General features: G+C 44.9%; 814 protein-coding genes, 9 tRNA genes, 2 other RNA genes, 24 pseudogenes, 1 CRISPR repeat array and 1 riboswitch (2 of these 851 running past the window's edge). Of the genes and pseudogenes, 313 read left to right on the forward strand and 536 right to left on the reverse strand.

From position 1 onward, the window contains the following. From IUA53_RS13730 to IUA53_RS13760, 7 genes are all read right to left on the reverse strand, one after another. Nucleotides 1–151: the 5' portion of a hypothetical protein gene (locus IUA53_RS13730; protein WP_442855911.1), read on the reverse strand. Its footprint begins 614 nt before the window's first position; the window shows 151 of its 765 coding nt (coding positions 1–151); its start codon is at nucleotides 149–151; its stop codon lies beyond the left edge, outside the window. Between the two features lie 2 nt (nucleotides 152–153). Further along, entirely contained in the window at nucleotides 154–1113 is a 960-nt protein-coding gene (locus IUA53_RS13735; RefSeq protein WP_015066583.1) for an AAA family ATPase, read from the reverse strand. A gap of 209 nt (nucleotides 1114–1322) precedes the next feature. Beyond that, entirely contained in the window at nucleotides 1323–2339 is a 1017-nt protein-coding gene (locus IUA53_RS13740; RefSeq protein WP_015066582.1) for a YqaJ viral recombinase family nuclease, read from the reverse strand. Between the two features lie 61 nt (nucleotides 2340–2400). Continuing rightward, nucleotides 2401–2544 carry a hypothetical protein gene (locus IUA53_RS13745; protein WP_015066581.1) on the reverse strand — a complete coding sequence of 48 codons (144 nt, stop codon included), beginning with the start codon at nucleotides 2542–2544 and terminating at the stop codon, nucleotides 2401–2403. 81 nt (nucleotides 2545–2625) lie between these two features. Then, nucleotides 2626–3444, reverse strand: coding sequence for a phage recombination protein Bet (bet, locus tag IUA53_RS13750; protein ID WP_000414662.1), 819 nt, complete (start codon nucleotides 3442–3444; stop codon nucleotides 2626–2628). A 79-nt stretch (nucleotides 3445–3523) separates the two neighbouring features. Next, nucleotides 3524–3943 (reverse strand): single-stranded DNA-binding protein, encoded by a 420-nt coding sequence (locus IUA53_RS13755; protein WP_015066580.1) that lies wholly within the window; start codon nucleotides 3941–3943, stop codon nucleotides 3524–3526. 15 nt (nucleotides 3944–3958) lie between these two features. Next, nucleotides 3959–4285 carry a hypothetical protein gene (locus IUA53_RS13760; protein WP_000455722.1) on the reverse strand — a complete coding sequence of 109 codons (327 nt, stop codon included), beginning with the start codon at nucleotides 4283–4285 and terminating at the stop codon, nucleotides 3959–3961. Between the two features lie 367 nt (nucleotides 4286–4652). Between IUA53_RS13760 and IUA53_RS13765 the strand changes: the two genes are divergently transcribed. From IUA53_RS13765 to IUA53_RS13785, 5 genes are all read left to right on the forward strand, one after another. Then, on the forward strand, nucleotides 4653–5255 hold the full coding sequence (locus IUA53_RS13765) for a hypothetical protein (RefSeq protein WP_015066579.1): 603 nt from the start codon (nucleotides 4653–4655) through the stop codon (nucleotides 5253–5255). A 431-nt stretch (nucleotides 5256–5686) separates the two neighbouring features. Then, nucleotides 5687–6658: an AAA family ATPase gene (locus tag IUA53_RS13770; RefSeq protein WP_020744900.1), complete on the forward strand. Its 972-nt coding sequence runs from the start codon at nucleotides 5687–5689 to the stop codon at nucleotides 6656–6658. A 14-nt stretch (nucleotides 6659–6672) separates the two neighbouring features. Continuing rightward, complete coding sequence (locus tag IUA53_RS13775) at nucleotides 6673–9051, forward strand: S8 family peptidase (RefSeq protein ID WP_015066576.1); 2379 nt, start codon at nucleotides 6673–6675, stop codon at nucleotides 9049–9051. Nucleotides 9052–9128: 77 nt separating this feature from the next. After that, nucleotides 9129–11054 carry an ATP-dependent nuclease gene (locus tag IUA53_RS13780; protein ID WP_015066575.1) on the forward strand — a complete coding sequence of 642 codons (1926 nt, stop codon included), beginning with the start codon at nucleotides 9129–9131 and terminating at the stop codon, nucleotides 11052–11054. Beyond that, entirely contained in the window at nucleotides 11051–12727 is a 1677-nt protein-coding gene (locus tag IUA53_RS13785) for a UvrD-helicase domain-containing protein (RefSeq protein WP_015066574.1), read from the forward strand. The genes IUA53_RS13780 and IUA53_RS13785 overlap by 4 nt, the downstream gene beginning before the upstream one ends. Nucleotides 12728–12868: 141 nt before the next feature. Here IUA53_RS13785 and traN read toward each other — a convergent pair whose 3' ends face one another. From traN to IUA53_RS20485, 9 genes are all read right to left on the reverse strand, one after another. After that, entirely contained in the window at nucleotides 12869–16561 is a 3693-nt protein-coding gene (gene traN / locus IUA53_RS13790) for a conjugal transfer protein TraN (RefSeq protein WP_015066573.1), read from the reverse strand. 2 nt (nucleotides 16562–16563) lie between these two features. After that, nucleotides 16564–17592, reverse strand: coding sequence for a TraU family protein (locus tag IUA53_RS13795; RefSeq protein ID WP_015066572.1), 1029 nt, complete (start codon nucleotides 17590–17592; stop codon nucleotides 16564–16566). Further along, complete coding sequence (locus tag IUA53_RS13800) at nucleotides 17576–18703, reverse strand: TrbC family F-type conjugative pilus assembly protein (RefSeq protein ID WP_442855904.1); 1128 nt, start codon at nucleotides 18701–18703, stop codon at nucleotides 17576–17578. Before IUA53_RS13800 ends, IUA53_RS13795 begins: the two co-directional genes overlap by 17 nt. Nucleotides 18704–18710: 7 nt before the next feature. Continuing rightward, nucleotides 18711–19223 carry a S26 family signal peptidase gene (locus IUA53_RS13805; RefSeq protein WP_015066570.1) on the reverse strand — a complete coding sequence of 171 codons (513 nt, stop codon included), beginning with the start codon at nucleotides 19221–19223 and terminating at the stop codon, nucleotides 18711–18713. Next, complete coding sequence (locus IUA53_RS13810) at nucleotides 19207–19554, reverse strand: hypothetical protein (protein ID WP_015066569.1); 348 nt, start codon at nucleotides 19552–19554, stop codon at nucleotides 19207–19209. The genes IUA53_RS13805 and IUA53_RS13810 overlap by 17 nt, the downstream gene beginning before the upstream one ends. Then, nucleotides 19547–21946, reverse strand: a complete 2400-nt coding sequence (gene traC / locus IUA53_RS13815) for a type IV secretion system protein TraC (RefSeq protein ID WP_015066568.1) — start codon at nucleotides 21944–21946, stop codon at nucleotides 19547–19549. The genes IUA53_RS13810 and traC overlap by 8 nt, the downstream gene beginning before the upstream one ends. Next, the gene (locus IUA53_RS13820; RefSeq protein ID WP_063527513.1) at nucleotides 21946–22638 is read right to left on the reverse strand and encodes a DsbC family protein; all 693 of its coding nucleotides are present in this window, start codon (nucleotides 22636–22638) and stop codon (nucleotides 21946–21948) included. Before IUA53_RS13820 ends, traC begins: the two co-directional genes overlap by 1 nt. Nucleotides 22639–22848: 210 nt before the next feature. After that, nucleotides 22849–23103 (reverse strand): IS66 family insertion sequence element accessory protein TnpB, encoded by a 255-nt coding sequence (gene tnpB, locus IUA53_RS13825; protein WP_011788498.1) that lies wholly within the window; start codon nucleotides 23101–23103, stop codon nucleotides 22849–22851. Then, entirely contained in the window at nucleotides 23100–23372 is a 273-nt protein-coding gene (locus tag IUA53_RS20485; protein ID WP_071979591.1) for a hypothetical protein, read from the reverse strand. Before IUA53_RS20485 ends, tnpB (IUA53_RS13825) begins: the two co-directional genes overlap by 4 nt. 119 nt (nucleotides 23373–23491) lie before the next feature. On the opposite strand from IUA53_RS20485, the pseudogene IUA53_RS13830 reads away from it, so the two are divergent. After that, a pseudogene (locus IUA53_RS13830) lies at nucleotides 23492–23994 on the forward strand (IS4 family transposase); the annotation flags it as partial. Nucleotides 23995–24072: 78 nt separating this feature from the next. Here IUA53_RS13830 and IUA53_RS13835 read toward each other — a convergent pair. The 9 genes and pseudogenes from IUA53_RS13835 to IUA53_RS13880 all read right to left on the reverse strand — a co-directional run bounded on the left by IUA53_RS13835 (nucleotide 24073) and on the right by IUA53_RS13880 (nucleotide 34568). After that, nucleotides 24073–24264 (reverse strand): heavy-metal-associated domain-containing protein, encoded by a 192-nt coding sequence (locus IUA53_RS13835; RefSeq protein WP_015066565.1) that lies wholly within the window; start codon nucleotides 24262–24264, stop codon nucleotides 24073–24075. Nucleotides 24265–24361: 97 nt separating this feature from the next. Continuing rightward, a pseudogene (locus IUA53_RS20490) lies at nucleotides 24362–24745 on the reverse strand (efflux RND transporter permease subunit). Continuing rightward, nucleotides 24736–25269 (reverse strand): annotated as a pseudogene (locus IUA53_RS20495) (efflux RND transporter permease subunit). Before IUA53_RS20495 ends, IUA53_RS20490 begins: the two co-directional pseudogenes overlap by 10 nt. Beyond that, nucleotides 25253–25345: pseudogene (locus IUA53_RS20500) on the reverse strand (hypothetical protein); the annotation flags it as partial. The pseudogenes IUA53_RS20495 and IUA53_RS20500, both read right to left, overlap by 17 nt. A gap of 213 nt (nucleotides 25346–25558) precedes the next feature. After that, a complete protein-coding gene (locus tag IUA53_RS13865; RefSeq protein WP_011788495.1) occupies nucleotides 25559–27052 on the reverse strand; it encodes an efflux transporter outer membrane subunit in 1494 nt (497 codons plus the stop codon). A 1-nt stretch (nucleotide 27053) separates the two neighbouring features. Then, nucleotides 27054–30245, reverse strand: a complete 3192-nt coding sequence (locus tag IUA53_RS13870) for an efflux RND transporter permease subunit (RefSeq protein ID WP_071979589.1) — start codon at nucleotides 30243–30245, stop codon at nucleotides 27054–27056. After that, nucleotides 30242–31300 (reverse strand): efflux RND transporter periplasmic adaptor subunit, encoded by a 1059-nt coding sequence (locus IUA53_RS13875; RefSeq protein WP_316248249.1) that lies wholly within the window; start codon nucleotides 31298–31300, stop codon nucleotides 30242–30244. The genes IUA53_RS13870 and IUA53_RS13875 overlap by 4 nt, the downstream gene beginning before the upstream one ends. Next, nucleotides 31297–31551 carry a hypothetical protein gene (locus tag IUA53_RS20385; RefSeq protein WP_269464978.1) on the reverse strand — a complete coding sequence of 85 codons (255 nt, stop codon included), beginning with the start codon at nucleotides 31549–31551 and terminating at the stop codon, nucleotides 31297–31299. Before IUA53_RS20385 ends, IUA53_RS13875 begins: the two co-directional genes overlap by 4 nt. Nucleotides 31552–31913: 362 nt before the next feature. Beyond that, nucleotides 31914–34568, reverse strand: coding sequence for a heavy metal translocating P-type ATPase (locus IUA53_RS13880; RefSeq protein WP_011788492.1), 2655 nt, complete (start codon nucleotides 34566–34568; stop codon nucleotides 31914–31916). Between the two features lie 336 nt (nucleotides 34569–34904). On the opposite strand from IUA53_RS13880, the gene IUA53_RS13885 reads away from it, so the two are divergent. After that, nucleotides 34905–35093 (forward strand): hypothetical protein, encoded by a 189-nt coding sequence (locus IUA53_RS13885; protein ID WP_148290650.1) that lies wholly within the window; start codon nucleotides 34905–34907, stop codon nucleotides 35091–35093. 71 nt (nucleotides 35094–35164) lie between these two features. On the opposite strand, the gene IUA53_RS13890 is transcribed toward IUA53_RS13885, so the two are convergent. Continuing rightward, nucleotides 35165–35443: an ArsR/SmtB family transcription factor gene (locus IUA53_RS13890; protein WP_011788491.1), complete on the reverse strand. Its 279-nt coding sequence runs from the start codon at nucleotides 35441–35443 to the stop codon at nucleotides 35165–35167. 44 nt (nucleotides 35444–35487) lie between these two features. Next, complete coding sequence (locus IUA53_RS13895; RefSeq protein ID WP_011788490.1) at nucleotides 35488–36516, reverse strand: cation diffusion facilitator family transporter; 1029 nt, start codon at nucleotides 36514–36516, stop codon at nucleotides 35488–35490. A 345-nt stretch (nucleotides 36517–36861) separates the two neighbouring features. Here IUA53_RS13895 and IUA53_RS13900 point away from each other — a divergent pair, with 345 nt between their 5' ends. Both IUA53_RS13900 and IUA53_RS20305 read left to right on the forward strand, forming a co-directional pair. Continuing rightward, nucleotides 36862–37560, forward strand: a complete 699-nt coding sequence (locus tag IUA53_RS13900) for an FAD-dependent oxidoreductase (protein ID WP_015066563.1) — start codon at nucleotides 36862–36864, stop codon at nucleotides 37558–37560. Further along, nucleotides 37502–37840 carry a hypothetical protein gene (locus IUA53_RS20305; RefSeq protein ID WP_231401330.1) on the forward strand — a complete coding sequence of 113 codons (339 nt, stop codon included), beginning with the start codon at nucleotides 37502–37504 and terminating at the stop codon, nucleotides 37838–37840. Before IUA53_RS13900 ends, IUA53_RS20305 begins: the two co-directional genes overlap by 59 nt. A 40-nt stretch (nucleotides 37841–37880) precedes the next feature. On the opposite strand, the gene IUA53_RS13905 is transcribed toward IUA53_RS20305, so the two are convergent. The 3 genes and pseudogenes from IUA53_RS13905 to cueR (IUA53_RS13915) all read right to left on the reverse strand — a co-directional run bounded on the left by IUA53_RS13905 (nucleotide 37881) and on the right by cueR (IUA53_RS13915) (nucleotide 39422). After that, nucleotides 37881–38234, reverse strand: coding sequence for an ArsR/SmtB family transcription factor (locus IUA53_RS13905; RefSeq protein WP_011788489.1), 354 nt, complete (start codon nucleotides 38232–38234; stop codon nucleotides 37881–37883). Between the two features lie 370 nt (nucleotides 38235–38604). Then, nucleotides 38605–38813 (reverse strand): annotated as a pseudogene (locus IUA53_RS13910) (IS4 family transposase); the annotation flags it as partial. 183 nt (nucleotides 38814–38996) lie between these two features. After that, nucleotides 38997–39422, reverse strand: a complete 426-nt coding sequence (gene cueR, locus IUA53_RS13915; protein WP_011788488.1) for a Cu(I)-responsive transcriptional regulator — start codon at nucleotides 39420–39422, stop codon at nucleotides 38997–38999. A 1049-nt stretch (nucleotides 39423–40471) separates the two neighbouring features. Here cueR (IUA53_RS13915) and IUA53_RS13920 point away from each other — a divergent pair. Next, nucleotides 40472–40921: pseudogene (locus tag IUA53_RS13920) on the forward strand (Cd(II)/Pb(II)-responsive transcriptional regulator). Between the two features lie 86 nt (nucleotides 40922–41007). On the opposite strand, the gene cueR (IUA53_RS13925) reads toward IUA53_RS13920, so the two are convergent. The 9 genes and pseudogenes from cueR (IUA53_RS13925) to traL all read right to left on the reverse strand — a co-directional run bounded on the left by cueR (IUA53_RS13925) (nucleotide 41008) and on the right by traL (nucleotide 48507). Continuing rightward, a complete protein-coding gene (cueR, locus tag IUA53_RS13925) occupies nucleotides 41008–41472 on the reverse strand; it encodes a Cu(I)-responsive transcriptional regulator (protein ID WP_015066558.1) in 465 nt (154 codons plus the stop codon). A 25-nt stretch (nucleotides 41473–41497) separates the two neighbouring features. After that, entirely contained in the window at nucleotides 41498–43618 is a 2121-nt protein-coding gene (locus IUA53_RS13930; protein WP_442859005.1) for a copper-translocating P-type ATPase, read from the reverse strand. Further along, a complete protein-coding gene (locus IUA53_RS20505) occupies nucleotides 43606–43992 on the reverse strand; it encodes a heavy-metal-associated domain-containing protein (protein WP_442859006.1) in 387 nt (128 codons plus the stop codon). The genes IUA53_RS13930 and IUA53_RS20505 overlap by 13 nt, the downstream gene beginning before the upstream one ends. Before the next feature lie 408 nt (nucleotides 43993–44400). Beyond that, nucleotides 44401–44790, reverse strand: coding sequence for a TraA family conjugative transfer protein (gene traA / locus IUA53_RS13935; protein WP_011788478.1), 390 nt, complete (start codon nucleotides 44788–44790; stop codon nucleotides 44401–44403). Then, the gene (locus IUA53_RS20390) at nucleotides 44787–45437 is read right to left on the reverse strand and encodes a TraV family lipoprotein (protein WP_011788477.1); all 651 of its coding nucleotides are present in this window, start codon (nucleotides 45435–45437) and stop codon (nucleotides 44787–44789) included. The genes traA and IUA53_RS20390 overlap by 4 nt, the downstream gene beginning before the upstream one ends. A gap of 9 nt (nucleotides 45438–45446) precedes the next feature. Then, nucleotides 45447–46721, reverse strand: a pseudogene (locus tag IUA53_RS13945) (TraB/VirB10 family protein); the annotation flags it as partial. A 2-nt stretch (nucleotides 46722–46723) separates the two neighbouring features. Continuing rightward, nucleotides 46724–47620 (reverse strand): TraK domain-containing protein, encoded by an 897-nt coding sequence (locus IUA53_RS13950; protein ID WP_020743644.1) that lies wholly within the window; start codon nucleotides 47618–47620, stop codon nucleotides 46724–46726. After that, entirely contained in the window at nucleotides 47604–48218 is a 615-nt protein-coding gene (locus IUA53_RS13955) for a TraE/TraK family type IV conjugative transfer system protein (protein ID WP_001922895.1), read from the reverse strand. The genes IUA53_RS13950 and IUA53_RS13955 overlap by 17 nt, the downstream gene beginning before the upstream one ends. Next, nucleotides 48139–48507 (reverse strand): type IV conjugative transfer system protein TraL, encoded by a 369-nt coding sequence (traL, locus tag IUA53_RS13960; RefSeq protein ID WP_231401161.1) that lies wholly within the window; start codon nucleotides 48505–48507, stop codon nucleotides 48139–48141. The genes IUA53_RS13955 and traL overlap by 80 nt, the downstream gene beginning before the upstream one ends. Before the next feature lie 288 nt (nucleotides 48508–48795). Here traL and IUA53_RS13965 point away from each other — a divergent pair, with 288 nt between their 5' ends. After that, nucleotides 48796–49365, forward strand: a complete 570-nt coding sequence (locus IUA53_RS13965) for a plasmid-related protein (protein ID WP_196897285.1) — start codon at nucleotides 48796–48798, stop codon at nucleotides 49363–49365. A 78-nt stretch (nucleotides 49366–49443) separates the two neighbouring features. On the opposite strand, the pseudogene istB (IUA53_RS13970) reads toward IUA53_RS13965, so the two are convergent. Both istB (IUA53_RS13970) and IUA53_RS13975 read right to left on the reverse strand, forming a co-directional pair. Next, nucleotides 49444–50175 (reverse strand): annotated as a pseudogene (gene istB, locus IUA53_RS13970) (IS21-like element helper ATPase IstB); the annotation flags it as partial. A gap of 39 nt (nucleotides 50176–50214) precedes the next feature. Beyond that, a complete protein-coding gene (locus IUA53_RS13975) occupies nucleotides 50215–51708 on the reverse strand; it encodes an IS4 family transposase (protein ID WP_013785955.1) in 1494 nt (497 codons plus the stop codon). 315 nt (nucleotides 51709–52023) lie between these two features. On the opposite strand from IUA53_RS13975, the gene IUA53_RS13980 reads away from it, so the two are divergent. Beyond that, nucleotides 52024–53328, forward strand: coding sequence for an IS1380 family transposase (locus IUA53_RS13980; protein ID WP_024024122.1), 1305 nt, complete (start codon nucleotides 52024–52026; stop codon nucleotides 53326–53328). 223 nt (nucleotides 53329–53551) lie between these two features. Here IUA53_RS13980 and IUA53_RS13985 read toward each other — a convergent pair whose 3' ends face one another. Continuing rightward, nucleotides 53552–53785 carry a bacteriohemerythrin gene (locus IUA53_RS13985; RefSeq protein WP_013785954.1) on the reverse strand — a complete coding sequence of 78 codons (234 nt, stop codon included), beginning with the start codon at nucleotides 53783–53785 and terminating at the stop codon, nucleotides 53552–53554. Nucleotides 53786–53996: 211 nt separating this feature from the next. On the opposite strand from IUA53_RS13985, the gene IUA53_RS13990 reads away from it, so the two are divergent. Then, the gene (locus IUA53_RS13990; protein WP_013785953.1) at nucleotides 53997–54611 is read left to right on the forward strand and encodes a DUF938 domain-containing protein; all 615 of its coding nucleotides are present in this window, start codon (nucleotides 53997–53999) and stop codon (nucleotides 54609–54611) included. An 84-nt stretch (nucleotides 54612–54695) separates the two neighbouring features. On the opposite strand, the gene IUA53_RS13995 is transcribed toward IUA53_RS13990, so the two are convergent. After that, nucleotides 54696–57737, reverse strand: coding sequence for an efflux RND transporter permease subunit (locus IUA53_RS13995; RefSeq protein WP_024024121.1), 3042 nt, complete (start codon nucleotides 57735–57737; stop codon nucleotides 54696–54698). Further along, nucleotides 57734–58819, reverse strand: a complete 1086-nt coding sequence (locus tag IUA53_RS14000) for an efflux RND transporter periplasmic adaptor subunit (protein ID WP_196897286.1) — start codon at nucleotides 58817–58819, stop codon at nucleotides 57734–57736. The genes IUA53_RS13995 and IUA53_RS14000 overlap by 4 nt, the downstream gene beginning before the upstream one ends. Between IUA53_RS14000 and IUA53_RS14005 the strand changes: the two genes are divergently transcribed. The 3 genes from IUA53_RS14005 to IUA53_RS14015 all read left to right on the forward strand — a co-directional run bounded on the left by IUA53_RS14005 (nucleotide 58803) and on the right by IUA53_RS14015 (nucleotide 60708). Continuing rightward, complete coding sequence (locus tag IUA53_RS14005; RefSeq protein WP_196897287.1) at nucleotides 58803–59471, forward strand: TetR/AcrR family transcriptional regulator; 669 nt, start codon at nucleotides 58803–58805, stop codon at nucleotides 59469–59471. The two genes, IUA53_RS14000 and IUA53_RS14005, sit on opposite strands and share 17 nt — an antisense overlap. An 89-nt stretch (nucleotides 59472–59560) precedes the next feature. Then, nucleotides 59561–59932, forward strand: a complete 372-nt coding sequence (locus IUA53_RS14010; protein WP_013785949.1) for an MbcA/ParS/Xre antitoxin family protein — start codon at nucleotides 59561–59563, stop codon at nucleotides 59930–59932. A 68-nt stretch (nucleotides 59933–60000) separates the two neighbouring features. Then, entirely contained in the window at nucleotides 60001–60708 is a 708-nt protein-coding gene (locus IUA53_RS14015; RefSeq protein ID WP_013785948.1) for an RES family NAD+ phosphorylase, read from the forward strand. A 15-nt stretch (nucleotides 60709–60723) separates the two neighbouring features. Here IUA53_RS14015 and IUA53_RS14020 read toward each other — a convergent pair whose 3' ends face one another. From IUA53_RS14020 to IUA53_RS20315, 4 genes and pseudogenes are all read right to left on the reverse strand, one after another. Beyond that, on the reverse strand, nucleotides 60724–60966 hold the full coding sequence (locus IUA53_RS14020) for a hypothetical protein (RefSeq protein WP_013785947.1): 243 nt from the start codon (nucleotides 60964–60966) through the stop codon (nucleotides 60724–60726). Nucleotides 60967–61291: 325 nt separating this feature from the next. Beyond that, nucleotides 61292–62563, reverse strand: a complete 1272-nt coding sequence (locus tag IUA53_RS14025; RefSeq protein ID WP_196897288.1) for an IS4 family transposase — start codon at nucleotides 62561–62563, stop codon at nucleotides 61292–61294. Continuing rightward, a complete protein-coding gene (locus IUA53_RS14030) occupies nucleotides 62523–62771 on the reverse strand; it encodes a hypothetical protein (protein ID WP_001083547.1) in 249 nt (82 codons plus the stop codon). The genes IUA53_RS14025 and IUA53_RS14030 overlap by 41 nt, the downstream gene beginning before the upstream one ends. A gap of 159 nt (nucleotides 62772–62930) precedes the next feature. Continuing rightward, nucleotides 62931–63188, reverse strand: a pseudogene (locus IUA53_RS20315) (IS21 family transposase); the annotation flags it as partial. A gap of 140 nt (nucleotides 63189–63328) precedes the next feature. Here IUA53_RS20315 and IUA53_RS14035 point away from each other — a divergent pair. Beyond that, nucleotides 63329–66309: pseudogene (locus IUA53_RS14035) on the forward strand (Tn3 family transposase). Nucleotides 66310–66663: 354 nt separating this feature from the next. Then, entirely contained in the window at nucleotides 66664–67668 is a 1005-nt protein-coding gene (locus tag IUA53_RS14040; protein ID WP_196897289.1) for an alpha/beta fold hydrolase, read from the forward strand. A gap of 287 nt (nucleotides 67669–67955) precedes the next feature. Here IUA53_RS14040 and IUA53_RS14045 read toward each other — a convergent pair whose 3' ends face one another. Continuing rightward, nucleotides 67956–68858, reverse strand: coding sequence for a LysR family transcriptional regulator (locus IUA53_RS14045; RefSeq protein ID WP_196897290.1), 903 nt, complete (start codon nucleotides 68856–68858; stop codon nucleotides 67956–67958). Between the two features lie 165 nt (nucleotides 68859–69023). Here IUA53_RS14045 and IUA53_RS14050 point away from each other — a divergent pair. From IUA53_RS14050 to IUA53_RS14060, 3 genes are all read left to right on the forward strand, one after another. Continuing rightward, nucleotides 69024–70198 (forward strand): IS3 family transposase gene (locus IUA53_RS14050; protein WP_085929716.1). Its coding sequence is split into 2 segments (ribosomal slippage): nucleotides 69024–69294 and nucleotides 69294–70198, totalling 1176 coding nucleotides; the frame shifts between segments, so codons are not numbered across the junction. Between the two features lie 127 nt (nucleotides 70199–70325). Continuing rightward, the gene (locus IUA53_RS14055) at nucleotides 70326–71537 is read left to right on the forward strand and encodes an acyl-CoA dehydrogenase family protein (protein ID WP_071978692.1); all 1212 of its coding nucleotides are present in this window, start codon (nucleotides 70326–70328) and stop codon (nucleotides 71535–71537) included. Between the two features lie 51 nt (nucleotides 71538–71588). Continuing rightward, nucleotides 71589–72653: a patatin-like phospholipase family protein gene (locus IUA53_RS14060; protein ID WP_071978693.1), complete on the forward strand. Its 1065-nt coding sequence runs from the start codon at nucleotides 71589–71591 to the stop codon at nucleotides 72651–72653. A 397-nt stretch (nucleotides 72654–73050) separates the two neighbouring features. Here the strand turns inward: IUA53_RS14060 and IUA53_RS14065 are convergent. From IUA53_RS14065 to IUA53_RS14080, 4 genes and pseudogenes are all read right to left on the reverse strand, one after another. Beyond that, nucleotides 73051–74700 (reverse strand): annotated as a pseudogene (locus IUA53_RS14065) (AMP-binding protein). A 43-nt stretch (nucleotides 74701–74743) separates the two neighbouring features. Beyond that, nucleotides 74744–75163 (reverse strand): c-type cytochrome, encoded by a 420-nt coding sequence (locus IUA53_RS14070; protein ID WP_071978694.1) that lies wholly within the window; start codon nucleotides 75161–75163, stop codon nucleotides 74744–74746. 24 nt (nucleotides 75164–75187) lie between these two features. Then, on the reverse strand, nucleotides 75188–76636 hold the full coding sequence (locus IUA53_RS14075) for a flavin monoamine oxidase family protein (RefSeq protein ID WP_071978695.1): 1449 nt from the start codon (nucleotides 76634–76636) through the stop codon (nucleotides 75188–75190). A gap of 224 nt (nucleotides 76637–76860) precedes the next feature. Continuing rightward, on the reverse strand, nucleotides 76861–79224 hold the full coding sequence (locus tag IUA53_RS14080; protein WP_071978696.1) for a TonB-dependent receptor: 2364 nt from the start codon (nucleotides 79222–79224) through the stop codon (nucleotides 76861–76863). Nucleotides 79225–79485: 261 nt separating this feature from the next. Here IUA53_RS14080 and IUA53_RS14085 point away from each other — a divergent pair, with 261 nt between their 5' ends. Beyond that, on the forward strand, nucleotides 79486–80526 hold the full coding sequence (locus IUA53_RS14085; protein ID WP_071978697.1) for an AraC family transcriptional regulator: 1041 nt from the start codon (nucleotides 79486–79488) through the stop codon (nucleotides 80524–80526). Between the two features lie 29 nt (nucleotides 80527–80555). Here IUA53_RS14085 and IUA53_RS14090 read toward each other — a convergent pair whose 3' ends face one another. Then, nucleotides 80556–80924: a hypothetical protein gene (locus IUA53_RS14090; RefSeq protein WP_071978698.1), complete on the reverse strand. Its 369-nt coding sequence runs from the start codon at nucleotides 80922–80924 to the stop codon at nucleotides 80556–80558. A 205-nt stretch (nucleotides 80925–81129) separates the two neighbouring features. Between IUA53_RS14090 and IUA53_RS14095 the strand changes: the two genes are divergently transcribed. Further along, on the forward strand, nucleotides 81130–82575 hold the full coding sequence (locus tag IUA53_RS14095) for an arylsulfatase (RefSeq protein WP_071978699.1): 1446 nt from the start codon (nucleotides 81130–81132) through the stop codon (nucleotides 82573–82575). A gap of 108 nt (nucleotides 82576–82683) precedes the next feature. Here IUA53_RS14095 and IUA53_RS14100 read toward each other — a convergent pair whose 3' ends face one another. The 11 genes from IUA53_RS14100 to IUA53_RS14150 form a co-directional block, all read right to left on the reverse strand. Next, a complete protein-coding gene (locus IUA53_RS14100) occupies nucleotides 82684–84018 on the reverse strand; it encodes an MFS transporter (protein WP_196897291.1) in 1335 nt (444 codons plus the stop codon). A gap of 42 nt (nucleotides 84019–84060) precedes the next feature. Continuing rightward, complete coding sequence (gene qhpE, locus IUA53_RS14105; RefSeq protein WP_071978700.1) at nucleotides 84061–84783, reverse strand: subtilisin-like serine protease QhpE; 723 nt, start codon at nucleotides 84781–84783, stop codon at nucleotides 84061–84063. Between the two features lies 1 nt (nucleotide 84784). Next, a complete protein-coding gene (locus tag IUA53_RS14110; RefSeq protein WP_071978701.1) occupies nucleotides 84785–86503 on the reverse strand; it encodes an ABC transporter ATP-binding protein in 1719 nt (572 codons plus the stop codon). A gap of 14 nt (nucleotides 86504–86517) precedes the next feature. Beyond that, nucleotides 86518–87576 carry a U32 family peptidase gene (locus IUA53_RS14115; RefSeq protein WP_071978702.1) on the reverse strand — a complete coding sequence of 353 codons (1059 nt, stop codon included), beginning with the start codon at nucleotides 87574–87576 and terminating at the stop codon, nucleotides 86518–86520. Continuing rightward, a complete protein-coding gene (locus IUA53_RS14120; RefSeq protein WP_071978703.1) occupies nucleotides 87554–88531 on the reverse strand; it encodes a hypothetical protein in 978 nt (325 codons plus the stop codon). The genes IUA53_RS14115 and IUA53_RS14120 overlap by 23 nt, the downstream gene beginning before the upstream one ends. A gap of 84 nt (nucleotides 88532–88615) precedes the next feature. Beyond that, entirely contained in the window at nucleotides 88616–90235 is a 1620-nt protein-coding gene (locus IUA53_RS14125) for an acyl-CoA synthetase (protein ID WP_071978704.1), read from the reverse strand. Between the two features lie 64 nt (nucleotides 90236–90299). Continuing rightward, nucleotides 90300–91475: a quinohemoprotein amine dehydrogenase subunit beta gene (peaD, locus tag IUA53_RS14130; protein WP_071978705.1), complete on the reverse strand. Its 1176-nt coding sequence runs from the start codon at nucleotides 91473–91475 to the stop codon at nucleotides 90300–90302. A 10-nt stretch (nucleotides 91476–91485) separates the two neighbouring features. Next, a complete protein-coding gene (gene qhpC, locus IUA53_RS14135) occupies nucleotides 91486–91848 on the reverse strand; it encodes a quinohemoprotein amine dehydrogenase subunit gamma (protein WP_071978706.1) in 363 nt (120 codons plus the stop codon). Between the two features lie 2 nt (nucleotides 91849–91850). Beyond that, nucleotides 91851–93296 (reverse strand): quinohemoprotein amine dehydrogenase maturation protein, encoded by a 1446-nt coding sequence (gene peaB, locus IUA53_RS14140; protein ID WP_071978707.1) that lies wholly within the window; start codon nucleotides 93294–93296, stop codon nucleotides 91851–91853. An 18-nt stretch (nucleotides 93297–93314) separates the two neighbouring features. Beyond that, on the reverse strand, nucleotides 93315–94925 hold the full coding sequence (peaA, locus tag IUA53_RS14145) for a quinohemoprotein amine dehydrogenase subunit alpha (RefSeq protein ID WP_071978708.1): 1611 nt from the start codon (nucleotides 94923–94925) through the stop codon (nucleotides 93315–93317). 93 nt (nucleotides 94926–95018) lie between these two features. After that, complete coding sequence (locus tag IUA53_RS14150) at nucleotides 95019–96428, reverse strand: aldehyde dehydrogenase family protein (protein WP_071978709.1); 1410 nt, start codon at nucleotides 96426–96428, stop codon at nucleotides 95019–95021. Nucleotides 96429–96769: 341 nt separating this feature from the next. Here IUA53_RS14150 and IUA53_RS20425 point away from each other — a divergent pair, with 341 nt between their 5' ends. The 3 genes from IUA53_RS20425 to IUA53_RS14165 all read left to right on the forward strand — a co-directional run bounded on the left by IUA53_RS20425 (nucleotide 96770) and on the right by IUA53_RS14165 (nucleotide 98638). Continuing rightward, nucleotides 96770–97615: a hypothetical protein gene (locus IUA53_RS20425; protein WP_332249004.1), complete on the forward strand. Its 846-nt coding sequence runs from the start codon at nucleotides 96770–96772 to the stop codon at nucleotides 97613–97615. An 80-nt stretch (nucleotides 97616–97695) separates the two neighbouring features. Next, a complete protein-coding gene (locus IUA53_RS14160; RefSeq protein ID WP_071978710.1) occupies nucleotides 97696–98076 on the forward strand; it encodes a nuclear transport factor 2 family protein in 381 nt (126 codons plus the stop codon). A gap of 58 nt (nucleotides 98077–98134) precedes the next feature. Continuing rightward, the gene (locus tag IUA53_RS14165) at nucleotides 98135–98638 is read left to right on the forward strand and encodes a hypothetical protein (RefSeq protein WP_071978711.1); all 504 of its coding nucleotides are present in this window, start codon (nucleotides 98135–98137) and stop codon (nucleotides 98636–98638) included. 52 nt (nucleotides 98639–98690) lie between these two features. Here the strand turns inward: IUA53_RS14165 and IUA53_RS14170 are convergent, their stop codons facing one another. Then, nucleotides 98691–99167 carry a low molecular weight protein-tyrosine-phosphatase gene (locus IUA53_RS14170; RefSeq protein ID WP_071978712.1) on the reverse strand — a complete coding sequence of 159 codons (477 nt, stop codon included), beginning with the start codon at nucleotides 99165–99167 and terminating at the stop codon, nucleotides 98691–98693. 115 nt (nucleotides 99168–99282) lie between these two features. On the opposite strand from IUA53_RS14170, the gene IUA53_RS14175 reads away from it, so the two are divergent. Together IUA53_RS14175 and IUA53_RS14180 are read left to right on the forward strand one after the other, a co-directional pair. Continuing rightward, nucleotides 99283–99786 (forward strand): SixA phosphatase family protein, encoded by a 504-nt coding sequence (locus tag IUA53_RS14175; protein WP_071978713.1) that lies wholly within the window; start codon nucleotides 99283–99285, stop codon nucleotides 99784–99786. A 69-nt stretch (nucleotides 99787–99855) separates the two neighbouring features. Further along, entirely contained in the window at nucleotides 99856–100602 is a 747-nt protein-coding gene (locus IUA53_RS14180; RefSeq protein ID WP_231401162.1) for an alpha/beta hydrolase, read from the forward strand. Nucleotides 100603–100748: 146 nt separating this feature from the next. Here IUA53_RS14180 and IUA53_RS14185 read toward each other — a convergent pair whose 3' ends face one another. The 3 genes from IUA53_RS14185 to IUA53_RS14195 form a co-directional block, all read right to left on the reverse strand. Then, nucleotides 100749–102560 (reverse strand): tail fiber domain-containing protein, encoded by a 1812-nt coding sequence (locus tag IUA53_RS14185; RefSeq protein ID WP_071978714.1) that lies wholly within the window; start codon nucleotides 102558–102560, stop codon nucleotides 100749–100751. 22 nt (nucleotides 102561–102582) lie between these two features. Beyond that, nucleotides 102583–103995: a choice-of-anchor U domain-containing protein gene (locus IUA53_RS14190; protein WP_071978715.1), complete on the reverse strand. Its 1413-nt coding sequence runs from the start codon at nucleotides 103993–103995 to the stop codon at nucleotides 102583–102585. A 249-nt stretch (nucleotides 103996–104244) separates the two neighbouring features. Beyond that, entirely contained in the window at nucleotides 104245–104850 is a 606-nt protein-coding gene (locus IUA53_RS14195) for a transposase (RefSeq protein WP_442859007.1), read from the reverse strand. A 199-nt stretch (nucleotides 104851–105049) separates the two neighbouring features. Here IUA53_RS14195 and IUA53_RS20510 point away from each other — a divergent pair, with 199 nt between their 5' ends. Together IUA53_RS20510 and IUA53_RS20515 are read left to right on the forward strand one after the other, a co-directional pair. Further along, nucleotides 105050–106108 (forward strand): DUF4158 domain-containing protein, encoded by a 1059-nt coding sequence (locus tag IUA53_RS20510; RefSeq protein WP_442859008.1) that lies wholly within the window; start codon nucleotides 105050–105052, stop codon nucleotides 106106–106108. A gap of 327 nt (nucleotides 106109–106435) precedes the next feature. Next, on the forward strand, nucleotides 106436–108025 hold the full coding sequence (locus tag IUA53_RS20515) for a Tn3 family transposase (protein WP_442859009.1): 1590 nt from the start codon (nucleotides 106436–106438) through the stop codon (nucleotides 108023–108025). Nucleotides 108026–108083: 58 nt separating this feature from the next. Here the strand turns inward: IUA53_RS20515 and istA (IUA53_RS14205) are convergent, their stop codons facing one another. From istA (IUA53_RS14205) to IUA53_RS14295, 19 genes and pseudogenes are all read right to left on the reverse strand, one after another. Continuing rightward, nucleotides 108084–109421 carry an IS21 family transposase gene (istA, locus tag IUA53_RS14205; protein WP_231401163.1) on the reverse strand — a complete coding sequence of 446 codons (1338 nt, stop codon included), beginning with the start codon at nucleotides 109419–109421 and terminating at the stop codon, nucleotides 108084–108086. Nucleotides 109422–109692: 271 nt separating this feature from the next. Further along, nucleotides 109693–110327: pseudogene (locus IUA53_RS14210) on the reverse strand (DUF4400 domain-containing protein). Beyond that, a pseudogene (locus IUA53_RS14215) lies at nucleotides 110314–110871 on the reverse strand (conjugative transfer protein). The pseudogenes IUA53_RS14210 and IUA53_RS14215 overlap by 14 nt, the downstream one beginning before the upstream one ends. A gap of 9 nt (nucleotides 110872–110880) precedes the next feature. Beyond that, a pseudogene (gene traD / locus IUA53_RS14220) lies at nucleotides 110881–112702 on the reverse strand (conjugative transfer system coupling protein TraD). 48 nt (nucleotides 112703–112750) lie between these two features. Next, the gene (gene mobH / locus IUA53_RS14225) at nucleotides 112751–114901 is read right to left on the reverse strand and encodes a MobH family relaxase (protein WP_015066554.1); all 2151 of its coding nucleotides are present in this window, start codon (nucleotides 114899–114901) and stop codon (nucleotides 112751–112753) included. A 116-nt stretch (nucleotides 114902–115017) separates the two neighbouring features. After that, the gene (locus IUA53_RS14230) at nucleotides 115018–115731 is read right to left on the reverse strand and encodes a hypothetical protein (protein ID WP_015066553.1); all 714 of its coding nucleotides are present in this window, start codon (nucleotides 115729–115731) and stop codon (nucleotides 115018–115020) included. Beyond that, nucleotides 115732–116922: a nucleotidyltransferase domain-containing protein gene (locus IUA53_RS14235; RefSeq protein WP_015066552.1), complete on the reverse strand. Its 1191-nt coding sequence runs from the start codon at nucleotides 116920–116922 to the stop codon at nucleotides 115732–115734. Then, nucleotides 116915–118069, reverse strand: a complete 1155-nt coding sequence (locus IUA53_RS14240) for an SAVED domain-containing protein (RefSeq protein WP_015066551.1) — start codon at nucleotides 118067–118069, stop codon at nucleotides 116915–116917. The genes IUA53_RS14235 and IUA53_RS14240 overlap by 8 nt, the downstream gene beginning before the upstream one ends. 9 nt (nucleotides 118070–118078) lie before the next feature. Then, nucleotides 118079–118447, reverse strand: a complete 369-nt coding sequence (locus tag IUA53_RS14245; protein WP_015066550.1) for a metal-dependent hydrolase — start codon at nucleotides 118445–118447, stop codon at nucleotides 118079–118081. A 1-nt stretch (nucleotide 118448) separates the two neighbouring features. Next, nucleotides 118449–118622, reverse strand: coding sequence for a hypothetical protein (locus IUA53_RS14250; RefSeq protein WP_000224748.1), 174 nt, complete (start codon nucleotides 118620–118622; stop codon nucleotides 118449–118451). 129 nt (nucleotides 118623–118751) lie between these two features. Continuing rightward, the gene (locus IUA53_RS14255) at nucleotides 118752–119303 is read right to left on the reverse strand and encodes a MarR family transcriptional regulator (protein WP_015066549.1); all 552 of its coding nucleotides are present in this window, start codon (nucleotides 119301–119303) and stop codon (nucleotides 118752–118754) included. A gap of 22 nt (nucleotides 119304–119325) precedes the next feature. Next, the gene (locus tag IUA53_RS14260; protein WP_015066548.1) at nucleotides 119326–120411 is read right to left on the reverse strand and encodes an ATP-binding region, ATPase-like protein; all 1086 of its coding nucleotides are present in this window, start codon (nucleotides 120409–120411) and stop codon (nucleotides 119326–119328) included. Nucleotides 120412–120433: 22 nt separating this feature from the next. Continuing rightward, nucleotides 120434–123451: a type I restriction endonuclease subunit R gene (locus IUA53_RS14265; RefSeq protein WP_061094529.1), complete on the reverse strand. Its 3018-nt coding sequence runs from the start codon at nucleotides 123449–123451 to the stop codon at nucleotides 120434–120436. 14 nt (nucleotides 123452–123465) lie between these two features. Then, the gene (locus IUA53_RS14270) at nucleotides 123466–124629 is read right to left on the reverse strand and encodes a DUF4268 domain-containing protein (RefSeq protein WP_015066546.1); all 1164 of its coding nucleotides are present in this window, start codon (nucleotides 124627–124629) and stop codon (nucleotides 123466–123468) included. 9 nt (nucleotides 124630–124638) lie between these two features. After that, nucleotides 124639–125907: a restriction endonuclease subunit S gene (locus tag IUA53_RS14275; RefSeq protein ID WP_015066545.1), complete on the reverse strand. Its 1269-nt coding sequence runs from the start codon at nucleotides 125905–125907 to the stop codon at nucleotides 124639–124641. Beyond that, nucleotides 125907–128335: pseudogene (locus IUA53_RS14280) on the reverse strand (type I restriction-modification system subunit M). Before IUA53_RS14280 ends, IUA53_RS14275 begins: the two are co-directional and overlap by 1 nt. Before the next feature lie 113 nt (nucleotides 128336–128448). Further along, on the reverse strand, nucleotides 128449–129417 hold the full coding sequence (locus tag IUA53_RS14285) for a WYL domain-containing protein (protein WP_015066543.1): 969 nt from the start codon (nucleotides 129415–129417) through the stop codon (nucleotides 128449–128451). A 317-nt stretch (nucleotides 129418–129734) separates the two neighbouring features. Further along, nucleotides 129735–130034, reverse strand: coding sequence for a hypothetical protein (locus IUA53_RS14290; RefSeq protein ID WP_015066542.1), 300 nt, complete (start codon nucleotides 130032–130034; stop codon nucleotides 129735–129737). 213 nt (nucleotides 130035–130247) lie between these two features. After that, nucleotides 130248–131153, reverse strand: a complete 906-nt coding sequence (locus IUA53_RS14295) for a 3'-5' exonuclease (RefSeq protein WP_015066541.1) — start codon at nucleotides 131151–131153, stop codon at nucleotides 130248–130250. Between the two features lie 639 nt (nucleotides 131154–131792). Between IUA53_RS14295 and umuD the strand changes: the two genes are divergently transcribed. The 5 genes and pseudogenes from umuD (at nucleotide 131793) to IUA53_RS14320 (ending at nucleotide 138119) form a co-directional block, all read left to right on the forward strand. Further along, nucleotides 131793–132242, forward strand: a complete 450-nt coding sequence (umuD, locus tag IUA53_RS14300; protein WP_015066540.1) for a translesion error-prone DNA polymerase V autoproteolytic subunit — start codon at nucleotides 131793–131795, stop codon at nucleotides 132240–132242. 7 nt (nucleotides 132243–132249) lie between these two features. After that, nucleotides 132250–132483: pseudogene (locus IUA53_RS14305) on the forward strand (Y-family DNA polymerase); the annotation flags it as partial. A gap of 188 nt (nucleotides 132484–132671) precedes the next feature. Then, nucleotides 132672–134081 carry a tyrosine-type recombinase/integrase gene (locus tag IUA53_RS14310; RefSeq protein ID WP_061094527.1) on the forward strand — a complete coding sequence of 470 codons (1410 nt, stop codon included), beginning with the start codon at nucleotides 132672–132674 and terminating at the stop codon, nucleotides 134079–134081. A 4-nt stretch (nucleotides 134082–134085) separates the two neighbouring features. After that, complete coding sequence (locus tag IUA53_RS14315) at nucleotides 134086–136554, forward strand: hypothetical protein (protein WP_071979585.1); 2469 nt, start codon at nucleotides 134086–134088, stop codon at nucleotides 136552–136554. 11 nt (nucleotides 136555–136565) lie between these two features. Next, nucleotides 136566–138119, forward strand: coding sequence for a hypothetical protein (locus IUA53_RS14320; RefSeq protein ID WP_196897292.1), 1554 nt, complete (start codon nucleotides 136566–136568; stop codon nucleotides 138117–138119). On the opposite strand, the gene istB (IUA53_RS14325) is transcribed toward IUA53_RS14320, so the two are convergent. Both istB (IUA53_RS14325) and istA (IUA53_RS14330) read right to left on the reverse strand, forming a co-directional pair. Beyond that, the gene (istB, locus tag IUA53_RS14325) at nucleotides 138065–138799 is read right to left on the reverse strand and encodes an IS21-like element helper ATPase IstB (RefSeq protein ID WP_071979584.1); all 735 of its coding nucleotides are present in this window, start codon (nucleotides 138797–138799) and stop codon (nucleotides 138065–138067) included. The genes IUA53_RS14320 and istB (IUA53_RS14325) overlap by 55 nt on opposite strands. 9 nt (nucleotides 138800–138808) lie before the next feature. Next, the gene (gene istA, locus IUA53_RS14330; protein WP_071979583.1) at nucleotides 138809–140332 is read right to left on the reverse strand and encodes an IS21 family transposase; all 1524 of its coding nucleotides are present in this window, start codon (nucleotides 140330–140332) and stop codon (nucleotides 138809–138811) included. 80 nt (nucleotides 140333–140412) lie between these two features. Here istA (IUA53_RS14330) and IUA53_RS14335 point away from each other — a divergent pair, with 80 nt between their 5' ends. The 5 genes and pseudogenes from IUA53_RS14335 to IUA53_RS14355 form a co-directional block, all read left to right on the forward strand. Then, nucleotides 140413–141297, forward strand: a complete 885-nt coding sequence (locus IUA53_RS14335) for a hypothetical protein (protein ID WP_196897293.1) — start codon at nucleotides 140413–140415, stop codon at nucleotides 141295–141297. A gap of 3 nt (nucleotides 141298–141300) precedes the next feature. Then, nucleotides 141301–141837, forward strand: a complete 537-nt coding sequence (locus IUA53_RS14340) for a hypothetical protein (protein ID WP_061094524.1) — start codon at nucleotides 141301–141303, stop codon at nucleotides 141835–141837. 271 nt (nucleotides 141838–142108) lie between these two features. Next, nucleotides 142109–143092 carry a DGQHR domain-containing protein gene (locus tag IUA53_RS14345; protein ID WP_071979582.1) on the forward strand — a complete coding sequence of 328 codons (984 nt, stop codon included), beginning with the start codon at nucleotides 142109–142111 and terminating at the stop codon, nucleotides 143090–143092. 2 nt (nucleotides 143093–143094) lie between these two features. After that, complete coding sequence (locus IUA53_RS14350; RefSeq protein WP_156844044.1) at nucleotides 143095–143979, forward strand: hypothetical protein; 885 nt, start codon at nucleotides 143095–143097, stop codon at nucleotides 143977–143979. Nucleotides 143980–144389: 410 nt separating this feature from the next. Further along, a pseudogene (locus IUA53_RS14355) lies at nucleotides 144390–144734 on the forward strand (Y-family DNA polymerase); the annotation flags it as partial. 75 nt (nucleotides 144735–144809) lie between these two features. Here the strand turns inward: IUA53_RS14355 and istB (IUA53_RS14360) are convergent. Beyond that, nucleotides 144810–145595, reverse strand: coding sequence for an IS21-like element helper ATPase IstB (gene istB, locus IUA53_RS14360; RefSeq protein WP_269748602.1), 786 nt, complete (start codon nucleotides 145593–145595; stop codon nucleotides 144810–144812). Between the two features lie 12 nt (nucleotides 145596–145607). Continuing rightward, nucleotides 145608–147134 carry an IS21 family transposase gene (istA, locus tag IUA53_RS14365; RefSeq protein WP_196899553.1) on the reverse strand — a complete coding sequence of 509 codons (1527 nt, stop codon included), beginning with the start codon at nucleotides 147132–147134 and terminating at the stop codon, nucleotides 145608–145610. A 299-nt stretch (nucleotides 147135–147433) separates the two neighbouring features. Between istA (IUA53_RS14365) and IUA53_RS14370 the strand changes: the two genes are divergently transcribed. Further along, a complete protein-coding gene (locus IUA53_RS14370; RefSeq protein WP_071979579.1) occupies nucleotides 147434–148042 on the forward strand; it encodes a DinB/UmuC family translesion DNA polymerase in 609 nt (202 codons plus the stop codon). Nucleotides 148043–148050: 8 nt separating this feature from the next. On the opposite strand, the gene IUA53_RS14375 is transcribed toward IUA53_RS14370, so the two are convergent. From IUA53_RS14375 to mobI, 3 genes are all read right to left on the reverse strand, one after another. Then, the gene (locus IUA53_RS14375; RefSeq protein WP_015066538.1) at nucleotides 148051–148884 is read right to left on the reverse strand and encodes a mechanosensitive ion channel family protein; all 834 of its coding nucleotides are present in this window, start codon (nucleotides 148882–148884) and stop codon (nucleotides 148051–148053) included. Nucleotides 148885–148952: 68 nt separating this feature from the next. Then, nucleotides 148953–149921 carry a calcium/sodium antiporter gene (locus IUA53_RS14380; protein WP_015066537.1) on the reverse strand — a complete coding sequence of 323 codons (969 nt, stop codon included), beginning with the start codon at nucleotides 149919–149921 and terminating at the stop codon, nucleotides 148953–148955. Between the two features lie 364 nt (nucleotides 149922–150285). Then, nucleotides 150286–150714 (reverse strand): conjugative transfer protein MobI(A/C), encoded by a 429-nt coding sequence (gene mobI, locus IUA53_RS14385; protein ID WP_425292817.1) that lies wholly within the window; start codon nucleotides 150712–150714, stop codon nucleotides 150286–150288. 482 nt (nucleotides 150715–151196) lie between these two features. On the opposite strand from mobI, the gene IUA53_RS14390 reads away from it, so the two are divergent. From IUA53_RS14390 to IUA53_RS14400, 3 genes are read left to right on the forward strand one after another with little or no spacing between them, the layout of a single operon-like run. Continuing rightward, complete coding sequence (locus IUA53_RS14390; RefSeq protein ID WP_015066536.1) at nucleotides 151197–152171, forward strand: ParM/StbA family protein; 975 nt, start codon at nucleotides 151197–151199, stop codon at nucleotides 152169–152171. Between the two features lie 2 nt (nucleotides 152172–152173). Next, nucleotides 152174–152443, forward strand: a complete 270-nt coding sequence (locus IUA53_RS14395; RefSeq protein ID WP_015066535.1) for a hypothetical protein — start codon at nucleotides 152174–152176, stop codon at nucleotides 152441–152443. A 1-nt stretch (nucleotide 152444) separates the two neighbouring features. Then, a complete protein-coding gene (locus IUA53_RS14400) occupies nucleotides 152445–153686 on the forward strand; it encodes a tyrosine-type recombinase/integrase (RefSeq protein ID WP_015066534.1) in 1242 nt (413 codons plus the stop codon). Nucleotides 153687–153697: 11 nt separating this feature from the next. Here the strand turns inward: IUA53_RS14400 and IUA53_RS14405 are convergent, their stop codons facing one another. From IUA53_RS14405 to IUA53_RS14415, 3 genes are all read right to left on the reverse strand, one after another. Continuing rightward, nucleotides 153698–153892: a helix-turn-helix transcriptional regulator gene (locus IUA53_RS14405; RefSeq protein WP_000127614.1), complete on the reverse strand. Its 195-nt coding sequence runs from the start codon at nucleotides 153890–153892 to the stop codon at nucleotides 153698–153700. A gap of 216 nt (nucleotides 153893–154108) precedes the next feature. Then, a complete protein-coding gene (locus tag IUA53_RS14410) occupies nucleotides 154109–155338 on the reverse strand; it encodes a type II toxin-antitoxin system HipA family toxin (RefSeq protein ID WP_015066533.1) in 1230 nt (409 codons plus the stop codon). Then, a complete protein-coding gene (locus IUA53_RS14415) occupies nucleotides 155331–155651 on the reverse strand; it encodes a helix-turn-helix domain-containing protein (RefSeq protein ID WP_000122829.1) in 321 nt (106 codons plus the stop codon). Before IUA53_RS14415 ends, IUA53_RS14410 begins: the two co-directional genes overlap by 8 nt. 1186 nt (nucleotides 155652–156837) lie before the next feature. On the opposite strand from IUA53_RS14415, the gene IUA53_RS14420 reads away from it, so the two are divergent. Then, complete coding sequence (locus IUA53_RS14420; RefSeq protein ID WP_196897294.1) at nucleotides 156838–158595, forward strand: GGDEF domain-containing protein; 1758 nt, start codon at nucleotides 156838–156840, stop codon at nucleotides 158593–158595. On the opposite strand, the pseudogene IUA53_RS14425 reads toward IUA53_RS14420, so the two are convergent. Further along, nucleotides 158592–158789 (reverse strand): annotated as a pseudogene (locus IUA53_RS14425) (aldo/keto reductase); the annotation flags it as partial. The gene IUA53_RS14420 and the pseudogene IUA53_RS14425 overlap by 4 nt on opposite strands. Before the next feature lie 92 nt (nucleotides 158790–158881). After that, nucleotides 158882–160048, reverse strand: coding sequence for an MFS transporter (locus IUA53_RS14430; protein WP_044056417.1), 1167 nt, complete (start codon nucleotides 160046–160048; stop codon nucleotides 158882–158884). Between the two features lie 169 nt (nucleotides 160049–160217). Between IUA53_RS14430 and IUA53_RS14435 the strand changes: the two genes are divergently transcribed. After that, nucleotides 160218–161114 carry a LysR family transcriptional regulator gene (locus IUA53_RS14435; protein WP_044056416.1) on the forward strand — a complete coding sequence of 299 codons (897 nt, stop codon included), beginning with the start codon at nucleotides 160218–160220 and terminating at the stop codon, nucleotides 161112–161114. Between the two features lie 8 nt (nucleotides 161115–161122). Here the strand turns inward: IUA53_RS14435 and IUA53_RS14440 are convergent, their stop codons facing one another. From IUA53_RS14440 to IUA53_RS14485, 10 genes are all read right to left on the reverse strand, one after another. Next, a complete protein-coding gene (locus IUA53_RS14440) occupies nucleotides 161123–162043 on the reverse strand; it encodes a DMT family transporter (RefSeq protein ID WP_044056415.1) in 921 nt (306 codons plus the stop codon). 175 nt (nucleotides 162044–162218) lie between these two features. Then, nucleotides 162219–162515 (reverse strand): hypothetical protein, encoded by a 297-nt coding sequence (locus tag IUA53_RS14445; protein ID WP_044446559.1) that lies wholly within the window; start codon nucleotides 162513–162515, stop codon nucleotides 162219–162221. 19 nt (nucleotides 162516–162534) lie between these two features. After that, nucleotides 162535–162999, reverse strand: a complete 465-nt coding sequence (rimI, locus tag IUA53_RS14450; protein WP_044056413.1) for a ribosomal protein S18-alanine N-acetyltransferase — start codon at nucleotides 162997–162999, stop codon at nucleotides 162535–162537. A 3-nt stretch (nucleotides 163000–163002) separates the two neighbouring features. Beyond that, a complete protein-coding gene (locus IUA53_RS14455; protein ID WP_196897295.1) occupies nucleotides 163003–163509 on the reverse strand; it encodes an alanine acetyltransferase in 507 nt (168 codons plus the stop codon). A 226-nt stretch (nucleotides 163510–163735) separates the two neighbouring features. Then, nucleotides 163736–163812 (reverse strand) — tRNA-Trp (locus tag IUA53_RS14460). A 118-nt stretch (nucleotides 163813–163930) separates the two neighbouring features. After that, complete coding sequence (locus tag IUA53_RS14465) at nucleotides 163931–164743, reverse strand: phosphotransferase (protein WP_196897296.1); 813 nt, start codon at nucleotides 164741–164743, stop codon at nucleotides 163931–163933. Then, on the reverse strand, nucleotides 164700–165347 hold the full coding sequence (gene pnuC, locus IUA53_RS14470) for a nicotinamide riboside transporter PnuC (protein WP_044446553.1): 648 nt from the start codon (nucleotides 165345–165347) through the stop codon (nucleotides 164700–164702). The genes IUA53_RS14465 and pnuC overlap by 44 nt, the downstream gene beginning before the upstream one ends. Next, nucleotides 165347–165610 (reverse strand): hypothetical protein, encoded by a 264-nt coding sequence (locus tag IUA53_RS14475; protein WP_196897297.1) that lies wholly within the window; start codon nucleotides 165608–165610, stop codon nucleotides 165347–165349. The genes pnuC and IUA53_RS14475 overlap by 1 nt, the downstream gene beginning before the upstream one ends. Nucleotides 165611–165629: 19 nt before the next feature. After that, complete coding sequence (locus tag IUA53_RS14480) at nucleotides 165630–167726, reverse strand: TonB-dependent receptor (protein WP_196897298.1); 2097 nt, start codon at nucleotides 167724–167726, stop codon at nucleotides 165630–165632. A 54-nt stretch (nucleotides 167727–167780) separates the two neighbouring features. Further along, a riboswitch (TPP riboswitch) is annotated at nucleotides 167781–167886 on the reverse strand. A 160-nt stretch (nucleotides 167887–168046) separates the two neighbouring features. Further along, on the reverse strand, nucleotides 168047–168469 hold the full coding sequence (locus tag IUA53_RS14485; RefSeq protein WP_044056406.1) for an acyl-CoA thioesterase: 423 nt from the start codon (nucleotides 168467–168469) through the stop codon (nucleotides 168047–168049). A gap of 59 nt (nucleotides 168470–168528) precedes the next feature. Between IUA53_RS14485 and IUA53_RS14490 the strand changes: the two genes are divergently transcribed. Beyond that, nucleotides 168529–170700 carry a GNAT family N-acetyltransferase gene (locus IUA53_RS14490; RefSeq protein ID WP_196897299.1) on the forward strand — a complete coding sequence of 724 codons (2172 nt, stop codon included), beginning with the start codon at nucleotides 168529–168531 and terminating at the stop codon, nucleotides 170698–170700. A gap of 69 nt (nucleotides 170701–170769) precedes the next feature. On the opposite strand, the gene IUA53_RS14495 is transcribed toward IUA53_RS14490, so the two are convergent. The 8 genes from IUA53_RS14495 to IUA53_RS14530 form a co-directional block, all read right to left on the reverse strand. Then, nucleotides 170770–172035 carry a tetratricopeptide repeat protein gene (locus IUA53_RS14495; RefSeq protein WP_081869444.1) on the reverse strand — a complete coding sequence of 422 codons (1266 nt, stop codon included), beginning with the start codon at nucleotides 172033–172035 and terminating at the stop codon, nucleotides 170770–170772. 2 nt (nucleotides 172036–172037) lie between these two features. Further along, nucleotides 172038–172649 carry an energy transducer TonB gene (locus tag IUA53_RS14500; RefSeq protein WP_044056404.1) on the reverse strand — a complete coding sequence of 204 codons (612 nt, stop codon included), beginning with the start codon at nucleotides 172647–172649 and terminating at the stop codon, nucleotides 172038–172040. Between the two features lies 1 nt (nucleotide 172650). After that, nucleotides 172651–173049 carry an ExbD/TolR family protein gene (locus IUA53_RS14505; protein ID WP_044056403.1) on the reverse strand — a complete coding sequence of 133 codons (399 nt, stop codon included), beginning with the start codon at nucleotides 173047–173049 and terminating at the stop codon, nucleotides 172651–172653. Nucleotides 173050–173060: 11 nt separating this feature from the next. Next, nucleotides 173061–173585 (reverse strand): MotA/TolQ/ExbB proton channel family protein, encoded by a 525-nt coding sequence (locus IUA53_RS14510; RefSeq protein ID WP_044056402.1) that lies wholly within the window; start codon nucleotides 173583–173585, stop codon nucleotides 173061–173063. A gap of 1 nt (nucleotide 173586) precedes the next feature. Then, nucleotides 173587–174945, reverse strand: a complete 1359-nt coding sequence (locus IUA53_RS14515; RefSeq protein ID WP_044056401.1) for a MotA/TolQ/ExbB proton channel family protein — start codon at nucleotides 174943–174945, stop codon at nucleotides 173587–173589. Between the two features lie 6 nt (nucleotides 174946–174951). After that, on the reverse strand, nucleotides 174952–175713 hold the full coding sequence (locus tag IUA53_RS14520; protein ID WP_044446549.1) for a DUF3450 domain-containing protein: 762 nt from the start codon (nucleotides 175711–175713) through the stop codon (nucleotides 174952–174954). Between the two features lie 597 nt (nucleotides 175714–176310). Continuing rightward, nucleotides 176311–179382: a TonB-dependent receptor domain-containing protein gene (locus IUA53_RS14525; RefSeq protein ID WP_196897300.1), complete on the reverse strand. Its 3072-nt coding sequence runs from the start codon at nucleotides 179380–179382 to the stop codon at nucleotides 176311–176313. 312 nt (nucleotides 179383–179694) lie between these two features. Beyond that, on the reverse strand, nucleotides 179695–182640 hold the full coding sequence (locus IUA53_RS14530; protein ID WP_044058765.1) for a TonB-dependent receptor: 2946 nt from the start codon (nucleotides 182638–182640) through the stop codon (nucleotides 179695–179697). Nucleotides 182641–183188: 548 nt separating this feature from the next. Between IUA53_RS14530 and IUA53_RS14535 the strand changes: the two genes are divergently transcribed. Beyond that, on the forward strand, nucleotides 183189–183482 hold the full coding sequence (locus IUA53_RS14535) for a late competence development ComFB family protein (protein ID WP_044056398.1): 294 nt from the start codon (nucleotides 183189–183191) through the stop codon (nucleotides 183480–183482). A 23-nt stretch (nucleotides 183483–183505) separates the two neighbouring features. Here the strand turns inward: IUA53_RS14535 and ffs are convergent. Together ffs and IUA53_RS14545 are read right to left on the reverse strand one after the other, a co-directional pair. After that, nucleotides 183506–183602, reverse strand: an RNA gene (gene ffs, locus IUA53_RS14540) — signal recognition particle sRNA small type. A 114-nt stretch (nucleotides 183603–183716) separates the two neighbouring features. Beyond that, nucleotides 183717–184775: a Glu/Leu/Phe/Val dehydrogenase gene (locus tag IUA53_RS14545; protein WP_196897301.1), complete on the reverse strand. Its 1059-nt coding sequence runs from the start codon at nucleotides 184773–184775 to the stop codon at nucleotides 183717–183719. A 193-nt stretch (nucleotides 184776–184968) separates the two neighbouring features. Here IUA53_RS14545 and IUA53_RS14550 point away from each other — a divergent pair, with 193 nt between their 5' ends. Next, complete coding sequence (locus IUA53_RS14550; protein ID WP_044056395.1) at nucleotides 184969–185436, forward strand: Lrp/AsnC family transcriptional regulator; 468 nt, start codon at nucleotides 184969–184971, stop codon at nucleotides 185434–185436. Between the two features lie 52 nt (nucleotides 185437–185488). Here IUA53_RS14550 and maiA read toward each other — a convergent pair whose 3' ends face one another. From maiA to pspA, 7 genes are all read right to left on the reverse strand, one after another. Then, the gene (maiA, locus tag IUA53_RS14555; protein ID WP_196897302.1) at nucleotides 185489–186145 is read right to left on the reverse strand and encodes a maleylacetoacetate isomerase; all 657 of its coding nucleotides are present in this window, start codon (nucleotides 186143–186145) and stop codon (nucleotides 185489–185491) included. An 86-nt stretch (nucleotides 186146–186231) separates the two neighbouring features. After that, entirely contained in the window at nucleotides 186232–187242 is a 1011-nt protein-coding gene (locus tag IUA53_RS14560) for a fumarylacetoacetate hydrolase family protein (RefSeq protein ID WP_044056392.1), read from the reverse strand. A 259-nt stretch (nucleotides 187243–187501) separates the two neighbouring features. Then, nucleotides 187502–189058: a transcriptional regulator TyrR gene (gene tyrR, locus IUA53_RS14565; RefSeq protein WP_196897303.1), complete on the reverse strand. Its 1557-nt coding sequence runs from the start codon at nucleotides 189056–189058 to the stop codon at nucleotides 187502–187504. 183 nt (nucleotides 189059–189241) lie between these two features. Continuing rightward, nucleotides 189242–190042, reverse strand: coding sequence for a phenylalanine 4-monooxygenase (gene phhA / locus IUA53_RS14570; RefSeq protein ID WP_044056389.1), 801 nt, complete (start codon nucleotides 190040–190042; stop codon nucleotides 189242–189244). A 185-nt stretch (nucleotides 190043–190227) separates the two neighbouring features. After that, complete coding sequence (gene pspC, locus IUA53_RS14575; protein WP_044056388.1) at nucleotides 190228–190674, reverse strand: envelope stress response membrane protein PspC; 447 nt, start codon at nucleotides 190672–190674, stop codon at nucleotides 190228–190230. After that, a complete protein-coding gene (pspB, locus tag IUA53_RS14580; protein WP_044056387.1) occupies nucleotides 190671–190910 on the reverse strand; it encodes an envelope stress response membrane protein PspB in 240 nt (79 codons plus the stop codon). The genes pspC and pspB overlap by 4 nt, the downstream gene beginning before the upstream one ends. 73 nt (nucleotides 190911–190983) lie before the next feature. Further along, the gene (gene pspA, locus IUA53_RS14585) at nucleotides 190984–191667 is read right to left on the reverse strand and encodes a phage shock protein PspA (RefSeq protein ID WP_044056386.1); all 684 of its coding nucleotides are present in this window, start codon (nucleotides 191665–191667) and stop codon (nucleotides 190984–190986) included. A 199-nt stretch (nucleotides 191668–191866) separates the two neighbouring features. Here pspA and pspF point away from each other — a divergent pair, with 199 nt between their 5' ends. The 6 genes from pspF to IUA53_RS14615 are packed head-to-tail and all read left to right on the forward strand — an operon-like array spanning nucleotide 191867 to nucleotide 198322. Then, a complete protein-coding gene (pspF, locus tag IUA53_RS14590; RefSeq protein WP_044056385.1) occupies nucleotides 191867–192985 on the forward strand; it encodes a phage shock protein operon transcriptional activator in 1119 nt (372 codons plus the stop codon). 3 nt (nucleotides 192986–192988) lie between these two features. After that, nucleotides 192989–194611: an ABC transporter substrate-binding protein gene (locus IUA53_RS14595; protein WP_196897304.1), complete on the forward strand. Its 1623-nt coding sequence runs from the start codon at nucleotides 192989–192991 to the stop codon at nucleotides 194609–194611. Further along, nucleotides 194608–195639, forward strand: a complete 1032-nt coding sequence (locus tag IUA53_RS14600) for an ABC transporter permease (RefSeq protein WP_196897305.1) — start codon at nucleotides 194608–194610, stop codon at nucleotides 195637–195639. The genes IUA53_RS14595 and IUA53_RS14600 overlap by 4 nt, the downstream gene beginning before the upstream one ends. Continuing rightward, a complete protein-coding gene (locus IUA53_RS14605; RefSeq protein ID WP_044446532.1) occupies nucleotides 195626–196519 on the forward strand; it encodes an ABC transporter permease subunit in 894 nt (297 codons plus the stop codon). The genes IUA53_RS14600 and IUA53_RS14605 overlap by 14 nt, the downstream gene beginning before the upstream one ends. 1 nt (nucleotide 196520) lies before the next feature. Beyond that, entirely contained in the window at nucleotides 196521–197516 is a 996-nt protein-coding gene (locus tag IUA53_RS14610; protein ID WP_044446530.1) for a peptide ABC transporter ATP-binding protein, read from the forward strand. Further along, complete coding sequence (locus tag IUA53_RS14615) at nucleotides 197513–198322, forward strand: ATP-binding cassette domain-containing protein (RefSeq protein WP_196897306.1); 810 nt, start codon at nucleotides 197513–197515, stop codon at nucleotides 198320–198322. The genes IUA53_RS14610 and IUA53_RS14615 overlap by 4 nt, the downstream gene beginning before the upstream one ends. A 140-nt stretch (nucleotides 198323–198462) precedes the next feature. Here IUA53_RS14615 and IUA53_RS14620 read toward each other — a convergent pair whose 3' ends face one another. The 9 genes from IUA53_RS14620 to IUA53_RS14660 all read right to left on the reverse strand — a co-directional run bounded on the left by IUA53_RS14620 (nucleotide 198463) and on the right by IUA53_RS14660 (nucleotide 206158). Further along, entirely contained in the window at nucleotides 198463–199593 is a 1131-nt protein-coding gene (locus IUA53_RS14620) for a sodium ion-translocating decarboxylase subunit beta (protein WP_196897307.1), read from the reverse strand. 3 nt (nucleotides 199594–199596) lie between these two features. After that, complete coding sequence (oadA, locus tag IUA53_RS14625; RefSeq protein ID WP_196897308.1) at nucleotides 199597–201387, reverse strand: sodium-extruding oxaloacetate decarboxylase subunit alpha; 1791 nt, start codon at nucleotides 201385–201387, stop codon at nucleotides 199597–199599. A gap of 14 nt (nucleotides 201388–201401) precedes the next feature. Then, the gene (locus IUA53_RS14630; RefSeq protein ID WP_044056377.1) at nucleotides 201402–201662 is read right to left on the reverse strand and encodes an OadG family protein; all 261 of its coding nucleotides are present in this window, start codon (nucleotides 201660–201662) and stop codon (nucleotides 201402–201404) included. 303 nt (nucleotides 201663–201965) lie between these two features. Next, nucleotides 201966–202042 (reverse strand) — tRNA-Arg (locus tag IUA53_RS14635). A gap of 53 nt (nucleotides 202043–202095) precedes the next feature. After that, nucleotides 202096–202172, reverse strand: a tRNA-Arg gene (locus IUA53_RS14640). Between the two features lie 37 nt (nucleotides 202173–202209). Then, nucleotides 202210–202300: transfer RNA gene (locus IUA53_RS14645), tRNA-Ser, on the reverse strand. A gap of 300 nt (nucleotides 202301–202600) precedes the next feature. Then, nucleotides 202601–202792, reverse strand: coding sequence for a carbon storage regulator CsrA (gene csrA / locus IUA53_RS14650; RefSeq protein WP_044056376.1), 192 nt, complete (start codon nucleotides 202790–202792; stop codon nucleotides 202601–202603). A gap of 133 nt (nucleotides 202793–202925) precedes the next feature. After that, entirely contained in the window at nucleotides 202926–205523 is a 2598-nt protein-coding gene (gene alaS / locus IUA53_RS14655; RefSeq protein ID WP_044056375.1) for an alanine--tRNA ligase, read from the reverse strand. 185 nt (nucleotides 205524–205708) lie between these two features. Beyond that, nucleotides 205709–206158 (reverse strand): regulatory protein RecX, encoded by a 450-nt coding sequence (locus IUA53_RS14660; protein WP_196897309.1) that lies wholly within the window; start codon nucleotides 206156–206158, stop codon nucleotides 205709–205711. Between the two features lie 98 nt (nucleotides 206159–206256). Between IUA53_RS14660 and IUA53_RS20400 the strand changes: the two genes are divergently transcribed. From IUA53_RS20400 to IUA53_RS14670, 3 genes are read left to right on the forward strand one after another with little or no spacing between them, the layout of a single operon-like run. Beyond that, complete coding sequence (locus tag IUA53_RS20400; protein WP_269748604.1) at nucleotides 206257–206610, forward strand: peptidogalycan biosysnthesis protein; 354 nt, start codon at nucleotides 206257–206259, stop codon at nucleotides 206608–206610. Continuing rightward, the gene (locus tag IUA53_RS14665; RefSeq protein ID WP_269748605.1) at nucleotides 206519–207493 is read left to right on the forward strand and encodes a GNAT family N-acetyltransferase; all 975 of its coding nucleotides are present in this window, start codon (nucleotides 206519–206521) and stop codon (nucleotides 207491–207493) included. Before IUA53_RS20400 ends, IUA53_RS14665 begins: the two co-directional genes overlap by 92 nt. Continuing rightward, nucleotides 207490–209580 (forward strand): M13 family metallopeptidase, encoded by a 2091-nt coding sequence (locus IUA53_RS14670; RefSeq protein WP_044446520.1) that lies wholly within the window; start codon nucleotides 207490–207492, stop codon nucleotides 209578–209580. The genes IUA53_RS14665 and IUA53_RS14670 overlap by 4 nt, the downstream gene beginning before the upstream one ends. A 109-nt stretch (nucleotides 209581–209689) precedes the next feature. Here the strand turns inward: IUA53_RS14670 and IUA53_RS14675 are convergent, their stop codons facing one another. Together IUA53_RS14675 and IUA53_RS14680 are read right to left on the reverse strand one after the other, a co-directional pair. After that, a complete protein-coding gene (locus tag IUA53_RS14675; protein ID WP_196897310.1) occupies nucleotides 209690–211327 on the reverse strand; it encodes a SulP family inorganic anion transporter in 1638 nt (545 codons plus the stop codon). 11 nt (nucleotides 211328–211338) lie between these two features. After that, nucleotides 211339–211992 (reverse strand): carbonic anhydrase, encoded by a 654-nt coding sequence (locus tag IUA53_RS14680; protein ID WP_044056371.1) that lies wholly within the window; start codon nucleotides 211990–211992, stop codon nucleotides 211339–211341. Nucleotides 211993–212132: 140 nt separating this feature from the next. Here IUA53_RS14680 and IUA53_RS14685 point away from each other — a divergent pair, with 140 nt between their 5' ends. Both IUA53_RS14685 and IUA53_RS14690 read left to right on the forward strand, forming a co-directional pair. Beyond that, on the forward strand, nucleotides 212133–213083 hold the full coding sequence (locus IUA53_RS14685) for a hydrogen peroxide-inducible genes activator (protein WP_044056370.1): 951 nt from the start codon (nucleotides 212133–212135) through the stop codon (nucleotides 213081–213083). A 103-nt stretch (nucleotides 213084–213186) separates the two neighbouring features. Then, entirely contained in the window at nucleotides 213187–214068 is an 882-nt protein-coding gene (locus IUA53_RS14690) for a LysR family transcriptional regulator (RefSeq protein WP_044056369.1), read from the forward strand. A 53-nt stretch (nucleotides 214069–214121) separates the two neighbouring features. On the opposite strand, the gene ppnP is transcribed toward IUA53_RS14690, so the two are convergent. From ppnP to IUA53_RS14905, 43 genes are all read right to left on the reverse strand, one after another. Further along, nucleotides 214122–214406: a pyrimidine/purine nucleoside phosphorylase gene (gene ppnP, locus IUA53_RS14695; RefSeq protein WP_044056368.1), complete on the reverse strand. Its 285-nt coding sequence runs from the start codon at nucleotides 214404–214406 to the stop codon at nucleotides 214122–214124. 174 nt (nucleotides 214407–214580) lie between these two features. Next, nucleotides 214581–216602, reverse strand: coding sequence for a methyl-accepting chemotaxis protein (locus IUA53_RS14700; RefSeq protein WP_196897311.1), 2022 nt, complete (start codon nucleotides 216600–216602; stop codon nucleotides 214581–214583). Nucleotides 216603–216953: 351 nt separating this feature from the next. Beyond that, on the reverse strand, nucleotides 216954–217550 hold the full coding sequence (locus IUA53_RS14705; RefSeq protein WP_044056366.1) for a DUF938 domain-containing protein: 597 nt from the start codon (nucleotides 217548–217550) through the stop codon (nucleotides 216954–216956). A 19-nt stretch (nucleotides 217551–217569) separates the two neighbouring features. Further along, a complete protein-coding gene (metH, locus tag IUA53_RS14710; RefSeq protein ID WP_081869443.1) occupies nucleotides 217570–220194 on the reverse strand; it encodes a methionine synthase in 2625 nt (874 codons plus the stop codon). An 8-nt stretch (nucleotides 220195–220202) separates the two neighbouring features. Continuing rightward, the gene (locus tag IUA53_RS14715) at nucleotides 220203–221273 is read right to left on the reverse strand and encodes a homocysteine S-methyltransferase family protein (RefSeq protein ID WP_082052853.1); all 1071 of its coding nucleotides are present in this window, start codon (nucleotides 221271–221273) and stop codon (nucleotides 220203–220205) included. Nucleotides 221274–221276: 3 nt separating this feature from the next. Then, a complete protein-coding gene (gene metA / locus IUA53_RS14720) occupies nucleotides 221277–222215 on the reverse strand; it encodes a homoserine O-acetyltransferase MetA (RefSeq protein ID WP_044056365.1) in 939 nt (312 codons plus the stop codon). An 88-nt stretch (nucleotides 222216–222303) separates the two neighbouring features. Beyond that, nucleotides 222304–222792, reverse strand: a complete 489-nt coding sequence (locus IUA53_RS14725; RefSeq protein ID WP_231401164.1) for a DUF2802 domain-containing protein — start codon at nucleotides 222790–222792, stop codon at nucleotides 222304–222306. A 37-nt stretch (nucleotides 222793–222829) separates the two neighbouring features. Next, the gene (locus IUA53_RS14730) at nucleotides 222830–223321 is read right to left on the reverse strand and encodes a chemotaxis protein CheW (RefSeq protein WP_044056364.1); all 492 of its coding nucleotides are present in this window, start codon (nucleotides 223319–223321) and stop codon (nucleotides 222830–222832) included. A 16-nt stretch (nucleotides 223322–223337) separates the two neighbouring features. After that, complete coding sequence (locus tag IUA53_RS14735) at nucleotides 223338–224186, reverse strand: chemotaxis protein CheW (RefSeq protein WP_044056363.1); 849 nt, start codon at nucleotides 224184–224186, stop codon at nucleotides 223338–223340. A gap of 6 nt (nucleotides 224187–224192) precedes the next feature. Then, on the reverse strand, nucleotides 224193–224957 hold the full coding sequence (locus IUA53_RS14740; protein ID WP_044056362.1) for a ParA family protein: 765 nt from the start codon (nucleotides 224955–224957) through the stop codon (nucleotides 224193–224195). 35 nt (nucleotides 224958–224992) lie between these two features. After that, entirely contained in the window at nucleotides 224993–226123 is a 1131-nt protein-coding gene (locus IUA53_RS14745) for a protein-glutamate methylesterase/protein-glutamine glutaminase (RefSeq protein WP_196897312.1), read from the reverse strand. A gap of 30 nt (nucleotides 226124–226153) precedes the next feature. Then, nucleotides 226154–228370 (reverse strand): chemotaxis protein CheA, encoded by a 2217-nt coding sequence (locus IUA53_RS14750; protein WP_196897313.1) that lies wholly within the window; start codon nucleotides 228368–228370, stop codon nucleotides 226154–226156. A gap of 12 nt (nucleotides 228371–228382) precedes the next feature. Next, a complete protein-coding gene (locus IUA53_RS14755) occupies nucleotides 228383–229138 on the reverse strand; it encodes a protein phosphatase CheZ (protein ID WP_044056359.1) in 756 nt (251 codons plus the stop codon). A gap of 34 nt (nucleotides 229139–229172) precedes the next feature. Then, nucleotides 229173–229556: a chemotaxis response regulator CheY gene (gene cheY / locus IUA53_RS14760; RefSeq protein WP_012517682.1), complete on the reverse strand. Its 384-nt coding sequence runs from the start codon at nucleotides 229554–229556 to the stop codon at nucleotides 229173–229175. Nucleotides 229557–229592: 36 nt separating this feature from the next. Continuing rightward, the gene (locus IUA53_RS14765) at nucleotides 229593–230324 is read right to left on the reverse strand and encodes an RNA polymerase sigma factor FliA (protein ID WP_044056358.1); all 732 of its coding nucleotides are present in this window, start codon (nucleotides 230322–230324) and stop codon (nucleotides 229593–229595) included. Beyond that, a complete protein-coding gene (locus IUA53_RS14770; RefSeq protein ID WP_044056357.1) occupies nucleotides 230321–231187 on the reverse strand; it encodes a MinD/ParA family ATP-binding protein in 867 nt (288 codons plus the stop codon). The genes IUA53_RS14765 and IUA53_RS14770 overlap by 4 nt, the downstream gene beginning before the upstream one ends. Further along, nucleotides 231184–232593 carry a flagellar biosynthesis protein FlhF gene (gene flhF / locus IUA53_RS14775; protein WP_196897314.1) on the reverse strand — a complete coding sequence of 470 codons (1410 nt, stop codon included), beginning with the start codon at nucleotides 232591–232593 and terminating at the stop codon, nucleotides 231184–231186. Before flhF ends, IUA53_RS14770 begins: the two co-directional genes overlap by 4 nt. A 29-nt stretch (nucleotides 232594–232622) precedes the next feature. Continuing rightward, nucleotides 232623–234722, reverse strand: coding sequence for a flagellar biosynthesis protein FlhA (flhA, locus tag IUA53_RS14780; protein WP_196897315.1), 2100 nt, complete (start codon nucleotides 234720–234722; stop codon nucleotides 232623–232625). Nucleotides 234723–234819: 97 nt separating this feature from the next. Continuing rightward, complete coding sequence (gene flhB, locus IUA53_RS14785; protein ID WP_196897316.1) at nucleotides 234820–235944, reverse strand: flagellar biosynthesis protein FlhB; 1125 nt, start codon at nucleotides 235942–235944, stop codon at nucleotides 234820–234822. 50 nt (nucleotides 235945–235994) lie between these two features. Further along, nucleotides 235995–236774: a flagellar biosynthetic protein FliR gene (gene fliR / locus IUA53_RS14790; RefSeq protein ID WP_044056353.1), complete on the reverse strand. Its 780-nt coding sequence runs from the start codon at nucleotides 236772–236774 to the stop codon at nucleotides 235995–235997. Nucleotide 236775: 1 nt separating this feature from the next. After that, the gene (fliQ, locus tag IUA53_RS14795; protein ID WP_013785095.1) at nucleotides 236776–237045 is read right to left on the reverse strand and encodes a flagellar biosynthesis protein FliQ; all 270 of its coding nucleotides are present in this window, start codon (nucleotides 237043–237045) and stop codon (nucleotides 236776–236778) included. Between the two features lie 8 nt (nucleotides 237046–237053). Continuing rightward, nucleotides 237054–237812 carry a flagellar type III secretion system pore protein FliP gene (gene fliP / locus IUA53_RS14800; RefSeq protein ID WP_044056352.1) on the reverse strand — a complete coding sequence of 253 codons (759 nt, stop codon included), beginning with the start codon at nucleotides 237810–237812 and terminating at the stop codon, nucleotides 237054–237056. Continuing rightward, on the reverse strand, nucleotides 237805–238224 hold the full coding sequence (fliO, locus tag IUA53_RS14805) for a flagellar biosynthetic protein FliO (protein ID WP_044056351.1): 420 nt from the start codon (nucleotides 238222–238224) through the stop codon (nucleotides 237805–237807). The genes fliP and fliO overlap by 8 nt, the downstream gene beginning before the upstream one ends. Before the next feature lie 28 nt (nucleotides 238225–238252). After that, complete coding sequence (fliN, locus tag IUA53_RS14810) at nucleotides 238253–238654, reverse strand: flagellar motor switch protein FliN (RefSeq protein ID WP_044056350.1); 402 nt, start codon at nucleotides 238652–238654, stop codon at nucleotides 238253–238255. Between the two features lie 17 nt (nucleotides 238655–238671). Then, entirely contained in the window at nucleotides 238672–239730 is a 1059-nt protein-coding gene (gene fliM, locus IUA53_RS14815) for a flagellar motor switch protein FliM (RefSeq protein ID WP_044446492.1), read from the reverse strand. A 13-nt stretch (nucleotides 239731–239743) separates the two neighbouring features. After that, nucleotides 239744–240283 carry a flagellar basal body-associated protein FliL gene (fliL, locus tag IUA53_RS14820; protein ID WP_044056348.1) on the reverse strand — a complete coding sequence of 180 codons (540 nt, stop codon included), beginning with the start codon at nucleotides 240281–240283 and terminating at the stop codon, nucleotides 239744–239746. 124 nt (nucleotides 240284–240407) lie between these two features. Then, entirely contained in the window at nucleotides 240408–241757 is a 1350-nt protein-coding gene (locus IUA53_RS14825) for a flagellar hook-length control protein FliK (protein WP_196897317.1), read from the reverse strand. Continuing rightward, entirely contained in the window at nucleotides 241735–242040 is a 306-nt protein-coding gene (locus tag IUA53_RS14830) for a hypothetical protein (RefSeq protein WP_196897318.1), read from the reverse strand. The genes IUA53_RS14825 and IUA53_RS14830 overlap by 23 nt, the downstream gene beginning before the upstream one ends. Nucleotides 242041–242077: 37 nt before the next feature. After that, nucleotides 242078–242650 carry a hypothetical protein gene (locus tag IUA53_RS14835; RefSeq protein ID WP_196897319.1) on the reverse strand — a complete coding sequence of 191 codons (573 nt, stop codon included), beginning with the start codon at nucleotides 242648–242650 and terminating at the stop codon, nucleotides 242078–242080. A 257-nt stretch (nucleotides 242651–242907) separates the two neighbouring features. After that, nucleotides 242908–243354, reverse strand: a complete 447-nt coding sequence (gene fliJ / locus IUA53_RS14840; RefSeq protein WP_044056347.1) for a flagellar export protein FliJ — start codon at nucleotides 243352–243354, stop codon at nucleotides 242908–242910. A gap of 7 nt (nucleotides 243355–243361) precedes the next feature. Continuing rightward, nucleotides 243362–244696, reverse strand: coding sequence for a flagellar protein export ATPase FliI (gene fliI, locus IUA53_RS14845; protein WP_044446489.1), 1335 nt, complete (start codon nucleotides 244694–244696; stop codon nucleotides 243362–243364). Next, nucleotides 244689–245471 (reverse strand): flagellar assembly protein FliH, encoded by a 783-nt coding sequence (gene fliH / locus IUA53_RS14850; protein WP_044446487.1) that lies wholly within the window; start codon nucleotides 245469–245471, stop codon nucleotides 244689–244691. The genes fliI and fliH overlap by 8 nt, the downstream gene beginning before the upstream one ends. Before the next feature lie 45 nt (nucleotides 245472–245516). Continuing rightward, nucleotides 245517–246557 (reverse strand): flagellar motor switch protein FliG, encoded by a 1041-nt coding sequence (fliG, locus tag IUA53_RS14855; protein WP_044056344.1) that lies wholly within the window; start codon nucleotides 246555–246557, stop codon nucleotides 245517–245519. 13 nt (nucleotides 246558–246570) lie between these two features. Next, nucleotides 246571–248265 (reverse strand): flagellar basal-body MS-ring/collar protein FliF, encoded by a 1695-nt coding sequence (fliF, locus tag IUA53_RS14860; protein WP_196897320.1) that lies wholly within the window; start codon nucleotides 248263–248265, stop codon nucleotides 246571–246573. A gap of 12 nt (nucleotides 248266–248277) precedes the next feature. Further along, nucleotides 248278–248607: a flagellar hook-basal body complex protein FliE gene (gene fliE, locus IUA53_RS14865; RefSeq protein ID WP_044056342.1), complete on the reverse strand. Its 330-nt coding sequence runs from the start codon at nucleotides 248605–248607 to the stop codon at nucleotides 248278–248280. Between the two features lie 320 nt (nucleotides 248608–248927). Next, nucleotides 248928–250265: a sigma-54-dependent transcriptional regulator gene (locus IUA53_RS14870; protein WP_196897321.1), complete on the reverse strand. Its 1338-nt coding sequence runs from the start codon at nucleotides 250263–250265 to the stop codon at nucleotides 248928–248930. A gap of 18 nt (nucleotides 250266–250283) precedes the next feature. Then, nucleotides 250284–251444, reverse strand: coding sequence for a sensor histidine kinase (locus IUA53_RS14875; protein WP_196897322.1), 1161 nt, complete (start codon nucleotides 251442–251444; stop codon nucleotides 250284–250286). Nucleotides 251445–251575: 131 nt separating this feature from the next. Then, nucleotides 251576–253030 carry a sigma-54 dependent transcriptional regulator gene (locus IUA53_RS14880; RefSeq protein ID WP_196897323.1) on the reverse strand — a complete coding sequence of 485 codons (1455 nt, stop codon included), beginning with the start codon at nucleotides 253028–253030 and terminating at the stop codon, nucleotides 251576–251578. 153 nt (nucleotides 253031–253183) lie between these two features. Further along, on the reverse strand, nucleotides 253184–253981 hold the full coding sequence (locus IUA53_RS14885; RefSeq protein WP_196897324.1) for a flagellin N-terminal helical domain-containing protein: 798 nt from the start codon (nucleotides 253979–253981) through the stop codon (nucleotides 253184–253186). Between the two features lie 172 nt (nucleotides 253982–254153). Then, nucleotides 254154–255275 (reverse strand): DegT/DnrJ/EryC1/StrS family aminotransferase, encoded by a 1122-nt coding sequence (locus IUA53_RS14890; RefSeq protein ID WP_044446475.1) that lies wholly within the window; start codon nucleotides 255273–255275, stop codon nucleotides 254154–254156. Nucleotides 255276–255281: 6 nt separating this feature from the next. Continuing rightward, nucleotides 255282–256007, reverse strand: a complete 726-nt coding sequence (locus IUA53_RS14895; RefSeq protein WP_196897325.1) for a formyltransferase family protein — start codon at nucleotides 256005–256007, stop codon at nucleotides 255282–255284. Next, on the reverse strand, nucleotides 256004–256963 hold the full coding sequence (locus IUA53_RS14900) for a Gfo/Idh/MocA family oxidoreductase (RefSeq protein ID WP_196897326.1): 960 nt from the start codon (nucleotides 256961–256963) through the stop codon (nucleotides 256004–256006). The genes IUA53_RS14895 and IUA53_RS14900 overlap by 4 nt, the downstream gene beginning before the upstream one ends. Before the next feature lie 11 nt (nucleotides 256964–256974). Beyond that, nucleotides 256975–258279 (reverse strand): nucleotide sugar dehydrogenase, encoded by a 1305-nt coding sequence (locus tag IUA53_RS14905; RefSeq protein WP_269748606.1) that lies wholly within the window; start codon nucleotides 258277–258279, stop codon nucleotides 256975–256977. 493 nt (nucleotides 258280–258772) lie between these two features. Between IUA53_RS14905 and IUA53_RS14910 the strand changes: the two genes are divergently transcribed. The 3 genes from IUA53_RS14910 to IUA53_RS14920 are packed head-to-tail and all read left to right on the forward strand — an operon-like array spanning nucleotide 258773 to nucleotide 261229. Further along, entirely contained in the window at nucleotides 258773–259663 is an 891-nt protein-coding gene (locus IUA53_RS14910) for a hypothetical protein (protein ID WP_196897327.1), read from the forward strand. Further along, nucleotides 259650–260630, forward strand: a complete 981-nt coding sequence (locus IUA53_RS14915) for a hypothetical protein (RefSeq protein WP_196897328.1) — start codon at nucleotides 259650–259652, stop codon at nucleotides 260628–260630. The genes IUA53_RS14910 and IUA53_RS14915 overlap by 14 nt, the downstream gene beginning before the upstream one ends. Then, entirely contained in the window at nucleotides 260627–261229 is a 603-nt protein-coding gene (locus tag IUA53_RS14920; RefSeq protein WP_196897329.1) for a class I SAM-dependent methyltransferase, read from the forward strand. The genes IUA53_RS14915 and IUA53_RS14920 overlap by 4 nt, the downstream gene beginning before the upstream one ends. 68 nt (nucleotides 261230–261297) lie before the next feature. Here the strand turns inward: IUA53_RS14920 and IUA53_RS14925 are convergent, their stop codons facing one another. From IUA53_RS14925 to IUA53_RS14935, 3 genes are read right to left on the reverse strand one after another with little or no spacing between them, the layout of a single operon-like run. Beyond that, nucleotides 261298–262440: a hypothetical protein gene (locus tag IUA53_RS14925; protein ID WP_196897330.1), complete on the reverse strand. Its 1143-nt coding sequence runs from the start codon at nucleotides 262438–262440 to the stop codon at nucleotides 261298–261300. Continuing rightward, complete coding sequence (locus IUA53_RS14930; RefSeq protein WP_044446460.1) at nucleotides 262440–263282, reverse strand: sulfotransferase family protein; 843 nt, start codon at nucleotides 263280–263282, stop codon at nucleotides 262440–262442. Before IUA53_RS14930 ends, IUA53_RS14925 begins: the two co-directional genes overlap by 1 nt. Further along, nucleotides 263283–264440 carry an acyl carrier protein gene (locus IUA53_RS14935; protein WP_196897331.1) on the reverse strand — a complete coding sequence of 386 codons (1158 nt, stop codon included), beginning with the start codon at nucleotides 264438–264440 and terminating at the stop codon, nucleotides 263283–263285. Between the two features lie 669 nt (nucleotides 264441–265109). Here IUA53_RS14935 and IUA53_RS14940 point away from each other — a divergent pair. The 8 genes from IUA53_RS14940 (at nucleotide 265110) to IUA53_RS14975 (ending at nucleotide 272703) form a co-directional block, all read left to right on the forward strand. Further along, on the forward strand, nucleotides 265110–266009 hold the full coding sequence (locus IUA53_RS14940) for a LicD family protein (protein ID WP_196897332.1): 900 nt from the start codon (nucleotides 265110–265112) through the stop codon (nucleotides 266007–266009). Nucleotides 266010–266043: 34 nt separating this feature from the next. Next, nucleotides 266044–267069 carry a pyridoxal-phosphate-dependent aminotransferase family protein gene (locus tag IUA53_RS14945; RefSeq protein WP_196897333.1) on the forward strand — a complete coding sequence of 342 codons (1026 nt, stop codon included), beginning with the start codon at nucleotides 266044–266046 and terminating at the stop codon, nucleotides 267067–267069. Further along, on the forward strand, nucleotides 267066–267782 hold the full coding sequence (locus IUA53_RS14950) for a phosphocholine cytidylyltransferase family protein (RefSeq protein WP_044446452.1): 717 nt from the start codon (nucleotides 267066–267068) through the stop codon (nucleotides 267780–267782). Before IUA53_RS14945 ends, IUA53_RS14950 begins: the two co-directional genes overlap by 4 nt. Continuing rightward, nucleotides 267775–268656, forward strand: a complete 882-nt coding sequence (locus tag IUA53_RS14955; protein WP_196897334.1) for a class I SAM-dependent methyltransferase — start codon at nucleotides 267775–267777, stop codon at nucleotides 268654–268656. The genes IUA53_RS14950 and IUA53_RS14955 overlap by 8 nt, the downstream gene beginning before the upstream one ends. Beyond that, nucleotides 268616–269635, forward strand: a complete 1020-nt coding sequence (locus IUA53_RS14960; RefSeq protein ID WP_196897335.1) for a Stealth CR1 domain-containing protein — start codon at nucleotides 268616–268618, stop codon at nucleotides 269633–269635. The genes IUA53_RS14955 and IUA53_RS14960 overlap by 41 nt, the downstream gene beginning before the upstream one ends. Nucleotides 269636–270025: 390 nt before the next feature. Continuing rightward, the gene (gene wecB / locus IUA53_RS14965) at nucleotides 270026–271108 is read left to right on the forward strand and encodes a non-hydrolyzing UDP-N-acetylglucosamine 2-epimerase (protein WP_196897336.1); all 1083 of its coding nucleotides are present in this window, start codon (nucleotides 270026–270028) and stop codon (nucleotides 271106–271108) included. 42 nt (nucleotides 271109–271150) lie between these two features. Beyond that, on the forward strand, nucleotides 271151–272284 hold the full coding sequence (locus IUA53_RS14970; RefSeq protein ID WP_196897337.1) for a hypothetical protein: 1134 nt from the start codon (nucleotides 271151–271153) through the stop codon (nucleotides 272282–272284). Between the two features lie 38 nt (nucleotides 272285–272322). Then, entirely contained in the window at nucleotides 272323–272703 is a 381-nt protein-coding gene (locus tag IUA53_RS14975; protein WP_196897338.1) for a hypothetical protein, read from the forward strand. Between the two features lie 116 nt (nucleotides 272704–272819). Here IUA53_RS14975 and IUA53_RS14980 read toward each other — a convergent pair. From IUA53_RS14980 to IUA53_RS15075, 20 genes are all read right to left on the reverse strand, one after another. Beyond that, a protein-coding gene (locus IUA53_RS14980; RefSeq protein ID WP_442859010.1) for an IS3 family transposase occupies nucleotides 272820–273928 on the reverse strand; the annotation gives its coding sequence in 2 pieces (ribosomal slippage) (nucleotides 272820–273667 and nucleotides 273667–273928; 1110 coding nt in all). 86 nt (nucleotides 273929–274014) lie between these two features. Further along, nucleotides 274015–277599, reverse strand: a complete 3585-nt coding sequence (locus tag IUA53_RS14985; protein ID WP_196897340.1) for a motility associated factor glycosyltransferase family protein — start codon at nucleotides 277597–277599, stop codon at nucleotides 274015–274017. A gap of 21 nt (nucleotides 277600–277620) precedes the next feature. Next, the gene (locus tag IUA53_RS14990; RefSeq protein WP_196897341.1) at nucleotides 277621–278766 is read right to left on the reverse strand and encodes an acyl-CoA reductase; all 1146 of its coding nucleotides are present in this window, start codon (nucleotides 278764–278766) and stop codon (nucleotides 277621–277623) included. 16 nt (nucleotides 278767–278782) lie between these two features. After that, nucleotides 278783–279853: a LuxE/PaaK family acyltransferase gene (locus IUA53_RS14995; protein WP_231401165.1), complete on the reverse strand. Its 1071-nt coding sequence runs from the start codon at nucleotides 279851–279853 to the stop codon at nucleotides 278783–278785. Nucleotide 279854: 1 nt separating this feature from the next. Next, complete coding sequence (locus tag IUA53_RS15000) at nucleotides 279855–281339, reverse strand: AMP-binding protein (protein ID WP_196897342.1); 1485 nt, start codon at nucleotides 281337–281339, stop codon at nucleotides 279855–279857. Next, entirely contained in the window at nucleotides 281336–282100 is a 765-nt protein-coding gene (locus IUA53_RS15005; protein ID WP_196897343.1) for an SDR family NAD(P)-dependent oxidoreductase, read from the reverse strand. The genes IUA53_RS15000 and IUA53_RS15005 overlap by 4 nt, the downstream gene beginning before the upstream one ends. Further along, nucleotides 282078–282326, reverse strand: coding sequence for an acyl carrier protein (locus IUA53_RS15010; RefSeq protein ID WP_044056326.1), 249 nt, complete (start codon nucleotides 282324–282326; stop codon nucleotides 282078–282080). The genes IUA53_RS15005 and IUA53_RS15010 overlap by 23 nt, the downstream gene beginning before the upstream one ends. Nucleotides 282327–282338: 12 nt before the next feature. Then, a complete protein-coding gene (locus IUA53_RS15015; RefSeq protein ID WP_196897344.1) occupies nucleotides 282339–282905 on the reverse strand; it encodes a GNAT family N-acetyltransferase in 567 nt (188 codons plus the stop codon). A gap of 26 nt (nucleotides 282906–282931) precedes the next feature. Then, nucleotides 282932–283945 (reverse strand): UDP-2,4-diacetamido-2,4,6-trideoxy-beta-L-altropyranose hydrolase, encoded by a 1014-nt coding sequence (gene pseG / locus IUA53_RS15020; protein WP_196897345.1) that lies wholly within the window; start codon nucleotides 283943–283945, stop codon nucleotides 282932–282934. Further along, nucleotides 283942–285012 (reverse strand): pseudaminic acid synthase, encoded by a 1071-nt coding sequence (gene pseI / locus IUA53_RS15025; RefSeq protein WP_196897346.1) that lies wholly within the window; start codon nucleotides 285010–285012, stop codon nucleotides 283942–283944. Before pseI ends, pseG begins: the two co-directional genes overlap by 4 nt. Then, entirely contained in the window at nucleotides 285005–285709 is a 705-nt protein-coding gene (pseF, locus tag IUA53_RS15030; protein WP_044056323.1) for a pseudaminic acid cytidylyltransferase, read from the reverse strand. Before pseF ends, pseI begins: the two co-directional genes overlap by 8 nt. Beyond that, nucleotides 285706–286851 (reverse strand): UDP-4-amino-4,6-dideoxy-N-acetyl-beta-L-altrosamine transaminase, encoded by a 1146-nt coding sequence (gene pseC / locus IUA53_RS15035; protein WP_196897347.1) that lies wholly within the window; start codon nucleotides 286849–286851, stop codon nucleotides 285706–285708. The genes pseF and pseC overlap by 4 nt, the downstream gene beginning before the upstream one ends. Next, nucleotides 286848–287852: a UDP-N-acetylglucosamine 4,6-dehydratase (inverting) gene (gene pseB, locus IUA53_RS15040; protein WP_196897348.1), complete on the reverse strand. Its 1005-nt coding sequence runs from the start codon at nucleotides 287850–287852 to the stop codon at nucleotides 286848–286850. The genes pseC and pseB overlap by 4 nt, the downstream gene beginning before the upstream one ends. A gap of 107 nt (nucleotides 287853–287959) precedes the next feature. Beyond that, nucleotides 287960–288271, reverse strand: coding sequence for a hypothetical protein (locus tag IUA53_RS15045; RefSeq protein ID WP_044446427.1), 312 nt, complete (start codon nucleotides 288269–288271; stop codon nucleotides 287960–287962). Further along, nucleotides 288268–288696: a flagellar export chaperone FliS gene (gene fliS / locus IUA53_RS15050; protein ID WP_044056319.1), complete on the reverse strand. Its 429-nt coding sequence runs from the start codon at nucleotides 288694–288696 to the stop codon at nucleotides 288268–288270. Before fliS ends, IUA53_RS15045 begins: the two co-directional genes overlap by 4 nt. Nucleotides 288697–288715: 19 nt before the next feature. After that, nucleotides 288716–290149 (reverse strand): flagellar filament capping protein FliD, encoded by a 1434-nt coding sequence (gene fliD / locus IUA53_RS15055; protein ID WP_196897349.1) that lies wholly within the window; start codon nucleotides 290147–290149, stop codon nucleotides 288716–288718. A gap of 11 nt (nucleotides 290150–290160) precedes the next feature. Beyond that, a complete protein-coding gene (locus tag IUA53_RS15060; protein WP_052364289.1) occupies nucleotides 290161–290652 on the reverse strand; it encodes a flagellar protein FlaG in 492 nt (163 codons plus the stop codon). Nucleotides 290653–290744: 92 nt separating this feature from the next. Next, nucleotides 290745–291584 (reverse strand): flagellin N-terminal helical domain-containing protein, encoded by an 840-nt coding sequence (locus IUA53_RS15065; protein WP_044056317.1) that lies wholly within the window; start codon nucleotides 291582–291584, stop codon nucleotides 290745–290747. A 766-nt stretch (nucleotides 291585–292350) separates the two neighbouring features. After that, a complete protein-coding gene (locus tag IUA53_RS15070; protein WP_044056316.1) occupies nucleotides 292351–293196 on the reverse strand; it encodes a flagellin N-terminal helical domain-containing protein in 846 nt (281 codons plus the stop codon). Between the two features lie 639 nt (nucleotides 293197–293835). Beyond that, on the reverse strand, nucleotides 293836–294687 hold the full coding sequence (locus IUA53_RS15075) for a flagellin N-terminal helical domain-containing protein (RefSeq protein ID WP_044446421.1): 852 nt from the start codon (nucleotides 294685–294687) through the stop codon (nucleotides 293836–293838). A gap of 227 nt (nucleotides 294688–294914) precedes the next feature. Between IUA53_RS15075 and IUA53_RS15080 the strand changes: the two genes are divergently transcribed. Further along, nucleotides 294915–295886 (forward strand): hypothetical protein, encoded by a 972-nt coding sequence (locus IUA53_RS15080; protein ID WP_196897350.1) that lies wholly within the window; start codon nucleotides 294915–294917, stop codon nucleotides 295884–295886. A gap of 32 nt (nucleotides 295887–295918) precedes the next feature. Here IUA53_RS15080 and flgL read toward each other — a convergent pair whose 3' ends face one another. From flgL to IUA53_RS15145, 13 genes are all read right to left on the reverse strand, one after another. Beyond that, entirely contained in the window at nucleotides 295919–297142 is a 1224-nt protein-coding gene (gene flgL / locus IUA53_RS15085; RefSeq protein ID WP_196897351.1) for a flagellar hook-associated protein FlgL, read from the reverse strand. A gap of 6 nt (nucleotides 297143–297148) precedes the next feature. Next, on the reverse strand, nucleotides 297149–299182 hold the full coding sequence (gene flgK / locus IUA53_RS15090) for a flagellar hook-associated protein FlgK (RefSeq protein ID WP_196897352.1): 2034 nt from the start codon (nucleotides 299180–299182) through the stop codon (nucleotides 297149–297151). A 15-nt stretch (nucleotides 299183–299197) separates the two neighbouring features. Continuing rightward, on the reverse strand, nucleotides 299198–300148 hold the full coding sequence (gene flgJ / locus IUA53_RS15095) for a flagellar assembly peptidoglycan hydrolase FlgJ (RefSeq protein ID WP_196897353.1): 951 nt from the start codon (nucleotides 300146–300148) through the stop codon (nucleotides 299198–299200). Beyond that, complete coding sequence (locus IUA53_RS15100) at nucleotides 300148–301260, reverse strand: flagellar basal body P-ring protein FlgI (RefSeq protein ID WP_196897354.1); 1113 nt, start codon at nucleotides 301258–301260, stop codon at nucleotides 300148–300150. Before IUA53_RS15100 ends, flgJ begins: the two co-directional genes overlap by 1 nt. An 18-nt stretch (nucleotides 301261–301278) precedes the next feature. After that, the gene (flgH, locus tag IUA53_RS15105; protein WP_044056309.1) at nucleotides 301279–301962 is read right to left on the reverse strand and encodes a flagellar basal body L-ring protein FlgH; all 684 of its coding nucleotides are present in this window, start codon (nucleotides 301960–301962) and stop codon (nucleotides 301279–301281) included. Nucleotides 301963–301973: 11 nt separating this feature from the next. Further along, nucleotides 301974–302762 carry a flagellar basal-body rod protein FlgG gene (gene flgG, locus IUA53_RS15110; RefSeq protein ID WP_044056308.1) on the reverse strand — a complete coding sequence of 263 codons (789 nt, stop codon included), beginning with the start codon at nucleotides 302760–302762 and terminating at the stop codon, nucleotides 301974–301976. Between the two features lie 46 nt (nucleotides 302763–302808). Beyond that, nucleotides 302809–303552 carry a flagellar basal body rod protein FlgF gene (locus IUA53_RS15115; protein ID WP_044056307.1) on the reverse strand — a complete coding sequence of 248 codons (744 nt, stop codon included), beginning with the start codon at nucleotides 303550–303552 and terminating at the stop codon, nucleotides 302809–302811. 121 nt (nucleotides 303553–303673) lie between these two features. After that, on the reverse strand, nucleotides 303674–305053 hold the full coding sequence (flgE, locus tag IUA53_RS15120) for a flagellar hook protein FlgE (protein ID WP_044056306.1): 1380 nt from the start codon (nucleotides 305051–305053) through the stop codon (nucleotides 303674–303676). Nucleotides 305054–305067: 14 nt separating this feature from the next. Further along, nucleotides 305068–305754, reverse strand: a complete 687-nt coding sequence (locus IUA53_RS15125) for a flagellar hook assembly protein FlgD (protein ID WP_044056305.1) — start codon at nucleotides 305752–305754, stop codon at nucleotides 305068–305070. A 30-nt stretch (nucleotides 305755–305784) separates the two neighbouring features. Then, nucleotides 305785–306207, reverse strand: coding sequence for a flagellar basal body rod protein FlgC (flgC, locus tag IUA53_RS15130; RefSeq protein ID WP_044056304.1), 423 nt, complete (start codon nucleotides 306205–306207; stop codon nucleotides 305785–305787). A gap of 2 nt (nucleotides 306208–306209) precedes the next feature. Continuing rightward, on the reverse strand, nucleotides 306210–306641 hold the full coding sequence (flgB, locus tag IUA53_RS15135; RefSeq protein ID WP_044056303.1) for a flagellar basal body rod protein FlgB: 432 nt from the start codon (nucleotides 306639–306641) through the stop codon (nucleotides 306210–306212). 172 nt (nucleotides 306642–306813) lie between these two features. After that, on the reverse strand, nucleotides 306814–307644 hold the full coding sequence (locus IUA53_RS15140) for a CheR family methyltransferase (RefSeq protein WP_044056302.1): 831 nt from the start codon (nucleotides 307642–307644) through the stop codon (nucleotides 306814–306816). A gap of 15 nt (nucleotides 307645–307659) precedes the next feature. Further along, nucleotides 307660–308589, reverse strand: coding sequence for a chemotaxis protein CheV (locus IUA53_RS15145; RefSeq protein WP_044056301.1), 930 nt, complete (start codon nucleotides 308587–308589; stop codon nucleotides 307660–307662). A gap of 207 nt (nucleotides 308590–308796) precedes the next feature. Between IUA53_RS15145 and flgA the strand changes: the two genes are divergently transcribed. From flgA to flgN, 3 genes are all read left to right on the forward strand, one after another. Next, on the forward strand, nucleotides 308797–309516 hold the full coding sequence (gene flgA, locus IUA53_RS15150) for a flagellar basal body P-ring formation chaperone FlgA (protein WP_081869439.1): 720 nt from the start codon (nucleotides 308797–308799) through the stop codon (nucleotides 309514–309516). Between the two features lie 103 nt (nucleotides 309517–309619). Further along, the gene (flgM, locus tag IUA53_RS15155; protein WP_044056300.1) at nucleotides 309620–309949 is read left to right on the forward strand and encodes a flagellar biosynthesis anti-sigma factor FlgM; all 330 of its coding nucleotides are present in this window, start codon (nucleotides 309620–309622) and stop codon (nucleotides 309947–309949) included. Nucleotides 309950–309981: 32 nt separating this feature from the next. Beyond that, entirely contained in the window at nucleotides 309982–310413 is a 432-nt protein-coding gene (gene flgN / locus IUA53_RS15160; protein WP_196897355.1) for a flagellar protein FlgN, read from the forward strand. 92 nt (nucleotides 310414–310505) lie between these two features. On the opposite strand, the gene IUA53_RS15165 is transcribed toward flgN, so the two are convergent. Then, nucleotides 310506–310997: an LPP20 family lipoprotein gene (locus IUA53_RS15165; protein ID WP_375278007.1), complete on the reverse strand. Its 492-nt coding sequence runs from the start codon at nucleotides 310995–310997 to the stop codon at nucleotides 310506–310508. A 478-nt stretch (nucleotides 310998–311475) separates the two neighbouring features. Here IUA53_RS15165 and IUA53_RS15170 point away from each other — a divergent pair, with 478 nt between their 5' ends. From IUA53_RS15170 to smrA, 3 genes are all read left to right on the forward strand, one after another. Then, nucleotides 311476–312609 (forward strand): flagellar assembly protein T N-terminal domain-containing protein, encoded by a 1134-nt coding sequence (locus tag IUA53_RS15170; protein ID WP_196899560.1) that lies wholly within the window; start codon nucleotides 311476–311478, stop codon nucleotides 312607–312609. Between the two features lie 225 nt (nucleotides 312610–312834). Continuing rightward, nucleotides 312835–312910: transfer RNA gene (locus IUA53_RS15175), tRNA-Arg, on the forward strand. Nucleotides 312911–313040: 130 nt separating this feature from the next. After that, nucleotides 313041–313628: a DNA endonuclease SmrA gene (gene smrA / locus IUA53_RS15180; protein WP_044446405.1), complete on the forward strand. Its 588-nt coding sequence runs from the start codon at nucleotides 313041–313043 to the stop codon at nucleotides 313626–313628. A 90-nt stretch (nucleotides 313629–313718) separates the two neighbouring features. Here smrA and IUA53_RS15185 read toward each other — a convergent pair whose 3' ends face one another. After that, entirely contained in the window at nucleotides 313719–313859 is a 141-nt protein-coding gene (locus IUA53_RS15185; protein WP_172655499.1) for a hypothetical protein, read from the reverse strand. 223 nt (nucleotides 313860–314082) lie between these two features. Then, a complete protein-coding gene (gene purL, locus IUA53_RS15190) occupies nucleotides 314083–317970 on the reverse strand; it encodes a phosphoribosylformylglycinamidine synthase (RefSeq protein ID WP_196897356.1) in 3888 nt (1295 codons plus the stop codon). A 177-nt stretch (nucleotides 317971–318147) separates the two neighbouring features. Here purL and mltF point away from each other — a divergent pair, with 177 nt between their 5' ends. Further along, nucleotides 318148–319515, forward strand: coding sequence for a membrane-bound lytic murein transglycosylase MltF (gene mltF, locus IUA53_RS15195; RefSeq protein ID WP_044058750.1), 1368 nt, complete (start codon nucleotides 318148–318150; stop codon nucleotides 319513–319515). Nucleotides 319516–319756: 241 nt separating this feature from the next. On the opposite strand, the gene tadA is transcribed toward mltF, so the two are convergent. Then, complete coding sequence (tadA, locus tag IUA53_RS15200; protein WP_044056290.1) at nucleotides 319757–320299, reverse strand: tRNA adenosine(34) deaminase TadA; 543 nt, start codon at nucleotides 320297–320299, stop codon at nucleotides 319757–319759. A gap of 347 nt (nucleotides 320300–320646) precedes the next feature. Between tadA and IUA53_RS15205 the strand changes: the two genes are divergently transcribed. Then, the gene (locus IUA53_RS15205; RefSeq protein ID WP_044056289.1) at nucleotides 320647–320880 is read left to right on the forward strand and encodes a hypothetical protein; all 234 of its coding nucleotides are present in this window, start codon (nucleotides 320647–320649) and stop codon (nucleotides 320878–320880) included. A gap of 1 nt (nucleotide 320881) precedes the next feature. On the opposite strand, the gene IUA53_RS15210 is transcribed toward IUA53_RS15205, so the two are convergent. Next, entirely contained in the window at nucleotides 320882–322816 is a 1935-nt protein-coding gene (locus tag IUA53_RS15210; protein WP_442859013.1) for a cation:proton antiporter domain-containing protein, read from the reverse strand. 193 nt (nucleotides 322817–323009) lie between these two features. Between IUA53_RS15210 and IUA53_RS15215 the strand changes: the two genes are divergently transcribed. Continuing rightward, a complete protein-coding gene (locus IUA53_RS15215) occupies nucleotides 323010–323918 on the forward strand; it encodes a GGDEF domain-containing protein (RefSeq protein WP_044056288.1) in 909 nt (302 codons plus the stop codon). Between the two features lie 125 nt (nucleotides 323919–324043). Here the strand turns inward: IUA53_RS15215 and tilS are convergent, their stop codons facing one another. The 17 genes from tilS to rpsB form a co-directional block, all read right to left on the reverse strand. Then, nucleotides 324044–325372 (reverse strand): tRNA lysidine(34) synthetase TilS, encoded by a 1329-nt coding sequence (gene tilS, locus IUA53_RS15220; protein WP_196897358.1) that lies wholly within the window; start codon nucleotides 325370–325372, stop codon nucleotides 324044–324046. A 22-nt stretch (nucleotides 325373–325394) separates the two neighbouring features. Next, on the reverse strand, nucleotides 325395–326351 hold the full coding sequence (gene accA / locus IUA53_RS15225) for an acetyl-CoA carboxylase carboxyl transferase subunit alpha (RefSeq protein ID WP_044446401.1): 957 nt from the start codon (nucleotides 326349–326351) through the stop codon (nucleotides 325395–325397). Nucleotides 326352–326419: 68 nt separating this feature from the next. After that, entirely contained in the window at nucleotides 326420–329884 is a 3465-nt protein-coding gene (dnaE, locus tag IUA53_RS15230; protein ID WP_196897359.1) for a DNA polymerase III subunit alpha, read from the reverse strand. 3 nt (nucleotides 329885–329887) lie between these two features. After that, a complete protein-coding gene (gene rnhB, locus IUA53_RS15235) occupies nucleotides 329888–330460 on the reverse strand; it encodes a ribonuclease HII (protein WP_196897360.1) in 573 nt (190 codons plus the stop codon). Next, on the reverse strand, nucleotides 330453–331601 hold the full coding sequence (lpxB, locus tag IUA53_RS15240; RefSeq protein WP_196897361.1) for a lipid-A-disaccharide synthase: 1149 nt from the start codon (nucleotides 331599–331601) through the stop codon (nucleotides 330453–330455). Before lpxB ends, rnhB begins: the two co-directional genes overlap by 8 nt. A gap of 1 nt (nucleotide 331602) precedes the next feature. After that, nucleotides 331603–332373: an acyl-ACP--UDP-N-acetylglucosamine O-acyltransferase gene (gene lpxA, locus IUA53_RS15245; protein WP_044446397.1), complete on the reverse strand. Its 771-nt coding sequence runs from the start codon at nucleotides 332371–332373 to the stop codon at nucleotides 331603–331605. A gap of 1 nt (nucleotide 332374) precedes the next feature. After that, nucleotides 332375–332824 carry a 3-hydroxyacyl-ACP dehydratase FabZ gene (fabZ, locus tag IUA53_RS15250; RefSeq protein ID WP_044056281.1) on the reverse strand — a complete coding sequence of 150 codons (450 nt, stop codon included), beginning with the start codon at nucleotides 332822–332824 and terminating at the stop codon, nucleotides 332375–332377. Nucleotides 332825–332999: 175 nt separating this feature from the next. Next, nucleotides 333000–333515, reverse strand: a complete 516-nt coding sequence (locus IUA53_RS15255; protein WP_044056280.1) for an OmpH family outer membrane protein — start codon at nucleotides 333513–333515, stop codon at nucleotides 333000–333002. 62 nt (nucleotides 333516–333577) lie between these two features. Then, a complete protein-coding gene (gene bamA, locus IUA53_RS15260) occupies nucleotides 333578–336055 on the reverse strand; it encodes an outer membrane protein assembly factor BamA (protein WP_044056279.1) in 2478 nt (825 codons plus the stop codon). A gap of 59 nt (nucleotides 336056–336114) precedes the next feature. Beyond that, nucleotides 336115–337467 carry a sigma E protease regulator RseP gene (gene rseP / locus IUA53_RS15265; protein WP_044056278.1) on the reverse strand — a complete coding sequence of 451 codons (1353 nt, stop codon included), beginning with the start codon at nucleotides 337465–337467 and terminating at the stop codon, nucleotides 336115–336117. Next, entirely contained in the window at nucleotides 337461–338648 is a 1188-nt protein-coding gene (gene ispC / locus IUA53_RS15270) for a 1-deoxy-D-xylulose-5-phosphate reductoisomerase (protein ID WP_196897362.1), read from the reverse strand. The genes rseP and ispC overlap by 7 nt, the downstream gene beginning before the upstream one ends. Then, complete coding sequence (locus tag IUA53_RS15275; RefSeq protein ID WP_044056276.1) at nucleotides 338648–339511, reverse strand: phosphatidate cytidylyltransferase; 864 nt, start codon at nucleotides 339509–339511, stop codon at nucleotides 338648–338650. The genes ispC and IUA53_RS15275 overlap by 1 nt, the downstream gene beginning before the upstream one ends. Nucleotides 339512–339565: 54 nt before the next feature. Then, nucleotides 339566–340348 (reverse strand): polyprenyl diphosphate synthase, encoded by a 783-nt coding sequence (uppS, locus tag IUA53_RS15280; RefSeq protein ID WP_044056275.1) that lies wholly within the window; start codon nucleotides 340346–340348, stop codon nucleotides 339566–339568. 8 nt (nucleotides 340349–340356) lie between these two features. Beyond that, a complete protein-coding gene (frr, locus tag IUA53_RS15285) occupies nucleotides 340357–340914 on the reverse strand; it encodes a ribosome recycling factor (RefSeq protein ID WP_044056274.1) in 558 nt (185 codons plus the stop codon). Nucleotides 340915–340938: 24 nt separating this feature from the next. Then, a complete protein-coding gene (gene pyrH, locus IUA53_RS15290) occupies nucleotides 340939–341676 on the reverse strand; it encodes a UMP kinase (protein ID WP_044446393.1) in 738 nt (245 codons plus the stop codon). A gap of 192 nt (nucleotides 341677–341868) precedes the next feature. Next, nucleotides 341869–342741, reverse strand: a complete 873-nt coding sequence (tsf, locus tag IUA53_RS15295) for a translation elongation factor Ts (RefSeq protein ID WP_044056272.1) — start codon at nucleotides 342739–342741, stop codon at nucleotides 341869–341871. Nucleotides 342742–342864: 123 nt separating this feature from the next. Next, the gene (rpsB, locus tag IUA53_RS15300) at nucleotides 342865–343596 is read right to left on the reverse strand and encodes a 30S ribosomal protein S2 (RefSeq protein ID WP_044056271.1); all 732 of its coding nucleotides are present in this window, start codon (nucleotides 343594–343596) and stop codon (nucleotides 342865–342867) included. 369 nt (nucleotides 343597–343965) lie between these two features. Here rpsB and map point away from each other — a divergent pair, with 369 nt between their 5' ends. The 3 genes from map to dapD all read left to right on the forward strand — a co-directional run bounded on the left by map (nucleotide 343966) and on the right by dapD (nucleotide 348493). Next, a complete protein-coding gene (gene map, locus IUA53_RS15305) occupies nucleotides 343966–344772 on the forward strand; it encodes a type I methionyl aminopeptidase (protein ID WP_081869559.1) in 807 nt (268 codons plus the stop codon). A 248-nt stretch (nucleotides 344773–345020) separates the two neighbouring features. Next, nucleotides 345021–347672 carry a [protein-PII] uridylyltransferase gene (glnD, locus tag IUA53_RS15310; protein ID WP_044056270.1) on the forward strand — a complete coding sequence of 884 codons (2652 nt, stop codon included), beginning with the start codon at nucleotides 345021–345023 and terminating at the stop codon, nucleotides 347670–347672. Continuing rightward, the gene (gene dapD / locus IUA53_RS15315) at nucleotides 347669–348493 is read left to right on the forward strand and encodes a 2,3,4,5-tetrahydropyridine-2,6-dicarboxylate N-succinyltransferase (RefSeq protein WP_044056269.1); all 825 of its coding nucleotides are present in this window, start codon (nucleotides 347669–347671) and stop codon (nucleotides 348491–348493) included. Before glnD ends, dapD begins: the two co-directional genes overlap by 4 nt. 142 nt (nucleotides 348494–348635) lie before the next feature. Here dapD and IUA53_RS15320 read toward each other — a convergent pair whose 3' ends face one another. From IUA53_RS15320 to IUA53_RS15330, 3 genes are read right to left on the reverse strand one after another with little or no spacing between them, the layout of a single operon-like run. Then, nucleotides 348636–349088 (reverse strand): flavodoxin domain-containing protein, encoded by a 453-nt coding sequence (locus IUA53_RS15320; protein WP_044056268.1) that lies wholly within the window; start codon nucleotides 349086–349088, stop codon nucleotides 348636–348638. A gap of 25 nt (nucleotides 349089–349113) precedes the next feature. Further along, nucleotides 349114–349896: a pseudouridine synthase gene (locus tag IUA53_RS15325; protein WP_082052846.1), complete on the reverse strand. Its 783-nt coding sequence runs from the start codon at nucleotides 349894–349896 to the stop codon at nucleotides 349114–349116. A 1-nt stretch (nucleotide 349897) separates the two neighbouring features. Beyond that, nucleotides 349898–350230, reverse strand: coding sequence for a YqcC family protein (locus IUA53_RS15330; RefSeq protein ID WP_044056267.1), 333 nt, complete (start codon nucleotides 350228–350230; stop codon nucleotides 349898–349900). 177 nt (nucleotides 350231–350407) lie between these two features. On the opposite strand from IUA53_RS15330, the gene IUA53_RS15335 reads away from it, so the two are divergent. The 3 genes from IUA53_RS15335 (at nucleotide 350408) to IUA53_RS15345 (ending at nucleotide 354776) form a co-directional block, all read left to right on the forward strand. Continuing rightward, nucleotides 350408–351451 carry a DUF3549 family protein gene (locus IUA53_RS15335; protein ID WP_196897363.1) on the forward strand — a complete coding sequence of 348 codons (1044 nt, stop codon included), beginning with the start codon at nucleotides 350408–350410 and terminating at the stop codon, nucleotides 351449–351451. Nucleotides 351452–351456: 5 nt separating this feature from the next. After that, nucleotides 351457–351762, forward strand: coding sequence for a DUF3301 domain-containing protein (locus tag IUA53_RS15340; RefSeq protein ID WP_044446389.1), 306 nt, complete (start codon nucleotides 351457–351459; stop codon nucleotides 351760–351762). A 1184-nt stretch (nucleotides 351763–352946) separates the two neighbouring features. After that, on the forward strand, nucleotides 352947–354776 hold the full coding sequence (locus IUA53_RS15345) for a TonB-dependent siderophore receptor (RefSeq protein ID WP_196897364.1): 1830 nt from the start codon (nucleotides 352947–352949) through the stop codon (nucleotides 354774–354776). Nucleotides 354777–354804: 28 nt separating this feature from the next. Here IUA53_RS15345 and IUA53_RS15350 read toward each other — a convergent pair. Next, a protein-coding gene (locus tag IUA53_RS15350) for an IS3-like element ISAma1 family transposase (RefSeq protein WP_085929700.1) occupies nucleotides 354805–355973 on the reverse strand; the annotation gives its coding sequence in 2 pieces (ribosomal slippage) (nucleotides 354805–355724 and nucleotides 355724–355973; 1170 coding nt in all). Nucleotides 355974–356601: 628 nt separating this feature from the next. Between IUA53_RS15350 and IUA53_RS15360 the strand changes: the two genes are divergently transcribed. Beyond that, nucleotides 356602–357078: a hypothetical protein gene (locus tag IUA53_RS15360; protein WP_044056262.1), complete on the forward strand. Its 477-nt coding sequence runs from the start codon at nucleotides 356602–356604 to the stop codon at nucleotides 357076–357078. Nucleotides 357079–357273: 195 nt separating this feature from the next. On the opposite strand, the gene IUA53_RS15365 is transcribed toward IUA53_RS15360, so the two are convergent. The 8 genes from IUA53_RS15365 to IUA53_RS15400 form a co-directional block, all read right to left on the reverse strand. Then, nucleotides 357274–357693, reverse strand: a complete 420-nt coding sequence (locus IUA53_RS15365; protein ID WP_231401167.1) for a hypothetical protein — start codon at nucleotides 357691–357693, stop codon at nucleotides 357274–357276. Nucleotides 357694–357855: 162 nt separating this feature from the next. Next, nucleotides 357856–358311 carry a type II toxin-antitoxin system YhaV family toxin gene (locus IUA53_RS15370; RefSeq protein WP_196899564.1) on the reverse strand — a complete coding sequence of 152 codons (456 nt, stop codon included), beginning with the start codon at nucleotides 358309–358311 and terminating at the stop codon, nucleotides 357856–357858. Between the two features lie 20 nt (nucleotides 358312–358331). Continuing rightward, on the reverse strand, nucleotides 358332–358661 hold the full coding sequence (locus IUA53_RS15375) for a type II toxin-antitoxin system PrlF family antitoxin (protein WP_044446384.1): 330 nt from the start codon (nucleotides 358659–358661) through the stop codon (nucleotides 358332–358334). A gap of 492 nt (nucleotides 358662–359153) precedes the next feature. Continuing rightward, on the reverse strand, nucleotides 359154–359525 hold the full coding sequence (locus IUA53_RS15380; protein ID WP_196897365.1) for a hypothetical protein: 372 nt from the start codon (nucleotides 359523–359525) through the stop codon (nucleotides 359154–359156). A gap of 94 nt (nucleotides 359526–359619) precedes the next feature. Continuing rightward, on the reverse strand, nucleotides 359620–360366 hold the full coding sequence (gene istB, locus IUA53_RS15385) for an IS21-like element helper ATPase IstB (RefSeq protein WP_015066349.1): 747 nt from the start codon (nucleotides 360364–360366) through the stop codon (nucleotides 359620–359622). Nucleotides 360367–360374: 8 nt separating this feature from the next. Further along, nucleotides 360375–361913: an IS21 family transposase gene (gene istA, locus IUA53_RS15390; protein ID WP_272965909.1), complete on the reverse strand. Its 1539-nt coding sequence runs from the start codon at nucleotides 361911–361913 to the stop codon at nucleotides 360375–360377. Nucleotides 361914–362299: 386 nt separating this feature from the next. Further along, entirely contained in the window at nucleotides 362300–362941 is a 642-nt protein-coding gene (locus IUA53_RS15395) for a hypothetical protein (protein WP_044446380.1), read from the reverse strand. A gap of 91 nt (nucleotides 362942–363032) precedes the next feature. Further along, nucleotides 363033–363398 (reverse strand): DUF3192 domain-containing protein, encoded by a 366-nt coding sequence (locus IUA53_RS15400; protein ID WP_044056260.1) that lies wholly within the window; start codon nucleotides 363396–363398, stop codon nucleotides 363033–363035. 178 nt (nucleotides 363399–363576) lie between these two features. Here IUA53_RS15400 and IUA53_RS15405 point away from each other — a divergent pair, with 178 nt between their 5' ends. Further along, on the forward strand, nucleotides 363577–363867 hold the full coding sequence (locus IUA53_RS15405; protein ID WP_231401168.1) for a hypothetical protein: 291 nt from the start codon (nucleotides 363577–363579) through the stop codon (nucleotides 363865–363867). 19 nt (nucleotides 363868–363886) lie between these two features. Here the strand turns inward: IUA53_RS15405 and syd are convergent, their stop codons facing one another. After that, nucleotides 363887–364426 carry a SecY-interacting protein gene (syd, locus tag IUA53_RS15410; RefSeq protein WP_044056259.1) on the reverse strand — a complete coding sequence of 180 codons (540 nt, stop codon included), beginning with the start codon at nucleotides 364424–364426 and terminating at the stop codon, nucleotides 363887–363889. Nucleotides 364427–364530: 104 nt separating this feature from the next. Between syd and queF the strand changes: the two genes are divergently transcribed. From queF to IUA53_RS15445, 7 genes are all read left to right on the forward strand, one after another. Continuing rightward, entirely contained in the window at nucleotides 364531–365382 is an 852-nt protein-coding gene (queF, locus tag IUA53_RS15415; RefSeq protein WP_044056258.1) for an NADPH-dependent 7-cyano-7-deazaguanine reductase QueF, read from the forward strand. A gap of 53 nt (nucleotides 365383–365435) precedes the next feature. Further along, nucleotides 365436–366944: a GGDEF domain-containing protein gene (locus IUA53_RS15420; protein ID WP_196897367.1), complete on the forward strand. Its 1509-nt coding sequence runs from the start codon at nucleotides 365436–365438 to the stop codon at nucleotides 366942–366944. An 11-nt stretch (nucleotides 366945–366955) separates the two neighbouring features. Then, nucleotides 366956–368317 carry a nucleotide 5'-monophosphate nucleosidase PpnN gene (gene ppnN, locus IUA53_RS15425; protein ID WP_196897368.1) on the forward strand — a complete coding sequence of 454 codons (1362 nt, stop codon included), beginning with the start codon at nucleotides 366956–366958 and terminating at the stop codon, nucleotides 368315–368317. A 154-nt stretch (nucleotides 368318–368471) separates the two neighbouring features. Beyond that, a complete protein-coding gene (locus IUA53_RS15430; RefSeq protein WP_044056255.1) occupies nucleotides 368472–368846 on the forward strand; it encodes a DUF3192 domain-containing protein in 375 nt (124 codons plus the stop codon). A gap of 4 nt (nucleotides 368847–368850) precedes the next feature. Beyond that, entirely contained in the window at nucleotides 368851–370485 is a 1635-nt protein-coding gene (locus tag IUA53_RS15435) for a histidine kinase (RefSeq protein ID WP_196897369.1), read from the forward strand. A gap of 203 nt (nucleotides 370486–370688) precedes the next feature. Then, on the forward strand, nucleotides 370689–371696 hold the full coding sequence (locus tag IUA53_RS15440) for an isocitrate dehydrogenase (protein WP_044056254.1): 1008 nt from the start codon (nucleotides 370689–370691) through the stop codon (nucleotides 371694–371696). Nucleotides 371697–371858: 162 nt separating this feature from the next. Beyond that, on the forward strand, nucleotides 371859–372173 hold the full coding sequence (locus IUA53_RS15445; RefSeq protein WP_196897370.1) for a ComEA family DNA-binding protein: 315 nt from the start codon (nucleotides 371859–371861) through the stop codon (nucleotides 372171–372173). Between the two features lie 36 nt (nucleotides 372174–372209). Here IUA53_RS15445 and galU read toward each other — a convergent pair whose 3' ends face one another. From galU to wecA, 4 genes are all read right to left on the reverse strand, one after another. Continuing rightward, nucleotides 372210–373103, reverse strand: a complete 894-nt coding sequence (gene galU, locus IUA53_RS15450) for a UTP--glucose-1-phosphate uridylyltransferase GalU (protein WP_044056252.1) — start codon at nucleotides 373101–373103, stop codon at nucleotides 372210–372212. A gap of 346 nt (nucleotides 373104–373449) precedes the next feature. Further along, the gene (locus IUA53_RS15455) at nucleotides 373450–374307 is read right to left on the reverse strand and encodes a glycosyltransferase family 2 protein (protein ID WP_044056251.1); all 858 of its coding nucleotides are present in this window, start codon (nucleotides 374305–374307) and stop codon (nucleotides 373450–373452) included. Further along, complete coding sequence (locus IUA53_RS15460; RefSeq protein WP_196897371.1) at nucleotides 374304–375191, reverse strand: glycosyltransferase; 888 nt, start codon at nucleotides 375189–375191, stop codon at nucleotides 374304–374306. Before IUA53_RS15460 ends, IUA53_RS15455 begins: the two co-directional genes overlap by 4 nt. A gap of 109 nt (nucleotides 375192–375300) precedes the next feature. Next, nucleotides 375301–376362 carry a UDP-N-acetylglucosamine--undecaprenyl-phosphate N-acetylglucosaminephosphotransferase gene (gene wecA / locus IUA53_RS15465; RefSeq protein WP_044056249.1) on the reverse strand — a complete coding sequence of 354 codons (1062 nt, stop codon included), beginning with the start codon at nucleotides 376360–376362 and terminating at the stop codon, nucleotides 375301–375303. Between the two features lie 329 nt (nucleotides 376363–376691). On the opposite strand from wecA, the gene IUA53_RS15470 reads away from it, so the two are divergent. The 8 genes from IUA53_RS15470 (at nucleotide 376692) to galE (ending at nucleotide 384672) form a co-directional block, all read left to right on the forward strand. Continuing rightward, the gene (locus IUA53_RS15470) at nucleotides 376692–377081 is read left to right on the forward strand and encodes a hypothetical protein (protein WP_044446370.1); all 390 of its coding nucleotides are present in this window, start codon (nucleotides 376692–376694) and stop codon (nucleotides 377079–377081) included. A gap of 10 nt (nucleotides 377082–377091) precedes the next feature. Continuing rightward, entirely contained in the window at nucleotides 377092–378915 is a 1824-nt protein-coding gene (locus IUA53_RS15475) for a polysaccharide biosynthesis/export family protein (protein WP_196897372.1), read from the forward strand. A gap of 6 nt (nucleotides 378916–378921) precedes the next feature. Further along, on the forward strand, nucleotides 378922–379701 hold the full coding sequence (locus tag IUA53_RS15480; protein WP_196897373.1) for an ABC transporter permease: 780 nt from the start codon (nucleotides 378922–378924) through the stop codon (nucleotides 379699–379701). After that, on the forward strand, nucleotides 379698–380372 hold the full coding sequence (locus IUA53_RS15485; protein WP_044446363.1) for an ABC transporter ATP-binding protein: 675 nt from the start codon (nucleotides 379698–379700) through the stop codon (nucleotides 380370–380372). Before IUA53_RS15480 ends, IUA53_RS15485 begins: the two co-directional genes overlap by 4 nt. Before the next feature lie 11 nt (nucleotides 380373–380383). Continuing rightward, nucleotides 380384–381502, forward strand: a complete 1119-nt coding sequence (locus IUA53_RS15490; RefSeq protein WP_196897374.1) for a capsule biosynthesis protein — start codon at nucleotides 380384–380386, stop codon at nucleotides 381500–381502. Nucleotides 381503–381748: 246 nt separating this feature from the next. Then, nucleotides 381749–383269 (forward strand): peptide MFS transporter, encoded by a 1521-nt coding sequence (locus IUA53_RS15495; RefSeq protein WP_044056244.1) that lies wholly within the window; start codon nucleotides 381749–381751, stop codon nucleotides 383267–383269. 81 nt (nucleotides 383270–383350) lie between these two features. Further along, the gene (locus IUA53_RS15500) at nucleotides 383351–383653 is read left to right on the forward strand and encodes a DUF6170 family protein (RefSeq protein WP_196897375.1); all 303 of its coding nucleotides are present in this window, start codon (nucleotides 383351–383353) and stop codon (nucleotides 383651–383653) included. Further along, entirely contained in the window at nucleotides 383650–384672 is a 1023-nt protein-coding gene (gene galE, locus IUA53_RS15505) for a UDP-glucose 4-epimerase GalE (RefSeq protein WP_196897376.1), read from the forward strand. Before IUA53_RS15500 ends, galE begins: the two co-directional genes overlap by 4 nt. Before the next feature lie 97 nt (nucleotides 384673–384769). Here galE and IUA53_RS15510 read toward each other — a convergent pair whose 3' ends face one another. Genes IUA53_RS15510 through ccmA form a run of 10 tightly spaced genes read right to left on the reverse strand, consistent with a single transcriptional unit; the run spans nucleotide 384770 to nucleotide 392727 of the window. Next, a complete protein-coding gene (locus IUA53_RS15510; RefSeq protein ID WP_196897377.1) occupies nucleotides 384770–385639 on the reverse strand; it encodes an MlaA family lipoprotein in 870 nt (289 codons plus the stop codon). After that, a complete protein-coding gene (ccmI, locus tag IUA53_RS15515) occupies nucleotides 385636–386907 on the reverse strand; it encodes a c-type cytochrome biogenesis protein CcmI (RefSeq protein ID WP_196897378.1) in 1272 nt (423 codons plus the stop codon). The genes IUA53_RS15510 and ccmI overlap by 4 nt, the downstream gene beginning before the upstream one ends. Further along, entirely contained in the window at nucleotides 386904–387347 is a 444-nt protein-coding gene (locus tag IUA53_RS15520) for a cytochrome c-type biogenesis protein (protein ID WP_196897379.1), read from the reverse strand. Before IUA53_RS15520 ends, ccmI begins: the two co-directional genes overlap by 4 nt. After that, nucleotides 387344–387946: a redoxin family protein gene (locus IUA53_RS15525; protein ID WP_196897380.1), complete on the reverse strand. Its 603-nt coding sequence runs from the start codon at nucleotides 387944–387946 to the stop codon at nucleotides 387344–387346. The genes IUA53_RS15520 and IUA53_RS15525 overlap by 4 nt, the downstream gene beginning before the upstream one ends. Continuing rightward, a complete protein-coding gene (locus tag IUA53_RS15530; RefSeq protein WP_196897381.1) occupies nucleotides 387943–389955 on the reverse strand; it encodes a heme lyase CcmF/NrfE family subunit in 2013 nt (670 codons plus the stop codon). Before IUA53_RS15530 ends, IUA53_RS15525 begins: the two co-directional genes overlap by 4 nt. Nucleotide 389956: 1 nt before the next feature. Continuing rightward, complete coding sequence (gene ccmE, locus IUA53_RS15535; RefSeq protein WP_196897382.1) at nucleotides 389957–390439, reverse strand: cytochrome c maturation protein CcmE; 483 nt, start codon at nucleotides 390437–390439, stop codon at nucleotides 389957–389959. 29 nt (nucleotides 390440–390468) lie between these two features. Continuing rightward, nucleotides 390469–390693 (reverse strand): heme exporter protein CcmD, encoded by a 225-nt coding sequence (ccmD, locus tag IUA53_RS15540; protein WP_438498890.1) that lies wholly within the window; start codon nucleotides 390691–390693, stop codon nucleotides 390469–390471. Further along, nucleotides 390690–391436 (reverse strand): heme ABC transporter permease, encoded by a 747-nt coding sequence (locus IUA53_RS15545; protein WP_196897383.1) that lies wholly within the window; start codon nucleotides 391434–391436, stop codon nucleotides 390690–390692. The genes ccmD and IUA53_RS15545 overlap by 4 nt, the downstream gene beginning before the upstream one ends. Further along, on the reverse strand, nucleotides 391436–392104 hold the full coding sequence (gene ccmB, locus IUA53_RS15550) for a heme exporter protein CcmB (RefSeq protein WP_196897384.1): 669 nt from the start codon (nucleotides 392102–392104) through the stop codon (nucleotides 391436–391438). Before ccmB ends, IUA53_RS15545 begins: the two co-directional genes overlap by 1 nt. After that, on the reverse strand, nucleotides 392101–392727 hold the full coding sequence (gene ccmA, locus IUA53_RS15555; RefSeq protein ID WP_196897385.1) for a cytochrome c biogenesis heme-transporting ATPase CcmA: 627 nt from the start codon (nucleotides 392725–392727) through the stop codon (nucleotides 392101–392103). The genes ccmB and ccmA overlap by 4 nt, the downstream gene beginning before the upstream one ends. Before the next feature lie 183 nt (nucleotides 392728–392910). Between ccmA and fliK the strand changes: the two genes are divergently transcribed. Then, nucleotides 392911–395310: a flagellar hook-length control protein FliK gene (gene fliK, locus IUA53_RS15560; RefSeq protein WP_196897386.1), complete on the forward strand. Its 2400-nt coding sequence runs from the start codon at nucleotides 392911–392913 to the stop codon at nucleotides 395308–395310. Further along, entirely contained in the window at nucleotides 395307–395618 is a 312-nt protein-coding gene (locus IUA53_RS15565) for an EscU/YscU/HrcU family type III secretion system export apparatus switch protein (RefSeq protein WP_044056232.1), read from the forward strand. The genes fliK and IUA53_RS15565 overlap by 4 nt, the downstream gene beginning before the upstream one ends. Before the next feature lie 118 nt (nucleotides 395619–395736). Here the strand turns inward: IUA53_RS15565 and IUA53_RS15570 are convergent, their stop codons facing one another. The 5 genes from IUA53_RS15570 to IUA53_RS15590 all read right to left on the reverse strand — a co-directional run bounded on the left by IUA53_RS15570 (nucleotide 395737) and on the right by IUA53_RS15590 (nucleotide 401401). Then, nucleotides 395737–396933, reverse strand: a complete 1197-nt coding sequence (locus tag IUA53_RS15570) for an ABC transporter permease (RefSeq protein ID WP_044056231.1) — start codon at nucleotides 396931–396933, stop codon at nucleotides 395737–395739. Next, nucleotides 396917–397723: an ABC transporter ATP-binding protein gene (locus IUA53_RS15575; RefSeq protein ID WP_044446352.1), complete on the reverse strand. Its 807-nt coding sequence runs from the start codon at nucleotides 397721–397723 to the stop codon at nucleotides 396917–396919. Before IUA53_RS15575 ends, IUA53_RS15570 begins: the two co-directional genes overlap by 17 nt. Nucleotides 397724–398211: 488 nt before the next feature. Beyond that, nucleotides 398212–399132, reverse strand: a complete 921-nt coding sequence (locus IUA53_RS15580; RefSeq protein ID WP_044446351.1) for a hypothetical protein — start codon at nucleotides 399130–399132, stop codon at nucleotides 398212–398214. A 494-nt stretch (nucleotides 399133–399626) separates the two neighbouring features. Continuing rightward, nucleotides 399627–400673 (reverse strand): recombinase RecA, encoded by a 1047-nt coding sequence (gene recA / locus IUA53_RS15585; RefSeq protein WP_044056228.1) that lies wholly within the window; start codon nucleotides 400671–400673, stop codon nucleotides 399627–399629. Between the two features lie 188 nt (nucleotides 400674–400861). After that, nucleotides 400862–401401 (reverse strand): CinA family protein, encoded by a 540-nt coding sequence (locus IUA53_RS15590; protein WP_044446350.1) that lies wholly within the window; start codon nucleotides 401399–401401, stop codon nucleotides 400862–400864. A 142-nt stretch (nucleotides 401402–401543) separates the two neighbouring features. On the opposite strand from IUA53_RS15590, the gene mutS reads away from it, so the two are divergent. The 3 genes from mutS to eno all read left to right on the forward strand — a co-directional run bounded on the left by mutS (nucleotide 401544) and on the right by eno (nucleotide 407264). Beyond that, nucleotides 401544–404096, forward strand: coding sequence for a DNA mismatch repair protein MutS (gene mutS, locus IUA53_RS15595; protein WP_196899570.1), 2553 nt, complete (start codon nucleotides 401544–401546; stop codon nucleotides 404094–404096). A gap of 182 nt (nucleotides 404097–404278) precedes the next feature. Beyond that, nucleotides 404279–405910 carry a CTP synthase gene (locus IUA53_RS15600; RefSeq protein ID WP_044056225.1) on the forward strand — a complete coding sequence of 544 codons (1632 nt, stop codon included), beginning with the start codon at nucleotides 404279–404281 and terminating at the stop codon, nucleotides 405908–405910. A gap of 61 nt (nucleotides 405911–405971) precedes the next feature. Beyond that, nucleotides 405972–407264 carry a phosphopyruvate hydratase gene (gene eno, locus IUA53_RS15605; RefSeq protein ID WP_044056224.1) on the forward strand — a complete coding sequence of 431 codons (1293 nt, stop codon included), beginning with the start codon at nucleotides 405972–405974 and terminating at the stop codon, nucleotides 407262–407264. 196 nt (nucleotides 407265–407460) lie between these two features. On the opposite strand, the gene IUA53_RS15610 is transcribed toward eno, so the two are convergent. Then, nucleotides 407461–410418, reverse strand: coding sequence for a TonB-dependent receptor (locus tag IUA53_RS15610; RefSeq protein WP_044446349.1), 2958 nt, complete (start codon nucleotides 410416–410418; stop codon nucleotides 407461–407463). A 585-nt stretch (nucleotides 410419–411003) separates the two neighbouring features. Here IUA53_RS15610 and IUA53_RS15615 point away from each other — a divergent pair. The 6 genes from IUA53_RS15615 to IUA53_RS15640 all read left to right on the forward strand — a co-directional run bounded on the left by IUA53_RS15615 (nucleotide 411004) and on the right by IUA53_RS15640 (nucleotide 418253). Continuing rightward, nucleotides 411004–411693, forward strand: a complete 690-nt coding sequence (locus IUA53_RS15615; protein ID WP_231401169.1) for a hypothetical protein — start codon at nucleotides 411004–411006, stop codon at nucleotides 411691–411693. 437 nt (nucleotides 411694–412130) lie between these two features. Next, nucleotides 412131–413690 carry a 2-isopropylmalate synthase gene (gene leuA / locus IUA53_RS15620; RefSeq protein ID WP_196897387.1) on the forward strand — a complete coding sequence of 520 codons (1560 nt, stop codon included), beginning with the start codon at nucleotides 412131–412133 and terminating at the stop codon, nucleotides 413688–413690. After that, nucleotides 413691–414788, forward strand: a complete 1098-nt coding sequence (leuB, locus tag IUA53_RS15625) for a 3-isopropylmalate dehydrogenase (protein ID WP_044056220.1) — start codon at nucleotides 413691–413693, stop codon at nucleotides 414786–414788. Between the two features lie 9 nt (nucleotides 414789–414797). Continuing rightward, entirely contained in the window at nucleotides 414798–416198 is a 1401-nt protein-coding gene (gene leuC / locus IUA53_RS15630) for a 3-isopropylmalate dehydratase large subunit (RefSeq protein ID WP_044446346.1), read from the forward strand. 3 nt (nucleotides 416199–416201) lie between these two features. Then, nucleotides 416202–416807: a 3-isopropylmalate dehydratase small subunit gene (leuD, locus tag IUA53_RS15635; protein WP_044446342.1), complete on the forward strand. Its 606-nt coding sequence runs from the start codon at nucleotides 416202–416204 to the stop codon at nucleotides 416805–416807. Nucleotides 416808–417056: 249 nt separating this feature from the next. Beyond that, complete coding sequence (locus IUA53_RS15640; RefSeq protein ID WP_196897388.1) at nucleotides 417057–418253, forward strand: HD-GYP domain-containing protein; 1197 nt, start codon at nucleotides 417057–417059, stop codon at nucleotides 418251–418253. A 48-nt stretch (nucleotides 418254–418301) separates the two neighbouring features. Here the strand turns inward: IUA53_RS15640 and IUA53_RS15645 are convergent, their stop codons facing one another. After that, nucleotides 418302–419402 (reverse strand): general secretion pathway protein GspB, encoded by a 1101-nt coding sequence (locus tag IUA53_RS15645; RefSeq protein ID WP_044446340.1) that lies wholly within the window; start codon nucleotides 419400–419402, stop codon nucleotides 418302–418304. Then, nucleotides 419395–420306: an ExeA family protein gene (locus IUA53_RS15650; protein WP_044446338.1), complete on the reverse strand. Its 912-nt coding sequence runs from the start codon at nucleotides 420304–420306 to the stop codon at nucleotides 419395–419397. The genes IUA53_RS15645 and IUA53_RS15650 overlap by 8 nt, the downstream gene beginning before the upstream one ends. A 146-nt stretch (nucleotides 420307–420452) precedes the next feature. Here IUA53_RS15650 and IUA53_RS15655 point away from each other — a divergent pair, with 146 nt between their 5' ends. The 4 genes from IUA53_RS15655 (at nucleotide 420453) to hemW (ending at nucleotide 424959) form a co-directional block, all read left to right on the forward strand. Next, nucleotides 420453–421652: a CCA tRNA nucleotidyltransferase gene (locus tag IUA53_RS15655; RefSeq protein WP_196897389.1), complete on the forward strand. Its 1200-nt coding sequence runs from the start codon at nucleotides 420453–420455 to the stop codon at nucleotides 421650–421652. Nucleotides 421653–421777: 125 nt separating this feature from the next. Further along, nucleotides 421778–423004 carry an ATP-dependent RNA helicase SrmB gene (gene srmB, locus IUA53_RS15660; protein WP_196897390.1) on the forward strand — a complete coding sequence of 409 codons (1227 nt, stop codon included), beginning with the start codon at nucleotides 421778–421780 and terminating at the stop codon, nucleotides 423002–423004. A gap of 220 nt (nucleotides 423005–423224) precedes the next feature. Next, complete coding sequence (rdgB, locus tag IUA53_RS15665) at nucleotides 423225–423827, forward strand: RdgB/HAM1 family non-canonical purine NTP pyrophosphatase (protein ID WP_196897391.1); 603 nt, start codon at nucleotides 423225–423227, stop codon at nucleotides 423825–423827. Then, the gene (gene hemW, locus IUA53_RS15670) at nucleotides 423820–424959 is read left to right on the forward strand and encodes a radical SAM family heme chaperone HemW (protein WP_196897392.1); all 1140 of its coding nucleotides are present in this window, start codon (nucleotides 423820–423822) and stop codon (nucleotides 424957–424959) included. The genes rdgB and hemW overlap by 8 nt, the downstream gene beginning before the upstream one ends. A gap of 3 nt (nucleotides 424960–424962) precedes the next feature. Here the strand turns inward: hemW and IUA53_RS15675 are convergent, their stop codons facing one another. From IUA53_RS15675 to IUA53_RS15715, 9 genes are all read right to left on the reverse strand, one after another. Next, nucleotides 424963–425766 (reverse strand): YggN family protein, encoded by an 804-nt coding sequence (locus tag IUA53_RS15675; RefSeq protein ID WP_196897393.1) that lies wholly within the window; start codon nucleotides 425764–425766, stop codon nucleotides 424963–424965. A gap of 180 nt (nucleotides 425767–425946) precedes the next feature. After that, complete coding sequence (locus IUA53_RS15680) at nucleotides 425947–426465, reverse strand: Lcl C-terminal domain-containing protein (RefSeq protein ID WP_044446328.1); 519 nt, start codon at nucleotides 426463–426465, stop codon at nucleotides 425947–425949. Then, nucleotides 426465–428234 carry an Lcl C-terminal domain-containing protein gene (locus tag IUA53_RS15685; RefSeq protein WP_196897394.1) on the reverse strand — a complete coding sequence of 590 codons (1770 nt, stop codon included), beginning with the start codon at nucleotides 428232–428234 and terminating at the stop codon, nucleotides 426465–426467. Before IUA53_RS15685 ends, IUA53_RS15680 begins: the two co-directional genes overlap by 1 nt. Before the next feature lie 93 nt (nucleotides 428235–428327). Beyond that, on the reverse strand, nucleotides 428328–428819 hold the full coding sequence (locus IUA53_RS15690) for a PAS domain-containing protein (RefSeq protein ID WP_044446326.1): 492 nt from the start codon (nucleotides 428817–428819) through the stop codon (nucleotides 428328–428330). Then, nucleotides 428819–429814 carry a response regulator gene (locus IUA53_RS15695; RefSeq protein ID WP_196897395.1) on the reverse strand — a complete coding sequence of 332 codons (996 nt, stop codon included), beginning with the start codon at nucleotides 429812–429814 and terminating at the stop codon, nucleotides 428819–428821. The genes IUA53_RS15690 and IUA53_RS15695 overlap by 1 nt, the downstream gene beginning before the upstream one ends. A gap of 188 nt (nucleotides 429815–430002) precedes the next feature. Then, nucleotides 430003–430710, reverse strand: a complete 708-nt coding sequence (locus IUA53_RS15700; protein WP_196897396.1) for an LrgB family protein — start codon at nucleotides 430708–430710, stop codon at nucleotides 430003–430005. Beyond that, nucleotides 430707–431090: a CidA/LrgA family protein gene (locus IUA53_RS15705; RefSeq protein ID WP_196897397.1), complete on the reverse strand. Its 384-nt coding sequence runs from the start codon at nucleotides 431088–431090 to the stop codon at nucleotides 430707–430709. Before IUA53_RS15705 ends, IUA53_RS15700 begins: the two co-directional genes overlap by 4 nt. 100 nt (nucleotides 431091–431190) lie before the next feature. Further along, nucleotides 431191–431982 carry a LytR/AlgR family response regulator transcription factor gene (locus IUA53_RS15710; RefSeq protein ID WP_196897398.1) on the reverse strand — a complete coding sequence of 264 codons (792 nt, stop codon included), beginning with the start codon at nucleotides 431980–431982 and terminating at the stop codon, nucleotides 431191–431193. Nucleotides 431983–432080: 98 nt separating this feature from the next. Beyond that, nucleotides 432081–432407: a DUF3718 domain-containing protein gene (locus IUA53_RS15715; RefSeq protein WP_196897399.1), complete on the reverse strand. Its 327-nt coding sequence runs from the start codon at nucleotides 432405–432407 to the stop codon at nucleotides 432081–432083. Between the two features lie 238 nt (nucleotides 432408–432645). On the opposite strand from IUA53_RS15715, the gene IUA53_RS15720 reads away from it, so the two are divergent. Then, entirely contained in the window at nucleotides 432646–433305 is a 660-nt protein-coding gene (locus IUA53_RS15720; RefSeq protein ID WP_196897400.1) for a hypothetical protein, read from the forward strand. 36 nt (nucleotides 433306–433341) lie between these two features. Here IUA53_RS15720 and IUA53_RS15725 read toward each other — a convergent pair whose 3' ends face one another. Together IUA53_RS15725 and IUA53_RS15730 are read right to left on the reverse strand one after the other, a co-directional pair. After that, entirely contained in the window at nucleotides 433342–433671 is a 330-nt protein-coding gene (locus tag IUA53_RS15725; protein ID WP_044446316.1) for a hypothetical protein, read from the reverse strand. A gap of 211 nt (nucleotides 433672–433882) precedes the next feature. Further along, nucleotides 433883–434677, reverse strand: coding sequence for an MbnP family protein (locus tag IUA53_RS15730; protein ID WP_044446314.1), 795 nt, complete (start codon nucleotides 434675–434677; stop codon nucleotides 433883–433885). A gap of 281 nt (nucleotides 434678–434958) precedes the next feature. On the opposite strand from IUA53_RS15730, the gene IUA53_RS15735 reads away from it, so the two are divergent. Continuing rightward, nucleotides 434959–435035: transfer RNA gene (locus tag IUA53_RS15735), tRNA-Ile, on the forward strand. 89 nt (nucleotides 435036–435124) lie between these two features. Here IUA53_RS15735 and IUA53_RS15740 read toward each other — a convergent pair. The 5 genes from IUA53_RS15740 to csy1 all read right to left on the reverse strand — a co-directional run bounded on the left by IUA53_RS15740 (nucleotide 435125) and on the right by csy1 (nucleotide 441167). Beyond that, the gene (locus IUA53_RS15740) at nucleotides 435125–436318 is read right to left on the reverse strand and encodes an ISL3 family transposase (protein WP_196897401.1); all 1194 of its coding nucleotides are present in this window, start codon (nucleotides 436316–436318) and stop codon (nucleotides 435125–435127) included. A gap of 138 nt (nucleotides 436319–436456) precedes the next feature. Then, a CRISPR array of direct repeats spans nucleotides 436457–437084; the repeat unit is 28 nt; unit sequence TTTCTAAGTGGCCTGTGCGGCCATGAAC. A gap of 129 nt (nucleotides 437085–437213) precedes the next feature. Continuing rightward, nucleotides 437214–437822 (reverse strand): type I-F CRISPR-associated endoribonuclease Cas6/Csy4, encoded by a 609-nt coding sequence (gene cas6f, locus IUA53_RS15745; protein ID WP_196897402.1) that lies wholly within the window; start codon nucleotides 437820–437822, stop codon nucleotides 437214–437216. Between the two features lie 4 nt (nucleotides 437823–437826). After that, nucleotides 437827–438810: a type I-F CRISPR-associated protein Csy3 gene (csy3, locus tag IUA53_RS15750; RefSeq protein ID WP_196897403.1), complete on the reverse strand. Its 984-nt coding sequence runs from the start codon at nucleotides 438808–438810 to the stop codon at nucleotides 437827–437829. Nucleotides 438811–438858: 48 nt separating this feature from the next. Further along, nucleotides 438859–439830, reverse strand: a complete 972-nt coding sequence (gene csy2, locus IUA53_RS15755) for a type I-F CRISPR-associated protein Csy2 (protein ID WP_196897404.1) — start codon at nucleotides 439828–439830, stop codon at nucleotides 438859–438861. Further along, nucleotides 439830–441167 (reverse strand): type I-F CRISPR-associated protein Csy1, encoded by a 1338-nt coding sequence (csy1, locus tag IUA53_RS15760; protein ID WP_196897405.1) that lies wholly within the window; start codon nucleotides 441165–441167, stop codon nucleotides 439830–439832. The genes csy2 and csy1 overlap by 1 nt, the downstream gene beginning before the upstream one ends. Before the next feature lie 60 nt (nucleotides 441168–441227). On the opposite strand from csy1, the gene IUA53_RS15765 reads away from it, so the two are divergent. Then, nucleotides 441228–442396 (forward strand): IS3 family transposase gene (locus IUA53_RS15765; protein ID WP_196897259.1). Its coding sequence is split into 2 segments (ribosomal slippage): nucleotides 441228–441480 and nucleotides 441480–442396, totalling 1170 coding nucleotides; the frame shifts between segments, so codons are not numbered across the junction. A 32-nt stretch (nucleotides 442397–442428) separates the two neighbouring features. On the opposite strand, the pseudogene IUA53_RS15770 reads toward IUA53_RS15765, so the two are convergent. Further along, nucleotides 442429–443589, reverse strand: a pseudogene (locus IUA53_RS15770) (DUF4158 domain-containing protein); the annotation flags it as partial. 337 nt (nucleotides 443590–443926) lie between these two features. On the opposite strand from IUA53_RS15770, the gene IUA53_RS20520 reads away from it, so the two are divergent. Further along, nucleotides 443927–444238 (forward strand): DUF6194 family protein, encoded by a 312-nt coding sequence (locus IUA53_RS20520; protein WP_052806712.1) that lies wholly within the window; start codon nucleotides 443927–443929, stop codon nucleotides 444236–444238. A 791-nt stretch (nucleotides 444239–445029) separates the two neighbouring features. On the opposite strand, the gene IUA53_RS15775 is transcribed toward IUA53_RS20520, so the two are convergent. The 10 genes from IUA53_RS15775 to IUA53_RS15820 all read right to left on the reverse strand — a co-directional run bounded on the left by IUA53_RS15775 (nucleotide 445030) and on the right by IUA53_RS15820 (nucleotide 457955). Next, nucleotides 445030–447036, reverse strand: a complete 2007-nt coding sequence (locus IUA53_RS15775; protein WP_081099405.1) for a methyl-accepting chemotaxis protein — start codon at nucleotides 447034–447036, stop codon at nucleotides 445030–445032. Between the two features lie 70 nt (nucleotides 447037–447106). Beyond that, the gene (locus IUA53_RS15780) at nucleotides 447107–449098 is read right to left on the reverse strand and encodes a methyl-accepting chemotaxis protein (protein WP_044448498.1); all 1992 of its coding nucleotides are present in this window, start codon (nucleotides 449096–449098) and stop codon (nucleotides 447107–447109) included. A 483-nt stretch (nucleotides 449099–449581) separates the two neighbouring features. Beyond that, nucleotides 449582–450484: a fructose bisphosphate aldolase gene (locus tag IUA53_RS15785; protein ID WP_044448500.1), complete on the reverse strand. Its 903-nt coding sequence runs from the start codon at nucleotides 450482–450484 to the stop codon at nucleotides 449582–449584. 90 nt (nucleotides 450485–450574) lie between these two features. Beyond that, complete coding sequence (locus IUA53_RS15790; RefSeq protein WP_231401170.1) at nucleotides 450575–451675, reverse strand: porin; 1101 nt, start codon at nucleotides 451673–451675, stop codon at nucleotides 450575–450577. A gap of 169 nt (nucleotides 451676–451844) precedes the next feature. After that, entirely contained in the window at nucleotides 451845–453575 is a 1731-nt protein-coding gene (locus IUA53_RS15795) for an ABC transporter substrate-binding protein (protein ID WP_196897406.1), read from the reverse strand. 192 nt (nucleotides 453576–453767) lie between these two features. Beyond that, entirely contained in the window at nucleotides 453768–454040 is a 273-nt protein-coding gene (locus tag IUA53_RS15800) for a DUF2160 domain-containing protein (RefSeq protein ID WP_044448506.1), read from the reverse strand. Between the two features lie 23 nt (nucleotides 454041–454063). Next, nucleotides 454064–454870, reverse strand: coding sequence for a carbohydrate ABC transporter permease (locus tag IUA53_RS15805; RefSeq protein ID WP_044448508.1), 807 nt, complete (start codon nucleotides 454868–454870; stop codon nucleotides 454064–454066). Between the two features lie 9 nt (nucleotides 454871–454879). Beyond that, nucleotides 454880–455746: a carbohydrate ABC transporter permease gene (locus IUA53_RS15810; RefSeq protein WP_044448510.1), complete on the reverse strand. Its 867-nt coding sequence runs from the start codon at nucleotides 455744–455746 to the stop codon at nucleotides 454880–454882. Beyond that, on the reverse strand, nucleotides 455746–456864 hold the full coding sequence (locus tag IUA53_RS15815) for an ABC transporter ATP-binding protein (RefSeq protein ID WP_044448512.1): 1119 nt from the start codon (nucleotides 456862–456864) through the stop codon (nucleotides 455746–455748). Before IUA53_RS15815 ends, IUA53_RS15810 begins: the two co-directional genes overlap by 1 nt. 2 nt (nucleotides 456865–456866) lie before the next feature. Continuing rightward, nucleotides 456867–457955, reverse strand: coding sequence for an ABC transporter ATP-binding protein (locus IUA53_RS15820; protein ID WP_044448514.1), 1089 nt, complete (start codon nucleotides 457953–457955; stop codon nucleotides 456867–456869). A gap of 529 nt (nucleotides 457956–458484) precedes the next feature. Between IUA53_RS15820 and IUA53_RS15825 the strand changes: the two genes are divergently transcribed. Beyond that, a complete protein-coding gene (locus tag IUA53_RS15825; RefSeq protein WP_044448516.1) occupies nucleotides 458485–460395 on the forward strand; it encodes a sigma-54-dependent Fis family transcriptional regulator in 1911 nt (636 codons plus the stop codon). A 406-nt stretch (nucleotides 460396–460801) separates the two neighbouring features. Here IUA53_RS15825 and tpiA read toward each other — a convergent pair whose 3' ends face one another. From tpiA to glpD, 4 genes are all read right to left on the reverse strand, one after another. Beyond that, complete coding sequence (gene tpiA / locus IUA53_RS15830; RefSeq protein ID WP_024016885.1) at nucleotides 460802–461536, reverse strand: triose-phosphate isomerase; 735 nt, start codon at nucleotides 461534–461536, stop codon at nucleotides 460802–460804. Beyond that, on the reverse strand, nucleotides 461523–462518 hold the full coding sequence (locus IUA53_RS15835) for a class 1 fructose-bisphosphatase (RefSeq protein WP_024016886.1): 996 nt from the start codon (nucleotides 462516–462518) through the stop codon (nucleotides 461523–461525). The genes tpiA and IUA53_RS15835 overlap by 14 nt, the downstream gene beginning before the upstream one ends. A 67-nt stretch (nucleotides 462519–462585) precedes the next feature. After that, nucleotides 462586–463578: a class 1 fructose-bisphosphatase gene (locus IUA53_RS15840; RefSeq protein ID WP_024016887.1), complete on the reverse strand. Its 993-nt coding sequence runs from the start codon at nucleotides 463576–463578 to the stop codon at nucleotides 462586–462588. Nucleotides 463579–463590: 12 nt separating this feature from the next. After that, the gene (glpD, locus tag IUA53_RS15845; protein WP_024016888.1) at nucleotides 463591–465117 is read right to left on the reverse strand and encodes a glycerol-3-phosphate dehydrogenase; all 1527 of its coding nucleotides are present in this window, start codon (nucleotides 465115–465117) and stop codon (nucleotides 463591–463593) included. A 516-nt stretch (nucleotides 465118–465633) separates the two neighbouring features. Between glpD and glpK the strand changes: the two genes are divergently transcribed. Next, complete coding sequence (gene glpK / locus IUA53_RS15850; protein ID WP_044448521.1) at nucleotides 465634–467115, forward strand: glycerol kinase GlpK; 1482 nt, start codon at nucleotides 465634–465636, stop codon at nucleotides 467113–467115. Between the two features lie 161 nt (nucleotides 467116–467276). Continuing rightward, nucleotides 467277–468299 (forward strand): ABC transporter ATP-binding protein, encoded by a 1023-nt coding sequence (locus IUA53_RS15855; protein ID WP_024016890.1) that lies wholly within the window; start codon nucleotides 467277–467279, stop codon nucleotides 468297–468299. 239 nt (nucleotides 468300–468538) lie between these two features. Here the strand turns inward: IUA53_RS15855 and IUA53_RS15860 are convergent, their stop codons facing one another. Beyond that, nucleotides 468539–468874, reverse strand: coding sequence for a winged helix-turn-helix transcriptional regulator (locus IUA53_RS15860; protein WP_024016891.1), 336 nt, complete (start codon nucleotides 468872–468874; stop codon nucleotides 468539–468541). 81 nt (nucleotides 468875–468955) lie between these two features. Here IUA53_RS15860 and IUA53_RS15865 point away from each other — a divergent pair, with 81 nt between their 5' ends. After that, complete coding sequence (locus IUA53_RS15865) at nucleotides 468956–469510, forward strand: carboxymuconolactone decarboxylase family protein (protein ID WP_052806713.1); 555 nt, start codon at nucleotides 468956–468958, stop codon at nucleotides 469508–469510. A gap of 52 nt (nucleotides 469511–469562) precedes the next feature. On the opposite strand, the gene tnpC (IUA53_RS15870) is transcribed toward IUA53_RS15865, so the two are convergent. The 3 genes from tnpC (IUA53_RS15870) to tnpA (IUA53_RS15880) form a co-directional block, all read right to left on the reverse strand. Further along, nucleotides 469563–471065 carry an IS66 family transposase gene (tnpC, locus tag IUA53_RS15870; RefSeq protein WP_014979023.1) on the reverse strand — a complete coding sequence of 501 codons (1503 nt, stop codon included), beginning with the start codon at nucleotides 471063–471065 and terminating at the stop codon, nucleotides 469563–469565. An 86-nt stretch (nucleotides 471066–471151) separates the two neighbouring features. After that, nucleotides 471152–471502 (reverse strand): IS66 family insertion sequence element accessory protein TnpB, encoded by a 351-nt coding sequence (tnpB, locus tag IUA53_RS15875; RefSeq protein WP_014979024.1) that lies wholly within the window; start codon nucleotides 471500–471502, stop codon nucleotides 471152–471154. Next, nucleotides 471499–471819 (reverse strand): IS66 family insertion sequence element accessory protein TnpA, encoded by a 321-nt coding sequence (gene tnpA / locus IUA53_RS15880; RefSeq protein WP_014979025.1) that lies wholly within the window; start codon nucleotides 471817–471819, stop codon nucleotides 471499–471501. The genes tnpB (IUA53_RS15875) and tnpA (IUA53_RS15880) overlap by 4 nt, the downstream gene beginning before the upstream one ends. A 28-nt stretch (nucleotides 471820–471847) precedes the next feature. Between tnpA (IUA53_RS15880) and IUA53_RS15885 the strand changes: the two genes are divergently transcribed. Beyond that, complete coding sequence (locus IUA53_RS15885; protein WP_196897407.1) at nucleotides 471848–472525, forward strand: hypothetical protein; 678 nt, start codon at nucleotides 471848–471850, stop codon at nucleotides 472523–472525. Between the two features lie 369 nt (nucleotides 472526–472894). On the opposite strand, the gene IUA53_RS15890 is transcribed toward IUA53_RS15885, so the two are convergent. Next, nucleotides 472895–473530, reverse strand: coding sequence for a DUF4760 domain-containing protein (locus tag IUA53_RS15890; protein WP_044446293.1), 636 nt, complete (start codon nucleotides 473528–473530; stop codon nucleotides 472895–472897). A gap of 290 nt (nucleotides 473531–473820) precedes the next feature. Beyond that, entirely contained in the window at nucleotides 473821–474213 is a 393-nt protein-coding gene (locus IUA53_RS15895; RefSeq protein WP_231401172.1) for an ion channel, read from the reverse strand. A 121-nt stretch (nucleotides 474214–474334) separates the two neighbouring features. Between IUA53_RS15895 and IUA53_RS15900 the strand changes: the two genes are divergently transcribed. Further along, complete coding sequence (locus tag IUA53_RS15900) at nucleotides 474335–474877, forward strand: DUF305 domain-containing protein (RefSeq protein ID WP_044446289.1); 543 nt, start codon at nucleotides 474335–474337, stop codon at nucleotides 474875–474877. Nucleotides 474878–475082: 205 nt separating this feature from the next. On the opposite strand, the gene IUA53_RS15905 is transcribed toward IUA53_RS15900, so the two are convergent. Further along, nucleotides 475083–476174 (reverse strand): mechanosensitive ion channel family protein, encoded by a 1092-nt coding sequence (locus tag IUA53_RS15905; protein WP_196897408.1) that lies wholly within the window; start codon nucleotides 476172–476174, stop codon nucleotides 475083–475085. A 210-nt stretch (nucleotides 476175–476384) separates the two neighbouring features. Between IUA53_RS15905 and nagA the strand changes: the two genes are divergently transcribed. Next, complete coding sequence (nagA, locus tag IUA53_RS15910) at nucleotides 476385–477506, forward strand: N-acetylglucosamine-6-phosphate deacetylase (RefSeq protein WP_196897409.1); 1122 nt, start codon at nucleotides 476385–476387, stop codon at nucleotides 477504–477506. A 20-nt stretch (nucleotides 477507–477526) separates the two neighbouring features. On the opposite strand, the gene IUA53_RS15915 is transcribed toward nagA, so the two are convergent. Then, nucleotides 477527–478480, reverse strand: a complete 954-nt coding sequence (locus IUA53_RS15915; RefSeq protein ID WP_044446285.1) for a PA2778 family cysteine peptidase — start codon at nucleotides 478478–478480, stop codon at nucleotides 477527–477529. A 4-nt stretch (nucleotides 478481–478484) separates the two neighbouring features. Then, nucleotides 478485–478865: a PA2779 family protein gene (locus IUA53_RS15920; protein ID WP_044056160.1), complete on the reverse strand. Its 381-nt coding sequence runs from the start codon at nucleotides 478863–478865 to the stop codon at nucleotides 478485–478487. 227 nt (nucleotides 478866–479092) lie between these two features. Here IUA53_RS15920 and IUA53_RS15925 point away from each other — a divergent pair, with 227 nt between their 5' ends. Beyond that, entirely contained in the window at nucleotides 479093–480685 is a 1593-nt protein-coding gene (locus IUA53_RS15925) for an ABC-F family ATPase (RefSeq protein WP_196899574.1), read from the forward strand. 89 nt (nucleotides 480686–480774) lie between these two features. Here IUA53_RS15925 and IUA53_RS15930 read toward each other — a convergent pair whose 3' ends face one another. Next, nucleotides 480775–482472, reverse strand: a complete 1698-nt coding sequence (locus IUA53_RS15930) for a patatin-like phospholipase family protein (RefSeq protein ID WP_044446279.1) — start codon at nucleotides 482470–482472, stop codon at nucleotides 480775–480777. A 234-nt stretch (nucleotides 482473–482706) separates the two neighbouring features. Then, complete coding sequence (locus IUA53_RS15935) at nucleotides 482707–483609, reverse strand: BadF/BadG/BcrA/BcrD ATPase family protein (RefSeq protein ID WP_044446277.1); 903 nt, start codon at nucleotides 483607–483609, stop codon at nucleotides 482707–482709. Nucleotides 483610–483829: 220 nt separating this feature from the next. Between IUA53_RS15935 and IUA53_RS15940 the strand changes: the two genes are divergently transcribed. Both IUA53_RS15940 and IUA53_RS15945 read left to right on the forward strand, forming a co-directional pair. Continuing rightward, nucleotides 483830–484489 carry a sulfotransferase family 2 domain-containing protein gene (locus IUA53_RS15940; RefSeq protein WP_196897410.1) on the forward strand — a complete coding sequence of 220 codons (660 nt, stop codon included), beginning with the start codon at nucleotides 483830–483832 and terminating at the stop codon, nucleotides 484487–484489. Between the two features lie 66 nt (nucleotides 484490–484555). Then, on the forward strand, nucleotides 484556–485305 hold the full coding sequence (locus IUA53_RS15945; protein WP_044446275.1) for a MipA/OmpV family protein: 750 nt from the start codon (nucleotides 484556–484558) through the stop codon (nucleotides 485303–485305). A gap of 106 nt (nucleotides 485306–485411) precedes the next feature. Here the strand turns inward: IUA53_RS15945 and IUA53_RS15950 are convergent, their stop codons facing one another. The 3 genes from IUA53_RS15950 to IUA53_RS15960 all read right to left on the reverse strand — a co-directional run bounded on the left by IUA53_RS15950 (nucleotide 485412) and on the right by IUA53_RS15960 (nucleotide 487866). Next, nucleotides 485412–485837: a CreA family protein gene (locus tag IUA53_RS15950; protein WP_156141823.1), complete on the reverse strand. Its 426-nt coding sequence runs from the start codon at nucleotides 485835–485837 to the stop codon at nucleotides 485412–485414. Between the two features lie 235 nt (nucleotides 485838–486072). Then, on the reverse strand, nucleotides 486073–486753 hold the full coding sequence (locus IUA53_RS15955) for a glutathione S-transferase family protein (protein WP_196897411.1): 681 nt from the start codon (nucleotides 486751–486753) through the stop codon (nucleotides 486073–486075). Between the two features lie 168 nt (nucleotides 486754–486921). Then, the gene (locus tag IUA53_RS15960; RefSeq protein WP_196897412.1) at nucleotides 486922–487866 is read right to left on the reverse strand and encodes a class I SAM-dependent methyltransferase; all 945 of its coding nucleotides are present in this window, start codon (nucleotides 487864–487866) and stop codon (nucleotides 486922–486924) included. 130 nt (nucleotides 487867–487996) lie between these two features. Here IUA53_RS15960 and IUA53_RS15965 point away from each other — a divergent pair, with 130 nt between their 5' ends. From IUA53_RS15965 to IUA53_RS16005, 9 genes are all read left to right on the forward strand, one after another. Next, nucleotides 487997–488362, forward strand: coding sequence for a VOC family protein (locus IUA53_RS15965; RefSeq protein ID WP_196897413.1), 366 nt, complete (start codon nucleotides 487997–487999; stop codon nucleotides 488360–488362). Between the two features lie 99 nt (nucleotides 488363–488461). Beyond that, nucleotides 488462–488962, forward strand: coding sequence for a DUF2059 domain-containing protein (locus IUA53_RS15970; RefSeq protein ID WP_196897414.1), 501 nt, complete (start codon nucleotides 488462–488464; stop codon nucleotides 488960–488962). A gap of 490 nt (nucleotides 488963–489452) precedes the next feature. After that, on the forward strand, nucleotides 489453–489815 hold the full coding sequence (locus IUA53_RS15975; RefSeq protein WP_196897415.1) for a hypothetical protein: 363 nt from the start codon (nucleotides 489453–489455) through the stop codon (nucleotides 489813–489815). Between the two features lie 45 nt (nucleotides 489816–489860). Then, a protein-coding gene (locus IUA53_RS15980; protein ID WP_085929700.1) for an IS3-like element ISAma1 family transposase occupies nucleotides 489861–491029 on the forward strand; the annotation gives its coding sequence in 2 pieces (ribosomal slippage) (nucleotides 489861–490110 and nucleotides 490110–491029; 1170 coding nt in all). 71 nt (nucleotides 491030–491100) lie between these two features. Further along, a complete protein-coding gene (locus IUA53_RS15985; RefSeq protein WP_196899577.1) occupies nucleotides 491101–491664 on the forward strand; it encodes an SIR2 family protein in 564 nt (187 codons plus the stop codon). Nucleotides 491665–491746: 82 nt separating this feature from the next. Further along, on the forward strand, nucleotides 491747–492031 hold the full coding sequence (tnpA, locus tag IUA53_RS15990) for an IS66 family insertion sequence element accessory protein TnpA (RefSeq protein WP_196897416.1): 285 nt from the start codon (nucleotides 491747–491749) through the stop codon (nucleotides 492029–492031). Further along, nucleotides 492031–492366, forward strand: coding sequence for an IS66 family insertion sequence element accessory protein TnpB (tnpB, locus tag IUA53_RS15995; protein ID WP_196897417.1), 336 nt, complete (start codon nucleotides 492031–492033; stop codon nucleotides 492364–492366). The genes tnpA (IUA53_RS15990) and tnpB (IUA53_RS15995) overlap by 1 nt, the downstream gene beginning before the upstream one ends. Nucleotides 492367–492389: 23 nt before the next feature. Then, nucleotides 492390–493946, forward strand: a complete 1557-nt coding sequence (tnpC, locus tag IUA53_RS16000; RefSeq protein ID WP_196897418.1) for an IS66 family transposase — start codon at nucleotides 492390–492392, stop codon at nucleotides 493944–493946. Between the two features lie 12 nt (nucleotides 493947–493958). Next, on the forward strand, nucleotides 493959–496124 hold the full coding sequence (locus tag IUA53_RS16005) for a tetratricopeptide repeat protein (RefSeq protein WP_348655126.1): 2166 nt from the start codon (nucleotides 493959–493961) through the stop codon (nucleotides 496122–496124). A 97-nt stretch (nucleotides 496125–496221) separates the two neighbouring features. On the opposite strand, the gene IUA53_RS16010 is transcribed toward IUA53_RS16005, so the two are convergent. Continuing rightward, a complete protein-coding gene (locus IUA53_RS16010; protein WP_196897420.1) occupies nucleotides 496222–497742 on the reverse strand; it encodes an ISNCY family transposase in 1521 nt (506 codons plus the stop codon). A 250-nt stretch (nucleotides 497743–497992) separates the two neighbouring features. Between IUA53_RS16010 and IUA53_RS16015 the strand changes: the two genes are divergently transcribed. Next, on the forward strand, nucleotides 497993–499033 hold the full coding sequence (locus tag IUA53_RS16015; RefSeq protein ID WP_069945679.1) for an IS481 family transposase: 1041 nt from the start codon (nucleotides 497993–497995) through the stop codon (nucleotides 499031–499033). A gap of 290 nt (nucleotides 499034–499323) precedes the next feature. Here IUA53_RS16015 and IUA53_RS16020 read toward each other — a convergent pair whose 3' ends face one another. Next, on the reverse strand, nucleotides 499324–500760 hold the full coding sequence (locus IUA53_RS16020; RefSeq protein WP_196897421.1) for a serine hydrolase domain-containing protein: 1437 nt from the start codon (nucleotides 500758–500760) through the stop codon (nucleotides 499324–499326). A gap of 169 nt (nucleotides 500761–500929) precedes the next feature. On the opposite strand from IUA53_RS16020, the gene IUA53_RS20525 reads away from it, so the two are divergent. Continuing rightward, nucleotides 500930–501070: a helix-turn-helix domain-containing protein gene (locus IUA53_RS20525; RefSeq protein ID WP_414630859.1), complete on the forward strand. Its 141-nt coding sequence runs from the start codon at nucleotides 500930–500932 to the stop codon at nucleotides 501068–501070. A gap of 45 nt (nucleotides 501071–501115) precedes the next feature. Here IUA53_RS20525 and IUA53_RS16030 read toward each other — a convergent pair whose 3' ends face one another. Together IUA53_RS16030 and sbcD are read right to left on the reverse strand one after the other, a co-directional pair. Continuing rightward, nucleotides 501116–504853 carry an AAA family ATPase gene (locus tag IUA53_RS16030; RefSeq protein WP_196897423.1) on the reverse strand — a complete coding sequence of 1246 codons (3738 nt, stop codon included), beginning with the start codon at nucleotides 504851–504853 and terminating at the stop codon, nucleotides 501116–501118. Beyond that, nucleotides 504854–506302 (reverse strand): exonuclease subunit SbcD, encoded by a 1449-nt coding sequence (gene sbcD, locus IUA53_RS16035; RefSeq protein WP_196897424.1) that lies wholly within the window; start codon nucleotides 506300–506302, stop codon nucleotides 504854–504856. Between the two features lie 812 nt (nucleotides 506303–507114). Between sbcD and IUA53_RS20530 the strand changes: the two are divergent. The 3 genes and pseudogenes from IUA53_RS20530 to IUA53_RS16045 form a co-directional block, all read left to right on the forward strand. Then, nucleotides 507115–507423: pseudogene (locus IUA53_RS20530) on the forward strand (PAS domain-containing protein); the annotation flags it as partial. Nucleotides 507424–507600: 177 nt separating this feature from the next. Further along, nucleotides 507601–507957: pseudogene (locus IUA53_RS20535) on the forward strand (methyl-accepting chemotaxis protein); the annotation flags it as partial. 116 nt (nucleotides 507958–508073) lie between these two features. Then, nucleotides 508074–508661: a YigZ family protein gene (locus IUA53_RS16045; RefSeq protein WP_044446261.1), complete on the forward strand. Its 588-nt coding sequence runs from the start codon at nucleotides 508074–508076 to the stop codon at nucleotides 508659–508661. Between the two features lie 51 nt (nucleotides 508662–508712). Here the strand turns inward: IUA53_RS16045 and IUA53_RS16050 are convergent, their stop codons facing one another. Next, entirely contained in the window at nucleotides 508713–509249 is a 537-nt protein-coding gene (locus IUA53_RS16050; protein ID WP_044056144.1) for a peroxiredoxin family protein, read from the reverse strand. Between the two features lie 201 nt (nucleotides 509250–509450). Continuing rightward, nucleotides 509451–509879 carry an organic hydroperoxide resistance protein gene (locus IUA53_RS16055; protein WP_196897426.1) on the reverse strand — a complete coding sequence of 143 codons (429 nt, stop codon included), beginning with the start codon at nucleotides 509877–509879 and terminating at the stop codon, nucleotides 509451–509453. Between the two features lie 116 nt (nucleotides 509880–509995). On the opposite strand from IUA53_RS16055, the gene IUA53_RS16060 reads away from it, so the two are divergent. The 3 genes from IUA53_RS16060 to IUA53_RS16070 all read left to right on the forward strand — a co-directional run bounded on the left by IUA53_RS16060 (nucleotide 509996) and on the right by IUA53_RS16070 (nucleotide 511721). After that, nucleotides 509996–510439 carry a MarR family winged helix-turn-helix transcriptional regulator gene (locus IUA53_RS16060; protein WP_044056142.1) on the forward strand — a complete coding sequence of 148 codons (444 nt, stop codon included), beginning with the start codon at nucleotides 509996–509998 and terminating at the stop codon, nucleotides 510437–510439. Nucleotides 510440–510561: 122 nt separating this feature from the next. Beyond that, the gene (gene trhA, locus IUA53_RS16065; protein WP_044446259.1) at nucleotides 510562–511197 is read left to right on the forward strand and encodes a PAQR family membrane homeostasis protein TrhA; all 636 of its coding nucleotides are present in this window, start codon (nucleotides 510562–510564) and stop codon (nucleotides 511195–511197) included. Beyond that, nucleotides 511194–511721: a hypothetical protein gene (locus IUA53_RS16070; protein ID WP_231401173.1), complete on the forward strand. Its 528-nt coding sequence runs from the start codon at nucleotides 511194–511196 to the stop codon at nucleotides 511719–511721. The genes trhA and IUA53_RS16070 overlap by 4 nt, the downstream gene beginning before the upstream one ends. A 57-nt stretch (nucleotides 511722–511778) precedes the next feature. Here IUA53_RS16070 and IUA53_RS16075 read toward each other — a convergent pair whose 3' ends face one another. Continuing rightward, nucleotides 511779–512687, reverse strand: coding sequence for a hydrogen peroxide-inducible genes activator (locus tag IUA53_RS16075; RefSeq protein WP_044056140.1), 909 nt, complete (start codon nucleotides 512685–512687; stop codon nucleotides 511779–511781). A 236-nt stretch (nucleotides 512688–512923) separates the two neighbouring features. Between IUA53_RS16075 and IUA53_RS16080 the strand changes: the two genes are divergently transcribed. Continuing rightward, nucleotides 512924–513913, forward strand: a complete 990-nt coding sequence (locus IUA53_RS16080; RefSeq protein ID WP_044446257.1) for a universal stress protein — start codon at nucleotides 512924–512926, stop codon at nucleotides 513911–513913. 121 nt (nucleotides 513914–514034) lie between these two features. Here IUA53_RS16080 and IUA53_RS16085 read toward each other — a convergent pair whose 3' ends face one another. The 5 genes from IUA53_RS16085 to IUA53_RS16105 all read right to left on the reverse strand — a co-directional run bounded on the left by IUA53_RS16085 (nucleotide 514035) and on the right by IUA53_RS16105 (nucleotide 520919). After that, nucleotides 514035–515306 carry an inorganic phosphate transporter gene (locus IUA53_RS16085; protein ID WP_044056137.1) on the reverse strand — a complete coding sequence of 424 codons (1272 nt, stop codon included), beginning with the start codon at nucleotides 515304–515306 and terminating at the stop codon, nucleotides 514035–514037. A gap of 287 nt (nucleotides 515307–515593) precedes the next feature. Beyond that, nucleotides 515594–516310, reverse strand: a complete 717-nt coding sequence (phoU, locus tag IUA53_RS16090; RefSeq protein WP_044056136.1) for a phosphate signaling complex protein PhoU — start codon at nucleotides 516308–516310, stop codon at nucleotides 515594–515596. Between the two features lie 27 nt (nucleotides 516311–516337). Continuing rightward, entirely contained in the window at nucleotides 516338–517144 is an 807-nt protein-coding gene (pstB, locus tag IUA53_RS16095) for a phosphate ABC transporter ATP-binding protein PstB (protein ID WP_044446256.1), read from the reverse strand. A gap of 9 nt (nucleotides 517145–517153) precedes the next feature. After that, on the reverse strand, nucleotides 517154–518713 hold the full coding sequence (gene pstA / locus IUA53_RS16100; protein ID WP_044446255.1) for a phosphate ABC transporter permease PstA: 1560 nt from the start codon (nucleotides 518711–518713) through the stop codon (nucleotides 517154–517156). 1 nt (nucleotide 518714) lies between these two features. Then, the gene (locus tag IUA53_RS16105; RefSeq protein ID WP_044446254.1) at nucleotides 518715–520919 is read right to left on the reverse strand and encodes an ABC transporter permease subunit; all 2205 of its coding nucleotides are present in this window, start codon (nucleotides 520917–520919) and stop codon (nucleotides 518715–518717) included. A 177-nt stretch (nucleotides 520920–521096) separates the two neighbouring features. Here IUA53_RS16105 and IUA53_RS16110 point away from each other — a divergent pair, with 177 nt between their 5' ends. The 3 genes from IUA53_RS16110 (at nucleotide 521097) to ppx (ending at nucleotide 525367) form a co-directional block, all read left to right on the forward strand. Further along, entirely contained in the window at nucleotides 521097–521603 is a 507-nt protein-coding gene (locus IUA53_RS16110; protein WP_044056133.1) for a glycine cleavage system protein R, read from the forward strand. A gap of 120 nt (nucleotides 521604–521723) precedes the next feature. Beyond that, entirely contained in the window at nucleotides 521724–523793 is a 2070-nt protein-coding gene (gene ppk1 / locus IUA53_RS16115) for a polyphosphate kinase 1 (RefSeq protein ID WP_044056132.1), read from the forward strand. 20 nt (nucleotides 523794–523813) lie between these two features. Next, entirely contained in the window at nucleotides 523814–525367 is a 1554-nt protein-coding gene (gene ppx / locus IUA53_RS16120; RefSeq protein ID WP_044446253.1) for an exopolyphosphatase, read from the forward strand. Between the two features lie 141 nt (nucleotides 525368–525508). On the opposite strand, the gene IUA53_RS16125 is transcribed toward ppx, so the two are convergent. The 4 genes from IUA53_RS16125 to tkt form a co-directional block, all read right to left on the reverse strand. Next, nucleotides 525509–526408, reverse strand: coding sequence for a fructose bisphosphate aldolase (locus tag IUA53_RS16125; protein WP_044056129.1), 900 nt, complete (start codon nucleotides 526406–526408; stop codon nucleotides 525509–525511). Nucleotides 526409–526526: 118 nt separating this feature from the next. Then, nucleotides 526527–527702 carry a phosphoglycerate kinase gene (locus IUA53_RS16130; RefSeq protein ID WP_044446251.1) on the reverse strand — a complete coding sequence of 392 codons (1176 nt, stop codon included), beginning with the start codon at nucleotides 527700–527702 and terminating at the stop codon, nucleotides 526527–526529. A gap of 120 nt (nucleotides 527703–527822) precedes the next feature. Next, complete coding sequence (epd, locus tag IUA53_RS16135; protein ID WP_196897427.1) at nucleotides 527823–528833, reverse strand: erythrose-4-phosphate dehydrogenase; 1011 nt, start codon at nucleotides 528831–528833, stop codon at nucleotides 527823–527825. A gap of 19 nt (nucleotides 528834–528852) precedes the next feature. Beyond that, on the reverse strand, nucleotides 528853–530844 hold the full coding sequence (gene tkt / locus IUA53_RS16140) for a transketolase (protein WP_044446246.1): 1992 nt from the start codon (nucleotides 530842–530844) through the stop codon (nucleotides 528853–528855). Nucleotides 530845–531249: 405 nt separating this feature from the next. Here tkt and metK point away from each other — a divergent pair, with 405 nt between their 5' ends. Next, entirely contained in the window at nucleotides 531250–532395 is a 1146-nt protein-coding gene (gene metK / locus IUA53_RS16145) for a methionine adenosyltransferase (RefSeq protein ID WP_044056125.1), read from the forward strand. A gap of 14 nt (nucleotides 532396–532409) precedes the next feature. On the opposite strand, the gene IUA53_RS16150 is transcribed toward metK, so the two are convergent. Next, a complete protein-coding gene (locus tag IUA53_RS16150) occupies nucleotides 532410–532916 on the reverse strand; it encodes a CYTH domain-containing protein (RefSeq protein ID WP_044056124.1) in 507 nt (168 codons plus the stop codon). 339 nt (nucleotides 532917–533255) lie between these two features. On the opposite strand from IUA53_RS16150, the gene IUA53_RS16155 reads away from it, so the two are divergent. Then, nucleotides 533256–533759 (forward strand): hypothetical protein, encoded by a 504-nt coding sequence (locus IUA53_RS16155; protein WP_044446244.1) that lies wholly within the window; start codon nucleotides 533256–533258, stop codon nucleotides 533757–533759. 24 nt (nucleotides 533760–533783) lie between these two features. On the opposite strand, the gene IUA53_RS16160 is transcribed toward IUA53_RS16155, so the two are convergent. Both IUA53_RS16160 and IUA53_RS16165 read right to left on the reverse strand, forming a co-directional pair. After that, on the reverse strand, nucleotides 533784–534281 hold the full coding sequence (locus IUA53_RS16160) for a 3'-5' exonuclease (protein WP_044449317.1): 498 nt from the start codon (nucleotides 534279–534281) through the stop codon (nucleotides 533784–533786). 234 nt (nucleotides 534282–534515) lie between these two features. Then, nucleotides 534516–535664, reverse strand: coding sequence for an iron-containing alcohol dehydrogenase (locus IUA53_RS16165; protein ID WP_196897428.1), 1149 nt, complete (start codon nucleotides 535662–535664; stop codon nucleotides 534516–534518). An 84-nt stretch (nucleotides 535665–535748) separates the two neighbouring features. Between IUA53_RS16165 and IUA53_RS16170 the strand changes: the two genes are divergently transcribed. From IUA53_RS16170 to IUA53_RS16180, 3 genes are all read left to right on the forward strand, one after another. Beyond that, nucleotides 535749–536663: an AraC family transcriptional regulator gene (locus tag IUA53_RS16170; protein WP_052364275.1), complete on the forward strand. Its 915-nt coding sequence runs from the start codon at nucleotides 535749–535751 to the stop codon at nucleotides 536661–536663. 161 nt (nucleotides 536664–536824) lie between these two features. After that, complete coding sequence (locus tag IUA53_RS16175) at nucleotides 536825–538000, forward strand: ABC transporter substrate-binding protein (protein ID WP_196897429.1); 1176 nt, start codon at nucleotides 536825–536827, stop codon at nucleotides 537998–538000. Continuing rightward, nucleotides 538000–540864, forward strand: coding sequence for an ATP-binding protein (locus IUA53_RS16180; protein ID WP_196897430.1), 2865 nt, complete (start codon nucleotides 538000–538002; stop codon nucleotides 540862–540864). The genes IUA53_RS16175 and IUA53_RS16180 overlap by 1 nt, the downstream gene beginning before the upstream one ends. A 24-nt stretch (nucleotides 540865–540888) precedes the next feature. On the opposite strand, the gene rnpB is transcribed toward IUA53_RS16180, so the two are convergent. The 8 genes from rnpB to IUA53_RS16220 form a co-directional block, all read right to left on the reverse strand. Then, an RNA gene (rnpB, locus tag IUA53_RS16185) (RNase P RNA component class A) lies at nucleotides 540889–541239 on the reverse strand. Nucleotides 541240–541304: 65 nt separating this feature from the next. Continuing rightward, on the reverse strand, nucleotides 541305–542765 hold the full coding sequence (locus IUA53_RS16190) for a potassium/proton antiporter (protein WP_044056120.1): 1461 nt from the start codon (nucleotides 542763–542765) through the stop codon (nucleotides 541305–541307). Between the two features lie 88 nt (nucleotides 542766–542853). Next, nucleotides 542854–545370, reverse strand: coding sequence for a protein translocase subunit SecD (gene secD, locus IUA53_RS16195; protein WP_196897431.1), 2517 nt, complete (start codon nucleotides 545368–545370; stop codon nucleotides 542854–542856). A 104-nt stretch (nucleotides 545371–545474) separates the two neighbouring features. Beyond that, nucleotides 545475–545840, reverse strand: coding sequence for a hypothetical protein (locus IUA53_RS16200; RefSeq protein WP_044446236.1), 366 nt, complete (start codon nucleotides 545838–545840; stop codon nucleotides 545475–545477). A gap of 149 nt (nucleotides 545841–545989) precedes the next feature. Beyond that, nucleotides 545990–546730: an alpha/beta fold hydrolase gene (locus IUA53_RS16205; RefSeq protein ID WP_044446232.1), complete on the reverse strand. Its 741-nt coding sequence runs from the start codon at nucleotides 546728–546730 to the stop codon at nucleotides 545990–545992. Between the two features lie 5 nt (nucleotides 546731–546735). Beyond that, nucleotides 546736–547401, reverse strand: coding sequence for a fibrobacter succinogenes major paralogous domain-containing protein (locus IUA53_RS16210; protein ID WP_231401174.1), 666 nt, complete (start codon nucleotides 547399–547401; stop codon nucleotides 546736–546738). A gap of 75 nt (nucleotides 547402–547476) precedes the next feature. Continuing rightward, nucleotides 547477–548427, reverse strand: a complete 951-nt coding sequence (locus IUA53_RS16215; RefSeq protein ID WP_196897433.1) for an SDR family oxidoreductase — start codon at nucleotides 548425–548427, stop codon at nucleotides 547477–547479. A 306-nt stretch (nucleotides 548428–548733) separates the two neighbouring features. Further along, nucleotides 548734–549228: a thioredoxin family protein gene (locus IUA53_RS16220; RefSeq protein WP_231401175.1), complete on the reverse strand. Its 495-nt coding sequence runs from the start codon at nucleotides 549226–549228 to the stop codon at nucleotides 548734–548736. A 244-nt stretch (nucleotides 549229–549472) separates the two neighbouring features. On the opposite strand from IUA53_RS16220, the gene IUA53_RS16225 reads away from it, so the two are divergent. The 3 genes from IUA53_RS16225 (at nucleotide 549473) to IUA53_RS20540 (ending at nucleotide 552411) form a co-directional block, all read left to right on the forward strand. Next, complete coding sequence (locus tag IUA53_RS16225; RefSeq protein ID WP_196897434.1) at nucleotides 549473–550450, forward strand: transposase; 978 nt, start codon at nucleotides 549473–549475, stop codon at nucleotides 550448–550450. A 441-nt stretch (nucleotides 550451–550891) separates the two neighbouring features. Next, a complete protein-coding gene (locus IUA53_RS16230; RefSeq protein WP_196897435.1) occupies nucleotides 550892–551500 on the forward strand; it encodes a dioxygenase family protein in 609 nt (202 codons plus the stop codon). Nucleotides 551501–551880: 380 nt separating this feature from the next. After that, nucleotides 551881–552411 (forward strand): LytR/AlgR family response regulator transcription factor, encoded by a 531-nt coding sequence (locus IUA53_RS20540; protein ID WP_442859014.1) that lies wholly within the window; start codon nucleotides 551881–551883, stop codon nucleotides 552409–552411. Between the two features lie 118 nt (nucleotides 552412–552529). Here IUA53_RS20540 and IUA53_RS16240 read toward each other — a convergent pair whose 3' ends face one another. Together IUA53_RS16240 and zapE are read right to left on the reverse strand one after the other, a co-directional pair. Then, nucleotides 552530–553252 carry a YebC/PmpR family DNA-binding transcriptional regulator gene (locus IUA53_RS16240; protein ID WP_044056106.1) on the reverse strand — a complete coding sequence of 241 codons (723 nt, stop codon included), beginning with the start codon at nucleotides 553250–553252 and terminating at the stop codon, nucleotides 552530–552532. A gap of 185 nt (nucleotides 553253–553437) precedes the next feature. Continuing rightward, nucleotides 553438–554535 (reverse strand): cell division protein ZapE, encoded by a 1098-nt coding sequence (zapE, locus tag IUA53_RS16245; protein ID WP_196897437.1) that lies wholly within the window; start codon nucleotides 554533–554535, stop codon nucleotides 553438–553440. Between the two features lie 260 nt (nucleotides 554536–554795). Between zapE and IUA53_RS16250 the strand changes: the two genes are divergently transcribed. From IUA53_RS16250 to IUA53_RS16260, 3 genes are all read left to right on the forward strand, one after another. Beyond that, a complete protein-coding gene (locus IUA53_RS16250) occupies nucleotides 554796–555230 on the forward strand; it encodes a ZapG family protein (RefSeq protein ID WP_044056104.1) in 435 nt (144 codons plus the stop codon). 88 nt (nucleotides 555231–555318) lie between these two features. Then, on the forward strand, nucleotides 555319–556677 hold the full coding sequence (locus IUA53_RS16255; protein ID WP_044058721.1) for a DegQ family serine endoprotease: 1359 nt from the start codon (nucleotides 555319–555321) through the stop codon (nucleotides 556675–556677). A gap of 232 nt (nucleotides 556678–556909) precedes the next feature. Then, nucleotides 556910–557983 (forward strand): trypsin-like peptidase domain-containing protein, encoded by a 1074-nt coding sequence (locus IUA53_RS16260; protein ID WP_044056102.1) that lies wholly within the window; start codon nucleotides 556910–556912, stop codon nucleotides 557981–557983. Between the two features lie 55 nt (nucleotides 557984–558038). Here IUA53_RS16260 and IUA53_RS16265 read toward each other — a convergent pair. From IUA53_RS16265 to mlaF, 8 genes and pseudogenes are all read right to left on the reverse strand, one after another. Further along, nucleotides 558039–559365 (reverse strand): annotated as a pseudogene (locus IUA53_RS16265) (IS4 family transposase). A gap of 132 nt (nucleotides 559366–559497) precedes the next feature. Then, complete coding sequence (gene murA / locus IUA53_RS16270; RefSeq protein WP_196897438.1) at nucleotides 559498–560760, reverse strand: UDP-N-acetylglucosamine 1-carboxyvinyltransferase; 1263 nt, start codon at nucleotides 560758–560760, stop codon at nucleotides 559498–559500. Nucleotides 560761–560774: 14 nt separating this feature from the next. After that, the gene (locus tag IUA53_RS16275; protein WP_044056100.1) at nucleotides 560775–561032 is read right to left on the reverse strand and encodes a BolA family protein; all 258 of its coding nucleotides are present in this window, start codon (nucleotides 561030–561032) and stop codon (nucleotides 560775–560777) included. Nucleotides 561033–561060: 28 nt separating this feature from the next. Then, a complete protein-coding gene (locus IUA53_RS16280) occupies nucleotides 561061–561369 on the reverse strand; it encodes an STAS domain-containing protein (protein ID WP_196897439.1) in 309 nt (102 codons plus the stop codon). Continuing rightward, a complete protein-coding gene (locus tag IUA53_RS16285; protein ID WP_375276777.1) occupies nucleotides 561366–562019 on the reverse strand; it encodes an MlaC/ttg2D family ABC transporter substrate-binding protein in 654 nt (217 codons plus the stop codon). The genes IUA53_RS16280 and IUA53_RS16285 overlap by 4 nt, the downstream gene beginning before the upstream one ends. 92 nt (nucleotides 562020–562111) lie before the next feature. Next, entirely contained in the window at nucleotides 562112–562585 is a 474-nt protein-coding gene (gene mlaD / locus IUA53_RS16290; RefSeq protein WP_044056097.1) for an outer membrane lipid asymmetry maintenance protein MlaD, read from the reverse strand. A gap of 9 nt (nucleotides 562586–562594) precedes the next feature. Next, nucleotides 562595–563371, reverse strand: coding sequence for a lipid asymmetry maintenance ABC transporter permease subunit MlaE (gene mlaE / locus IUA53_RS16295; protein WP_044056096.1), 777 nt, complete (start codon nucleotides 563369–563371; stop codon nucleotides 562595–562597). Then, a complete protein-coding gene (gene mlaF, locus IUA53_RS16300; RefSeq protein ID WP_196899583.1) occupies nucleotides 563368–564168 on the reverse strand; it encodes a phospholipid ABC transporter ATP-binding protein MlaF in 801 nt (266 codons plus the stop codon). The genes mlaE and mlaF overlap by 4 nt, the downstream gene beginning before the upstream one ends. A 522-nt stretch (nucleotides 564169–564690) precedes the next feature. Between mlaF and IUA53_RS16305 the strand changes: the two genes are divergently transcribed. The 12 genes from IUA53_RS16305 (at nucleotide 564691) to mgtE (ending at nucleotide 574020) form a co-directional block, all read left to right on the forward strand. After that, nucleotides 564691–565647: a calcium/sodium antiporter gene (locus IUA53_RS16305; RefSeq protein ID WP_196897440.1), complete on the forward strand. Its 957-nt coding sequence runs from the start codon at nucleotides 564691–564693 to the stop codon at nucleotides 565645–565647. Continuing rightward, nucleotides 565647–566624, forward strand: coding sequence for a KpsF/GutQ family sugar-phosphate isomerase (locus IUA53_RS16310; protein ID WP_196897441.1), 978 nt, complete (start codon nucleotides 565647–565649; stop codon nucleotides 566622–566624). The genes IUA53_RS16305 and IUA53_RS16310 overlap by 1 nt, the downstream gene beginning before the upstream one ends. A gap of 8 nt (nucleotides 566625–566632) precedes the next feature. After that, nucleotides 566633–567184 (forward strand): 3-deoxy-manno-octulosonate-8-phosphatase KdsC, encoded by a 552-nt coding sequence (gene kdsC / locus IUA53_RS16315; protein ID WP_044449306.1) that lies wholly within the window; start codon nucleotides 566633–566635, stop codon nucleotides 567182–567184. Continuing rightward, nucleotides 567181–567759 (forward strand): LPS export ABC transporter periplasmic protein LptC, encoded by a 579-nt coding sequence (gene lptC, locus IUA53_RS16320; protein WP_044056092.1) that lies wholly within the window; start codon nucleotides 567181–567183, stop codon nucleotides 567757–567759. Before kdsC ends, lptC begins: the two co-directional genes overlap by 4 nt. After that, nucleotides 567728–568285, forward strand: a complete 558-nt coding sequence (gene lptA, locus IUA53_RS16325) for a lipopolysaccharide transport periplasmic protein LptA (protein ID WP_044056091.1) — start codon at nucleotides 567728–567730, stop codon at nucleotides 568283–568285. Before lptC ends, lptA begins: the two co-directional genes overlap by 32 nt. A gap of 2 nt (nucleotides 568286–568287) precedes the next feature. After that, the gene (gene lptB, locus IUA53_RS16330) at nucleotides 568288–569013 is read left to right on the forward strand and encodes an LPS export ABC transporter ATP-binding protein (protein WP_044056090.1); all 726 of its coding nucleotides are present in this window, start codon (nucleotides 568288–568290) and stop codon (nucleotides 569011–569013) included. 77 nt (nucleotides 569014–569090) lie between these two features. After that, on the forward strand, nucleotides 569091–570575 hold the full coding sequence (locus IUA53_RS16335; RefSeq protein WP_196897442.1) for an RNA polymerase factor sigma-54: 1485 nt from the start codon (nucleotides 569091–569093) through the stop codon (nucleotides 570573–570575). 29 nt (nucleotides 570576–570604) lie between these two features. After that, nucleotides 570605–570892, forward strand: coding sequence for a ribosome hibernation promoting factor (gene hpf / locus IUA53_RS16340; protein WP_044056088.1), 288 nt, complete (start codon nucleotides 570605–570607; stop codon nucleotides 570890–570892). A 9-nt stretch (nucleotides 570893–570901) separates the two neighbouring features. Further along, nucleotides 570902–571345 (forward strand): PTS IIA-like nitrogen regulatory protein PtsN, encoded by a 444-nt coding sequence (gene ptsN / locus IUA53_RS16345; RefSeq protein WP_044056087.1) that lies wholly within the window; start codon nucleotides 570902–570904, stop codon nucleotides 571343–571345. A 29-nt stretch (nucleotides 571346–571374) separates the two neighbouring features. Then, on the forward strand, nucleotides 571375–572220 hold the full coding sequence (gene rapZ / locus IUA53_RS16350) for an RNase adapter RapZ (protein ID WP_044056086.1): 846 nt from the start codon (nucleotides 571375–571377) through the stop codon (nucleotides 572218–572220). Further along, nucleotides 572220–572492 (forward strand): HPr family phosphocarrier protein, encoded by a 273-nt coding sequence (locus IUA53_RS16355; protein ID WP_044056085.1) that lies wholly within the window; start codon nucleotides 572220–572222, stop codon nucleotides 572490–572492. The genes rapZ and IUA53_RS16355 overlap by 1 nt, the downstream gene beginning before the upstream one ends. 169 nt (nucleotides 572493–572661) lie before the next feature. Then, nucleotides 572662–574020, forward strand: coding sequence for a magnesium transporter (gene mgtE, locus IUA53_RS16360; protein WP_044056084.1), 1359 nt, complete (start codon nucleotides 572662–572664; stop codon nucleotides 574018–574020). A gap of 54 nt (nucleotides 574021–574074) precedes the next feature. Here the strand turns inward: mgtE and IUA53_RS16365 are convergent, their stop codons facing one another. The 14 genes from IUA53_RS16365 to rplM all read right to left on the reverse strand — a co-directional run bounded on the left by IUA53_RS16365 (nucleotide 574075) and on the right by rplM (nucleotide 587631). Continuing rightward, nucleotides 574075–574791 (reverse strand): response regulator transcription factor, encoded by a 717-nt coding sequence (locus IUA53_RS16365; RefSeq protein ID WP_196897443.1) that lies wholly within the window; start codon nucleotides 574789–574791, stop codon nucleotides 574075–574077. Between the two features lie 50 nt (nucleotides 574792–574841). Then, nucleotides 574842–575558: a spondin domain-containing protein gene (locus IUA53_RS16370; protein WP_196897444.1), complete on the reverse strand. Its 717-nt coding sequence runs from the start codon at nucleotides 575556–575558 to the stop codon at nucleotides 574842–574844. A gap of 13 nt (nucleotides 575559–575571) precedes the next feature. Next, the gene (locus IUA53_RS16375) at nucleotides 575572–576300 is read right to left on the reverse strand and encodes a spondin domain-containing protein (protein ID WP_044446214.1); all 729 of its coding nucleotides are present in this window, start codon (nucleotides 576298–576300) and stop codon (nucleotides 575572–575574) included. 123 nt (nucleotides 576301–576423) lie between these two features. After that, entirely contained in the window at nucleotides 576424–576879 is a 456-nt protein-coding gene (locus IUA53_RS16380; protein ID WP_172655497.1) for a ClpXP protease specificity-enhancing factor, read from the reverse strand. Further along, nucleotides 576876–577508 carry a stringent starvation protein SspA gene (sspA, locus tag IUA53_RS16385; protein WP_044056081.1) on the reverse strand — a complete coding sequence of 211 codons (633 nt, stop codon included), beginning with the start codon at nucleotides 577506–577508 and terminating at the stop codon, nucleotides 576876–576878. The genes IUA53_RS16380 and sspA overlap by 4 nt, the downstream gene beginning before the upstream one ends. A gap of 111 nt (nucleotides 577509–577619) precedes the next feature. Continuing rightward, on the reverse strand, nucleotides 577620–578354 hold the full coding sequence (locus IUA53_RS16390) for a cytochrome c1 (RefSeq protein ID WP_044056080.1): 735 nt from the start codon (nucleotides 578352–578354) through the stop codon (nucleotides 577620–577622). Further along, complete coding sequence (locus IUA53_RS16395; protein WP_044056079.1) at nucleotides 578351–579616, reverse strand: cytochrome b; 1266 nt, start codon at nucleotides 579614–579616, stop codon at nucleotides 578351–578353. The genes IUA53_RS16390 and IUA53_RS16395 overlap by 4 nt, the downstream gene beginning before the upstream one ends. 1 nt (nucleotide 579617) lies before the next feature. After that, nucleotides 579618–580250: a ubiquinol-cytochrome c reductase iron-sulfur subunit gene (gene petA, locus IUA53_RS16400; protein WP_044056078.1), complete on the reverse strand. Its 633-nt coding sequence runs from the start codon at nucleotides 580248–580250 to the stop codon at nucleotides 579618–579620. A 403-nt stretch (nucleotides 580251–580653) separates the two neighbouring features. After that, the gene (locus IUA53_RS16405) at nucleotides 580654–581832 is read right to left on the reverse strand and encodes a M14 family metallopeptidase (RefSeq protein ID WP_196897445.1); all 1179 of its coding nucleotides are present in this window, start codon (nucleotides 581830–581832) and stop codon (nucleotides 580654–580656) included. 75 nt (nucleotides 581833–581907) lie between these two features. After that, complete coding sequence (locus IUA53_RS16410) at nucleotides 581908–585045, reverse strand: TonB-dependent receptor (RefSeq protein WP_196897446.1); 3138 nt, start codon at nucleotides 585043–585045, stop codon at nucleotides 581908–581910. A gap of 66 nt (nucleotides 585046–585111) precedes the next feature. Continuing rightward, nucleotides 585112–586101 carry a FecR family protein gene (locus tag IUA53_RS16415; RefSeq protein ID WP_044446210.1) on the reverse strand — a complete coding sequence of 330 codons (990 nt, stop codon included), beginning with the start codon at nucleotides 586099–586101 and terminating at the stop codon, nucleotides 585112–585114. Continuing rightward, nucleotides 586101–586664 (reverse strand): RNA polymerase sigma factor, encoded by a 564-nt coding sequence (locus tag IUA53_RS16420; RefSeq protein ID WP_052806585.1) that lies wholly within the window; start codon nucleotides 586662–586664, stop codon nucleotides 586101–586103. The genes IUA53_RS16415 and IUA53_RS16420 overlap by 1 nt, the downstream gene beginning before the upstream one ends. A gap of 133 nt (nucleotides 586665–586797) precedes the next feature. Continuing rightward, on the reverse strand, nucleotides 586798–587190 hold the full coding sequence (rpsI, locus tag IUA53_RS16425) for a 30S ribosomal protein S9 (protein ID WP_044056073.1): 393 nt from the start codon (nucleotides 587188–587190) through the stop codon (nucleotides 586798–586800). Nucleotides 587191–587202: 12 nt separating this feature from the next. Next, entirely contained in the window at nucleotides 587203–587631 is a 429-nt protein-coding gene (gene rplM, locus IUA53_RS16430) for a 50S ribosomal protein L13 (RefSeq protein WP_044056072.1), read from the reverse strand. A 346-nt stretch (nucleotides 587632–587977) separates the two neighbouring features. Between rplM and IUA53_RS16435 the strand changes: the two genes are divergently transcribed. Continuing rightward, nucleotides 587978–588610: a tetratricopeptide repeat protein gene (locus IUA53_RS16435; protein ID WP_044449301.1), complete on the forward strand. Its 633-nt coding sequence runs from the start codon at nucleotides 587978–587980 to the stop codon at nucleotides 588608–588610. A 12-nt stretch (nucleotides 588611–588622) separates the two neighbouring features. On the opposite strand, the gene mazG is transcribed toward IUA53_RS16435, so the two are convergent. The 12 genes from mazG to IUA53_RS16495 form a co-directional block, all read right to left on the reverse strand. Beyond that, nucleotides 588623–589459, reverse strand: coding sequence for a nucleoside triphosphate pyrophosphohydrolase (gene mazG, locus IUA53_RS16440; protein ID WP_196897447.1), 837 nt, complete (start codon nucleotides 589457–589459; stop codon nucleotides 588623–588625). Continuing rightward, a complete protein-coding gene (gene relA / locus IUA53_RS16445) occupies nucleotides 589437–591620 on the reverse strand; it encodes a GTP diphosphokinase (RefSeq protein WP_196897448.1) in 2184 nt (727 codons plus the stop codon). The genes mazG and relA overlap by 23 nt, the downstream gene beginning before the upstream one ends. A 5-nt stretch (nucleotides 591621–591625) precedes the next feature. Next, nucleotides 591626–592966, reverse strand: coding sequence for a 23S rRNA (uracil(1939)-C(5))-methyltransferase RlmD (gene rlmD / locus IUA53_RS16450; RefSeq protein ID WP_052806584.1), 1341 nt, complete (start codon nucleotides 592964–592966; stop codon nucleotides 591626–591628). A gap of 17 nt (nucleotides 592967–592983) precedes the next feature. Continuing rightward, a complete protein-coding gene (acpS, locus tag IUA53_RS16455; RefSeq protein WP_044056069.1) occupies nucleotides 592984–593361 on the reverse strand; it encodes a holo-ACP synthase in 378 nt (125 codons plus the stop codon). Between the two features lie 26 nt (nucleotides 593362–593387). Next, nucleotides 593388–594125: a pyridoxine 5'-phosphate synthase gene (gene pdxJ / locus IUA53_RS16460; protein ID WP_044058715.1), complete on the reverse strand. Its 738-nt coding sequence runs from the start codon at nucleotides 594123–594125 to the stop codon at nucleotides 593388–593390. Nucleotides 594126–594280: 155 nt separating this feature from the next. Then, on the reverse strand, nucleotides 594281–594994 hold the full coding sequence (gene recO, locus IUA53_RS16465) for a DNA repair protein RecO (protein WP_196897449.1): 714 nt from the start codon (nucleotides 594992–594994) through the stop codon (nucleotides 594281–594283). Between the two features lie 40 nt (nucleotides 594995–595034). Then, nucleotides 595035–595310, reverse strand: a complete 276-nt coding sequence (locus IUA53_RS16470) for a hypothetical protein (protein WP_196897450.1) — start codon at nucleotides 595308–595310, stop codon at nucleotides 595035–595037. Between the two features lie 6 nt (nucleotides 595311–595316). Continuing rightward, nucleotides 595317–597071, reverse strand: coding sequence for a single-stranded-DNA-specific exonuclease RecJ (recJ, locus tag IUA53_RS16475; protein WP_052364266.1), 1755 nt, complete (start codon nucleotides 597069–597071; stop codon nucleotides 595317–595319). Nucleotides 597072–597206: 135 nt separating this feature from the next. Then, nucleotides 597207–597917 carry a bifunctional protein-disulfide isomerase/oxidoreductase DsbC gene (gene dsbC / locus IUA53_RS16480; RefSeq protein ID WP_231401177.1) on the reverse strand — a complete coding sequence of 237 codons (711 nt, stop codon included), beginning with the start codon at nucleotides 597915–597917 and terminating at the stop codon, nucleotides 597207–597209. A 174-nt stretch (nucleotides 597918–598091) separates the two neighbouring features. Then, entirely contained in the window at nucleotides 598092–599009 is a 918-nt protein-coding gene (xerD, locus tag IUA53_RS16485; protein WP_196897452.1) for a site-specific tyrosine recombinase XerD, read from the reverse strand. Beyond that, nucleotides 599009–599836, reverse strand: coding sequence for a co-chaperone DjlA (djlA, locus tag IUA53_RS16490; RefSeq protein ID WP_044056065.1), 828 nt, complete (start codon nucleotides 599834–599836; stop codon nucleotides 599009–599011). Before djlA ends, xerD begins: the two co-directional genes overlap by 1 nt. Before the next feature lie 94 nt (nucleotides 599837–599930). Further along, on the reverse strand, nucleotides 599931–600095 hold the full coding sequence (locus IUA53_RS16495; protein ID WP_156026724.1) for a hypothetical protein: 165 nt from the start codon (nucleotides 600093–600095) through the stop codon (nucleotides 599931–599933). Between the two features lie 190 nt (nucleotides 600096–600285). Here IUA53_RS16495 and IUA53_RS16500 point away from each other — a divergent pair, with 190 nt between their 5' ends. The 7 genes from IUA53_RS16500 to IUA53_RS16530 all read left to right on the forward strand — a co-directional run bounded on the left by IUA53_RS16500 (nucleotide 600286) and on the right by IUA53_RS16530 (nucleotide 609126). Continuing rightward, nucleotides 600286–602520: an LPS-assembly protein LptD gene (locus IUA53_RS16500; RefSeq protein ID WP_044056064.1), complete on the forward strand. Its 2235-nt coding sequence runs from the start codon at nucleotides 600286–600288 to the stop codon at nucleotides 602518–602520. A gap of 54 nt (nucleotides 602521–602574) precedes the next feature. Continuing rightward, nucleotides 602575–603867: a peptidylprolyl isomerase SurA gene (gene surA, locus IUA53_RS16505; protein WP_269746482.1), complete on the forward strand. Its 1293-nt coding sequence runs from the start codon at nucleotides 602575–602577 to the stop codon at nucleotides 603865–603867. A gap of 7 nt (nucleotides 603868–603874) precedes the next feature. Continuing rightward, on the forward strand, nucleotides 603875–604861 hold the full coding sequence (gene pdxA, locus IUA53_RS16510) for a 4-hydroxythreonine-4-phosphate dehydrogenase PdxA (RefSeq protein ID WP_044056062.1): 987 nt from the start codon (nucleotides 603875–603877) through the stop codon (nucleotides 604859–604861). After that, nucleotides 604858–605691, forward strand: coding sequence for a 16S rRNA (adenine(1518)-N(6)/adenine(1519)-N(6))-dimethyltransferase RsmA (gene rsmA, locus IUA53_RS16515; protein WP_044056061.1), 834 nt, complete (start codon nucleotides 604858–604860; stop codon nucleotides 605689–605691). The genes pdxA and rsmA overlap by 4 nt, the downstream gene beginning before the upstream one ends. 2 nt (nucleotides 605692–605693) lie before the next feature. Further along, nucleotides 605694–606068: a Co2+/Mg2+ efflux protein ApaG gene (apaG, locus tag IUA53_RS16520; RefSeq protein ID WP_044056060.1), complete on the forward strand. Its 375-nt coding sequence runs from the start codon at nucleotides 605694–605696 to the stop codon at nucleotides 606066–606068. Nucleotides 606069–606079: 11 nt separating this feature from the next. Further along, on the forward strand, nucleotides 606080–606895 hold the full coding sequence (locus tag IUA53_RS16525) for a symmetrical bis(5'-nucleosyl)-tetraphosphatase (protein ID WP_044056059.1): 816 nt from the start codon (nucleotides 606080–606082) through the stop codon (nucleotides 606893–606895). A gap of 206 nt (nucleotides 606896–607101) precedes the next feature. Continuing rightward, nucleotides 607102–609126: a HAMP domain-containing methyl-accepting chemotaxis protein gene (locus tag IUA53_RS16530; RefSeq protein WP_196897453.1), complete on the forward strand. Its 2025-nt coding sequence runs from the start codon at nucleotides 607102–607104 to the stop codon at nucleotides 609124–609126. A gap of 84 nt (nucleotides 609127–609210) precedes the next feature. On the opposite strand, the gene lysC is transcribed toward IUA53_RS16530, so the two are convergent. From lysC to IUA53_RS16550, 4 genes are all read right to left on the reverse strand, one after another. Next, nucleotides 609211–610560, reverse strand: a complete 1350-nt coding sequence (gene lysC / locus IUA53_RS16535; protein ID WP_196897454.1) for a lysine-sensitive aspartokinase 3 — start codon at nucleotides 610558–610560, stop codon at nucleotides 609211–609213. 63 nt (nucleotides 610561–610623) lie between these two features. Then, on the reverse strand, nucleotides 610624–611076 hold the full coding sequence (locus IUA53_RS16540; protein WP_196897455.1) for a DUF192 domain-containing protein: 453 nt from the start codon (nucleotides 611074–611076) through the stop codon (nucleotides 610624–610626). Between the two features lie 68 nt (nucleotides 611077–611144). Continuing rightward, nucleotides 611145–613757, reverse strand: coding sequence for a bifunctional aconitate hydratase 2/2-methylisocitrate dehydratase (gene acnB, locus IUA53_RS16545; protein ID WP_196897456.1), 2613 nt, complete (start codon nucleotides 613755–613757; stop codon nucleotides 611145–611147). A 217-nt stretch (nucleotides 613758–613974) separates the two neighbouring features. After that, complete coding sequence (locus IUA53_RS16550) at nucleotides 613975–614880, reverse strand: DNA ligase (RefSeq protein WP_196897457.1); 906 nt, start codon at nucleotides 614878–614880, stop codon at nucleotides 613975–613977. Nucleotides 614881–615121: 241 nt separating this feature from the next. Here IUA53_RS16550 and IUA53_RS16555 point away from each other — a divergent pair, with 241 nt between their 5' ends. After that, nucleotides 615122–617269 (forward strand): Lcl domain-containing protein, encoded by a 2148-nt coding sequence (locus IUA53_RS16555; protein WP_196897458.1) that lies wholly within the window; start codon nucleotides 615122–615124, stop codon nucleotides 617267–617269. A gap of 108 nt (nucleotides 617270–617377) precedes the next feature. Here IUA53_RS16555 and IUA53_RS16560 read toward each other — a convergent pair whose 3' ends face one another. Both IUA53_RS16560 and IUA53_RS16565 read right to left on the reverse strand, forming a co-directional pair. Next, complete coding sequence (locus IUA53_RS16560) at nucleotides 617378–620188, reverse strand: bifunctional aconitate hydratase 2/2-methylisocitrate dehydratase (RefSeq protein ID WP_196897459.1); 2811 nt, start codon at nucleotides 620186–620188, stop codon at nucleotides 617378–617380. Nucleotides 620189–620661: 473 nt separating this feature from the next. Next, on the reverse strand, nucleotides 620662–621765 hold the full coding sequence (locus tag IUA53_RS16565; RefSeq protein ID WP_231401334.1) for a PQQ-dependent sugar dehydrogenase: 1104 nt from the start codon (nucleotides 621763–621765) through the stop codon (nucleotides 620662–620664). Nucleotides 621766–621933: 168 nt separating this feature from the next. On the opposite strand from IUA53_RS16565, the gene IUA53_RS16570 reads away from it, so the two are divergent. The 5 genes from IUA53_RS16570 to IUA53_RS16590 all read left to right on the forward strand — a co-directional run bounded on the left by IUA53_RS16570 (nucleotide 621934) and on the right by IUA53_RS16590 (nucleotide 629270). Further along, nucleotides 621934–622398: a hypothetical protein gene (locus IUA53_RS16570; RefSeq protein WP_196897461.1), complete on the forward strand. Its 465-nt coding sequence runs from the start codon at nucleotides 621934–621936 to the stop codon at nucleotides 622396–622398. Between the two features lie 82 nt (nucleotides 622399–622480). Then, nucleotides 622481–624049: an AMP-binding protein gene (locus tag IUA53_RS16575; protein WP_081869430.1), complete on the forward strand. Its 1569-nt coding sequence runs from the start codon at nucleotides 622481–622483 to the stop codon at nucleotides 624047–624049. A 222-nt stretch (nucleotides 624050–624271) separates the two neighbouring features. After that, nucleotides 624272–627538, forward strand: a complete 3267-nt coding sequence (locus tag IUA53_RS16580; RefSeq protein ID WP_231401178.1) for a PAS domain-containing hybrid sensor histidine kinase/response regulator — start codon at nucleotides 624272–624274, stop codon at nucleotides 627536–627538. After that, on the forward strand, nucleotides 627528–628643 hold the full coding sequence (locus IUA53_RS16585; RefSeq protein ID WP_052364263.1) for an HD-GYP domain-containing protein: 1116 nt from the start codon (nucleotides 627528–627530) through the stop codon (nucleotides 628641–628643). Before IUA53_RS16580 ends, IUA53_RS16585 begins: the two co-directional genes overlap by 11 nt. Nucleotides 628644–628745: 102 nt before the next feature. Further along, a complete protein-coding gene (locus IUA53_RS16590; protein WP_196897462.1) occupies nucleotides 628746–629270 on the forward strand; it encodes an acyloxyacyl hydrolase in 525 nt (174 codons plus the stop codon). A 73-nt stretch (nucleotides 629271–629343) separates the two neighbouring features. Here the strand turns inward: IUA53_RS16590 and IUA53_RS16595 are convergent, their stop codons facing one another. The 12 genes from IUA53_RS16595 to phoB form a co-directional block, all read right to left on the reverse strand. Continuing rightward, complete coding sequence (locus IUA53_RS16595) at nucleotides 629344–630669, reverse strand: tetratricopeptide repeat protein (protein ID WP_044056048.1); 1326 nt, start codon at nucleotides 630667–630669, stop codon at nucleotides 629344–629346. Nucleotides 630670–630675: 6 nt separating this feature from the next. Then, nucleotides 630676–631284 carry an energy transducer TonB gene (locus tag IUA53_RS16600; protein ID WP_044056047.1) on the reverse strand — a complete coding sequence of 203 codons (609 nt, stop codon included), beginning with the start codon at nucleotides 631282–631284 and terminating at the stop codon, nucleotides 630676–630678. A 3-nt stretch (nucleotides 631285–631287) separates the two neighbouring features. Beyond that, complete coding sequence (locus IUA53_RS16605) at nucleotides 631288–631695, reverse strand: ExbD/TolR family protein (RefSeq protein ID WP_015066235.1); 408 nt, start codon at nucleotides 631693–631695, stop codon at nucleotides 631288–631290. 31 nt (nucleotides 631696–631726) lie between these two features. After that, nucleotides 631727–632245, reverse strand: a complete 519-nt coding sequence (locus IUA53_RS16610) for a MotA/TolQ/ExbB proton channel family protein (RefSeq protein ID WP_044056046.1) — start codon at nucleotides 632243–632245, stop codon at nucleotides 631727–631729. Between the two features lie 2 nt (nucleotides 632246–632247). After that, the gene (locus tag IUA53_RS16615) at nucleotides 632248–633612 is read right to left on the reverse strand and encodes a MotA/TolQ/ExbB proton channel family protein (RefSeq protein WP_044056045.1); all 1365 of its coding nucleotides are present in this window, start codon (nucleotides 633610–633612) and stop codon (nucleotides 632248–632250) included. Nucleotides 633613–633625: 13 nt separating this feature from the next. Next, the gene (locus IUA53_RS16620; RefSeq protein ID WP_044056044.1) at nucleotides 633626–634384 is read right to left on the reverse strand and encodes a DUF3450 domain-containing protein; all 759 of its coding nucleotides are present in this window, start codon (nucleotides 634382–634384) and stop codon (nucleotides 633626–633628) included. A gap of 154 nt (nucleotides 634385–634538) precedes the next feature. After that, nucleotides 634539–637235 (reverse strand): TonB-dependent receptor domain-containing protein, encoded by a 2697-nt coding sequence (locus tag IUA53_RS16625; protein ID WP_044446183.1) that lies wholly within the window; start codon nucleotides 637233–637235, stop codon nucleotides 634539–634541. Nucleotides 637236–637334: 99 nt separating this feature from the next. Continuing rightward, nucleotides 637335–641408, reverse strand: a complete 4074-nt coding sequence (locus IUA53_RS16630) for a hypothetical protein (protein ID WP_196897463.1) — start codon at nucleotides 641406–641408, stop codon at nucleotides 637335–637337. Between the two features lie 194 nt (nucleotides 641409–641602). Then, complete coding sequence (locus tag IUA53_RS16635; protein WP_196897464.1) at nucleotides 641603–642403, reverse strand: prolyl hydroxylase family protein; 801 nt, start codon at nucleotides 642401–642403, stop codon at nucleotides 641603–641605. 9 nt (nucleotides 642404–642412) lie between these two features. After that, complete coding sequence (locus IUA53_RS16640; protein ID WP_052806583.1) at nucleotides 642413–643387, reverse strand: PstS family phosphate ABC transporter substrate-binding protein; 975 nt, start codon at nucleotides 643385–643387, stop codon at nucleotides 642413–642415. After that, nucleotides 643388–644689, reverse strand: coding sequence for a phosphate regulon sensor histidine kinase PhoR (gene phoR, locus IUA53_RS16645; RefSeq protein WP_044056039.1), 1302 nt, complete (start codon nucleotides 644687–644689; stop codon nucleotides 643388–643390). Nucleotides 644690–644772: 83 nt separating this feature from the next. Continuing rightward, nucleotides 644773–645462: a phosphate regulon transcriptional regulator PhoB gene (phoB, locus tag IUA53_RS16650; protein WP_044056038.1), complete on the reverse strand. Its 690-nt coding sequence runs from the start codon at nucleotides 645460–645462 to the stop codon at nucleotides 644773–644775. Between the two features lie 202 nt (nucleotides 645463–645664). Here phoB and IUA53_RS16655 point away from each other — a divergent pair, with 202 nt between their 5' ends. Further along, nucleotides 645665–647398 (forward strand): sensor histidine kinase, encoded by a 1734-nt coding sequence (locus IUA53_RS16655; RefSeq protein ID WP_044056037.1) that lies wholly within the window; start codon nucleotides 645665–645667, stop codon nucleotides 647396–647398. An 88-nt stretch (nucleotides 647399–647486) separates the two neighbouring features. Continuing rightward, nucleotides 647487–648398, forward strand: coding sequence for a recombination-associated protein RdgC (rdgC, locus tag IUA53_RS16660; RefSeq protein WP_196897465.1), 912 nt, complete (start codon nucleotides 647487–647489; stop codon nucleotides 648396–648398). Here the strand turns inward: rdgC and IUA53_RS16665 are convergent. After that, nucleotides 648395–648964, reverse strand: coding sequence for a helix-turn-helix domain-containing protein (locus tag IUA53_RS16665; protein ID WP_196897466.1), 570 nt, complete (start codon nucleotides 648962–648964; stop codon nucleotides 648395–648397). The genes rdgC and IUA53_RS16665 overlap by 4 nt on opposite strands. Before the next feature lie 185 nt (nucleotides 648965–649149). Between IUA53_RS16665 and IUA53_RS16670 the strand changes: the two genes are divergently transcribed. Further along, nucleotides 649150–650301: a benzoate/H(+) symporter BenE family transporter gene (locus tag IUA53_RS16670; protein ID WP_196897467.1), complete on the forward strand. Its 1152-nt coding sequence runs from the start codon at nucleotides 649150–649152 to the stop codon at nucleotides 650299–650301. A 34-nt stretch (nucleotides 650302–650335) separates the two neighbouring features. Here IUA53_RS16670 and IUA53_RS16675 read toward each other — a convergent pair whose 3' ends face one another. Beyond that, nucleotides 650336–651172: an HDOD domain-containing protein gene (locus IUA53_RS16675; RefSeq protein ID WP_196897468.1), complete on the reverse strand. Its 837-nt coding sequence runs from the start codon at nucleotides 651170–651172 to the stop codon at nucleotides 650336–650338. Nucleotides 651173–651483: 311 nt separating this feature from the next. Between IUA53_RS16675 and IUA53_RS16680 the strand changes: the two genes are divergently transcribed. After that, nucleotides 651484–653181 carry a dipeptidyl-peptidase 3 family protein gene (locus tag IUA53_RS16680; RefSeq protein WP_442859015.1) on the forward strand — a complete coding sequence of 566 codons (1698 nt, stop codon included), beginning with the start codon at nucleotides 651484–651486 and terminating at the stop codon, nucleotides 653179–653181. A gap of 107 nt (nucleotides 653182–653288) precedes the next feature. Here the strand turns inward: IUA53_RS16680 and IUA53_RS16685 are convergent, their stop codons facing one another. Genes IUA53_RS16685 through folB form a run of 4 tightly spaced genes read right to left on the reverse strand, consistent with a single transcriptional unit; the run spans nucleotide 653289 to nucleotide 655350 of the window. Beyond that, entirely contained in the window at nucleotides 653289–653657 is a 369-nt protein-coding gene (locus tag IUA53_RS16685) for a histidine triad nucleotide-binding protein (protein ID WP_044056032.1), read from the reverse strand. A gap of 35 nt (nucleotides 653658–653692) precedes the next feature. Then, nucleotides 653693–654493 carry an undecaprenyl-diphosphate phosphatase gene (locus IUA53_RS16690; RefSeq protein ID WP_044446169.1) on the reverse strand — a complete coding sequence of 267 codons (801 nt, stop codon included), beginning with the start codon at nucleotides 654491–654493 and terminating at the stop codon, nucleotides 653693–653695. A gap of 8 nt (nucleotides 654494–654501) precedes the next feature. After that, a complete protein-coding gene (folK, locus tag IUA53_RS16695) occupies nucleotides 654502–654996 on the reverse strand; it encodes a 2-amino-4-hydroxy-6-hydroxymethyldihydropteridine diphosphokinase (RefSeq protein ID WP_044446167.1) in 495 nt (164 codons plus the stop codon). Beyond that, nucleotides 654997–655350, reverse strand: a complete 354-nt coding sequence (folB, locus tag IUA53_RS16700) for a dihydroneopterin aldolase (RefSeq protein WP_044449292.1) — start codon at nucleotides 655348–655350, stop codon at nucleotides 654997–654999. 241 nt (nucleotides 655351–655591) lie between these two features. Between folB and plsY the strand changes: the two genes are divergently transcribed. Further along, entirely contained in the window at nucleotides 655592–656194 is a 603-nt protein-coding gene (plsY, locus tag IUA53_RS16705; protein WP_044058708.1) for a glycerol-3-phosphate 1-O-acyltransferase PlsY, read from the forward strand. Between the two features lie 27 nt (nucleotides 656195–656221). Here the strand turns inward: plsY and tsaD are convergent, their stop codons facing one another. After that, nucleotides 656222–657235, reverse strand: a complete 1014-nt coding sequence (gene tsaD / locus IUA53_RS16710) for a tRNA (adenosine(37)-N6)-threonylcarbamoyltransferase complex transferase subunit TsaD (RefSeq protein ID WP_044056028.1) — start codon at nucleotides 657233–657235, stop codon at nucleotides 656222–656224. A gap of 399 nt (nucleotides 657236–657634) precedes the next feature. Here tsaD and rpsU point away from each other — a divergent pair, with 399 nt between their 5' ends. The 4 genes from rpsU (at nucleotide 657635) to rpoD (ending at nucleotide 662453) form a co-directional block, all read left to right on the forward strand. Beyond that, nucleotides 657635–657850 carry a 30S ribosomal protein S21 gene (rpsU, locus tag IUA53_RS16715; RefSeq protein WP_012517258.1) on the forward strand — a complete coding sequence of 72 codons (216 nt, stop codon included), beginning with the start codon at nucleotides 657635–657637 and terminating at the stop codon, nucleotides 657848–657850. Nucleotides 657851–657948: 98 nt separating this feature from the next. Continuing rightward, nucleotides 657949–658395, forward strand: a complete 447-nt coding sequence (locus IUA53_RS16720; protein ID WP_044056027.1) for a GatB/YqeY domain-containing protein — start codon at nucleotides 657949–657951, stop codon at nucleotides 658393–658395. A gap of 122 nt (nucleotides 658396–658517) precedes the next feature. Further along, complete coding sequence (gene dnaG, locus IUA53_RS16725; protein ID WP_044056026.1) at nucleotides 658518–660299, forward strand: DNA primase; 1782 nt, start codon at nucleotides 658518–658520, stop codon at nucleotides 660297–660299. 324 nt (nucleotides 660300–660623) lie between these two features. Then, entirely contained in the window at nucleotides 660624–662453 is a 1830-nt protein-coding gene (gene rpoD, locus IUA53_RS16730) for an RNA polymerase sigma factor RpoD (RefSeq protein ID WP_044056025.1), read from the forward strand. 264 nt (nucleotides 662454–662717) lie between these two features. On the opposite strand, the gene IUA53_RS16735 is transcribed toward rpoD, so the two are convergent. The 7 genes from IUA53_RS16735 to IUA53_RS16765 form a co-directional block, all read right to left on the reverse strand. Further along, entirely contained in the window at nucleotides 662718–664337 is a 1620-nt protein-coding gene (locus IUA53_RS16735) for a methyl-accepting chemotaxis protein (RefSeq protein ID WP_044056024.1), read from the reverse strand. 150 nt (nucleotides 664338–664487) lie between these two features. Beyond that, complete coding sequence (locus IUA53_RS16740; RefSeq protein WP_044056023.1) at nucleotides 664488–665645, reverse strand: hypothetical protein; 1158 nt, start codon at nucleotides 665643–665645, stop codon at nucleotides 664488–664490. Between the two features lie 34 nt (nucleotides 665646–665679). After that, complete coding sequence (locus tag IUA53_RS16745) at nucleotides 665680–666084, reverse strand: phosphate ABC transporter substrate-binding protein (protein ID WP_044446165.1); 405 nt, start codon at nucleotides 666082–666084, stop codon at nucleotides 665680–665682. Nucleotides 666085–666782: 698 nt separating this feature from the next. Beyond that, complete coding sequence (locus IUA53_RS16750; RefSeq protein ID WP_044446163.1) at nucleotides 666783–667964, reverse strand: hypothetical protein; 1182 nt, start codon at nucleotides 667962–667964, stop codon at nucleotides 666783–666785. A gap of 34 nt (nucleotides 667965–667998) precedes the next feature. After that, the gene (locus IUA53_RS16755) at nucleotides 667999–668403 is read right to left on the reverse strand and encodes a substrate-binding domain-containing protein (RefSeq protein ID WP_044056020.1); all 405 of its coding nucleotides are present in this window, start codon (nucleotides 668401–668403) and stop codon (nucleotides 667999–668001) included. A 499-nt stretch (nucleotides 668404–668902) separates the two neighbouring features. Beyond that, the gene (locus IUA53_RS16760) at nucleotides 668903–672007 is read right to left on the reverse strand and encodes an efflux RND transporter permease subunit (RefSeq protein ID WP_044446160.1); all 3105 of its coding nucleotides are present in this window, start codon (nucleotides 672005–672007) and stop codon (nucleotides 668903–668905) included. Between the two features lie 3 nt (nucleotides 672008–672010). After that, nucleotides 672011–673072 (reverse strand): efflux RND transporter periplasmic adaptor subunit, encoded by a 1062-nt coding sequence (locus IUA53_RS16765; RefSeq protein ID WP_044056017.1) that lies wholly within the window; start codon nucleotides 673070–673072, stop codon nucleotides 672011–672013. A gap of 140 nt (nucleotides 673073–673212) precedes the next feature. Here IUA53_RS16765 and IUA53_RS16770 point away from each other — a divergent pair, with 140 nt between their 5' ends. From IUA53_RS16770 to IUA53_RS16780, 3 genes are all read left to right on the forward strand, one after another. Further along, nucleotides 673213–673767, forward strand: coding sequence for an NUDIX hydrolase (locus IUA53_RS16770; protein WP_044449290.1), 555 nt, complete (start codon nucleotides 673213–673215; stop codon nucleotides 673765–673767). Between the two features lie 70 nt (nucleotides 673768–673837). Continuing rightward, a complete protein-coding gene (locus IUA53_RS16775; RefSeq protein ID WP_044446158.1) occupies nucleotides 673838–674605 on the forward strand; it encodes a class II aldolase/adducin family protein in 768 nt (255 codons plus the stop codon). A 51-nt stretch (nucleotides 674606–674656) separates the two neighbouring features. Further along, nucleotides 674657–675841 (forward strand): mandelate racemase/muconate lactonizing enzyme family protein, encoded by a 1185-nt coding sequence (locus tag IUA53_RS16780; RefSeq protein ID WP_044446156.1) that lies wholly within the window; start codon nucleotides 674657–674659, stop codon nucleotides 675839–675841. 55 nt (nucleotides 675842–675896) lie between these two features. Here IUA53_RS16780 and IUA53_RS16785 read toward each other — a convergent pair whose 3' ends face one another. Further along, complete coding sequence (locus tag IUA53_RS16785; protein ID WP_044446154.1) at nucleotides 675897–676766, reverse strand: amidohydrolase family protein; 870 nt, start codon at nucleotides 676764–676766, stop codon at nucleotides 675897–675899. 78 nt (nucleotides 676767–676844) lie between these two features. Continuing rightward, nucleotides 676845–677603, reverse strand: a complete 759-nt coding sequence (locus IUA53_RS16790) for an SDR family NAD(P)-dependent oxidoreductase (RefSeq protein WP_044446152.1) — start codon at nucleotides 677601–677603, stop codon at nucleotides 676845–676847. A 227-nt stretch (nucleotides 677604–677830) separates the two neighbouring features. On the opposite strand from IUA53_RS16790, the gene IUA53_RS16795 reads away from it, so the two are divergent. Continuing rightward, the gene (locus IUA53_RS16795; RefSeq protein ID WP_044056012.1) at nucleotides 677831–679591 is read left to right on the forward strand and encodes an acyl-CoA dehydrogenase family protein; all 1761 of its coding nucleotides are present in this window, start codon (nucleotides 677831–677833) and stop codon (nucleotides 679589–679591) included. Between the two features lie 74 nt (nucleotides 679592–679665). Here the strand turns inward: IUA53_RS16795 and IUA53_RS16800 are convergent, their stop codons facing one another. Continuing rightward, on the reverse strand, nucleotides 679666–680211 hold the full coding sequence (locus IUA53_RS16800; RefSeq protein WP_052806582.1) for a DUF3016 domain-containing protein: 546 nt from the start codon (nucleotides 680209–680211) through the stop codon (nucleotides 679666–679668). A gap of 133 nt (nucleotides 680212–680344) precedes the next feature. Beyond that, complete coding sequence (locus IUA53_RS16805; RefSeq protein WP_156141731.1) at nucleotides 680345–680707, reverse strand: hypothetical protein; 363 nt, start codon at nucleotides 680705–680707, stop codon at nucleotides 680345–680347. Between the two features lie 280 nt (nucleotides 680708–680987). Here IUA53_RS16805 and ccoG point away from each other — a divergent pair, with 280 nt between their 5' ends. The 4 genes from ccoG (at nucleotide 680988) to IUA53_RS16825 (ending at nucleotide 684846) form a co-directional block, all read left to right on the forward strand. Continuing rightward, nucleotides 680988–682421 (forward strand): cytochrome c oxidase accessory protein CcoG, encoded by a 1434-nt coding sequence (gene ccoG, locus IUA53_RS16810; protein ID WP_044446148.1) that lies wholly within the window; start codon nucleotides 680988–680990, stop codon nucleotides 682419–682421. Further along, entirely contained in the window at nucleotides 682418–683389 is a 972-nt protein-coding gene (locus IUA53_RS16815; RefSeq protein ID WP_196897469.1) for a serine/threonine protein kinase, read from the forward strand. The genes ccoG and IUA53_RS16815 overlap by 4 nt, the downstream gene beginning before the upstream one ends. Before the next feature lie 164 nt (nucleotides 683390–683553). Further along, nucleotides 683554–684186: a thiol:disulfide interchange protein DsbA/DsbL gene (locus tag IUA53_RS16820; protein ID WP_044446145.1), complete on the forward strand. Its 633-nt coding sequence runs from the start codon at nucleotides 683554–683556 to the stop codon at nucleotides 684184–684186. Nucleotides 684187–684252: 66 nt separating this feature from the next. Beyond that, on the forward strand, nucleotides 684253–684846 hold the full coding sequence (locus IUA53_RS16825) for an HD domain-containing protein (protein ID WP_044056007.1): 594 nt from the start codon (nucleotides 684253–684255) through the stop codon (nucleotides 684844–684846). Here IUA53_RS16825 and mobA read toward each other — a convergent pair. The 12 genes from mobA to IUA53_RS16885 all read right to left on the reverse strand — a co-directional run bounded on the left by mobA (nucleotide 684843) and on the right by IUA53_RS16885 (nucleotide 701514). Then, nucleotides 684843–685442 carry a molybdenum cofactor guanylyltransferase gene (mobA, locus tag IUA53_RS16830; RefSeq protein ID WP_196897470.1) on the reverse strand — a complete coding sequence of 200 codons (600 nt, stop codon included), beginning with the start codon at nucleotides 685440–685442 and terminating at the stop codon, nucleotides 684843–684845. The two genes, IUA53_RS16825 and mobA, sit on opposite strands and share 4 nt — an antisense overlap. A gap of 13 nt (nucleotides 685443–685455) precedes the next feature. Next, the gene (locus IUA53_RS16835; protein WP_044446142.1) at nucleotides 685456–686679 is read right to left on the reverse strand and encodes an alginate export family protein; all 1224 of its coding nucleotides are present in this window, start codon (nucleotides 686677–686679) and stop codon (nucleotides 685456–685458) included. Nucleotides 686680–686824: 145 nt separating this feature from the next. Beyond that, entirely contained in the window at nucleotides 686825–687691 is an 867-nt protein-coding gene (locus IUA53_RS16840; protein WP_044056004.1) for an ABC transporter ATP-binding protein, read from the reverse strand. Nucleotides 687692–687706: 15 nt separating this feature from the next. Continuing rightward, a complete protein-coding gene (locus IUA53_RS16845; protein ID WP_044056003.1) occupies nucleotides 687707–688702 on the reverse strand; it encodes an ABC transporter permease in 996 nt (331 codons plus the stop codon). Between the two features lie 33 nt (nucleotides 688703–688735). Beyond that, nucleotides 688736–690064, reverse strand: coding sequence for a CmpA/NrtA family ABC transporter substrate-binding protein (locus IUA53_RS16850; RefSeq protein WP_375276771.1), 1329 nt, complete (start codon nucleotides 690062–690064; stop codon nucleotides 688736–688738). Nucleotides 690065–690547: 483 nt separating this feature from the next. Then, nucleotides 690548–691864, reverse strand: a complete 1317-nt coding sequence (locus IUA53_RS16855; protein ID WP_196897471.1) for a methyl-accepting chemotaxis protein — start codon at nucleotides 691862–691864, stop codon at nucleotides 690548–690550. Nucleotides 691865–692056: 192 nt separating this feature from the next. Continuing rightward, on the reverse strand, nucleotides 692057–693049 hold the full coding sequence (locus tag IUA53_RS16860; RefSeq protein ID WP_196897472.1) for a glycosyl transferase family protein: 993 nt from the start codon (nucleotides 693047–693049) through the stop codon (nucleotides 692057–692059). Further along, nucleotides 693033–693929 carry a uroporphyrinogen-III C-methyltransferase gene (gene cobA / locus IUA53_RS16865; protein WP_052806581.1) on the reverse strand — a complete coding sequence of 299 codons (897 nt, stop codon included), beginning with the start codon at nucleotides 693927–693929 and terminating at the stop codon, nucleotides 693033–693035. Before cobA ends, IUA53_RS16860 begins: the two co-directional genes overlap by 17 nt. A gap of 19 nt (nucleotides 693930–693948) precedes the next feature. Then, nucleotides 693949–696696: a nitrate reductase gene (locus tag IUA53_RS16870; protein WP_231401179.1), complete on the reverse strand. Its 2748-nt coding sequence runs from the start codon at nucleotides 696694–696696 to the stop codon at nucleotides 693949–693951. 35 nt (nucleotides 696697–696731) lie between these two features. Next, on the reverse strand, nucleotides 696732–697088 hold the full coding sequence (gene nirD / locus IUA53_RS16875) for a nitrite reductase small subunit NirD (protein WP_156026794.1): 357 nt from the start codon (nucleotides 697086–697088) through the stop codon (nucleotides 696732–696734). Nucleotides 697089–697103: 15 nt separating this feature from the next. Further along, nucleotides 697104–699653 (reverse strand): nitrite reductase large subunit NirB, encoded by a 2550-nt coding sequence (gene nirB / locus IUA53_RS16880; protein WP_044446140.1) that lies wholly within the window; start codon nucleotides 699651–699653, stop codon nucleotides 697104–697106. 295 nt (nucleotides 699654–699948) lie between these two features. After that, complete coding sequence (locus IUA53_RS16885; protein WP_044446139.1) at nucleotides 699949–701514, reverse strand: SulP family inorganic anion transporter; 1566 nt, start codon at nucleotides 701512–701514, stop codon at nucleotides 699949–699951. 314 nt (nucleotides 701515–701828) lie between these two features. Between IUA53_RS16885 and IUA53_RS16890 the strand changes: the two genes are divergently transcribed. Next, on the forward strand, nucleotides 701829–702116 hold the full coding sequence (locus IUA53_RS16890; protein ID WP_044055995.1) for a hypothetical protein: 288 nt from the start codon (nucleotides 701829–701831) through the stop codon (nucleotides 702114–702116). Nucleotides 702117–702399: 283 nt separating this feature from the next. Continuing rightward, a complete protein-coding gene (locus IUA53_RS16895) occupies nucleotides 702400–703743 on the forward strand; it encodes a nitrate regulatory protein (RefSeq protein WP_044446138.1) in 1344 nt (447 codons plus the stop codon). Here the strand turns inward: IUA53_RS16895 and IUA53_RS16900 are convergent. From IUA53_RS16900 to IUA53_RS16915, 4 genes are read right to left on the reverse strand one after another with little or no spacing between them, the layout of a single operon-like run. After that, nucleotides 703726–704301 (reverse strand): nucleotidyltransferase family protein, encoded by a 576-nt coding sequence (locus IUA53_RS16900; RefSeq protein ID WP_044449286.1) that lies wholly within the window; start codon nucleotides 704299–704301, stop codon nucleotides 703726–703728. The genes IUA53_RS16895 and IUA53_RS16900 overlap by 18 nt on opposite strands. Nucleotides 704302–704321: 20 nt before the next feature. Continuing rightward, nucleotides 704322–704993 carry a phosphatase PAP2 family protein gene (locus IUA53_RS16905; RefSeq protein WP_196897473.1) on the reverse strand — a complete coding sequence of 224 codons (672 nt, stop codon included), beginning with the start codon at nucleotides 704991–704993 and terminating at the stop codon, nucleotides 704322–704324. 25 nt (nucleotides 704994–705018) lie between these two features. Next, on the reverse strand, nucleotides 705019–705336 hold the full coding sequence (locus IUA53_RS16910) for a BolA family protein (RefSeq protein ID WP_044055992.1): 318 nt from the start codon (nucleotides 705334–705336) through the stop codon (nucleotides 705019–705021). Nucleotides 705337–705343: 7 nt separating this feature from the next. Continuing rightward, entirely contained in the window at nucleotides 705344–705973 is a 630-nt protein-coding gene (locus tag IUA53_RS16915; protein WP_044055991.1) for an alpha-ketoglutarate-dependent dioxygenase AlkB family protein, read from the reverse strand. A 29-nt stretch (nucleotides 705974–706002) separates the two neighbouring features. Between IUA53_RS16915 and IUA53_RS16920 the strand changes: the two genes are divergently transcribed. Further along, nucleotides 706003–707205, forward strand: a complete 1203-nt coding sequence (locus IUA53_RS16920) for a methyltransferase (RefSeq protein WP_044446137.1) — start codon at nucleotides 706003–706005, stop codon at nucleotides 707203–707205. 10 nt (nucleotides 707206–707215) lie between these two features. After that, nucleotides 707216–707824, forward strand: a complete 609-nt coding sequence (locus tag IUA53_RS16925) for a peptidylprolyl isomerase (protein WP_044446136.1) — start codon at nucleotides 707216–707218, stop codon at nucleotides 707822–707824. 61 nt (nucleotides 707825–707885) lie between these two features. Here the strand turns inward: IUA53_RS16925 and IUA53_RS16930 are convergent, their stop codons facing one another. The 4 genes from IUA53_RS16930 to efp form a co-directional block, all read right to left on the reverse strand. Then, on the reverse strand, nucleotides 707886–708383 hold the full coding sequence (locus IUA53_RS16930; protein WP_044446135.1) for a GNAT family N-acetyltransferase: 498 nt from the start codon (nucleotides 708381–708383) through the stop codon (nucleotides 707886–707888). A gap of 133 nt (nucleotides 708384–708516) precedes the next feature. After that, on the reverse strand, nucleotides 708517–710931 hold the full coding sequence (locus IUA53_RS16935; RefSeq protein ID WP_196897474.1) for a TonB-dependent receptor: 2415 nt from the start codon (nucleotides 710929–710931) through the stop codon (nucleotides 708517–708519). A 124-nt stretch (nucleotides 710932–711055) separates the two neighbouring features. Further along, entirely contained in the window at nucleotides 711056–712024 is a 969-nt protein-coding gene (epmA, locus tag IUA53_RS16940) for an elongation factor P--(R)-beta-lysine ligase (protein WP_196897475.1), read from the reverse strand. A gap of 72 nt (nucleotides 712025–712096) precedes the next feature. Continuing rightward, complete coding sequence (gene efp, locus IUA53_RS16945) at nucleotides 712097–712666, reverse strand: elongation factor P (RefSeq protein WP_044055985.1); 570 nt, start codon at nucleotides 712664–712666, stop codon at nucleotides 712097–712099. 36 nt (nucleotides 712667–712702) lie between these two features. On the opposite strand from efp, the gene epmB reads away from it, so the two are divergent. After that, on the forward strand, nucleotides 712703–713728 hold the full coding sequence (epmB, locus tag IUA53_RS16950; RefSeq protein WP_044446132.1) for an EF-P beta-lysylation protein EpmB: 1026 nt from the start codon (nucleotides 712703–712705) through the stop codon (nucleotides 713726–713728). 2 nt (nucleotides 713729–713730) lie between these two features. Here the strand turns inward: epmB and IUA53_RS16955 are convergent, their stop codons facing one another. Further along, the gene (locus tag IUA53_RS16955; protein ID WP_044055983.1) at nucleotides 713731–713922 is read right to left on the reverse strand and encodes a hypothetical protein; all 192 of its coding nucleotides are present in this window, start codon (nucleotides 713920–713922) and stop codon (nucleotides 713731–713733) included. Nucleotides 713923–714045: 123 nt separating this feature from the next. Between IUA53_RS16955 and IUA53_RS16960 the strand changes: the two genes are divergently transcribed. Then, nucleotides 714046–714360, forward strand: a complete 315-nt coding sequence (locus IUA53_RS16960) for a hypothetical protein (protein WP_044055982.1) — start codon at nucleotides 714046–714048, stop codon at nucleotides 714358–714360. 10 nt (nucleotides 714361–714370) lie between these two features. Here the strand turns inward: IUA53_RS16960 and IUA53_RS16965 are convergent, their stop codons facing one another. The 9 genes from IUA53_RS16965 to nudF form a co-directional block, all read right to left on the reverse strand. Further along, entirely contained in the window at nucleotides 714371–715663 is a 1293-nt protein-coding gene (locus tag IUA53_RS16965; protein WP_231401180.1) for a hypothetical protein, read from the reverse strand. A gap of 75 nt (nucleotides 715664–715738) precedes the next feature. After that, nucleotides 715739–716410, reverse strand: coding sequence for an HAD family hydrolase (locus IUA53_RS16970; protein WP_044446130.1), 672 nt, complete (start codon nucleotides 716408–716410; stop codon nucleotides 715739–715741). Nucleotides 716411–716477: 67 nt separating this feature from the next. After that, nucleotides 716478–717956 carry a GAF domain-containing protein gene (locus tag IUA53_RS16975; RefSeq protein ID WP_196897476.1) on the reverse strand — a complete coding sequence of 493 codons (1479 nt, stop codon included), beginning with the start codon at nucleotides 717954–717956 and terminating at the stop codon, nucleotides 716478–716480. A gap of 32 nt (nucleotides 717957–717988) precedes the next feature. Continuing rightward, entirely contained in the window at nucleotides 717989–722488 is a 4500-nt protein-coding gene (locus IUA53_RS16980; RefSeq protein WP_044446128.1) for a chemotaxis protein CheB, read from the reverse strand. A 163-nt stretch (nucleotides 722489–722651) separates the two neighbouring features. After that, a complete protein-coding gene (gene parE / locus IUA53_RS16985; protein ID WP_196897477.1) occupies nucleotides 722652–724547 on the reverse strand; it encodes a DNA topoisomerase IV subunit B in 1896 nt (631 codons plus the stop codon). A 141-nt stretch (nucleotides 724548–724688) separates the two neighbouring features. Then, nucleotides 724689–725279 carry a YqiA/YcfP family alpha/beta fold hydrolase gene (locus IUA53_RS16990; RefSeq protein ID WP_196897478.1) on the reverse strand — a complete coding sequence of 197 codons (591 nt, stop codon included), beginning with the start codon at nucleotides 725277–725279 and terminating at the stop codon, nucleotides 724689–724691. Nucleotides 725280–725283: 4 nt separating this feature from the next. Further along, on the reverse strand, nucleotides 725284–726042 hold the full coding sequence (locus IUA53_RS16995) for a metallophosphoesterase (RefSeq protein WP_044446126.1): 759 nt from the start codon (nucleotides 726040–726042) through the stop codon (nucleotides 725284–725286). Then, nucleotides 726039–726434, reverse strand: a complete 396-nt coding sequence (locus tag IUA53_RS17000) for a DUF1249 domain-containing protein (RefSeq protein WP_044449284.1) — start codon at nucleotides 726432–726434, stop codon at nucleotides 726039–726041. The genes IUA53_RS16995 and IUA53_RS17000 overlap by 4 nt, the downstream gene beginning before the upstream one ends. Before the next feature lie 41 nt (nucleotides 726435–726475). Continuing rightward, nucleotides 726476–727102, reverse strand: a complete 627-nt coding sequence (nudF, locus tag IUA53_RS17005) for an ADP-ribose diphosphatase (protein ID WP_044446125.1) — start codon at nucleotides 727100–727102, stop codon at nucleotides 726476–726478. A gap of 280 nt (nucleotides 727103–727382) precedes the next feature. Here nudF and tolC point away from each other — a divergent pair, with 280 nt between their 5' ends. Beyond that, nucleotides 727383–728756: an outer membrane channel protein TolC gene (tolC, locus tag IUA53_RS17010; protein ID WP_196897479.1), complete on the forward strand. Its 1374-nt coding sequence runs from the start codon at nucleotides 727383–727385 to the stop codon at nucleotides 728754–728756. Between the two features lie 65 nt (nucleotides 728757–728821). Here tolC and IUA53_RS17015 read toward each other — a convergent pair whose 3' ends face one another. Beyond that, the gene (locus tag IUA53_RS17015; protein WP_196897480.1) at nucleotides 728822–729001 is read right to left on the reverse strand and encodes a hypothetical protein; all 180 of its coding nucleotides are present in this window, start codon (nucleotides 728999–729001) and stop codon (nucleotides 728822–728824) included. 90 nt (nucleotides 729002–729091) lie between these two features. Here IUA53_RS17015 and IUA53_RS17020 point away from each other — a divergent pair, with 90 nt between their 5' ends. Continuing rightward, entirely contained in the window at nucleotides 729092–729922 is an 831-nt protein-coding gene (locus tag IUA53_RS17020; RefSeq protein WP_196899589.1) for an ion transporter, read from the forward strand. Between the two features lie 69 nt (nucleotides 729923–729991). Here IUA53_RS17020 and prsT read toward each other — a convergent pair whose 3' ends face one another. Further along, a complete protein-coding gene (gene prsT / locus IUA53_RS17025; RefSeq protein ID WP_044446122.1) occupies nucleotides 729992–732769 on the reverse strand; it encodes an XrtA/PEP-CTERM system TPR-repeat protein PrsT in 2778 nt (925 codons plus the stop codon). 219 nt (nucleotides 732770–732988) lie between these two features. On the opposite strand from prsT, the gene IUA53_RS17030 reads away from it, so the two are divergent. The 3 genes from IUA53_RS17030 to IUA53_RS17040 all read left to right on the forward strand — a co-directional run bounded on the left by IUA53_RS17030 (nucleotide 732989) and on the right by IUA53_RS17040 (nucleotide 737297). Beyond that, nucleotides 732989–734752: a DEAD/DEAH box helicase gene (locus IUA53_RS17030; RefSeq protein ID WP_044446121.1), complete on the forward strand. Its 1764-nt coding sequence runs from the start codon at nucleotides 732989–732991 to the stop codon at nucleotides 734750–734752. 121 nt (nucleotides 734753–734873) lie between these two features. Further along, entirely contained in the window at nucleotides 734874–736262 is a 1389-nt protein-coding gene (gene cysG / locus IUA53_RS17035) for a siroheme synthase CysG (protein ID WP_044055963.1), read from the forward strand. 60 nt (nucleotides 736263–736322) lie between these two features. Next, on the forward strand, nucleotides 736323–737297 hold the full coding sequence (locus tag IUA53_RS17040; protein WP_231401181.1) for a hypothetical protein: 975 nt from the start codon (nucleotides 736323–736325) through the stop codon (nucleotides 737295–737297). 82 nt (nucleotides 737298–737379) lie between these two features. Here IUA53_RS17040 and IUA53_RS17045 read toward each other — a convergent pair whose 3' ends face one another. Next, entirely contained in the window at nucleotides 737380–738777 is a 1398-nt protein-coding gene (locus IUA53_RS17045; RefSeq protein WP_044055962.1) for a PhoH family protein, read from the reverse strand. A 104-nt stretch (nucleotides 738778–738881) separates the two neighbouring features. Next, a complete protein-coding gene (locus tag IUA53_RS17050; RefSeq protein ID WP_196897481.1) occupies nucleotides 738882–739034 on the reverse strand; it encodes a hypothetical protein in 153 nt (50 codons plus the stop codon). Nucleotides 739035–739131: 97 nt separating this feature from the next. On the opposite strand from IUA53_RS17050, the gene rapA reads away from it, so the two are divergent. The 6 genes from rapA to IUA53_RS17080 all read left to right on the forward strand — a co-directional run bounded on the left by rapA (nucleotide 739132) and on the right by IUA53_RS17080 (nucleotide 747925). Beyond that, nucleotides 739132–741957, forward strand: a complete 2826-nt coding sequence (gene rapA / locus IUA53_RS17055) for an RNA polymerase-associated protein RapA (RefSeq protein ID WP_196897482.1) — start codon at nucleotides 739132–739134, stop codon at nucleotides 741955–741957. Next, nucleotides 741957–742646 carry a bifunctional tRNA pseudouridine(32) synthase/23S rRNA pseudouridine(746) synthase RluA gene (gene rluA / locus IUA53_RS17060; RefSeq protein WP_044446120.1) on the forward strand — a complete coding sequence of 230 codons (690 nt, stop codon included), beginning with the start codon at nucleotides 741957–741959 and terminating at the stop codon, nucleotides 742644–742646. Before rapA ends, rluA begins: the two co-directional genes overlap by 1 nt. A gap of 142 nt (nucleotides 742647–742788) precedes the next feature. Further along, nucleotides 742789–743646, forward strand: a complete 858-nt coding sequence (locus IUA53_RS17065) for a DUF3530 family protein (RefSeq protein WP_196897483.1) — start codon at nucleotides 742789–742791, stop codon at nucleotides 743644–743646. A gap of 133 nt (nucleotides 743647–743779) precedes the next feature. Beyond that, nucleotides 743780–744103 carry a hypothetical protein gene (locus IUA53_RS17070; protein ID WP_081869425.1) on the forward strand — a complete coding sequence of 108 codons (324 nt, stop codon included), beginning with the start codon at nucleotides 743780–743782 and terminating at the stop codon, nucleotides 744101–744103. A gap of 139 nt (nucleotides 744104–744242) precedes the next feature. Then, nucleotides 744243–745571, forward strand: a complete 1329-nt coding sequence (locus IUA53_RS17075) for an AmpG family muropeptide MFS transporter (RefSeq protein WP_044446118.1) — start codon at nucleotides 744243–744245, stop codon at nucleotides 745569–745571. A 137-nt stretch (nucleotides 745572–745708) separates the two neighbouring features. Further along, nucleotides 745709–747925: an ATP-binding response regulator gene (locus IUA53_RS17080; protein ID WP_231401182.1), complete on the forward strand. Its 2217-nt coding sequence runs from the start codon at nucleotides 745709–745711 to the stop codon at nucleotides 747923–747925. Between the two features lie 58 nt (nucleotides 747926–747983). On the opposite strand, the gene IUA53_RS17085 is transcribed toward IUA53_RS17080, so the two are convergent. The 7 genes from IUA53_RS17085 to rppH form a co-directional block, all read right to left on the reverse strand. Continuing rightward, a complete protein-coding gene (locus tag IUA53_RS17085; protein ID WP_044055953.1) occupies nucleotides 747984–748937 on the reverse strand; it encodes a diguanylate cyclase in 954 nt (317 codons plus the stop codon). Then, a complete protein-coding gene (locus IUA53_RS17090; protein ID WP_044055951.1) occupies nucleotides 748937–749962 on the reverse strand; it encodes a response regulator in 1026 nt (341 codons plus the stop codon). The genes IUA53_RS17085 and IUA53_RS17090 overlap by 1 nt, the downstream gene beginning before the upstream one ends. Before the next feature lie 9 nt (nucleotides 749963–749971). Further along, nucleotides 749972–750805, reverse strand: a complete 834-nt coding sequence (locus IUA53_RS17095; protein WP_196897484.1) for a thymidylate synthase — start codon at nucleotides 750803–750805, stop codon at nucleotides 749972–749974. A gap of 8 nt (nucleotides 750806–750813) precedes the next feature. Further along, nucleotides 750814–751626, reverse strand: coding sequence for a prolipoprotein diacylglyceryl transferase (gene lgt / locus IUA53_RS17100; RefSeq protein WP_044446117.1), 813 nt, complete (start codon nucleotides 751624–751626; stop codon nucleotides 750814–750816). Between the two features lie 5 nt (nucleotides 751627–751631). Further along, on the reverse strand, nucleotides 751632–752438 hold the full coding sequence (locus IUA53_RS17105; RefSeq protein WP_044446116.1) for a sulfite exporter TauE/SafE family protein: 807 nt from the start codon (nucleotides 752436–752438) through the stop codon (nucleotides 751632–751634). Between the two features lie 123 nt (nucleotides 752439–752561). After that, nucleotides 752562–754853: a phosphoenolpyruvate--protein phosphotransferase gene (gene ptsP, locus IUA53_RS17110; protein WP_044449278.1), complete on the reverse strand. Its 2292-nt coding sequence runs from the start codon at nucleotides 754851–754853 to the stop codon at nucleotides 752562–752564. A gap of 42 nt (nucleotides 754854–754895) precedes the next feature. Then, entirely contained in the window at nucleotides 754896–755438 is a 543-nt protein-coding gene (rppH, locus tag IUA53_RS17115; RefSeq protein ID WP_044058700.1) for an RNA pyrophosphohydrolase, read from the reverse strand. A 114-nt stretch (nucleotides 755439–755552) separates the two neighbouring features. Between rppH and mutH the strand changes: the two genes are divergently transcribed. Continuing rightward, nucleotides 755553–756233: a DNA mismatch repair endonuclease MutH gene (mutH, locus tag IUA53_RS17120; protein WP_196897485.1), complete on the forward strand. Its 681-nt coding sequence runs from the start codon at nucleotides 755553–755555 to the stop codon at nucleotides 756231–756233. Between the two features lie 2 nt (nucleotides 756234–756235). Here mutH and IUA53_RS17125 read toward each other — a convergent pair whose 3' ends face one another. Continuing rightward, nucleotides 756236–757312 (reverse strand): helix-turn-helix domain-containing protein, encoded by a 1077-nt coding sequence (locus tag IUA53_RS17125; RefSeq protein WP_044446115.1) that lies wholly within the window; start codon nucleotides 757310–757312, stop codon nucleotides 756236–756238. 35 nt (nucleotides 757313–757347) lie between these two features. After that, nucleotides 757348–758853 carry a CYTH domain-containing protein gene (locus IUA53_RS17130; protein ID WP_196897486.1) on the reverse strand — a complete coding sequence of 502 codons (1506 nt, stop codon included), beginning with the start codon at nucleotides 758851–758853 and terminating at the stop codon, nucleotides 757348–757350. Nucleotides 758854–759119: 266 nt separating this feature from the next. Here IUA53_RS17130 and IUA53_RS17135 point away from each other — a divergent pair, with 266 nt between their 5' ends. Further along, complete coding sequence (locus tag IUA53_RS17135) at nucleotides 759120–759725, forward strand: TIGR04211 family SH3 domain-containing protein (protein ID WP_044055940.1); 606 nt, start codon at nucleotides 759120–759122, stop codon at nucleotides 759723–759725. 76 nt (nucleotides 759726–759801) lie between these two features. Here the strand turns inward: IUA53_RS17135 and IUA53_RS17140 are convergent, their stop codons facing one another. The 6 genes from IUA53_RS17140 to putA all read right to left on the reverse strand — a co-directional run bounded on the left by IUA53_RS17140 (nucleotide 759802) and on the right by putA (nucleotide 771612). Beyond that, on the reverse strand, nucleotides 759802–761103 hold the full coding sequence (locus tag IUA53_RS17140) for a sensor histidine kinase (RefSeq protein WP_044446114.1): 1302 nt from the start codon (nucleotides 761101–761103) through the stop codon (nucleotides 759802–759804). Beyond that, entirely contained in the window at nucleotides 761096–761776 is a 681-nt protein-coding gene (locus IUA53_RS17145) for a response regulator transcription factor (protein WP_044446113.1), read from the reverse strand. The genes IUA53_RS17140 and IUA53_RS17145 overlap by 8 nt, the downstream gene beginning before the upstream one ends. 8 nt (nucleotides 761777–761784) lie before the next feature. Beyond that, a complete protein-coding gene (locus IUA53_RS17150; RefSeq protein ID WP_196897487.1) occupies nucleotides 761785–764916 on the reverse strand; it encodes an efflux RND transporter permease subunit in 3132 nt (1043 codons plus the stop codon). Next, nucleotides 764909–766264: an efflux RND transporter periplasmic adaptor subunit gene (locus IUA53_RS17155; RefSeq protein WP_196897488.1), complete on the reverse strand. Its 1356-nt coding sequence runs from the start codon at nucleotides 766262–766264 to the stop codon at nucleotides 764909–764911. The genes IUA53_RS17150 and IUA53_RS17155 overlap by 8 nt, the downstream gene beginning before the upstream one ends. Continuing rightward, nucleotides 766261–767652 carry a TolC family protein gene (locus IUA53_RS17160; protein ID WP_044446111.1) on the reverse strand — a complete coding sequence of 464 codons (1392 nt, stop codon included), beginning with the start codon at nucleotides 767650–767652 and terminating at the stop codon, nucleotides 766261–766263. The genes IUA53_RS17155 and IUA53_RS17160 overlap by 4 nt, the downstream gene beginning before the upstream one ends. A 162-nt stretch (nucleotides 767653–767814) precedes the next feature. After that, entirely contained in the window at nucleotides 767815–771612 is a 3798-nt protein-coding gene (gene putA / locus IUA53_RS17165) for a bifunctional proline dehydrogenase/L-glutamate gamma-semialdehyde dehydrogenase PutA (RefSeq protein ID WP_044449274.1), read from the reverse strand. Between the two features lie 433 nt (nucleotides 771613–772045). Here putA and IUA53_RS17170 point away from each other — a divergent pair, with 433 nt between their 5' ends. From IUA53_RS17170 to rpoS, 11 genes are all read left to right on the forward strand, one after another. Continuing rightward, nucleotides 772046–773668, forward strand: coding sequence for a methyl-accepting chemotaxis protein (locus tag IUA53_RS17170; RefSeq protein WP_196897489.1), 1623 nt, complete (start codon nucleotides 772046–772048; stop codon nucleotides 773666–773668). Nucleotides 773669–773756: 88 nt separating this feature from the next. After that, the gene (locus IUA53_RS17175) at nucleotides 773757–775472 is read left to right on the forward strand and encodes a TIGR03545 family protein (protein ID WP_044446110.1); all 1716 of its coding nucleotides are present in this window, start codon (nucleotides 773757–773759) and stop codon (nucleotides 775470–775472) included. Nucleotides 775473–775573: 101 nt separating this feature from the next. After that, a complete protein-coding gene (gene ftsB / locus IUA53_RS17180) occupies nucleotides 775574–775864 on the forward strand; it encodes a cell division protein FtsB (protein WP_044055928.1) in 291 nt (96 codons plus the stop codon). A 5-nt stretch (nucleotides 775865–775869) separates the two neighbouring features. Further along, nucleotides 775870–776580, forward strand: a complete 711-nt coding sequence (gene ispD / locus IUA53_RS17185; RefSeq protein WP_044055926.1) for a 2-C-methyl-D-erythritol 4-phosphate cytidylyltransferase — start codon at nucleotides 775870–775872, stop codon at nucleotides 776578–776580. Next, complete coding sequence (gene ispF / locus IUA53_RS17190; protein WP_044055924.1) at nucleotides 776580–777053, forward strand: 2-C-methyl-D-erythritol 2,4-cyclodiphosphate synthase; 474 nt, start codon at nucleotides 776580–776582, stop codon at nucleotides 777051–777053. The genes ispD and ispF overlap by 1 nt, the downstream gene beginning before the upstream one ends. After that, nucleotides 777050–778120, forward strand: a complete 1071-nt coding sequence (gene truD, locus IUA53_RS17195) for a tRNA pseudouridine(13) synthase TruD (RefSeq protein ID WP_044055922.1) — start codon at nucleotides 777050–777052, stop codon at nucleotides 778118–778120. The genes ispF and truD overlap by 4 nt, the downstream gene beginning before the upstream one ends. A gap of 8 nt (nucleotides 778121–778128) precedes the next feature. Continuing rightward, complete coding sequence (gene surE, locus IUA53_RS17200; RefSeq protein WP_044446109.1) at nucleotides 778129–778872, forward strand: 5'/3'-nucleotidase SurE; 744 nt, start codon at nucleotides 778129–778131, stop codon at nucleotides 778870–778872. 75 nt (nucleotides 778873–778947) lie between these two features. Then, on the forward strand, nucleotides 778948–779583 hold the full coding sequence (locus IUA53_RS17205) for a protein-L-isoaspartate(D-aspartate) O-methyltransferase (protein ID WP_044055919.1): 636 nt from the start codon (nucleotides 778948–778950) through the stop codon (nucleotides 779581–779583). Next, nucleotides 779580–780158 (forward strand): YqaA family protein, encoded by a 579-nt coding sequence (locus IUA53_RS17210; protein ID WP_044055917.1) that lies wholly within the window; start codon nucleotides 779580–779582, stop codon nucleotides 780156–780158. The genes IUA53_RS17205 and IUA53_RS17210 overlap by 4 nt, the downstream gene beginning before the upstream one ends. Before the next feature lies 1 nt (nucleotide 780159). Further along, nucleotides 780160–781053, forward strand: a complete 894-nt coding sequence (locus tag IUA53_RS17215; RefSeq protein ID WP_044446108.1) for a peptidoglycan DD-metalloendopeptidase family protein — start codon at nucleotides 780160–780162, stop codon at nucleotides 781051–781053. 71 nt (nucleotides 781054–781124) lie between these two features. Beyond that, nucleotides 781125–782114: an RNA polymerase sigma factor RpoS gene (rpoS, locus tag IUA53_RS17220; RefSeq protein ID WP_044446107.1), complete on the forward strand. Its 990-nt coding sequence runs from the start codon at nucleotides 781125–781127 to the stop codon at nucleotides 782112–782114. Nucleotides 782115–782199: 85 nt separating this feature from the next. Here the strand turns inward: rpoS and folA are convergent, their stop codons facing one another. Next, nucleotides 782200–782694 (reverse strand): type 3 dihydrofolate reductase, encoded by a 495-nt coding sequence (gene folA, locus IUA53_RS17225; RefSeq protein ID WP_044449272.1) that lies wholly within the window; start codon nucleotides 782692–782694, stop codon nucleotides 782200–782202. A 216-nt stretch (nucleotides 782695–782910) separates the two neighbouring features. Here folA and IUA53_RS17230 point away from each other — a divergent pair, with 216 nt between their 5' ends. From IUA53_RS17230 to IUA53_RS17250, 5 genes are read left to right on the forward strand one after another with little or no spacing between them, the layout of a single operon-like run. Then, nucleotides 782911–783276, forward strand: coding sequence for a hypothetical protein (locus tag IUA53_RS17230; RefSeq protein WP_044446106.1), 366 nt, complete (start codon nucleotides 782911–782913; stop codon nucleotides 783274–783276). A gap of 14 nt (nucleotides 783277–783290) precedes the next feature. Next, complete coding sequence (locus IUA53_RS17235; protein ID WP_044446105.1) at nucleotides 783291–783791, forward strand: hypothetical protein; 501 nt, start codon at nucleotides 783291–783293, stop codon at nucleotides 783789–783791. 34 nt (nucleotides 783792–783825) lie between these two features. Then, nucleotides 783826–784032, forward strand: a complete 207-nt coding sequence (locus IUA53_RS17240; RefSeq protein ID WP_044446104.1) for a hypothetical protein — start codon at nucleotides 783826–783828, stop codon at nucleotides 784030–784032. 9 nt (nucleotides 784033–784041) lie between these two features. After that, nucleotides 784042–784539, forward strand: coding sequence for a superoxide dismutase, Ni (gene sodN, locus IUA53_RS17245; protein ID WP_044055911.1), 498 nt, complete (start codon nucleotides 784042–784044; stop codon nucleotides 784537–784539). Nucleotides 784540–784571: 32 nt separating this feature from the next. Continuing rightward, on the forward strand, nucleotides 784572–784832 hold the full coding sequence (locus tag IUA53_RS17250; RefSeq protein ID WP_044446103.1) for a S24/S26 family peptidase: 261 nt from the start codon (nucleotides 784572–784574) through the stop codon (nucleotides 784830–784832). Nucleotides 784833–784941: 109 nt separating this feature from the next. Here the strand turns inward: IUA53_RS17250 and cgtA are convergent, their stop codons facing one another. The 3 genes from cgtA to rplU form a co-directional block, all read right to left on the reverse strand. Continuing rightward, nucleotides 784942–786108, reverse strand: coding sequence for an Obg family GTPase CgtA (gene cgtA / locus IUA53_RS17255; RefSeq protein WP_044055908.1), 1167 nt, complete (start codon nucleotides 786106–786108; stop codon nucleotides 784942–784944). Nucleotides 786109–786287: 179 nt separating this feature from the next. Further along, complete coding sequence (rpmA, locus tag IUA53_RS17260; protein WP_012517170.1) at nucleotides 786288–786545, reverse strand: 50S ribosomal protein L27; 258 nt, start codon at nucleotides 786543–786545, stop codon at nucleotides 786288–786290. Nucleotides 786546–786560: 15 nt separating this feature from the next. After that, nucleotides 786561–786872 carry a 50S ribosomal protein L21 gene (gene rplU / locus IUA53_RS17265; protein WP_044055906.1) on the reverse strand — a complete coding sequence of 104 codons (312 nt, stop codon included), beginning with the start codon at nucleotides 786870–786872 and terminating at the stop codon, nucleotides 786561–786563. 778 nt (nucleotides 786873–787650) lie between these two features. Here rplU and ispB point away from each other — a divergent pair. Next, the gene (gene ispB, locus IUA53_RS17270) at nucleotides 787651–788625 is read left to right on the forward strand and encodes an octaprenyl diphosphate synthase (RefSeq protein WP_044449271.1); all 975 of its coding nucleotides are present in this window, start codon (nucleotides 787651–787653) and stop codon (nucleotides 788623–788625) included. Nucleotides 788626–788702: 77 nt separating this feature from the next. On the opposite strand, the gene IUA53_RS17275 is transcribed toward ispB, so the two are convergent. The 3 genes from IUA53_RS17275 to IUA53_RS17285 form a co-directional block, all read right to left on the reverse strand. Further along, the gene (locus tag IUA53_RS17275; protein ID WP_044055904.1) at nucleotides 788703–789419 is read right to left on the reverse strand and encodes a ZIP family metal transporter; all 717 of its coding nucleotides are present in this window, start codon (nucleotides 789417–789419) and stop codon (nucleotides 788703–788705) included. A gap of 109 nt (nucleotides 789420–789528) precedes the next feature. Continuing rightward, on the reverse strand, nucleotides 789529–790848 hold the full coding sequence (gene pepQ / locus IUA53_RS17280; protein WP_044055903.1) for a Xaa-Pro dipeptidase: 1320 nt from the start codon (nucleotides 790846–790848) through the stop codon (nucleotides 789529–789531). A 112-nt stretch (nucleotides 790849–790960) separates the two neighbouring features. Beyond that, nucleotides 790961–793015 (reverse strand): transglycosylase SLT domain-containing protein, encoded by a 2055-nt coding sequence (locus IUA53_RS17285; protein WP_231401183.1) that lies wholly within the window; start codon nucleotides 793013–793015, stop codon nucleotides 790961–790963. Between the two features lie 433 nt (nucleotides 793016–793448). On the opposite strand from IUA53_RS17285, the gene fadB reads away from it, so the two are divergent. Together fadB and fadA are read left to right on the forward strand one after the other, a co-directional pair. Further along, on the forward strand, nucleotides 793449–795599 hold the full coding sequence (fadB, locus tag IUA53_RS17290; RefSeq protein ID WP_044055901.1) for a fatty acid oxidation complex subunit alpha FadB: 2151 nt from the start codon (nucleotides 793449–793451) through the stop codon (nucleotides 795597–795599). 18 nt (nucleotides 795600–795617) lie between these two features. Beyond that, nucleotides 795618–796781, forward strand: a complete 1164-nt coding sequence (fadA, locus tag IUA53_RS17295) for an acetyl-CoA C-acyltransferase FadA (RefSeq protein ID WP_044055899.1) — start codon at nucleotides 795618–795620, stop codon at nucleotides 796779–796781. 93 nt (nucleotides 796782–796874) lie between these two features. On the opposite strand, the gene IUA53_RS17300 is transcribed toward fadA, so the two are convergent. Then, on the reverse strand, nucleotides 796875–797843 hold the full coding sequence (locus IUA53_RS17300; RefSeq protein ID WP_044055898.1) for an integron integrase: 969 nt from the start codon (nucleotides 797841–797843) through the stop codon (nucleotides 796875–796877). 657 nt (nucleotides 797844–798500) lie between these two features. On the opposite strand from IUA53_RS17300, the gene IUA53_RS17305 reads away from it, so the two are divergent. The 6 genes from IUA53_RS17305 to IUA53_RS17330 all read left to right on the forward strand — a co-directional run bounded on the left by IUA53_RS17305 (nucleotide 798501) and on the right by IUA53_RS17330 (nucleotide 801989). Continuing rightward, a complete protein-coding gene (locus IUA53_RS17305; protein WP_044446102.1) occupies nucleotides 798501–798845 on the forward strand; it encodes a lactoylglutathione lyase in 345 nt (114 codons plus the stop codon). Between the two features lie 125 nt (nucleotides 798846–798970). Next, nucleotides 798971–799204 carry a DUF6429 family protein gene (locus IUA53_RS17310; protein WP_044056436.1) on the forward strand — a complete coding sequence of 78 codons (234 nt, stop codon included), beginning with the start codon at nucleotides 798971–798973 and terminating at the stop codon, nucleotides 799202–799204. Between the two features lie 169 nt (nucleotides 799205–799373). Beyond that, entirely contained in the window at nucleotides 799374–799781 is a 408-nt protein-coding gene (locus IUA53_RS17315) for a hypothetical protein (protein WP_196897490.1), read from the forward strand. Between the two features lie 139 nt (nucleotides 799782–799920). Then, the gene (locus tag IUA53_RS17320; protein WP_196897491.1) at nucleotides 799921–800205 is read left to right on the forward strand and encodes a hypothetical protein; all 285 of its coding nucleotides are present in this window, start codon (nucleotides 799921–799923) and stop codon (nucleotides 800203–800205) included. 983 nt (nucleotides 800206–801188) lie between these two features. Further along, on the forward strand, nucleotides 801189–801455 hold the full coding sequence (locus IUA53_RS17325; protein ID WP_196897492.1) for a hypothetical protein: 267 nt from the start codon (nucleotides 801189–801191) through the stop codon (nucleotides 801453–801455). 147 nt (nucleotides 801456–801602) lie between these two features. Further along, nucleotides 801603–801989: a VOC family protein gene (locus IUA53_RS17330; RefSeq protein WP_196897493.1), complete on the forward strand. Its 387-nt coding sequence runs from the start codon at nucleotides 801603–801605 to the stop codon at nucleotides 801987–801989. Nucleotides 801990–802970: 981 nt separating this feature from the next. On the opposite strand, the gene IUA53_RS17335 is transcribed toward IUA53_RS17330, so the two are convergent. After that, nucleotides 802971–804017, reverse strand: coding sequence for an IS110 family transposase (locus IUA53_RS17335; protein WP_196897494.1), 1047 nt, complete (start codon nucleotides 804015–804017; stop codon nucleotides 802971–802973). A gap of 165 nt (nucleotides 804018–804182) precedes the next feature. Between IUA53_RS17335 and IUA53_RS17340 the strand changes: the two genes are divergently transcribed. The 5 genes from IUA53_RS17340 (at nucleotide 804183) to IUA53_RS17360 (ending at nucleotide 806522) form a co-directional block, all read left to right on the forward strand. Next, nucleotides 804183–804887, forward strand: coding sequence for a hypothetical protein (locus IUA53_RS17340; RefSeq protein ID WP_196897495.1), 705 nt, complete (start codon nucleotides 804183–804185; stop codon nucleotides 804885–804887). An 87-nt stretch (nucleotides 804888–804974) separates the two neighbouring features. Next, nucleotides 804975–805250 carry a hypothetical protein gene (locus tag IUA53_RS17345; RefSeq protein ID WP_196897496.1) on the forward strand — a complete coding sequence of 92 codons (276 nt, stop codon included), beginning with the start codon at nucleotides 804975–804977 and terminating at the stop codon, nucleotides 805248–805250. A 132-nt stretch (nucleotides 805251–805382) separates the two neighbouring features. Further along, nucleotides 805383–805793: a hypothetical protein gene (locus tag IUA53_RS17350; protein ID WP_196897497.1), complete on the forward strand. Its 411-nt coding sequence runs from the start codon at nucleotides 805383–805385 to the stop codon at nucleotides 805791–805793. Between the two features lie 127 nt (nucleotides 805794–805920). Then, a complete protein-coding gene (locus IUA53_RS17355; RefSeq protein WP_044056436.1) occupies nucleotides 805921–806154 on the forward strand; it encodes a DUF6429 family protein in 234 nt (77 codons plus the stop codon). A gap of 167 nt (nucleotides 806155–806321) precedes the next feature. After that, nucleotides 806322–806522, forward strand: a complete 201-nt coding sequence (locus tag IUA53_RS17360; RefSeq protein ID WP_196897498.1) for a hypothetical protein — start codon at nucleotides 806322–806324, stop codon at nucleotides 806520–806522. Nucleotides 806523–806586: 64 nt separating this feature from the next. On the opposite strand, the pseudogene istB (IUA53_RS17365) reads toward IUA53_RS17360, so the two are convergent. The 4 genes and pseudogenes from istB (IUA53_RS17365) to IUA53_RS17380 form a co-directional block, all read right to left on the reverse strand. Then, a pseudogene (istB, locus tag IUA53_RS17365) lies at nucleotides 806587–807332 on the reverse strand (IS21-like element helper ATPase IstB). Between the two features lie 8 nt (nucleotides 807333–807340). Beyond that, a pseudogene (gene istA / locus IUA53_RS17370) lies at nucleotides 807341–808875 on the reverse strand (IS21 family transposase). A 530-nt stretch (nucleotides 808876–809405) separates the two neighbouring features. Continuing rightward, nucleotides 809406–809696, reverse strand: a complete 291-nt coding sequence (locus IUA53_RS17375; protein ID WP_044446101.1) for a type II toxin-antitoxin system RelE/ParE family toxin — start codon at nucleotides 809694–809696, stop codon at nucleotides 809406–809408. Next, entirely contained in the window at nucleotides 809689–809910 is a 222-nt protein-coding gene (locus IUA53_RS17380; RefSeq protein WP_012518669.1) for a TA system antitoxin ParD family protein, read from the reverse strand. The genes IUA53_RS17375 and IUA53_RS17380 overlap by 8 nt, the downstream gene beginning before the upstream one ends. Nucleotides 809911–810072: 162 nt before the next feature. Between IUA53_RS17380 and IUA53_RS17385 the strand changes: the two genes are divergently transcribed. Beyond that, nucleotides 810073–811554 carry an amidohydrolase family protein gene (locus IUA53_RS17385; protein WP_044446100.1) on the forward strand — a complete coding sequence of 494 codons (1482 nt, stop codon included), beginning with the start codon at nucleotides 810073–810075 and terminating at the stop codon, nucleotides 811552–811554. A gap of 8 nt (nucleotides 811555–811562) precedes the next feature. Here IUA53_RS17385 and IUA53_RS17390 read toward each other — a convergent pair whose 3' ends face one another. Further along, on the reverse strand, nucleotides 811563–811865 hold the full coding sequence (locus IUA53_RS17390) for a type II toxin-antitoxin system RelE/ParE family toxin (RefSeq protein WP_044446099.1): 303 nt from the start codon (nucleotides 811863–811865) through the stop codon (nucleotides 811563–811565). Beyond that, nucleotides 811862–812104 (reverse strand): type II toxin-antitoxin system ParD family antitoxin, encoded by a 243-nt coding sequence (locus IUA53_RS17395; RefSeq protein WP_044055889.1) that lies wholly within the window; start codon nucleotides 812102–812104, stop codon nucleotides 811862–811864. Before IUA53_RS17395 ends, IUA53_RS17390 begins: the two co-directional genes overlap by 4 nt. A 202-nt stretch (nucleotides 812105–812306) precedes the next feature. On the opposite strand from IUA53_RS17395, the gene IUA53_RS17400 reads away from it, so the two are divergent. The 17 genes from IUA53_RS17400 (at nucleotide 812307) to IUA53_RS17480 (ending at nucleotide 822198) form a co-directional block, all read left to right on the forward strand. Next, nucleotides 812307–812762, forward strand: a complete 456-nt coding sequence (locus IUA53_RS17400; protein WP_044446098.1) for a nuclear transport factor 2 family protein — start codon at nucleotides 812307–812309, stop codon at nucleotides 812760–812762. A gap of 149 nt (nucleotides 812763–812911) precedes the next feature. After that, on the forward strand, nucleotides 812912–813571 hold the full coding sequence (locus IUA53_RS17405; protein WP_052806578.1) for a uracil-DNA glycosylase family protein: 660 nt from the start codon (nucleotides 812912–812914) through the stop codon (nucleotides 813569–813571). A 45-nt stretch (nucleotides 813572–813616) separates the two neighbouring features. Further along, nucleotides 813617–814075, forward strand: coding sequence for a hypothetical protein (locus tag IUA53_RS17410; protein WP_156141729.1), 459 nt, complete (start codon nucleotides 813617–813619; stop codon nucleotides 814073–814075). Beyond that, a complete protein-coding gene (locus tag IUA53_RS17415; RefSeq protein WP_044446096.1) occupies nucleotides 814065–814451 on the forward strand; it encodes a hypothetical protein in 387 nt (128 codons plus the stop codon). The genes IUA53_RS17410 and IUA53_RS17415 overlap by 11 nt, the downstream gene beginning before the upstream one ends. Nucleotides 814452–814883: 432 nt before the next feature. Then, the gene (locus tag IUA53_RS17420; RefSeq protein WP_044055885.1) at nucleotides 814884–815078 is read left to right on the forward strand and encodes a hypothetical protein; all 195 of its coding nucleotides are present in this window, start codon (nucleotides 814884–814886) and stop codon (nucleotides 815076–815078) included. Between the two features lie 289 nt (nucleotides 815079–815367). Continuing rightward, nucleotides 815368–815805 carry a GNAT family N-acetyltransferase gene (locus tag IUA53_RS17425; RefSeq protein WP_044446095.1) on the forward strand — a complete coding sequence of 146 codons (438 nt, stop codon included), beginning with the start codon at nucleotides 815368–815370 and terminating at the stop codon, nucleotides 815803–815805. Nucleotides 815806–815941: 136 nt separating this feature from the next. Continuing rightward, entirely contained in the window at nucleotides 815942–816355 is a 414-nt protein-coding gene (locus IUA53_RS17430; RefSeq protein WP_172655541.1) for a GFA family protein, read from the forward strand. 138 nt (nucleotides 816356–816493) lie between these two features. Then, on the forward strand, nucleotides 816494–816739 hold the full coding sequence (locus IUA53_RS17435; RefSeq protein ID WP_044446094.1) for a DUF2164 domain-containing protein: 246 nt from the start codon (nucleotides 816494–816496) through the stop codon (nucleotides 816737–816739). A 309-nt stretch (nucleotides 816740–817048) separates the two neighbouring features. Beyond that, entirely contained in the window at nucleotides 817049–817567 is a 519-nt protein-coding gene (locus IUA53_RS17440) for a hypothetical protein (protein WP_231401184.1), read from the forward strand. 77 nt (nucleotides 817568–817644) lie between these two features. Continuing rightward, on the forward strand, nucleotides 817645–818139 hold the full coding sequence (locus IUA53_RS17445; RefSeq protein WP_332310798.1) for an arsinothricin resistance N-acetyltransferase ArsN1 family B: 495 nt from the start codon (nucleotides 817645–817647) through the stop codon (nucleotides 818137–818139). An 87-nt stretch (nucleotides 818140–818226) separates the two neighbouring features. Further along, nucleotides 818227–818397: a hypothetical protein gene (locus IUA53_RS17450; protein ID WP_156141728.1), complete on the forward strand. Its 171-nt coding sequence runs from the start codon at nucleotides 818227–818229 to the stop codon at nucleotides 818395–818397. A gap of 27 nt (nucleotides 818398–818424) precedes the next feature. Continuing rightward, nucleotides 818425–818901: a nuclear transport factor 2 family protein gene (locus IUA53_RS17455; RefSeq protein WP_196897499.1), complete on the forward strand. Its 477-nt coding sequence runs from the start codon at nucleotides 818425–818427 to the stop codon at nucleotides 818899–818901. 73 nt (nucleotides 818902–818974) lie between these two features. Beyond that, nucleotides 818975–819211 (forward strand): hypothetical protein, encoded by a 237-nt coding sequence (locus IUA53_RS17460; RefSeq protein ID WP_156026720.1) that lies wholly within the window; start codon nucleotides 818975–818977, stop codon nucleotides 819209–819211. Between the two features lie 42 nt (nucleotides 819212–819253). After that, nucleotides 819254–819784: a GNAT family N-acetyltransferase gene (locus IUA53_RS17465; protein WP_044446091.1), complete on the forward strand. Its 531-nt coding sequence runs from the start codon at nucleotides 819254–819256 to the stop codon at nucleotides 819782–819784. Nucleotides 819785–819926: 142 nt separating this feature from the next. Then, on the forward strand, nucleotides 819927–820586 hold the full coding sequence (locus tag IUA53_RS17470) for an NADPH-dependent FMN reductase (protein ID WP_044055873.1): 660 nt from the start codon (nucleotides 819927–819929) through the stop codon (nucleotides 820584–820586). Between the two features lie 115 nt (nucleotides 820587–820701). Next, nucleotides 820702–821070, forward strand: a complete 369-nt coding sequence (locus IUA53_RS17475) for a hypothetical protein (protein ID WP_156141727.1) — start codon at nucleotides 820702–820704, stop codon at nucleotides 821068–821070. 78 nt (nucleotides 821071–821148) lie between these two features. Next, a complete protein-coding gene (locus tag IUA53_RS17480; protein ID WP_196897500.1) occupies nucleotides 821149–822198 on the forward strand; it encodes a M28 family metallopeptidase in 1050 nt (349 codons plus the stop codon). Nucleotides 822199–822224: 26 nt separating this feature from the next. Here the strand turns inward: IUA53_RS17480 and IUA53_RS17485 are convergent, their stop codons facing one another. The 5 genes from IUA53_RS17485 to IUA53_RS17505 all read right to left on the reverse strand — a co-directional run bounded on the left by IUA53_RS17485 (nucleotide 822225) and on the right by IUA53_RS17505 (nucleotide 827575). Next, the gene (locus IUA53_RS17485) at nucleotides 822225–822626 is read right to left on the reverse strand and encodes a hypothetical protein (RefSeq protein WP_082052835.1); all 402 of its coding nucleotides are present in this window, start codon (nucleotides 822624–822626) and stop codon (nucleotides 822225–822227) included. A 134-nt stretch (nucleotides 822627–822760) separates the two neighbouring features. Further along, nucleotides 822761–824026: an NRAMP family divalent metal transporter gene (locus IUA53_RS17490; RefSeq protein WP_044446088.1), complete on the reverse strand. Its 1266-nt coding sequence runs from the start codon at nucleotides 824024–824026 to the stop codon at nucleotides 822761–822763. A 115-nt stretch (nucleotides 824027–824141) separates the two neighbouring features. Beyond that, entirely contained in the window at nucleotides 824142–825452 is a 1311-nt protein-coding gene (locus tag IUA53_RS17495) for an alginate export family protein (protein ID WP_044449260.1), read from the reverse strand. A gap of 183 nt (nucleotides 825453–825635) precedes the next feature. Next, on the reverse strand, nucleotides 825636–826433 hold the full coding sequence (locus IUA53_RS17500) for a substrate-binding periplasmic protein (RefSeq protein ID WP_044446087.1): 798 nt from the start codon (nucleotides 826431–826433) through the stop codon (nucleotides 825636–825638). Between the two features lie 23 nt (nucleotides 826434–826456). Then, nucleotides 826457–827575: a hypothetical protein gene (locus IUA53_RS17505; RefSeq protein WP_044446086.1), complete on the reverse strand. Its 1119-nt coding sequence runs from the start codon at nucleotides 827573–827575 to the stop codon at nucleotides 826457–826459. A gap of 264 nt (nucleotides 827576–827839) precedes the next feature. On the opposite strand from IUA53_RS17505, the gene IUA53_RS17510 reads away from it, so the two are divergent. From IUA53_RS17510 to IUA53_RS17520, 3 genes are all read left to right on the forward strand, one after another. Next, a complete protein-coding gene (locus tag IUA53_RS17510) occupies nucleotides 827840–828229 on the forward strand; it encodes a VOC family protein (protein ID WP_044055866.1) in 390 nt (129 codons plus the stop codon). A gap of 58 nt (nucleotides 828230–828287) precedes the next feature. Then, nucleotides 828288–828590, forward strand: coding sequence for a hypothetical protein (locus tag IUA53_RS17515; protein ID WP_231401185.1), 303 nt, complete (start codon nucleotides 828288–828290; stop codon nucleotides 828588–828590). 245 nt (nucleotides 828591–828835) lie between these two features. Then, nucleotides 828836–829525 (forward strand): YitT family protein, encoded by a 690-nt coding sequence (locus IUA53_RS17520; RefSeq protein ID WP_044055864.1) that lies wholly within the window; start codon nucleotides 828836–828838, stop codon nucleotides 829523–829525. Between the two features lie 348 nt (nucleotides 829526–829873). On the opposite strand, the gene alr is transcribed toward IUA53_RS17520, so the two are convergent. Then, nucleotides 829874–830941, reverse strand: a complete 1068-nt coding sequence (alr, locus tag IUA53_RS17525) for an alanine racemase (protein WP_044446084.1) — start codon at nucleotides 830939–830941, stop codon at nucleotides 829874–829876. A 173-nt stretch (nucleotides 830942–831114) separates the two neighbouring features. Between alr and murQ the strand changes: the two genes are divergently transcribed. Both murQ and IUA53_RS17535 read left to right on the forward strand, forming a co-directional pair. Beyond that, nucleotides 831115–832068, forward strand: coding sequence for an N-acetylmuramic acid 6-phosphate etherase (murQ, locus tag IUA53_RS17530; RefSeq protein ID WP_196897501.1), 954 nt, complete (start codon nucleotides 831115–831117; stop codon nucleotides 832066–832068). After that, a complete protein-coding gene (locus tag IUA53_RS17535) occupies nucleotides 832065–833279 on the forward strand; it encodes an exo-beta-N-acetylmuramidase NamZ family protein (RefSeq protein WP_231401186.1) in 1215 nt (404 codons plus the stop codon). Before murQ ends, IUA53_RS17535 begins: the two co-directional genes overlap by 4 nt. A gap of 12 nt (nucleotides 833280–833291) precedes the next feature. Here IUA53_RS17535 and IUA53_RS17540 read toward each other — a convergent pair whose 3' ends face one another. Together IUA53_RS17540 and IUA53_RS17545 are read right to left on the reverse strand one after the other, a co-directional pair. After that, nucleotides 833292–834329: a mechanosensitive ion channel domain-containing protein gene (locus tag IUA53_RS17540; protein WP_082052833.1), complete on the reverse strand. Its 1038-nt coding sequence runs from the start codon at nucleotides 834327–834329 to the stop codon at nucleotides 833292–833294. Between the two features lie 63 nt (nucleotides 834330–834392). Continuing rightward, entirely contained in the window at nucleotides 834393–836213 is a 1821-nt protein-coding gene (locus IUA53_RS17545) for a glycoside hydrolase family 3 N-terminal domain-containing protein (protein ID WP_082052832.1), read from the reverse strand. Nucleotides 836214–836545: 332 nt separating this feature from the next. Here IUA53_RS17545 and IUA53_RS17550 point away from each other — a divergent pair, with 332 nt between their 5' ends. Next, on the forward strand, nucleotides 836546–837922 hold the full coding sequence (locus tag IUA53_RS17550; protein WP_044446081.1) for a Na+/H+ antiporter NhaC family protein: 1377 nt from the start codon (nucleotides 836546–836548) through the stop codon (nucleotides 837920–837922). Between the two features lie 28 nt (nucleotides 837923–837950). After that, nucleotides 837951–839624 carry a gamma-glutamyltransferase gene (gene ggt / locus IUA53_RS17555; protein WP_044446080.1) on the forward strand — a complete coding sequence of 558 codons (1674 nt, stop codon included), beginning with the start codon at nucleotides 837951–837953 and terminating at the stop codon, nucleotides 839622–839624. A gap of 49 nt (nucleotides 839625–839673) precedes the next feature. Here ggt and IUA53_RS17560 read toward each other — a convergent pair whose 3' ends face one another. From IUA53_RS17560 to trxA (IUA53_RS17570), 3 genes are all read right to left on the reverse strand, one after another. Continuing rightward, nucleotides 839674–841080 carry an aldehyde dehydrogenase family protein gene (locus IUA53_RS17560; RefSeq protein WP_044055858.1) on the reverse strand — a complete coding sequence of 469 codons (1407 nt, stop codon included), beginning with the start codon at nucleotides 841078–841080 and terminating at the stop codon, nucleotides 839674–839676. Nucleotides 841081–841280: 200 nt separating this feature from the next. After that, nucleotides 841281–842579: an adenylosuccinate synthase gene (locus IUA53_RS17565; protein WP_196897502.1), complete on the reverse strand. Its 1299-nt coding sequence runs from the start codon at nucleotides 842577–842579 to the stop codon at nucleotides 841281–841283. A 225-nt stretch (nucleotides 842580–842804) separates the two neighbouring features. After that, the gene (gene trxA, locus IUA53_RS17570) at nucleotides 842805–843674 is read right to left on the reverse strand and encodes a thioredoxin (RefSeq protein WP_044055856.1); all 870 of its coding nucleotides are present in this window, start codon (nucleotides 843672–843674) and stop codon (nucleotides 842805–842807) included. A gap of 145 nt (nucleotides 843675–843819) precedes the next feature. Between trxA (IUA53_RS17570) and IUA53_RS17575 the strand changes: the two genes are divergently transcribed. Together IUA53_RS17575 and IUA53_RS17580 are read left to right on the forward strand one after the other, a co-directional pair. Next, complete coding sequence (locus IUA53_RS17575) at nucleotides 843820–844155, forward strand: DUF962 domain-containing protein (protein ID WP_196897503.1); 336 nt, start codon at nucleotides 843820–843822, stop codon at nucleotides 844153–844155. Nucleotides 844156–844269: 114 nt separating this feature from the next. Then, on the forward strand, nucleotides 844270–846294 hold the full coding sequence (locus IUA53_RS17580) for a S9 family peptidase (RefSeq protein WP_231401335.1): 2025 nt from the start codon (nucleotides 844270–844272) through the stop codon (nucleotides 846292–846294). Between the two features lie 138 nt (nucleotides 846295–846432). Here the strand turns inward: IUA53_RS17580 and IUA53_RS17585 are convergent, their stop codons facing one another. From IUA53_RS17585 to purE, 6 genes are all read right to left on the reverse strand, one after another. Beyond that, nucleotides 846433–847554: a PQQ-dependent sugar dehydrogenase gene (locus IUA53_RS17585; RefSeq protein ID WP_044446077.1), complete on the reverse strand. Its 1122-nt coding sequence runs from the start codon at nucleotides 847552–847554 to the stop codon at nucleotides 846433–846435. A gap of 93 nt (nucleotides 847555–847647) precedes the next feature. Beyond that, nucleotides 847648–848121 (reverse strand): Dps family protein, encoded by a 474-nt coding sequence (locus IUA53_RS17590; protein WP_044055850.1) that lies wholly within the window; start codon nucleotides 848119–848121, stop codon nucleotides 847648–847650. 167 nt (nucleotides 848122–848288) lie between these two features. Beyond that, the gene (locus IUA53_RS17595; RefSeq protein WP_052806574.1) at nucleotides 848289–848771 is read right to left on the reverse strand and encodes a copper chaperone PCu(A)C; all 483 of its coding nucleotides are present in this window, start codon (nucleotides 848769–848771) and stop codon (nucleotides 848289–848291) included. A 64-nt stretch (nucleotides 848772–848835) separates the two neighbouring features. Continuing rightward, nucleotides 848836–848911: transfer RNA gene (locus tag IUA53_RS17600), tRNA-Thr, on the reverse strand. Between the two features lie 63 nt (nucleotides 848912–848974). Further along, complete coding sequence (locus IUA53_RS17605; protein ID WP_044446076.1) at nucleotides 848975–850111, reverse strand: 5-(carboxyamino)imidazole ribonucleotide synthase; 1137 nt, start codon at nucleotides 850109–850111, stop codon at nucleotides 848975–848977. Continuing rightward, nucleotides 850108–850602, reverse strand: coding sequence for a 5-(carboxyamino)imidazole ribonucleotide mutase (gene purE, locus IUA53_RS17610; RefSeq protein ID WP_044055847.1), 495 nt, complete (start codon nucleotides 850600–850602; stop codon nucleotides 850108–850110). Before purE ends, IUA53_RS17605 begins: the two co-directional genes overlap by 4 nt. Nucleotides 850603–850831: 229 nt before the next feature. Here purE and nhaA point away from each other — a divergent pair, with 229 nt between their 5' ends. Continuing rightward, a complete protein-coding gene (gene nhaA, locus IUA53_RS17615) occupies nucleotides 850832–852109 on the forward strand; it encodes a Na+/H+ antiporter NhaA (RefSeq protein ID WP_044446075.1) in 1278 nt (425 codons plus the stop codon). Here the strand turns inward: nhaA and IUA53_RS17620 are convergent. From IUA53_RS17620 to trxA (IUA53_RS17635), 4 genes are all read right to left on the reverse strand, one after another. Continuing rightward, complete coding sequence (locus tag IUA53_RS17620) at nucleotides 852071–854902, reverse strand: ATP-binding protein (protein WP_082052831.1); 2832 nt, start codon at nucleotides 854900–854902, stop codon at nucleotides 852071–852073. The genes nhaA and IUA53_RS17620 overlap by 39 nt on opposite strands. A gap of 3 nt (nucleotides 854903–854905) precedes the next feature. After that, nucleotides 854906–856195, reverse strand: a complete 1290-nt coding sequence (locus tag IUA53_RS17625) for a M20 metallopeptidase family protein (protein WP_044055845.1) — start codon at nucleotides 856193–856195, stop codon at nucleotides 854906–854908. A 213-nt stretch (nucleotides 856196–856408) separates the two neighbouring features. Continuing rightward, nucleotides 856409–857674 (reverse strand): transcription termination factor Rho, encoded by a 1266-nt coding sequence (rho, locus tag IUA53_RS17630; protein WP_044055843.1) that lies wholly within the window; start codon nucleotides 857672–857674, stop codon nucleotides 856409–856411. 265 nt (nucleotides 857675–857939) lie between these two features. Beyond that, nucleotides 857940–858266: a thioredoxin TrxA gene (gene trxA, locus IUA53_RS17635; protein ID WP_044055842.1), complete on the reverse strand. Its 327-nt coding sequence runs from the start codon at nucleotides 858264–858266 to the stop codon at nucleotides 857940–857942. Nucleotides 858267–858366: 100 nt separating this feature from the next. On the opposite strand from trxA (IUA53_RS17635), the gene rhlB reads away from it, so the two are divergent. Beyond that, nucleotides 858367–859674 carry an ATP-dependent RNA helicase RhlB gene (gene rhlB, locus IUA53_RS17640; RefSeq protein WP_044055841.1) on the forward strand — a complete coding sequence of 436 codons (1308 nt, stop codon included), beginning with the start codon at nucleotides 858367–858369 and terminating at the stop codon, nucleotides 859672–859674. Nucleotides 859675–859689: 15 nt separating this feature from the next. Further along, nucleotides 859690–861201 (forward strand): Ppx/GppA phosphatase family protein, encoded by a 1512-nt coding sequence (locus tag IUA53_RS17645; protein ID WP_044446074.1) that lies wholly within the window; start codon nucleotides 859690–859692, stop codon nucleotides 861199–861201. A gap of 41 nt (nucleotides 861202–861242) precedes the next feature. On the opposite strand, the gene hemB is transcribed toward IUA53_RS17645, so the two are convergent. Genes hemB through tatA form a run of 7 tightly spaced genes read right to left on the reverse strand, consistent with a single transcriptional unit; the run spans nucleotide 861243 to nucleotide 866837 of the window. Beyond that, nucleotides 861243–862241: a porphobilinogen synthase gene (gene hemB / locus IUA53_RS17650; protein WP_044446073.1), complete on the reverse strand. Its 999-nt coding sequence runs from the start codon at nucleotides 862239–862241 to the stop codon at nucleotides 861243–861245. Between the two features lie 19 nt (nucleotides 862242–862260). Further along, complete coding sequence (locus tag IUA53_RS17655) at nucleotides 862261–864153, reverse strand: sensor domain-containing diguanylate cyclase (RefSeq protein WP_044446072.1); 1893 nt, start codon at nucleotides 864151–864153, stop codon at nucleotides 862261–862263. Between the two features lie 7 nt (nucleotides 864154–864160). Beyond that, nucleotides 864161–864940, reverse strand: a complete 780-nt coding sequence (locus tag IUA53_RS17660) for a TatD family hydrolase (RefSeq protein WP_044446071.1) — start codon at nucleotides 864938–864940, stop codon at nucleotides 864161–864163. Between the two features lies 1 nt (nucleotide 864941). Then, nucleotides 864942–865520, reverse strand: coding sequence for a hypothetical protein (locus IUA53_RS17665; protein ID WP_044449253.1), 579 nt, complete (start codon nucleotides 865518–865520; stop codon nucleotides 864942–864944). Between the two features lie 22 nt (nucleotides 865521–865542). Beyond that, nucleotides 865543–866298: a twin-arginine translocase subunit TatC gene (tatC, locus tag IUA53_RS17670; protein ID WP_044055836.1), complete on the reverse strand. Its 756-nt coding sequence runs from the start codon at nucleotides 866296–866298 to the stop codon at nucleotides 865543–865545. Beyond that, nucleotides 866299–866598, reverse strand: coding sequence for a Sec-independent protein translocase protein TatB (gene tatB / locus IUA53_RS17675; RefSeq protein WP_044055834.1), 300 nt, complete (start codon nucleotides 866596–866598; stop codon nucleotides 866299–866301). Beyond that, nucleotides 866598–866837 carry a Sec-independent protein translocase subunit TatA gene (gene tatA, locus IUA53_RS17680; RefSeq protein WP_044055832.1) on the reverse strand — a complete coding sequence of 80 codons (240 nt, stop codon included), beginning with the start codon at nucleotides 866835–866837 and terminating at the stop codon, nucleotides 866598–866600. The genes tatB and tatA overlap by 1 nt, the downstream gene beginning before the upstream one ends. A gap of 179 nt (nucleotides 866838–867016) precedes the next feature. On the opposite strand from tatA, the gene IUA53_RS17685 reads away from it, so the two are divergent. After that, the gene (locus IUA53_RS17685; RefSeq protein ID WP_052806572.1) at nucleotides 867017–867973 is read left to right on the forward strand and encodes a hypothetical protein; all 957 of its coding nucleotides are present in this window, start codon (nucleotides 867017–867019) and stop codon (nucleotides 867971–867973) included. 51 nt (nucleotides 867974–868024) lie between these two features. On the opposite strand, the gene ilvN is transcribed toward IUA53_RS17685, so the two are convergent. The 8 genes from ilvN to orn all read right to left on the reverse strand — a co-directional run bounded on the left by ilvN (nucleotide 868025) and on the right by orn (nucleotide 877009). Beyond that, nucleotides 868025–868522, reverse strand: a complete 498-nt coding sequence (gene ilvN, locus IUA53_RS17690; protein WP_044055830.1) for an acetolactate synthase small subunit — start codon at nucleotides 868520–868522, stop codon at nucleotides 868025–868027. Beyond that, nucleotides 868522–870240: an acetolactate synthase 3 large subunit gene (locus tag IUA53_RS17695; protein ID WP_044055829.1), complete on the reverse strand. Its 1719-nt coding sequence runs from the start codon at nucleotides 870238–870240 to the stop codon at nucleotides 868522–868524. The genes ilvN and IUA53_RS17695 overlap by 1 nt, the downstream gene beginning before the upstream one ends. Nucleotides 870241–870443: 203 nt before the next feature. After that, the gene (gene maoP / locus IUA53_RS17700; RefSeq protein WP_044055828.1) at nucleotides 870444–870824 is read right to left on the reverse strand and encodes a DUF413 domain-containing protein; all 381 of its coding nucleotides are present in this window, start codon (nucleotides 870822–870824) and stop codon (nucleotides 870444–870446) included. A 237-nt stretch (nucleotides 870825–871061) separates the two neighbouring features. Beyond that, complete coding sequence (locus IUA53_RS17705) at nucleotides 871062–871559, reverse strand: DUF4442 domain-containing protein (protein WP_044446070.1); 498 nt, start codon at nucleotides 871557–871559, stop codon at nucleotides 871062–871064. 138 nt (nucleotides 871560–871697) lie between these two features. Then, the gene (locus IUA53_RS17710) at nucleotides 871698–875069 is read right to left on the reverse strand and encodes a TonB-dependent receptor domain-containing protein (protein ID WP_044055826.1); all 3372 of its coding nucleotides are present in this window, start codon (nucleotides 875067–875069) and stop codon (nucleotides 871698–871700) included. Between the two features lie 954 nt (nucleotides 875070–876023). Beyond that, nucleotides 876024–876099: transfer RNA gene (locus IUA53_RS17715), tRNA-Gly, on the reverse strand. A 187-nt stretch (nucleotides 876100–876286) separates the two neighbouring features. After that, nucleotides 876287–876362: transfer RNA gene (locus IUA53_RS17720), tRNA-Gly, on the reverse strand. A gap of 101 nt (nucleotides 876363–876463) precedes the next feature. Continuing rightward, nucleotides 876464–877009 (reverse strand): oligoribonuclease, encoded by a 546-nt coding sequence (gene orn, locus IUA53_RS17725; RefSeq protein WP_044055824.1) that lies wholly within the window; start codon nucleotides 877007–877009, stop codon nucleotides 876464–876466. Nucleotides 877010–877095: 86 nt separating this feature from the next. Here orn and rsgA point away from each other — a divergent pair, with 86 nt between their 5' ends. The 4 genes from rsgA to IUA53_RS17745 all read left to right on the forward strand — a co-directional run bounded on the left by rsgA (nucleotide 877096) and on the right by IUA53_RS17745 (nucleotide 880801). Beyond that, nucleotides 877096–878148: a small ribosomal subunit biogenesis GTPase RsgA gene (gene rsgA, locus IUA53_RS17730; protein WP_044446069.1), complete on the forward strand. Its 1053-nt coding sequence runs from the start codon at nucleotides 877096–877098 to the stop codon at nucleotides 878146–878148. A gap of 184 nt (nucleotides 878149–878332) precedes the next feature. After that, the gene (asd, locus tag IUA53_RS17735; protein ID WP_044446068.1) at nucleotides 878333–879211 is read left to right on the forward strand and encodes an archaetidylserine decarboxylase; all 879 of its coding nucleotides are present in this window, start codon (nucleotides 878333–878335) and stop codon (nucleotides 879209–879211) included. Between the two features lie 3 nt (nucleotides 879212–879214). Beyond that, on the forward strand, nucleotides 879215–880102 hold the full coding sequence (locus IUA53_RS17740) for a DMT family transporter (RefSeq protein ID WP_044055821.1): 888 nt from the start codon (nucleotides 879215–879217) through the stop codon (nucleotides 880100–880102). Further along, nucleotides 880103–880801 carry a glycerophosphodiester phosphodiesterase gene (locus IUA53_RS17745; RefSeq protein WP_196897505.1) on the forward strand — a complete coding sequence of 233 codons (699 nt, stop codon included), beginning with the start codon at nucleotides 880103–880105 and terminating at the stop codon, nucleotides 880799–880801. A gap of 86 nt (nucleotides 880802–880887) precedes the next feature. Here IUA53_RS17745 and IUA53_RS17750 read toward each other — a convergent pair whose 3' ends face one another. Continuing rightward, complete coding sequence (locus IUA53_RS17750) at nucleotides 880888–881322, reverse strand: MerC domain-containing protein (RefSeq protein ID WP_044055819.1); 435 nt, start codon at nucleotides 881320–881322, stop codon at nucleotides 880888–880890. A 142-nt stretch (nucleotides 881323–881464) separates the two neighbouring features. Next, entirely contained in the window at nucleotides 881465–882238 is a 774-nt protein-coding gene (locus IUA53_RS17755; protein WP_044446066.1) for a divergent polysaccharide deacetylase family protein, read from the reverse strand. 223 nt (nucleotides 882239–882461) lie between these two features. Between IUA53_RS17755 and IUA53_RS17760 the strand changes: the two genes are divergently transcribed. Continuing rightward, on the forward strand, nucleotides 882462–882887 hold the full coding sequence (locus IUA53_RS17760; protein ID WP_052806571.1) for a hypothetical protein: 426 nt from the start codon (nucleotides 882462–882464) through the stop codon (nucleotides 882885–882887). An 18-nt stretch (nucleotides 882888–882905) separates the two neighbouring features. On the opposite strand, the gene IUA53_RS17765 is transcribed toward IUA53_RS17760, so the two are convergent. Beyond that, nucleotides 882906–884060, reverse strand: coding sequence for a murein hydrolase activator EnvC family protein (locus IUA53_RS17765; protein ID WP_044446065.1), 1155 nt, complete (start codon nucleotides 884058–884060; stop codon nucleotides 882906–882908). Nucleotides 884061–884276: 216 nt separating this feature from the next. Between IUA53_RS17765 and IUA53_RS17770 the strand changes: the two genes are divergently transcribed. From IUA53_RS17770 to gpsA, 4 genes are all read left to right on the forward strand, one after another. After that, on the forward strand, nucleotides 884277–884702 hold the full coding sequence (locus IUA53_RS17770; RefSeq protein ID WP_044446064.1) for a rhodanese-like domain-containing protein: 426 nt from the start codon (nucleotides 884277–884279) through the stop codon (nucleotides 884700–884702). 12 nt (nucleotides 884703–884714) lie between these two features. Next, nucleotides 884715–884975, forward strand: a complete 261-nt coding sequence (gene grxC / locus IUA53_RS17775; protein ID WP_044055817.1) for a glutaredoxin 3 — start codon at nucleotides 884715–884717, stop codon at nucleotides 884973–884975. Between the two features lie 61 nt (nucleotides 884976–885036). Beyond that, a complete protein-coding gene (gene secB, locus IUA53_RS17780; protein WP_044055816.1) occupies nucleotides 885037–885543 on the forward strand; it encodes a protein-export chaperone SecB in 507 nt (168 codons plus the stop codon). Between the two features lie 25 nt (nucleotides 885544–885568). Beyond that, entirely contained in the window at nucleotides 885569–886573 is a 1005-nt protein-coding gene (gene gpsA, locus IUA53_RS17785; RefSeq protein WP_044055815.1) for an NAD(P)H-dependent glycerol-3-phosphate dehydrogenase, read from the forward strand. 47 nt (nucleotides 886574–886620) lie between these two features. Here gpsA and IUA53_RS17790 read toward each other — a convergent pair whose 3' ends face one another. The 5 genes from IUA53_RS17790 to IUA53_RS17810 form a co-directional block, all read right to left on the reverse strand. Next, nucleotides 886621–886980 (reverse strand): DUF6515 family protein, encoded by a 360-nt coding sequence (locus IUA53_RS17790; RefSeq protein ID WP_044055814.1) that lies wholly within the window; start codon nucleotides 886978–886980, stop codon nucleotides 886621–886623. Nucleotides 886981–887161: 181 nt separating this feature from the next. Next, nucleotides 887162–887626, reverse strand: a complete 465-nt coding sequence (gene trmL / locus IUA53_RS17795) for a tRNA (uridine(34)/cytosine(34)/5-carboxymethylaminomethyluridine(34)-2'-O)-methyltransferase TrmL (protein WP_044055813.1) — start codon at nucleotides 887624–887626, stop codon at nucleotides 887162–887164. A 109-nt stretch (nucleotides 887627–887735) separates the two neighbouring features. Further along, on the reverse strand, nucleotides 887736–888704 hold the full coding sequence (locus tag IUA53_RS17800) for an alpha/beta fold hydrolase (RefSeq protein ID WP_044446063.1): 969 nt from the start codon (nucleotides 888702–888704) through the stop codon (nucleotides 887736–887738). A 51-nt stretch (nucleotides 888705–888755) separates the two neighbouring features. Next, nucleotides 888756–890120 carry an ATP-binding protein gene (locus tag IUA53_RS17805; protein WP_044055811.1) on the reverse strand — a complete coding sequence of 455 codons (1365 nt, stop codon included), beginning with the start codon at nucleotides 890118–890120 and terminating at the stop codon, nucleotides 888756–888758. Further along, nucleotides 890120–890857 carry a response regulator transcription factor gene (locus IUA53_RS17810; RefSeq protein ID WP_044446062.1) on the reverse strand — a complete coding sequence of 246 codons (738 nt, stop codon included), beginning with the start codon at nucleotides 890855–890857 and terminating at the stop codon, nucleotides 890120–890122. The genes IUA53_RS17805 and IUA53_RS17810 overlap by 1 nt, the downstream gene beginning before the upstream one ends. 288 nt (nucleotides 890858–891145) lie before the next feature. Between IUA53_RS17810 and IUA53_RS17815 the strand changes: the two genes are divergently transcribed. After that, entirely contained in the window at nucleotides 891146–891943 is a 798-nt protein-coding gene (locus IUA53_RS17815) for a Spy/CpxP family protein refolding chaperone (protein ID WP_196897506.1), read from the forward strand. A 29-nt stretch (nucleotides 891944–891972) separates the two neighbouring features. Here IUA53_RS17815 and IUA53_RS17820 read toward each other — a convergent pair whose 3' ends face one another. Both IUA53_RS17820 and IUA53_RS17825 read right to left on the reverse strand, forming a co-directional pair. Beyond that, on the reverse strand, nucleotides 891973–893172 hold the full coding sequence (locus IUA53_RS17820) for a flagellar assembly protein T N-terminal domain-containing protein (protein WP_044055808.1): 1200 nt from the start codon (nucleotides 893170–893172) through the stop codon (nucleotides 891973–891975). Nucleotides 893173–893178: 6 nt separating this feature from the next. Continuing rightward, nucleotides 893179–893928 carry a flagellar basal body L-ring protein FlgH gene (locus IUA53_RS17825; RefSeq protein WP_044058678.1) on the reverse strand — a complete coding sequence of 250 codons (750 nt, stop codon included), beginning with the start codon at nucleotides 893926–893928 and terminating at the stop codon, nucleotides 893179–893181. 161 nt (nucleotides 893929–894089) lie between these two features. On the opposite strand from IUA53_RS17825, the gene IUA53_RS17830 reads away from it, so the two are divergent. Then, on the forward strand, nucleotides 894090–894896 hold the full coding sequence (locus IUA53_RS17830) for a hypothetical protein (RefSeq protein ID WP_052806570.1): 807 nt from the start codon (nucleotides 894090–894092) through the stop codon (nucleotides 894894–894896). 75 nt (nucleotides 894897–894971) lie between these two features. Here IUA53_RS17830 and IUA53_RS17835 read toward each other — a convergent pair whose 3' ends face one another. Beyond that, nucleotides 894972–895382: a methylglyoxal synthase gene (locus tag IUA53_RS17835; RefSeq protein WP_044055807.1), complete on the reverse strand. Its 411-nt coding sequence runs from the start codon at nucleotides 895380–895382 to the stop codon at nucleotides 894972–894974. A 508-nt stretch (nucleotides 895383–895890) separates the two neighbouring features. Here IUA53_RS17835 and argC point away from each other — a divergent pair. The 8 genes from argC to IUA53_RS17875 all read left to right on the forward strand — a co-directional run bounded on the left by argC (nucleotide 895891) and on the right by IUA53_RS17875 (nucleotide 905957). Beyond that, the gene (gene argC, locus IUA53_RS17840) at nucleotides 895891–896904 is read left to right on the forward strand and encodes an N-acetyl-gamma-glutamyl-phosphate reductase (RefSeq protein WP_044446060.1); all 1014 of its coding nucleotides are present in this window, start codon (nucleotides 895891–895893) and stop codon (nucleotides 896902–896904) included. Next, the gene (argB, locus tag IUA53_RS17845; protein WP_044446059.1) at nucleotides 896901–897707 is read left to right on the forward strand and encodes an acetylglutamate kinase; all 807 of its coding nucleotides are present in this window, start codon (nucleotides 896901–896903) and stop codon (nucleotides 897705–897707) included. The genes argC and argB overlap by 4 nt, the downstream gene beginning before the upstream one ends. Beyond that, nucleotides 897704–898615 carry an ornithine carbamoyltransferase gene (locus tag IUA53_RS17850; protein WP_044055803.1) on the forward strand — a complete coding sequence of 304 codons (912 nt, stop codon included), beginning with the start codon at nucleotides 897704–897706 and terminating at the stop codon, nucleotides 898613–898615. The genes argB and IUA53_RS17850 overlap by 4 nt, the downstream gene beginning before the upstream one ends. 37 nt (nucleotides 898616–898652) lie before the next feature. Next, complete coding sequence (locus tag IUA53_RS17855; protein ID WP_044055802.1) at nucleotides 898653–899858, forward strand: argininosuccinate synthase; 1206 nt, start codon at nucleotides 898653–898655, stop codon at nucleotides 899856–899858. Between the two features lie 64 nt (nucleotides 899859–899922). Further along, nucleotides 899923–901305, forward strand: a complete 1383-nt coding sequence (gene argH, locus IUA53_RS17860) for an argininosuccinate lyase (protein ID WP_044446058.1) — start codon at nucleotides 899923–899925, stop codon at nucleotides 901303–901305. Between the two features lie 15 nt (nucleotides 901306–901320). Continuing rightward, the gene (gene argA / locus IUA53_RS17865) at nucleotides 901321–902631 is read left to right on the forward strand and encodes an amino-acid N-acetyltransferase (RefSeq protein ID WP_044055798.1); all 1311 of its coding nucleotides are present in this window, start codon (nucleotides 901321–901323) and stop codon (nucleotides 902629–902631) included. 117 nt (nucleotides 902632–902748) lie between these two features. Continuing rightward, nucleotides 902749–905007: a GGDEF domain-containing phosphodiesterase gene (locus IUA53_RS17870; RefSeq protein WP_231401187.1), complete on the forward strand. Its 2259-nt coding sequence runs from the start codon at nucleotides 902749–902751 to the stop codon at nucleotides 905005–905007. An 89-nt stretch (nucleotides 905008–905096) separates the two neighbouring features. Further along, the gene (locus IUA53_RS17875) at nucleotides 905097–905957 is read left to right on the forward strand and encodes an alpha/beta hydrolase family protein (protein ID WP_044446057.1); all 861 of its coding nucleotides are present in this window, start codon (nucleotides 905097–905099) and stop codon (nucleotides 905955–905957) included. Here the strand turns inward: IUA53_RS17875 and IUA53_RS17880 are convergent. The 7 genes from IUA53_RS17880 to IUA53_RS17905 all read right to left on the reverse strand — a co-directional run bounded on the left by IUA53_RS17880 (nucleotide 905954) and on the right by IUA53_RS17905 (nucleotide 917779). Then, nucleotides 905954–908779, reverse strand: coding sequence for a tetratricopeptide repeat protein (locus IUA53_RS17880; protein ID WP_044446056.1), 2826 nt, complete (start codon nucleotides 908777–908779; stop codon nucleotides 905954–905956). The two genes, IUA53_RS17875 and IUA53_RS17880, sit on opposite strands and share 4 nt — an antisense overlap. A gap of 3 nt (nucleotides 908780–908782) precedes the next feature. Beyond that, nucleotides 908783–909739, reverse strand: coding sequence for a choice-of-anchor A family protein (locus IUA53_RS17885; RefSeq protein WP_044446055.1), 957 nt, complete (start codon nucleotides 909737–909739; stop codon nucleotides 908783–908785). Between the two features lie 317 nt (nucleotides 909740–910056). Beyond that, on the reverse strand, nucleotides 910057–911532 hold the full coding sequence (locus IUA53_RS17890; protein ID WP_044446054.1) for a catalase: 1476 nt from the start codon (nucleotides 911530–911532) through the stop codon (nucleotides 910057–910059). Between the two features lie 322 nt (nucleotides 911533–911854). Next, complete coding sequence (gene yghU, locus IUA53_RS17895; protein WP_044446053.1) at nucleotides 911855–912715, reverse strand: glutathione-dependent disulfide-bond oxidoreductase; 861 nt, start codon at nucleotides 912713–912715, stop codon at nucleotides 911855–911857. A gap of 223 nt (nucleotides 912716–912938) precedes the next feature. Beyond that, on the reverse strand, nucleotides 912939–913064 hold the full coding sequence (locus IUA53_RS20405; RefSeq protein ID WP_269746480.1) for a hypothetical protein: 126 nt from the start codon (nucleotides 913062–913064) through the stop codon (nucleotides 912939–912941). 296 nt (nucleotides 913065–913360) lie between these two features. Beyond that, a complete protein-coding gene (locus tag IUA53_RS17900) occupies nucleotides 913361–915052 on the reverse strand; it encodes an NAD-dependent malic enzyme (protein WP_044446052.1) in 1692 nt (563 codons plus the stop codon). 69 nt (nucleotides 915053–915121) lie between these two features. After that, the gene (locus IUA53_RS17905) at nucleotides 915122–917779 is read right to left on the reverse strand and encodes a penicillin-binding protein 1A (RefSeq protein WP_044446051.1); all 2658 of its coding nucleotides are present in this window, start codon (nucleotides 917777–917779) and stop codon (nucleotides 915122–915124) included. Nucleotides 917780–917918: 139 nt separating this feature from the next. On the opposite strand from IUA53_RS17905, the gene pilM reads away from it, so the two are divergent. From pilM to aroK, 6 genes are all read left to right on the forward strand, one after another. Next, nucleotides 917919–918986 carry a type IV pilus assembly protein PilM gene (gene pilM / locus IUA53_RS17910; RefSeq protein ID WP_044446050.1) on the forward strand — a complete coding sequence of 356 codons (1068 nt, stop codon included), beginning with the start codon at nucleotides 917919–917921 and terminating at the stop codon, nucleotides 918984–918986. Beyond that, entirely contained in the window at nucleotides 918974–919555 is a 582-nt protein-coding gene (locus IUA53_RS17915; protein WP_044446049.1) for a PilN domain-containing protein, read from the forward strand. The genes pilM and IUA53_RS17915 overlap by 13 nt, the downstream gene beginning before the upstream one ends. Continuing rightward, entirely contained in the window at nucleotides 919555–920166 is a 612-nt protein-coding gene (locus IUA53_RS17920; RefSeq protein WP_044446048.1) for a type 4a pilus biogenesis protein PilO, read from the forward strand. Before IUA53_RS17915 ends, IUA53_RS17920 begins: the two co-directional genes overlap by 1 nt. Beyond that, nucleotides 920163–920693 (forward strand): pilus assembly protein PilP, encoded by a 531-nt coding sequence (locus tag IUA53_RS17925; RefSeq protein ID WP_044446047.1) that lies wholly within the window; start codon nucleotides 920163–920165, stop codon nucleotides 920691–920693. The genes IUA53_RS17920 and IUA53_RS17925 overlap by 4 nt, the downstream gene beginning before the upstream one ends. Further along, nucleotides 920693–922462 (forward strand): type IV pilus secretin PilQ, encoded by a 1770-nt coding sequence (locus IUA53_RS17930; protein WP_044446046.1) that lies wholly within the window; start codon nucleotides 920693–920695, stop codon nucleotides 922460–922462. Before IUA53_RS17925 ends, IUA53_RS17930 begins: the two co-directional genes overlap by 1 nt. 273 nt (nucleotides 922463–922735) lie before the next feature. Next, nucleotides 922736–922746: the 5' portion of a shikimate kinase AroK gene (gene aroK / locus IUA53_RS17935; RefSeq protein ID WP_044055780.1), read on the forward strand. It continues 505 nt past the right edge of the window; 11 of the gene's 516 nt are visible here — the first part of the coding sequence; it begins with the start codon at nucleotides 922736–922738; its stop codon lies beyond the right edge, outside the window.

Raw genomic sequence — 922746 nt, forward strand, 5'->3', positions numbered from 1 at the left:
CAGTCGAATCAATCAATCGCTGCTGCGACAATTGACCGGCTTTTCCAAACCGAACTTCAATCTCCTGGTTATCTGATCCAACATAAATGGCCCATTCTTTGGCTGTCCCATCAGAATGACTGTAACGGTAAAGAGCAAAGCACTTTTCCATCATCAATCCTCCCAGTGATCACCGAAGACATCAGCGGCAATACGGTGAATGGCTTCACGTTGCTCCAACTCAGCACGAGCCGTCAAAGACCGAACCAGTGCATACTCCACTGCGTTAGGAGCACCTTTAAAAGCAAGTGTTAACTTTGCCCAGCGCACCAAGGTCCGAGTGGACATGGTGATACTAAGCTCAGCACCGCCATCCGCGCCCCCAATAAAAAGACGACGAATGTCACCAGCCACCTTCACCATTTTTTGGCGAAAGACTTCTGGCAAGCCCGGCGCAACGTTCTCCAGAATGGCTTCCTCTACAGAAGGCTCTGCATAGGTCGCTTCGATGATTCTAAAGCGATCAAGAAAAGCCAAATTCTGTTGAAGCACACCTTGATACAAGCCCGTTTGATCACCGCTGCCCGCACTGTTGCCGGTTGCGATAAAACGAAACTTGTTATGTGGCATGATGATCTCACCGCCATTTTGTGCGATGACCAACGGGGCACCTTCCAAAATGTCATTGAGCCCAGCCAGTTCAGCAGGCTCAGCAAGATCCATTTCATTAATGATCAGCAAATGGCCATGCTTGACAGCCATTGCCAGCGGTCCATACACAAAGGTCATGTTGCCATTAACCAGCGTGTGGTGACCGATAAGATCGGACAACTCCAATCGACCGTGCGCAGTAATTTGCTGAACAGGCCAATTCAATCGAGAAGCAACTTGGCAAATTAGCGAGGTCTTACCGCATCCAGTGGGGCCTGTAATATACAAACCGTCACCGTCTGGGTTAGACAAAAACGCCAATACGTCACGTAAGTCTTCTTTTCTAAAAACATACTCGTCCTTGCGAACGGGAATGTTTGGATGGGTAGTGTCGGCACCAAATCCTTCCAGAACGAAAGCATCAGGAGCCGGGACATTAAACGCTTGATTCACTTGAACCAAAAATGGGGATTGTTCAGTCATGATAAACCTCATCAGTTTTGACGAGGCCCCATGCCCCAACAGGGAATGAAGTCCCCGTCGGGTGGTGTGTTGATTGTGGTATGGCTGTGTATGTAAGAGTTCAGCTCGCTCTATCATTCGTATCCAGCATTGGCTACGAGTGAAACTGCTTTCTGATGCACTTGGTATAAGCGCATTAGAAAGGAGCCGAAATCGGCTCCAAGTGAACGTTAAAAGTAGAATGAGCTCGGCGAGTCACCTGGCAGAACTAAGTTCTCTTGCTCAAGGCTGATTTTGATTGGTGTTTCAACGGGCTGATCTGGCTTATTGGTGCTGATGCGCAACCGCTCTTGTGGCGCTTTTCGGTAAGCGGCTAAAACCTGTTCATCCAGCTCGCCTAATTTATCGGTGGCCAATTGCTTATAGTCCACCGCACCTGCCATCATGTAGCGGCTGAGTTTGACCCCAGCATAGTCGGCATGAGCGTAGTTACCCATCATAGCGACCAATTTCGACTGAGCATCTCGCATTTCCTCTTTCAAAGATTTAATGTGGTTTTCCAGTCGGACCACTTCGGCGTGTGCTGAGCAATACTGTCGAGACAGCGATGTCCAACGGTATTGGGCTTCACCCTTGGGAACAAAACAATCTTGCTCAGGGCATTTTGGCGGTTCTTTTTTAGTTTGAACTAACTCCCAAAACTGAAGCGCCGTTTCTTGCAACTCAGTTAAGAACGCCGCGTCTCGTTGTATTTCAAACTCAATCAGTTGATCCTCAAAATAGAATACCAACCAACCACGCGTGCTATTGGCGACCAGTATTTGATGCTGTACTTGTACCCAATACAACTGGTACGCCTCGCTTTGTTCTCGGTGAGCTTGCACATCCTCAAAAACTGACTGGCAAGGACATTTCAGTTCAACGGGTTCGCCCGCATCGTTGATGCCATCAAAGCTGGCTCGAAAGATTGCGTTATGATCGGCTTCTGCACATAACGGCAGAAGAAAGTCATTATGCGCATTCTCAAATGCTCGCCTTGCTTGAGGCTCCAACCTTATACCGCGAAGCACATTTGGATTATTCGACAGGTCTTCCGGTAATACGAATCCAGTTTTTTCTGCCCATAATCGCCAAGGTGTTTTGTAGGGTGAACGCCCCATAATAATTGGGGCTTCAGATGCCGTAACCCCTGCAATGCGCCACTGGTGCCATGCAGGAGTACGTTGTGATAGGTCGATAACCTTCATATTGCCTCCTTTGAGGGGGAGACTCCCCCGAAGGAGAGAACTCCCCTTCAGGGTTAAGTGGTTACTTTGCTGCTTGTGCTAACGCTGTTTGGTGCTGAACAACACTTGCTTGAACCGAATCAATTGCCGCTTTACCGGCTTGAATCGAACCTAAGACAAGGGCAACAACCAATACCAAGCGAAAAAGTGAGGCTGATTTAGTCATGGAAGATCTCCAAAAAAAGACGAGACCTTCCCCCTGACGGGAGAATAATCCCGCCAGGGTTAGTAAAATGAATGCGTGGCGCTAAGAAGCTAAAGGCTGTGTGAGCGCTTTGGCTGCTTGTTGCTGTGCATTAAATATTTCTTGTTTCGCAAACGTCAGTTCAACACCTTGAAAATGTTCATTGGCATATTCCAATGCACTATTCCAAGCGTTTGAAGCTTCCGCCCGCTCGATAAGCTTGTAAACAAGCCCTCGGGTTCGATCATCAACTTGCTCGGGTGGAATCACCGATGGCTCAACAACGTGTGTTGCTTGGCCTTCGATAATTCGCTCTGCTTCGTCTTGATCGAAAATTCCCACAAAGCCAAACGCAATGCGGGAACACTGGATCATGGATTTATGTCTTAGCATTCGCTTAGTGTGCGTCTGCCATGGACCATCTACACGGTAAGGGCCATTTTTGCCGTTACCTTCAAAAGGTGGTCGATAGACTTCATCCAGATACTCAGTGATTTTGACTGGGTGCGAACGGTCGCGCCGATAGATGATGCATTCCATCCATTCAGGGCATTCTTTCGCGCCATCCAGTGAGACTTTGTTTTCTGAAGTCTTAAACTCCATGCCATCAAACTGGTCGTGTTGATTGATGATGCGAGACCATCCATCGACACCTACCACTGGAATAATTCCAGCTTGTTTATCAGGGAACGCAAAAATCTCTTTGGTGAAAGGGTTCAAGCCGTACTGATCTGCAACCACCAAGAGCGCCATCATCTGCTCATTGGTCGGTGCACTACCGTCACGTTGCTTGAATGCTGTTGCTTTTAGGGTATCGAACAATTTGTTTGGATCGACACTAAAGCGCTCAGCAAAGCGTTGGATTAGCTTTGGTTTTTCCATTATGGACTCCGACAATCAAAGTGGGAGTCTGCCCCTGACGGGAAAGTACTCCCGGCTGGGTTAAAGCGTTTTTGCTCGGTTAAAAATCTGGTGCAGGATAAGTTTGTGCCCAATTAGCTTGGGAGCTCGCATCATCCGCTGGTGATGGCTCAGATGCTTTGTTCACACTATCAAGAAGCAAAAACTCGTCCGCGTCCACTTCGGTCAATCGATGCTTAATACCATCTTTCTCCCATGAACGCGTGCGCTGAGGACCTTGAACAAAAAGCTTCGCGCCTTTTTGGATTAAATCTTTTGCCCTTAGCCCTAACTTAAATCCACCACGATCTCGAAAAACAACCCGATGCCATTCCGTATGCTCTTTGAGCTCATTGGATTGACGGTCGCGCCATTTCTCAGAAGTGGCCAGCGAAATGCTGGTCACCAAATCACCTGATGGATAGGCTCGCGTCTCTGGCTCAGCACCAACGTAGCCTATGAGTGTTACTTGGTTTTTCATGATGTTCTCCTCGTCTTAGTTGAACTCTGTGCACACAGTCGCTTCTACCCGGCTGGGCAAAGAAGACTGACGACGCAGATAGGTTGGTATTTCGAGTAAAGCCATGTCGTACTGATGTGGCTCTTTGTAAAACGCAGATGTCAAACGGGGCATACCAGGAGCTTTAGGCACTGCCATTGGACGACGTTTTGGTGTTGGTGTGAGCAATCGCTTGATTTGAGTAAGTACAAATCGAAACGGGCGCACGCTTTGACGAGCAAGCAATCGCAAAAGCGACCAGCTCAGTTTTGCAAGCAACATAATGCCTGCGATTTGGATAATAAATCCGAAGATATATTCCATTGGTGACTCCTTATGTTGGTTTTGAAGGAGTCACCCCCAACTGGGGAAAACTCCCCCAGCTGGGTGGTGAAAAGGCGAACCGTAAGGAACGCATGGTTGAGCATGTAAAAACATGCAGGCTATTTGTTTAAGGAGGCTAGCTACCTCTTAGTACCACTGAGAAAACTCAGCGGCGGGCTTCCTTTGAGCTCATGCTCTCAGGCGCAGATATCACTGAAACAGATCAGCAATATTTGATAGTCAGTGTAACCGTCTTATCCAGACAGGATAGTTAGAAAGATGCTCAATTCTTCCACCTAGCTGAAAGGCCATTACCTCACAGAGGATTAGTCTAGGGACTGATTATTGTCATATCAGGAGCAAACTTATGGCCCAAGCAAAACCCAATTACTCAAAACCCATCTTTGAACAATCATTCACAATTAACAGCTTACAGGCGCAACGTGTCGTTGACCGTGTTTTTAGGCGCACGGTCAGTGCGCTCTACGGAATCGATGTCATCCTACGCATCATTGGCGATGAGAACGAAATTGATGAAGTGGAACAGATCATTAGCCAGCTGATCGAGGATTGCGCTATGGCGGTAGACAACGAACAAGCTCGTTTGGACAAACTGATGGAGTCCAACGGTATCGATGAAGTACCTGACTACACCGATCCGATTACCTTCAACGCCAAAATCAGCTCGCCTCAGGTTGGCCAGTTTGTTGGCTTAGTGCGCAAACTCGATGCGTTGATGATCTCAATGGACACACTCTGGTTATCTAGCGTGCTTAGCAACAAGCAACGCGTTGATGGCAACTACGCATGGCAACAGCGCATTATCAAACTTGCACGACGCATTATTGATATCGAAATTCGAGCACGAAAATCAGCCCAAGCTAAGGGTAAAGAAGCAGAAGTTGAGCAAGCGGTGCCTTCAACCGATGACGATATCACTGAAGAGGAAACAGATAACCCCGCCAACTAGCCAACTAGGCTCCCATCAACCAGCCCCTCTCGAAGGGGCACTATATCGCTATCCATGCTATCGGTAATGAGTTCAATAAACAGTATACAATGTACGCATAATGCAGTACATTGTATTGCTTATTTATCATGGAGAAGCACAGTGTCGCGTTCCAAAGAAGAGACTTTGTCAATACGAACATCTAAAGAAATCAAGCTGTTGCTAAAAGCAGCAGCGGAAAAAGAACATCGCTCTCAAGCGTCTATGATAGAAATACTAATTTTGGATTATGCAAAATCGAATGGGCTAAGCACCATCATAGCCTCAGATAATACTAAGTAGTTACGTCTGATTATTTTAAATCGTTATTAATATGATGAAATAATTAGTATTTAATACGATAAACGACTGAGTAATTCGATTATAAATGAACATTGCAAAGGGGAATAATAGTGGCTAACGGTAAAATACTGAGACAGTTGATTAGGGCTGGAACCATTGGTGATTCCGAGGCCTTTCGGCTTGCTTCAGAAGCTGTTATTCAAGATGAGCGTCAAAAGCAACATCACCTTCTTGCAAATGATCTTGAGCAGATATTGTATGGTGAGCATTTAAGACCGCTTAAACAAAATGGACGTAACGCTTTGCCTACTCCTCCTGTAGATAAAGAGCGAGGACTACCACTTTTAGATGTTCGACAAGCTCAGCGACCAATAGAAGAAATGGTTTTACCTGAATCTAGTATCGCACCCATCGAGGAACTTCTTGAGGAACACCGCCGTGTCGATGTACTGAGAAGTTTTGGAATGAAGCCTTCTGGAAAAATTATTTTTCATGGTCCTCCAGGTTGCGGGAAAACCTTAGCAGCTGAGGTCATTGCTTTTGAGCTTGATTTACCTCTTGCAATTGTTCGTCTCGATGCGTTGGTATCTTCTTTTTTGGGTGAAACAGCCGCGAATCTTCGCAAAGTTTTTGATTTTGTTTCTGAACATTCTATGGTGGTTTTATTTGATGAATTTGACGCCATAGGCAAAGAACGTTCTGACTCAGGTGAACATGGTGAGTTACGCCGCGTCGTTAACGCAGTGCTTCAGATGATGGACGCTTATCAAGGGAAGAGTCTAATTTTAGCAGCTACAAACCATGAGCACATTTTAGACAGTGCTATCTGGCGACGCTTCGATGAAAAAATTGACTTCCCATTACCTGATGAGCTGCAAATACAACAAATTCTTTCACTCAAATTGCGTGGTGTACGTCGCCAATTTGAGTTAGATGATAAATCTATCCTCGGGATATTTTCTACAAAGAGTGGCGCTGATATTGAACGTATTGTTCGTAGAGCAGTAAAAAGGATGATCCTACGTAGTCAGGAATTTTTGACCGTTAAGGACTTGAAGCAAGCAGCTTCTCGAGAAAGTTAAAAAAGGGACTAGGAATGGCTAATTATGAACATCTTAAGATTGAAAGAGAACTGCTTGAAAATGAACGTAGAACAAGGAAAGTCAATATCCCAAAACATCCACGAGGTGATCTTCGGGGGCATGGTCAAAAATTATCTAGAGACTTAACTGAATCAATCAGATTCGCACAAAGTCAGCAAACGTCACGTCCGGGTAATTTTGTACTGAAAATTCGTTATACAGGACTTCTCGATATTACCCATCTAAACAAACATGGTATCGAGTTTGTAAGCCAAGAAGACAATCATCTGTGTGTTGTTTTTGTTGATGAAACCGGAATGACTGTGTTTGAAGATCACCTGCAACGCTTAGGTTTGGACGAGACAGAATTGACGTACAAGCAGATTCTCGAGGCCATAGAGGGAATCGATAACTGGACAAGTGATGACCGGAAAAGTTGGGCTCTAAGAAGGCATGGCTTACCAAGGTCAGAGAAGTTTCTCTTAGATGTAGAGCTTTGGCCTGTAGCTGTTGCTCATCACCCAGAGAGATTAAGCACTTGTGATGCATTTGAGCGTTGGCTAGCTCATAACGGAATACGGCGAACAGATAAAGTTAACCTTGATAGCTTAGTAATGTACCGTTTGGAGGTTAACTCTAGTCAGGCTAATCTACTGCTGAATCACTCTGATGTCAGACTTGTTGATCTCCCCCCCAAGAGCGGTATTCGCTATAGCCAACTAAATTGTGACATCAATAGAATTCCTGAAGGAATACAATCCCCTACTCATCAAGCTGCAAGAGTTTGCGTCCTTGATAGCGGAGTAAATACTAACCACCCCCTGTTGGCACCCGCAATTGCGGAAAGTGCAGACTTTATTGGTGATACAGACGGCATGGATTTGAATGGTCATGGCACTGCTGTTGCTGGTGTAGCTCTGTATGGTGACTTGGAAGCGTGTAACTCAACAAATTATTGGCACCCTGAACTTTGGATTTTCAATGGTAGAATTCTTGATGAGAATGCAGAATTTGACTCCAGTTCTATCGAAAAAACTCTCATTGAAGCTGTAACCTATTTTGTCGAAGAACACCAATGTCGGATTTTCAATTTGTCGTTAGGGAATTCCAATGCACCTTACGATAATCGTCATATTCGAGGAATTGCGTATGTCTTGGATAAATTGGCTAGGGACTTCAATATCTTATTTGTCGTTTCTGCTGGGAACTTCTCAGGCTCTATCGATCCAGATGTGCCAAGACATAGCTGGAGAGACGAGTTTCCAGAATACCTTCTAGCTGACGAAAGTATTATCATAGATCCAGCTCCGGCACTAAACGTTCTAACGGTGGGAAGCTTGGCTCGACATAATGCGACTTTCGATGCTCAACGGTATCCTGAAATTGGGCAATTGGCTCCAGCCACAGAAAATCAACCATCCCCATTTACACGTCACGGTCCCACTATTAAAGGTGCAATTAAACCCGAGCTGGTAGCTATGGGTGGAAACTTGGCTTCTCCAATAAGAACAGGCAACGAACTCAATGCAGTTATGCGAGGCATGGGGGTACTGACCTGTAATAGTCGATTCGTTGGGAACACATTGTTTAGCGAAATTAGCGGAACAAGTTTTGCGGCACCTTACATTACCCATCTTGCAGGTCGTTTATTGAATAACTACCCGAAGGCTTCTGCTAATTTGCTCAGAGCACTACTGGTTAATCATGCGAATATGCTGTCGGAGATTGAAAGCAGCTTTCCTGAAGATATGAAGAAATCTTATAGGAGCGCAAATGGACGAGATGCGTTTAGAGATATAGCTGGTTATGGTGCTGTTGATGAGGGGGAGCTTTTTAGATCTTCACAAAATGCCGTTGTCTTAATGGCTGAAGAGAAAATTGAAAACAACTCGCATCACTTTTTCGAACTGCCGCTTCCCGATGATTTTTTAAGGTCTCAGCGTGCTTCCAGAGAAATTAGAGTTACTCTGTCTTATTGTCCAGCGGTCAGGACAACTAGGATAGACTATGTGGCCACTAAAATGTCTTTTAGGTTAGTCAAAGATCAGTCGCTTGAGTCTGTTCAAAGGCATTTCAATCACAGTACTCAGGATGAAACTAAAACCAGAAATGATGATGCTACAAGTAATAGGGACATAAGTGCTGAATTAAGAGGTAAAGGTACAGTTCAATCTTCAACTTGGCGGATTAAACAGCCGAAGCCTTCTGAAAAGTGGTTTGTTGTAATTACTCGACAAGATAGAGATTGGGGTGAGGCGTTGAGTTTCGAACAAGAAGACTATGCCTTGGTTGTGACTGTCACTGATCGAGAGAATGAGGAAGCCCAGCTGTATAGCCAAATATCACAACGCATAGAGCTTAAGGCTAGAGAACGTGCACGGGCTCGAGTGTAGGGAATTCTTGTTCTGTAAAAATCACCCATGGAACGGGAAGATTTAATTTTTCGGGCCATATGTATTAGGAAAAAAGGATGAAACTGCACAGTATTCGGGTTTCAAATTTTCAGAGTTTTGGTGCTGAACCAACAGAACTGACACTGGAAAATATTACCTATCTGATTGGCCCCAACGGGTCAGGCAAGACTGCTGCACTCCAGGCTTTGTGCCGACTGTTTGCATTTGATCCATCATTACGCCGTATTCAGCGCTCAGACTTCCATGTCCCGCACGATGAACAAGAAGCGCCCGAAGAAAGGCAGTTATGGATTGAGGCGGACTTCGTGTTCCCCGAGTTGGAGGATGAAGAAGATAACTCGACCGTTGCTCCCCATTTCAGTCACATGCGCCTTGATGACCCTGACGGAATTCCTAGGGTACGATATCGCCTAAGTGCCACTATGGGCCTGGATGGGGATATTGATGAGACTTTTGTGTATGTGCTTGAAGCTGGCCCGGATGGTTCGCCTCTAAATCCTCAAACGGTTCCAAGGTCTGAACGAAATCACATACAAGTCCACTATCTGCCCGCAAGAAGAGATCCGACTGACCACATAGCATATGGAACGAACGCGCTGCTTGGCCGCTTGCTACGGGCAGTGAACTGGGAAAATGAACGGGAGGAAGTCAAAGGGTTCACCGACCAGATTAGTGAGAGTTTGGCTGCTAATCCATCGGTCAATGCTTTTAGTGCCCACCTGAAGAAAACTTGGGGCACCCTTCATAAAGGCAGCTACTTTACAGATCCCAAGATTACTTTTGTGGCATCTGAGATCGAGGCGTTGCTTCGTCATTTGTCCGTATCATTCTCGCCTGGACATGATGAACATCTTGTCGATTTTTCCAGACTCAGTGACGGCCAGAAGTCGATGCTCTATCTGTCATTGGTTCTTTCATCTCAAGCAATTGGGCGTGCTGTCCTTGCCGGTGAGGACGGCTCTTTTGACCCAGAAAAATTGCGTCCGCCAGTCTTTACTTTGATTGCCCTTGAGGAACCAGAGAACAGCCTCTCGCCTCACTATCTGGGGCGGATTGTCAGCGCTCTGAACTCCATGACGAGCAACGAGGATGCTCAGGCCCTAATCGCTACGCATGCTCCGTCAATGTTACGACGTGTCGATCCGGAACATATTCGATATCTTCGACTTACCGAAACCCGGCAATCAAGAATTACGAAAATCCAATTACCCGCTAAAACCGATGAAGCGCACAAGTTTGTACGCGAGGCTGTCCAGGCATTCCCTGAGATTTACTTCTCACGTTTGGTTGTGTTGGGTGAAGGGGATAGCGAAGAAATTGTACTACCGCGCCTTTTCCAAGCAAAGGGTGCGCCAGTTGATGAATCAGCGGTTACGATTGCTCCGCTTGGAGGTAGGCATGTCAATCATTTTTGGCGCCTGTTATCAGCACTGCAAATCCCATTTTTGACCCTTCTCGATTTAGATGTGGGCAGATATCAAGCGGGCTGGGGAAGAATAAAGTATGTAAATAACCAACTTGGCTTATATCAACCTGAAAAAGTTCTGCCAAATACTTTTTCTTTATCAGATTGGAATGATGACAAAGTACCTGTTCGTACCCACCACTTCTTTGAAAACGGCACTAAGAGTGTATTTGCAGAGCTGGAAATGCGTGGTGTGTTTTTCTCATTTCCAATGGATTTAGATTTTTCAATGCTCCTTGCTTTCCCAGATGCTTACGGTGTTCAGCAGGAAGTTCCGGATGACTCAACAATTAAAGCCGTGTTAGGCAAGAGCCATCATGACCCATCCCAATATAGCTATGACGAGTTAAATCTTTTCTCTACGTATCACAAGCTTTTTAAACTGGGCAGCAAGCCCGCTGCTCATATCGAAGCTCTCGCTCAACTAAGCGACGAGGATTTGCTGGCGAACATGCCTGAATCATTTGGACGACTCACTGATGCCGTGATCGCCAAGCTTGCGGAACTGCCCGAGTGATTGCTGTAGATGCATGGCTGCCTTCGGATGGGCTAACTCTTGAACCCAATGCACTGCGGGCTGCGAAGGAACAAGCGCGCTGTCTTGCACTGACGGCGGGGCCGGGCGCGGGCAAGACGGAAATGCTTGCACAAAGAGCTGACTTCCTCCTACGAACCGGAACCTGCCGTTATCCGAAGAGAATACTCGCTATCTCTTTCAAAGTTGACGCCAGCAAAAACTTGAAGGAGCGAATCCAGCAACGCTGTGGACAAGAATTGGCTTCCCGTTTTGATAGCTACACATTTCATGCGTTTGCAAAGCGTATTATTGATCGCTTCCGAGTAGTGCTTACTGGTAATGATGCTCTTGATCTGGATTATTCGATTGGCGAAAGAAAAGTCACAAAAAGGCAAATTACATTTCATGATCTTGTACCGCTAGCAATTCAAATTCTTAAGGCCTCCACTGTCGCAAGAAATGCCATACGCCAAACTTACAGCGATGTTTTCTTGGATGAATTCCAGGACTGCACGGATCAGCAGTATGAACTCGTGAAGGTAGCCTTCCAAGGTACGAGCATTCGTCTCACTGCTGTCGGTGATACCAAGCAGAAAATCATGGGATGGGCAGGTGCATTGGACGGAATTTTCCAAACGTTCGCTAGGGATTTTTCAGCGGTCCCATTAAACATGTACCGAAACTTTCGTTCAAAACCACGCCTGCTTCGGATGCAGAACGAGATAATTCGCGTGCTCGATCCGGCTTCCGTCATGCCAGATCACCAACTTGCTGGTGAAGAGGGAGAGGTCTTCGCGTGGCAATTCGAGAATGCCCAGGGTGAAGCTGAGTACTTGGCCGATTTGATTGCCGGGTGGATAAGAAATGAACAGGTTCCGTTATCCGAAATCGCCGTATTAGTGTCCAAACAACTAGATCTTTACGCCAATCACCTGATGGTGGCATTGGAAGTTAGGGGAATACCGTACCGGAATGAGCAGGAGATGCAGGATATTACTGTCGAACCTGCCGCAAGGCTCGTTGTTGACTATTTGTCCTGTCTCTATGGCCAGCGAGAGCCCAAAGCCTGGATTCGGCTGATGAATCAATTGATTCCCTTTGCCGATGACGAGGTGCAGTCTAGCGTCAGGCAAAATTTCCAAAGCTTCTTCAAGGAACAGCGAAAAATCATCGCCATGGCCGAGTTGTTGGATGAACCGTTTTCGGGATGGTGGGATTCTGTGTGTAGATTTTTGAAGAAAATAGGAATGGAGACTCTTGTTGCTCTCTCGCCTGACTATGAGTCACATGCCAGATTAGGTGAAGTTGTGGGAGATACCAAAGCGCGCATTGAAGAATTGCTTGAACTTACCCCCGACTTGCCTCAAGCCTTGACTCGTTTCTCTGATGATCAGGCTGTGCGTATTCTGACTATCCATAAGAGCAAAGGATTGGAGTTCGACTCAACGATAATTTTGGCCGTTGAGAACGAAATATTTTTTGGGGATCAAGATTCTAATCTGTGTGCTTTCTTTGTTGGTGTATCCCGTGCCAAGCGTCGGCTTGTTCTTACATACGCTAAACAACGCGACAGGCCCCTTAACTATGCTAAAAGATGGGATGTAATTCGAACTCCACAACAGGAATATCTTCAATATGCAGCACAGTTTATTACCGATTTAACGCACATTTAAAAAGTCATTAGCTAAACTACTCAGTTCAAAACTTGCAAAGCCATAAACCGTCCTCAAAAACGTTCTCTTTACTAAATATAATGCAACATCTAGCGCGATGTCAGCTCCAAAATATACTGGAGCTGACAAAGATTTTTTCTTCTAGTTATTCCCCGAAATTTCCTCCGTCGCCTCCTGACGCAGTTTCTGGGCATCCATTCCGTTTAGCCGTTCAAGGGCTCTGTCTGCGGCACTCTGACGATTTCCATCAACGTTTAGCGTACTTCCTGAGCCTGTGAGTCTTTCCAGATCCAGTGACGGTACTTCGGGTAGGTTGCCTGTTATCGATAAGATACCTATCCATTCATCCAGATTGACTTGGCTCCAATCCACCTGGTTTAACTGACTCGCGGTCAATCCTTCACAGTTTGGAGATTTCGCACTGCCCCAGCCAAGGCCCAATTGCGGACGCACTTGCTCTTGAATGATCCGTGAAAGCGGCGAAGTAAAGCAGCAATATGATTGCCGTTTCTCAACACAGGCACCTAAGAACTTAGACTTGCAGTAAGAGCCCACATAGTGGCAACTCTTCAATACCCGCTTAGCGTTCATCTCAAACTCACTCTGCTCACATTTCCAGATAAGCTGAATGAGGATCATGGTGACTGAGTAAATCATGTAGGCCGTCATAACCGTACTCAGAACCGCGCCCGCAGCGCCACCCAGCGCAAAGTTACCACCCGAAACGACACCATCGGCTCCAACTGCGCCACCAACGTTACTAAACAGTGCCGATTGCGCCCCCGAACCAAAGGTCGTACCTACCCATTCAGCCGTTTTGTTGGTCAACACCTGCATGAAGCCAGTCGCAGCTTGCTCCGCTCCCGCGCCAGCAGCCGTTGATGGCCCAGCCCCCATAAGAGAGTCCCAAGCAGACACAAAGGGCTCTTTGACCGCACTCCAAGTACTCGTGATTGGCTCCCTAAGCGTATTCCAGGAACCATAGATTGCCGACGACGGATTCATGGCCATGACTGCCGTATCAAGCTTGTTGACCGCCACAATCATTGTGATGTAATCCGATAACGACACGCCACTTGGCTTTTCACAGCAATCCACTATACCGCCAACGGCTTTTTTGCACTGGCCAGCATTACCTTTAAAGACCGTACACTCGACGTTATCTTGGCCATCAGCTCCCGTGCATGACATATCATTGGTCATAAACTGCGCCGCATTAAGCATCGCGGCGGCCTCTGCAAAGTTAGCCTGCTTGATTGACTCTGGCTCTAAACAATCTGTGCCCATACAGCGAACTGGCCCCTCACAGTTGTATTGAGTTTCCATTCGTGCATTTTGCACTTCAACGCTTTGTCCACAGTCATACACCAAACTTTGGATATAACAGAAGCCTTCATGACCAGCCCCGCCTTCAGTGCATTCGGTTCTGACATACTGGCAGGCCGGGTTTTGCTCCAGCGCGGCACACGTATTGGTGGTCGTGTTTTGTCCGTTATTGACGATGGTTTGTGTATTACCATTGGCATCTACCCAGCTATCTGAGCTGCCCATGTTGAATTCTGGATGAGCAGTCGAAGCATTGTAGGTCGCTTTTGCCCTCCAGCATGAGAGCCCCAGTCCATCAGAGCTGCCACGACTGGTTAAATGAGCAGGAGACGAAACAACCGTCGGATAAAGGCTTCCAAGATTGGCCAACTCGCCACTACCAACTGTTAACCCGTCGATTCGTTTTATGCCCGTATCCAAACACTGCCACTGCACCGCAGTGAACTGATCCGTTTGCATCAAGCATTGGTCTATGCCCGGATCACTTGATTGATGAACAACGTCTTGCTCTAAGTATTTGCCAGAGAAGGTCAAGGAAGCACTCAGTTTCGCAGGAGCCAAACACTTCTGAACTTCTCGGCTGCAAGTATCGAAATCGACTTTGTTCCAGCCGGACTCACATCTGGAACGCGTGACTTCCTGCGGTTCATGCCACGAAATAATCGACCCATTAACGACCTTGCACAATGAGCCAACCAAGGTTCCTTTTGGACAGGTCATTTCAGGGTATTTAATGGACGGTTTCGTCTCTGTGACCGTCTCCTTGTTGCCCGTCAATGAGAGTGTCGTTTTCCAGCCATTTGCCTTGGACGGCGACTCGGTGATTTTTATCTCAGTATTTTGATTATCAAACACTCTCAGCGTCGCGTTTCCAGTTTGCATGGTACTGCTGTGCTGTGGAACAAAGCTGAGCGTTTCAGAGCTAAAGCAACCGCGCTCAATGGACCAGCTTTGTTGATGGGTTTCAGCGGATACACGTCGTTCTAACTGACACTGAGTAAGCGTGCTGATCTTCTCGCACACCTGGTAATCCGGTACATGCTTGGTTTCAGTAAATGGCGTAATCGTCTGAGTAGGCTCACATGCCTCAAAACTACTCGGCATAAGATTGGATACCACGCACTTTGGATCGCTGGTTTGCAATCCACAGTCATAGGTATCGGTAAAACGAATGCATTCACCTTTATCATTGGTTTCGGCACATTCTGACGACATGAATCCACAGGAAGGATTCGCTTCAAGCACTTGGCAGGCCTGATTTTCAATCCCCTTATAGCTTTCATCATCCACACTGACTTGTACACGCCGACACAAAGGCGATATGCCAGCCACAGGGCTTGGAGCAAAGTAGGATTCACAAACTGAAACACCATTGACCACCGTACATCCGTTGGTTGAAGACGGCTGATCCGTGCATTGAATGCTGTAGTCTGAAAACTTAGTCGGGATATCCGCTGCTTGTTCGATACAGGATTGTGGCGACCAACTATCATTCATCACCACCTTGGTTGGATCAAAGCGCACCTTGATACGTGCATACCCCTCACCACTACCCGTTACCGATACGCGAATTTTTACTGGCACTTCTAAACCGGGCTCTACCGCTTTTAGCTTAGAGGTTAAGTCAGTATTAGGATTGCGCTCCCAACTTGTACTGAGCTCGCAGCGGCCAGCCGTTTCTGGTGGAAAGTTATTGTTCGGCCCAGACCAGACTTTCTGATCACCAAGCCACACTTGCATGTAGTCATCCCATTTGGCGTATTCAAGAACGGCTGAGGTAATCGCATCGGGGTTCACGACTTTGAGTGTGATGGCCTGTTCAAACACTTTACAACGGCCACTCCAGTAGTTGTCGCCAATTCGTCCAATCCAAACTTCAAGACATCCCTCACCACAAGAGCGAAGGTTCATTGGTCCTGAAACATGCTCAATAATGCCTGCCGTGTAATCGTGAGTAATCGTGCAGCTGTTAACCGCTGTATTGAGCCTGTCACATTGCTGGTAGTTTGGGCTGCCTTCACCTTGAGACTCACAGCCGGGGAAGCTTTGCGTTAATAGATTTGGGTCAGTTTGAACCGCATCAGTTAATGCCCAAAGCGGATCATTGACCATATCTGGCCGAGACCTGTCTTTGATTTCCTGTAGCGAACGAAATGCTTCACCCGTAGCGCCACTTTCGGATGCCATGCTCTCTTGGCGCTGTGTCCCCAATTGATTCATGCTGGCATCAGAGCCATAAACGCCCGTTAAGACATCCAATGAGCCCTGATCCATACCAGGGAAAAGCTCTTGCAAGTTAATGGACTCATTACCACTGCCATTCGGCACCGACAATGTATTGCCATTGAGTGCGGGCATCGTCCAGTTTTGCAGCAATTGCTTACCTTCTTGTTGTCCGCTTAAGCCGGATTGGCGCTGCACATCAGCGGCCACACCATGTAAGGGCAGGCACGCCATAGTGATTGATAAAATACCCGCTAAAACTCGGGTAAAAAGTGTTGGTTTCATGGTTAACCTCCCGAGTTACAGCAGTCTTGCCAGCGCCACAAAATGTAGAGCGCATCTTCACCGGCACCGGGGATCGTTCGCCACTCTCCCCATTTCATGGTGCTTTCACCGATGACATGCGCACTTTCAGTTTCCGGTACAGGGAAGAACATACTCATCTTGTATTGGGATTTCGGCAGCATGGGTTCGATAACAGGTCGGCATAGCGCACTGCTCCCCATTGTTCGTCTTGCAAGACCACGCCTGTGTTGAGCCGCGATTGCACGCGCCGCTAAATGGCTGGTGTTTTCTGCTAATGAACCAAAGGCTAAGGTGTGGCCAGATAACGGATAGAGATGGCCCCAACTGCCAGCACACCAAAACAACTGATCGATGGGTTTACCAAGCGTTGATGAAGCAGCGTCAGCGGTACAAGCAGAGATAGCCAATGGATTAGCAACAGCAGCAGCTTCAGGCTGAGTAAAAAAGGCCAGTTCATCGTTCAGCCATGTTGGGTCCAATTCCGACAAATACATCAAGTCAAAATCCATGTAACCATCGGCATTGCAATTGCCATCCATGAACAAATCGAGCATGACCAAAAGCGGAAAGGCGTAATAATGGTAATGATAGAAAGCAAGATCACCGGTATCGTATTCACCTTCACCATGACCACCTTGCAATCGCCTATCACCTAACGGTAAGCGAATCCCTCCCAGTGAAGGCGAACAACCCGGCGTTCTGACCAGTTCAATCAGACGCGCTGGCTCCCACATGCTGGTAACAATACCTGGCCTTGGCACACCTAAGTTGTCTTCACATAAGCAAAACGACTTGTTTGATGCGCCGCTTGGGACACTGCCAGAGCCAAGTGGAAGACCTGCAACCCGGATAGGAAAAATGCATGACCAGCAAACATCCGTCAGCAACTTACCGGACAATAAACCCGCGTCTGGGCAGGTCAGTTCGGCTTTAGCAGAAATAGATGCGCCCAGGACAAACATGACAACGAGAGTCCGCAACAGACGATACGTATTATTGAGCTTTTTCATGAACAAGCTCCTTTGCTGGAATTTCTTCTATTTCAAACGCGAGCCCCTTTGCTTGAACAAACGATGGGGTGACTTGCAGATCAAAGCGCTGCTTTAGCGAGGCATTGAGAAGGTAAACCGGACTGTCCAATGTCTTTTCGAGCGCATTGAGGCTATTCCAACCTTGAGTACGGTCGAGCTGCGTGGTGATAAGCGTAATGCGGCGCAGTGTCCTATCTTGCGTCTCAAGCCAATGCGCAACTGCGTCCACTTCTTCAGCGTTCGACGCATTAAACACCACAAGCTGCTGAGTAAACGGCAAGGCTTTTAGCGGGTTAATACGCGTTCCTGCTGGGATCAATGTTCGGCCATTGGCATCCAATAGTGGCCGCTTCATGACGATGGTTGGATCAACCATTCTTATCCGATACTGCGTGGCTTTGGGTAAGTCAGTGAAAGTTTGGCGAGACCAGAAACGCTCAATGGCTTTTTTCTTTAATGCGCCCAGGTCAATCGACTGTAAACGCTGCATCGCTACTTGCACCAAATCCGGTTCTAAAATGGAATGAATAGGACCGCGTTGACCCAATGAACCGGTATTGCCTGTTTCAATTTGACGCTGCAACCAGTCGTTGCTGTAAACCCCTAGTGCACTTGCAGTCACCTTGTCATCTTCTATGCGGAAAATGGCAGGCACGCTAGTCACCCGCCAGTGCACAAAGGCTTTCGGATCGATTCGAACCTGAGGAACAGGATCAAGCCCCGTCATCAGCGTATGCCAATCACGGATAGCCGCCCCCAAGGTCTTTCCTTCAGGAATTCCCCGAAACAACACAATAGCGCCGGTAGCACTGGCCTCTTTAAATAGCTGCTTCAGTGACGAATCTCCCAGTGAAGACGACGCAAAAATCAACCATTCATCGTTGTGTTTGAGCGACGCAGGTTGTTCAATCGGTGCAAAAGGCTCAATAAATTCAGATGAACCATCCACAGCACTTTGTAAAATGCTGCGGCTCATTTCGACGATCTTTTTGTCTTCGTCAGACAACGGAAAAGGCTCTTGTGCCCAGGACACTTGAACCCAAGCCAATGGCGCAACCAACAAAAATAAGAGACATAGTCTTTGCATCATCTACCTCCTACCAAAGCGGCCAAGCGCGACCGACAATCTGCTCGCGCTTAACGGCGTTCCAATAGCGGGAGTCGAAACTCGTTGCGGCCTCACCGGAAAACCAATACTCGTTTTCTTGCAGCGTCAATGAGCGGCTAAATTCTGTTTCAGCCACACCAAGACGCTGGGCTAATGCCATGCCGGTAGAGACTTCAGCACCATTCACCAGTACATGCTCAGGCGTCACCTTGACTTCATCCCCTGGCATCCCTGTTAGGCGTTTCAGCATCCGAGTACCGTCGTTATATAACGGAGCAAGTCCTTTTGAGTGGAAGGCATACAAACCATCCTTAACGGGCTCTTTATTCCATAGGTCAATCAGATACACCGTGGTATCAGGCAGGCAGCGCTCTTGCTGGGTATCAATACCTATTCGGTAGCGCATCATGGCGTAGGTGCCTACCAAGGCCATGATTAACGCAAGAACAGTCAACCGGATGAGGTATGGCCGCCAAGGCATTCTTTTACGGAGTATCTGCATGAGACACCTCCTTTGAGCCTACTGGCACAAATACGGAATCATCAGCACCCACCACCGCTTGGGCATCCAGCACGATAAAACCGGCTGTTTTTAACTTTTCAATTTGCTGATTGGTCTGAAGCAACCTGGATTCGATGTCTTGTTCGCTGGCATTGGGGCCCAGTGACAACACCGCCTCCCCAAAATCTACGACTGCAATGGGCGTACTTAACGCCAACTGGCTGTGGATGGGTTCGAGTGTTTTCATTAAGAGCCAGCTGGTCATTAAACCGCTGCCTGCAATAGACAAAGTAATAGAGGCCATAAATGGCCAAAGCGTGGTCTTATTCATAGCCTCGCTCCTTCAACAACTGAGAGATGGCATCAGCAACAGAAAGGCCTTTGCGCGTTAACTGTTTAATCGCGTTTACATCTTCTGCACGGGACGAGTACAACAGCTTGTGAAACGGATCGACAATGAGGCGGCCAATCCCGGTGCCCATTTCGGTAATAAAGAAAATCTCGGAATAGACACCCGTGACGGTATGAACCGTTTTCAGGTATTCATAGCCGCCTTCACCTAGTGGCAAGCGGCCTTCTTTTTTGAGCGCGTTGATGGTTTCAGCTTTTTGGCCAAGCAGGTACATATTGGCCGAGTTTTCAGCGATGGCTTTACCTGTTGGGCTGTCATACAAATCGTTGACCGACTGCGTTACCGTTACAGCACTGCCGCCATATTTTCGAAATCGACGGTAACCCGTCTCAATGAACTTACCGACATCACCTTGAGTCAGCAGATCCCAAGCTTCATCAATGAACACAATCTTGCGACGATCCCGCTCACCTAAGTACATCTCTTGTTGGATTTGGTAGATAAGCTGAAGCAACACTACTTGTTGTAGATGCTTACGCCCCTTAAGCTCTTCTAACTCCAGAACGGTGAAACGGTTTTTGAAGCGAATATTGTTGTGGCCATTAAAGAATCGGCCATATTCGCCCTGTGTCGTAAACGGATAGAGCTGCTCACCCACGTCTTGCACACGTCGGTCTTCATGATTTTTTAAAGCCTCTGCCACATCATCAACCAACATGGCACGACCTTTTTTCTCCCACAGTTCACGGGTCTGACGCTTTAGGTTTGCCATCTGAAAATCGGTTAATGACTGCGTAGGTGCGGCCATTGCGGCCAATAACCCAACCAACACATCCGCTTCTTCGTCATAGTCCTCAACGATTTCAAACGGATTTAAGCAAATGCCACTGTCTCGCCCGAACTGTAAGAACTCACCGTCATAGACTTCACACAGCTTTTCATAAGAGCGGCCAACATCAATCACCCAGCATTGCCCGCCTTCTGATAGGTAGGAGGAGATGATTTCGTTCACCAGGAATGACTTACCCGATCCCGATTGCGCCGCGATGCAACAATTGTAATTACTGCCCGAGTCATAAAGGGACACACTCATGATCTGGCCATTACGGGAAACAAAGTTAATCACCGGCGTGCCAGTGCCTTTCCAATCCGCAAACAAAGGCAACAGAGGGATCACATGCCGTGTCGCCATGGTCTTGAATCGAAACAAGTCGTTCATCGCCTGGCGGTCGGCACCAAATGGCAGGGCATTCAGAAAAATGGGCAAACAGAAGTACTTGTCTTCCATCAGCTCAAATCCGAGTTCTTTGAAATAGGTTCGAGCATTTGAAACAGAACTGATGGACGCTTCTTCCGTTGGGGAAAACAGCGTCAAAGTCATATTTGCCCGAATAGGACGATCACCTTCTTGCAAAGCTTCAAAAAGAACATCAAATCTCTTTTTCTTGGCTGCAAGCACCGGCACAAACTTGAGCATCGGGCCATAGGCCTGATTGACCGCCCACTGACGCTTCGTCTCTAAACGAGATCGCATCGCCTCAGCTGAGGGAAAGTGAATGGTGACATTTAGCAAAAAGCTGCCGCGTAAACCGCGACTGCCCGTCATCATATCGCCCGCAAAACTTGCGGCATGACCAAACCAGATCCGCTCAGGCAAGCGTTTAAACGATAAGGTTTTAACTCGGTAATCGCCCAGCATCAGACCTTGGCTATCCACCTTGATAGCTCGGTCATAATCCAACACTTGCTCCCGAAGTGGTTTATCTGCCTCACTGCGGATTGGTGATGGATTACGCCAGGAAGCATCTTTTCCCCAGTTAAGCTGAGCACTTATTGCCGCGAGCCAGTTTCGGTCAGTCATCTCAGTGACGCGAAAACCAACCGTTGCCAGCGCTTGCGAGAAAGAAGCCCGAAGCGCGGATGCTCGACTCAACTCACGCTCCGTCGGAATAGGACTTTCCAAAGGCAATTTGCAGGTGACGATCAGTTGAAAGTTGCGTACCTGAGTCTGGGTCGATTCTTCTATCGATTGAACCGTGCCCCCATCGAGGAAATCCGCACGTTTGCGTATCGACGCCCTAAGCAATGGATCAGATTGACGATGCCGTAAGCCCATCATGCGCTGAAGGTCGGTTTGAATATCAGGCGAGGCGTAAAGGCCAAATTGCAGCAAAGTGTCTTTTGGCCAGTCGTTGTTGAGTAGAACATTAACCCTGTCTGCAACAGACTCATCACCACCCGGCAATGGGTCACATAGAAAACCAAAGCCAACACTTTGGTCTTCCATGAAAAACAGTTGCTCATCGTCTGAATAGGCCAATACTGGCAATAGCTCTGAAGCGCGTTGTCCTGAATACAAAGAGGCTTTCATTAACGCCCCTCCAACCAAGCAGAAAGGTCATAAGGACGACCTCGGCTGATGCGACCATCATTGGCGACAATGAAAGGCACACCTTGAATGCCCAGAATTTGAGCCGTCACCAAGGTACGCTGCATTGGTTCTAAGTTGCAGGCATCATCCTGTTCTAGGTTACCAATCCGGCCATTCAGCAATGCATCGGTGGCCGCTTTCTTGTCACGCGCACAGCCAAGCTGGCGAACCTGACGCTCTGAATCTGGACCAAGCACTGGCACAGGGAGAATTTGGAAGGTGTATTCTTTGGTTAACGGCAGGGCTTGTTTCAAAAGCTCATGGCAATGTGGGCACCGAGGGTCAACAAAGACCACCACTTTCTTTTTGCCTTCGCCTAAAGTCAGTGGGTTCAAATCATCCATTTTTAAGCCAAGGCGACTTAAGTCCAGCGTGTTTCCCGCTTCTCGAATTTCTTCAAGGCTGGTAAGCGGCTTTTTGGACCAGGCATCATAGAGCGTGCCATCAATGACGAACCGGCCACTGTCTGACATAAAAATAATACGGTTATTGCTTTCGACCGCTTTCATACCCGTGACAGGTAAAGAAACCATGCCGTCAATTTTGCCAACGGGCGACACTTCAGACACAGGTTCAGCTTGAACAAAAGGAGACAGCGCAAGCGCCAGAATAAATGGAGATAGTTTTCGCATGAGGAGTCCTCGTTAATGTAAATCGAGGCTCCAGTCTATGCAGTTGTCCTATGTGGACTCGGTTAGATAGATTGAAGAATTGAATACCTTACTAAATAGCTGCTCCGAAGTGTAGATCACCTGCGAAGGTGAACTCAGTGTTGAATGAGCGATCAGATAAGTCTCCAAACCGCACTTTACAGAAGCACTTGGTGGTTTTGAAACCGCCCCCTACAGGTAGATTTCGAGAGGCCTTCTCTCATCAGAAATACAGATCCAAAAGGTATTAACCTTTTGTTCGTGGCACACGCCAGCACAACACTTTGATTTTATCGCGCTGTTTTTGGTGAACAGGAATAATGCGCCACTTACTAACGGTAAATCGGTGTCACTTTCGATAATCGCGGCAAGGCCGTTGATGGACTTTCTAAAATCGACACTTTCACGATACAGATAAATCTCTAGTGAGCTCAGCATGCCTTTCATGATAGCGCACCGATGAGTTCAGCCAGGTTACTTACTGGCGTGCATTGGGGATTGCGCAGTTCGATATCATTGACGAAGAGTGTCATGTTGGCGGTTGCCACTTGGGCCTGATACTGAGTTATCTTTTCAACGACTTCTGCTCTAACAAAACCTTGAGATGCGCCAGTGTTGTTGAGTTGCTGGCGCTTGGCAGAGAACGTTGAGGGATTGAGTTGATTGAGCTTACAAAATGTGAGTGTTGATAATGAACTCGATTCAGATTGCTTGATTAGCGTTTGCCATTATTGGTTGGTGCATCGTTTGCCATTTTAAATCTCCTTATGGTTGGAGACTTGATCTTATTCTGCGTGTTAGGTGATTAGAATGCGCGGTTTATGAGGCGCTTACGCTCGATTTGCAAGTTCGTCGAGGAAAGCAGATATTCAGAGTAATAAGGCTCTGTTTTGCCGGAGAAATACGATTTTGCATCTGGCTTATCAACCTCCCGCGGGAAACCTACTAAGCGGATGATGTTATGGCAATCTATCGTTGTCGCTGGCAGGTGAAGTTGCGATTCAAAGAGTTGAAATCCCATACAAACTTGCAGAAATTTATGGCGGCACAGAAAGCGATTGTAGATGGTTTGGTATGGTCAAGCCTGCTCGCTCTGATCATTCGGCGAAGCGTCTTTCTTCAAATCATGCCATCAGTCTAGCTATTCAAGGCCGCCAAAAATGTGGAAATTTGGCTGTTGCCGATCTTGAAAGCATCAGCCAGCACGCATGGTCAGAAATAGCGGAGAGGATAGATTGGGCGACCCGTTATATAACGAAGAACGCCCAAAAAGCCCAACAGTCAAAAGACAAACAAAACATCACGTTAGATGGGATACTGCATGGGCTTAATTCTTAAGGTCCAGTCTATGAATGAATGCCCTGAATGCGAAATTTAAAGTTGCCTCATTCAGGAGGCAACCGTAAAAGGAAAATACTAATCCCGAGGAGGGAAGCCTGCTTCAATTAGAGCATAGGAGACCTTTTCAACTGATAATGAAGTTTTTACCGTCACCTTACGAGTCGGAGGATCAGTTAAAACTGTAGCCTCTGGGTCTATATCCTTAATTGCTTTAGTTACCGTCCGGGCGCAGCCCCCACATGTCATATTTTCTAAATGAAATTGCATTTATATACCTCCAGTTTGGTTTGAGTACTTCTGATTGTAGGGCTTTCCACTGTTGTAAGGTCAAGGTCTAAACTCATTTCACTCTGATATCTTTTCACTAAAGATTGACTATACTTTCTGCGTTTTTTCTTAATGACAGATTTCTTACTATAACGTAAAACACCGGCGTAAGTAGTAATCCAAAGAAGGTTACACCAAGCATACCGGCAAACACTGCAATACCCATGGCGTGACGCATTTCTGCTCCAGCACCACTAGCTAGTACAAGAGATATCACACCAGCAATAAATACAAGAGAAGTCATCAAAATAGGACGCAAACGTAAGTACGCTGCCTCGAGTACGGCCCCAAGCGGTGATCGTCACTAATTCTCCTGAGTCCTTGCAAAATCAACGATTAAAATGGCATTTTTTGCGGCCAGCCCGACTAAAACAACGAAGCCAATTTGAGTATAGATGTTATTATCACCGTTTAGATCCATATACCGCCAATTGCAGAAAGGAGTGCCATTGGTGCAATAAGCAGCACAGCAAATGGAAGCGACCAACTGTTGTACTGAGCGGCAAGAATCAAGAATGCAAAGAATACCGCCAATGGGAAAATATACAGTGCGGAATTGCCCGCTAATTTTTCCTGATAGGTCAGATCAGTCCATTCGTACGCCATACCTTCAGGTAGATTTTCCTTAACTATTTTCTCAATAGCATCTGTAGCCTGACCAAAAGAATATCCTGATGCAGTACCTCCCGTAATATCAGCGGATGGATAGCCGTTGTATCTCATAACGCGATCAGGATCTGAAGTTAGTTTGATATTGATCAATACTTATAAAGGGATCATATCACCAGCAGAATTCCTGACTTTCAATAATCCAATATCGTCTGCCTGCATACGGAATGGGGCATCAGCTTGAGTTATTACACGGTAGGTACGGCCAAATCCATTAAAATCATTGACGTAAAGCGATCCCAAATTTACCTGTAATACATCAAAAATGTCGGTCAAAGCTACCCCCTGAGATAGTCCGGATCTGCTCCAGACTGATACCTAATACTTTGCAACTTAGTATAAGCTGCAACCGCTCAACTTGCTCCTGCCTTTATTGCCTTTAGTTGTTGCTATAACGATCAGGAGCAGGTAAAAGACCCTGAGCCTCGTAGAACCCAGGGAGTCCTCGTTAGCTTTGCAAGCTCGCCGGTTTTCATACTCATCTACACACGCATGGAGGCGACTGCCACCATGCGTCATTTCTTGGTACGAATATCCAATACCAGTGCCAGTAGGGAAAAACTAACTATCGACTCGCTTGCGCCACACCACTTGGTGTGCTCTCTGTCCACCCGCCTCCCAGAGCCTTGTAGAGCGCGATAAGGTTGCTCAACCGAGCCAGACGCGTACGCACCAACGTCTGCTGCGCGCTGTACAGCGTACGCTGCGCGTCAAGCAAGGTGAGGTTATCGTCCACACCTTCCCTGAAACGTTGCTCGGCCAGGTCATACATGCCCTGACTAGCAGCAACCAGGAATTGCTCTGAACGAATCTGCTCATCAAGTGTTCGCTTGCCGGCAAGGCCATCAGCCACTTCACTAAAAGCAACTTGAATGGACTTCTCGTAGTTGGCGATCTCGATGCGCTTTTTTACGTGCGCCACATCCAGATTGGCGCGCAACGCGCCACCCCGGAAAATAGGCACCGTAATCTGCGGCAAGAAGCTCCAGGCGCGCGAACCCGATTCGAAGAGCCCATCAAGCGATGCGCTTGCCGTCCCCGCCGAACCCGTCAAGCTGATGGTGGGGAAGAAAGCGGCTCGCGCTGCTCCGATACTGGCGTTGGCACCCAGAAGTACCTGCTCGGCCGCGCGCACATCCGGTCGGCGCACGAGCAACTCAGAAGGTAGGCCACTGGGCAGTTCGGTCGGCACGATGCCATCCGGCAGCACTATGGCTTTGTCAAGTTGCTGCGACAGCTCAAGCGTCAGCGGCTGGCCGAGCAGTAGCACTAGCGCGTTTCGGTCTTTGGCCGTTTGACGTGTGTAGTCCGCGAAGTTGGCCTCGGCTGTACGCAGTACAATTTCCGAGCGGCGCACGTCAAGTTGCGTGGCATTGCCAGCCTCGAACAGTTGGGCAGTAAGTTCATGCGAACGCTTTTGCGTGCCGAGCGTCTCGCCTGTTAACTGCAGTAACTCCTGGTCAGCCCGCAACGTGAGATAGGCGTTAGCAACCTCAGAGATCAAACTCATCTGCGTCGCTATGCGAGTCTCGTCCATAGCCAAGTAGGAAGCCAGCGCTTGGTTGCTGAGGCTGCGGATACGGCCCCAGACGTCCAGTTCCCAGGCAGCGGTCACCCCAGCAACCTCGTAACGACGCACGACGTCGGCAGCGCCGGTGTTGCTGAGATCGGCTGGCAGTCGTTCTGCGGCCCCTCTGCCGGATACCCCCAAGTTCGGGAGCACCTCAGCGCGCTGAATGCGGTACAGTGCCTGCGCCGCCTCAACGTTGAGCGCAGCTTTGCGCATGTCGCGGTTGCTCTCCAGCGCGATACCGATCAATTGTTGCAACAGCGGGTCGCGGAAGAAATCTCGCCAGCCGATATCGGCCGCGTCCGTGACTGGGGCCTCTGGCGTCGCTTTCGCCGGTTCTGCATAGGCCGCGCCCGAAGGATATACTATATCAATCGGCGCTGGCGGCCGATCGTACTTGGGTGCCATGGAACAACCGGCTAACGCTATCGCGAAAGCTACCGGTGCCAAGCTCTTGGCAGGTTGTGTGAGTGCGAAAGGTTTCTTCATCTCAAAATTCCTCCTGGCCGTTATGCTTGTCGCTCATACCGACGCGGGCTTGACTGGCTTCACGACGCAACGCCAGCTTGCGCACTACGACGTAGAACACCGGCGTGAGCACCAGACCGAATGCCGTCACGCCCAACATGCCGGCGAACACAGCGATACCCATTGCGTGACGCATCTCGGCACCCGCTCCACTCGCGAGCACCAGCGGTATCACGCCAGCGATAAAAGCCAGTGACGTCATCAGAATCGGGCGCAGCCGCAGCCGCGCCGCTTCAAGCACGGCCGCCAACGGATCGACACCTTCACTCTCCTTGGCACGGGCAAACTCCACGATCAGAATTGCATTCTTGGCTGCCAGGCCTACGAGCACCACGAAGCCAATTTGCGTGAAGATATTGTTGTCGCCGCCCGTAAGCCAAACACCGGCGATCGCCGAAAGCAACGCCATGGGCGCGATCAACAGAACAGCGAATGGAAGCGACCAACTGTTGTACTGAGCTGCCAGGAACAAGAATGCCAACAGCACTGCCAACGCAAAAATGTAGATGGAGGTGTTGCCAACCCGCTTTTCTTGGAACGTCAAGTCAGTCCATTCGTAGGTCATGCCGTCCGGCAGCGATTCGCTCACGATCTTCTCGATCGCGGCAGTAGCCTGGCCAGACGAATAGCCCGGTGCTGGTCCGCCGCTGATGTCAGCTGATGGGAACCCGTTGTAGTGCATCACTCGATCGGGACCGGAGCTACGTGAGATCGTCGCGATCGCGCTCAACGGGATCATGTCCCCCGAAGCGTTCCGCACCTTCAGCATGCCAATGTCTTCAGCCTGCATACGGAACTTCGCATCGGCCTGCGTCATCACTCGGTAAGTTCGGCCAAATCGATTGAAGTCATTGACATAAAGCGAGCCCAGATTGATCTGCAGCGTGTCAAAAACTTCGGTCAGCGACACACCTTGCGACTTGGCCTTTACGCGGTCGATGTCCACCTGCAACTGTGGAGCATTGGCCTGGAAGCTGGCCAACATGTTGGCCAGCTCAGGCGCTTGCATGGCTTTGCCCATGATCTGACCTTGGGCCTGTGCAAGTGCGTCTGGCCCCAGGCCCGCACGGTCTTCGATCTGCAACTTGAAGCCGCCCATTGAACCCAGGCCAGGCACCGGTGGCGGAGGAAAAATCCCGACGAAGCCGTCCGGTATTTGACTGAATTTGCCCATGAGCCTGCCTTGAATGGCGAACGCCGACAACGACGGGTCCTTTCGTTCGTTGAAGGGCTTGAGCATGGCGAACACCAGCGCGGTGTTGGGCTGATTCACTGGGCCGTTGAAGGAGAAGCCGGGGAATGCCATCACGCTTTCGACGCCAGGCTCGGCAAGCGCGATCTTGCTCATTTCCTTGACAACCGCGTCGGTGCGGTCCAGCGAGGCACCAGTCGGAAGCTGGGCGATGCCCACGAGGTAATACTTGTCCTGTGCGGGCACAAAGCCGGCAGGTACCTTATGAAAGCCCAGCCACGTCAACCCCAGGAAACCGACATAGAGCAGCAGCACCACAGCACTTCCGCGAACTGCGCGGCGCACGCCTCCGACATAAGCATTCGAGGCGCTGTCAAAGAAGCGGTTGAAGCGGCGGAAGAAGCCACCAAACAGGCCGTCGATGAGGCGCGTGACTCGATCGGGCTGGGCCGCGCCATGATGCGGCTTGAGCAGGATGGCGGCCAGCGCGGGCGCAAGTGTGAGCGAATTGATCGCCGATAGGATGGTCGAGAACGCGATGGTCAGCGCGAACTGGCGATAGAACTCGCCTTGCAGCCCAGACAGGAACGCCGAGGGAATGAAGACCGCCGCCAGCACCGAGGTGATGGCCAGGATCGGGCCAGTAACCTCGTCCATGGCTTTGAGCGCTGCGTCCTTGGGCGACTCGCCAAGTGCCATGTGGCGCTCCACGTTTTCTACCACGACGATGGCGTCGTCCACAACAATGCCGATTGAGAGTACGAGGCCGAACAATGACAGTGTGTTCAACGAGAAGCCGAACATGTGCATTACGGCGAAGGTGCCGACCAGCGAGACCGGCACGGCGATCAGCGGGATGATCGACGCTCTCCAGGATTGCAGGAACAGCACCACCACGATCACCACCAGCAGAATCGCCTCTAGCAGCGTGACCGCTACAGACTGAAGCGAGGCCCGCACGAAGACCGTAGGATCGTAGGCGATCTTGTACTCGATGCCCTCTGGAAAGCTTGCTTGTAGACGATCCATCGTCGCGCGTACCGCGCTAGACACATCTAGTGCATTGGAGCCAGGCGTCATCAGGATCTGAATGCCAACCGTGTTGCCGCCATCAAGTTGGGCGCGCATGGTGTAGTTCTCCGCACCTAACTCCACACGTGCCACGTCGCGCAAGCGTGTAACCTGGCCGTGGGTGCCAGCCTTGATGACGATATCGCCGAATTGCTCTTCGGTGGTGAGACGCCCGAGTGCGTTGACGGTGACCTGAAAGGCAGACGAGGCGTTAGGCTGCTGACCGATAGAGCCGGCCGCAACCTGCACGTTCTGCTCCCGAATGGCGGCGACCACATCGCTAGCGGTCATGCCACGAGACGCAACCTTTTCGGGGTCGAGCCAGACCCGCATCGCGTACTCACCCTCACCACCAAGCAACACGTTGGCGATGCCCGGCAGGCGTGCCAGTTCGTCACGGACGTTGAGCATCGCGTAGTTGGACACATACAGCGGGTCGTAACGATCCCCTGGCGATAGCATGTTCACAACCATCAGGATGTCGGGCGCGGTCTTCTCAGTCACAACGCCGATGCGTTGGACCTCGGGTGGCAACCGGGGTAGCGCACGCGACACCCGGTTCTGCACCTGGATTTGCGCGATATCGGCGTTGATGTGTTGCTCGAAAGAGATGGTGAGCACCATCTTTCCGTCCGTGGACATCTGGGACTGCATGTACATCATGCCTTCCACGCCGTTGATGGCTTGCTCTAGCGGCGATGCCACGGTGTCGGCAATCACTTGCGGATTGGCGCCGGGATAGCTCGCCGTGACCTGTACCGTTGGGGGGGTAACCTGAGGGTACTCGCTCAGTGGCAACTGGAAGTAGCTGATCGCGCCCGCGATCAGCATCAGCACCGAAAGGACGATTGCGAAGATAGGGCGGTTGATGAAGAAACGGGGGAAATTCATTTGCGAGCCTCCGCTGAGCCAGCTGCGCTGTCAGCCTTGACCTGATCGGCCCCAGCCGCCCCAGCGGCCTTGGCAGACTCCGCAGGGACTGCCGGGGCACTAGCCGCAGTCTTAGTCGCGTCGGGAGCGCCGGCGGCCGGTGCTGCCGGCCCCTGCATGGGCACCATGCGCGGCGTGACAGTCATACCAGGTCGTACGAGGCCTTTGATTATGATTTTTTCGCCACCCTGCAGGCCACCGTTTATAACGCGCAGACCGTCGACTACGGGACCCAGCTCAATCGGACGATACTGAGCTTGGTTGTTTTCACCCACGACCAGAACATAGTTTCGGCCTTGATCGGTGCCAACCGCTTGGTCGTCGATGAGGACGGCCTGCCGAGAGCTTGCGGTGGAGAGCTTGGCCCTCGCAAACAGCCCAGGCGTCAGCCGTCCATCAGGGTTGGGGACGACCGCGCGAGCGCGGATCGTGCCGGTACTTCTATCAATCGCATTGCCGACGAAGTCGAGCACGCCCTTGTACGGAAAGTTTCTGTCAGTGCTCAAGCCTACTTGAACGGGCAACGAAGCATGAGTCCCTGAACCAGGTCTCGAGCGGCTCACCACATTGACGTAGGTTGCCTCATCGATGTCGAAATAGACGTGCACAGGATCGATGGACACGATCGTGGTAAGTAGCGTGGCTGCTCCTGCACCGCCGCCGCTGACCAGGTTGCCCTCGGTCACCAGCACTCGGTCCACGCGCCCGGCAATTGGTGCCGATACCCGCGCGTAGGACAGGTCGAGCTGCGCCGCTGCGACTGTGGCCTTTGCCGCCTGTACCTGCGCCTGACGCGCATTGCGTGCGGAGACTGCATCGTCATAGGTCTTCCGAGACAGGGCGCCAGTGGCAACAAGCCGCTCGGCACGATCAAAGTCGGCCTGAGCCTGACTGGACAGCACCTCAGCCTGCCGCAACTGCGCCGTGGCGGTGTCGAGCGCGACTTGGAAAGGCCGTGGGTCAATCTGGAACAACAATTGCCCCTTGCGTACCAGACTTCCCTCGGGCACGCTCACCGCGTCGACGGCCCCCCCACACGCGAGCGCAACTCGACCACCTTCGGTGCGGCCAAAAAGCCGGTGAACTCAGTTGACGGCGTGATTGTGCGCGTGATGGCCTCAGCCACAGGCACCTGCGGTGCCATCGGTGCGCCAGCTGGTGGTGCTGCTGGTTTACTTTCATCCTTGCCATCTCGGGCAGCCACCGCTATCCCCCCGACGGCCGCGATGACGCTAGCTACCAAAATGATCCTGATTTTTTTATGCATGGAAGTTACCTTTTTTATTACGGGGCTTCGGTCCATCCGAAGCGGTTCGCATATGTTTCTAAAGGCTAGCCCTTACAACCACGTCAAGGTCAAGCCTTTTTCGATGACCATGACGAGCATGGGACTGGACTACAAGCTCTGGAACCTTCCGGCCTCCCGGTGAACGCATGAGATGCAGTTACGGCCGAAAGGGACGCATCTGAGCCCATTATCCACGTCCGATCATCCCATCTATTTAAACTCGTTGTTCTAAAGGCATTCGTTTATCGCCTAACATCGATGTTTTCGGAGATCGATTTACAGATGAAGATATGGAAGGGCTTGGCGCCGCAACAACGGCAGTTCAAGCCCTCTGCAATACCTCAATGGGCATCCTGTACGGACACAGAGCTTTGATGACCTCCGTTCTGGCCATCGGCTGGCTCTTGGGCACCCTTAAAGCGGAGTAGGCGCAGCGCATTGAGCGTGACCAAAGCGGTGGCACCGGTGTCGGCCAGCACAGCAACCCAAAGGCCAGTGATACCCAGCACACTGGTGACTAGGAACAGGCCCTTGAGGCCAATGGCGAACACTACGTTCTGGTGGATGTTGGCCATCGTCGCGCGGGACAGCGCCACCAGGTGCGCAACGTCCGTGACGCGGCTCTTGAGCAGAGCAGCGTCTGCGGTCTCTAGGGCCACGTCGGTGCCGCCGCCCATGGCGATCCCTACATCGGCGGTCGCCAAGGCCGGCGCGTCGTTGATGCCGTCGCCGACCATCGCCACCTTCGCGTCGCGCTTCAAGTCGTTGACCAGGCGCAACTTGTCTTGCGGAAGCAACTCACTCTCCCACTCGATATCCAGCTTGCCGGCGATGGCCTGCGCAGTTCTCCGATTGTCACCGGTGAGCATGACCGAGCGCACACCCATCGCCTTGAGCTGGGCCACGCCTTCGCGGGCGTCACGGCGAGGTTCGTCACGCAAGGCCAACAGGCCCATGACATTCTTGCTTGCTTCGTCGAACAGAACCACCACCGTCTTGCCACCATCTTCCAGCTTGGCGATTTCCTGCTGGTGCGCGAGGGTCAGCGTGGCCATCTGCCCTGCATGGACGGGCGATCCCACGGCTAGCTTGCTGCCGTTCACGGTAGCGCGAACTGCCTTGCCCGGGATAGCGAATGCTTCGGTGGCTTGTGGAACCTCCACATCGAGGCTCTTGGCGTGGGCAACGATTGCCTTCGCCAACGGGTGATTCGATCCAGACTCGACGGCGGCGGCGAGCGCCAGTACCTGTTGCTGCTTGGATTGCCCGAAAGGCACGACTTCAGTGATGCGCGGCTTGCCCTCTGTCAGCGTGCCAGTCTTATCGAAGGCGACTGTGCGAACGCGACCAATGGTTTCCAAGGCGTTGCCACCTTTAATCAGCAAACCTCGGCGAGTAGCAACAGCCAGTCCCGAGGCAATGGCCGCCGGCGTTGACAAAACCAAGGCGCACGGGCACGCGATTAGCAGCAAAGCAAGACCACGGTACAGCCAAGTGCCCCAATCACCACCCATGGTAAGCGGGGGAACCACGACGATCAGCGCCGCGATGGCCATCACGGCCGGGGTGTAGTAACGGCTGAACTTTTCGATGAAGCGTGCCGTCGGCGCCTTGGAGGATTGAGCTTGCTCGACGAGCTGGATGATGCGCGAGATGGTGTTGTCCGATGCAGCCTTCTCAACCAGAACTTCAAGCACACCGTCGACGTTGATCGAGCCGGCAAATACGTCATCGCCACCGGCCTTTTGACGCGGCACGGACTCCCCTGTGATCGGAGATTCATCGAGACTGCTTTCGCCGCGGAAGATCTTGCCGTCAGCGGGCACTCGATCACCCGGGCGCACCAAAACCCGGTCGTTCACGCTCAGGGAGGCAGCGGGCACTTCGCGCTGCCCACCATTGGCGTCGAGCAAGACAGCAGTTTTAGGCACCAGAGAAGCCAGCGCTTTAATGCCGGCGCGGGCGCGGCCAGCGGCCACACTTTCAAGCAGCTCGCCGACCGCGAACAGGAACACCACAGCAGCGGCCTCCTCGGCCTCGCCAATCACGAGCGCGCCCAGCGAGGCGACAACCATCAGTGTTTCGATGGAGAACGGGGAGCCAGATATGGCCAGCGCGAAGGCTTTGCGCGCGAACGGGAGTACGCCAGCGATCACGGCAGCGGCGAAGATCCATTCGGCATAGCCGGGGATAAATTGAGCAACTGCATAGGCCGAGCCCATGAGAGCTGCTAGGCCCTGCACATGCTTACCCTTCTTCGTCTGCCACCAGCGTTGAGTGATAGCTGAGGGCACGCGGGCAGGCGCGGCAGGCGAGGATCCATCAAGGCGGCGCACGTCGGAGACGCCGAAACCCAGGCTTTTGATGGTCTTCTCGATGTCGCCAATATGTGTAGGACTTCCAGACGCGAGCGTCAGCTCAAGCGTTTCTGCCGTGAAGTTGATGCGGGCATCTGATACGCCCGCCATGCGAGCAAGAGCCGTTTCAATCTTGCCAACGCAGCTCGCGCAGTCCATGCCTTCCACGTGCATCGAAACGTTGGGTGGGTTACCAGGGGGCTCGCGGCGAGCGTGTGAGGTGTGATCATGTCCACTGCAGGAGCCGTGTTCATGCCCGCCGTTTGTCTTTTGCGTGTGGCCGTGCCCATGATCACCGCCGCAAGCGTGACCATCCTTGTGATCTTCGCTGTGGTCATGTGCATGGACCGATTGGCGCGATACGGCCGCAATCGAGAGCGACGACACTGGCAGTTCTTCCACACCGAACCCCAAAGTTTTGATTTTCTTAGCTACATCGCGAGCAGTGAAGCGGCTTTTCAGATTGCGAGTCAACGTCAGCGTTTCACTAGAAAAATTGACTTGCACGTCCGTCAGCCCATCCATTCGGGAAAGGGCCTTCTCGATTTTGCCGACGCAGCTCGCGCAATCCATGCCCTCCACACGGAAGCTCAGCTGCTCCCTAGCCTTGTCCTGGTACTCCGTTATTTCCCTTGTCATATCTACCTCCAAGTTCTCTGAACACTTTGCAAGTTAGGTTCGCCGCACGCCGCACATACTGCTTAAATATAACAAACACATGAACATACATCCATGTGTTAATCATTAAAAAAGAAGGCTGTTGTCCTTCTGTTTACGATCGTCTGTGGTTGTGGCGTGCGGCGTGCGGCGCACGTGCTTACAGTTTCGACACATTTTCAAAATGCAGATTGAATTTTAGCACACATATGAAGATATGTTCAATTATTTAATTCATGAAGTTAGCATGGTTAATTTCTACGCTCACGATGGGGGGGAGTGAAAGCTGGCGTCGGCTGATGAGGCCCAGGGGATTGAGTGCGGTCAGATTCATACAACCGTCACCCAAACATCACGCATGGGCGAAGTCGCGCTTACTCAGGACTGGGATGGCGCATTACAGTTGCTGACGGGCTGGCACCTCTCTTGCGCAATCGCGAAAATGCCCAGCAAAAAGTAGGCATCTTTGCGTTCGACGCAATTCGCAATCATTCCTCAGAGAAGTGACAGACCATGTCCTGAAACACTTGACTGATGTGCTCATCCGCGATGCCGTAGAAGATATGTTTCGCCTGACGTTATCCACGCACAAGTCGAGCTCCACGCAGGAGCCGCAGATGATGACTGACCAAGAATTGGGATAGATCGAGCGTTTCTGCGATGTCGCCCACCGCGACTGATCCGCGCATGCACTGTAGCAGGATCTTCAGGCGCGATTGATCTCCTAACAGGAGAAAAGTCTCAGCGAGAACAGCGACGTCACTATGAGAGAGCGCCAAGAGCTCTGGGGCCGAACGCTGAGCATTGGTGGCGCAATTCTGAGCATTGTCGCCATTGGCGTGTTTTCGAGAAGTCATGGATTTCTTGTCCCTGAGCTGCCAGCACTACGCTGGCTGCAGCATCAGTGTTGATGACCCGGGACGGAATGGTCGTGCTTATGACCCTTTTCATGGCTGTGGCTAGTGTCATGCTCATGTGGGGTGTGCCCTTGCGGCCCACCTGTCGGCTGCAAGCTGCAAAGGTTCTTTTCACCAGGAGAGTTCCATTCGATCCCGACCGTCACGTGCTCGATGCCAAATTGCTCTCGAAGCACCACCTCTACGCACTTGACCACGGTGCGCGCTTCCTCAGCCACACTAGGGCGAACGTGCAGCGTGGCCATCGTGCGACCAGAGGTAAGCTGCCATACATGCACATGACTGACGGCCGCCAAGCCAGGCACCGCGCCCATCAGGCCTTGTTCCACCTGCTCCGGAGAAGCGTCCTCGGGCGCACCTTCGAGCAAAATGTGGATCGATTTCGCCAGGAGCTTCCAGGCGCTGCGCAGGATCAGGGCTGCCACCAGCACCGACAGGATGGGGTCAATTGGCGTCCAACCAATGAGATAGATGACCACTGCAGCGACGATGGCACCGACCGAGCCCAGCAGGTCGCCCATCACGTGCAGGATGGCCCCCTTCACGTTGACGTGATCGGTCTCTCCGCGGGTCATGATCCACAACACCAGAACGTTTACCAACAATCCAAGCACGGCGACGATCATCATCGGGCCGGCAAGGATGGCGGGCGGAGCTTGCAGTCGCTCCCATGCTTCATAGGCGATCCATGCCACGATCACAAAGAGCGTCACAGCGTTCAGGAAGCCGGCGATGACCTCGAACCGAAGGTAGCCAAAGGTGCGCTTGCTGTCAGCTGGTCGGCGCCCGAACCGGAATGCCGCGTATGCCAGAGCCAGCGCTGCTGCATCGGTCAGCATGTGGCCCGCATCGGCCAGAAGGGCCAGCGAGCCCGACAGCACGCCGCCGACAGCCTCCACGATCATGAAGCCGAAGATCAGGAAGAAGGACAGCAAGACCTTGCGTTCGTTAGCGCCGGTCACTTTTGGAGTGTGGTCATGGTCGTGACCATGTTCATCGTGCGATTGGGACATCAGGGCCTCGCGCAGAAATTAGGTGGTTGACTGTACGTAAAATATAATACATGAACATATGTTTATGCAATGTATTTTTAGCAAACCATACTAAGGACTGCGAAAGATGAGTGGCGGCGATGCGGCTATTTAGTACGCCTATCCTCTTGGCCACACCCTGTGCAGGTCGTCCACAATCAGGTCGTGATGATGTTGGCCCAGATCCAAGTGCTGACGCAGATAGAGGATGACCCGCCGGAAGGTTCGGATGGTCGTGAGCCAGATCGGACGGGGCGCTGGCTGGCCAAAACCGCAGCGCGAGCACCACGCAGGAAAGCGCCTGAAAACATCTAGGAGATTTCAATCATGGACACGAACTTCGACGTCATCGTCATCGTCATCGTCATTGGCGCCGGGCCTGGTGGCGACATCGCAGCGATTCGCGCCGAGCAGTTAGGCATGAATGTCGCCTGCGTCGATGCCTGGAAAACCAAGGAAGGCAAGCCTACCCAAGACGGTACATGCAACAACATCGGGTGCATCCCGTCAAAGGCGCTGCTGCAGTCGTCCAAAAACTTAGACCAAGCCAAGCACCACTTCGGCGCGCTCGGCATCATGTCCACGGGCGAGCTACGCATGGACGTGGCTGTGATGCTGGAGCGCAAGAATCAGGTCGTGAAGTCGAGCAACGAAGGCAAACTCTATCTGTTCCGAAAAAACAAGGTGCAGTTCTTAAACGGTCTGGCGTTTATGACTCGGGCCGCCGTCGGCCTTGAACTGGATGGGCGCGGAGCCGTCGTGGTGAACGGCGAATGGCGCACCAGCGTGCCCAGTATCTGGGCCATCGCCGATGTGGTGCGCGGCCTGATGCTAGCGCACATGGCAGAGGAAGAAGGTGTCGCTGTGGTCGAGCGCAGAAGGTGTCGCTGTGGTCGAGCGCATTGCAGGCCATCGCGGTCATGTCGATTTCAACACGATCCCCAACGTCATCTACACCAGCCCGGAAATCGCCTGGGTAGGTCGCACCGAGCAGCAGCTCAAATACGCGGGCGCAGCATATCGTAGCTGTACATTTCCGTTCATGGCTAACGGTCGCGCGCGTGCATTGAGCGAGACAGCGGGTCTCGTCAAGGTGATCGCAAATCCTACGACAGACGAAATCCTCGGCGTACATGTAGTCGGCCCGCAGATCAGCGAACTTGTGGCTGAGGCGGTCATCGCGATGGCATTCAATAAGGCCTCACTTGCGGTCGATAAGCGCGCTGAACTTCTGATTGATCAGAATTGGACCCGCATTCATCTCATTGAGTGTAGCCGCGGGCGGTCATACGGCCCCAGCTTGTAATAGATCGCAATCCGCATCGCAACGAGCGCTTCGCCCGCGGCTAATCGTCGTTGTGCTCTTCGACGATGTGAGTGGACATGTCCAGCAGCACTTGGTTCACATGCTTGTCGTCCACCTCATAGAAAATTTGCTTGGCCTGGCGCACCCCCTTCACAAGGCGGGCTCCACGCAGCAGCCGCAGGTGGTGACTGACCAGCGACTGCGAAAGCTCGAGGGATTCCGCGATGTCCCCAACCGAGGAGGAACCCTTCATGCAGCACAGCATTATTCTCAACCGAGACGGGTCGCCCAGTAGGCGGAAGGTCTCGGCCAGGATCGTAACGTCATTCTGTGACAAAGAAGCCAGATCGTCGCTTGCACCGCGGGGCGCGTTAACTTGTTTGCGTAAAGTCATTTCTCAAAAATTCCAACTCTCGAACAGCTACTCATGCCGTTCAGAATTAACGAGGCTGCGATAATTTGATCGCACTCGCCGACAAAGATCAGGAGACAGCCTGCGAGCCAAGGCGCGCCGCGTCTATGCGCAGCGAAATCGTCCAAACCAGCAGCGCTCAAAATAGGGCTTAACCTTACAACATAGTAACCCTCAAGTACCCTGTATGTCTAATTTCAATTTTGAGAAGACACCTTGAGCATGCCATTAACAAGTGCTGGTCGTGCCACCGTAGCAGCGATCAGCCTGCCCATCGAGGGCATGACCTGCACGAGCTGCATCGTCCGAATCGAGTGCGCCCTGACCAAGGTGCCTGTCTCTTGATCACATCTCATTGATCAAGAGACTTGGCTAACAGGTAACCTTCAAGGATGGTTTGTGGTAAAACTATCCTTCCCATAACCGCTCCCTGCCGACTCGTCCCGTCCTTTTTGAATCAAACCAACCCACTAATTTTCCGAGACTTATACAAACCCAATAAACACTTGGAGTTCGCTTCGGTACTTTTTTCTTTTCGACTTTTGACCACAGCAGCTTCCAATCACTCACAAACTTACTTGTTAGCACTGATTAAATAAAGTTGACTTTAATCATATGAATTTTAATAAATTAAAAATCAGGCCGCATGCGACCTCATCCTGACGACAAAGGTCTAGCTTTCGAGCTAAACTGCGTATTCCCACCCATGGCGATCACCTAATAACATTGAAGGGAGTCGAAAGTTTAAGGGCAGCTTTCTATGTCCTGCAGATGGGAAGTATCCGCGAGGTAGAGAGCCTTCAGTATTGGGCAGTCGGGTTTTTCATTTCCCGCGCAGCAAGCAGAGAGTGTGGTAAGAATTGATGCCATACGTTGAAATTCTTCAATTTTTAAGGTTAAATCATTAATATGAGATTCAACTATACTTTTAACATCTGCACTCTGACGCGAATGATTTCCCCAAAGAGAAAGTAACTCTCCTGCCTGTGACAGAGAAAAACCGAGATCTCGACATCGACGTATAAAATGTAACTTATAAACATCGGCATCTTTGTAGATCCGATAACCAGCCTCTGTTCTGGAGACTGATGGTATTAGCCCAACCTCCTCATAGTAACGAATCATTTTCGCCGAAACTCCCGATAAGCGGGCTGCATCACCAATGTTCATCTTCACCTCCCAAATGATTTTTACTAATACTGTAGTTAGCTTTAAGTAACATAGTTTCGGGTAACATTTATTGAAGGAAATTTCCTAATCCATTGAACCAAGTAACCATTAACCTGTTCCCAAAAATCTCACCAGCCCCCACCTAACTTCAGGTTAAACCTTCCCCTAACCGGAAGGTCAAGAGAAGTCGATAGATTTTTTGTATGATATTAAAATCTTGATCGTTTAGATTTCCCACATGGTTTAATAATAAATAATTCTTAAAGTTCAAAAATAAATGCCGACTTAATTCATCTGACTCCACTGATCATCTAGTGTTCAAAAAATTATCTACCCATTGAACCATTGCTTTAACCAAATCATCATCATATGCGATGTGCTGACCATGGCGCTGTTCTGGCGAGGGCAGCCTCAAGGTGTCATCGTTCATACTGATAGTTGGACCATTGCAGTTTTGAGAGTCAAATTCATTAGAGATCCGATTGCATTTCGAGCTCTATCGAGTGATTTTGCTTCAATGAGTTCAGCAATAGTAAAGAGCACCATAATCATCGCAGCTTCTGGCCACTGTCTAGAATTAAGGCCCATAACTGCCATATACATCCCCTTATTTCTTTTTAATCAGTTTTTCCTCTACAGGACAATCCATTTGCATAATGCGGATTTCAGTTCGCCCCCCCCAGATTATTTAATCTTTGTAGGCGCAGCCGCGCAACAGTCTCCACTAAGGCCATGATCATCTTGATCATGCGATTTCTGGTCATGGTCATGGCCACAACCTTTGTAAGTAGGCTTATCATGATTTAGGTCTTTTTCAACATGCGAATGGTTGCAATCATTATGAACATACAAATGACCATTCGCCTTGTTCAATTCGCCTGATTTCTGAATCTTGCCTCCCACAACCAAGCTTAATTTTTAAATACAACTAGCAGCTTCCTTCCTACTAGAGTTTTACTTTTTTGCGGGACCACTTGCCCAATATGTTTACTATACTGACTACTGAAGACCCTAATCTAACTACAGAGTCAAGTTCAAACGAGGGATATATGAAAATTGGTGAGTTGGCGCGTAAAGCAGGCTGTCCGGTAGAAACGATTCGTTACTACTAGAAAGAAGGTCCACTGCAGGCACCTTTACGAGACATAGGAAATAATTATCGTCACTACGACAAAACCCGTCTTGAAAAACTACTATTCATCCGCCGCTGCCGTTCTCTCGATATGACCCATGAGGAAATTCGCGCTTTGCTGTTAGCAATCAATAATCAGGGTAAAGAATGTGGCCCGATAGATGCAATCATCAACGCCCACCTAATTCACATTCAGCATCGAATCAAAGAATTAGTAGCGTTAGAAGAGCAACGTAAGGAGCTGAATGCTTTTTGTAGCGCTGACCGCAGCATAGATAAATGTTGCATAGTCCAAAAATTGACAGCTGATGAAAGTGATAGCGATCTTTCCTTAACCGCACCAACCAACCATTTAGGGGGGCATTAGTGATGCCACGCGCTTGTTTAAAATGAAAAAAATGTGATGGTGTTAAAACTGCGTAGTCTTACACCATTATGGGCCAATTTAAAGTACTACATTTTGCCGCTCAGCTTATCTCCAGAGCGGCGCTGTACCGCTCCTCCTCGGTTTACGGTGCGGGCTTTGCCCGAAGCATTGGTTAATGTCCTAAGAATAGGACATTCTGACCGCTCATCCCCAGCACAACTCCGGATTAAAACTCGTAGTTTCTCAGTCATTTGACGTGTACTTTCCATACGTCGTTCTAAGTCAGCAATGTTCTCCTGAGCCAGGCGTTTAACATCAATGCTCTGGCGAGATTTGTCATTCCATAACGTAAGCAAGCCTTCTATATCTTCCAGAGAGAACCCGAGATCTCGGGCACTACGAATAAAAACCAATCTATGAACATCATTGAGAGCATACTTACGATAACCTGACTCCGTACGCTCGGAGGCAGGGATTAATCCAATTTGCTCGTAATAACGAATCATCTTGGTGGATATTCCTGATTTACGCGATGCTTCTCCGATATTCATAAGCCCACCTTGTTAATGCTCAGCGTTAATGCTCAGCGTCCTCAACCAAAGGAGGCTGGAACCGACGCAGACGCAATGAGTTTCCCAGAACGAACACGCTTGATAGCGCCATCGCCCCTGCTGCAAAAATTGGAGAGAGCAGTATTCCATAAGCTGGGTATAGCAGTCCTGCAGCCACTGGAATCAATGCTGCATTGTAAGCAAATGCCCAAAAGAGATTTTGTCTGATGTTACCGATTGTTGCCTTAGACAATCCAATAGCATTAGGAACTCCCTGCAAGTTTCCTGACATTAAGACAACATCAGCTGACTCCACGGCTATATCTGTTCCTGTACCAATTGCAAGTCCAATATCTGCAACTGCAAGTGCCGGGGCATCGTTTATCCCATCGCCGACAAAAGCAACTTTACCGTAATTTTCTTGCAGTCGACGCACCGCTTCAACTTTGCCTTCAGGTAACACTTCCGCAACCACTTCATCAATATCTAATTGTTTAGCAATAGCCTGAGCTGTATTCGCATTGTCACCGGTAATCATGGCGACCTTGAGACCAAGCTGATGTAATGCCTTTATAGCTACTGGAGTACTTGATTTAATAGGGTCAGCTACAGCAATAATTGCAGCCAACCGACCATCTATAGCAACATAGAGAGGTGATTTCCCCTCATTCCCGAGGCGTTCAGAAATCCGGGAAAAATACGTTACCTCCAATGCTAACTCACGCATAAATCGATCAGCGCCTACTTCTACAAGGCTCCCTTCAACAGTCGCTCGTACTCCCATACCAGTGATTGAATCAAACTCAGTAAGCTCTGGCAGTAAAATGCCGTCTCCTTCTGCCGACTCAACAATAGCGCGAGCAATAGGGTGCTCAGAACGTGATTCAACTGCGGCAACTTTTGCTAATACCTCATTACGTTCAAAACCCTGAGCTAGTTCCAGATCTGTCATGACTGGACGACCTTCAGTCAGAGTTCCGGTTTTGTCTACAGCAACAACTTTGGCATCTTTGAGTAACTGTAGGGCTTCTCCCTTGCGGAATAAAATTCCCATTTCTGCACCACGACCTGTACCAACCATGATAGATGTCGGTGTCGCGAGTCCCATTGCACATGGACATGCAATGATTAGCACTGCCACAGCATTAACCAATGCGAAAGACAGGGCTGGTGATGGACCAAATACTAACCAAATCAGGAATGTAAAAAGTGCTGCCAACATCACAGCTGGAACAAACCACAATGTCACTCTGTCCACAACAGCTTGTATAGGTAACTTTGACCCCTGGGCCTGTTCTACCATCCGTATGATTTGTGACAGCATTGTCTGACCACCAACCGCAGTAGCACGCAACCTCAGTGCTCCTTTCTGGTTCACAGTCCCTCCGACAACTCCACTGCCAACGATTTTTTCCACTGGTATAGGCTCACCAGTTATCATCGATTCATCTATAAAACTGGTACCTTCACTTACCTCTCCATCGACCGGAATCCTTTCTCCCGGGCGAACTTCGATAATGTCTCCAAGCACAACGTCTTTGACAGGAATATCATTCATTACGCCATTACGGAGCACGTGCGCCTCCTTAGCCTGCAAGCCTACTAAGCGTTTGATAGCCTCAGACGTTCTCCCCTTAGCTCTCGCCTCCATAAATCGTCCCAAAAGAATGAGAGCGACAATCACTGCAGCAGCTTCGTAGTACACATTAACGGTACCCTCAGGCAAAAGGTATGGTACAAACGTAGCAACCACAGAATAACCAAAAGCAGCAATAGTCCCGACAGAGACCAGTGAATTCATGTCAGGAGCAAGCCGCGTAAGAGCAGGAATGCCTTTCATGTAGAATCGACGACCTGGAACCACTAAGACTAACAATGTCAATACAAACTGGACGTACCAGCTTTCCTGGATCCCAATGGTATTCATCACCCAGTGTTGCATTCTTGGAATCATGTGAGATCCCATTTCGAGAACAAATACCGGCAGAGCCAGTGCTGTTGCAATAACTAAATCTTTCTTTAATAAAGCCTTCTCTGCGTCCTTTCTTACTTCAGACTCATTACTGACCTGATTTTGGGTATCGATGACACGGGCTTCATAGCCAACTTTTTGAATAGCAGATATGAGATCGTCTATGCCAGCCACTCCGCGAATAGTTGCCCTTCAGTTGCAAGGTTAACCGTTGCCGCCTTTACACCATCAACCGCTAAGAGTGCCTTTTCAACACGGCCAACACACGAAGCACATGTCATACCTTGCACTGAAAGTTCAACGGATGTTACAGGAACTTCATATCCTACCTTTTCAATTGCTTCGATTAACTTCAGTCGATCAACAGGAGCTTTAAGATGAATATCCGCCAGCTCAGTCGCAAGATTGACACTTGCGTTTACGACGCCTTCAACTTTGTTTAAAGCTGCTTCAACTCGTCCTACACAACTTGCACAGGTCATACCCTCAATAGGTAAGCTAACCCGGGCTTCAGCATTGCTGGAGAGCTGGTTTTTATGAATGCTCATGATGTATTTCTCATTGTTGGTTCAGATATTAAACAGTCTAGGGCTTACCATGATGGGAAGGTCAAGCGTATTATTTTTAACCTCATGAACACAACAAATGAAGCGCCATCATTCCTGATATTCATCCAGCTGTTTGGTAGTGTGTAACTCTAACTCAAAAGAAACGAGCGCCTAAATCTCAAAATATCAGGCTAGTAGCCTGTTTGAATGTGCTCCCTCAAGAAAAGCCCCGCTAACTGCCTTTTGCAGTGGCGGCGCTAGCATTCTTTTCGGTATTCATGGCCGCTGCTTGTAATCAAGCTAAGTGAATGGGAAACCTATTAACTGAAACGCCGTCATGGTAATCGGGGACGGGGTGGGATGACGCCCAAGCCGTCAGAAATCTGGCCGCTTGGGCGTTTTTTATTGTTATAAGGTGCCCAGTAAAACGGCGCTGATTGCTGGAATTGTTGTGCCAATGACTTCTTGAGTGCTAGCAACAACAGGTAAAGTTGCAGACATGACACTTTCAACGACTGTTGGTGTGTTGTAGAGACCCATACCGCCACCAATGCCCAAGGCAAAGGCCATCAAGCTTTGGCGAGCGATACCGCCCACAATACCCACCAGAACCATGGCTCCCGCTACGATCCGTCCCAAAGTACCTTGGGTCCAATCTTTTAGGGTATCCCACACATCGGTGAAAGCATCACCACCGGTGCCTGCAAATGAGGGCTCCGAAATCATTAACGCCATTAAACCAAGCGCACCAATGGTCATTAGGCGCTGAGTCTGAATGCTGCGAACTGCATTTGTCATTCGTTAGTTTCTCCGTAGATACTCAAGTTATCGCGCTTACCATCAGCTCCCGCTGAGGCTGAATCGCTTTGAGTCTGAAGTGGACGTAGCACTGGCGAAACCGTTCGAGGTGCTGACACCCCAATATCCCACCGGCGCGGTTCAATTTCGGTAAACACGTAGCTGGATAAATTCAGATCTCCACGGTCATCCTCCCAAGGCGCAATCCAAATCCGCATTACCCTTGAAGGAATGCGAATAGGTGCAGATTGCTGCGTCTCGGGTAATGCTGGATGGCTCAGCAGTCCTGTCTCTAAATCAGATTGTGAATACCCAGAGGGAGAACCAATTCGAGTCGCCACAGCATCAATCGTCTTGGGTGCAGCGCCATAACTGGTAAGCTCATAGACTTCACGAGCAGATAAACAGCGCACACCGTCAGGCATACCTGGGCATCCATATTCACTACTCCCAAGACCCAATGAACTACAGCCAGACAATAAGGTTGAGCCGACTGCCAATAAAAGTAATCCAGCTTTAGACCACTGTTTTGACTGGTGCTTTGGGTTGTTCTGCATTGATGTCGTCATGGTTAACTCTCCTCTGGATACACATCTTATTGTCTGAAACGGACTTCGATCGGTTAGCAACATGCAGGATTTTTTCATCTTCTTGCACCCCCCTTGAGAAGTGGCCAACGACAACGAGGCACCACGAGTGACTATGACTTCAATTTTCCTTGCAGCGTCTACCTCTATGACTGGGAACATATTTTCAGCCATGTCCAAATAGAACTTGGCCACTCTATCCAATGCTTTACCTGTGCCTTTAATCGCAGCGCCTTGTAATGCTTCTTGGCTCATGACTTGCTGGTACAGCTGAGTATCACCGGCATTACCCGTCTGAATCGTCGGAACAGGATTCACATCAAATGCGCCTGCCAAGCCCTGAAGGAATCCGGCCATCATCGATTTGGCCACCAGCTGGCCTTGTTTCGACACTAATCGGCCACGAATACCGGCTTTGCCGTCTTCACCCACGGCATAAGAATCCAGTCGCGTTTCAATGACGCCACCATCTTCTCTCACACATGAAATGGTCTCGCCTCGCAAATAAGCACGCTCAGAGCTCAAATCACCGTAACCTGCGGCGATCAAGAAACACTCTTTGATATCCGCTCTAAATCGGTTGGGTAAAATGGCTTCCTTTTGAATCCTCAGCAATGCAGGAAAAGGCTCTCGTCTTGCGGACTCGTGAGTCGGTGCATCCAAACCGGTGATCAAAGTACCTGAGATGATGCTGCCCGCCGGTAGATACAAAGGCGGCGCTTCTTGCACAACAACCTCTGGTTCAGCAACCACTTCAGGCTCAATCATACGAATCGTGATTGGCGGCAATGGAACATCTCGTGCTCGTGTACCTTGGCCATTGGCTGGCTGCCGATAGAGCGGATCTGGCAGCGGCGCATTGGCAAAATAGTCGTCTGGGTTAGACGGCAGAGGCTTTTCGTCTTTGGGTAATTCCATGGCAGATAAAGGCACTTCAAAGCGGCTATTTGTGCCTTCAACTGCTGCATCACCTCCAGCGCGAACATCATCAAGTTCCGCTCTAAGGCGGGCCAGCTCCGCATTGACCTCACTTGGTATAGAAGGCGAACCTGGGCTTAGCCGCCCTGAATCGACGTCACGACGCAAGCGCTCAACTTCACGACGTAACTGTTCATTGCGCTCACTGAGTAGTTTTACGTTCGCAGCCAAACTATCGACCCCAACATCACGAGTATTGGTATCCGTAAGAATGTGCCGGATCGTTTCCTGCCGGTTCCGACTGTTCGCGCCATCGTCAGGATTAGGTGAAAACACCATCACCATAAGGATGAGACCACCAGCAATACCTGCAACCGATAGGCCCCGCTTCATGTTCGGGCTCAATTGCTCCCATTGTGCTTTCATCGTTATTCACCTCCTACAAGAAGCGAAGGTCGCTGACTTTCCACCGCTTCTTCACGATGATTGCGAACAACCACATACAACTCAGTCTTTTCGCCCGGCAACAAGATATTGCGAGGCCAGTAGGCGCTTGCCACTATACCTGGTGCATTGCAGGCTATCTCACTGGCTTCTATCGGCTCATCGGCAAAGCTTTCAACCAGTCCTACATAGACGGTGAAGTAATGTCCCGTCACAATTTGCCCCTGTTTAAAACCAAACTTTAAGCCAGGCTGAAAACATTTCGGGCTTGTGTCAGTTTGGCCAGCTAAACGGATGTCATAGCCTTGTGGTAACTCATTTAGTGCAAGGCGTCTGAGTAAATCACGTAAGCTATCGACGTATGGCTGAGCCGTTTCCCAAGTGGCGGCTTTTCGGTTCACGACGCCCTTAATAGGCCACTGCTGACCATCAATAGCTAAGGTGATTTCACGCGGTGGAATACGACGAGGTACTAAGGTGACAGATAATGCGGGAGCTTCCTGACCAGGCGGAGTGATGTAAAGTGAAACCGGTGATTCTTTGTCCGTGGCTACATATACAACATTCCCCTTGATTTGCGTCTGAGCATCACTGGTTGTTCTCACCTGAGGCGATTCAAACGGCGTCACAATCCGATTCAGATGACCAAGTGCTACAGGGATCAGTTCATTAACCCCCGGTGTCATCAGTAGCATTGTTGGCGTATCCGCTGCAACCGAATTGCTTTGAACCGGTGGATTTGCAGTAGCAGACTGCTTCATCACACTGGCTGGTACAATCGGCAATTCCACGTCTGCATAAGAAGCTTGAGATAACAGGACGCCACTCAAGCTCATTGCGATTAAGCTTGGTATCATCCATCGACTAATTTTGGTTCGCATCATTCACCCTCCGGTTTTGCTCTTGGGTCAACTTTTCACGAACTCGCTTCGTTCTAGCTTGCCCCTCATACGTATCCATCCAACTGAGCTTTGGACGGTATTGCTCAATATCGATGTCAAACTCATAGGTGCGAGTTTGGCGCTGTTCATCTCCAGATGGTCCAGAGACCAAGGAATAACCGGTCACAAAGACATGGCCGGTTTCATACTCATACTCCACTTGTCTGGGTTGGAATTTGAGCGTGACTCGGTCTTCCCGGATTTGTCTTGCCTGAATCTCCAGTGCATCGACCACTTGCTGGTACACCGCTGGAGAAAGTAGCGGCTCAATAGCAACCCGGATAAAAGACACATTACCCGGCGTCACGTTGCCCATAAGCTCAGCCAGGTAGAGCCCCCAGGATTCCAAGTAAGGCTGAGTAGCCTGGTTTCGTGACACTTCAGCCGTTTCAGACAAGGTTGGCGGTTGAATGGCTACCACGGTATTGCGAGAAAATGCCGCTACCGCAAGCAGCAAGTTAGATAGCACCAGCACTGCAATCAGGAACCGTTGCCATCGGTTCTCTAATTGCGTGCCTTGCCATGATTTTAAAAACACGTCGAACTTCACGGCAGATAGCTCCTGATAAATGGGTTAGGGATCGTCTTGGCTTTGGTTGGCAACAGTCCGCCCAGTAGATGGCGTGAAGAATAAAACCATCTGGGCGGCCATCACGAAAACGCCGATAGAGCTTGGTTGTTACCAACCCCAACAGGCATAAAACCAAGGCATTACCGGTAAAAATGCCGATCACTAGCCCCAACAGAATGGGAGCCATCTCATCGGCACTCCAAAGCAGGAAGTGCGGCGGGTCATCGATATAGGATGGAATATTTACAGGTTCCATAGTCACTCCTCGTTGTTTGAATTGAGAAGTGAAGGATGCCTCGGGATTGGCAGCTTCAGTGGTCAGCTAGATGCCGAATTCTTGAAGGTTTTGAGGGTTCTAATCAGACAATACTAACAATTGATCTTTTTGATGCGGTTGATATGATGGGGATATTGGTCGTGTCGAGACCAGCTGCCCACTTTAGCAAACCCGGACGGGACGACATGCATATCAAATTTATTTTTTGCTTAGGTTTTTTCTGCGACCTCGGCAGTGGGCACCGTATTCGCTAATAGGAGAAACTCAATGCAAATTACTAAAATCATTTCCTCTGCCTCGGTTGAACGTTTAAAGCAAAAAGCACGAAAGCTTAAACGTGAAAAATCCATTACACACACTGAAGCACTCGATGAAATTGCAGTATCTGCTGGTTTTAATCATTGGCATCAGGTTGTACAAGCTAATGACTTACTGAAACCATCAGAAGTGGCGTTATCTTCTGGATGTGTCATGGCTTTTGATGTCAAAGATGGTATGGACGTCGATACCAGTGATGGGGTTTTAATTGACCACTTATTGGAGATGCTCACTGAAAAGCAGCTATTTGAAATTTATGCCAATTCCCCTGATGAGGACGACGAACAAAACAGGCCGCTAAAAGAAACGCTATCGGATTCAGAGCTTCATGAGTATTTTCGAGATTATTGCTCATTCATGTACTTTCGTATTGCCGAGCCTCATGCAAACAAACCGTTAAAAGAAGTATTGGCTCTTATACGACAGTACTCGTTTTGGATGCCTCAATATATTTGGCTTCAAGGCCACCTTATTGATACTTACCATTTGCCTGCTGAAGACGAGTGCGTATTTTTATAACTATGAACGCTGATTTTTGCTTAGCGTGAACACTTCCACCCCTTATTCTTGCAGATGCGGCACTTTTACCTTAAGTGTTCACAGTTGGTCAAGATTCGCTTGTTTTTTACGCATGGATTCTCCTTTCAAACTAATTTTATAGGCGTTGTGTAAAAGCCTATCTAAGATGGCGTCAGCAAGTGTTGGATCGCCAATAGTTTCATGCCAATGATTGGTTGGAAGTTGGCTAGTAATGATTGTCGATCCGATTCCGTGCCGGTCTTCAATCACTTCCATTAAGTCCATTCTTTGCTGCCGCTTTAGGGCGTCCAATCCCCAGTCATCTATGATCAGGATTTCAGTTTTCCGCAACTGTAAAAGCACTTTACCAAAGCTACCGTCACCGTGTGCGATCGTGAGCATTTCAAGTAGTCTGCTGGCCCGGTAGTAGCGCACGGAGATTCCTTGTTCACAAGCAGTTTGCCCCATGGCGCAGGCCAGGAATGTTTTGCCTGTGCCTGTTGGCCCTTCAATCAGAATATTTCGATGCTGCTTAACCCAGTCAAACTGCAATAGCTGTGCGACGGTGCTTTTGTTTAAACCACGCTTGGTTTGGTAATCAATGTCTGATGGTTGGGCATTGATTCGGAGTTTGGCTTGTTGTAACAGGCGTGCAATTTTACGGTTATCTCGGGTTGTGATTTCATGATTAACCAAGAGTGCGAGTCGTTCGAGAAAGCTCAGCTCCTCATAGGTATTGGGTTGATCACACTGCTGAGACAGAGCCTCAGCCATACCGGTTAATCGCAAACTGTTTAGCTGAGTGCGTGTTTTATTAACTCAAGTTTCGGAGTTCAGTTTAGCCTAAAATCAGCACTCATCACCAATAGATTTGGCTTCTAGCCTCAGCGTGAAGGTATCCATTTGCATGACTTGCATAAAGAACTCCTGAACCGTTTTGTCTATTTGGTTCATGATCTCTTGTGCGGCGCTGACTCCGTATAGCTTGCTGAGCTCATCAAGCGCTCCCGATATCAGTGCTCTAAAGATAACCCAGAGTCGGCTAGCAAAATCTAAGGTGCACAGACTGTTGATCATGTCGTTACGACTATCACTCAGTCTAGCGGCACCTTCCTCGTGTTGAGTCAGTAGCAGCAAGCAGAATCGCAGCGCCGTTAAATGGATGGACGCGATATAAGCACTGTAATGTGTACTTTGCTCTTTGAGGAACCCAAGCTTTTGTTTCGCTTCCTTAAAGTACACTTCGATGCCCCAGCGCAACGCATAGATTTCGAGTATTCTCTCATCACTGAGGTGAGTGTCGGTGGATAAAAACAAGGCCCAATCATGCTTTCCAGCGCGCTGTTTTTCTTCGTTGACACCACGAACAAACAACAGCTTGACCTTGATCCAGTGATCAGGCTCTTTGATGCTTTTTGCTAGATTCAACTCAACGGTGATCGCCTTAGACTGGTATGGTCTACCCTTAATCTTCTGCCATTGGCCTTTGATGTGGTGTTGGTAAAGCTCAGCCGCTGTTGCTAGAGCCGAGGTGTTATCCATAGTGCGATAGCGCGTCTTATTTTTCTTCATGCGGACAATGGAGACTAACGATTGCGCGTCCATAAAGGCCAGTATGGACTTACTGGCAAACCATGAATCAGCTAAAAAATATTGCGCATGAATGTCGGACCGCGCGGCTCGCTTAATCATGCGGTGGATCATCTCCGGCTTACTCATTGACTGCGCATCACGATAGCGTTTTGCTACGATACTACGACCATCCGCAAATGCTTTGGTGAGTGGTTGTGCTTTCACTCGACTGATATAAAGCTCGCTATCTAAAGGGATAAATTGCTTTTCAGTCGCCAGTCCTAGGGTCAGGATTTGCTGCCCCATCACACAACGACCGTTGAGGTGATCAAAGTGGCTGGAGATGCCTGGCATGGTTTTACCGCGCCGTGTTTTAACTGAATCATCAACAACATAGGCGCGTATGGTGCTGTGGTCAGTCATACTGATGACGGTCTTCGCTGTTTGAAGGTGCAACTTGCGCCAATCCAGATCCTCCCGATTAAGAAGATCATAAAGGGCATCCCTCTTAGTGATCGAGAAGCTTTGTAACGACTCCCTTGAAAACATCGCAATTGAGTCTGCTTTGAGCCAGACCCAAAGCAGTAAAAGGTACACTACATCACTGACGGGTGATCCTGAACGCTTTGAAAACCGCGCTTGTTTCAGCAGTCGATTAAAACCGATGCGCTGCCATGCTTTGCTAAACAGATTATCCACTTGAACATCGTGGCGGCTTAAATACTCAGCGGTGAGTGATGGCAAAACAGAAGAGCTTGTGTCAGAATTCATGTGTAGCCTTTGAGTTGTATTTGTTATGTCTAGACAACTAACATTATACCACGAAAAGGCTATTTTTATTTATACTATTCAGTAACTTAAGCTATAATTTCTGCTGTTTTTGAACCCCGAAACTTGAGTATTAAATTCATATATTTATTTTTTTTATTACCATTAACACACTGACTCAGGCATTAGTTTATCTTAACTTGTACCTGAATCCGTGACTTCAGATTCAATAAATGTGTTCAAAACCCTGCAATAGCAAGGCTTCCAACGTTAAAATAGTCATCACTGTCCATTCACCCAATCAGTGATGTTACTACCATGCGTAAGTTCAAGCTTGTTCAGTCTAAAACCGAAGTGATCACACCTCATGGTGGTCTTGCTCTCATTGGTCATTGCATCAACCAAATGACATCACTTCATAAGACTTCTCGTGATGTCGCTAAACGCCATGGTATCGCTAATATCGATCTTATTCGTACGTATGTAGGACTCGTTTGCTTGGGCAAAAGTGACTTTGAAGCCGTCGAACAAGCCAGACATGATCCCTACTTCAAGGCCGCCATGGGTATCAAACAATCACCCTCATCCGCGCGATTACGTCAGCGCTTTGATGAAGATGTCGTTAATTTACTACCACTGTTAAGTTCGGCCAGTGTTGAGTTTTTACAGAATGCATCCATTCCACTAACAGAGCTCTCAACAGGGCATATTCCCTTGGATATGGACGTGTTCCCCATGGATAACAGTGACACTAAAAAGGAAGGTGTTTCCTACACTTACAAAGGGCATGATGGCTATGCGCCGATTGCTGCCTATTTGGGTCAGCAAGGGTGGTGCTTAGGTTGTGAGTTACGCCCTGGCAGCCAGCATGCTAATGCTGAGTTTATCAATGTACTTCAACGCGTGATTCCAAGAGCACGTCAGCTGACCGATCAGTCATTACTGATCCGACTGGATAGTGCACATGATGCGCTTGAAAACCGTGTTTTTCTGAACAACCAAAACGTCGACTTCCTGATTAAATGGAACCCACGAAAGCAGGATGTCTGGCAATGGTACGATGAAGCCTGTGCACATGCGAAGTGGCATCATCCACGACCCGGTAAAATGGAAGCCGTGTTCTCTCAACAGCTGGATGATGCGGCCAATACGCGTCGAGTGGTCAAAGTTACGGTGAGACACTCTGATGCCAAAGGTCAGTTGTTCTTGGAGCCTGAAATCAGCTTAGATGGCTGGTTGACCTCATTGTCTTCAGATGTGGCAGATGACGCCACGGTGATTAAACTCTACAAAGGGCATGCGCTGTGTGAACAGTTCCATAGCGAGTTCAAGACTGACTTGGATCTAGAGCGCCTGCCATCTGGGAAGTTCGCGACCAACGATCTGGTCATGGGCTTTGCCGTCATGGCTTATAACATCTTACGCTGGATCGGTTTACGCGGCTTAATGCAATCTGACTCACCTGTGCGGCACTCAGCGAAACGTCGCCGATTGAAAACCGTTATGCAAGAGTTGATGTATCTGGCCTGCCGACTCGTGAAGAGCGGTAGACAGCTGACACTTAAGTTTGGCTCTCATTGTCCAGGCTTTAGCGCATTCAATCGCGTGTATCACATTACCTGACATACTCGATATACCAAACATTCCTTGCATGGCTAGTAGCCAGGCCTCAGCATGCCAAATCGGTCAAAATTGTTTGAATTTTAACCAGAGAAAAATCCTTTAATAGGCAAAAATCAGTAGCCTGCAATGCAAGCGCACATCAGTACGAATAAAATCGATTGTTAAAGAGCGATAAAACAGTGACTGCTCCGATCTGTAATCTTAAGCAATACTCGTCACTGATTCAGGAGATAGCTTCCTCAGTTTGGAAATGGTAGTCAGCGTAATCGGACAACTCTTTCAGAATTTGCTCAATAGCCTGTTTGGAAACACCCTGCACATACTGCTGACCCAGCTTGTTCAGCAGGATCACCAAATTACGATGCTGATCATCAATAATCGCAATACCCGTCTCAAGTTGCGGGTTCCAGGGAAAGATTTCAAACGTGTTGTTTGCATCATCTGAAAGTGATGTCATGTGTAAAATAGCCTTATAGCCGAATTCAAACCTTTAAAAAGACATTGTATACCAGCCACCTATTCCCATATATCCATAAGGGATAAATACAGTAAATTTTTGCTATGGGAATTAACACCACAGGTTAATGAAACGTGACCCTGGCCTTTTCTTCCGGTAGATTAATGTCCCTGATACAGAGCCTTTTGCTTTGCAGGGAGACCTATCTGCGATGAAACCATCAAACTCGCTTGCCCATGCACCCGCTACACGGCGCAACAGAGAGCCGATCTTCAATGTCTTGCAGACATACCTTCCCGATCCGGCCAGGGTACTGGAAATAGCTTCAGGAACGGGCGAGCACGCGGTGTATCTGTCCTCAAATCTCTCACAGGTCGTTCACTGGCAACCCACCGATATAGATCCGACAGCCTTAAGCAGCATCGAAGCCAGGCGACAGAGTGACCACCATCCAAAGCTGTTTCCAGCCCGACTCCTGGATGTAACCGCTCCCACAGAAATGCCTCAGGGTGACTACAACACCCTGCTGGCGATCAACATGATCCATATTGCGCCCTGGCAAGCCGCCGAGGGGCTTATGAAATTAGCCCAAAATCTGCTCAGTAACGATGGCGTCCTCTTCCTCTATGGCCCTTTCTGGCAGGCCGATGTCAGCCCTGCCGAGAGCAACCTGGCATTTGATGCATCACTCCGCCAACGTAACCCGCTCTGGGGTATCCGCCATCTGGATGAGGTCACTCATCTGGCAAAAGAGCAAGGGCTGATACGACAAGCGGTAGTTCCCATGCCAGCTAACAATCTATCGGTGGTATTTCGGAAGGAGTGAGCAAGTACAGCAGCCGAACTGCTGTACCCGCCAGGCTGGCAATCCACTCTTTACAGGCTATCAACTCTGCAGATAGTGAACGACTCAATAGTCACTGACTTTCACTTTGAACAACCATGCATAGAGCGCTGGCACAAATAGCAAGGTAATCAGCGTACCCACAGCGACACCGCCAATCAGCACATAGGCCAAGGGTCCCCAGAACAGATCCAGAGCCAGCGGAATAAAAGCCAGCACCGCCGCCAGAGCGGTTAGTACCACCGGACGGGAACGCTGCACCGCCGCCTCAACCACAGCGGCACCCGCCTGCATACCAGAATCGAAGTTATCCTGCACCTGTTGCGCCAGTATCATGGTGTTGCGCATTAAAATACCACTTAAACCGATCAACCCCAGCAGCGCGGTAAAACCAAACGGCTGGTTAAACAACAGCAGTGCTGCCACCGCTCCTACCAACCCGAGTGGAGCCGTCGCAATCACCACAAACGTGCCGGTAAATGAGCGCATCTGCAGCATGATGAAAATCAGCATAAGCGCCAGCATAAGCGGTTGCAGCTTCTGGATGGAGCTATCCGCTTTGCCAGACTGTTCAACCGATCCACCTATATCGATACGATAGCCCGGTGGTAATTCAGCAAGCAGCGACTGCATGTCAGCCCAGATCGCATGGGTCACGTCAGGTGGCTGGGCTCCTTGTACATCGGCATGTACAGCCAGAAAGGGTTCACGGTTATAGCGTTTTATCACCGGATCTTCATAGCGGATACTCAACTCGCCCAACTGACTGAGCGCCACCTTGCGCCCATCCGCTGTCTTAAGCTCTAGCGCCTCGGGTAACAGCCCCCCTTCGCGTGCACTGCGCGCGATCACCTGTACGCTGCGAACATCCTGACGCACATCGGTGACATTAAAACCATTGAGTTGAAACGCCAGTTGCTGCGCAACCTCGGTCGGCGTCAGTCCCATTAACCGCAGACGGTCAGGGTCCATATCCAGATAGTAGGCGGGTGTACGCTCATCCCATTCCAGGTGCGGCATCACGGTATTGGGATGCGCCGCCATCAGATTACGCACCTCGTGAGCGATGGAACGCAAGACTTCAGTATCCGGGCCCAGCACGCGAAAGCTGACAGGCCAGATAACCGGCGGTCCAAATAGCAAACGGGTAACGCGTACCCGTGCTTCAGGAAACTCACCTGCCTCCAGGTGACGATTCATCTCCGCCATAATACGATCACGAGCACCGGCATCATGGCCTATGGCAATGATCTTGGCAAAGGCCGGATCAGGCTGTTCAGGGTTAGCCGAAATAAAGAATCGAGGCGCACCCGCACCGATATAGGATGACAGGCTTTTCACTTCGGGCAGCGTTTCCAATATGGCTTCGAGGCGTTTTACCGTGGCTTCTGTCGTGCCGATTGCACTGCCCTGCGGCAGGTTAATATCGATCAATACCTCTGGACGGTCTGAACCTGGAAAAAACTGCTTTTGTACCAGCGTTGCCATACCCACACCGCTGAGTATCAACAACATCAGTGTCGACAGCACGACCGTTTTACGATAACGCACACAGGTGTTTACCACGCCTCGCAGATACTGGTAAAAACGTGTTTGATAGATATCTCCAGCCTGATGCTGAGTATAGGATGGCAGCAGCTTCACTCCCAGATAAGGCGTAAAAGTCACAGCCACCAGCCAGGAAACCAGCAGTGCAAAGGCCATCACCCAAAAGATATTGCCGGCATATTCACCCACACCTGACTGGGCAAAGCCGATCGGGACAAAACCCGCTACCGTCACCAGCGTACCAAACAGCATAGGGGCGGCCGTCACACTCCAGGCATGACTGGCCGCGCGCACCCGCTCCCAGCCCTCTTCCATTTTAACGATCATCATTTCAATGGCGATGATGGCATCATCCACCAGTAACCCCAGGGCGATAATCAAGGCACCCAGAGTGATACGATCCAGATTGATCCCGGTAATTTTCATCAACAGGAAGGTCAGGCCGATGGTAACGGGGATGGCAATACCTACCACCAGACCCGCACGAAAGCCAATCGCCAGTATGCTGACAGCCATAACGACCAGCACCGCCACCAGAAACTTGATCTGAAACAGATCAACGGCCTGACTGATCGCTTCGGTCTGATTGGTCAGCATATGCAAAGACATACCCAGGGGTAACGCGGCCTGTTCAGCATCAATAAAGGCCGTCAGACGCTCACCAAACTCCAGGCCGTTCTGACCGGCCTGCATCACCACCCCCAACAATATGGCCGCTTCACCATCCGCCCTGATCATATAGGAGGGAGGATCTTCGTAACCTCGCCGTATATCTGCCAGATCAGACAGCTTTAACAGATGGTCTCCCACACGTATCGGCAAAGCAGCCAGTTGATCAAGGTCCGCCAGATCAGCATCCACACGCAGGTAGGCGCGTGGCCCGTCCAGGTCAACAAAGCCAGCTGGCATCATACGATTACTGGCTTCAATCGCGGCAAAAATCTGCTCTGCTGACAACCCCAGGTTATTCAGGCGGTTCATATCAAAGTCGATAAACACCCGCTCACTGCGCTCGCCCAGTAACAGCGCTTTTTGCAGGCCAGGCACACGCTGTAAACGATCACGGACAGATTCCGCTTCACGGGTGAGGCTGTGCATCGGCATACCCGGTGCCGTCAGTGAAATCAGCGAGAAATACACATCTGAAAAATCATCATTAACGATCGGACCTATGACCCCCGCAGGCAGACTTCCGGCTTCATCCAGCATGCGCTTACGTACCTGATAAAACAGATCAGGCACCCTTTCACTGGGTGAAAAGTCCTCGAACTCTATCTGTAAATCGGCCCGACCCGGACGTATCGTGGTTTCAATTTTATACAGGTACTCCACTTCCTGAATGCGTTTCTCCAGACGGTCAACAACCTGATCCTGTAACTCGGTCGGTGTGGCACCGGGCCAGATAGCCGACACCACCATCACCCGTACAGTGAAGGATGGGTCTTCGGCACGCCCCAAAGATGAAAACGCATAGACACCGGCAAAGACAGACAGGAGAAGAAAAAACAGGGTTACCGAGCGTTCACGCACTGCCAGGGCTGACAAATTGGGAAAATTCATCGCGCCTGCTCCCTGACCTGCATGCCCGGCGTTAATAAATGCGTGCCCAGCGCAACAATGCGACTACCCTGCGTCAGGGAAGCGCGAATACGGGCATATTCCTGGCTCAGCTCCAGCACCTCCACAGGCACAGGCTGCACCTGCCCCTCAACTACTTGCCAGACCTGAGCGCCTTGACTGCGTTCATCCAGTGCGCCCAGGGGCACACTAAAGGTTGTCTCCTGCAGTGGCTGGTCAAGCCTGACCTGTACCACACTGCCCAGACTTAAGGCATCAGAGCGCGACTCAATACGATAACGTGCCCGCCAACTGCGACTGTCAGGATCAGCCGAGGCTGCCATCTCCCGCAAAGTAATCGCTAATGATTCACCATCAATCAACAGGCTACCAGACGCTGGAGCATCCTCACCTTCAGGCAGATATACCTCCGCTTCAAGTGAGCTATCGTCAATCAGAGTAGCCAGAGCCTGCCCCATGATGACCACCTGTCCTGGCTCAGCTGTCACGGCATTCAGTATGCCCGCTTTTTCAGCACGCAGTTCAGCATAATCCACAGCATTACGTGCCTGCTCCAACACAGCATTAGCCGCCTGATGACGACTGATGGCTTCACGCAGTGTCAGCTCATAACGCTCCAGGGTTTGGCGGCTGACAAACTGGCCGTCTACCAGTGTTTGTTGACGATTCAACTCGCTGCGTGCAATTGCCAATGCCGCTTCAGTCGTTTTCATGTCAGCTTCAGCCACTCGCACCGAGGCTAACAAATCACGCGGGTCCAACTGGAACAGCAACTGCCCCGCTTCGACCCGCTGACCCGCATCAACATAGCGCTCCAGAATACGGCCCGAAACCTGAAAGGCAACGGGTGTTTCATAGCGCCCTTTTACTGTGCCGGATAGCTTCAGAAAAGCAGAAGAGGCATTACTCACTACCAGAGTTCGAACCCAGGGAGCCGCAGACTGAGGTGCATTGGATGCACCATTATCTGGACTACAGCCCAGCATTAACAGCACAATAGCCATAAAGAATAAGGGTCTATGCATGGTAATCGACTCAAAAATAACTATGATTAATGAACGCAATCGTACACTAATTAAAATGGATAAAAAAGTGCCTTGTAAGTCACGATCGGGACGACCTGTCGATCCCAGCAAAGAAGTCGCTATTCTGGATGCCGCCACAGAACTTCTGTTCACCCAGGGCCCAGCTAAATTCTCGATAGAAGCGGTCGCACGTAAAGCGGGCGTTTCAAAAGTAACGGTCTATAACCGCTTTAACGAAAAAAACACACTGATCGAGGCCATCATTCATCGCCAGTGCGATAGCTTGCTTCAACACCTGGTTATCGAACCTGAGCAGGGCCAAACACCTCGGCAAGCACTGCATGACTTTGCACTAAACCTGGCACATTTCGTACTCAGCCATGAACACCTCAATTTTCTGCGTTTGCTGGGCAGCCTGCACGAAGTAGACCGGGATCTACTGCACAGCATGTACAACAACAGTGTTCAAAACGCCTTAGACACCTTGAGCGGCTGGTTAAAAATACAACAAGAGGCAGGACGTATAGAGTGTACTGATACTGAGCATGCCGCCGAGTTGTTTTTGAGCATGCTTGCAGGACTGGACATAGTGCGTGCCTTGCATCAACTCCCACCCAGACAACCTGGTGAGGAAATCAACAGGCATGTTGACGCTGTTGTGAAGCAGTGCTGGAGGCTGTGGCAGAGATGAAATGTTTCATTTAGTAAAACTGATTACCATTTTGCTTTATTTGCATCTAAAATAAAGATCAAAAGTTAGATCCTGGAGTGAAAAGCAAGATGACTGCACAACTAAAGCAACGACCAGACCCAGCTGTTGTCCTGTCAAAAGCACTACTTAATGCATCCAAACAGCTGACACTCAAGCAAGATGAGCTGGGCAAGGTGATTGGTGTGCATAGAACCGCGATAACACGCTTAAAGCAAAACCTGGACCTGAGTCCCGACAGTAAACAAGGTGAACTGGCCCTGCTGTTGATCAGAGCCGCCCGGGCACTATTTGCACTCACCGGGGGTGACCAGGCCTGGATCAAACATTTCATGCGCTCACAGAACAAGCTTACTGGCGGTGTTCCTGCTATACAGGTACAAACTGTTCAGGGACTTATGCGTGTGGTGACCTGCCTGGATGCGATACGAGGCAAGGTGTAACCATAATCTGGGCTGACTGTAACGGCGAAGCCTGCATCAGACCCATTGAGGGGTTGTTATACCGCCTGGTGGAAAATCAGGAACAAGTCGCCACACTAGGCTATGTGGACACACTCGAAGAACAGGCGGTGCTTGAAGAGTTACTTGAAACCTCAAAACCCGACTATCCTGATACCTACCCAAACACCCTGCACTACCTGCTCAAAACACCTTTTCGTTATCCTCCCTTACACTGGGGATCTCGATTTGGCCGTATCCATGAACCTAGCCTGTTCTACGGCGGAAAATCACTTGAAGTAACCCTGGCAGAATCCGCCTTCTACCGCTTTGTGTTTCTCCGCTCAATGGAAGGAACGGCACCTGCGGCAAAATTGAACACCGAGCATACGCTGTTCACAGTGGGTTATAAGACCGATAAAGGTATCCAGCTTCAACAGCCACCCTTTAGTGCATTCACGGCAGCATTGCGCCACCGCACTGAGTACTCCCTGACTCAAGCATTAGGCACCAACATGAGAGAAGCTGGAGTAGAAGCCTTTGAATATCTATCGGCCCGTTCAGCTCGTGATGAGCTGTGCGCAGCCCTCTTTACCCCCATCGCCTTCACTGACCAGGCGCCGCAATCCAGAGAAAACTGGTTTTGTGAACTAACCCAGGAACAGGTAACCTTTAAAGCAATGGGCTCCCAACAGGTCTTCAGCTTTTGTCTGGAGGAGTTCTCTGTTAACAGGCTGTTTCCTATGCCAGCCCCATCCGCACCACGGAACCCGGTATGATTAACCCAGCGTCATTTACACATCCATACCAATTAAAGAATCAATTCCTTCATCTCTGATGGTCGCCTTAACTTCATCCAGTGCGGCTTCCTCTGTATCGAACTCATCTTCCCAGACTGTCGAAACACCCGATTCATCAATCACTTCAAGAATCCAGCCTCCCGTGTCGCCACGGTAAATATCGACCTGAACAGTTTTACCCTCAGCCGTCAGCTCCTGGCTTAAAGCACTCATTTCAACTTCAAAATCATCTTCCATCTACAACCTCCAACGTGGGATTTTCAATTCATTAGGCTTTTACCATAAGGTATGTGCCTGCACCAACCATAAAACCGCCAGCGGTCTTTTTAACAACGCCTGGTGCTCTGCCCTTAGTCCAGGACAGAATCCTGCTGGCGAAATACGCATAACCCAGTTTAACACCACCGACTGCAACGACAGTCAACACAATAATCGTTGCAATGTCTGACGTGGCGATAGTCGTCAGATCGACAAATGCAGGAAACAAGCTTGCATAGAAAAAAATGGCTTTTACATCACCGAGAGTAATAACTCAAGTTTCGGAGTTCAGTTTAGCTTAAAATCAGTACTCATCACCAATAGATTTGGCTTCTAGCCTCAGCGTGAAGGTATCCATTTGCATGACTTGCATAAAGAACTCCTGAACCGTTTTGTCTATTTGGTTCATGATCTCTTGGGCGACGCTGACTCCATATAGCTTGCTGAGCTCATCAAGCGCTCCCGATATCAGCGCTCTAAAGATAACCCAGAGTCGGCTGGCAAAATCTAAGGTGCACAGACTGTTGATCATGTCGTTACGACTATAACTCAGTCGAGCGGCACCTTCCTCGTGTTGAGTCAATAGCAGCAAGCAGAATCGCAGAGCCGTTAAATGGATGGAGGCGATATAAGCACTGTAATGTGTACTCTGCTCTTTAAGGAACCCAAGCTTTTGTTTCGCTTCCTTAAAGTACACTTCGATTCCCCAGCGTAATGCATAGATTTCGAGTATTCTCTCATCACTGAGGTGAGTGTCGGTGGATAAAAACAAGGCCCAATCATGCTTTCCAGCACGCTGTTTTTCTTCGTTAACGCCACGTACAAACAGCAGCTTGACCTTGATCCAGTGATCAGGTGCATCGAGGGTTTGTGCTAAGTTTAACTCAACGGTGATCGCCTTAGACTGGTATGGCCTGCCCTTAACCTTCTGCCATTGGCCTTTGATGTGATGTTGGTATAGCTCAGCCGCTGTTGAGAGAACCTTGTCACTACCGGCCACGCGGTAACTCATTTTATTTTTCTTCATACGGACAATGGAGACTAACGATTGCGCTTCCATAAAGGCCAGCATGGACTTACTGGCAAACCATGAATCGGCTAAAAAATACTGTGCATGAATGCCGGACCGATCGGCTCGCTTAATCATGCCATGGACCATCTCCGGTTTAGTCATTGACTGCGCATCACGATAACGTTTTGCGGCGATACTGCGACCATCGGCAAAGGCTTTGGTCAGAGGTTGTGATTTAACTCGACTGATATAGAGTTCGCTATCTAAAGGGATAAATTGCTTTTCAGTCGCCAGCCCTAGGGTCAGGATTTGCTGCCCCATCACACAACGACCATTGAGGTGATCAAAGTGGCTAGAGATGCCTGGCATGGTTTTACCGCGCCGTGTTTTAACAGAATCATCAACAACATAGGCGCGTATGGCGCTGTGGTCAGTCAAACTGATGACGGTCTTCGCTGTTTGAAGGTGCAACTTGCGCCAATCCAGATCTTCCCGATTAAGAAGATCATAAAGGGCATCCTTCTTAGTGATCGAGAAGCTTTGTAACGACTCCTTTGAAAACATCGTTAAGCCAGACCCAAAGCAGTAAAAGGTACACTACATCACTGACGGGTGATCCTGAACGCTTTGAAAACCGCGCTTGTTTCAGCAGTCGATTAAAACCGATGCGCTGCCATGCTTTGCTAAACAGATTATCCACTTGAACATCGTGGCGGCTTAAATACTCAGCGGTGAGCGATGGCAAAACAGAAGAGGTTGTGTCAGAATTCATACATAGCCTTGGGTGGGTGTTTTGTTTTGTCTAGTTAACTAACATTATACCACGAAAAGGCTATTTTTATTTATATTATTCAGTAACTTAAGCTGTATTTTTTGCTGTTTTTGAACCCCGAAACTTGAGTTATTAATCATTCGTTTTTCCTTTGCGTAATTAGTGATAGTACTTGGCACCGCGAACATTATCGTGACTGAGGGGAAGGGAAATCTGCTTGTCTGCATCGCCATCTTCCATGGGCAGGTTGTCTAAACCTTTGCTGAGAATTGAGGCAATGTTTTTGTACGTAATAGCGTTAATATAATGTGCGCGACGACAGGCGGCTTCGAGCCTTTCCTGGCCATACTTCTTTGTCAGGTTAAGTAAACCCAGGCAAGCGCGATAACCGTGTTCGGGGTGACGGCGACCAGCAAGTTGGGGTTCTAGGGATTTTCCCCTCTAAAGTAACATAGAACGCTACAGGTATTATATTATATGGTCTGTGGCGGTGGGTTACCTTCCAATATTCTGCCATCTTATATAAACACCATCAATCATATTGGCGTTTATTCATCATGGCAATTAGTAATGAACTCTCGATTCTGACTCAGGCAGAACAACGAGACTTGTATTCAGCACCTCAGTTTTCTATTGAGGAACAACGTTTGTATTTTTCGCTAAACGATGTAGAACAGGCCGAATGCCGTACTATCAGGCTTACTAAACATCGTTGTTATTTCGTGGCGCTTCTGGGCTATTTTAAATCTAAGCCAGTGATCATTGCTCCGAGTTTCCGTGATATCAGTATCGACATGCAGTTTATTGCCTCCCAAATTCAAAGAGGTAAAGGGATCAGGCCTTTCAGTGTCAGTAAAATGCAGCGTGACCGTATTTACTCAAGGATACTGCGTCTACTTAATTACATTAAGTGGAATGAAAAACAGCACCTCAATGCTCTGTGCCACCACCTGGTTTACATTGGTCATACCTGGCTGGAGCCTCGACACCTCTTTGATGCGCCCATTGAATACCTTGCCAGCCATAACATTGCCATTCCTAAGTACTCCGTGCTTCAAAGACTGATAAGCCGCACAATGCAACAGGTCAGAAAAGACCTGACGCTCCAACTGAATCAACTTACCAGTAATGAACTTAACGTCTTTCTGGACAACATAATCACTACTAAAGACGACGGGCTGAGTCTGAGCCATCTCAGGGGTGGTGCCAAAAGTCTGACCGTGCCTGAGCTTAAAAAAGAGCTCGCCATTTACCACCGGTTAGCACCATGGCACACGCAAATAAATGACGTTGTGGACAGGCTCAATCTGTCGCTAAAAAATCGACAACACTTCAGCGGCCTTATTGATTACTACGGCAGTAAAGTGCGGCGCTTCAAACGCTCACAGCAGCACCTGTGGTTACTGTGTCATCTGACAGAGCGCATGCAACTTGCACTGGAGCGCCTGACGGATGGGTTTGTTTACCATATCCGAAAACAACAGGAAGCCGCCAACGCCTTTGCACAACAAGCAGTGTTCCTGTCCTGGCAGTCAGCTGCGGACAATGTCACGAAAGCGGCAGAGCTACTTCACCTGTTTGTTGACGAGAATATTGATGACAATCAGCCCTTCTCAGTAGTCAGACAACAGGCATTGAAGGTCATGAATGACAGGGATATCCAGACCCTCTGCCTTTACCTGAAAAAACAGAAACGGACCGTGGAAGAGTACCAGTGGCAATATTATGACGAACAACGAAACCTTCTGGAACAGTTGTTAAGACCAGTGTTCCTGTGCCTTGAATGTGAGGCCGGTAAAGGCTCAGAAGCCGTCGTCGCCCAACTTCAAAAGATGCAAACGGAAATTGTATCCGGTGAATCACTGATGACAATGGATACGTCGCTTATCCCCAAAAAGCACCTCCCATGGCTGGTGAAACAGGATAACGTTAATCCGCAACGTTATGAATGGCTGCTCTACCGGCAGTTAACTTCACGACTGAACGGACGTATTTATCTGTCAAATGTCACCAAATACCGGGCACTGGAAGACGACCTGATCCCCCAAACATCGCAGGATGCACTGCTGGAGTCATCAACGCTGGACAGACTAAAACAACCTGTTGACGCATTGTTACAGGAGAAACAACATCGACTGGAAAGCGCGCTCAAAGACGTGGCGTGCCATATTGATGAGGGAGATAATCGCAATGTAATCATGAAAAATCGCTCGGGCACCCGCTGGCACCTGCCAACAAAAGGCGCTACATCTCTGGTCAACAATCCCTTCTTTAAGCGAATGCAGCCAGTCGGTATCGCGGATGTACTGCGGTATGTAGAGCGCGAAACCGGGTTCATGAAATGTCTGACTCATGTACTTCCGATACAAAAACAAGGGTTCACTCATCAGGATGATTTACTGGCCATTCTGATTGCCAACGCCACTCACCGTGGTGTGTATGGCATGGCGCAGATCTCCGATCGAAGCTATGAACACCTGAGTACGGTGCAGGCCAACTATATCCGGCCTGAAACGCTGCATGACGCCAGCGACGTGATCAATAATGCGGTGCAGCGCTACCCATCTTCCGCCACTACCATATTCAGGAGGACCAGCTGCATGCCAGTGCGGATGGTCAGAAATTCGAAACGCATCTGGAAACGTTTAAAACCCGGTATTCCTCGAAGTACTTCGGTACCAATAAAGGGATCACGGCCATGACCCTGGTCGCCAATCACAGCGCGCTGAATGCACGGATAATCGGCTCCAACGAGCATGAATCACACTATATCTATGATCTGTTGCAATCCAACAGCAGCGATATCAAACCTGACGTACTCTCGACAGATACACACGGTGTCAATCACGTCAACTTCGCTTTATTGGATCTATGCGGCTACAGCTTTGCACCGCGATACGCGCAATTTAACAGCGTCATCAACGATCTGTTTGAGGTGACTGAAAATGAACAATGTAACACCATACTGGCGCTAAAGAAGCCTATCAGAACGAATGTTATTACAACGGGATGGCAAGATATCAGGCGTATTGTTCTGTCACTTCAGACAAAGCGGACGACACAAGCAATGCTGGTGAGAAAGCTGTCTGGTTACCCTTCTGGACACCCAATATTACAGGCTCTGACGGAGTATAATCGACTGGTTAAAGCGCAATATTTACTTGACTACATCGACGATGCCAGTTTGCGGCAGTATGTGCAACGTGCCCTGAACCGGGGAGAAGCATGGCACTTCCTTAGACGAGCCATTGCGTCGGTGAATGGTGATCAGTTCCGTGGCAAAAACGAGTCTGAAATCGCTATCTGGAATGAATGCGCAAGATTGCTTGCCAATGCGCTCATCTACTTCAACTCCGCGATACTGAGTCATCTTCTGGGACACTTTGAAGCGAGAGGAGATGAAGAGAAAGCGGGTATCACTCGTGCTGTTTCGCCCGTTGCGTGGCAAAATATCAACTTAAGCGGGACGTATAACTTCACCAATACCGGAAAATTGCCTGATATTAGTGAAATTACGAAGCCAATCGTGGATGATTAAGCTTGGAAACGAAAGTAACCCACAGCTGGAGGCTATATAATACAAAGCCTGTAGCATTCTATGTTACTTTAGAGGGGAAAATCCCTAGAACCCCACTCTCATTGATCTTTATCGGTACGTAAACTAAAAGCTAATTCAAAAAAAGCCGCCACGTTAAAGTGATAAATGGCCGATTCTATATGACTAATTGCTACTTTTCAGGGATCGTTCAAACACATTCACTTACAAAGGTATGTCAAAATAAATATCTAATCGCCATTCACCACAGATATCCTGCCGTTAAAAACTCATACATAGTATTTGATATCAAATTACTATTAATTAAACCCGCGTCACACGTATTAAGTTTAAAAAATGAGTCATCAAGAGAGTCGTAATGAATTAAAAAATATTTTAAGAAACATAGGTTTATTTACAGCACTATTAAGCACTTTGTTAGCTAGCGGGTGCAACACAGAAGGCGCAGCAGAAGGATTAGTACCAGACACTCAACAATCTATTCATCCTGATGAAATGTGGTGGAATATTCCAATACCAGATCTAAGCCAGTCACAAGAAAAGCCACAAATAACGTTAAATGGCAATAACGTCATTATCTTGCAACGAGGCGAAGATTATACTGAATTAGGTGCGCAAGGGTTTGATGAAGTTGATGGCGACATAAGCACACAAATTAATATCAATCATAGTATCGATATTAATACTTCTGGAGATTATATCGTTCGATATACATTAACCGATAGCGACAGTAATGATGCCGTTGAAGTCAACCGCTTGGTTCGAGTTTACCAAGATAAACCCACCCCACTTACTCAACGCCCAGTATTAACGACTCAGTCAAATTTTGGCTATATTGAGCACCTTCCTAATGATTATGGTATTGATCCAGATAAAAAATACCCGTTAATTATCTTTAACCACGGTAATGGTGTTAATGCATCTCCCCGTTCAACGACAGATCCTGAAGCAGCGCTTGCTGCCGTAGTGGATAACGGCGGACCAATTACCATGATAAAAAACAACAAATGGGATGAAAACTTACCTTTTATCGTATTAACTCCCCATTTTGGCTTTGTTGATGGTATTGATAATGTATTTCGCTTTAATGCTTTCGTTGATTATGCGCTTCATACATACAATGTAGATAAGGACAAAGTATACATGACCGGCTGGAGTCAAGGAGGCTTAGCAAGTTATGATTACGCCGTTAAGCACCCTGAAAAAATTGCTGCAATTATTTCAGTTTCTGGTGGTTACCCATACGGTAGCCAAGTCCCAAACTATTTATGTGGTATTGAAACAATACCAATGTGGTTATTTCACGGTAACAATGACGAGGTAGTAAGCCCATGGTACTAGTACTGCTGGATACCACCGTATTATTGAAAATTGCCAACCAACAGTTTTACCAAAGCTTTCACTTATTGATGGCGCTGGTCACGAGTTACATCACAGTATATTTGATTTAAGCGGAATGGCAGGTGGCGCGCAAGGGTACGTATTTGATACTCGATACGATGAGTACGATCAAAATATTTATGACTGGCTGCTAAGCCACTCTAAATAAAAGTGTTTGATAAAAGCATTTGTATTCGTTAAAGGCTAACAGCGTGGTGTTAGCCTTTTTTGCGTATCAATTTACTCTGTTATTTATATTCAGTTTCAACTGCACTGGTAACCTTATCCCTTAGCCACAAATTTGCCGGGTCTTTATCGACATTTCTATGCCAATAAATATGTACATCTAACGGAGGTAATTCAACGGGCATTGGTTTTACCACTATAGGTAAGATACCACAATACATCCTGGCAGACTTTTCCGGTAAAGTGAGTAACATATCATTATCCATGATCACTCGGCACGCAGATAACAAGTGTTGGCACCTAAGTCCGACTTTACGTTTTATGCCTAAGCGCCCTAGTTCAAAGTCTTCTAAGCTAGGACCTGATGCTCTTGTAGAAACAAGAACATGCGTATATTTAAGATATTCTTCTAGGGTAAATGGCTCTTTAAAGATCGGGTGTTCCTCTCGTGCTACAACAACTAAGCGATCTTTTTTTAATTGCTCATGCATAACGTTATTACTCACGGGTAGCAGAATATCGATGGCAATATCAATATCTCCACTTGCTAACTTATTTTCCAATTCACTTCGTTTTACACGTTTACTGGTAAAGTTAATATTTGGTGATTGCGTTAATATGCTTTTGGTAAAAGACGGTAGATATGACGCTTCTAACGAACTATGCATAGATACTGAGACATACTTACGTGACGTAGAAGGCTCAAATTGCCTAGATTGATACAAACTCCCTTGAAGTTGGTGCAACGCTTCTCGAACATCAGCAATCACATTTTTCGCTAATGCAGTTGGCTGCATTGCATTTCCTTGCCTAACAAAAAGCTTGTCATCAAAATGCGCTCTTAGTTTAGCTAATGAATGACTTACGGCAGGTTGTGAAAGATTTAATGCTGACGCTGCTTTACTTATGTTGCCTTCACAATAAATAGCCTCAAAGACCACAAACAAATTAAGATCTATCTTCATCACACGCCTTTAACATAACTAAACCGACACCTACCAGTTAACCAATCAGCTAACCACTTTATTACCATCTACTTAACTGTATTCATAATTCGAATACTTGAGGTGGTTTAATTGAGTTGACCAGTCCAGTTAAGGATATAATTGAACTTTAGCTGGAGAAAGTAAATGGCCGGAAGAAAGCGGTATACGAAAGAATTTAAACTGGATGCTGTGAGCCTGGTGCTAGACCAAGGTCACACGCGCTCTGAAGTCGCAAAAATGTTGGATGTGAGTCAGCAAATCATTGGCCGCTGGGTCAAAGAGTTTCAACAAGATGATGACGGCCATGCGTTCAGAGGAAACGGTAAACTGACGCCAGAGCAGGCAGAAATCAGAAAGCTGAAAGCACAGGTGAAACAGCTTGAAATGGACAAACGCATCCTAAAGGAAGCATCTGTATTCTTCGCCAAAGAAATGAAGTGAAATACGCGTTTATCGCCGAGCGAAAGAATACCTATCCTGTTGATCGGTTGTGCCGGTTACTAGGCGTAAAGCGCAATGGGTTTTATAGATATATGAAAACTCAACATCAACCTACAACGGATGATGACAAGCGAAAAGAAATAGTAGAATGGATGCACAAGATTGCCAAAGCCAGTGAGCATAGTTATGGCAGTCGACGGATGCAAAAAGCACTGAATTGTTTGGGCTATCCTATTGGTAGGCGTCTTACACGCCGACTGATGAAAGAAGCAGGCGTGCAAGTTCGCTACAAGAAAAAATATAAGGTCACGACAAACAGCAACCACACGTTACCAATATTTGACAATGTGCTCGACAGACAATTTGATGTTGATGCACCCAATCTAGCTTATGTGCAGGATATTACTTATATCTGGACACAAGAAGGCTGGTTATATTTGGCCGTTGTTATTGATCTTTACTCAAGGAAAGTCGTTGGCTGGAGTATGGGTTCAAGAATGAAAGCTAAATTAGTATGTGATGCGCTAACGATGGCGATATGGCAGCGGAATCCAAAAGCCGGATTGGTTGTCCATTCAGATCGCGGCAGCCAATATGCGAGTGCAGACTATCGGCGCTTGCTTAAAGGACACCAATTTGTTGGCAGTATGAGTCGAAAAGGTGATTGTTGGGATAATAGTGTTGTTGAGAGTTTCTTCGGTAGCTTGAAGCAAGAACTGGTGCATTGGAAGCAATACCAAACTCGTTATGAAGCACAGCAGGATATGCTGCGATACATCACAACATTTTATAATCCTGAACGGTTGCATTCGTATCTAGATTACAGAAGTCCAAATCAATATGAGGCGGACATGAAGAAATTGAAAAAAGTAGCTTAACTGGGTTGGTCAATTTTGGTTGACCACGTCAACTAACAGATAACTAATATTCATTTGTGTAATTAACGTAGCACAAATAGCATGTCCATATACATAAGTTAAAAGACAAATAACTACAGGAATAATCATGGATTTTGAATATAGCGATAAAGTAAAACAATTAATGGCAACGTTAACTGCTTTTATGGATGAGCATGTTTACCCGAATGAGGCGTTATATCAGCAACAAGTTGAGCAAAATCCTTGGACAACCCCAGCCATAATGGAAGAGTTAAAAGCCAAAGCAAAAAAAGCAAAGTTATGGAATTTATTCTTACCTCTATCTTACGGAGACTATAGCCCAGGATTAACAAATCTAGAGTACGCGCCTTTAGCTGAGATTATGGGTAAAGTATATTGGGCACCGGAAGTATTTAATTGCAGTGCACCTGACACGGGCAATATGGAAGTATTAGCTAAATACGGCAGTGAACAACAAAAACAACAATGGTTAGAGCCACTACTAAGCGGCGATATTAGATCGGCATTTGCCATGACAGAGCCTGATGTCGCTTCAAGTGATGCAACAAATATAGAAACTCGAATTATTCGAGATGGTGATGAGTACGTTATCTCTGGCAAAAAATTCTATATTAGCGGCGCATGTCGAGAACAATGCAAAATTTTAATCGTCATGGGTAAAACAGACCCTGACAATGAAAACCGCCACATACAACAATCGCAAATCCTCGTTCCTATCAATACACCAGGTGTTAACATCACTCGTCCAATGAAAGTATTTGGTTATGACGACTCCCCTGAAGGACATGCAGAAGTGATTTTTGATAATGTGCGGGTACCCGTTGATAATATCATCGCAGGTGAAGGTCGCGGCTTTGAAATCGCACAAGGACGATTAGGTCCTGGACGTATTCATCACTGTATGCGATCAATTGGCGCTGCACAACGCGCACTCGAGCTAATGTGCCAACGAGCAAGCAACCGAGTAGTGTTCGGTCAATCGATGATAAAACAACAATCTGTTCGTGAAGATATCGCTAAATCGGCGTGTCAAATTGAACAAGCACGTTTGTTAACGCTTAAAGCGGCACAAAAAATGGATACTGTGGGAAATAAAGCGGCAAAAGACCTTATTGCAATGATTAAAATTGTAGCCCCAAATGTAGCGCTTGATGTCCTTGATAGAGCAATTCAAATACACGGCGCGGTAGGAGTAAGCCAAGATACTTTCTTAGCACATCAATTTGCAGGACAACGCACTTTGCGACTAGCAGATGGACCAGATCAAGTACACATGATGCAATTAGGTAGAAACTTAGCTAGACACTACAGTAAGTAATCGTGTAAAAAGCTTGCATAACGTATTGTTGAATAAATAAAACTGAAATTTATGTTAGAGATTTACGCCGGAGACACCGCGTTAAAAACAATTCAAGAACGTGGGTTTAGCCAAGAACTATTCAACACCTTTCTTGGCGCTAGTGGTGGTCCGAAATGGTTCACATTATTTGGTTTAGACAAATACGTTTTTGGCGAATTTTTTAACTCGAGAACAAATCCTCTTAATATTATTGGCTCTAGCGCAGGCGCGTTTAGAGCCGCATGTTTTGGTCAAAATGATCCGGTTGCTGCAATATCTCGTCTTGCTGAAAACTATTCACAAGCGCGCTATGCCACAACCAAACCAACTGCAAGTGAGATTTCAGTATCTGCTCAGGAAATGCTTGATTACTCATTAGGTGATAATGGCGTTAAAGAAATTATCCATAACCCAGTGTTTAGATCACACTTTATCGTTGCCAAGTGCCGTGGTTTAGTTGCAAGAGAAAATAAAGCATTACAAATACTAGGGCTAACCAGCAGCTTTATTAAAAATAAAATTTCACGACGCCTATTATCAGGTCAGTACCAGCGCTTTATCTATCAACCACAATCAAGTGATTTAGCCATATCAGATCCTTCCGGCTTTACCACACAAATAGAATATTTAACACAAGATAACCTTCGTGGAGCGCTATTGGCTTCAGGTTCTATACCCTTAGTCATGTCAGGTATTGAAAACATCCCAGGATCGCCAAATGGCATGTATCGAGACGGAGGCATCATTGACTATCACTTTGATATCAAAGTTCATAACCCAGGGTTAACGCTATACCCTCACTTTAGCGCCAATATAAAAGCAGGATGGTTTGATAAAAACTTAAAGCGAAGCGTACACCAAGAAAATTATCAAAATACGGTCGTTATCTGCCCTTCAAAAGCGTTTATACAATCACTGCCTAATCAGAAAATTCCAGATAGAACTGATTTTTCCGATATTGAAACTGAACAACGTATAAAGAATTGGCAACACGTGCTCAAACAAAGCGAGCAACTAGCAATTAGTTTTGATGAATTTATGAATAAGCAAAAGCTAGACAGAATAAAACCGATGAGTGATCTAATACGTAATTAAGTGAACAAATCCGATTGTTCAATATAAACCTTCACAACGTTATTGATTGCGTTAAAGCTTTAGCCAATAAAAATGCCTCAACACTTAACTAAGTGCTGAGGCATTTTTTAAAAGTTACTAGGGCGTGTTGATCTTTCAGGGTTACTTTTGCAACTGTTTGTTTGGTATTTATACAAGGCAGAGCCTTTGCCGTGTGGTTATTCCACATTAAAAGGTGAAAACCTAGTAGAAATGCCAAACAAACGTTGTCATTTGGATTCATTTAAAAGCGATTTACTCTTTGTTGTAGCTCTCGCATATAGAATAACTATACATTGCTCGCTACGCCGCGATTAAATCGCTTTTAAAAAGAACAAAATTTAATCTCGAAAGATCAACACGCCCTAAAACTAGCTACTTAGCTAGCTAGTTCTTTAACCATCATTTCTCGCATTTCAATTTTGCGGATTTTACCGGTAACCGTCATCGGATATTCACTGACAAAGCGCACATAACCTGGAATTTTAAAGTGAGTAATCTGCCCTTGACAGAAGTCTTTAACTTCGTCCTCTGTCAGCTGTTCGCCATCTTTGATTTGTACCCAAGCACACACTTCTTCTCCCATTTTATCATCTGGTACGCCAAACACTTGAACTTCAGAAATTTTAGGGTGTGTATAAAGAAACTCCTCTACTTCTCGTGGATAAATATTTTCACCACCACGAATTACCATGTCTTTTATGCGTCCTGTAATACGAACATAGCCATGTTTATCCATAGTGCCCAAATCACCTGAATACAGCCAGCCATTTTTAATCGTTTCTGCTGTTTTCTCTTCATCGTTCCAATAATGAGACATTACCGAATAACCACGGGTACAAATTTCACCTTGCTCACCGATAGGCACAACTTTTCCATCGCCATCAACAATTTTAATTTCCACATAGGGAATAGCTCGGCCTACTGTTTGTGTTCGATTTTTCAAACTATCATTTGGTAAAGTCATATGATTTAATGGGCTTAACTCTGTTTGACCGTAACCAATTAATACGTTTTCCATATGCATTTTATTAATGATGTTGTTCATTAACTCTTCTGCACATGGCGCACCCGCAATAACGCCTGTTCTTAATGAGGTTAAATCATATTGTTCAAAATTAGGATGTTCTAATTCCATCACAAACATGGTTGGCACACCATGAAGCGCAGTACAACGCTCTTTATGAACAGCTTCTAGTGTCGACTTTGGATCAAAAGCATCATTAGGAAACACCATAGTTGCGCCTTTAGTAATACAGGCCAACACACCTAACACCATACCAAAGCAATGATATAGAGGTACAGGGATACACAGTCTGTCTTTATAACTAAACTCCATACCATTAGCCGTGTTATTGCCGTTATTTTAAATATTATTATGGCTTAAGGTTGCCCCCTTAGGATAGCCTGTAGTACCAGAAGTAAACTGGATATTAATCGCATCATCAGGCTGTAATTCAGAACCTAACTGTTCAAGAAATTGATAGTGCTTTTGCTCTCCTTTTCCACAAACTTGTTCAAAATTGAACATACCTGAACATTGCTCGGTGCCCATTCGTATTACAGTAGTTAAATGAGGAAGTTTAACCGCTGTTAACTGACCCCGTTGGCAAGTTTTAAGCTCAGGAGCTAATTCATTTAACATATCCAAATACCGAGAACTTTTAAAAGATTCTGCGGTAATGATCGCCTTACATTCCACCTTATTTAGTGCGTACTCTAATTCGTGTAGGCGATATGCTGGGTTAATACACACCATAATAGCGCCAATTTTAGCTGTTGCTAATTGAGTCAGTACCCATTCGTAGCTATCTGGACCCCAAATAGCTACGCGATCACCTTTTTCTATACCTTATGCAAGCAAGCCTGTTGCAAGGCGTTAAACTTGTGTTTTAAGCTCCTGATATGTCCAACGAATACCTTGATGTAAAACAACGAGCGCTTCATTTTCAGGATATTGATTAACGACCTCATCAAAGCAATGACCAATTGTTTGATAAAGCAATTGTCCAGAGCTTTCCCCTGTCATATAACTTTGAGTTAATACTGCCAAAATATTTACCTTTAATGATTTACTGTTGTCCTAAATAGCAAATAATGGCATCTCTTTGTGCCTGTTTTTTAATGCCGCTAAAGGGCATTGTTGTGCCTTTAACCATGTCTTTTGGTTTTTTAAGAAATTGCGATAAGTTTTCTTTGGTCCAAGTAATATCACTATTTTTCATTGCTTCTGAGTAATAAAAACCTGGCTGAGTACCCGCCTTTCTATCGATAACTTGGTGAAGAGATGGTCCCATTTTATGGACCCCCTCTTTCACATCATGGCATGCGATACATTTGTTAAACTGCTTTTTAGCTTGCTGTAAATCACAGTTTTGCGCACTAGTAACACTTGAAAATAACAGCGTAACGGTCAGCAAAGAAAACTTTGATTGCTGTTTATAGGCTTTTTGAGCCGTTGCTAACAAGCTGGATTTATTAAATAACTGCATTGTTTTTCCTCTACCGGCTTAACACTAACTGTTTAATAAGTCGTTAACTTTTCGTGCAGCTCTTGCGCCAGCGGCGATAGCACCATCAATAGTGCCACGCCAGCCTTCGCCATGATCCCCTGAGGCAAAGAAAACACGTCCCTGCTCTTTTTGTAAATCTTGGTAGTATTTATTTAACCAACCAGTTTGATAAATACCCCAAGTCCCCATTGAATATGGATCGTTATTCCAATCATATGCCATAGTGCTTTGTACTTTAACGTCAGGAATAAGTAGTGATAACGCTTCTTCTATAGCCTCGTCATCGTAGATATCTAATTTTTCTGGATCATTACCAAAGGCAACTAAGATGGTGTAATCTTTCGCTTGTTGGTAAGTCATAGCAAAGTTAATCGCTCGACTTGGCGCAAGTGACGCAACATTACCGATATCGCCTTTAACTTTAATATACAGCTTAACACCACTGCCTGGGGCACGCTCTTTTGCTACTTGGTGCACCGCTTTAGGGAGTGCTGGTTCAAAAGCTACTTGCGTAATGCTATTCATTGGTAAGGTGCTAATAACACTGCCGCAAGTGATTTTTTCATTACGGACTGTTGTTACGACAACTTTATTACCTTTGTCTTGAACAGACTTAACTGGTGTCGATAAACGCACTTCTGGTTTACCATCATCTATCATTTTTTCAATTAAGCTATTAGTGCCATCGGCTAATTTAAAGCGTGTTGTTGAATCCATAAAGGTAGCAAAACAGCCACCACCGACTAAGTGATAACGCATCACATCAATATAAGACATTTCCATCGGAGAACGATGACCGACAACTTCTATCATGCATTTATTAAAAGCATGTTGCAGTGGCGTAAAACCATTTTGATCGAGAAAATCAATAGCGTTAACTTTGTCAGCAGCAAGTGCAGCTTCTTTGTTATAAAGGATATCGTACGGGCGAGGAACAATTTCACGTGCTCTAGCATTGTACTTTTCCCAACCGGCAATAATTTCACCGAACTGCTCAAGGGTTAACGCATTACGCTTACCATTTTCTTCAACAACAAACATTGCCTCTGCCGCTGCACCCGGTGTTTCTTTGATTTTCATGCCATAACGCTCAATTTCAGCCCAAACAAATGGCTGTGTGTTATGTACCCAAAGACCACCTAACTCAACAGGGTCGCCATCGAGTTCACTAGCGAAAGTACGTCCACCTAAACGATTACGAGCTTCTAATACGAGTACGCTTTGGCCGTTCTTTTTCGCATCTCTTGCGGCTGTAACCCCTGCATAACCGCCACCAATCACTACTACATCATAATCAAACTCTGAATTAGATGAACTTGGTTTAGCATCGTGTGCATTGGCCGTTGTTGATAACGCAGTACCCGCAGCAACTACGGTCGTTGCACCTATGGTTGCCGCGCTCTTTAAAAACTTTCTTCTGTTTAAGTTATTTACGTCATCATTTTTTGACATAAGGTTTGCTCCGAATTTGATTCATTAATCTGTAACACCTTCTAAAAACAATCTGCAATCACTAAACGTATAAAATGTTTATTGGAAAGATAGATATCTAGCAATTACATAAATAGGTAACTACTACATCCTATTTAGTAATTTAGATAAAAGGATGATTACGACTGGTAAAATTAATATTTAATGAAATAAAGGAGTTAGCTTAAATGCTAACTCCTTATCTTTTAAAAGTTTACAGTTAGCTCAGCACCATAACTTACTGGTTGCCCGTAATGGGCCATTACGCCGCCAAAGCCACTTAAGTCGAATGCTTTAGTAAGATACTCTTCATCAGTTAAGTTTTTACCCCAAATGGCAATCTCATAACCTTCATCAGGTGATGTCCATGTCACTCTAGCATTTACAACTGCATACGCATCTTGAGCAATAGCTTCTGTATTGTGAATATCAAAATAGTATTTATCAGACCAAGTCCCATCGACATGCCAATTAATAGAGCCAGAATCGCCCAGTGTTTGGTTATAATCTAAACCAATATTGGCGTTGTATTCAGGGCTTTGTGTTAACTGATTACCAGATACATCAACACCACTAATAACACCGCCATCAACTTCAGTATCTAAGTAACCAAAGCCCGCTCTTAGCATTAAATCGTCTGTTAACGCTGCGGTAATATCAAACTCTAAACCTTTAATGGTTGAGCTATCGATATTTTGTAACGTTTGCGCCGCTGTGTTTGGATCAACATTAATAAACTGCTGTCCTTCGTAGTCGTAATAGAAAGCTGCACCATTAATTCTAAGTTGACGACTTAAAAAGTCCGCTTTAAAACCAAGCTCAAAGGCATCTAAGATTTCAGGATCTACTGGCGCAGCTTCTGATGGGTCGTTAAATGACTGACCGTTAAAGGCACCAGAGCGATAACCTCGATTGTAACTTACATACACCAGATCACCTGTTGACAAGATATGATCAACACTTACCTTGCCTGACCATTCATTCTCATCAATTTCATCTTCTGGCAATAGCTCTTGGGCGATAGTTGGCACAACTAAAGTACCGTCACTGCCGTAGTAGCCTGCGTTGAAATTAGATAACTCAATAACATCATTTGTTGAGCGAGCACCAAATCGAAGCTTGGTATCTTTAGTTAAGTCATAGCTACCATCAAAATATAAACCTAAGCTCGTTTTTTCTTGGGTATAGTCATTTTGTAAACTACAACCTAAACTAGCAAATAAGCCTAAGCTTGCTCCTTCCGTTAATAAAGCCTCTTCAACTTGTTGACCATTTGGCGACATCTCTAAACCGAATGCCGCAGCGAGAGGATCGTAACAATCAAGGTAATCTAAGTTACCATCAACATTTAAATCTAAATCTTGAAATAAACTAAGGCTTGTCGGTGCATCAATTTCTTCTTTTGATACGAATGCACCAACAATGTAATTAAATGGTCCATCTAAGTTGCTAGTTAAGCGTAAATCTTGAGTAAACTGGGTGGTATCGCCTGAAACTACCACACTATTGACCTGATTCGGAGAGCCATCACCTTCTGGAATAGTAATATCGCCACTATCAAAAGAAGTGATTGACGTTAAGCTGTATTCATCACTTACATCCCAAACAATATTTAGTGATGCGCTACTATTTTCAATTTCACGTTTTAATACATGGTCTTCTTGAATTTCATCGAAATCTTGCCCTTCGGGTACAAAGTAAGAATTTTGTGGAGCCCCTTCAGGTGGTGTTACACCAAATAACGCAGGCAAACCAACTTCAGCGTTATTAAATAGTTCATAATACCCTGCGCCATAACCTGCTTCACCCGGAATATTGGTATATGCGTAGTTGTACGGATTTGCCTTACTTGCTGCAACTTTTAGCGTGATATCTACATCATCAGTGGGCAAATAATTGAAGGTTGCTCTAGCTGCCCACTCATCTATCGCATTACTGTCTGCTGCACCTGGGAATGAGTTTTTCTTCCAACCGTCCATTTCAGTAAAAGTACCGGCAACACGTACCGCTAATTTATCTGATAATTCAGTTTCGTACGCGCCTTTTACTTCTTTACGATTATTGTTACCAATACCCGCTGTTAAATAGCCACCTGTATCCCAAGATGGTCCTTTAGTAATAAAGTTAACTAAACCACCGGTAGAGTTTTTACCAAATAATGTACCTTGTGGCCCTCTTAACACCTCAATTCTTTGTAGATCGAACATTTGACCACTTTGTAGAGAAGGGTTGCCTTTGTAGACTTCATCGACATAAATGGCAACTGAGCTCGATTGGTTAATACTGTAATCATCCATTGAGATACCACGTATCGATATTACAGGATAACTATCTCCACCGGGTGTAGAAATTTGCATATTTGGGACTTGTGCTGAAATCTCTGTGGTATCTCGTATTTTTAGATTTTTAAGTTCATCAGCACTTAATGCTGAGACAGAAACAGGTATAGATTGTGCGTTTTCTACACGTTTTGTAGCTGTCACTTCGATTGTTTCTATCTCTGCCGCCTGAACTGTTGTTGCTAGTGATACGGCTGCTGCAACCGCTGAGAGGTAAAATTGTTTGTTCATGTCACTTTCCCGTTTTATTTAGCAGACCTAAATTAAAATGTAATTTTTATTATCGAGACCAAGACTAAATGAAAAAATAGATATACCTGTTGACTATTAACGCCAAAAAATTACCGTAACACGCCACCAAATAGACATATTACGCCTTACGATTGACCTTTTAAGCCATTTAAGAACAATATAGTTTATTTTTATTAATAAAAGCCTTATAAAAATTATGCCTATTAAATGAACTGATTGAAATGATACAAAGGATATATTGTGAGTAATTATCAAAAGCCGGTTTTGCCGGCTGAGTGGCTGAGTGACTATATGCTTGAGAAAGGCTATACAAAGACACAAATATTAGAGGGTGCTGGACTTGATAAAAAGTCTCCAACCTCTAACCTAAAACTGATGCCATATCCAAATGTATTAATTTTATTAGACTTTTTAGGTAAGGCAGAGAATAACCCGAACCTCGGTTTTGATTTATCAAGCAACGCTCAACCTGGTGATTTAGGCCCGGTGACATTAATTGCTTATCAAACCCCAACCTTTAAAGATTTTATCGATACCCTGATTCAATACCAGTCTTTAATGACTACAGCTATAGACTTGCATTTAAATGTAGGCACTATCGAAAGTGAGATAAAGTATAATATTTTGGTTCCAACAAAAGCAGGAACACGCATTGACGTTGACTATACATTAAAAATGTTCGTCGATATGATTAAAGAGTGTAGCGGCAGCGATTGGCGTCCGAATAGAGTTAATGTCTCTTATTCAAAGCCTGATGATATGTCTAGACTCTATGAAGAGTACGGTGAAAATATTAAATTTGATCAACCTACCAATAGTATATTTTTTGAAACCAAACTCTTAAAAACGGTAATCAATGAAACTGATCCTGAGCTATTGGAGTTAATGAAAGCTGAAATTCACCAAATGCTAAGTAACTACAATAATAGGACTAACGATTTATTTAGTAAGGTACGGGCTTGTATTGCTTCATCACTTGCTAGCGGAAACTGTAATTCAGTTAATATCGCAAGGCAGTTAAATGTATCCCAAAGAACCTTAGTTAGGCACCTTTCTAGTATCAATACCAGTTTAAGAGAAATTAAAGCTGACGTCATAGAAGAATTAGCGAAAACTGCGTTATGTAAAACCCATACAAGTATTTATGAAATTGCTATTCAAATGGGCTTTTCTGAAACTAGCTCATTTGATCGCATGTTTAAGAAAAAAACAGGTTATACGCCGATTCAATTTAGAGAAAAATACGTTGATATAGATTATAGCTCCAATCGCTATTTTTAATAAGAGTGGAGCTTTAATCTGATAAAAAATTAACCTTGTGCTTTAGTTGCTACCCAGAAAAAGCACAAAGAAAACGCTAAATATCCGACAACAAATATCCAGCCGGCAGCATTCATCGCACCATTTAGTGTTCCCGCTAGACAAGCAAGAGATGCAATCCCTTCACTAAAGCCGTACAGGTAAGCTGACTTTTTATCAATATCATCAGGCCCGTTGATAAACCAGAAGCTAATACCTAAACCTAAGTATGCCCCGCCTAAAATGCGCGTCATCATAATACCTGCGTCATCTAAAGACATACCAAATAATTGCATAATAAGATTAGCATCAAAGATAAAAACTAAAGCCACAACAATCGATAAAATAGATTTTGGCTTGGTAAAAACAGTAATTGACATGATTTGTTCTCATTAAAAATACATGCCTGACAGCTTAAATAATAAAAGCGAATAAACATTACCTTTACACGCCATACCATTGACAATACGCGCCATTACAAACAGCTAAAGTGGCGTAAATTAACAACTACATGGCGTATATTATCAATATCATTTTCTTTAATAGAGAGTAAGGTAACTTCAAACAATCAAAGGAGCTAATTATATGAGGCTTTTTAAGCTTATTTTAGTGTTGATGTTGTCGCTAACATCCATTAAAGCTATGTCACAAAATAAACCTAATATCGTACTTGTATTTCTGGATAATTTTGGCTGGGGAGAGCCGGGCTTTAATGGCGGCGGTATTGTGCGTGGGGCGGCAACACCAAACCTAGATACAATTGCCAATGAAGGCTTGCGTTTAACTAACTTCAATGTTGAAGTTCAATGTACGCCTTCTCGCTCAGCACTGATGACTGGACGCTATGCCTTTAGAAGTGGTAATAGTAAAGTGCCGATCGGTAATAATATCTACGGTCTGGTTAACTGGGAAGTCACCTTAGCAGAAACGCTTTCAAACGCCGGTTATACCACAGGTATTTTTGGTAAATGGCATTTAGGTCGTACACCAGGCAGGTTTCCAACAGATCAAGGTTTTGATGAATGGTTTGGTATCCCGAATTCTAGTGATGAATCCGTTTACTTTACCCAGCAAGGGTTTGCCGACAGTGGTGTATCTGAAACCTATGTAATGTCAGGGCTTAAAGGGCAAATACCCAAAAAGGTACGCCCCTACCGACTAGATTATCGACCTATTATCGACAAAGATATTACCGATAAAGCCATCGAATTCATCACCCGAAAAGCTAAAAAGCAGCAACCATTCTTTGCTTTTATTCCCTATACTGCGACTCACTTTCCGACCATGACTCATCCAGATTTTAGAGGAGTGTCAGGTAAAGGGCAATGGGCAGATATGTTAACCCAAATTGATAATTACACAGGACAAATACTAAAAACAATTGATGATTTAGACATCAAAGACAATACCATTGTTATCTTTACCGCGGATAATGGCCCTGAAGCTACTAGCTACGGTAACAATACGCTAACCGTTGAAAACGCATTTCATGGCTCAGCAGGACCTTGGCGCGGCACTTTATTTACTGGTTTTGAAGGCGCATTACGCGTGCCCTTTGCCATGCGCTGGCCTGAAAAAATAAAGCCCGGTCGTGTCAGTGACGAAATTGTTCATGCAATGGATATTTTCCCAACATTAACTCACCTAGCCGGTGAACAAATCCCTCAAGACAGAGCCATTGATGGCATTAACATGACTGACTTTTTTACTGGCAAAGAAAAAAAATCAGGTCGTGATGGCTTTATTGTTTACATGGGTAATGAAATATATGGCGTAAAATGGAAAAATTGGAAAATTCACTTAAAGGAGCAAGAAACGGCTTTTACCGAAGTACGCACCTATGAACTGCCAAGACTTTATAATTTGTTAAGCGATCCACAAGAAAGGGACAATGTCATCCTTTCAAACAGTTGGGTGCCTAAAGCTGCTCATAAATTACTAGCGGAGCATAAACGCTCATTTGCACAATACCCACCAATTAAGCCTGGAACTAAAGACCCTTATATCCCACCTAACACTAAAAAGAATTAAACGCTTTTCTTAACTTTAATCCTTATTCTTATCACCAGTTGTAAATGACATAGCAACTGGTGATAAAAATTTCAAAAACACCTTGGTACAATAAATTTAAAGCATTGTTCAAGCTGCTTTTTGTTTAAGAAATAAAATGGTAACACCTGCGATAAATGAACCAGTTGCCATTATTAACGCCACCATTGTCAAAGGTAAGTTAGCGGCAAATAAAAAGCCAGGGAGCATCGGCCCTAATACTGCCCCGCCTCGACCAATACCTAGCACTAAGCCAGACCCAGAGCCTAATAGCGAAGACGGAAATGATGAAGCAAATAAGCCAAAGAAACCGGAAATTGCGGCAAAAATTAACGCACCGGTGATAAAACCAATCACCTTCATCGACTCCAATGTTTCAGTAAAATACGGAAATAAGGCAACGCCAATTGCTGCAGTAATTAAACAAAAAATCATTAATATTTTTATTGGAGCAAAACGAGCAACAACACTGATACCAACAGAGCCAAGTACACCGCCAAGACTGATAACTCCTAAGACCTTAGTTGCGTTTGAGGCGTTATGTCCTAGATCAGAAACTATGGTTGGTAGCCATTTGACAAAATAATAATACGTACCGACATTACCAAAGTAGGCAAAAATCAATATACAAGTAGTGGCTACCATAGTCCCTTTAAATAAGTTTTTAGTCCCTTCTGGTTCTCCTTTTTTTTCACTAATTTCTTGCAACGTCTCAGGTGCACTATGCCCTAACTTTACCATAATCTGTTGAATACGTTGCAATGCCCCTGTTGGGCGTTTTCGTTCTAAAAAGCTAATGGTTTCAGGAACCCAAAAATAAACAAGCGGAATAAAAACAAGACTTAGAGCTGCCCCTAAATGAAATGTCACGCGCCAGTCGTATTGCTTAAGTAGTGGCGCTAAAAATGTCGCACCGGCATAAATGCCAAAGGCAAAGCCACCGGCATAAATGCCAAAGGCAAAGCCACCGGCAACTAAGGTTACCGCTAAAGCGCGGTTTTTATTATTACAATAATCCGATGTCGTCGCAGTTGCCGCAGCTAGTAAGCCACCTATACCAATACCGGTAAATACCCGGGCTACACCTAACACCCAAATATTAGGGGCAAGTGCAGCCACTTCCATGCCAATAGTTAAAATAACTAAGCCAATCAGCATAGTCGGCCTACGACCATGGCTATCTGCTACGCTACCTAGAATAATTGAACCAAACGCCATACCGACTAGCTCTAGTGGTAAGATAATACCAAGAACGGTTTTAGATAAGCCCCATTCAGCGGTCATGCCGGGCGCGGCGAAAGCGATAGATAAAACATCATAGCCATCTAATGCTAATATCCCGATACACAAAGCAACAATCAGCCATTGTCTCTTTGCCATTGGCTCTTGGTGAATTGTCTCTAAAGCACTGACATTAGTACTCATCCTTCCCCCTAGCTTGCTTGTTTTTATAATTATTTCTAACGACTAAAAAATCATCGTCTTATTCAATGGTTTTGTGCTTTTTCTTCGAAGCTCAACTCTATCTTCTAAACCCCAGTATTTGGCATGCTCTTTAAGCCATTCTGTCATCTGAGTTAAATCAATTACACTCGCTTGTTTTACATAACGGGCGATATGCCCTGCGACATTGGCACAACCAACACTTGCACCAATAACGTTAGGATTAGAAGAACGGACACAAGCAGCAAAATCCGCTTGTTTAGTATTAAGCCATGAAAACTCATCAGGCTGACAGCGGGCATCACCTGTCGCACTGACCACTTCTGGATAAGCTGCCGGAAAAACTAAATTTCCACGCGCAGGGGACGACGCAACGACTATGATGTTGTTGTCTCTAGCTCGCTTTACCGCCTCATGTAATAGTTGTCGATCATTAGGTAAGCCAAAGCTCATATTAATGACAGAAACATTGAGACTGATTAGCCAATCAATCGCAGCAACAATTTGTAGCGGTGTTGTTACCAGTCTTTGATGAAACACTTGCGCCATGGCAATTTGTGCATCAGGAACTTGCGTTAAGATAGATTCTGTAATGACAGTACCATGACCTAGCATATCACCTGTGGTTGGCTTAGCTTCAACCTGGTCATTTTCAAGGTAAAAACCCTGTTGCTGATATAGGTTATTGTCTTTACCGTCATTTACATCTGACCCCAAAAAGCCAGAGTCAATCACCCCTATTAACATATTACTGCTTTACTCCACTGCGAAATTCAATCGTGCCATCGACAATCGTTAATAAATAATCTGCATCTTGAATCGGTTGCTCTCGATGACTAACAATCAGTCGAGTTTTATTAGCAAATAACTTATCAATAACGGTCATCAATTTGTGTTCTTGTTGACTATCTACAGCTGAAGTCGCTTCATCTAAGATGAGTATGCTTGGTTGTTGCAAGAGTGCTCTAGCAAGCGCAATACGCTGTTTTTGCCCGCCAGAAAGCCTTGCCCCTCGCTCACCAATAACTGTATCTAACCCTTGCGGTAATTGTGAAATAAAGCCTGTTAATTCGGCTTGCTCTACTGCTTGGTTCACTTGTTCATCTGTTGCATTAGGTGCCGCATAGCGAATGTTTTCTCGCAGCGTTCCACGAAATAGCACCAATTCTTGGGCAACATGCGCTACTTGTTTTCGCCAACTGGCTAAATCTAACTTGGTTAAATCAACACCATCAATTTCAATCTTGCCATCAGTTGGCTCAAAATGTCTTAACAGTAAATCGACAAGAGTACTTTTACCTATGCCAGATGGTCCAAACACACCCACTTTTGCCCCTGATGGAATCGTAAAAGTTGCGTCACTAAATACTACTTGATTGCTATTAGGGTAAGAAAAAGCCAATGAATGAGCGCTAATATTACCCTCAATAATTAACGGTTGTTCTTTTGATTGAGCTGGCTCGACATCTGCTTTTGTTAACGTTAATTCTTGTACGCGGTCTAAGCTGACTCGAACACGTTTAATCGCAACATATAAGCCTAATAGCGTATGTACTGGACCTACCGCCATGCCTAAATAAGCAGAAAACGCGATAAGCGAACCTAACGCCATTTGATCGTTAATCACCCAATAACCGCCAATAATAAATACTAAAGTACGGCTTAGTGTTGTCAGTATTGTCGGTACTGAGCTTGTTGCAAACTCTGTAACTTGCAGCCCTAATAAGGTATTAAGGTAGTTATGGTTTAGGCCTTGTAAGCGTTTTGCCTCACGTGCTTCTGCCGATACCGTTTGAATAAACTTCATTGCCGGTAAAGTTTCAATTAAAAACGAAGAAATATCTGCTGCCCGCTCGCGCATCTTACGAGTTTTAATTTCCACCTTAGGGCGCATAAATTTAAGCCAGCCCCACTCTAGTGGTAATAAAACAAAGGCAATAAGCGCCAATGATGAATTTAAATAAAACAAAAAGACAATCGAGCCAACAAGACCAATCACCGCGCTAACTAACGAAAATAAGCCATCAAGAGCAAAGCGTTGAATTTCAGCAATATCACCATCTAAGCGCGACAAAATATCACCGACCCGCTGCCTACCGTAAAAACTCGGTGATAATGTTTGCAAATGCTGATAAACACTCTCACGAAGATCAAATAAAATATTGCCTGAGATTTGCGTATGAAAATACCGAGAAACGCCAGACAATAAGGTAGAAAAAACACCTAAGCTAAGTAGCATTAACGAAAACTGTAGCAGTAGATCAAATTGTTTAGCGATCAAGCCTTCGTCAATCACTTGCTTAGTTAGGTATGGTTGTAAAAGCGCTAATGAGGAAGCAACGAGTGATAAGCAAAATAAACCAAAGACTCGTTTGTTATGGGGCGTGACAAAGCGAAATAACCATGCAAATGCTGAATGCTGTTCTATAGTACGATTTTCGCTAACAAAAGAAGCTAGATTAGACATCAAAATATACTAGGTTAACTTAAGTCAACCACTTCAATTGCATTTTGTGTTTTCTGCAACGTTTTCGCATCTGGCTTCATACGTACTTCTGGGTAATAACACATATAACCGGTTTGACAATGCTCAGGTTGCTCTCGCATGCCACGGGCTAGCGCTTTTGCCGCATCACCACCCTGCTCGATTAATGTTTCTCGCACCGCATTAACCATTTGCACACTTTTTAATTTACGTTCAGTTGGCGCGTCACGACCAGCTATTTTTACCGAGGTGACAGAGCTGGCTAAAAATCGTGGTAAAGCACATAAACCACAAGGCCCGTATGGCATACCATTAGGACTAACAGAAAAGCCATTACCAAAGCGATACCACAACCATTTTTGGTAATCTTTATCGTTTATTTCAAACGCTTTTTTCTCGGCATCGCTTAACGGTTTGCCATCGATACGTTGATCATTAGATTGATAGTTATCAATACAAATAGCGCCACCTAACTTACCCGGTAAATGTATGGTGTGACACGAGCCTTCTTCATACACACAGCCATCGTTTAGCATAAAAGCTTCAAATTCTAGTGATGGATTAGCAGCGACCATGCTTTCCATTTCACTAATTTTCATATCGCGTGGGAAAATTATACGATCAGCACCCAATGCTTGATGAAAGCTCGCTGACTCACTATTGCGGCAACTGGCAATCGAGCTGACATGAATTTGAAAATTAAAATCATGGCTACCTAAAAGTGCTAATAAGGTTTCATCACCGACAATCACTGAATCACCTTGCATCTCATCAAATAGCCTTGCAAGGTCTAATAAGCAAGCCAGTTGCTCACCCGTATAGTGTTGAGAATTCATCACCAGATGCAATTGTTTACCTAATCGATGCGCTTCAGTTACTGCTTTTTCTAAATCACTAAATTCCGGTAAATTACCAAACGCTCGGCGACTCACTGCGGAGGTTTTAAAGGTACTGGTCCAGGACTCTGGAACAACACTGCAGTAAAATTCGTCAGCACCCGCTGCTGCTAATATTTCGATTTCTTCAACGCGACTAATGGGGGCGGTAATCTTCATGCCAGTCTCCTTCAAAAATCATACGGTTAACTTTATTTTGCGCCACCGCTTGTGCCAATGTTTCCGTCATTTCTTCAGTGTGGCGATAAAACATGGTATTGCCTTGCTGGAAAGTTCGTAAGTCAGGTGCTTTCGGCGTTTGTGTTAATGGTTGTTTGGATGATTGACTAGCTGTCACATTAACCGCTTGTTCATCTTGAGTTGACGACGAACAACCGCGACTCACTTTCGCAGAATAAGTCAAGCATTCTTTATTACAGCCATGACCTGGACCAAATTTACGGTGAGTTTCTATTTCCATGGCACCAATTTTACACATTCTACCTTTGACCGAAAAACCATAAGGAAAATGTGCCGATACCGATTTATCCTCACTCTCAAAGTCAACCACCTTGGCAAACGGTGGTACATCCATTTCAATACGCTCAATATCGAAACGTTTTAAAAGCTGATGAAACGGCCCCGATTGCACGCCATGGGGGTAAAGCTTAGTCCACTGCTCAGAAGGTAGCCGTGGATCTTTGATCATTTTGCAAAGTTGACGACCAATAATTGGCGTTAAATGTTTATACTCTCGCCTTAATATATTTAACGTACCCCAGTCATTGACCACCACTTCAGTCCCTTTGGGTAAAATAGCGAAAACTTGTTTAAGGCGTGCTAATGCGGAATCAGAAAGCAAAGGGGTTAATAGGCTTAACGATAACTGATGTTGCTCAATTAAATTAAGCACTCGTTGCATAATTTTTTTATCTGGCAGTAAACGATCACAAAATTCACCACCAAAATAAATACGAGTGACTTTTTGCTCTGTTGAGAAGTGCTTCTCGGGAAATTCTTGCCAATTAAACACCTTAATGCAATCAGCTAATGTCGGCTCGTTGCCAGAGGCTAACAATTGACTAACCGCTTCTTCTCGGGTGATTGCAACTGCAATTTCAGTACTTTTAGACATAGCGATCACATTTGTATAATGTTTGAAGAGTAAGTGAGAACGAGGTAACTAGCGTTAACGGTTAACGCCAGTTACCTATTCTAGCTAAGCTTTTGCGCGTTCTCGTAATAAGAACTTTTGGATTTTACCAGTTGAAGTTTTCGGCAATGCGCCAAAGATCACAGTTTTAGGACACTTAAAGTGGGCAATATTGTCGCGACAAAAATCAATAATGTCTTGTTCTGTTGCTTCTTGCCCAGGTTTTAGCTCAATGAAAGCACAAGGTGTTTCACCCCATTTATCATCAGGCTTAGCAACCACTGCCGCTTCTAATACCGCCGGGTGTTGATAAATTACCCCTTCTAATTCTACAGATGAGATATTCTCACCACCTGAGATAATAATATCTTTTGAGCGATCTTTAATTTCAATGTAACCGTCGGGATGTTTAACCGCTAAATCGCCAGAATGGAACCAACCGCCTTCAAACGAATTTGCCGTAGTATCTGGGTTTTTCAAATACCCCTTCATGGTTTGGTTACCACGAAACATAATTTCGCCAATAGTTTCACCATCTGCTGGCACACTTTCTAACGTCTCAGGATCAAGCACTTCAACATTTTCTTGTGTAACGTATCTAACCCCTTGACGAGCTTTTAAGCGTGCACGCTCTGCTGCGGGTTGATCATTCCACTCTTTTTTCCACTGACAAATAACACTTGGGCCATATACTTCCGTTAAGCCATAAACGTGAGTAACTTCAAAACCTAAGCTATCCATGCCTTCAAGTACTGTTGCTGGTGGTGGCGCACCACCAGTAATCACTTTAATCGCTTTAGGAATTTTTGCTTTAACGGCATCAGGGGCATTAACAATCGCGTTAAGAATAATCGCCGCACCACAAAAGTGGGTAACATTATGCTCAGCCATCAGATTTGCTACGGTTTCCACATCAAACTGACGTAAACAAACATGAGTTGCCGCGCGTGCCGTAACAGACCAAGGGAAACACCAGCCGTTACAGTGAAACATTGGAAGTGTCCATAAGTAAGCAGAATCTTCATCCATAGGCCACATAGCTACGTTACCCATAGAGGTTAAATAAGCGCCTCGATGTGAGTATACAACGCCTTTCGGATCACCGGTTGTGCCAGACGTATAGTTCAGAGCAATGGCTTGCCATTCATCGTGAATATGTACTTCGTTATACTGTGGGTCACCCGATGCAATAAAGTCTTCATATTCAATCTCACCGATACGCTCGCCACCAGAGGTATTCATCGGATCGTCAACGTCAATCACCAAAGGTTTATTTTTCGCAAGCGTTAATGCTTTCTTAACGATAGGTGAAAAACAGGTATCCATGATCAAAATATCGGTTTCAGCATGGTCTAATATAAATGCAATACCTTCGGCATCAAGACGCGTATTTAATGCATTGAGTGTTGCACCTGTCATCGGGACACCAAAGTTTGCGTCTAAAAATGCCGGAATATTGGTCGCCATAATTGACACGGTTGAGCCTTTTTTAATGCCTTTCGCTGATAAAGCCGACGCCAAGCGCTTAGCATTAGCTAAATATTCACGGTAGGTGATTTTTCGTTCACCATGGATGATTGCCACTTTATCAGGGTAAATCATTGCACTTCTTTCTAAAAAGCCAATTGGCGATAGTGGCTGATAGTTCGCCTGATTTAAATCTAAATCTCTTTCAAAAATATCCATTAAGAACACCTAACTCTAAAGAGGCTAATAAACAAGTTTTAGCCTCATACACTTTACTTTTAATTTAATACACCACTTTATCGCGTGGTAATGAGAAAACTTGGAAGGTACCCAGTGACATATCGCCACCTGGTAACACAATATTGTTTAACTTAGTTAATGATTCTGCGTCATAAACAGCGATATCATTATACGTGCCGCCTAAATAGAGCTTAGAACCATCAGTTGAGAAATTAATAACATAATAAGTACGCTCTAGATCAATTTCTTTGATAACACTTAAATCAGACACTTTATGGCGTTTTAACTGCGTTAATACCGCATAAAATTCATCAGGATGCTGTGGCCTTGCCATGCCGGTAAAAAAGATTTGCTCGAGAACGCCAAAGTCTTTTACTTCAGTTTCACCGGTTGCTAAATCCACTTTTTCATAGCCCCACATAAATGTGGCAGTATCCATGTTTTGAGTTTCATCAGTAAATTTAGGCACGGTATACATACGGACAAATTCATTATTCACTTTACCCAGTGGCCATACGGTTAACACATCTGGTTGACCGTAATTGCTGCGATTATGAGAGTGACTGGCAATAGCGGTATCTACTTGACCCGTTTTCGGGTCGATAACAAAAACATCCGCGCCAGATAAATACACTCTGCCATCGTCAGCAGCTGCCATAATGTTAATTTGTCGAGGTACATCAAACGTACGGGTTGGCTTAGCGTCAATACCATCTTTCGCGTTGTAAACAGCAAATTGACTCGCTAATACCTCGTAGTGATCACTATGTAACTTGGTTGGATTATGGATGGTGTAAATTTCTTCACCATCGGTACTTACCGCTAATGAGCCAATACTTTTGATACGGACATTATCGTAAGAAAATTTAGCATCGAAAGTGAGATCACAATTATTGACATCAACACCTAATATGCGATCAAAGCGCCCTGCAAGGACATAAGCGGTTAAATTATCCGGCGACATCACCACAGTACCCGGTAAAACTGCATCGGGTAACTGACAAGTGCGCACGATTTCGTCGGTGCTCAAATCTACAAAGTGCATATTATTAGGGCGGTTAACCACCACCATATAATCACTTTTTTCAGCGCTGTTTTCAGATGCTACTTTCTTAGTATCACTAGTTTCAGCGACTTGCTCACTGCCGCAAGCAACAAGTAAAAGAGCTAACGAGCTAGCTACGGACAATTGGCGTAATTTATTTGAAAAGCTAATCATGGTATCTCGCCTACTTTTTATCATCTTTTGGAAAGACATCGCCTAGTTTTCGCCAGTCATCACCCGCAGAGTCGGCACCCTTAGTCCAGTCAGGATAAGTATTCATGACATCAGGAACTTGCGCCGGCCACCAGCAAGGATCGGCACAACCATATAAGTCTGACTCCATTGGTTGACATAACCCTGCGACGCCACCAAAAACGTCAACCTCCCAGCCTGGATCAGTTGTGCCTGTACAACCGACAACCGATTGCATAGCAACAACTTCTTCAACGGTAGCGTCATCGCCCTTAACCTGATTTTCACTCTTGTTTTTATCCATTGCAGAGTCTAATAATTCTGCTTTTTTATTCAGTGGTTTTAGATGTTTCATTGTTAGTGTCCTCGACGAGGGGTGATAAATGTATCCATAAATGTTGGGTTTGCCGCATTGATTTCAGCATAGGCTTTTAAGCCAAACTCAACCCAGTCACGCATAAGATCACAATAGTGATAAGTCGGGTTTTGTGGGTCGTTATATCGAGCATAGCTTTCGTGATAACAACCACCAGAGCACATATTGCGGATCCAACAAGTACTGCAACCCGTGTTGGTTCTATCCATACGCGTTTCAATAAAGCCAGCCAAGCCCTCGCTATCGATACCGTCAATAACAGAGCCAAAGGCTGGCAGATCTGAGCCAGTAAAGCGGTGACATAAATTAACGCCGCCACTATGGTCAATTGCCACCATGCCAATACCCGCACCACACGGTAGTGCTTTTTTTGTGCCTTCGTGAATATCCGTCATCAGCTGGTGCATGTTAGAAAAGCCAATATTGCGTCCAGCCTTTGCTTCATCAATATAATGACGACCGACTTTTATCATACTGGCAAATACCGCTTTAAGCTCATCTTCAGATAAGTTGTATTCACTGATATCACCTGAGGTGACTGGCGCAAAGCCAACCTCTGCAAAGCCAAGCTCATGAAACAGGTGTTGCCAAATTTCTTCAATATCAGTCACCCCTTTGGTTAACGTAACACGAGCACCAATAGGTCTGGCGTTATAGCCTTTCATCAGTAATTCAATTTTTCGAGTCACCGCTTTATAAGTTCCATTACCATTAACGGTAATGCGGTTCTTATCATGAATGGCTTTAGGGCCGTCGATACTTACCGCAATGCCAAATTTATGTTTTTGGAAGAATTCGATAATCTCTTCATTTAACAAAGTAGCATTGGTGGTTAATGAAAAATCAATCGGCACATTAAGCTCGGCAAAGCGTGCTTGTGCATATTCAACCACTTCGCGAATTAATGGCATATTGCTTAACGGCTCCCCGCCAAAAAATACGATGTTGTACCTTGGCTGATCAGGCGATTCTGCTAACATCATTTCAATGGACTTTTTCGCGGTATCAAAGCTCATTTTTTGCCCGTTAGCCGGGGTATCTAAGTCTTCTTTATAGCAATAGCTACAACTGAGATTACAACCTGTATTTACATTAAGCACTAAAGTGGTTAATGGGATATTTTCAAGCTGAGTAACTTCAGGGTTATCAGGCTCAAACGCCTGAACGCCAGCATCATTTGAAGCAACCACTTTAAGTTGAATTAATTGTTCAACCGTATCATCAATATCTTTTGCCGTTTGAGCTGATAAGCTTTGCGTTAGTTTATCTACAGATAAGCCACTTTCACTATCTGCCGCTTCAATCAGCTGAGCCGATAATTCATCCAATTCAAACAAGCTAGTTGTCGGCACATGAAACATCATCTGCTTATCATTCACTGCTATAGTGCGTGAATTAGTTGGAACTTTTTTTAGAACTTTGGTCATTACGAGTACCTGATGCCGCTATTTAATTGGCGGATTATTCCAACGTTGTACGGTAACAATCAGCTCCCCTTGCCCTTCTAAGATGTTTTTACCGTCTTGTAATTTAGCCACGACAGCTAAGCGCCCTGCATTGTTAGTTCCGTATTTTCTATCAGGGTTAGGCCCGGCATCGCCTGGTGTGAAGACCCCCGTTTCAGGGTTAATAACACCAGCAAACTTTACATCTTCATCCGCTTCTGATTGAGCATCAAATGGTTTGACACTCCAGCTTGCTGGGAATAAGCCAATGTAGACATCATCATCGGTGCCCACTTCACCATCTTGACCAGCGGCAAATGCTTTGGCCTCAAACGATGCGGTCACTTTAGGTTGACTGCCGCCCCCTTCACCAACGCGAGCTACGGCATAAGCTGGGCTAACTTTGATTTGATCGACTTGTTGATAGGCAACTAAGGCATTATCAAGTGACTGCTTGCCAACGTTAACTGTACTGCTCATGGCAGATGCATCCATCTTAGGTGCTTTTACCTGTACGATAATTTCATCTGCCGTGCGGGAAACTTCAGAAACAACCGTTAAGCCGTTAGAAAAAGTAACATCACCAGATAATTGAGAGCCACGAATTGACACTTGCAGTGTCTCGCCAGCTTTAATGTAAGTAGGGCTTAGCGATAAAATCGATGCCTTATCACTTCGATGACCTGAGATATCAACACCAATATCTTCATGACCATTTAAAAACATACGGCCAGATAAGCTATCGCCCGCCTCGTTTAACGCGAACACTTGACGATACTGCTTATCACCAACTGTTAGCGAGCCACGCCATTCATAACCACTGTAAACTAATACACTTCCCGTACCTGATAACGACTCACCATCATCAAAAGTACCGGTAAAAGTCATAGCATACTGGTTATTGCCCTTATCTTTTAAAGCAACCGTTCCTTGGAACGCCCCTTTACTTGGCATATGGCCAGTAATGCGCCAATTGCCACCAGGAGAAACTTTACTCTTGTCTTGCCACTTCACCCAGTCTTGCGTATTTAAAGCATATTTGTTAGCTAAAAATGGTACCGTTTCATTAATCGCGATTTCAAACCACTTTCTATCACGTCCCATGGCTGAATATTCGGTACTCGGCCATTGCCCCAGATGAAAGTTAACTAGATGTTCCCAATCTTTTTTATCTCTGCGTTGCAAACCGACTCGTGCTTCTGAGTGACAACGAGCACACATTTGTTCAAGCTCAGGTTGTTTATTTTCAATGTGGTTTAGTCGTCTTTCTAAAATATAACGATATGGTGCTGACTCAGAAGGTGTTAAACCTTGAGTATTGGCTAAATATTCAACGAGACTTGCCCTTGTCTCACCATCAATTTTCAAACCATGGGTAGTTTGCATACGAGCAATGGTCATTAACCAACCTTCTGGTGTTTTTCGTTGATAGCTGATACGGCTTAATGTTAGCGGATCTTGACTTTGTTCAATATGACAGCCTGAGCAATGTTGCTGCAATAAGCTTTCACTTGCGACAACTTCAGTGCTATATACACTTGCACCACAGGTAAGCAAAGCGACTGAGCAAGCAGTTGCGGTCAGTGATTTTTTTAATCGATTAACTAGCACGGTTTACTCCTAGTGTGTTTGAAATATAACGGAAAGAAAAAGCCGGCTGTTTATTAAGCACTACCAAAAGTTAAACAGCCGGAAAACAAGCAACTATCCCGCTTTATTGATATTGACTACTTTCATATTAGTGAATTCGTTTAAGCCCTCTTGAGCAAACTCAACACCAATACCTGATTGTTTAGATGTAGGGAATGGAATATTAGGAGCAAACGCACAGTGCTGGTTAATCCAAACCGTACCACTTTCCATTTGGCTTGCCACTTTTGACGCTCTATCGATATCAGAAGACCACACAGAGCCACCTAAACCAAATTCAGAATTATTAGCTCGAGCGATTGCATCGTCTAGTTCTGAGTATTTTACGATAGGTAAAATTGGGCCAAATGGTTCTTCATCAACTACTCGGGTACCGTCACTAATATCTTTAACAACAGTTAATGGTACAAAGTAACCTTTTTGGTCTAATGGCTCACCACCTGCAATAACATTACCGTTCGCTTTGGCGTCTTCTAAGTAATCACATACTTTGGCATATTGCATCTTGTTTTGTACTGGGCCAAATTGAGTGGCCTCGTCTAAGCCATTACCCACAACTGCCTGTCGAGCAAGACTTGCGATCTCTTCACATAGCTCATCGTAAATCGACTCATGTGCGTACAAGCGTTTTAACGCGATACATACTTGGCCGCTATTAATAAAGGCAGTATTAAAGATACCTTGAGCGGCCGCTTTTACGTCAATATCATCTAAAGCAATCGCCGCGTCATTTCCACCAAGCTCCAATGTGATGCGTTTTAATGTACTCGCAGCACTTGACATGATCGCCTTACCAGTTGGTGTTGAGCCTGTGAAAGAGATTTTATCAATACCAGGGTGGCTGGTAATTTTAGGTCCAAGATCATTATCATCAACAAGAATGTTAACTAAGCCTGCTGGTACTACATCTTTAAGAATTTCACCTAACATTACCGAAACAACTGGCGTGGTAGGAGCCGGTTTAAGAATAATACTGTTACCCGCTAAAATAGACGGCGCTATTTTGTATATACCGATTAATAACGGAAAGTTCCAAGGTAATATGCCTGCAACAACACCTAACGGCGTACGTTGTACTTCTACGCGCTGATTTTCATCATCGACTAACACTTCATTTTCTAAGTTAAGAGAAGTGAAGTAACGACAAAAAATCTCAGCATATTGCACTTCCATGGTTGCTGCTGCTAACGGCTTACCTTGCTCTTGCGTTAATGCTTTGGCTAAAGGCTCAATATTGGCATTAATCGCATCTGCAATCTTATGTATTAACGCCTTGCGCTCATCGATATCAGTTAACGCCCATTTAGCTGCCGCCACTTTTGCGCCAGCTACCGCTTGATCAAGCATAGCTTCATCAGCACGCGGCACTTGAGTAAATACTTCTTCTGTTGCAGGGTTAATGACATCTAGTGTCATATCACTCTTAACTAATTCACCATTTATTAATAACCCATAGTTACTCATAACTTTACCCCAATTACTTGCTATACAGTTGTTTTTATGTAGCTATTTATCGTAGAAGTGATTCTTAAGAATCTTTATATCAGCTACACTTATCGAATTTCTGAATTAGATTATTGGAATATAGGGGCGGCAACATCGACTGTTTACGCCATTGATTTGACAATGTACGCCACAGAATTAGCAGAACACGCCATTAAAATAAGCTAAACCGATGATTAATCTCTTAAGAAGTTTAACCCTTGATTTATATTAAAGTGTGGCAATAGATAATAAATTAAAAACGAAATTAACTGTTTATCAGACTAACTATTTAATAGAAATTACAAGTAGCGACAAAAATAATGAAATTTGATCATATCAACATTAGTGCGCCAGCCGATGTATTGGCTAAGGAAAAAGACTACCTCTGTGAAGTATTTGACTTAACTTTAGGCGAACGTCCGAATTTTAAAAAACACGGTTATTGGCTATATGCGAAAGACCAAGCAGTAATTCATTTAACAGAAAGTGACAAGCACGTTCCAAATACTAAAAATGCGTACATTGATCATATTGCATTCCAATTAACAGGTGTCGCTGACTTTGTCAAAAAGCTACAAGCACAAAACATACAATTTGACGTAACCTATTTATCAGATGTTAATTGTACTCAGGTATTTTTTAATTCTCCTGCAGGAATCGGCTTAGAAGCAAACTTTAAAAACGAATCCCTTAAAAAAGTCGTTATTATCGGAAATTCTGGTTCAGGCAAGTCGACCTTAGCAAAGAAAATGGTTACGGATGTTGGCTGTGAACATTTGGACTTAGATACATTAGCTTGGCAAGCTACCACACCTCCAACCCGTAAACCCATTAATGAGTCAAAAGACACAATTGATGACTTTCTATCAAAGCACTATTCATGGGTAATTGAAGGTTGTTATAGTGACCTTGTTGAACTCGTGCTCGATGATGCAACAGAGCTAGTATTTCTTGATTTACCGGCTTCGCTTTGTGTCGAAAACGCTAAGCAACGACCTTGGGAACCACATAAATACCCGTCAAAAGAAGCACAAGATGCCAATTTGTCGCTGTTAATTGATTGGATTAAAAATTATGACGACAGAAAAGATGAGTTTTCACGCAAAGCACATCAAAAGGTATATGAAAACTTCGCAGGTACTAAACAACGCATAATAGAAAATTAGCTAGTAACGTTTTCAACAAGGGTATTATCAACGTTAATAAGCAAAAATATTGATAGGCAAAGGCTTTACCAGGTAAGACAATGACTACGGTAAACAAAACAAATAACACGCCAAGCGACATAATCAAACGCTGGGTGGATATTTTTAATCAAGGAGATGCCTCAACACTTGCTGAGTTTTACACCACTGATGCAATTAATCATCAGGTTGCCAATGAACCAGTCATTGGAAAGAAAGCAATTTATGAGATGTTTAAAGAAGAATTTGCCCAAGCAGAAATGGTTTGTATTATTGAAAACATCTTCGAAGACGGTAATGTCGCGATTTTAGAATGGAAAGATCCAATAGGCTTGCGTGGTTGTGGCTTCTTTCATTTTAACGATGGATTAATTAAGTTACAGCGCGGTTATTGGGATAAGTTAAGTTTTTTACGTGCGCATCAATTACCAATTCCAGAGTAAACCTATCGTCTTTTTATTTCGTATGTCTTTCAAATACTAGATAAATATAGAGCGTTAAATGACCACTATCGTTGTAAACGATCAAATGCAGCAAAATTATCGTTACACCTTAACGGCACAAGTCGGCCAAGATTTCCATCCTGAATTTAAGCCACAACTAACACCAAAAGAAATGCTCGAATTGGGTGTATTTGGTGGTAAATACCTTACTGACTGCCAAGAAGAATTTCCAACTGACTGGTTTGAAAATGCCCTACTTAGCCCAAGCCATAAGGATATAACCTTAAACTATTTTCGCGTTGATGCATCACAACCATTAAGCGAGTGGCGTAAAAAAGGTTGGATTTACCACCAAGACCCACGAGGTTGGTTTCAGTGGTACTGCCGTTATTACCAAGGAAGACGATTAGAGAAAGAGGATTTACGTCAGATAAAACGTTGGAAGAACTTTCGCCGACATTTAAGCGCTGTGATCAAATTTTGTGAGCCATTTGATCACAGCTGCAGGCGCAAGCAGCGACAAGCGCTATTGCATTGGGCATATGATTCGCGCAATGTCTAAACTACTAACGATAGAAAGTTGCGCATAAGTGTGTATGTGTGCAGCTTTTTAATTACCGCATTTTAGCTAATAAGCCTTCACTCGCATCTTCAACAAGCTCAAGCACATATTTAAAGCCACCTGCACCGCCGTAGTATGGGTCAGGAACTTCTCTTTCATCAAAATTTTCCGCGAAATCAAGAAACAACTTCACTTTATGTGCACTTTCTTGGGGGGCAAGATCGATTAAATCGTTATAGTTATTCTCATCCATCGCTAAAATTAAATCAAAGTGTTCAAAGTCATTTACCGTTACTTTGCGCGCTTTAATACCATCAAATGAGTACCCTGCACTTTGACCGACTTTAACAGAACGATGATCAGGCTTTTCTCGAGCATGAGCACCAATAGTCCCCGCCGAATCAATATTAACTTGTTTGCATTGTTGTGCCGCTTTATGTCGAAATACAGCTTCTGCTGTTGGAGAGCGGCATATATTGCCCATACAGACAAAAAGTACCGAATCAATTGTTGAATAATTAACGTCCATGCTGACCTTGTTTTTATTATTTGAGTAACTTTAATTAAGCTTAAAGTATATCGTTATTTTCGTCTATTTAATAACAGGCTATACCTTAACCTATGTTGATGAACATCAAAATATAATGGGCAAGAAAATTCACCTTATCAGACACGCTAAATCAAGTTGGAAAGACGGTTCTCTAACTGATTTTGACAGACCGCTTAACCGGCGAGGCGTAAAGTCGTGTGAATTGATGGCGCCAGCTATTTTAAATGCAGGTTGTTATTTTGAAAACGTGTATGTTAGCCCAGCTAAACGCGCCCAGCTTACTATTACCATAATCAATAAAGCATTAGATAACACCACCATTAATTGGTGCACTGTACCTGATTTATATACATTTGATTCGAATGACCTTTTCAGGTTTTGTTTAGGTTTACATGATTCTATAGATGAACTTGTCATAGTTGGTCACAATCCTGCCTTCACTGAATTTTGTAACAGAGTTAGCAATAGCACACTCGCCAATATTCCTACCTGTGGCTATGTCGCGCTCAATACCAGTATGCCGTTTAAGTGGCGCGACTTAATGACACAAAGGTTTACATTAACATCCTTTATTCGACCAAAAGATCTCGTGCGATAAACATGAGACTTCTTTATAATCTTCAAAACTATAAATTTATAAAAACCTCTTATTGGTCAATACATTAAAATGCTTTTATCAATATCTTCAAATACCTCTTCATCTATAAATTTACCGCTATCAGCTATGCTAAAACCTTTTATTAAAACGTGCTTGTTTTCACTACCTTTAACGCTTATTACTTTAAGTTATTCATACGCTGCAAACGCTGGAGAAATATATGAGTCTTTTCCAGAAACTATCGATGCCAATCAAAAATACGTATTTTATTCTCACGGTTATATTGTTGAAGGGACAAATGCCAAACCAAAGCACCCAGAATGGGGCATCTATGATTTTCCTGAGATTAAAAAAGTCCTAGCTGATGATAACTACCATTTAATCGCTTACCACAGAGCAAAGCATACCGAGCCATTTCAATTTGCTAAAAAGCTGGCAAAAGATGTCGCTAAATTAATCGCTGCAGACGTTAAACCAAGTAATATTACCTTATTAGGTTTTTCTCGTGGCGGTGCATTATCTATATTAACTACAAATGAACTTAAGTTAAGCGAGATAAATACTATTATCTTAGCGGGTTGCGCGGGCTTAATAAAAAAACATACTCAGGTAAAAGTATATGGGCATGTAAAGTCGATTTATGAGACCTCTGATCAAGTTGGCTCGTGCCAATTTCTGATAGATAGAAGTGACGATGTGGCGTCTTTTAATGAAATATCGATAAGCACAGGTAAATCGCACGGCGCATTTTATAATCCATTACCTGTTTGGGTAGAGCCTGTTAAACAATGGATAACTGATAATACCCAAAACTAAACAGCCTACCTGTTGTTGTACCAAACAAACAGGTAACTGCTTTGGATCGTTTGGCAAAACACCGCTTCAATCACTTCGCCTGCGTTAGTTTTTGACTCTAGCTCTAGCGATGGATTAGATTGAAGCGATTTCTTAGTAGATTAAATTTATTTTTGTACTAGCCTCATCAGCGCTTCAATTTGTTTTTGTTGCGCTGCAATTTGTGCTTGTTGCTCTTTTACCGCATTAATTAACACAGGCACAAGTGCAACATAGTTAACTGACTTAATGCCTTTGTCATTTTCGCTAACCAATTCAGGTAAAACCGCTTCAACTTCTTGCGCAATTAAACCGACTTGTTGCTCATTGCCTTTTTGTAACTCAGGCTTCCAGTGATATCGCTTACCATCTAGTTTATCTATAGTCTCTAATGCGCCATTAATTGACTGAATATCAGTTTTTAAGCGTCGATCTGAATTTAACGATAAGTTACCTGCGATAGTCGCGTTACCAGTATTATCTATGCTCAATAAATTAACATCTGAACCAGTCGAAAATGATGAAATAGCAAAATCGCCACCATTGGCAGCAGTTATTGTCCACTTATCGTCGTCGGCAGCGCCTGCATCGGCAAATAAATCAATTTGCGCGCCATTACCGGTTGCAGCATTAACAGAGACTTTATTCGAAAAGACATCAGTAAAACGATAGCTCGCATTACCTAAAGTTGTCGTTGCATCAGTTTGAGCTGACCATAAAGTAGTGGTGCTATTACCTAATAACACAGCGTTATCTGAATGGCTGGTGCCGTTATAACCTAAGACGATACTGTTGGTATTAGCATTAGTGGCATTGGTACCAATGGCAATTGAACCTACTTGCGCAATACGACTTGAATAACCGACAGCAACACCATCGTTGGCAATAACTGTCGCTTGGTTTCCTAATACTGTAGTGCGGCTTACATTAGTACTATTATTAGCCCGTGCGGTACCGTCTAAGTCGTTATAAGTAACATACCAATCACTACCATGCGTAGATACAAACTCGACTTCATTATCATGATAAAATGTCCAATCTGCTGAGTCAGCCAAGGTACCGATCCAAATATTATCTTCACCTTCACGGTTGGTATATCCGGCATAGGCACCTAAAGCGGTATTACGGTTAGCGTTAGTGATTGAGTTTGTTCGGTTATTATCAAATCCCGCTTGAAAACCGACAAAGGTATTAAAATCGGCACTTTCTGTATTTGGTCCGGCATTATCACCAATCATGGTATTAGCATTACCACCGCCAATATCACCACCAGCTGCCGTTCCTATTACTGTATTTCGTGAACCGTTATATAACTCTCCTGCTATACTGTTTGGCTTTCCTAAACTATAACCTGCGCCTGTTCCCATTGCCGTATTATAATTACCTCCTTGAGCGTCGTACATGGAGCCATAACCAATACTCGTATTACCTTGACCTCCTGTGTGTTGATAACCGGCTTCTTCGCCGATAAAAGTATTTTTGTTTTCGGTTGTTATTGCATAACCTGCTCGTGAACCAATATAAGTGCCACCAAACCCTGTGGTGCTAGCAGTACCTGCTTGATAACCAATAGCAGTGTTACTAGCTCCATTAATATTAGACTTCCCTGCTTGATAACCGAAAAAGCTATTGTGGTGGCCTATCGTGTTAGCCATACCCGCTTGGTAACCGAAGAAGCTGTTAAATTGGCCTGTAGTATTAGCTGCACCAGCACTTTGACCAACAAAAGTACTTTGGCCTTGGGTAGTTAAAGCGGCACCTGCATCAACACCAATTAGGGTGTTTTCATCACCGGAGGTGAGCGCTGCACCTGCGTTAGTGCCAAGCTTTGTGTTTTCTGCCATCGCCGATGTCGATATTGCACACAGCATGGCAATTACTGAGCTTTTTAAGATGAAACGGTGACTTTTAGTGTTTGACTTTACTATTGAACTCTTCATTCCGAACGACTCCCGGAGATAACTATTTAATAAAACTGTGTAAGCGAAGCATATTTGCTCTTTTAGATAAAATGAGCATAAGCCCGAGTAACAGCAGCCAGTTAACGGCGCCACCACTATTTTGAGTATCTTTTTCTAACGCTTTGTCATTTTCTTTTTCAACGACTTCTTTTACTTCCCTATTGATAAGGACTGTCGCGACAGCATTAGATGAAAGCTGTCCATCACTTACGACTACTTCTATTTCAACCGTCTCATCTGCAGTTAAAATCGGTGCTGTAATCATCACCGTCGCTGAGTTAGTGTTACTAAAACTAACTGCTGCACCGCTGAGTTGACTCCAGGTATAAGTTAGCGAGTCTCCATCACTGTCGGTTGCTACTGCTTGTAACTCTATCGATTCACCTGATTTAATTTGCGTTGAATAATCTGAGAGCTTGATCTCCGGTGCATGATTTATCGATGTTGGCTTAACTTTTAAAGCCCCCGGATCTTCAATGCTGCCATTAATTAACAAGTCAGCATCGTTAGGGCCACCATCTTCTATCGTTAACTCGATACAGTTATCACCTACGGTTAAGCCCAGGCTATAACTCGAGTCCTGAGCTGCTGGACAAGTACCATTACTATTAAATGGCGCAGAACGAACAATATTACGTTCATCTTCAATAAAGTCATACCAACCATCACGAGAGTTATACTTTCGGTATACCGCATCTGCTGGAATGCTCTCCCCTTGCGATAATGGAATGACTATCGCTGCAGACTCTCCATGACGTAAGATACCTTCTAAAATAAAATTAAATAGTGGTGAATACGCTTGATAATCATCATCGATAATGTCAGCGTCGCCATCATTTAATACTGCAGCAATTTCCTCTTCTGTCAGTGCAGTATATTCACTTTCTAAGCCATTTATCGCTTGCACGTAAGAACCTACGACAAGTGTTAACTCTGGATTAGTTTCGATTGGATAACTATTTTGACTACTAGGAATTCGGCTAGTGTTGTCATCATTATCAAGGTAATCCGCTATGCCATCACCATCGCTATCAGCAAGCCCCTCCTCAGCATCAACAGTACCGTCATTATCACTGTCAATAATTGAAGAAAGATCGATAGCATTCTCAATCACTAATTGAATAGATTGATAAGTAGTTAACTGCTCTTGTGTATTACTTTCAGTAACAATAACATCTAACTGATAAATACCTTCATTAAGTGTGTTTGGCTCGAAGCTATAGACGAACTCCCCATTTAGATCAGCAAAAGCACTATCTGTTGAGAACCACTCAATGTTATGGCTATCATCTTTGTTAACATCGTTAACCGTTGCGATTAACGAGACCGTGCCGTTGTCTGGGTCGATAACGTTAACTGGAACACCTGCTTGTTTCACTTCGATATCCACGAAAGGTGCAAGATTTTCATCCACGATGATAACTTCAGTAAATGCACTCGCGGAGTATAAGAAATATTAACGCTATGTACTACCCACTGTGTCAGCTGTATTTAAGGCCAGTTGCACGTGTGTCAAATGGGTACTTTTCAGGAATCAGTGAAGTAGTTGTCATCAAGATAGACGCAATATAACTGGTCTTGGGTACTGAAATCCGCAATGAGATATGTGAAAGCCCTTACCTCAACATGTTGCATGTTCAAGTGATGGTCTGTTTTTTGTGCTTCATGCGCCAAAATCGAAGTCGCGTTGAATGATGTAGTCACTGAATGAGGCTGTGGCTGGTGGAGCTCGAAGTGGCGGCATTAGAGAATCGTTTTTTGCTTCAAGAAGAGTCTGCTTGTCAAGGTGCGCCAAAATCTTATGGATAACAGCCGGATCCGTAATACAAGTAATAATTTTGACGTTGGTTTTTTCACAAGCCTCACAGACTGTGATGTCAATATTGAATACTCTTTTTAACCTTTGTGCCCACGACATGCTTCGCGCATGGTATGGTTTATCTGAATCTTTCAGATGCTCTGCTAAGCGAGGGCTATTCTTACCGCGTTGTGAAGCCGTTACCTCGGCACGCACCTTAGCATTGGGAGCAAACACGCCATAAAACCTCGTAAGGTTTAGCCTCGGCACTGGCACCAGTGCCGCGAGCTTGCCTATGAAATCCAAGGGAGTAAAAAAGACATGTGTGGTACCGTCTTGATAGGGAGTTTTCAGTTGATATCTTACTTTTCCTGAATCGGTTAGACTCAATCGTTGCTCGCTTAACGCTGGCCTTGAGATATATCTGCATAGCCTTTCCAGTTTGTCAGTTTGATGGCTGTCTGCAAACACCCCAGCGTGTAAGCTAAAACCGTTTATTTGAGCTAATTGACCGTAATGTTGTTCGTCTTTGGGGTTCTAGGGATTTTCCCCTCTAAAAAGACTTAATCCTCTGTAGACCACACCAATAAATGGCTGCGGAGGTGGGTTACTACTTATAAGTGTGGCAAATTAGGTAAATATCGTACATTTAATACGGAACAGCCCTGATATGGCCATCAAAAACGAAATTACTATTCTCACGAGAGCAGAACAGGCAGATCTTTATTCCCCACCCATTTTTTCAATCGAAGAACAACGTCTGTACTTTTCTCTGAACGATGCGGAATTGGCAGTTTTTCGGTCAATTCGTCTCAGAGCTCATAGATGTTACTTTGTCGCGATTTTGGGATACTTCAAATCAAAGCCCGTCATCCTAGATATCGCTTACTCGCAGGTTTCTAAGGATTTAATGTTCATCAGTAAAGAGCTGCTTGGCGGCAAGGGGCTCAGACCATTCACTCCCTCACAAAAACAAAAAGATCGACTCTACGCAAAAGTATTAGACCTTGCTGGTTATCACAAATGGGACGAAAGTCAGCACTTCAATTCTCTTTTCGACCACCTTGTTCAGGTGGGCAATGCCTGGCTGGAGCCGCGTTACCTCTTTGATACTGCTATTGAATTCCTAACCAGTCACAGCATTGCTATCCCTAGGTACACCGTACTCCAGAGACTGATAAGCAGAGCGATGCAGCAGGTCAGAAAAGACCTGGCGCACCAACTTAATCAACTCACCAGTCCTGAACTTCACGTCTTTCTGGACAGCATAACAGCCATTGATGACGGACTAAGCCTGAACCAGCTCAGAGGCGGTGCAAAAAGTCTGACCGTACCTGAACTTAAAAAAGAGCTTGCCCTTTATCATCAGTTAGCGCCATGGCGCACGCAAATCAATGGCGTTATCGATGGGCTTAATCTGTCTCTTAAAAATCGACAACACTTCGGTGAGCTCATCAACTATTACGGTAGTAAACTCAAACGATTCAAACGCGCACAGCAGCATCTATGGTTGCTATGTCACCTGACAGAGCGGATACAACTGGCACTGGAACGGTTAACTGATGGGTTCATTTACCATATCCGCAAGCAACAAGAAGCTGCCAACACCTTTGCACAACAAGCAGTGTTCCTGTCCTGGCAGTCAGCCGCGGACAATGTCACGAAAGCGGCAGAGTTACTGCATCTGTTTGTGATGAGAACATTGATGATAATCAACCCTTCTCAGTAGTCAGACAACAGGCATTGAAGGTCATGAATGACAGGGATATCCAGACCCTCTGCCTTTACCTGAAAAAACAGAAACGGACCGTGGAAGAGTACCAGTGGCAACATTATGACGAACAATGCAATCTCTGGAGCAACTGTTAAGGCAGGTGTTCTTGTGCCTTGAATGTGAGGCCGGTAAAGGCTCAGAAGCCGTCGTCGCCCAACTTCAACAGATGCAGACGGAAATCGCATCGGTGGACCACTGAAGACGATGGATACGTCGCTCATCCCGAAAAAGCACCTCCCATGGTTGGTTGAAACAGGATAACGTTAACCCGCAACGTTACGAATGGCTGCTCTACGGCAGTTAACTTCACGACTGAACGGACGTATTTATCTGTCAAATGTCACCAAATACCGGGCACTGGAAGACGACCTGATCCCCCAAACATCGCAGGATACCTTGCTGGCCTCATCAACACTGGACAGACTAAAACAGCCCGCAGAGTTATTGTTACAGGAGAAACAACACCGGCTGGAAAGTGCACTCAAAGACGTTGCTCTCCATATTGATGAGGGAGACAATCGAAATGTGATCATGAAAAATCGTACCGGTACCCGCTGGCGTCTGCCGACCAAAAGCGCTACATCTCTGGTCAACAATCCCTTTTTTAAGCGAATGCAACCGGTCGGTATCGCGGATGTACTGCGGTATGTAGAGCGCGAAACCGGGTTCATGAAATGTCTGACTCATGTACTTCCGATACAAAAACAAGGGTTCACTCATCAGGATGATTTACTGGCCATTCTGATTGCCAACGCCACTCACCGTGGTGTGTATGGCATGGCGCAGATCTCCGATCGAAGCTATGAACACCTGAGTACGGTGCAGGCCAACTATATCCGGCCTGAAACGCTGCATGACGCCAGCGACGTGATCAATAATGCGGTTGCAGCGCTACCCATCTTCCGCCACTACCATATTCAGGAGGACCAGCTGCATGCCAGTGCGGATGGTCAGAAATTCGAAACGCATCTGGAAACGTTTAAAACCCGGTATTCCTCGAAGTACTTCGGTACCAATAAAGGGATCACGGCCATGACCCTGGTCGCCAATCACAGCGCGCTGAATGCACGGATAATCGGCTCCAACGAGCATGAATCACACTATATCTATGATCTGTTGCAATCCAACAGCAGCGATATCAAACCTGACGTACTCTCGACAGATACACACGGTGTCAATCACGTCAACTTCGCTTTATTGGATCTATGCGGCTACAGCTTTGCACCGCGATACGCGCAATTTAACAGCGTCATCAACGATCTGTTTGAGGTGACTGAAAATGAACAATGTAACACCATACTGGCGCTAAAGAAGCCTATCAGAACGAATGTTATTACAACGGGATGGCAAGATATCAGGCGTATTGTTCTGTCACTTCAGACAAAGCGGACGACACAAGCAATGCTGGTGAGAAAGCTGTCTGGTTACCCTTCTGGACACCCAATATTACAGGCTCTGACGGAGTATAATCGACTGGTTAAAGCGCAATATTTACTTGACTACATCGACGATGCCAGTTTGCGGCAGTATGTGCAACGTGCCCTGAACCGGGGAGAAGCATGGCACTTCCTTAGACGAGCCATTGCGTCGGTGAATGGTGATCAGTTCCGTGGCAAAAACGAGTCTGAAATCGCTATCTGGAATGAATGCGCAAGATTGCTTGCCAATGCGCTCATCTACTTCAACTCCGCGATACTGAGTCATCTTCTGGGACACTTTGAAGCGACAGGTGATGAAGAAAAAGCGGCTATCACTCGTGCTGTTTCGCCCGTTGCATGGCAAAATATCAACTTAAGCGGGACGTATAACTTCACCAATACCGGAAAATTGCCTGATATTAGTGAAATTACGAAGCCAATCGTGGATGATTAAGCTTGGAAACGAAAGTAACCCACAGCTGGAGGCTATATAATACAAAGCCTGTAGCATTCTATGTTACTTTAGAGGGGAAAATCCCTAGAACCCCAAGTTGATGCTCAACCACCAATGTCGTGTATTCGCCAATTCGGGTTGCCCATAACACAAACCGCTGAGGCGACCACTCTTGATGCTTCAAATGCGCCTTCGCCATATGCGTGGTGTCAGTCGTGTGGCCGTGTTTAAAGGCTCGCGGGTGGTGGGCCACCTGCTTTCCCTGATGATTAATGGTCAAGGTGGTTCGGCTTGCATGAATCATCACGTTTTGTTTTACCAGTTGATATGGTACGGAGTAGAAGTGACCGTCGTATTCCACATGGTAATCAAGATGAACTCTGGCCTTTTTAACCTCAAGGTACTCATAGGGGGATGGTGGTAACGGTCTTAACGCAGGCTTATCAATACTTTCAAATTGAGATTGGCGAGATCCCGGACGTTTTTTAAACGGGCGGTTGTTGAGGTCTGCCAGCAAAAAACGAATGGCTTGATTAAGTGACGCGAGAGTAAAAAATGGCTGCTTTCTCAGGCGCATCATGATCCACCGCTCAACCACTTGAACCGCGACCTCTGCTTTAGATTTGTCCTTTGGTTTGTAGGGGCGAGCTGGGATGACGGCAACATTGTAGTGCTCTGCAAGTTGCTGATAGGTAGGGTTTAGGTCAGGATCATAGCGGCAGGCTTTGCTAACGGCACTTTTCAGGTTATCTGGCACAACCACCTCCGGAACACCACCAAAAAAGTTAAATGCTCGAACATGGGAACCAATCCAGTCAGGCAAGCTTTGTGACCATGTCGCCTCAACGAATGTATAAGAGCTGGCGCCCAGGACGGAGACAAAAATCTGGGCAGTACGTACCTCGCCCGTTTGATGGTTAATGACATCCATGGTCGGCCCGCAATAATCGACAAACATCTTCTCGCCAGCTAGGTGTGTTTGTCTCATCGATAGCTGGCGTGAGCCCTGCCAACGTTTGAACAGAACGGTGAAGCGAGAATAGCTATAGTGATTACTGGGGTGGTCTTGTGTGTACTCTTCCCACAGCAATTGTCGTGTCATTCCCTTGGTCCCCAACTCATCGTGAATTGCATTGAAATCGGGTTCCGCAAACACGGTGACCGTGTCCTTTCTTGGTTTTCGTGACGGCTGCAGGATGGCTAAAACTTGTTGCTCTGTCATGCTCTCTGGCAAAGGCCAACCAATGCCAGCCGCATCGGCTCGATTGAGGTACTTTGAGATAGCCCCCGTTGATATATTCAGGCTACGGGATATTTGCCTGGATGAGAGGTCGGCGCCGTATTTGAGGCGCAGAATTTCTTTGATTTTCTGCATAGAGATCTTCTTCGTTTTCATAACGGCTCCTGAGGGTTAAACAAAGGAGCGCAGGTTAATGGTTAAAAACTGACCTGCAAGAAGGGGTGGGGATTTTTGCTTACCGTGAACACTAAATTTTGTCATGCGGAAAAAGTGTTCACGCTTAGGCAAAAATCAGTGTTCACAGTTAAGAAAATTAGGTGTTCACGCTAGAGAAAAATTGGTGTTCACGGTTGGGAAAAATACGCAACGAGAACGGCAATACCGTAGGCGTAAGGTTTTAGCTCTACAAGATGAGGCCCAACTGGCCTCATATCTTCTTCTGCAAGTGACTTAACGCCAACCCTGCCATCAATGCCAAGCCGATGATCATCGACGGTAGCACCACCGGTGGAATAGCCAGCGGGGCGAACAATCCCATAAACAGCAAGATGACGCCTGAACCCAGGATAATCATGCTGTAGCGGTGAATGATAGGGCTCGAAAAATCAAAGGTTGTCTTCTTAATCTTCCAGGTCATTAAGCCATCCCACAACGCCGGTAACATGAGAATAAGCGCAAAGGGCAACCAGACCATCAGCAACGCAAATCGAGTGAACACTTGGTACAGCACATCAAAAAATGCCTGAATACGGTCTTCTACCCACACAAACCAAAAGCCTCCCATGTTCTCCATCCCTTTAGAACGAAGTCGCTGTTCTTCAGTGGGGATTAGAAAATCACGCACAGATTGCTCCATCTGCGTATCCACAATCCATGACTGATACCAGCGATGGCTAGTTTGACCAATCCAATAGCTTGTTTGTGCGCCCAATTGGTTTTGGATCATCTGCTTCTCTTTACTGATGACCCGGCCAGTCCAATCACGGGCACTAACACGCCAATGGCAATAATCTCCAGCATCAGTGCCAGACACAGCAGCCAAACGGACTTATGCTTGCTCATGCCAAACATCCTCTTCTACTCGCGCCAGCATGGCTGCAACGGTTGGCGTCATAATCCGAGCTTTAATCACTTGCTGAAGCCGCTTTGTCGATGTATGGTCACTGACATAACGCACATCAATACGTCCTTCAGCCAAATACGCCATCCGATTTGGACGATTACGAATCCAGGTGTGGAAATACACACCATCCACGGCGGCCCACTCGAAATGGTCAGGATCACGCAGGCGAATCCCCGTTAAAGCACTGGCGGCAGCCCAGGTCAGTGCCTCAATGAAATGCCAAAGGCGTACACTATCATCATCACAACTGACTTCTTCATAACTGCCCAAGCCATTACACAGACACAAATCAAAGATGGAATGGCCATCTAAAGTGACGCATCGTTAAATAGTCCGCCAACAGTGCACTGAGGCCAAAGCATGAGGCCAGTCGGTTTCAAGTAGTCTTAAGGTTTCCTTGAACTGGGGATTATGTTGCTGCCACTGAGCGAGCATTTCTTTACTGGTAAGTGTTGTCATTTTCAGACAGACAGAATGATGCATACAGACTCCTTATGCTGCCTGTGTAGAGCTGGTTAAAATAGGAATGCGGCCTTTGATCACGCGGCCACCTGAAAGCTTGGCGATGTACTCCAGGTTGGGAAGCTGGCCTAATAACTGCGGTGGAAACATATCGCCTTCTTCCTCCATCAAGCGTTCGCCATGATTGCCGGTAAACAACGCGGGGCTGTCCGAGTTGGACGACATACCTTGAGTTTGCATGATGTACTGCAACCGAGTCTTAGGCAGATTGTCGGTAATGTACTGCTGCGTTTCGGCATCCATCACCCGAAGGCTATCAGTTGTTGATGTTACCTAACACCTGACGGGCCTTAGCTTCGCTGCCTGTACGAGCTGAAAAATCAGCAAAGGTCTGAGTAGCAATCACACAACGCATTTTTGCGCCACGGCCTTTGTTGAGCAGTTGAATGAAGGGATCGTTGACGACTTCAGCAGCCTCATCGATGAAGATATTTACGGGACGATTTTCAACACCATAGTTATAGCGGTCACCGGCCACAGCCGTGAGATCGGATAAAAGCAACGAACCAATGGCGCTGCCAACCATGGCGTCGGTCAATGAATCCAACCCGATATAGGCCACTTGGGCATTGTTGATAATACGGCCAGAATCCGTAATTAACCGGCTGTCATTCACATCGTTTGCAATCGGTGATAGCAGTGGGCCAAGTTCACTTGAAGTGAGCATATTGAGCACCGGCATCAATGAAGCCACCATCTTGGAATAGTGGGTTCTGTCATGCTCAAACATACTCAATAGCCCTTCCAAATCGGTATTGGCGGCAACGGGCTGAATGCGTTCGTAATAAAAAAGCAGCATCGCCATGGCTTGTTTTGCCAAGGTATTGGCCTTTTCGGTAAAGCGCTTAATCTCCACACTAAAGTTCGGATATACCTGCTCACCCCAAGCCGTGACGGCTTTTACTACCAAACCTTCTGGGCCACCTTCCAAGAATCGTCTCAGGGTTTTCAGATCAGGACGTTGTGACGTAAGCAACAGACCTTGCACTATGTTGTTCAATGCCATTTGGCCAAAGGCTTTAAATGGATCAGCACCGGTTTCAGATGGGATTAGTGCCGCAATTCGGCTGGCAATTTCAGTGCCCCGGTTAAAGTTTCTAAGGGGATTAAGCCGTACCGAATGCTCAGGAAAACCCGGATGAAAATACACAAAGCGCTCAGGACTACCGGCGGCAATACAGGCTCGCTGCGCATTATCCTTAAGTTCCTTGTCTCCCTTAGGGTCAATAATAATCACGGCTTCATTACGCAAAATGGCCTGAGTGATCATCGCATCAAAGCATCGGGTTTTTCCGGCACCGGTCGTACCGACAATTAAGGTATGCCCCTCGGTGTGACCAACTGGCTGGTACACATCTTCTTCTTTGGGCTCGACACCATGAATCCAGGTCGAACCCATTTGTTTGCCGTGACCTTGGTTAAGCAAGGTTTGCTTATCCCGCTTTAGGATTTCATAAGCGCGTTGGGCATGGCGTTGGTCCCACTCAAAGCCATAACCTAACCACAATTCATCAGGATGTTTTGCCATTACCTTTTGCAAATGCGACAGCGCCATAAATGCCAATGGTTTGCCTTTTAGCCCCTTCTGCAACTTATAAAGACGGTAAGCCTCAGGCAGGCGATACAACGCCATGCCCGAGGAAATCCCTGTCATCCACCAAAATGGCTCAGGTGGTAGCTCAGTCAGCATTTCTGCGGCAATCGCCCCAGTGGCCCCAACCACCAGCCAACCTGCTGCTGCCATGGCCTCATAGTTCGTGCGCCAGGGCATTTCGTATGCGTTTTCTTTCATTCATGCTCCGCAAAATAACCGTTTGCAATCCACTTAATTTCAAATGGATTAACGTTTAGCGTGAGCGGTAAACAGAACCGTTTCCCCCTCATCAAACTGGCATTGGTCACTGGCCGAGATCCCCCGAAGCAGCTGTCCGGCTGGAATGCCATGCTCCTTGGCGACTTGACGTAAGGTTTGAATCGTGACGCGAATACCATCGGCACTATGATCCACGTCTGGGTAATCGCCATCGGTCAGTAAGATGGGCAAATCTTTCACAAAATTAACCATCTGTTGCCGCTGTGCGTGTTTGGGGTCTGTACTTGAGTTCGCATTGGGCGCAATCGGCGTTTGCTTGCGCTCAGCTCTTGTGGCGAGCTCTTTTGCTTGGGCACTGGTTGTCTCAGTTCGACTCGGACGCTGTGAAGCCTCTTTGTTCTGAATTGCTGCCACTGATTCTTCGTCTTGTTTGGAGATGTCTATCAGTGCAGTAAGCCCCTTAGAAATCGATACTTTCAGTAGTAACCCTTGCTCCTGAACGCCATCCTTCGTAGTCACAGTTCTGGCCTTACGTGTCGGGTTTGCGGGATCTAGTTCAAGCCAATCTAATCGACTGAGTTCAGCAAGTAGTTTTCGGGGGGCACACCAAGGTCTTACGGCATCGGGATAGCGGATCAGGGCTTGCTCACCAACCATAATCAACGCACTGCTGGCCTCTGGGAGCCACGCCAAAGATTCAGGGAGATTCAATGAATCTGCATCGTACTGGTTTACGTTATTTGAGATAGCGCCATCATATGAATTGTTAGGCTTTTCACATCCATCACCCGGAACGTTTTCATTTTCCTCAAGGTGATTAACATCACTGGCATGACGAAGTTCATCATCTTGGTCGGACGATTTTGACGATGGCGACTCATCCGAATTACTGAGTTCGATTGATGATGACGCTTCAGGCAAGCCTGGCTGCTCACTGGAGCTACTCTGTGGCTCTGCTTGTGTTTGCTGTGTTGATTCCCACTCAGATTTGCTAAACAGTCTCACGCTACTTGGTACATTCGAGCTGAACAATAAATCGGCCTCAGATATATGCAGCATGGGTAGCCAGATTGGATTGCCGTCTTTGATCAGTACTTCAGGGGCAAGGCTTTCATATCGCTCATTTGAGGCGGATTTAGTGGCCAATCCTCGCTCAATGAGGATGTCCGCAAGGGTATCGGGATCTCTTGGAATGCCAGGTATCTTGTCTTTAGCCAATAGCTCAATGATGTCCTTAGCCGCGCTTTTCCAAACCAGGTAAAGATCGGTTGATTGATTCGATTTTCGTATCCAAACTCTGGCATCTCGTTGATTGACCAACCACTGGGAACTGGCAAGCAATCGCCTCATGGCATCAAGTAGATAGCGTTCGACTGGGACTCCAAGGGCATTGTCGTCAACGGAAATGCGTTGAGCTTTCAGGTCTCGCTGGACACTGGTTTGGTCAGCTTCAATAACCAATTTGGACAGGACATGCTCGGGATCGGTATTGCCAATTGCTTCCAGCATGGCTTGCAAAATTTCAGGGCCCGGTTGGGTTAACCAGGCGAGCAACTCAGGTGTCATCACCCGGTTTAATACCAAAATTGAAAATTGCTCGTGCCGCTTGCACCGTCCGTCGCGCCAGCGAATGAAATAGCGTTCAATGCTGTTGTTACTGGTCCACTGGGATAAGGTCTCTAAAAAAGGGTTCCACTGATAGCGTCCATCTTCGTCTGTAATGGACAAGTCTGAAACAGGCTTACCAATATCATGGAACAAACCGCCTAATGCCGCCGCAACACGCCACCTTGGCTCTAGCTCTTTTTTCTCAACCGGTGTGCCACTGGCAACAAAGATGATCCCTTCAGCAGCTTGTGCCGCCCAGAAAGCAACTTCCAACGAATGACGTAATAAACCACCAGCGCCACTGTGATGATGATGCTCAGAAGCTGGCAACAAATGAACATAAGCAGCCAGATGATCAATGCAGGGCTGAATCAGCCTTTGAAACTCACGCTGATTAAAGCCAAGTACTTGGCGCAGTTTGGCAATTAGCTCGTCTTGTGTGGACTGCAAATCCTCGGGTGACGCAGCTGGCAACCCCTTCAGGAATGGCGGATAGCGTGGAATGTCTGCATCCAGTTGCGATGACAGCTCTGGTAGTGCTTTGGTTTGAAAAAATAGTTTTTTGAACATAGTGAACCTCCGACACGATAGTGTGAAGGTTCAATCTGGCGTTGCCGGTTGATTAGACTAAAAAATCCGATATGTATTAACACATACGCCAAAAAATGCTGAGGGAGCTGATTAAGCTAAGGCGTATTTCTACTTGGCCTTTTAGTTTTTTTCCCAACTCTCCTTTTGGGTTTTTCAATCGGTGTAAAAGCTTCTTGTAGGTGATCGCGAAACCATCGGCGGCGCTCAACTTGACGAAACTCGTTCAAGACAAACCGATAGTCACACGAGCCAAGACGATCACCACAACCACATGGACAAGGTAATTTATTTGCCTCACGCTTGCGCAAACCTAACGCTTTCAGTGCCCGTAGAACCGATGCTTTACCATTAACATTGAACAACTGAGAATAATCATCAATCAGGCCTTTCTCACCATGGTCCAGTTCGCCATAGGGAAAGTTGCCAAATTCAACCCTATGGGACACCGAATAAAGAAACCTGACAACAATCTTTTCGAAAAAGGTTGTCAATGACGAGTCGGCTTTCAAAATTGACTTAATTTTCAGGTCTGAGCCAAGACAAAATGATCCATCAGAGTAAGTATGGAAGTCCTGATTACGAGGAAAGTAACCAGCTGTATCAAACACCACTGGTAAAGCCCTAGGATACTCACTTGGGCATACAATCCTTAGAGAAAATGTTCGCTCAATAAACCGACTTCCAGCTAGCTGTGCTTTTAACTGATACTCTCCCTGCAACTCAATCTTATCTGCATGGACATCTACTAATCTAATGTTCGGATAGGCCGAGAGAAAAGCCTCTAGGCCCACAGCCTTCCAGTGCTTCATCTATTGCTTAAACCATGGCTTTGGATCAGATGATTGAATTGCGAAAGTTGGTTTTGTTGTCACCGCAGGAATACCCAATAGACGTGCTACCGAACTTGAATCAAGCTTCAAATCCAAACCATTTTGCGCCGCATTTACTATTCGTTGCGTATCATCACTTGAGCAAAGAGCACTAAAGTCAGCTCTAGCTTGATACAGCCATTTATAAAAGTTTTCTTGTAATCGGTATTGAGCAGATTTTTCGTCATACCACTTGTCTGCAAAATCTTCGGCTGGGTTGACTGGGTTCGGAATCATTGGCGCTTGTGCAGAAATATGGTCATCCATCTCGGAGAGCACCGTATTCAACGCTGAAGCCAAATCACTTTCACCTTTATACGATTTAGCCGCCAATGTAGTGATGATTACCGATATTGGCTTACTATCCTCATTGTTTTTAAACATAGTGTCACGATGACGCTTCAATAATTGGATAACCTGCTGTAAGGGTGTCTTCCATTGATAATATGGCAGACTATCTATACTGGCTTTAAATCGCATTTCACGTTCGTTTATCACTAACCGTGCCGTCTTCATGCGCGTTTCAAACCATCGAGCATATCCTTCAGGATTGCTGATACGCCAGTTTTCATTCACAACTGCATAAGTGGAATCTGTGTTGTCGGTAATCGAAACTGCAAGCTGAGACACGTTTTGAGCCAAGTTTTCATCAAACTTAGAGTTTTCGACCATCCGCTTTTTCAACAGTCCTCTTCCTGTATCACTCTCTGGCACACACGGAACTATGTCCATGTGAAAGCTAAGCCCATCGGCATACTCTAAGCGCCAACAGCGTTTCTTCTCGGCTAGCTTTTCCTTAATTCCTCTGGCGTTTCGATAAAGCTCTAATTCATGACCCACTAGGTGCTTTAGTTGCTTTTGAGTGATAGACGTTTTATCCAGGCCACGCCGAAGATTGCACCCCATGTCTAGGTCATACTGTTCTTCTGAATCGGGCCTAATCGCCGTACCTAGACGAAAGGAACCTTGAGAAAACACGTGGGGATCAAAATTCACGCATGTTGACTCTGGGCGATGTAACCAATCACCTAGATCCTTATAGCGTTTTTCAGCCTTTTCATAAGCACTGTCTGGTAGCTCAATTTTTTCCAGAATTGTGTTTAGAACGTCGTTACTTTTAGTATTACTCATGTAGATCTCCTCGAAGCTCGACTGCCATTACGAATTGTTGTGTTTTTATGTCGTGGTCATAAATAAGCCATGGCATATCAGCCTTAGGCATTCTGGCCCGTCCTAATTCGACGGCACACGATACTGGCATCACAGGAAAAATTTGCAGTGGCGTCGCATCCCCGTGTGTATTTTTGATTTCAACAATCAGCTTTCTTATGCACTTTCTGAACAAGGAGAGCTGCTGCTTTGACTGCATGAAATCATTATGAGGCTGCTTGATAGTCACTTCCCAAATCGATGTATCTGGCCCTATAACCCGAGTAATTCGCTCATGCGACACATGGTCACTCAAAGAAAGTACCAGGGCTGGCTTTCCCTCCATATTCTGAGGTCTGTTGATGATGTACTCAAAATCATCTGAACAGTCTTGCCAAAACCAGCCTTTAGGCTCTCGATGCAGCTGATAAGTCTCGACGTCAATTTTGTCGGTGAGCAAAGCGCCAAGTTTTATTAACAATGGTTGAGGAGCTAACGCGAACAATGAAAAATGCTTACATGAATCCTCTTCGATAATCGATGAAATTTTACTTTGAAAACGCTTCGTTAGGTGTTGCGACTCTGCTTGCCAATATTGTTCAGAGTGATCCTTCAGCTCTGATACCATGGATAGGGTCACTGGCTTTTCAGTTGCCGGATACCAATTCGGAAACATTGCCTCAACACAACCGTGATAATTAATCGGTGATCTTTCAGTTCCAATATTGGCACCATATAAAACAACATTTGATTTGCGATCAGGATCAATGCCTGTGAGTATTTCTATACGTTGCTCATGCTGCATTTTCCAACTAATCAAGAGATCGGCTGGATACCTATCCTCGCTGCCTTTCTGATCAATTTTTTTGTGACAGTCATAGCACATCAACATGAGGTTGCTGACGTCATTCAAGCTGGTTGGCTTAGTTTTAAAGAGTCCCCAACCACGAGGCCCATTCTCAGAAAATGCGTAAATATGAGCATTTTGAGAGACATTGACCGATTCCTGGGTCACCGCTGATTTGTATAGCAACTTATTACACCCGCTAAACTGACAACGCGCAGCGGCACGAGCCCAAAGTTCTCGCTCAACAGGGCGTTTAATGTGCCTCGTGACTTCAACGACCATTCAAAACTCCTATAGTTTGCCAATTAACGGAAGTGAGCGCGGTGTTGTCGCATCACAGAGCAAATGGCTTACATAAGCACATCCGGCGATTAGCCCCAGCCCGCGAAGACACTTATCAATTGCCTCTTCCGGTTGCCACTCATACAAATGTTTGAGACCAACACCTAGTGCAGTTAACACCAATAGACTGTGGCAAAACTGGCGATGGTGAGGGTTACCCAAAGAGGGTTCCAGAATATCTGGAAGCTTGCCAAATAGAGAGCCAACCGTAATGGCAGTTACAGGATGGTGACTGACAGCTTGTTTTTTGTTGTCCGCAAAGGCAACGGTTAAACCAACCGCAGCCCCGACGGCCAAATGGGTTTTACCATTAGCCAAACTATTTCTCCTTCCTGACACCTTTAAAAGGTGTTTTGTCGGATGTCTTTACATCCATGAATCGACCAGTATCAGCATCTCGCTTTACCCAATGTCCGCTTGGCGTCTGAGTCTGAGATCTACCTTTAACGGCACCGTTTCTGTGTCCGTCACCTGATGGGGGATTTGTAGCCATAAAGCCTCCTATTCTGCTTAACTTAATCACATTTATCAGATATTAATAAAAAAGATCCAAAGGATCTGATCAAATAATAAACTTCAATTCTGCTTAACGCAAGCAGATTAACCAGAAAATCAAAAAAAACTACAAAATTGATCGGTAGACAAATTCCAGTCCACCTGACTCTGCCACTTCTTTTTGACCTAACACAAGACCTGTAGCATGAAGCTTCTTCAATCGACCACTGGCATTCTGTGCTGAAATGTCAAAGTGCTTAGATACATGTGACGAAGTCACTGTCTTTTTTGCAATAACAAAATCTAGAAGCTCTTTGACAGTCGCACTGAGTTTTATACCAAGTACTTCGTAACCGCTATCGCTCTTTACTAGAAGAGGTTGATCCTTGGCTGTAGCGCCATAAGACCAATTATCCAGAAGGTCACGACTCGGTACATTAGAAAGGTAAAAACCTTTTTCTCCTTTCAATGCTTTAGCCAACGAGATTACACTTTCACGAGGAAATGAAGCATCAGTGAATCGAATGCCTTCCAAGCTGATAGCAAAAATATCGCATGATGGGTGACCATCAACGATCTTTTTAATCTTCACATAGGCTTCACTACCTTCATCGTTACCAAAGGCATGGTCAGAACCTACGACTTCTGAAAGAAGAATTTTATGAGTTAACTGTTTCATCTGCTTAAGTTGACACTATTTATCAGAAATTGTCAACATAGAAGTCAAAACAGATATGGGTTCCTGTGATAGGGAACAACCCTCGATCTTCAGAAACATTGATGAGTTGACCCTTCGAGTATTCCAAAGCCAATGAGAAAGTGAGCTGCCTAATAACAATGATAACTTTCTCTTTACTAGCGTGCTCTCGACTACTCTTGAAGCCTAACCCCCGGCCTTTACCAAAGCGACTAACCTCACCAGATGTAAATGCTTTTTGAACGAGCGCAATGTCATTCTCAACAGTTTCCGCTGAAAACTGTGCGTACAACTTCGGATGTTCACTTTGTAACGTTGTTCTCAAAGTAGCGGCAATACCTAAACCAGAGTCGGATATGACTGTTTGAATATGCTTTGGTTTATTATACGGTCGATACACTTGCAGACCTGCTAGTCCAGGTATTTTGGATTCACTGTGATCAGTAACGTTGCCTACAAGCTCTGAAAAAACAGTCTTAGCCGCTAAGAAATAGCTAGCTGAAGAATGCTCTACAAACCTGTCGCCCAAACGAATTACAAGCTCCTTGTTTTGGATTGGCTGTGCAATTTCGCCTAGTTCGACCAAGGTATCGCTATTATCCCGATAAGTTTTAGCAGCTGACAAAACGGGCCTTTCAGGAAGACAAGTGACACTTTGATTAAGATAATCAAAGAAGCCATTTCTGCTGAAAAAACTGTGAGTATTAGGACATGCTGTAGTATCCATCACCACATCCTTCCCATTAGCAGTAAGCTGATTCGCGAGAGCAAGAAAACGGGCCAATGCTATCAGCAAAAACTTACAATCGATGCCGAATCTAAATGTTATCTTGTTTGCATCTTTTTGATACGCAAGCTTACCGATAGCACTCTCAAAGGCTTTCTCATCAATCCAACCTGTACCGAAATCAATTTCCACATGCTGAGCCCGTATCAAGCACCATTCATGATTTGAGTTTTTCACAAACGTATCCTGGTTTTTGTGAAGAAACGAGTTCACTTGGGACTTATCCAGCCCTAGCTCCTTGGCAATTTGACGTCCTTTCAGGCCTGGTGACCCATCTAATAACTCTGAGACTGCCTTCAGCAAACCATCACTCCTTTCTACCTACCTACATACCTACCATTCGTTGCATACTTTGCGTCCACGAGGCTTTAAATGCTGAATCTCCTGCGAACAACTTGTAGAGCTCAAGTTCATCTTTACGGCGTTGCAGCATAATTTCCTTGAGCATTTTTTCGAAGGCCAAATCTCGATTATGAGGATCTGGGTTGTTTTTGTATTTAGATTCAAAATCTGGGTGATTGCGGATACTCTCAGCGATGTTCACGAACTTAACCTTTTGCTCTTCAGGTGTGGCACTCCAGCCTTGGAACCATCGTTCATTAAATGTGCGAATGATTTCATCCAGCGGGTCAGTTTCTTTTTCACCGCCATGCGCCCCACGTGGGTTCGGATTTTGAGGATCAAGCTCCGCTTCTTGGTCACTAAGTTTAATGCTGTGGTTAAGCTTCACACGTTGCAAACCGTATGAACTCAGATCGACAGAATCGAGAAGCTCATCAATAGCATCAGCATCGGGATCTTCCACTTTCAATTTCGGTATTAAAAACTTCAGGAACCAAAACAGTTTTTCCCAGCTGACCATTTCATAAGGCATGATAGACGCCATCTGCCCATAGATTTTCACGAACTGCTTGGCTTTAATCTTAAAGTCCACTTTAGCTTCAGCTTCAAGCTCCAGCTCATGGTCAAACCGTGCTGCTGCAACATCAATGATTGGACTGAGTGTCTGGGCGTCTTCATTCTTGAAATAACGCGTAACAAAGTCTTCAACTTCATACCATTCGTACACACCGACATCGTCCATTTCATCTTTCAACTCGTGCAGCACGTTTATATCTGTAGCTTGGGACAATGACGTTGCTGTGTAGAAAGGATCGAATGCTGACTGAATATCTTCAACCGAGTTGAAAAAGTCCAAAACAAACAGGTCTTCTGTTTTTTTACCCCATTTAGGCGCACTTCGATTGAGACGAGATAATGTCTGTACACACAAGACACTGGCGAGCTTCTTATCCACATACATGGCGCAAAGCTTAGGCTGGTCAAAGCCAGTCAGATACTTGTTAGCAACCACTAAAAGTCGATACTCATCGGTATCAAACATATCTTTGGTATCTGACTCGGCAAAACCATTAATATCTGCTTCGGTATATTCAATACCATCAACTTCTTTGGTTCCTGAGAAAGCAATGGCAACTTTAAAGGGGTTCCCTTGCTCCTCAAGTATTCGCCTTATCGCTTTGTAGTATCGAATGGCCGTCTCAATATTTTGAGTGACCACCATTCCTTTACCTTTACCCTTGAGCTTTTTCGCATTCACGACATGTGGAACAAAATGCTCCAGCATAATCTCTGCCTTGGTATCAATCGTTTGCTGGCTTCGCTCTACATAAGCTCTGAGTTTTTTCTGCGCCTTTTTGGTATCAAACTCAGGGTTATCAGCGATTGATTTCTCAATCTCATAATAACTTTTGTACGTCGTATAATTTGCGAGCACATCCAAGATGAAACCTTCTTCAATGGCTTGTTTCATCGAATACAAGTGAAACGGCTTGAAAGAGCCATCTTCTTGGCGCTGACCAAATTTCTCCAAAGTGCTGTTTTTTGGTGTAGCGGTAAATGCCAAGTACGATGCATTCCCGCGCATCTTGCGCGATTTCATCGCCTGAAGGATTTTATCCTGAGCATCTTCTGCCTCTTCGATTTCAGACTTGCCCATCGCTCGGTTCATATTGTCATGCGCCGAACCAGACTGTGAGCTGTGTGCTTCATCAATAATCACCGCAAAGCGCTTGTCACTAAGATCGGCGATACCATCAATAATGAACGGGAATTTCTGAATCGTCGTTATGATGATCTTTTTGCCATTTTCGAGCGCCTGCTTAAGCTCAGAAGACTTGTTCGCCGGGGCAATAATGTTCTTTACTTCAGAAAACTCTTTAATGTTATCCCGCAGCTGCTTGTCCAATAGGCGTCTATCGGTAACCACAATTACAGAGTCAAATAACGGCTGCTCCAAGCTTTTTCCGCCTGCCACATCAGACGAAGCAGGATAGGTTTCAATTAACTGATAAGCAGCCCAGGTAATAGAATTAGACTTACCTGAACCGGCAGAGTGTTGAATTAAGTAAGTCTGACCGACACCGTACTGGGCGGCATGGTCCACCAATTTTCTCACCACATCTAATTGGTGGTATCGAGGAAAGAACAGAGTTCGCTTTGGTAATGGATCTTTGCTTGACCCATCCAGACGCACAAAATGCTGAATAATATTCGCCAAGCTTTCTTTGGTGAATACTTCTTGCCATAGGTATGCCGTTTTATGGCCAGTTGGGTTCGGCGGATTGCCTTGTCCAAGATTGTGACCTTTATTGAACGGCAAGAAGAAGGTACTGCCACCTGATAACTTGGTGGTCATATACACTTCGTCGGTATCGACCGCCATATGCACTAGGCAGCGGCCAAAGGTCAGCAAGGCTTGCGCTGCATCTCGATCATCCCGATACTGCTTTTGGCCGTGATAACGTGCTGTTTGCCCCGTCCATGCGTTCTTCAACTCCAGCGTTATCAATGGTATTCCGTTGATAAACAATACCATGTCGATTTCTTGTAGGGGATTTGCCATGGAATAGCGCACTTGGCGAGTACAACTAAACACGTTGTCTGCAAAGTTTTGCTTTACCTTCTCACTACTGCTTGCCAAAGGGGCTGGATAGAGCAAATTGAAATGAGCATCGTCTACGCTTAGCCCTTTCTTAAGTAAATGCAGAATGCCATGCTTCTTAATCAGTCGGTCAAATCGTTCGAGTAACTTACGCTGCCAATCTGAGGAGTTGTTCTTTTGCAGTTTGGCCAACTCTTCTTCTTGTGTCTTTTGCAGAAATTGCCAGAAAAAACGTTCATCAATGGCATATTGCATATTAAAGTCACTAGCAGCACCAATGAAGTATCCAGCACCCAGTGACTGCTGACTCAGCCCCTCTTTGAGCTCTTCAGTACTGATCCCAGCCAGACATTTCTCAATGGCCGACTCTAATGCTTGTTCATTGGTTTGACTGACCATAATTGTAAGTTCCCTTAATCAAAATTCTTCTGTTTCATTGCCTCAGCCGCTTTTTGCAGCGGTCCTTTTAAGGCTTTTTCTAACTTTGTCATCTGCTCTAAGTGCCACGCAACCGCTTGGGGCCACGTATCTTTATTAAACCCATCAGCTTTGGTCGAAAACTGAATACGGCAAGATTTCTTCTCATCCAGCCTCATCCACTCAAGTTCTGCACCAAAAGTATGTTCAATGTCCTGTTTGGACTGACTCAACAAGTCAAAAAGGTATTTATTCTCTTCGGTAACCCCACGGCTGATCCAAAGCTCTACTCGAAGCTCTTTTTGCAGAAATATCAGGTTATACGGACACCCACTTAACCCTGAGCCTGCTGATAACCAATGATCTTTGCTTGGGCTAATGTTGTTATAGAGTTGGCAAGCGCTTTTCTGAAACGCCTCTAAGGCACGCTCCCAGTATTCGCGCCGCACCGTATGGCGGTTTTTTAGTACCACTTCGGTGGTTTTTTCTTCCGCTTCCTTGGCATTAATGCCGATCATCAACTCTTTCGCTTCTGGCGTTGGGATGATCTGGTCAATATTAATCAGTAGCTGTTCACCCAGTGAATAAGGCGTGATTTTGAAGCAGGCAATGCTAATGCCTTGACCCAATAACCACAGCGCGGTGCTGGTCACTTCTTTGCGAAAGTTCGCCGCAACTAACATAATACGCTGGCTGTTACCCAGGTTGAGCTTTAACTCATCCAGATCGGGCGCATCCAAAAATTCACATATTCTCGCCGAAGCACTTGCAGGGGCATTTAACAGGTCAACCTCTCGGGTTACGGGCTCATAGCGGTCTAAGTACTGTTGGTAAATGTCAACGATTTGCGCTTTGGTTAAACTTGCACAGTAAGAGGCATATTTAAGCGCCTGCCACACCACATCGCGGCCACTGTCGTCCAGCTTGTTTTCAATAATGACCAAGTTGCCATCTTTATCCAGTGCCAGTAAATCTAAGCGTTCACGGGTGTCATCAAAGCCATCGAACTCTTTTTGAATAATCAACAACTCTTCACCGAGTGCGGAAGGTTCGTGTGCCAACCACTCCTGAAGATGCTTGCGCTCAGTAAAGCCCAACTCACTGAATCTCTTCGTCTTAACCGGACTAATCCTATTGGTCTGATGATTTACCGTGAACATATGCGCGTCCTATTGCTCAACCATTTCCGGGGTGATTTTTATTTTTCCTGTCACGGCGCTGTTGATCAGGGTGGTTTTGTATTCTTTGAGTTTTTCGATTTGAGCTTTCTGTAGAGAAATATTCATATCAAAAAGTTCGTTTTGCTTGTCGATAAATGAAGAAATTTTAATTTGTTCTTCAAATGGTGGATTAACTATATTTAAATTTCCGATAAAATCGGAACTTGCTCTTGGCATTTTTGACCCATAAGTTGATGCATCAACCACACTAATAAACCCATTCGACAGCATTAGTTTTGAGAAGAAGGCATTACTACCTCTCTTCACTTCGTACACTAAAAACTCTGTGGAACAAACCCCTTCAAAATCAGCGACATAAACTTTTGCCAAGTAAGGGCGTAATTTACCGAATAAAATATCCCCAACTTGAAAAAATGTTGACAGGCCGTCGGCTTCAGATTTTATTTCATTCTTTGTTCCATCAAAGGAGTTAACACACTCCATCCCCAAATATTCTAAATTGCTTTTACCTGCTTCTATCTTTAAATTTTTCAGTTTTAGTATGTGTTTTAGAGGCTTGATTTCCCAATGCTCCGGTATCTCCCCAATCCAATCCACACCGGAGTCTTTCATTGGCACATTGGGATCAAGCCCTTGGGTCACCGCCTGTTGGATGATGATCTGCTTACGCTCTTTGAGCAGGTTAATTTGCTGCTCTTTGATAGCAATCGCGTCGTCGATTTGAGCGGTTTTCTTGTCTAGAAAGTTGGCGATACGGGTTTGTTCTTCTAGTGAAGGAACAGATATAGTAATCGTCCGCATTTCATCGTATCGAGTAGTCCACAAATCTGCGACAATTCCACGTCCAACACGATAGTATTCCTCAATAAATGCATGACTTTTCAAAAGGTGCTCTGAAAACTTTGGATGAATCCCTTTTGGTTTAAGTACTATATTTATAAGCGATACTGATCCATCTCTGTCAGATACTCCACTAGAACCCTTCCGATCAGAGCGGCTATTTATAACAAAGTCACCCTCTTTTACTAGCTTCCTGTTATCGCCATCTTTTGTTTTGGCCGCATTATCCAATTGAGGTAGAACGCCTTTTTTTGTTACGGAGAGTGCAGGGTAGTCTATGTCTGAAACTTTAGATCTACGCTCATTAAAGCGAGTGCCTAATCGTGTTAATTCCCAAGAGGCTGGTACTCGTCCCAACCATTCAACCCCAGAATCTACATAATCGTCATATTTCGGCATCAATGCTAAACGTTCCATTACGCTTCTCCCTGAACTTCCGCCACGTTCACACCCAATATCTGCGCAATAAGACCTTCGGCTTTTTGTTCCAGGTTGATGATGTCGGTTGCCACCTCTTCTAAACTACGCAGCGGTTTATGACGGTAGAAATACTTATTGAAGCTGATTTCATAACCAATTTTCACCGTATCCAGGTTTATCCACGCTTCATCAACATGTGGCTTCACTTCGTCTAGGAAGTACTGGTAAATGCTTTGCTTCAGCGGGACAGATTCTGTGTCTCGCAGGTCTGAGTTGGTTTCGTAAGTGATGAACTCGCCCTTTTTACCGCCTTCTTCTCTAGGAACGGGGTAATAACCAAAATCTGGCAGGTCAGCGACTTCACACTCGTAGCGCTCCAGGAGGTCGTCTAATTTATCACCCGTTAATTTAACTACCTTTTTAACCACTTTCTTGGCGGTTTCGTCATACCAGCTCACCGCGTTTAGGATGGCATTTTTCTCAGGTGCTGAAAGCTTAATGGCGTGGGCTTTTAGTGATTTATCAACTTGGGTTTTAAAGCTATTGAAGTCATCAAATTCATTGCTACCGATATCAGCCATCAGCGTTTGTGCCGTTTCAAGCAATGCTTTTAGCGCCAGCCAATGTTTCACATCGAGCAGTTTTGCCTTAGCCTTTGCATTGAGACTGATGTCGTTATCTTCACACCAAGAAAGAATGTCCTTCTCAATGGATTTTAAGAAGCTCTTTTTCTGATCAGACCCGTAGCCAGTTTTTTCGTAAACACGTTCGCCGTGCTCTGCGTAAACGTGCTCCATCACTTCACTGAGCTGCTTATCAAAACGCAGTGGGGCTATTGCGTCTTGAGTGAACTTGGCTCTGCGGCGATCTGGGCGCTCGATAGTGACTTTGTAGTAGCCAAAATCGTCATTGCTAAACACCTTGCTGGCGATGCCGATCGGATCATTGTTTGCATCAAGTGCTCTTTCAACATCCATACACGCCAGGTAAGTATCGGTAATTTCCGTAATGTGCTCAGGTGCAAATTCGCAGTTTTTGTTACCTAAGTTCTTACGCAACTTACGGTATAGCAAGCTGGCATCAATCAGTTGCACCTTACCTTTACGTGCCTCAGGTTTATTGTTGTTCAACACCCAAATGTAAGTGGTAATGCCGGTGTTGTAGAACAGGTTATTAGGTAACTGAACGATGGCATCTAGCATGTCGTTTTCAATGATGAAGCGACGAATGTTACTTTCGCCACCGCCCGCATCACCGGTAAAGAGCGATGAGCCGTTATGAACAGAAGCAATCCGGCTGCCTAATGGGCTTACACTCGGATCTTTCATCTTGTTGACCATTTCCATTAAGAAGAGCAGCTGGCCATCACTTGAACGTGGCGTGGCATCTACCACTTCGAGATTTCCCCAATAGTCTTTCAGGCTAACCTTAAAACGAGGGTCAATCACATCACTGCCGTCTTTAATGTGCTTCTGTTCAGACGCCCAACTCTTACCATATGGCGGGTTAGACAACATAAAGTCAAAGCGTGAAGCCGCGAACTCATCGGTAGACAAGGTTGAGCCTACTTTGATGTTCTCAGGGTTGTTACCTTTGATCATCATGTCCGATTTACAAATCGCGTAGGTTTCGTCGTTGATCTCTTTGCCGTAAAGGTAAACATCACGGCTGTCGTTCGGGTATTTCTCTTCAATGAAGTTTTGAGATTCAGTCAACATACCACCGCTACACACGCAGGGTCATACACTGTCATGGTAAGCGGCAACTGGTCTTTCACTGGGTCGAACACCAGGTGCGTCATCAATTCAATCACTTCACGTGGTGTAAAGTGTTCACCTGCTTCTTCGTTGTTTTCTTCGTTGAACTTGCGGATCAACTCCTCGAACACGTAACCCATACCCAGGTTAGTAAGGGCTGGCATCTTGTTGCCATCTGGGTCTTCGACCGTTTCATGAGTTAGGTTGATGTAAGGGGAAACAAACTTTTCGACGACATCAAGAAGGACTTGCTTGGAGGCCATGTGACGAATTTGCGATTTGAGATTAAAGCATTCAATGATTTCTTTAACGTTATCGCTAAAGCCAAGCAGGTACTCTTCAAAGTTGGCGAGTAATATCTGTTGGTTATTCGTTGCGGTGTTGAACAGGGATTTCAGCGTCCATTTAGATGTATTGTAAAAAACATAACCACTGGCCGCTTTTAATGGTTCATCATCAAGCTCCGTGGCTTGCATCTCTTCTTTTTGGAACTTTACCTCTTCAAGCACGGCTTCTTTGGTAGGTTCTAGTAACGTATCTAAACGTCGTAATACCACCATAGGTAAAATCACATCGCGGTACTTACCGCGAACGTACACATCACGTAAACAGTCGTCGGCAATGTTCCAAATAAATGAGATGAGCTTGTTATGTACACTATGATCCATTTTCTTTTCCTGTTCAGTGTTGGTTGCATCCCACTAGGTTGCTGCAACGGCTTCACTATAAATTTAAAATTCTGTTCTTTATGTAACGTCTCAATGGTCGCTACATCGTTCGATTAACTTGTTCTACCCGGCGCAATACTTAAGTTTGTGACACCATAAAGAGCCTGGCTGTTACGCAACCAAAGCTGATACTCAAAGCCCATTAATGAGTGTTCCGTAGAACAATCCACATGCCATTGGCGTAGCAAATAGCCAGCGGTTGCTGCTCTAATCTCAACCTTTAGAACGCCACCCGTCATGCCATAGTCCAGCTCTATCGCTTCGCTGTGCTCAATACGTGGATGCGGCACTAACTCAAGCTCTACGAATCGGTTCCACTGTCGATCTTGGGTTTCGAGCTCACTTTCTTTGATAACAGAAGGCGACAAGGTTGAATCTTCAAGCACAACCGCAGCTTTAATGCGGGTCAATACAAAGTCACGGAACTCACCATGCTTGCGGTCAAAACCACGAACATGCCAACGCAGGCCATTGTCCACCAGCGTATGCGGTACAATTTCACGCGTTGTTTCACCGCTCGATAACGACACATAGGTGATACTCAAGGCTTTGCCTTTGTGGATGGCCTCGGTGACTTTCGCTACTATCGATAAACTCGGCTTGTTAAGGTGATAAGGCGCTTCACAAGCCAGAGGTGGTTTTACCTTTCCAGTGAAGCCATCGCCGTAGCCTTGGCTAATGGTTGCCAGAGTTCTCACAACGTCGTAGTCGAACAGGGGTTCAAATGCTTCACCACGCTTGTGCAACTTGAGCTTTTGGTCATACTCAATATTGCCTGGCGCAAGCTCTCTGTACATGGTGAAGTCTTTCGTTGCTTGTGCGGCAGCTATACTGAAGCGATCGACTAAGTCCGCCCGTACCGCTTCTCCCTTAAACAATAAGGTGAAATCAATGTGGGCAATGCGATCCCTGGTTGCTTGTGGCAACTGCGCTATCTGCGAAAGCCTATCTGGCTTTCCTTTCGCACTTTCTTTAGCGAGTGAACTCGCCACTACCGTTTTTTTCAGACCATCATTTGTCATGCGTCTTGTTTATCCAATTCAACCAGATTCTTAAAACTCTGTTTATAAAGTTCGGTCAGACATCACGTAATCACATTGAACGGCATGGCATAAAGCTGCTATTCATCCGCAATGGCTAATCAATCTCTACCGGTTGAAGCTGAACAGATGGCCATAAAACACTGAATAGGCTTCAACCTAATTAATTTTATTAGGTATCATCCTATCACAAATTATTTTGTAGGGAAGACTAAGCGGCAACTTTTTGATCTGGATTACAATTGCCGCTGAGTCATGAGCGTGAAGGCCTTGTTTCATGCCATTGCTGATAGCCGCTATCAATGCGCTACCCGAACCAGTGGCACCACGATGTTACCGCGATGCGATACCCCTTTGTCCGACTCTGTAGAGATCAGGGCTCGTTGCTCACTCTCTCGAACACGCCTGGCAACTTCTGCCTGGGCTGGTAGCAATGGCAGCATCCCTTCAGCAATCGCGTCCGGTGCAGATTCTTGGCCACAGGACATCAAATGCTTCCATGGATCTTTTAGAAAGCGCTCGAACGTGATGCCAAATTCAATGATGCGGGCAGAGACGAAGATTTCGCCCCAGTATTCAATGTAGGTGTCTTGGTACATGGAAAGATTCCTCTTGTTGGTTATATACCCTTCCTACTTGCAGCCGCAGCGGTGTTACCTGCATTCGCTCACCCCAATCACATAGAAGATCTATGCTCATGGGGACTCACTTACTTGCCGCCTAGCTGCAACACCAAGTAGTTTGGGTATAACGTAAGTTCACTTTCCATTTTCCAGAGGTTTTCAAATATGCAAGGCTTACCTTGTAGAGAGCTACAAAGCTTTAAATCGATTGCGAGCATCTTTGTAGTCATAGTGGGCATGTTCTGAGCCACGATGGTACAAATCATCCAGGTAAGTTTGTTCCTGCGGCAACTCGTCTTCGCTGATTTCGCGCCACCAATGTTTGTTGGCACCTTTAACACCGTCATGCCAGCGGTAACCGCGCTCTTTTAAATAGTCCTTTACGTCAAACGGCGCACCAAACGCACGAACTAATACAGTTCGCCTGTCTGCTTCAGACAACAAGTTTGCAACGGACTCGGGCAACAAATGAAACAACCAGGCCATCGCCAAACAATCGGTTGCAGCTCGGTGTCCTTCATAGAACCAACCTAAGCGAAGCAGCAGGTACTCAAGTTTTCGACTTTCAAAACCCAGCGCCTTCCAATCTATGCCACTGGCTGAACAGACCCAAGATAGATGTCCTAATGCAGCAAACCGCTTTTCAAAGAAAGGACGATCAAACTGTGCATTGTGTGCAACCACCAGCGGATCATCGGATAACCAACTCGCTACCAGTGAATCATCAATGTGCTGGCCTTGCACCATCTCATCAGTGATACCGGTTAACTCGGTAATCAGCTCGGGGATTGGCTTGCTGGGATCTTCATACAAGCTGATCACATCAACAATCGACACAATCCGCTGAGCAGAGGGGCTGTAAAGCACCTTTACCATACCAAGCTCAATAATGGACTCATCATCGGCAGACAGTCCAGTTGTCTCTGTATCGAGCAGCACCATTGGCTGTTCATCACCGACCATAGGCGAAAGTTCAAGTGGCCAGGACTGCGGTTCACGCGTTAATGGAATGCGCTCCAGCAATCTAAAATCTTCTGGCCTTTCTGGGATATCCGCGAGGCGCTCTAGCGGAAATGGCGCAGGGGCTCTTGTCATTGATGGTTCCTCTTCACTTCTATTGTTCGCTTTAGGTGATTTCACTGTGCCACAGGTTTTTCTAAATGCACCTTGGATACCTAAGCGTTTTTTTAATCTTTCTACTGGGTGAACCCATGTATGAAGGCTTTGGCTAAGCCTTTCAGAAAGCCTTAGCTAAACCCTTTAGGTAACCCTTACCGATACCCTTTACGTATGGCTTAGCCAACCCCTTTTCAAACGGTTGCAAAAGGCTTGAACTGAGTTCGACTGAGCATTTTAATGGTGCTCCTAACTTCGCTTTAAGCCAGTAAATTCAATACGAAGCAGAATTTTACTAACTGTTTTTAAACCCTTTGCAAAGGGTTCAACAAGCCTTGTCTGACGGTTACTTGACCCATGCGTTAACCAGTAGCAGTAACAGGATCAGTAACAGAAACAAGAGCAGTAGGCAGAAGCAGTAATGTCCAAGCCTTGCAGGCTTTGACGAGGGCGAGCTATCCCCACATCAAGCTTTTCAACACAAAAAAGAAATCACCCACGACACAACGTCTTACTCGAACAACACCAGTTTTACCTACAATTCTACTTGTAGAAATCAGCATAGCATTAGATACTGTATAAACAAACAGTATTAATTATGATTTTTCGAGGTTCGTCATGAGTGTCTCGCTGATAGGCCGTAGCGGCGCACTTGCCTTCATCAAAGCAAAGCGCCTTCGTATTCCATTGTTCATGGAACGTGTTTCTGCTGGTTTTCCCTCACCAGCGCAGGATTATGTTGAGCAAATGCTCGACCTCAACGAGCTGTGCATCAAGCGACCGGCTGCAACGTTCTTTGTGCGTGTTGAAGGTGATTCAATGATTGATGCCGGGATTCACCCAGATGATATTTTGGTGGTTGATCGCTCTGTCCAAGCAGAACACGGTGACATTGTCATAGCGGGAATCCATGGAGAACTCACGGTAAAGGAGCTTCAACTAAGGCCGTGCGTCATGCTGATCCCAAGAAACCAGGCGTATGAGCCCATTCATATTCCTGAAGGAACAGAGTTGGAGATATTTGGTGTGGTCACCAATGTGGTGCGAAACATGCGCCGTAAGTCGTGACTATCCCATGCCTGTGTTTGCCTTGGTGGACTGCAACAATTTTTACGCCAGTTGTGAGAAGCTGTTTCGTCCTGATTTAAAAGATACACCGGTTGTGGTGCTGTCCAACAATGACGGCTGCGTGGTTGCACGCTCGCGTGAAGCTAAGTTACTCGGTATAAAAATGGGTGTACCCGTCTTTCAGATCAAATCTGAAATGCTGCGTCATGGCATTTTGGCCTTTTCGTCCAACTATGCGCTTACAGTTGGGAAATACTTTAGACATCACATGTTGTAATGTTTCAGGTTGTATAAATTAGACGTCGAGATGAGGGGTGGTTACAATTTTTACTATTGGTTAAGAAATATCTTGAAAAAGTAGATGTATGAACGCGTAACCCCCTGGGGGAAGGCTTAGCAGTGTGAATAACGGATGATTTAGGTGTTAATGTGATTGAACAAAATAGGTCGTTTCCAGATGACTTCGGCTTTGACTATTGTCTTATGTGGATTAGTACGGAGAAATATCCCTCATTTATAAGTAGGCCACACCCTGACAGTGGCGAGATCATCCATGACGTTAGGGACAACTCAAAACCATTTGCTCATAAACTTCCAATTTTAATAGACCCCGATGGTATCAATGTGGTGCCAGTGAATCTATATCTTCACTCTTTGTTGGCAGACCCAGATATATCCTCCGATAAGACGATTCAATCCCATGCAGTTGCGTTATTGAGCTTCTATCGGTGGTTGAGCACGGAAATCCCCGAACATACACACCCAAGGACTGGCCTTCTGGTTGATGAAAAACCTCCGTTAACAATATATGACTGCACCGAGAAGGTAGAGGAAAGTCCAATCGTGAGATATCGAGACTATTTATTGGAAAACCTTTATACCAAGGATGAAACTGGAAAAGTCGGTGGTTCTCCAAGTACAGCCTCTAACTATGTTTTGAAAGTTGTCAATTACTTCATCTTCCTTCATCGCCAGCGGATCATTTCAATCAGCAAAACCTTTCGACCATTTGAGTTTAAGGCAAAGACTGTTCGCATAAGCAACAAAGGAAACAGAGCACAACATGAAATGCTCTCACATCTCAATCGCAGTCACAGTAAGGAAATTATTGTATACACCACAGGTCTCACTAGACCATTTAAGAACATAAAAAAACCTCAAGATGCTGATATTCGAGAGCTTAACCCACTTCGTGAAGATGAAAAACAAGAGCTTTATAAACACCTTGATATTGAAAATTCATCTGACACTAAAGCCCTAATGGTGTACTTAAAAACTGAAACGGGATTGAGATTGGAGGAATTAATAACATTTCCTGCCTCTGTCGTGGACAAGCCAAAAGCTAAAGTAGTTAAGGTGCAAATTGGTGAGAATATTAACGGTTGCTTAACCAAGTTCAAAAAAAACAGAACAATTGAAATCCCAGCCAGTGTCATGGATCTGTTGTACGAGTACAAGTTAAGTAAGGCGAGGAAGAAGGCTATTGAAAAAGGATTACTTCGCCATAACCACTTATTCGTTAAATCGAATGGCAATATCTACGCTCCAAACACCATTCAAAAGTATGTGGAAACTATCCGCAATGATTTGACACACTGTGGGCTTGATATTTATTTTGCCCCTCATGACTTACGAGCCACTTTCGCAACCGACTGGCTGTACAGCAAACATATGGAAACAGGTAAGCCCTTCGAGGCTTTGTTACAGGAGCTGGCTGATTTGATGGGGCATGAAAGCACCTCTACCACTCAAAAATACGTTAACTACATGAATGACAATAAAACATGGTTGGAATTCGCTCAGCGTAAAAATCAATTCGCACAACAATCGCTGAGGTGATGATATGGCAAAAAGTCGATTAGCAGCATCGAGAAATCAAAATAAATCACCCGCTCCGCCGATTACTAAGAAAAATGTTACTTCATTAGATTTTATCGTTGATATACGGCCAGAAGGGGTGCTAAACAGCACAAGACACAATTTTATTTATTGGTGTCATGAACAGTGTGATCCCAAAAAACCATTAGCTAAACCCTCTCGACTGGAAAGAATGCAAAAGCTAAAAAGATGGGTTGATCAAGAGAAGAAAAATGAAACCAATGCATGGTCTCTAGTAGTTAAATTAAGCGCCTTAAAGACTTACATTGCATTTTGCGACATTAAGAAGTTCGACCCTTTTAGTCAGGCTGGATATCTTTATTACGCTGGTAACTCAGGTGAGTTACGGCGCTTAGTTGACATTGCTAGTGAGCCTAAAAAATACCAATTTCAGTATCATAATGGTGAAGAGTTTGGTTTGTTGGAATCCTCAGCTCTTCAAAAAAAGATGAATCTCGACTCGATGCTTCCAGTGCTTGATTTTGATGTGTCAGACATGCAAGCCACGCTTAAGAGCTTTACTGGTGAGATAACAGATTTTGCTACACTACCTTATACATCAAGCGAATGGTATGCACTAGTTAGACGCACTCAGCTTCTCTTTTTCTCTTTGGTAACTCAACTTATTGCGTTTAAAGAAGAAAACCCCGAATCGCCCCCACCTCAATACCTAGAAAACATTGTGGTTGAAAGAATAGATAATCGTGACATCACGATTACACTTGGGAGAAAAAATGGTTCAGCTTCAGAAGGCTTAGCGAGTCCTTTTAATCAATGCATGTCGGCAGCTTACACTTTGATTGCCTATTACACTGCATTTAACGACACAGTGATTAGACAGGTTCGCCACCCCATTAAAATGGTTACGTCAAATAAAGATGGTCGGACATCAAAAGTTGCTCAAGTTCGCGCTTACAAAGGTCGTGCATCAAAGGACGTAAAAGCGTTATTTTCAGGCTTAGAAGAAAGCTCCCACCCCGAAGCCAAAGATGAGGAAGCTGGGTTTATTGTCGCTGACATCAATAAGCGCGACACTGTTGGAGAAACTGACGGAATTACCTTTCTTCGAGCACTCGAACTCCTCTCGAAAACCTACAGCGAAGACCCTTATGACACTCTGATATATTTCCTCAATAGCGAAGGTGATAAAGGCAAGGTTGATGTGTCTGGAGCTTCATTCCAATTATCAAAGAACCTAAATTTGCTTTCTGATAGCAGAGCTGAGTTGACCGACCATCTAGTAAAAACCTACGCCGACATTGTTAAAGATCAAAAGATGACCACGTTTAACAAGATTAAACGAGATGATGGTGTATACACGATGGAAGCAAAAGTCACCGTTCTTAAAAAGCAAGTTGTAACAATAAGAGCAATGCCTATTGCTTACGCTGCTCTTTCATGTATGACTGATGTTTCATTGCGGAACGCGCTTATACCGCTTAATTATTCAGAGAAAGATTCCGATGGAGCGATCACAGTTTCTTTCAAATATGCTGATGGCTCTAAAGGTGAGTTTATTGTTGCAGCTAAATACAAACCTTTTCTTCAATTGGTTGAGCGTTATGCTGCGAGCAGAAACCCTTTACCCAGAAAAAATTATGGTTTTGGTGGGGGGAGTTCAACAACCAAGCATCCATTCTTACTACCGCTGGGTGGTAAATATGTTACTTATCAGTGGTCAGAAGGTGAGGTTCCGATTCGCGAAGTTCTGTTAAAATTGTGTGGCATTGGTCGCGGTGATTACTTTATAAATATTACCGCCAGTAGGATTCGCACTACTCATTCTAACTTAGAGTATAAAGCTGAAGAAAAAGGGTGGACAGCCCGAAAAATTTTGCAGCACAATATTGAAACAACTGAAAGACATTACCCCAACGGCCACCCTGTATCAAACAACAAGCAAATGTCACAAGGGATGATGGGGTTAGTCTACATAGCCCAGGGCAAGAGCCGCAGTGAAGCTATAGAATCGGTTAAGAAAGAATTGGAAATTCCCGTCTTAGAATACGATGTTTGGAAACAACGTAATGCTCCTACAAACCCCAATGGCATTAGCTGCGGCGGGGAAATTGATTTGCTGTCAGAGAAAGATTGGCATTATGCAGCACGCAAGTTCGCAGAAAAAAAAGGGATTATTGAAGAGGGTCAAGATATTACCTGCTATCAATACGATCTTTGCGTCTTTTGCAAAAGCGCCAAACTCGTTGATGACCCCTACGCTATTTATAAACTATTGAGCTTTCTCGATGCGTTAAGTGAAGCCATTGACCAATACCCAGAACGCGCTTCGGTAATTCAATTAAAGATAAATCGCTTTCAAGCTAACCTTGACGGCCTCCCATTAGAGACCGTTGAACAAGCTGAGGATTTGCTTGAAGAAAAAGGGCGTTATCCACTTTTCGACTCGTTATCTTCCATTACCCAATTTTTATAAGGGCTATATCTATGCTGTCTTTTGAAAACTCACAAGATATGGATTCAACCTTAGATACCATGCGTTTAATTGGTGATAGAGGCGACTATTTGCAACAGGAACTTCTCCCTGCGCTACTGCGAGGCGATTGGGAAGAATTAGACAAAATGGTGGTCTATCAAGATCAAAAAAAGACCATCTTGTTTGGCGAGGATATATGGGCGTTTAGAAATTCTGACTACAAAGGGAGTGGGGTCACGAACTTGATTTTTAACATTGAGCCAGAGCAAGAAGAAAATGTCATTGTACTTCATCAAAAAGAGCGTCACATGCTTAATCAAATGAAGTGCGTAGCATTAGCGGATATGTGGTTTTCTGTTAAACATATAGAACTGGCTTCAATAAATAATAAAAAAAACTCTCTTCGAAAGGATATTGCCCAACTAATCAAACGTGGCATCAATTCATTTGAGGAATTGAATCAAGAGCATCTAGAAATTTTGGTTACTGAGGGATGGTATGATATTTCTAGGAGCTATTGTTTTATAGGGTTGAATAGTCTTGTCCACTTGAAAGGGCTGCTACCTTTCAAGGTCAATTTTTCACATCAATCCCATAAGATGTACAACATGAGTTCTGATGCGCAAAACGGAAAAGTGGTGATTCCCCCCCGAATCTATTTTGCGGCATTAAAAGGGTACAGTGAAGATATCGTAAAAGCCTACGGATTAAGAGATGAAATCGAACAAGCAGTTGAGCAGATGATTTCCTTTTATTCCGATGAAGTAAAAAGAAAAATTCTGAGGATTAGAAGCGGCTATAGCCATAAACCTCATGGCGGTTATGCAGAATCATGGGAACGATTTACCCAGGCGCTCGACAACAATGGAATAACCTTAGCGGATAAAGGTGAAGATCCACGGTGGATGCAAATATTCACATCTATTCAACCCCGCATTCAAATACGACGAGAATGTCTTAGTATCTTCAGAGCACGCATTGGCAACACTTATTATGGCTGGGCTGGTTTTAGACAGTATTTGAGAAGCTTGAACACAAAAGCCTCATGGCTTTGCTTGGCATTGTCAGGAATGCGCGTAGACGAGTTGTACAAAATGAGTCCTGTTTACGGTGCGCAAAGAACGACTTTCGATAAAAATGGATGTGAGTCCGAAACTGGCAAGGAAACCATTTACTTTCTAACTACACGCCAATCAAAAATTACGATCAGTAGTCAAACCAAAAATGACACGTTTGTAACCACGGAAACGGGTTGGAAAGCCTTCCATATGTTAAATGCTATTAATACGCCTTATCGCGACAGATTTGCAAAGAAAAATAATCATCGAATGTTTGCAAACTTGAAGGACATCGCTTTTCCCCAACCTATAGGGAAGAGCGCATTGCGTATTAGGCATTTCCCGATCACTAATTCCGGCCTCTCGATCACCCCAATTCTGATACACCCGATCACTGGTATTATGGCTTGCCCGATCAGTAGTTGTGGCAGACCGCAGTCTGCCACAGGTATTTACCTCATGGTTTGTTGCTTTCTCATTGACTCCCCAGTGAGGGTTATCCGGTGAGCATTGTGGATGAGGCGATCTAGTAGCGCATCGGCAACCGTGCCGTTACTTATCATTGAATGCCATTGCTCTACAGGTAGCTGACTACAGATGATGGTGCTACTTACGCCGTGCCTGTCTTCTACCACCTCCAGTAAGTCTGTTGCCTGTTTGACGGTGAGTTTTTCCAGTCCCCAGTCATCCAGGATCAGTAGCTGTTGTTTCGCTATCGTTGCTAGCTGCTTGGTGTAACTGCCATCAGCGTGACCGATGTGTAAGTGCTCGTTTAATCGTGGTAATCGCCAGTAACCAACACGTATTCCCTGGCGACACGCTTGTTCACCAAGCGCACAAGCTACATAGGTTTTACCGCCACCTGTGGCTCCGGTAACAATGATATTCTGATGATGACTAAGATATCCGCCATTTAATAAATCGGCCATTCTTGGCTTTTGTAATCCGCGGCCATTGTCGTATGACAGTTCTTCCGGTGTTGCATTTAACCTGAGTCGTGCCTGTTTACGAAGTCGGTTGATGCGGTTTGTCCGTCTTTGGTTCATTTCATGGTCAACCAGCAGGGACAACCGTTCCTCGAAGGCTAATTCACAGTAGGTGTTGGGTTGAGCGCGTTGCTGTTTTAACATATCCGCAATCCCTGTCATGCGCAGTTGCTGTAATTGTTGGATGAGTAGATCGTTCATTTGAGTTCCTTATTTGTAATATTTAGGGCCGCGGATGTTGTGATGAGTGAGATTGGGCGTTTCAACGTCATCCACTTTCGGGGCATTATCAAGGTGGGTGTGCAACAGCGATTTCACGCTGGCTCGACAGGGATTACCTATATCAATAGCCCGGCGACAGGCTTGTTCCAGGCGACTTTCGCCGTATTTCTTTGCAAGGTTAAGTAGCCCAAGGCAGGCCCGATAACCTTGCTCTGGATGTGGTTTGCTTTGCAGAATGGCGTCGGTGACTTCAAGTGTGGAAGGGCCGATCTGCTTTGCCCAGTTCTTGAGTCTTCCGGGTGACCATTTCTGATGCTGATGATTGGCAGGCATATGCTCATCAACACAGGTAAAGCCACCTTTTCGGTCACTACGCATGTGTTGTGCAATGCACTCGCGTTGGTAGTAAATCCGAATAAGCCGCTTAGAAGCCTGTATTTCAACTGACTTGCCGACAAAGAGGTGAGGAACTGAGTAGAAATGGTCTTTGTACAAGACATGGTAATCAATACCGACTCTGGCAATATGGATTTCAGTGTATTCCCATGGTGTTGTGGGTAACGGGGCCAGCTCTGGTTTATCCAGCGATTCAAACAAGGTTTGTCGGTTTCCCGGTAATCGCTGGAATGGTTTCTGATTCAGTTCATGCAGTAACGCCCGAATAGCAACATTAAGGCCTGATAAGGTATGGAAGACCTGATGCCGCAATTTTGCCATTATCCATCGTTCCACAATGAGTACGGCATTTTCTGCTTTCGCTTTATCTTTTGGCTTCAGAGGTCTTGCAGGCATCACGGCGCAGCCATAATGATTCGCTAATGACTGGTAAGCTGTATTCAACTGAGGTTCAAATCGACAGGCTCTGGTGACCGCTGACTTGAGATTGTCCGGTACCAGCAATTGCGGCACGCCGCCGAAGAAGGCAAACATAGCCACATGCGCCTCCAGCCAGCTTTCGAGCTTCTGGTTTTCTGTGGCAATCGCAAAGGTGTAGTTTGACGCGCCCAGTACCGCAACAAAGACCTGGGCATTACGCACTTCTCCGGTGCCGGGATTTACAATCGGTAATGTCGGCCCACAGAAGTCGATAAATAGCTTCTCGCCTGCTTTATGCGTAAATCGCATCGAGCGCTTTTGCTGGGATTTCCATTCACGATAATTGTCGCAAAACTGGCTGTAGCTATAGCAAGCATCAGGGTAATTAGCCTGATATTCCTCCCAGAGCAGCAGTTTAGTTACACCTTTACGCCGCAGTTCAATATCCATCAGGCCATAATCAGGTTTAATACGGCCCGCTTTCCTGTCAGGATAAAGTGACTGATGTAGCCATTGATCGGAGGCATGCTCAGGTAACGGCCAGCCACAATCCAGGGTTCTGAATTTACCGAGAATATCAGATATAGTGGCAGCCCCCACATTCAGTCTCCTGGCGATGTCCCGGTTACTGAGGTTTTCATCAAGCTTAAGATAGAGAACCGCTTTAACGCGTTCTATGTCAGTAGGTTTTGACATACTTGTTTCCTCTTTAAAATTAAAAGAAGTTAACAAGCATAAAAGACTGATCGGGTGGTGAAGAAAAAGTCTGTGATCGAATGACCGGAATAGAGTTGATCGGGCTAGCCAGAATCAGCGATCGAGAACATCAGAATACGCACGCATTACACACTAAAATTAATACGGGGTTTAACAGCGATAAATTTGATTTTACACTTACAGCAGAAGATATGGGGCATTTACAGACCTCCGACCCAACCCAAACATCTTTTAATCAGGGTGATAAATTTCACTTTTCGCCACACCAGACACGGCGCTCCCTCGCGTACTACCTAATTGGTTATGAGCTGTGTTCTTTCCCCGCCTTGAAGCAGCAATTTTCGCATTTGTCGATGGCAATGACGCGATGGTATGCCCGAAATGCCTATTCATTTGAAAAACTTTACAGCGAAATACAAAAAGAACGAGTCACACAACAGGCTGAGATATTTGCTCGCATATATCAAAAAATGGCGAATGGTAAGCGTATCGCAGGAGGTAAAGGTCAAGCAGCAGCGGCTGAGATTAGTCGCGAAGGTGAAAGTTATTTTGAAGATGGAGTAAGCAAACGCAAGCTATCGGTTGACTACTGGATAGATCGGTTGACCAACGGTAAAGAACATTTACATGCTATTGCTCCTGGGATGTATTGCACTAACACTCAATGTTCAATGCGTATCAATATTGATTTAAGTGAATGTGTAGACTGCGAATATGATTTTATTGAAAATGCTGTTTATGCCGAATCCTCCCGTATGGACGCAATGAGAAACGTTGAGTTTTTAAAAGAAAACAATGAATTAAACTCCAGTTCTGCAACCAAATACTTTATGCAGGTAAAAGCTGCGGAAGCGATCATGGATGATCTAGGATTTAAATATGAAAAGTATGAATTTGCAGAAGATGTGCTGAATTTGGTTATCGAAACGACAAGGAAGGCGTAAGGCATGACAGACAAGGCGGAGTTAAGCTCAACAGAAAGACAGCTAAGAGACGCATTGGCGCGGCTTGTTCATCAAAAGCCGATTAACAGAGAGTTGAAACAAAAGCTTAAAGCCAACAAGCTTAAAATTGTTGTTTCTAATGTTGAGAAAGAAGCGGGGTTATCGAATGGATCGGCCAGGCGCTATCCAGAAACAAAAGCGCTGATCGAAAGCGCTGAAGCAAATCGTGTTCATGGAGTAAGCAATGTGTCCGATACTGTGGTTCGCGGCCACCCTCTCCACATAAAGGCTAAGGAAGACTTAGACAAAGCTAAAAAAGAAATCAAAAAGCTTAAGAGAGAAATTGAGAAGAAAGAAGAAAAGCTTGGAGATTATAAAAAACGCTTAAAGTCTCAAGCCGTGAGAATGCACCAAATGACCGTTGCTATGTGGGAACATATGCCTGAAGAATGCAAGCATATTGAGTTAATGATCGATGTGGAAACAACGGGGGCAACAGGCAACGTTCTAGAATTCAAAAAGCGAGAGAAGCTAGATTAGCTCCGAGACTTATGTTCTTAGCTGGATTAGTCTGGACTCAACCTGTCAAATTCAAATCACGATGCAATTAGGTCCGACAGGTTGCTCTAACTCACCTCTGCCCCTAAGTGTGTTGTGAGCGTTTAAATACATTTCACCAAAGCACCATTTGACTTACTTTTTGTAATACCAGTAATTTGTCTACACAAACGGGTGACTTAACTTTCAGAATCTAAGACACAAGATGTTGTTCTTGGTATCATAAAAAAAAATAAGAAAAAGGACTAAATTGATGACTCAAATTAATAAAATGGCATTCAGCATAGGTAATGATGATATTGATTTATACCTTACGGCAATGAAGGCTAGTGAAATTTTGCAAGTTGCCACAGTTTCTCGAGTAGATGAGGATGCACAAAAGGGGTATCAGCGTCATTTGTCAGAACCACGAGCTAAGCTGATCGCGGAATATTTAGATTCAGGGAATCTAATCCCAGGGGCCGTAATTCTGAGTGCTCAAGAAAACTCAGTTATATCATTCAGTAATTCTGAATTATCGATGGAACTGATTCCTAACTCTTTATTCGTTATTGATGGTCAGCATCGATTATATGGCGCTCATTTGGCAGAGCAAGATATTGAACTACCCGTGTGTATTTTTAAAGGTTTAGAACACACTAACGAAGTTCAATACTTTATAGATATAAACTCTAACCAGAAAGGCGTGCCTAAAACACTTCGTCTTGAGTTGTTAAAGTTTTTGGCTGAAGAGGACTCGCTCGATGCTGTTAGAGCCCGATTATTCGATGAGCTTGGAAATGAGCCTGATTCTCCCCTTTACGGAAAACTCAGTGCAACCTCTAGTTCTAGAGGTAAAATCTCGCATGTTCCATTTCAAGCAGCCTTAGACCCTATATTGAAAGTTCATCCATTATCTAGCTTGGCTTACGATGATAAAAAACGTCTATTATCAAACTATACCTCCGCTGTACAAGGTGTTCTTGAAAGCACATTAGGGAGCAGCGAAAAGCTAACTACAGCAGCATATTTTGAAGCTGTATTTAGCATCTTTGGACAAGTTTGCGGCCTTTCAATGATGTATTCAAAAAGCTACTCTGCCTCCGCACTAAAGGAAGTCTTAGAAGGTTTAAAACCATTCAACTTTGCTATTCATACAGGCACAAACCGTGATGCTATCAAGAAAATGAGTGATGAAATGCAAGAGCTAATTGAAATTCATAGCCACAAACTTGGCTCGGTTCAAGATCTGTTTTAATCATGATCAGTTCTGAAATATCAAAGGAAGTATTAGGCAGGCTTACTTCACTGGGATTCCAAAGAAGTGATAAGCCATCAAGTTATTCGATGGCTAATAGCTTCAAAAAAGCCCTAGTTAGCTCTATTGTCGATATAGATGTTCAAGTGATCAACTCAAGCCGCCTTGAGGTTACCATGCCGATGAGTGACTATCTAAATGCAATTCTAACGGACTTTCACTTTGGAAAAGTTCGTGTAGAAAACCAAATTAAACACTTAACTGAACAGGTTAATGGTGATCTACAAGCTGCATGGTGTGTTGTTACAACTTATTATGCTTGCTACTTCATGTGCAATGAGATTTCAAGGATTGCAGGAAAATTCATAACCAACCTGACAGAAGAAGATCAAACCCGATTATTAAGTGCAGCTCAAGCAGGTACATCATCGATGTTTAACATTGATGGCCCAAGTAGCTTTGCTGTAATGGCTTCTCAAGGTAATAATTTTAATGAAATTAAACTAGATATCATTAAAACGGGAGCTAGACCTCATCAAGTCGCTTGGACAAATGTAAGTAGCCTAATCAATCCTATAAAAGTATCGGATAAACACAATACAGCATGTCAACTGCTAAAGGATATTGTATCTTCATCTAATGACAGGTGGGCTTTACCTAGCGCAATTAGAAATGAGTGGAACTACAGTGCACCTAGTCTTTATGGAGATTCTGGTACTGATATTGGAAAGAATTTTTTATCCCTTATGAAGCAAGGGTCTTCAGTTAAGTGGGCTTCAAAAATAGGTATTCAACCCCATGAAAATAACCGTGTTGCTGCGTTAGCATATGTATATGATTGCTTAAGTGGTGCGTATCAGTTGATCGATGGGCGCTTAAACAGTTGAAGCAAACCAATATTGGCCATTGAGCGGTTCAGTAGTTTTGAATACCCTATCAGTGAGCACCATCATCAAAGCGAGTGAAATTTCCATACTTTATCTAATTCATGTTTTTCTAAATTAGCTAAAATGCAACTCAGAAATGTCCAGAAGTGAGTTGTGTGGTGTCGAGTGGAGATTGTACGATTAAGCCCCTAAGTAATTAGTCCGTCAGTCTCCCTCGGTAATCAAATTAGTACATCTTAGCGATCAAATTGGTAAAAAATTAGACATGTAGATGAATGCCCACCTTAAAAAATAGACAGCGGGTTGGGCTGGGTGATTTTTCTGGTGTTAGACGCCAGCAACCCATGCGGCAGAATGGTTGCTCACTTACTCGCCTATTTTTAGCGGGAATTCTTAGCCAACTGTACTAGCTGTATACAGATTTAAGCAGTCGAGTGATGCGCACTTTGGAAGAGATGGCACCACGAGTAGAGGTTTACTCCATTGACGAAGCGTTTTTGGACTTAACCGGTATTGAGTCTGTCCTATCCCTTGTCGAGTTCGGACAACAAGTGCGAGAGCGCATAGGCCACTGGATTGGGATCACCGTCTGTGTAGGCATTGCACCGACTAAAACACTCGCCAAGCTGGCTAACCATGCCGCCAAGAAATATCCTGCCACTCAGGGGGTTGTAGACCTGACCAATCCAGATCGGCAACGTCGATTGCTCGCATTAGTCCCGGTTGATGATGTTTGGGGCGTTGGTGTCAATTTGCACCCTAATGGCGCCACCCATTTGCGGCCTAATGGAGCCACCTAAACCGGCTCTTTTTACCCTCAAACAAGTTGATTATTGACTGTTTTTAGCACTACGTCCAGCATGTTGGTTTTTTGCTCCTTTTTCTGAGCGTAGTTTTCGGTAACTTTCTCCTTCTAAGATTAAGCGATATGCGTTGTGTTTTAGTCGGTCAAGTGTGGCGGCCCCGAGTAGTTTGTTTGGGAAGGCATCGCCCCATTCTGTGAAGTCTAAATTGCTAGTGATGATGGTCGCGTGTTGTTCGTAGCGCTCGTCTATTAGGTCGTGTAAGTCTTCATCTTGTGGGGATTTCAGTGGTTTTAAGCCGAAGTCGTCTATGATGAGCAGTGGCACCTTTGCCAGCGCTTGGAAGCGCTTTTCATATGTGTTGGTGGCTCTTGCTGCATAGAGGTTGGCGAGCAGTTTTGCTTGAGTGAAGAACAATACGTCCACGCCTTGTTGTACCGCGCAGTGACCAATGGCTTGGGCTAAATGACTTTTTCCCGTGCCGCAAGGACCGGCAATGAGTACAGGTACTTTTTCATCAATAAAGCTGCAAGTGGCTAACTCTTTCACATAGGCTTGATTGAGGTTTGGGTTGTTGCTTAAATCGAAGCTTTCCAGTGTTTTATTGGATTTAAAGCCCGCACGGCGCAGCCGTGTGGCATATTTCTTTTGGTCACGTCTGGCCACCTCATCTTGAACAAGCAGGGCTAAGAACTCTGGATAGGTCATTTGATGTTCGATGGCTTCACGGTTACGCTGAGCCAGTGAATCGGTCATACCCGATAGTCTAAGTTGTTTTAATAGTGGCGATAATTCTGGAATGGGATTAATCATATTAATGTCCTTTTAATGAGGGATGAGTTTGTTAGGATCACGGTGGAAGCGACCACCGCCGGTGTAACTGTCGCTTAAACTGTCAAACGCATCGCCTTGATGCGGTAAGCTATCCAGCCCTTTTTCAAGGATTTGCTTCACCGCAATGTAGCGCACGTTATCGAAGGTCAAGGCACGGGCACACGCGGCCTCAAGACGCTGATTACCATAGCGTTTGGCTAAACTGATAACTCCTTGCGCGGCCCGTAGGTTATCGAGCACACGACTGGCGAACAGGCGTTTGGTAAACACATGGCAGTATTCCCCTATCTTCTCGGATTGGGCTAAGCAATATTGTGGGTCTTGCATGTTATAGGCTTGCGCCGCAGGCGGTTGATGGTCCGGCACCGTGGAGCGGCCACCTTGGTGACGTAACCTGCCGTGGGTCGCCTTCAAGTCATACCCTTGGTAAATGCGCACACTGGTATCACTGGCGCGAAGCCACAGTGATTCTCTAATTAAGGTATATGGCACTGAGTAACGACAATGCTGGAATTGCACATGGCCATCACCATGCACTTTGACTTTCGCCCATGTTGCCAGCTCGGGCGGGACGTCAGGCAACGCGGTAAGTAAACCTTGTTCAATCTCCTTAAACTGCGTTAAGGGTTGTCGCCTTGTCGTACCATGGTCGCGATTACCGGCCACACTTAACACCCATTCACGTAATTGGGCATTGGCATCGGCTAAGCTTCTAAACTCACGCAAGGGAACAAACGCATTTTTGACATACTTGACGTTTGACTCTACACGCCCTTTCTTCTGAGGGTCGCGCACCGGGCATGGCGCAATTAAAAAGCCATAGCCTTCGGCGCATTCGCCATAAGCTCGTTGTACATCGGGGTCGTGATAGCAGGCTTTGGTGATGGCGCACTTAGGGTTATCAATCACGACACGCTTAGGCACCCCGTTAAACCATTCAAAGGCGCGTCGGTGGCACGATAGCCATGTATCAACACTTTGGTCCCAGATAAACTCGGCATACATATGACGGCTCCATGCCATGGTCATAATAAATATCCAAGTCTTACGCATTTCGCCGGTACGGGTATCGACGATGAGCGGACCTGCACCGAAGTCCACTTGCGTCGCATCGCCTGGCTCGAACTCCATCACGGTAGAGACCTTGCCAGGTTGAGTAGCGATGACGCTTTTAATATAACGGTTTACCGCCCAGTAACTGCCGGTGAAGCCGTGGTTATTGACCAAGGTCGTATGGATAGTGCTGCCTTGCACGCCGTCCTCAATCCATTGATTGACCTTATTGGCAAACGGTAGCACCGAAGACACAGACGACGATGGCGTATGCACCGTCACATTGAGCACAGCCGCAAGTTGGGTGTTATCTGGCAAAGCACTCACCTTATCCAACCAGCCATGTTCAACAGCAGTTTCTCTCAGCTTCTGAGCTTTTTTGCGCCCCATAAAGCCTGCTTGCGCGATCGCGCGATTAGATTCACCCATTCGCATCCGAACGAGTATTTGTCGATATTGATACATTTCAAACCTCTTGTTTGCCATGCGTCATCTCCTTGTCTAAAAAGTAGACATAAAGATACGCGATTTACAATGAAGTTTGAGGGAAAAAGAGGGGCATTTAGTGGCGCCATTAGCCGCAAATCCGGTGGCGCCATTAGGTGCAAATTAGGTGGTGCCTTTACGCCGCAAGTCAACTGGCTCCATAGCGGTGCAAATTAACAGTTGGTAAACGGCTTTCTAAGCGATTAAATGCGTTAGGTATCACCACAGCCTTAGACCTAGCCAATGCCTCTCCTAGAGCCATCAGAGACCAGTTTTCAGTGGTTTTAGAAAGAACCGTCAGAGAGCTCAATGGTGAGTCGTGCATTGAACTTGAAGAGATCCCGCCAACTAAGAAACAAATCGTCTGTAGCCGTTCATTTGGCGTAAAAGTAACGCAATTTGAATTGTTACGTGAGGCCGTATGTGAATACGCAACCCGCGCCACTGAGAAGCTTCGCAAAGAACAGCAGCAAGCCAAAGTGCTGACCGTGTTCATACGTACCAGCCCCTTTAAGGACAACGAGCCGCAATACAGCAACTCTGCATCGGGTGAATTGCTAATCCCCAGTTGCGACACGCGGGATTTTATCGAGCTGGCCAATCACTTACTCAAGCGGATTTGGAAGGATGGTTTTCGTTATGCCAAAGCGGGCGTCATGCTGTCTGACTTTTACGATCCCGGCATGTTTCAACCAGGACTATTCGATGACGTATCGATCCGCTCTAATAGCCAGCAGTTAATGTCTGTATTGGACACCATTAACCAAAGCGGTGCCGGAAAGGTTTTCTTTGCTGGACAAGGTACGAAGAAAGATTGGTCGATGAAGCGAGAGCATTTGTCTCCCGCTTATACAACACGCTGGGACCAGTTACCGCGAGTATGGTAATGCTCTCTTTATTTGCTGCTTGAGTTTTCGATAATGTGGAGCGTACGCTGAGGGAACGGAATCGTCAGACCAGCCGCTTCAATAGCTTCTTTTACTTGTTTATTTAAATCCCAATAAGCTGACCAATAGTTTTCATTTGTTGCCCATGCTCTCAGCTGAATATTTACTGCACTGTCGGCCATGGACGCAACCATTACCTGAGGCGCTGGATCAGTCATCAATCTTGATTCATTTTCTGCAACACCTTGCAATATTTTAAACGCGTCATCTATGGAGTCGGAATAGGAAATACCAACAACAATATCCATCCGTCGTTTACCATTACGGGTGAAGTTTTTGATATTATTTCCCCATAAGACGCTATTCGGGGAAGCAATATACAATCCATCTATAGTTTCAAGCACTGTTGTAAAAAGATTTATCTCTTTAACTGTCCCTTGAGTTGAACCAAACTCAATAAAATCTCCAGATTTAAAAGGTCGAAGGATCAGTAGCATGATTCCAGCTGCGATGTTACTGAGCGTATCTTTAAGCGCAAGACCAACTGCCAAACCTGCCGCACCAACCAGAGCGATAAGACTAGCAGTATTTACCCCAAAGATGTCTAAAATAAATACACCGCCGATGACATATACCGCGTAACTGGCTACGGTTGAAAATATTGGTATCAGGGTCGCGTCAACTTTTTTCAACTTAGAGTTAGTGTCTTGAATCGCTTTGCGCACTGCTCTTGCAATAAGTGAGCTTGCCACCAAAATAACAATAGCCAAGATTAAATTATAACCAAGCGCTACTATTGCCTCTGAATGATTTTGCCAAAATTGAATAAATGAATCTTTCATATCTCTCTCTTTCATTGTGCGCATGTGAGTTGAATCCACATGCCCACTTATTATTTTTGATTTTGCTATTAAATCACAGACGAAACTAACCAAGTGTTGTAAGCACAAAATGCGATTAGCAGACCTGCGCCTTCCAATCTGTTAATCCGTCCAGCACCACGAAATCCATAGGCCATAAATAGCAAGGCGATTGTCAAACCCATCATAACTAACCAGTCGCGAGACATAACCTCGGAAGACATACCTGTAATCGGCGATATAACGCCTGCGATACCAACGACAGCGAGTAAGTTAAACATGTTAGAACCCACCACATTGCCAATAGCGATATCATGCTCACCTTTTCTAACTGCAATAATGGATGCTGCTAATTCAGGGAGTGACGTGCCCAAAGCAACAATCGTTAAGCCGATAATTAAATCACTAACACCCAGTGCCTCTGCGATACTCACTGCTCCCCAAACGAGTACTCGTGAACTCACTATCAGAAGAATCAAGCCAATCACCAGCCAAAAAATAGCTTTTTTGATAGGCATCTCGTGTTCAACCAGTTCTTGATCCATTTCACTTTCTAATTTATCCCCTTTACCTCTCATAGCAGAGTAAATACTCCAGCCAATTAAGGTAAAGAACCCCACCAGAAGAAGAACAGACTCAAAACGTGTTAGCGAGCCATCCCAAAGGAAATAACCGAGCGCAGAACTAATAAGCAATAATAAAGGGATCTCTTTTCTGACTATTTTTGATTGCACCAATATTGGGGTAATAATAGCTGTTAACCCTAGAATTAAACCTGTATTGACGATATTCGAGCCGAGCGCATTACCGAGGGCTAAATCTGGATTGCCATCAATGGCCGCCATTGCAGAAACAACCATTTCAGGTGCAGACGTACCGAAACCAACAATGACCATTCCAATTAGCAATGACGGCATGCCTGCATATTTTGCAGTCGCGGCTGCGCCTTCAACGAAGCGGTCAGCACTCCAAACTAATAAAATAAAGCCAGCTAGAATGGCTAAAGAAGCAACTAACATTATGCGCACCTCCCGTTTTTAAAATGACTCGTATTACTACAGAAGGTGCAGTTTAGGAGTTGTTTAATGGCTTTACTGAATGAAAATTTACGAGTATTTCCACTGGCATAAGACGCCAATCGATTGATCGTAATAACGATGGTTAGCTGTGACATGAGTATTTCCTTGGGGTGGTTTAGACAAAGGCAAACGAGACTCTCCACCCCGAGAGCGCCATTTGCCTTAAGTCTTGTCAATCCAAGTATGGACATAACCGCCACGAACTGCTGTTCGGAGACTGTTGACGGTTATCACAGTAAAAACTGAGAGACTACTCCCCTAAGGTTAGAACCGAATGATATAACCATTTATAACCATTTACAACTTAGCAATAAGCGTTCACTCTGCGACGCAACATGTTGAGCTTATCAACTTGGCGTCGAACATCACTGAAGAATTCCTCTTTCTCCATGGCCAGCGCTAGCTCCCATTCTTTGGCCAAACCTTGGCAGTCCAAAAATGCGTATCTCAGCTTCGTCTTTGAAATACGCAGTCCCTTACTAAAGACCACGCGCTTGCCTCGTTGACCGTGAAAACTGTTGATGTACCACTCTATGCCAAAGCCATACTTAAAGTCTCTGATACGGACACCAAGCAGCCCCCAATCTTTAAAGGGCGTATTTTCACGAACCTTGTAATGGGTAACCCAAAAGTCATCAACTTCAGCTCGTGCCAGCGCTTTTAGCCTGTCCGTTTCTTGCTGCAATAAATTTGATACTTCTGATTTCCATTGTTCATTGACGATTTCTACCAAACCAATTTCCCCATCCAATTAACCCCAAAAGCCAAAACCACTATCCGTTTGGCTTTTGGATCGAAACGCCAAACGTAAAACTGCCGTAACAATCGCTGTTTGGCGTCTCGATATAAATCAACTCGCGCAATCCCATACCTGACAAGGGATACAGGCCGATTTCACTTAAAAACGCCTAAAAAGACGTATTGCCATGAAAATACAAACCGTTTGGCAAGTTCAGGCCAGAATGCAAACGACGTTTGGCGTATCGATTTTTTTGGCTCAGTCATCCGCCGCCAAACAGCGCCTATTCTCATACTTTTGCGAAAATGCAATAGGCAGATAGATGAAAGGATTTGTCACCTTTCTGCCCACCGCCAGTGCACCGAATCCTGATAATGACATTTGAGTGAACCGCCAGAGCACTTGGGCATGCCCAAGCGTGACCAGCGCGGTTGATTGAAAACCGTTAGAGCACTTTGAGTGCACAGGAGATAAGTATGTTTGTATTAGGCGTAGATATCGGTTACTCGAACCTGAAGCTGGCTATTGGCCAATCAGGCAGTGAACCGAAAACCATTATTCTGCCTGCGGGAGCCGGTCCTGCGGATCGTATGCCGGAGCGTATCGGTGGAGGCGATGATGAAACTTGTTTGTATGTATCTGTCGATAATGAGCGTTGGGCCGCCGGTGTGCCAGCTGGACGCCTTCAAAGCTGGGAACGAGAGCTTCACCCGGAATATCCCACCACAAAAACCTATAAGGCGCTTTTTCATGCCGCCTTGTTAATGGCTGAAACAGAATCCATCGATTTGGTTGTCACTGGATTACCGGTTTCCCAGTTTCATGAACCACAACGTAAGTCTGACCTTGTGCAGCGTTTAAAAGGTGTCCATCAAGTGACGCCTAAGCGCAGCATCACCGTTCGTGACGTCAAAGTGTTGCCGCAGCCTGCCGGTGCCTATATGGATCTGGTTCAAACAGGTGGTGATTTGGGCTTGATTGAAGAAGGTCGTGTCGTCGTCATAGATCCCGGCTTTTTTTCTGTTGACTGGGTTGCCCTTGAGGCCGGAGAAATTCGCTACAGCTCATCTGGAACCAGTCTTCAGGCAATGTCCGTGCTACTGGAAACCATTGATAAGCTGATTTCGGAAGATCACGGTGCCAAAGTCGGAATGGATCGACTTGAAAAAGCCATGAGAACCGGCGACTTGCAGGTGCTGCTATTTGGAGAAAAAGTCGATATTTCACCTTATCTGAATGCTGCCATGAAAAAGGTAGCGCCTGTTGCTCTTACAGCCATGCGCCAATCCATGCGTGACGAAAGCATCAATGCGGACTTGGTATTGATCGCCGGAGGTGGAGCCATGGCTTATAAGGAAGCGGCCAAGGAGATTTTTTCACGAAGCAAGATCATCGTGCCGGAACAGTCTGTTTTGGCGAACGTCCGAGGCTTCTGGTTTTATGGGGCCTGATTATGAGAGTTGTCGTCAACATTCCCCCAGGGAGCCACCCTGAACTGCTCAAAGAATTAGAAAAGACGCCGCCACGGGAACGCGCTGAGCGTCTGCGGATGCTGGCCACCTTTGGGTTAATTCACATGAGCCAACCCAATCTATCCACGACATCTGTACCGGTGGATGGTCTTGCACCAGATGGTGAAGTTACTTCTAAGAGTACAGCGCCAGAACCCAAAGCAGAATCACGTAAACAATCATTAAAATCAAAACTAGGGCTGGGCTTATAACATGGCGTTATCAGTTAGCTGGCTCGATGCCAGGTTAAATAAAGAAGCAAAAGAAACCGTAGTAAAAGCCGACCGAGATGGGCTAAGTGCTCGGGTATCGCCCAAGGGCAAAATTGTTTTTCAGTTTCGTTATCGGTTTGATGGCAAGCAACAGCGGGTAGACATAGGTACTTACCCACTTATGAAGCTTGCTGAAGCTAGGAATGAGCTGGATAGGTTAAGGGCGGTACTTGATCAGGGCAGAAACCCCAAGCTCTACCTACAGCAGGAACGGGCCAAGTATTCTGCCAACCAAAGCTTCGAATCGATTTTTCGAGACTGGATAGACTCTGCCGGTAAGCAAGGGCTAAAGGAGAAAACGTGGCACTACCAAAAACGCAGCAGTGAAATATATTTGCTGCCCCGACTTGGCAAGTACCCATTAACTGACATCAATGAATTGTCCTTGCGAAACTGTCTTCGTGAGGTTTCGGAGTCGTCCCCTTCAAACACAGAACGTCTGGTGTCTGTGCTGCACAAGTTTTATGACTGGCTGATTGATGAACAAATTTTGGAAATTAACGCTGCCGCTGGGATCACAGCAAAAAAGGTTGGCGGTAAGAAAGGCAAACGAACTCGGGTGCTAAATGACAACGAGATAAGGATACTTTGGCGCTATTTGCATGAGTCAAAAATCACTGAGAAGAATCGCATCTACATAAAACTGCTTCTCTTATTGGGAGGGCGCAAGGGCGAACTCATTCAAGCTGAAAAGCATCACTTTGACTTGCAATCTGCAATGTGGACAGTGCCCATAGAGATCCGCAAACAAGGTGAGAAAATTGGAGCGCCGATCATGCGGCCATTGATTAGGCCTGCTATCGAGCTGATTGAACTGGCGATGCAGATGAGCAAATCAACTTACTTGTTTCCCGCGAACGGACAAGAAAAGCTTGCCACAAATGGCTTTGATACCACTATTCCTAACAATGTGAAAATCTGGGCTCGCAGGTCACTTGGCATTGAGATGGAACACTGGTCTATGCATGATCTTCGCAGAACGATGCGAACGCGAATGTCTGCCATCACGACGCAAGAAGTTGCCGAGTTGATGATTGGCCACAGCAAAAAAGGGTTGGATGCTATCTACAACCAATATCAGTACCTGGATGAAATGCGTCATGCTTACGACGTTTGGTATCAACAGCTAGAAACCATCATCGAGCCGACAGGCTTTCCGTTCAACTGGCGTTTCGGACAGTAAAAGAAAGAGGCTCAGTCCTCTTTCTTCTCATACTCTTCCAAGTCTTCAATGTGCCACAGCTTATTTCGCGTATTTCGGTTAATACGAGGTTGCGGCAAGCTGCCATCTTTTATTCTTCGCCAGAGCGTCGTATAGCTAATGTGGTAACGAGCCATCACTTCGTAAGATGTTAGAAAAGGGGTTACCTGGTGCGCTACTGCTGTCATCTGCATTCTCCTGAAAATCAATGTAAAGCTATCATCGCCTGATTCATCACTTGTTGATGGTCAGAAAGATGCATGATTTGTTCAGAAGATCAGCCTTATCATGACACCGGTATCATTGTGCAGTTTACCAAATTTCCAGTTTACGGCGAAAAGCGCCGTAAAATCGCATTAAGTTAAACCATCTTTATAGATATGCACGCTCTAGCTACTAGGAATTTAGCGTAGCGGTATGCTTCGTAAGTGCGTTTCGATGGCTTCAATCACTGACTTAGTAAGGGGTAAATGCGCTTTTTCTTTCGCCCATACCTCATGGAAGCATGCTACAGTTTGCTTTGCGGTATCTAACACCAATTTTTCTGGCAACATGGCTTTAGCCGCTAAGTGTGACAGCTCATCCAGCGTGAAATCACTGAATTTCTTGCTACGGCTCACCTTCAGCGATGCACTATCATCGGGGATATAAGGAATAGTCGAGACAAAATCATAAGCAGGCGCAATCGATGCGGTGCGCTTGTCTTTGTAAATCACAGACCAATTCTTCAAATGCATATCGGCATTACCAATTAACGTATTGAACACCAATCTGCGTGTAAATTCTGCGATGTCCTCGTCTTGACCTTCGATGCCGATAACCTGAGCAATATTGCGCATACTCGCTTTTTTGTATTTATCTTGAGGATAGACGCCAAACACTTGCGCAAAATCTTCAATATGTACGGCTTGATCACCTGCACGATCAAAGCGCTTGATCACAAACGCCTGAGCATTTTTAAAAGCATCACCAAATTTACCAATACCATCTGGGATATTAGCAATCTGGTTAATGGAAAGTAGCTGAGTCTCTGGCACATCCATCCCAAGCAATCGAGCCAGTTCCATCATCGAATATTCATTTTCTGGCACAGCGTCAAATCGAGATGACGGCAACTTCACAATCCAAGAGCCACCTTTACCAGTTGCTGGAATGGTCAAGCCGCCGTTAGCCTGTTGCACGGCTGAAAACTTCAATTGCACACCCGCCAATGAAAAACGCATTGGAGCATCTATTTTCGTTTTATCTTCAATACCTTGATGCACATTAGGTGGTAAGGCTTCACCATCCGCAGGCTCAACCGTGATCGCTCCAGCCAGATCCTGCCCCAGTACCCACAATAGAAAAAATTCCCGTGCTGGGTTCACACCAGCACGCTCAGCCAGGTAATTACGCATGGTTTCTTCTGGTAAAAGGTTGGAGAAAAACGGGGTTAACTTATTTTGGGTAGGTTTGAAGCTAGTCAGCAGGCCACCGAGCGAATCTTTAAAGCCAAGCCCTAACACAGGCCGCGATTCGTCATTAATGTACGAATCCATAAAGGCAAAAAGTGTTCTGTCATTACCCACGTTGGTGATCGTTGCGATCGGTTCACCATAGAGCAATACGTTGAGCGTAGAGACATGGTTAGTCATCGTCGTCTTCCTCTAACTGATACGCGGGCGACATTGGCTCACCCTCATCGCTGATGCCGTTAATACCTTGGCCACTTCGAATGATCGACTTGATGGCAGGTACAGACTTTTTAGGCGCAACCAATAGCTCTAGGTCTAGTACACGGGCAAGTGCAATCAAACTGGATATTCTTAAATCAACACTGCCAGACTCGATTTTCGAAATATGGCTTTGAGGCACACCCGAACGAGCACTTAACTCTCTCTGGCTAAACCCCTTTCGTACCCGAGCTTCTCGAAGACTTTCTAGTATCTGCTCTGTTACATAGCTCATTTCGATACGCCTTAATGCATCACTTAAGAATAATTATATACAAAAACATATCACAGTAACTCAAATAACACAAATTCGATTAGCCATTACATATCAAAAGCCATGACCTGATACATAATTACATATAAGTAGAAGGAGATTTTTGTCATCGACAAAAGAGCGATACTCTCGCTGATAATCGCGAACTGACGCATCAAACTCCCTAAGTACTTTTGTCGCTCAGCCCTTATACAGCATGGGCTACAGAAGAACTCGCGTCAAATCGCCAGAAGATAAGTGCAACAAAGAGGAAGTTTGTACACAGTTACAGGAAATTTTGTACACACAGGTCGAAAATAAAGTGCAAAATGATGGTGTTAACAGCAACTAAATTTGAAGGTAAGTCTGATATCTCAATTAGAAATAACCGTATTGGTTCGCTTCAAGCATCTTCAAAAACAAACACTAAAGCAAAAATTACACCAATAATAAACTCCCTCATTAAATTTTGTAATTTGGTACAGAAGAAAACATTTACCAAAAAAAGAGACTCTTTTTAACGGTAGTACTTTTTACGTCAAACCCAGTAACCACAAGGCCTACAGCCAGGTTTGTGTCATGGAATTTCGCTAAAAACGGTAAATATGGCGATTTGTACTCAAGTTTGTACACACTTTCCGAGGTTACGCTTGAACATCATTGAAAAGCAAAGAAACGAGAAAAAGACAAAAAGCCTTTAAATTCAGTACGTAGAGATGTGATTGTGGTGTGCAATGAAAGGTGGTTTTAAGCGTTGAAAGGCTGGGCGGCATCAGGGTGCGATATGATGGCGAACGTACGTCGCTTTTTAATCTCTTCTAAAAGCTTTTGATCTGACATTAATACTTATCTTCGTTATCTATTATCCCCGTTCACGCTTGGTTTACGGGCGCGTTTTATAACGGATAAGCAATGCTTTTCCGCGCAAATAAGATGTTGCAGCAAAACGCTTGATTCGGCTTGGCAAATAATTGCGCGGATTTTAGCATTTTACTGGGCGTAACAGTAGAGCGAACCACAAGAAATTAGACACTTTGTCGGCGACTTGGCCAGTCTCACGTTGATAAAGTACTATCGCCATATTGTACTTTTCTCATACTTAAAAATGTAAATACTGTGCTATATTCATCCGATAATAAAATAGAATTGCGAAGTACAGGGAAGGTGTATGCTGAGAGTTGTTGTATCGATGTTTATGATACTTATCACAAGCCATTGTGTAGAAGCAGCTGCATTTTTTAAAAATCCCAAAGTGGAGCTTGCCCTAGACAGCAATGTACTTTACACCATCAGCGACCCAACGTTAACCGGCGAAGAACTATGGGTAGACGACCCTAGCCGCTTGCCCAGGCAAACTCACCAATACCTTCACTTTAAAGTTAGCGTTCACAATGAATTAGAAAAGCTTGTTCCGGTTTGGTTTTCTATTGGCTTCCCAGCTATGAAGGTTTTAGTGGTCACCGATGGCGTGTCAGTGTGGGAAACCGGTGACGATTCGCCATATTCAACACGCCCGGTGAATGCACCTAACTACCACTTCCCCTCCATTTTATCGCCATCAAGTGAAACCGAATTCCGCGGGTATATGCAGGGGGAAATATTGCGGTATACCTTTACGTTAGGGACGCCTGAGTATTTTAATCAACGCTATGTAAAAACCTTGCAGCGAGATATGGCTTTTTTCGGTGCGATGGCGCTGCTTACTGCCTTGTGTCTTGTGGGCTTTATTACTAGCCGAAATTGGGTATTTTTAAGTTTTGCGGCATTTATTTTCTCTACGACCTTTTGGTTTTTCAGAGTTTTTGGCTATGCGTTTGAAATACTTTGGCCTTCATCCCCCTACCTTAATGACATTTCCTACGCCCTCAGCATTTACGCTGTCTTACTGAGTGCTTTTTGGGTTTTGCTTCAGAGTTTGGCAAAAGAAGGGCACTCCGTTTATGGCGCAAAACATATTAAGCGGTTCTGTTTACTCGTGCCATTTGCAGGGCTTTTACTATGGCAAACACTGGGGTTAGACCTAGCCCTTAGACTACCTGTATTGCTCTTTTTCCCTTTTATTATTACTGCGGGCATTGTTATTTATGTAGAGCACAAGCGGGGCTCAGACCGGGCAAAATGGCTTGCTGCTGCTATGGCGCCTGTTACCTTTAGTACACTGGTACTCACTATTATTGCCCTGTTCAACGTTGATTTATATCTTGAACCTATCGCCACCTTTATGACCGGCATTGTACTTACTTGCTTGTTCATGGTTTCGCTAACTGCTAACTACATGGTGAAAGTGGTTCAACGGGAACGGGATACACAAAAGCGGGCGGCTAAACTTAGGAGCGAACAAACATCGAAATTAGAGGCATTGGTAAAAGAGCGCACTAAAGCCCTTGAAGACACGAACAAGACACTAGCAGACATTGCATCAAAAGACAGCCTTACCAACCTACCGAACCGACGAACACTAGACTTGTTTGTCGATAATACGTTTACTCATGGCAATGAAGAACACGAGGTTCTTGCCGTGGCGTTAATCGACTTAGATCATTTCAAAAGCATTAATGACACGTTCGGGCATGATATTGGCGATGAAGTATTAAAAACAATTGCTGAACTTCTCTCCCCTTTAAATAATGATAAGCAGGTTGCGGCCCGGTATGGTGGTGAAGAGTTTGCTATTGTTCAACGGTATCCAGCTTATCAAAAGACACTTAATGATGACCTCGATGCATTTGCAGCACAGCTTAATGATGTACATGCGAATATTAATGCCCTACGTATTGAAGCACTTCAAGGTCGAACAATAGGGGCAAGTTTCGGCTGGACACTCTGTGAAAGCTCCAGTGATATTGTTTGCGCCTTTCGGCGAGCTGATAAAGCCCTTTACACCGCCAAGGATAAAGGGCGAAACGTGATAATAAAGGCTCTTTAGTCCCACTCGGGCGCAAAATCAGGCGTAGCTTGACGGTCGCCACAGTCAAGCGCGTCAATGTGTGCAACATCTTCTGCGTCTAGGGTCAGTCCAAGGGCTTTGGAATTGGTTTCCAAGTTCTTGCGCTTAGTCGACGATGGGATAGTGACTAAACCGTGTGCCAGTTCCCACGCCACCACCACTTCAGCGGCGCTATTGCAAACGTTTTTATAGTCGCCTTCTTTGATAAGCCCGTTTGCACCAGTTTCAACCCCGAAGCGGTGGCGTTTTATCGGCGCTTCATCGCTTACGCCAGCGCGCGCTTGTCTAAATGACCGCTAAAGCGAGTTACCACCAGCGCGGCGACAGAGATAAGTGCACCGACCCATGCGGTATCAGATAACTGCATGCCGTCAACAATAGCACCACCGATAATTGAGCCAAGAGCAATACCAATGTTAAATGCCGCAATGTTTAAACCTGAGGCTACGTCAACGGCATTGGGGGTAAACTTCTCGGCTAGCTGGACAACGTAGACCTGAAGACCGGGAACATTACCAAAAGCAAAGGCGCCCCACACTAACACGGTGATCACTGCGGCCACTTTACTGCCCATGGTGAATGTTAGCGCGAATAAGATGACAGCGAGCGCTGAGAAAATAATGGTTAGTGCGCGGATTGGGCCCTTCTTGTCGGCCAATTTGCCGCCATAAATGTTTCCTACAGCAACCGAAGCTCCGTAAACCAACATGATTAAGCTTATCGCTGATGGCGCAAACCCTGCTTCTTCCTGCAATATAGGCGCGAGGTAAGTGAACGCGGTAAACGTACCGCCATACCCTAAAATTGTCATGAGATAAACCAGCACCAAGCGAGGTTGAACCAATACCTTCATTTGCTCGCCAAGTGTGGCGGGTTTACTTTGCTTTAAGTTGTTGGGTACTAATAATGCACTGCCGATAAGCGCAAGCGTGCCAAGAGCAGATACTACTAAGAAGGTCGCGCGCCAGCCAAAGCTCTGACCAATCCATGTACCAAGAGGGACGCCTGTTACTAAGGCAACAGTAAGCCCGGTAAACATAATTGCTATGGCGCTGGCTTCTTTTTCTTTCGCGACCAAGCTAGTGGCAATGGTAGAGCCAATTGAAAAGAACACACCGTGGGCAAGGCCGGTAAGAATGCGAGCGAGTATTAAACTCTCGTAGCTTGGCGCTTGCCAAGCAAGCAGATTACCCGCTACAAAGAGTGCCATGAGGCTTAACAGAACGTGCTTTCTGTTCCATTTTCCAGTTAATGCTGTCAACACAGGGGCGCCAACCGCCACACCCACGGCATAAAGACTCACTAATAAACCAGCGCTAGGTAAAGTCACACCAAGATCAGCGGCAATCGTAGGGACAAGCCCCACAATAACAAATTCGGTCGTGCCAATAGCAAACGCACTTAATGTTAACGCAAATAATGCAATAGGCATTGTTTTTCCTCATAAAAGTTAATGTTTCCACCTGCACAAAGTGGCAAATAGGCGGGCAGAGACAAGGGTTAGTGATTAAGTGCGCACAGTTTGACGACATTTTCTTTTGCAAAAAACAGCATTAATGACAAAATACTTTTGTAGAAAATGAAAAAGAAGAGTTCATGGAATGCCAGTATCGACGAAATCAGAAGATTTAGAAGCATTTGTTACCGTGGTAGACACTGGCAGCTTTTCCGGCGCTGCAAATTTACTTGAGCAGCAAGTTGCAAAGGTCAGTCGTGCGGTGTCTAGATTGGAAGATACATTGGGAGTCACCCTGTTAAATCGTACCACTCGAAGACTGGAATTAACCGAAGAAGGCCAGTTATTTCTTCAATACACCCGTGATGGCCTAAACACTTTAGAGAAAGGTGAAGAAGCGCTGCGGCTATTAAAGCATTCGCCTTCTGGCAAACTTCGGGTAGATGCAGCGAGCCCGTTTGTTTTGCATCAGCTTGCGCCTTTGGTCGGCGAGTTTCGACAAGCGTATCCCGAGATAACCTTAGATATGACCAGCCACGATAGTATTATCGACCTACTTGAACATAAAACCGATATTGCCATACGCATTGGCGAATTAGACGACTCTAACTTACATGCGAAGCAATTAGGTCGAAGCCGCTTACATTTAGTGGCAAGCCCCGACTACCTGCGCGCTCACCCCATTAACGGTGATGCGACTACCTTAACGGATCATATGTTAATTGGGTTTAGTGACGGAGCGAATTTGAATAAGCTGCCGTTGAAGCAAAAGATACCGCTTCAATCGCTTCACTATGCGTTGCGAGCATCCAGTGGCGAAACCATTCGCCACCTTTGTTTAGCGGGTCAAGGTATCGCCTTTTTATCCCACTTCATGATACATAAAGACATTCAGCAAGGTGCACTTGTACCGGTTTTTGAAAACGATATTATTTCACCCAACCCTAGAGAGCAGATACAAGCGGTTTATTACAGGAACAGTGCAGTGTCGTCGCGAATTACCGCGTTTCTAGACTTCATAACCCCAAGGCTAATCTTATAAGCCACTGGCTATTTCAGCTTAAACACCTTTTTGAGTGTTTTTTGCGACACACCGTTGACCACAAGCGCCGCAATCATAAGTACTGCGCCAGCAACAACACTAAATAAGAGCGTTTCACCTAGTATTACCACTGAGCTTACGTACCCCACTATGGGCGTTAAGGTTGAAATAAGTGCAATTCTGTCTGGGGGAAGTTTGGGCCCCGCGGCCACCATTAAACCAAATCCCAAGCCGGTCGCCACTGGGCCAATATAGGTTAACAATAACCAGTCTTGCCAGTGATATTCCGTAAACTTAGGCATAGGCTCAAAGGCAAACGCTAACGCTAACATAAGGGCGCCTGCGAAAGTAAACTGCCAAAAGACGGCTTCAATAACACTGCCCTGCCATTTGTGGAATGACACTCGGCGTATAGCTACCGCCCAAAGCGCCGATGCTAATAACATTCCTGATAATGGCAACCAAGCGCCAGGTTGACCAGAAGCCATTAAAATCATGCCGCACCCTATAGTAGATACGCCGGTTAATAAAAGGCGTTTAGCCGGCGGTTTGTGACGATACCAAACAGTATCAATCAGCAACATCCAAAGCGGTGTTGTATAGATAAGAATGCTGGCTGTCCCTGCTGGGATAAACTGCAAAGAAACGGTGATCAGCCCCATAGACAAGGTAAATTGGAAGAAAGCGACCATTAGCACCACAGCGCGATCGCGACGATTCAATCGGGGTAGGCGTTTTTTTGTGATAAGCACAAACAGGGCAATGACAGGCAAGCTTAACAAAAACCGCAGACACACCATCCATATTGGCCCCACGATCTCCAGCCCCACCTTCATGCCTGGCCAATTTAACCCTAAACACAGTACGGCAACCAGTAGCATTTTAATGCCGGTAGATTGCGTTTTATCTTCTGATAACACGATAGACATGGTGTAAACCTGAAAAACTAAAATAACAAGACAAGATGGATTAACCCAGTGTCGGGAGACCCAGGTTACAGCGGGCGCAATATAAGCGAATTTAAGAGGAAATAAAACGGTGTAACGATAAGTTAATGCTTTTTTATAGACCAAATGGTCAACTTTTCATTACACCTATAGCAAGCTACACTAAAACGGCGATAGACAGTAAGGTTCGCTGCCCTTTTTCAATTTTACTGACGCTATGCATGTATTTATCGGGGCGGAAGAAATAGACACGATCAAAGAGGTTAAAAATCACTTTTTCAGCGAAAAAATGCCCGCCTTTTTGCGGTTTCTTAAGCACAACATTGAATTTAAAGTAGCGGCCTTCACCCATGGGGTCGTTGTGCTTCAACACATGATGTCCTTCACGGTAGGTCACCACATTAATGGAAAACCGTTTAAACGACACTATCGCTTTATTGATTACCTTTTGCATAAATCCTCTTCGATAACCGCTAACGAGCGCTAGGCGAACACTGATGTTTCATCACCAACGCGTTTTCTTTACCTGTTGCGGTGGTGTAATAGTTCTTACGTATATCAATATGTTCGAAACCACGGGATAAATAAAGCCCGATAGCGGTGTGATTACTTTCTCTGACATCCAGCCAGATTTCACGCATTAGGTGGTGACAGGAAGTACGAATTACAAGGTCTAGCAACGCTTTTCCTACACCTTTTCCTCGCGTACTTTGCGCGACAGCAATATCCATTAATGTCGCTTCGTCGAGGACTTCAAGCATAATGGCATAACCAATAACTTGCCCATCTTCGTATGCGAATACACCGTAGTAAGGCGTTTTAAAGCTATCAGCAAAGGTGGCAAAAGACCACGGAGTGACCTGTACGCTTTTGTGGATGTGATACGCAGCTTCAAAATCGCGCTTTAAGGTATCATCGTTAACAAGACAAAGAGACATTACTTAAGCATGGCCCTTTGATTGACTCGCGCTAACTAAAGCGTGCCACAGTGCTTTTTTTTGCGCCGGGCTTAATTTGTGGGGCAAGGCAGGTAACCTAATTGCGTTAGCGTCAACACGCAATGATGTATCAATGACAATGTTCACTAGAGATGAAGACAAGCCTATTTGCACACACGCAAGGGTAAGATCTGATAGCCACTGGGCACTATCACGCTTTTGCTCTGCGCTAAGTGGAATACCCTGTTGCGGCGAATCTGTCACAGACGGTTTGGGCTTAGGGCTCGTTTCTTTGCTTTCCACTTGCGCGCGAAGCTGTGCTAAACGACTTTGCTTCTCCTCTTGAGAAACAGGTTTCGCGTCTATCGGTCCTACAGGGTTAGCACCAAAAGTGGAGTTTGCCGCTTTTCTCTCATCGGTGGCGGACTTATCCAAATAGGCTTCTTTGGAAATCCAAACTTGAATGCCCATTTCTTGTAACACAGCCTGTTGATACTGAGTAAACGCCATAAAAATGCCTAACTAAAAATGACTAACCTATTCGTGAGCGAGTAAGTGTACTTGAATCACCTGCAATGTTGAATGGCTATTCATGACACGTAGGAATTTCTTGATTCACTAATAGAGTTAGCAATGACAATAAAAACAAACACTAGGATAAAAAGAAGATGATAACGGCATTAAAGTAGATAACTTCAGGCGTTTCAGAATGATGGAAAATAACCGTAAGGAAAAGTGGCAGGGGTGGAGGGACTCGAACCCCCAACCATCGGTTTTGGAGACCGCTGTTCTACCAATTCGAACTACACCCCTAGCGCGCTGTGCATTATACGGATGGCATTAAAAAGGTAAAGCCTTTTTATTGCCTTCACTGTCTTCATGCTTAATTAACCATCAATGCGTTGATTTTTCAATCTATATCAGTAAAAACCTAGCGAGTTCTATTCATCGCGCACCGCCACAAGCTGTCGGTGACGTGCACAATAGCAAGATGCGTTTGGTACTGTGCAAATGCATAGTCAGGGTTAATACCTAGGGTATTTGCATAACCTGTCACAAGGGTTTTACTCTCTTTTTCAGAAAGCTGATTGATGCTGCAACAGGACGCCAGATCAAAATACCGATTCCCCATTGCGGCATATTCCCAATCAATTAATAAGGGAGGCTGACAACGCGCAAAAAGCACATGCCCTTTTAATAAATCATTATGACATAGCACCTTGTCACCAGGGCGAGCTTCGCTTTCGATGACCTGTGCTTCTAACCCTTGGGCACGCTTTAATAGTTCGCTACCTTCTGGAAGTTGAGCCACATTGATATAGTGACGCCAACGATTCACTAAATGAAGCGGCTCAGCCGCCACAGACACGCCATGAATATAAGCCAATACAGAGGCCAATGTCGCTGGGCTAACCTCAGCCTTATTTTGATTGCTTTGTTCACCGCTGTGAGTACTCGGCGTATCCTCTACCCAGGCTTCGACCCACAGGGTTTCGTCGTGACTTAGCCACAGTGGTAAAGGCGCCACGCCCAATGCAGCTAGCTGCTGTTGAAGGTCAAATTGGCTGCGGCGATTAACGCCACTAAAGCTATCTTCACCTAACCACTTTACCGCTGCGTTTAAATGAACATCTTGCAATTGGAATACGTGGTTAACTTCCCCTGCAGGATGGCGCTGTAAGGTCGCGGCAGTAGAAAGCTTAAGTGGTTTCTGTAAGCGAAGCAGTATGTCTCTCTCGTTCATTTTGCCCTTTCCATTGCAACAGCCATTGATAGTAACCAAATAATGAAAAACCGACATAGCCTAAAAACAGACACGCCGATAGTGCATACCCAACTTGTAAGTACAAATAGGCAGAAGCAAGATTGATGAAAAACCAGTACACCCAATTCTGTAACACTTTGTGCGCAACCATAAACGTCGTCACAACGCTTAACACATTAATACACGCATCTAGCAATAAATAATCACTGTTAAACTGCGAAGCTGCAGCCTGGGTTAATAACCAAGCGCCTATCAGTAAACTAGGCACAATGGTGAAATGAATCCATAGCGGCCAAGAACGCACAGGCTTGGTTTCTGAACTGTCGGTACCGCCCTTAGACCACTGATAATAGCCATAGCCCGCCATTATCATATAGAAGAAGTTGAGGGCCGATTGAAAAGGTAAAGTCACTTGCCAAAACAGCCACGTATAAATCGCGGTACTAACAAACGCACAAAGCCAGCACCAGCTATTTTGTTTTGCTGCCAACAGCACATACCCGATGGCTAATAGAACAGCGACCCACTCTAGTGGTGAAGTCGCGGCTATTTGACTTAAAAAGTGGGAAGTAAAGTCACTCACTAGGATGACTTTCTTGCTTGCATGGCATCAAAGTTGAGAAACTTAGCCACAAAAATAGCTTGCCCTACTTCTTCATGAGTACGTTGCATTTCCTTACCTAGAATTGGCAGTACATCACTATACTCACCCGTGACTTGCGTGCTCGTTGAGCAGGTGGTCACGCTAAGTTCTGTATAGGTATTAAGCCTGTCAATAAAGGCTTGAATAGGAGGAATGTACTCATTGACTAATGGGTACAACGACAATTCAACCATAACTTGCATATTCGTTCTCCTTTATACCTTAAAATTCATATTTCACAGTGACACCATATTGGCGCCCATTACCCAGTTGGTAGTATGGTTCGTTAAACGCGTACTCATCTCTTGGATCATTGCTGAATCCACCAAAACCTCGGGTGTAGTAGGTTCTATCGAATGCGTTTTGAATCCACAACGATGTTTGCCATGGTCCGTTTTCAATTAACAGTTCTGAGTTGACCAAGGTGGTAGATGGCGCCATGACGTCATGACCATCAGAGAAACGATACGTGTCTTTGTAATCAACATCGACGCGCCAAGTAATACTATCCGTTAGTACATACTCACTATAAAGGTTAGCAGTCCATTTTGGAGATTGAGCTTGACGTTGCTCGTTTATTTGTGTGCCATCAGCCAACGTATAACCTTCGAAGGTGGCACTCAAATATCCAACACTTGCATTGAGTTGCCAGTTTTCAAGCGCTAACCAAACGAGTTCAAGTTCTGCCCCTTTATTTGTGCCTAAATCTGCATTATCGATAATATCCACGAAGCCTGCAGTACCGTCGTCACGAGTAATGACATCAAAATCACTGATCTGTGTATCTGTTCTGTCCATATAGAAAATAGCGGCGCGGGCACTTAACACATCACTCAATAGCGGACCTTTCACCCCAACTTCATAGTTCCAGTTATATTCCTCATCATAAAACCGTTGTTCGTCGCTTACTCTGCTGTCGGTATTAAAGCCTGCACCTTTAAAGCCTCTAGAAACACTCGCATAATAAAAATGATCATTTTGCGTGTATTGAAGCGCTAGCTTGCCTCCCACCATGGTGGTATCGAATGCGCGCGTTAAACCGTCGTTATCTGCGTAATCAAAGTCATAGTTTTCTAGTCTTAACCCAGCAACTAGTGTCAGGTTATCGCTTAAGCGCGTGTCGGTCTGCCCGTATATTGCGGTCGTGGTGGGCGTATATTCACTCCTGAAGTCACCATCTAAATAGGTGTATTGACGCAATAACGCTTCTTCCGAGCCTTTGTAGAAAGCGCCTATCGTCCAATCGGTTTTGCCATTCAATAACGCTGCGTTTTCTGAAGATACAAAACGCACTTCTCCGGTTTGTGTTTCGACTTCTCTGTAGTAGGCGTCAAACGAAGTATATCCCCACGGATGAAAACCGGTGTAAGTCCAATCTTCATCATACCCATAGGCAATATTGTGAGAAGCATGAGTGGCAATAAGAATGAAATCACCTGCATGAGTGCGAGTGGTAGAGCGCGCGCTGACCGCATGGGTTTGGTGTTCATCAAAACCTGGTTCGTCCGATAAGGTTTTATTATCATTATCAAGTGAAAATGCATCATAGCCATTGTCGATATCGTACCAACGGTAAGTGAACGCCAGTGTGGTTCGCTCATCGGCATTACCCTCCACACTTAAGCGCATGGCAGTTTCATCAATATTGTTTGTATCGTCTCTGTTTAAATAGGTGTTTTCTACGAAACCATCGCTACGATTGTGAACCAGCGCAACCCGATATCCCCAATCGGTGTTAATATCATCGCCGGCCGCCGCTTCCACCCGATAACTGTCTTTGCTGCCTAGCCGCGCCTCAACATACTTGGGCGACTCACTACCTACTTTATTACTAGATAACTTCACCGCACCCGCTAAGGCGCCCGTACCATACAGTGTAGCTTGTGGCCCACGGTAAACATCTAATTGCTGGGTATCAAAAATAAGGCCGGCTGCCGCTAAGCCTGAGAAATCAAACTCATCAACAATAAAACTGACAGATGGGTTGATAGGTTCTGCAAACTGACTTCGCTCACCAATTCCCCGAATTTGAATAAACCGGCCTCGGGACGCCCCTGCGCTGAAGTTAACGTTAGGCACACTATTTAATACGCTGTCAATATGAGACGGTTGACGGCTACTTAAACGTGCTTGATTCAATATGGTTGCGCTAGCGCTGAGTTGATCGAGCGTTACCTCTCTGAAATCGCCGCTTACTAGGATGCGCTCTATGTCATGAGTACTTGCGTCAGCGTCATCAATATTTTGCACATCGGTAGATTGTGCATATGCAGAAAGTGAACTAGCAATGAGAGTAAGAGTAAAAAGGTTCTTGTACATAGGATCTCTTGTTCTTTGTAAGAAAAAAGATCCGGGCTCAGCGAAAGAGGATACGGCTGTATTGTCGACCATCCCTACGCCGGTATTATCCGGATCAGGTGTAAGGGTTCCCACTTGATGTGGATCTCAGACCGTAAAACGGACACCCCTTGGTATAAAACAAACGCACCTAAAACTTAGGAACGTTAATGATTGGGAGTCTACCAGTTCAATAGACTCGGTCAACCAGAAAAATTAACCAGTAACTCGTTGAACAACGGTATGTCCCATCATGTCGACAAACACGTTAAGCAAGTTACTTTCTTTTTAATCGCCCTTTTTTATTCGTCGAGATTTAAATTGAGGCGACGAACTTCATCGTCGGTTTGCGCCTTAAGCCCTTCTAGCGTTTTACCATGTGCTGTAGGCTGGCGAGTTTCAGGATCAACTTTGACAAAAACCACATCATCTGCAAAACAAATGGTTTTCTTGGTGGCTTTGTTGCGAACTAAACAGCTTACCGTAATGGACGTTCTACCTACGGCTTTTGTTTCTAATCCAAATTCAACAATATCCCCTTGCAATGCAGGAGACTCAAAACTGATTTCGCCAATATGCTTAGTGACGAGGCAGTTTGTCTCTAGCTGACAAATGGCCCATATCGCCGCTTCTTCATCAATCCATTCTAGCGCTCGCCCCCCAAACAGAGAATTAGCATAATTTAAATCATTGGGCATAACTAAGCGTCTTGACAAAAAGCGCATTCGAATTCCTTAGCATTAATCGTTACTATAGACGCAGATTATACCGAAAAAAGCTCTTTATGGCGTACAATTCTGTTTACGACTGGCTATATTCCCCTTACCTAACTGAACAATGGCAAATGACCCATCGTAGGATGTTGGTCATTACGGGGACCCTTGAGGCATGCCAAGAAAAAGTGAAACAACTCGAGCAACGGCCGACAAAAGCACAGAGTGACCTCGACATTTCCTTCATCATCTATAATGAACTTGCCGACAGCGCTCAAGCGAACAGTAACTTAAGAAAGCACCTTTTAGGTAACGAGTACGACGTGGCGGTGATGTACTGCCACCATGGTTTTTCTCCCAGTGATGTGCTTGCTCTCACCGGTACACTGCGATACGGGGGGTGCCTGATTCTGTGCTGCCCCAATTTCGATACGTGGCACTTAGCCCCGCCAGCACAAAAAGTGTCTTTTGGATTTGAATGCACGGTAAGCCACGGTATTTCTCGGTGGATAAACTACATCAACCACAGCAAAGACATTTCCGTATGGGGTCCCAACAAAACATACCTCGCCCCCATTAAACAGCAATGCGGGGGCAACAATAGCAAAATGAGCGACGTCCCTCATTCCGCCTTCTTCAAGGTAATGACGCCTTCGCAACATACGGCCTATGGTGCATGGTCACAAAATACAGAAAATAAGGCCGTGATTACTGCGCCTAGGGGGAGAGGTAAATCAGCATTAATGGGCATAATATGTGCTGACACCCTTAAACGCGGACAAACGGTCTTTGTAACGAGTACCGTACATCAAAATGTCGCTAACTTATTCAAGCACTGTAAAGCAGCGAATAGCCACCTAGAGCAGACAGAAAAGCACACCTTTGTGGATAAACAAACGGGAGGGGTGCTTAAGTGGATGGCGACGGACAACCCCAAACTTATTAACCACCATTGCGACCTATTAGTGGTAGACGAAGCCGCTTCACTCCCTATACCTATACTCACAAAGTGTGTAGCAGCCCAGGAAAGCTGGCTGTTAGGCACCACTTTGCATGGCTATGAAGGCAGTGGAAGAGGATTTGTATTAAGGCTGTTACCCAAGTTGCAACAGAGGGAGGTGCCTGTTTACCACTTAAATGAACCTCTACGTTGGGTGCCAGAAGATAGCTTAGAGACAATAACAAATACCCTATGCTTGTTTGACAGTGGTAACAGCCATGCGCAAAGTTTGCATACGCATAATACAAGCGCCATGGTTAACGCCATTCAGGTAATTGAAAAGCCGCTGCATACATTATCGGAACACGCGCTACAGCAAGTAATGCAGCTACTTTCTTTAGCACACTACCAAACCACACCAGATGACCAAATGCGTCTATTAGACAGCCACGAATCCCGTTGCTTTTTAGCGTTTGCGGAAAAGGTTATTGTGGGTGTAGCGGTAATTCATATTGAAGGAGGCGAACGCTTAGCGCCCTTGGCTGTCGATATTGCCAATGGGCTAAGACGCCCCCAAGGCCATTTAAGTGCTCAAAAGCTTGCCACAATAACAGGCCTTGCTCATGTTGCTACCCACCTATATTGGCGTATTAATCGCATTGCAGTTCACCCCGACTTTCAAAACAAAGGACTGGGCTCACACATGGTTAGCGCGTTGTCACAAGCCGCAAACGCACACCACGTGGATTGCTTAACCTCTTCCTACGGGCAATCAGAGAGGCTCAATAAATTTTGGAAGGCCAATGGTTTTACCTGTGTAGAAAAGGGCGACAAAGTGAATAAAGCCAGTGGCGAAAGAAGTGCGTTAATTATAAAACCTGTGTCAAAAAGCTTTGAGAAGCTAGCTGATTTACTTGCGTGTATCTTTCAGCAAGAAAACTATGTTCCCCCAACCTCGCTAGATGAACTCCCCACGTCGCTAAAGGCGCTATATACAACGCGGTTAAACGGATTTACTCGGGGCATAAAAAGCCTTGAACAAAGCGCTTATGCGCTGGCTTGCTTACACAACACACTTGAGTTCCAGCACCTAGAAAACAGTCTTAATAGATTTGTACCCTATTCCGCTGAAGGTACACCGCAAGATCAGCCGTTATCTCGTCAACTAGCATTTCACTTACATCCTTTAGATAAACCATCACTACGAAACATTTTTGGATGTACGAATAATAAAGCCCTTGTTCAAACGCTGAGGGAATATACTAAGCACCTTCTATTTGAAGCCACATTTGCAAACGGGTAAACACGCTAAGTCGCAGACACAAAAAAGCCTCCACTAAGGAGGCTTTTAACGACACTATCAAAGCAAAAACTAGATATTAATACCGCGGTTTTTCGCTTTTTCTTTAATGTACGGTTCCCAAGCTGACGCGTTACGACGTAGCGAGCGATCCTTTTTAGCTTGTTGCACGTGGTTATAAGCCGCTTTGAAGTTACCCGCGTAGAAATTCGCTTCCATTAGAGTGAAGTGAATCTTTTCAGGGTCTTCAGCACCACGTTCTAGCGCTTGATTTAAGGCCTTGATTGCACCTTTATAATCTTCAGCTACTAGCAAAAGCGTGCCTTGTTTTCTGTAATGCTCAGGATCTGAACTTTTCGCTGCTGCTTTTCCGTATAGGCTAGCGGCGTCGTCGTAGTTCTTCGCCTGGTGATATGCATTTGCAATGTTAGCAATCATATCAGCATCATCTTCAAGCAAACCTGACGCTACGTGTTTTTCCAATATTTTAGCTGCCTTGTAAGGCATACCGTTTGTTTGGAACAACTGAGCAAGTGTCTTAATCTCGTTCGCTTTCTTAAGAAAACCTTCGTTGTACGCAATTTCAAAGGTAGATAAACCTTTTTTGTAATCCTCTACCGTAAGGTAGAAAAATCCTAACTGCGTCCACCAACGTGGCTCTTCAGGGAAGTTACGCACTAACTCTTCTGCAACTTCCACCGTTTGAGCAAACATCTTACGTTCATAGAATGAGGTAAGCTTAAGCACATAAGGGTTTTTGTTCGGCTTTTCATAAAGCGCAATCGCTTTATCAGCAGGCTCTACCATTTTGTCTAATTGACCAGACTCATAGTACGCCTGAGCTAAACGAGTATAAACGTCTGGATCTTCTTTACACGTAAAGTCCATCCATGCGTTATACCACTTAATCGCATCAGTATACTTCGTTTCCTGCATGCTCAAATCACCAATTAATTTTAGTGTTTGAGAATGCTCTGTGTCATTAAGTACTTTGTTTTCAACTGAGCTAACTAAGTAACCCATTGCTTTACCGCCTTGGCCTTCTTGCGATGCAAGAAGGTTACCAATGAAACGGTCAACATAGGCTTTGTCGAAGTCTTCAGAAGGATCGATTTCATAAAGAATATTTAATGCTTCATCGATGCGATCTTCATTATAAGCTTCAAACGCTTTTTGTACTTTTTTACCAGTACGCTCACCCACTAACGTTGTTTTGCCCTTCTCGTAACCCGGACAAACAACAGGTGATGACTGGGCTAGTGCCGCAGGTGCACTGAATACAGCACCTGCACCTAGCACCAAAGCAACGGCTGACATTTTGAATTTACGTTTCATCATGATCATTGCTCCAGTTTAAAGTCTAGCTGAACAAACATGCCTGGCTGTTTAACCGGCTTGCCATCTACGATCTTAGGCTTATATTTCCACTTACGTAGAGCACGACGTGCTTCACGGTCGAATATACGCTTAGGTTCTGCTTCGATTACTTCGATATCTTCAACACCACCAACCTCGTTGATAGTGAAAGACAATCTTACCCAACCTTCTCTACCGTCACGGGCAGCTTGAGGTGGATACTTAGGATCGATACGAACGATAGGCGTGGCGTCACCGTCACGCTGCATGGCACCAACACCACCAATGTTTACACCAACACCACCCGTGTCTACAGCTGGAATAGCTAAGCTAAATCCATCTGCATCTGGTTCAGCCGCTTCTGGCTCAACAGGTTCCATTTTAGGAGGCTGTTGCGGCGGAGGCGGAGGTGGAGGCGGAACACGTTGACGCGTTTGCGTCTGGTCGTCTGGTTCCTGCATCACAATATCGATTACCGGTGCTTCAGGTACTTCGTCTGCTGGCCGCGCTGAGTTTTCAATCAGCTTAGCCATCAATACGAAAAGGGCAAATGCAACACCAGCACCTAGCAATATAGATACAATTATACGTAACATCTTAACCCCTTGCTGCTACCGAGACTCGGTTAACGCCAGCGGCTTTAACTTGGTCCATAATTTCAACTACCAAACCATGCTTCGCTTTAACATCAGCTTGAATGATTACATAGTCTGTTGGCTGCTCGGTAAGCAGTCGTTCAATATTCGCTCTAACGCTGTCCGGCGACACTTCACGTTTATCCAACCAAACGCTGCCATCTTCTGTAACTGCTATGAAGATATTCGCATTTTTATGAAGGATCGCCTGGCTCGCATCTGGCTTATTAACTTCAATCCCTGCTTCTTTAACGAAAACAGTGGTAACGATAAAGAAGATAAGCATGATAAACACGATGTCCAACATGGGCGTCATGTCGATCTGTGCATCTTCTTCCTCGGTTCTGACTTTTCGAGCCATAATCTCTCTCTCTAATGATGTGGCAGGCTATCAACTAGCCCTTCTCGTGCCAGCTTCACTTTCGCTTCAAGACGAGAACTGATAAACAGCCCAGATAGCGCGGCGACCATTCCTGCCATTGTAGGAATTGTTGCCATAGAGATACCAGCTGCCATTAGACGGGCGTTACTGGTGCCCTGTGTTGCCATTGTCTCGAATACACCGATCATACCGGTTACTGTTCCTAGTAACCCGATTAACGGACACATTGCAATAATGGTACGTATAATCAGCATTCGCGCGTTCAGTGCATCTGACGCTTGAGAAATCCACGCGTCACGGATTCTATGCGCATACCATGATGTGGTATCAGCTCGGGCATCCCAATTTTGGATGATAGATTTCTTCACCTTTGGAAAGACCGAGGTTAAATACCAGTAACGCTCAATCATTAAAACCCACATGAGAAAGAGCGCGGCAGCAACGAAATACAGCACGTCACCGCCGGTAGCGATAAAGTCCCTGACCGATTCAAATAATCCAATCAGGTAATTCATATTACGCTTTCTCCGACTCTGAGTGAGCAGCTACGATACCCGCAGTTTGCTCATCAAGAATGTGGATGATTGACTTGCTACGAGAAGCTACGATGCTGTGAGTAAGAATCAGTGGCAATGCCGCGATGATACCCTGAGCAGTAGTTACAAGAGCCATAGAGATACTTCCTGCCATCATACGAGGGTCACCTGTACCGAACAATGTGATTGTTTGGAAGGTGGCAATCATACCAAGTACTGTACCTAGTAGACCAAGTAGAGGCGCGATAGCAGCGAAAATCTTGATTACGTTAATGCCGCTTTCAATACGTGGAAGTTCACGAAGAATCGCTTCATCAAGCTTAAGCTCAAGGTTTTCTGCATCAGCAGTTTTGTTTTCTTGGTAAACTTTTAGGATACGACCTAGAGGGTTACCTTCAGATGGGCTACCTGGGTTCTTAAGCTGTGAACGCATTTTGCCACCAACGATGGTTAACGTAATTAGCTTATAAAGACCAATAAGTAGACCGATGATTAGCATAGCAGTGATGGTGTAACCTACTGGACCACCTGCATGATAACGCTCAGACATTGTTGCTTTCTGCTTCAATAGACCAAGGATTGCACCTTGAGAAGGGTCAGCATAGAAAGGAACAAGACCAGACGTCGCATCAACAAGATCTTCAGCAGACGCTACGAAGTGACCATCTGGCTGACGACCTAGAGGCTGAACAATTTCGTTTTCAGCATCGTACGTTAGGTAACCGTCTGCACCAACAAGGTTGAAAGTACCAATACGAACAACTTCTTGCTGTGATGAACCGCCGTCAAGGTTAACAACTTCAGTTGTGAAGCGAACTACTTCACCGCCTTCTGTCATTTCTTTCTGTAACGCAAACCATAGATCTTCAAGTTCTTGAATGTTTGGAAGACCTTTAGAATCTTCAGACATTTCAGCTAGGAACTGGCTACGACCTGGGAATTGTGCACTAACGATAGAGGTTGATACACGGCCATAAGCTTCAGAAGCGGCTTGACGAACAACACCGAACATTTCGCCTAGCGTACCAGTAGCTTGGTCTAGCTCAGCAGATTTTTCGTTCAACGTGACTTCGTTGTCAGAAAATTGCTTTTGAAGACGGTCACCACGACCTTGCTCTGCTTTAAGCTCGCTTTGCGCTTTGCGAAGAAGCGCTTGCTTATCAGCACGTGCTGCTTGGAACTCAGCTTCACGTTGTTTATTAATACGTGTTTCAGAAACACGGTTATCCTGAACCTGTTCAAGCAGTTCTTTCAGGCTCTTTGCTTCCTGAGCTTGAGCTCCGGTTGCTGCAACTGCGAACGTAGCAGCGGCTAAAAGAGATTTGAATACTGGTTTCATTAACTATTACTCCGCTGCACTAATAGGTAGTTTGATTAGGTCTGCAGGAATGACGCCATTGGCCATTTTAACTGCATCAACAACTGATGAAAGATACTCATCACCTAGTTTTTCCCAAGCGCGGCTCTCATTATTCCAAACCCATGCATGAGATTGGTCTAGAGATAGAGCGACAAGTGCTGCACGACCAAGGTTAAAGAAGTCAACAGTAACCTCTGTACCTGCGTCATCAATCGTCCCTTGATAAGAGTTGATCTTAGTGCCGTATTCAACTTCCACAAGATATGCTTCGATAACTTGGCGGAACTGCTCAGATACAGTTACGTTAGAGTTTGCCATAACGTCGCGAAGACGGTTAACACGCTCTAGACGCTCTTCTAAATGAATAGGACGATCAAGCTTGATAAACTGCTCTAGGCTGTCGATCATGCGGAACATAAGAGGAACGATGCCCTGCTTAGTTTGCTCGATGCTGTCGATTTGACGTTGTAATGAATCAATACCGCGTTGCTGATCTGCAACTAGGCTTGCGATATAGTCATTGTAGATTTTAAGGTTTTCTGTCTCATCTACTGTTTGACGATACTCAACAAGTAATTCTTGAGATTGCTCAAACAACGTGTTGATTTTTTCTTGAGATTTCGCTGCAGCCGCGTGGATTTTCGCTTCTTCTTTATGAAGTTCGTCAAGCGTATCTGCAGAGACTGCGCTACCTGTTAGTGCGAATGCACCCATAACAGTAGAAGCAATAAGAGTTCTCTTGCTCATTTTGGACATAGTTCCCAACCAAATTTCTTATTTGAATCCTCGCCGATAATGATAACCACTCGGCAAGGGGCTTATAAAACTTTTACAATTTTGTTTCAGGAATGCAGCACCGACGACAATCGCCAGTACTACGAACGTAGTATACTCACATGGAATGTAACGTGGAGTCAAGTAACAGCCTGTTTACACCACATAGATTTTGCTCCGCTTGGTCAATAAGCGTGCAGTTTTCATTCCAATGTCTTTCACTATGGCAAAAAGTGTCTTAAACGATTCAATTTTTGTCGTTATTCATCCATTTTTATTTAGGTAAACGTTTTCAATAAAAAGCGCTAAAAACCCCTCATCATTCTTGCAAATGTGCTTAAAAGACTCGAAGTTATCTTTACTACGAGTTTCTATAATAGCGGCACTGGCGAATAAGTATGCAAAACCCATTAAGAAGAAATTACTTATTTTTAGGCTTAATACGCGCCAAAATAGAGCAGGTTTATATTACTTGCACCAAAATGTGATAAGTGAAGTCTGTGTTAACGAAATTAATTTTAAAAAAAAAGCCTGCATATGCAGGCTTTTTAATCAGCTTATTTCGCGGTATTAGAAACGCGCGGTTAAACCAACATTGTATGTACGTCCGTATGACCACAGACCGACAGCAGTTTCTTTAGGACTTGCTGACCAATCGAACAGATTCTGTACTGATGCACGAACTGAAACTTCTTCAGATACGTAATAGACTGCACCAAAATCGAACAATGTACGAGATGGAATTTCCGTGTACGGGTTACCATTTTGGTCAATATACTGGTACGGCGTTTGATTTACGTTACGCGAAGTACGGTCAGTATAATTGATATCCAAGAAGGTAGTTAAATCACCTACAGAGTAAGTAATTTGCCCGTTTGCGATAAGGTCTGGATTGTCGAATTCACCATGGTCGTCGGTAAAATCGAAGCCCGTATTCGAAATTTCGTCCTGAATGAGCTTGAAGAAGCTAAAGCGGAAAGATAACGAACCGTCATCGCCGTCAAAGTAGTCACCAATGAGTGGATAATCTGTTAAATCGTTCTTGTAGTTTGCTGTATATTCAGCCGCTTTAAAGTTACGAAGTGCAGCATTCACGTAACCAGATGTAAAGGCGTTAAGCGCAGGTAACTGGCCATCTGCTTCACGTTCGAACTGGTCACAAAAACGGTTAGGATAATCTGTTGCATCGTAACACGCGTTCATAATGTCAGTTAGCGTGAAAGATACAATTGCATTGGTTAGTTCAATATCGATATAGTCGAATGAGAAGTCTAACCCTTCAGCCCAACCCGGCGTATAGATAATACCCACGTTCATGCTTTTCGCTTCTTCGTTCGCAAGTGAATCGTTACCACCTGTGAAACCACGACGAGATGCATTTTGCGCAATACTTGCAAAGTCTGTCGGTAAACCTTCAGCCGCACAGTTCGCTTGACGAACATCTGGGTTAGGTCCACTTTCTAGATTACGCGCATCACAAGGGTCGGTAGCAAACTGAGAAGACTCAACCACAGGCAAGAATAGCTCTGTGATTGCCGGCGCACGTACCGTTTCGGTAATGTTGTAACGCACCATCACTTCTTCAATTGGACGATAGTTTAGACCAACAGCCCAAATGCTATCTTCGCCTGAACGATCGTTATCAATATAACGATAAGACGTATCAACACTTAACGTATGCAACCCTGGAATATCCATGTCACTAGAAATGATAGGGATAATCGCTTCAGCATAAACGTCTTGCGTTGTATAACCACCCGCTGTGGAGTTATCAGATAGACCGACTAATTCGGCTGAGCCGTCTGGACGGAACTCTGCGTATTCTTCACGACGCTCGAAGCCTGTTGCAAAACCGACACCACCCGCCGGTAGGTCGAAGATTTCACCACTTAAATAACCCGCCAAAATAGACTGCTCTATACGCGTTTGGCCTTGGTCGTTGTATTTGATGTAATCAAGTGACGCGTCTGTTGGAGTACCAAACGGATTTAGCGGAGAACAGGTGCCTTGTGCACCTAAAATGTTCTCAGAATCAGTCAAACCATGATTCTCTGCTACATAGCCACCTTCGTAGTCATCGGTATAGTTGTACAAGCAGTCAATCTGGCCAGTTTCTGGGTTAACACCCACATCTAACGCAGCAAAGAACTTAGGAATGTTTAGGCCCTGATCTTGTGAATAAACACTACTGATACCTTTCTGGTATGAAAGTGCCCAATCGAAGGTTCTGTCGCCCACATCAAAGAAGCTGGTCAATTCTGCACGGTAGCTGTTTACCGACGATTCATTGATAACTTCACGTTGACCTAAGTTTACCCAACCACGGTGATAATAGAAATCGCCCTCACCGCCTAATAAACCTTCTAACTGGGTACGCGTGTCAGCCGTTAAGTACGGGTTCGAGGTATTAAAGCTAAGCGCCGCACCCGATCCACCAAATACACCAGAGTTATATTGAAGGGCTTGATAGCCTTGGTTACCGGCATCAGAGCGGTTTGAGAAAACCGTCACTTCTAGGTTTAAATCTTCTGCCAGCTCATAGTTGGCAATAACAGATAAGTTATAACGTTCATAGCCTTCACGCGCTGTATTGGTTTCTAGCAGGTTTAAGCCGTCACCACCTGACGCCCAAACTGCGTTACCTGTAGCAACACCTGGATCGTAAGATACCAAGCTACCAGAGCCGGCTGGGTCGAATTGATAAAAGTTACCGTCGCCCCAAGCTCCTAAACCAAAGTTAGTAATTGCCGTTGAACCTGGCGTTACTAGGCCACTGAATGACAAGATACCGGCACGAGGATCGGGCACCAATAACACTTGGTTTGCTGGCACTTCGCCATCATCGTTCTCAACACCGTTACCGTCTGCTGGCGTGAAGTTACCCCAGTCATTCGCAAGTCCAGGCACATCGCGAGCAGCGATATTTTCTGTTTCATTGTACTCAAGCGCAACAACGATATTACCTTTGTCTTCAGCGAAATTGCCGCCGATAAGCGCGCGGAATGAATTGTCAGCCGCAATACCATTTAGAGACGTGTAATCGTAAGAGAACTCAGCGCCTTCATAGTCTTTTTTCAGAATGTAGTTAACCACACCGGCTACGGCATCGGCACCGTAAACTGGCGCACCACCAACTTTCATTACCTCAACGCGGTCGATCAAAGCAACAGGAATGTTGTTAACATCAACCTGGCCACCTGGCGCACCGCCTCCGCCTACTGGTGAGTTACTCGAAATAAAACGACTACCGTTAATAAGCGTAAGTGTACGTTGTGAACCTAAACCGTATAAGCTAATGGTGTTTTGACCAAGGGCTTGACCGTTTGCTGCAGTGTTACCACCAATTTCAGGGGTAACACCTGCAATCACTCCCGGTAAATCTAGTACCGCGGTGATAGCGTTAGTCATACCGCGATCTTTAATGTAGCTATCGTCAATGTAACTAATGGGTTGGGTGGCTTCTAAATCTACGCGAGAAATACGAGAACCAGTGACCTGGATTTTCTCAACTACTTCTTCTGCATCTTTTTCTGTCGTTGCTTCTTCTTGAGCTAGCGCGTAGTTACTAGCAGAAATGGCCATCACTGAACCAAATGCACAAGCAAGCTTCACTGACGTAGCCAGTTTAGAATTATTAAACATGTATTGTCTCCCTGGACCACTAATCGTATTAGTGTGTGTATTCATCGCTTTTTAGCGACATTATTATTAGCAAGGCTTAAAGCCTCTTTAAGATAATAACCACAAGAAAAGAATACGGTCAACTGAGATGGGGAAAGCAAGCCCAAAAAGTTCAATTTTTTTGCAAATTTTTTCTGATTTTTGTAAATCTTTACTTACAATTAACGAGGAAGTAACAAATGAAGGTGATGATGAGGTGTTTTTTTGTACAAATTGAGATGAAAAAACAAGGAAGTGCGATGAGTGCACTTCCTTGTTAGGAGTTCTAAATAATTAGAACGTATAGTTTACGCTGAAACGAACGTAACGTGGAGTCTGCCAAGCCGTTGGCAAACCGTAGTTAGGATCTACATCAGGGTTTAATGGATCAAGCGATGATTCATCATCGTAGATCTCATAAACTTCAGTGACCTTGTCGTTGTTAAGCACGTTAAAGATGTCAGCACGTACAATCAGAGTTTGGTCATCACCAATATCGATGTTGTAAGATGCTGATAAATCAAGTGAGTAGTAGCTGCTTGTGCGGCCACGTGAACCACGTGGAGCTAGCTCACCACCTGCGTAGAATGACTCAGAGTCATACGCTTGTGCAAAAATATCCGTTGGGTGGTAACCAAAAGCGTTAATTGGTCGACCAGTCCAGAACTGGAAGTTAGCACCAAGTGTTAGGTCTTCTGTAACTGCGTATGCACCATATAGTTTAACTTGGTGACGACGATCGTTAGGTAGGTCACCGTATGCGCCATCAAGAAGTCCTGGTTGGTCAAACAATGTTGTTAGACCCGCATCGTCCTGACCGTTATCTGAACGTACATAACCTTCGTTGTTACCCCAGCTGTGTGACCATGTGTAGGCTGCGTTTAACATCCAAACACCGTCCCAAGCACGTTCCCAAGTAAAGTCAACCGCAGCGTATTTACGTACAGACTCTGGGTATCCTAGCTGCTCTGCAGAAAGGTCCATGTATACTAACTCACCGTCAGTGCCTGGTAATTCGGTAGTACCGATAACCATGTCAGAACCTGGGTTAGTTAATACGTACTGGTGGAAACCAGTCCAGATATCAGAAACATCACCGTAACCATTTTCTTCAGCCCAATCGATTACCGCCGCATCGATTGCAACGTCTTCGATAGTAGTGGCAAGTTCACGATAAGTACCTTGGATAGCCATGCTCCACTCGTCGGTAAGCTGGAACTGGTAACCCGCGATGAACTCATCTGAGTACATTGAATCCATGTTCTTATCAACTAGCTCTTCAGGAGACTTAGCTTCACCATTAGCGAATACGTCGTCTGGCTGAGTTTGTGCGCCAGTTAAGTTTGGAATAAATAGAGATTCGTCAGCGTAGCCTTCAAACTCATAGTATTCTTGGATATAGGTCTCAGCACCCGCAAGACGGATGTTAGTGTTAGCCGCAACTGGTAGGTAATAACGACCATAGCTTGCCCATGCTTTTGACTCGCCGTCGCCGTTAATATCCCATACAGCACCTAAACGAAGTGCCCATTGGTTATCTAACTTAACGAAAGTGTCGCCATTAGCATTGAAGTTTTCGAATGAATCATTACGAACACCCATATTGATAACTAGGTTATCAGTCACTTGCCATTGGTCTTGAATGTAGTATGCGAAGTTTTCAGATTCGAAATCACCACCTACCTCATAAGTTCTATGACGAACTTGGTAGATTTCTTCGTTTGCTGGATCGCTATCGTCTACATAGTAAAGGTAGTAAGCGCCACCTGAGTTAATCGTTACGTTAGAAGCCGTTAGCTTCTCAGAATCGATACCAAAGCGGATTGAGTGATCGTCTAAGTACCAGTCAGCGTCGATACGGAATACTTCACGTTCATCATCGCCTTGGTCTACAGAGAAGTTAGCAAAGGTGCTAGTTGGAATGAACGAGCCAGTGCTGTCATAACGGAAGTAAACAGCTGGGTTAGCATCTAATGAACTGCGTGTAGTACGGTCGGTTTGGTTTACACCGTACTGTGCAGAGATAGAGAAGTCATCATTGATGATACTTGTCCACTTAGCCGTGTAGTTTAAACCACCTTCATCTTCGTAACTTGTGGTAAAGGTATCACTTAACGCGCCATCAGTAGAGTCGTAACGACGGATTTCTGTTGAAGCTTCATCTGAAAACGCTGTCACTTCTAGGATGTTGTTTTCTGTCACGTACCAATCAATTTTTGCTACCCAGAACGCATCATCATCTGTTTCTTCATAAACGTTTTGGAATACACCACCGGTAGTGCTTGTTTGTGAACCAGCATAAGTTTGCTCAGTTGAGCGTGGGTTAAATAGTGCGTAGAAGAACAATTTGTCTTCGATAAGTGCACCACTTGCCCAAATGTTAGCATCAAATACGTCGGCTTCATCTTGCGTATTATCAATACGGTATAAACCGTCTGTTGTACGACGAGAAGAATTACGCTGTTCGCGAAGCGCATCTGGCTCCCAATAAACGTTTACACCGGCTTTAAATTCGTTGCTACCACTTTTCGTTTTAGCATTGATAACACCACCAGTAACACGACCGTACTCTGCAGAGTAACCACCTGTCTTAACTTCGAATGTTTCATACATGTCGAATGGAGGGTTGCTTGAACCTACACCAGTACGGAAGTTTGTGATGTTCAAACCATTGATGTAGTAAGCATTCTCACCAACCGATGCACCACCAATTGAAGGAAGGTTACCGAACGCCGAGTCACCTTGTGTTGTACCTGGAGCAAGTAATGCTACTGAAGTAAGGTTACGAGGAACAGGAACGCGGTCTAGCGTTACTGCGTCTACGACGATACCTGTGCTTGAACTTGTTACATCTACCATTGCAATAGTAGAACCAGTCACTTCGATGCGCTCAACATCAGTGCTAGACAGTTTCATGTCAAGGTTGGTTTTACCACTGATGCTTACACGCACGTTTTCTTGGATTGTTTCACGGAAACCATCTTTTTCAGCCACTACGTTATACGTACCTGGTGGTAAAAGAGGGAAACGGAAATTACCGTTAGCATCAGTAGTTGCAGTACGGGTCAAGCCTGTATCTACATTTTTGATTGTGACAGTAACACCTGAAAGGATTTCACCACCGATTTCGATAGCACTACCTTGAATGGCGCCGTTAGTATCATTCGCTAATGCTGGCGTTGCAACACCAAGACTCAGCGCTACAGCTAATGCCGCGGCACTTCTCTTATATTGAAGCATGTTTAACTCCCTGGATATATGTGTGTTTTCGTTAGGTATTAACTTTTTATTAAAAGTTTTGAAAGATAATCTAAACGATTGATTTTTATATGGACTTAGCTTTTCATCCGAAAGTATAAATGCCATAAACCCACAGCACTTTGCAACTTTTTAGTGCACAATTTACGTTGAATGACGGCGACAAAACAACCAATAATTCAATAAATGCATGATATATAAGACTTAAGCATAAGGACTAAAAGTTCCCTATTTGCGATGAATGACATTTTGAAAATGACGCATCTTGCGCTTTTTTTAGCCTGTTTCCATGGCAATGGGGCTAAGTGACCAGTAAAAAAGTAAGATTAAGTCACGACTTTCACGTTGTATCAATATACGAAGGGTCACTTCCTTCTTTTAGGATGGGTTCATTTTGTGACTTTTATACAAATTCTAATGAAAGCGATTCGACATCAATGAAATACCGTCTATACATTTATATGGGAGATGACTGTTTAGGCACATTGAGCCGTAGCAGCAAAAACTAACTATTTTTGAAGGCTATTAACATGAAGTTAGATGATGATATTCATAACTATTACGAACATCTCGTATTAGAACGGTTAACTGAGCTAGGCTTAGATACTGAAAAGAGCCCAGATTACCTTGCTGATGTATGCTGCTTAGCGCTAAACCAAGTACCGCCTCGCTATATCCGTTACGAGGTAGATATGGCTTTCTATCTACCACAAAGTGAACGCAATCAAATGGAAATGAACGTTGCCCATGCCGTGGATAAAGCGATTAAATTTTTAAATAATTCGGAAACAAAGCCACAAGATAAAGAAAAAGCAGCGGTGTGATAATGTGGGGGTATTGGGTGGCAGGCCTCCAGCCACATCCCGGCACATGAGTCGTCTGCTGCGGCTGCTCCCTTCCAGGCCTGACCGGATTCACAGAGTATCATTGCGGGAGGACCAAAAGCCCACCATAGAAGCGCAAAACGGATTTTCGATTAAAAACGAAACCTGATTCAAATCAGCAAATTCTTGCTGTCTGAAGCGCGGGGCGCATTATGACGATTTGCTCCGTAACTTTCAACCCTTATTCGAAAATCGTTCTTCTGCCATCGCATTTGCCACACGACTCGTCGCACAATTTTCCTGTTCAGCCCGCTGATAAACCAGCTTTAACGTAGCGCCGATCTCTTCGATGTGTGTTTTCAACGCATTGTTGCTACTAGCGCCCATACGCTGATGATAAATATCGATGATACCACCGGCATTTATCACGTAGTCAGGGGCGTAAAGTATGCCGCGTTCTACCAAAAGGTCGCCTATTTCTTCTCTGGCAAGCTGGTTATTAGCCGCTCCCGCAATCACTTTTGCTTTAATTAATGGTAATGTCTGATCATTTATTGCTGAACCAAGCGCACAAGGTGCTAATACATCTACATCTAGGCTTAAGATGTCTTCTGGTGCAACAGCAGTTGCGCCCAATTCTTTCACCGCTTTCTCAACCCCTTCTGGATAGATATCTGCCACAAAGAGTTTTGCTCCGGCATTGCGTAGATGCTGAGCTAAGCGATAGCCTACGTGCCCCATGCCTTGTATGGCTACGGTAACGCCTTCTAGGCTTCTATTTAACCCATGCTCTACCGATGCTTTCACGCCAACAAACACACCATAAGCCGTAGAGGGAGCAGGATTACCATCTGGTGTTTCCCCCGCATAATGATACTGCGCATCTACCCCAGCAATATATTCGGAATGTTTTGCCATCGATTTCAAATCGGTGACCGCGATACCTGAATCTTCGGCGGTAAAATATTTCCCGCCTAGTGAGTCGACAAACTTGCCCATGGCTTCCATCATTTCGGGTGTCTTTTGTCGTCTTGGGTCCCCAATGATCACAGATTTTCCACCGCCCAATGCAATATTTGCCATGGCGGCTTTGTAGGTCATGCCTTTTGATAGTCTCAGCACGTCGGTAAGTGCTTCTGTACTATTAATATAGGGCCACATTCGACAGCCGCCTAACGCAGGCCCAAGGTGAGTATTATGTACAGCAATAATTGCACTGAGCCCTGATGCTTCATCATGATAAAATGCTACATGTTCGTGATTATCGAATTCAGCGTGATCGAAAACTGACATTGGGTCCCTTTTACTTTAGTGTGGTGAATTGGCCAAGTGTAACGGATCAATGTGAGGACAAGCCTTGCTATGTTCACTGAAGCCATTTATAAACTGAAATTCAAAAATACCGATGACTATTTTACTAGGATGCTTATCCTAGAATTTATTTTGCGATATAATAATTATCATAAAAACGATGGAATAAATGTGCATGAAATTAGATAAGTTTGACCGTGAAATACTGCGAGTATTGCAGCAGGATGCCACCGTCTCAATGGCTGATTTGAGTCAGCGTGTTGGATTATCTCACACCCCTTGTTGGCGCAGGGTTAAACGCATGGAAGCTGATGGGATCATTATCGGTAAGGTAACCCTACTAAACAGCAAAAAACTGAATTTAGGTGTCTCGGTATTTATCTACGTCACACTTAAAAATCATGACGGAGACTCACTGACCGACTTTGAAAATGCTGTACAGGGTATAGATGAAATCGTCGAGTGTCATACGACCAGTGGTGAAAAGGACTACTTATTGAAAGTCATCGTGGAAAGTATTGAAGAATATGAATACTTGTTAAAAAACAAGCTGACCCATCTTCCACTTGTTGACCACTTGAGTTCTACCTTTGCCTTAAAACAGGTTAAGAACACCACGGAATTACCCATAAAACGGCAATAAATGTAGCAGGGGAAGCCGACATACATGCTGGTTACCCTCGCTACAAAAGCACTTACCCCACCCTATCAGATTGGTTTTCGGGCAATGCCCGTTGAAACTCGTCCAACGTATTACAGTTGTTCACAATTTTACTGATTAACGGAAAAGCACTCATATCCACGCCGAATCGCTTCGCGTTAAATACTTGTGGCACTAAGCAAACATCGGCCATAGTGATATCAAAATCAAAGCAATACTTTCCAGCTTGAGTTTGTAAGCGCGCTTCAATAGCCTCAAAGCCTTTTACTATCCATTGTGCCGCCCACTCAGAAACGTCACCCTGCGAGGCGCTAAAATGCTCTTTTAGCGCATTAAGTACACGCAAGTTACCAAGAGGCTGAATATCACTAGCAATATCCTGGGCAAGCGCCCTTACCCGTGCGCGCTCTGTTTTATGTGCAGGGATAAGTGGGTAGGGAGAAGGAAATCGTTCATCAAGGTATTCAATGATGGCCAATGACTGGTTAAGAATAATGTCTTCATCATCGTCAACGAAGGTAGGAACTAACGCCGAAGGGTTAAGCTTTTTATAACGCTCACTATGTTGCTCACCCCCGTCGCTTGTAAGGTGCACCGGTATATATTCATAATCAACACCTTTTAAATTGAGTGCAATTCTAACTCTGTATGTGGCGGTAGAGCGCCAATAACCATATAACTTAAAACTCATGCTCTGGTCCCCTTGCAAAAAATGGAATTGCACGTAGTGTGCGTCAATAATTCGATGAAGAATGTCCAACCACGTTTTACTTAATACTAGTACAGTGGCTTTACCTGTTGTTCAATGGCACCAAACACGCTGTTTCCTGCCCCATCGAGCATTTCTATACGAATTAAGTCGCCAAATTGCATAAACGGGGTACTTGGTTTACCGTCTCTAATGGTCTCAATCATGCGCACTTCTGCGATACACGAATACCCTAGCCCTCCTTCCACAATGGATGACCCATGGGCAGTACCTTGTTTGTTAGACACCGTCCCTGAACCAATAATACACCCCGCACCTAGGTTCCTACTTTTTGCAGCATGAGCAACTAGCTGCGCAAAGTTAAATGTCATGTCTGACCCCGCATCGGGTTTCCCAAAAAGAGTGCCGTTATAGGTGGTTCGCAGAGGTAAGTGAACTTTGGTGTCTTGCCATGCCCCTTCAAGTTCATCGGGTGTGACAGCCACCGGCGAGAAACTTGACGCCGGCTTTGATTGAAAAAAGCCGAAGCCCTTTGATAATTCACCGGGAATAAGCCCTCGAAGCGAGACATCATTGACCAACATGACTAGGCGTATACGTTCCGCCGCTTGTTGCAAGGAGCATTGCATAGGAACATCATCGGTGATCACCGCGACTTCACCTTCAAAGTCTATTCCCCATTCGTCACTAGGGAGAATAATGTCGTCTCGTGGCCCTATGAAATCATCTGAACCGCCTTGATACATTAAAGGGTCAGTCCAAAAACTCTCAGGCATCTCAGCATCACGCGCTCGTCGCACAAGCTCTACATGGTTAACATAGGCACTGCCGTCTGCCCACTGATAGGCGCGTGGCAAAGGTGAACAACATCTTGATTCGTCGAACGCTGAAGCCTCCAGCTCACCTTGGTTTAATTGCACATATCGTTGTTCTAATTGCGGGGCGAGATGTTGCCAATTATCAAGTGCTTGTTGCATTGTGTCGGCAATACCCGCAGCAGAATAGGCAGTGGCTAAATCACGAGACACTATCATAAGCTCCCCGTCTCTTTGCCCATTCTTATAGCTGGCTAATTTCATATTACGTTCTCCTGTTACCTTAACTCACGCTTCATTCAATACTGGCGATAACTAAACGCCCTGCAGTCGTGATGGCGATCCGCTACTGCGTATTTATGCCACTAATTGGCAAGACAGGGGAAGACGAGAGTTAATAAAATGAAAACGCAACGTAACTTTAGATTTACAAGATGCCTTTCATACTGGCCTTCACACCCCCCTGTAAGGCGGGTGTGCTGAGGCGAGGGAGAGCATTGTCAACTTTACGAAACAGACACCTTCAAAGCTTAATCGTCGCTTTGTTGATGCCGTACTCTCTAAGTTTGTTTGCAATAGCAGTATGGCTTAACCCCAGCTTTTTCGCTAACTGGCGAGTACTGGGATAAAACGGATATAGTCGTTTCAGTAAGTCCTTTTCGAACTTCTTCACTTCATCATCTAAGCTGCCATCAAAGTTCTCATCAATATATGTCATGCTAGGCGCGCAACTTGGCAACTGAATATCTTCTTTAGTTATCTCTTTCCCATCTAACAAAGATAGTGCTCTAAAAAGCGCGTTTTGCAATTGCCTGACGTTTCCTGGCCACGGGTAGTTCTGCAGAAATTCCACACACGACTTGCTTAATTTGGCCGGTCGTCGGCCCAACTTTGTGCTGTGTTGAGCGATAAATGCCTCGGCTAGTGGCACAATATCCTGTCGCCTTTCTTTTAACGATGGCATAACCAACGACAGTACGTTCAGCCGGTAATACAGTTCTTTTCTAAAACGCCCTTCTTCCACTAACTGACCTAAATCACGACATGTGGTACAAATAAAGCGAACGTCTACGTTTACCGGTTGAGTGTCGCCTACCCGCCGAAATTCTCCATCTTCTAATACGCGCAATAGTTTTGCTTGAAGCTGGTGAGACATATCCGCTATTTCATCGAGCAGCAAGGTGCCTCCACGTGCCTGCTCAAGTAGCCCAACTTTTGCTGAAGGTTGGTTGAAAGCCCCTTCGGCATACCCGAAAAGTTCAGTTTCTGCCACACTGTCAGGCAAAGAGGCGCAGTTAAGTGCAAGAAACGCCCCTTCACTGCGGCGGCTAGATTGGTGACACGCTCGGGCTATCATCTCTTTGCCTGTGCCTGTTTCCCCAAATATGAGGACAGGCGCATCAAGATCGGCGATGCGTTTTGCTTCATTAACCACCTTGTGCATCACAGCTGACTCAACAACGAAACGGTCAAAACTGTCGGTGGGCGATTGGTGGAAAGCACTGAATTGCTGCCCTAACCGCATTTCAGATTTTAGTAAAATAACCGCGCCAGCCACGATATTTCCGCAGTCTCCATCACTGACCGTAATGGGTAACATATCGGCCAGGTAATCTTGCTGGATAAACTTCACTTTTGCAGATTGAGGGCGCGGCGCACTTCCTTCCATCCAGCGATGAAAGTTAAAGCCTTTGACCACGTCAGCAATATCACTGCCTACCACCTCGATATCGGGCATTTCTAGCCCCGAGGTTACTGCCTCATTGCAGAGCAGAATTTGCCCCTTTGCATCTATGGAAAACACGGGGTCAGGTAGGGTTCTCAAAATTGCGGAAAGCTGATTTTTCTCTCTTTCCCCAGGCATGAATAAGGTTGTTTTAACGTCGTCGATTCCATCAATACGTCTGATTTTCGGCATTAAATGTTGAAAATCAGCAAATTCGATATTGGGAAAGTTGAGAAAGATCTTTCCTGTGGGGTCTATTTCGATCCCTCGCAGGTCAATCTCATGAGTCACGAGTATATCCAGTACATCTTGTGCAATACCGAGTCTGTCTTGGCAGGTAATTTCTAAGCGCATATGTGTATTCATATCATTATTGTAAACATATATGTACAGACTATCACACTTTTACAAAAAAATAACAATAGAATCGGCAAAATCAAAAGTGGTTATACGGCGCATAGCCGCAGTGGCAATACCGCCTCAATAAAAGCATAGGTGAAGTTAGCGGCAGTGGCTCCCCACTACCGCGTGCGAAGACTAACTGGCTTGTCGTGCTTTCGTGTCAAATAACGCAGGGAAAAGCCCATGGGATTTAGCTTTTTCAACCCACGTCATAATGTCCATCTCAGCGATGTCAAACAAATGATCAAACGAAGGCAAAATGTAATATAACGGCTGCATGATATCGATGCGATAAGGCGTTCTCAGCGCATCTAAAACCGTAAATGGCTGTCTTAATGGTACATCACTGTCCAGTGAATACACGGTTTCTCCCGGCGATGAGAGAATGCCTCCACCATAAATTTTCAGGTCGTTGCCAGACTTCACTAACCCAAATTCTACGGTGAACCAATATAACCTCGCCAAGAACACGCGATCTTCTTTACTGGCTTTTAGCCCTAGCTTGCCGTAAGTGTGAGTAAAGTGAGCAAAGGCAGGGTTGGTTAAAAGTGGGCAATGACCAAATACTTCATGAAAGATGTCGGGTTCTTGCAAATAATCAAACTGTTCCCGGGTACGAATAAAAGTCGCTACCGGAAATTGCTTATTGGCTAGCAAACGAAAAAACTCGCCAAAATTAATCAACGCGGGAACGGCGGCTGTTTTCCACCCCGTGTTCGCCATAAGTACCTTGTCAATATCGGGTAATTGTGGAATGCCATCTTTGGGAAGCTTGAGTAACTCCATACCCTTTAAATATTGCTCGCACGCCCGCTTTTCAATTAGGGGGCGCTGGCGCGCATAAAGCTCTGTCCAGACAAGGTTCTCTTCTGGTGACCAGGCTATCAAGCCTTTATCGTCAGGTTGACGCGACTGGTAATTCGTTTCTTTTGTCATACTCACTTCGATGCACTCATGAACGTTAGGCCAATTAGTCTAAACACATTGTCCTTGAGGTGAAGCTTTTGGAAACGGGAACGAAAGGCAAAACGTGTAACATTACGTTTACAAAATGATATACCCCCTTGAAAAGACATAAAAAAACCACATCAAATGATGTGGTTTCTATACGATGGGGTGGATTACAGTCGGCTTATCTCGCGATTCAATTGGTACTCTTTCGACGTTACGTAGGTTTCCATTTTGCGTAAGCGCTGTTCCGCTCTATCGAATCGGTTACGGATATCATGAAAGGCCTGCTTAGGGGGCTCGCCTGCTTGCCACACCTTCGTTTTCACCTCTACTTTTTGACTTCCGTGATTGCTGCTTTGATTACGCCAGCCCTTGCCTCTTGCTTGAAACGTGGGCGGCTCATCATGTTTTACATCACCCAAAGGTTTCTTATCTAAAATAAACCATCCCGCAATATAGGCAACAAATACAAAGGGTCCAGCGAGCAAAAAGAAACCGGTAACCGTTAGAATTCTGACCAGCCACGTTTCTAAGCCAAAATAATGCGCTATTCCGGCACACACCCCTGCGATCCTCGCATTGTCGGTGTCGCGGTATAACTGTTTACCTTGTCTCATGCGCGGTTCCTCCATTCAGGTGCCTCACTATCAAGAATTGCCTCAAGTGTCTGAATGCGGTCGCTCATTTTCTCGGCCTGTTCAGCCAACGATTGCAACGACGCTTGCTCTTCGGCACTCAACCCCTGATTAACCTGCTTTTTGCTTCGGTAATGTAAAATTAGCCAAATAGGTGCCACAAAAATCATAAATATGACTAAGGGCATTACTAGCATAGCAATGATACCTTCATCCATTGTCAAACCTCCAACAAACCCATCTAGGTCTGCCCATCATGTGGGCAGACACCATTAACTTTCTTATTTTTATTTACTCTGACTGACTCGACGACGTGTTGTCGCCTTTTACTTTGGCTTTCAATGCCGCCAATTCTTCATCAATCTTATCGCCAGACTCAAGTTCCGCAAATTCATCATTTAACGTCTTTTTGCCTAGGTCATAAGCGTCTACTTGCGATTCTAAATCGTCAATTTTGCGCTCGTATTGCTCAAAACGTCCCATGGCATTATCAACTTTTGTGCTGTCCAAGGTACGCTTCACATCTAAACGAGAGCTGGCCGTTTTCTGACGCATAATAATAGCTTTCTGACGCGTTTTCGCATCAGCCAGTTTATCTTGCAATTGACCAATCTCATCTTGAAGCTTACTGATTTGCTCATCAACAACAGACAGCTCTTTACTTAAACTTTCCGCCGCTTCTGCTGACTTTTTCTTTTCCTGTAATGCCGCTCTAGCAAGATCTTCCCTATCTTTACTTAATGCAAGTTCAGCTTTTCCTTGCCACTCGGCAACGTCACTTTCATACTTATTAATCTGACTGACAATTTCTTTTTTGTTCGCCAGCGTTTTAGCAGAAGCAGAACGTACCTCAACTAATGTGTCTTCCATTTCTTGAATAATCAACCGAACCATTTTTTCTGGATCTTCGGCTTTGTCTAACAGCGCATTAATATTTGAATTCACAATATCAGTGAAACGCGAGAAGATACCCATAATAATTACCTCTTACTCGAAAACTGGTTGTACCAAACAATAGGTTATAGAAGAGTATTCAATTTGCTTGCCAATGTGAGTCATTACTATAACACCCTAATTTAATTGAATTTTCAATCAGATTAAATAATGCTCGAACAACAGCTTTTTTTGCTCTACACTATTTATTGGTCGAAATGACTAAATATTGAGGAAATTAATGAGTAGGTACCGCCAACAAGACAATTTGCTGGGCCAAGCCAACAGCTTTTTAGAAGTGCTAGAGCAAATTTCTCAGATAGCGCCCCTGGATAAACCTGTGTTGGTTATTGGTGAGCGGGGGACAGGTAAAGAGCTAGTGGCCGCCCGTTTACACTTCCTGTCAAAACGTTGGGATCAAAACTACGTTAAGCTTAACTGTGCAGCACTTAACGAAAGCTTACTGGAAAGTGAATTGTTTGGCTATGAAGCGGGGGCATTTACCGGCGCAGCGAAACGCCGTGAAGGGCGCTTTGAGCTGGCTCATAACGGCACCTTGTTTTTAGATGAACTGGCAAATACGTCTGGGTTAATTCAGGAAAAGCTACTCCGCGTGGTGGAGTATGGTGAATTTGAACGGGTTGGCGGCAACAAAACAGTGAAAACCGATGTTCGCTTAGTTGCAGCAACCAACGAAGATCTTCCTGCGTTAGCTGACGCAGGTGAATTTCGAGCTGACCTCCTCGACCGCTTAGCCTTCGATGTTATCACCATCCCCCCTTTAAGAGAGCGACCAGAAGACATTATGATGCTGGCGGAAAACTTTGCTATCAATATGGCAAGGGAGCTCGAAATGGAATTATTTAGTGGCTTTACTGAGCGCGCCAAACGAATACTCATGGAGTACGACTGGCCCGGCAATATTAGGGAACTTAAAAATGTGGTAGAACGAGCCGTATACCGCACAAACAACCCTCACCTGCCTGTTCATGAAATTGTTCTGGATCCTTTTGAGTCTATATACCGTCCTAAATCTCGCGTTAAAACTCATGATCGAATTAGCAGCATTGATGAAGCGCCCAGAATCACTCATCAACCCCCTGCCAATGACGATGCAGATACGCAGGATACGACATCTCTGCCTGTAACCAATGTGGGAGAAAGCGCGCCAAATTACCCCATAGATCTAAAAGAGCTTTCTCAACAACACGAAATAGACATGATTAAACGTGCACTGGCAGATAGTCAGTATAATCAGAAAAAAACAGCGGAAAAGCTCAGTTTGACTTACCATCAGCTAAGGGGCTATTTGAAAAAATACAATTTATTAGATTCGTCGGCAGAAAGTGCGGAGTGTTAGTCAATGCGCATTAGTTCATTAGGTTACGTTGCGTTTATCGCCACTCTGCTAGCGGTGCTGAGTGCCTGCACCAAACGTGATGAACAAGCCTTTTATAATAGCGGTCTGATTTATTGCTCTGAAAGTAACCCCGTTACGTTTAACCCACAACTGGATACATCGAGTACGACAGCGGATGCCACCGCCCATCAAATCTACGATAGATTGCTCGACTTTGACCCAGAAACCGGGCGCATTGTACCGAGTTTAGCCAGCAGCTGGCTGGTGTCAGACGACGGCTTAACTTACGCTTTTCAGTTACGCAGAGATGTTCAGTTTCATACTACCGACTATTTTACACCTTCGCGTAATTTCAATGCAGACGATGTTATTTTTAGTATTGATAGATGGCGGGATAAAAACCATCCCTTCCACTATGTATCCGGCGGCCGGTACCCCTATTTCGAAAGCTTAGGTTTAGCCGATAATATCGTGGATGTGGCTAGGGTAAATGGGTATCGCGTTGAGATTACGTTAAAACGCAGAGACAGCTCTTTCCTCGCCAATCTGGCCACCGACTTCTCAGTCATTCTGTCTGCCGAATACGGCCAACAATTACAAGCCCTAGGCTTCCCCAATCGCATTGACCAATATCCCATAGGTACCGGCCCTTTTTTATTCGAGAGTTATCGCAAAGACCACTTTATTCGCTTTAAACAAAACCCCGATTATTGGATTAAGCAGGCTGTGGCAAAGCGATTGATATACGATATTACGCCTAGAAGCTCACTTAGGCTGGCAAAGCTTATGACGGGTGAATGCGATGCAACGGCGTTTCCGGCACAAACCGAACTTGAAGTGATCCGTGCAAAAGAAGATCTCGTTCTTGCTGAAAAACCTGGCCTTAATATTGGTTTTTGGGCCTTCAACACCCAGCGCCCTCCCTTTGACAATCAAGATGTTAGAAGGGCCTTGGCGGCAGCCATTGATAAAAACACCTTGTTAGAAGCGGTTTATTTTGACAGTGCCACCCGCGCAAAAACATTGCTTCCTGCTGCAAGCTGGGCGTTTCAAAGCGACGCGGACGATACCGCTTATAACCCCGTACTTGCCCGAAAACTCCTGTCTGATGCCGGGTTTCCCAATGGCTTTAGCATGACTATCTGGGCCATGCCCGTTGAACGCGCCTACAATCCCAACGCGGCTAAAATGGCAGAGCTTATCCAGCGTTATCTCGCAGAGGTGGGCGTCACGGCCACTATTGTGAGTTACGATTGGGCAACATTCCGTCGACATTTGCGAGAGGGCTTGCACGACTCTGTGCTAATCGGTTGGTCAGCAGACAATGGCGACCCTGATAATTTTTATCGTCCCCTTTTAAGTTGTGGCGCCATCCCTTCAGGAACAAATCGCGCCATGTGGTGTAACCAAGATTATGATAGGCTGTTAGACGAAGCACTGGCCACAGACAACATAGAAGAAAGGCGTGCTATATATCAACAAGTTAATCGTTTATTGTACGAACGTCTTCCTCTTGTCCCCATTGCTCACGCCTTTAGATATCAGGCGTACCGCGAGGAACTACAAGGAATGGAGATTAACCCCTTTGGTGGTGTACGCTTTGGTGGAGTGAGTAAAACACTGTGATTCGAATTTTATCTCGATACAGCATTCTCTTTATTTTAACGCTACTTGTGTTGGCAATATTGTCGTTTGCCCTAGCCTACCTATTCCCTGGCGATGTTCTACAAAATCTGACAGGCATTGTGCCTGCAAATGAAATCCAACGAGAGGCGCTGATGCGCCAATATCGTTTAGACCAGCCTATTGTCTTTCAGTTTGTTCATTACCTCGGTAATCTTCTTCAAGGTGATTGGGGCTATAGCTCAGCGTCAGGCCTTTCTCTTCGAGACGAAATTGGCATTGCCCTGCCTGCCACAATTGAGCTAAGTACATACGCTATACTGATGGCAATGTTTATCGGTATACCGCTCGGTTACTATGCCGGAATTCGCAGCTATTCAACCTCAGATCACGCCATTAATGCGTTGAGTATCACAACCTATAGCATTCCTGTGTATTGGTTTGCACTTATCCTAATTTTGATTTTTAGCTTAAATCTGGAAGTGGCGCCTATCTCAGGTAGGATCAGCCTTCTGTTTGATATAGAGCCCGTGACGGGTTTTATTCTTATCGATATCTTGTTGGCCGAGGGTATTGATAGAGGTGTAGCACTTCGTGATGCATTTTCTCATTTAGTCATCCCAACCTTTGCGATTGGTGCCATTACCACAGCCTCTATGGTGAGAATTACCCGACGTTCCGTGATTGACGTTAAGCACAGGGCATACATTGCGGCGGCACGCTCCAGGGGATTATCTGGGTGGCGAATCTTTTCCCAGCACGTGCTTCGTAATGCGCTGCTTCCCATACTTCCTTTAATGGTTATTCAAATAACCACCTTAATAACAAACGCGATGATTGTGGAAACGCTGTTTTCTTGGCCGGGTATTGGCAGCTGGTTGATTCAAGCCATTTACCAAAGAGATTACCCCGCATTACGGGTAGGGATGTTAGCCGTATCTACGCTTGTCATATCGCTTACTATATTAATCGATTTGTTTAACCGAATAATCGACCCTAGCAGAGAAAAGTACGAACGTGCCTCAGTTTAGTTTATATGAAGAAGCCTTTCATCCGTCACCTTGGCATCGCACCTGGGTGGCCTTTCGTGAAAGCCACATCGCTATTGTGGGTTTATTTGTCTTGGCCATTTTCGTTATTTTTTCGCTATTCGCCCCTTTGCTAACGCCCTACGACCCTATTGCACAGAACATTGATGGGTTACTGATCCCGCCAAGCTGGCAACCCAATGGCTCTATCTCCTATTTGTTCGGTACCGATGCCCTGGGTAGAGACTTATTTTCTCGTATTATGTATGGATGCAGAGTAACCCTAGGTTCTGGCTTTTTAATGGTAGTATTGGCGATGTTAATTGGGGTGAGTATTGGCACCTTCGCCGGTATGCTTCGCGGAGTACGCTCAAGTATTGTGAATCACCTTTTAGATGCCTTAATGGCCATTCCCACATTGCTCATCGCAATTATTATTGTGGCGATTTTAGGAACTGGCTTGGTGAATAGCATGTGGGCAATTACATTGGCGCTGATACCCCAGTTTGTTCATCGCACACGAAGCTTTGTGCGCGCCGAAATGAAAAAAGAATATATTCTGGCGTCTCGCTTAGATGGCGCAAACAAATGGCAATTATTTGTCCATTCTATTTTACCGAACATGACGGAAATGCTTGTTGTACAAGGTACTTTGGCATTGTCGGTAGCCGTTATTGATATTTCAGCGCTAGGTTTTTTGAACCTCGGTGCCCAGTCACCGTTACCCGAACTGGGTGCCATACTTGCCGATGGTCTTGATGTAACCTACCTGGCGCCATGGAACGTGGCGTTACCGGGATTAACCATATTCTTATTAGTTCTGTCGATAAATATCGTGGGTGACGGCCTTCGCTCAGCCCTTAGAAAAAGAGTGAGTCACTAATATGCCAATGCTTGATATAAAAAATCTCACGTTGGAGATGGTCAGTGGCGATACCAGTATCAAAGCGTTAGACAAAGTAAACTTATCAGTAAGCAGTGGCGAAATTCGCGCGCTTGTTGGGGAGTCGGGCTCTGGTAAGAGTTTAATTGTATCGGCAATATGCGGAGCCCTTCCCGCTCAGTGGCAACTGACAGCGGATAGAATGAGCTGGAAAGGCGAAAACCTGCTGGGTATGTCTAAACAGCAGCGTCGAGAAGTGATGCGTCGTGAAATTGCCGTGGTTTTCCAGAACCCCCAAGCCAGTTTAGACCCCTCAGCCACCCTCGGCGAACAGCTAGAAGAAAGTATTCCTAGCGAATTTGTAAAAGGAAGCTGGTTTTGGCAACGGGCACAGCACAGAAAGAAAATTGCGATTAGCACCGTGCACAAGGTGGGCATAAAACACCACAAGCATTATCTCAATGCTTACCCCCACCAAATTCCAAGCGATATTGGGCAGAAGTTCATGATTGCTATGGCGTTAGTGTCTCAACCTCAATTGTTGATTGCAGATGATCCCACTCGCGGCATGGAGCCCACTACCAAAACACAGATTCTGAAGTTACTCACACGATTAAATCAAACCCGCTCTTTAAGTATTTTATTTGTGAGTCATGACTTATTAGCCATCGCAAGCATGTCTCATTCAATGACGGTACTCTACGCTGGGCAAACAGTGGAAGCCGGAAAAATGAAACATTTAAAAAAGCGGCCACTGCACCCGTATACCAAAGCGCTTTTAGATAGTGCACCTAGTTTTAGAAAAGACTTGCCGCCCAAATCAGAGCTTCCCACGTTAGAAGGGTCTATTCCTACGTTACAGCATTTGCCGATTGGATGTCGTTTGGGTCCACGTTGCCCACGCGCACAACGGGCGTGTGTGTCTACACCCAGTGTAAGACGGATTCACGACCATACTTACAGTTGTCACTTCCCACTACATATGGAGAAGTTATGACAGACATTATGGATGTAAGAGGGTTAACCTTTTACCACAACGATAAAAAGCGCTGGTTAAAGAAACCGGAGATATTTCAATTAGGGCCGGTATCGTTAACCGTTAAACGTGGGGAAACCATTGCTATTATTGGTGAAAACCGCGCGGGAAAATCGTTACTGGCTAAATTATTAGTTGGAGCAATACCCGCAGATGCTGGTGAAATCGTGCTTAATAGTCATAAATACTTAGCCAAGTACAATAAACAAGAAACGCAAAAAAAACGTACTCACGATATTCGAATGATATTACAACATAGCAGCGAGTCTATGAACCCTGCTATTCCCGTGGGCAAGATCTTAGATGAACCCTTGCGTTTAAACACGTCATTAACTGAAACGCAGCGTAAAGCTTTAATTGAAGAAACCTTAACTAAAGTGGGTTTGCTGCGGGAACACTATTACTTTTACAGGCATATGCTTTCTGATGGCCAACAGCAGCGCGTTTCCTTGGCGCGAGCTATTATGCTTAAACCCAAAGTGCTGGTCGCCGATGAACCCTTTGCGGCGCTAGATCCATCTATTCGCTCACAAACGGTCAATCTTATTTTGCAACTTCAACAAGAATTAGGATTGGCGTTTATCTTTATCAGTCACAATTTAGGGATTGTGCGCCATATTGCCGATAGAATGATTGTCATGGAAAACGGGAATATCGTAGAAGAAGGTAAAACTGAAACCTTATTTCGCTGGCCCAAGCACCCTACAACAAAAAAAATGGTGCTTGCTTATCAATCGCTGGTTCCCCAACAGACCATCAGTGAGTAACTGATTAACGCACTAGGCTTTAATTCAACGGAACACACAATATTCGAAATATACGCAATAAAAATGCGGTTTGAGAAACTCAAACCGCATTAGGTGTGCGCATTAAAAACCATCTGACAGTGGTGCTAAGTTTGGCTCGTTTACCCCACTAGCGCGAGTAAAATACCCGCGGCGACAGCCGAGCCCAGTACGCCCGCCACATTCGGCCCCATAGCGTGCATCAAAAGGAAGTTATGCGGGTTAGATTCTAGCCCTACTTTATTCACCACTCGTGCAGCCATAGGCACAGCGGATACGCCAGCAGCACCAATAAGGGGGTTAATGGCTTCCTTACTTAGTTTAGCCATGAGTTTCGCCATCAGTACCCCTGCGGCCGTTCCGATGGCGAATGCCACCGCACCTAACCCCAAAATACCGAGCGTTTCTACCGTTAAAAACTTGTCGGCTGAAAGTTTTGACCCCACAGCCAAACCAAGAAATATGGTCACCGTATTAATCAGTTCGTTTTGAGCAGTATTGCTTAACCTATCAACAACACCACACTCCTTCATTAGGTTACCAAAGCAAAACATCCCTACGAGAGGCGTCGCTGACGGCAAAAACAAAATAGTGAGAAACAGCACGGCAAGGGGAAAAATAATTTTCTCTCGCTTTGACACTGGGCGAAGTTGCGCCATTTCTATTTTTCGTTCTTCTTTATTCGTTAGCGCCTTCATAATAGGAGGCTGAATAATGGGTACTAACGCCATGTATGAATAGGCTGCCACGGCAATGGCTCCGAGTAGATCTGGCGCCAGCCTAGACGCTAAAAATATCGCAGTGGGCCCGTCGGCGCCGCCGATTATAGCAATGGCACTGGCATCTTTTAGGGTAAATTCAAACCCAGGGACAAGATTAAGTGCAATAGCACCAAACAAGGTAGCAAAAATCCCGAATTGGGCGGCCGCCCCGAGTAGCAACATACGAGGGTTGGCAATGAGGGCGCCAAAGTCCGTCATTGCACCCACTCCCATAAAAATAAGCAACGGGAAGACCCCCGTATCTATGCCTATTTTATAGATGTAGTGCAACAAGCCTCCCGCTTCCGAAAAACCGGCTAGAGGAATATTGGTCAGCAAGGCACCAAAACCAATTGGAATTAATAGCAAAGGCTCAAATTTTTTCACTATGGCTAAATACAGGAGTACAAAGCCCACCGCCATCATGATTAACTGGCCGCCTTCAAAGTGGGCTAATGCTGTGCTGTCCCACAGCACCGAAAACTTATCCATGCACTACCCCAACATTATCAAAGGCTGACCACTGGTGATGCTATCGCCTTCACCCACACACACATCACTGACAGTGCCTGTAAAGGCTGAACGAATTTCAGTTTCCATTTTCATCGCTTCGATAATCATGACCACATCGCCTTCTGACACCGCGTCTCCGGCACGCACAAGAACTTTAAACACGTTTCCTGCTAGCGGTGCATTAATTGACTGCTCATTTCCTGCTGGCGCTGCTGTAGACGCATTTTGTGGCGCAGCCGGTGCTGGAGCAACATGAGTGAGTTCACCAGACGGTGCCACTTGGACATGATAACGCTTTCCGTCCACACTGACGTCGTACGCTGCGGCTGAACCAGAAGTAGGTTGAGAGGCCGCTGAAGTATCTGTCACTTGCGTTGGCGCCTCTTGCCCTGGCGCTGGCTCAAAGGCGTCTGGATTGCCTCTGTTTTCCAAAAATTTTAAGCCTATTTGAGGAAACAGAGCATAGGTGAGAATATCGTCAATTTTTTCGTTGCTTAATGAGATAGATTTTGTACTGGCTAGTGCGGTAAGTTCTTTCTCTAAACTGTCTAATTCAGGCGCAATATTATCGGCTGGACGACATGTTATTGGGCTGTTGCCATCTAACACGCGGGCTTGAAGTTCAGCATTGACTGGCGCTGCTGTCGCACCGTATTCACCTTTAAGGACCCCAGCCGTTTCTTTCGTAATACTCTTATAGCGCTCACCAGTGAGTACATTTAATACTGATTGTGTACCCACAATTTGCGACGTCGGTGTTACCAGAGGAATGAAGCCAAGATCTTCTCTTACACGGGGAATTTCTTTCAATACTTCTTCAAACTTGTCTTCAGCGCCCTGCTCTTTTAGCTGGCTTTCCATATTGGTTAACATGCCACCTGGCACTTGCGCCAATAAAATTCGAGCATCAACCCCTTTGAGGCTGCCTTCAAATTTACTGTATTTTTTGCGCACTTCCCTAAAGTAACTAGCGATTTCTTCAAGGTGAGGCAAAGAGAGACCTGTATCTCTTTCGGTACCTTCTACTATAGACACCATGGTTTCTGTTGCCGTATGACCATAGGTCATACTCATCGATGAGATAGCGGTATCCAGCATATCTATACCAGCATCAATGGCTTTCTGGTAAGTGGCTGTACTTAATCCGGTGGTTGCATGACACTGCATAGCAATAGGCACCTTCACCGTTTCCTTTAGGCCGCTAATTAGGGCTTCACAATCGTAAGGCTTAAGAAGGCCAGCCATGTCTTTCACACAAATAGAGTGAACCCCCATGTCTTCCAGCTGTTTAGCCATATCGAGCCAAAGTTGCAGATTGTGAACAGGGCTTACCGTGTAGGAAATCGTTCCTTGTGCATGGGCACCGCAGTCTACTGTTGCCTTTATTGCTGTTTCGAGATTTCGCATGTCATTCATGGCATCGAAAATTCGAAAAACATCTACCCCATTTTCGTGAGCGCGCTCAACAAAGCGAGTCACCACGTCGTCAGCATAATGACGATACCCCAATAGATTTTGCCCGCGTAAAAGCATTTGTTGCTTGGTATTGGGCATAGCCGCCTTTAACTGCCTGATTCGCTCCCAAGGATCTTCTCCTAAATAACGAATACACGCGTCAAAAGTTGCGCCTCCCCACGATTCAACTGACCAGAAGCCAGCTTTATCTAATTTTTCAGCAATAGGTAACATATCCTCAATACGCATACGTGTGGCAAGTAGCGATTGATGGGCGTCACGCAATACTAGCTCGGTTAAGGCCAGTGGCTTAGACATGAGAACTCCTGATATTATTTTTTATTCGCTTGACGATGTGTGTGGACGGCCGCAGTAATAGCGGCAATAACATTCCCATCCACGCCAGGTTGTACTGCGCGACGAGGTTGCGGCTTTAATTCCTGAACGGATTCGCCAGGAAAGGCTTCACAAAATTTTGCAATCAGGTGAACACCAACGATAAGTAGGCCTAAAAATGCGAACACAAAAAGCATTCCAATAAGCATCAGTGAGCCTGCTTCTATGAGCAAGTTAGAAACTGATCCTGAATCCATGGGTAAACCCTTTTAATGAATAGTGCAGAATAAGTACCATGGTGAGAAAATAAACACAACTCCCTAAGATAATTAACTGAATAATTAACGGTATTTATGCACATTTCTATAGATTAAATATATTTTTATGCGATATGAATTAATAAAGACCCGTATTGATAGGTATGTACTAAGCACACTCTATTGACCCAGCTGAGTACGCAGAAATACAGGGCGACAGTAAAAAGTTAGCAAGAAAAGGAAGATAAGCACGAAGAGGCAGAGATAAAAAAACCCCACCTCAATGAGGTGGGCTTTCTTATATGGCGCGTGTGGAAGGATTCGAACCTCCGACCGCCTGGTTCGTAGCCAGGTACTCTATCCAGCTGAGCTACACACGCGTTAACTTGTATACTTTTGGATTTTACACCAAAAGGTGACGCTTTAAAATAAGTGGCGCGTGTGGAAGGATTCGAACCTCCGACCGCCTGGTTCGTAGCCAGGTACTCTATCCAGCTGAGCTACACACGCGCAAAACAAATTGTTGATCGCCACTACCAACGAATAATGGCGGAGAGGGAGGGATTCGAACCCTCGATACGCGTAATGCGTATGGTTCCTTAGCAGGGAACTGGTTTCAGCCACTCACCCACCTCTCCTTGAGTGCGGGGTGCATTTTACGGATTCATTGGCCGGAGTCAAACCTTTTTTAGAAAGAAAATGACTGTACGCTGGCATTTTAAACGATTTGTTTAAAAAACACATTTTTTGTACGAAGAACAAACGAATTATTCGTCCTATGCGCCTAGGGCGATAGGTTATCCATGGCTAATTAAATGCCTCCGTATAAGGATAATTGAATAACCCACGTAAATGCTTTGGTTTGCCGAGTATAAGGCGAAGCGTGTTAGACACAAAAAAGGCCAGCATTGCTGGCCTTTTTCGTTCCAAGATATGACTTATTCAGCAGCGTCAGACTGACCACCCTTTTCTGCTTGAATTCGCATATATATCTCTTCACGGTGCACAGAAACTTCTTTTGGTGCATTCACACCAATTCGAACCTGATTCCCTTTTACACCTAAGACAGTCACGGTCACATCGTCACCAACCATCAGTGTTTCACCAACTCGACGAGTCAAAATAAGCATTCGCTTGCTCCTGATCCTTAATTCTAAACCTATCCATAAACACTTCGCCAACACATCGGCACGACCCGATGAGGGCAACAGTGATTCCGTGTTTCTGTGTCACTTCAAAAACTCACTGCAGATTACGCGTTGATTATAGCTTATCTTCTAACCAAGCGTTAATCGAATCTAACGCCGCACTTAAGTTCTCTGGTTGTGAACCGCCAGCCTGAGCCATGTCAGGACGGCCACCGCCTTTACCACCTACTTGCGCAGCAACAAAGTTAACCAATTCTCCAGCTTTAACTTTGCTCGTAAGCCCTTTTGTTACACCGGCAATAAGGTTGACTTTATTATCACCAGCCACACCTAACACTACGATACCTTCACCAATTCGGTTCTTTATGTCATCCATCATGCTTCGCAGCGATTTAGACTCCACCCCTTCTAAATTGGCAATCAGTACCTTGGTGCCCTTTATCTCTATCACACTATTAAGCATATCAGCACCTTGCTGACTCGCCAGTTTTTGTTTCGCAGAATTCAGGGCTTTTTCTAGTTCTTTAGTATGATTTTGTAGGGAAATTATACGTTCGACTACATTTTGTACATCCGATTTTAGCAACCCTGAGACTTCAGACAGCATAGATTGCTGTTTCTGAACATAAGCAATAGCATGTTCTCCGGTGACAGCTTCTATTCGGCGAACCCCTGATGCGATGCCCGCTTCTGTGACAATTTTAAATAAGCCAATCTCGCCGGTGCTCTTCACGTGGGTGCCCCCACATAACTCTACAGAGAAAGGTCCCATCGTCACGACCCGAACTTTCTCATCATACTTTTCACCAAACAACGCCATTGCACCCGACGCTTTTGCCTCATCAAGTTCCATAAGCTCTGTTTTGAGTACATGATTCGCGCGAACTTCTTCGTTCACACGGCGCTCGACTTGCGCTATTTGCTCTGTGGTCATGGCTTCAAAATGCGAGAAATCAAAACGCATACGTTGCGCTTCTACTAACGAGCCTTTTTGCGTCACGTGCTCACCCAAGATCTCTCTTAGCGCGGCATGCAAAAGGTGTGTGGCACTGTGATTTTTCTTCACCGCCTCGCGGTTGCTATTATCGATAGCCGCCGATGCCTTATCACCTTTATTAATGACGCCCTTGACTTTTCCTTTGTGAGCAAAGGCGTTACCCATTTTTTGAGTGTCGGTGACAATGAATTCACCCTTCGCTACGCGCAACACGCCTTTATCGCCAGATTGACCACCGCTTTCTGCGTAAAAGGGCGTTTGATCTAGTACGACGACGCCTTCTTGCCCATCGGCAAGTGAATCACAAAACGCGTTGTCAGCAATGAGCTCAACGACGTTCGCTTCACCTTCTACCTCGGTGTAGCCCGTAAATGAGGTTTGATGTTCAACCGCTAACTTACTGTTGTAATCTGCACCAAAGCTACTGGCTTGTTGTGCACGTTCTCGTTGAGCCTGCATTGCAGCCTCAAAACCAGCTTCATCTATTTTAAGGTCGTGTTCGCGGGCAACGTCATTGGTTAAATCGGTAGGGAAGCCATAGGTATCGTAAAGCTTAAAGACCACATCACCAGGAATGGTGTCACCTTCAAGGGCGTCAAGGGTATCATTAAGCATCGCCATACCCCGTGCTAAGGTCTTACTAAACTGCTCTTCTTCTACACGTAGTACTTTTTCAACAACGGGTCGCTGATCAACCAGTTCAGGATAAGCTGCCCCCATTTCTTTACTTAGCGCCTCAACTAATTTGTAGAAGAAAATATCTTGCGCACCCATCTTATAACCATGACGTACGGCACGGCGAATAATACGGCGAAGTACGTAACCTCGCCCTTCATTTGACGGCATAACACCATCGCAAATAAGGAAGCTGCAAGAACGAATATGGTCAGCAATAACGCGCAAAGATTTATTTTCTAAATCTTGAGTTCCAACAATATCAGCAGAGGCTTTAATTAAGTTTTGGAAAAGGTCAATTTCATAGTTGCTGTGCACATTTTGCAAGATAGCCGATATACGCTCTAGCCCCATCCCCGTATCAATGGATGGCTTAGGTAGTGGCTCCATAGTGCCATCGGCTTGCTTATTATACTGCATGAAAACCAGATTCCATATTTCTATGAACCGATCGCCATCTTCTTCTGGTGTTCCAGGAGGGCCGCCCCAAATATGCGCGCCGTGATCATAAAATATCTCGGAGCAAGGTCCACATGGGCCGGTATCACCCATAGACCAGAAGTTATCAGATGTACTGATACGAATGATTTTTTCTTTCGGTACGCCAATGTGGTTTTCCCAAATATCAAACGCCTCATCATCTTCTGAATACACGGTAACAAGCAGCTTTTCTTTAGGTAATTGAATCTCTTTAGTGAGGAAATTCCACGCAAATTCAATGGCTTCTTTTTTGAAGTAATCGCCGAAACTAAAGTTACCAAGCATTTCAAAGAAGGTGTGGTGACGGGCGGTGTAACCTACATTTTCTAAATCGTTGTGTTTACCACCAGCCCGAACGCAACGCTGAGAAGAAACCGCTCGGGTGTAGCTTCGTTGCTCTGTACCCAAAAACGTGTCTTTAAATTGGTTCATGCCTGCGTTAGTAAAGAGAAGCGTTGGATCATCTGCCGGCACCAGAGACGAGCTTGCCACCGCCTGGTGACCATGACTTTTAAAATAATCGATAAACTTTTGGCGTAAGTCAGCAGTTGATAATGTCATTGAAAACCTAACTTCCTTAATTCAATTAATATAGAAATGCGTATCGGCAAATAGAAATCACATTCATTGCCCTCGCGGGTGTGCGCAACAATAGCATAATTGTCGCTTTTTTGTTAAGCCTAAGAGACCGAGAGCACGCATAAAAAGCCCGATAAAAGCACGATTGCTAACATCGAAAATAGGAATTACTCCCCTTTCACAGCAAATTCTATGTGTTCACTGTAGAAGCCTCGGTATTGTAAGAACTGCTTTTGCTTCATTGCGTATTTAAAGTCAGCTTCTCGACCTGCGCCAAATTTTTTCACTTTCACCTTAAGCGCGGCTTCAAACCAATCGGCCTCTATCTCTTGTATTGCTTTTTGTGCGTCATACTCGTTTACCCCATATTGTTGTAAATCGAGTTTAATTTTTCTCGGCCCCGCGCCTTTGTGATAAAGCGCCCTTGCTCTACTTTCGGCAAAGCGCTTATCACATTGAATGTTGGCCTCTCTGAATTCTTCCAATATGGGGATGAAGGCGTCACTTTCTATTCCCTTTTGCGAAAGTTTGCGACAAATTTCATCAAAACTATGTTCTCGTCTTGCAAGCATGCGAGTAATCGCGTCTGTAATGAACTTTCTATCGAAGTCTGACATTTTCTTAATAATGTCCCTACTCTATTTCTTTATTAGCTTGGTAGTATTGTACCCTCAACACTAGGGTGAAGCGCAATTAAGCGTAAAACATATATATAATGATGAGCTACGATATTCGTTTTGTTGAAAATATAGCTGACATAGGTCAATTACAATGGGATGCCTTGGCGAGTAACCACGGCCCGTTTCTTCGCTATGCCTTTTTACATGCTTTGGAAAACAGCGAAAGCTGCACCGCTGACACCGGTTGGCAACCACTTCATGTTGTGGTTAGAGATGGCCACGACATTATTGCGCTTATCCCCGGTTACGTAAAAACCCATAGTTATGGTGAATACGTGTTCGACCAAGGTTGGGCGAATGCTTACCATCAACACGGAATGGAGTATTACCCCAAGTGGGTATCAGCCATTCCTTTTACCCCCCGTGACGGGTTCTCGCGTGCTCGTTAAACAGGGCGTGGCAGTTTCATCACAATTAATACAGCAAGTGATAGATACACTTAAAGGTTATCATCACGAATGCCTATCTTCTGTGCACTGGCTTTTCCCGAATGACGCATGCACGCCGTTACTGGATAACGGGCAGCAGCTTTTAACGAGATACAGTGTACAGTTTCAATGGCATAACTATGATTATGAGAATTTCGACGCATTTTTGTCGGCGCTCACAGCTAGAAAAAGAAAAGAAATTAGGAAAACGCAAAAACGCCACCAACAAAGTGGCATTACCTTTACCCATGCCACAGGCACGGAGATATCCTCAGCCATTCTTGACTGCTTTATCGCGTGCTATCAGGCGACCTATTTGAAAAGAAGCGGCCATCTTGGCTACTTAAACAAAGCCTTCTTTTATGCCCTTTTCAATAGCATGGCTGACAATATGCTGATTGTCACAGCGCTTAGCCATGAGCGCCCCATCGCGAGTGCATTGTTTTTTTACGATGAAACTGGGCTGTATGGCAGATATTGGGGAGCACTAGAAGACGTAGACGGGTTACACTTCGCCACCTGTTACTTTGAGGGCATTGCGTTTGCCATTAACCGAAAACTCCCTTTATTTAATCCTGGAACCCAAGGCGAGCACAAAATTTTAAGAGGTTTCGAACCCATCTATTGTCAGTCTGCACATCAACTTTTTCACCCTGCGTTTCATGACGCTGTAGCACAATTTTTACGCCAAGAAACGCCTCAAATCATAGATTATTTCAATCAAGCTAAAAATGTTTTACCTTTTAACAGTCATTTTGCACCAAAACTTAAAACGACAATGGTGTCTTCGCCTTCCACCACGGTGGAAGCAGATACCCACAACAACAATGAGAAAATAAAATGAAGAAAACCTTACTTGCCGCCACCATTGCGGCGTCTCTTGGGCTAATAGGTTGTAGCCAACCTGAAAACACAGAAAAAAGCGTTGCTGACAAAGCGGCAATGATGGACGCGCAAAATGCCGAGTTGAATCAAGCTGAGCTCGGCTCCTTCGGTGTAGATTTAAGTGCGCGCAACGAAGCCATAAAACCTGGTGATGAATTCTTCATGTATGCCAGTGGTACTTGGTACGATAATTATGAACTCCCTGCAGACAAAACCCGCTACGGAGCCTTTACAGCGCTCGCTGAACGAAGCGAGGAACGGGTGAAGAATATTGTTGATGGTCTACTTGAAAAAGAAACCCTGAATGACGAAGAAAAGCTTGTTCACGACTTTTTCGTTTCCTACATGGACACGGACGCCATTAACGAAAAAGGCTTAAGCCCAATTTCAGATGTTCTTACCACTATTGGCAACATTTCTACGCAAAAAGACCTAACTGAAGTGTTCGGGAATGCTTGGCTCACTGGTGCCAGTTCCCCTATTAATAGCGGTATGTGGTACAACCGTCTAGACCCCAATGAATACCAATTAAGTGTGGGTGTGGGCGGTTTAGGCCTTCCTGACAGAGACTACTATTTAAGTGACGATGAGCGCTTTGTGAAGATTCGCGAAGCCTATGAGGCGCATATCGCACAAATGCTAGGGTTTGCGAAAGTTGAGAATCCGGAAGAAAAAGCAGCGGAAATCTTGGCCTTAGAAACTGAAATTGCAAACGTGCAATGGCCACGGGAAAAACGTCGTGACAGAGATTTAACCTTAAATCAAATTGAGCGCGCAAAACTGTCTGATGATTATCCTAATTTTGACTGGGATACCTACTTTGCTCAAACAGGCTATAAAGTCCCCGAGCTGAATATTAGCCAACCTGAGCCTGTTAAGGCGGTGATTGAAATTATTAATGACACGGCCTTAGATAAGTGGAAGTCATACTTAACTTACCATACGATAAAAAATAACGCGGGCTTGTTATCAGAAGATATTTATCTCGCCAATTTTGACTTTTACGGCACAACATTAAGCGGGCAACAAGAGCCCCGCCCTCGTTGGAAACGCGCTGTAAGCCAAATGTCGGGGACGCAATCTTTAGGGTTTGCTATTGGTAAGATTTACGTCAACGAGTATTTCCCGGAAAGCTCTAAAACCCAAATGGCTGAGTTAGTTGAAAACCTGCGTACCGCACTGGGTCAACGCATCGACAACTTAGATTGGATGAGTGAAGAAACCAAGGTTAACGCAAAAGAAAAATTAATGGCATTTCGTCCTAAAATTGGTTACCCCGATACGTGGCAATCTTTTGAGGGTCTGACCATCGAAAGTGATGATCTTATTGGCAATGTCAGAAATCTACGTGAATTCTTCCACCAACAATCGATTGAGAAAGAGTTAGAGAAAACTGATAGAGAACGTTGGAGTATGACTCCACAGCGTGTTAACGCGTATTACAACAGTTCATTTAACGAAATTGTTTTCCCTGCCGCTATCTTACAACCCCCATTTTTCGATCCAAATGCGGATCCAGCTGTGAATTACGGTGCTATTGGCGCAGTCATTGGGCATGAAATGGGTCATGGTTTTGATGACCAAGGCTCTAAATCCGATGCCCACGGTATTCAGCGTAACTGGTGGACAGACGCAGATCGTGCCGCATTTGAAGCGAAAGCAGATAAACTGGTTGCTCAGTACAATGCGTATTCACCGATTGAAGGTAACTTTGTTAATGGGCGCAATAGCCTAGGCGAGAATATTGGCGATGTAGGCGGTTTAGCCATGGCTTATCACGCTTACAAACTCAGCCTAAATGGAGAAGAAGCACCGGTTATAGATGGCCTTACTGGCGACCAGCGATTCTTTTTAGCATGGGCACAGGTTTGGCGTGAAAAACAAACCGAGCAGAGCATGCTTAATCGTCTACGCTCAGGTACTCACGCGCCAAGTCGCTATCGCGCACTTGCACCACGTAACCATGATGCATGGTACGACGCGTTTAATGTTCAACCTGGTGACGCACTTTACTTAGCGCCAGAAGAACGTGTTCGTATTTGGTAACTTCATGGCATTGACATGAGTCAAACTAAGAAACCGCCCTAGAGGCGGTTTTTTTAGATGCTATAAAAAAGCCCTCTTGCGAGGGCTAAAAAGGGAACGCGTCAATTAATTACGATTGCTTAGCGGCTTGAAAGCGGTGATTAGCGCTATCAGTTCCGGCTACTTGCTTTTCTGCATATACGAGAGCTTCGTGTAGCGTTTCAAAAGCAACAATTTCTGGATGGTGTGCATTGATGCTTTCAAGTACCTTGTTCACATCCACATTCGCACCACAGATAACCAATTTTCTGCCAGCGGCTAATGCATCAGAGGTCACGGTTTCTACCGCCATAGCAGCTGAGACGTCCATAGTCGGAACGCGACTAAAATCTAAAATAGTCACTTTAGAACCTGGCTTAACTTGTTCACGAACATGGTGACCTACATCTGCGGCTGCACCGAAACTTAATGGACCGCCAAAACTAAAGATAGACACTTTATCTTTTAGCTTTTCAAGCAATGCATTTTCCTCAGGGTCATTCAACGCTTCTGGGATCTTTTTAAGTTCTTCAATTTGCAACTGCGCAATTTGTTTAACATACGCTAACGCAGCAAACACAACGCCCACACCTACAGCGGTAATAAGGTCAACAAAAACCGTTAAACCCAGAACCGTAAGCATAAGTGCGAAGTCCCAACGTGGACCTTTGTGGGCACGTTTTAAGTAACTCCAATCGATGATATCTAATCCAACTTTCACCAAGATACCAGCCAGTACAGCATGAGGAATTTGCGCCGCAAGAGGACTCAACCCAAGAACAATCGCTAGCAATACAAGTGCGTGTATCATGCCAGAAAGGTTATATTTACCACCACTACGAATGTTCACCACCGTACGCATAGTGGCACCAGCCCCCGCAATACCACCGATTAAACCGGCAAATGTATTACCAATACCTTGGCCAATAAGCTCTTTATTGCTGTCGTGACGGGTACGCGTCATGTTGTCTGCTACCAACGAGGTAAGCAAGCTATCAATTGCCCCTAGCACGGCAAGAATAAATGCGGCTTCTAATATAAGCAGTGCTTTACTTTGATCAAACACAGGAAGATGCAAGCTAGGTAAGCCAGTAGGAATTGCGCCTAAAACTGGCACACTCAAGGCTAGGCTAACAAGAGTACCAATGATCAGTGCAGCGAGTGCGCCTGGTACATATTTACCTAATGAAGGCGGCCATTTATAAGCAATTACAAGGGTACCCAAGCCCAGTGCAAGAGTGGCAAAATTGATATCGGCAAGTGCCGTCGGTAGGTAGCTCAACGCGCCTATTGTTCCGCCCGGAGGCTCATGCCCCAGTAAACGACCAAGTTGCAGAATAATAATGATGGCACCAATGCCTGACATAAAGCCGGAGATGACCGGGTAAGGCACTAATCGAATGTATTGGCCCACACCTAAAAAGCCAAATGCAATTTGCATAAGGCCGGCGAGCATTACCGCTGTAAAAATAAGCGCAGCATCACCCGATAAGCTGGCGAATAAGCCTGCTAATACAACCACCATTGGGCCTGTAGGGCCAGATATTTGAGAGGGCGTGCCGCCAAAAAGGGCAGCAAAGAAACCCACAGCTATTGCACCATACAGCCCCGCAATAGGACCAAGACCAGATGCAACACCTAGGGCTAACGCCAGAGGCAAAGCAACAATACCGGCGGTTAAACCGCCAGTAATGTCGCCGCGTAAATTAGAAAAATTCAAGTTAACCATAAGATCAGTTCCTACTCAGTGCGCGCAAGTTGCGCTTCTGCGGCGGTTTGATCCATGGCTTTGAACTCACCAGTCTCATCGTTATAACAAAGCACGTCGCCGCTACCAATGTTGTACACCCATCCGTGCAGCTTTACTTGCCCAGTGGCCAATTTTGCCGCTACCGCTGGATGTGTTCTAAGGTGCTGAATCTGTTGAACAACGTTTTCTTTTGTGACCGCTTCTAGATGGTCAATTGACAAGTCGTGGGTGCCACAACGCTCTTTCACTACGTCAGTTGCCACGCGGCAATGACCTAGCCACTCTTTCACGTGAGGTAAAGCATCAAGGCCTTCAGGCTTAATAGCGCCCTTCATTGCGCCGCAGTCTGTATGGCCACAAACCACAATGTGAGATACGCCAAGTGCTGCGACAGCGAATTCAATTGAAGCTGTCATGCCACCGGTTTGATTACTGTGAGGAGGCACAATGTTACCTGCATTTCGGCAGATAAATAGCTCACCTGGGTCGGTTTGCGTGACAAGGTTAGGATCGATACGCGAATCAGAACACGTAATAAATAGCACTTCGGGGTTCTGACCGTTTGCTAATTTTTGGAATGTCGCCTTTTTGTTCGGGTACACTTCCTTTTGGAACTTTGCCACACCAGATATAACGTGATCCATAATATTCTCCAATATTTGTAATTATTGTGATTTTAAGTACATGCCAGTGTCACCTGATAGATTAATAGTTTAATATACCAACTCGTGATAGACATATACTATCACCCAACAATTGTATACGAATGTAGAGTAGGGCCGCCATGCAACTTAACGGGAAGAATCCGTCAATTAACCAAATTCGCTATTTTGTAACCGTTGCGAAATACCTAAGTTTTCGTCAAGCCGCTACTTTCTTAGGTATAAGCCAACCCACGCTCACCAGTCAAATAAATGCGCTGGAAAGCCATTTGGGTTTAGTGCTGTTCGAGCGATCTCGCACAGGCACCTTGTTATCAGCACAAGGCAAGCTTCTCTTTAACGCAGCGGAAGAAGTACTCGCGGCAAGTCAGCGTTTTAGTGAAACAGCAAGAGACTTAGCCGAAGGAGAAGTGGTGACGTACCGTCTGGGTATTCCTCCCACTCTTGGCCCTTACTTGCTGCCTCACGTGTTGCCTGAACTCCACAAGCAAAAGCCTGGGTTACGATTTTACGTACGAGAAGCCGCGCCCCAAGCACTGCAACATGGGCTTTTACATGGCGAATATGACCTTATTCTTTCGCCACTGGTGGGTGAGCATTCTCAGTTAATTAACCGGCCTCTATTTAAAGAGCCCCTTAAGTTTGTTATTCCTTCCGATCACCCCCTTGCAGGCAACGCGTTTGTTAAGCCGCATCAATTACGGGGTGAAAAAGTACTCACCCTTGAAGACCGTCATCACTTTCACCATCAGGTACAACACATTTGCGACAAAATAGGGGCAAGCTTACAACGAGACTACGAAGGCACCAGCTTAGATACCTTAAGGCAAATGGTGGTGATGGGGATGGGCGTGGCCTTTTTACCTGGCTTGTATATTCATTCAGAGTTACATCACCCTGAAGCTTTACACGTATGCGAAATTGATAGTATGCCCATTGAAAGGCAACACGCGTTAACTTGGCGAAATACAGCTCCCGATCGCCAAACCTTTCGAGAAATTAGCGAAATTATTCGCCATATTATCGCGACACGCCTCTCGGGCGCCGTAAAGATAGTAGGTTTAGACGATTAGGCTCTTAGCGCAGAACACGCCTTAGGTTATGTATCTCTGCCATTTTATATAAATGAAAAAAATGTTAACTTTACCTAAAAATCATGAATAGAATTCATAATGTATGATTGACCGTCACCACCTAAAAATTGTTCGCGCAATTGAAACACATGGCACCATGACTGAAGCGGCTAACGCTTTGTTTTTAACACAGTCGGCATTAAGCCATGCCATGAAAAAGGTAGAGAAAGATTTTGGCGTGCCCTTATGGCGAAAAGAAGGTAGACGCCTTGTACTCACGCAGGCAGGGAAAAGCTTGCTGAATTTAGCTCAGCGAGTTTTGCCTCAGTTTGAGCACACAGAGGCGCAGTTACGCCGTATGGCAGAAGGAAAGCAAGGCACACTTCGAATTGGTATGGAGTGTAACCCTTGTTTTGAATGGTTACTCAAAGTAGTGGCACCTTTTTTAAAGGCCTACCCTGATGTCGATGTGGATGTAAAGCGTGCGGTGACATTTGGGGGATTACAGGCGTTACATGGGTACGACATAGATATTTTGCTGACTCCCGATCCATTAGAACTTCCTTCAATTAGCTATAAAGGGGTATTTGATTACGAACAAGTGTTGGTCATGAACGCCCAGCACCCGTTAACGCAATACGACATAATAGAGCCAGAATATTTGGCGCATGAAACCCTCATTACTTACCCTGTGGAAGAAAGCCGGCTGGATATTTTTTCGCATTTTTTACACCCCGCCAATCGCACAGTGAAGCAACATAGACAAATAGAAACAACAGAAATCATTTTGCAAATGGTCGCCGCAGGGCGTGGTGTAACGGCACTGCCTAAATGGTTGATAGAGGAATCTAAGGACTACGCTAATTTAGCCTATCGTTCTTTAGGAAAGCAGGGGGTTCAAAAAACCCTCTATTTGGGGTATCGGAAAGAAGACGATCCTTTTCAGTTGGTGGATGCCTTTATACAGCTGGCAAGTCAGCCATAAACAAGGTGAAAACAGGAAAACCAAGGGTACCCTTGGTACCCTTGGCAAAATGACTAGCTATAAAAACACAAATAGGCTGTCGCTACTGAGACTTTGACGTCAAAAGAAACATTTGCTTCAACCTCAAATTCTGTGCCCGCAGGATAAGACGTCCACTCATCACTGTTGGGTAGCTTCACTACCAATTCACCCTCAACCACTTTCATTAGCTCATGTTGCGTGGTACCGAAGGTATATTCACCTGGTGACATGACACCAGAAGTACAAGGCCCCTGGGCAGATTCAAACGCGATTGAGGTAACTTTGTTATCGAAATAATGATTCACTGAAAATGACATCTTGTATCCTTTATCTTTAAAACTTTATTTTACAGTAACCTAGTTGAGGCTACTGTGCATGGGGTTATAAAAATCAAGTTAGACTAACTTAGTGCGAATTCGACTACCTCTCCCCCTTGCACTCCCTATTTGGCGTCCCCAAAAACGTGTGGTACGGGCGGTATTTTTTCAGTGCTATATTTTAAATTGCCCTACCAAATCTTTTAAATCGCTTGATACACCGCTAAGTTGAGTCGCTTCCACCGCTAACTCTTGGGCGTGAACACTGGTTCTATCGCTTAAATCCGTAATGGCCACTAACGACGAGTTAATATCTTGCGCCGCTTGCGTTTGTTGTTCTGTGGCTTGCGCAATATAAGTACTTTGCTCATGCACCTTGCCAATTGCACTATTAATTTCAATAAGCGTATTGACCACTCTTTCTGTTTTTTCCACGCCAGAGTCAGAACGGGCCTTGCCACTATTCATCACTGCATCCGTTTGTTCCGCCATATTCTGCAGACGTTCCACCATACGGCGAATATCCGTGGTTGATTCTTGGGTTCGACTAGCTAACGACCTCACTTCATCAGCCACCACGGCAAAGCCTCTGCCTTGTTCACCCGCTCTAGCCGCTTCAATGGCAGCATTTAATGCCAGTAAATTTGTTTGCTCTGCAATGCTGTTAATCACATCGATGACCGCACCAATGTTATCTGACTCCTTGCTCAACCCACTAACAACTTCAACACCGTCACTGACCGATACCGCCAACGAACGGATTTCCGCCATGGCCTCTTTTGCCTGATTACTGCCTAACTGCACCAACTCATCGGCTTCTGTTGCGGCAATACTTGATTGTGATGCATTATTTGAAATTTCCACCACCGTTTGCGCCATTTGGGTGACCGCAGATGAGACGTTATCAACTTGATTGCGTTCTTGATTAATTTCGTCGCTGGTATTTTGTGACACATCACGTAGATGCGCCGCTGCCTCCGCCACCGCTTGCGTATTTAACGCGGTTTCTTTCAGTAAATGGCGAAGTTTGTCTGTGAAAGTATTAAATTCTTGGGCAAGGGCACCAATTTCATCATTGCTATGAACGGTGAGTCGCTTGGTTAAATCCCCTTCCCCTCTGGCAATTTCTGCCATTGCGTAACGCATGTTGACTAAAGGCGTGGTTATTTTTGCACTAGCAATAAAAGTAATCAGAGCAATCAGTACAATGATGATAAGTGCAATAATAATCGCGGTAGTGATTGCACCCTCAATGGGGCCATCGATGATACTGGCCGGTATCAAAATACCCAGCGACCAATCCATGTGAGGCGAGGTTAAATTAGCATGGCGAAAAAAGGCCACGTATTCTTTCCCTTTCCAGGTGACTTCAACCATACCATCACTGGCGGTAGAGATTTTTCCTGCCAGAGTTGAAAATGCCGATGTTTCATCAAACAGTGTGTCAAAGTTAGCCAACGAAGAACTGAGTGGCAACTCTTTACCCTGTTTTGGGAAATAGACGATATTTTGATTTTCATCTAACAGGAAGGCCGTACCTTGCCCCTGGTATCTAATGCTATCAATGACCTTGCCTATTGTACTGATTAAAATATCGACGCCTCCCACCCCAATCAGCCTTCCTTTTTCGTAGACAGGTTTTTGTACTACCGCTGAGATACTGCCATCTTGTGAATCAACGGCAGGCGGGGTAACGTAAAGTTGACCAGCATCAACGGCGGCGTTAAACCAAGGTCGTTTGGTAGTGAAATACCCATAATCAGGATTTCCTGCATTAGGTCCGCTGGTATCTACGCCAACTCTTCCCTCTTCGTAAAAGTACTCCCCGGTTAGGGCTGAGCCAAAAAACGCCGATTTAATCACAGGGTCATCATGACTAATGTTAGTGAAAAGTTGATAGATTTTAGCGCTGTTTTTCACGCGGCCATCTTCGCCGCCTCGTTGGGTATGTTCATAGAAGAAGGTTTTAAGAAAGGGGCTGCTAAGAAAGGTTTCTGCTACTCCTCCGTACTTGTTAAAAAAACCTTCCACCTCATTTGCTTCTCGCGCAACCAGTGCGCTGACGTCTTGTTGGACGCGCTCACGGGTGTTATCAGCAACGATATTTACCAAGATGGTAGCGGCGATAGACAGCATGACGGCAATACTACCGCCTACGATCAGCATAAACTTTTTCTGTAGCGAGAGTGATTTCATAGCGACTTCTCATTGTTATTTTTATGACTATTTGCAGTGGAGGAGAATAAAACCATTGAGATGGGCGCCAACTGCAATACAACTAACTTCTTCGGCTATACGCGAGATAATGAATGGAGGACAGCGTCACAGCATTGCGCCATGTCGTACGTTTAAACTGTCAGATGAATAAAATGACGAGTAAAAGCGAACGTGACCACATCCACTATTCATGAAGTTATCAATTACTTAAATATTCACAAATAATTGGAATCTACTACTGTCTAATAGATTGGCGTTGTTTACAACTATAGATAGAAAAAATTTGCAATTATACAAAAGTGTAAAAATAGAGTAACTTTTCTGGGTTAACTAATTCTTGTGCCATTCCAATAGTAGGTTATTGGCCGGCATGGTATGTACTTTCTGCAGTTGTAGAGAAGGTGCCCACGTTTTTAGCTCATCAATATCCCGATATCCCCCATAGCCTCGCGCCAATAATGACTGATGAAAATCGAGGTTACTTTGCGAGGAGAATTCACCGTTTTGGGTAAAGGGCCCATATTGGCAAAATACGCCCTTGTGGGGCAGGTTTTCAGCAATCATTGACATAAGTGACTGAATCTCTGCTTTTTGCATGATATGAGCAGTATTAGCGCTAAAGACACCGTCAAACGAACCGGCTCCTGCCGTCTGAGGGAAGTGATCCACGCCCACGGTAAAGGACACTGGCGGTTCAATATTATCCACAGAAGAGGCCATTAACCAAGCGGCGATACCGGCATGGTTAACGGCTTGATCACTACAATGCCAATGCAAATGTGGCAAATGCTCAGCAAAAAAAACCGCATGCTGGCCGGTCCCACTGCCCACTTCCAATACGCGTTTCGTATTGGCAAAGGCACGCTCTAGCACATGCAAGATTGGGCGTTTATTATTTTCGCAAGCTTGGCTAAACGGTTTTTCCATTGGGTATGTCTTGTTGTGATTAATCGCTTAAATTAGGAGACAGCCATTTTTCTGCCTCTTCCAGTGTCCACCCTTTACGGGAAGCATAGTCTTCAACTTGGTCAGACTGAATCTTTGCCACGGCAAAATATTTTGACTCTGGGTGGGCAAAGTACCAACCAGATACCGAAGCCCCTGGCCACATGGCATAACTTTCTGTGAGCTTCATGCCGGTATGTTTTTCAGCATCGAGTAAATCCCAGATAACTTGCTTTTCAGTATGCTCTGGACACGCAGCATAGCCTGGCGCAGGACGTATGCCTTGATACTTTTCTCTAATAAGCTCTTCATTAGATAAGTCTTCATCCTTTGCATACCCCCAGTATTCTTTGCGAACACGTTCATGGAGATATTCAGCAAAGGCTTCTGCCAACCGATCGGCCACCGCTTTTACCATAATACCGTTGTAGTCGTCACCGGCTTGTATAAACTGGTTCGCGAGTTCGTCTTCGCCAATGCCGCCCGTGACCGCAAATGCGCCCACATAATCACGAATACCTGAGGACTTAGGTGCAACAAAATCACTTAAGCAATAATTGGCAAACTTATCTTTAAGGGTTTGCTGACGAAGGTGGTGCCCCACAGCTTTGATTTCACCGCGTTCCTCATTGGCATAAATCTCGATATCGTCGCCTACACGGTTTGCTGGAAATAGGCCTATCACACCTTTTGCTTCTAAGCTATTGTCTGCAATAATAGTATCGAGCATCGCGTTAGCATCGGCAAATAACGACTGTGCTTGTTCGCCCACAACCTCGTCTTCTAATATGCGAGGATACTTGCCTGCCAATGACCATGTTAAGAAGAAAGGCGTCCAGTCAATATAGTGCCTAAGTACCGATAGGGACGCCGTTACAGGTGTTACCCCTAGCTTGTTAGGCGCAACGGGCAGCACTGAGAAATCGGGCTGATAGGCATTGTCACGTGCCTGCGCTAACGTCACCGGCTTACTCCGTGGTTTTTTCCGTGCGTGCTGCTCCCGAACTTTGTCGTATTCCGCAGCCAATTCTTTCGCGTAAATATCACGAGAGCCTTTATTCAATAGCTTTTGACAGACCCCTACCGCGCGGCTGGCATTAGGTACATAAGCCACTGGCGAATGATAGTTCTGCTCGATTTTCACCGCAGTATGGGCTTTTGAGGTGGTAGCCCCACCAATTAACAGGGGAATTTCATATCCTTGGCGTTCCATTTCTTTCGCTACATGCACCATTTCATCGAGGGAAGGCGTGATTAACCCTGAAAGGCCTATCATGTCGACATTTTCGTCTTTGGCAACCTGTAAAATTTTTGCCGCAGGGACCATGACGCCAAGATCGATCACTTCAAAGTTATTACACTGAAGTACCACGCCCACTATATTTTTGCCAATATCGTGAACATCCCCTTTTACCGTTGCTAGCAATATTTTGCCGTTGCTTTTAGCGTCATCTGATTTTTCTGCCTCAATGTAGGGCTGTAAATGAGCCACGGCCTTTTTCATCACACGGGCTGATTTCACCACCTGCGGCAAAAACATCTTACCTTCACCGAATAAGTCACCCACCACGTTCATGCCGTCCATCAACGGCCCTTCAATAACATGCAATGGACGCTCGGCTTTTTGTCGTGCCTCTTCGGTATCATCAATAATAAAGTCGGTAATACCTTTAACTAACGCATGCTCTAAACGTTTGTTTACATCCTGTTCGCGCCAGCTTAAATCTTCTTTCGCAGCGGCTTTTCCGTCACCTTGATAATTAGGGGCAATATCAAGCAATCTTTCAGTAGAGTCGCTTCTTCGATTGAGTATCACGTCTTCTACCGCATCGCGTAACTCAGCTGGAATTTCATCATAAACTTCCAATTGGCCCGCATTCACAATAGCCATATCCATACCTGCACGAATGGCATGGTAGAGAAATACTGAATGCATGGCTTCTCGAACAGGGTTATTGCCTCTAAATGAGAAGGAAATATTCGATAGCCCACCAGAAATGTGAGAATGGGGACAGGTTTGGCGAATGACACGTGTGGCTTCAATAAAGTCTACTGCGTAATTATCATGTTCTTCTATACCTGTAGCCACAGCAAAGATATTGGGGTCGAAGATAATGTCCTCAGGTGGAAAGCCAATGTCTTCTGTAAGCAGCCTGTAACTGCGTTGGCAAATTTCAATTTTACGGGCTTGGGTGTCGGCTTGCCCTTTTTCATCAAACGCCATGACTACTGTTGCAGCGCCATATCGTTTAATTTTCTTGGCCTGTGCTAAGAAACTTTCTTCACCTTCTTTTAAACTAATGGAGTTGACAATAGCTTTGCCCTGCACGCATTTTAACCCCGCCTCAATGACTTCCCACTTCGAAGAGTCAATCATAATAGGCACACGGCTAATATCCGGCTCAGAAGCAATGAGGTTTAAGAAGGTGACCATGGCTTGCTTCGAATCGAGCATTGCCTCATCCATATTAATATCGATGATTTGTGCACCGTTTTCTACTTGCTGGCGTGCGACATCTAAAGCAACTTCATAGTCGCCTTCTAAAATTAACCGTTTGAATCGAGCTGAACCGGTTACATTGGTTCGCTCACCAATATTAATAAAGGTTGAAAATTCTGCGCTCACATTACCTCCTAGTGTACGAATGGCTCAAGGCCTGATAGGCGCATTTTGGGCGCAATATTGGGCACGGCTCGGGGTTTTATACCTGCAACGGCGTTAGCGATATCTGCAATATGTTTTGGTGTGCTGCCACAACAGCCCCCCACAATGTTCACTAGGCCAGATTCCGCCCACTCTTTAATATGCGCGGCCATTTCTTCCCCTTCCATATCGTATTCACCAAACTCGTTTGGAAGACCTGCATTCGGGTGAGCCGACACTAAGCACTCACTAACGCCAGCAATTTCGTCTACATATTGGCGCAATAAATCCGGCCCTAAAGCACAGTTTAGTCCAAAGGAAAAGGGCGCTACATGTCGCATAGAATAATAAAAGGCTTCTGCAGTTTGACCCGACAAAGTTCGACCTGATGCATCTGTAATGGTGCCTGACACCATGACAGGTAAGGTGACATTCAGCTTTTCAAATACACTATCTACTGCATAGGCAGCGGCCTTCGCATTCAGCGTATCAAAGATGGTTTCAAGCATGATAAGGTCGACCCCACCTTCAATTAAGGCCTCTGTGGATTCACTATAGGCCTCCACTAATTCATCAAACGTGACGTTACGTTTGCCTGGGTCGTTTACATCTGGCGAAATAGACGCGGTGCGGTTAGTTGGGCCAAGCACGCCTGCAACAAAACGTGGTTTATCTGGTGTTTTCTCGGTATACGCGTCAGCCGCTTTACGCGCCACTTTTGCAGCAGCAATATTAATATCACGTGAATACGCTTGCATATCGTAATCTGCCATAGCGATAGTGGTGGCGTTAAAGGTATTGGTTTCAATAATGTCGGCACCCGCCTCAAAATACGCACAGTGTATGTTGTAAATAATGTCGGGCTGAGTGATCGCGAGTAAATCATTGTTACCTTTCACGTCACAATGCCAGTCGGCAAATTGTGTTCCGCGATAGTCTTCTTCTTCAAGTTTATGCTCTTGAATCATGGTACCCATAGCACCATCGAGAATAAGGATTCGTTTTTCTGCTGCTTGCGTTAACAAAGCTCGCTTCTTGTTTGAGATAGATTGTAAGCTCACGCGTTACCTCTTTGGCTGTGGTTTTTCAGCAAGCTGATTTAAATCGTACGGTGTGGTTTGATAAACAAAATAGTTTAACCAATTTGTAAATAAAAGGCTGCCGTGAGAACGCCAACGAACCATTGGCGGCTCATTCGGGTTATCGTGTTGAAAATAGTTCGCAGGCACTTTCGGCGTTTGCCCTGATTGTAAGTCTCTTAGGTACTCATCCTTCAACGTATCTGGGTCGTACTCGGGGTGCCCGGTCACAAATACCATACGCTTATCTTCAGAGGCCACAACGTATGCCCCCACTTCTTGAGATGAAGCCACCACGTTTAACCCATCAATGCTGTTGTAAACTGACGTGTCGATATGCCCGTAACGAGAGTGCGGTGCAAAAAACGTGGGGTCGAAACCTCTGAGTAATTCATTATTGGGATCTAACACTTGATGTTCAAATACCCCAGAGAACTTTTCTTTTTTAAGCTCCCTCATCACCCCATGAAAATGATACATGGCGGCGTGTGCTGCCCAACAAAGATACAAGGTTGAGTTAACATGACGTTGCGCCCATTCCAAAATGGTGGTCATAGACGCCCAATAGTTAACGTCTTCGTAGTTTAAAAGTGCAAGAGGTGCGCCTGTCACAATAAGCCCATCATACTTTTTATCTGCAACTTGTGAAAAGTCATGGTAGAAGGCATCCATGTGCGATTGAGGCGTATTCTTAGGGGCTTGGTTATCAATTCGAATCAAATCAACGTTGATTTGCAAAGGCGTATTTGAAAGCAGTCGAAGTAATTGCACTTCGGTTTCAATTTTATTCGGCATCAGATTCAAGATACCTACCTCAAGGGGGCGAATATCTTGGTTTGCTGCCCTGTCACTCTCCATCGTGAAAATGTTTTCGCCCAGCAACACATCCTGAGCGGGCAGTTGATCGGGAATACGAATTGGCATGAAAAGCTCCAGTCATTTTTACAATGACTGTATTGTGGCAATTCACGGGAAGATGTCAACATCTTTACGTCTAGACGTCTAAATGAATTTAAGAGCCAGCGGGTTGACGGTGTACCATACTCAACATTTCGGCCTCTGCCCGCGGTATATCGCATGCCTCCATTATTTCTTCAATAGAGGCGCCTTGCTTCACCAATTCAGCTGCGCGTTGATAAAGGCGAAGGGAAGGATCTTGTAGTTTGACTTCGCGCAGTTGGTTTTCAAGATCGTCAAACTTACCTTGCAACGCTTGGATGTGTCGCGTCACCACGAGGTTGCGAGCTTGCTCTTCATTTTGCTGATGGGCAAAGTTGCGAACCGAAGAGACCGTTTCTTCTAAACGGTTATCATACTTGGCTTCAAGGTTTTTGATCCCTTGCTGGAGTGATCTTATTTGCTTAAACAGCCAAACTATCAATAATGAAAGCACAACAACGAGCACCAGCAATATACTTTCATAAAGTGTCGGTGCGATGAACTGCATTTCCATTTGCGCTAGGCCTTTTAACTTGGTGAAGTCATTAAACAAAAAAGGCAAGTAACTAGGTTACCTGCCTTTGCAGAATATGACAGGCTTATAAGCTACTTAGCTCATCCCATTCATCATCACTAAGGAGTTTGTTCAAATCTACCAAAATGAGAAGTTCACCATCTCGGTTACTCACACCTTGGATAAATTTAGCACTTTCCTCAGTACCCACGTTCGGCGCACTATCTATTTCAGAAGAGCGTAAATAAACCACTTCTGCCACGCTATCGACCAGGATACCTACCACTTGCTCATCTGACTCGATGATAACGATCCGCGTATTGTCGGTAATTTCCGTAGGGGGTAACCCAAAACGCGCTCGGGTATCAATAACCGTAACCACGTTTCCGCGTAGGTTTATGATCCCTAATACATAATCAGGCGCGCCGGGCACTGGCGCTATTTCGGTATAACGTAATACTTCTTGTACCTGCATTACGTTAATACCGTAAGTTTCTTCACCTAGGCGATAAGTAACCCATTGAAGGATTTCATCGTTGCTGTCGGTGGCATTACTGTTTGTTCTTTCATCGCTCATGAACCGGCTCCCAATACTATGGCGTCTGGTCGTTACTGCCTAAGCCTTTGTTAAGCATAGATATTAATTCGCTAACGTCAATTAACGCGCACATTTTTTCTTTTACCATCCCCGCTAACCAAGGACGCTTACCTACAGACTCACGCCATTTGACGTCAGCTTTCGTTAAAGTGACAGTATTGACGAGCTTTTCGCAAGCCATCCCCCACCAGCTATCTCCTAACATAATAAGATATCGGTAGTTTAGAGATTGTGCGAGGTTTTCGTCATATTTTTCTGGCATAACCCACTTTGCACTGTCAACCACATTAATTTTTTCCTCTCGATGGATCATCACACCCATAAACCAATCAGGCTTACCAAAAAGAGGCCCCACTTTATCAAGTTGATGTATTCCACCAAGCGTAGTCAGTGGAACCGCGAGGGTCAAACCCGCTACCTCAAAGAATAACGCTTGAAAGCGAGAATCGAGAGTATCCTTTAGTGGAATTTTTTGCTCTGGCGGTATATTTCCGCCTTCTTGACCCGCCGAAACCTCTGAAAAAGCCTGCTCATTGATATCTTCAATCAGTTGAGCGTCGCTATTTTCACCTTCCTCGGCTTCCACTGAAGAGGGTATATCCCTTTTTTCGACAACAGGAGGTAGCGGGGTTTCCACCGGTACCTCTGGTTTAATCGTTGTCTCTTCAATACTGAATGTTTCATCTGCACTTAACCCGCTCTCTGCGAGTTGCTGTGCAGCTTGCTCTAATAACCTAGAGGTACGCGCAGTCACATCGCCTGGATCTTCCTCAGGCTCTTTTAGAAGGCTATCTAGATAGGCTTCCATAACGTCTTCTCGCGCGAAGGGAGACTGCTTACTCATGCTAGGTTATTTCTCCAAAACCTCTAATAATTTTGCATAGGCCGTGACACCACGTGTTTTCGGGTACGCGACTGAAATAGGTAACTGTACAAGACTTGCATCTCTAAAGTGAGTATCAACGGGCACAACACCTGTCCAAACCCGCTCGCCGTAATCGGTCATGAGTCGTTCACGAGACGCCAATGCGGCATTCGTACGTTTGTCAAACATGGTCGGAATAATGACAGTATCAAACGACTTTTGTAATGAGCGCCCCATAATTTCCATGGTTCGAATCATGCGATCGAGACCTTTTAATGCTAAGTACTCGGTTTGCGTTGGCACAATCACTTTATGGCACGCTGCAAGTGCGTTAACCATTAATACCCCAAGTACAGGCGGACAATCAATAATGACTACATCAAACTCGTGCTCTACCTTGGCCAGTGCCTTTTTCAGCACTAAACCCATACCTTGTTCGCTCCCCATGGTTCTATCTAGGGTAGCTAATGCCATTGTCGCGGGCAATACGTATAGGTTGTCCAACTTGGTAGGACACAAACAGTCCATCACTTTATCGGCAGATATGTCTGGAGATTGAATAAAAATATCGTAAACCGAATGACTTAGCGCTTCTGCATCGATTCCAAAATAATAACTTAAAGACGCGTGGGGATCAGTATCGACCATAAGCACACGCTTCCCCGCCTGTGCCAATAATCCACCCAGTGAAACGGTTGTCGTGGTTTTCCCTACCCCGCCTTTTTGGTTTGCAACTGTCCACACCTTCATTACGATATTCCTAGCAAAATTAATAAACGCGCGACTTACTTCATTTCAGTTTGGATACAGGTACTCATATCGTCAATATTGATACTTTTTTCCGAGACACCCGCCACTGCAACGGCTTGCGGCATTCCATATACCACACAAGAAGCTTGATCTTGTGCCCATATTGTCGCCCCTTTGTCTTTCAATACACGACAGCCCTCTCGGCCATCAGCCCCCATTCCGGTCAGGATTACACCTAGTACGTCTCCGCCATAGGCTTTTGCTAGCGTTCCAAACGTTAAATCAACGCTGGGTTTGTAGCTAATTTTGTCAGAGGGATTCGCATCTGTAATGGCAATCGTCTTTTTAACACCTTGCCCTTCAATAAGCATCTGCTTGCCCCCTGGCGCCAAATAAGCAACACCAGGATTTAGCACATCGCCATGCTCAGCCTCTTTCACCCCAATATGGCAGTGAGTATTAAGCCGCTGCGCAAATGCGTGAGTAAACGTGCCAGGCATATGCTGAACCAATAATATCGGGTACGGAAAATCTGCGGGCAGTGGCGTGAGTACTTTCTGAAGCGCTACGGGTCCGCCTGTAGAGGCACCTATAGCAAGACACTGGTACTTTTTACCTGACGCCTGTACCGACGATACTGTGGGCTGAGTGACAGCCTCTTTTCTACCCGACAATAAACTGGACGATTTTAAAAAGGGTTGCCTAGGTGCATTGGCGGGCAGCTTGCAAGTTTCTATCCGCTTGAGTAAAGGCCGACTTAAGCCCCCACTTCGCCGTGCAATTAACCGCACCTTAGTACATAACATGCGAGCTGCGTCTTTTCTATCCTTAGCGATATCTTCAAACTTTTTAGGAAGAAAGTCTAAAGCACCTGCTTCAAGTGCGTCTAAGGTCGCCTGCGCGCCATGATGTGTAAGAGATGAAAACATCAAAATAGGCAGTGGTCGCTTAGCCATAATTGCTTTAACGGCAGAAATCCCGTCCATCACGGGCATTTCTACGTCCATTGTCACAACATCTGGCGCTAACGCGTCAATTTTCTCTAGGGCTTCTCGACCATTCTTGGCTTCGCCAACAACTTCTAGCTCTCTATCATCGTCAAGTATCTCGCGAACCCGACGACGATAAAAAGACGAATCGTCCACCACCAGGACTTTAAAGACCATGGATGTATATTTCCTATTTGTTTCGTCGTTCTACTTTAAAGGTTTACGCGCGTACCGTTTAAGTAAACTTGGAATGTCTAGGATGAGGGCGATACCGCCATCAGAAGTGATTGTAGCGCCAGCCATGCCAGGCGTTCCCTGTAACAAGGCATCTAGCGGTTTAATGACGACTTCTTCCTGTCCAATCAATGCATCTACTACAAAACCAACTTGCTGCGTGCCTATTTGAACGACGACAACGTGACCTTTTTCTTTATGAATATTTTTAGGGCCACGAATTAACCATTCACCCAAGAAGAACAACGGTATCGCTTTAGAGCGCACAATCATTGTTAACTGGCCATCAACGGTATTGGTCTTTTTGATGTCCATATTAATGATTTCGTTAACCGCGCCTAAGGGTAAAGCAAAGGTTTGCTTGCCAACGACAATCATCAGTGTGGGCAGGATAGCTAAGGTTAACGGAACCTTGATATCAAGGCGCGTACCTTTGCCCAACTGTGAGTCGATGTTAACCGTACCATTCAGTTGATTAATCTTGGTTTTCACTACGTCCATGCCTACACCACGCCCAGAAATGTCACTGATTTCTGTTTTCGTGGAGAAGCCTGGCGCAAATATTAAGTTAAACGCTTCAACGTCAGACATTCTCGCTGCGGCATCGGCGTCGAGTACACCACGACTTATCGCAATGTCTTTTAGCTTATCAGGATCCATTCCCTTACCATCATCTTCGATAGTCAGTAGGATATGGTCCCCTTCTTGAGACGCCGACAATTTGACTGTTCCCATGCGAGGCTTACCAGCCGCAGCACGGTCATCTGGCATTTCGACACCATGGTCTACCGAATTTCGAACTAAGTGAACCAATGGATCAGCCAATGCTTCTACTAAGTTCTTATCTAAATCGGTCTCTTCACCTTCTAGTTGCAGCGTAATTTCTTTTTTCAGACTTCGCGCCAAATCTCGTACAACGCGAGGGAAACGCCCAAACACTTTCTTGATGGGCTGCATGCGCGTTTTCATCACCGCACCTTGCAAGTCACCGGTAACCACGTCGAGATTGGCGATGGCCTTTGTCATGCTTTCGTCATTGGTATTAATACCAAGACTTAGCAATCGGTTACGCACCAATACCAGTTCACCCACCATATTCATGATTTGATCAAGGCGTTTGGTGTCAACCCGAACCGTTGTCTCTGCTTGCGGCGGAGCTTGCGCGGCTTTTTTATCGTCTTTCTTAGCGGCTTCTTTCGCTGCTGGAGCCTTAGCTGCCGGCGCTTTGGGCGCTGGCGCGGCTTTCGGTGCAGATGCAGCCGCTTGCTGTTGCTTCGCCTTTTGTACCGCTTGAGTCGCCTTCTCGTCCACAGGCGCTGGGGCCGGTTTAGAGGGAGCTTCCTCTTTCTTCGATGGCCCTTGTCCTGAGCCATGAAGTTGATCTAGCAGTGCTTCAAACTCATCATCAGATATTTCGTCGTCTGAACCTGCTGGTGCAGTAGGTTGTTGCGCTGCGGGTTTTGCCGGCTCGGCTGCCTCTTCACTACTGAATTGACCTTTTCCATGAAGCTCATCGAGCAGTGCTTCAAATTCATCGTCTGTAATATCATCCCCCCCGGCTGGAGGCGTTGGCGCTGCAGGTGCTGGTGCCGCTTTGGACGCTGCGCCAGGTGCACTAGAGCCGTGAAGCTCATCAAGAAGTGCTTCAAATTCGTCTTCGCTTATATCGTCAATACCACCGTCAGATGCAGCTTCCTGAGCCGCTGGCTCTTCAATGGCAAACTCTTCTTCTGGTGCCTCACTACTCGGCGCGGGCGGGGCAGGCGCGTCATCGTCACCGAAGATATTCTCCCCTGGCGTTTCAGGATGACTTAACTTATGCAGTGTATCGACTAACTTCGCGTCTGCGGGTACAAGAGGCTCGCGCGATTTTACATTTTCGAACATCTCTACAACCACATCGGTGGCTTGTAATATGATGTCCATAAGCTCTGGTGTTAAGGTTCTTTGACCGTTGCGCATGACGTCAAAAACATTTTCTGCGCCGTGGCAAATTTCAACCAACTCAGTGAGTGATAAAAATCCTGCTCCACCTTTGACAGTATGGTAACCCCGAAAGATTGCATTTAATAAATCTGCATCCTCTGGATTGTTTTCAAGATCAACGAGCTGTTCTTGTAATTGTTCAAGTATCTCCCCGGCCTCAACCAGAAAGTCCTGTAATATATCCTCGTCAACATCAAACGACATGCGCCCGCTCCCCTAAAAACCTAAGCTAGACAAAAGGTCATCAACATCATCTTGGCCAGACACAACGTCATCTCGCGTGTCGGCATCGATAATGGGGCCTTCCGCCTCTACACCATCGATCTTCTTGACCGTTTCGACCGGTGTTTTCGTCTGTTCAGATGTCTCAGGCTCACCAAACATAGTAAGCATGTTTACTAAGCTATCTTCAACTTCCTTAACCAAATCTATAACCCGGCGAATCACTTGCCCGGTCAGGTCCTGATAACCTTGTGCCATTAACACTTCGGTCAGTAACTGTGTAAGTTTAGCTGATTGTTCAGCGCCGTCTTCCAACAATTCGTCTAAATCTGCACATAAAGCTTTGAATTCGCCTAGTTCAATTTGACGGCTCATTAGTTTTTTCCACTCTGGCATCACGCTGCTTATGCGTGAACTTAATAGTTCAGCAATTGGCATGCTGGCCTCAACGGCATCCATAGTGGTATTTGCGGCTTTTTCTGTTTCTTCAATGACATAGGTAAGACGCGATTGCGCATCGGGAATATCATCATTGGCCAAGTTTTTGATGCGATCATCAATTTGGAAGTTGTTTAACGCGTCGTGAAGTTGGCGCGTCAATTTTCCAACCTCGGCGAAGAGCTCAATAGACTCTTTCATTGACGCCGCTTCTAAGATGGCATTAGCTGAAGCAGAATCACCCTCTTCCAAATAGGCAACCAATTGTTTGGCTTCTTCAAGGGTAATAGGAACATTTACTTGTGTTGACATCCAGTAAACCTCATATCTCTGGTGAGCGTCTGGATCAACCTAAACGTTCGAAAATTTTATCGAGCTTCTCTTTTAACGTAGCAGCAGTGAATGGCTTAACAACGTAACCGTTTACACCGGCTTGCGCTGCCGCAACAATCTGCTCTTTTTTCGCTTCTGCTGTTACCATTAACACAGGCAAATGCTTAAGCTTATCGTCAGCGCGAATTGCGCGTAACAGATCGATGCCTTGCATGCCTGGCATGTTCCAATCGGTTACTACAAAATCGAAATCGCCTTGCTGTAGCATAGGTAAGGCGGTACTGCCGTCATCCGCTTCCTGGATATTGGAGAAACCCAAATCTTTAAGCAGGTTTTTTATGATACGTCTCATGGTAGAAAAATCATCAACCACAAGAATTTTCATACTTTTATCCAAAATAGCCTCCGCTGAGGGGTTAATTGTTATTAATATCTATTCTTCGTCAGCTTGCCACGACTTCATTCGTGATTTGAGTTTTAACATGGCCTGACTGTGAATTTGACTGACTCTTGACTCACTCACATCAAGAACTTCACCTATTTCTCTGAGGTTCAGTTCTTCATCATAGTATAAAGACAGCACTATCGCTTCTCGCTCTGGCAAGGTAGTAATCGCATGCGCTAACGCTTTTTGAAACGCACCTTGCATCAAATCCTCTAGGGGCGCGTCGGAACCACGATTTTGCTCGGTAGAAATCACATCTTCCGAAACACCTAAATCCTCAATGCCTACCAACTTGCCTGCATTCACTTCATTCAGCATTTGATGATAGTCTTGCATGCTGACATTTAGCTTAGCAGCAATATCTACATCCCGCGCGTCTCTGCCTGTTTCACTTTCGACTAATGAAATGGCCTCGGTGATGGCACGACCATTTTTATGTACCGAACGTGGTGTCCAATCACCCTTGCGTATTTCATCTAGCATGGCGCCGCGAATACGAATACCGGCAAATGTCTCAAAACTTGCGCCTTTCGAGCCATCGAAATTTCGTGCTGCTTCTAATAAGCCAATCATTCCCGACTGGATAAGATCATCTACCAACACGCTGGCAGGGAGCCGGGCCATCAAGTGATGGGCTATTCGTTTTACTAGTGGAGCGTGACGCTCTACGAGTTGCGACCTATCTGTTTGTTGTTGATAAGCGGCTGCCTTGCTATTCAACGCTGATTTCCTACTGCTTTATCCGACACCAACTGCTCTATAAAGAACTCTAAATGGCCACCTGGTTGCGCGGGAATAGGCCATGACAATGCTTTATTCGCCAACTGACCAATCGCTACCGCTGCGGGCGAGCTTGGGTACGCATCTACAATAGAAGTTTGCTTTCTCACCGCTTTACGGATGTTCTCATCAAAGGGAACTGTCGCCACTAATTCTAAGGCAACATCAAGAAAGCGCCCGGTTACTTTTGATAACTTACTAAATAACTCTTGCCCTTCGCGCACGTCACGCACCATGTTTGCCACAATTTTAAAGCGAAACACACCGTGCTCTCTGTTGAGTATTTTTATCAGCGCGTAAGCGTCGGTCAGTGATGTTGGTTCATCACAAACTACCACCATGATGTCTTGTGAGGCTTTTGAAAAGCTGAGCACCATATCTGAAATACCGGCGGCGGTATCGACAATAAGCACATCAATTTGCGAGCGTAACTCACTGAACGCGCGGATTAACCCGGCATGTTCAGTAGGAGACAACTCAGCCATAGACTGCGTACCTGAAGTGGCTGGCGCAATCTTTATGCCGTGTGGTCCAGTGACTAACACCTCATCTAAGGTGCATTCGCCAGACAGCACATGGGATAAGTTCTTTTCTACCCTAAGCCCAAGCATGACATCAACATTGGCCAAACCTAAGTCTGCATCCAATACCATGACACGCTTTCCTTGCTTTGCCATCGCAATAGCGGTGTTAAGCGTTATATTTGTTTTACCGACGCCACCTTTACCACCGGTGACTGCGATAACCTTGATTAACCGTGATTGCTTCATTTTTCGTAAGCTACTCGCTTGATCGTCAATCATACTGCTCGTGCTGTTCTGATCACATTATTGCTACTAGTATGATTCAAACCATACTTTTTATAAAGCTTTGCCGCAGCAGATACTAAAGATTTTGCTTCAGCAACCTTAATATCTTCTGGTACTTTCTGTCCATCGGTAACATAGCTTACTGGAAGCTGATACTCTACCGCAGCACTAAGCACTTCCCCTAAAGAGTAGCACTCATCTAGCTTCGTGAAGATACACCCATTTAACTCAATGCCATCGTACGCTTCAATAATACGCTGTAAAGCAGGGTATTGCGTATTCGCTTGCGCCACTAAGTATTTTTTCACCGGCTGCATTTGACCGTTTTCAAATTGCTGAATTTGCTTAATTAATCGGCTATCTCGCTGACTAAAACCGGCGGTGTCAATTAAGACTAGTCGCTTGTGGCGTAATTGGAAAAGCAAATCCGCTAATTCTTCGCTACTTTGTGCTTTTCTCACGGTACAACCAATAATCTTTCCGTATGTCGCCAACTGCTCGAAGGCGGCAATACGATAGGTGTCTATTGTAATCATTGCTACTGAATCTGCGCCGTACTTTTGCGCATAGCGAGCAGCAAGTTTAGCAACGGTGGTTGTCTTACCTGTACCGGTTGGCCCAACTAACGCAACCGCACCTTGTTGGGTAAGTATATCGTTACCTGTGACATTAATGCGATTAGCCAATAGGTTTAGAAGATACACCCAAGCATCACGTTCATTATAGTGAGCTGGTGTATAACTAATCAATTGTGAAGCTAAAGAATGACTTAGCCCCATATCAGTAAGACGCTGTATTAAATAATGATGAACAGGCTGCTGACGGCGCTGCTTGGCTTCCATCAAGTCGGCCACTTGGTGCTGCAACACATTGCGCAGCGATGCCAACTCTTCTTTAATTTGAGCCAGTTCACCGCTAGATTGCGTGTTGCTGTCGTCAATGCTTGCCGCTTGATGGGAGGGAAAAGAATCAGCGGCTGGCGTAGATTCAACTTCATCAATAAAGGCTTCAGAAAAATCAAGGTGAGAGGCTATATCGTTAGCGTGTTGTGGATTTCCGCCGACTGGCCGTGCCTCATCCTTGTAAGCACTGGCTTTAGTCGCAGGCTGGTTTTTTCCACCATGCTGCTTTTCCAATAAGGCTTTAAGGCTATCTGGACCATCATCTCCAATGATTTCGCTTAAACTAGGCATTGGCTGTTGCTGGGGTGTGGATGCCGCCTTTTGCGCTGGTTTAGACACAGACAGTTTCGCTTCAGGCTCTTTGTCATAGGCTGCAACCAGCTCAATGCCATCGGCGACTTTACGGTTAGACATGATAACAGCATCGCTGCCTAACTCAGCCTTAACCTGACGTAATGCTTCACGCATATCTTTGCCAAAAAAACGTCTGATTTTCATTGCACCCTCTCCAATCACCCAGCGTCAGATTATTGACCTACCGAACTGACTATTTTTATCTGTTTATCGTCAGGCACTTCTTGATACGAAAGTACATGTAGGCCTGCAACCGAATATTTTAAGAAGCGAGACAGTACTGGACGCAACATGCCTGACGTGAGTAATACTGCTGGCTCACCCTCAAGCTCTTGTTGCTGACTAGCTTGTTGCAACGATTTCTGCAACTTATCGGCTAGTCCTGGTTCAATTCCAGCGCCATCTTCACCACCCGCTTGTAGAGACTGGTGCAACATCTGTTCCAACTCTGGCGCCAAGGTTATGACAGGTATCTCTTTCGCCCCTTGCGTTATCTCTTGAACAATTAAACGCTTAAGCGCGATACGCACCGCAGACACCAACACGTCTGGGTCTTGGCTTCTAGGGCCATACTCACTGAGGGTTTGCACTATGGTACGCATATCGCGGATGGGCACGCCTTCAAACAACAAGGTCTGAAGAATTTTAACTACCGTGCTTAATGGCAATACCTCCGGCACCAGCCCTTCAACCAATTTAGGGTGCTGTTTAGCGAGCATATCCAGTAGCTGTTGCGCCTCTTCATGCCCTAATAATTGATAGGCATTGTTGGTCAGCAATTGGCTTAAATGTGTGGCGACTACCGTGGCTGCGTCAACCACGGTATATCCTAATGTTTGTGCATGCTCTCGCTTAGTAGGTTTAATCCAAACCGCATCAAGCCCAAACGCAGGGTCTTTCGTTGCCCGACCGTCGAGTTTGCCAAATACTTGACCTGGGTTAATAGCGAGCTCTTCATCATGGCTAATTTGCGCATCGCCAATATTTACGCCAAGCATAGCAATAGTGTAGGTATTCGGCTCAAGGTCTAGATTATCTCTAATGTGCACAGGCGGAATAAGAAAGCCCAGTTCTTGAGATAACTTTTTACGAACCCCTTTAATCCGGGTAAGTAACTCACCACCTTGAGATTTATCAACCAAAGGAATTAATCGATAGCCGACCTCTAAACCAATGGTGTCGACCTGTTGAACATCATCCCACCCCAGTTCCTTCACCTCAGGCGCTACGGTTTGCTCGGTATTCGAGTTGGCTGGCACTTTGGGTTCTTCAGCTTTTCGTTTCGCCACAACACCTTGCCAATAGGCGAAGCCCGCTATAATGGCGGCAAAGCCTAAAAACGCGATATGCGGCATACCAGGAATAATCCCCATCACGAACAATACGCCCGCCGCAATATATAGCGCTTGATTGTTACCTAGCTGGCTGCGGATTTCTTTACCCATTTCTTGGGTTTCATTTTCACGGGTAACGATAATGGCAGTGGCGACAGACAGTAATAAAGACGGAATTTGCGCCACTAATCCGTCACCAATAGTAAGGATGGTGTAAACCTCAATAGCCGTTCCAAAACTTAAACCATGTTGAATCATGCCAATAAATAAGCCACCAACAATATTAATAAGCATGATAAAGAGGCCGGCTACCGCATCCCCTTTTACGAATTTTGATGCACCATCCATTGAACCGTAGAAGTCGGCTTCAGCGGTAATTTCCTCTCGCCTTTGTCTTGCTTGATCTTGATCGATGTACCCAGCATTTAGATCAGCATCTATTGCCATCTGCTTACCTGGCATTGCGTCTAACGTAAAGCGAGCACTAACTTCAGATATACGGCCAGCCCCTGCTGTCACCACTTTAAAGTTAATGATAAGAAGAATCGCGAAGACCACGACACCCACTGCATAATTTCCGCCAATCACCACAGCGCCAAACGCTTCAATTACCTTCCCTGCCGCATCGCCACCTTCATGACCATATAGCAACACCACCCGCGTGGACGCTACATTTAGTGCCAAGCGCAATACTGTGGCGATAAGCAAGACCAAAGGGAAAATGCCGAAATCTACTGGCTTCTGGGTAAGTACAGCCACCAAGATAATGACGAGTGAAAGGGCAATATTGAAGCTAAATAAGACGTCAAGAAGAAACGGTGGCATGGGAAGAATAACCATGCCCATGATAGCGAGTAATACAATGGGGGCGCCCAAACCGCTGGTAAATTGCTGCAGCTGATTTTTATCGAATCGCTGAAGATAACCGGATAACTGCATTTCGTGGTGTCTCTCTATCAGAAAATTGACGCTTAATTGCTTTCTAATAGAGCTACTTCAACTACCGTGCCATCTTTGTTGCACAGGTTTTAGCCATTTATCGGCGTAATTCTGGCGGAATCGGTAAGTCTCGATTGAGGGGTTTTGGTCGCTTGCCTTTGCCCGAACGATGGGCTTTTAGCTGGTAAACATGGGCAAGCACTTGCGCCACCGCCATAAATAAACCGTTGGGCACTTCATCATCCACTTCTGTGGAGTAATAAATAGCGCGAGTCAGTATGGGGCTGGGTATCAAAGGAACATCGTTGGCCGTTGCAATTTTTCTGATATGCATAGCCAGTTCATCCGCTCCTTTAGCCACCACTACGGGGGCTCTTGAACCACTTTCATCATACTTGATAGCCACAGAATAATGTGTGGGGTTGGTGACCACAACGTCGGCATTAGGCACTTCTTGCATCATCCGCCTTGTTGCCGCCTGATATTGAAGACGACGAATGCGGTTTTTCACCATTGGGTTACCTTCCGCATTTTTGTGCTCGTCCTTCACTTCCTGCTTGGTCATTTTCATTTCTTCGTTGTGCTTATACATCTGGTACGGCACATCAATAATGGCGATAGGGATCATGGCGCAGGCTAGGATTAGAAACGCCCATTGCAACATATCAAGCGCTTGAAAAATGTTTCTGGGGTAAAGCTCCATATCTAAATGAAGTGCCTCATCTTGAAAATAAAGAAGTGCACCTATTGCCATGCCTATCACCACCACCACCTTCGCAATAGATTTCAGCAATTCAACCAGGCCATTGGTACCAAACATGCGCTTAAAGCCACTTAAGGGGTTCATTTTAGAACCTTTAGGCTTGGTCCCTTCCCAGGTAAAGTTGTAGCCCCCCAGAGCGATAGAACCATAAATGCCTGCAATCATTGCCACTATCATATAAAGCAACACCGGTGATGAGATGGACGTAAAGGCTTCGCCCCACGCAGCAAACATGTGAGTGGTGTCGTATGTTTCGTCTCGTGATAACACAAACATGCGTTTCGTCAGCGCAAACAAACTTTCCGCAATCCAACCGCCCATAAAGATGAACATGAATGCACTGACAATGAGAACAAGCGTGGTTGAAAGCTCGCGAGAGCGAGCCACTTGGCCTTTCTGTCGCGCTTTCTCGAGCTTTTTCCCCGTGGGGTCTTCTGTTTTTTCGCTTGAATCTGCCATTCTCTATAAGCTCTACTGTTCTACTTTATTAATCATGCTACTTCCCTCAACTAGGGGCATATTCGCAATAGCTGACACATAAACTGTTCGGCACGGTACCATTGCGTTTCAAAATGGGCAGTGAAATTGTCCAGGGTAATCCAAATGATGAATAAGCCCATCACTTGCGCAATTGAAAAGCCAATGCTGAAAATGTTCAGCTGAGGGGCTGCTTTGGTCATCACACCGAAAGCAAGGTTCACAATAAGTAACGATACAATAGGCGCCAGCGACAGGGTGAGCGCTGACACAAACATCCACCCGCCCCAATGCGCGATAGATTGGAATTGTTCTGCCGACCACCATGCCTCGCCCACTGGAAACGCATGAAAGCTCATCACTATCATTTGAATCATAGAAAGATGGCCATCTAAGGTCCAAAACAACAAGGTGGCTAAAATCAAGTAAAACTGGCCCACCGCCGGCACGTTAATGCCGTTTACCGGGTCAACAATTGATGCAAACCCCAAACCGGTTTGCATCGCAATAACCTGCCCAGCCAATACAAATGTATTCAGTACCATCATGGAAACAAAGCCAATGGCTAATCCAATCACTAATTGCTGAATACCCAGCACAAAAGTGCCCACATCCACCAATTGGGTGATTGGCGAAGGAGGAACAACGGGCATGATAATCAGCGTGAGCATGATAGACAAAAGAGCTTTCACTGGCGTAGGGATTGACTTACCACTGAAACCAATCATAGCGGCAAATAGCCCGCTAATGCGCATAAAGGGCATTAACATGTCCGCTAAAAACTGGTTTATGGTAGACAGCTCAAAAACCATATTAGCCAACAACCTGAGGGATCATTTCTACCATATGAAAGGTAAAATCCATCAACTTCTGTACGAGCCAGTTACCACCCCAGCTCAATGCTAAAAGGGTGACCAACAAACGCGGCAGGAAGCTCATGGTTTGCTCGTTGATTGAAGTCGCAGCTTGGAATACCGCCACGACTAACCCCACTATTAAGCTAGGCACAATGACCGCCGATACCAGTACGATTACCATGAACATGGCTTCTCTGAGAATCTCTACAAACACCTCGGGAGACATAAGCCCTCCTAAACACCCATACCAAAACTCGTGGCAAGGGTTCCGAATATTAGGTTCCAGCCGTCGACCAATACGAACAACATAAGCTTAAATGGTAAAGAAACGATCATAGGTGATAGCATCATCATCCCCATTGCCATAAGAATTGACGCCACGACTAAATCGATGATCAAAAAGGGAATGAACAACATAAAGCCAATTTGAAAGGCAGTTTTCAGTTCACTGGTTACGAATGCGGGGATCAGAATCGTCATAGGGACTTCATTGGTATCGGCATATTTACCTTCATCCCCAGCAATGCGTACGAAGGTCTCCAAATCTTTCACCCGAGTCTGCGAAAGCATAAATGCGCGCATGGGGCCCTTGGCCTGTTCAAGAGCATCTAGGCTAGTGAGTTCTTCGTTGAGATAGGGCTGCAAGGCCCTTTCATTCACTTGCTCAAATACCGGCGCCATAATAAACATGGACAAAAAAAGGCTCACCCCGATAAGTATTTGGTTAGAAGGTGACTGTTGAAGCCCAATGGCTTGACGCAATATAGACAGCACAACAATAATGCGGGTGAACGACGTCATCATCATGATAAAGGCTGGAATTAAACTCAGCGCCGTCATGATGAATAATGCCTGTAGGGTCATTGTGTAGTCTTGAGACCCATCCGCGTTTGTCACCACTTTTACCGCGGATATCCCCTGCTGAGCAAAAGCGGGCTCACTCCATGCCACTAAACCTACTAACGCGAAGCATAAAGCAAATAACCTACGCATCCCTGTTATCTCCTTTTTTAATCTCAGGATTTATTTTTCCTGCCATTGCTGCAATGAGTTTTTGTTTAAATCGCGCGGCGCCATCTGCTTTTATATTGTCTTTGGCAGGTATCGGCGTGTCGAGTTTACTTAAATGCGTAATCGTATGACTCGTCACCCCAATCAGGTGCTGCTCATCGCCTACTTCAATCACCATTATTTTTTCTCGCGCACCCGCCACCATACTGGCCACTACCTTCACATGTTGGTTACCTATGCTGGCGACATTAAACCGTCGCGCCACGTAAGCGAGTGCGAATATCATCGCCACAACCACTAATAAAGAGAGGAAAATTGACAGTACCGAGGTAGGATTTGTGATTGATTGGGTTTCTTGCGCACCCACTGACTGAATAAAAACAAGGGGCAGCAAAGCGCAACCCCTTAATGTAAAAGAAGTTTTATCTGAGCTTCTTAATTCTCTCAATTTGACTAATAACATCCGTTAATCGAATACCGAATTTATCGTTGACCACTACTACTTCACCATGAGCAATCAACGTGCCATTTACCAATACATCTAATGGTTCACCGGCAACACGATCCAGTTCCACCACAGAGCCCTGATTCAACTGTAGCAGATTTCGGATACTTATTTGACTACGACCGACTTCCATCGATATGGTAACCGGAATATCCAGTATCGTATCGAGTTTCTTTTTTTCTTCCTGAGTTATGGGTGCATCATCAGTGAGTTCGTCAAGTTCAGCAACTTGAACATCATCATTTTCCTGCTCTGCGTCCTCAGACTCAGCCTGCTCCGCCATAGCGGCAGCCCAATCGTCCATACCATCTTCACTCATGGGACTCTCCCCTTACCTTAAAGGTCTTCTTCGAGTACTTGCAGCTCAGCGTCATTATCGATAATACGCCCGCCGCGGGTTAATAACTGTAATTCAGACTTCACAGAAGTCGGCCGCGCAATTTTTTCCACTATTTTCAACGCCAAGCTGTCACGTGAACGCCCAAGCTTTGCTCTAAAAGTAGGAAGGTCTTCAATTAACACGGTAATGGTTTCTGGCATTTCCACCGGAATGATATCCCCCGGTTTAAATTCCATAATATCCCGTAACGGCACATCCACATCTAGCATGTGTGTGGTAAGTGCAACTTTTACGTCCATAATTTCATCGCGAAGCGCTTTGCTCCAACGTAAATCGGTATCTTCTTTGTCGCTTTGTACCCCTGCATCTAGAAGCTCTCGAATGGGCTCTAGCATGGAGTAAGGCAAAGAGACATGAAAGTCGCCCCCGCCGCCGTCTAACTCAATATGAAATGAGCTAATCACCACGACTTCCGTGGGGCTGACAATATTTGCCATGGCAGGGTTAACTTCAGAGTCGAGATATTCAAACGACACATCCATAACGGGCGCCCATGCTTCTTTGTAATCTTCAAAGATAATTTTAAGCAGCATCTGAATAATACGGCGCTCTGTAGGGGTGAATTCTCGCCCCTCAATTTTGGCGTGATAGCGTCCATCCCCGCCAAAAAAGTTATCAACCAAAATGAAAACTAAACGGGCTTCCATGGTGATAAGCCCGGTCCCTTTCAGGGGGCGGAAACGCACCATGTTTAAACTGGTGGGTACAAACAAGGTATGTATATACTCACCAAACTTTATCATTTGAATGCCGTTAATCGACACTTCTGCGGAGCGGCGCATCATGTTAAACAAGCTCACCCGCATATGCCGGGCAAAGCGCTCATTTACAATCTCAAGCGTAGGCATTCGCCCACGGACAATCCTATCCTGTGAGGAGAAGTCATATTCGAGGGTAGAGGCGTCGTCGTCTGTACCGCCTACCTCATCTTCCTCTACATCATCTACCCCATGTAATAGGGCATCGATTTCATCTTGAGATAATAAATCACTCACCGTCTTCTACCTGTTATTGCATGACAAAGCCAGTAAACAAGACACGTTCTACAACGTCATGCCCTGCAATATCTTTGAGGACTTTCTGTACCTCATTAACAGCTTGTTCACGCAGTTCAATTTTACCCGCTTCCGTCACAAGGTCGTCTGCATTAGCCGAACTAAACACTTGCAACAAGGTGCCCTCAATGAGTGGTATATGGGTTTTTGCCAACTCTTCGTTGTCGCTACCACGCACTAATAGCTGCACTTTAATTTGCACCAACCTATCTCGACCTGAGCCAGGCACGTTAAACACGAAAGGACGAGGCATAGCAACATACAATGCCGTGCCCACTTCAGCCTTCGTTGAAGGCGCTGCTTCGCCAGCCGCTTGTGCGGCTTGGGCATCGGCTTCAGCTAATTGCTCCGCAGCAGGTTCATCACTGCCTGAAAATAGAAGAAAGTACGCCGCCGCTCCACCACCAAGTAGCACAACTGCAACAATAATGATTAACATCATTTTGCCTTTCTTTTTGCCACCTTCTTCTATTTGTAGTTCTTCTTCAGCCATGTCTAATCCGTCATAAATGCAAGAGGCTTTGTATTATCAAGTTTCACCCGAAAATGGCAATGCCAATTCGTAGTATATTTCTCGGACTTAATGCATTTCCCCGTTAATTAGCGGGTTATAAACACTAAGCATAGTAATCAATTCCACCTTTCGCTTGCCGGGTCACCGCTTGCTCCACCACGTGAGTGTCATCTGCGCCATCCGACATTTCATCGCCATTTTGCTGACCATTGCCTGAACCTGCAAGTTGCTGGCCAGACTCTCCAGATTGCGACGAATTATCTTTTCGCACCTCGGCATCGCCCAACTCAAGCCCTTGCTCTGCTAACATTTCTTTTAATCGTGGCATGGCATCAGCAAGCGCGTCTTTTGCCTGCTGAGATTGAACCACAAAACTTACGCTTGCCGCGTCTCCGCTAACATTCACCCTTACTTGCATACTACCGAGTTCTGGGGGATCAAGACGAATTTCGGCCATGGTATTTCTGGCATTAACCATCCAACGAATTTTTTCGTTAAGTTGCTGCTGCCCTTCCGGCTTGTGAATGTTTACGGCCTTATCAAACCCTTCAAATTGTTGCTGTTGTTTTGACGCTTCACTTTTAAGCTGACCATTTTCCACCAACTGGGTGTCAACATTCATCATTTGGCTTTGTAAAGCTTGATGCGCTGCGCCTTGGGTTTGATTAACCAGTTGCATAAACTGCCCAACTTGCGCCTCTGTTTGTGCGTTTAGCTGCTGCATTTGAGCACTGGAGAGCCCCGCTTCGTTAGCGGCACCATCTATAATTGATTGCAAGTCGATACCTGGCTCTCTGCCCTGAGCGATTTGTTGTTGGTACTCATTAATACCAGCTGCAATACTGGTTTTAATCGCTTCTTGTTGCGCTTGAGTGGCGGAAGGTACACTGGCTGCCATGCGTTGCGCAATAGCTTCCGTGGCTTTCTGCGCACTTTCTGGTGACATGCTTGCGAGCATATTTGTTAGTTCATCGGCCCACGTTCCTTCTAACTCCGCTAAATTTGGCGTTAGCACTTCGTTCTCAGACCCCATTGCCTTAGGATCCGCCGTTGCCGATTCTGGTATTTTTACGCCATCGGTCTGTTGAAGTTGGGCTAAGGCATCTTTCATCAAACTAAGGACTAACACTTCGTCTTCAGACAACGACGCCAGCGCGAGGGTTTCGGCATCGGTTAAAGCGGGGTCGCCATTCAAATCCGTTGATACGCTGGAAAACTGAGCAAGTAAGGCGTCCAGTTCCGTATTCGACGTGGCATTTTCACTAGACGTGTCTTGAATGACCGCGGTTAAAGCTTTTAAAGTGGCAAGCGCCTCATCGGAAACCTCATCGTTGTCTTGCGCTAATTCACCCATTAATTGCTGAGTAATCGATAGCACCTCTTCCCCTAAATGATGAGGCTTATCGCCGTCGGCCATCGAGGCGGAGGCTTCAGCGTTCAAGGCCTCTAGCATTTCTGCGAGATAGGCGTTTATCTGCCATCGCGCTTTCTTCGTTAAGGAGCTCGTCGAAAGTAGCAACCTGGGGGTTAGTTTCGCCTGTTTCTGTGTTTTCCGATTTACCTTCGCCTTTAGCCGCTAATACTGCGTCTACGTAGTCAATCCAGCGGGTTGCATTCTCGTTTTCGGTATTCACCTCGTCATCAGTGACGTGGTGACTTTTAACAGGTAAGTCTGCGCGAATGAAAGTGTCTTCCTGCTTTTCACCATTTAATAGTGCATGAAGCCGTTCTTTCAATGCATCGGGTGTAGGTTTTTCGGGTGAGAGTTCGCTTTCACCCGAAAGAAGTGAAGTCTTCGCTAGCGTCTTGAGTCACATCGCTATTGTCTAATTCGCCTATTAAAGAGCTCTCATCTGTTCTGTCAATAAGCGGCTGGTTTGCAGCATCACTCTTTTCGCTTTGCGCTAGGTTGTCTTGTTCATCGAGTGCTGCTTGTAGAGCGCCTTTTGCTTCGTCGTCGGAAACTTGATGACTAGCAGCTTTGTCTTGCTCGGGTTTCGCACTTGATTTACTGGCGTTTTCTGCACTGTTTTTCGTTGATGCTTGAAGCTCGCGATTTTCTTTTCGCTGAAGGTTTTCTTCTCGCTGAAGGCTTTCTTTTCGCTGAAGGCTCTCTTCTCGCTCAAGGTTTTGTTCTTGCTCAAGGCTGTCTCTTCGCGCTAGCTTTTTTTCCTGTGCCAAGTCTTCTCGTTTGAGGCGAGCATCATCGAAAGCTTGTTGGAACGCCTGGTTATTTTGCGAGCGCGACTCAGCGCTAATACCTGCCTCTACGGCTTTTGCCGGTTTACTAGTGGCAAAAGGTAAAGCGGCAGAGTCTGTATTTTGTGCGGCAACTTGTTGCATCATAATATTTACATCCTACGCTGGCATTGCATGCCAATGGCTATGCCTTCTCACACGATTACAAGCTTCTACAATTTCTATAAAATCAGCAACATAGAAATTTTAAATTGTGTCCTTCCTGAGCAAGCGAATAGCGTAACAAGGTGAATAATTATCACCTATGCAATCGGTGACATTAACTAATATAGGGTTATTGCAAAGGGTGTTCCAAGGTAGCGGAAGTCGTTAAAGAAAGTAAGAATTCAACGGTATACTGAGCGTTAGAAGCCTTGTTTTTTGGCGCGAAAAAATCGCTGAGTGGCAAACTCATCCATCATGGCTTGTTCGGCTTTGGCCTCTTTCTGTTGTTTAGCCCGTTGCTGCTTTTCAAGCAAAAGGGTTACCGCTTTTACTTTTTGTTGTTGTTTCAGCCACACTTGCTTGCGTTGATCTGCGGCTAAATTCGCCTGCGCAATCACGTTCATTTGCTGTTCACAGGCTTTGTCTAATTTTCCTACAAAAGAGAGGTGCTGCTGATAATGCTGAGCCGTCACGCCGCCTTGCCCTGTTTGCTGGATATTTCTAATATAGTCGAACCGGTATTGCTCTAAACTTGTGAGTTTTTGCTTTTGCTGATTAACATTCAATTGTGCCTGTTGAAACAATTGCGCGGCCTGCTGCTCTTTCTCTCGCTCAAATTCAGCCACTCGCTCTAACTGCTTAGACATGGATCACCTACCCCTTACCCAAACCTTTCGCTAGCGCACTCATGCCTTCTAAGCATTCGTCGTAGGGTAAAATATTTTTCATTCCTTGCTGCAAAAAGGCGTTGATGGCGGGTTCTGCACGAATGGCGAGGTCTATACGAGGGTCTGACCCCTTCGCATAAGCACCGATGGAGATCAAATCTTGGTTCTGCTTAAAATTAGAATATACCTGACGAATGCGGCGCGCCATCATTTGGTGTTCGTCACTGGTCACCATAGGCATTACGCGGCTAATAGACGCTTCAATATCGATAGCGGGGTAATGGCCGCTGTCAGCCAGGGTTCTGGATAGAACCACATGGCCATCTAAAATAGCCCGTGCAGCATCTGCGATAGGATCTTGTAGGTCATCCCCTTCAGTCAACACAGTATAAAATGCCGTAATAGAGCCTTGTTTCTCGCTACCATTGCCGGCACGTTCTACCAGTGCCGGCAAGCGTGCAAATACCGAAGGTGGGTAGCCTTTGGTCGCAGGAGGCTCACCTACTGCTAACGCAATTTCACGTTGTGCCATGGCGTAACGTGTAAGTGAATCGATAAGCAACAGTACCTTCATGCCTTTATCCCGAAAATATTCGGCAATAGTGACTGCAGTTTCACAACCTTTTAAGCGCATCAGCGGAGAAGTGTCCGCTGGAGCGGCGACAACCACAGCCCGAGCACGCTCTTCTTCTGTCAGAATGTCGTGAATAAACTCTTTAACTTCACGGCCCCGTTCCCCGACTAAACCCACCACTACCACATCGGCTTCACAACCACGGGTCATCATGCCAAGTAACACACTTTTTCCCACACCACTGCCTGCAAACAAGCCCATTCGCTGTCCAACACCCACCGTATTTAATGCATTGATGGCACGCACGCCCACATCCATAGGCTGGGTAATAGGCCGACGAATCAGCGGATTCATCGGCGCTCGAGTCGTGGGCGCCCGTGTTTCAGCCTGAATTTCTCCTAAGCCATCTAAAGGTTGCCCGTTTCCGTCTACTATTCTCCCCAGTAATTCCATTCCAACCGGCAATCCGCTTTGCCTGTTGAGCGGCATAACACGGCTACCTGGCACGATGCCACGCACGGCTTCTGTTGGCATCAGGTAAGTAATGTCATCCCCAAACCCGACAACTTCAGCTTCAATTTCACCTTCAACGGTTTGAACTAAACATTGGCTTCCAACGGGCAGTTGGCAACCAATGGCTTCCAGAGTTAAGCCTATGCCTCTTACGAGTTTACCTGCAGCCACAACGGGGGGAGAAGTCACTTGTTTTGCGAGCGATTCAAAGTGTGAATGCCAAGGGCTAGTCATCAGATAAACCTTGGTTAAGTAAGAATTTGTCGATGACATCACGACAGCGGCGTTCGATAGACACATCAACCGCATTATGTTCAGAGGTAATATCACAGCCTCCACGTTCCATTGCTGGCGCTTCAAAAAACTGCCACCCCTTATCCTCAATGGTTTCATCACCAAAATGGGCTTTAACAAGCTCAATATCGTCAGGATGCATATGCAATTGATAGCGTGTTTGATTGATAGGTAAGGCCTTCATGCCTTCAGACAGCGCCTGAAGAATAACTTGCTCATTTGTACTCACCTCTACCTTCAACACAGCTCGGGCGAGCGAAACGGCAAGTTTAACCAATTGGTCGCGGGTTTCATCATTCGCTTGTGACAAAGGTTGATGTAACTTTTCAGCCAGCTGTTGCCATACCTCGGCTTGCGCTAGCGCTTGGCTACGCCCCTCATCTAAGCCTTGTTCAAGGCCTTCTGCGTGACCGGTTTCACGCCCTTCTGATAAGCCTTGTTCAAGGCCTTCTTGCTTTCCTTCTTCAAACCCTGTGGCTTTGCCTTCTGCATAACCTTCATCGTAAGCGGCTTGACGAATAGCCTCAATCTCATCGGCGGTAGGAGGGAGAATCTCTTCTTCCTCTTCCGGGGGTTCGTACTTCCAATCGGAACGAAAGTTAAGGGCGTTGGTTTTTCCGTCGTCTTGCTGCTGTCGCGCATCCTCCACAAAAGGCAAATCCCATGCCTTTGCTTCGTGAAGTTCGTCGTCGCTAAAGCCTTTATTTGATGACATTTGACTACCTAAATTGTTTGCTTCATTGGCGTAAACTGGGGAGTATTACAAGAATTCTTCACCACCGCCGCCACCTAGCATAATTTCGCCAGAATCAGACAGTCTACGTGCCACCGATAGAATTTCTTTTTGTGCAGTTTCCACTTCAGAAATACGCACTGGCCCCAAGGCCTCAAGATCATCGTTAAGCATTTCTGCCGCGCGTTTAGACATATTTTTCATGATCTTATTCTTCAGCTCTTCATCAGCACCTTTTATCGATTTAAGTAGCGCATCTTGCTGAACTTCTCGAAGGATAGCTTGAATACCTTTGTCATCAACATCAATCAGGTTATCAAAGACAAACATGAGGTCTTGAATTTGCTGACTCATCTCTTCGTCTTGCTCTCTGATCGCATCCATTAACTGCCCCTCAATAGCCGTATCGAGGTAGTTCATGATATTGGCTGCAGACTTCAAGCCGCCCATCTTGGCCGCTTGCGTACCCGCTTGACCTGCAAACTGTTTCTCCATAATTTCGTTCAGTTCTTGCAGTGCAGCTGGCTGAACTTCTTCGAGGTTAGCAATACGCATTAATAAATCAAGGCGTACTTTCTCTGGGAACTGTGCCAAAATTTCGGCGCTTTGTTCAGGTTCAAGGTAAGACAACACAATGGTTTGAATTTGCGGGTGCTCATTGCGAATGATACTGGCCACCTGCTTAGAGTCCATCCATTTAAGTGAATCTAAACCTTTGGCCCCACTGCCCATAAGAATTTGGTCAATCAGGTTGGCCGCTTTGTCCTCACCTAATGCCGCTGTAAGGGCGCGTTTAACAAAGTCTTGGCTTTGGAAGCCAATGGTGCTGTAGTTTTGAATTTCTTCAATAAAGTGTTTATGCACAGCCGTAATCTTGGTCTGTGTCATATCATCTACCTTGGCCATCTCTGAGCCCAACTTCTGGACCTGTTTGGGTTCAAGGTGCTTTAATATTTGAGCAGCGTCTTCTTCTGAAAGACTCAGTAGCAATATGGCAGCCTTCTCGACGCCCTCTAACTTACTTACATCGTAAGACTGTTCTTCAACATTGGCGAGTTCTTCAGCCATAATACGCTCTCACTTACTCATCTTGCATCAGCCAGCCTTTAACAACTTGGGCTGACAATTCTGGTTCATTGGCCACGAGTGCACGCACCGCTTTTAATACGTCTTCATCTTTATGTAAATCTGGCAGCATCAAAGACCCGTCGGCAGCAAAGCCCACTTGACCTTCATCGAAATCGGAAGACAGCATGCTGATGGTTTCATCACCAAGGTCTAGACCTTCATCTGCATCAAAATCTTCTGCTTCTTTGGTGTCATCAGGGTTAATCAGGCGACGTAGCATGGGTCGAATAACAAATATGATGAGCACGATAATGACGAGGCCACCCACCACCAGCTTAAGTATAGGCAAAAATCCGGGCTGTTCCCACAGTGGAACCTCTTCCATAACGCCGCTGTCCATTCGTGTGAACGGAACACTGACCACTTCAAGAGAGTCGCCTCGGGTAACGTCAAAGCCAATACCGCCTTGCAACAAACGGCGAATATTCAGTAACTCTTCTTGTTTTCTTGGCTCACTGGTTGTACTGCCGTCTTCGCCAGTCAGCTGTGTATAATCTACAGCCACCGACACGCTTAAACGTCGAATAACGCCACTTTGCTTTTTCGTGTGGCTAATGGTGGTATCTAATTCATAGTTGCGGGTAGACTCTTTCGCCGTTCTGCCTGGCAAGGTTGGTTGGTTGCCAGCTCCGGCTTGCTCAGGAATATTCGAATCAAGAGGAGGTTGATTGGAAAGCGCGCCAGGAATGCCGCCAACGCCGCCGCCCACACTGTTTTCCTCTACAATCATTTCACTGCGCACGGCGGGCAAATCAGGGTTATAACTGCGCTGGGTTTGCTCCATGGCAGTAAAGTCCATGCTGACGTCCGCTTGCGCCGTGTAGTTACCAATGCCGAGTACGGGGATCAAAATAGCATCTATTTTCTCCAGGTATTCTTGTTCCCGTTGACGCTCTATTTCGTATTCTTTATGGGCTCTAGCACTTAATGAATCTTGCGAACCTGAGTTGAGTAAGCGGCCGTTGCTGTCGGTGACCGTGACTTTTGATGGTTCCATATTCTGCACAGCAGATGCCACGATATCAATCACGGCATCCACTTCCTCACCCGCGATAACCGACCCGCGTTTTGCGGTTAATACTACCGTAGCTGAGGCCTTTTTTTCACGTCTCGCAAAAACGTTTTCTTTCGGCATAGCCAGTAGTACCCGGGCTTTTTGAATACTTGTCATATCTTCAATGGTGGATGCAATTTGCTGTTCACGGGCGTGTTTTAATCTTTCCATTTCCACCCGTTGACTGACACCGAACCCCATGTCTTGCATGATAATGTCGGTTCCGCTATCGCTGCTATTGGTTAAGCCTTGGCGCGTCATACCTAAACGGATATTTTGAAACTCATCGCTTCTTACATAAACCGTGTTTCCTTCTAAACGGTACTCTATTTGGTTGGCATCCATGTAATCTAGCGTTTCGATGAGCTCCTGGGTCTCCATTTTGGCTAGAGGACGAAAATCAGGTTCTTGTGCCCAAATCAAAATAAACACCGCAATGGCCACACAGATAACAAGCACGACCACAAGTGCCATTTGTCGCATCATGTCTGTGTTGCCTAAGGTATCCATGAACCCAGATTTATTTTCTGGTTCCACATCGCCTGCTGTACTTTGATCGGGTACGGTTAAATTTGTGCCTGTTGCCTCAGCCATGATCTACTCCAACTACACTGGCATGTTCATGATTTGCTTGTACGCTTCAAGCACTTTATTTCTCACTTGCACGGTTGCCTCAAACGCAATACCCGCTTTCTCTTTGGTGAGCATAACTTCAGCTAAACTTAATGAGTTGTCGCCCATTTCGAACCGTTGTTGCGCATTTTTCGATTCTAACTGCATACCATTTACACCATCTACCGCTTGCTTAAGCATGTTAGAAAAATCATCTTTTGTGGGATTAATGTCTGGTAATGTCTGGGGCTCATTAACCTGAAGACGAGACTGCCCAATCATATTTTGCATTTCTTGATACAAACTGTTGGCTTTGACGTCCATAACCACTCCTACACGATTTCGTCGAAAAATTGCCGCTATGCGGCGAAATGTTGCTGTTAACCAGAACAAATGCAATCAACAAGCCAACTTTAAAAAGCATTTAAAATCAGAGGTTTGAATGTAAAACTCAGAGGAAAGCCAATTTTATGACAGGATGACGCCAATTTCACAACAGCACGCATTCATGGTGGTGCTTGTCGTGCTCAGCCAGATTGAAAATGAATAAGTCTCGCTAGGCGGCTAGTACCTAACGAGACCTCAGTCGTCGTGCATTTAAGCACGTTGCTTTTTGACAAATAACTTTTTATATCTGAACTTAACTATGCAGGCACTTCAATACCGTCTTCGCGCATTCTAGCGAGCTTGTAACGCAAGGTTCTAGGGCTAATCCCCAACTTCTCGGCCACATCTTTACGCTTGCCATTGCACAGCGCTAACGTATCTAAAATAATTTGATGTTCTTGCTGGCGAAGTTCAGAACCCAGTTTGCTATTGTCATCAGGTTCAACCTGCATTTCCATTTCGCTGTGCACCGCCATATCTATCATCAAATCGCCTGAATCAACAAGGCCCCCTTCACAAAGAATTAACGCCCTTTGCACTACGTTTTCTAATTCGCGAACGTTGCCCGGCCACGTATATTGAGACAGTTTGTTTCTCGCCGCGGCACTTAATTTTACTGTCCCCAAATTCTGATTTGCCGCATGTCGCGATATAAGATGTTCCGCTAAGGGGACAATATCACCCGGACGCTCAGACAAGGGACGCCATGTAATAGGAAATACATTCAAGCGATAATACAAATCTTCTCTAAACTCCCCTCGTTCTACGGCTTTGCGTAAGTCACGGTTGCTAGTAGCAATAACACGCACGTCGAGTTTGATGTTTTTTCTGCCGCCCAAGCGTTCCACTTCCCTTTCTTGCAACACACGAAGCAACTTTGCCTGCAACGCCAAATCCATTTCTGTAATTTCGTCTAACAATAAGGTCCCGCTTTGCGCTTGTTCGAATTTACCAGGACAGGCTTGAACCGCGCCGGTAAACGCGCCTTTCTCATAGCCAAACAACGTGGCTTCCAACATATTTTCAGGAATAGCGGCGCAATTAATGGCCACGAAAGGCGCGTCAGCACGCTGTGACTGGTCATGAATATAGCGTGAGAGCACCTCTTTACCCGAACCACTCGGCCCCATGACCATCACAGTAGCGTCAGACTTCGCGACTTTTCGCGATAAGGCGAGTAGTTGCAAACTGGAAGGGTCTGCCACGATGGGCGTGCGTGACTCAATTTTTTGTGCTGGCGCATATCGCCCAACTAAATTGAGTAACACTTCCGGTGCAAACGGCTTAGATAAGTAATCTGTTGCGCCATCTCGCATGGCTTGAACCGCATCATTTATTGTGGCAAACGCTGTCATGAGTAACACTGGCATTTGCGGGTATTTCGCTTTAATGCTTTTAAGCAAAGCGAGGCCGCTTATTTCGCCCATTTGAATATCGCTCACCACTAGGTCTATTTTTCTCCCAGATAGCACCATCAACGCCGATTCTGCGCAGTCGGCATCAACGACATCATAATCGCCGAGTAACAAGGTATCGTATAAGGCTTCACGTAAGCCTGCATCGTCTTCCACGATAAGAATGGTTGTTTTAGCCATAAGAAAGTACTCCTGCCTTTATGCGACCTTAGTTTTTTGCTCAGAAGAATGAACCGCCTGTGAGGCTGAACAAGGGATTGCTATGGTGAAACACGCGCCACCATGGGCAAGATTTGACACCGTGAGTTGACCGTTATGCGCATTCACGACTGATTTCACAACGGCAAGCCCTAAACCTGTACCATGGGTTTTCGTGGTATAGAAGGGTTCAAAAATTTTGTTTTGCAAGTGTGCTGGAACGCCAGGACCCTGGTCACAAACGGAAATAGCAAGTTTGTTGCTGACAACGTGCGCTTTAACACAGATAGCTTGGCCTTTAGGCGTCACCTGACTTGCATTATGTACCAGGTTCAATATGGCGCCCTGCAAGGCCGTAAGGTTTCCGGTAACCGATATATTAGCGTTAAACCCCTCTACCGATATTGATTGAGCCGCCTGACTAGCCATGGTTTGCGACGTAGGCAAAATAGCCTCTTCAAGCTCTTGTGATGAAATAGACGCAACCACTTGCTCTTCACCCGACTTCGCGAATAGCAACATATCGTTGACCTGACTTTCTAGCTCTTTTAACCGGTCTGTCAGTTTATGAGCAAATTGCTCGCCGGCATTTTCTGGTAAATTTTTACGCGTTAAGTTAGAGGCATAAAGCATAGCTGCAGATAGCGGCGTTCTAATCTGATGAGCGAGTGAGGCCACCATTTTGCCAAGTGAAGACAAGCGCTGCATATGACTCACTCGTGCTTGGAGCTCACGGGTTTCCGTTAAGTCCGTTATTACAATAAGCTGGCCCGGCTCTTTCTCCAATGGCGTAATAGACAGCTTCACACGACGCCCATCCACCAAGGAAACCTCGTGACCATCGTCAGCTCTTGGTTTAAATGAACGTGCGATAATATTTCGCCAAACCTGCTCTTCGAGAGGCTCGCCCAGTAAGGACTTTGCTTGATCATTGGCTTGCTTCACTACGCCTTTACCATCAAGCACAATAACCCCAGCTGGCATAACCTTGAGTAAATGTTCTAGTTGACTTGCTTGGCGACGAAGCGATGCCACCTCATCAGCGCTTACCACAGAAACAGGGGCGGAATTAAAACTTTCTTCAAAAGTAGCGCCCACGGGAGCTACATCATAAGAAGATAAAAATGAGTCTGTTGTAGATATATTGCTGTCGTAAGTCATATCGCCCTCGTCAAATAGCAGACGTTTTACTCTATGACTTTACTTAGCAGGACACGTGCCAATATTTATATCGTTAAATATCAACACGTTATCTTGATTTAATCTGATTTTATCACGTCAATTCCCTGACGTTAGACTTCCTCAACACGTTGAATATCGTACTTTCGCATCTTTTCAACCAAGGTGGTTCTTCGCATACCCAACTTATCAGCCGCCCTTGCAACAACCCAATCTTGTTGCTCCAATGCTTGACGAATTAAGTTAATTTCTAACTCAGATAAATACTCTTTCAAATTCACCCCCTCTTCAGGCAGTGAAGAGCGCATCAATAAGCCACTGTCATCTTCATCAGGATCTTCTTCTACTTCCTGTGCCGCCGCCTCGGCAAATAATGCATTAAAAGCGTCTCTTTCAAGCAATTCTTCTGGGTAATCAGGTTCGTAAGCTTGAACATCGCCGTATTGATATTTATCGGGTAAATCTGCCACATCAACCACTTGAGAGGGGTAAAGAATACTGAGGCGCTCCACCAGGTTTGAAAGCTCTCTAACGTTCCCGGCCCAATCGTGTTCCATCAGGGATGCAATCGCTCGTTCTGTAAAGTGTACACCTTCGACACCGTCGCCTTGAATACGGCTGTTAAGTTCTTGCAGCAGTAACGGGATATCGTCTTTTCGTTGACGCAGCGCCGGACTGTCTATGGGAAAGACGTTCAGCCTGTAATAAAGGTCTTCTCGAAACTTATCTTCCTTTATCATGGTTTCTAAGTTTCGGTGGGTGGCTGCGATAATACGAACATTACACTTTAAGGGTTTACTGCCGCCCACTCGCTCGAATATTCTTTCTTGCAGCACCCGAAGTAACTTTACCTGCATTTGCAACGGCATATCGCCAATCTCATCAAGAAACAGCGTGCCATTTTCCGCAAGCTCAAAGCGGCCCTTTCGAGCACTGATGGCGCCAGTAAACGCGCCTTTTTCATGACCAAAAAGTTCGCTTTCCAGCAATTCGCCTGGAATTGCGCCACAATTTACAGGAATGAATGGCCCATCTTTTCGTTCAGACAAAAAGTGAACGTTACGCGCCACGACCTCTTTACCGGTCCCCGATTCCCCGAGGATTAAAACAGTGGCTTCAGTGGGCGCTACTTGCTCGACTAACCGTCGAACAATTTGTATCTGATCGCTTTGACCCACGAGGCTTCGAAATAAGCGAGTTTTTGCTCCACCCGACCGTGTATTCCCCGGCTTTCGGCGTGAATATTCTTGGCAACGATGAATGGCTTGCGTCAAGACAGGATAGGTAAGCGGAAGCGTCACTACACTTACCAAATTACACTCAGCAGTTGTCTCGCCATTTTGTTTTTGAAGCACAACAAAAGGAATATGTGGGAAGCGCGCAATAAGCGCTTTTACCGCAGATGGCAATGTGTAATCAATCAAGACAGCATCTGCGCCACTGTCTTGCAAATAATCTTCGCATTCATGAAAGCCTCGCGACTGACACGACTCACCTAGAAACGTCACTATGGTTTCTAAACTATGAATTAGTTCCTGGTTATCGCTAACCAGCAGAATATCCTTCATTAATTCCCCGAGAACGCTTTGTTATTATTTACAGTTTAGCGCATTTGCAAATTGTAACGACAAAAGATCACAGCGCAACTGGTGTTTTCGGAAATATAGCAATAAAAAAAGCAGGTTACCCTGCTTCTTTCGATTAAAATCATTAACTCGCGCTTAGCTAAGCAAAGCTAAAACCTGCCCTTCCTGCTGATTAGCTTGGGCTTGAATGGTAAGTGCTGACTGACTTAATACATCATTAGCAGCTTGTTGCGATGTTGCTTGTGCAAAATCTAAATCTTGAATTCGACTTCTCGATTCCGCCGCATTGACATTGGCTTGGGTTAAATTTCGAGCAGTGCTTTGTAATGCATTTTGTGTTGCACCTAGTTCACCTTGCGCACCACCGACTAACTCAATAGCGTCATCCGCCGCGCTTAACGCGTCGTTAATACTGGTTCCAGAGGTTAAATCGATTGAAAGTACACTGGATAGCTGGCTCGCAAAATCCTGAGTTTCGATATCAACACTGTTGCCAGCATTTGCCCCTACTTGAAAGCTTAGTGCGCCGTCTTCAGACAATAATGGCTTACCTGCAAAGTTAGTTTGCTCTATGGTTTGACTGATATTATCTTGAAGTTGCGATATTTCAGATTGAAGCGCTTGACGATCGCCATCGCTTAATATGCCACTACCCGACTGCAACGTTAACTCTCTAATACGGTTTACATCGTCGTTTATGCTGCTCAAGCCGCCTTCCGCTACTTGCGCCAATGAAATACCATCATATACGTTGCTTACGGCTTGTCGGCTGCCTTCTACTTCCGATGTTAAACGGTCGATTATCTGCTGCGCTGCCGCGCCGTCAGTCGCGTCATTAACTTGTTTTCCAGAGGCAAGTTTTTCCATCAACGATTCTTGCTTTTCTTGCACCTGACCAAGAATAGAGGAGGTTGAATTAATGTTTACTTGCATAAGGCCTTCCTAAGTTAACTTATTAGACAAAGTTTAGCAGAAAGCTGAATAAAATGTAGTCAGTCATTTGTATAAAATTTGATACCTATCCCTTCAAAGTTATACCTGTGAATGAAAATATATTTAGAATAAACCTTAACTTTCGATTGTATACATTCTATCCCAAAAAAAGCTACTGGATTAATACTTCGACAACACGTTGGATTTCTTCATCAGCAAGATAAGGATGCATAGGCAAACTAAAACAACGCTGTGAAACCCGTTCCGCTACTGGGAAATTATCATGGACTTGATTTTTCAGTTGTTTGAATGCTGTCTGCTGATGCATACACGTTTCGTAATAAATTGCACTTGAAATACCTTGCTGCTTCAACTTGTTGATATAGTAGTTTCGAGACTCAGATAGAGTGAGCACTGTATACTGAGCCCAGCTGCTTTTCGCAAGCGCATTCAAATAAGGAGTTTGAATTTTTTTATAGTGACCTAAAAGACTATCATATAGCGCTGCTATTTGATTTCGTCTACGTAACTCATCTGGAAAAACATCTAATTTTTCCAGTAATATTGCGGCTTGTATAGTATCTAAACGGCTATTCATACCTATGCGAACATTGTCGTACTTGTTCCCCCCCTTGCCATGCACTCGTAAAGAGGATAGTAGCTCAGCATAATCATCATTATTTGTGAATATCGCTCCACCATCACCATAGCATCCCAATGGCTTAGCAGGAAAAAAGCTGGTAGTTGCAATATCTCCAAAACTGCCAACTATTTTGCCGTTCAAACTTCCCCCAAACCCCTGCGCGGCATCTTCTATTACCCTTAAGTTGTATTTTTGGGCTATTGAAGATATCGTTTTATAATCAGCAGGTTGGCCGAATAAATCAACCCCCATAATGGCTTTTAACGTCAGGTCACTTAAGCTTTCTACTTTCCTTATAGTATCTTCTAATAACTCACATGAAATATTAAAACTATAAGGATCTATATCCACGAAAACAGGAGTTGCCCCAACGAAGGATATAGCTTCCGCCGAAGCAAAAAATGTAAAAGTAGGCACAATAACCGCGTCACCAGGCCCTATACCCAGTGCCATAAGGCTAAGTTGTAATGCATCTGTGCCATTGGCACATGAAATAACGTGCTTAACACCTACATAGTTAGCTAGTCTCTCTTCTAACTCAGTAACTTCCGGTCCCATTATATATTGCCCATGAGCGAGGACACGGTTTATCCGTGTATTTATCCTATCATTGATATGGATATATTGAGCTTTTAAATCAATTAACTGCATACAACGTCAACAAAGCGCCCATGTTGATCTCCACTCTTCAAATCTCAATTCGACTTCTCGTTTTTCTTGGGTTGTCATCGGTGGATTCTTATTCGGCCTTATAATATCCTCTAACGTTTCCGAGTTAATAGTCCGACGTTCTAATAGTTCTGAGAGTGCAAGTAATTGTGCTTGAAATATACTTTCGTTAATCACCGACAAGGAATCTCTTTTCCCGCACATAGCGTTGCGAAAAAAGAGTAATCTCCCAGCATCTACTTTTTCATTTACAAAGTGTACTGACACTCCTGGTTGCACATTATTTTTAATCGACCAATAGATGGCATCTAACCCGCTTGTCTGAGGAAGCTTGCCTGGGTGGAAGTTGATAACCCCATCTTCAAAAAAATTTATAATCTCAGCTTTTAGTATTCTCGCACCCGCTATAAACGCTAATGTAGATTGATTCTTCGTAATTATCTTTTCTATTGCCTCATGGTCATGATGGGCGACGCTGAAAAACGAGTATCCGTATAAAACGCAAATATCTCGTGTATTGGGTATGAAACTCGAGTCAATTAATGAAGAAAAAGTATTATTGCCAGATCCTGTTTTCAAATTTTGTTTTGGGGCAGCCAGAACCACTACGTTCTCATAACCTAACGCCTTAAACCGAGAGAGAAATTCATAGGTCTTTCTGTGAGGAAAATCATAGGCAAATACAACCAATGGCCGTTCAGTCAATTTGATCACTGACAGTCTCCAAGCACCTGTCTAAACATTGGGTGTTGAATCTGAGCATTACAGGCTACGTTATCTTTTGTTTGTAAAGAAGACACGACCTCTATACAGTGGCGAGCATCTTCAATTCCGTACCCTCGCCCTGCTAGTATTTCTTGATAACTAACGGTATGTAAATCTGTAAAGCCTTGAGAAAATTCAATTTCTTTCCCATCAACAGTAATTGAACGAAATGTACTTTGTTTCCCCTGAACGAATCCGGGCAAATCCGCAGCATCAATCGACAAAAACCATGGCACTCTTGCTTTTTCGTATTCAAGATAACCAAACGCTTTCTTATTATCAATGTAATGAAGCTCGTTCTTGATCAAGTTGCCAAAGATGAAATGCAGCATATCAAAAAAGTGGATACCAATATTCGTCGCTATACCAAAAGACTTTTTCGGATCGCCCTTCCAACTCTCCATATACCACTTTCCTCGAGAAGTGATGTATGTCAGCTCTACCTCATATTTATCATCTCGCTTTTCTTTTTCAATTTGACTTTTTAGGTCTAAAATTGCGTTGTGATGACGTAACTGTAATATATTGAATACACGTCTCCCAGTCTCCTTCTCTATTAAAGATAGGTCGTCAAGTAACTTTAGACTTGGTACAAGAGGCTTTTCACATATTACGTCACACCCCAGTCTCATTCCTGCTGCAATATGGGCATGGTGTAAATAGTTTGGAGAGCATACCGATACATAATCGAGTTTCTGATGAGGAGTCCTCTTAAGACTGAAAGCAAATTCATAGAAGCGTTCGAACTCCGTAAAAAACTCACTTTGCGGTGAGATGCTATCAATAATACCTACAGAATCATTCTTATCATAACACACTGTCAACGTATTTTGAGTTTCTTTGATTGCTTTCATATGGCGTGGAGCGATATAGCCTGAAGCACCAATAAGGGCAAAATTCTTCATATTTTTTTCATCTAAGCTTTTACAATTTTGGGAGAGCTATTCTTATAATAACCTCTAGCGTCAATAATGAGCATACCGTGTTTTTCTATCAAAGCGTAATCAAATGCATCATGAGCAGTTGCTAGAACTATTGCGTCAAAAGATGCCAATTCTGTTGGCGTCAAATCGATACTGTTAAGCTGAAAGGTGTACTTTCGAAATTTAGGGAGTTTTGCAACATGGGGATCTGAATATTCAATATGCGCTCCTCGCTCCAGCAACCTGTTCATCAATTCCAGCGATGGAGACTCTCTCATGTCGTCTACATTCTTTTTATATGCGACACCTAAAATGAGAATTCGGCTTCCGTTCACAGCCTTTTGATGTCTATTTAAAGCTTCAGTTATTTTATCAACAACCCACAGAGGCATGGCTGAGTTGACCTCTCCAGCAAGCTCTATAAATCTAGTGTGAACACCATATTCACGGGCTTTCCAAGTCAAATAAAATGGATCTATAGGTATACAATGACCACCAATACCTGGTCCAGGGTAATAGGGAGTAAAGCCAAACGGCTTTGTCGCTGCAGCATCAATAACTTCATATATATCGATGCCCATTTTGTCAGCCACAATTTTCATTTCATTGACCAATCCGATGTTTACAGCGCGATGAATATTTTCAAGTAACTTTGTCATCTCAGCAATTTGTGTGCTTGAGACTGGAACAACTTCATCTACAACTTTGCTGTAGAGTGCAAGGCCAACTTTGAGACACTGAACAGTACTACCCCCAACAACTTTAGGGATACGCTGAGTGCTAAACATCTGGTTCCCGGGATCTTCTCGCTCCGGGGAATAAATGAGAAAAACATCCTCGCCAACAATAAGCCCTTTGTTTTCTATTAAAGGACGTAGTATTTCTTCTGTTGTCCCTGGGTAAGTAGTACTTTCCAACGAAATAACCTGACCTGGTCGAAAGAAGCTCGAACAAGCTTCCATCGTACTTAAAATATAACTTAAATCTGGTTCTCTATGTTTATTTAGAGGTGTTGGGACACACAAGATAACAGCGTCACATTCGCTAAACCGGCTAAAGTCGTAACTTGCCTCAAGCCCTTTTTCTCTTGCAGTAGCAATAGAGCTTGCAGAAATGTGCTCTATATAGGAATTGGCACTATTTATGGCTTGAACTCTTTCTTGAAGAATATCAAAGCCTATTACTCGGTGAAATTCTTCTGAACATCTGATAGCAAGAGGCAAACCAACATATCCCATGCCTATGACACCTATTGTTGCTGTCTTCTGTTCCAGAAGTTTTAGCAGATTATTTAACAACTTCAATTCCACCTTCGATTACAAAACTATTGCGTATACTGTATATTATCGGCAAAGCATAATAAAACTGTAAATAGAAATTTGAATACTATAAATCAGCGACTTAGCTTAAATCTCGACCTAAAATAGATACAATGTAGAATTTTTACGTTATCAACGTAAGCAACAATTAGATTATGCAATTGACGACACTCTTGCTAGTATCTTGGTATCAAACTGAATGTGGTATACCCTCAAACGCAATATGGAACGTAACACTCTGCTTATAGCTAGTTGTAACGAACTTTCTAACTCTTTAAGGTTTCAACAATGGCTCTCAATCCTCGAACCGCACTTTGACATACAAATCTTGTCCACAGATACAAACGAGACGGAAAATAAACGGGTTTATTGGTTCTACAACGCATCGTCGAGCAAACTTGCCCTCCTCCTCAAGCGTATAGCCTTTTATACTAGGTTTAAGCGTATAAGCGAGTATCTCGATCTAAAGAAGTTGAAATCGAATTTAACGAAGCGAGATTTAAAGGATGTTGATTTAATCTTAGTTCTAGATTTGTCACTAATACCTTTATTTAAAAAGCATCTTAATAAAGTTGTTTTTGACAGTATTAATATCAAGATAAAAAAATCAGAAAATATCTATTATGATAAATTTACTGATGCGTGGTTGGGACACTTTTATTTTTCCACCTATGTTAATCAATGTGCATTGGTTTTTTGTCATACCATTAGCATGAGAAATAGAATAAGCGACATGGTAAGAGCAAAGTTCGTATACATTAACAACGAACTACTACATGCGGATAAAAAATCTGATAATAAAAATCGACCCAAGCGTATAAAAAGATTCATAACAATTTTGACTTCTGAGCACTCGCTGGAGACCATTGAAGAGTTAGCACCCTTTATCTCCATAATGTCACCAGAACGAAAACTCACTATTATCGCCCCACATGACGCACCTGAACTACTAAAAGCTCTTGTATCTTTTTGTAGAGGTAAGCATTATGTATCGCTTACAACGAAAAGTTCATTAATCAATCGAATTAAGATGTTATCAGAGTTTGATTACGCCATTTATTTTCCAACCAATGATTATGGAAGCTCAATTCATTCGCCCCTCTTCTATGACCTAATTATTGCAAGGTTAATCATAATATCAGTGCACAAAAACGGACATGTCGACATATTTCCCGATGCTAAAGTAACAGATAACTCCATAGCAGGAACTGAGTTAAATTCGATGATGTCCACTGTGAAAAGCATTCACTCAGTATCCATAAAAAACATCGAAAACAACTATAAGCCACTGAATAAAAACAAAAATCACGAATCAGACATCATTTGCATGCTCAAAAATTTGATAGAAAATGAAAAAATATAACCACTTTAAAGAACTCCTTGAGCACCTTTGTAATAGTGGCAGAAGTTTCATTTCTTTTAACGAAATAGAAAAAAGGAGTGAATTTGATTCCAATTGTGTTGCATTGAGATACGACATACATTTAAGAGATATTCAAAACGGAATGGATATGCTTAAGATGGAAGAAGAAATATGCGGTAAAATCAGTTCAACTTCTTTCGTCATGTTCGGCCTAGCGGGCAGCACCATGCTCGAATCTCTTACGGAGCTAATTAACTCAAGAGCATATGATGAATATATTGAGAAATGCCTGGCTCTTGGAGCTAATATTGAACCTCATATATCCCCGATTAATGACTATTTGTATCGCTACCAACCAGTTTGGAGTAAATATCCTGAAGAACTAGTTGCTAAACTGTTGATAGAAAATTATGAGATAAGCGAAACCCCAAACGGGCTCAAAATCAACATAAAGCATGATGACGTATTTAACCTAGCTCATATCAATCTCCATTTAGTCGAATTTATAGAAGAGTTTGCTTGGAACTGGAAGAGCCGCTTCGGCCTTGACATCAATGGTTTTGCAGTTCACGGGAATGGATTATCTTTAAACCGTTTACTACATAATGGAGTGCTAATGAATCAGCTATTTATGGCAGACAAGTTTCCTCGTTATTTTGAAGTTCACTCTTCAAAAGTTCGACGCTTTCTGTCACTTTACAGCGACTGCACTCTTCCTTATTGGATGTGGGATAAACCTAGCTTTAAACAAGATAACTTACAGCTTCTCGTTCATCCTGCTCAATGGAACGATGACAAAATTCAGAAATGCAAAGCAGCTTCAACTCAGCTCCAAATCTCTAAGCGCCATCTTAACTACCCGTATGCTGCACCGCTGGACACGATAATTAACCCAATTCACTTTATAAATTCCAAACTTGGCCGATATGAATATGGTGAAAAAATTAAGAGTTGTTACTACGAATGAAGAAGCCTACCAACACAAACATTTGGCGAAAGGATTATGAAGCCTTCTACAAATTGCATGCGGATGAAAATAAACCTGTATACGCTTACGATTGGTGTAAAAAGTTTATTACCGAACGTCTCCCGAAGCCAACGGAAGGCTACAGACCCTCAATGGTTGATATTGGGTGTGGGGACGGTATATGGTCAATTGTTCTTTCTGATAACTATAAAGTGACAGGAATAGACAATTCAGAACAGGGCATTACTAACGCTAATATTTTAGCTGATAAGTATAATGCAAAAGTACATTTTCAATTAGCTGATATCCTAGAAACACAACAAAAGTTTGAATATGCATTTTGTCGGGGACCTGAATTTTTTGGAGGCTATGCGCCAAATTCTGAAGTATTTCAGCTTTTTAAACGTGCCGTTGCAAAACTATTCACTAAACGGATGTATTTTATTGTGTACTCAAAGCCTCCTTTTAGTCGCTATGCAAATGATGAGAAAACTTCTTATTATCATGACCCGGAAGTACTTGTTGAGGAATTTAGCGAGTACGGCACATGCAGCTATACATATCTACAGAACTATATCGTGTTACAGATTAACAAGTAGCTACATTTCACATTTCCAAATTCAACCATGGAAAGATTGGGGCAATGTTGTTTTGCCCCCTTTAAGCATTACTCTAGAACAAGATCTTCTTTTAGTGTATCCGGCCAATTGCCTCTATCAAAACCATATTGGCTAAGTATAGAAAACGATAGACGCTCTAAGCCAAATCCTACACAAGACGATATAAGATTTTTTCCGCCTTTAATTCCGTAACTTTCAGTTAACGTTTCCATATGATTATTGATAGAAACGGCTGAAATAGATTGCTGTTTAAAAGGCAAATATAACTTTACTTCAAATTTAGTTTGATTCATTGCTTGAAAGTTGCGTTTATTTTGGCTTCCTGCAGGGAAAAATGGGTCCGTCGCTGTCTCAACTTGATAGTCAAGCTGCCATCTTTCAAAAAGCGCTTCGCAATCAGACTTTATTTTTAACCTGTTTTTATGAACCCATGATGACTTACCAAAAAGAACGATTTCTCGCATATTGAATATATGAGTACGCGAGAGGTCTTCTGCTGAAGGCCCCTCAAATCTATGACATTTACCCGTACTGGTAATGATCATATTATCTTCAAGTTTTGCCCCTTTAAGTTCTTCGAAACAATGGTGGCAAACTGTTGGGGCAAGCATTATTCCGTTTGTACTGACTAAATCATTAAGGCTCTCTATGTCTTTAAGCGCTGACAAAGATTTTAGGGTGTCAGAATCTTGATGCGCCATACTGACAAAAAGAGCATGATGAGGAAATCCTGAGACGTATCCATTTTCTATCATGCTGTTGACCGGTAAAATATTTGGATACAAACGCTCGGATGCCCCCTCTCGAAGCGCATACTGCCTGAAAAATTCATCTAGTTTTTGCATCAATTCCAAAAGCGCCCCAGAGTATGTATAAATACCCGGCATCATTTGAACTAACTGGTTAGATTCAAGTAAAACTGGCATAGGGTCTTGCGTAAATATAGAATGTTCCGTGCTAGCTTTACTCTGCATGAGATTAACTTTACGGTATGACTTTTTCGTCTCGTCAATTAGACCTTGAATATTGTCAATTAGGGCTTGAGGTAAATCATTCTCACTTGTTACGCGGATATCACTATGTTCAGTTGATATCTTACTTTTGGGTGGTAGTAAGTAACGAATCTGTGTTTCTAAAAGCGTCAACATTTCTTTATTATTCACCACACCCAATGTAAAAATCTGCTCCATTAGCAATCAACTCCATAGTCTAGTTTTTTCATCATGGCTCCAGCAAAATTCAAAAAATCGGCTTTATCGTTGGCAGACCATTCTTCCCAAATGGGTAGATACTTAGTGCTTCGACTATTGATTCGAGAAGTGAGAAGAGCTTTTGTTTGAGTGGAAATAGGATGCTCGATACATAAGAAACGTCTAATTTCATCGTAAACAATTTGAGGTGAGGACACGAAATCCTCAAACCTTACGGTAAGTACGTTATCGTTATCAAATTCAGCCAATTGTTCTATTATAATTCTATTTGTTTCTGCCCAGAGCCAAGCATTTTTAGCCACTACACTCAATGAGGACCATTTACGATAAAGAGGGTCATTTCCCCTAGGACTAATTCTACCTAGGTTAATATAACGCTCCAACTTTGATAGTTTTTTCCCTTTGGGCGGCCAACCTACAGGAACTGGGTCAGGTTCTTCGTTCGTCGTGCTGGAGCGCACAAAATCAATACCATTCCTATACAGGAAAATAACTTTAGCAGACGGATATTTTGTTCTAATCGAAGATAGAAATGGCGCATAATTATATGCTATATCACCAAAGAACCCGACATTGTGTTTTTCAAAGTTATCATTAATATTCTTTCTATATTTATCGAAAAGAAAATCAGCGACACTGGGATTATCATATGCTTGTTTATTTTGAAGAGTGAGAAAGGGAAGATACTGGTCGCCTACGGACTCTTCTACTCGAATTTTTCCTTCATGAAGCGCTAATGTATTCTGTTCAGAATTGAGCAAATTTGATAGCCACATAGTGCCGCATCGTCCAGAACCTGTTGCAAAAAATAGCGTCCGCACTCAACTTTTCTCCTCAGAAAATATTTCATTGAGGCGATTAATCGTTTCTTTGGTATATAGGTCCTGCTTTTTGAAAATATGACCAGGATCACGATAGTCGTTGTCAGTTATTCCAGACGATTTAACGCTATCTACTAAAATAACAGAGCCATCTTTGATTTTAGTGTCGATATAATTTTTTGTTTTACTGACTAATTCTCCTAAATCTTCTAAAAATGATTCAGTCTTTGAGTGAAGTGTTAGATTTAACAATACTAACTTATTTTGTTTCGTGGCTACCTTATCAACTAACACCTTAAGCAACTGAACATTGATTTCGTAACTTTGACTAAAGTTTAAAGGAGCATTATTGTAATAACGTAAAATTGCATCTTCATCACTAAACTTTTCTTCATCCCATGGCTGTAACGTCGGATATTTGTAGGGGGTATATCTCAACTCTTCGAGTGATAAATCTGCCAAATATCGATTACACCACCCTTCTATCGTCGTCACAACTATATCACTATTTTTGATAAAACCATTTTGTTTTAGAATTAAAGAAGTTGATGGGCATGGAAGCGAAAAGCGTTCTAAGTCACAACTACGATTAAACTCATTCATTCCACAACCAAAAAGAATAATGGGAGAAAATCCAATAACGAGTCTGAGGTTTTGAATATGCTCTAGCGATTCTACAATCTGGAGCATTTCAGCTATAACGAGTCCACTTACACTTATATTGTAAATTCTAATTTTTTCTTCGAACTCACTTTCTGCTAGTGCTTGCATTTGTGACAACGGTAAAAAACCCTCTCTTGTCGAGCTGCCAGATAAAATGGCGATTTGCAAACAATCATCGTTTGAGTACTGCTCAATTAAACGCATTTGCGCATAGGCATGCTTCACATCGTCATGAGGCTCGTGATGCACAATGGAATTGATTATCCGCAGAATGTGTTGAATTTGAAACATTTGAGCTGATTCAGTTTCAGAAAACTCTATTCCAAATTCATCCTCTAATTCACAAACAAAATCGATATAGTTGAGGGAGTCCCATTCAACAAAGTCATCCATACTAGATTCCACAGATAATTTGCCTGCATATTGCTCACCGAATACTCTAACGAAGCTCGCTTCTACACGTCCAAATATTTCTTTATCAAACTCTTTTGTCATCGTTCTATTGAACTTCCCACTAAACAACAATTTTACGTTAAGCCCTCACTCCAGAAAATTATGGAGTTCGAGGCGTGAATAAGGTCTCCTATCTCGTTTAGAGCACCTTTATACACTTAGGCATAGCTTGTTATCGGCTAAAACGACTAAACCTTAACTGATATTAAAATATTAACGATAGCTCTATCGACTCCTCAATAATTCTTTATACAACAGAGTTATAATAAGAACGATGATGAAACACAAGTAAATAAACTATTGACTTTCAAAGAGGCCAACATATCACCTAACGGAAGGATGTTTTATGTTTATTTTTGGAGTGAGTTAGCTCAGACATTCCTAAGATACGTTAATCCTTAAACCTTTCCATACCGCTTCGCATTGTCTCCTACCGGTTTTGCGACTACGCTACAACACGGTCAGAGTTGTATATCTCTTATTAAACATTAGTCAAGAGTGGTGCACTTTAGCCTGCATTACAGTTACTATTGACGAAGAAACCCCCACAGGTGTGCATAAAAGCGGAGTAAACCAGTGTAGAAAGAGAGTAAACTTCGGCAAAGGATGATGCCAGAGATAGGTGGGCTTGATAACCGTATTTTAAACTTTAAAATAAAGCTTTTTGTCTAGTGGGCGATAACTATAAAAAGGCATATGAGTATTTAATATATGTACAGCTTAAACAGCAACATTTGCGTAATTTTTGGTGCAGGCGAAATGGGAAGGCTGGCCTATGAGAGCCTTAAAACCAAATTGAATATTTGTGCTTTCATAGATAATGACAAAAAAAAATACAGCTCATATATCGATGATTTACCAATAAAGCCGCCACTAGAGTTACAGAACTTAAATCCCAGTAAAATTATCATTGCAAGTGAATACTTTGAGCAGATTTGGCAGCAATTAGTTGTGGATTTAGCCATTCATGAGAATCGAATTTCAGTTTTTAAAGCTACTGATTCAATCGCACAGTTTGGCCTAGATGAGCAGAGAAAAAAATTAGCTGAAAATTTACTGTTGAATGTATGCCGTGAGCTTGATGCCCACTTCGTAAATTACTATGTCGATGCGGGAACTCTATTGGGTATCATTCGTGACGATGCTTTGATTCCTTGGGATGATGATCTTGATTTTGCAGTCAGCTCTCTCCACATAGATAAATGTAAGGTTGCGATTGAAAATTTTATTAAAAAAATTTACAAAACGAAAGGAATCGAACTCGAAATAGATGCCTATTACGCAGAGTATAATTTTAAGAAAATCGCTCAAGGCGATTTAAGATGTTTTAAGTTAAAGCCGAAACACAAAAATTTAGATGCACCAGCTTTAGACTTTTTCATTAAGTATCAAGATACTGACGAAATGAATTATTTAATGTCTTCACGGGCGATCACTATGCCTGCTTATCATATTCGCAATACACAAGTAAGAATATTTCGTGGAGAAAATATTAGAATCCCGGATAATGTCGAAGCATATTTAACGGAACACTATGGTGACTGGAGAACGCCAAATAAAGAATGGAATGTCTCTATGTTAGATAACGCGACTGTATTTAAACATGATTAATAAGCCGCGATTATACACCCCTGGACCTGTGCCTATGTCTGATGATGTGCTAGCTTTGGGAGCTACTCAAGTACCGTACTTCAGAAATAGTGCTTTTTCCAATGTGTTACTTGATTGCCAAAATAAGCTGTTAGAGCTCGTCAACGCTGAATTAGGAAGCAAGGTACTTTTCTTCGGATCTTCAGGTACTGGAGCGATGGAAGCTTGTATTGATAACTTAAATCATGTGACTGGAAAAGCGTTAATAGTAAATTCGGGAGGGTTCGGTCAGCGCTTCGCCGATATTTGTCAACGAAAAAATCTCGAATTCGTTAACGCAAAATACGATGTTAATGAAATAATTAATTATAACGATTTAAAAAAAATTAATTTTGATTATTTATTAATTAATGCGTGTGAGACAACGACTGGAAGAAAATTAAATATTGAGCAGTCAGGTAAACTTTGCAGACAAAATGGTGCGTTGCATATTGTCGACGCAATTAGTGCTTTTCTATGTGACCCTATTGACATGCAGTTACAAAACATCGACATGTTGATTGTCAGCTCTAATAAAGGGCTCGCGTTGCCGCCTGGCTTAGCAATGGTTATTTTAAGCCCAAAAGCAATCCGTAAGTTAGAAAGTTCCTCCTCGATCTACTTCGACTTTAAAGAAAGTTTAAATAACATGGAGAGGGGGCAGACCCCCTTTACTCCCCCTGTCTCAATAATACTTCAACTTCAGTTTCAATTAACTCAATTAGTTCAAAAAGGAATAGAGAGTGTCATTGCTCATAGGGCTGAGTTAGCTAATTACTTTAGAGCTAAAATAGCCCACTTACCTTTAAAAAATTATGTTCATGATTCCTCAAACTCTTTAACCGCTTTATCTCCTTTGGAGCAGAATGCGAATGAGGTTGTTGACTACTTTGAGAAAAAACACAACTTGATTTTAACGCCTAGTTCTGGTGATTTAGCAAAAATTTTATTTCGAGTAGCTCATATGGGACATGTTGATAAAAAGCACTTCGATGTATTAATTGAGGCTCTAAGCGAATACTATCAAGAGAGGATATCATGAAAGCATTATTGATGGCTGCTGGCGTTGGAACGCGCATCAGTCGCTATTTAAATGGTATCCCTAAATGTTGCGTAACAATAAACGATGATAGTTTAATTAAATATACAGTTGACATGCTGAAGAAGAAGGGTATTGACGATATAGCAATCGTTACTGGTTACAAGGAGGAATATATTCTGAAGCAACTCGAAGGATATAGGTATACACATTTCCAAAACCCTTTTTTTGATGTTACCAACTCCATTGCATCAACATGGTTCTCCCAATCTTTTCTACAGCCAGATGATGACTACATTATTATGAATGCAGACGTTTTTATTGAAGAAACTGTCATTGATATTTTATTGAAAGAACAAAGTTCTCCTCTATTTCTTGCGGATAGTTCACGTATTGAAGGTGCAGACTATCGATTTAACTGGAAAAACAATGTACTCATTAAGTATGGCAAAGAATTAGAATTGGAAGAAACAACTGGCGAATATGTTGGTATCGCAAGAATAGCAGCTAGGGATATTAATTTTTTTAAAAGCGTATTAAAAAGCTTAATTCAACAGCAAAAGCATGACTATTGGTGGGAAGATATATTTTATCGTAGCAATGATATTAAACCAGTTATAATTCACGATATAAAAGGTAATTTTTGGGCGGAAGTTGATTATATTGAAGATTATGAACGTATTAAAGATTACGTTGAAGAGAATTTTCATGAATAAAGTAAATCAAGATATTATTAAAGATTTAACTAGGTTGTTTGAAATAGAACAGCAACAAAAAAAATTGAAACAAGAATATAAATTATTAGAAGATAAAATACATTTAACTTTCGACTCGGCAAAATATGATACTTTACAAGCAGAAAAGCATATTATTAACAAATTTTGGTCGCGAGCCTATGATGATTATCTAGATGGTGGATATATAACCAATGACCAGTTTATAGTAGATGCTCGCTTTGAATATGAAAAAATCATTATTCAGAACTTAGTAAACCAAAACGTCAGTGAATATAAAACGTGCCTTGATATAGGTTGTGGTAACGGCCGTTATACTAAATTTTTATCTACAACTTTTTCTCGTTGTGTAGGCATTGACCTTAGTGAACAAAGAATAGCTAGCAATAATTCTGAGAACAAACTTAAAAATGTTGAATATCAATGCTGTGATATATCTAACTCAAGTGATTTGGTAACAAACGGTTACGACTTTATCTTCGTTGGAGATATTTTCATGTATACCCATGAATCAGTTATTGATGAGTTATTTCATAAGCTGTTGAGGCTGTTATCTAAAAACGGATTTCTACTTGTTAGAGAAAGCACCCTATTGCAAGGGAATGATAATTATAAATCGAAAAATTATGTGGCTTACTATCGCAACTATGAATTTTACTGCTCTAATATTTTTGAAAAACACTTTATTAAGTGCCAACGAAATTACGCGTATAACTTGTATCATTTAAGTAAGTATTTTAATGTTTATCAGCAGCATAGTAAGGTTTTAAGGAACCCTCTTATTCTCGAAAATATTGTCCGGGAGTATCTAGCTAATGAAGTTAGAGCAGGACACTTCTTTCTTTACAGAAAATAACGATATGACACAGGCAGAGATTGACTTTGTAATTATTTGGGTTGACGGTGATGACCCTAATCATCAATTAAAACGAAAACGTCATTTATCAATTTTATCAGATGATGAATTAAGCATTAGAAGCCAAGACGATTTCGAAGAATCTATTAGCGATTTAAGATTTGTACAAAGTAATGAGCTAAAATATTGTCTTCGGTCTATAAAAAGATATGCTCCTTGGTACAGAAAGATAATTTTGATTACTGATCAACAACTACCAAAGTTCTTGGATTCTAATAAGCTATTCTTAGATAGAATAGAAATTGTTGATCATAAAGAACTTTTTAAAGACACACCTGAATTTTTACCAACTTTTAACTCTCGAGCAATTGTTACAGCACTCCATACACTTGATTGCTTAAGCGAGCAATTCATTTTGGGTAATGACGATTTAATGTTAAGTGCAGACGTTACTCCGAGTTTTTTTTTCGAAGGAAGAAAGCCAATTGTCAGAGGAAGCTGGTGTTCGCTCCCCAAAAATGATGATATTAAATTGCATATGCAGGGGATATTAAACTCTGCATTTATGCTTGATTATTCTTCCAGTAGTTTTCTTGTTCTTAGTCATGCCTTTGTTTCTCTAGATAAAGCTAGGTTAAATAAGTTAGCCATCAGCTTCTCAGATGAATTTATGAACAACAAGAAATACAAATTCAGGCATAGAGATCAGTTCTTGGTGGAATCTCTATATAATCACTATTGCATGAAATATGGAGAAGGAATCTTGGGCGATTTTGATTTTATGGTGCACTTTAGTATTCAACTATGTCGAGAAGGAGCTCCGGAGAAAATAGATTTTCTATTTGATTTAATTATGAGGAAAGAAAGAAAAACGTTTTGTATAAATGAATTTCAATCTTTACTTAAAATATCACCAAATCTCCATAGTTTATTAGATGAAATATGCGGACCTATGCTAGATTCAGAGATAAAAATGTGAAATTGACGTGCAAAATTAGAGTTAAAAAGTTTCTTAATAGTTGTTTAAAACACTATTCGGACGTCTCATTGAGGTTCTAATCAGTGTATGAATATTGTATATTAAACGAGCTAAATTTTATGACCGAACGTCTTTCATCAATTTCATTTTCCAACTTTACCGAAAAGGAGAACAAGACAAAATAGACTTTTTGTGTAACTTAGTAGAAGGAGAGGAACTGACTATTTTCTGATTGAACAATTTTGACACGTTAAGGAATAGATTTACAAGAGGTAAATAGAAGCGCGCGATATGGTTTGAGCACAAATTTAGGTTATTTTTGCTATTTAAAACGATTCTAAAGAAATAGTTAATACTGCCGATAAGCTGGATAAATTACTGAGACATATTATGAAAAAAATATTAACCGTTGTCGGAGCTAGACCCCAATTTATCAAAGCAGCGGCTTTAAGCAAAGAGATTCAAGACTCTCCGAAGCTTCGTGAATTTATTATTCACACTGGGCAGCATTACGATGCTAATATGAGCCAGCAATTTTTCGATCAATTAAAAATTCCAAAACCCACCCACGTCTTCAAATCGAATACGTTTTCGAGCAGTTCCTTCATTGGTGAATCCGTCACTAAGATAGGAATGGCAATAACAGAACTAAAACCTGACTGCTTATTAGTATTTGGTGACACCTATAGTACTCTGGCCGGATCGGTTGCCGCGAATGCACATGGCGTTCCTCTAGCCCATGTTGAAGCAGGTTTAAGAAGTTTTAACCGGAACATGCCAGAAGAGCACAATAGAGTAGTGACAGACCACTTGTCTGATTTTCTATTTTGTCCCAGTGAGGTTGCAACTAAAAACCTTCTCCAAGAAAATATTGGGAAAAATAAAACGCCAATTGTACGTAATGTTGGTGACATTATGTTCGATGCGTTAAAGCTATTCGCACCATTGGCAAGCCCGCCAGAAAATATAGTCGACCTTGACGACTTTCTTCTTGTTACGTTGCACCGTCCCGTGAACGTGGATAGTAAACGTAATTTATCTCGTATCGTAGATTCGATAAACCTATATGCTAGTCATAGTAAAGTAGTATGGCCTGTACACCCTCGTACGAGATCTCGGATGCAAGAGTTTGGAATAACGACCTCACCAAATGTGATAACTATCCCTCCAGCCTCATATTTCCAAATGCTGTATCTAACGGCTAGTTGCACTGCTGTAATGACCGACAGTGGAGGGCTTCAAAAAGAAGCCTTTTTCTCCGGCAAAAAGTGCTTTGTCGTCAGAAATGAAACAGAATGGAACGAGTTAGTTGAAATCAATGCTTCTAAACTCATCGGGGACGGCATGGGCAAAGAACAAGATTTAACTCTTTTGCTTAAACATAGTGAGATGCCCCATGTTTTATCGTATTCTCCTTACGGGAAAGGAGAAACCAGAAAAAGTATAGTGTCAGAACTAGAAATTCAACTGTAGCTTTTCGAAGCAAAATTAAATGTATTAGAAGATTCATAGTCTATGGAAAATAAAAAAATTTTACTAGTTTATAGAGGCAGGTTTGCGAGTTGTCCGAGACCCAAGCGCCTTTATTTGCAGCTTCGAAAAAAAAACATAATAGATATTTGCTCCCTTGATACTAATAGTTTGGACGGTGTGACTTCATTTCCAATTATTAAGAAAACGCCATCACCATTGAGGCGGTTAATCAAAAAGATAATAATGAGATTAAAAATTGGCAGTTTAGCAGAATACGTCGCTTCTGCTAATTGTGAATTGTCGATTGAAAAAGAAAGGGTACAGAGATATGACTGGATATTTATACACGATTTATCATTACTACCATTTTTTATAGAACATAAAGAGAAAGTAATTTTTGATGCAAGAGAATATTACCCTAGACAATTCATCCCTCAAAACGATTGGCAACAAGAGTTACTCGATGTCTATGATTATTATTGCAGTACGCTATTATCAAAGTTTAGTAGAAAAGTCACTGTCTCTCAGGGGATAGCTGATGAATATAAGAATAAATATAATGAAGACTTCAAAATATTCAAAAGTTACCCGGTTCAAGAATTAATAGAATCTGAAAAAAAAATAGATATAGACAAGTCAAATATAAATCTAATACATCACGGAGGTTGTCTTCCAAACCGATCTATTGAAAAGCTTATTGAGTTTGGTGGTAAAATGGGTAAAGGTTATCACTTATACTTGATGCTAGTATGGCTAGATGAAAGTTATTATAAATCGGTTTGCAAACTGGCGTCCAAATTCGAAAACGTAACCATTCTAGAGCCCGTAGACTTTCAAGAAATAATTCCTTTCATATCACAGTTTGATATTGGTATTCACTTTCTAGAAGATATAGAAGGTCAACACGCTGTATCTTTACCCAATAAGTTTTTCGAATTTGTTGCGGCCGGATTAATGTTACTTGTTACAGGCTCTCAAGAAATGATTAAAGAGACACGTCATCACAAGTTAGGTTTAGCCTATGAGGGAGTGTCGGATTTAAATAAACTAGAACAAGATCTAAAACGAGTGGATAGATCCCAAATAGAGATATTTCGAAGAAATACAAGAAAAACTGCGCCACTCTTTGACTTTGGCAAACAGTTTGAAGAGCTAGAACAAGATCTTTCTTTATAGAGAATCGTAATTTTTATTTTTGATATATAGGGTTTAGTGTGAAACTTTATTATTATTTCCTACAATTTGTTGTACCTGAAAAGTTGAAGCGTTTAATGTTTAGCTTTTCCACTCGTGCGATCTTAAGATGTAAAACTGTAAGCGATAGCAATATTGTACTCTATGGCGCTGGTTACCTAGGCATAGAGGTTTACATACGGTTTAAGAAAAAGGGTATTCCTGTTTTTAAATGGGTAGACATTAAAGCTAATACGATGCCATTTAAACAGTTTGATATTGAAATAGAAGCAACCACTGAACTCGCGAATCTTGAGCCACGCACTAAAATACTCATTTGTAGTCAAGCTACAGTAAAACCAATGTTCAAAGAATGTCTCAAACGCGGTATTTTAGAAAAAGATATTATTGTCATCGACTGAATTTATCTAGTGGAGATGAGAGTTACTAATCCTATTTATCGAATAGTTACGTGAATTAGTCTCGAAATCGGTAACTCTCATCCTTCTACAAATAAGTTATTATGTCCACTTCCCCTTTAATGAGACAGTGCTGATTTAGAGTTTTCTAGTTTTTCTCGGTAAGCTGCCGGAGGCAGGTTACCGAGACTTTCATGTGTTCTTTCTTCGTTATAATCCAGTCGCCAGAACCAGGCCATTTCTCTTACTTGATTGAGATTTTCAAACAAGTAAGCATCCAGAAACTCTCTGCGGAATGAACCGTTAAAGCGTTCAACAAAGCCATTTTGCTGTGGCTTACCTGGCTGGATATATACCAGTTCAATATTATTGGTTTCACACCAATCTGTTAGCGTCGCCGAAATTAGCTCTGGGCCATTGTCCATACGCAGCTGAGTTGGTAATCCACGCTCAGCCTTAAGTTGTTCTAATACGCGTACGACACGGCCAGCGGGCAAAGACGTATCGACCTCTATAGCAAGGCATTCCCTCGTGCCTTCATCCACCACATTCAGTGTTCTGAACCGTTTGCCGCAATATAACGTGTCATGCATAAAGTCCAACGCCCATTGATGATTAGCCTGATCCAGCACTTCCAGTGGCTGGGCTATTCGCTTGGGCAGTACCCGTTTAGTTCTGCGCCGCAGGTTCAATCCCATTTGGCAGTAAACACGATAGACGCGCTTGTGGTTGAAGGGAAAGCCTTTGAACCGCATTCGGCCAAAACACTTCCAGAAGCCCGCTCGTGGCGACTTCTCCAAAACCGCATTGATGGCATCAATGACAGCAGCATCCGCTTTGCGCCAGTCTCTCTCTGGACGATAAAAGGTCGCACGGCCAATGCCAACAAACAGACAGGCCTTTACGATACTTAGTCCCGCATCAACTAGGATGCTGACGCACTCTCGTTTCTCTGCTGTCACCAACCCTTTTTTGCGACAAGCTCCTTAATGGCATTATTTTCTAAGCTGACATCTGCAAACATCTTTTTAAGCTTGGCATTTTCTTCTTCAAGCTCTTTCAATCGTTTGACGTCAGACGCTTCCATGCCGCCGTACTTGGACTTCCAATTGTAATAGGTTGCGCTGCTGATACCGTGTTGACGGCAGACTTCCTCAACCTTCATACCTGCATCAACTTCTTTTAACACCCCAATAATCTGAGATTCTGTATATCGTGATTTTTTCATAGTCGTCTCCTGCATTAATCATTGCAGAAAACTCCAATTAAGTCTGTCTCAGTTTAGGGGAAGTGGACAATTACAAATGGTATGGCCTACGCCCATCCCTCCCAATTTGTTGTTTTAATATTCCTATTTATAGCATCTTTATTGAATTTTCCCTGCCTTAGTGTATGAGGGCAAAAATGCTCTATTCTTTTCACCACTCCGCGAGCACCGGATAAGTTCACTAAGCTACTATAAATATGTTCATTTTTCGAAAATACTAAGTAATCTGGAAACTCTAGAAAATGAGTAAAATTCGTTACATTCTGGGAAACTTTATCGAAGTACGAAATGAGTCCTTTCTCGGTATGCTCCGTTTGATTTACTTGAACCTTAGCAACTATAAAACGAGGTAATGCTGAATGGATATCGAATTTTAACGTCGCATATGGCAAATGCCCCTCCAGCCAATATAATCCATCCCCGCGCTCAAACATTGCCCGGCCTTTTTCACCTCTCAAAAAATTAGGATGTAAAAGTAGACTGCATGGACAGTTGATACGCGAAAGGTCTAGTAGAGATGCATTTTCACCACACAAAAGTAAATGCATATCTCTATCGAATGGGATAGTTATTAAATCAGCTAATTTGTCTACTTCGTCTTGTGATTCTACTCTACAGAATAAGCGATGTAATTCGGTTACTTTACTAGATAGTAGTTGAGCGCTAAATGCATCTATGGAAATCGTGTTAATAATATTATCATTAAACATTGAACTAGAAAGTGTCGAGAACGTGTCTATAAACCTATTGTTAGTATATAAACATACCTTTTGACTAAACGACTTTAAAAAAGCACGCTCACTTTTACTAGAAAAAGACTTGGATGTATCAAACGATAAAAATATAGAGCTCTGATTAGATTTTATATCTAATAAAAACTCATCCCATAATGAACAAATATCTTTATAAAACTTCCAAAGCAAGTGTTCATCAGCAATGTATGAACACTTGCTAAATAACACGTTTGCGTAATTCATACTACCGTAAAGAAAATAGAAAAATAGCGAACGCCCACGTTTATAGGAGCTAAATAGTAACTCTCGTTGTGCCTCTATTAATTCCTCTATTTCATCTACGTTTGCTTTTGGTTTATTAACAAATTCTACTAGAGTTTCTAGTTCCTTTACAAACTCGTCACTATTGAATTTATTAGTAAAACGATTGAAGTAGCTACTATACTCTTTAGCAGGTCTAAATACGTTATTTGTTAAGCGATTCATTACATCTAGTTTCGCAGTCAATGATGTAGTAAGTAACACATCATCAACGCCCAAAGGAGTTGTTCCTTTGATCAAAGCACCGTTACTGCAGTTAAAACAATCAACTTTATGCGTAGAAAGTGTCGACTCCATTATGGTCTTAGCGACTTTAAATTCATGTTTGGTAAAAACTTTGGAACGAAAGTTCCCTTCAACCATTAGTTCAGTGTTGTTTCTCTTTGCGTAATCATACAGCTCATTGCCATCAGTTTCATAATAACCTGAAAGCTTGGAGTGATGAGATTTTTGGTGGACAAACCCCAAATCAACACCAAATAAATAGACTTGTGTAAAACCAATTTCCAAAGCTATGTTTAGCGCAAAGTTAGATACAGTTGGAAAAGCAAACTCAAGCTCCGCGTAATCTTTTTTGTTTAAAATGTGCATTGCTGACTCTGTGGATGACTCTCCACACTTGAATGCAATATACGTTTTTTTAAACAGTTTACACGTGTCAGGATGAATGCCATTGCAGCTGATAAGGTTGATCTTACTCAGATACTCGAAATCTGCTATTCTGCTTATCCAATCAAACGTTGATCTGTTCTGTTCAATTTCGGCATGAAAATCGGGCACTATACCGTTTTTATACAAGGGCATTAACGCGGTGCCACAAGACACAACAATCGCTCTATCTTTCAACTCTTTTATGGTGTCAATCGAATCGTCAAGGGAAGGACCATTACCTACAATAAAAACCGGCACATCTTTGTCTTGGAGTGAAAGGTATTTATCAGCCTTCGATTGAAGAATAGGTGTTCCGCGACTAATAATCTCTGTGGTATGTGAAATACCGTATTTTGCATGATCGTAATATTCCCCCATAGATATAACGATTTTAAGTTGCTCTCTAAGCTGGCTTAAAGAGTTATTCAAATAGTCGTTTTGATAACCTTCATATATGTACGTACTCGCGAGGATATAGGGACCTATTGAATAAAACTGGGATAGTAAATCTCTGAATAGATTTGTCCCGTCATCCCCTATATTGATATACAAACGCTGGTTATTTTTATCGATATTACTTAAGATCGTCTGCCAATCTACCGCGAACAAGGACGAGTAGAAAAAGTCTTTATTGGGTTCACAAAGGAATAGCTTTTCAACATTTTTCTTGTCGTAGAGAGTATTTATTTGATAGCCAACGCCTACCCCAAACATTACAAGTGATTTTACTGTATCAGGTAACTTCCCCACATGTTCAGATATTTCATCTAGTAATTTTTCTGTCTTTTCAACAAATTGGTAATGGTGATACTTTTTTAATTTGGTTCCATTGTATCCTAACACTAAACCATCTTTCTGGGGGTATTGCTCGAAGTATTCGAAACGCAAATCAGCCGAGCTTTTTGGGCTCCCGCCATAATACGCAACCAATGAATCTGATCTGATGACATCTATTTGCCCATCGCTCAATTGTATTGGAATCCAATCTGTAGGCGTATAATCTGAGAACTCTTGGAAAATTTGAGGGAAGTAAACTTTAAATGCACTTAAATTAGAATTAAACTTTTCATTATTTTTATCAAGCAAATTAACGTTGCTCAAATCTACGCCTGCCGACCATTTCGGTAAAAATAGATTGGGATTTGTTTCCTTGCCAAATGTAATTCCTGTTTCGCATAACTGATTCCAAGTTGAGCTTATAAGCGATTGAGTTACAGCATCGAACACATAATGATTAAAGTGTTTGTAGAAATAAAACCGATCGAACCCAATATGTTCTGCCAACTCATTCACGTTTTCAACAATATCACGACCATCGTGCTCCAGTTGAAGATAAATAGTCGTTCCCTTTGATTTCATAAGTTTGAATAATCGTTGCCAATCAAAGGTAAACAGAGAACACTTAAAATGTTGAATCTCTGGCTCGTAAATAACTAAATGCTTTATAAGGTTATCTTCTACCAATTTTTCTATATGCAGTCCAAGACCTAACCCGAAAATAACGAGAACATCGACTTGCTGCGGCAAAGGTTCGAGTTGCTTGTATTGATTTAAGCGCTGAGAAATGGCCGGCTTTTCGGTTGCGCCAACATTAAACGCCGAATTATTATCACCATTAATCGTAATATTTGGCGCATGCTTAGAAAATAACTCAACGTGCTCAATTATCTCCTCTTCAGGACGTAGCCCGTAAACAGTCTTTCCTGTGCTGTAATCAACCATGTTGTATTGCGCGTTCTTGTTTACGAAAACGGAGATATTTTGTGAGGCACTATTTTCTACATAATTCATTACACTGGGCATGAATTGAGAAAACGCCAGAGCGTTGCTTTTGTAATTAGAGATAATATCTCTAGATAATTTTTCTTCTAACGCTTTTTGTTTTAATTCGTCGGTTTCTACGTGTAACCGGATATCATTTAACATTAGCTAACCTCAAGAACTCTTTTACTGACTAAATACATGTAGCAAGTCTATTCCGTCCCATTGGGTATTAAACTCAAGAGCCATACCCAGCTTTACATGTCGTTTAAACTCTTTGTTAGCCAGAGCATCTACATCAATTGCTCCTCCAATGGAAATTGTCTGTAACGCAGCATCGAAAGGCAGCTCATTTACTCCACAGATGTCACATTCTAGGATTAACCCGTTCCCCGTATGCAATTTTAGTATTTTCGGCGTAATACGATTCAATTTACAACGCCCTAGAGCAATATTTCCATTAACTCTTGCAAACCCGTTCTGCTGTCCAACTTCCGACTCAATTACGTTAAGGGCATTGTCTGCTAACATTTGCTGTAGCAAAATCTGCTGTTCAACTTTACTGCTTGAATCCAACTCATGCTTGATTGCGCCAATTTCTGCACTAACAGCGTTCCAAAATTTTTGCTGATAGCAAATGGAAGTATCTAACCAAAATAAGGCTTTGGGTGATGAGCATGCTTGTTGATTAAAGGGTAAAATATCAGTTAAAAACGCTTTCGCCATCCGATGTACATCCACTTTATCATCGATCGTTAATACTGAAATAGAGTAGCGGTCTGGGAAACAAATTTGGTGTCTATGCGGTACAGAAAGATTAATTGTCTCAATCGCATCATTCCCCCCCCAGATGACCCTTAAGTCTGCCCATTCACTGAATTCTTCCGTTATACCTACCTGTTCCGCATTATATTCAACAATAGATATCAGTCGCGCTAAAGGGGCACCTTTTTCTGTTCTTAAATACTCTTTGAAAAGGTTAATGAGAAGCCACGTCACTTCGCCGCTTCGCTGGCTCACCCTAACAATATTTTGGTTGGCACAAAGAACAGAGAGTAATACGGAATACATAAAAACAGTATCCACGTTGGCAGGAGCGATATGGAATACGCGTTTTACCTTTTTTCCGTTCCCTTCAAAAGGGATGGACTCGCTTATTTTCACCAGATTAGCTTGGCGAAACCAAAACGCCAAAGCCACTATTTCTGGGTGCGCTTTTACGTCAGCTTTTTTAAGTAGAAAAGCTGCAAATCCAGCAACAGCGGCATGTGTATCTGTTAACGAATGTCTATCGTCATACTGGCTATTATCTAAAGGGATATGCCAACGCATGTGCGATAATATATCACTAGGAAAATGTATCACTGCAACCCTTCACTTGCGCTTTTGGTACCCGCCCATGGACTTTGAAGTACTTTCCTAACCGTCCACATTCACAGTCATCTTCACCGAAAACAGTGCCCAGATCTTCTGTTAAAATGCAATGTCCAGGATAGCTGGTAGGTAACACAGAATTGACTTGAATTAACCCTGCTTCGCCGTGTTCGAGAAGGCTTAAGTCTTGTGGGCTACGAATAAGAACGTCCGACCAAACGGGTGTATGGAGAAACCCCTTCTCACATTGCATGTATATGGTACCAGTTTGCTCTACCATTCCATAGTAATCATGAACACTCACGTTGCCTAAGGTTTTATAAATAGATGCTTTAAATATCTCGTCAGTTACCGCTTGGTCTTGCATTTTCTTCCAACCACCGCCGTGAATGAGAATAGCATCCGCAAAGTCAAAACTTATGTTCTGCTGTGCTAATGCTTGAATAAATGTCTGCCAAACAATAAAGGTAAAACCAAAAATCAAAACAGGCTGTTTGCCGTACTTAGAAAAAAAGTCGCGAACCTTTTCAATATCCAGTTCCATATTTTCGTTTAATGCATAACAATGGTGTCGCCCAAAAAACGATAAACCTTGAAGACCCGCCGCTCTCGCTGTCATTGCGCCTGCTTTTTTTACCGTCGATGGTGCATCAATTAACAACATGGGGCGGCGCTGTTTGCCCAAGCAGCTTTGCAGGATTTTCACTAATACTTGGCTTTGCCGTTTGGCTGACTCTCCATCAAGAGTAATCTTTGACGCCTGTCCGCTGGTACCTGAAGATCGCATTTGACGAAAGACGTCATTCGATTGAATACTGGTTAACGCTAAATCTTTGAACAATCTTGCTGCAACGGGGAATTGCTCAGTATGTGCAGCAGAAGCAAAATCAAAAGGCCTGCTATCTAGCAATCGCCTATACGCTTCACAATGCTGATAATGGTGCTGACTAAGCTGCGACATCACACGATTTAGCATGGCTTGCTTTTGCGTACTGGGTAAACCGTATACGGGTAGGTCAAATAACTCTGGCGGGTAAGAAAACACGCTAAATAACTCCCATCACCAACTGTGAAACACCTGCATAATCAACTTTACCATTGCTCAGTAGTGGCAAAGATTCAACTTCATTAAGCGCGATGATACGTTTCGGTAAAGACAGAGACGTCGATAAACTTTCAATCACGCAACTGCGCTGTTCTCCCGACAGTTCACCTGCATAAACCGCAATGAGCTTATCGTCTTCGCCGATAACACACGCAGGTGAAAGTAAACTATGTTGCTCTAGTGTATCGAGGAAAACCTGTTCGATGACATCAAGATTAGTCCGTTCGCCAGCCACTTTAACCATACGTTTTATACGGCCGGTAATAATATAGTCGCCGTCAGCATCTTGTATAGCCAAATCCCCCGTCGCTAGCCACTCATCTGTCAAGAAACTATCTAAATCAGCTGCATCCGAGACATAGCCTAACATGACGTTGTCGCCTCGATAGTAAAGTTCGCCTTCACCGGGACGGGCGGTATTGCCTACTAGCTTAAATTCCCCCCCTGCAATGGCTTTTCCTACGGCATTGGGCTTGGACATAACCTTATCGGGAGACAAATATGCCATTCGTGCTGTGGCTTCAGTTTGGCCATACATTACATAAAACGCTTTATCCATTTGGTGCGCGTACTTTGCCAAACGTGTTACGCAAGATTCTGCCAGTTTCCCCCCTGCTTGGGTGAAGTAGCGTAAATGAGGCAGTGCCATGGTAGTAAAGCGTAATCGTAGTAACATTTCATAAAACGATGGCACCCCAGAAAGCGAGCTAATGGGATGGTGCTTGACGATATTCCAAAAGCCTTTGTCGAACACACTATGGCGGGTAAAGCATACAGTAGCCCCCATGCTTAAATGGGTATGCAACACTGACAATCCGTAAGAATAACTAAGAGGCAGTGTTGCGAGCGTTATATCTTCTGCCTCTATAGGCAAGTAGGTTAAAATTGCATCGCAATTGGCAGTTATGTTGTGGTGAGATAAGGCCACGCATTTGCCAGCCCCCGTACTACCAGAAGTAGATAAAAGTAAACTCACGCGGGGATCTATTTGCCGGAATTCGTGATGAATCAGTGAGAACTGACCGTCATCAATAATGACGTTAGGCCTCAATCTACTTGAGTATTCAGCTTTTGTCGCAGGTGTACAATTTGGATTAAGTAACAATACGACGTAATCGAGAGTCAACGCGGCTAAATAATCAATGACGCTCGTCATGCTATTGTCAATAAACAACATGACAACGGGGCGTTGTCGCGAATCGCAATTTATGATGCGTTGCCAATCATGTGCCCGTCGTTGAACCGCTTTCGATAACTCACGGTAAGAGAGACTCCCACTGTCATCCATTAGCGCAATTGCGTCACTGTCTTTGTAGGAAGTAATGAATGGAATATTTAGCTCAGGGCTGTTTTTTAGCTCAGGGCTGTTTCTACGCTCAGGGCTGTTTACGCGCTCAGGGCTGTCATCTGGTTCAAGGGTTTTCACGGGCAAAATAGTCCGTCCACTGGTAATACATGCCCCGTGGTATAGCTTGCGTGATGAGAAAGTAAATATATAGCTGCATTGGCCACCTCTTTTGCTGTACCTTCTCGTTGAAGTACGACACGCTCATAAACTTTCTGCTTCGCTTTTTCATCGTAGTGGGCAGTTAAAGCGGTATCAATAAAGCCGGGCGCCACTGCATTTACTCGAATTCCCATGGGCGCTAACTCTTTAGCAAGAGATTTTGTTGCCCCTGTTAGCGCCGCTTTGCTTGCTGCATAGGCGCTCATACCGCTGCTTCCTAACTCTCCGACCTGCGACACTATGTTGACGATACTTCCCGCCTTTTGTCGGCTCATCAGTCGACTGGCCAACTGCATATGTTGGTAAGGCGCATAAAAATTAACCGCCATTTGCTGCTTTAACGCGTCGGCACTTGTCATTGCGAGTACTGTCTCTGACATTACGCCAGCACCATTCACTAAACCGTACAACGCTGGCCATTTCTTTGCGGATACCCCTTTTTGAACTTCTCTAAAGGCGTTGCTTATGGCTTTTTCATCAGTCACATCATAACAAAGGGTGTGAATGTGCCCCTCAAACTGTGAGGAAAGTTGCTCTAGCTTATTCGCATCGCGACCGCAAGCGATGACAAATGCCCCGTCTGTAATAGCTCGGGTGACAGTGGCTTGTCCGATACCTCCGGTTGCCCCTGTAATCAATACCGAACCGTCAGCTAAGTTAGGCGAACTCAATGTTGTCATCGTACTTTTGTAAAATGATTTTTGCCTGTGCTACCGAACTTAAATCAATAATATCGTCGGTATCTAACATCACATCAAACACATTTTCCAACTCGGCAATCAACACCATGTGAGCCGTAGAGTCCCATTGAGGAATGGTGTTGTAAGTGAGTTCATCAGTAACCAGTTGTGGTTCAATGCCTAGTGATTCGGTAAATGCCTTAGTAAGCTTCTCTTTATTTTCCACCTTACCCTCTTTTTATTTTTTACTCGAGCGTGACAAAAACTGTTTTAACATTTTTGTACTGCTTTGATAATCATTGTATGTCAGTAACATCTCTAACACAGAGCCTTGCTCTTCGGTACGAATGGTCTTGTAACCTAATTTTTGATTATAATGAATTGCCGCAGAATTTGTCGCTTTTACCCTCGCTTTAAAATGTTGAGTATTAAATTGCTCGAAGCAATAATCATACATGGCGAGTGTTGGTGCGAAGGCCAGTATGTTATTTTTGTAACGACCCTCGCCAATATACAAACCCGCCTCCAATTCAGGAGATTCATTCACCGAGGCGCTCTCTTCCGTGGCCTTAATGTTTGTCGAGCCGATAAAAGTGCCCCTGTAGGACACTATCCAATGCCACTGGTTTTCACATTCTTTTACTTGCTCAAACCATGTTAATTGTTGCGCATCACTAATGGTTTCATCGGAAAACATGCATTGTTTAATTTCTGGGCTATTACGCCATTGGCGAAGTAATGACTGATGTTCTAGCGCAATAGGCAGCAAGGTGACTTGGTATCCGGTGACAATAGTATTGTTCATTGAGCTTCTCCTTACCTTTATCGCACCTAATGATTAAGCGTATCTAATAAGGTATCTGCACCTGTCACGAACGAGAACTGCGCAGCACACTTGTGCATCTTTTCTAGACGCGCTTCATCGTTCCAAAGCGTCACCACTTTATCAACCAACTGAGGGATAGCTAGACTTTTCCGCGCATCCCACATATCACACCAACCTTGTTGCGATGCTTCACGTGTCGCATTCAATTGGTTATCGGCGACTACCACCAAAACTGAAGGACTCTGGCACGCTGCCAGCTCGAATTGAGCACCGCCTGCGGCGGCAATAGTAAGGCGAGAATGAACCCAAACGTCTGCCATATCTTGGCAATTATGAATGTGCTGAATAGGCGAAGGACTCTGCTGAATAAAGTGTTGAAGTGACGCTAGTGGTAAAAAGCCTGGTCCGGTGACAACACGAATAGGCGTATTGGCTAAGCTTTCGGATATTGCTTTTAGTACCGGCAAGGTAAAATGCTTAGGGTCGCTACCCCCGAAATTGATGGTAAGGCTTTTTCGCTGAGAAACAGGCAAAACGGGCGTTTGCCTAAACTCTCTGCGAAGTAATCGGTATTGCGACCCCAAACATAATTGCACATTCGTATTGAGGACACGATAGTGATTTTTTAGGTTTTCACCTGCGGCGTTAACAATAACATCGGCGTATTTACAGATGCCATTCTCAATATCATCCAATAATACAAGTGGAACAGGTAATAAGGCCAATTGCGATACAAACTGGTCACTAAAATGGTACCCATCAAGTATTAGCGCCACCGCATTTTGAGTGGCAATCTTTTCTTTTATTTGCGCCACTGTGGCGTCATCATTAGGCTTGGCAATAATGATTCCACCGCACCAGTCATGTCGCGCCTTACAGACATCTTTCGCATATTCTGGCACAAAAAAAACGCTATTGAGCCCACGCTCCTCGGCGGCTTGAGCAAGCGCTAAACAACGCATCAAATGGCCTATTCCAGAGGAATGAGATGCCTCCACCACGAACAAAAGTTCGCTCATACCGCTATATGCTCCCACGCGAGAGCTGTACCTTTTGCAAGTGCTTTAGTTGCGCACTTTCCTTGTATAGTGTCCCAATGTTTGGGGGCAAGGCCAAAGGCTGGACGCACTATTTTTAAATTATGTGCACCGAGCTTATCGCCGGGTAAAATGTCTTCACTCACGTAGATGGAACGTCGATATTGCTTGGCTTTTTCTTCAGCTTGGCTACCTCCATACGTTACCTGCCCAAGCGCTTGCCATGCACGGTGTGTTTCTATAACTAACGTCTTTAATTCATGGGGCTCTAGCGAAAACGCAGCGTCTACGCCGCCGGCGTTTCTATCTAACACGAAATGTTTTTCAATCACAGGCGCGCCAAACGCCACTGCAGCTACCGCAGCGCCAACGCCAGCGGTGTGATCGCTTAATCCCACAGGACATTGAAATGCGTCAGACATATGCGCAATAGTCGTCAAATTGGTATTCGCCGGCTCTGCTGGATAAGTACTGGTACATTTCAGTAAAACAATGTCATCACAGCCCGCACGTTTAGCGGTACTCACTGCAAGCTCAATGTCACTTAAACTTGCCATTCCGGTAGACATGATAAGAGGCTTGCCTGTACTCGCCGCCTTTCTTACTAAGGGAATATCGGTCAATTCAAAGGATGCAATTTTAAAACAGGGGACGTTAAGCCCTTCAAGAAAATCTACAGCCTCTTCATCAAAGGGGGAACTAAACGCGAGCATACCTAATGAATTTGCGTAGTCGAAAAGCTCCTTATGCCACGCATAGGGTGTCGCCGCCTTCTGGTAAAGACTGTACAGGTTTTCCCCATGCCATAAGCTATCTTCCTCTTCTATGACAAACCCTTCGCTAGTGACATCAAGCGTCATACTGTCGGCAGTGTAAGTCTGTAACTTTATTGCATGGGCCCCACTTTGGGCGGCTGCTTTCACCATCTCTCTTGCAGTAGCAAGTGACTGGCTATGATTGCCGCTTAACTCAGCAATAATAAAGGGAGGGTGGTCTGCGCCAACAAGCCGACCACCAATGTTAATCGATTCGTGTTGCCAATTAGTCATTTTCATTGTCTTTTATATAAGCGCGATACATAAGCTCGGCTCTTATCCAATCTTCATGTGTATCAATATCTTGAACTAAGTAGCGAGGTATGACTACAGGGCAGCTATGCGCTTTAAACATACCGGCTTGGTCTAACCAGGCTCTCTTCGTTCCCCAGTAAAATTGACCCGCATCATGATAGCACTCATCTAAATCTTGTGAACGCGCGCCCATATTTTCGGGCGACACGGGTTCAACTCCTTCCCCGACTATTTTTATCGCGCGCTGTATAGGAAAAGCATACGATGTCACAGAGAATGCGAATTTTGCAGCAGGAGCTTGTGTTAACTGATGATAACCAGCAAGCAGCGCATCAGAAGATAAAAAGGGCGCCGTGGCATAGATGCAACAAACATACGTCACCTTACTGCCTGACAATTTTTCATACTGCTCAATGGCATCACGAACAACGGGTGTTGTGCCTGTATAGTCATCAGACAACGTGGGGGAACGCTTAATGATACAGGTCGCACCGTGATCACGGGCAACCTCTGCAATATCATCCGAATCAGTGGAAACGATAATATCATCGAAAATAGCAGCCTGCTGCGCAGCGGTTAAGGAATAGGAGATAAGCGGTTTACCCGCAAACGGGCGAATATTTTTGTTTTTAATGCGTTTACTGCCGCCTCTAGCGGGAATAACGGCTACGATCACAGTAATATCTCTTCTAACTGGGATACCACAAAATGTTGTTCTTCCTGCTTAAGGCTAGGATAGAGTGGAAGCGTTAAAGCATGGCTATAATATTGCTCTGCATTTGGAAACTGGCCGACTTTGAAACCTAGATTGCGATAGTAAGGGTGTAAGTGAATAGGAATATAATGTACGTTAACCCCCACTCCTCGTTCACGCATTTGGTTAAATACCCGCTTTCGGTCATGCTCTGGCACTTCAATCATGTACAGGTGCCATGCACTGTTTTCGTCGAAAATTGGCTTTTTCACAGGCAAAGTATCAAGTAGCGTATTGTAGCGCTGCGCTAAGCGTCGTCGTAACGAAACAAATTCGTCTAAACGATTTAACTGAGATAACCCAAGTACCGCATGAAGATCACTTAATCTGTAATTAAAACCTAATTCGTATTGCGCATAAAACCAAGGCTCATCCAAGTGTGCCTCTTCAAAAAGGTGAGGGTCTCTTGAAATACCGTGGCTTCTATATCGACATAAAAGGGTAGCGACTTTTTCATCGTTCGTCACCACCATGCCCCCTTCAGCGCTAGTGATAGATTTTACCGGATGAAAGCTTAACACACTCATTAGTGAGTACTTACATGCACCCACCTTATTGCCTTCACTGTCTTTTCCACCAAGAGCATGCGCCGCATCTTCAATTAAGGCAATGCCTAGTGGTGTAGTAAGCTTCGCAATGGCCGCCATATCACAACTGCTACCAGCAAAGTGGACGACGATGAGTAATTTAGGGAGTCGCCTGTTCTTTATCGCGACTTTAAGCTTATCCTCAAGGGCACTAACACTAAGGTTACGTGTAAGGGGATCGATATCGACGAAATCCACATCGGCGCCGCAGTAGCGAGCGCAGTTCGCTGACGCAGCAAATGAATTGGGTACAGTCCAGACTAAATCCCCTCTACTTACCCCCGCAGCTAAACACGCGATGTGTAAACCCGAGGTGCCGCTATTACAAGCCACCCCGTAGCGCGCGCCAGTATAGTTGCTCACCGCTTTTTCAAATAAGGGAGTTTGTTCGCCCTGGGTCAAGAATCCATCTTGAAGAACTTTTGTAACCGCCTCTATATCCTCAGGAAATATCGAATGCTTTCCATACGGTATCATAGCGTTACCTTGTCGAGTTCCTTTAATTCATCGACACTGAGGAAATGTGAATTAGTACCAGAGTGGTACTCAAATTTACTTTTAGAAGGCACGCCCTTTTCACCTAGCTTATTGTGAAAATAGTCCAAATTCTTATCAAAGAAAGTAATGGCAGGCGCGATAACAAAATGGTCATCAAATTCTACAGTATGATGTGCCATTTCCTCTGGAACCATGATCTCGTGCAGCTTTTCACCTGGGCGAATACCAATGACGTGGTAGTCTTTCTTTCCACTCATTGCCTCAACCAAATCAACGATTCGAACTGAGGGAATTTTGGGCACAAATACTTCGCCGCCTTGCATACGAGAGAAGCTTTTCACGACAAACTGAACCCCCTCGTCTAGCGTGATCCAAAACCGTGTCATTTCAGGGTGTGTGACGGGCAAGGAGCTTTCCCCCTCTTGCAACAGCTTCCTGTAAAAAGGCACCACTGAGCCTCTTGAGCCTACCACGTTGCCGTATCGAACTACTGAAAACCGCGGCCCTGTTGCACCAGAGATGTTATTCGCTGCGACAAACAACTTATCGGAAGCTAACTTTGTCGCACCATATAAGTTCACAGGATTTGCCGCTTTGTCTGTAGATAATGCCACTATACGAGAAACATTATTGAAAATGGCAGCGTCAATAACGTTTTGCGCACCATTAATATTGGTTTTAATACATTCGTTAGGGTTATATTCTGCTGCAGGGACTTGCTTTAGTGCGGCAGCATGAACAACGTAATCCACGTCCTTCATGGCTGTTTTTAATCTTTCCTTATCTCGCACATCTCCGATGAAATAACGCATGCATGATTGGGAAAAACGCTGCTGCATTTCAAACTGTTTAAGTTCGTCGCGCGAATAAATGATAATTTTTTTGGGGGAATAATTGTCTAATAAATAACGAACGAATTGGTTACCGAAAGAGCCAGTCCCTCCAGTAATTAAAATAGATTTATTATTAAAATCTGCCATTTCGAGGCTCTCACTATCTTTTAATTTTTATAGCGTATCTAAGAACGCCACGTTTAAGTCTTGCGCAAAAACAATCTAAAAATGGCTGCGCGAGTGGGCGTTAAAGCTTACTTATATTTCTTTATTGCGGCCTTGCCTCGAACTAATCGCGTTACCTCATCCTTAGTTGAGTCACGCAAATTTCGCGCCAGATCCCTTAGCTTATTATTTACATCTAATTCATGATTTGCAAACGCTTCTTTCGCGCCACCATGCACTTGACTAAGGTGTGCCCTAATCACCGTATCACGTTCTTTTATAAGACGGTTTATTTCAGAAAAATCAGCAGTTGAAATGTCTGCCAGCTGCGCTGTAATTTTATCATTAATATCACGCAGCGCCGCTGGCGTATAGGGATGGTTTAAAACGGTATTATTCACACAGCTTGTCGTTTTTGACGCTGAGCTTCAAAGGCTTCCTGCTTCGCTTCTTCAGGAATTTGAACCCAAGCGTCTCGAATGGGTGATAACAGGCTAGACACTTCGTCAAGTATTTTCAAGTCGTTCTTGACGTGAGCATCCCCTAACCGCTCAAGCATATAATTATACAAAGCGAACATATTTTCGGCCACTTCACCACCAATTTTAATGTCCAAGGTGTCTCTTAAATGCATGATAATTGCGCTGGCCTTAGATATATAGTCAGCTTTCGTCGCAAACTCTTTTCGCTCTGTGGCCCCTTTAGCGTACGCTATACGGTCCAATGCGCCTTGCAATAACATTAAGGTTAACTTGTGAGGATCGGCTGTTGCCACATCCTGTTTGATGTTCCCCTTCTTGTAGGCATTAATACCTTTTAGTGACATAAGATACTCCAGTATATTCTTAACCTAACGACGCCAGCAAGGCTGAACTCGTTTGATTTAATTGCGCAACGGTTTGGTCGAGATTTAAATATTTACCACGAAGCGTATCTTCGTAACTTTGCATTCTAAGCTCTAAGGTTTCTCGTTCGTCGTAAAGCTCTTCTCGATTATCTTTGGCCGTTTGCTCTCGCAAGCTGATAAGGCCACCATAGGAAGTGTATTCATCAGCAAATTCATACAATCGCGTTGCTATACCTTCATTTTCGTCGGTAAATAATTTCGCAATTTCATCAAAATTGTCTTCTAGTGCGTCTTCTAATCGGTCTTCACCAGTACCAAGGCCGAAGTCGGTTGTGCCTATTTCAAGTTTGCCATCGTCGTTGAATTCAATGCCCACTTGAAATAGCCCACCTAGCGAAGAGGCGCTAACATTCCCCCCGACAATATTGGCCATGGTTGTTTGAATACCCCGTAGCAATGAATCACCGGCAAGCGCGCCGTCTTCTTCTAGTTCAGATTCACCATAACGAGTGAGCGTGTTTATTTCATCAATCAACGAATTGTAATTCTCGACAAAGTCGCGAATTTTCTTTTCTAACCCTTCTTTGTCGTAGCCAATATCCAACGTGGTCGCCTGTAAATCACCATTGGCATCTTTGGGTGAAACTTCATTAACTTCAAATGACACGTTTTGAATGGTGTTTTCGAACTCGTTTGATTCACTTTGAACTTCGATGCCATCAATGTAAGCAATAGCATTTTGCGCAGACTGTATGTTAGCTGCACTAATATTTCCGGTACCGCCAGTGGTTGAAAGCCTGTCTAGTTCAGCCGCACCTGTATCGTTGGTAATAACAAGGTCGTTACCTTCACCAGTTTCACTTGAAGAATACACAAGACGCGGGCCAGCACTTGTGCCGGTATCAATAATATTCGCGGTAACACCAAAATTGTCGTCTGCGTTATTAATCGCTTCGCGAAGCTCGGTAAGCGTCATTCCTGCGGTGACGTCGATAGTGAAGCTATCGCTGCCACCCACATCAAACGTTAACGAACCCGCGCCTGTGCTTAAGACTGCCTCGGTGGACGATGTGAACGCACCGTCATCAGTTGTAATTCGGCTACCAGAGGCAAGTTGTTCTACGGTGATTTCGTAGCTACCCCGTAGTGCAGAATTTGAGGCTTCAGCTGACAAAACATCATCGTCTTCAGAGGGGTTGCTAATAGTAGGCTCACGACCATTTATATCGGCATCACTTCTCAACTCATCTACAGAGTCTTCAAACGCCGATAGCTTCGATTTGATTTGACCTAGGCCAGAAATCTCAGCTTCAATCCGCTCTTCTTTTTCATTCAACCTTGCATCTTTGGGCGCACGTTCGGCCTCTAGCAACTGTTGAACTAGGTCATCTAATGCTAAACCTGAACCTACGCCTAACGACTGAATTGTCATACGTCACCTCATTAAACCTGGTTGTCGATGAATACGCCTACACTAGTACCAACATCCTGCTGTAAATCTTGAATACGCTCAGCGAGCGCCAAAACTTCTTCAGAAGGTATTTGTCTGATAACGTCGCCAGAATCAGAGTCTCTTACTGTTACTACCGCGCGATCCGTATCTTCATCAATGGAAAACGCTAAATTGCGATTTTGCATTTGTATGAATGATTCGACATCTTCAATTGCCGTCTCAAGGGCAATTTCATTCCTCTCTACAGTGACGTTATCGGCAGTGTCACCATTAGCTTGAAGAATTTTAACCGCTTTTTCAGATTCTTTGCTGTCTTGGAACGCCTGCTCATTAACATCTGTTGACCCTGATGCCTGCTTGTCACGCTCAGCTTTGCTTACTTGAGACTCGTCATCAGCCGCAACAGATATGTTTTTATTGCTATTACTTAAACTACTTTTAATAGCAAAATCTTGGCCACTTTGATTATTGACTATATCCATACGTATATTCCCCCTTATGAAACGACAAAACGGGCCCCCGCCATTCAGCAAGCACCCGTTACATCTCAACTAAGGTTAGTTTGTATTATAGCTTATCCAAGCAAAGATAGCGCAGCTTGTGGACGCTGGTTTGCCTGACTTAGTACAGATATTGATGCCTGCTGAACAATCTGATTTCGCGTTAACTCAGCCGTTTCAGAGGCAAAGTCTGTATCCATAATTTGCGAACGTGCAGCAGATAAGTTTTCGCTGATGTTACTCAAGTTGCGAATGGTAGACTGGAAACGGTTTTGAAGCGCACCTAAATCCGCACGAACCGCACCAATACCCGAAATTGCCGCATCAACATCACCTAGCAGCGCCGAAGCACCGTCGGCAGTTGAGATATCGTTACTGACAATTCCCAAGCCGGTGGCACTAAAACCACCAATTTGACCAAGGTTAGTCGACGATAAATTCACAGAGATAGTTTGGCCTTCGTTAGCACCTACTAAAAACTTTGCAGAGAAGTTGCCGTCGAGTACATTCACGTTACCGAACTGTGTGGTGGTCGCAATACGAGATATTTCAGTACGTAGTGCAGTCACTTCTTTTTGAAGCGCTTCACGGTCTGAGTCACTGTTGATCCCGTTTTGAGATTGTACCGCTAACTGGCGAATGCGTTGTAGGCTTGTGGTTACCTCACCCAGTGCGCCTTCGGCAGTTTGTGTTAGAGAAATGGCGTCATTCGCGTTACGTACAGCTTGATTCAAGCCCTGTACTTGAGACGTAAGACGATCTGAAATTTGAAGACCTGCTGCATCGTCTGCGGCACTATTGATCCTAAACCCAGATGACAATCTTTCAAAAGATGTATTTAAACGATCATTCACGTCAAAAAGCTGACGTTGAGCGTTTAACGCTGATACATTAGTATTAACAAATAAAGACATTAGATTACCTCCTAGGGATTCGATGGAGACAGTGCTACCATTAAATCCAACCAGTTCAAATTGGCCGGGTCACTACTCCCTACCAATCCCTCTCAATAAGTAAATTAAATTACCCCTCAACTAAAGGTATCGGCCAACACTTTAACTTCTTTAGCTTTTTTTTGATTTTTTTTGAAAGAAAAACAAAGAGCCTGCATAACCCATTGATTTAAGACAATTTAAATCAATAAAATTTAATAAACTTTAGTTGAAAAAGGCGCAAGAAACGGCTTGCTGGTGAGTAAAAGCCATAGACACAGTCTTTTCTATTCCACGAGAAAACCCTATTATTATGCTGATGTTCGGCATGTGTGGTGCGGCCATGATGAATTTTCATGAATATCGGCAGGCTGTCATCAGAAAAAGCCCAGGGGTTGGTAGCGTCGTGATTAATGCATATGTTTAATATTGGCATTTATCATGCATTTAAAAATTGAGCTTTCGATATTGCTCAGTGGAAAGCTTGAAATTGGCGGGATGTTTCGGTGAAAAACAAAAAAAGGCCGAGACATAAATCTCGGCCAATTTGCTCACGTTAGGAGATTGAGCAAATTCAGTTTCTGTCGGCTGGCAGCGTACTTAGTAGGATAAACTGGCCTCTCAACCAACACTTCTACACTCTTAGTCCTGTTAGTCGGCATTTTCTTAAAAGGGGCGGCCTTAATGGCCGCCAACCTTTCTTGGGGGATGGCCTCTCAACTCCTTCCCATTAAACGCCTAATAGAAATTAACCTAGTAGCGATAGCGCAGCTTGTGGACGCTGGTTCGCCTGAGCAAGTATAGTTGTACTCGCCTGTTGAAGGATTTGGTTACGGCTCAACTCTGCCGTTTCGGTGGCAAAATCCGTATCTTTAATGCGCGATCTTGCCGCTGATACGTTCTCAGAAATGTTACTTAAGTTTCTGATTGTTGATTGGAAACGATTCTGTAAAGCACCTAAATCTGCACGCAGGCCTCCAATTGCCGAGATGGCATTATCTACTGAAGTTAGCAATGCAGAGGCATTAGTTTCAGTTAACACGTCAGAAGTCGTTATTCCAAGACCTGTCGCACTGAACCCATCAACACCAGCGCGCACTAATGCCTGAGATGAAAGATTAACCGAAATCGTTTGACCTGAGTTTGCGCCCACTAAGAAACGCGCTGAGAAAGCACCTGATAAAACTTCAACGCCAGCAAACTGCGTAGTCGTTGCTATACGTGAAATCTCAGTACGAAGCGCATCAACTTCTTTTTGCAGTGCTTCACGGTCAGCATCAGAATTAATGCCGTTTTGAGATTGAATAGCTAGGGTACGAATACGTTGTAGCGCGGTAGTCGTTTCAGACATTGCACCTTCTGCAGTTTGTGCAAGTGAAATACCGTCGTTTGCATTTCTAACAGCTTGATCTAGTCCCTGAATTTGCGATGTCATACGGTCGGTAATTTGAAGACCAGCAGCATCGTCTGCAGCACTATTAATTCTAAAGCCAGATGACAAACGCTCAAAAGCGGTATTAAGGTTGTTACCAGTAGTAAACAATTGTCTTTGCGCATTCAGTGATGACACATTGGTATTTACGAATAAACTCATGAGACTCTCCTAACAGATTAGAGTGTTGCGCTATTGGTTTTATTATTTGCGCGTGTTTTAAAATATTTTGGTATAAGTTTTGCTGTAACAATTGAGTCAGATGTTTTTCTGACGCTTTGCGGGGTCACCCCCTTCAAAGTATTGCTACACCGAGAAGTTACCTTCTCGTTTGCTGGCCGGTGGGTTTGTTGTTCCAGACCTCAAACCTCTCACTACCTCCTGGCTTCATTCTCGCCTGTCAGCAGCTCTACCAACTTCCTGCAAACTTATCTTTTTATCGGCTAAGACCAATTATTCCTTTAGAACTTTTTAGAAATAATTTTTAAAACTTAACCTTTTGTATTTCCTAATATTATGCAGACAAAAGTCACAACAAAGATAACGCTTTAACATTCTTTATAATGAATTAATGCCATTTTTTTCGTCACTAAAGGTTTAAAACACTGTGTTCTTCCCCTTTGTACTTGTTATCGTCAAGAAAAGAGAATTCCTTTAACATTTTTAGTCATTTTTTTTGGCGAGTTTAAAAAAGGGGGGGAGATGAGGTATTTAAACAAAAAAAAGACCAAACGAAGTTTGGTCTTTTTGCCATATTAAACCGGAAATTTCACTACCTCCTGGCTCATCATGGTTGAAGCATTAACCTAGTAGCGAGAGAGCCGATTGCGGACGCTGATTCGCCTGAGATAGGATGGTGGTGCTTGCTTGCTGAATGATTTGGTTACGGGTTAGGTTTGCCGTTTCAGTCGCAAAATCAGTATCTTTAATTTGCGAGCGCGCAGCTGACACGTTCTCAGATATGTTGCTTAAGTTACGAATTGTTGATTGGAAACGGTTTTGTAGCGCACCCAAATCAGCGCGTAAACCACCAATAGCAGAAATTGCATTGTCAATTTTCGCCATCATGGATGACGCGTTTTCACTGGTTAACACGTCAGTATCTGTACCAGTAAGGCCTAAACCTGTTGCACTGAATCCATCAACACCTGCGCGCGTTAACGCCGGTGATGATAGGTTTACCGAGATGGTTTGACCTGAGTTTGCACCGACCAGGAATTTCGCAGAGAATTCACCAGAAAGTACCTCTACACCTGCAAATTGGGTAGTGGTGGCGATACGTGAAATTTCGGTGCGAAGTGCATCCACTTCTTTTTGTAGCGCTTCACGGTCTGAATCACTGTTGATACCGTTTTGTGATTGTACCGCTAACGTACGAATACGCTGTAGCGCAGTGGTCGTTTCAGACAATGCACCTTCAGCAGTTTGTGACAGTGATATTGCGTCATTTGCGTTACGAACGGCTTGGTTTAAGCCTTGAACTTGCGATGTCATTCTATCGGTAATCTGAAGACCAGCAGCATCATCAGCAGCGCTGTTGATACGGAAGCCTGAAGACAGACGTTCAAAGGACGTACTCAAAGAATTGCTAACATCAAACAATTGACGCTGGGCATTCAATGAGGAAACATTGGTATTTACGAACATAGACATAAAGTCTCTCCTACACTCTCAGTCCAGCGTGTGCTGGCTGCCGGTGTGACCCGGCGTTTCATTTTAGTAGTCACCAACACCTGAGGGGTAATTGATGAACTGGCTCTCTCAGTGTTTGTATCGACGTAAATAGCAAAGCCTTTAGAAAAATTTACGAAAATTGCCGTAGCGCGGAAGATATTTGCCACCTACTATCTTCTAAGCATCCGTTTTTAAAAGGATATTGAGTGAAAAATAAACTAACCCTAAACAGGGTAGAACGTATTTCCGCCCCAGCACCGCACTGTGCCTTTACCGATCTCATTGCGTCGCCCTTCGCGCAAAATTTAACTTCCATCTTCTGTTGTTATCGTCAAGCTAGCGATCACGTCAGCCTTGATGGGCAGATCGTCATTGTGAAATACTCGCTATTGAGCAAAGAAAAGCACTATCAACACTTACAGGTGCCAGACACGGACTTAAGAGATCCTAAATTCAGTTTCGATGGTGAGGTATTATATTTAACCACTTATGCGAAACGAAAGTGTCCGACTACCGGCAGGGTTTCAACTGATATGCTGAGTTTTCATACGACCACGGGCATGTCGTGGTCTGGTCCACATTCTTTTGGAAAGCCAAGCTGGTGGCTTTGGAACATCACATTTTTTAATCAAACTGCTTACGGCTTTGCCTATAACCGAGGAAAAAACCGAATAGACTTATACGCTGGGCACCCTAATAAACAAATGGATTTAGTCACAGATCATGCGCTATCACTTGCAACCCATCAATTAGGCTACCCCAATGAGAGTCATATTTTATTTTCTCAAAATGGCAGCGCCACCGCAGTAGTGAGACGTGATGCTGACTCTTATTCAGCCATGCTCGGTGAATCCTCCCCGCCTTATACTTCTTGGACTTGGAAAGATTTAGGTTGTTACATTGGCGGGCCAGTTATGTATGCACTATCAGAAACGCATTATCTAGTGGCAGGAAGAGATTGGGATGGTGAAGTTTCAACGACAAAAATCTGGTTATTAGAAAAAGAGACAGCCCAACTGTCTGTCTTATTTACCTTACCCAGTGGTGGAGATAACAGTTACCCCGGCATGGTTATAGATGGCGACACCCTTTATTTGTCGTATTATTCCTCACATATTGACGAATCAACCCGAGTTTATTTAGCTGAAATATCAGGTCTCAATGCCCTGCACTGTTAAGCGAAAACAGGTCAGGGCATCAGCGTGGATGATTAAATATAATTGAATAGCGACAGGTTTGACACTTGAGGAAAAGACGCCAATGCGGCTTCTAGTGCCGTTTCTTGTTTAGCAAAATCACTGGAAGCTTCCGCATAATCCACATCTTGAATTGCACTTCGAGACGATTTAGCGGCAATTTCCATGTCTAAGTTACTCTCATAGGTAGACTCGGCAATATTTAGCCGACTACCAATGGATGCCCGCTCAAGTGAAATCTTCTCTAAGCCGTTGTCTAAACCGACGAGAGAGTCAGCAATCGCTTCTTGTAACGCACTATTATCAATGGTGCTATCCATGAGTATTTCTTGCACTTCATGAAGCGTTTGCGCCATGCTCTTTTTCTCTGGCGCATCTAAGGAAAACTCTATGGTGTCGCCAGCGACAGCAGAAGCGGTAAACTGCATTCCTTTTACGGTAAACGCTTTCCCAGACTCGAAACCCACTGTATCAACGACGGCACCTGTACCTACGTTAGTCAACTGTGCTTCGCCCGAAGCTAAAAATGTAATTTGATAATCATTATTCGCACTGGTAACAGGGTCATAGTTTTTGTTAAAGAAAGTATCGAAAGTACCCTGTTCAGAAACGTTAGGGTTAGATAAATTGGCCACTGTGTCGTTGGTTACTGAAAACTTAAACCGGGATAACACATTTTCGAAAACTTCATAGCCGTTACTGGTAGATTGAATGGAGGAGCTGTTGGAAAGCTGAATAAAGCTCACTCCCGCATCCCCAGAAAAGCTTATTGCGTTACCCGTCGCAGCGGGGTTGTAGGTAAATGCCTGGTTGGCAGACTGGTAACCCGCATAGATGTAATTGCCATCAGCGTCTTGCGTGTTCATTAAATCGAAAATTTCGAGCTTAATCTGTTCCAATTCAGCCCCAATCGCACGTTTATCAGGATCTGACAATATTCCCGACCCTGCTTGCACAACTAAGGTTCTGGCACGGTTTATTGAGTTGGTTATATTTGTAAGTACAGCTTCTTGTTGCTCAAGAGAGCCTGTCACCAAATCATTGTTACGCTGAAATTGTTCCAGCTCATCTATTTCTTCTGTCAGTCGCAACACTTTCGCAGCGCCTACAGGATCATCTGACGGGGTAATAATGCGTTTACCGGTAGCAAGTTGCTCTTGAGTTTTAACCAAGTCTTCTTGGTTATTCATGATAGAACGAATATTCTGATCGTAGATTTGACTTGTTGATATACGCATAAATGCTTACCTCGCCGACTGTAATATGGTGTTGAACAGTTCTTGCGCCGTAGATAAAATTCTCGCAGCCGCTGCATAACTTTGCTGGTACTTAATCAAATTCGCCGCTTCCTCGTCTAAGCTTACGCCAGATACAGATTCAAACCAGTTTTCAGATTGCACTTTCATAGCTTCGGCAGATTCCAATGAAACATTAGCCATGGCGGCGTCTTCGCCAATTCGTCCAACCATAGACGCATAAGCATCTTGAAAAGTGCGTGGTGTATTTGATGACTCACTGCTCACTTGCACGAGAGGGTCGTTTTGCAACGAAGCCAACGCAAGGGTATTAGTGTTGTCGTTAAAACCATCGGTATTGTAGCTTATAGAAAAACTATCTCCGGCTTTTGGGACACCATCAAGGCTAAAGTCGTAGCCAGGATCCGAAGTCAATCCAGCCTGAGCGAGCAAATTATTTAGGTTAGTTGTCCCCGTGACCGTTGCCAACGTTGTGCCGCTTGCATCTAATACTTCATAGGTATCTTCAGCGGTAAAATAAACTTGCGCTGGCGCAGAGCTGATTAGGCCTCCCGACCCATCAAATCCTGAGTCCCCCACCGTGGTATTGGTCACTTCTACCCCTGAGACATTTGCACTACCTAAATTTGTTGCATCGGCCTGGGCGCGTATTGGTGATGCAAACGCTAAATCTTCAGGGCGCTGAGTCGCAAGCGTTATTGAAGACGCTATATTCTTCGTCGGCTGAAGTAAAAACTGAAACCCTTCTTCGTAATTACTCGTGCCAGAAAACTCCACCTCAATTCCACCCGGCAATTCATTGTATCCAGCACTCACCGCCATTGTGCTGACAAGATCATTACCCGCACCATCGGTTTGCACGGTGCCATCTGGGTTGATCATTGATACGATAATGGAAGTCGGTACGCCAGATGCGTCCACGGCATCAATTTCAATAAGATAATCTGCGTCGGTTAACTCGCTGCCTTTGCCTTCAATGAGCTGCCCTGTCACTTGGAAGTCGCCGGTTTCCGTTGTAAGCGCCGTGAAGCTAGGAATATCAAAAATATTACTACCGAGCTGGCCATCTAGGTCCATGCCTAATTTGTTTTGGGTATTCATGGCATCTGCAAATGCCACTGATAACTGCCCTACGTCACGCATTGCAGGACCAAGCACATCATTCCTATACCTAAATAGCCCTCCCAGCGCACCACCTAGATCATTTTCCACCACAGGTACAGAGGCATCTCCTTTGGTGTCTGAACCAAAATCAGTTTCTAATTTAAGCTCTTTTGATGTCACATCACCGTTGCTATTTAATTCAAATAAATTAAATGCGCCATTATCCAAGACCAGAGATTCACCGGTAATGAGGTTGATCGTCACAGCGCCATTTTGACTTTGGCTATCATTGACGTTAATGGCCATAATCGACGCCAACTCATCGATAGCTTGATCACGCTCATTTAATAATGCACTGGGCTCATCGCTGGTACTGTTTCCTTTAGCGATAACAATATTTTTATTTAACTCGCCAATATTAGCAATAAGGCTATTCGCTCGGTTGACCATAGAAGTAAACTCTAAATTGAGCTCTTCCTCTTTTTCTATCATGTAATCAGAAATGGTCTTCATTCGCTGATATAAAGATTCGCTTTTACCCAAAACTTGTTCGCGAGAGGCTAGGTTTGTAGGATCATCCGCGGCGGTTTGGAGTGCTGCAAAATAGTCACTTATTCCTTGTGAGAGAGAGTTAGCTTCACTGGCAAGTAGATTGTCGATGGCCGTTGTTTTTGAGGAGTAAGATTCTAACTCACCTACCAAGGTGATATCACGACGCAATTGGTTTTGCGCAAACACGTTAATAATTCGCTCTGTATTACCAATTTCTACGCCAAACACCTGGCTATTATTAAGTTCTGTACGCTCGCGTACATACCCGTCCGTATTAACATTTGCTATGTTGTTACTGGTGGTTTGAAGCAGTTTACTGCTAGCATTAACGCCACTGGTGGCGAGAGAAAATAAATCAACGCTCATCTGAATTTCTCCGCCTTAGGGCATTAAGCCATTGAGCCTGTCACTGTGGTAAACAGACATAATTTTGTTTGCGTATTCTGGATCTGTGGCATAACCCGCATCTTGCAGCGCTTGGGTATATTTCCCGGCATCTTGTGCGTGCGCTACCGCTTGCTTGTAGCGAGGCTGGGTAGCGATGAATTTGCCATAATCATCCATGGCATGGGCGAGTGAAGAATACGAACGGAACGCGGCTTTCTGCTTTTCAGGTATATTCCCGTTAAATTCCAGTGTACTGACCACAGCCTGTTCACCCTGCCACTGTGAATTAGCTTTAATACCAAATAAATTGTGTGAGCTTGAACCATCTGAATTGTGTATCACAAACTGTCCCCACCCTGTTTCCACCGCCGCCTGAGCAATTATGGCTTTAGCATCTAGGCCGTATTTTTCCGCTACCTCTTGAGCAAAAGGCTGTAAAGTACTGACAAAGTCCTCTGGGCTTTCGAACATACTGTCTTTGTGCGCTGAACGAGTACCTTTAGACGCTGAAACAAGCGAATTTTCCTGCGCTTGCTCAGTCTGTTCAACTCGATTTCTGTTCAGAGAACTCAAATTGCCATCACTACGAATGGTGCTAGCTGGCTGGTAACTGTCCTCAGAATGCCCCATCTGCTTTACAATAATATCGGCTAATCCCATACCACCGTTTGATGTTAAGTCCGCCGCCAATTGCTGATCGTGCATATCGCGATAGAATTTCACTTGTTCAGAGTTAAATGGGCTGTTTTCATCCGCTAGGGCGTCTTGCGCTTTACGCATGGATTTCAGCATCATTTGCACAAAGATAGCTTCGAACTGTTGTGCAGCCTCTTGCAACACATCCTCGTCACCTGAAGCGATAGCTTCTCGCATCTTGTTAATACTGCCGAGATCATGAACGTTTCTCGCCATGTCTAGCTGTGACTTAGACCCTAACCCGTCCATCAGATAATCACCAATTCACCGCGCAATGCGCCTGCTTGTCTTAGGGCCTCTAGAATTGCCATAAGATCGCCTGGCGCAGCGCCCACTTCATTCACTGCTCTAACCAATTGATCCAAGGTAACGCCAGGTTCAAACTTGAACATGCGGCTATCGGCCAAATCCACATCGATAATTGACTGGGTTGTAACCACAGTTTCTCCATCAGCAAAAGCATTAGGTTGAGAAACTTGCTGATTTTCTGCAATGGTAACGGTTAACCCACCGTGGGTAATGGCAGCAGGCAGTAATCGCACTTGACTGCCAATAACGATAGTGCCTGTTCGGCTGTTTATCACTACCCGCGCGGGCGCATCAGCCGGCGTAAATTCAAAATTTTCCAGTGTGGCTAAAAAGCCCACGCGCTGCCCAACATCACGGGGCGCAGAAACACGTACAGAAGCTGCATCAATGGGGGTTGCTATTACATACCCTCTATCCGGCTGTGCACCTAAACGTTCATTGATCGTATCTGCGAGAGCCTTTGCTGTAGAAAAGTCGGGGCGGTGTAAATTCAGCGTAAGCGAATCGCCATTCGCGAAACCGCTTGGTACAGATTGCTCCACCATCGCGCCGTTGGGAATACGCCCGACAGTAGGGGTATTAACCACAATCCGTGATCCGTCACCGCCTTGTGCTCCAAAACCACTCACCACCAAACTGCCTTGTGCCACGGCATATACTTTTCCATCCACACCTTTTAAGAAGGTTTGAAGAAGCGTTCCGCCTTGCAAACTATTGGCTTCACCCACAGATGACACTGTAACGTCAATGGTTTGCCCGGGTTTCGAAAAGGCCGGAAGCTCAGCGTGAACCGCAACCGCAGCCACATTTTTAATTTTTGGTTTGGTGTTGGCATCTAAGCTGATACCGAAATTACTTAACATGGTTCGAAAGCTTTGCTCGGTAAACGGGCTTTGCTCACCCGTTCCCGGTAACCCCACCACCAGGCCGTAACCCACCAATTGGTTACTTCGTACACCTTGAATACTGGCTAAATCTTTTATGCGCTGACCACTCGCTAGGTGCGGCGTAAAAAGGCTTAATGCGGTAAGAACAACAATAAATAAACGCATACTCACTCTCCTATTGGCTTACAACGGCCACCAAGTTGAATCGAAGAACTTGGTTAACCAGCCCCTTTCTTGCGCACGAGCGAAAGAACCTGTACCAGAATACTGAATGCGAGCATTAGCCACCTTGGTTGAGACAATCTCGTTTTCAGGGCTAATGTCCGCTGGACGAATAATGCCAGTCAAACGAATGTATTCATCACCATGATTGAGGGTTAACCACTTCTCCCCTCGAATAACAAGGTTATTGTTGGGCAGTACGTCAACCACGGTGACAGAAATGGCCCCCGATAAACTATTGCTTTGATTCGCTGCCGAATCACCAGAAAAGTCACTGGAAGACCCTATACCTAATTGAATAGATTGCCCGCCAATATTCACTGCTTGCCCACCTAACCCGGTAATGGTGTCTAGATTCACGGAAGAGTCTTTCGCGGTAGTGGTGTCAGCCGATTTACTCGCTGACGTACTTTCGCTGAGCGCCACGGTAATGATGTCACCCACTCTGCGCGCTGTTACATCAGAATAAAGGCTGTTTGCCATATAAGAGCGAAACAAAGAGCCGTCTTCTACAATCGTCTCACGGGGGTAATCCGGTACCACTGGAGCGAAAGAAGGATCATTCGCTTCAACAGGAGGTTGGCTTGTACTTGCACAGCCCCCTAAAGTTATTATCGCCACAGAAAGTGCCAGAATACGTTTCATCACGTTACCTGCTATAGCTGCTGAATGACTTGACCAAGCATCTGGTCAACCGATGAAATCACTTTGGAGTTCATCTCGTACAAACGCTGGCTTTCGATAAGGTTTACCAGTTCTTCTGTAACGTTAACGTTCGACGTTTCTAACGTACCTTGAGAAATGTAACCCAGCCCTTGCAAGCCAGGTACGCCTTGGATAGGTGCGCCACTGGAAGCGGTTTCTACAAACAGGTTTTGACCAATAGGCTGTAACCCTGTGGGGTTAACAAAATCCGAAATATTCATTTGCCCAAGCACTTGAGGCTCAGCCTCGCCACGCACAGACACGCTAATTTCGCCATCTTGTGAAATCGTGATTTGTTGCGCATCTTCGGGAACAGCCACTTCTGGTTGCAAAAGGAAGCCAGCACCCGATGTCACAATTTGACCTTGATCATTCAATGAGAATTGACCATTTCGAGAATATGCAATGGTGCCGTCAGGTTGTAATATTTCAAAATACCCGCGCCCTTGGATAGACATATCCAAGGCATTTTCGGTGGTCAACAAATTCCCTTGAGTATGGGCTTTTTGGGTTGCCACTACTTTAGAGCCCGAACCTAACATTAAACCTGACGGGAGCTCAGTATCCGCCGAAGAGCGACCACCCGGCTGGTTTATGTTTTGATAAAGTAGATCTTCAAATACGGCGCGGTCCTTTTTAAAGCCCACCGTTGATGCGTTGGCCAGGTTGTTAGAGACAACGGCAACATCAGTCTGTGCAGCATCTAAACCTGTTTTACTAATCCACAATGCTGGGTGCATATAAACCTCCCGTCGTTGCAGTTATCCACAACGTCACTAAAAACAATTATAAAATGCGAAGCAGGGTATTGCCGCGAGTATCCAACTCCTCGGCTTGCTTCATAACCTTTACCTGTAACTCGTAGTGACGCTGTAAATTGATCATATCGACCATCTCTTCCACAGCGTTTACATTCGAACCTTCAAGCATGCCCGACATCACTTTTACATTCGCATTGGCGGGTGCCAGTGTGCCGTCTTCCATTCTAAATAAACCGTCGGTACCCCGTTCCATATCCGCATAATTGGGGCTGACTAGCTTCAACCGACCAATATCTTCAATAACATTTGCTGGGGCGCCTAGCTGGCGCATAGACAAAGTGCCATCGGCGGCAATGTTGAGATTATCTAGAGGAACGGGCAAAAATATTGGACCATTGTCACCCAAAACCACGCGGTCATGGATATCTGTCAAAATTCCGTCGTCGCCCAGTTTGAAGTTACCATCACGAGAATAGGCTTCTTGGCCATTTTCATCTTGAACGGCAAACCAACCATCACCTTGAATCGCTACGTCAAGGTCACGCCCCGTTTGTATCATTGGGCCTGATTCGTAGTTATTAGAAGGGCTTTCTGTCATAGAAAAAACGCGGGTCGGCAAACCTTCGCCGTACGCCGGCATTGCTCTTGCCTGCTCTAGCTGAGCACGGAAACCCGTGGTTTGTGCATTGGCTAAGTTATTTGCCCTAATCCCAGTCCCTAAAAGGTCTTGAGAGGCACCGCTTGCTGCTATGTAGAGAAGTTTGTCCATGACTGACTTTTGACTCTGGTTAAACCATACACAGGTTTTGCAAGGCCGATGCCAATATGTACAAAAAATGAAAGATATAAAAAAGCCGCAGTAATCTGCGGCTTTTTTGAAGAGTGACTATTTATCGAATATTCAAGATAGTTTGATTCAGAGAGTTATTCACTTCAAGGGCACGAGAGTTGGCTTGGAAATTACGCTGGGCAATAATCATATCAATCAACTCGGTGGTTAAGTTAACATTGGCCTGCTCTAGCGCTGATGAGTTAATTTCACCATAGGTACCTGTTGTGGCTTCCCCAGCAAGTGCTTCACCCGATAGAATACTCTCTTTCCATTCTGTGCTGCTTTGCTGAGTTAACCCTTGTTCATTGGCAAAACGCACGAGAGCAACACGTGTAATGGGCTCTGAAGTCCCGTTTGAGAATGTGGCACGTACTAATCCATCCGGACCAATATCAATCCCCGTCAGTCGCCCTACTGGTAAACCATCTTGCTCTAATGAAGTCACTTCAAACGCTGACGCATACTGTGTAGGCTCATTTACGGTAGCTTCATCGGGGTCAAGGTTGAAGTCGATGGTAATTTCTTGAGTAGGATCGGCACCGTTTGATAATACGCTGGCAAGTGCTTCAGTATTTAACGTGTAATCAGGATTGGTGCTGCCATCCGGGTTTTCGATGCCAACGAAATCACCGCCATCAGAAAAGATTAACTTCGCGGCAGTCACATCGTTACCCGTCGCTGTCCCTAATGAATGCACACCCACATCACCAGGTGTTGACGTGGTGCCATCTTCATTTTGTAAATTAACGAGTTGATCATCTACAGCTGTCGCGACATACCATTCGTTGGTGGCAGAATCATCTTTCACAAAATAGTAAGTCATAACATGTGAGTCACCCAGTGAATCATACACGGTGACTGATGTCGCAGCGTTGTAAGTAGACGGGTCTTCCGGATCAAACTGGGCAGCTTCCACACCCGCATCACTTGCCGGAAGATTCATTCTTATATCAACTTCGGAAGTTTGTGCAGGTGAGCCTGATGAGTCTGGGATCAATACCGGCTCAGTGGTACTTAGTGCCACTGATGAGCTGGTACCGTCAGAATTAACGGGGAAGCCTAGCAGTAAATCACCGTTGCTGTTTACCACATAGTTGTCATCATTCAATTTGAATTGACCTGCCCGTGTGAAAGAGAAATCACGGGATGTTTCATCTGGCACTGTGGCAAAAAAGCCGTTACCTGTTATCGCTAAATCAAGTGCAGTGTTGGTGAACTGTAAGCTACCTTGAGAAAATTGCTGGGCAACATCTTGGGTTAACACACCATCGCCCACTTTTGTTTTACTTCCTGCGAGCAACGAAGTGGCATACACGTCACCGAACTCTGCCCGTGATTCTTTAAAGCCAACGGTATTAACGTTAGCAATGTTGTTTGCGGTTACATCTAAATCTTTTTGAGCAGCAGCTACGCCGCTAAGTGCGATATTAAAAGACATGGGTTGTTCTCCTACTAACTGCCTATCTGAATGACGTCATCAAGATTGATACTGACATCACCAGCCAAATTTAAAATGACGCCCTGTCCGCTACCGGCCAGGCTTACGCTGCCTACATGACGATTAACTGCTGTAGACAATTGGGTGTTTTCACCATCCACTTCACCGGTTGCGGTAATGACATAATCCCCTTCAGGCATATCATTCCCCTGAGTGTCTTTCCCGTCCCACTCAAATGCGATATTGCCTGCGGCTTGGGTTCCAGCATCTATGGTTTTAATCACCTCTCCATACTGGTTCTCAATATTTATTTTCATGTTTTGAACGGTTTGCTCATTCACAACTACGCCTGAAAGCCCATCACCTTGCGCTGCCATGTGTCCAATATTGCCCTGAACCAATACGTTCTGCCCTATAAGGCTGGATGCTTGTAGCGCCTGATTAGACGTCATGGAGGCGGCAAACGATTCGAACTTATCGTTTAATTGCGAAATACCATCCGCCATAGTGAAGGATGTCATCTGCGCAACCATTTGATCGTTATCCACGGGGGCGGTGGGATCTTGGTTCGCTAACTGTTCTGTAAGCATTGCAAAGAAGTCTTCTTGCGATAACTGTTGTTCAGTGCCATCTGCAATCTTGACGGTTTCTTCCTGCCAATAAAGGTCGGTGTCGAGCCCGCTGTTATTAATCGTATCCACGTTTGATTCCTCAATTACCTAACCGGCAAGTTATTGCCCTTGGCCTAATTGCAATACACGACGAAAGATTCGTTTAGTGGTATCGGCAACCTGAACATTGGTTTCATAAGCTTTAGACGCTGACATCATGTTTGCCATTTCTTCTACAATATTCACATTTGGCTTGTAGATATACCCATCTGCATCCGCCATGGGATTATGAGGGGCATATTCCACCTGCAATGGCGCATCACTCTCAACGATACCACGCACAGATACCCCTGCTCCCTTCGACTGATCTTGCATAGCCTGCTGCAACTCTGTGGCAAATACTGGGTGGCGTGCGCGGTAGGTTTGGTCATAACTGCTGCTTACCGTATTCGCGTTGGCGATGTTACTTGCCGTGGTATTAAGGCGAACATTTTCAGCTTCCATTCCTGTGCTAGAAATTGACATTACATTAAATAAGCTCATGGCTACTGGCCTCCAGAACTAAGGGCTTTTTTCATGCCTTTGATTTTACCGTTGAGAAACTCAAGGCTAGCTTGGTAGCGAAGGCCGTTGTCAAGAAAGCGATTTCTTTCGGCTTGCACTTCTACTGTATTTCCATCGCCGGTATCAGGCTGCGTGGGTACGCGGTATTGCATTTCAAAATTTGATGCAACAGAGGTGCTGCTTCCACCTAAGTGATTTTCATGAGTTTTAAGCAGGCTATTGCCGCCTAAGGTACGTGTGCCTTCCGACCGTTGCATGGCGGATTCCATTGCTTTATTAAAATCAATGTCTTTGGCTTTGTAACCCGGCGTATTCGCATTCGCTAAGTTGCCAGCAATCACTTCCATTCTATCCGTACGAATAGACAGGGCTGATTGATGGAACCCGACGAGCTTGTCGAGATTAATTGCCATGATAAAACTCCTAACTGCAAAATGCTGTTGTATACCGCATACAACAAAATTAGCTATTAACGAAGATTTACTAGCAAGGTAAATGCCAGTTCAAAGAATGAGCGAGAGGTAAGATACGGAACTGGCAAAAAATTAGAGAAATAAACACCTTTAAATCATAAACTTAAAGGCATTATTTCTTTTGATAATATAACCCCGGATGGCATTTAACCATGGCATAAAAATCACTGGCGGCACTGATAGATTCGGAAGCGCCAAGGAATAGTACACCGCTTGGCTGCAATTGAGCGGCAATTTGTTGCAGTATCTTTTGTTTTACTTCCGCTGAGAAATAAATCAGTACGTTACGGCAAAATACCACATCAAATCTGCCCAATGAGGCATAGCTACTGAGCAGGTTTAAGCTTTTAAATGACACCATTCTGCGAACTTCAGGGCGAAGCTGCATTTGCCCGCTTGCGTGAGTTTGAAAGAAAGCTTGGCGACGTTGAGGAGATAAACCACGCGCCAATGACAGTTCATCATAAATCCCTTGCTCGCTCTTTTCTAGCATTTCCGAGGACAGGTCAGTGGCAATAATTTCTACCCCTCCTCGTAACGCACCTGGACGCTGTTTTTGATACTCTAGTATAGACATGGCAATGGAATAAGGCTCTTGTCCAGACGAACAGGCCGCACTCCAAATTCTTATTCTTTGTGACTTTTCGGCTAATTTAGGCAACAGATCTTTGATTAAAAGATCGAAAGGATAACTGTCTCTAAACCACAGCGTTTCATTTGTGGTCATCGCATCGATAACACTTTGCAATAACGTCCGGTCATAGCCTTTTACCACAACGTCAATAAGTGCATCTGTACTAGGGTAATTAAATTTATAGAGAAGCGAGGCAAGGCGGCTTCGAACTAGGTATTGTTTGTTCTCACCTAACACGATGCCACATTGTTGCTCTAAGAATTGCCTAAACTTGAGATAACTCTCCGGGGATACATCTTTACTGTTCAATCCCTGACCGCTCCGTTATTCACAATCTTTCATAAGCCATTTCTGAACTGCCGTAGCCAGTTCATCGGGGTGGAATTTCGCAATGAAATCGTCGGCTCCCACCTTCTGTACCATAGCTTGGTTGAATACCCCACTCAGTGACGTGTGCAAAACCACATGAAGTTTCTGTAACTGTGGCGTATTTTTTATTTCAGCGGTAAGCGTGTAACCATCCATTTCTGGCATTTCAATGTCCGATACAAGTACGCCAACTCGGTTTGTTACATCACCGTACTCTTCGGCAATTTCCTTCAAACGGTTCAAGGCTTCTAGTCCATTTTTAGCTAACTCGATTTCCAGGCCAAGGGTTGTCAGTGCTTTCTTCACCTGATTTCTCGCCACGGCAGAATCGTCAGCAATAAAGATAATCTTGTCTTCTTTACCTTCGGTAGTAAGCCCTTCGGCGACATCAGCACTTACATCGGCATTCAGTGGTGAGATCTCATTCAAGATTTTTTCAACATCAAGAATTTCAATCAATTCGTTTTCTACTTCTGTCACCGCAGTAAGATAACTTGCTCTGCCGGTACCTTGGGGCGGTGGCATAATCGCGTCCCAATTTGTGTTGATGATACGTTCAACGGCCCCCACCAAAAAACCTTGTACGGAGCGATTATATTCTGCAATGACAATAAACGCGTTTGACAAGTCTTCTATACGACGACCCCCTGTCGCCATACTCAAGTCGATGACAGAAATAGTTTGCCCACGAATATGCGCCACACCACGAACTAAAGTGTTCAACTTTGGCATCGACGTTAAAGGTGGGCACTGAAGTACTTCACGAACTTTAAAAACGTTGATACCAAAGCGCTGTCGGCCATTTAACCTAAACAATAATAACTCTAGCCGGTTTTGCCCAACGAGCTGCGTGCGTTGGTTAACTGAATCCAAAATACCCGACATGTGTCACCTCTTTTTAATTCTGGGCATGATCATTGCCTTCTCTTATTGAAAATAGACAATATCACTAAATAATAGCCGTTCAAACGACAGAAAAATGACACTTATTGCCAATTCGTTATCCTTACTGTGTCGTTTGAATGAACATTGCATGCATTCTTATCTGATAAGCATAGACAATATCTAAGTAACTGAACACGAAAAGTAGCCATGAATATTTTAAAACACAAATTTTTTACGATAGAACAATGGCAATATGCACTTTTTGTCATGATGTTTTCCATTGCAACATTCCCTTGTAATGCTGCTGACTTACATGAAAAAGTTCAACAAGGTGCGCAAAAATATTTAATGTCAGTACTTAGTCCTAGCGACGAAGATACTAACATCGACATACGTATTGTGAAGATAGACGATAGGATAAGTATTCCTCAGTGCCCCACAGGGTTTCAGTACTATGCATCAGACGAAGCACTCAAACAGTCGTATATTTCTGTTCGTGTTAGTTGTCAAAATAACGATTGGTATCTCTTTACCAGTGCGCAAGTTAGTAGAACAAAACAAATTGTTGTCACGTCTGGTGCAGTAAGTCCAGGAACCGTTTTAGGTGCCGATAACTTAACCCTCGCCGATGTGGATATTCGGCGCCTAAGATATACGGCCTTCACAGACCTGAACAGTTTAATTGGCGCCCGCATGAAACGTAGAGTGGTCGATGGTCAAGCCATACAATCAAATATGCTGTGTTTTGTATGTAAAGGTGACAGAATAACCATTAAAGCCCATATTGGCACTATGGCGGTGAAAACGGCTGGAATCGCCGAACAAGATGGTGTCATTGGTGATACAATTAGGGTGACAAATACGAGCAGTCAAAATACGGTAATAGCCGAAGTCGCCAGTGCGAAAGAAGTCGTGGTACACTTGTAAAATAGCGATTTAAAAGACTGCATTTTCATCTCAAAAAAGCCTAAAGAAAAAGCATGAAGGGCCGATAATATATACTGAGGTGAATAGGTAGTGGAGAAAGACTATGGCAATTAACAATGTAAACAATGGGTTACCAAAAACACCCGTTGATAATACAAAAATTTCGCAGCAGAATCAGACGCAACAGTCTCAACAGCAAGCGTCAGATGTCGCTGCAAAGACGCAAAGTGCGCCCCGTCAAGATTCGGTGTCGCTCACGCAATCTGCGCAACAATTGAATCAAGTACAGAAAAAAGGTACTGAAGCGCCTGTTAATCAGGAAAAAGTAGATCGCCTTAAAAAAGCGATTCAAAGCGGCGAGTACAAGGTTAACCCTGAAGTGTTAGCCAATAAAATCGCCAAGGCTGAATCAGAGATTTTTGGCGCCGATTAACCACAGTTGCATTAACATTTAGTTAGGTGATTATGACCAGCACACTTACCTCAGCATTACAGCAACAAGTTGAAAACTTGTCTCAATTAGCGCAACTACTTGAGCAGGAACTTCACTTGATAAGTGCCCGTGATGCTGAAGCACTAACGAGTTTGCTGGAACAAAAAGCCGAGCTACTTGAAGCGATTCAAGCTGCAGATAGGCAAATTGAGCCCGTTTATCAAGCAGAGAAAAAATCGAGTAGCTTGCCTGAAGAGGCAGAAAGCTTAATGCAATCGGCGGCTCAGATATTAGATGAATGTAAGTATAAAACCAGTGTCAACCAAAAGGCAGTGGAGCAAGGTCAGCTTCGTCTGACTCACTTACGTAATCTTATGTTAGAAGTGCGCGCAAAAGAATCCCTAACCTATGACAAAAAAGGCAAGCCCAACGGTGGGCGTTTAGGTTCAGGTGTAAGCGCCTAGTATTTTTCACACTCCTCGATCTTTAAAGAAAAAGGGTGCAATTGATATTGCACCCTTTTTCTATTTCTTCTCATGACGCTTGAAGCTAACGGCTAGTAATATTTAATGTCTTTAATTCGTCGAGGTTTTGCCGTTGAAAGGTAAATGTCGTATACCCGCTGCATGTCTAATTCTAATTCTGTGGCGTAGGTATCTTCACCAACCGGATAGCTTTTTATAATTTTTGCCCCGCGAATGACACCTTCTACTGACGCCTTTAAGGTTTCATTTGATACAACAAGGCTTGAGAGTGATTGACTTCCCTCGATACGTTGCCCATACACTTGCTCAGCAAGCTCTCGATACGCCTCTAACTTTGACGCTTTAATTGCCATCAACATTTTAACGGTTTCGCTTTCTCCACGCTGAGAAGCAATGGGCGCATACCCCACCGCCGTCAGTGTAGGGTAAGATTCCGGCTCCACGGTTTCCCATTCAACATGTTTGTCTACAAACAGGCTGCATCCAGACAAAATACTGGCGCTAACCAATACTGATGTCAGCAACTTCACCGAATGCTTAATACGCCTTTTCACCATTTTCATATTGGTAACCTTAAAATGACCATCCTACTTGACTGATAAACCGCTATTATTCACGCTGACACACTCTCGCTAACGCAATAGACTGAACTGAGTTAGTTTGACTGCATCGATAAGGTTAAACCCAAGGTGACAGCCAAGCGGTTGACGTGCTTTATCACGTGTGACTAAAACTGAAAGCAAAGTTTGCGCCTAAATGTGAAAGTCAGTGAATTGACACTTAATGAAAGAGACCAAACCACCGATGGTGACCGCTGTCTTCATCACATTTTGTATTTTTGGCACTCTATTCGCTTACACTCATCTGTATATGAAAATAACCTTGTGTGGTGAAGCTTTTTTGACACCCAGCGCATGCGGACAACAACCACTCCGCCTGGGTAGAGCAATAGCGCAAGGTAAAATGCTTTAGAGCAACGTAAAACTAAGCTGAGGGGCGCTTGTGTTCGCACAGAAAAATAAGTCTTCGCATTGCATATTCATGGCGCTTATTTGCCTACTGGCATTATATGTAGGGCAAGTAAATGCCGTTTGGTACGAAGCTAAAGGCCAGGCAATTATAATGAAGGGCGATAAACATAGCGCCCGCAAAGCCGCCACTGAGGAAGCGCTTAAACAGGCCCTGTTGTTTGCTGGCGCATCGATAAACAGTGTTCAGCAATTAACCAACGGCTTATTAGAAAGCGAAGATATTACTATTAGTAGCACAGGTGAAGTAAACCAAGTAGAGCTTGTGGATGAAGTGTGGCATAGCGACTATGTTACCGTTACCATCCGTGCTGACATTTTTCCAAAAGAACAAATATGTAAAGCCAGTGAATACACCAAGCACGTTGCTAGTAGCTATTTCTCTGTTGCCAATAGAGAGCACCTTTTAGATGGACAAATCGCCGACTTTCCTGCTGCGTTTACCCGTCACTTAGCTACGCTGATGGACACTCATGGCACTCACGCCAAATTGTCCTATATTGCACCTTATACTACCTACTGGTCTCCATCTACGTTGCCCGCCAATGTTAGAGAGCTAGCAAAAGTGGCTGACGCTCAATTTGTTTTAGTAGGGGAAATTACCGACCTGAGCGTGACCCGAGAGCCCCCTTCTCGGTTGGCCTTTTGGGCCGATGAAGACGCTACCCGCTATTTCGCTTTTGATGTCGCCGTTTACGATGGCCTTAACGGCGGTAAGCTATTCCAACGAACATACCAAACACAAGATACTTGGCCCTTTGATCGCTTTGCTGAATTAGACGAATACTCACAATCGTTTTGGTCAACCGCCTACGGAAAAGCGATTGATAAGCAAGTGGCAAAATTCATTGTCGACCTTGAAGAAACCACCTCTTGCCAACCCCTTACCGGCAGGGTGCTACAAGCCAATAATACAAATGTCACCGTTTCTTTAGGCAGAGATAATGGCGTAATGCCAAATGATGAGCTATATATTTATCAAACACGGCAATTTACAGATGGTCGTGGCGAAACCTACTTACAATATAATATTTATCCGGGAGTTTTTATCGTTGAATCGGCGTATAGCAATTCTGCACAAGTTCGCCATAAAGACGCTAACGTCATCATTAACATTCAAGAGAACGACTTCGTTATAAAAAAGTAGAATCAAGCTGCATCTACCAAAACCTAAATCTTTGTTTTTTTATATTATAAATATTACCAATCTAGGAATACCATATATTTGGTAGCAAGCCACCTCAACATAAGTATATGTCCCAGTGAATTGTTGCCATTGTCAGACTAACGACAATTTACTTCAATATTGCAAAATTGTTTTAAACCAAGGGTTCCGATTGAGCGAGACTCTCGTATAATAACAATATACTCAGTCCCCATAGTTTAACTGGATAAAACAAGAGCCTCCTAAGCTTTAGATCTGCGTTCGAGTCGCGGTGGGGACGCCACTCTAGCGACTACCTTTTTCACGTCACACGCATGTTTTTGTCATCCTCTGAAGTAGAACGAGCGTATAACAAAGATGCGTGCAGACAACTTGTTCGCCCATTACAATGTACAGGCTAATCGGGAGACACGATGACCCACCTAGAGCATGACGATGTCGACTCGTTTTTTGCAGAAATGCAGGATGTTAAACCTATTGCATCAGGCGATAAGGCTTTATTACATGATCCAGAAAAAGCGCTCGCAGAAAAGCAAAAGCGTGCAGCTTTGCAAAATAAAACCCGTGAAAAGCTAACCAACCCGTTAAGTTTAGAAGGGGTTAAACCTGTCCCGCCGAGTGACTTTATATGTTTTCAGCAACCAGGGATCCAAGATGGGGTATTTAAGAAGCTGCGTATGGGCAAATACCCGCTGGAATACACTTTATCACTTAAAGCTTTAAACATTGAGCAAAGCCGTGATGCACTCTACCAATCGATAATATCAAGCCACGAAAAAGGGGTAAGAGCGCTATTAATCCAGCACGGTACTGGAGAAAACAGCAAGCCATTTCCTGCCTTAAAGAAAAGCTATGTTAATCATTGGCTTCGGGAACTCGAGGAAGTCATTGCCTTTCATACCGCACAACCCATGCACGGTGGTTTTGGTGCTACTTATGTATTGCTGAAGAAACATCCTCAACAAAAATTGATTAATAGAGAAAAAAACCGGAAAAGGTAATGATTTTGTCATGTAAAGAATACATGATGATACAGAATTGATTAAGGGCAGTTTCCTTGCGAAAACTGCCCTTAGAATTTTACTTTCAGACTACTTAACTGAAGACTGCACACTTAGCGTTGAAGGAGCTTCGTCAGATTTTGCTGAAGTGCTAAAAACAGCAGTTACAAACATCAGCACAACAGCCACAGCCACTCCGGTTAAGCCAAACCCTTTTGAAGAACGATTCATTAGTCGTCTCTTATTATCGATACTGACGTTTTGCCAGATAAACCCGCAACAAAACCTCCTGTAACCAATCTGCAATCCCTGCACGCACTACAATAGATCAGTGACTTAGAGATGACAAGCCCCTCTGTTCATTTTTTTGACAACTTGCCAATTAGTTGACACAGATGCGCCGTTTTATGCGTAAAAGGAGCGATTTTTACCGCCCCTTAACGATCACTCATTTTTAGCCTACGAATTTTCTCGCGTTTCTAAATATACGCATCCACGCACCATCTTCTTGCCATTCGTCAGGACGCCAAGAATTTGCCACGGCTCTGAACACCCTTTCAGGGTGAGGCATCATAATAGTGCTGCGTCCATCGGCCGAGGTAAGGCCCGTAATCCCCTGCACAGAACCATTCGGGTTAGCTGGGTATTGCATGGTAGGTGCACCATAGTTATCAACATAACGCAGTGCCACTTGATGAGACACCTGCGCGAGGGCGTCCTGATTGGCAAATTCCGCTTGCCCTTCTCCATGAGACACCGCAATTGGCATACGCGAGCCAGCCATTCCAGCTAACAAGACAGATTTTGACTCCATCACTTCTACCATCGCCACCCGTGCTTCGAAGCGTGCTGACTGGTTAGTAACAAAGTGTGGCCAATGTTCGGTACCAGGGATAAGCGACTTCAAATTCGACAACATTTGGCAGCCGTTACACACACCGAGGCTGAAAGTATCATCGCGATTAAAGAAAGCTTCAAACTGGTCTCTGGCTATACCATTAAACAATATAGACTTCGCCCAACCTTCACCCGCACCCAATACATCACCATACGAGAACCCGCCACAGGCGGCCAAGCCAGCAAATTGCGCTAAGGTGGTTCGGCCCGCCAGTACATCACTCATATGCACGTCGATAGCATCGAATCCTGCGCGATTAAATGCCGCCGCCATTTCTAAGTGAGAGTTAACACCTTGCTCCCGCAATATTGCAACTTTAGGCTTTATACCTTTGGCAATGTAAGGTGCCGCAATGTCTTCATTAACATCATACGTCAGTGCCGCGTGTAAGCCTGGATCTGCCGCGTCCTGTTTAGCCAAGTGTTCTTGCTCAGCGCAAGCTGGGTTATCACGACGCTTTTGCATTTCATAGGTCGTTTGTGCCCAGGTCGTTCGCATTGCAACCCGGCTGTCTGCTAACACAGCCACGCCATCCCGACTAAATTCAATCATATCCGTACTATTTACTGTACCAATAACATGCGCAATATCTGCAATATCAAAGGCAGTAAGAAGGTCGTTAACAGCGTCAATATCTTGGTTTAATACTTGTACCACACCGCCTAGTTCTTCATTGAACAGAACGTCAACATCATTGCCCGTTAAAGTATCAAGAGTGATACTCACGCCAGTTTTACCTGCAAATGCCATCTCTGCAACAGTGGTGAATAAGCCGCCGTCTGAGCGATCGTGGTAGGCTTGAACCAAGCCTTTTTCGATAAGCGCCTGCATGGCATTAAAGAACTGTTTTAGGCGAGTGGCCGATACCACATCGGCTGGGCTGTCACCTAACTGAGAATAAACTTGCGCTAAACAACTCGCCCCTAAGCGATTCTTACCTTCACCTAAGTCGATAAGTATTAAGGTACTGTCGCCTTTGTCGGTACGTAACTGCGGCGTCACGGTTTTGCGAATATCTTTTACCGCGCCAAATGCTGAAATAACTAAAGACAAGGGGGAAGTTACGGCTTTGTTTTCACCATTTTCATTCCATGCGGTTTTCATCGACATAGAATCTTTACCCACTGGGATCGTCAGCCCAAGTTCAGGACAAAGCTCTTCACCTACCGCTTTAACTGCTTCATACAAACCTGCATCTTCGCCAGGGTGTCCCGCTGCCGACATCCAGTTAGCTGAAAGCTTAATACGCTGAATATCACCAATATTAGCCGCCGCAATATTCGTTAACGCTTCACCTACCGCTAAGCGAGCCGAGGCACCATGGGAAAGCAGTGCTACTGGGGTACGCTCCCCCATCGCCATTGCTTCACCATGATAGGTATCAAAGGCGCTAGCAGTAACCGCCACATCAGCAACAGGAATCTGCCATGGCCCCACCATTTGGTCACGACTTACAAGGCCCGTTACAGAGCGATCGCCAATGGTAATCAGGAAGGTTTTTTCCGCCACCGTAGGTAGCGACAATATGCGATTCGCGGCGTCGCTAAGGGTAATGCCTGCGTCATCTAATGCGGGGGAGCTGACTTTTCTCGAGCTCACATCACGATGCATTTTAGGCGGCTTGCCAAGCAAAACATCAAGGGGCATATCGATAGGTTTGTTATCGAATTGGCTGTCATTCAAGTTTAAATGCTGCTCAGCGGTCGCTTCACCCACTACGGCGAAGGGCGCGCGTTCACGGGCACAGATGGCTTCGAAAACCGGCATATTTTCTGGTGCGACCGACATCACATAGCGTTCTTGCGATTCGTTACACCAAAGCTCAAGAGGCGTCATGCCCGGCTCATCAGATAACACCTTGCGAAGTTCAAAGTTACCGCCCCGACCGCCATCATTCACCAATTCAGGCAAGGCGTTTGATAAACCACCCGCGCCCACATCGTGAATAAATTGAATAGGATTGTTGTCACCTAACTGCCAACATGCATCAATGACTTCTTGGCAACGACGTTCCATTTCAGGGTTATCACGTTGAACCGAGGCAAAATCTAAATCTTCGTTTGATTGTCCAGAGGCCATAGACGACGCTGCACCGCCACCAAGACCAATATTCATGGCAGGGCCGCCAAGCACAATCAGCTTAGCACCAACGGTGATTTCGCCTTTCTCGATGTGATCACGGCGAATATTCCCTAAACCACCAGCAAGCATAATTGGCTTATGGTAACCGCGCACTTCAACGCCATTAAAGCTATTGACTTCTTGCTCATAAGTACGGAAGTAACCTAATAATGCTGGGCGACCAAACTCGTTATTAAAGGCTGCGCCACCAAGTGGTCCGTCGGTCATTATGTCCAATGCACTTACAATGCGCTGAGGCTTACCGTACTCTTTTTCCCAAGGCTGCTCTGCACCAGGGATCCTTAAGTTTGATACTGTGAACCCTACCAAACCGGCTTTTGGTTTCGAACCACGTCCAGTTGCGCCTTCATCGCGAATTTCACCACCCGAGCCTGTTGCGGCACCTGGGAAAGGAGAAATGGCAGTAGGGTGATTGTGGGTTTCAACTTTCATAAGAATATCAATATTCTCATGATGGTATTCGTATTGGTGTGATTGCGGGTTTGGGAAAAATCTTCCCGCTTGCCACCCTTCCATTACCGCCGCGTTGTCTTTGTACGCTGAGTACACGTGATCAGGCAGTAACTCGTAGGTGTTTTTAATCATTTTGAACAGGGATTTTTCTTGCGCTTCCCCATCTATTGTCCAACTTGCGTTGAATATTTTATGACGACAATGCTCAGAGTTTGCTTGAGCAAACATGTAAAGCTCTACGTCGGTTGGATTTCTTCCCAACTTAGTAAAGCTTTCAAACAAATACTCTACCTCATCATCCGCCAGGGCTAATCCTAGCTTAAGGTTTGCTTCAACCAAGGCGGCTTTACCATTGGCCAATACATCTACTGATGTGAACGTTTGTGCCGTTGCTTGTAGGAACAATGCTTGCGCATCTTGTGTTTGTGCAAACACTGATTCAGTCATGCGATCATGCAGGAAACTTGCGACTTGCTGATACTCACTCTCGCTAATGCTTCCCTCAAACGTTAAATAGTATGCACAACCTCGTTCAATACGATTAATACAATCTAATTTACAGTTGTGAGCGATATCGGTAGCTTTTGAAGACCACGGAGAGATGGTGCCGGGGCGAGGAGTAACAAAAAATAAGGTTCCTGATGGGGTTTGCGCTTGTCTAGCAGGGCCATATGTCAGCAGTTTATCGAGAATATCTCTTTGCTGCGACGACAAGTCACCTACAGAATCTACAAGGTGAATATATTCACTATAAAGGCTTTTCACCTTAATGCCGGATTGACCCAGCTTTGCAATCAGTTTAGTTTGGTTAAACTCGGATAGTGCGGGAGCGCCTCGAAGGACCAACATATTGCTTTACCTGGTTGTTTGGAAACAACGACCATCAATGCTACGCGTTGTCTCTGTAATTGATGAGGATTTCGGCGCGGATTATAGATGAAATATGATGAATTGGTAACCTACATCTCGGGGTATGTTGCAGTTTTTTTTAAAAATCACCCAATTAACAACAACAAGAAAAGGTCTATGCTGTCACAAGACTTAAAAAACCGATTAAAAATTACATTTTTTATCGCTTTGTGTTTATTTGCTACCAGCTGCGGAGCACCGAAAATTCCTAACGCGCTTTCCTCATTATTAGAAAGAGGATCGGTGAAAGTAGGAACCCTCTATGGTCCTGCTACTTATTACAATGGTGCAGAAGGTCCTCAAGGCTTTGAATATGAATTACTCGCCGGCTTTGCCGACTATTTAGGCGTAACCCTCGACCTATATCCCTTTTATAGCTACGAAGCTATGCTAGAACAATTAGAAGAAGGCAATCTCGATATTGTTGCCACCGGTGACGCCGTCACCGACGTGTTGCAGTCTCGGTTTAGCTATGGGCCCGCCTATCAAACGGTTTCCCAGCATTTAGTGTTTCAAGCGGGCACCTCTCGCCCTAGAGACATGGCTGAACTCGATGCGCCTGTGGTTACGGTAACAGGCAGCAGTCAAGCTCAACTATTAACAAGCCTGAGCGATGACGCCGCGCCCACCTTGATTACAACGGAAGATTCAGACTCTGAAGAATTATTACAAAAGGTGGCTGAGGGCGAATTAGACTACACCCTTGCCGATAGTAACCGACTCGCCTTACAACGTCGTCGTTATCCTAACTTAGCCGTAGCCATGACGATAGAAGACAGTATGCCTATGGCATGGGCTTTAGATCGCTCACAAGACGATTCCATTAAAGCGGCTATGGTGGAATATTTTGGCACCGTACACCAGTCAGGATGGTTCACTGTTTTAGAAGATAAATACTTTGGTCACATCCGTACCTTTGACTATGTCGATAGCCGCGCGTTTAACAAGTCGGCAGAAACCACACTGAAACGCTACAAAAGCATGTTTCAACAATACGCGGGAGATTTGGATTGGCGGTTATTGGCAGCCATGAGTTACCAAGAAAGCCATTGGAAACCTGACGCAGTGTCACGTACTGGTGTTCGTGGGCTTATGATGTTAACCATGGATACCGCGAACGACTGGGATGTAGAGGATAGAACAGACCCAGAACAAAGCATTCGGGGCGGGGCCCGTTACTTTGCCAGCTTACTTAGCCGTATTCCTGCTCGAATTGGCAACCCTGATAGAACATGGATGGCCATGGCCGCGTATAATATTGGGATGGGGCACTTGGAAGATGCGAGGGTTTTAACCGAACGCCAAGGGGGTAACCCTGACCTGTGGGTAGACGTTAAGCAACGACTGCCACAACTTAAACAGAAGAAATACTACAGAACCACCAATTACGGCTATGCTAGAGGTGATGAAGCCCTGCAGTATGTTGATAACATCCGGCGATATTATGACAGCTTGGTGTGGTTAGACGAACAGGGAAAAATTTAATTCTTGCGTATTGAAACTTGTCATTTTGGTGTCATTTAAGCTTAGTAACATCGCAGCAAGTTGGTGCTAATGCTGCCACGATATTTTCCCTAATTGGTGATGCAAGGAGGGTTAATGAAAAGAAGTAGATTTATGAAGAAAGGAATAACATTGAAAAATAATAATAGACGCCGCCTGATGCTGAAGCGGGTACATCAAAAGGTGCTTCAACGTCGCAAGCAATACGTAACCAGTGACATGTTCACTCAGCTGAACCGCAACCCTTAGCTAACGCCTGTTTATTCTTTTTAGCTAACTTTATCTGCGCTCTACGTTGTTTGAAAAATGAAGACAGTTTTTCAGCACACATTTCAGCAAGCACACCCGGTACAACCTCAATTTGGTGATTCAGTGCTGGGTGTTGCAATAGGTTCATCACAGAGCCAGCCGCGCCAGTTTTAGCATCCCAAGCACCGAAAACCACTCTATCTACACGCGCGTGAACCAACATACCGGCACACATGGAACAGGGCTCTAGCGTCACGTACAAGGTAGTACCCACTGTACGGTAATTTTTAACCTGCTTGGCAGCGGCGCGGATTGCGGCCATTTCTGCATGAGCTGAAGGGTCATGGTCAGTAATCGGTGTATTCCAGCCCTCTCCGACCAATATACCTTCTTGTACCACACAAGCGCCCACAGGAACCTCCCCCATCTGCGCCGCCTTATCTGCTAGCGATAACGCGTGGGTCATCCACTTTACATCTTCCTCTGAACTCAAAGAGTGACTAATTTCATCAATCATTCGTCAATTTAACTATCATTTGGTTTTTGTTCATATACATGATGCACGCCACTCTATTAAAAACCCCCTAAGATATTGAATAATAGCACTTTTAATTTATGGCAAACAATTTGCTCTAGGATAAAGGTAATGTAATGCATCACTGTTGTTTACGCTGTTATCACGTAAACAGCGGCTACTAGGTGGTTTATCTGACCGATGAGGCTTCGGCGTGTAATAACAGTACATTTAATGTACTGACAAGCACAGATAACCTGCTATTGTAGTATTAGGTGTCATAGTAACGAAAAAATCATAAAGGGCGTAGCGATTCCGATGCAATCGCTACAAAATAGAAGGGGATTATTATGAATTTAACAGCCATCTTTATTGTAGGCATTGTATGTTGGTCAATTGTTGCCATTATTCAAACCGCCAAAGGCAAAAGTCACGAGCAAAAGAAAGGCGAACAGAATGAAGCCTACGAGGCTGAAATTACGGCATTAAAAGAGCGAGTGTCTGTGTTAGAAAAAATTGTGACTGACGAAAAATATGATCTCAACAAACAGTTTGATGCGCTGAAAAAAGACAAAGTTGCTTAAGTTAAACGTCTTCTAACAACTTTCTTTCTGCACGTTCTACTCGTCGGGGCTTGCCTGCTATCACCAAGACATCGTGGGGCTGTAACTCAGCCTCTCCGCTAGGATCGATCAGCTCGGTTCCACTGCGTCTAAGCCCTTTTACTTTTACCCGCATGCGTGAAAAATCAATTTCACTAAGACGTTTCCCTATGCAGGCTGCGTCTTCAGCCACAACAACCGCATGAATAAATTCTAACTTATCCTCTGTTCCGTAGGAGATTTCTGTGGTCTCCCCTGGATAAAAGCCATGCAAATGATCGTAGCGCCCTTTGCGTTCGGCGCGTACCCGCTTCAAAATTCGAGACATGGGCACGCCTGCATAATGCAATACTTGAGAAATCAACATTAGGCTTCCCTCTTGCAGCTCAGGCACCACTTGATTTGCCCCCGCGTTGTAAAGACTCTCTAGCTGATAATCTCGTTTGGTTCTCACCATCACATCACAGTCTGCGGAAATCTGGTGAGTAGCACTAATGACTTGTTTTGCTTTTATGGCTTCGTCAAAGGTCACCAGTACCAATTTCGCGCTTGTCACTGAGGCGTTTGTTAAAATGTCTTTTTGACTGGCGTCACCAAAAATAACAGGTTCCCCCGCATTTCGGCTTTCTTGCACCCGCACAGGGTCGATATCGATGGCAACAAAAGGAATGCCTTCCATTTTTAGCATACGCGCAACCGACTGCCCTACCCGACCAAAGCCACAAATCACCACGTGTTGTTGTAACCTCGTTTGCTGGCTAAATTGCGATGTAACGTCAGGAGACAGAGGTTTCGTTACGATTTTCTTAGCCAAGGCTAAACTGTTCGTCATTAACCAAGGGGTTAACGCCATACTAATGACCCCCATACTGACGATGAGTGAAGACTGTTGATTGGAAAGCACTTCATGGGTAGTAGCAAGCGCGGCAATAACAAAACTAAATTCACCTATCTGACACAGTTTAAACCCTGCCGACCATGCATCTAAACTATCGCTCTTTACCATGGCGGAACAAATTCGCACCAGTACCACCTTACACGCCATTAACCCAATAACGCCGAAAACAATAGTGAAGAGCTCATGCCAAAGCACAGTAAGGTCAAGCTGCATACCAACGGTAATAAAGAACAGCCCCATGAGAATATCCCTAAAAGGCCGTATATCAGCTTCCAATTGATACTTGTATTGGCTTTCGCCTAACATCATACCTGCTAAAAAAGCCCCCAAAGCCATAGACAAGCCAAAGTAGTAGGTGAGCCCGCCAGCCAGCAACGCAATCAAAATAGTGGTTAGGACAAACAGCTCGTCAGTTCTCGTTTTCGCCACCTCTCGGAATACCCAGGGCAACACCCATTTGCCAATAGACATAAGTAAGGCCACCACAAAAATACCTTTAAGTAGCGCGCCGCCTAGCGCCAGCGCAATACTGTTCTCGCCACTTTGGGCGAGTAAAGGAATGGCGATGAGAAAAGGCACCACGGCTAAATCCTGGAACAATAGAATACTGATAGCGAGCTGAGTTCGACGGTTATTCAATATTCCCATTTCATTGGCTTGCTTAATCACAATCGCGGTAGAGCTTAATGCTAACGCGCCGCCAATAATGACAGCAGCACTAAGGGGAATGCCAAATAAGTAAGGGATTAGGGTGAACACGCCTGTGGTTAAAGCCATTTGCCCAAACCCAACCCCAAACACCAATGACCGCATGGCAAGTAGCTTAGGGAGGGAAAATTCCAAACCAAGAGAAAAAAGTAAAAAGACGATGCCCACTTCTGCGAGAAGATGCATCTCTTGCGGATGGGAGTACAGGCCAAGTAATTGGGGGCCGGCAAGTACGCCTGCAAACAAATAAGCAAGAATGGGAGGGAGCTGCATACGTTTGAACACTGCCACACTGCATACTGCAATAAGCATTAACGCAATTATATTTAAGAAGCCGTGACCCAAATTTACACTCCCAAAGAATACTTGGCATCCAGATTGCAAATCACCCTTTAATTAGTGCAAAAACGGCAATGATTGCCACTGTTTTAACACAGAACCGTCAGGGCTTTGACGCAAAATTAATTTTGCATTTTAAAAGCGTTTTGCAACAAGGGGCGAACCTGTGGATTTCTCAACTACTATCTACGATAGCACACAACATGACAACTTTTACCCGTCGGCTAGCGCAGGGCAAGGGTTATCTATTAGTGAACTATCCAACTTCGTTAGTCAATTATTGTCAACGTTAGAGATTGATGAGTTAAGTAACCTCTACTTTAACCAGTTATCGGGGCTTATGCCTATCACTGGTTTTAGCCTGTCGGATTTTGATTCTCGCTGGGTGTTCGGTAACGCGCCTATTTCAGCGGTGCTGATTGAACTCCCCTTGCATACTGACACGCTGACAGATTCATCCTCAGATGAGAAACACAGCGCCTATTACTATATGACTCGCTCCCTGTCATTATCACAGCAAAACGTATTAGCACAGTTACATAGCATATTTAATCAACAACTCGCTCACGCCCTTAGCTTTCGTAGAATGCGAAAAATGGCAACGAAAGACATGCTAACAGGGCTAGGCAACCGCAGCGGTTTCGATGAAGCGCTTACTCGCCAGTTAGGCTGGGCACAGCGTCATGAAGAAGCGTTTGCGTTATTGATTATTGACCTGGATAACTTTAAGCAAGTTAACGATAACTTCGGTCACCGCGAGGGAGACACAGTCTTGGTCACGGTGGCGAATCAATTACTCAATGTGCTGCGTGATGAAGACGAAGCATTCCGCTTTGGTGGAGACGAATTTTGTGTGGTATTAGATTGCCAAACTCAGCAACAATTGGCCTGTGCGGCGTCTCGAATTCAGCTTTCAATAAATCAATCTGCCTATCTTTCGAGAATGAATGTGTCGTGTAGTTTAGGTGGTGCAGTGTTTCGAGAAGGAGACGACCTAGCGTCAATTTTCGATCGGGCTGATACTGCGCTATACAAAGTTAAACATTCTGGTAAAAACAGCTATCAAGCGGCTTAACCAGGACTCAGTACTACTCACGACCATTTGAATCGTTCAGACATTGCCACCTGGCAATGGCTTGCCGTATTTGTTGCGGCTTTATATGGAAAGAGCGTTGAATCGCATTACCCTATATCGCGGGTTTAACTAGAGACCACAGTGAGTTGAAAAGACGCTGGGCAACGATGAAGGCGAACCACGTCGCCGTTAATCAATAAGGCGATAGCGTCTTCTTTAAAGAACACCACCGGAATTTTTGCTCTTTCCCAAACAGGAATTTTCCAATACTTGTACCAGTCCTTAAGCGGTTTACTTACCTGAGCGTTTGCCGGTTTGATTTTTAATCCCTTAACATCCGTTTTTACCACTAGCAGTAAAGGCTTCTCTTCCTCAAAATTGCTTTCAAACCGTAATTGTAAGTTAAGCCATGCAAGCGTTAGTGTGCTGCCTTCTGGTAAAGTTAATTCCCGTTTAACCCGCTCATCGGCATTATTCACCCAGTAAAGACTTCCCTGATAGCGCGCCACGTACCCCCAGGAAAAAGTGACTTTGGGAGTAGCATCCTCTCTCGCATTTAGCATATTAAGCACTTGTACTAACTGAGCTTGGCTGGGTGCCAGCGCGCCCTTCGAGGCGAACCATTGCCTAATCACGGCTCTTTTCCAGCTGTCAGATAGCGATAGTATGTACTTACCACTAAGCATACTAGTTCCAAATGCAGAAACGCTTTCACAGTGAGAAAGGTGGGTTTTCGCCTCTGTTTCCAACAGGGCAGACTGCTCGGCGCAAAGCGCCGCACTTCTGCCTGTGGTTTTTGCCATTTGAGGCCAACGCGCAGTTAACAGAGGTAACACTTCATTGCGTAAAAAGTTTCTATCGAATCGGGTATCAGCGTTAGATTCATCTTCTACCCAATTTAAGTTGAGCTGCTGGGCCGCACTAAGAATGTCTTGTTTGCTCTCTTGTAACATGGGGCGCAGTGTGAGCACTTTATTACGCCACTGAAACGCGCCCATACCGGCTAATCCCTGAGGGCCAGCACCGCGCTTAAGTTGAAGTAATACCGTTTCTAATTGATCTTCGCTATGTTGCCCTAGGCATAAAATACTGTTGTGTTGCTTACAGTAATCATGCAACGCCGCATAACGCGCATTACGCGCAAGGGCTTCTAAGCTGGTGCGGGTAGTTTGTTCAATATCCACCTTGTTAGCCGTAAAAGGAATATCAAGAAATCGACATTCACGTTCACAATGCGCTAGCCAGGAATCAGCATTGTCGCTTAAGCCATGGTGAACATGTACCGCGTGGACGTCGAGATCGTGACGATCCCGATAGTGCGCGAGCGCATGGAGTAATAGCGTAGAATCTACGCCGCCACTGTAAGCCACCGTCAAAATTGGAGATGGGTCTACCTCAACGCTCTCAAGAAGATGATGAAGCGTATCGCAGATACGATTAACGATATTACTCACGGGCGGCCATAAGGCTTAATACCTAGCAGTAACCAAACGACATAAGTCGCTGATAACGCTCTTCCATGAGAGAAGCATTATCAAGTGTTTTAAGTTGACTCAATTGCTGCTTAAGCACCGCTTTCAGGTTTGCTGCCATACCGTTGTGGTCACGGTGGGCACCCCCAAGAGGCTCCTCAACAATACTGTTGATTAAGCCTAACTCTTTAATTTGTGGTGCACTTACCCCCATCGCTTCCGCCGCCAAAGGTGCTTTTTCAGCGCTTTTCCAAAGAATTGAAGCACAGCCTTCTGGCGAAATAACTGAATAAGTAGAGTACTGCAGCATGTTCACGCGATCGCCCACCCCTATAGCTAACGCGCCGCCTGAGCCACCTTCACCGATTACGGTACAGATGATAGGCACCTTTAGCTCTGCCATTTCAAAAAGATTTTTTGCAATAGCTTCACTTTGACCACGTTCTTCTGCACCCACGCCTGGATACGCCCCAGGCGTATCAATAAAGGTGATAATCGGTAGATTGAAACGCTCAGCCATTTTCATGAGTCGCAACGCTTTTCGATAGCCTTCAGGCTTTGGCATACCAAAGTTACGTTTTATTTTTTCGTTGGTATCGCGACCTTTTTGGTGGCCTATGATCATCACTGGCTGGTCATCTAGCATGGCGGGACCACCGACGATAGCCTTGTCATCGGCAAATGCACGATCGCCAGCTAATTCATCAAATTCAGTGAAGATACGCGGAATATAATCCAGTGTATAAGGCCGCATGGGATGACGAGCAAGCTGAGACACTTGCCATGCACCTAGGTCAGAAAAAATCTTCTTTGTTAGCTCAGCACTCTTACCGCGAAGCTTATTGATTTCTTCTTCAATGCCTACGTCAAACTCACCGCCTTGATTTACCAACCTTAGCTCTTCGATTTTTGCTTCTAGTTCGGCTATTGGCTGTTCAAAGTCCAAAAACTGTATACTCATTTTATGTCCTATTCGTACTACGCTCATCAGTGCCAACGCGAGATAGTCAATCTATCGAACTCTGACCCTTAATGGTAGAGGATTGATACGGCTTTTTCCCCTAAACACTGTTTAAGGTCGTGAAGTAGTTGATCTTCTGGTGTTACATACCACTTAGCACTACACGCCAATGTTGCCTCAACATCTGGGTGTGTTATGGCTAACTGAACAGGACAACTACCCCCGTTAAAAGCCTGCAAAATAGATTGCAACTGGCTCATTTTCTGTTGTTCAAGCACCTGGGTATCTACATATAAGGCCAGTGCTCTCGCGTTTTTCTCCCGTGCTTGAACTATGTCCATTACATCACGGGCGGTGATTGTATTGCCCCCAGAGAAATCATCAAAGCTGACCTGTCCCTTTATGAGCAATATTTTGTCAGTTTCCAGTACACTTTCAAACTGTTCGTACATATCTGGAAAGAATCGTACGTCTATTCTAGCGCTTTTATCGTCTAACGTAACAATAGCCCAGCGGCGACCCCGTTTGTTGGTCATCACTCTAACGCCCAATACCAAACCCACTGCACTGGCCATTTGATCTTTACCCGTAGGCTTTAAATCCACCAGCCGACCTTCGGTATAATATCGAATTTCATCGGCGTATTGGTTGATTGGGTGCCCCGTAAGGTACAAACCTAGGGTGTCTTTCTCCCCTTCAAGCCACACTTTTTCAGGCCACTGAGGTACATCCGCAAACGCTTGCAGTACGTCTTCTGGTTCGGTGGTTAATAAACCAAACATATCTGATTGACCAAACGACTCTGCTTTTGCATGCTGACCAGCCGCCGCTATCGCTTCGGGTAACGTGGCCATAAGCGCTGCCCTATGAGGGCCCAAGTTGTCCATGGCCCCTGATAAAACTAGCTTTTCTAATACGCGCTTATTGACACGCTTAACATCAATTTTTGCGCAAAAGTCGAATAAATCCTTAAACGCGCCTTGGGTTTCACGCGCTTCAATAATGGCTTCAATAGGGCCTTCACCCACCCCTTTGATTGCACCAATGCCATAAACAATACGGCCTTCGCTATCTACCGTAAATTTATATTTCCCAGCATTCAAATCAGGCGGCAAGATCTCTAATCCCATACGATCGCATTCATCCACCAAGGTAACAATTTTGTCTGTGTTATCCATATCGGCAGACATTACTGCGGCCATAAATTCCGCAGGATAATGCACCTTCAACCATAATGTTTGGTAAGACACCAACGCATACGCGGCAGAGTGAGATTTGTTAAAGCCGTAACCCGCAAATTTCTCTACTAGGTCGAATATTTTCATGGCGAGATCTGGGTCGATATTATTGTTCTTCGAGCCTTCTGCGAACGCCCCTCGCTGCTTCGCCATTTCTTCAGGTTTTTTCTTACCCATTGCTCGACGCAGCAAATCAGCGCCACCAAGGGAATACCCAGCCATTTCCTGCGCAATCTGCATCACCTGTTCCTGATACAAGATGATGCCGTAGGTGGGCTCAAGGATTTCTTTTAAGCACTCGTGCTGATATTCAGCATCAGGATAGGAAATTTCTTCTCTACCGTGCTTTCTATCGATAAAGTTATCGACCATACCCGATTGAAGTGGGCCGGGTCTAAACAGGGCTACCAATGCGATTATATCTTCAAAGCAATCTGGTTTAAGGCGCTTAATAAGCTCCTTCATCCCTCGGGATTCTAGCTGGAATACCGCAGTAGTTTCTGCATTTTGTAGTGTTTTAAAACTTCGCTTATCTTCAAGGGGAATGGCTGCAATATCTACATCGATATTTTTGCCTTCTTTGATCATATCGATCGCCCACTGAATAATGGTCAGTGTTCTAAGGCCTAAGAAGTCAAATTTTACCAAGCCAGCCGTTTCAACATCATTTTTGTCAAATTGGGTGACAGGGTTTTTCCCTTCATCGTCGCAGTACAACGGAGAAAAGTCGGTAATCGTGGTAGGTGCAATAACCACCCCACCAGCATGCTTACCAGCATTACGTGTAACCCCTTCAAGAATACGCGCCATATCGATGAGATCTTTAACCTCTTCATCTTGCTCGTATACTTCGGGAAGTTGGGGTTCAGCCGCGAAGGCCTTTTCTAGCGTCATGCCAGGGTCAGGCGGGATAAGTTTCGATATTCTGTCTACAAAACCATAGGGGTGACCTAATACCCGCCCCACATCGCGCACCACAGCCTTAGCCGCCATGGTACCAAACGTAATGATTTGAGATACCGCCTGACGCCCATACAATTCTGCCACGTGATCTATCACTTCATCACGTCTGTCCATACAGAAATCTACGTCGAAATCTGGCATGGAAACACGTTCTGGGTTCAAGAAACGTTCGAAAAGTAGGTCAAACTCTAATGGGTCTAAGTCGGTAATTTTCAGTGCATAGGCCACGAGCGAGCCCGCACCAGAGCCTCGTCCCGGTCCCACGGGAATGCCGTTGTCTTTACTCCACTGAATAAACTCCATCACGATGAGGAAGTAGCCAGGGAATCCCATTTGGTTGATAACTTCTAGCTCTATCCGTAATCGGTCGTCGTAGGCTGGGCGCTTTTCCTTTCTTTCATTTTCATCAGGAAATAAAAATTCGAGCCTATCTTCCAGCCCTTCTTCAGAGACTTTGACTAAAAAGTCTTCTGTGGTCATGCCGCCAGTAGGGAACTGTGGCAAGAAGTATTCTCCGAGACGTACGGTTACATTACACCGCTTGGCAATTTCTACCGTATTTTCAATGGCTTCTGGAATATCACTGAAGAGCGCAAGCATTTCCTCAGCACTGCGTAAATACTGCTGTTCGCTATAACGCTTAGGCCGACGATTATCGTCAAGTGTGTAACCATCATGAATACACACGCGTATTTCATGGGCGTCGAAGCCTGCCTTATCAATGAAGCACACTTCATTAGTGGCCACCACGGGCAAACCTTCTTGTTCAGCTAAAGCCACCGCTCGATGAAGATACTCTTCTTCTCCATTACGCCCGGTTCGAGTGAGCTCTAGATAAAAACGGTCTTCAAAGTGTGTTTGGTAAAACTGCAATGCAGCGTCGAGGATCAATTTGTTATTTTTAGTTAGCCCAACACCTAAGTCGCCATGTAAACCGCCAGAAAGTATAATAACCCCTTCTGAGTGTTCAGCTAACCAGGCTTGGTCGATAACCGCTTTATGCGCTACGTGGCCACGTAAATAGGCTTTAGAGATAAGAATAGTGATATTCTTATACCCTTCATTGTTCATGGCTAATAACGTTAGTCGAAATGGCTCATCGCCGAAGATGTCATTGGTGACCCAAAAGTCTGTACCAATGATGGGCTTAATACCTAAATCATGAGCCGTAGAATAAAACTTTACCAACCCGCACATATTCATTTGATCGGTAATGGCGACTGCCGGCATATTTAGCTCGGCAACCTTATTCAAAATGGGCTTAACTTTGTTAAGCCCATCCATCATCGAAAAATCGCTATGTACACGTAAATGAATAAATGGCGAGGACATGATTTATATCTCTTCTATTAGTGCCCTAACGGGTTTAAAACTTTTACGATAACAATCTAACACACCAAATTCAGCTAAGGCCGCAAAATGGGCCTTTGTGGGGTACCCCTTATGGCCTGCAAAATTATATTGGGGGTAGGCTTCGTGCAATACCAACATATCGTTATCACGCTCAACTTTGGCAATGATAGAGGCGGCGGAGATTTCTGCGTGTAAGCTATCTCCTTTTACTACAGCCTCAGAAGGATAATTCCACGCTGGTAAACGATTCCCATCCACGCGAACAAAGTTAGGTGTTACCCCTAAAGCGTCTACCGCTCTGGTCATGGCTAACATGGTAGCATGTAAGATGTTTAATTTATCAATCTCTTCTGGACTGGCTCGCCCAATGCTCCAATATAACGCTTTAGCCTTAATCTCTTCACTCAAGGCGTTTCGTTTTTTTTCACTGAGCTTTTTGGAGTCGGTTAGCCCTTTAATAGGCTTTGCAGGGTCTAACACTACCGCTGCTGTTACCACATCCCCAACGAGAGGACCTCGTCCCACTTCGTCTACACCGGCAATTAGGTTATGCAAGTAATTCCTCCACTACGGCATGTGCTGCTGTCTTATCTGCATTACATTTTAACGTATGGTGGAGTTCGGTGAAACGGGAAATCAACGCGCTATTGTCACTTTCAAAATAAGACAGAAGGTGTTCGCTCATATTGTGGGCATTAACATCGTCTTGTAATAACTCTGGGATAATTGCTTCATTGGCCAAGAGGTTAGGCAGTGTAAAAAAGGGCGCTTTATAAATGCGCTGCATTATTTTATAAGTAAGCGGCGCGAGTTTATAGGCAGCCACCATGGGGCGCTTACATAACATGGCCTCTAGAGTGGCGGTACCGGAAGCCAGTAATATGACGTCACTGGCTATCATGGCGTCCCGAGAGGTGCCTTCGGTAAGATGTATAGGCAGTCGATTTAGCGCGTCGTCAGCCTCTTGTAAGGCCGCTTTAATTTGCAAAAAGCGGTGTGAATTTGCAGCGGGTATGACAAACGAAATGTCTGGACGTGCGTGATGAATCGCTTCGATGGTCTCAAGAAACACCGGTAATAGTGTGTCTACTTCCCCTCTTCTAGACCCCGGCAACACCGCTAATAGTGGACCAGTAACCGGCAACGATAATGCGTGTCTAGCGTCTGCCTGGTTAGGCGTGATGGCAATAGCATCAGCCATAGTGTGACCGACAAAGGTATAGGGCACTTGGTATTTATCGTAAACCTGCTGCTCGAAAGGAAAAAGGCCAAGTACGCGATTAGCGGCTTTGGCTATCTTGTGAATGCGCTTTTCTCGCCAAGCCCAAACAGTAGGGCTTACATAGTGTATGGTTTTTATGCCTTTCGCTTTTAACGCTTTTTCTACGCGCAAATTAAAATCGGGCGCATCAATGCCGACAAAAATATCAGGAGGGTGCTTATCAAAGTGGGCTAACAGCTGCTTTTTGACTTTCAAAATAGCGGGTAAATGAGCCAGTACCTCGACCAGTCCCATGACCGACAAGGTTTCCATATCAAATAAGCTATGAAAACCTTGCGCCTGCATGTGCGCACCGCCAATACCTTCAATAATCGCATCTGGGTACTGGCGCTTCAGCTGCGCCACCATGCCAGCGGCCAAAACATCACCTGATGGCTCTCCTGCCACCATTGCAATTCGAAATGGGCCTGCCATATTAGCGAATAATGCCGCGTTCAGCTGTCTTTAGAAACGCCGTCATGACAGTGACGCCCTCAACATTATCTTCCTGAGCGGAGAGTTTACTGATGGCTTCTTCTAACGTATTGCCTTCACGGTAGATTGTTTTATAAGCGCGCTTTATTGCCATAATATCGGCTTTATCAAAACCACGACGTTTTAGCCCTTCTGAATTAATACCCTGCGGTATGTTCTTCTGACCACTTACCATCACAAAGGGCGGAACGTCGCGTAAAATAATGCCACCGGCTCCCAGGAACGCGTGAGCACCTATTTTACAAAACTGATGAATACCAACGGCTCCGCCAACAATAACAAAATCGTCGATGTGCACGTGCCCTGCTACAGCAACATTGTTCGCTAATATAATGTCGTCACCTAACACGCAATCATGAGCAACGTGAGCGTTTGCCATCAACAAACAGCGCGAGCCAATAATCGTTATGCTGTTATCTTGAATGGTGCCACGGTGAACCGTAACGCCTTCTCGAAACTCATTATCGTCACCAATAACCAGTTCGGTAGGTTCGCCAGCATACTTCTTGTCTTGGCAATCTTCACCAATGGAAGAAAATTGGAAAAATTTGTTATTTTTGCCAATACGAGTTGGACCACGAACCACGACATGAGACTTTAAAATACAGCCATCGCCTATAGTGACATTATCGTCAACGACGCAAAAAGGCCCAATGGTGACATTGTCACCAATGTTCGCGTTTTCAGAAATTACTGCAGTAGGATGGATCACCTTATGCTATCTCTCTCATTGCACACATAAACTCTGCACTGCACGCTAATTCGTTATTCACGGTTGCAGTGCCTTTAAATTTCCAAATCCCTCTGCGCTCTTTCAATAAGCAAATATCAAATTCCAGTTTATCACCGGGTACCACAGGGCGCTTGAACCTAGCGTTATCGATTCCTGCGTATAAGTATAACTGATCATTATTCCCCATGGTTTTAAAACCAAGAATACCTGCCGCCTGTGCCATAGCCTCTAAAATAAGCACGCCAGGAAAAATTGGCTGCTCAGGGAAATGCCCCGTAAAGCAAGGTTCATTGATGGTGATATTTTTATACGCTTTGATTGATTCACCCAGAACATAATCTGTAACTCGATCAACCAACAGGAAAGGATATCTGTGTGGTAACAGCGACATGATTTCCTGAATTTCAATGGTATTGAGTGAATTGGCCAAAAACTTTCTCCTATAATGCAAGCATGACCCAATTGCAGTTTTATGATCACGCTCACCGTTAAAAAACTAAAACGGCGGCAACCATACGCTTTTAAGCGCGAAAAACAAATCAGACCAACCCCTTTCGGGTGTTGGTCTGATAAATTAGCTGTGTGCTACTCGACGTAGTCGCGCATTAATTAACTTTGCTAACTTGCTCGAGTACTTGCTCAGATAAGTCGTGCTCTTCTTTTGCAAATGCAACCGCACCAGCATTAAGCACTAAATCGTAACCTTGCTTAGCCGCAACAGAATCGATAGCTTGCTTAATAAGACCAAGTAGCTTGTTACGTTCTTCGTTGCTACGACGCTGGATATTTTGTTGTAAAGGCTGGCCTTTTTTAGCGAGCTCTTCACGAACGTTTAAGATCTTTTGCTCAAGATCTTTTTTCTCTTGCTCACTCATCGTTGCTGCGTCACGTTGGAGACGCTCTGCGTAGAACTGACCATCCCGTTGAAGCTGATTAACTTCTTCAATTTGATCTTTAAATTCAACCTGAATTGCGTTTTGAATCTCTGCAGCTTGAGGCATTGCTTGGAATACGCCCTGAACATCAACGACAGCAAGTTTTTGCTCTGCCATAACTGATGTACTTACCAATGCGCTACCCAACATTGCGCCTGCAACAATATGTTTAACCAACTGTTTCAAAAGGAACTCCTTTTTATGCATCTTTTTATCTGGGCGCACCGCAAGCGGCCCCCGTTTAGTATTTAGAATGTCTGACCGATATTGAAGGTGAAGAATTTAGCATCGTCACCATCACGTTGTTGTATTGCTTTCGAGAAACTGAACACCATCGGCCCCATCGGTGAAATCCATTGTACCGAAATACCGGCGGAACTACGATACAGGCTCCAGTCAGAATAGTCCAACAAGGTTCCGTTTTGCGTTGAAGCTTGCTCGAAATTTTTATACGTGTCGTAATCGAACTCAGTATCCCACACGTTCCCCACATCTACAAACAAACTGGTTCTTACTGAGTTATCCATATCCGCTTCAACAAACGGCGTAGGTACAATAAGTTCGATGCCGCCCAGCGCCATCGCGTTACCACCTAAGCTTCGGCTAGACAACGTGATGTAATCATCATCAGGATCGTTTGGATAAACTTCACCATTCGGCCCACTGATTGTACCGCTTGTAGAACGAATGACACCACGTGGTCCCACTGTGTTGTTTTCAAACCCACGCAGTGAATCGGCACCACCTGCAGTGAAGTTCTCGGTGAACGGTAGAATTTGCTCATTACCGTTAATGTCACCATAGCCGTTACCATAACCCAAGCGTACGCGGGCTAAGAAAGACCAACGCTGATTGCGCGATAGCGGGAAATACCACTTACCGTCAAACAAGGTTTTAAAGTAATTTACGTCTGAGTTAGGCGTAGTAATACTGAAAGACGCACGTTGCGAAGACCCTGCCGTAGGGAACAAGCCACGGTTTAGCGTACTTCTGCTCCAACTTACACTGGCAAGATAGCTGTGATACTTAATTGCCGCATCTGGATCATCGCCATCTAAGAATTGATTATAAAACTGTTCAGTTTGCTCGTAGTATCCACGGTTATAGAGTTCTACATTACTGTAAGTTAAACCGAAGTTAATACGGTTGAATTCGTTAATAGGGTAACCAATGTTGGCACCAACAGACCACTGCTTAGAGTTATACTGGATAACGTTGAAGTCTGAACCGTCGAATTCACTGTAACCTACCGAGCCACCTAAACTGATTCCGTCAATGGTGAAGTACGGGTCGTTATAGGTGATTTGCGCAGAGCGCTGATAAGATACCGTGCTCAGGTTTAACCCCACACGTTTACCTGTACCTAGGAAGTTATCTTGTTGAATTCCCGCTTGTAAGCTTAGCTTGGTGCGGTCACCATAACCAATACCGGCGTTGAATGAACCTGAAGGCTGTTCCTTCACGTTAAAGTCAACATCCACTAAATCTTCTTCACCGGGAAGTCGAATGGTTTCAAACTCCACTTCTTCCATGTACGTTAAACGAGAAAGCTGATTTTTAGAAGATTCAAGCAAGTTATTAGATAACCAGGTACCTTCCATTTGGCTTACGTTTTGACGCAACACGCTATCAGCGGTTACCACGTTACCATTAAATTTAATACGGTTAACGTAAATACGCTTACCTGGGTCAACGGATAAGGTGAGCTTAACGGTTTTATCTTCGTCGTTTATATCAGGTACAGTGGTCACAGTTGGGTAAGCATAACCAAAGCGACCTAAATACTTACTGATAAATTCTTCAGTGTAGGTAACTTCAGCTTGGTTATAGAGCTCACCGGGTGTTAACGGCAACACTCGCTCTATATACTCTTCGTGACCCAGTACGTCACCCACCAATTCCACTTCTGAAATAGTATATTGCTCGCCTTCACTGACGTTCATGGCAACGTAAATACCTGACTTTTCGGGCGTCATTGACACCTGAGTAGAATCTACGTTAAAACGCAAATAACCACGGTCGAGGTAATGGTTACGCAAGGTTTCCATATCTCCTTGCAAGGTTTGCTGCTGATAGCGGGTTTCTGACAAGAAATCCCACCATGGCGTATCAAACTGTAACTCGAATTGCTCCATTAACTCTGCATCAGAGAAAACTTCGTTACCAACGATGTTAATTTGTTCAATTTTCGCAGCATCGCCTTCTTCGAAAAGCAATTTCAAATCTACGCGGTTACGAGGTAAAGGCGTAATAATGGCCGTGACATCTGCATTATATTTACCAATACTGTAGAAGAAATCTTTCAGGCCATTCTCGATTGAGGTTAAAACCGTTTTATCGAGAGGCTCGCCTATGCGTACGCCATTGCCGTCCAGACTTTCTTGAAGTTGTTCATCTTTGATATCGTCGTTACCATCAAAAATAATGTTACTGATGGTTGGACGTTCAGCAACACGAACAACAAGCGTATTTCCGTCACGGGCAATTTCGACATATTCGAAATGCGTTGAAGAATATAAAGAACGGATAAGTTGGGTTACCCGAAATGTGTTTAGCTCGTCGCCTACCTGAACGGGCAGATAAGTAAGTGCTGCACCGAGTGCCACCCGTTGAAGCCCTTCTACACGAATATCTTCAACGACGAATTCACTGTTTTGCGCCGCAGCATTGGCAAAGCTAGCACTGGAAAAAATGGCTCCGGCTGCTACTAACTGTTTTAACTTCATCTATTTTTCTTTTCCTGGCCGCGTTTTTATATTAGCTGTTTTGAAATGCCTGATTTTCATCAGGCTATGCGAGCAATATCGTTCATAATAGCGATACCCATTATCATAAACAGAAGCACGCCACCTATTCTGTAACCCCATTCTTGCACCGCTTCTGGTACAGGTTTTCCAGTGATCCACTCTGCTGTGAAAAACATCAAATGACCACCGTCAAGCATGGGCAAGGGTAATAAATTAATTATGCCTAAATTCACGCTAATTAAGGCAAGAAAGCTCAAAAAATAAGCCAACCCATAACCGGCACTGACTCCCGCTCCCTGAGCAATAGAGATAGGCCCATTTAAGTTTTTAACAGACACATCGCCTGTTAACAACTTGCCTATCATATCGACACTCAATGTCATTAGACGCCACGTTTTATCAAGTGACTTCCCTATTGCCTCTACTATGCCATATTGATGCGTAAACACATACCCTTCAGGCCAAGGCTCAAACGTAGGGCTCACACCTAAATACCCACTTTGACCTTGCGGAGTATCTCGGCGCGCTATGGTTGCATGCAGTTGTTGCTGCTGTCCATCCCTTTCAATAGTAAAGATGACTGCTTCACCAGGACTTTCAACAATGACATCAACTAATGCTTGCCATGAGGTTAAAGATTCACCGTTAAGTGCTATTAACGTATCGCCTACCTTAATTCCAGCTTCTTGTGCAGCACTGCCTTCGCCAATAAAACCTACCTCTAGGGTTGGTGAAGGCCTAAATGGGGTAATCCCCAGACTGCTTAAGGGAGACTCGTTATCTGCGTCAAAGTTCCAATCGCTAAGTGTAAATGTCACGACTTTTTCATTATTTTCGGCACTTTGCAGGGTTACTTTGGCGGTATCATGACCAATTTTTGACATCAATTCTAAGTTAACCGCTTCCCAGTCAGGCGTGTCGCGATCCCCTATTTTTAAGAAAGTATCACCATCATTCACACCTGCCTGTGCAGCAATAGTGTCTGCTTTTACTGTCTGAACCACAGGTTTTACGGTTTGTAATCCCACTAAAAACATTAACCAAAGCGCCAAAAAGGCAAACACAAAATTGACCCCAGGACCTGCTGCAATAATCGCCATGCGTTTTAATACATGCTTGTTATTAAAAGCTTTATCCGCCATATGAGGGGGAACATCATCAACCCGGCCGTCTAGCATGCGCACGTAACCGCCAAGCGGTATCATGGCAATCACGTACTCGGTACCCGAGGCACTTTTACGTCGCCATAACGGTTTACCAAACCCAATTGAAAAGCGTTCTACATGGACTCCACATTTTCGAGCCACGTAAAAGTGCCCCCATTCGTGTACCGCCACTAAGATACCTAGAGCGACGATGAATGCGCCTAGGCTCCATAAAAAACTTAGCATGCAAATTTTCCTCTAATAATGTCTACCGCCACGGTTCTGGCTGCTTTGTCTTGCTCCAGTATTTGCTGGATGGAGGAAACTGATACCTGTTCCATTTGATTCAATGTTTCTTCGTTTACACGGGCAATATCACAAAACCCAATATGACCGTCTAAAAAGTGGGAAACCGCTACCTCGTTCGCCGCATTAAGACGCGTGGTCGCAGCTTGCCCCTCTTCACATGCTTGTATGGCTAACTTTAAATTTGGATAACGTTCGTAGCAGGGCGTCTGAAAAGTAAAGTTGGCCATTTCGGCAAAATCCAAAGGTGTAACACCTGCATCAATTCTCTCAGGGTGGGCCAAACCGTAAGCTATCGGTGTGCGCATATCTGGGTTACCCATTTGCGCAATTACCGACCCATCAATATATTGAACCATAGAATGGATAATACTTTGAGGGTGAATAACCACCTGAATATCATTGGCCTTAGCCCCAAATAACCAACATGCTTCGATGAACTCTAACCCTTTATTCATCATTGTGGCTGAATCTATGGTTATCTTTCTGCCCATTGACCAGTTTGGATGGGTACTCGCCTCATCAATGGTAATGGATGAGAAGCTTTCTAAACTGCGCTGCCTAAAAGGCCCACCAGAGCCAGTAAGCAAAATTTTCTGAATACCCGCTGCGGATAACTTTCCATACTGAAAGTTCTCTGGAAGGCATTGGAAAATAGCATTGTGCTCACTGTCTATTGGTAATATTTGCGCACCGCTTTGGTTGGCTGCGTCAATAAAGAGCGCTCCTGACATCACCAAGGCTTCTTTGTTTGCCAACAGTACTTTTTTACCCGCTTTCACTGCCGCAAGTGTAGGCAGCAATCCTGCGGCCCCGACAATGGCAGCCATAACCGCATCAACTTCAGCCGCGCAGGCTACGTCTTCGAGTGCTTTCGCGCCACACAAGATTTCAGCAGTTACGCCATACTGCAGTGCGTATTGCTTGGCTTGTTCTAAGTAATTATCATCAGCCAACACCACAAATCGCGGGGCACATGCTTGCGCTTGTTTCATAAGCAACTCTACCTGCGCATAGCCGGTAATCGCAAACACACGATATTTATCAGGATGTCGATTAACAACATCTAACGTACTGCAACCAATTGACCCTGTTGCACCTAGTACAGTAATGGTTTGCATTATGCCATCCAAGTTACATAGCAAAAGGCAAATACAGGAAACGCTGCGGTGAGGCTATCAATACGATCTAAAACCCCACCGTGCCCGGGTAAAATACGGCCGCTGTCTTTAATACCAGCGCAACGCTTTAACATACTTTCGTTGAGGTCGCCTAGCGCTGAAACTGCAACTGTAATCCCCCCTATAGCAAGGTGTAATACAATGCGAGAAGGCTCCACCTGATAGTGCAACGCCGCAAAAGCAATAATGGCAAACGATGCTGCAATACCACCTAACAAGCCCTCTAAGCTTTTGCCAGGTGATACATTAGGGCGCAATTTATGTCGGCCAAACTTCACGCCTACAAAGAACGCGCCAATATCCGCTGCCCACACGATGCCTAAAACATAAAAGATTAACGAAGCTCCATAGAGGGGATCGACATCGTAAAGGCTGGTGCGCAGCGCAATAACAGCAACCCAAGTAGGAATAAGTGTTAACAAACCAAAAACGGTTCGAATTGCCCGGCTATTACGCCAAAATGAAGTGTATTTTGGATAGGCAAGCACCATAAGCAGAGACACCACCCACCACAGTACTGCTATTCCCAAAATAAGTCGGTAGAGGCCATGCAGTTGCCCTTGATACCATATTAAACTGGTATCCACGGCCAGTGACAATGCAATGCAAATGGCAAATGCCACTGCCATAAAAATGAGTTTTTTAGGTCGCTCGCAAATACCTGACATATTGGCCCATTCATAGGCACCTATTGCCACCACGCCTGAAATGGCAATTTCAAACCAAAAAACGGGAAGGTATAAAATAGCGAAAAGCGCGGATGGCGCTAAAATTAATGCGGTTATTATTCGTTGTTTTAGCATAATTGGCTCTCGGCTCCTGTGTGCAGGTTGGCCCTATTGCCCGCGTGCATAGTATTAACTGCCGGCTGTAAGGATTTGCTCACCGGTAAGCCCGAATCGGCGTTGGCGAACATTAAAATCGTCTACGGCTAATTGAAAAACGTCTTCGTTGAAGTCGGGCCATAGCACGTCGGTAAAGTACAACTCAGCATAGGCACATTGCCACAATAGAAAGTTGCTGATGCGGTGTTCACCGCCGGTACGGATAAGGAGATCTAATTCAGGAAGGTCTGCTGTGGAGGTTTCACGTGTAAAAGCTTGCTCGTTAATGTCCGCGACCTCTATTTCGCCGGCTTTAACTTGCTCGGCTAGTGTTTTAGCGGCATTAACAATGTCCCAACGGCCACCGTAATTAGCGGCAATATTCAACACTAAATCCTTATTGTCCGCCGTCATGGCTTCCGCTTTGCGGATCTTTTCCACCAACTTATCGTCAAAAGCGCTGACATCGCCTATCACTTTTAGGCGTACGCCATTTTTATGAAGGCGTTTAGCTTCACTGTTCAAAACTAGATTAAACAGCTCCATAAGCACGCTAACTTCTTCTTCTGGACGCTTCCAATTCTCACTGGAAAAGGCAAACAAGGTAAGTGATTCAATGCCGGTTTGTCGTGCAAAACGCACCACTGCACGTACTGACTCTACCCCAGCTTTATGTCCAAAAGTGCGAATTTTCCCTTTCTTTTGAGCCCAACGACCGTTGCCATCCATGATAATAGCAACATGTTTAGGGCCTGCCGAATCTGCAGGCCCTACTGGTTCAGTCGTTTTGGCTGCGTTTGACCGCTTCCCAATCATAATACTGACTACACTTCCATTAATTCTTTTTCTTTATCAGCAAGCAAGCTGTCGACTTTCTTAATGAATTCGTTAGTTATCGACTGAATATTTTCTTCTGCTGCGCGACTTTCGTCCTCGCTGATTTCTTTTTCTTTCAGTAGGTCTTTCACGTCACCATTGGCATCGCGACGAATATTACGAATAGCCACTCGCCCGCCTTCAGCTTCATTCCGTACAACACGAATGAGGTCTTTACGACGTTCTTCGGTAAGCGGCGGAAGAGGGATGCGAATTGAACCACCCGCACTCATCGGGTTTAATCCCAAATCAGATTGCATTATGGCTTTTTCAACGGCTTGAATCGCGCTTTTATCAAATACAGTAAGAGCCAACGTGCGGCTGTCTTCGGCAATAACATTCGCGACTTGCTTAAGGGGCGTGTCTACTCCGTAGTACGGCACCATAATGCCATCTAAAAGACTTGGATGCGCGCGGCCTGTGCGAATTTTGCTAAACTGCCCTTTCAGTGCAACGAGACTTTTTTCCATGCGCTCTTGCGCATCTAATTCAATTTCATCAATCACAATTGTGTATCCTATCGTACTTAATTAACCGTTGTCAGCGTGACAAATAATTGTGCCTTCTTTCTCTCCCATCACAACACGCTTCAAGCAACCCGGCTTGTTCATGTTAAATACACGGATGGGTAGACTGTGATCACGGGCGAGAGTAAAGGCTGACAAGTCCATGACTTTCAATTCTTTCTCAAGAACTTCTTGATATGAAAGCTGATCATACAAGGTAGCATCTGGGTTTTTAACCGGATCGTCGCTATATACACCGTCAACTTTGGTGGCTTTAAGCACTGCATCCGCTTCTATTTCAATACCGCGTAGACAGGCGGCTGAATCCGTGGTGAAGAATGGATTACCTGTACCAGCAGAAAAGATAACCACTCGACCTGACTTAAGTAAGCTTATGGCTTCAGCCCAGTTGTAGGCATCACACACGCCATTGAGTGGGATAGCCGACATCATACGTGCGTTAACAAAAGCCCGATGCAACGCGTCACGCATTGCCAGGCCATTCATCACAGTCGCTAGCATACCCATATGGTCGCCAACTACGCGATTCATACCTGCTTTTGCTAGGCCTTCGCCACGGAATAAATTACCGCCGCCAATAACAAGCCCCACTTGCACGCCAAGTTCAACTAATTCTTTGATTTCCTGTGCCATTCTATCTAGCACTTTTGGGTCGATACCAAAGCCTTCTTCACCCATTAGGGCTTCACCACTTAGCTTTAGTAATATACGTCGGTATGCTGATTTAGGTGTGATACTCATTATTCGATATGTCCTCGTAAACCCATTTTGTCCTAGGCCTTTCTATCATTCATTCATCCCAATAAACAATGAAAAGAATAGGAGAAAATGCTTTATTATCTTGGTCCTGTAAGTGCCAGTTATAAAAAAGCACCTCCGAAGAGGTGCCTTAGTTTATCTGACATTCGTAGAATGCAAAAGCCAAACGCCCAATTATTTCTTGGCGGCTTCCATTTGCGCAGCAACTTCTGCCGCGAAATCTTCAGTTTTCTTCTCAATACCTTCACCAACTTCAAAACGTACGAAGTTGATTACGTCAGCACTGTTGCTCTTAAGAAGCTCAGCAACAGAGATTGAAGGATCTTTAACGAAAGGCTGACCCGTTAAGCTCACTTCGCCAGTGAACTTCTTCATGCGGCCTGCAACCATCTTCTCAGCAATTTCAGCTGGCTTACCAGACTGAATAGCGATTTCGATTTGGATTTCTTTCTCTTTCTCAACAACTTCAGCCGGCACGTTCTCAGGCTTAACGAACTGTGGGCTCGCCGCTGCAACGTGCATAGCAATGTCTTTTGCTAATGCTTCATCACCACCAGAAAGGATAGAGATTACACCAATACGGCCGCCGTGGATGTAGGCACCTAAAGTGTCGCCTTCAACGTTGATGACACGACGAGGAGAGATGTTTTCGCCAATTTTAGCCACTAGGGTATCGCGAGCTTCGCTAACTTTAACGCCATTAAGTTCTGCATCATTTAGAGAATCAATGTCGTTGATGTTGTTTGCTGCTGCTACTTCTAGTAATTCGTTACCGAACTTAAGGAAACCTTCGTCACGAGCAACGAAATCAGTTTCACAGTTTAGTTCAAGCATGGTCGCACGACCACCTTCAACTTTGGTTAGGATCACACCTTCAGCTGCAATGCGACCTGCTTTTTTAGCCGCTTTTGCTTGACCTGATTTACGCATGTTCTCAATGGCTAGCTCAATGTCACCATCCGTTTCAACCAGGGCTTTCTTACAATCCAGCATACCTGCGCCAGTACGTTCGCGCAGTTCTTTAACTAGTGCTGCAGTCACTGCCATTTTTCAATTCCTCAGCATTAAATATAAAATTCGTTAGGTAAAAGGGGCGGAACCGCCCCTCTCAATACGTTTCGTATTGTAGCACTGTCATATTATTGTGTTATGACAGTATGCTCGCAGAAATTACTCTGCAGCTTCTACGAAGTCGTCTTGCTCAGCTTGTGCTTCAAGATTGCTATCGCGACCTTGATTAACGGCATTAGCTGCTGCGTCCAAGTAAAGTTGGATTGCGCGGATAGCATCGTCGTTACCAGGAATGATGTAATCAACACCATCTGGGTTTGAGTTAGTATCTACAACACCCACTACTGGAATGCCTAGGTTACGAGCTTCAGTGATCGCGATGTGTTCGTGATCAGCGTCGATAACAAAGATTACGTCTGGAAGGCCCCCCATATCCTTGATACCACCAAGGCTGTTTTCAAGCTTATCCATTTCACGTTGAAGCATAAGCGCTTCTTTCTTAGTTAGCTTTTCGAAAGTACCGTCTTGGCTTTGTTGCTCTAGTTCTTTCAAACGCTTGATTGATTGACGAACTGTTTTCCAGTTAGTCAACATACCACCTAACCAACGCTTGTTTACGTAGAATTGGTCACACTTAAGTGCCGCTTCTTTCACTGCTTCACCTGCAGCGCGCTTAGTACCTACGAAAAGGATTTTACCTTTTTTAGAAGCAACACCTGAGATGTAGTTAAGTGCGTTGTTAAACAGTGGAACTGTTTTTTCAAGGTTGATGATATGAACTTTGTTACGAGCACCAAAGATATAAGGCTTCATCTTTGGGTTCCAGTAACGAGTTTGGTGACCGAAATGCACACCGGCTTTCAGCATGTCACGCATAGAAACATTAGCCATTTTTAATTTCCTCTTGGGGTTAGGCCTCCATATATCCCTTGTATCGATTCAGTCTAAATTAAACTAGCCTGAACACCCCGATAACAAGTGTCGATATATGTGTGTTTTAGTAAATTAATATACTCACTTAGCAGGCAATCTGCCGGAGCGCGCGCTTTATACCATAGCCCACGAAAATACTCAAGTTTTCAGGCCAAGATTAATACATAGCTGCGGCCCAGAACACGTCAATACACTTACCTTCACGCGAATAACCTAATGAGCAAGAACGCATAAAAACCACATGTATTCAGTAGGATACTCAGAAAGGCTTGATTAGTGTTATACTTACCCCAACAAAAATTGGGACTTACTTTAGTTAAAAACGATTTGAGAGGCGCTGTGTCAGCAATTATCAAAACCCCTGAAGAAATCGAAAAAATGCGTGTGGCTGGAAAACTGGCTGCCGACGTATTAACCATGATTACACCCTATGTAAAAAAAGGCGTGACTACTGACGAATTAAATACAATTTGTCATGATTATATCGTGAACGAGCAAAAAGCCATTCCAGCTCCGCTCAATTACGGCCACCCACCGTTTCCAAAGTCTATTTGTACATCGGTGAATCACTGTATTTGTCACGGCATTCCTTCTGACAAAAAGCTAAAAGACGGCGATATAATTAATATCGATGTCACTGTCATCAAAGATGGCTACCATGGCGACACCTCTAAGATGTTCATCGTGGGCAAACCCTCTATTTTGGCAGAACGTTTAGTGCGAGTGACACAAGAGTGTCTGTACAACGCCATTAGGGAAGTGAAACCTGGTATGCGCTTGGGTGACATTGGTCATATTTGTCAAACTCATGCGGAAGCGCATAACTATTCAATTGTTCGCGAATACTGTGGTCATGGTATTGGGGCCAGCTTCCACGAAGAGCCTCAAATCGTGCATTATGGCCGCCCGGGTACAGGTGAAGAATTGGTTCCCGGTATGTGTTTTACTATTGAGCCAATGGTCAATGCCGGCAAGCGCTATTCAAAAGTATTGCCTGACCAGTGGACGGTAGTCACCAAGGACCGAAGTTTAAGCGCACAATGGGAACACACGCTTTTGGTAACTGAAACCGGCGTAGAAGTGCTTACCTTACGTGAAGAAGAAACACTAGAACGCGTTATCTCACACGACTGAATTTCAGTAGTGGCGCAATACGGTAAGTAATACGGTAAAATACGACGCGCCCCTGTGCCGCGTATTTTACCTTACTTTTGAACACCACACCTGCGCAACACCTTAACCTTATTATCACCATCTATAACATTTTTGTATAATTATTCACATTTTAACCGGTGCTATGCACTAAATACCCACTGCGAATCTGACTCAATTCATGATATGGTTCAATGCGTTCAAAACGACGTACGCATAGAAGGTGAATTTTGACGCTGCAATCCCTGATAAAATCAATTGAAACCATAACCACGGTAGACGACTTACCCGCCATTAAAGCTTGTGTAGAAAAAAGTTACGACTGGATCCGCGCATCTTTTGATACCACGGCGGTCAATCAGTTAGTCACAGGCCGAGCGCAGTTTGTTGACGCCCTGCTATGCCATTTATGGGAATTGTATGGGTTAGACAACAATAGGGATTTGGCCTTATGTGCCGTGGGAGGATATGGGCGTGGACATCTTCAACCCTATTCCGACATCGATTTACTGATAGTTAGCAAGCGTCCGTTAAAACCAGAATATCAAGAAAAAATCGGGATGTTTATCACCCTATTGTGGGACATTAAACTCGACGTAGGTCAGTCGGTTCGCACAATCAAAGAAACCGTTAAATTAGCCAAAGACGATATTTCCATTGCGACAAACCTTGTAGAAAGCCGATTACTTTGTGGCAGCGAGCAAGTATTCGATAAGCTTTGGGACGAAGTTAACGGTCGCAACTCTTGGACGAGTAAAGCATTTTTCACCGCGAAATACGAAGAACAAAAAAATCGGCATGCTAAGTTTAATGGTACCGCCTATAACTTAGAGCCAAATATTAAAGAAAACCCCGGCTGTCTCAGAGATATCCAGTCAATAGGATGGGTAGCAAAGAAGCACTTTAAAGAATATGACGGCTGGAATTTAGTTGGCCATGGTTATTTTACTGAACAAGAACACAGTGAATTAATTACCTGCCGAATGCATTTGTGGAAAATGCGTTGCGCATTGCATTTAATCGCTGGGCGCAGTGAGAACAGACTGCTTTTTGATTACCAGCCCGATGTAGCTGAAATGCTAGGTTATGGTAAGGAAGGAAAACCGTCTGTTGAGAAAATGATGCGAGACTTTTTCCGTACCATTGCTCGCGTATCAGAACTCAATCAGATGCTTTTGCAGCGATTCAAATATGACATGCTTAATCAGAGCGTGCAGCGCTCTGCCATTATCAATGAAGATTTTGAACTGCTAGATAATATGATTTCTCCTCGGCACGAACATGTTTTTTCGTCGCCAGAGAGCATCCTCGACTTTTTGAATGTGATCACCAACACCCCAGAAGTACAAGGGCTGTCTACTACTTGTATTCGCCAACTTCGTAATGCCCATAGAGCATTTGAAGATAGTTACTTTGTAGACAGACCAGAAAGTCGTGAAAAACTCATGCACCTGCTCAGGCAACCCGACTTCTTCAATTACGCATGGGATGTGATGCACCACTACGGCATTTTACAGGCGTACTTACCTGAATGGGATGCCATCGTAGGCATGATGCAGTTTGATTTATTTCATGCCTACACGGTTGATGAACACACACATCGCCTTGTTAAGCACGTAAACTACTTTTTCTCGAAAGAGAATAAAGACTTTCCACGGTGCGGAAGAATATGTCGTCATTTAGATAAGCCCGAAGTCCTTTACATTGCGGCCATTTTTCACGACATAGCCAAAGGCCGAAATGGCGACCACTCTACCCTGGGCGCTGTAGATGTTGCTAACTTCTGTAAACGACACAATGTGCCGGATGATGACGCTGCAATGATAGCCTGGTTAGTTGAGAACCACCTGCTTATGTCGGTTGTTGCACAACGTAGAGATATTTACGATCCGGAAGTGATTAGCGAGTTCGCCAGTGCTGTTCGTAGTCATAATCACCTAAACTTATTATATACCCTGACATTGGCAGATATTCGCGCCACCAATGATAATTTATGGAATGATTGGAAGGCGTCACTGTTGCGCGAGCTGTATCTTATGACACAGAAAGCCTTAGACAACGGGCTACAATGTCAGGTGACATTGAATGAACGGGTAGCAACCCATAAGCATCAAGCGCGGCAAATTTTACAAGAACGGGCGACTAACCCTACGTCTATCGACACCTTGTGGTCTCGCTTTGACGATGATTATTTCGTTCGCTTTAAGCCAACACAGATTGCTTGGCATACCGATGAAATTATAAAGGCCCAAGATGAATGGCTTACGCCTGATCATGAAGGGCTGTTGGTTAAAGCCAACGATAACAGTGCCAAAGGCGGCACTGAAATATTTATTTATGGCAAAGATCGTAAGGCATTGTTTGCACAAGTTGCCTCGGTGTTAGATAGTCGTAACTGTTCCATTCACGATGCCCACGTCACGGTAACACGTGATGGTTACGTGTTTGATAGCATGCTTGTTTTAGAAAATGACGGCTCTCGCCTATCATCGAGTTCGAGAATTGCCTCTCTTGAAACTGCCGTGTCTGAACAACTTGAAAAGCCTGGCAGGGCGCATGAAAATAAACGCAAATTACCTCGGCAAATGAAGCAATTGGATGTGCCAACTAAGGTGCGATTCTTTAGTATAGGAGAAGATGCCACCTTAGTTGAGCTAGAAGCACTGGACGCCCCCGGCATATTAGCTAAAATTGGGCATGCGTTTGTAGATACGAACGTCACCCTTAAACTTGCTAAAATTGCTACAATCGGTGAACGTGCCGAAGACATTTTCATTGTCAGCAACGACGCTGGCAAAGCATTAACCCAAGAACAACAGGTCAGCCTGAAAAAACGGCTTCTGTTTAAACTCGACCAACTTGAAGATATCACAATACCATGAATGAATTGAAAGCCATCATTGAAGACGCCTTCGAAAATCGCGATAGCATCAGCCCTTCTGCCGCGCCAGATGACGTAAAACAGGCAGTGGCCGACGCCATCGCTTTACTGAATACAGGTAAAGCCCGCGTAGCAGAAAAAATTGCTGGCGAATGGGTCGTGCACCAATGGCTAAAAAAAGCGGTGTTATTGTTTTTCCGTTTACACAATAACGACGTTATTGAAGGTGCTGAAAGCAAGTTTTATGACAAGGTTCCTTTAAAATATACCGACTACACTGCGGCTGAATTTGCCGCTGATGGTGTACGTATTGTTCCTCCTGCCGCAGTGCGCACAGGTACCTTCGTAGGTAAAAACGCGGTAGTCATGCCTTCTTATGTCAATATCGGCGCATTTGTTGACGAAGGTACCATGGTGGATACATGGGCTACCGTAGGCTCATGTGCACAAATTGGTAAAAACGTTCACCTATCTGGCGGTGTCGGCATTGGTGGCGTACTAGAACCTCTTCAAGCAAACCCAACAATTATTGAAGACAACTGCTTTATCGGCGCACGTTCTGAAATTGTTGAAGGCGTTATTGTGGAAGAAGGTGCGGTAATATCAATGGGCGTTTACATTGGCCAGAGCACTCGCATTTACGACCGTGAAACTGGCGAAGTTCACTATGGCCGTGTACCAGCAGGCTCTGTTGTGGTACCGGGTAACCTACCTAGCGCTGATGGCAAGTACAGCCTTTACGCGGCCATCATCGTTAAGAAAGTTGACGCTAAAACCCGTGCTAAAGTAGGCATCAATGCTTTACTACGTGGCGTAGAATAAAAGACAACAAATATTGTTTCGCATAGAAGCAATATCTACAGCACAGAAAAGGGCGCTTCATCGTAAAGATTGAAGCGCCCTTTTTAATAGATTGACTTCGTATGTCTATAAAAAGAGTGGCTTGCTAACCAGTATTTTTAAATTACTCGCCCACAAGCGTGGCTTTAATACTGTTTACCCACTCCACCACGTCTTTTTCTGGCTCGAGGGTTTCCATTGCATCTACTTTTAACAAATCTGCAGCGGGCTTGCCCTGAAGTTCTTTTAGTAAGTCAAAAATCTGATGGCCAGCACCACAAAAACTTTCACCATAACCACTATCCCCTAACGCTGCAACGGCAAAAGGTTTGTTCGTTAGCATTGGGAACTCATCTTTTAAATCGGAAAATACGAATTCCAAATTTGGTGGAATATCACCCTGACCCGTGGTAGAGGTAATCACTAAAATTGCATCCGCATCGGTGAAATCACTGACAGAAGGGTCGCTTTCTAGCTCACAATCCACACCTTGTTCAGCCAGATTTTCTTCAACCTGTTCTGCGACATGTTGCGCGTTCCCATAAACGGTACCCGCGATAATTTTTAATGTTGCCATTACTTCCCCGTATTTTACTAGCGCTTTATAACTCGTATTCGCGCCATCGATTTAAAGTATTCACCATATTGGTATGCATATTAGCAGACACAGTCATCCACTTCCCACTTACGGGGTGATAAAACCCCATTTGAGTACAACTTAAGGCCAAATTATGAAAATTAAACTCACGTTGAACAAATTTATTTTGCTTGCCATCACCATGTGTTGTGTCGCCAATGATAGGGTGGCGTAAATGCACTAAGTGACGACGAAGCTGATGCTTTCTGCCTGTGGTGGGGTTTAATGTGACCAAAGAGTAGCGCGCCGATTGGTATTTACCCACCGCATAAGGAAGCTCGAATCTCTTCCTGACTTGATAGAATGTACTTGCTGGCTGTGGCGCTTGCTGCTGCCGACGATGCTTATCTGCTATCTTGTCGAATCGGTATTTTAACGGGTAGTCCACCATACCGCAGCCATACATAAAGCCTCTCACAATCGCGTGATATTCTTTATACACCCGCTTAGACATCATCTGTTCACCCAGTTTTGCAGCCGTTTTACCATCAAAAGTAAACAACAGTACCCCTGACGTAGGGCGATCTAGCCGGTGAGCAGGAAACACATGCTTTCCTAACTGATCACGCAAAGTCTGAACAGCAAAACGTGTTTCCTTTTTATCAATAGGGCTTCGGTGCACCAATAAACCCGGAGGCTTGTCTATTGCGACGATATGCTCATCTTGATATCGCACCGATAACGGGGGCTGCGTAAAGAAATCTGAAGCACCTTCTGTATGTAGGCAAGCAGATAAATCCGAATTCATTTTATTCTTTTCCGGTGGTCGGCGAGAGGCCGTGTGTGAGTGCGTCTAGTGATGTTAGTATTTCAATGATAGCTTTCTCACAAGAAGATAACGCCACCTGGGCTGCTGGCGCTACTGCCATAGGTGGTGGCAACTGTTTCTGCGCCACCAGCGCCCTGCACTTTTTAAGAAAAATAAACACCAGCCAGCTAACGAAGTCCATAGTATCCACAGCGAACGGCTGCTGACTTGCTAGTGCAAGTTGGCTTGGCTTTACCGTGGGCCATACACCACATTGTTTGATCGCGTGTTCTAATGCGTCGAGTTGTAACTCAAATTCATAAACAGATGACATGCACACTCCGAATGTCACAATAATAAGGTGCCACTTACTAACCACGGTGTAAAAGTAACGTTGTAAGTATACCAAATTAAGGCTATTGGCGGAATTTTTAAGGGGCTTGTAAGCGTGTGCAATATCTGTGATAAACTCTGCGCCCTACTTTTTCAATGACTAATGAGAAGGCTTCCAATGGATGCAAAGCAAATTAACTCTATCAGCGAATTCCTTTTGCAGGCTGGCACTGAATATTTAGTGTTCGATTTAGGGCGCAGAATAGAGCCCCTTGAGAGTCAAACCTTCCTAAACATTGAAAATGGCCTACATATTCCCCCGTTCCCTCGCCAAAAGCATGCTTGGTTTGGCATTGTTTTCTGGAATAAATGCGCCTCTAATCAACATTATATATGGTTCATAAAATTACCTATTGATGAACAAGGTTTAGTGGTTACCGCTACCCGAAACCATTTTTTACAAATCATTGTAGACGCGCTTGGTCAATCTATTGCCGACGATACAGAAAACGCAAAATCGCTGCCCGACAATCCCTATTCTTTTGTTCCCTCACAATCACAGTTAGCCCAGTTTAATGCGAAAGTACGCCAGCAACTATCGCTACCTTTAAGTAGCAGTTATGAACAAGTTTTGGCTTATATTAAAGCGCCATCAGTAGTGGATTGGCAAACCTTACCGCTGCAAGGCATTGCCGATTTAGCAGCTTCGCTGCAGCAGCAAACTGAGGTAGCAAAGACAATAGAAGAAGGTTTCACCAGCTATGCGGTGTCCTTTCAACAGTCTTTCATGGAAATGTGCGAAAGCGTTTCAATACCGCCGACAATTGAACGACACTTTTTAGACGCAGTAATAACACAAAATGATATCAATATTGCTGCACTACGAGGGCTTTCCAGCGGCAATGAGACTTCGCAAATAGGTAACCTGCTTCGTAAACTACTTACGCGCGATACCTCCGTACGTCTTGATATATTAAGTGTGGTTGCTGCTCGGCATTTTCAGCAATTAAACGACGAACTTCTTCATTTATTTTTTGAGACTGTGGCGAAAGCTGACGACAACGAAAATTATAACGGAGAGTTATTTATTGGCTTCTTTTCGGATTTAGTACAAATTCCGAGTTTAAGAACATCGGTACTTTCCATGCTGAGAAAGCCAGAAAGAAGTGAGCAACTTTCTGTTTGTATAGGTAAGCTTTTTACACAAACAAAAGGCCAATAAATGCCATGACGCTATTAGAATTAACCGTATGGCTGTGCTTAGCCTTTGTGATATTTCAGTTTTGGCGTATACGAAGTATTTCAGAAACCGCTGACAAATATATAAAGCAATATTGCGACACTCATCAATTGCAGTTATTGAGTGTTGCCAGAGCAAGAACATCACTCACTTTTAAATATCAAAAACCGGATTGGTTAAGTCTGTATCGCTTTGAGTTTTCGGGAAATGGAGAAGACAAATATACCGGCGAGATTACATTAGTTGGTAATACTGTGATAAACACGACGCTGCCTCCCTATCGCGCGAACTAAACAAAAAAAGAGGTAGCTAAGCTACCTCTTTTGTGGAATTTTGAGCTTCCCTCTCTGCGCTCCCTTGCGACTAAAATCATCCCGATTAAAATCCTTATACGCCCCTTTCCTTCTTCTCTCACTCTTCCTAAGCGAGCTACCCGTCCGTGCGTAGGTTCCTTTCCGTTTATCCCTTAAAACCTGCCTATCCTTAACATGCAGGGATCCTCTTCCTGAGGTCGTCCTTTTCAGCCTCCGCTGATATCCTTTCCCTTACTCCATGCTACGCTGCACATCCTGCTGCAGCAGGTTCTTCCTGAACCGTCCTTACAAACGCATCCCGCGTGATATCCTATCTTCCTTGAGGGTGACGTCCTGTACCCTAAAACACACCCTGTGTTTTCCTGACTGTCCTTATACCGCATCCAGCGACGTTACTTCCTGTGTCGACGTCCTGTCGAAATCATCCGTGCAATTCCATTTCGTCCTTTAAATCATCCGTGAGCAATTCCATTTGTTTACACCTTGGTGTAATCCTGTAGCTTCCTGCTTATCCTTAAACTCTCACTCCTGTGAGGAGATTCTCATCCTTAAGTTGTCCTGGGTCTTCCTTGAATCATCCTGACTCGTCGTGTTTCCCTGTGACGATGTTTATAGTATCCCTCTCGATAATTAGCGCTATGGCTAATTAAAGGAATTTAATAAGTAACCGATGAACCCAAATGAAGCAAAATTAAAAAATCTTTATAAATCAGAGACGTTAGACTTTAGTAGAAATATGTCTTGCGGTAAAAAGGAGGCTTTTCTTACAGTCTTGTAAGAGATTTCGTACAAATTAAGTAGAAAATGTGGAGATGTTTCGCAGATTGATGGGAAGTTGATAAGAATAAACTTCACCCAGCATGAGGAACGATGAGTATCACATACACTGAGTCCCTTTGCGCCCCCCTTTACCAAAGCTTTACAAACAGCAAAAAACAGCATCTGTAAGCGTCGCCATTATCATTAAGCCCAGCAATAGTACGGTTTCAAAAGCATTTTCTAATCAAAACCAAATTAGTGGCTATGCGGATTTTCTTGCGCACACCCAACTGCGATTGATAATGATTATCATTTGATATATGTTATCCATGAAAGGAACGTTACGCTACACGTTGACACACTTTCTTCGTTTCCCTTTCTTGATTTTTTAAAAAGGACTATTCATGAAAACCACTCCCCCCTTGTTCAACAAGCAAAAACTTGTACTCGCTTGTTGTGCCGCCCTCTCAGCCACTGGCCATTCAACTGTATTTGCACAAGAGGAAACCAGTGAAAAAGAGCTAGAAGTCATTTCGGTCGTTGGACATAAAATCACTGAATTTGAGCAACAAAACGACGGTGGCGCTTTAGGCAAACGCGCGATTAAAGACACCCCATTTTCTGTTGATGTCATTTCGCTAGAAGACATGGAAATTCGACAAGTAAATACGCTGAACAGCTTGTTCAGTCGAGAAGCTTCAGTATCAGTAGACGGCAGTGCTTATAGCTCGTTCGGTGACACAATAAGGGTACGGGGCTTACCACTCGATTATACGCAAAGTTTCAAAGTAAACGGAATGTCGATAAACAGCTTTAGTGGTGAATTGCCCTACGAAGCCTTCGAGCAAGTGACCTTAATAAAGGGGGCAACCGGTTTTATGTACGGCATGGCTGCTCCCGGTGGCATTGTTAACTATGTGACGAAAAGGGCCACGTCAGATGCACTAAGCGCCAATGTAGGTTGGCGTAGTGACAGTGTATTTAGTGGTCATATTGATGCTAGCACGCGATTCGGTAGTGAAGATGCTTACGGCTTGCGAGTAAACCTGGTTAAAGAAGATGGCGATACCTATCTTGATGACGGCGGCATAGACAGAGAAACCGCTTCTATCGCTTTAGATGCCGCGTTAACCGACAATGTATTGTGGACAGTTGATGTTATTTACAGCGATCGCTTAGTTGAAAATTCCTGGAACAGATTTACCGTATCCATGGACAGCGCCGAACCATTGCCTGATACCGTAGACGGCAGCAGAAACTTGGCAGTGCCTGGAACATACGACGGCTATACCAATATGATTGCCATAACCGGATTAGAGTGGAACATTGATGATAACTGGCAACTCAAACTAGACTACGACTACTCTAAAAATGAAACCAGTTGGATAAAGAGCCTTAACTACCTGTTAAATAGTGATGGTGACCTTAGCATACTTACCTACGAGCAATACTTTGATGTTGACTACGACCAAATTCAAGGTGTATTGACTGGTAGTTTTACTACCGGTGGACTACAACACAATATTGTGGCTGGAGCGGCATTTCAAGAAGCAACTACTTACCGCAATGACGGTGGTGAGTATGGACGAATAGTTACCCGCAACTACGCCACCAATAATTTGTACGAACAAGCAGATGTGCCCACCTACGTACCTACACTTCAAAAAGATTTAGCTCTTGCATGGGTGGATACACAACGCTCTGTATTTATTAGCGATTTCATCGCCCTTAACAATGAGTGGGAATTGTTAGTCGGTATTCGTTCAAATGAAATTGAACATGAAGTAAGTGAGTATTTTTCATCGTCACAAGACGATTACGAAGATACAGCCGTGTCTCCCACTTATGCATTAATGTACAAACCTAGCGCCAGCACAACCTACTATGCGAGCTATGTAGAGTCTTTTGAAGGACAAACATCAGCTGTTGGTGAAGAATATGCCAATGCCAATGAATTACTCGCGCCACTTGAAAGCTCGCAGTATGAATTAGGGGTAAAAACATCAGGAGAGGGTTGGTCGCTCAGCGCCGCGGTTTTTGAAATTGAGCAAGGCGCAACCTTAGTCACCGAAGAAAACTACCTTATTCAAGAAGGTGTGACACTTTATCAAGGAATTGAATTTAGTGGTGCTTACGAAATTACGCAAAATCTTTCCATTTACGGTGATGCTATGTTCTTAGACGCCGAATATGATAAAACCACATCCAACCAAGGAAACGATGTAGCGGGTTGACGTGGTCAACCAAAATCACACAACCCAGTTAAGCCGCTTTTTGTAAGTTAGCCATGTCAGCCTCATATTGATTTGGACTCTTGTAATCCAGATATGAGTGCATTCGCTGACTGTTATAAAACATAGTGATGTATTGCAGAATATCCTGCTGGGCAGCACGGCGACTCTGGTAGTGACGCCACTGCACTCGCTCTTGTTTCAATGTGCCGAAGAAGCTTTCTACGACGGCATTGTCCCAACAATCACCTTTCCTGCTCATGCTACCTGTTACCTTGTATTGCGTCAGTAACTGTCTAAATTGTCGGCTTGCGTATTGAGAGCCGCGATCCGAATGATGTATCAGGCCCACTTTAGGTTTACGTTGCCACAAAGCCATCGTTAAGGCATCACACACAAGCTGGGCATTCATCCGCGATGCCATACTCCAGCCCACGATTTTTCGTGAGAATAAGTCAATCACTACGGCCAGATACAGCCAGCCTTCTTGCGTCCAGATGTAGGTAATGTCAGAGACATACGCCTGGTCTGGCTTTTGAGCATCAAAGTCGCGTGACAGCACGTTATCGAAGACAGGTTGCTGATGGTCGCTGTTAGTCGTGACTTTGTATTTTCTACGTCGTCTGACGCTCACTCCAGCTTCTTTCATCAAGGCTCTCGTTCGCTGTTTTCCAACCGGATAACCAAGCGAATTCAACGCGCGTTTCATACGTCTTACGCCATAGGTAAAGTCACTGGCATCTGCTACTTTCTGTACCCACTCAATTAACTCATCATGTTGCGGATCCGGTTCAATGTGTTCCTTGCGTCGCACGGCGCTATAGTAATTACAGCGACTGACACCAAGAATCTCGCACATCAGGCTAATCGGCCAGGTCTTCTTATGTTGGGTGATGAAACCGTATTTTACTTGGTTTCTTTGGCAAAGAAGACCGTTGCCTTTTTTAAGATCTCTTTCTCCATTTTCAGGCGCTTATTCTCTGCTCGCAGTTGGCGAATTTCTTCCTGCTCGGGCGTCAACTTACCATTGCCACGAAATGCGTGAGCCCCTTCTGATTCTTGCTCTTTAAGCCAGCGGCCTAACATATTGGCACTGATACCAAGACTGCGAGCAGCCTCAGTAATCTTGTAATTTTGTTCTGTAACCAGACTCACCGCATCCAGTTTGAATTCTTTCGAGTAGCTTTTTCGGGTTTTCATATACACTCCAGTTGAGATAATTATCTCTTAACTGGGTGTGTGAATCTATTGGAGCACGTCAGGTGCACCCGACCAACAGTTCACATTACAGACCAATTACAATGTAGAAGCGATTCCAGGCCTAACCCTTAACTTAGGCGGAAAATTCCATGGTGAAGCGGCGCTTAATGCGGCTAATGCTTGGGAAGTTCCGTCTTATACGCTTATATACGGTGGTGTGAGTTATGCCACGCAGATAGACAATCACGCCGTTACTTTAATTGGATCAGTAGACAACCTTCTTGACGAAGAATATTGGGCTGTAGGCGACTCTTATGGAGGAGGCAACTTACGTATTGGCGAGCCTCGCACAGTGGCATTGAAGGTAAAAGTTGACTTCTAAGTATTGTTCATAAACGCAATGAGACAGGCATGTTTATTTTTTGCCTGTCTTTTTTGCTGTTTTATTGAAATACAAGCGGTTCGATTATGGAGAAAGCAATTAATCTTTGGCTGCTTTAAAGGATTTTCCTACAATCTTTTGACAAGTAGTTTAGTTCCCCCCTATTGTTTATTTAAGCGACGATATAATTGTTAGCTATATCACTATATCGTGTTTTGAGTGCTAGATAATTTAAGAGGGATGTTTATGAAAGTTAGTCATTTATTATGTACGCTGCTCGGATTAATAGCAGTGTCAGGCTGCAGCACCATGTCAACACAGGCTAAGCAAGAAGATTCACAATTTCGATTCGAGAATTTTGAACAAGACAAGGCGTTCAACAACGACTACGCCTATTTAATGTGTTTTAGACAGCGTCCAACTGAGTGGCAACCCGCTAGACACTATGACAGCGGTGAACACAATCTGTGGGTTCGTGCCGTATCATATGAGCGCAGATTACCCTCAACAGAGCGAGAAGCGCTTGTCAACTTTAAGCTTGAATTAGACGCAGGGAAAGACTATCGAATTAACAGAGAAATTAATGACGGTATTGTAAAAGTTTGGATTGAAGAAAAAGATTCAAGTGAGATTATCTCTGAAGTTAAAACGGCGGAACTAAAACGCCCGATTAACGCTCAACTTACCCGTGATTTAAGCTTGTGCCAAGAAAGCACGGTTTAATTATCCGCTTTAAAAGCTAAACTAACCTAATAGGGTCGGCATATTTATCTTATGCCTGTGTTATTTAGAGCAAGTGGACAATAGCCCAGTTTACCCCGTCTATCTTTAGAGTTTCACTAATCAGTAAATTTCACCGCTTCATTTTGTATTAACGAGCCATATGCATGATATTGTGTGGTGAACAGTTTTTAAAAATCACCGCTTCCTAAACATCACCTCGCCCTTCACATGCGACAAACATAGTTCACCCACTACACTGTAGTTATCATCGCTAAAGAAAAGCTTATGTTTAGGTACGGTAACGAAAACCGCAACGCCTTCGGCAGCCACATCGTCGTTCACAATACTGTCGATGGCTCCCAGCAAAATATGGCCTAAGCCGGCGTGCTGGTAATTAGGATGAACAGCAATAAAACTCAACATGTGGAAGTTTTCGGCGGGTACTAAATTGCGTACTTTCTCTTCTTTTTCTAACATCTGCTTAGTACCAAACAACCCTGCAGTAAGCAGCATACGTGATCGCCAATGCCAGTATCTTCCTGCGCCAAAGGCGACATCTGGCTCTGTTAAGCAGGCTAATGCAAGTAACCTTTTTTCATGAAAAAGCCCTATCATGGGTTGCTCAAATTTAATGAGACAGGCATATTTATTTTTTGCCTGTCTTGTCAAGTTCTTTAAGTTCTCGGTTTTGGTACCGACGTGTTATGCCTGCCTTATTACTTCGGACCACTTTATTTTCGAAAAAACAATCAGTTAGCTCAAAAACAAGCGGTTTGCTTATGGAGAGAGCAATTCGTCCTTTGCTGCTTTTAAAAGATCATCCCATCCATCAGGTGGATGACCAGTCTTTAACATCTTTTCGAATACTTTGTAAGCATCTGTTTTGCTACCGTATGCACGTTTATTTTTCTCGTCATTGACCCAAGCATATACAATGACTTTTGACTCCAAGTGGTAGCGAAAAAATAAACGGTATTGTTGGAAGAATTTCGCCCGAAACCAGTGCTTATTATCATCCCCTAATGTACTTCCTTGGCGAAATTCAGCACTGGTAGGATCATGCGGTATTAATTCAAAGATTAGTCGTTGAATAGCGGCTAATCGTTTCGTGGCATTCTTTTTAAAGTAACCTTTCGGATCTTTTTCACGTAAACCCTCAACTTGTGATTTCAGATTAAGGTATTGCTCTTTAAACAATGGATGAGTGTAAAGTGTCCAACCATTTACAATCATTGGTATCGTTTTTTGCAAATTTACTCGTCCTCATCCAATAACGGAGAATCTAAATCAATTTCAACACCTTCAACCAACGCATCAACACTTTCACGCATACTTGCTGATAACGGCTCTAGTCTTTCAGGGTGAGCCTTCATATCACGCGCTATGAATGATAAAAACTCGCCAAGTACAGGGTCGCTTTCTTGCGCTTCTGCACGCGAGATAACAACGCTGCCATCAGACTGTATCGCGTATTTAATTTTGTCTTTCTTGCCTAAGTGCAACGCCTGACGAACAGAACTAGGCACCGTAGTTTGAAAACGGTCTGTAAGTGTTGATTCAGTTTCTAAAGCAACTTGTGCCATAACAACCTCTATCATTTGCTTGTTTCAATTGTTTTGATTTTAGTATGAAGGGAAAGGTAATGCAAATGCATTACCTCTTTTTGGTGAGCTAGAAAATGCTCAAATTGCTTAACGCTGAAGGATGGGACTTGCCGTAGACCTCAGCGAGCTTAGTGCGCGAAACATGGGTATAGATTTGTGTGGCGGCAAAAATAACAAGAGCCAGCACGCTACATAGCGAGACACCATATCTGACAATTTATTGGGTTTAAATCGTTTGCCATTATTTGCCAAATGATAATGCGCTTCCAGAGCTGATGAATGAAATTCGCGGTCTGATTTTACTCAAATAGTATACTTAGCGAGACAGGCATTTTTGTTTTATGCCTGTCTTAATTGCAGTTTATCACCAACCAGATGTAGCATCTTATAACTGGCTTCTAGCTCCAGTCTCCTAGCCAGAAAAAACAAAGCCCCGCGAGTGCGAGGCGATGTGGTTGGATTCAAAATCATTTAGTTTTTATCGAAATCTAAACTCTTATACCTCGCCTTGAACTCCAGTAAGCCATTAGAATAGAAAACGGGTTTAAAATCTTTGTCTTGAATAGCGAAAGTACTTTCTTCAACTAAAACGCCTGTTACATCAGCAAATATTTGGCACTCTAATTTATCCAAATTACTCTTATTACAACTTACCCACATCCCTCCATCGGAGCCACCTGCCCATATCGCACTTTCAGGAACAGTTGAAGGTTTCTCTGGAATACTACTGGTAGTACCTTTAGAGGATAATCGTTCATTTGAAATCCAGCCAACTACTATTCCAAGTAATAAAACTAATATGATTAATGCAAATTTACCCATTTCAAATTGACTGTCTGTCATCCCATTGGGTTAAATTGCGTATTTCGGTGAATCCGAACGGTCATTTCGGTTTTATCCGATCACTTTTTCTTCTTCTTTTTCGTCCTTGCCAGTTTTACCTTAAGTGATCGGATTGGTCTAGTTTTCTCATCGATTCGCCAGCCAGTTCAATTCGATGGCTGTTGTGCAGTAAACGGTCGAGTAATGCATCTGCCACGGTGGGGTTACTGATGAGTTTGTACCATTCGGTAACGGGCAACTGGCTAGCGATAATGGTGCTGGTGTTTTGATATCGTTCTTCCATCACGTCAAGTAAGTCATTGGCCTGTCTTGCACTCAGTTTTTCCATTCCCCAGTCATCTAGGATGAGCAGCTCTTTCTTAGCGAGTTGTGCAAGCTGTTGTCGGTAACTTCCATCGGCGTGGCCGATATTCAGCTCATCTAGAAGCTGGCCGAGCCGGTAATATCGTACTGTATGATGCTGTTCACAGGCTTGTCTGGCTAATGCGCAAGCGAAGTACGTTTTACCGCACCCCGTTGCGCCAGTAACGATAATGTTATGGGCATGATGTAAGTATTGGCCGCTCAACAGTGTGGCGACTTTATCTTTGCGTAGACCGCGCTCTGCGCGGTATTCCAATCGGCTGGCGTGAGCTTCTAAGCGCAAGGTTGCCTGACGCAGTAAACGCTTCACTTTGCTGTCTTGCCGACAGTGGATTTCATGCTGTGCCAGTAATCCTAAGCGTTCTTCGAAGCTCATCTCGTCGTAGGTTGTCGCTTGGCTTTGTTGTTGCAGTAACGCTTGAGCGAAGTGTCCAAGCCGTAAGCTACGCAGTTGCTCTTGTAATTGAGATTGTGTCATGGGTTGTCCTATTGATAGTAATGTTGGCCGCGGATATTGTGGTGGGTTACAGGTTGCTCATCGTGTTCGACAGCGGTGCTCGGTACGCTTTCTTGGTGATGTTTGAGTAAGTTCATCACAACGCTTCTGTGAGGGCGTTCTAGCAGTAACGCCTTTTGGCAAGCGGCTTCAAGTCGCGCAGCACCATGCTGTTTAGTGAGATTTAGAATGGCTAGGCAGCTTTTTATCGCTTGCTCTGGATGTTGACGGCTATGGATGTGCCACTGCACCACACCGCGCGTACCTACACCAATATTCTCCGCCCAGTGCAATAAGCGTTCAGCGCTGAAGCGCTGTTTTACATGGCTGTCCGGCATGTGTTCTTTTTGCGTTGAGAAGCCGCCGTCTTTTGCTGATTTAGCGTGCTGTGTCACCAGTTGATTTTGGTGATAGATACTGACCACACTGCCACTTGCCTCGATGGTCACCGTGTTGCCTACTAAGGTGTGCGGTACAGAGTAAGCGTGCTTTTGGTACAGCACATGGTAATCCGGCCCCACCTTTGCTCGTTTACTGTCGATGTACTCATACGTGGTGCCAGGCAATGGCATTAACGCGGGTTTATCGAGCAGTTCAAACTGCTCTCGGCGAGAGCCTGGATGTAAGCGCTGCGGCCGATTATTTAACTCTTCCATTAACACTTTGATACGTGCGTTAAGGCCCGCTAAAGTGTAAAAGCACTCCCGTCGCAATCGCATTAGTATCCAGCGTTCAACAATCAGTACCGCATTTTCTGCTTTAGCCTTATCCTTCGGTTTATAAGGCCGTGCAGGCACAATGGCGCAGCCGTAATGCCGCGCCATTTTGGCGTAGTTTTCATTCAGCGTGGGCGCGTAACGATGGGCTTTGGTAACGGCTGATTTCAGGTTATCCGGCACAAGTAAACGGGGTACACCGCCAAGGTAGCGGAACGTTCTTACGTGCGCCATTATCCAGTCTTCTTCACGCTGAGAGCGGCCAGCTTCAACATACGTGTAGTTGGTCGCGCCTAAAGTCGCAACAAAGATTTGTGCATGATAACGCACTTCGCCTGTGTAGGGATTAACAATCGGTACTGTCGGCCCGCAGTAGTCAATAAACAACTTGTCGCCCGCAATATGATGCTGGCGCATACTACGCTTCTGCTTTTTAAGCCATCGCTGATAATGCTCGCAGAACTGCGTATAACCGTAGGCTGACGCACTATCTTCGGCGCAATACTCTTCCCACAGCAACAGCTTAGTCATGCCTTTACGCTTCAACTCTTGCTGCATAAGCATAAAGTCAGGCAGCCGTTTTTGGCGCTGAACGGGACCAGTGTTATACAACTGAGCCTCGAGCGTTTTATCATTGAGCGCTTCCGGCAACGGCCACGATAAATCACTGGATTTAAAGCGCGAGAGTATTTCACTCACGGTTGAAGGGCCGAGACTTAAGCATTGGCCGATGTCTCGATGGCTTAATCCTACTTCGAATTTGAGACGCAGGACGTCTTTAATCTTTCTCATATCGGTTCTCTTTCTCGCCATGGCAGCTCGTTCCTTCAATAAAGTGATGAAGTTGAGCTTACCAATTGATTTAGTGAGAAAAAGAAGAAGATTTCGGGATTCCGAACAGTGATTTCGGAAAAACGTCATTTTTGATCGGATAACGCCGAAATAAGCGATCGGATTAGACCGAAATCACTGATCGGATTGAACCGAAATGGGTGATCGGAATGGGCCGGAACATGCAGTTAAATTGCCGTTTGCATCCCAACTATAGGCGTTGTAAACCACATTTGTTGTGCCACAGGTCGTTTTCTGTAGATAGGGTAAACCAGAGGTATGCTGGGTTAACGTATTAATACAACCGTTTTGGTTGCTTATATGATTTATATTGGCCATTACCATGAAAGGCAATTGTGTTCGCAAAATTACCTTTTCCTAAACATCACCTCGCCCTTCACGTGCGACAGACAAAGTTCGCCAACTACGCTGTAGTTATCATCGCGAAAGAAAAGCTTATGTTTGGGTACGGTGACAAACACAGCAACACCTTCGCTAGAAACATCTTCGTTCACAATACTGTCGATGGCGCCAAGCAAAATATGGCCTAAGCCGGCGTGCTGATAATTAGGATGAACTGCAATAAAGCTCAACATGTGGAAGTTTTCGGCGGGTACTAAATTGCGTACTTTCTCTTCTTTTTCTAACATCTGCTTGGTACCAAAAAGGCCTGCGGTAAGCAGCATGCGCAATCGCCAATGCCAGTATCTTCCTGCTCCAAAGGCTGCATCTGGCCCAGTTAAACAGGCTACTGAGAGCAATCGTGATTCGTGGAATAGTCCAATCATTGGTTGTTCAGCCACCCAAAAAGCATTGAGCTCTTCACGAATGGCTGAACGGAGCCGACTTTCGTAGCCTTCTTTTTCAGCTTGGAAAATATCAACAAAAAGCGGGTCATCTACATAGGCATTAAATAAAATGGATGCGGCAATTTTTAAATCGTCTACCGATAAATGTATTGCTTTAATCTCTTCTTTTTTTGGTGCCAATGATGCTGTTGCAGTATTCATACCCGCCTCCTGAGAAAACCATTGAAATCGCTTTACTTGATTTTCTACTGTACGGGATTACCTTGCCAAAGTTAACAAATATTTAACAAGCTTAATGAATCATGCTAAACGCACTGTCACCCCAACCTGCCAAGCTGCCATTGATGAAGACCAAGGGCGTGCACTCATCTTTTGTTGTTATTCCATCTCCCATGGTTTTCTGGGTTCTGTAGTAAAGCACACGATACGTGCCATCTTGTTTTTCAAATAGCTCTGTAAAGTCAGCCACGCCCATTTTTCGCAGTACCTGCTCATAGGTAGTACCGGTTTCTAATTTAGCGATGTGCTGGCGATTGTTATACTCGCGATCTTCCCAATTGGCGCCGTAGTGACTGTCACTATCTCCTCCTACAGAGACTACGCATCCAGATAACAAAGCTGATGATGCCACGATGGCTGAAAGTAGTATTAATTTCATGTGTGTTCCTTTTTTGTGATAGGTTCTTATTCTTGAAATACTGTAAGCCCTTAATCAATTTTAAGGCCAACTTCTAAGACACTGATATATAAATAGTTTCAACTTTAAGCCAGCCTTCAAAAGCGCTACACTATGGCGAAAAAAACTAAAAATTAGCAAATTAGACAACTGGATATACATGAACATGCAAGAAAACAACCTTCAACAACTCATGATTGTGTGTCAGCAAATGGCTGAATCAGGAACGCCGCCCTCTGTGGGCCTTTTGCGCGCCAGAGCCCCTTTTAAAGTGTCAGTCACGCAAGCTATCGAAGCCATCAAACGCTTTAATGCGGCGAATGGAACAGCCTCTAAACAAGTTACAGAAAAGCCGAAAGAAACGATAGCATCCTTAACGAAAAGAGTTCAGGCTTTAGAAAACACCGTTGAAAAATTACTTGAGACAATACAACAATTATCAGAAAAATAGTTGCCTTATGCCTTACCTACTAGCGAGGGGTTAACAACGCTAAGAAATCACCTAAGCTAGCTGCAATAACCTCTTTAGGTGGTTTACCTACCTGTTCTAAGACCACTTCGCCTGTATCGTTAAGTAGGCTAAGTATAAAATCGTCTTCATCGGTAAGGGCAAAAAATAACGTGGGTGCCTGCCTTAACCTTTGTTTCATCAGCAGGTGGCCTATTAGATTTTGTTGTAGGCGCGTAAAGTCATCGCTATTCCATACTTGCAGGAGTTCGCAATTTCCTTGGGGCGCTACTGCGGGCAAATTGTCGCTGAAGTAACGGCTAAAGAATTGGCAATACGCCTTATTTAGGGTGATCCCTAGCGCTTCTTCAACGTTACCAAAAGTAGCAGTGGTGTCGCGCTTTTGTGGTAACCAGGGAACGGCCTCACCTTCGCGGCCTGTGGCTTGATAGCAGGTTGACGGCCAGCTGCTGTCATAAGGAATGGTTAGCCCGCCCTTATTTTGCTGATGATAGGAAATGAAGCTAGATATAAATTGGTCTAATTGATTATCGATTGTCACTGGCTTTATCACATTAAACGGCGATTTTTGCGTTACACTATAGATATCGTTGCTTAAGTCAAGTAAGCAACGAATGCGTATAAACTATTCATATCAAGGCTCATATGACCGACAACGTAAAAGATAACTTAACTGTTTCTGCTCCTGATGGCTTGTCTTTGGGAAAGCAAGTTGAATACGAATTTCATTACAACCCTGACTTACTTCAGGGTGTGCCAAGAAGCCTAAGCAGAGATACGCTATCGTTGAATCCGCTTAACTTGCCTTTCAGCGGAAATGATACTTGGACAGGCTACGAACTTTCCTGGCTTACGCCGAAGGGAAAGCCTCAAGTGGCGATACTTGAATGCCGTGTACCTATTACTTCGCCTAACCTGATTGAATCGAAGTCATTTAAACTCTACCTGAACAGCTTTAATCAAAGTAAGTTTGAAAACGCAAATGCAGTTAAAGATGTCATTCAGTCTGATTTATCTGCATGTGCTGGCAGTGAGGTTGATGTTGCGCTAGTTTTGCCCTCGCAATTTGCTTCTCTCTCATTTAAAGAGTTTGAAGGGGAGTTATTAGATGACCTTGATGTTGAAATAAATGAGTACTCGCCCAACACCGCGTTTTTATCACAGTCAGATAAGAATGTGGAAGAAAGCTTAGTGTCTCACTTATTGAAATCCAACTGCTTAATTACAAGTCAACCTGACTGGGCAAGTGTCATCATTCGCTACCAAGGAAAGGCAATAAACCGTGAAGGCTTATTAAAGTATCTGATAAGCTTCAGACAACACAATGAATTTCATGAACAATGTGTCGAACGAATATTTTGTGACATTCTCGCCCATTGTGAGGTAGATAAGTTAACTGTATGTGCTCGATATACTCGGCGGGGCGGTTTAGATATCAATCCGTTTCGCTCTAACTTTGAAGCACCATACCCAAATTTTAGACAAGCTCGTCAGTAAAAACACAAATCCGGCGCAAGGTTATTTTCATTTAAGGTTGTGAAATCGCACTTATGGACGCTAAACAATTACAAAGCTATAAACAGCACAGTACCCTACTCTCACAATTTATTGTTCGATTGTCGGCGTTTTATGAAGGTCTTTCTGACGACCTCGATAAAGAATTGCAAACCTTGCGAGGGCACCTATCGGGCACCCCGAACTTCACATTGGCAACTGTAAGTATAAACAAGCTAAACCGTGCGCTTCAAAGTCAGGAGATTACGGTTAAGAAATACAATGCGGATGCTATTGCGCGACTCGAAAAATCCATAAAAGTGTTACAAAAAGTGGTGTTTGAAAATGAAGCGCTTAAGCAAAATGCCACAAAGCAATTGATCACCTTGCATCAACCCGTGGGCGATTTGTTCAGTATTTATCCGCTTTTTCAGCAAGCATTAGATTTACATCACAGCGCGTTAACCGGTCAATTTCCTAATGCGCTTAACACCCCTACTACGGCAGACAATGCTGACCCTGCCAACCCTTTATACAAATCAATTCTAGAAGAGTTAAATCAACTGCTAGATAGCTATGCGCAAAAAATGCCTAACGACGTAAAGTTGCTAGATATAAAAAATAAGCTATCGTCTGGCATGGATGAAGACGAATTGCTGAAAAGCTGTGTGATTGTGCTTCGTATGATAGTACAAGATGCCATGTCCGAAGCCAGCTTAACGGGCAAAGTTATTCAAAGCTTACACAACTCGTTGGCAAAAGTAGGCAATGAAATCCAAGTGAGTATGGAGGACAGCCGCAGCCAGTTCAAACAGCGACAAGCCGGTAACGCGGTATTGCAATCTCACATAGAAACTATAGAAGAAGCGGTTAATCACAGCGAGTCTTTCGATACTTTAAAAGAGCAAACTCAATACTGTGTTCAAAATATCGCGCAAACACTTAATCAGCAGATTCAGGCCGATACCGCAGGCCAAGAGCAATTGATGAATTTACTGGGTTCGATGCAATCTCGCATTGAGCAATTGCAGCAGCAAACCAATATTTATAAAAAGAAATTAGCAGAGCAGCTCTCTTTGAGCCAAACCGATCCATTAACCCGGTTGCCTAATCGCCAAGCTTATAATGATAAGCTAAGTAAAGCCTTTCAAAAATGGCAAGATACCAGTGAAGATTTAGCCGTCGCCATTATTGACATAGACCATTTCAAATCAATTAATGACCGATTTGGCCACGCTGCTGGTGATAAAACCTTGCAAGTAGTGGGAAGGCATCTGAAACAGCACCTTTCAAAAGATGCATTTATTGCGCGCTGGGGCGGTGAAGAATTTGTTTTACTCCTGCCAAGAAGCACCATGAAAGAAGTAAAAGATGGGCTTGAGAAGATGCGTCAAACTCTATCAGAGCTCCCATTTAAGTTTAAGCAAGAGAAAGTCACCATTACCGCCTCTTTTGGGGCAAGCCTGTTTAAAAAGGGCGATACCCCAGAGCAGGTGTTTGACCGTGCCGACAACTATTTATACCAAGCAAAACGCGAGGGCCGAAACCAGGTTGTCACCGATTAGGAAGTAGACGTATGAAAAAAGTGCAACTCAATCCCGTTGGCTGGATGAGCCAGCTTTCTCAAATAGAAGTATCTCAACTTCAAGATACTGCCCACAGTCAACTTTTTCATTTGTTCAAAAATTGCTGCTTAGCCGTGCTAAATAGCGGCGTTGATGAAGACAACTTCGAAGCCCTTTTCGCCCCTTATAAAGATTTCAATATAAAACTTGTTCGCCGAGAGCGGGGGGTGAAAATAGAGTTAGTCAATCCACCCGACGTGGCTTTTGTTGATGGAGAGTTAATGCAGGGGGTGCACGAACATATTTTTGCCGTGCTGCGTGATCTTCTTTACATGGGAAATAAGTACGCCTTTTTAAAGCAAAATGCCCCCGCTGATGGCGATAGCATCACCGATATGGTATTCGATATGCTTCGGCATTCAAATGCCCTAGAAGGCAATGACAACCTCAATACCGTTGTATGCTGGGGAGGTCACTCCATCAACCAAACCGAATATAAATATACAAAAGAGGTGGGCTACCAACTGGGTTTAAGGGAAATGAATATATGCACTGGGTGTGGCCCAGGCGCAATGAAAGGCCCCATGAAAGGTGCCACAATCGGGCATGCAAAGCAAAGGTATAAAAATGGGCGTTATATCGGTATTTCAGAGCCTAGTATTATTGCCGCCGAGCCCCCCAATGCGATTGTAAATGAACTAATCATCATGCCTGATATAGAGAAGCGTCTGGAAGCATTTGTGCGTCTTGCCCATGGTATTGTTATATTTCCTGGAGGCGTAGGTACAGCCGAAGAACTCCTTTATGTGCTTGGCATCTTGCTTAATGAACATAATGCACAGCAACCTTTCCCTCTCATTCTTACCGGCCCTGCAGGCTCTGAGGAATATTTCGAAGCCATTGATGACTTTGTTGGAGCCACATTAGGGAAGGCGGCGCAGGCTAAATATCAAATCATTATTGATGATCCTGAAGAAGTCGCCCGCTGCATGCGTAGGGGATTTGAAAAAGTTCGAGAATATCGCGTCGCCATGGGCGATGCGTTTAGCTTTAACTGGTCACTTAAAATAGAGGCGTCATTTCAACGCCCATTTATACCCACACATGCTTCCATGTCACAACTGGCCTTGCACCACCAACAAAGCCCGGGAGAGCTTGCAGTAGCGTTGCGCCAAGCATTTTCTGGCATAGTGGCCGGTAACGTAAAAGCAGATGGCATTGCCCAAATTAAAGCACAAGGCCCCTTCTCCTTAACCGGCGAAGCTGAACTTATGCGGCGTATAGACACCTTACTAGAGTCTTTTGTTGCCCAGCACAGAATGAAGTTACCGGGCAGTGCCTATGAGCCTTGCTACGTGGTAAAGTCGGAGTAAATGAAGCATTTAGTTACGTTTACTATTTATTGTTCTTAATTAATTTGCGGTACACTATCCGCATCCGTCGGCGTATGATAGTAATTCGACTCATCGTGTATCAATATTGCGTTGCTCCATCAATAAATTGCATTAAATATAAGAAATTAGGGTTATGAACGCCAAAGTAATTCGACTTATTCTCGCAGGTGTAGCGCTATACGCTACCTTTGTATTTATCGTGATTGCATTTTATCCAGACAAACCTGAAAACATGGATTGGCAAGACCGCGAAGAATACAACCGCGTTCAAATTACAAAGCTAAAACTAGGAAGCACACGAGAAGAGGTGCTGGCTTTACTTGGCTCTCCAGATATTACCGAAGCCAAAAAACAGGGTAATACCGCTATTCAGGTGATGTTCTTTAGAACTCAGCATGTTCGTGCTGATGGCCTAACAACACAAGATGAATGTACCCCTTTGTTATTTGAAAACGATAAACTTATCGCTTGGGGCGAAGGCGCTTACTTAAGTTACCAGCAAAGCTAAATTGATGGATGACACGCCAATTCATGATATAGCGGCTACCCTCGCTTCCCCTATTATTGATGCCCACACGCCACAAGAGCTGGTTAATGCTTGTTTAAAAAAGTCAAAAGCGCTACTCACGTTTGTTGAGAATAACGCTGCTTTAGCGCTGGCCGTGCTTGAGTATCCCCAACTAGACATTTCACCCTTCGCTAGGCACTTATTCACATTAACGACGTTTGCAAAACTTAACCATTTTAACGATCATTTTCTACAACACATTGTCGCTGCACATGTAGCCGCTTACTATTGGCAACAAAGTGGCCAATCAAAGTCTGAGAAAAAAGCCTTTGTACGCTTTTTATTTGATAACCATCTCACGCTATGGCGACATATTCTGTCATTGCAAAAAGTATTGTTTAACTCTCAAGCACTAAAGCATATTTCTAGCGTAAAATTAAACAGTTTGCAGCGTTTTGCACTGTTAGCATCTGTGTTTACCTACGCAATTGAAAAACACACTGCGCAAACACTTATAAGCTATTTAACGCCGTTATTGCCAACCAATGATCGTCATATGTTAAACGTGCCACTGCTGATAATGGATACCCCATTACCTGGAAGCCGTGTTTATTATAAGGCACACCCTGCCGTCGTGGTCGACTTACAAAAGGCGCATGTGCTGATTTCAGTACCCAGCCTTCCTGAAGAAAAAGAAGCAATGTGGGTAGCTAAAGAAGAAGTACTTCGCCCCCGACATGTGCACGTAGACTTTAGCCAATTTATCGCCTTACATCGTGCATGTGAACTTGAACGTACTGTGCGTGGCGGCGGGCCCTTTTTTGCCGGTGCCTACGCCATTCAGAAGCCGCCATTGGCCCTTTTAACGATTATCGATACCTTGCAAAAAGCCGACATAGATATCAATTCCTTGTGCGAACAAGTCGAACGTACTCCCGCGTTTAGTCACTTTCTCATGTCTACGGCTAGCCAAGATAACCGCTTACGTCTGCCTGTTACCCACCTTAAACAAGCCATACTCACATACGGCTTAGAAAGAGTGGGAGACATGTTGATTCAGTTTGCATTGATGGAACGGCTCACGCAACACACCTACCCTTTATTAAGTATTGGCAAACAGTTTACCCATTTAAGCTGTGCCATAGCATCACAGCTAGTAGCCTTAAGCGATACGAAGCTTACGCCTCAATCTGCGTCCCTACTCACGACATTTGTGTGCGCGCCATTGTTTACTCTACCAGGGTTAAAAGTGGCAAGTCAGTTGCCCGTGAGCGATAGCCATTACTTTCAAATACACCGCACATTTAAAGTGAAAGCTCAGGTGCCTTGGCACACTGTGGCGGGAGAATTGGCCGCAAATTGGCACCAAGGTGCGACATGGCGAGCGTTAATCCATAATGCAGGTAAACGACACCACGATGTACCTAACTCATTAAAGAAAGAGCATGCTATTATTCAGTTGGCGTTTGGCCTTGCCAGAGAGGCGCTATTCCCCTTACCACATCCCGATGAAGACAGTGAAAACACCAAGTCGGCGTTATTACGCACATTATCGTTAAGCCAGGCTGATATCACATTATTACTGAATCGGTTGAGCGACTACCTTTTTTGCCCTTTTCCCCTGACTGAACTAAATTAATCGTAACGAATGGCTATAACTTAAGCTTGCTATCGTATAAAATACGCGGGCTTTAGCGGGCTTTAGCGCGCTTCAACGCACGTTCCCTACTATGAAACACATAATTAAGGTAGAAGCTCGCATTTTTTGGCGCATTTTCCTCGCCAGACTACATTTTAAAACCTAACGATTTTGACAACAGAATTACCAGAGGATCCCTCAACATGACTCAGCAACGCATTACGGTCATTCGCGGTGACGGCATTGGCCCGGACATCATTGATGCAACCACAAAAATTCTAGATAAGGTTGGCTGTGATTTCGCCTATGATTATGCCGATGCAGGTTTAGTAGCACTAGAAGAACACGGCGAGCTTCTACCCCAAGAAACTCTTGATCTTATTGCAAAAAACAAGGTCGCACTCAAAGGGCCACTAACCACGCCTGTAGGTGAGGGTTTTACATCAATTAACGTAAGCCTACGTAAACAATTTAAGCTTTACGCTAACCTTCGCCCAGTGTTGTCGTTCAAAGGCACCAAAGCGCGCTACGAAGATATCGACATTATTACTGTACGTGAAAACACGCAAGGGATGTACTCTGGTCTAGGTCAAGTGGTATCTGAAGATGGTAACGAAGCCGAAGCCATGAGTAAGATCACCCGTGATGGTGCTGAAAAAATCGTCACTTTTGCTTACGAACTTGCACGTCGCGAAGGTCGTAAAAAAGTAACAGCGGTTCACAAAGCAAACATTCTTAAATCTACTTCTGGTTTGTTCTTGAAAGTGGCTCGTGAAGTGGGTGAGCGTTACCCTGACATCGAATCTACGGAAATGATTGTAGATAACACCTGTATGCAACTTGTGATGAACCCTCACCAGTTTGACGTAATCGTCACTACAAATCTGTTTGGTGACATCTTGTCAGACTTATGTGCTGGTCTTGTGGGTGGCTTAGGTATGGCACCAGGTGCAAACATAGGCGAAGACTGCGCAATATTTGAAGCGGTACACGGTTCTGCTCCTGATATCGCTGGCAAAAACTTAGCGAACCCAACGTCAGTTATATTGGCAGCTGCGCAAATGCTTGAATACCTCAACATGGGTGACAAAGCTGAAAAAATTCGTGCCGCACTTAAAGATGTTATTGAAACAGGTGACCGCACTACTCGCGATCTTGGTGGTGAAGCTGGTACCACAGAATTTACTCAAGCCCTACTAGACAGACTATAAGTCTTAGTTAGGGTTAAAAAGCGGGCAGTGCCCGCTTTTTTTGTGCGTGTAATTTAAAACGGTAGATATCAATACTGGCCAAAAACTGGACTACTCATCTCTTCCCTAAGGCGTAACATCAAATATGTACAACAGTGTACATAAACTTTAAAAGGAATAGACATGAAAAAATACTTAGCCAGTATTGCGCTTGTTGCTGCTGTTACACTTACGCCAGCGATGACCAGCGCTAATGAAAACACGCCTGCAGCAACCCCATCTAATTCAGCTGCGGCACAGCAACGAATTGATCTGAATACAGCGAGTTTAACTGAACTTCAAACCCTACCAGGCGTAGGTGTAGCGAAAGCCGAAGCCATTATTGCTTATCGAAATGAAAAGGGGCCCTTCGTTGAAGTAGCAGAACTGACACAAGTAAAAGGCATTGGTGAAAAGATGCTAATGAAGATTGAGAGTCGTGTCGTCGTCGCTAGATAAAAAAACGCGCCAGTTGGCGCGTTTTTCTTTATAACTTTAAAGGCCTAAACCAGAAAGGTACTCTTTGAATTCACCCGAAAGAGTAGGATGTCTGAGTGCGTATTCAACGTTGGCTTTCATATAGCCAAGTTTACTACCACAATCATGACTCTTACCTTTCATGTAATAGGCGTCAACCTGTTCAATCTTCATTAGTGCATCGATAGCATCGGTCAATTGAACCTCACCACCTGCTCCAGGAGGGGTAAACTCAAGTAGATCCCAAATCTTCTCAGACAACACGTAGCGACCAACGATAGCAAGATCTGAAGGAGCATCTTCAAGTTCTGGTTTTTCAACCATCTTATGAATTTTTGCCGATTCACCTTGTTGAATATCCGCGCCATCAAGATCCGCAATACCAAACTTAGTCACGTCTTCTTCAGGTACTTGTTCAACCATCACTTGGCTGACACGGCTAGTGTTAAATTTAGCCACCATATCTGCCAAGTTATCCTTTTTAGGGTCGCTGGCAGCGTCATCAATGATTACGTCAGGAAGGACAACAGCAAAAGGTGCATCTCCAATGAGTGGGCGAGCACACAATACAGCGTGACCTAAACCGTTCGCGACGCCCTGTCGAATATGCATAATAGTCACATCTTTAGGGCAAATAGATTGTACTTCTTCAAGTAATTGACGTTTAACACGCTTTTCCAGTGTAGCTTCTAGCTCAAACGAGGTATCGAAGTGGTTTTCTATACTGTTTTTACTTGCGTGGGTAACCAGTATAATTTCCTTAAGCCCTGCCGCTACACACTCACTTACTACGTACTGAATAAGTGGCTTATCTACCACAGGAAGCATTTCCTTAGGAATTGCTTTTGTGGCGGGTAACATACGGGTTCCTAATCCCGCTACAGGAATGACGGCTTTTTTTACCTGACTCATATTTATCGTGTCCTTTTTACTTATAACCTCAGCTAATCGCAATTTAATGCAATAATGCAGTATGCAATCCATATTCCATTGTATGCTTTAGCGTTAACCGATACGTTTTCTACTTCCGTTTGGTTTACTTGGTAAACCACAGGGTTTATATAACAAACTTATAAAAACATAAGCTTTAATAACTAGTTGTGCAAACTTTGACGCTACAACTAAGCGACGAATTGCACATACCTGACTAACATCTACGCTATCACCTGATGGAAATTTGAACAAGCCATGTACAGCGACTTGCACCAATTTATAACACTCGCACCAGAATAAACGCCAGTTATTCCTCAAAGCACTATTATGGGCTGACAACTTTCCCTTTTTTAGCTCGAATCCCGTCGTACAACCCTTTTCTCATCAATTGCCCGCGACGTTTTCCATTTTCGAAACAATAGCGGTTCACAAGATATCGCAACGGTATTGCGGTTAAATGACGAAACTTCCAATACAATGGAACATAGGGTCGACGAGATAATACTAGTAGGTTCCGCATTTGATAATACAAGCGTATAGGCGCGCCCTTTTTAAAGGTTACACCTGCAATTCTAACTCTATCGTCGCCTTGCCGATGGGGCATACATACCGATAAGGATTGATAAACGCGCCAGCCTCTCTCTTTGGCGCGCCAGCACCACTCGTGATCAACGCCATCAATAAATAAATCGCTTTCTTTTTCTCCTACCTCATGAAACGCTTGTTGGGAAAGCAACATGCCTGAGGCAATAATTTGTTTAACCTCTTTCAGGTCTTTTGTAATTTGCTTACCTTTTTGTAGCTTTCCTTCCACTTTTTTCCGGCTAAATTCACAATGAATAGAAGGACCGATTGCTGCTACAGGATTTGCGCGCTCAAGCGACACAAATTGAGAGAGAAGCTTGGCTGCCATATCAGCAGAAAAATGACTGTCTTGATCGAGTAAAAAGGCATAGTCGACACAATCAAAGGCGCGTTTTAAACCTTCATTTTGCGCTTTCGCTATGCCTTCGTTGTTAGGGAAATGCAGATACTCAGCCTGCGCGGGTAGGTTAAATTGATGAGCGATTGGTGAATTGTCGACCAAATAGATACGCCATTGAGGATCAGCGAAGCCATCGATTATGCCCTGAACATGAGCAATGTCAGGGTTAAATAAAACAACGATTAGACCGCAGTTCAATGTTTACCAAACCTCTCAAGAAGGTGCCTATCAAGTTTGTACGCCCACTTAACCACATTGCCTGGCATTATACGTAGCGTTAGCACGCCGCAGGCATAAAATACGTTATAGGGCGTTAGGCGTTTAAGCTTAACCATTGCATGCCACCGCGCTTTAAACTCGTTGATAGATTTGGTTAACCCTCTACGTTTATAAAAGTTATTCACCCGCCTGAAGGCCAGTAGTCTGTCTTTTAAGTTTCTAAAAACAAACCCTTCGGCAGCGAGGGTAATCCAAAGGAAATAGTCTTGAGTGTTCAGTAAGCTGTTGTTATATCGGTAACCTTGCTCAAATACGCTATAACGAATAACCACAGTGGGGTGATTTAGCGAGCACCGCCTTGGTAAAATGTTGATAATTTGCCTGTGGGATGACGGCATTACCCGTGAGCCTACTTTTTCGCCTTTTTCATTGATCTCAGTTAAGGCGGATCCTAACACTGAAATATAACTGTGCTTTCTTAGATAGCTAACCTGTCTGGAGAGTCGGTTCGGCGTAGAAATATCGTCGGCATCCATACGTGCAAAAAATGTGGGAGAAAGGCATGCGCCCCACTCCACAGCACGATTCATGCTCTCGGCTAACCCCACATTAAAGGTATTTTGCGCCAGCACCAACCGGTTATCTGAAAACGCCTTATCTTTGAGGAGATTCGTCATTTTAACGGATACTTCACCATCGATAACAACAACAAAAACAAAGTCTTCGTAAGTCTGATTTAAGATACTACCAATGGCTTGGATAACCCATTCTTCTTTATCACCATGATACAACGCCATCCCAACCAAGGTTTCTGCATTATTTTTATTATATTTGTTATGAAGCAGAGAGAAATGTTTATGCAAAGGTAACTACCACACTAAAGAAGGCGCACGAATCCGTAAAGGAAACACGGCCTTCAAAACAAAAGGCAAAGAATACTAAGTGAGGAACCCTTTGGATGAGTTATGGCACTCACTTAAAGGTGCGTTTGATAACTCTTAGTACGCTCCAAATATTTTGGATAACAATACTATATACCACCAGTAAAACCAAGAATCCCCAAAACATAATCGCTTCAGGTACTTGATAAACTTCACCGAGTATACCTATTAGGCAGTAGCACGCGCCCATGCACAAAATAGCAATGAGTGATTGACGACTACTTAGCCCTGCACGCATGAAGATATTATGAAGGTGTTTTCGGTCTGGGCGCAGCATCGATTGGCCTTTGCGAGCCCGACGATACATTATAGCTGCCATGTCCATGAGCGGCAGGCCCGTTAACCATACTGCGGTAATGGGCCGAAATGCTGCCCCCTCGCCTTGAGTGTGATCCACCAGTAACCAGACAATAGTAAGGCCCACAAACATACTTCCGGCATCACCCATGAAGATTTTGTTGCCTTTAAACCCTTTCCAGCTAAGGTTAAATGCTAAGAAAGGCACAATAGCAGCAACAATGATGAGCGGCTCCATAATAGAAGCACCATTACCAGTAGCCACCAAAAATCCTACCATGGTAAGCAAAATAACTAAGCTCATCCCTCCAGCAAGGCCATCGATGCCATCAATCATATTAAATGCATTAATGACACCCACTACGCAGACAATGGTAAAGAAATAGCCACCAATACCCATGGCGACGTCACCGAATCCAAAGATATTGCCAAGTGAAGTAATGTAGTTTTGTGCGCTCCACGCCATAATAGAGGCAACACCGAATTGACACATCAAGCGCCCTTTAGCACTTAAATCGAATCTGTCATCAAGCATTCCCAGTAAAACAATAAATGCAGATGCCGTGAAAAACAGTGGGTTGTTTTTCATCCACACATCAGTGGCAACACTTGCCACAAGAACAGCCATGAAGATGGCCACCCCTCCCGTTAATGGGACAATGCCAGCATGTCTTTTTCTGGCACTAGGTTGGTCTACAAGTCCAAATTGATGAGCAAGGGGGGTCATCACTACCAGTAAAATAAGTGCAACAAAAAAAGCCGTACACAGGGGCACAAACTGCAAATAAGCTAGCATTTCAAGCAAAACCTCTCGACATTCACATGCGCGTCGGGACACGTGGATGGTATAAAATACGATATGACTTGAATAAACGAAGTGTCCATTTTAAATAACCTTTCCTTTTTCCATTCTGCTGAGGGTTGTATAATTATTTTGTGAGCGAGTACGGAAACGCTCATACATGATAATAAACATTCTCCGCGGAGACCACCTTTGCCTGTAAAAAAGTTTCGTTTTACTTTCAGCTTTTGTTGACATTTTTCAGATTCCCCTCTTAGGAGGCCATGATTTTTCCAAATCTTGTGTTATCCTACGGCCAAATTGCGATATGGATATGACAGTCAATGTTAAAAATTTTCAGAGGCTCTGCGCTTTTAATTGGTGTTGCTACCCTCTTGGGCGGTTGCGCGTCAGCCCCAAGAACCACCGAAGCAGACATTCCCCTAGTGCACGCATCGCTCGCATACTCGTTGTCAGCTGAGCAAGATGTAGCAATAAATATTCCAAAATTAAATACGGCGTTTCATACCAATAGCCCTATCTCAATAACCTACCAAGGGCAGAGTTATAAGACGTCGAAATATTACGTATCAGCATCGGGTAATCAGTGCATGCGTTTAGACCCCTTGCAAACGAGTACGGTTTCATCGCAGCGCGAGCAGCGCCTTACTGCATGTAACCGAAATGGCCAATGGTCGGTCATTGCACCATTAGTTGTTTCAACGGATGAATAAAGGTACCACAATGAAAATCTCGAAAACGCACCACTTTTTCGCGGGACTTCTCTTATTGTGCAGTTGTGTAACCAGTCCAAGTATTCTTGCACAAACCACAGAACAGCTGTCGCAACTTCGTCAGCAGGTGTCTCAATCTAATAACAGCGGCACGACAAGTACCCCTAATGTATCTCCCTTGAATGTTAATTCACAACGCACATTGCCTGACAACGGTGGCGATGTGAACACCATGGGGCAATTTTCCACGCAACCTCGAAACGGCGTAAGCTTGCCAGGTGAACCAACGATTAACACCGTTTTTCCAGCGCAAGAACCTATGCAGAACCCTCCATTTGCTGCCAACCTATTTATTGGCGGCTTCGAATCGGAGCGTACCAGTGGCCTAAACGACAACTATATGGTTGCACCAGGCGATAAGATCTCTATTTGGATTTGGGGCGCTGTTAACTACTCAAGCGTGGTGACTGTTGACAATCAAGGCAACATTTTCATCCCCAATATTGGCCCAATTCGTGTTGCCAATACGCCAGCAGGTACAGTGAATCAAACGGTTACCACTAAAATACGACAAGTTTATACCAACGACGTTAACGTTTACGTCAACCTATTGACCACTACGCCCGTGTCTATATATGTCTCTGGCCCAGTTTTAAGACCAGGTCAATATGCTGGCTTAGCCTCAGATAGTGTTCTGTACTATTTGAAACGCGCCGGTGGCATCGATTTTCGCCGTGGCAGTTTCCGCCAAATAGATATTGTAAGAAATGGTAAGGTAGTTGCCTCTGCGGATTTATATGCTTTTTTCAGAGATGGTAAGCTTCCTAACCTGTCGTTTAAAGACGGCGATACCATTCTAGTTAACCCTATCGGCAATACCATTGTGGTTGAAACAGGAGCACGAAATAGCTTTACCTTCGAATTCTCTAACGAAGAGCTAAATGGTGAAGTGGTAAACTATTTTGCACGTCCTGGGGAGTTTGCGTCTCATGCTTCGGTTGCTGGCGTGCGTAACGGCAAGCAGTTTGCGCGTTACCTTTCAATTAGTGAGTTTTCTCAGTTACCACTACAAGCCGGTGATACCGTAGAATACGTTGCCGATAACGAACCGCAAATTTATCGCATTAATGTGGCAGGCGCTTTCGCGGGCGCCTCCCAGCTAATGGTCGATAAAGGTACACGGCTACTCGACATCCTTGATCATATTGAAGTCGATACCACACTATCTGATACTCAGAATATATATTTATTACGAGAATCAGTGGCGGTAAAACAAAAGGAAATTATTGAGCAAGGTTTGGAGCGTCTAGAGCGCAGTATGTATACCGCACCTATCAGTTCTACAGGTGAAGGTGCAATTCGTGCTCAAGAAGCTCAGTTAGTTGCAGACTTTATTGCCCGAGCGCGTCAGGTAGAACCTCAAGGTCGCGTGGTAGTGTCTGAAAATGGCGACATTGCAAACATTCTTCTTGAACCAAATGACACCATTGTAATCCCTGAAATCACCGATTTAGTGCACGTAGGTGGCGAAGTGATGTTACCTCAATCTGTGGTCTTCAACCCTGACGCTACCACTGAGGACTACATTGCGTGGGCTGGTGGCTTCACTCAAAGAGCTGAAGATGAACGCATTATGGTTATTCGTAAAAACGGTAATGTTGCCTTTAGCAACTTAGATGATGGCATGCTGTCTTTCAGTGACAATAAACCTCACTTGGCACCTGGGGATCAAATTATTGTATTACCGGCTATTGATACTAAGGTTTTACAAGCGGTGAAAGACATTACCCAGGTAATTTACCAAATTGCCATTGCAGCAAACGTAGCTACCTAACTTGATATGGTCACCTTTAAAGCACAACTTTACGCATGGAGAAGTGTAATATTTGCACTTTTCCTTCGTGAACTACAAAGTAAATTTAACGACAAATTTGGCCTGGGCTGGGCATTTCTCGAGCCTTTTGTTTTCATATTTGCGTTGTCTTTCTTTAGAAGTATTTTAAGCCCAGGGGATGTACATTCTGTACCACTGTTTATCTTTATGATGATTGGGCTTATGGGGTTACAGTCGCTAACCACCTGTTTACAGTCGGTGTCGACTTCCATTAAGCGTAATAAGCCCCTGTATGCCTTTAGGCAAGTGCAGCCCATATCCGCCATTCTTACCGCTGGCTTTTTAGAGTTTTCGATAAAAGTCATAGTGGTTGCCTTACTTGCGCTAGCACTTTATTTGATTGGCGAGGGCTTTGCTATTCATGACCCTCTCCTCTTAATATCGCTGTTCGCACTTCTGTGGATTTTTTCAATTTCTTTGGGGTTAATATTCGCGATTGCCGCCGCGTTCGTCCCTGAAGTTGACAAAATCAAATCCATGCTTACCCGCCCTTTGATGTTTATTTCGTGTGTATTTTTTAGTTTGCAGGATTTTCCCGAGAAGTTTTGGCCTTACTTAACATGGAACCCTTTGGTGCATTTCAACGAACTAGCACGTTATGCTTGTTTCGAATCATACGGCGACAAAGGTGTATCTATGGCATTCATTGTTGAAGTCACAATTGCAACGGTGTTTTTAAGCTTAGCTATGTACCATATAACTTGGAAACGGGTGCTATCGCGATGATCAAATTAGAAAATTTAACAAAAAGCTACCCCAGCAAGATGGGGCCACAGTACATTTTCAGAAATTTAAATTTTAATTTCCCTACCGAAAATAACGTCGCTATTTTAGGTAAAAACGGAGCGGGTAAATCTACCCTTTTTCGCATGCTGGCGAAGAGTGAATATCCTGATAGAGGGCGAGTGTTAACCAACAAAGCGATGTCTTGGCCCGTTGCTCTTCAAACGGGTATTCACCCTCAAATGACCGGGCGAGAAAACACCCGCTTTATTGGTCGAATCAATAATGTCACTTCTATTGCGGAGTATGAAGAAAAAGTACAGGCTTTCGCCGAATTAGATAAACGCTTCGACTTGCCAGTGAAAAACTATTCTTCCGGTATGCGCGCCAAACTGGTGTTCGCGTGTTGTATGAATGTCGGTTTTGATATTTATTTAATTGACGAAGCTACCTCAGTGGGCGACCCTCTGTTCCGCAAAAAAGCGCGGCTTTCACTGAAAGAAAAAAGTGAAGAGGCTGGCGTTATTATGGTGAGTCACGAGCTTGATCAAATTCGCGAGTTTTGTACCTCTGCGGTAATCATAGACGATGGCAAATTACATTATTACGAAGATTTAGAAGAAGGCATCGACGTTTACACGCAGGATGCAGATAACAAAAAGTCGTTAAAATAGGTTTATTAAACGTGGAAAAATCCCTTACCCAATTGAATGCTCTTCTGAAGAAACACAAAACACTTTTGCTTGTTCTTCCTTGGCTTTCATATGCTTTTTATCTGATTATTTGGGCAGCGCCCCAATACGAAAGCCACAGTCAATTGATTGTTAAATCTAGTGATGGTGGCAGTAGCTTCGACCCCTCATCGTTACTTGCCACTGCAGGCATGGGCAGTACGGGTGTGACAAACGATAGTCAATTGGTGGAAGCCTACATACAATCGGCCGATATGATTGAATACCTCGACGAAACCATAGGTTTACGTGGGCATTATATGTCAGACGAAGCTGACATGTTCAGCGGCTTGTCTGAAAATCATAGAAAAGAAGACTTTTATCAATTCTATCTCAGTCACATTGAGGTTAGTGTTGATTCAGCTTCATCAGTGATTTCTCTGCGCACTCGTGCCTTCACACCTGAATTTGCATTAAAAATAAACCAAGCTATCGTCAAAAAAGCTGAAGAGTTTATAAATAATATCAACAACGATCTGGCTAAATCTAAGCTAACATTTGCAAAAGGTGAGCATGAGATTGTTGAGCAAAAGCTACAACAAGCCAAAACAGATATTCTTGGCTTTCAAGCTAAATATAATGTGTTAGACCCTACAGCTGAAGGTGCTGCGTTCCAGCAAATCGCCTTCTCTTTAGAAGCAACGCTTGCACAGAAAAAAGCCGAGCTCAGTACCATGTCTACCATGATGTCTAACATGGCACCCGAAATTATCAATATAAGACGTGAAATAACCGCCTTACAAGAAGAAGTCGAAAAGCAAAAAGAGCGCATTAGCACCGCTGACGGCCAAGGTGAAACGCTTTCTGTGAGTGAGTTAATGGCACAATACAGTAATTTACAAGTGCAGTTACAGTTAGCGATTCAAGCTTACTCGTCGTCATTAATCACCCTTGAAAATGCGCGCGTGGAAGCTTATCAAAAATTACAACATCTGGTGACCATAGAGTCCCCTACCTTGCCCGACGATAACGCCTACCCTAAAGTCACTTATAATTTGATTTTATTTGGCGTTATTTTGCTGCTTCTTTACGGCATTGTGCGCATCGTTGTCGCCACCGTTCGCGAATTGTAAAGCGCAATAGGTGCCCCCTACCTGAGCTCACCAGCCGGCCAAAAATGTTCAATATTTGGCCGGTTGGCACATCATTTCCCCAGATTATCGACCAAATCTTGTGTCTTCGCGTTCGCTCTAGTATAAGCATTCATGGATAGGTAGCCTAAGCGAGCCCATAGGGAGTAATTTCTAACAGTAGATTACTGAGCCATGGGATACGCGCGCTACAATAATAACCATACTCAATATGGAATAAATAAAAATATGAAACCATCTAACGATTCTAGTTTCTTTGGCCATCCAGGAGGCCTTAAGACACTATTTTTCACAGAAATGTGGGAACGAATGAGCTATTACGGTATGCGTGCGCTACTGGTCTTGTTCATGACAGCAAGTTTGCAAACTCAAGGGTTAGGCTTAACCGTTGCCACCGCGGGAGCTATTTATGGCTTATATACTGGCGCGGTATACTTCTTAGGCTTACCTGGCGGTTGGTTGGCTGACCGTTTGATTGGCGGTAAGCGAGCGGTATGGTATGGAGGCATCATTATATTTGCTGGCCATATCGTCCTTGCCATCGACCTACAAAACCTCTTCTTTGTTGGTCTTATTCTTGTTGCTACCGGCACGGGGTTGCTGAAACCTAATATCTCGGCCATGGTAGGCCAGCAATATAGTGAAGAAGACACCCGTCGAGACAGTGGCTATGCCCTTTACTATATGGGTATCAATATTGGTTCGCTTATCGCTTATTTTGTTACTGGCTATCTTCAGGAAGATTGGGGCTGGCATTACGCCTTTGGTGCAGCCGCGGTAGGGATGGCATTTGGGTTAATCCAGTACCACTTTACCAATAATACGCTCGACCCTAAATCTGTTGAACCTGCTAACCCGTTTGTAGGTGAAGCCCGCAAAAGAGCTTGGATGGCGGTTAGTGCGGTCGTCGTCGCGGCGGTGGTCGTGATCGTTCTTGCACATATGGGAACCATTGTAATTGAACCTGTGGCCCTTGCTCAAAAAGTGGCTATCTTATTTACCACGGTATTTTTCGCTTACTTCGGCTTCATTTATTTCAAAGGCCAACTAACCGATAATGAGAAAAAGCGCTTATGGGCACTTTTACTTGTTTGTATCGCTTCTGCTTGTTTTTGGTCTGGCTTCGAGCAAGCTGGCTCCTCTTTAAACCTCTTTGCACAAAACTATACAGATAGGGTTTTAGAGGGCGGATCTTTCCTAACGTCGTGGTTTGGCATGACAGCCATTCCTACCGTTTGGTTCCAGTTGTCAAACTCGCTGTTTATCGTCATTCTGTCGCCATTTTTTGCTGCGCTTTGGATAAACCTTGCTAAACGCATGATAGACCCCTCATACACACTAAAGTGTGCTATCGGTATTGTGATTATGGCAAGCGGCTTCTTAGTTATGTTTATGGCCTCTCAGTACGCTGCTCAGGGTCTTAAAGTCGCGCCTATGTGGCTAGTGACTACCTATTTCTTACACACTGTTGGTGAGCTGTGCTTAAGCCCTGTTGCATTAAGTGCGGTCAGCAAATTGTCGCCTAAGCGCTTTGCTGGCCAAATGATGGGGATTTTCGTACTTACATACTCAATCGGTAATATTATCGCGGGTCTACTTTCTGGTAATTTTGACCCAGAGAATGTCAACGAAATGCCTAATCTATATCTCCAAATCGCGTTGTTTAGTATCGCTATTGGTATCATTATCGCGTTGCTAAGCCTTAAATCACGCCATTGGGAAAAATCCGGTATCGAAGAAAAGGCATAAACAGTTTCAACTGTTTTCACAATCCCCTACAATAACCGCCGTAAACGCTTCGTTTCGGCGGTTTTTTATTTAGAGCAACTTATGAATTTTTACTTTTCAACACGTCATATTCCAGCACTAAAAGGGCTCCCTTTGGCTGAGCGGGTTAAGCGTTTAGACCAAGCGGCAAAGAAGCTTACTGTGCCAGAGAAAACCCTGTTAAATGTACTCAAATTGCTCGTTATTGTGCCCGTGTTTGCTCTTATTCTTCAAACCGCATCGAATTGGACCTCGCTGCTATGGGCACTTCTTGTTTTTTTACTTTACCCCTTGCTTGTGAAACCGATACAAAATTCAATGAGCGCTAAGTACCTAGCGCCAGCACCAGAAAAGGAAAATGCATGAAAACCATCTTAGTGACCGGCGGAGCCGGCTATATTGGCAGTCACACAGTACTGCAACTTCTTGAACAAGGATACGGGGTTGTGGTGTTGGATAACTTGTCTAACGCCAGTGCAGAATCACTGCGACGGGTAGAAGCACTGACCGGAAAGTCGGTGGCCTTCGTACAAGCCGATATTCGTGATATGGCAGTATTAGATGGCATTTTCAGCGATAATGACATATTTGCGGTTATTCATTTTGCTGGGCTTAAAGCGGTAGGCGAATCTGTTCAAAAGCCGTTAGCGTATTATGAAAACAACGTTTACGGTACACTTACCTTGTGTAACGCCATGCAAAAACACAACGTTAAAAATATTGTGTTTAGTTCATCTGCGACTGTGTATGGTGACCCTGCGTCTCTGCCACTTCGAGAAGACATGGCAACAGGGCAACCCACGAATCCCTATGGCATGTCAAAATTGATGGTTGAGCACGTACTGGCCGACCTTTATAACTCTGATAATCAATGGAATATTGTACTATTACGTTATTTCAACCCTGTGGGTGCCCACGAATCTGGCCAAATAGGTGAAGATCCCAACGGTATCCCGAATAACTTAATGCCATTCATTTCACAAGTAGCAACCGGTAAATTGCAGCGTTTAAGTGTATTTGGTGATGACTATGACACCCCCGATGGCACAGGAGTAAGAGATTATATCCATGTAGAAGATCTCGCTAACGGCCATTTAAAAGCATTAGACCGTCTTTCATTGAATATGGGGCTAGATAAATACAATTTAGGTACAGGGCAAGGTTATTCTGTGCTCGAAATGGTAAAAGCCTTTGAACAAGCTTCTGGCAAAGACATTCCCTATACCATTGCTCCTCGCCGAAACGGCGATATTGCTGCCTGTTATGCCGACCCAACAAAAGCAGCAACTGAGTTGAACTGGCACGCAGATAAAGGCCTAGATGCCATGTGTGCAGACACTTGGCATTGGCAATCAAACAATCCTCAGGGTTACCCGAAAGATTAACACCTAGCGGTTCATTATTAGGTTAGCCCCATTAAAAAAGCCCTTTCAGCACAGCTGAAAGGGCTTTTTTTTGCATAAGAAATGAATGGACTTAATATTAAGGCTGTGGCTCTACCGCTTCTTCTGTCGTCTCTTCATCAATCGATTTCTCAGTCTCTTCCTCTACTTCCTCGTAGTCCAACATAGCTTCAAACTCAGCGAAATCGTCTAGTTGTTCCTCGTCGATGGCTTTATCACCGCTTTTTCCATCGGTGACCTTAAACGCTAAATTCTCAAAATAAGCGTTTTTCACAAAGGCATAGTCATCTATTGATTGTTCAATTTGTTGCTCCTGCTCAATGAGGGCAGCGCGAGTTTCAAGCAGTGAAATAAGGTATCGAGCAATGGCTAAGTTGCCATCAATCACTGCCATAGGATAAACCATGCCGTCAACCACCTCGCCAGAGAAACTGCGAGGATCATTAGGGCCCAATGCAGGAAGCATTAAGAAAGGGCCTGTACCCACGCCCATTGTTCCTAAGGTTTCACCAAATTCTTCTTCTTGAGAGGTAATTCCGAGCTTGTCCGCCACATCAATTGTGCCCAACAAGCCTATCGTTGAGTTCAACACAAAACGGGCTAAGCTATCCATTCCTTCATCAAACTTACCTTGTAGCATATTGTTCATCATATTGGCAGGCTCTTGCAGGTTTTCTGCAGCGTTGAGCAGGCCGGTACGAGCGAACTGAGGCATAACAGTGACGTAACCTACCGTTACTGGGCGAAGAAAATAAGCGTCTAGCACTTCCCAGTTGAAATCCCACATTAGTCGGTTAACCGACTCTAATGGATCTCTCGGATCCGAGGTATCAACCACTTCTTGCTGGGCGTTGTCGCTTTGTTGATTGGCATTATTTGTAGCGCAACCACTCAATATACTGGTGAGAGCAAATCCACTGACCACAACCCATTTTGCTAATTTGTTCACTGTAGTTCCTTATTAATGGTAATACTTATCGCAGTATTTCGACCTTTACTCACTTTAGACTGAACACTGCCTTCCCACTCACCAGCGGCCACAGCCACATTTTCATCTTCTGAAATACGTGCGGTTAGCTTAACGTTCTCGAGGCTATCGAGTGTAAATTGCGGCATCATGGCATTTTCAACGGTTAAGTTAACGGTAAGTGGAAACGATGATAAAGGTTGTTTCACTACTGCCGCTGGCATACGATTTTGCGAATCAGCATCTTGTGCAAATACAACCAAAAAGCCTTTTGACGGTAGTGAAGCCCTCGCCGCTTTAGACAAGTCTATCGTAATTAAAAAAGCCGTATTCCCTCGTCCAGTATCAGCCACAGCCTGATCACCACGCTGGCTAAATGCCACTTTTTCTACTTGCCCTTCCAGCTCAGCAATACGACTAACCAAGTTTTGCACCAATTCACTGTCTTGCGGCAATTTACTTTTCACTTGATTGTAATAAGTCACCGTATTTTCTAAGTCACCTAACTGCGCTGAGACCACCGCCATCATAAGGGCTAAATTATCATTTTCAGCATTCTCTTGAAGTAGATTCGCTAGAATACCCTGTGCACGAGATAAATTGTTTACATCACCTGTTGTCATCAGCGCCTGCGCTAACGAGATCACATTTGCCTTTTTATCTGGGGCTAAGTTAACTGCACGCTCGATAGCTTCAATGGCTTGAACTTCTTGCCCCAAACTCAACATTAATCGCCCAAAAACCATCCAACCACTGTCGTCTTCGGGCACAGAGCGTATTTGCTGTCTAAGTGCTAAAGCAAGATTAATCATATCCTGCTGAGAAAGATTACTGCCGTTGCCGGCAGCTAATTGTTGGCTCAATTTAGGCAGTGCGGCCATAGCATCACTCGCTTGCTTCACTTTTGCCAATTGATTTACGTGAGCATAAACACTCACTGCAGTGGCAATAGCGATTGTTGCCCCCACCGCCAAGGGTAACCATGCAGTACCTGTTTTTTGCGAAGCGAACGCCGACTCATCCACCAGGGCCACTTTTAGCTCATCGACCGCTTGCGCTTTATCGCCGGCAGAAATAAGCCCTTCTCGTTCTTCACGATCCAGTTCTTGCAGTCGCTGTTTAACAATTTGTGTATTGCTTAAGCTATCGGCTTTTGCATGATTTTTACTGCGCAACCAAGGAAAGGCGACAATGAGCAGTATCAGAGTCATTAACCCTGATACGACGAGGTAAAATTCAGACCACATCATTCTTTTTCTTGCTCCAACAAAGCATCCGCCTTAGCCAGTTTGGCCTGAAAATCCTCTGTTTTTTCGTTCTTTTTGCGTCTAACAATGAAAATAAAAGCCAATAAAACGAACAACACTGGCGCTGCCCATAGCCAAAAAGTGGCGATTGTAATAGGCGGTTTATAGTGAACAAAGTCACCATAACGTGCTTTCATGTAATCAATCACGTCTTGTTCGGACTTACCCTGCTTTAGCAGAGTGTAAACCTTGCGCCGCATGTCGTGGGCAATCATCGCGTCGCTGTCAGCAATGTTTTGGTTTTGACACATCGGGCAGCGAAGTTCACTTGTCAGTGATAAAAACTGAGCTCGCTGCTCAGGTGTGTCGAAAGAAAAATTATCTTCTGCGGCAAACGAAGCAGCACACATGAAAAGTAACAAAAAAAAGAGCGTAGACCTCATTCACCACCTTCCCTATTTTGTTTAGCCTCAGCCACCAGTGCACGATACAGGGGACCAATTTTTGACGACCATACGCGTTCATTAATATCGCCAATATGATGCATACGAATAATACCATGGGCATCTATAACAAAATGCTCAGGTGCGCCTGTGACCCCTAAATCTAAAGAGGTGTCGCGATACACGTCGAAAATATTAAACGCATAAGGGTTGCCATATCGGCTAAGCATATCTGTCACTTCTTGTTGCACCCGCGTCAGCGTTTTTGTACCAAAATCGGGATCTAAATCCTGATCAAAATACAACCCCACTATGCGCACATTCTCTTCTTCCTTTAATTGCGTTAAATACGGCATTTCCACCGCACACGTCACGCACCATACGCCCCAAACATTAAGGATAGTCACTTCGCCTTTTAAATCAGCGGGTTCATAAATTAACTCTGGCTGCATTAAATCTGGCAAAGAAAATGGCGGCAGTAACTTTCCCTTAACTTGAGAGTCAAGCGCTCTAGGGTCGGAAAAAAGCCCTTTAAATAGAAACACAACAAGTAAACTAAACATCACAAGTGGAATAATAACCAGTGGCGCTTTTTTCATGGCGCTTCTCCTTGCGTAGAGGGGCTACTCGATTTGACAATTTTTGCTAATGTCGCCTTTACTTTTTTCGCTTTTGCCATTCGATAGCGTTTGTCAGAAATAGAGCAAATTCCCCCTATTGCCATCACCACAGCACCCGCCCATAGCCACACCACAAAGGGTTTAATATAAATTCGAATAGCCCAAGCGCCATCGTCTAAAGGCTCTCCCATAGCAATGAACAAATCACGGCTAATGGTTGAATGGATAGCCGCCTCTGTCATGGGCATGCGCTGAACCGTATAAAGGCGCTTTTCAGGTGTTAATCTCGCTACAGGCTCACCGTTTTGAGTGACATCAAAGACACCGGCATCAGCGGTGTAGTTAGGCCCATTAACATCAAGAACATCAACAAATGTGAAATCATACCCGCCTAAAGACACGGTCTCGCCTACTTCCATACGTACATCACGTTCTGATTCATAGTTTGACACCAGAGTAATACCAATAATACTAATGGCAAACCCAACATGGCCTAATACCATGCCCCAGTGACTGGGAGTTAGCGAGCGAAGTTTCGACATTGCCCCTGTATCCGCGGGTAATGCCGATAGCCGTTGCAGAACTTCTTGCACCGTTGTGACCAAAATCCAAAATACCAGTATCATGCCTAGTATCCCCATATAACTTGGAGTGTCGTAGGCAAAGTTAACTAAAAGGCCGGCACTTATCGCCAAACCAGAAGCAATAAGCATTTGATTCTTTAGAGCAGAAACTCGTTGTTGTTTCCAACGAGTAAGCGGGCCTAACCCCAACATCAATACGAACGGCACGATAAGTAATGTAAACATTTGATTAAAGAAAGGCGCGCCAACAGAAATACTGCCTAACCCCAGTTCTTTGTGCACTAAAGGTAATAGCGTACCCAATAGCACCACTATGGTAGCGGCACATAAAAATACGTTATTCCCCATTAACATGACTTCACGAGAAAACGCGTTGTAACTACCGGGGCTTTTCAACGACGATGCGCGTAATGCGTAAAGCAACAAACCAAACCCGCATAGTACAATGAGGATACCCAGAATAAACAAACCTCGGGTGGGATCACTGGCAAACGAGTGCACCGATACAATCACCCCTGAACGTACTAAAAATGTACCTAACAGACTTAAACTGAAGGCAGCAATAGCCAATAATACTGTCCACGACTTAAACGCCTTGCGTTTTTCAGTAACAGCCAACGAATGCATTAATGCAGTACCCACAAGCCAGGGCATAAAAGAGGCATTTTCTACTGGGTCCCAGAACCACCATCCGCCCCAGCCAAGTTCGTAGTATGCCCACCAGCTACCTAATGCAATACCCACAGTGAGAAAGGCCCACGCGGCAATCACCCAAGGTCGTGACCAGCGTGCCCACGTAGAATCAAGCTGACCAGAAATCAGCGCTGAAATAGCAAATGCAAATGCTACCGAAAACCCTACATATCCCATGTAAAGCATGGGAGGGTGGATGATCATGCCAAAATCCTGAAGTAAAGGATTTAGATCACGGCCGTCAACGGGGAAAAACGGAAGCATGCTGTCGAAGGGATTGGAGGTAAGCAGCATGAAAAGATAAAACCCGATACCTACCATGCCGAGTACAGAAAGCACTCTTGCAACCATAGCGAGCGGAATACCTTTGCTAAAAATAGCAACGGCCACCGTCCAGATAGAAAGCATTAATACCCACAACAGGAAAGAGCCTTCATGGCCACCCCATACCGCCGTTATTTTGTAGTATATAGGTAATTTACTATTAGAATGCTGCGCGACATAAGCCACACTAAAATCGTCGTTCACGAAGGCATAGGTTAAACATATATAAGCGATAAGCGTAAACAGAAACAACCCAATTGCTAATGGCTTTGCTGTAGCCATTAAATTTTCGTGTTGACGTTGCGCGCCCCAAAGCGGATAAATTGCCAGCAGGATAGACACAACTAAGGCTAACGTGAGAGAAATATTACCAATTTCTGGAACCATACTATCGCCCCTCAGTATCGTACTTTGGCATATTTTCTGGCTTAACGTGCTTTATTCCTTTCATTTTTTCAGCGAGTTCAGGGGGCATATATTCCTCATCATGTTTCGCCAACACTTCTTGAGCTTCAATGTGCGATGAGTCAGTTAAGACTCCAGTGGCAACAATGCCCTGACCTTCTCTAAACAGGTCAGGCAGAATACCCTTGTAAGACACGGTCACTGTAGGCCCAGTATCCATAAGTTTGAACGTGACCGCTAAACTTTCATTGTCACGACTAACACTACCCGGCACTACCATTCCACCAATTCGCAAGCGTTGGCCTATCTGTGGTTTTTGACCATTTTTGCCGTCAATGATTTCGCTAGGTGTATAGAAGAGGTCGATGCTATCGTTCAATGCGTATAGCATTAAACCTATGGCAGCACCTACTAATACCACGATGGTTCCAACGGCGGCCAAGCGCTGCTTTCTTCTTGGATTCATGAAACTCACTCACTTAATATCTGATAAAACTAACGATCATGGGATACTGAAACAGCGGCATTTTTTTTAGCGCGTTTAATTCGCTGCAAACGTTCTTGCTCTAAAACTACCGATTTCAGATGGGACCTATGTTGCCGGTAGCTGGCAAAAACTAACACTGCCATGACACCGAAACTGACGGCGAACGATAGCCACACGTAAAAGGCGTAGCCCCCCATATGAAGGAACGATGAAAAAGAATCAAACTGCATCATGCTACTCCTGATTCATCTGCAAGGCGTTTTACCCAAGGCCTATGCATTTCTCGTAAAACAATTTCGCTACGAAGCCTGACGGTGGTCACCGCAGCAATAAAAAACGCGAACCCAGCTAAATTAATAAGCAATGGCCACAACATTTCAGGGGCAATTGACGGGCTGTCGAATTTACTGATAGTGGCGCCTTGATGCAGTGTATTCCACCACTCAACCGAGTAATGAATAATAGGAATATTGACCACTCCCACTAGCGCCATGATACCCGCTGCTTTACCCCCTTGTTGCTTATCTTCAAAGGCACCATAAAGCGCGATAACCCCTATGTATAAAAATAACAGTATTAATTCTGAGGTCAGCCTTGCGTCCCATACCCACCAAGCACCCCACATGGGTTTCCCCCATGCAGCGCCTGTAAACAACGCGATGAATGTCATCACCGCCCCCACTGGCGCCATTGCTATCATCGCCATATACGCGGTTCGCCATTGCCACACCATGCCCACTAGCGCCGCGACTGCCATGGCTATGTAAGTGCTCATTGATAAAATGGCACTGGGTACGTGAATATAAATAATTCGAAATGAATCACCTTGTTGGTAATCCTGCGGCGCGAAGGCAAGCCCCCAAACGGTGCCTACGATCAAGCACACGAGCGCGCAGCCCCATAGCCAAGGTTGTAAGGTTAAACACAACTGGTAAGCATTTTCTGTCTTCGCGTAGGGATGTAACCACTTCCACATCAGTTTTGACTCACTTTTAAAGAATAAGCTATGGCAAATGGCGCTGAGGCCGCTGCCAACAACAGCATGGCGCCTATAATAGCAAGTTGGGAGTAATAAGGTAAGTGCAGTGCAGCGGAATCTACCGCCGACGTTGCGAAGATTAATAAGGGAATAAACACCGGAATCAATAGCAGCGCAAGCAAAAGCCCTCCCCGTTGAAGCCCAACGGTTAACCCTACGGCAATCGCGCCAACAAATGACAGTAAGGGCGTGCCCAAGATTAATGTGGCGATAAGCGCAACGTACATATCAAGGGTTAAGTTCAAAAACATCGCCAATAACGGGGATAATACCAGCAAAGGAAGAAAACTAATCAGCCAGTGAACAAGCACTTTGACTGCGGCCACGCCACTTAGCGGCATACCTGACAACATGTATTGTTCCAATGAACCATCATTGAAATCTTCTCGAAACAATCTGTCCATGCTTAATAATGACGACAAAATAGCCGCAATCCAAATAACCCCTGGCCCAATGCGCTGAAGGGTTTCTGGCGCTGGGCTGACACCAAGAGGAAAGAGGGTAACCACCATGAGTAAAAACATAATGGGTTGCACTAACTCTGCTTTCTGCTGAAAGGCAATACGCACATCCCGGCGAGCGATACCTAGTAATAAGTGCTTCAAAAGCGATACTCCAAATCTAATGTGGAATGCTTTCCTGCGTTTTCTGACAAGGGCTGATGCGAGGTTGTAATTATCATGCCCCCGTTATCTACATGCTGCTTAAATTGCCTTTCAAGCCATGCAATACCTGCTATATCGAGTGCGGTAAAAGGTTCGTCTAACACCCATATTTTTGCTGGCTTCAGCCATAAACGGCTTAGCGCTACGCGTCGCTGCTGGCCTGCCGACAGTAGTCGAACCGGGATGTCTTCCAAGCCCACTAGCCCCAAGGTTTCTAAAACGGCGTAAATACCGCTAGGAGAAACTTCAGTGCCGTGTTGCGCTAACCAAAACTGCAAGTTATCCATAGCCGACAAAGCGCCGTTCAAACCCGCTTTGTGACCTAAGTATATCAGTGCGCTTAAAAAGGAATGCGACGAAGCAATGGGCATATCGTCATAACAGACCTCTCCCGATTCAGGCTCGCTTAACCCAGTAATGATACGTAACAGGCTTGTTTTTCCTGCCCCGTTTGGCCCGCGCAAATATAAGAGCTCGCCAGGCATCAGTTGGAAATTTAATGCCTCGAACAACACGCGATCCCGCTTTACGCAGGTAAGCCCAGATATACGTAAACCGGACAAACGCACTCCTCATCTTCAGTCACTATTCAAATCCGCGCTAGTTTACCACACACGGTAAATTTCGCAGTCGCGAAAATCGATTAAATATGATTTACTTCAAGGACAAGGATAACGCACGCAGGCAGTGATGAAGATTCTCCTGACTCAACTAAACTTCGCCGATATCGTGCCGATATATGACCTATGACATCTCAACTTTCTTTCATTCTTTCGCAAATTACCCAGCCCTCTGGGCAGGCAGCGCCATCGACCGCAAATGTGGCTGGGCAGCTTTCCCTTGCTACGCGCCTTACAACCGCTGCTGAGGTCATCATTGCGAGGCTTCCACAAAGCATTCTGGCTATTAAGTCTCACCAGCAAACCGTAGCGAATATCCAACTGCCACCGTCATTAACGTTACCTAAGTCGGCCACCTTGCAACTTGCCGTGCTCAATCAGGGGACAAATACCTCTCCAACAGCCATCATAAGCACGCAAAACTCGGGAGCGCAATCAGCGCCTCAAACCCCGCAACAGCTAGCACTTATTAGTAAAGAGCTTGCCAGTTTAATTGTGAAAAGCACCCAAGTTGCTGCCACGATTCCCGCGACGGTTTCATCAATAAATGACGCTAGCCTTTCACTAAACCTGCCCAAAGGTGGCCGCATTTCGCTGCCTGTAGAACGACAAAACGCCTCCAATAACCCATTGCTCACGGAGGTGTTTACCCCTGGTAAGAAAGTCAATATCAGCATAAGCGGTGACGGCAATAGCAACATAAAGGTCACGGTAGCACCACAAGAGCAAACATCTTCCTTACGTAGTCAAACAACAATAAACGGTACGCTTTCTCTCGGAACGACCAATAAAGCGGGGGAAGCGAATCTACAAAGCTTGATAATAGGCGCTCTTAAACATAAAGGCGTCGCATTTAATCACTCTAATACTGTGCTTCCGCCAACCATCGCACGCAATATACCGCCAATTGCTCAAGGCAATACCGTTCAACAAGCGTCTCATCTGACACTACAAGGGGAAACGTTGAAAAGCGTAAGCGCGGTCACAAACGTACTGGCAAAGGCGCCGTTGCCTTCGTCATTACAGGGAGTATTGCAATCAAATATGGCGAATGCGTTACTTGATACCGCCTCTTTTTCTAAGAAAGCCTTGTCTGACAAGGTGCCCAACGCTCAAATTCTGGCAACCCCCTCCCCCGTGGATAAAACAAATAATGGTGCAATTACTGAGCCCGACATAACTGGTAAATCGCTTTCATCCACTGGCAACGCTACGCAGTTGAAGGGTTCAGACATTCACCAAACTATTTTAGCAGTATCTCGCACCTTATTGAGTCAATCCGGTTCCACTCAGCAGGCATTAACGCAGCTGCTCAGCGTATTAAGCGGTAAAGGAGATACTAGCGCTAATTCAGAAACCTTGTCGCCCCATGCTCAACGCTTTATCTCAAAGATGAGGCAACATATTGACTCATTGCATGCAAAGGTACCTGCCACGCGCTCCAATGCTCTGCCCCCTCATACTGAGGCGACCATCACGCCAGCGCATTCTGAATTAACAGCGAAAGAAGTAACCGATGAAGCGGCCGCAACGAATGCCAAAGCGCTTCCACAAGAGAGAAGTGTTAAGCACACCCTTGGTCAACTGGCAAATTTGCTTTTAAGCAGTGTCAATAAACCTAAACCACAGGTTAGCCAAGGCTCGCCTGGGCAAGCTCAATACGACACCAATAAGGTATCAGATGCTTTATCGTCCGGCCCCCAAGCGACAAATAGTGTAGCAGACACACACTCTGAAAATTCCACGTCAACCCCGAATCACCCAGACATGGTTAAACAGGATGCCAACCTCGCTAGCCGTATACAAATCATGTTGTTATCCCCAGCATTACTTGCCACGCCAACGACGTTGAATAGTCCAATTGCCGCGTCTAATTTCGTTCAGGGCTTGGTGGCCTTATTGCAAGTATCCTTAGCCGGGCGTGCACTACAACGTCAGCCAAGCCTAAAAGCTCAGATAGATTTACCAGACAGCATTATCAGCCGAACGTTAGGGGCAACCACGAATACTCAGGGTGCCACCAGCCGTGTGGCGCAAGATTTTGCTAATTTGGACAGTCGCACAAATATACTCAACAATTTGAAAACCCTATTAGCGAACCACCAGCAGCATAAAGTATCGCAGGTAGAATCACGCATTCAGGGGCAAGACAACTTTTACTATATTTTGCCGTCCGTATCTCAGCATACGGCTGCCCCAGAACTGCTCATTCAACGTGAGCCAGACCACCACGGCGCGAAAGGAAAAGATAGAGGCAAGCAAAGCTTGTGGCATGTGACCATGAAATTAGATATTGGTGAGATAGGTGAAGTGCTGGCCAAATCAAAGATTAAAGGCGACACCATTACCCTTGATCTGTATGCGTCGAACCAAACCATAGTGGCCCGCATTGGCGATACGCTTCCTTATTTAAAACAGCGCTTGGCCGAATTAGGGCTAGAAGTCGCTTCTTCCAGCTTTCAACAAGGGAGCATCCCAACTACCTTGAGCACGCGTCCACATTCAATCTTTGAGACTCGCGTATGAGTGATAAAGCAAAACGCGCTATTGGTTTAAAGTATGACAGTAGTGATAAAAAGAATGCACCCAAGGTGGTGTCTAAAGGCTATGGCGATTTAGCACAAGCCATTATCGACATGGCTCACGAGACTGGCGTTCTTGTGCATGAAGACCCCTATTTAAGTGAAGTACTTGGTAACCTTGATGTAGGGCAAGATATTCCAGAATCCTTGTATTTTGTGATTGCCGAGTTACTTGCTTACTCTTATGTACTTCAAGGAAAAGTCCCCCCTGGGTGGGAAGACGTTATAAAGCGCATCGATTTTCATGCCTAAGCGTTAAGGTGAGCGTATTAAGGTGTACGTACTAATGCATCAAAATCATGACGCAATAAAAAGCCAGCGAAAATACAAAGCTTCTCACTGGCTTACTCAATGATATTTTAAGGATGGCTTACCTAAATAGCACTTTTTCTTTATTGAACCAGTGAACGCAAAACGCAATAAGCGCGCCCGCGATGACTGCAGTAGAAGTAAAAATGCCAAACAATGCAAAATAATCCATTGTGCCTTTAAATAACTCTTTCATCGCCAAAGCAACATTGGTTAAAGGTACCCATACCCAACCGCCTTTGAGTTCAACGCCAGGCATCAATGCAATAATGACAGGAAATATCACTACCATTATTAAAGACCCCATATAACTCTGGGCTTCTTTGAATGACCGAGCATAAATGGAAAGCGACAAAAGCACGGCGGCAAAAATCGCGACTACAGGAATTAGCATGAGGAAGATAAGCACGAAGTCGATAATGCCAATCATCGACATAATTTCAACCACAAACTCTATCGCCATCCCTTGTGACAACACAATTCCCCACATGGCCATGGACGACACAGTGATTAATGCGGTGATCAGCCCCGCACAACTAATAGTAAAAAACTTCCCAAGGACTAGCTTGTAGCGATCCATAGGTGAAATAAGTAAGGTCTCTAAAGTTCCCCTTTCTTTTTCACCTGCACCTAAATCGGCAGCGGGAGCCATAGCGCCCTGTAGGCATAAAATAAAGATAATATAAGGCAACATGCCGCCAATGCGCTCACCCCATACCTCTCTGTCGTCTGCCACGTTTTGTTTTTCTAGTACAATTGGTGCAAGCAACGCGGCTTGCTGATCTTCATTTAAGCCTAATTGCGCAAACGCCGTCGATTGAAATTCATCAATATACACATCGACTATTTCTGACACCCTGCCCACTACGCGATTTAATCCAGCGTCATTTAAATAAAGGTTCAGCGTATGCTGACCCGAGGTTAACACCTCACTATTGAAACCCTCTGGAACCACTAAAACAAAATCAACCGTTTCCGATTTAATTAACGCTTTATAGTCAATGGAATTATCGATATCTACACGCTCGAACTTGTCGGGTTGCGCGGAAAACTGAGCAGCCATTTCTGGCGCAAAGGCTTCACCCACAATGGCGTATTTTAATATCTCGTTCTCTGCTTTATCTGCAGCGTTACTCATGAAAAAGATGACTGCGCCAAAAATCAAAGGGAAAAATAACAAAGGTAAACCAATCATAAAAATGATAGTTTTTTTGTCTCTCAATAGCTCTTTGAATTCCTTCTTAAAGATTAACCACATTGTCTGCGTCTCCCGTGTCCATTGATAAGGTCTTCAAAAAGCTTTGATGCATTTGCCCATCAGACAGGGCACCGAAGTTAGAAAGTGTGTCGTTGAACACCGTTTTGCCTTGATTAATAACGGTAACGCGGTCACACAATAACTGCACTTCATCTAGATGGTGCGTAGAAAAGATAACTGGCGTGCCTTTATTTTTAAGACGTTGGATAAATTCCATGACCGTGCCCGTTGCCATAATATCAAGCCCCGTGGTTGGCTCATCTAGCACCACGAGTGCAGGCTCATGAATAACCGCGCGTGCAATGGAAGTTTTTTGTTTCATGCCAGAAGAGAAGTTCTCAGCGCGTCTATCAAGGAAACTGTGCATATCAAGTAAATCTGCCATTTCATCAATTCGCTCTGCTATCACCTTTTTATCAATGCCATGTAGCTCGCCAAAGTAAGCGATATTCTCTCTTCCTGACAAGCGTCCATATAAGCCAGTAGAGCTGGATAAAAAGCCAATTTTTTTACGTGCAATTAATGGGTTAGCCAGCACATCTTCACCTTCAATGCTCACTGACCCACTATCGGGTTTTAATGCAGTTGATAGAATACGCAAGGTCGTGGTTTTCCCTGCTCCATTCGGCCCAAGCAACCCTAACACTTCGCCTTTTCCACATGAAAAAGACACATCTCGCACCGAATTAAAAAAGCGCCCTTTTAAACGTGGATCTTTTTTTTCCTGTTCACTAAGCTTCTTTGGGTTTTCCACCGCAAAGCGCTTAGCGAGACCTGATATTTCAATCATTCCCTTTCCCTCTATCATTATTATTAAACTGAGCAATCTTGTTGTTAGCTAGGTACGCATTGCAAAAAGTACTGCGTGATATTCGTTATTAGTCTTGCTCACCTAGATTTTATTACAGCATTCCTGCTTTTTTTTGCCGGCACAAGAATTATTGAAACATTAAGTGTTAAAAAGTATGTGGAAGACACAAACACAACCTGGCAAATGTTCTGAGTGACAAATGAATCCTAACCTTTATTCTCGTTATGTCGCCGTTCAGCCGTTAAAGGGATTTAATGATGAACCTACAACACCTGCATAGCGGGTAGGTATAGTTGATAGCGTTTGTAGTGCCCAATATATTCTAAATTTGAGTTTCAATCGTGAATATCTTTCTTAAGAGTGCATTGTATTTATTAATATTCACTTTGTGGGCATCGAGGAAGTCTCAGAGTCGCTGCTGACAAGATCGGCTCCAAGGCTCACCGCTGCCGTTCATGTATGTATCATTATTCTAATTTTTGTAGCAGAGGTTTCAGCCATTTTGGTAGTTTATAATCCTCTAATGGTGTAACACGGAAAAGACTGAAATTACCATTGCTAATCAGCCGTTCTGGGTAACGTTCAAAGCGTTGCTCGAAATCTCCTTTAATCATATCTTTCAGAGGAAACCTGAATGTCATTTCGCTTGCAAATGGAGCACCTTTTAGCTTAGTGATTAATTCACCGTTATTTTGCTTTAGCCATTCAGGCTTAAAATGCATCTTTACTTGGTAAGGTAGCCCTGGGGTATAAACCGTAAAAGTTGCTTCCTGCCCGGGTTGATAATCCAATGTAGCGAACTTTAATTGGTCTTCATTTGAAATCTCTAATATGCCAGACCAATAACCAAACCTCTTATTTTTATGTATTGAAGCTATCGCTGTTAATTTTTCAGTTTCTTGTGCTATAAACCGCTCTGGCGTTGTTGTAGCTTTGACTGTTTTAAGTCCATAACTTGTGCTGTGTATCTTTTCTGATGCTAGCCAAACGGCTTCCGTCACTAAGTAATCTTGATCAACGAATTTTGTCAGAGTAATTTTTAAGGGGAGTTTTCCATCTGCCGTGTGAGTATAAATATGGCAGTCAAACTTATCGCATTCTATATCTTTATTTGTGAACGAGACACTTTTTTGAAACTGCATACCTGACGCAATATTGTATGAAGTTAGGCTGTGTTGGTTGTTGGGCATAATTTTCAATACTTTAAATTCTGCCCCTGAGCGGCTGATCCCTTCCCAAGTCCCAATTGGCACCCTTTCTTTAAAGTTTTGGGAGTGACTACTCTTTGTTGTAGTTTCTAATGTACTTTTTGGTTGGCGATCGTTGGTTGGTTGCATGGAGCAACCAATGACATTTATCAAAACAACAATAATAATTAATACTTTCAATAGCCTTCCTTAGTTTGATCTCCATTAATACATGAGTTTAGTATATTGCGAAAACTTTATTCAAGCACAAACTATATAGACGGGCTTTAACTCATTAAACGAATGCTCAGTGTTCCCTCTATTCATTCAATAAAACTAATTTTGTGGATGAGCTTGATTCTGCTTGAGCTTAAGTGGCTAAGAGGACTATTTGTTCTGATAAATTTGTATCTAAATTAGGCCAGTCACGTGGTAGTGACAGCCCTATTAACCTACTTGGCTTGTGATGAAAATACTATGCACAGGTCTAGTGGTTACATGAGTGCCCAATAAGAACTTAAGTAATTGAAATTTAGAAGCGCCCAGTACGATGAAAGGGTTACCAAACAACGCCCAGCTATTGATTTTACTGGCTTATAGATGAACAATGGCTATTCATATTCATGAATAGCCATTGTTTGACTTAAAAGCCCACCTATTAGGTGGGCTTCTCATTATTCTATTTAACTAAAACTTTACTCAGGTAGTACGCCATCTTCACCTTGTGGTAAAGCCTCTTCTGCTTTCATTGTCTTAGAAAGCAATAGCTCTTGGCGGATCTTAGTTTCAATCTCGTTAGCCGTTTCTGGGTGTTCTTTAAGGTACTTCATGACGTTTGCTTTACCTTGGCCAATGCGATCGCCCTTATAGCTATACCAAGCACCGGCTTTATCAACCAGCTTCTGCTTCACACCCAAGTCGATAAGCTCAGCCTCTTTACTGATACCTTCACCGTAGCGAATCATAAATTCAGCTTGCTTGAAGGGAGGGGCAACCTTGTTTTTCACAACCTTCACACGGGTTTCGTTACCAACGACCTCGTCACCCTCTTTAACTGCACCAATTCGACGAATATCAAGGCGAACAGAAGAGTAAAACTTAAGCGCGTTACCGCCCGTCGTAGTTTCTGGGTTTCCAAACATAACACCAATCTTCATACGAATCTGGTTAATGAAGATACACAATGTGTTTGAACGCTTAATGTTACCGGTCAGTTTACGTAAGGCTTGTGACATAAGACGCGCCTGAAGACCTACGTGAGAGTCACCCATGTCACCTTCAATTTCTGCTTTAGGTGTAAGCGCAGCTACCGAGTCAACGATAACCACATCTACTGCCCCAGAGCGAACCAGCATGTCACAAATTTCAAGCGCTTGCTCACCGGTATCAGGCTGAGATACTAATAGCTCATCAATATTTACGCCAAGCTTTTCAGCGTACACTGGGTCTAGCGCGTGCTCAGCATCAACGAAGGCGCAGGTTTTGCCTTTTTTCTGGGCTTCAGCAATAACTTGCAGTGTTAGTGTCGTTTTACCTGATGATTCAGGGCCGTATATCTCTACGACACGTCCACAGGGTAAGCCGCCTATACCTAGAGCGATATCAATGGTCAGTGAGCCAGTAGAAATTGCTTCAATATCCATGGCTTGATTGTCGCCAAGGCGCATGATTGCACCTTTACCAAATTGCTTTTCAATTTGGCCTACAGCGGCGGTTAAAGCTTTTGATTTGTTATCGTCCACGTATGTATCCTCTAGGATTTGCGGTTAAATTCTGTTTCGGTACTCTCTTATCAAGCCCTTTTCACAAGCGTGCTATTTAAGCTTCCTCTTGACGAATTTTCTTTATCAACTCGTCTTTTCGAAGAGTGAAGGTACCAAATAATGATCACATTCTATACTGTACAAGCATACAGTTTCAAGCCATGTTTTTAATTTTCGCTCAACATTTTTACTAAGTGCGTCATGGCAAAGGCGATAGCGTGTTGTCGCACTTCATCTCTGTCGCCACTGAATACTTGTTTAATTTGTTCTGACATTGCGCCACACATAAAGCCAAACCATACAGTGCCCACAGGTTTTTCTTCACTGCCACCACCTGGCCCGGCAATACCGCTCACCGTTACCACCAGCTGTGCACCACTGTTACGGCGAACACCTTCCGCCATTTCCTTTACCGTTTGCTTAGAAACGGCGCCGAATTCTTGCAGGGTCTGTTCACTCACGCCCAAAGTACGTTTCTTAGCGTCATTAGAGTAGGTTATCCACGATTGATTAAACCAGTCGGAACTGCCCGAGACACTAGTAAAGGCAAATGCAATGCCTCCGCCAGTGCACGACTCAGCGCAAGACACACTCCACCCTTTTGCTCTAAGTGAGTCCCCCACCACCTGCACTTGGGCAGATAATGCGCTATCAATCTTTAAAGGGGTGGTGTTTACTGTCGAATCAGTTGAAAATGTTGTGTTCATTTGGTTATACCTAATTACACTTGTTGTGCTTAATCAGATCTTCCCTTGATCTTAATGGGGGTGAGTTTATCATTTATTCCCTTGAACAGGCATTAAACCCAGTAACAAATTCGCAGAGGTTTTTTTGGAATCACATACTCCTATGATGCGCCAATACTTAACAATAAAGGCGCAACATCCGAATATTTTACTTTTTTATCGCATGGGCGATTTTTACGAATTGTTTTATGACGATGCCAAAAAAGCTGCCGAACTACTGGATATATCATTAACCGCCAGAGGCAAGTCCGGTGGCGACCCTATCCCTATGGCAGGTGTTCCCTATCACGCCGTAGAGAGTTATTTGTCTCGCTTAGTAAAAATGGGGGAGTCTGTGGCTATTTGTGAGCAAGTTGGCGACCCCGCCACCAGCAAAGGGCCTGTTGAACGCGCAGTACAACGCATAGTTACTCCCGGCACTGTTACAGATGAAGCACTCCTTGAAGAACGTCGCGACAATATCCTTGCCGCTGTATGCGGGCACAGTATGCATTACGGGTTAGCCACCCTTGATGTCACCAGTGGTCGCTTTGTCGTATTTGAATGCGAAAGCGACGAGAGTTTATTGGCTGAAATTCAGCGGATAAATCCCGCTGAACTGCTTTACCCAGAAGGGTTTGAAAGCCTGCCGCTCGTGGAAAACCGCAAAGGCCTTCGCCGTCGCCCTGAATGGGAATTTGACATAGATACTGCCACAGAACAACTGAACGCCCAGTTTGAAACCAAAACTTTAGACGGCTTTGGCATTCAGGGCATCAGCAAAGGGTTAGGCGCTGCAGGTTGTGTATTGCAGTATGTGAAAGATACACAGCGAACTGCGCTGCCTCACATTCGCCATATTCAAACCGAGCAGCAAGATAGCCGCGTCCAACTTGATGCTGCCACGCGCCGAAATTTAGAGCTCACCCACAATTTATCTGGCGGACAGGAAAACACCTTATTTAGCGTGATGGATACCACCACAACGGCGATGGGCAGCCGTATGCTTCAGCGTATTATCCATTCGCCATTAACCGACCAGCACGAGCTACAAAGTCGTTTAGATGCGGTAGAAACCTTTATTAGCGACGACCCGGAAGACATCCGCGCTGCATTAAAGCACATAGGTGATATTGAGCGTATTATGGCGCGACTCGCCTTACGTTCGGCGCGCCCACGAGACTTTGCCCGTTTAAAAAACGCATTCAATGCATTGCCTGACCTGCAAGATGCCCTTGCCCGTTTTGACACCGGACAAATTAGAAATATTGGCGAAACCATTGGCACTTATCCAGAGCTTCAAGCCCTGTTAAACAGCGCTATAATTGATAACCCCCCGGTGGTTATACGCGATGGTGGCGTAATTGCTGAGGGCTATAATGCCGAGCTTGACGAACTGCGCAAGCTATCCCAAGGGGCGACCGATTACTTAGACGCGATGGAACAACGCGAGCGCGAACGTACGGGCATTTCTACGCTAAAAGTAGGTTACAACAAGGTACATGGATTCTTTATTGAAATCAGCCGTGCAAACAGCGCATTAGCACCAGCCGAATACATCCGTCGACAAACGCTTAAAAACACCGAGCGCTACATTACACCTGAGCTTAAAGAACACGAAGACAAAGTACTAAGCAGCCAAGGTGCTGCTCTTGCTTTAGAAAAGCAGCTTTATGACGCTTTGTTCGAAAATTTTGCGCCCCACTTAAATCGCTTAATCGACACGGCCGCCGCACTGGCGAAGCTCGACGTGCTGTGCTGTTTTGCCGAGCGTGCCGTCACCCTTGACTGGCATCGCCCACACTTAAGCCAAAAATGCGCGCTTACCTATGAAGCAGGTCGCCACCCCGTGGTAGAAAACGTGATGAAAGACCCTTTCATTGCCAACCCGCTTGAACTTGATAGCGAACGTCGCATGCTCATTATTACGGGTCCCAACATGGGGGGTAAATCAACCTACATGCGCCAAACCGCGCTGATTGCGTTATTGGCCTGTATTGGTAGCTTTGTACCTGCGGAAAATGCCCATATTGGTAAGCTAGATCGTATTTTTACGCGCATTGGCGCATCCGACGATTTAGCGTCTGGACGCTCTACTTTTATGGTGGAGATGACAGAAACAGCGAACATTCTCAATAACGCCACAGAAAACTCGTTAGTATTAATGGATGAGATTGGCCGAGGCACCAGTACCTATGATGGCTTGTCCCTTGCCTGGGCTTGCGCCAGCTATTTAGCCAAACAGCTCAATGCTTACACCCTTTTTGCTACACACTATTTCGAGTTAACGGAACTGCCAGATAATCAAAAAGGCGTGGTGAATGTGCACCTCGACGCGGTCGAGTTTGAAGATACTATACGCTTTATGCATACCGTATCTGAAGGCGCAGCAAGTAAAAGTTTTGGTCTTCAAGTTGCGCAATTAGCCGGTGTGCCCAAAGCTGTCATTAAATCAGCACAGCAAAAACTAGCAATGCTTGAATCCGCTCACGTATTAAGTGAGCCCCCTCCTACAGACGTGCCTACTACCTCAACGGCACCTGGGCAAGCAGAGATGCGCTTCCCTGATAAACCGAACCCGGTTATTGACGCAATCGCGCGCGTTTCACCTGACGAACTCTCACCCCGTCAAGCGCTAGACCTCATCTACACACTGAAACGGCTTAGCCAAGCTTAATCTTCGGCATCATTTATTTAATAACAGGGCTTTAACATTCAAATTTAGATACACGGGAGCAGGCAAATTGATTGTCTGCTCCTTCTATTTTGCGTATACTATTGCCCCGTCCAAAGTGTGGGTGGTTTTATTCTTAAACTACACTCATATTTACCATACAACCCAAACGTTCTAGGTTTCGCATGACAAATTATATTTTCGTCACCGGTGGTGTAGTTTCATCGCTTGGTAAAGGTATTGCAGCTGCTTCTCTTGCCGCAATTCTGGAAGCCCGCGGGCTCACCGTCACCATGTTAAAGCTCGACCCTTATATCAATGTCGACCCGGGCACAATGAGCCCCATTCAACACGGTGAAGTATTTGTAACCGATGACGGCGCAGAGACCGACCTTGACCTTGGCCATTACGAACGTTTTATTCGTACCCGTATGACCAAACGCAACAACTTCACCACTGGCCGCGTGTACGAAGAAGTACTTAAACGCGAACGTCGTGGTGATTATCTAGGTGCAACCATTCAGGTTATTCCACACATTACCAATGAAATTAAGCGCCGGGTTATTGAAGGTGCGGAAGGTCATGATGTGGCCATTGTTGAAGTGGGCGGAACGGTTGGTGATATTGAATCACAACCCTTCTTAGAAGCCATTCGCCAACTCGGTACTGAAGTAGGCCGTGAACGTGCGATGTTTATGCACCTTACACTCGTGCCTTACATGCCTGCGTCAGGCGAAGTAAAAACAAAACCAACGCAGCACTCGGTAAAAGAGTTGCGCTCAATTGGTATTCAACCAGATATCCTCGTTTGTCGCTCTGTAGGCGCATTACCTACCAGCGAACGCTCAAAGATTGCCCTATTTACCAATGTTGCTGATAAAGCCGTTATCTCGCTCAAAGACGTAGACAGTATTTACCGAATTCCTGCTGCACTTAAAGCACAAGGAATGGATCAGCTTGTTGTCGACCGCTTCGGACTAGACTGCAAAGAAGCCGACTTATCCGAGTGGGAACAAGTGCTTTACGCAGAATCTAACCCCACGGCTGAAGTCAACATTGGCATGATAGGTAAATACGTTGAGTTACCTGATGCTTATAAATCGGTTAACGAAGCACTTAAACATGCGGGTCTGAAAAATCGTTTAACGGTAAACATCCAGTATATAGATTCACAAGATGTTGAAAGCAAAGGTGCGCAAATCTTAGAGAACCTTGATGCTATCTTAGTACCAGGTGGATTTGGGGAACGTGGGATAGAAGGTAAAATTGCAGCTGCGCGTTATGCCCGTGAAAACAAGGTGCCCTACTTGGGTATTTGCTTAGGCATGCAGGTTGCGCTAATCGAATTCGCCCGCAACGTTGCAGGTATGGAAAACGCAAACAGTACTGAATTTGACCCTGAAACACCTTACCCTGTTGTTGGCCTTATTACCGAATGGCTAGACGCCGCCGGTACCACAGAAATCCGTACTGAAAGTTCAGATTTAGGTGGCACCATGCGATTAGGCAGCCAGCTTTGTCATTTAATTGAAGGCACAAAAGTACACGATATGTATGGTAACGTTGAAATATACGAACGCCATCGTCATCGTTATGAAGTGAATAACAACCTTCGTGATCAAATTGAAGCGGCAGGTCTAAAAGTAAGTGGTTTGTCCACTGACAAGCGACTTGTAGAAGTTGTCGAAATCCCTGATCATCCATGGTTTATTGCGGGTCAATTCCACCCCGAGTTTACGTCTACACCTCGAGATGGACACCCATTGTTTACTGGTTTTGTTGCAGCCGCAGGAAAATACCAAAAAGAAAATCACTAGTTTCTAATAAAGGGAATGCTCTCTCCCGTTGCGTTCCCAATTCAATTGTTGAGGAAAAAACATGGCGAAAATTAGTCGCATAATCGGACGCGAAATCTTAGATTCACGCGGAAACCCTACCGTAGAAGCAGACGTGTACCTAGAGTCTGGCGTAATGGGCCGTGCTGCTGCACCATCTGGTGCCTCTACAGGTAGCCGTGAAGCACTAGAACTACGCGACGGTGATAAGTCTCGTTACCTAGGCAAGGGCGTAACAAAAGCCGTTGCAGCAGTAAACGATACTATCGCTCCTGCACTTTTAGGCAAAGACGCACTCGCACAAGCTGATATTGATGGCATCATGATTGACCTTGATGGCACCGAAAACAAAGAAACACTGGGTGCAAATGCCATTCTTGCTGTGTCTCTTGCGGTAGCGAAAGCAGCGGCAGCTGAAAAAGGCGTAGCGCTTTATGAGCACATTGCCGACCTTAACGGAACGTCTGGTGAATACTCAATGCCTGTGCCTATGATGAACATCATCAACGGTGGTGAGCACGCTGACAACAACGTAGACATTCAAGAATTCATGGTTCAGCCTGTTGGCGCGAAAAGCTTTAAAGAAGCCCTTCGTATGGGCGCTGAAATTTTCCACGCCCTTAAGAAAGTACTGTCTGCCAAAGGCCTTAACACCGCAGTGGGTGATGAAGGTGGTTTCGCACCAAACCTTAGCTCAAATGCTGAAGCACTGGCAGTAATTGTTGAAGCCGTTGAAAACGCTGGCTACAAAATGAATGAAGACATCACGCTGGCACTAGACTGTGCGGCGTCTGAATTCTACAAAGATGGTCAATACGTGCTTTCTGGCGAAGACAAGAGCTTCGATTCAGAAGCGTTTGGCGACTACCTTGCTGATCTTTCTGCACAGTACCCAATTGTATCAATTGAAGACGGTCTAGACGAAAGCGACTGGGACGGCTGGGCAAGCCTAACGAAGAAGATTGGTGAAAAAGTACAGCTAGTGGGCGACGACTTGTTTGTGACTAACACTAAAATTCTTAAGCGCGGTATCGATAACGGTATTGGTAACTCAATCCTTATCAAGTTCAACCAAATTGGTTCACTGACTGAAACTCTTAACGCCATTAAGATGGCGAAAGACGCGGGCTTTACAGCGGTTATTTCTCACCGCTCTGGTGAAACTGAAGACGCCACCATTGCTGACCTTGCAGTAGGTACAGCGGCGGGCCAAATCAAGACAGGTTCACTATGCCGTTCTGACCGTGTTGCTAAGTACAACCAACTTCTTCGCATTGAAGAAGCACTGGGTGATGCTGCAACCTACAAAGGCCGTTCAGAAATTAAAGGTCAATAAGCCAATATTGACCGCATCGTAAGGGCATCATATTGCATGTCCTTACCCAAAAAGCGTTAGCGGATTTGTTCCGATAACGCTTTTTTTTTACTTTCTGTTTGCGCAACAGCCCCATAAACTAAACAGCGCTGGCGCAAAAAAATAGCCCCGGGGGTACCGGGGCTAAAACTCACACACAACAGCTAAATTAGGAAGTTTAGAATCGGTAGCTTGCACCTACTGTAATCCGGCGGTCCGTTAAGCCTTGGAAGCACAGCAGCGCCCCTTCGTTCACACAGTATTGCTCGATATCTGACTTAGTAATGTTGACGGCTTCGACACCGATATTTAAGTTTTCATTAACATCGTAGTTTACGCTCGCGTTTAACTGACCGCGATCGGCTTGTACCGCGGGGAAGCCCCAAGGGAAGCTCGATGTGCTACCGAAATCATCTGTGCGATACGCTTCACGCCAGGTGTAACGCATACGTGCAGATAAACCAAACTTCTCGTAGTAAACCGTTACGTTGTACGCATTTTCAGACAGGTTAAGTAAACCTTGAACCGCTGACACTTCTATGTCGTCATCGCCAGTAGTAGCAGCAAATACGTTGCCAGCACGACTCGTTGCAGAGTTTTCTGCCTCACCACCAGAGAATTCTTGGATGGTGTAGTTTGCTAGCACACCGAAACCAGATGCCCAACCAAGTTCCTCTTCAAACCCTGCCAAATCGTACTGAACCGCAAACTCGATACCTTTTTGGGTAGTTTCACCAGAATCGTTAATTTTGGTTTCTGTACCGACGCACACACCTGTACCTAAATCTGGGCCAAATACGTTAATATCAGCAATAGGGTTGAATATACCGCCACCTTCACAAGGGTCAGTAAGGTCACGGTAACCCGTAATAGGGTCTTCGTATGGACTTACAATTTGCTCTACATGTAAATCTTTACGGGTTTTATGGAAAATACCCACACTGACCACACTGCCTTCAGCAAAGTACCATTCAGCCGCTAAATCGTAAGAAATAACCTCTTCAGGTGTTAGATTAGGGTTACCAATCGCCACGTTAGGGTTAGGACTGGTACTGAAGGTTACAGAGGTTGATAAGTCATCAAAGTCAGGGCGACGAATATCTTTGCCCGCGCCGAATCGCAATACAACATCATCAGCAACGTCAGCCACAATGTTCACACGTGGCAATACGAAATCGTAATCGCCTGTGGTGGTTACTTGAGAAACTAACTCGTTACCTTCGTCATCTACAGTAATGGAGTTACCTACCGACGTGACTTCTGTTTCAAGATAACGAACACCAAAGTTACCGCGGAACATCTCATATTCGAAATTAGCCTGCGCGTACAAGGCATGAGTTTCTTCTTCGATGTCAAAGAAACCAGATGAGCTAGACGTTGGCGCGCTAATGCTTGCGGTTGAACCGTGCTCGGTCATCGCCGCTTGCAGCGTTTCAAGCACACCATCAGGGTCTGATGCCACTAATTCCGGGTCAATAATCAAAAAATCTTTTACGTATAAGTCACGACCATCTGCATCATTAAAGTTGTCAGGGCCCGCCACCAATAGCTCAGAGAATAAATCACCACGAGGGCTATCTTCCATTGAACGAAGACCTACACTCGAACTGATATCTTCTCGCTTACTGCCGGCCTTACTGTAACGATAACCAAAATCGACCGAGGTAATCATAGAATCTAAGAAGTAACTGAAATCTACACGAAACGCATCTTCAAAATTTTCTGTTGTATCGCGACCGATATTAACGTCACGTAAAACCACATTGTACGGGTCAAGTAGTTGCGCTGTAGTAGGCGCATAATCTGCACCTTCAGCAATACCAAATGATAAAGAACCACCAGTTAAGTCATAGGCAAAGGGCACACTATTATCATTCGCACCGCCAGCGTCCAATGGTGCATTTGGGTTAATGAAGTTAAGCGTAGTATTGAAGCTTGGTGTTGTGGTATCCGATGAAGATGAGGCTATTTCAGCGCTTGCGAACCATTTATCTCCTGTCCATTCACCGCCTATACGGAATATCTTGCTTTCTGTCACCCGTGAATTGGTATCACTGGATAGACGAAGGTTAGGATCGTCATCATCGTTTTCCAAATTCACTGGAATAACACCCGTAAGTGCCGCTTGAATAGAGCCTAAATCAGTGCCACCTAACGAACCAAAATTGATGGTTTCGAAACTATCCGGTACTGAGATGTCATTCAGTGCGCTCACACCTGAAGCTTGCACACGTGAACTTTCCTGCAAGCGCTCTTGATCATTAATGACCGCGTCAAAGTAGAGGCGCGAATTATCATTAGGTGCCCATTCAAATGTACCTACAAAGTTCTTCGTTTCATATTCAAAGTTATCGTAATCTTGAACGAAGAATTGAATAGGTAGGAAATCAAATGACTGCGCGCTTGCAACACCACTGTCTGATGCGATTAGGTTATCGCGGTCGGCGCGAGGACGAAAGGCCGTTACATCCTGCTGCGCGTAACTACCACTTATCACCACACCAAATTTACCGTGGTCATTTTCCCAGTTGTCACCATAGGTACCTGAAATACGCGGCTGAAAACTGCTATCTGTTGTCAAGCTACTGTTTTCACCTTGCGCACGAAACGCAAGTAGTTGCTCTGTTAACTGTAATGGGCGAATGGTTTTTAAATTTATTGTTCCACCTACTGAACCTTCAATGGTCTTAGCGTCAGGTGATTTAGTCACTTCTAAACCGGCAATAATAGACGCTGAAACATCTTCAAAATCAATCCCGCTTCGACCTGTACCAGAACCCACCGTCGACACACCATTGATTTCGGTTCTGTTTGCATCGGTACCACGAATTTGTACGCCTGTACCTACACCGGCTTCACGAGTTATTTGAATACCTGTAATATTTTCCAATACTTCAGCTAAGTTTTGGTCTGGTAACTTACCAATATCTTCAGCTTCGATGACTTCAACCAAGTTATTTTGAAAGCGTTTCTCATTAAGCGCACTGGCGAGTGATGCACGAATACCAGAAACCTCAATAACCTCCACGTCTTGTTCCGATTCAGTCTCAGCTTCTTGCGCTAGTGAATGTTGCGCAAAACCAAGCGTACCGAGGGATAAAACGGCAAGGGTGATTTTAGATAATTTGTGTCCCATGTGTGTTTCCTTTTACGGATGTGTGATAGCCCGAAAAAACTGTGTGTGTTCTATGTTGGGCGTCGTGTGTCACGTTTTAATTTTGTTTCGCTAATTCTTGAATAAAGTGCTTCACACTCAATTTACAAGATACTTACAAAAGCATTTCAAAAAACGCAATTGGTCAACACAAAATCAATAAAAAAGCATAAGATTCGACCAAAGTTGGTATTACCAATATTATTCACCTAGTTTACAAATCCCTTTAAAAAACCGTTACAAAATGCATTAAACTACATATTATCAATAAGATAATCAGTCACCCTGCAATAAATATGTCACATAGAGGGGGAAGACCACATAGTAAAGAGGATGTAAATAAATTCACAAGAATGATAAGAAGTTGGAGAATAGGTTTAAAAAAAGCGGATACACCTAAGTAACATTATTTCCCCTATGAATTGGTCATATAAGTTACATCAATATTAGCGGCCAATAAGCCTTACCATTCTTTGTTAATCAGAACGAGAATGCATCATTCACATTGCATAGGGCGCTCGAACTAGATACTCAGTCTAAATACTGCTACGGTAAGTCAATTGCAGCATGATAATTTTTACTATGGTATCTGACAGTCCGATGTCTTCAGAGCAATCTGGCTTTTTTTCTCACTCAGGGGAAATAGAGGGAACCAACCCTCAATTTACTGAAATTTGTACCGCACTTTACGAACGAGAATTGCTCAATATTGCTCACAATGGCCCAAGTAATGTGTCGATTTTACGTCGGCGACTAGCGGGCCTCCCCCACCATATTCGTAGCGTAGCTCGTTATTTAGTTAGCCATTCCACGCCTCTTGATGTAGACGCGCACAATGGAAGCTGGTTTTTCAAGCAGCCTGCAAAATGCCCCGGTTTAACGCAAACCGCTGAAAGCTGTAACACCTGGTACCAAAAAAACGCCCAGTGGGGGTTAGTCATTCCAATAGTGGTAAAGAGCTTAGAAGGAAGCCATATAGAACTCGACTCAATCGATAAGGTACAGTGGGAGAATCAAACACTTCACGCCAATTTACACGGGTGGTTTACCTTTGAAGGGATAGGCCTGAACAACGAAACACTCTGCTTCAGTGAGAAAACCTTACTGAAACCCAGCAAGGCGATAATGGCGTCGGCATGCTGTGGGCATACTTGGCGTCACAAAAGTAAAGGGATGCCTAGGGCACTTTCCCTGAGAGAAATGCGACTCTCGACTAATATTGAATGGCGTACTTTTAAACTCGCAGGAAATGAATAAAAATACATTTAAATTAAATAAAAACCCTTTCTAAAGTCCAAATCTGTGTCACATTAAACAACCAGTATTAGGATGCACATCCTATTAAGAGGAGATGAAAGCCGTTTTAAATGGACTACCCCTTCTTAATTGATATTTTCTAACACGCTAATCGATAAAAATTAGGATGTGTCTACTAAATTCCAATAGTCACTAAATATAACCAAAAAATATACGCATTATAGTAAACAAAGGTTGACCTTAGGCCTCTAGATGGTTAAATTGTCGCTATCAAATTGGTCAGCAAAGAATTACCGCAAATGAAGACGCGTTTTCTACTTCTAACTCTACTCCTTATGGCAGCCAGACTGCACGGGTAGATTGCGACCAGCGATTAATCACACAAAAACCCGTGCCAAGCACGGGTTTTTTTTTAACTATTAAACTGAGAGAGTGTCATGACAAATCAAGTGAAAATCTTTGATACCACATTGCGAGATGGCGAGCAGGCGTTACCTGCTAGCCTAAGTGCCAAAGAGAAATTGCAGATTGCTCTGGCACTCGAACGTTTAGGTGTCGATATTATTGAAGCTGGCTTTCCCGTTTCTTCGCCAGGTGACTTCCGTTCGGTACAAATGATTGCTAAAGAAGTGAAGAACTCTGTGGTATGTGGTTTGTCTCGAGCGTTACCCGCAGATATCGATGCATGTGGTCAAGCGTTGAGCGTAGCCGAGCAATTCCGTATTCACACCTTTATCGCCACCTCGGAAATTCACGTTGGCGCTAAGCTGCGTAAGTCGCAAGATGAAGTGGTAGACATGGCGGTGGCGGCAGTGAAACATGCCCGTAAATACACCGACGATGTAGAATTCTCTTGCGAAGATGCAGGCCGCACGCATATAGACTACTTGTGCAGAATGGTTGAGTCAGCCATTAACGCCGGTGCTACCACCGTGAATATCCCCGACACGGTGGGATACACCACGCCAACAGAGTTTGGTGGTATTATCCAGCAATTATTTAATCGCGTACCTAACATCGACAAAGCCATTATTTCGGTTCACTGCCACAATGATTTGGGTTTAGCTGTTGCTAACTCTCTTGCCGCGGTGGAGCAAGGCGCTCGCCAAGTAGAATGTACTATCAATGGCATTGGTGAACGTGCAGGTAACGCCTCATTAGAAGAAATAGCCATGATCTTACAAACCCGTAAGAACATGCTTGGCTTTGATACTAATATTAATTCCACGGAGATATCACGCACATCGAAATTGGTTAGCAACTTGTGCAACATGCCCGTGCAATCGAACAAGGCCATTGTAGGGGCTAACGCATTTAGTCATTCATCGGGTATCCACCAAGATGGTGTATTAAAAGCGCAAAATACTTATGAGATCATGACCCCTGAGAGTGTGGGCATAAATAAAAACAACCTAAACTTAACCTCACGTTCGGGCCGTCATGTTATTAAGCACCGATTAACAGAGCTTGGCTACAAACCGGAAGATTTCGATTTAGAAGCGGTTTATCAAGCCTTCTTAAAGCTTGCCGACAAAAAAGGGCAAGTGTACGACTATGATTTAGAAGCCTTGTTATTCTTCGATAAACAGAAACATGACCAGGCCCACTTCCAGTTACTTTATTTGCAGGCTAATTCTGGGCGAGAAATCATTCCAAGTGCCACAGTTAAAATGAAAGTAGGCGAGGAAGAAATTACCCAATCATCCATAGGGAATGGTCCCGTTGATGCCGCTTACAAAGCTATTATGTCGATACTTGGTCATGAAGATTTAGAAGTCGTCGATTTCAAACTAGATTCAAAAGGTGAAGGCGCGGACGCACTGGCACAGGTGAGTGTTATTGCCACCTATAAAGGCCGCCGATTCCACGGTATCGGCTTAGCGACTGACATTGTAGAAGCCGGTGTAAAAGCCCTTATCTTTGTATTAAACAATACCTATTTAGCTGACCAAATTGATCAGCAAAAAAACCAACAAGAACGCGTTGCAGGAGTGTAAATGAGCCAGTATTCAATTGCCGTATTAGCCGGAGACGGTATCGGCCCAGAAGTTATGCAGGAGGCCAATAAGGTCTTAGATGCCGTCGAGAAAAAGTTCAACATAACCTTGAACCGTACGGCATTCCCTGTAGGTGGTTATGCCATTGATACTGAGGGTGAAGCACTTCCGTCAAAAACTCTGTTGGGCTGTGAACAGGCCGATGCAATTTTGTTTGGTAGTATCGGCGGCCCTAAATGGGATACCTTACCTCTTGAACAACGCCCAGAGCGAGCAGCATTACTGACATTACGTAGCCATTTCGACCTTTTCAGTAACCTACGTCCTGCACGTATTTACCCAGGTTTAGAGGCGCTTTCGCCGTTGCGTGAAGACATCGCACAGTCAGGTGTGGATGTACTGGTAGTTCGTGAACTCACCAGTGGCATTTACTTCGGTCAACCTAAAGGCCGCGAAGGTGAAGGTGAAGAAGAATTTGCATTCGACACCATGCGCTATAGTAAGCGAGAAATTAGACGTATTGCCGTAGCGGCATTTGAAGCTGCGCAGAAACGTCGGGGTAAAGTAACCTCGGTAGATAAAGCTAACGTATTGCTAACCAGCCGTTTGTGGCGTGAAATTGCCGAAGAAGTCGCCAAAGACTACCCAGATGTAGAACTTGAGCACATCTACATTGACAACGCTACGATGCAGATAATGAAAAACCCAGCACAGTTTGACGTGATGCTGTGTTCTAACCTGTTTGGTGACATCGTATCTGATGAATGCGCAATGATGACTGGCTCAATGGGATTATTGCCTTCAGCCAGTATGAATGAAGATGGCTTTGGTCTATACGAACCAGCAGGCGGCTCTGCCCCTGATATTGCGGGACAAGGTATTGCTAACCCTATCGCGCAAATTTTATCCGCTGCCATGATGCTTAGATTTAGCATGAATTTAGGTGAGGCAGCCGATGCTATAGAAAAAGCCGTTGTGGCCACGTTAGAAGCAGGTGTACTTACAGGCGAGTTACTGCCTGCTGATAAGCGCGAACAGGCCTCCAGTACATCGCAAGTGGGCGATGAAATTGTTAAACAATTAATGGCGCAGGAGTAAATAGACCCCATGGCCAAGACCTTATATGACAAAGTGTGGCAGGCACACATTATCGATCAACTAGGTGAAGACAGCTTAATCTATATCGATCGCCATCTTATTCACGAAGTGACCTCACCACAGGCCTTTGCAGGGCTTAACGAAAAAGGCCGTAAGGTGCGTCGTCCTGACCGCACAGTGGGCACAATGGATCACAGTATATCCACCCGCTCATTAGCCATTGATGCATGTGGACCTCAAAATGCCCTTCAGCTAAATACCCTAGCACGAAATTGTGAAGAACACGGTATTCAGCTTTTTCCCGTAGGACACCAAAAGCAAGGTATTGTGCATGTAATGGGGCCAGAGTTAGGCCTTATTCAACCTGGCATGACTGTGGTATGTGGCGACTCTCATACAGCAACTCATGGTGCGTTTGGTGCACTAGCATTCGGTATCGGCACCTCACAAGTTGAACACGTACTGGCTACGCAAACTCTTAAACAAAGCCGCGCTAAGAGCATGCTGATTAATGTTAACGGTAAGCTTCCTATTGGTATTACTGCAAAAGACATTATTCTTGCCATCATCGGAAAAATTGGTCATGCCGGTGCGACCGGCCATGTTATTGAGTATGCTGGTGAGGCAATCCGTGGCTTGTCTATGGAAGAACGCATGACGGTGTGCAACATGAGTATTGAAGCTGGCGCGAAAGCAGGGCTTGTGGCACCAGATGAAACCACCTTTGCTTACTTAAAAGACCGCGAGTACGCGCCTAAAGGAAAAGACTGGGATGACGCTGTTGCATACTGGAAAACGCTTTACACCGAAGAAGGCGCTGAGTTTGACACAGTCGTAGAGTTGCAAGCTGCAGACATTGCACCACAGGTCACGTGGGGCACTAACCCAGGTCAAGTGATTGGTGTCGATACGCCCGTGCCTGCACCAGAAGACTTTAGTGATCCGATTGAAAAAGAAAGTGCTGTAAAAGCGTTAGGCTACATGGGACTTAAACCCGGTGAAAAGCTCGCTGATGTGGCCGTTAACCATGTGTTTATTGGTTCCTGCACAAACGGTCGTATTGAAGACTTACGTGCCGCCGCACACATTGCTAAAAACGGCAAAGTTGCCGATTCAGTAACGGCCATTGTGGTCCCCGGTTCTGGTAACGTTAAACGCCAAGCGGAAGCAGAAGGCCTAGACAAAATTTTTGAAGAAGCCGGATTTGAATGGCGTCTACCAGGTTGCTCCATGTGCCTAGGTATGAATGACGACAAGTTAGTGTCTGGTGACCGCTGTGCGTCAACCAGTAACCGAAACTTTGAAGGTCGCCAAGGTCGTGGGGCACGTACCCACTTAGTTAGCCCTGCCATGGCCGCCGCCGCTGCCATCACTGGCCGCTTCGCCGACGTTAGAGATTTTCAGGAGTAAGTCATGTCAGAACAAGGTTTTATACAACATACAGGTATTGCCGCTCCTTTAGACCAGGCTAACGTGGATACCGATCAAATTATTCCAAAGCAGTTTTTAACCGGTGTTACCCGCGCGGGCTACGGAAAACATTTGTTTCATGATTGGCGCTATCTAGATTTGGAAGAAAAAGAGCCGAACCCGGAATTTTCTTTAAACAAGCCTGAGCATAAGGGTGCCAGTATTTTGCTGGCACGTGAAAACTTCGGTTGTGGCTCAAGCCGAGAGCATGCGCCTTGGGCGCTGGCTGACTTTGGCTTTAAAACGGTCATCGCCACCAGCTTTGCAGATATTTTTTACGGTAACTGCATTAACAACCAACTGGTGCCTGTGGCATTACCTAGCTCAGAAATGGATAAACTTTTTACTGCCGTAGAGGACAATCCAGCCATTCAGATTACCGTCGATTTACCCGCCCAGACTGTGACGTTCGATGGCGTATCTGTTTCCTTCGATATTGCTGAGCACCATAAAAACAATTTAATTAAAGGGCTAGATGCTATTGGTCAGACCCTCGAACTGACTGAAACCATTAAGGCTTTCGAAGCTAAGCAGCCTGCTTGGCTATAATAGTAAGTAGAAGCACTGACCGCTGTTTATCAGTAGGTTAGTGCTTGCTTTGCTGATACGTTAGCGGCCCATTATTATCTCGTGTAAGACAAGCCCCATTGCTTGTCGTATATCATGTCATTTTGCATCGACAATTAAATCTGCCAACAAATATCAATTATACACTGACGTAGGTATGAGTTTGTCGTAATATTTAGTGGCGATTAAGCCCCTTCACAATTTGTGTCAGAAAGCGCTCTTGGAGAAACAATGTTAAAAGCCGTACCCATTGACGAATTGAAGCCTGGCATGTACGTCAATCAAGTGCTTGAACAAAGCGGCGCACTAAAAATGCGTTCAAAAGGAATAGTCAAAACTCAGAAAGTCATAGACACACTTAGAACACGGGGTATTCAACGGGTAGAAATTGATACCGAAAAGTCGAAAGGCTCAGTGGAAGACGTTGCCCCAGCACCAGAGAGTGTTGCACCAGACACAGCAAAGCAACCACAAGAAAAACCCATTAATCGAGAATCTCTAAACGAGGCTAACGACTTATATTTTGACGCAGTGAATATTCAAAACGGTTTTTTGAAATCGTTAAAGCGCGGCGCAGCAAAAGACCTAAAACCCATCGAGGAATTATCGCAAAGCTTAATTGAAAGCGTATTCGATAATAAAGACGCCCTCTCCTGCTTAACCTTAATCAAAGATGCCGACGCCTACTTGCTTGAGCACTCTATCAATTGCAGCATCATCATGGGTATGTTTACGCAGTTTTTAGGTTACGACCGAGACACTATTGATCAAGCCAGTTTAGGGGCATTATTGATGGACGTGGGCATGTCTTCTCTACCCGAAGAAGTAAGACATAACACAGGTGAGTTCTCTCATGCTGACTGGGAAGTAATGAAAACCCACGTGGAAATTGGTATAGATTTAGTTGAGCAATGCGGCGACATTTCAGATTTAGCGCTTTCTATAATTGCACAACACCATGAACGGCAAGACGGCAGTGGCTACCCTCGTGGGCTAGCGGGTGATGATGTCAGTGAACTTGCTCGCATAGCGGCCATCGTAGACGCGTATGATGCCATGACATCCAACCGCCCTCATAAAGAAAGTATCACGCCTACCCAGGCACTAAAGCGGTTAACCAGTATTGATAACCTCGACCAAAATTTAGTGACCCAATTTATTCAATGTGTGGGGGTTCACCCTGTGGGGTCATTGGTTCGATTGAAAAGTGGCAAGCTGGCCATTGTTAGTCAGCGCGGTAAGCGAGATGCCTTAAGCCCTGTGGTCATGTCTTTTTATAGCGTTACGTCAAATCATTACAATGAAATTAAGCGAATCGATTTGAGCCAATATGATGACGAGATAGTTTCTGGTGTTCGCCCAGAAGACTTTAAACTTAATTTATCGAAGTTTTTCCAAGAAGTATTCATAAGCCAGGCGCCGACTTAGGCGCCTGTGACATGGGCTGGCAAACAGGCCAAAAAATAGCGTCGCTCGCTACCAGTCCGTTAATGCACTCATAGAAAACAGTTCTCCTTCATAGGAAAGAATGACGCGCTGCGCCTCTATATTGATAATTTGCACTTTATCGTCAATCCAGTCCCCCTCAAACCTTTGCACACCGTTTACGCGAACCCAGCGATCGTCCACTTGTGACGCATACATATGCGCACTGAAATTCATACTAGGAAGACGTGTTAATAGGCGCACCGGTAATTGGTCCACCCGTTGAATATCATCGTGAACGGTAAGAGGCCTTGCAGGTTCAGAGCGCCCTTCGTCAGTTTGCTTATCTAGCGCTTCTACAGCTGCGTTAAAACGGGCTAACAACTCAGGCGACACAGCAATATCAGTGTCACTGCCACTGTCATTGAGTACTTCTCCACCTTCTTCTGATAACGACGCAACCGCACTTTTTTGTACCTCATCGTCCTTAATCTGTGGTGCAGAGGGTGGTGTCTGCTTGCCATTTACCCCGCTGGATTGATTGACGTTAGTTACCTGAGGGGGCTGTTTGCCCTCGGCATTAGCGTCTTCAGCGGACGCAACATTTGCCACAACCTCTTCGTTAATATCAAGGGGCGTAAGAGTATTGTCGGTAACAGGCATAGAAGAGATATCCTCAGGCGGGGTTAGCGCAACTGGGGGAATTTGCGTATCTTTATGTGAAATTAACGGCCACCAAAGACTTGGCGTAGCGGCCATAAAACCGATGCCCAACCCCAACAATAGGGTAACACCGAAAGCTGCAAGCTCTTTCGCATACACAGACCACATTGACGGTAATCCCTGAACCGTAGGCAAGAACAAACTGCGATTAAACTGCTCGGAAAGCGACGAGTCAAAGTTGGCTTTGGTATCATGCTCGCCTCTCAATAGGGCTTGAGTTTGGGTTCTATGTTGTGTAACCGGTGCAATTTCTACTGTTTGATCTGGGTCTATTTCTAACTCTTGCACGCCCATTTCCGCCAAACCGTGCACCATGGCATCACTTGTCACTAAACCTGACTTTCTAATTTTGACAGGGCCATTTTGTTTTGTGATTTGAGTAATCACCATGCCCGGCGTTAAGTTTTTAATGGTCACCACGTTAGACATACAGGCTCCCTAAACCATAGCCACACACAATTGCGAGTAAAAACACGCCGACAAGATGCCATTTACGCTGACTATGTATACGCTGCCTGACAACGTCTTCACCTAAAATTTGTTCTGCCGCAGCAAAAAAAATGGGCTTTTTCACTACCGCGTGTTGTTTTGTAAAAGACAGCGTTAAGGCTCTGTCGCAAAGCAAATTAATAACCCGAGGGATCCCCCCGGTTATTTGATGCACCGCCTTCAATGTAGACTGGCTAAAAATGCTCACATCACCATGGGCAACGCTAAGACGATGTGCAATGTAAGCTTTCACTTCTAACGAGGTCAGCGGCAGTAAATGGTATCGCGCGGTAATACGTTGGGCTAACTGACGTAATTCGTTACGTTTTAGTAACTGCTGCAATTCTGGCTGACCTATTAATACTACCTTAAGAAGTTTCTCACGGTTGGTTTCTAAATTCGTGAGTAATCGCAACTGCTCTAATACTTCTGGCAATAAATGCTGGGCTTCATCCACCATAAGTACAGTGTTAATTCCGGACTGATGATTCGCCGCTAATTTACCTAAAATAAGATCGGTAAAATACTTCAAGCTGGCATTAGGCCCACTGTATTCAATACCTAACTCGTCACATACTGTGGCAAGCAGTTCTAACGCAGATAGAGTGGGGTTTAAAATCATGGCCACTTGCGTATTATCGGGTAATTGCTGAAGTAACTTTCTTGATACAGTGGTCTTCCCCGTGCCCACTTCACCAGTAAGCATAACGAAGCCACCGCTTTCGCGAAGCCCAAATGTTAAATGCGCTAATGCTTCCTTATGCCTAGGACTCATATAGAGATAATCTGGGTTCGGGGCAATTGAAAACGGGTTATCGCTTAACCCGAAATAGTTCAAATACATGGTATTCGCTAAGTAATGGTAAAAACGAGGATTAAACTACCAGAGCACGAGGGTAAGTAAAAGGGCGCTTTACACGCACTGACAATTTTATTTGGAACATTGATATACTACTTCTTTTTTTCACCCCGATTTAAGAGCGAGAATACATGCAGGTTTATTTGGTTGGTGGCGCCGTGAGAGACTCTTTGCTAAAAAGACCTGTCACCGAAAAAGACTATGTCGTTGTGGGCGCTACGCCAGAGGAAATGCTACGCCAAGGTTTCACCCAAGTAGGCAAAGACTTCCCTGTATTCCTACACCCAAAAACCCAAGAAGAATACGCCCTTGCCCGCACAGAGCGAAAATCTGGAAAGGGCTACACGGGGTTTGAGTGTAATGCGTCGAGCGACGTTACATTGGAAGAAGATTTACTGCGCCGAGACCTTACCGTGAATGCCATAGCCCAAGATAACCTGGGTAATCTTATTGATCCCTACGGTGGTAAGCGCGATTTGGATAACCGTCTTCTTCGTCATGTTTCAGGTGCCTTTAGTGAAGATCCGCTGCGGGTATTTCGAGTTGCCCGCTTTGCCACCCGTTACGATTATTTAGGCTTCACCATTGCGAGTGAAACCATGGTACTGATGCAGTCCATGGCCAAAAGCGGTGAGTTAAGCACGCTAAGTGCTGAGCGCGTATGGCAAGAAACAAAACGAAGCCTTTTAGAAAAGACCCCTTACGTTTTTTTCGCCGTGCTAAATGAGGCTCATGGACTTAGCGACTGGTTTACTGAACTTGAAAATAATTTAGATGCAGCTTTAGCAACATTAAAAACGGCGGTAGAGCTAGAAAAGACTGCTAACGAAAACGGCGACAAAAGCGCCACGACTAAAGCTAAAGCGTGTGAAAGTAACGCTTTAGAAACTCACACGCTCATAATAAGATTCACTGCCCTGCTCTCCCACCTTGAAGAAGCAGAAGCAAAACGCCTCTGCGATAGGCTGAGAGTGCAAAACCAAGTAAGCGAAATTGTTATTCTTGCCTGCAAATTTAGAGATTGTCTTGTAAACACATCGAACTGCCCTACAAAGCTCCTCGAATTATTCAATGGCTGTGATGCGTGGCGAAGAGAAGAACGATTTACACTATTGCTCAGCGCTTTTGCGCCCTATGCTCATAGAAAAGGTATAAATTGGCAGCGCCAACAAAAACACATTAAAAATGCACTGACAGCCGCCAACCAAGTGAATGTGCAAGATATTATTGCCACGGGTGTAAAAGGGCCAGAAATAAGAGAAGCACTAAACCATGCGAAACATACCGCCATTGCTGCGCTAAATGAATCGTTCAAAAACTCATTAGACTAACAGGGTCTAATATTGGCATTAACCTGTGGTTAACCATAGTGCGCGAATTTAACGCCAGTTTTTCTCTATGTTTTGGTATAGCAATGCTACAATACGCCCCATTCATTTAGAGTATTTTTTAAACTATGACTTTCGAAGAACTCGAATTAGACGATGCACTGTGCCATGCAGTTGCAGATATGGGGTTTGAAACCCCAACTAGCATTCAAGAGCTTGTTATCCCTCACGCCTTAGACGGGCGTGATATTTTGGCCTCTGCGCCAACCGGTACAGGTAAAACGGCGGCCTTCTTATTGTCTGCTTGTCAGTTTTTACTCGATTACCCACGCAAGCAGCCAGGCGCTACACGTATTCTTATTCTCACACCAACCAGGGAACTCGCCCTGCAAGTACATGAACAAGCAAAGGCTATTACTCAGCATACGCAATTAGTATGCGGTGTCATTACGGGCGGCATAAATTATGGCACCGACAAAGAAACCCTGAGTCAAAATCTGGACATTTTGGTTGCTACACCTGGCCGTCTACTTGAGCATATCGAAAAAGAAACCGCTGACTGCCGCGATATCGAGTGCTTAATCCTTGATGAAGCGGACCGCATGCTGGATATGGGTTTCTCAACGGTCGTTAACCAGATTGCTGCCGAAGCGCGCTGGCGCAAGCAGAACCTGCTGTTCTCTGCCACATTAGAAGGTAAAGGCGTTCAAACCTTTGCAAAGGATATTCTTAATAACCCTGAAGTGATTGAAGCGAACCCGTCTCGTAAAGAGAAGAACAAAATTCATCAGTGGTATCACCTTGCTGACGACATGAACCACAAGCAAGCTTTGCTAGTGAATATTTTGAAGCAAGAAACGACGACGTCAGCGGTTGTGTTTGTGAAAACCCGCGAACGCCTGCAAATGCTAAAAGACTTCTTAGCCTCGAAAGATATTCCAGTGTGCTGGCTACAGGGCGAAATGCCACAAGACAAACGTATTGCAGCGCTAGCCCGTTTCAAAAGTGGTGAAGTACCTATTTTGCTGGCAACGGATGTTGCTGCCCGTGGCATCGACGTACCTAACGTAAGCCATGTAATTAACTTCGACATGCCGCGCAAAGCTGACGTTTACGTGCACCGCATTGGCAGAACCGGCCGCGCTGGCGCCAAAGGTACTGCAATATCTTTGGTTGAGGCCCACGATTTTGACATGGTAGCCAAAACCGCACGTTACATGGGCGAACCACTTAAAGCTCGTGTTATTGACGAGTTACGCCCTAAAAACAAAACGCCGAAGATTGGCCCTAAAAAGAAAAAAGTGAAGGCCAAAGACAAAGCCAAGGCAAAAGCTAAGCCTAAGAAGAAAAAGTAAAACTCGAGCACGTAGAGGGTGAGCGATGCGACGGCCGAAGGTTGGGAGTGGCTTTCGCAAACACGCGGTAAACACATCCATGTGCGCTCCGCTGCCGCATCCCTGCGGCAGAGGGTTTGCTCAAACCACTCCCAACCTTCGTCCTGAATAACCTAAAGTAACCCGATGAATGTGTTCGAGCTTATTTCAGGAGCAAAGAAACAACGAGGAGTCTGGCACAATGAAATTCCCAGAAAAAATTGTTTTAGCCACAGGTAATCAAGGCAAGGTGCGTGAGTTTGCATCCTTGTTTGCAGAGTACGGTGTAGACGTTGTGGCGCAAAAAGAATTAGGTGTATCTGATGTGCCTGAAACAGGTACAACATTCGTTGAAAATGCCATTATTAAAGCGCGTCATGCCGCAAAAGTAACAGGCCTTCCTGCTATTGCCGATGACTCAGGCTTGGTGGTCGACGCGCTTGGCGGTGCTCCCGGTATTTATTCAGCCCGCTATGCTGGCGCTGATGCAACTGATGATACCAATATCGACACGTTGTTAGCTGCCCTAGATGGCGAAACCCAGCGTAAAGCGCATTTCTTCTGTACTTTAGTGTTTATGCGCCATGCTGAAGACCCAGTACCACTGGTTAGCCAAGGTAAGTGGCAAGGCGAAATTTTAACTGCTCGCTCTGGTAACGACGGTTTTGGTTACGACCCAGTATTTCACGTGCCAACTCATGGCTGCACTGCCGCAGAATTAGAGAAAGCCGAAAAGAACCGCATTAGTCATCGCGGCAACGCCCTAGCGATTTTGCTTGATAATATGAGAGCGACTTTTGCGTAATCCACCGCTTAGCCTTTATATCCACATTCCTTGGTGTGTTCAAAAGTGTCCGTACTGTGATTTTAACTCTCACGGGCTTAAATCTGATTTACCCGAGAAAGAATATGTAGCGCACCTGTTGGACGATTTAGCCATTGATGCGAAACGTATTGGCGACCGCCCTGTTGAGACTATCTTCATTGGTGGTGGCACGCCTAGCTTGTTTTCTAGCGAGGCCATGGCTGACATCTTAAACGGCGTTAAACAGCGGGTTAACTTGAGTGACACTGCTGAAATAACCATGGAAGCCAACCCAGGTACCGTTGAAGCAGGTAAGTTTGCAGGCTTTTATCAGGCAGGCATAAACAGAATATCGGTGGGCATTCAAAGTTTTCAGCCTAAGCATTTAAAAGTGCTAGGCCGTATTCATAATGACAGCCAAGCTGAAAATGCGGTAAAACAAGCCCACAGTGCGGGGCTACCTACGTTTAATTTAGATCTCATGCATGGCTTACCAGAGCAAAGCGTAGAGAATGCCATGGCAGATTTAACACAAGGGATCGCATTAAACCCTTACCATTTGTCGTGGTATCAACTCACTATTGAACCCAATACGCCTTTTTATTCGCGCCCACCTGAATTGCCACACGACGATATTTTGTGGGAAATTCAACAACGCGGACATGAGATTCTTGAAGCCGCAGGCTATCATCAATACGAAATATCTGGCTACGCTAAACACGGGCATCAATGCCAACATAATTTAAACTATTGGCGATTTGGTGATTATCTGGGTATCGGTTGCGGCGCTCATGGCAAAATTACCGACGCGAGTAAAGGAACCATACATAGAACGGTAAAAGTAAAACACCCGAGAGGCTACATGGAATTGAGTAGGCCATACCTGGATACTCAAACCCTCGTGGAAGAGGACGACTTACCGTTTGAATTTTTTATGAATAGGTTTAGGTTAGTGGAGCCTTGTCCTATTGACGACTTCTCATCATTCACGGGGCTGTCATTGCCGAAAAACGTGACTAATGCATTGGCCGACGCACAGCAGCAAGGATTACTTCGACTATCACCTTCACACTGGCAAGTGACTGATAAAGGCCGCCGGTATTTAAACACACTTCTCTCTTGTTTTGTGTAATCGTTAATCTTTGCTGTCTTGGCTAGAAGTAATAATGTTATACGGTTTGAACGCGGGGATGCTCTCTCGTAACTTTTCTTCAGCAATGTCTAAGCGTTTAAGCTTGTTACAAAACCACTGCGCCTTTTTACGAAGCGTGGTGGCTTTATCGCCTACATCGCGCTCGAGTTGTTCACCCACCGTTTCAAGCTGACGGGTAATTTCAGCCACTTTATCACTGCTGACTTCGCCATTACTGGTATTAATGCCACTAATCGCCGATAAAATGCCGCCTACTGAGGTGGAAATTGCTTCTTCAAGTTGTGCTTCTATTTCGCTATCCACGAAATCATCAACACTTTCTAGCGATCCAGGACCGATAAAATAATGGTTGCTCGCATGGCGAAACTTATCTTTTACCCGCGCCTGAACGCGTTTCATCGCGGTATTCAGCCTAGCGTAGCTGTCGTGATCGCTACCCACTAACCCCAGATAGACATGCTCTATGGTATCAATAGCCAAATCCACGCCTTCAGTAGCCAATATAATCATTTTGGGCACCACATAATGTAGCCCATCGGAATACTCTTGCAACCACACAGCCTGTTCTGGCGTGAGCTCTTGCCATCGGCCTGCGATGAAAAGCTGATCTTGATTATTAATTTGAACAAGAGTTCTCGACTTTTCCATCACTCTGACTTGAGTGTCGTTAACGGCAAGGCCATAGCCAAAGTCGATATTACAGGTAAATTCAGCCATGGCCGGCGTACACCAGCTAAGCGAAAGAAAACTAAGTAAACCCGTAATCAGGTATTTAAAATCATTCATGTGAGTATTGTGGCTAGCTTCTTCTGAAATAGGAAGGTGACATGAGTCTAAACCGCTAAAAATCAGGGTGAAGCAGAGGCGAGAAGTACCTTTATGACAAAAATAAAAGCACGCAGTATAACGGCGTGCTTTTTAGTATTATACTTAAAGCCTTTGTATTTATACTAAAGACTAAATGCTTTAATCGTCGGTGTACGTTCTCACTAAACGCACGTAAATGTAGCGATCTTTCTCCTTTATAGAATGACTCGCGTTAAAGAATGCGACCACCCAAGCCCTATCGGGATCGTCTGAGGACGGTGTTGAAGTCCAAAAGTCATCTGGTGGGGTTTCTGGAAATAATGTGCTATTTACCGCGGGACGCACACATTGGCGCTCTGCAATAGAAGCCAACTCTTTTACGTTCGGTAACCGCCATCCTAATAAATCTTCGTTACTGGCTTCATGCGCTAACTGCAATGCTTCTTGCCATGTGTATTTCACCGCTTCACCGTCACAGGTGGTGCCATCCCAAGTTTGCCCTTCAGCACATCGTTTCCATACTAAATCTGTTGTATCGTGCAAATACGTACTATCTGAAACGACACTAAAATCAGATTCTGGTGTGGTTTCAATGCCGCTAGATAAGCAAGTCTGAGCGCTAACATGTCCACAGATACCCATTAATAAAGCCAGTGAGGCAACTTTCTTATTCATCATTATCTCCCTGCTCTGACTAAGCGAACTCGCGCCGCGGTAGATTTATTTAAAAAGTTGTCTACGCCAGAGTCAAAATCTAACGCCCATGCATTTTGTGCATCTTCACTATTTACACCGTCAGCACTGGGTATGGAGGTCCAATACCATACAGGGCTAGTACCCACCGTGCCTGTATAGGGGAAGTAATCTTCATCTATGGCAATGCTGTCAGACAACCCTAAGTGCATAAGTGTGAATAGCTCATGGTGAGTTGGCATCCGCCAGTCATAAAAGCCACATAACCCTTGTTCGTTCAGTGCATTTTCATAGGCTTGCGTATTGCAGCTAGTTAATGTACAGCTGGTATCATCGCCATTTTCATCGCCCACGTAGCCGCCATTTTCATCGTCGCTGTACCACGAATAAAGATAATCTTTGTCTTGTAAACCACCGTCATCGGTTTTTACTTCCCACACTAACCCCGTAACGTTATCGCGAACGCAAGACCAAGTGTCGGCGCTTGCATCCTGCTCATCGCCGTTTGCGTTTAAACGCGTAAAATCGAAACCGGCTTTTCCTCGCCCTGCTTTTTCGATATAACCATTTTGCTCCACAATGTCAGCACCTCGTTGGCCATCTTGACCGGGCCAGTCGTTTTGCTGTGCCTCGGTGAGTGCGTTGTTTGTGGCTTGCTGTAAAAAACCTGTGTCATTGATAAGTGGCGTGGGCATTTCTCTCACCCCCACGTTAATGGTGTCTTCCACTTGGTTACCAAAAGCATCTGTCACTGTGAGTGTGTAAGCCACCACTGTGTACTCGCTTACCGAGGGTGCAATGGCAAAGGTAGACAATACATCGGTGTCGTCGATGGCTTTTATGCTTACGTACCCGTCCTTCTCAGTTTCCGCGTACTGGGAAGCTGTTACGTTGTTACTTCGTGCCCAGCTATAGGTTAAAGGTTCAGCTTCAGAAATACTGGTACTGGCCGTGCCCTCTAAAATAATGACTTCACCGCTAAAAACACCTTGAGAATATCCTGCATCCACAAGAGGTAAAGTGTCACTTTTGGACTGTATAGTTAGCGTGACTGTCTCTGTATCAGTCGCACCTTCACTATCTGTTACTTCTAGTTGAAATGTCAGACTTTCTTCGTCGTTTAAAATGGGGGTTGTAAAGGTAAGTGTAGATAAATTCGTTTCTTCCCCCACAATCACGTTGGTACCGTCGGTTTGTGTCCAGCTATATTCACTTATCGCATCGCTGGTATCGCTAGCGTCCTCATCGGAACTGCCCGAACCATCTAGGATGACCTCAACGCCTCCAGGGAAATAGTTTTCGCCGAGACCGTCCCATTCGGGAACCGAAATGGCAGCGACTGGGGCAATATTGACTGGGCTCACGGTGATAATAGTGAAGTCGCTGTCGGTATTTCCAGACGTATCATTTACCGACACCGTCAGCGTATATTCAGTGTCTACAGACACGGCAGGGGCAGTAAAACTGGCTTCTGAGGAGCTCGTATCGTCATGTGTTAACGTTAACGAAGGCGATGCGGTCCAATTGTAGGTGTATTCCCCGTCACCACCGGTCACTTCCGCGCTTAGTGAATAGGTAGCACCTTCGGTGACGGTATCATCGGGCCCCGCATTGACGAGTAATTCAGTGTCGTTATCACTATTGGAACCACTATCTGAATTGCCGTCAGAACCGCCACCGCACGCGGATAAAAAGAATACTGTGGCAACGGTGAAAAGCGCACACTTAGCATACGCACCACTTCTAATTTGCATAAGAACTCCCACAATTCAACACACTATAAGTAAGGGCCGAATAAAAAACGTGAATAAATTTAACTGTGAGTAGAGCGCATGTTGTGATGCACTTTATAGCAGGGATTGATTGCGCTCTTGCGCCTCAGATATGGACACCTGTAGTGCCTCAAGTTGTTTTTTCCCTACCGCCACGTCCGTCATGTCGTAAATCATCATACTGACGTAATCAACTTTACCGGTCGCCGATGTCAGCGGCGTTAAAGTGATATTTTGATACATAAATGACTCACTACCTGTAATCGGCCGATAGTTGGGAAACTTGAATAAATAAGGGCGCTGTTCCCATGTCATAAAGGCACGGGTTTTTAGATCAAATACGGGGTTAGACTTCTTCTTAAACCAGTCCTCTTTAATCGCCGGAAAGAGGTCGAATAACGATTTATCTCGGACTTCGCTGGGTAACATACCACTGTGGCTTTCCATGAACCCATTCCAGACTTGAATTTGGAACTGTCGATTAAACACCACAATGCCCACGTCCACAGATTGCAGCATGTCCATCATCCAGTGGAATTCTAACAACTCATCTAATTGCTGGCTCATTACATATCCTCCAACAAGTGAGCTAACTTAGCGTTCATGGTTTTCATCGACTCTTCGGTAAAGAGCAAAATGAGATCGCATTGAACGTTGTAACCTTCTAGCCCGTAGCTTAATTCAATGGCAAGGGTACGTTTCCACTGCATTTGATTCATACTGATAATCTCAGTAATGGCTCTGTGTTGACCCAATACTATAGGGTGCCCCTGACTGAAATTCACATCCATTTGTACCGCTAACCCGCTTAAGCAAGTGCCAATGAGTATGCTGGCAGCGTCCATTAGCAATTCAAGCTGTAGTTGATCGTCTACCTCACCTTCTACATTGAGTATTTTAGCCACGTCTTCAAAACTGGAATCACTTAAAATGCACAGCGCTTCGCCACTGATACCTGGGCCTAGGAAGCCTTGGCACACCGCAGTAACTTGCTCATGGCTCTCAATATCTGACAACATCATATGCAATTCAGACACTTCAATAAGATTAACATTAGGAATGGGTAAGCGAACAAATACGTTCATGATACGGGCAAGGTGATCGCCAGCCTGCCCCATCGCAATATTGGTAATTTCTTGGTAGCAATCGCGAATATCTGGGTCTAAGGGGGTTTGCTCAACCACCTCTTCCACTTCAACGTGACGAATGTGATGCTTTTCAAGCATTTCGCTCAGGGTTTTAGGATTAACCGGTTTGCGAATAAAGTCGAGTGCACCTAACGCGGTAACTCGATCGTAAGCCTCTGGCTGTATATCGCCGGAAATGACGATGACTTTGGTGTTTAATCCTTGATTTTTGATTGCTTCTAGCGTGCCATAACCATCTAATATAGGCATATTTAGGTCGAGTAGAAGAAGATCCCCTTTTCCTTCGCTCAACGCTGCCACAGCTTCTTGGCCATTTTTAGCAAAATGTACCGCTACATCCCAATCCTGCGGTAAACATTTAGCCACTTGCTTGCGAGCAACCAGTGAATCGTCACAGACGAGTACAGAAAACATTGAGCGAATACACCACCTTGAATTGACGATAACGCAAGTAATGCGCACCACTTTAACTTTATCGGCACTTAAACCAGAAACTAAAGCCACCAAAAACAACATGTCTATAGTGACGTGTTATTGCTCTATTAGGAATAGCACTTTTGGCGGAATTTGCCACATTCAATCGGTGCAAATTAGCACAATGGCTAAGCGCTAATAAAAAATAACGGCAACACAATGGCAGTAACAATACCGTTGACACACAACCCCAATGTTGCCATTGCAGCTACATCATCGCCCAGTTGCAATGCTTTTGCCGTGCCTACTGCGTGGGCTACTGTTCCAAGCGCTATACCTTGCGCTTGAGTGTCTTCGACTTTGCACAGCTGAAAAACCCAAGAAGACATAATTGCACCTGCAATCCCTGTCATGATGACAAACACAGCGGCTAGCGCAGGAGTACCGTTGATTTGGCTTGCGGTTTCCATGGCTAAAGGAGTAGTAATTGACTTCACCAACATTGACATCTGCAAAGCGGCAGACGCACTGCTTATCCATAAACCAAACCATGCCGTAATGGGCGCAATCACGCCGCCAATAACGATACTAAGAAGCAAGCGCCAGCCATAATGCTTGAGCACTTGCCATTGTCGGTAAATGGGTAAGGCCAACGCCACAGTTGCTGGGCCTAGCAACCAATGAAGGAAACTTGCGGACGTCTGATAGTTTGCCACCGACACCTGACTCACTAACAGGGCCAAGCTAATTATTGCAGAAGTGGTAATTAGAGGATGGGCAAGAGGGTGTCCCTTGCAGTGTTTATTCAAAACAAGCGCAGCGGCGTAGGCTATTAAGGTAAGGCTTAGCCAAACCCCGCCCGTGATAGATAGTGTTGTAGAGAGAATATCGCTCACTGATTCCCCCTATCGCCCTGCGGGTGTCTATGGCGCATAAATTTACTAGCAATTTTAGCCGTAACTCCCAAGCTAAATGCAGTAGACAAAACCACAGCAACCACAATCGCTGCGCCATGGCGCTGAATGTCGGGCCAATACACAGACACACCAAGCACGGCAGGTACAAATAGAACTGACATATGTTTTAGTAATGGCGCGACGGCGTTAGAAACTAAAGGTTCAACAATATGAAAAGTAAACAAGGCCCCTAGCAGCAAAAACAACCCAATTAGGGTACCTGGGAGTACTAACTCAAAATGGGCAGAAAGAAAAACACCAGAATAATAGCAAAAAAGTACCGAGGCCCAACCCGACAGCCATTTTACTGCTTTATTCATCGACTATCTCCCTTACTGCATGACATCGCGCTTTAGTAGGCAGAAAGTGTAACTGATATCACAGACGAGATACTAGCAGGACAAAGGTCTTATTGTATGTTCACTGCAGTTCAGCAAGCATAGACGCGGCTTTTGTAGGGTGCCATTGCGGCGTTTGATAACGTCGGCTCATCTTAAACCGCTGACCATCATCTAATATGACATGAAGCTGACTCCCTACTTTGTCTATTTTATCTACAAAGTCGAGATTAACCGCAACCGAACGGTTACACCTTATGTAATATTCATGCCCTAACTTTTGCATCAGTTGACATAGGGTTGAACGTACTAACAAACGCCTATCAAGGGTATGAATTTCCATATAATCCCCACACGCTTCAATCCACTTAATATCCTGTGGTTGTAAACAACACCGTCCATCTTGTGCTTTTACACTGACGATACCTGGCGCTTTAATAAGCGCGTGTTGACGACGAAGCGTAGCTAAAAGCGCATGCTCATTCACACCGTATTGAATGCATAACCCCTTCACCAAGCGTTGATATTGTCTGCGATTATGGGCTTTTTCGCAATGAAGGGTTAAGCGCTGAATGACGCATTCCAACTGTTTTTCATCAAAGGGGGCATGAATAAACCCTTGGGCAGAATAGTGAAAAGCCGTTAAGGCATCGGATGTGGTTTCGCCCACCGCCACCCAGCACGAAGAAGGCGGGCAAAGCGACGCAAAACCTACGGTTAAAAAACTTAAAGCGTTCGGGTTTCGCTGCAACAACGCACTACAATCTTGCTCATTCTCGGCATGATATATAGTGTCGAAAACATCCAGATGACAAAGCAAATTCACGAGCTTTGTTGCCTGACTTACCGATTGTAGAAAAACCAATGCAATCATGTTTAATACAGTTAAAGAGTTTACGCGATACTAGGGAGAAAAAGGGACTGTGCAGAGCACAGTCCAACGCCCAGGGATGGTATCAAAGTAATGTGTCATTAACGTTTAGCAGTAAGCGTGGCGCTGTCGGCATTGGTACGACGAGCAATAAGTTTACCCGTGGTAGAAGCATTATGTGTAAGCGCAAAGGTCAACATGTCTTGGCCGTTACACACTAAGCCTTTATTAAGGGTTTGAAAGCTTAAACGGCTGCGCTTTACTGCGCGCATCAAGGCTAAACGGTTATCACTTTTTATTGCTTCACACACGGCAATAAGATCGCTTTCAATTTCTTTAGGGTAATCTCTTGCGTTTGCTGAACCAGCAGCTAAAGCAAGTGACATACAAACGAGTGCAGATAAGGTAACGCGGCGTGACATAGACATAATCAATTTCCTCTGATGTATTAAATGTATGCGACAACGACCTATTTTCGTAACCGCACACATAAACTAGTGAAATTTTGTAATAATCACGCTATAAAAACGTTAAAAGGTCGCTTTTTGCGACGTTGCGATAAGATGCCCATAAAGGCCGTTTAATTATCGTTGTAGCCTGCGGTTTGTCGGCATTTGTACACACTTTGATACAACCATTGAACTTTTATGAAACAGGGAAGACAACATGCTAGAGCAACAACCCTACCATTTGATTCGAGAACAAATGCGCCCCGGTGACATCATTGCATTTGGTGGTAACAGTCTATTTTCAAAATGGACAAAGCTGACTACTCGTTCTGCGGTGACACACATTGCCATCGTGATGCAAACTAAAATGCGAGACGAAGACAGTGGCAGGTACTTTAACCAAGTGATGGAAGCCACCGTATATGAAGGCAAAAAAGGCGTGATGACAAACCGGCTAAGTGAGCGGGTACATACTTACGACGGCGATATCTGGTGGTTGCCACTGGGTGAAACAGCACGACAGCGCTTTAATGAGAGAAAACGCGACTTTTTCAACTTTATGTTTGCTCAGGATGGAAAAAAATATGATGTGCTTCAATTATTCGGATCGGCAGTTGATGCACTAGACGATCACCCTATCTTTAAGAGCATCAGTTACAACCAAGAGGACTTTAGCAGTTGGTTTTGTTCAGAATTAGTGGCAGAAGGATTAGAAACGGCGGGGGTTATTTCAGGGGTAAATGCGTCGGAAGTCACCCCAGTAGACATATGCCGATTTTCAATTTTTGAGCCCAGGTATGTACAAGTAAAAGGCGAAGGTAGGCTGATAACCGGATTTAATAGCTTATCGGCAGACAACTGGGGGCAAATTGCTTAAGCCCCCGCGTTGTCCCGCGTTATAATACAGAACAGCTTAAAAAATGCTGTCTTGATGTATTTTAATAAACATACTAGTACCAATTTTACTGTAGTCTATTTTGTATTCTTTACCGTTAAGGGTTTGAATAAACAGTAGTGTTTTTTCATCACCAAAAACATCGCCCGTTGTTACGTCAACAAGCTCCATATCCATCATTTTGGCTTCGCGTTTGTTTTCAGGGATTTTCCCATCATACTGCTTTATGCCTTTATAAGTCACGATTATCGGTGGATGCTCGTCACCATTGATGACTAACAAATCTAACTTTCTAATCTTATGGATAATGGTGTTACGACCACTAGTAATGAACGGCTTCTCTGTCATTCTTCTCTCCGCACCAGTCTGACTTATTTAGATCTGTGTAAAATTTGACTCAATAACGCCAAAGTTTAACATGCTAAAGACAATATAAATATTGGCATTTGGTTGAATTTATTGTCTAAAGTATAAACACAAATTCAACAAATAGTGTAATTTAGTTAACTAGGGTCGTATTTTTACGTAAACAAGCCTACCTACGCAACTAAATACCTCACTAATCCCATTTCAACCAAGGCCTATGCAATAAGTTTTTAAGCAGCTTATTACACGGCGGTGCTTCTGGTGACTGCACCGCGCAGTCTTGTGGCAAATCTAAATTTACTTGCGAAACAATATTAGAAATGGAGATCTCAAGCGCTAGGTCGGTATCTAATTGTGTCATAGGAAGGATGAACTCCACGCGGTTAGTAAAGTCACACACTTTTTCTGGCGCTTCGTCTGCTGACGCCGAATGACACCCTACACTGCCTAAACTATAGCGCCACTGTTTGTCTGACGCTGCGTGAGACAAGTCCAAGCGCATAAACTTGTGCCCCTGCTGCACACTGTTAAACATGGCTTTGTTATTTAATGGTGTGGCTAAAGACTCTGGTGATTGATGGTTTTGTTCAAAAGGTAAGCCCAGCGTAAAACGTAAATTTGTGGCTAGCTTCATAAACTCATCAGACACGTCCAATATAATCTTACTGTTGGCGTTTTCAGGGTGATTACAAAGAGAATGGAACGTAAGAAATGCCACGTTTTTCGTTTGCCATTCGTTTTGTTTGAATTTAACCACCTGCCAGCGGCCATCTATACGAACCTCAGGATTGCTTAAGTAAAAGCCAAAATAATCTAGTTGCCATTTGTCTTGCCCAATACGCGTTTGCAATGGACACGCGCCCGTTTCAACGCCAATGAGTTTAAACGGAATTTCTCCCGACTCACGCTTATCGAACCCAATTTTAGTACAGGCCGATAAGCTAAGTAGTGAGAAGAAGACCACACCAGTACGCAATATAATATTCATGTTTTAAAAACTACCCAGCTATAAATAATGAATGCAAAAGAAGAAAGAGAAAGGCTTCTGTAGATTCGACAACAACGAAAGGCAATAGTGCTAGCCCGCCTACCTATTCGTCAAGAATTGCTTTTAATTAACATGAAATTGAGGTGAAAGGGCAAGCACCTGAACAAAAATAAAGCAAACTGTTCACAGTACGCTGTTCTAGACGTGACAAGAGATTTAAAACTGCTTATACTTGCGCTCGCTTGTTAGGTCGCTGTACCTAAAATCACAAGTTTCAAAATGGCCCCATAGCTCAGTTGGTTAGAGCATCCGACTCATAATCGGCAGGTCCCCTGTTCAAGTCAGGGTGGGGCCACCATTTTTCCTCGCTTCAAGCGATAGTAACTACCAACCATATTTTCCTGTGCTACATATGTGGGCTCTACCCCATAAACGGGGGATCAGCACTCATCTTACCCTATTGATAACACCATCCCATCCGCAATGGGTCATCACTCTTATTCTGTAATTTTCAAAGTTTCTAAAACCATACGCTCTTCTCGATATCATTTCCATTTTGTTGTGGAAGCCTTCGGTGACGCCGTTGTTCCGTGTAAAGCGCCACATTGCCACTATCGGTTGTAGCCAGGACGTCAGGGACTTCGCTAAGGCTTTGAGTGGGCTTTGATGCAATTGTGCGAGTAACTCTAAGAATTGAGGTAGCTTTTTTTCCATCCGATTTTGGTTCATCGTTTTCATCAGCACGAAACGGATAAGCTTTTGTTTCGTTATATACAATGCGCGTAGGACGGGGTAGTTCGCCAAGTAACGGTCTAAGTTTGCTCTGTTATCTTCGTTTAGTCGCCATTGATGCCGTCGCATTAAACTCAGTAAGCCACGATTCTTTCGCCCCTCGGGGTGCTGTATTTGCCATGCTTTCAAAAAATGATGGTTTATCAATCGCACGACATGAAAGCGGTCAGCGACGATTGTCGCGTTAGGAAAGTACTTTTTAGCAATGCTGCGATACGTTTCGGACAAATCCATAGCGATGAGTCGCACGTTTTCTTTGCCGGGTAAATGGCGTAGATAGCTGCGTAAGCTCAGCTCAGAACGCCCCAACTTCACATCAAAAACGTTGCGGTTACGTAAATCCACTAACGTAGTGGCGTAGCCCTTTTTGCGCGTGAAGAAGTGTTCGTCTATGCCCAACATCTCGGGGCAGGGGCGACTGATAATCTCTTTATATTTTTGGCTGATATGAGATTGGTACCACCGCTCTACCGTAGTTGGACTAATGCGATGTGTGCGTGAGATGCCACGCTGCGTAACACCGCCGTGGTGCGCCTCAAAGACTTCCAAGCGAAAGCACTCTGATGCCCGATAGCGAGGCCGAATCCCAACAAAAGGATGCCTGAAATAACGACCACAGCATCGACAATGATACTTAGGCACCTTTAAATGTAGCGTTAGCACCTGATTACCTTGACGCGTGTGCTTTACAGTGCGCTTATGTGTGGCTTTTATGCGTAAATGTCGACTCTCACAATGCTTGCATAGAGGCTTTTTAGTAGGCTTCGCCCACACTTCAATAAAATCATGTCGATGAACACGTTCTATTTCTAACTCACTTATGCCTAAAATAGTACCTGCGTGGGACATCTGTACTCTCCATTAAATGATTCTTCGCAAAATCAGTTTAATGAATGCGGATGTCCCCCGTTAATGATGAAGAGCCTATACACTTAACTTAAATTATCATTGGTGCACAAAGCATTAAAGAGATGCTACCTCCATGTATTTCTAAGTGGCCTGTGCGGCCATGAACTCTGTTATTTCTAACCGATACCACTGCTTATTTTTCTAAGTGGCCTGTGCGGCCATGAACGATGCCACATGTCGGGCTATGTTGATTGGGAGTTTCTAAGTGGCCTGTGCGGCCATGAACTCATCCCACTGCTCGCCGTCCGTCCACCCATCTTTCTAAGTGGCCTGTGCGGCCATGAACACTTCACGCCGAATAGCCATCTCACTGTCACGTTTCTAAGTGGCCTGTGCGGCCATGAACGTTGAACAACTTTAGCGCCAACCTCCGGTGATTTTCTAAGTGGCCTGTGCGGCCATGAACTGGCTAACGATACGGAACTGAATATCGACCTATTTCTAAGTGGCCTGTGCGGCCATGAACACTTATCGATTGCGGTTCTAACATCGGTTTTGTTTCTAAGTGGCCTGTGCGGCCATGAACTTGCTTGCCTTGGATCCATCCGGTGAACTCTATTTCTAAGTGGCCTGTGCGGCCATGAACACTTATCGATTGCGGTTCTAACATCGGTTTTGTTTCTAAGTGGCCTGTGCGGCCATGAACGCAGCCTTAATTTTTGGCTCGCTATACTTTGCTTTCTAAGTGGCCTGTGCGGCCATGAACCGTAAAATTTGCTCAAAAAAATGATGTGTATAAATGCGTTAGAGTAAATCTAATGGAAATACCAATTATTTCTTGGCACCTCTAACGCATTGTTATTTTCACTTAATTTTAAAGAGCGAAATTTATTAGTCAAAATTTGGGTAAAATAGCCGTTCGGTTTAATCCATAGGTGTTGAATCGCTGGTGATCTTGCAGCTCAACAGTGTTGTCAACAACACGCTTCCTATCAATGTTTAAACAGAACTCATTCCCGCTGGTCAAGCTTTTAAGTTTGATAAAGGGGACTCGTGATTTAACGTCGTCCTGTTCATAGCCTTCATAGTTCGATAAAGCTTGCTCATAGGTCTCTTCGTGCCTTTTCATCCTTCTTCGGATGTGCTTCTCCAATGAGCCCTTTGTATTCTCTCGAGAAAAGCTTTCATAGCTATCAGCTTCGGGAACAAGCGCGATCTCTTTAACATGAACATAGTCAGATAGGCGACGAAGCCACTTAATAATATCTAAGCGAACTAGGTCGGCCCTATCCAAAGCCATCAGGCGCAACTTCTGACCAAGAAAACCAGGTTTATTGTTCATGTATTCTCGGTATTCGGGAAAGCTTGTCGCGACTGGCACCTGTTTAGTGTCGTCTTGAATTTCCACCAATGCTAAATGAACTTGCATCATTACCTTGGACCATAGGAAATGTATACCTATGTCGTCACTGGGCAAAAGAGTAATGTCTATGTAGTGTTTCATTTCACTACTCTCCAAATACGCCACCACGGATAAACATGGCCATAATATAGTGCTGTTGTTCTACACTTGGCTCTTTACCTTTCAACATCCAACCATCGAGCAGGTTGTAAAAGTCTGTTTTCTCTTTAGGTTGACGATAGGCAGCTCCACGGTTAGTAACTGAGCCATAGGGCTCCACGGCAATAGGGCCAACATCATCTGCAGCGGGGTGCCATGTGTCTATTGTTCTTAGTGCATTTCCTATCTTTTGTGAATGTATTGCGGCTTGGCCATCAAGCTGGTACAAAAACTTGCTCTTATCACCTTTAGCTCCCCCCATTACTAACTCTTGAGATGGGTACACTGCTTGACCTTCTCCTAGTTGAGCAAACGCCTCTACTTTCAGTAAACAATGGTCTTCTGTTAAACCTTTAACAATATGGTTAGCAAGTTGAGTAATTTTTTCATCTTTTGAAAATGTATGTAGAGAGTAATCTTGTGTGTCGAATTCTGTCGTTTCACCTTCAACTGTAACTACAATTTTTATTTGCTGGGCACCGACTCGGTTACGCCATAAGAAACGCCCGCTCGCGATGTTAAAAGCATAGCGCTCTGCAAGCTCCATGAAACCAACGGTTGTTTGATAGTTACTGATTTTTTCAGCTAGCGCTGCTTGGTAGTCAGGGCTATTGCATGTAGAAGGCGTAGACAAACCACTCAGCACACGTAAGGTAAAAACCACCTTTAATGTATCCGTCTTATGATCGAGCGCTGCGATGTCCACTGTTTGAAGATTTGCTTTTGATACTTCCGCATCAAGCTTGACAGGATCATTGGCCATTGCCGCCTTAAGACGGTTCGATATTGTTCCCCTCACCGCTTTTTCACCGACCTTTATTGGGTCCCAACTTTCCTCTCCCCAGTTGCCGGCAAACATCAATGCATCAGAAGGAATTAATTTTGCTTCAAATGCCAATACTGAAGGGGTTTTTAGTTTAAGTTCTGCCATGATGTATCTCCATTACCAATGTTAATTCAATTTATATTTGCTGTTCGTTTAAAAGGTCATTTCACTGCTTTCGTCGAAGTTATCGGGCTCTACTAGATCTTCGACGAAAGGCTCAGATTTCGCTAAGTACCAAGGGTATTGGTGCTGGTATCGCCAGATCGCCGTATTAATTGACGGCAGTCCATGCAGGCTTTTCCATTCTCCAACACTGTAAGCCGCTTCGGCGAAAAGTGCTGGCACAAGAGGATCTCTTATATTGGCAATTTCACCCTGCTCATACACTTTTGAGATAGCGCAATAACCCGTATTTATGGGTACTAAATAGCCTGGGTGAGGCTTTCTTACGTAATGCCACTCCGCTTTAACAGTGCCACTTTCGTTACTCGAGCTTGACGAATCGACAATGCGCTTCGCTTCATACTTAAGCGATGTAAAATCGCACCAAGCATCGAACTGTGTTGCCGTGCTGTCCTTTTCCTGTAATGCCCTATAATGCGCGGCAAGATAATCACTACGGTCAACGAGCGCAAAACCTGGCATCAGCTGTCGGAGTGTGGCGAGTTCGTTATCTAAAGTTGTAATAGAAACACTTTCAAAGCGCACAATCTGTCCACCAGCAAGGCGCAATGTGGGAAGAAGATGTGTCACAGCACAGGTAAGTTGCTCACCTGTCACTTGATCTCCAGCTTGATAGCCTTTCATTTCAACTAATAGTGAAATTTCCATGGATAAACGACCCTCTTCGTTGATAGGGGCTGTATCTCCTTTCTTGGTTAATGGATTTCTAGAGAGTGCAAAAACATAGTCGCCCCACCCTTTAGGCTGGCGGACATGAACGGTGTTTTTGTGGCTAATGACCATGACACCATCTAAAGCCACGTTAAGCTCATTAGGAAGCTTTCTAGATATCGCGTGTGCAAATCCTAAAAAGTTGGTTATTGCAGGAAAGCCGTAGGTAAGACCAGCAATAGCATTTGCGTTTTGGACATACAGTTTCTTAATCAAAAGGTATTGGCTCATTAAATGCCCCCCTTTGCTGGCGTTACACGCTCAAAACGCGTTAAGTGGTGTAAGCAAAGTTTATGAAAGTAAGCATGCTCAACATCACCCAATAGGTAGTGTTCGTCACTTTTTAGCTGCTTGATTAGCCAAGTAGCAAAGTCATTCGCTACTACTGAAAGCCAATTGCGCTTACCACGCTCAGTTTGAAAACCTGAATCTTCGTTGTTGAGATCTAACCAAAGTGCATGCTCGGCTTTAAGGCTGCATTCAGGCAATAGCGCCCAACCACTTTCTATTTTTTGGATTGAGCTGGCGTAATGTAGTAATTGCTCAATGATTGGGATGACAAAATAATGATCTCGCTTATAGCGCGTTTTAAAGTTGTTTTCGTGTGGTTTTAAATTTTCCAAAAACGTTTTGAACTCTCTTAAGCTAGCAATCACTTTTCTCGTAAATTGATTATCGAATATAGTTTTGTGAGACAGCGGGGGCTTGGCCTGTGGCTGAAAGGTCGGTGGTGAAGCATTGAGTAAAAATGTCTGACCATACCGTTCGCGGTTCAGTTGTGAAATGTTTTGAGCATTTGAACCGCCAAACTTTTGTATAGCGGTTTGAGGAAAGTTAACGTCCATTAAACTATGGTAGTTGCCTACTTTTCGCGCTTCCCTAACCTCTTTGCTAGTACCATAGCGTGATGCAGTCACTTTCTCATGAAGTTGGTGGCATAACGCGGAGGAAAATAAAGGACATATCAGGTGATACTCGCTCTCTTCAGCGTTTGAAACTGGAAAGTACACCTGCTTCGTTAAACTATTAACGGTTAACTCTTGGTCACCCAACGCCTCTTTAAACCCCTCAACCCAAGAAGACAGCAATGCTGCATCAGAGGTAAATTCACTCAGCGCGGGCGACGAGCCTTGTTGGATTTGATTTATAAGGCCTTCACCTTCTACTTTGAGGTTTAGCAGCTTGGCCACATCAAGTATAGCCGCATTGCAAACCGCATCTATGGCTTTATCTTTTAGAGAGCTCGTAACTAAATAAGCATCGTCCAAGACAGTGTGTTCAACAACTAGCCGGCTTGTCGCCTTGGCATCACTGTGCGTGAACTTAGCTGCGTGTGTCGCCAAACTGATTTTTTTTGCTCGTTTAGCGGCGTTGGTTAACCAAATTTCCGGTTCAAAGCTTTCTTCAATAGACAAAGCCGCAGAACGATATTCAGTGTTGGCTGCAGCAATGGCTGCCTCATCACCTTTATCTATAACTTTCTGGCGCATCTTTTCTAATGACTCAAGTTTCGCTGTTTTTCGCTGCTCTATGTAGTTTGCAATCGCTTCGGCTAACGTCATATCCATGACGTGCTCCAATAGATTCACGCAGCCAGTTAAGGGATAATTATCTCAACTGGAGTGTATATGAAAACGCGAAAAAGCTATTCAAAAGAATTCAAACTGGACGCTGTTAGTCTGGTTACAGAACAAAATTATAAGATTGCTGAGGCTGCTCGTAGTCTTGGTATTAGCGCGAATATGTTAGGCCGCTGGCTTAAAGAGCAAGAATCAGAAGGCGCTCACGCATTTCGAGGCAACGGTAAGTTGACACCGGAACAGGAAGAAATTCGTCAGTTGCGAGCAGAGAATAAACGCCTGAAAATGGAGAAAGAGATCCTAAAAAAGGCGACGGTCTTCTTTGCCAAAGAAACCAAGTGAAATACGGTTTCATTACCCAACATAAGAAGACCTGGCCGATTAGTCTGATGTGTCAGGTTCTGGGAGTCAGTCGCCGTAATTACTACAGTGCAGTGCGACGAAACGAGCAACTCGAACCAGACCCTCAACATGATGAGCTAATTGAATGGGTACAGAAGATAGCAGATGCCAGTGACTTTACCTATGGCGTAAGGCGAATGAAACGCGCGCTGAATTCGCTCGGTTATCCGGTTGGAAAACAGCGAACGAGAGCCTTGATGAAAGAAGCCGACGTGAGCGTCAGACGACGTAGAAAATACAAAGTAACGACCAACAGCGACCATCAGCAACCTGTATTTGATAACGTGCTATCACGCGACTTTGATGCGCAAAAACCAGACCAGGCGTATGTCTCTGACATTACCTATATCTGGACGCAGGAAGGCTGGCTGTATCTGGCCGTTGTCATCGATCTGTTCTCACGCAAAGTCGTGGGTTGGAGTATGTCTTCTCGGATGAGTGCCCAGCTTGTGTGTGATGCCTTAACAATGGCTTTATGGCAACGTAAGCCCAAGGCTGGCCTGATACATCATTCGGATCGTGGTTCGCAATATGCCAGCCGACAATTTAGACAGCTACTGGCGCAGTACAAGGTAACAGGTAGCATGAGTAGGAAAGGTGATTGTTGGGACAATGCCGTTGTAGAGAGCTTCTTCGGCACATTAAAACAAGAGCGAGTGCAATGGCGTCATTACCAGAGCCGTCATGCTGCTCAGCAGGATATCCTGCAATATATTACTATGTTTTATAACAGCCAAAGAATGCACTCATATCTGGATTACAAAAGTCCAAACCAATATGAAGCTGACATGGCTAACTTAGGAAAAGCGGCTTAACTGAGTTGTGTGAATTTGGTTGACCACGTCAGTTGCCACTGGTACTCTTCCACGGTCCGTTTCTGTTTTTTCAGGTAAAGGCAGAGGGTCTGGATATCCCTGTCATTCATGACCTTCAATGCCTGTTGTCTGACTACTGAGAAGGGTTGATTATCATCAATGTTCTCATCCACAAACAGATGCAGTAACTCTGCCGCTTTCGTGACATTGTCCGCGGCTGACTGCCAGGACAGGAACACTGCTTGTTGTGCAAAGGTGTTGGCAGCTTCTTGTTGCTTGCGGATATGGTAAATGAACCCATCAGTTAACCGTTCCAGTGCCAGTTGTATCCGCTCTGTCAGGTGACATAGCAACCATAGATGCTGCTGTGCGCGTTTGAATCGTTTGAGTTTACTACCGTAATAGTTGATGAGCTCACCGAAGTGTTGTCGATTTTTAAGAGACAGATTAAGCCCATCGATAACGCCATTGATTTGCGTGCGCCATGGCGCTAACTGATGATAAAGGGCAAGCTCTTTTTTAAGTTCAGGTACGGTCAGACTTTTTGCACCGCCTCTGAGCTGGTTCAGGCTTAGTCCGTCATCAATGGCTGTTATGCTGTCCAGAAAGACGTGAAGTTCAGGACTGGTGAGTTGATTAAGTTGGTGCGCCAGGTCTTTTCTGACCTGCTGCATCGCTCTGCTTATCAGTCTCTGGAGTACGGTGTACCTAGGGATAGCAATGCTGTGACTGGTTAGGAATTCAATAGCAGTATCAAAGAGGTAACGCGGCTCCAGCCAGGCATTGCCCACCTGAACAAGGTGGTCGAAAAGAGAATTGAAGTGCTGACTTTCGTCCCATTTGTGATAACCAGCAAGGTCTAATACTTTTGCGTAGAGTCGATCTTTTTGTTTTTGTGAGGGAGTGAATGGTCTGAGCCCCTTGCCGCCAAGCAGCTCTTTACTGATGAACATTAAATCCTTAGAAACCTGCGAGTAAGCGATATCTAGGATGACGGGCTTTGATTTGAAGTATCCCAAAATCGCGACAAAGTAACATCTATGAGCTCTGAGACGAATTGACCGAAAAACTGCCAATTCCGCATCGTTCAGAGAAAAGTACAGACGTTGTTCTTCGATTGAAAAAATGGGTGGGGAATAAAGATCTGCCTGTTCTGCTCTCGTGAGAATAGTAATTTCGTTTTTGATGGCCATATCAGGGCTGTTCCGTATTAAATGTACGATATTTACCTAATTTGCCACACTTATAAGTAGTAACCCACCTCCGCAGCCATTTATTGGTGTGGTCTACAGAGGATTAAGTCTTTTTAGAGGGGAAAATCCCTAGAACCCCATATCGGTTCTCTTTCTCGCCATGGCTGCTCGTTCCTTCAATAAAGTGATGAAGATGAGCTTACCAATTGATTTAGTGAGAAAAAGAAGAAGATTTCGGGATTCCGATCAGTGATTTCGGAAAAACGTCATTTTTGACCGGATAACTCCGAAATAGGCGATCGGATTAGACCGAAATCAGTGATCGGATTGAACCGAAATGGGTGATCGGAATGGGCCGGAACATGCAAATAGGAAAGGTGTATTCAGATTGAGCTTTCCACTCAATAAGTCAACGTATGAAGATAGTTTCGGAAAACATCCTGAACGACCTCTCAAAGGTGAAGTGATTAAGAGTCATTTTGACTTTACAGAACTAAACCTATTGATGCCCCACCCTGTTTATGGATGGATGTCTTGGGTTCAAATTCTCAATCCATCACATACAAATTTCGAATTATTAATGCCCAAGCTTGAAGTTGCTTATAGTTGTGCTCAAAAGAAATTCGAAACTAGAAGTATGAGACGGTAAAAGGGTCTGCAGCTTGATTATGCCCAATCATAAAGCAGTCAATTACTACCACAATTTACTTAATCGATGAAAAAAAGATTAGATTTGACTTCGCTTGTCTAAGTGAATAATTTCAATTAATACCACCCTTCAACTAAATAATATCTTTTTGAACAGTCAGTACTCTACTTATACCCCTCGAAACAAGTTTTCTCATCAATTTACATATATTCATTACATCAAAAGCACTCGCTCAACTCCTAACAGACATTGTTTGTTAATGACTGTACTTTTCCCGCGTCAATAGAGTGTCGTTCTACAAGAGTTCGTACAAGATGGCACATTGACCATCTGATTGAAAGTTACTCATAAAAATCAATACATTACAAGTCACACAAAGATATAGCCAATATTTTAGAATTGATAACGTATACAGCAGACTTTGATCAACCTCTCATATTGAACTATAACATCTAGCAGCCAAAAAAAGCCCGGCATAAAGCCGGGCAAACAGACATACGTAGCCTCAGCCAAGACTACGAATAGCCGACGGACACATTCGCCGGCATCCAACTTCCCAGACAAGAACTGCTACGGAGATAGCATGCCTAGGAATCTGAATTTCCAATTTAAAACAGGAGAAATTAAATAGCATCTAAAAATTAAAAACCCGCTCTTAATTTAATATACAATAATTAAAAATAGCTTCTTTAAATTTATTTAAATTGATATTATAAAGATAGAGGGCTGCTCATTTTGTTTCACAAAGATTCGAGACCTTTTCAAAATAAGCGCCCTCTATTTTAATAATTTCATATATCGAATAAAGCAACCACCTCATTTATTGCATCAATTTGCTCTGTAATCTTTTCCGCACTATCCTTAATACTTTCTATTTTACTTAAAGAAAGATTGGCGCTGTCTGAAATTGATTTAATATTCAGCGCAGATTCTTCTGTGCTTACCATTTGTTCTCTAACTGCTTCTTCGGTTTGCGCTGTCGTACTTGTTATTAATGATATATTTTGAACGCTAACTTCCATTGCATCGTAAACTTTGAAAATTTGATTCTTAGAATCGTTCAACTGTTTTTGACTTGTATCCATAGATGACACAACACTTGCTGAGTCAGTATTGAGTTCCTCTATCAGGGTTTTAATCGAGTTGGTTGAACGTGTTGTTTGCTCCGCTAGTTCGCGAACTTCATCTGCGACGACCGCGAAACCTCGACCGTGTTCTCCTGCACGGGCAGCCTCAATTGCAGCATTGAGTGCTAAAAGGTTTGTTTTCGAGGCAACTTCATTTATGACCTCTACGATTCCACCAATGTTTTGAGTAGAATCCTCAAGCTTAGAAATTAGACTCGATGTCTCATTCATTTTCCCTTCGAGCAAAGTAATGGTGTCAACACTAGCCTTAACTTTTTCTTGCCCCCCCAAGATGTCCTTTTTAGTAATCTTTGCCAAAGTATGATTGTTATTCGTGAATTCCTGCACTTCTTTAATAGAAACATCCATTTGCTTTAACGCCGTAACTATCTCAACTATGTCTTTATTTTGTCGTTCCAAATTCTCCTTAAGCTCACTTGATATAGATAAGTTTGAATCTGCTACGTTTGTCAAATTACTTGAAGAAATGCTAAGTCTAGATAAGAAGTTATGTGTCTCTGAAATAAGAGTATTAATAGAAGAAACAAGTGAACGAAATTCACCAGAGAAAAAGTTATTCATTTCTTGCTTGTAATTACCCTTAGCTAAAAGAGATAATTTTTCAACCGTTTCACGAAGGGGTATTTTTATCGACTTACCTATAAATAGAGAAATAGTGCATGCCACAAGTACTGAAACAATCGCAGTAATCACAATCAAAATATAAGAGTTAGTGAGTTGTCCCTTTATCTTACTTTGCAGCTCAAGGTTATTATTATTACTAACGTTAAGTAACTCTGTCGCAAGTAAATTAACCCTGTTCGTTCTACTTGAAAAGTCTTTAACTAATTCAGATAAAATACTCTGACTATTTCTAAAATCAACAAACTGATTAATAATCCCTTCTTCGCCTTGGATACGATTGAGGAAATCCTGCTTTTTGCTCAAAATAAAATCCAATTCGCTTACTTCGTATATCATGTCTTCGATGTTTGCATCCAACAAGATGGTACTACTCTGTAACAGGTCGATATTGTTTTCGATTGGTTCCCCAACTGATTGATTCAGTAATGTGATCATTATGTATTCGACGTTGGTGAAGTCATTCAAAATTGTGGACAGTAGGTTTGCAATATAGATATCTTTCGCAGCGGCGCTTTGAGACATCTGAGTAATTGAGAGTTTTAATTCTGAGGAGAGGAGAAATAAATCAGACATCCCAGACTGTATACTACTGCGGACCGACAGGTTCTTTTCCATCAACGACGTCACGTTTACCGCACTAGCTTTGTTTTCTTCTATCAAAGAAAGCGTTTCATCTAGCTCATTTTCTATACTAAAATTCTTTACAAAACGAGAAAGAGCTTCGGCATTTTCAATGTGAGCAAGCAGCTCGATATACAAGTCATTTGCACTATCAAGCCTAAGGTTTAGTTCTTCTAGTGTTTCGCTATTTTCGAGGTCTAAGATTGTTTTTCCATACGCCAAGTTTAACTTTGACAAACTGGATATCGATTCATGTAGTGGAAATGCCGTCTCAGAGACAGCCTTGGTACTCTTACCAAATGCCATTACTGCAACAAGCGCTATCAAACTGATCACGCCGACGAGAAATGACATTACGGTAAACCCAAGATATATCTTTGTTACTACTGACAGGTTTTTAAACATAATTCACCCATTCAAAAAAGGACTCAACATTCCATAAAATATGAGTTCTAATAAATTCATGAACACTCAACTACACGGTAAATCTACTCACTAGGTCCGAGAGGCTTTTGCTTGAGTCGTTGAGCGAGTCTCTGGTATCGCCTGTTTCCTGCCGATTGACTACAAGTAGATCGACTAACTCTTTTATCGAGTTCATGTTCGAATCAACTTCATTAGCCACATGGCTCTGCTCTTTAGAGGCAATCGCAATTTCACTGACTAGCTCTCTAATACGCGCGACAGACGTAACCACAAGGTCAACCTTGTTTTCTGCGATAGCAGTTTTATCCATCGTCTCTTCGCAGCTCGATTTAGTCCTTTCCATTGCATCAGCGACGTTATCAACTCCACTTTGAAGCGTTTCTAACATCCGGTTGATCTCGAGAGTGCTAGTATGGGTCCGACTAGCAAGTGTTCTAACTTCGTCAGCTACAACAGCAAATCCACGGCCTTGTTCACCTGCTCTTGCAGCTTCAATAGCGGCATTTAGCGCCAATAGATTTGTTTGCTCTGCAATTTCTCCGATCACCCCGAGAACTTGAGTAATCTCCGCAGCACTGGATTTCAAATCAAGAACCGTATCCATGGACACTTGAACATTTTCACTGAGAATATGAGCAATCTCCTTAGTGGATTGCAGGTCTCCTTTAGTACTTTGCGCATTGCTGTTTACCTGTTCAACAAACTCATTACTCTGAGCTGCTATTGACGCAACTGAGTCAGCCGAAACCGCCATTTCATTAACAGCAGTTACAACAACCATCGTTTCGCTGGCTTGTTTATCTAACAAACTGGAATTCTTTGAGATTTGTCTATTCAACCCATCAATACTTCGACTGGTTGTTTGATTGCCACTGACGATATCCGTTATAAGCTCTTGGAGCATTTGAATAAATGCATTAATTGACTCGCTGATCTTGTCTAATTCGTCATTATTTTTTATGCGAAGCCTCATTGTTAAGTCCGCATTACCCGATGACAACTTCTCGATACTTCGGACTAAATGACGAACCCTCCTAAACAAAGTTCCAATAGCGAATATCACCAATACAATAAGTGCCGAGAACATTGGTATCTGTAACATCAGAAAGGTATCTATTACACTTGACGTTCCTACATTGAGACTTTGGGAGGGAAGATCGATAGCGAGATACCACGGGGTATTTGCGACAGGCATAACAATAATTGTTCGAGCCTGCCCTTCCCTATCATAAACGGTCTCGTAGTAATCGACAGAGTCACTGATTTCTGGTAACGCGTCTGATAGTGCCGATACAAATGGCGTTTGACTTATCGTCTGCAGATTTTTGAGTACAAAGTCATTGTCCTGGCTGTGTAAGTTACTAACCAACTTTCCAGAGCCTTCAATAATAAGAACCTCTGCTTCAAGCTCGATCTCAAGGGCTTTCGTAAGTTCATTGAAAAATCCAAGAGTTAAATCGATGGTCGATACACCATAGAACTCACCTTGTTTATAGATAGGCATCGCACAATTTGTTCGCGCCTCATAGCCAGCATCAGCGTATGCAGGCCACCACTCACAACGCCCAGGAGACTGCTGCCTCGCAGTTTCAAACCATCCCTGATCATAGTAGTTCTCTGTCGCTGCTTGACTGTTCCAAAACGTACTCTCTACCAGTACATTACTGGAATCTCTAACATAAAAGCTGCTAAACCTGTCTTTTGATTCATCACGTCTAAAAGGAAGCGGCCACACACCACCACCGAAAACCGCGGAGTTACCGTATTGGTCAAGTAGCAAAGGCAGTATCTTGTCAATCTCATCACTTTCAGATTTCGAGACAACCTGAGTAATAGAACGAGACATGGCCTCAATTTTAGCAAGCTCGACCGTTATTCGATTAGACAATATTTCTATCTCCTTTCGAACAACCGTTTTTTCAATATCAGATAACTTCGGCGCGACAAAATAAAAAATCGCACCAACGACAATTGCAAGGCTCAAAAGTAACAATGACGACATACTTGCAATATATTTTTTTTTCAAAGACGCTGGTTTCATAACAACCTCCAACTCGCTTAACGGAACACATTTCGACCAAAATCAAAAACAGCCCTAGCTGATATCATTTGATATTAGTTTGACTCGGTTAGCGTGCTGTCGAGAACGACTCGCTGATCGAATCAAAAATATTTGAGATTCGTTGTTTATAAGTCTGTAACGTTGATAGCTGCACGAAAAAAGGGTCGGACACTGTTTAGGTATCAGTTGTCCGACACAATTACTCTTCTTATTATTTTTTGTTGTTATTGATAATCCGCTCAAATGAGCGCGTAGAAGCACAAGAGGCTTATTGAAAATAGTGTTGCACTGGCTAATGCAACTATAAGTCCGACTCAAGTAGAAAACGCCAAAACATACACATTCAAACAAGTTTGATAGCTTTCCCATTGCAAAAACCAGCAATATCGTGGCTAGACGCAGACACGGTATTTTTAGAATGATAGCGATGGAAGCTAAGTTTAATGTGTTCATCGTGATTACTCAGGCGGAGGCATCGAAAATTGAACTAACGTTATAAGCCAGCTGTCGGGTATAGTCTTCGGCAGACTGAAAGAAAAACAGCCCCTCAAGCAAAGCGCGAGAGAAACTCGCCGCTACTTTGTCGTTCTTGGCTAGCTTGTAACACGCTTCTGCTCTCTTGTACCCACCAGAGAGCGCGATAACTTTTAGTACATTTGGGTGAGAGGTGAAGTCAGAGTAGAAGTTTGGTTCTTCAGGAATTGTTATCTTGAGCATCACCACCTGTGAACTATCTAGTTCCTCAAGCTTTGATGAGATTTCCTGTTTTAGGATTTGTTCCGCTAGGGTCTTGTCTTCACAAAAAATAGACACTTCCGGCTCTATAATCGGAACTAGCCCTTTTGAAATAATAATTTTGGCGATCGCAAACTGTTGCTTAACGATTAATTTAATACCTTCTGGGTCTGGCTCATGTATCAGGGAGCGCATTTTGGTTCCGAATATGTTATGCGCGTTCGCCTTGTCTAACTTTGAATCCAAGTCATGAATATACTTCATCACTTGCACGCCATTCTTTGTATCCCTAAGGCCACAATCAATTTTAAGAAATGGAACAATTTTTTTGTTTTGCCATAGGTACTCTGATGTTGGTATACCATCTATCAGACGGTCCACAGTATCCTCGAACAATATGGCTCCAGTAACATAATCCTTGTTGAAAGCATCGTCTTTAATAAGTCTTGAACGCATATCGTGAACATAATCGAACATCCCATCTGCATCTTCATAAAGACCTAAAGAAACACCATAACGTTTTAGCGCGCTAGGTGTACTTCCACCACTTTGATCTAACGCTGCAATAAAACCATGATCTCTAGTAATTCGCTTGATCATTTCTAGTTTAACTTTAACCTGATCACCCATCTTTTTGCGCTGTCCACTATTAAGTAATTATTGAGTTGAAAGACGATATAACTAAATGGGGGCTCCTATTAGGAGCCCCAGCGTCATAAATCAAAAATCGTATTGAAACCCGACTACAATGGCAGAGTAATCGTCCTGTACGGTAGACGAGTAGTCTTGTAGTTCACCTATCAATCTAAATTGAGGAGACATCTGATAATTCACGAACAGCATCGAAAGCTCATTATCAACCTCACCTACAGCTGCAAGACCGCTTTCGGCATCGGCTTCACGGGCATCTTGACTACCCTCACCATAACTTGCACCTACGGTGTACTTACCAAACGTATAGTAGGTTTCGACGTACCACTGAGTTGCATCAACATCAGCATCTTCAATCGTTCCGCCATAGAGACCATCAGCTCCGATTCCAGTTGTATCTGTATAATTCAACGTAAGCCCGAAGCCAGCTAATTCGATATTTGCACCTATATCGTAACCCTGCATGTCGTAATCGAACGCATTCTCGCCAGTGACACTTACAGCTTGTTGGAACAATCCAGACCACACAGATAAAGCACCACTTTCAATAGGCATTGAATAGTTGACCTGAGCCTCAAGTCGCGGGCTATCAGTCTCGACAGAAGCATCCTGGGGCTCCTCTGGGTTGATCATGGCAATCTTGAAACTTAATCCGTTGTAATCCTTGGATGTGAACTTCACTTGCGGGTTAAAGTTTGCATAAACGTAACCCGTACCAATTCGCCCACCAGTTGTATTTGCAGTGTCTGCGCCACCGCCCAACCAACCAACGCCACGTTGACTTGATAGATCACCAATCGCACTACTATTGAATACGCCAAAATCCTTACCGAATGTGAGCGTACCGAAATCACCGCTCACTTTGATGTTCGCTATACGGCTCTCAAACAGTCCATTGTTTTGTACTCCACTACCTTGCAAGTGCGTATCAATTTGGAAATGACCAGAAACTGTAATCCCACTTTCCATCTCAGGTGCTGAAACACTAAAATTTATGTTGGCTGGATTAAATCCAGATTGCACTCTAAAGCCCTTTTCAGCGTCATCGTTGTCGGTATAAACAACGAACACTGGAACCGAACCATAGATATCAGTGCTCCAACCGCCGTCTGATTCCAGAGATACACCGGCTAACGCCTGAGAGGAGGCAAAAACGCCTGCCGACGTCAATACGAACAACGCTTTTGAAGTTGAGTTTTTTGAGAAATTAATCATTTTTGTTACCTTTATTCTTGCGAGCGAGAGCGCAGCAGATGGAAGCACCATCTGCTGTCTCGCTAAATTTCTACCCTCTGAGAGAAACAGAGGGATTATTTTAAATGTTGGCTACGATTGAAAACTAATCAGCTTTCCAGCTCTCTAGAAGTTCCTCATAGGCAATAGTTCTGCCTTGTGGCTTCTCATTTTCCAAACGTGCTTTAGGTGCACCAGGCTGGTTTAACCAGTATTCTGGATCACGCTCTTCATTGAGTTTAGGACCGCACTCGCCTTGAACATTAGCTCTTTCAAGCCTTTGCATAACTCGGTCCTGTGCCCGAGCAAGGTTGTCTAGTGCTTCTTGTGGAGTTTTCTCGCCACTTGCTGCTTCAGCAACATTCTGCCACCACAGCTGTGCAAGTTTCGGATAGTCTGGAACATTGGTTCCGGTAGGTGTCCACTGCGATCGTGCTGGGCTTCTATAGAATTCTACAAGCCCGCCAAGCTTAGGTGCAGCTTCTGTCATTTGATCAGAGTTGAGGTCAGACTCACGAATAGGTGTTAAGCCATTCAACGTCTTCATTAGTGAAACCGTTTTTGAAACAGTAAACTGAGCGTATAGCCAAGCAGCAAGACGACGCTTTTCAGGTGTGGAACTCATAAACGTCCACGCACCAGCATCTTGATACCCCAACTTCATACCCTCTTCCCAGTATGGCCCCTTGGGAGACGGAGCCATTCTCCATTTTGGTGTACCATCGTCATTAACGACAGGTAAACTAGGAGTAGTCATAGCCGCGGTGAAAGCGGTATACCAAAAAATCTGTTGCGCAACATTACCTTGAGAAGGAACTGGCCCAGCCTCGGAAAAAGTCATTCCTTGCGCTTGTGGTGGCGCATAGTCCTTCAGCCAGTCAACGTATTTAGTTGTCGCATACACAGCCGCCGGACCATTGGTTGCTCCGCCTCGAGAAACACTCGCGCCAACAGGTCTACAACCCTCGACTCGAATTCCCCACTCATCTACCGGAATCCCGTTCGGTAACCCTGCATCACCCGCACCAGCCATTGAGAACCATGCATCAGTAAACCTCCAACCTAGTGAAGGATCCTTCTTACCGTAGTCCATATGACCGTATACACGCTCACCATCTAGACTCTTAACAGTATTGGTAAAAAAGTCCGCAATATCTTCATAAGCCGACCAATTAAGTGGTACGCCAAGCTCATACCCATAAATTTCTTTAAATTGCTTTTTAAGGTCTTCGCGCTCAAACCAATCAGCCCTAAACCAGTACAAATTAGCGAACTGCTGTGTAGGTAGTTGGTACAACTTACCGTCTGGTCCTGTTGTAAAGTCGAGACCAATAAAGTCCTGCAGATCTAGAGTCGGCAGTGTCAGGTTTTTGGCTTCGTTTTCAATCATATCTGACACAGGAACCACTTTCCCATATCTGAAATGAGTCCCAATAAGATCGGAATCATTAATGTACGCGTCATAAATGTTACGGCCAGATTGCATTTGAGTTTGCAGTTTTTCAACAACATCACCTTCTTGGATTAAATCGTGGACGACAGTAATACCGGTGAGTTCACTAAACGCGCGTGCTAAAACCTGAGATTCATACTCGTGAGTAGCAATCGTTTCAGACGCTACATTTATTGTCATTCCCTGAAAAGGTTTAGCGGCATTAACGAACCACATTAACTCTTCCATTTGCTCTTGCTTAGTGAGTGTCGACTCCGTGAATTCTGTTGAAATCAGTCGTTCCGCAATATCTGTAGATGGATCAGCAATGGCTGCCAGTGATGTTGCTCCGAGTGTGAGCGCTGAGCTTACAAATACAGCCAGTTTGAGTCTTTTTAGTATCATGTTTAATGACCTCATTATTTTGAGATTGTTATATTTTGCTGATAAACTCCGTCCAGTAGCATACTGTGTGAATTTTACAGCAGTTGGTGTCGAGTCACATCGACACGTCGCTTCCTGCGCTTACGCAGGTTTTTAGGTGCACTGGCTGCTCTTTTCCCAATTTAGATTGGCCAGTGCTCCTAAATTCACTTTTTATCCCCACCTCAATACGGACACTAACCACACCACAGACAACGCGAGCGCAATGTATAGTGATAGTTGTGTAAATGCGATAAACGCTAGGTGTATGTAACCGCTAGCCAAAAGCCCTATGAACAAACGGTCACCGCGCGTTGTCTCTATGGGTAGAAAGCCTTTTCTTTCCTTACACGGCCTCTTTACTTCAAAAATAGTCATCCCGATAAGTATCATCGCAATGACGCAAAAGAAAGCTACAGTTAATGGTGTCCACGCCATCCAATTCATAATTTATTCTCCAACCTGACGACCTAAACTCTACCCAGTGCGAAACCCTTCGCAACATGGTTTCTTACGAACCAAACGACTACGACGCCTGGGATTATTGTTAGTACACCAGCGGCAGCTAAAAGCCCCCAGTCAATACCAGCAGCACCAACCGTCCGAGTCATAATGGCTGCAATTGGTTTCGCCTCAACAGAAGTTAGCGTTCTAGCGAGCAATAGCTCAACCCACGAGAACATAAAACAAAAGAATGCAGTAACACCGATACCCGACCGAATCATTGGTAGGAAAATTTTCACAAAGAACTTCGGAAAGCTGTAACCATCAATATATGCAATCTCATCAACCTCTTTTGGTACCCCAGACATAAACCCTTCTAGGATCCAAACGGCTAAAGGTACAGAAAATAAACAATGTGCCAGTGCAACGGCTATGTGTGTATCAAACAGACCCACTGAGCTATATAGCTGGAAAAAAGGTAACAAGAATACTGCCGGAGGCGCCATTCTGTTACTGAGTAGCCAAAAGAACAGATGCTTGTCACCTATAAATTTATAACGACTAAATGCATATGCAGCAGGTAGTGCCAGAGCAAGCGTTATAGCCAAGTTAATACATACATACACAATTGAATTTACATAACCCATGTACCACGACGGGTCACTAAAGATTTGAATGTAATTGTCAAACGTAAAGTTGTGCGGCCATAACGTTAGCCCCCCCAATATTTCTTCATTTGTCTTGAATGACATATTGATTAACCAGTATATCGGTAAGAAAAGAAACACACCGAAAGCTGATATACCAAACTTCTTATATTTGTTGTCTTCCATCGGCCTTCCCTATTTAACTTTGTCTTGATGTGTAATGATTGTGAAAAACAAATAGCAGACTAAAAGCACAATCAGATAGTAGATGAGTGAGAACGCAGCAGCTGGTCCCAGGTCAAACTGCCCGATCGCCATCTTTGTTAGCTCCTGACTTAAGAACGTTGTTGAGTTTCCTGGACCACCGCCCGTTAGAACAAACGGCTCTGTGTAAATCATGAAACTATCCATGAATCGTAAAAGTACGCCGATGATCAAAACGCTTCTTAATCTTGGTAGCTGTACGTATCGGAATATTGCCCAACGAGAGGCTCTATCAATTCTCGCTGCTTGATAGAAGGCTTCCGGAATGGCTCTGAGTCCAGAGTAGCAAAGGAGCGCTATCAAAGAAGTCCAATGCCATACATCCATCAAGACCACAGTGAACCACGCAGCGAAAGGACTAGACGCGTAATTGTAGTCGATACCGATAGCATTGACTGACCAGCCGAACAAACCTATGTCCTCTCTGCTAAATACTTGCCAAATAGTTCCCACAACGTTCCAAGGGATAAGTAGCGGGATTGCTACGATAATTAACCAAACAGCAGCCATACGCCCTTTGGATGGCATCATCAAAGCAACACCGATCCCAAGTGGGATTTGTATTGCCAAAACAGCAAAAGAGAATCCAAATTGACGCAACAAAGAATCTAACAATCTTGGACTGCTCAACATTTCTCGATACCACTCAGCACCTACAAAATAAGCGTTGTTCTGATCAAAGATATCCTGCACAGAGTAGTTAACAACCGTCATTATCGGTATGATCGCTGAAAAAGCGACCAGCACAAAGACCGGTAAAACAAGCAACCACGCTTTATTATTTTGAACTTTATTCATTACTGTGAGCCCTCCAATGCCTCAAAGTTTGGATCCACAAGATACTCATCTAAATACACTTTCAACCATTGCTCTGGGAAACTAATGTAAACTTTTTGAGCTGGCACGGGAGCGTCTTCCTCGATTCGCGCCTTGAATTCAACACCATCAAGTTCGATGGTTAAAATTTTGTACGTGCCTAGGTCCTCAACTACCTTGAGGTTGCACTCGAACGCGCCGTCAGTAGGTTCTTCCCAAACATGTACAAATTCGGGGCGAATGCCGATTTTGATATTAGTGGACGTGGACTCGTTAAGGATTGCATTTATAGAATCGTCCAAGGGAACTCGCGTAGAGTTAAAAACAACACCGCCTTCCCATCGCTCTACCTCGACCAAGTTCATACCCGGGCTACCAATAAAATACCCGACAAATGCATGATTTGGACGCTCAAACAACTCTCGCGGTGTACCGAACTGGACGATCTGACCACCATACATAACCGCTATTTTATCTGCAAAAGTAGACGCCTCTAGTTGGTCATGCGTCACGTACACCATGGTAATATTGAATTGCTCATGGATTTGCTTTAGCTTTCTACGCAACTTCCACTTTAGATGCGGATCTATAACAGTTAGCGGCTCATCGAAAAGGATTGCTGATACATCACTTCTTACAAGCCCGCGCCCCATCGATACTTTCTGCTTCTCATCAGCCGTAAGATTCTTAGCTCTCTTGGACAATAAATCGTTTAACTCAAGCACCTCAGCAATTTCGTTAACCCTTGTGTTTACTCTAACTTCGGGTACCTTCATGTTTCTAAGTGGGAAAGCCAAATTGTCGAATACGGTCATCGAATCGTATATCACAGGAAATTGGAAGACCTGAGCAATGTTCCTATCTTCTGGCGGAATATTGTTAACCTCCACTCCGTCAAAAAGAACTTGCCCTTCTGAAGGAGAAAGGAGGCCTGAGATAATATTGAGCAGTGTACTTTTTCCACAACCTGACGGGCCTAGCAGTGCATAAGCGCCGCCGTCTTCCCAAATATGATCCATCTCCCTGATAGCATAGTGAGATGAGTTTGTTGGGTTCTTACTGTAGCTATGAGCAAGAGATTTAAGATGTATTTCAGCCACGTTTATACCTCCACTTCCGCGCTGGGAAACTTAACTGTTTTTCCATTTTTATCGAAGACAAAAAGCTTGTTTGGTGGCAGATAGACACTTATTTGACTATTGATATGCAAATCAACAACACCCTCTAGCTGCAACACTAGCGAAAAGCCGTCTTTGTATACGTGGATAAACGTTTCGGAGCCACTGATTTCAGCAAGCTCAACAATCATGGATAATTCAATATCCTTATCACTAACTGGTGACAAACTTAGATGATTGGGACGGATACCAAAGACATAGTCTTTTTTAGGTAATACCTTCATGGAATCATCAATAGGAAAGTGAACGCTACCGTCAAAACTAATTTCATTTTCTGTCAATGAACCAGGCACAAGATTCATGGGAGGCTCACTGAATAGTTTTGCAGACTCAATCCGCTCTGGAAACTTATAAACGCTCTGAGACTTTCCATTCTGTAATAGCTTACCCTCGTGGAGAAGCGTTGTTTCACCGCCAAGCGCCAGAGCTTCGTTAGCCTCTGTTGTTGCATAAACAGCTATACAATTTCGCTCTTTGAAAATCGTTCGTAACTCAGCTCTGAGTTCTTCACGAAGTTTGTAATCGAGGTTAACGAGTGGCTCATCAAACAGAATCAAACTCGCGTCTTTGACTAACGCACGAGCCATTGAAGTCCTTTGTTGCTGACCTCCAGATAGCTCTAACGGAAATCGATTAAGGAACTGTGAAATTTGAAGAATGTCAGCGGTCTCTTTTACCCTTCTTGTAATCTCACTCTCTTTGATTTTCGCTAACCTTAACGGCGACGCGATGTTCTCAAACACTGTTAGATTTGGGTAATTAATGAACTGTTGATAAACCATTGAAATGTTGCGTTGTTGAACAGGTACTCCCGTCACATCCACACCGTCCATCACTATTAAGCCGCTTGTGGGAGCCTCTATACCCGCCATGATTCTCATCAACGTAGTTTTCCCAGCTAGCGTTCTACCAAGCAGCACATTAAACGAGCCTTGGTTGAGCGTTACGCTTATATCATCTAGATACGTTTCAGCCCCTACGACGTGGCTAACGTTTTTTAATTCTAATGACATTATCCCCCCTATGGTGCGGTTCTAATTTAAATAAACTGTGAAGACTTTTGCAGATAGTAGGCCAAGTTTTTAACATTTCTATCATGAACACTTTTGGCAAATCATATAGCATTGATATTTATGAATTTATTTTATTTAGCACCAAACTGAGCGACACATCCAGTTTACAATCATTTTGTGTAAGTGTGTTCAAAAGTAAACGAAATGTTATTGTTCATTGTTCATTTTTTTGTTCAATATTGAACAACCTTAGTGTCATCAAATTGAACAACAATTATTAAGACTGTCAATTAACCATTTCAAGAAATAGAATAAGCTATTGATTTTAATATCAAAAAATACATCACCCGTTATATATGAACAAAAAGTAGCCTTTGTAACAGTTAACAGATATTATTGAGTGATGAGCGTATCAAGAATTCAGATACGAATTTGAGGCGATACATCAGTGTTGAATGTTAAGTTTGTTAACACCGATGTGATGAGAAGCAAGGTCTGAGTTGTAGTTAGATGTAAGAAGCACAATAGCATGCAAAGCGAAAAAATAATCAAAGAGTCATGGCGTCGGTGTGCAGAACACGGTCTTACGCAAAGCGAAGAGCCTATACTAGAGTCGCTTCCTTTAAGTGAGATAAAAGATCTGAGCCAGATATATAGAGAGTTAGTTGTAACAACGAATTCAGAAGTGCTTCCTTATTACCAAAACATCCTATCAAATGCAAACTGCCTAATAATACTAACCGATAATAACGGTTTCGCGCTAAATAGTTGGGGAGATAAAAGATTTTTGCCTAACAAGCACAAACCCTTCTTCGAAGCAGGCGTAGACTGGAATGAGAAGTTTATCGGTACAAATGCTATCGGAACCTCATTAGTCACTGGTAAGGCCATTCAGGTACAGCGAGACGAACACTATTTTAAGATAAATAGGTTTATGGTTGGTTCTGCAGCACCAATTTATGATGCAAACCGACAGCTCATTGGTATGCTCGATATCACAAGTGACTCCTACTTACCGCAAGCTCACACCCTCGGGCTTGTCAAATTGATGTCTCAAGGAATTGAAAATAGACTGCTGTTCAATCAGCACAACCAGAACCACTATATTTTCACCTTCAATACAAATGCTGAAAATGTCGATAGTCAGTGGTCTGGATTAATAATATTCGACGACATTGGGAGAGTAGTAGCAGCAAATAATCGCGCGGAAACACTACTCAAATTTGAGTTGTTGAAAGTACACATCGAAGATATATTGAACGTAACCATCAGAGATTTAAGAAATCAACCCGAGGGTATAATCTTCGAGGTTACCGCAGTCGGTAAATATAAAATGTATGGTCAGCTCAAGCGACCAGTCATTAAACTAAATCTTCGTAATAAATCAAAACGAGAAGAAATTAATTTTTCCGTACGCACCGAAAGTGATGTAAGCAATGACAGTCAAAGCGATAATAAAAACAACAGGGTAACCCTTGATACCTTTTCATTTGGCGATCCCTTCGTTGATAAGCAGATAAGCCAAGCAAAACGAATTGTCAACAAAGCCTTACCAATACTCGTACATGGAGAAACCGGAGTTGGAAAGGAAGTTTTTGTTCAGTGTTTACATAACTATAGTGTTAGGCAACAGTTCCCACTTGTTGCAGTGAATTGCGCTGCAATTCCAAACGATCTCGTTGAATCCGAGCTTTTCGGATACGAAAAAGGGGCATTCACCGGCGCCAACGTTAAGGGCTCGATTGGTCTGATAAGAAAGGCAAATGGTGGGACACTTTTTCTCGATGAAATTGGAGAAATGCCGCTAAATGTTCAAGGGCGGTTACTAAGAGTATTGCAAGAAAGAACTGTAACGCCGCTTGGCTCAACAGAATCCTATGAGGTAGACATAAAACTAGTTTCTGCGACGAATAGAGATTTGAAAAAGGAAATTGATAATGGCAATTTCCGGCAGGATCTTTTTTACAGAGTGAGCGGTCTTAATATCCATCTTCCTCCGCTTCGAGAACGGAGAGACAGAAGACAATTATTTCAACAAGTGAATGCGCTGCAACATGGGAGTGAATTGGTTTTTCCACTTTCAGATAAAATACTCAATCTCTTCAATAATCACCCGTGGCCGGGCAACGTCAGACAATTAATAAGCGTGCTTCAAATAGCTCAAGCAATGGCTGATAATGAGCCAATACAAGAATGGCACTTACCTGAGGACTTTTTGCAAGATGTGAATAAAAATGACGAACAAACGATACCTGTTGCCTCCATAAATGTAACATCTGAAAACCCAAGTGAAATAGCAGCTCGAAAAAAATCCAACGACAAAGACGAGCTAATTTCAGTTTACACAAGGTTCAATGGGAATAAGTCTAAAACTGCAGCAGCTCTCGGGATAAGTAGAAATACTCTGTATAAAAGACTCAGAGAAATAGGTCTCTCATAGAGTTGAAAGCATATTCAGATATCAAAATCCAATATTCTGATAAAGAACAAGCACAAAATCATCAACCGCAATAACGCACAACAGCTGCAAACTAGAAAAAACCTTACAACAAATTCCGGTATTTGTAGACATTCACCGGCCTCTGATCAAAGTTTGAAACCAGAAAACACCACTTTGAATTTATATTTCCCCAGGCAGAGAGGGCATAAAACTGTGTGTGCTCTAATTAACAAGCGAAGGTCATCATCAAACTCCATAGCTCTCAAGTAGCACGCTGTTTCTGCAAACGCAGTAAACTATGCTCTGACTACGAATAGTTTCTTAATTGAAGTCCACGCACTATTATGTAACAAAAAAGTCAGATTAATCTGGCACCTAAGCTTTCCATACGTTGTCATTCGTAAAATCAGCAAAATGATAAAATTTGTTCCATATTTTTCGGCACCAATGACGCCCCTCCGATAAGGAGGCCGTCAACGCTAGGTAGACCTAATATCTCTTTTGCATTGTCCGGTTTAACGCTTCCACCATAGAGTACTGTTATACGGAGTTGGCTAAAGTGTTGATAGAAATTACCTACAATCGTGTGTATCTCTTTTGCCATCTCCTCAATTTGCGCCAATGTTGCAGTTTTACCCGAACCAATTGCCCAAATTGGTTCATATGCTATTACAATATCCCGAACGTTCTCTCCAAACTCTAGGTAAGGCAGTCCCTGTTTCAACTGGCTCTTCACAAAACTAAAGTGCTGACCGTTGTTTCTAACTGATTCATCCTCACCAACACAAATAATTGGAGTGATCATCTCATTTAGTAGTAATCTTGCCTTTGCTCTGATGATAACATCACTGTCCCCAAACGTTTCTCGTACCTCTGAATGACCGATAATTGCGTATTCACAACCAAATTCTTTCAACATATTCACAGAAACATGAGAAGTATGAGATCCTGATTGATAAATGCTAACATTTTGAGTGCCAATATGAGCCTTATGCGGATTAAATTGGCTTAAGTAGGGATATGGCGGACACACCACCAGGGTCGCTTGGCCCTGCCAATCACATAGTATTTTATATTCTTCGCACAGCGAGGTAGAACCGTTTACTTTCCAATTTGCAACTATGAGTTTATTCTTGCGCATTACTTTTTCCTTGTTTTTCATTTTTGAAATAGCGCTCTACTTCATTTTTAGACCCTATTATGAGTGGAGCTCGCTGTTTTACAGAGTTTGGTACGATGTCTAGTACCCTCATTTGATCGGCATAAGCCAAACCATTGGCTTGCTCAGCAATGAACGCCATTGGCATCACCTTGTACAATAACTTCAATTTCCCGTTCCCTAAGTACTGCCTTCGTGTTCCTTCTTGAGGATACAGAAACACACCACCACGACACAAAATTCTATACACCTCTCCTACAAAAGAGCCTACATATCGGAGACTGTAGTCCTTTCTGCCAACACCATAACGCCCGTCAGTGAAATGCTTAACGTACTTTTTTACATTTTCAGGCCAGTATCTTTGTCTAGCAAGATTTACAGAAAACTCTCGCGAATCTTTTGGTATAGCGATGTTCTCTCTCCAAAGGACAAAGTCTCCGAACTCTCTAGAGAACGTATAGATGTGAGTACCTGTTCCCGTTGTCAAGACTAGCGATGTAGCTGGACCATATAGCACAAAGCCTGCGGCCCGTATTAGCTCTCCAGGCTTATTGAATTGTTGTTCGTTGAAAGAAGATAACCAGTCTGTGGATGACGTGATGGAAAAAATAGTACCGACGGGTCCATTAACTTCTACATTCGAGTATCCGTCAAGTGGGTCGAAACTAACGAGAAACTTACCCTCCTCATTTATCGATAGTATTTGCTCTTCTTCTTTGGAGGCTACAGCTTTCACGACACAAAGGTCGACGAGTAGATCTTTGAGAATGTTATTTGAGATTGTATTGAGGGGTTCTTTTTCATTAACTTGTTGAACACCAAATGAATCCAGCGGTATATAACTAAAATCACCAGACGATAGTATGTTAGAAATCTTTTTGCAGCCAGCTAAGACGGTTTTTATAACGCTTAGCAACTCTGTTGAGCACCCGTCTTCGGACAACTTCGCATCAAGCAATCTCATAATAAGTCCTCTTCCCTTCTGAACGAGAGTACAACAAGCTGGAAATAGAACGACGTTCGTAAGCCCATTAACATAAGCCTTGAATATATGATGAACAGATTTTTACCTCTTCACTGGAACCGACTATTACTGCGTCTCTTTGATGTATATTACCCGGCACAATATCGAGAATAGATTCAAAGCCGTTTGTTGCTTCCCCTCCCGCCTGCTCGATCAAAAATGCCATCGGAGCTGCTTCATATAAAATTCTCAACTTAGACTTCCAACCATGAGAGGACTTCAATCTCGGATAAGCAAAACATCCGCCTCTTACAAATATTCGATGTAAATCTCCGACCATTGATGCAAACCATCTCATTTTAAAGTCAACCTGCCTGGGACCATCGGCTCCTTGTAGCAAATCTGATACATATGCTTTAAATCCATCGTCCCATAATCTCTGGTTCATCATGTTCAACGCTACTTCATTAGAGCAGGGCGGAATTTGGATGCAGGGGTGACTTAATACAAAAGTGTTTTCTTGCTTGTTCAATGAGTACAAATCAGTACCTTTTCCTACAGAGATTGCTGCAACTGCAGAAGCCCCATAGAGTACATAACCCGCTGAGACAATCGCTCTACCACTCCTCAGGAAACTTGACTCATTCAGCACGCTACTTTTTTCCACAGACGTAATTGAGAAAATTGTACCTATCGAACCGTTTACGTCGATGTTAGAGGAACCATCAAGCGGGTCAAAACTCACTAAATAGGCAGCCCCATCAGTACACTCAACAACAGACTCCTCTTCTTCTGACGCGAGCGCCCTCACAACACCTGATTTTGAAATAGCATCTTTGAGAATTTGATTGCTCAGTACATCAAGCTTCTTTTGAGCTTCGCCTTGAATGTTCACCTCGCCGACATCTCCAATGATGTCTTCAGCGTGTGGACAACTAGCCAAACCAGCTATGCGTTGGCATCCTTTCATTATGCTGTAAACAAGGAGTGTTAACTCAGGACATGTTTCTAACTGCTCGAGCCGTTCAACTAATCCGACATTTTCTTTTTTTTCTTTCACGATTGGAGAACCCTAGGCTGTTTTCGTTTTTTCTGTAGCCTTATGAACAGATTCAAGGAATGACTCTAACGACGCTACTTGGGAATCACTTAGCACTAAACCAAGCTTTGTGCGCCTCCAAATGATGTCATCTATAGTCAGCGCCCATTCTTTTTCGATCAGATAATTCACTTCAACCTCAAACAGCCCGTGACCGAAATTTTGTCCTAAGTCGCTGGTGTCAGCTACTCCTTTCAAGAACAAAGTAGCTCTCGTGCCATATGTGCGAACATACCGTTCAAGTACAGATGTGTCGATGAATGGATATGAGAGAACAAATTGGTCGAGTAGCATCGCTTGGTCCTGAAAATTACCACCAGGAAGCGGTTCACTTGCGGTCTTACAGCGTGTAGCTTCAGGAAATTCTTCACATAGCTTGTCTACCGCTGCTTGTGCTAGTTTTCTATATGTTGTTATTTTCCCGCCAAAAATTGACAACAGTGGTGCTCTCGAATCGCTTGCATCATATTCAAAAGTGTAATCTCTGGTGACTGCATCTGGATTTTCTGCTTCATCGTCCAAGAGTGGTCGAACGCCCGAGTATGAATGTATAATATCCTTTGGAGTAATTTGAGAGGTAAAATGTTCATTGGTGACGTGAACTAGGTAATCTATCTCTTCTTTGGAAATCGACGCGTCACTGGGATCCCCTTTGTGCTCTACATCAGTTGTTCCAATGAGCGAAAAATTCTGCTCGTAGGGAATAACAAACACAATCCGACCATCTTCATTTTGTAAAATGTACGCCTCTGGCTCATCATGGATTTTAGGGACAACGATGTGGCTCCCTTTGACCATTCTAATTTGCTTGGGTGCATTGTCTTCTAAAGACTCATCAAAAAATTTCGATACCCAAGGACCTGCTGCATTGACAATTGCCTTCGCCGTAACTTCAGTTGTGGCGGAAGTAATCGAGTCTTTCAACGTAATTACCCAACGGTTTGAATCTCGTCTTGCACCGACACACTTTGTTCGTGTGAAAATGTCTGCGCCACGCTCTTTTGCTGCGAGAGCATTTAATACTACAAGTCGAGCATCGTCTACCCAGCCGTCAGAATACTCAAACCCCTTAATCAGATGAGACTGGAGAGTGTTGGTCCGTTTAAAGCTGATCGACTTCGAGCCTTTCAATGTTGCACGTTTGGCAAGGTTGTCGTATAAAAATAGTCCCATCCGGATTAACAGTGCAGGTCTTAGATGTGGCCGGTGTGGTAATCGGAAACGCATTGGCCACATGATGTGTGGTGCAACCTTGAGGAGTGTTTCTCTCTCAGCAAGCGCTTCTCTGACTAGTCGGAACTCGTAGTATTCTAGATACCTGAGTCCGCCATGGATCAGCTTCGAGCTATTGGACGATGTAGCTGACGCCAAATCGTTCATCTCGCACAATCCCGTTTTCAAGCCTCGCCCCTGTGCATCAAGTGCTATACCGACGCCATTGACTCCACCACCAACAACAAAAATGTCGTAGTCGCTACTTAAGTTTGCATTATTAGCCATATCAACACTCGTATAATTTTTGATCTAAAACGAATATATACGAACACAAACGAACAATAAAGAAAATTTTAACGTTTTCTTAATATAAGTGGTAATTAGAAAAAAGTAGATAAGACAAACGAGTTTCCCCTTATTCGTTTTGTTTCATATAGGAGGTTTCTCAGACTGCGACCATGTCTGTTCAGTGTGACCACCAGTGGGACTTCGCATTTATGGTGTAGTTAAATTGCTGCAATAGTTATTTATAACAGATAGTTAGGAATCACACTCTTTTCTGATGGAATGTATTTGCATAGCATCAAACCATGCAACCTTCAGATGCCAGTTCAACACAATCGAAGGATCGAGTATCAAAAACACGAAAGGTTATCGGATCACTCAGGGGCATCATAGTCGAATCATTGTTTGTTAAACAATCATAAAAAAGTCTTGAAATTTGCGGTAAAGAACAGTTACCGTGTATTAAAGAACACAATCGAACATAATCGAATAAATACGAAATTAAATGGTGTTTCCATGGCCGATATAATCTTAGCTATTGATCAAGGTACAACAAGTTCACGAGCCATACTCTTTAACAGTGATGGGCTATCTCTGGGCTCAGCACAGAAGGAGATTCCGCAACATTTTCCTGACAACGGATGGGTCGAACATGACCCTGAAGATATTTGGGGGTCGGTCCTTGAGACCACAACGTTAGCAATTGAAGAGTCAGGTACCGACGTTAGCAACGTTAAGGCCATAGGGATCACAAACCAAAGAGAGACAACAGTTGTCTGGGACCGACGAACCGGAATCCCCATTTACAGAGCAATTGTATGGCAAGACAGAAGAACGACCGAATATTGCGAAAACCTGAAAAATGATGGCTTAGAGGACTTTATAGTCGCAAAGACTGGACTACTTATTGATCCTTACTTCTCAGCAACTAAAATAAGATGGATTCTTGATAACGTCGATGGAGCGCGAGAGAAAGCAGAAGCCGGTCAATTAGCATTCGGCACTGTTGACACATTTTTGCTTTGGAAGTTAACAAATGGAGAGTCTCACAAAACCGACGCGACGAACGCCTCGCGTACAATGCTGTACAACATTCATGATTCGAAATGGGATTTGGAATTGCTCGAATTATTCGGGATCCCAGAGAGTATCCTCCCTGAAGTGATGAATTCCTCGGACTCCTTTGGGCACACATGCGAGAGTATCTTAGGCAGTGCTATCCCAATCGCAGGTATAGCTGGAGATCAACAAGCAGCATTGTTTGGTCAAACTTGTTTCCATAAGGGTATGGCGAAAAGTACATATGGTACGGGATGCTTTATGATGTTAAACACAGGAGACACAGCACTTAAGTCGTCAAACCGATTATTAACAACTATTGCTTATCAGCTTGATGGCAAACCTACTTATGCAATTGAAGGCAGTATTTTTGTTGCAGGAGCTACAATTCAATGGTTAAGGGATGGATTGAAACTCATTGAAAAAGCGGCGGATGCTGAGCCATTAGCCAAAGATACATCTCTCGAACATGGTGTTTATATGGTACCTGCGTTTACTGGCCTAGGAGCACCATATTGGGACCCTAACGCGAGAGGTGCAATTTTTGGGTTAACACGAGATACAGGAATCAAAGAAATCGTAACCGCAGGACTACAATCTGTATGTTATCAGTCTAAAGACCTTCAAAAAGCGATGGAAAAAGATGGTGTACGTCCTACTGTTCTTAGAGTCGACGGAGGAATGGTAGCTAATAATTGGGCAATGCAGTTTTTAGCTGATGTTTTAGGTGCATCAGTTGATAGACCACTAGTTACTGAAACTACAGCTCTGGGAGCCGCTTTCCTCGCTGGACTGCACGTAGGAGTTTTCAATTCACTGGAGTCGTTGTCAGAGAAATGGCAAGTCGAGAAACGATTTTCTTCGGAAATGTCTAAGGAGCATCGGGATTCCCTATATGATGGTTGGGTTAAGTCAATCAAAAGAGTGCAGGTTAGCTAGTAGCATATGTAGTATCGTTATTAACGCTGAGGTGTTCAAAAAGATCGGATTAAGTTAATATCAAGTTTTTATTTTTGAAAGAACTTGTGTAGTTAGTGTCGATAGTATTTAAGAACGTTTCATACAGTGGAGATGCATCGGAGCCAGTATACAATATCTCGATGGATCTCCCGTCTGGTAGTTTCACGATACTTTTAAGTGACAGAACAGATGATGCCGGGAAGGTCACTATCTGTAAGTTACTTTTGGGAATTATCAAACCAACCTCTGGCACTATCCTCATTGACGGAAAGGATGCGTCGAAAGTCCCTACTCAAAAGCGAAATGCCGCAATGGTCCATCAAGAGTTCATAAACTACCCGCACCTAACGGTTTATGAAAATATTGCCTCTCCATTACGCGTGCTCAAGATCCCCAAAACACAAATCCGAAAAGCCGTATACGATATCGCTAAAAAACTTCGAATTGAATCTTGCCTCAATCGGTTACCGAATGAAATATCTGGAGGGCAACAGCAAAGAACCGCTCTAGCGCGAGCACTTGTTAAAGATGCGAAACTAATTTGCTTATATGAGCCTCTAGTTAATTTAGATTACAAGTTGAGGGAAGAGCTTAGAAATGAACTCAAGCAGCTTTTTCGCTCAAAGAATACCGTTTGCGTTTACGCGACGGCAGAGCCAAATGAAGCATTGCAACTCGGAAGCAAAGCAATACTTCTACACAAAGGTGAAATACTTCAAGCCTCCGATATTTCTGAGATATACAGAAATCCAATAAATCTTACAGCCGCGCAGATACTATCTGATCCGCCCCTAAATATATTTCAAGGCGAAATTACCTCACATGAGTTAGTAATCGGCGAAGTTCAAAGGTTTCCGAAAACAAGAATACTAGAACAACTCCCGATTAATAACTATATCTTAGCTATAAGGCCCAGTCATGTAAGCTTAGTACCAATAAGTGATGACGACCTGGAAATATCGATGCGAGTTAATATAGCAGAGATAAGTGGTTCAGAAACCCTCATTCATACAGTTGGTAGCAACATAAACTTACTAATGAACTTATCGGGCGTTCATGATTATAGCCCTGACACGAAAATTAAAATTTACATACCGTCACACAAACTGTTTGTTTTTAATGCAGCCGGAGCTCTAGTTAAAGCACCAGGAGCAAACCTTTGAACAATTCCGTTAATACGACAACTTGGCGCTTATCGGTGAACAGAGAGTCATCAGCTCGTGACATTTTAAAACAATCAACCAATGACGAGAACTTTTGCAATTAGGGATAACGCTATACATCTATTGTGAATTGGAGACTTTTCATATTCGCCAAACTTGATCTTTTTGTCTGATAAACTATGAAAACCACTCCTAATTTTAATACGTTTTGATTAATCGTGAAGGAACCGTAAGGCTTCCTAATCGTTCTGCCCCTCAGCCTGATTTTTTGCCCATTGGTTAGCCCAACTCTCTAGGGCCAACAAATGACAGCTTAATTGTTTACCAAACTCTGTATACCCATAACCTTCACTGTTATGGTCAATAAAATTTAGCGCTCGAAATTGCTTCAAGCGTTTATTCAATACTGTTGGGGATATGTTTCCGCACTTTTCTTGAAGGCCTCTAAAGTTTAATCTCGTTTGACTTAATTCCCATAGTATTCTCAATGACCATCGCTCACCCAAAACATCAAATAAAACCATTATTGGTTTTCCAGTTGAGGAACCTCTAGCGGATTTGCCTACTTCTTTCATGACTCTTAAACTCACTTTTTGCTACACATTTTGTAGCCAAATGCTATGCTACAAAAATGATAGCATAAATTGAGAGTAGATATGATGCATAAACTAAACCCTATACGGTCACCATTTAATAAAGACGTTGAAGCGATATTAATGAACTACCCTAAAGGTCCGAATGGTTACACTCTTAAGCTATTCAGAGTATTCGCCAATAGTCTTAGATTTTTAGCTGGGAAAGGAGTAGTTAATTTGCTCGACGAGGGAAGCCCGCTAAGCGCAAATGAAAGAGAATTAGTTATCTTGAGAGTCACGGCTAATCTCAACTGTGAATACGAGTGGGGACTGCATGTTAGCGTTTTTTCAGAGGCTGCTGGTTTGTCTAAAGAGCAAGTCGCTAAAACTAAAACAGGATGCAGCACAGACCCAGTCTGGGCAAAACGACAATCACTATTATTAAAATGTGTTGACGAAATTTGCGATGACTCAAAGGTCCATGAAACTACCTACGCACAATTTCAAAAGACATGGGATGTTCAACAGCAATTAGAGATACTAGCGCTCTGTGGGAATTACCACACGGTGAGTTTCGTAGCAAATACATCTAGAGTCGAAAGAGAGGATTTCAGCGCTTTATTTCCCTCAGGCTGATATTTGTCAAACTTTGAATTATTGATTTCTCGTATCCGTCCGGTAATCCCACCTAGCGGTTAGTAAACTGCCATGGTAGTAGTTGCTCGATAATCGGCTCTGGCTTGCTCAACTCATCAAGGCAAGTCATCACATACTCGAACACATTGAGGTCGTTGGCTTTTGCCGTTTCGATAATGCTGTAGAGAACCGCACTGGCGTTTGCGCCTGTGGCAGTTTGGCTAAAGAGCCAATTCTTCCTGCCTATCACAAACGGTTTAATCGCGCGCTCAGCGCGATTATTATCGATATTCAATAATCCGTCGAGTGTGTAGCGCGCTAGCTTTTCCCATTGATTTAAGCTGTATTGTATTGCTTCACCTAATTTGGTTTTCGGTAACACCTGTTGCACTGATTTCATTAGCCATGCATGAAGCTGATTGAGTAGCGGCAGGCTTTTCTCTTGTCTGGTGAGGTAGCGCACTTCCACTGTTTTATCTTTTAACTGTGTTTCGATGCGGTAGAGTTTTTGGATATGGTTGAGTGCCCAATCCGCTTTGCCACTGCCTTTTTTACCTGCGCCTTTTTTGGCTTCCATGAACTTACGACGTGCATGTGCCCAACAGCCAATGAGTGTGGCTTGCGTTTGCTCATAGCCTTGATAGCCATCCACTTGTAAGTAGCCGTTATAGCCTTTGAGGAAGTCTACCGCGCATTGCCCTGCGCGACTATTGTGATAGTCGTACAGCACAATATTAGGTATTTCTGTATCAGGTATATTACCCGCAGGTGAGTCAGCCCCACTGGCGTACAGCCACATATAGCTAGTCGCTTTATCAGATTCAACCACCTTCAGCGTGGTTTCATCTGCCGCGACAACGGGTTGTTGCAGCAGGTGTTTATGTAGGTGGTCATAAAGGGGTTTAAACAACTCAGCGCAGCGGACTATCCAATCAGCCATGGTTTTACGGCTTAGCTCGATACCATGCTGTTTAAACATTGCTTCTTGTCGATAAAGCGGTAGCCCATACTGATATTTGCTGGTAATGATTTGACTTAACAAGCTTGGCGTTGCATATCCTTTGGGGATAACACTGTGAGGCACTGGCGCTTGCTTCACCTTATTGCTGATGCCGTCTTTTTCACAAGTACGGCACGCATATTTAGGACGAACATGCTCAATCACTTTTACCTGAGCGGGGATAAACTGAAGCTTCTCTGACTTATCTTCACCAATGCGATGTAATTCGCCCGCACAACAGCCACAGATTTTTTCTTCGTCGCTAATATCGTGAACGATAACTTCACGAGGCAGGTCTTTAGGCAGCGGTTTACGTGTCGCCTTTTTGCGGGTGTAGCTCATCGTTTCTTCGGCGGTTTCAGATTCAACGACCAGTTCTTCCGCTTCATTAAACAACTCACCTTGCCCAGGGTGGCCTTCAGTACTTTTACCGAACTGCTTGTGCTGGGCAATACGAAACTGTTCTTCGAGATATAGATAGCGAGACATAACCTGCGACAACATCTTTTTCAGTGTCGCGGGGTCGTCGGGTAAGTTTTCGATATCAATATTCATGACCTTATTATCATGCAATAAGATACTGATTACCCGACATTATTAAGACAATTTTGCGATCGTTAATCGCTACTTATGATCACAGGTTATAAGCCGGATGCAGTGTAATTTAAGGGCTGATGGCCAATCACATCAAAGCCGGATAATAACCATTGCAACTGCTGCTCACTCACATGCATCTGCTGTAAATTCTCATCGACAGGCCATTTAAACCGATGCTTCTCAAGTCGTTTGTACCAGAGTGCGAACCCCGTTTTATCCCAATAGAGTATTTTTAGCTTATCGCGCTTTTTATTGCAGAAGACGAACAATGCATCACGGAACGGGTTGAGATTCATATCCTGCTCAACCACGACAAGTAAGCCGTTAATTGATTTACGGAAGTCGACGATTTCCATGTATAAATAAATGTCGGCAGGCTCAACGAACATCTTCATTCGGCCAATACCTTCATCACGGCGGCAACCCAATGAGGGTTAGTAGTGGTTGGCACGGTAAGTTCTGCGTTTCCCAATTTCAGGAGGAGGTCGCCACCCATTTCCTCAGTGTATGACTCAACTTTAGTGACTTCACGCTTAACCTGAACGAACTTACTATTTGTTCGCTGTAGCCTGATATCACGACGCCTAGTGTAGTATGTTTGAACATTAATCTGTTGCTGGCGACAAAACGCCACCGCAGTGAGTCCGCTTTGTTTTTGTTGGTCAAATAAATTGAGCCAGTCTTGCACGTCTCTTCGTTGATGTTGCTGCATGGTCATTCTCCTTTGCAAAGAGAGCACCATGCCGGAGCTAACTTATGAATTGAATGTGGGGATTACCGGACGGACACATTGGAATAACTTTGGTGGATACGTGGGGGGAACGTTGGGCCCCCTACTTAGTTTTTTGTCTGTAGTTTTACTTATTAAAACTCTCGAGCTTCAACGAAAGTCCTCAAAATCACTTGAGGATGAAATAGAAAGAACAAAACAACAAGATAAGCTTAAGACTTTTGAGTCACACTTCTTCAATATGGTCTCATCACAGAAGAAGAACTTCGACAGTTTTTACCTGGTTTTCGAAAACACCAAAGTGGACGGTGTTGCATCAGCAAACAATTTGGATGATCTTATTTTTCACTTGAAAAGCCGAGGCGCAGCGAGACCACATGTTCACAGCGTTATTTCAAAGATTGATACTCATGGAAGTTTGTTCAACGCAGCACGAATTTTCTACGTAATATGTAAAATCATAGAAGAACATTTATCTGACTCTGAAGGCTTTGATGAAAAAACAAGGGAAAAATATTACCAGACTTTGATATATTTCACTGACTTTGCCCTTTTAAGGCTCATTTGTATATATACAGCGTATTTCCCTGATACAAAAATCGCTTCACACATTACCGCTAATAAGATTTTACGTAGAATTTCTAAGCGCTCTGGTTTAGGGAAATATATAAGCGACATTTCTCTCTAGTACACTTATTTAAAGAACTCCAAGTAAAAGCGAAAAAGCCCTAAGCGGCCTTTTCCTGTCTGCGCTCAATGCGCCATGAATGCTCACGAGTGATTATTTCTTTACCTTCATATTTAATTTAAGCCCTTTTATTTTTACCGTGGGTTCTTCATCAAAATAGCTTTGTTTCACTTCACCTGTGTCTGAAGCTATCGTGATGTCGTAATAGGGGTTATTAGGGGGGATACATCCCTCTGTTTGAAGAAATAGACAGCGCACTCTGTAAAGATATTTGTCATGCGGCCAAACTTACTATGCCACTACAGTAAGCTTTATCACGCTAATGGTTTGAGAATAGGCTTTCGATGCCCGAAAAACGCATGGAGAAATCTATGTAGACAATATAGATGTAATCAGTAGCCCTACAATAAAAAAAATAAGAGCTGTTACTGACGCTACAATAACGTCCTTCATAAAATTATAATCTTCGTATTTTCTGCGACGCTTCCAACGTTTGTGTAACCATTGTACTTGTTCAAAAACGTAGGTGTTCTGACTATTTATTTTATAGGCATCTATAAAGGGGATGAGATAATCAATCAGCCGAATAACATGCGTACAATAGACTTTACGCAGTACTTTTTCCTTATACACTTTGCAGCGTATACCATTTGCGCATCGCTCCCAAACGTTCAGCGCTTCCATAATGGCTAAATGTGCTTCTCGGTCGATACTTGGTTGGGCGACTAGCTGTTTTAACGCCATTGAATCAGAGCTCGTCTGCTTTCGATAAGAGCTAATGTGATCTATGTAAACTCTATATTGCTCTGTTTCTTCGAGGGTTTTCTCAAAGTCAATGGCGTTTTTGCTTCGATGGAAGTGCGAATTTGCTCGCAAAGTAATGAAAGCAACTAACACACCAATAACAGTAAGCACAGCTGTTATTGTAGCTGGTAAAAAAAGTGGTGTTACCTCAAAAGCTTGCTTTAGGAAATTTTGAAGTCCAATTCCATTCGAACTATTCATAATTACAAAAAGGTAAGCTTAAAAGTCACCGTAGCCATGTTCTGAATACATTGTAATATCCTCCGTTCACAACTTAATACTAGCACTAGCGTAGTGCGGATCAACATAAATTTACAACAATTTTGTTAAGTTCGCCCTCTTCAGGGACGTTTATGATACATGAATAGGCTCAAATGTAAATCACGTTCATATAAGGGAATATTGAACCCAACAAGACAGGCATAAAACTAGCCATTAGAAACGCCGGCCCTAAGCAGAAAAACACCTCAGAACTCCCCTGCTCCTTCCCTTTACTCATTTATCGTTCTAAATACCTTTTGCGCTGAGCAGCTAATAAGTAAAAAACCAGTGGCAGATTCAATGCCTGCCAACATACGCAAGTCACCGGTAGGCTCAACGCTTCCAAGCCCCAGTGTGGTAATGGTGGTCAGAGAAAAATAAAAAATGTCGGTTAAGGTAGCAGGTTGCCCGAAACCGCCTACTCCTAGCTTCATTGCTATTACATAGGAAACAGTGAAGATTCCTGCTATCAGAATTTGGCTGACTATCGCAATGGTCACTACAGCGGGCGTTTTTATATACAGGTTTTCGCTTTGCGATTTAATTCTATCCGCAATCCAAGTGATATTTAAAAGATGAAAAAACACCCCTATCAATAGCGTAAAAATTGAAATTATAAGCACGACTATCACTTTTGCCTCCCTACCGGTATAGAAATTGTAACCACCTTACTACTCGTTAATTTTCGTAGTTAAATCAGAAAATTTTTCAAAGTCCCTTTAGGTTTTAACGTAAGGATTACAGATGAAATACGCAAAATTCTTCGCGATGATAGCAACATCTACCCTCGCCATGTTTGTCATGATGTACTTAAATACCTACGGGGTGTCCCATATATGGTTTAGTGAAACCCGCACATTTATGGCGATATACATGGGCGCGGGCATGGCCATTATTATGCTGGCGTTCATGTTGGGCATGTATACCAACAAGAAGTTGAACGCCGTGATTTTTCTCTCAGCAATAGCGCTATTTTCGCTTAGCCTTTACCTTTTACGTTCACAAGCCACGGTATCAGATTCTGCCTATATGAAAGCAATGATACCGCACCACTCCATCGCCATTCTTACCAGTGAGCGTGCCAATATTGAAGATGTTAGGGTGCGCGAACTCGCTAATGGGATCATTAAAGCCCAACGTAAAGAGATAAAACAAATGGAGTGGCTTATTCAAGATATTGAAGACAATGGAAAAGCGCTTAATGCCTCGCAGGCAGAAAACCGTGCTGTGCCCAGTTTTGAAGGGCAGCTAACTAAAAGTAGCGGTAAAGACGACAGTAGCAGGTAATACGCTAATACTCGTTTAACAAACTAAACCAGACAGGCATTAAATGGCGCCATTACAACGCATAGCTTTGTATAAATAGGCGTGTCTTGTTTAGTGTGAACCGCTAACCGTAATGCATGTGGGTACTAAGAGATTGTGCTGAGCCAAGCAAATTTTGAGCACACCCTTCCCGCCTTCCGTACAGAACGTGAAGTCTAATGCCAGCTTACTCAGGCGTTGCGCTTTGGTGCGGTACCTTAACGCCCTCCTGCTCAGTATTAATGGCAGTAATGGGAAATGGGATAACAATACCTTCTTCATCAAAACGTTTTTTAAGGCTTTTAATAAAAGCACTCTTGATAAAGAAACGGTTAAAATATTCTTTGGTTCTAAGCATAATAGTTAAGTTAATACTTGAATTATCAAAGGTATGAAACAGCACGAATGGCTGATAGGTGTCTACACCATATTCGTGCTCTTTGAGTATTCTTTCGGCAACTTCGATACATACTTTTTCCACTAACTCTAAATCTGAACTGTAGTGAACGCCCACTTCTACAGGCACGGAAAGCTCTCGCTCGGGATAGTAGTAGTTTATCAATTTAGAGTTAGATAATTTACTGTTGGGCATAATCACAATGTTGTTCGGCAACATTCTTATCCACGTTGAGCGCCACCCTATTTTCTCTACAAATCCTTGTTCGCCCGAATCAAGTTCGATGTAATCGCCAATGCGAATAGGTTTATCCATTACCAGTTGAATACCGGAAAAGAAATTTTCTAGGGTGGGTTGTAACGCTAATGCCACCGCCAAAGAAGTAATGCCCAACGACGCGATAATTGGGGTGATAGACACTCCCATATTGCTTAAAATTATCAACACAGTTAGGGTTGCTAGCACTGCTCTTAGTGCGCCACCCGCAATCGCACTGGTATTTTTCACCAATGTTGATTGCTCTCGATAGCGTTTAAGTGAGTAAGTGAAAAAGCGCTCTGCAAATAGGAAAATCGCAATAATGACGCCTGCCTCTACAACCCCATCAAGAAACACAGGCACACGTTGCTCGTGCAGGCCACTCCAAGTGAAAACATTTCGTGCCAGTAGCAAAAATATCAGTAAAATAACGACGGTGAGGGGCGCATTTAGCGACAACACCAATACTCGATAAATACTCGACATAGAACTGGTTTCTGAGCGAGCCTTTTCTTTCAAACGCACTAAGATGATGCGTTTAACCCCAAACAGCAGAAGTACAACGGCGATTAATGCGCAAAACGTGTAAAACTCTTGTTGCTGAAACCAAGCTGGAAGTTCCATGTAAACTGCGTTCCTCAGGCAAATGTATAGATAACGTGGGTAAACCAAAGCCCATTCTCTTTCCTTTGTACCTGCAAAACCCAAACCAAGCTCAACACCCTGCGTTTTTTATAAAAGAGGAAACGGTTTTGCTTTTTCCCTCACGCTTGATTGTACTGCTACCCGGCATTCGTTATGCTTTCGCTAAATCGTTATGCATGTTGTTTATTTATGAAAACCTACTTTGCCCCGCGTATGTTTGACGGCAACCAAATGGTGTTAAACCGCCTTATTCACACCAGTGAAAAGCAAATAGAAAAAGTGGAAGACACCACACTTTCTATACCCGAACTTGAGCAACAAGGGGTTAGTATACTTCAAGGTTTACTGGTGCCCGGTTTCATTGATTTACAAATTAATGGCGGGGGCGGTATGCAATTTAACCATACGCCCACCCCTGAGTGCCTGCACACCATGTTTAACGCTCACGCTGCCACAGGCACAAGCGCCATGTTTCCTACTGTGATCACTGATGATATTGATGTGATGAAGCAAAGTGCCGATGCAGTTGCCCAGGTGCGTGCTGAAGGCATTCAAGGCATTGCTGGCGTTCACTTTGAAGGCCCCCACCTTAGCGACAGCAAAAAAGGTATGCACGAAGGTAAACACATTCGCCCCTTAAGTCAGGAAGAAATGGCGATTTATTGCCGCAAAGATATGGGGCAAGTTATTGTCACCGTTGCCCCAGAAACTGTCTCTGAGGAGCAGATTCGCCAGCTTGTGTCTCACGGTATAATTGTATTTTTAGGCCATTCAAATGCCAGTGCTGAGCAAGCTAATGAGGCGTTAAGTGCTGGAGCGATTGGCTTTACCCACCTATTTAACGCTATGTCAGGGTTCACTGGCCGGGCACCAGGGTTAGTGGGCAGTGCGATGGCCTCTGCGGATGCATACGCCGGTATCATTGCCGACATGATCCACGTTAGCCCCATCAGTTTGCAAGCTGCCTATCGGGCGTTGGGTAGTCATCGGCTATTCATGGTAACCGATGCAATGGCGCCCTCTGCCAGTGGTCATACGTCATTTAACTACGGTGATGACACGATTTGTTTGAAAGACGGCAAACTCCTTACCTCAAATGGGAATTTGGCAGGGTCGGTTTTAACCCTCGTTGAGGCGCTGCAAAATGCTCATTTCAAGGCTCATATCCCGCTTCAAGAATGCCTAAAAATGCTGACTTCAACGCCCGCTCGCGCCGCCAACATTCACCAGCAATTTGGGGCAATTAAACCGGGCTATGCCAATGCCATGCTGGTTTTAGATGAACATTTAACTGTTCTTCCCATTCCGTAACAGTCTTATTTCACTGGTATTTACGGGCTGTTTTTAGCCGCCAAGCGCTCTTTAAGTGCTAAAAGCTCGCTGTCGTTAGGAAAAGTGTCTATTGCATTGGCCAATACATTTTTTGCCACTTCCTGCTGGCCTGTCTTTATTAACGCGAGCGCGTAATTGTGCACATAGGGCTTCTGCCCCTTTCCGTACGCGTAACCTTTTTCAAACCACTCACGGGCTAAATCTGGCTGCGTCTCTAAATAGAAGTTTGCTAATAAGAAATAGGCTAGCCATTGGCTGGGCCATTGTTGGGTCGCACTTTGCAAAAACGCTAATGCCTGGGTTTGTTGAATGGGGTTATTTTCTGCCACTTTAAGCATATCGTACGCGGCGCTAACATAGGTAAAGGGCATCATATGTTCGCTTGTTACGCCAGGTGGAACAGGCGCAAGTAACCAATAATTCCCCCGGCCCCAGGTTTTTTCAAAAAGGGAAAATGACATTTCATGGTCTTTTGTCACCCCAGTGTGCAAGGTTATGGTTTTCTTAGTTAAATCAAAGCCGGTTACAACGGCGTAGTGCCATTGGGGTAACAATGAGATGGATAAATTCTGAAAAACAATGACGGGAATATCGTCGCTAATTAACTGCATTAACAGGGTAAGCGAACCTTGGGTTTGGTAAGGTAGGTATTGGTACTGGCGGGTGGCCGTCACCATTTCTAACTGCAAACTCCCTTCTTTGTCGGGAATAAAAATTTTAGGTGCAATATCATTGGCGCTGACTGACGTACCATAGAAGCCAAATACTTCAGCGAGTGTCGTGGGGCCGCAATAATATTGCTGTTGCGCAATGAAAGGTACATTATCGATTTGGTGGGCGCTCACTAACCCCACAGGCGTGGCCTTGGCCAATTGGTCGGTTTGAGGTGTCCCTTGACACCCGGCTAACACTAAAAAGCCTGCAACAATGCAGGCTTTAACAATAGGCTTCATACTTCTAGCTGTTCACTGGGCGAATAAATGGGTACACATCGGTGACGCCCACCAAATCTAGAATAGCAATAATGGCTAAAACGGTAAGCACCGCACCCACAACGCCACCCGCTGGCGCTTGATTAAGCTCTTGATTAAGTTTTGCGATTTCACTTTCAGTCATGCCATTAATACGCGCCACCGCATCATTACTGTCTACCCCTAAACTCATAAGTTTATTTTGCACATCTTCGCGGCTAACCATGGCAAGAAGTTGTTGCTTATTGTACTGTGCAGACTGAGTTTGCATTACGCTATCTGAACTAATCGCTTCCGCGTGCACATTACCTGCTACTAATACTAGCGCACTCAGCGCGCCCGCTAAAAACTTCGTTAAAATCTTCATGAAATACCTTTTCCAATGTTATTTATTAAACTTCTGTCATTTTTACTTTGCATGCTGACTTTAGGTTCAATTATGCAAAGGGGATATTCCCTAAATGCTCAAAATTTCCTCGACAGATGGCCATGAATTCCTTATAGTGCGCGCCCATAGCTACAAGCTTCATGGCGTATTCTTCTAATACCTATGAAAGCAGCTTTTCTTCTATTTTTACCCGCTGGATACCTGTTTTGATTACCACCGCAAATATCACCATGCAGTTTGGCTCTAAGCCGCTGTTTGAAAACATTTCTGCCAAGTTTGGCAATGGCAACCGTTATGGCCTCATTGGCGCAAACGGCTGCGGCAAATCTACTTTCATGAAAATATTAAGTGGTAAGCTTACCCCTACCTCTGGCAACGTTTCTATGGCGCCAGGGACTAAATTGGGGATTTTGAGCCAGGATCAATTCGCATTTGAAGAATTTAGTGTGGTTGATGCTGTAATAATGGGTGATCGTGAGCTATGGGAAGTTAAGCAAGAACGTGACGCCATTTACAGCAAGGCTGAAATGAGTGAAGAAGACGGCATGCGAGTCGCCGACTTAGAAACACAATTTGCTGAAATGGACGGCTACACTGCGGAAGCAAGAGCGGGAGATATACTCAACTCAGCAGGCATTGATGAAAGCTACCATTTTGGCTTAATGAAAGAAGTGGCACCAGGTAAGAAAGTGCGTGTTTTGCTTGCCCAAGCACTTTTTGCTGAACCGGATATATTGCTGCTCGATGAGCCTACCAACAACTTGGACATTTATACCATTAGTTGGTTAGCAGATGAACTGAATAAGCGTAAATCAACCATGCTTATTATTTCTCACGACAGACACTTCCTAAACTCTGTTTGCACTCATATGGCCGACATTGATTACGGTGAATTACGTGTTTACCCCGGTAATTACGATGACTACATTCAAGCGGCGATGCTGGTTCAAGAACAGCTACACAATGAGAATGCTAAAAAGTCAGCGGAAATTGAAGAGCTTCAAAGCTTCGTCGCACGGTTCTCAGCGAATGCCTCTAAAGCCAAGCAAGCCACATCGAGAGCGCGTCGTTTGGAGAAAATTGAATTAGCTGAAGTGAAAGCGTCTAGCCGTCGCAAGCCATATATAGTGTTTAAGCAACACAAAAAGCTTCACAGATTAGCCATTACCCTAGAAGAATTGGGTCATAGCTACCCTGAACTTCCTCTATACAGTAACGCCAGCTTGCTGTTAGAAGCGGGCCAAAGACTCGCCATTATCGGTGAAAATGGTGCAGGTAAAACCACCCTACTGAAATGCCTTGTGGGTGATTTAGACCCGACAGAAGGTAGCCTTAAGTGGGCTGAAAATGCGGCCATTGGCTATATTCCGCAAGATAACGCTAAATTCTTTTCTGACGATATCACCTTGTTTGAGTGGATGAGCCAATGGCGCAGCCCTAAGCACGATGACTTACAAATAAAAGGTATGCTTGGACGACTACTGTTTAGCTCTGACGACTTCAACAAAAAGGTTCAGGTTTGTTCTGGTGGTGAAAAGAACCGGCTATTGTTTGGCAAACTCATGCTGCAAGACATCAATGTACTGATTCTAGATGAACCGACCAACCATATGGACATGGAGTCAATCGAGGCGTTGAATAATGCCCTTTATAAGTTTGACGGCACGGTTATCTTTGTCAGTCATGATAGAGAATTCGTCTCTTCATTGGCCACGCAGGTTATTGAAATCAAAAACAAACAGTTAAACCACTTCGACGGTAATTACGAAGAGTTTTTGGCTCACTCTGCAGAGATGTAACTGTTTCACTGGCTTAAATTTCCGTGTGAATTGATAGAAAAAGGGGGTCTACGACCCCCTATTTTCTTTACTATATGAGCTGGAAGCCGCTACAGGTACAGCGCTTTTCTCACTTTCTGTTTCACCACAAAATTCCATAAGGCAGTGCGTATAATCCACCCCAAGCCGGAATCTTTCGCAATCAGGTAATACCTCGACTTTACGCGTTTAAAAACCCGATCTCTGGTGGGTTTGTCCACGTCTTTAACAGATATTTTATTTAATGTTGAGTTGGCAAAATAGGCGTCTAACGTAGACGTATCTCTAGCAGAAATATTCAGCGGTAAATGTTCGCCAGGTATGAGTTGCTTTACCCCTTTTTCACTCGTATTTTCTCCGCTTAATATACCGTTTATCACATGCATGGCGTTTAAGCGCCCCCGTTGATAATCGTAGTGCCTAAACTTTTCATCAAAGAAGCCCAAAAAAGATTGGAGTAAATCACCCACTAAACAGTCTTCGTCAGCCGAAATTGTGTATATTGTTTTTAAATCTTTAAGGCCTAATTCTGCGCTTTTCTCCAGCACCGCAATGGTATCAATCCACAACTTAAAGGCATCAGGGCTTAACGGCTTGTCTTTTACATCTTCGGCATATTGCTCGGCTAGTCGAGCAAAAGCGTTTTCGTAGCTTTCATCCCCATTGTTACCGCTAAACGTTTGCAAAATGAGTGGCGTTATTATGGCTTGCTCAGCGGCTATGCTCTCTTGTGACAATAAATAATACTCATCTCTTAGCGTAATGGCTTGCTCGTCTAAACGTATAATGAGAGCGTTGTTTTTCGCTTGTATCAACCATTCTTGAAAACCACTTTGGGTAAAAATACTGGTACCGAGTTGAGCGGCAATCTCTAACAGGTTTGAGGTATCACTGTTAAACGTGGGATTCGCGGTGCTCTCTCGCTTTGTTGGGGATACATAAAAATAGAAACGCCGTTTGTAGTCTGTATTTTCGGTGTCGTTCATTTTCGCTAAATCCACTGCCATACCTAGCGGATAATTATTGAAAGTACCTCCGTCAACAAAGCAAAACTCGTTTTCCTCAAATTTAACCGCATCTCTCGCTTTGTAGTCATCATGTTGCCATTGTCGTGTCATTCTAATTGGCGAAAACGCAAGCGGAAACGCCCCACATGCCCGAGATGCTGTGGTAATGTTTTCCCAATGAGAAAAGGTATCTGAATGCCACCCTAAGACTTCGGTAAACCTATCTTGGTGACGGGTTTGCGTGAAGGTATCTTGTGCCAGCGATTCAGTCTCATAGCTAAAAACTTGTACATTATAATCAACGCCATTTAAGTTAGACATAGCCAACCCTAAGCGAATAAATTCCGCACTGGCGGTATGAGGGTCACGTTCTAGCGGTGCAGGTGTCGCGGCGTACCTATTAAGGATAAGCTTATTCGCAATGTCTTTAATAAAGCCGTTTGATAACAGCGACGTCTTCGCGTTATCGCCTTCAAAGGCCATTAATAAGCCATCAATATCTACCGACTTTACCCAGGCTTCGTAGCCAACGTTACTCTCTTCTCCGTCTAGGGCATCTTTATCGTACAACAGCTTTTGCGCTATCATTGCCGCTGTCATACCTCCGGCACTTGCGCCAGTAAGTACGTCTATTTCTATGGGTGTATTTTGCGGGTTGGCGTTGTGCTCTTTGAAGGCGTTGAGTAACTCATACACACACCCTGCTTCATAAGAACCTAAAGACACAGCGCCAGAAATGGCCATTGCTACTCGGTAAGTCATGGTTAACCCCTGTTAACTCAAAATCCATTTGAATCACCAAGAGCATGCTCTTAGAAAGCAGATCCACCCTTCTTGGATGTATTTTTATTAGTATAGTGCTGATCGCTTTTCCAATAGTGATACCCACCAGGCAAAACAGAAAACCGCATCAGCTTTAATAGGTTAAGTAAAAAGTAAATTAAGTGTTAATTCAACTAAAAATTAACATTAACCTTTCTAATGCAATCTGTAGGGTTAAGTTTTAAGGGGTGGCTCGGCATTGCGCTTTAATAAGGTTTCTTTAAGATAGTGAATCGCCCCTTTTTGTGCGTTATGTGCAGGTACGCAAAGTTGCTTTGAAATATCCTTACCAAGTAAAGGTTGATAGGACTCAGCGAGGCCACCCACTAAAGCCACGGGCAAGGGTCTGTCTTGGCTCATGCTACGTATTAATTGGGATAAATACCCCGCGCCTAAATGAATGATGCTAGCGGCTGCCTCACACCCTTCATTAAACGCCGCAAACACCAAAGGCGAGAGCTTGCCAAAGTCTGAGGCGCAAAAATGCATGGTTTTTTCAATCATATCAACGCCATCGACCACACCAAAATGCGTCATTATATTTCGCGATAGCAACGAGTGACTAGTAAGGGCGTCGATACATAAAAGGGTATGCCTAACCGCCTCCACCCCTAACCAGGCGCCGCTACCATTGTCTCCTAACGTTAAACCGTATCCACCCTTGTCGGAAAAGCCTGCTTCTCTATAACAGGTGGCCGCAGAACCGGTTCCGCAAATAACTAAAATGCCGTCTTCTCCTTTATGGGCACCTAAGCAAGCCGCATGTAAATCGCTTAGCGTAGCAAATGTACGAAAAGGCCAATGTTGGGCATCAAACGTCGTTTTTGCTGCTGCCACATTCGCGCCCGCTAGCCCCGCTGCCACATGCAATTCATTAAGCGCGATAGAAAGGCCACTGCTTTCTACTGCACCATTTACCGCCATGAGGATAGATTGTGTAGCCTGCACTTTGTTGCTGACGATATTTGCAGGCCCAGAGGTAGCTGTACCCAGAACATAACCATCGCTATCTTCCAGCTGTGCTCTGCACTGAGTTCCGCCGCCATCAATTCCGATGAAATATTCGCATGGGCTCATTGGGTATCCTGTGTATTAACTAAACTGGGCTTAGTCTCGCCAATATGGCAGACATTTTAGCAATGCATTTCAGCATAATGTAAAACCGCTGTACAAAATGCCACCACCTTAGGTAAGGTTTGTGTAAGGCGATCACTTTGTCGCTTTTGTATAATAAGTTGTCACAAACCTGAGGCATACTTCTAAACGGATTTTCAAACAAAAACAAGGACATTCTTGAATGTTGCTTTCCCATAGTAAACAGTTTCTTTTTGTTCATATTGCAAAAACGGGCGGCACTAGTATCCGAGGTTCGCTAGCCTCTTATCGGTGGGGGCATCCGTATTCTTTCCCTCAGTTTCTTTGCCATAAAATGAGTCAGTTCTGTGGCCACAAGCTTGCTAGTCGTTTTCCTCGCCATGCAAAAATTATTGCTGCGAAAGAAATGCTCCCCGACGAATACTTTAATAAGCTGTTCAAATTTGCGTTTGTTCGCAACCCATGGGACTTGCAAGTGAGTTCTTATCACCACATTAAACGAGAGCGCCCGCATTTAATGGAGGGGCATGAATCATTTACTAGCTTCATGCGCTGGAAATTCGACCCTGAACGCCCTTATCAATATCACATAGACACGTCGCTACAACTGCAAACCGATTATCTAATAGACCTACACGGAAACTTGCTTACCGACTTTATTGGCCAATATGAAACGTTCGAACAAGACTATCATTATGTTTGCGATAAATTAGGACTAAAGAAGAAACCCTTACCCCATAGACGTAAAGCCACAGACAGGCAAGAGTACCAAGCCTATTACACCGATGAAACGAAAGCGATGGTGGATAAGCACTTCGCACAAGACATTCAACTACTGGATTACACCTTCGATTTAGAATAAATTCACCGAGTGATCGAATTAAAACGCCGCTCTGTATTCCTTTTACGCTATTAAGGAAAGCCAATAATGAAAACCAGCTTATTAGGCGCGATTGTCGCACTTACCTTTTCAACTGCAAGCTTCGCCCAATCACCCAGTAACTCCCCGCAAGGCTGGATGTGGGGGGTAGGCGTTGCTGCGTCTCAAGACGTGTACACAGACTTTGATAACCGTATAGTACCTATTCCCATCATAGGTTATGTCGGCGAACGCTTGCGCGTATACGGGCCCTTTGTAGGTTATCAGTTATTGCAAGATGACGGATTCACCCTGGATGCCCAGCTCGTGCCCATCTTTGCAGGCTATGAAGAAGATGACAGTGCTGTGTTTAACGGCATGGAGGACAGAGATTTCAGTTTTGGTGCAGGGCTAAGCTTGCGTTATGCCAAAAATGGATGGACTTACGAACTGGCTTCAAACGCCGATATCCTAGGCACTTTCAATGGTTATCAAGCCACGGCCAGCATTGGCAAAGCGTTTAGAACAGGGCCATTTGTGATAGAGCCCAGTGTGGGTGTTACGTTTCAAGACAACCATTACGTTGACTACTACTATGGCGTAACCGCAGCAGAGGCCACGGCAACTCGTGCCGCTTACAAGGGCGATAACGCAGTGAATACCGAGCTTGCCCTTGCTGTTTCCACACCTATTTTTTGGGGTGGAATGACGCGGTTTCAAATAGGTGCAACCTTTTATGATGACAGTATCAGTGATAGCCCTCTTACCGACAGCGACAGCGCATTTAATGCCATGTTGATGTTTTCGCGTTTTTTCTAAAGCCGAATAAAAAACAAGATGACGTTCGTACATCCCCCCCGACATTTGGTTCGTCGAATTAGTGGGGGGTGTAACTTTTAGGCACGCTTTTGTACCTAACACATCCTTAGTTGCTTACATACGCTTGTGTACCCCACAACGGCACGGTAGATAAGCTGTGTTTGTAACTGCCAGAGGTTTCTTTCGTACTGTAGGTTAAGTACATCAGGGTTTGCGAATTCGCGTCGAATATTCGCCTTACTTTCATATTTTTAAAGAAAACACTTTTCGATTTTCTAAAAATAATATCCCCCGAATCAGAAGTATCAATATTGGCGAGCATGGCGGGCGTAATTGGCCCCGTTTGCCTACAAGCAATGGCGCTGTCGGAAGGGTCAGACAAATCCAAATTCGCTTCAATGCTGGATATATGGCAGGTTACGCCCGGAATGTCTGGGTCTTGTAATGCATCAATTTTAATGTCTTTGGTGGTAAAAAGCCCCAAAGATACATCGCCCACTTCACTATCACTGCATGCTGAAAGCCCCAACATCACAGACACTGCGCCAAGATATTTCAACCAGGATCTTATGCCATCATTTTGTTTATTCATTCTATTCACTTCTGTCATCTTTGTGAGTGTGTATTGCTGGATTATACTTTTTAAACCACGGCTTGGTTTAACCCACTAAAAATAACACGGCATGCAGTGTTTGAAAAAACATTAAAAAGACTTATTGAAAAGGGGTGCAAACACGCCATATTCAATATGGCGTGAAACAGATAACTTACGCTTTTGGATAGTTTGATGGAAAGAAGGCACGACGGGCTTCTTCATCAAATTCTGTTTTAAACTCAATACCCTTAGCAATTTCCCGTGCTCTTAGCGCAGCAGGTCGCCCGTTTATTTTATCAAACCATGCCGATAAATTTGGATAAGGCTTAAGCCCCTCTTCACCTAGCACCACGTTGGCTTTATCTATCCAGCCCCAAGCTGCCACGTCAGCAATCGTGTATTCATCGCCCACAATAAATTCTCTATTCGCTAAATGAGAATCGAGCACTTCATAGTGACGCTGCGCTTCCCGTAAATAACGGTTAACGGCATACTCTAACCCTTCTTTGGGAGCCGCATGCCTAAAATGAACACATTGACCAGAGTATGGACCTAACCCTGTGGCAATGAACATCATCCAGGATAAAAGTTCCGCTCTGTCTTCAGCCTTCCCGCCCAATTTGCCCGTTTTTTCCGACAAATACATGAGTATCGCGTTCGAGTCGAATACACGCTGACCATTATCTTCAATAGCCGGGGTTTTGCCATTAGGGTTAATTAAACGAAACTCCGGGGTATGTTGGTCGCCTTTTAGGGTATCCACGGGTACCAATTGAAAATCAAGCCCTGTTTCCTCAAGAAACAAAGCCACTTTCATTGGGTTAGGCGTATGGTGAAAGAAAAATTTAAGCATAGTGACATTCCTATTTATGTGAATAGGCATTCAACCATGCAGTGAACGATCGTTCAAGGAGTTTTTGATTGCGCTTTTATGAATAAAAAGTGACTGTTATTGTTTACTAATAGTAACCAGACTTCAGGTGAATAAATCTTCACCCCGCCTGTAAGTTTCAGATTAGCTTTAGCGCTTTTTTATCACCGAAATACAATCTAGGGATTTTACTCCCCAATCGATAACCAATTGCTCTTCAATGATAAAGCCACTCTTTTGGCAGATGTGCGCCATATCTTGAGCGTTAAATTCACTACGCCAATGTGGGTTTTTTCTCCAGTTTTTGTCAGCTTCAAAACTGCTATGCCCTTTTGCATTTGAGTGATGTATGACAGCCTGACCACCACTTTTTAATACTCGGCTAAACTCAGTTAATATGTAATCAATACTTCTATAATCAAAATGTACCATGGCATCCCAGCTATAGATAAAGCTCATACTGCCGCTGTCTACAGGGATACTTTCTGGCTCACTGACTTTACAAACTACGTTATCTTTATTAGAAAAACGTTCCGAGCAATACGCGATGGCTTCGTCATTTGTATCCACACAAGTTAACGAACCTGAAAAAGTACTTAAAAGCTCTGCAATCCTTCCTTTCCCACAGGCAAAATCCAAAACATTCGAAAAGTCGAAGTGATATTTATTCATTAAGGGTTCAAGATAGGTATGGAAATGTACTTCGTTATGCCCTTCAGCATTGTTATAGTACTCATTCCAGTTGTAGGAATGAGGCTCTACCTGACTCTCTTCCAGTGCATAACTACTATCAATAGTAACAATCCTATCTTGGCTTACACCTTGGGAAACTAAACTCTGGCTTATTTCGCCACCAAATTTGACTGAAGCGACAACGATAGGGTAGTTGGGCAAACTCGGCACTTCCTCTGCAGGGACATAACGAATGTTTTCTATTGTTTGTGGCGAAGTAAATTTTTTGTCTGCCATGTATATGGTTGGAAATAAATTTAACACGTTTAATTGCCGTACAAATGACTGACCGACTTCGCCTGCTCCGTAAATAATGACGCCGTCTGCAGTAGCCACACGCCCAAATGGAAATAGATAAAACATAAAATCCCTTAATTTATAAAATTCGATGGTCTATAGTGAAACATAAAGCGCATCGTTCCAAGTTTATAGACTTTATTCAAGCTATTTAATCGCTTAAGCAACAAGCCGTCTAAAGAAATTAGAGTAAGAAGTGGTAAATTTAAAAATACGCGAAATAAAACCCTTTGTTCCTGCAAAGGACGTTGAATGCTCCAAGCGCTTTTATCAGTTGATTGGCTTTGAATTGGTATCCGAATTCGGGGATATCGCTTATTTTAAATTAGGTGCTTGCTCATTTTTACTTCAGGACTTTTATAAACCGGTCCACAGTAACAACTTTATGATGCACCTTTTGGTGGAAGATGCACAACATTGGTATGAACACATCCAAACACTAAATCTCACTGAAGAGTTTGATACCAAGGTTACTGAATTGATTGTTCAACCTTGGGGAACGCTGGAGTTTTGTGTGACAGACCCTAGTGGTGTGTTGTGGCGCATTGCCGAGAACAAGTAGTTTATCAATGCCATTGCAGACTTGGTTCGCAGGGACGCACGCTCGCTGGGCGTCTTATTTAAAAGTTAGACCTCATCGTTAAATTAAGGAATGTTTACAATGAAAATAAAATCTCTACTCATATCGATACTCTTAGCAACATCTTGTTACTCCTATGCCGACAGTGAATCAAAGCAAGCAAAATTAAATGAGCTAGTCAATGTTATGGATATGGACTCTATGGTTGAGCAAATGTATTCGCAAATGGAAGCAATGATGCAGAACATGTCCACGCAAATGGGGGTTCAACCTTCTGAGCAAGAGATTTTTGATGATTATTACAGTCAGATGGTTCTCATCATGAATGAAGAAATGAGCTGGGCCAAAATGGAGCCCCTCATTGTCAATATCTACGATAATAATTTCACGGAAGAGGAAATTAACGATATTTTGGCCTTTTACAAAACAGAAACAGGGCAGTCTCTATTGTTAAAGATGCCAGCGGTGATGCAAGAATCGATGCAAATATCACAGACTTTAATGCAAGCTTCTATCCCCAAAATTCAAGAACTTGCTAAAAATCTAAGCGAAGATTTAGCAAAATCTCGAAACAGTCAATAAACGATTAAAAAGGGATATTTAAGCGCTCAGGTTTTCAGCAAACCTGAGCGCTAGTAAATAGGCTGCCACACTTCGTTTTAATTTTAGCCAAAACACTAGCGCTTTTAGCTTAAAGTTCGGTGATTAAGTGTATCCAAATCTGACAGCCTCTTGTGTACGTGAAGCAGTCATTGGCTTGTTGTAATTCTAATGGCAGCTATAAGTGAATAGCGGACCTTGAACGAAGTGATATTGCATATTACACATGATACTTGTCAGTTAAGTTGGAGTAATTTAGCGTGGGTGTCTCTGTAGTTTTTGAACAACTAATGAACTCAACCAAAGCTCTTGGTGATTTAAACATCTTAGGCACCGTTTAGCATTCTAATTAAAAGAAGCAAACATGGAAAATTAGAAGAGTTAACTTTAAATAAGACATCATATAGGTTTTTGTCGGAAAACCACATTCTGTCTTATGTGAAGATGCTTAATAACAATAGGAAGTTAGATTATGAACATCGATCCAATACTTAAACAGTTTGTTTTGGAAGGGAAGATTATTTTATTTTTTGGATCGGGTGCTTCGCTTGGTGCCAAGAACTCAGATGGCCAAACAATGCCAACAACCTCGAAGTTAAGAGACTTGATCGCTAATAAATTCTTAGACCAAAGTTGGACAAGCAGCCCTCTATCAGAAGTAGCTGAAATCGCAATTAGTCAAGCTGATATAGTCACAGTGCAGTCATTTTTGAGAGATAACTTTATAGATTTTGAACCCGAGAATTTCCAAAAGAAAATTCCCCAGTTTAGGTGGAGTGGAATTTATACAACCAATTATGACTTACTTATAGAAAAGGCTGACGTGCTCCAATAGATTCACACACCCAGTTAAGAGATAATTATCTCAACTGGAGTGTATATGAAAACCCGAAAAAGCTACTCGAAAGAATTCAAACTGGATGCGGTGAGTCTGGTTACAGAACAAAATTACAAGATTACTGAGGCTGCTCGCAGTCTTGGTATCAGTGCCAATATGTTAGGCCGCTGGCTTAAAGAGCAAGAATCAGAAGGGGCTCACGCATTTCGTGGCAATGGTAAGTTGACGCCCGAGCAGGAAGAAATTCGCCAACTGCGAGCAGAGAATAAGCGCCTGAAAATGGAGAAAGAGATCTTAAAAAAGGCAACGGTCTTCTTTGCCAAAGAAACCAAGTAAAATACGGTTTCATCACCCAACATAAGAAGACCTGGCCGATTAGCCTGATGTGCGAGATTCTTGGTGTCAGTCGCTGTAATTACTATAGCGCCGTGCGACGCAAGGAACACATTGAACCGGATCCGCAACATGATGAGTTAATTGAGTGGGTACAGAAAGTAGCAGATGCCAGTGACTTTACCTATGGCGTAAGACGTATGAAACGCGCGTTGAATTCGCTTGGTTATCCGGTTGGAAAACAGCGAACGAGAGCCTTGATGAAAGAAGCTGGAGTGAGCGTCAGACGACGTAGAAAATACAAAGTCACGACTAACAGCGACCATCAGCAACCTGTCTTCGATAACGTGCTGTCACGCGACTTTGATGCTCAAAAGCCAGACCAGGCGTATGTCTCTGACATTACCTACATCTGGACGCAAGAAGGCTGGCTGTATCTGGCCGTAGTGATTGACTTATTCTCACGAAAAATCGTGGGCTGGAGTATGGCATCGCGGATGAATGCCCAGCTTGTGTGTGATGCCTTAACGATGGCTTTGTGGCAACGTAAACCTAAAGTGGGCCTGATACATCATTCGGATCGCGGCTCTCAATACGCAAGCCGACAATTTAGACAGTTACTGACGCAATACAAGGTAACAGGTAGCATGAGCAGGAAAGGTGATTGTTGGGACAATGCCGTCGTAGAAAGCTTCTTCGGCACATTGAAACAAGAGCGAGTGCAGTGGCGTCACTACCAGAGTCGCCGTGCTGCCCAGCAGGATATTCTGCAATACATCACTATGTTTTATAACAGTCAGCGAATGCACTCATATCTGGATTACAAGAGTCCAAATCAATATGAGGCTGACATGGCTAACTTACAAAAAGCGGCTTAACTGGGTTGTGTGATTTTGGTTGACCACGTCAGGCTTACAAAAGCTTCAATGAGCCAAATAAGCAGGAGCTTGTGCCGATATACCGAACTACAGATAGGATAGAATCTAAAATTAAGGATGGAAATCAACAAATTGCATACACGAAATTACATGGTTGTATTACCAAAGTGGCTGAAGAGGACTTGCCACTAATTCTCACGCCTGAACAGTACGTGTCTCACAAAAAAGGTAGAGAAAAGCTTTTTGATAGGTTAGAAGATCAAGCCTTATCACACCCAATTCTTTTTGTAGGCCATAGTCTTAATGATTCAGATGTAAGAGAAGTTTTGCTAAAAGTCGGAAATCTAACTAGCAGCCGTCCTAGGTGTTGGGCGCTCATGTACGACTTCAAAGATCAACACAGAACCTTATGGGAAAGTAAAAGGATATCTTTAATAAAGGGAAGTTTTGAAGATTTCATAAACTCTCTCGATGAGCAAACAAGTGAGATAGAAAAAAATTATGAGCGTAGATCCTCTTCTCACCCGATAGAGTCCAAATTCGTCTCCAATGATTACTCCCTGACTATGGAAACTTTAAGGGTAATGGACAACCCATTGATTTTTATCAACCAAACAATGAGTCTTGATGAGTAAGCGATCAATTTAGACCGTCTTTTCCTCATTGAACTACCCCGTAAAATAGTCCCCGTAGATTTTACTCACGGAGACTTAATCGATGGCAACAAAAAGACGTACACGCGAGCAATGGCAGGAATTGGTTGATAAGCAAGCAGCAAGCGAACTGTCGGTCAGTGAATTTTGTGCACAGCATGCGCTAACAGTATCAAACTTCTATCTGTGGCGTAAAAAACTGAGCGATGATAGTCAATCGCTTGCGCCGCAGGATAACTGGCTTGCTTTTGATATGCCCGCGAGTGGGAACCAGAGTGCAGGCTCTACCTGGGAGATTGAATTAGCCTTGCCCGGTGGTGTGGTGCTGCGGATGAACCGGGCCGCCTGATGTTACCCTTATCCAATGGGCGTATTTGGCTGTATACCGGTAATACGGATATGCGCAAACAGTTTGATGGGCTGGCAGCACTGGTGCAGGGCAAGTTGGGCATGCAGGCGCATTGTGGTGACTGGTTTGTGTTTATCAATAAACGCCGCACGCAGCTCAAGGTGTTGTATTACTACCAGGGCGGTTATTGTTTGTGGAGCAAACGGTTAGAAAGAGGTACCTTCGCCAAAGTCACTGATGGCACAGCAAAAACACCATTAAACAGTGCCCAGTTACAGTGTTTGATTGATGGGATTTACTGGCAAAAAGGCAAACAAAACAGACGATTTAATTAACTGATTTTGTTATAATTTACGCCATGAAAACGCCCTCAGACAATCCCTCAAAAGATGCACAAATTGCGGCTTTATCCGATGAAGTTGCACAATTAAAGCATCAACTCGACTGGCTTAAACGCCAGTTGTTCGGGCGTAAGTCTGAAAAGGTGTTAGTGGATAATCCGGCGCAGAGCAGTTTGTTTGACGAGGGAGAGTCGCACGCCTTACCGGCAGACACCAAACCGGTGAAGGCCCATACCCGCTCATCCCAAAAACAACGCCGCGACTCGGATGTGAATGATGACGGCCTGCGCTTTGATGAGACGGTGCCGCAACAGGTGATTGACCTGCCTGCGCCGGAATTACAAGGAACGAATGCCGACCAGTATGAAGTTGTTGATATCAAAGAAACCCGTCGCTTAGCACAACAGCCCGGCAGTTATGTGGTACTGGTGTATCGTCGTCAGGTCGTGCGTCATAAAACCACGCAAACCCTTAAGGATACCCCGGCTCCTACCAATGTACTGGAAGGCTGTTACTGCGATGTCTCACTACTCGCTGGGCTGATGGTGGATAAAGCGGTATATCACTTACCGCTTCACCGCCAACATCAACGCATGCTTGATAGCGGTATCACCCTTAGCCGGGCTACCTTAATCAACTGGATACAACAAGGCATTGAGCTGCTTCGGCCCATCGCCAAGGCCCAGTGGCAGCACATTCTGCAAAGCAAAATCCTGATGATGGATGAAGTGCCCATTAAAGCCGGGCGTACCAAAGGGGCTGGCCGAAAACCGGGGCAAATGAAACAAACCTACTTCTGGCCGATGTACGGTGACAGTGATGAGGTGGCGTTTACCTGGAGTCACAGCCGGGGCATGTTGCACGCCAAAGCACAGTTACAGGACTTTACCGGTACCTTGCTCACAGATGGCTATGCCGCTTACACCAAAACGGTTGAACAATTAAATCAACACGAACGGCAGATTGTGCACGCTGCCTGTTGGGTACACATGCGCAGAGGCTTTGAAAAAGCCCTCGACAGTGAGCCTCACACCGCACAACAGGCATTGGATATTATCGCCACACTCTACCGGCATGAAAAACACATCCGGGATAAGCAATCAGACCTGGCCGATATCCATACCTACCGCCAACAACACAGCGAACCACTCGTGACTGACTTCTTCCGGTGGGTCTACCAACAACGACAGCGCACTGATTTACTACCCAAATCCCCCTTCGCCAAGGCGCTTCATTACACCGCTGAGCGAGAGAGCCAACTCAAGGTGTTCCTGAGTAACCCCGCGTTACCCATGGACACCAATCATCTTGAGCGGGCACTGCGGGTAATCCCCATGGGCAGAAAAAACTATTTGTTCTGTTGGTCCGAACTCGGGGCTGAACAACTGGGCATATTACAAAGCCTGATGGTGACTTGCCGCCTGCAAGGCGTCAATCCCTACCATTATCTGGTGGATGTATTGCAGCGTGTAGCACTGCACCCGGCCAAAGATGTACTCGACCTGACGCCAAGAGTCTGGAAAGAGAAATTCGCGGACAAAAAATTGACGAGCGATTTAGATAAAATGGGGTGATCCGGGTCTATATTGATCGCTTACCTTGATGAACATTGCTCACCCAACCTATTTTACCGAGGTTATTCGAATGGGTGGTCCCCAATAATTGAAGAGCTTGATGTTAGGCGCCGATTATCAGATGAGATTATTTCAGATGTTGTGTTGGCAGAAGAATCTGAGAAAAGTAACAAAGTCGAGCTATTCAATATTTCTGGTCCAGCGGGATGTGGAAAGTCTGTCGTACTTAAAAGAGTTGCATATGATTCAGCGATAGATTACGAAAGAATTTGCCTGTTTTGGAATTCAAACGAGAGTCTAGACATAAATGCAATTTTTGAAATTGCAGAAAAAGTAGGCGAAAGAATTTGTCTATTTTTAGACAAAGCTTCAATTCATGTCCATGATTTATTGTTATTACTGACCAAATTTAAACGGGCAAATCTACCTATAACGTGTTTTGTTGCTGAAAGAACTAATATTTGGAACACTGAGTGTTCTGCCTTGAATCGATTCCTTACGAACACCTTTGAATTGAGAAATCTTTCTCCAAGTGAAATAAATGATTTAATTTACAAGCTGGATAAGCATGAGTGTCTGGGAGCGTTAAAAGACCTCAGCAAAGAAGAGCAAATAAGTGCGTTTTCCAATAGATTAGGAAGGCAGTTATTGGTCATGTTGCATGAAGCAACCATGGCAAAAAGCTTTGTCGAAATAATTCAAGATGAATATGACAACATTGCTGAACGAAAAGCCCAATTAATATATAGAACAGTTTGCATAATGAATCAGTTTGGTATTCCCGTTAGAGCAGGAATAATCCATCGTATTCACAATATTGATTTTGAGGCATTCAAAGATGCCTTTTTTGAGCCTCTCGAAAACGTGCTGCACGTAACAGGGGCTCTTACTCAGGATATTTCTTACGAAGCTAGGCATCCGTCTATAGCTGAAATGGTGTTTTCACACGCCTTATCGACTGATGATGAAAAGCTGCATTCCTACTTAAGCTTACTTCAATCATTAGACATTGGGTATAGCTCAGATAGAGCCGCATTTAGGGAATTGATTAAATATCGCCACTTAAATAGTGTTTTTGGAAATCCTCTGGATATAGAGAAAATTTATAAAATGAGCTTTAGCGTATGCGACCACGATGATTATTACTATCAGCAGTTTGCGATTTTTTATATGCGCTCGAGTATTCAAAGACTTTCATTAGCTGAGAAATATTTGAGTCTTGCTAGAGAATACGGTCATCATAATAATTCAATTTCTCATACGTGGGCTGAATTAGAGTTGATTAAAGCTGGTAAAGCAAAAGGATTAGAAAGAGAAAGGTTATATAATAAAGCAAGTCGATTAGCTTTAGAATCTTCGCAATCTGCTTCTGATTCTTCATACGGCCATAGCACCATGTGCAAAATCGCGATTCAGCGCTTGGAGGATGCTTTAACAACAGAGGATGACGAATTGATTTCTGACGCAACCGATAAAGCGAAGCAAGCTTCAAAAAGTGCCTTAAAGTCAAACCCGGACAACGATGTTTTGCTTGAATTAGATGCCAAGATAGCGTTGCTACTCAACGATAACGAACGAGCAACAAATGCATTAGAAAAGGCATTCTCCATTAACAATGGAAATAGTCATCTGGCTAGCGCATTGGGAGACATTTATTTATCAAAAGGGGAAGTTGAGAAGGCTTTGAGCGTGTATGGCAGAGTTTTGGAAGCAAACCATAATGACAAAATAGCTCATGGGAAACTCGCTCTTATTTACTCTACCATACTTGCCGATGGCAAAGATGATAAAGCTGAGTATCACTGGAGAAAGTCATTTACCGACGGTGATGGAAACATTGTTAATCACGTATGGTATTCAAGACAGCTCTACTTAAATAATAAGTACGAGGATTTCAAAACGTTTATCAATAAAATCAGAGGCTACAGGATGCCTCCACTTACGAGAAACACTATCCGTGGGATTGTTAGTGAAGATGGTAAAGCTTCATTTTTTACAGGTACCGTTGTTAAAAAGGAAGCCAGTTACATGTTGCTAGTATCGACAGGATTCAAAGGTTTTCATTTCTTACATGTTTCAAATTGTTCTGAAGAAGAATGGGAGAAATACACTTTGGGCTCCCAAGTATGTTACAACCTAGGTTTTACAGTATCCGGAGCCGCAGCTGTAATACCTTAAGATGAATTAGTGTGATTACCAAGGGATTATGTCGGTCTAATTACCGAGCGATTTTGTCGTAAATAGCATATCAGCCAGTTGCTAAACTGGCTATCTTTTATGCCGATTCAGCCAGAGCATTAGATTTTTCGACTCGCAATGCGGTGGTATTCATATTGTTTCTTAGCCAAATGCTACGCACACCGCCCGCGCTAATATCAACACCTAGGGCTTCACTGAGCTTTATCGCGACTTTCTGCTGACCAAGGTGAGGGTGTTCAATTGAGAATTGCACAACGGCGTCTTCTATCGCCTTATCCACACAGTTTTTGTGACGCACATCAGGTGTTTCTTGGCGTTTTAGTGCGGCAGGGCCACCTTGCTTAACCAGTCTTAAGTGTCGATGAATAGTGTCCCGTGATACGCCACTTTGGCGCGATGCAGCGCTGACACTTCCAAGCTTTTCGATTAACGCTAATACTTCAAGTTTCTTCTGTATTGCCAAGTCTTCTGATGCCAGTTTGCTTGGTTCATTAACTTCCGAGATCTTCAGTTTGCGACCAGCGAAGTGAGCGGTAAACCCTTTTTTACTCGTGTTCCTTATCTCGATTTTCTGATTGGTAATGGAGTGCTTGAGCGGTGAATCTATTAGGTAGAACTTGTTGCCATAACTGAAGGTATGGTCATTACGTATTTTGCGGTGATCTTTAATGACGCAGATATCATCAAGGTTGATGTGTTTCGACAGAGGCGTAAATTCAGGTGCTTGTTTTGATTTAACTTGAATTTTGGTTTGCCAGAACTGCGGAATAAAGACGTGTTTAAGGTAGGCATTGGCGGCAGCAATATCATTAATATTGTTCAGCCTAAGCTCGGGAACAAGACGGTCTTGGAAGGTATCGAATGCTCGCTCAATACGGCCTTTGCCTTGTGGTGAATTGGCAAAGATGATTTCAATCCCTAGCTCTTCGCAAGCCCTCTGCATCTGTGAGAAGTTGCAGCGTTTAGGGCCGCCGAAGATACCGGCTCTATCGACATAAAGCGTTTTGAACACGCCTTTGGCTTCAATACAATCTCGCATCACTTGCAAACAACCAACCGTCGTTTCTGAGGGAAAGAACTCGGCGTAGACTTCACTGGTTGCATCATCAATCATGGCAATTAAACAGTGCTTTTTATCCCCAAACCAGAGATGTGGACTGCCATCCATTTGCATCATTAGACCCGGTGCTTCCATGCGCTCTCTGCGTTTTCGAACATTGCTACGTCTTCGTTTGGCTCGTTTAACATGATGAATATCATGTGCCCAACCACGCAGTGTCTCTCGTTTCACGACAATGTGTTCATCAGTTTCTAGCTTTTCCGCAAGATGGAGCAAATTTAAATCAAAATACTTTTCTTTGATTAAGACCTGCACCGCTTTTTTTATTGATTCCGGCGTTTTGTTGAGTGGGGCTTTACCACTGTTACCATGAATAGCGAATTGAATACCAACTTGCTGATATTGCTTTACGTAGCGTTCAATGGTGCGTCGAGACTTGCTGAGTAACTTAGCAGCATTGACAATTGTTATCCTGCCTTCAACCACTTTAGCAATAATATCAACGGTTAGTTGAGCTTTAGAATCCATCACGATCATCCTCAACATGCCTCAAATATTCAAAAAAAGAACATTACCAGACATGTAAAAAAGTGACCGACAGTTTCCCTTGGTAATTAGCGCTTACGACAGAATCGCTTGGTAATTAAGATACGACAAAGTCGCTTGGTGTTAACACCTTAAGATGAATTAGTCTCGACTTAATCTGACACTTCTTCTTGAAAAGATGAGAGTTACCCGTTTTGATAAAGGTGTCGAATCTTTAATCAAAACAAAATAGGTAACTCTCATGTTGCATACTAACAATCCAATCATTAAACACAAAGCAGGTTTGCTTAATCTCGCAGAAGAACTCGGAAATGTATCAAGAGCGTGTAAAGTTATGGGCGTTTCTCGCGATACCTTTTACCGTTATCAGGAACTTGTAGAGGACGGTGGAATTGACTCGTTAATCGATAAAAGTCGCAGAACTCCAAATCTTAAAAACCGCGTTGATGAAGTGACAGAACAAGCTGTCATTGATTACGCTATCGAGTTTCCAGCTCACGGCCAACACAGAACGAGCAATGAGCTTAGGAAGAGAAGTATATTTGTGTCTGGCAGTGGAGTTAGATCCATTTGGCTTCGTCATGACTTGGAGAACTTCAAGAAGCGGCTGAAAGCGTTAGAAGATAAAGTCGCTAATGACGGCATAATCCTCACAGATTCGCAGGTTGCAGCGTTAGAGAAAAAGAAGAATGATGACGAAGCTTGCGGTGAGATAGAAACCCTTCACCCCGGCTACTTAGGCTCGCAAGACACGTTTTATGTGGGAAACTTGAAAGGTGTTGGTCGTATCTATCAGCAAACCTTCATTGATACGTACAGCAAGGTGGCCTTCGCCAAACTGTATACCACCAAAACGCCGATAACCGCTGCTGACGCTCTCAATGACAAGGTACTGCCTTACTTCGAGCAGCATGACTTACCGATGCTCAGAATACTTACCGATCGCGGTACAGAATATTGTGGGAAGGTAGAGCACCATGATTACCAGCTTTACCTTGCTATCAACGACATCGATCACACAAAAACTAAAGCAATGTCACCGCAAACCAATGGTATCTGCGAGCGCTTCCACAAAACGATATTGAATGAGTTCTACCAAGTTACGTTCCGTAAGAAACTATATGCGTCGCTAGAAGAGCTTCAAAAAGATCTGGACGTGTGGATGGATTACTACAACAATGAAAGGACTCATCAGGGCAAAATGTGCTGTGGCAGAACGCCACTGGAAACATTAATCGATGGGAAACGGACTTGGGCTGAGAAGAATCTAGCTCAAATCTAAACTGACAGCGACACCTGAAAAACGGGTAACTGTCAGATCAAGTCTGAGCTAGTACACTTAAGAACTATAAAATAAGGCGTTTCTCACTCAATGCTGGAGGTTATCGGGTGGGTAAGGCCTTATGTCTGCTTTTGGCCCTAATCGGATATTTAAAAAGCTCAGTGTAGAATGTCCGTTATTTGTCTAATTGCGCCTGTCCTTCGAAGCAATAGTAGGATAGAGTCGCTTTCTTGATCCATTCGATTGAAACAAAATATTATTGGTATTGAATAGTGAAATAAGCTGGCCTTTTACTGTTGCTGGTATACCAGTGAACCGTTTGTTAGCATGAATTTACCGTCATCATTCATTGATGTGGTAATAGGGCGTGATATGGAACCAAAGTGAGCGACATACTCACCGTCAACGTTCAATAGAACACCTTCTAATACGCCCCAACTTACCTTTATCTGATTATCTTCAACATAAATTGTCATCTGCGGCCAGTTTTGCGTATTTATGTAAGAACCAATTAGACTGTTAACCTTGCCGTCTGCAGGCACGATTTGCGATGGAGAAGGTGCAGACAGTCGTTGTTTGTCAATGAACTGCTGCAACCGCTGTGATTCTTCAGCAAGGAGCGACTGGGTATTGTCTTTAGACAACATTGTGTTGTATGCGTAGTTAGCGATGACGTGTGGTAAGAGAAAGGCAATATCCTGATTGGTAAAGCTGATTACGCCAATTTTTTTCTCAGGCATAAACGAGACATGGATGCTGTACCCCGCATAAGTGCCGAAGCGTGTTAGCAAGGTCTCAGCATTGTATTGTGCTACATCCCAGCCTAACGTGTAGCCTGTTCTCTGGTAAGTGAAATATTGTCGGTCTTGCTCAACCTGTTTGCTGTGCATCAATTCAAATAGCTTCGAGTCTTTTTCGTTGCCTAGGCTTTGCTTAATATTGGCTTGCAGCCAGCGGCTGAGGTCAGCGACTGTAGACGTTAGCCCGCCAGATGCGTGCATAGTTTGGTTAGTTTTAAAGTGTCCTTGCAGGAATCTTGTGCCATTATTTGCGGTGACAATCGAGGGAAATATTTTGTCGGGAACTTCATGAGTGGTATTTGTCATTCCAAGTGGTGAGAAAATACGTTCATTGAGCAGGTTCTGCCAAGGTTTCCCTAACGTTGACTCGAACGCCATAGCCGCAACAATCGGACCTGTGTTTGAGTATCGGAACCCCTTATTCGGTGCAACTAATGTATTAAAATTTAGAGCGTTAACAAGTTCGGCTTGGTCGGCATACCCTAAGTAAGCGGTTTTAAATGAATGCTGAATACTGGTAAAGCCGCTAGTGTGTGTGAGCAGCTGCTTAAGGGTGATGCTTTGTGCATCTACCTTGTGGTTAGTGATGAGATTTTTGTTATAGCCAACGACTGGCTTGTTTAAGTCGATTTCCTCATTTGCATGTAATAATGCCGCCAAAGTGCTGGTCATCGCCTTGGTGTGTGAGGCAATCAAAAATTGACTATTTTCGTCAAAATGTAGCGTTTCTTGTGAAAATTCATCAAAAGACACCAACCCTTCTTCGTTCACGATTGCCACAAATTGTGTACCAATTAACTGATTCTCCTCTACCAGATTCTTAAGAACCTGCTCCATATCTGAGACCTGAGCTGCGTCGGTCGAGAATGCAAGAGGGCTTGCAAAACCCAGTGAAAGCGCGACAATCCTATATAGTAATCTTTTCATTATCTTATATCCAAAACGAGAATGTGAGTTAAGTGTGTTTCCACGGTTGCCAGCTTTGTCCCTAAAAATGTGGTCAGTCATGCACAACTGGGGTCTGGAATAGCAATAGCTATACCAGTATTATCAGGAAGGTTATGGAGATACCCGCGGACAGCAGGTGTTCATCTTAGTGGGGATAAAACGGTCAATTACATCAGTTATGCTTGACTCCGGATTTCAAACGAAGTCCAGCTTCAACAAAGAGTTTAAAACGCTTAAAAACCTATCACCGTCTGAATACCGAGAAAAGCAAATGAGTAAATTGAAATGACTGCTCAATTGCTTAGTATGAATCACACATATGAGCCACTACATATTACGCAACCATATACCTTGCATCCAATGCACTTAATCCTACCCCGTTGCGTTTGATAACTTTTAGTTGCGTGGGGATGCGCTCTTTCATCGCTTCAATATGGCTAATGACACCAATCATTTTGCCGCTGGCATTCAGGTTGTCTAACGCGTCGAGCGCGACATCTAAGGTTTCAGCATCTAAGGTACCAAAGCCTTCATCTAGGAATAGCGAGTCGATACTGGTTTTGTGGCTCACTAAGTCTGACAGCGCTAGCGCCAACGCTAAACTCACTAAAAAGCTTTCTCCGCCTGACAAAGTTTTGGTGTCTCGCTCCACATCGCCCTGCCAAGTATCCAGCACACTTAAGCCCAGCCCCTCGTTTTCTTTACGGCTTAACTGATACCTACCGTGCAACTTGTCTAGCTGCTGGTTGGCCAATTGAACAAGATTATCTAGCGTTAATCCCTGTGCGAAACGCCTGAATTTATCACCACTGGCCGAACCGATAAGCGAATGCAAATAGGTAATGTCGTCGTAATAGGCTTCAAACGTTGCCATTTCTTCCACGAGTTTTTGCTGCTTTTCACGGGCTTGATGGTTCGCGTGAAGTTGTTGCTCAAGTTGCCCTAACGACGATAAAAGCCCATCTCTTTGCTGCGCGATTTCAGTTATTTGCAGCCCTACCCACTCTGAACCATGGTGTTCTAACGACTGCGCCCAGCGTTCGGCATGCGCTTTAGCTGACAGCGACTTTTGGGTGGCCAATGCATTTTCTACTAACAAGTCTGCCTGCTGCTTTTTATGGGTTAAGCGCTTTTGAAGTTCAACGTAGCCCATTCGGGTTTCTTCATCGAGTAACGCATTGCTGAAAGCTTGTTCGTTGGAAAAGGGGCTGTCTGCCAGTTTGGCGTTAAAAGCCTCAGTGGCGTCATTGAGCGCCTGTTGCTTTTCAGCCATTTGCCCATTGAGCTGCGCAATTTCAGCCTCTAAACGGGATAACGCGTTATCTGTTTTTTGCAGCTCTGCTTTGGTGTCACTCAGTTGTTGTTCTGCATCATCGACTTTTTTTCGTGCTTTGCTTCGAGCTTCATCAATATCAGCTTCCGGGAAAATGTCTAGGCGGGTATTCCGCAGCGCAACCAATTTCTCTTCGTGCTGTGTTAATTGGGTTAACACTTCCTTAAGTTGCGCCTGCGCACTTTCGATATCGCGGTCTATTAGTAGTAATGTTTCATTAACACTTTGCAACTCGTCTTTAAGTGCGTCGCGCTGCTGTTGCTTTTGCTTATAGGTTTTAAGCGCGTCGGCTTTTTCATTTAACCAGTGAAGAATATGGCCCACGACCGGTGCTTGGCTTTCGGTAGCGTCACTTTCGCTCGCTGAAAAAGAATCATGATGGGCACTAATATCTTGCCTCAATGCAGCCACTTTCTCGTTAACCGCCTTGGTTTTGTGCGTCAATTCATTTTGGCGTTCGCGTATTTGCTTTGCCAATGTCTCCCTCTGTTGCTGATTCATCGCATGGGCAGACTGTTCAGCTTGCAAAGTAGTGTGTGCTTGGCTCGCTCGTTGCATTGCAGTATTGAGCGTCTGTTCACATTGCTCAATATGCTTTACCTGCACATTTATTTCATCTAAACGGGTTTTAAACTGCTGAGTAAACTTCTCCACACTTTGGGCAGTGTCTACTTTCACCTCTTTAAAACGAGGAATATCGGTGCACAGTTGGTTTGAGATCCTGTGCCATTTAACAAGTAGCGCCTCACTTTGTGAGTGAGCCTGAGTAAGTTGCTTTTCCACTTGGGCAAGCGTCAGCTCGGTTTGCGTGACACTGTCTTTTGCCTTGGCCCCTTTTTGTTCTATGTCATCAAGCTGCTGCTTCGTGATGTCTCGCTTAGCAATGGTGTCTGGCACATCTATGGTCACGCTAGACGTGGTGTGATCATTAGCCCCGCATACCGGGCAAGGTTCTCCACTTTTTAATTGCGCACGCAAGTGAGCCACTTCTGCATCAAGGGCAATAAGCGCGTCAATATCTTTTAAGTTACTGCGGGTTGCTTTATACGCCTGGACTAAGCTGTTTCGCTCTGCTTGTTGCTGTAAAAGCGTGCTAGCGAGTGCATCTTGTTGAGCGGTAAGAGACGCTTTATCCTCTTCACACACAAGATATTGCTGTTGAACATGGGCTAGCTGCACCAAATTGTCCCAATGGTTTAGCTTTATATCGCGCTCTTGCTGCAAACTGGCTTTGCTAGTGTTACTAAGTACTGCGTGTAACGCCTGTTCACAGTGGGCTACCCTCGTTTTTTCAGCGTTGTAATTATCCGTCAGTACGCTCAATACTTGCTGACTTTCTTCTATTGAGCCATCGAGTGTGGCTAGCACTTCCCTTTCTTTACTTAAGGCTTCCGTTAGCGCTTTTAGTTGCTGTTGCTCGTTGTCTATGTAGCGAGCAGTTTCACCCCATCCACTCATAAATTCAGCTATACCGAGTAATGCGCTGTGTTCGCTTAGGAAGGTCTCTAATGTCGCCAGCGTTGATTTATTCTCCGCCGAAGCGCTTTCGGTATCCGCACGGTGCGTTTTTAGCTGTTCTAGCGTTTGCGTTAAACGCTGTGATGCTTCCTTGGCTTTTTGCTGCGCGTTGATATGTTGCGCTATGTCACTATCAAGGGGAATGACGTGTTCATGTATACGCTTTTCAAGGGCCGCAGTTTGCGCTTTGGCTTCTTTGAGTTCTGATTCAGCATAACTAGCGGCTGCAATTAACTGCCCTTTTTTGCTTTGCAATTCAGGTAGTTGATCTGCTTTGTGGTTCACACTATTTTGGTAGCGGGTAACATCTTGTTGAAGTGAATTGCGCTGTAAGTAGGGCACGCGAAGTTTTTCTGCCGGTTCGCTTTGTGCTAAACGCGCAAGCGTTTGCTCTGCCCCATTAATGGCATCATTCGCTGAATTCTGGGCTTGTTTCGCGTCATAAAGCGCCTGTTCGTTGCTTTTTACTGCAAGTTGCCATTGTTGCTGTTGTTGCAATTCGGCTAGTTGCTTATTAAATGCTTCTATCCGCTGCTGGGTACTGGCTTGCTCTTGTTTTAACTGTGCAACGTGCTCATCACTGAGTAAGGTAACCCCTTCAAGCTTCAATTCATATTCTTTTTTCTTTTGTTTGGCATCGCTAAATTGTTGATGCACTGCTTGAGAAATTTGCCCGTAAATTTCTGTTCCCGTCAGCTCTTCTAAAAGCTCTGCTCTGTCACCTTCATTAGCATTTAAAAAGGCGGCAAAGTCACCCTGCGATAACATCATCGATTTTGTAAAGCGCGCAAAATTAAGGCCAGTCAGTTTTTCTATTTCTTCATTTTTAGGTCTCACTTGCGTGGCTAAAACATCGCCGCTTTCAACTTCTGCCAGCTCTACATCAGCACTTTGCAAGTTACCGTCAACCTTTCCTCGCGCTCGGCGCATACTCCAAAATGCTCGATAGGCTTTGCCTTTAATATCAAATTCTACTTCGGCCAAACACTCGGCTGTGCCGCGAGTCATAATGTCATTGTTCGATGTAGAAATAGCACCAAGACGAGGAGTTTGGTGATATAACGCCAAGCAGATGGCATCTAGCAACGTGGTCTTGCCTGCCCCCGTGGGGCCGGTAATTGCGAACAAACCATTGTCGATAAAAGGCGATTGAGTGAAATCAATTTTCCACTCTCCTTTCAGGGCATTGAGATTTTTAAGGCGTAAAGTCAGTATTCTCATTTATGCTTCGCCTTGTGTTGCTTGGTTTTGCTCAGAAGCCGACGCACTGCCGCTCAACGTGCTTAGCGGTTCTGTCTCTTCTTTGTTTGCTAAGTCTTCTTTGTTTGTATGCACAAGCTCTACGGCATCAGAAAACAAATGCCTAATGCGATCAATACGCGACAACGGTGTACTTTTCGACTGTGGTTCTATCGTTTCAGTTACGGTGTCCGCAGGTGTTTCGTCTAAAGACGCCAAGGCCAGACGCGCTTCAAATACATCTTTAACCGACAACTCACTAAGCTGAACATTTTGCGTTTCGCTCAAGCTTTTCGCTGTGCGCTGACGTACCCGTTTAAGCTGCAGAATCTCAGCGTTTTTGCCCTCTAAAAATTGCTGAACCCGTTGCTGTAAATCAGAAAGGTAGTCTTGTGTTTCCACTTCAATGCAAAGCCACACCGTACTTTTATTGCTATCAGTATCTACGCCATTGGTTGAATCAGTCTTTGATGCCTGGGCAATTGCCTCGCTTGCGTTGATGGCTTTTTCAATAGCTTGTAAGTCTCCTTTAATCACCTCCATGGGTTGGAAGCGAGGCACAGGGAGTGTAGAGATGCACGGGGATGTACTTTGCGACGTAAATTCCACCAATACCACTTGTTTTTGCGTATTGAGCTCATCAAAGCTTAACGGTATCGGCGAGCCTGAATAACGAATATGTTCGGTTTTTGCCACTTTTTGCGGCCTGTGTATGTGCCCAAGCGCAATGTAATCAGCGGGCGGAAAACCTCTAGCGTCAAAGCCCTCAAGAGTACCTATGTAAATGTCACGCACACTTTCTGACTGGCTGACACCTAACGCGGTTAAGTGTCCAGTAGCGACGATTGGAATCCCGTTATTCTGCTCGTCGTTGGCCCCTTTTGCTTTTTCAATCAAAGCCGCCCGTTGTGCTACCGCTTGATGGTACAGTGCCGCATAATGCTGTTTGATTGCATCGCCCAGTGCCTGGCGCTTATCAGTGGCGCTTTGTCCTGCTTCACTCACCAGCACATCACGAGGCCGAATAAAAGGCACAGCACACAACACCGCACTTGGCTGCCCTTCGCGGTTATTTAAGGTAATTACCTGCTCGCTTGTCTCGCCATAAGTACTGGCAATCACATGGCTATTTAGGTACTTAAGTAGCGCCTTGCTTTCATTTAAAACCGACACAGAATCATGATTTCCACCCAGTACCACAAGCGTACATTGCAACCCTTGTAATTCTCCGATAAACCCGTGGTAAAGCTCTCTGGCATAACTTGGCGGCGTCCCTGTATCAAAGACATCACCAGCGACAATTACGGCATCAATTTCATGTTTCTTTACTACGTTTAAAAGCCATTTTAAGAATGCTTGGTGTTCGTGTTTTCGGCTTTTTGTAAAAAAGCTTTGCCCTAAATGCCAATCAGACGTGTGCAGTATTTTCATGTAAGTGAAACGCCAACAAAGAAAAATAGAAATGAATTGGGCTCATTCTAATATGAATGAGGTATGCATCAACAGCGCATAAGACAGAAAAAGGCCGAATCGTCAGTATCTATGAAAAGAAGCACACATTTATGGAAAATAATCAAAGTGAGAAAACCTTTTAAGTTTACAAAAAAACATTATTCTTTCGACGAGTTTTTCATGCCCTCTTACACCAAATTGTCACGTCAGTGCAGTAAAAATAGATATATTGTCTAAGCGCTTTTTCGAAAAACTTTGCTTACTATATTCAATATAATTTTTATAAAAAACTTAAAAAACACTTAATCAGTAATTATTCGCTTGCCGGAGTTGATATGTTTGTAACAAGTTCAAGATATACTAACGACATAGCTTCTCTCACGGACGAGAACACCAATCTTTTAGTAACGCTGGATGCGTTGAAGAACAATTTAGCCTATGCCATTTATGACGGTTCAGGAAATTGCACCTATGCTTCTGACAGCCTTATGGCAACCTTAGGTTACCCTAAAGGATCTCCGCCTTCATTTAGCCACCGTCAATTGCGCGTTGAGGCTGTACAAACAGACAGCCAATACAACTACTTCTGGCAATCATTACTTAACGGTGAAAGTGTAAGCGACACAGTAGCCCGTAAATCGGCAACGGGTACCACCTTATGGTTAACGGCTAGTTACGTCTCCGTAAAGGTTGCCAACGGCACAGAAGTTCACGCTGTCTACCACGATGTTACCGAACAGCAGCGTGCTTATTACGAAGGGAAAGCGGTTTCTGATTCTCTAGATAAATCGATGGCAGTTATCGAGTTTGAGCCTGATGGCACCATTATAACCGCAAATGAAAACTTTACGGCTACCGTTAAATACAATTTAAGTGAAATCCAAGGCAAGCATCACAGGATGTTTTGTAAGGATAAATTCTACCAGGAAAACCCGACGTTTTGGGAGTCACTGGCACAAGGTAACTTCTCGTCAGGCACCTTTGAGCGCGTTGATGCGAATAGTAACCCTTTGTGGTTAGAAGCTACCTACAATCCTGTTTTTGATGCATCAGGCAAAGTCATTAAAGTGATTAAGTTTGCCTCTAACGTTACTGACCAAGTCACTGAAAAACACAACATTTCTCAGGCAGCCGAATTAGCCGTATCCACGGCGGAAGAAACCTCGCAAATCGCCGCAGAAGGCGCTTCCTCACTACATCGTAGTATTGACGTGTTTCAAACAACCCTCGATGAAGTTGATCAAACCAACTTGCTCATGCATGAGTTAAGCGAACAATCACTAAAAATTGAAACCATTGTAACCACCATCAGTGGCATTGCAGACCAAACCAACCTACTGGCGCTTAACGCTGCAATTGAAGCTGCACGGGCCGGTGAACAAGGTCGCGGCTTCGCCGTTGTTGCCGATGAAGTTAGACAACTGGCGCAGCGCACCAGCGACTCCACCGTAGAAATTGAAACGGTGGTAGCAGAAAACCGCAAACTCGCCGACAAGTCCACCAAGAAAATGGCCGCCGTTAAAGATAACGTTGATTTGAACAGCCAGCAAATTACTCAAGTTCAATCGGTCATGGATGAGATTCAAAAAGGTGCGGTGAACGTCTCAGAAACTGTATCGGGTATTCTGCGGTAGCAATAGGCGGCGCTAAAGCTACCTCTATACCGTCTAAGGGTAATGTCACGCCTACCGGACAAACTCACTCATATCTTCCATTAGCCACAGCGGCTAATGGAAGATATACTTCTCGAATGACGTATCCTGTGCCTGCAGTACAGCATGAAATCCTGTACGAAATTAAAAAAAGTAAGTTTATCGCCTTTGCCACTTTTGCTGATAGTAGAGAGGCTGCCATGGAGCAACTTGCTGAAATAAAAATAAAATACCCAGACGCCCGCCATCATTGTTGGGCATATTTAATTGGGTCTCCCGATCAACCTCGTTCACTTGCTATGGCCGATGATGGCGAACCTAGCGGTACCGCGGGTAAACCTATTCTCAATGTTTTACAGCATAAAAACGTGGGCGATGTGATGGTTGTTGTTACCCGCTATTTCGGGGGCATTAAGCTAGGGGCTGGCGGCCTTGTACGCGCCTATTCTGCGGCTGCTCAGCAAGTAATGGAACAACTCGAAACCAAACAAGAAGTTAGCCTGCATGAATTAAGTCTAGATGTAGACTTCAAACACGAACAGTTTGTTCGGCATTTAACCCAACAATTCCAGGGTAAAATTCAGTCTTGCAACTATGCGCATTGCGTCACTATGACACTGGCACTTCCTGAGCAAAGGATGGGAGAGTTTGAAGCTCATGTCGCTGCAATTCGGTTATCCACGTAAACAGGCTATGACGCATAAACCGCCAGGCTACACGTCATAGTTTTTCGGGTATTAGTAAGCGCGCGTTCCGCGAACAGGATAGCTATTTTCTGGGTCGCGAATAAATGCTAAACCCGACACGAGTTGTTCAAGGTCTGGACGAACGAATGGTGCATTGGCAATTTCACAAATTTGAATACGTCCTTCACCATTGATGATGAACAATGCAGGTTCAGCGAAATTATGATCGGTCTCTTTTTCTGATCGCGGCTCAGAGATATATAAACCGAGCGCTTTCATATCGTCTTCAGTTAACCCATAAGCGATAGGGAAACTAATAGAAAGGTCGTCTAAGTGGGCGTCTAACTGAGACTTACTGTCTGCACTGACGGCAATTAAGTCTATATTTTGTTCCAATAAACGCCCTTTAAAGTCCTCTAGCGCGTTTAAATATTTTGTGCAAATTGGGCAATGCTTACCGCGATAGACCACGACCATTTTCCAATCGCATTCTTCACGCTTACTGCTTAGCGATACTTCCTCTCCTGACGTTAATGTTGCCTTAATGTCAGGAAATTTAGCGCCGGCATGTAGCTTTTGTGTGTACATAAAAACTCCTTCATCACGTACCATAAAATGTTAAATCAGTGATTAATGACACCGATTCACCTAACACACTTAGGATAAAGTGGTTACATACAGCTACGTGTGAAAGAGGGTTAAGATCGTTTTCAGTCAATGTAGAAAACGTGAACGGGATCCGTATTCAGATAATAAGTGCGCCACTCACTAGAGCGGCGCCTACAACCGTCAGACTAGGGAAATTTCTACTTCAATGTTGCCGCGAGTCGCATTTGAATAGGGGCACACCTGATGCGCTTTTTCCACTAAGCTACGAGCTTGCTCTTTATCCATGCTGCCTAAATCTACGCTGAGTTTCGCTGCAATGGCAAAACCCACTTCAATAGGCCCAATGCTCACATCGCCAGTCACCTTAATATCATTGTCTAGCTTAACCCCTTCGGCTGCCGCGACATGCTTTAATGCGCCGATGAAGCACGCAGAGTACCCAGCTGCGAACATTTGTTCTGGGTTTGTGCCCTCTCCTCCTGCTCCCCCCAACGCTTTTGGCGTTGAAAGTGTAACCGACAAGTTGCCGTCGCTAGAGGTGGCGGTACCTTCGCGTCCTCCGGTTGCCGTGGCCGTACCTGTATAAATCACTTGCTGTAGTTTATGCATGCTGTTCTCCAATTATTTAGTTTGCATGCAAACTAAAATACCACCATCTTTATTTGCAGATCAAGTTATTTGTATGCAAAATATTATTCAGACCTTTTTCTTCCGTGTTAGTACCCATGACTGAACGCCTTAAATTAGAAAATCAGCTATGCCATCGCTTTTACACCTTGTCTAATGCCTTCACTCGGGCCTATCGCCCGTTGTTAAAAGCGTTAGATATCACCTATCCGCAATATGTCACCTTGATGGCGCTATGGGAAACAAGTGGTGTGACAGTGGCATCCTTGGTACAAAAGACCATGATTGATGGTGGTGCCATGTCACTTATATTGAAAAAGCTGGAGGCAAAAGGGTTCATCACCATTGAAAAAGACCACGCTGACAAACGAGTAAAGCACGTTCATCTCACGTCGTTTGGCAACACGGCGAAAGTGAAAGCTGGAGACATCCCCGTACAAATGCTGTGTAAACTTGATGGGCTGAGCAAAGAAGAAGCGAGCCAACTGGCGACGTTAATTGATAAATTACATGGCTGCTTTATGCCTATTGAAGATGAATAAGTCACTTAAGGTGTAAAGCTTAATAAACTATTTCACCTTTTTGTCATCACATTATTCTAGGGAGTTTGCTATTATTGCCTATTGAGCGTACATGTGTACGCCAGATTTCATAAGGAGTGTTTATGGCCTCAATTCCAACTAAAGCCTACTCTGTTATAGAAGAATGGCTTAATAGCGTAAGTCACGGCGTTGGCTTTGTCGCGGCTATTGTTGGTTTAGTATTTATGCTTTTTAGAGCTGAAGATGCGCTTACTATTACGGTTGCGGCAATTTACGGCTCTACCCTTATTCTCATGTTCTTAAGTTCAACCTTGTACCATGCGATTAGCCACCAAAAAACTAAGGGCTGGCTTAAACTTTTCGACCACAGTGCAATTTACATATTGATAGCAGGGACTTACACCCCATTACTTTTAGTGTCTATTGGTGGTGCGTTAGGCATTACGATGACCGCAATTATCTGGTGTCTTGCTGTGGGTGGTGTAGCCTTTAAACTTGTGGCGCAGCACAGATTCCCTAAAGTGTCTGTGATGACCTATTTGCTCATGGGCTGGATTGCTTTGGGGCTTATTTATCCGTTATACGTTGCGTTGCCAGGCACGGGATTATGGTTGTTAGTTGCTGGTGGTTTGTGCTTCAGTATTGGCGTGTGCTTTTACGTGGCGAAGAAAGTAAAATATACCCATGCAATCTGGCATTTGTTCGTTATTGGCGGATGTGCCTGCCACTACTTTTCCATTTATTATTTCGTAGTATGACAACACAATTGCAATACCTTTCTTCTAACCCTAAAGCCATTGCCGATGACAATGGCAGATTTCCGTGGTTTTCACTGTACGGCGGCAAAATTTGCTTTGGAAATCGTCCAGACACCGCTAGTTGGGCGCCATTATTGTCAGCAAAAGTTAGCCATATTGCCACTGTGCAAACCCGCGATGAAAATGCCGCGGATATTAGACATCAGTGTCTCACGTCGGGACTAAAATGGATGTGGGTCCCTTTTGAGACCACCTCAATATCTGCATCGATTGAAGAAGCCTTTTTACATCAATATTTGCGGGAAATAACAACCGTACTTAAAGACGGCGCACATCTCTATTTACATTGCGATTCAACGCTATGTAGATGCAGTTTGCTGTTTTATGCCCTTTGTCACTATAACAGGCTCCCTTCAGACAGTGCATATTGCGCCCTCCACAGCATTAACCCGCAAGCCAATGCCCTTTCTCGCCGCGAACTCAAATGGGCAGCATCGTTAGGCCACGCAGCCCTCAAGGGCTAATAAAACCCATTCCAACATTATCTACGATGGACTATCACGGACAAAAAACGTTAAAAACTACTTTAACGTCGGAACCGGTAATAAAGGCGCAATGATCTCGCCAATACGTCGAAATAATTGCATCCGAGTGGTGCCTGAACGCCACACTAGGCCTATTTCTCGATACCCCTGCTCTTCCGCCGCAAAGCTTTTAAGTTGGGTATTTTTGATAATCGACTGATTTAATGCAAGCTCGGGTAAAAATGTGTAACCCATTTTACTGTTAGCCAATTGCACCAGCGTATAAAGGCTGCTAGCGGCAACACTGCTAATTTGGTCGCTGTGCTGCAAGTTACACGCGCTAACGGCGTGACCGGTCATACAGTGCTCTTGTTGCAATAAGAAAATGCTTTTCTTAGGTAAATTAGAGATATCTACGGGATCAGGAAGTTGAGAAGCCACATCTTCATGGGCGATAAGATGAAACGGATCATGGCCTAACACCATTTGCTTACACCCTGGCGTTTCCATCGGCAAGGCTAAAATCAGTAAATCTAATCTGCCGTCGGTGAGCTGCTGAAGCAGTTTCTCGGTTGTGTCTTCCTGCATTTCCAAATTAATCTCAGGAAGCGATGTAGAAAACGCACTTAGCATACCTTCAAACAAGAAAGGCGCGATAGTAGGAATAACCCCTAACTTTAACGTGCCCCGTTCCCAGTTGCCTGCATTTTTTGCATACTCAACCAGTTCCCCAGCCTCTTGTAGCAACACTTTACTACGTTCAACGATATCAAGCCCTAGAGAAGTAAACACAAAGGTTTTGTGTTCACGTTCGAGCAACTGACTGCCAAAATGCTCTTCGAGGTTTTGAATTGCCGTACTTAAGGTTGACTGACTGACATTACATCGTTGGGCTGCACGATGGAAATGCTGCTCCTGATACAAGGTAACAAGATAGTGAAGGTGCTTTAAGTTTGGCCATTTCATAACGTATAGAATCTGATTGAAAATGATATTCTTAATCTAACATAAAGATTATTAGTAAACACACTTTTATTACGGTTTTAAGGCCTCCGCGAAAGAAAGAGAGATTTCTCATTGTGCGCTTGATTTATTGCAACTTTCGCCCGTGTTTCTGTTGAATTTCGGTAGTCAGGGCGCAGTTCAAAGGTTAGGATATTATTAGAGTTTTACCCTACCTTACTATCTTGCTAGGAGCATTCATGAAAGGCCATTATAGCAATATATTGTGTGTGCTAAGTGATACCCATCGACAAGATGATGTTATCGCACAAGCTGTGCATATCGCCAAAAGCCATCAAGCCACACTCACCCTTATGCTCTCGCTAGAGTCGCTTCCCCCGAATGCCAATATGGTGATGGAGTCCTTCTCATATATAGATTCCCAATCATCAATGGAAACCCAAGCACAAGACTGGCTGCGCAATCAGGCAGAAAAATGGGAAGAAAAATACCCTACACAAACCAAGGTAAGTATTGGAAGCCCGCTTATCGATATCATTACCAATGTCATTAAATATCAATACGACTTGGTGATAAAACGCGCTGAAGAGAGCTTTTTAGATCGTTTGTTTGGCAGTTTAGATATGCGCTTATTGCGAAAATGTCCTTGTCCTGTTTGGGTGCTGCACCAAAAATGTACAAGCCAATATAAAAACGTGGTTGCGGCGTTAGATTTAAATTATCACTACCCCAAACATGAAATTTCGGTGCGCAAAAAACTGAATGCCGATATTCTTCGCCACGCTATTCAAATATCATTGCTGGAATTTTCCCAATTGCACATTGTCCACGTGTTTGATGCCGTGCCGGAAAATATTGTACGCGATGGCTTTATCACCGTTGATAACGACCAGATGGAAACCGATTTAGCAAAGATACATGCCGAGCGCGAGCAAGCGCTTGAAGATCTATTGCAAGCGTTAGAAGGCGAACTCGCGCCAGACACCATGGATTATTTGAAACCGCAAAAACATATTGTCCACGGTTATCCAAGACGAGAAATTGCTGCCACAACGAAATCACTAGATACCGATGTGATAGTCATGGGAACGGTGGCGCGATTAGGCGTGCCTGGCTTTATTATGGGAGGAACGGCGGAAGAGACCATGAATCAATTAAACTGCGCCGTGGTAGGTATCAAACCGGCTGGATTTACCTCGCCTATTACCTTGGCGGATGCCAACGACTAAACCGCCTAGTTTTCTATCGCCCGAAATCAAAACACCCCCTCATTGAGGGGGTGTTTTAGTTTTGGTACTGCATATTCTATTTGCTTTAACCCATTATCTGTATGGGCAAGGCCTTCAGCATCTAGGCAACACCAAATGCGGCCTTTAATAGGTAGAAGAAGATAATGGACAGCAAAGCACCCGCTGGCAAGGTAACAATCCACGACACCACAATGTTTCTGACTATACCTAAATTAAGTGCTGACACGCCCCGCGCTAATCCAACACCTAATACGGCACCCACCAATGTTTGTGTGGTTGATATAGGTAAGCCGGTGCCTGAAGCAATAACCACGGTCGTGGCGGCAGCTAGTTCAGCGGCAAAACCGCGACTTGGTGTTAAATGCGTAATACCTTGCCCGATAGTTTTAATAACTCGATGACCAAATAATGCTAAACCTAGCACTATCCCTACGCCACCTAAGGGCAAAATCCACGGCGCTAGTTTTGCACTAGAGGTTATTTCACCGCCACTACTCACAACGCTCACTACTGCCGCAAGAGGACCAATAGCATTAGCCACATCATTAGAACCATGCGCAAATGCCATACAACAGGCAGTCACCACCATAAGTAAGGCAAACACTTTCTCTACATTGGCGGCCTGTAAATCTTTATCTTCAGAGCCACTGAATGTCATTCTACCGATAAACCACTTTCCAAAAAGGCCCAACGCAATAGCAATGGCAATGGCTAACAAAAAATCATTTGGCGAGCCAATTTCTAGACCAACGTGCTTCAAACCCTTCTTGATGGTAACCAGCGACATAACAAACCCTGCTAGCGCCATATAGAAAGGCACATAACGTTTCGCGTTTTGAAAAGGGGAGCTGGTTTGAAAAATGAGTTTGTGTGCACTCATAAAAATAAGGTAGGCAATAATGCCTGATATGGCAGGGGTAACAACCCAGCTTCCCACGATGCCACCGACTTTGTTCCAAGCCACGGCATCCATACTAACGCCTGTTGCAGTGAAACCAATAATGGCACCAATGATTGAGTGCGTGGTAGAAACCGGCCAACCCAACCATGAAGCTACTGCTAGCCAAATGCCAGCCGCAAATAGGGAGGAAATCATGCCCAATACTAGGTATTCGGGCACCGCAGAGAAATAATCGGGATCGATAATGCCTTTGCGAATAGTTGATGTCACTTCACCACCAGCGAGATAAGCGCCGGCAAACTCGAAGATCATCGCAATGATTATAGCTTGCTTAATAGTTAATGCTTTTGAACCTACAGACGTTCCCATTGCATTGGCAACGTCATTTGCACCAATACCCCATGCCATTACAAAACCAACACCGGCGGCAAGCAGTATGAGAATTAGGCCATAACTTTCGAAAAATTCCACGGATAATCGCTCCTGATCTTATACGCGATTTAAGCTGGACACTACTACACGAGATAGCAGCAACTCTTGCCAATGAAGGCAACAGGATGAAGTTGAGGACAAATTGTGTCTACGCATAGGTTTAGAGTATTTTTTGCACGATCTGTTCTTGGCTGCGGCGCATAATAACGTAATCATCTGCGAAGCCATAGAGAAAATCACCGAAAAATTATAAATTGACATGGATATTTTGCGATACGGTGATTATTAGAACAATTATTTCAGTTTTGTGACAATTCACTCCCCTATTACGAGAGATCTTCTAATTTTTGCTGCATGTTTTCCAAAGGCATATGTCGAACATCTGTGCCCCGGGTTAAATACACCACGTATTCGCATACATTTTTACACCTATCACCAATACGTTCTAAGGAGCGAAGCGCCCAAAGCACATCTAACCAATCTTGCATGTCTTCTGTGGTTTTTTCCATTTCCAATGTGGTGTAGGTTAAAAGACGCTTATATTCACTGTCGATGCGGTTATCTTGATCGTATACGGCAAGAGCCGCACTTTCATCTTGTCGTGCAAATGCATCAAAAGTACCTCGCATCATAGCGGCGACACGCTCTCCAATGAGCAACATACTGGTTTTGATTGTGTCTGAGCTTGGTAGCTTGTTACGGGTGACCAGTTTAGCTATACGCTCTATTTCATCCCCCATTCTCTCTATATCTGTAATGGCTTTTGAAATCGTCATAATTAAGCGAAGGTCGCTCGCGGTAGGATGACGCTTTGCAATAATACGTAGACACTCTTCGTCAATCTGCACTTCCATAGAATTAATCTTCAGGTCGTTTAGCACCACCTTTTCGGCTAATGAAGCATGATTGAGCTTTATCGCTTTTAACGTGTCTACCAATTGCTGCTCTACTTCTCCCCCCATGGTGAGTACTGAATTTCGTAAGTTTTCCAACTCAATATTGAAGGTGCCAGAAATGTGGGTATTCAGGGCTACTTGACGCATAGGTGCATTCTCCTACAGTAAAAACCATTAACCATAACGACCGGTAATATAGTCTTCTGTTTGTTTTTTTTCTGGCATGGTAAAGAGTGTATCGCTGTCGGCATATTCAATGAGTCGTCCTTGATGAAAAAACGCGGTGTAGTCCGATACCCGCGCGGCTTGTTGCATATTGTGAGTCACGATAACGATGGTACACCGCTTTTTGAGGCTAGCCATTAACTCTTCAATAAAAAGGGTGGTGAGCGGGTCTAGCGCTGATGTGGGCTCGTCCAACAATAGAATATCGGGCTTTAGCGCTAATGCTCGCGCTATCACTAAACGCTGTTGTTGCCCTCCGGAGAGCAGGTGCGCAGGTTCAAATAACCGGTCTTTTACCTCTTCCCATAGCGCGGCTTCTTTTAACGTACTTTCCACTGCATCGTCTAGCTTGCGTCGCGTTTTCACACCTTGTAGTCGCAATCCATAACATACATTGTCATAAATACTCATGGGAAACGGGTTAGGTCGCTGGAAAACCATGCCCACTCGGGTGCGCAATTTAGACACGTTTATTTTTTTACTATTAATATTGCGACCATCAATGAGAATTTCGCCAGAATATTTGCACCCATTGTACAAGTCATTTAAGCGGTTAAAGCTACTCACCAAGGTAGATTTACCACAGCCACTTTGACCAATCAGTGCCGTCACTTTATTTTTCGGGATACGCATAGATATGTCATGCAGTACCTGTTTACCGCCAAACCATAGATTAAACTGCCTAACATCAATTGCCGTACTGGCTTCGTCTATCTCATCAACATTTAGCGTGTTATGTTCAAACAACTTCAGCATGAAATTCCATTACCCCTGTAAGTAACGTTTGCGCAATCGCGTACGCAGTATAACGGCCAGTACATTTAACACAAACACTACCACCAGTAACAATAGGCATGCCGCAAACATCATTGACGCGCTTTTTGCGTCTGTTTGGCTATGAAAGGCACCGTCATAAATAAGTACGCCCAAATGCATAAATTGGCGATCGAGGTGAAGATACGGAAATTCGCCGTCAAAGGGTAAGTTGGGGGCAAATTTCACCGCGCCTACTAACATAAGAGGAGCAACCTCTCCTGCTGCTCTCGCTATCGCCAATATAACCCCTGTCATTATTCCCGGTGAAGCGATGGGCAAAATGGTTTTCATGATGGTCTCAATCTTTGTTGCCCCTAAAGCATAACTGCCTGCTTTTAACCCTTCGGGTACGCGACGCAGCCCTTCTTCAGTTGCCACGATAACCACCGGCAACGTCAGTATTGCCATGGTGAGTGCAGCCCAGAAAACCCCTGGCGTTCCCATGGTTGGTGCGGGCAATGAATCGCTAAAAAATAGTGCATCAATGCTGCCACCAACTGAGTAAACGAAAAAGCCCAAACCGAACACACCATAAACAATCGAAGGTACACCAGCCATGTTACTGACACTGATTCGAATGGCAGTCGTAAACCCGTTATCTGGTGCATATTCGCTTAAGTAAATAGCCGCTAACACACCAAAGGGTGTCACTATTATGGTCATTAAAAACACCATTAGAATAGTGCCGAAGAGAGCCGGAAAAACACCACCTGAGGTATTAGCCTGCTTGGGGGACTCTGTTAAAAAGGTAATGAGGTTTTGAACAACCACCTGCCATTTTTCAACATAGTTTAGCTGACTCACGTAGGTGACAGTGGCTATATCAGACACTTTAATAAATAGCGTTTGACTACCTGAAAAAGTCAGCGCGAGTAAATACTCAGACAATTGCCCTTCTAGCTCAATAACCTTTTCCTGAACGCGATGAAACTGCGCAACCAATTTTTCTCGCGCTGGCGCATCTAGTGCCACGTCTTTAGCATCGAGTGCAGCTAGGGCATTGTGAATATCAGCAAGTTGTTCACTGCTGATACGATAGATTTCATTATTTATTTGGTTCACCGTGCGCTTTACATCGGCATACTCATCTAACGATTCTTTGTCCCCTGTCGGGGTGCGAAGAAACATAGGCGTTGCCAACAAGTTACGTCCATCAGTCAGCTTAATTTGAGCACTTTCTACGGCGAGTGACTCAGCAACGATGTCACTTTCTTTTACCAAAGCCTGCGTTCCATAGGGGTGGTGAAAGTCACTATAATTGAGTTGAAAAACGCGTTCAGTCTCGTCGCTTAAGTATCGCTGAGCTAATACTTTGGGGGTTATTCCGCCTTGTGAGTAAGAAACCGCATAAATTGGCTGAGGCCAAAAATAAGCGCCGCCCCGAATCGAAATTAGCGCCAACACGGAAATAAGTGCAATGACCAGCAACCCAGTAAAAAAGGCCGTGAGACTGATAACTAAAGATTGTCGCTGTACTGGATTTAAACCCAGTTGCTTAATGCTCGCCATATTAACCCTTAAGCCTCATACGCTTTCGAACAAGCTCTGCTACTGTGTTCACTATAAAGGTGAAGGCGAACAAAATGGCGGCGGTTAAAAATAGTATTTGGTAATGCGCAGAAGACACATCAGCTTCAGGCAGCTCGATGGCTAGATTTGCCGTTAATGCACGTAACCCTTCTATAAGGCCCCAACTCGATATCGGGGTGTTGCCTGTGACCATTAACACAATCATGGTTTCACCAAATGCGCGACCAAAACCAAGCATAATAGCAGCCACCACGCCAGGAAAGGCCACTTTCAAAACCACGTACATCAGCGTTTGTAGCCGTGTTGCCCCTAAGGCAAAAGAAGCAAACTTTAATTCATCTGGCACACCGCTGATGGCATCTTCAGCCAACGAATAAATACTGGGTGAGATGGCCACTCCAAGGGCAATGGCCACAACAATGGTGGTTTTTCCTATAGGGCTATCAGATTCAGCCGCGAGTATTTCATAGCCATTTAATCCAAACAGCGACTCTAGCCAAAATGGCGCCCACTCAACACTCACAAAGCCAAGAACAAACACCCCAACAATGGCAAAGCCTAACTCTGCGCCATGGCGTATTTTACTGGGAAGGTAGCCGGCGACTTCCCGCTGAACAAGTGCAATTCCCACCAAAACGAACGGCACGACCATGAGGAAAAAGGCAAAGGAAAACAAAAACTGCTCAGCTTTAGGCGACAACCAAATAGCAGCAATGAAACCAATAAGGACACTGGGAACCGCTTCTAGCATTTCTACTGCTGGCTTTATAATATGCCTTAATCGGCTTTTGGCAAAAAAGGCCGTATAAATGGCCGCGCCAATGGCTAAAGGAATAGCCAAAATAAGTGCCAGTAACGAGGCTTTAATACTGCCAATTAAGAGAGGAGTTAAACTAAACTTTGCTTCCGTAAAATCGGAGGCACTGGTGGTTTGCCAAACGGTATCAGGTTCAGAATAGCCCTCATAATGCAAAGGCGAGAATAAAGAGCGCCACGTGGTGATTCCGCTTAAGTGATCGGCTCGCCATATATATAGCTGATTATTATCGTAGCCAAAAATGCGGTCACCAAACCAGGTAATGTGACTAACCTGATGCGCAATACTTTGTTGGCTTACTATTTCACCCGACACACGATTCACAAACAATAGGCTAGATTGATTAGTTAACAGGACCAAAACGTTCCCACTTGCGTGCTCACCCACATCCAGCACTCGCACCTGTTTGCCTAGCGCGATGCTATAGGTTTTCTTGAAGGTTAATCCTCTCTCGTCACGCTGCAGTACCCAGCGAGACACGCTGCTCTCACTGTTCGTTTCACCCTCAATAAGTAAAAAGGTACGATCTTTTTCGAGCGCAAATACCCGTTTAGACAAGGGTATACTCATTCCCGAGTCACCCACATCGCCTAGGGGCTGTGGTGGTCCATTGAGGGACATAAGGGTTAGTTCATTGTTTTGCTCAACAATCATCATCTCTGCCCCAGGAAACAGCACCACATCCTGAGCATCTTCAAATTGTTTATCTATTCGTAATGTGGGGTCTTTTCTATTCACCCAGCGCACAAACACGGCCTCGTCGGTTACCACCTTCGCCACCGCCCAACGAGAAGAAAGTTCTACATGCCAGCGTTTACGGTTCTGCCATACCTGTACTGGCAAAGAAAATGACACACTAGAGGGCGACGTTGCAGCGAGGCGTCTGTCAGATTGCTCTTGTTGATTTGAACGTGAAGCACCTTGAATGCGAGAACCATACGTTAACCCTCTAGCGAAAACGATACGTACCTGACCACTACTCGAAATATCAACAAGTGCATTCTCACCCATTAAGGAAATAGCCGCTAATTCATGATCACAAGGACGCGTAAAGTTATGTAGGCTTAAGAAAGTTTCTCGATTGTCTACGTTCATTAACGCTAAACGACAAGGGCCATTTTTCACAATCATTGGCTGGCCGCTAAAGATATCGCCATTTGCAACTATTGGGTGTTTATCTGGCAGCCCATAGGTCTTTTCTAACTGAATTTTGGGCAATAAAGCGAGGGGCAGCGATTGCGTTAAAAGGTGAGAAATGAGCACAACCAGCGTAATTAACACCAAACCACCGAATGCAGTTACAGTATAACGGCTCCACTTATCATAGCGCTGGCGTTTTTTATCTATACTATCGCTTTCGTAGGTCATGCTTAATTTATTAAATATTCAGGCGAAATTTGCACTGGTGAGCAGTGTAAGTTTTGTTATGCTAATAGCAAGCGAAAGTTTCGGGTACTGCTATAGCGCCAGATCAATCCGACTCATGGTATTACCCTCTATCCCTACTGGCAAATGCATTTCTTTACGATGTGAATAGGAGTTTTTATGCAATCCCTGGTAATCAGCATTTTAGGTAAAGACAAACCCGGTATCGTTGACGCATTAGCAAAATGTATTTATCAGCATAACGGCAATTGGCAAGGTTCTAGCTTTGCACATATGGCAGGCATGTTCACTGGCTTTGTCGAAGTTCACGTGGACGACGCCCAAAAAGACAAGTTAGTCACAGCCTTAGACGGCCTTACTGATGTCACAGTACAAACCGTGGTGACCAGTTTATCAAAAAGCGAAACGCTCACCGAATTATCCGTTGATGTTATGGGCAACGATAAACCCGGAATTGTGCAAGAACTTACCAGCATACTGAATCAGTTTAATTTAAACATTGTTAGCTTTTCGTCCCATTGTGAAAGCGCACCTAACTGGGGAAGCCTGATTTTTAAAGCCACGGCTGTTATTGCCGTTCCAGCATCCTTTGATCAGGACGCACTGCAAGATGCGTTAGAAGCGCTATCGAACGATTTAGTGGTTGAAATAGAAGATAGTCAATAAACACCTTCACCTTACTAAGGTAATGGATTTACCAAATTACTCTGTATTACAGGGTTGTCACAGTAGTGTCACCGACTAATGGCAGTCTTTGACCATTTTTAATAGTGAATATGAACATTTATGGATAACGAAGATTTATATTATCCCAAAGAGCTTAGTTGGCTCGCTTTTAATGAGCGTGTATTACAAGAAGCCGCGGACAAAAATAACCCAGCGGTAGAGCGTATACGCTTTCTCGGTATTTACTCAAATAACCTAGATGAGTTTTACCGTGTACGTGCGGCGGATGTTAAGCGGCAAATTACCATTGCTCAAAATGACGGCAACGAAGAAGAAGCGTTGCGTCAAACTGAGTTGATGGAACGCATTCAAAAGAAAGTTGTGCAGTTGTCAGACAAGTTTGACGAAATTCATAAAGACGTATTGAAGTCGTTAGCGCGATATAACATCCACATTTTGCGCAAAAATGATCTTAACGACTATCAAAAGCAATGGGTTCGCAATTTCTTTGTCAACAAAGTCCTTCGTCATATTGCCCCTATTCTTATCGATAAGAAGGTTGACCTGCTTAGCCGACTTAACGGCACCTCAGTATATTTGTATGTGGCGTTGAGAAGAAAAGAGCGTAACACCCGCTTTGCTGTTATTCAGGTTCCTACCTCTGAAATGTCACGCTTTAAGCTGATTCCTCCGGAAAAAAGCCGTAAGAAAAAACATATTATTATGTTGGACGACATGATTCAGCTTTGCTTAGAAGACATTTTCCGAGGCTTTGTGAAGTTCGACGAAATTGAGTCCTTTTCGTTTAAAATGACACGAGATGCTGAATACTCAATTAATGACGAAATTGACGAAAGCTACGTTGAAAAAATGTCAGAGAGTATGAAACAGCGCCTTATCGCAGAGCCTGTCCGGGTGATTTACGATAACGACATGCCAGATGACATGGTGAATGACTTGCGCAAGCGTTTACGGATCACCAAGCTTGATACCATGCATGCTGCCGGACATTACCGCAACTTTAAGGATTTCATCGGCTTTCCCAATGTGGGGCGAGAATACTTAGAACATGGGGCTTTACCCGCTATCGATACCAGCGCATTTTCAAAATACAACACGGTATTCGATGCCATTACAGCCCACGACATACTCCTTTATTACCCGTACCATCGCTTTTTGCACTTCACTGAGTTTGTGCGTCAAGCCGCCTTCGACCCCAGCGTAAAAGCCATTCGTATCAATATTTATCGGGTAGCCAGTAATTCTCGAATCATCAACTCACTGATTGATGCGGTTGATAACGGAAAGAAAGTGACCGTTGTGGTAGAGCTTCGCGCTCGTTTCGACGAAGAAGCCAATATTGAATGGTCGAAACGTATGACCGACGCGGGTATTCGCGTTGTGTTAGGTGTGCCAACCCTTAAAATACACTCTAAATTATGTATTGTGAGCCGCGAAGAGCGTGGCTCGTTGGTGAACTATGCCCACTTTGGTACAGGTAACTTCAACGAAAAAACGGCAAAAATTTATACCGACTTCAGCTTATTTACCCGCAATCAGGAATTGGCGAATGAAGGGGTGGCCGTATTCGACCTTATCAATTACCCGTACCGTCGTTATAAATTCCAGCATTTACAAATATCGCCGCTCAATGCGCGGACCAAGATACAGTCATTAATTCGCCAAGAAATCCAGCATTTAAAAGAAGGGGCTGATGCGAAGATAACGTTTAAGATTAACAACTTGGTTGATAAAGAACTGATTGATGACCTGTACCGAGCGAGCCAAGCTGGTGTGAGGATACGAGGAATTGTTCGAGGCATGTGTTCATTGAACCCTGGTGTAAAAGGGTTAAGTGAAAATATAGAAATCATTTCCATCGTTGATAGATTTTTAGAACACCCCAGAGTGATGATATTTGAAGGCGGCGGCGAACGAAAAGTGTTTATCAGTTCAGCCGACTGGATGACTCGCAATATGGATAACCGTATTGAAGTTGGCTGCCCAATATACGATAAATCCCTTCAACAGCGTGTGGTGGATATCATGGAAATGCAATTCCGTGATACTTTAAAAGCGAGAGTAATTGACAGAGATCAGAGCAACAAGTACGTTCGCAGAGGCAACCGTAAAAAATTACGCTCACAAATAGAGATTTACGACTATTTAAAGCAACAAGAAGACAAATAAGCAGGAAATGAAGAAACTACATGACCCAACATGAAACCGTATTAAGCTCAGTAGAAAGCCGCGAAACCAATAAAGTCGCAGCATTAGACATTGGTTCTAACAGCTTTCACCTCGTGGTAGCGCGTATTGTGGCTGGGTCAGTTCAAATTCTTCACCGTGTGAAACAAAAAGTTCGACTGGCTGAAGGTCTTGATGAAAACAATGTTTTATCAGAAGAAGCCATGGAGCGTGGCTTAAATATGTTGCGGGTTATTGCCGAAAGCCTACGCGGCTTCGAGCCAGATTCTGTACGTATTGTTGCCACACATACACTGCGTAAAGCGGTAAATGCCCGAGACTTTATCAATCAAGCCAAAGAGATCCTTCCCTATCCTGTCGAAGTTATTTCTGGGGTAGAGGAAGCTCGTCTTATTTATTCTGGCGTTGCCCACACCAATCACGCTGATGGACAACAGTTAGTGGTTGATATCGGCGGCGGGTCAACTGAATTTGTGATTGGTAAGGGGTTTAAGCCTTTGCTGTGCAGAAGCTTACAAATGGGCTGTGTGAGCTACACCCAACGCTTCTTCCCCGATGGCGAATTAAAAGGTAAGTCATTTGATCGTGCCATTACTGCGGCGGCACAAGAACTTGAAATGATTGACGGCAAGTACCGTCGTCTCGGCTGGGTACAGTGTATTGGTACCTCAGGTACCATTCGTTCATTATTTACCTTGTGCCAACAAGACAATGCAAATGGTCATGATGTGCCTGTCACCCAAAAAAGCCTACGCAACCTAATGAAAGAGTTTGTCAGCGCCGGTCATGTAGACAAACTTAACTACCCGAACCTAAGCGATGATAGGCGAGTAGTTATTGCAGGCGGCTTAGCCATATTAATTGCCGTGTTTAAAGCCTTAGACATAGAAGGGTTAACCTACTCGTCTGCGGCGCTGAGAGAAGGCGTGTTATATCAGATGGAAGATGAGCTTCATCATGCTGATATTAGAGGCAGAACCGCCAGCAGCCTAGCGACGCGTTACGACGTAGACACGGCGCAAGCCACGATGGTGTTAAACACAACCTTGCAGTTTTTCGATCAAGTGGCAAAAGAATGGAAGCTTAAAGGAAAAGATTTCAGAAGTATGCTGGGTTGGGCAGCGCTGCTGCACGAAGTAGGAATGCAAATTAACACCCGAGGCATTCAAAAACACAGTGCGTATATTTTGGCAAACGTAGACATGCCAGGATTCACCCAAGAACAACAGTTGCTGTTGGCCACCCTCGTACGCTTTCATCGCAAAAAGATACGCACCAACGAGTTACCGAACTTTAACCTATTTGAGGACAATGCAGTAAAACGCTTAATTGCCTTATTGCGGTTAGGGGCGTTGTTGAATATTAAACGCCAAGAAGGCTTTGTTCCTGACGTCAAAATACACGTTGATAAACATACACTTACCCTTACCTTCCCCGACGAATGGTTAGATGAAAAGCCAATTATCTCAGCAGATTTAATCAGAGAAAGTGTGTATTGGAAAAGTCTAGATTTGTCGTTGGTGATTAAGCCCGACATCACAAAACTAGAGAGTTAGTTAACACAGAAGCTTTCGATATAGCCTATAAGTAAGCAACGGTTAACAACAGATAACGGCAAGCGTTACCCTAAATGGGCGGGAAACAAACACAAAAAAGGAGAGCAACGCTCTCCTTTTTTAATGAATTCATATTTTACTTTATGACTTTGACGCCTGATAGATGCCTTCAATCGCTGCATCTAGTGTCGCTTCAAATTCTTCTTGGCTTTGCTTAGCCGAAACACCTTCGGTAAGTGCTCTTGAGAAACTAGCAATAATACCTTGGTTTTCAGCCAATTTCGCATTCGCATCATCGCGGCTATATCCACCAGAAAGTGCGACCACTTTCAGTACCCGCGGATGATCGACAAGCTCTTTGTAGAAATTCGCTTCCGTAGGCAAAGTCAGTTTCAGCATAACTTCTTGGCCTTCATTCAGTAAATTTAGCTGAGTGAGGATTTCAAGTTTCAGTAATGCTTCTGCTTCTGCTTTTTGAGGGCTGTTAATGTCAACCTCAGGTTCAATAATAGGCACTAACCCTGCGGCGAGAATTTCCTTACCCACTTCAAACTGCTGAGCAACCACATCTTTGATACCTTGATGGTTAGCGAGTTTTACCACGCTACGCATTTTTGTACCAAATACGTCTTGCGCAACCGCTTTCGCTAGCAGAGCATCTAGGCCGACAATAGGCTTCATTACCTGCACACCGTTGCTTTCAGCCTCTAGCCCTTTGTCCACTTTTAAGAAAGGGATAACACGCTTTTTCTGCCACAAGAAATGCGCAGTAGACATGCCTTCAATTTCTCTATCAAGTGTGTTTTCAAACAGGATTGCGCCTAATACGCGCTCACCGCTAAAAGGGGTGCTGGTAATAATGCGGGTACGCATTTCATGAACGAGGTTGAACATTTCTTCGTCTGAACTGTATTCAGACTCTTCAATGCCATAAAGACGCAATGCTTTAGGTGTACTGCCGCCACTTTGATCTAGGGCTGCAATAAAACCGGTTTGCGTATTGAGTTTATCCAGCATAGCTTGCTGAGCTTGTGATGCCATTGCAACACTCCTTTTTATATTCCTGTCCTGTGGACAGCTGTAGGGTTTATAGTTATAAGCCGGTGTACGTCACTGTAGCACCGGCAAAATCGTTTCCGATTCTTGTAACCTGTTAGTATTATTTATTTTTTTCTTCTAACATGGCTACTGCAGGTAGTGTTTTTCCTTCTAAAAACTCAAGGAATGCACCACCACCTGTTGAGATATAAGATATCTTGTCAGCGATTTCATATTTATCGACTGCAGCTAGTGTATCACCACCTCCTGCAATTGAGAACGCATCACTTTCGGCAATTGCTTGAGAAAGCGCTTTCGTTCCCGCACTGAACTGTTCAAACTCAAAGACACCTACTGGCCCATTCCATACAATGGTGCCGGCATTTTTAATAATAGACTCTAGAGCTTTTGAGGAATCAGGGCCGATATCAAAAATCATATCATCATCAGCGACATCAGATACCGCTTTCAGGGTGGCTTGTGTATTTTCATCAAACGCTTGCCCTACCACAACATCAGTAGGTACTGGAATGTTACCGCCGTTAGCCTGTGCTTCGTTCATAAGCTGAGTGGCTTGTTCGGTTAAATCCATTTCCACAAGAGATTTACCAACATTGTGACCCTGTGCTGCAATAAAGGTATTGGCAATACCGCCACCAACAATTAACTGGTCAACTTTTTCGGCCAACGTTTTTAATACCGTAAGTTTTGTAGAAACTTTAGAGCCACCCACAATGGCTACCATAGGGCGCTTAGGGTTATCTAAAGCCTTGCCAAGCGCGTCAAGTTCAGCCGCAAGTAGAGGGCCTGCACACGCTTTAGGAGCAAACTTAGCGACGCCATGAGTAGAGGCTTGTGCACGGTGTGCAGTACCAAATGCATCCATCACAAAGATGTCGCACAGGGCTGCGTATTGCTTCGCTAGGGTTTCGTCGTCTTTCTTTTCGCCTTGGTTAAAACGAACATTTTCCAAAATAACCAATTCACCGTCGGCAAGTTCCACGCCATCAAGGTAGTCTTTGACAAGCTTGACGGGAACATCGAGCGCGTCGTTAAGGTAATCGACAACAGGTTGTAGTGAAAACTCATCGGCAGGCTCCCCTTCAGTGGGGCGGCCAAGATGAGACATCACCATTACCGCTGCGCCGGCTTCTAAGGCCGCTTTAATCGTGGGAATAGATGCTTTAATACGCGCATCAGAAGTCACTTTGCCGTCTTTTACCGGCACGTTTAAATCTTGTCTGATTAGAACACGCTGACCGTTAAGGGCCATATCGCTCATACTTGGAATTGCCATTGTCTTTCCTATGTTAATTTAAATTTACCGCCCCTGTGAATCAACAACATGATTAACAAGGGCATATTAACTTATGAAAGCTGCGCGGGTTGTGCTACCAACCCTGGCAGCATTGATGCATTATTTTGCGTCGAACATCGCTTTGGCGGTGTCGAGCATTCGGTTAGCAAAACCCCATTCGTTGTCACACCATACCAGGGTTTTAACCAGCTGCTTATGGCTTACTCGCGTTTGTGTGCCATCTACAATACACGAGTGTGGGTCATGATTAAAATCTACCGACACCAAAGGCTCTTCGGTGTAATCCAAAATTCCCTGTAATCGCCCCTCCTTTGCACTACGAAGCGCCTGATTTACCTGCTCAATAGTGACTTTAGCATTAAGGCTGACACTTAAGTCCATAGCAGTGACGTTTATCGTGGGCACACGCACAGCGATTGCTTCAAACTTCCCTGCAAACTTAGGCAGAATACGCTCTATACCTGCCGCTAAGCGCGTATCAACGGGAATAATTGACTGGCTTGCTGCGCGGGTTCTGCGCAAATCTTCATGGTAAGCATCAATCACTTGTTGGTCGTGCATAGACGCGTGAATAGTCGTAATTGTTCCACTTTCTACGCCAAAAGCCGCATCAAGCGCTTGGATGACAGGCACAATACAATTCGTGGTACAGGATCCGTTAGAGACCAACTTTTGTTCACTGGTTAACGTATCTTCATTGGTACCAAAAATAACGGTATTGTCTAAATCTGTGGTACCTGGTGAAGAAAAAAGCACCTTGCCTGCCCCAGCATTGATATGCGCCAGGCCTGAGGTTCTATCATCGAATTTACCGGTGCACTCTAGCACAATATCCACGCCTAAGGCTTGCCACGGCAGGTGATTAATGTCAGGTTCGGCTAACAGCTGGGTAGGGCTCCCCGCCACCTTGAGGGTATTATTTTCTAAGGCCACATCAAAACGGAACCGCCCGTGGGCGGTATCGTATTTAAGCAAATGTGCGATGCCTTCGGGCTTAGCAATGTCGTTGATGGCCACAACGTTAAACTCGTTATTGCGTCCACTTTCATAAAGTGCACGCAACACGTTGCGACCAATACGACCAAACCCATTTATGGCAATATTTACCATAGGCTTATTTATTTACCTCTTATAGAGACAGTGCCGCCTCTACTACCGCGTCAGTAGTAATGTTGAAGTGCTTAAACAACTCGCCAGCAGGCGCAGATTCACCGAAGGTGTCCATACCGACAATCGCGCCATTAAAGCCAACGTATTTGTACCAGCTGTCTTTAGATAAGGCTTCAACTGCAACGCGCTTAACCACACTTGATGGCAATACGCTTTCGCGGTATTCCGCTGACTGACGATCAAATACATCAGTAGATGGCATAGACACAACGCGAACTGCTTTACCTTGTTCAGTCAGCTTATCTGCGGCTTCCACTGCCAACTGTACTTCTGAGCCTGTACCAATCAGAATTAACTCTGGCGTACCGTCGCAATCTTTCAGTACGTAACCGCCTTTTGCAATATCGGCTACCTGTTCAGGCGTTCTGTCTTGCTGCGCCAAACCTTGGCGAGTAAAAATCAGCGTGGTTGGGCCATCAGTGCGTTCGATAGCCGACTTCCACGATACCGCAGACTCTACTTGGTCACATGGACGCCAGTTGTCTAGGTTTGGCGTTGCACGTAGTGCAACCACTTGCTCTACCGGCTGGTGAGTAGGGCCATCTTCACCCAATCCAATTGAGTCGTGGGTGTAGACAAAAATAGCTGGCTGCTTCATAAGCGCTGCCATGCGTACCGCGTTACGCGCATATTCCATAAACATAAGGAAGGTTGCGCCATAAGCTTTAAAGCCACCGTGAAGGGTAATACCGTTCATCATGGCAGACATACCAAACTCACGCACACCGTAGTAAATGTAGTTACCTGATGCGTCGTTTGCTTCAACCCCTTTGCTGCCATCCCAAATGGTCAAGTTTGAACCTGCTAGGTCGGCAGAACCACCTAGAAGCTCAGGAAGCAGTGGGCCGAAAGCATTTAGCGCGTTTTGCGACGCTTTACGTGATGCAATGTTTTGTGGATTAGCTTGAAGCTCGGCAATAATGGCATCAGCTTTTTCGCTGAAATCAGCCGGTAGCTCACCATTTACCCGGCGCTTAAACTCAGCAGCAAGCTCTGGGTAAGCCGCTTCATAGGCTGCGAAAGCCTCATTCCACGCGCTTTCGGCTTTAGCGCCCTTCGCTTTACCATCCCAGCCAGCATAAATGTCGTCAGGAATTTCAAAGGTGCCATGACTCCAGCCCAGTTTTTCACGCGTAGCAACAATTTCATCGTCGCCCAATGGTGCACCGTGGCAAGACTCTGTACCTTCTTTATTTGGCGAACCAAAACCAATGGTAGTTCTACAGCAAATAAGGGTCGGTTGAGCGGTATTTGCTTGGCCTTTTTCAATAGCTGCTTTCACTTGCTCAGCATCGTGACCATCAACACCTTCAATCACTTCCCAGCCGTAGCTCTTGAAGCGCGCAGGCGTATCGTCGGTAAACCAACCTTCTACTTCACCGTCGATGGAAATGCCATTGTCATCCCAAAACGCAATCAGTTTGCCCAAACCTAGCGTGCCTGCTAGTGAACAGGTTTCGTGTGAGATACCTTCCATCAAGCAACCGTCACCTAAAAAGGCGTAAGTATGATGATCAACAATGTCGTGACCGTCACGGTTAAACTGTGCAGCTAGCACTTTTTCAGCTAGCGCCATTCCCACTGCATTGCTAATGCCCTGACCTAACGGCCCTGTGGTGGTTTCTACACCAGGCGCATAACCGTATTCTGGGTGACCTGGCGTTTTAGAGTGAAGTTGACGGAAATTCTTCAACTCTTCAATAGGCAATTCATAGCCAGAAAGGTGAAGCAATGAGTACAACAACATAGAGCCGTGGCCGTTAGAAAGCACGAAGCGATCGCGGTTTGCCCATGAGGGGTTGGCAGGGTTGTGTGCTAGGAAATCTCCCCACAATACCTGTGCAATATCGGCCATCCCCATTGGGGCGCCCGGGTGACCAGATTTAGCTTGTTGAACAGCATCCATGCTTAATGCACGGATAGCATTGGCGAGTTCACGACGAGAGGGCATGTTGTCTCCTGATTTTATTTGTATCTTTCGTATTCAAGTGAGCGTGGAGGTAAGGCTTTTGCTCAACTTCTTTATACGCTTGAATGTGGCGTTATTCTTACCTATGCCACCTTACAGTTCAATGGGTTTTCATTGCCAATAACGAAAGTCATAGTAAAAAATGGTCTATAGCGTGACCTATACGTATTCGATAAACAATAAAAATAACCATCTTTATTTCTTCCTTAAACTTCGCGTCTTGTATTGTCGTTCGGTTCAGGCCCTGTATAACCCTATAAATGATCGGGTAATGTCAACTATACGTGACGAAAGACTTTTAGACGTCTAGAAGTAAAGACTGGTATTTATAACTTGTTTTAGTACAATATACGACTATTTTGATAATTTAACGCTTACGGAGCATTTATGGCCACGCATTTATTCACATCCGAGTCAGTGTCTGAAGGACATCCGGACAAAATTGCTGATCAGATTTCAGATGCCGTTCTTGACGCAATTCTAGAGCAAGATCCTCGCGCTCGGGTGGCCTGCGAAACGTATGTAAAAACCGGTATGGTTTTAGTCGGTGGTGAAGTCACTACCTCAGCGTGGGTAGACATTGAAGAGCTAACCCGTAAAACAGTAAAAGAAATTGGCTACACGCACTCTGACATGGGCTTTGATGCCGACTCATGTGCGGTACTGAATGCTATTGGCAAACAGTCACCTGACATTAACCAAGGTGTTGATCGCGCAAGCCTCGAAGAACAGGGCGCCGGTGATCAGGGTTTAATGTTCGGATACGCCAGTGACGAAACTGACGTATTAATGCCAGCGCCGATTACGTACTCTCACCGTCTTGTGCAAAAGCAAGCTGAAGTGCGTAAATCAGGAAAACTTGACTGGCTGCGTCCCGACGCGAAAAGCCAAATTACCTTTAAATATGAGAACCACAAGCCAGTAGGCATTGATGCCGTTGTACTTTCAACCCAGCATTGTGATTCTGTGAGCACGGAAACGGTTCGCGAAGCGGTAATGGAAGAAATCATCAAGCCTGTACTACCAAGCGAGTGGATTGACGCCAGCACCCGCTTCCACATCAACCCCACTGGCCGCTTCGTTATTGGCGGCCCCATGGGCGATTGTGGTTTAACCGGTCGTAAAATCATTGTAGATACCTACGGCGGTATGGCCCGTCATGGTGGTGGTGCATTCTCAGGTAAAGATCCCTCAAAAGTTGACCGCAGTGCAGCCTACGCAGGCCGTTACGTAGCGAAGAACATTGTTGCAGCAGGTTTGGCTAAGCGCTGTGAAATTCAAGTGTCTTATGCCATTGGTGTGGCAGAGCCAACGTCTATCAGTATCGATACCTTCGGCACAGGTGTGGTTGATGAGAAAACACTAGTTGCCCTTGTACGTGAACACTTTGACCTGCGCCCTTACGGCCTTATTCAAATGCTAGATTTAGAGCGCCCTATTTATCGCCCCACAGCGGCATACGGCCACTTTGGTCGCGATGAATTCCCATGGGAAGCTACAGATAAAGCAGACGCGCTACGCGCGTCTGTATAAGTCCGAATATAGATTTACGCAATGACTTGCTGCCCGCTGGAAATGACCATGTCGGGCAGCCCATATCTCGCCAAAGCCACGTTTTGAAATTCCTTTCGATGGGTCACCTCTAAGTCAGCAAAATCTGGCGGCAAGAATTGTCGGCTACTGATTTCACTGTCAAATTCAACCTCAACCAGCTTTAGCGGGGCAAGGTTGCCAACAAAAATATCAACGACCAATTGATCGCCAAAAAAATCTATTCGATAACGCTTCTTCTCCACCCTCATATTTTGAGTTAATGGCCAGAGGTCATTAAATTGCGCTGCGTTTAATTCTATTCGTGTGTCTCGACGTTTAAGCCCCATGCCCTGTTTCACAGTCATAGTGTAATGGCCACCTTCATCACGAATTCGAATGTGTTTATCCCGTTCGGTCGCTAAATACCCTTGGCGAATAACCACCGACTTCCGGGTATCTAGCAATCCCTCTGGAACATAAGAAACCACAAATTTGCGTTCAAACTCCCATTCCGTTTGCATTTCTCATCTCCTGACACTCACTAACGTAAAACTCCCCTTTACTGCATTGGGATAATCGCATCATCGTTGCTCGATAACTTTAAAAGTGACAACACACAATCACTTCTCTCATTTAAAATTAGTTCAGTATGGAAAAATCTATCAAGTTTATTTTCATACTTTTCAAATCGGACTACACTTAAAGTGGGTATATAGCGGTTACCAAGCATTTTTACACCTCACAAATCATATTGTTAGCAGAGAAACTCAGTGAGGATGACTCCCTTACTATTTTTTTGCGAAAGCAAAATGACGCCTTCGCGCAACTCGGCTTATGAACACATTTAGGGAACCGTTACCATGCACACAAAACACACAGGCGTAGCATTTATTGCTTTATGCGCCATAGTTGTTTGTTCATTGCCGGTTTATGCAGCCTCGATGACCTCGGATTACCGTGTGGCGGGCTATAGGGAAATGGGTTATGGTCCCATTGTTTTTAAAAGTAAAAAGTTATCAGGGTGGCAACTTCAAAGTCGATTTAATTATCAATCTAGCCCGTATTATGCTGCTCCGTGGATTGAAAACGCAGTGTTACCGGTAAGTGTCACTAGTGTGCGTGCCAGCCACGCTTTTTCTTTCGTACTGCCACAACGGATTTACGCTTCGTATGATCGTGCCGACGCCACCATGAGGTCGTCAACTAACTGGCAATACCTTCCAGCGAATATGGGCACCTTTACGCGATTAGGTTGGCTGCTGGGTGACCCAGAAACATTGAACATGGCCATTGAATATGAACATAGAAAAGTAGGAAGCAGCGAAAATAATGCACTTTCTCTTGGTGTACACTACTGGTTCTAGCGCTGTTGAGTATAGTGGCTTTATTTAGGCTATTTGCTTCGTTTTCACAAATGTCTTTTGAATAATAAGTGCATCAGTACTGGCTCGATGGCGAGAGTCCTTTGTATGATCTTCAATATCAGACTTAACTTGGTGCCAATACTCCATCTGCGTTTCATTCAATACGTAATCTAAAGCGCGACAAGTAAAGCTCATTTCCACGCCAGATGCTGCGTACAATTTGATAAGCCAGGGGTTATCTACCACCCACCCATCACTATATACCTGTGTATTGCTAAGAAAATGATTGAGCTCATGACACACACGAATAGGACTTAAACCATGGTTGTTTAGCATTTCGCGGGTTATGCCATGCAAGGCTTCGGCTTCTTCATCCCAATGCACCCAGTGATCGAAAGGCCTGATTAATTTGCACCACTTTGCACCATCATGGCGCACAACACCAATTTCAATGGGGTAACTCTTGGCCCCAAACCCGCTAGCTTCCACATCTATAATGGAAGGAGGATACGTATTTCGCAAGCTAGCTCCCGTTGCCGCCCGCACAACGGGCTACCGCTTTACTTAATCGCAGCATCACTGCGTATTTACTGTCTTTTTATACGGAGACGGGGAAATTAGTGTCTTCGACAACCCCAAACCGGCACCGTATTACTATGTCGTCTCTGTGACTTAATTTAGACTAATAGTAAAATCGTGCCAGTTTGCGTGTCAGTTTTATTAAACCTTAATTTACCTTATTTAAAGGTATGAGACTTACTTGGCCACCGCCAGAGAAAGTATCTCTTTGCTGACTTCAGGCGTAATCGCTTGATGCTCACCCAACGCCACCATTTTATGCTTTTCAAGTTGCGCAATAATGGCGTCGATTGCCGATTGCTGATCGCCCTCGTGTTCGGTTAGCGTAGTGGCCACCGATAAGCTTTGGTAAAAAGACTCAATGGAATCGATGGTTTTTTCAGCAATATCGTCCGATGGTGCTAGGCCAAATACGTTTTTACCCATTTGCGCTAATTTGTCTTTCTTCGTATCAATTTGAACACGAAGCAGTGAAGGCTGAACGATGGCCAGTGATCGCGCATGATCCACACCATATAAGGCCGTTAACTCATGACCAATCATGTGGGTTGCCCAATCGTGCACAACGCCAGAGCCAATTAGCCCGTTTAATGCTTGGTTTGCTGACCACATTAAGTTGGCGCGCCACGCGTCATCTGGATTATCTACCTCTTTACCCAGCGCAATAAGCGTTTTAAGTAAGGTTTCTGCGTAGCCATCTTGTACGGGCGCATTTTGTGGATAGGTGAGGTACTGCTCACATACGTGCACAAACGCATCAACCAAGCCGTTGACCACTTGGCGCTGAGGCAAGCTTTTGATAACGTCAGGGTCTAGTACAGCAAACTTCGGATACACCAAAGGCGACATAAAGGGCAGTTTTTGCTTCGTGGCTTTCTTGCTGATAACCGAGCCACCGTTAGACTCAGAACCCGTCGCCGGTAGGGTTAATATAGCGCCAATAGGCAACGCGTCATCTACAGTATGGGCACCGGTAAGAATGTCCCAACCTTCACCTTCGTATTTCGCACTCGCGGCGACGTATTTAGCACCATCGATAACACTCCCGCCACCTACGGCAAGAATAAAGTCGATGCTCGATGCTTTGACTTGTTCAACGGCTTTGTCCAGAGTTTCCACTGTTGGGTTTGGCTCTACGCCGCCAAAGGCTTCCCATGTATAGCCATCAAGGGCGCTTTCTACTTGGTCATATACACCATTTTTCTTGATAGAACCGCCGCCATAAAGCACTAGTACTCGCTGTTCTTTAGGAATAAGTGTATTTATTGAGGCTATTTGGCCTTGGCCAAACTGAATTTTTGTTGGGTTACTAAATGAAAATTTCACGGTCTTTCCTCTGTATTTTTGTGCCTGTGTTAATGCATAATAGTGCCAACATATAAATAAAAACCGTCTAATTCTGGAAACAATTTGCCTATTTCTACAAAAGCCCCGTTTTCGTCATCAGATATACAGTGTCTTGCTGCGTTAGCCTGCGAGTTCTTATTGGCGCAAGGGAAGTCTCATCTCAATGGAGTAATAAAAACCCCCGTTGATGGCGTACGACTATTTAGAGATCCCACAGGATGTAAAAAGCAGCCGTTACTATACCAGTCAGGCATTATCATCATGCTTAAAGGTAGCAAACGACTGTACATAGATAGTAGGGAAATTGTCTATAAAAAAGGCGACTATTTGGTTCTAGGTGTCCCTTTGCCTGCAGAATGCGCAGCCTTCACCGATGATGACGACTGTATATTGGGGCTAGTGGTAGATGTTCCCCCCTCGTTACTGGTTGAATTAACACAGTTAACACCACGAGAGGCGTCTTCAGCGCGCCCCACATTTACGGTGAGTCAGCAATCGTTAGACACGACCATTGCTGATGCAACCCACCGCTTATTAGCTGCATTTACCAATAAAAATAAAGCGTTAGCCCTAGGTGCAAGTTATGTTCGTGAAATTATTTACCATGTTCTTAATGGCCCAGCAGGTTACGTACTGAGTGGGCTAACCGAAAATGGCCATTACGCCCGTGTAGCCAAAGCCCTTCACATTATTCACGAAAAGTATGCAACGTCGTTAAATGTAGAGCAAATTGCCCGTGACGTTAACATGAGCCCATCAGGCTTTCATCGCGTGTTTCGTGAGGTGGTACTAGACACCCCAATTCAATACATAAAAAAGGTACGTTTAGCAAAAGCAAGAGAACGCATTAATGGCGGGGAGCGTGTGAGTGAGGCAGCTGAAGCAGTCGGTTATAAAAGCGTTTCTCAATTTTCTCGTGAATTTAAGCGCTATTATCAGTTTACGCCGTTACAAGATAAATCCTCTGAAATAGCGTAAAAGCGCTAAAATACAGCATAGATTCAAACGATTAGTTATTTGTATCACCCACTAACCTTACTTATCAGTAAAAAAATTAGACGAAAGAATAAGGCCACAAACAGTCAACTCTATTTTTAATGATATAGAATTGAAGATGATTATCATTTTTGTGACTACGTATGTCTTTACGCAAATTTTTCGTGTTTATTTTTCTTTGTTTTACTTCACTTTCGCTAACGGCAGCAGAAGGTGATGCACCGCTGTACGTAGGTATTGATGCCGACTTCTCGGCGGTAGCCATTGAAGGGGGTTTTGCCATTAAGCATGGTGCCGAAATTGCTGCAGAAGAGATTAATCAATCGGGGGGGATTCTAGGGCGTACGTTAAAAATTGTTTCCTTAGATCATCGTGGCAACCCCGCCCGAGGTATTTATAATCTTCAGCAGTTTTCCCAAAATCCGGATTTATTAGCAGTCATGGGCGGGGTGCATACGCCAGTCGCCTTAGCTGAATTACCCTTTATACATGAACAAAACCTGCTGTTTTTAATCCCATGGGCTGCGGGCACACCGCTCATTGACAACGGATATACCCCTAACAACGTTTTTCGAGTGTCGGTCAGAGATGAACAGGCGGGGCAAGTATTAATTTCACATGCCAAGAAAGTAAACGCCACCCGCATTGCACTTGTTCTTGAACGTACGGGCTGGGGGCGCTCGAACGAAGCTTCACTAACCCAAGCGGCGAAAGCACAAAATATTAATATTGCGGCTACTCATTGGGTTAATTGGCAACAAAAGTCTTTTAGTGACGAAGCAGAAAAAATTAAAGCGGCTGATGTCGATGCCGTTATCTTAGTTACAAACGCGCCGGAAGGCGCAGTGGTTGTAAATGCATTGCATCAAAGCAAACTTGCTGCATTGCCGATAATATCCCATTGGGGTATTGCATCAGGGAACTTTGCAGAAAGGTTAAATATTCTCCCTTCGCAGCTTAACCTTGCTATATTACAGACGTTTCACTTTCATTATCAAAATAATATAAAGTCGCAACGTTTACTGAGCGCCTACTTTCAGCAGCATGGTTTACTAGCCCCTGAGGCTATTCCAGCCTCTGTAGGCATGGCGCATGCGTACGACCTCATTCATTTGCTTGCCATAGCCGCTGAAAAGGCAGGCGCGGTTGATACCGATAAACTGCGCGCGGCGCTAGAAAACATAGATAACTATAACGGTGCAGTAAAACTATATGCCCCCGCATTTAGTAAAAACCAGCATGATGCATTAATGGCGAAGGATTATTTTATGACGACGATGAATGACAAAGGCCATTTGGTATTGCTGGAACAGCGATAATGCGCGCACCACCACTTAGAAAACTTCTTCTTAAAAGTATGCTGCCAAGGTTGGCTAGCGTAATTCTAATCATTTCAATATTGCTTTTAGGGATAACCCTTTACTTTGTACGCCTTCAAGTTTCAGACGTACAAAAGCAGTCATTAGAAGGTTTGCAACAAGATTTATCTTTTATCGTTAGCGATACTACACGCCAACTTTCTGATCTCGCGGCTAACGACATTCTCATTAATTCCCTTGTGGATATTGAGCAAAGAGATAGCTATCTCCCCATGTTTTTCCGTTCACTAAACTTAACGCAAGCGAATAATGTCAGCTTTGCTCTTTACGATTTTTCAGGTAAAAAGTTAATCGACAAAAACTTCGATGGCACACTTCCGAATAACTTGCAAAATGCCTGGCAACAGGAAACCTTGGGGGCATCTCAAGCCTACTCTTCAATCAGCCGTTATGGCGTATTAATATCTGTGCCCGTATTGCTCGGTGGTGTAGCCGAGGGTGCCTTAGTGATGTATGTGGATAGCCTGCAGGCGTTACTTGCACCCTACCCCCGCCTAACCAACCAGATAGTCACCGACAACACAGGTACCATTTTATTTAGTAGCGACACCGAGAAGTTTGTTCCCTCTTCACCATTTAATGACGTAGATGTAGAGAATTTTGTGGTTGAAATGGTGCCTTGGGAAAATTTGAGCTTGTACAGTATTAAGCCATCCTCGGAAGCTTACAGAAGCCTGTACTCTCTAGCCATTGTGTTATGTGTCATGATTATTGGCATTCTTTTAGTAGGCCTACATATTGTGCGTACCACGGGGCTACTTGCAGAAAACACGCTATTGAATTTATACACTGATATCGAAAACCGAATTAATACTAAGCAGGGCCAACCTCGTGCTGGCAGTACGCTTGAAGCCAGAGAACTGGTCAATATTCGTGAAGCTTTCGATAAACTGCTTTGGGACTTAACTGAAGTGTCTGTGTCTAACGAACAGTTTTCGAATGTCATCGATTCTATGGGCGATATGCTTGTCGTGGTAGATACAGCCAATGCCGTTATTTTGAGTAACCGTCGATTTGAGGCGTTTTGCGCCGATCAATACGGTGAAGTAGAAGGCACTGTTAAGTTTGTTGTGAATAAACTTAACAATAAATCTAGCGACGAATTAAAGCATTTTTCTATTCAGGACGGCCATGAAAAGCAAATTCGTTGGGGTAAAACAGCACTGAAAGACGCAAATGAAAATGTAAGAGGCAGCATTTTTGTCGGCCTTGATATCACTACTCAACGCTCATTAGAAAGCCACGTTCAAATACTCAACCATGCTATGGATGAAGCAACGGTATCCATCGTTATTTCTGATGTACGACGAACCGGCCAACCTATCATCTATACCAATCACGCTTTTTCCGAGCTTACAGGCTATTCAAGAGAAGAAATTATAGGTAAAAACTGTCGATTAATGCAGGGTGAAGAAACCGAACAAAAAAATATTGCCGCGTTGCGACAAGCCATTATTGACAATAGACCCATCGAAACCACCATATTAAACTATAGAAAAGACGGCTCTACCTTTTTTAACCGTTTAATCCTTACCCCGGTAAAAATTGACGGCGTAGTAACCCATTACATCGGGTTCCAGCAAGACGTTACCCAACAACGACAAGCAGAACTATACCTGCAAGAAGCCAAACAAAAAGCCGAAGAATCTGCCCGCTTAAAATCGGGGTTCTTAGCTAGCATGAGCCACGAAATTAGAACACCTATACACGGTATATCTGGCGTATTACAGCTAATGTCAGATTCCCCGCTTTCCGATGAACAAAAGCATTATTTGTCGCTGGCTAAGTTTAGTATTCAAGGTTTACTGCATATAGTAAACGACATTCTAGATTTCTCGAAAATTGAGGCTGGGCAATTACAAATTGAAGCCCAACCCTTCGACATACTGGAAGAATTAGAAAGTATACAGTCACAGTTTGCTATTTTGTGTCAAGAAAAAGGCTTAGCGCTTCACTTCCACTTTAATTTGCAGGGCTATCACGTCGTTATTGGTGATGCCGTGCGGTTTAGGCAAATTCTGTCTAACTTAATAGGCAATGCTGTGAAATTCACGCAAAATGGTGCCATTGATGTTACCACCAGCATAGAAAGCGTGCCTGACGGTAATTTACGGCTAGTGTGTAATGTACAGGATACTGGTATCGGCATAGCCGATGAAAAACAATCTGGCATTTTCAATGTTTTCACTCAGGAAGACATTTCTACCACCCGCCAATTTGGTGGTACCGGCCTAGGTTTATCCATTAGTAAACAATTGTGTGAGCTTATGCAAGGCAGCATAAATGTTGAAAGTACGAAAGGTGAAGGCAGTACCTTCACCTTTAATATACTTCTTCAAGAGGGCGATGATAGCTTGCTGCTTCCTGCACACGACACTCGTGCATTTAGGCCTACCAAAGGTAATAAACGGAAAATTTTGATTGTAGAAGATAACGATATTAACCAAATCATCGTTAAACAACACCTTAGCCACCATACTACATTGAGCGCCAAATCAGGCATAGAAGCGCTGCAAGCGTTAGTTAAAATGAAGGTGACCTTTGATGTTATTTTAATGGATTGTCAAATGCCAGATATGGACGGCTTTGAAGCCACTCGTCGAATTCGTGCAGGCGACGCCGGAGAACGATATGTGGATATTCCTATTATCGCATTGACGGCAAATGCAATGAAAGGCGACAGGGAAGTGTGTGAAGAAGCCGGCATGAACGACTACCTCAGCAAGCCCTTTGATGCCAAAGATCTTCTCGACAAAGTGCAATATTGGGCGGAGCGTAGTAAGGAAGCTTTAGATAGCCAATAGCTTAGGCCGATTGACACTAAAAAAGAGTGGAGTTGGCCGTAAGCCGGGTTCTGTCGTGGGCAATCATTCCTCTAGATCAGCAATCACTCACTGATTCAAGCAACCTACCCGATCCCCATGCGGGCCACACGTTAAGGGATCCTATTTGGTCTTGCTCCGGGTGGAGTTTACCTTGCCACACTCTGTTGCCAGAGGTGCGGTGCGCTCTTACCGCACCCTTTCACCCTTACCGGCATGTAAACATGCTTAGGCGGTCTTCTCTCTGCTGCACTTGTCGTCGGCTCACGCCGCCCAGACGTTATCTGGCACCCTGCCCTATGGAGCCCGGACTTTCCTCCCCTTTCCTAAGAAAGCGGCGATTGCCAGGCCAACTCCGCGGCGCATTCTACATGAAGTGATGGCGAATAGCGATATGCAAATATTCCCGCTACTCATAGTGGCTATTTTTCGGGGTAAAAGCACGCCTCTACGGCGTTTTTATCCAACAGCTTAGTGACAATAAACACTTGATCGTCTTCTTGAAGTGTAATGCTACCTTTAGGAATTAAGGTTTCTTCGCCTCGCGCTACTAACGCGATAATCGTGCCCTCAGGTAAAGATAACTCGCTAATTGTTAACCCCACAGCCGGAGAACCATAAGGCAGTTCAATTTCGATGAGTTCCCGCTTACTTTTTGCCACTTTAACAATCTCAATGGTATTGGACGCTTTCGGTTTACCTTCCAGCACCAACCCTAATTTACGGGCAGCAAAGGGTAAGCTAGAGCCTTGTAGCAATGCCGAAATTAACACAATGAAAAACACGACATTGAAAATAAGCTCCGCGTTGGGCAAACCAAAAATGAGCGGAAAAATAGCCAATATAATGGGCACCGAACCTCTCAGCCCCACCCATGAAATTAGCAACGCGGCATTGAACGAGAATCGGTTGAGTAAAAGTAGTGGCATAACCACTAAAGGGCGAGCAACAAAAATGAGCACCGCCGCGATGAGTAACCCCTCTTTCCAACTTTGAAACAGTTCTGAAGGCGTTACCAACAACCCTAAAATAACGAACATCGCTATTTGTCCCAGCCATGCTAAGCCATCTAAAAACACAAATGTATTTCGTTGGTACGAAAAACGGCTATTGCCAATGACCACGCCCGTAATGAAGGTGGCCAAAAAACCACTGCCGTCTACATTCGCTGCAAGGCCGAAAGCCAGTACCCCAAACAACATAACAAACACAGGGTACAAACCTATGGCCATTAATGTCACTCGCCTAAACAACCACACAGCAATGCCGCCAACTAGCCCGCCGACTAGCGCGCCTAGCCCCATTTGGCTGGCAAACAAGGTTAATAACTCAAGGGGCTTAGTGGTGCTATCTTGTATTAGGGTAATTAAACCTACGGTAAGAAAGATAGCCATAGGATCGTTTGAGGCGCTTTCTAATTCTAGTGTTGCTTTGATTTTGGCTGGAATAGCGATGCCCGCATTACGCAGTACCGAAAACACCGCCGCAGCATCGGTTGACCCCACTATGGCACCTAGTAGAAGCCCCATATACAAGGGCAAATCTAGGATGTACATAGCAGCTAACCCGGTTACCGTGGCTGTGCCAATAACGCCTAAGGTAGCTAGCAGTGCCGCAGGCTTCCAGGCTCGCATTATCGATTTACGCGAGGTTTGTAAGCCACCATCAAATAAGATGAGAATTAACGCAAAGGTTCCGATAGAGTGCGCTGTGTCTGCATTATCAAAGTGAATACGACCAATACCATCTTCTCCCGCCAACATACCTACGCCTAAAAAGAGCACAAGCACAGGTACGCCAAAGCGTGGGGAGAGCTTACTCGCAAGAACACCTAAAATGGCAAGTACCGCGCTCAGTAAAATAATGTGATCAACTGCAAACATTATCGGTTCCTTATTGGCCCGACGTGCAAAAGACGGCCTTTACACATCGGGCTTTCCTATATTAACGACTATTATGACATATATGTGTTTAAGGTATATGTGCTAACGACGCCTGAATTTCTGCCTTGGTGGGCTTTAACTGGGCTTTCCCTCGTTTTTCCCTACGTTTACCTAATACATATAATAAACCAGAGGTGATAAACAGCGTAGATGAGGTGCCAATCACCACAGCAAATACCATAGGTAACGCAAAACTAGCTACTGCGTCTCCACCAAATACTGCCATGGGAAGCAAGGCTAACAAGGTGGTTAATGACGTAAATACCGTTCGGCTTAAAGTACTATTTACCGCATCGTTAATCGTTTCTTCCAGGGGTTGGGTAGGTTTCAGCCGCAATAGTTCACGCACTCGGTCTAACACCACCACTTTGTCGTTAATTGAATAGCCTATCAACGCCAGTAATGCAGCCACTGCGGTAAGGTTGAATTCAATGCCTGTCAATGCAAAAAAGCCAATGGTCTTTGTTAAATCAAGTAGCACAGTAAGCAAAGCAGCAGTGGCAAAATGTGCCTCAAACCGGGCCCATAAGTATACCAGCATACCCGCTCCAGCAATCAACAAGGCTAAAATAGAGAGCTCAGCGAAACCACCACTGACTTTTGGCCCCACCATATCCACTTTATCAAATGTTACCTGGGTATCTGCATTCGCAATCACTTGTTTAAGCTGGTCGGTGTATGCTGCACCTTCTGCTGATTGCACTGGGGCACGTAACAAGTAGTGGTGCACACTGCCGTACTCTTGAATAGTCACTTGCTCAAACCCTTGGGTGCGAATAAGTTCTCTTAAATTATCAGTAGACAGTGAAGGCGCTGTAAGCTCCACCATGGTGCCGCCAGTAAAATCTACGCCGTAGTGCAAGCCCGGCTTAGTAAATAGCCCTACAGATAACAACGTGAGCACTACCGAAACGATTAGAGCAGCTTTACGGGGCTTTATAAAATTTACGCCTCGCAATTTGTCGCTTAATTTCAGCAGTGGAGACGAGAACGTTAGCGGCTGGCGTCCATACCTATTGGCTCGTCTTCGTACAATGAATTGCATTAATATTTTGGTTAATGCCACCGCGGTAAACACCGAGGTTATTAAGCCTAGAGCAATGGTTATAGCGAACCCTTTAATCGGCCCGCTACCGAACATGAATAACAAACTTACCGCAATGAGTGTAGTAAAGTTAGCGTCGACAATGGTAGCAAAAGCTTTTTGAAAGCCGATATTGATGGCACTTAAGGGAGGCCGCCCTTTTTTGCTTTCTTCTCGAATTCTCTCGTTAATAAGGATATTTGCATCGACTGCCATCCCCATAGTAAGGATGAGGCCGGCAATGCCCGGTAAGGTTAATGTTGCCCCAAACAGCGTCAGTGCACCAAACACCAATGCCATGTTAATACTAAGAGCAAAACTCGCAATAGCACCCCAACGCCCGTATATAGCGACCATAAATGCCAGCACCAGCAAAGCGCCGGCTACGCCGCTTTCAATGCCTGTCTTAATAGCATCACTGCCCAAGTCTGGTCCCACGGTGCGCTCTTCTATTATGCTTAATGGCACAGGTAATGCACCGGTACGTAACATCAGCGCCACATCATGGGCTTCAGGCAGCGTAAAAGACCCCGCAATTTCCCCTCGCCCGCCGGGTATTGGCCCATTAATTACAGGGGCAGTAATTACTTCATCGTCAAGTACAATCGCAAGTACCCGGCCAACGTTATCGCGGGTCATGGTGGCAAATTGTTTTGCTCCTATACTGTCTAATCTGAAGGTCACCACAGGCTGGCCAGTTTGAGCACTGAGGGCGCCACTGGCATCGGTGATATGCTCTCCCTCTAACGCTATATTTTGCTCCAACCTATAGCTACGGCCGCTGGCATCATGGCGCAGCATAAATGCCGATGTGTTGCTATTTGCTTGCCAATGAAAGGACATTTGCGCAGTTGTTCCCAGTAGACTCTTTACCTGAGAGGGGTCTGACATGCCTGGCATTTGGACCAATATTGCGTCACTGCCTTGCAACGTCACCGTAGGTTCAGTTAACCCTGTTTCATTCAAACGCTTTCGAACCACCTCCACGCTGCGTGCGAATGCGTCTTTTAATAACCCTTGAGCGTAAGTATCACTCAGCGTGATAGTCACAGATGTACTTTGACTGGTTACCGCTAACGCGGCGGTACCAGAAGGTTGTGCTGAAACCTGATAAGCCGCAGCGTTAATCTTACTGACATCCTTTGCATCTTTAAGCACAAGCTGAACTTGAAGGGGGGAGGCACTATCTTGTTTTGCATAACGCACCCCTTTCTCTCTTAGTTCGGTTAGCAAAGACGTAGCGTAACTGTGTAGTTGGCGTTCAAATAAGGCATTTTTATCAGCCGACAATAGTAAGTGAGATCCACCTTGTAAATCTAAGCCAAGTGACAGGGTGTTTTGGGTATACCATTGAGGTAAATGTTGCTGGATAGAGTGTGGCAATATGTTGGGAGCCGCGCTAAGCAAACCTAGCACCACGACAAGCCCATACACTAAGCCACGAAGAGATATTCGTGTCATTGTTTTATTCCTGTAATTAATTCTATAACAGGCGCACAGCACTAGGTTTTCGAAATATCAGTGAATAATGCCGAAAATTGAGTTGGGTACGCCATAGGCATGCACTACAGGAATTGGGGAGGTGCCCTTGGATGTATAAGGTAACGAAAGGAAAGTTGAACGGCCTTGGGTGAAACAAGCTCTATTGACGCTTCGGCGGCAAACCGCTGAATAGCTAGCGAAAAAAAAGCGATGTCAGTAGGGGGTTCGCTATCGTCATTGGCAGGCGCTAATGACGCGTTGCCCTGTCTGTGGCTGTAACTCAGTCCAGGGTGAGTGAACTTAGCGAGTGGCGAGGGTGAGGTAACCTCAGCGTGGGCAGGCAACATCTGCCCATTAAAGCCAACACTAAAAATTAGCCACGACAACGCCCACGCCATAACAAAGGGCGTGATCGAAGGGAATGTAATACTTCGATGTGGTGTTTTCACGTAAATGCGTTATCGCTTTATTATTCTAACGGCCCATTGACTGACGCTGTTGCCAGTAATACCAGCGGGCCATGAAGGGAGTAAAATGGCGCCAAAATTAAAAAACTCAAGGACCCGTTAAAAAATAACCTAGCCCCCCGTATTCACGCTTAATGGCTAAACTCACCGTGACGCAAAAAATGAATGGTTTGCTCTGCCACCGCTTTGTTATAGCGCATTTGAGTATGATTTACGTCCACAGTGATGAAATCACGCATGTGTGCCAATTTAGTGGATTCCACCGACACTAAACCGTCATTGGGACCCGAAAATTGAGCACGAGTTAGCATAGATGAGCGGGAGCCAGCAATAATGCCAACGTTAACCTTAACCTCATCAAGATTATTTCCCAAGCTATGGGTTCCTGTGACCAGTGCTTGGCTTATTCCACCACCCACGTCCATTAACCAGGTGCCGTTAAAATGGTCAGCCAATTCGCTGCCTTTATTCGGAGTGCCTATTAACACCACTTCACCAATGTTATCTTTATTCAACGTTGCGAGTTTTCTTTGAAGGTACGAACGAATAACCAGCCCACCTAAAGAGTGTCCCACGAAATGTACTCTAGCCGCGCCCAATAGGCACTTATCAATTTGCGCTGTGGTTTCAAACAAAACACTGCCAACGCTTTCACCTAGGGTGTCATAATCTAACAAGCAAACTTCATAATTAGCCGCCTCTAAGCGATGTGCAAAGCGCCACATAGCCCAATCACTGCGCCCTAAACCATGCACCAGCACCACTAACTCGCTCTTTGAGGCTGTACTCCCCTCATCAACTTCAGAGGCAGCACAACCGACGACGTATAGCGCAGTTATCACACTCAATATACATGCAAAAAAAAACCTCATGACGCTTAAGCCTCCTTCACACAGCGAACCGAGAACATATAGTTTTTATTTAATTTGGCACGGCGAATTTCACCTTTATGGGAATTCCACCACGCGTAAGCCAAAGTGCGTGCAAAAGCTTCTTTTTCAGAGGCGCTACTGCTTGTCCAAAACTCGGTGTAAACACCTTGAGTGAGATACCAATTCCCCACCTTTACCCCAGCGGGGCGGGCATTAAATTGATGAGCGTTAATTTTTGTTTTATCAAAACGCTTCAACCATGAATCAGGTTGCTGCGCTTTTAGGGTAATGGCTACGTCATTGTCACCACGCCACCCTTCGCGATGAAGTTCTTCGACTGCTACACCTATGTGTCGCTCAAGCTCTTTCCAGTCGTCATCAGTGGCAACCCGAAAGCCCTCGGGGCATAGCTTTCTTTCATCCGCTACATCCACCCAGCTATATAAGCGACCATAGGTAGCCAAGTTTTTTTCATCGTCTTTAGGTATAAAGCCTGATGTCACTGGCGAGAGGTCCTGAAACCGTGTGGTTTTCAGGTTTTCAGAGAGCCAAGTTTGCCCACCTAACGTCACGGTTTGATAAAGGTTCCCATCAACATCTTGAACAGACGTTGATTCTCCACTTTTATCAGGGTTCGCGTTATTAACAGGCAGTGCCGCTAGATTCAACATAACTATTCCTAAAACAAACGCTAAAATTTTCATGTTACTGACATGAAGAACTGCAAAGGCGCAACGAGATACAACCTATAAAGACCAATTAAACGACGTAGCTTCTTCAGATCGTTCCCACAAAGTAGTTAATACAGGCTTATCTAAAACGAAAGGCTCTAGCTTACATTCACCCACTGGCCCACCAAAATTCATTAGCCCTGTAGGGCCATAGTAAGCGCGCTCTTTTAGAGGTGTTTCTGTGGCACACATCACTTCAGGGTAGGCACCTCTTTCGGCAGATTGCGCAAGCCCTAGCTTCACCATAATCCACCATGACACGCGCGTCATCACACTTGCGCTTTCTCTAATAAGTGAGGTATTCGACGCACCTGGGTGACACACATACACTTTTACGTTTCTATTCGCAGCTGCAATTTTGTCTTGTAGCTCATAAGCAAACATCATTTGTGCTAGCTTACTTTGACTGTAGACCTTATTCGGGTGGTAGTTTTTATCCCAATTCATATCGTCGAACTGAATAGTTCTTAGCCCCATTTTATGCCCTTCACTTGAGACAACCACAATACGACCTGAAGTAGCGTCGATGCGCTCGAACAACAAGCCGCACAGTAAAAAGTGGCCATAGTGGTTTACCCCAAGCTGGCTTTCAAAACCATCCACTGTTAGTTCTTGTTTTGAAATTTGTGCAATCGCACCGTTACAGATTAACGCGTCTATGTGGGGGACGTTTTCGAGTATTTCATCGGCGGCAGTGCGAATAGAAGACAAATTAGCCAAATCGATAACAATGTAGCTGACGTTGGCGTCTTCACCAAATTCTTGCTTTAGTTCACGAATGGCGGCGTCCGATTTACTCGGGTTTCTATTTAACATTACGACATTAGCGCCTTTCGACAATAAAATTCGCGTAGCTTGAAAACCCGCACCTGAATTTGCGCCGGTAATGAGATACGTTTTACCCGCAATAGATGCGATGTTTTCTGGCGTCCAGCCTTTCGGACCAAATTGATTATCAAACGACATAAATGACCTTTTTATTTTACAGTGACTGTCTAACGTTGATTCAACGGCACGGCGTTTAAATAACCGCACTTGGACAAAAAAATCGGAAAAGGTGAAAACCTTAACCACTAATTGGTATGTACTATAAGGTCATCATTGCAATAAAAATAGGCGAAATAATCGCTAAAACATGCCTAATTGTATCAACTTAATCTAAAACAAAAAGGATAGAGGACAGAAGAGTGGGGAGAAAGAACACGTAATGCATTGCCAGAAAAAAGCGAGCACAACGCTGCATAGCAGGCTATACAGCAAATTGTAGAAAGATTATTGAGCTACCTCAACGAATGCTTTTAAGTCTTGGGTTAAGCCGGCATCAGCCCGCTCTACCACACGGCCAATTTCTTCACCTTCGCGAAGCAAAATAAAGGTCGGCGTATATTTGAGGCTGTGTTTCTTTGCCATACCCTCTGGATCACGCTTTGTTCTATCAACCGCAATCAAGGTAAAATCAGGCGCATCTAATCCGCTAACATCCAGGGTTTTCAGAAGGCGAGGCACCTCTCTTTCGCTGTCGTGGCACCATGTGCCAAACAATATAACTAATTGATTACCCTCTAATGCGGCAACAGCATTAAGCTCTTCCTCACTGGGTTCATAGGTGGAGTACTCGCTCATAAAAGCAGGAAATTCTGCCAATAGCGCTTCGCTACTCACCTCTCCCAACAAGTCTCCTTTTTGGCTTGCTATCGCTGAGGTGCATAACATCGTCATCATTATCAGTATGACTGACACATTGCGCAACACGCTAAATTTAATCACCTGAATTCTCCTTTTAAATATGTAGAGGTATTCAATAGCGGAGGGGATGAAAAAGCAAGAAGCTTTTCGAATTAAGACGAAACCACTACTGAGACAGGCATGAAAACTCCGACAACCATTATTGAGACAGGCATAACACGGCGGGCATAACACGGCGGTACCAAAACTGTACTTCAGTACACTTTTTTTACTTTGGTTTGCTATTCACACTATTAATGGAGTAAACCAATGCCAGAAAGTGCAGATGCCTAAAGCCAGAAAATCACAAATTAGTTTATTAGATACGCCGTATTATCATTGTGTTTCACGCTGTGTTCGCCGCGCATACTTATGTGGTGAGGAAAACGGTAAGAGCTTTGAACATCGCCGCTACTGGGTGGAAGACCGCATTCATGTACTCAGTGATGTGTTTGCTATTGATGTGTGCGCCTATGCGGTGATGAGCAATCATACACACGTGGTGCTACACGTAGCAAAAGATAAGGCGGATATCCTCACCACAGAAGAAGTGATTCAACGTTGGCACAGGCTATATAAAGGCACCTTGCTCACGCAGCGCTACCTATCACCAGAGTTACGCAAAGACTTTCACGAAGCACAGATTAAAACGGTGGAGGCCACAGCAGAGATATGGCGTAAACGGCTGTATGATATTAGTTGGTTTATGCGTGCTTTAAACGAATATATTGCCAGAGCCGCAAACAAAGAAGATGACTGCACCGGGCATTTTTGGGAAGGGCGGTTTAAGTCTCAAGCGCTACTCGATGAATCAGCCCTTGCAGCGTGTATGGCCTATGTTGATTTAAACCCGGTACGGGCGAAAACAGCAAAGACGCCAGAAACCTCTGACCATACGAGTATTCAATATCGTATTAACGCCGCCAGAGTAGGTAAAACGCCTAAACGACTCATGCCTTTTTCACAAAGCTCAAAACAAAGTATGCCACAGAGCCTACCTTTTACACTTCCAGACTACCTTCAGCTTGTCGATACGACCAGCCGATATATTCACCCCACCAAACGCGGGAAGGTTGAACATACCTTGCCTACTATTCTAGAACGTCTCAACATTGAACATGAGCAATGGTTAACCTTAACCACCCAATTTGAAGCCTGCTTTAAACATGCCGTAGGCAAAGAAGCGCTCCTTGAGCAGTATGCCCACAACCAACATCAGCAACGGGTTCAGGGGCGACAAAGTGCTCGGCGATTACTGGGGTAGTGATGCGCCCAAAGAGCTAAACGCACCAAATTTACTGATGATTCACGCCATTAAAGACATGGACCCTTAAGCCAAAACTATACTTACACATCCACATTTCCAGCCAACCTCCAAAACAGATAAATTCATCTGCATAAACGACCTCATGCAGCGCCGTTGTGCATGCCACTTTTCCCACTCTAAAGATGCCTGTCTCATTAGGTAGGTACACTCTAAAGATGCCTGTCTTGCTAAGTAGTCTTGCTAAGTAGTCTTGCTAAGAGTCTTGCTAAGTGAGTACCTTGAGAGAAACATGCCTGTCTCATTAGGTAGGTAAGTGAGAGAGAAGCGCGTATCCACTCCGCTCGCTTGAAAAACTCATCGTGTCAGAAAAAATACATTGAACGCTTTGGTTTTGCTGTGCAATTTTTAGCTATCTGTGACTCACAAAGGCAACTTATTATGGCTTCAACTCTCACTGCTTTGGCTCTACGGCTGTCCGTTACATTTTGTACACTCTCGTCACCTGTATACGCCAATGTCGACCCTTCATGGTTAGCTTCTTGGGATGAGGCTGTTGCGAGTCTACCTTCTGAGCTAAAATCATCGGCCCTCATGGTTAACAATGATGAACCTGGTACACGGCTACAGATTAGAGGTCTTGTGTTTGACCCAAATGGCAATGTAGCAGAAGGCGTTATCGTTCACGCTTACCACAGAGATAGCCAAGGATTTGATTTTGGCCTTAACGATAAAGAAACAACAACCTGGCGCATACAAGGATGGGCGATGACAGATCAGCACGGTCGCTTTACGTTTGACACAATCAAAGCGGCGCCTGATCATTTAGGACGTGAAGGTGGTCATATTCATTTCACTACGATATCCGAAAAATATGGCCGTCAGTGGGCACTAAAAGCGTATTTTTCTGACGATAAATTACTAACAGAACGCCAGAAGTTACTTTCAAAAAAATCAGGAAAGTATGGTTCCATACCCGAGGTTGTGACTACCGAAGCTGGAGCAACAATTCATGTTGCGATTAAATTGAAGACTGAGCCAGACTTTTGATGGCAATTCTAGTTTTAAAGCATTCATGACTTTGCTAACTTAAACGTTCAATCACAGCCTTCACTCAGGTGCTTATTGTGATAAGTGCAGTACGAAGAAAGATATACCCTGTTATCCTCGGAAAATCAGTTGTACTTGTGTGCATGGTCGCGTTATGCGGAATGATCTTGTCCATATTTCAGGATTACTTGTTTACCGAAAGGCATAACACATCCTTTGTGTTTTTTGAGTCACTACTTTTCAAGTGCGTTTGGGTAGTGTTTTTCCTCGCCTATCTCTGTTCGTATAAGTCTTTTCATATGATTAAAGAGATGTCTCACCAAAAGCTGATTTTGCTTTATGGGGCATTAGTTTTCTGTCATGTTTTTGTGTCCACTGTTATGGTGTGGGCAATCTCTTGGATATTCAAAGACCAAGGGTATGGGCTTGCAAAAATTCTCGCGTTCACTTTCTCAAATGATAGTTCCAAGATCCTATTCATCTATTTTTTGTCGATAATTTACCTAAAGCGTTTCTATTCGCCCACATTAGATTCAAAAGAAGCCAATGAGATTACTGATACAGCAGAATCTCAACCTAAAAACCTTGAGATAAAAAATGGCAGACAACATCACCTTGTTAGCTTTGACGCTATCCTTTGCATTAAGGCAGACTCGCCGTACGTGCTTGTTCAGACAGAAGATAACAGTTATTTGCACTCATCCTCTTTAAAAAAAGTAGGCGAAGAGCTCGATTCGCGATTTTTTAAGCTTCACCGTTCCTGCATAGTAAATATCGATAAGGTAACGTCTTATCAATCGAGGCTAAATGGTGATTATGACGTGTGCCTCTCGGGCCACATAAACGTTCGTTTGAGCAGAAATTACGCTAAGCAATTTAAGGCTGTGATTGGGGATCTAATAACGATATAAAAAAGCCTTACGGTGTCCCATAAGGCTTATGTTCTTCTCTTAAAGCAAATATCACTTTTTACTTTCATCGCAAAACGCGGTGTTCGAGCTCTTTAAACAACAGGTTTGCAGTAAATATTTAGCTTGGCGTTATCGCGTTGTGATAAACGTCTTGCACGTCATCACAATCGTTAAGCATGTCCATGAACTTTTCAAACATAGGCATATCATCTTCGCTGATTTCCGTTTCTGTCTGTGGGATCCAGCTCATTTCTTCCGTTTCAAAGGTCATGTCTGGGTAGGCCGTAGTAAGCGCAGTTTTTACTTGGTAAAACTCAGTATGTGGCGCGTACACAGTCACTTTACCGTCTTCTACTTCAACGTCAGTAACATCTACATCTGCTTCCATAAGCACTTCTAAAATGGCATCTTCGTCGTCACCGGCAAACTGAAAAATGGCTTGGTGATCGAACATATGAGAAACCGCACCCTGTGCGCCAAGCTTAGCGTTGGTTTTAGTGAAGCAATTACGCACGTCGGTAATGGTACGGTTCGCATTGTCAGATAGGCAATCCACAATAACCATGCAATTACCTGGGCCAAAGCCTTCATAGCGCATAGGCTGGAAGTCTTCTCCCGCACCACCTGCCGCTTTATCGATAGCCTTGTCAATAACGTGGCTGGGCACCTGGTCTTTCTTCGCTTTCTCCATTAAACGGCGAAGCGACAGGTTGGTGTCTGGGTCTGCACCACCGTTTTTAGCACACACATAAATTTCTTTACCGTACTTAGAGTACACTTTTGTTTTTGCGCCAGCAGTTTTTGCCATGGCGGCTTTACGTACTTCGAATGCTCTTCCCATCTTAAAATTCTCTTTTTCGCAATAAGGATGCTGCGTTGCGTTTTTATCGACTGCCTGTACCCCATCACCTATTGATTAAGCGACACCAGCGTTGAAATACCTTGGGCACAGAAAAATTGCCGAAATTCTACCTATTTTAGCTAAAACAATACAGTGTTTATGCTGTTTTACTTATCTGCTAACCTTTAAGGTAAATGCTCAGTTGCCAAATAGTCATGCGACTGCATCTCTTTTAGTCGGCTTAAACAACGCCTAAACTCAAAATTGAGCAACCCTTCTGTATACAAGGATTCCAAGGCGACTTCGGCAGATATTATCAGTTTAACGTGGCGTTCATAAAACTCATCCACCATAGCGATAAAGCGGCGTGCTACATCGTCATTGTGTTGCCCCATTTCTTTCACGTTTGCCAGCAACACCGAATGGTAACACCGGCTAAGTTCAATATAATCGCTTTGACTACGGGGTCCGCCACACAAGTCTGAAAAGTCGATCATAAGTACACCGTCGGCATCCCTCAGGGTGGGTATTTGTCGATTATTGACTTCAATATTTTGTTCTCGAGTACCTTCTTCAGGCGCAAGTTGATTAAAATATTCATGTAAGTTTGCTGTCGCTTGTTGATCAAGTGGATAGTGATAAATTTCAGCTTGCTCTAGGGTACGTAAGCGATAATCAATGCCACTGTCCACATTAACCACCCGGGTGTTTTGATTGATAAGCTCGATAGCAGGCAAGAAACGCGCGCGTTGAAGGCCATTTTTATAGAGTTCGTCGGGCACAATATTCGAGGTGGCCACAAGCACAACACCATGGCCAAAAAGCGCTTCCATTAAAGTGCCAAGAATCATGGCATCAGTAATATCCGAAACAAAAAATTCATCAAAGCAGATAACTCGCGCTTCTTTTGCCAGTTTTTCCGCTACGGTTTTCAGGGGGTCTTGGGCATTATTTAGTCGCTTAAGTTCATCGTGAACACGGTGCATAAAGCGGTGAAAATGCACGCGCATTTTTTTCTCGAAGGGTAAGCAATCGTAAAATGTATCAACCAGGTAGGTTTTTCCCCGCCCTACTCCACCATAGAAGTAAATCCCTTGAATGCCTGCTTTTTTGTGCCCTTTCCCAAAGGCGGCTTTCAATTTCACCCTCCACGTGGCTTTCTTACGTAGCTCTGTGAGTTCATCGTATAACCGTTGAAGCTCTTTAACTGCGTTTTCCTGCGCCGCATCGTAATGAAATTCTGGTGAGGTTAAATCTGCTTGATACTTTTCCCATGGCGTCATCGCCCAAACTACTCCGTAAAAATGTCAATACTTATGGTGGCTGCACCGACCTGCTTGATTTTCTCAATTATGACCTTAATTTTAAGTAAAATCACGGTAGAATCGCACCTTGCGTGGTGTCCTTTGTCGTATTATCGCAATAAACAACGACAATGGGCGCACTTAACCATCGACCTTGCTATAGTAAAGTATGGTCGTTTGCCTCTTATTTACCGTATCAGGTTAGCTGAGGTAAGTTGTAGTATGATTCGGAGATGGAAATGGAACTGTTAGTGTCCCTTGCTTTATTAGTGGTTGGTGTAATTATTGGCTTTTTTGTTGGTCGCTTTGTGCAATCTAAACAAGGGTCGGGCAATGCCGCGACGGCAGAACAGCAAGTGAAGGAAATTCTCTCGCAACAGGCGCAACACCATATTCACCAAACTCGTCAAAGTGTTGAAAGCATTGAAAGCCAGTGCGCCACCTTGCGCTCGCAAATGGAAGAATACGAAGCCTTGCTCCACCAGTCTGACGACGAAGACGCTAAAGTCCCTTTTTATGGTGAGCAAGCCACAACCTATTTACGTAATAACCTAAAGAGCACTGAAAAAGCGAAGTCAAATAGGGTTTCTGATACCCAACCAAAAGACTTTGCAAACTCGGGGTCAGGTCTATTCGCCGGAAAATCGGAACAGTCTACCGCAGAGAAACCCTAACACCTGGAACTTTTTCAGTAACTTAAGACTCTTTAGTAAAATCGATACAATGTCGCAATAACCTGAAGGAGTGTAAGCGAACATGAAAATGTCTTTTCGCCATTATGTATTGGCGTCTGCCGTTGTAGTTAGCTCTATGGGCTTTAGTGTTACCGCAAATGCGGCACTGCCTTTCTTTTCAGATAAGAAAGACGAAGTGCCGTCGTTAGCACCCATGCTTGAAGAAGCCACCCCTGCTGTGGTGAGTATTGCAGTGAAAGGCACGCAAACGTCTCGCCAACAAGTTCCAGAAATGTTCCAGTACTTTTTTGGCGCACCACAGGAACAAGTGCAAGAACGCCCGTTTAGAGGTTTAGGCTCAGGCGTTATCATTGATGCAGAAAAAGGCTATGTGGTTACCAACAGCCATGTGGTCGACAACGCAGACGAGATTACCGTTAAGCTTACCGATGGCAGAGAGTTTACGGCTAAGAAATTAGGTGCTGATGAACAAAGCGACATTGCTTTGTTAAAAATTGACCCTGATGACCTAAAAGCAATTCCTCTTGCCGATTCTGACGAACTGCGAGTTGGTGACTTTGTTGTGGCCATTGGTAACCCGTTTGGTCTTTCGCAAACAGTGACATCAGGCATAGTCAGTGCCCTTGGGCGCTCTGGCCTAAATATTGGCGGATACGAAGACTTTATTCAAACCGACGCTGCCATTAACCGAGGCAACTCCGGTGGCGCATTGGTGGATTTACATGGTCGCTTAGTGGGCATCAATACCGCTATTTTTGGGCCTAATGGTGGAAATGTAGGTATTGGTTTTGCTATCCCTTCAAATATGATGAAAAGCTTGGCTGATCAAATTGCCGAATATGGCGAAGTTCGCCGCGGCCTATTAGGTATAGTCGGTAGCGACATTGACGCAGGGCTCGCAGAAGCGATGAACGCCAATGTAAACATTGGCGCATTTGTTAGCGAAGTCACGCCGGAATCCGCGGCCGAAGATGCCGGTATAGAAGCGGGAGACATCATAACTGAAGTTAATGGCCGTAAGATTAATAGCTTTCTTGAATTACGTGCGCGTATTTCCAGTATGGGCGCTGGCGCAGAAGTGGAGCTGACGCTACTTCGTAAAGGTGAAGAAGTCACCGTAGAGGTTGTATTGGGTGATGCTACGCAAGCTACCGTCACCGCGCAGCAAATTCACCCTGCCTTGGAAGGCGCTACGTTAACAAATGGCGCAGATGAAGCCGGCAATGCTGGCGTAGTTATTTCAGATATTGAGCGCAACAGCCCGGCTGCACGCATTGGTCTTAAGCCTGATGACGTGATTGTGGGTGTTAATCGTAAACGCACATCTAGCGTGTCAGATTTTAGAAATGCGTTAGATGATGCCAGTGGTGTTATCGCACTCAATGTAAAACGAGGTAACTCCACGCTTTATCTCGTTATCCGTTAAATAACTACGTTTAATCGGCCCCCAAAAAGCAGCGTTCATTAGCGCTGCTTTTTTTTGCTTCAATGGGGGGATTTATAAACAGGCGTTGTTGTTTACCGTGAAATACGTCTTCACTATCGGATAAATTTAACCTGAATAATGCATTAAATGTTATGCTCTGCTTTAATAGCGCTATAGCAAACGCCAATAGTGCAGTTGTTGACAATAATAAACCTATAAATAAGTGTGATCCGTGACTGGCAGCTCAATCGTTAGCTTTTTCTTAAAATCTGTATTTCTCGGCACAATCGTCGCATTGTTGCTGTTGCTCTTCTTACCTGACTTACGGCAAGGCAACGGTTTTACGCAAGGCTTGTTTTCCGACCCTTCCGTAAGTGCAAGTAGAGAAAGTTACTTTGCGCCTCTTAGCCGTTCAGCGCCAGCGGTAGTGAATATTTACAGTGTGAGTATAGAAAAAGACACTGGTTTATTCAGAAACCAACCCCGGGAACGCACGAGTCTTGGGTCTGGTGTTATCATGACAGACAACGGGTACATACTTACGTGCCATCACGTTGTGCGCAATGCAGATAGCATTTTTGTAGCGGTGCAAGACGGGCAAATTCTAGAAGCGGAAATAGTGGGTAACGACCCCCTTACCGACCTTGCCGTATTAAAAGTGTCTGCCGATAACTTACATGTCATTCCACAAGTTAAAGAGCCAGACATTCATGTAGGTGATGTCGTCATGGCCATTGGTAACCCTTTTGACTTAGGCCAAACGATTACCCAAGGTATTATCAGCCGTGCGGGCCGCAATGGGCTGTCGAACTATGTCGACTTCATTCAAACTGATGCGGTATTAAACCAAGGTAATTCAGGTGGCGCGTTAGTCGATAGCAATGGCTTTTTACTGGGAATTACTAATGCAAACTTCCAGGTTCGAGACTCCCGTAATCGCGTGCGAAATGTAGATGGTATCAACTTTGCCGTGCCTTACGAGTTAGCCAAACGCGTGATGGACGAAATCATTTCTCACGGCCGTGTTATCCGCGGTCAACTCGGATTCATTGGCAGTGAAAACCGCAACCATCAAGGCATTGAAGTAACCGCCGTGGCAAATGGAAGCCCTGCTGCTGAGGCGGGTTTACAACCCGGTGATATTATTGTCGCCATCGATGGTATTCGCATAGAAAGCGCTTCAAAGACTTTAGATATGATTGCGGAAACCACCCCAAACACACCGTTAGAGTTAGAGGTCAGCCGTGGCGAACAAACCATCACCATAAAAGCCGTGGTCGGGGAACTGCAAGCGGCAAGTAACTAATGCGCTTGCAAGGAAAACACAAAAAAGGCCGCTTTATTTGCGTAATGCCAGTCAGTTAAGCTGACTGGCATTTTTTCTTTTTGAGAGGATATTTCTTGGGTTTTGGCTTAACCCATCTTGGATAACACCTGTCCTCGCGCCTCGGCGGAAGTAAGCAGTATCCCATCTGAGTAAGTAAAGCATTGTATATTTTTGGTATGTTCCCCGGGCTACTTAGAGATACAGTAACGAAGAAGTGCGTAATGGCCATAGCGCAACTTGTAAAGCTGAGTTGATTCGGTAATACACCGCCTAGTTTATTCGCCGCCGCAGTCATACCTTGTCTGATTAAGTTGTAACATAATAGAACGCCCCATAACTCTTGCCTTATCATGTCTGGGCGTTTACTTCTCAGCGTATACTCATTGTTCAGTAGTGACTGCTTCATCTCGCGATAACCCAGTTCAATCTCCCAGCGATATCGATACAACTCTACCATCTCGTCGCTAGGAAAACGCAATGGGTCCACCATTGATGACAACATCCTATACGTTTTTCCTTTATAGTTTTGGTTACTAATCTAGCTTCTATAAATTCAGGTAAATCTTCGAACTTCTTTCTTGCCTGAGGCGTGCACGCTAGGCGTATATGCTTGTCTTGCTTACTAAAGCTGCTTATCACTTCGTATCGAAGGTCTTTTCTAGCAGGTATCATCCAATGCCTTTGCTCACCAGCTTGGTGCCAACGGTTTAGTAAGCCAAGCGAGTAGTACCCTTTATCGAATAGTGTTAAAGAATGGTCAGGGGTTGTTTCTACTAGCTCCTCTGCCAACTTCATTTCATTGGTACGATAGCCTGCAAAAGCGCTATTTATAAGCTGATGGCTATAATCTCCATATGACAGACCATACGGATTTGGGGGTAAATATTTTCACTATGCTGATTACTTTGCGTTTCAAACACCTTATGATTTTCTGGTGTATCGGCGGTTCGCCAAACGACACCATCCACAGCAAGTAAATTGAGTCCCGCCCAACGCTCAAACCGCGTAGACTCATAGCTATTTTTTGCCATCAAACGAAACACTTCTCGCACTGCATCTTCTCCTAATCGTTGCCTAGCTTGAACCATTGCGCTTGGTGCAACTAAAGCCTTTTTATCTGGCAGCATGATGTCCATCTGCGTCGCGATATTCCAGACAGATTCTTGCCGATACAGTGCCATGCCAACAATTGACCAGAGTACTGTTTCTAAAGGCAGCCTTCGTTTACGAATAGTAGCGACACCTGCTTGTTCGAAGCCTTGCTTAATAAGCTCTGGAGAAAGAAGCTCCGCATATTTTTCAAAGGTATGAAAATTGTCTGAAGACTTAAAAACATTCGCTAATTCGCTTTCAAAACGCATAAAAAAATCCGATATCAGAACCTGATATCGGATTTTGAACCGTTAAAAAGATCGGTCAACCGATCGTTAAATTATTTCTTAACTGATCGGCATTACGCTTTATTTGCGGCCTTTTCTTTTCGTTAACGATGATTATTCTTTAACGCGTTGGATATTTGCCCCTAAACCGCCTAGCTTCTCTTCGATGGCTTCGTAGCCTCGATCTAAGTGGTAGATACGGTTAACGTGAGTTTCACCGTCGGCAATTAAACCGGCTATGACTAAGCTTGCAGATGCACGTAAATCAGTGGCCATCACAGGCGCACCTTTCAATGCTGAGCTACCTTTAGACACGGCGGAGTTACCTTCAAGGGCAATTTCTGCGCCCATCCGTTGTAATTCAGGCACATGCATAAAGCGGTTTTCAAAAATTGTTTCTGTGATAACCCCTGTTCCTTCAGCAACACAGTTCAATGTAACAAATTGTGCTTGCATGTCGGTAGGAAACGCAGGGTGAGGCGCTGTTTTAACGCGAACAGAGGTTGGCTTTTTGCCTTCCATATCAAGCTCAATCCAATCATCACCTGTGGTAATTTTTGCGCCTGCTTGTTCGAGTTTATCTAGTACCGCATCAAGGGTATCCGGCGCGGCATGGGTGCAACGGATTTTTCCGCCGGTGACCGCAGCTGCAACGAGAAAAGTTCCGGTTTCAATGCGGTCTGGCAATACGCGATAGTCACATCCGTTTAAGGTTGCAACACCTTCAATGGTAATTTTATCGGTACCTGCGCCTGAAATTTTCGCGCCCATCTGAATTAGGCAGTTCGCTAAATCTACAATCTCTGGCTCGCGAGCGGCGTTTTCCAGTACGGTTGTGCCTTCAGCGATGGCGGCCGCCATCATCAGGTTTTCAGTAGCACCTACGCTGACCATGTCCATGAAGATGCGTGCGCCTTGTAACTTACCGTCTACTTCAGCACGAATGTAACCTTCATCAACCTCAATTTTAGCCCCCATCTTTTCTAAGCCAGTAAGATGCAAGTTAACGGGGCGTGCGCCAATGGCACAACCACCAGGTAACGAAACATTTGCTTTACCTTGCTTCGCCAACAATGGCCCTAGCACTAAGATGGATGCACGCATAGTACGCACAAGCTCGTAAGACGCGGTTACGCTTTGTAAGGTACTTGCATCTAACAGCACATCGTTTGCTGCCGGTTGCGCCACTTCAACGCCCAGTTCGCGTAGCAACGATAGCGTGGTATTAATATCACGTAAGCGAGGAACATTGGTGTATCGACAAGGCGAATCCGTTAGTAAGCTTGTCATCAACAGAGGAAGCGCTGCATTTTTAGCGCCTGAAATTCTCACGCTTCCCTGAAGAGCAGGGCCTTTTTTTATTACAAGTTTATCCACGAAAAAAGACTCGCCTATTGAGGAATATTAAACTGGCGCTCGCGCTCCCAGTCTTTCACTGAAAATGTTTTTATCGAAATGGCGTGCATAGAACCATCTGCAATTTTATCTGCAAGGGGTGCGTATACCGCCTGTTGGCGTTTTACTCGGCTCATTTCATTAAACGCATCGCTTACGGCGATAATGTTGTAATGAGAACCTTCTCCACGCACATGTACCTCATCAAGGTTTAACGCCTCTTTAAGGATATTTTCAATCTCTGACAATTCCATAACTTACTTCTTTTCTCGTTTCACTGTCTTAATTTACGGGCAAAAAGCTGTCTAGGTCACTAATTTTAGCAAGCTTGAGCAACTTTTCAGGCATATCATGCAGGCTAACATCTATTCCCTGTTGCTTTCCATCTCTAATCGCGTTCAACAACCAAGCTAACCCGGCACTGTCTACTCGCTCTACATCACTGAGGTCGATAGTACACGTTTTTGTACGTTTCAGTATATCCTGTTCTGCCCCGCTTAAGCATACCCAAAAGTCTTTTGACAGTGTGTTATGGTCGAGGTGCCCATGTACACTAATTTTACCGGTTTCGCTTACCTGAAAAAGGCTCACTCAGATGCTCCGTCAATATCGTAGGATTCATCTTGATTCAGTTCTACTGGCTTACCAATTTTATCTCGCATTAGTGCAATCACTGAATCAATGCCTTCTTGTCGTAAGATCGACTCAAATTCGCTACGTTTGCTATTTAGCATACTAATACCTTCAGCCACCATGTCGTAAGCTTTCCACTCGTTGGTTTTGCTGTCTTTACGTACTTTAAATGCAATTTTAATTTCTGGACGCTCAGGATCTTGCACTACGGCACGCACGGTAACTGACTTTTGATCTTCAAAGTTAGATTCTGGCTCGAAAATAACCTCTTGGTTGTCGTAGTAACCCATCGCTACCGCGTAGGTAGTAATTAGGTATTGTCTAAATACACTAATGTATTCACCCATTTTTTCTTTTGGTACCGATTTAAAGTGCTTTCCTAACACCATAAATGCGGCAAATTTGTAATCAATGTGCGGCACCAATTCCTCTTCCATAATGGTTCGAAGCATTTCTGGATCTTGCTTAATTTGTTCTTGGTTCGCTTTAATTCTATCAAAGGTTTTTGTCGCTACGCCTTTCACCAGTTGATAAGGGTTTTGATCATTAATTTCTTGTGCCTGAACGTTCCCTACCAACGACATCAGCAATAAACCGGCAACTGCCATCAACTTTTTCAATGTAACTCTCCTAAATCGTGTCCTACTACAGCAGACCTGATAACACCCCGTATGGTTTCATCCGCCTACCTAAATATTCGTTAATCTTCGTCGCTACCGCGATTGAATAAAAACTGTCCAATTAAGTCTTCTAGTACCAACGCAGACTTGGTGTCTTGCAGATAATCGCCATCTTTCAAATTAGCCACGCCATCGAATGAGAACCCAGGCTGGAAGCCAACATATTGTTCGCCTAACAAGCCCGACGTTAAAATTGATACCGAACTGGTTTCAGGGAAACCGTTGTATTCGTTTGATATTGACAACTCTACAATGGGAGTGAAGTCACCTTGGTCGAGGGAAATTGAAGTCACTCTACCTACCGTCACGCCGCCTACCTTCACCGCAGAGCGAGGTTTAAGACCACCAATGTTGTCAAACTTTGCGTACAGGGTGTAGGTGTCGCCGTCTGTGGCCATCGATTGATTGGCCACTTTTAATGCCAGCAACAAAATAGCGCCAATGGTCAGGACTACAAATACACCTACCATCATTTCCGTTTTATACTTATTCATACCAACCCTCTACTCGATACCAAACATAAGGGCGGTGAGCACGAAGTCCAGCCCTAATACTGCTAATGAAGAAAACACAACGGTTTCAGTTGTTGCTTTACTGATCCCTTCCGAAGTAGGAATGGAATCATACCCTTTAAATATGGCAATCCAGGTGACAACCAAGGCAAAAACAAGGCTTTTAATCACGCCGTTTATTACATCTTGATTCCAATCAACGGTGGACTGCATGATTGACCAATAGCTGCCTGCATCGACGCCTAGCCAATCCACTCCCACTAAGTGACCACCTAAAATACCTACGGCGCTAAAAATCAGCGCTAACATAGGCATAGAAATCATTCCGGCCCAGAAGCGCGGCGCGACAACCCGTCGAAGCGGATCTATCGCCATCATTTCTAAACTACTTAACTGCTCAGTGGCTTTCATTAAACCAATTTCTGCGGTTAAGGCAGATCCTGCGCGACCCGCAAACAATAATGCTGTCACCACAGGGCCAAGCTCTCGTAATAACGAAAGCGCCACCATTGGTCCTAAGCTTCCCTCAGCACCATAGTCCACTAGAATGGTATAGCCTTGTAGCGCCATGACCATTCCAATGAACAATCCTGACACTAATATAATTAATAGAGACTGAACGCCTACCACATTAACTTGCTTCACTGTCAGCGGGATATTCTTTAAGCGGGGCACGGCAATCAACGCGCCAAAGAGCATCACACCTGCTCGCCCAACCGCGCTAATCTTACCTAAGGTAGAGGCGCCTACCGACTGAAAGACATTCATTTCCCACCTCCAAAGAAGCTTTGCTCTAAATCAGCAGCAGGAAAATGAAAGGGAACAGGCCCGTCAGCTTGGCCTTTTAAAAACTGTTGAACCAATTCAGACTCGCTTTCTTTAATTTGTTGCGCTGTTCCTTCGCCAATAACACGCTTGTCAGCCAAAATATATATGTAATCAGCGATAGTAAGTACTTCTGTCACATCGTGGGTTACCACGATACTTGTCAGTCCCAAAGCATCGTTAAGCTCTCTAATAAGCTTGACCAAAACGCCCATAGAAATAGGATCTTGGCCTGCGAATGGCTCGTCGTACATAATTAAGTCAGGATCCAATGCAATAGCTCGCGCTAGTGCGGCGCGTCGTGCCATTCCGCCCGATAATTCACTTGGCATTAACGAGGCAGCGCCTCTTAAGCCAACAGCCTGTAGCTTTAACGCGACAGTCGTAGCAATAATGTCTTCTGAAAGCTGAGTATGCTCCCTTAACGGAAATGCCACGTTGTCGAACACACTCATGTCGGTAAACAGCGCGCCACTTTGAAACAACATGCTCATGCGACGACGGGTCTGATACAGCTCTCGTCGATTCATGGCAACAATTGAATTGCCATCAAATCTCACGTCCCCTTCATCGGGGATAAGTTGCCCGCCGATTAAGCGTAGCAACGTGGTTTTGCCTATTCCGCTTGGGCCCATTACTGCTGTTATTTTGCCTTTCGGAACCCGCAGCGATATACCATCATATATAAGCCGCTCGGCGCGTCGAAAGGTAAGATTGTCTACTTCAACTAAATGATCCATAGCTCTATTATGGCCAACCTTTGAATGATTAAATTTAGTCACTGCAGAAACCCTGATGCACTTCTACAGCCATTAATTATTATTACTTGTTTATCCGTGTAACCACGCATGCGCATTCTAAATACCACGCGTTAGTACAGGGGAGTTCCCCATCAGTTCCTTGTCGCTTTTTTCAAGGGTTGCAAGCCCCACTGAATGAGCAATAACTATGCCTATGAGTGCAAAAATAATAGAAAGTTTACTGACGAGTGTAATTTTGAGGCATTGTACGCTTTTTCAAGGCTCGCGCCAAAAGCAAAAAGTTACAATATATGTTCTATGAAAACGAATGGTTGATCATTGCCTATTGCTTCGCAATAGTTTCGCATCAGATTTACCTTCAATTTTCACTTTATTTGTCATGCGCTTCACGAGCCTTTTATCCCCGTATTCTATCATTAATTAAAATATCCCATAGTTCCCATAGGCAAATGGCATTGTTTTTGCGACAATCCCATGAAATCATCAAAATAACAGGTTGTTGTGTTTTTAAGCGTAGTTATTTTTCTTGTTGGCCTCATTGTGCTCAGTTGGAGTGCTGATCGTTTTGTGTACGGCGCGTCTGCCCTCGCCAAAAACATTGGTATCTCCCCCATGATGATAGGCCTGACTATTGTTGCAATGGGGTCTTCGGCGCCGGAGATTGTTGTTTCTGCTATGGCGTCAGCCAATGGCAATATGAACACCGCCGTTGGCAATGCCTTAGGCTCGAATATCACTAACATTGCGCTAGTACTAGGTATAACCGCGTTGGTTAAACCTCTAGTGGTGGCTTCAACAACACTTAAACGAGAACTTCCCGCCTTATTAGTCATTACCCTAATTGCCGTAGCATTTTTGTTTGACGGTGAATTAGCCAGCTACGAAGGCTTAATTTTAATGGGCTTATTTGTCTTTGTCTTGGCCATGATGGCTTGGCTATCTCTACAAGTAGATAAAGAAGACCCCCTTGTTGCCGAAACTGCCGACGAAATTCCCTCAAACGTATCAACCACTTCAGCACTCATATGGATCGGTGTCGGACTGGTTCTTTTACCCTTAAGTGCACACTTCTTGGTAGATTCAGCGGTAGAGATTGCGCGCTACTTTGGTATTTCCGACTTGGTTATTGGCTTAACCATCATTGCATTTGGCACAAGTTTGCCTGAATTAGCTGCCAGCATCGCAGGGGTTTTGAAAGGTGAAGATGACCTAGCATTAGGTAATATTATTGGCTCGAACATATTCAATTTGTTGGCCGTACTGGGAATGCCAGGGTTGATAGCCCCTGGACTACTCGACCCTGATGTATTTAACCGAGATATGTGGGTAATGCTTGGGCTAACCCTGTTGTTGTTTTTATTTAGCTTTGACCTTATTGGCAAACGAATAATCTCCCGCACGAATGGGGCATTATTCCTTGCTAGCTTTATCGGTTATCAAATTTGGCTCTTTGGATAATGACGAATACAGAGAACTCCTTTATCGCGTCAGCAAAACGCGTAATTGACATCGAAGCGAAAGCCATCAGTGCCCTCAACCATCGCTTGGACGCCCATTTTGTTGACGCCTGTCACTTACTGCGTCAATGCAAAGGTAAAGTGGTAGTAAGCGGAATGGGGAAATCTGGCCATATTGGTAATAAAATTGCCGCGACGCTAGCGAGTACAGGCACCCCTGCGTTTTTCATGCACCCTGGGGAAGCCAATCATGGCGATTTAGGCATGTTATCTAAAAATGATGTCCTTATTGCCATTTCTAACTCTGGCGAAACCGCTGAACTGGTCAACTTGCTTCCCGTGGTTAAACGCTTAAATGTACCCATTATTGCCATGACAAATAGCCGGCAGAGCGCGTTGGGGCAACACGCCAATATTGTGTTGGATATCAGTGTGGAAAAAGAAGCTTGTTCTTTGGGGCTTGCACCCACTAGCAGCACTACCGCTACGTTAGTTATGGGCGACGCCTTAGCCGTCGCTTTGCTGGATGACAGAGGCTTTACCTCTGACGATTTTGCGTTGTCTCACCCCGGCGGCAGTTTAGGAAGAAAGTTACTTTTAAAAGTGAGCGACATCATGCTTACTGGCGATGACCTTCCCATCGTAAATCACCATGTATCGGTGGCAGAAGCACTCCTAGAAGTCTCGAAGAAGGGACTGGGCATGACAGGTATTGTGGATGATAAAAATACGCTAGTGGGCGTATTTACCGATGGCGATTTACGCCGCATTCTAGATGCCAGGCTGAATTTGCATACCGCAAAAGTTGCGGAAGTGATGACGAAAGGTGGCAAGGTTGCCCACCCTGAGCAACTCGCCGTTGAAGCAATAAATGTAATGGAAACCTTTAAAATTAGCGCACTTATGGTGGTTGATGAGCATCGCCAGCCGTTAGGTGCCTTCAATATGCACATGTTATTAAAAGCAGGCGTGCTATAGTGACTATCATGACAGAAACGACACTTTATACTTCATTACCCCGCACCCTATACACTCAATTGGCCCAGGTGAAATTACTTGTGTGCGACGTCGACGGTGTATTTTCAGATGGTCGTATTTATCTTGGAAACGCCGGCGAAGAACTTAAAGCATTCCATACCCGCGATGGTTACGGTGTAAAAGCATTGGTGAAGGCAGGGATTCCCGTAGCAGTCATTACTGGGCGCCGCTCTGCTATTGTTGAAAATAGAATGAAGGCACTGAATGTTGACCCTATTATTCAAGGTGAAGAAAACAAAGCTGACGCCCTACAAGATTTAATGCGTTCGTTGTCCCTTTCCAGTGAGCACGTTGCTGCGGTAGGTGACGATATGCCAGACACCGGCATGTTCGAACACGCGGCGATTAAAATTGCAGTTAACGATGCCCACCCGACGGTGAAAGCCCAAGCCAATTGGGTGTTGGAAACCCGCGGCGGGTTTGGTGCAGTGAGAGAAATTTGTGATACCTTGTTACAAGTGCACGGCAAATTGCATGGCATACACGGAGCCAGTGTATGAACTTATTTGGCTTTAATCGCTTAGGGTTGAGTATTTCTGCACTTTTTACGTTGGCCTTATTAATGTACTTGCCAACCTGGATGAAAGAAGAACCAACATTGGCAAGAGATAAAAGCCTAGACGCGCTGCAGCCTGCATATACAGCCAAAAATATCACCACCACCTTATACGATAAAGACGGAGCGTTAAATCACAAAGTATTTGCGCGCGCAATGGAACACTACGATCAATTGGGGTTTGTTTTGTTTCAACAGCCCAGATATACCTTATATAGCGACAATGCAAAAGCACCGTGGGAAGTCACCGCCGTTGAAGGGACGCTGTACAACAACGAATTAATTCAATTAGAAAATAATGTTTTAATTGAAAACCAAAGCCAAGATGATTTTGTAAGAACCATACAAACGGCGTTTATAGAAATCAATTTGAACAGCAAGCAAATGGCTTCTGACGAGCCAGTGGAAATTCGAGGCTTGCGATATGTAATTAATAGCAACGGGTTTAACGCTAATTTACGTACCCAGGAATATGAGCTAATTGACCATGTACAAACCATTTATTCCCCTAGCAACTAGCCTAATTTTAGGTTTTTTTGCAGTTACAGCGTCGGCGACAGAAAGCGACTTTAACAAACCGATAAAGGTAGATTCTAAATCGCAGTTTGTTGATGGTAAGAATAAAACCTCGTTGTTTAAGGATAACGTGCGTATTTCCCAAGGCACGTTAGTGATTAACGCAGATGAAGTGGAAGTGGTTGCAACAGAAGGCGAAGGCCGTGAAATATTCATCGCCAGAGGCGCGCCAGCAAGTTATTCGCAAACCTTAGAAGACGGCACCCCGGTAACAGCCAAAGCCAATGAAATTCGCTATGAAGTGGTTAATCGCACTCTCTCGTTAGACGGCAATGCAGAGCTGCAACAAGACACCAGTTCTGTGAAAGGCGATAAAATCACCTTTGACATGATTACCGAACAGCTTCTTGCCACCGGCAGCGGTGACAATGATGAAGGCAGAGTGACCACCGTTTTTCGACCAGAAGCGATTCGCAAGCTGACCGATGAGAAGGCGAAAGAAGACGAGAATAACGAGGACGATAACTAACCATGGCAACACTAAGCGCAAGTAACTTAGCCAAAGCCTATAAATCTCGCCAAGTAGTGAGAGACGTTAGTTTGTCGGTCTCAACCGGGCAAATCGTGGGCTTACTAGGCCCTAACGGCGCAGGTAAAACCACCACCTTTTACATGATTGTGGGTCTTGTGCCACTAGATAAGGGAAAAATCACCATTGATGATGGTGAGCTCACCCACCAGCCTATGCACGAACGCGCACGTAAGGGCATTGGCTACCTGCCACAGGAAGCCTCTATTTTTCGCAAGCTAACCGTGTTTGAAAACATCATGGCGATTTTACAGACACGAAAAGATTTAAATTCATCACAACAGGAAGAAGAAGCCGACGCCCTTCTTGATGAATTTAATATTAACCATATACGTAATAGTACAGGAATGAGTTTATCAGGTGGAGAACGCCGTCGCGTAGAGATTGCGCGTGCGCTAGCAGCCAATCCGCAATTTATTTTACTCGATGAACCATTTGCTGGTGTTGATCCTATATCGGTTAATGATATAAAGAAGATAATACAGCACCTTCGTGATAGAGGTATCGGTATCCTCATTACAGACCACAATGTACGAGAAACATTGGATGTATGTGAAAAAGCCTACATTGTGAGTCACGGTGAATTAATAGCCCAAGGAACGGCAGAGCAGGTTTTAAGTAATCAAAAAGTAAGGGATGTATACCTAGGTGAACAATTCAGGCTATAGTTAATGTAACAGAATTGTCATTTTTCAAATTATGCACCTGGTATATTCACAATAAGAGCACAGTAAATAAGACGTAGATGAAACCATCTTTACAGTTAAAGTTCAGTCAACAACTTACCATGACACCTCAGCTACAGCAGGCGATAAAACTGCTGCAGCTGTCAACGCTCGACCTGCAACAGGAGATCCAGGAAGCCCTAGACTCAAATCCTCTACTTGAAGTAGAAGAAGGCAGTGATGAGCCTCAATTAGAGAAAAACAATATCGACGGGGATGACGTCGCTCAAGACGCCGTTACTACCGCATCAAGCGATACGCTTGAAGCCGGTGACGCATTAGAGAAGAATGACCTACCTGATGAATTACCCATAGACAGCACGTGGGACGAATATTACTCAGCGTCTTCTGCACCCGCCCCTGGGCCCTCGAATAATGACGATGAGCAGATTTTCCAAGGCGAAACCACCGAAGACATTCAAGCACATTTGCTATGGCAAATGCGTCTTACCCACTTTTCAGATACTGACCGTGCCATCGCAACGGCTATTATCGATTCAATTGACGAGTCTGGTTATCTTACCGTCACCCTTGACGACATTTTAGAGTCTGTCAACTCCGAAGATATGGAGGAGCCGGTTGAATTAGACGAAGTGGAATGCGTATTAAAACGTATTCAGATGTTCGATCCTATTGGTTCAGGCTCGCGTACACCACAAGAATGCTTGATGGTTCAGCTTCGCCAATTTTCAGATGATACGCCTTGGTTAAAAGAAGCCAAACAACTGATAGAAGAATACTCAGACCTACTCAGTAGCAAAGACTATCGTACGCTGATGCGTAAAAGCCGTCTTAAAGAAGATCAATTACGCGAAGCTATGCGCTTGTTGCAAACATTGAATCCTCGCCCAGGTAGCGCTCTTATCACTAAAGAGCCTGAGTATGTTATACCCGATGTCTCGGTCACCAAGAAAAGTGGTCGTTGGGTGGTTGAACTTAATCCAGATAGCTTGCCTAAACTTAGTGTGAACCAGCAATATGCGGCCATGAGCAGAAGAGCGAAAAATAGTAGCGACTCGCAGTTCATTCGCTCTCATATGCAGGAAGCAAAATGGTTTATTAAAAGTCTTGAATCAAGAAACGACACCTTGATGAAGGTTGCTAATTGTATTGTGCAGCAACAAATGGGCTTTTTTGAACATGGCCCTGAAATGATGAAGCCCATGGTGCTTAACGATGTTGCTGAAATGGTTGATATGCATGAATCCACCATTTCACGTGTCACCACGCAAAAGTATATGCATACCCCACGTGGGATATTTGAATTGAAGTACTTCTTTTCTAGTCACGTTGCCACGGAGTCTGGGGGTGAGTGTTCATCTACTGCCATCCGCGCGCTGATTAAAAAGCTTGTAGCGGCTGAAACGCCAAGCAAGCCACTAAGTGATAGCAAGATTGCTCAATTGTTGGCCGAACAGGGCATTAAAGTCGCCCGGCGGACAATAGCAAAATACCGGGAATCATTGTCGATTCCACCGTCTAACCAGCGAAAGAGCTTACTTTAACTGGCTCATAAATATAAGGAAGACGAAATATGCAAATCAACCTTACTGGTCATCACGTCGAAATCACCGACTCTTTGCGTAATTATGTCGATACCAAGTTCAGCAAACTAGAGAGGCACTTTGATCACATTTCTAATGTGCATGTCATTCTCAATGTTGAAAAACTTAATCAGAAAGCCGAAGCGACCATGCATTTAAGTGGCGCTGAGGTTTTTGCTTCCTCTGAAAATACTGATATGTATGCAGCAATAGACAGCATGGTTGACAAACTAGACAGGCAAGTCATAAAGCATAAGGAAAAGCTGAAAAAGCATTAACTCACGCTTATGGAAATTCAAGCAATCGTAAGTTTGGACCGCACTGAATGTGCGGTTCAATGTAACAGCAAAAAACGAATTCTAGAGATCATCAGTAATATCGCTGCCAAAAACAACGATAATATTGATGAAACGACAGTACTCACGAGCCTATTGAACCGCGAGAGAATGGGCAGTACGGGTATTGGAAATGGTATTGCACTGCCTCATGGTCGACTGGCAGGATTGGAAAGTGTTATCGCCATTATTGTAACTAGTAACCCTGCCATCAACTTTGACGCGCTGGACAACCAACCGGTAGATATTTTCTTTGCCTTATTGGTTCCAGAAGAGCAAACCGAGGGGCACTTACAAACCCTAGCCACGGTTGCAGGTAAATTGAGTGACAAAGAGACCGTGAAGGCAATTAGGCGTGCCACCAATAGCGACGATATTATTGCAGCGCTAAGCTAACTCTAATGCCATCTTAAGGGAGAGGCCAATTGAAACTAATTATTATTAGTGGTCGTTCGGGGTCAGGGAAGTCTGTTGCTTTACGGGCACTGGAAGATTTAGGGTATTATTGCGTAGATAATATCCCCGTCAATTTATTACCTACCCTTACCCATACGGTAGTCGACGAATACGATCAAGTTGCTGTAAGTATTGATGTACGTAACCTACCCAAAAACCCAGACGATTTAGTTGAAATACTCGACTACCTTCCCTCTTCTTGGTCCATGACCATCGTCTACATTGATGCCAGTGACGACATTCTCGTCAAACGCTTTAGTGAAACCCGACGATTACATCCATTGGCAAAACTGAATAAGTCTTTGTCTGAATCTATTAAAGCAGAAGCCGCTTTACTCGCTCCTGTGATTGAACGAGCAGACTTATACATAGATACCGATAAACTGACCATTCACCAACTTGCTGAATTAATACGTGAGCGAATTTTAGGTAAAAAGAGTTCTCGCCTGGTATTGGTATTTGAATCCTTTGGCTTCAAACATGGTATTCCTAAAGATGCCGATTATGTTTTCGACGCCCGTTTTCTCCCTAACCCTCATTGGGAGCCTGATTTAAAACACCTGACAGGGTTAGATGCCCCCGTAGAAGTATTTTTAGGCTCTCAACCGGTGGTGACCAAGTTTATTTGGCAAATTCAAAACCTCATTACCACGTGGCTTCCCCACTTAGAGCGTAACAACAGAAGTTATGTAACCATCGCCATAGGGTGTACCGGAGGCCAGCATCGCTCTGTGTTTATCGCCCAGACATTGGCAAAGACTTTCAGCGATTTGCACCCTGACGTGCAACTTCGACATAGAGAATTGAATCAGTAATGACCATTGAAAAAACACTTACCATTGTGAACAAGCTTGGCCTGCACGCCAGAGCGGCTACTCAACTGGTGCAATTAGCGAATCAATTTGACGCTAAAATTATTCTTGTAAAGGGCGACAAACAAGCAGATGCCAACAGCGTTCTTGGGCTCATGATGCTAGAAAGTCACCAAGGTGAACAAGTCAAAGTGGTCGTAGAAGGCAAAGATGAAGAACAAGCGTTAAAGGCCATTGAAACGTTAATTGAAGGTCGCTTCAACGAAGACGAATAAGCGCGCGTTAGTCGAATGCCTCCCTTCCCCCTCTCTTAGCTTAAATTGCACTCTCGAAGTGGCTATATTCTAAGCATATTGTCCTCTAGCCACTTTATTTGTCATGACAGCGTCATGCCTATTGCGATATCCTAGAACAATAGAAAATCCAATTCCTTAGGCGAATTTTGTGGCAGAAGCTCTGGTCTCTAAATACGTACAAAGCCAATTACGTGCACTTAACGGTGCACTAATAAACGGTCAGTTTGTTTCCGTACGTAAACTGTTGCTTGAACTGCCCCCATCCGATGTTGCTCACATTTTAGAGTCTAGCCCTAGCCGCACACGTGACGAGCTATGGGAGCTTATTGATAGCGATTTTCATGGTGATATTTTAGAAGAACTGTCGGACGACGTGCGTAACGGCATCATTACCAAAATGTTGCCTGCTAATGTTGTGGACGCACTAGAAGAAATGGACACCGACGACTTAGCGGAAACCCTAAGTAGTCTTCCAGAACCAGTATTACAAGACATCCTTGCCTCGATGGATGCCCAAGACCGATTACGCGCCGAGCAAGCCCTTTCCTACGGTGAAGAAACCGCCGGTTTCATAATGAATACCGACACCATCACTCTTCGCCCAGATGTCACCATTGATGTCGTCCTTCGATACATTCGCTTAAAAGGCGAATTACCGGAAAACACCGATACCTTCTACGTGGTGAATCGTACCGATAATTTGGTTGGCATTGTTCCCGTAGCACGATTACTGACCGCAGATACAGACGCAAAAGTGTCTGATGTAATGGATGAAGAGTCAGAAGCTATCCCGGTCAATATGCCCGACGACGAGGTAGCGAGTTTATTTGAAAGGTATAATTGGCTATCTGCCCCGGTTGTCGACGAACGCCATCGCTTAGTAGGCCGAATTACCATTGATGACGTGGTCGATATTATTCGTGAAGATGCTGAACACTCGATGATGAGTATGGCGGGTTTGGATGATGACGAAGATACCTTTGCCCCCGTTATGCAAAGTACTAAACGCCGTTCAGTGTGGCTGGCCGTTAACTTGGTAACTGCCTTAATGGCGGCGATGGTCAGTGACTTATTTGAAGCAACATTAAGCCAATTGGCGGTATTAGCTATACTCAACACCATTGTGCCGAGTATGGGAGGGGTTGCTGGAAATCAAACCCTGACATTGGTGATACGTGGTATGGCATTGGGTCACGTAAACGCCAGTAACTCACGATGGTTGATTAGCAAAGAAATATCTATTGGCTTTTTGAACGGGGCTATTTGGGCAGTGTTAATTGCCAGTGTTATTGCCTTATGGAAACAAGACTATATGTTAGGCGTTATTATCGCCTTTGCTATGCTGGTTAATATGATTGCCGCAGCGCTGGCTGGAGCCACGTTACCTATGATCATGAAACGGCTTAAAATAGACCCAGCCTTAGCCGGTAGCGTTATATTAACGACCATCACCGATGTGGTGGGAATATTTGCTTTCTTAGGCACAGCAACCCTGTTTTTAGTCTAACCTCACTTTAGTAAGAGGAACACGCAAACGTGCCGCACGTCACTTGCAGGTATGTTATGCGCTCATGACTTTGTTCGCTAACCCTTGGCTGTTGAACTTGTAGCCCACTCCCCACACCGTTTGCAGAAGCTGACCAGCTTGATGATAAGAAATCACAGCATCTAATTTATTGCGCAACCGATTCATATGGGTGTTCACGGTATGCTCGTATCCTTCGTGGTTGTAGCCCCACACCGCACTTAATAATTGATTGCGCGAAAAAACCTGGTTCGGGTGACGACATAAATGGTACAGCAGAGTAAATTCTCTGGCGGTTAGCTTCACATCTTCACCGTTTACCGTCACCGAATGCAAGCGCGAGTCAATGGTGAAAGGTCCAACATTGACCGCATCAGTGTCAGCTGTCTGAATGTCGGGTATAGCGACACGTCTTAAATGAGCACGTACTCGGGCAATAAATACACGTTCATTAAAGGGCTGCGGAAGGTGGTCGTCTGCGCCGGCTTCAAGATAACTGGCGCCATCGGTTAACATACCTTCAGGTTCAATAGCCATTATCCAACTTCCGTCACACTGCTCACGTATACGGGTGATTTTTTCACTGCATGCCGCACTGCCTTTCGCTTCTACAATAATGAGCGGGTAGTGCTGAGATAACAATGTTTTCGCCGACATATAAGTAGAGACAAGGTCATGCACATAGCCGTGTTCGTTTAAGCATTGTTGTATTTGCCGCTGTTGTTGGTTACAGCTGAATATTACAAGAATCATGTCACACTCCAGTATTGCCCTTATTACACAAGACCGGAGTGTGTTAAAAATTATTCCATTCTCATTACAGAAATTCTTAATGTGGGGTTATCGAATCGCTGATCTGCAGTTAATACCGAGGACGATAACCCCCCTTCAGTTGACACCACACCCGGGTGCATGGTCACAAAATCATGGGCTTCCCTCCCCTCACTGGGGCCTTCGCCACCGCCTGCTGGGCCTGGCACCGACATTGCCGATTCAGTATTGGCTTCTGTTCCCGCATCATAAGTTAAACTGAAACGCGTCATCACCTCGCCAACGTTAAGTTGAGATAGGTCCATTGCAGTCAACCCGGTGAACGCATCATTGGTGTTACCTAACATGGCAGCCACCGTTAATGCTGTCGCGGCGTTGTCGTTAATGCTGATGGTGACTGAAACACGTTCGCCAGGCGGTGTAGGATCGTCTGCTGATGCTGTGGCCAGTAGCTCTGTTACCGCTAAAAACTCACTGTTATCACCAGACTCGGCTAGCAACGCCAAACCGTCCGTAGCCGGCTCACCAATCGCCCACATCGGCATATCAAGGTCGTGTAAAGCAATGGCAATGGGTGAGGCAGGCTGTCCATTGGTTAAATTTACCACGTCGATTTGATACGTATAGGTAATGGGCTGCGGTGGTGTCACCACTACTTCATCGTTGTTATCGTTGTCAGAACATGCTGACAATACCATCGCTGCGCTTAGCAGGCTGGCACTATATATGATTTTATTAATACGCTTCATAGCTTCCCCCAGCTTACTCGCTAATAACAACTGTCACTTTCGCTACCGGGTTCAGCCAGCGTTGCACGGTATTGTCCACATCACTTAGCCCCCCCATCCCTTCGTCGTCCCCAATATTGCCAGGGTGAATATGGACGTTGGCGTTAGATATCGTTGCTGCCACACCGGTACCATTGTTACCCACCAGATCTTCTAATGGCGGAGGAACCGGTAAACCAGCCTCGCCCGGTGCACCGCTACCGCGAATTTCATCATTGGCTTCTGTGCCAGCGTCATAGGCGTTAAGGTATAGAGTGTAAGTGCCCGCTTCTTCGGGAATAGTCCAGTTATCTAAGCCAATAAAACCATCGTTAGTTGGTAACATCATTGCGACAATGCTAAGTACATCGTTACCTTCATCGGTGCTTAAACTTGCAGTGGTGCTCATTGCGGGAGCTAATAGGCCTTCTGCCGGGTTAGATACATTGTTGGCAGATAGCGCCTCAGTGGACGCCGCTAACCCGCTGATATCTCCGCCCTCAGCCATAGCTTGTAACTCAGTGGTGGCGGTTTCGCCTAACTCAAATAAACTAGCATCACTGCTGTGAGCCGAAATTAAAATAGGCGTAAAATAAATACCTTGCGTCAGGTTTTGCACCGTGACATCTAACTCAGCACTATGTGCTAAACCAGAAGCGGCTAACAGTCCGGTTGCTAATACGGTTTGACGAAAACGGAAACCATTTGAATTGAAACGTAACATTGCTTTTTCCTTCTTTGTTGTTAAAGCTCGAAGGAAATATTGGCGGGAATTTATCGCAAAACTATCACAAAAAAGTCACGATAAGCTGACTTTCTGCAAGAACGCAGAAAGTCAGTGAAGGAATTACTTAATAATCTTAAGCGTAGGCTTACCTTTTTTAGGTGGCACTGGCGCATCTGAATTATCAGGCGTTTCTGTCTCATCAAGAGAGGCTGGGCCTTGAGGCTGAGAAGGCGTAGACTCTGTGTTCTTCGCCATTTCTTCTTCTGTAGTAAATACAGTGCCTGCACCGTTTTCACGGGCGTAAATTGCCATTACGGCATGACAAGGCATACTTAAACGCCGAGGTTGACCACCAAAACGCGCTTGAAATGAAATGCCGTCCAAATCGAGCATAAAATTAACGCAGGCGCTAGGCGAGACGTTAAGCACTATTTGGCCGTCTTTCACAAACTCTTGTGGCACATCAACCAATTCATTCGTTGCATCAACAACAATGTATGGCGTTAAATCGTTGTCCACTATCCACTCGTAAAAGGCCCTTAGTAAATAGGGCTGATTCGAAGTCATGGATGTCATAGTGGGTTATGGATCTCTCGTTCCTGGTCAGTTAATGACGCTTTAAACGAACTGCGTGAGAAAATGCGGTTCATGTAGGCGTTAATTTCTTTGCTGCCAGCACCGTTTAGCTCAATACCTAATGCCGGTAAACGCCACAATAGCGGAGCAAGATAACAATCAACCAAACTAAACTCTTCGCTCATGAAGTAAGGCATTTCACCAAATACAGGTGCAAGCGCGAGTAAAGCTTCGCGTAAATCATTACGTGCTGACTCAACATCACCTTCTCCACGGAAAATCCGTGCAGCAAGTGAATACCAATCTTGTTCAATGCGGTGCATCATAAGACGACTTTGACCACGTGAAACTGGGTATACCGGCATCAATGGCGGATGCGGAAAACGCTCATCAAGATATTCCATGATGATATGCGAGTTATAGAGCACCAGTTCGCGGTCAACAAGAGTTGGAACAGTACCGTAAGGGTTTAGCTCCAGCAGATCTTCTGGCAGGTTGCTAGGATCTGTGTAGCTGATTTCAACACCCACACCTTTTTCTGCCAACACAATTCGTGCCTGATGGCTATAAATATCAATTGTGTCAGAGAACAACGTCATAATAGAACGTTTATTCGCGGCTACGGCCATTCATTTTCCTCCGTCGAGAAATGAGTTATGCCCTTAAGATAAGGACGAATTTTAAATGCCAAAAAAGGGGGCGAGACGCCCCCTTTCCTATTATACATAATTCTTGGAGAATTAGTGTACTTCTCGCCAGTATTCTTTCTTCAATAAGTAAACAAAGACGAACAACACAGCGATAAAGGCAAGTACCCACTTACCTATTTTGTGAGACTCAAGTTTTGCTGGCTCACCGGTGTATTCCAAGAAGTTAACAATATCTGCAACCGCTTGGTCGTATTCACCCGGTGAAAGCGCGCCAGTACCATCTGATTTGATACCCACATAACGCTTAACCTTTTCACCATCAACCATATGTTCTTCGTAAGTACGGGTAGGCGTACCTTGAAGAGGTTGTAATACGTGTGGCATGCCCACTTCTGGGAAGACGGTGTTGTTTACACCGAACGGACGACTTTCATCAACATAGAAAGAACGTAGGTAAGTGTAAATCCAGTCTTCACCTCGAACACGAGCAACGAGTGTAAGGTCGGGTGGCGCAGCACCGAACCAACCAGCAGCAGCCTCTTCAGGCATAGCACGAGTGATATAGTCTGAGACTTTTTCACCCGTAAACTGCAAATACTTTTCACCCAGTTCGTCAGAAATACCTAAATCTTGGAACGAACGCTGATAGCGCTGATACTTCATTGAGTGGCAGCCCAAGCAATAGTTCATGAATAACTGAGCACCACGTTGCAACGACGCCTTGTCAGTTAAATCAATCGGCGCTTTATCCAAATGTACGCTTCCACCTGCAGCAACAGCTAAGCCCGGCAGGAAGAAGACTAAAAAGCACATCATTTTTTTCATTTAGGGATCCTCTCTGGCACAGGTTTAGTTTTTTCGTTTTTGCTGTACAAGAACAGTGCCACGAAGAAACCGAAGTACATTACCGTCGCAATTTGTGACGCAATGATTTTCCAGTTTTCTTGCGGTGTACCACCTAAGTAACCTAGGAAGATAAACACAATCGCAAAGACAATGAGATTTACCTTGTGTAGGCCACAACGATAGCGCCACGATTTAACGCGTCCACGGTCTAGCCAAGGCAGAGCAAATAGCGCTGCAATAGCACCAAACATAGCAAGAACACCAAATAGCTTATCTGGAACCGCTTTAAGGATGGCGTAGAATGGCGTGAAGTACCAAACAGGGAAAATATGCTCAGGCGTCTTCAGTGGGTTGGCAATTTCAAAGTTAGGGTGTTCTAGGAATTTACCGCCCATTTCAGGGGCAAAGAACAACACATAAGTGAACAATGCTAAGAACACACAGAAGGCAACAAGGTCTTTCAACACAATGTGCGGGAAGAACGGCAATACGTCATCAGCAATGTCGTACTTGCTTGTGTAATACTCGTGAATTTCATATTTAGTCTTCTCAGACTCAGGCAGCGAGCCTTTCTTATGCTTAATCGCAATACCGTCTGGGTTATTAGAACCCACTTCGTGAAGTGCGATGATGTGAAGGAAGACAAGAATAACGATAACCAGTGGCAACGCAATCACGTGTAATGCGAAGAAACGGTTAAGGGTAGCGCCAGAGATAACATAGTCACCCTGAAGCCAAATAACAAGGTCAGGCCCGACAACAGGAATAGCACCAAACAGTGATACGATTACCTGTGCACCCCAGTAAGACATTTGTCCCCAAGGTAGTACATAACCCATGAAAGCTTCTGCCATAAGCGCTAGGTAAATAAACATACCAAACACCCATAGAAGCTCACGAGGCTTCTGGTAAGAGCCGTAAATCATGCCACGGAACATGTGAAGATATACCACAATAAAGAACGCTGACGCGCCAGTACTGTGCATATAGCGAATAATCCAACCGTAGTCGATTTCACGCATGATGTATTCAACAGAAGCAAAGGCGCCTTCTGAAGAGGGAACGAAATTCATGGTTAGCCAAATACCAGTAACAATTTGGTTCACCAGAACAATCGTGGCTAGGAATCCGAATACGTACCAAAAGTTCATGTTTTTTGGCGCCGGATATTGAAGCGCGTGCATGTTGGCTACGCGCATCATTGGGATGCGTTCTTCAATCCAACCTAGGAAAGCGTTCATATTATGCAACCTCCGCTTCTGAGCCGATGATAATGGTGGTGTCATCAACGAACTGATAAGGCGGTACAACTAGGTTTAATGGAGCAGGTACGTTTTGAAAAACGCGCCCAGCCATATCGAACTTAGAACCGTGACACGGACAGAAGAAGCCATCTGGTACACCTTCAACCACTTCTTCGAATGCGCCATCTTTAAGATGCTGAGGAGAACACCCTAAGTGCGTACAGATACCCACCAAAATTAGGTACTCTTCTTTCATCGAACGGAAACGATTTTGAGCAAAAGTAGGTTGCTGCTCGGCTTCAGAGTTAGGATCTTTAAGTTTATCTTCGTGCGTACCAAGCTCTTCTAAAATCGCTGGCGTACGACGTACAATCCATACTGGTTTGCTTCGCCACATTACACGTACAAGTTGTCCAGGCTCAATCCCGCTGATATCAACTTCAACGTCAGCACCAGCAGCTTTCGCTTTGGCACTTGGATTCCAGGACGCAATAAAAGGCACAGCAGCACCGACAACACCCACACCACCAACGACCGACGTGGCAACGGTCAAGAACCGACGTCGAGTGTTGTTTTCTGGCTGGTTATCATTCTGTGCAGACTCTGTTGCATCTACAGATACATTGCTCATCCACATTTCTCCAGGTTTGGATATTTATGATGTGAAACACAAGCTTATACTGGTTTTATCATGCTTGTGTCGTGGCATCATATGGCTTGTCATGAAAGCAACTTAGGGGCATTTTTTGACGCGCCTAAGAATTCACGAGATTTTACTAAATTTTCGACCGCAAATGATAAAAGAAAAGCCCTTATAAACACAAGGTTTTACTGATATTTAAGCAATAATTTAATATGCGCCGTGAGTAAAGAATTAGCGAGGGATTGGAACAAAATCAAGAATTTGAGCAAAATTAGCCCAAATTCTTGTTAATTATTAAATCATTGTTATTTGCAGCTACGACTCAAATTCACCGAAAAGCGCGTTTTTATTTCATTGAGCAAGCCGCTTGAATGCTGTGCGTTGGTCATCGTTAACAGCTTTCTGCCGGGCAGGTGTTAAGTACAAAATCTTCAACCTTAGTATCAAGCAGCACATCAATGAGCGTCTTTGCTGCATGGCGCGCAACATAGCGTGTTTTTACGTCGGGTTCATTATCGCCAACTTCGTAGGTCACTCCGTGTACGTTATAAACGTCTGCCATAAATTGCTTAAATACCCCCTTACCCGGCGATGTTCCAGGCTTATCCAGCACCTTGAACACACCTTTCGTTTTCTGCTGAAGATTATCTAGCCAAGACACCACCATAGTGGTGGGAGCGATGGATTCGGTTTGTGGGATAGTATAAAAAACATTATTGTGGGTGGAATGAAAATCCATTCCCATAACGATTTTGCCTCCAGCATCGGTAATCTTATCTAAGTAAGCTTTCACCGCCCGAGTTTCCGGTTGAGCAAATACATTCCAGTCGCGGTTCAAATCCTTATGCCCTAAATTGTGACGCCAATGGCCATGGTAAACGCCGTCGGGATTAATATTAGGTACCACCAATACATTAAAACGTGACAAAAAGGCCGAGGCGTTTTGGGTGGTCGTTAAGAATTCCTCCAAAAACGCAAACATGGCCACTGCGCCAGTCACTTCGGGTGGATGCTGTCGCCCTACAAATATCACCCACTCCTTATTACTCTCTTTGCTTAGTGTAAAGCCAGCTATATCCCGCCCCTCTATTGATTGACCCAAGGTGACTGGCTGAATAGCAAATTGCTTCGCCGCCTTTTCCATCCACGACGTATAGTCATCGTTCAATATGGGCTTTTGTGCCGCGATGTAAAGCGGTGTTGAGGTTGCTTCAAGGGTGATAGTCATACCATCTCCCTTTGTATCAAAAGGCAGATAAGACCAATGCTTTTTATCGCGACTAAACTTAGGTAGATAGCGCGGCGAAAAGCCATCGAAGCGTAACACGATGGCCACACTTTGAGGTTGCTTCGCGGTAACACTAAAGTAAAACCAAGGACTGGGATTAATAGGTTTATCCTCAGGCAAAAAAGTGAGTACATACTCTCCTGAATCATTCAAATGGCAACTATCCAAGCTTCCTGACACAAAATCAGCTGAGAAGGACACATCACTAAATTCACAAGCATTAGCCTTAGGTAACAGAAAGAGCGTAAAAACTGCACAAAGCAGTATTGAAAATCGAAACATAATATCTCCATTGGGTTGCCGCCCTTAACATTTCATTCGCGAAATGACATATCGCTAGGGCGGCGTGCGACTAAATTAAAACTTGTGATTTAGCGTGACATAGGTGTAACGTCCTAAGGAAGAATGCAAAGCACTGCTGTAACCGAATGTTTCATCAGTAAACGGTGGCGTTTCATCAGTGAGGTTTCTCATGCCAACGGTTAACTTAGTGCGGCCGCTAAATAGCGCATCTTCACTAAAGCGATAACTCACATAGGCATCTAATGTTGACCAATGATCGATAATATAATTAACCAAATCACCTTCATCGTTAGTGTAATTTAAGCTGGTATCTTCAACGTCGCTCACATATCGATATTTTAGCCCTGCACGCCACGCATCTTTTGCATAACCTAATGATAGATTTGCTCTCCACTTCGGCCGCTCATTTTGTCGGATTAAACTGCCACTTGTGCCTGATATAGATACTTGATCGCCCTCATACAATAACGCTTCGTTACCCGCATCTTGAGCCTCAAGCACCATGGCGGTAATAGCATCTGTACCTTGGTCAAACTTTGTTAAATTTGCAGCACTAAGTTTTACGGAAAAGTTGCCCATTTCTGTTTCAAATCGATAGTCCACACTGTAGTCAACACCCGAGATTTCTCTTGGTAACAAATTGGTGTAATCGTTTCGAATATAAACAATTTCATTGTTTTCGTCGCGGATCACATTTTCATATTCGCTTCCCTGACTGCGTAACAGCGCATCATATAAAATCAGAGTCTGACTACTCAAAATGCCTACGGTATTTTCTTGTTGAATCTCCCACCAATCCACAGTGAGAGTCAAATCTTTCATCGGCGTAAGTACAACACCAAAAGAGTAGTTTTCACTTTCTTCAGGGCTTAAACTATCGCTACCGTTCCTAAGTTCAAGGGTACCTCGGCTAGTCTGAGTGACAGGATCGCTGCGAGTATTCGAGCGCGCCACATCAACGGCCGTAGTTTGTGGCAAACCAGGCGCTTTAAAACCGCCAGAATATGCACCACGAATCATGGCGTTGTCATTCATCACCCATGCCATTGCCACCTTTGGTTTAAAAATGCTGCCCACATCAGAGAAGTCCTCATAACGACCGGCAATCTGCAGATTCAAGCTTTCAATAAATGGTTTGTCGACAATCAAAGGGACTGCAAATTCGGCAAATGCAGACACGACGTTTCGACTTCCACTGGCATCAGGGGTAGGGCTACTCCCCAATACTTGGCTAGCAATCTCTGTTGAGGTACCTCCTACTAGGTCACTAAAGTACAAAGTCCCATTTAGTGCATCGCTTCGTTTATCAAAAAAGCTTTCGTAGCGATATTCAACCCCAGCGGCAAAGCCCACTTCACCAGCTGGGAGGCTAAATAAGTCTGGGCGGGATATTTTTGCATCGATTGAGGCCAATTCTGTTTCAGATTCTCTTTCAATATCAATGGTAAAACTATCAATAACGCTTTGTGGCACCTCAGTATCGTCAGCCGTATTGGGATGTGTCAGACTAGCCCCACTAAATATGTTGTAAGCGGTGCTTTCATCCGTACTGTTTACTGCCTGTTGAAATAACGTGGTATTAATTCGGTTGGCGGAATCTAGCGTGTTTGCTTTCGAGTACAATACGGCTGAATCAAAATCCCAATCTCCTAGATAGCCTCGGGTGCCTGCAAGTAAACGATAACTGTAGTCGTCCACTTCAATATTCCGAGACCCCGTATCTATAGGGCGATAGCGACGTACCGTGACTTCCTCGCCAAACGGATTGTAAAAAGCGTCTGCGGCCACGGTAAAACGCTGCGCGGTCAAATTGCCTGATTGTTCACGAATACGTTTTGCGGTTGCAGAATAGTACAACCCCTCCGCGTACACCTCTATGTCATCGTTAATATAATGGTTAACAAGGGTATACAGGTTTAACCTATCCACTTCAGAGCTCAAGCTACGTTGTGAGTTCGAATCAAATCGCAAATCACGGGGTGTTGATCCTGATGATGCACACACGTCTTCATTAACTTCGGCACTGCAGTCTCCATAACTAGCCGGCTGTAAATGAAAAGTACCTAAGCTACCTGAGGAAAATTCTCCCCAAGGGGTAGTCGTGGTTCGATTATCGAGTTGCGTATCACCAATGAAATCAGTGTCTAGATCATCGAAATTACGTAAATCCGAACTTGCGGCATAATCACGTTCGCTGGCCATTACCATATCGCGGTGGTAGTAACCGCCACTAAAGGTGATATGAGTTTGGTCGTCATCAAACAACCAGCCCCCGGCTCCTGACAGGTTAATTTGATCTCGATTGGTTCCTTTGCTGCTGCCATATTGCGCTTGGACTTCACCGCCAGTGTATTTGTCGTCTAATACATAGTTCACTACGCCTGAAATAGCGTCTGTTCCATAAATGGCGGCAGCACCATCACGTAAAACTTCCACCCGCTTCACGCCTTTTACTGGCAGAGTATTTGAGTTTACTGTGGTGACAGGCACCAAATTTTCCGCTTGCGTACCTGGGTGTAAAACAAGGCGCCTACCGTTAAGTAGTGTGAGTGTATATCCTGTACCTATTCCTCTTAGATTAACCGAAGAAACATCGCCCCGTGCGTCGTTAACCCCGCCAACCACACGCTCGCTATTAAAATTTACTGCCCCCTGCTGCGGCAGTTCAGCCAAAATTTCAGCACCGCTACTTAGTCCTAACCCTTCAATGTCTTCTGCAGACATTGTTGTCACGGGCAAAGCTCCCGTATCTTGCATTCCACGAATATTCGACCCTGTCACTTGAATACGCTCTACGCTTGCTTCATTGGTCTGCAATTCACGGCTTCCACCGTCATCGGTTGTTGATAATGACTCGGTATTAGGGGCCGGTGAAGGTTGCTTTTTTATGGGCTTAACGATGTAGGTTCTTTTAGACGTTTTCTGAAAAGTGAAACCCGTATCTTTTAGTAGAAAAGAAAGTGCGTCTTGGACATCCATACTGCCAGATAATGAAGGTGATGACAGTTGCTGTATTCGCGGATCAGAAAACAGAATTTGAATGTCACTATGCTCTGCGAGAGAGAGTAGCGCGCTATCTAATGAAGTTGATTGAATAGAAATATTATTGATTTGCTGTGCGTGAGCGCTTGAACCTAATGCAAGCGCAACACACAAGGCCAATGCACTTGTTGTGTTTTTTGGCAACGTCATGGCTGCTCCTTTAGTATTGTATTGTGTTCCCTTTTAGTAATACGCAGCCCAAAATGAATTCCTCCGCTATTTTTTCACAACGGTGATATTTTCCTCACTTTTTTGCACATCAATAGGTAAGGTCGCTTCTAGCGCAGTAAGAATTGCATCGCCTTCAGACAGTTTAAAAACACCGCTAATTCGCAAGCTAGAAACCTCTTCGTCAACCACGATTTTCTTTGTTCTATAGCGGTTAAAACTCTCTATAATTTTATCTAGACGCTCGTCATCAAAACGAAGGTACCCTGAGCGCCAGCTTTGTGCTTTATCCACGACATCTTTATTTTGTTTTGCAATCAGCGCATTATTGTGATTAAAGGTGGCCATTGCACCGGCTTCGAGCAAGACGGGTTCGGGCTTCACCTCAGGGTTAGCAGCGTTCCTTGACGTTGCTTCCTCAATAGCGACAATGCCCTCAGCCACGGCGATATCAAAACCACTGTCGGATAACTTAACATTAAATTTAGTGCCAACCACGCGAATGATTTTCTCTCCCGTATGAATAAGAAAAGGCCGTGCGGGTGCTTTAGCAATATCAAAAAATGCCTCACCTTTAAGTAACCATAACTCCCGAGCTTGCGCGCTGAAGGTTACAGTGACAGCGGTATCCGTGTTGAGCGTTATAGTAGAACCATCGGATAAACCTACGTTGCTTACCTCGCCAATTGCCGTGGCATAATGTTGTGACGGCGACGCTACACTCGGTTCACCTTGAAGGCTATGGTGCAGATAAAGCGTTAAACAAAACAACGCGACTACAATGGAAGCTGCCATATAACGTATGTGGTAGAAACGCCCCTCTAATTTTTCTCTCCATCCTATGTTCATAGGCAAAGCGCTGGCTGCATCCCACACTTTTATCGCTTCATCGAAGGCCGATTGATGCCTTTCACTCTCATTGCACCAAGCGAGAATATCCTGTTCCTCTTTGGCGGTTAGTTCGCCCGAATACAAGCGAACGACATAATTGCTCGCTGTCTGATTAATTTTACTTTGCGTATTGGCATCCGATGTCATTAATCACAAACCTTATTTCTTATGGCAGTAAGCGCTGCCGCAATATATTTTTCAACAGTACTGACAGAAACACCCAGTATGTCACTGATCTCTCTGTAGGGCTTCCCTTCAACACGACACAATACAAAAGCTGATTTATGGTAGGGATTCATTGTATCTAACACCTGTTGCACTTCGGAGAGTTTTTCGGCAATACCCGCTTGTTTTTCTGGCTCATTTTCCCAGTGCGTTGAGTGGGTATCGGAGTAACTTTCGTGAGCGTCCCTTGCGCGTACTTTAGCTCTGCGTTCTCTGTCGATAATCAGGTTAGTCACAACGGTAAATAAAAAACCCTTAAACGTATCTTGCCGCTGTTCGGTTTTTTCTACCAAGCCTTCCATTGAAAATAGCTTGGTATACATTTCTTGTAGGATATCTTCCACTTCCGCATTACTTGCGCGAGCACGCACACGAATAAAACGCCGCAACGCGCCTTCGTGTTCACTTATAAGGTCATAGAGCGCCCCATCGCTTTGAGCATGTTGTGGCGGTTTCGATTGTGTATTCAAATAAACAACTTTCACGCGTTCTCTTATTATTTCTTAGACCTTACTGTTAATACGCACACCAGAATCAAACCCTCCAACATTTTTGCTTTTTTTCAGGCAATAAAAAACCCGGCATAAGCCGGGTTTTTGCAATACAAAAAGCGGAAAATTAACGCTTTGAGAATTGTGGACGCTTACGCGCTTTGTGAAGACCCACTTTCTTACGTTCAACGCGACGTGCGTCACGAGTAACGAAGCCAGCTTTACGAAGTGCTGGACGTAGTGCTTCATCATACTCCATAAGAGCACGCGTGATACCGTGACGGATTGCACCCGCTTGACCGTTAGAACCACCACCTTTAACAGTGATGTAAAGGTCGAACTTCTCAGTCATTTCAACAAGTTCAAGTGGCTGACGAACAACCATGCACTCTGTTTCACGACCAAAGTACTCGTCTAGAGCGCGTTGGTTTACTTTAATGCTACCTGTGCCTGGACGTAGGAACACACGAGCAGTAGAACTTTTGCGGCGGCCTGTGCCGTAGTATTGTGTATCTGCCATGTTAATAGCTCCTTAAATGTCCAAAACTTGTGGTTGCTGTGCTGCGTGCGAATGTTCTGCACCAGCGTAAACTTTCATTTTACGGAACATTGCACGGCCTAGAGGACCTTTTGGCAACATGCCTTTAACTGCTTTTTCAAGAACCATTTCAGGCTTGTGAGCAATTAGTTTTTCAAAGTTTGTCTCTTTAAGACCACCTGGGTAACCAGAGTGCGCATAGTACATTTTGTTTTGCGCTTTACGGCCTGTTACCGCTACTTTTTCAGCATTGATTACGATGATGTAATCACCAGTGTCCACGTGAGGCGTGTACTCTGGCTTGTGCTTGCCACGAAGGCGTAGTGCGATTTCAGAAGCCAAACGGCCTAGAGTTTTGTCTGTGGCGTCTACCACATACCAGTCACGTTGTACCGTTTCTGGCTTAGCAACAAAAGTTTTCATTTTCAAATTCACCCGAATAATATCGTCGTTACTGATTTCTGAACACCAGAAATCACCTTAAAATCAACACAAAGACCCCTTCGAGCCGGCCGATTCTTCCACCTTCCCAAAGGTGGGCGTAACTGGGCAGGGCGCGAATTATACAGGAATTGGGGGAAATGCGAACCCCAATTTAGAAAAAAGTTGCGTAAAATTCGTGCATAAGTCAGTTATTCCCAACCAATGAAGTGCATTCTCTTTTTCTCTAAATAAATCTTGGGTGAATTCCTACTTGCCAACGCCTATGCGTTAAGAGTACCTTTTGCCGCTAATTTTTCGCCCACATAATAATAAATGGCTTATCACTATGCTTAAACGATTACTTATCGCCTCCACTTTTTTACTATTTAGTACTGCCCTATACGCCAACCCAAACGGCTTAGCATCCATCCAACAAACATGGGACGAAATCACCTACACGGTGCCAAAAGAGGCGCAATTTCGCCAATTCCTAACGTTAATTGACACGGCCAGTCAGTACGCTGAAGACGCTAACCATAGCCCTGAATCTCTGATATGGCTGGCTGTCTCTCAATCCGGCGCAGCTAGAGCCAAAGGCGGCCTTGACGCATTAGATCTTGCCAAACAAGCGAAGGAAAATTTAGAACGCGCCATCGCGGCCGATAAAACGGCATTAGAGGGCGCAGGCTTGGGTATTCTCGCTTCTTTGTACCATAAGGTACCGGGCTGGCCTGTGGGATTTGGCAGCGACAAAAAAGCCCGGAAACTGTTTAAAGAAGCCCTTGAAGTTAACCCCAATGGGCTAGATTCTAATTACTTTTATGCGGAATTTTTATTTGATGAAAAAGACTACGATGAGGCCGCGCAGTATTTAGAGAAAGCCAAACAAGCGCCGGGTAAGCAAGGACGCCCCCTTGCCACGAAAGCAAGACAACAAGACATTGTCGAGCTTGAGGCTAAACTAAAAGAAAAGCGTTAAGTCAGTTTCCCCTTAACCCTTGCCCTTTGATGCCGCTTTCACCTGTTGCCAAAGGGCTTCCATTTCGTTAAGTGACAAGGCAGATAGTGTTTTTTGTTGCTGCGCCGCCGCGTTCTCCACCCCGTTAAACCTATCAATAAACTTATGGCTCGCTTTTCGAAGGGCGGTGTCTGCGTCTACCTGGCAGTGCCGTGCAAGGTTTACCATGGCAAACAATGCATCTCCAATTTCTTCTTCAATAGCTTCTTGATTAGGTGAAGGTGCTTCAACTTCCTGTTGAATTTCATCTACTTCCTCGCGTACCTTAGCTAATACAGGTAGCGTATCTGGCCAGTCGAATCCCACCTTTGCACACGCTTTTTGTAACTTTTGTGCAAACATTAGGGCAGGTAACCCTCTTGGCACAGCATCAAGTAAAGAGGGCTCCCGTTCTTGCCCTTGCTTTCCTTTTTTTTCTTCGGCCTTAATACGTGCCCATTGCTCACTTAAGTCTTCATCGCTAAGTACCGCGCCGGTTTCATCACCAAATACGTGGGGGTGCCTACGAATTAATTTTTCACATAGCGTATTAGCTACATCGTCAAAATGAAATAAGCCATCTTCATCGGCAAGCTGGGCGTAAAACACCACTTGAAAAAGCAAGTCGCCTAACTCATCACGGATATCCGCAGCATTACCTGAGGCAATCGCATCGGCGACTTCATAGGCCTCTTCTATTGTGTAACGGGTTAAGCTTGCCATGGTTTGCTTAACGTCCCACGGACACCCATGCTCAGGGTGTCGCAGTTGCGCCATAATAGAAAGAAGGCGGGAGACGTTGGCTAGCTTAAAACTGTTTTCGTCTTGCATCGGTTACACCACTTAACTGCCTGAGTCGAGAAAGCACTTTTGATAGGGTATCCCTGTCTTGCACTTCTACGGAAATAGTAATAAGCGCCGTTTGCCTATGTTTATCACTTAAACTGTTTACACCCAGTAATGGCACATTTTCATTCGCAAGCACTGTGGTAATGTCGCGTAATAATCCGGTTCGGTCATGACAGAAAATATCAATGGAGGTTTCAAACCCAACATTGATGGCGTCAGACCAATTCACTTCAATTTGCCGTTCAGGATGCTGTTGTAGCAGATGCCCTAATTGTTCACATCCCTCTTTGTGCACACTCACGCCGCGCCCTTGAGTGATATAGCCCATAATAGGTTCACCCGGTACCGGCTTGCAGCAATTTGCTAACTGACTCATAAGGTGGCCAACGCCCTGAACGACCACAGCATCTTTTTTGCCAGCCCCTCGCGCAACTTTGCGGGTTTTTACTTTCGGGCTAATTTCAGGCGCTTCTTGCTCGGGCTCTTGTAAGTGATGCAGGAAATTAATAACCTGCATCACCCGAACATCACCAGCACCAATGGCGGTGTAGAGGTCTTCTACTGTTTGCAGATTAAATTTCTCACAGGCTTCCTGAGGTATTTTTTGTGGTAGGTGCGCGCGCTGCACTTCACGCTCTAACAACTCTCTACCCGCCGCTTGGTTTTTATCTCTGTCTTGCTTTTTAAAGTAGGTGTGTATGGTAGCCCGCGCCCGTGACGAATGGACATACCCTAATCCAGGATGCATCCAATCTCGGCTGGGGTTCAACGCTTTACCAGTAAGCACTTCAATTTGGTCGCCGCTGTGCAACTGATAGGTAAAAGGAACAATTCGTCCATTCACTTTTGCGCCTATACATCTATGCCCAACATTACTGTGGATGTAGTAAGCAAAATCAAGAGGGGTAGCGCCTTGCGGCAAGTCTACAACGTCTCCTTTTGGCGTGAACACATAGACACGGTCATCGAAAACTTGACTGCGTAATTCTTCAACTAAGTCACCGGATTCGGCCACTTCTTCTTGCCAAGCGAGTATTCGACGTAGCCAGTTTATTCGTTCATCATAACCCGATTGCTTACCTGTACTGCCCTCTTTGTATTTCCAGTGAGCAGCCACACCAAGTTCGGCATCCTGATGCATTTTCTGGGTGCGAATTTGAATTTCTACTGGCTTGCCCTCTGGCCCCACAATCACAGTATGTATCGATTGGTATCCGTTGGCTTTAGGCGTGGCAATGTAATCATCAAATTCGTTAGGCAGATGCTTGAAGCTGGCATGCACGGTGCCGAGTGCGGCATAACAATCTTGCAATCGCTCGGCAATAATTCGTACCGCGCGAATATCGAAAAGCTGCTCAAACGTCAGCCTTTTTTTCTGCATTTTTTTCCAGATACTGTAAATGTGCTTTGGCCGTCCATACACATCAGCACGGATATTTTCAGTATTAAGAATATGTTGTAAGTCATCAACAATGGCATCTATGTATTCTGCGCGGGCTTTACGCTTGCCATCTAGTTGTTTAGCTATTTGCTTGTAAGTGTCTGGATGTAAGTATCTAAACGCAAGATCTTCTAGCTCCCACTTTAACTGCCCTATCCCAAGACGGTTTGCTAACGGGGCATAAATACTGGCGCATTCCCGTGCCACCATGACGCGAGTTTCTTCATCCGCTTTTTTGACTTGCTGAAGCGCGCATATACGTTCAGCCATTTTAATCACGACGGCTCTCACATCTTCCACCATCGCCAATAACATACGGCGAATACTGTCTATGTGTTGCTCATCTGACTTTTCGTTAAAAGAAGAGCCGCTAATTTTACGAGCATGAAGAGACTTAATGGCGTCCATCCGCCTAACGCCAACCACGAGATCGCGAATTTCTTCGCCAAACTCTTGGGCAATATCATTCTCCGATAAGGCGTGTTGCTCACAATAAGGAAAGATAAGGGCAGCCTGAAGCGTCACATCGTCCATGTTTAGCTGACACAATATCTCAACCATTTCTTGGCCAACTAACAATCGCTCAGGTATGGAGGATACATGATGAAGTTTTTCTTTGGTTTCTTCACTCAATGACAGGCTGTCCAGCCAAACCTCAAAGGGAGGGCGCTCTGCGGCGTGAACTTTTCTTGTAGATACCATAACCGTTACTCGTTGTTTTCCTGGCGTGTAAAGAGTGCCATCATTTCCATATGCTGGGTGTATGGAAACATTTCAATTACACCGGCCTTCTTCATTTTATAACCTTGCTCTAGCAATACACGTGCATCGCGGGAAAATGTGCTGGGGTTGCAAGAAACATACACTATCGTGTTTGGTTTTGCTTTCGCGAGCGCGTGACAAACCGTCAATGCCCCTTCTCTAGACGGGTCAATCAACACTTTATCAAAGCCTGCGGCTAAGGCTTCGTACACCTGTTTTTCATCTGACAAATCTAAATGCAGATAGTCAATGTTTGTTATGCCCTGCGCAAGTGCATTTTCTTTTGCCCTTTGCACCATTTGGGCTACCCCTTCTACCGCTTGCACTTCTGCACCGCTTTTCGCAATGGGCAGGGTAAAGTTACCTAAACCGCAAAACCAATCTGCAATACGCTCGTGTGGCTGAGGCGATAACCACGCTAAGGCTTGGTGAATCATCTTTTGATTCACCAAAGGGTTAACCTGAACAAAGTCGTTGGGCCCAGGCATTAGATAGTAGCCATCTACCGTATGACACTTAAGGGGCGCCTGCAAATGGAGTGGCGTGATATGACCTTTTGCATCTTCAAGTAATACGTTAACCCGGTATTGTTGAGCAAAGTCTAACATCATATCGGTATAAGCTTTGGCCAAGCTCTGCGTGTGTTTTACTGTGACTTGTTCAACATTGTCGCCCGCTAAAACACTAACGTGCCCAAGCACGCGTTTATTATCATGACTTGCAAGCACCTTTTTAAGCGGCGCAATAAGTGCACTCAGTTCAGTTTGCAATATAGGACAATGTTGAATATCTATCACAGCATTGCCCGCTTTCTCGCGAAAGCCCATTTTCAGGGTATGGGGGTGGCGGGCGTCAATCGCAAAACGCGCTTTTCGTCGGTAGGCTGGGCGCGCGCCTGACAAAGGGGGTTGCCAAACCTCTGCATGCATATTCAGTTGGCGCATCAGCAATTGCTTTAAGGCATCATCGCGAAGAGCAAGTGCCGCTTCCGGCTCGATATGCTGGAGCTGACAGCCCCCACATGTATCTGCAACGTCACAAAATGGCGAAACTCGGTGTTCAGACCGGTTCTCAATATTCTGCGCCTGCCCTGCGATCAGTGATTTATTGCGTTTTGCGTGTTTGATTGTACAGCGTTCGTTAGGCAGAGCGCCGCTAACAAAATACAGGTTATCTCCCCGACCGACGCCTTGACCTTTCCAATCAAGGGCATCAATATCTATTGGAGAACTTGGCTGAGAATGCTTGTTCTTGTTTGTTTTTTTGGGTTTATAGAAGGTAACCACCTGTTACTCCATCACCTTTACATTTCTAATATTACGGTTGCAACCGCATAGTGCCGCTCATCAGAAATGCTGACAAAACTGCGGGTTATTCCTCTTTGCTCACAAAGCCGTTTTACTTCACCGCTTAGATGTAAAAAAGGGGCACCAAGTTCATTGTTTTTTACCTCAATATGCTGCCAACTCACCCCGTTACCAATACCGGTTCCCAAGGCTTTAACCATGGCTTCTTTCACGGCGAAACGTTTAGCAAGGTAGCGGCTTGGCATTTTACTTTCAGCAAAAATTGCCCATTCACTGGCGGTCAACACACGCCGCGCAAGACCTTCATTAGCTCCATCGCCTTTTTCAAAGCGTGAAAACTCAACAATATCTGTACCTAACCCCGCTATGGCCACACTTTACTCCGTTTTAAAATGACCCATTAAATGCCAGCTCGTGCTTCTAGCATCAATTTGCGCATGTCTGCTACTGCGGTGTGCAGTCCGTCGAATGCCGCCCTCGCAATAATGGCGTGCCCAATGTTTAGTTCTATCAACTGAGGTATTGCCGCAATTGGCTTCACGTTATGATAATGCAATCCATGCCCCGCGTTGACTTTCAATCCTAAGCTGTGCGCGTATTCAATGCCTTCTACTAAACGTGCTAGCTCTTCTTGTTGCTCGACTTCGCTGGGCGCCTCGGCATATTGCCCAGTGTGAATTTCAATATAAGGTGCCTTACAGGCCACCGCGGCGTCAATTTGCGCCTTATCGGCATCAATAAACAGCGATACTTGAATGCCTGCCTTCGCTAATCGTTTGCAGGCCGCTTTCATATTTTCCACGTTGCCAGCCACATCTAAGCCTCCTTCCGTGGTGAGCTCTGCCCGTTTTTCCGGAACCAGACAACAAAAAACAGGCTTTACCTCTTCAGCAATGGCCAGCATTTCATCGGTCACCGCCATTTCAAGATTAAGGCGAGTATTGATGGTTTGTGCGAGTAATCGTACATCTCTATCTTTAATATGACGGCGATCTTCTCTTAGGTGGACGGTAATGCCGTCTGCTCCTGCCCGCTCGGCAATATCCGCAGCATGGACTGGATCTGGGTAAGCTGTGCCTCGCGCATTTCGCAAGGTTGCAATGTGGTCAATATTAACGCCAAGAAGAATAGAGCTCATCAGTAAAACCTGTAATATTTCAAATTCATCAAATGTCGCGCCACCCGCTAAGCCATATGCAGGTAACAATAAAAGGAACGAGTGGGATAGTGTAACAAAGTTTCGCCAGCAAACTGGACAAAAAGCCGAGATTAAATAACCGTAACATGGCAAGGTTATTTGGGTTGTCGCAAAAATAACTCCCGACTTTTTAGCGGCTTATCCCCCAATAAGGTTTTCAAAAGTTCTCTAAACAACACCTTTGCCACTTTTTTACTTAACGGAGTATAAACATGCTCTGCTAAGTCGATAAGCGCTTGTCCGGGAAATGCTCGACTTCCCCCTTGCCCTTCAACCTGACGACAGAATCCATGTTCTGCTTGTAAGCGATAAAGATACTCTGGTTGAATAGGCGCTTCCCATTCTACATCGTAAGTGAAATCGGGCATTAGCCCCATTTCTTCTAACAGCGCGCGTTCAAATTGCCTGAGGGTCGTTTCAATGTTTCCCTCGGCGTCTTCTTCGTTTAGCCTTTGTAACGCCTCGGTATACGCTTGATAAAGCGGCTCACTGGCAAGCCCTGGCGGCATAATGCGGTTGGTTACCTCGTTAATATACATGGCACAAAACAAAGGGGTTTTTGTGAGTGGCAGATACGCCGCCGCGCTTTCAACACTGCGTAAGTTTTTTAACTCAGACTTCCCCGCTAATTGAACGTTAAGGGGCTGAAAAGGCTGCAAAAGGCTTTTACGGTCGGATTTGCTGTTTTTCACCCCTTTCGCTACGGCGCTGATTTTGCCTTCCTGAAGCGTAAAAAAATCGACAATGTAACTGGTTTCCCGATAAGGTCGCCGGTGCAAAACGAAGGCGGTTAACCACTCATTGTTCATATTTTCGTCTCGATTATAGAATAATTGCTGTGGTGTTCTATTAACTGCGCTTAATACGCACCACTTTCATGGTTTCAAATTCAATGCCAGCCACATCCTCTACGTGACGGTAATAGGTAAGGTTAACCCTTGCCCCTTTCAAATTTTGGTATTGCTGCTTGCGTCGAAAAACAAACGGAACCTCAAGCCCCTCTAACATTAAGGTGTGTCGTACCCAGTCTCCATCTTCTCGCTGCACATGGGATATTACCTTTGCATTATCAGTTTGAATAAGCTGTTTGTGTTTATTAACCAACTTGTCTGATTCTGATTTCACGATGTTTTACCTGTTAGTGGCATTCTCTGCACGGGTCGACTCTGGCTCGCTGATCTGCTCAACAATGAGTTGCACCGACTCCTGCCCCCGAAATACGTTAACGTCAAGACGATAAGCAATGTGCACGCGAGAGACCGAAGCATTAGGCCAGGCTTTAAGATCTACATTAAATGCAATGGCATCTATTTCGCCTACGCTTTCATCCCGTAGTACTAATTTGAGGTGTTTCTCCCCCACCAGCCGCTGGCTCACCACGGTAAAATGACCATCAAACAACGGAGATTCAAACCCTTGCCCAAAGGGGCCTGCCTGTCTAAGTACATGGGCAAACGACAAACTGAGTTCATCTTTTGAGAGTGCACCATCGCTAAGTAAAACTTGATGACCTTCTAGCTTACTCATGTGCAATTGTGTGATTTCGACAAAAGCCTGCTGGAACGCCTCAAGGTTTTTTAAAGGCAAACTGAGCCCAGCTGCCATAGCGTGACCGCCAAATTTACTTATCACTTGAGGGTACTTGGTGTTGACCTCATCGAGTACGTCACGAATGTGGATGCCAGGAATGGAACGCGCCGAACCTTTAATCACGTCATCATCTTGATGCGCAAACGCAATCACAGGTTTTAGGTATTTTTCTTTTAGTCGCCCCGCCACAATCCCAATCACACCTTGATGGAAATCGGCCTGATATATCACAAGCGCGGCGGGAATATTACCTTCGTTAACATTGAGCTTTTCAAGCACTTGCTCGGCTTGTGCTTTCATGCCCGTTTCTATTTCTCGACGCTCTCGGTTAAGCGCATCTAACTCTGCGGCAATCATCCGCGCTTGCATAGCGTCTTCTTCCATCAAACACGCAATGCCTTGTGACATATCGTCTAATCTGCCCGCCGCATTTAATCTTGGTCCAATAACAAAACCCAAATCTGTTGATGTAAGATGCGCACTGTCGCGATTTGCTACATCAATCAAGGCGCGAATACCCGGTCTACATTGGCCAGCTCTAATACGTTGCAAGCCCTGATGGACGAGAATGCGGTTGTGTTTATCAAGGGGAACAACATCCGCTACCGTGCCCACCGCAACGATGTCTAGCAGTGAGGCTAAATTGGGAGCAGGCAGGCGCTGACTATCAAACCAACCTTGTTGCTGTAACTGCGATTTTAGTGCCAGCATGATGTAAAACGCCACGCCTACGCCAGCCAGGTTTTTGGACGGAAAGTGACAGCCTGGCTGGTTCGGATTCACTATGGCATCGGCATTAGGCAGGGTGTCGCCAGGTAAATGGTGGTCGGTAACTAACACTGAGATGCCAAGGCTCTTCGCATGCGCCACGCCCTCAACACAGGCAATGCCATTGTCCACCGTCATTATTGTTTCGGCGCCCTGCTGTTTAGCGACATCCACAATCGGTACACTCAGCCCGTAGCCAAAATCAAAACGATTCGGCACAAGGTAATCGACATTATCAAACCCCATCATACGCAGGGCTAACATGCACAAGGAGGTACTGGTAGCACCATCCGCATCGAAGTCGCCTACGATAATTAACCGTTTCCCAGAAACCACCGTTTCTGCTAGCAGCGTGGCAGCCTGATGCATACCCTTTAACTGATTGAAATGCGTTAAGCCCTTCAACGAATGCTCTAGCTCGTCAATACTATGCACATTTCGGCCGCGGTAAATACGGTTTAGAACTGGGTGTAAGTGGGGCGCAAGCGGCGTGGCCTCTACGTCTCGGCGCACGATTGGCAGTATCATAGTGTCATGTCTTCACAGCAAAATTATGGCTTATGATACCGAGGATAGTGTATGAGGTAAAATGCTGTCTGCGCCGCTTGATGGCGGCGCATCTATTGCTGATACTTTCAATATTGAAAGCATCAGCAATAAAAGCTAGTTAAGCTCTTGCAACGTTTGAGCAATAGCTTGTGCTGGCTGATAACCGGGAATGACCGAGCCGTCGGGAAGAATAATATTCGGCGTGCCATTCACACCGACTTTTTGACCCAACAGGTATTGCTCCGCCACTTTATTGTCGCAGCGTGCGCTTTTCACTTGATCCCCTGATTTGGCATCAGTTAGGGCCTTTTGAGGATTCTCTGCACACCAAACAGACACCATGTCGCCATAACTTTTGCCAGATAACCCTGCCCGTGGAAAGGCGAAATACTGAACGGTGATACCTAAATCGTTAAGTTCACCCATTTCGCGGTGAAGCTTTCGGCAATACCCACAGGTTATATCCGTAAATACCGTTATAACGTGTTTCTCATTTTTTGCTTTATACGTGATGGCAGAAGATTTCAGTTCAGCAATGCCTTGCAAGCGCATCTCACTCAGTGCCTCTTCTGTTTCGTTCTTCATGCCTTCATCAATATTGAAGATACGTCCATGCACTAAATATTGGCCATCCTTACTGACGTAATATAAGCCACGGTCGGTGGACACTTGAAGTAAGCCCTCTACTGGCGCATCTGCAATGGTATCCACTTCTAAACCGAGTAGCATTGTTAACTTCTCTTTTACCGCGGCTTCATCGTCGGCCTGTGAAAAAAAGCTCACACAAAGAAAAGCGAGAAGCATACAAGTTTTTACAAATTTCACTACGTTAACTCCAATTGCGCTGCGTTTTGCTAGCATAAACATATATTAGATACAGACCGATGAAGGCGAAGAATTATTTCTCTAGCCAATGACATGGTGAGCCTTACACTTACCATTTCGTCGAAGTTTGCAATGCTAACATAGGCAAAGCAAAGAGAAATAGGCCTTTGTCTTCTAGCCCCTCGGGTGATGGCTATGAATCAAGGTTTGTAAGCGTTCAGTGGCGACATGCGTATATATTTGTGTCGTCGACAAATCACTGTGCCCCAACAGCATCTGTACCACTCTTAAATCGGCGCCATGATTTAACAGGTGTGTGGCAAAAGCATGGCGTAAGGTGTGCGGCGACAAATGTTGTTCAATCCCTGCTTTTACGGCGTAATATTTCACTCTATGCCAGAAGGTTTGGCGGGTCATCTTTTGCCCTCGACGACTCAAAAAAACATAATCTGAGGCTTTCGTAGCCAGTATGGGCCGTGCGTTTTTTACATAAGTAAGTAGCCAGTCGATGGCATCTTCACCTAAAGGAACTAAGCGTTCTTTATCGCCTTTCCCTACCACTCTTACCACGCCTTGCTGTAGGCTAACCTGATCCATGGTTAAACTGATAAGTTCACTCACGCGCAAGCCGGTGGCATACAACACTTCCAGCATGCTTTTATCACGACATTCTATGGCGTCGTCTGTTTGAGGCGCTTGCAATAAATCCTCTACCTGTTGCTCGCTCAACGACGAGGGCAACGCCTTGGAAATCTTAGGGTTGGCTAAGGTAGAAACCGGGTTATCTATACGCACCTGCTGCGCAATTAAGTACACAAAAAAAGCACGCATGGCGCTCATTGCACGCTGTGTGCTGCGGGTTGATAAGCCCTTGTCATGACGATGCGCCAAATATTCTTGCAGCAACCCGGTATCCAAAACACTGATGTCTTTTAACCCTTGGTTATTACAAAAAATGGCGAGCTTAGTGAGATCGGTTCGATAGCTTTGTTGGGTATGCTCAGATAGCCCTTTTTCCAGCCACAGCATTTCAATAAAGCTATCAATGTGTGCTTGGCTGGCAGCAGGCACATAGGTAAGCTCACGTTTCATTAAAAGCCACGCTTCTGTTTTACCAGTTCATAAGCTGATTGAATATCTTGCGCTTTCTTTTTCGCAATTTCCATGGCTTGCTCTGGCAGCCCTTTTGATACGAGTTTATCTGGATGGTGTTCAGCCATACGCTTGCGGTAAGCCCGCTTTATCGTTTTCTCGTCGTCAGAGGAAGATACCCCTAAAATGCGATACGCATCATCGAGTGACTGGGTTTCGGTGTACGGGCTGTGTTGCGAAGAACGTTGCTGACCGCCTCTTTGCCTAAACCGAATTTCCGCTTCAAACATAGAAATCAAGTAATCTAAATCCCGTCGTCTAAAGCCAAGTGGCTTGGCCACTTTTTCTAATACCACATACTCTTCCTGAGATAGCTTGCCATCGGCAAACGCAGCTTGAATAAGAATTTCTAGGAATACTTGTAGAATGTCGCGGCGGCCATGACACGCTTCGTATAACCCTTTTAGGGTATCAACCAGTGGAAAATCCCGAGCTTTCCCTTCTCTGAAGGCGTTTTGCGCTTCTTGCCTTGCGTCGCCAGACAAGTTCATGTCGTCCATAAGCGCCGTGGCTATTTGAATTTCTCGGTTGGTCACTTGCCCATCTGACTTTGCTAGATGACCCAGTGCGGAAAACAGACTATGAAAGAAAACGGCTTGTTGTTTGAGGCTATTCTGGTCGCTAAAGAAACGCCCAAAGCCACCTAATTGATTAAAGTCTTGGCTATACGCTTTATCAAAAAAGTGCCCGACAATCACCCCAAGAATGGCACCAGGTATCTTCAAAAACATTAAGCCAAATAGAAAGCCTAAAACTTTTCCCCACACCGTAAACTCTCCTCGTACTCTTTTCGCTTTCTGCTGTCAATTGGCTTGTGATTGTCAAAACACTATCGCTATTACCACTGCGCAAGGGTTCCAATCATTGTTTTGGGTCACTATAGCAGACCATCATTGCAATAGAAGTAGGTACAAGAATGCGTTTTTCAACCTCAGGATGCAAATGCCGTGTAGCTTGAGCAAGGGCTGTACCGTTTTTTACCGAGAAAATGGGCAAGGTTACGTAAAGATACGCTTTATTCACCATATTTTTTCCTTACAACGGTTGGTTAATCACGCATATATGCTTAGAATTGGTGCTCAGTGAGTATAGATAACTGCTGCGCGAGACTCAGTCGCAGTGTATTATTAATGATTTGCCGAACTAAATGCGTGCTCATAGGGTCACAGCGTTAAGTTCACGCACCTAATTTATCTAACAGGCCGTTCACCACCGCATGAAAAACACCTGCGCCATGCTTGTTTCCGCGACTTTTGTATTGCCCGTCGCGAATGCACAGGAAAACATAAATGATTCAACGCCACCATTGTCTACATGTGCGGTGGAACCTATTTCATTCAATAGCGCTGCTTTGATGCCTAAGGGGCACATCAAAGTGCAGGCGAATCGTACCGAAATTATTCAAAATAAAGTGGCGCTGTTTTCAGGCAACGTTGATATTACGTCAGACACGGCTGTCATCAGTGCATCTCAAGCACAAGTTAATGAGAACGGCAAAGACCTCATCGCTAAAGGCAATGTGCGCTACCAAGATCCTCAATTAAGTGTTGAAAGTGATGCTGTCTCTCTTCGTTCAGAAGAAGAACGTTTAGAAATGGAGAATACTAAATATCAACTCACTGGGTTTGTTGGACAAGGCGCCGCGCAAGACATCTTGTTAGATACAGACACCGGCATCGTGCTTAAAAATGTAAGCTTTACCACCTGCCCTGAAGGTGATGAAGATTGGATGATAAGAGCCAGCGAAATCAGCCTTGAGAAAGGAACCATGTGGGGCCAGGCTAAACATACTCGATTTTATGTGGCCGATGTCCCGGTATTTTATCTTCCTTATTTTGCGTTTCCTGTGAGTAATCAGCGTCAAACAGGGCTTCTTTTTCCTGAACTCACCAGCTCTAGCACCACTGGCGTTGACTACCAGCAGCCGTTTTATTGGAATATAGCGCCTAACTACGACATGACGATTACCCCAAGAGTAATGACACTTCGTGGGTTGCAATTGAATACCGAATTCCGCCATTTAGGTGAAAAAAGCGAAAGCATGGCCTATGTGGAATATTTACCCAGTGATAATGACCTAGATAGCCAGCCCGACAGGTATTTTTATCGTATTGAACACCAAGGCGAAATTAATGACAACTGGGTATTAGGGGTAGATTTTAATGGCCTAAGTGACGACAACTACATTGTAGATTTAGGTTCTGACTACTACAGCCGCGCTGACACTCACTTGTATCGTACCATTAGCTTAAACTATTACTCTAAAAACCTACTTGTAGGCATGCACGTCAAAGACTTTGAGGTCCTTGGCGATACCGCAGAGAGTTATCGCGCCTTACCTGAGCTTAAAGTCAACTACCAAACCCCATGGGGAAAATATTTAACCTTTAACCTAGATTCTGAACTGGCCTATTTTGATAGCACGTCAGAGTCTGCGCCTAAAGCGACCCGCTTTCACGTAGCACCGACTGTGGCATTGCCGCTTCGCTCCGCATGGGGCGAGTTTGTGGCTGAAACCAGTTTACTGCAAACCATTTATAAGCAAGAAAATATCCAAGACACCGACTTGTCTGAAGATGTGACTCGAACCTTAGGCCAGGCGCGCTTGTTTGGTGCCCTTTATTTTGAAAAAGATGAAGCATGGTTTAACAAAGATATGTCGATGACATTGGAACCTAAAATTCAGTATCTTTATACCTCATATGAAGATCAGACAGATATTGGCCAATACGACTCTACGCCTTTGCTTACCGATGTGGAAGGCTTGTTTCGCGGCCAAGAGTTTACCGGTTTAGACCGCATCAGTGACAACAACCAAATTACATTAGGCCTCACCACCCGTATGTTGGATAAAAACAATCGGGAACAATTCGTGTTAAGTGTGGGTCAGATATTCTACCTTGAAGATAACAAAGTCGTTGCGGCCACGAAAAACCAAGATCGTTCGGCCCTTGCAGCAGAAGTCGATTGGCGTTTAAACAAACGCTGGTATTTACACTCTGATGTGCAAGTGACCACAGATACAGACAAAGTGGATTTAAGCAGCACCGGCATTGAATATAGAAAAGATGCCGCACGCTTCATTCAACTGAGTCACAGATATGTACGTGATTTAAGTGGTGAAACCATCGACCAAGTGGGCGTTTCTGCCAGTTGGCCTATTGCAGAAAATTGGCAATGGGTGGGGCGTTCGTACCGAGATTTAGACGGCGATAGAAGTATCGAAACCTACACTGGGCTGCAATATGAGTCTTGCTGTTGGGCGGTACGCGTTGTGGCGTACAGAAACCTAAATAACCGCTACGATTCAACAGGAGAACAGTCTATTGATGATTTCGATTCTGGTGTCTCAATGCAATTTATCTTCAAAGGTATAGGCACCTCTGGTACGCAAAGAAGCATGTTAGAAGACGGCTTGTTTGGCTATCGTCAGCCATATAGTTTAAATTAACCCGATATTACGCTTGTTTAATGCAAGCGTGCAGTATTAACCAATAAGAAAAGAGTGAGTATGAAGTTCATAATCCGGGCCTTGTTATTAGGCGCAGTACTATCTTTTAATAGTATAGCGCAAGAAGTTATGCTTGACCGTGTAGCGGTTATTGTCGATCAGGGCGTTGTGCTTGAAAGCGAAGTTCAGGCACTCATCAGTGATGTTAAACGCAATGCACAAGCCAACAATCAGTCATTACCGTCTGACCGTGCACTTCGTACCCAAGCCATCGAACGGTTAATCATTAAAAGCCTTCAGCTTCAAATGGCAGAACGTATGGGTATTCAGATTAGTGACCCGCAACTTGAGCAAACGATTTCAAATATTGCGGCAAATCAGAATGTCACGCTAGAAACGCTGAGACGACAGCTTGAAATAGAAGGCATCGCTTACGAAGATTATCGCGAAGATATTCGCGAAGAAGTCATTATGGGTGAAGTTCGTCGCGCTAACGTTCGCCGTCGTGTTTACATAACCGAGCAAGAAATCAATACCCTACTCGAGTTAATGGAACAGCAAGGTGCAGAACAAGCAGAATATAACCTAGGTCATATTTTGATTGGATTACCTTCTGATCCTACCGATGAAGATATTGCGGCGGCAAGAGACAGAGCCGATAAAGTGATTTCCTTGTTAGAGTCTGGCTCTGATTTCAAAAAAATTGCCATCGCATCGTCATCAGGTAATGAAGCGTTAGAAGGCGGTGAAATGGGTTGGCTTAATATCAACGCCATGCCAACGCTTTTTGCCGAAGCCATTCAAGGCAAAGAAAAAGACGCACTAGTAGGCCCTATTCGTAGTGGTGCAGGCTTCCATATCCTCAAGGTTATTGATACCCGAGGCATCGAAAAAGTTACCGTTGAAGAAGTTAATTCTCGCCATATACTCATAAAGCCCTCTATAATCTTAAGCGAAGACAAAGCGAAAGAAATGTTGGCTACATTCAGAACTCAACTTGAAAGCGGGGAGGCAGATTTTGCCGAACTAGCGAAAGAATATTCTGAAGATCCAGGGTCGGCGTTACGAGGAGGCGAGTTGGGATGGACTGATCCAAACAACTATGTCCCTGCTTTTAAAGAAGCCCTCGCACAATTATCGCCAGGTGAATATAGCGATCCCGTTCGCTCAGTTCATGGTTGGCACTTAATTCAACTCATCGATAGACGCACAGACGACGCAACCGAACGTAGAAAAGAAGACAAAGCGTATCAGCTTATCTTCAATAGAAAGTTTTCAGAAGAAACGGAAAACTGGCTACGAGAAATGCGCGATGCGGCTTATATCGAAGTATTAGAAACGAAATAGAGCATTAATGACAGCACCGTTAAAAATAGCCGTTACGCCAGGAGAGCCAGCGGGCATAGGCCCAGATCTTATCATCAAGCTGGCTCAAGAGCCTTGGCAAGCACAGTTAGTTGTATTCGCCGATGGTGAAGTACTTCACGCCCGAGCAGAGGCGTTAGGTTTACCTTTAACCCTGCTTCCTTATGACGCTAATAACACGGATATTCAACCGGCAGGTTCGCTTTACCTTAAGCAAATCGATAAAGCCGTTGATGTGGTGGCAGGCGAGCTTAATAGTGACAATGGGCTGTATGTTGTAGAAACCTTACGTCAGGCCTGCCAAGCGAATATAGACGGCGATTTTGCCGCGGTGGTAACCGGCCCGGTTCATAAGGGTATTATTAATAAGGCGGGCGTGTCATTTAGCGGCCATACCGAGTTTTTTGCCTATCAGTCTAATACCATTGATGTGGTAATGCTGCTGGCAACCGAAGGTTTAAATGTTGCCCTTGCTACCACACATATTCCTCTTGAATATGTGTCTAGGGCTATCACTAAAGAACGCTTGCACAAAGTTATTCATATTATCAATACCGATTTAAAGCTTAAGTTTGGTATTCAAACGCCACACATTTATGTTTGTGGCTTAAATCCTCATGCTGGTGAAGACGGCCATATAGGTACAGAAGAAATTCATACCATCATCCCGGCCCTTGATGAGCTTCGTGAAGAAGGCTTAAAAATTACCGGTCCACTCCCGGCAGATACTATTTTTCAGCCTAAATACCTCGACGATGCCGACGTTGTGTTAGCTATGTATCACGATCAAGGCTTACCCGTGCTAAAATACAAGGGTTTCGGCGCCTCAGTGAATATTACGCTGGGCTTACCTTTTATTCGAACCTCAGTAGACCACGGTACTGCCCTCGACCTCGCGGGCTCAGGTAACGTAGATCCTGGGAGTTTTAGAAAAGCATTGGAAAAAGCCATTGAGCTTGCACATCATCAACAATGAGTAAAACACATTTAGGCCATACGGCCAGAAAACGCTTTGGGCAAAACTTTTTGCACGACGATTATGTTATCGGCAAAATCGTTGCAGCAATTAACCCTCAAAATGAGCAGAACCTTGTAGAAATTGGCCCTGGCTTGGGGGCGTTAACCGACCCTGTTTGTGAGGAAGTAGATGCACTGACTGTGGTTGAGCTAGATAGAGATTTAGCTAAGCGATTGCGTCACCATCCTTTTAATGGCGATAAACTGACGGTTATTGAACAAGATGCCATGACCTTCGACTTTACGTCGCTATTAAAATCCATGCCCTATGAAGGCAAGAAGCTTCGGGTATTTGGTAACTTACCTTACAATATATCTACCCCGCTTATGTTTCATCTTTTCGACCACGCTGATAGCATTGCAGATATGCACTTCATGCTTCAAAAAGAAGTGGTTAACAGGCTAGCGGCAGGGCCGGGTACGAAAAACTACGGTAGATTGTCGGTGATGACGCAGTACTACTGTCATGTGATCCCCGTTTTAAACGTACCACCTGGCGCGTTTAAGCCGCCCCCAAAAGTAGACTCTGCGGTGGTTAAACTTGTGCCGCATGCCACTCCTCCGGTGGAAGTTAACTCGCTGAATACCTTGGAACGAGTTTGTGCCCAAGCGTTTAATCAACGCCGCAAAACGATTCGTAATTCATTGAAAGATTGTTTAACTGAAGCGCAAATATCTGAACTAGGTATCGATCCTACCTGTCGCGCCGAAGTACTTTCATTGAAAGATTTCGCCACCCTCGCCAATGCGGTAACCGCATTGGAACAGAGCGACAATCAACAAGGTTGAAAATGATTGCTGATAACATTGAGGTACGGGTGAAAACCCGTCACCTCCCTGAACATCTACCATCAGACTCTACGCAATTCGCGTTTGCCTATCACATTACCATTATTAACAATAGTAATGAGACGGTACAACTTATTAGCCGTTATTGGCGTATAACAGATGCAAACGGAAAATCTAGCGAAGTACAAGGTGCAGGCGTTATAGGGAAGCAGCCTATTATAGAACCAGGTGAAAGCTTTGATTATACCAGCGGCGCGGTAATAGATACGCCAGTTGGAAATATGCAGGGCTACTATGAAATGGAACAAAGCAATGGCGGCCGCTTTCGTGTTCCCATCGACGTCTTCAGGCTGGCTGTACAAAACATTCTTCATTAATTGAGCAGGCTATGTCAGTAGAAAGAAACTTTATCATTGGCGATATTCAAGGCTGCTATGAGGGGTTGCAACGCCTTCTCGATAAAGTCAGCTTTAACCCTGAACAAGACACCCTTCACGGCGTAGGTGATTTAGTGGCTCGAGGTGAAGACTCTTTATCTACCTTGCGGTTTTTACGTTCACTTGGCCCACGTTTTCACAGTGTATTGGGTAATCATGATCTTCATCTGCTGGCAGTAGCCAACGGCATTAAAAAGCCCAAAAAAGACGATAAGCTCGCCCCTCTTCTGGCCGCCCCAGACTTACCAGAATTACTCGATTGGCTACGCCAGTTCCCTCTTGCTACACAAGTGGGTAAGCAGCATACCCTTGTGCATGCGGGGCTTTATCCTGCTTGGTCGACAGAAAAGCTATTGATGTTAAGCGAAGAGGTGAGTCAGCACTTACAATCTGCTTGCTATGCAGACTTACTTGAAATTATGTATGGAAATACGCCGAGAGTGTGGGAAGACACGCTGTCAGGTACAAAGCGATTACGCTTTATCATAAATGCCTGTACGCGTATGAGGTACTTAAATAAAACGATGCATTTGGAGTTTGAAACAAAAACCCACCCCTCTCAATCTCCAGCATCCCTTGCGCCTTGGTTTACTTTTCCCAACCCCTTTATTCGCGCAGATGAAACCTTGGTATTTGGCCATTGGGCAGCCCTAGCCGGAGACACTAACCATCCACAGTTTGTTGGTTTAGATACGGGGTATGTCTGGGGCAATTCACTCACGATGCTACACATTGAGACAAACCAATTAATATCCGTTGACGCGTAAACTTACTGGTATTACCACTAAAAACGTCTAGGCTCGTATTATCTACTTCAGCAATTAAGCGCGGCTGCCGATACCTTATACATTCGGCAAAAATACCTTTTTTATCCTTAAGTATAAAACAAAACAGGTTTAAGAGTGTATTTCGTGTCTATTGCGGGGTAATATCGTCCCGTATAAAAATAAAAAGCATCAGTCCAGGAGTTCCGATGAAGATTACAGTAGCCACTCGCGTAATCGGGGGATTTGTTGCAATCAGCTTGTTACTGATTGTTATTAGTGTAGTGTCACTATACAACCTCAATTCGATTGGGTCAGCAACCGAAGAAGTTAATGACGTTGCCTTACCCACCGTTGCCGGCAGTAATGCCCTGAAAGCCAGCTTTCTCAATATGGGAAGACTCACCTTTGAGTCGTATATTGAAGAAAATTTAAGTGGCCTGGAAGAAAAGCGCAGCGCGTTTGATAGAAGCCAAAACGACTTTGAGCAAGAGTACAAAAAACTTGCCTCAGCAGTAGCGGACGAGCCCGAATTAAGAAAAACCCTAAATAGTGTTAGGGATGCTTACGATGCCTATGTAAAAAATGTCGAAAACATGTACGTGAATCATCGCAAGTATATGGATTTGAGTAACGAGATTGACGACCGTCTAGGTGATGCAGAAGATAACGCCGATGATGCCTCTACCTACTTGCTCGATTTTTCAGACCTTGATGCGGTGCAATCAAACGCAAATTTACAACGGGCAGCCTCAATTGGTGGCCAGTTAGAAACGTCTTTGCTTTCCCTTTTAACGGTATCGTATGAATACGTTAAAACAGAGACCCTAGTTCGCTCGCAAACGTTGGGTAACGAAGTAAGCTTAGTGGTAGACAAAGTGGCAACCCTGCTAAGCGACATGGTACAAACCGCCGGCGGCCGCGACGACTCAGGTACCCTAGACGAAATCAATGAATTGGTTAACGATGCTTTAAACGCCATTACCGCAAGTGATGGTGTTGTGCAGCTTCACGTGAACCGTTTAGAGCGCCGCAACCAAGCCGAACAAGCGCTGAATGCGTCAGATAAGAATATCTCTGATGGTGTCGTTGCATTAGGTAAATTGTTAACCCTTGCGGACAGTAAAGCGTCGGACATTGAAGATCAGGTTAATTCAGCCATCACAACCGGCAATACCTTTGTTATTGTTGTGGTACTGCTTTCTATTGCGGTGGCCGCAGGTATTGGCTATGTCACCGTTCGCGCGATTACCCGTCCACTTTATCGCGTAAACGAATTACTAACGGTAGCGGCATCAGGCGACTTAACCCATCGCCTTGACGACTCGGCTCAAGACGAATTTGGTTTGCTAGCGCGCAACTGTAATAACCTAATCGACAGCCTGAAATCACTCATATCTGCGATTAACGTACGTGCAGAACAGCTTGCAGCCGCTTCAGAACAAACGTCTGCGGTGACCGCACAAACCACCCACTCCATCCAAGATCAGAAATCTCAAATTGGACAAGTGGCCACAGCAACCACTGAAATGCACTCAACATCGCAGCTGGTGGTACAAAACGCTGAGGATACCCTAAGTCAAATTCGTCACGCTGATGCCGAAGCAGAAAATGTGCGTCAAATATCGTTGGAAAATAAAAACACCATCGAGATTTTGGCTAAAGACGTACAAGACGCCGCTGACGTTATTAATAAGTTACATCAAGACAGTGCAAGCATTGGTGGCATTCTTGATGTTATTCGCGGCGTTGCCGACCAAACCAACCTGTTAGCCCTTAATGCTGCCATTGAGGCTGCACGCGCTGGCGAACAAGGCCGAGGCTTCGCGGTAGTTGCCGATGAAGTGAGAACACTTGCCAGCCGTACGCAGGAGTCGACACAAGAAATCAACGCCATGATTGAAGTGCTGCAAGCCGGCGCTGAGCGCGCGGTATCAGTGATGAACCAAGGTAAAGATCAGACCGTGGCCTGTGTAGCGCAAACTGAAAAAGCCACGCAAGCCCTCGACATCATTTCTGAAGCCGTGCATAAGGCTCACGATGTTAGCTCTCAAATTGAGCAATCAGCGAGAGAGCAAAATACGGTATCGCAAGAAATCAGTGAAAAACTGGAAACCATTGTGGGCATCGCAGAAGAAACCACCGCAGGTGCACAGCAAACCTCTGAGTCGAGCCATGAAGTGGCCCGCCTAGCAGAGGAACTACAACAGTCTATTCGACAATTTAAAGTATAGTCTGTCCTTCTGCCAGTCAGAAATAAAAAACGGCCGAATTTTCATTCGGCCGTTTTTTTATGCCTGGTGTAGGGCATTTCAGCCTTATTCAAACAAGGCTTTGTGCAGCTTTCTGACAATATCGTCACTGTCAGTTTCGTTCACCAAGAACGATAAATTGTGCGGGTTTGCGCCGAAACAAATCATGCGTAAATTAAAGTCTGACACCGCAGCCAGAATTTTACTGGATACGCCAATAGCGGTCTGCATATTGTTGCCTACTACGGTAACAAGATCGTAGCCTTTCTCAACTTTCACGTCACAGATGGTTTCAAGCTCAGCGATGGTTTCTTTATTTAAACGCTGCGCCACTGAGTTTGCTGGGTTATCTAAGGTAAAAGACACCGAGATTTCAGACGTTGTGACCAAGTCTACGCTTAGCTTGTGCTTAGCAATAATAGAAAAAACTTGCTGAAGGAAGCCCTGAGCGTACATCATCTTAGGGGTTTTCACCGTCACCATTACCTGCTCTTTACGGCGTGTAATCGCACGATAGGGTGGCTCATGCTCACAATCACGTACAATCCACGTTCCGCCTTTTTCTGGCTCTTTACTTGATCCTACGAAGACTTTGATATCTTTGCGTAATGCCGGTTCCATGGTGGCAGGATGCAGTACCTTAGCCCCAAAGGTGGCCATTTCGGCAGCTTCTTCAAAGCTAAGCTCCGGTAAAGGATGAGCCGCCTCTGTGATACGCGGGTCGGTTGTGTATACCCCAGTGACATCGGTCCAAATTTCACAAGACTCTGCGTCCAATGCTTCGGCAAGTAATGCCGCTGTAAAATCAGAACCACCACGACCTAATGTCGTGGTGCGGCCTTCCACATCAGCCCCTACGAAACCTTGCGTCACGACAATAGCCGAAGCGATTTCAGGTGCTAAAAGCTGTTGGGCCAACTTCGCAATTTCTTCAAGTTGAGGGGCGGCTTCACCAAACTCACTGTCGGTACGGAGAACTTTGCGTACATCAAAGTTCATGGTGTTCACACCCTGCTCTGCCAATACACTTGAGAACATCAGTGACGACATACGTTCACCCATAGACAACAGCTGATCTTTAAGATCATTTCTGTGCAGTATTTCCTCGTGAAACGCTAATGCGCGCACTTCCTCAAGTAAATCCGTTAATTTAGGGGCTACTGCCTCTTTGTCTTCAAGCTTATCTAAGATAGCCAGCTCGATATCGGTTATTGCTTGGCATGTCTCTTCAATTTTCTGCTGTGTCATGGGAGTGTGCGCGAGACTGACGAGGTGATTGGTCACCCCAGCTGATGCACTCACCACCACGATGCGTGTTTTTTCATTACCGGCAACAATTCGCGCGCAGTTTTGCATAACTTCATAATTGGCAACACTGGTCCCGCCGAACTTGGCTATCGATAAGGCATTTGTCACTTTGTTTAACTCCGAATGTACTCCAGCCTTTTTTGGCTGAACTGCGCTGATTAAATGCGCAGTTTAACGATGAATATTTATTTGGTCTCCAACACGGATATTATGTTTGGCAAACCACCCTTGGTTCATTTCCAGTGCAAACAGTACCTTTTTAGATGACCCCACAGACGCTAAGCTGTGTGGTGTTAAAGGTTTTATATCTGAGATCACACCGTTTCTGTCGATAAACGCTACATCTAAGGGGATATAAGTATTCTTCATCCACATACCGGCAAGTTTGGCGGTATTGAACTTGAAAAACATGCCGCAATCTTTACATAATTCTTTGCGAAACATAAGCCCTCGAGCACGCTGTTCGAAGGTTTTTGCGTATTCTACGTTGTATTTTTTACCACCCAATTCAATAACAATGTTATCAAACTGAACTTGTTCCAATTGTTGTACCGAATCGTCCTGCGCGTGAACGCAGCCTAGTGATACCATAAGCATGGTGGCTACAAAGAAAAATTTTCCCATTAGATAGTCCTTCAACCATAAAAAAAGCCGGCTACCTACGTAACCGGCTTGGTAGTTTATACACTATTTTAAGCAACATTCAATGTTGGAATAATTCGCGCTTTCGCTTCCTCTTCAGCCTTCTTAAAACTTGGCATTTTATCGAAGTTTAAGTAACGGAACACCTCACCGGACATTGCATTGATTTTACTGGCATATTCCATGTATTCCTCGGCGGTAGGGATTCGCCCTACAATGGCTCCCACAGCCGCAAGCTCTGCAGAGGTCAGGTACACATTTGCGCCGTCACCTAAACGGTTCGGGAAGTTACGGGTAGACGTTGAAAGTACGGTAGCACCTGCGTCTACGCGGGCTTGGTTACCCATGCACAAAGAACATCCAGGCATTTCCGTACGCACACCGACCCGGCCGTAAATATTGTAATACCCTTCTTCCATCAACTGGGCTTTATCCATTTTCGTCGGTGGTGACATCCACAAACGAGTAGGCAAAGTTTTGTTGAACTGCTCAAGCAATTTACCGGCAGCGCGGAAGTGACCAATATTTGTCATGCATGAACCAATGAACACTTCATCCACTTTGTCGCCCGCTACCTCAGACAAGGTTTTCGCGTCGTCGGGATCATTCGGGCAGCATACAATAGGCTCATTAATGTCATTAAGGTCAATTTCGATAACCTCTGCATATTCTGCGTCGGCATCGGCGCGCATTAACTCAGGGTTAGCCAACCACTCTTCCATTTTCTGTGCACGGCGCTCTAGTGTACGCGGGTCACCATAGCCTTCATTAATCATCCAACGAAGCATAGTGATGTTTGAGCGTAAGTACTCGGCAATCGATTCTTCTGAAAGATTAATGGTACAACCTGCCGCAGAGCGCTCTGCCGAGGCGTCAGATAGTTCAAATGCTTGCTCAACCGTTAAGTTTTCAAGGCCCTCTATTTCTAAAATACGACCAGAGAAGGCGTTAATTTTGCCTTTTTTCTCAACGGTTAATAAGCCTTGTTTAATACCATACAGCGGAATAGCGTGAACCAAGTCGCGCAAAGTAATGCCGGGTTGCATTTCCCCTTTAAAGCGCACAAGAATAGACTCGGGCATATCAAGGGGCATAACGCCCGTTGCCGCAGCAAATGCCACTAGCCCTGATCCTGCTGGGAACGAAATCCCGAGTGGGAAACGGGTATGGGAGTCACCACCGGTGCCTACCGTGTCAGGCAGTAACATGCGGTTTAACCAGCTGTGAATAATGCCGTCGCCGGGGCGAAGTGACACGCCGCCGCGATTCATAATAAAATCCGGTAACGTGTGCTGGGTTTCAATATCCACAGGCTTGGGGTAAGCCGCCGTGTGACAGAATGACTGCATGGTTAAATCGGCAGTAAAACCAAGACAAGCTAAGTCTTTAAGTTCATCGCGGGTCATGGGACCTGTGGTATCTTGTGAGCCCACGGTGGTCATTTTAGGCTCACAATATGTGCCTGGGCGGATACCTTCAACACCGCACGCTTTGCCCACCATTTTCTGTGCTAAAGAGAAACCTGCTCCGCTGTCTTTAGGCTGCTCTGGCTTGCGGAATAAATCTGTGGGCCCTAAGCCTAAGGTTTCGCGGGCCTTTTCAGTCAGGCCACGACCTATAATCAGGTTAATACGCCCACCCGCGCGAACCTCATCTAAAATGACCTTCGACTTGTAGCTGTATTCTGCTAGCAGTTCACCGGTTTCATGGTTGGTAATTTTACCTTCAAAGGGGTAGATATCTATCACATCCCCCATATTCATTTTTTCCACATCGGCTTCGAAAACCAGTGCTCCAGCATCTTCCATGGTGTTAAAGAAGATAGGCGCTACTTTGGAGCCTATGCACACACCGCCACCGCGCTTATTCGGCACGCCTGGCAAGTCTTCGCCAAAGAACCATAACACTGAGTTTGTTGCCGATTTACGTGATGAACCCGTACCAACCACATCTCCCACGAAGGCGACAGGGTAGCCTTTGCTTTTCACTTCTTCAATTTGTGACATTGGGCCTTTAACGCCGGGTTCTTCTGGCTCTAATCCTTCACGAGGCATTTTGTAAGCCGCAAGTGCGTGAAGAGGAATGTCAGGACGTGACCATGCATCAGGCGCGGGGGATAGGTCATCAGTGTTGGTTTCCCCTGTCACTTTGAACACGGTGTAAGTGATTTTGTCGTCCATCAGTTTGCGCGACGTAAACCACTCCCCTTCAGCCCATGATTTAATAATGTCGGTAGCATACTCATTCCCTGCTTTATGCTTTTCTTCCACATCATGGTAGGCGTCGAACATGAGCAACGTATGTTTAAGCTCTTTCGCCGCTAGCGGTGCAAGGGTATCTTCATCGAGTAGTTCAACCAGTGTGGCTATGTTGTAACCGCCGTGCATATTACCGAGTAACTCCACGGCCTTTTCTCTTGAAATAAGATCACAGCTGTCTTCGCCTTTAGCGATGGCGCTTAAAAAGCCCGCTTTTACATAGGCGGCTTCATCTACACCGGGTGGTACTCGTTCAGATAATAATTCGAGTAAGAATTCGCCTTCACCCTGTGGAGGATTTTTCAAAAGCTCTACTAGGCTAGCAACCTGTTCTGCATTGAGAGGTTTTGGGGGAATGCCTTGTTCCGCACGCTCTTCAACGTGTTTGCGATAGTCTTTTAACACAGTCTCTTCCTCTAAGTTAGCTTGCGCAATGGGAGTAAACGGTCTTATACGCACTGGCGCAAGGTGTGATTAATAAATCGCCTACAGTATAATGCTAAAGGCGTAGAAATTAAATTTCGCATTGGAATTATCCACTTATATTCGCCATTCAGATGGGAAATTATGATAGCTTTTTACAATTAAAATAAACCCACAATAAATAGAAAAGCTATCAATATTAGTGTGCAGGTAATTCAGTTAACGTCGGGTCTGCGCGTTTCGTTATATCTCTGGATGAACGCACATGCAAAAAGCTAGCAAACCTAGGCTTACCATTTTTAGTCACACCATAATATTTATAGGTAACTATGCTACCTATTGCCGGCGGTGACCGACGTTGCGCCATAGAAAACCCCGAGCCTAATTTAAATGTAATACCGTCTGGGGTCATCACGCTAAGCGCCCCCATCAGCCCGCTTATTTCCCCTTTACCTTCTATATAACTAAGCACTCGGGCTTCGCTGTCTTGATACCGCTTTACCTTGAGTAAATGGGATGCTCGACCTTGGACATATTTTGCTTTTCGATGGTGTAGCATTAATCCCTCGCCACCTTTTTGAGTTACCTCGTCTAACGCAAGCTCTAGCGCTGCTATGGTTGTTAAGGTGTATTGAGGAATCATACCAAACCACGCTTGGTTAACCTCCTTTACCAGTGCTTTCATATGCGTTACTCGTTGTTCGAACGGACGGGTTTTGTCAGGTATATCAAACAACTTAAACACTACCTCATGCCAGCGTTCATCTGGAGTTTGTGACAATACGATAGAAGACACGTCCTCAAACCTAGCTCTGCCTACCCATAACTCTCCATCAAGGGGGATAGCGGGCCATTGGCGGGTAAACCATGCTGGACTATAGATGAGGTGGCCGCCGCGAGTGAGCAACTGATTACCTGTCCAGCGAGCGCGTATACCGTCTAATTTTTCGCTAACGAAATACGCTTTTATCGTGTTATCGGTAAGTTGATGGTTGTACGTCTCAGCGAGTTGCAGCGCTTCGCTTGACCCGCTCCCTTGATACGCCAATCCACTTAGAGGATATATAAGCACAAGCAACAGTAAAAAAGGGGATATACCCAGCATGATTATTCTTCCAAGGTTAAAGTGTGCAGTGTACGTAGATGGGCGGAATAAAATACTGTGCTAAATGTTGGTTTTTCTCGCTTTTCACTTACATGCTTTGTCACTATCACCGCGGCGGATACGTGAAATTTGCGCGTTCCAAGGAAAGACCATAAAAGGCTTGGATGTTAGTGTCTCATCTATCGTTAACTCGCACTGGTTAGCTCAATTTACAAGTGAACAATAAGAATGAGAGAGTAGCATGAAAAATAGCGCCCCCTATTGTAATTGGATACAACGTTTGCTGCCCAAGATGATAGTGACAACGTCAGCGTTAACACTATTTGCCTGTGGCGGTGGCTCTGATTCTAATACATCAATACCCACAACCCCTGAAGAAAGCCCCCCCCCTGCTTCCACATTTTTAATCAGCACGACGGTTGGCGCGGGCGGCTCGATCTCACCTACCTCAGCCAGCGTAACAGAAGGCGAAACCGTAACATTTACGCTTGCAATGGAAGAAGGCTATGAAATTGAAAGTATAAGCGGTTGTAACGGTAGTTTAACGAACCTCACTTACACCATAGGGGAAGCATCAACCGATTGCGAAATATCAGTGACTTTCCTATTAACACCTCCTGACGAAGAGACCGAAGAAGAAGGAGAAGACAGCGGTGAGACTAACCTCGAAGACAACCTAGGTGAACAGAAAACGCTAGTTGCCCTTATCGGGTTTAAAAACCAAGAAAATAAAATCACGCGGCAGCAAGCCCATGACCTGATTCAAAATAATCCTAATTCCCTCAATACCTTTATAAAAGAAAACTCAAATAATAAAGCCTGGTTGGAAAGTGATGTATTAGATTGGGTAGAACTTGATAAAGAAGCAGATGAATACTTTTCTGCAGATAACTATGACAACGAAAAATATCACGATGATGCCATTGCAGCCATTAGCAACCTTGCTGACCTGGCGTCATACGACCGTCTCATTCTAATGGGCTCGCGCTCAGAAAGAGGAAACCCAGGCTGCTATGCTTACCAAACGAAGCGATATGTCGGGCCTGACAACCACTACTTTGGTTATTTCGCCGTAATGGGTGGGGGCGGCTTGGATGACGACGTGGTTGGATGCTTAACACCAGGTCGCATCGCCCATGAATATGGCCACACGTTCGGTTTTGGTCATATCTTTGAAACCGATTGTGCCATAGGCGATTTGCCGCAAAGTCTAATAGACCGTCATTTTGATAATAGTTGTCAGAATAAGGGGTATTGGGAAACCTATGACACCATGAGCTTTGACGTTAATTACCCTCTCTACTCTACCATTTGGCGAAGTGAAGCTGGTTGGCTAGAAGACGATCAAGTTACCGTTGTGTCCGAATCTGGGCTGTATACGCTAACCCAAGCTTCGCTGTCATCTTCCGGTACAAAGCTACTAAAAATCCCTATCGGCCAAGGTTTAGAAGGAAAGCAATTATACTACTACGTCGAATACCGTAAAAAGCTGGGTGGATTTGATGAAGAGGAATTCATCGCAAAAAGCCAAGAATACGAAGTATTAGTGCGTCATACTGACTTTAACGGTGGCATAGAAAACAAAGACAAAATTACTTACGGTTATGAAACAGCCGAAGGCATAAGAGAAGCCATCACGCCCTTAGATGTAGGGCAAGACTTTGTTGATACTTACCGCAACCTATCTTTTCGTGTTGAAAGGCTTTATGAGGATCAAGAAATGTCAGTCGCTGACATTCGTGTATCTTTGCCTGCGCTAACCATATTGCCATCTTACGTTTATCGATTTAGCGCTAACGACGACCAAGAGCAAACCGTTACCTTGAAAAACACCTCAGATGATAGTTGGGTGGTATCTTCATTGACCATGAAAGGACGACATCCGAATGCCTTTGCAGTCAGTAATGAAAACTGTATTGACCAACCCATCATGCCCCAGGGTAAGTGTGAGATAAATGTGTCAAGAGTACGAGACACGGCATCTTTGGGGTTCCTTGCTATCAGCATAAATGACGGTGATATTCTGCACGCAGCAGAGCTCATGGGTGAATCTTTGTTAATAGAAACCGAGTTCGACCCCAATGCACCATTAGAGTGGCAAGACTATACTTCACAGTACGCAAAAGACATAAACTGGGAAGACGCGGTAGCCTATTGCCACGACTTATCGTTTAACAGTCACGACGATTGGCGCTTACCTTTGATTGAAGAACTCAGAGCGGCTTTTCAACAAAGCTCTACGCCCCTCTACAACATAACCACTCAACTCTGGTCTATTAGCGAGCCTGCAGGAAATCTTTACAATGCCTATTATATTGACGGTAGTGAAGCTTGGTACAATGGCGATAAATTGCAGAAATACAATGCGCTATGCGTTAGAAGTCAGTAGTGTTTTTACACCATCTTAAACTTTATCTTCTACGCCTATGAAAGCGCGGCCATAAAAAAGCCCCGACCGAAGTCGGGGCTTTTTAGCTCAATATAAAAGCTTAAATGGTTATACGCGCTTAACGGCTAAATCAGCTTCAAACTTAGGTTTAACCGCCAAATCTTCTGAAGGAGGCGCAAACTTAGTTAGGTCAATGCCTTCAACTGCTTGCTTGTATTCTTCCGTAGTTGGGAAGCGACCAAGCACAGTTGAAAGTACTACTAGCGGCGTAGAGCCTAGTAATGATTCACCTTTCTTCTCAGAAGAGTCAGCCACTACACGGCCTTGGAACAAGCGAGTCGAGGTTGCAATTACCGTATCGCCTGGCTCCGCTTTTTCTTGGTTACCCATACATAGGTTACATCCAGGACGCTCTAGGTAAAGAATGTTGTCGTACTTAGTACGCGCTGCTTCTTTTGGCTTAGCATCGTCAAACTCAAAACCTGCGTATTTCGCAAGGACTTCCCAGTCACCTTCTGCTTTAAGCTCGTCAACAATGTTATATGTAGGTGGCGCAACCACTAGCGGCGCTTTAAACTCTACAGAGCCGTTAAGCTTCTCTAGGTTACGCAGCATTTGTGCAATGATTTGCATGTCGCCTTTGTGCACCATACAAGAACCTACGAAACCTAGGTCTACTGGCTTACCATCGTAGTAAGAAACCGGACGGATTACATCGTGGGTATAACGCTTAGATACGTCTTCGTTGTTTACGTCTGGGTCAGCAATCATTGGCTCGTCGATTTGGTCTAAATCGATAACCACTTCTGCGTAGTACTTCGCGTTGTCATCTGGTGCAAGCGCTGGCTCTTCACCCGACTTAATTTCAGCGATACGCTTATCAGCAAGATCAATCAGACCTTGAAGCATGTTTGCTTCATTGTCCATGCCCTTGTCGATCATGATTTGGATACGGCGCTTAGCAAGCTCAAGTGAGGCAACCATCGTCTCATTGTCAGAGATACAGATTGACGCTTTCGCTTTCATTTCTGCAGACCAGTCAGTGAATGTAAACGCTTGGTCAGCCAGTAGCGTACCAATTTGTACTTCAATGACACGGCCTTGGAATACGTTTTCGCCAGCGAATTGCTTAAGCATTTGCGCTTGCGTCGCGTGAACCACATCACGGAAGTCCATGTGCTCTTTCATGCTACCTTTAAAGGTAACTTTCACAGACTCTGGAATTGGCATTGCCGCTTCACCTGTCGCTAGTGCTAATGCAACTGTACCTGAGTCGGCACCGAATGCGACACCTTTAGACATACGGGTGTGAGAGTCACCACCAATGATGATAGCGCGGTCATCTACTGTGATGTCGTTAAGCACTTTGTGAATAACGTCAGTCATAGAGTGGTAAACACCTTTAGGATCACGGGCTGTGATGACACCAAAGTTGTTCATGAATGACATAAGCTTAGGAATGTTAGCCTGTGCTTTCTTGTCCCATACCGACGCCGTGTGGCAACCAGACTGATATGCACCGTCAACAAGAGGTGAAATAGTCGATGCCGCCATAGACTCTAGCTCTTGGCAAGTCATTGGGCCTGTGGTGTCCTGAGAACCTACAATGTTGACTTTAACGCGCACGTCAGAACCGGCGTGAAGCGGTGCGTCAGAGTTTACGCCAACGGCGTTACGGTTAAAGATTTTCTCAACCGCTGTTAGGCCTTGGCCTTCGTGTGATACTTCTTTAGAAGGTGCGTAAACGGCTGGCGCTTCAATACCTAAGGTCGTGGCCGCAAACGTTTGTAGCTGCTTACCGAAAACGACCGCGTAAGACCCACCTGCCTTCATGAACTCCATTTTCTGAGGAGTAAACGACGCAGATACGTCAGCCAGTTCTTCTGAACCGTTATAAAGTTTTTTCGCTTTAGTATCGATAGTCAGTACCGTACCTGTCGCTACAGAGTACGCTTCTTCTAGCACTGGGTCGCCGTTTGCATCGCGAACGATTTCGCCATTTTCATCCGTTTTCTTAACCCAGTTCTTAAGGTCAAGACCAATACCACCGGTGACATCAACGGTAGTCAGGAAGATTGGTGCGATACCGTTAGTGCCTGCAACAATTGGCGCTTTATTTACAAACGGAATGTAAGGGCTTGTTGGCTCACCTGCCCATAGTGCTACGTTGTTCACACCAGACATACGAGAAGAACCTACACCCATGGTGCCTTTTTCAGCAATAAGCATGACTTTAGCGTTAGGGTGCTTTTTACCTAGCTCAACAATTTCTTGCTGCGCTTCTGGCGTGATCATGCACTGACCATGAAGTTCGCGGTCTGCACGAGAGTGTGCTTGGTTACCTGGAGAAAGAAGGTCTGTTGAAATATCACCTTCAGCGGCAATGTAAGTGACCACTTCAATTTTCTCTGGTACTTCAGGCAGTTTGGTGAAGAACTCTGCTTTTGCATAGCTTTCTAGCACATCTTTAGCAATGGCGTTACCCGCTTTGTACGCAGTTTCAAGACGTTCAGTGTCAGCTTCGTACAGATATACCTGGGTTTTCAATACTTCTGCGGCAGGCTTAGCCACAGACTCATCGTCAGAAAGCGCTAGGTCTAGTAACACTTCTACTGACGGGCCGCCTTTCATGTGTGAAAGCAGCTCTAATGCAAACTCAGGGGTGATTTCTTCTACTTTTTCTTCGCCAAGTACAATTTCTTTTAAAAATTGTGCTTTCACACCAGCAGCAGGCGTAGTACCTGGCAGGGTGTTATAGATAAAGAATTTTAGAGAGTCTTCGCGGTGCTCGTTTGTTGTATCTTTAATTTGAGCAATAATTTCAGACAGCAGATCTGCACTGTCGATAGGCTTAGGGTTAAGACCTAGTTCCGTTTTACGGGTCTCGATCTCAGCCAGATATTCTGAATACAAACTCATAGGGTTCTCTCGGTCTTGGTTCTCGTAAAAATGGCTTTTACGTATGGGTTTTAACACGCCTGCTTAAGCGGTACGTATTTAAAAAATCGCACTATCTTAACTGATTTTATCCCTGCTGGTAATAAGGCAATATCAACAGAGCACGATTATTAGCCATTAAAATGCTTGCGTTGTATCTTCAACACTAAGGTGAATGAAGCCAATGATTTAAATCGTTTAAAACAACGCAACATTTATCTTTTTATATCAGAAACTTAAAGCAACCACTTAAGAAAACACGTGGAAAGCCAGAATTCTAAATGAGAACTATTTACCCATCAAAGTCACTGAGAGTTATCCTAGCTATTTCTCATATTTATGGGGAAGCCAAGGCTCCCACCTCTTTTTTGTAGTAATTTTACAAGCAATTACTGCAAAACCAGGGGTATTCTCGATGAAAACTCCGCCTTAATTCTCATTGTGACAACAAAAAACTACATGGGAGATGAAAAACGAATGAGAGACGCGTCATTACCGTCTGTTAAAATATAAATACTGCCATTCTGCCCTACAGCTACATCTCGGAGGCGCTCGTTTAAATGGGGAAAAACGCGCCGTTGCACTACCGGGGACGCTGAGAGATCCAAGCTATATAACGCCTTTGCCTTAAGCGCGGTGACCAGTACTTTGCCGGTTAACGCGCCAAAGCTATCACTGTGATAGTAAGCCATCGAAGAGGGCGCGATTGAAGGCGTCCAGTCGACGATAGGATTCACCATTCCCTTATAATGTTTAAAGGGCGAGATACTTGCCCCAGAATAGTCGGTACCCAAGGTAACGACAGGCCAACCATAGTTTGCGCCTGCCCTAAGCACGTTGACCTCATCACCGCCATCGGGGCCATGCTCATGCAACAATATTTTCCCGCTAGGTAATGAAATAATCCCTTGAGGGTTCCTATGGCCGTAGGAATAAACATAAGGTGCCTGCGGAAACGGGGGCGTTGCTGATGGCTGCCCCGCCTCGTTGAATCTAAGCACTTTTCCTAATTGTGATGTTAAGACCTGGGCTTTTTCGCGATAATCGAAGCCATCGCCAATGGTAACCAACCACTCATTGTCAGCAAGAGGCAGTAATTTCCCCCCGTAATGCACCGGTGTATCCTTATCATCCGACACCGCAAATACCGTTTCAAGCGCAGAGATAGAACAGTCTTTATGCAAATTCCCCTTCACCACGGCTATTCCATTGTTGCTTTTGGTGCCTTTACTGTAAGTCATTAGCACTTGTCCATGTGATAAAAAGTCACTGCTTAACTCTATATCTAGCAGCCCACCTTGCCCTTGTGCATAAAGATCTGGAAGCGTAAGTTTGTGTGTTTTTATTGTTGAATCTGTATCAACACAGACAAGCTCACCGTCTCTTAGGGCAATAACCCAACGCCCATCTTGTAACGACAATATCGCTTTCGGGTATGCGAGCTTGTCGACCACGAGAGACTGCGTAAAAGGTAACGGTTGCTCTGTTACCTCAGCTTGCGGTGCAGCACCAACAGAGTAAAGAAATAGAAAAGCGGCAAAAAGCACGACAATTCGCATCACGTAACCACGCCATTATTAATAAAGGTGTGCTAAATAGTAGCATAAAGACATCGACGGTTTCCTTCTATGCCGGATAACACCTTTAAAGCTGAATAGGTACTTGTAGCTATAAGCTAATAATGTTTGCTAAGGTAAACGCACGTTAACCTAATTCACTGCACTGTTATGAAATATCTGCTCGTTCGTTTTCTGTGTGCTTGGCTAACGACCTATTTATTCGCCAGCCTATTTCATACAAGTAGTGTATTGTATCGCTTAACCCAGCTCGATATTCGTATTACACCATCCATCTGGCTTTCCACCGTTGTAAAAGACGTGCTGGGACTGTTACCTACCTACGGTGCCATCATTGCGATAGCACTCCTTATTGGGTTCGTGGTTACCAGCCCACTTGCGAAAAAAATTGCTCTTCGCTCGGCATATAAACAAAACGAACGCCCTATTTTATTGCTTAGCCTCTTTGCCTTATCGGGTGCCGCCGCCTTAGCTACCGCGCTTATCGCCATGTACCCCATTCTTAACGTTACCCTGATTGCGGGCGCGCGCGGATATACAGGGTTCGCCCTTCAATGCTTAGCTGGCGCTATGGGAGGGATGGCATTCGCTCTCACCCATCATTCATATAAATAGTTAGCTATAATGTAACTAGTATGTAAATAAAATTGAAGTTTTGCTACTGTAACATTCATTAGAAATCAATTGGATGACGCATATGATCACCTTCCCAGAGGGCGTAACAAGTTTAGCGGATTACATCGAAACAGTATTAACAAAGTATGCGGACAAGCCGGCATATACTGCGCTTGGTCAAACATTAACTTTCAAAGAGATTGATGAGAAAGCATCAGCCTTGGCCAGGTTTTTTGTGCATGAAGCAAAATTGTCTGCTGGAGATAGAATTGCGATACAGTTGCCCAACTTAATCCAAAACCCCATTGCGGTATATGCCGCTTTAAAAGCTGGCTTGGTAGTTGTGAATACCAACCCGCTATATACAGAAAGGGAAATGAAGCATCAGTTTACTGACAGCGGTGCTGTCGCGCTGGTAATTTTAAGCGACCTATATCCAAAGTTTGATGCAATAAAACAAGATACGCGTATTGGGACCGTGATAACGACCTCAGCCACCGAACTCATCGACCCAAAGAGCGCCCCTACCATTAAAGATACAGTATCGTTAAGTGAGGCTATCAAAAAAGGCGAAGCGCTAGCCCCCTTTACGCGGGCGGCCACACAACTCGATGATTTAGCCATGCTGCAATACACCGGCGGCACCACGGGCGTATCAAAAGGCGCAGCACTCAGCCATAAAAATGTCTTAAGTAACTGTATTCAAATGATCGATAGGTTAGGCGGCTCGTTCAAAGAGGGTGACGAAATTGTTGTGTGCCCTCTGCCGCTTTATCATATTTATGCGTTTACCGTATGCATGATGGCGCTTTTTTCCAAAGGCAGCCAAATACTTCTTATTCCAAACCCAAGAGATATTGATGGTTTTATTCACACAATGAAACCTCACGCCATCACTGCCTTTGCCGGCATCAACACATTATTTGTTGGCTTAGGTCGGCACCCCGAATTTGCGAAATTAGACTTTTCTCGCCTACACCTCACTATGTCCGGGGGCACCGCACTCACACAGGGCGCCGTCAATATTTGGAAAGACGTGACGGGCAATATGATAACCGAAGGGTACGGTTTGTCGGAAACCGCCCCCGTTGTGTCATTTAATATACCGGGCGAGGAAGAGATTGGTACCGTCGGTATGCCATTACAAGACACGGATGTGGCGTTACTGGATGTGAATGATGACCCTGTAAAGGAAGGCGAGTCGGGGCAAATCGCGGTAAAAGGCCCACAGGTGATGCTGGGGTACTGGAACAGAGACGACGAAACAGCCAAAGTGATGACGCCAAACGGCTATTTCAAAACCGGTGACATCGGTGTTCGCTTAGCTTCTGGAGCCATAAAAATTGTCGATCGTCTCAAAGATATGATCATTGTGTCAGGCTTTAACGTGTACCCCAATGAAATTGAAGATGTACTGACTTCTCACCCGGATATTATGGAAGCGGCCGTCGTGGGGCAACCTGATGACAAAACCGGGGAAAAAGTGTGTGCCTTTATCACGGTAAGCACGCCGGTCGATAACGACGATGTTATTGCCTATTGTAAAACTCACTTAACGAATTACAAAATACCTAAGCGTATCACCGTACTAGAGGAGCTCCCTAAGTCGACGGTAGGCAAAATACTTCGCAGAGAACTGAGGTCGGCGTAGTACACTCTACCTTGAGAGCATACCGCCACTTTAAATCAGGTTATTTCTACCAAAGAATAACCTGATTTTTTTGCTCCAATTCACTTTCCGCACTATAACTAATGTATGCCTTTCTTTTTATAATCTGCGCTATTTTCAATAATGTAGACGAAACCTTCGTATACGCCAGTATTACCGATGGCGACAGCACCGAGATTTAACCTTGTTAAGAGAGCTCAACTTGTGAAACAACGTTTAGAAAGTCAGTTCCGCAATGCGTTTTCGCTATCGAGTGAACAAGACCCCAAAGCGTGGTTATACGATCTTCTAAAAACGAAAGAAAACCTAACGCAAGTAAATGAACGCTTAATTCACGGGCTGCTTCACCTAGTAGACGATATTGAAGACGCCTATCACCGCCATGAAACAGAAATAAAGCTCAGAGAACGAAGCCTGAATTTAAGTGCCGATGAGTTAATCGATGCCAATCAAAAAATTAAACAGCAGCTAGAGCATCAGCAAGAGGTGAGTGAAGCCCTACGCAACGCCATCAACCGGCTTCTTTTGCAACAAGGCAAGCCAGTACTTGAAGAAAAAATCAGCAATATCCACGAACTCTCGAATCGGGTGCTTGAGTTAGTGCTTGATAGAGAACGGACTGAAAATGAAATGCTGGTACAACGCGAAGCAATGGACAACCATGGCATTGTGGTAACGGTAAATGTCGACGGCACTATTCTTACGGTCAACGATAAATGCTGCGCTCTCTCAGGCTATAGCCGAGAAGAACTCATTGGAAACCATATTAAGATTTTCAATGTTTGGAATATTACAAAGGAACGCCAAAAGGAAATATTGAAAGGCGCTTTTTCTGGGGAGGTTTGGCACGGTGAATTACACAGTCGCTCAAAAGCGGGGGAGGCGTGGTATGTCTCTTCTACCTCTGTGCCCATTTTTAGCCCCGCGGGGCGGGTAAACAAAATTGTTTTTATTTGCACAGACATAACAGAACAAAAGCGACTTGAACAAAAGTCTGCTGCGAAGAAGCGGTTTTATCAAAGTATTACCAACAGTATCGGTGAAGGCGTTTACGCGGTTGATGCCAACGGGAAAACCCAGTTTTTAAATCCAGAAGCTTCTCGTCTATTAGGCTGGTCTCTCGACGAACTGGCCTCTCACCGCTTTCACGATGCTGTGCATTACCAAAAAGAAGATGGCTCACTACTTAAACGAGAGGCATGCCCCGTCAACCTCTCTATTCGACAGGGGCAACCTTACAGCTCTGATGGCGATTATTTTACCGATAAACAGGGGCGTCTATTCCCTATTTCAATTGTCGCGGTGCCACTGAAAAATAATCACGGTGACATTGAGGGGCATGTGGGGGTATTTAAAGACATTAGCGATAGAAAGCGTGCGGAAAATCGCTTAAAGCGAGTGTATGAAGACGCTAAAAAGGTGAGCAATGCAAAAAGCGACTTTCTCGCCACCATGAGCCATGAAATTAGAACGCCGATGAACGCCATTATTGGCCTAAGCCACTTGGCACTAGAAACAGAGTCCCAGGAGCAGAAACAAAATTATTTAGAAAAAGTTCAGGGAAGTGCCACATCCTTGTTGAGCTTAATCAACAATATTTTAGACTTTTCCAAGGTAGAAAATGAAGAAATCACCCTCACCCATGAGCCCTTCACACTTCACCAAATTATCGAAAAGCTAGCGCAGATTTTTCAACACAAAGCCAGACAAAAACGACTAAAGCTTATTTTTGATATTCGCCTTAGTCTTGCAACGCCTTGCATCGGCGATAAAAACAAAATTTATCAGGTATTGGTCAACCTTATAGGCAATGCACTTAAATTTACAGACAAGGGGTTTGTTAAACTCTTTGTAAAAGAAAAAGACAACGGAATGACCTTTTGTGTGTCTGACACGGGTATTGGTATCAGCGATGAACACAAAGAAAAACTGTTCAATGCGTTTGTGCAAGCTGACCCATCTATTTCCCGAAAGTATGGGGGAACGGGGCTAGGATTATCTATCTGTAAGAGACTTGTAGAAAGAATGGATGGAAAGCTAAACCTCGTTAGCACCAGTGGCGAGGGAAGCGCCTTTTCATTTACGCTACCAGCGCTGATTCAGCCTGAAGGACGGCCTGAAGAGGCAGTGTCTATTACGTCTGATCCACTTTTATGTGTCTCGCTAAACGAAGACATGCACAGTGTTTGTGATGTATTGGGCCATACTTTTTCACGCCTACATATAGGTTTCACCCATCATAAGTGGGAGGAAGCGCCCCTACCCACATTTTCCGCAAAAACACTGATAGCCCTATCAGATAACCCTTCTGACTGGGATACGTTTTACGAGCAACTACATGCAGGTGCATTCAACTCCCTTAACCTCGCGGCTATTGTTACGCCTTTAAACACCGATGAGGCTGTACGCCGAATTGGAGAAGCCTCATACGATAAACTGCACATCATCGAGCTGCCCTTTACTGAACATACCTTACTGGCTGCGCTAGTGCCTAACGCAAACATAACAGCGAAAACGCAAGTTACTGGCCTAGAAAGTAAAAAATGGCGTCATAAACGCTTGCGCAATAAACACATTTTGCTTGTGGATGACGACAGTATCAGCCTTGAAATTGCCCAACAGATTTTATTGGACTCAGGCATTGAAGTCACCACAGTGGCGGATGGAGAACAAGCACTGGCCGCCTGCAAAAAGCAACCATTCGACGCGCTATTGTTAGATTGCTTACTACCCGGAATAAGCGGCTTCGATGTGGCAGAAAAACTGACCAGTGAATTAGCATGGCAAACACCTATTATTGGTATTAGCGCAGATGCGACTCAAGTTAACATTAAAAGAGCCATTAGTGCGGGGATGTGCGCTCACTTACTAAAACCCGCCAGCGCTGAAGAAATACTACACACAATAGATATTCATATTCATCGCGGTTACAAAACATTAAACGTGGTGCCAACCGATGACACTTTTCTACAATCGCTACACCAATTTTACGTTCGCTATAGTAATGCGAACACCCTCACGCAACTGATTAATGCCATTAGCAATAGTGCAGATATTAGTACTAAATTGCGTCAACTAGAAACAGATGCATCGGCAATAGGCGCCACCACACTTTGCCACAGCCTAACCAAGCTGAATGCTGTAAAAGCTGGCGATATCAAAGGGATATCTGATGTTTCATTTGCCATAGATATTACCCTCAAACTGATTGCCCATACTATCAATCTTGCCTTCAAGCCAGAGAACTCAACACATACCAAGTTTCCCTTAAACCAATTGATAAAGGCCATCGATAGCTTAACCGCGTATGATGCAGAAGCATTGGCATTATTAGACAATCTTTATCGCGCAGCCCCGAGAGAATATTTACATCGATTAGACCGTGCTCGCCAAACCGCCAGCACCTACGACTATGATAGCGCAGTGCAAGAACTAGTCAGCTTGAAGGAATCGCTAACCAATGACGAGTGAGTTAATCAATAAATCAAGCGCCTTTAATATCCTTGTGGTTGACGATGAGCCAGCCAATATCGATATACTTTTGGGCGTACTGTCACCGCACTATAAAGTAAAGGTAGCACCTTCTGGTGCGTTGGCACTAAAAATTGCACAACAATATGTGCCCGACCTTATTCTACTCGACATTATGATGCCCGGACTCAGCGGGTTTGACGTCATCAAAGCATTAAAATCTAATCCCGCTTTAAATAATATTCCGGTTATTTTCGTTACCGCATTGGGGCAAGGAGAGGACGAAGAAAAAGGGTTTGAATTAGGCGCGGTTGATTATATTACCAAGCCCATTTCCCCACCGCTGGTACTCGCACGAGTTAAAACACATATTACCCTCGCTCATCAAATGAAAATGACCGAGTTAGAGGTGAAAAAGCGCACCGCAGAGTTACAAAAAAGCCAGCAAAGCGCTATTAGCATGTTAGCCGCAGCTGGACACTACAACGATACTGATACAGGCCACCATATTTGGCGAATGGCAGCGTATTCATTGAAATTGGCCATGGCTTTCGGGTGGTCTGTCGAACAGGCGTTATTGCTTGCGCAAGCGGCCCCTATGCACGATACCGGCAAGATAGGTATACCTGATAGCATATTGAAAGCACCTCGACGATTAGATGAAAAAGAAATGTCGATAATGCGCACCCACGCTGTCATTGGTCATCAAATATTATCGCAATCCGATACCCCACTCTTTAGGCTTGCTTCGGAAATTTCACATTGCCACCATGAAAAGTGGAACGGCACTGGCTACCCTCAAGGGCTAAAAGAAACCGATATCCCTGAGAGTGCAAGAATTGTCGCTATTGCTGATGTTTTCGATGCGCTCACCATGAATCGCCCCTATAAAAAAGCGTGGTCAGATGAAGACGCATTTAACTTTATTGAAAGTGAATCAGGGAAGCACTTCGACCCTAGTCTAGTGGCGTGTTTTTTGTCCATTAAGGCGCAAATACTCGACACAAAGGCATATTGGAACGCGCTAGAGAAAAAGAAAGAGATGCCCAGTATCGATGAATTTCTCCACACCTCTGCTCCCCCCTCTAACCGCGAAAACGCATAAGATAGTCGAATATAATTTTTCGTAATTTTCGAATAATCCTATTCACTATTTAGAATTGGGTTATTTGTGACTCCCCCCTATATAGGCGGTGGAGGAACACACATGAAAAACACACTTTTAATCACTTTACTTTTGATCAGCGCGCTCATCCCCGCATACGCAAACCATGGCTACGCCATTGACTTCATTCGAGGTGAAGGGTCAGTTAACGGGGTTAAATTGGCGTATCAGTACAATATTGACCAACCCTTAGATATTTCATGGCCCCTAACATTGACCATGGAAACCAGTGCGAATTTCTGGGAATACGGGGAAGAAAATAAATACGATTCTAACGTGGTGATCGCGCTCTCGCCTATTGTCAGATTACCTATTGGCACCGCTTTTAATAAACCAATAGAATTGGAATTAGGCATAGGCGTTTCACTTTTAGACGATACACAATTCGCCGGTAAAGATGTATCGACACATTACCAATTTGAAGATCGTATTGGCTTTTCTACTACCTTCGGGCAAAGCAACGAGTATCGAATATCACTAAGATACCTACATTATTCAAACGCGGGCTTCAAAAAGCCAAACCCTGGACTGGATTTTCTATCACTTTCTTTTAGCCAGCGACTTTAAAATTAGCCAAATAAAAAAACCGCAATAGCCAAGCTAGTGCGGTTTTCCATCTACTTATTTTCAAGCTTATTCGCTAGCTTGCGCCAAGTTCTGCTTCTATACGTTCAGCTTGCACTTTCTCGCCTTGCACAAACTGCTTCCACTGCTGTGCCATGGCTCGGCTCTTCTGATGCTTTTCTGCTTCCGCCAACTGATTAAGCGCTAAGGCATATTGCTTTTGATTATACAGCGCCATGCCCTTAATCAAGTAAACCAAACCTGGGTTACGCAAGTCGCCTTTCTCTACTGCTCTGTCGGCCGCCGCAATGGCGTCATCAAAGCGGGCTTCATTCAAAAGAATTTGCGCAAGTTGAGCGTCTAATTCGCCATCTTCAGACAACTCAGCCGCTTGCATCATAACAGGAATCGCTTTGTCCTGTTCTTTCGCAAGAGACCAACTTTGCCCCAAGAATTTAAGGTTACGAAGGTTCTTTTCAAGCATGCCATCATTCATGGCTTGCTCCATTAACTTCGCCCCTTTGTAAGGCGCACGATGGTAGTAGTAAAGCTGAGCTAAATTAAAAATATCCGATGCCGTCTCAACAAAACCACGCTGATAAGCGGTTTCCATGATGGCAAGCTGTTTGCGTTCTTCACCTAACTCGCCGTACATACCGGCAAGTTGGATCCAATATTTAGGCTCATCAAACAGTTTCACCATTTTCACAAGAACGTCTTTCACCTTTTTAGGCTGTTTGAGTTCGTAGAAAACAGCGCGCTGAAGAATAAGCCAGCCTTCGTCGGGGATCATACCCTCAGCTTCGTGATCTTCGATAGCCTGCGTAATCCAGTCAGCGGCTAAGTCATACTTCTTATTTTGATAGTATGCTTGTGCTTTGATGACTTTATTTTTCGGTGGTACAGGCCCTTGGTTAAGCGCTTCCCAACGTTCAATATACTTAATGGTATCGTCGTAATTCCCTTGCATAAGGTTAAGCTGCGCTAAACTGAAAAGCGTGGTCATTTCAAACTTTTCAGGAATAGGCTGCTGCTCTACCACTTTGGCGAATGACGATAAGGCATTATCATAATCTTCGTTGTTGTAGTAAATGAAGCCGAAAAAGTTATACATCATGGCTTTTTCGTAGCTATTCATCGAGTCAGATTTTTCTTCTACCTCGTTTAATATAGCGATAGCTTCTTCAACGTTGCCAGCATCATCAGCTGCTGATTGCGCGCGTGCTAACTGCTCGTAAACCTTTCCACGAAGCGTAGGAACGCGACGTGTCTTTTTTTCACTCGCTTTTTGTTCTTGCGCTAGCACATCGGTGGCAATGAGCATACTCGGCACAGAAACTGTGGCTGATGCGATTGCAAACGCCAGTGCACTAAGCAACGTATTCGTCTGTTTCTTCATCATCTTCTGTTACCCGTCAATTTGGAAGGTAATACGGTTTTGCACACCCGATACTTCTGTGGCTTCCCCGTTTACCACGCGAGGCTTATATTTGAACTTCATTGCAGCATCAATCGCCGCTTGCTCAAATATACCTTGGGGATTGGCCTCTACCACTATAGGGTCTCTCACCGCGCCTTGCTTAGTTACCGTAAACTCAACAATAACAAATCCCTCAATACCACGTTGTAGTGCACGTCGTGGATACACGGGGGCAACTTTAACAATAGGTAGATACTCGCCATCTCCCGACTCAAGCGCTAACCCGCCTTCTAACGAAATATCGTCGCCCACGTCAGCGCCAAAATCCATTGACGTACCTTCCGCATTTGGCGTTGGAGAGTCCATCTGTGGCTGCTGCATTTGAGGTGGCGGCTGCTCAGGCTTAGGTGGCTTTTTCGGTTTGCGATCTTTTTTCTCTACTTGCTCATCCTGCTTAACCCTTACAAAGTCAAGCACGCTTCCCTTTGGCGGTTCCGTTAAGGCGCTGCCACCCATCTTGATCAGCGACTGCATCAAGAAGAACAGGCCCAACGTTATCGCAAGGGATATAACAAATGCGATTATATATCGTGGCATGATTTATGGCTCTTGAGCTGCAATCGAAACATCGTAAACACCGGCTGCGCGCGATGCATCCATTACCTTAATAAGGGTTTCTGTTGTGGCTTTTTTATCAGCCTGGATAACAACAGTGCCTTGCGGGTTTTCAGCGTGAAGACGTTCAATGTTCGCTTGTACTGCACGAACATCAATGCGACGCTTGTTGATCCAAATCTCACCTTTGTCTGAAATGGCGATAAGGATATTAGCGCGATCCTTCTTCACAGCCGTGGCCGCTTCTGGGCGGTTAACATCAATACCCGCCTCTTTTACAAACGATGCAGTCACGATAAAGAAGATCAACATGATAAATACAACGTCCAGCATGGGCGTCATGTCGATGTTTGCTTCTTCCTCATCGACTAAGTTTTGAAAGTGCTGCTTCATAATAAATACCTTACCTTAATGCCCAGTGGCATTAACGTTGAATAACCAATGCATCCTCAAGATGCGTGCGTTCTGACTTCACTGTACGGTTCAACCATGTGGCCGCAAATACGCCTGACAGTGCGCCGACCATTCCAGCCATAGTGGGGATGGTGGCTTTCGATACACCTGATGCCATAGAACGCGCGTTTCCTGAACCCGCAATTGCCATTACATCAAATACTTCAATCATGCCGGTTACCGTGCCCATCAAACCAAGGAGAGGGCAAAGTGCAACCAAAGACTGAATAATCGGTATACTTCCATTTAAACGCATAGTTAGCTGTGAAATCGTTTTCTGACGGACTTGCTTAGCAAACCATGAAGAGCGGTCTGAACGTGCTGTCCAGCTTGCCACCGCTTCACTTTTTGCTTTTTTATGCCAAACCATCAGATACATGGCACGCTCGAGGATTAAAAGCCACATAACGAATATCAGCAGACCGATGACCAGGAGAACCTGGCCACCTGTTTCTGTGAAATCGCGAATTGCTTCTAGAAACTCGATCATGATTAGCCTCGCTCAGCGCGCTCTGCAATAACGCCAGACGCTTGTTCTTGTAGGATGTACACAATGTTCTTTGAACGTGTGTTAAGCATTGCATATAGCAGTGTCATTGGAATCGCTACAACAAGACCGAGTACTGTTGTGACAAGTGCCGTTGAAATACCACCAGCCATTAGTTTCGGGTCGCCTGTACCGAACAAGGTGATGGCTTGGAAGGTGTTAATCATACCGGTTACCGTACCAAGTAGACCCATCAGCGGTGCGACCACTGAGATAATCTTAATGATAGTGAGGTTTCGGCTAAGCTTAGGTACTTCACCTAGAATTGCTTCGGTTAAGTGAAGTTCTAATGCTTCAACGTCGGCATTGGGATGCTCATCACGTACTTTAAGCACTCGACCTAGTGGATTATTTGTTTTTACTTCAGTGCTCTTAAGCTGGCTGTTAACTTTCATTCGTGTAATAGAAAGCGTCACTAAGCGTTCTAGGGCAAGCAGTAAACCAAACGCACCAACGATAAGAATGATGTAACCAACCACACCACCTTGCTCTACACGCTCTTGTAAGTTAGGTGCCTGAACAAGAAGGCCAAGGATTGAACCACCTGTTGGGTCGATACCAAATTGCACTAGGTCGCCACTCGATGCCTGAAGTTCTGCAGCTGAGTCGTTATAACGGTCAGCAGGCTGACGAATAAGCTCAGAGACTGTACCTGTTACTCCATTATATTCTAGGTATTTACCGTCAGAAACCAGAGCAAAAGGACCTACGCGAACCACTTCTTTGTTCACTTTCTCACCACCGGCTTCAACTACGTCAGTTGTGAATTTAGTCACCTTGCCTGATTCAGTCATTTCACGCTGCATTTCAAACCACACGCGCTCAATTTCTTCAATAGACGCAAGCTTCGAGCTTGACCCCATGTCTTGTGCCATTTGATCTAAGAAGTCTGCGCGACCTGGGATTTGCGCTGAAACAACAGAGTTATAAAATTTATTTTTGGTGTCGCCAGCAATTTGCTGTAGTACACCGAACAGTTCTTTCAATGAACCTAAACGAGTATCAAGAGCACCGTTCAAATCAGCCAGCTTAAATTCATTTTCTTCAAACTGAGTTTCAAGCTGCTCAGATTGCTTAAGCATTTGGTCACGTTGAGCGCGTGTTTCACGCAAAATACGGTCTTGCTCAGCGCGTTGGGCAATAAAATCTTGCTCACGTTGTTTGTTTTGCTGTGACTGGGCAAATTGACCTTCTTCTAACTGCTTAAGAAGCGCGTCTAAGTCCATGGCACGGTCACTTTGTGCAAAAGCACCTACGCTGATACTAAGGGCTGCTAGACCAACAGCGATACGTTTTACTGTATTAAACATTCTCATCAACCTCTTAGTCTGTAATTGCAACTGGCAGCATTAGTAAGTCTGGGGCAAGTTGCTTCTTCGCCATGCGCAGACCTTTCGTTATTTGTGTACGGTAGCCACTGTCTAGTTCTTCCCACTGACGAGTTTGCTTGTTCCACACACCTTGAGAACTTGCATCACGGGTTTGATAGATAAGTGCTGTACGACCAAGGCGTAAAAATTCAACATCACGTTCTTTGCCGTCGATGGAGTGAATACCGCTGTATGCTTCCATTGTGCGACCGTAGTCCATTTCAACTTGATACGCTTCCATAACGCGGCGGAACTTTTCAGACGCGGCCACATCTGCGCGGTCCATCATAGCCTTAAGGTCGGCAACACGATTGGCACGCTCTTCAGGTAAGAAAGGTACGTCTAGCGCAATAAACTGTTCTAGACCGTCAATCATACGAATCATTAACGGCGTAATTTGACGCTCAACAACAGACACTTCATCAATTGCAGCGTTCAGATCTGCCATTTCTTGTTCTTGGCTATTGATCTGCTTACGAAGCTGAGTGTTATAAACCTCAAGGCCTTCGATTTCTTTCATCAATGTTTTGAACTGCTGAAGTTTGCTATCGATTTGATCAGTGATGCTATTGATCTTCTCTTGCGACTTCGCCGCTGATTCGTTTATTTTCGCTGCCTCATCGACAACGGGTTTTAAGACTTCATCGTCTTGTGCCAGTGCTGGTGCCGCCGCTAGCGTACCTGCAACAAGCAAAGCATTGATAAGCTTCATACATTCAAACCTTTAAAGTTAAAAGAAATCGGTTTAATCCGACTATAAATTTCTGCGCGTAGGATAGGGTTTTTCTGTGACAGTTTTATTACGAAACTGTCATAAAGCGTTACTAACGAAAAAGCCCAGCTAAATAGCTGGGCTTGAAGATGAATTAAAAGTCGTACTGCACGCTAGCACTGATTGTAGTGCCAACGGTTTCTCGACGAAGCAGTAATCCCTCTTGCTCTATCTCTTTATCTTCACCCAGTAAGTTCTGGAACTTGAATTTTACTGTGGTGTTGAAATCTGGATAGTAGGTATATACCACATCCAATGAGTGGAATGGATTCTCGATACCGTCTTCAAATCCACGCACACCCGGCGCGATAATGCGCTCACCAAAGGCGTTATAAACTAATGATGCTGAGTGCTCGCCATTAGAAGAGTCCCAACCCATTTGAATATTTGCTACCCATTCAGAGTGGCCCACTAATCGACGTTGATCGTTAGTGATTGTCGCAGTAATCGTACCGCCGTACGCCTCTCGAGCTTGTTGTGAGAACAACGAATCTTGGTCGTCGCTGCCAATGGTCACTTCTGAATCAGATAACGTCATGTTGCCTGAGATAAAGAAGTTAGACAGTGAATCATCCACAAAGCTTAAATCATGCAAGAATTCAAACTCGATACCGTATAGCTCGCCTTCTTCACCATTCGCGGTAAGCAGCTGAGGAACACCTTCACCGCCATCGAATTGCACCATCTCAATAGGATTTTCCATATCTTTATAGAATAGCGCTACAGAGATATTGTTGCCTTGAGACATGTACCATTCCCAACGAAAATCCACATTAGTTAGTTCAGTTTCAACCAAAGAGGGTGAACCACGAACTAAGAATTCCGTTAATGGGTCGATAAAGAATGTTGAGCTAATATCACGTAAATCAGGACGAATTACGGTCTGGCTTATATTCAAGCGATACTGTGTTTCTTCGCTAGGAATATAGGTGAATGCCAACGATGGAAGAATATCGTCTTCAGCGTAAATCGTGTCCGCAATCTCTTCAATAGTATCTGCAAACTCGTTTGAATGTTCTACGTAAGGAATAGACACTTGCTGGAATTCTTCCCAACGAGCACCACCACTCACGCGGAACTTCTGATTAAAGAAGGCATCAACCATGAAATATCCCGCTGTAAGCTTGCTTGCTGCAGAATACTTATCACCTTCACCAGTATTGTCCTGGAACAATGAACTACCTGTAGAGCTTACATAGAAATCCGGATTGTAGATGTTGTCTTCAGTGAAGATCTCATCAATGCGCGAACCTGCTTTCAAGTCATCGTCAATGGCAAAGTTTCTGATGGCTAAATCGATGTTGTTTCCGTCACGGGTCTTTTCGAAATAATCGAAACCCGCTTTTACTTCAATGTCGTAACCTTTACCAAAAAATGGCGTTGACACGTTGAAGCCGTAAGTATCAGAGGCATCGTCTAGCATCTGATATTGACGGTTAATGTTAGTCCCTGGCGTATCATCTAAACGCTCAAGCTCTAAAGCGCCACTGTCATCGTAAAACTGTTGGAATGTCACTTCTAAGATGTCTGGCGCTTGACGTGATGCACGGCTCGTCCCTGCGTACCAATCAAAAAACACACCGTTTCCTAACTGAAGAAAGTTGTGCGTTCCCTTTAACTGTGACGACACCATTTCACGTTCTTCGAAGATAATGTCTAAACGACGGAATTCTTCAACGCCATCTACCGTTTCACTGTCATCATAATATGAACCATCACGCAAACGATCACGCATGTCATGGAGGATCATATTGACCAATTCGATTTTGTGGTTACTGTTGTACTCGTAACCCATATTGAACATTCCGCTCCACGTCACGGTTTGTTCTGTTGAGGTCATGTCACGATATTTAGTGAATCTCGGGTTTTCCTGACCACCACCAATATCGTTGCCCAATTGCTCTTCCGTCACACGCCATTGGTTACTATAGGCAATTGTTGCTAGGAAACCCAGTACGCTTTCGTTGTCAAAAACGTAGTTATTACCTAATGTCGCGCCTATGTTGAAGTCTGGATCTACAGACTTTTCATCTGGGCCAATATCCCAGTTAAACGCGTTTAGGATATCTTGGGTTTCTGCTAGCGTACGTGAAGAGTCCCCTTCAAATCCTTCAGAACCACTCTCTGCTAAGGCAGAAGAAATGATAGAAGGCAAGCCCCGTGTACCGTCATCACGACCGGTCCAATCATCACCACCGCCTGAGTAGAAATAGCCATCATTACTATTTTCCGTATTCCACCCTGTACCACCAGATAACTGGAAGGTAAATTCTGATGGAATAGTTTTAGTCCGGATATTCACGTTACCACCACCGAAGTGGCCAGGCATATTCGGTGAAAATGACTTTTGTACATTTAAACTTTCAATGATGCTGGATGGGAATAAATCCAGCGGAACAACTGAGCGCGTAGGATCTGGACTAGGAACGGTCATACCGTTTAGCTGTGTGCTTGAATAACGCTCACCCAAACCACGTACGTAGATGAATTTACCATCGACTAACGTCAAACCAGTCACACGACGAAGCGCAGCGGCTGCATCGCTATCACCAGTACGAGAAATTTGTTCCGCACCTAGAATATCTGCAACGAAGGCTTGGTTTTGTCGCTCCTGAAGAACGGCTGTTGCTGTGCCTTTTAGTCGCGTTCCTGTGGCAACAACTTCTTCGATAACTTCATCTTCAGATTCTTGTGCTATTGCCGAAAATGGAAGTGCGCTTGCGCCAAGAATGGACGCGATTGCCAACGACAGTCCACCGACTTTAAACGCTGACGTTTGTTTATTTTTCATTTTGGAAACTCCTGAGGAACTGTAATCGGGTATGCCACTTTCAACACAAAAGCTAAGACGCATTCACGTCTTAGCTTCCACGTTACTCGTTAAGGCAAATTAGTCTTCAAGACCAACTGTTACCCAACCCAGTGTCCAGTCAGACTCACCATCGAATGCGCCTTGGAAATCAGTGCTATCAAAGAAGCTATCCAATGTTGATGCATCGAAACCTGAGCCTAATAGTGCTGAATCGCTACCAGGCACATAGCCTGTTGAATCTAGGCTTAGCGCTGCGGTGTCAGCTAATACACTGTTACCGTCCTGGGCTAAGAACCATGCTTCAGTAGTGTCAGTGCCGATGGTATCAGAACCAAATGCGCTGTCAGAGCTACATGCAACCGTTGAATGTGTCACAGTCAGTTCACCTGCATCAGCATTGGCAATTGATTCGTCACCGTTCACACGTAGACAGTTGCTGTAATCTGCACCACCAGTAACCACCAAGTTTTTGATTGTACCTGCTGTACCGTTACGAAGACGTACGCCGTTTGTGCCATCAGCACCGATGATAGTCACGTTCGATACTGTTGGTGTAGTCAGTGGTGTCCAAGATGGGTTGTCTTCGTTGTTATCTGCTTCGAAGGCATTGTCGCCACCGTCAGCTGATTGCTTGATAACCACGTACTGTGCGTTACCCGTCCAACCGAAAGACCAATCTAGTGAGTCATCACCAATGGCAGTCAGTACCAAGTGGCTTACGCTCACTGTGCCACCGAAGAACTCAACACCGTCATCTAGGTTTTGGTGAACTTGGATAAAGTCAACTTCAGTACCGCTACCTACACCTGCGAATGAAATACCGTTAAGTTCATCACCTGCCGCTAACGCTTTACCAGCGTGCTTAACCACGACATAACGAAGAGTACCTGAACTGTCTTCAGAATCAGCACCGCCATAGAGGCCTGCGTCACCTTCAGCAGCCACACCACAGCTGGCTAGCTCAGCATCTGACGTATCTGCGTCATCACCTGTGTTACATAGGTTAGTCGGTGCATTACCTAAAATAACCAAACCACCCCACTGACCGATATCGGTTTCGCCACCCGTCATATCCTCAGACGAAGTGAAAACAATAGGTAGTGTCGCTGTACCTGAAGCTTCAATTTTAGAGCCGCGACGAACCACTAAGAAATCGTCACCGTCTTCACCGAATACGGTAGTACCACGTTGTATATAAAGGGTTGCGCTATCTGCGTTGTCTTCACCGACTGCAGTGCGGCCTTTAAGTACCCAGTGTGCGTCGTTGGTTAACGATACATCAGTAGTAAATACTGTGTCAGCAGCGAGTTGGTAAACTGGCTTATCAGTAATAGACGCAAAGTTAGCAGATACGTCTGTTGCAAGACCTTGCTCAAATGCACTTGTTACATCTGAAGGAATGGAATCGTTAACCGCGACAGTCCATCCGTCCATCCAGTTGTTGTCGCCATCGAATGCACCTATGTAATCTGTTGCAGCGAAGAAGTCATTCACTTCAGAGGCATCCGCGCCAGCACCCAGTAGTGGTGAACCAGAGCGTGGTGTGAAACCGTCAGTTGAAAGCATTAGTGCATCAGCTGTTAATACGCTGTTGCCATCTTGACTTTCAAACCATGCTTGCGTAGTGCCACCGTTAATGGTGTCAGAACCGAAGTTTGCATCTTCTTCACAAGCAACAATTGAATTTTCAACGGTAAGCGTACCTGCTTCAGCGTTTGCAATTGACTCGTCACCGTTTACACGTAAGCAGTTAGAGTAACCTTCACCAGCCGTCACCACCACATTGTAAAGTGCGCCTGCCGTTCCGTTACGTAAACGAACACCGTTTGTGCCGTCTGCGCCCACGATAGTCACGTTAGAAATAATAGGCGTCGTCAACGGCGTCCATGCTGGGTTGTCTTCATTGTTGTCGGCTTCGATAGCGTTATCGCCACCCGCGGCAGACTGTTGGATGTACACGTTTTGTGCATTACCTGTCCAACCGAAAGACCAATCTAGAGAGTCATCACCAATGTCAGTTAGTACAATGTTACGTACGCTTACCGTACCACCGAAGAACTCAACACCATCGTCCAGGTTTTGGTGAACTTGGATATATTCCACTTTAGTGCCTGAACCGATACCCGCAAATGAGATACCGTTAAGTTCGTCACCAGCCGCTAATGCGCGACCTGCGTGCTTAACGACAACATAGCGAAGCGTACCTGAGTTATCTTCTGAATCGGCACCGCCATAGAGACCTGCATCACCTTCAGCAGCAACACCACAGCTTGCTAGCTCAGCATCTGATGTGTCAGCGTCATCACCTGTGTTACACAGGTTAGTAGGCGCATTACCAAGAAGAACAATACCACCCCATTGACCAATCGAGGTTTCATCACCCGTTAGGTCTTGAACTGAAGTGAAAGTAATTGGCGCAGAAGCCGTACCGCTTGCTTCAATCATTGAGCCACGACGAACCACTAAGAAGTCATCACCCTCTTCACCGAATACTGTTGTGCCCTGTTCAATGTAAAGCGTTGCACTGCTGTCGTTATCTTCACCCACCGCAGTACGACCTTTGATTAGCCAGTAAGCGTCGTTTGTAAGGGTTACGTCAGAAGTGAACGTTGTGTCATCACCAAGTGCGTATACCGGCTTATCTGTTAGCTCTGGGAAGTCGCTAGATACGTCAGTTGCTAAGCCTTGTTCAAATGCATTTTGAACATCACTAGGGAAACCGCCGTTTACACCCACAGTCCAGCCAGAAGTCCAGTCCTCACCATTAGGGTCGAATGCACCGATATAGCCGCTACCGCTAAGCGCAACAGGCGATGAAGACGTTGGGAAGTAACCGTTGTCTTCAAGCATTAAATCAGCAGGCGTTAATACGCTGTTGCCTTCTTGGCCTTCAAACCACGCTTGGGTAGTGCCACCGTCGATTGTGTCTGAGCCAAAGTTGTTGGCCGGCGTTTCACAAGCCACAATGGAATCAGTAATGGTTAGTTCGCCAGACTCAGCATTAGCGATAGACTCATCGCCATTAACACGCAAGCAATTTGACGCGGTTGCAGAACCCGTCACTAATACATTTGATAGCACGCCCGCAGTACCGTTACGCAGACGAACACCGTTTGTGCCATCAGCACTGACGATAGTAACGTTTGAAACAGTCGGCTTAGTAAGCGGTAACCAAGAAGGGTTATCTTCATTGTTATCTGCTTCAATCGCGTTGTCACCGCCGTCTGCTGATTGCTGGATATAGACGTTTGTTGCGCTACCTGTCCAACCGAATGACCAATCTAAAGAGTCATCACCGATATCAGTAAGTACAACGTTACTTACGCTTACCGTACCGCCGAAGAATTCGATACCGTCATCAAGGTTTTGGTGAACTTGAATGTAGTTTACCGTCGTCCCTGAACCGATACCTGCGAATGAAATACCGTTTAGCTCGTCGCCAGAAGCCAGTGCTTTACCAGCGTGTTTAACCACAACATATTCAAGAATACCTGAATTGTCTTCTGGGTCGTTACCGCCGTAAAGGCCTGCATCACCTTCTGCAGACACACCACAGTTAGCTAGTTCGTCATCTGACGTTTCAGCGTCATCACCTGTGTTACATAAGTTGGTAGGTGCATTACCTAAAAGAACCACACCACCCCATTGTCCAATAGAGGTTTCTTCACCAGTTACGTCTTGGATAGAGGTCATAACGATGGGGTCTGAAGCCGTACCGGTTGCTTCAATTTGAGAACCACGACGAACTACTAAGAAATCGTCACCGTCTTCACCGATAACCGTAGTACCTTCTTCAATATAAAGTACTGTGGAATCTGAGTTATCGTTACCTACCGCGGTACGGCCTTTAATGATCCAGTGCGCATCATTGGTCAGTGTCATTTCCTGAGTAATAACAAGGTCGCTATCTAGGCGATAAACTGGCTTATCTGTAATAGCAGAGAATTCACTAGAAGCATCTGTTGCAAACCCTAGTGAGAAAGGAGTATCCACGTCAGGGGTGGTAGGCGTAGTTGGTGTAGTGGGAGTTGTTGGTGTAGTTGGAGTTGTTACAACTTCATCACCTTCGTTAATAACGATATCGCCGCCGCAGCCTGCAAGAATAAGTGCAGTCGTGATTGCACTTACCTTAAATACATTACGAAATTCCATTAAATTCTCCAAGGTTCTAGTAGTATGGATTTTTAGGTTTCGTAGAGAGTAAATGACATGGGTGACATTTTTGTTACAAAAGGAAAATCTTTGGAATTTTATTGGAACTTTTTGGAATTTAAGCTAACCCGATGATCGAGAAAGAATTTCTCAATCAACTTCAGTATCTTATTGAAAAAGCATGTCCCTCGCCGTTAGTTTTTTGTACGAAACCACTTGGTTATGACAGTTTTATTACCGTCTGTGACAGGCTCAGCGAAATGAATACTATTAAGATTTGGTTGCCCATCGTACAAGAGGTTATTCCAAAATAGTGCCTTGCCGATTTTGGGTTTGATTGCGAGTTTCAACTTAGTAAATCGAGTATGCCCCCCATCACAATCTTCGTTCAGGTAAATCATACAGGTCCAACTTCTTTGCCCTCGTGCAGCACAATGGGCTTTATACTGCGGCGTGCCTGGGGGGAAAAAGTCATAATGTGGTTTGTAATATTCCCCCACGTTATAATGCTGCGCTTGAATAACCTCTTTCTCACCTACCCCTAACTGCAGGGCGTTAACAATCTTAGTATTGATTGCCTCCACTAAAGGGTTATTCAAAAATGCGAGTTCACAGGTAGACGAGGTACGAATATTGTCAGAAGACGCAGCACCTGCGAGTTTTGACGGCGCTAGCTTGTCTTTTGATAGCTGAATAACACCCTCACATTCCTCTTTCGTTAAAAAGCCGTCAATGGCATATAACTGTATTCTATCGTCAGAAACCAATTTTTCAGCGTTTGGGTTGTTGATTATTGCTGCGTTTGCAAGGGCGCGATAAAATTCACTCTCGTGTGAAAAGGCAATATTCGGGGGGAGGTTACTACCTAAAAGTGTGCGAATAACGGAAGGAACAAAACCATTTTCATAAAGTGTTTGCGCAATAGACACGGCGTTTTGACCGCTAAGTAAGCACTTAACCACCCAACTTTTCCATTCTGGCGCGACGTTACTCATAACCTGATGTCACTCTAAAATTCGTCGCTGACGCACAAGGACATCTTCACGAATAGGAAAATAGCCATCTCTCACCACCTGCTGCTGCCCTTGTCTAGACAATACATAGCGCAGAAATTCCCGCTCTAACGTGGGCAGAGGTTCACCCGGCTTTTTATTCACTACCAGATAAAGGAAGCGAGCAAAAGGGTATGACTCGCTTCTCACTGTATCGATACTTAAGGGCGTGAGCGTATCCATGGTTTCCCCCAAGGGCAAGGCCCTTACGCCCGCTGTTTTATATCCATAAGCAGCGTATCCCATGGCACCTTCACCAGATGCAACAGAGAGCACAACTGACGCAGAACCGGGTTGTTCGTTAACCGTGTTGCTGAAATCGCCATCACACAAGGCGATAACTTTGAATAGCCCATAGGTTCCAGATACGGAATTACGACCATATAAGCGTATAGGGCCCTGAAATTCTGGGGCCGTTAAGCCCAATTGTGACCAACGCTCGATATTGCCATTCCCACCACAGTATTGGGTTTCAGAAAAAATCGCATCAACTTGCTTTAATGTTAGCCCTTCCAGCGGATTTCGTCTCTCTACAAAAATCGCTATGGCATCCATAGCCACTTTCAGCACCACTGGCGGATACCCATGTTTACGCACAAAATCTCTTACTTCACTGGGTTTTAATTCACGGCTCATTGGGCCAATGGTCGCCGTCCCCTCAATTAGGGCTGGGGGAGCAGTAGACGAACCGGATGCTTGAATTTGAAATCCAACTTGCGGATAAAGCGCTTTAAACTCTTGAGACCAAAACGTCATTAAGTTGGCGAGAGTATCTGAACCTACAGAGGTGATTTTTCCAGCGACCCCGGGTTGGCGTTCATACTCAGGGACATCAATAGGCCTATTTTCAGGGGCGGATAACGCGATATGAGAGACACAGAAGAACGAAAAAAAACACAATAAAGATGTAACACGCCTTGACCACATTTACTCTTGCTCCGCAATGAGCTCTTTATCTAATACGAAGGAAAACTGACTGCCCTCGCCCACCGTACTGGTAATTTCTAGACGAGAATTATGATGGCTTAATACATGTTTTACAATAGAAAGCCCCAAACCTGAACCGCCGGTTTTTCGCGATCTTGCCTTATCGACGCGGTAAAAACGTTCTGTTAGTCGGTTGAGATGCCCAGGCTCAATGCCTTCGCCGTTATCAACTACGGAGAAGCGAGCACCTTGCGGCGTACTTTGCCAATGAACGTTTATTTCGCCTTTTGCAGGCGTATAATGCACCGCATTGAATACCAGGTTTGAACAGGCACTGCGTATCTCGGTTTCAACGCCATAAACTTGTAAATCTGGTGCAACATGAAACCGGATAGTATGCTGCTTTTCTTTATTGAGGGTGTTGGCTTCTAGCTCTATCTGCTTTAACACCGCAGGCATGTTCACTACATTTTCATAAATACGTTCAGAGCTTGCTTCAATACGAGAAAGTACAAGCAAATCCTCAATAAGATTTTGCATACGGTGGGTTTGCGCAGTCATCTCTTTCATGGCTTTTTGCATAAAAGGATCAGCGTCTTCGTCCATCGGTATTATTTCTAAATAACCGTTTATCACAGTAAGCGGTGTACGTAATTCGTGAGACACATTGGCCACGAAGTCTTTACGCATTTCTTCGAGCTGCGACACCCGAGTGATATCCCTGGCAATTAACAATAAGTGTTCTTCGCCATAGGGCATTATGCGGTATTCAAAGGTTTTGTTCGGATTGGTGGGTGACGGCACTTCTATTGGATATTTAAAGTTACCAGCATGAAAATACTGGATAAACTCAGGATGACGTAGCAAGTTATCTAATCGCCTGCCTGCGTCTTGCGGCCACTTTAAGCCTAGGTCGAGACGTGCCAAACGGTTGCACCAAATAATGCAAGCTTTAGAATCCACCACAACTGCAGCATCAGGCAGGGCTTCCGACCCTTCTCTAAAGCGCTTTACCAGTTCCCCGAGTTCTTTACGTTTATTTCTGTTTCGGCGTTGAAGATAATAAATACCTTCATAAATATGCTCCCACACCCCTTTCACCATAGGCGGAGACATTTTTCGACTGTGCCACAGCCAACGATTTAATTTATATAAGTGCCAATAATTAAACAGCAGTAGTAGTGTCGCGCCTATTGCGATGGCTAAAAGCATATCATCGATGTACCACCCGATTAGCGCGAATACCAACAGGTATAAAACTAATCGAAGAGAGCTTCTCAACCAGGAGAATGGGTAATACATAATAAAAATAGGCCTAAAGAGGAGAAAACAATTGCAGGTTTAGGCGCTTGCGCCCCTAAACCAAAATAACAAAACCTAACCGACTATAATTTGGTAGAAAACCGATAACCGGCTCCACGCACTGTCTGAATCATAGCATCATGACCATGACGAGAGATAGCTTTGCGTAGGCGTCTTATATGTACGTCAACGGTTCGATCTTCAACATACACATTTGTTCCCCAAACATTGTCGAGCAACAACTCACGGCTATATACACGTTCTGGGTGCGTCATAAAGAAGTGTAACAGCTTAAATTCCGTGGGCCCCATATCTAGAGGTTCATCGTTAGCCATTACACGATGAGAAACAGGTTCTAACTTGAGCCCGTTAAATTCGATTGGTTCTTCATTAGACGTAGGCGTAACACGACGCATCACGGCTTTAATTCGCGCAATGAGTTCTTTAGGTGAAAACGGCTTGGTAACGTAATCATCAGCCCCTGCATCTAATCCACGAATTTTATCTTCTTCCTCACCTCGTGCGGTAAGCATAATAACGGGGATATCACGAGTAAACTCATGTTGCTTTAGGCCCTTTGCCAATTGCACACCGCTGCCGCCAGGTAGCATCCAATCGAGTAGAATTAAATCTGGGTAAGGCTCACAAATTTTTTCTTGTGCAATATCGAAATCTTCAGCTTCAATAATATTGAAGCCTGATTGCTCAAGCACAAATTTAAGCATTTCACGGATGGGCGCTTCGTCCTCAACCACCAAAACTGTTCGAGACATTGTTGTTTTCCTGCTCATCACAAATCGCCGCTATTATTCATGTGCTCTATGACACTTTTATTAAAACGATTACATTTATGTGTCAACTTGTTTATTGGTACATAAGCTAAAGTTTAAATTCACCTGCTTGTTTATTCATTCTTTTATGCATATTCTTGGCTATAGCGTAAACGGATATTTTAACATCGGAGCAGTTTTATCAATGAAGGCCATTAAAACTGGGTTATCAAAAAAATTATTAACCAGAGTGCTTTCTGTTTACTTCATTCTTACTGTCATCGTTACTGTAGGCCAAATATTTACCGAATATTTAAGTACCAAAAATCATGTTGAAGGTGAATTACAAACCTTAAAAAACACCTTCTCATCTAGCCTAACTCGTGCATTGTGGGAATTGAATACCGAACAAGCCCGCTCTATCGCCGAGGGCCTTCTTGAACTGCCCATCGTAGAGGGCGTGCAAGTACGAGGGGAAAACGGCAATTTTGTCGCAGAGTTTGGCATTAAAGCACAACGAACGAGTAACACGGTACAAGAAGCGGTCATTGAAGACCATTCAGGGGGGTTATTTAGTTATACCTTTCCGCTTATTTTCAAATTTGCTGGCCGAGAATCTACCGTTGGCGACGTCACTTTATATTCAAGTTTCGATACTATTTTTGGCAGAATCGAAGTGGGCATTTTCTTTCTAATCGGCAATGCGATTTTAAAAACCACCTTTTTGGTTTTTTTATTCATGACCGCCTTTAGAAATATGCTTTCTGAGCCATTAGGCGAAATTACGCAGCAAATGGAAAGCTTCGATCCACAGCATCCTGAAGACAGCAAACTCGTCATACGAAAAGTCGATGAGTGTGAAATATTACAGCTAAAGGAATCATACAATCAGGTTATCGACGACTTAATCGCCTCGCATTCGAAACTTAAGGGCACCCAGGAACAACTTCGACATGCGAATAAAAAACTCGATGACCAAAACCTAATTTTAGAGCAAGAAGTCGCTAAGAAAACCGCGTCACTTTCGCAAATTATGTTGGATTTAGAACAACAAAAAGATGAATTAATTGCCAACCAAAGAGAGTTGAGGCAGGAAATAGAAAATCGCCGCTATATTGAGGATGAACTTCGCAAACGTAATGATGAGATCGCCAGCTCTATGGAGCATTTGCAATTAGCGAAAGATCAATTAGTCGATTCGGAAAGAATGGCCTCTTTAGGCGGGTTAGTGGCAGGTATAGCTCACGATGTCAATACACCATTGGGCGTAAGTGTTACCGCAGCCAGCTTTTTACAAGAACGCTTAAATAATGTGAAATCAAACTTTGAAGATAAAAGTTTAACCACAAAAAACATGGCAAATTTTATTGATGAAGCTGAGCAAACCACCCATCTACTGCTGACCAACCTAAACCGAGCATCAGAGCTGATTGCCAGCTTTAAACAAGTTGCGGTAGACCAAACAAGTGACGCTGTACGTGAGTTTAATTTAAATGACTATTTGGCTGAAATTGTGCAATCCCTTAAACCGAGCTTCAAACAAACCCACCATGTTATTAAGGTAAATTGCCCCCCTGATTTAGTCATACGCTGCGCTCCGGGAGCGATTGCACAAATAGTCACAAATATGGTGATGAATTCATTAGTGCACGGTTTTGAGAGCACCAATGAAGGGGTCATTTCACTTGAAGTCACCCAGGCAAATAACGAAGTTGCCATGCTTTACCAAGACAATGGCAAAGGGCTATCTGAGTCGCACCTAGAAAAATTGTTCGATGCTTTTTTCACGACTAAGCGCGAAGATGGCGGAAGCGGCCTGGGTACGCACATCATATACAATTTAGTGACCCAGTCTTTGTCAGGGCATATTGAGGCGCGCAGCGAACCTTACCAAGGGCTAACGTATAGCATTCATTTCCCCACCGGCCTTGGCGCCTAACATTCACTATCTGGGGCGCATTTTGCGTTGCGAAGCAGCGGCTTGATTGGTACGCTTGCGCCCCGTTTTGAAAAGAGACATCCCTATCATGTGGTTCAAAAACATAAAAGCTTATCAAATTACCCAGCCTCTCTCGCTGAACGATGAAGACTTAGAAAGCGCATTACAGGCTCAAGCCTTTCGCCCTTGCGGTAGTCAGGATGTTGCTACTATGGGCTTTGCGTCACCATTTTCACAGGCCGGAAAACAGGGTGCGATGTTTCACTGTGTGCAGCAGCGCTACTGGATAACCGTTAAAAAACAAGAAAAAATCCTCCCTGCGGCTGTGGTCAATGCAGAACTTGACGAGATGGTGGCGAAAATCGAAATGGAAACGGGTGCGCCGGTAGGTAAAAAAGCCAAGGCCGATCTCAAACAAGAAATACAAACCCGATTACTGCCACAAGCCTTTACTAAAAACAGCTACACCCATGGCTTTATTTCCCTTGCCGATAACCTGGTGGTTGTCGACGCCTCAGGAGACGGAAAAGCCGAAGCCTTTCTGGCCCTTGTTCGCAAAGCGATTGGCTCCCTTCCGGTTGTTCCTTTTGCTCGCCATAGCTTACAGTCAGAGCTTACCCATTGGCTAACTGACAATGCGCCAGACGGTATTGGGTTATTAGAAGAAGCAGAGTTTAAATCAACGGATGACTCAGGCAGTATTATCCGCTGTAAGAATCAACCGTTAGACAGTGACGAGATTAGCATTCACCTTGATGCTGGCAAGCTGGTTCAAAAAGTCGCGTTTGAATACCAAGAGTCCCTTACCGCTGTGATTGCAGAAGATGGGTCCCTCAAGCGAGTGAAATTTACCGATAGGTTGAAAGAAGAAACCGATGATGTGCCTAAGGACCAAGTAGAAGCAAGGCTTGACGCCGAGTTTGCGTTAATGTCTGCAGAAGTATGTACCCTAATGGGCTTTTTGCGCACGGCATTAAACCTTAACGAAGATAACCTTTAGTTCTCATTTTTCGATGCATTTGGGTAATGGATGATAGTGAGAAAACGGGTTTTCCCTACTTTGTCTTCGTACCTATGAGGTTGGTCTGCGTCAAACACCCATTGCTGACCAGCCTCTATAATATGCCATTGCCCCTTGGTGAATATTCCCAGTCTACCTTCCAACACATGAATATGTTCACTCACACCTTTCTGATGCGCGGTAGACTGCTGTTGGTGTAGGGCGGTAAGTGTAATGTCGAAGGCTTCAAATTGTTTTGATTTATCGTAAGAAAACAGCGTTTTTACATGCATGTTAGGGTCGTAAATCGAGCCTTCACCTTCTTCAATTGAATGGCATGATTCTGCTGTTAAAAAGGAAGAAAAAGAAACCTGTAAACCCGTGGCTATTTTCCATAACTTGGCTATTGTGGGGCTAGATTCACACCGCTCAATTTGCCCGAGCATGGCTTTAGATACCCCGGTGAGCGCCGCAGTTTTGTCTAACGACAATCCCCTTTCTTGTCTTATTGCTTTTAGCCGCTCTGAAATACGGTAAGCAAACACTTCATCTTTTTTATTCTTCATTCTACCTGCCAATAAATTGCATTAGATTAGTCACTCTTAGCCCACCGTTTTACCTGTATTCGAACGCCGCTAAGGCTAAGGTGCCACCCATCACTTGTGCGTTATAGCGCACAAGTGATATAGTAGCAATCTTGTACGTTATAACGCACAACGATATAACTCAATAAAAAAGGGACCGCCCCAGAATGATTCCGTCTTTTTCACTTCGTCATGTCACAGCTGGGTTTACCGCGGTGGTGGTTGGGTATAGCAGCGCTATTGTCATTGTGATTGATTTAGCCCGAAAGGCCGGCGCTAACGACGATATGATCATTAGCTGGCTGTTAGCACTGGGCTTGGGGATGGGAGTTTCTTGTATCATTTTCTCCTGGCTGACCAAAATGCCTGTAGTCACGGCCTGGTCTACCCCAGGAGCCGCCTTTTTAATCGGTAATGTAGGAGATTATACTTTAGCAGAGAGCATAGGTGCGTTTGTTGTGTGTGCGTTACTCTCACTGGCCACCGCACAAAGTACACTGTTACTTAACGCCATAAAGCGAATTCCTTCTTCGATTTCATCAGCATTGCTGGCAGGCATACTGTTGCCCATATGCTTAGCTGTGTTTGTTGACGTAGGCAACCACCCTTTTATTGTTTTTCTCTATCTTGCGGCCTACATTTTGGGTAGCTTATTTTTCGCCAGATACCTCATGCTGATGCTTTTGGCACTGTCCATTGTCGTCAGTTATTCATTGCAAGGCACCATAGATATCCACTTCACCCCTCCAATTCCAGTGTGGGTAACACCTACATTTTCTCTTTCTGCGACGATTGGGTTAGCTATTCCTCTTTTTATCATTACCACCCTGTCGCAAAATTTACCCGGGATCGCTATTCATCATGCTCACGGGTATACGCCCCAGCATAAGCCGATTTTAAGCGGAATTGCACTGATACAATTAGTGTTAGCCCCCTTTGGTGGTTTTACTTTCAATTTAGCTGCCATTACCGCCGCGTTATGCATGGGCAAGGACGCAGACCCGGATAAGAATCAGCGCTATAAAGCCGCAATAATGGCTGGCTGCGGGTATTTACTGATGGGGGCGCTAGCGTCTTTGGTGGTGGTTCTGTTTGTGGCAATGCCTGTGGTGGTCGTGCATTTGTTGGCGGGGTTAGCGTTGTTAGCCACACTAAAAACATCTCTGGCACAGAGTTTACGCGATGAGCAACACCGTCATGCGGCACTTGTCACCTTTTTATGCACAGCATCTGGCTTTACGTTCTTGACCATTTCCTCCGCGGTATGGGGGCTTTTACTCGGACTTATTTTGTTGTTTGTAGAAAGGCGGCAAAAATAACCTGGGTTATCCTTGCCACCATAACGACGGAAAGCTAGGCAAAAATCTGTCTGGCCGCCGCAGAAAGCTCTGCAAATTCGTCTGAGTGTAGTACCGCAATATCGTCTACTACATCCCGCTGAACGGCAAGGTTTAACACCGCATCTTTTTGACTGTCCATGGAGCCAGCCAGAGCCGCTCCCACTCTTACGAAATCAACGTAAGACACGTTTTCTGGTATAAAACTCAGATCTTTACAGTGCTTCGCAACATCCACAAAGACATCGCCAAACGCCCATTCACGCATGATACTTGCGCCAATTCGGCCAGATAACTTATCAATCGCCACTTCTAAAAAAGTGGGGTTAGCAAATACCTCAGGGTGCCTTTCCGCTTCCGTTAAGATGGGCAGCACACCGATATTGTGTACGAGAGCCGCTAGCGTCATGGCGTCCATGCTCATCTCTCGGTTTTTCGTTCGGGCGATATAAAGCTGTAAAACGGCCATGGAATTAGCAACAACATTGACGGTGTTTTTCCATTCTTCTTGTAGATAGCGCGCGACCACGTCATTTTTTGAAACAAACAGTTGTTCCATGGCTAAGGCTGTAGAAATGTTCTTTATTTGTCTAAGCCCTATACGGGTGACGGCTTGGCTAATAGAAGCAACTTTGACACTGCGGCCCATATAAGCACTATTGGCAATTTTTATCATTCTTGCGCTTAAGGATGGGTCTTGGCCAATGACTTCACCCATGCTGTTTAGGTTAATATCTGGGTTATCTGCCGCCTTTCGCACTTTCAGTGCAATAGCGGGAAGCGTGGGAAGTACTAGTGTGTCATTGTTGATTTTCTCAACTAATATAGTTGAAAGCGCGTTCTGTGTAGACATAAACCTACCTTTTTAAGTGTGCCGTACCGCCTCATCGGACAGTATACGACTGCTGCCTGCTGTTAAATATCGATCGACTCGTTTAAGGTGATCAAATTTCCGTGACTATTATAAGCTTACTTTTTTCCACTCGACGCGTCCAAAAAGAAAAGCACTGTTTTTATGATAGCAGGAATACTCCTGCTCAATTATGATAATGCCAGTTGTATAATTATTGTTATTAAACATAAGACTAAGCTTAGACAACCAGGACGGGTTTGCCGAATAATTTACGGTAATTTTTTTAGCATTAACTAACGATAGAATAAATGATGATATTTAAAAAAACGATGAAAGCATATGCCCCTTTATCTCTCGCTTTAGCAGTAGCTCTAGCCACTAGCGGTTGTGGTAAGACGCCTAGTCAAGTGACAGAGTCGAGTAATGATAGTGCCCAACAGGAAGCCGCTAGACTGCTGGTAGACCCTTCTAGGCTCAATATTTATCATCCTGTTGAATTAAAAAGTGACCTTTCACATTTAAGTGATAATCAAAAGACCATGGTGAGCTTGCTGATTGATGCAGCGGAAATCATGGATGACTTATTTTGGAAGCAAGCTTTCTTTGGTGATAAAGCCACTTTTTTAAACAGCTTTAACAATGAAAACATCCGTCATTTTGCCGCTATAAACTATGGTCCTTGGGACAGGTTAAACGGTGATGCACCTTTCTTGTCTGGCTATGATGCTAAATCTCACGGCGCGGAGTTTTACCCCCACACTGTCGATAAAGCCACACTCGCCAGCGCAAATATTAGCGATAAAACGAGCCTGTATACGCTTATCAAAGAAAACGAAGCAGGTAAGCTTGTTTCAGTGCCTTATTCGGTTGCCTACAAGCAATCGCTTTCAAGAGCAGCGGATATTCTACGCAAAGCAGCGACATTCGCTGACAATCAGGCTTTTGCTGAATACTTAACTTTGCGTGCCGAAGCGCTGGTGACAGATGAATATTTTGAGTCTGACATGGCGTGGATGGACATGAAAACCAATCCTATTGAATTGGTTTTAGGCCCAATAGAAACCTATGAAGATCAATTGTTCGGATACAAAGCTGCCTTTGAAGCTTATGTCCTAATTAAAGATCTCGCATGGAGTGAGAAGCTAGCAAAATACGCAGCTTTCCTCCCAGAGCTGCAGCAGGGTTTGCCCGTGGCAGAAGAGTATAAAGCGCAAATGCCCGGTTCTGACGCCGACTTAAATGCCTACGATGTGGTTTATTACGCGGGGCATTCAAATGCGGGCAGCAAAACCATTGCAATAAACTTACCCAACGACGAACGCGTTCAGCTAGAAAAAGGCACTCGCCGCTTGCAACTTAAAAATGCGATGCAGGCAAAGTTTGATCATATTCTAATGCCTATCGCGCAAACTCTGATTGTGCCCGAGCAGCGTCAGCACATTACCTTCAACGCCTTTTTCGCCAATACTATGTTTCATGAGGTCGCTCATGGTTTGGGAATAAAAAACACGCTGAATGGCAGCGGTACAGTTAGGCAGGCCTTAAAAGAGCACGCGTCTGCGCTTGAGGAAGGAAAAGCCGATATTTTAGGGTTATATATGGTGCAGAGCTTACTTAAAAAGGGCGAGATCACGGAAGGCACATTAGAAGATTACTATGTGACGTTTATGGCAGGGATTTTCCGTTCAGTTCGCTTTGGTGCATCAAGTGCCCATGGAAAAGCCAATATGATCAGATTCAACTTTTTTGCCCAGCAAGGCGCTTTCGAAAAAACACCAGACGGGTTTTATCGCGTCAATATGGTGAACATGGGCGCAGCAGTAGAAGCACTGTCTGAGCTTATTCTTACCCTTCAAGGTGATGGAAATTATGACGGCGTAGCTGAACTTGTCGATACGATGGGCGTGATAAAACCGCAACTTGCTAGTGATTTAGCAAAACTTGAAGCCGCGAATATCCCTGTGGATATTCACTTTATTCAAGGAAAGGACGTGCTTGGTTTAAGCTAGAGACCATGCTACCTATCCATTTTGCCAACAGGCTCGCCAGTGGCGAGCCTGTCTCATATCAAGACGCTTCCCACTTCCTAACGACTTAGGCGGCGACAATGTTTAACTTACTCCAGCGGCTTCGCTTTGTCGGTGTAAGGAGGCCACCCCATAAGACGCCCAGCTAAAACATGCAAATGTATATGGTAAACCGTTTGGCCGCCAAACTCGTTACAGTTCATTACCGTACGATAGCCCTGTTCAGCAACACCGAGCTCTGCCGCCACCTTGGCAGCTACGTAAGACAGGTGCCCCACTATTTCTCGGTCTTCTTCTGCAATATCATTAATGGTAGCAATAGGCTTTTTAGGGATAACAAGAAAATGAACCGGTGCTTGTGGATTAATGTCTTTAAACGCAAGCGATAACGCATCTTCATATAAAATGTCGGCGGGAATGTCTTTATTTATAATTTTGGTAAAAATAGTCTCTGACACGTTTTATTCCTTCAAGTACTCTCGTAGGGTTTTCCCTACACAAAAACGAACCATAAAAGCAGGGCGCCCAGCAATAGCCGGTAAATGACAAAAGGCAGCATACCGATGCGGGAAATCCAGCTTAGGAAAAGGTAAATACATAAGTAAGCACTAACAAATGAGAAAGCAGCACCATAGAAAAGTGCAGCCCAATCAACGGCCTCTTTCGCTTGCAGTAAATCCCATGTTGCCAACAAGCCCGCTCCCAAGATGACGGGAATAGATAATAAAAACGAAAACCTGGCACAGCTTTCCCGATCTAGCCCCATGAGTAATCCAGCCGTCATGGTAATACCTGAGCGAGACGTGCCTGGAATTAGCGCCAAGACTTGAAAACACCCAATAATGAGTGATTGTTTTAATGTTAGCGAGTCTAATTGGCGTGTGTGTTTTGCTTTGCTGTCGGCATACCAGAGTAACAGTCCAAATAAAATCGTTGTGGCTGCAATAACAAGTGCCGTTCGCGCATTTTCTTCTATCCAGCTCTTGGTCAAAAAACCAATAATCACCGCCGGTATGGTCGCCACAATCACATACCACGCCAGCTTACTGTCGGTGGTCTGATTTCGGCTAAACCCCTTGGTTAACCAAGCCACGGTCATCTGACTTATTTCTTGCCTAAAATAAATCATGACAGCCAACAAGCTACCTACGTGTACGGCCACATCAAATGCTAAGCCTTGACTCACCCAACCAAATAATTCTGCTGGCAGCAATAAGTGACCCGAGCTACTGATGGGCAAAAACTCCGTAATTCCCTGAATCAACGCAAGTATTATTATTTCAAAGAGTGTCATTCCTTTGCTTAGCTCCAAGTAAAATTGATAGGTTGTAATCGCTGTTTCTGTTTATCAAATGCACGCCACAACTGCGCATAGCTTTTGCCTGTGGTGGGGTGAATGCCTTCTGGCACCAACTCAGCCAAAGGCCACAGTACAAATGCGTTGTAGAGGATTTCTTCCCGCGGTAAACGCACCGGGGTATCTATGACAACATCATCATATGTCAATAAATCGAGATCGAGGGTGCGAGAACAAAACTTTTTTTCTTGATGTTTTCGGCCATGATCTCGCTCTATTTGCTTAAGAACATGACACACATCTTCTATTGAACGTTCGGTATCTGCGCTGACGACCGAGTTATAAAAAGGGCTGCCGTCAAAACCTACAGATTCACTTTCATACACCGACGAACATTTAATATTAAAGAAATACGCTTTCATGGCAACCAATGAAGCGCGAGTATAATGCGCTCTATCGATATTCGACCCTACACTAATTAATATTTGATGGAGAGCCATTCACGTTCTTGCCCGAGAAAGCGCCACCGCCACACGACGGGCATTTGGCAAAATGCCAGGCTTAACGATTTTAATGCTAATCCCTTGTACAGGAAATTGCTGAAGCACGGTATCCATGACTTTAGCGCCAAAGGCTTCAAGTAATTCAAATTGACTTTCTTTTCCCACCTGAACCACACAGTCGGCCACTTTGGCATAATCGATGGTATCCATAACATCATCTGACGCCATGGCTTTGTCTAATTCGGCCTCAAGCTCAATATCTATGCTTAATTCTGTTAAACGCTCTCGTTCCCAATCGTATACACCAATGAGCGTATCAACGGATAACCCTTCAATAAATATTTTTCCCATAACCCTTTTCAACATTACGCACTGGTCTTACTAGCACACATTCGTTGCTGTTCGCGCCAAGTGAACTAGATTAACAACTTAGAATAAAGTAGTTTTACGCTTCACAAGCGTTTACTGACTACTTGAGTAGGTCACTATACCGTTGTAGTGTCGATGGGGGCAACACGGATAAGTGTAATCGCAAAAGATAAATGGCAACTGCCCGTCAATGGCCAACGTGGAGAGATTTTTAACGCTTATGATGCTGTCGCTAACGCTTTTGATGATGGGGGTAGCCTACTTATTTGGCTCACTCTCTAGTGCGGTTTTAATTTGCAGGTTGTATGGCTTACCAGACCCGCGCACAGCAGGTTCTCAAAATCCTGGGGCAACAAACGTGTACCGTATAGGTGGCCGAGTACCTGCTTTACTGGTGTTAGTGATGGACATTTTGAAAGGCACCATCCCAGTGTATGCCAGCTACTTTATGGCCATAGAACCGGTTTACTTGGGCTTAATTGCGATTGCAGCCTGTCTAGGGCACATATTTCCCCTGTACTTTGGTTTCATTGGCGGGAAAGCCGTGGCTACTGCATTTGGCGCTATGCTACCTATTGGCCTCGACTTGGCAGGTTTGCTGGTATTGAGTTGGATAGTGACCGTGTTTTTAGTCGGCTATTCCTCGTTAGGTGCCATTGTCGCCGTGTCGTTAGCCCCCATTTTCACTTGGTTAATAAAACCTTTGTATACAGTACCTGTGGCCATGCTCTCTCTCCTTATTATTTTGCGACACAAGCAAAATATAACAAGGCTCCTTCAAGGCACCGAAAGCAAAATTTGGGACAAGGGTAAAATTAAAGAATAAACCCTGCCATCACGTTTCACCTACGCACTAAATGGCCGTCAACTCATCTAGCGGCCAACGAGGTTTGGCTTTAGATGACAGCGGTAGGGTCTCACCGGCTTTTAGTCGCTGCATACCCGCATAAGCAATCATTGCCCCATTATCGGTACAATATGCGAGGCTAGGATAGAACACCTCACCGCCCATGTCTTGCATGAGCGATGTCATTTTCTCTCTCAACATGGTGTTTGCACTTACCCCTCCGGCAATAACTAAGGTTTTCATTCCCGTTTGTTTAAGGGCGCGCTTACATTTTATAATCAGTGTATCAATCACCGCCTCTTGGAAAGCAAAGGCAATGTTTGCCTGGCTCTGCTCACTACCGTCACTATCGCGAATCGTGTTGGCCGCAAAGGTTTTCAAACCACTAAAGCTAAAATCTAAGCCTGGTCTGTCTGTCATGGGACGAGGAAACTTATAATGACCAGGCTCCCCTTTTTCAGCCAACTTCGCCAATAAAGGCCCGCCAGGGTAATCTAACCCCAGCAGCTTTGCGGTTTTGTCAAAGGCTTCGCCGGCGGCATCATCAATTGATTCGCCTAACAATTCGTACTGACCTATACCCTCTACCTTCACCAACATAGAGTGGCCGCCTGATACAAGCAATGCAACAAAAGGAAAACCTGGCGCTTGTGTTTCTAACATGGGGGCGAGTAAATGCCCTTCCATATGATGAACACCTACGGCAGGTACATTCCATGCGTAGGCTAACGAGCGCCCTACTGATGAGCCAACAAGCAAAGCGCCAACCAGGCCTGGCCCTTGTGTAAACGCCACACCATCAAGGTCTTGTGGTGATGTGTTTGCATCAGCCATTGCTTTTTCAATTAAAGGGACAATCTTTCTAACGTGATCCCGAGAGGCGAGTTCTGGCACTACGCCGCCATAGTCTGCATGTAATTTTACTTGGCTGTATAACTCATGGGAAAGTAGCCCTTGCGCATCGTCATATACGGCGATACCTGTTTCATCACAAGATGTTTCAATTCCTAAAATTCGCATAGTGCCAATACCCTAATAACTCACAATAAAACATGCGTAAACAGCAACATAATGATGACCGTTGCCAACCACGTTAAAAAAACAAAAAACTTACGACGTAGAATGCTCGCGCTTTTCTTCGATTTTGTGTAGGATCCGCGCCTTCGCGGGAAGGATCAATACCGATTGTCGCTGCCATCGCCCTTTTTAAAGGCTTAATTGGCGCAGAGTTTACCTTTATTCGCAAATTCATGAAATGGTAACAAACAGAAATACGCAGTATTGGCTATTTTTTAGCAATTCGTGCTTTACATTCTGCGTAGAAATGATTAGAATTTCGCACCATTTTTAACCCGGGTGGCCTTTTTAGCGCACAATTTACCCGGAATTACACAGCAAAAGTTTTGAGGTGAGTGTTTAATGCCTATCGTTAAAGTTAGAGAAAACGAGCCGTTTGATGTAGCGCTGCGTCGTTTTAAGCGTTCTTGTGAAAAAGCAGGCGTACTATCTGAAGTTCGTCGTCGTGAGTTCTTCGAAAAGCCTACTTGGGAACGCAAGCGTAAGAAAGCCGCTGCTAAAAAGCGTCATCTTAAGAAGTTGGCTCGTGAAAACGCACGTCGCGTAAAACTCTACTAAAACAGGGTTAAGTTACGAGCTTGAAAGGTGTTGCATTTGCAGCACCTTTCGCGTTTCTGGGCCTCTATTTTTATTTCCCGCTATTTTTGGAGAGCATCATGGCTTTGATTGACGAGTTAAAAAATGCGCAAAAAGACGCAATGCGTGCAAAAGACAAAGTTCGTCTTGGCACAATTCGTATGGCGCTAGCAGCAATAAAACAAAAAGAAATTGATGAACAAATCACCTTAGATGATACGGCTATTTTGGCGGTTCTCACAAAAATGGTGAAACAACGTGTTGATGCAGCAAGCCAATTTGATGCCGCCAACAGAGACGATCTCGCCAGTAAAGAGCGAGAAGAAATTGTGGTTATCGAAGCGTTTTTACCTAAGCCGCTAAGCGAAGACGAATTAAATAGCCTAATCGACGATGCAATGGCGTCTACCGGGGCTTCAGGCATGCAAGACATGGGTAAGGTGATGGGTGTGCTTAAACCTCAAGTACAAGGCCGAGCCGACATGGGCGCATTAAGCGGCAAAATTAAGGCGCGTTTAAACGCCTAACGCTCCGTTGTGATAAAAAGGTGACAGTATGGCAACCCTATACTGTCATTCTCATTTATCTCCTTCCCTGTTAAAGTACTTCCCTGTACAGTACTTATCGTTTTAAGCATTTATGTCTTCTCATGGCCGGAAAAATACCTCGCGATTTTATTGATGATCTCCTCTCACGCACAGATGTTGTCGATATTGTCGACAGTCGCGTTAAATTAAAGAAGGCGGGAAAGAACTACCAAGCCTGCTGCCCTTTCCACAATGAGAAAAGCCCCTCTTTTACCGTAAGCCAAGAAAAGCAGTTTTATCATTGCTTTGGCTGTGGTGCTCATGGCAACGCCATTTCCTTCATGATGGAATTTGACCGCCTAGAGTTTGTTGAAGCGATAGAAGAATTAGCCCGTTTTCATGGTCTGGAAGTTCCCAGAGAAAAAGGCAGTCGTCCTGCCATGAGCGAAGAGAAAAAGCAGCAGCAATTAGATGATTATAGCTTGATGGATCAAGTTGCACGCTTTTTTCAACAACAGTTACGCCAGAATAGTAACAGTGAAAAAGCCATTAATTACCTGAAACAACGGGGATTAAGCGGCGACATCGTGAAGCAATGGGAGATTGGCTACGCGCCAGACAGCTGGGACGCACTGCTTAATACCTTCGGTAAAAGTCCGGATAAAGTAAAGCAACTGATCGATCTGAAACTGGTTAATCAAAACGATCAGGGACGCCGATACGACTTTTTCCGCGACAGAATCATGTTTCCTATTCGCGATAAACGTGGTCGCGTGGTGGGCTTTGGTGGTCGAGTTTTAGATGACGGCGGCCCTAAATACTTAAACTCGCCAGAAACCCGTATTTTCCACAAAGGCAGCGAGCTGTTTGGTTTTTACCACGCTCGTCAGCAAAATCGTCAGCTCGACACCGTGGTGATTGTTGAAGGATACATGGACGTCGTCGCCTTAAGTCAATTTGATATTAATATTGCCACTGCCGCCTTAGGGACTGCCACCACACCAGAGCATATCCAAATGTTGGTGCGCGCGACATCACATATTGTGTGCTGCTACGACGGTGATAGAGCCGGGCGAGAAGCCGCATGGCGCGCACTTGAAAATGCGCTTCCAGCGTTAAAAGATGGCGTAAGGCTATCCTTTTTGTTTCTTCCTGACGGAGAAGATCCAGACACCATGGTGCGACAAGTCGGTAAAGAGGCATTTATGACCATGCTTGATTCCGCTATGCCCTTGTCTCGGTTCTTCTTCGAAAACCTATTAAAAACCCACAATGTGGGTACCCCCGAGGGAAAACGTGCATTAAAAAATGCGGCCCTGCCGCTTATTGAGGGCGTATTAGGGGATGATCAAAAACAAATGCTGCTAGAAGAACTGGCGAAACACACCGGTGAATACGACAGATTTAAATTACAGCAAGATATCTCAAAAGCGAATAATGCTGGCCGTAAACCTGGCTACTCTCCCAACCTTAACCAAGTGGGCAAAACCCGTTTATCGCCTTTACGCATGCTTATTCGATTATTGCTAGACATGCCTTCTTTGGCCACGAGATGCCAGGAAGTGCAGCCAGGGGTATTTGCCGGTAGCCAAGCTGCAGGCATGGATTTGTTACTTGCGGTTCATCAGTATTGTACGCAGCATCCACATGCTACAACAGCGCAACTGGTTGAAAACTTCCGTGACCATCCCCATTCTCCTACTATCGCGAAATTATTGTTACAAGAACATCTCGTAAAAGACGAAGATGCTGAACGTGTATACACCGACAGCTTTGCTCGTCTTCTTGATTGGCATTTCGATAGCCGCATTGAAACTTTAATCTCCCGTTCACGGGTTCAACCGCTGTCAAAGGCGGAGAAAGAGGAATTAAACCTGTTAATGAAGGAACGTCAGAAAAGCTGACTTAATGGTTAGCTTGAAAAACTGGCTAAAAAACCAGCCGCCAATCTGGTAAAACCACCTGTTATTCTGCTATACTGGCTAATTCGCTGCAGGCATACTTATAATCACAAATGTGAACAAAAATGCAGCAACGTAAGTAGCAAATATATCGCCGAATATAACGGGCAGAACCAAACCCGAGCAGATGTGCACCGTTAAGCTTAACGTGACATCGAGCGGAAGCGGCAGTAAACAACTAGCAGTACGACAGCATAAAGGGAACATACAATCATGTGTGTTGTCTTTTCTATTGCAAACTAATTGAATGTGAGAAGTGTAGGTTATATGGCGCAAAGCAAGCAGTCTCAGATTAAGCTCCTGATTGCAAAAGGTAAAGAGCAAGGTTACTTAACCTTTGCAGAAGTTAACGACCACCTGCCGCAAGATATCGTCGATTCTGATCAAATCGAAGATATTATCCGTATGATCAATGACATGGGTATTCAGGTATCAGAATCTGCTCCAGATTCTGACGAGTTACTCATGCAAGAAGCTACCGCCGATGAAGATGCTGCAGAAGCAGCAGCCCAAGCGCTAGCTACCGTTGAAAGTGAAATAGGCCGAACTACCGACCCTGTGCGCATGTACATGCGTGAAATGGGCACCGTTGAACTGTTGACCCGTGAAGGCGAAATTGAAATTGCCAAGCGTATTGAAGATGGTATCAACCAAGTTCAGTGTTCAGTGGCGGAATATCCCGAGGCTATCACCTACCTACTTGATCAATGGGATCTTTATGAAGCAGAGGAAATTCGTCTAAGCGATATTATTTCTGGTTTTGTTGATCCTGACGATGATCAAGATCTAGCGCCCACGGCCACCCACATCGGGTCAGAATTATCTGAAGAAGAATTGGAAGATGAAGACGACGACGATGATGATGACGATGAAGAAGAAGACACAGGTGTAGATCCTGAACTTGCTCGCGCTAGGTTTGACGAATTGCGTGAACAGTATATTAAAGCCCGTGATGTTATTGAAAAGAAAGGCCGTTCTCATCCTGCCGCACGTGAACAAATTGCAGCACTAAGCGATATTTTTAAAGAATTCCGATTAGTACCTAAGCAATTTGACCGCATGGTTAAAAACATGCGTGCCATGATGGACAAGGTTAGAATTCAAGAACGTTTGGTAATGAAATTTTGCGTTGTTAACGCAAAAATGCCTAAAAAGGACTTTATTAAAGCGTTTGCTGGAAACGAAACATCATCAGCGTGGTTACACGAAGCCGTGAAGTCTGGTGCGCCTTATGCTGACGCACTTGCCTACAACCAAGAAGAGATTGAACGCTGTATTAGCAAAATGAACCAGGTTGAACAAGAAACGGGTTTAGTGATTGCTGATATCAAAGACATTAACCGTCGCATGTCGATTGGTGAAGCAAAAGCTCGCCGAGCGAAAAAAGAGATGGTTGAAGCCAACCTACGTTTGGTTATTTCAATTGCTAAGAAATACACTAACCGTGGTTTGCAGTTCCTTGACCTTATTCAGGAAGGTAACATCGGCCTGATGAAGGCGGTAGATAAGTTTGAATATCGTCGTGGTTATAAGTTTTCAACGTATGCGACATGGTGGATTCGTCAAGCGATTACCCGCTCTATTGCCGACCAAGCACGTACAATACGTATTCCTGTACACATGATAGAAACGATTAACAAACTTAATCGTATTTCTCGTCAAATGCTGCAAGAAATGGGTCGCGAGCCAACACCAGAGGAATTGTCGGAACGCATGCTTATGCCTGAAGATAAAATCCGCAAAGTGTTGAAGATTGCTAAAGAGCCTATCTCCATGGAAACGCCTATTGGCGACGATGAAGATTCGCATCTTGGGGACTTTATTGAGGACAGCACTATTATACAGCCCCTCGATTCAGCCACAGGCGGCAGCTTGAAAGACGCCACGCAAGAAGTATTAGCAGGCCTTACCGCTCGTGAAGCGAAAGTACTTCGCATGCGTTTTGGTATTGATATGAATACTGACCATACGCTAGAGGAAGTTGGCAAGCAGTTTGACGTTACCCGTGAGCGTATTCGTCAGATTGAAGCTAAAGCGCTTCGCAAACTTCGTCACCCTAGCCGCTCTGAGCAGCTTCGTAGCTTCTTGGATGAATAGCAAACATAGAGCTGTCAGCCTTTCCTGAGAGCTGTACGTTGCCGCAATAGCCACTGGCAATTTCATTGTAAAGGCTATTAAAAAATCCCCGGTTTAACTGGGGATTTTTTTTATCTTAAAAGCCTTACAGTCAGGTTACTTCTAATGGCATTCATAATGCCTGAGCTGCTATCAGCGAATGGCTATACAACGAAAAAAGCCTTGTCGGGCGACAAGGCTTTTTCGATTTGCGCAGCACGTTCCCCATGGGAAACGTAAAGCAGGCTACACCCTAAATTGCTTAGCAATAGATTCTAAGTGCTGAGCTAGGTCAGCCAGCTCATTACACATAGTGCCTAACTGGCCAGAGCTTTGCGCTGTTTTTTCTGTACGCTCATGAATTTCATCTACGTGCTTCACAATATCTACCGCCACCATACGCTGGTCTTCGGTATTGTGAGCAATTTGCTCATTCATGTTATTAATACGGCCAATAGTACTTGTGATGGTTTCAAGGCTACTGCCCGCTTTATTCGCAGTATCCACACTCGTTGTGGCTTGTTCAGTACCGCGAGACATCACTTCAACGGCAGAGTGTGCCGCACTTTGTAACTGCTCTATCGTGCTTTGAATTTCTTCAGTCGATTGCTGTGTACGTGATGCTAGGGTACGCACCTCATCAGCCACAACAGCGAACCCACGCCCTTGTTCACCCGCACGAGCCGCTTCAATAGCAGCGTTAAGTGCCAACAAGTTTGTTTGCTCGGCAATACCTTTAATAACGTCTAGCACCGAGCCAACTTTATTAGAGTCAGACTCCAACCTTCCTATCACATCCGCGGTTTCTCTCACGTTGTCCGCTAGCTGCTGAATGCTCGAGACCGTTTGCTGTACAATTTGACGTCCTTCTCCTGCCGCTTCCGTTGCTTCATTAGCATCACTTGCCGCTTGAGCTGCACTATGTGCCACGCCTTCCACTGAGCCACTCATGGTATCCACAGCATGCTTCGCATCTTGAGCAGAGCGCTGCTGAACATCAATCGTGCGTTGTGTTTCTTCGGTGAGTCCACGCAGATTCTGCGCTAAATTTGACAACGGTAAGCTGGCTTCAACCACATCCTTCACCACACCTTGAAGCTTATCCATGAATTGATTGAACCAGTACACTAACTCGCCAATTTCATCTTCGCTCTGAGTATTAATGCGAACCGTTAAATCACCATTTTCTTGCGCGATATCTTTCAGTGAGCGAACAACATCATCAATACTTGATTTTATACCACGTACAATGGGGATGGCGGTGGCGAACAACAATAAGCTAACCACTATGGTCATCACAACGCCGGTGCTAATCAGTGACGTGTTTGCCGAATCAATTGTTGCAAATGCGTTTTCAAAGTCAGCTTGCTGCTGGTCTTTAAATCGGGTCATTGACGCAATAACGGAATCATAAGACCCATTCATCTGAGCAGACAGCTCACCTAATCGGCTAAAGTCGGCGGTGCCGTTCACCATAGATTGAGACACGCCGAATGCCACTTCGAAGTAGTCATCAAAGCCATCGGAAATGCGAGAAATATCACTACGAAATTCAGGACTAATATTGGCAATGCGATCTAAACCGGCCTTCGCTTCAGAGGCGATGGATGTCGCCGCATCTAGCGTGTCTTGATCGCCGGTAGTCGCTGCACTGCTTAGTGTATCCCTGACCTTTTGCATCTCAACTAACGTTGACGCAGACAGTTGAAGTGCTGGAAATTGAACCTGTTGTACTTCTTCAAGCACATCGCCATTGTTTAGGGCGGTGTAAATCGTAATAAGGAGATACAAAACGAAACTCAATGCTGCGATGCCGGGAATAAGAAATATCTTGGTGGCGATTGGCATTTTCTTCAAAAAATTCATTGTATTCTCACTCGTAACTACGTTTATGATCTTTTCAGTCTACCTGAAAAGCCTTGTTATGTTATTTATCTTCTAATTACGTAAAAACTTTAGAAAAAATTCCGCCCTTCGACAATGCCGAAGGGCGTCTTCTAAGTAAATTAACTTTGCTTAGAATGTATAGTTTACACCAACACGCAGCAATGTCGCGTCGTTCGCATCATTGACTTCATCAGTATACCAAGTCACTTCACCTTTCACAGCGAAACCTGGCTCAACATCATAACGAAGGCCTGCAGTCACCGCTGATCTGTCTTCATCTTGAGCGGCAGCAATGGCAGTAAACGTTTGATACAACGTAGCCCACGTTGCATCAGTCACTGCATCACCTGTGCTAATGGTAGAGGGCACATCGTCCAAATACTCTAGCACATCATTCGCGTCTGACTCTTTGTGTTCGTAGGTGATATGCGGAGTGAATTTACCAAAACGCATACCCGCCGTAATATACCAAGCGTCATCAGCTGCAATAGGTGCATCCTTAAGATTAATATGGGTATATTCAGCGCCAACAAACCAGTCGTATTTATCAATGGCGAGCGCTAACTCGAAGAAACCTGTTGAATCTTCTTCAAGTAGAAAGTTATTTGATAATGAGGTCACCGTCGGTACAACTGCAGAAAAATTACTAATTGCATCTGTTAAGGTGGTTAAATCTTCATTTGGACTAGTAAATTCAGTGTGTGCATAAATTGAACGCACACTGAACCAATCTCTTGTTGCTTCAAATGATACCCCTACAAGCTTCTCTGCATCTATGTCGCCATTTTCACCACGGCCACCAAATACCTGAAAACCGTATTCCCAATCACCGTAATAATTGGTGTAATCGTAACGCACACCATCCATGTTATTAATGAGAACACCGTACACTGAATCTGGTGGTGTAAGCCAGTGGTATGAGTAACCCACATCTAGTGATGCAGAATACTTAAATAAAGGTAACCGCACGCGACCCGCGCTAATGCTAGAGTTACTTGAAAGTGCGTACGTCATGTAAGCCCATTCAAAGCTTGCGTCGTAGTCTTCACTACCACGGCCAACGAGTTGCGCAGTCGCAGATAGCTTATCACTTACATCGCCGCGTACTTGAAGGCCAAATACACTCGCTGGATTAAAGGTAAAGTCACTGTCGTAACCGTATACCGCTTCGTCATCATCTAGCGTCATTCCACCTATCAGATTAGCAAAGCCATTGATTTGAATTTCAGCAAAAGTTGGGGCTGCAAACAGTCCAGCTAATGACAATAGAGCAAGTTTGGTTTTCATGTGTGTTCCTTAAATATGATCTAATACTGTGGAATTAAAAGGTTGCAACTACTCGAACGCTATCGTTTACCGAGCCTGCGTCTACGTAACCGATTCCGCCGGGGTTACCTGCAACAGCAGAAATAACCTCAGCGTCACTAGATAACGCTTTCGGTGGTTGTCCTTTTCCAGTAAATACCAGCTTCGACCAAAATGCTGTGAGCTGGGCAGCAGTTTTGTTTAACACTTTTCCGTTGAATTCGTCGGTAGTAGCATTTCCTTCTGCCAAGGCAAAGGGAGCGACCTTTGTTCCATTGGAGAATGCTTTTGCTTTATTTAGAAAAAGACGGCTAATGGTGTCTTTATCTAAAGCATCGCCATTGCTTGGATTAACAATAACGGCAACATCTGCAAACGCCATCCCGCTGCACAAACTTGCGGCTAGTAACCATTTTTTCATTGTGTTTCCTCAAACGTTTTATTCAACGAACTATTGTTTGTTTTACTGTTCATTTTGAACTCTTTCTGTCAGTGCAACAGAAAGAATCACGAGAAGTCCCAACTCACACTTCACACGAGGTAACGTAATAAAGTATTGTCTAGGGTTTAAAAAATTTCCAATTAACAACTACCTAATTGGTGTTATTTCTTTGTGAAAGCTTACTGAGCTGAATGTGGTTAGAAGTGTAAGGGAGATTGACAGATAGACAATTATACTTATTATCTAGGTACAGGTTTTCATACTCATCGAAAGCCCCCTTTCGTACCATGCCAATTCACACGAAAAATAAAAAACCTTTAAAATTATATAGATAAAAACAGCAACCACTTTACTTAAAGCATAAATAACCATATAAAGGTATTAATTAATATACCTTATACCAATAGAAATCACACTTTAAATGAAATATAGCGAGCGCGCTAAAACGTAGCTGGTTTAGCATTTGGGTCGCTAGTTTTCGTCGCCCCCTTAAAGTGAACGCCATCATCTTGTTGGAAAACGGGGTGTGTATTTTCGAAGCGACTTCATCGTGTTCGCGAGACAAAGATTGCTCGCAGGAAAAAGGTAAGGACGGTTAAGTGCTACTTTTGGAAAGCTTGAGGTCAAGGTAAAACATAACACTGGCCTCACCCGACTGTGTGAGGCCAGCTAACATATTAGAAGGTGTAATTAACACCGACTTTAAGTAACGTTGCGTCATTCAGATCGTTTAAATCGTCCGAATACCAGGTTACATCAGTTTTCAATGCAAAACCGGGCTCAACATCGTAGCGAATGCCGACCGTTAAAGCTGATACATCTAATTCCTGTTGAGCGGCAATACCTGCAGAGGTCTGGTAAATTGACGCCCAAGTGGCATCTGTTACTGCTTCACCAGTAGAAATTGTTGAAGGTAGAGCTGAAACTAGGCCAAGCTGGGTACCATTATCCGCTTCTTCTACTTCGTACGTAATATGCGGTGTGAATTTACCGAAGCGCATACCAGCCGTAACATACCAGGCTTTATTATCAGCGATGACAGCACCATCAACTTCTGTTTGCGTAAACTCTGCGCCTACAAACCAATCGTATTTATCGATATCAACAGCGACTTCAAAAAATGTGCCTGTGTCTTCATCTACACTGAACCCAGCTGCAGCCAAAGACGCTGAAGGAATAGAAGAGCCGAATGCATTTAAACCGTCAACAAAGGTTTCAAAATCATCATTGAATGCACTTACCTTGGCACGAGCAAATAAGGTACGCGCACTGAACCAGTCTCGGGTGGCCTCTAGCGATAATGCCATTACATTTTCAAGTTCTAGCGCCGCAGGTGTGCCCGAAATCGTCGTATCGGTTTCAACACGACCCACAGTGAGCTGCCCACCGTACTCCCAATCTCCCGAATAAGTCGAGTAGTCAAGGCGAACACCGTCGATATTGTTGAAGTCAATACCATAGATTGCATCCGGTGGCGTTAACCAGTGGTAAGAATAACCAATATCGAGAGAGGCTGAATATTTGAAAAGCGGCATACGTAAGCGACCCGCACTGATGTTGACGTTATTGTTCAACATGTAAGTCATGTAAGCCCACTCAAAATCGGCGTCGTAGTCGTCACTGCCGCGACCCACTAACTGGGCTGTTGCGGATAATTTATCACTCACATCGCCGCGCACTTGAAGGCCAAATACACTGGCTGGATTAAAGTTAAAATCACTGTCGTAGTCGTAAACCGACTCATCGTCATCGAGTGTCATGCCACCAATTAGGTTGGCGAAGCCGTTAATTTGAATATCGGCCAAAGCAGGTGTAGTCAGTAGACCAGCCATTGATAAGATAGCGAGTTTGGTTTTCATGGGTGTTCCTTAAATTCTTTGTAAAATCGGGAGATTAAAACGTAGCAACAACGCGTACGCTGTCATTGACAGCGGCAGCGTCAACGTAACCTATTGCGCCCGGGTTTGCCGCTACCGCAGATATCACTTCTGCATCACTGGCTAATGCTTTAGGAGGCTGACCTTTACCCGTAAATACGAGCTTTGACCAAAACGCGGTAAGTTGGGCAGCTGTTTTGTTTAGCACTTTGCTGTTGAACTCATCAGTGGCCGATTGGCCTTCGTCCAATGCAACTGGCTCAGCCTTTATACCGCTAGGGAATGCTTTCGCTTTGTTCAAGAAAATTCGACTAATACTGTCTTTATCAAGCGCGTCACTATTATTGGGGTTTACGATAACGGCTACGTCGGCAAGAGCGACGTTGCAGCATAAACCTGCTGCGAGTATCCACTTCTTCATCATCTGTCCTTTAGAGTATGTTGATATGCTTGCTCGTCGCTTTTTACTTGCCTGCCCGTCGTTTTAAACGACATTTGAGACTTTAAACGCATGCTGGCAAACATGTATTTGTGCGTACAAACGCTTACAACGGGGTAAGTATTGGTTACAAACGTTGTTTTCGCCAATTTGAATGAAAAAAAATTATGTCTAAAAATGAATAGCTTATACAAGCTGTTGATTTTGCCGCGGAGTGTAAAGGAAGAAAAAACTAACGCAAGTATACGATTGTCTAATGAGTAGTTTAAATACCTATCGCGCTTCATAAAAAACAATGATAGTGCGCTTTCTGATTAATTTACTGATTAAATTCAGACACTTGACGCATTAACATGGCGCTTACAAAGTAATTCGCATCCATATTTAAGTATATTTAAAAATACCTAAATATGGACACATTCTTTGCAAATCGTTTAAGTTCAAGCGTACGCAATGCAGAGCAAGCATGTTGCAAACACTGTTATTCACCTTTTATGTAGGGGAGCTTGGCGTCTAATCGCGCTATTTCATGAGTTCGCTGCAGTGGTGACCCAGTATTACGTGCCAACCAGCTGTAAGCGGTAGGCACCACATAAAGGGTCATAAATGCCGACACAAGTACCCCAGCGAAGATGACCATGCCTATCACCTTTCGACTTTCAGCCCCTGGGCCTGAGGCCATTACCAAGGGCAGCGCACTAAATACAGTGGTAAACCCCGTCATTACAATCGGACGTAGTCGCTGCATGGCCGCACGTTTTAATGCCTCCTCAAACGCGAGCCCTGCATCTCTTAACTGATTCGCAAATTCTACAATCAGAATGCCATTTTTAGCAGCAAGGCCAATCAGCATCACTAAACCTATTTGACTGTAAATATTCAATGTCATACCTGCGAAGTAAAGCCCAATGAAAGCGCCCACTAATGCTAACGGCACGGTAAGCATAATAACCAAAGGGTGAATCCAGCTCTCAAATTGTGCAGCAAGAATTAAATAAGTCACAGCAAGCGCAAGGATGAAAACATACACAAACGAGCTACCCGCTTCATGATAAAGTTGCGACTCACCTTTATAATCGATAGAGACATTATCAGGTAACTCTGTGGCCACAATGTTTTCTAAGTAAGACAAGGCTTCGCCTAACGTGTAGCCATCAGCGAGGTTGGCCGAAATTGTTACTGCTCGCATACGATTGTAGCGATTCAGCTGCGCAGAAGTGGCTTGCTCTGTAAACGTCAGCAAATTGTCCATAGGAATAAGTTCGCCAGTTCGCGCAGAGCGCACATAGAGATTATCAATACTACTGGGGCTTCTATAGTCTGCTTCTATTCCTTCAATAATGACATCGTACTCTTCGCCTCTGTCTAAAAAGGTCGACACCGTCCGTTGGCCTAGCATCACTTCCAGGGTTCGACCAATATCACTGATACTTACCCCAAGATCGGCGGCTCTATCTCTGTCGATGTTAATCAGCAGTTGCGGCGATGTCTCTTTATAGTCGGAATCAATTCTCACCAAGTTGGGGTTGTCTGCCGCTTTTGTCAAAACGGTATCTCGCCATGCCACCAGGTTTTCATAGGTATCTCCTTGCAACACGAATTGCACCGGGCGACCAAATCCACCACCAGAAATACCGCTACGCATAATGGCAAATGCGCGAACATCCGGCACCGCGGTTAGCTTTTCACTGATTTCATCCATTAAGGCAAATGTACTGAAATCCCGTTCGTCCCAATCGGCACTGCCGATGATTGCCATGCCCGCGTTTCCGCCAAAGCCTGGCGTTCTCACTAATAACCGCTGAATTTTTCCGCTTTCCCGGTATGGCATCAACACTTCTTCAATCCGTGCTAGGTTAGCGGCATTACTTTCAAAGCTAGCCCCCTCTTGTGCATTCATAAGAATAAAGAAATTACCCCTGTCTTCTTTAGGTACAAATTCACTCGGCACCTTCTCGGAAAGTTGAACAATGGCAAGCACGGAGATAATCAACAACAACACCATGAGCAAAGGCTGATGTAAGGTTTTACCCAAGCTTTGGTAATAGCGAGTTTCGAGTTGGCCAAAGCGTTTATCCATCCAAACGCCAAAGCCAGATGAACGGGTCTTTTTCTTGAGAAGTTTCGACGCCATCATAGGCGATAGCGTCAAGGCGGTGAAACTTGAAAACGCCACAGCAGCCGCGATGGCTAGGGCAAACTCGGTAAACAAGCGACCAATATTCCCCTCAAGGAAGACTAAAGGAACAAATACAGAAATCAGCACGAGTGTGGTGGCGATAACCGCAAACCCTACTTCTTTTGCACCGCGATAGGCAGCTAATAACGGGGGCTCACCCAACTCGATTCTGCGGTAAATATTTTCTAATACAACAATGGCGTCGTCGACCACTAAGCCAATCGCAAGCACCATGGCCAATAAGGTCAGTAGGTTAATAGAAAAGTCTAACCCATACATAACAATAAAGGCGGCCACCAGAGAAACAGGGACGGTGACTGCGGGAATCAAGGTTGCGCGAATATTGCCTAAAAATAGATAGATCACAACAACCACCATTAACATGGCAATTGCTAAGGTTTCATACACTTCATCAATGGAAGCTTCGATGAATACCGAAGAATCATAGCTAGGCACGATAAAAATGTTATCTGGTAAGGTTTCTTCAATACGCGCAATTTGAGCCTTTGCGGCCCGTGCAACTTCCAATGTATTGGACTTCGACTGTTTAATGATGCCCAAACCAATCATGTTTACGCCATCACCACGAAACTCTGTTTCGTCATCTTCAGCGGCGAGCTCTACGCGAGCTATTTCGCCAAGGCGAACTAGATAGCCGTCGTCTCCCATGGCCACTGTTAATGCAGCGAAATCATCGGGTGTTAAAAAGCTGCGTGCCACCCTGACTTCAAAATTGCGATCGAGAGACTCCACCTCACCCGCGGGAAGCTCTACGTTTTCAGCCCGAATAACGTTTTCTACATCCGTCACCGTAATCCCTCGGGCGGCCATGGCATTTCTGTCTAAAAATACCTTCATTGCATAGCGGCGGCCGCCACCAATTTGAACACGGGCAACACCATCAACAATAGATAACCTATCGACGAGGAATCGCTCTGCATAATCGGTTAATTCCATGGTATTAAGGTTGGTACTGCGCAGGTTGTACCAAACCACGGCACTTTCATCAGAATTGGCTTTTGACACTTCAGGTGGATCAGCCTGATCGGGTAAATTATTTAATGCGCGGCTAACCCGCTCACGAACATCGTTCGCTGCGGCGTCTATGTCCCGTGACAATTTGAATTCAATTGTGATATCAGAACGGCCATTACGCGACGTAGAGGTAATATTTTTTATGCCTTCTATGCCTGAAATTCTGTCTTCTAGTAATTGTGTAATCCGTGTTTCAACAATATTTGCCGATGCCCCCGTATAATTGGTGCTCACCGATACAATAGGCGGGTCTATATCAGGGTATTCTCGCAACGACAGCATTGAAATAGCCACGATGCCGAAAATAATCAGTAGCAAATTGATAACGGTAGCGAATACAGGACGTTTTACCGACACATCAGAAAGCAGCATTGTTTACTCCTTTCCTACAGCATTGAGCACGTTGACCGGAGACTGATCTCTTACTCGCAGTGTACCTTCAGTGATAACGACATCGCCTTCGCTAATGCCTGAAAGAATTTGAACCTTGCCAGGACGGCGTTCACCAATTGCCACCTCTTTTTGAATGGCAATATCGTTTTCAACCACATAAACAAATTGTTTATCTTGCACAGGCACTAAGGTTTTTTCTGGTAGAACTAGGGTGTTTAATACCCGCTTTTCTACCACGATTGTCATCAACATGCCGGGGCGAAGTCGCTTATCACTATTGTCGATATTGGCTCTCACCTTAATAGCCCGGCTAATGGGGTCAAGTCGTGTATCAATATGACTAATTGTGCCGCTAAAGGATTCGTTAGGATAGGCAGTTGTGGTGGCAGAGATTGTTTGACCGACAGCAAGACTGGCTAAGTGGTTCTCTGCAATACTGAAGTCCACTTTAATTACGCTAATATCATCTAACGTAGTGATAACATCGGCGGGACGGACTAATGCCCCTTTACTGACCGACCGCACCCCTAATACACCGGCGAACGGCGCGCTAATCTGCAGGTCGCTAAGTTGAGCTCGGGCAATGTCTAACTGTGCTTCTAATCCCTTCACCCGCGCTTGCTGTTCATCTAAAAGCTGCTCCGATGCCGCACTTGACTGCCTTAAATCTTCAATACGCGCATACTGACGCTTGGCTTCATCGATATTTGCCTTTAACTCTGCTATTCGTGCGTACTCTTCTCGATTATTGAGCTGAACCAATACCTTACCAGCCTCGACCTCTTCACCATCGTCAAAATACACAGCCTGCACCGTGTCAGTCACTTGTGCAGTAATGGTGACAGACTCATTTGCCGTGGCGGTGCCCAACGCCTCAATAGTGATTGGCATGGTTTGCATGCTGGCTACTGTGGCTCTTACTGGAGTTGCACGTGAGCCGTTTTGCTTGCTTGACTCATCAGCAGGTAAGTTGAGATAAACAACCACTCCAGCGAGTAACACGACACCGAAAAGAAGCGGGGAGATGGATATACGTGACGACATAACCTTTCCTGTTGGTAATGCTGCACTCCGTGGTAAAGTACCACGCTGGTGCAGTGACGTGTTAAATCGCCTTTTGGCGTAGTTTTAACGCGACATTATGATTGTTATTTATTTTTATTGTCTCTATTTTACCGAAACTAATGCCTATCAAAATTCGCTTATCAGCAATATTCGTTATTTTAACGCTTTTTAGTTGCGCAGATTCAACGCCCTCTGCGCCCACCTGCCGTACCTTAAATCCAGTATCGAATGTCGAGAATACAGCAGCTTCTTCGCCACAAGCGGCGGCGTGCATTATTCGGGTGCAAGATAGCTTACTATTAATTGAACATCGCGGTTCAGGAAAGCTAGACTTTCCAGGCGGCACCCAGCAGCCAAATGAGCCTCTACCTTGTACAGCGCATAGAGAAACATGGGAAGAAACGGGGTTCAACGTACTAGTAGGGCCAAAGCTTAGTGTGACTACCAACGGATTGGCGCTGTATGCTTGCCACACCAATGCGGGTATTGACACATTGCCCAGTAACTTTGCCGCCCCACCCTGGGCAAAGATAGAGGTAAAGGGGCTAAAAAAGGTAGCGCCCTTTAGCCTTACCCATTCACAATTGCGCTTTGCAGACGATTTAATTCCGCTGCGAGATGCATTCGCAGCCTATAGCCAATACGAAACACAGTTTAAAGCGCATAACCCATAACACAAAGTGCATTGTAGGTTTGCTTTGGCTTTGTTAGTTTTGTGGCATTAATGAGAAAGGAGAAAATACCGTGTTTAGCCTTGAAACCAATAGCCTGAAAGGCAAGGTATCAGATGAAGAGTGGCAAGCTCGGGTAGATTTAGCCGCGTGTTACCGATTGGTTGCCGACATGCGATGGGGCGACTTAATATATACCCATATTTCAGCGAAAGTGCCTGGCACCGAGCATTATCTCGTGAATGCGTTTGGCCTTACATTTGACGAAGTGACCGCCTCCAACCTGATAAAAGTGGATTTGGCAGGGAATATCCTTAGCGACACGCCCTATTCTATCAACCCAGCCGGCTTTACTATTCATAGTGCCATTCATGAAGTTCGCCATGATGCACAATGTGTCATTCATCTTCATACCTTAGCGACTATTTCTGTCGCCTCAGTGAAAGGTGGACTCAAACCATGGAGCCAATATTCCATGTTTTCTTTGCCTTCTTTGTCCTATCACGGGTACGAAGGGTTGGCAGTTGATGAAAATGAAAAGAAACGCCTTCAAGAGGATTTGGGTGACACTTATCATATGCTACTTCCCAACCATGGCGGCTTAACGTTAGGGCCGACTGTTGGCGATGCCTTCATGCGGTTCTACGATCTTCAGCGTGCATGTGAAATACAGCTTGCTCTTATGCAGGCCAACGCTGATGTTATTGAAATTCCCCAATCCATTATTGACGGTATCTATGCCCAAGCCAATGTTGTACACAGTGGTCAAACTGGCGGCCAAAAAGCGTGGCCAGCCATGTTAAGAAAGGCCTACAAGCTTGATCCTGGTTTTTGTGAATAAGCGTAATAGGCATGTTTACCCCCATCGGTTACACCAATTGAGAACAGATAAATGAAAGTAACAAAAGTTGAAATCTTTGACATCGAATGCCCTAAACGCCCGCAGTGGAACCCTGTTTTTGTCAGGGTCTACACTGATGAAGGTATTACAGGTGTTGGCGAGGCTGGACTCGCTTACGACTGGGGTCATAGTGCTGCAGCTCACATGATAAAAGAAATTTCTGAAGCCATGCTCATTGGCTTCAACCCATTAAACACAGAGTTATTGTGGTCTCGTATGCTCCGTGAAGGTTTTTGGGGATTAGGCGGTGGGCCTGTCATCTATGCGGCAATGAGTGCCATCGACACGGCATTATGGGACATTAAAGGTAAAGCGTTAGGTTTACCTGTTTACGAATTGCTTGGGGGTAAAACCAATGGCAAACTTCGTAGTTACGCGAGCCAATTACAGTTTGATTGGGACAAAGAAGTCACCAAATTAAACGCCCCTGCAGACTATGCTCGCGCTACCGAAAAAGCCATGAAAGACGGTTACGACGCCGTGAAGGTTGACCCTATTGTTTATGATAAAGAGGGCAATACCCACTTCGATAGAACCAAGCTATTTACCAAGCCAGAGCTGAAACTGTTCAAAGCACGTTTACAAGCCATTCGCGACACCTTAGGTGAAGATGGCGACATTATCTTTGAATGTCATAGTTTACTTGGCGCATCTACGGCGATTCAGCTAGGCGATATTGTGGAAGAAATGGGTTGCCTTTACTACGAAGAACCGGTGAATTATCTCAATGCCAAACTGCACGATAAAGTGGCGAAAAACGTTAAGGTTCCCATTGCCGGTGGCGAACGCCTTTATCATAGATGGGACGTGCGACCTTACCTAGAAGATCAATCTATTGACGTACTTCAACCCGACGTGGGATTGTGCGGTGGCTTCACCGAAGCGAAAAAAGTCTGTGATTATGCTGATATCTATGACGTACGCATTCAGGCTCACGTTTGTGGTGGCCCTGTGGCAACCGCTGCCAGCCTTCACTTAGAAACGGCTATTCCTAACTTTTTAATCCACGAGCATCATACTTATGCCATTAAGGGGTGGAACAGAGAGTTATGCCTTCAAGATCCTCAACCCGTGAATGGATTTATTGAGGCGCCTGATACGCCGGGGATTGGCATAGATTTAAATGATGAAGTGGTTTACCGCTCTCCACATATGACAGTCACCGAACTAAAATAACAGGCGATTTACAGCATGACAGAAAATTAAGGGGATGGTTTAGGACATCCCCTTTTTATTTGTCATTCAAGCGGTACCATTGTGTCGCATTTTCATGCAGCAAACCCCGTTGAACCTTTTTAGGTAGCTGAGCCACAAGCTTTTCATATCCTTGCCACAACGCCAAATAAGGTAGCCGCCAACCACATAACGGAAAGTTGCTCGCGAACATCAATTGATGGTAAGGCACCCTTTCAAAAAGGGCATCACATACCCGAGCGACCTCCTGCCAACGCCAGTCTCTAGAGGCCATTTCCCACCCAGACATTTTCATTGCAACCCCTGGGCATTCACTCAGTAACTGAATATGCCTTAGCCAGAGGTGCTTTTTTTTCGCACTGCGTGCTGCTAAGAATGATGCCCCCGTGTGATTAATCATTACCTTCAGCTGGGGCAGTGCAGATATGACATTAAGGAGTGCTGTTACAGCTGTGCTGTCTGTTAAATCAAGCTGCGCATCAAAAGACAATTGGCGGTGACTGATATGCGCTAAGCAATGCTTTACTCTCGGGGTGGTTAACAGTGTGGTCGCCTCATCATCGAGAATATGGCGAAGCCCAGTAACAGAACGCCACCTGAGTAAATTATCCACTGTCGAGCACGCCTGAGGATCCGTTAAATCGATGCAAGCCACGGCCTTAAACGGAAGAGAACAGTGCCTGTCCAAATATTCAATTTCCCGCCAAGGCAACCTATTGTTATAGCCGGCTTCAATATGGACAAACCCCTCAACCTTGCCTTGGCTTTGGGTCATTAAATGACGCTCTGTGGTGTTGCAGGCAATTCGTGGTTTATCTGGCCAAAAGGGGGGATTGTCTGGCTTCAGCCAATCATAATCTCCCTGTTGCAGGGCGAAAAAGTGAAGGTGAGGATCAAACCATGTCATCACTTACCCTCAGGTTGTTGTATTCCCACATCGATGCTAATCCACACTGAAAAGCCACTATATTCACCCACTGGTTTGTTACTGGGCGGTATACCCGCCGTCTACGGCATAGAGACTTCCGGTGATAAAGGCCGCTTTATCACTACATAAAAAGCAGACAAGATTAGCCACCTCTTCAGGCTGCCCTAACCGACCTAAAGGTTGAGCGGCGGCCTCTTCTGCCACAACCTCACCTTTGTCTGCGCCACTTGTTGCAACATATTTATCTATGGCATGATGGAAAAGCGGTGTTTCAATGGTGCCTGGGCAAACGGCATTAACTCGGATACCGAATTCAGCATAATCTAACGCGGTGGTTTTGGCGATAGAGGCCAACGCCGCTTTTGTTAATCCATACGCGAATGAATTGCGTTTTCCTACAAAGGACTGGTCTGAACCCATGACGACAATAGCGCCTTCTTTGTACTTTTTCATTGCAGGTAAACTTGCTTTAATCGCCCCGTAAGCCCCTTTAATATTTAAACTGATGATGCTGTCTAACATGGTTTCGTCAGTTTCTTCAATGGTTGCCGAAATATGCTTACCTGCGTTACAGACCAGCGCATGTATTTGTCCATACTGAGCGACCGCGTCATCTATTGCCGTTTGTACTTGAGCAACCTGGCTAACATCACAAGACATCCAAGTAGCGTGATTTAAAGGCCGATGAAAATCTCTAACGTCAAGATTGAGCACACGGTAACCTGCTTCAATAAATGCTTGGCAAACCGCATAACCAATCCCTAAACTGCCACCTGTTACAATACAAAGGGGCTTTCGGTTTTCTGTTTCGCTCATTAAGTGTGTCTCGCTGTTTCTTAGGCTAGAGGCAAATACCTAGTTTAACCCCATAGGATGCCAGCCATGGCAGAAAAAGCCAATGCAATCTCGGGTGTAAATGTGGCTTTATATTCTCGTCTGTGAATAATTTTTTATTAACTTTCCTTTAACGGACTACTCTGACTATGCTTTTTATGCCTATAATGAGGCAAAATTAAAACACCTGTTTGAAAAAGGAGTCACACATGCCTCTGTACCATGCCCCTACCGCTGATTTTCAATTCCTATTAAAAGATTGGCTAGGTCTAGATGCCCACTACCAGAAACTCGGCATTGGAGATTTTGATAGTGAATTGGCAAGTGAAATTATTGCCCAAGGCGCTAAGTTTGCCCTCGATGTTGTAGCCCCTTTAAACCGCGAGGGCGATGAAGAAGGCTGTCACTTAGAAAACGGTAGTGTGACGACACCAAAAGGGTTTGCTGATGCCTATCAAGAATACGTAGCAAATGGCTGGAACGCCATGCTAGGCAGTGCCGATTACGATGGTCAGGACCTCCCCTACACCATGGCTGTGCCCGTACATGAAATGCTTAATGCCGCCAATTTAAGCTGGCGTCTTACCACCATGCTAACGGAAAGCGCCGTGTTAGCCGTTACAAAGCATGCCAGTGACGACCTGAAAAACAAGTATCTCGCGAAGCTGATCAGTGGTGAATGGACAGGTACCATGAACCTCACTGAACCTCATGCAGGGACAGACTTAAGCTTACTCAATACAAAAGCCGAACCTCAAGATGACGGTAGCTACAAAATAACCGGCAATAAAATTTTTATTACCGCTGGTGATCAAGATTGGAGTAGCAATATTGTCCATTTAGTCCTGGCACGTTTACCTGACGCACCAAAAGGCGTAAAAGGTATCAGCCTTTTCTTGGTGCCGAAGTTCTTATTAGATGACAACAATGAACCTGGCGAAGCAAATCAGGTGTCGGTGGGCAGTATTGAACATAAGATGGGTATTAAAGCCAGTCCAACCTGTGTTATGAACTTTGACGAAGCTACAGGCTGGTTAGTTGGTGAGGAAAACAAGGGGCTAGCATGCATGTTCACCATGATGAACGATGCGAGATTCCAAGTTGGACTTCAAGGTTTAGGTGCCGCTGAAGCCTCTTACCAAGGCGCACTGACGTATGCCAGAGAACGTGTTCAGTCCCGTGCTCCGCAAGGGGTTCAAAACCCTGACGGTAAAGCTGACCCTATTGTGTTTCAACCTGATGTAGCTCGTATGCTGCTTACCCAGAAGTCACAAATTGAAGGTGCCCGCGCGCTTTCGCTTTTTTATGCCAAATTTATGGACATCGAAAAACTGGGTACAGAAGAAGAGAAAGTACATGCGGATAAAGTGCTTCAGTTTTTAACGCCTATTTGCAAAGCCTATATGACAGACATGGGACTGGAAACCACCAGCTTAGGCGTGCAAGTTTTCGGCGGCCATGGCTTCATTCGTGAGTGGGGCATGGAACAGTTAATGCGCGATGTGCGCATTGCTATGTTGTATGAAGGAACCAATGGTATCCAAGCGTTAGATCTTATTGGTCGTAAACTGACCCGTGATGGCGGCGATATGCTAAACGCGACCTATCAGGCGTTTAATGAATTGGTTGAGGCCATGACAGATAACGACAATAAAGCCCTTGCTCAAGGTTTACTTGACGACTGGCGTGCTTCATCAGCAGACTGCCTAGGTATGGATGCCACAACCGCGGCCTCTGCCGCCTGTGATTATTTAGCCTATACGGCCTACTCACTTATTGGCGTGCTTTGGTTCAGTATGGCAGACACAGCCGCACAATCGGATAACACGGTAATAGCTACCGCTAAGCAAAAAACTCGTGATTTCTATATTGATCGCATTTTGCCACGTAGAGACGCCCATAAAGTGGCCTATTCAGCGGGCGCAGAGAGTACCCTAGCGATAGCCGCCAGCGAATTCGATTATTTATAATTGCGATGTGCAAAAGCAAAATGCCGCTTATTAAAGCGGCATTTTTTAAACGTTCACATTCGGTGTACAAAGCATTAGTTGCTGGCGAAGCTTATAGAGAATGTATCGTCAAACCAATCTTCAATCATGGCTTTCTCATACACTAGCGTGTCACGATTCAACGGACGTACCCGAGAATCCATAAACGCCATGTCTTTAATTTTAATGTCTTCACCTTGCTGAACAATGCGATCATTTTCAGTCAATGTATACGACAATGTCATTCGTGGGATATCTAAACTTCGAATAATACGAACGTCAGTCATACTATTACCAAAACCGGCGAAACTTGCAGGCCAAACATGCCCAGCAAGATCCAGGTTGGTCACTTTCAGCGTTAGGCTTTGTTCACTTGGGAGTTTTTCGCCCAGCTCAAGCATAAAGGTTTCGAGTTGCTCCAGTGTGCGCTCTCTAAACCGCTTACGAGGCTCGTTACTTGGCTTAACATCTACATATTTTGTAGGCTCTACCCACTCTACTTTCACCTCAGCAGCTTGACTCGTTGCAGCCCCTGCGAAAAGTGTTGCAGCAGTAACAACGAGTCCCATTTTAGTGACGGCATTTCGAATTGTCGCTGACATCTTGTTGCTCCTCAAATATTTACCTTTTCTTGCCACTATAGCAAACTAACCTGAATGATAAATGAACAAAATAAACACAAAATGAAACTAACAGTATAAACCTCACCTTTACCATGGCTTGCAGGCAAATGCGCTAAGTACCTGATACCAAACCAGCCCCTGCCACCTTGGTACACAGGGTGACCCTGTCTTGGCCGAAAAAATTCGGATTAATCTCGTTATGCGCACAATACGCACGATAAAAATGGGATAAGTGCACACTATCTAGTGTGATGCTATGTAGGTATTCACGTTGGTAGGGTTTTAAATGAGGCATTTCATTTTCAATATCCTCTCTTAGATTTTGCAATAGGCGCTGTTGCGGCAACCTTTCTAAGGCGTAAAAGGTATCGGCAAGATTGTATTGCACTTCGTTAAGAAAATGCTGCGCGAAAGGCGAACGAACAATCAGTATAATTAACCCAATCTCAGCTAAAAGCACCATGAATCGTCGCATTAAAAATGCCCATAATAGAAAAGAATACCTTAGTGTATCTCGATTTATGCCTAGACAAGCTACCTTCAAATATACCTAGGTATAAGGAAATACGAGGATAAATGCGTGGCATGTTTTAGCGCTGAACTGCTATTACACAATATTTCTGAACTTTCAGTATTGACTGAAACATGTAAAAAAGCGATCATTCATGCCATCATTGATCTACATTAAAACGGTCAATTATTTTGGCTGTTACACTGCCTCCTAGCAGCATTGTGAAGTCGGCTAAGGTCCCCTTATGAATGAGCAGATTCCTGTAAAAAATGTTACCCCTGTTAAGGTACACAAGCCATCCTCTGGCGATGGTGGCAAACGCCATGACAGTAGAAGCCGAATTTATGTTCGTGCCGTACAGGGCCCGTTAGAAACCTTTCGTCGGTTTTTTGGGCTTATTTTCCTTGCGTTGTTCGCCGTGATCCCTTGGATTCAATACAATGGCAAGCAAGCCGTATTATTGGATATTGTTGAACAACGATTTACTATATTTGGGCTGACACTTTGGCCTCAAGACTTAACTCTGCTGGCCTACATCTTTATCGTCTCGGCGTTTGCGTTGTTTTTTGTCACCACATTTGCTGGGCGAGTGTGGTGTGGTTTTATGTGCCCTCAAACCACTTGGGTTTATATTTATACGTGGTTTGAAGAAAAAATAGAGGGGCCTCGCAATAAACGAATTAAGTTAGATGCGCGCCCTATGGATGCAGACAAGTTTATCCGTAAAACGTTGAAACACACCGCATGGGTGGCTGTGGCGCTGTTAACCGCATTAACCTTTGTGGGTTACTTCACGCCTATTGGCGCTCTGTTCATTAACTTTTTCACTTTCAATACCGGCTCTTGGGCAGCATTCTCGGTGTTGTTTTTTGCGGTTTGTACCTACGCAAACGCAGGCTACATGCGAGAAATCATGTGTACGCACATTTGTCCTTATGCCCGCTTTCAGTCTGCTATGTTCGACAAAGATACATTTACTGTATCTTACGATGCCCATCGAGGCGAGCAGCGCGGGCCCCGACCGCGTAAGCTCAGTCACGAACAGGTTCAGGAAAAAGGGCTGGGCGACTGTATCGACTGTAACCTGTGTGTTCAGGTTTGTCCTACAGGGATTGATATCCGCAATGGCTTACAATACGAATGCATTAACTGTGGTGCCTGTATCGATGCCTGTAATGGTGTAATGGATAAAATGGGTTACCCCAAAGGACTGATTAGCTTTACGTCTGAGGAGCGACTTTCTGGCGGTACAACGCATATTATCCGCCCCAAACTTATCGGTTACTTTATTGTTCTGCTCATCATGGTGGGGCTGTTGATTGCCGATATTGTCACTCGAATTCCTCTCGCCGTGGATATCATTCGAGATAGAAACGCTTTATACAGAGAAACAAACGACGGCTTGATTGAAAATGTCTATACCATCAAGGTACTCAATAAATCCCAAACCACCCAAACTTATACTATTAGTGTGGAGGGTTTACCTGAATATCGCTTTTATGGCGAACAGGAGGTCACGGTAAAAGGGGGCGAAGTATTTAGTACGCCGATATCGGTTGCAACAGACCCGTATAATCTGGAAGATGTGGTAACAGAAATCATGTTTACTGTACAAACCACCACCATTGACGGTGACGTGGTCACAGTCAACGAACCAACGAAATTTATATATCGATGACAGACTTTTCATTTTCTGGTTTAAATCCAGATACCATTTTAGATGCCCTGGAAGACCAGGGCATTTTTTTACAAAGCGGCCTGTTGGCGCTTAATAGTTATGAGAATCGGGTTTATCAGTTCCAGGCCGAGGACAATCAGCGTTACGTGGTGAAGTTTTATCGGCCCGGACGGTGGACCGACACACAGATTGAAGAGGAGCATGATTTTGCCCTTGAGTTAGCTGAAAATGAGATTCCCATAGCGGCTCCCCTTCTTATCAATGGTGAGACACTGCATCACCATGGAGGCTATCGCTTTACTTTGTTTCCATCAGTGGGCGGGCGACAATTTGAAAATGATAACCTTGACCAGCTTGAATGGATGGGCAGGTTCATTGGGCGCATTCACCGAGTAGCACAAGCAAAGCCGTTTGCGGATCGCCCAGCCATTGACACCCAGAGCTACTTAGATGAGCCAAAGCGGATACTGGAAAATAGCCAATTGTTACCCGACCATTTAAAGACGGCATTTTTTGCCATTTTAAATCCGGTCATTGAAAAAGCATCTGCTAACTATAAAAGTCAGGGCGTTATTCGCCTGCATGGAGATTGTCATCCCGGTAATATTCTATGGCGTGATGGCCCCACTTTTGTTGACTTGGATGATTGCCGAATGGGTCCCGCGATTCAAGACTTATGGATGATGCTAAGTGGCGACAGACAACAACAATTGCTGCAGCTAGACACACTGGTGGAAGCTTACGAAGAATTTAATGAATTTGATAACAGCCAACTGGCGCTTATCGAACCGTTAAGGGCCATGCGTATGGTTCATTATATGGCATGGCTTTCGCGACGCTGGGAGGACCCCGCGTTCCCACGTGCCTTTCCTTGGTTTGCCGACGACAAATACTGGGAAGGTCAAATTCTTGCGTTAAAAGAGCAAATGTCTGCCATGCAAGAGCCCCCACTTAAATTAGGGTTTTAGCGCTGACAAGCAAACGATGAAGCCGCTTACAGGTTCAGTACAAGAGCATACTCAGGCCATTCGTTGCATAAAATACCCAGATGGTCGCGTACGCTAGTGCCTTGTAAAGGCTTGTGTTAACCTTCATCGTAACAATGAAAAATCTCATCGAAGGACTTACTCCAATGAAAAAGTTTGCAGTACTGTTTATTATGGCGTTACTTATCCCGCTTACCGCGTGTGCACAAGATAGTGACGTAAAATGGAAAGAAGGCACTCACTATAAGGTGCTTGATGAAGACGCCACCAGCAAGCCTGTGATTACAGAGTTTTTCTCTTTTTGGTGCCCACATTGCTTTCAGTTTGAGCCAGTGATAAAAGACATCAAAACTAAAATGGGCGACAACGTCAAATTTAACAAAGTCCACGTTAACTTTATGGGCTTCACTGGCCCTGACGTACAAAACGATGCAACAAAGGCAATGCTCATTGCCCGCGCAATGAAGCAAGAAGACGCGCTTAACACTGCTATTTTCAACTATATTCACAAACAACGTGCATCTGTTACTGGTCTAAAAGACTTACGTAATATCTTTGTTGTTAATGGTGTTGACGGTGCTGAGTTTGATAAACTCGCCAATAGTTTTGGCGTGAACAGTATGATGCGCAAAAACCAGCAAGAAATTGATAAAAATAGAAATTACATAAAAGGTGTGCCTAGCTTTATTGTAAACGGCAAGTATCAACCCACCTTTACCTCAGACATGTCTCTTGACGATATTTCCGACCTTATTGTTTGGTTATCTAAGCAAAAGTAAAATACATTGAGTTATTTTGAAGGCCGATACTCTTATCGGCCTTTTTTTATTAGCATTGGAATCTTTATGACATTAACTCCAGCCCAATTTAGCGAATTTATAACCGAATTAGATAAATTAAAAGCAGTAAAGCGGCAGATTACCCTTCCCCTTGATAACGATAGGCAAGAAAATTCCGCGGAGCATAGTTGGCATGTTGCTTTAATGGCAACGACGCTTGCTCCCTTTGCTGCACAACCGATTGATATTAGCCGCGTTGTTCGAATGATTCTTATACATGACGTAGTAGAAATTGATGCCGGAGATTTGTTTGCCTTTCAAGAAGCAGCCGAACATGAAGCCCAAGCAGAAAAAGAACTGGCAGCCGCTAAACGAATCTTTGGTTTGCTTCCTGCGCCTTTAAATCAGGAGCTGCTGGCATTATGGCTAGAGTTTGAAGAGGCAGAAACGCCTGACGCTGAATTTGCAAAAGCGATGGATAGAGTGCTGCCTGTGTTTCAAAACATGCAAAATCAAGGGGGCAGTTGGAAAAAGCATGGGGTGACACGGGAGAAAATTGCACAAAGAAACAAACACCTTATTACCTGTGCACCAAGCTTATGGGATTACGTTAATACACAGTTGGATAATGCCGTAAAAAAGGGGTGGCTACTGCCTTAAGAAATCTGCGTTTGGCCACGTTGGGTTAGTGATTGCAACTGTGAAAAGTCGTGTGGCGTATTGACGTTGAGTAATGCTAAGTGCAAACGCGAAGAAAGGGGAACCGTTTGTGCGTGACACACGTTGGCAAGCGCTTTCATTGAAGGCATCGGTGAGTCGGTGATTAACTTATTAAGTTCTTCGAGGTAATCAACGGGTTTGTAGATAACCAATGGAAACCAGTCTCTATTGTAATAACAGCTTGTTTGCTGAGATAAACTCAACCCAATAAGCTGGTGTAGTAACACCGCACTTAACATCGGCATATCTACCGGTAAAAGAACCAGCGCATGTGCCTGATTAAGGATGTTTTCTTTTGCCTCATTCATGGCAAAAATCGTGGCCGCTGCCGGCCCTCGATGAGGAATACAATCGACAATATCTTTACCCTTGCCTCCCACAGTGCAAACATCAGTAACACCGGCGTCAAGGGCAATACGCTTGGTACGTTGCTCAAAGCTAGTTCCTTGAAACAACAATGAGCTTTTGTCTCTTCCCATACGACGTGACTGGCCGCCGCAGAGAAGAAACAAGTGCACGTTTTGTGGTAACTTCATACGCTTCATAAGCTTAGAATTTTGTCCCCACCCAGACCCACAGTTTATCCGCATCCACTTTGATATCTTCAGCCGTGTAGTGACCATATTTGATACCGAAGTTGAAATGTTCCATCACTTTTGCAGTGTATTGCACGTTAATTTCGCTGCCTAAATCGTCAACACCTTCGGTACTCTCATCTGCGCTAAAGTTATGATAAGCCAATAACCATTTACCTTTGCCCAACTTCCCACTTAAAGAGAATGTTGTGTCGACTAAACCTTGCGCTGGAGTGGCAAGAAACTGATCGGTCCAGCCATTAAATTTGTGCAAAGTCGCAAGAGGGGTAGAGAAACCGTAAGCACCGTCGTCACTGCCTAACACTTCGTGGTCAATTTTCGCTGTAATACCTGAAACCGTTGCCGCTAAGTACGCATTCAAATAGTTAGCATCGTATTCGGTGGCAGTATCGCCAGACCCTGACTCACTGGTTTGGGAAGCGTATTCAGCGCCGTATCCCCAGCCTACGCTCTGTGTTTTATAGCTACCGCTATAGCGAATACCATAGGTATCTAAGCCATTGGCGGTATCATTATCAACTTCTAACAGGTACGCATAAGCGGTGAACTTACCCATTTTAGTTTTGAAATTAGCGTTGATCAGGTGATCTTTAGAATCAAAATCTGCAGCTTCTGCAAAGATACGATTACGTTGATTGAGGTAAGCATAAAATACATCCACGTTCTCACTGACTACGTATTTCGCGCTTACGCCATCAAACGTTTGACGGTCTTGACGCCAGCCCACATGGCCGATGAATCTATGATTGTCCAATGCGATAACTTGGCGGCCTGCTTTTAAGGTCAAACCTTCATTCTTGTATTGTAGAAATGCTTGATCTACTTCGGTGGTTTCAGGGTCTGCAATCACCGAATACTCGCCTACATTATAGCCTGTAGGTCCCACAGTATAATCGCCCTGCCCCATAACAATTCGGCTGTCTTCTACTTCTGCAGTAAATGAAAACCCATTTAAACTGCCTGTTTGAAAGCCCAAGCGTGTCCTTAGTGTTAACGCGCTGGCATCGTCTAAGGCATTATCTTGATCAACACCTTCATAGCGCAAGTTTAAGTCTGCCCATGCTTTGGAATTGCTAAGTATGTCGTACCAATCTTCATCAGCCATCGCTGAAACACTCAACGATGACAATACCGCTGTACTGACTAACGCCAGTGTGAACCTCTTTTGATTTTTCATTATGCGTTCCCTTATCGAACTAAACTCTTTCTTAAATGTGAGTTTCAAATAGTGATTTTTAGGTAAAGGGCTCCCTTCCTGGTGTAAAACCAAGAAAACGTTCCTTTTACAATTAACGTATTTAAATCAGATTACGGCGTACAGCTTAGGCAGCATCTGAACTGTTTGAAGCTTTTGATTCAGACGTCTCCTTTTCCTTATTGGCTTTAATATGTGGCGAGACAGGCTCAATTTTTTTTTGTTTATCATACAAAAAGGTGAGCACTTCATGACGATAGTGGTTGTATTCAGGATTATCCGCCAGCGCAAGACGTTCACGTGGGCGTGGCAGTTCAACGTTGAGTATTTCACCAATGGTGGCCGCTGGGCCATTGTTCATCATCACGATACGATCGGATAACAAAACGGCTTCGTCCACGTCATGGGTAATCATAATCACTGTGTTACCCAAATTTGCATGAATTTCCATAAGCGCATCCTGCAAATGTGCACGTGTAAGTGCGTCAAGCGCCCCAAAGGGTTCATCCATAAGTAACACTTTAGGTTGCATAGACAGTGCCCTGGCAATACCGACTCTTTGCTTCATGCCACCAGAGATTTCACTGGGCAATTTGTCTAAGGCATGGGTCATATGAACGAGTTCAAGGTTGTGCATGACCCAATCACGCATTTCCTGTTTCGATTTTCCACGCATAGCGTGTTTTACCGCTAACTCAACATTTTTATACACGCTTAACCAAGGCAGCAATGAATGATTTTGAAACACGACTGCACGCTCAGGCCCCGGAGAGTTCACCTCCGCACCATCGAGGATAACGCCTCCGGTAGTGGCTGTATGCAAGCCCGCGACAATATTCAGTACGGTGGATTTACCACAACCTGAGTGGCCAATAAGAGAAACAAATTCACCTTTCGCTATTTTAAGGTTAACGTCGGTGAGCGCAGTAAACGGGCCCTTTGGTGTAGGAAAGTCAATCCCTACTTGGGTTAGCTCTAGATGTTTAGGTTGCATATGTGTCTCCTTTGACTAGCGTAATACGCTGGTTTTGTCCCAGCTTACGAATCGCTGTATCGATAACATGGCTCTATCTAACACAAAGCCGATAGCCCCAATAGTGAGCACTGCCACCATAATTCGAGCCAGTGACTCTGAACTACCATTTTGGAACTCATCCCAGACGAACTTCCCTAACCCAGGGTTTTGCGCCAACATTTCTGCCGCAATCAATACCATCCAACCTATGCCTAACGACAAGCGCAAACCGGTGAAAATCATAGGGATGGACGATGGCAATACAATTTTCGTGAGATGGGAAAACGGTGTTAAGCGAAGTACTTTACTCACGTTTATAAGGTCACTATCGATACTGGATACACCAACGGCTGTATTAATAAGCGTCGGCCATAAGCAGCAGAGTGATACGGTAAATGCTGAGGTAACAAACGACTTCGAAAAGGCGGGGTCATCACTGACATACAAGGCACTCACGACCATAGTGACTAAGGGCAGCCACGCAAGCGGGGAAACCGGCTTGAACAGCTGAATAAGCGGGTTAATCGCAGTATAAGCTGACTTACTTAAACCACACACTATACCTAACGGCACAGCAATGATAGACGCGATAAAGAACCCCACCATCACGGTATACAAACTTGTCCATATTTGGTCAATGAAAGTAGGTGCGCCGGTGAAGTCTCTCACTTTAGGTTCATAGCTTGGATCTTGTGCCACTCTTGCCGCATTACGCTGCGCTTGTCGCTCGTAAAATGCATCCGCTTTTTCGCGCTGTGCGTTGTGCTCATCAATCAATACACCCGCTTGTTCCCATACCTGAGCAGGACCAGGGAACTGCCCTAAAGACGTATCAATGGATTTCGCCACACCATTCCACACCGCTAAAAACATCAGCAGTCCAATCAATGGCAACAACAATACCGGTGCTGATTGATACACTTTAGCGAGTGCCCCGCCAGAGGGGGCTCTGGTAGGGGACACACTGAGGATATTTGCCATTTTGCTCATAAATTTCTCCATGAATACCTGTGGATGTTTGGATTACAGTACCGTTTCGCCTTTCAAGCCAATGTTAAACTGCTCTAAATAAGCGTTGGGTTTTGAACCATCGTAAGTGACGTCGTCGATAAACTCGCTTTGCGGTGGTTTAAACCCTGTTTCTGTATCGAATTCTGGGAAGTCTGCCGCATCGGCTTTGCCTTCAGCGATAAGGGCTTTCGCCGCCACCGCATAAATTTCAGGCTTGTACACTTTGCGCGCAATGTCCTTGTACCAGTCGTCTGACTTAGGTTCAGAAATTTGCCCCCAACGACGCATTTGCGTTAAGTACCAGATGGCATCACTGTAATAAGGGAAGGTAGCGTTATAACGGAAGAACACGTTGAAATCAGGCACCTCGCGTTTGTCGCCTTTTTCGTATTCGAAAGTACCTGTCATACTGTTAGCCAGTACTTCTTCATCCGCACCTACATACGTGCTTTTAGCAAGAATTTTTACTGCTTCAGGACGATTGGCATTGTTGTTTTCATCTAACCACATGGCGGCTCTAATAAGCGCTTTAACCACTCGGATATGCGTATTAGGGTATTTATCCGCCCAAGCCTGGCTTACGCCAAATACTTTCTCTGGGTTGTTTTTCCAAATTTCGTAATCGGTGATCACTGGCACACCAATACCTTTAAATACCGCCTGCTGGTTCCATGGCTCACCTACGCAATACCCGTAAATGGTGCCGGCTTCCATCGTGGCTGGCATTTGTGGTGGTGGCGTAACCGACAGTAGCGCTTGAGCATCTATTTGCCCAGAGGTATCACCTTTATGAGGTGCATAGTAACCAGGATGAATACCACCTGCTGCTAACCAATATCTAAGTTCATAGTTGTGAGTAGAGACAGGAAATACCATCCCCATTTTAAATGGCTTACCCGCTTCGCGGTATTCATCCACAACAGGTTTTAGGTAATCTGCTTTAATAGGATGTACTGGTTTACCCTCTTTTACGGGAATATGGGCTTTCATTTTGTCCCAAATTTCGTTGGAGACAGTGATACCATTACCGTTTAAGTCCATACTAAATGCAGTGACAACGTGGGACTCCGTACCAAACCCTATTGTTGCGCCTAGTGGCTGTCCAGCCAACATATGCGCACCATCTAATTGCCCGTCGATAACACGGTCAAGCAACACTTTCCAATTCGCTTGTGCTTCCAGTGTTACGTACAGTCCTTCATCTTCGAAGAAGCCTTTTTCATAGGCAATGGCAAGGGGTGCCATATCGGTTAGTTTAATAAAACCGAATTTAAGTTCTTCTTTCTCTGGCCACCCCACGCTTTCTTCGCTTTGCGCAAGGCTTAGGGGAGCACTGACCATGAGCGTCAGGGCGAGTACTTTCGTCAGTGTTTTGGGTACATTTTTTAACAGCGAGCTAGTTTTTAACGTAAACATTTGCGTTCCTCGAACCAAAAAAAAACCCACCAGCGAATAATGGATTAGCATTATTTGCTGGTGGGCTTCGTTGCCATGCCTGTTATGTCACCTCGCGATGAGAAACAAGCGACTGTATTGTTATATGAAGAGGATTCCTTCTCTTCCTTGCATACCTCTGAAGATGTACGCGATATATTCCAAGCGTTTCTTATTTTTATTATCACTCAATGTCATATTATGCATTGAACGAGTTACATTTATAAAAAGCACTGATCATGCCAAAAGTTTAACCTTATGAAATTACTAAACTTTTGACTTTACCCCCTTCAGGCCACAAAAGAGACTGAACAAAAAAAGTGCAAACCATGCACTAGATAAGCACGTTTTTGTGCATAACGAGCGAGACCTTGGAACGTCAAGCGGCCGCTATAACCTTTGGGTAAATTGACCGATGGCATTTACCACTTCTGTGGCGCCTTTCTCAATATCACTCATCACTTTGCCTGACTCTGTTGAGTACTCTAGGGCTTCACGCGCTTTTTCTTGTCCTGCCTCAATAAGCTGTACGGCATTTTCTGTGAGCTTTCTGTTCTCTACCACTACGTTAACAATCTCTTCTGTCGCACTGCTGGTGCGTGAAGCGAGTTGGCGAACTTCATCGGCAACCACTGCAAATCCTCGACCTTGATCCCCAGCACGCGCGGCCTCAATAGCGGCATTTAAAGCCAGTAAATTAGTCTGGTCAGCAATACCACTTATACTTTGCACCAAATCAGCCACTTTTTGAGATTGCTCGTCTAATTCTTTAATTCCACTGCTCGCCTTCCCGGTTTCCTCTGTGAGTTCTCCCATAATGCGAACCGTGTTATCTAACACTTGATTGCCATTTTTTGCGTGCTCGCCGGTTTCTTTTGAAATACTAAAAGCGACGTTAGCTGCCTCAGAAATAGCAAATTCCCTTTGCATCTGTTCAGTAATCACAGTGGCAAATTTCACCACTTTGTACAGTTTTCCGTATTCGTCTCTAATGGGATTGTATGAGGCCTCAAGCCAAACCTCATTCCCGCGACTGTCCACCCGTTTAAAGCGATCTGAATACATTTTACCTTGGCTCAGATCTTGCCAAAACCTTTTGTATTCGGGAGATTCAGCGTCTTCGGCACTACAGAATATTCGATGATGTTTACCGACAATCTGTGACTCGCTATAGCCCATGGTAGAAAGAAAGTTATGGTTGGCTTTCAATATATTTCCGTTTAAATCAAATTCGATAACGGCCGAGGCATTGTGAAGCGCTGCTAGCATGTCTTTCATTTCATGGCTTTTGGTGATGTCTTTGGTCTGTTCTGCCATGTAAATGGCAAACTGGATCACGTTGTCCTTCTGCCCCTCAATGGGCTGTAAAATACCGCGAAACCATAATTCCTCGCCGTTGGCGTGAAGAAAGTTCATCATACCATGCCAATGATCGCCATCTTTTATGGCCTTCAACATACGCTTTACGCCATCATGTTGGGTAAGATGCTGTGGAATTAAAGAAGATAAACTTTTGCCTTGTAACTGGGGTAATCCATAGCCTGATACTGTTGAGAAGCCATCATTAATATCAGTAATTTGCCCTTGAGGGTTAAGGGCAATGTGTAACATTTCTTCCCGCAACTCATCTTGTACCGTCAAAAAGGCAGCCAGCTCCTTTTTTAAACGTGCATTTTCTGCTTCTAGTTCTTTGTTTTTAAAAAACATCTCTTGCTCCTAATATCACAGCACCCTGCTCGCCTATGTTTGTGTTGAAATGGAAAATTAAGTAGATCAGGCGAGGAATAACACATTACGTATGTAGTGCATTAAAGATAGCAGAGGATTTTCACATGTCCTGTTTTGACCACGAAAAACAAAAAAAGCCGGTCAAAACCGGCTTTCTGAAAAATGATTGGGCTAACCGCTGAAGGGGAATTGTGTTGCTTCCCGTTGATTCCATAACTCGAGAGCCAGCGCTATACCTCGCTCGACGCTAATATCTTCCAACAGGACTAAGTAACTTGCTAAGGTTGCGATAACCGCTTGTTGTCCATAAGCGTGTTGAATTTCACCTCGCCAGAATTTGAGCATATCGTTGACATCCATTGCGGTATCTTTCAATGCCCACTTTTGCGTTTGTGCTGGCAGGATAATTTCTTGAGTTTGTCCGCTTCGGGTAATAAATAGCTCGGTGTCTCGCTCGCTGTTTACCTCAGGATCTCCCCCATCGCCACGAAAGCAAAGTGCATCGAACTCGGGAAACGCTTCATTCACACGACAATGTTTATGATCAAGGTGCATATGATAAACACCTTGTACGCAACATTTGGCCAAGGTGGGATTCAATAGCCTTGCTAAGGTATTCGCACATGAGCGCAAACCAAAAAACTCGCGTAATTTGATCAGTTTATTAAGCGGGCTGAGTAAATGCGACAAGTCCAGGTAGGTTACGCCAACCTGTGCTAATTGTGATTTTGCGTGAGGTATATCTGTTGCCGGAGGTAAACCTAAGAGGGGCAGCGCTTTGCTGGCGTACAAACGGCCTGAACCCGGCTCGTGCGCGCCGTGTAGCATAACGGTGTAGCCTTTTCGTGCTAATAGCGCCACCGCCAATAAATACCAAGGTAATTGCCTGCGTTTACCTGCGTAACACCCTATATCGATTTGTGGAGTAAGGGTTGATAAATCAGGCGCTAGCAGTTCCCTACACGCGTCTATAAACCCAATCACCTCTTCGGGCGTTTCTTCACGGGTTCGCAGCAACATTAAAAAAGCCCCTCGTTGCTCGCCCGTGACTTTATCAGCTAACACCATTTTCATCGCGTGGTAAGCTTCTTCCCGCGTTAAACTTCGGCTACCTTTTTGGCCCTTGCCAATTATTTTAATATATTCGCTAAATTGCTGTGACATTGAGATTCGATTGAAGCAGAGATAATGAAACGTCTTGTCTCGACTCTACCACTTTTCCAAATACAAGTAACGTCGGACCTTGAAGGTTTGCTGTCTTAACCTGCTGTGAAATGGTTTCAAGGGTGCCGGTCATCGTTTGTTGATTGGCGCACGTCGCATTTTCAATAACTGCCACCGGCCATTGTGCACTTAGCCCCGCGGCGATTAATCGCTCAGATAACAGTGCTAGCCGACTTAACCCCATATACACCACGACCGTTTGCTGCTGCATAGTGGCACAAAGGCGCTGCATATCAGGCCAGGTCTTAGGATCGCTAAAATGTGCGGTGATAAAACTGACGGCTTGGGCGCAGCGTCTGTCGGTTAAAGGGATGCCCGTGTAGGCCGACATACCGGATGCGGCTGTAATACCAGGGATAATAGCAAATTCGACGCCGGCTTGAGCGAGCGCGGTGGTTTCCTCGCAGGTACGCGCAAACAGCGCTGGGTCACCGCCTTTCAGCCGTACTACGTTGACACCTTGCTGAGCAAGTAACACTACTTTTTGACAAATTTCCTGTTGAGTCATGCTGTGCTTGCCACAGCGTTTACCAACAAATTCTCGTTTTACGTGGTGAGGGATCACCGCCAATACTTCTTTACTAACCAGGGCATCAAACAAAACCACATCAGCGCTTTGAATAGCATTGACCGCTTTAACCGTAAGTAACTCTGCATCCCCTGGTCCTGCCCCAACAATAAAGACATGACCATACTCAGAGCGATTAGCTCCAGAGCGGCTAAAAGATGATAAATAACGTGAAAATACCTCTTTTAACTCCACTGAAGTATCAATGGTTGCTTTTAAAAAACAATGACAACGATGCGTGAGTGTTTGCATGTGAATGCCTCCTATTTAATTAGGCTGTTTCAACAGAGGGGATTTCAAGGGAAGCAAAAGCGTTAAGCATTTCGCTCAGTCGAGGCTTACAAGAACCACAATTGGTGCCACACTTTAATCGCTCACCCAACTCATCCACCGTTTGGCATCCAGCTTCAATCGCTTCACTGATGGTCTTTTCTCTCACATTAAAGCAACTACAAACCTGTGCTCCTTTTGTGAAGGCATCGTCCACACGGCCATGAAGCAAATTGGATAAGGTGTCGTTAGTGAGCGCTGAGTTGAGTAAGCTATCAATCCACCCCATTGGCAGTAGCCAATCCGGTGATTGACTAGGACATACCTGGCCAAGGGAGACGAAGGCACACACGGTATCGTTATGAACACCGACTAGGCAGACGCCTGAGGTATTTTTGTGTTGGTATATTACCCAATCTTTGGGTAAACGGGTTAAAAGGTGTGATAACCACTGTGAAATATCAAGGTGACTTGCCACTGACCAGCTGACGCCATGTGCCGTTTGAGTTTTGGCCCAGTAATCTCCCCAGCTATCGCCTAAACGCTGCGCATCTTGTTCTCTTATGCACACTTGCCCGAAACTCTTAAATGAGGTTGGCACCAGGTTAACCGCGGCATGCTTTAACTCGGGTTGGCCAGAAATAGCATCTGTCGCCGGAGCATAAAGCTTTGCGAGCTTGCTGTGGGAACCCCAAACTCCGGACCAGTGAATGGGAATAAAAAGCTCTCCCCGTCTGATACCCTCATCAATACTTACAGGGAAAATACACGGGGTTTCTCCACTGACTTCACTGCTTAAACTCACATAAGCCTTTGAGGAAAGCTGCAGGGCTTGTGCGTCCATTGGATGCATAGACACGCTTGCGTGTGGCATATGCGCATGTAATTTAGCGGCCTTCCCTGTACGTGTCATGGTATGCCAATGGTCTCTAGAGCGGCCGCTGTTAAGCACAAATGGAAAGCTAGCGGTGGTGACTTGTTGGGGTAACTGAGGCGTCACTGCAATACATTTCGCCTTACCGTTGTCCGTTGGAAAGGTTAACGAAGTAAAGGGGCGAATAGTTTGTACACTTCCATCAGAGCGCCTTTCAAGAGGCCATTGTACAGGGCTGAAGTTGTCGTATTCCTGTTGAGTCATGCCAACCAAAGCGGCTAAATTCAGCAATTTTTCATCGTCATTTTCGTAAGCAGTAAGACGCGCAAATTCATCAAAAATTTGGTAAGGATGAGAATAATCAAAGGCATCTTCAAACCCCATTTTTTTGGCAACATCGCACATAATTTGCCAATCGTGACGCGCCTCTTTGGGGGGAGGAAGTATGCCTCTTTGACGAGACATTCTTCGCTCTGAATTTGTCACCATCCCATCTTTTTCTGACCACCCGGTTGCAGGCAAAGCAATATGTGCAAAATCGAGGGTATCATTTTTATTGACAATATCTGACACCACCACGGTTTCACATCGGCGAAGGGCATTTTCCACTTGTTCTCGGTGTGGCATACTCACCACGGGGTTTGTGCCCATTATCCACACAAACTTCACTTTACCTGATGCCATAGCATCAAATAGATCCACCGCCTTAAGGCCTTGGTGTTCACAAATATGCGGCGCGTTCCAAAACGATTTGACACTGGCCCGGTGCTTGGGGTTTTCTATGTCTCTGTGAGCCGCAAGCATATTTGCTAATCCGCCCACCTCTCTTCCCCCCATGGCATTAGGTTGGCCGGTAATAGAAAATGGCCCCGCCCCTTCTCGACCTATCTGCTCCAGTGCTAGGTGACAATTGATGATGGCATTTGCTTTGTCTACGCCAAAGGCCGATTGATTGATGCCCATTGAGTAAAACGTAATCACGCGCTCAGCGTCACAAAACCACCTATAGAAGGTGTGTAAATCGTTAGCGTTTACATCGCTATATTGGCTAACGCTATCTATGTCCATGTCGTTAGCAGCCGCCACAGCGTCATCCAGTCCATCGGCAAAGGCATGTACGCGGTTTGCGTCAATGCTGCCATTGGTGTGAGCAAAGTTAAGCAACCCATTAAACACCGCCACGTCTGTACCTGGCTTAAGCGGTAAATGCAAATCTGCAAGGGTACAAGTTTCTGTTTTACGCGGATCTAGCACCACCACTTTCATGTTGGGATTACGCAATTTCGCCCGTTGAATTCGTTGAAATAACACAGGGTGGGCCCATGCGGTGTTGCTACCAGTAAGCACCAGCAATTCAGTGCTCTCTAAGTCGGTATATTGACAAGGCACCACATCTTCACCAAATGCGCGCTTATATGCCGCTACTGCTGAGGACATGCACAAGCGAGAATTGGTGTCTATGTTGGCACTACCAATAAAGCCTTTCATTAGCTTATTGGCAATATAATAGTCTTCTGTCAGGAGCTGACCCGAGACATAAAAAGCAACGGCATCCGCGCCATACTGCGCTACGGTCTGTGTTATTTTGTCGGCAATCAGGCGCGTTGCTGTGTCCCATTCCACCTTTTCCCCTGCTATGGTTGGATGGAGCAAACGCCCGCCAAGGCTGTTTGTTTCTAGCAGGTTTGTACCTTTCACACATAAGCGACCGTGATTGGCCGGATGCTCGGGCGTACCACAAATCTTGTCCAGGGATACGACACGCCCATTTACGTTGCAACTGATATCCACACCGCAGCCCACACCACAGTAAGGGCAGGTAGATTGCCTTAGTTGTTCTGTCGATGTATTCGCTTGGTAGGTGGGTGTGGCCATATTCATCCTATTTCACTTCGCAATCTTATTTGGAATTATTCAACGGCAACAAAAATACGGTCACCGTCTCGCTTCACTTTATATGCCAGCACGCTGACGTCATCCCGCTCTAGACAGCGCCCCGTCACTAATGAGTAATGCTCTTTATACAGCGGTGAGGCTACGACAATTTCATCGCCAATAGAGCCAAGTAAACCGCGGTAAAGTACATTTGCTTTCCCTACGGGATCCCAATTGCTAATCGCGTAGATTTGCTGCTCACCCTTGATAGTGAGTGAAAAAATGGCAATTTGTTGTTCGCCGATGAGGGCACATACGCCACTATTGTTCACTAAATCGTCTAGCCCGCAGACATCATGCCACTGAGCGGCAAGTTGTGTTGTTGCTGTCATCATCTTCTCCCGGAATTAAATTACGTCCACTGGAATCGCTTTATTCGTACCTAGCTTTTTTTCCATTTCTGTTGCCGGTCGAACTTGTCCACGCTCTTCAACGAATTGAATATTGGCATCTGCAGCTTTGCTATTTACAAACTGACGGAAACGCTTGCGTGATGCTTCATCTTCAATAGTGGTTTTCCACTCGCACTGATAGTTTGCTACCAAGCTATTCATTTGTGCTTCAAGTTCATCGTTGAGATTCAACGAATCATTTATCACCACATCTTGAAGGTATGCCAAGCCACCTTCTAAATTGTCCATCCAAACTGAGGTACGTTGGAGTCGATCGGCAGTACGCACGTAGAACATCAAGACTCTGTCGATATAACGTACTAGGGTTTCAGTATCTAAATCGGTGGCAAACAAGTCGCCATGACGAGGCTTCATACCGCCGTTACCACACACATATAAATTCCAGCCATTCTCGGTGGCGATAACACCAATATCTTTGCTTTGCGCTTCTGCGCATTCACGGGTACAACCAGAGACCGCAAATTTGATTTTATGTGGCGCGCGCAATCCCTTGTAACGGTTTTCTAAATCAATAGCGGTTTTTACTGAGTCTTGAACACCGTATCGACACCAAGTACTGCCTACACAGGATTTCACTGTTCGCAGCGCTTTCGCGTAGGCATGGCCCGTTTCGAATCCACCGGCCACTAAGGTTTCCCAAATTTCAGGTAATTGCTCCACCCGCGCCCCAAAAAGGTCGATACGTTGGCCACCGGTTATTTTTGTATAGAGGTTATATTGCTTGGCGACCTCACCCAGAAGAATGAGTTTTTCTGGGGTAATTTCGCCGCCAGCCACCCTTGGTACAATGGAGTAAGTCCCGTCTTTTTGCATGTTACCAAGGTAAATATCGTTGGTATCTTGCAGGGGGAGGTGCTCTTGTTTAAGAATATAGTCGTTGTACACAGAGGCCAGAATTGAGCCCACGGCAGGTTTACAAATCTCGCAGCCTAATCCTTTGCCATGACCTTCAAGCAACTGCTCAAACGAGGTAATGCCATTCACTTTAACAATGTGAAAAAGCTCTTGTCGGGTATGATTGAAGTGCTCACAAATAGCTTTAGACACTTCAACACCGCGCTTTTCAAGCTCACTGTCTACGACATTTTTCAGCAATGCAGTGCATCCGCCACAGCCGGTGCTTGCTTTCGTTGCGCCTTTCACATCCCCTAAGCTACAGCAACCCCCATCAATTGCAGTGACAATGTCGCTTTTGGCTACGTTATGACACGAACAAATCGTGGCGGTATCAGGCAATGCATCTGCCCCTAGCGCAGGTGCGGCATCGCTACTTGGGAGGATAAGGCTTTCTGGCTGTTCGGGCAGTTCAATTCCGTTTAAGGCATACTGCAACAACGTGTCGTAATCACTGGTGTCACCCACAAGTACAGCACCTAACACTTGCTTTTGCTCAGCATCGACCACTAATTTTTTATACACACCTTCCGGTTGATTAAAGTAGGTGTAACTTTGCGCCCCCTCTGTTCGCTCGTGAGCATCACCAATAGAGCCAACCTCTACACCCATTAACTTTAATTTGGTGCTCATATCTGCGCCGGTAAAGCGTGTATCGCCACCGGTCAAATGACTGACGGCGGCGCGTGCCATAGTATAACCAGGCGCGACTAAGCCAAAAATACGGTTTTGCCACAAGGCACATTCACCAATGGCGTAGATATCGGGATCTGAGGTTAGGCAGCTATCGTCAATGACGATGCCCCCACGTTCACCTAGCGCCAAATTGGCTTTTTTGCCCAACTGGTCGGAAGGACGAATACCTGCAGAAAACAGGATCATGTCCGTTTCTAAATAAGTATCGTCGGCAAACACCATACGGTATCGCGCCTGCTCGCCACTCTCAATGACCTGAGTGGCTTTTTGGGTATGCACAGTCACCCCTAAACCTTCAATCTTGTCCTTGAGGACTTGACCGCCAGTAACATCAAGTTGCACGGCCATGAGCTGAGGTGCAAATTCCACCACGTGGGTATCTAAACCGGCTTCTTTCAAAGCATTTGCAGCTTCTAATCCCAGTAGACCGCCACCTACAACAACCCCTGTTTTACTTTCTCTGGCAGAAGCTTCTATTGCCTCTAAATCGTCAATGGTTCGGTAAACCAAACAGTGGGGTTGGTTGTTGCCTGGAATAGGAGGAACAAAGGGGTACGAACCCGTTGCCAAAATGAGTTTGTCGTACACATAGGCCTGACCTTCAGAGGTTAATACCTTTTTTTCATCACGGAGAATGTCGGTTACCATGGCGTTCGTAACGAAATTCACTCCCCACTCTGTATAAGTAGCAGCATCAGTTAATGCAAGGTCTTCTGCACTGGCACCACTGAAATAAGAGGACAGATGAACACGGTCATAGGCCAAGCGCGACTCGCCGCACAACACGGTAATTTGAGCATTTTCGTTGGCCTGATGTAACTGCTCAACAAAGTGGTGACCCACCATGCCGTTACCAACAACAAGAATTCGTTCTTTCGAAGCCAGAGATGTCATGGTCTCTCCTCTTTTTTCATCGCAAAAAAAAGCCCGCTCCAACTAACGTTGGAGCGGGCTTCGTTGCCTATCTACTGTTATGACCATTCACGTAATCACAACACACACATTGTTTTGAGCAAATTGCTCGACACACATTCACACTTTCACTAAATACGTATCCAAAAACGATGCCATATTAGTAGGCGCTTAATTTATCGAGGTTTTTTCGCTTATTCGCAAATGACACTAGCCTTTAGTGCACCATGGAAAGGCAAAAATGCCTTTCCATGGTGCGAACAAGAGCGGGCTTCCCTTAAGCAAGTTTGTCTGTGGCTACACGATAGCGAGGGTCTTCACTCACGTTGATTTCAACAAATTTATCCGCTTTGCGAAGTAAGCTTCGGCACTCGTCACTAATATGACGAATGTGTAGCTTCTTACCTTGTAGCTCATATTTATCAGCCAAGGTATCCAATGCATCTATACCTGAAGAGTCCCATATACGTGACTCTTTAAAGTCGATAACCACGTCTTGGGGATCGTTGGCTATATCAAACAAATCCTTAAAGTGAGTCACTGATCCGAAGAATAATGGCCCTTCAAGGTCGTAGACTTTCCAACCATCTTTATCGATATGGCTTTTCACTTCGATGTGACGTGCATGCTTCCAAGCGAAAACAAGCGCTGACACGATGACCCCCACGACCACCGCAATGGCAAGGTCAGCAATAACAGTCACGCCGGTGACTAAAAACAGAACGAAGGCATCTTCTTTGTTAACACCTCGAATAATGCGAAATGAAGCCCATTCGAAAGTGGCAATAACCACTACAAACATCACACCTACCAAGGCAGCCAAAGGAATCATTTCAATAAGTGGCGCAGCAAACAATATAAACCCGAGCAAAACTAACGCCGCTGTAATACCAGAAAGTCGACCACGACCACCTGAATTAATATTGATCATGCTCTGCCCAATCATGGCACAACCGCCCATGCCGCCAAAGAAACCATTTACTGTATTAGCAACGCCCTGACCCACACATTCTTTGTTGCCTCGACCCCGTGTATCTGTCATTTCATCAATAAGTGACAACGTAAGAAGCGACTCAATTAAGCCCACCAAGCAGAGAATGACTGAGGTAGGTAGAATAATCATTAGGGTGTCCCAATTGAACGGCACCATAGGGATAGCAAAACTAGGCAACTCACCCGCTAAGGTGGCACTGGCTTTTTGTTCAGCAGGTAATAAATCGCGAACGAAATCAATCACAGTACGAGCCTCTAAATCTAAGCCGTGCACCAGTGCTGTGACAGTAATAATCGCCACCAAGGAAGCCGGTACAGCGGTGGTCAGCTTAGGCAGCAAGTAAATAATTGCCATGGTTAGTGCCACCAAACCTAGCATCCAATGAAGCATAGTGCCTTGCATCCAGCTAAGTTCGCCAGCGGCGTTAATGACTTTAAATTGTCCTAACTGGGCAAGAAAGATAACGATGGCTAACCCATTCACGAAGCCTAGCATGACGGGGTAGGGCACAAGTCGAATAAACTTACCCAACCTGAACACGCCACACAGTATCTGGAGTAAACCGGCAAGGATGACCGCAGCGAAAAGGTACTGCACGCCATGCTGAGCAACCAGGGCTACCATGACCACCGCCATTGCACCTGTGGCCCCTGAAATCATTCCAGGACGTCCACCAATTGCTGACGTAATCAAGCCCATCATAAAGGCGGCATAGAGGCCTATCATAGGCTCAACACCTGCAACAAAGGCAAAGGCCACTGCTTCTGGTACCAATGCTAACGCAACGGTAATGCCAGAGAGCACGTCATTTTTAACATTGCTATCGCGACTCGTAATTAAATCAAACATGTTTTCTCAGGAGTTAAAATAATTAATATAGGCATGCTACGCTGTGCTTGCAGACAAGCAGCACTAAGTAAGCACGTAGAAAGTGGTGGCGATTCTATCACCATTTTGGCTTAAAATCTTTTAATAGAATGTTAAAGGGCACCAACCTAAAGCACACTCTATGACGATGAAAGCGTAGAATAAATTACCTAAGTAAGCTGACATTCATAGTAATACATGGCATCGTTACTTTTTTGCTAGTGTCGTCGTGTCAGGTGTTTATTTTTTGTCTAACGGCCAACGCTGAATCTTAATTAACGTGTTAAGGAGTGTATGTGGTCCCTTATATATTGACCCTTTTGTGTGTATTGGTTGCAGGCGCCATACACTGGACTGCCCCCAAGTCTTATTGGAAAGCCACCTTTATGTCCACTGGCGTCATTCTGTTATTCTCAATCGCCGCATTATTCATCTTTCAAGCCTCTGGCATGCTGATCAGTGAAGAAACCGGCGAAAACGCTAATTTTTCTGGCAAACTTCCCACTATAACGCTGCTTATGGCATTTTTCGGCTTTTTGATTTCCCTCTTTGTTGGCTGGTTTTTAAGAGTAGTAAGACAGTAGCGCAAGGCAGAGGTATTTCTGCTAGGAAGGGTCGTGCCGCACCAAAATGGCGCAAACAGAGACTATCAATGTCTCTCATTGCTTCTCCACACTGCGACAAGATTTAAAGAAATACATTTAAATTCAGCAATCTAGCTCATTTTATGCAAGAGGCAAAAAGTGGGCATAGCCATTGCTTTTCTTATGTTATTCACTCAAATTTTATGCATACGGATAGTGAGCTTACGTGAGACGGCGCACACGCCCGGTATAAGCTCATCTATTAGGGTGTAAACACTGAATCATGCCTACCGATACCCAAACTGCACATGCCGATAATTTAAGCGATGCAACCAAGCGCTTTTTATTAGCTGCCAAGCATGCTGAAATTAACGTGCTAGAACAGTTATCCAGCAACTGCCGTATTGTTATTGCCGTGAAAAATGTCGTGCATGCTCTGCAAAAAGAGCGGGGAGCCAGTAACATTTACCTTGCATCGAAAGGTACCCGTTTCGTTGAGCAAAGAGACACTCATATTGCGCACGCAAAAGACGCTGAATCCATATTACGCAGCCAGCTTAAATCGCTATTTCTAACTCAAGATAGAGTCAACGCTAACCCGCGCCTGTTAAGCAGCATCACGTTAGCCCTTCAAGGCATCGACTATTTGCCGGTGTTGAGAGAAAAGGTGTCGGGCTTAACATTATCAGCCCTAGAGTCTACTCGTGCATATTGTCGGTTAGTGGCTGGGTTACTTACCGTGATATTTGAAGCTGCGGATATTGCCAGTGATCCCACTATCACTCGCACCCTCGTGGCACTGTTTAACTTTATGCAGGGCAAAGAGTATGCGGGCCAAGAAAGGGCCTGGGGGGCCATTGGTTTTGCCGAAACTCATTTTGATAAACGTTTATGTGAAAAACTATGCACGCTCCAACAAGCGCAATTGCACCACTTCTCTGTATTTCAAGAATTCGCCGCCGCCAAGCAAACCGCCTTACTAAATAAATTAAACGATAGCCCTGCGGCGCATGATATTAACCAGCTACGAAAAATGATTGCGCAATTGGCCGATGGTAGCCCTATTGCACCTGAAATTAGTGAAGTGTGGTTCGACGTTGCCACTCGCCGCATCGATGCCATGCAAGAAATTGAAAATACCCTCACCGAAGGGTTAATTAACGAGGCGAGACACAAAGTCACGAACGCCCAAAATGAAATGAAAAACCATCAGCGTCTCATTAGTAGTTTTTCTGATGAGTATGTGCCAGAAGGCTCCCCATTAACGTTGTTGTTTGACCCCAGCATGCCTGGGCTAGTGGAAGATCATGATGCACATCCCCACCCTACGCTAGACGGACAAACTGAAACGCTATCGGCACATCGCTCGTTTTATGATTTATTGCGAGGGCAGGCACAATACATCGAAGATATGACCCGTGAGCTAGAGGAAGCCAAGCGCGCCATCACAGAACATAAGCTTATTGATAGAGCGAAATTAATTCTAATGCAGCAATTTAAAATCAGTGAACACGAGGCCTATCGACGATTGCAAAAACAAGCCATGAATGAAAATACCACTTTGCCTTCCATCGCGAATAAAGTGGTAGAGATAGCGCAGAAAGCGGCGTCACCCCGAAAGGGTTAAAAAAGGCCAGAGGGTCAACCAGCCTTTGTCGTTCACTCTTTGACGAAATACGCTGGGTCTGGGGTATTGCGGATTAATACTTAGCGTACCTGAAAAATTCGCATCTATACCGTAAGGCGCAAGAATATCGCATTTTCCCTCATCGGTTAATCTTACCGCCACGCAGGTTTCTCGCTCTATCCAATACGACAAAGCTTCTTCACAGTTTTTATAGGCAGCATGACCATGCTTAAGGTGCATACGCGCTTGATTTCTTACCTGCCAGTTAGCTTCAGGAACCCTACGGCTAAGTTGTGTTTCCAATAAGCGTTCTGTTTCTTTGCGTGTATCCTTTACATCAAAATAGATAACGTCAATATCGTTAAGCGGTGAACTATGAGTGAAGTTTGAACGATGCTCAGGTAACAGGCTGTCCCAAATGCAATTACGTAAAAAGCCAGCACCGATATAACCTTGGGGAAGTTGAAGAGACTGCAGGGCCAGTAAGCACCGCCAGCGAAACGGGTCTGCCTTTAGCAATAACCCAATACGCGCATTATATTCATTTGACCCTGCCAATGTTAATGCTGCCTTACCCTTTACTGATGGCGAATACGCAGTTTTCGCTGCCACTTTAGAATATAAAAGCAAAATGCCACAAAGGCACCACCACCTAACCATCCCGCCAGCACATCGGTAGGCCAATGTACGCCCAAAAATACCCGACTAATCCCCACAAAAAAGGTAAGTAAACCAGCCACCATGTACACCCATATTTTGACTGAGATCTGCGTGGTCGATTTAGCAAAAAGGCGAGCAATATAAAAATACACTATAGTAGACATCATTGCATGGGCAGAGGGAAAGCTTTGCGTGTATACGTCTACCTGGTGTTGAGCCAGCGGTGGACGGCCGCGACTTATTCCATACTTTAACGCAAAGGTTAACGCTAACCCCGCAATAACGGCAAATACCAGGGTACTCGCTTGTTTAGTATAGCCTTGAAATTTAAGTCCTAATGCCGCTACAAAAGCAATAAACAACAACACACTGTTGCTACCCATGGCGGTAGCATCCCTCAGTATATCCTGCTGCCACTCAGCCAACGGGTACTGTGATAAGGCGCCATGAAGCTGGGTATCGAATGGCGTTAATACTCCCATTGTCTCAAACAGCATAAGTAACAAAAAACCACCGCCTAATAGCACGACTTGCACCGTGGGGGTTTCAAGAATTTGAAAGTAGGCCTTAAAGGTACTTTTCACTTCCATGTTTGTATCTGCTCCATATAAAGGGTTAATCGCGTTTACTGCCACCAAGGCACGCAGGGGAATTCGCCGCTTGACCGCCGCGCGCTTCCCACTCTTGTGGCGTATAAGTATGCAACGCCAATGCGTGTACCGGGCCTTTAAGGGCCTCATCGGCCAACGCATTTACTTGGCGATGACGAGCAATCAAGCGCTTACCTTCAAATTCGTCTGACACCACTGTCACCTTAAAATGACTTTGCGCGCCGTCGGGGACACTGTGCATAAAGCTTTCGTCGCGGATATCTAAATAGACCGGGTGCAACGCCTCTTTTAGTGCAGACGTTAAAAAATCTTGTACATTCATGGTTAACTCAATCAGGCAAAATTAACTGTCGATACGTGAGGTTGATTCTATCACCGATTGGTTTTGTCGTCTTTGCAATACCATGAAAATAATGGTGTTGTGTACTACCTGACATCACTAACAAGCTTCCGTGTTCCAACACTTGAACATGGCGCGCTTTTGTTTCTTTGTGCTTAAAAACAAACGGCCTGGCTTCACCCAAGGTTACCGACGCAATCGTGGGCGCGGGACCAAGCTCTGGTTCGTCGTCGGCGTGCATACTCATGCTATCTTGACCATCTCGATACCAATTTGCCAGTACGCTATTAAAGTGTGCGCCAACTTCGGCCGAACATAAGTCACGAATAGCGGCCAATTCCTTGGTCCATGGCGCGGGGGAAAGGGACAAACCTGAATAGGTGTAGTGACAATTGGCATCCCCGTGCCACGACTGTAATCGAGGAATTGGGATAGACTTACCAAACATACGTAGACTGTCTTGGCGCCATGGCAACGACTCGACGAGCCGCTTCTTGTAAAGGTTGGCTTGCTCTGTGGTAAGCCATTGCGGATAATAGCGCACGTGGGCTTCTGGTAACGGAAGCGTGAACGGTGACTTCACTGCTTTTTCTGTACCGGAAAAAAGGGGTAGTTGCATAATGACCCGACAACCTTAGAAAGAATTAAATGAACACAGAATTTATTCTGGCCGACCGCCAGTTTACCTTAATTCGCTATCCCGAAAAGCACCAACATGTGAGTTTACAAGCATGGGACAGTGCCGACGAGCTACTCATTTCTCATGTGGACGATTTAGTGAGCGAGCAATCACTAACCGGAAACATGCTCATTTTCAATGACGACTTTGGTGCTCTTGGTTGTTGGTTTACGCAACATAACCCTATTTGGATTTCAGATTCTTTCATTGCGTTAAAAAGCCTAGGTGAAAACTTAAAAGCCAACCAATTGAACCCCGTCATTGATGATAACGACAAAATAAGCGCACCGGTAAGATCACTCACCAGTGTGGAAAGCCTTACGCTAGACACACATTTAGCGCCTGACATCATATTAATCAAAGTTCCTCGCACTTTGGCGCTGTTAGAACAACAGCTTATCGATATTAGAAAGGTGGCCACACCGGATACTCAGATTATCGCTGCAGGCAAAGTAAAATCTATCACTAAATCTGTTTTAGCACTGTTTGAAAATATACTGGGGCCAACCACAACGTCGCTGGCTAAGAAGAAGTCTCGTCTCATCTTCTGCCAAGTGTCGCCGGCACTTCGCCCAAAAACCAATGATTACCCTAGCCGGTGGACTTGCACATTGCCCACCGGCAAAACAGTGCAACTGAATAACCATGCCAATGTATTCTCTCGTCAATCGCTAGATATTGGTGCCCGCGTACTTTTGCCTCACATGACAGTGAGCAGCAATGATGTGGTCGTAGACTTAGGCTGCGGCAATGGCGTATTAGGGTTACAGGCACTGGCGATGGCACCGGATTGTAGAGTGTTTTTTGTGGATGAATCTTACATGGCTGTGGAAAGCGCCCGCTTAAATGTCTTAGAAAATTTCCCAGACAAAATAGATCAGTGTGAATTTGTGGCCAGTAACTGTCTTGAAGCCTTGCTAAACAAAAAGCCCACACCTGAAATCACTAAAGTGTTCTGCAACCCGCCGTTTCATCAGCAAAATGCGATTACCGATCATATTGCGTGGCAGATGTTTCAAGATGCCCGAGAATGCTTGGTGAAAAGTGGTCACCTTATTGTTGTAGGTAACAGACACCTTGAATATCACATAAAACTTAAACGCCTATTCGGCGGTGCTAAGGTGATAGCAAGTGACAATAAATTCGTAGTACTAGGCACAGCAAAACGTTAAAGGACTTATTATGTTAAAAACATTTGCCTCCATTTTTTTTGTATTGAGTGTGGCAGTGACCAGCCTTGCCCATGCGGCAAATAAATCCGATGGTTCACATATTCAACCTGACAACTATTATCCTCGGGTTAAGATTGAAACCTCCATGGGTGATATTGTTGTAGAACTTGATAGGCGTCGCGCGCCAATTACTGTCAATAACTTTCTACGGTACGTAGATAAACGCAGTTATGAAGACACCATTTTTCATCGTATTGTGCCTGGGTTTGTTGTACAAGGCGGCGGTTACACCACTGATTTTGAAGGGAAGTCGAACTTTCCTGCTATTTTTAACGAATCGGGTAATGGGTTAACTAATGACTTACACACCATTGCCATGGCTCGCCAAAATGATCCTCATACCGCAAACCGTCAGTTTTTCTTCAACGTTAACGATAACGAAAGCCTGAACCCCGGGCGAGATTGGGGCTACGCGGTTTTTGGCCTCATCGTGGAAGGGGAAGATGTGGTAGATGCCATGTCAGAAGTAGAAACAGAGTACTCATTGGTGCTAAATGCGAACAACGTGCCTATTGAGCCCATTGTGATAAAGAAAGTGACGGTACTCCCACCACTTTAATCACTCCTTTGCGAGGTGCACATAGGTGGCCTCGCTGAACACCTGCAGATATAAAGGTTTACTAAAACTTAAGCCAATACAAATGCTGAACATCAAAGCCTTTATCTGCATAAAAACCGTGCTTGTGAAACCCCAAACTCACCAGTAATTGCTGTGACGCGACATTGTGTGGGTGGGTCATGGCGGTAAGAAAATCAAAACCTTGTTGCTTCGCCCACGCCATCACGCCTTGGCAGGCTTCATTTGCCACGCCTTTTCCTCGTCCTTCTGGCAGTAATGCAAATCCTAAATCTGGGCAGCGAAAAGAAAACCGATTAAACAAACCACATACCCCTAGAGGGTTACCCGTAGACTGACATTCCACAGCACACAAACCATATCCCCACTCATCTCGTTGGGCATTGGTACGCGCAATGTAATCACATGCATCTTGTAAGGTGAAGATTGATTTACAGCCAATAAATTTAAGCCATAGGGGGTCTCGATTTAGGGTGAGGATCCAGTGCTTATCATCTAATGAAAGCGGGCGTAAACGTAATCGAGGGGTAACAATGTTCATACCATTTGAGCCGAGAGACAAGGACGCTACTGATAATACCTGTCACGCCCGGGTATGTTCAAACCAGCAGTCGCACAAACTCAACAAAATGACGCATTGGCAGCAACGCTGCCAATGCGTCGAGGTAGGATTTTTAGAATAACGCTCTTACACCAAAGGTGATATTTCTGCCCGGAAGCGGCGCCTTGTCCTTCAAAAAGGAGGTGTGAACACGTGCCTCTTCATCGGTAAGGTTGCTGCCTTTAGCGAACAGTACCCAATCAACACCCTGGCCAGATATCTCATACTGCACATTGGCATTAACCAGCGTATAGCCGTCGGTCGTGGTTTCGTATGAAGCCACATCGGTTTGGTCGTCATACCACGTAAAACCGACATCGGCAGTTAAGCCGTCATTGACATAGCTTAGTTCACTGCCAAATCGCATAGGCGGCGTGCGAGGTAAATTGTCGTCCTCCACTTCAGCATTAATATAATCACTAAAAACGGTTAAACGGAAAGCGTCGTTTAAATCGACATAAGCTTCAGCTTCTACGCCCCAAATATCAGCATCGGCTTGTTGGAAGTAATACACAGGGGTTGTATCTTCGTCACTGTGATCCTCTTCCAACTCGGCGTCATCTTCATCATGTTCTTCATGCTCGGTTAACGCGAGCAAGCCCGTGTTCGACTGGAAGATATAATCATCGGCTTGGTTATAAAAGAAGGAAACACTGTAGCCCCAGTCGCCGGTAAACTTACGGAAAGTAACGTCTAAGTTTGTGCTTACTTCCTCATTTACATCCCTTAATTCATCTTCAATATGGCCTTCGTCGTCCATATCAAACACTAGGCCTACTTCGTAACTTTCGGTCGCTAAATGCTGGCCCGCCGAAAATAGCTCTTGCTGACTCGGCGCTCGCTCGCTCCGTGATAGGGTAACAGCAACAGACTGACCATCGGTATATTCCCAATTCACACCCGCTGACAAAGATAAACTGGTGAAGTCATACTCAGGGAAACTAAACTCGGTCCCATGCTCTTCTCCATCATGGTCTTCCTCGTCGTGCTCGTCCTCTTCATGCTCTTCTTCATCTTCATGGAAAATATCTAACTCTACGTCACTGTCTTGTGCATCATAAGCGGTATTTTCTAGCCGGCCACCAAGCTCGAATGTGAGGTCTCCGACTTTTTTCTGCTCCACAACATAAAAAGCGTAATTGGTGCTGGTGTTAGCAGGGGTAAAAGCTTCTTCGCCTTCAGCAGCATAATCACTATGAGCAAACTGCATGCCGAACACGCCATGCCAGCCCTGCACTTCTTCATGATAAAGCGAGACTCGGATATCACTTGATTCATTAGAGAAAACGGTGGCGGGTTCACCATCTTCTATTTCTGTATGCTCATAGTCCGTGTATGAACCGGCAAACTTAATATTCGTTAATCCTTCCATTGGTGAATGCCATTCACCTGCCGCTTGGTAGCGGGTCATATCTACGTCAAGAGACACGCCTTCTTCATCTTCGTGCTCTTCGTGTTCTTCTTCATGCTCGTGGCTGTGACCCGGTACACCGTATTCGTTGTCTAATTGTTCAACCGCAAAGCCAAAGTACCCTTCATCTGCCACATAGGAAATGCCCGCGACAAGATTAGAGGTCTCCATTTGGCTGTCTTCCAATACTCCTTTTTCTTCGTCTTCATCTGGGTCTACGGAGGCATAACCAGGAATATCCGCGTTTTCGGTGTCGCGATAGTATCCATCTAGGTGCCAAACGATATTGCCGCTGCCACCTGTTACATCACCGCGGGTATACTTACCCTCATTTACAGTGCTGTAACTCACTTCAGCCTCACCTTCTACACCGTCGACGTGGTACTGTGGAATACGTTTATCAACAATATTCACCACTCCACCAATAGCGCCACTACCGTATTGTAGGGTTGCTGGGCCGCGCAATACTTCAATTTGGGTTGCACTCGCCGTGCTTGAAGCGACATTGTGATCTGGACCTACACGGGAAACATCAGACACATCTAACCCGTTTTGAACAATCTTAACTCGTGGGCCATCGTTGCCACGAATAATCGGGCTACTCGAGACAGGCCCGAAATAGGTACTGTGCACACCTGCGGTGTTTTTGAGTGTTTCACCTAAAGTGGGTGCTTCAATTTTACGAAGTTTATCAGCGCTGATAACCGTGACCGGAGTCACTGACTCTAATACCGACGAGTTTAATGCGGTCGCAGTCACGACGATGTTTTCAACCGAGGCTGGGCTCAGTATAAAGTTAACCGTTTGATCGCCCTGGATGTCGCCTAAGTCATTATCGCCGTGGATAAACTGGGGTGAAAACACATGAAGATGGACATGAGGTTGTGCGACGCCCTCAAATCGATAGACACCATTTTCATCGGTCATCGCTACGCGACGTGTGCCTTCAATTTTCACTTCAGCACCCGCTACAGGGTTCCCCGCAGGATCAGTCACTTTTCCCGAGATGGTTGTGGCAAGGACAGGCGTACTTAATAACGCTGCTATAGACAAGCTTAGCAGTGAACGCATCTTCATGTGGTTTCCTTTTTTAAAAGAGAATGTTGTTATTAGCTGTGATGTTATAACATTCTTAAGGATGTGCGCGAGAAAGTCAACAGCCGTTAACCGGAATAAAGATTCCATTTATCGTGAAATAAATTTAAGCGCGGCTAATGGGAAAGTTAATGACTTCGCGGATATGAGAGGCGCCCACTTTCAACATAAGAAGCCTGTCTATACCAATGGCAACGCCAGCGCAATCAGGTAACCCCGATGCTAAAGCGGCTAAAAAATACTCGTCTATTGGTTTTTCAGGTAAATTGGCTTTTTTACGTTTCGCATTGTCTTGATAAAAGCGGTTTCGCTGCTCTTCTGGAGCGCATAATTCATAAAAGCCGTTTGCCAGTTCAGCGCCTTTATAGTACACCTCAAATCTGTCTGCGGTGCGACTGTCTTCTTCGTTGATTCTTGCCAGAGCAGCTTGTGTAGCGGGAAAACCATAGATAAAACAGGGCCGTACTTGACCGATTGAGGGTTCTATCACCACAGAAAAAAGCAATTGTAATTTGGCATCATCACTGAGCAACTCCGGTGTGTCGATATCAATGCCCGATGCCTCCATTGCGTTCAGTAGTTCGTCACTGCACGCAATAAGCGGATCTACCCCTAAATACGTAATAAATGCCTCTTTATAACTCATTTTATCGGCGGGTTCTGTGTCTAAGGTGGCCATTAGAAGCGCATCCACTTCTTCCATTAATTCAACATGGGTGAAGTGGGGGCGGTACCATTCAAGCATGGTAAATTCTGGGTTGTGCCAGCGACCTTCTCCTTCATGCCGAAAGGCCTTACCTATTTGATAGATTGCCCCGCTTTGTGCGCACAAAAGACGCTTCATGGCATATTCAGGTGACGTTTGAAGGTATAAGGTTGTCGGCTTACCTGACTCGTCGTAGTGAAATTCAGTACAAAACCCGTCAAGATGTTCATCGGTCACTGTGCCATGAGAAAGCACTGGCGTGTCTACCTCTAACACATCCCGCTGGGCGAAAAAGTCACGAATGGTAGAAAGCAATTTAGCTCGGGCTAAGCGGTTTTCATGAGAGGTTGTTGGTTGCCAATGATGCATAAAAAAGAAAAGCGAAATGTGGAATGAAAATGCCGATATGCATGAAGAACATATCGGCAATAGGTGTATGGCTTATTTTTGCGCGCGAGACACATATTCACCAGAGCGCGTATCTACACGGATAACTTCTCCGGTTTGAACGAACAGTGGGACACGAACTACAGCACCCGTACTGAGTGTCGCAGGCTTGCCACCTGTGCCCGCAGTATCGCCTTTTAGACCTGGATCCGTTTCAGTAATCTCTAGTTCAACAAAGTTAGGCGGTGTAACGGTAATGGGAGAGCCGTTCCATAACGTAATGGTACATACATCGTTTTCTACCAACCATTTTACATTCTCGCCCACAGCTTTTTCGTCAGCAGCGATTTGTTCGAATGTATCGTTATTCATAAAGTGGTAGAATTCGCCGTCGGTGTACAAGTAGGCTAGCTCTGTATCCATTACGTCAGCGCCTTCTACTGATTCACCTGAGCGGAAGGTTTTTTCAAGAACTTTACCTGAAATAAGCTTACGGATTTTTACACGGTTGAAGGCTTGACCTTTACCCGGCTTCACATATTCGTTTTCTAGAATGTTGCATGGTTCGCCGTCCAGCATGATTTTCAGGCCGCCTTTGAACTCGTTAGTGCTGTAATTAGCCATATTTCCTCTGTCTAAACATAAGGTACAAAAAGTTTCGTGGAACAAATAATACCTAAAAAACCGATTTCTGTAGAGTCAAACTGGCAAAAAGAATTAGCAAAGAGCTTTACTGATCCCACTAAATTGCTCGATTTTTTAGATTTAGACAGCAAAAACTACCGCCAACACATAAAAGCGCGTCGTTTATTTCCGATGCGTGTACCTCGGCATTTTGCTCACTTAATAGAAAAGAGAAACCCCAATGATCCTCTATTGAAGCAAGTCATGCCGTTAAGTGATGAATTTGTTAGCGAGCCCGGTTATACCCAAGACCCCCTCGAAGAGCATGACACTGCGGGTCGAGGCGTGCTGCATAAATACGACTCTCGCGTGTTGCTTATGGTCAAAACGGGCTGCGCCGTCAATTGCCGATACTGCTTTCGTCGCCACTTCCCTTATCAAGATAATGCGGTAAGCAAAAGGCAATGGGACGACGCCCTCGCCTATATTGCGAGTCATCCTAATATTAACGAGGTGATATTTTCCGGTGGCGACCCGCTAATGGCTAACGACAACCAGTTAGCATGGCTTGCCGAGGAAATAGCGGCGATTCACCACGTTAAACGTTTACGCATACATACACGCCTCCCTGTGGTGTTACCAGAGCGTATAGACCACGCCTTTACCACATGGCTAACCCGTTTACCGCTACAAACCGTTTTGGTGCTGCACGCGAACCATGCCAATGAAGTAACACCCGCATTGGCAGAGCGATTAAGTGGTTTGCGACGAGAAGGCACGACAATACTGAATCAGGCTGTACTACTTAAAGGCGTAAACGACAATACATCTTCACTGTGCGATTTAAGCGAAACCCTGTTTGATGCTGGTATATTACCGTATTATCTACATGTACTGGATAAGGTTGAAGGGGCGCATCACTTTTATGTTTGTGATGATAGCGCACGGCAGCTAATGAAAGAAACGATAAAACGTCTGCCAGGTTTCCTAGTACCAAAACTGGTGAGAGAAATTGGTGGGCAACCTGGCAAGACGCCTATCGACTTACATTTGCATCCATAATCTTACGCATAGGTGTCAATATTGGCACCTAGTGACGGGTTAGATGACGCAGGTTTTGGTACGTCAGCTGCTGTTTCCAGTAGCTGAAGCGTCGCTTTTCCTTCTTGCTCCTGTTGGCTTTTTGCCAACTTTAGCGAAGCTACCTCAAGTGACGCACCGGACGTTCCAGATGCACTTGCACCTTGTAAATCCATACCGATTTCCTTTGTTGCTTGTAGCAAAGTAAAAAAGTGGGCAGAATTGCCCACCTCTTAAGGTATCGACACCTTAAACAGTATCTTTAATCATTTTTTACATAGGCAGCTTTGAGGGTAACCATGCAAGCGATACATCAAAAACTTCAAGACACCATTCAAACCCTTTACCGTAAAGCCGTCGATGCAGATCAAGCGCTCGATCATTTACAAAAAGACCAAAAGGGTAAGTTTGCGGCGGTTTTCACCGCAGACAGCCCGTTTAATACCTCATCCAAACGATTTGGCCCCTACGTGGAAGAAATAGCGCAAGATTGGCAAGCGCTAAAGGCGATGTCTGAAGAAGAGGCAAAAGCAGCATTGCCTCTGCTGATAAAAAAAATAGAGTTGGCCTTAGTCACTATTGCCCAGTTTCAGTCAACACTGAGCAAAAAGTAATCTCGTGTTTCTAATCACGATACAGGGGGATGTTGGCTAGTCGGCGTCTGATTTCATTGACTTGTGCAATGTAAGGCGGGCTATCTACCCGTTGGTAGCGCTCAGTAAATTTTGCCTTGCTGAGCCCTTCGGGCAATCCCTCGATAGGGGGCATAATATCCAAATCAGATTGTATCCGCGCCACCGCATTTTGAACCTCTATTGCGTGATCTGGATGATTTGCAACCTTGGCAAATTCAGCACCAGCCATATCGGCCGCTAAATCGACAAAGCTATATCCGGAACCGCCTAGCCCTCTATCCATAAGTTCTTTAAATTCACCAATGGCCAAGGACATACCCGCTTCACCCATTAATTCTAATGCAGCAGAGATAATAAAATGGCGCGCTAAATCGTTGCGTTCAGCCAAAATTGCCGCAGAACGTGGCTTTAGTGCTTTGTCTGGATTAGGTTGAATATTGCCCACTAAATGCCCCACTCTGTGATGCCCAACAAAAGCGGCTAAAGCAAAAATAACCGCCTTGTTATGCATTACGGCGTCATCTGGGGTCTGACTTTGTTCTCTCGCTCTTGCCATACCTTCGCGTAGGTACTCTATAAGTGGAACCGGGGTAGAAGACAGGGCAAGTTCTCGGCCAGAAATGTAGCGCAAATAGTAAGCGGTAAGGGTCTCTAATTCGTTGTCGGTATCGACCGAAAGCTGATTACTGACGTTGTCAATTTCATGAAGCAGTTCGTCGAGGGGCCCCAGCTGTAACTCTACTTCATTATCTCTCATTACCACGGCTTCAACCCGTGTTAGCGCAAGCGTGCCGATTTCAGAACGGGTATAGCGATTGATAGCGGCCTCTGCTAAACCTAACGCGGTGTCACCGGGTATAGAGATATCTCCCAGGGTGATGTAATCAATTGTCAGCGCTTTACCCGGTAAAATCAGCGCCGACACATTAATATAGATGTCATCGTTATTCGGTGAAAAGGTAAAGGCCACTGTACCGCCATTCGCGGTAACATTCACTACACCTCGAAAATGGGGCATTGCGCGCTGCAGCACGCCCACCAAGCTCTCGATTTGAGTTTCAGATAACACAATGGTGTGACCTTCTTCCCGCTGAGAGAAGGCCGTATTGAGTTGCGCGAGAAGCGTATTTACCGTGTCTGCACCATCTAACTGGTTCGGGGCGCTAGCCGCCACTAATGGCTGTTTTTGAATAATCGCGATGCTAAGCCCAACCACCGCAACAAGTATTAGTATAAACAGGGTAACAAGCAGGCCAATTAGCCAACGAAATGCACGCGCCATAATTTAACTTCTAATCCTCGTGGCTAAGCCTGTGAAAATAAAAATAGTAACTGAAAGTCACCCGTAAAAGCTAGCTTACAACACCTCGGCTTCTAACCAATGTTGTAACGAGCCGTAACTGACGGTGGCCAGTCCTAAATCGTGATTCGCGGTTTGGGCGGTGGGAATAACCACGCAATCTAACTTCGCCGCGACCGCTGACTGCAAACCATGCATCGTATCTTCAATGGCGACACAGGCAGATGCTGCCACACCTAACTTTTCCATTGCCAACTGGTAACTTTCGGGGTCTGGCTTACTTCGGGTAACGTCTTCGACGGCCACCACTGTGCTGATGTATTCTCGTAATCCATAGCCATCTAAGGTTTTTTCGACGGAAAGCTTACTGCCACCAGTGACAATCGCCAAGGTATACCCCTTTTCGTGGCACGCCTTTATTGTCTCAGCAGCATATGGCATGAGTGGAAACGGTTGCTCTTTCAAGAAGGCTTCAACCTTTTCATGTTTTTCATTTTCTAAGGCTAGCGTACTTGCGCTAATGTCGAAGTGATTTTTTAGATCGATGGCGTTTTGTTTCACCGGCACCCCAGCCATCATATCGCAATACAAAGACTCAGAGAGTGACACGCCGTAGGGCAACAATATTTCGTACCACAATTTATAGTGGACAGCCTCTGAATTTATCAAAGTACCGTCATGATCGAACAGCAAAGTGGATGTGTTGGCGGTGACAGCTTTTTTAACCATGTAAACTCCTAGGTGCGTCAAATCAAATTTGTAACTTACGCCTCTCTCATCAGGGAATCTAGCGTGATTAGGTGAGTAATCGTATAAGTGCGGCTCTTAGCTTTTTCGCCAGTAACAAATCCCTTTTTGACCACGGCAGACTTTGTTCACCGTCTACCTCACTCCATTTTTCAAACGACGCTCTGGGTGACAAAACGCCGTGAGCATTTACTTTTTGTATGGTTTTGACGGGGTTACCTGCCCAGTGAGTAATTTGCTTCTCAGGTTGCCGAAACACATAGAGGCGCAAGCTTTTAAGCTCGAAGTTCAAGCGAATTAACATTACGCCACGTACTTCCTCATGAGACACACTCGCGAGTCCGTCGACCTCCCTTATATCTTGTTTACTTAAAAGAACATCTGAGGTGTCATGTCGACAGGCATTATCTATATCTCGCACAAGTCGCTGTTCGGCCTTTGGCAAGCAAAGATGCCAATCATCGTTAATGTACATAGCAGCGCCGCTGGCCTGAAACGCCGTCTTTGCTGCGTGCAAGAATGACGGAATACTCTGCTCACCTTGTATTCTCAATTTTTGCGCTAGTACGCTAACTTCATCGTCTAGGCTGGTCAGTAAGGCTAAACGCTTTTTCGACTGATACGTAGAGTAAATCATAGAAAAATATTTAACTAAACTTTCCGCCTGATAGCGCAGATGCGCGTCAATGGGCGTAGCTGTAGCATGGTGACAGGAAATAATTCCCCATAATTTTCCCGTTTGCATAATGGGAACAGAAAACGACGTTGCTACCCCCATATTTTGAAGGTATTCGCCGTGTAGGGGCGACACGCTGCGTAAATCGGAATAGGTCAAATCCAGTGGCGTGCCGTATTGGGTGAGGAAGTTAACTGCCTCCTGACGACTATCTGCAATGTACCGTGAGGGATTCTGATAATACATTTGCCTCGCAATGGCGGGAATGTCTGACGCAGGAAATTTTAGGCCTAGATAAGGCGGCAGCCCCGTAACCACTTTTTCAGCCACCACTTCCCCCGACCAATGTTCATTGAAACGGTAAAGCACAATTCGCTCACAGGGGAGGAATTCATCGAGGGTGTGAATAAGTTGGTTCCAGTAGTCATGTTCTTGCCAAGATGCATCAATGCGCGGCAAGATAGACGCGCGCAATTGCAAATACTGGCGCTGGGTAACCGTGGCGGTACTGCGTTCAATTTCAATTAAGATGCCTGCATCACTGCGATGACTTCTATAATTCAAAGACGCTGTCGTGGTATTGTCATTAAACGCATAAGCACGATTGCCCGCTTTGATGCCCAAATTGTACAGTAATTCTAAGGGTAGCCAGGTTAAATCGTGAACTTTTGTCCCCACGAGTTGCGCGACAGATAAAGGGCAATACTCAGCAATATTTTCACTGGCGGCAGTGACCGTTAAGCTTTCGTTGTCAATAAAAAATGCACCGCCAAAACCTTGAATTTGACCGCTTAAGTGCAATGCTTCATTTTCACAATTTGCAACGAGCTCATTGAAATCGTCGGTCTCCAAATTGGTCCCCTTAGTCATTTTCTGCATTGTTGTTAGCGGTCTAGTTTTTCGAGCATGTTATCAAACGTCACTGGTGCAGAGAACACGAAACCTTGCGCTAATTCGCACCCTACCGATACGAGGTAGTCCATTTGTTCTTCCGTTTCCACTTGGTCAGCCACCACTGTCATACCCAGTACGTTGGCGACATCAATATAGGCGCGAAGCAACTGCTCACTGGCATCGTCTGGTTGTTCAATAATTTGACGAGAAAGCTTCATTTCACTGGCACCACATTGCTGTAGCTGCGCAACTGCACTTTGGTGAATACCAAAATCGTCAATACAAATAACCGCGCCCATCGATTTTAGCGACTGTAATCGGTGGAAAATGCGCTTCTCACCCTTTTGGATATCACGCTCGGATATTTCAAACTTAAAAGCTTCTGCGGGTAGAGAGGTGCGCGACAGTAGTTGTTCGAAGCGTTTTGTGAAGTCTGATGTTAGCAACTGCTTTCCAGAAAGATTAACAGATACTCTAGGTAGAGAGATACCTTTTTGCATCGCCATTTTTAAATCGAACGCCACCAGCTCTAGCGCGTGAAATCCAATAGCATCAATAAGATTCGCTTTTTCAGCAACATCGATAAACTCTGCTGCCCGGGTAATATCTTGTTCATCATTCGCAATACGTAACAACGCTTCCATTCCCACTATAGCATTGCTGGCAATATCGTACTGGGGTTGGTAAACCAAACTAAACTGACGCTCTTGTAACGCGCTTTTTAATCGCGCTTCAATTTGAACCCGGGCTTGTGCCTTTTCCATCATTCGGGCAGTAAAATACTGATACTGGCCTCGCCCTAGTGATTTCGCATGGTACATGGCTTCATCAGCATGGTGTAACAGCACGTCTGACGTAATTCCGTCATTAGGATAGACAGCCACTCCCACGCTGGCAGAAATTGCGATTTGGTGATTGGCCACTTGGAACTCAGTTTCTACTTGGGTAATAATCCGTTTAGCGATTTCATCTATTTCATCTACACGAGCCGCAGAAACAATCGCCACAAATTCATCACCGCCTAGTCGTGCCAACATATCGGTGTCACGGATGCACTTATTGATTCGCTTCGTCACTTGTTTAAGTAACAAGTCTCCCACTTTGTGTCCTAAGTTATCGTTCACCGGCTTAAACTTGTCCAAGTCGATAAAAAGCACGGCGCACAATTGTTCCGCACGCTTTGCGTTACCTACCATCAACTCTAAACGCTCAAGCAAAACCGCGCGATTGGGCAGGCCCGTTAACTCGTCGTGGGTGGCCAAATATTCAATACGCCGCTGCATGTCTTTAATTTCGTTAACATCACTGAAAGCTGCAACATAGTTCACTATGTCGCCATCGCCGCCTTTCACAGCGTTAACGGTTAGCCACATAGTGACACTCGACCCACTTTTCACCTTTATCTCGGCTTCACCCTGCCAAAAGCCGCGCTCACTTAGCGAGGCCCGTATTCCCCGGTAAAAATCGTCGGAATGAGAGGAAGATTGAAGCATGCTGGGCGCATTTCCGGTCAATTCCTGGGTAGTGTAACCGGTAACTTCCGTGAAGGTTTCGTTGGCCGTGACAATTTTTTCGTTAGCGTCCGTCACTAAAATGGCTTCACTGGTACGCTCAAAAATTTTCCCCGCCAGTCTTAGCTGTTCATTAGCGTGCTTTTCCTTAGAAATGTCGGTGGCTTGAGTGCAAATGGACTTAATAGTACCTTCAGCATCAAAAATCGGAAAACGTACACTGTTTAACGTGACTTTACCTAACGGTAGCGTGAATTCATCAATGGTTTCCAATGGTGATAAAGTACGCATAGTATCTAAATCTTTATCACGAAACTGCTTAGCCGTTTCTCTTTCGAATATTTGCAAATCGGTTTTGCCCACCACCTCATCGGCATGCAGTCCAAACACTTCTTCAAAACGCGCGTTGACGAACTCGTAACGTCCCGCGTTGTCTTTAAGCGCAATCACAGCCAGTGAATTATTCATAATAGAAAGAAGTTGTTCTTGGCTCTTCTCTATACGTTCATGGGCCAATACCAATTCTGAATTATCGATAATAACAATAATTGCGCCTGTAATACGCTCGCGGCTGTTGAAGATAGGCGTAATGAATACGTTATAGGTTTCTTGGCTCGAAGGCTTGATAATCACATTCTCTGCCACACCCGTTTGCAGCGTTTTATTCAAACGCATTTCAATGTCTTCGAAATAATCAGGAAAGTTCAGGGTGTCCATGGGCTTTCTAAAAGACCCATTATTTAAATGAAAGCGCCTATTCGCCGCATCATTAGTGCGATTTAAGCAATGATCCATGTCGAACACCAAAATAGGAAAATCCAAGGTGTTATATACACTCATTAACTCACTGTTTACGGCTCCAAGTTCTGCGGATTTACGCATACTTTCTTCATTCACACTAATGAGTTCTTCATTGGTGGCTTGAAGCTCTTCATTGGTGGCTTCCAGTTCTTCGTTATTGGCTTGCAGTTCCTCGTTTGCAGCCTGAACTTCCTCGTTGAGCGCTTGCATTTCTTCTGCTGAGGCCGCCATTTCTTCGGTTAGCGTTTGCAATTGCTCTCGTGCTGCAATGAGTTCGGCCACGTCCGCTTCACTGTTATCCGCTTCCTGCGACGGCGAGGTTGATGCTTGGACTTCTACTTCGAAAAAATTCACTAAAAAATGAGAAGGCGAGTGGGTCTCTAACGGCAGGATCCGCATTTTCCATTGCTTTTCGTCACTTTCGTCCAGCTGCTTACTTCGGCTGACGATCATCTCACCTGTTCGACTGGCTTTGTTCATGCAGGAGATAAGCTCAGCGGAAAACGGCGCCGCAATGAGTTTTGATAAATTAAGATCGGGAATGCCTGATGGAAAACGAATAAAAGGCTCAAGCCGACCATGCGAATGCAAAATAGAGAAGCGTTCATTAATCAATAAGCTAGGGCCAAAACAATCTAACACCGAACGGGTGAAGATGTTTTCATAGCTGTTAGTGACCGTGTCTTTCACTTTCGATGTGGATAAGTGACTTTTCAGCATTTTCGGCAAATTAGGCCGCTTCGAAGCTTGGCTAACCTTGAAAATGCGGCAACGCCTATCAAGGGCCACAAACATATCTTCGGTGGACCCAATAGATTCAGATTTTCCTAAGAAAAGAACACCATCTTTGAGCAGTGAATACCTAAATAGCGATAACACCCTATGCTGCAACTCGCTGTTGAAATAAATAAGTACGTTGCGAAACGACACCATATCTAAATGTAAAAATGGCGGGTCGCGCGTAATGTCTTGGCGCGAAAATGTAATCACGTCTCGTAATTGCTTCTGAGGATAATAAGCGTCTCTCTCGTAGCGAAAGTACTTATCCATCATTTCACTGTCTAAGCCTGACATGGATTGCACCGAATAGGCACCTTTGCGCGCTACGTTTAAAGCATGTTCATCAATATCAGTGGCAAAAACTTGAAGCGTAATCTCTAAGTTTGCATTTTCTATGGCTTCGAGAAATACGATGGCGAGTGAATAAGCTTCTTCCCCCGTGGCACAGCCTGCCACCCAAAGACGAACACTATCGCCGTTACGCTTTCGCGCTATAATTTCTTCAATGTGATGACGAATGGCGTTAAAGGCCTTGGCGTCACGGAAGAAATCGGTGACCGAAATAAGCAACTCTTTCGAGAGGGCGACGACTTCGTCTGCATTTTCGTCAAGGTAGCTAAGATACTCTTTTAGTTCCGTTGTTTGCGTAGCAATAAGACGACGATTAACCCGGCGTAGCAAGGTAGATTGTTTGTAGAAACTAAAGTCAATTTTAGTGGCTTCACGAATTTTTCCGTAAAGTTCACTCATTAGCTCATGCCGATCATCTTCTTGAGAAGAAAACACGTTTCGGGAAATGTTTTGCGAAATATGGGCAATTTCCTGCCCCATTTCTTGCGGCTCTAAAATACCGTCAACCGCAACACTTTCCAGTGCCGCTTTGGGCATGCCGTCATACTTTGCGGTGGCTGGGTCTTGTACAAATGCAAAGCCCCCCACACTTTTAATGGCTTTTAGACCACGGGCGCCATCACCGCCAGTGCCCGATAAAATAACGCCAATGGCATGGTCCCCAATTTCATCGGCTAATGACTCAAACAAAAGATTGACCGAAGGCTTTGGAGACAATTCGCTGGGCGTCTTGTCTAAGGCAATGCGCCCTTCGGTATAACGCAAATGGTAACCCGGCGGCCCTACGTATATGGTATTGGCTTTAACGCGACATTGCTGGCTAGCTTCTTCTACAGGATATTCGGTTTCACGCGCCAAAATATCCGACATTTGACTTTTATGGGAGGGTGATAAGTGCTGTGCAATAATAAAAGAGGCGTTGATTGACTTAGGTAGGTTGCTAACAAGATTAATCAGTGCTTCGATGCCTCCCGCTGAAGAGCCTACGCCAACGACAAATGGTGCAACGTCAGTTTTCCCATCATTCGATACAGGTAAAGAATCCATTTTACATTTCGCCTCATTTTAACAACCGGTTCTCAGCCCCCAAAGGAACACCGTCACTATACCAGTAACCCTTCAACCAACCCATACTAAAGTATAGGTTTGAGGGTATAAAAAAGGGGTAATTGTTATCATTACCCCTTAGTATGATTCGAATTGTCGCGAACTACAGATCAACTTCTGCCATATTTCCTTTGCTTTCTAACCAAACTTTCCTGTCACCTGAGCGCTTTTTCGCGAGTAACATATCCATCAGTTCTAACATTTCTTCGGCATCTTCAATGGTTAGTTGAACCAATCGGCGCGTGTTGGGATCCATAGTAGTTTCACGCAATTGCATCGGGTTCATTTCGCCCAGTCCTTTGAAGCGCTGTACGTTTACCTTACCGCGTTTTTTTTCTGCTTCTATGCGATCTAAAATGCCCTGCTTTTCACTCTCATCCAGCGCATAGAAAACCTCTTTACCAACGTCGATCCTAAACAAAGGAGGCATAGCCACATAAACATGCCCATGATTCACCAAGGTTCTGAAATGTTTCACGAATAACGCGCATAGCAGGGTAGCGATATGCAGTCCATCGGAGTCAGCATCGGCCAGAATACATATTTTTCCATAGCGCAGACCCGATAAATCTGAAGAGTCAGGGTCTATGCCTAAGGCAACCGAGATATCGTGAATCTCTTGCGACGCTAATACTTGGGACGAGTCGACTTCCCAGCTATTTAGAATTTTTCCGCGCAGCGGCATGATGGCTTGAAACTCGCGATCTCTCGCTTGCTTTGCTGAACCACCCGCGGAATCCCCTTCCACGAGGAAAAGTTCAGAGTATGAGATATCTTGCGAGGAACAATCGGTTAATTTTCCTGGTAAGGCGGGCCCTTGCGTTACCTTCTTACGCGCGACTTTTTTGGTTTGACGTAACCGGCGTTGAGCATTGTTAATACACATTTCAGCTAACGCTTCAGCCACTTCAGTATGCTGATTTAACCACAGGCTAAATGCGTCTTTAACCACGCCAGAGACAAAAGCTGACGCTTGCCGAGAAGACAGTCGCTCTTTGGTTTGCCCCGCAAATTGTGGATCTTGCATTTTCGTTGATAAAATATAAGCACAACGGTCCCAAATATCATCTGGAGAAAGCTTCACACCGCGGGGCATTAAATTTCTAAATTCACAGAATTCGCGCATAGACTCCAGCAAGCCCTGCCTGAGCCCGTTAACATGGGTTCCGCCTTGTGCGGTTGGAATAAGGTTAACGTAACTTTCTGTGACCAACTCGCCGCCTTCAGGCAGCCACATTACCGCCCAGTCGGCAGCTTCAGTATTGCCACTAAAGTTACCAATGAAGGGACTATCGGTGGGCAAGGTTTCAAACTCTTCAACGGCTTGGTATAGGTAGTCTTTCAAGCCATCTTCAAAGTACCATTCTTGGCTGTCTTTGGTTATTTTATTATCAAAACGAATGCGCAGGCCGGGGCTTAATACTGCCTTCGCACGAAGGTTGTGCATTAAGCGGCTTACTGAAAACTTCGCTGAATCAAAGTATTGTGCATCAGGCCAGAAGTGAACACGGGTCCCCGTGTTACGCTTACCACAGCTATCAATAACCGCTAAATCTTCCACTTTGTCGCCATTTTCAAAGGCGATTTGATACACCTTACTATCTCGACGAATCGTCACTTCAACACGGGTAGAAAGGGCGTTTACAACTGATATCCCCACACCATGTAAACCACCTGAAAATGCGTAGTTCTTGTTTGAAAACTTGCCCCCTGCATGTAATTTACAGAGGATAAGCTCCACCCCAGAGATTTTCTCTTCTGGGTGAATATCTACCGGCATGCCTCGACCATCATCAATCACTTCTAAAGATTGATCTTCATGCAATATCACTTTGATATTAGATGCGTGTCCCGCTAAGGCTTCATCTACACTGTTATCGATGACTTCCTGCCCAAGGTGATTAGGGCGCGTGGTATCGGTATACATCCCCGGACGACGTTTAACCGGGTCTAAGCCATTTAAAACTTCAATTGCATCTGAATTATATTGATTTGACATAGTTATGGTTGTTATTTAAGCCAGCAATAAGAAAAACATGCACACATGCACATGACGAAAGCAAACGATTTTGATGTTATCAAGGCTTTTCGAGCCTAGCAACGAAAAGCACGTTTACCGTGTTGCGTGTCAACCTACTCACTATTTTATCCCGTTAAGCAGGAATTCAGCGATATCGGGTAAGTGACGTGAGTAATCAACAAAACTGTGGTCTCCACCTTGCTCTACAATAAGGTGGCTATGGGCATATTTTTGTTCTGCCTGACGATAATCTAAGGTCTCGTCGTCAGTTTGCAACATTACGCGATAGGCACTGGGATTATTCAACCTGGCGGTATCCAACTGTTTTAAAACATCTATATCGCTAGGCACAATATTAAACCCTTCATTGGTGTAAGGATTAACATGTTCTCCCAGGTAGTTTTGGAGTAGTTCATAGGGACGTACGGCTGGGTTGACTAATACAGCCTTACCACCATACTTTTCAATCAAGTAGGTTGATAAGTAACCGCCCATGGAACTGCCTATCGCTTTTAGCCCATTTTCAATCAGTCCAGGGTGCTGCGCAATGAGGGTAAGAAGCTGCTGTTCAACATGGGTTGGGGAATTGGATAGCTGCGGAATGTGCAACTGAACGTCAGGGTAGTACTGGGCGAAATATTCTCTCGTGGCTTGCGCTTTCACCGACGCCGGCGAACTTAAAAATCCATGAAGATACAAGATGTGATGCATAGGGTTAAAGTCTCTCTATATGCCGTGTTACGGCACCTGTGTCGTGAAGTGTAATAATTTGCCCGCCCGGAGTGAGCTCACTTACCCCAAATTCTGAGGTCATTGCCCACTGCCAACAGGTTGATGGCGCGCCAAACACCGGCACTTTGTGTTCCTCGCCTAACTCATCAAAAATAGGATAATGAACGTGACCGTGTATGATACCTCGGATTAACCTTTGGGTATTTAGCCAATGCAGTAAATCGCTGGGGTTCACCAAAGCATGTTTATCCATCCAACTGTTACTTGGGCGTATATGGTGATGCAAACACAACAAATGAAAAGCAGAAGAGTGTTGTGTTACATCATCAGAAATATTGGCAAGTTGCTGGCTGCACACCTTACCACTTGCTCCCTTCCCTCGGGTGTCTAAGCCATGAATTTGCCAATTCCTTAGCGCCACACTCTTGCCCGGGGCAAGTGTCACATCCCCCAAAAACTCTTGGAAATACGGGTTGTCATCATGGTTACCAGGAATCACAAAAAATGGCACAGGCGAAAAATGCGCTACCAGCGAGAGGAAATGGTGATAACTTTGTGCTGAATTATCACCGGAAATATCGCCGGTAACCACAATAGCCTCGACGCCAAAATGGTTAACTTTGTTTGCAAAAGCGCGTTTAAGAAGGCTTTTTAACGAAGAAAATGGGTTAACTTGCCCATAACCACTGCGGCTAACGTCTGCAAATAGATGACAATCTGACAGGTGCAGTAACCGAATCACGCTTCAGACGCCACCTTGGGTTTCAAGCTAAGACAGAAGTGAAGCCATTCAGCGAGAAAAATATTCACCATTTGCTTTTCGTTGCGTTGTCGCATCTTAATATTGGGGTAATCGTACGAGGGGGCCAAAGCCCCTGTATTCTGACTATTGATCACTTCCGCCATTCTTGCATCATGATACAACCGCACTGTCATTGATGGCGTCAGGTATGCCGGCATGTCTTTGGTGGTTTGTTGTACAGTAAGCGTGCTGGTGTAGCGAGAACTTTCAATGATTCTAATTTCATAGGTTAGCGTGTCTCCTACTGCAAAAACGTACTTCAACGCTTCAGTATCGCAATCGGGTAAAATTTTTAGCACGTGTGCGTAGTTTAACTCACACAGTGCCTGCATAGTTGCTAACTTCGGAACATATTTTCGCTGCGTTAAAGAAGTCACCTGGTCTGCCACTGCTCCTGTAGTTTTGTTTTGTTCATGAAAAACCATTGTAGCGCAATTACTGCCGCAGCGTTGTCTATAAGGCCACTTTCTAGCCATTCAAGGGCAGTTTCCTCTGAAACCCGATGCACTTTTATATCTTCAGACTCTGTGGCTAAACCATGAATCCCCTGGGCTAAGGTGGCATCGGTTTTAGCTACATAAATGTGCAGGCGCTCTGTGGTACCTCCAGGACTAGACAAATAACTTAACGCCTTGATTAATCCGTCTAACCTAATACCCGCCTCTTCCATGGATTCTCGATGACAAACGGCTTCCGGCGTTTCTCCTTCATCAATCATCCCCGCAATAATTTCTATCATCCAAGGGGTTGAAGATGTGGCCAGTGCCCCAATTCTAACCTGCTCAATTAACACAAACTCTTTTTGAACTGGGTCGTAAGGCAAAACGCCAACAGCGTGACCTCGCTCGAAAATTTCTCGTTTAACCATGGCGCTCCATTCGCCGTTAAAACATTTGTGCCTAAATTGATATTCTTGCATGGTAAAAAAACCACGATAAACTGGCGTGATTTGAGATATTTCCACATCGTTTGAGGTAAATGAAAGGATTTTCTTGCTCATTTGCAGACACTTTTGGTTTGAAACGCTTTATCATGCATAGTACAGATTGACTCCATTTTTGTATACGCTGCGCTTTTTGCAACGAGGGTGGATAAAACACGAGAGCAAATATAATTATTAGCTTGGGTACTGGTGAAATATAAAGGCCAGATCACACATTCTGTTACAGTTAAACCAAGACTGTTACGAGAAGACGCTTTCGGTTTACCGTTAATTATTCTTAAACTAATAAAATTCGCAGTCTATAAGACTCAACAAGACTTAACAGGAATACGTAAGCATGAAACGAACACTTCTGTCGCTGGTAATCGGTTTATCTATAAGCACTAGCGCCCTTGCCGATGACTTAGTTCAGGTTTATGAGCAAGCAGTATCTAACGATCCCATTGTCAACCAAGCAAAAGCGGAGCGAGATGCTGCGTATCAAGGTATTAGCATTAGTCGTGCAAGTTTACTTCCACAAATTTCAGGCTACGTTGACTATACAAAGTCCACTTCAGAAAGCGCCCAAACACTAGGTTCAGGCACCGAAGATTTGCAAGTAGTGACCTTCGAAAGTGACGCTGATTCCCTCGACTACGGCCTATCGCTAAGTATGTCGTTATACGATCATGCAAACTGGGTGGGGTTAAATCGTGCTGAAAAAATCGCACAGCAATCGGACGCAGCGCTAGCCGCCAGCATGCAAGATGTGATTGTGCGCACAGTGACCGCGTACTTCGATATTTTACGTGCCCGCGATAACGTTGAATTTGTAGGTGCGGAAAAGCGTGCTATTGAGCGTCAGTTAGAACAAACTCGCCAACGATTTGAAGTGGGTTTAACGGCCATCACTGATGTACATGAAGCACAAGCAAATTATGACAGCACGGTAGCACAGGAAATTCAGGCTAAAAACGCGTTAGAGTCGGCGTTAGAAGCCCTTCGAGTGATCACTGGAAAATACCATGATCGCCTTTTCGGTTTAAATACAGAAAACTTCTCGGCGACCATGCCCGTTCCTGCGCAAGTTGACGAATGGTTAGACATTGCTGAAGAAAGCAATTTGTCGTTGTTAGTTGACCGTTTGGCCATGGATGTTGCAAAAGAAGACATCGCCGTCGCAAAAACAGGCCATTTACCGACACTAGATTTAAGCGCGAGCGTTAGCCGCACTAAAAATGACGTAGAAAATGAATTTCTTGCTTACGAAACCCCGTATTTAGATAGCCGCTCAGTGGGTGTTACCCTTAGCGTGCCAATCTACCAGGGTGGCAGTGTCTCTGCGTCAACTAAGCAAGCTCAGTATAACTATGTAGTGACAAGCCAGGTGGCAGAACAAACCTACCGTCAAACCGTACAATCGGTTCGAAGCTCGTTCAACAATGTCAAAGCGGCGATTTCTACCATCAGAGCACTAGAGCAATCTGTAGTGTCTGCTAACAGTGCTTTGAAAGCAACAGAAGCGGGCTTTGATGTGGGTACACGAACTATCGTGGACGTACTTGATAGCACAAGAAATCTCTTTGATGCTCGCCGTAACTTATCTGGCGCACGATATGACTTCATTCAAGCCGTGATTACATTGAAGCAGGCAGCGGGTACGTTAACCAGTGAAGATGTGGCAATGATAAACCGAGGCTTAAAACCGATGGAATCTACCACCAGCAACTAAAGAAAATGCTATGCACAATGAATGGCGGCATTTAGCCGCCATTTTTGTATCAGCAATCTAACGGGTTATTGTGGTTTTGCAGCCGTCGAAGAATGGGAACATTGAGCTGCGCGCTCTAAGGTTTCAATAAGGTGTTTTATATCCTCGCAAAGTGCACTGACATTGTCACGATGCACTGCACGTTGGCTTAGCACAGCAGAAACACGAAATAATTTTTCTTGCAACGAACGTAAATCATCGTCCATGATATTGCCCCTTTTTTATTCCAGTATACTCCAGTGATGTGTAGGCTCAATGCCTAAGGAGTATTAGTTTGTATTTTGAGCGAAAAAAACATGCAAGCCTCTGAGTTACAAAACCGTTTTGAACACATTCGCGCCAATAAGTGGTTTGAAGCGTTTGTGGTTAGCGTCATTGTTATATCCGCCCTACTCGTCGGTGCTAAAACCTATGAGTTACCCGCTGGCTTTGGTTCCGTCACGCTAGTATTAGACTGGTTTATCAGTGCGTTTTTCTTAACAGAAATAACCATTCGATTTTTGGCAGAACGCAAAAAACGACACTTTTTCAAGAGCTTTTGGAACTGGTTTGACACTCTCATTGTGATAATAAGTTTAATCCCAGCTGACGATGCTGAACTGGCCGTTATCGCCCGCTTAGTGAGAGTGTTTCGGGTACTTCGTATGATATCAATTATACCTGAACTTAGAATTCTTCTGGTCTCTTTGGTCAAAGCCCTCCCACAATTGGGCTATGTCATGCTGCTGATGTTTATTATCTTTTACATTTACGCAGCCATTGGCAGTACCTTATTTGAGGACATTAACCCTGTATTATGGGGCGATATCACCATTTCACTGCTAACCCTGTTTCGGGTAATGACATTTGAAGATTGGACCGATGTCATGTACGAGACCATGGAAGTGTACCCGTTAAGCTGGGTATATTACTTAACCTTCATCTTTTTCACCGCCTTTGCGTTTTTAAACATGGTGATTGGCATCGTGGTGAATGTCATGGAGCGTGAGAACGAAAAGGCCCGTGCAGAAAAAGCCGCATTACTAAAAGCTGAGAAAGAAGCTGAAGGCTATCGAGAAGTCACATTAGAATTATTGATGTCTGAACTGCAAGCCATTAAAGCTAAAATAGACCACAAAGAAAAATAAAAAAACGGCCGCTTGAGTATCACTCAAACGGCCGTTTTTTATGTCACGCTAAATCGTGAATGGTCTTATCTAAATACCGTAAGTCGTTTTCAAGCTTTCGATCCGCACTAACGAAACTTTTTGCTTAAACTCTCGGCTTGATAGACGCCGTTTCGCTAAACTGTCTTTGTCTAGCTCTAGTAATAACTCCACGTGATTTAAGTACACTTCCTCATTGGCAATAGGCCGTGTTGCTATTTCTTCATACAAACTCAACGCTTCTTGTTTCTCACCTTTTGCAATAAGTACCTGTGCTAGCGTGTCGATGGCATCGGCATTTTCAGGTTGTAGCGCAATTGCTTTATTGGCAAGGTTTTGCGCCGCTTCCAGCTCATTTTCCTTGAATTTGAGATAGGCTAAGTTATTCAACACGACGAAGTTATCTGATGTTTTCTCAAGAATTGTCTCGTAAGTGCCTATCGCTTGCTTTCGATCACGGTTAATTTGTCGCTCAGCTAACAGCATTGCACTTCTAATATCGTTTGGCTTATTTTCAACGTGAGTAGCCAAAAATGCGTACGCCTCACCGGCTTTATCTGTCATCTCCAGGATAGCCACCATCAATAATGCGTTATCTGCATTTGGTGTAGCTTCGTAGGCAGCTTGCGCGTGATCTAAGGCTTGTTCAGGGCGCTTATCGATAACGTACAAACGGGCAATGATGCCACGCACGAAAGGTAAACGCTTCGCCTCGTTCGACAAGTTGTCGATAATGCTCCATGCAGGCTGGCTTTGACCCAGCATACTATGGAAGTAGGCTTTTAATAGACGAATTTGCGGATCTGGGCGTTTCGCTAACACTTTATCCGCCATAGACAAACCTTGGCGATAATTTTTCTGCGAATCAAAAATAAGCAACATGCCTAAAACCGCGTTTTTGTCTTGTGGGTAAAACTCTACCCAACGCTCAAACAAGGCTTTAGCTTCTTCCACTTTATTGGTGGCTACCAATGCCTGCCCTTTTAGATTCCAAAAGGCCATTGGTGTGGTTTCGTCACCTTCCACTTCTGAAAGTAAGCTAACCGTTTTATCAAGGTCGCCGGACATTGCGTACATACGCGACAGCAAAATACGCAACATGATATTGTCTTTGTCGCGGTTTAACTGCTTGGTGGCATGTTGAATTACCGTGTCACCATTTTGTTGACTCGCTTCAAGGGCATACCATAACGTAATGGCTTGCACATCCGCCGGCTGGCCATCAATAAACTGCTTGATTTGCGCTATTGCCTGGTCGCGTTTTTCTTGCAAAATTAACAATTTAGTTCTGGCATAAACCACTTCGTTTTGGGCACCTTCTAAGGTGGCCGCCTTCGCTAAATAACCTTCTGCCGATGTGTAGTCTTCTTCTTCCATGGCAATATTTGCCAAATACACCATGGGTAACGCCAATTCTGGCGACTGCTCGCGCCATTCGGTGGCGGCCACTTTCGCTTTATCAATTTGCCCCGTGGCAAGGTAAGCTCGCAACAGGGTATTTTGCGTGGTGGTAGACTCAGGCGCCTGCTGCACAGCCTCTTCAATCTTCACTAAACCATCAATATCATTTAATGAAAGCTGAAGCACACCAAGACGGGCTAAATCTTCTGGCGACGAGCTCGCTGTTTCGCTGCGTTCCGCCATCTGTTGCGCCCCTATCACGTTGCCCTCTTTAAGCAATTGATAACTGGCTTTTGAAAACAAAGCGGCGTCTGCGTTGGCCTGCCCTTCTACACGATTAAGCACTTCTAGTGCTTCATCATTCTCACCTAACTGCAACATGCTGTCGGCAAGCATACGAAGGCCTGGGTGGTTATCAGGTAACGTTGATGCAATCATGGCAAGGTGACGTTGCGCCGCTTCAAAATCTTGAATTTGATAGGCACTAAAGCCGGCCACTAAACGCACAATTTGATCGCTGCGCCCATTTTGAATAGCCACTTCCAAGTAGTCTAACGCCTGGGCATAATTTCCATTCGCTGACTCGATTATCCCTTTGAACGTGTTCAATAAGGGGTGCGTGTTATTCAGGGTAAGTAAATCATCAACAATAGGCTCAGCTTTGCCTAACTCTCGCTGCTCAATAAGTAGGGCGGCAAAAGCAAATTTACTGGTGAGGTCATTGGGAAATGCGCTTACATAGTCTTCGTATACGCCTAATGCTTGCTCTTGTTGCCCGGCGAGTAAATAGAGGCGTGCAAGCTGTAACAATACATCTTTATTTTGCGGCGCTTGCTCCTGCAACGCTTCAGTCGCGGTAAGGGCGCTTTGGTAGTCTTTATCTAAAATGTACTGGTAGCTGTCAATGAGCCCTTTATAAACAGATTCTGTATCTAAGGTCATTAAATCGCTGAGCAACGCTTCTGCATCGTTAAATTTTTCTAGCTGTACTAACGCTTGCAGTTTGTAGAAACCCACCTCTGCAGACTCAACCACCGTCATACCTTCTGCGCGATAGTCTACCCCAGCCAATGCTGTTTCCGCGCCTGACTGCTGATACGCCACTGAAAGTAATGGAATAACTTCGCTAGCAGCATAACCAAGCTCGAGGGCTTTATTCAGCTCTTTCTCTGCCGCCACGTAGTTGTTACTTTGCAGGTATAAGCGTCCTAACTCAAAACGCGGTTGCGCAACATCAGGCTTTAACTGAATGGCGCTTTTGTATTCCACAATAGCAGCATCTACACGCTGTTTCTGTACATACGCCCGAGCATCTTCTAAGTGCGCTTCCATCGATTTTTCACCACAGCCTGTCAATATGAGGCTGCTGAGTAGCATGGCAGCTACTGATGCGCGCTTAACAAAGCGGTGTGAAGATTTTTTGTTCATTCTATTTCCTTTGCCCTGCATGTAATTATTTGTTGTCTATTCATCGAAGCTTACACCAATGCCTGTGCATTTTTTCATCATTATTGTGCAATTTCGTGGCAACCTGCCCATTATTCGAATATAATAACGTTTTTTGCAATACCGCAGGCATACTCCGGCACAAACTATTGCCGGTTCACGTTTGCCGCGCCCTCCTTACTTAATGCACCAGGACCCTTAATGACAACAACTGTCGACATGACATTTAAAGATCTCAAACTACCAGAACCTATCTTACAAGCCCTTGAAAAAGTTGGCTACGAGAAACCATCGCCTATTCAAGCAGAAAGTATTCCATTACTTCTTGAAGGTCATGATTTACTCGGTCAGGCCCAGACAGGAACAGGAAAAACCGCCGCGTTTGCCCTGCCTATGTTGGCAAATATTGATCCTGAGCAACGTAAGCCGCAATTACTGGTACTCGCACCGACTCGCGAATTAGCGATTCAGGTAGCCGAAGCGTTCCAAGTTTACGCAAGTTTTAGCCAAAAAATTAAAGTACTGCCGGTATACGGCGGTCAGTCTTATGACAACCAAATTCGCCAACTTAAACGTGGTGTTCAGGTTGTTGTAGGTACGCCGGGTCGTGTTATCGACCATATAAAGCGTAAAACATTAGATTTAAGCGAACTTAAATTTTTGGTTCTCGATGAAGCTGACGAAATGCTACGCATGGGCTTTATCGATGACGTAGAGCTTATTTTAAGCCATGCACCAGAAGAGCGACAAACTGCGTTGTTCTCGGCAACCATGCCAGGGCCTATTAAAAAGATTACTCAGCGTTATCTTAAAGACCCCAAGCAAGTTAAAATCGCATCGAACGTAAGTACCGCAAGTACGATTCGCCAGCGTTTTTGCCAAGTTGCTCCACACCATAAGCTTGAAGCGTTAACCCGTATTCTGGAAGTGGAACCTTTTGATGGCATGATTATTTTTGTGCGCACAAAAACCGCTACCGTAGAGCTTGCAGATAAACTATCTGCGCGTGGATACGATGTTGAACCGCTTAATGGTGACATTCCACAGAACGCCCGTGAGCGTACTGTTGATAAATTGAAGCAAGGCAATATTGACATTTTGGTCGCCACAGACGTAGTTGCACGTGGCCTCGATGTTGAGCGTGTAAGTCACGTGGTTAACTTTGACGTTCCTTACGATAGTGAATCGTATGTTCACCGTATTGGTCGTACAGGCCGTGCTGGACGCCAAGGCGATGCTATTTTGTTTATTTCGCATCGTGAAAAGCGCATGCTGTTCTCTATAGAGAAAACTACCAAGCAGCCGATTGAAGCTATGCCCATTCCTTCAATTAGCGAAATCAATGAAACTCGCCTTAGCCGCTTTAAACAATCTGTGGTTGAAGCTGCTCAAGACGATAGTATTGAATCGCTTATTCCTATTGTTGAAATGATAAAGGAAGAAGCGGAAGCGTCTCCTGAAGTTATCATGGCTGCGCTACTTAAAATTGCCCAAGGTGACGAACCGCTTATCTTGAAAGAAAGCGACCGCCCTGATCTTCACAGCAAGCCACCTCGTGAACAACGAGAGCGCCGTGACGGAAGAGAAAGCCGAGATCGTAAAGGCAAGTCCACTCGTACTAGCCGCAAACCAGAAGAAGGTATGCAGCGTTATAGAATTGATGTAGGCCATGTACATGGTGCTAAGCCAGGTAATATCGTGGGCGCTATCGCCAACGAAGGTAACATCAATTCGAAACACATTGGCGCTATCGAGATATACGATAACTTCAGTACGGTTGACTTACCTGCTGGTATGCCAAAAGAGACGCAAGATAAGCTTACGGGCACCCGTGTTGCGGGCCAACGTTTGTCTATTCGTGCTTGGTCAGACACGCCACCTAAGCGTGAAAGCCGCGGCGGACGTAGTGCTGAGAAAGGTAGCCGTGACAATCGCGGAACCCGAGACAAGAAACGTAAGAACTAAATAGCACACAAACCAGCCTGCATATAACGTAAGAGAATATAAAGGCTGATTTCGTTGTTTCTAATAAAAAAGAATTAGCGCAAAATAGCGTTAGTTCTTTTTTTTTGCGTACCTGTTCATTATGGATTATTTCCCTCTGTTTTTAGATGCTCGTTCTATGCGCTGCTTAATTGTAGGCGCTGGCGAAGTAGCGGCCAGAAAGCTTGAGCTCATCATGAAAACACCCGCCACTATCACTGTGGTTGCTCCGTGGGTTTGCAGCACGGTAAAGCAACTTGCCGATGCGCCTAACGTAACCCTTATCGAACGGGAATTTAGCGACGCAGATCTTAATGACAAAGACATGGTGTTTGTGGCAACGGATAAGGGAGATGTTAATCAATACGTTCATGACCTTGCCCGCCAACAAAAAGTATTAGTTAATGTGGTGGACAACACGCCACTTTGCCAATTTATTACCCCCTCTATTGTTGATCGCTCGCCTATCGTTATTGCCATGAGTAGTGGAGGAGTCGCCCCTGTACTACTGCGTTACTTACGTCAGAAATTAGAAACTGTCATACCCGCAAACTTAAGTAAGCTGGGCGCTTTTTCTGAAAAATTCAGGGACAAAGTTAAAAGCGCACTTTCAAGCGTGACGGCAAGACGCTACTTTTGGGAAGATGTATTAGACGGTGATATCGCAGAAATGGTCGAAAAAGGCCAAGATGAAAAAGCCGATAATGCCTTTCTAAAAGCCCTGGAGGCTGCGGCGGGGAATCAGCAGTTAGAAGGCCAAGTTTATCTCGTGGGTGCAGGCCCTGGCGACCCCGATTTACTGACCTTTCGCGCCTTACGTTTGATGCAGAAAGCCGATGTTGTGGTATACGACCGCTTAGTGTCACCGCAAATTTTAGAATTGGTGCGCAGAGATGCTGAAAAGATTTATGTAGGTAAAGCAAAAAGCAATCACACGCTACCACAGCAGGATATTAATCAGTTGATGGTTGATGAAGCGAAAAAAGGCAATAGAGTGGTCAGGCTGAAAGGCGGCGACCCCTTTATCTTTGGCCGTGGTGGAGAAGAGATACAAACCCTTATTGAACATGGTATCGACTTTCAGGTTGTGCCAGGCATTACTGCAGCAAGTGGGGCATCTAGTTACGCTGGCATTCCGCTAACGCATAGAGATCACGCCCAGTCTGTGGTATTTGCTACGGGCCACCTCAAAGACGGAAGCATAGACTTAAACTGGCCTTCTTTGGCCCAAGCCAATCAAACCATAGTGTTTTACATGGGCTTAACTGGCTTACCCATTATTTGCCAGAAGTTAATTGAAAACGGACTCGATGAAGATACGCCTATCGCCTTGGTGCAGTCCGCTACCACAGAAAATCAAACAGTGGTAACAGGCACGCTTAACACTATTGCTTCTTTGCCTGAAACCGCAAACCTCAAACCGCCCACGCTTATTATTGTGGGTACGGTGGTGAATTTGCACAAAGAGTTGGATTGGTTTACCCAAGCATAAACTTGCACTTTCAACGGCCATGCGCATACTGATACTAACCTTTAATCTTCTGTAGGCGCTATGGCCGATACGTATTTAACCCCCTTACGCTATACTTGTATGCTTTGCTTCTTACTGCTGCAAGGTGTGGCTCCCTCGGCTTTAGCGGAGCAATTGAATTTTCAAAAAACACAAAAAGGTGATGCCACCGATTATTATTATCGCTGGCTAGATGCTGACAACGAAGTACAAGAAATTCGCTTTCGCCTACCCCATACCGCCTTTAAAGCCGCGCCAACGCTACAGCCTAACTATAAACCTTCTTTAGCACAGCGCTTCGTTACTGTAGCCTTAATGAAGAAAGCCAAAACCTACGACCCTAAAGACGCCCGTATCGCGATAAAAAATGATAATCAGCGCATTCACATTGAAGTTCGATCGCAAAGTGAAACACGCGCGGATGTTATTTTAGAAGAACTGCAAGCAGAGCAAGTACGAGCTTTTAACGCGTATCTTGAACAAAACTACTACGTACGTTTTACCACCATATTCAACCAAGGCGCCGTGAAACCCGACCACTTACGCTATGTTGAAGAAACCACTAAAGCCCTTGTCCCTGTTTCTCAATCATTTTATGAAAAAATTAGACAAGATGCTGATGCGCGAGACTATTTCGATTTACTGCTTGGGTGGATACAAAGCATTCCATACGACACCTTAGAAGATCGTGTGGCCAGCAATGGTTCGGGTTTTGCGCCTCCGGTTGGACTACTTAACCAGAATCTGGGAGATTGTGACAGTAAAGCGGTATTAACCAGTGCGTTGGTACGGGCGTTTTTACCTACCACCGACATGGCAATGGTATTCTTGCCAAACCATGCATTGCTCGCCGTTGCACTTACCCCCTTAATCGACGATAGCACCATACAAATAGATGGACGCGACTTTGTGCTGTATGACCCCACGGGGCCAGCACTGCTTCCTTTTGGGCAGGTATCAGAGTCAACCCAACGATACCTGCAAACCGGTCGCTATCAAATAGAAGTGATTGATTAAGTAAGTGAAAAACCTGCCGCACACCCTTAAACGTGGATAAAATACCGCGTTTTGTGTGCTTAGCAGGTTGGTATTGAGGGGCTTATAGATTTTCTTCCGCAAAGCTGGCTAAGCGGCTTCTGACCACACCATCAAGATTAATCGTGGCACTTCCTGAGAAGTACTTAAACTTCTCAACTAAGTAGGTTAAACCAGAGGTGACTGCCGAAAGGTAATTGCTGTCTATTTGCGCCAAATTCCCTCCCACAATAATTTTCGTCCCCTCGCCACAGCGCGTGATAATCGTCTTAAGCTGAGAGGCAGTTAGGTTTTGCGACTCATCAAGAATAACAATGGAGTTTTGTATACTTCGGCCGCGCATGAAGTTAACCGATTTATACTGAATATTGGCTTTCTCCATGATGTAATTCATCGAACCTTTCGTGTTCTCATCGTGCTTATGCAGCACTTCTAAAGAATCCGTAATGGCTGCCAACCACGGCAACATTTTTTCTTCCTCGGTACCGGGTAAAAAGCCAATGGATTCAGCAATTTCTGGCGTACTTCGCGTCACGATGATTTTGTCGTACATGTTACGCTCTACCACCATTTCCAAAGCAGCGGCAAGGGCGAGAAGAGTTTTACCGCTGCCTGCCGGCCCTGTCAGCACCACTAAATCGATATGGGGGTCGAGTAGCGCGTGAAGCGCCATAGCCTGGCCTATATTTTTGGGCGTAATGCCCCAGGCATGGCGACTCATTAATCGCTCATAGCCTAAATCGAGTATTTCAAGGGAGTCCTGATTAACAGCCTCCACTAACCCGGCAAAATGTTTGCTGTCGTCCAGTAAGAACTCGTTGACGTAGGCTTCTGGCAACATAGATTTTGGTACCGTGTGAATGGTGTCACGCCCTTCTGTTCGGCTATCTACACTTTTAACCGCATCCCAAAAATTGCCTTCGAACTGATGAAAGCCTCGGGACAGATATTTGATATCAGTAATTAATTGGTCGGTTCGGTAGTCCTCAACGTGAGCTAAGCCTGCGCCTTTTGCTTTCAAGCGCATATTTAAGTCTTTCGTTACCAACACCACCTGCTGAGGCGCGAATGTCTTTTGCAGATGTAACGCCACATTGATAATGCGGTTGTCATTTTCATTGCTAGTAAAAACCTGCTGGGTTTCCGCCATATTCAGATCAGTGAAAATGGAGAGGCTTCCCGAGGGCGCGGTAGAACCCGCTCCCATGCCTTCCATCGTGACTCCCGCTAACATTTCTTCCGGTGTGGCATCATGTAGCAAATCTTCCATTGCGCGAATTGATACCCTGGCATCACGAGCCACGTCTTTTTTACTGTCTTTTATATAATCGAGCTCTTCTAACACTGTCATGGGAATGACCACATCGTGTTCTTTAAAAGAGAGAAAGGCGTGAGGTTCGTGCAGCAGAATGTTGGTATCGAGGACGTATATTTTTGTATCGCTAGAATTTCTTTTGGGCATCCTTCACTCCGGTAAATAAAGCCAGGCTCACTGCAACTGCGCAGTTTGCAAGGTAACAGTTCCGCGTAAAGGAGAAGTTGTCGCTCGAACAGGACTTCACCCCCTTATCGCGTCGACTGAGAAGCAAGCTGTGTTACCTTGCCTCCAACGTTCGCTTTTTCAATTTCACGAACGTCTAATTCCACCATAATCCAGATTTTTAAATTTGGCACTGTTTTTCTACTTTTATTTTTGACGGCAAAAAGCATCGGATGCATTCACGCTTCTCTCAATCGTCGACAAATGAGCTAGTATTAATGACTTATTATGTCGCAATGCGTACAATACCGCCCCCGTAAAAAAGGTTGGTGATATATGAGTTCAGAAAGCCCGTTTTCTATTGGTCAGCGTTGGTTAAGTAATACAGAAACCGAGCTGGGTCTTGGTGCGGTTATTGGTGTCGATTTTCGTTCAGTTGAAATTCTCTTCCCTGCCACAGGCGAAGCGCGAATGTACACCAAACAAGAAGCGCCGTTAACGCGGTTAATTTTTGATATTGGTGAAACGGTTAAAAGTCAGGACGGGTGGGAAATGACCATCTCTGACATCGAAGAAAGCCAAGGCGTGTGCATTTATTCTGGTATCAGGGAAGACAATAAAGCCCAAGTACGCCTCTCTGAAACCATGCTGGATCACCACATTCGCTTAAACCAACCTGAGCGACGATTATTTAGCGAGCAACTCGACAATCCCAAATGGTTCGATTTACGCCTTAGTGCACTTAATCATCAATACGAATACTTACGTTCAAGTACTATAGGGCTTGCAGGAGCGCGTATATCCCTAATCCCTCATCAGCTACATATCGCGTCTGAAGTGGGCTCTCGCCACGCCCCAAGAGTATTACTTGCTGATGAAGTTGGACTGGGTAAAACCATTGAAGCCGCCTTAATCATTCACCAACAATTGCGCACTGGCCGTGCCCAGCGGGTGCTTATTTTGGTGCCTGACTCACTCGTGCATCAGTGGTTAGTTGAGATGTTACGACGGGTGAATTTACCTTTTGCTATTTTCGATGAAAGTCGATGTGAAGCACTGGATGACGATGATGCCAATCCGTTTGAAAACGACCAGCTGGTACTTAGCAGTATCGATTTCATTAGCCAAAACCCTAAACGCCAAACGCAGATTCAAGCGGCCTCATGGGATTTAATGGTCGTTGATGAAGCCCATCACCTTGCATGGTCACAAGACACGCCTTCACAAGAATATTTATGTGTAGAGGCTTTGGCAAACGCAACGCCAGGGGTGCTTCTGCTCACCGCGACCCCTGACCAATTAGGCCATGAAAGTCATTTTGCTCGCTTACGGTTGCTTGATCCTGCCCGTTTTCATAGTTACGAGGCGTTTTTAACCGAAGAATCACGTTATAGCCAGTTGGCGGACGCCGTCGCCCCCTTGCTATCTGATGCCCAGCCCAATCCAAAGCAACGCGCTAAACTGAATGACTTCGCCCCTGACATAATGGCTCACGCCGGCGATTTGAATGATGTAAAAGCTCGCAATAACCTTGTTCATCAACTTATTGATTGTCACGGCACCGGGCGAATGTTGTTTAGAAACCGCCGTGCAAATATTGAAGGCTTTCCTGAGCGTGCATTATCTGCATATCCGCTTGCCTTACCCGCGGCCTACGATGCCGCCTTAAGCGAAGGCAACCTCACTTACGCGCTTTATCCCGAACGCATGCCTACTGTGGTCAATACTTGGACGCAGGTAGACCCCAGAGTTGAGTGGTTACTCGACTTTATGAACTCGGTTAAGCCAGAAAAAATATTGCTCATTTGTGCCAGTGCACGCACAGCACAAGAGCTTGGCGAAGTGATAAGAACACAAACAGGCATTCGCCATAGTGTGTTTCATGAAGGTATGAGCATCGTTGAGCGAGATAAAGCCGCTCACTATTTTGCCGATGATGAAGATGGTGCTCAAATTCTGCTATGTAGTGAAATTGGTAGTGAAGGGCGCAATTTCCAATTTGCCCATCACTTGGTCTTGTTCGATTTACCCATTACGCCAGATTTACTTGAACAGCGCATTGGCCGTTTAGACCGCATAGGACAAATGCATACGGTACAAATCCACGTACCCTACTTAGCACAAAGTGCACAGAATGTGTTGGTAGATTGGTATCACCAGGGCTTGAATGCATTTGAAAAGACCTGCCCCACAGGTGCTGGGGTTTTTGACGACGTCAAACCCTTACTTATTGGGGCTTGCCTTAAGCCGCCAGACGACCGTGCAAGAGAAGAACTCATTAATTTAAGCCATACCCTAAATAGTCAGCTCGTCAGCCAACTAGAAGCAGGACGGGATCGCCTTTTAGAACTCAACGCGTCGGGTGAAGGTCGGGTAGAGAAACTATTAGAAGACATTATCGACCTTGATACTTCCCAGGACTTGTCACGATTTATGGGTCGCGTCTTCGACGCTATTGGCGTGCAACAAGAAGAAAAAGATAACGACTGTTTTATTCTCATGCCCACTGAACATATGGTGAGCCAAATTCCTGGGCTTGATCCAGAAGGCATGACCGTAACTTATAAGCGTCGTGTGGCCACGGTATTAGAAAATGTGCACTTCTTAAGCTGGGATCACCCATTAGTGCATACCGCCATTGATGTCATTCTTACTGATGTTCATGGCAAAAGCAGCATGGGCTTTATGGCAGATCCCACATTGCCCAAAGGGGCATATTGGGTAGAGGCGTTATTCGTACTTGATGCAAGCGCACCAAAATCTCTACAGCTAGGCCGCTTCTTACCTCAAACACCGGTGCGGATTTGTTTAGATGCGCAAGGTAACGCCGTCGATCTTGATGTGCAAATTAGTCGCAAAGTGGGCCGTAAAATTTCCTCACAGCTCATTAAGGCTTTACAACAACCCCTTACGCTTGCTATTGAAACCGCAAGAAAACTGGCGCATCAACAAGCCAACACACTATTGCACGATGCCCTGGAAAACATGCATGAAACATTAAATGGGGAAATTCAGCGTCTTAAAGACTTACAAAAACGTAACCCTGCGGTAAGAGACAGTGAAATTGCATTTATAGAAACGCAAATGCAAACGTTAAACAAGGTTATTCAGTCTGCTGATGTACAATTGGATGCATTACGTATTGTGGTAAATAATCCCTAATGGCGAACCCCTCTTTCGTGTACCGGCCTCCAATGTCACCGTATTTACGTATAGTGTATTACGATGACCACATCTTAGTGGCCGATAAACCCAGCGGGTTACTCAGTGTGCCTGGAAAGGCTGACGAGCATAAAGATGCCCTAATCGGCCGAGTAAACCATGTGTTTCCAACTGCGACTGTCGTGCATCGCTTGGATATGGCCACTTCTGGCATCATGGTGATGGCCTTGAATAAGGCCAGTCATAGGCATATATCGAAGCAGTTCGAGCTTCGTCAAACTCGAAAGCGCTATTTCGCTCGAGTGTTTGGCAACGTTGAACAAGCAGAGGGCGAGATAAGGCTACCGCTTATTTGCGATTGGCCTAACCGACCAAAGCAAATGGTGGATCATGAAAGGGGCAAACCTGCTCACACTCGATACCAAACCATACAACGAGAGGGTGACGAAACACTGGTAGCGCTATATCCGGTGACAGGTCGCTCCCACCAGCTTAGGGTGCACATGTTAGCCCTTGGCCACCCCATATTAGGTGATAGGCTATATGCCCATGAGAAGGCGCTAGCCATGGCGCCTAGGTTGCAACTCCATGCTGAATCGCTCTGTTTTGCACATCCGGTAACCCTAGAAGCAATGACATTTAATAGCCCTATTCCTTTTAGTGACTATGTGCCTAGGCCCCTTGTTTGATGAGATCAGGCCCTAGCGCATAGCGCTGCGAATGCGTTGCGCTCAAGGAGGGTTAACCCTTTTATACGCTGTATACTAGAATTTTATTGAAGAAGTCATCGCGCTTGCCGATATAAATATGAAGAAAATATACAGGTATAACATGGTCCGTTCTTTTCGTTTCATTTTGGCTTTTTTAATTGCTAGCGCATTTTGCAAAATGAGCTGGGCAAGCTTTTACAGCGACATTTCAAACGCCTTTTTACCCAACGAACTGTCTCAATTGATGGTGGGCGATACGGCGGTACCTATCTTTGACATTCCCGCTTCTACACCGCTTTCTCGCGGGGTGGTGTATATATTAGCCGACCAGTCCTCTAACGAGCTGAATCTTACGCAATCAAAAGCGTTAGCTGAATCGTTAAGTGAAAAAGGTTGGCATTGTATTGTAAGCCCTATTCCTTTAATTTTAGGCAACCCCGTTTGGACTGAAAATACAAGTGAAGATGCAAAGGGCGAGAATAGCGGCGCCCATCCAAGAATAGACAGCCGTTCAACCCAACTCGATTATCAAGCCAGTGCCCAACATCTTGTGGTATTGCTTAACGCGTTAGACAATTACAGTCAGGGACATCAAGGGTTTAGAGTGATTGTTTCCCAAGGAATGACCGCCGCACAAGTTTTAGATTTAGGGGCGCAGGAGAAAATAGCGGCACCAAGCACCTTGGTGACCCTCTCGCCATTTTGGCCAGAAGCGCAAATAAACCGTGCCATCCCTGATGTCATTGCCAGTACTAGTTTTCCCGTGCTCGATTTATCATTGCCCAATGTGAATGCCTGGGCACATCAAACAGCCTCTAAACGCAGGCATAAAGCCGCCACCTCATTAAAATTACACTACCGCCAACAGTCCATCCCCGCTCAAATTTCAACCTTTAGTCTAATGGACAATGACAAACCCCCGTATATTCATATTCTTAGTGGACATATTATTGGCTGGACACGATATTTAGGCTGGTAATACAAACGCAAATTGTTTAGTCTAATTTTTGCAATAAAACAGCAACCTAGCTTTAAATGCATCGGCGTTTAAGGCAGTAAGTTCGTAATAAACTATAATTCATTGAAACAAATTAACCAGCGGCTGAATCTCTGTGACTGTACAAGAGTTTGTCAATAAAAAAGCCAAGCAGCTGTGTTTTTATTTGCGAGCATTCTGGCATGGAGAGCTTCCAATCGAGGAGGTCGAGCTATTCTTTTGGGATAGTATGGAAGAGTGGGGCCAGATAGAATACACCTTTACGCAACCCTATACGCCCAAAGAGCGTGTATTTTGGCATTTGTTACACCAAGTTCATTATTGGCCTGAAGATAAATTGGCGCACGATACCTACCTTATAGAAGAGCTCACTAACTGTGTACTTTTTTTAGAAGGCAAAGGTCACTGCCCGTTTGACTGCGTAGGCATTCGCCCTTAAATGGCGGCGTAGAATTTTCATTTGTTAATAGCCCTTCTTGGTATCAATGGTCATTGCTATCAAGAAGGCATTATTTCCTTATTTAAGACGTTGCACATTAAGTGCTAACATGGCTCAATAGCATTTTCCCCTATTGCTGATGAGTTGTTCTTTGCTGCAGTCCCTTAAAACCTTTAACGATCGTCGCTACCTCAGTATTTTTATCTTTGGTATTGCAAGCGGTGTCCCCTGGGTGATGATTGGTTCAGTTTTAAATGCTTGGCTTGCCGATGAAGGCTTGTCGCGATCGGCCATCGGACTCTTTGGCATAGTTTTCTCAGTTTATTCCCTTAATTTCCTATGGTCACCGCTGATAGACCGCGTTAAACCCTTATTCTTAGGGCAGCGGAGAGGATGGATTATCTCCATGCAAATAGGCATTGCCCTCGGCTGTGTTGCAATGTCACAACTTACCGCTGACACGCATCTTTTCTACCTCGCTCTTTTTAGTTTCTGTATTGCACTATGTTCATCCACACAAGATATTGCTATTGATGGCTACAGAATTGATATCATTGATGAAAGCGATAAAGATGGGCTCTCTGCCGCATCGTCCGTTGCCACTGCAGGATGGTGGACCGGCTTTGGAGGCCTGGGCGCCATTCCGTTTTTCCTCGTAGATACGCCCTACTTTTATTGGCCCAACGTGTACCTCTTACTTGCCGCGGCAATGGGCATACTGATGTTAGGCACCTTATTAGCAAAAGAGCCGGCGATTGCCAGAGAGCGCTTATTAGAAAGTGCGGTGTCTCACATTCCGCTTTCAACAAAAAATCGGTTCCTAACGTGGATAAAGCAAACCTTAATTGCGCCTTTTGCTGAGTTTTTCGTTCGTAATGGGGTACAACTCGCTCTCTCTTTTCTATTGTTTATCTTTCTTTTTAAAATAGGCGAAGCCTTCCTAGGTCGCATGAGTTTGGTTTTTTACAAAGAAATTGGATTTTCAAACAGCGATATAGGCACCTATTCGAAACTGCTTAATTGGTGGGTGACTATTTTATTCTCACTTGTGGGCGGTATGGTGAATATTCGCTATGGTATCTATCGTGGTTTAATGACGGCGGGTATTGCCATGGCCGCGTCCAATTTGATGTTTGCATGGATTGCTCAATCCGGACCAAACGTTACCCTATTAGCTGCCGCTGTGATCGTGGATGGTTTCACATCAGCATGGAGTACCGTAGCCATGGTGGCCTTCATTTCGCTTTTATGTCATCGAGCGTTTAGTGCCACGCAATACGCGCTAATGGCCTCGTTAAGCGTTGCTGGGCGAACATTTTTAGCGGCGGGCAGTGGTTTCGTTGTCGATGCCCTTGACGGCAATTGGAGCTTCTTTTTCATTGCTACCGCCTTAATGGTGCTACCAAGCTTGTATTTCTTATATCGAATAAAGGACAAAATTCAACACCTTGAACACCCGCCAACCTAACAGGAACACAAAGTTGGCAATTCAGCCTTTAGCGACTAAAGTTAGGGTATATTCCATCTACCTTGGAAATTAACGCTCGCCTTAACCCGCTATATCGCGCACAACGAGACGACCTTGGCTGTCATAATGGAGTATAAATGCGCTACGTCACTCACCTGCTATCGATGTATAAAACTCGCCTTGTGCCGCTTATGTGGCTAATGCTTGGATTAACCTTATTCTTTTACGCCTATCACTACACACTGTTTCAACAGCAAACCGCCTTGCGCGCCTCTCTGCTATCTTTAAATGGTGTAGAGAATACCTTTTACAATATTGAAAGAAACGTTGAAAGCTATTACCAGGATGAAAATCTAGATTCCATTTTCGTATTACAACGTCAGTTACTTAGCCTTACCACTGAAGCTGACTTTCATTTCGTCAATTACCTAAAAACACAAGCGGACGAAATAGACTTTTCCCGCCGCATCATACAAGTTGATCAATATGAGGCGTACCGAGAATCCATTGGGAATGCGGGGCTTATTCATCAAAGTATAACCACCCTAAACCTGCTAAGAAGCTTGGTTCAATATTCTCCGGATGAGGCACTGCGGCTTTTATCAAATAAGCTCCCCTTAAACGCCATCATTACTCATTTGCAGATACAAGAACAAGTACTGATATCCCAAGAAGATGCCTTAAGTAAGAAAGCGCAAATGACGCTCAATTTGGCCTTCGCAATACTGTTGCTTAGCCTTACTATCGTATCCTGGCACCTGTATAAAAGCCGACAGCAGGCGCGTACACTCGAGGCGAATCCTCTCACCGACGAATCAAAGGAAAGTGAAAGCAATTTATCAGCTTATTCCTCTCAGTCACCTTTGCCATTGGAGCCGGGAAAAAAGCAGTTCTTAAACTTAATGAGTCACGAATTTCGCGCTCCAATAAGTGCCATTATCGCCGCTTTAGAACTACTACCGAATATGAAAGACAAGCAATCCAAATTAATTCAGCAAGCGGAACAGTCTTGCTTTCGCCTACTTAATTTGACGAATAACTTACTCGATGTGCTAAGTGATGAATCATCCATCACCCCTCACACTACACGTATTGATTTAATTAGCTTACTGGATGAATGTATTGCGCCCTTCTCAGTTCAAGTAAGGGATAAACAAGTAGAGTTCAGTATGCACTGTAGTCATAGCGTGCCCCACTACATTGACGGCGACCCCACCTTAATTGCCAATATATTAAAAAATATTCTAGATAACGCCGTTAAATTTACCTCCAACGGTATTATAGATACCAATATCACGACTAAAGTGAAGGACAAAAAAGTCTACCTTGTGGTAAAAGTGGTAGATTCAGGCATTGGCATTGGCGATGGGGAACAAGCGCGAATCTTTGAACGCTTTTACCGTGGGAGCCAACCCTATAATCAACGCTACCCAGGTGCAGGAATTGGGTTGTCGATAGTGAAGAAGTCGCTCGACGCACTGAATGGAAGCTTAGAAGTGAACAGTGAACAAGGGCTAGGAAGTGAATTCACCCTTAATATACCCATCAGCCCCATTAACGACGATGTTCCTGAGCAACACGTTTGTGGCACTGCCCGCTTTGCGATTGTGGATGATTTAGAAATATCCCGCGTTCATATTCAAAACCTCATTAATGCAGAAGGCTATAGAACGCGATGCTTTGCATCCGGTTCTGACTTACTCAATTTACATGACGAGGTACTGCAATTTTCGGGGGTGTTTGTCGATTTATATATGCCTGGCATTAACGGCATCGAGCTCATCAACACCCTTACTGCCATTTATGGCGACCGTACTCCACCGATTATTGTGTTATCAGCAACACCGGATATCGCCAATATTATCGCCAACCATAACGTTGAAGTATGGCAGTCTTTTGTGAAGCCAATTGATAAGAATAGAATTGTAGATTGTCTTCACCATTTAGCGAATCCACGAGGAAAAACATTACAAAGCTTTTCTCATGCTAGGGTATTAGTGATAGAGGATGAGGCAATAAATGCTGAAATGGTTGAAAATATGATGCTGTGCATGGGCCATATCCCCACCACCGTGCGCTCTGGGGAAGAAGCTATCATTGCGGCGAGAGAAGGCGCATTTGATGCTGTACTGTTAGATATTAACCTTCCAGACATCAATGGGCTTGAAGTGGCGCGTATAATAAGAGAACAGCACCCAAGTATTCCCATTATTGCGCTCACGGCCAATGCCCATAAAAGCGACAAGGAACAAAGCTTAAAAGCGGGTATTCGGTATCATCTAGTGAAGCCGGTTACCTTCCAAGAATTGAAAAATACACTTAGGCTGTCTTTTTTATATCAATCAGAGCATTAACCTGTATTGCATGACGTGTCGCCACTACCGTCGCAAGGCTAACAGGCATAACCTAAGGTTACTGCTCTTGCCACACGCAATATTTATTTCGGCCGGTTTGCTTGGCTTGGTATAAGGCCTGATCGGCTCGCTCAAGCCACTCCATAGGCGAATCGCACAACGGAGAAAACTCTGCTAACCCCACGCTTATATTGAACTTGATAATTTGACCTTCGTGCTCAACCTGTGAATGCTCAGCCAGACGTCTTAGGCGCTCGGCGACCGTAACAGCATTATCCACCGCTGAGTCTGTCAAGATAACGGCAAATTCTTCTCCACCGTATCTCCCCGCCAAATCGGTTTCTCTGACGCATCGCTTAATTAAATGTGCCAAGCTTTGAATAACGCTATCTCCGGCTTGATGCCCATAGGTATCATTGACTTTTTTGAAGTGGTCAATGTCTAACATGAGTGCCGTGCTAGGTTTTTCTCTTCGTTTCGCTAATTTGTAGGCTTGCTCGAAGCGCTCTTGCCAATAGCGCCGATTAAAAAGCCCTGTTAAACCGTCAATGCGACTGGCGACTTTAAGCTCGTCGTTCAGACGGCTCATGCCTAATTTACTTAATGCTTGATCGGTAACGTCATACACCATGATACAAAAACGCGATACTTCGCCATTGTCGCCGATGATCGGAAACATGGTGACATTTTGATACATGTGGTGAGCGCCACAAGTGACTGGGCGGTTTGCGCCAAATTTAAATAAATACTGACGCTGCTCCCAAATAATAAAGACAGGGCTACGTAAGTTGAAAATAGGAACCGACTTTTGCCTAAGCCACCCTTCATCAATTTCCGGAAAGTGACTAAATAAGGACTGACCAACAATATCTGCTGGCTTAATTGACGCATGATTTTCCATGAACTGGTTCCACACCTCGACACAAAAGTCACTGTCGAGCACCACTACACCTACATCAATGGCATTTATAAGCTCGTTGGTAATACTCTGTTTTAAGGCGAAGGCGTCCATCAGTTTACATCCCTGTTTGTTTCTACTAGCCGCGCGTATATTTCATTCATGGCTGCATCGGGAAACAATAACAATAAGTCAAAAGCAATGTTTCTCGATTTAATGGCGTAACCAATTTCAATGGCCATCACCTTTCCCCACTGTTTAACGTTGTCACTTAACAGGGCGGAGAGGCCTTGATGTTGTCCCAGCAAAACTGGATGCGTATGGCTAAAAGACAGGTTTAACTGCTCTGATAGTCCATTAAGACACGCGCCTATAAGGATGTTAGATACATCCATCAGTGCCTCTAACTCCACATTGCCCGATGATTGATAGTTTTCATACTTCAATAATTGAACGATATTTTGTGAGTTAGTGTCGTTGAATATGACCAGCGCTTCACCCCCCACCCCGGCACTAACAAAGCCTTTAGAAACCGCTGACACACTGTCTTTACTGTTAATTTCTGCAATGGCCATCGACAGTTCATTGCTCTCAAGTAAATTCACATTGGGAATAGGTAAATCAATAAACTCCCCGAAGAGCTCGGCTAAATTCTCTCCGGCACGCCCCATAGCGATATTCACCATTTCGCGATAGGCGTCAAACTGATCTTCAAGGGTAAGGTTGTCGACGCTTGCCGGTGCCGCGTGACGATCGCTGGCCTGTTTATCGCCACTATAAATACCATAGGCATTTAAAATATCTGATAATTTTTCGTTGTCGATGGGCTTACGAATAAAGTCGATAGCACCTAAGCTGAGCATTTTACTTCTCGCTTGTGCCTGCACATCACCGGATACCACGATGACTAAACAGGGAAGGTCGTTTTGGCGGATATAGGCCATCGTTTCATAGCCATCCATGACCGGCATATTCAAGTCGAGAAACAGGACATCGCCTTTACCCTCGCGAATAAGATCGATAGCCTGCTGACCATTTTCAGCAAATGCGATATCTACATCCCACCCATCCGGAATACTTCGTGCCATTTGTCGTCGGGCAAAGCCCGAGTCATCGCAAATTAGAACTTGGGTAGTCACATTCTTTCCTTAGATTGCTACTGGGGCTTTTATAGGTGGATGAGATTGGTAGTTCTCTAAGGTGAAATCGTCGAAACTAAAGCCAAAAATATCATTTACATCTGGGTTTATTTTCATTGTCGGCGGCGTAAACGGTGTACGGCTTAACTGTAGCTCCACCTGCTCTAAGTGATTACTGTACAGGTGAGCATCACCTAAGGTATGAATAAACTCGCCGGGCTCTAAATTGCACACCTGCGCGACCATCATGGTAAGAAGAGCATAGCTGGCAATATTAAAGGGAACGCCGAGGAAAATATCCCCGCTTCGCTGGTATAACTGGCAACTTAACTTACCTTCCAACACATAAAACTGAAACAGCGTATGGCAAGGCGGCAAAGCTTGTTTACCCATTGCGGCATTTTCTTTCGGAGAATAATCGGTATCGGGTAAAACAGCTGGGTTCCAACCGCTCACGATTAAACGACGGGAATCTGGGTTGGTTTTAATTTGTTCAATAAGCTCTGCAATTTGGTCCACAGAGGTGCCGTCTCCGCGATCCCAACTGCGCCACTGATGACCATAAACAGGCCCTAATTCGCCTTCATCTGTGGCCCACTCGTCCCAAATGCTGACGCCATTTTCCTTAAGGTAGGCGATATTTGTTTCGCCTTTTAAAAACCACAAAAGCTCGTGAATAATAGACTTTAAATGGCACTTTTTGGTGGTAACAAGAGGGAACCCCTCTTGCAAATCAAAGCGCATTTGATAACCAAAAACACTCAAGGTGCCGGTGCCTGTTCTGTCTTCTTTTTTCACGCCGTTGTCACGAACGTGGCGCATTAGCTTAAGGTATTCTTTCATTATTTTTCTTATGTTTTCGTTTGTTCAACTTGCGTGGATGAGCGCGTATAAGCGCGAATGATCAGCGCTAATCCTAACGCAATCATTGGTAAACAAAGTAGTTGCCCCTGACTAAAACCTAATTGGTACAAACCAATATGTGCATCAGGCTCTCTGAAATATTCTACGAAGAATCTAAAACTGCCATACCCTAAAAGGAATAAGCCGCTCGTGGCCCCTACAGGTCGTTTTTTCGCAGAAAACAGCCATAAAATAACAAATAGCACCACACCTTCAAGGGCAAACTCATAAAGCTGCGATGGGTGGCGTGGCACACTGCCCGCATTAGGGAAAATGATGGCCCAAGGCACATCTGTGGTTCTGCCCCACAACTCGGCATTTAAAAAGTTACCAATTCGCCCTGCACCTAACCCTATAGGCACTAAGGGCGCAACGAAGTCCCCAAGTTGCAAAAATGTGGTTTGCATTTTTTTTGCCTGCCAAAATAAGGCGGCAAGCACCCCGAGTAAACCGCCGTGGAAGGACATTCCACCGGCCCATATTTTAAATAGGTACAACGGATTATCTAAGAACATGCCAAACTGGTAAAAGAATACATAGCCTAACCGCCCGCCAAGGATAACCCCGACAAAACTCCAAAACAGCAAATCACTTAATTGGTCACGATTCCAATTTGTTTGCGATAGACGCTTTTGTGCAAGTAAATAGGCGGCGATAAAGCCGACAAGATACATCATGCCATACCAGCGTACGCTTACTGGCCCAACACTAAAAATGACGGGGTCAATACTCGGAAAAACCAAATAACCACTTTCAACCATACGTTTTATTCTAATCCTGAAATCATTTTAATACTTACCACTACCAGCAGACATGCCAAAATGGCCTTTAACACCTTTGTGTTCACTTTTTGCCCCACCTTTGCCCCAATAGAGGCAGTAAATACCGAGGTAGCCACTATGCCTAAGGTAGCGGGTACAAATACATATCCTACACTGCCAGGCGGCAAGTCAGGCACATTCCAACCGGCAATAACAAAACTCACTGTACCAAAAATAGCGACGATTAATCCGCCGAAAGCGGCGCAACCAATAGCGCGGCGAATATCGATATTAAACCAAACTAACGCAGGAACTAACAGCGCTCCGCCACCTATGCCCATTAACGCGCATACCACGCCAGTGACAGCCCCAATGGAGGCAAGCATAATAGGCGAGGCATTATTCCCTGATGCCTTCTGTTTACCAAACAACATTTGCAATGCGATGACAATAACAAACGCAGCAAAAATATTTTTTAACCATGCCCCTGACATATAACTTGCTAACTGCGCGCCTATTACTGCACCCATAGCGATACCTAAGCCGGTATAGCCCACAATGGTACCGTTCATATTTCCTAGTCGGTAATGCGCTGATGCCGAGGAAAGCCCCGTAAAAATGATGGTTGAAAGCGATGTAGCCACAGCCACAGGCATGACATTGTCTATGGTCATACCGGCAAAATGAATGAGCAGGTAGGACAAAATAGGCACAATAATCAATCCGCCGCCAATACCTAACATGCCCGCAAGTAAGCCAACGACAAGCCCTAGCACCAAACAGCTAATAAATATAATTGAAACGGGTTCCATCGCTTCCCTCTATCTAGCGATTAACAAGCCTACCATAATCTCAGCTGACTGCACCCGACTTTATACTTTAGTCTACATGCGACTGTGAATACAATCTATTGAAGATATCTACAAGGAGGCAAATTACGCTCCCGCTCTGATTAACCCACCTAACCCTTTCGTTTCCAGATAATCATTCAGATGTCCGAACACTTCTTCATGACTAACGGAATTCAACGCCTGCGAGAGTAAATGTTTGCTCTCTTCTAAGGTGACCTTTCGTATTAGCCAGTTTATTTTACGTAAATTAAACGCGTTCATACTTAAGCGGCGATATCCCATTCCCATTAAGAGAATCGCACCCGCTGGCTCGCCAGCAATTTCACCGCAAATAGTGACTGGTATTGCATTTTCGTTTGCTTGCTTAACAATATTATTAAGGGCTGCAAGGACCGCGGGGTGGTAACTGTTGTATAGACTAGCCACGCGGGTATTGTTTCTATCCACCGCGAGCAAATACTGCGTCAAATCGTTGCTCCCCACAGAGAAGAAATCAACATGTTGAGCCAACTGAGAAAGTTGATACAGGACTGAAGGCACCTCCAACATTATCCCGAGTTTTGGGCGCTGCAATCCGTGGCCGTTTTCACATACTTCGTCACAAATCTCAAAGTAAGCTTGGTTCACTAATCGTTTTGCTTCTTTAACTTCACTGACCGTTGAAATCATGGGAAGCATAATTTGAAGATTGGTTAATCCTACGCTTGCGCGCAACATAGCCCGAACTTGGACAAGAAATATTTCAGGATGATCGAGGGTTAAACGAATTCCTCGCCAGCCCAAAAAAGGGTTTTCTTCATTAATGGGGAAATAGGGCAAAGGCTTGTCCCCGCCCACGTCCAATGTTCGCATGGTAATGGGCAAGTTAGGAGCCGATTCAAGAACCTGACGGTAAAGCGCTACCTGCTCTTGTTCAGAGGGAAAGCGCTCTCGTAACATAAAAGGAATTTCAGTACGGTACAAGCCGATACCTGAGCCGATAAAGTCAGCGTTGGCCTCTACATCCGCAGAGAGTCCTGCGTTAATGTAAAGCTCCATTCGACAACCATCTACGCTCTCGCAGGGCTGCCCGGCCTCAGCGTCTATGCGTTCGGTAATGGCCGACTCTTCTTCAATAAGTTGGCTAAACTCAGCCTTAATGTTTCGCTCGGGCGAAACAATCACCTCACCGGCGTAACCATCTAGCAGTATTTCTTTGCCTTCGAGTAACGACGGAGACACATTTTGACAGCCCATGACCGCGGGTACGCCCATGGCTCTCGCTAAAATAGCCGCGTGAGAGTTGTTAGAACCTCGAATGGAAATAATGCCTTTCAAGGTCTCCCGAGGAAATTCCGCTAACATGGTGGCAGAGACTTCTTCAGCCACCAAGATGCTATCGCGGGTGGGGCGTTTTTCTTCTACTTTTTGGCCATTCGCTTCACTGAGGATATTGACTAAAATACGGTCAGATAAGTCAACAATATCAATGGCGCGCTCTTGCATGTACGGGTCTTCCATAGCTTGGAAGCGCGCCGCATAACTGTCCACAACCATTTTAAGAGAGGAGCCCGCATCCCAACCCTCGCGAATTTTTTCCTCAACTTCGCGACCTAAACTATTGGCATCAAGTAATTGATGATACAGCTGAAATATAGACTTAACGTCGTCAGGTATGCCGTCGTCCAAGCGCAAAGACAGGCTATCAACATGCTGGCGAGTAATTTCAACCCCTGAGCGATAACGCTGAATTTCTTGAGATGGCGAGCGAGTTCGCTTGATAACGTAGTTTTTGAGGTTTATCGATTTATCGGGGGAAAAACCAAAACCTATGGCCAACCCAGGGGAGCCGGCAATACCTCGCACGTTCTTTTGCTGCACAATGGCTTCAACGCTTGACGTATTATTCAGTGCTCCTCGAATATCGGCATTGGTGATCTCAAGAGCCAACTGTGCCGCCAACGTCACTAAAAAGGCCTCTTCGTCTTCACTGAAGCGGCGCATTTCACTTTGTTGCAACGTAATAACGCCCAGTACCTTACGCTGATGAATAATGGGCGTGCCTAAAAAGGCGTTATAACTTTCTTCTTTAACTTCTGGGTAGTGTTTAAAACGAGGGTGGCTATGGGCATTGACAATATTAAGCGGCTCTTCTCGCTGCCCTACTAGCCCAATAAGACCTTCAGAAAAGCCAATTCTCACCAACTCTACGGCATCGGGGTGCAAGCCATCGGTCGCTTTTAAGGTGAACACTTGGGCATCGTAATCGGCAAGATAAATCGAGCAAGAATCCACTTTCAAGGTTTGCTTGACTTGGCTAGCTAGGCGAAAAAGCGCAGTATCCAGTGCAGGAATACGATTCATTTCCTGCACAATACGTTTTAATGTGGTTAGCATTGCACCTGAATTACCCTGAGACGACACCTAATACTCCTTCACCTATCCTCGCCTACGCTTTTTTCCACGTCGTTGAGTTGCTGAATGCTGGCGCTGCTGTGGCCGCTGTTGTGCCGACATTACCACGGGCGCAAATTCTTTCATCACCCGACGGTAGACGTCACGTTTAAACGACACCACGTTTCTGATGGGATACCAATAACTGACCCATCGCCAGTCATCAAATTCTGGATGCCCTGTTTTCAATACATTTACATCCCGCTCGTTACAGTCTAACTGTAGCAGGAACCATTTTTGTTTTTGGCCTATACAGACCGGATTACTCCCTTGGCGGATTAACCGCTTTGGCAGTTTGTATCTCAGCCAGTTTCGAGTCACACTTAAAATGGTGACATCTTTCGATGTCAGTCCCACTTCTTCGTGTAGCTCTCGGAACATAGCCTGTTCAGCAGATTCCCCTTCATCAATTCCGCCTTGAGGGAACTGCCATGAATGTTGACCATAACGTCTTGCCCAAAATATTTGACCCATTTTGTTGCAAATCACTATGCCCACATTCGCACGGAATCCATCGGCATCTATCACATAGACTCCCGGGCACACTATACTTTTATATTCTTGCATTCTTCCATAATATATACAGCATTCAAAGCATTAATCGAAATACCTGCATTTCGTCACCAAATTATCGAGCCCAATATGCAACCACCTTCTACCCCGCCTTCCTCAGCAGAAGCCCTACTTGAGCGTTGTTACGCGATTGCAGGCTTAAGTTTAGGCGAACTTGCTACATTGGCTGAAGTCGCCATACCTAAAGACTTACAGCGACATAAGGGCTGGCCAGGCATGCTTATAGAACGTTGGTTAGGAGCGAGTGCTGGGTCAAAACCGCAACAAGATTTCCCAGAGTTGGGTATCGAATTAAAAACCATTCCAATTGATAGCGATTTTCGGCCGCTGGAAACCACCTATGTGTGCTTTGCTCCTTTGCTAATGCCACCAGGCATCACGTGGGAAACCAGTAATGTACGAAATAAATTACAGCAGGTGCTATGGCTCCCTATTGAAGGAGATAGGCGAATCCCCTTAGCTGAGCGGCGCGTTGCAACGGGATTTATGTGGCAGCCTAGCCTTCAGGAAGACACTCTTCTTCAGCGGGACTGGGAAGAACTGACTGAACATATTTTCACCGGAAATGTAGAATCGATGACCTCACGGCAAGGTGTGGCCTTGCATATTCGTCCTAAAGCGGCAAATGGCAAAGTTCTCACTGACGCATTAGGCCCTGAGGGCGAACGAATTAAGACTCGCCCAAGAGGATTTTATTTACGCAAAACCTTTACTCACAATATATTGATTAACGCGTTTTCAAGCCGCTAGTTTTAGGGGTGACTTTGAAAGTGTTTAACCAAAACGTCACCAAGAAACTTTTCAGAGTTCAACCCCAAACGTTTGGCAACACTGGAAATATTAGCATCACTTCGTAACAACACTTTTTTAGCGTAATCTAATCGATATTGATAAATAAAACTGCGAAAATTCTTTTTCTGTTCCAACTGAAGTGCAATAGCCAACGTGGTAGGGTCTACTCCGGCATCGTGACTAAAGCTTTTTAATGTTAGCCCGAGTTGCTTGTAAGCTTTGGTTTTGATCACGGCACGTTCTGCACGGCTGATGACTTCGCGCATTTCTGCTGGTTTAGCCTCTCCAATATCCAATCGCTGATAATCTAAAGGGGAAGGCGAAGTGCTAACCTGCCGTGTCAGCGCATATAAAATTGCCAGTAAAGACAGGCCAATAATAACATGATGCAAACTTTGCCAAAATGGCAAAGCGAAAAACCCAAAGGTTGCTGCCGTCACCATCAGAATACTAGTAAAAGCCACACCAACTGTTGCTCCCGACGCCCCAGCGACGCCTTTTATACGGAATTCACGGACATCCACAACCTGTTCAGGTAAGTGATGGTGATACATTTGTACGTGTTCGGTAATAAAAATACCCAATAACAAAACACTGAACCCTGTCAGTAAAGCTGGCAGATAGGCGGGCCATAAGTTCAACGGTGCGCCGCTTGGCGCAGCACCAAGCCAAAGGGCTTTCTCACTGGCAGGTATAAGGAGAATGGCACATTGACTTAGCGCGGTTACCGCCAAAGGAATCCAAAGCCGACGGCGGCGTGTTGGGTGAGCCAGTAACATAGGTTTAATCATGCGGTAGCAAGCAGACATTAACATAACGGCGAAAACATCCCCTAAACCGTACAGGGGTAAAAAGGCGTCAAGTTGCCACAGGCGAATCCATTCATCTAGCATAAACAGTGGCCAACTCACCATTGCTAACGCCAGCCACTTGGTTTGTGCAAGGTGTTTGCTGCGGTACAAATAACGTATCACTACCACGCCGTACCCTGCAAGTAAGGCATAAAGTAGGTAATCAAATATCGGTACTGAACTCATCTTAACCACATCCTTGTTAACGTGATGCTACGGATTTACCAGTAAATATCTTTTTGCATGGCTACCGCGCGCGTGCGCTCCATGACTTTAATTAAGGTACTTAGTTTTTCACTGGTCCACTTGCTTAGTTCTGCTTGGCTTTCTAATTCGGCATCTTGTACCGCACGCTTTAACATGAGTAAGGCATTTAATTCATCGATACCTGTGAGTAAGTCAAGCCAGGGTGCGCGGAAGTTTCCACGCTCTTCCACAAACAAGTCACCGAGTAAAAAACCACTCCACAAGGTTTGGCGCAATAGCATTTCTACTGCGGAATAATTAGCCGGTGCCATCGGTTTATTCACAGGCATACTCTGCTGCACCGTTTGCCATCCTTGAGACAACCATCCCTTCGCATGATCAAGTACAGGTAATTGGTAACCCGTCGCCTCTTGACGCCATGGCAACGCATTGATGACATCAATGGCTTGCAACTTGATTTCGGTGGCGGGTGAATCGAAAAATAAACGGGCAGGGTCGTGCGCATGTAATAAACCGGCTTTTCTGCCTTGTAAGTAACTGACAATAGCGGGGTGCTTACTCAGGGTTTTATGGAACAAGCTTTTTTTCGACAGCAAATAACGCAAACTCTGCAAATCATCTTGCCAACCCCATTGTTGCGCATAGGCGGTGAGCCTTTTGTGCAGCGACAATAACTGAGGGCACTGAAGCACGGGCAGATATAAAGAGACACTTTGTAATAACAAGCGCACACTTTTCGCCACTTCAGCCAACATTTTAATTGACCCACTTTCTATAAACATATGCTCGTGGTGCTGCCAATGGGCAAGGGCCACTTGAATTGCACTGCAAAACGCTTCTTCGGTGGTAGTTTCGGTGGAAAGTGCGAGAAAATTGGGCAAGGGCCTAATTTTAGCAGTTAATCCATGGAGTAATTGGTAACCTTGAGCCGCTTTTGAGACATCACTAAGTCGCACGTTCATGGCGTTGTTGATATAGGCAGCCAGTACAAACAAGCTATCGATATCGCCTTTTTGCAATTCCAATTCAATTTCGTTGATGGGTGAGCTTGCTTTAGTGGTTGCCGCCTCTCCGCAATCCAGCACCACTTCTACGGTACTATGATTCACTTCCACGACATAGGCGTGGCGGGTAAAGTGGGTGCTAAATTGCTTCACCAGCTGGCTATTCATCGACTGAATTTGCCAATCGTTGGGCCAAACATCGGACTCAAACAAAGTGAGATCAGGGGATGGATTTGCTAAAGGTATGTTGTATTCAGCTCGCTGATGCAAACCACCGCTTACTTTTCCATTTGTCTTTAGCGTTTGCTCGTAAGTGCCGTTATTGCCACGTACGCGAAACCCCATTTTCGCTTGTTGAAAATGTTGCTGCTCGGTATCGTAGTAGTCGTTCTCTAAGCGCAATTCTTCATGGGATAACACCTTAACGTGATGACGTTCGAAAAGCGGAAGCACCCGCTCTTTAAACGCTTGATGGGCATCGTGTTGCGTGACAAATTTTAGTTCTATTTCAGACATATCGACGCGCTGTGACCTTTTTATTATGTTGTAAACTTATACCAACCCTTGCTGTGCGCTGTCTAGCCCTGCACGAAGATCAAGCGGTACTAATGTGCATCGATAGTGCTTTGTTCTTATGTGCTTTTAACGCGATGAAACAGCAAGCAGCCATCGCCATCATACCTTATGCGTACGATTAAAATTAGACAAAAGTGGAACAAACTTGCCTTTATGTCGGTCAACCAATACCATCTCCATGTTTTCAACGAGTATTTGGACTACCTATGATTCGAAAGTGGTTATTTGTTGCCCTGTTTGTATGCTCATGCCAAGCGTTCGCCTTGCAGGACAATACACCAACACAAGACGCATCTTCTTCACATTATATTCGTGACGACCTGTTTATTTTTATGCATACAGGCCCTAGCCGAAACTATCGTATTTTAGGATCGGTAGAGGCAGGCACCCCCGTCACTGTATTAAGTCGCGATAATGAAACTGACTACACTCAGATAAAAGATAACCAAGACAGAACGGGCTGGGTAGAATCTAAGTTTGTCACCACCACTATGTCTCAATCTGAGCAGTTGCCTATCATTAGCGAGCAACTGGCTGACAGTCAAGCTGCTCTACAGGCCGCTTCCCAGGAAAATGCACGTTTACGCCAACAACTTAATGACGCACGTCAACAAGTCGCGCAGCTGAGTACTGAAACACAGACACAGGCTGAAAAAGTCACTCGACTCACCGCTAAGGTTGAAAGTGCAGATAAAGATGAAATGGTCACCTGGTTCACACGTGGCGGCATGGTCGCGGGTGCGGGGATTTTACTGGGCGTGTTTCTCACCTACCTACCCAAAAAACGCAATCGCAGTAAAGAGTGGATGTAATTTAATGATGGCGCGGGCTCATGCCCGCGTGCGTATGACGTTGAAATAGTGGCGTGCATGACCTTAAAACCACAGGCTATACCTGTGGTGCCGTCAATGAACGAATGGCTAACGTAACCGAATACCCTTTCTCAGTAAACTCAGGTCGATACGCCCAGTTAAGCTTGATTGAAAGCTTTTCAATCAGTTTAAGACCAATCCCAAAGCCCTCTTCAACACCACTTCCTGTATCGTCTAAACGAGGCGCTGCCAAGGCACTGTCCTCGACGTTGGTGACGACAAGTTGCTTGCCTTTAAGACGTATATTGACCTTTCCTTGATAGGTATGTTGAAAGGCATTACGAATAATATTGCCAATAACAATTTGCGCGGCAGTCTCCGGCAGCATGAGCGTACATGGGTCTAAGTTAAGAGAAAGTGACACCGACTTCCCTTGTAACAAGTACATTAGATCGTCAGCTAACCCTTTCACCATCTCGGCGACATCCACTTGATGTTCAACTAACCCGGTGGTTTCTTCTCTGCCTAACCACAACAAAGTTTCGGTTAAGTCAGCCATGGTCTTAGAGGCATTATCAATACGCGATACTGCATTCCTGCCTTTACTGTTTTCCACATCCACCACGCGGCATAAAAGCTCCACACTGCTTCTTACTACCGCGATAGGGGTTCTGAGTTCATGACTGGCATGGTTCACAAACTCTCGCTCTCGCTCTAATGTCTGCTTCACGCTTTGCAGGCTTTTGTGAATAATAGCAGCAAGGGCGTTTAACTCTTTGTAACGGAAATTAGGAATAGGTGCGTCTAGCTGAGCTTCATCCAATCCTGCGGCCCATTGTTGTAGCGACTCTACCGGTCGAGAAACAGACCGTAGCAGTAGAAAAAGTGCAATAGCAAAGGCCATTAACGCTGCCACACCCACAAGAATACTATAAAGCTCATGACCTATTCGAAACGACCTTTTATTCGGTGTAGGGGGAGCACGAAAACTTTGAGATACAAACACCTCACCGCGGTCTTCTAGCGGAACCACGACCAAAAAATTAGCCGAACGAGGGCGGGAAAACATATCGGGCTTATCAATATCTTTGTGCAAGATGAACGGCATTAAGGTGGCTTCACTAAAGCTCTGTTTTACCGTGTCGGGTAAATCGTCATACGTTGCAGCAATATAGAAGTCTAGTACTTGTGTAGGGGCGCCTGGCTCAACAACGACATTCTTTGCGGCTCTCACCATACTGCTTCTTAGCATGCCATCCATGCCGTCTAGAAAGTTATCCGCAGACTGAATAGAAAACAGGGCAAAAATCACACTGGCCACTGCCAGTAAGGTTAAAATAACATACTTGCGAAGACTCAGTCTTAACCCTTCAACCATGGGCAGGCTCCGTAAACAAGTAAAACCCGCTATTAGGCCGTGAGAGTAACTGCACGTTAGCGTTTGCTTGCGTTAGTGCTTTGCGCAAATGATGGATATGGACTTTTAGCGCGTTGCTTTCCGGTGCATCTTCCCCCCATACGGCTTCAACCAAGGTAGCACGAGACACACACTCTCCCCCTGCGCGGACTAAATGCTTTAGCAACCTATAAGTTGTAGGGCTAAGTTTAATTGCCTCACCATTTGCCATGGCTACCTCTGGATTTACCGTTAAAATCACATTCCCAAAGGTTAACTGATTCACTTGGCTTGAGCGTCTATTCGCCAAAGCACTCACTCGCGCCACCAGTTCGGCCATGGCGAAAGGTTTTATGAGGTAATCGTCAGCGCCCTTTTCAAACCCCACCAGCTTGTCTTCCAACTTGTCGCGTGCAGTAAGCATAATAATCGGCGTATCATCACCTTCGTTTCGAATATGCTCACACACACTAAGGCCATTCATTTGCGGCAAATTAATATCAAGAATAATGACCTGATAACGGTGAGTTTGCTGAAAGTGCAGTGCAGCCATGCCATTTGCCGCATGGTCACACACCATATCTTCAAGCTCTAAATAGTCGAGTATATTCCCAGCTAAGCCTAAGTCATCTTCAACTAATAATACTCGAATCATTCTTTCTACTACCCCGTCACTCTCAATACGCTTTTCTTCGCGCGCGCGCCTATGCCCGCAACATCTTCATAAATTAGCAGCAATGCGGGAATTAATAAAAGCGTGATCGCCGTAGCAAACAAAATACCATACCCCAAAGAAGCTGCCGCCGGAATGAGAAACTGTGCTTGAATCGACGTTTCACCCAATATTGGATACAAACCCACAAAGGTGGTAATTGAGGTGAGCAATACCGCCCGTAGTCGACTGGTACAGGCCTCAATCACTGCATTTTCTAGTGCCATACCCTCTCGGCGTAATGCGTTAAACCGCGACACCAACAACAAGCTGTCGTTCACCACAACGCCGCTTAGCGCTAAGATACCATTAAGTGATAATAGACTAAGCATTAAACCGTTCGACCAGTGCCCAATAATAGCGCCCACAATACCAAACGGAATGGCCGTCATAATAATCAAAGGTTGGATATATGATTTAAGCGGTATGGCCAGCAAAGCAAATATAGACAGCAATGCGAGGATAAAAACGCTTTGCATCGAACTTTGGGTTTCCGCCTGCTGCTCAGCTTCCCCAGCAAAATACAGCGATAAGTCTTGATACTGTTTTTCTAACTGAGGTACAAAGCTCTCGTTTAAGTAATTAACCAACTCTGTTGACGTGATGATGTCACTATCTACCGAGGCGCTTACTGTTAGGGCGCGCAATCCATCTATACGGACCACTTGCTTTTGCTGAACATCTTGAAAAACGGTGGCCACCACACTCAAAGGCACCACAGTTCCATCATCTAAGCGCACTTGCGTATTCATAACGTCAGAGGGGTTCATGCGGTCTTCTTCAGGGTACCGCACCCTCACTTTTACTTCGTTTTTATCGCGCAGGTAACGCTGTACAATTTCACCACCAAACGCTTTTAGTAACTGTTGCGACAAGCTTTGCGTGTCCATCCCCAGCGCTCGCCCTTGAGGCGTAATCTCAAAACGCATCATCGCTTCGCCAGGCGTTAGCGAGCTTTCAATGGCATACACCCCATCAATGTCTTCAAGTACTTCCTGAAAAGCTGTGTTCGCCGCAATAAGCGTATCTTCGTTAATGCTTTTAAGCTCCACTTTAAAGCCATCTACCATTTCTCTGCGGGAGCGAATTTTCAGGCTTTTCACCCCCTCCAAGGTGCCGGTTAACGCATTCCATCGTGCCGAGAGTTCATCTAACGAATAAGGCTGAGATTCATCTAGCGAAATGGTAATGGTGCCACTTTGATCACCACTGGCGGTGACTTGTAAGCTGCTGATGCCAGAGCCCTCTGCGCCTTTTTCAGCAATGAGTTGACGGTCAGCTTCTAATGCATTTTGCTCTAGCAACAATAAATTGCGCTCGTTTTGCCCAAAGCTTGCGTCACTGTAAAGAGATAAGTTAGCGGTGACGGTGTCCCCTTGCATGCTAGGGAAAAAGCTCACTCGCACCGCGCCGGTTAATGGCAAACTCATGACAACAACAAATAGTGCAATAAACAACAGCACAGCGGCATAGCGGTAAGTTACCGTGACCTTTAAAAGAGGCTGATACAACCGGTAGTTAAACCATTGCAATCCAGCATCCGCTTTTCCTTGTACCTTATTCCACAGCCCCGCAATGCCCTTTTTAGGTGTGGTTTTGGTTGGTAGGTGCGCCAAGTGAGCAGGCAATATGAGTTTTGACTCCACCACTGATAGCAGTAAACACAAGGTGACAATGGTGCCGAACTGGGAATACAAGGTGCCTAAACCACCAGAAACATTAGAAAGCGCAAAGAAGGTTGCCACTGTGGTGAGCACCCCAAACAAAGTAGGAATAGCCACTTTGTGCGTTCCCGCAATGGTATTTTGTAAAGTATCACCGTACTGTTTACGGGTGGCGTAGACACTTTCCCCCACCACAACCGCATCGTCAACCACTATCCCCAATGCCATAATAAAGCCGAAAGTGGTCATTTCGTTCAACGTCATATTGGTATATGAGTCTGTCATGAAGTACAGGGTGCCGAAGAAAATAAACGGTAATCCCGCCGCGACCCAAAATGCCACTCGAAGGTTCAAAAACAGCGCAAGTGTCACAAACACCAGTGCAATCCCCATTAGGGCGTTATTAGTAAGTAGGGTTAAACGCTCCGTGATAAGCGTACTTTTATCGTACCAGGTTTCAATTTCAATCCCTTGTGGCAACAGCCCTTTTTCGTGCCATTCATCCACCACTCGATGAGCTTGTTCAACCATTTTGGTGACGTCGCCATACTCATCCATGAGCACTTGGATACCATAACCATTTTGCCCATTATAGCGTGATAAATTATAGCTATCGTCGGCGAACATGTCGGTAACCTTCGCTACATCACCTACTGTTAGGATAACCCCATTACTGCTGGTAAAAAGCGGTATACTGGCAAAGTCTTTCGCATAGTAAGCCTGTTCAGACGCTTTTAACCGAATCACCTTTTCTTTGTTTCGTAAACTGGTAGTAAGTGCGGTATTAGATTCTTCATTAATGGCGTTTGCCACGTCTGAAAGCGTCAACCCATAGGCTTGAAGTTTTGCCTCGTCAATTTCTATCGACATCATAGGATCGATAAAGCTACCTGCGCTGACTTCCCGAATCGCCTCCGTCGCCAATAAGTCCCGCTCTAATTTCTCACCTAGGTATTGCAACGTTGCATGGTCTGCATCACCGTAAAGCTGTACCCAAATAGCATGTTCCTGTCTGCGCGCCTTATCAATAACAGGGTTTTCAGCATCCGAGGGAAAATTAGAAATACTGTCTACTTCAGTTTTTATATCGTCGAAAAGCACATCAAGGTCGTACTCGGTTTCCTTTTCTACCTGTACGCTTGCACCGTTTGCATTTGAGGTGGAGGTAATGCGTTTAATACCCGGAATGGCTTCTAGCGCATTCTCTATTTTGATGGCAATCCCCTCTTCTGCTTGCTCAGCATCACCACTTTCATAGGTCATAGAGATAGTGACAAATCTGGGTTCCATACTAGGGAATGCTTCTTTTCGAATATCCCCCATCGAGACCAAACCCAAAATGATCAAACTCACCATTAAGAGGTTTGCTGCCACAGAGTTTTGCGCAAACCAGGCAATAATCCCTTTGTGATTAGTCATGACCTACCCCTCCCGTACGTCCTTCAACCACAGGGGCTACGGCAGTATTTTCTAAATAGCTGTTTAACGGGCGAGCCACAACTAGTGCCCGTAATGCATTGTTGTACGGCGTAATAAAGGCAAACCCATCCCGTTCAAACAACACCTCAGGGGTAAATTTTTTCAATAACCCAGTATCGGGTTCAACCAACCACACTTCTTGTTTTTGGGATACCGAAGACGCCGGAATTTTCCACACATTGTCCAGCGTGCGACCTTCAATTTCTGCACTAACAAAACTGCCAAATGTTAACGGTACAGGCTGCATCAAAGGGTCGTTTACGGTAACCACAGCATTACGCTGGCGCGTACTGGCGTCTTGATGTAATTCAGCCCGTGAGACCACGGCTGTCCAATGATTGTCGGTAGCTGAATCGGCAATCGTTACAGGCCAATCTAAAGATTCACCGGCAGTAAAATTGGGCAGTTGTGCCCATTGACTTGGCGATAGTGCAACGGCAATTTCAGCTGTGTTTAGCGAATACAATGTAGCAACCGTTTCACCAGATTGAACATAGCTCCCCAAAGAAACATCCCGGGTCACCACGAGCGCATCAAAAGGTGCCGTTATCTCAGTGAATGCCAAATCTCGCTTCGCAGTTTCCAGTATCTGCTTAGCCTCATCTAAACTTGCTTGCGCCGCTTTTAATTGAGGTTGTCGCAACACTAGCGCTGACGCGGGTTCGCCTTCTAAGCCAGAACGCTGCCATTCATCTAATGCTTGAACACCTTGTAAACGCTCTTCTTCCAAAGCCACCACGGCACTTTCATAATCAGTTTTAGCGCTACTTAATGCTTCGACATAATCGGTATCATCAATAAAGGCTAATACCTCACCTTTTTTCACTACAGCACCGGTTTGAAATGTATCGGAAAGCTGAGTAATACGGCCACTGACTTGCGCCACCAAGGTGAGCGCATCTATGGGCATCACTTCGCCGTACCCTTTTACCGACGCTTTATAGGACGAGTTTTTTACTGCGAACACCCCCACCTGAGCCAAGTTACTGTTACTCGTTTCTGTGGCATTGCTTTTTCGCATTCCGGCCCTTGGGCCCACGCCACGCATTCCATTTGCAGGCCTTTCACCTTGGGCTGGCGCAAACGCAGCATTTTTATTCATTCCACGAGGCGTATCTGGCTTTTCACTTACCTGTTTATTTACAGGCACACTATTGGCTTGGGCTTTATTTCCGGCACTAGATGGCATCCCTGGGCGTCCACCGCCCATGTTCATCATGGTATAAACAATAGCCAACGCAATGCAGGCTGCCGCTAAAAGGGTAACGATAACTTTCTTGTTTTTCATTGAGACACTCCAAGGCCCAAAGCGAGGCCTAAGTCGATACGATTTTGAAGTTGTGATGCACGCAACTCAACCTGTTGCGCTTGCAAATCAAAGCGGGTGTTGTAAACAGACAGCAAGTCAAGAATGTCAGCGAGCCCCTGACGGTAATCACCAGAGGTGCTCTGGACACTTCTTTGCGCATTGTCAATTGCCTCTGCAGTAAAGCGAATACGTGCTGTTAGGGTACGCTCGTTGTCTATGGCATCTTGGGTTTCTTGAACCGCATGAAGTAGGGTTTCTTTGTATTGCCACCACGCAGTCAATGCATTTAGCTCGGCCGTATCTACTTGCGCTCTTAATTCCCCCCCCTGAAAAAGTGGCGCGGTAATCTGGCCTAACAAACTCCACAAAGGGTTCGTGAATAAGGCGTCAGAAGCAGAGCTCGCTGTGTCGGTTAATGCCGCAGATAGATTAATGCTAGGTAACAAGGCTTTGTAAGCGACATCGACATTGTATTCTGAAGCTTTGATCGTAAAGTAAGCGGCTTGCAGGTCGGGGCGTCGTGCCAAGTCTTGATCGGGAACAGACGTTAAAGGTACAAGTACGTCTGGATAGGACACATTTAAATGCAATTCAGGTAGCGACTGCTCTTGGCGACCCAGCAACACCGCTAGTGTGCGCTTGGATGCCGCTAAAGCGTATTCGTACTGGGCAATGGTAGCACGGGTACTTGCACTGCTCGTTCTTGCGGTATCCAAATCATCCAAATCTCCTAACCCAGTTCTGTAACGGGTTAAAATTATGGCTTCTTGGTTCTCTAATACTTGCAGGCGCTGACGTTCAATCGCAAGCAGATTCTGTTGAGTGATAACCTCTATATAGCTTCGAATTACACTGGCAGCTAAGCTATCTCTGGCCGACTGATAACTCGCCCGCGCGCTCGCAGCATCTAAGTTAGCCGCGGTGACACCATCAGCAATTTTCTGCCATAAATCTAGCTCCCAGCTAACCGATAAGCTACCGGTAAAACTCGTGTCAGATTGCTCACCTTTAGCGCCACTTAAGCTGGCGTCTATATTAAGATTGTCTTGAGACTCAGCACTTTTAATGGCCACCTGCGCTTGTCGCAGAGTAATCAGTGTTTGCTGCAAACTGGGGTTGTGACTTAGCGCTTCATCAATGAAGTCAGACAGGTGCTCTATGCCAGACACATCAATGAGATCGGTAAGCTTGCTTGCGGTAATTGCCGCGGCAGGCGTTTTGTCATCACGGGTAAGAGGCTGCCAAGCCACTTTATTGCCGGTGATTGTCTTTGCAGATTCGCTAAGTGATTTGTCACCCACATTGGCACATGCACCTAATAGCAAACTCAGTGCTATGGCGCATGCTGTTTGTTTCGTTTTAATCATTTACCTTTCCCATACTGCCCTTATCGGTGCACCGCGACAAACAATGCCGCTTATATGGAGGTATTATTTCAAAGCCAAGGTTAAGGAAGGGTTAAGGCAAAAAAAATACCAGCACAAAGGCTGGTATTTTTTATTTAGCGGCGTACACAACGCTAATGGAGATTATTCATCGTCTTCGACTAGGGTCATCAATGATGTATTACCACCGGATGCAGTAGTATCAATACTGATGGTTTTCTCGGTCATTAATCGCTGAATAAGATTGTCGTTATATTCAGCAGTAATAACAGGTAAAATGGCGCCTTCACGGGAAGACAACATTGCCGTGATACGCGCCGTTCTTTCCGTGCTTGAGTCCACCACTACCCCAGACAAGTCTTCGTCCATTAATAACGTATCTAGATGAGCTAGACGAGCGACTTGGAACAGCCCTTTCGGTGCGCCAGTGGCTTCGAACTTGTTCTGAATTTCCACCGCTTCGTCGTAGAAGATTTCCGATACTACCGACACCACAGGGTTCCCTGTAGAAAGCGCCGTCACAATAGAAAGTAACCAATATTCAAACGTGACTTCTTTGTCGGCAAAACATACCAATATACCTCGGGGCTCTAGATATAGCTTATTCGACTCACCTGTTGGACCGGGTAATGTCTGTGGTTTTGCTAACCTACGCTCTACACTGGTAAGTTGTTGACGGGCTGTGGCAAGGGTACGATTTAAATCGTCTGCCAACTCATCAACAATATCGACCTTGGCTATCTTAGCAAGCAACTGACGCACCATTGAAATGCGATCATTTAGTGCGGTATGACGCCATTGAGCTTCTACCGATTTAGCTCTGTCCATCATGATGTGCGCACGCTCAGCAATCTTTTCATCACCTACAAGTGCCGTATCGGTAGTATCGATATCATCAATATGTGACGGCTTAGGTGTCGCTCGCTCCATCATTAAGCGTGGCAGATAATTAGGGCCCCCCGCTTTCGGCCCAGTGCCAGAAAGGCCTCGTCCACCGAATGGTTGCACACCCACAATGGCACCAATCATATTGCGGTTAATATACACATTACCCGCACGGCTTTTCGCGGCTAATTCATTAGCGCGCTCTTCAATACGAGAATGAATTCCCATGGTCAGTCCATAACCTGTGCCGTTAATTTGCTCAAGCACATTGTCGAGCTCTTTCGACTTGAAGCGAATAATATGAACAACAGGGCCAAACACCTCTTTTTCAAGTACCTGTATGTTGTCAATTTGATAAAGCGTTGGCGCAAAGAAGGTGCCCTTCTCTGCACCAGCTGGCATTTCATTGCGGTAGAGCAAGGTGCCTTTGTCTTCCATAAAGGCTTGGTGATCGGTCAGGCTCTTCAATGCTTTTTCATCAATTACCGGGCCCACATCGGTGGCCAATTGAGTCGGGTCACCCACCGTCAGCTCTTTCATTGCACCAATGAGCATTTCGGTGAGATCATCAGCAATATCTTCTTGAACAAACAAAACACGCAACGCGGAACAGCGTTGACCCGCGCTTTGGAAACCTGAGTGAATAACATCATCAACCACTTGTTCAGGCAGTGCTGTTGAATCAACAATCATACAGTTTTGCCCGCCGGTTTCGGCAATCAACGGGACTTGTTCCCCGCCACGCTCTGCCAACACCTGAGAAATTAAGGTGCCGGTTTGCGTAGAGCCGGTAAACATAACCGCTTTAATACGCTCATCAGGTAACAAGGTTTCGCCCACTTCTTTTCCGGGAGAAATAATCAATTTAAGCGCATCTTCCGGTAAACCCACCGAGTGCATAATGTCCACCGCCCGCTGGGCAATCATGCTTGTTTGCTCTGCAGGTTTTGCAATAACCGTGTTGCCTGTGACTAACGCAGCTGACACCTGGCCTAAGAATATGGCTAATGGGAAGTTCCACGGACTAATACACAACACCACCCCGCGAGGTAGCAAACGCTGATCTTCTGCTATTTCCTGAGCACGCACCGCATAGTAGCGACAGAAATCTACAGCTTCACGCACTTCATCTATGCTGTCTTGTGCAACCTTGCCCGCTTCACGCATACAAATGGCAATAAGCTCTGCCATGTGACGCTCTAAGGCATCGGCGGTACGATTTAAGATTTCTGCTCGCTCGGCCACATCCCTTTTAGACCAAGCTTCAAAGCCAGATTGCGCTTCATCAAGGGCTTGACGCATATCATCTGGCTTGGCGTAATAGTGATAGCCCACCACATCATTTTTATCGGTTGGGTTTAACACCGGCGTGGCACCTTCAGGCACGCCGTCGGTCACTTTGTAGTACTCTTGCCAGCGTTCTAGTTCGTGTTTAAGGGCAGTGACCGCATTGGTATCGGTAAGGTCCAGTCCTCTTGAGTTGTCGCGCTCTGGTGCATACAGGCCACGGGGCGTCTTAATCAACTTGTTATAACGAACCTTCAAACGTTGGGTTTTTTCTACCGGGTCTTCCAGTAGTGCTTCAACCGGTTTTTCATCATCAACAATGGCATTAACAAATGATGAATTCGCCCCATTTTCCAGTAAACGTCGAACCAAATAGGCCAAGAGGTCTTCATGCTCTCCCACGGGGGCATAAACTCGGCACTGAATTTTGTCTTCTGTCACCACTTGATCGTAGAGGGTGTCGCCCATGCCGTGTAAACACTGGAACTCAAATCCCTCTTTGTCATCCCCTGCTAATTCAACAATGACTGAAGCGGTATACGCATTATGGGTAGCAAATTGCGGATAAATAGTATCGCGATATTCAAGCAGTCGGTTGGCACACGCGTGATAAGATACATCAGTGGATGACTTGCGGGTAAACACCGGGAATTCCTCTAACCCTGCTTGCTGGGTCATTTTTATCTCAGTATCCCAATACGCGCCTTTCACCAAGCGAACCATTAATGGTCGGCCCACCTCTAAGGTTAAATCTCGCAGGTGCTCGATAACATGAATGGCGCGTTTTTGGTATGCCTGCACGGCAAGGCCAAAGCCGGTCCAACCGTTTAGCTCATTATCGCGAAAGACGGCTTCAATAATGTCCAGAGATAACTCAAGACGGTCGGCTTCTTCCGCATCCACGGTAAGGCCAATATCGTATTCTTTCGCCATAAGACATAAGGCTTTAAGGCGCGGTGGAATTTCCTCCATGGCGCGTTCACGATGAGAGAACTCAAAGCGTGGATGAATCGCCGATAATTTAACGGAAATACCTGGCGAGCGTTTCGGCCCGCGACCATTCGCCGCTTTCCCAATCACCTTTATGGCTTTTACGTAGGCATCATAGTACCGGTCGGCGTCACCCATAGTACGAGCACCTTCACCCAACATATCGTATGAGTAAACGTAACCCTTGGTTTCTTTGTCTTTGGCTCTGTCTACCGCATCTTCAATGGTTTCACCCATGACAAACTGACGCCCCATCACCCGCATGGCAATATTCATGGCACGGCGAATAACGGGTTCACCCAAGCGGCCCAAGGTTTTTTTCAACAACCCAAACTGTTCTTGCTTACGCTTATCTGCATAGTTCACCATGTTGCCGGTGAATAAGAGCCCCCAGGCAGATGCGTTAACAAATAGTGAATCAGAATTCCCCAAATGCGGCGTCCATTGACCTTTGGACAATTTGTCTCGAATTAACTCATCTTGTGTTTCGCGGTCTGGCACACGCAATAGTGCTTCGGCCAAACACATCAATACCACCCCTTCGGCGGTAGACAATGAGTACTCATTCAACAGCGCGTCAACACCACCGTGCCCTTCTTGCTCACGGCGAATTTGCAGCACCATTTTTCTGGCTCGTTCCCAAGCTCGACTTCGCGCCCGAGGGTTTACTTCGGCAATAGGAAGAATTTGATCCACGGCCACTGACTCGCTAATGCGATAGTAGTCACGAATGCGCTGGCGCAGAGGAGATGTTGTATGAAGTGTGTCGTTAGTGAGCATTGCAACCCTTTCGTAGAAATAGCTGTAATAAAAGCGTTTCGTCAAGAAAACCTTTGGTTCTTTCATCGCGAAACACGCTGTTTTGCTAGCAAAGCTTTCACTTTGCTTTTATTCGCCTGTGTTCTTTAAACTTTAGACTAAAGGATGAAGATCACGGTACCTTTTAATTTGCGCGGATACTAGCACAAACTTCCTATGTGAAAAGCCTCTGCTGTCAACTTTTTCTACCACCCAAGACAATCTCTTTAAATACCGCTAATTCCCCGTCAGCTTCCACAGGTTTACGCTTTCTTATCACTGGGCAAAGTAAGTCTATCGTCTTATTACCTTCACACAAAAAAAGGCGCACACTAAATGTTAATAAAATGTTTTCTCTCTTTTTAAATACGAGATTAAGACTACACTTATAAAACGAAAAAAATGGGTGTAAATTATGTGGTTAAGAAACTTTAGTTTGATTCAACGACTAGGCATTATTGCCGTGCTTATTGGGCTGCTCTTTTTGCTTCTCACTGGGGTTGTATTAAATCGACACTATCAAGCCTTAAAAGACAAATCTTATGAAGAAAACAAACACCTCGTTGAGGTGGTTCATACATTATTAGGCCATTATGCAGATAGAACGGATATCGATGCGCAACAAGCAAAGTCACAAGCGTTAGAAGCAGTCAAAGCGCTGCGTTATGACAACAGTAATTATTACTGGATTCAAGATGCAACACCTAGCATGGTGATGCACCCTATAAAGCCGGCATTAGATGGCAGAGATCTTCGCACCTTTAAAGACGGGAATGGCAAAGCGTTTTTTGTTGAAATGGCACAAACAGCCAAGCAGAAGGGCGAAGGCTTTGTGGATTACGTCTGGCCGCTACCCGGCGAAGATACGCCTACGGATAAAATTTCTTACGTCAAGGCCTTCAAGCCTTGGGGGTGGACAATAGGCTCAGGCATTTATTTAACGCATTTAGAAGAAGAATATGCGCATTTAAGAAACATCATTATTATTTTTTGCGTGATCAGTGTGGCGTTGGTGATTCTGCTGATTTACATCATAGGAGGCCGCATTGTTAAGCCTGTGCAGGAAATCGCAGAGCGCATGAAAGATATCGCCAGTGGTGAGGGCGATTTAACTCGCTCGCTACCCGAAAAAGGGCAAGATGAAATAACGCGTCTGGCACGCTACTTTAATCAGTACACAGACAAAATGCGCCAATCGCTTATAGGCATTAGAGACAACATTGCCGCCCTCACTGAACAAGCCGAGAAAGTAAAAAGCGTGAGTGACGACAGCAACGCTCAAGCGCACGATCAAAACGAAAACATGTTGCAAGTGGCGGCGGCCATGGAGCAAATGACGACCCAAATTCACGACGTGAGCAACAACGCTGACGCTGCTGAAAAAAGTACCGTTAGCGCGCGTACGAATGTCCAAGATGGTGCTACGGTTGTGGAGCACACAGTGACCGACATTCGTTCACTCACCTCTGACATTGAAAGTGTTAGTAGCGTGGTGACGGCATTAGCCGAACAATCACAAAGCATTGGCGCTGTACTTGATGTGATACGCGGAATTGCAGAGCAAACAAACTTACTGGCCCTTAATGCTGCCATTGAAGCTGCCCGTGCGGGTGAACAAGGAAGAGGGTTTGCGGTGGTGGCAGACGAAGTGCGTACCCTTGCTAGTCGAACTGGTCAAAGTACCGATGAAATACAAGCGATGATAGAAAAGCTGCAAAGTAATGCCAAAAGTGCCGTTGACGCGGTGCATGTTAGCCAATCGGCATCGGTTAAAACGGTGGAAAATGCAACGCAGGCCAATCAAAGTCTAAAAGAGGCTGACAGATTAATGACCGACATTTCAGGCATGAGCAGTGAAATTGCCCGAGCCACTGAGCAACAAGCTGAAGCAGCCAATGAAGCAAACATACGTATAAACGCGCTTTCAGGGGCAGCCGATAGCAGCTTACGAACCGCTGATGACCTCGCAAAAGCGAGTTTAGCGCTGAAAGAAAGCTGTGTAGCGATAATGGATATTGCGAATAAATTTAAACTCTAACTGCTACTTAGTATGTATGGAAGTCTGCGTATGACTGATTTACACTGAATCACGAAAACGCAGGCTAAGCAAAATCAAGGAGTGGAAAATGAGTAGCAAGGCTAAAGGCAAGTCGATATTACTGTGGGTGGTCGGCTTTTTTGTGGTGCTTTTCTTGGTGTATTTTTTATTCGCCAACACCATTATTAAATTAGTTTTAGAGTCTAAACTGGGTGAATCCTATGGGGCGGAAGTTAATATTGCAGAGTTTGATCACTCATTATTTCCCACCACTGTCACCTTAAAAGGGATTGCACTAACCAACCCCACCAAACCCACACACAACCAAGTTCTGGTTGGAGAGGCGAACGCCGATGTGGCTTTAGCTCCCCTGCTTGACGATGAAGTTATTGTTAATGAACTCAATTTATTAGATGTGCAATTTGATACGGAGCGCGCCTCCACTGGCGAAGTATATCGTGTACCTGAGCGTTCACTGTCCTTTGACGAAATAAAAAGTAAAGCACAAGAAGCCGTTCCTGGTGTGGACGAACTCCTTGAACGGAATCCATTGAAAACCACTGCCGCTATCGAGAACGCCAAAGCTGCCTATGAGACCTATGGTGAAGGCCTCAAGACAGATTATGGTAATTTGCCTGATAAATCTCGAATCGACTACTACAAAACACAAGTCTCGCAGCTGAAAGAAACTAACTACCAGGACCCTCAAGCGTTGCTTCAGGCTAAGTCAGCATTTGACCAGTTAAAAGAAGAAATGTCTGCCGACCGCGCGCGCATTGCCGACTTTACTAGCAAAGCCTCAAACGCAAAGCGTGAGTTAACGGAAGCCATTAGCGCGCTTAAATCAGCGCCTCAAGAAGATTATGCTTTGCTTAAAGGCGTGATTGCTGGCGATCAAGACGCACTGTCACAAGTTACCTATTTTGTGTTTGGCGATAAAGCGGCGGAATACACAGAGTACTTGATGTCGGCGATGCAAATTGTCATGCCCCTTATTCAAGGGGAAGAAAAAAGTGAAGCGCCTACCGAAATTCCCTCTATTTTAGTGAAAGAAGCCAATGTCTCTGTACTTTGGCAAAACGAGGCAATCACCAGCAAATGGAATAACATCACCAATGTTCACGAAGTATTTGGTAACCCCACCACCTTTAGCATTGAAGCAGCAGGAGACTTACTAAAATCGTTTACTTCTAGTGGTGAATTTTGGATAGATAGTAGCGGAGTCGATGCTAGCCAAGTGTGGTCTTTAGCGGGCGTCAATATGTCGAATGTAGCTTTTAGTGGAAACGACACGCTCGACGCGGTTTTAACCTCGGCATTGATGACCACCACAGGGTCGATGAAGGTGACTGACAACACCTTAACCGGCACCGGCGATGTTGACTTGCAAGACCTTGTGATGGAAGCAACCGGCAGCAGTGATGTCACTAGCGCTATTGCCAATGCACTCCAATCATTAAGCAGCCTAAGTATGACCATGCTTCTTGATGGTACACTTTCAAACCCTAACTTTAATATAAAGTCAGACTTAGACAACAAGCTTGCGCAAGCAGCACTGTCTCAGTTAACGGCCTCCCAGCAAGATAAACTGGACGAACTTAACAATAAACTTAACAGCATGATAAGTAACGAGCAGTCGCTTTTATCTGGTGAGTTGGTCGACGTGAACAGTATGCTGAGTGCAGCCCAAGGCGACAGCGAAGCATTGCAAGCCTTGTTGCAAACCCAATTAAACAGTGTGGTAGAGCAACAGAAGAACAAGCTATTTGATAAATTAAAGGGCAAATTCGGTCAAGGGGAGTAAAGCACCTTTGACTCAGCGCCGCTTCGCGGCATAATACAACACATGAGAGGGCGGCTAGCCGCCCTTACTTATTCTTCGCTAACCCAATATCAGGTGCTCTCGTGTGGCAAGATAAATGGATCCCCGTTGTACTTCTCGTTTTGCTAGGGTTACTGCAATACCGGTTATGGTTTGGCAAAAACAGTATTCCCGATTATTTAAACCGTGAACAAGAAGTACAAGCACAGGCAGAGCAAAACGCCAACCTAGCTCAGCGTAATGCGTTGTTAGAAGCTGATATTAATGACCTAAAAATTGGCTTAGAAGCCATTGAAGAGCGTGCTAGAAATGAGCTTGGGTTAATAAAGCGAGGTGAAACTTTTTACCGGATCCTACCTGCTGATAGTAAGTGAGAATAATGACATCCCCCCATGTTGTTGCGGTTATTCCCGCAGCCGGCGTTGGCAGCCGCATGCAAGCCGACCGCCCCAAACAATATTTATCCCTAGCGGGTAAAACCATTCTAGAACATACAGTGACACTTTTACTTAACCACCCATCGGTGAGCCGAGTAGTCATTGCGATAAGTCATGATGACGACTTTATTCATTCGCTGCCAATAATAGCAAATGCCAATATAGACTTGGTGGAAGGCGGTAAAACCCGCGCCGACTCGGTGTTAAATGCTTTAGCTACCTTGCCAGAAGAAAGTTGGGCGTTAGTTCATGACGCAGCGCGCCCTTGTGTATCCCATCAAGACATTGACGCCCTGCTGGCCGTAATGAACAACAGCAATACTACGGGAGGCATATTGGCCTCCCCCGTGAGAGATACCATGAAACGTGCCTGTGATCACGGCCAAGCCAGTCTCATTTCCCATACGGAAAGTCGAGAAAATTTGTGGCATGCACTGACCCCGCAACTATTTCCTACAGGCGTACTTTTGCGGGCATTGAACAAAGCGCTCTCTAACAGCGTCACCATCACAGATGAAGCCTCGGCCATAGAATATGCTGGCGGTAAAGTGGCACTCATAAACGGAAACCCTGCCAATATAAAAATAACCCACCCCGCTGATCTCCCACTGGCTGAGTTTTATATAAAACAAACACATAAGGTAAATGAATAATGCGAATTGGACACGGCTTCGATGTACATAAATTTGGCGGTGAAGGCCCCATTACTGTCGGCGGTGTAAAGATAGAACACGCGCAAGGCTTACTCGCCCATTCTGATGGTGATGTGTTGCTACATGCCCTGTGTGACGCTATCTTAGGTGCAGCTGCTATGGGTGACATAGGTAAGCATTTTCCTGATACCGACGACGCCTATGCGGGTGCAGATAGCCGTGTACTGCTGCGCCACGTTGTAAACATTGTAAAAAATAAAGGTTTTAGGTTGATTAATGCAGACACCACTATAGTGGCTCAAGCCCCTAAAATGGCGCCACACATTAGCCAAATGCGAGAACATATTGCGCAAGATTGTGAATGCGACCTTGATGATATCAACGTTAAAGCCACCACCACTGAAAAGCTGGGCTATACCGGCAGAAAAGAAGGCATTGCAGCCCACGCTGTGGTGCTATTGGAAAAAGCATGAAGCCATTAGAAACACAGCATTGGAATTATTATTTTAGCAAACCGGTATCCACCGGTATCTTTAAGTTTCAAGCCGACGATTTTGTCGTTGAAGAGGACTTAGGTTATACGCCTTGTGGTGAAGGTGAGCATCAGTTTATTTACGTAGAAAAGGTGAATAACAACACCGCGTTTGTGGCGGAGCAATTAGCTCGTTTCACAAAATTACCATTGCGACAGGTAACCTATGCTGGGCGTAAAGACAAATATGCGTTAACGCGGCAGTGGTTTGGTATTCACGCACCAGGCAAAGCCGATTTTGACTTTAGCGATTTTGAGCTGGAAGGTGTGCGTGTATTAAAACAAGTGAGGCACAATAAGAAGCTACGGACAGGACAGTTAAAAGGCAACGCATTCACCATCACGCTTCGCCAAGTTGTTCATCCCGAAGCCATTGAGTCTCGCTTAGCAGAGATTGCCGAACATGGTGTGCCTAATTACTATGGTGAACAGCGATTCGGTGTCATGCGCGTAAACGAAATGGGAGACGTCCAACGAGGCGGCAATTTGCTCATGGCGGAACGCATGATAAACGGAGAAGCCATTCGCCACAGAAATAAACGTTCAATGGCATTATCTGCCTTACGTAGTTGGTTTTTCAATGAGGTGATTTCATCACGAATTGCACAGGGTGACTTTGACAAGGTGCAAGATGGTGATGCCATGGTACTCGCAGGCTCAAACAGCTTTTTCATTGAAAACGCCGAATCAAAAGAAAGCCAGCAGCGCTATCAACAAAAAGACATTTGTCCTTCTGCGCCTTTGTGGGGGGCGGGCGAGTTAGCCACTCTTGGAAAAGCTAAATCTCAAGAGCAAGCGATAGCGAGTACGCACCCTGAGGTAGTAGACTTTTTATCCCAGTGCGGATTTGAACAAGAACGCCGTGCAATAAAAATTTGGCCTTCACAACTTGAATGGCATAGTAAGGGTGATACATTAACCTTATCGTTTTCGTTGCCAAGTGGCTGTTTTGCCACATCAGTACTTCGAGAGTGCATTGAGACAGTGGCGCCTGTACATAGTATTTAAGAGTGTTTATGAAAATATTAATGAGTAATGATGATGGCGTTTTTGCAAAAGGATTAGCCGTATTGCATGACATTGTCGCCCGTGAACATGACGTGACAGTGGTTGCCCCTGATCGAAACTGCAGTGGTGCGAGTAATGCATTGTCACTGCATCAGCCACTACGCGTTCAGACAATGGACAGTGGATATTACTCAGTAAGCGGTACACCGTCTGACTGTGTTCATTTAGGGTTATCACGCATTTTAGAAAATGACCCTGAATTGGTGGTATCTGGCATCAATCATGGCGCAAATTTAGGGGACGACGTGGTGTATTCAGGCACCGTTGCCGCCGCCACTGAAGGCCGTTATATGGGCTTACCGGCGATTGCAGTCTCATTAGTGGGAAAGGATGCTAAGCACTTTGAAACCGCCGCAAAGGTTGTGTTAGAAATAATACGTAAGTTACAAACACATCCATTGCCAGCCAATCAAATATTAAACGTCAATGTACCTGATGTTCCTTATGAAGAATTAAAAGGCATTGAAGTGACCCGTCAAGGGAGAAGGCACCGCGCTGAACCCATGATTGAAGACACTGACCCTTTCGGCAGAACCGTGTTTTGGTATGGTCCAGCGGGTAAAGAACAAGACGCAGGACCGGGAACAGACTTTCACGCTATTGCTGAAGGATATTGTTCTGTCACCCCATTGAGTGTTGATATGACCGCTTACCAAAGCCTAGATAATATGAAGGCGTGGCTAGCAAAGTAACGAAAGTACACAAACAATAATAAGCGCCGATATCACGTTGTAACACCGCGCATAACAAGGAAAATAAGCAACATCATGAGAGCTTCCAGAAAAGGGGATGCCCTGGCACAGCTGCTTTATGACGAAGGAATACGTTCGCAGTCTGTGCTCAATGCCATAGCCGGCACGCCAAGGGAGGCATTTTTACCCGACGCCCTAAAACATAAAGCTTACCAAAATACCGCGCTACCTATTGGTCAAGGTCAAACAATCTCACAACCCTATATTGTGGCGAAAATGACCGAATTGCTGTTAGATAGCCCCAATAAACCTGAAAAAGTGTTAGAAATAGGCACAGGTTCGGGTTACCAAACAGCTATTCTCGCGCAACTGTTTGCCAAGGTGTTTAGCGTAGAACGGATAAAATCGCTGCAATTTCACGCTAAAAGGCGAATGAACCAGCTGGATTTACATAATATTGCAATGAAACACGGCGATGGTTGGAAAGGATGGAGCTCAAAAGGCCCATTTGACGCCATTATCGTGACGGCTGCTGCCAGTAGCTTACCGCAAGATTTGTGTGAACAATTAAAAGAAGGTGGGCGCTTGATCATTCCTGTTGGCAATGAACAACAATCGTTGTTGTGTATCGATAGGGTGGAGGGTGAATTAAAAACCACCACAATAGAGGCCGTTAGGTTTGTTCCTTTAATTGCAGGAGAACTAATGTGAAACTGTTTGAGCCATTGTACGACATGGCGTTACGTTGGGCACGACACCCCAACGCGGAAAAGTACTTGGGTGGCTTAAGTTTCGCAGAATCTGTTTTCTTTCCTATTCCGCCTGATGTCATGCTAGCTCCCATGTCGCTATCGCAACCTGATAAAGCATGGCGGTTCGCCATTATTACTACCTTTGCGTCCATTGTGGGCGGCATTGCGGGATACTTCTTAGGTTACCTAGCATTCGATGTGTGGCTTGCCCCCTTAATTGAACGTTGGGGGTATGGCCATAAACTAGACGTAGCGATGGACTGGTTTGCACAATACGGTGTCTGGGTTGTATTTATCGCAGGCTTCTCTCCTATTCCCTACAAAGTATTTACGATTAGTGCTGGTGTGCTAAACATGGCATTCTTCCCTTTTTTACTCGCATCAGCGGTAGGCAGAGGCGCACGCTTCTTCTTGGTTGCTGGGCTAATGCGATGGGGGGGCGCAGCCATGGAGGCCAAACTGAGGCAATATGTCGAAATACTGGGCTGGGCCACGGTAATCCTCGCCATCGTCGCCTATCTGGTATTGCGGTAATATGAATAGACAGGGATGGTTTATTTTCATTGCTGCTAGCGTAATTACCCTACTGCAAGCTTGCAGTAGCCGCACCGCACCAGCCCCTGTGGTGCTGCTAAATAGTCAACTTGAAGAAGAGTCCGGTGGCTTTACTGCCTCCACCTACGAGGTGAAACCCGGCGATACGTTGTTTGCTATTGCATGGTATACGGGAAATGATTACCGCGATCTTGCAGATTTCAATAATTTATCCGCCCCTTTCCGAATTTATCCTGGTCAAAAATTGCGCGTCACTGCTCCCGCATCACAACAAAAAAAACCAACAAAATCAGTTAAATCTACAAAAAAATCAGACAAGCAGACCACTCAGTCTACACCTCCGACCACCAAAACCATAGTCAAAAGGTTAGTTGACCCTCCTATACCACAGGGGTATGGTGAAGGTGAAAAAGTTGTTAAGCGACAAAGCGTTACCAGCGTCAAAAAGACGGCAGAAAACGTCAAAAAGACAGCGCCCACCCATTTCCCGGATAAGGTGAAAAAGTGGGTTTGGCCAGCTAAAGGAAACATTGTAGGTACCTTTAGCAAATCAGAGTCAGGTAACAAAGGAATAGACATTGCTGGGGCAAAAGGAAGCGATATTCTCGCTGCCGCAGCAGGCAAAGTTGTTTACTCAGGTAATGCGCTACGTGGTTACGGTAACTTGGTTATTATTAAACATACCGACACATTTTTAAGCGCTTATGCATACAACGACACCATTTTAGTGAAAGAAAGAGAATGGGTGTATGCGGGGCAAAAAATAGCCACCATGGGAAACAGCGGCACAAATTCGGTAAAACTTCATTTTGAAGTTAGGTATCGCGGTAAGTCATTAGACCCTATGCGTTATCTGCCAAAAACACAAAAATAACAATAAAGAATAAGAATAAAATGAATAAAGGAGAAACGTCATAAGGTAAACCTTAGAGTAGGAGATTCATTATGGGCCAATTAAACAAAGCCGTCGAATCAAAACCGCAAGATGACATAAACGTTATTGACATGCCAGCTGACCTAAAAGCTGACGACACACTAACCGATGCACCCGAAACTGAAGACGTTGTAATTAGTTCGGATGACCATCCTAAAAACCTTGATGCAACCCAGTTGTATTTAGGCGAAATAGGCTTCTCGCCTCTGCTAACAGCAGAAGAAGAGGTATATTTTGCCCGCCGCGCTCTCAAAGGCTGTGAAGCCTCTCGTAAACGTATGATTGTAAGTAATCTTCGCCTAGTGGTGAAAATTGCTCGCCGTTATAATAATCGCGGATTGGCTTTACTGGATCTTATTGAAGAAGGTAACTTGGGCCTAATCCGAGCTGTTGAAAAGTTTGATCCTGAACGTGGATTTAGATTTTCTACCTATGCAACTTGGTGGATTAGACAAACCATAGAACGTGCAATCATGAATCAAACTCGCACGATTCGCTTACCTATTCATGTTGTTAAAGAACTTAATGTTTATTTACGTGCTGCGCGTGAATTATCACAAAAGTTAGATCATGAACCTACTGCTGAGGAAATTGCTGAAGCATTAGAAAAGCCAGTAGAAGACGTCACCAAAATGCTTCGTTTAAACGAGCGTATTACCTCGGTTGATACCCCTATCGGTGGTGAAAACGACAAAGCATTACTCGATATTCTTGCAGATGAGAAAGAATTCGGACCTGAAGAAAACCTACAGGATTCGGATATCAAAGCGAATATAGTGACATGGTTACAAGAGCTTAATCCAAAGCAACGCGAAGTTTTAGCACGTCGTTTTGGCCTTATGGGGTATGAGCCTTCAACCCTGGAAGACGTAGGTGCTGAAATTGGATTAACCCGTGAACGTGTACGTCAAATTCAAGTAGAAGCGCTCAGACGTCTACGTGATATGCTGAGTCATCAAGGCCTTTCGTTAGAAAGCTTATTTGACCAGATGGGTGATTGACACACTCGAACACCCGCCGAAGTAAGACGGGTATAGTAAAACAGAAGAAACTTAAATTGCCGATGCTTACAACATCGGCAATTTTTTACTCCTTCTTTTTGAAGGTTAAAAACCGGTAGCGATGAGGGTTTTTTTTGTCTGCATCGTGTCTTTCTTCGAATGTACATGCCCATTCACCACGTGCATGATAATCAGGGAAGTAAGTATCCCCGTCTACGGCTAAATCAATTTCCGTTAAATACAGCGTTTGTGCCCTCGCTAAGAACGCTTCATAGAGCGTCCCCCCTCCAATAATCATGATTTCGTCATCGTCACTTGTAAGGTACGTTGCCGCTTTTTCAATAGCATCATCGCAAGATGAAACAACGTCTGCATCCGCTAACTGCAGTGACGTACTGCTTGATATAACAATATTCGGCCTACCAGGTAGCGCTTTACCAATAGAGGCATAGGTTTTTCTCCCCATGACGACAGGTTTGCCCAGGGTAATTTGCTTAAAGTGCTTCAAATCTGCGGGCAAGTGCCAAGGCATATCATTATCAGCCCCAATAACGCGTTCATGCGCCATTGCAGCAATCATTGCAATTTTCATACATCAACTTCCAGATGGTTAATAACCCTATCATACCTCAACTTAGCCCGTTATTTGAAAAGAGTGTACCGTCTTGTAAGGCTTAATCTTCACCACCAGCAACATGCAGGCAAGAACACTCACAACGACAAAGGCAAATAGCAACCATTATCATTTGCATTGATGTTATTAATGGCCTATTGTTAAAAACAGGAGGGACAAATCATGCAGATAAATTATTTATGTCCGAAACATGCAGACTGGGTATATGGTAATCCTGATCAGGCACTACACGTAATGGCGAGAGACGAAATGCAGGGCACACTCTTAATGCAGTGCGACCAAGCCAGCGAAGCTATTCCGTATTTAGGTTGTGCATTTGATATCGCCGTTATATTGCTAGAGATTGACGGAGGTGAAAACCCCGCCATGATAAAAAAGCTTACACAGCTTTCCCAACTCCTTGAAGACGCTTACTTTCAAGTCAAACTCCCGCTATACCGAAACGCCATTGTTGATAGAACACACGCCATACTGTCAGCGGTTAATCGAACTTCATCTCGCGCCCTTACCTTCAATTTCACCCTTTAGACAAGAGCACTCCGATGACTAATTCCCCTATTTATCGCAGCACCACTCTCTCCCTAAAACCAAAAGACGAGTACGCGGTAGACTTTGCACATTGGGAAACGCTTATTCGTGGAGGTAACAACCAATATGAACAAGGGGGGCTTTTTTCGGCAATAGGTACATATCATCAAGCCATCCTGGCAGCGAAAGTTTTAGTGAGTATGGCGCCAGCCAAAAAGGAGTCACTCACCGCCCTTTTAACCAGTTACCACAACCTTGCCGATGCGTACCTATCTAGTGAAACGGCTCCATGCAATACGCAGTTGTCGTTGGCCTACGGCGCAATTACAGAGGTGGAAGGGTTAATAGACACTATTGAACGCCAATTACCTCGGCATCCCCACGTCGTGCGTTGTAGCAGTATTGCCCGTCAACAACGATTTGTATTCTTAAAACGTTACCCTCACTTTGCAGCCTTGCAATGTGAGCACCCTACCCGGTCGAATTTGCAATACATCAAGAAGGCATTGCATTGACCGATATCATTCACTTTGTATTAAAGGAACCACTATGAACACACTTATTCATCGTATGTGTATAGCAATAATGTCTATTTTAACCAGTGCCAGCGCATTCGCACACGCGGGACATGATCATGGACACTGGACAAGTGGCGTATTGCACACCGTGTTTTACGTAGCACTAGCAAGTGTTGCTGCAGCCTGTTCGTATAGCGCTTACAAATACATCAACCGCAAAAAGCCGACATCAAACTAGGAGCCCGTCATGATTTACGACATTCTTTCTTCTATAAACAAAGTTAACCCCTTTACCACAGCCAGTGCGCACTGCGATATTCCTTGTAAAATATATGATCCCATGACGGCTCAACTAGCAGCACTCAGCGTTGTGCGCTTTACTGACTTGCTCAATGAACTTGCGGAAAAAGACAGCCTGAGTTTTGCCGATCAAGCGCAGATGAGCCGCCTCATTTCAGAAAAAGAAACGCATGCCGAAAAAGTAAAGCATGAAGTACGCGTTATATGGGGCGATTATTTTAAGGCCCCTCAATTTGAACAGTTTCCTGATACCAATGAATTGGTGCATAAAATTATGCTTGCTGGTTCAGCGTGTAAGCAACATGTGAGCCGAGAGAAAGGTGAAGATTTACTGACGTTAGTGAATGAATTTGCCGAACGATTCTGGGTGACTAAAAAGGTTAAAACGAAAAAGGCAGTATGCCCTTACCCTCCTTCATTAACCTTGGTTTATCCAGATCTTTAATGCTGAAAATTGTGAGGGTTTCAGGAGATAGCATGCAACCGACATTATTGGATGGCGATTTCGCTGTTGTGCTTACGTGGCCGAAAAAAGCATTACGGCCAGGGCAAGTAGTCGTGGTTAATTGCCCACACTTTGGCACCCTCATAAAACGGGTTCAGCAAATTGTTCCTAACGGCGAATTCTCCCTTAGCGGCGATAACACTGCGGCTTCGTTAACTACCGAAAAGATGGGGTGGTTTAACCGTCAACGTGTTATCGGCCGTGTACTCTATTATGTAAAACGCCCTCGCTAAATGCAAAAAACACGAACTTGAATAATCAGGTTCGTGTTTTTAGTGACGTTTACGTTATATACTGCAAATCCACTTTGCTAGCAACGCAAAGAATGCGCCTTTTATCAGCTTACTTACGATACTCTACTTCAACATCGTAGTCGTCTTCATCCCAATCGTCATCATCTAAGTCGTCGCCTAAATCGTCGTGAGCTTCAAGGGTATTACGATGATACGTATCCCACTTAAACTCTACGTCTTCAGCTTCTTCTTTCGTTTCCTCAATAGCAGGAAGGGTTTCAATGAAGTCCATAATATCGTGGCACAGCGGCGCTAAATTAAGCTTTTGGAATGCTGAAATCTGATACGTTGGACCTTCCCAATTAAGGGTTTCAACAACGTGTTTTATACATTCTTCTACTTCATCTTCTAGCAGTAAGTCCACTTTATTGAATACTAACCATCGGGGCTTTTCTGCCAATTTCGGACTGTATTTCTCAAGCTCTTCGATAATAGCTTTTGCATTTTCAGCCGGATCGCTTTCGTCGGCGGGAAGTAAATCCACCACATGTAAAAGTATACGGCATCGCTCAAGATGCTTTAAGAATCGAATCCCTAGTCCAGCACCATCAGCAGCGCCTTCGATAAGACCCGGTATGTCGGCCACCACGAAGCTTCGCTGCGCATCCTGACGTACAACACCCAAGTTAGGCACTAGAGTGGTAAATGGGTAATCAGCCACTTTCGGCTTAGCCGCAGACACTGAGCGAATAAAGGTAGATTTACCCGCATTGGGCATACCCAATAAGCCCACATCGGCTAACAACATAAGCTCAAGTTTAAGGTTGCGGATTTCGCCTGGCGTGCCGTTAGTTTTCTGACGAGGCGCTCGATTGGTACTACTTTTAAATCGCGCATTACCTAAGCCGTGAAAACCACCTTGTGCTACTTTAAGCTTTTGGCCATGAGCAGTTAAGTCGCCAAGCACTTCACCCGTATCACTGTCTGTTGCACGCGTACCTACTGGCACACTCACTTCAAGGTCTTTACCTTTTTTTCCAATACAATTGCTGCCTTGTCCATTTTGGCCACGCTCGGCTCGATGGAAACGCTCGAAACGATAGTCGATCAATGTATTTAGGTTTTCATCGGCAACGAGAAATACGCTGCCGCCGTCGCCCCCATCGCCACCATCAGGGCCGCCTTTGGGTACGTACTTTTCCCTTCTAAAGCCAATTACGCCGTTTCCACCGTCGCCGGCTTCCACTCGAATTTCAGCTTCATCTACAAATTTCATTTATCACTCCGGGCAATTCTGCCTTGGGTTATTACTTAAAAATACGAACTTAAAGTTTACACCAATTTGTGCATATACGCTTCGTTGTATAATAGATAAAAGCGTATGCACTTGCTGATAACAAAAAACCCCGCTAGCGCGGGGTTTTTCTAAGCCTGCTCGGCGAGAAGCTTTCGCGCTTACTCAGCTACGATGCTTACAAATTTACGGTTCTTCGGTCCTTTAACATCGAACTGAACTTTACCGTCTTTTAGTGCAAACAACGTGTGGTCTTTACCGATACCCATGTTGTCACCAGCGTGGAAACGAGTACCACGTTGACGAACAATGATGTTACCAGCAAGAACAGATTCGCCACCAAAGCGCTTAACACCTAGGCGTTTACTCTCTGAATCACGACCGTTTTTGGTACTACCACCAGCTTTTTTATGTGCCATGTGTTCGTGCTCCTATTATGCGTTGATACCAGTGATTTTCACTTCTGTGAACCACTGACGGTGACCCGCTTGCTTACGAGAGTGCTTACGACGACGGAACTTAACGATAGTTACTTTATCGCCACGACCGTGTGTAACAACCTCAGCTGTCACCTTACCACCAGCAACGATTGGTGTGCCGATTTTTACATCGTCACCGTTGCTTACCATTAAAACTTTGTCAAATTCAACCGTTTCGCCTGGGGCTACTTCGATTTTTTCAAGACGAACGGTTTGGCCTTCGGCCACACGGTGTTGTTTACCGCCACTTTGGAAAACCGCGTACATAGTTAACTCCGCTCTGCGTCACTGACGCTTCAATTCAAAAAACAGGGCGCGAATTGTACGTGAAACATCCGCAAACCACAACCCCGATTCTAAGAAAAATAGATTATTTTTCCAACATTTTGCAATTTAATCTCGAATTCAACGAAAACCGAGAGCTCTACCTCATAATGTTAATCAGGTTGAGAGTAAGCAAATGAGAAATTAGCTAGTTTCATGGTGCTCACTCACATACCTATTACTGGTATAACGTAACGAGGTAGCAACAAAATGTTGCCCTTTATATGCATAGTGATGGTGGCACGTTTGCCCTCTTAGCTGTGAATGCCACCTATTAAGGATCGATACCGATCCCACAGGGATCATTTACAGCGAAAAAGAGAGATGCCACAAATGTATATGGCGGGAATGTTAACATAAGGCGGGTTAAAGTTGTAAGTTTTACCTTGTCCAAATAGCATGAAAAACACGAGAAAATTGAGAAAAACACCTGTCTTAACACATTTCTATTGAATAACGCCTATAATAGTAGACGAGCGCGCAAAACATGCGTTTACTAACCGCCAAATCATTAGGTTACACAGACAAACCGATGGGGTTGGATGGCTGACTAACACGCATCGTCAATCATAAATAAAGGGATCTTACCTATTCATGTTTTTATTCAAAATGCGTTAAGCGGTCATTTTTTAAGACAATTTGGTGGATAGTAGACAGCATTCAGGTACAATCTGCCCTAATTATTGCCCTAGAAATTAAATAAGTTTTTACATCAATGCCCATGGATATTAATTCAATCCGCGCGTTATCAAATGACGATATGCAAGCGGTTAACCAGTTGATTCAACAACAGGTCGACTCTGAAGTTGCGCTAATCAATCAACTTGGTTTTTACATCGTTAATAGCGGCGGGAAACGTCTGCGCCCTCTTCTTACTGTGTTAAGCGCACGTGCGATGGGCATTAAAAATGACGATCATCACACCCTTGCGGCGATTGTTGAATTTATCCATACGGCCACCTTGCTGCACGATGACGTGGTAGATGAGTCCACAATGCGCAGAGGCCGTGAAACGGCTAACGCTATCTTTGGAAATCAAGCTTCCGTACTTGTAGGCGACTTTTTATATACTCGGTCATTTCAGATGATGGTGAGTTTAAAACGTATGCGAGTGATGGAGATCCTTTCTGAAGCCACCAACCAAATTGCCGAAGGCGAAGTGCTACAGCTGATGAACTGTAATGATGCTAGTACTACCGAAGCCCGCTACTTTGATGTTATTTATGGCAAAACTGCCCGTTTATTTGAAGCCGCGACGCAATTAAGTGCTGTACTGACTGACCAACCCAGCTCAGTTGAAGTGGCCATGCGAGAGTACGGGAAGCACTTAGGCACGGCATTTCAGTTAGCTGACGATATATTAGATTATATGGCGGATAGCGAGGACATGGGTAAAAATGCCGGTGATGACCTTGCTGAGGGTAAGCCCACTTTACCTTTATTGTATGCCATGTGGCACGCCGAATCTGAGGACGACAAGGCGTTGATCAAAGAGGCGATTGAGCAAAGTAATGGCTTACCCCATTTACAGCGAATTCAGGGCATTATGGAGGCCACGGGCGCACTAGATTACACACGAGAATGTGCGAATAAAGAAGTGCAAATGGCCATTGACAGCTTGCAAGCTATTCCTGATTCCGCCTATAAAGAAGCGCTTGTTTCATTAGCTTACATTTCAGTTGAGCGCACCAGCTAACCTTTACTGTTAAAACTAGCACCGTTAACACCGGCGTGTATTAAGGGATAGTTTCCTTGCTTTGCACGCCAGCGTTTTTACCCCTCTAACATATGCCCAACAATGCCCACTAAAAACCCTAAGATGCCGCCAAGAGGTGGCAGCCAGTGGTTTTCCATTCGAATTTGGGGGGCAATATCTTGAAACACCGAATATAAAATCCCCCCCGCAGCAAATAACATGATACCACTCATGACGACCGGGAATTGGGACAAATAATAAAACCCGACCAAACTAAACAGTGGCCCAAGCAGCGCCATCAATGCAAAGATGACAATTAGCTTAGTACTACGCTGTTTATTTTTTGGCAACATTTCTCGATAAGCGTTAAAGCCTTCAGGCAAGTTTTGCACCGCAATCAGCACGCCCAAAAGTAACGTACCGCCGCCTAATGCCGCAGTTGTGCCTAGCGCAATGGACTCAGGCACAAAATCGCTTAACATGGCCGCTAACTGGCTTCCCGCGGTTTTCTTTTTTGCTAAATAAATGTCTAACGACATAAAGGCTAATGCACCAGCGATAAAACACATTAACGCCCCCGTCACAGACACATCTTTAATTCCCTCAGGCACCAGAACTAACCCCACCGCAGAAATCAATGCGCCTGCCCCTAAGGCTAAAATACCGTGGCGTAATTCTTTCTCTAGCCACTTGGGTTGAATGCCGTGATAGGTGGCTAACATTGCCCCCGCTGGCATGGCGAACCCGGCGATAAAGGCTACCACCAATAAACTAAGAATATTCGGCTCCTGCATACGTGTTCCCTTTTTATGTGCAAGTGAAGTACGGAATTAGCATTCAAACAAAAAGAGCAGCTTATGCTGCTCTTCAAGTGACTTATTCTTAAACGAATTAAACCTTCAGTTAGTTTAATCCTAATTCGCGGGTCATATTCTCGTTTTTATCGCGATGCACAATAATATTGTCTTCAATACGAATGCCACCAAAGGGCTTATAGGCCGATACCGTGTCCCAATTGATATATTTTGAAGCCTGTGAAGCTTTTAAGTCACGTAGCAAGCTATCGATAAAATATAAACCGGGTTCAATTGTAAACACTTGTCGAGGCTCTACTATCCGTGTGCATCGCAGAAAAGGATGCGCTTCAGGCGCTGGCTTAGGTGTACCTCTATCGTCATTGACGAGCCCGCCCACATCGTGAACTTGCAGGCCTAGGAAGTGCCCTATGCCATGCGGGAAAAACGTGCGCGTTATCCCCATTTCAACAATGTCTGGAGGGGTTAAGTTGACAATACCTGTATCGTGAAGGATTTGTGCAATACCGTCGTGGGCGAGCAAATGAATATCGGTGTAGGCTACCCCCGGCTTCAACCCGTCTATCAGGGTAAGTGTAACTTTATCTACTGCCTGGATTAAATCGCTGAACATCGCTGAGTTTTGGCTATAGGTACGTGTGATATCAGCGGCATACCCGTGATAATTCGCACCGGCATCGATAAGAAAAGAACGAGATTCTTTGGGAGCAAGTGTGTCACATTGCATATAGTGCAATATGGCGGCGTGCTCGTTAAGTGCCACAATGCTGGTGTAGGGCACATCGTTGTCACCCTGACGGCACGCTTTTGCATAGGCTAAATTAATGTCGAATTCACTCTCCCCATTACGGAAAGCGCGTTCTGCTGCTTGGTGCCCAGCCACGGCTAATTTATTAGCCTCGCGCATACACAACAACTCATATTCGGTTTTATAAGCTCGCTGGTAATGCAAATAATGCAGCACGCGATCGGGGTTTACATTTTCAAACCCCAATGCTTTCGCCACTTCAATATACTCACCAATGTAGGCGTAGCGCTTTTTGTCATAGGGAAGATGCTTTTCTACCGCATCGGCTTGCTGCAATAACACCACGTTGAAACATTGGGTCCAAAACTCATTCGGTTCTGGCGGCACCTTGTGCCAAAAGTCTTCCGGACGATAAAAAATAAGCGTAGGTTTATCTACACCATTAGCCACAATCCAGCAGTTAGGGTTGTCAATAACAGGTAGCCAAGCTTTAAACTGAGGGTTCACTTTAAACGGATAGTGGTTATCGTCTAAAAATATTCTCTTCCCCTGCCCCGAATGAATAACCACGCCATCCAGTCCTTCTCGCTGAAGCGCTTCTCGGGTTCGAGCCTGCAATTCTTCGATATGCTCTATATATAATGCCTGCTGTTGTGACATTCTTCCCTCGTGTTTACTAAGTTAACGTTATCCTAAAGTGTAACATGAAGATAAGCGCAGAGTTACCTCCTGCCCCAGCCTCGGTGAGCACACGTGTAAATCTAAATAACCACTAATGAGGGGCTAACTGTAATGTGCCAGTAACCGGATGCGTAGTAATGGACTCGGTAGAAGGAATAACATCTTGGGTAAGTTGCGGAAAAATATTTTTGTTTGACCCCAGCTGCTGTTCGTAGATGTGCTGATAAGCCATTACCGCTTTTACGTAGTGCCGCGTTTCCCGGTATGGAATATTTTCAATCCAAATATCCACTGGCAGTGACGCATTTTCAGGCAACCACTCTAACACTTTGCGCCAACCCGCGTTATACGACGCGGTGACTAATACGGGGTTGTTGTCTAATTTATCCATGAGATATCTTAAATACTGCACGCCAAACTCTACATTGTGTTTGGCGTTAAATAAGGTGTTTCGACTGACTTTTTGTTTGGCAATGTATTGGGCAGTACCCGGCATCAACTGCATCAAACCAGTGGCGCCTACAGGCGATACTGCATCTGTCATGAACGAGCTTTCTCTGCGCGCGATAGCCATGGCTAATGCGTCGGGCACCTCGTAGGTTTCACCTTGCTCCTTAAAGTAAGATTGAAATGCTAATGGGAAACGTCTTTCTACGTCGTCCCAATAGCCACTTTTAGCAAAACTAATGATGGCTTGGTCGTACAAGCCCCACTCATACGCCAACACTCCGGCGTGGGTAACTTGTGGGTCCGGTAGTGCATTAATAAGGTAACGCCACTCTCTACGTGCTTCATTCTTGCGGCCTAAGCGGTAAAATTCCAATGCCCTCAATGTGGCGGGTGTTCTCGCTAGCTTTTCGATAGCACTATTGTCACGGGGTACAGGTTTATTGGATAAACTGGGGGTCTTACCTATACGTGCGCTAGCCATAAAACCATAATAATGACGCTCTTCAGACAACTGCTGATATAACACAGTTGCTTGCATTGTATTCCCTAGCGCTTCTAACGCTCTGGCTCGCCAATACCGATAATTTTCATCTTGTTGCAATTCAGGTTTGGCTGATGCAATCACATCTAATACATCTTGCCATCGCTGTTCACGCAGTAGGTAGGCTACGTGCCATAACTTGACGTCTTCATTTGCTCCCTTTACATCAGCAATAAGTAACCACTGACCGGCTTCAGGCATTCTGTCGAGGGTGAAACTTAATGCTATAGCGCGCTGAATAATGTGTAACTGAGGCGGTGAAAAAACACCCTGTGGCACATACTTTTCATAGGCCTTCACTGCTTGCTTTGGGTTTCTCCACGCCAGTTTCTCAATAGCCCATGTAAGAATGGTAGATTCCCTATCAGGTTGCTTAAGGGGGAAGTGGCGGCTGCGGTTGACTGCCGCCACGTCACGCGTGACCGCCAACCATGCATCGGCAATATAGGTTTCGTTATCTGGGAGTTGACGCTTAAGATAGGGAATTATACGCCTATTTCCTTCCTTAGCTGCAATCTCAATGCGCGCAATCACTTTTTCAGGCGTCATCAAACCATTTTTACGCCATTGATAAAATAAAGGGTCGCATTCGTCTGGCTGCGACTTTCCGTGATACCACAGTGCATCTACATCGTTAAGCAACGCCTTCGGATTGTCGCTACTTGCTAACTGGTAACCTAAGGCTTTGCAGGTGAGCTTGGCGCCCATGCCTTTTCGATAGCTGTCCATAAAGGCGCTATTGTGCCCTTTTGATGCTAGGTAGTTTAACCATCTATACCGCAACCCATAGCTTGCAGGTTGCCCACTATAGTCTTCTAAGAAAGATTCGATGGCCCGCTTATTTTTTAACGAAAGCGTGCGCTCTAATTTCAGCCTTAGTAAATACGGGTACAAGGGGTATGTAGCGAGGGCGTGAATATCGCGATCTAGCTTATCTAAACTTCGTGAAGGCATGGTTCTTAAGTTTTTTTCAACCTCTAAAAAGCGTTCACGTTGTGCTTCGAAAGTGTCTTGTGGGAGCGCTTGAGCAAATACTGATGTTTCACCACACGCGAGCATTAGCAATATCGTTAACAAACGAAAAGACAAAGAACCTAAGTAACTGGTGCGGCAATGGGCTAAGCCGAAACGTTGAAATGTGATATTTAAAGACACAATTGAACTCCTACCCTGTGATGCATTCAAACACACACATAAAGGTGTTGTGTTGATGAGTATGCGATTAAAACCGATAAAACGGTGTGGCTCCTTGCCACGGAAGTTGTTGTGCCAGCGCGTTATATGCTGTTCATAAACATTAACGTTGTGATTGTAGATTATTCTTATGCTGGATTGGCGCTTTTCGCCAATAACGCTCATTATACAAGCACTGATATTGAAATGAAGCGTGAATTCAAACTTAACCCTTGAATTTAAGTCATCCGACCACTACCTTAGACAGATTGAAACGCTTGTTTGATTTTTTGTTGAAATTTTGTGTGGTTTTGTAAAGAATCTAGCCACACTAACGCGTTAGTAGTTAATTACGACCCTACGTACTTGTTGAATTAACTCACTAACATCCTGGCCAATGCCGAAGGAGATGATAATGATATACACAGGCAAAAGTCTTTCCGTCAGCCTGTTAGATGACGGCTTTGCTGAGCTGGTATTCGACGCCGAAGGTTCAGTGAACAAGTTCGACCGCCAAACGGTAACTGAACTTGACGAAGCAACACAAGCTCTGCTAGCTAAGGGCGACGTAAAAGGCTTAGTAGTACGCAGCGCAAAATCTGCATTTATTGTAGGTGCTGATATCACCGAGTTCACGGGCCTTTTCGCCATGGACGATGAAGAGGTACTACAGTGGGTTGCTAATACTTCACAGGTATTCGATCGCTTTGAAGACTTACCATTCCCTACCATTGCTGCCGTTAACGGCTTTGCATTGGGCGGCGGTTGTGAGATGGCATTGGCATGTGACATGCGTATTGCAGACACCACAGCTTCCATTGGTTTACCAGAAGTTAAGCTAGGCCTGATGCCTGGTTTTGGCGGTACCGTTCGCTTACCTCGTCTCATTGGCGCAGATAATGCCCTAGAATGGATGACCACTGGACGTGACAGAAAAGGCGCGAAAGCCCTTGCTGAAGGCGCAGTTGACGCAGTAGTAGCACCAGAAACGTTAGTGGAAGGTGCACTATCAATGGTGAAAGACGCCGTTGACGGTAAGTTTGACTGGCAAGCACGACGTGCGGTTAAGAAAGCCCCACTACAGCTAAACAAAAACGAAGCCATGATGAGCTTCTCTACTGCTCAAGCTATGGTGTTTGCACAAGCAGGCAAACATTACCCAGCACCGCACAAAATGGTGGAGACAGTGCAAAAAGCCTCTGTACTGGACCGTGAAGGTGCGCTTAAGCTTGAAAATAAAGGCTTTGTAGAACTGGCGAAAACCGACGCGGCGAAAGCCCAAATAGGTATTTTCCTTGCCGACCAGCTTGTTAAGAGCAAAGGTAAGAAGCAAGCGAAAGCAGCCACTAAGCAGTCTAAGCTTAACGCCGTACTCGGTGCTGGTATCATGGGCGGCGGTATTGCATACCAAAGCGCCGTGAAAGGCACACCAGTTATTATGAAAGACATTAATCAAGGTGCACTAGATCTTGGTCTTTCAGAAGCGGCGAAAATACTTGGTAAAGGTATGAAGCGCGGTAAAGTTGATGCGACCAAAATGGCGCAGACGCTTAACGCAATTACACCTACCCTCGAGTACAGTACACTTAAAGATGCAGACCTTGTTATTGAAGCGGTGGTAGAAAACCCAAAAGTGAAAGGTATTGTACTTAAAGAGGTTGAAGAGAATGTCGCTGACGACGCTATTATCTGCTCAAACACCTCGACTATCTCTATCAACCAGCTAGCAGAAAGCCTAGACAAGCCAGAGCGTTTCTGCGGTATGCACTTCTTCAACCCAGTGCACCGCATGCCACTCGTTGAAATTATTCGTGGCGAAAAAACGTCGGAAGAAACCATCAATGCAGTAGTAGCCGCTACGCTTAAAATGGGCAAAACCCCGATTGTGGTTAACGACTGCCCAGGGTTCTTGGTAAACCGCGTATTGTTCCCATACTTTGCGGGCTTCAGTAAGCTACTTATCGACGGCGCTGACTTTGTTGCTGTTGATAAAGTTATGGAAAAAATCTTCGGCTGGCCAATGGGCCCGGCTTACCTAATGGACGTTGTAGGTATCGACACAGGCGATCATGCAGCAGACGTTATGGCTGCGGGTATTCCAGAGCGTATGGCGCGCCTAGATAACGACCCAGTAACCTTATTCTATAAAGAAGAGCGTTTAGGTCAGAAAAACGGTAAAGGTTTCTACAACTACGGTGTTGATAAGCGCGGCAAGCCGTCTAAAACACCTGCTGAAGAAGCCTACGCACTCATGGCGCCACACGTAGCTGAAAAGACAGACTTTGAAGCTGACGACATTATTGCACGCCTAATGATCCCTATGGCAAACGAAGCAATTCGCTGCCTAGAAGAAGGCATTGTAGATAGCGCAGCTGAAGCTGACATGGCGCTACTTTACGGCTTAGGTTTCCCTCCATTCCGCGGTGGTATTTTCCGTTGGATTGAAACCATTGGCTTGGCGAACTTTGTTGCGATGGCAGACAAGTACGCTGAACTTGGTCCAATTTACCAGATTTCAGATGGCGTTCGTGAAATGGCCGCTGCTGGTAAATCCTATTTCGCATAAGACCCGGAGGAAAATCTAATGAAAGAAGTGGTCGTAATCGATTGCGTACGTACCCCTATGGGTCGTTCAAAAAACGGTGTTTTCAGAAATGTGCGTGCAGAAGACCTTTCTGCAGCACTAATGACCGCGCTACTAGAGCGTAACCCTGGCGTAAACCCAGCGGAAATTGAAGACATTATTTGGGGCTGTGTTCAGCAAACGAAAGAACAAGGCTTTAACATTGCGCGTAATGCGCAGCTATTAACACAAATTCCACGCACAACAGGCGCGGTAACGGTTAACCGCTTATGTGGTTCATCAATGCAAGCCCTTCACGATGCCACAAGCGGCATTATGACTGGCCGTGGTGATATATACATGATTGGTGGTGTAGAGCACATGGGCCATGTACCTATGAACTATAACATCGACTTCCACCCAGGCCTTGCTAAGTACACGGCGAAAGCGTCGGGCATGATGGGCATGACTGCCGAGCTACTTGGCCGTCAAAACGGGATTACCCGTGAACAACAAGACGCCTTTGGCGCACGTTCCCACCAGCTAGCGCATAAAGCACACCTTGAAGGCCGCTGGGCTAACGAAATTGTGCCTGTTGAAGGCCACGATGCAAACGGCGTATTAAAGCTTATTGACTACGATGAAGTTATTCGCCCAGAAAGCACAGCCGAGAGCATGGCGGCGCTTCGCCCAGTATTCGACCCTGTAAACGGAACTGTTACTGCGGGTACGTCTTCTGCGCTGTCTGACGGTGCATCTGGCATGCTGCTTATGTCGGCAGACCGTGCGAAAGAGCTTGGCCTTACGCCACGTGCGAAAATTCGCTCAATGGCAGTGGCTGGTTGTGATGCGGCAATTATGGGTTATGGCCCAGTTCCAGCCACACAAAAAGCCCTTAAGCGCGCTGGCCTGACGATGGACGATATTGAACTTGCCGAGTTTAACGAAGCATTCGCGGCACAAGCGCTATCGTGCATTAAGCAACTAGGTTGGATGGACCACCTAGATACGAAGATTAACCTTAACGGTGGTGCTATTGCACTAGGTCACCCGCTAGGTTGTTCTGGTTCACGTATCTCAGGTACGCTTATCAACCTAATGGAATCACAAGACGTAAGCCTAGGCTTAGCGACTATGTGTATTGGTTTAGGCCAAGGTATTGCTACTGTATTCGAGCGTGTATAGCGTTTGAATTAGCGCTTAACTGAGCGCTTAAATAGCTAAGTATTGAAAAGGGCCTTCGGGCCCTTTTTTATTGACGTTAACTTGATGTGCACATTACTTTAATACGCGAGATAAAGGACTTACCACACCCTGAGCGCCTTGCTGAAGCACGTGAGTGTAAATTTGTGTAGTTTTCACATCTGAGTGACCAAGCTGTGTTTGCACAGTTCTTATGTCGGCGCCCGCTTGTAGCAAGTGCGTTGCAAAAGAATGGCGCAATGTATGAGGCGTCACTTTCTTTTTAATGTCGCAAGCTTTTGCCGTATTTCGTATGGCCTTCTGAATACTCGATTCATCAATATGATGCCGGCGTACTTTCTTATCCTCCGGATCTATAGATAACCGAGAAGACGGAAATAAATAATGCCAGCCTAATTCTCTTGGCGCATTTTTGTATTTCACCCGCAGTCTATGCGGCAAATAAACGCCCGCATATTTCGGGTTTTCTAAATCAGCTGATAGGTAATTTTCCACCATGGCTATTTGCCGAGTAAGACCCGGCTTCAATTCTGCCGCAAGTGTAACGATACGATGCTTTCCGCCTTTACCATCCCATATACGAATGGCGTTGTAGTCGAAATCAATATCTTTAACACGCAGCCTTACGGCTTCCATTAAACGCAAACCACTGCCATATAGTAGGGATATAGGGAGCTTTAGGTTGGCAGGAATTTGTTCAAATAGCGCAACTACCTCGTCTTGCGTTAGTACGACAGGTAACTTGGCCTGCCTTCGACTTGAAACAAAGTCTAACTCTAACGACAATGGACATTCCAATATATCGCGATAAAGAAACGCCAATGCATTAAGCGCACTCGCTTGTGTTGCGGGAGCGACATTTTTCTTGTTCACCAAATAAGACAGAAATAACTCTACGTCTTTATCTCCCATCTCTGATGGATGCCTATTATCATTGAAGCGAATAAAGCTAATTATCCATTTGCTATAAAGCTCTATCGTGCGTTTGGCATAGCGACGATTACGCATATGCTCAACCACCATTTGCATGAACATTGATTTCATTTGTTAGTACTTTTTATCTGTATATAAGCACAGCATTACGACTTTTTAGTGCGCCGTAAAATAAAAAGGAAACTTTCCGTACTTCAGTACAGTGTTTTCAGATACAAAGTATAGGATATTGATGTAAATGACATTACATGCGAAAGTGAGTAAATTATTAAAGTTATATGCGGATTTTATCCACGTTGCATGAAGGATTTTTTCCGTACATTAAATTGTTAGGCGTCATTTACTCACAGCATTAAAGTGTGGGTTCGGACGTGACATTCCAGCATCAAGGTTGTTTCGCTAGGTTGTCTTTACAGCTTGCTGTTTCGGTAGTTTCAACGGCTTTAGCAACGCGCTTTTTATCAACACCGAAACGCCAACATTTAACATCATCAGTATTCTAAACTCGCTCTTTTATCCAGCAATGTCGTTAACATCTGGCATTTCGCATAGGGTTGTTTTATCTTAAATCCAATAATTTAAACACGCGGTCTATTTGGCTAGTGGTGGCAGCAAAGCTGCGTACTTTAAGTTGTACGCCTAACAAAACGCTGTTGGCACTCCCTTCGGTCGCTGGGACGCTAACACGTGGGCTGGCTCGCTTCGCTCGGATTTTAGCCCACGTGCTAGCGCCCCAAAGCTTAGCGTTAGCTGCCTTTGGAAAGATTCATGGATGTAATAGATATAAAAACATTTGTTCCAAGTAAGGATTACGAGATTTCTAAATCTTTCTACTCGGAAATTGGATTCAAATCAGAATACGTAACCGATGACCTCACGCTTTTTGAAAACGGAGATTGCCTTTTCTTTTTGCAGCGCTTTTACAATGAGGACATGGCCAAGAACTTCATGTTGCAAATCTGCGTTTCAGACATATACGATGCGTATGAGATATGTTCTAAGTCGGAAAACAAATCCAAGATTACGCCAATACAACAAGAATCTTGGGGCAAAGTTTTTTATTTATGGGGGCCAGTAGGTGAACTGTTGCACATTACGCAGTTGGGCAGCTAACAAAACGCTCAAGCCACTCCCTTCGGTCGCTGGGACGCCAATACGCGGGGCGGCTGCGCCAATATGCCCCACGTATCTGCGCCCCTTAGCTTAAAGTTAGTAGCCATATGAAAATGGAGACAGCAGTGGAAATAGATGAAGATAAAATCGATGAAGCGGCACTTGCTCTGTTTTACCTTACTCTTCATGACAAGTTTGGTAGGGCTTGGAAACAAATAGATTGGAGTATCACCGATCGGCTTTATGAAAAAGGATATATTCACGATCCTGTTGGCAAATCTAAGTCTGTTGTTTTAACTGAAGAAGGTCTTGCCAAATCAGAAGAACTTTTCAAAAAGTTATTCGTCAAAAGTGAGTGAGCGTTGTGCGCAATTTTAGCTGTTAATCTAGGATGTATTAGCGTGGCAACTAACAAGCCAATAAACGCACTCACTGCGTTCGCTGGGACGCATACACGCGGGGCGGCTTCGCCATTATGCCCCACGTGCCTGCGCCCGTTATTGGAAAGTTATGTGACTCAGGATATTCATGGATAGAAACACTAAAAAAGCACTGAGATGGGATTCTGGTTACAGAACTAAACCAATCAAACCAGACAAAGCTTCCTTTTCAAGTAGCAAGTATTCTATGGCGTATGCGTGCCTCGACTGCAAAACATCTTTTCAACGCAGCTTTCCTGGTGCGCCATGCGATTATCCATTGCACGGCCAGTGTGTTTCTTGTGGTGGTGTTACTTATAATTTAGGCCGGCATTTCAAAGCACCAAAAAAGTCGGATATTGCCCAATGGAAAAAGGTGGCATATCTCGTCCACCATGGTTTCTATTTTCAAAAAATCAGGCCTATCAAAAATAGCTATTTCAGCGTTTCTTACCCTTCAACGTTGGCAGAAGCAAAAGTGTTTGTTAAAAAGTATAAAAAGCATGCTCTTATTTAGGGTAAAGTCACATAACAAACAAATTATGTCGCCCGCAGGCGGGCTGGGACACAAACACGCAGGCGGCTTCGCCATTATAGCCTGCCTGTTTGTGCCCCATATTTAGGTGTTATGTTCTTGTTTTTATATGGATGTTTATATGAGTTCAGATATTAAAGTCGATATCTTATTTGCAGGGTTGCTTATTATTCCTGTTGTAATTTTAGGCATACCTTATGTGCAAAAAAAGTTAAACGATTATGTAAGGAATAAGCCTATTTCGGTTTTGCCGCTACCCATAGCAGTTTATTTGGTTTACGACATTTCAATGGAAAGTAACATCTTTGGAAAGATTGGTTTGTTTGTTGGATTTTGTGTTTTCTTTTTTACCTATGCGGCATCAGTCTCTCTGCTCGCATCAACCATAAAAAAACAGAAAAGCTAATTAAATGTTTCGGTGTCATTTAGTGGAACATAACAAGCCAATCAACACACTCACTGCGTTCGCTGGGACGCATACACGCGGGGCGGCTGCGCCATTATGCCCCACATGTCTGCGCCCGTTATTGGAAAGTTATGTGTCAGCCGTGTTATTTAGAAAATTGATTTTAGAATAGAAAGTATACGTCATGGATGAAACCTTTAAACCAAAAGTGAGGCCGTTTTATAGAGTCTTAGCTTCGATTGTAAGTTTATTTGGCTGGCTTTCGTTTTTAATCACATTTGGCCAACTCTTTTCGTATGGCCTTTATTCGGTCAGCGTTTGGGTCTCAGTTATTAGCGCTTTTTGCTTTTCTTTCTGGCTTACATACATAGCCATCACAGGTAAAGCTCCGACATTGCTTAAAAACTGGCTTAATGTCTAATAGGTTATTTAAACATGCCACATAACAACTCAATAAACTCGCTCACTTCGTTCGCTGGGACGCATACACGCAGGGCGGCTTCGCCATTATGCCCTACGTGCCTGCGCCCGTTATTGAAAAGTTATGTTCTTTAATTGGATTTAGTAGGTTGAATAAAAGCAGAAAATTTAAACTTTGGTTAGTAGCTTTGATTGTCTGTATTGTTGGCTTTCAGTTTTCTGAACCAAGCATGACTTTTTATACTAACCCGTTCTATATCGGCGGCATCGTTTTTGCTGTTGCAATATTGATAAATACGCTTAATTACTTCTGTCCACAGTGTAAAAGAAATCAAGTTGTACTTTCGTTAAAGCGGTTTAAGCTACCCAATAATACATGCCACAATTGTGGTTACACATTCGGTAAAAACGGTATTGAGTAACTTCAGTGACTTAGAACATAACAAGTCAATTAACGCACTCACTACGTTCGCTGGGACGCATACACGCAGGGCGGCTTCGCCATTATGCCCTACGTGCCTGCGCCCGTTATTGAAAAGTTAGGCGCTACATGGAAATACGTAATGCCATATAGATTTAAACACTATGCTCAACCTGTTAATGTCGGTTATTCCGTCAGTTGGGAAGCCGTCGCCATCGAGCTTTTCATCGGTGCCATATGTTCTGTTATGGCATATTTTGGCTGGGTAACTAGTGTAATTCTTATGGCCGCTCCATGTGCCTTTGTTGCACTTTCATGTTATCTGCTAGTTATTGTTCAAGTATTTATATATTTCAAAGAAAAACATCAGAGTAAAAACCAAATGCAGGGTGATATTAACAATGACTAAAACTAGGTTATTTTTGCACGCCCCTAACAACAAAATTAAGTCACTCACTTCGTTCGCTGGGACGCATACACGCGGGGCGGCTTCGCCATTATGCCCCACATGCCTGCGCCCCTTATTTAAAAGTTATGCACCTAGGAGACATCGGAAGTGATTTCACACATTACGTTAGGAACTAACAATCTTAATAAAGCTATTGAGTTTTATGACCAAATTCTTGGTCTAATCGGTGCAAAGCAAGTAGCAAAAACAGAAGACGTTGTGTTTTATGCATTTCCAGGCTCTGATACAAAGTTATCCATTACTAAACCACACAATAAAGAAAATGCAACATTCGGTAACGGAACTATGTTGGCTCTCAAGGTTAACAGTAATGAACTTGTTAAGAAGGTCTATCAGCTAGCAATCAGCTTAGGCTCGACTTGCGAAGGCAAGCCTGGCCCTCGAAATGATAATGCTTATTTTGCTTGTTACATTAGGGATTTGGATAATAATAAAATCGCTATTTTTCATAGAGATAACAGTGTAAGTGCATAACAAACCACTCAAGGCACTCGCGCTGCTCGCTGGGACGCTAACACATGGGCTGCGTCACTTCGTTCCTAATTTTAGCCCATGTGTTATCGCCCCTTAGTGGGGTGTTATGTGCCATGAGAACATTCAGCGATAAAACAAGAAAGCTAATAATCGCAAGCATTACCGCACCTATTGCAATTGTCCCAGCGCTATTTATACCGCTCGTCATACATGATGTAGTCAATTCTCTATTTAATCTTGGTCAGTCAATATATTACAGTATGCTTGCAGCTATACCTGGTTGGGTAGTCGCACAGGTTTTGACGTTAGTTTTTGGGTTACCGCTTGTTATTTTTTTACAGCGTAGCAATAAATTCAGACTAGTTTATTTGTTGCCAATAAGTGCAATACCAGCTCTTCTGTTTTTTTCAATTAGTGGTTTTGGGTTAACAATCACCTTGATGTATATTTACTTTTCAGTTTGCGTAGCATATACATTCTGGTTCACTTATTGGAGGGTGAGCAATGGCACATAACACATATGAGCCCAACTCCTGTCAATAGGTAATAGTTATTCGCTGGCTGCGCTAACAGTCAGTCCAACTCCCTAAGCTAAACCTCCTAACTTCATCTGTCATGGTCATCGTCAGGTATCACCTGCGGCAAACACATATAGAGGCTCTCTTAGTACGAGCTCATCGCTGCCTGTTGCCGTGCATTCCATGGCGTGAACAGGGGCACTAGACATTCATCGGTTAACCTGACGCTGGCACTATTCAAAACGTAGTGGCTGAGTGGTTTTCGCCAGTTAGGGGCAGGCTCAGCTCAGGTGCAAGCGATTTAGCTCAGGGTATTGATGCGCAACAGGCGGATGTCTAATCAAAACGTGATGGCTGTGGACATTGGTATAGTTCATGCCTTACAGGTTATTCCCCTAAATAACCATGAACACCATACTCACCATTCGACCAGTTAGATGTTCAGCTCATCCGCCTGTGCGACTTACCCTGCTAAAAATCGTTCACTGTCGAATACCGTTTGATTCTTCAACATAAAGTACATACAACGACCGAGTTTATGCGCCAAAGCCGATAGTGCTTTTGCCTTGCTCATTCGCTTTTGTAACATAGCTAAATAAGCCTGCGCAGGCGGATTACCCTTTAGAAAAAGTACCGCTGCTTCAGAAAACGCCCACTTAAGATGCGCATTACCAATTTTATTTCCCTGAGTACCGTAGCTTTTACCTGCTGACTCTGCTTTGCATTTAACTAGGCGAGAATAAGACGCAAACTTCTGAACACTGTCGAAACGCTGAATACTACCTATCTCGTAAAGAATAGTCAGCGCAAGAACTCGTCCGACACCAGGTAATGAACGCAGCAAATAGTAGTCTCTGCCATTATCATGCTTAGTGAGCTTTTCTACATGACATTCAATGCTGCTGACTTCATGGTCGTAAACTTCAATCAATCGTAGATTCATATCAATACTGCGTTGAACTTGTGGATTGGGGAAATACCCACGCATTGCATCGCGACCTGTGGTGTAGCTTAAGTCTGACTTATCAGGGACTGGCAGGTTGTACTGTGACAACGCGTTCTTTATAAATGCCTTTAACTCGGCACTATGGCGCATAGCGTGCGTTCGTCTGCGTAACAAATCTCGAATAGCACGCTTCTCCTTTGGATAAACGTAAGCCAAAGGAAAATTACCACCTCGCATTAACTTGGCGATCTTATACGCATCAATTTTATCGTTCTTCGTCTTACCACCATGAATAGCCTTCATGTAGAGAGCGTGGCCGAGGATGAAATCAATATTATGATGTTCACAAAAATCACTGAGCCAGTACCAACAATGCATACATTCTGCGCCCACCACAATATTCCCGATGTAGGGTGCAAGAAGGTTTAAAAGCTGTTCGGGAGAATCCTTTATCTTCTTATGAACCAGTATCTCGCCGCGTTCATCTAAGATGCACACATAAAGCATTCGTGCATGAAGATCGATTCCGCAGTAAAAAGGATGTAAGTTAGTATAGAATTGCATTGAGTCTTCTCCATTTTGGGTTTGGTCGCCTTCCAGCTTAGCCAATAAAATTGGTTAAGCTGGGGAGAAGGCTCAATAAGTATCAAGCGCATGTTGTCGGACTGGTTTTGCGCTGCGCTCCAAACCAGCCACAAATGCGGGCGTTAGCAATACAAGGAGAGTCCGTTGCAAATTTTGATCTTCATTTTACTTTTATGTTCATTTTCTGTCTCTGCGAATCTATTTGAAGATATGAAGTGTGGAGCATATGACGCTTCAAAATACCCCAATAAAACAGAATTTAAGGGAAGCGCGGAGCGAGAAGTATCTGACTCTGGAGTAAAAGAGTTTTTTGATGAATTAGGAGAGACCGATTCTTCACAAAGACAGTGGGTATTTAAATTAGTTGACAGAGCAACGGGAAAATATAAAAAATCTTTTCCTCGTCGATCGCCAAACTCAAAAAATGAAATTGCTATTGAACATCAAATTATACAACCAGAAATTATCATTACCTTAGGGGATAAGATTATCACTGGCAGCAGTAATGGTGAATTTGGTGGAGAGCTACTTTTAATCGATGAAAATGATAGTGTTACCCTAATCAAAGAAATGAATGTTGAAGACATTTATGAAATGCCATTTGGTTTAGTAGTTACATCAGGTTTAGCCCATATGTCATGGAATTACGGTGATATTCATTTAATAAATTCAAACTTTGAAACTGAAAAGTTATATAGCTTAGTTGGCAAGCCCAAATCATCTTGGCTGCTAGATAATGGTGATCTATTAATTAATAGTTATCCAAAAGGCTCGCAGGTTTTAACTAAAAGTGGTTACTTAAAGCGTGTGCAATGTATTGCTAACAAGCCACTAAAGCAGGACTCGTAACAGTTGGCTCAGTTCCGCTTCGCTACACATTTTAGCCAACAATTACTCGCCTCTTAGTGGGGCGTTAAATTTATGAGGAGAACTAAGATGTTAATATTAGAAACATTTAATACGAGAGTGTATTTAGCAATAGGCGTATCAATTTTATTCGCACTTTTGTCTGTTCCCGGAGTGCTGAGTGCAGACTACTTGAAGTTTTTTTCACATATAAGTCTTTCCTTTGGTGCGGCGGTATTCGCTTACGGTGAATGGGCCAAAAACAATAACGTAGCTGTTAGTAATACGGTAAAGTCATTCCTAATAGTTTCATCTGTTATCTTGGTGTCTCTATGTGTTTATCTTTTAATTGCTCGTTATGTGTAGGCTAAATTTAACAAAGCTGTCATAGGGACATTTTTTGCTTCGTTCCGTTTTGGGGTGGCTTCGCCACTGTACCCCAAAACTACACTACACAAAAAATGCCCCATACAGCGGCGTTAGGTGCTAAAGGTAACAATGATAAGACTTTTGTTTTCTCTACTTCTTTTTACTAGTCACCTTTGTGCAAGCGATGATCCCCAGAATTTTTGGCGTTTCAATATCTATGATAATAGTGGTCAACTTACCTCTAATGCTGTTATTAATCTTACTAAAACTCCAGCTAATGCGTGTTTAGATGGCAAATGGTTTCAAGTGAAGGTGCTAGAGTTTAACGCAATGGAAGCTGAAACTTTTCCTTTCACTAACCAACTTTCATATAGATTTGATGGCAACAAAATACTTTTAGGTAGAAATAATAGATGCGATTCCTATGCTCAATTAGCAGGAGAACTGAGTGGCAATAGTATATCTGGTAGTTATTTTTCGTTTGGCTTAGGTTGGTCAAAAGACCTCGGGACATTTAGCATGTCTAAGGTTGATATTTAGTCGCACCTAACAAACCAAGTAAGCGGGACAATAACACGTGGGCTCCCGTCACTTCGTTCCGTATATTAGCCCACGTATTATTGCCCCTTATTGGGGGGGTAGTAGCCATATGAAAATGGAGACAGCAGTGGAAATAGATGAAGATAAAATCGATGAAGCGGCACTTGCTCTGTTTTACCTTACTCTTCATGACAAGTTTGGTAGGGCTTGGAAACAAATAGATTGGAGTATCACCGATCGGCTTTATGAAAAAGGATATATTCACGATCCTGTTGGCAAATCTAAGTCTGTTGTTTTAACTGAAGAAGGTCTTGCCAAATCAGAAGAACTTTTCAAAAAGTTATTCGTCAAAAGTGAGTGAGCGTTGTGCGCATTTTAGCTGTTACTCTAGGATGTATTAGCGTGGCAACTAACAAGCCAATAAACGCACTCACTGCGTTCGCTGGGACGCATACACGCGGGGCGGCTTCTCCATTATGCCCCACGTATCTGCGCCCCTTAGCTTAAAGTTATGTCCTAGGAGAAGAGATGGAACCCGATTTCTCTAAATACAACTTGGAAGAACTTCAAGAAATTAAAGAGGCCCTGGATAAAGATAAATATCCTGAAAAGTATTCACGGCTCTTAGACGCAATTGCAAAGCATCCTTCCTCACCTATTCAAGCCAAAACGCAAGAGTCAGATTATGCTTTGCGTTCTCTATTTAAAGAGTATTGCGTATTTCGGTGAATCCGAACGGTCATTTCGGTTTTATCCGATCACTTTTTCTTCTTCTTTTTCGTCCTTGCCAGTTTTACCTTAAGTGATCGGATTGGTCTAGTTTTCTCATCGATTCGCCAGCCAGTTCAATTCGATGGCTGTTGTGCAGTAAACGGTCGAGTAATGCATCTGCCACGGTGGGGTTACTGATGAGTTTGTACCATTCGGTAACGGGCAACTGGCTAGCGATAATGGTGCTGGTGTTTTGATATCGTTCTTCCATCACGTCAAGTAAGTCATTGGCCTGTCTTGCACTCAGTTTTTCCATTCCCCAGTCATCTAGGATGAGCAGCTCTTTCTTAGCGAGTTGTGCAAGCTGTTGTCGGTAACTTCCATCGGCGTGGCCGATATTCAGCTCATCTAGAAGCTGGCCGAGCCGGTAATATCGTACTGTATGATGCTGTTCACAGGCTTGTCTGGCTAATGCGCAAGCGAAGTACGTTTTACCGCACCCGTTGCGCCAGTAACGATAATGTTATGGGCATGATGTAAGTATTGGCCGCTCAACAGTGTGGCGACTTTATCTTTGCGTAGACCGCGCTCTGCGCGGTATTCCAATCGGCTGGCGTGAGCTTCTAAGCGCAAGGTTGCCTGACGCAGTAAACGCTTCACTTTGCTGTCTTGCCGACAGTGGATTTCATGCTGTGCCAGTAATCCTAAGCGTTCTTCGAAGCTCATCTCGTCGTAGGTTGTCGCTTGGCTTTGTTGTTGCAGTAACGCTTGAGCGAAGTGTCCAAGCCGTAAGCTACGCAGTTGCTCTTGTAATTGAGATTGTGTCATGGGTTGTCCTATTGATAGTAATGTTGGCCGCGGATATTGTGGTGGGTTACAGGTTGCTCATCGTGTTCGACAGCGGTGCTCGGTACGCTTCTTGGTGATGTTTGAGTAAGTTCATCACAACGCTTCTGTGAGGGCGTTCTAGCAGTAACGCCTTTTGGCAAGCGGCTTCAAGTCGCGCAGCACCATGCTGTTTAGTGAGATTTAGAATGGCTAGGCAGCTTTTTATCGCTTGCTCTGGATGTTGACGGCTATGGATGTGCCACTGCACCACACCGCGCGTACCTACACCAATATTCTCCGCCCAGTGCAATAAGCGTTCAGCGCTGAAGCGCTGTTTTACATGGCTGTCCGGCATGTGTTCTTTTTGCGTTGAGAAGCCGCCGTCTTTTGCTGATTTAGCGTGCTGTGTCACCAGTTGATTTGGTGATAGATACTGACCACACTGCCACTTGCCTCGATGGTCACCGTGTTGCCTACTAAGGTGTGCGGTACAGAGTAAGCGTGCTTTTGGTACAGCACATGGTAATCCGGCCCCACCTTTGCTCGTTTACTGTCGATGTACTCATACGTGGTGCCAGGCAATGGCATTAACGCGGGTTATCGAGCAGTTCAAACTGCTCTCGGCGAGAGCCTGGATGTAAGCGCTGCGGCGATTATTTAACTCTTCCATTAACACTTTGATACGTGCGTTAAGGCCCGCTAAAGTGTAAAAGCACTCCCGTCGCAATCGCATTAGTATCCAGCGTTCAACAATCAGTACCGCATTTTCTGCTTTAGCCTTATCCTTCGGTTTATAAGGCCGTGCAGGCACAATGGCGCAGCCGTAATGCCGCGCCATTTTGGCGTAGTTTTCATTCAGCGTGGGCGCGTAACGATGGGCTTTGGTAACGGCTGATTTCAGGTTATCCGGCACAAGTAAACGGGGTACACCGCCAAGGTAGCGGAACGTTCTTACGTGCGCCATTATCCAGTCTTCTTCACGCTGAGAGCGGCCAGCTTCAACATACGTGTAGTTGGTCGCGCCTAAAGTCGCAACAAAGATTTGTGCATGATAACGCACTTCGCCTGTGTAGGGATTAACAATCGGTACTGTCGGCCCGCAGTAGTCAATAAACAACTTGTCGCCCGCAATATGATGCTGGCGCATACTACGCTTCTGCTTTTTAAGCCATCGCTGATAATGCTCGCAGAACTGCGTATAACCGTAGGCTGACGCACTATCTTCGGCGCAATACTCTTCCCACAGCAACAGCTTAGTCATGCCTTTACGCTTCAACTCTTGCTGCATAAGCATAAAGTCAGGCAGCCGTTTTTGGCGCTGAACGGGACCAGTGTTATACAACTGAGCCTCGAGCGTTTTATCATTGAGCGCTTCCGGCAACGGCCACGATAAATCACTGGATTTAAAGCGCGAGAGTATTTCACTCACGGTTGAAGGGCCGAGACTTAAGCATTGGCCGATGTCTCGATGGCTTAATCCTACTTCGAATTTGAGACGCAGGACGTCTTTAATCTTTCTCATATCGGTTCTCTTTCTCGCCATGGCAGCTCGTTCCTTCAATAAAGTGATGAAGTTGAGCTTACCAATTGATTTAGTGAGAAAAAGAAGAAGATTTCGGGATTCCGAACAGTGATTTCGGAAAAACGTCATTTTTGATCGGATAACGCCGAAATAAGCGATCGGATTAGACCGAAATCACTGATCGGATTGAACCGAAATGGGTGATCGGAATGGGCCGGAACATGCAAGTATAAAAAAGAAAAATATCACATCTGGAAACTTTTTCGCGGTGTGCTTGTAATGTTTATCTCCTTTAGGGTTATGCAATATTTTGAGTGGTCTACAAATCAACAAATTGTAGGTGCAGTGATCATCTTAATTGCTTATGCTTCTATACTTATCGCGATCAATGAATACCAATTCAAAAAGTTCAAGGATGGTTTTGAGAAACGGACATAACGAAACGCTCAAGTCGCAACCCGCTCCGCGGGCCGCTGGGACAAAAACACAATGCGGCTTCGCTATTCTCGCATTGTGCTTTTGCCCCTTAGCTTAGTGTTATACGCAATTGGTCAGAACAACTTTTTAACATCGCGGTAAAAATTTTCATGAGAACCAAGAGCTATCATTTCAAGTATTACAGTGCCATCCTCGTAGCTGTAACCTAGTAAGGTTAACTGCTTGACCATCTTAAATTTGTACACGCGAAGAAAGGCTAGGTCGCCTTTTTTCTGCTCACCTAGAAGAGGATCGGCCATTAGTTCCTTAACGGCTTTATCCAAGTCTTTTTTCTGATTCTGATGTAACTTCTTTACTGCTCTCTTAAAATTAGCTGTCTGTAAAACATTGGTAATCTTAGCCAAAATCGTAAGGCTCCAATTTTCCAGCCTCTTTTTCAGCTTTAGAAATAATTGCCTGTTTCACAAATTCGTATGGCAAATCGGGATTATCTTCCATCATTTCACCTATCTTTGCCCAATGCTCAATCTGTTTTGGCATAGTTCGATTTAGTGCTTTGCCCATAATGGTAGCTTTCTCAACTAGATCTTGGTCTAGTCTTACGCTCGCGGTTGCCATAATATGTCTCCCAATAGTTAGCCGTTACATTGTAGCAATGCGCTACAGATGTAGCAAATTGCGTATAACAAAAGCATTAACACTCGCTGCGCTTGGTATTGTAGCCTACGTGTTTTTGCCCGTAATGCGGGTGTTAGCCAGATCACAACAACAAGGAAAGTTATGCGTAAACATATCCTCATTGCGATTCTGTTTCTACATTATCCTACTTTCGCAAAAGAGAGTGTGCTGATTGAAAATGTGACCGTCGTATCATCGCACCTTCAGGGGCCATTACAAAAGGCGTATGTTCTTATTTCTGATGGACGGATAAAAACGGTATCGTCATCTAATATTAAAAAAACAGTTGATACTCAGGTCATAGACGGAACTACTTTATATCTAGCACCCGGAATCATTGATAGCCATGTTCATGTTTCATCTATTCCTGGTATGGGGTTTGGCGTGGAGCCTGTGGCACAAAAGAATGGCGCACTTGCTGAAGATTACTATAAACAACAGCCCTATAGCTTTTTGTATTACGGTATCACGCAGGTTGTCGACCCAAATCCTGGGCTTGAATGGACAAAATTCACTTCTTCTAAAGTACATCCTGATTACTATCGTTGTGAAGTCATCACCGCACGCTCAACGTTTCCTTTGGTAGAGAAAAATGATGAGCTTTCGAAATCCATGTTTTCCTATATTGTTGAACAGGACGTTGCTGAAACAGCACTGAACTCTCCTGAGCAAATTGTTAAACGTATTGCTGAATCCGGCGCATCTTGCATAAAAGTATACTTCGAAGATGGCTATGGGGATGAAAGTCAGTGGCCGTTGTTGTCTGACGATACCCTGAAACGTATTCGAAAATCTGCATTACCACATAAACTACCTCTCGTAGCGCATGCCAATGCATTGGATATGTATCAAAGAGGTATTGATGCAGAGGTGGATGTAATTGCACACGGGCTTTGGAATTGGGGGGAGTTTTCGCGTGAAACTGAAGTATCCAAACCAATGCATGGCGTGATTAACCAGTTAATGAGCAAAAGCATTGGTTACATGCCAACCCAAAGGGTAATTGCCGGACTAGGTGAACTCATGTTGCATAACTCACATGGTATTCCTGAATTTAGTAAGGTCACGCCCAAAGAATTACTTGAGTGGTATAAGCAACCTTCGGCACAATGGTTTAAAGAAGAATTACGCGCAGGATTTGACGGACTACCCGACGAGGTTATTGCTCGAATCTTTTTAAAAGATCGGATGGGGAAAGGTAACAAAATTCTACAAACCCTCACCGAGGCAGGCTATCCGCTGTTATTAGGTTCTGATTTTCCGGGAAGTCCTAGTTTTTCCAACCAGCCTGGTTTAACAACTTTTCTTGAGATGAAAGCAATGGCAGACGCCGGAGTATCTTTAGTTGCAATACTTGCAGCTGCAACCATTAATAATGCGCGACAATTTAATATTGATGAAGATTACGGAACGGTTGAAGTTGGCAAGGTTGCAAATTTACTTTTACTAAAACAAAACCCTTTAACTACCGTGGACGCTTGGAGCAATATCCACCAAGTCATCTTACATGGGGAAGTTTTTGATCGAACAGATTTTGCTGCAGATACTATGGCTAACAAAGCATTGCAGCGGACAAGCCGCTGAATGCGGCGTTATGCGCCAAAGCGTAATGGATTTACATCCATACTTTTATGAAGAATTCTTATAATCAGAATTTCCTGGCTACCAGTTTGCTTGTAGAAAATAACGTGACTACCTTGCGGAAACTTTCTGTATCCGTCTCTTATGTCGTCGCAGCTTTTACCGATAACAGGATTTTCAGACAACATCCAAAATGAATCGTCGAACTGTTTTAGGTACACATTACGCTGTTCCCGTCCCCATTTCCGTTGCGTAAATAACGTGATATCTTTTAAATCGGATTTTGCGAGTACAGTTAACTTAAATGGTTTCACTCTTTTAATTCACCATCTAGTTCTGATATCAAGTTCTCAAGGTCGTATTCAGCCTCGCCGCTTTCTTCACCTGCTACAAGTAATTGACGCAAAGTGTTTAATTTGGTCTCCTGTGTTTCTAGCAAGCGAAGAGCTGACCGAATTACTTCGCTCGCTGAACCATATCGACCAGTTTGAATTTGGCGAGCAATAAAGCCATCAAAATGGTCACCAAGGGTAATGCTGGTATTTTTAGCCATTTGTTTCCTCCAAGTACCAATATATACCTAATTATGGTATTTGCGTACTGTAAGTCAATAGCGCATAACAAACGCATTAACACTTACTGCGCTCGCTAGGGACAAAAACACGTAGGCTCCCGTCGCTTCGCTTGGTATCGTAGCCTACATATTTTTGCCCGTTATGCGGGTGTTATACCTAATCTAAACAGTGGAGGTTTTTATGAATAGATGGATGCTTACTTTTATTACCTTAGTCTCGTCATTTAACGCGATAGCAGACACAGATTTATCCGAACTCGGAAAAGAGTATTTTTTAGCATGGGCAGCAACACAGGCACCTGATGCTACTGAAAAAGACTTAGAGCACTACCTGTCTTTTCTTAAAGCTGATGTCGCCCACCAACACTTGCCCTACGATTCGGATGACTCGCGTTTACCTGACGGCAAAGAAAGTATACGCGAAGGGATGCGGTTTTATTTAGGATCTCATTCTGAACATGAAGCTACTTTGAACCAAGTTATTCCTGCTCACAATGCGATTACCATTACATACACCACATCTAGTAAGGGAATTCACCCTCAAACAAATGAACTCATTGAATTACACTACTCAACGATGGAAGTTTTGGAAATCGAAGATGGAAAAATAGCGGTGATTCGGAAATATGAAGAATAGCGTAAGGTATAACAAAAAAATTAAGTTCGCCCGCTGCTCGGGCTGGGGCGCAAACATGTGGGCTGCTCACTTCGTTCGGATTTTAGCCCACATGTCCGCGCACCTTATTTAAAAGTTAGGCGTAAGCGATAATATTTAAAGGATGAAATATGATTGAAGAGCTGATAAAAACAATTCCAGAATCGATAATGGAGAGCTTGGGAGGTGTTTTCTGCTCGGGAAGAGAGGCATTTTCGGGGCAAAAAGATATTTATGTTCTGGGGCTTAACCCAGGTGGCGTGCCAGATGCTGAGTATGGTGTTACCGTTTCGCAAAGCATAGATAGAATCTTGGATGTATCCGAATCAAATTGGTCCGCATATCGTGATGCTTCGTGGGAAGATGCTAAGCCTGGTACTTGGGGTATGCAGCCAAGAGTATTGCATATGTTCGAGATTTTAGGCTTGAATCCGGGCGAAGTGCCTGCAAGTAACTTAATATTTACCCAGTCACGCAGAGAGAGATATATAGAAGTAAGGTGGAATGTTCTCGCAGAGGAATGTTGGCCATTTCATTCTGAAGTTATTAGAACACTGGGAGTAAAAACAATCATTTGTTTTGGGAAGAAAGCAGGAAAATTTGTAGCCTCTAAAATGTCGGCCAAAACATTGGCTGACGAATTTATAGAAAATAATAAGCGGCGCTGGCGTAGCGAGGCATATATTTCAGATGATGGCGTGAAAGTAATAGTCGCATCTCACCCTAGTATCGCCAACTGGAGATCTACATCTGCAGATCCGTGCCAAATGATAAAGCGTGTTTTAGAGTAGTATGCCTAACAAGTGCAGGTGCTACAGGCGTTAGTGCTTAAAACCATGAATCAAATATTTCGTTCTATTTCAGCTTTTATTGTGTCTCCTATAGTGCCAATAGTTTCGCTAAGTGTTTTTGTTTTAGGTGCCGAAAAATTTTTACAAGCTTTACCGTTAGTAGCTTTTTTTGCGTACTTAATTACGGCATTTGTAGCGGTTCCAATCTACGGGGTCATGCTATGGAAGCAATGGTTAAAATGGTGGCATTTCGCTATTCTAGGTGTGCTTCCCGCTTTGTCACTAGATTTATTTGGCTTGCTATCTAGCTTAGGTAGCGAAGGTGGTTTTATTACTGTACGCCAGCATGGTATCGATCTTATTATCGAGGGTGAGCGCACCTTGGCCGGCTATATTTACTTGGCTTCGAGGCTAATATTTTATTCATTAACGGGTGTTGGTGCGGGTGTATTGTTCTGGTTTATCGCACATCGCGGGTATGCAAGGAAGTTTCGTGGAAATTAAATACACAAATACCAAGGAAGATTTGCTGGCGTTCAATGAGCACCATTTGGCAAATAGCCAAGTTTATCAGCGGCGCAGAATTATAAACCTTTATGTTACCCCTTTCGTTGTATTGCTGCTTTTCTGCTTACTTGCATTCTTCACTGAAAAAATGAGTTATTACGTTGGTGGTATTCTCGGAGCATCGGCTTCTTATTTTTGGGCGTTTTTTGCGTACAAACGATACTCTAATAAGTGTGCTGAGGTATTTCAAAAGGAAGTTTTTTGTGAACATAAGGTCGTTATTTCTGACGTTGGGGTAAGTGAGTCAACGGCTAACAGCAGTAGCCAATTTACTTGGGACGCGCTGGAGAAAATAGAAAGTAACGAATGCTAAATTTTTATTTATAACACCCCTGCAACGGCGTTTGTGATTCCAAAACGAGATGTAGGTAAAGACTCTTTTGAAGCAGTTAAACTAGCACTGGATAATGCACAGTAGTGCATACCTAACAAACCAAGTAAGCGGGACAAGAACATTCTGCACCGCAAGTTGCCTCTTCTCTCTCTTTTATCCAGCATCGCCGTTAACATCTGGCATTTCGCACAGGGTTGTTTTATCTTTATTTCAATAATTTAAATAAGTGGCCATATCGGCTAGCGGTGGCAGCAAAGCTGCGTACTTTCAGTTGTACGCCTAACATAACGCTGTGGCACTCCCTCCGTTCGCTGGACGCATACACGTGGGCTCCCTCGCTTCGCTCGCTATTTTAGCCCATGTATTTGTGCCCCAAAGTTGGGTGTTAGCAGTCTAAAGGAGAATCAATACATGGAATCATTATTGAAATCTATTGTTATCGGAGCGTTTGTTGGTGTAGCAGGCGCTTTGTTTCTATATGTCTTTTCGGGGTATATATCAAAACAAAATGAAGCAATAGTATTTGGTGTTTTTGCAGGAATAGCTTTTCTACTTGTTGACCTAATTGCTAAAAAGTTAAAGTCCAACAGCAGAACCGACAGCTAACGAGTGGTTTAAAAGGACAAAAAGCCGTTGGCTTTTGCTCTTTCGTCGCTAATTTTCGCTAACAATTTTTTGCCTCTTAACGAGGCGCTTTGCTTAAGCATATTCCCATATTCTATTATTTATAAAGTTATCGAAAATAGGGAAATTAGTGTGGTAGCTTTTATGCATAACCAACGAAAACCTGAGTATTGGCACGACCGCGGCTAACAAATCGCCCAAGCCCCTGCTGCCAGATAAATTTTCCGCAGAGCGCGGCGTTATTTAGACGTTATATTCCAAGGAAGCCTCAATGGACGTATTAGAAGTCACAAAGGATAATTACCAAGAGCTTATCGAAATCTGGGAGGCATCAGTTCGTGCAACTCATGACTTTCTACCAGAGGAAAGTATTATTGAACTAAAGCCTCTTATTCTTCAGCATTATTTTGATGCGGTAGCGCTCCGCTGCACTAAGCAAGGTGAAGAAATAAGCGGCTTTATAGGTGTTGCAGATTCAAATATTGAAATGCTCTTTATTAAACCACAGCATTTTGGTGAAGGTATTGGTCGTAATTTAGTAAAACATGCAGTAGATAATTTGAATGCATCAAAAGTTGATGTCAACGAGCAAAACCCAAATGCTATAGGGTTCTATGAAAAAGTAGGTTTCAAAAAAGTGGGGAGGTCTGAGCTAGACGGTCAAGGCAACCCTTTCCCACTAATACACATGGTACGCAAAGGAATATAACAACCCAACCAAGATACTTACTGCGTTCTTGGGGCGCATACGCGCGGGGCATCTTCGCATTATAGCCTGCGCGTTTGAGCCCCTTATTTAAAAGTTAGGCACGTCTTTGCTTGGAAATAATATAAAGGATTTATTGATGTACAAGGGCTCTTGTTTATGTGGTGCAATTAAAGTTGAACTCAAGGGTTCAATTGATAGCATTATTCACTGTCACTGTTCACTGTGTCGTAAAAATAGTGGCACGGCGTACGCTACAAATGGATTCATAAAGACTGAAGATTTCAGCGTCTTAGATCCGAAAAAAAAGCTTACCCACTTCAAGTTCAAAGAAGGGAAGTTAAGGCATTTCTGCTCTGTGTGCGCCTCTCCGATTTTTAGCTCAAACACGGATAACCCAACAAAACTTAGAATTCGTCTTGGTATTCTAGACACAGACATCGAAGAAAGACCAATATCTCACAATTTTTATTCATCCAGGGCTAACTGGGATAATATCGATGCAGAGCTACCAAGATATGATAGTTTCGAACCAAGCAGAGCGAGGAAGTAATATGCACAAGCCCAACAAAGTGCAAAAACTCACTCCCTCTCGTCGTCGGACGCATACACGCGGGGCGTCTTCGCCATTATTGCACACCTGTCTGCGCCCGTTGATAGAAACAATAGATGCCTAGGAACCTATTTGTAAATGTCTGATATTAAATTCACGAATCAAGAAAAAGAAGCAATGGTAGTTAAACTTCAATCTTATTTTGAAAAATCGTTGGCTCAAGAATTGGGGCAATTTGATGCAGAGTTTCTTTTAGATTTCGTTTCTAAAGAGTTAGGGGCGTATTATTACAATCGCGGGTTGCATGATGCGAGATTGATTTTCGAAGAACGTGTTCAAAGCATTGATGATGATCTCTATGCTATCGAAAAGGAAGTTCGTTAGGCATATTGAAGAAGCTATGGATATCCATTACTTTGAAGAATTGCACGCATAATTAATACAGAACAAAAAAGGGAGCATATAGTGGTGGATATAGAACTTTTAACCCAGTCGATTCTGGAGTAGAGCAAGGAGCCACCTCTTAAATTAAAGCTAACTTTGGTTGAAGATGAACGTCAAGTTAGCAAAATTGCCTAGCAAGTCATTCAAACGGACGCAAAACGCTTGGCTTGCGCTCATTCGTGGCTAATTATAACGAGAAGATTTATGCGTCCGTTATTGAAAATTTAGGCATTTATAAGGAAATTCAAAATGAAAATCGTTTTATTAAGTATCGTTTTAGTCTTAGCCGGCTGTGCTGCAAAACAGCCTGTTTCTTCGTTAAAAACAGATATCGTTCACTCTGACACTATGGAAATTATCAGAAGTGCCGCAGAATCAGCGCCTAGTGGTGTGCAGGGAGATTTTATTTTAGAAATCAAAGCGGCAGGTAACCAAGGCCCATTTATTTATCTCAACTCTGAATTAGACTACCGTGACCAACGTGCAGTCACCATAGCAATTCATCCTCGTGTTACGCCTTTATTCATTCAAAGATATAGTGTTCCTCCACAGGAATATTTTGTTGGGAAAACAGTTGCGGTAGCCGGTGAGGCTAAAAGGATAAGAATCAACTTCATTTCTCAGGGAAAGCCTACTGGCAAATATTATTACCAAACGCACATTAGGGTTACCGATATATCACAAATCAAGGTAGTAGGTGAATATACCTTACAAAACGCTCACGCGGACCACTACGAGTTAAAGGCGTTTTCGCGCCAAGAGTTTTAAACGCGGGGAATAGGGTTATAGGTTTGCTTAGCTTAAAGTCAGATACTAAGCGCAGTTACAACCACAAGGAATTGTTGATGATTATTAGAGATGCCGCATTAGAAGATGCATCAGAAATTGCCGACATCTACAATTTTTATGTTGTAAATACACGCACAACTTTTGAAGAGCGCAAGGTTTCAGAAAAAGAGATGTCGATAAGGCTTAAAAAAGTCGTAGACTCAGATTTGCCATGGCTTGTCGCTGTAATCGATGAAGCAGTGGTTGGATACGCTTATGCCACTAAATGGAAAGAAAGAAGTGCTTATCGGTTTTCCGTAGAGTCAACTATCTACCTTGCAAATGGAACTGAAGGAAAAGGTGTAGGTTCCATTTTGTATCAAGCACTGATTAACATACTTAAACTAAAAGGGATCAACAATGTAATTGGGGGCATAGCCTTACCTAATCCAGCGAGTGTTGGTCTACACGAAAAAATGGGTATGGAAAAAGTTGCTCATTTTTCCAAAGTAGGCTTTAAATTTGATGAATGGTTAGATGTTGGATATTGGCAATTGAAACTTCATACCTAACAAAAAATGAAGTCGCCCGTTACAGGGTAACGAAGAACGCTGCGTTAAACCTAATTTTAACAACAGAGGTGATTATGAATAAGATGGATGCTTGCTTCTTTTACTTTACTCTGGTCTTTTGGCTCTCTCGCAGAGACCGATTTATCTGAGTTTGCTAAGAAATACTTTTCATTATGGACTGCAACACAGTCACCCAATGCCATTCAAAACGACTTAGCATTACGCCCCTCTGTAGCTACGCCCTTTGGTGGGCTGTGAAATGTCAAAGAAAAAAGGAATTAATGATTGTTTAAAAGTAAAGTTGTTATGGTTGTTTTTGCTTTATCACTGTGTTGTTTGGCACAGGCCAACCCAAACCACAGTGATTTAGAGGAAGAAGTATTGAACTCGTTTCAAAGTCTCGTAGAAGCATCAAAGAGGCTGGATACAGAAGCTTATTTTCAACATTTTGATGCAGACAAGTTTGTCGGTTTGAATAGTGACGGAACAAACTGGAACTCTATGGATGAGCTGGTTCCAGTGATAAACACTGGCTTTAGCGCAATACAAAAGCTTAACTCTCTGGAATTCCTAAACGTTAAGGTGTCGATCATTGATGATTTCACTGCGATTTTGGTCAACGAGTTTTCGCAATCTGTATTGCTAAAAAGTGGCGCTACCTATACTTTTTCAGGTGGGGGTACACAGGTCTGGTCTAAACGCAGCGGGCAATGGAAGTTAGTTAGTGTATCAGCTAGTATTACACCGTCTGCCAACAAATAAAGCCAAAGCTGTTTCTGGCAGTGACATATGAATAGGCGCCTTTTCAATACGCCTCTCTATACAAAGGACATGTATGAAAATATTTATCATTTCGACAACACTTTTACTTGCTAGTTGTTCTGTTAACGATGTAACCCATCATCTTTTGGAAAATGTCACTCAAAGTGATATCGGACGAAATGCCGCGTCGTGTAATCAAATTAAAACCAGTTGCAGCATTCATAATCGAAATAATCCAAGCGACTATCGCCACTATTCTCAGTGGAAAAGCGACGATGGTAGCGTCGGTTGTTCATGCAGCAATAAATAGTTTTCCTAAATCAAAAAGACAATGATAAGAGAGCTTTGATGTATGGGAAAGCATAACGCGGTTTTGCTGCGAGATTTCTTAGATAGTGACGTAGAAAGTCTGAAGCGCATTCTCAACGATGATTCTGTGACACGCTTTTTATCCACAAAAATCCCTTCTCCGTATACCACTGACGATGCTGTATGGTGGGTAAATGAAGGGAGTAAAGGTGAGCTTATTAAAGCAATTACGGTAGATAATTGTTTGGTTGGCTGTATTGGCGTTAATAGAGGTGAATTCGAATACAACAGGTCGGGCGAAATAGGATACTGGCTTGCAAGAGAATATTGGCGACAAGGCATTGCTTCTTGTGCCATTCAGAGAATTACAAATTTCGTCTTTTCTAATACTGACATTGTCCGTGTATTCGCCTCGGTATTTTCAGATAACGAAGCCTCAATGCAGCTTTTGTTAAAGTCTGACTTCAATCAGGAAGCGGTATTGGAAAATGCCATTTATAAAAACGGGCGCTTTTATAACAATCATATATTTGCGAAGGTTAAACCGTCTTTGGGTGCAACACGCCCACTATAACGCTATCGTAAACATTTTCTCCTTGGGCATCGCGAACAAGCAAAGATATGCGGCGCAAGACGCAGCGGCGACACATGATAAGTGAAAAACTAAACGACAATGAACAATGGGTATTACACCTTACCCTTTCACGGAGTTTACAATGAAATTTCTAGTTTTTTTGGGCACGGTGCGAGATAGTACGCCGCCTAGCCCGGCCAGATTAGGGGCTAGAGTGTCAGATGCACTGGTAACCTGTTTACAACGCCGTTACGGCGAGCATGACGTTGAGTTGGTAGATGCTATGGATTTTTCGCCCAGCCCTGTTTTCAAACCTCACTTTGCTTACCCTGAAGGGAAAGCGCCTTCGGCACTTAATCAATTAGCTGAAAAAATAGAAGCCGCTGATGGATTTGTCATGATAAGCCCAGAATACAACCATTCCATGAGCCCAGCCTTAGCCAATTTACTCAACCATTTTGGCAGCTCTTTGTATTCCTACAAACCCAGTGCCATTGTGACCTACTCTGCAGGGCAATGGGGCGGGATGCGAGCTGCGGTTGGAATGCGAACTTTTCTTTCGGAACTTGGCTGCCTGCCTGTGTCTGCCATGATACATGTGCCGAAGGCGCAAGATATTTTCGAGGCGGATGGTTCAGTAAAAGCAGGTGAAAAGCAAGAGGCGTGGTTTGATTACTTTGGTAGAACCATCAACCAAATGATTTGGTGGGCGCAGGCTGCAAAAGAACATCGAGACCAGGTGAACCCTCACCAGCTAGTAAAAGATTTTAAGCGTAATCCCTCGCAACGTAACGCACCATAAGGTAGTTCGCAGATAATCCTTTTACCCTGTTCATCACAATGTTTATAGTAATACCTTTATGCTCATCCATTACATCGTCAATCTTTAAACGTTTTTTAACTCCAAGGGTTTAAGTATGTCCCAGCGACCAGTCGGCCGGTTAATCCTGTTGCCTATTTTAAGTATGGCAACGATACCAATGCTCGTTAGCGCCCATGTAGATCCAACAAAATTTACACCGTCTGCGTTTGCTGAAAATAACATTTCAACCACATCATCCACCGGCATTGGGTCTCAGGGGAATGCACGAAGAGGCCCTGGACAGGGCATGCCCCCTGGCTTTGAGGAAGCTGCGCAAATATTAGGGGGCTCTACAGAAGACCTGATGAATGCGTTAAAAGGTAATGGGCAACGCCCCAACATTGCTGCCGCTGCAGAGAAACTCGGCGTAACTGAGAAAGCATTGCGCTCTGCACTACCTCAACCGCCTCAACATGCTCGGTAGGTAGAAACCACGCTTACGGCTAAGTAAGGCGACTTACTTAGCCAAGCATTAGCTTATATAACATTGAAAACATTCACTATGAAAAAAGCCTACTTGTTCGCTGTAACCTTTATTTTTTCTTGCCTGACTGCATCGGCATCACAGTCGGATTGGGATTCGCTTGTGCATTTTTCTTCTACCTACGGCGAAAGGCTAGCAGGAAAACCCGGTGAGCAGAAGGCAGCGCAATGGCTTACTGCGCAGTTTGAAGCGCAAGATGTACCCGTCAATATTCAACCCTTTACGTTTTTCCATTATGGCAAAAATCTCCCCTCTCAGAATATTGAAGTGGTTATAGAAGGCCAGTCGGATAAAACACTCATCATTGGTGCACACTACGATGCCATTGGTTACAAAAAAGGCTCTCATGGACTGACAGATAACGCCTCTGGCGCAATAACCCTGTTAGCACTCGCTAAACAACTTCAAGGAAAAACGCCATATTACAATGTACGCATAGTGCTTTTTGGTGCAGAAGAAGTTGGCCTATTTGGCGCGCGACACTATGTATCATCATTAATAGAGTCACAAGAAATAGCGCATACAGATATTGTTGGCATGATAAACTTAGATACAGTAATTGGCGGTGATATGCTGTATGTTCACAGCGCGCACGCTTTGCCTTATAAATGTGCTGATTCGCAGGCCAATAACTTTAATTCTAACCCCGTTCTGCGGGATGCCTTACTGACCACCTCCACAACCGTAAGCAATACCCTTGAGTATTTAGTTCACCCTACGACTGAAGATTACCCCGAAGGCGTGACTGGGGGATGGTCAGATCATGCGCCATTTGCGTGTGCTGGCTTTCCTATAGCGTACATAGAAGCAACAAACTTTGCTATTGATGGTGAATCTGGACGGGATGGATATTCGCAAACAGCAAACTCAGAATTTTGGACTTGCTTCGACGACAAAACGCTGTCGGCGTGTAATCGGGAAGAAGAAAAGTTTTGGGGTAAGCTTTGGCATACCAAGTTTGACCAACAAGCCTATTTAATTCCAACACACGAGAAACACATGAAAGCGCAGTTTCATTCGAACGTTGCGTTGTTGAAAGCATTTGTTCTACTCGAACCCAACGGGTAAAAACTAAGGTGGGCGTGCAATGATAGCTAAGCCTTACAAGTGGCTAACATAACACGCCACACTTCCTTCGCCCGTTCATTTAAAAGGCTGAGTTCTTGTTGCCAAGATACTTCCATGGCATGTCGCCATGATTCGCAGTTTTCAATAGTGGCGTGATGGAGCGGCGCATTTCTTAAACTGGTATTTAGCGTTACAAGCCACTTGGCCATTTCACCTTCTAGCGAGGCAATTTGCTGTTCCCGTTGTATATATAACGGAAGGGTTTGATGAATTTCCTGCAATCTTGCGAAAATAACCTGCCTGTCACTTTCTTGTGTTAGCAAGTGCAGTTCATTTTCTATGTCGTAAGCATTATGCCATGTTGTTTGTTCCTCTGTGCACGCAGAACAAAAAAGCATAGCAATGCCTAACAGCGTCACTTTTGTCATTGAATGACTCATCGGAAACAGCATAAATACTGGCTCTCTACCTATTCATTTACATTGAATAAGTATAGGCGATGATCTGCCACTCTAGGGAAGGTTACAACTAATTGATGAAGAAGGGTTCGATAACGTAATACCTAACCGAACCATTTCCAACCTACAAATAAAAGTAAGAACCCAAACAAATAGAGAAGACCTGCATAACTGAGGATTTGAACCAATTTATTTGCTTTCACATCTGGGTGCAGTGCAAAACGTTTCACAAGACCGTGATTCAGCCAAGCAAAAATAGGTGTTGTCAGGAACGCTAATGTCATCGCAAAACCTAACATGGCTAAAAGCGCAGACTTGAAGAACAACACTATGCTGAAACTACATATCGCCATAGTTATGAGAACTGGGGTAAAAACAGCTGTGGTGCTTAGTTTTGTAGGTGCAAGCAACGCTATCGCCTCCGCAATAACACGTGCGTAACCGTCATATACCGTCAATGCAGAACCAAATATACATAAAAATGCCACCAGCGCGATAAGCCAATGTGACCACGGACCAATGGTGTTGGCGTATAAACTGACCAGCTGCTGTGAGAAACCAATGCCGCTTGTTGCTAATGTTTCGCCACTACCGTGCAAAACTAACGCCCCTAGCGCCAAGAACATCAGTGCTAAAAGCGTCGTTACGGCATAGCCTAAATTAAAATCGAACAATGCACTTCTTGCCGACACAGGCTGAACTTTGCATTGTCGCTTTAGCCACAATGATGTGATGCTGGATATTTCAATGGGGGCGGGCATCCACCCCATAGTAATCACTAGAAACCCTAGGGTGGCCATTGTCCAAGGTGAAGGTGAAACATAGCCACTGGGTTGCACGGGGCCGTTAAATAAAGCCATAAGAAACGCGGCAAAGGTAGCTATCACGAGTACCGCCATAATTCCTTTTGCGACGCCATCCAGAGCCGCAAAGTGCCCTGCCAGTAAAATAAAAAGGATAGCGCAAAGTACGGCTGCGCCGGTCACGGCGACTGAGACATCAATGGGTATAAAATAAGCCAGTAAGCTAGCCGCGAATAACAATAATGCCGCTGCATTCACAACTGAAGCTACAATATTTAGGGCAAGCGCTAACCCTAAGTAACCCTTTCCCATTTTTCGATAACCTTGCTGTAAGGTTTCTTTGGTACTAATTGTGTAGCTTACCCCTGCGCGAAAAAAGGGGTACTTCAAAACATTAACAGCCAGAATAAGGACAATAAGTTGCCAACCAAATTTGGCCCCAGCTTGGGTAGAAGCAACCAAGTGACTCCCGCCGACGGCAGCGGTTGCCATGAGTACGCCTGGCCCTAACAATCGTAAAAAAGCTGCACACTTGGCCCATGGTGTAGGCTGTGATAATTCCGACAAGCTAACCTCTTAATGTAGATATAAAGAAATTCAAACGGCAACCTTATCAGGTAATAGTTTTTGGCGGAAGAAGATTAGTCTATGTGCTGCATTCCAACCTGCAATGAAGCAACGCTTAGAACGTGTAGCGCGCACCGGTGAATAGAAAGCGGCTGTCGCCACTGTAATCACCACGCTCAAATCCCTTGCCTTTTTTAAGATATGCGCCGCCAAGAGCAAGCCTGAGATTGGGCTTAACTTGCCAACGCCAACGGAATTCAATTTGATTCCCAATAAAGCTATCCACTGACTCGGGCGCTTCTTCATACCACATGGCTTTATAGCTCACCATAAGGTTGTGATGATCAAATGCTGTGTTCACACTTCTTGCCCCTATCGCAACCAGATTTCTTCTTGGCATAGCTTGATAAACATCCGTTGGCCCGAAGTCGAAGCGACGAACGCCATACAGGCTATCGAAATTCGTTATAGTGTCATCAGACGCGTCATTGTCACCACTGATGTAATCAAGTTCTGCACGCAAAAGCGTGGCAAGTTTGAGCTGTTTTTCAATTGCACCATGCATCATAAAACCGCGCACCTCTTTTTCAGTGAGATCCGTGGCACTTGTGGTTTGATGGGATGTGCCTGTTTGCCCTATTACTTCAACGTTGGCTTTCCAGGTGTTGGCAATTGACCACGTATAGTCAACAGAAAGCGTGAATAAGTCGCGGTTTTTTGTAGATAAACGTGCAGAATCATCCTCTTTGAACCAATAGCTTTGAAGCTTCACATTGTCATCTGGCGAGGTTGAATATAGGCCAAAGATTTTACGTTCACTAACGCTTTTATCAAAGGCTCGCTCATTGTTATCCAGTGCTTGGCTTGTAGAAGGATTACGGCTCACCGGCAATAAATAAAAGCCTCTGATATCCCATTTATTCCAAACCCAATCGAGCAATACGCCATCGAAGCTATTTTTGGTATTCCGATAGACTGCTTGAGCAAGTAAGCGACGGCTGCCATGATCAATGGTCATACGGCCAATAGAAACGGCTTTAAGCCCGCCATTACGCGGTAACGTGTAGCGCATAAAAAACTGGATGGGCTCTAAAGTATTAACCTGCGAAGACGTTAATGTGGGATCGTTGTCATCGAGGAACACCCGCGAGTCAGCGAGCTCTGCGGTAACCTGAAAGTTGTTCCATGCCACTTGCCCTTTAACAAGCAGCTGAGAGGAGATGCGTTCATTGGATTTATCGCGCTCGTCACGGGTAGTAGGGAAAATAGGGTTATGTAGAGTTTCATAACGCAACCGATATGAGCCACTGACATCATATTTTATTGAAGATGCATTAGCGACTGCTGAAACCAGAATGAATAGTAGTGGCGCTGAAATAGAGAATTTTCGAAAATAAAACCAACTAGCCTTACGCTTATACTTCATCAACATCTATCAACCTGTGGGTCCGCGCATGCTTTAAGTTAGTGCGCAGTATAGGCGGTAGGGCAAAAAATGCATTGCTTCTTTGGTATAGCGAGCGAGGCAAATGTTTTGTCATTAGGGGTGAAAAAAGGTGAGAGAAACTCACCTTTCATCATCAATCACACCGTATGTTCCACTATTCCATTAGCGCCTATCGAAATTTACTTTCTTTTGCGGATGCTGGTAATACCCCTCTTTTAATAGGCGCTTGAAGCGCGTTAACTTACCCTCTAACGTTAAGGATTCTAATCCTTTATTAAATAAAGCGAGAATAAGTTGGCTGTCACTTTGCCCCTTAGGTATCAGCAAATGCGTGGTTACTGTAGAGATAAATGGCTTTATGGCCATCACCTTATTGCGTTCAGCGTTCGAATAATCCCGTTCAAGTAAGTACCAGCCTGTGAGTTCATCGATGGGAAAAACATCAATATCACCTTGAATGAGTGCTCGCAAATTGGTGTCGTCGTCACTGTTCTTAACAATGTTGCTACCAGCCTGAATATAGGAAGCGAGTTCATCATTATAAAGGTAGCCGTCAGTGACACCCATTTTATGTTCTGATAGGTCAGAGAGTTCACGCCAATTCTCCGGCCCTGCATTTTTATTAACGTAGAACACCAAACTTTCGGCCGTTATAGGCTCGCTGTGAAAGAACTCATCTTCTCTCGCCCTTACAAAGTTGCCATAAGAGACCGCATCGTATTCTCCGCTTTTAGCAGCTTCTAGCGCGTCTTCCCAAGACATGGAAACAAACTCAACTACCACACCTGTTTCCAAAAATGCATCAGCAATAATATGATTAATGTATCCATCATGCTGCATCTCGGTAGACGTGTAAGGCGCGTATTCCATTGTTGCAATTTTAAGCTTTAACCATGCGTGCCCAAAGCTCGGTAAAGGGACCAGTGCGCACAGTAAAGTTAGCGTTATTAAAAACCGCATAGTCATTCCTTATCCTTTATGAATTAAAAATAAATACCCAAATTGATATTCAACCTGTGCGTAGTTTCTTGCCTGCCGCCCAAGTCTAAGCCTACCCCTGGGCCACCAGAAAACCACATGTTTTTGCCTTGGATGCTGTCGACATATACAAATAATTTATCCCATCCGAAACTGCACCCGTTGATCCATTGGGATGAGCGCATACCAGAAGTATCCTCGCCTTTCGCTTCACTGTACTCAGAGTAACAGGTGAGAGATTCGATATGAGAAAATTGATAAGGGACCGAATAAACCAAGTTGGCTGAGTAGGTCTCACCATCTGCCGCAGCAAGAAACGGAAAGGTAAATGAAGATAGCGCAATGCGATCATCTGCTTGCTCGTCAGGCACGGCCAGATCATAGTCGTAATCAATATATTGCAGTTCTACTTTGAAATTCCCTTGGGTATGCCTTAGGTGTGCGGCATACGCACTCATATCGCCATCATCAAGTGTGTCGAGATTGAGAATTTCCCCGTATTGATAAGACACACCTATTTCGGTGGTTCCCCCTTTAATGAAGTTTCCTGTGTAGTTCGCACGAAGGTTGTATTGGCCATCTTCCTGATTTCGATACTCTCCGTCGTCAGCTACATCAAATGAATATCGGCCAAATTCGGCGGCGTCATTATATTCATCGTTCATAAAGTAGGCTGCTTGGAAATCCCACGCCCCGCGCTGATGGTTAATTTTAACCCCTGCGTCGTAGTCGTCCTCAAATCCCAAATAATAATTCACCGAAAACCAAAAGTTATTACTGGCGAAGGGTTGCAAGCCAAAAGGGGTTTGAGTGATACCGGCAGTTATCTCGGTTTGCTCGTCATAATGGTAGGTTAGGTCGGCGAAGCGAATCGTGTCGAAGTCGGTATTCTCATACCACCGATACTCTGCTTTATAACTGAATTGGTCAGAACTGCCTGACACTCCTAGCTTAATGGACTCAAATTCAAATCCATCGCGAAACTCAGGCAGCTGCCAGTCTTGATGCCCGTAATTAACCCGCACATGGCCAGACAGTGTAAAAGGGAGTTCATCGGCATAAGCATGATTCATTTCACTCACGCCTAAAAGAGTTAAGGGAAGCACGGGTAATAGTTTTTTCATTCCTCTTCCTGCATGCTTGTGGTACGCGTATCCTTGTAAGGATAAACCTTCTGTCAACGACGTACCAAATTAATTCCATCACTACCACTATACTCAGCCAGTGCGGTAAAGAGATCACATATGCCCCCTATTTCGCCACCTACAGACGCTTAAGAGCCAAGGGTTAATAACCATGAAATGCGGTTAACTTATCGAGTGCTGGGTTTGCTTCGTTGCCCTGGTTGGTTACACTGATGCCTTATTTTCTAAAGTATAAGGCCACGTATGCCCCACAACCTTTCCGCCATTAGCTATTTTGTAGATGACTATGATTCCGCAATCGATTATTTCACACACACGTTAGGGTTTACGTTGAGTGAAGATAAGTCGACGGGCAAGGACAGTCGCTTCGTATTAGTCACGCCTAGAGGCAGCAGTGCAAGCATATTGTTAATGCGCGCCTCAAACGAAGAGGAGCGTGCGCTCATTGGAAAACAAGCAGCAGATCGTGTATTTATGATTTTAGCTTCCGAAGATTTTTGGCGGGATTACGACACCTTTAAACAAAAAGGCGTTGAATTTTTAGAATCTCCCCGAGAAGAGCCTTATGGCACTGTGGCTATTTTTAGGGATAAATACGGTAATAAATGGGATCTCATTCAACCCACTGTTTAGTTTCCTATTTGATATCCCGGCTGACATGAAAAGGTAGAAGGAGAATAAATTGCACGCAATGAAGCGCTCTATACTCATTGATATTATTGCAATTGCAGCTATCGCTGTTTTGATTTCACTTACCTTTTTCTGGATTGAAGCGAAGAAAGAGGTGTTTTATCTGTGTGATAACTTCTATCCTGGCGTATCGAAAAGCAGCGTAATAAGACAATTAAATACCGCAGAACTATCGACGTACGATACAACATTTATCGCTAACGGAAGTCGTATCGTGGCTTATAGCCCCCTTCATCTGGGTATGATGTCATGTCGCATTGATTTTAATAAGCAAGATATTGTGGTGTTTTCTATTGCGCAATAGCCTGTAGGCCAAGCTGGTCAGGCGCCGACCTATTGGCTAGGCATGCTTTATAACCTCGTATCAATGGAAGTATTAGGTTAAATTTTACATTTAAACCACATTATAATTACCAAATCTTTAAGAGTCGTAAAGGCTTAGGTACCCTTCGCCTTAGGTTTACCCTCTTTGATTCATCCTCTTCCCTGTATCCGTTTACTATGTAAACGTATAATTACACTGTGTCTTCTTAATCCGATCTTCTTCCTATGCATAACACAACTCACAGTGTCATTGAGGATATCTTTGCTCTTGTTAGCGCAGGCTTATTTGTCGCGTTTGGGGTATTTTTATTTCAATCTCAAGATCTCATGGTAGGCGGGGCTGCTGGCTTAGCATTACTAGGCACCTACGCAGTGGACATGGATTTTGGCTTGTTATTCTTTTTAATCAATTTGCCCTTTTATACGTTGGCGTGGACGCAAATTAGTAAGCGGTTTACGTTCAATACCTTCATTTCCGTTACCACAGTATCTATTTTGACAGAGCAAATTCCAGCTTTTGTGGATATAAGCCATATTAACCCGTTTTTTGCTGCGATTTTCGGCGGCATACTCATTGGTGTGGGCATGCTAATCATGTTCAGGCATAGCTCCAGCTTAGGCGGCGTTGGTATTTTAGCTTTTTACCTCCAAAGTAAATTCAATATTCGCGCAGGATCATTTCAATTGGCCGTAGATAGCACAATTTTGCTCACCGCCCTTTTCTTTATTGAATGGCATCTGGTACTCATTTCTATTTTAGCGGCGATCTGTTTAAACATGGTAATCTCGCTAAATCATAGACCCGAGCGCTATTTCCCCACTGCGGATGCGAAGACTAAAAATAAAAAGAGAAACGCTAAGGGCACACAACAAGAAGCGAATGTGGCGTCTGAGTTACACCCTCAAAATAGCTAACAAAAAACCCGGCACCTCATTTTACTGATGTACCGGGTTCGCTTTGTATCTCTTACTGCTAAATCACTCGCTTACCAGCGTAGTGTTCTTGCCTCTACCTTACTGCTTCTTCTGCACAGGCCTTGACGGTCTACTTACAACTCCACGGTTCACCCTTGGGCGAGAATACGAAGTGCGCATAAAAACCTCTCTGACAAGTTAATACTTAGTGCAGTAGGTCATGAAAAGTTCACGCCAGTCTCATCACTAAGTTCAACTAGTATATGCCTAACACGGGGGGTAAAGTCTCATTCTTTTGATGAATACTTTTTAACTTTTCATACAAATATTGTTAACCCCTTGATAAGATTAACGATACTTAACGATTCTCGGCACTCGCGCAGACACCCGTGTCATCAATTCATAATCAATGGTTCCTGCGGCCTTCGCCACTTCTCCAATGGCAACGTTTTCCCCCCACAGTTCTACCGAATCGCCAATAGCAACGTCAGGAATATGGGTAACATCGATTGTGATCATATCCATTGAGACCCGCCCCGCAAGAAAGGCTCGTGCATTGTTAACAAACACAGGCGTGCCATTAGGGCAATGCCTAGGGTAACCATCGGCGTAGCCGATACCCACTGTCGCAATAACGCTGTCTTGTGTTGCCGTCCATGTTTGACCGTAACCCACCGACTCTCCTTGAGGTACTTTTCGTAATGCAATAACGCTACTGCGTAACGTCATAGCGGGAAGAAGAGAAAGTGCAGATTCATCTTTAAAACCACCATACACAGCAATGCCAAGCCGGTTCCAATTGTTTCTACTTGCTGGCCACTGAATAGTGGCGGGAGAATTGGCCACACTTACCGACAGCCCGGTTTGCGTCGCCATGCGGTAAAAGGTGTCTAGTTGGGTTTGAGTAAACGTATTGCTGGCGTCATCAGCGCAAGCTAAATGGGTCACCAATACTGTATCTTGTTTCAATACACGAGGATAGTTCGACAAAATACCTGGCACCTGATTCACAGCAAAACCTAGCCTATGCATACCACTGTCAACTTTCAACCAAACCTGGGGCAATCTATCCTCAGCACATGTTTCTAGCCATCGTAATTGCTCTTCATTGTGGGTGACCAAAATGCAGTTATGCGCAAACGCCATTTCACATTCTTTGGGTTGATGCGCGCCTTCCAGAATGACAATCGGTACGGTGACACCGGCTTCACGCAACACTATAGCTTCTTCAATTATTGCCACGGCAAAGTGAGGTGAAACATGTTGTAGAATGCGCGCAACATTAACGGCCCCATGACCATAAGCATCAGCTTTAATCACCGCCATAGATGTGCTTTGAGGGGCCATAGCCGATAGCAATTTAAAATTGTGAATAATGGCATCGGCGTGGATGATAGCTTGTGTTTGTCGACTCACGTGTGCAAAGTATTCCTTCAGTACAGCGCAGACGCGCAGTGTACCATGACTAGGGCAAGATCAAATTCGCTGGCGTAATTATTTTCACCAATGGCCTTGGTGGTGGTTATTTTTATTAATAAAGCGGCTTACAATAACAATGCGCTATTTTTCAAACCTATTTAGGATCTGCTATGTCATCCACGCCGTCTTCTCAAACGACCTCAACGTCTATTTTAGCTGAGGAGTTATCACGTATCGTGTCTGAAGGGAGAAATCCAGAGACCACACATATGGACACGCTCTCTACTGAAGAAATGCTCGCCTGTATTAATCGTGAAGATGCCAAAGTAGCAGAGGCGGTTAAACAAGCAATCCCCGCCATTGCAAAAGCAGTAGACGCTGCCACTTCAAGCCTCAAAAAGGGTGGCCGTTTAATTTATTTAGGGGCTGGAACCAGTGGCCGATTGGGGATTTTAGATGCCGTAGAATGCAGACCTACCTTTAGCGTGCCAGACTCTATGGTTATTGGCGTTATTGCTGGAGGCGAACCTGCTATTCAACATGCAGTAGAAGGCGCAGAAGATAATCAACTTGCCGGGGAAGAAGACCTGGCCTCACTGGCCTTGACCAAAGACGACACCGTCATCGGGCTATCTGCAAGTGGCCGAACACCTTATGTGTGCGGCGGACTACGATACGCACGCCAACTTGGTTGCAGCACTGCTGCGATTGCATGTAGCCCTAATGCCGTCATGTTTAGCCATGCTGATATTGCCATTTGCCCCTTGGTAGGGCCTGAAGCGCTAACCGGTTCAACTCGTATGAAGTCGGGTACTGCGCAGAAAATGATTCTGAATATGATTAGCACCGCCACCATGGTAAAGCTTGGGAAAACCTATGAGAATTTGATGGTGGACGTCAACGCCACCAACGCCAAGTTAAAAGCAAGGGCGAAACGCATTGTGATGCAAGCAACTCAATGCACAGAAGAGCTCGCAGCTGAAACTCTCAGCGCGGCAGACAATAACGCCAAATTAGCTATTTTAATGATATTGACGAATACAGATGTTGATACCGCCCGAAAACACCTCGCCGAAAGCCAGGGTTATTTGCGCGGCGCAATAGGTCACCGGGAAATACCGTGAGGACACCCATTAAAACACTGCGGCTACCTGCAATAACGTTAACTTTAGTCTTGCTTTTAGAGCTTGTGTTTACTGGTGTGGCTAGCGGAAATGAACGGGTCACATTACAAGACGTTGGTGCGGCACAATTCCCACGTTACCTTTCGCAATTGAAAGGTAAAAAGGTCGCCATGGTTGTGAATCAAAGTGCGGTTGTGCCCGATTCAGAAAACGCAGAAGAATACGTGCATTTGGTGGACACTCTACTCAATAAGCAAGTCAATATTATTAGCATCATGTCTCCTGAACATGGTTTTAGAGGTGACAAAGGCGCAGGTGTAACAATTAGTGATGAGCGCGACCCCATCACTCATATTCCTATTTACTCACTGTATGGGCACAACAAGAAGCCCACGTCTGCCATGCTGAAAAACGTCGACCTGATCGTTTTTGATTTACAAGATGTTGGAGTACGTTTTTACACCTACTTAAGCACCCTGCACTACGTGATGGAAGCCGCCGCTGAGCATGATATACCGGTAATGGTTTTAGACCGGCCCAACCCTAATGGGCAATATGTTGATGGCCCAGTACTTGACCTAAACTACCGCTCTTTTGTAGGTATGCACCCTATCCCTGTATTACATGGTATGACCCTAGGCGAATTGGCCCTCATGATTAAGGGTGAAGGGTGGATTGAAAACGCTGATCAATTACAGTTAACCATTATTCCCGTACGTCATTACCATAAACAAAAAGCTTATCGCCTCCCAGTGCCGCCTAGCCCAAATTTGCCTAATGATACCGCCGTGTCTTTATACCCCACCCTTTGCTTATTTGAAGGTACTGACGTCAGTATTGGCAGAGGCACGCCGCTTCCCTTCCAAATTATTGGCCACCCAGACGTTGCGTTAGGAAAAGACACAATTAAAGTCAGTAGTTCAACAGCGGCATTAAACCCGAAACATAATAATGCCACACTGCGGATTCAAAAATTGAGCGCTGAAGATGCTTTAGGTTTATCGCCTACATGGTGGGTTCGCTCCTACAATGCGTTTCAACAAACGCATACACCGTTTTTTACGCGACCTCAGTTTTTCGACAAACTGGCAGGTACATCGTTATTGCGGCAACAAATAAAAGATGGGTTTACAGGGGAACAGATTAAGGCAAGTTGGCAAGCCGATTTAGCGGCGTTTAAAAAGCAAAGAGCCCCTTACTTACTCTATTGAGCGAAGCGCGAATTAGCTTGGCGGGGCTGTGGTCATGACACCTTCTAATTGCCTTTCTAGTGCCATTTTCTTTTCCTTAAGGCGCCTTTTATTTTCCCCTTCTGCCATCGCTAATTGTGCGTCGCACTCAGCTATCTGCTCTTGTAATTGCGCTTTGCTTTTTTCTTGCTCCGCAGCCTGCTCCGCTTTGTCATAAACGATGGCTTCTGGAGAACTTTCTTGATCATCTACTGCGCCCTTATCGGGGGTAGACATCTGCGGGATCATCGTACTCCCCACCGGTTGCACCCGTTGATTCATAAACGAGGGGGAAACAATTTCAATGCCTGCATGATGCAAACTGTCTAGCACCGCTTTGTGAAGACGGGAGCGCGCACTTAGCATACTTTTCACGTCTGTTAATAGCCCCGCTACCCGATAGCTTACCGAAAAATCGCCTAGCGAAGTTACCTGAACGAAAGCTTCATCCAGACCGGCATTGGCTGCTGCAGTAAGTAAGTGCTTCTCTACAAAGCTGTGGTGTAATTCGTAACCCAAACTAAGGTCTACCGATATTACGGCGCCAGAACCCCGCGTAACTGTAATCGGTGTATTCACCATGAAGGTATTGGAAAGCGCCACTAGCTCTCTTGTGTCGGTTTGTATTTCGGTGTCAAGTAACCCCATTTCTGCCACTCGACCGCTAAACTGCTCTACGCGAATGAAATCCCCCACTTTGAAGGGTTTGTTTACACGCAGAACTAAGCCCGCCATAAGGTTCCCAACCATGGTGGTGGATGAAAAAGCGATAACTCCAGACGCAAGTACACCTATGAGCGCTATCACCTGATTTCGCGTACTCTCACTGACTGGCAGAGACATTGCAATCACCACCAGCCCTATCAAAGTAAGTACTAACATACTTAACTGACGGGGTAACTTCTGCTGTTGTGTTAAATGAACCGGTTTCGCTAGCAAAAGAAAGTGTAACCCGGCCAGTATCACAATAACGAGGGTGAGGGAGGCCAATAGGGGTAAAAAAGGGGTAATTCCGTGAAACATTGTATCCATAAATAACGTCGCCACTCTCATTGATATTCTAGTTTTAACCCTACCCTCTCTAGGGTAACGGTATTAATGCTGATTAAAACGCCAGCTTAAAGGGGCGTATGAATGCGCCTGAGATTTCCCCAATAACACCTCAACTAATGCATCGGTAATGGCACTGCTCACCGGGGATTCCTCTTCTTGATTTAACGTCACAGAATAGCTAAAGGTGGCAATACCGATATCACTATACGGCATAAATGTATTTGCGACATAGGGCATACGCATAGGCACAAACACAATTTGTTTGTTTTGCTGTTTCGACGACTGCATTAACTGAATCAGAAAGTCGTGTCGGGTACCTTCATCCATTCGGTTTTGTATATTTTCTGGTGACTCTAACCCCGCAAGCTCGTATACAGCGTGTTGGGGACTAATGTCACCTACAATGATGGTTTCTGCGTGTGGAAGCAAGCGTGTAAGGACTTGCTTACTGGGTTTAGCCGTTAATGGAATGCAAGCCAGCGATATGTCGGGTGCTAGCACAGACACACTGTGGCTAAATGCTCGGCAACGTGCAGTGTCAGGCATCATGGCTAACCATGTGGTTGTACGCAACGGAAGCGCTTCCGCCCCATAAAGAAGTGTAATAGCCGCGTCAGCAAGCGCTTTCTCGACAGCTTTATTCTTTGTATTCCAAGGGTTTTCTGCCACTTCCTCACGCCACCAAGAAAGCCCTTTCTCATGAAAATTCCTTAAGGAAAACGAAGACTTAGCATTGGACACCCTTTGCAACGACATAAGATGTTCCTGGCGCTTTATGGTTCCCTTCTTTAGCTGGGTTTGCAATTTGTCGAAAAAGTCACTGAACGCCTGTATATCTGACGGTGTGCGAATAGTATAGGGCATGAGCGCAATATCGGCACCAGCCTGAAATGCGCGAACCACCGCATCCTCCTTCGTAAAGAAAGAGGCAATTCCCGCCATATCTAGGGCATCTGTGATCACAAGCCCCTTGTAGCCCATCTGGTTGCGCAAAATATCATGTAAAATTTTTCTTGAGAGGGTTGCTGGCACTATTTGAGATTGGCCATGCTTGTTAGGCAAAGTGGTTGAATCTAACGCTGGATATTGGATGTGGGCACTCATGACAAACGCGGGCGGCGTGGCACTGCTTATAATGTGTTGGAAAGGGAGAAGATCGCCCTCTCGCGCTTTCGTTTCACTGTGGTTGACTCGCGGTAATCCAGAGTGGCTGTCAACGTGGGTATCGCCGTGCCCGGGAAAGTGTTTAACCGCACTCATTACCCCCTCGGCTTGTAATGCAGCAACAAACGACTCGCCTAATTCCGCTACCCGCTCTGGCTTTTCACCGAAACTTCTTACGTTAATAACAGGGTTTTTAGGCTCGCTGTTTATATCAATTGAAGGCGCAAAATTCGTGTTAATTCCAAGAGGTCGAAGTACTCCGCCAATTCCCTGTGCGACATTCTTTGCAAATGCAGTACCGTGCTCATGATAACTGGCGCCAATGGCTAAGTTGCCTGCAAACGGTGTAAGCATATGGCTTGGTAATCTCGCCACCCGCCCTCCTTCTTGGTCTACCGCGATAAACAAGGGCGGCTTGTGCGCCTCAGCCATTGCAGCCTGCATAGTATAATTGAGGGTTAACAGTTGCTGTGCACTGACAATATTTTCCGAAAACAAAATGACGCCACCAATATTGTAATCAACCAATAACCGTTTTAGTGCTTCGGGTAAATGGGTAACCGGTGTGCGACAGGCCGACGCTGGCGTGCCATCGTCACAAAAGTATCGTAAATCGAGAATGAGGCGCTGACCCAACGAACGGTCCGTTGTTTCAACAACATGGGATTTCGTTTGCGCTGCATGGCTCATTGAATCCATTGAACCTATCGTGGCAACGCATACAACACATAAAAGAAAAGAGGCAAGGTGATTCAACAAAGTGTCCTAATAAAAAAGCATAAGTCGCGTTGGAAAGTTAGGTTAGTATGATAAAACTCCGTGAGTATTCAATAAATAACACTAACAAAAAATACTAAGGCGCTGGTAATTACCGCGTCGATTACGGTACGCTTACACATTAAGTTGTCGCTGAGCCTATGTAAACGCTTATGTAAACTAAGTACAGCCGCAAAAAACGTCAATAGGCCGAAACCTTACCTTCTGTCGTGTTCTGGCCAATGTTCATTAATTAAAACCTATTGGAAAGATGTATGGATTGGGTGTCAATCATCCCGCCACTCGTGGCCATTTTTGTCGTTTTCTGGAAAAAAGAAGTTATTTTAGCATTATTGCTTGCGGTGCTATGTGCCGAAGCTCTCATTCTATTGACTTCAACGCCTGAGATTAGTTTTTTAGCACCGATTAACGCCATTGAACGGGTAGTGAGCACTGCATCTAGCCCTGGCAATACCCGGGTTATTTTATTTTCCGTATTGGTTGGCGCCTTATTGGCCTTTATTCGCGACTCTGGTGGCGTCACGGCAACAGTCAATTATTTGGTTAACAAAGGCGTCGCTAAGAGTAAAAAGCAAGTGGGCGCACTTACCATGTTTACCGGCATAGCGGTGTTCATTGAGTCCAATTTATCTGTTTTAACCGCAGGTATTTTTGCCCGAGGCTTGTTTGACCGCTTCAATATGAGCCGCGCTAGACTGGCCTATATTATTGATTCCACTAGCGCACCGGTTTGTATCCTAATATTACTCAACGGGTGGGGAGCGTTTATACTGAGTTTACTCGATACCTATGAACTTCCCGAGTCATCAGCGTCTATTTTGTGGGGCAGTGTTATCTTTAACTTCTACGCCATTTTCACCCTTGTTATTGTGGCGTTTACCATTGCTACCGACAAGGTGCATGGGCCAATGGCGCAAGAAGAAAAAGCCCTGACCACTTCAGACGCTATTCAACACACAGCACCAGCCACAAAAGTACGATTTATGCTTGTTCCTTTACTGGTCATGGTACTCAGTATGATTGGCTTTATGCTATGGACGGGCAATGGCACGTTATCCCAAGGCAGTGGCAGTAAGTCAGTACTGTTTGCAACGGGCCTAGCGACTGCAGTGGCTTATGGCCTTTTGCTTATTCACAAGCGTTTTACCCACCAGCAAGCGGTAGAAATTGGTTTTAAAGGTATGGGTGAACTGCTGCCGCTAGTCACAATTGTGCTTTTGTCGCTAACGTTAGGTAATAGCTTAAAAGATCTCGGTACCGGCGTGTTTGTGGCTGGCGTCGTCGGCGAATATCTCCCGGTTGTGTTTATTGTACCCATGCTTTTTGTCGCGGGTGCCGTCATGTCATTTACGACAGGAACCTCATGGGGCACGTTCGCCATTTTGATTCCTATTGGCGTTCCTCTTATTCAAACATTAGGGCTTCCCCCCTCGTTAGTCGTGGCGGCTATATTGGGGGGTGGAATATTTGGCGACCACTGTTCGCCAATTTCAGATACCACTGCCGTTTCATCGTTAGCCGCAGGATGTGACGTTCTCACCCATGTAAAAACACAGTTCCCTTATGCCTTGTTAGCGGGGGGATTAACCTTAGTGGCCTATTTTATCGCCAGCCTAGTTATGATTGGTTAAGGTAAACCTATTTAAAGGAGCAGTCTTAATGGCACGTATCTTTGCATTAATATTAACGGTAATCGTGGTCACCGCCTGTAGTCATAAACAAGCGACTACACAGGTGTATCAGCAGGCCGTTGCGATGCCTGACTCTTTCAGTGCAGACGCAGCAATGGCGGTATTAGAGGAAGGCGGAAACGCGGTAGATGCAGCAATTGCAGCGCAGTTCGTCTTGGCCGTGACGCTACCAGAAGCGGGCAATATCGGCGGCGGCGGGTTCATGACCATCGCATTTGAAGGCGAAAACGACTTCCTTGACTACCGCGAAATGGCACCGGCTAACGCGCATAGAGACATGTATCTAGACAATGAGGGTAACGTAAAGCCTTACGAGTCATTATTCGGTGCTAAAGCCTCAGGCATACCTGGAACGGTTGCGGGAATGTGGGCAGCACACAAAAAGTACGGCAGCTTACCCTGGGAACGGTTGCTTGAACCTGCGGTTTCCCTTGCTGAAGAGGGCTTTATCGTACCTAAAAAGCTATCAGATAACATCGCATGGTATTTAGAGAAAACCGAAGAACAGGGACTAAAAGGGAATTTTGCGCATTATTTTTCACAAGCCAAAGCGAATACACGCTTTACCCAACCTGAGCTAGCCACCACCCTAAAACATATTCAAGCACAGGGAAAAGACGGTTTTTACCGAGGTGAGGTGGCCGAGAAAATCGTTTCTTTTATGCAAAATAATGGGGGGCTTATCACCCATGACGACTTACAAGCCTATCACGCAGTGTGGCGCGCTCCCCTCACCTATCAATGGCAAGATTACACCTTAGTGACTGCGCCCCCGCCCAGTTCTGGTGGGGTTGCAGTGGCGCAATGGATTGGCATGCTCGACGCCTACACCACGATGGCAACGCCTTCAACAAGCCTGAAGCATAATAGCCTAGACTACATTCATGTTATGTCTGAAATTGGTAAGCGGGTTTTTGCGGATAGAGCACAATATATGGGTGATCCTGATTTTGTGAACGTCCCCGTCAACGCGCTTATAGCACCTGACTATATTGACGCCCGCGCAAAAGCAATCAATCTCCACGAAATTTCAGTGACTGAAGATATTAAGCCGGGTCTAAAGGAAAGTGAAGATACCACCCATTTCTCTATTTTAGACCGCTGGGGCAACGCGGTCGCCAACACCACCACCATTAACCTTACCTTTGGCAGTGGGGTTGTGGTGTCTGGAGCAGGCTTCTTACTTAATGATGAAATGGACGACTTTAGCGCAAAACCCGGCGTACCCAACTTTTTTGGCGCAGTAGGCGGTGAAGCAAATGCCATTGCTCCCTATAAGCGTATGCTTTCTTCTATGACACCCACTTTGGTGAAAGAAGGCAACGACGTGGTATTAGTCACCGGCTCGCCAGGTGGAACCACGATTATCTCTTCGGTGACACAATCTTTGTTAAACGCGCTTTTGTTTGATATGACAGCAGAAGACGCCGTGAATGCTCCGCGCTTTCATCACCAACTACTGCCCAAGGATACGATAAGAATGCACGACGGCTTTTTAGACAGTGACGTTCAGCAGCTTAAGCAACGAGGTTACGTAATAGACCAACGGCGTTTTGGTGATCTACATCTTATTAAGCGAACACACCAAGGCCTAGAAGCAGCATCAGAGGCCAGTGGCCGTGGCAAAAGCATGGTTCGTTAGCCGGTTAGCTTCCCTCTCCCCGCTGACTGTAACGGCGGGGAAATCACCATTAAAGAAAGCGTTTTAGCAAGGCTAATTTTAGTTTTGAGAAAGGCGCATATCGAAAAGGTACATCAAGGGCGAAGCCACGTTTCATAACGGTCTTGATATGGCTAAATGTATCGAAGCCTGCCTGCCCGTGATACTGCCCCATGCCGCTATTCCCCACGCCGCCAAAGGGAAGTTCGGGGTTTGTCATGAATAACATGGTGTCATTGGTACATACACTCCCCGAGCTCGTATTAGCAATTATATGGTCTAGCACGTTATCGTCGTCACTAAATGCATAGAGCGCTAGCGGTTTAGGTCGTGCATTGATAAAACGAATAGCATGGTCAACAGACGCCACCGTGATAATCGGCAGAATAGGCCCAAAAATTTCGTCGCTCATAAGGGCGGAGTTTTCAGCAGGCTCTAACACTAATGTGGGTGCCATGGCGGGACGTTCAGGGTCTACTTGCCCCCCATAAATGACATTAACGTCTTCTAAATAACGTTGAAGGCGAGAGAAATGACGGTGATTAATAATGTTCCCGTAGTCTCTCGAATTCAACGGATCCTTAGAATATTGGGATTTAAGTTCCTTTTTAATGGCATCTATTAATTTGTGCTCAAATCCACTTTCAACCAAGACGTAATCGGGTGCAATACAGGTTTGCCCTGCATTCATCCATTTCCCCCATACCAGCCTACGTGCGGTGGTTTTGAGATTGGTATTTTTATCAACATAGCAAGGGCTCTTGCCGCCAAGCTCTAGGGTTACAGGTGTCAAATGACGGGCGGCTGCTGTCATCACAATCTTGCCCACGGCCTCGCCGCCAGTATAGAAAATATGATCCCATTGGCAGGCTAACAGGGCCGTACTTTCATCTTTCCCCCCCTCTACGACCTCGACACAGGTGGTATCCATATATTGCGGTATCAGGCGCGCAATTAGCGCTGAAGTATCTTCTGCTAGCTCTGAGGGCTTCAGAACCGCACAATTACCGGCAGCTAATGCGGCCACATAAGGCGCTAAGAGTAATTGTAGCGGATAGTTCCATGCCCCCATGATGAGTACTGTTCCGAGAGGCTCTGGTTGTTGAAAGCTTTTACCTGGCCAAGCCACCAAAGGGGTAGACACTTTACGTACCTGCATCCATTTAGCAAGGTGCTTGAGAGTATGGTCTATATCGGAAAGGAGGAAGCCTTGCTCAGATACCACGGCTTCCGTTTCACATTTGCCTAAATCAGACTTTAGCGCGGCAAGCAGATCGTGTTGGTTTTCTTCCAACAACCGTTTAAGGGCTAAGAGTTGATTACGCCGCCATTCAATAGAGCGCGTTTTACCCGTTTCAAAACTGGCCTTTAACTTTTCTACTTTATCAAGGTAGCACACGCCTGCATGCACAGCTTGTAAGGATGGTCTCATTGGCATAATTTGCTCCATCAATCGTCAATAGGTAAAACGAGTAAAACCTTATACGCATCTTATCTTAATATGGGTAATAAAGAACATCACAATAAAAATGTTAATAATGATTTAACAACAGCATTGATATTAGAGCGAGGATAAAAAGGGAAGAAACAAAAAAGCCCAGCGTTTAACGGCTGGGCTTTTAATTGCGTAATGATTGATTAAGCGTCGTAAGGATGTCGCAAAACGATAGTTTCGTTTCGATCAGGCCCTGTCGATACAATATCAACTGGTACACCGGTTAGGTGCTCTAAACGCTGAATATAATTTTTTGCTGCTTTTGGTAGCGCATCATAGGAAGTCACACCATAAGTGGTTTCACTCCAACCCGGCATTTCTTCATACACAGGAGTCACTTTATCGTAACCGTCTGCGGCCATGGGAGGTACGTCTTTCACGTTGCCATCAGCATCTTTATAGCCCACACAAATTTGCAATGTGTCTAGACCATCAAGTACATCGAGCTTCGTTAGGCAGAAACCGGTAATAGAGTTGATTTGCACTGCACGCTTCATTGCAACCGCGTCAAACCAACCAGTTCGGCGTTTACGGCCGGTAGTCGCACCAAATTCATGCCCTTTCACACCAAGGTGTTGACCTACATCACAATCTAATTCCGTAGGGAATGGGCCTGAACCTACTCGCGTAGTGTAGGCTTTAACAATACCCAGAACATAATCAAGCTTAAGAGGGCCAAAACCCGCGCCTGTAGCAACACCACCTACCGTTGTATTCGATGAGGTTACATATGGATAGGTACCGTGGTCGATATCAAGTAACGTGCCCTGTGCGCCTTCAAACATAATAGGAAGGCCCGCTTTATGGGCTTTATCTAGTTCGTCTGTTACATCCACGACCATTGCTTTGAGGATATCTGCTACGGCCATAGCGCCTTTAAGGGTTTCATCGAAGTCTACAGCGTCTTCACCGTAGTATTGAGTAAGCGTAAAGTTATGCACATCGAGCACTTCTTTCAGCTTGGCCGCAAAATCTTCTGCGTTGAACAAATCACCAACACGTAAACCACGGCGGGCTACTTTGTCTTCGTACGCTGGCCCAATTCCGCGCCCCGTTGTACCAATCGCCTTAGCGCCACGGGCTTTTTCCCGAGCAACATCAAGGGCAATGTGATAAGGAAGAATTAACGGGCAGGCTTCACTAATTTTTAGGCGCTCACGCACTGGAACCCCACGCTCTTCAAGCATAGTGATTTCTTTCATTAGTGCGTCTGGGCTTAATACCACGCCATTACCAATAATACAGGTAACGTTACTGCGTAAAATGCCAGAAGGGATTAAGTGAAGGACAGTTTTTTCACCGTCAATGACTAGAGTGTGACCTGCATTATGCCCGCCTTGATAGCGAACTACGTATTTTGCACGATCAGTGAGTAGGTCTACGACCTTGCCTTTACCCTCGTCACCCCATTGGGTGCCGAGTACCACAACGTTCTTTGCCATGAATCATATGTGTAAAAAAATTAGGCGAGGATTCTACAAAATTATGCGCAAAGGATCATCTGTTTTTCGCACAAAAATACAGCAATTGTTTGTTTACTCAAATGATTTATTTTTCATCGCTGTAAAAATAAACAATAGGGGCACTTTTTAAGGAGGCTTTTAGGACGAGTAAATTAAATCTAGTTGGAACAAAAAAGGCGCTTTCGCGCCTTTCCTAGTGTGTGATTAGTACAGTAATCCATAGACTTTACGTCTAAACTCAGATTTTAATGGGTCGCCATCGGCTAATGCACCAATCATGTCTAGCATAACCTTACGGGCATCACCAAAACTGAGCTCTTGTTTCAATACGCCAAATAATAAAGGCAACGCTTCATCGGCTTTGTTAGCCTGATGCAATTGAATGGCTAAATCCACTTTGAGCTGCAAATCGTCTGGGTTTTCTTTAACCGCCGCCTGCAAGTTTCTAATTTCCGGTGTATCAGCGGCTTGTTCCGCTAATTCTACTTTGCCCACTAAGGTTTGATAACGTGCATCTTGGTCCACCAGCTTAATTTCTTCTAGCGCTGTTTTCGCCTGCGATACTGAGCCCGTCTCAATGTAGCAATCAATAAGCATATATTTCGCGTCGATATTATCGGCGTTAATTTCCAGTGCTTGTTTTGCCTCAGGTAATGCTGAGGCATAATCGCCAGCTTGAATAGCCTTTCCTGCTGCCGCGAGGTGCTCTGTTTCTGGGCTAGGTAAATACTTTGCTAGCATTTCACGAATTTGTGCTTCAGGCTGAACCCCGGCGAACCCATCTACCGGTTGCCCATTTTGAACCACCATCACTGTGGGCAGGCTACGAATGCCAAATTGTCCAGCAACCTCCTGTTGTGCCTCACAATCTACTTTTGCAAGAATCATGTGCTGTGCATATTCACCTGCCAATTTTTCTAAAATTGGCATGAGATCTTTACAGGGTTCACACCAATCTGCCCAAAAATCTATAAGAACCAGCTTTTCTTGCGAGGCTTCAACGATAATTTGCTGAAAATTTTCTATCGTGATGTCGACGATGGTTGCAGCGGGGTTTGCAACAAGGTTATCCATAAACAGACCTTTTAACCGATTAAATTTTTAAAAAGAATATGGGGCGAATATACACAAAAAACAACCTTTATGCAGAAAAGGGACTTTGCCTAGCTAAAGTTGTAAAATTAGTGTTAAATTCAAACTTCAACTACTGGAGATCACCATGTCTGCAACCTCACAAACACGCAAACAGTTTGAAACCTTCGCCGAGTTTTACCCCTACTATTTAAACGAACATGCTAATCCTATATGTCGGCGTCTGCATTTTGTCGGCTCTTGGCTCGTCATCGCAGTGATTGTTACTAGCATAACAGAAGGAAACCTCGCCCTTCTGTGGTTGATTCCCGTGGTAGGTTACGGCTTCGCATGGGTTGGGCACTTCTTCTATGAGAAAAACAGACCGGCTACCTTCCGCCACCCGCTTTACAGCTTATTGGGTGACTGGGTTATGTTTAAAGACATTCTTTTTGGTAAGGTAAGTTTATCTCGTCATGATTAATGCGTAGCGACGAATGAGATAAAAAGCTGTCCTGGTGAAGGTAACAGTCAACATCATTTAAATAAAAAGGAAAGCGACATGGCAAACTCACGCTTTGCATGGGTAATAGGGGCAATGGTATTTTTATTAAGCCTACCGACACAATCCAATGCACAACTTCCCACCACACTTTCGCTCGAAGACACCTTTAATCTAGAATTCCCAGCATCGCCTTTTTTCATTGATGATCACACGCTGGTTTACGCTAGGCAAAGCATGGACATAATGCGAGATAGTCGGCGCTCTGCATTATGGCAAGTTAATATAAAAGACGGCACTCACCGCCCATTTCTTGCAAATAAAAGCTCGGTATCTCAAGCGACGCTGGCACCCACAAAAGATAAAATTGCTTTTACTCAAAGCGTCAATGGGCGCACCCAGTTATTCTTATATTATTTAGATACGCAACAAAGCATCCCGTTAACGAATGTTTCTGAAACTCCACGCAACCTGACTTGGTCTCATGATGGTAAGCAGCTAGCCTTCACCTTATTTACCCCTCACACATCGAAACCCCTGTTCAGTGATATGCCCAAAAAGCCGAAGGGCGCATCATGGGCAGAACAAGCCACGTATATTGAGAATGTGCAATATCGTTCAGACGGCCAAGGGTATGCAAAAGCAGGCTTTGAGCAAATTTATATTTTACCGGTTGAGGGTGGCACACCAAGACAACTCACCCAAGGTGCTTTTTCAAATGGGGGGACGCTAGCCTTTAGCCATGACAACCAAGCCCTCTATTTTGCGGCCGACAGAGCTGAAGATTTTGCCCTGCACCCAATGCGCAGTGCTATCTACAAAGTTTCAATTAATAGTGGCGACGTGGAACAGGTTACTGACTTAGAAGGCCCTGAGTATGGCCCAGCTATTAGCCCTGACGGGAAATGGTTAGCATTTAGCCATGTTATTGACAACAAGATGGCCTATCAAATCGATGACCTCATGGTAATGAACCTTAAGACGAAAGAAATGGTTCGCTTAACGGAATCCTTAGACAGAACCTTGGGTAAGTTTGTGTGGCGACACGATAGCAAAGGGATTATTTTTTCTTATTTAGAACAGGGTGAAAATACCCTTGCTGCTGTGAACTTAAAAGGGGATATAAAGCCCATTGACGTGAGCCTAGGCGGCCAATCGTTTGGACGTCCCTATACATCAGGGGATTTTGCATTAAGCCGTAACGGGTCAATTGTATATACCCAAGCGTCTCGCACTCGCCCCGCCGATTTAATGCTGTATCGCAAAGGCAAGCAAGACAGTCAACTGACCACATTAAACGACGATGCCCTTAACCATTTAACCATGGCCAAGGTGGAAGACCTCTCGGTGGTATCCTCCTATGACGAGCGCGAAATTGATGCCTGGGTGGCGTACCCACCTAACTTCGATAGCAGTAAAAAATACCCATTAATACTGGAGATCCACGGTGGCCCCCATGCCGCGTACGGACCGCATTTCTCACTTGAGATACAGCTTATGGCTGCACATGGCTACGTGGTGGTATGGTCTAACCCTAGGGGTAGTTCATCCTATGGCAGCGAATTTGGTAACTTAATTCACCACAATTACCCTTCTCAAGACTACGACGACTTAATGGACGTGGTAGACACCATGGTGGCAAACAATTATATAGATAGTAAGCAACTCTTTATTACTGGGGGCTCCGGCGGTGGTGTATTAACAGCCTGGTCCATTGGCAAAACAAATCGTTTTGCCGCGGCCGTTGTCGCTAAACCTGTGATTAATTGGATGAGCTTTGCCCTCACGGCTGATGCGTACCCTTTTTTCAGCCAGTACTGGATGGCAGATATGCCGTGGAAAATTGCTGACAAGTTATGGAAAAGAAGCCCCTTATCTTTAGTGGGGAATGTAGAAACTCCAACACTTCTGCTTACAGGGGAAGCGGATTATCGTACGCCAATAAGTGAGTCAGAGCAGTATTATCAAGCGCTAAAGCTACGCGGGGTTGATGCGGCTATGGTTCGTATTCCTGGTGCGTCTCACGGTATTGCGAGTAAGCCTTCTAGGCTTATACAAAAGGTAGGCAATATTTTGGCATGGTTTGAACGCTATCGCACGAAGGATAAACCCGAAAGTTAAGGTTTTCCTAGACACAGCAACGTGTAAACATCGCCGTCTGCTTTCACTATACGCATGAAAAGCAGGATAGAAAAAGGGGCGAGGATGATAACAACTCCTTGCCCCTTCTATTTTGTAGCACGCTTTCAACGTGTACGCTTATTTTGCCCGAGTCAGTTTGATCACTTTCCCATTAGGGGCATCGGTTAGCAAATAGATTGCGCCGTCAGGTGCAATCTCGACATCTCGAATTCGTTCACCGTTATCGCGCAGATATTCATGCTGGTCAGCAGGCTGACCATTGTTTACTTCTACCCGTCTTAAATGGGTAAATTTCAATGAGCCTACTAATAAGTCCCCTTCCCATTCTGGAAACATATCTCCGGTGTAAAACGCCATGCCACTTGGTGCGATAGAAGGGTCCCAATATAACCACGGCTGTGCCATTCCTTCTTTGTGAGTTTTATCACTAATGACCTCCCCACTGTAGTCAATACCATAGGTAATGACCGGCCAACCGTAATTGGCGCCTTTGTTAATCAGATTAACTTCATCGCCACCTTTAGGACCATGCTCCATTGCCCACACTTTACCGGTTTGCGGGTGCACAGTGACGCCTTGCACATTTCTATGGCCATAGCTGAAAACTTCAGGCGCGTCGCCCTCTGTGAATGGATTGTCTGTAGGTACTGTGCCATCGCTATTGATACGCACTATGGTACCAAAGTGGTTATTGGTATTTTGCGCTTCGTCCATGTACTTGTATCTGTCGCCAAGGGTAACAAATAACTTCCCTTCATTATCAAATGTAAGGCGACAACCAAAGTGAAAACCATTGTCGATAAGCGGGGCAGCACTAAAGATAACAGAAACATCAGAAAGGCCATTATCGGCATAGGTTGCGCGAGCTACACTGCTGCTACTGCCACCTTCACCGGGCTGACTGAAACAAAAATAGAGGGTGTTATTGTCTTCGAAATCAGGGTCTAGGGTAATGTCTAGCATCCCCCCTTGATTCACGGCGGCCACCTCTGGCACATTGCTGAGACGCGGCGTTAGCGTACCGTCTTTTTTGAGAACACGGATCCCACCAGCACGTTCTGTCACCACGAGGTCACCGTTTGGCAAGAATGCCATCCCCCATGGGTGCACTAGCCCTTCGGCTAACGTGGTGCTTTCAAGGTGAACATGATCGGAGTCTTGGTGTGAATGCGCTGGCAGGGATGCCCCAGCCAGCGCTGTGCTTGCAACTAATAGCAAGTGTCTAAATGTACGCGCCATACTATTTGAACCTGTGGTTATTAAGCGTTGTTGATCTTACGCTATGTTACCCTGTTCAGGTTCACTTATCGAGGCACGCAGAAGTGCGGTGTATTATCTTGGAAGCATAGCACGAAGCATCCACGCGGTCTTTTCGTGCACACGCATGCGATCACCAATAAGTGCAGCTGATGACTCATCGTCAGCATCTTGAGCCAACTTCAGAGAATCACGGCATGTTTTCACCACTTGCTCATGACCATGAGTAAGTAATCCAACCATTTCAGACGCTTCTGGCACGCCTTCAACCTCATCGATAGAACTTAGTTCAGCGAACGATTTATAGGTGCCAGGCGCAGCAACGCCAAGGGTACGAATACGTTCAGCAATTTCATCAACCGCTTCAGCCAGTTCAGTGTAATGCTCTTCAAACATCAAATGAAGCTCACGAAATTGTGGCCCTTCCACATTCCAGTGAAAGTTATGGGTCTGAAGATAAAGCGTGTATGAGTCTGCAAGTAGCTTTTTAAGCCCGTGCGCTACCGCATTACGATCGCTTTCTGAAATACCAATATCAATCTTACTCATGAGTCACTCCTTCGTTCGGATGTCCGAAATCAGATTAAAATATAAATTAACAATCTATAATTATGATACTACATTAAGGTGAGGATGGATTAGTGTATTAACTAATTAACCCCATAGAAAATAATGATTAACGGTTCAAGCTATATAACGCCGAGCGTGCGGACATTTTAATGATGGTGATGCTCATTTTTCATTGTCTGCTTTTTCACAGGCAGCGTAACCGTTTGTGAACCAAGACTATCAAAGTGAAATGTCATTGTTATTTCACTGCCTTCCTCAAGGCCCTGTGTTAACCCCATTAACATGACATGATAGCTACCAGAGCTAAATTCAACCGTTTCGCCAGCATTTAATTTTATGCCATCCTGTAGTTGCTGCATCTTCATCATGTCACCTTGCATGGTCGTGGTGTGAATCTGTGCTTCTGAGGCAATGGCTTTACTCACTGTAACGCGGGTTAATGTAACCGGCTTTTCGGTGGTGTTTTCTAACGTAAAGTAAACTGCCGCCGTTTTTGCCATCGGGAAGGTGGCACGGGCATAGCCTTGGGTTATTTTTAGGTCTTCATTCGCATCAGCGTTGCAACCGAACAACATCAGTAGTGCTGCACCAATAGCAATAAACGAACGAAAAAAGCGAAATACGAACATAGCGTTACTCCCAGCAAGAATTGAGAGTAAGTGTAAGACAGGAATAGGAAAGAAAAAAGAAAAATGGTGCCGACTGCCGGAATCGAACTGGCGACCTACTGATTACAAGTCAGTTGCTCTACCAACTGAGCTAAGTCGGCACACTAAAAGTATGACCGCTGCCTAAGCAGCGGACGCGTATTCTATAGTGATAACCTTGATTGTCAAGCCTTTAAACGCTGTGCTTCGTCAACTAATTTTGGAAAAAACGACAAGGGTAAAAACTGCCCCAGTTGTTCGAGTTTTTCGCCCAATTCAACATAGCTTTTGGCGGTCACATTAATGTGCCCCATTTTGCGTTTTTCTCTTACCGATTTACCGTACCAATGCAAATGACTACCATCAATACTAAGCAGTTCTCTGGAAAAGCTGCTGCAACCAATGATGTTCACCATGGCACTTGGCCCAATTGCGCTAGTGTCTCCAAGAGGAAGACCGCATACCGCCCTGAGGTGGTTTTCAAATTGGCTGGTCACCGCTCCAGATTGTGTCCAGTGCCCTGAGTTGTGCACACGGGGTGCCAGTTCGTTAACCAGCAATGTATCGCCGCACTGAAATAACTCCACGGCTAACACACCCACGTAATCCATCCCTTCAGCAAGCTTTACAAAGATGTCGTGTGCTTTGCGTTGTAACTCATCATCAACTTGAGTCGCAGGCGCTACTGAAACGTGCAGTTGGCCTTGGTGATGAAGGTTCTCCGCCAAGGGATACGTGCGGATATCACCTTGCTTATTGCGCACACCGATGAGGGAAAGTTCTCTGTCAAACGCCATCATTTTTTCAACCACAAGGGGAACCTCAGCGAGGTTTAATTGACTCATGGCTTGGGTTAGTTTTTGTAAATCTGCTTTATCGGTAAGACGCCACTGACCATACCCGTCGTAACCATCGCGGCTTGCTTTGAGAATGAGTTTATCACCTAAAGCGTCAACGCAATCAGCTAGCTGGTCAGGGTGTGTAACGATGCGGTGTTCACAATTGGGCACCTGCATTGAGTCTAGTAATTTTTTCTCTCGTACTCTGTCTGCCCCCACCAAAATACTGGCGATATCTGGCATAAGCTTACCGGTTTTCGCCGCTTCGTCGAGTAAGCGTTCTGGGACGTGCTCAAACTCAACAGTAAGTGCATCTGCGCTTTCTAATGCTTGCGCTAATGTGGTATCAAGAGGGGTTTTACTTACTGGATGAACAACTGAATCGTTGTTTACGTCGACAGCCTGAACTTCAATACCTAAGGGCGAGCCCGCTAGGTACATCATTTGCGCTAATTGTCCTGCGCCGTAAACAACAACTCTCATTCGTCCAACTCCAAGCTATTACTTGATGCCAGAACAGTCTCAGTTTGCTGTTGACGAAAGGCAATAACAGCGTCGCGAACACGTTCTTCTTGTAACGCAACCACTTGCGCCGCTAACAGACCCGCGTTGGCCGCCCCCGCTTCACCAATAGCGAGTGTCCCCACAGCAACCCCTTTTGGCATTTGAACAATGGAAAGTAAGGAGTCTAAACCATTAAGCGCTTTAGATTTAACCGGGCAACCAAATACCGGCAAATGCGTGTGTGCCGCTATCATACCTGGAAGGTGAGCGGCGCCCCCTGCCCCAGCAATAATTGCACTAAAGCCTTCGTCGGCGGCTGCTTCAGCAAACTCAACCAACAAATTTGGTGTTCTGTGCGCAGACACCACTTTTGCTTCAAATTCAACACCAAACGACTTCAGCATTTTTGCGGCCTGCTGCATGGTAGGCCAGTCTGAAGTTGAACCCATGACTATCGCGACTTTTGCCATCTAGACATCCTCTAGGGGTAGGTAAATTGGATAACTTGGAAAAGCTGGCGATTGTAGCCTAATTTAAAAGCAAATCCCACTGATTCCCCGTGAGTGATCTTTGACGATTAGGCGCACCGTATTAACCATAATTAATAAAAATGTAAATACCCACTATCTTTTTCCTCTTAGCGGCGGAATGTAAAGGTGATTGCATGGCGGTAGGGTAAGTAAAAAGGAGTGCGAAACCATGTCAAATAAACATAAGCCTGATGCGATAGATGAAGTCATTGAAGAAGTCCAAGTGGTGGTTTCTGATTTTCTCAATAGAGAGGCAGCGCCCGGCATACTGCTAATGGCAGCAACGATACTCGCCCTCATTATTGCCAATTCCCCTCTTGATACGTTGTACGACCAACTTGTTAGCCTTCCGGTGCAAATTTCGGCGGGCAGTTGGGCCATAGACAAACCTCTATTGTTATGGATAAACGACGGCTTTATGGCCGTTTTCTTTTTCCATGTCGGATTAGAACTGAAGCGGGAAGTCTGTGAGGGAGAACTCTCTAACCCAAAAGATATTGTGCTCCCCGCTGCGGGTGCCATTGGAGGTATGCTATTGCCTGCGCTTATTTACGTAGGCATCAATTGGGATAATCCCGTGGCTATTGCCGGCTGGGCTATACCCGCCGCCACAGACATTGCATTTGCATTGGGTATTTTGGCGTTGTTGGGTAGCCGAGTCCCCGCAAGCTTAAAAGTGTTTTTGGTTACCCTTGCCATCATTGATGATATTGGCGCTATTGTCATTATTGCGCTTTTTTATACCAACAACATTACGGAAGGGGCATTGTTGGTAGCGGCGGGTTGCCTTGTTCTACTTTGGCAGATGAACCGCCGGGACGTGGTCGACATTCCCGCTTACATGTTGGTCGGCACTGTACTTTGGGTTGCCATGCTTAAAAGTGGTGTGCACGCTACCTTGGCCGGGGTAGTACTGGCGGCATTTATTCCCATGCGGGACGCTAAAGATGAAACATACTCTCCGGTTACGCGCTTAGAGCACAGCCTTAATGGTACGGTAAGTTTTGCCATTCTTCCTCTTTTTGCCTTCGCGAATGCGGGCATCAGTTTTGGTAATATCAGCCCAGAAGGCATTTTTCACCCAGTCACCTTTGGTATTTTCTTAGGCTTAGTGGTGGGCAAGCAAATTGGTGTCTTCGGTTTTTGCTATTTAATGATAAAGCTTAAACTTGCCAGTCTGCCCCGCGATTTATCGATGAAACATATCTATGGTTGCGCCTTGTTGTGTGGTGTAGGTTTTACTATGAGCCTGTTTATTGGCGGCTTAGCCTTCGAGGAAACGGGGATTAATCAAATGTTTGATGAAAGAGTGGGGATTTTAGCCGGTTCCCTGGTGTCTGCTATTCTTGGTTACATTGCCCTGTATATCATGGGCAACCCTAACGACAAAGACACCAAAGCGGTGGCTTCAAACGCCAGCAAGCTCACTGGCAATACAGTCGAATAACACTTTCTTTTTAATAGGCTTGCTTAGGTGCGCATCCATACCCGCGGCTAAGCAAGCTTGACGATCTTCCAAAAAAGCATTGGCGGTAAGGGCGATAATCCTTACCGCATCTTTGTTTTTGCCCTTTTGGCGGATGATTCTTGCGGCTTCCAGCCCGTCCATTATTGGCATCTGACAGTCCATTAAAATAACATCGAAACTGTATTTGGCTGCTGCTTCGACTGCCTCTACGCCATTTTTAACCCTGATACATTTCACCTTTGATGGGGTAAGCATGCTCATGACTATTTCAGCATTGATGTCATTGTCTTCTGCTAAGAGAATTTTCAACGAAGGCGATAGTGTGGCTGTGACTTTCGTATCTTCATACGCCGCGAGTTCACCCAACGACGTTGGCAAATAAAAACTAAACCGTGTGCCCTCTCCTTCCAAGCTGTCAACTTCAATAGCGCCACCCATTAATTCAACCAAACCTCGACTTATAGCTAGGCCTAAGCCGGTGCCGCCGTAGTCTCGGGTGGTGGAGGCATCGGCTTGTTCGAATTGGCCGAAAATGGTAGCCAGTTTTGCTGGAGGAATACCAATACCCGTGTCGCTAACTGAAACATGCAACGCGTCTTCTTCGTACCAAGCCGTCACTTCAATGCTACCTCTGTGGGTAAACTTGATAGCGTTACTGACTAAATTGTTAACCACCTGGCTGAGTTTCCCTGCATCAAGCTTGAGGGAACGCGGTAAGTCTTTGTGCACCTGAAGATGAATAAATAGCCCTTTTTGACTGGCTTGATATTCATACAACGTAGTACTGGCTTCAAGTAACGTGGCCACATCGGTGTCTTGGGCATCGAAAAGCATTTTACCCGACTCTATTTTTGACCAATCCAAAATGGCGTCCAAGATCATTAATAGGTTACCGGCTGATTGGGCAATGGTTTGCGCACGCTGCTGAGCACTTTCTGACAGCGCCTCTTCAAGCAGCAATTCACATGAGCCGATGATCCCATTCATTGGCGTTCGAATTTCATGGCTCATATTGGCTAAAAATTGGGTTTTAGCCACACTGGCCGCTTTCGCTTCATCTAGTGCAGACGCTAAGTGCTGGGTTTTTTCGAGAATACGCGACTCAAGTGAATGATTTAATTTTGCTAACGCTTTATTTAGTGTTTGCTCCTTCGCTGTCGCATCGGCTAGCGCATCAAACGCACTCACTAAGCGGCTTTCTAGACTACTAAATTCATCACTTAAGGATGCCAGCTCTTGGATGTGCAACGCAGAATTGGGTAACGATTTGGCATTTTCTTGCGCCGTGGGATTAAATTGTGCAATGTAGCGAATTAACCGTCGAATAGGTGACTCAAGCATTCTTGATACATGGTAACCGGTAAAGGTGCCAAACAAGGACAATACCAACAGCAAAAACAAGTCTTTCAACAAGTACTCGCTCATGCCATTAAGCATTAATCGGTGTTCAAAATAGAAGCTGATTTTCCACGGTACATTGGCTAATTGCCCGTTCACTACAAACCAGGATTTAGCTAATGGCCCCTGAGAGATTTTAATGTCACATTGTGGCTCACACTTATACACGGGCGCTTTAGATAAGGGGGCCAGCCCTAAATTGTCAGAGGCATAAATAACATCGCCATTTTGATCTTCAACCAATAAACCAAAGCCGCCTAGATTTAACTTATCTACCGCAGAAAAGCTCTTTAACGACAAAGAGCCTTCCAAAATTCCTACGGGCTGACCTTCGCCATCAAGGATGGGCGCAGAAATCGCGATAATGGGGTCGTTTCCAAACCCTCGCCCTTGGAACACGTTGGAAATGAAAGGCGCCCCGCTTTCCATCACCTCATAGAAGTAGGGGCGATAGGCAACGTTGCCCGCCCCTAACGCTTTCGCTTTGTTGAGCAAATTTGGCGGGTGAGCGTGTGAAATATCGCCCTGTTTATCGGCAATTAAGAAAGTGAGAAAATCAGGGTAATGTGACGCGAGTATAGTCAGTTGTTGCGCGTAATACTGAGTCCGGTTCGTGCCCACCGCTGCTGAAGACAGTGTTTGTGCCGACACGTTAATGGCGTTTTCGTGCAACGATATAAAATGGGCAATTTGCTGCTCCATCACGCTGACACGCTGATTCATGTATGTGGCTATTTGCTGCTCTTGCTGATTTTGATAAAGCGAAACAGACAAATAGATAACCGCCATTGAGGCAACAAAAAAGCTACCTGAGAAAAAGTAGCTGAACAAAAAATGAAGGCTTATTTTCTCTACACTGGGGTCTTTTTGAAGGCTAAAACCGTTAATTGCTACGTAAGCAAAATGGCCAGACACCAAACCAAATACGCCACTAACCCAAGTGACTAACGCCCCCGAAAACATGATGGGAAACTGAGTCGATTCAAATAGCGCGTGCTCTAATATCAATATTGGCAAAAAGACAATCGACCAAAACCCAGCGCCTACCTTGGTGACCTGCTTTAAGGATTTTTGATAGCCAAATAAACTGACCACAATAGGCAATAAGGTGAGACTTTCCTTGCCTACAATACTGCCGTCGCTTAGCCACAGGGGTAAGCTAATCAATAAAATGACGGGAATAGCGAGTTTTGGCGCAAAACGAAGGGCGGCATATACGCCAGCCCCTACGCCAAATACAGAGGTTCCGGTACTATCAAACGGGGCAGGTAATGCATTTAAACCTGCGCCCAGAACCGAAACGAAGAAAAGGTGAAACGCCAGAGGCAGTCTGTGCTGGAAGGAACGAAATCGAGAGACTGCATCTGATGCCATTATTTAGTGCATCGCCATGTAATCAAGGGTGAAGTTGGTGAGTAGTTCCACGCCTAACTTCAACCCTTCATCATCCACATAAAACTCTGGCGTATGATGAGCAGGACTTTCTTCTTCAGGCACATCAAGAGGCTTGCCGCCTACCCATACGTATAGCCCAGGTACCTTTTCTTGGAAAAAAGAAAAATCTTCGGCTCCTGTCACAGGCTTCGACAAAATGGTGTTTTCAACACCGGCTGTGCGTTGCATGGTAGGCAGCATCGACTGTGTTAAATCAGGGTCGTTATAGGTAATGGGGTATGAAAAATCTAATGGCAGCGTCAGCGTTGCTTTTGCGCCCATACTGTCGGCAATACCCTTCACTTTGCGCGCCATGGCGTCATAGATATGCTCTCTCGCAGCACTGTTTAGTGTACGAATGGTGCCTACAAGCTCCACAGAATCAGGAATGATATTTGAGCGGTTGCCGCCGTGAATGGAACCCACTGTGACAACCGCGGCATCATCGATGAGCTTTATTTCACGACTAACAATGGTTTGTAACGACATGATCATTTGGGCTGCAGTGACCACAGGGTCGACGCTCTTCCACGGATAGGCCCCGTGCGCTTGCTTGCCATGAATCACGATTTTAAATGGATCTACCGCCGCCATGGTACCGCCTGAATTATAGCGAATTGTGCCCACATCGGCATTAGAGCTAATGTGAAGACCGAATATCGCATCCACGTCAGGGTTCTTAAGCACCCCTTCTTTTACCATCAACTCTGCCCCACCCGCTTCTCCCGCTGGTGCACCTTCTTCAGCTGGCTGAAAAATAAACTTCACTTTACCTTTGAGCTCACCCTTCAATTCGCTTAACACTTTTGCCGCCCCCATTAGCATGGCCATGTGCGTATCATGTCCGCAGGCATGCATAACAGGGACTTCGTTGCCATTGTATTCACCCATTTGCTCAGAGCGGTAAGGCAAATTGCTTTGCTCTTTTACCGGCAAGCCATCCATATCAGCTCTTAAGGCCACCACCGGGCCAGGTTTTCCGCTGTCTAAAATAGCAATAACACCAGTTTTGGCGACGCCGGTTTGAACGTCAAAACCCAGTGAGTTTAGGTAGTCAGCGATATACTTGGCTGTATTGAATTCTCGATTAGATAATTCAGGAAATTCATGAAAGTGGTGTCGCCACTTAATGACGTCAGGCTCAACATGAGAAACAAGGTCTTCGACCTTATCTTGAGCGAATGAAAGCGTAGAAAAAGCTAATAAAGTCAGTGATATAATTTTTTTATGCATACCTAATTCCGTCAAATACGTGGAACATTCAGATTAAACTATCCCGTATAGAAAAACATCACTGTCAAAGCAAAACTAAACGTTGAAAATACCCCATTCGACTGAGAGTTAGTATTAGACAGAAGTATAATGAAAATGATTTTTGATACGCGACACCTGATCCACAGGCACAAAAAAAGGCGCCTAAGCGCCTTTTTCAATACTTTGAAATTCTTAGCTTTTTTGACGACGCATCGCATCGAAGAATTCATCATTCGTTTTGGTCATAGAGAGCTTACTAATAAGGAACTCCATGGCGTCAATTTCAGACATTTCATGGACAATTTTACGTAGTATCCACATTTTCTGAAGCTCATCTTGAGCGGTAAGTAGTTCTTCTCGACGGGTGCCCGAACGGTTAAAGTCAATTGCAGGGAATACACGCTTTTCCGCAATTTTGCGATTAAGGTGAAGTTCCATGTTACCTGTACCTTTAAACTCTTCGTAGATAACTTCATCCATTTTAGAGCCAGTGTCGATAAGCGCGGTGGCAATAATTGTTAAGCTACCGCCTTCTTCCACGTTACGTGCAGCACCAAAGAAACGCTTAGGCTTATGCAATGCATTGGCATCAACACCACCGGTAAGCACCTTCCCTGATGAAGGAATTACGGTGTTGTAAGCGCGGGCTAAACGGGTAATGGAATCAAGCAAGATAACAACGTCTTTCTTATGCTCCACTAGGCGCTTCGCCTTTTCAATCACCATTTCAGCCACTTGTACGTGTCGGCTTGCTGGTTCATCAAAGGTTGAGGCTACCACCTCACCTTGAACAAGGCGGTGCATCTCTGTCACTTCTTCAGGTCGCTCATCAATCAGCAATACCATTAATTCACACTCAGGGTGATTAGCAGCAATAGATTGAGCAATGTTTTGCAGAAGAAGGGTTTTACCCGCTTTAGGTGGCGCTACGATAAGACCACGTTGACCACGACCAATAGGTGAGGCCAAGTCTAATACGCGAGCAGTAATATCTTCGGTTGAACCATTACCACGTTCCATACGCAAGCGATCTGCTGCATGAAGCGGTGTCAGGTTCTCAAAAAGGATTTTATTACGCGAGTTTTCTGGCTTGTCGAAGTTTACTTCGCGAATTTTTAGCAACGCAAAATATCGTTCACTGTCTTTTGGCGGACGTATTTTCCCAGCAATGGTATCACCCGTGCGTAGGTTAAAGCGTCTGATCTGGCTTGGTGATACGTAAATATCATCTGGCCCGGCCAAATAGGATGAGTCAGCAGAGCGAAGAAAGCCAAACCCATCCTGCAGTATTTCTAACACCCCGTCACCGAAAATGTCTTCACCGCCTTTGGCGTGAGTTTTCAGTATCGAGAAAATAATATCTTGTTTTCTAGCGCGAGCCATATTCTCGAGGCCCATTTCTTCGGCCAGGGCAACCAACTCGCTAATCGGTTTATTCTTTAATTCGGTTAAATTCATACTGGTGGGTCTTTGTGCTTGGACTTGTTACAGGACTATATAGTCACTCTGTCTGGTTTAGAATTGATTACGCCCGGATATGGGCTAAGCAGAATGCTGCTCGGGTGAGCGCTGAGGAAAAGTTAGCACTATATTTAACCAACGTCCAGCTTTTTTAGCTTGCTTGGGAAAAATATGAGAAAACTTCTTTTACGCGCCAAGGCCCAACTGCGCAATTTAAATAAAAAACCGGTGAACCCGTCACCGGTTTTACTCATTACGAAAATTATAGGTTTTCGTTTAGGAACTCTGTGAGTTGCGCTTTTGAAAGTGCGCCCACCTTAGTTGCGGCCACGTTACCGTTTTTAAACAGAAGTAACGTTGGGATGCCACGAATACCATATTTAGGCGGAGTTTCGTTATTTTCATCGACATTCAACTTGCCAACTGTTAACTTGCCTTCAAACTCGTTCGCAACTTCTTCTAAGATAGGTGCGATCATTTTACAGGGGCCACACCACTCGGCCCAGAAGTCAACCAGCACAGGACCTTCAGCATTGATAACATCTGCCTCGAATTTATCGTCAGATAACTGGATAATTTTGTCGCTCATTCTTTTCTCCATTTTTGGTCTGTCGCTGATTTGTATCAGCTCAACCATAAGTGTTATATAGAAACTGTTTTTTAATGCAAGCACTGATAAGCTATAAGCTATGCCTACTCACTTAACTGATACTCATTTTTCCGACCTGCCGATTAATAGCAAGGTGGTTGACGCCTTGACGGCAGCTAATTTTAACAACTGTACGCCTATCCAAGCTCTCGCTCTGCCGCCTTTACTTGAAGGCTTAGACATTGCAGGACAGGCCCAAACAGGAACGGGTAAAACCATTGCGTTTCTGGTCGCTACATTTCACCATTTGCTAAGCAAAGCAGAAAATGTAGATAACAGCAAATCCAATGATGCACATTCTGCAGGCCCTCGAGCCATCATTATGGCCCCCACCCGTGAACTCGCTGTTCAAATCTATAATGACGCCAAATTGCTCAGTGAGCATACCGGATTGTCACTTGGTTTGATTTATGGGGGCGAAGGATACGAAAGTCAACGAGAAACCCTTCAAGAAGGGGTGGATATTATAATTGGTACGACAGGGCGCATACTCGATTATTATAAACAGAATGTATTTTCACTGAATAATATTCAAGTTGCCGTGCTTGATGAAGCTGACAGAATGTTCGATTTAGGCTTCATTAAAGACATCCGGTTTTTGTTCCGCCGCATGCCTGCCGCTAGCGAACGTCTTAGTATGTTGTTCTCAGCCACTCTTAGCTACCGCGTACAAGAACTGGCGTATGAGCACATGAACAACCCTACCCATGTGCAAGTTGCCCCTGAGCAAACCACCGCAAGCCGTGTAAGCCAAGAGCTCTTTTATCCGTCTGATGACGATAAAATGTTGCTTCTTCTCACTTTGCTTGAGGAAGAGTGGCCAGACAAGGCCATTGTCTTCGCAAATACAAAGCACAGCTGCGAAAAAGTGACTGACTGGTTAACCGCCGATGGTCACCGTGTGGGCTTGCTGAGTGGCGATGTTCCGCAAAAGAAACGCTTGGGTATATTGGAAGACTTCACGAATGGCAAACTGGATATTTTAGTTGCCACTGATGTCGCGGCACGGGGTCTTCATATTGATGCTGTCACCCACGTGTTCAACTATGACTTACCTGACGATGCTGAAGACTATGTTCACCGCATTGGCCGTACAGGTCGGGCTGGACAAAGTGGTATTGCTATTAGTTTCGCTTGTGAAAAGTATGCCTTGAATTTACCGGATATCGAAAAGTATATTCAGCACCCTATTCCCGTTACCGACTACGACAGCAGTGCTTTACTTGATGACGTGACAGCACCGAAACCCCGTCGTAAACGGACACCAAATACTAGAAACTCTTCTCGTAGAGGAAGTAACAAAGGGCGCGGAAGAGGCAAGCCCTCCCACCGCGGGAACAACAATTAACGTTTAAAAGAACATATGCAGGCAGAGATTCAACATGATACACAAAGCTACGGCGAGTATTACGCCGCCGTAGATTTGGGTTCCAATAGCTTTCACATGGTCATTGTGCATGTCGTCAATGGCAGCGTACAAATTATTGGCAAAGTGAAACAAAAAGTACGGTTAGCGTCGGGCTTAGACGATGATTTGGCCTTAGACGACATCAGTATGGAACGAGGATGGCAATGCCTGCAAACTTTCTCAGAACGCCTGCAAGATATTCCAGCATCTAATATCAAGGTGGTGGCAACAGCCACCCTTAGATTAGCGACCAATGCTCACATTTTCATTCGCAAAGCCGAAGAAATTTTAAAGCACAAGCTCGATGTCATTAGCGGTGAAGAAGAAGCCCGCCAGATATATTTAGGCGTAGCCTACACTTCGGCCAACCAAGGCAATAGCTTGGTCATTGACATTGGTGGTGCCAGCACTGAAATTATTATTGGCAACGACATGCAACCCATCAATTTAAAAAGCTTGGACATGGGTTGCGTTACCTTCATGGAACGCTATTTCGAGAATGGCAAGATTGGCGAAGAAAACTTTCGCCGCGCTAAAGCAGCCGCTAAAGCGTTAATTACACCTCAAGCCGATGCCTTTTTATGTTTTGATTGGGAAAACTGCTTAGGTGCATCCGGTACGCCACAAGCTATTACAGAGATTTTAGTCGCACAAGGCATTAGCGATGCTATTCGTCTAGATTACCTTCGTCATCTAGAATTGCAGTGCATTGAGTGCGGGCGAATTGAAAACCTGGACATTGAGGGCCTAGAAGATAACCGCAAAGCGATTTTCCCGTCTGGGCTTGCCATCCTAATTAGTTTGTTTGAATGCCTAAACATTAAGCACATGAACATTTCTGGTGGGGCACTAAGGGAAGGTTTGATTTACGGCATGTTAGACAACGTGCAGGAAAACGACCGTCGCGAACAAACCTTAAACCAAACCATGGCCCGTTATCATATTGATAAGTCCCATGCTCATGCGGTGAAGGGCGTTGCCTTATCTTTATGTCATCAACTGTGCTCACAGCAAGATATTTGTCATTTAGACACGGAAGCCATTTTGAGCGCGGCGGCTATTTTGCACGAAACAGGCTTGCACATTGAATACAAAAAACACCACGAGCACGGTGCCTATATTTTAAGCCATATTGATTTACCTGGCTTTACCCGCTTGCAACGCGCCGCGGTGCGAGACCTGGTGTCCTTGCATCGTCTGGTTATAGCGCCGTCACCGTTTTCTCACTATCATGCAGAGTATCAACCTATGCTATTGGGTCTGTTACGTATTTTGAGGATTTCGGTGGTGTTGTGCCTACGCCGCCAAAACAAACATATTCCTAACATTGAACTTGAATGTCATGGCGAAAGTTGGACGCTGCATTTTCCTGAAGGTTGGCTGAAAGCCCACCCACTCATCAATGCAGAGTTAGCCAATGAGATCTGGCTCCAGCATAAAGCTGGCTGGGAGCTCATTTGCGAATAAAAAAAGCCGCAAAACAGGGCGGCTTTTTTATCCGTACTGGCCTAGCGTTGAAGTAGGCGCGCAGCTTGCGGTGCAAAATAGGTTAAAATACCGTCAGCCCCTGCACGTTTAAATGCAAGTAATGATTCTAGGATCACCGCCTCCTCATTTAGCCACCCATTTGCAAAGGCAGCTTGGTGCATAGCGTATTCTCCACTGACCTGATACGCAAAGGTAGGTACTTTAAATTCTGCTTTGCAGCGCCTTACAATGTCCAGATACGGCATACCTGGCTTCACCATCACCATATCTGCCCCTTCTTGAATATCTAAAGCGATTTCATGCAAGGCTTCATCAGAATTTGCAGGGTCCATCTGGTAGGTTTTTTTGTCGCCACCTTTAATATTAGCCGCAGATCCCACCGCGTCGCGAAATGGCCCATAGTAAGAAGACGCATACTTCGCCGAATAAGCCATAATACAGGTGTTGATAAAGCCACCTTGCTCTAAAGCGTGACGAATAGCGCCAATTCGCCCGTCCATCATATCTGAAGGGGCCACGATATCTGCGCCAGCTTGTGCGTGAGATAAGGCTTGTTTCACCAGCACTTCAACGGTTTCGTCATTCATCACATAGCCATTCTCATTGACTAAGCCATCTTGTCCATGAGAGGTAAAGGGGTCGAGGGCGACATCCGACATTAATAAAACATCAGGGAATGCAGATTTAAGTGCGCGTAGCGCCTGTTGTGCTAACCCGTCAGGATTAAAGGCTTCTTTCGCACACTCGCTTTTTTGTGACATGGGCGTAACAGGAAACAAGGCCAATGCTTTAATGCCAAGGTCGTACCACGTCTTCATCTCTTCAAGTAGCAAGTCGATTGACAAACGCTCTACACCTGGCATGGAAGGCACAGCCTCACGCTGCTGGCTGCCAGGTAAAACGAACACGGGGTAAATAAGGTCATCTGTGGTTAAGGCATGTTCAGCCACTAAACTTCTTAGTGCGCCTTGCGCTCGTAAACGGCGTAGCCTGCGAGCAGGAAATGAAGAGGAGTTCATAAGAGGATCCTAACTGTTATTAATGAGAAACGCGATTTCGGCCTGCGTCTTTTGCCGCATAGAGTTTTTCGTCGGCATCACGGAATAACGCAAGAGCATGCTCTTCACTTTCAATGACCGCAGTTGCCACGCCGGCGCTTATAGTAAGTGCAATCTGTTGCCCTTCAAAGTCTACTGGCTGCTGCTCCGTGCTTTGCCTAAGTAACTCAGCCACGTGGCATGCTCCTTCACTGTTGGTGTTCGGTAAAATGATAGCGAACTCTTCTCCACCTATACGACAAAGATCATCTGTTGGCCGGTGTAATAATTGTTTAAATAGGGACGAAACATGCATAAGGCAAGCGTCACCTCCTGCATGACCGAATTTATCGTTAACGGTTTTAAAGTGGTCGACATCGATAATGATGAGTGACAAGGGGGTTTGTTCTCGACGGCTACGGCGCCCTTCCGATTTAAGCCGCTTATCGAAATGCCGGCGATTATTAATCCCTGTTAAAGGGTCTACCCCGGTAAGCCTTTCTAGCTCTTCATTCACCTCTGAAAGCTCGCGCAACGTAATTTCTAGCTCTAGGGTACGCTCTTGTACTTTATATTCTAAATCATCTTGATAGCGTTGCTGAACAGCCAGCAAATCTTCCTTGGCATTATTTGCCTGTATTTCTTTGTCCAATGCAAACTGCTGCGCTTCAATAAGGTCATCTCTGCTATGGCTATAACTGATTGCCAAAATAAAGGCTAACATTAGGGTTTCAACGGCACCGCCAATAATCAGTAAATTGTTCGATGAAAGCGGAATATCAATAAGGTTAACGTTGTCTAAGCTGGCTGCCAGGCCGCTGACTAATAAAGATGCCCATGCAATGGTGAAATAACGGGCAATGATTACCCCCTTCACCGACATCCACACCCCTAAACTAATCGTAAAGAGCACGGTTAGACACAAGGCCACAAGGTACACTTTAATCACCAAGCTATAGGGCACTAAAAAGCTGGCAAGGGCACTGAGTCCAAAAAATAAAGCCAGTGCTTTAATGGCGTTATCTAGCCAAACACTGTGCTCTTTTACTTGCAATATTGTGCGCGTAAATATGGCCGCAAAGAAAATAGTAGCGTTGGCAAATACCACCACAGCTACGCCTTGGAACCAAATGAAATCGTGCCACAAATAGGCATAGCCTATTCCTTGGAGCGACGCCAACGTTAGCCCCAAACTGAAGACGTAACCAGAGTAAAAAAGAAACGCAGGGCGTTTAGTGGTTAAAAAGAGAAATACATTACTTAACCCCATGGCGCAAAGAAACCCGAAAAATAAGCCTAAGGCAAGATTTCGAGACGATGAATATTCTACAAATTCCCGCTCTTCCCACACTCTTAAAGGAAGCCTGATCGTGCCCGAGGTTTTAATACGGATATACACATGCTGGGAAAACTGGCTTACCGGTAAAGGGATTAAAGGGGTGGGATAATGAATGGGGCGACGATCAAATTCTATGGTGTCGCCGGCAGTATACCGGCTCGTAGGTAGGGTGCCTAAGTGACTGTAGACAGCCATATCCAACTCATCTAACAAGGGGTAGTCTAACTGTAAAAGAAAGCGACCTTGCGTATGTTGTGTGGGTGAAACAGTCAGCCTAAACCAATGAACATTTTCACTCATGCCCAAGTTTACTGGTGACGTGGTGGGTGTCCAACGACTGTCAGACACGTCGAGAATGGTTGAAAAATCGAGTGACGGCCCCTCTTTACTTCCATTCCCATCTTCCACCAAATAGGCTAACTGTGAGAAACGCTCTTCGGTAACGGCGCTTGGGGAGAGATGAAAGGCCACTAATAAAAAAAGTGATACAGCGACTAGGGTAGTTAAAATTAAGCCCACATCATAACTGCGCACTTTATCTGTGTTTATCAGCATAGACTGCTCAAGACATCAAAGAAAATAATCGACAAGTATTAGCATAACTGCAAATACGCAATTTATCAGGGCTGACTTGCATCAATTCACTGACTTTTTCGCCGATATGAGGCAAAAAAGCCGGCTCGTTGTTTTTCTTTCGGGGTCTTAACGTTTTGGGAAACAAGTAAGGCGCATCAGTTTCAAGAATAATATTCTCAAGAGGAATATGCGGTATCGCTTGTCGAAGTGCTTCACCACGCTTTTCATCACACGCCCAGCCCGTAATGCCTATGTATAAATCCATAGCCAAATACTCAATTAGCTGTTCGCTGTCTCCAGTGAAACAATGAGCAATACCGCCTGGAATGTGTGATATGAACTTATTTAAACTATGACGTTGTGCGTCAAAGGCATCTCGCTCATGCAAATACACCGGCAATTGCATAGCCTTAGCAATGGCCAGTTGCGCTTCGAAAACAGCAATTTGCGTCGGCCGGGGAGAAAAATCACGGTTAAAATCTAGACCACATTCCCCGATGGCAACCACACCGGGTTTCGCTGCATGAATTTTTAGCTGGCGGAGGTCTTCCTCGCGCACTACTTTAGCGTTGTGAGGATGAACCCCAATGGTATAGCAGATATGCTGTGGAAAAGCCGAATAAAGCTGCTCTGCTGCCGCCCACTCATTGGGGTGAGTGGTAATCACACATAATTTTTCAACACCGGCGTCCACTGCTCGCGTTACTACTTCGTGGGCATCGAACCTGCGATCCAGCAAGTTCACACCGGCATCAAACCAAGGCATATTATTTAATTCGTTTTACCTTCATTTTTCGTTTTATACCCTCAACTTTAGCGTAAAAAGCGCCGAACATACCACGTTCAACCACCACTTTTTGCCCTTCTTTTAAATTGAGGTCGGTGTCATCCGATTGTTGCCACACAGTACCATTGTCGAAAGTGACAATAAGGCTGCCTCTAACGGTAGACGATAACGCCGCTACGGTTGCTACCATAGACGCTTCTTTTTGTTCGCGTACCCGTTTTTGTTCCATGCCAAACGCGATATCTTCTGTTGCGTTGTTATCCACTGTTGGCTTAGCAGAAGGCGTTGAGGATACAGACGGTTTCGCCGGCGGTGGTGGCATTGTTGCTTCAGGTGCATTGGCAGGCGCTAATTGAGGGCGAGGCACCGCGCTAATGGATTCTTGTCCACCCGCGTATTGGTTAACATTCTTCGCGACCCGATCGTAACAGACCAAACGCTGTAAACTGTTGTCCACGCCTCGGCACTTTTCTAATGCTTGCGTGACGGTTTCTGCCTGAACAGAAAATGCTAACGAAGAGACGATAGCTAAAAGTAGCGTGGTTGCGGTTGCCTTCATGTGTTCCCCTTTTTCTTTTTTGTTATTCACTCACATTTTCAACGGATTCATCATCACTTTGTTTTGTCTTACCCGCATATAAACCACCCACAATGACGCCAACTTCAAACAAAAACCACATCGGAATAGCCAGCAAGGTTTGCGAAATAATATCTGGCGGCGTTAGTAGCATGCCTAGAATAAATGCGCCCACCACAACATAAGGGCGTTTTGCTCTTAGTGATTTTGCGTCTGTCACTCCGGTCCAGCACAGTAAGATAATGGCTATGGGAATTTCAAATGACACCCCAAAAGCAAAGAACAATTTCAGCACAAAATTCAAGTAACTTGAAATATCCGTGCTTACCGTTACCCCTTCTGGTGCCACGCTATTAAAAAATGCAAAGGCGATAGGAAAAACAACAAAATACGCGAAGGCCATGCCTGCATAAAAAAGGAGCGTGCTAGACAGTAACAAGGGTGCAACCAGCTTTTTCTCGTTGCGATAGAGGCCTGGCGCGACAAATCCCCATACTTGATAGAGTACGTAGGGAATGGCGATAAAAAACGACAGCACCAAGGTTAACTTAAACGGGGCGAAAAACGGAGAGGCTACGTCCGTTGCTATCATGCTGGCATTTTCAGGCAGCGATTCAAGCAATGGTAGCGCCAACAATTGATAAAGATCTTGTGCAAAGTAAGCCAGGCACAAAAACACGACAAGCACACTTAAAAGCGCTTTCAATATTCGACTACGAAGCTCGATTAAGTGAGAAATTAAACTATTAGCGTCAGACATTTACTGTTTTTTATATGGTTCCTGAACGGACTCAGCGGCTTTCTTTAACTCATCAACACTCTGTTCTAACTCAGGCGATAAGTCTTTTAAGCCTTGCTGCTCAGCTTTTTTCAGGTTTTCGTGTAATTCATGTACTCGCAACTGATGCTCTACTTCCTGCTTAAAGCCGGTAGCAACATTACGCACACTTCGAATGGTATTTATGGTAGAACGCATGGCGCCAGGCAAACGCTCTGGCCCTAATACAAGTAGGGCCAGGACACCAATAACCAAAAGCTCCCAAAAACCTATATCAAACATTAGGACTTTTCTTTAACATCGCTCTGGGTTTTCGTGGCCACAGGGTCGGCCGTGTCTTTTTCTTCCACGTGCTTTTTCTGCTCGAAATCTGCGTCTTGTTCGTTTTCGTTAACCGCTTTTTTGAAACCTTTAATAGCGCTACCTAAATCAGACCCCATGCCTTTTAGACGCTTTGTACCAAATAATAAAACAACGATAACCAGTATAATTAGCAATTGCCAAATACTAATACCACCCATAATATTTTTCTCCCTTACTTCAATGCTAACAGTATGCCACCCCCTGACTCAGCTTTCACCTGAATATTTGCATGGCACATTAATCATTGACGTTTGTTACCACAAGTCGCATGCTGATACCTAGCATAAAGGTAAGGTTTTGATAGGTATTTCACCTAAAAAAAGGAGGTTTAAAAAGGATGTTGTGCGTTGCAGTAACGCTTTGCCATTTAATGTCACCATCATCGACCCTTCTCAACTCACAGCCTGTGACCGCGATACAAAGCCCGCAAGATAGTGTCGACGATAGTGCTTGGTTTGATGTGTGGCAGCGCAGTTTTACAGACTCCATCGATTTTACCGTTCGTCAGTTTGACGGCATGTTTTCCCAAGAAAACGGCCCCCATAGAAATAAGCAAGCCAAAGCAGAAGGCCGCATTCAACTCAGTTGGGAACCTCGAAGTCGCGACCTTGCAGAAACCGACCTTCGTTTTCGTATACGGGTGTCGCTTCCCCATCTAGAAGATAGGGTGGATCTATTGCTTAGCGACAATGAAGATGAGACGCAAAGTGACACGCTGAAAGCGGCTCGAAACGATTCACTAGGGCGACGTGATAACACCACCATTGCCCTTCGTTTCCGGCCCGATCAGAATTCGCACTATTCATATCGCATAGGCGCAGGCCGACGTGACCAGCTTTACGTAAAAAGCCGATATCGCGACGCCATGGCGTTCAATGCTCACTGGGCCATGTTGTATGATGCTGAATTGTATTACTACACCCGAGACAGACTGGGTGCTGAATTGGGCGCGGCGATTCAGCATGTGGCTGAAAATAATAACGTGACTCGATTAAATAATCGCTTTTATTTCAGGGATGACTCCAACGATTGGCTTTGGCGTCACGAGCTTCAACATTTGTATCCTATTGATACTCACAATGCATTGATGTATCGACTAATGGTAGAAGGATTAGATCGCCCGCAATACAAGGTGGAAGAGGTTTACACAGGGCTACGTTGGCGCTCTAACCCGTTACGTGAATGGTTGTACTTTGACGTCGAGCCCTTCGTGTTGTGGCGACGAGATGAAGGCTTTAAGCCTTCATATGGCATGGCGTTTCGCATTGAAGCCTATTACGGTAAAGCGCATTAAAAAAGCCGGCGCTACAAAATAGCGCCGGCTTGCCAATTCAATCAAACTCGACTAGGGGCGCAACGCGCGATCCCCTCGAGCTAGACCACAAACACCAGTGCGAGATGATTCAATGATCTCCGCACACTGCCCCATGGTCGTTGCAAAAGCATCCAGTTTATCGGTAGTACCTGTCAATTCAATGGTGTAGTTATTCGCGTTTACATCCAAAATGGTACCACGGAAAATATCCGCATTTCGCTTTACTTCGGCGCGCACTGATTCTGTCCGTGTCGCCACTTTGATAAGCATCAGTTCACGCTCAATATGGGCACCTTCAGTAAGATCGACCACTTTCAATACATCAACAAGCTTATTCACTTGTTTTGTGATCTGCTCAATCACTTTGTCGTCGCCATGGGTGATGATGGTTAAACGAGATAAACTTTCATCGTCGGTCGGTGCCACACATAAAGAGTCGACGTTGTAACCCCGTTGTGAAAATACACCTACGATTCGAGATAGTGCGCCAGGGGCGTTTTCCATTAATACAGAAATAATGCGTTTCATCAGGTTCGCTCCGTCTTGCTTAAGCGCATGTCGTCCATTGCGCCATACTTAATTTGCATTGGGTATACGTGTTCGTTTTGGTCGATAGCAATGTCCATAAACACGAGGCGATCTGTGTAACTGAAACATTTCTCCATTGCTGCGTCGAGGTCGTCTAACTTATCTACTTTGATGCCAACATGGCCGTAAGCTTCCGCTAGCTTCACAAAGTCTGGCATTGAATCCATATATGAATGAGAGTGACGCCCCTTATAAATCATATCTTGCCACTGACGAACCATACCCAAAGCACGGTTATTCAATGAAATGATTTTAATCGGCAAGTTGTACTGTAAACAGGTAGACAGTTCCTGAATATTCATTTGAATACTGCCATCACCCGTCACAACCACAGAAGTGGCGTTAGGATGAGCAAACTGCACCCCCATTGCCGCCGGTAAACCAAAGCCCATGGTGCCTAAGCCACCTGAGTTTATCCACTGACGCGGCTTATCGTACTGATAATAAAGTGCCGCAAACATTTGGTGCTGGCCTACATCTGAACTTACGTAAGCTTTACCGTCAGTGTGCTTATACAAAGCTTCAATGACTTTCTGCGGCTTAATAACCTCATCACCTTGCTCGTAATTAAGACACTGTCGCCCACGCCACTGCTCTATTTGCTGCCACCAATCGGCCAATTTCGCTTCTTGGTTGGATAAGTCTTTATTCACCATATGTTCGTGAATTTGATCAAGCACTTTATCTACCGAGCCAACGACTGGAATATGCGCATTGACGGTTTTTGAGATAGATGCGGGGTCAATATCAACATGAATAATGTCTGCATGAGGACAAAACTTGTCTACGTTGTTCGTTACCCTGTCATCAAAACGAGCACCTAGGGCAATAATGCAATCGGCATTATGCATGGTCTTATTCGCTTCTAACGTGCCATGCATCCCTAACATACCCACAAATTGTTTGTGAGTGCCAGGCATCGCACCTAAGCCCATTAAGGTACAGGTTACTGGGGCGTGCAACTTCTCAGCTAATTCAATCACTCGTGAAGAGGCTTCAGACGCAACCGCGCCGCCGCCAACGTATAACACTGGTCGTTCAGCTTTAAGTAACGCTTCAACCGCTTTCTTCACCTGTTTCGGATGACCCTTTTCGGTTGGGTTATAAGAACGCATTGTTACGTCTGTAGGGAACACATAAGGGTGTTCATCTGCAACGTTGACTAAATCTTTGGGCAAATCCACAACCACAGGGCCGGGGCGACCTGTATTTGCAATGTAATAAGCTTTTGCAATGGCTTCTGGAATATCTACCGCACGCTTAACCAAGAAACTATGCTTAACGATGGGACGGGAACAGCCCACCATATCGGTTTCCTGAAAGGCATCTTCACCGATATGCATAGAGGGTACTTGCCCTGATAACACCACCATAGGGATAGAGTCCATATAGGCGGTTGCAATTCCGGTAATGGTATTGGTTGCACCTGGGCCTGACGTGACAAGTACTGTGCCGGTTTTGCCTGTTGAACGTGCATAACCATCCGCCATGTGAGCGGCTGCCTGTTCATGACGTACGAGGACGTGTTTGACATCATCTTGCGCAAATAACGCATCATAAATGTCCAGAACGGCACCACCTGGGTAACCGAACACGTGTGTCACTCCTACATCTTTTAGCGCTTCTACCACCATGGCTGCGCCCGACATCATTTTCACAGTACTTTCTCCTGTAATGGTTTAACGGGTTGTTAGCGTACGTTGACGATGACCGGACTATAACGAAGGATGTAGGAAGATAAAACAGCAAATTGCACAAAAGTGAGATATATATCCCAATATTCAGGATAATTAGGATAAATGTTTCGCGAAGGGGAATAAACAGGCTGTATTTAGGATAGCTATTTACATTTAGTTAACAGCTATTCTGTATCGAGTTCGATATCAATGTCACTGTTATCCCCTATATCCTCGTCCTCGTCAACTTCTTCCGTCATTGAACGTTTAGAACCGTAAATACTGGCGGCTTTGGGGCGGTTTATTCGTGCTTGATACTTAAGCCATGCTTTTTCCTGAGGCGTCTGTGGCGGCCTATGACCAAGCGCTGATTCTAGGTACTGTTGCTCTTCATCGGTTTGCGGCGTTAATTTACCGTCCACCAGAGCGGCAAAGAGAGAACCATGAGACTGTAGCAGCTTGCTCTCCGAGATAGAAAAGTCACCAGAGCGACCAAAACCATAAGGGTAATGTTTTTTATCTGAAAAAGGACGTTTAGTCAGTTGCTCTCTCGATAGCTCTGCCATATCTACCTCTAACGCTGCTCGAATGACGTTTTATTTATGCTACTTTTAGCCATGCTTTAAAGACGAAACATATCGCATATCTGGCCAGTTAATTATTTAATAGTAGGGATATAAACGGCTGTCAAACTCATTCGGGCGAGGTGAGAAAACTTAATAAAACTGTAAAGAGGAAGCGCGCAACCGCTTGCCATTTTCGGCAAATTCAACGATTGCGTCAGTTGGGTATATGTACGGACTTTATGCTTTTTTCTGTTTCGGCACCCAAGCCCAAATCATTTCGCATATAACGGGTTCTATACCCTGTGCATCGGTGACTTTCACGGCTACCGACACTTCACCTTTATCTTGTGTTTGCATGAGTGATATTTGCTCGTCAGTCAAATGCGCTACCGCATGCATATCCCCTTGTGCTCGCTTTACATATTTTAGATTCATTTCTTTAATAAGGGGCAACTTATCACCGGGTAGGTTGACGCCAACCACAAAGCCCGTAGAAGATTCGGCGAGAAGCGCCATACCTGCAGCGTGTACACTACCAATGTGATTTTGTACTTTTTTATAATTCTTTTGACGAAAGGTTACCGATCTCAAGTCTGTTTCTAAAATATCAATGCTGACGGTACCCGTGAGTTTCACTTTATAGCGGAACATCCATGTGAGCATTTTTTGACGAAGCCAATCAGGATAGGTATTGGCTTTTTTAGCGAAGGCGCGAAGCGGATTAGGTGCAGACATGGTTATCTCTCTGTATTACTGACTTCTGGTTAGACCAGTTAACATAAAGCTAACGTTTCACCCTTGCAACTGGATTTTTCTTTTTCCATAAAAAAAGCAGCGCTAAGCGCTGCTTTTTGTCTTTGCTGATAAACCTATTTACTTAAACTGCATGTCGAAACCAACGAAGTAGAAGCGACCTCGAGGACTTGCTGGATAAGCGAAGTTAGTGATGAATGGTTGTTCATCAGTAATATTCTTGATACCACCATACATTTTCAGGTTTTCTTTCACCATGTATGAGAAGTTAATATCGTGCTGCCAGAACTCGTCCATCATGGCAGTATCATCAAAGTCACCTCGTTCGTATTCTTCAACTTCAACACCCGCTAGAAGTTGCTCGTCCATGTACTGCGTCTGCCAGCCTACCTGAAGTTCTTCCCACTTCCACGTTAGATTGATGTTACCTGCCCACTCAGGACGGTTCACTTCACCTAATTCAGGGTTAACTTCGGTAAGATCATTCGGATTAGTGTACTGATCAATCTCATTGACTTTAGTACCAGACACTTTCGTATAGAAAGTATGCGCACCAACTTCAAAATCGTAACCTACGCTGAAATCGACACCCGATGTTTCAAGACGAGCGAAGTTAACCTGTGTAGAGCGTAAGAAGTTCAAGCCACCAAATTGCGGTGATGACGCATCTGTATTACGGGTAAACAGTGAACAGAAGTTTTCATTCAATGACTCGCCTACATAGCAACCATTGACAATGTCATCAGAACTTACTGCGCTAATGGCGTCATCAATTTCGATACTCCAATAATCCGCCGTGACTGAGAAACCTTCTAACCAACTCGAGTTATAAACGAAGCCAGCGGTAATGGTGTCGGCGGTTTCTTCTTGCAACTCAGCATTCCCCCCAGTTACACCAGGGAATGCCGCTGATAGTGGGTCGGTATAAACGTATTCACCGCTATCATCGAATGGGTTGTAACCGATAGACTGCAAGTCGGCCACACAGTTAGCTTGCAACTGGTTAGCCGCGGCTTCATCGTTGCTTCGAATACCCGCGATAACGCTGGCGTTACAAGGATCTGTTGGACGGAAAGTGGCACCCACTTCAGGACCAAATAATTCACTGATATTAGGCGCACGAATGGCTTGAGACTTTGATAAACGCACCATTAAATCTTCATGAGGTGAGTACATGAGGTTTGCACGCCATGTCGTGGTATCACCAACCGTAGAATAATCAGAGTAACGTGCAGCTAAGTCTAAGGTTAACTCTTCAATTAAGGTTTCGCCTTGAATAAGCGGAACAGATACTTCCAAGAATACTTCGCTTACGTCAAAGTCACCGGTTTCATTCGCCGTTCTAATTGATGGCTGGAAGACCAACGAATTGTTGGTTGAGTAGTCTGATACCTGCGTGCCTGCGGTATACTGAGATCCCTCTGGTATAACACCTAAGCGCCACGCATCAAAGGTCGCTTCTGATTCTTCTTTACGGTATTCGCCACCTAGCGCGAAATAAAGAGGGCCATAGGGCAATTCGAAGTATTCACTTGAATCACCGGCAATCGACGCGCTAATAACTAACTGTTCGATAGTCGTTTGACTATGACTGTCTTCCGTTACCCAATCCACGGCTTCTTGAGTAATGCCAGTGGAACCCGCCCATATATTGAGTGGTACACAGCTACCATCACCCGGCGTGAACGAGAAATACCCTGGGTCATAGGATGGAATGTTAAATGCTGTAGTAACTTGTGGCGTATCTGCATCCAAGTTTACACGACAGTTCGCTTCGCCTGTTGAGGGGTCGGTCACTGCATCAATAGCAGAGAAGAAGCGGTCAACAATAATTAAGTTTTCTGTTCCGTTTTGTTCGTACTCAAACTTACCGTAGTTAACCGATACATTGTATTCCCAGTCGTTTTCGAAGAAACCTTCGAGACCGATAACACCACGTAGCGTACGACGTTCGTTTTCCGTTTTACCCTGGCCAATACCAATAGGGTCTACCGTAATAGCCACACCGCCAAGTTCACTGGCTAATGGTTGAATAAACTCAGGTAGGTAAGGGTTATCTGGGGCGCCGAAAAGCAAATCCCAATATGACGTAGGCTGACTTTCGTTTTCAGTACCTTGAACAACGTATTTCAATTCACCAAATACCGTCATACTGTCACTAAGGTCGTAATGGCCTAGTAAATTAACAGCAATTTTGTCATTTGGCGTGATGAGGTAGCCTCGCTCTTGCTGAATAGTGTTGTATGAATCACCACCAAACCCTTCGAAGTTCCCCGACACTAAACCATCTTGAACTGGGCGATAACTGCCGTCTTCTGTCACATTCCAACAACCACCCAATACACCAAACGAGGCAGCACCGAACACACTGTTATAGCCAGAAAATGAATCAAGACAATCTGGGGTTCCATTGCCATCTAAATCGATGTTAGTAGATGGATCGAAACCAGCAAAGCTATATGGATTACCCGGTACGATATAGCCGTAACCAGAAGTAAAAGGGAAAGTCCGATACGGTAATACAGCCCGTGGCGCAGAGGTTGCTGCGCGGTCAAACAAGGCTAATTCAGCATCAGTCAAATTAGGCGCACTACCAAATGTGTCAGTATAGTTTTGAGTGAAGGCTTCAAGGCTTGGAATGCTTAAACCGAAATTAAACAAGCCTGTGTTATCGTAGTTATAGTACTCAGCAAGGTTAGGTGTACTACTACCAATATCACCTTGTTGGAAACGAAGCGCTGGGTTTGTCCAGTCACCACCAGAGCCAATAAGAAGGCCGTTATCGCGCTCGCTTACCCGTACACCTTCGTCACGCTGGAACTCAACATTGATAGCAAAGTTACCTTTATCGTCGTCAAAGTTAGTCCCATACAGTGCTGAGATACTTAACTGTTCGCCGTCGCCTTCGGAAGAAATGCCGGTATTAACGTCGACTTCGAAGCCTTCGTAGTCATCTCGCAAAATGAAGTTAACAACCCCTGTTACCGCATCAGCACCGTATACGGCTGATGCACCACCGGTAAGCACTTCTACCGATTTGATTAACTTAACGGGGATTGAACCTACATCCACGGCAGCAGAACCTGCAGATCCACCTACATGACGTCGTCCATTAACCAAGGTTAGGGTACGGTTTGCACCCAAACCACGTAAGTTTAGAATGTTTGCACCATCGGAAAAACTGGCTGAGTCAATTGAGCTCTCAGCCGTAGTAGATGAAAACAGAGCCGGGATATCATTAATAACATCAGTGACGGAGAATTCACCAGATAGCTGAATATCTTCTTCAGAGATAGCTTGAACAGGCGACGGCGAAGCAAGGTTGGGATCACGGGCAATACGCGACCCTGTGACAACCACCTTTTCTACATCTTCTTCTTTTATTTCGGCCTCTTCCTGTGCCTGCACTACGCTTGCATTTAATGACAACGCAGATGCGACGGCACAAGCTAGCGCCGTAACGTGGTAACGCTTTGATGAATCAAAAGCCATGTGTGTTTCTCCGACTGGATTTTTATTTATTTTTGTTTACTACAGTGATTGTTTTTATTGTGTAGTGACGGCTAAAGGTGAATAAAGGATTCCTCTGCCGTAGTTTTACTTTGTTTTACTAGCTTGGTTTAGCAAACACCGTGCCCATGTAAATACCCTGTCAACTTTGTCAGCTACGAAAAAGGGGGCGAATTATGCATAAGTATTTATAAAAATCCATTTAATATGCGATTTTAGTGAGCTTTCAACATTTGAATGCTCAAAAATAGGGCAATTTTGGTGTCAAAACAGAGAATTATTGAGGTTTGCACCAAAATCAAGCGCATTGCGCACCATGAAATGCCGAAAATGCACGACGAATGGTGAATAACCATTCACATACTTTCAGGAAAGGGTGATTTTTTAGGGACTTAGCCTTTACAGCCTCCGTCTACTTATTCTTTAGTATAAATTTGTAAATAATGAAGGAAATTTCGTCAAAACACGCGATCCGCATTGAATTCCCCTTTATAAGCGCACGGGACTTCACTAACGGCTCACGCGCAACAGAGGGTTCGCGTGAACATATCTCATCATTTAGATTTAATATTCGATGTGTGAAAATTTGGAGCGGGAAACAGATTTGAACTCGTTGCGAAGCAATGACCTACACTCGGTCGCGGCGCCACTAAGGGGTCGCATAAATACAACTACATTATTTTGGATTTTCTTGATGTGTGAAAATTTGGAGCGGGAAACAGATTTGAACTCGTTGCGAAGCAATGGCCGACACTCGGTCGCGGCGCCACTAAGGGGTCGCATAAATACAACCACATTATTTTGGATTTTCTTGATGTGTGAAAATTTGGAGCGGGAAACGAGATTCGCTAACTGGCCGACACTCGGTCGCGGCACCACTAAGGGGTCGCATAGATACAACTACATTATTTTGGATTTTCTTGATGTATGAAAATTTGGAGCGGGAAACGAGATTCGAACTCGCGACCCCGACCTTGGCAAGGTCGTGCTCTACCAACTGAGCTATTCCCGCATAGAGTCGATGCTTGCGCATCTTATTGAACGCCTGATTTTAAGTGAAAATCGGCTTAAACGAAATACACCAGACATTTAGAGCGGGAAACGAGATTCGCCAACTGGCCGACACTCGGTCGCGGGCCCACAAGGGGGCGCGCTTTTCACGCTCACTGAAAGTAACATTTACTATCAGCTTTAGAATTTGGAGCGGGAAACGAGATTCGAACTCGCGACCCCGACCTTGGCAAGGTCGTGCTCTACCAACTGAGCTATTCCCGCAACAAAATGGGCACTTCGTTTGAAGTGGTGCGCATTTTACAAAAATATTTCAGTAACGCAACCATTAATTCTGTTTTTTTCGCACCCACTGAAGCGAACGATTAAATCGTAAACACTTTTTCTCGATAATACTGCATTTCCGCGATGGATTCGCGAATATCGTCTAAGGCAAGGTGCACGCCCTTTTTCTCAAACCCATCGAGAATTTCTGGTTTCCAACGCCGGGCCAGTTCTTTAATCGTACTTACATCAATACTACGGTAATGAAAGTAGGCTTCTAATTCTGGCATGTATTTCACCATGAAGCGTCTATCTTGACCTATCGTATTACCACACAGGGGTGATTTACCTGCATCAACCCACTGCGCTAAGAAAGCAATCGTTTGAGCAGCCGCCTCTTGTTCGCTCACAGTACTTTCACGACAACGGGCAGTTAAGCCGGTTTCTCCATGCACCCGCGTACACCATTCATCCATGTTGTCTAACACACTGTCCGGCTGATGCACCGCAATAACAGGCCCCTCGGCAAGAATATTTAACTGTGCATCCGTCACAATTGTGGCAATTTCCATTACCACACAGGTTTCAGGATCAAGCCCTGTCATTTCCATGTCTATCCAGACTAAGTTGCTATCATGTTTGCTCATATCATTCCTCATCGCACTTCAGACATGGCAACCATGCCTGACAAACGGTATTATTGGCATAGTATACGTGAAACTAGAAAAGAATCGTGGCGAAAAAACCAAAACTCACACAAAGACAGAAACGCCAAGTGGCCGCTAACCGCAGTAAACGCCTGCAAGGTAAACACGGCGGGCAAGATGGTCAGCAACAAGCCCATGTTGATGAAAGTCAATTGGCTAAAGGCACCGTTATCGGGCGGTTTGGAAAACATGCCGATGTAGAGGATAGCCACGGCAATGTGTCTCGATGTCATATAAGACGCACGGTGGATTCGGTGGTCTGTGGCGACAACGTGTTGTTTAGCAAAGGCGATGACGCAGAGTCCGGTGTAAAAGGGGTCATCGAGATAGTTAATGATAGACACTCGGTACTCACCCGACCCGATTTCTACGATGGCATAAAGCCCATTGCGGCCAATATCGATAATATTATTGTGGTTAGTGCAATTTTACCCTCGCTTTCAACCAATATCATCGACCGCTATCTTGTGGCCTGTGAAGATATTGGCATTACGCCTGTTATTGTACTCAACAAAGTTGAATTGCTGGATGACGACGCTCGCCCCCTAGTGGATAAGCAACTCGAAGTTTATCGTCAATTAGGTTATCGCTTACTCTTTACAAGTTGTAAAACCGGTGAAGGTATTCAAGCTTTAAACGACCTGCTTAAAGACAGCGTCAGCGTATTTGTGGGCCAATCTGGTGTAGGTAAGTCTAGCCTTATTAACCAGGTGCTGCCTGATGCAGATGAGTTAACCGGGGAAATTTCAGATAATTCTGGCTTAGGTCAACATACCACCACTGCGGCTAAGCTATTGCATCTGCCAGCAGGCGGCGATCTTATCGATTCACCGGGCGTACGTGAATTCGGCTTATGGCATATTCCCACCGAGCGCATCACTTGGGGGTTTATTGAATTTCGCGATTATTTGGGTGGCTGCAAATTTAGAGACTGCAAGCATTTGAACGACCCTGGTTGTTTATTAAGAGCAGCCGTTGAAGAAGGCAAAATTAACGCCGAGCGGTTTGCCAGCTATCACAAAATATTGGTCACCATGGATGAACAGCGCCCTAGTCATAGTCAGCCTCCTGGCGGTTAGTCACCTCTTCTACCCTGTGTAATTATCATTTTTATGCTTGTTGAACACCCCGTCATTGGCGTCCAACAAGCTCAATTTTTATTTATTTCCTTATACCAAGTTGGTTGCATACATAATCTTAAAGTTACTTGTGAACATACAACTTAAGGTACAATTAACTGGTTAACATGATTGGAGCGTTTTTGTGCTGGACTGGCTTAAAGTAAATCTACAATACATTACCCCTAAACATTTGTTGTCTCGCCTTGTAGGCAAGTTGGCAGCGGCAGAGTTGGGCGGCTTTACCACATTCATTATCAAACTTTTTATTAAGCAATATAATGTCAATATGGATGAGGCGCTGCACTCAGATCCTGGTTATTACCGCAGTTTTAATGCCTTTTTTACTCGGCCATTAAAACCCGAAGCGCGCACGATTGACGAAAACCCTTCCGCGCTCATTCACGCCGTAGACGGCGCTGTGAGTCAATTTGGCGATATTCGTGATGACAGTATTTTTCAAGCGAAGGGGCATGACTATAGCCTCACAAGTCTATTAGGCGGTAAACCTGACATCGCCCAGCCATTTAAAGGCGGAACTTTCGCTACGGTTTACTTAGCACCTCGAGATTATCACCGTATTCACATGCCTATTGATGGCACGCTTACCGACATGATTTACGTGCCGGGTGAGCTTTTTTCTGTCAACCCGCTAACGGCACAAAATATTCCTGGCCTGTTTGCCCGGAATGAGCGCGTTGTGGCTATTTTCGATACCCCAGTAGGTAAAATGGCGATGGTGCTGGTTGGAGCAACCATAGTAGCGAGCATAGAAACTGTTTGGGCAGGAACCGTGACGCCACCAGCAGGCAAAAATGTTCAACATTGGCAATATGACAAAGACAGCGAAGCCAGCGTGAAATTGAAAAAAGGCGATGAATTGGGCCGTTTCAAACTTGGCTCGACCATTGTAGCCTGCTTCGAAAACCAAGCCATTGATTTTGAGCCATTAGCGCCAGGACAAGTAACACGATTGGGTGAACCCATGGCCTATGTTGCTGGAAGCAAAGAGCTTTCTAGCTAGTTTATGGATGCTGTAAAAAAAAGCCTTATCTCTCTTCATTTAACGATTGTCCTTTTAGGTGGTACGGCGCTCTTTTCACGTGTAGTACCACTTAGCGCTAGCGATATCACGTTAATGCGGTCAGTATTTGCGTGTATCGCCCTGTTTATTTTTTTGGCAATATCAAAACAAGGTTTACGTTTAGCCAATAAACGCGACTATATTATTGCGATAGGGCTTGGGGTGCTGATGGCACTTCACTGGGTGTCTTACTTCGCCGCCATGCAGTACTCTAGCGTATCTGTTGGCATGATTGCTTTGTTTACTTTCCCCGTTATTACTGTGCTTATCGAGCCCTTTTTCGAAAAAACGCGGTTGGTATGGCAAGACATTGCGTCTACGTTAACCGTCATTGCAGGGGTGTATTTCATTGTTCCGGAAACGTCTCTTGATAACGATATAACCCTTGGGGTGCTAATCGGTATTGCTTCCGCCGTCACCTATGCGTTTCGAAACCTTATCCATAGAAAGTACTTTAAGCAGTATAGTGGCGCTAAAGCCATGGCATGGCAGACCCTTGTTATTGCCTTTTTCTTACTTCCCACTGGGGGCGAGGACATCGTTTCAGCACCGCTGAGTGCATGGTTACTCTTATTGCTATTAGGTACCGTATTTACCGCTCTTCCTCACGCGCTCATCGCCGCGAGCCTGCGCCACTTGCGGGCAAAAACATTCTCTCTCGTTGCCTGTATGCAACCGTTTTACGGGGTGGTGCTTGCCGTGTTGCTCCTTGATGAAAATCCTACATGGCATACACTGGTAGGTGGCCTACTCATTACATCTGCCTCAGTGTATGAAACACTCAATACCCATAAGCTGCACAGCAACAATCAGGATGATAAGGGCGACTAAATGTTAGTTTTTGCTCACAGAGGTGCCAGCGCAACTGCACCCGAAAATACCCTTTTAGCCTTTAATCTTGCCTTCGAACAGGGCGCTCAAGGCATAGAGTTCGACACCTATCAACATGCTGGCGGCATTGTGGTTTTTCACGATAAAACCTTGTCTCGCACAACAAATGGTACTGGGGCATTGCTAGACACGCCTTTTGACCACTTGCGCTTACTTGATGCCGGCCAAGGGCAAAAAATTCCCACGTTAACGGAAACCTTAGCAACGCTTCCCCGCGACCGCTGGTGTAATATTGAAATTAAACACCTAGATAACGTGACAAAGTGGGTTCGCGAGGTAAAACAGGCTTTAACTGCACAAGGCATTAACCCTCAGCGCTTATTGATCTCTTCATTTAATCATCATTGGTTAAAGGCTATCAGTGCACAATGGCCAGAAGTGAAAATAGGCGCGCTGACGGCAAGTTATGAGCTGTTACCCTTCACTAGCGCGAAAATACTGCGCGCATATTCTGTGAATATCGCCTTGGATATTGCTAATCGCGAGTTCGTTGAAGCGGCTTTAGAAGCGGGCTTTAAGGTGTTTGTGCATACCGTGGATAATGACGAAGACATGAAAATGCTGAAGGCATGGGGTGTTACCGGCATATTTACGAATGTACCGCAACGCGCTAGCCAAATATTAGCAAGCAATCAATGAGTGAAATTTCATGTTTCGCAGGCGGCCTTCAGCCGTTGAGTTGAAGCGACACCTGCTCATTTTGCATGGATCTGTTTACGCTGAATTTATTTCGCTTGCGTTGACAAATGCGTAGAAAAAACACTGTCTTTACAGCACTTGCACTGACGACATAAACGCATATTAATCCAATGTCCGGCCACAATCAGCAATGCCCCAACGGCAATAGTGAAGGGTTCGTACGCCTCGCCAAACATATTTTTATTCCAGTAGATGGCTCCACCAGAAAACAACAGGAGAAGAGGATACCATTTGCCATGAAAACGGGTTGCGCCACTAATGAGGGCAACCGCGCCGATGATAAGCGAGATAGTCAGAATGGTGCGTTCAAACCATAGTTGCGCAAAAAATGATGAGCCAATTAATGGAAGCAGAGGCACTACCACGGGTAACGCTAAACAATGCAACGCACATAGCCCAGACACCCAAATGCCAAGCCTGTCTAATTTTGTTGGATTATCGTTTACCGGATTTATTGCCATTGCTTTATATCACCTCACTATAGAGACGTTATAATATAACAGATACAGCAAAATTGAAATTTTTCTTCGCTAAATATTTAGTATGAGTTATAGCCAAAATGCATCGGCTCTACGAGCATACCGCCGCGACGCACCGCGCTAATTATTCTTTGGCATGTTGAGCCATCGCGACATGGCGAAGGGGCTTATGAGGTTTTAAGTGTTCTGTTATGGAAACCAATTGTAGCCCTTCATCGCTCAAATGAGGTAACGCCTCGGCAAGGAACGCTAACGTTTCAGGGTATGGATGGGCAATGACCACCACGCTTCCTCGTTTTTTTGCTAACGTTTTTGTACGTTCAAACTGCTGCGTTAAAAATGAGGGTGTACGCTGATGATCTAAAAAAACGTGGCGACTAACACTAGGCACCCCAAGCGCCTGAGCGACTTCTTCACCTCGGGTGTAGACGCTAGTGCGACTGTCTACAAAGAATAACCCTTGGCGTTTTATTTCTTCCATGATTGTCATCATGGCATCTTTTTCACCGGTAAAGGCACTCCCCATGTGATTATTCACACCTACCGCATAAGGCACGCTTTTTAGCGCACGGCGAAGTGTATGAGTAATAGCGGCAGGATACATGTCGGTAGTTAATCCCAAGGGCCCCATTTTCTTACCGTTGGACGCTTGCATGGGCATATGTAGCATAACGTTACGCCCTTCTGCATGGGCGCGCTCTGCAATAGTCGAGGCTAGCGGCGTTTGCGGCAAAATAGCGAAGGTTACCTCCGTAGGGAGGGAAAAGGCGGCTATATCTGTGGGACGATAACCAAGATCATCAAGAATAATGATGATTTCCGGTTTGTTATTTTCAATTTTCGCATTGACGTTGCCTGCCAGCATAAGTAAGCAACACACTAATAGACGCCACTGCATCTTCACTGTCCATTCTTTGTGATTATTATTTTTTATACGCGCACATTGTCAGTGTAGTACCGTTACCGTATTACACTGAAATGACTTTCTTTAAAGCGGGGTTAAGCATATCAACCTGATGACAATCTACAAGTCATTACCTTCTAAATTTGGCTGCGCTTTTTCCAAAGCCATTTTATTTCGGACACGCCAACAGAGTGGCAAGCACATTGTAGTGTAAAGCTTGCGTAAAGACCTTCAGCAGCGCTCAAATTTTCAGCGCTTAGCCGATACTATTGATGACGAAACTTCACTTAGTGTTAAAGGGTACATTATGATTTCATCAGTCAATAGCGGCGCTATGCCTCCCCCGCCACCTCGTAGCGAAGGTGCAACGTTAACCGACGATCAAACCGATACGGTAAATAGCATTTTATCCTCTTACGATGCGGATAATTTAACTGAGAGTGACGCTCAAGAAATTGCTGAACAGTTAAAAGAAGCAGGGATAAACCCAAGTAAGTCGTTAAGTTCAGCCATGAATGAGGCAGGCTTTGATAGCAAAAATATAGCTGAGTTGGCAGGGCTTGGAAAACCACCCCCGCCACCACCATCAGATCAAACTGCGCAGAATCTTCCTGATACGGCGACGTTCTCTGTAACAGCGTAAGGCGCGAATAAAACGCAATTAGTTAAACCAAGCGGTGGGATTTAACGCTTTGCCTTTATGGCGAATTTCAAAATATAAGTTTGGCGACGCCTGCCCACCGCTGCGCCCCACTAGGGCGAGATTTTCACCGCGTCGAACATCGTCACCCGCTTGCTTTAGCAAGGCTTGGTTATGACCATATACACTCATATATCCTTCACCATGATCTACAATAGCAACTAACCCAAACCCTCGTAGCCAATCGGCATAGAGTACTTTACCAGAAGCAATGCTTTTCACTGCATCTCCTTCTTCTCCGTCGATAATAATCCCTTTCCAACGGACTTGCCCTTGCCTACGATTGCCAAACAATTTACGTACCCTTCCCTCCACGGGTGCTGACAACTTGCCTTTTAACTTGGCCAAACCATCTAAGGATATCTGGGCAGCTTCTGCCGCGCGCTGGGCGGCTATTCTTGCTGCTTCAATCGCCTCCCTTAAGGCTTTTTCGTCTTCCTGCAGCGCCGCTATTCGCTCACTTTCACTCGCAATGGTTTGATTAAGCTTAGCAAGGGTCTTTTTACGGTCGTTTTGGCGAGTGAGTAATACCGCTCGTTGGTTTTTCTGCTCATCGAGTAACGCAAGCAAAGAGGCCGCTTTTTCAGCTAATGAGGCAGTCACGGTTTCAAGGCGCGCAACATTGTCTTTAAATTTAGTAATTTCAGATTGGCGTGCTTTAGCGAGATATTGATAATAAGTGATTACCCGCTCGAAGGTTTTCGCATCTTCTTGGTAGAACATCATTTTTGCGTAATCATAATGCCCTGCCATGAATGCGCTTTTCAATTGGCTAGACAATAAAGATTGCTGTTGGCGAATGGCGGCTTTTAGCGAGCTTTGTTCTTGCTGCAGACCTTGTTGCTCCGCCTGCAGCTGGCGTAAATTATCATTGGTTTGCGTTAGTTTTTTAGCCACTTTTGCAATGTCTAGTTCAGAGGCTTTAAGCACATCAGCCAGCTCTTTTGCGCTGGCTTTGCTATTGTCGAGCACCTGTTGACGAGCACGAAGTTCAGCTTGCAGTTCTGCGAGCTTTTCTTGCTCATTGTCTTGACCAAACACTTGGCCGCTTATCAACGCAAGCGCAATAATGCATAGGGTTTTACCTACATTATACGCGCGCTCAAATTCATTCATTAAAGAAAAAGCCTTAAACCAAAATATAAAGAAGAAGTACGCGCTATCAGTGTATCCGAGGGAGGTAGCAAATCCCAGTGCAATTTATTCGTAATATCAAGCATCTAAAATATTCTCTCAGCGAGGAAGGGGCATCAAGAAATAGCAGGCTGGTTTCTCGCCAGTTTTTCTATATACTTTGCACTCTTTTTTGGTCTATAGACAAGGTTTGAGGTAATGGATCAGGTAATCGAGTTTGCCGGAAATAATATTGTACTCGCCGGCGTGTGGGTTGCGCTTGTGGCTATGTTGATATTCAGTTATGTATCTTCACTCACCTCTTCAATCAAAGAGGTAAGCACACACGACGCCACGTTAATGATAAATAAAGAAGATGCTGTGGTGTTAGATATTCGTGCACAGAAAGAGTTTAAAGCTGGGCATATTCTTGGCGCAAGGCAGATAAAACCCGAAGCATTAAGAGAGAAAAATTTTAATACGCTTGAAAACAGTAAAGATAAACCCATTATCGTAGTATGCGTGATGGGAAATCAGGCGCGTGGAACAGCGAACGCTATGTCTAAAGCTGGCTTTTCAAAAGTTAGCGTACTTAAAGGCGGCATGAACGCTTGGCAAAGTGCCAGTCTACCAATATCAAAGTAATAGGTGAACTTCATGAGCAAAGTCGAATTATACACAAAGGGCCACTGTCCCTATTGTCATCGCGCAAAAGCACTTTTAAATGAGAAAGGTGTGGAGTTCCAAGAGTACCCTATTGATGTTCAGCCTGAGCTACGCGATACCATGATCGAAAGGGCGAATGGCGGTTGGACAGTTCCGCAAATTTTCATCAATGACGAACACGTTGGTGGCTGCGACGATTTAATGGCTTTAGAAGCACAAAACAAACTAAACCCAATGCTAGGTTTAGCGTAACGCGTCAGCGCATGTAGCAACGCACTAGATTAAATAAAACGACAAATAAATAGGAAATACCATGGCTGACGAAAATCAGACAACCGACAACCAAGCCGCAGGTGAACAAGCTCAAGCGCCTCAATTTAATATTCAGCGCATTTTCACAAAAGATATTTCTTTTGAATCTCCAAATGCCCCTGCCATTTTCACGAAAGAATGGAAGCCTGAGATAAAGCTAGATATTGACACTAGTACCAACAAGCTCGATGAAAGTGTTTTTGAGGTTGTGCTTTCCGTGACGGTAACAGCATCACTAGGTGAAGAAACCGCGTTCTTATGTGAAGTACAGCAAGCCGGTATTTTTGCCATTGGCGAAATGCCAGATCAGAATAAAGCGCATATGTTGGGTTCATATTGTCCAAACCTCCTGTTCCCTTATGCGCGTGAAACCATTTCTAACTTGGTTAACCGAGGCACATTCCCTCCACTTAACCTAGCGCCAGTAAACTTTGATGCTATCTTTGCTGCATACATGCAAAAGCGTGTGCAAGAAGCACAAGGCGATGCGCCTAAAATGGACGCCTAATTAGGTGACCAGGAAGCACGTGGATATGAAGTCGAATTCGGTTTCAGTATTGGGGGCGGGGTCGTATGGCACCGCCCTTGCTTTTTGTCTTGCCAGAAATGGCAACCCCACACTATTGTGGGGCCGGGATGAAAAGCACATAGCACAAATGGCCACCCACCGCGAAAACACACGGTATTTGCCTGGTGCACGATTCCCAGATAGTTTGGAACTCAACGCAAATCTAGACGATGTTGTTGCGGCCAGCCAAGACATTCTCGTTGTGGTACCCAGCCATGCCTTTGGCGCTATGCTAAAAAGCCTAAAGCCTTTGCTAAAGCCACACCATCGAATTATTTGGGCAACCAAGGGGCTGGAACCTAAAACGGGCCGTTTATTGCGCGATGTAGCAGAAGAAACACTGGGTACAGATTATCCTCTGGCCGTATTGTCAGGCCCCACTTTTGCCAAAGAAATGGTCGCCGGCTTGCCTACCGCTATTTCATTATCGTCTACTGATGATACCTTGAGTGACGAGTTTGCAGCAAAACTCCATTGCGCGAAGTCATTCCGTGTGTACAAAAACTCTGATTTCACTGGCGTGCAATTAGGTGGAGCGGTGAAAAACGTGATTGCCATTGGTGCAGGATTAGCTGATGGACTAGGTTTTGGCGCTAACGCCAGAACTGCACTCATCACCCGCGGTTTGGCAGAACTGACTCGCTTAGGCGTAAAGCTTGGCGCTAACCCTGAAACCTTTATGGGTATGGCAGGGCTAGGCGATCTCGTACTCACCTGTACCGACAATCAGTCTCGTAATCGACGTTTTGGTTTGGCATTAGGCCAAGGCAAAAGCGTCGATGTCGCCATTGAAGAAATTGGACAGGTGGTTGAAGGGTACCGTAATACAGAAGAAGTTCATGTACTGTCACAAAAAGTGGGGGTTGAAATGCCTATCTGTGAGCAAATTTACGCTGTGCTTTATCATGGAAAATCGCCAAAAGAAGCGGCTTTAGCGCTGTTAGGCCGAGATCTAAAACAAGAAGCGTAACCTACGCTTCTTGTTTCATTATTGCTTGTGATGACTCATACGTAGCGTTAACGGCTTTCTCTCACCACCACAACTTTCTTATTTTTTGGGGCGTGTTTAACCCCATGCGGCGCCTCAACCATCACATAGCGCTTTCCGCTCTTTTTGTAGTAAACATTGTTCACCACATAGTAGTGGGTGTTTCCTACCGTCTTTACCTTGTGGTTTTTCGGCAATACGTTCACGAAGACATTCACCTTAGCCCCCGTTGCACGTGATGATGGTGCAAGTGTCTGTGAGACCACTGTGGTGACTTTTTTAAGCACCTGATGAGTCGCAGAGTGGGCTTGATGAGAAGAATGGGCGTTAGCGGTGCCTGCGGTGAGGAGTGCAATACCCGCCAGTAAAGTCAGTGTAATACGTTTCATAATCAATCTCCTTGGGTTACAACACTTCGCATTGGTGCGAACACAAGGCCAATATTACTGGGTGAAACTGAACCAAACCTGACTGCATGGGTAACCGCCCACGCCTTTACATATTCTTTGCATTTACGTGTGGTGCATAGCGCTATGTCAATCTAGCGCTATGCACCAATGTCAAACTGGATCATCGTGCTCCATCGTAGCCTAATTGACGCCAGCTTTCATACACAAACACAGAGACCGCGTTTGATAGGTTCATGCTACGGCTGTCCGGTAACATAGGAATGCGAACCCGTTGCTCTGGTGGTAACGATTGAATGAAATCATCAGGCAACCCTCGGGTTTCTGGGCCAAAAATAAGCGCGTCACCTTTTTGATATGACACATCGCTGTGAAAGGCTTTTCCTTTTGTTGTACATGCAAATATACGTTTAGGCTTAGCCCCATTGATATAGGCCTCTAGGTTAGGATGGCGCTTCACATGCGCAAATTCATGATAATCTAGCCCTGCTCTGCGCACACGCTTGTCGTCCCACTCAAAGCCTAACGGTTCAATTAAATGCAAACTGAACCCACTGTTTGCACATAGGCGAATAATGTTCCCGGTATTCGGCGGGATTTCTGGCTGATAAAGCACAATGTCTAACATAGTGATATTTCTTTTAAGTCAATTAAGGTGATGGTGAGCGTGTTCGTACTCACTCCCAAAACGGGGGCAGCTTAAATTTAAAGTAGTGACTGAGCAAGAGATTAAAACGCTAAGTTGCGGCGAGAAAATCCAGCACCTTTGTCATCGCCTCTTCCCGTAAGTCATCAGATTCAGTAAAGATTTCATGATACGCTTTTTCTATCACCACCAGCCGTGCATTCGGCATTTGCCCAACCACTCGCCGCTGGCGTTTATTGTCGATAATAGCGTCATTATCTGCACTGAGTACTAATGAAGGGGTGGTAATAGCCCCTGCGCTTTTTTCTATGGTATTCATTGCCCCATGTGCTGCGCACAACCATTCAGTTGTGACGCCACCAAGTTGAATGCGACGCTCCTCATCATACAGTGCACGAAACAGCCCATAACGTGTTTTACTGTGAGTGAGTTTATTTAATGAATATGGGTATGCAATATAGGGCGTTTGACCAAAAAAATACCCAGACTGTTGCTTCCTAAGCTTGTTAACGGCAAGCCCAGCAGTAATAAGGCTATTAGCAAGCCAATTGGGCAGTGCAGGCTTTATTCCAAACATAGGAGAAGCCAGTACGGCTTTAGAAAACAAGGTGGGTAAGCGCAACAGCGTCAATGCACCAATTGCCCCGCCCATAGAGTGGCAAAGCAACTGTAAGCGACCTTGCTGTTTAGGGACGACAATATTTTGGGTGAAATAAACCAAGTCATCTACGTAATCGTCAAAATGCGCGACGTAACCATGCTGAGGGTCGTATGTCATACGCCCCGACAACCCTTGACCTCTGTGATCGAGAATAAATACAGCGAAGCCATTCTGGTACAAGTCGAATACCAACTCTTTGTACTTCAGATAAGATTCGATACGGCCAGAACTGATAACAATGGTTGAGCGAGGCGTGTCTGGAATACACCACGCATAGTGAACATCAACGTCACCTTTGCCAGCAAAATGCCCGCGAGACACCTGCTCTTCCCAAAATGGATCTATGGTATTATAAAAGGTATTTGCTAAATCCTTTTCCGACGTAAATTTCCAACCCATCAACACATCCTACAAAAATAAACGCTATGAGCAGGTGTTTAGATAAAGAAACTAACCGGTTTTTTTCGGGAACGACAAGGTTACCACTAGACCATGCTTCTCACCTGGCTCGGCTTGAATGGTGCCATCATGCAACTCTACAGACGCTTTTGCAATGGACAGACCAAGACCAACACCGCCAGACTCCCTTTCTCTTGCCAATGATGCGCGATAAAAGGGCGCAAAAATACGTTTACACTCTTCTTTTGATAATCCACTTCCATCGTCACTAATGATAATAGACCACTGTTTATCAGTAACAGCAAAACTCACTTCTACAAGGTAGTTTGCATGCCTAAGCGCGTTACGTAATACATTCTCCACCGCTCGGCATAACATGGTTTGATCTGCCGTTACCGTAAGTTTTGGGATAGGCTCAATATCGAGCATTTTATTGCTATTGGCAGCCTCGAACTGTCCGTCGGTAAATACGTCTTTCAATAGTAAAGAAAGAGTGAAAGAGGAGAAGTCATGCATTCCTGCTTCCGCTTTGCTAAGGGCAAGTAATTGCGCGACTAACGTTTCCATACGTTCAGCTTCGCGCTCTATACGAACAAGACTGGCAGGATCGACATTTTGTTGATGAGCTAAACCCAGTGCCATTTGTAAGCGCGCCAAAGGTGAACGCAATTCATGTGAAATATCGGCTAAAAGTCGTTTTTGCCCCGTCCACATACTATTTAGCTGATTCGCCATTTTATTAAAATCGCGGGCTAATTGCCCCAATTCATCTTGTCGAGAATCGGCATTTTCTACACGACTTTGCCATTCTCCCGCCGCAAGGGAGCGCGCGGACTTTTGGATGCGCAAAATAGGACGAGTCAGGGATTTTGCAAAAAGCCAGGACAGCAAAGACGTAGTGGCAATAGCGATAAATAAAATCAAGAAAAACGGCATGCTATTGCCCGAGGGCCCTTCAAAGCGCAGTAAAAACAATGCATAACGCTTGTCGCCTCGCTCAAATTGCATAGGGCCAACCACACGAAAAGCACCACGCACAAGTGAAATTGGCACCTGTTGATCGACAATCCGCAAAATGTCTGTTCTTTCCTTCTCTCGCAAAGGCGGGCCGCCAGGAGAAACAAAACGCTTTGTATCCAAGTCAACCGCAATAGCACGCCCATGGAAGGGACGTGAATTTCGCTCAAGCGCCATCATAAGTGGCCCTCTCGCAGCTCTTGGGCTACTAATGCGTTCAGCCACTTGCTCCAAATCAGCAAGTTCTTCAGGTAACGCCGCGTTAACCTGTAAATCTTCAAATAATAATCGACTCCCCCATACTGCCAACACTGCTGTGACAATAAACGTCGCCCAAAACCAGAAGAATAAGCGCCCCATAATGGCGCGAGTAGGATTAATACGGCGTAAAAATTTCATTAATTAGGCATCAACATATAACCCACCCCACGGATGGTTTTGATTTTCTCTTGTGCGGTAACTTTCGCCATTTTTTTACGGAGGTTACTCACGTGCATATCAATACTGCGGTCAAAAGCCTGGAGGGGTTTGCCCAACACTTTCAAACTAATCTCTTCTTTTGTCACGCGGTTACCCGCATTTAGCATAAGCAGTCGAAGGGTTGAAAACTCGGTACTGGTCAGCGCCATTTCCGTGTTTTCGATTTTGGCCAGCTGACTACTTGGGCTTAAGAAAATATCGTTTACTAATAAATCTTGTTCTATGGTACCGCCGTTACTGTTTAGCGCCAAACGGCGAAAAATCGCTTTAATGCGGGCAACGAGCTCTCGGTGATTAAAGGGTTTAGGTAGGTAATCATCTGCACCCAGTTCAAGCCCTAAAATGCGGTCGTAATCATCCCCTCTCGCCGTTAACATAAGTACTGGGGTAGCATGACTAACACGTAGTTTCTTGAGTACGTCAAATCCATCCATCATGGGCATCATGACATCAAGCAAAATGAGATCATAATGGCCGCCGGAGGTCGCTTCCGCTAACCCCGACTGACCATCATTACATACTTTCACCTTATACCCAGAAGTACCAAGGTAAGTGGCAAGCATATCGGTTAATTCAGTATCATCATCAATGATTAAGATAGACTGTAAGTGGATTTCTGAATCCATGGTCTTTGACTCTACTATTACTTGGTTCATTGGTTATTTACTCTGATATGTTACACCGAGCTGGCAATACACAAAATATGCTTTGCAGGCTTATCGATATAAAGTAGTAAAGATACGCCCGTTGGATACTTTTATTGCTTATTAGTCGCGCATATTCGGGCTTTCTTTAAGGTTAATACAGTAATTAGCGCTACTATAAAGCCTTCGACCACCGGAATCTTTATCGGGTTCAACCTTTACACAAGCTTTACAGTGACTTGACGGCGTTAACACGACTTCACGCTACTATTTACTCGTCAATATCAAAAGGAGACGAGCATGAAGATGATTGTGATTGCATCCGTGTTAGCAGGCACCCTTGCCTTAAGCCAAAACACGTATGCAAACCCTCAACCTTCGCATCAAGGAGCGCATATGCAGGTTGAGGAATGGATTAATTCCCTACGCGGCCTATCGCTTAATTCAACGCAGAAGGCACAAATAAAAGCCCTATTTGAGGATTTTCGTGAGGCTCAGGAAAAACCTGATAGGCCGAAAATGATCGATAGCGAGACCCTTGCTAAGGCCTCAGCTGAAACAATACGCAACTGGGCTGAAGAGCGGGTAAAAACGCGTCATGAACACGGGTTTGCGCTCGCGACATTTCGTCATCAGGTTTTCGAAAGCCTAAACGAAGAGCAGCAAGCAAAAATAGTCGATAGATTGACGCGCTTATCAAGTAATAAGCCTCGGTCTCGCAAAGGCAAAAACATGAAGGGCCCTAAACGAATGCCTTCTATGGCAATGGGTATCATGTTGACTGACGAGCAAAAAGAAGCGCTGAAAACGCTAGATGAAAGCCAAAAAGACAGTGGCCAGCTAGACCGAGAATTAATGCAGCGCTTTATGATGGAATCATTAACCTTAGTGCATAGTGATAACTTTTCTATTGATACCTGGAATACGCTTATGCAACGCTATTACGAAGACATGGTGTCGTTAGAAGAAGCCAGAATGACTCACCAGCAAATGCGACTCGCTATATTTACACAACAACAACGTGAACAATTAGACGCGAACCGAGAAGAAGTTCGCTCACTTAGAGAACTTTTTGCTCCACCTCGGCCAAACGAGTAGTTCTGTTTCGCTCTCGTATATAAAGCGCCCTATTGGGCGCTTTTTCGTGCTATAGGAGCTACGATGTCAAACAATTGCAATGCCCCTTCAATGCCTTCGTTAGAAATTATGCTCACTTCATCCCCTATATGGGTGACAGACAGTCTGCCTTCTTCAACCGGCAGCATGACACTTTTCGTCGGAGCCATAAGCACAGGCAAAGATTGCTGTTTGTACAATTGAAAGCTGTCCTGAGTAGTGATGCCATGCGATGCGCCCATATCTACCACATACTGCTGATTGTAAATATTCACGATACGGGCAAAAGTTGGCTCACAAGCAATAGCAGAAGAAACATCAGACACCGCTGCGTTCACTGTGTTTAGCACCATTCGGCCAAAGTCGCTGCGCCAAAATAAGCTGTTGCTGGTATCTACACGATAATGGCTATCGTAGGGCCAATCGGCTTCGCTGTGATAACTTTCATCGAAGATGACCCGCTGCCGAAAGGTATCGAGTACAAATACTTGAAGGGTGAAATTGCGCCGTAAGGCCACTTCATCGCTACTGAATAAAGCGTCACTTTCTGAAACCTGTTCAAACAGGCTAATGTCTCTAATATAACCGAACAGCGCAAACTGCTGGCCATAGGTGTCTCTTAAATAGGTGGCTTTGGTTTGCAAGTCGGCACCACTTAATGCATCTGCGGCCCACATATTAGGTTGTGTCAGTGATTCTGCTATTTGTATCACATCCGGGAACTCCGGCGACCCTTTAAATTGTTGAGCAAAACGCTGTGTAATGTGAGTACCCAAATTGTAAAGAGCCCCAGTCGCGGCTTGCCTTGGGTCAAGCAGCGCGAAATGGGTTACCAATAAACGCTTCTGAAAACGCTGTGGTTTACAATCGAAAAGTGGTGTTAAGTTTACATTGACCACCACAGTCAGAACGTTATCTTTTACCGTTTCACTCAAAATTTCTACGCGCTGTATTCTGCCTGCGGTAGATAATTCCGCTTTACTACTCAGTACCAAACCGTCAATGAGCACGTCTTCAGCGGCAATAACGGATCCACTCTTATAAGAGGCGTCAGCGATGGCATTTTTAATCACGGTGGCACGCACAGACGCAAGATCAGCACCTGTAAAGTTTAAGCTCGCCTCACCTTGCACCCATTCTCCGTATGCCGCAAAAGGGCAACAAGCTAATACCAGCAAGAGGCGTAGTGTACATCGAAATAAAGATGCCATTGTGCGTTAACCGAAGATCGCAAAGAGCTTGTCTATCACCGAGCGCTTCTGCGTATCTTGTAATTCTCCCGTACCGCTGTATTCAATTAGCGCATTACCTACTTTTGAAGACAGTACCGAGTTACTTTCATCAACGTCCTCTTTTCTCACTTCACCAGAAAAGCGTATGTATTCTTTACCTCGATTCATGGTTATCCATTTTTCACCGGTCACCAGCAAATTGCCCGCAGGGGTAATACCCGTAACATACACAGTGATACTCCCTTGCATTGAGTTAGATTGCTTAGTTTGTGCTGAGCTATTAAACTCGCTGTCTTGTGCATGCTCTACTGTAAAATCATCACCTTCAATTTGGATCCCCCCCACCTTTAACGTCAACGGGTCAATATCAAAGCTGCTGTCTTTATCGGTATTGAAATCTAGCGACTTTTCAGATGATGTCTCTTCATCAAGCTTAACGAGAATCATATCGCCCACCTTGTAATGGGTGTGGCGTTCATACAATCCCATAGCGAGATCGGGATTAAACAAAGAACCGCTAGGCAGGCGCACATCTTCCACTGGGTAGGAACGAACAGGCGTATAATCTGGGTGCCCCGGCCTAGGTTCTTCTTCTGTTTGCGTAACGGCTCGCTGCACCACTTGTGGATTGGTCGGGCTGCTGGCCACCACAGCCTCTTCTTCCGATACCGTTTGTGCGCACCCGCCCAATGTAAAGATGAAGCAAATAGAGAATATATGGCATCGTTTTTTCATAGTTCTTTCTGACATTAAGAGATTAAAACCAAGTTTAGGTGCCATCCATGACCGTTGAACGGGAGCAAGTTTAACCAATAATTTATAGCGCGAAATAGCCGACTGATTAAATTTGCAAAACCTTTACAAAACAATGAGATGCCTGCGGGTAAGGGGATGTTATGGCCTTAGAAATGTCAACACAAGGAAGCATTAATTCATTGCTTTCATCAATACCGTCGACCAGCGTAAATGCAACGCAAACTGAGTCTACTCAAACCGATGAAGCGGCAAATGATAGCCAAGGTTTGCCGTCTATGTTTGCCGCTTTGCTTTCACAGTTGCCGACCTCCTCTGATGAAGAGGACACCAGTACGTCAGATGACGCAGAACCAAGCTTAAGTACAGGCATGTTATCTGCGCTAACCTCAGATGACGCCATTGGCACGATGCAAAACTCCCTATTAAGTGCATTACAAAATAATGTATTTTCAGGGTTAACCAGTGCCGCTATGGCATCATCAAGCGAAAGTGACAGCGGCACGACAACCAATACCACTGTTGAAGAAACCGCGCTGGATGAAAATACAAGTTCGGCGGGGGCCATTTTTGATAGCTTATATACATCCGCTTTCGGGGAAGATGGTTTAAACTTAAATGACGGTTTTGACACCCTCAACATTGTGAATCACTTACCCATAGTGTCGGATATTTATGAGGCCACAACATCCAGCCACGTTGATGCCGCTGCAAGTCTGGCGGGAAGCTTTTTATATGGCGGAATGGCTGGCATGCTATACAACGTGGCGGATTTAGCTGTTGAGGGAATGACAGGTAAAAGTATCTCTTCCAATTTGTGGGATGTAGGCAAGCAAGTTTTTGGCTCATCGAGCACAGAGGCTGAAATTTCCGGGGTTGTGGCTGAAACCGAACTGGCTTCCACCGGTGATGATGCGTATCAATTTGTGAAAAGAAATATCGGTGGCTAACCGCCGCCCTAGGCATCTCTTACAAAAAGCGATGTGATCATCGCTTTTTGTGACTCGGCTACCTAGGTGACGCGATTAAAACGTGGGTTTGATTGGCTTATATTCTGAAGATAAAAACCAAGGTGAAGTCACCACTAAATCAGCCGTAGCGGGCGTACAAGCTACTGGTACATTCCACACTGAACATAATCGAAGTAAAGCTTTAACGTCAGGGTCGTGAGGAGCGGCGTTTAACGGATCCCAAAAGAAAAAAAGCGCATCCAATTTATTTTCAGCAATAAGAGCGCCTATTTGCTGATCGCCCCCAAGTGGGCCACTTTTATAGCGGGTCACTTCAAGGCCGGTCTCCTTGTTGATTAAACCGCCTGTTGTGCCAGTGGCAACAAGATTACATTGCTCTAGTATTTTTATATGCTGCTTAACCCATACTAATAACTCTGGTTTTTTATGATCGTGAGCGACCAGCGCCACGGTTAGTTTACTCATCTTATTATTCTTCCTTTCAGAAACCTTGGCTAATTTATAGCAAACCGCTAAGCGAATTACGACAACCAGTATAAATATTCAGTTTTATACCTTTTATTGTCAACTAACTGTCATCGGCAGTTTGTTAGAATGTAGAAAATAAAAGTGGTGCGACCAGGAAAAACAAATAAAAATATTTATACATTAATATTGCATAAATATTCTTTTTTAGTAAACTAGTCAGCGGTTAAGGCATCTACCCCAGATTGGGTTGATACAGAAACAGGATACAACGATGACACAACCAACTCGCGTTCACAGCATCATGGCTTTGAACGTCACAGAGTTTACCTCTCCCCTGGCTGGCTACACATTGCAGAGCCTGCGACGATGCATGCTTGCAGGTTTGCTTTTGCGGTAGCACACTTTTTACCTTTGTAATGTGGTCGCGGTTAGGCATGGACATACGCCAAACCAGTTTACAAAGGTAAAAAGTGATTTTTTTCCCTCTTTCATTGAATAGTTAATTATGTACAAAGTTGCAATTATTGGTGCCAGTGGTTACACCGGAGCACAACTCGTTCAATTAGTTCAGCAGCACCCAAGCCTTGCGCTTGCCGGCACTTATGTGTCGGAAAATAGTGCTGACGCAGGCAAGAACATAGGTGCCCTGCATGGAAACTTAGCCCACGTTGATGCCACCTTAACCCCAATTTCTAACGAGATATTAGTCGCACTTACCTCGCAGGTAGACTTTATTTTTCTCGCCACACCTCATGAGGCAAGTCACGACTGGATGCCCACCCTATCTTCAGGGCGTGCGAAGGTACTTGATTTATCCGGCGCATTCAGACTAAAAGACACGGCGGTATTCGAGCAATTTTACGGTTTCGCCCATACACAAAAATACAGCCTTGATGTATCAGTCTACGGCTTAGCAGAATGGCACGAAGACAAAATTGCCAATGCCAGTGTTATTGCGGTGCCCGGTTGCTATCCCACCGCTAGCCTAACCGCATTGAAACCCTTAGCCGCAAATGGACTTCTCGATGCAAATGTACGCCCGGTGATAAACGCAGTGTCTGGAGTTTCTGGCGCAGGTAGGAAAGCAAGCCTAACCACCAGTTTCTTTGAAGTCAGCTTGCATGCTTACGGCGTATTAGGCCATCGTCACACCCCTGAAATAGAAGCCTATCTTGGCACACCTGTTATTTTTACGCCGCATTTAGGCAATTTCAAACGGGGTATTCTTGCCACAATTACAGTCAAGCTTGCGCCTAATGTGTCGCAAAGCCAACTTGATGCCGTGTACCAAGACGCTTATAACGGCAAACCCATTGTGAGGCTGCGCGATAGCTTCCCAAAAATTGATGATGTGGCACATACTCCTTTTGTCGATCTTCATTGGAAACTTGATGAAGCCTCTGGTTATGCGGTGGTAACAGCCGCCATAGACAACGTCATGAAAGGGGCAGCATCACAAGCCATCCAGTGCCTCAATATCATGACTAAACAGCCAGTTGAAACGGGATTAGTACTATGAACCGTTCCCCTATTGTTATAAAAGTGGGTGGCGCATTACTCGATGATGCAGCCGCAATGACCCGCTTATTCCTGAGCATTAAAGACGTAAAAGCCACCCGTCCTGTTGTGGTTGTTCATGGTGGTGGCCCGTTAGTTGAAACACTGATGGCGAGCTTAGGGCTTCAAAGCACGAAAATTGATGGCCTACGGGTGACGCCTGACGATCATATGCCTTATATTTGTGGCGCACTGGCGGGTGCCGCCAATAAACAGCTTTGCGCTGCTGCGCTCGCCACAGGTGTAACACCGGTAGGGTTGTCGCTATTAGACGGAAATATGGTAGTGTGTGAACCCCTCGCGGAAAAATACGGTGCGGTGGGGGTGCCAGCAACGGCTGAATCTACGTTTTTGAAAAATGTATTGGCGCAAGGCGTCTTGCCTGTCATTAGCTCCATTGGTTCAAGCCCACAGGGGCGTTTGTTAAATGTGAACGCCGATCAAGCGGCCACCGTCATCGCAGAACTCCTTGATGGGGAGCTTTTACTATTATCTAACGTCGACGGCGTATTAGATGCAAACAAGGCACTCATTGATGAGTTAACAGCAAATAGCATTAAACAATACGCCGATGATGGCGTCATTACAGATGGTATGAAGGTTAAGGTAGATGCCGCCTTGCAATCTGCCGAAACCTTGAAGCGCGCCGTATTTATCGCAAGTTGGAGTGCCGACATTGCTGATATATTAAATAAAAATACGGGAACGCAAATTCTTCCCGAAAAGATCGCGCCAAGAGAAGGCGACGCAGGAGACACAGAATGAAACAGGATTTATTAACCTTTGCTAACTGGACACCAGAAGCAATGCAAAACTTGCTGCAATTAGCAGTAGAAATTAAACAAGCCCCAGCTAGCTACAGCAATGTGCTTGCGGGTAAGTCAATCGTTGCCCTGTTTGAAAAACCGTCTCTGCGTACTCGCGTCAGTTTTGATATTGGCATTAACAAGCTTGGCGGCCACATGGTTTATCTCGACGTGCAGTCTGGCAAGCTAGCTGGCCGTGAAGATGCAGTAGATACTGCGGCCAACCTCGCATGTTGGGCTGATGCTATTGTGGCCCGTGTGTTCTCGCACACTACGCTAGAAACCTTTTCGAAAGCGGCCAACGTGCCTGTAGTCAATGCACTTTGCGATAAATATCATCCGTGCCAAGGTCTTGCCGACTATCTCACTATGTTTGAACGCTTCGGTAAAACCGAAGGTCTGACGATGGCCTACGTAGGCGACGGCAACAACGTGACCCACTCACTGTTAATTGTGGGGGCACTACTCGGTTGTAATCAAGTGGTTGTGACGCCAGAAGGTCACGAAGCCAGCCCTGAAATTGTGGCGCAAGCTAAAGCTATTGCCGAGAAAACCGGCGTCACCATTGTAGAAAGCACCGAGCTTAGTGCTGCAAACGGCGCAGATGTTATCTATGCTGATACGTGGCTTTCAATGGGCGACGACACACCACTTGACGTTATCAAAGAAAAATTCATGCCTTATCAGGTCAATGAAGCGCTGATGGAGGCCACAGGTGCAAGCTATGTGATGCACTGCCAGCCTGCCCATCGCGATTTAGAAATCACAGGCTCGTTAATTGACAGCGACAAGTCGCTATTAATGCAACAAGCCGAAAATAGAATGCATGGCCAAAATGCCATCCTTACTCAATTACTTAACGCTTAAAAAGACGCCTAAAAAGTCGCTTAAAAGGATTACTTAGATGCAAAACGTTAAAAAAATCGTGCTTGCCTATTCAGGCGGGCTTGATACATCAGCCATCATTCCATGGCTAAAAGAAAATTACGGCTGTGAAGTTGTCGCATTTGCAGCAGATGTGGGCCAGGGTGATGAAGAGCTAGAAGGTCTTCACGAAAAGGCTATCGCGTCTGGTGCAAGCGAGTGCCACATTGTTGATTTGAAAGAAGAGTTCGTTAGCGAATATATCTTCCCAACAATTACTACAGGTGCCGTGTACGAAGGCGAATACTTGCTAGGTACGTCTATGGCGCGCCCAGTTATCGCTAAAGCGCAAGTTGAAATTGCACGTAAAGTTGGTGCTGATGCCCTATGTCATGGATGTACGGGTAAAGGTAATGACCAAGTTCGTTTTGAAAGCACCTTTGCAGCCCTTGCCCCAGATCTAACCGTTATCGCGCCATGGCGTGAGTGGGACATGGTAAGCCGTGAAGACTTACTTGCCTATCTTGCAGAGCGCAATATTGCCACCACAGCGTCGGCCACTAAAATTTACAGCCGCGATGCAAACGCATGGCACATTTCACATGAAGGTGGTGAGCTTGAAGACCCATGGCAAGAGCCTACCAAGCAAGTGTGGACCATGACGGTAGACCCTGAAGATGCGCCAGACGCCCCAGAGCGTGTCACGCTGTCTTTCAACGAAGGCAAGCTTACTCATGTTGATGGCGAAGCGCTGTCTCCGTATCAAGCGCTAGTTAAGCTGAACACAGTGGCTGCGGCTCACGGTGTGGGACGAATCGACATTGTTGAGAACCGTCTTGTGGGGATGAAATCTCGTGGTTGTTATGAAACACCAGGAGGCACTGTACTGCTGAAAGCTTACAAAGCCCTTGAAACCATGGTGCTTGATAAAGCTGCCCTTAAATACCGTGAACAAATTGGCCTTGAGTTCTCGCACGTCATGTACGATGGCCGTTGGTTTACTGCCCTTAACGATGCACTGCTTGCTGGTGCAGCGTCTTTCGCTAAGAAAGTGACTGGCGATATCGTAGTTAAGCTTTACAAAGGCCAAGCTACGGTGACACAACGCCGTTCGCCAAACAGTCTTTACTCTGAAGATTTTGCCACCTTTGGTGCCGATGACGTATACGACCAAAAGCACGCTGAAGGCTTTATCCGCCTATTCAGCCTTTCAAGTCGTATCGAAGCACTGAAAAACCAAGGTTAATCGCATACCGCGCGCACTTGCGCGCGGATAGCGAACGCAATAAACAGCATTTAAGGAGCATCACATGGCGTTGTGGGGTGGCCGGTTTGAATCCGGTGCAAGTAGTATGTTTAAACAGGTTAACGACTCGTTGCCGTTTGACCAAGTTATGGCAAGCCAAGACATTCAAGGCTCTATTAGCTGGTCGCGTGCTTTGCAAAAAGCAGGTGTACTTACCGCTGATGAACAAGCGCAGCTAGAAGGCGCGCTTAGTGAGCTAAAAGCGCAAGCAGACGCCGGTGAATTAGACTTTAACGCTTCTAGCGAAGAAGACATTCACAGCTTTGTTGAAGCCGCGCTTATCGAGAAGTTGGGCGATATTGGCCGTAAGCTTCACACAGGCCGTAGCCGTAACGACCAAGTAGCCACCGACTTCCGCTTGTGGGTTCGTGAACATATTGCCTCACTTCGCGCTGATGTATTGGGCGTAATCAAATCACTTCTTAATGCCGCAAGCCGTCATCAAGAAGCGATTATTCCAGGTTACACCCACCTGCAGCGTGCTCAGCCCATTCACTTTGCACACTGGTGCTTAGCGTATGTGGAAATGCTAAAGCGTGATTTAAGCCGATTAGACGACTTAAAAGTACGCATGAACCAGTGCCCGCTGGGCTCGGGTGCACTCGCAGGCACCACGTTTCCGGTGGACCGCCACGCCATTGCAGAAGAGTTGGGGTTTGACTCTCCCTGCTTAAACAGCTTGGACGCGGTGTCTGACAGAGACTTTGTACTTGAACTGCTGTTTGTTGCTAGTACCAGCATGATGCACTTATCCCGTCTTGCCGAAGACATGATCTTCTATAACTCGGGCGAAGCAGGCTTCCTTCAACTCGGTGACAGCGTGACCTCAGGCTCGTCACTGATGCCGCAAAAGAAAAACCCTGATGCCCTTGAGCTTATGCGCGGAAAATGTGGCCGCGTATTTGGTTCACTACAGGCACTGCTTGTAACCATGAAGGGCCTTCCTCTTGCGTACAACAAAGACATGCAGGAAGACAAAGAAGGCGCTATCGACACGGTTAATCAGTGGCACATTTGTTTGTGTATTGCCAGTGAAGTACTGGATTCACTTCAGCTTAACGAAGAATGCTGTCGCGAAGCCGCGGCCCAAGGTTTTTCGAATGCCACTGAATTGGCCGACTACTTAGTGGGTAAAGGCGTGCCGTTTAGAACAGGCCACGACATTGCCGGGCGCGTAGTGCTTCAGGCCATCGACAAAGGCTGCGCCATTGAAGATTTGCCGCTTAGCGACCTGCAAGCTATTAGCGATAAAATTGAAGACGACGTATACCCTGTCTTACAACTAGAGTACGGCGTGAACCAGCGCAATATTCTAGGGGGCACCAGCAAAGAAACCGTGACGAAAGCTTTGTATCAAGAGCTGGAAAATTTAGACAAGCAAGGGTAGTTAAGGAACACTAGGATGGTATTAGCGCATCATGATGGCATAAAACTGTTTCGCAGTTCACTGCCTTACATTAATGCTCATCAGGGAAAAACTTTTATACTGATGTTCGGTGGTGAAGCCATTGAACATCCCAACTTTCCTAATATTATCCACGACATTGCCCTGTTAAACAGCTTGGGCGTACGCGTGGTAGTGGTGCACGGCGCCAGACCGCAAATAGATCAACGCGTCGCCCTTCGCAACATTGAAGGCCGCTTTGAAAATGGCGTGCGCATTACCGACAAGCAAACCCTAGAATGCGTAAAAGATGCCGCTGGCTCGGTACGCTCTCAGGTAGAAGCATTGCTGACCATGGGCTTGCCGAACTCACCTATGCACGGCTCGCAAATTCGCGTGTGTTCTGGCAACTTGGTGGTGGCCAAACCCATGGGCGTGCGCGGTGGTGTAGATTTTGAAAACACAGGTTTAGTGCGCCGAATTGATATTACGGGTATTAACGACCACCTGAACGACGGCTCTATTGTATTGCTATCGCCTATGGGCTATTCCTCTACCGGCGAAGTATTCAACCTTTCTCACGAAGATGTGGCGACACAAGCAGCTATTGCGCTGAAGGCCGATAAGCTTATTGTGTTTTCAAATTTTGATGGCATCTTCAATCGGGATGGAAGATTGCTGCGTACCATTGAGCGCCCGCAGTTGGAACAGCTTATTCTCAACGGTGACATTACCACTGAAGACACCGTGCTCAGTGCGTTGACCACCAGCGTAGCCGCAGGTGTGCCCCGTGCTCATTGTATCAGTTTTGAAAAAGATGGTGCCTTACTTCAAGAGCTGTTCACCCGCGATGGTACAGGCTCGTTAGTTATGGAGCACCATTACGAGCAGCTACGTGCGGCCACGATTGATGATGTGGGCGGCATTCTTAAGCTAATCAAACCATTGGAAGAAAGTGGTGTGTTAGTGAAGCGCTCTCGTGAACGCTTAGAAAACGAAATTAACCAATTCATCGTGATTGTTCGAGACGGTATGATCATCGCCTGTGCCGCGCTTTACCTGTACCCTGAAGACGGTTGTGCAGAGTTAGCTTGCGTGGCAACCCACCAGGATTATCGCGGTAAAAACCGCGGCGAACGTATATTAGATGAAGTGCGTGTGCGCGCAAAGGAAGCGGGGATCAACCGTATTTTTGTACTGACTACAGTGACTGCGCACTGGTTTTTAGAGCAAGGCTTTGAACCTGCTGATATCAGCGCATTACCTGAAGTAAAGAAGGAACTTTACAATTTTCAGAGAAATTCAAAAGTCTTTACTTTACCGGTGTAATATATGCGCGTTCCGCGCGCATATTAGCCATATCATCCCCTCTCCCCCCTCGACAAAACAAACGCTTTCCTATAATTTATCTATATAAAAATAATGATAATTAATTCGGTCAATTGTGTGTTCTCTAATGTAGTATCTCGACTCAAGCGTTTTCTGCTTATCGATGAATTAAATTTACAAGCCGCTGAACCTACCATTTGGAAAATGAGCGTTTTACGCATCATATTAGCCAGTGGGTTACTCTTGACCTCAGCCATTGTGCTGCACTCTTCTTACCAAGCGTATCAGCAAGGCCTATACTACGTTATTGCACTAACAGCAGGATTCTCACTGCTACTTTGGAGCACCTTAAGTTTACGAAAGAAGCAGCTTAGGGCAGCGTCAGCAAGCTTGGTGCTAACCATTGTATTAGCGGGCCTATGTATTCTATTTTTTACTCTCGATATTGCATCCGCACGCTATGGCCTCTTATTCTTTTTCACCTTACCCATTGTGTTGCGTTTGTTCTATGGTAACCGTGTTGCCATTATTGGGATTGTCCTGAACCTTGTGCCCTACTTTTTATTGGTCAGAAACCAACCCGTCGCGCCATTATTTGGCATCGATATTACATTGCCGGAAACCCATACTTATTTAAGCTCCTTGGTCTTTCTGTTTTTTAATATCTGCTTACCCTTTGCGGTTATCCGTGTGATGTCTTCTCTGGAACGACAAGCGACGCTAAATCAACAACAAAGTCAGAAATTAAACAAGCTGGTCAATCGCTATCAAGAAATATTTAATAACGGCGGCACACCTTCATTTTTCTGCGATCAACAAGGGAAAATACTGCAAGCTAATCGCAGTGCTCGACAACTTATAAAAAGCTACGCGCCGTCATGCCAATACATTCAACACTTATTTGAGATAAAAGCCCCACTTTCAGCAGGGGTGAAACAGCAAGCCCACATCGTCAATAGCGACAACTGCGTGTTCGAAATTCAACTGGCCAGTTTGCTGCATCACAAAAAGCAACTTATACATTGTTTTGACGTATCATCTACAACGGCCAAAGTGAAAAAATTCGATGCCTTCAAGCGTCAACAGTATGAAAAGCATTATATTGATAGCCTTACGGGACTGAAAAACCATCATTTTTGGAAATACTCAGAATCAGCAGAGAGTTTAAGCTTTAGCAATTGCGTCTTACTCAAACTAGCCAATTTAAAAGAAATAAACTTACAGTATGGTCATGCTCAGGGTGATAAAGTACTTGCACAAGCCGCGACGCTGCTTGAATCTACGTTACCTAGCGATGTGCAGCTTTACCATTTCCCAGGGGCTAAGTTTCTGCTTTGTAGCAAATCAAACAGGGCGGATTTTTGTACCTGGTTATGGCAAGAGCTGCCGCAATATATGCAACAATCCATGGCCTCTAGTTCTCGCCTTTTGCCACTGATATGGCGAGGCGGACACACCAAAGTTACACGCATCAAGGCCATTGAAAGTATTATAGAGTCGTGCTCAATTGCGCTCACCCAAACCAGCAGTGACCTGCCTATTTTCACCTTTGACACAAATACCGTTAAAAGCATTCGTGAACACACACAGCGTAAAGACAGAATTAAACAATTATTAGAAGACGGCCACTTATCTCTCCACTTGCAGCCCCAAGTATCGATGGAGGAAACTATCGTTGGCTTCGAGTGCCTAGCCAGACTAAAAGAACCCAATACCGGCAATATATTACAGCCCTACCAATTCATTCCTATTGTGGAGGAGAATAACTGGCATGTGTTGCTTACCCAAAAGGTGGTTGAAGGCGCTATTCACCTATTAGAACACTGGCCGAGCGCCATGCCTAAAGTGCCTCTCGCCATTAACCTCTCGGGCCCTGAGTTACTTAATGACGTTTTCTACGAAAAACTACTACGTCGCTATTCAGAAAGCCCCACGTTATGCGCTTACTTAAAGTTAGAGCTGACGGAAACGTCTGTACTGGCAAGCCATCTAGATACAAAACGGCGCCTGACCACATTAGCCAATATTGGCGCTACCATCATCATTGATGATTTCGGTACAGGTCACGCGTCCCTTGCCCAACTGATTGATATCTCCGCATCCGTGCTAAAAGTTGACCGCGAGTTTGTGGACAAAATTGAAACCTCAGAACGTCACCGAAAAATTGTAAAAATGACGCTAGAGCTTGCCCGCAGTTTAAATATGCAAACCATCGCTGAGGGGGTAGAAACGCAGGCTCAGCTGTTGGTATTAAAAGGCATGGGGTTCACTTTATTTCAAGGCTACCTTTATGGAAAGCCAGGCCCTATTGAGCAATGGCAGAACCAAGCTTCCCCAGCCGAGCCTACGTTAGTGCACGAAAATACACTGTCATAACGCGAATAAATAACAGATGACTTGATTTCTTCATCTGGACAGGCTTTACTGGTAAGACCAGATAAAGCTGCGCTAAAGACACACAAATAATGAAAAAAGACATTAGTGTAACTTGTGAAGATCGTACTCACCTAACGGCTACCTTATATTCGCCATCGGCTCCCTTGAAAGGCGCGATAATGATTGCCCCAGCCACCGGTATTAAACGGCAATTTTACGCGGCTTTTGCTACCTATTTATGCGAACTCGGTTTTGGTGTCATTACCTATGACAATCGTGGCATTGCAGACTCGCTAAAAGGAAAAGTTCAAGACAGTGATGCTTCACTTATTAAATGGGGCACATTGGATATGCCTGCCGTACTGGAAACCCTCAAGCTTCATTTCCCGCATACGAAATACTTTCTCATCGGTCACAGTGCTGGAGGGCAACTGCTCGGCCTTATGCCCAACGTCCATGACCTGACAGCGTTCTGCAATTTTGGAAGTTCTTCTGGCAGCTTGAGAAACATGCGAAAGCGTTATTTGTTCAAAGCGCACTTTTTTATGAACCTGTTTATCCCACTTAGCAATTTGTTCTTTGGGCATACTAAGTCACAGTGGGTGGGCATGGGCGAACCCTTACCTAAGCAGGTGGCCAAACAATGGCAACAATGGTGTAATGGGCAAGGCTATGTAGAAACCGCATTTAAACGAGATATTCACACCCATTTTTACGATGACATTACACTACCATCAAAATGGCTATTGGCCGCTGACGATGACATTGCCAATTTAAAAAATGTAGAGGATATGGTGCGTGTATTCCCTAACGCTAGCGCACAAATAGAGATACTTCACCCTGACGATTTTAAGGTGAAAGAAATAGGCCATATGAAGTTTTTCTCCCGTAAATGTCAGCACATTTGGCCCCAAGCCTCCCACTATTTAGCGCAATTTATAGACACCTAGCGGGCTTGTTCAATACGTGACAATAGTGCATTTGCTTGCTCTCGTTGTTCAAAAGGCGCTGATAACTTTACCAAGCGCCTTAAAATACGCTTTGCTTCTGAATCGTTTTCCAATTCTACCAGGGTATAAGCCAGATGATATTGCAGTGATAAAGATGTGGCGTTTCGCACTGACGCCTCACGAAGCAGGGGCAGCGAGGCTTCGGGTTGGTCATTAATGGTGAGTGCCCAACCGTAAGTATGAAGCACATCGGCGTCTTTAGGTTGCAACCGGTAAGCTTGCTCTGCAAAGTGTAAGCTCTTTGCTTTATTTACCGGCAAATGCAGCTTCGCTAATCTATTGTACAATGCAAAACGGTTTGCCTCAGGTGCTAACTCTAGCATGTAAAGGTAGTGGTTAATTGCGGTGTTAGCGTCGCCATAATAATAGTGATATTGCGCCAGTAAATTACGGGTGAAATATCTATCTGGCTGTCGTTCTACGGTCGCGGTTAGTCGCGTAATCAGCGCCGAAAAATCAGCTACTTTCACACTTAGGGCGTACAGTTTGGCGTAGGCTAAATCGAAGTTTTCGTCTTCATTCAGCACCTTTTGATAAAATGTCATCGCTTGGTTGGGGCGACCTTTTTGCTGTGCTAATTCACCAAATTTGAATAACACCTGAGGGTGATTAGGGTAACTTTTTATTAGTGCTGATAAGCTAGATTCTGCACGTTCGAGTTTATTTAAGGCTAATAAGAGCTTCACCCACTGAAGTTGTAAATTTAGGTTTTCTGGTTGCAATAAACGGGCTCTATCCATGCTGTTCAGGGCTTTCTCTTTATCACCCATTGCCAACCAATTTTGCGATTCGCTGACCAGTACGTTAACCGGCCTGTCAAATATTAGCTCTAGTTTAAGAAGCGTGGATTTTGCATTTTCGGCATCGTTTGCTTTGATATAAAACGTAGCCAATTGCACTAACGCCAATGGATTGCCTGGTTCCTTCACTTCCAATTTACGTAAAACAGCAATTGCGCTACGGTAGTCTCGTTGCTGATTCATTGCAGCCACGGCGGAGAAAGTAATTTTTCCTATTGGCCCAAATTTTTGTAAAAGGTATCTATACCGTCTATCAGCCGATTCAAAATCTCCTCGACGCATGTCAATATTCGCCAATTGAAATACCACTTGAAGGTGATTGCCTTTTTCATTTTCTAGCGCCAGTAAAATAGCTTCAGCGTCGTCTAACAAACCTTTATTGATTAACATTGTTGCTTGATTGTACCGCGCGGCGAAAAGCTCTGGAGCTTGCTTGAGCACTTCCGATAATATAACGTCAGCCTCTGCGTATTTTTTTTCAATCAGCAATTGTGCAGCGTACATATTCTGAATCGCGATATCATCAGCAAACTGCGCTCTTAATGTCGCGATGGCTTTCGCTGCTTTTTGAGTTTCGCCGATATCGAGGAAGTAAAGAGAGTAGGCCACTAACACTTGTCTGTTGTTTGGGAATTGCTCAAGTAAGTTATTTAGCTGTTCTGCGGCTTCTTTAAATTTACCTCGGGAGAATTCTACCCGTACCGCAAACAAGGCAACGTCTACACTATCGGAATATCGCTCTGATAAGGAGGATAGTAATCTCACTGCTTTAAAATTACGGGCGTTTTCTAAATACAGACTTCCTAGCAAAATTGCCTGCTGAAGATGCTGTTGTATCAATTCCGCCTCGTGGTTTTGTAGGCCTAACATGGCGGCTTTTTTATCACCCAACGCCATATTGGTAGTGGCTAACAGAATCGCGGTTTGTAGGTCTGGTTCGCTGTAGGTTGTAAATAGCGTAAAATTATCTCTGGCTTGTTCAAAATTGCCCTGCATCAAGGCCACCATACCCCGCAAATAGAACAAGGAAGGTTCGGCTATCATCATTTCTTCTGGCACGGTAGATAAGCGCTGATCGATTTGCTCTAGTTGAGGCCGAATGTTAGATAGGGCATCTATCTGGCTAGTTAGCCAGCTATTAACAAACATCACATATAAATCGTCTTCCGTTTCCAATAACAAGTCTTCGGTGACTAATAGCGCAGCGTCCAAATCGGCTACGGCCACATAAGCATCAATCAGACTTCGTGCAATTTTCGCGTTATTGGGCGAAATAAGGTAGGCGTTATTGAAATGGCGCTGTGCCAGCAGCACATCCCCTGTTGCACTGGCAAGACGGCCAAGCGCCCACCATGTTAAGGCTTGACTGTCATCCACAGCCAGCGAGCGTTGAAGCAGGGTATCGGCCTGCTTATACTGACCATCCTTAATGGCCAATAAGGCCAAACCGTTTAATCCCAGGGGGTGGTCTGGTAATTGGGTAAGTAGTTCATCGTATTCCCTTTGGGCACATAGCGGCCTTGATTCAAGCAGGCATGCTTCAGCGCGGGTAGCCCGCCATTGTGCCAAATGGGCCTTAGATAAGCCGGCAGATACGTCTATGGCTAATATTTGCTCTGACTTTCGCAGACGCACCAATACTCTGGACCAATTAGGCAACACTAAATTAGGATCAGCGCCTTTTTCATAGGCATGTAAATAAGTTTTATGGGCTTGTTCCCACAACCCAGTTTCAAAATAAAGGTTGGCTAGAAGCAGATGTGCGGGGAGATAGTCAGGGTTGGCTTGTAAAACATTCTTTATATGAATGAACGCTTCTTTATAGGCTTTTGCTTCATAACTAACGATAGCAGATTCATAATCAGCGTTCGCAGCACTATCTTGGTCAGCATTGGCGAACGCCGTGAATGAAAGTGTAAGTAAAAAGAGGCTAACAACACTTACACAAATTCGATTTTTCATTATTTAACGGGTAACTTTAAGCCTGCGTGTAACCATCAATATACTGGCGAAAAGTATCAAGAACAAGCTTGAGTGGGGTGCTGGGACTTCAACAACACTCGCTTCACGTTCATAGTTAAATACAAAGTTGTGGAACTCGCGAGCCCCGGTGTACGATTCCGCGGCAAAAGATCCATCAAATGATGAACCGCCCGTAGTGTCTGCAAAAGGCGCAAGTACAGACCCTTTTACGTTCAGGTTATTGAAATCAATGCTTTCAGCATCATAAAAATTCCACAGAATATTTGAAAAATAACTTTGCTGGGTGAAATCACCTGTACTGTTAACGCCACCACCAATCACAATGTCGTTACCGGGTAAGTCGCTTGCGGACACATTGATAATGATGGTTTCCGCACTGCCTGCAATTAGGTTTAACGCGCTGTTTTGGGCAAACACTTCGCTGGCAGAAACGTTGAATACAGCAACTTCATCGGACCCCGAATAATTAAACGTGCCATTGCTGTAAGTGCCATTTTCGGTAAGGCTTGCGTAGTAAGCGGTATCTGCATAAAGGGAACTGGCAATGTCGGTAATTGACACGTCGGGGTTATAAATAGCCTGGCCGTCATCTCCGTCGTTCAATTCTACCGTCGATGCGTTTAAGGCGCCGCCGTAAACAAGGTTATTGTCTCTCAGCACCCTAATCCCATTCGCATTAACATCACCCACAATGGTCACCGCATCAATAGCGGTGTCGGTATTGGCTAATCGACTACCAAACTCAGCAGTGCGCCCTTGCGCGTTTAAATCGCCGCCAATAAATGCCTGCCCTTCAACATCTCCGCCTTGGAAGTTGTAATCTTCTAACAAAATAAGATTATACGTCCCAAGCACATTCGATGTGCTCGTGCTGGCAGTTTCAGCCGCTACATCGGTGAGCTGAACAACGCAAAAAATAAAAAAAAGTGCAAAGCGCATAAGACGACTACCCAACGTGTTAGCGAAAGTAAAAGAGCATTGGCCCTTCAAGGGCACTGCCTAAAATACACGGCAATGACCATGACTGAGTCGGCCCGCCATTATTGGATAGCTATAAGCAATAAACGCACCAGTTTTAAAATTATAACAAACTCATACACTTCAACGGTTTACATAACTTTAACATGTCGTTTTTGTATATTTTTTTGACAGCCTAGCACCTAAAAGCGCGACTTTAGTTGGAGGTCAAACAAAAAGGAGGCGCAAGCGCCTCCTTTCTCAGAGCAGCGGGCTAAATGTGCCCTTTATCGCAATGGCTACGAGATCCTCGCTGCCACCGCTTGCCTCACTCGCTTCCCGTAGTCTTCATCCGCTTGATCGTATTGTGCAAACATTGCCTCTTGCACATCTTGACTTGCTTGACTTAAACCGTCGGCGATATTGCTCACCAATTGGCATTTTTGATCTTCATTCATAATGCGATATAGGTCTCCCGCTTGAGAGAAATTATCATCATCACGATTGTCGTAGATATCTAACCAAGCATCTTGCTCAAGGGGCATTGGCGGCTCCGCCACTGCGGGAACTTCAGCCGGTTCGCCTTCTTGAGCCCGATTGTTAGGGTAGAAATTAGCGCCTGCCCCTGCCAATGCTGGATTGACTCCTGCAAATGCCCCATCACGCTGATAGTTGTTAACAGGGCATCGCGGGGCATTCACTGGTACCTGATTATAATTGGCCCCCACGCGGTATCTATGTGCGTCTTGATACGCCAATAAACGTGCCTGCAGCATTCTGTCAGGCGACGCGCCAATGCCGGGCACAAGATTGCTTGGTGCAAATGCGGCCTGCTCTGTTTCAGCAAAGTAATTATCCACATTGCGATTTAGTTCAAGCTGCCCGACTTCAATAAGAGGGAAGTCACTGTGAGGCCAAACTTTAGTCAGATCGAAAGGGTTAATTTTATAATTTCGTCCTTCTTCTTCCGTCATAATTTGCACGTTAACGGTCCATGATGGGAAGTCTTCTTTGTCGATACTTTCCACAAGATCTTGCTGAGCGCCAAAGGCAGGCATGGTGGCCGCTTGCTCATTGGTTAAGGTTTTAATTCCTTGGTTTGTTTTAAAGTGCCATTTCACCCAAAAGCGTTCGCCATCTTTGTTCCAGAAACTCAACGTGTGTGAGCTATAGCCATTAACGAAGCGGTATGAAAGTGGAATACCTCGATCAGACATTAAAATGGTGGATTGATGTAACGATTGTGGGTTGTTCGCCCAGAACTCATAAATAGCTTGTGGGTCAGGCAAGTTAGTTCTTGGGTTCTTTTTTTGGCTATGGATAAAGTCGGGGAATTTAATTCCATCGCGTAGGAAAAATACCGGCGTGTTATTACCCACCATATCCCAGTTGCCCTGCTTTGTATAAAATTTAACGGCAAAGCCCCTTGGGTCTCTCGCGTAGTCACTAGAGTCCTGCCCACCACCGACGGTTGAGAAGCGCAAAAAAATGTCGGTCTGCTGGCCGGGTGTTTGCAAAAAATCGGCAATCGTATAGTCAGCTAAGCTTTTGGTCAGCGTGAATGTGCCATAGGCCGCGCTGCCTCGCGCGTGAACGACACGCTCTGGAATTCGCTCACGATTAAAGTGCGCAAGCTTTTCAAATAGATAGTGGTTATCGAAGGTAACTGGGCCACGGGCCCCCGCTGTGCGGCTTTGATTATCGTTAGCAACTGGCGCGCCATTGCTCGCGGTTAAGGGGGTGCTTGATGCGCCTGAAAATGGACATTTACTCATCTTTCGCTTCCTTTTAATTCATCTACCTTTCCAGTCAACCACTGAGGATTAAACTGGGGGGTAACGCCATTCGTTACCGATGAATCCATCCTACCTAATAGGAAAAAGCGAATCTAACGAACTATATCAATCTACATGATTGATTTTTACAATCCTGTATAAGAAAGTTAATTGAAAAGCCCGATTCAATCGGGCTTTTAGGGTTAGGTTCACGTGGATTGTTCACCTGTGTTTGGAAGCCTATTGCGCGCAAGAGCGGGAGGTCGCTTTAATCGCTTAAGGCTATTTGCGTTCGCTTAAGGCTATTTGCACCCGCGTAAGGCTATTCCACTGCCCGTAAAGCTTCATCAATATCAGCTGCACTATGACGGTGGCTTAACTGCCCATCGTCGCCCCATGTTTTATTGACAATTCGACCACGTTTTACCGCCGGTCGCGACTCAATCTCTTTTGCCCAACGTAAAAGGTGCTCGTATTCATGTACTTGCAAAAAGGTGGCCGCATCGTACAAGTTACCTAGCACTAAATTTCCGTACCATGGCCAAATTGCCATATCAGCAATGGAATATTCATCACCCGCCAAGTAACGATGGTTCGCTAAATGTTTATCCAACACATCAAGTTGACGTTTCGTTTCCATGGTAAAGCGATTAATCGGGTATTCCATTGGGTAAGGCGCATAACTATAAAAGTGCCCAAATCCACCTCCTACAAAGGGGCCAGATCCAACTTGCCAAAACAGCCAATTATAACAGGCGACGCGTTGAGCAGGATCCTTCGGAATAAAGGCATCAAACTTTTCTGCTAAGTAATGAAGAATAGAGCCCGACTCGAATAATTTAGTTTCAGGAGACGTGGTGGTATCGACCAGTGCAGGAATTTTAGAATTGGGGTTCACATCAACAAAGCCGGATGAAAACTGCTCCCCTTCCCCGATATTTATCAACCAAGCGTCGTATTCTGCTTCAGCCTTACCCGCGGCAAGCAACTCTTCTAACATGATAGTGACTTTTTGACCGTTGGGGGTGGCTAGTGAGTAAAGTTGTAGCGGGTGCTCACCAACCGGGCGCTCTTTTTCATGAGTCGCCCCAGACACAGGGCGATTAATACTGGCCCACTTGTTACCGTCATCGGTATCTTGGGTCCACACCTTTGGCGGCGTGTAAGAATGTGCATTGCTCATAACAAACTCCTAAACATCGTTTTCATTGAATTGATAGCGAAGACATGTGATTAACATTGACTAAATACTAGCCTTAGCATAGTACGAATACGTTGAATAACGTGTATTTGGGGCAAACTGCGCACTGGTTAAATCGCACACGGTAAGTGATGAAAAAATAAAAGGCGAGCAGTCCATTGCCCGCAAACTGGGAGTTCTGCCCGACAAGGTATCGGGCAGTCAATTACTTTTCTGAAATAGAAGAGAGGGCGTTTAGCAACATACTGGTGTTGTAATCGTTCACCTTGCTGTGATTATTCGCTTCAAAAAGAAAGTGTGAAAATGGTGAAATAAAAAGCTTGGTAAACATGGCGCATCTCCTTCGCAGATAAAACCTAACAGCAGAGGTTAGGTCACGTTTTAAGTCACTGACTGACTATACTGAAGCAAAGCCTAGGCCAATATCAAATTAACAATGTAAAACAACATTTTATAGAAAAGCGGATACTATAATCAGGGAGGAAATGAGATATCCGTAGCCTGTAGGTAACACTTATTTACGCAGCATAGTAAAAACTACAAATAAATGTAAAAAGTGGTGGGCCACAATAGACACAAAAAAAAGCAGCGTAAAGCTGCTTTTTCGAGGTTATGGGGAACGTAGGCTTAAATGCTGACCCGCTTGTACGGGCGATACTCCGCTTTCCAAAAATTTCGTTCAATACTTTGCTTGAGCGCCTCATCTGAAAGCTCTAGTGCTAACCCTTGTGCCATGGCTACTTTGGCCACTGCAAAAGCAATATCTCGACTGATTTGAGCAATGGCTTCCAGTGGCGGCAACAACGCGCCCTCCCCTGTATTAACCATAGGGGATGCATCGGCTAACGCATTACTGGCAGCCATTAACATTTCGTCGCTAATCAGCTTCGCTTTTGCTGCAACCACACCCAGTCCAATGCCCGGGAAAATATACGCATTGTTGCATTGCGCTATGGCAAAAACTCTTCCTTTATATTCAACCGGCTTGAAAGGGCTACCTGTGGCAATAACTACCTCGCCATCTGTCCATTCAATCACTTGCTCTGGTCGGGCTTCAACCTGACGGGATGGATTACTTAATGGGAATATGATGGGCAATTCACAATTTTGCTTCATAGCTCGAATCACTTGCTCGGTAAAGAGCCCAGGCTGACCCGAAACCCCGATAAGTACATCTGGTTTAGCACAGTTCATGACATCAAGCAGAGACGGGTAATCGCCGCTATACGTCCAGTCCGCTAAATCTGACGAGCTCTGTTGAAGGCGCTGCTGAAAGTCTCTTAACCCCTCCATGCCTTCAGTTAATAAACCGAACCTATCCACCATGAACACTTGTTTGCGTGCCTGACTATCGCTAATACCTTCATACACCATTTGCTGTATTAGCATTTCCGCTATGCCACAGCCTGCTGAACCTGCGCCAACAAAGGCCACATTCATTTCACTCAGGCGCTGCTTCTTCATTCGGCACGCCGCCAAAATAGTACCAAGGGTTACGGCTGCAGTACCTTGTATGTCATCGTTGAAGCAGCACACTTTGTTACGATAGCGATTGAGTAGCGGCATTGCATTGGGCTGCGCAAAGTCTTCAAACTGAATCATGACATCTGGCCAACGACGTTTAACCGCGTTAATAAACATGTCAACGAATTCGTCGTAGTCTTCTTGCCCAATTCTTGGATGACGTGCGCCCATGTACATGGGATCATTCAAGAGCTTTTCGTTATTTGTGCCCACGTCTAACATAACCGGCAGCGTATACGCTGGGCTGATGCCACCGCATGCGGTATACAAAGAAAGCTTTCCGATAGGGATGCCCATACCCCCAATACCCTGATCGCCAAGCCCGAGTATGCGTTCCCCATCGGTCACGACAATCACTTTCACCTTACGTTTTGTGGCATTTCGTACAATATCGTCGAGTTGGTGGCGCTCTTCCCACGACACAAACAAACCTCGCGAACTGCGATAGATATCAGAAAACTGCTCGCACGCGTCACCAACGGTAGGCGTATAGATAATTGGCATCATTTCATCTATATGCTTCTGAATAAGACGGTAAAACAAAGTTTCGTTATTATCTTGAATAGCCCGAAGATAAATATGTTTATTAAGGGTTTCATCAAAACTACTGTATTGCATGTAGGCGCGTTCCACTTGCTCCTCAATAGTTTCGTAACGAGGGGGAACCAAACCTGTTAGGTTGAAAGCCGCCCTTTCTCGGGCGGTAAACGCGCTGCCTTTATTAAGCAAAGGCGTTTCAAGTAGTGAAGGCCCCGAGTGGGGAATATAGAGATATCGCTGTGTATCTTCTGACATGGGTAATCCGACTGAGTATTTAGGCAATTTTGCCCGAGCCTCTAGCGCGTGTCTATCACACACGCTGTACTAAAATATTTCTTCCGGCTCAGGCCGAGTGACAGTGTTCTTTTCAGCAGGGTCAATAACCTCGTCATCTCTCACGTACGACTTGGGTTCAGTGCCTTGCAGAAAATATTCGAATAGTGTCGTATGGTCTGTCCTGCGGGTCAACTTCCCACTGGTACGATCAATCCGAATTCGCACAATTTTTTCCGGTACAGGCATTGGCGAATGCGGTTTATCCGCCAGGGCATACTGCATAAAGCGGATCCACGCTGGGCCGGCTGCTTTCGCCCCATCTTCGGTGCCAATTAATGCGTTACCTATCCAGTTAAACTTCTCAGGGTTGCGGTTGACTAAATTCTGATTACGGGTGGCCCTGCCCAGTTGACGGCCCATGTTATCGAAACCCACCCAGGCGGTTGCAACGATGTCTTTATGAAAGCCACTAAACCAAGTATCTCGAGAATCGTTAGTCGTACCGGTTTTTCCCGCAATATCCGTACGCTGCAAAATATTACGTGCACGCCATCCGGTGCCTAACCAGTAAGTTTTCTTGTTCCAGTTACCATTGGCTCGAACCGCTGTACGCATCATTTCCGCCACTAAAAAGGCATTTTGTGGCGTAATAACTTGAGGCGCAATGGGCTTATCCTCTTGCGGCCCTTCGGCCAAGATCACATCTTGATTTAGCTGGGCTTCAAGAAGCGCTTCAATATCAGCTTCTTCGTTCTCATCCAGCATATTATCAGGCGCTGCACCTTTAGTGCAGGCCTCACAAGCCCAAACAGGGTTTGCTTTCCACAGTTCGGTGCCATTTTCATCCAACACTTTGCTAATAAAGTGCGGGTTCACAAGGTATCCACCATTTGCAATAACAGCCATCCCTCTCACCACTTCTAGCGGTGTATGCGAGCTCGAGCCCAAAGACACTGTTTCATCTAAAGGAATGTCATCGGCATCAAAACCAAATCGTGTTAGGTAATCAACGGTATTACGTAAACCCACGCCTCTGAGCAAGCGTACCGACACCACGTTTTTAGATTTACCCAGTGCTTTGCGCATGCGAATAGGGCCATCATATTCCGCAGGTGAATTTTGCGGTCGCCACGCCACTCCAGTGGCGGCGTTCCACTGATTGATAGGGGCATCATTAATAATACTAGCAAGGGTATAGCCACTGTCGATGGCTGCGGAATAAACAAAAGGCTTGATGTTTGAACCCACTTGCCGTTTTGCTTGTGTTGCTCGATTAAATTGACTTTGATAAAAGCTGTAGCCGCCCACAACTGCTTCAACCGCGCCATTTTTAGGGTTTAACGCAATAAAAGCACCACTGACTTCGGGTAACTGAGAAATTCGCCATTGGCCTTCTTGCTCACGAATATAAATAACGGCACCGGGCTGGGTGATATCTGCGGCGACTTCTGGTTCGTTACTTTGCCTAAAGTCTGTTATGTAGCGTCTTGCCCAATCTAACCCGGCCCATTCAATGGTACGGGTGTTGCCATTAACATCAAAAACAGTAATGGATTGCTCGCTCATTCCTGTCACCACAGCTGGCACTAAGGGCTTAATATAAGGCACTTCTCTTAGTACCCGTAAGAACCCGTCCTCTGTCCAATCGCTTGGTGTCTGCTTATCGCTAATATCAAAACTTAAATTTAAAGTCGGTAGTGGATCATCACCTTCGTTAACCTCTGGCGCATTGAAGAGGTAACCTAAAGGCCCTTTATAACCGTGACGTTCATCGTAATCATGGAGGTTTCTTACTACCGCTTTTTGTGCAGCTAATTGCATATCTGATGTAGCAGTAGCGTACACCTGATACCCCCCCGTTTCAGCCTCTTCCTTGCCGTATATTTCCACCATCTCGTTATAAATAATGTCAGCAAGATAGGGCGCGTCTACTTCTATTTCTGCGCCATGCTTTTTTGCCGTTACCGGCATACTCGCAGCCTCTTCAAACTCTTGCTGTGTAATATAGTTTTCATCAAGCATACGTAACAGCACAACACGTCGACGCTCAACAGAACGTTCAGGGCCGCTAATAGGGTTCAGTACCGAAGGCGCTTTAGGCAAACCCGCAATAGTAGCAATTTGCGCTAACGTTAACTCTGTCAGCGGCTTGCCGTAATAGACCTGTGCGGCGGCACCAAATCCAAAAGAACGATGGCCTAGCTCTACTTTATTAAGGTACAGCTCTAATATTTCTTCTTTTGTAAGTACCTGCTCCATGTGCCAAGCGATAAAGATCTCTTTAACTTTACGGATGTAGGTTTTTTCTCTAGTTAAAAAGAACCCTCTCGCTAGCTGCATAGTCAGCGTACTTGCGCCCTGCTTTTTTTCTCCCGTTAGCAACAAACTCACCGCGGCTCGGGCGATACCTATAGGGTCTATTCCGTGGTGTTCGTAAAAACGGCTATCTTCAGTGGCCAAAATAGCGTGAATTAATTGTTCGGGCACTTCATCAAGTTTAACGGGGATCCGTCGTTTCACACCGTATTGGGAAATCAATTTTCCATCGTTGGTGTAAATTTGCATGGGGGTTTGGAGACGAACGTCCTTCAGTACAGTGACACTAGGTAGGTCTGGTTTGATATAAAAGTAGATACCCACAAGTGCAGCACAACCAAGTAGGCCAGAAAGAAAAACGAATAACAAAAGCGGTTTAATGAACTTCACTGTTTACGATTACCAAGGCATTTTTGTGGATATGACGTATATTTTCATACGTATGTGTTTTCTATAGAACCATACTTAGAAAAAAAATTAAGTAATATTGTACTTTAGAGCAACTACCTTTGAAACCGGACACTTGTTAATGAAATCACTGTTCAAGAAAAAGCTACCTCCCATCGTGGGTCTAGATATAGGTACGCGTCAAATAAAAGCAGTGTGGATAGAACAATCTAGTGACGGTTTCGTTTTACAAGGTTATGCCTGTGAGTCTATCAGTAAAACCGCATTTTCTGAACGTGATATTAAGGATTACGAAGCGGTTAGTTTAGCGTTGAAAAAAGTAAGAAGTAGCCTGAAAACTAAGTTGAAGCATGCGTGTGTGGCAGTAGCAGGTAGTTCTGTCATTAATAAAGTGGTGCATATGTCACCCGAACAGAACGACCATGAACTGGAAAGCCAAATTGAAATAGAGGCCGACAGCCTGATTCCTTATCCGATAGAAGAGGTTTATTTGGATTTCGAAGAGCTCGGCCCAAGCGAAGCATACGCTGGAAAAATCAATGTTCTGTTAACTGCAGCACATAAAGAGCTTGTGGACAGTCGTTTGCTATTAGCAAGAGAAGCGAACTTCGAACCCAAGGTCGTGGATGTCGAAAATTTCGCGCTTGGCAACGCAATTGACTATTTTTATACAAGTGGCGCGCAAGACCAACCCATTTGCTGTATAAATATTGGCGCGTCTTTACTGCAAGTGTGTGTTGTCCATCACGGCGAAGTGGTTTACAACAAAGAGCATGGATTCGGGCTCAACCACCTAATTAACGACATTAGTGCCATTCATATGATTGAGAGAGACGACGTTGAAAGGCAGCTCTTAGAAGGTACCCTTTCTGAACAGTGGAAAGACGACACTCTGCCCCTCTTTGCTGCCAACTTACAACAAAATATCAATCGCGCGTTGCAAATGTATATGTCAACGCTGCATGCTGAACGCCCCGCCAAACTGCTAATGACAGGTGGGGCAGCAACCATCACTCCCCTCATTGATATTCTGCAACAAGATTTGGCACTGGACATTGAAGCCTTCAACCCTTTTTCAACCATGAAAATCAGTGACAAATTAGATGCAGCGCGCTTGACACGTATTGCCCCCCAACTCGCCATTGCCGCTGGCCTAGCAAGCCGGAGTTTTACTACATGGCATATGTAAACTTACTCCCTTGGCGGGAGAAACAACGCCAATATCAGAAGCAGCAATATCTGGCGGGGCTGGTCGCCACCGCAGCTATCGTTGGGCTTGTGTTTTGGTTTATAGGGCAAGCCATCGACCAAGCGGTTAGCCACCAAAACACGCGAAATCAGTACTTACAGCGAGAAATATCCCTGCTTGACGCGCAAATTGCTGAAATTCAAAAAATAAAAGAAAGCAAAAACGCCATCGAGCAACGTATGGTGCTCATCGAGCAACTGCAAGCCAGCCGAAATGTATCACCTATTGTTTTTGATGAATTAGCGCGACTGGTTCCCGCTGGTGTGTCATTTCGTGTAATGCAGCGCACCGGGAATCATATAAAAATTGAAGGCACCAGTGACTCGAACAACCATTTGTCAGATTTTATGAGAAGACTAGAAATGTCTTCCGTGTTTATCAATCCAGAACTCTCTACTATTAAAGCTGACTCTGCCACATCAAGAGCCATCAATCACTTCACCCTGACGTTTATGATAAGTCCCACTGTCGCACCACCCAAAGTGGCCATCAATGAAGGACAGAAATAATGGCGTTTGATTTTAGTAAATTAAAAGAGCTCAACGAACTAGAATTTGATCAGGTAGCCATCTGGCCAAAAGAAATTCGAATTGTTGTTGGCTTGTTTGTGGCCCTATTGGTAGCCACCCTCTGCTATTTTTTAATTGTCAGTCCAAAACTTCCCATATTGGATGCGGCAGAATTAAAAGAAGAGCAACTGAAATTGCAATTTGAAGCTAAGTATCGCATCGCAGTGAATTTATCAGCGTACAAGGCGCAACTGGCGCGAATAGAAAAAGACTTCTCATCGATGCTAAAAAGTTTGCCCACCAACAATGAAACTCCGGGCCTGCTTGATGATATTACGTTTGCGGGCACCACGTCAGGACTGACCTTTGAGTTGCTAAATTGGCAAAAAGAAGTGCCCAAAGAGTTTTACACTGAACTTCCCATAGAAATGGAAGTTTCTGGTGGCTATCACAACTTTGGTGAATTTGTTTCCAAAGTGGCTGATTTGCCTCGTATTGTCACCCTTCACGACTTTTCAATGACCCAAACATCATCGGGTTTAAGCCTACAACTACAAGCCAAAACGTATCGCTCTGAAAATAGCTCGCCTAATCGTGGAGCGACGCCATGAACCTACAAAAGTACGCGTTGGTAGTGTGTATTTTGCTGGGTGGGTGCTCACCTCAGCTTGACGACCTCAAAGCCTATACTGCGCAGGTAAAAGCGTCAGCCGTTGTGCACATTGAACCCTATCCAGAGTTTAAGTCGCACCCGTCGTTTAGTTACGACGCGCACTCCCTTCGCAGCCCCTTTATACGCCCAAAAGATAAAACCGCGCCTACACTAAAGGTTCCACAAGGCAGTTGTTTGCAGCCTGATTTTTCGCGCTCTAAACAAGCACTAGAAGCTTATGGGTTAGATGCATTGAGCTTTTCCGGGCAATTTTCCGCTAACGGCGTAGATTGGGCGCTGATACAAAGCAATGACGGTGTTTTACACAAAGCCCAACGGGGCAGCCGAATTGGATTATTTTACGGCACATTAAAGCACATTAATAAAACGACACTAATAATAGAGCAGTTACTGCCAGATGGAGCCGGCTGCTGGCAGAAAAAAGAAGCGACATTGACCTTAGCGTCAATGGCAGGAGAACAATAATGGCTGAGCGTTATATTTTTAATAAATCCTTAAACCGTCGAAAAAATCCATGGTACTGGCTGGCTATTGTGGCTTTTACTCTGTGTCTATATTCTCTTTTCAGTGGCCTAACTCTGGCGGCACAGCAGCGCCTCCTTGATCCGCAACAACGCCATGATTTATCGTCGCAGGGTCGAGTGACACAGATAGATTTTACTCGCGATGCAGACAATACCGGGGTTGTATTGGTATCTCTCTCTGAATCATCAACTTCTGCGCAATTAATTGAGTCGCAGGGCAAAGTAACCGTCACCCTTGCCAATACGCAATTAGATGACGATCAATTAGTGGAACTTAACGTGGTTGAGTTTGCTACGCCGGTGACTGCCATAGAGACGTTTCAAGACGGTGAAAATACCCGTATCGAAATTCGCTACCAAGGTGCCGTTTTGGCACGTCATACGGTAAATGACGGATTATTGCGTGTGGAAGTGCAGCCTATGTCGCAGGCGCAACAAGACCTACTAGAAAACGAAGCCAAATATACCGGCAAGCCTATCTCATTAGACTTCCAAGATGTCCCCGTACGCCAAGTGCTTCAAATAATAGCTCAGGTTAATAACTTCAATTTAGTGACCACTGACACGGTAAATGGAAACGTCACTATTAGTCTATCAGGCGTGCCTTGGGATCAAGCGCTAGATATGATCCTTCGTGTAAGAGGCTTAGATAAACGCCTAGAAGGAAACATTTTACTGATTGCCCCTACCGAAGAATTAATGGCCAGAGAAACGCAAGCGCTGCAATCTAAAAAGCAAGTCTCTGATTTAGCGCCCTTGCACACGGTCAACATCTCGGTTAACTACGCTAAAGCGGCTTCCCTCGCCAGCATATTGAAATCTTCCGAAGGCGGGATTTTATCTGACCGGGGCGCGGTTACTGTAGATGAAAGAACCAATACGCTATTAATTCGCGATACCCTATTATCCATTGATCAAGCACGGAAGATGATTGATGCTCTTGATATCCCAGTGAAACAAGTGCTCATAGAAAGCCGTATGGTCACTGTACTTGATAATGTCGACGAGCAACTCGGTGTTAGATGGGGGTTCAGTGATAGACAAGACGACAATGGCGTTTCAGGTAGTTTAGAAGGGGCGGACACCATTGCGAGCGGTGTGGTGCCGAGTATTGATGATAGACTCAATGTCAATTTACCTGTATCGGGAGCGGCAGGTACCATCGGCTTTCAAATAGCCAGCTTAATTGATGGCACTATTTTGGATTTAGAGTTATCTGCATTGGAATCTGAGAACAAAGGCGAAATTATCGCTAGCCCACGAATTACTGTAGCCAATCAGCAGGAAGCGTACATTGAACAAGGTACTGAAATTCCCTATGTTCAAGCCACATCGAGTGGTGCCACCTCAGTAGAGTTCAAAAAAGCCGTGTTATCACTCAAAGTTACGCCGCATATCACCCCGGACAACCGTATTATTTTAGATTTAGTAGTCACCCAAGATACCCGCGGTGAAACCGTCTCTACCTCTACCGGCGAAGCAGTCGCCATTGATACGCAAGAGATCAAAACTCAAGTGCTGGTAGAGAATGGTGAGACCATCGTTTTAGGGGGTATATTTCAGCAAACCAGCTCAGATGGCGTGACGAAAGTGCCTGTTTTTGGCGATTTGCCTCTGGTCGGCGCATTATTTCGCAATACTTCTGTCCTTCAAGAGAAACGAGAATTACTTATTTTCGTGACACCGAAAATTGTCATGGAAAGACCGTAACAAATTGAAAATCATAGAGATAAACAACATTCTACGGCAACTTCCCTACGGCTAATTTGCGAACTCAGCGGGTGTTTTTCCCATATTAGGGCTAATAGTTTTCAACAATACTTGCAACCCCTTGCGAGAAACTGAGATAATCGCGCTCTCGAAATTTAAGCGAGGTTTAAGGAGTGGTGCTTATTGGACACTAAATAGGCACGAGTCAATGGGTAGGCTGGTAAGGCAACAGTGCACTGCCCCTAACATGATTAAGTTGTGATATAAGCAAATATGGCTGAAAA

The sequence above is a fragment of the Alteromonas sp. B31-7 genome (assembly GCF_015767655.1).
Lineage (GTDB): Bacteria > Pseudomonadota > Gammaproteobacteria > Enterobacterales > Alteromonadaceae > Alteromonas > Alteromonas australica.

Coding starts and splice junctions, on each gene's coding strand:
- rpoD (WP_044056025.1), top strand. CDS start 660,624: ATGGCGCAAAGCAAGCAGTCTCAGATTAAGCTCCTGATTGCAAAAGGT.
- ppk1 (WP_044056132.1), top strand. CDS start 521,724: ATGGATAACGAAGATTTATATTATCCCAAAGAGCTTAGTTGGCTCGCT.
- IUA53_RS14025 (WP_196897288.1), bottom strand. CDS start 62,563: ATGTTTTCAAAGGAGTCGTTACAAAGCTTCTCGATCACTAAGAAGGAT.
- IUA53_RS14410 (WP_015066533.1), bottom strand. CDS start 155,338: ATGACTAACCATGTCTCTACGCTCAACGTATTGCTCTATGGTGAACCG.
- flgA (WP_081869439.1), top strand. CDS start 308,797: ATGAATATTTTAAAACACAAATTTTTTACGATAGAACAATGGCAATAT.
- rpsB (WP_044056271.1), bottom strand. CDS start 343,596: ATGGCTAATGTTTCTATGCGTGACATGCTGAAAGCCGGTGTGCATTTC.
- IUA53_RS16965 (WP_231401180.1), bottom strand. CDS start 715,663: ATGGCGCGTGCATTTCGTTGGCTAATTGGCCTGCTTGTTACCCTGTTT.
- IUA53_RS16740 (WP_044056023.1), bottom strand. CDS start 665,645: ATGAAAACCAAACTTGCTCTATTGTCATTAGCTGGACTGTTTGCAGCC.
- IUA53_RS16720 (WP_044056027.1), top strand. CDS start 657,949: ATGGCTTTGATTGACGAGTTAAAAAATGCGCAAAAAGACGCAATGCGT.
- IUA53_RS17175 (WP_044446110.1), top strand. CDS start 773,757: ATGAGTAGCAAGGCTAAAGGCAAGTCGATATTACTGTGGGTGGTCGGC.
- peaB (WP_071978707.1), bottom strand. CDS start 93,296: ATGACCAAAGTTCTAAAAAAAGTTCCAACTAATTCACGCACTATAGCA.
- IUA53_RS15950 (WP_156141823.1), bottom strand. CDS start 485,837: ATGTTGGGGCTTTCAGCATGCAGTGATAGTGAAGTGGGCGATGTATCT.
- IUA53_RS14950 (WP_044446452.1), top strand. CDS start 267,066: ATGAAAGCATTATTGATGGCTGCTGGCGTTGGAACGCGCATCAGTCGC.
- IUA53_RS17505 (WP_044446086.1), bottom strand. CDS start 827,575: ATGAAAAAACTATTACCCGTGCTTCCCTTAACTCTTTTAGGCGTGAGT.
- IUA53_RS14060 (WP_071978693.1), top strand. CDS start 71,589: ATGTTAGAGATTTACGCCGGAGACACCGCGTTAAAAACAATTCAAGAA.
- IUA53_RS16670 (WP_196897467.1), top strand. CDS start 649,150: ATGATTCCGTCTTTTTCACTTCGTCATGTCACAGCTGGGTTTACCGCG.
- IUA53_RS16435 (WP_044449301.1), top strand. CDS start 587,978: ATGCTTAAACGATTACTTATCGCCTCCACTTTTTTACTATTTAGTACT.
- IUA53_RS13760 (WP_000455722.1), bottom strand. CDS start 4,285: ATGGAATATATCTTCGGATTTATTATCCAAATCGCAGGCATTATGTTG.
- leuC (WP_044446346.1), top strand. CDS start 414,798: ATGGCCAAGACCTTATATGACAAAGTGTGGCAGGCACACATTATCGAT.
- IUA53_RS16585 (WP_052364263.1), top strand. CDS start 627,528: ATGACGAGTGAGTTAATCAATAAATCAAGCGCCTTTAATATCCTTGTG.
- leuA (WP_196897387.1), top strand. CDS start 412,131: ATGACAAATCAAGTGAAAATCTTTGATACCACATTGCGAGATGGCGAG.
- IUA53_RS16050 (WP_044056144.1), bottom strand. CDS start 509,249: ATGTACACACAAAAGCTACATGCCGGCGCTAAATTTCCTGACATTAAG.
- IUA53_RS16780 (WP_044446156.1), top strand. CDS start 674,657: ATGAAAGTAACAAAAGTTGAAATCTTTGACATCGAATGCCCTAAACGC.
- IUA53_RS13795 (WP_015066572.1), bottom strand. CDS start 17,592: ATGAAAAAGCTCAATAATACGTATCGTCTGTTGCGGACTCTCGTTGTC.
- IUA53_RS17155 (WP_196897488.1), bottom strand. CDS start 766,264: ATGAAAAACAAGAAAGTTATCGTTACCCTTTTAGCGGCAGCCTGCATT.
- flgK (WP_196897352.1), bottom strand. CDS start 299,182: ATGAGCGTTGATTTATTTTCTCTCGCCACCAGTGGCGTTAATGCTAGC.
- IUA53_RS15915 (WP_044446285.1), bottom strand. CDS start 478,480: ATGAAGCCTATTGTTAAAGCCTGCATTGTTGCAGGCTTTTTAGTGTTA.
- murQ (WP_196897501.1), top strand. CDS start 831,115: ATGTCATCCACGCCGTCTTCTCAAACGACCTCAACGTCTATTTTAGCT.
- IUA53_RS16815 (WP_196897469.1), top strand. CDS start 682,418: ATGACAGACTTTTCATTTTCTGGTTTAAATCCAGATACCATTTTAGAT.
- sodN (WP_044055911.1), top strand. CDS start 784,042: ATGATTTACGACATTCTTTCTTCTATAAACAAAGTTAACCCCTTTACC.
- IUA53_RS15405 (WP_231401168.1), top strand. CDS start 363,577: ATGAACATGCAAGAAAACAACCTTCAACAACTCATGATTGTGTGTCAG.
- IUA53_RS14670 (WP_044446520.1), top strand. CDS start 207,490: ATGAAGAAAACCTTACTTGCCGCCACCATTGCGGCGTCTCTTGGGCTA.
- IUA53_RS15475 (WP_196897372.1), top strand. CDS start 377,092: ATGAAAATCTCGAAAACGCACCACTTTTTCGCGGGACTTCTCTTATTG.
- IUA53_RS13835 (WP_015066565.1), bottom strand. CDS start 24,264: ATGCAATTTCATTTAGAAAATATGACATGTGGGGGCTGCGCCCGGACG.
- IUA53_RS14700 (WP_196897311.1), bottom strand. CDS start 216,602: ATGAAATCACTCTCGCTACAGAAAAAGTTTATGCTGATCGTAGGCGGT.
- IUA53_RS14900 (WP_196897326.1), bottom strand. CDS start 256,963: ATGAAGAATTTTGCCCTTATTGGTGCTTCAGGCTATATCGCTCCACGC.
- fliS (WP_044056319.1), bottom strand. CDS start 288,696: ATGTCACTAAAAGGTATTAATGCCTACAAGAAGGGGAACATCAAACAG.
- IUA53_RS16175 (WP_196897429.1), top strand. CDS start 536,825: ATGTCTTTACGCAAATTTTTCGTGTTTATTTTTCTTTGTTTTACTTCA.
- IUA53_RS14510 (WP_044056402.1), bottom strand. CDS start 173,585: ATGAATTACCTGATTGGATTATTTGAATCGGTCAGGGACTTTATCGCT.
- IUA53_RS13890 (WP_011788491.1), bottom strand. CDS start 35,443: ATGACTTCTCGAAAACACGCCAATGGCGACAATGCTCAGAATTGCGCC.
- ilvN (WP_044055830.1), bottom strand. CDS start 868,522: ATGAAACGCATTATTTCTGTATTAATGGAAAACGCCCCTGGCGCACTA.
- fliG (WP_044056344.1), bottom strand. CDS start 246,557: ATGGCTGAAGAACTCGCCAATGTTGAAGAACAGTCTTACGATGTAAGT.
- IUA53_RS16225 (WP_196897434.1), top strand. CDS start 549,473: ATGCCTAAAGCCAGAAAATCACAAATTAGTTTATTAGATACGCCGTAT.
- pilM (WP_044446050.1), top strand. CDS start 917,919: ATGAAATCACTGTTCAAGAAAAAGCTACCTCCCATCGTGGGTCTAGAT.
- IUA53_RS16925 (WP_044446136.1), top strand. CDS start 707,216: ATGTTAAAAACATTTGCCTCCATTTTTTTTGTATTGAGTGTGGCAGTG.
- relA (WP_196897448.1), bottom strand. CDS start 591,620: ATGGTATCTACAAGAAAAGTTCACGCCGCAGAGCGCCCTCCCTTTGAG.
- IUA53_RS13735 (WP_015066583.1), bottom strand. CDS start 1,113: ATGACTGAACAATCCCCATTTTTGGTTCAAGTGAATCAAGCGTTTAAT.
- IUA53_RS16605 (WP_015066235.1), bottom strand. CDS start 631,695: ATGAAGCAGCACTTTCAAAACTTAGTCGATGAGGAAGAAGCAAACATC.
- ccmE (WP_196897382.1), bottom strand. CDS start 390,439: ATGAATCCAAGAAGAAAGCAGCGCTTGGCCGCCGTTGGAACCATCGTG.
- recJ (WP_052364266.1), bottom strand. CDS start 597,071: ATGATACTGCCAATCGTGCGCCGAGACGTAGAGGCCACGCCGCTTGCG.
- cgtA (WP_044055908.1), bottom strand. CDS start 786,108: ATGAAATTTGTAGATGAAGCTGAAATTCGAGTGGAAGCCGGCGACGGT.
- IUA53_RS17820 (WP_044055808.1), bottom strand. CDS start 893,172: ATGGCATCTTTATTTCGATGTACACTACGCCTCTTGCTGGTATTAGCT.
- IUA53_RS16895 (WP_044446138.1), top strand. CDS start 702,400: ATGCCTACCGATACCCAAACTGCACATGCCGATAATTTAAGCGATGCA.
- IUA53_RS15655 (WP_196897389.1), top strand. CDS start 420,453: ATGCAGGTTTATTTGGTTGGTGGCGCCGTGAGAGACTCTTTGCTAAAA.
- IUA53_RS16735 (WP_044056024.1), bottom strand. CDS start 664,337: ATGAATTTTTTGAAGAAAATGCCAATCGCCACCAAGATATTTCTTATT.
- IUA53_RS16395 (WP_044056079.1), bottom strand. CDS start 579,616: ATGAACGCTTTCCTAGGTTGGATTGAAGAACGCATCCCAATGATGCGC.
- traA (WP_011788478.1), bottom strand. CDS start 44,790: ATGACAAATGCAGTTCGCAGCATTCAGACTCAGCGCCTAATGACCATT.
- mutH (WP_196897485.1), top strand. CDS start 755,553: ATGCAACCACCTTCTACCCCGCCTTCCTCAGCAGAAGCCCTACTTGAG.
- IUA53_RS15785 (WP_044448500.1), bottom strand. CDS start 450,484: ATGGGTGATCAGGTTAAAGTTAAACTAGAAATGATCAAGCGAATTACT.
- fadA (WP_044055899.1), top strand. CDS start 795,618: ATGAAAGAAGTGGTCGTAATCGATTGCGTACGTACCCCTATGGGTCGT.
- IUA53_RS14745 (WP_196897312.1), bottom strand. CDS start 226,123: ATGGTCTTTAAAGTCCTGGTGGTGGACGATTCGTCTTTTTATCGTCGT.
- IUA53_RS13810 (WP_015066569.1), bottom strand. CDS start 19,554: ATGAATAAGACCACGCTTTGGCCATTTATGGCCTCTATTACTTTGTCT.
- IUA53_RS17335 (WP_196897494.1), bottom strand. CDS start 804,017: ATGCAATTCTATACTAACTTACATCCTTTTTACTGCGGAATCGATCTT.
- IUA53_RS16030 (WP_196897423.1), bottom strand. CDS start 504,853: ATGAGAATACTGACTTTACGCCTTAAAAATCTCAATGCCCTGAAAGGA.
- ispD (WP_044055926.1), top strand. CDS start 775,870: ATGACATCCCCCCATGTTGTTGCGGTTATTCCCGCAGCCGGCGTTGGC.
- rpoS (WP_044446107.1), top strand. CDS start 781,125: ATGGGCCAATTAAACAAAGCCGTCGAATCAAAACCGCAAGATGACATA.
- galE (WP_196897376.1), top strand. CDS start 383,650: ATGAAAACCATCTTAGTGACCGGCGGAGCCGGCTATATTGGCAGTCAC.
- IUA53_RS16020 (WP_196897421.1), bottom strand. CDS start 500,760: ATGAAAAGATTACTATATAGGATTGTCGCGCTTTCACTGGGTTTTGCA.
- IUA53_RS14100 (WP_196897291.1), bottom strand. CDS start 84,018: ATGAGTACTAATGTCAGTGCTTTAGAGACAATTCACCAAGAGCCAATG.
- IUA53_RS17445 (WP_332310798.1), top strand. CDS start 817,645: ATGATTATTAGAGATGCCGCATTAGAAGATGCATCAGAAATTGCCGAC.
- IUA53_RS15930 (WP_044446279.1), bottom strand. CDS start 482,472: ATGACTTACCGAGTAGCAATGGCCATTTCTGGCGCTGTGTCTTTAGGT.
- csy2 (WP_196897404.1), bottom strand. CDS start 439,830: ATGAGCCAATACCTTTTGATTAAGAAACTGTATGTCCAAAACGCAAAT.
- IUA53_RS13895 (WP_011788490.1), bottom strand. CDS start 36,516: ATGTCCCAATCGCACGATGAACATGGTCACGACCATGACCACACTCCA.
- IUA53_RS14890 (WP_044446475.1), bottom strand. CDS start 255,275: ATGCAGTTAATTGATTTAAAAGCTCAATATATCCATATCAATGATAGG.
- IUA53_RS15695 (WP_196897395.1), bottom strand. CDS start 429,814: ATGTTTTCTGTACTCGTCTGTGACGATTCACTGGTTGCTCGCAAGCAA.
- pepQ (WP_044055903.1), bottom strand. CDS start 790,848: ATGTCACAACAGCAGGCATTATATATAGAGCATATCGAAGAATTGCAG.
- IUA53_RS16955 (WP_044055983.1), bottom strand. CDS start 713,922: ATGGATTTACAAGGTGCAAGTGCATCTGGAACGTCCGGTGCGTCACTT.
- IUA53_RS17315 (WP_196897490.1), top strand. CDS start 799,374: ATGGATAGAAACACTAAAAAAGCACTGAGATGGGATTCTGGTTACAGA.
- IUA53_RS14240 (WP_015066551.1), bottom strand. CDS start 118,069: ATGGTCGTTGAAGTCACGAGGCACATTAAACGCCCTGTTGAGCGAGAA.
- IUA53_RS15380 (WP_196897365.1), bottom strand. CDS start 359,525: ATGACAGACAGTCAATTTGAAATGGGTAAATTTGCATTAATCATATTA.
- IUA53_RS14520 (WP_044446549.1), bottom strand. CDS start 175,713: ATGAGCAAGAGAACTCTTATTGCTTCTACTGTTATGGGTGCATTCGCA.
- IUA53_RS14390 (WP_015066536.1), top strand. CDS start 151,197: ATGTTTGTATTAGGCGTAGATATCGGTTACTCGAACCTGAAGCTGGCT.
- IUA53_RS14400 (WP_015066534.1), top strand. CDS start 152,445: ATGGCGTTATCAGTTAGCTGGCTCGATGCCAGGTTAAATAAAGAAGCA.
- phhA (WP_044056389.1), bottom strand. CDS start 190,042: ATGACAAAAGAAACGAATTACCAGTCGCGTCAACCTGACGATAAAGGC.
- IUA53_RS17470 (WP_044055873.1), top strand. CDS start 819,927: ATGAAATTTCTAGTTTTTTTGGGCACGGTGCGAGATAGTACGCCGCCT.
- IUA53_RS14075 (WP_071978695.1), bottom strand. CDS start 76,636: ATGTCAAAAAATGATGACGTAAATAACTTAAACAGAAGAAAGTTTTTA.
- mlaD (WP_044056097.1), bottom strand. CDS start 562,585: ATGAATAAGTATAAAACGGAAATGATGGTAGGTGTATTTGTAGTCCTG.
- flgH (WP_044056309.1), bottom strand. CDS start 301,962: ATGAAACGTATTCTGGCACTTTCTGTGGCGATAATAACTTTAGGGGGC.
- fliR (WP_044056353.1), bottom strand. CDS start 236,774: ATGGTTTTTGAGCTGTCTACCATAAACCAGTTTTTAGCGGACATGTTA.
- IUA53_RS17385 (WP_044446100.1), top strand. CDS start 810,073: ATGCGTAAACATATCCTCATTGCGATTCTGTTTCTACATTATCCTACT.
- IUA53_RS20425 (WP_332249004.1), top strand. CDS start 96,770: ATGAAATTTGATCATATCAACATTAGTGCGCCAGCCGATGTATTGGCT.
- IUA53_RS16550 (WP_196897457.1), bottom strand. CDS start 614,880: ATGCTGGGTATATCCCCTTTTTTACTGTTGCTTGTGCTTATATATCCT.
- istB (WP_015066349.1), bottom strand. CDS start 360,366: ATGACACAATCTCAATTACAAGAGCAACTGCGTAGCTTACGGCTTGGA.
- IUA53_RS14915 (WP_196897328.1), top strand. CDS start 259,650: ATGAAAAAATATAACCACTTTAAAGAACTCCTTGAGCACCTTTGTAAT.
- IUA53_RS15780 (WP_044448498.1), bottom strand. CDS start 449,098: ATGAAACCAGCGTCTTTGAAAAAAAAATATATTGCAAGTATGTCGTCA.
- IUA53_RS15495 (WP_044056244.1), top strand. CDS start 381,749: ATGAAACCATCTAACGATTCTAGTTTCTTTGGCCATCCAGGAGGCCTT.
- IUA53_RS17130 (WP_196897486.1), bottom strand. CDS start 758,853: ATGTCTGAAATAGAACTAAAATTTGTCACGCAACACGATGCCCATCAA.
- IUA53_RS17625 (WP_044055845.1), bottom strand. CDS start 856,195: ATGCATAAAAAAATTATATCACTGACTTTATTAGCTTTTTCTACGCTT.
- IUA53_RS14530 (WP_044058765.1), bottom strand. CDS start 182,640: ATGCTTCAATATAAGAGAAGTGCCGCGGCATTAGCTGTAGCGCTGAGT.
- IUA53_RS15715 (WP_196897399.1), bottom strand. CDS start 432,407: ATGTCTATGTCACGCCGCGTTACCTTATCTGCACTCGTTTGTATGTCA.
- IUA53_RS13990 (WP_013785953.1), top strand. CDS start 53,997: ATGAAACCATCAAACTCGCTTGCCCATGCACCCGCTACACGGCGCAAC.
- fliQ (WP_013785095.1), bottom strand. CDS start 237,045: ATGTCTCCCGAGGTGTTTGTAGAGATTCTCAGAGAAGCCATGTTCATG.
- IUA53_RS16190 (WP_044056120.1), bottom strand. CDS start 542,765: ATGTTTGCAGTTGATCACATTATTTTACTGAGCGCGGTACTTGCCATT.
- trxA (WP_044055856.1), bottom strand. CDS start 843,674: ATGGATAACCTTGTTGCAAACCCCGCTGCAACCATCGTCGACATCACG.
- IUA53_RS15900 (WP_044446289.1), top strand. CDS start 474,335: ATGAAATACGCAAAATTCTTCGCGATGATAGCAACATCTACCCTCGCC.
- IUA53_RS14465 (WP_196897296.1), bottom strand. CDS start 164,743: ATGAACGAGAGAGACATACTGCTTCGCTTACAGAAACCACTTAAGCTT.
- IUA53_RS14005 (WP_196897287.1), top strand. CDS start 58,803: ATGATTAATGAACGCAATCGTACACTAATTAAAATGGATAAAAAAGTG.
- IUA53_RS16630 (WP_196897463.1), bottom strand. CDS start 641,408: ATGGAATTTCGTAATGTATTTAAGGTAAGTGCAATCACGACTGCACTT.
- IUA53_RS16610 (WP_044056046.1), bottom strand. CDS start 632,245: ATGATCGAGTTTCTAGAAGCAATTCGCGATTTCACAGAAACAGGTGGC.
- ccmI (WP_196897378.1), bottom strand. CDS start 386,907: ATGATGTGGTCTGAATTTTACCTCGTCGTATCAGGGTTAATGACTCTG.
- IUA53_RS14020 (WP_013785947.1), bottom strand. CDS start 60,966: ATGGAAGATGATTTTGAAGTTGAAATGAGTGCTTTAAGCCAGGAGCTG.
- fliI (WP_044446489.1), bottom strand. CDS start 244,696: ATGACTAGCCCTTGGCATTCACACTTTGAATCGCTCGCAAAACAAGTG.
- IUA53_RS16070 (WP_231401173.1), top strand. CDS start 511,194: ATGACAACACAATTGCAATACCTTTCTTCTAACCCTAAAGCCATTGCC.
- ispC (WP_196897362.1), bottom strand. CDS start 338,648: ATGCAAACCATTACTGTACTAGGTGCAACAGGGTCAATTGGTTGCAGT.
- IUA53_RS17105 (WP_044446116.1), bottom strand. CDS start 752,438: ATGGAACCCGTTTCAATTATATTTATTAGCTGTTTGGTGCTAGGGCTT.
- IUA53_RS17805 (WP_044055811.1), bottom strand. CDS start 890,120: ATGAAATTTTTACGCCGTATTAATCCTACTCGCGCCATTATGGGGCGC.
- IUA53_RS17920 (WP_044446048.1), top strand. CDS start 919,555: ATGGCGTTTGATTTTAGTAAATTAAAAGAGCTCAACGAACTAGAATTT.
- putA (WP_044449274.1), bottom strand. CDS start 771,612: ATGCTCACTAACGACACACTTCATACAACATCTCCTCTGCGCCAGCGC.
- IUA53_RS17495 (WP_044449260.1), bottom strand. CDS start 825,452: ATGAAGTATAAGCGTAAGGCTAGTTGGTTTTATTTTCGAAAATTCTCT.
- IUA53_RS15115 (WP_044056307.1), bottom strand. CDS start 303,552: ATGGACAAACTTCTCTACATAGCAGCAAGCGGTGCCTCTCAAGACCTT.
- IUA53_RS14080 (WP_071978696.1), bottom strand. CDS start 79,224: ATGAACAAACAATTTTACCTCTCAGCGGTTGCAGCAGCCGTATCACTA.
- IUA53_RS17250 (WP_044446103.1), top strand. CDS start 784,572: ATGCAACCGACATTATTGGATGGCGATTTCGCTGTTGTGCTTACGTGG.
- fliF (WP_196897320.1), bottom strand. CDS start 248,265: ATGGCTGAGGCAACAGGCACAAATTTAACCGTACCCGATCAAAGTACA.
- IUA53_RS15445 (WP_196897370.1), top strand. CDS start 371,859: ATGAAAAAATACTTAGCCAGTATTGCGCTTGTTGCTGCTGTTACACTT.
- IUA53_RS16980 (WP_044446128.1), bottom strand. CDS start 722,488: ATGGATTCTTTACCTGTATCGAATGATGGGAAAACTGACGTTGCACCA.
- IUA53_RS17810 (WP_044446062.1), bottom strand. CDS start 890,857: ATGAACCAAGTAATAGTAGAGTCAAAGACCATGGATTCAGAAATCCAC.
- tkt (WP_044446246.1), bottom strand. CDS start 530,844: ATGCCCTCTCGTCGTGAACTCGCCAATGCTATCCGTGCATTAAGCATG.
- IUA53_RS16525 (WP_044056059.1), top strand. CDS start 606,080: ATGTCAGTAGAAAGAAACTTTATCATTGGCGATATTCAAGGCTGCTAT.
- IUA53_RS16680 (WP_442859015.1), top strand. CDS start 651,484: ATGATATTTAAAAAAACGATGAAAGCATATGCCCCTTTATCTCTCGCT.
- tyrR (WP_196897303.1), bottom strand. CDS start 189,058: ATGCGCTTAGAAATTACCTGCCAAGACAGACTCGGTATTGCACAAGAT.
- ptsP (WP_044449278.1), bottom strand. CDS start 754,853: ATGCTAACCACATTAAAACGTATTGTGCAGGAAATGAATCGTATTCCT.
- IUA53_RS16910 (WP_044055992.1), bottom strand. CDS start 705,336: ATGAATGTACAAGATTTTTTAACGTCTGCACTAAAAGAGGCGTTGCAC.
- IUA53_RS17420 (WP_044055885.1), top strand. CDS start 814,884: ATGGAATCATTATTGAAATCTATTGTTATCGGAGCGTTTGTTGGTGTA.
- IUA53_RS16105 (WP_044446254.1), bottom strand. CDS start 520,919: ATGACCTACGAAAGCGATAGTATAGATAAAAAACGCCAGCGCTATGAT.
- IUA53_RS15330 (WP_044056267.1), bottom strand. CDS start 350,230: ATGTCATCTGTTTATGAATTTGAGTTACAACTCGACGCATTAGAACAC.
- IUA53_RS15470 (WP_044446370.1), top strand. CDS start 376,692: ATGTTAAAAATTTTCAGAGGCTCTGCGCTTTTAATTGGTGTTGCTACC.
- IUA53_RS14455 (WP_196897295.1), bottom strand. CDS start 163,509: ATGGCGTTTACTCAGTATCAACAGGCTGTGTTACAAGAAATGGGCATT.
- IUA53_RS14290 (WP_015066542.1), bottom strand. CDS start 130,034: ATGTACCAAGACACCTACATTGAATACTGGGGCGAAATCTTCGTCTCT.
- IUA53_RS16215 (WP_196897433.1), bottom strand. CDS start 548,427: ATGTCGTTTGATAATCAATTTGGTCCGAAAGGCTGGACGCCAGAAAAC.
- IUA53_RS17145 (WP_044446113.1), bottom strand. CDS start 761,776: ATGATTCGAGTATTATTAGTTGAAGATGACTTAGGCTTAGCTGGGAAT.
- traC (WP_015066568.1), bottom strand. CDS start 21,946: ATGAAAGCCTCTTTGTATTCAGGACAACGCGCTTCAGAGCTATTGCCA.
- pstB (WP_044446256.1), bottom strand. CDS start 517,144: ATGCTGAAGTTGTTTGAACATAACACGCTAAATGTTGATGAGATAGAC.
- IUA53_RS15945 (WP_044446275.1), top strand. CDS start 484,556: ATGAAAACCAGCTTATTAGGCGCGATTGTCGCACTTACCTTTTCAACT.
- IUA53_RS17705 (WP_044446070.1), bottom strand. CDS start 871,559: ATGTCTGCACCTAATCCGCTTCGCGCCTTCGCTAAAAAAGCCAATACC.
- alaS (WP_044056375.1), bottom strand. CDS start 205,523: ATGACATTATCAACTGCTGACTTACGCCAAAAGTTTATCGATTATTTT.
- IUA53_RS14265 (WP_061094529.1), bottom strand. CDS start 123,451: ATGGTCAGTCAAACCAATGAACAAGCATTAGAGTCGGCCATTGAGAAA.
- IUA53_RS16665 (WP_196897466.1), bottom strand. CDS start 648,964: ATGAAGAATAAAAAAGATGAAGTGTTTGCTTACCGTATTTCAGAGCGG.
- IUA53_RS16795 (WP_044056012.1), top strand. CDS start 677,831: ATGCCTCTGTACCATGCCCCTACCGCTGATTTTCAATTCCTATTAAAA.
- IUA53_RS17075 (WP_044446118.1), top strand. CDS start 744,243: ATGAGTTGTTCTTTGCTGCAGTCCCTTAAAACCTTTAACGATCGTCGC.
- IUA53_RS17885 (WP_044446055.1), bottom strand. CDS start 909,739: ATGCGCTTTGCACTTTTTTTTATTTTTTGCGTTGTTCAGCTCACCGAT.
- IUA53_RS15590 (WP_044446350.1), bottom strand. CDS start 401,401: ATGAACACAACATTTTCAACTGATTCGACAGTAAACACCACCCCTTTA.
- IUA53_RS17345 (WP_196897496.1), top strand. CDS start 804,975: ATGTTAATATTAGAAACATTTAATACGAGAGTGTATTTAGCAATAGGC.
- IUA53_RS14500 (WP_044056404.1), bottom strand. CDS start 172,649: ATGTTACGTATAATTGTATCTATATTGCTAGGTGCTGGTGTTGCATTT.
- IUA53_RS14435 (WP_044056416.1), top strand. CDS start 160,218: ATGCCAGTATCGACGAAATCAGAAGATTTAGAAGCATTTGTTACCGTG.
- IUA53_RS17020 (WP_196899589.1), top strand. CDS start 729,092: ATGCAAGCCTCTGAGTTACAAAACCGTTTTGAACACATTCGCGCCAAT.
- IUA53_RS17520 (WP_044055864.1), top strand. CDS start 828,836: ATGCATAACACAACTCACAGTGTCATTGAGGATATCTTTGCTCTTGTT.
- phoB (WP_044056038.1), bottom strand. CDS start 645,462: ATGTCTCGAACAGTTTTGGTGGTTGAGGACGAAGCGCCCATCCGTGAA.
- IUA53_RS17755 (WP_044446066.1), bottom strand. CDS start 882,238: ATGCAGTGGCGTCTATTAGTGTGTTGCTTACTTATGCTGGCAGGCAAC.
- recO (WP_196897449.1), bottom strand. CDS start 594,994: ATGAACAATGAGTGGTTAACCGCCTTCGTTTTGCACCGGCGACCTTAT.
- purE (WP_044055847.1), bottom strand. CDS start 850,602: ATGGCAAAAGTCGCGATAGTCATGGGTTCAACTTCAGACTGGCCTACC.
- queF (WP_044056258.1), top strand. CDS start 364,531: ATGACCGACAACGTAAAAGATAACTTAACTGTTTCTGCTCCTGATGGC.
- dnaE (WP_196897359.1), bottom strand. CDS start 329,884: ATGTCCTCGCCATTTATTCATTTACGTGTACATAGCGATTTTTCGATG.
- IUA53_RS13880 (WP_011788492.1), bottom strand. CDS start 34,568: ATGACAAGGGAAATAACGGAGTACCAGGACAAGGCTAGGGAGCAGCTG.
- IUA53_RS13755 (WP_015066580.1), bottom strand. CDS start 3,943: ATGAAAAACCAAGTAACACTCATAGGCTACGTTGGTGCTGAGCCAGAG.
- argH (WP_044446058.1), top strand. CDS start 899,923: ATGGCGTTGTGGGGTGGCCGGTTTGAATCCGGTGCAAGTAGTATGTTT.
- cueR (WP_015066558.1), bottom strand. CDS start 41,472: ATGAATATCGGAGAAGCATCGCGTAAATCAGGAATATCCACCAAGATG.
- IUA53_RS15500 (WP_196897375.1), top strand. CDS start 383,351: ATGAATTTTTACTTTTCAACACGTCATATTCCAGCACTAAAAGGGCTC.
- IUA53_RS15205 (WP_044056289.1), top strand. CDS start 320,647: ATGAATTTAACAGCCATCTTTATTGTAGGCATTGTATGTTGGTCAATT.
- IUA53_RS16075 (WP_044056140.1), bottom strand. CDS start 512,687: ATGAAATGGCCAAACTTAAAGCACCTTCACTATCTTGTTACCTTGTAT.
- tnpA (WP_196897416.1), top strand. CDS start 491,747: ATGGCAACAAAAAGACGTACACGCGAGCAATGGCAGGAATTGGTTGAT.
- IUA53_RS16920 (WP_044446137.1), top strand. CDS start 706,003: ATGAACACAGAATTTATTCTGGCCGACCGCCAGTTTACCTTAATTCGC.
- cas6f (WP_196897402.1), bottom strand. CDS start 437,822: ATGAAACACTACATAGACATTACTCTTTTGCCCAGTGACGACATAGGT.
- ispF (WP_044055924.1), top strand. CDS start 776,580: ATGCGAATTGGACACGGCTTCGATGTACATAAATTTGGCGGTGAAGGC.
- tatB (WP_044055834.1), bottom strand. CDS start 866,598: ATGTTTGATATAGGTTTTTGGGAGCTTTTGGTTATTGGTGTCCTGGCC.
- nirB (WP_044446140.1), bottom strand. CDS start 699,653: ATGACATCTCTGGCTTCGAAAGAACGAATTCTTGTTGTTGGTAACGGC.
- IUA53_RS16210 (WP_231401174.1), bottom strand. CDS start 547,401: ATGTTGAATCTAGCGGCACTGCCTGTTAATAACGCGAACCCTGATAAA.
- IUA53_RS14730 (WP_044056364.1), bottom strand. CDS start 223,321: ATGAGCGATGAAAGAACAAACAGTAATGCCACCGACAGCAACGATGAA.
- rapA (WP_196897482.1), top strand. CDS start 739,132: ATGAGTTCAGAAAGCCCGTTTTCTATTGGTCAGCGTTGGTTAAGTAAT.
- cueR (WP_011788488.1), bottom strand. CDS start 39,422: ATGAACATTGGTGATGCAGCCCGCTTATCGGGAGTTTCGGCGAAAATG.
- mutS (WP_196899570.1), top strand. CDS start 401,544: ATGATGCGCCAATACTTAACAATAAAGGCGCAACATCCGAATATTTTA.
- IUA53_RS14525 (WP_196897300.1), bottom strand. CDS start 179,382: ATGTTTAATAATTCTAAACTGGCTACGTCAGTGAAGCTTGCTTGTGCA.
- phoU (WP_044056136.1), bottom strand. CDS start 516,310: ATGCGTCAAGTAGCCCTGAATACCCACATTTCTGGCACCTTCAATATT.
- IUA53_RS14045 (WP_196897290.1), bottom strand. CDS start 68,858: ATGAAGATAGATCTTAATTTGTTTGTGGTCTTTGAGGCTATTTATTGT.
- IUA53_RS17575 (WP_196897503.1), top strand. CDS start 843,820: ATGTCTGCAACCTCACAAACACGCAAACAGTTTGAAACCTTCGCCGAG.
- pseC (WP_196897347.1), bottom strand. CDS start 286,851: ATGATACCGTATGGAAAGCATTCGATATTTCCTGAGGATATAGAGGCG.
- IUA53_RS14970 (WP_196897337.1), top strand. CDS start 271,151: ATGGAAAATAAAAAAATTTTACTAGTTTATAGAGGCAGGTTTGCGAGT.
- istA (WP_196899553.1), bottom strand. CDS start 147,134: ATGTATCAATATCGACAAATACTCGTTCGGATGCGAATGGGTGAATCT.
- IUA53_RS14620 (WP_196897307.1), bottom strand. CDS start 199,593: ATGGATAAGTTTTCGGTGCTGTGGGACAGCACAGCATTAGCCCACTTT.
- IUA53_RS16355 (WP_044056085.1), top strand. CDS start 572,220: ATGACCATTGAAAAAACACTTACCATTGTGAACAAGCTTGGCCTGCAC.
- argB (WP_044446059.1), top strand. CDS start 896,901: ATGAACCGTTCCCCTATTGTTATAAAAGTGGGTGGCGCATTACTCGAT.
- IUA53_RS14990 (WP_196897341.1), bottom strand. CDS start 278,766: ATGCGTTGGCATATCCCTTTAGATAATAGCCAGTATGACGATAGACAT.
- IUA53_RS15365 (WP_231401167.1), bottom strand. CDS start 357,693: ATGATAGGGCTTTTTCATGAAAAAAGGTTACTTGCATTAGCCTGCTTA.
- IUA53_RS14345 (WP_071979582.1), top strand. CDS start 142,109: ATGACTCAAATTAATAAAATGGCATTCAGCATAGGTAATGATGATATT.
- IUA53_RS16835 (WP_044446142.1), bottom strand. CDS start 686,679: ATGAAAAATCAAAAGAGGTTCACACTGGCGTTAGTCAGTACAGCGGTA.
- IUA53_RS15705 (WP_196897397.1), bottom strand. CDS start 431,090: ATGAATAAAGCAGTAAAATGGCTGTCGGGTTGGGCCTCGGTACTTTTT.
- flhF (WP_196897314.1), bottom strand. CDS start 232,593: ATGAAAATCAGACGTTTTTTTGGCAAAGATATGCGTGAAGCATTACGT.
- IUA53_RS14110 (WP_071978701.1), bottom strand. CDS start 86,503: ATGTCTAATCTAGCTTCTTTTGTTAGCGAAAATCGTACTATAGAACAG.
- IUA53_RS16850 (WP_375276771.1), bottom strand. CDS start 690,064: ATGGTCAGTGCTCCCCTAAGCCTTGCGCAAAGCGAAGAAAGCGTGGGG.
- IUA53_RS13745 (WP_015066581.1), bottom strand. CDS start 2,544: ATGACTAAATCAGCCTCACTTTTTCGCTTGGTATTGGTTGTTGCCCTT.
- IUA53_RS15800 (WP_044448506.1), bottom strand. CDS start 454,040: ATGAATTGGATGGCGTGGACACCATTAACTGTAGCTTTCTTTTGCGTC.
- rho (WP_044055843.1), bottom strand. CDS start 857,674: ATGAATTTAACCGAATTAAAGAATAAACCGATTAGCGAGTTGGTTGCC.
- IUA53_RS16930 (WP_044446135.1), bottom strand. CDS start 708,383: ATGAACATTGTTACCCCTCGATTACGTTTACGCCCGCTTTCATTAGAT.
- IUA53_RS16885 (WP_044446139.1), bottom strand. CDS start 701,514: ATGTTTGATTTAATTACGAGTCGCGATAGCAATGTTAAAAATGACGTG.
- IUA53_RS17325 (WP_196897492.1), top strand. CDS start 801,189: ATGCCATATAGATTTAAACACTATGCTCAACCTGTTAATGTCGGTTAT.
- IUA53_RS16155 (WP_044446244.1), top strand. CDS start 533,256: ATGCACACAAAACACACAGGCGTAGCATTTATTGCTTTATGCGCCATA.
- IUA53_RS14505 (WP_044056403.1), bottom strand. CDS start 173,049: ATGGCTCGAAAAGTCAGAACCGAGGAAGAAGATGCACAGATCGACATG.
- IUA53_RS16010 (WP_196897420.1), bottom strand. CDS start 497,742: ATGATCGTGATGGATTCTAAAGCTCAACTAACCGTTGATATTATTGCT.
- IUA53_RS16745 (WP_044446165.1), bottom strand. CDS start 666,084: ATGAAAAAATGGTTACTAGCCGCAAGTTTGTGCAGCGGGATGGCGTTT.
- IUA53_RS15940 (WP_196897410.1), top strand. CDS start 483,830: ATGTTGCTTTCCCATAGTAAACAGTTTCTTTTTGTTCATATTGCAAAA.
- IUA53_RS16845 (WP_044056003.1), bottom strand. CDS start 688,702: ATGAGCAAAATGGCAAATATCCTCAGTGTGTCCCCTACCAGAGCCCCC.
- IUA53_RS16405 (WP_196897445.1), bottom strand. CDS start 581,832: ATGTTTCGATTTTCAATACTGCTTTGTGCAGTTTTTACGCTCTTTCTG.
- pspF (WP_044056385.1), top strand. CDS start 191,867: ATGAGTAGGTACCGCCAACAAGACAATTTGCTGGGCCAAGCCAACAGC.
- IUA53_RS17430 (WP_172655541.1), top strand. CDS start 815,942: ATGTACAAGGGCTCTTGTTTATGTGGTGCAATTAAAGTTGAACTCAAG.
- IUA53_RS16410 (WP_196897446.1), bottom strand. CDS start 585,045: ATGACGTTGCCAAAAAACACAACAAGTGCATTGGCCTTGTGTGTTGCG.
- IUA53_RS14835 (WP_196897319.1), bottom strand. CDS start 242,650: ATGATGCAACAAGTTGCCGCACAAAATACAGACTCTGCCGCTTTACCT.
- IUA53_RS14040 (WP_196897289.1), top strand. CDS start 66,664: ATGAGTCATCAAGAGAGTCGTAATGAATTAAAAAATATTTTAAGAAAC.
- IUA53_RS16590 (WP_196897462.1), top strand. CDS start 628,746: ATGAAAAACACACTTTTAATCACTTTACTTTTGATCAGCGCGCTCATC.
- IUA53_RS15720 (WP_196897400.1), top strand. CDS start 432,646: ATGCTAGAGCAACAACCCTACCATTTGATTCGAGAACAAATGCGCCCC.
- IUA53_RS15685 (WP_196897394.1), bottom strand. CDS start 428,234: ATGCAAATTAGAAGTGGTGCGTATGCTAAGTGTGCGCTTTTCACCGTT.
- IUA53_RS15935 (WP_044446277.1), bottom strand. CDS start 483,609: ATGAGCCCATGCGAATATTTCATCGGAATTGATGGCGGCGGAACTCAG.
- IUA53_RS16820 (WP_044446145.1), top strand. CDS start 683,554: ATGAAAAAGTTTGCAGTACTGTTTATTATGGCGTTACTTATCCCGCTT.
- cysG (WP_044055963.1), top strand. CDS start 734,874: ATGGATTATTTCCCTCTGTTTTTAGATGCTCGTTCTATGCGCTGCTTA.
- IUA53_RS15075 (WP_044446421.1), bottom strand. CDS start 294,687: ATGTCTATGTTCGTAAATACCAATGTTTCCTCATTGAATGCCCAGCGT.
- IUA53_RS16800 (WP_052806582.1), bottom strand. CDS start 680,211: ATGTCAGCGACAATTCGAAATGCCGTCACTAAAATGGGACTCGTTGTT.
- IUA53_RS17305 (WP_044446102.1), top strand. CDS start 798,501: ATGGATGTAATAGATATAAAAACATTTGTTCCAAGTAAGGATTACGAG.
- IUA53_RS16990 (WP_196897478.1), bottom strand. CDS start 725,279: ATGCATCACATCTTGTATCTTCATGGATTTTTAAGTTCGCCGGCGTCG.
- epd (WP_196897427.1), bottom strand. CDS start 528,833: ATGGTAAATATTGCCATAAATGGGTTTGGTCGTATTGGTCGCAACGTG.
- fadB (WP_044055901.1), top strand. CDS start 793,449: ATGATATACACAGGCAAAAGTCTTTCCGTCAGCCTGTTAGATGACGGC.
- IUA53_RS14420 (WP_196897294.1), top strand. CDS start 156,838: ATGCTGAGAGTTGTTGTATCGATGTTTATGATACTTATCACAAGCCAT.
- IUA53_RS17665 (WP_044449253.1), bottom strand. CDS start 865,520: ATGAAGGCAACCGCAACCACGCTACTTTTAGCTATCGTCTCTTCGTTA.
- istA (WP_231401163.1), bottom strand. CDS start 109,421: ATGAAAACGAAGAAGATCTCTATGCAGAAAATCAAAGAAATTCTGCGC.
- IUA53_RS16620 (WP_044056044.1), bottom strand. CDS start 634,384: ATGAAGCTTATCAATGCTTTGCTTGTTGCAGGTACGCTAGCGGCGGCA.
- tnpC (WP_014979023.1), bottom strand. CDS start 471,065: ATGAATATTGATATCGAAAACTTACCCGACGACCCCGCGACACTGAAA.
- pstA (WP_044446255.1), bottom strand. CDS start 518,713: ATGGCGAGCATTAAGCAACTGGGTTTAAATCCAGTACAGCGACAATCT.
- IUA53_RS14230 (WP_015066553.1), bottom strand. CDS start 115,731: ATGAAGCACTGGAAGGCTGTGGGCCTAGAGGCTTTTCTCTCGGCCTAT.
- argA (WP_044055798.1), top strand. CDS start 901,321: ATGGTATTAGCGCATCATGATGGCATAAAACTGTTTCGCAGTTCACTG.
- IUA53_RS14665 (WP_269748605.1), top strand. CDS start 206,519: ATGCTTACCATCAACACGGAATGGAGTATTACCCCAAGTGGGTATCAG.
- IUA53_RS16375 (WP_044446214.1), bottom strand. CDS start 576,300: ATGTTACGTTTCAATTCAAATGGTTTCCGTTTTCGTCAAACCGTATTA.
- flgM (WP_044056300.1), top strand. CDS start 309,620: ATGGCAATTAACAATGTAAACAATGGGTTACCAAAAACACCCGTTGAT.
- IUA53_RS13980 (WP_024024122.1), top strand. CDS start 52,024: ATGCGTAAGTTCAAGCTTGTTCAGTCTAAAACCGAAGTGATCACACCT.
- peaD (WP_071978705.1), bottom strand. CDS start 91,475: ATGATTAGCTTTTCAAATAAATTACGCCAATTGTCCGTAGCTAGCTCG.
- IUA53_RS17350 (WP_196897497.1), top strand. CDS start 805,383: ATGATAAGACTTTTGTTTTCTCTACTTCTTTTTACTAGTCACCTTTGT.
- IUA53_RS15170 (WP_196899560.1), top strand. CDS start 311,476: ATGGCGCTTATTTGCCTACTGGCATTATATGTAGGGCAAGTAAATGCC.
- orn (WP_044055824.1), bottom strand. CDS start 877,009: ATGAGCAAACATGATAGCAACTTAGTCTGGATAGACATGGAAATGACA.
- IUA53_RS15795 (WP_196897406.1), bottom strand. CDS start 453,575: ATGATACTAAAAAGACTCAAACTGGCTGTATTTGTAAGCTCAGCGCTC.
- rdgC (WP_196897465.1), top strand. CDS start 647,487: ATGTGGTTCAAAAACATAAAAGCTTATCAAATTACCCAGCCTCTCTCG.
- flgN (WP_196897355.1), top strand. CDS start 309,982: ATGACCAGCACACTTACCTCAGCATTACAGCAACAAGTTGAAAACTTG.
- IUA53_RS14070 (WP_071978694.1), bottom strand. CDS start 75,163: ATGCAGTTATTTAATAAATCCAGCTTGTTAGCAACGGCTCAAAAAGCC.
- apaG (WP_044056060.1), top strand. CDS start 605,694: ATGATTGCTGATAACATTGAGGTACGGGTGAAAACCCGTCACCTCCCT.
- folK (WP_044446167.1), bottom strand. CDS start 654,996: ATGGCTCTCCATCAAATATTAATTAGTGTAGGGTCGAATATCGATAGA.
- IUA53_RS20405 (WP_269746480.1), bottom strand. CDS start 913,064: ATGTTTACCAAGCTTTTTATTTCACCATTTTCACACTTTCTTTTTGAA.
- mobA (WP_196897470.1), bottom strand. CDS start 685,442: ATGAAGTTACCACAAAACGTGCACTTGTTTCTTCTCTGCGGCGGCCAG.
- tsaD (WP_044056028.1), bottom strand. CDS start 657,235: ATGCGAATTTTAGGAATTGAAACATCTTGTGATGAAACAGGTATCGCC.
- mlaF (WP_196899583.1), bottom strand. CDS start 564,168: ATGGATCATTTAGTTGAAGTAGACAATCTTACCTTTCGACGCGCCGAG.
- uppS (WP_044056275.1), bottom strand. CDS start 340,348: ATGATTGGGAAGCGGTCAAACGCAGCCAAAACGACTGAACCAGTAGGG.
- rhlB (WP_044055841.1), top strand. CDS start 858,367: ATGCCTACTCACTTAACTGATACTCATTTTTCCGACCTGCCGATTAAT.
- glpD (WP_024016888.1), bottom strand. CDS start 465,117: ATGGCTAATAATGCAAACTTAAGTAGCGACTACGACATTTTTGTTGTT.
- IUA53_RS14920 (WP_196897329.1), top strand. CDS start 260,627: ATGAAGAAGCCTACCAACACAAACATTTGGCGAAAGGATTATGAAGCC.
- IUA53_RS14770 (WP_044056357.1), bottom strand. CDS start 231,187: ATGATTGACGATCAAGCGAGTAGCTTACGAAAAATGAAGCAATCACGG.
- IUA53_RS14875 (WP_196897322.1), bottom strand. CDS start 251,444: ATGACTTACGACAGCAATATATCTACAACAGACTCATTTTTATCTTCT.
- IUA53_RS17855 (WP_044055802.1), top strand. CDS start 898,653: ATGCAAAACGTTAAAAAAATCGTGCTTGCCTATTCAGGCGGGCTTGAT.
- IUA53_RS14740 (WP_044056362.1), bottom strand. CDS start 224,957: ATGAAGGTGTGGACAGTTGCAAACCAAAAAGGCGGGGTAGGGAAAACC.
- IUA53_RS14030 (WP_001083547.1), bottom strand. CDS start 62,771: ATGAATTCTGACACAACCTCTTCTGTTTTGCCATCGCTCACCGCTGAG.
- rplM (WP_044056072.1), bottom strand. CDS start 587,631: ATGAAAACTTTTGTTGCTAAGCCAGAAACGGTACAACGTGACTGGTAT.
- mltF (WP_044058750.1), top strand. CDS start 318,148: ATGCTGTCACAAGACTTAAAAAACCGATTAAAAATTACATTTTTTATC.
- IUA53_RS17825 (WP_044058678.1), bottom strand. CDS start 893,928: ATGAAAAAACGATGCCATATATTCTCTATTTGCTTCATCTTTACATTG.
- IUA53_RS15065 (WP_044056317.1), bottom strand. CDS start 291,584: ATGTCTTTATTTGTTAATACTAATGTATCAGCGTTAAACGCTCAACGT.
- IUA53_RS15275 (WP_044056276.1), bottom strand. CDS start 339,511: ATGCTAAAACAACGAATAATAACCGCATTAATTTTAGCGCCATCCGCG.
- argC (WP_044446060.1), top strand. CDS start 895,891: ATGTACAAAGTTGCAATTATTGGTGCCAGTGGTTACACCGGAGCACAA.
- IUA53_RS17360 (WP_196897498.1), top strand. CDS start 806,322: ATGGAACCCGATTTCTCTAAATACAACTTGGAAGAACTTCAAGAAATT.
- IUA53_RS20515 (WP_442859009.1), top strand. CDS start 106,436: ATGGCTGCTCTACGGCAGTTAACTTCACGACTGAACGGACGTATTTAT.
- IUA53_RS17050 (WP_196897481.1), bottom strand. CDS start 739,034: ATGCATCCGATGCTTTTTGCCGTCAAAAATAAAAGTAGAAAAACAGTG.
- IUA53_RS16760 (WP_044446160.1), bottom strand. CDS start 672,007: ATGCTGCTTTCTGATGTGTCGGTAAAACGTCCTGTATTCGCTACCGTT.
- IUA53_RS13975 (WP_013785955.1), bottom strand. CDS start 51,708: ATGAATTCTGACACAAGCTCTTCTGTTTTGCCATCACTCACCGCTGAG.
- IUA53_RS15725 (WP_044446316.1), bottom strand. CDS start 433,671: ATGACAGAGAAGCCGTTCATTACTAGTGGTCGTAACACCATTATCCAT.
- IUA53_RS15070 (WP_044056316.1), bottom strand. CDS start 293,196: ATGAGTTTATTCGTAAATACCAATGTGTCATCACTGAATGCGCAAAGA.
- IUA53_RS17230 (WP_044446106.1), top strand. CDS start 782,911: ATGCAGATAAATTATTTATGTCCGAAACATGCAGACTGGGTATATGGT.
- hemB (WP_044446073.1), bottom strand. CDS start 862,241: ATGAACTCCTCTTCATTTCCTGCTCGCAGGCTACGCCGTTTACGAGCG.
- IUA53_RS15835 (WP_024016886.1), bottom strand. CDS start 462,518: ATGAGATTGCTTGATGCGAAGTTGTCCGAAGACGGGTGCTCAACAGAG.
- galU (WP_044056252.1), bottom strand. CDS start 373,103: ATGAGTCAGGTAAAAAAAGCCGTCATTCCTGTAGCGGGATTAGGAACC.
- IUA53_RS14095 (WP_071978699.1), top strand. CDS start 81,130: ATGAGGCTTTTTAAGCTTATTTTAGTGTTGATGTTGTCGCTAACATCC.
- IUA53_RS14685 (WP_044056370.1), top strand. CDS start 212,133: ATGCAACTTAACGGGAAGAATCCGTCAATTAACCAAATTCGCTATTTT.
- IUA53_RS14595 (WP_196897304.1), top strand. CDS start 192,989: ATGCGCATTAGTTCATTAGGTTACGTTGCGTTTATCGCCACTCTGCTA.
- IUA53_RS17480 (WP_196897500.1), top strand. CDS start 821,149: ATGAAAAAAGCCTACTTGTTCGCTGTAACCTTTATTTTTTCTTGCCTG.
- IUA53_RS15885 (WP_196897407.1), top strand. CDS start 471,848: ATGCCGGAGCTAACTTATGAATTGAATGTGGGGATTACCGGACGGACA.
- IUA53_RS14960 (WP_196897335.1), top strand. CDS start 268,616: ATGAAGTTAGAGCAGGACACTTCTTTCTTTACAGAAAATAACGATATG.
- IUA53_RS16415 (WP_044446210.1), bottom strand. CDS start 586,101: ATGACATCGGATGCCAATACGCAAAGTAAAATTAATCAGACAGCGAGC.
- IUA53_RS15060 (WP_052364289.1), bottom strand. CDS start 290,652: ATGGATATAGTCAATAATCAAAGTGGCCAAGATTTTGCTATTAAAAGT.
- IUA53_RS15165 (WP_375278007.1), bottom strand. CDS start 310,997: ATGAAAATGGTGAAAAGGCGTATTAAGCATTCGGTGAAGTTGCTGACA.
- IUA53_RS17740 (WP_044055821.1), top strand. CDS start 879,215: ATGGATGCTGTAAAAAAAAGCCTTATCTCTCTTCATTTAACGATTGTC.
- IUA53_RS17240 (WP_044446104.1), top strand. CDS start 783,826: ATGAACACACTTATTCATCGTATGTGTATAGCAATAATGTCTATTTTA.
- plsY (WP_044058708.1), top strand. CDS start 655,592: ATGCTGTCGCTAACGCTTTTGATGATGGGGGTAGCCTACTTATTTGGC.
- IUA53_RS16640 (WP_052806583.1), bottom strand. CDS start 643,387: ATGTGGTCAAGGCGTGTTACATCTTTATTGTGTTTTTTTTCGTTCTTC.
- IUA53_RS13905 (WP_011788489.1), bottom strand. CDS start 38,234: ATGACTTTACGCAAACAAGTTAACGCGCCCCGCGGTGCAAGCGACGAT.
- csrA (WP_044056376.1), bottom strand. CDS start 202,792: ATGCTTATTTTGACTCGTCGAGTTGGTGAAACACTGATGGTTGGTGAC.
- IUA53_RS15335 (WP_196897363.1), top strand. CDS start 350,408: ATGGATGCAAAGCAAATTAACTCTATCAGCGAATTCCTTTTGCAGGCT.
- IUA53_RS14180 (WP_231401162.1), top strand. CDS start 99,856: ATGCTTTTATCAATATCTTCAAATACCTCTTCATCTATAAATTTACCG.
- IUA53_RS16230 (WP_196897435.1), top strand. CDS start 550,892: ATGGCTTCAACTCTCACTGCTTTGGCTCTACGGCTGTCCGTTACATTT.
- IUA53_RS17300 (WP_044055898.1), bottom strand. CDS start 797,843: ATGAAATCAATGTTCATGCAAATGGTGGTTGAGCATATGCGTAATCGT.
- IUA53_RS17685 (WP_052806572.1), top strand. CDS start 867,017: ATGTTGTGCGTTGCAGTAACGCTTTGCCATTTAATGTCACCATCATCG.
- eno (WP_044056224.1), top strand. CDS start 405,972: ATGGCGAAAATTAGTCGCATAATCGGACGCGAAATCTTAGATTCACGC.
- IUA53_RS13805 (WP_015066570.1), bottom strand. CDS start 19,223: ATGCAGATACTCCGTAAAAGAATGCCTTGGCGGCCATACCTCATCCGG.
- IUA53_RS15855 (WP_024016890.1), top strand. CDS start 467,277: ATGGATCTCCCGTCTGGTAGTTTCACGATACTTTTAAGTGACAGAACA.
- IUA53_RS14160 (WP_071978710.1), top strand. CDS start 97,696: ATGACTACGGTAAACAAAACAAATAACACGCCAAGCGACATAATCAAA.
- IUA53_RS17440 (WP_231401184.1), top strand. CDS start 817,049: ATGAAAATCGTTTTATTAAGTATCGTTTTAGTCTTAGCCGGCTGTGCT.
- IUA53_RS17545 (WP_082052832.1), bottom strand. CDS start 836,213: ATGGATTCAATGAGCCATGCAGCGCAAACGAAATCCCATGTTGTTGAA.
- IUA53_RS16255 (WP_044058721.1), top strand. CDS start 555,319: ATGTCTTTTCGCCATTATGTATTGGCGTCTGCCGTTGTAGTTAGCTCT.
- qhpC (WP_071978706.1), bottom strand. CDS start 91,848: ATGAAACATCTAAAACCACTGAATAAAAAAGCAGAATTATTAGACTCT.
- purL (WP_196897356.1), bottom strand. CDS start 317,970: ATGTTGGTCCTTCGAGGCGCTCCCGCACTATCCGAGTTTAACCAAACT.
- rluA (WP_044446120.1), top strand. CDS start 741,957: ATGGCGAACCCCTCTTTCGTGTACCGGCCTCCAATGTCACCGTATTTA.
- IUA53_RS16690 (WP_044446169.1), bottom strand. CDS start 654,493: ATGACACTCTTTGAAATAATAATACTTGCGTTGATTCAGGGAATTACG.
- IUA53_RS16045 (WP_044446261.1), top strand. CDS start 508,074: ATGACGTATCCTGTGCCTGCAGTACAGCATGAAATCCTGTACGAAATT.
- pseG (WP_196897345.1), bottom strand. CDS start 283,945: ATGAGCGAACTTTTGTTCGTGGTGGAGGCATCTCATTCCTCTGGAATA.
- IUA53_RS15810 (WP_044448510.1), bottom strand. CDS start 455,746: ATGAATAAAGTTCAAAATAATAAAGCGTGGTTGCTTGTTTTACCGGTC.
- IUA53_RS16530 (WP_196897453.1), top strand. CDS start 607,102: ATGAAGATTACAGTAGCCACTCGCGTAATCGGGGGATTTGTTGCAATC.
- IUA53_RS17765 (WP_044446065.1), bottom strand. CDS start 884,060: ATGAATGAATTTGAGCGCGCGTATAATGTAGGTAAAACCCTATGCATT.
- IUA53_RS17140 (WP_044446114.1), bottom strand. CDS start 761,103: ATGGTTGAAGGGTTAAGACTGAGTCTTCGCAAGTATGTTATTTTAACC.
- fliD (WP_196897349.1), bottom strand. CDS start 290,149: ATGACAATTCAGTCGTTAGGCGTAGGTTCAGGTTTAGCATTAGATGAC.
- IUA53_RS14680 (WP_044056371.1), bottom strand. CDS start 211,992: ATGGATCACGTTATATCTGGTGTGGCAAAGTTCCAAAAGGAAGTGTAC.
- maiA (WP_196897302.1), bottom strand. CDS start 186,145: ATGAGTTTTAAGTTATATGGTTATTGGCGCTCTACCGCCACATACAGA.
- IUA53_RS13965 (WP_196897285.1), top strand. CDS start 48,796: ATGCAAATTACTAAAATCATTTCCTCTGCCTCGGTTGAACGTTTAAAG.
- IUA53_RS16150 (WP_044056124.1), bottom strand. CDS start 532,916: ATGCAAACGGAATGGGAGTTTGAACGCAAATTTGTGGTTTCTTATGTT.
- IUA53_RS14825 (WP_196897317.1), bottom strand. CDS start 241,757: ATGCTAGAGGCCTTGAACGCTGAAGCCTCCGCCTCGATGGCCGACGGC.
- IUA53_RS17205 (WP_044055919.1), top strand. CDS start 778,948: ATGAGAGCTTCCAGAAAAGGGGATGCCCTGGCACAGCTGCTTTATGAC.
- metK (WP_044056125.1), top strand. CDS start 531,250: ATGGCCACGCATTTATTCACATCCGAGTCAGTGTCTGAAGGACATCCG.
- IUA53_RS15145 (WP_044056301.1), bottom strand. CDS start 308,589: ATGTCGGGTATTTTGGATTCAGTTAACCAACGCACGCAGCTCGTTGGG.
- IUA53_RS14285 (WP_015066543.1), bottom strand. CDS start 129,417: ATGACAAATGATGGTCTGAAAAAAACGGTAGTGGCGAGTTCACTCGCT.
- secD (WP_196897431.1), bottom strand. CDS start 545,370: ATGACACGAATATCTCTTCGTGGCTTAGTGTATGGGCTTGTCGTGGTG.
- IUA53_RS15015 (WP_196897344.1), bottom strand. CDS start 282,905: ATGAACAATACTATTGTCACCGGATACCAAGTCACCTTGCTGCCTATT.
- IUA53_RS17410 (WP_156141729.1), top strand. CDS start 813,617: ATGAATCAAATATTTCGTTCTATTTCAGCTTTTATTGTGTCTCCTATA.
- srmB (WP_196897390.1), top strand. CDS start 421,778: ATGACTTTCGAAGAACTCGAATTAGACGATGCACTGTGCCATGCAGTT.
- wecB (WP_196897336.1), top strand. CDS start 270,026: ATGAAAAAAATATTAACCGTTGTCGGAGCTAGACCCCAATTTATCAAA.
- smrA (WP_044446405.1), top strand. CDS start 313,041: ATGACCCACCTAGAGCATGACGATGTCGACTCGTTTTTTGCAGAAATG.
- IUA53_RS14940 (WP_196897332.1), top strand. CDS start 265,110: ATGTACAGCTTAAACAGCAACATTTGCGTAATTTTTGGTGCAGGCGAA.
- IUA53_RS16335 (WP_196897442.1), top strand. CDS start 569,091: ATGAAACCATCTTTACAGTTAAAGTTCAGTCAACAACTTACCATGACA.
- IUA53_RS14440 (WP_044056415.1), bottom strand. CDS start 162,043: ATGTCTATCGTGTTATCAGAAGATAAAACGCAATCTACCGGCATTAAA.
- IUA53_RS14350 (WP_156844044.1), top strand. CDS start 143,095: ATGATCAGTTCTGAAATATCAAAGGAAGTATTAGGCAGGCTTACTTCA.
- IUA53_RS15690 (WP_044446326.1), bottom strand. CDS start 428,819: ATGAGCCAGCAATTAGATGAGTTGTTAGAATTCCACTGGATGATGGAC.
- tsf (WP_044056272.1), bottom strand. CDS start 342,741: ATGGCAGTGACTGCAGCACTAGTTAAAGAACTGCGCGAACGTACTGGC.
- trmL (WP_044055813.1), bottom strand. CDS start 887,626: ATGTTAGACATTGTGCTTTATCAGCCAGAAATCCCGCCGAATACCGGG.
- IUA53_RS16555 (WP_196897458.1), top strand. CDS start 615,122: ATGAAAAATAGCGCCCCCTATTGTAATTGGATACAACGTTTGCTGCCC.
- IUA53_RS16130 (WP_044446251.1), bottom strand. CDS start 527,702: ATGGCAATTCCAAGTATGAGCGATATGGCCCTTAACGGTCAGCGTGTT.
- IUA53_RS14750 (WP_196897313.1), bottom strand. CDS start 228,370: ATGTCGTTTGATGTTGACGAGGATATATTACAGGACTTTCTGGTTGAG.
- IUA53_RS16565 (WP_231401334.1), bottom strand. CDS start 621,765: ATGCGAATTGTCGTGCTTTTTGCCGCTTTTCTATTTCTTTACTCTGTT.
- IUA53_RS14755 (WP_044056359.1), bottom strand. CDS start 229,138: ATGTCAACACAAGTAAATGTTCCTATTACCCTTGAAGAAGCCAAACAA.
- IUA53_RS15865 (WP_052806713.1), top strand. CDS start 468,956: ATGATGCATAAACTAAACCCTATACGGTCACCATTTAATAAAGACGTT.
- IUA53_RS14445 (WP_044446559.1), bottom strand. CDS start 162,515: ATGCAAAAGGTAATCAATAAAGCGATAGTGTCGTTTAAACGGTTTTCC.
- IUA53_RS14295 (WP_015066541.1), bottom strand. CDS start 131,153: ATGACAAGAGCCCCTGCGCCATTTCCGCTAGAGCGCCTCGCGGATATC.
- IUA53_RS13900 (WP_015066563.1), top strand. CDS start 36,862: ATGGACACGAACTTCGACGTCATCGTCATCGTCATCGTCATTGGCGCC.
- IUA53_RS17380 (WP_012518669.1), bottom strand. CDS start 809,910: ATGGCAACCGCGAGCGTAAGACTAGACCAAGATCTAGTTGAGAAAGCT.
- accA (WP_044446401.1), bottom strand. CDS start 326,351: ATGAGTATACAGTTTTTGGACTTTGAACAGCCAATAGCCGAACTAGAA.
- IUA53_RS17595 (WP_052806574.1), bottom strand. CDS start 848,771: ATGTTCGTATTTCGCTTTTTTCGTTCGTTTATTGCTATTGGTGCAGCA.
- tnpB (WP_196897417.1), top strand. CDS start 492,031: ATGTTACCCTTATCCAATGGGCGTATTTGGCTGTATACCGGTAATACG.
- IUA53_RS14430 (WP_044056417.1), bottom strand. CDS start 160,048: ATGCCTATTGCATTATTTGCGTTAACATTAAGTGCGTTTGCTATTGGC.
- IUA53_RS20390 (WP_011788477.1), bottom strand. CDS start 45,437: ATGAAAAAATCCTGCATGTTGCTAACCGATCGAAGTCCGTTTCAGACA.
- IUA53_RS17065 (WP_196897483.1), top strand. CDS start 742,789: ATGGTCCGTTCTTTTCGTTTCATTTTGGCTTTTTTAATTGCTAGCGCA.
- trhA (WP_044446259.1), top strand. CDS start 510,562: ATGGCCTCAATTCCAACTAAAGCCTACTCTGTTATAGAAGAATGGCTT.
- IUA53_RS17890 (WP_044446054.1), bottom strand. CDS start 911,532: ATGAGTAAATGTCCATTTTCAGGCGCATCAAGCACCCCCTTAACCGCG.
- rdgB (WP_196897391.1), top strand. CDS start 423,225: ATGAAATTCCCAGAAAAAATTGTTTTAGCCACAGGTAATCAAGGCAAG.
- grxC (WP_044055817.1), top strand. CDS start 884,715: ATGAGCAAAGTCGAATTATACACAAAGGGCCACTGTCCCTATTGTCAT.
- IUA53_RS16495 (WP_156026724.1), bottom strand. CDS start 600,095: ATGGTGAATAAAGCGTATCTTTACGTAACCTTGCCCATTTTCTCGGTA.
- istA (WP_272965909.1), bottom strand. CDS start 361,913: ATGGCGAGAAAGAGAACCGATATGAGAAAGATTAAAGACGTCCTGCGT.
- mlaE (WP_044056096.1), bottom strand. CDS start 563,371: ATGAATGTCTTTCAGTCGGTAGGCGCCTCTACCTTAGGTAAGATTAGC.
- IUA53_RS14945 (WP_196897333.1), top strand. CDS start 266,044: ATGTCTGATGATGTGCTAGCTTTGGGAGCTACTCAAGTACCGTACTTC.
- IUA53_RS14415 (WP_000122829.1), bottom strand. CDS start 155,651: ATGAGCTATGTAACAGAGCAGATACTAGAAAGTCTTCGAGAAGCTCGG.
- IUA53_RS14880 (WP_196897323.1), bottom strand. CDS start 253,030: ATGAAGGATATTCTGCTGGTTAGCGATAACCAGGAACTAATTCATAGT.
- fliK (WP_196897386.1), top strand. CDS start 392,911: ATGACATCTCAACTTTCTTTCATTCTTTCGCAAATTACCCAGCCCTCT.
- IUA53_RS14675 (WP_196897310.1), bottom strand. CDS start 211,327: ATGGTTAACTTGAATTTTTCTAATTTACGCGGCGACATTACTGGCGGT.
- IUA53_RS17000 (WP_044449284.1), bottom strand. CDS start 726,434: ATGCAGGCACTGTGTGAGTTAAACTACGCACACGTGCTAAAAATTTTA.
- rpsI (WP_044056073.1), bottom strand. CDS start 587,190: ATGGCAGATACACAATACTACGGCACAGGCCGCCGCAAAAGTTCTACT.
- IUA53_RS17080 (WP_231401182.1), top strand. CDS start 745,709: ATGCGCTACGTCACTCACCTGCTATCGATGTATAAAACTCGCCTTGTG.
- IUA53_RS15435 (WP_196897369.1), top strand. CDS start 368,851: ATGGATGACACGCCAATTCATGATATAGCGGCTACCCTCGCTTCCCCT.
- IUA53_RS16275 (WP_044056100.1), bottom strand. CDS start 561,032: ATGGAATTGTCAGAGATTGAAAATATCCTTAAAGAGGCGTTAAACCTT.
- IUA53_RS16615 (WP_044056045.1), bottom strand. CDS start 633,612: ATGTTTAATACAGTAAAACGTATCGCTGTTGGTCTAGCAGCCCTTAGT.
- gpsA (WP_044055815.1), top strand. CDS start 885,569: ATGAAGTCGAATTCGGTTTCAGTATTGGGGGCGGGGTCGTATGGCACC.
- IUA53_RS17550 (WP_044446081.1), top strand. CDS start 836,546: ATGGATTGGGTGTCAATCATCCCGCCACTCGTGGCCATTTTTGTCGTT.
- IUA53_RS16840 (WP_044056004.1), bottom strand. CDS start 687,691: ATGCAACCTAAACATCTAGAGCTAACCCAAGTAGGGATTGACTTTCCT.
- pdxA (WP_044056062.1), top strand. CDS start 603,875: ATGACAGCACCGTTAAAAATAGCCGTTACGCCAGGAGAGCCAGCGGGC.
- ptsN (WP_044056087.1), top strand. CDS start 570,902: ATGGAAATTCAAGCAATCGTAAGTTTGGACCGCACTGAATGTGCGGTT.
- IUA53_RS15905 (WP_196897408.1), bottom strand. CDS start 476,174: ATGGAACTTCCAGCTTGGTTTCAGCAACAAGAGTTTTACACGTTTTGC.
- IUA53_RS17580 (WP_231401335.1), top strand. CDS start 844,270: ATGGTATTTTTATTAAGCCTACCGACACAATCCAATGCACAACTTCCC.
- IUA53_RS17320 (WP_196897491.1), top strand. CDS start 799,921: ATGAGTTCAGATATTAAAGTCGATATCTTATTTGCAGGGTTGCTTATT.
- IUA53_RS15395 (WP_044446380.1), bottom strand. CDS start 362,941: ATGAATACTGCAACAGCATCATTGGCACCAAAAAAAGAAGAGATTAAA.
- istB (WP_269748602.1), bottom strand. CDS start 145,595: ATGATTAATCCCATTCCAGAATTATCGCCACTATTAAAACAACTTAGA.
- IUA53_RS20505 (WP_442859006.1), bottom strand. CDS start 43,992: ATGAGCATTCATAAAAACCAGCTCTCCAGCAATGCTGAAGCCCGGGTT.
- lpxB (WP_196897361.1), bottom strand. CDS start 331,601: ATGGCAGGCCCATTTCGAATTGCAATGGTGGCAGGAGAGCCATCAGGT.
- IUA53_RS17620 (WP_082052831.1), bottom strand. CDS start 854,902: ATGGCATCAGATGCAGTCTCTCGATTTCGTTCCTTCCAGCACAGACTG.
- IUA53_RS17515 (WP_231401185.1), top strand. CDS start 828,288: ATGAAGCGCTCTATACTCATTGATATTATTGCAATTGCAGCTATCGCT.
- IUA53_RS14475 (WP_196897297.1), bottom strand. CDS start 165,610: ATGCAAGTTATGGTTGAATTGTCGTTGTACCCATTAGTCAATGAGTAC.
- IUA53_RS13765 (WP_015066579.1), top strand. CDS start 4,653: ATGGCCCAAGCAAAACCCAATTACTCAAAACCCATCTTTGAACAATCA.
- rplU (WP_044055906.1), bottom strand. CDS start 786,872: ATGTACGCGGTTTTCCAAAGTGGCGGTAAACAACACCGTGTGGCCGAA.
- IUA53_RS15640 (WP_196897388.1), top strand. CDS start 417,057: ATGTTAAAAGCCGTACCCATTGACGAATTGAAGCCTGGCATGTACGTC.
- IUA53_RS13775 (WP_015066576.1), top strand. CDS start 6,673: ATGGCTAATTATGAACATCTTAAGATTGAAAGAGAACTGCTTGAAAAT.
- IUA53_RS17590 (WP_044055850.1), bottom strand. CDS start 848,121: ATGAGTAAGATTGATATTGGTATTTCAGAAAGCGATCGTAATGCGGTA.
- ccoG (WP_044446148.1), top strand. CDS start 680,988: ATGAATGAGCAGATTCCTGTAAAAAATGTTACCCCTGTTAAGGTACAC.
- IUA53_RS16560 (WP_196897459.1), bottom strand. CDS start 620,188: ATGAGTTTGTATTCAGAATATCTGGCTGAGATCGAGACCCGTAAAACG.
- IUA53_RS16015 (WP_069945679.1), top strand. CDS start 497,993: ATGTTGCATACTAACAATCCAATCATTAAACACAAAGCAGGTTTGCTT.
- IUA53_RS15525 (WP_196897380.1), bottom strand. CDS start 387,946: ATGAAAAAAGCGCCACTGGTTATTATTCCACTTGTGATGTTTAGTTTA.
- IUA53_RS16570 (WP_196897461.1), top strand. CDS start 621,934: ATGAAATATCTGCTCGTTCGTTTTCTGTGTGCTTGGCTAACGACCTAT.
- lgt (WP_044446117.1), bottom strand. CDS start 751,626: ATGGTTGAAAGTGGTTATTTGGTTTTTCCGAGTATTGACCCCGTCATT.
- IUA53_RS15740 (WP_196897401.1), bottom strand. CDS start 436,318: ATGTCCCACGCAGGTACTATTTTAGGCATAAGTGAGTTAGAAATAGAA.
- IUA53_RS15440 (WP_044056254.1), top strand. CDS start 370,689: ATGACTCAGCAACGCATTACGGTCATTCGCGGTGACGGCATTGGCCCG.
- IUA53_RS14550 (WP_044056395.1), top strand. CDS start 184,969: ATGAAATTAGATAAGTTTGACCGTGAAATACTGCGAGTATTGCAGCAG.
- dapD (WP_044056269.1), top strand. CDS start 347,669: ATGAATGAATTGAAAGCCATCATTGAAGACGCCTTCGAAAATCGCGAT.
- flgC (WP_044056304.1), bottom strand. CDS start 306,207: ATGAGCTTATTTAATGTAATGTCAATTTCTAGCACAGGAATGGAAGCT.
- IUA53_RS14335 (WP_196897293.1), top strand. CDS start 140,413: ATGACCGGAATAGAGTTGATCGGGCTAGCCAGAATCAGCGATCGAGAA.
- IUA53_RS13870 (WP_071979589.1), bottom strand. CDS start 30,245: ATGAATTTCCCCCGTTTCTTCATCAACCGCCCTATCTTCGCAATCGTC.
- dnaG (WP_044056026.1), top strand. CDS start 658,518: ATGGCCGGAAAAATACCTCGCGATTTTATTGATGATCTCCTCTCACGC.
- IUA53_RS17900 (WP_044446052.1), bottom strand. CDS start 915,052: ATGTCAGAAGATACACAGCGATATCTCTATATTCCCCACTCGGGGCCT.
- IUA53_RS14630 (WP_044056377.1), bottom strand. CDS start 201,662: ATGGATTCAGGATCAGTTTCTAACTTGCTCATAGAAGCAGGCTCACTG.
- IUA53_RS15100 (WP_196897354.1), bottom strand. CDS start 301,260: ATGCGTTTATTTATTGTTGTTCTTACCGCATTAAGCCTTTTTACGCCG.
- IUA53_RS16250 (WP_044056104.1), top strand. CDS start 554,796: ATGGAACTGTTAGTGTCCCTTGCTTTATTAGTGGTTGGTGTAATTATT.
- folB (WP_044449292.1), bottom strand. CDS start 655,350: ATGGGAAAAATATTTATTGAAGGGTTATCCGTTGATACGCTCATTGGT.
- IUA53_RS15610 (WP_044446349.1), bottom strand. CDS start 410,418: ATGGGACACAAATTATCTAAAATCACCCTTGCCGTTTTATCCCTCGGT.
- IUA53_RS16285 (WP_375276777.1), bottom strand. CDS start 562,019: ATGGCAGTTGCCGGTTTATTGCTGATGTCGTTGGTAGGGAACGTTCAG.
- lptC (WP_044056092.1), top strand. CDS start 567,181: ATGAACTTATTTGGCTTTAATCGCTTAGGGTTGAGTATTTCTGCACTT.
- IUA53_RS14870 (WP_196897321.1), bottom strand. CDS start 250,265: ATGGCTAAAACAACCATTCTTATCGTGGAAGACGATGCAGGCTTACGT.
- IUA53_RS17925 (WP_044446047.1), top strand. CDS start 920,163: ATGAACCTACAAAAGTACGCGTTGGTAGTGTGTATTTTGCTGGGTGGG.
- IUA53_RS17830 (WP_052806570.1), top strand. CDS start 894,090: ATGGCCTTAGAAATGTCAACACAAGGAAGCATTAATTCATTGCTTTCA.
- IUA53_RS14315 (WP_071979585.1), top strand. CDS start 134,086: ATGGCAAAAAGTCGATTAGCAGCATCGAGAAATCAAAATAAATCACCC.
- istB (WP_071979584.1), bottom strand. CDS start 138,799: ATGAACGATCTACTCATCCAACAATTACAGCAACTGCGCATGACAGGG.
- IUA53_RS17565 (WP_196897502.1), bottom strand. CDS start 842,579: ATGGCAAAGAACGTTGTGGTACTCGGCACCCAATGGGGTGACGAGGGT.
- tadA (WP_044056290.1), bottom strand. CDS start 320,299: ATGATTGATGAAATTAGTCACTCTTTGAGTTCAGAGGAAGATGTAAAG.
- IUA53_RS14120 (WP_071978703.1), bottom strand. CDS start 88,531: ATGTCTAAAAGTACTGAAATTGCAGTTGCAATCACCCGAGAAGAAGCG.
- IUA53_RS17745 (WP_196897505.1), top strand. CDS start 880,103: ATGTTAGTTTTTGCTCACAGAGGTGCCAGCGCAACTGCACCCGAAAAT.
- IUA53_RS17015 (WP_196897480.1), bottom strand. CDS start 729,001: ATGGACGATGATTTACGTTCGTTGCAAGAAAAATTATTTCGTGTTTCT.
- IUA53_RS14405 (WP_000127614.1), bottom strand. CDS start 153,892: ATGACAGCAGTAGCGCACCAGGTAACCCCTTTTCTAACATCTTACGAA.
- IUA53_RS20510 (WP_442859008.1), top strand. CDS start 105,050: ATGGCCATCAAAAACGAAATTACTATTCTCACGAGAGCAGAACAGGCA.
- IUA53_RS14375 (WP_015066538.1), bottom strand. CDS start 148,884: ATGAAAGATTCATTTATTCAATTTTGGCAAAATCATTCAGAGGCAATA.
- istA (WP_071979583.1), bottom strand. CDS start 140,332: ATGTCAAAACCTACTGACATAGAACGCGTTAAAGCGGTTCTCTATCTT.
- IUA53_RS15480 (WP_196897373.1), top strand. CDS start 378,922: ATGGTCACCTTTAAAGCACAACTTTACGCATGGAGAAGTGTAATATTT.
- IUA53_RS17275 (WP_044055904.1), bottom strand. CDS start 789,419: ATGCAGGAGCCGAATATTCTTAGTTTATTGGTGGTAGCCTTTATCGCC.
- tpiA (WP_024016885.1), bottom strand. CDS start 461,536: ATGCGCAAGAATAAACTCATAGTTGCAAATTGGAAAGTAAACGGTTCT.
- IUA53_RS17450 (WP_156141728.1), top strand. CDS start 818,227: ATGCTTGCTTCTTTTACTTTACTCTGGTCTTTTGGCTCTCTCGCAGAG.
- IUA53_RS16500 (WP_044056064.1), top strand. CDS start 600,286: ATGAAAAACACCTGCGCCATGCTTGTTTCCGCGACTTTTGTATTGCCC.
- IUA53_RS17135 (WP_044055940.1), top strand. CDS start 759,120: ATGATTCGAAAGTGGTTATTTGTTGCCCTGTTTGTATGCTCATGCCAA.
- pyrH (WP_044446393.1), bottom strand. CDS start 341,676: ATGAGTATCACACCTAAATCAGCATACCGACGTATATTACTAAAGCTA.
- IUA53_RS16110 (WP_044056133.1), top strand. CDS start 521,097: ATGCAATCCCTGGTAATCAGCATTTTAGGTAAAGACAAACCCGGTATC.
- efp (WP_044055985.1), bottom strand. CDS start 712,666: ATGGCTAATTACAGCACTAACGAGTTCAAAGGCGGCCTGAAAATCATG.
- IUA53_RS14690 (WP_044056369.1), top strand. CDS start 213,187: ATGATTGACCGTCACCACCTAAAAATTGTTCGCGCAATTGAAACACAT.
- IUA53_RS17500 (WP_044446087.1), bottom strand. CDS start 826,433: ATGCGGTTTTTAATAACGCTAACTTTACTGTGCGCACTGGTCCCTTTA.
- sbcD (WP_196897424.1), bottom strand. CDS start 506,302: ATGAAAATACTGCACACGTCTGATTGGCATTTAGGGCAAAGCTTTTTT.
- IUA53_RS15920 (WP_044056160.1), bottom strand. CDS start 478,865: ATGAAGATTTTAACGAAGTTTTTAGCGGGCGCGCTGAGTGCGCTAGTA.
- IUA53_RS16205 (WP_044446232.1), bottom strand. CDS start 546,730: ATGAGGTTTTTTTTTGCATGTATATTGAGTGTGATAACTGCGCTATAC.
- IUA53_RS14115 (WP_071978702.1), bottom strand. CDS start 87,576: ATGAAGATTACCGCCCCCATTAGTCGCGTTGAAGAAATCGAAATATTA.
- IUA53_RS14175 (WP_071978713.1), top strand. CDS start 99,283: ATGGGCAAGAAAATTCACCTTATCAGACACGCTAAATCAAGTTGGAAA.
- epmA (WP_196897475.1), bottom strand. CDS start 712,024: ATGCATCATTGGCAACCAACAACCTCTCATGAAAACCGCTTAGCCCGA.
- IUA53_RS15340 (WP_044446389.1), top strand. CDS start 351,457: ATGACGCTATTAGAATTAACCGTATGGCTGTGCTTAGCCTTTGTGATA.
- rpsU (WP_012517258.1), top strand. CDS start 657,635: ATGCCTATCGTTAAAGTTAGAGAAAACGAGCCGTTTGATGTAGCGCTG.
- IUA53_RS16970 (WP_044446130.1), bottom strand. CDS start 716,410: ATGGTTAAAAAAGCTGTCACCGCCAACACATCCACTTTGCTGTTCGAT.
- IUA53_RS20520 (WP_052806712.1), top strand. CDS start 443,927: ATGGGTGATCGGAATGGGCCGGAACATGCAAATAGGAAAGGTGTATTC.
- IUA53_RS16390 (WP_044056080.1), bottom strand. CDS start 578,354: ATGAAAAAAATGATGTGCTTTTTAGTCTTCTTCCTGCCGGGCTTAGCT.
- tatA (WP_044055832.1), bottom strand. CDS start 866,837: ATGGGTGGTATTAGTATTTGGCAATTGCTAATTATACTGGTTATCGTT.
- maoP (WP_044055828.1), bottom strand. CDS start 870,824: ATGGCAGAGCTATCGAGAGAGCAACTGACTAAACGTCCTTTTTCAGAT.
- IUA53_RS15570 (WP_044056231.1), bottom strand. CDS start 396,933: ATGTGGTTAATCTTTAAGAAGGAATTCAAAGAGCTATTGAGAGACAAA.
- IUA53_RS17880 (WP_044446056.1), bottom strand. CDS start 908,779: ATGAAAAATCGAATTTGTGTAAGTGTTGTTAGCCTCTTTTTACTTACA.
- IUA53_RS16575 (WP_081869430.1), top strand. CDS start 622,481: ATGATCACCTTCCCAGAGGGCGTAACAAGTTTAGCGGATTACATCGAA.
- IUA53_RS17800 (WP_044446063.1), bottom strand. CDS start 888,704: ATGGGTTGGAAATTTACGTCGGAAAAGGATTTAGCAAATACCTTTTAT.
- IUA53_RS17040 (WP_231401181.1), top strand. CDS start 736,323: ATGGCCGATACGTATTTAACCCCCTTACGCTATACTTGTATGCTTTGC.
- surE (WP_044446109.1), top strand. CDS start 778,129: ATGAAAATATTAATGAGTAATGATGATGGCGTTTTTGCAAAAGGATTA.
- IUA53_RS16785 (WP_044446154.1), bottom strand. CDS start 676,766: ATGACATGGTTTGATCCTCACCTTCACTTTTTCGCCCTGCAACAGGGA.
- IUA53_RS17645 (WP_044446074.1), top strand. CDS start 859,690: ATGCAGGCAGAGATTCAACATGATACACAAAGCTACGGCGAGTATTAC.
- IUA53_RS14985 (WP_196897340.1), bottom strand. CDS start 277,599: ATGTTAAATGATATCCGGTTACACGTAGAAACCGACGAATTAAAACAA.
- IUA53_RS20385 (WP_269464978.1), bottom strand. CDS start 31,551: ATGCATAAAAAAATCAGGATCATTTTGGTAGCTAGCGTCATCGCGGCC.
- fliL (WP_044056348.1), bottom strand. CDS start 240,283: ATGGCTGAAGAAGAACTACAAATAGAAGAAGGTGGCAAAAAGAAAGGC.
- IUA53_RS17235 (WP_044446105.1), top strand. CDS start 783,291: ATGACTAATTCCCCTATTTATCGCAGCACCACTCTCTCCCTAAAACCA.
- prsT (WP_044446122.1), bottom strand. CDS start 732,769: ATGAACAAAAAATCTTCACACCGCTTTGTTAAGCGCGCATCAGTAGCT.
- IUA53_RS17835 (WP_044055807.1), bottom strand. CDS start 895,382: ATGAGTAAACTAACCGTGGCGCTGGTCGCTCACGATCATAAAAAACCA.
- IUA53_RS14955 (WP_196897334.1), top strand. CDS start 267,775: ATGAATAAAGTAAATCAAGATATTATTAAAGATTTAACTAGGTTGTTT.
- ccmD (WP_438498890.1), bottom strand. CDS start 390,693: ATGATGCAGTTTGATTCTTTTTCATCGTTCCTTCATATGGGGGGCTAC.
- IUA53_RS16655 (WP_044056037.1), top strand. CDS start 645,665: ATGAAGGCCATTAAAACTGGGTTATCAAAAAAATTATTAACCAGAGTG.
- IUA53_RS13800 (WP_442855904.1), bottom strand. CDS start 18,703: ATGATGCAAAGACTATGTCTCTTATTTTTGTTGGTTGCGCCATTGGCT.
- IUA53_RS17510 (WP_044055866.1), top strand. CDS start 827,840: ATGCCCCACAACCTTTCCGCCATTAGCTATTTTGTAGATGACTATGAT.
- IUA53_RS17085 (WP_044055953.1), bottom strand. CDS start 748,937: ATGGACGCCTTCGCCTTAAAACAGAGTATTACCAACGAGCTTATAAAT.
- pseB (WP_196897348.1), bottom strand. CDS start 287,852: ATGGCAGATTTTAATAATAAATCTATTTTAATTACTGGAGGGACTGGC.
- pspB (WP_044056387.1), bottom strand. CDS start 190,910: ATGGATGAAGGTATCATTGCTATGCTAGTAATGCCCTTAGTCATATTT.
- IUA53_RS15615 (WP_231401169.1), top strand. CDS start 411,004: ATGATAATTTTTACTATGGTATCTGACAGTCCGATGTCTTCAGAGCAA.
- flgG (WP_044056308.1), bottom strand. CDS start 302,762: ATGCACCCAGCATTGTGGATTAGTAAAACAGGTTTAGATGCTGCACAG.
- folA (WP_044449272.1), bottom strand. CDS start 782,694: ATGATTGCTGCAATGGCGCATGAACGCGTTATTGGGGCTGATAATGAT.
- IUA53_RS14705 (WP_044056366.1), bottom strand. CDS start 217,550: ATGGAAAAACCGTTTAGCCAAGCTTGCGAAAATAATAAACGCCCAATC.
- csy3 (WP_196897403.1), bottom strand. CDS start 438,810: ATGGCAGAACTTAAACTAAAAACCCCTTCAGTATTGGCATTTGAAGCA.
- pseI (WP_196897346.1), bottom strand. CDS start 285,012: ATGACTAATTGGCAACACGAATCGATTAACATTGGTGGTCGGCTTGTT.
- IUA53_RS15375 (WP_044446384.1), bottom strand. CDS start 358,661: ATGGCACAAGTTGCTTTAGAAACTGAATCAACACTTACAGACCGTTTT.
- IUA53_RS16625 (WP_044446183.1), bottom strand. CDS start 637,235: ATGAAAAATAAACAAACGTCAGCGTTTAAAGTCGGTGGACTGTCGTTG.
- IUA53_RS14490 (WP_196897299.1), top strand. CDS start 168,529: ATGGCGTACAATTCTGTTTACGACTGGCTATATTCCCCTTACCTAACT.
- hpf (WP_044056088.1), top strand. CDS start 570,605: ATGCAAATCAACCTTACTGGTCATCACGTCGAAATCACCGACTCTTTG.
- IUA53_RS15710 (WP_196897398.1), bottom strand. CDS start 431,982: ATGATTGCATTGGTTTTTCTACAATCGGTAAGTCAGGCAACAAAGCTC.
- IUA53_RS17460 (WP_156026720.1), top strand. CDS start 818,975: ATGAAAATATTTATCATTTCGACAACACTTTTACTTGCTAGTTGTTCT.
- IUA53_RS15400 (WP_044056260.1), bottom strand. CDS start 363,398: ATGAAATTAATACTACTTTCAGCCATCGTGGCATCATCAGCTTTGTTA.
- pdxJ (WP_044058715.1), bottom strand. CDS start 594,125: ATGAGCTCTATTCTTCTTGGCGTTAATATTGACCACATTGCAACCTTG.
- ppnP (WP_044056368.1), bottom strand. CDS start 214,406: ATGTCATTTTCAGTGAATCATTATTTCGATAACAAAGTTACCTCAATC.
- IUA53_RS16540 (WP_196897455.1), bottom strand. CDS start 611,076: ATGGGAAAATTTTTCTTTGTAGCCACCATGCTTATGGTATCACTAGGC.
- tolC (WP_196897479.1), top strand. CDS start 727,383: ATGAAACGAACACTTCTGTCGCTGGTAATCGGTTTATCTATAAGCACT.
- yghU (WP_044446053.1), bottom strand. CDS start 912,715: ATGAGCAATGCACATTCTTACACGCCGCCAAAGGTGTGGACCCAAGAT.
- csy1 (WP_196897405.1), bottom strand. CDS start 441,167: ATGGATATGACGTTAGCCGAAGCGATTGCAAACTACATAGAGCAGCGA.
- IUA53_RS15805 (WP_044448508.1), bottom strand. CDS start 454,870: ATGGAAGACAACAAATATAAGAAGTTTGGTATATCAGCTTTCGGTGTG.
- IUA53_RS14380 (WP_015066537.1), bottom strand. CDS start 149,921: ATGTTAGTTGCTTCTTTAGCCATTCTAGCTGGCTTTATTTTATTAGTT.
- IUA53_RS15360 (WP_044056262.1), top strand. CDS start 356,602: ATGAAAGTTAGTCATTTATTATGTACGCTGCTCGGATTAATAGCAGTG.
- IUA53_RS15565 (WP_044056232.1), top strand. CDS start 395,307: ATGAGTGATAAAGCAAAACGCGCTATTGGTTTAAAGTATGACAGTAGT.
- traL (WP_231401161.1), bottom strand. CDS start 48,507: ATGGAACCTGTAAATATTCCATCCTATATCGATGACCCGCCGCACTTC.
- IUA53_RS17125 (WP_044446115.1), bottom strand. CDS start 757,312: ATGAGTTCAGTACCGATATTTGATTACCTACTTTATGCCTTACTTGCA.
- IUA53_RS20540 (WP_442859014.1), top strand. CDS start 551,881: ATGGTGTGGGCAATCTCTTGGATATTCAAAGACCAAGGGTATGGGCTT.
- flgE (WP_044056306.1), bottom strand. CDS start 305,053: ATGTCTTTTAATATCGCACTTAGCGGCGTAGCTGCTGCTCAAAAAGAT.
- IUA53_RS15210 (WP_442859013.1), bottom strand. CDS start 322,816: ATGCTTATTGCAGTATGCAGTGTGGCAGTGTTCAAACGTATGCAGCTC.
- IUA53_RS14735 (WP_044056363.1), bottom strand. CDS start 224,186: ATGAGTAAGCAGTCTCCCTTCGCGCGAGAAGACGTTATGGAAGCCTAT.
- IUA53_RS17400 (WP_044446098.1), top strand. CDS start 812,307: ATGAATAGATGGATGCTTACTTTTATTACCTTAGTCTCGTCATTTAAC.
- fliH (WP_044446487.1), bottom strand. CDS start 245,471: ATGTCATCAAATAAAGGCTTTAGCGACGACGAACTTCACGAAGCAAAG.
- IUA53_RS17485 (WP_082052835.1), bottom strand. CDS start 822,626: ATGACAAAAGTGACGCTGTTAGGCATTGCTATGCTTTTTTGTTCTGCG.
- flhB (WP_196897316.1), bottom strand. CDS start 235,944: ATGGCAGATTCAAGCGAAAAAACAGAAGACCCCACGGGGAAAAAGCTC.
- IUA53_RS16240 (WP_044056106.1), bottom strand. CDS start 553,252: ATGGGAAGAGCATTCGAAGTACGTAAAGCCGCCATGGCAAAAACTGCT.
- IUA53_RS14660 (WP_196897309.1), bottom strand. CDS start 206,158: ATGTCAGACTTCGATAGAAAGTTCATTACAGACGCGATTACTCGCATG.
- mobH (WP_015066554.1), bottom strand. CDS start 114,901: ATGTTCAAAAAACTATTTTTTCAAACCAAAGCACTACCAGAGCTGTCA.
- ispB (WP_044449271.1), top strand. CDS start 787,651: ATGGATATTAATTCAATCCGCGCGTTATCAAATGACGATATGCAAGCG.
- tnpA (WP_014979025.1), bottom strand. CDS start 471,819: ATGCAGCAACATCAACGAAGAGACGTGCAAGACTGGCTCAATTTATTT.
- IUA53_RS14010 (WP_013785949.1), top strand. CDS start 59,561: ATGACTGCACAACTAAAGCAACGACCAGACCCAGCTGTTGTCCTGTCA.
- tnpB (WP_011788498.1), bottom strand. CDS start 23,103: ATGAAAGGCATGCTGAGCTCACTAGAGATTTATCTGTATCGTGAAAGT.
- IUA53_RS17045 (WP_044055962.1), bottom strand. CDS start 738,777: ATGCCCAAAAGAAATTCTAGCGATACAAAAATATACGTCCTCGATACC.
- IUA53_RS15650 (WP_044446338.1), bottom strand. CDS start 420,306: ATGTATTTGAACTATTTCGGGTTAAGCGATAACCCGTTTTCAATTGCC.
- IUA53_RS15530 (WP_196897381.1), bottom strand. CDS start 389,955: ATGGTTCCAGAAATTGGTAATATTTCTCTCACGTTAGCCTTAGTTGTG.
- oadA (WP_196897308.1), bottom strand. CDS start 201,387: ATGTCTAAGCCACTGGCCTTAACCGAGCTAGTATTGCGTGACGCCCAT.
- IUA53_RS16905 (WP_196897473.1), bottom strand. CDS start 704,993: ATGGAAGTGAAAAGTACCTTTAAGGCCTACTTTCAAATTCTTGAAACC.
- fliN (WP_044056350.1), bottom strand. CDS start 238,654: ATGAGTGAAGATGGTATGGACGATTGGGCTGCCGCTATGGCGGAGCAG.
- IUA53_RS17475 (WP_156141727.1), top strand. CDS start 820,702: ATGTCCCAGCGACCAGTCGGCCGGTTAATCCTGTTGCCTATTTTAAGT.
- IUA53_RS17710 (WP_044055826.1), bottom strand. CDS start 875,069: ATGGCTTTTGATTCATCAAAGCGTTACCACGTTACGGCGCTAGCTTGT.
- lptA (WP_044056091.1), top strand. CDS start 567,728: ATGTACAAACCATTTATTCCCCTAGCAACTAGCCTAATTTTAGGTTTT.
- fliE (WP_044056342.1), bottom strand. CDS start 248,607: ATGGACGTCAAAGCCAACAGTTTGTATCAAGAAATGCAAAATATGATT.
- IUA53_RS17435 (WP_044446094.1), top strand. CDS start 816,494: ATGTCTGATATTAAATTCACGAATCAAGAAAAAGAAGCAATGGTAGTT.
- IUA53_RS15680 (WP_044446328.1), bottom strand. CDS start 426,465: ATGATGAATAAGAAAGTTGCCTCACTGGCTTTATTAATGGGTATCTGT.
- IUA53_RS17850 (WP_044055803.1), top strand. CDS start 897,704: ATGAAACAGGATTTATTAACCTTTGCTAACTGGACACCAGAAGCAATG.
- IUA53_RS14545 (WP_196897301.1), bottom strand. CDS start 184,775: ATGTCAGTTTTCGATCACGCTGAATTCGATAATCACGAACATGTAGCA.
- IUA53_RS13820 (WP_063527513.1), bottom strand. CDS start 22,638: ATGCGAAAACTATCTCCATTTATTCTGGCGCTTGCGCTGTCTCCTTTT.
- phoR (WP_044056039.1), bottom strand. CDS start 644,689: ATGTATTACCCATTCTCCTGGTTGAGAAGCTCTCTTCGATTAGTTTTA.
- IUA53_RS16600 (WP_044056047.1), bottom strand. CDS start 631,284: ATGCCACGATATATAATCGCATTTGTTATATCCCTTGCGATAACGTTG.
- rimI (WP_044056413.1), bottom strand. CDS start 162,999: ATGTCTCTTTGTCTTGTTAACGATGATACCTTAAAGCGCGATTTTGAA.
- IUA53_RS16935 (WP_196897474.1), bottom strand. CDS start 710,931: ATGAAGATGCGTTCACTGCTAAGCTTGTCTATAGCAGCGTTATTAAGT.
- IUA53_RS13950 (WP_020743644.1), bottom strand. CDS start 47,620: ATGCGAACCAAAATTAGTCGATGGATGATACCAAGCTTAATCGCAATG.
- nudF (WP_044446125.1), bottom strand. CDS start 727,102: ATGAGCAAGAAAATCCTTTCATTTACCTCAAACGATGTGGAAATATCT.
- trxA (WP_044055842.1), bottom strand. CDS start 858,266: ATGAGCGACAAAATTATCCAGTTATCTGACGATAAATTCGAGGCAGAT.
- ppnN (WP_196897368.1), top strand. CDS start 366,956: ATGAAAAAAGTGCAACTCAATCCCGTTGGCTGGATGAGCCAGCTTTCT.
- IUA53_RS17585 (WP_044446077.1), bottom strand. CDS start 847,554: ATGGCGCGTACATTTAGACACTTGCTATTAGTTGCAAGCACAGCGCTG.
- IUA53_RS13740 (WP_015066582.1), bottom strand. CDS start 2,339: ATGAAGGTTATCGACCTATCACAACGTACTCCTGCATGGCACCAGTGG.
- leuD (WP_044446342.1), top strand. CDS start 416,202: ATGTCAGAACAAGGTTTTATACAACATACAGGTATTGCCGCTCCTTTA.
- IUA53_RS16125 (WP_044056129.1), bottom strand. CDS start 526,408: ATGGCATCACAAGCTCAGCAAGCTATGCTGGATAAACTCAATACGCAA.
- traN (WP_015066573.1), bottom strand. CDS start 16,561: ATGAAACCAACACTTTTTACCCGAGTTTTAGCGGGTATTTTATCAATC.
- sspA (WP_044056081.1), bottom strand. CDS start 577,508: ATGGCCGTAGCCGCGAATAAACGTTCTATTATGACGTTGTTCTCTGAC.
- tatC (WP_044055836.1), bottom strand. CDS start 866,298: ATGTCTGACGCTAATAGTTTAATTTCTCACTTAATCGAGCTTCGTAGT.
- IUA53_RS15975 (WP_196897415.1), top strand. CDS start 489,453: ATGAACATCGATCCAATACTTAAACAGTTTGTTTTGGAAGGGAAGATT.
- IUA53_RS14480 (WP_196897298.1), bottom strand. CDS start 167,726: ATGTACAAGAACCTTTTTACTCTTACTCTCATTGCTAGTTCACTTTCT.
- IUA53_RS16310 (WP_196897441.1), top strand. CDS start 565,647: ATGACGAATACAGAGAACTCCTTTATCGCGTCAGCAAAACGCGTAATT.
- IUA53_RS14170 (WP_071978712.1), bottom strand. CDS start 99,167: ATGGACGTTAATTATTCAACAATTGATTCGGTACTTTTTGTCTGTATG.
- IUA53_RS14610 (WP_044446530.1), top strand. CDS start 196,521: ATGCCAATGCTTGATATAAAAAATCTCACGTTGGAGATGGTCAGTGGC.
- IUA53_RS17095 (WP_196897484.1), bottom strand. CDS start 750,805: ATGAAAGAATACCTTAAGCTAATGCGCCACGTTCGTGACAACGGCGTG.
- IUA53_RS14560 (WP_044056392.1), bottom strand. CDS start 187,242: ATGAAATTAGCCAGCTATAAGAATGGGCAAAGAGACGGGGAGCTTATG.
- IUA53_RS16060 (WP_044056142.1), top strand. CDS start 509,996: ATGACTGAACGCCTTAAATTAGAAAATCAGCTATGCCATCGCTTTTAC.
- IUA53_RS16755 (WP_044056020.1), bottom strand. CDS start 668,403: ATGAAGAAGTGGATACTCGCAGCAGGTTTATGCTGCAACGTCGCTCTT.
- IUA53_RS16805 (WP_156141731.1), bottom strand. CDS start 680,707: ATGCGACGATTCATGGTGCTTTTAGCTGAGATTGGGTTAATTATACTG.
- IUA53_RS14275 (WP_015066545.1), bottom strand. CDS start 125,907: ATGGAACGTTTAGCATTGATGCCGAAATATGACGATTATGTAGATTCT.
- IUA53_RS16770 (WP_044449290.1), top strand. CDS start 673,213: ATGCCTATCAAAATTCGCTTATCAGCAATATTCGTTATTTTAACGCTT.
- IUA53_RS16860 (WP_196897472.1), bottom strand. CDS start 693,049: ATGTCACAGCAATTTAGCGAATATATTAAAATAATTGGCAAGGGCCAA.
- IUA53_RS14395 (WP_015066535.1), top strand. CDS start 152,174: ATGAGAGTTGTCGTCAACATTCCCCCAGGGAGCCACCCTGAACTGCTC.
- IUA53_RS17930 (WP_044446046.1), top strand. CDS start 920,693: ATGGCTGAGCGTTATATTTTTAATAAATCCTTAAACCGTCGAAAAAAT.
- IUA53_RS14250 (WP_000224748.1), bottom strand. CDS start 118,622: ATGGCTACAAATCCCCCATCAGGTGACGGACACAGAAACGGTGCCGTT.
- tnpC (WP_196897418.1), top strand. CDS start 492,390: ATGAAAACGCCCTCAGACAATCCCTCAAAAGATGCACAAATTGCGGCT.
- IUA53_RS15825 (WP_044448516.1), top strand. CDS start 458,485: ATGCAAAGCGAAAAAATAATCAAAGAGTCATGGCGTCGGTGTGCAGAA.
- IUA53_RS13780 (WP_015066575.1), top strand. CDS start 9,129: ATGAAACTGCACAGTATTCGGGTTTCAAATTTTCAGAGTTTTGGTGCT.
- IUA53_RS15005 (WP_196897343.1), bottom strand. CDS start 282,100: ATGACAACATTGAGTTCGCCTAACTTAGCTGACGGTTCGGTATTGATT.
- IUA53_RS16960 (WP_044055982.1), top strand. CDS start 714,046: ATGCAAGCGATACATCAAAAACTTCAAGACACCATTCAAACCCTTTAC.
- IUA53_RS13995 (WP_024024121.1), bottom strand. CDS start 57,737: ATGAATTTTCCCAATTTGTCAGCCCTGGCAGTGCGTGAACGCTCGGTA.
- rsmA (WP_044056061.1), top strand. CDS start 604,858: ATGAGTAAAACACATTTAGGCCATACGGCCAGAAAACGCTTTGGGCAA.
- IUA53_RS17655 (WP_044446072.1), bottom strand. CDS start 864,153: ATGCTGATAAACACAGATAAAGTGCGCAGTTATGATGTGGGCTTAATT.
- IUA53_RS16825 (WP_044056007.1), top strand. CDS start 684,253: ATGACATTAACTCCAGCCCAATTTAGCGAATTTATAACCGAATTAGAT.
- IUA53_RS15345 (WP_196897364.1), top strand. CDS start 352,947: ATGAAAACCACTCCCCCCTTGTTCAACAAGCAAAAACTTGTACTCGCT.
- IUA53_RS15485 (WP_044446363.1), top strand. CDS start 379,698: ATGATCAAATTAGAAAATTTAACAAAAAGCTACCCCAGCAAGATGGGG.
- IUA53_RS15730 (WP_044446314.1), bottom strand. CDS start 434,677: ATGAATATTATATTGCGTACTGGTGTGGTCTTCTTCTCACTACTTAGC.
- IUA53_RS17560 (WP_044055858.1), bottom strand. CDS start 841,080: ATGCCAATGAGACCATCCTTACAAGCTGTGCATGCAGGCGTGTGCTAC.
- IUA53_RS14235 (WP_015066552.1), bottom strand. CDS start 116,922: ATGAGTAATACTAAAAGTAACGACGTTCTAAACACAATTCTGGAAAAA.
- IUA53_RS17465 (WP_044446091.1), top strand. CDS start 819,254: ATGGGAAAGCATAACGCGGTTTTGCTGCGAGATTTCTTAGATAGTGAC.
- IUA53_RS16675 (WP_196897468.1), bottom strand. CDS start 651,172: ATGTCTACACAGAACGCGCTTTCAACTATATTAGTTGAGAAAATCAAC.
- IUA53_RS16380 (WP_172655497.1), bottom strand. CDS start 576,879: ATGACATCCATGACTTCGAATCAGCCCTATTTACTAAGGGCCTTTTAC.
- IUA53_RS14885 (WP_196897324.1), bottom strand. CDS start 253,981: ATGCAAGTAAACATTAATTCAACCTCCTCTATTCTTGGTCAGGTGCAA.
- IUA53_RS16765 (WP_044056017.1), bottom strand. CDS start 673,072: ATGTCGTCACGTATATCCATCTCCCCGCTTCTTTTCGGTGTCGTGTTA.
- leuB (WP_044056220.1), top strand. CDS start 413,691: ATGAGCCAGTATTCAATTGCCGTATTAGCCGGAGACGGTATCGGCCCA.
- IUA53_RS13865 (WP_011788495.1), bottom strand. CDS start 27,052: ATGAAGAAACCTTTCGCACTCACACAACCTGCCAAGAGCTTGGCACCG.
- IUA53_RS14270 (WP_015066546.1), bottom strand. CDS start 124,629: ATGTTCACGGTAAATCATCAGACCAATAGGATTAGTCCGGTTAAGACG.
- IUA53_RS14615 (WP_196897306.1), top strand. CDS start 197,513: ATGACAGACATTATGGATGTAAGAGGGTTAACCTTTTACCACAACGAT.
- IUA53_RS15320 (WP_044056268.1), bottom strand. CDS start 349,088: ATGGCAACATTAAAAATTATCGCGGGTACCGTTTATGGGAACGCGCAA.
- IUA53_RS15890 (WP_044446293.1), bottom strand. CDS start 473,530: ATGAATAGTTCGAATGGAATTGGACTTCAAAATTTCCTAAAGCAAGCT.
- kdsC (WP_044449306.1), top strand. CDS start 566,633: ATGACAGAAACGACACTTTATACTTCATTACCCCGCACCCTATACACT.
- fliJ (WP_044056347.1), bottom strand. CDS start 243,354: ATGTCTAAGCAGTTAGAGCGAGTGGCTGAATTTGAGCGAGAGAAAGAG.
- qhpE (WP_071978700.1), bottom strand. CDS start 84,783: ATGTTAATAGGGGTGATTGACTCTGGCTTTTTGGGGTCAGATGTAAAT.
- wecA (WP_044056249.1), bottom strand. CDS start 376,362: ATGCTAGCTTATTTGCAGTTTGTGCCCCTGTGTACGGCTTTTTTTGTT.
- IUA53_RS15545 (WP_196897383.1), bottom strand. CDS start 391,436: ATGTGGAAGTGGTTACATCCCTACGCGAAGACAGAAAATGCTTACCAG.
- IUA53_RS15430 (WP_044056255.1), top strand. CDS start 368,472: ATGAACGCCAAAGTAATTCGACTTATTCTCGCAGGTGTAGCGCTATAC.
- IUA53_RS14935 (WP_196897331.1), bottom strand. CDS start 264,440: ATGACAAAAGAGTTTGATAAAGAAATATTTGGACGTGTAGAAGCGAGC.
- IUA53_RS15520 (WP_196897379.1), bottom strand. CDS start 387,347: ATGAGGTCTACGCTCTTTTTTTTGTTACTTTTCATGTGTGCTGCTTCG.
- IUA53_RS14340 (WP_061094524.1), top strand. CDS start 141,301: ATGACAGACAAGGCGGAGTTAAGCTCAACAGAAAGACAGCTAAGAGAC.
- IUA53_RS17395 (WP_044055889.1), bottom strand. CDS start 812,104: ATGGCTAAAAATACCAGCATTACCCTTGGTGACCATTTTGATGGCTTT.
- ggt (WP_044446080.1), top strand. CDS start 837,951: ATGGCACGTATCTTTGCATTAATATTAACGGTAATCGTGGTCACCGCC.
- IUA53_RS17915 (WP_044446049.1), top strand. CDS start 918,974: ATGGCATATGTAAACTTACTCCCTTGGCGGGAGAAACAACGCCAATAT.
- IUA53_RS14495 (WP_081869444.1), bottom strand. CDS start 172,035: ATGATGAAACGTAAATTCAAAATGTCAGCCGTTGCTTTGGTGCTAGGT.
- IUA53_RS15185 (WP_172655499.1), bottom strand. CDS start 313,859: ATGAATCGTTCTTCAAAAGGGTTTGGCTTAACCGGAGTGGCTGTGGCT.
- cobA (WP_052806581.1), bottom strand. CDS start 693,929: ATGCAAACACTCACGCATCGTTGTCATTGTTTTTTAAAAGCAACCATT.
- IUA53_RS15775 (WP_081099405.1), bottom strand. CDS start 447,036: ATGTTTAAAAACCTGTCAGTAGTAACAAAGATATATCTTGGGTTTACC.
- IUA53_RS14055 (WP_071978692.1), top strand. CDS start 70,326: ATGGATTTTGAATATAGCGATAAAGTAAAACAATTAATGGCAACGTTA.
- umuD (WP_015066540.1), top strand. CDS start 131,793: ATGAGTGTCTCGCTGATAGGCCGTAGCGGCGCACTTGCCTTCATCAAA.
- IUA53_RS15420 (WP_196897367.1), top strand. CDS start 365,436: ATGGACGCTAAACAATTACAAAGCTATAAACAGCACAGTACCCTACTC.
- IUA53_RS14255 (WP_015066549.1), bottom strand. CDS start 119,303: ATGAAACAGTTAACTCATAAAATTCTTCTTTCAGAAGTCGTAGGTTCT.
- IUA53_RS16055 (WP_196897426.1), bottom strand. CDS start 509,879: ATGCATAAACTACAGCAAGTGATTTATACAGGTACGGCCACGGCAACC.
- IUA53_RS14925 (WP_196897330.1), bottom strand. CDS start 262,440: ATGGAGCAGATTTTTACATTGGGTGTGGTGAATAATAAAGAAATGTTG.
- IUA53_RS14165 (WP_071978711.1), top strand. CDS start 98,135: ATGACCACTATCGTTGTAAACGATCAAATGCAGCAAAATTATCGTTAC.
- IUA53_RS13985 (WP_013785954.1), bottom strand. CDS start 53,785: ATGACATCACTTTCAGATGATGCAAACAACACGTTTGAAATCTTTCCC.
- IUA53_RS16370 (WP_196897444.1), bottom strand. CDS start 575,558: ATGAAGCGTATTAATAAAATCATATATAGTGCCAGCCTGCTAAGCGCA.
- xerD (WP_196897452.1), bottom strand. CDS start 599,009: ATGAAACGTGAGCTTACCTATGTGCCTGCTGCCAGCCAAGCACACATT.
- IUA53_RS17660 (WP_044446071.1), bottom strand. CDS start 864,940: ATGCCTTGGTTTGATGCCGGTGTGAACTTGCTGGATCGCAGGTTCGAT.
- rseP (WP_044056278.1), bottom strand. CDS start 337,467: ATGCTAAGTTTTTTATGGAGCCTAGGCGCATTCATCGTCGCTCTAGGT.
- lptB (WP_044056090.1), top strand. CDS start 568,288: ATGGCAACACTAAGCGCAAGTAACTTAGCCAAAGCCTATAAATCTCGC.
- IUA53_RS15370 (WP_196899564.1), bottom strand. CDS start 358,311: ATGATTGTAAATGGTTGGACACTTTACACTCATCCATTGTTTAAAGAG.
- IUA53_RS15600 (WP_044056225.1), top strand. CDS start 404,279: ATGACAAATTATATTTTCGTCACCGGTGGTGTAGTTTCATCGCTTGGT.
- IUA53_RS15955 (WP_196897411.1), bottom strand. CDS start 486,753: ATGCTTAAATTTTTCTTTCACCATACGCCTAACCCAATGAAAGTGGCT.
- nagA (WP_196897409.1), top strand. CDS start 476,385: ATGAAAACCTACTTTGCCCCGCGTATGTTTGACGGCAACCAAATGGTG.
- secB (WP_044055816.1), top strand. CDS start 885,037: ATGGCTGACGAAAATCAGACAACCGACAACCAAGCCGCAGGTGAACAA.
- IUA53_RS15645 (WP_044446340.1), bottom strand. CDS start 419,402: ATGTCTAACGTGGTGACCATTAAAAACTTAACGCCGGGCATGGTGATT.
- IUA53_RS14090 (WP_071978698.1), bottom strand. CDS start 80,924: ATGTCAATTACTGTTTTTACCAAGCCAAAATCTATTTTATCGATTGTT.
- petA (WP_044056078.1), bottom strand. CDS start 580,250: ATGAGCAATGTATCTGTAGATGCAACAGAGTCTGCACAGAATGATAAC.
- IUA53_RS16790 (WP_044446152.1), bottom strand. CDS start 677,603: ATGAGCGAAACAGAAAACCGAAAGCCCCTTTGTATTGTAACAGGTGGC.
- rpmA (WP_012517170.1), bottom strand. CDS start 786,545: ATGGCACATAAAAAAGCTGGTGGTAGTACCAAAAACGGTCGTGATTCA.
- bet (WP_000414662.1), bottom strand. CDS start 3,444: ATGGAAAAACCAAAGCTAATCCAACGCTTTGCTGAGCGCTTTAGTGTC.
- IUA53_RS17030 (WP_044446121.1), top strand. CDS start 732,989: ATGACAACAACTGTCGACATGACATTTAAAGATCTCAAACTACCAGAA.
- IUA53_RS14535 (WP_044056398.1), top strand. CDS start 183,189: ATGAAGTTAGATGATGATATTCATAACTATTACGAACATCTCGTATTA.
- IUA53_RS17405 (WP_052806578.1), top strand. CDS start 812,912: ATGATTGAAGAGCTGATAAAAACAATTCCAGAATCGATAATGGAGAGC.
- IUA53_RS16750 (WP_044446163.1), bottom strand. CDS start 667,964: ATGAAAACCAAACTCGCTATCTTATCAATGGCTGGTCTACTGACTACA.
- nirD (WP_156026794.1), bottom strand. CDS start 697,088: ATGACAGCAACAACACAACTTGCCGCTCAGTGGCATGATGTCTGCGGG.
- flhA (WP_196897315.1), bottom strand. CDS start 234,722: ATGCAGTTATCCGGTTATCTTCAGCGATTCGATAAAAATCAGCTGCAG.
- IUA53_RS17215 (WP_044446108.1), top strand. CDS start 780,160: ATGAATAGACAGGGATGGTTTATTTTCATTGCTGCTAGCGTAATTACC.
- IUA53_RS15325 (WP_082052846.1), bottom strand. CDS start 349,896: ATGAATTCGGATTTATCTGCTTGCCTACATACAGAAGGTGCTTCAGAT.
- flgB (WP_044056303.1), bottom strand. CDS start 306,641: ATGGCAATTAATCTCGACAAGCTCGTCGGGTTCCATCAATCAGCCCTG.
- IUA53_RS15960 (WP_196897412.1), bottom strand. CDS start 487,866: ATGTTTTATCTATTTCCATTTGGGCGTGTGGCTACTGCAGACGGCGTC.
- glpK (WP_044448521.1), top strand. CDS start 465,634: ATGGCCGATATAATCTTAGCTATTGATCAAGGTACAACAAGTTCACGA.
- IUA53_RS14515 (WP_044056401.1), bottom strand. CDS start 174,945: ATGAAACCAGTATTCAAATCTCTTTTAGCCGCTGCTACGTTCGCAGTT.
- IUA53_RS17815 (WP_196897506.1), top strand. CDS start 891,146: ATGAAGATGATTGTGATTGCATCCGTGTTAGCAGGCACCCTTGCCTTA.
- IUA53_RS14320 (WP_196897292.1), top strand. CDS start 136,566: ATGCTGTCTTTTGAAAACTCACAAGATATGGATTCAACCTTAGATACC.
- IUA53_RS17160 (WP_044446111.1), bottom strand. CDS start 767,652: ATGATTAAAACGAAACAAACAGCATGCGCCATAGCACTGAGTTTGCTA.
- IUA53_RS14150 (WP_071978709.1), bottom strand. CDS start 96,428: ATGAGTAACTATGGGTTATTAATAAATGGTGAATTAGTTAAGAGTGAT.
- flgJ (WP_196897353.1), bottom strand. CDS start 300,148: ATGGACGGGTTAGGGTCTAAGTCACAGCTAGACATGGCGAGAAACGTT.
- parE (WP_196897477.1), bottom strand. CDS start 724,547: ATGTCAAATCAATATAATTCAGATGCAATTGAAGTTTTAAATGGCTTA.
- IUA53_RS17150 (WP_196897487.1), bottom strand. CDS start 764,916: ATGACTAATCACAAAGGGATTATTGCCTGGTTTGCGCAAAACTCTGTG.
- IUA53_RS15860 (WP_024016891.1), bottom strand. CDS start 468,874: ATGAAAGAAGTAGGCAAATCCGCTAGAGGTTCCTCAACTGGAAAACCA.
- IUA53_RS17875 (WP_044446057.1), top strand. CDS start 905,097: ATGAAAAAAGACATTAGTGTAACTTGTGAAGATCGTACTCACCTAACG.
- IUA53_RS16855 (WP_196897471.1), bottom strand. CDS start 691,864: ATGTTTTTTAAAAACAAAGAACTAGAAGCAGAAAATGCACGTTTAAAA.
- pspC (WP_044056388.1), bottom strand. CDS start 190,674: ATGAGACAAGGTAAACAGTTATACCGCGACACCGACAATGCGAGGATC.
- mazG (WP_196897447.1), bottom strand. CDS start 589,459: ATGCAAGACGAAAACAGTTTTAAGCTAGCCAACGTCTCCCGCCTTCTT.
- fliP (WP_044056352.1), bottom strand. CDS start 237,812: ATGCGTAGGTTATTTGCTTTATGCTTCGCGTTAGTAGGTTTAGTGGCA.
- IUA53_RS16870 (WP_231401179.1), bottom strand. CDS start 696,696: ATGGCCACACCCACCTACCAAGCGAATACATCGACAGAACAACTAAGG.
- IUA53_RS14125 (WP_071978704.1), bottom strand. CDS start 90,235: ATGGATATTTTTGAAAGAGATTTAGATTTAAATCAGGCGAACTATCAG.
- bamA (WP_044056279.1), bottom strand. CDS start 336,055: ATGAAGTTAAAACAGTTAGTAGCAGCCGGAGCCATTTTTTCCAGTGCT.
- IUA53_RS16180 (WP_196897430.1), top strand. CDS start 538,000: ATGCGCGCACCACCACTTAGAAAACTTCTTCTTAAAAGTATGCTGCCA.
- IUA53_RS20400 (WP_269748604.1), top strand. CDS start 206,257: ATGATGAGCTACGATATTCGTTTTGTTGAAAATATAGCTGACATAGGT.
- IUA53_RS16365 (WP_196897443.1), bottom strand. CDS start 574,791: ATGATTCTTGTAATATTCAGCTGTAACCAACAACAGCGGCAAATACAA.
- truD (WP_044055922.1), top strand. CDS start 777,050: ATGAAGCCATTAGAAACACAGCATTGGAATTATTATTTTAGCAAACCG.
- IUA53_RS17770 (WP_044446064.1), top strand. CDS start 884,277: ATGGATCAGGTAATCGAGTTTGCCGGAAATAATATTGTACTCGCCGGC.
- IUA53_RS16635 (WP_196897464.1), bottom strand. CDS start 642,403: ATGAGTAACGTCGCGCCAGAATGGAAAAGTTGGGTGGTTAAGTGCTTA.
- IUA53_RS17170 (WP_196897489.1), top strand. CDS start 772,046: ATGTGGTTAAGAAACTTTAGTTTGATTCAACGACTAGGCATTATTGCC.
- IUA53_RS17425 (WP_044446095.1), top strand. CDS start 815,368: ATGGACGTATTAGAAGTCACAAAGGATAATTACCAAGAGCTTATCGAA.
- IUA53_RS16915 (WP_044055991.1), bottom strand. CDS start 705,973: ATGCAACTACCCCTTTTTTCCGGTACAGAAAAAGCAGTGAAGTCACCG.
- IUA53_RS14485 (WP_044056406.1), bottom strand. CDS start 168,469: ATGCGCTTTTTGTCAAGACGCTTAGTTATGCCCAATGATTTAAATTAT.
- IUA53_RS17605 (WP_044446076.1), bottom strand. CDS start 850,111: ATGAGAGTTGTTGTTTACGGCGCAGGACAATTAGCGCAAATGATGTAC.
- IUA53_RS15575 (WP_044446352.1), bottom strand. CDS start 397,723: ATGATTGAAATATCAGGTCTCGCTAAGCGCTTTGCGGTGGAAAACCCA.
- zapE (WP_196897437.1), bottom strand. CDS start 554,535: ATGACGCCATGGGAAAAGTATCAAGCAGATTTAACCTCACCAGAATTT.
- IUA53_RS16080 (WP_044446257.1), top strand. CDS start 512,924: ATGAAAGGCCATTATAGCAATATATTGTGTGTGCTAAGTGATACCCAT.
- flgL (WP_196897351.1), bottom strand. CDS start 297,142: ATGCGTATATCAACAAGTCAAATCTACGATCAGAATATTCGTTCTATC.
- pspA (WP_044056386.1), bottom strand. CDS start 191,667: ATGGGTATCTTCTCGCGTTTCACTGATATTGTGAATTCAAATATTAAT.
- ppx (WP_044446253.1), top strand. CDS start 523,814: ATGACCCAACATGAAACCGTATTAAGCTCAGTAGAAAGCCGCGAAACC.
- IUA53_RS16595 (WP_044056048.1), bottom strand. CDS start 630,669: ATGATGAAGAAACAGACGAATACGTTGCTTAGTGCACTGGCGTTTGCA.
- IUA53_RS17790 (WP_044055814.1), bottom strand. CDS start 886,980: ATGAAACGTATTACACTGACTTTACTGGCGGGTATTGCACTCCTCACC.
- nhaA (WP_044446075.1), top strand. CDS start 850,832: ATGTCAAATAAACATAAGCCTGATGCGATAGATGAAGTCATTGAAGAA.
- IUA53_RS15820 (WP_044448514.1), bottom strand. CDS start 457,955: ATGTCATTAGAATTAAAAAACGTTAGCCACGTCGTAGGGGCTGAAACG.
- IUA53_RS17750 (WP_044055819.1), bottom strand. CDS start 881,322: ATGGCAATAAATCCGGTAAACGATAATCCAACAAAATTAGACAGGCTT.
- IUA53_RS15675 (WP_196897393.1), bottom strand. CDS start 425,766: ATGAATGATTTTAAATACCTGATTACGGGTTTACTTAGTTTTCTTTCG.
- tnpB (WP_014979024.1), bottom strand. CDS start 471,502: ATGAAGATGTTCGTTGAGCCTGCCGACATTTATTTATACATGGAAATC.
- IUA53_RS15970 (WP_196897414.1), top strand. CDS start 488,462: ATGAAAATAAAATCTCTACTCATATCGATACTCTTAGCAACATCTTGT.
- IUA53_RS14185 (WP_071978714.1), bottom strand. CDS start 102,560: ATGAAGAGTTCAATAGTAAAGTCAAACACTAAAAGTCACCGTTTCATC.
- metA (WP_044056365.1), bottom strand. CDS start 222,215: ATGCCAATTCGTATTCCCGATCAACTGCCCGCTCAGGATGTGTTGCTG.
- IUA53_RS17540 (WP_082052833.1), bottom strand. CDS start 834,329: ATGGATACAATGTTTCACGGAATTACCCCTTTTTTACCCCTATTGGCC.